This window comes from Treponema sp. Marseille-Q3903, assembly GCF_014334335.1.
Classification (GTDB): Bacteria; Spirochaetota; Spirochaetia; order Treponematales; family Treponemataceae; genus Treponema_D.
Genome location: NZ_JACSEU010000001.1, coordinates 171,965 through 1,094,710 on the forward strand (window position 1 = coordinate 171,965; position 922,746 = coordinate 1,094,710).

822 protein-coding genes, 13 tRNA genes, 5 pseudogenes and 2 riboswitches (2 of these 842 only partly in view) are annotated in these 922,746 nt (G+C 38.6%); of the genes and pseudogenes, 551 read left to right on the forward strand and 289 right to left on the reverse strand.

All coding sequences use genetic code 11. The features are described from left to right. The 4 genes from H9I37_RS00830 to H9I37_RS00845 all read left to right on the forward strand — a co-directional run. On the forward strand, nucleotides 1-990 hold the 3' end of the coding sequence (locus H9I37_RS00830) for a heavy metal translocating P-type ATPase (protein ID WP_187380592.1). 1,203 nt of this gene lie to the left of the window's left edge; only the last 990 of its 2,193 coding nucleotides appear in the window; its start codon lies off the left edge, out of view; the stop codon is at nucleotides 988-990. Nucleotides 991-1,004: 14 nt separating this feature from the next. Next, nucleotides 1,005-1,796, forward strand: a complete 792-nt coding sequence (locus H9I37_RS00835; protein WP_187380593.1) for an RNA methyltransferase — start codon at nucleotides 1,005-1,007, stop codon at nucleotides 1,794-1,796. Nucleotides 1,797-1,894: 98 nt separating this feature from the next. Then, nucleotides 1,895-2,566 (forward strand): HAD-IA family hydrolase, encoded by a 672-nt coding sequence (locus tag H9I37_RS00840; RefSeq protein WP_187380594.1) that lies wholly within the window; start codon nucleotides 1,895-1,897, stop codon nucleotides 2,564-2,566. 19 nt (nucleotides 2,567-2,585) lie between these two features. After that, nucleotides 2,586-3,494 (forward strand): 1-phosphofructokinase family hexose kinase, encoded by a 909-nt coding sequence (locus H9I37_RS00845; protein ID WP_187380595.1) that lies wholly within the window; start codon nucleotides 2,586-2,588, stop codon nucleotides 3,492-3,494. 5 nt (nucleotides 3,495-3,499) lie between these two features. On the opposite strand, the gene htpG is transcribed toward H9I37_RS00845, so the two are convergent. Together htpG and H9I37_RS00855 are read right to left on the reverse strand one after the other, a co-directional pair. Next, nucleotides 3,500-5,479, reverse strand: coding sequence for a molecular chaperone HtpG (gene htpG / locus H9I37_RS00850; protein WP_187380596.1), 1,980 nt, complete (start codon nucleotides 5,477-5,479; stop codon nucleotides 3,500-3,502). Between the two features lie 197 nt (nucleotides 5,480-5,676). After that, complete coding sequence (locus H9I37_RS00855) at nucleotides 5,677-7,608, reverse strand: AMP-dependent synthetase/ligase (protein WP_187380597.1); 1,932 nt, start codon at nucleotides 7,606-7,608, stop codon at nucleotides 5,677-5,679. 201 nt (nucleotides 7,609-7,809) lie between these two features. Here H9I37_RS00855 and H9I37_RS00860 point away from each other — a divergent pair, with 201 nt between their 5' ends. Then, complete coding sequence (locus H9I37_RS00860) at nucleotides 7,810-8,472, forward strand: TetR/AcrR family transcriptional regulator (protein WP_187380598.1); 663 nt, start codon at nucleotides 7,810-7,812, stop codon at nucleotides 8,470-8,472. On the opposite strand, the gene H9I37_RS00865 is transcribed toward H9I37_RS00860, so the two are convergent. After that, nucleotides 8,459-9,190, reverse strand: coding sequence for a tRNA1(Val) (adenine(37)-N6)-methyltransferase (locus H9I37_RS00865; protein ID WP_187380599.1), 732 nt, complete (start codon nucleotides 9,188-9,190; stop codon nucleotides 8,459-8,461). The genes H9I37_RS00860 and H9I37_RS00865 overlap by 14 nt on opposite strands. A 97-nt stretch (nucleotides 9,191-9,287) precedes the next feature. On the opposite strand from H9I37_RS00865, the gene H9I37_RS00870 reads away from it, so the two are divergent. Then, nucleotides 9,288-9,857: a hypothetical protein gene (locus H9I37_RS00870; RefSeq protein WP_187380600.1), complete on the forward strand. Its 570-nt coding sequence runs from the start codon at nucleotides 9,288-9,290 to the stop codon at nucleotides 9,855-9,857. An 86-nt stretch (nucleotides 9,858-9,943) separates the two neighbouring features. Here the strand turns inward: H9I37_RS00870 and H9I37_RS00875 are convergent, their stop codons facing one another. Then, nucleotides 9,944-10,651, reverse strand: a complete 708-nt coding sequence (locus H9I37_RS00875) for a Bax inhibitor-1/YccA family protein (RefSeq protein WP_370586884.1) — start codon at nucleotides 10,649-10,651, stop codon at nucleotides 9,944-9,946. Nucleotides 10,652-10,860: 209 nt separating this feature from the next. Here H9I37_RS00875 and H9I37_RS00880 point away from each other — a divergent pair, with 209 nt between their 5' ends. The 3 genes from H9I37_RS00880 to H9I37_RS00890 all read left to right on the forward strand — a co-directional run bounded on the left by H9I37_RS00880 (nucleotide 10,861) and on the right by H9I37_RS00890 (nucleotide 13,706). Beyond that, complete coding sequence (locus tag H9I37_RS00880; RefSeq protein WP_187380601.1) at nucleotides 10,861-11,784, forward strand: DUF2156 domain-containing protein; 924 nt, start codon at nucleotides 10,861-10,863, stop codon at nucleotides 11,782-11,784. A 33-nt stretch (nucleotides 11,785-11,817) separates the two neighbouring features. Further along, complete coding sequence (locus H9I37_RS00885) at nucleotides 11,818-12,399, forward strand: DNA-deoxyinosine glycosylase (protein WP_187380602.1); 582 nt, start codon at nucleotides 11,818-11,820, stop codon at nucleotides 12,397-12,399. Between the two features lie 161 nt (nucleotides 12,400-12,560). Continuing rightward, on the forward strand, nucleotides 12,561-13,706 hold the full coding sequence (locus H9I37_RS00890) for an aldo/keto reductase (RefSeq protein ID WP_187380603.1): 1,146 nt from the start codon (nucleotides 12,561-12,563) through the stop codon (nucleotides 13,704-13,706). A gap of 1 nt (nucleotide 13,707) precedes the next feature. Here H9I37_RS00890 and H9I37_RS00895 read toward each other — a convergent pair whose 3' ends face one another. From H9I37_RS00895 to H9I37_RS00945, 11 genes are all read right to left on the reverse strand, one after another. Further along, nucleotides 13,708-14,355 (reverse strand): CBS domain-containing protein, encoded by a 648-nt coding sequence (locus H9I37_RS00895; RefSeq protein WP_187380604.1) that lies wholly within the window; start codon nucleotides 14,353-14,355, stop codon nucleotides 13,708-13,710. Nucleotides 14,356-14,410: 55 nt separating this feature from the next. Continuing rightward, nucleotides 14,411-15,115, reverse strand: a complete 705-nt coding sequence (locus H9I37_RS00900; protein ID WP_187382492.1) for an ABC transporter ATP-binding protein — start codon at nucleotides 15,113-15,115, stop codon at nucleotides 14,411-14,413. 5 nt (nucleotides 15,116-15,120) lie between these two features. Beyond that, the gene (locus H9I37_RS00905) at nucleotides 15,121-15,915 is read right to left on the reverse strand and encodes an ABC transporter ATP-binding protein (RefSeq protein WP_187380605.1); all 795 of its coding nucleotides are present in this window, start codon (nucleotides 15,913-15,915) and stop codon (nucleotides 15,121-15,123) included. Next, nucleotides 15,908-16,912, reverse strand: a complete 1,005-nt coding sequence (locus tag H9I37_RS00910) for a branched-chain amino acid ABC transporter permease (RefSeq protein ID WP_187380606.1) — start codon at nucleotides 16,910-16,912, stop codon at nucleotides 15,908-15,910. Before H9I37_RS00910 ends, H9I37_RS00905 begins: the two co-directional genes overlap by 8 nt. Nucleotides 16,913-16,923: 11 nt before the next feature. After that, a complete protein-coding gene (locus H9I37_RS00915; protein WP_187382493.1) occupies nucleotides 16,924-17,832 on the reverse strand; it encodes a branched-chain amino acid ABC transporter permease in 909 nt (302 codons plus the stop codon). Between the two features lie 63 nt (nucleotides 17,833-17,895). After that, on the reverse strand, nucleotides 17,896-19,032 hold the full coding sequence (locus H9I37_RS00920) for an ABC transporter substrate-binding protein (RefSeq protein ID WP_187380607.1): 1,137 nt from the start codon (nucleotides 19,030-19,032) through the stop codon (nucleotides 17,896-17,898). A 261-nt stretch (nucleotides 19,033-19,293) separates the two neighbouring features. Then, a complete protein-coding gene (locus H9I37_RS00925; protein WP_187380608.1) occupies nucleotides 19,294-20,133 on the reverse strand; it encodes a hypothetical protein in 840 nt (279 codons plus the stop codon). Further along, nucleotides 20,127-20,825, reverse strand: coding sequence for an ABC transporter ATP-binding protein (locus H9I37_RS00930; protein ID WP_187380609.1), 699 nt, complete (start codon nucleotides 20,823-20,825; stop codon nucleotides 20,127-20,129). The genes H9I37_RS00925 and H9I37_RS00930 overlap by 7 nt, the downstream gene beginning before the upstream one ends. Continuing rightward, nucleotides 20,822-21,214 (reverse strand): GntR family transcriptional regulator, encoded by a 393-nt coding sequence (locus H9I37_RS00935; RefSeq protein WP_187380610.1) that lies wholly within the window; start codon nucleotides 21,212-21,214, stop codon nucleotides 20,822-20,824. The genes H9I37_RS00930 and H9I37_RS00935 overlap by 4 nt, the downstream gene beginning before the upstream one ends. A gap of 113 nt (nucleotides 21,215-21,327) precedes the next feature. Beyond that, on the reverse strand, nucleotides 21,328-22,227 hold the full coding sequence (locus H9I37_RS00940) for an alpha-hydroxy-acid oxidizing protein (protein WP_370586885.1): 900 nt from the start codon (nucleotides 22,225-22,227) through the stop codon (nucleotides 21,328-21,330). Continuing rightward, nucleotides 22,220-23,305 (reverse strand): 6-phosphofructokinase, encoded by a 1,086-nt coding sequence (locus H9I37_RS00945; RefSeq protein WP_187380611.1) that lies wholly within the window; start codon nucleotides 23,303-23,305, stop codon nucleotides 22,220-22,222. Before H9I37_RS00945 ends, H9I37_RS00940 begins: the two co-directional genes overlap by 8 nt. A gap of 117 nt (nucleotides 23,306-23,422) precedes the next feature. Here H9I37_RS00945 and H9I37_RS00950 point away from each other — a divergent pair, with 117 nt between their 5' ends. Genes H9I37_RS00950 through H9I37_RS00960 form a run of 3 tightly spaced genes read left to right on the forward strand, consistent with a single transcriptional unit; the run spans nucleotide 23,423 to nucleotide 27,701 of the window. Further along, complete coding sequence (locus tag H9I37_RS00950) at nucleotides 23,423-26,326, forward strand: DNA translocase FtsK (RefSeq protein WP_255422451.1); 2,904 nt, start codon at nucleotides 23,423-23,425, stop codon at nucleotides 26,324-26,326. Next, nucleotides 26,323-26,625 (forward strand): hypothetical protein, encoded by a 303-nt coding sequence (locus H9I37_RS00955; RefSeq protein WP_187380612.1) that lies wholly within the window; start codon nucleotides 26,323-26,325, stop codon nucleotides 26,623-26,625. The genes H9I37_RS00950 and H9I37_RS00955 overlap by 4 nt, the downstream gene beginning before the upstream one ends. A 20-nt stretch (nucleotides 26,626-26,645) precedes the next feature. Beyond that, nucleotides 26,646-27,701, forward strand: coding sequence for a biotin--[acetyl-CoA-carboxylase] ligase (locus tag H9I37_RS00960; protein WP_187380613.1), 1,056 nt, complete (start codon nucleotides 26,646-26,648; stop codon nucleotides 27,699-27,701). A gap of 12 nt (nucleotides 27,702-27,713) precedes the next feature. Here H9I37_RS00960 and H9I37_RS00965 read toward each other — a convergent pair whose 3' ends face one another. From H9I37_RS00965 to H9I37_RS00995, 7 genes are all read right to left on the reverse strand, one after another. After that, the gene (locus H9I37_RS00965; RefSeq protein WP_187380614.1) at nucleotides 27,714-28,400 is read right to left on the reverse strand and encodes an energy-coupling factor transporter transmembrane component T family protein; all 687 of its coding nucleotides are present in this window, start codon (nucleotides 28,398-28,400) and stop codon (nucleotides 27,714-27,716) included. Beyond that, complete coding sequence (locus tag H9I37_RS00970; RefSeq protein WP_187380615.1) at nucleotides 28,397-29,158, reverse strand: energy-coupling factor ABC transporter ATP-binding protein; 762 nt, start codon at nucleotides 29,156-29,158, stop codon at nucleotides 28,397-28,399. Before H9I37_RS00970 ends, H9I37_RS00965 begins: the two co-directional genes overlap by 4 nt. After that, the gene (locus H9I37_RS00975) at nucleotides 29,158-29,781 is read right to left on the reverse strand and encodes a biotin transporter BioY (RefSeq protein ID WP_187380616.1); all 624 of its coding nucleotides are present in this window, start codon (nucleotides 29,779-29,781) and stop codon (nucleotides 29,158-29,160) included. Before H9I37_RS00975 ends, H9I37_RS00970 begins: the two co-directional genes overlap by 1 nt. A gap of 105 nt (nucleotides 29,782-29,886) precedes the next feature. Further along, a complete protein-coding gene (gene aspS, locus H9I37_RS00980; RefSeq protein WP_187380618.1) occupies nucleotides 29,887-31,719 on the reverse strand; it encodes an aspartate--tRNA ligase in 1,833 nt (610 codons plus the stop codon). 168 nt (nucleotides 31,720-31,887) lie between these two features. Beyond that, nucleotides 31,888-32,790 (reverse strand): PAQR family membrane homeostasis protein TrhA, encoded by a 903-nt coding sequence (gene trhA / locus H9I37_RS00985; protein ID WP_187380619.1) that lies wholly within the window; start codon nucleotides 32,788-32,790, stop codon nucleotides 31,888-31,890. 49 nt (nucleotides 32,791-32,839) lie between these two features. Further along, a complete protein-coding gene (gene rlmB / locus H9I37_RS00990; RefSeq protein WP_187380620.1) occupies nucleotides 32,840-33,622 on the reverse strand; it encodes a 23S rRNA (guanosine(2251)-2'-O)-methyltransferase RlmB in 783 nt (260 codons plus the stop codon). A 27-nt stretch (nucleotides 33,623-33,649) separates the two neighbouring features. Then, nucleotides 33,650-34,147 carry a YchJ family protein gene (locus H9I37_RS00995; RefSeq protein ID WP_187380622.1) on the reverse strand — a complete coding sequence of 166 codons (498 nt, stop codon included), beginning with the start codon at nucleotides 34,145-34,147 and terminating at the stop codon, nucleotides 33,650-33,652. 175 nt (nucleotides 34,148-34,322) lie between these two features. On the opposite strand from H9I37_RS00995, the gene H9I37_RS01000 reads away from it, so the two are divergent. From H9I37_RS01000 to H9I37_RS01010, 3 genes are all read left to right on the forward strand, one after another. Then, entirely contained in the window at nucleotides 34,323-35,444 is a 1,122-nt protein-coding gene (locus H9I37_RS01000; RefSeq protein WP_187380624.1) for a glycosyl hydrolase family 18 protein, read from the forward strand. Nucleotides 35,445-35,601: 157 nt separating this feature from the next. After that, entirely contained in the window at nucleotides 35,602-36,963 is a 1,362-nt protein-coding gene (locus tag H9I37_RS01005; RefSeq protein ID WP_187380625.1) for a PFL family protein, read from the forward strand. Continuing rightward, the gene (locus tag H9I37_RS01010) at nucleotides 36,963-37,829 is read left to right on the forward strand and encodes a GNAT family N-acetyltransferase (RefSeq protein ID WP_187380626.1); all 867 of its coding nucleotides are present in this window, start codon (nucleotides 36,963-36,965) and stop codon (nucleotides 37,827-37,829) included. The genes H9I37_RS01005 and H9I37_RS01010 overlap by 1 nt, the downstream gene beginning before the upstream one ends. Before the next feature lie 69 nt (nucleotides 37,830-37,898). On the opposite strand, the gene H9I37_RS01015 is transcribed toward H9I37_RS01010, so the two are convergent. Both H9I37_RS01015 and H9I37_RS01020 read right to left on the reverse strand, forming a co-directional pair. Further along, entirely contained in the window at nucleotides 37,899-39,245 is a 1,347-nt protein-coding gene (locus H9I37_RS01015) for an MATE family efflux transporter (RefSeq protein ID WP_187380628.1), read from the reverse strand. A 30-nt stretch (nucleotides 39,246-39,275) separates the two neighbouring features. Then, nucleotides 39,276-39,449 (reverse strand): hypothetical protein, encoded by a 174-nt coding sequence (locus H9I37_RS01020; RefSeq protein WP_187380629.1) that lies wholly within the window; start codon nucleotides 39,447-39,449, stop codon nucleotides 39,276-39,278. Between the two features lie 187 nt (nucleotides 39,450-39,636). Between H9I37_RS01020 and H9I37_RS01025 the strand changes: the two genes are divergently transcribed. From H9I37_RS01025 to H9I37_RS01050, 6 genes are all read left to right on the forward strand, one after another. Next, nucleotides 39,637-40,662, forward strand: a complete 1,026-nt coding sequence (locus H9I37_RS01025) for a M23 family metallopeptidase (RefSeq protein ID WP_187380631.1) — start codon at nucleotides 39,637-39,639, stop codon at nucleotides 40,660-40,662. Nucleotides 40,663-40,691: 29 nt separating this feature from the next. Next, entirely contained in the window at nucleotides 40,692-41,102 is a 411-nt protein-coding gene (locus tag H9I37_RS01030; protein WP_187380632.1) for a bactofilin family protein, read from the forward strand. After that, nucleotides 41,102-41,689 carry a YaaR family protein gene (locus H9I37_RS01035; RefSeq protein ID WP_187380634.1) on the forward strand — a complete coding sequence of 196 codons (588 nt, stop codon included), beginning with the start codon at nucleotides 41,102-41,104 and terminating at the stop codon, nucleotides 41,687-41,689. The genes H9I37_RS01030 and H9I37_RS01035 overlap by 1 nt, the downstream gene beginning before the upstream one ends. Before the next feature lie 24 nt (nucleotides 41,690-41,713). Then, entirely contained in the window at nucleotides 41,714-42,637 is a 924-nt protein-coding gene (ricT, locus tag H9I37_RS01040) for a regulatory iron-sulfur-containing complex subunit RicT (RefSeq protein WP_187380635.1), read from the forward strand. 98 nt (nucleotides 42,638-42,735) lie between these two features. Further along, entirely contained in the window at nucleotides 42,736-44,547 is a 1,812-nt protein-coding gene (locus H9I37_RS01045; protein WP_187380637.1) for a proline--tRNA ligase, read from the forward strand. A gap of 20 nt (nucleotides 44,548-44,567) precedes the next feature. Then, a complete protein-coding gene (locus H9I37_RS01050; protein ID WP_187380638.1) occupies nucleotides 44,568-45,617 on the forward strand; it encodes a DUF7954 domain-containing protein in 1,050 nt (349 codons plus the stop codon). Here H9I37_RS01050 and H9I37_RS01055 read toward each other — a convergent pair whose 3' ends face one another. From H9I37_RS01055 to H9I37_RS01085, 7 genes are all read right to left on the reverse strand, one after another. Continuing rightward, nucleotides 45,618-46,487, reverse strand: a complete 870-nt coding sequence (locus H9I37_RS01055) for a GerMN domain-containing protein (RefSeq protein WP_187380639.1) — start codon at nucleotides 46,485-46,487, stop codon at nucleotides 45,618-45,620. Between the two features lie 105 nt (nucleotides 46,488-46,592). Continuing rightward, the gene (gltA, locus tag H9I37_RS01060) at nucleotides 46,593-48,065 is read right to left on the reverse strand and encodes an NADPH-dependent glutamate synthase (RefSeq protein WP_187380641.1); all 1,473 of its coding nucleotides are present in this window, start codon (nucleotides 48,063-48,065) and stop codon (nucleotides 46,593-46,595) included. Between the two features lie 9 nt (nucleotides 48,066-48,074). Beyond that, nucleotides 48,075-48,932, reverse strand: a complete 858-nt coding sequence (locus H9I37_RS01065; protein ID WP_187380642.1) for a sulfide/dihydroorotate dehydrogenase-like FAD/NAD-binding protein — start codon at nucleotides 48,930-48,932, stop codon at nucleotides 48,075-48,077. A gap of 123 nt (nucleotides 48,933-49,055) precedes the next feature. Further along, the gene (locus H9I37_RS01070) at nucleotides 49,056-50,285 is read right to left on the reverse strand and encodes a hypothetical protein (RefSeq protein ID WP_187380643.1); all 1,230 of its coding nucleotides are present in this window, start codon (nucleotides 50,283-50,285) and stop codon (nucleotides 49,056-49,058) included. Then, nucleotides 50,285-52,750, reverse strand: a complete 2,466-nt coding sequence (locus H9I37_RS01075; protein WP_187380644.1) for a hypothetical protein — start codon at nucleotides 52,748-52,750, stop codon at nucleotides 50,285-50,287. Before H9I37_RS01075 ends, H9I37_RS01070 begins: the two co-directional genes overlap by 1 nt. Nucleotides 52,751-52,919: 169 nt before the next feature. Then, nucleotides 52,920-55,313, reverse strand: coding sequence for a helix-hairpin-helix domain-containing protein (locus H9I37_RS01080; protein ID WP_187380646.1), 2,394 nt, complete (start codon nucleotides 55,311-55,313; stop codon nucleotides 52,920-52,922). A gap of 114 nt (nucleotides 55,314-55,427) precedes the next feature. After that, nucleotides 55,428-56,312 carry a hypothetical protein gene (locus tag H9I37_RS01085; protein WP_187380647.1) on the reverse strand — a complete coding sequence of 295 codons (885 nt, stop codon included), beginning with the start codon at nucleotides 56,310-56,312 and terminating at the stop codon, nucleotides 55,428-55,430. Between the two features lie 224 nt (nucleotides 56,313-56,536). Here H9I37_RS01085 and ptsP point away from each other — a divergent pair, with 224 nt between their 5' ends. Genes ptsP through H9I37_RS01105 form a run of 4 tightly spaced genes read left to right on the forward strand, consistent with a single transcriptional unit; the run spans nucleotide 56,537 to nucleotide 61,439 of the window. After that, the gene (gene ptsP, locus H9I37_RS01090) at nucleotides 56,537-58,252 is read left to right on the forward strand and encodes a phosphoenolpyruvate--protein phosphotransferase (protein WP_187380649.1); all 1,716 of its coding nucleotides are present in this window, start codon (nucleotides 56,537-56,539) and stop codon (nucleotides 58,250-58,252) included. A 21-nt stretch (nucleotides 58,253-58,273) separates the two neighbouring features. After that, the gene (gene der / locus H9I37_RS01095; RefSeq protein WP_187380651.1) at nucleotides 58,274-59,809 is read left to right on the forward strand and encodes a ribosome biogenesis GTPase Der; all 1,536 of its coding nucleotides are present in this window, start codon (nucleotides 58,274-58,276) and stop codon (nucleotides 59,807-59,809) included. Further along, complete coding sequence (locus tag H9I37_RS01100) at nucleotides 59,806-60,129, forward strand: MerR family transcriptional regulator (RefSeq protein ID WP_187380652.1); 324 nt, start codon at nucleotides 59,806-59,808, stop codon at nucleotides 60,127-60,129. The genes der and H9I37_RS01100 overlap by 4 nt, the downstream gene beginning before the upstream one ends. Next, nucleotides 60,126-61,439 carry a small ribosomal subunit Rsm22 family protein gene (locus H9I37_RS01105; protein WP_255422452.1) on the forward strand — a complete coding sequence of 438 codons (1,314 nt, stop codon included), beginning with the start codon at nucleotides 60,126-60,128 and terminating at the stop codon, nucleotides 61,437-61,439. Before H9I37_RS01100 ends, H9I37_RS01105 begins: the two co-directional genes overlap by 4 nt. A gap of 2 nt (nucleotides 61,440-61,441) precedes the next feature. On the opposite strand, the gene H9I37_RS01110 is transcribed toward H9I37_RS01105, so the two are convergent. Then, nucleotides 61,442-61,846, reverse strand: coding sequence for a hypothetical protein (locus tag H9I37_RS01110; protein ID WP_187380653.1), 405 nt, complete (start codon nucleotides 61,844-61,846; stop codon nucleotides 61,442-61,444). Nucleotides 61,847-61,981: 135 nt separating this feature from the next. On the opposite strand from H9I37_RS01110, the gene H9I37_RS01115 reads away from it, so the two are divergent. The 3 genes from H9I37_RS01115 to H9I37_RS01125 all read left to right on the forward strand — a co-directional run bounded on the left by H9I37_RS01115 (nucleotide 61,982) and on the right by H9I37_RS01125 (nucleotide 65,643). Next, nucleotides 61,982-63,049 (forward strand): MraY family glycosyltransferase, encoded by a 1,068-nt coding sequence (locus H9I37_RS01115; protein ID WP_187380654.1) that lies wholly within the window; start codon nucleotides 61,982-61,984, stop codon nucleotides 63,047-63,049. Nucleotides 63,050-63,314: 265 nt separating this feature from the next. Then, on the forward strand, nucleotides 63,315-64,886 hold the full coding sequence (locus H9I37_RS01120) for a sensor histidine kinase (RefSeq protein WP_222864162.1): 1,572 nt from the start codon (nucleotides 63,315-63,317) through the stop codon (nucleotides 64,884-64,886). Beyond that, complete coding sequence (locus H9I37_RS01125) at nucleotides 64,858-65,643, forward strand: response regulator transcription factor (protein ID WP_187380656.1); 786 nt, start codon at nucleotides 64,858-64,860, stop codon at nucleotides 65,641-65,643. Before H9I37_RS01120 ends, H9I37_RS01125 begins: the two co-directional genes overlap by 29 nt. Nucleotides 65,644-65,648: 5 nt before the next feature. Here H9I37_RS01125 and H9I37_RS01130 read toward each other — a convergent pair whose 3' ends face one another. From H9I37_RS01130 to ilvY, 6 genes are all read right to left on the reverse strand, one after another. After that, nucleotides 65,649-67,799 (reverse strand): methyl-accepting chemotaxis protein, encoded by a 2,151-nt coding sequence (locus tag H9I37_RS01130; RefSeq protein ID WP_187380657.1) that lies wholly within the window; start codon nucleotides 67,797-67,799, stop codon nucleotides 65,649-65,651. Between the two features lie 132 nt (nucleotides 67,800-67,931). Beyond that, the gene (locus H9I37_RS01135) at nucleotides 67,932-69,590 is read right to left on the reverse strand and encodes an ABC transporter permease (protein WP_187380658.1); all 1,659 of its coding nucleotides are present in this window, start codon (nucleotides 69,588-69,590) and stop codon (nucleotides 67,932-67,934) included. Then, entirely contained in the window at nucleotides 69,583-70,707 is a 1,125-nt protein-coding gene (locus H9I37_RS01140) for an ABC transporter ATP-binding protein (RefSeq protein ID WP_187380659.1), read from the reverse strand. Before H9I37_RS01140 ends, H9I37_RS01135 begins: the two co-directional genes overlap by 8 nt. Nucleotides 70,708-70,732: 25 nt before the next feature. Further along, on the reverse strand, nucleotides 70,733-71,752 hold the full coding sequence (locus tag H9I37_RS01145) for an extracellular solute-binding protein (RefSeq protein ID WP_187380660.1): 1,020 nt from the start codon (nucleotides 71,750-71,752) through the stop codon (nucleotides 70,733-70,735). Between the two features lie 176 nt (nucleotides 71,753-71,928). Next, the gene (locus tag H9I37_RS01150; RefSeq protein WP_187380661.1) at nucleotides 71,929-72,699 is read right to left on the reverse strand and encodes a hypothetical protein; all 771 of its coding nucleotides are present in this window, start codon (nucleotides 72,697-72,699) and stop codon (nucleotides 71,929-71,931) included. A gap of 6 nt (nucleotides 72,700-72,705) precedes the next feature. Beyond that, nucleotides 72,706-73,602 carry an HTH-type transcriptional activator IlvY gene (gene ilvY, locus H9I37_RS01155; RefSeq protein WP_187380662.1) on the reverse strand — a complete coding sequence of 299 codons (897 nt, stop codon included), beginning with the start codon at nucleotides 73,600-73,602 and terminating at the stop codon, nucleotides 72,706-72,708. A 99-nt stretch (nucleotides 73,603-73,701) separates the two neighbouring features. Here ilvY and H9I37_RS01160 point away from each other — a divergent pair, with 99 nt between their 5' ends. Continuing rightward, nucleotides 73,702-74,568: a hypothetical protein gene (locus H9I37_RS01160; RefSeq protein ID WP_187380663.1), complete on the forward strand. Its 867-nt coding sequence runs from the start codon at nucleotides 73,702-73,704 to the stop codon at nucleotides 74,566-74,568. A 9-nt stretch (nucleotides 74,569-74,577) separates the two neighbouring features. On the opposite strand, the gene cls is transcribed toward H9I37_RS01160, so the two are convergent. Both cls and rbr read right to left on the reverse strand, forming a co-directional pair. Next, nucleotides 74,578-76,176 (reverse strand): cardiolipin synthase, encoded by a 1,599-nt coding sequence (gene cls, locus H9I37_RS01165; RefSeq protein WP_187380664.1) that lies wholly within the window; start codon nucleotides 76,174-76,176, stop codon nucleotides 74,578-74,580. Further along, complete coding sequence (gene rbr, locus H9I37_RS01170) at nucleotides 76,157-76,693, reverse strand: rubrerythrin (RefSeq protein ID WP_187380665.1); 537 nt, start codon at nucleotides 76,691-76,693, stop codon at nucleotides 76,157-76,159. The genes cls and rbr overlap by 20 nt, the downstream gene beginning before the upstream one ends. Nucleotides 76,694-76,891: 198 nt before the next feature. Between rbr and H9I37_RS01175 the strand changes: the two genes are divergently transcribed. From H9I37_RS01175 to H9I37_RS01190, 4 genes are all read left to right on the forward strand, one after another. Continuing rightward, nucleotides 76,892-78,646 carry a LysM peptidoglycan-binding domain-containing protein gene (locus tag H9I37_RS01175; protein ID WP_187380666.1) on the forward strand — a complete coding sequence of 585 codons (1,755 nt, stop codon included), beginning with the start codon at nucleotides 76,892-76,894 and terminating at the stop codon, nucleotides 78,644-78,646. Between the two features lie 26 nt (nucleotides 78,647-78,672). Next, nucleotides 78,673-80,850: a flagellar assembly lytic transglycosylase gene (locus tag H9I37_RS01180; RefSeq protein ID WP_187380667.1), complete on the forward strand. Its 2,178-nt coding sequence runs from the start codon at nucleotides 78,673-78,675 to the stop codon at nucleotides 80,848-80,850. A 130-nt stretch (nucleotides 80,851-80,980) separates the two neighbouring features. Continuing rightward, complete coding sequence (locus H9I37_RS01185; RefSeq protein ID WP_187380668.1) at nucleotides 80,981-81,247, forward strand: NifU family protein; 267 nt, start codon at nucleotides 80,981-80,983, stop codon at nucleotides 81,245-81,247. Further along, nucleotides 81,248-81,775, forward strand: coding sequence for an FKBP-type peptidyl-prolyl cis-trans isomerase (locus tag H9I37_RS01190; protein WP_187380669.1), 528 nt, complete (start codon nucleotides 81,248-81,250; stop codon nucleotides 81,773-81,775). On the opposite strand, the gene H9I37_RS01195 is transcribed toward H9I37_RS01190, so the two are convergent. Next, nucleotides 81,772-82,353, reverse strand: a complete 582-nt coding sequence (locus tag H9I37_RS01195) for a shikimate kinase (protein WP_187380670.1) — start codon at nucleotides 82,351-82,353, stop codon at nucleotides 81,772-81,774. The genes H9I37_RS01190 and H9I37_RS01195 overlap by 4 nt on opposite strands. A 123-nt stretch (nucleotides 82,354-82,476) precedes the next feature. Here H9I37_RS01195 and H9I37_RS01200 point away from each other — a divergent pair, with 123 nt between their 5' ends. Continuing rightward, the gene (locus tag H9I37_RS01200; RefSeq protein ID WP_187380671.1) at nucleotides 82,477-83,127 is read left to right on the forward strand and encodes a PrsW family glutamic-type intramembrane protease; all 651 of its coding nucleotides are present in this window, start codon (nucleotides 82,477-82,479) and stop codon (nucleotides 83,125-83,127) included. A 15-nt stretch (nucleotides 83,128-83,142) separates the two neighbouring features. Here the strand turns inward: H9I37_RS01200 and H9I37_RS11430 are convergent, their stop codons facing one another. Next, nucleotides 83,143-83,268, reverse strand: coding sequence for a hypothetical protein (locus H9I37_RS11430; protein ID WP_255422453.1), 126 nt, complete (start codon nucleotides 83,266-83,268; stop codon nucleotides 83,143-83,145). 93 nt (nucleotides 83,269-83,361) lie between these two features. Here H9I37_RS11430 and H9I37_RS01205 point away from each other — a divergent pair. After that, a tRNA-Met gene (locus H9I37_RS01205) sits at nucleotides 83,362-83,434 on the forward strand. Between the two features lie 144 nt (nucleotides 83,435-83,578). Here H9I37_RS01205 and ppdK read toward each other — a convergent pair. From ppdK to H9I37_RS01220, 3 genes are all read right to left on the reverse strand, one after another. Beyond that, nucleotides 83,579-86,269 carry a pyruvate, phosphate dikinase gene (gene ppdK / locus H9I37_RS01210; RefSeq protein WP_187380672.1) on the reverse strand — a complete coding sequence of 897 codons (2,691 nt, stop codon included), beginning with the start codon at nucleotides 86,267-86,269 and terminating at the stop codon, nucleotides 83,579-83,581. A gap of 140 nt (nucleotides 86,270-86,409) precedes the next feature. Next, a complete protein-coding gene (argA, locus tag H9I37_RS01215; RefSeq protein WP_187380673.1) occupies nucleotides 86,410-87,726 on the reverse strand; it encodes an amino-acid N-acetyltransferase in 1,317 nt (438 codons plus the stop codon). 3 nt (nucleotides 87,727-87,729) lie between these two features. Then, nucleotides 87,730-88,380, reverse strand: a complete 651-nt coding sequence (locus tag H9I37_RS01220; RefSeq protein WP_370586886.1) for an epoxyqueuosine reductase QueH — start codon at nucleotides 88,378-88,380, stop codon at nucleotides 87,730-87,732. Between the two features lie 321 nt (nucleotides 88,381-88,701). Between H9I37_RS01220 and carB the strand changes: the two genes are divergently transcribed. Further along, nucleotides 88,702-91,962 (forward strand): carbamoyl-phosphate synthase large subunit, encoded by a 3,261-nt coding sequence (carB, locus tag H9I37_RS01225; protein WP_222864163.1) that lies wholly within the window; start codon nucleotides 88,702-88,704, stop codon nucleotides 91,960-91,962. 93 nt (nucleotides 91,963-92,055) lie between these two features. On the opposite strand, the gene H9I37_RS01230 is transcribed toward carB, so the two are convergent. Both H9I37_RS01230 and H9I37_RS01235 read right to left on the reverse strand, forming a co-directional pair. Then, complete coding sequence (locus H9I37_RS01230) at nucleotides 92,056-93,390, reverse strand: hypothetical protein (protein ID WP_187380675.1); 1,335 nt, start codon at nucleotides 93,388-93,390, stop codon at nucleotides 92,056-92,058. Between the two features lie 55 nt (nucleotides 93,391-93,445). Beyond that, nucleotides 93,446-93,820 carry a desulfoferrodoxin family protein gene (locus H9I37_RS01235; RefSeq protein ID WP_187380676.1) on the reverse strand — a complete coding sequence of 125 codons (375 nt, stop codon included), beginning with the start codon at nucleotides 93,818-93,820 and terminating at the stop codon, nucleotides 93,446-93,448. A gap of 549 nt (nucleotides 93,821-94,369) precedes the next feature. On the opposite strand from H9I37_RS01235, the gene H9I37_RS01240 reads away from it, so the two are divergent. The 7 genes from H9I37_RS01240 to H9I37_RS01270 all read left to right on the forward strand — a co-directional run bounded on the left by H9I37_RS01240 (nucleotide 94,370) and on the right by H9I37_RS01270 (nucleotide 99,137). Then, nucleotides 94,370-94,864, forward strand: coding sequence for a deoxycytidylate deaminase (locus H9I37_RS01240; protein ID WP_187380677.1), 495 nt, complete (start codon nucleotides 94,370-94,372; stop codon nucleotides 94,862-94,864). A 178-nt stretch (nucleotides 94,865-95,042) separates the two neighbouring features. Further along, nucleotides 95,043-95,753 carry a hypothetical protein gene (locus H9I37_RS01245; RefSeq protein WP_187380678.1) on the forward strand — a complete coding sequence of 237 codons (711 nt, stop codon included), beginning with the start codon at nucleotides 95,043-95,045 and terminating at the stop codon, nucleotides 95,751-95,753. 71 nt (nucleotides 95,754-95,824) lie between these two features. Beyond that, nucleotides 95,825-96,607, forward strand: a complete 783-nt coding sequence (locus H9I37_RS01250) for an amidohydrolase family protein (protein ID WP_187380679.1) — start codon at nucleotides 95,825-95,827, stop codon at nucleotides 96,605-96,607. A 141-nt stretch (nucleotides 96,608-96,748) separates the two neighbouring features. After that, entirely contained in the window at nucleotides 96,749-97,501 is a 753-nt protein-coding gene (locus H9I37_RS01255; protein WP_187380680.1) for an AzlC family ABC transporter permease, read from the forward strand. Then, a complete protein-coding gene (locus H9I37_RS01260; RefSeq protein ID WP_187380681.1) occupies nucleotides 97,498-97,806 on the forward strand; it encodes an AzlD domain-containing protein in 309 nt (102 codons plus the stop codon). Before H9I37_RS01255 ends, H9I37_RS01260 begins: the two co-directional genes overlap by 4 nt. Nucleotides 97,807-97,809: 3 nt before the next feature. Beyond that, a complete protein-coding gene (locus H9I37_RS01265; protein WP_187380682.1) occupies nucleotides 97,810-98,460 on the forward strand; it encodes an HAD hydrolase-like protein in 651 nt (216 codons plus the stop codon). Nucleotides 98,461-98,717: 257 nt separating this feature from the next. Continuing rightward, the gene (locus H9I37_RS01270; RefSeq protein ID WP_187380683.1) at nucleotides 98,718-99,137 is read left to right on the forward strand and encodes a C-GCAxxG-C-C family protein; all 420 of its coding nucleotides are present in this window, start codon (nucleotides 98,718-98,720) and stop codon (nucleotides 99,135-99,137) included. Nucleotides 99,138-100,492: 1,355 nt separating this feature from the next. Here H9I37_RS01270 and gyrA read toward each other — a convergent pair. After that, nucleotides 100,493-103,003: a DNA topoisomerase (ATP-hydrolyzing) subunit A gene (gene gyrA, locus H9I37_RS01275; RefSeq protein ID WP_187380684.1), complete on the reverse strand. Its 2,511-nt coding sequence runs from the start codon at nucleotides 103,001-103,003 to the stop codon at nucleotides 100,493-100,495. A gap of 65 nt (nucleotides 103,004-103,068) precedes the next feature. After that, the gene (gene gyrB / locus H9I37_RS01280; protein WP_187380685.1) at nucleotides 103,069-104,997 is read right to left on the reverse strand and encodes a DNA topoisomerase (ATP-hydrolyzing) subunit B; all 1,929 of its coding nucleotides are present in this window, start codon (nucleotides 104,995-104,997) and stop codon (nucleotides 103,069-103,071) included. Nucleotides 104,998-105,301: 304 nt separating this feature from the next. On the opposite strand from gyrB, the gene dnaA reads away from it, so the two are divergent. From dnaA to H9I37_RS01335, 11 genes are all read left to right on the forward strand, one after another. Further along, complete coding sequence (gene dnaA / locus H9I37_RS01285; RefSeq protein ID WP_187380686.1) at nucleotides 105,302-106,792, forward strand: chromosomal replication initiator protein DnaA; 1,491 nt, start codon at nucleotides 105,302-105,304, stop codon at nucleotides 106,790-106,792. A 225-nt stretch (nucleotides 106,793-107,017) separates the two neighbouring features. Then, nucleotides 107,018-108,148 carry a DNA polymerase III subunit beta gene (gene dnaN, locus H9I37_RS01290; protein WP_187380687.1) on the forward strand — a complete coding sequence of 377 codons (1,131 nt, stop codon included), beginning with the start codon at nucleotides 107,018-107,020 and terminating at the stop codon, nucleotides 108,146-108,148. A gap of 14 nt (nucleotides 108,149-108,162) precedes the next feature. Then, the gene (gene recF, locus H9I37_RS01295; protein WP_187380688.1) at nucleotides 108,163-109,266 is read left to right on the forward strand and encodes a DNA replication/repair protein RecF; all 1,104 of its coding nucleotides are present in this window, start codon (nucleotides 108,163-108,165) and stop codon (nucleotides 109,264-109,266) included. Beyond that, on the forward strand, nucleotides 109,253-109,825 hold the full coding sequence (locus H9I37_RS01300; protein ID WP_187380689.1) for a DciA family protein: 573 nt from the start codon (nucleotides 109,253-109,255) through the stop codon (nucleotides 109,823-109,825). The genes recF and H9I37_RS01300 overlap by 14 nt, the downstream gene beginning before the upstream one ends. 70 nt (nucleotides 109,826-109,895) lie before the next feature. Further along, nucleotides 109,896-110,051 carry a 50S ribosomal protein L34 gene (gene rpmH / locus H9I37_RS01305; RefSeq protein WP_187380690.1) on the forward strand — a complete coding sequence of 52 codons (156 nt, stop codon included), beginning with the start codon at nucleotides 109,896-109,898 and terminating at the stop codon, nucleotides 110,049-110,051. A 9-nt stretch (nucleotides 110,052-110,060) separates the two neighbouring features. Further along, nucleotides 110,061-110,429, forward strand: coding sequence for a ribonuclease P protein component (gene rnpA, locus H9I37_RS01310; RefSeq protein WP_187380691.1), 369 nt, complete (start codon nucleotides 110,061-110,063; stop codon nucleotides 110,427-110,429). Beyond that, nucleotides 110,422-110,655: a membrane protein insertion efficiency factor YidD gene (gene yidD, locus H9I37_RS01315; protein ID WP_187380692.1), complete on the forward strand. Its 234-nt coding sequence runs from the start codon at nucleotides 110,422-110,424 to the stop codon at nucleotides 110,653-110,655. The genes rnpA and yidD overlap by 8 nt, the downstream gene beginning before the upstream one ends. Nucleotides 110,656-110,681: 26 nt before the next feature. Next, nucleotides 110,682-112,523: a membrane protein insertase YidC gene (yidC, locus tag H9I37_RS11585; RefSeq protein WP_187380693.1), complete on the forward strand. Its 1,842-nt coding sequence runs from the start codon at nucleotides 110,682-110,684 to the stop codon at nucleotides 112,521-112,523. A gap of 37 nt (nucleotides 112,524-112,560) precedes the next feature. Next, nucleotides 112,561-113,250 (forward strand): RNA-binding cell elongation regulator Jag/EloR, encoded by a 690-nt coding sequence (gene jag / locus H9I37_RS01325; RefSeq protein WP_187380694.1) that lies wholly within the window; start codon nucleotides 112,561-112,563, stop codon nucleotides 113,248-113,250. 11 nt (nucleotides 113,251-113,261) lie between these two features. After that, nucleotides 113,262-114,056 carry a DUF6675 family protein gene (locus H9I37_RS01330; RefSeq protein ID WP_187380695.1) on the forward strand — a complete coding sequence of 265 codons (795 nt, stop codon included), beginning with the start codon at nucleotides 113,262-113,264 and terminating at the stop codon, nucleotides 114,054-114,056. 148 nt (nucleotides 114,057-114,204) lie between these two features. Beyond that, the gene (locus tag H9I37_RS01335) at nucleotides 114,205-115,236 is read left to right on the forward strand and encodes a peptidylprolyl isomerase (RefSeq protein WP_187380696.1); all 1,032 of its coding nucleotides are present in this window, start codon (nucleotides 114,205-114,207) and stop codon (nucleotides 115,234-115,236) included. Between the two features lie 20 nt (nucleotides 115,237-115,256). Here the strand turns inward: H9I37_RS01335 and H9I37_RS01340 are convergent, their stop codons facing one another. The 4 genes from H9I37_RS01340 to H9I37_RS01355 all read right to left on the reverse strand — a co-directional run bounded on the left by H9I37_RS01340 (nucleotide 115,257) and on the right by H9I37_RS01355 (nucleotide 119,260). After that, nucleotides 115,257-116,069, reverse strand: a complete 813-nt coding sequence (locus H9I37_RS01340) for a phosphatidylserine decarboxylase (protein ID WP_187380697.1) — start codon at nucleotides 116,067-116,069, stop codon at nucleotides 115,257-115,259. Nucleotides 116,070-116,090: 21 nt separating this feature from the next. Next, complete coding sequence (locus H9I37_RS01345) at nucleotides 116,091-116,795, reverse strand: CDP-alcohol phosphatidyltransferase family protein (RefSeq protein ID WP_187380698.1); 705 nt, start codon at nucleotides 116,793-116,795, stop codon at nucleotides 116,091-116,093. Beyond that, nucleotides 116,792-117,829: a lysylphosphatidylglycerol synthase transmembrane domain-containing protein gene (locus tag H9I37_RS01350; protein ID WP_187380699.1), complete on the reverse strand. Its 1,038-nt coding sequence runs from the start codon at nucleotides 117,827-117,829 to the stop codon at nucleotides 116,792-116,794. The genes H9I37_RS01345 and H9I37_RS01350 overlap by 4 nt, the downstream gene beginning before the upstream one ends. Nucleotides 117,830-117,907: 78 nt before the next feature. Continuing rightward, nucleotides 117,908-119,260, reverse strand: a complete 1,353-nt coding sequence (locus H9I37_RS01355; RefSeq protein ID WP_187380700.1) for a sodium-dependent transporter — start codon at nucleotides 119,258-119,260, stop codon at nucleotides 117,908-117,910. 173 nt (nucleotides 119,261-119,433) lie between these two features. On the opposite strand from H9I37_RS01355, the gene H9I37_RS01360 reads away from it, so the two are divergent. Both H9I37_RS01360 and H9I37_RS01365 read left to right on the forward strand, forming a co-directional pair. Next, complete coding sequence (locus H9I37_RS01360) at nucleotides 119,434-120,756, forward strand: PP2C family protein-serine/threonine phosphatase (protein WP_187380701.1); 1,323 nt, start codon at nucleotides 119,434-119,436, stop codon at nucleotides 120,754-120,756. Between the two features lie 50 nt (nucleotides 120,757-120,806). After that, a complete protein-coding gene (locus H9I37_RS01365; RefSeq protein ID WP_187380702.1) occupies nucleotides 120,807-121,631 on the forward strand; it encodes a YdcF family protein in 825 nt (274 codons plus the stop codon). Here H9I37_RS01365 and proB read toward each other — a convergent pair whose 3' ends face one another. The 3 genes from proB to H9I37_RS01380 form a co-directional block, all read right to left on the reverse strand. Then, complete coding sequence (gene proB, locus H9I37_RS01370; RefSeq protein ID WP_187380703.1) at nucleotides 121,632-122,429, reverse strand: glutamate 5-kinase; 798 nt, start codon at nucleotides 122,427-122,429, stop codon at nucleotides 121,632-121,634. It lies immediately after the preceding gene. Continuing rightward, nucleotides 122,426-123,691 (reverse strand): glutamate-5-semialdehyde dehydrogenase, encoded by a 1,266-nt coding sequence (locus H9I37_RS01375; protein WP_187380704.1) that lies wholly within the window; start codon nucleotides 123,689-123,691, stop codon nucleotides 122,426-122,428. The genes proB and H9I37_RS01375 overlap by 4 nt, the downstream gene beginning before the upstream one ends. An 81-nt stretch (nucleotides 123,692-123,772) precedes the next feature. After that, entirely contained in the window at nucleotides 123,773-124,294 is a 522-nt protein-coding gene (locus tag H9I37_RS01380) for a hypothetical protein (RefSeq protein ID WP_187380705.1), read from the reverse strand. A gap of 97 nt (nucleotides 124,295-124,391) precedes the next feature. On the opposite strand from H9I37_RS01380, the gene H9I37_RS01385 reads away from it, so the two are divergent. The 5 genes from H9I37_RS01385 (at nucleotide 124,392) to H9I37_RS01405 (ending at nucleotide 130,096) form a co-directional block, all read left to right on the forward strand. Then, nucleotides 124,392-125,246: a YitT family protein gene (locus H9I37_RS01385; RefSeq protein ID WP_187380706.1), complete on the forward strand. Its 855-nt coding sequence runs from the start codon at nucleotides 124,392-124,394 to the stop codon at nucleotides 125,244-125,246. A 162-nt stretch (nucleotides 125,247-125,408) separates the two neighbouring features. Next, entirely contained in the window at nucleotides 125,409-126,893 is a 1,485-nt protein-coding gene (gene xylB / locus H9I37_RS01390) for a xylulokinase (RefSeq protein ID WP_187380707.1), read from the forward strand. 66 nt (nucleotides 126,894-126,959) lie between these two features. Further along, a complete protein-coding gene (locus H9I37_RS01395; protein WP_187380708.1) occupies nucleotides 126,960-127,679 on the forward strand; it encodes an acyl-[acyl-carrier-protein] thioesterase in 720 nt (239 codons plus the stop codon). A 133-nt stretch (nucleotides 127,680-127,812) separates the two neighbouring features. Next, complete coding sequence (locus tag H9I37_RS01400; protein WP_187380709.1) at nucleotides 127,813-128,463, forward strand: DUF4867 family protein; 651 nt, start codon at nucleotides 127,813-127,815, stop codon at nucleotides 128,461-128,463. A 136-nt stretch (nucleotides 128,464-128,599) separates the two neighbouring features. Beyond that, complete coding sequence (locus H9I37_RS01405; RefSeq protein WP_222864164.1) at nucleotides 128,600-130,096, forward strand: L-fucose/L-arabinose isomerase family protein; 1,497 nt, start codon at nucleotides 128,600-128,602, stop codon at nucleotides 130,094-130,096. A gap of 254 nt (nucleotides 130,097-130,350) precedes the next feature. Here H9I37_RS01405 and H9I37_RS01410 read toward each other — a convergent pair whose 3' ends face one another. Continuing rightward, nucleotides 130,351-131,325: a DUF4097 family beta strand repeat-containing protein gene (locus H9I37_RS01410; protein ID WP_187380710.1), complete on the reverse strand. Its 975-nt coding sequence runs from the start codon at nucleotides 131,323-131,325 to the stop codon at nucleotides 130,351-130,353. A gap of 116 nt (nucleotides 131,326-131,441) precedes the next feature. Here H9I37_RS01410 and H9I37_RS01415 point away from each other — a divergent pair, with 116 nt between their 5' ends. Continuing rightward, complete coding sequence (locus H9I37_RS01415; protein ID WP_187380711.1) at nucleotides 131,442-132,209, forward strand: TrmH family RNA methyltransferase; 768 nt, start codon at nucleotides 131,442-131,444, stop codon at nucleotides 132,207-132,209. A 32-nt stretch (nucleotides 132,210-132,241) separates the two neighbouring features. Here the strand turns inward: H9I37_RS01415 and pheT are convergent, their stop codons facing one another. Continuing rightward, entirely contained in the window at nucleotides 132,242-134,545 is a 2,304-nt protein-coding gene (gene pheT / locus H9I37_RS01420) for a phenylalanine--tRNA ligase subunit beta (protein WP_187380712.1), read from the reverse strand. A 135-nt stretch (nucleotides 134,546-134,680) separates the two neighbouring features. On the opposite strand from pheT, the gene H9I37_RS01425 reads away from it, so the two are divergent. The 7 genes from H9I37_RS01425 (at nucleotide 134,681) to H9I37_RS01455 (ending at nucleotide 140,304) form a co-directional block, all read left to right on the forward strand. After that, the gene (locus H9I37_RS01425; protein ID WP_187380713.1) at nucleotides 134,681-135,085 is read left to right on the forward strand and encodes an RrF2 family transcriptional regulator; all 405 of its coding nucleotides are present in this window, start codon (nucleotides 134,681-134,683) and stop codon (nucleotides 135,083-135,085) included. Between the two features lie 59 nt (nucleotides 135,086-135,144). Beyond that, nucleotides 135,145-135,888: an NAD(+) diphosphatase gene (gene nudC / locus H9I37_RS01430; RefSeq protein ID WP_187380714.1), complete on the forward strand. Its 744-nt coding sequence runs from the start codon at nucleotides 135,145-135,147 to the stop codon at nucleotides 135,886-135,888. Between the two features lie 70 nt (nucleotides 135,889-135,958). Beyond that, entirely contained in the window at nucleotides 135,959-136,414 is a 456-nt protein-coding gene (locus tag H9I37_RS11595; protein WP_187380715.1) for a prepilin peptidase, read from the forward strand. A gap of 99 nt (nucleotides 136,415-136,513) precedes the next feature. Next, the gene (locus H9I37_RS01440; protein WP_187380716.1) at nucleotides 136,514-137,203 is read left to right on the forward strand and encodes a TrmB family transcriptional regulator; all 690 of its coding nucleotides are present in this window, start codon (nucleotides 136,514-136,516) and stop codon (nucleotides 137,201-137,203) included. Between the two features lie 94 nt (nucleotides 137,204-137,297). Continuing rightward, a complete protein-coding gene (locus tag H9I37_RS01445) occupies nucleotides 137,298-138,278 on the forward strand; it encodes a diaminopimelate dehydrogenase (RefSeq protein ID WP_187380717.1) in 981 nt (326 codons plus the stop codon). A 57-nt stretch (nucleotides 138,279-138,335) separates the two neighbouring features. Beyond that, entirely contained in the window at nucleotides 138,336-139,610 is a 1,275-nt protein-coding gene (lysA, locus tag H9I37_RS01450; protein WP_187380718.1) for a diaminopimelate decarboxylase, read from the forward strand. A gap of 106 nt (nucleotides 139,611-139,716) precedes the next feature. Then, the gene (locus H9I37_RS01455; protein WP_187380719.1) at nucleotides 139,717-140,304 is read left to right on the forward strand and encodes a manganese efflux pump MntP; all 588 of its coding nucleotides are present in this window, start codon (nucleotides 139,717-139,719) and stop codon (nucleotides 140,302-140,304) included. Between the two features lie 5 nt (nucleotides 140,305-140,309). Here the strand turns inward: H9I37_RS01455 and H9I37_RS01460 are convergent, their stop codons facing one another. After that, a complete protein-coding gene (locus H9I37_RS01460) occupies nucleotides 140,310-141,233 on the reverse strand; it encodes a DMT family transporter (protein ID WP_187380720.1) in 924 nt (307 codons plus the stop codon). A gap of 202 nt (nucleotides 141,234-141,435) precedes the next feature. On the opposite strand from H9I37_RS01460, the gene H9I37_RS01465 reads away from it, so the two are divergent. The 10 genes from H9I37_RS01465 (at nucleotide 141,436) to H9I37_RS01510 (ending at nucleotide 154,202) form a co-directional block, all read left to right on the forward strand. Next, nucleotides 141,436-142,773, forward strand: a complete 1,338-nt coding sequence (locus tag H9I37_RS01465) for an MATE family efflux transporter (protein WP_187380721.1) — start codon at nucleotides 141,436-141,438, stop codon at nucleotides 142,771-142,773. 220 nt (nucleotides 142,774-142,993) lie between these two features. After that, the gene (locus H9I37_RS01470) at nucleotides 142,994-144,742 is read left to right on the forward strand and encodes an ABC transporter ATP-binding protein (protein ID WP_187380722.1); all 1,749 of its coding nucleotides are present in this window, start codon (nucleotides 142,994-142,996) and stop codon (nucleotides 144,740-144,742) included. 156 nt (nucleotides 144,743-144,898) lie between these two features. Further along, the gene (locus H9I37_RS01475) at nucleotides 144,899-145,507 is read left to right on the forward strand and encodes an MptD family putative ECF transporter S component (protein WP_187380723.1); all 609 of its coding nucleotides are present in this window, start codon (nucleotides 144,899-144,901) and stop codon (nucleotides 145,505-145,507) included. Then, nucleotides 145,508-146,215, forward strand: coding sequence for an energy-coupling factor transporter transmembrane component T (locus H9I37_RS01480; RefSeq protein ID WP_187380724.1), 708 nt, complete (start codon nucleotides 145,508-145,510; stop codon nucleotides 146,213-146,215). Between the two features lie 17 nt (nucleotides 146,216-146,232). Beyond that, entirely contained in the window at nucleotides 146,233-147,792 is a 1,560-nt protein-coding gene (locus H9I37_RS01485; protein WP_187380725.1) for an ABC transporter ATP-binding protein, read from the forward strand. A gap of 37 nt (nucleotides 147,793-147,829) precedes the next feature. Continuing rightward, nucleotides 147,830-149,566, forward strand: a complete 1,737-nt coding sequence (locus tag H9I37_RS01490) for an ABC transporter ATP-binding protein (protein WP_187380726.1) — start codon at nucleotides 147,830-147,832, stop codon at nucleotides 149,564-149,566. 2 nt (nucleotides 149,567-149,568) lie between these two features. Beyond that, nucleotides 149,569-151,287: an ABC transporter ATP-binding protein gene (locus H9I37_RS01495; protein WP_187380727.1), complete on the forward strand. Its 1,719-nt coding sequence runs from the start codon at nucleotides 149,569-149,571 to the stop codon at nucleotides 151,285-151,287. 12 nt (nucleotides 151,288-151,299) lie between these two features. Next, entirely contained in the window at nucleotides 151,300-151,806 is a 507-nt protein-coding gene (locus H9I37_RS01500; protein ID WP_187380728.1) for a methyltransferase family protein, read from the forward strand. A gap of 33 nt (nucleotides 151,807-151,839) precedes the next feature. After that, entirely contained in the window at nucleotides 151,840-153,672 is a 1,833-nt protein-coding gene (locus H9I37_RS01505) for an ABC transporter ATP-binding protein (RefSeq protein WP_187380729.1), read from the forward strand. A 44-nt stretch (nucleotides 153,673-153,716) separates the two neighbouring features. After that, nucleotides 153,717-154,202 carry a YkgJ family cysteine cluster protein gene (locus tag H9I37_RS01510; RefSeq protein WP_187380730.1) on the forward strand — a complete coding sequence of 162 codons (486 nt, stop codon included), beginning with the start codon at nucleotides 153,717-153,719 and terminating at the stop codon, nucleotides 154,200-154,202. A 91-nt stretch (nucleotides 154,203-154,293) separates the two neighbouring features. Here the strand turns inward: H9I37_RS01510 and nrdG are convergent, their stop codons facing one another. From nrdG to H9I37_RS11445, 4 genes are all read right to left on the reverse strand, one after another. Then, nucleotides 154,294-154,812, reverse strand: coding sequence for an anaerobic ribonucleoside-triphosphate reductase activating protein (gene nrdG / locus H9I37_RS01515; RefSeq protein ID WP_187380731.1), 519 nt, complete (start codon nucleotides 154,810-154,812; stop codon nucleotides 154,294-154,296). A 15-nt stretch (nucleotides 154,813-154,827) separates the two neighbouring features. Then, nucleotides 154,828-156,999: an anaerobic ribonucleoside-triphosphate reductase gene (gene nrdD, locus H9I37_RS01520; RefSeq protein WP_187380732.1), complete on the reverse strand. Its 2,172-nt coding sequence runs from the start codon at nucleotides 156,997-156,999 to the stop codon at nucleotides 154,828-154,830. A gap of 130 nt (nucleotides 157,000-157,129) precedes the next feature. Continuing rightward, nucleotides 157,130-158,011, reverse strand: coding sequence for an SPFH domain-containing protein (locus H9I37_RS01525; protein ID WP_187380733.1), 882 nt, complete (start codon nucleotides 158,009-158,011; stop codon nucleotides 157,130-157,132). 40 nt (nucleotides 158,012-158,051) lie between these two features. Next, nucleotides 158,052-158,504: an NfeD family protein gene (locus H9I37_RS11445; protein WP_370586887.1), complete on the reverse strand. Its 453-nt coding sequence runs from the start codon at nucleotides 158,502-158,504 to the stop codon at nucleotides 158,052-158,054. 221 nt (nucleotides 158,505-158,725) lie between these two features. On the opposite strand from H9I37_RS11445, the gene H9I37_RS01535 reads away from it, so the two are divergent. From H9I37_RS01535 to H9I37_RS01540, 3 genes are all read left to right on the forward strand, one after another. Beyond that, nucleotides 158,726-160,606 (forward strand): ATP-binding protein, encoded by a 1,881-nt coding sequence (locus tag H9I37_RS01535; RefSeq protein WP_187380735.1) that lies wholly within the window; start codon nucleotides 158,726-158,728, stop codon nucleotides 160,604-160,606. A 91-nt stretch (nucleotides 160,607-160,697) separates the two neighbouring features. Next, complete coding sequence (locus H9I37_RS11365; RefSeq protein WP_222864165.1) at nucleotides 160,698-160,916, forward strand: aldo/keto reductase; 219 nt, start codon at nucleotides 160,698-160,700, stop codon at nucleotides 160,914-160,916. An 85-nt stretch (nucleotides 160,917-161,001) separates the two neighbouring features. Then, nucleotides 161,002-161,835, forward strand: coding sequence for an aldo/keto reductase (locus tag H9I37_RS01540; RefSeq protein ID WP_222864166.1), 834 nt, complete (start codon nucleotides 161,002-161,004; stop codon nucleotides 161,833-161,835). Here the strand turns inward: H9I37_RS01540 and H9I37_RS01545 are convergent. Continuing rightward, complete coding sequence (locus H9I37_RS01545; protein WP_187380736.1) at nucleotides 161,830-162,243, reverse strand: flavodoxin; 414 nt, start codon at nucleotides 162,241-162,243, stop codon at nucleotides 161,830-161,832. The genes H9I37_RS01540 and H9I37_RS01545 overlap by 6 nt on opposite strands. A gap of 7 nt (nucleotides 162,244-162,250) precedes the next feature. Then, on the reverse strand, nucleotides 162,251-162,835 hold the full coding sequence (locus tag H9I37_RS01550) for a DUF3793 family protein (protein WP_187380737.1): 585 nt from the start codon (nucleotides 162,833-162,835) through the stop codon (nucleotides 162,251-162,253). A gap of 207 nt (nucleotides 162,836-163,042) precedes the next feature. On the opposite strand from H9I37_RS01550, the gene H9I37_RS01555 reads away from it, so the two are divergent. The 5 genes from H9I37_RS01555 to H9I37_RS01575 all read left to right on the forward strand — a co-directional run bounded on the left by H9I37_RS01555 (nucleotide 163,043) and on the right by H9I37_RS01575 (nucleotide 170,173). Beyond that, nucleotides 163,043-164,002: an ABC transporter substrate-binding protein gene (locus H9I37_RS01555; RefSeq protein ID WP_187380738.1), complete on the forward strand. Its 960-nt coding sequence runs from the start codon at nucleotides 163,043-163,045 to the stop codon at nucleotides 164,000-164,002. Beyond that, a complete protein-coding gene (locus H9I37_RS01560; RefSeq protein ID WP_187380739.1) occupies nucleotides 163,977-164,750 on the forward strand; it encodes an ABC transporter permease in 774 nt (257 codons plus the stop codon). Before H9I37_RS01555 ends, H9I37_RS01560 begins: the two co-directional genes overlap by 26 nt. Then, nucleotides 164,719-165,408 (forward strand): ABC transporter ATP-binding protein, encoded by a 690-nt coding sequence (locus H9I37_RS01565; protein WP_255422455.1) that lies wholly within the window; start codon nucleotides 164,719-164,721, stop codon nucleotides 165,406-165,408. The genes H9I37_RS01560 and H9I37_RS01565 overlap by 32 nt, the downstream gene beginning before the upstream one ends. Nucleotides 165,409-165,697: 289 nt before the next feature. Continuing rightward, nucleotides 165,698-166,381, forward strand: coding sequence for a cupin domain-containing protein (locus H9I37_RS11370; protein ID WP_222864167.1), 684 nt, complete (start codon nucleotides 165,698-165,700; stop codon nucleotides 166,379-166,381). 9 nt (nucleotides 166,382-166,390) lie between these two features. Then, nucleotides 166,391-170,173, forward strand: coding sequence for an acyl-CoA dehydratase activase (locus H9I37_RS01575; protein ID WP_187380740.1), 3,783 nt, complete (start codon nucleotides 166,391-166,393; stop codon nucleotides 170,171-170,173). On the opposite strand, the gene H9I37_RS01580 is transcribed toward H9I37_RS01575, so the two are convergent. Next, nucleotides 170,157-170,525, reverse strand: coding sequence for a hypothetical protein (locus H9I37_RS01580; RefSeq protein ID WP_187380741.1), 369 nt, complete (start codon nucleotides 170,523-170,525; stop codon nucleotides 170,157-170,159). The genes H9I37_RS01575 and H9I37_RS01580 overlap by 17 nt on opposite strands. Before the next feature lie 155 nt (nucleotides 170,526-170,680). Here H9I37_RS01580 and pyrF point away from each other — a divergent pair, with 155 nt between their 5' ends. The 3 genes from pyrF to deoC all read left to right on the forward strand — a co-directional run bounded on the left by pyrF (nucleotide 170,681) and on the right by deoC (nucleotide 174,243). Then, nucleotides 170,681-171,607 (forward strand): orotidine-5'-phosphate decarboxylase, encoded by a 927-nt coding sequence (pyrF, locus tag H9I37_RS01585; protein WP_187380742.1) that lies wholly within the window; start codon nucleotides 170,681-170,683, stop codon nucleotides 171,605-171,607. A gap of 39 nt (nucleotides 171,608-171,646) precedes the next feature. Beyond that, nucleotides 171,647-173,509, forward strand: coding sequence for a dihydroorotate dehydrogenase (locus H9I37_RS01590; RefSeq protein ID WP_187380743.1), 1,863 nt, complete (start codon nucleotides 171,647-171,649; stop codon nucleotides 173,507-173,509). A gap of 95 nt (nucleotides 173,510-173,604) precedes the next feature. Then, nucleotides 173,605-174,243, forward strand: a complete 639-nt coding sequence (gene deoC, locus H9I37_RS01595) for a deoxyribose-phosphate aldolase (RefSeq protein ID WP_187380744.1) — start codon at nucleotides 173,605-173,607, stop codon at nucleotides 174,241-174,243. A gap of 121 nt (nucleotides 174,244-174,364) precedes the next feature. On the opposite strand, the gene H9I37_RS01600 is transcribed toward deoC, so the two are convergent. Further along, nucleotides 174,365-176,392 (reverse strand): right-handed parallel beta-helix repeat-containing protein, encoded by a 2,028-nt coding sequence (locus H9I37_RS01600; protein WP_187380745.1) that lies wholly within the window; start codon nucleotides 176,390-176,392, stop codon nucleotides 174,365-174,367. Between the two features lie 233 nt (nucleotides 176,393-176,625). Next, the gene (locus tag H9I37_RS01605; RefSeq protein WP_187380746.1) at nucleotides 176,626-177,243 is read right to left on the reverse strand and encodes a flavin reductase; all 618 of its coding nucleotides are present in this window, start codon (nucleotides 177,241-177,243) and stop codon (nucleotides 176,626-176,628) included. A 280-nt stretch (nucleotides 177,244-177,523) separates the two neighbouring features. Between H9I37_RS01605 and H9I37_RS01610 the strand changes: the two genes are divergently transcribed. From H9I37_RS01610 to pheS, 8 genes are all read left to right on the forward strand, one after another. Then, nucleotides 177,524-178,300 carry a TatD family hydrolase gene (locus H9I37_RS01610; RefSeq protein WP_187380747.1) on the forward strand — a complete coding sequence of 259 codons (777 nt, stop codon included), beginning with the start codon at nucleotides 177,524-177,526 and terminating at the stop codon, nucleotides 178,298-178,300. 21 nt (nucleotides 178,301-178,321) lie between these two features. Continuing rightward, nucleotides 178,322-179,308: a tRNA dihydrouridine synthase DusB gene (gene dusB, locus H9I37_RS01615; RefSeq protein ID WP_187380748.1), complete on the forward strand. Its 987-nt coding sequence runs from the start codon at nucleotides 178,322-178,324 to the stop codon at nucleotides 179,306-179,308. Nucleotides 179,309-179,444: 136 nt separating this feature from the next. After that, nucleotides 179,445-181,034, forward strand: coding sequence for a DUF5312 family protein (locus tag H9I37_RS01620; RefSeq protein WP_187380749.1), 1,590 nt, complete (start codon nucleotides 179,445-179,447; stop codon nucleotides 181,032-181,034). Next, nucleotides 181,027-182,148, forward strand: coding sequence for a diguanylate cyclase DgcA (gene dgcA / locus H9I37_RS01625; protein ID WP_187380750.1), 1,122 nt, complete (start codon nucleotides 181,027-181,029; stop codon nucleotides 182,146-182,148). Before H9I37_RS01620 ends, dgcA begins: the two co-directional genes overlap by 8 nt. Beyond that, nucleotides 182,126-182,794: a rhomboid family intramembrane serine protease gene (locus H9I37_RS01630; protein ID WP_187380751.1), complete on the forward strand. Its 669-nt coding sequence runs from the start codon at nucleotides 182,126-182,128 to the stop codon at nucleotides 182,792-182,794. Before dgcA ends, H9I37_RS01630 begins: the two co-directional genes overlap by 23 nt. Nucleotides 182,795-182,805: 11 nt before the next feature. After that, nucleotides 182,806-183,546 carry a hypothetical protein gene (locus H9I37_RS01635; protein ID WP_187380752.1) on the forward strand — a complete coding sequence of 247 codons (741 nt, stop codon included), beginning with the start codon at nucleotides 182,806-182,808 and terminating at the stop codon, nucleotides 183,544-183,546. Nucleotides 183,547-183,563: 17 nt separating this feature from the next. Continuing rightward, on the forward strand, nucleotides 183,564-183,977 hold the full coding sequence (locus H9I37_RS01640; RefSeq protein ID WP_187380753.1) for a hypothetical protein: 414 nt from the start codon (nucleotides 183,564-183,566) through the stop codon (nucleotides 183,975-183,977). Nucleotides 183,978-184,141: 164 nt separating this feature from the next. Next, nucleotides 184,142-185,698: a phenylalanine--tRNA ligase subunit alpha gene (pheS, locus tag H9I37_RS01645; RefSeq protein WP_187380754.1), complete on the forward strand. Its 1,557-nt coding sequence runs from the start codon at nucleotides 184,142-184,144 to the stop codon at nucleotides 185,696-185,698. A gap of 60 nt (nucleotides 185,699-185,758) precedes the next feature. Here the strand turns inward: pheS and H9I37_RS01650 are convergent, their stop codons facing one another. The 3 genes from H9I37_RS01650 to H9I37_RS01660 form a co-directional block, all read right to left on the reverse strand. Next, nucleotides 185,759-186,352 carry a TetR/AcrR family transcriptional regulator gene (locus tag H9I37_RS01650; RefSeq protein WP_187380755.1) on the reverse strand — a complete coding sequence of 198 codons (594 nt, stop codon included), beginning with the start codon at nucleotides 186,350-186,352 and terminating at the stop codon, nucleotides 185,759-185,761. Continuing rightward, entirely contained in the window at nucleotides 186,353-187,516 is a 1,164-nt protein-coding gene (locus H9I37_RS01655) for a THUMP domain-containing class I SAM-dependent RNA methyltransferase (protein ID WP_187380756.1), read from the reverse strand. It lies immediately after the preceding gene. A gap of 102 nt (nucleotides 187,517-187,618) precedes the next feature. Next, nucleotides 187,619-188,485, reverse strand: coding sequence for a hypothetical protein (locus tag H9I37_RS01660; protein ID WP_187380757.1), 867 nt, complete (start codon nucleotides 188,483-188,485; stop codon nucleotides 187,619-187,621). 142 nt (nucleotides 188,486-188,627) lie between these two features. Here H9I37_RS01660 and H9I37_RS01665 point away from each other — a divergent pair, with 142 nt between their 5' ends. The 6 genes from H9I37_RS01665 to H9I37_RS01690 all read left to right on the forward strand — a co-directional run bounded on the left by H9I37_RS01665 (nucleotide 188,628) and on the right by H9I37_RS01690 (nucleotide 195,580). Beyond that, nucleotides 188,628-189,533 (forward strand): 1-acyl-sn-glycerol-3-phosphate acyltransferase, encoded by a 906-nt coding sequence (locus tag H9I37_RS01665; RefSeq protein ID WP_187380758.1) that lies wholly within the window; start codon nucleotides 188,628-188,630, stop codon nucleotides 189,531-189,533. Between the two features lie 17 nt (nucleotides 189,534-189,550). Further along, on the forward strand, nucleotides 189,551-190,267 hold the full coding sequence (locus H9I37_RS01670; RefSeq protein WP_187380759.1) for an IMP cyclohydrolase: 717 nt from the start codon (nucleotides 189,551-189,553) through the stop codon (nucleotides 190,265-190,267). A gap of 44 nt (nucleotides 190,268-190,311) precedes the next feature. Continuing rightward, complete coding sequence (locus H9I37_RS01675) at nucleotides 190,312-191,421, forward strand: serine hydrolase domain-containing protein (RefSeq protein WP_187380760.1); 1,110 nt, start codon at nucleotides 190,312-190,314, stop codon at nucleotides 191,419-191,421. A gap of 96 nt (nucleotides 191,422-191,517) precedes the next feature. Further along, complete coding sequence (locus H9I37_RS01680) at nucleotides 191,518-192,690, forward strand: phosphoribosylaminoimidazolecarboxamide formyltransferase (RefSeq protein WP_187380761.1); 1,173 nt, start codon at nucleotides 191,518-191,520, stop codon at nucleotides 192,688-192,690. An 82-nt stretch (nucleotides 192,691-192,772) separates the two neighbouring features. Further along, nucleotides 192,773-194,050, forward strand: a complete 1,278-nt coding sequence (locus H9I37_RS01685; protein WP_187380762.1) for an O-acetylhomoserine aminocarboxypropyltransferase/cysteine synthase family protein — start codon at nucleotides 192,773-192,775, stop codon at nucleotides 194,048-194,050. 12 nt (nucleotides 194,051-194,062) lie between these two features. Next, nucleotides 194,063-195,580, forward strand: coding sequence for a phosphohexomutase domain-containing protein (locus H9I37_RS01690; RefSeq protein WP_187380763.1), 1,518 nt, complete (start codon nucleotides 194,063-194,065; stop codon nucleotides 195,578-195,580). 73 nt (nucleotides 195,581-195,653) lie between these two features. On the opposite strand, the gene H9I37_RS01695 is transcribed toward H9I37_RS01690, so the two are convergent. Continuing rightward, nucleotides 195,654-197,426 (reverse strand): AMP-dependent synthetase/ligase, encoded by a 1,773-nt coding sequence (locus H9I37_RS01695; protein ID WP_187380764.1) that lies wholly within the window; start codon nucleotides 197,424-197,426, stop codon nucleotides 195,654-195,656. A gap of 117 nt (nucleotides 197,427-197,543) precedes the next feature. On the opposite strand from H9I37_RS01695, the gene H9I37_RS01700 reads away from it, so the two are divergent. The 6 genes from H9I37_RS01700 to H9I37_RS01725 all read left to right on the forward strand — a co-directional run bounded on the left by H9I37_RS01700 (nucleotide 197,544) and on the right by H9I37_RS01725 (nucleotide 206,506). Further along, on the forward strand, nucleotides 197,544-198,656 hold the full coding sequence (locus H9I37_RS01700) for a C40 family peptidase (protein ID WP_187380765.1): 1,113 nt from the start codon (nucleotides 197,544-197,546) through the stop codon (nucleotides 198,654-198,656). A gap of 30 nt (nucleotides 198,657-198,686) precedes the next feature. Next, nucleotides 198,687-199,295 carry a hypothetical protein gene (locus H9I37_RS01705; RefSeq protein ID WP_187380766.1) on the forward strand — a complete coding sequence of 203 codons (609 nt, stop codon included), beginning with the start codon at nucleotides 198,687-198,689 and terminating at the stop codon, nucleotides 199,293-199,295. A 72-nt stretch (nucleotides 199,296-199,367) separates the two neighbouring features. Next, entirely contained in the window at nucleotides 199,368-200,933 is a 1,566-nt protein-coding gene (locus H9I37_RS01710; RefSeq protein ID WP_187380767.1) for a glycoside hydrolase family 9 protein, read from the forward strand. 71 nt (nucleotides 200,934-201,004) lie between these two features. Continuing rightward, on the forward strand, nucleotides 201,005-201,751 hold the full coding sequence (locus H9I37_RS01715; protein ID WP_187380768.1) for an ABC transporter ATP-binding protein: 747 nt from the start codon (nucleotides 201,005-201,007) through the stop codon (nucleotides 201,749-201,751). 13 nt (nucleotides 201,752-201,764) lie between these two features. After that, nucleotides 201,765-203,495 carry a hypothetical protein gene (locus H9I37_RS01720; protein ID WP_187380769.1) on the forward strand — a complete coding sequence of 577 codons (1,731 nt, stop codon included), beginning with the start codon at nucleotides 201,765-201,767 and terminating at the stop codon, nucleotides 203,493-203,495. Between the two features lie 8 nt (nucleotides 203,496-203,503). After that, nucleotides 203,504-206,506, forward strand: coding sequence for a hypothetical protein (locus tag H9I37_RS01725; RefSeq protein WP_187380770.1), 3,003 nt, complete (start codon nucleotides 203,504-203,506; stop codon nucleotides 206,504-206,506). Here H9I37_RS01725 and H9I37_RS01730 read toward each other — a convergent pair. Beyond that, the gene (locus H9I37_RS01730) at nucleotides 206,491-207,258 is read right to left on the reverse strand and encodes an NAD-dependent protein deacylase (protein WP_187380771.1); all 768 of its coding nucleotides are present in this window, start codon (nucleotides 207,256-207,258) and stop codon (nucleotides 206,491-206,493) included. The two genes, H9I37_RS01725 and H9I37_RS01730, sit on opposite strands and share 16 nt — an antisense overlap. Before the next feature lie 117 nt (nucleotides 207,259-207,375). On the opposite strand from H9I37_RS01730, the gene H9I37_RS01735 reads away from it, so the two are divergent. The 4 genes from H9I37_RS01735 to glmS all read left to right on the forward strand — a co-directional run bounded on the left by H9I37_RS01735 (nucleotide 207,376) and on the right by glmS (nucleotide 219,351). Beyond that, nucleotides 207,376-213,417: an Ig-like domain-containing protein gene (locus H9I37_RS01735; protein WP_187380772.1), complete on the forward strand. Its 6,042-nt coding sequence runs from the start codon at nucleotides 207,376-207,378 to the stop codon at nucleotides 213,415-213,417. A gap of 119 nt (nucleotides 213,418-213,536) precedes the next feature. Beyond that, nucleotides 213,537-215,870: a putative glycoside hydrolase gene (locus tag H9I37_RS01740; protein WP_187380773.1), complete on the forward strand. Its 2,334-nt coding sequence runs from the start codon at nucleotides 213,537-213,539 to the stop codon at nucleotides 215,868-215,870. Further along, nucleotides 215,867-217,279, forward strand: a complete 1,413-nt coding sequence (gene mnmE / locus H9I37_RS01745; protein WP_187380774.1) for a tRNA uridine-5-carboxymethylaminomethyl(34) synthesis GTPase MnmE — start codon at nucleotides 215,867-215,869, stop codon at nucleotides 217,277-217,279. Before H9I37_RS01740 ends, mnmE begins: the two co-directional genes overlap by 4 nt. 170 nt (nucleotides 217,280-217,449) lie before the next feature. Further along, nucleotides 217,450-219,351, forward strand: coding sequence for a glutamine--fructose-6-phosphate transaminase (isomerizing) (gene glmS / locus H9I37_RS01750; protein WP_187380775.1), 1,902 nt, complete (start codon nucleotides 217,450-217,452; stop codon nucleotides 219,349-219,351). A gap of 45 nt (nucleotides 219,352-219,396) precedes the next feature. Here the strand turns inward: glmS and H9I37_RS01755 are convergent, their stop codons facing one another. After that, the gene (locus H9I37_RS01755; protein WP_187380776.1) at nucleotides 219,397-219,771 is read right to left on the reverse strand and encodes a metal-dependent transcriptional regulator; all 375 of its coding nucleotides are present in this window, start codon (nucleotides 219,769-219,771) and stop codon (nucleotides 219,397-219,399) included. A gap of 171 nt (nucleotides 219,772-219,942) precedes the next feature. On the opposite strand from H9I37_RS01755, the gene H9I37_RS01760 reads away from it, so the two are divergent. From H9I37_RS01760 to H9I37_RS01845, 18 genes are all read left to right on the forward strand, one after another. Next, nucleotides 219,943-220,015, forward strand: a tRNA-Ile gene (locus H9I37_RS01760). A 131-nt stretch (nucleotides 220,016-220,146) separates the two neighbouring features. Then, the gene (locus H9I37_RS01765) at nucleotides 220,147-221,814 is read left to right on the forward strand and encodes a sensor histidine kinase (RefSeq protein WP_187380777.1); all 1,668 of its coding nucleotides are present in this window, start codon (nucleotides 220,147-220,149) and stop codon (nucleotides 221,812-221,814) included. 2 nt (nucleotides 221,815-221,816) lie between these two features. Continuing rightward, on the forward strand, nucleotides 221,817-223,403 hold the full coding sequence (locus H9I37_RS01770) for a response regulator transcription factor (RefSeq protein WP_187380778.1): 1,587 nt from the start codon (nucleotides 221,817-221,819) through the stop codon (nucleotides 223,401-223,403). A gap of 86 nt (nucleotides 223,404-223,489) precedes the next feature. Then, the gene (locus H9I37_RS01775) at nucleotides 223,490-224,992 is read left to right on the forward strand and encodes an ABC transporter substrate-binding protein (protein WP_187380779.1); all 1,503 of its coding nucleotides are present in this window, start codon (nucleotides 223,490-223,492) and stop codon (nucleotides 224,990-224,992) included. 9 nt (nucleotides 224,993-225,001) lie between these two features. Then, the gene (locus H9I37_RS01780; RefSeq protein WP_255422456.1) at nucleotides 225,002-225,934 is read left to right on the forward strand and encodes an ABC transporter permease; all 933 of its coding nucleotides are present in this window, start codon (nucleotides 225,002-225,004) and stop codon (nucleotides 225,932-225,934) included. Between the two features lie 12 nt (nucleotides 225,935-225,946). After that, complete coding sequence (locus tag H9I37_RS01785; protein ID WP_187380780.1) at nucleotides 225,947-226,831, forward strand: carbohydrate ABC transporter permease; 885 nt, start codon at nucleotides 225,947-225,949, stop codon at nucleotides 226,829-226,831. A gap of 12 nt (nucleotides 226,832-226,843) precedes the next feature. Beyond that, nucleotides 226,844-227,659 carry an alpha/beta hydrolase gene (locus tag H9I37_RS01790; protein ID WP_187380781.1) on the forward strand — a complete coding sequence of 272 codons (816 nt, stop codon included), beginning with the start codon at nucleotides 226,844-226,846 and terminating at the stop codon, nucleotides 227,657-227,659. Continuing rightward, the gene (locus tag H9I37_RS01795; RefSeq protein ID WP_187380782.1) at nucleotides 227,652-228,536 is read left to right on the forward strand and encodes a Nif3-like dinuclear metal center hexameric protein; all 885 of its coding nucleotides are present in this window, start codon (nucleotides 227,652-227,654) and stop codon (nucleotides 228,534-228,536) included. Before H9I37_RS01790 ends, H9I37_RS01795 begins: the two co-directional genes overlap by 8 nt. Before the next feature lie 2 nt (nucleotides 228,537-228,538). Then, the gene (locus H9I37_RS01800) at nucleotides 228,539-229,756 is read left to right on the forward strand and encodes a DUF3237 family protein (protein ID WP_187380783.1); all 1,218 of its coding nucleotides are present in this window, start codon (nucleotides 228,539-228,541) and stop codon (nucleotides 229,754-229,756) included. Nucleotides 229,757-229,768: 12 nt separating this feature from the next. Continuing rightward, the gene (gene gtfA, locus H9I37_RS01805) at nucleotides 229,769-231,238 is read left to right on the forward strand and encodes a sucrose phosphorylase (RefSeq protein ID WP_187380784.1); all 1,470 of its coding nucleotides are present in this window, start codon (nucleotides 229,769-229,771) and stop codon (nucleotides 231,236-231,238) included. Between the two features lie 53 nt (nucleotides 231,239-231,291). Then, entirely contained in the window at nucleotides 231,292-232,128 is an 837-nt protein-coding gene (locus tag H9I37_RS01810) for an alpha/beta hydrolase (RefSeq protein WP_187380785.1), read from the forward strand. Nucleotides 232,129-232,238: 110 nt separating this feature from the next. Then, on the forward strand, nucleotides 232,239-233,249 hold the full coding sequence (locus tag H9I37_RS01815) for a LacI family DNA-binding transcriptional regulator (RefSeq protein ID WP_187380786.1): 1,011 nt from the start codon (nucleotides 232,239-232,241) through the stop codon (nucleotides 233,247-233,249). A 45-nt stretch (nucleotides 233,250-233,294) separates the two neighbouring features. Next, the gene (locus tag H9I37_RS01820; RefSeq protein WP_187380787.1) at nucleotides 233,295-234,590 is read left to right on the forward strand and encodes a sugar ABC transporter substrate-binding protein; all 1,296 of its coding nucleotides are present in this window, start codon (nucleotides 233,295-233,297) and stop codon (nucleotides 234,588-234,590) included. Nucleotides 234,591-234,666: 76 nt separating this feature from the next. Continuing rightward, nucleotides 234,667-235,587: a carbohydrate ABC transporter permease gene (locus H9I37_RS01825; RefSeq protein WP_187380788.1), complete on the forward strand. Its 921-nt coding sequence runs from the start codon at nucleotides 234,667-234,669 to the stop codon at nucleotides 235,585-235,587. Between the two features lie 10 nt (nucleotides 235,588-235,597). Beyond that, a complete protein-coding gene (locus H9I37_RS01830) occupies nucleotides 235,598-236,443 on the forward strand; it encodes a carbohydrate ABC transporter permease (protein ID WP_187380789.1) in 846 nt (281 codons plus the stop codon). A gap of 4 nt (nucleotides 236,444-236,447) precedes the next feature. After that, on the forward strand, nucleotides 236,448-237,950 hold the full coding sequence (locus H9I37_RS01835; protein WP_187380790.1) for a glycoside hydrolase family 32 protein: 1,503 nt from the start codon (nucleotides 236,448-236,450) through the stop codon (nucleotides 237,948-237,950). Between the two features lies 1 nt (nucleotide 237,951). Beyond that, a complete protein-coding gene (locus H9I37_RS01840; RefSeq protein WP_187380791.1) occupies nucleotides 237,952-238,929 on the forward strand; it encodes a carbohydrate kinase family protein in 978 nt (325 codons plus the stop codon). A gap of 118 nt (nucleotides 238,930-239,047) precedes the next feature. After that, complete coding sequence (locus H9I37_RS01845; RefSeq protein ID WP_187380792.1) at nucleotides 239,048-240,382, forward strand: MATE family efflux transporter; 1,335 nt, start codon at nucleotides 239,048-239,050, stop codon at nucleotides 240,380-240,382. A gap of 18 nt (nucleotides 240,383-240,400) precedes the next feature. Here the strand turns inward: H9I37_RS01845 and H9I37_RS01850 are convergent, their stop codons facing one another. Beyond that, a complete protein-coding gene (locus tag H9I37_RS01850) occupies nucleotides 240,401-241,255 on the reverse strand; it encodes a lysophospholipid acyltransferase family protein (RefSeq protein WP_187380793.1) in 855 nt (284 codons plus the stop codon). A 9-nt stretch (nucleotides 241,256-241,264) separates the two neighbouring features. Next, nucleotides 241,265-241,960 (reverse strand): beta-ketoacyl synthase chain length factor, encoded by a 696-nt coding sequence (locus tag H9I37_RS01855; RefSeq protein ID WP_187380794.1) that lies wholly within the window; start codon nucleotides 241,958-241,960, stop codon nucleotides 241,265-241,267. Nucleotides 241,961-242,105: 145 nt separating this feature from the next. Between H9I37_RS01855 and H9I37_RS01860 the strand changes: the two genes are divergently transcribed. The 18 genes from H9I37_RS01860 (at nucleotide 242,106) to H9I37_RS01945 (ending at nucleotide 260,375) form a co-directional block, all read left to right on the forward strand. After that, entirely contained in the window at nucleotides 242,106-242,363 is a 258-nt protein-coding gene (locus H9I37_RS01860) for a phosphopantetheine-binding protein (protein WP_187380795.1), read from the forward strand. Nucleotides 242,364-242,378: 15 nt separating this feature from the next. After that, nucleotides 242,379-242,630: an acyl carrier protein gene (locus H9I37_RS01865; RefSeq protein ID WP_187380796.1), complete on the forward strand. Its 252-nt coding sequence runs from the start codon at nucleotides 242,379-242,381 to the stop codon at nucleotides 242,628-242,630. Between the two features lie 17 nt (nucleotides 242,631-242,647). Next, entirely contained in the window at nucleotides 242,648-244,639 is a 1,992-nt protein-coding gene (locus tag H9I37_RS01870) for an AMP-binding protein (RefSeq protein WP_187380797.1), read from the forward strand. After that, nucleotides 244,636-245,013, forward strand: coding sequence for an ApeI family dehydratase (locus H9I37_RS01875; RefSeq protein WP_187380798.1), 378 nt, complete (start codon nucleotides 244,636-244,638; stop codon nucleotides 245,011-245,013). Before H9I37_RS01870 ends, H9I37_RS01875 begins: the two co-directional genes overlap by 4 nt. After that, on the forward strand, nucleotides 245,010-245,762 hold the full coding sequence (locus tag H9I37_RS01880) for a glycosyltransferase family 2 protein (protein ID WP_187380799.1): 753 nt from the start codon (nucleotides 245,010-245,012) through the stop codon (nucleotides 245,760-245,762). The genes H9I37_RS01875 and H9I37_RS01880 overlap by 4 nt, the downstream gene beginning before the upstream one ends. A 17-nt stretch (nucleotides 245,763-245,779) precedes the next feature. After that, nucleotides 245,780-246,727: a lysophospholipid acyltransferase family protein gene (locus tag H9I37_RS01885; protein ID WP_187380800.1), complete on the forward strand. Its 948-nt coding sequence runs from the start codon at nucleotides 245,780-245,782 to the stop codon at nucleotides 246,725-246,727. Nucleotides 246,728-246,738: 11 nt separating this feature from the next. Next, a complete protein-coding gene (locus H9I37_RS01890) occupies nucleotides 246,739-247,353 on the forward strand; it encodes a LolA family protein (RefSeq protein ID WP_187380801.1) in 615 nt (204 codons plus the stop codon). Continuing rightward, nucleotides 247,346-249,757 carry an MMPL family transporter gene (locus H9I37_RS01895; protein ID WP_187380802.1) on the forward strand — a complete coding sequence of 804 codons (2,412 nt, stop codon included), beginning with the start codon at nucleotides 247,346-247,348 and terminating at the stop codon, nucleotides 249,755-249,757. The genes H9I37_RS01890 and H9I37_RS01895 overlap by 8 nt, the downstream gene beginning before the upstream one ends. A gap of 52 nt (nucleotides 249,758-249,809) precedes the next feature. Further along, nucleotides 249,810-250,394 (forward strand): DUF3261 domain-containing protein, encoded by a 585-nt coding sequence (locus H9I37_RS01900; RefSeq protein WP_187380803.1) that lies wholly within the window; start codon nucleotides 249,810-249,812, stop codon nucleotides 250,392-250,394. 54 nt (nucleotides 250,395-250,448) lie between these two features. After that, nucleotides 250,449-251,621, forward strand: coding sequence for a beta-ketoacyl synthase N-terminal-like domain-containing protein (locus tag H9I37_RS01905; protein WP_187380804.1), 1,173 nt, complete (start codon nucleotides 250,449-250,451; stop codon nucleotides 251,619-251,621). An 8-nt stretch (nucleotides 251,622-251,629) separates the two neighbouring features. Then, nucleotides 251,630-252,115 carry a hotdog family protein gene (locus H9I37_RS01910; protein WP_187380805.1) on the forward strand — a complete coding sequence of 162 codons (486 nt, stop codon included), beginning with the start codon at nucleotides 251,630-251,632 and terminating at the stop codon, nucleotides 252,113-252,115. A 62-nt stretch (nucleotides 252,116-252,177) separates the two neighbouring features. Further along, nucleotides 252,178-252,930: a 3-oxoacyl-ACP reductase FabG gene (gene fabG, locus H9I37_RS01915; RefSeq protein ID WP_187380806.1), complete on the forward strand. Its 753-nt coding sequence runs from the start codon at nucleotides 252,178-252,180 to the stop codon at nucleotides 252,928-252,930. A 78-nt stretch (nucleotides 252,931-253,008) separates the two neighbouring features. Next, the gene (locus tag H9I37_RS01920) at nucleotides 253,009-254,277 is read left to right on the forward strand and encodes a beta-ketoacyl-ACP synthase (protein ID WP_187380807.1); all 1,269 of its coding nucleotides are present in this window, start codon (nucleotides 253,009-253,011) and stop codon (nucleotides 254,275-254,277) included. Between the two features lie 133 nt (nucleotides 254,278-254,410). Next, nucleotides 254,411-255,892 carry a DUF1846 domain-containing protein gene (locus tag H9I37_RS01925; RefSeq protein ID WP_187380808.1) on the forward strand — a complete coding sequence of 494 codons (1,482 nt, stop codon included), beginning with the start codon at nucleotides 254,411-254,413 and terminating at the stop codon, nucleotides 255,890-255,892. Then, nucleotides 255,893-256,693, forward strand: coding sequence for a TIGR02757 family protein (locus H9I37_RS01930; RefSeq protein WP_187380809.1), 801 nt, complete (start codon nucleotides 255,893-255,895; stop codon nucleotides 256,691-256,693). It begins immediately after the preceding gene. 48 nt (nucleotides 256,694-256,741) lie between these two features. After that, nucleotides 256,742-257,356, forward strand: a complete 615-nt coding sequence (locus H9I37_RS01935; protein WP_187380810.1) for an ECF transporter S component — start codon at nucleotides 256,742-256,744, stop codon at nucleotides 257,354-257,356. A 107-nt stretch (nucleotides 257,357-257,463) separates the two neighbouring features. After that, a complete protein-coding gene (locus H9I37_RS01940) occupies nucleotides 257,464-258,909 on the forward strand; it encodes an NAD-binding protein (RefSeq protein WP_187380811.1) in 1,446 nt (481 codons plus the stop codon). Nucleotides 258,910-258,926: 17 nt separating this feature from the next. After that, nucleotides 258,927-260,375: a TrkH family potassium uptake protein gene (locus H9I37_RS01945; protein WP_187380812.1), complete on the forward strand. Its 1,449-nt coding sequence runs from the start codon at nucleotides 258,927-258,929 to the stop codon at nucleotides 260,373-260,375. Here the strand turns inward: H9I37_RS01945 and H9I37_RS01950 are convergent. Next, complete coding sequence (locus H9I37_RS01950; protein WP_187380813.1) at nucleotides 260,350-261,513, reverse strand: diacylglycerol/lipid kinase family protein; 1,164 nt, start codon at nucleotides 261,511-261,513, stop codon at nucleotides 260,350-260,352. The genes H9I37_RS01945 and H9I37_RS01950 overlap by 26 nt on opposite strands. Before the next feature lie 156 nt (nucleotides 261,514-261,669). On the opposite strand from H9I37_RS01950, the gene H9I37_RS01955 reads away from it, so the two are divergent. Beyond that, on the forward strand, nucleotides 261,670-263,187 hold the full coding sequence (locus H9I37_RS01955) for a hypothetical protein (RefSeq protein WP_187380814.1): 1,518 nt from the start codon (nucleotides 261,670-261,672) through the stop codon (nucleotides 263,185-263,187). Here the strand turns inward: H9I37_RS01955 and H9I37_RS01960 are convergent. The 4 genes from H9I37_RS01960 to rsmI all read right to left on the reverse strand — a co-directional run bounded on the left by H9I37_RS01960 (nucleotide 263,150) and on the right by rsmI (nucleotide 266,239). After that, nucleotides 263,150-263,974 (reverse strand): TrmH family RNA methyltransferase, encoded by an 825-nt coding sequence (locus tag H9I37_RS01960; protein WP_187380815.1) that lies wholly within the window; start codon nucleotides 263,972-263,974, stop codon nucleotides 263,150-263,152. The two genes, H9I37_RS01955 and H9I37_RS01960, sit on opposite strands and share 38 nt — an antisense overlap. 6 nt (nucleotides 263,975-263,980) lie before the next feature. Continuing rightward, nucleotides 263,981-265,129 carry an iron-containing alcohol dehydrogenase gene (locus H9I37_RS01965; RefSeq protein WP_187380816.1) on the reverse strand — a complete coding sequence of 383 codons (1,149 nt, stop codon included), beginning with the start codon at nucleotides 265,127-265,129 and terminating at the stop codon, nucleotides 263,981-263,983. 93 nt (nucleotides 265,130-265,222) lie between these two features. Beyond that, entirely contained in the window at nucleotides 265,223-265,510 is a 288-nt protein-coding gene (locus tag H9I37_RS01970) for a flagellar biosynthesis anti-sigma factor FlgM (RefSeq protein ID WP_255422457.1), read from the reverse strand. A 21-nt stretch (nucleotides 265,511-265,531) separates the two neighbouring features. Continuing rightward, entirely contained in the window at nucleotides 265,532-266,239 is a 708-nt protein-coding gene (rsmI, locus tag H9I37_RS01975) for a 16S rRNA (cytidine(1402)-2'-O)-methyltransferase (protein WP_187380817.1), read from the reverse strand. 149 nt (nucleotides 266,240-266,388) lie between these two features. On the opposite strand from rsmI, the gene H9I37_RS01980 reads away from it, so the two are divergent. From H9I37_RS01980 to H9I37_RS01990, 3 genes are all read left to right on the forward strand, one after another. Then, nucleotides 266,389-267,786 carry a sodium-dependent transporter gene (locus tag H9I37_RS01980; RefSeq protein WP_187380818.1) on the forward strand — a complete coding sequence of 466 codons (1,398 nt, stop codon included), beginning with the start codon at nucleotides 266,389-266,391 and terminating at the stop codon, nucleotides 267,784-267,786. 66 nt (nucleotides 267,787-267,852) lie between these two features. Continuing rightward, nucleotides 267,853-268,536, forward strand: coding sequence for an orotate phosphoribosyltransferase (gene pyrE, locus H9I37_RS01985; protein WP_187380819.1), 684 nt, complete (start codon nucleotides 267,853-267,855; stop codon nucleotides 268,534-268,536). A gap of 38 nt (nucleotides 268,537-268,574) precedes the next feature. Further along, nucleotides 268,575-269,411, forward strand: a complete 837-nt coding sequence (locus tag H9I37_RS01990; protein ID WP_187380820.1) for a hypothetical protein — start codon at nucleotides 268,575-268,577, stop codon at nucleotides 269,409-269,411. On the opposite strand, the gene H9I37_RS01995 is transcribed toward H9I37_RS01990, so the two are convergent. Genes H9I37_RS01995 through metK form a run of 5 tightly spaced genes read right to left on the reverse strand, consistent with a single transcriptional unit; the run spans nucleotide 269,408 to nucleotide 273,617 of the window. Then, nucleotides 269,408-269,704, reverse strand: coding sequence for a YhbY family RNA-binding protein (locus H9I37_RS01995; protein ID WP_187380821.1), 297 nt, complete (start codon nucleotides 269,702-269,704; stop codon nucleotides 269,408-269,410). The two genes, H9I37_RS01990 and H9I37_RS01995, sit on opposite strands and share 4 nt — an antisense overlap. An 18-nt stretch (nucleotides 269,705-269,722) precedes the next feature. Continuing rightward, nucleotides 269,723-270,892 (reverse strand): HD domain-containing protein, encoded by a 1,170-nt coding sequence (locus H9I37_RS02000; protein WP_255422458.1) that lies wholly within the window; start codon nucleotides 270,890-270,892, stop codon nucleotides 269,723-269,725. Between the two features lie 3 nt (nucleotides 270,893-270,895). Continuing rightward, nucleotides 270,896-271,768, reverse strand: coding sequence for a mechanosensitive ion channel family protein (locus H9I37_RS02005; protein ID WP_187380822.1), 873 nt, complete (start codon nucleotides 271,766-271,768; stop codon nucleotides 270,896-270,898). A 2-nt stretch (nucleotides 271,769-271,770) separates the two neighbouring features. Further along, nucleotides 271,771-272,406: an endonuclease III gene (gene nth, locus H9I37_RS02010; RefSeq protein ID WP_187380823.1), complete on the reverse strand. Its 636-nt coding sequence runs from the start codon at nucleotides 272,404-272,406 to the stop codon at nucleotides 271,771-271,773. Continuing rightward, nucleotides 272,406-273,617: a methionine adenosyltransferase gene (metK, locus tag H9I37_RS02015; RefSeq protein WP_187380824.1), complete on the reverse strand. Its 1,212-nt coding sequence runs from the start codon at nucleotides 273,615-273,617 to the stop codon at nucleotides 272,406-272,408. Before metK ends, nth begins: the two co-directional genes overlap by 1 nt. Nucleotides 273,618-273,821: 204 nt before the next feature. On the opposite strand from metK, the gene H9I37_RS02020 reads away from it, so the two are divergent. Continuing rightward, nucleotides 273,822-274,136 (forward strand): isoamylase early set domain-containing protein, encoded by a 315-nt coding sequence (locus H9I37_RS02020; protein ID WP_187380825.1) that lies wholly within the window; start codon nucleotides 273,822-273,824, stop codon nucleotides 274,134-274,136. 53 nt (nucleotides 274,137-274,189) lie between these two features. Here H9I37_RS02020 and H9I37_RS02025 read toward each other — a convergent pair whose 3' ends face one another. Both H9I37_RS02025 and H9I37_RS02030 read right to left on the reverse strand, forming a co-directional pair. Beyond that, a complete protein-coding gene (locus H9I37_RS02025; protein WP_187380826.1) occupies nucleotides 274,190-274,864 on the reverse strand; it encodes an MgtC/SapB family protein in 675 nt (224 codons plus the stop codon). Nucleotides 274,865-274,889: 25 nt separating this feature from the next. Next, on the reverse strand, nucleotides 274,890-275,615 hold the full coding sequence (locus H9I37_RS02030) for a hypothetical protein (RefSeq protein ID WP_187380827.1): 726 nt from the start codon (nucleotides 275,613-275,615) through the stop codon (nucleotides 274,890-274,892). 57 nt (nucleotides 275,616-275,672) lie between these two features. On the opposite strand from H9I37_RS02030, the gene H9I37_RS02035 reads away from it, so the two are divergent. The 4 genes from H9I37_RS02035 (at nucleotide 275,673) to H9I37_RS02050 (ending at nucleotide 288,509) form a co-directional block, all read left to right on the forward strand. Next, entirely contained in the window at nucleotides 275,673-276,902 is a 1,230-nt protein-coding gene (locus H9I37_RS02035) for a dicarboxylate/amino acid:cation symporter (protein ID WP_187380828.1), read from the forward strand. A gap of 199 nt (nucleotides 276,903-277,101) precedes the next feature. Beyond that, on the forward strand, nucleotides 277,102-277,251 hold the full coding sequence (locus tag H9I37_RS02040) for a hypothetical protein (RefSeq protein WP_187380829.1): 150 nt from the start codon (nucleotides 277,102-277,104) through the stop codon (nucleotides 277,249-277,251). After that, on the forward strand, nucleotides 277,235-278,431 hold the full coding sequence (locus H9I37_RS02045; RefSeq protein WP_187380830.1) for a hypothetical protein: 1,197 nt from the start codon (nucleotides 277,235-277,237) through the stop codon (nucleotides 278,429-278,431). Before H9I37_RS02040 ends, H9I37_RS02045 begins: the two co-directional genes overlap by 17 nt. 64 nt (nucleotides 278,432-278,495) lie before the next feature. Beyond that, nucleotides 278,496-288,509, forward strand: coding sequence for an Ig-like domain-containing protein (locus tag H9I37_RS02050; RefSeq protein WP_187380831.1), 10,014 nt, complete (start codon nucleotides 278,496-278,498; stop codon nucleotides 288,507-288,509). 241 nt (nucleotides 288,510-288,750) lie between these two features. Here the strand turns inward: H9I37_RS02050 and H9I37_RS02055 are convergent, their stop codons facing one another. The 3 genes from H9I37_RS02055 to H9I37_RS02065 are packed head-to-tail and all read right to left on the reverse strand — an operon-like array spanning nucleotide 288,751 to nucleotide 292,454. After that, nucleotides 288,751-289,806 (reverse strand): Fic family protein, encoded by a 1,056-nt coding sequence (locus H9I37_RS02055; RefSeq protein WP_187380832.1) that lies wholly within the window; start codon nucleotides 289,804-289,806, stop codon nucleotides 288,751-288,753. Between the two features lie 48 nt (nucleotides 289,807-289,854). Continuing rightward, nucleotides 289,855-291,048 carry a site-specific DNA-methyltransferase gene (locus H9I37_RS02060; RefSeq protein ID WP_187380833.1) on the reverse strand — a complete coding sequence of 398 codons (1,194 nt, stop codon included), beginning with the start codon at nucleotides 291,046-291,048 and terminating at the stop codon, nucleotides 289,855-289,857. A 29-nt stretch (nucleotides 291,049-291,077) separates the two neighbouring features. After that, nucleotides 291,078-292,454: a DUF1015 domain-containing protein gene (locus tag H9I37_RS02065; RefSeq protein ID WP_187380834.1), complete on the reverse strand. Its 1,377-nt coding sequence runs from the start codon at nucleotides 292,452-292,454 to the stop codon at nucleotides 291,078-291,080. A 318-nt stretch (nucleotides 292,455-292,772) separates the two neighbouring features. Between H9I37_RS02065 and H9I37_RS02070 the strand changes: the two genes are divergently transcribed. From H9I37_RS02070 to H9I37_RS02080, 3 genes are all read left to right on the forward strand, one after another. Beyond that, entirely contained in the window at nucleotides 292,773-292,991 is a 219-nt protein-coding gene (locus H9I37_RS02070) for a hypothetical protein (protein ID WP_187380835.1), read from the forward strand. Beyond that, nucleotides 292,988-304,108, forward strand: a complete 11,121-nt coding sequence (locus H9I37_RS02075) for an Ig-like domain repeat protein (protein ID WP_187382581.1) — start codon at nucleotides 292,988-292,990, stop codon at nucleotides 304,106-304,108. The genes H9I37_RS02070 and H9I37_RS02075 overlap by 4 nt, the downstream gene beginning before the upstream one ends. 229 nt (nucleotides 304,109-304,337) lie before the next feature. Further along, nucleotides 304,338-305,762 carry an RNA polymerase factor sigma-54 gene (locus tag H9I37_RS02080; RefSeq protein ID WP_187380836.1) on the forward strand — a complete coding sequence of 475 codons (1,425 nt, stop codon included), beginning with the start codon at nucleotides 304,338-304,340 and terminating at the stop codon, nucleotides 305,760-305,762. 6 nt (nucleotides 305,763-305,768) lie between these two features. Here H9I37_RS02080 and H9I37_RS02085 read toward each other — a convergent pair whose 3' ends face one another. Then, nucleotides 305,769-306,056 carry an HPF/RaiA family ribosome-associated protein gene (locus H9I37_RS02085; protein ID WP_187380837.1) on the reverse strand — a complete coding sequence of 96 codons (288 nt, stop codon included), beginning with the start codon at nucleotides 306,054-306,056 and terminating at the stop codon, nucleotides 305,769-305,771. A gap of 180 nt (nucleotides 306,057-306,236) precedes the next feature. Here H9I37_RS02085 and hprK point away from each other — a divergent pair, with 180 nt between their 5' ends. From hprK to holA, 4 genes are all read left to right on the forward strand, one after another. After that, complete coding sequence (gene hprK / locus H9I37_RS02090) at nucleotides 306,237-307,226, forward strand: HPr(Ser) kinase/phosphatase (protein ID WP_187380838.1); 990 nt, start codon at nucleotides 306,237-306,239, stop codon at nucleotides 307,224-307,226. A 23-nt stretch (nucleotides 307,227-307,249) separates the two neighbouring features. Continuing rightward, nucleotides 307,250-307,516, forward strand: a complete 267-nt coding sequence (locus H9I37_RS02095) for an HPr family phosphocarrier protein (protein ID WP_187380839.1) — start codon at nucleotides 307,250-307,252, stop codon at nucleotides 307,514-307,516. Between the two features lie 63 nt (nucleotides 307,517-307,579). Then, a complete protein-coding gene (gene lexA / locus H9I37_RS02100) occupies nucleotides 307,580-308,191 on the forward strand; it encodes a transcriptional repressor LexA (RefSeq protein ID WP_187380840.1) in 612 nt (203 codons plus the stop codon). Nucleotides 308,192-308,203: 12 nt separating this feature from the next. Further along, nucleotides 308,204-309,187, forward strand: a complete 984-nt coding sequence (holA, locus tag H9I37_RS02105; RefSeq protein ID WP_187380841.1) for a DNA polymerase III subunit delta — start codon at nucleotides 308,204-308,206, stop codon at nucleotides 309,185-309,187. Here the strand turns inward: holA and H9I37_RS02110 are convergent. Continuing rightward, a complete protein-coding gene (locus H9I37_RS02110; RefSeq protein WP_187380842.1) occupies nucleotides 309,171-309,398 on the reverse strand; it encodes a YdbC family protein in 228 nt (75 codons plus the stop codon). The two genes, holA and H9I37_RS02110, sit on opposite strands and share 17 nt — an antisense overlap. A 110-nt stretch (nucleotides 309,399-309,508) precedes the next feature. Here H9I37_RS02110 and H9I37_RS02115 point away from each other — a divergent pair, with 110 nt between their 5' ends. Both H9I37_RS02115 and H9I37_RS02120 read left to right on the forward strand, forming a co-directional pair. Continuing rightward, entirely contained in the window at nucleotides 309,509-310,483 is a 975-nt protein-coding gene (locus tag H9I37_RS02115) for a hypothetical protein (RefSeq protein ID WP_187380843.1), read from the forward strand. A gap of 2 nt (nucleotides 310,484-310,485) precedes the next feature. Then, a complete protein-coding gene (locus tag H9I37_RS02120; RefSeq protein WP_187380844.1) occupies nucleotides 310,486-311,175 on the forward strand; it encodes a LysM peptidoglycan-binding domain-containing protein in 690 nt (229 codons plus the stop codon). On the opposite strand, the gene H9I37_RS02125 is transcribed toward H9I37_RS02120, so the two are convergent. After that, the gene (locus H9I37_RS02125) at nucleotides 311,144-311,719 is read right to left on the reverse strand and encodes an NUDIX hydrolase (RefSeq protein WP_187380845.1); all 576 of its coding nucleotides are present in this window, start codon (nucleotides 311,717-311,719) and stop codon (nucleotides 311,144-311,146) included. The genes H9I37_RS02120 and H9I37_RS02125 overlap by 32 nt on opposite strands. An 89-nt stretch (nucleotides 311,720-311,808) precedes the next feature. On the opposite strand from H9I37_RS02125, the gene H9I37_RS02130 reads away from it, so the two are divergent. Both H9I37_RS02130 and pgsA read left to right on the forward strand, forming a co-directional pair. Continuing rightward, nucleotides 311,809-312,630, forward strand: coding sequence for a cytidylate kinase-like family protein (locus H9I37_RS02130; RefSeq protein ID WP_187380846.1), 822 nt, complete (start codon nucleotides 311,809-311,811; stop codon nucleotides 312,628-312,630). Between the two features lie 137 nt (nucleotides 312,631-312,767). After that, nucleotides 312,768-313,361, forward strand: coding sequence for a CDP-diacylglycerol--glycerol-3-phosphate 3-phosphatidyltransferase (gene pgsA / locus H9I37_RS02135; RefSeq protein ID WP_187380847.1), 594 nt, complete (start codon nucleotides 312,768-312,770; stop codon nucleotides 313,359-313,361). Nucleotides 313,362-313,374: 13 nt separating this feature from the next. On the opposite strand, the gene radA is transcribed toward pgsA, so the two are convergent. The 4 genes from radA to H9I37_RS02155 all read right to left on the reverse strand — a co-directional run bounded on the left by radA (nucleotide 313,375) and on the right by H9I37_RS02155 (nucleotide 316,324). Then, nucleotides 313,375-314,709 (reverse strand): DNA repair protein RadA, encoded by a 1,335-nt coding sequence (radA, locus tag H9I37_RS02140; RefSeq protein ID WP_370586910.1) that lies wholly within the window; start codon nucleotides 314,707-314,709, stop codon nucleotides 313,375-313,377. Nucleotides 314,710-314,882: 173 nt separating this feature from the next. Next, nucleotides 314,883-315,749: a serine O-acetyltransferase EpsC gene (gene epsC, locus H9I37_RS02145; RefSeq protein ID WP_187380849.1), complete on the reverse strand. Its 867-nt coding sequence runs from the start codon at nucleotides 315,747-315,749 to the stop codon at nucleotides 314,883-314,885. Beyond that, entirely contained in the window at nucleotides 315,746-315,934 is a 189-nt protein-coding gene (locus H9I37_RS02150) for a hypothetical protein (RefSeq protein WP_187380850.1), read from the reverse strand. The genes epsC and H9I37_RS02150 overlap by 4 nt, the downstream gene beginning before the upstream one ends. Nucleotides 315,935-315,979: 45 nt before the next feature. Then, complete coding sequence (locus tag H9I37_RS02155) at nucleotides 315,980-316,324, reverse strand: DUF488 domain-containing protein (protein WP_187380851.1); 345 nt, start codon at nucleotides 316,322-316,324, stop codon at nucleotides 315,980-315,982. 202 nt (nucleotides 316,325-316,526) lie between these two features. Between H9I37_RS02155 and H9I37_RS02160 the strand changes: the two genes are divergently transcribed. The 16 genes from H9I37_RS02160 (at nucleotide 316,527) to H9I37_RS02235 (ending at nucleotide 333,225) form a co-directional block, all read left to right on the forward strand. Continuing rightward, a tRNA-Thr gene (locus H9I37_RS02160) sits at nucleotides 316,527-316,599 on the forward strand. 49 nt (nucleotides 316,600-316,648) lie between these two features. Next, a complete protein-coding gene (rpmG, locus tag H9I37_RS02165) occupies nucleotides 316,649-316,825 on the forward strand; it encodes a 50S ribosomal protein L33 (RefSeq protein WP_187380852.1) in 177 nt (58 codons plus the stop codon). Between the two features lie 52 nt (nucleotides 316,826-316,877). Continuing rightward, nucleotides 316,878-316,950, forward strand: a tRNA-Trp gene (locus H9I37_RS02170). A 25-nt stretch (nucleotides 316,951-316,975) separates the two neighbouring features. Continuing rightward, nucleotides 316,976-317,158, forward strand: coding sequence for a preprotein translocase subunit SecE (gene secE / locus H9I37_RS02175; protein WP_187380853.1), 183 nt, complete (start codon nucleotides 316,976-316,978; stop codon nucleotides 317,156-317,158). A gap of 14 nt (nucleotides 317,159-317,172) precedes the next feature. Next, the gene (gene nusG / locus H9I37_RS02180; RefSeq protein WP_187380854.1) at nucleotides 317,173-317,739 is read left to right on the forward strand and encodes a transcription termination/antitermination protein NusG; all 567 of its coding nucleotides are present in this window, start codon (nucleotides 317,173-317,175) and stop codon (nucleotides 317,737-317,739) included. A 152-nt stretch (nucleotides 317,740-317,891) separates the two neighbouring features. After that, nucleotides 317,892-318,323 (forward strand): 50S ribosomal protein L11, encoded by a 432-nt coding sequence (gene rplK, locus H9I37_RS02185; RefSeq protein ID WP_187380855.1) that lies wholly within the window; start codon nucleotides 317,892-317,894, stop codon nucleotides 318,321-318,323. A gap of 1 nt (nucleotide 318,324) precedes the next feature. Further along, on the forward strand, nucleotides 318,325-318,999 hold the full coding sequence (rplA, locus tag H9I37_RS02190; protein ID WP_187380856.1) for a 50S ribosomal protein L1: 675 nt from the start codon (nucleotides 318,325-318,327) through the stop codon (nucleotides 318,997-318,999). Continuing rightward, entirely contained in the window at nucleotides 318,999-319,499 is a 501-nt protein-coding gene (gene rplJ, locus H9I37_RS02195; protein ID WP_187380857.1) for a 50S ribosomal protein L10, read from the forward strand. The genes rplA and rplJ overlap by 1 nt, the downstream gene beginning before the upstream one ends. A gap of 171 nt (nucleotides 319,500-319,670) precedes the next feature. Further along, entirely contained in the window at nucleotides 319,671-320,051 is a 381-nt protein-coding gene (gene rplL, locus H9I37_RS02200; RefSeq protein ID WP_187380858.1) for a 50S ribosomal protein L7/L12, read from the forward strand. Between the two features lie 199 nt (nucleotides 320,052-320,250). Beyond that, on the forward strand, nucleotides 320,251-323,817 hold the full coding sequence (gene rpoB, locus H9I37_RS02205; RefSeq protein WP_187380859.1) for a DNA-directed RNA polymerase subunit beta: 3,567 nt from the start codon (nucleotides 320,251-320,253) through the stop codon (nucleotides 323,815-323,817). Continuing rightward, nucleotides 323,810-328,114: a DNA-directed RNA polymerase subunit beta' gene (rpoC, locus tag H9I37_RS02210; RefSeq protein WP_187380860.1), complete on the forward strand. Its 4,305-nt coding sequence runs from the start codon at nucleotides 323,810-323,812 to the stop codon at nucleotides 328,112-328,114. Before rpoB ends, rpoC begins: the two co-directional genes overlap by 8 nt. 320 nt (nucleotides 328,115-328,434) lie before the next feature. Beyond that, complete coding sequence (gene rpsL / locus H9I37_RS02215) at nucleotides 328,435-328,809, forward strand: 30S ribosomal protein S12 (RefSeq protein WP_187380861.1); 375 nt, start codon at nucleotides 328,435-328,437, stop codon at nucleotides 328,807-328,809. A gap of 12 nt (nucleotides 328,810-328,821) precedes the next feature. Further along, nucleotides 328,822-329,292, forward strand: coding sequence for a 30S ribosomal protein S7 (rpsG, locus tag H9I37_RS02220; RefSeq protein ID WP_187380862.1), 471 nt, complete (start codon nucleotides 328,822-328,824; stop codon nucleotides 329,290-329,292). Nucleotides 329,293-329,402: 110 nt separating this feature from the next. After that, nucleotides 329,403-330,365 (forward strand): aromatic acid exporter family protein, encoded by a 963-nt coding sequence (locus H9I37_RS02225; protein ID WP_187380863.1) that lies wholly within the window; start codon nucleotides 329,403-329,405, stop codon nucleotides 330,363-330,365. Nucleotides 330,366-330,622: 257 nt separating this feature from the next. Then, nucleotides 330,623-331,978 (forward strand): hypothetical protein, encoded by a 1,356-nt coding sequence (locus H9I37_RS02230; protein ID WP_187380864.1) that lies wholly within the window; start codon nucleotides 330,623-330,625, stop codon nucleotides 331,976-331,978. Next, the gene (locus H9I37_RS02235) at nucleotides 331,978-333,225 is read left to right on the forward strand and encodes a hypothetical protein (RefSeq protein WP_187380865.1); all 1,248 of its coding nucleotides are present in this window, start codon (nucleotides 331,978-331,980) and stop codon (nucleotides 333,223-333,225) included. The genes H9I37_RS02230 and H9I37_RS02235 overlap by 1 nt, the downstream gene beginning before the upstream one ends. A gap of 166 nt (nucleotides 333,226-333,391) precedes the next feature. Here H9I37_RS02235 and H9I37_RS02240 read toward each other — a convergent pair whose 3' ends face one another. Together H9I37_RS02240 and H9I37_RS02245 are read right to left on the reverse strand one after the other, a co-directional pair. Continuing rightward, entirely contained in the window at nucleotides 333,392-334,759 is a 1,368-nt protein-coding gene (locus H9I37_RS02240; protein WP_187380866.1) for an alpha-amylase family glycosyl hydrolase, read from the reverse strand. A gap of 86 nt (nucleotides 334,760-334,845) precedes the next feature. Beyond that, nucleotides 334,846-335,421 (reverse strand): TetR/AcrR family transcriptional regulator, encoded by a 576-nt coding sequence (locus H9I37_RS02245; RefSeq protein ID WP_255422460.1) that lies wholly within the window; start codon nucleotides 335,419-335,421, stop codon nucleotides 334,846-334,848. A 185-nt stretch (nucleotides 335,422-335,606) separates the two neighbouring features. On the opposite strand from H9I37_RS02245, the gene H9I37_RS02250 reads away from it, so the two are divergent. The 5 genes from H9I37_RS02250 (at nucleotide 335,607) to pgmB (ending at nucleotide 342,991) form a co-directional block, all read left to right on the forward strand. Beyond that, the gene (locus H9I37_RS02250) at nucleotides 335,607-336,617 is read left to right on the forward strand and encodes a LacI family DNA-binding transcriptional regulator (RefSeq protein ID WP_187380868.1); all 1,011 of its coding nucleotides are present in this window, start codon (nucleotides 335,607-335,609) and stop codon (nucleotides 336,615-336,617) included. Between the two features lie 47 nt (nucleotides 336,618-336,664). Beyond that, entirely contained in the window at nucleotides 336,665-337,963 is a 1,299-nt protein-coding gene (locus H9I37_RS02255; protein WP_187380869.1) for an ABC transporter substrate-binding protein, read from the forward strand. Nucleotides 337,964-338,063: 100 nt separating this feature from the next. Next, nucleotides 338,064-339,131 carry a carbohydrate ABC transporter permease gene (locus tag H9I37_RS02260; RefSeq protein ID WP_187380870.1) on the forward strand — a complete coding sequence of 356 codons (1,068 nt, stop codon included), beginning with the start codon at nucleotides 338,064-338,066 and terminating at the stop codon, nucleotides 339,129-339,131. A 1-nt stretch (nucleotide 339,132) separates the two neighbouring features. After that, the gene (locus H9I37_RS02265; protein WP_187380871.1) at nucleotides 339,133-340,047 is read left to right on the forward strand and encodes a carbohydrate ABC transporter permease; all 915 of its coding nucleotides are present in this window, start codon (nucleotides 339,133-339,135) and stop codon (nucleotides 340,045-340,047) included. A 34-nt stretch (nucleotides 340,048-340,081) separates the two neighbouring features. Further along, a complete protein-coding gene (gene pgmB / locus H9I37_RS02270; protein WP_187380872.1) occupies nucleotides 340,082-342,991 on the forward strand; it encodes a beta-phosphoglucomutase in 2,910 nt (969 codons plus the stop codon). 81 nt (nucleotides 342,992-343,072) lie between these two features. Here the strand turns inward: pgmB and H9I37_RS02275 are convergent, their stop codons facing one another. Together H9I37_RS02275 and H9I37_RS02280 are read right to left on the reverse strand one after the other, a co-directional pair. Then, nucleotides 343,073-343,399, reverse strand: coding sequence for a branched-chain amino acid transporter permease (locus tag H9I37_RS02275; protein WP_187380873.1), 327 nt, complete (start codon nucleotides 343,397-343,399; stop codon nucleotides 343,073-343,075). Between the two features lie 72 nt (nucleotides 343,400-343,471). Further along, on the reverse strand, nucleotides 343,472-343,810 hold the full coding sequence (locus H9I37_RS02280) for an AzlC family ABC transporter permease (RefSeq protein ID WP_187380874.1): 339 nt from the start codon (nucleotides 343,808-343,810) through the stop codon (nucleotides 343,472-343,474). A 158-nt stretch (nucleotides 343,811-343,968) separates the two neighbouring features. On the opposite strand from H9I37_RS02280, the gene H9I37_RS02285 reads away from it, so the two are divergent. The 33 genes from H9I37_RS02285 to H9I37_RS02445 all read left to right on the forward strand — a co-directional run bounded on the left by H9I37_RS02285 (nucleotide 343,969) and on the right by H9I37_RS02445 (nucleotide 362,796). Further along, nucleotides 343,969-344,673, forward strand: a complete 705-nt coding sequence (locus H9I37_RS02285) for a hypothetical protein (protein ID WP_187380875.1) — start codon at nucleotides 343,969-343,971, stop codon at nucleotides 344,671-344,673. A gap of 560 nt (nucleotides 344,674-345,233) precedes the next feature. Continuing rightward, entirely contained in the window at nucleotides 345,234-346,418 is a 1,185-nt protein-coding gene (tuf, locus tag H9I37_RS02290) for an elongation factor Tu (protein WP_187380876.1), read from the forward strand. A gap of 69 nt (nucleotides 346,419-346,487) precedes the next feature. Further along, entirely contained in the window at nucleotides 346,488-346,796 is a 309-nt protein-coding gene (gene rpsJ / locus H9I37_RS02295) for a 30S ribosomal protein S10 (protein WP_187380877.1), read from the forward strand. Between the two features lie 82 nt (nucleotides 346,797-346,878). After that, nucleotides 346,879-347,499, forward strand: a complete 621-nt coding sequence (rplC, locus tag H9I37_RS02300; protein ID WP_187380878.1) for a 50S ribosomal protein L3 — start codon at nucleotides 346,879-346,881, stop codon at nucleotides 347,497-347,499. 11 nt (nucleotides 347,500-347,510) lie between these two features. Then, nucleotides 347,511-348,149 carry a 50S ribosomal protein L4 gene (rplD, locus tag H9I37_RS02305; protein ID WP_187380879.1) on the forward strand — a complete coding sequence of 213 codons (639 nt, stop codon included), beginning with the start codon at nucleotides 347,511-347,513 and terminating at the stop codon, nucleotides 348,147-348,149. Continuing rightward, nucleotides 348,149-348,433 (forward strand): 50S ribosomal protein L23, encoded by a 285-nt coding sequence (locus H9I37_RS02310; protein WP_187380880.1) that lies wholly within the window; start codon nucleotides 348,149-348,151, stop codon nucleotides 348,431-348,433. The genes rplD and H9I37_RS02310 overlap by 1 nt, the downstream gene beginning before the upstream one ends. 27 nt (nucleotides 348,434-348,460) lie before the next feature. Continuing rightward, nucleotides 348,461-349,285, forward strand: coding sequence for a 50S ribosomal protein L2 (rplB, locus tag H9I37_RS02315; RefSeq protein WP_187380881.1), 825 nt, complete (start codon nucleotides 348,461-348,463; stop codon nucleotides 349,283-349,285). A 17-nt stretch (nucleotides 349,286-349,302) separates the two neighbouring features. Continuing rightward, nucleotides 349,303-349,584 (forward strand): 30S ribosomal protein S19, encoded by a 282-nt coding sequence (rpsS, locus tag H9I37_RS02320; RefSeq protein WP_187380882.1) that lies wholly within the window; start codon nucleotides 349,303-349,305, stop codon nucleotides 349,582-349,584. A gap of 15 nt (nucleotides 349,585-349,599) precedes the next feature. Continuing rightward, nucleotides 349,600-349,956 carry a 50S ribosomal protein L22 gene (gene rplV / locus H9I37_RS02325; RefSeq protein WP_187380883.1) on the forward strand — a complete coding sequence of 119 codons (357 nt, stop codon included), beginning with the start codon at nucleotides 349,600-349,602 and terminating at the stop codon, nucleotides 349,954-349,956. Nucleotides 349,957-349,959: 3 nt separating this feature from the next. Beyond that, nucleotides 349,960-350,703 (forward strand): 30S ribosomal protein S3, encoded by a 744-nt coding sequence (gene rpsC / locus H9I37_RS02330; RefSeq protein ID WP_187380884.1) that lies wholly within the window; start codon nucleotides 349,960-349,962, stop codon nucleotides 350,701-350,703. A gap of 3 nt (nucleotides 350,704-350,706) precedes the next feature. Further along, entirely contained in the window at nucleotides 350,707-351,126 is a 420-nt protein-coding gene (rplP, locus tag H9I37_RS02335) for a 50S ribosomal protein L16 (protein ID WP_187380885.1), read from the forward strand. Between the two features lie 10 nt (nucleotides 351,127-351,136). Further along, on the forward strand, nucleotides 351,137-351,349 hold the full coding sequence (rpmC, locus tag H9I37_RS02340) for a 50S ribosomal protein L29 (protein WP_187380886.1): 213 nt from the start codon (nucleotides 351,137-351,139) through the stop codon (nucleotides 351,347-351,349). Nucleotides 351,350-351,359: 10 nt separating this feature from the next. Continuing rightward, entirely contained in the window at nucleotides 351,360-351,641 is a 282-nt protein-coding gene (gene rpsQ / locus H9I37_RS02345) for a 30S ribosomal protein S17 (protein WP_187380887.1), read from the forward strand. Between the two features lie 18 nt (nucleotides 351,642-351,659). Then, complete coding sequence (rplN, locus tag H9I37_RS02350) at nucleotides 351,660-352,028, forward strand: 50S ribosomal protein L14 (RefSeq protein WP_187380888.1); 369 nt, start codon at nucleotides 351,660-351,662, stop codon at nucleotides 352,026-352,028. A gap of 11 nt (nucleotides 352,029-352,039) precedes the next feature. Next, nucleotides 352,040-352,354 (forward strand): 50S ribosomal protein L24, encoded by a 315-nt coding sequence (rplX, locus tag H9I37_RS02355; protein WP_187380889.1) that lies wholly within the window; start codon nucleotides 352,040-352,042, stop codon nucleotides 352,352-352,354. After that, on the forward strand, nucleotides 352,354-352,905 hold the full coding sequence (gene rplE / locus H9I37_RS02360) for a 50S ribosomal protein L5 (RefSeq protein ID WP_187380890.1): 552 nt from the start codon (nucleotides 352,354-352,356) through the stop codon (nucleotides 352,903-352,905). The genes rplX and rplE overlap by 1 nt, the downstream gene beginning before the upstream one ends. A gap of 7 nt (nucleotides 352,906-352,912) precedes the next feature. Continuing rightward, the gene (locus tag H9I37_RS02365) at nucleotides 352,913-353,098 is read left to right on the forward strand and encodes a type Z 30S ribosomal protein S14 (RefSeq protein ID WP_187380891.1); all 186 of its coding nucleotides are present in this window, start codon (nucleotides 352,913-352,915) and stop codon (nucleotides 353,096-353,098) included. Nucleotides 353,099-353,107: 9 nt separating this feature from the next. Further along, a complete protein-coding gene (gene rpsH / locus H9I37_RS02370; protein WP_187380892.1) occupies nucleotides 353,108-353,506 on the forward strand; it encodes a 30S ribosomal protein S8 in 399 nt (132 codons plus the stop codon). Nucleotides 353,507-353,521: 15 nt separating this feature from the next. Next, nucleotides 353,522-354,061 carry a 50S ribosomal protein L6 gene (gene rplF / locus H9I37_RS02375; protein ID WP_187380893.1) on the forward strand — a complete coding sequence of 180 codons (540 nt, stop codon included), beginning with the start codon at nucleotides 353,522-353,524 and terminating at the stop codon, nucleotides 354,059-354,061. 11 nt (nucleotides 354,062-354,072) lie between these two features. After that, on the forward strand, nucleotides 354,073-354,435 hold the full coding sequence (gene rplR / locus H9I37_RS02380; RefSeq protein ID WP_187380894.1) for a 50S ribosomal protein L18: 363 nt from the start codon (nucleotides 354,073-354,075) through the stop codon (nucleotides 354,433-354,435). Between the two features lie 8 nt (nucleotides 354,436-354,443). Then, nucleotides 354,444-354,965, forward strand: a complete 522-nt coding sequence (gene rpsE, locus H9I37_RS02385) for a 30S ribosomal protein S5 (protein ID WP_187380895.1) — start codon at nucleotides 354,444-354,446, stop codon at nucleotides 354,963-354,965. Between the two features lie 3 nt (nucleotides 354,966-354,968). Continuing rightward, nucleotides 354,969-355,157: a 50S ribosomal protein L30 gene (rpmD, locus tag H9I37_RS02390; RefSeq protein ID WP_187380896.1), complete on the forward strand. Its 189-nt coding sequence runs from the start codon at nucleotides 354,969-354,971 to the stop codon at nucleotides 355,155-355,157. Between the two features lies 1 nt (nucleotide 355,158). Further along, nucleotides 355,159-355,644: a 50S ribosomal protein L15 gene (gene rplO, locus H9I37_RS02395; RefSeq protein ID WP_187380897.1), complete on the forward strand. Its 486-nt coding sequence runs from the start codon at nucleotides 355,159-355,161 to the stop codon at nucleotides 355,642-355,644. A 16-nt stretch (nucleotides 355,645-355,660) separates the two neighbouring features. Further along, nucleotides 355,661-356,995, forward strand: coding sequence for a preprotein translocase subunit SecY (gene secY / locus H9I37_RS02400; protein ID WP_187380898.1), 1,335 nt, complete (start codon nucleotides 355,661-355,663; stop codon nucleotides 356,993-356,995). Between the two features lie 123 nt (nucleotides 356,996-357,118). Further along, nucleotides 357,119-357,232 (forward strand): 50S ribosomal protein L36, encoded by a 114-nt coding sequence (rpmJ, locus tag H9I37_RS02405; protein ID WP_081478566.1) that lies wholly within the window; start codon nucleotides 357,119-357,121, stop codon nucleotides 357,230-357,232. Between the two features lie 17 nt (nucleotides 357,233-357,249). After that, entirely contained in the window at nucleotides 357,250-357,618 is a 369-nt protein-coding gene (gene rpsM, locus H9I37_RS02410) for a 30S ribosomal protein S13 (RefSeq protein WP_187380899.1), read from the forward strand. 15 nt (nucleotides 357,619-357,633) lie between these two features. Then, nucleotides 357,634-358,014 carry a 30S ribosomal protein S11 gene (rpsK, locus tag H9I37_RS02415; RefSeq protein WP_187380900.1) on the forward strand — a complete coding sequence of 127 codons (381 nt, stop codon included), beginning with the start codon at nucleotides 357,634-357,636 and terminating at the stop codon, nucleotides 358,012-358,014. 17 nt (nucleotides 358,015-358,031) lie between these two features. Further along, nucleotides 358,032-358,613, forward strand: coding sequence for a 30S ribosomal protein S4 (rpsD, locus tag H9I37_RS02420; protein ID WP_187380901.1), 582 nt, complete (start codon nucleotides 358,032-358,034; stop codon nucleotides 358,611-358,613). Nucleotides 358,614-358,629: 16 nt separating this feature from the next. Further along, nucleotides 358,630-359,688, forward strand: coding sequence for a DNA-directed RNA polymerase subunit alpha (locus H9I37_RS02425; RefSeq protein ID WP_187380902.1), 1,059 nt, complete (start codon nucleotides 358,630-358,632; stop codon nucleotides 359,686-359,688). Next, the gene (gene rplQ / locus H9I37_RS02430; protein WP_187380903.1) at nucleotides 359,678-360,220 is read left to right on the forward strand and encodes a 50S ribosomal protein L17; all 543 of its coding nucleotides are present in this window, start codon (nucleotides 359,678-359,680) and stop codon (nucleotides 360,218-360,220) included. The genes H9I37_RS02425 and rplQ overlap by 11 nt, the downstream gene beginning before the upstream one ends. A gap of 18 nt (nucleotides 360,221-360,238) precedes the next feature. After that, complete coding sequence (locus H9I37_RS02435; protein WP_187380904.1) at nucleotides 360,239-360,487, forward strand: hypothetical protein; 249 nt, start codon at nucleotides 360,239-360,241, stop codon at nucleotides 360,485-360,487. A 130-nt stretch (nucleotides 360,488-360,617) separates the two neighbouring features. Continuing rightward, nucleotides 360,618-361,625 carry a PilZ domain-containing protein gene (locus H9I37_RS02440; RefSeq protein WP_187380905.1) on the forward strand — a complete coding sequence of 336 codons (1,008 nt, stop codon included), beginning with the start codon at nucleotides 360,618-360,620 and terminating at the stop codon, nucleotides 361,623-361,625. A gap of 22 nt (nucleotides 361,626-361,647) precedes the next feature. Then, complete coding sequence (locus tag H9I37_RS02445) at nucleotides 361,648-362,796, forward strand: tetratricopeptide repeat protein (RefSeq protein WP_187380906.1); 1,149 nt, start codon at nucleotides 361,648-361,650, stop codon at nucleotides 362,794-362,796. A 30-nt stretch (nucleotides 362,797-362,826) separates the two neighbouring features. Here H9I37_RS02445 and H9I37_RS02450 read toward each other — a convergent pair whose 3' ends face one another. The 4 genes from H9I37_RS02450 to murB form a co-directional block, all read right to left on the reverse strand. After that, complete coding sequence (locus tag H9I37_RS02450) at nucleotides 362,827-363,318, reverse strand: DUF192 domain-containing protein (RefSeq protein WP_255422461.1); 492 nt, start codon at nucleotides 363,316-363,318, stop codon at nucleotides 362,827-362,829. Beyond that, nucleotides 363,308-363,856 carry a hypothetical protein gene (locus H9I37_RS02455; protein WP_187380907.1) on the reverse strand — a complete coding sequence of 183 codons (549 nt, stop codon included), beginning with the start codon at nucleotides 363,854-363,856 and terminating at the stop codon, nucleotides 363,308-363,310. The genes H9I37_RS02450 and H9I37_RS02455 overlap by 11 nt, the downstream gene beginning before the upstream one ends. Before the next feature lie 21 nt (nucleotides 363,857-363,877). After that, on the reverse strand, nucleotides 363,878-365,062 hold the full coding sequence (locus H9I37_RS02460) for a Crp/Fnr family transcriptional regulator (protein WP_187380908.1): 1,185 nt from the start codon (nucleotides 365,060-365,062) through the stop codon (nucleotides 363,878-363,880). Nucleotides 365,063-365,130: 68 nt separating this feature from the next. Beyond that, entirely contained in the window at nucleotides 365,131-366,114 is a 984-nt protein-coding gene (murB, locus tag H9I37_RS02465) for a UDP-N-acetylmuramate dehydrogenase (protein WP_187380909.1), read from the reverse strand. A gap of 153 nt (nucleotides 366,115-366,267) precedes the next feature. Between murB and cysS the strand changes: the two genes are divergently transcribed. The 5 genes from cysS (at nucleotide 366,268) to pyrH (ending at nucleotide 371,775) form a co-directional block, all read left to right on the forward strand. After that, nucleotides 366,268-367,824 (forward strand): cysteine--tRNA ligase, encoded by a 1,557-nt coding sequence (gene cysS, locus H9I37_RS02470; protein ID WP_187380910.1) that lies wholly within the window; start codon nucleotides 366,268-366,270, stop codon nucleotides 367,822-367,824. Nucleotides 367,825-367,928: 104 nt separating this feature from the next. Beyond that, nucleotides 367,929-368,498 carry an RNA polymerase sigma factor gene (locus H9I37_RS02475; protein WP_187380911.1) on the forward strand — a complete coding sequence of 190 codons (570 nt, stop codon included), beginning with the start codon at nucleotides 367,929-367,931 and terminating at the stop codon, nucleotides 368,496-368,498. Then, complete coding sequence (locus H9I37_RS02480; protein WP_187380912.1) at nucleotides 368,479-369,129, forward strand: anti-sigma factor family protein; 651 nt, start codon at nucleotides 368,479-368,481, stop codon at nucleotides 369,127-369,129. Before H9I37_RS02475 ends, H9I37_RS02480 begins: the two co-directional genes overlap by 20 nt. Nucleotides 369,130-369,176: 47 nt before the next feature. Then, complete coding sequence (locus H9I37_RS02485; RefSeq protein WP_187380913.1) at nucleotides 369,177-370,838, forward strand: transglutaminase domain-containing protein; 1,662 nt, start codon at nucleotides 369,177-369,179, stop codon at nucleotides 370,836-370,838. A 238-nt stretch (nucleotides 370,839-371,076) separates the two neighbouring features. Next, the gene (gene pyrH / locus H9I37_RS02490; RefSeq protein ID WP_187380914.1) at nucleotides 371,077-371,775 is read left to right on the forward strand and encodes a UMP kinase; all 699 of its coding nucleotides are present in this window, start codon (nucleotides 371,077-371,079) and stop codon (nucleotides 371,773-371,775) included. A gap of 3 nt (nucleotides 371,776-371,778) precedes the next feature. Here the strand turns inward: pyrH and H9I37_RS02495 are convergent, their stop codons facing one another. Further along, a complete protein-coding gene (locus H9I37_RS02495) occupies nucleotides 371,779-372,405 on the reverse strand; it encodes a glucosaminidase domain-containing protein (protein ID WP_187380915.1) in 627 nt (208 codons plus the stop codon). Between the two features lie 94 nt (nucleotides 372,406-372,499). Between H9I37_RS02495 and radC the strand changes: the two genes are divergently transcribed. The 5 genes from radC (at nucleotide 372,500) to rpmB (ending at nucleotide 377,273) form a co-directional block, all read left to right on the forward strand. Then, nucleotides 372,500-373,192: a RadC family protein gene (gene radC, locus H9I37_RS02500; protein ID WP_255422462.1), complete on the forward strand. Its 693-nt coding sequence runs from the start codon at nucleotides 372,500-372,502 to the stop codon at nucleotides 373,190-373,192. 14 nt (nucleotides 373,193-373,206) lie between these two features. Continuing rightward, on the forward strand, nucleotides 373,207-373,569 hold the full coding sequence (locus H9I37_RS02505; protein WP_187380916.1) for a PEGA domain-containing protein: 363 nt from the start codon (nucleotides 373,207-373,209) through the stop codon (nucleotides 373,567-373,569). Between the two features lie 57 nt (nucleotides 373,570-373,626). After that, complete coding sequence (locus H9I37_RS02510) at nucleotides 373,627-374,862, forward strand: S1C family serine protease (protein ID WP_187380917.1); 1,236 nt, start codon at nucleotides 373,627-373,629, stop codon at nucleotides 374,860-374,862. 30 nt (nucleotides 374,863-374,892) lie between these two features. After that, complete coding sequence (gene uvrB, locus H9I37_RS02515) at nucleotides 374,893-376,890, forward strand: excinuclease ABC subunit UvrB (RefSeq protein ID WP_187380918.1); 1,998 nt, start codon at nucleotides 374,893-374,895, stop codon at nucleotides 376,888-376,890. Between the two features lie 155 nt (nucleotides 376,891-377,045). After that, entirely contained in the window at nucleotides 377,046-377,273 is a 228-nt protein-coding gene (gene rpmB, locus H9I37_RS02520) for a 50S ribosomal protein L28 (RefSeq protein ID WP_187380919.1), read from the forward strand. A gap of 60 nt (nucleotides 377,274-377,333) precedes the next feature. Here the strand turns inward: rpmB and H9I37_RS02525 are convergent, their stop codons facing one another. Next, nucleotides 377,334-378,194 carry an MBL fold metallo-hydrolase gene (locus H9I37_RS02525; RefSeq protein WP_187380920.1) on the reverse strand — a complete coding sequence of 287 codons (861 nt, stop codon included), beginning with the start codon at nucleotides 378,192-378,194 and terminating at the stop codon, nucleotides 377,334-377,336. 75 nt (nucleotides 378,195-378,269) lie between these two features. Here H9I37_RS02525 and H9I37_RS02530 point away from each other — a divergent pair, with 75 nt between their 5' ends. The 4 genes from H9I37_RS02530 to groL all read left to right on the forward strand — a co-directional run bounded on the left by H9I37_RS02530 (nucleotide 378,270) and on the right by groL (nucleotide 384,048). Continuing rightward, a complete protein-coding gene (locus tag H9I37_RS02530) occupies nucleotides 378,270-379,772 on the forward strand; it encodes a hypothetical protein (RefSeq protein WP_187380921.1) in 1,503 nt (500 codons plus the stop codon). Nucleotides 379,773-379,774: 2 nt separating this feature from the next. After that, nucleotides 379,775-380,242: a PTS sugar transporter subunit IIA gene (locus tag H9I37_RS02535; RefSeq protein ID WP_187380922.1), complete on the forward strand. Its 468-nt coding sequence runs from the start codon at nucleotides 379,775-379,777 to the stop codon at nucleotides 380,240-380,242. A gap of 28 nt (nucleotides 380,243-380,270) precedes the next feature. After that, complete coding sequence (gene tkt, locus H9I37_RS02540) at nucleotides 380,271-382,247, forward strand: transketolase (protein ID WP_187380923.1); 1,977 nt, start codon at nucleotides 380,271-380,273, stop codon at nucleotides 382,245-382,247. Nucleotides 382,248-382,422: 175 nt separating this feature from the next. Continuing rightward, nucleotides 382,423-384,048: a chaperonin GroEL gene (gene groL, locus H9I37_RS02545; RefSeq protein WP_187380924.1), complete on the forward strand. Its 1,626-nt coding sequence runs from the start codon at nucleotides 382,423-382,425 to the stop codon at nucleotides 384,046-384,048. A gap of 134 nt (nucleotides 384,049-384,182) precedes the next feature. Here the strand turns inward: groL and H9I37_RS02550 are convergent, their stop codons facing one another. The 7 genes from H9I37_RS02550 to hisG all read right to left on the reverse strand — a co-directional run bounded on the left by H9I37_RS02550 (nucleotide 384,183) and on the right by hisG (nucleotide 390,255). Next, the gene (locus tag H9I37_RS02550; protein WP_187380925.1) at nucleotides 384,183-385,160 is read right to left on the reverse strand and encodes a hypothetical protein; all 978 of its coding nucleotides are present in this window, start codon (nucleotides 385,158-385,160) and stop codon (nucleotides 384,183-384,185) included. 223 nt (nucleotides 385,161-385,383) lie between these two features. Then, nucleotides 385,384-386,130, reverse strand: a complete 747-nt coding sequence (locus tag H9I37_RS02555; RefSeq protein WP_187380926.1) for a hypothetical protein — start codon at nucleotides 386,128-386,130, stop codon at nucleotides 385,384-385,386. Between the two features lie 60 nt (nucleotides 386,131-386,190). Then, complete coding sequence (locus tag H9I37_RS02560; protein ID WP_187380927.1) at nucleotides 386,191-387,375, reverse strand: DUF8086 family protein; 1,185 nt, start codon at nucleotides 387,373-387,375, stop codon at nucleotides 386,191-386,193. Then, nucleotides 387,372-388,208, reverse strand: a complete 837-nt coding sequence (locus tag H9I37_RS02565; RefSeq protein WP_187380928.1) for a hypothetical protein — start codon at nucleotides 388,206-388,208, stop codon at nucleotides 387,372-387,374. The genes H9I37_RS02560 and H9I37_RS02565 overlap by 4 nt, the downstream gene beginning before the upstream one ends. A gap of 62 nt (nucleotides 388,209-388,270) precedes the next feature. Further along, nucleotides 388,271-388,720 (reverse strand): ribonuclease HI, encoded by a 450-nt coding sequence (gene rnhA / locus H9I37_RS02570; RefSeq protein WP_187380929.1) that lies wholly within the window; start codon nucleotides 388,718-388,720, stop codon nucleotides 388,271-388,273. A 29-nt stretch (nucleotides 388,721-388,749) separates the two neighbouring features. After that, nucleotides 388,750-389,367, reverse strand: a complete 618-nt coding sequence (gene hisB, locus H9I37_RS02575) for an imidazoleglycerol-phosphate dehydratase HisB (protein WP_187380930.1) — start codon at nucleotides 389,365-389,367, stop codon at nucleotides 388,750-388,752. A gap of 15 nt (nucleotides 389,368-389,382) precedes the next feature. Further along, a complete protein-coding gene (gene hisG, locus H9I37_RS02580) occupies nucleotides 389,383-390,255 on the reverse strand; it encodes an ATP phosphoribosyltransferase (RefSeq protein WP_187380931.1) in 873 nt (290 codons plus the stop codon). Nucleotides 390,256-390,406: 151 nt separating this feature from the next. Here hisG and H9I37_RS02585 point away from each other — a divergent pair, with 151 nt between their 5' ends. Together H9I37_RS02585 and H9I37_RS02590 are read left to right on the forward strand one after the other, a co-directional pair. Next, nucleotides 390,407-392,047, forward strand: coding sequence for a class I adenylate-forming enzyme family protein (locus H9I37_RS02585; protein WP_187380932.1), 1,641 nt, complete (start codon nucleotides 390,407-390,409; stop codon nucleotides 392,045-392,047). An 83-nt stretch (nucleotides 392,048-392,130) separates the two neighbouring features. Continuing rightward, a complete protein-coding gene (locus tag H9I37_RS02590; RefSeq protein ID WP_187380933.1) occupies nucleotides 392,131-392,289 on the forward strand; it encodes a rubredoxin in 159 nt (52 codons plus the stop codon). 88 nt (nucleotides 392,290-392,377) lie between these two features. Here the strand turns inward: H9I37_RS02590 and H9I37_RS02595 are convergent, their stop codons facing one another. The 8 genes from H9I37_RS02595 to H9I37_RS02630 all read right to left on the reverse strand — a co-directional run bounded on the left by H9I37_RS02595 (nucleotide 392,378) and on the right by H9I37_RS02630 (nucleotide 399,465). Further along, nucleotides 392,378-392,758: a hypothetical protein gene (locus tag H9I37_RS02595; protein WP_187380934.1), complete on the reverse strand. Its 381-nt coding sequence runs from the start codon at nucleotides 392,756-392,758 to the stop codon at nucleotides 392,378-392,380. 57 nt (nucleotides 392,759-392,815) lie between these two features. Continuing rightward, a complete protein-coding gene (locus H9I37_RS02600) occupies nucleotides 392,816-394,138 on the reverse strand; it encodes an ArsB/NhaD family transporter (RefSeq protein ID WP_187380935.1) in 1,323 nt (440 codons plus the stop codon). 105 nt (nucleotides 394,139-394,243) lie between these two features. Then, nucleotides 394,244-395,374 (reverse strand): redox-regulated ATPase YchF, encoded by a 1,131-nt coding sequence (gene ychF / locus H9I37_RS02605; RefSeq protein ID WP_187380936.1) that lies wholly within the window; start codon nucleotides 395,372-395,374, stop codon nucleotides 394,244-394,246. A gap of 45 nt (nucleotides 395,375-395,419) precedes the next feature. Further along, on the reverse strand, nucleotides 395,420-395,662 hold the full coding sequence (locus H9I37_RS02610; protein WP_187380937.1) for a TIGR03905 family TSCPD domain-containing protein: 243 nt from the start codon (nucleotides 395,660-395,662) through the stop codon (nucleotides 395,420-395,422). 72 nt (nucleotides 395,663-395,734) lie between these two features. Continuing rightward, complete coding sequence (locus H9I37_RS02615; RefSeq protein WP_187380938.1) at nucleotides 395,735-397,063, reverse strand: HD-GYP domain-containing protein; 1,329 nt, start codon at nucleotides 397,061-397,063, stop codon at nucleotides 395,735-395,737. Between the two features lie 69 nt (nucleotides 397,064-397,132). After that, the gene (gene era, locus H9I37_RS02620; RefSeq protein ID WP_187380939.1) at nucleotides 397,133-398,047 is read right to left on the reverse strand and encodes a GTPase Era; all 915 of its coding nucleotides are present in this window, start codon (nucleotides 398,045-398,047) and stop codon (nucleotides 397,133-397,135) included. Nucleotides 398,048-398,055: 8 nt separating this feature from the next. Continuing rightward, the gene (galE, locus tag H9I37_RS02625; protein WP_187380940.1) at nucleotides 398,056-399,018 is read right to left on the reverse strand and encodes a UDP-glucose 4-epimerase GalE; all 963 of its coding nucleotides are present in this window, start codon (nucleotides 399,016-399,018) and stop codon (nucleotides 398,056-398,058) included. Nucleotides 399,019-399,039: 21 nt separating this feature from the next. Next, complete coding sequence (locus H9I37_RS02630; protein ID WP_187380941.1) at nucleotides 399,040-399,465, reverse strand: hypothetical protein; 426 nt, start codon at nucleotides 399,463-399,465, stop codon at nucleotides 399,040-399,042. 81 nt (nucleotides 399,466-399,546) lie between these two features. On the opposite strand from H9I37_RS02630, the gene H9I37_RS02635 reads away from it, so the two are divergent. Beyond that, on the forward strand, nucleotides 399,547-399,990 hold the full coding sequence (locus tag H9I37_RS02635; protein WP_187380942.1) for an outer membrane protein assembly factor BamD: 444 nt from the start codon (nucleotides 399,547-399,549) through the stop codon (nucleotides 399,988-399,990). On the opposite strand, the gene H9I37_RS02640 is transcribed toward H9I37_RS02635, so the two are convergent. After that, nucleotides 399,968-401,308 (reverse strand): vWA domain-containing protein, encoded by a 1,341-nt coding sequence (locus H9I37_RS02640; protein WP_187380943.1) that lies wholly within the window; start codon nucleotides 401,306-401,308, stop codon nucleotides 399,968-399,970. The genes H9I37_RS02635 and H9I37_RS02640 overlap by 23 nt on opposite strands. A 155-nt stretch (nucleotides 401,309-401,463) precedes the next feature. Between H9I37_RS02640 and H9I37_RS02645 the strand changes: the two genes are divergently transcribed. From H9I37_RS02645 to H9I37_RS02655, 3 genes are read left to right on the forward strand one after another with little or no spacing between them, the layout of a single operon-like run. Beyond that, the gene (locus H9I37_RS02645; RefSeq protein ID WP_187380944.1) at nucleotides 401,464-402,540 is read left to right on the forward strand and encodes a hypothetical protein; all 1,077 of its coding nucleotides are present in this window, start codon (nucleotides 401,464-401,466) and stop codon (nucleotides 402,538-402,540) included. Then, nucleotides 402,524-403,141 carry a helix-turn-helix domain-containing protein gene (locus tag H9I37_RS02650; protein WP_187380945.1) on the forward strand — a complete coding sequence of 206 codons (618 nt, stop codon included), beginning with the start codon at nucleotides 402,524-402,526 and terminating at the stop codon, nucleotides 403,139-403,141. The genes H9I37_RS02645 and H9I37_RS02650 overlap by 17 nt, the downstream gene beginning before the upstream one ends. Nucleotides 403,142-403,143: 2 nt before the next feature. Further along, the gene (locus H9I37_RS02655; RefSeq protein WP_222864169.1) at nucleotides 403,144-404,031 is read left to right on the forward strand and encodes a phosphodiester glycosidase family protein; all 888 of its coding nucleotides are present in this window, start codon (nucleotides 403,144-403,146) and stop codon (nucleotides 404,029-404,031) included. Between the two features lie 15 nt (nucleotides 404,032-404,046). On the opposite strand, the gene H9I37_RS02660 is transcribed toward H9I37_RS02655, so the two are convergent. From H9I37_RS02660 to H9I37_RS02670, 3 genes are all read right to left on the reverse strand, one after another. Continuing rightward, nucleotides 404,047-404,895: a pseudouridine synthase gene (locus tag H9I37_RS02660; RefSeq protein ID WP_187380947.1), complete on the reverse strand. Its 849-nt coding sequence runs from the start codon at nucleotides 404,893-404,895 to the stop codon at nucleotides 404,047-404,049. A 33-nt stretch (nucleotides 404,896-404,928) separates the two neighbouring features. Then, nucleotides 404,929-406,293, reverse strand: a complete 1,365-nt coding sequence (locus tag H9I37_RS02665) for a citrate/2-methylcitrate synthase (RefSeq protein WP_187380948.1) — start codon at nucleotides 406,291-406,293, stop codon at nucleotides 404,929-404,931. A 176-nt stretch (nucleotides 406,294-406,469) separates the two neighbouring features. Then, nucleotides 406,470-409,538, reverse strand: coding sequence for an AAA family ATPase (locus tag H9I37_RS02670; protein WP_187380949.1), 3,069 nt, complete (start codon nucleotides 409,536-409,538; stop codon nucleotides 406,470-406,472). A 256-nt stretch (nucleotides 409,539-409,794) separates the two neighbouring features. Here H9I37_RS02670 and H9I37_RS02675 point away from each other — a divergent pair, with 256 nt between their 5' ends. After that, on the forward strand, nucleotides 409,795-410,301 hold the full coding sequence (locus H9I37_RS02675) for a DUF2147 domain-containing protein (protein WP_370586888.1): 507 nt from the start codon (nucleotides 409,795-409,797) through the stop codon (nucleotides 410,299-410,301). Between the two features lie 106 nt (nucleotides 410,302-410,407). Here the strand turns inward: H9I37_RS02675 and H9I37_RS02680 are convergent, their stop codons facing one another. Further along, nucleotides 410,408-411,811 (reverse strand): ATP-dependent 6-phosphofructokinase, encoded by a 1,404-nt coding sequence (locus H9I37_RS02680; RefSeq protein WP_187380951.1) that lies wholly within the window; start codon nucleotides 411,809-411,811, stop codon nucleotides 410,408-410,410. A gap of 160 nt (nucleotides 411,812-411,971) precedes the next feature. Beyond that, on the reverse strand, nucleotides 411,972-412,898 hold the full coding sequence (locus H9I37_RS02685; protein WP_187380952.1) for an AEC family transporter: 927 nt from the start codon (nucleotides 412,896-412,898) through the stop codon (nucleotides 411,972-411,974). Nucleotides 412,899-412,980: 82 nt separating this feature from the next. Here H9I37_RS02685 and H9I37_RS02690 point away from each other — a divergent pair. Beyond that, nucleotides 412,981-413,066 (forward strand) — tRNA-Leu (locus tag H9I37_RS02690). A gap of 291 nt (nucleotides 413,067-413,357) precedes the next feature. Next, complete coding sequence (murD, locus tag H9I37_RS02695) at nucleotides 413,358-415,001, forward strand: UDP-N-acetylmuramoyl-L-alanine--D-glutamate ligase (protein ID WP_187380953.1); 1,644 nt, start codon at nucleotides 413,358-413,360, stop codon at nucleotides 414,999-415,001. Nucleotides 415,002-415,013: 12 nt separating this feature from the next. Here murD and leuA read toward each other — a convergent pair whose 3' ends face one another. Beyond that, nucleotides 415,014-416,717: a 2-isopropylmalate synthase gene (gene leuA, locus H9I37_RS02700; protein WP_187380954.1), complete on the reverse strand. Its 1,704-nt coding sequence runs from the start codon at nucleotides 416,715-416,717 to the stop codon at nucleotides 415,014-415,016. 89 nt (nucleotides 416,718-416,806) lie between these two features. Here leuA and H9I37_RS02705 point away from each other — a divergent pair, with 89 nt between their 5' ends. The 6 genes from H9I37_RS02705 (at nucleotide 416,807) to H9I37_RS02730 (ending at nucleotide 425,128) form a co-directional block, all read left to right on the forward strand. Next, nucleotides 416,807-417,769, forward strand: coding sequence for a TAXI family TRAP transporter solute-binding subunit (locus tag H9I37_RS02705; RefSeq protein WP_187380955.1), 963 nt, complete (start codon nucleotides 416,807-416,809; stop codon nucleotides 417,767-417,769). After that, a complete protein-coding gene (locus tag H9I37_RS02710) occupies nucleotides 417,759-418,319 on the forward strand; it encodes a DUF1850 domain-containing protein (RefSeq protein WP_187380956.1) in 561 nt (186 codons plus the stop codon). The genes H9I37_RS02705 and H9I37_RS02710 overlap by 11 nt, the downstream gene beginning before the upstream one ends. Nucleotides 418,320-418,332: 13 nt before the next feature. Further along, nucleotides 418,333-420,393: a TRAP transporter permease gene (locus H9I37_RS02715; protein WP_187380957.1), complete on the forward strand. Its 2,061-nt coding sequence runs from the start codon at nucleotides 418,333-418,335 to the stop codon at nucleotides 420,391-420,393. A gap of 75 nt (nucleotides 420,394-420,468) precedes the next feature. Then, nucleotides 420,469-421,557: a family 8 glycosyl hydrolase gene (locus H9I37_RS02720; protein WP_187380958.1), complete on the forward strand. Its 1,089-nt coding sequence runs from the start codon at nucleotides 420,469-420,471 to the stop codon at nucleotides 421,555-421,557. 48 nt (nucleotides 421,558-421,605) lie between these two features. Beyond that, nucleotides 421,606-424,476 (forward strand): glycosyl hydrolase 115 family protein, encoded by a 2,871-nt coding sequence (locus H9I37_RS02725; RefSeq protein WP_187380959.1) that lies wholly within the window; start codon nucleotides 421,606-421,608, stop codon nucleotides 424,474-424,476. A 58-nt stretch (nucleotides 424,477-424,534) separates the two neighbouring features. Further along, complete coding sequence (locus tag H9I37_RS02730) at nucleotides 424,535-425,128, forward strand: DnaJ domain-containing protein (protein WP_187380960.1); 594 nt, start codon at nucleotides 424,535-424,537, stop codon at nucleotides 425,126-425,128. A 122-nt stretch (nucleotides 425,129-425,250) separates the two neighbouring features. Here H9I37_RS02730 and tyrS read toward each other — a convergent pair whose 3' ends face one another. Both tyrS and infA read right to left on the reverse strand, forming a co-directional pair. Further along, a complete protein-coding gene (gene tyrS, locus H9I37_RS02735; protein ID WP_187380961.1) occupies nucleotides 425,251-426,483 on the reverse strand; it encodes a tyrosine--tRNA ligase in 1,233 nt (410 codons plus the stop codon). 19 nt (nucleotides 426,484-426,502) lie between these two features. Further along, nucleotides 426,503-426,721: a translation initiation factor IF-1 gene (infA, locus tag H9I37_RS02740; protein ID WP_187380962.1), complete on the reverse strand. Its 219-nt coding sequence runs from the start codon at nucleotides 426,719-426,721 to the stop codon at nucleotides 426,503-426,505. 144 nt (nucleotides 426,722-426,865) lie between these two features. Between infA and H9I37_RS02745 the strand changes: the two genes are divergently transcribed. Next, nucleotides 426,866-427,222 (forward strand): TraR/DksA family transcriptional regulator, encoded by a 357-nt coding sequence (locus H9I37_RS02745; RefSeq protein ID WP_187380963.1) that lies wholly within the window; start codon nucleotides 426,866-426,868, stop codon nucleotides 427,220-427,222. Here H9I37_RS02745 and H9I37_RS02750 read toward each other — a convergent pair. Beyond that, nucleotides 427,219-428,082: a histidinol-phosphatase gene (locus tag H9I37_RS02750; RefSeq protein WP_187380964.1), complete on the reverse strand. Its 864-nt coding sequence runs from the start codon at nucleotides 428,080-428,082 to the stop codon at nucleotides 427,219-427,221. The two genes, H9I37_RS02745 and H9I37_RS02750, sit on opposite strands and share 4 nt — an antisense overlap. Beyond that, entirely contained in the window at nucleotides 428,082-429,332 is a 1,251-nt protein-coding gene (locus H9I37_RS02755) for a response regulator (RefSeq protein WP_187380965.1), read from the reverse strand. Before H9I37_RS02755 ends, H9I37_RS02750 begins: the two co-directional genes overlap by 1 nt. A gap of 118 nt (nucleotides 429,333-429,450) precedes the next feature. Between H9I37_RS02755 and H9I37_RS02760 the strand changes: the two genes are divergently transcribed. Next, on the forward strand, nucleotides 429,451-429,843 hold the full coding sequence (locus H9I37_RS02760) for a hypothetical protein (protein ID WP_187380966.1): 393 nt from the start codon (nucleotides 429,451-429,453) through the stop codon (nucleotides 429,841-429,843). A gap of 66 nt (nucleotides 429,844-429,909) precedes the next feature. Further along, the gene (gene purD, locus H9I37_RS02765; protein WP_187380967.1) at nucleotides 429,910-431,250 is read left to right on the forward strand and encodes a phosphoribosylamine--glycine ligase; all 1,341 of its coding nucleotides are present in this window, start codon (nucleotides 429,910-429,912) and stop codon (nucleotides 431,248-431,250) included. 7 nt (nucleotides 431,251-431,257) lie between these two features. Here the strand turns inward: purD and H9I37_RS02770 are convergent, their stop codons facing one another. From H9I37_RS02770 to H9I37_RS02790, 5 genes are all read right to left on the reverse strand, one after another. Next, nucleotides 431,258-433,342, reverse strand: coding sequence for a glutamine synthetase III family protein (locus H9I37_RS02770; protein ID WP_187380968.1), 2,085 nt, complete (start codon nucleotides 433,340-433,342; stop codon nucleotides 431,258-431,260). Nucleotides 433,343-433,384: 42 nt separating this feature from the next. After that, entirely contained in the window at nucleotides 433,385-434,845 is a 1,461-nt protein-coding gene (locus tag H9I37_RS02775; protein WP_187380969.1) for an NAD(P)H-hydrate dehydratase, read from the reverse strand. Between the two features lie 104 nt (nucleotides 434,846-434,949). Beyond that, nucleotides 434,950-435,777, reverse strand: a complete 828-nt coding sequence (locus tag H9I37_RS02780) for an undecaprenyl-diphosphate phosphatase (protein WP_187380970.1) — start codon at nucleotides 435,775-435,777, stop codon at nucleotides 434,950-434,952. A gap of 1 nt (nucleotide 435,778) precedes the next feature. Then, a complete protein-coding gene (gene lgt / locus H9I37_RS02785) occupies nucleotides 435,779-436,759 on the reverse strand; it encodes a prolipoprotein diacylglyceryl transferase (RefSeq protein ID WP_187380971.1) in 981 nt (326 codons plus the stop codon). Between the two features lie 48 nt (nucleotides 436,760-436,807). Then, entirely contained in the window at nucleotides 436,808-437,956 is a 1,149-nt protein-coding gene (locus tag H9I37_RS02790) for a nucleotide-binding protein (protein WP_187380972.1), read from the reverse strand. A gap of 92 nt (nucleotides 437,957-438,048) precedes the next feature. Between H9I37_RS02790 and H9I37_RS02795 the strand changes: the two genes are divergently transcribed. The 4 genes from H9I37_RS02795 to H9I37_RS02810 are packed head-to-tail and all read left to right on the forward strand — an operon-like array spanning nucleotide 438,049 to nucleotide 442,238. After that, entirely contained in the window at nucleotides 438,049-439,494 is a 1,446-nt protein-coding gene (locus tag H9I37_RS02795) for a S41 family peptidase (RefSeq protein WP_187380973.1), read from the forward strand. Nucleotides 439,495-439,504: 10 nt separating this feature from the next. Continuing rightward, the gene (locus tag H9I37_RS02800) at nucleotides 439,505-440,311 is read left to right on the forward strand and encodes an RsmE family RNA methyltransferase (protein ID WP_187380974.1); all 807 of its coding nucleotides are present in this window, start codon (nucleotides 439,505-439,507) and stop codon (nucleotides 440,309-440,311) included. A gap of 10 nt (nucleotides 440,312-440,321) precedes the next feature. Then, the gene (locus H9I37_RS02805; protein ID WP_187380975.1) at nucleotides 440,322-441,062 is read left to right on the forward strand and encodes a WecB/TagA/CpsF family glycosyltransferase; all 741 of its coding nucleotides are present in this window, start codon (nucleotides 440,322-440,324) and stop codon (nucleotides 441,060-441,062) included. 24 nt (nucleotides 441,063-441,086) lie between these two features. Further along, nucleotides 441,087-442,238, forward strand: a complete 1,152-nt coding sequence (locus H9I37_RS02810; RefSeq protein ID WP_187380976.1) for a sigma 54-interacting transcriptional regulator — start codon at nucleotides 441,087-441,089, stop codon at nucleotides 442,236-442,238. Here the strand turns inward: H9I37_RS02810 and recQ are convergent. Next, entirely contained in the window at nucleotides 442,209-444,116 is a 1,908-nt protein-coding gene (gene recQ / locus H9I37_RS02815) for a DNA helicase RecQ (protein WP_187380977.1), read from the reverse strand. The two genes, H9I37_RS02810 and recQ, sit on opposite strands and share 30 nt — an antisense overlap. Before the next feature lie 31 nt (nucleotides 444,117-444,147). Here recQ and H9I37_RS02820 point away from each other — a divergent pair. Then, nucleotides 444,148-444,230: transfer RNA gene (locus H9I37_RS02820), tRNA-Leu, on the forward strand. A gap of 30 nt (nucleotides 444,231-444,260) precedes the next feature. On the opposite strand, the gene H9I37_RS02825 is transcribed toward H9I37_RS02820, so the two are convergent. Continuing rightward, a complete protein-coding gene (locus H9I37_RS02825) occupies nucleotides 444,261-445,832 on the reverse strand; it encodes a YifB family Mg chelatase-like AAA ATPase (RefSeq protein ID WP_187380978.1) in 1,572 nt (523 codons plus the stop codon). 194 nt (nucleotides 445,833-446,026) lie between these two features. Here H9I37_RS02825 and H9I37_RS02830 point away from each other — a divergent pair, with 194 nt between their 5' ends. Beyond that, on the forward strand, nucleotides 446,027-446,641 hold the full coding sequence (locus H9I37_RS02830; protein ID WP_187380979.1) for a hypothetical protein: 615 nt from the start codon (nucleotides 446,027-446,029) through the stop codon (nucleotides 446,639-446,641). Between the two features lie 9 nt (nucleotides 446,642-446,650). Here H9I37_RS02830 and H9I37_RS02835 read toward each other — a convergent pair whose 3' ends face one another. After that, nucleotides 446,651-447,511, reverse strand: a complete 861-nt coding sequence (locus H9I37_RS02835; protein WP_187380980.1) for a 2-oxo acid dehydrogenase subunit E2 — start codon at nucleotides 447,509-447,511, stop codon at nucleotides 446,651-446,653. A gap of 118 nt (nucleotides 447,512-447,629) precedes the next feature. Between H9I37_RS02835 and H9I37_RS02840 the strand changes: the two genes are divergently transcribed. Then, the gene (locus H9I37_RS02840) at nucleotides 447,630-448,046 is read left to right on the forward strand and encodes a cytidine deaminase (RefSeq protein WP_187380981.1); all 417 of its coding nucleotides are present in this window, start codon (nucleotides 447,630-447,632) and stop codon (nucleotides 448,044-448,046) included. A gap of 45 nt (nucleotides 448,047-448,091) precedes the next feature. Here H9I37_RS02840 and H9I37_RS02845 read toward each other — a convergent pair whose 3' ends face one another. The 6 genes from H9I37_RS02845 to H9I37_RS02870 all read right to left on the reverse strand — a co-directional run bounded on the left by H9I37_RS02845 (nucleotide 448,092) and on the right by H9I37_RS02870 (nucleotide 452,774). Beyond that, nucleotides 448,092-449,405, reverse strand: a complete 1,314-nt coding sequence (locus H9I37_RS02845; RefSeq protein ID WP_187380982.1) for a M48 family metallopeptidase — start codon at nucleotides 449,403-449,405, stop codon at nucleotides 448,092-448,094. Nucleotides 449,406-449,423: 18 nt separating this feature from the next. Then, nucleotides 449,424-449,939: an NUDIX hydrolase gene (locus tag H9I37_RS02850; protein WP_187380983.1), complete on the reverse strand. Its 516-nt coding sequence runs from the start codon at nucleotides 449,937-449,939 to the stop codon at nucleotides 449,424-449,426. Next, the gene (gene purN, locus H9I37_RS02855) at nucleotides 449,933-450,565 is read right to left on the reverse strand and encodes a phosphoribosylglycinamide formyltransferase (protein WP_187380984.1); all 633 of its coding nucleotides are present in this window, start codon (nucleotides 450,563-450,565) and stop codon (nucleotides 449,933-449,935) included. Before purN ends, H9I37_RS02850 begins: the two co-directional genes overlap by 7 nt. 18 nt (nucleotides 450,566-450,583) lie before the next feature. Further along, the gene (purM, locus tag H9I37_RS02860; RefSeq protein WP_187380985.1) at nucleotides 450,584-451,678 is read right to left on the reverse strand and encodes a phosphoribosylformylglycinamidine cyclo-ligase; all 1,095 of its coding nucleotides are present in this window, start codon (nucleotides 451,676-451,678) and stop codon (nucleotides 450,584-450,586) included. A 141-nt stretch (nucleotides 451,679-451,819) separates the two neighbouring features. Then, on the reverse strand, nucleotides 451,820-452,314 hold the full coding sequence (gene purE, locus H9I37_RS02865; protein WP_187380986.1) for a 5-(carboxyamino)imidazole ribonucleotide mutase: 495 nt from the start codon (nucleotides 452,312-452,314) through the stop codon (nucleotides 451,820-451,822). Nucleotides 452,315-452,381: 67 nt separating this feature from the next. Continuing rightward, nucleotides 452,382-452,774 carry a helix-turn-helix domain-containing protein gene (locus H9I37_RS02870; protein WP_187380987.1) on the reverse strand — a complete coding sequence of 131 codons (393 nt, stop codon included), beginning with the start codon at nucleotides 452,772-452,774 and terminating at the stop codon, nucleotides 452,382-452,384. A 96-nt stretch (nucleotides 452,775-452,870) separates the two neighbouring features. On the opposite strand from H9I37_RS02870, the gene H9I37_RS02875 reads away from it, so the two are divergent. Next, the gene (locus H9I37_RS02875; protein WP_187380988.1) at nucleotides 452,871-453,362 is read left to right on the forward strand and encodes a hypothetical protein; all 492 of its coding nucleotides are present in this window, start codon (nucleotides 452,871-452,873) and stop codon (nucleotides 453,360-453,362) included. 89 nt (nucleotides 453,363-453,451) lie between these two features. Here H9I37_RS02875 and H9I37_RS02880 read toward each other — a convergent pair whose 3' ends face one another. From H9I37_RS02880 to uvrC, 3 genes are all read right to left on the reverse strand, one after another. After that, a complete protein-coding gene (locus tag H9I37_RS02880; protein WP_187380989.1) occupies nucleotides 453,452-454,219 on the reverse strand; it encodes a helix-turn-helix transcriptional regulator in 768 nt (255 codons plus the stop codon). Nucleotides 454,220-454,289: 70 nt separating this feature from the next. Then, nucleotides 454,290-455,351 carry a PTS sugar transporter subunit IIC gene (locus H9I37_RS02885; RefSeq protein ID WP_187380990.1) on the reverse strand — a complete coding sequence of 354 codons (1,062 nt, stop codon included), beginning with the start codon at nucleotides 455,349-455,351 and terminating at the stop codon, nucleotides 454,290-454,292. Between the two features lie 3 nt (nucleotides 455,352-455,354). Continuing rightward, nucleotides 455,355-457,316 (reverse strand): excinuclease ABC subunit UvrC, encoded by a 1,962-nt coding sequence (gene uvrC, locus H9I37_RS02890; RefSeq protein ID WP_187380991.1) that lies wholly within the window; start codon nucleotides 457,314-457,316, stop codon nucleotides 455,355-455,357. A gap of 3 nt (nucleotides 457,317-457,319) precedes the next feature. On the opposite strand from uvrC, the gene H9I37_RS02895 reads away from it, so the two are divergent. Genes H9I37_RS02895 through H9I37_RS02905 form a run of 3 tightly spaced genes read left to right on the forward strand, consistent with a single transcriptional unit; the run spans nucleotide 457,320 to nucleotide 462,576 of the window. Next, nucleotides 457,320-458,852 (forward strand): fibronectin type III domain-containing protein, encoded by a 1,533-nt coding sequence (locus tag H9I37_RS02895; protein WP_187380992.1) that lies wholly within the window; start codon nucleotides 457,320-457,322, stop codon nucleotides 458,850-458,852. A 9-nt stretch (nucleotides 458,853-458,861) separates the two neighbouring features. After that, the gene (locus tag H9I37_RS02900) at nucleotides 458,862-461,999 is read left to right on the forward strand and encodes a tetratricopeptide repeat protein (RefSeq protein WP_187380993.1); all 3,138 of its coding nucleotides are present in this window, start codon (nucleotides 458,862-458,864) and stop codon (nucleotides 461,997-461,999) included. After that, nucleotides 461,968-462,576, forward strand: coding sequence for a pseudouridine synthase (locus H9I37_RS02905; protein ID WP_187380994.1), 609 nt, complete (start codon nucleotides 461,968-461,970; stop codon nucleotides 462,574-462,576). Before H9I37_RS02900 ends, H9I37_RS02905 begins: the two co-directional genes overlap by 32 nt. Here the strand turns inward: H9I37_RS02905 and H9I37_RS02910 are convergent. Then, nucleotides 462,534-463,481, reverse strand: a complete 948-nt coding sequence (locus H9I37_RS02910) for a DNA-methyltransferase (RefSeq protein ID WP_187380995.1) — start codon at nucleotides 463,479-463,481, stop codon at nucleotides 462,534-462,536. The two genes, H9I37_RS02905 and H9I37_RS02910, sit on opposite strands and share 43 nt — an antisense overlap. 190 nt (nucleotides 463,482-463,671) lie before the next feature. Here H9I37_RS02910 and H9I37_RS02915 point away from each other — a divergent pair, with 190 nt between their 5' ends. From H9I37_RS02915 to H9I37_RS02940, 6 genes are all read left to right on the forward strand, one after another. Further along, nucleotides 463,672-464,328 (forward strand): nucleotide exchange factor GrpE, encoded by a 657-nt coding sequence (locus tag H9I37_RS02915; protein WP_187380996.1) that lies wholly within the window; start codon nucleotides 463,672-463,674, stop codon nucleotides 464,326-464,328. Between the two features lie 62 nt (nucleotides 464,329-464,390). Continuing rightward, nucleotides 464,391-466,346: a molecular chaperone DnaK gene (gene dnaK / locus H9I37_RS02920; protein WP_187380997.1), complete on the forward strand. Its 1,956-nt coding sequence runs from the start codon at nucleotides 464,391-464,393 to the stop codon at nucleotides 466,344-466,346. Nucleotides 466,347-466,383: 37 nt separating this feature from the next. Further along, nucleotides 466,384-467,535 carry a molecular chaperone DnaJ gene (gene dnaJ, locus H9I37_RS02925; protein ID WP_187380998.1) on the forward strand — a complete coding sequence of 384 codons (1,152 nt, stop codon included), beginning with the start codon at nucleotides 466,384-466,386 and terminating at the stop codon, nucleotides 467,533-467,535. 332 nt (nucleotides 467,536-467,867) lie between these two features. After that, a complete protein-coding gene (locus tag H9I37_RS02930) occupies nucleotides 467,868-469,262 on the forward strand; it encodes a PP2C family protein-serine/threonine phosphatase (protein WP_187380999.1) in 1,395 nt (464 codons plus the stop codon). Between the two features lies 1 nt (nucleotide 469,263). Further along, the gene (locus H9I37_RS02935; protein WP_187381000.1) at nucleotides 469,264-471,741 is read left to right on the forward strand and encodes a PP2C family protein-serine/threonine phosphatase; all 2,478 of its coding nucleotides are present in this window, start codon (nucleotides 469,264-469,266) and stop codon (nucleotides 471,739-471,741) included. Nucleotide 471,742: 1 nt separating this feature from the next. Then, entirely contained in the window at nucleotides 471,743-472,069 is a 327-nt protein-coding gene (locus H9I37_RS02940; protein WP_187381001.1) for an STAS domain-containing protein, read from the forward strand. Between the two features lie 13 nt (nucleotides 472,070-472,082). Here the strand turns inward: H9I37_RS02940 and leuS are convergent, their stop codons facing one another. The 4 genes from leuS to H9I37_RS02960 all read right to left on the reverse strand — a co-directional run bounded on the left by leuS (nucleotide 472,083) and on the right by H9I37_RS02960 (nucleotide 476,737). Beyond that, on the reverse strand, nucleotides 472,083-474,635 hold the full coding sequence (gene leuS / locus H9I37_RS02945; RefSeq protein WP_187381002.1) for a leucine--tRNA ligase: 2,553 nt from the start codon (nucleotides 474,633-474,635) through the stop codon (nucleotides 472,083-472,085). Between the two features lie 221 nt (nucleotides 474,636-474,856). Next, complete coding sequence (locus H9I37_RS02950; protein ID WP_187381003.1) at nucleotides 474,857-475,687, reverse strand: metal ABC transporter permease; 831 nt, start codon at nucleotides 475,685-475,687, stop codon at nucleotides 474,857-474,859. Continuing rightward, nucleotides 475,659-476,342 carry a metal ABC transporter ATP-binding protein gene (locus tag H9I37_RS02955; protein ID WP_255422465.1) on the reverse strand — a complete coding sequence of 228 codons (684 nt, stop codon included), beginning with the start codon at nucleotides 476,340-476,342 and terminating at the stop codon, nucleotides 475,659-475,661. Before H9I37_RS02955 ends, H9I37_RS02950 begins: the two co-directional genes overlap by 29 nt. Then, nucleotides 476,339-476,737 carry a Fur family transcriptional regulator gene (locus H9I37_RS02960; RefSeq protein WP_187381004.1) on the reverse strand — a complete coding sequence of 133 codons (399 nt, stop codon included), beginning with the start codon at nucleotides 476,735-476,737 and terminating at the stop codon, nucleotides 476,339-476,341. Before H9I37_RS02960 ends, H9I37_RS02955 begins: the two co-directional genes overlap by 4 nt. Before the next feature lie 117 nt (nucleotides 476,738-476,854). Here H9I37_RS02960 and H9I37_RS02965 point away from each other — a divergent pair, with 117 nt between their 5' ends. Next, complete coding sequence (locus H9I37_RS02965) at nucleotides 476,855-478,210, forward strand: methyl-accepting chemotaxis protein (protein WP_187381005.1); 1,356 nt, start codon at nucleotides 476,855-476,857, stop codon at nucleotides 478,208-478,210. Between the two features lie 147 nt (nucleotides 478,211-478,357). On the opposite strand, the gene H9I37_RS02970 is transcribed toward H9I37_RS02965, so the two are convergent. Continuing rightward, a complete protein-coding gene (locus tag H9I37_RS02970; RefSeq protein ID WP_187381006.1) occupies nucleotides 478,358-478,984 on the reverse strand; it encodes an adenylate kinase in 627 nt (208 codons plus the stop codon). 217 nt (nucleotides 478,985-479,201) lie between these two features. On the opposite strand from H9I37_RS02970, the gene H9I37_RS02975 reads away from it, so the two are divergent. The 3 genes from H9I37_RS02975 to H9I37_RS02985 are packed head-to-tail and all read left to right on the forward strand — an operon-like array spanning nucleotide 479,202 to nucleotide 481,302. Next, entirely contained in the window at nucleotides 479,202-479,807 is a 606-nt protein-coding gene (locus H9I37_RS02975) for a LemA family protein (protein ID WP_187381007.1), read from the forward strand. After that, nucleotides 479,807-480,511, forward strand: coding sequence for a TPM domain-containing protein (locus tag H9I37_RS02980; RefSeq protein ID WP_187381008.1), 705 nt, complete (start codon nucleotides 479,807-479,809; stop codon nucleotides 480,509-480,511). The genes H9I37_RS02975 and H9I37_RS02980 overlap by 1 nt, the downstream gene beginning before the upstream one ends. Beyond that, a complete protein-coding gene (locus tag H9I37_RS02985; RefSeq protein ID WP_187381009.1) occupies nucleotides 480,505-481,302 on the forward strand; it encodes a TPM domain-containing protein in 798 nt (265 codons plus the stop codon). Before H9I37_RS02980 ends, H9I37_RS02985 begins: the two co-directional genes overlap by 7 nt. Before the next feature lie 28 nt (nucleotides 481,303-481,330). Here the strand turns inward: H9I37_RS02985 and H9I37_RS02990 are convergent, their stop codons facing one another. Genes H9I37_RS02990 through H9I37_RS03010 form a run of 5 tightly spaced genes read right to left on the reverse strand, consistent with a single transcriptional unit; the run spans nucleotide 481,331 to nucleotide 486,092 of the window. Next, on the reverse strand, nucleotides 481,331-481,909 hold the full coding sequence (locus H9I37_RS02990) for an O-methyltransferase (protein ID WP_187381010.1): 579 nt from the start codon (nucleotides 481,907-481,909) through the stop codon (nucleotides 481,331-481,333). 6 nt (nucleotides 481,910-481,915) lie between these two features. Beyond that, nucleotides 481,916-482,821, reverse strand: a complete 906-nt coding sequence (locus tag H9I37_RS02995; protein ID WP_187381011.1) for a prephenate dehydrogenase — start codon at nucleotides 482,819-482,821, stop codon at nucleotides 481,916-481,918. After that, entirely contained in the window at nucleotides 482,818-483,828 is a 1,011-nt protein-coding gene (aroF, locus tag H9I37_RS03000) for a 3-deoxy-7-phosphoheptulonate synthase (protein WP_187381012.1), read from the reverse strand. The genes H9I37_RS02995 and aroF overlap by 4 nt, the downstream gene beginning before the upstream one ends. Before the next feature lie 22 nt (nucleotides 483,829-483,850). Continuing rightward, complete coding sequence (tsaD, locus tag H9I37_RS03005; protein WP_187381013.1) at nucleotides 483,851-484,876, reverse strand: tRNA (adenosine(37)-N6)-threonylcarbamoyltransferase complex transferase subunit TsaD; 1,026 nt, start codon at nucleotides 484,874-484,876, stop codon at nucleotides 483,851-483,853. Between the two features lie 13 nt (nucleotides 484,877-484,889). Continuing rightward, a complete protein-coding gene (locus H9I37_RS03010) occupies nucleotides 484,890-486,092 on the reverse strand; it encodes a divergent polysaccharide deacetylase family protein (RefSeq protein WP_187381014.1) in 1,203 nt (400 codons plus the stop codon). A gap of 135 nt (nucleotides 486,093-486,227) precedes the next feature. Here H9I37_RS03010 and thrH point away from each other — a divergent pair, with 135 nt between their 5' ends. The 5 genes from thrH (at nucleotide 486,228) to H9I37_RS03035 (ending at nucleotide 490,679) form a co-directional block, all read left to right on the forward strand. Further along, nucleotides 486,228-486,827, forward strand: a complete 600-nt coding sequence (gene thrH, locus H9I37_RS03015; RefSeq protein WP_187381015.1) for a bifunctional phosphoserine phosphatase/homoserine phosphotransferase ThrH — start codon at nucleotides 486,228-486,230, stop codon at nucleotides 486,825-486,827. Nucleotides 486,828-486,860: 33 nt separating this feature from the next. Further along, on the forward strand, nucleotides 486,861-487,451 hold the full coding sequence (locus tag H9I37_RS03020; protein WP_187381016.1) for an outer membrane beta-barrel protein: 591 nt from the start codon (nucleotides 486,861-486,863) through the stop codon (nucleotides 487,449-487,451). Nucleotides 487,452-487,508: 57 nt separating this feature from the next. After that, nucleotides 487,509-487,617, forward strand: a riboswitch (TPP riboswitch). Beyond that, nucleotides 487,604-488,575 (forward strand): thiamine ABC transporter substrate-binding protein, encoded by a 972-nt coding sequence (locus H9I37_RS03025; protein WP_187381017.1) that lies wholly within the window; start codon nucleotides 487,604-487,606, stop codon nucleotides 488,573-488,575. Its footprint overlaps the riboswitch before it by 14 nt. Before the next feature lie 68 nt (nucleotides 488,576-488,643). Beyond that, nucleotides 488,644-490,035 carry an ABC transporter permease gene (locus tag H9I37_RS03030; protein WP_187381018.1) on the forward strand — a complete coding sequence of 464 codons (1,392 nt, stop codon included), beginning with the start codon at nucleotides 488,644-488,646 and terminating at the stop codon, nucleotides 490,033-490,035. Next, nucleotides 490,032-490,679, forward strand: a complete 648-nt coding sequence (locus tag H9I37_RS03035) for an ABC transporter ATP-binding protein (protein WP_187381019.1) — start codon at nucleotides 490,032-490,034, stop codon at nucleotides 490,677-490,679. The genes H9I37_RS03030 and H9I37_RS03035 overlap by 4 nt, the downstream gene beginning before the upstream one ends. 10 nt (nucleotides 490,680-490,689) lie before the next feature. Here the strand turns inward: H9I37_RS03035 and argB are convergent, their stop codons facing one another. From argB to argC, 3 genes are all read right to left on the reverse strand, one after another. Then, on the reverse strand, nucleotides 490,690-491,562 hold the full coding sequence (gene argB, locus H9I37_RS03040) for an acetylglutamate kinase (protein WP_187381020.1): 873 nt from the start codon (nucleotides 491,560-491,562) through the stop codon (nucleotides 490,690-490,692). A gap of 95 nt (nucleotides 491,563-491,657) precedes the next feature. Then, the gene (gene argJ / locus H9I37_RS03045) at nucleotides 491,658-492,938 is read right to left on the reverse strand and encodes a bifunctional glutamate N-acetyltransferase/amino-acid acetyltransferase ArgJ (RefSeq protein WP_187381021.1); all 1,281 of its coding nucleotides are present in this window, start codon (nucleotides 492,936-492,938) and stop codon (nucleotides 491,658-491,660) included. 81 nt (nucleotides 492,939-493,019) lie between these two features. Further along, nucleotides 493,020-493,955, reverse strand: a complete 936-nt coding sequence (argC, locus tag H9I37_RS03050; RefSeq protein WP_187381022.1) for an N-acetyl-gamma-glutamyl-phosphate reductase — start codon at nucleotides 493,953-493,955, stop codon at nucleotides 493,020-493,022. A 137-nt stretch (nucleotides 493,956-494,092) separates the two neighbouring features. Here argC and H9I37_RS03055 point away from each other — a divergent pair, with 137 nt between their 5' ends. From H9I37_RS03055 to H9I37_RS03065, 3 genes are all read left to right on the forward strand, one after another. Beyond that, nucleotides 494,093-496,090: a GGDEF domain-containing phosphodiesterase gene (locus H9I37_RS03055; protein WP_187381023.1), complete on the forward strand. Its 1,998-nt coding sequence runs from the start codon at nucleotides 494,093-494,095 to the stop codon at nucleotides 496,088-496,090. A 30-nt stretch (nucleotides 496,091-496,120) separates the two neighbouring features. Beyond that, complete coding sequence (locus H9I37_RS03060; RefSeq protein ID WP_187381024.1) at nucleotides 496,121-496,954, forward strand: phosphatase PAP2 family protein; 834 nt, start codon at nucleotides 496,121-496,123, stop codon at nucleotides 496,952-496,954. Nucleotides 496,955-497,042: 88 nt separating this feature from the next. Further along, nucleotides 497,043-497,115 (forward strand) — tRNA-Lys (locus H9I37_RS03065). A gap of 54 nt (nucleotides 497,116-497,169) precedes the next feature. Here the strand turns inward: H9I37_RS03065 and H9I37_RS03070 are convergent. The 11 genes and pseudogenes from H9I37_RS03070 to H9I37_RS03120 all read right to left on the reverse strand — a co-directional run bounded on the left by H9I37_RS03070 (nucleotide 497,170) and on the right by H9I37_RS03120 (nucleotide 506,571). Next, nucleotides 497,170-498,876 (reverse strand): amino acid ABC transporter ATP-binding/permease protein, encoded by a 1,707-nt coding sequence (locus tag H9I37_RS03070; RefSeq protein WP_187381025.1) that lies wholly within the window; start codon nucleotides 498,874-498,876, stop codon nucleotides 497,170-497,172. A 5-nt stretch (nucleotides 498,877-498,881) separates the two neighbouring features. After that, nucleotides 498,882-500,636, reverse strand: coding sequence for an ABC transporter ATP-binding protein/permease (locus tag H9I37_RS03075; protein ID WP_187381026.1), 1,755 nt, complete (start codon nucleotides 500,634-500,636; stop codon nucleotides 498,882-498,884). Next, on the reverse strand, nucleotides 500,629-501,375 hold the full coding sequence (locus H9I37_RS11450; RefSeq protein WP_255422467.1) for a nitrous oxide-stimulated promoter family protein: 747 nt from the start codon (nucleotides 501,373-501,375) through the stop codon (nucleotides 500,629-500,631). The genes H9I37_RS03075 and H9I37_RS11450 overlap by 8 nt, the downstream gene beginning before the upstream one ends. A gap of 12 nt (nucleotides 501,376-501,387) precedes the next feature. Then, nucleotides 501,388-501,804, reverse strand: a complete 417-nt coding sequence (locus H9I37_RS03085; RefSeq protein WP_187381027.1) for a hypothetical protein — start codon at nucleotides 501,802-501,804, stop codon at nucleotides 501,388-501,390. Between the two features lie 323 nt (nucleotides 501,805-502,127). Then, on the reverse strand, nucleotides 502,128-502,568 hold the full coding sequence (locus H9I37_RS03090) for a hypothetical protein (RefSeq protein WP_187381028.1): 441 nt from the start codon (nucleotides 502,566-502,568) through the stop codon (nucleotides 502,128-502,130). A 239-nt stretch (nucleotides 502,569-502,807) separates the two neighbouring features. Further along, a complete protein-coding gene (locus tag H9I37_RS03095; RefSeq protein ID WP_187381029.1) occupies nucleotides 502,808-503,104 on the reverse strand; it encodes a HigA family addiction module antitoxin in 297 nt (98 codons plus the stop codon). A 121-nt stretch (nucleotides 503,105-503,225) separates the two neighbouring features. Then, nucleotides 503,226-504,596 carry an MATE family efflux transporter gene (locus H9I37_RS03100; protein WP_187381030.1) on the reverse strand — a complete coding sequence of 457 codons (1,371 nt, stop codon included), beginning with the start codon at nucleotides 504,594-504,596 and terminating at the stop codon, nucleotides 503,226-503,228. Between the two features lie 233 nt (nucleotides 504,597-504,829). Continuing rightward, the gene (locus tag H9I37_RS03105; protein ID WP_187381031.1) at nucleotides 504,830-505,171 is read right to left on the reverse strand and encodes a TfoX/Sxy family protein; all 342 of its coding nucleotides are present in this window, start codon (nucleotides 505,169-505,171) and stop codon (nucleotides 504,830-504,832) included. Between the two features lie 19 nt (nucleotides 505,172-505,190). After that, nucleotides 505,191-505,619, reverse strand: a pseudogene (locus H9I37_RS11600) (VOC family protein). 52 nt (nucleotides 505,620-505,671) lie between these two features. Continuing rightward, nucleotides 505,672-505,932 carry a hypothetical protein gene (locus H9I37_RS03115; protein WP_187381032.1) on the reverse strand — a complete coding sequence of 87 codons (261 nt, stop codon included), beginning with the start codon at nucleotides 505,930-505,932 and terminating at the stop codon, nucleotides 505,672-505,674. Between the two features lie 96 nt (nucleotides 505,933-506,028). After that, a complete protein-coding gene (locus H9I37_RS03120; protein WP_187381033.1) occupies nucleotides 506,029-506,571 on the reverse strand; it encodes a glutathione peroxidase in 543 nt (180 codons plus the stop codon). A gap of 286 nt (nucleotides 506,572-506,857) precedes the next feature. Here H9I37_RS03120 and H9I37_RS03125 point away from each other — a divergent pair, with 286 nt between their 5' ends. The 43 genes and pseudogenes from H9I37_RS03125 to H9I37_RS03330 all read left to right on the forward strand — a co-directional run bounded on the left by H9I37_RS03125 (nucleotide 506,858) and on the right by H9I37_RS03330 (nucleotide 538,836). Next, nucleotides 506,858-508,012: a hypothetical protein gene (locus tag H9I37_RS03125; protein WP_187381034.1), complete on the forward strand. Its 1,155-nt coding sequence runs from the start codon at nucleotides 506,858-506,860 to the stop codon at nucleotides 508,010-508,012. A gap of 15 nt (nucleotides 508,013-508,027) precedes the next feature. Next, nucleotides 508,028-508,174: a hypothetical protein gene (locus H9I37_RS03130; protein ID WP_187381035.1), complete on the forward strand. Its 147-nt coding sequence runs from the start codon at nucleotides 508,028-508,030 to the stop codon at nucleotides 508,172-508,174. A gap of 683 nt (nucleotides 508,175-508,857) precedes the next feature. Then, on the forward strand, nucleotides 508,858-509,430 hold the full coding sequence (locus tag H9I37_RS03135) for an SAP domain-containing protein (protein ID WP_187381036.1): 573 nt from the start codon (nucleotides 508,858-508,860) through the stop codon (nucleotides 509,428-509,430). A gap of 188 nt (nucleotides 509,431-509,618) precedes the next feature. After that, a pseudogene (locus H9I37_RS03140) lies at nucleotides 509,619-510,900 on the forward strand (integron integrase). A gap of 204 nt (nucleotides 510,901-511,104) precedes the next feature. After that, nucleotides 511,105-511,644 (forward strand): ClbS/DfsB family four-helix bundle protein, encoded by a 540-nt coding sequence (locus tag H9I37_RS03145; protein ID WP_187381037.1) that lies wholly within the window; start codon nucleotides 511,105-511,107, stop codon nucleotides 511,642-511,644. A 122-nt stretch (nucleotides 511,645-511,766) separates the two neighbouring features. After that, complete coding sequence (locus H9I37_RS03150) at nucleotides 511,767-511,961, forward strand: hypothetical protein (RefSeq protein WP_006187900.1); 195 nt, start codon at nucleotides 511,767-511,769, stop codon at nucleotides 511,959-511,961. Continuing rightward, the gene (vapC, locus tag H9I37_RS03155) at nucleotides 511,961-512,362 is read left to right on the forward strand and encodes a type II toxin-antitoxin system VapC family toxin (protein ID WP_187381038.1); all 402 of its coding nucleotides are present in this window, start codon (nucleotides 511,961-511,963) and stop codon (nucleotides 512,360-512,362) included. The genes H9I37_RS03150 and vapC (H9I37_RS03155) overlap by 1 nt, the downstream gene beginning before the upstream one ends. 205 nt (nucleotides 512,363-512,567) lie before the next feature. After that, nucleotides 512,568-513,203, forward strand: coding sequence for a sister chromatid cohesion protein PDS5 (locus H9I37_RS03160; protein WP_187381039.1), 636 nt, complete (start codon nucleotides 512,568-512,570; stop codon nucleotides 513,201-513,203). 523 nt (nucleotides 513,204-513,726) lie between these two features. Continuing rightward, the gene (locus H9I37_RS03165; protein ID WP_187381040.1) at nucleotides 513,727-514,221 is read left to right on the forward strand and encodes a hypothetical protein; all 495 of its coding nucleotides are present in this window, start codon (nucleotides 513,727-513,729) and stop codon (nucleotides 514,219-514,221) included. A gap of 130 nt (nucleotides 514,222-514,351) precedes the next feature. Next, nucleotides 514,352-514,573 (forward strand): hypothetical protein, encoded by a 222-nt coding sequence (locus tag H9I37_RS03170; protein WP_187381041.1) that lies wholly within the window; start codon nucleotides 514,352-514,354, stop codon nucleotides 514,571-514,573. Beyond that, entirely contained in the window at nucleotides 514,573-514,974 is a 402-nt protein-coding gene (vapC, locus tag H9I37_RS03175) for a type II toxin-antitoxin system tRNA(fMet)-specific endonuclease VapC (protein ID WP_187381042.1), read from the forward strand. Before H9I37_RS03170 ends, vapC (H9I37_RS03175) begins: the two co-directional genes overlap by 1 nt. Nucleotides 514,975-515,127: 153 nt before the next feature. Beyond that, nucleotides 515,128-515,676 (forward strand): hypothetical protein, encoded by a 549-nt coding sequence (locus H9I37_RS03180; RefSeq protein WP_187381043.1) that lies wholly within the window; start codon nucleotides 515,128-515,130, stop codon nucleotides 515,674-515,676. 86 nt (nucleotides 515,677-515,762) lie between these two features. Further along, on the forward strand, nucleotides 515,763-516,107 hold the full coding sequence (locus H9I37_RS03185; protein ID WP_187381044.1) for a hypothetical protein: 345 nt from the start codon (nucleotides 515,763-515,765) through the stop codon (nucleotides 516,105-516,107). A 287-nt stretch (nucleotides 516,108-516,394) separates the two neighbouring features. Further along, on the forward strand, nucleotides 516,395-516,628 hold the full coding sequence (locus H9I37_RS03190; RefSeq protein WP_187381045.1) for a hypothetical protein: 234 nt from the start codon (nucleotides 516,395-516,397) through the stop codon (nucleotides 516,626-516,628). A gap of 97 nt (nucleotides 516,629-516,725) precedes the next feature. Then, nucleotides 516,726-516,968, forward strand: a complete 243-nt coding sequence (locus H9I37_RS03195; protein ID WP_255422470.1) for a type II toxin-antitoxin system Phd/YefM family antitoxin — start codon at nucleotides 516,726-516,728, stop codon at nucleotides 516,966-516,968. Next, nucleotides 516,969-517,265 (forward strand): Txe/YoeB family addiction module toxin, encoded by a 297-nt coding sequence (locus H9I37_RS03200; protein WP_187381047.1) that lies wholly within the window; start codon nucleotides 516,969-516,971, stop codon nucleotides 517,263-517,265. 92 nt (nucleotides 517,266-517,357) lie between these two features. Continuing rightward, the gene (locus H9I37_RS03205; RefSeq protein ID WP_187381048.1) at nucleotides 517,358-518,131 is read left to right on the forward strand and encodes a hypothetical protein; all 774 of its coding nucleotides are present in this window, start codon (nucleotides 517,358-517,360) and stop codon (nucleotides 518,129-518,131) included. Between the two features lie 74 nt (nucleotides 518,132-518,205). Further along, a complete protein-coding gene (locus H9I37_RS03210) occupies nucleotides 518,206-518,565 on the forward strand; it encodes a hypothetical protein (RefSeq protein ID WP_370586889.1) in 360 nt (119 codons plus the stop codon). A gap of 213 nt (nucleotides 518,566-518,778) precedes the next feature. After that, nucleotides 518,779-519,102, forward strand: a complete 324-nt coding sequence (locus H9I37_RS03215; RefSeq protein WP_187381049.1) for a hypothetical protein — start codon at nucleotides 518,779-518,781, stop codon at nucleotides 519,100-519,102. Between the two features lie 102 nt (nucleotides 519,103-519,204). Then, nucleotides 519,205-520,092, forward strand: a complete 888-nt coding sequence (locus tag H9I37_RS03220; protein ID WP_187381050.1) for a carbon-nitrogen hydrolase family protein — start codon at nucleotides 519,205-519,207, stop codon at nucleotides 520,090-520,092. Between the two features lie 529 nt (nucleotides 520,093-520,621). Continuing rightward, a complete protein-coding gene (locus H9I37_RS03225; protein WP_187381051.1) occupies nucleotides 520,622-520,867 on the forward strand; it encodes a hypothetical protein in 246 nt (81 codons plus the stop codon). 161 nt (nucleotides 520,868-521,028) lie between these two features. Then, entirely contained in the window at nucleotides 521,029-521,616 is a 588-nt protein-coding gene (locus tag H9I37_RS03230; RefSeq protein WP_255422471.1) for a GyrI-like domain-containing protein, read from the forward strand. 274 nt (nucleotides 521,617-521,890) lie between these two features. After that, a complete protein-coding gene (locus tag H9I37_RS03235; protein ID WP_187381052.1) occupies nucleotides 521,891-522,268 on the forward strand; it encodes a hypothetical protein in 378 nt (125 codons plus the stop codon). A gap of 229 nt (nucleotides 522,269-522,497) precedes the next feature. Further along, nucleotides 522,498-523,529 (forward strand): DUF4917 family protein, encoded by a 1,032-nt coding sequence (locus tag H9I37_RS03240; protein WP_187381053.1) that lies wholly within the window; start codon nucleotides 522,498-522,500, stop codon nucleotides 523,527-523,529. Between the two features lie 164 nt (nucleotides 523,530-523,693). Continuing rightward, complete coding sequence (locus H9I37_RS03245) at nucleotides 523,694-524,164, forward strand: hypothetical protein (RefSeq protein ID WP_222864171.1); 471 nt, start codon at nucleotides 523,694-523,696, stop codon at nucleotides 524,162-524,164. Next, a complete protein-coding gene (locus H9I37_RS03250) occupies nucleotides 524,107-524,940 on the forward strand; it encodes an IS3 family transposase (RefSeq protein WP_370586911.1) in 834 nt (277 codons plus the stop codon). Before H9I37_RS03245 ends, H9I37_RS03250 begins: the two co-directional genes overlap by 58 nt. A 259-nt stretch (nucleotides 524,941-525,199) precedes the next feature. After that, the gene (locus H9I37_RS03255) at nucleotides 525,200-526,057 is read left to right on the forward strand and encodes a hypothetical protein (RefSeq protein WP_187381055.1); all 858 of its coding nucleotides are present in this window, start codon (nucleotides 525,200-525,202) and stop codon (nucleotides 526,055-526,057) included. A gap of 185 nt (nucleotides 526,058-526,242) precedes the next feature. Beyond that, nucleotides 526,243-526,719, forward strand: a complete 477-nt coding sequence (locus H9I37_RS03260) for a type III toxin-antitoxin system ToxN/AbiQ family toxin (protein WP_187382509.1) — start codon at nucleotides 526,243-526,245, stop codon at nucleotides 526,717-526,719. Nucleotides 526,720-526,852: 133 nt separating this feature from the next. Beyond that, nucleotides 526,853-527,812, forward strand: coding sequence for an adenine-specific methyltransferase EcoRI family protein (locus H9I37_RS03265; protein WP_187381056.1), 960 nt, complete (start codon nucleotides 526,853-526,855; stop codon nucleotides 527,810-527,812). A 219-nt stretch (nucleotides 527,813-528,031) separates the two neighbouring features. Next, complete coding sequence (locus H9I37_RS03270; protein ID WP_187381057.1) at nucleotides 528,032-528,532, forward strand: hypothetical protein; 501 nt, start codon at nucleotides 528,032-528,034, stop codon at nucleotides 528,530-528,532. A 3-nt stretch (nucleotides 528,533-528,535) separates the two neighbouring features. After that, nucleotides 528,536-529,072: a DUF262 domain-containing protein gene (locus tag H9I37_RS11380; RefSeq protein ID WP_222864172.1), complete on the forward strand. Its 537-nt coding sequence runs from the start codon at nucleotides 528,536-528,538 to the stop codon at nucleotides 529,070-529,072. Nucleotides 529,073-529,118: 46 nt separating this feature from the next. Further along, entirely contained in the window at nucleotides 529,119-529,628 is a 510-nt protein-coding gene (locus tag H9I37_RS11385; protein ID WP_222864173.1) for an HNH endonuclease, read from the forward strand. Nucleotides 529,629-529,968: 340 nt separating this feature from the next. Then, nucleotides 529,969-530,277, forward strand: coding sequence for a nucleotidyltransferase family protein (locus tag H9I37_RS03280; RefSeq protein WP_187381058.1), 309 nt, complete (start codon nucleotides 529,969-529,971; stop codon nucleotides 530,275-530,277). Next, nucleotides 530,261-530,617, forward strand: coding sequence for a HepT-like ribonuclease domain-containing protein (locus H9I37_RS03285; RefSeq protein ID WP_029410776.1), 357 nt, complete (start codon nucleotides 530,261-530,263; stop codon nucleotides 530,615-530,617). Before H9I37_RS03280 ends, H9I37_RS03285 begins: the two co-directional genes overlap by 17 nt. Beyond that, a complete protein-coding gene (locus H9I37_RS03290) occupies nucleotides 530,607-531,266 on the forward strand; it encodes a hypothetical protein (protein WP_187381059.1) in 660 nt (219 codons plus the stop codon). The genes H9I37_RS03285 and H9I37_RS03290 overlap by 11 nt, the downstream gene beginning before the upstream one ends. A 121-nt stretch (nucleotides 531,267-531,387) precedes the next feature. Then, nucleotides 531,388-531,996, forward strand: a complete 609-nt coding sequence (locus H9I37_RS03295; protein WP_187381060.1) for a hypothetical protein — start codon at nucleotides 531,388-531,390, stop codon at nucleotides 531,994-531,996. Between the two features lie 211 nt (nucleotides 531,997-532,207). Beyond that, a complete protein-coding gene (locus H9I37_RS03300; protein WP_187381061.1) occupies nucleotides 532,208-532,975 on the forward strand; it encodes a hypothetical protein in 768 nt (255 codons plus the stop codon). Nucleotides 532,976-533,160: 185 nt separating this feature from the next. After that, a complete protein-coding gene (locus H9I37_RS03305; protein WP_187381062.1) occupies nucleotides 533,161-533,688 on the forward strand; it encodes a hypothetical protein in 528 nt (175 codons plus the stop codon). Between the two features lie 70 nt (nucleotides 533,689-533,758). After that, entirely contained in the window at nucleotides 533,759-534,055 is a 297-nt protein-coding gene (locus H9I37_RS03310) for a type II toxin-antitoxin system RelE/ParE family toxin (RefSeq protein WP_078934111.1), read from the forward strand. Nucleotides 534,056-534,057: 2 nt separating this feature from the next. After that, on the forward strand, nucleotides 534,058-534,345 hold the full coding sequence (locus H9I37_RS03315; protein ID WP_187381063.1) for a hypothetical protein: 288 nt from the start codon (nucleotides 534,058-534,060) through the stop codon (nucleotides 534,343-534,345). A 105-nt stretch (nucleotides 534,346-534,450) separates the two neighbouring features. Continuing rightward, nucleotides 534,451-536,556 carry an AAA family ATPase gene (locus tag H9I37_RS03320; RefSeq protein WP_187381064.1) on the forward strand — a complete coding sequence of 702 codons (2,106 nt, stop codon included), beginning with the start codon at nucleotides 534,451-534,453 and terminating at the stop codon, nucleotides 536,554-536,556. Between the two features lie 90 nt (nucleotides 536,557-536,646). After that, nucleotides 536,647-537,702, forward strand: coding sequence for a DUF4238 domain-containing protein (locus H9I37_RS03325; RefSeq protein ID WP_187381065.1), 1,056 nt, complete (start codon nucleotides 536,647-536,649; stop codon nucleotides 537,700-537,702). 141 nt (nucleotides 537,703-537,843) lie between these two features. Then, the gene (locus tag H9I37_RS03330) at nucleotides 537,844-538,836 is read left to right on the forward strand and encodes a hypothetical protein (protein WP_187381066.1); all 993 of its coding nucleotides are present in this window, start codon (nucleotides 537,844-537,846) and stop codon (nucleotides 538,834-538,836) included. Here H9I37_RS03330 and H9I37_RS03335 read toward each other — a convergent pair. Next, nucleotides 538,828-540,777: a DNA methyltransferase gene (locus H9I37_RS03335; protein WP_255422472.1), complete on the reverse strand. Its 1,950-nt coding sequence runs from the start codon at nucleotides 540,775-540,777 to the stop codon at nucleotides 538,828-538,830. The genes H9I37_RS03330 and H9I37_RS03335 overlap by 9 nt on opposite strands. Nucleotides 540,778-540,860: 83 nt before the next feature. Next, the gene (locus H9I37_RS11465) at nucleotides 540,861-541,445 is read right to left on the reverse strand and encodes a DNA methyltransferase (protein WP_255422473.1); all 585 of its coding nucleotides are present in this window, start codon (nucleotides 541,443-541,445) and stop codon (nucleotides 540,861-540,863) included. A 308-nt stretch (nucleotides 541,446-541,753) separates the two neighbouring features. Here H9I37_RS11465 and H9I37_RS03340 point away from each other — a divergent pair, with 308 nt between their 5' ends. From H9I37_RS03340 to H9I37_RS03410, 15 genes are all read left to right on the forward strand, one after another. After that, complete coding sequence (locus H9I37_RS03340; RefSeq protein WP_187381067.1) at nucleotides 541,754-542,158, forward strand: type II toxin-antitoxin system HicB family antitoxin; 405 nt, start codon at nucleotides 541,754-541,756, stop codon at nucleotides 542,156-542,158. 188 nt (nucleotides 542,159-542,346) lie between these two features. Beyond that, entirely contained in the window at nucleotides 542,347-542,805 is a 459-nt protein-coding gene (locus H9I37_RS03345) for a GNAT family N-acetyltransferase (protein ID WP_222864174.1), read from the forward strand. A 141-nt stretch (nucleotides 542,806-542,946) separates the two neighbouring features. Then, entirely contained in the window at nucleotides 542,947-543,888 is a 942-nt protein-coding gene (locus H9I37_RS03350; RefSeq protein WP_187381068.1) for a DUF4268 domain-containing protein, read from the forward strand. 120 nt (nucleotides 543,889-544,008) lie between these two features. Beyond that, nucleotides 544,009-544,434 (forward strand): hypothetical protein, encoded by a 426-nt coding sequence (locus H9I37_RS03355; protein WP_187381069.1) that lies wholly within the window; start codon nucleotides 544,009-544,011, stop codon nucleotides 544,432-544,434. A 354-nt stretch (nucleotides 544,435-544,788) separates the two neighbouring features. Further along, complete coding sequence (locus H9I37_RS03360; protein WP_187381070.1) at nucleotides 544,789-545,496, forward strand: hypothetical protein; 708 nt, start codon at nucleotides 544,789-544,791, stop codon at nucleotides 545,494-545,496. Between the two features lie 255 nt (nucleotides 545,497-545,751). Then, nucleotides 545,752-546,252 carry a type III toxin-antitoxin system ToxN/AbiQ family toxin gene (locus H9I37_RS03365; protein ID WP_187381071.1) on the forward strand — a complete coding sequence of 167 codons (501 nt, stop codon included), beginning with the start codon at nucleotides 545,752-545,754 and terminating at the stop codon, nucleotides 546,250-546,252. 97 nt (nucleotides 546,253-546,349) lie between these two features. After that, on the forward strand, nucleotides 546,350-546,700 hold the full coding sequence (locus H9I37_RS03370) for a hypothetical protein (RefSeq protein WP_187381072.1): 351 nt from the start codon (nucleotides 546,350-546,352) through the stop codon (nucleotides 546,698-546,700). 11 nt (nucleotides 546,701-546,711) lie between these two features. Beyond that, on the forward strand, nucleotides 546,712-548,034 hold the full coding sequence (locus H9I37_RS03375; protein ID WP_255422474.1) for an MATE family Na+-driven efflux transporter: 1,323 nt from the start codon (nucleotides 546,712-546,714) through the stop codon (nucleotides 548,032-548,034). After that, on the forward strand, nucleotides 548,034-548,702 hold the full coding sequence (locus H9I37_RS03380; protein WP_187381073.1) for a hypothetical protein: 669 nt from the start codon (nucleotides 548,034-548,036) through the stop codon (nucleotides 548,700-548,702). The genes H9I37_RS03375 and H9I37_RS03380 overlap by 1 nt, the downstream gene beginning before the upstream one ends. A gap of 98 nt (nucleotides 548,703-548,800) precedes the next feature. Then, nucleotides 548,801-549,376, forward strand: coding sequence for a histidine phosphatase family protein (locus H9I37_RS03385; protein WP_187381074.1), 576 nt, complete (start codon nucleotides 548,801-548,803; stop codon nucleotides 549,374-549,376). 136 nt (nucleotides 549,377-549,512) lie between these two features. Then, entirely contained in the window at nucleotides 549,513-549,725 is a 213-nt protein-coding gene (locus tag H9I37_RS03390; protein WP_187381075.1) for a toxin HicA, read from the forward strand. A gap of 208 nt (nucleotides 549,726-549,933) precedes the next feature. Further along, a complete protein-coding gene (locus H9I37_RS03395) occupies nucleotides 549,934-550,311 on the forward strand; it encodes a toxin-antitoxin system HicB family antitoxin (RefSeq protein WP_187381076.1) in 378 nt (125 codons plus the stop codon). A 115-nt stretch (nucleotides 550,312-550,426) separates the two neighbouring features. Further along, nucleotides 550,427-551,716 (forward strand): hypothetical protein, encoded by a 1,290-nt coding sequence (locus H9I37_RS03400; protein WP_187381077.1) that lies wholly within the window; start codon nucleotides 550,427-550,429, stop codon nucleotides 551,714-551,716. Nucleotides 551,717-551,854: 138 nt separating this feature from the next. Further along, nucleotides 551,855-552,097, forward strand: a complete 243-nt coding sequence (locus H9I37_RS03405) for a hypothetical protein (RefSeq protein ID WP_187381078.1) — start codon at nucleotides 551,855-551,857, stop codon at nucleotides 552,095-552,097. A gap of 275 nt (nucleotides 552,098-552,372) precedes the next feature. After that, a complete protein-coding gene (locus tag H9I37_RS03410) occupies nucleotides 552,373-552,963 on the forward strand; it encodes a hypothetical protein (protein ID WP_187381079.1) in 591 nt (196 codons plus the stop codon). An 881-nt stretch (nucleotides 552,964-553,844) separates the two neighbouring features. Here H9I37_RS03410 and H9I37_RS03415 read toward each other — a convergent pair. Together H9I37_RS03415 and H9I37_RS03420 are read right to left on the reverse strand one after the other, a co-directional pair. Next, on the reverse strand, nucleotides 553,845-556,100 hold the full coding sequence (locus H9I37_RS03415) for a glycogen-binding domain-containing protein (RefSeq protein ID WP_187381080.1): 2,256 nt from the start codon (nucleotides 556,098-556,100) through the stop codon (nucleotides 553,845-553,847). Nucleotides 556,101-556,945: 845 nt separating this feature from the next. Then, nucleotides 556,946-557,314 carry an early set domain-containing protein gene (locus H9I37_RS03420; protein ID WP_187381081.1) on the reverse strand — a complete coding sequence of 123 codons (369 nt, stop codon included), beginning with the start codon at nucleotides 557,312-557,314 and terminating at the stop codon, nucleotides 556,946-556,948. A gap of 864 nt (nucleotides 557,315-558,178) precedes the next feature. On the opposite strand from H9I37_RS03420, the gene H9I37_RS03425 reads away from it, so the two are divergent. After that, complete coding sequence (locus H9I37_RS03425; RefSeq protein ID WP_255422475.1) at nucleotides 558,179-558,703, forward strand: AAA family ATPase; 525 nt, start codon at nucleotides 558,179-558,181, stop codon at nucleotides 558,701-558,703. Between the two features lie 28 nt (nucleotides 558,704-558,731). Beyond that, nucleotides 558,732-559,061, forward strand: a complete 330-nt coding sequence (locus H9I37_RS03430; RefSeq protein WP_370586890.1) for a hypothetical protein — start codon at nucleotides 558,732-558,734, stop codon at nucleotides 559,059-559,061. A 135-nt stretch (nucleotides 559,062-559,196) separates the two neighbouring features. Here the strand turns inward: H9I37_RS03430 and H9I37_RS03435 are convergent, their stop codons facing one another. Beyond that, nucleotides 559,197-560,018 (reverse strand): EFR1 family ferrodoxin, encoded by an 822-nt coding sequence (locus tag H9I37_RS03435; RefSeq protein ID WP_187381082.1) that lies wholly within the window; start codon nucleotides 560,016-560,018, stop codon nucleotides 559,197-559,199. Between the two features lie 104 nt (nucleotides 560,019-560,122). Here H9I37_RS03435 and H9I37_RS03440 point away from each other — a divergent pair, with 104 nt between their 5' ends. Then, nucleotides 560,123-562,141 (forward strand): type I restriction endonuclease subunit R, EcoR124 family, encoded by a 2,019-nt coding sequence (locus H9I37_RS03440; RefSeq protein WP_187381083.1) that lies wholly within the window; start codon nucleotides 560,123-560,125, stop codon nucleotides 562,139-562,141. 26 nt (nucleotides 562,142-562,167) lie between these two features. Here H9I37_RS03440 and H9I37_RS03445 read toward each other — a convergent pair whose 3' ends face one another. Next, complete coding sequence (locus H9I37_RS03445) at nucleotides 562,168-563,868, reverse strand: SulP family inorganic anion transporter (protein ID WP_187381084.1); 1,701 nt, start codon at nucleotides 563,866-563,868, stop codon at nucleotides 562,168-562,170. Nucleotides 563,869-563,951: 83 nt separating this feature from the next. Here H9I37_RS03445 and H9I37_RS03450 point away from each other — a divergent pair, with 83 nt between their 5' ends. From H9I37_RS03450 to rpiB, 12 genes are all read left to right on the forward strand, one after another. Further along, complete coding sequence (locus tag H9I37_RS03450) at nucleotides 563,952-565,124, forward strand: FtsH/Yme1/Tma family ATP-dependent metallopeptidase (RefSeq protein ID WP_187381085.1); 1,173 nt, start codon at nucleotides 563,952-563,954, stop codon at nucleotides 565,122-565,124. A gap of 211 nt (nucleotides 565,125-565,335) precedes the next feature. Next, nucleotides 565,336-568,083 (forward strand): valine--tRNA ligase, encoded by a 2,748-nt coding sequence (locus H9I37_RS03455; protein ID WP_187381086.1) that lies wholly within the window; start codon nucleotides 565,336-565,338, stop codon nucleotides 568,081-568,083. Between the two features lie 42 nt (nucleotides 568,084-568,125). Continuing rightward, nucleotides 568,126-568,761: a hypothetical protein gene (locus tag H9I37_RS03460; RefSeq protein WP_187382512.1), complete on the forward strand. Its 636-nt coding sequence runs from the start codon at nucleotides 568,126-568,128 to the stop codon at nucleotides 568,759-568,761. A gap of 97 nt (nucleotides 568,762-568,858) precedes the next feature. Continuing rightward, the gene (gene gap / locus H9I37_RS03465; RefSeq protein WP_187381087.1) at nucleotides 568,859-569,896 is read left to right on the forward strand and encodes a type I glyceraldehyde-3-phosphate dehydrogenase; all 1,038 of its coding nucleotides are present in this window, start codon (nucleotides 568,859-568,861) and stop codon (nucleotides 569,894-569,896) included. Nucleotides 569,897-570,153: 257 nt separating this feature from the next. Next, entirely contained in the window at nucleotides 570,154-570,585 is a 432-nt protein-coding gene (locus tag H9I37_RS03470; RefSeq protein WP_187381088.1) for a GNAT family N-acetyltransferase, read from the forward strand. A 1-nt stretch (nucleotide 570,586) separates the two neighbouring features. Next, nucleotides 570,587-571,504 carry a ribonucleoside hydrolase RihC gene (rihC, locus tag H9I37_RS03475; RefSeq protein ID WP_187381089.1) on the forward strand — a complete coding sequence of 306 codons (918 nt, stop codon included), beginning with the start codon at nucleotides 570,587-570,589 and terminating at the stop codon, nucleotides 571,502-571,504. Between the two features lie 22 nt (nucleotides 571,505-571,526). Continuing rightward, nucleotides 571,527-572,948 carry a C4-dicarboxylate transporter DcuC gene (gene dcuC, locus H9I37_RS03480; protein WP_187381090.1) on the forward strand — a complete coding sequence of 474 codons (1,422 nt, stop codon included), beginning with the start codon at nucleotides 571,527-571,529 and terminating at the stop codon, nucleotides 572,946-572,948. Between the two features lie 123 nt (nucleotides 572,949-573,071). After that, nucleotides 573,072-573,977 carry a ribokinase gene (gene rbsK, locus H9I37_RS03485; protein ID WP_187381091.1) on the forward strand — a complete coding sequence of 302 codons (906 nt, stop codon included), beginning with the start codon at nucleotides 573,072-573,074 and terminating at the stop codon, nucleotides 573,975-573,977. Continuing rightward, nucleotides 573,967-575,832 carry a PfkB family carbohydrate kinase gene (locus tag H9I37_RS03490; RefSeq protein ID WP_187381092.1) on the forward strand — a complete coding sequence of 622 codons (1,866 nt, stop codon included), beginning with the start codon at nucleotides 573,967-573,969 and terminating at the stop codon, nucleotides 575,830-575,832. The genes rbsK and H9I37_RS03490 overlap by 11 nt, the downstream gene beginning before the upstream one ends. A 401-nt stretch (nucleotides 575,833-576,233) precedes the next feature. Continuing rightward, nucleotides 576,234-578,255: a methyl-accepting chemotaxis protein gene (locus H9I37_RS03495; protein WP_187381093.1), complete on the forward strand. Its 2,022-nt coding sequence runs from the start codon at nucleotides 576,234-576,236 to the stop codon at nucleotides 578,253-578,255. Between the two features lie 395 nt (nucleotides 578,256-578,650). Then, a complete protein-coding gene (locus H9I37_RS03500) occupies nucleotides 578,651-580,774 on the forward strand; it encodes an IdeS/Mac family cysteine endopeptidase (RefSeq protein WP_187381094.1) in 2,124 nt (707 codons plus the stop codon). A 105-nt stretch (nucleotides 580,775-580,879) separates the two neighbouring features. Next, nucleotides 580,880-581,332 carry a ribose 5-phosphate isomerase B gene (gene rpiB / locus H9I37_RS03505; protein WP_187381095.1) on the forward strand — a complete coding sequence of 151 codons (453 nt, stop codon included), beginning with the start codon at nucleotides 580,880-580,882 and terminating at the stop codon, nucleotides 581,330-581,332. Between the two features lie 33 nt (nucleotides 581,333-581,365). Here the strand turns inward: rpiB and H9I37_RS03510 are convergent, their stop codons facing one another. The 4 genes from H9I37_RS03510 to H9I37_RS03525 form a co-directional block, all read right to left on the reverse strand. Next, nucleotides 581,366-582,064, reverse strand: coding sequence for an SGNH/GDSL hydrolase family protein (locus H9I37_RS03510; protein ID WP_187381096.1), 699 nt, complete (start codon nucleotides 582,062-582,064; stop codon nucleotides 581,366-581,368). After that, on the reverse strand, nucleotides 582,061-582,663 hold the full coding sequence (locus H9I37_RS03515) for a Type 1 glutamine amidotransferase-like domain-containing protein (RefSeq protein WP_187381097.1): 603 nt from the start codon (nucleotides 582,661-582,663) through the stop codon (nucleotides 582,061-582,063). The genes H9I37_RS03510 and H9I37_RS03515 overlap by 4 nt, the downstream gene beginning before the upstream one ends. A 49-nt stretch (nucleotides 582,664-582,712) precedes the next feature. Further along, nucleotides 582,713-583,588, reverse strand: a complete 876-nt coding sequence (locus H9I37_RS03520; protein WP_187381098.1) for a ketopantoate reductase family protein — start codon at nucleotides 583,586-583,588, stop codon at nucleotides 582,713-582,715. 81 nt (nucleotides 583,589-583,669) lie between these two features. Next, nucleotides 583,670-584,014 (reverse strand): winged helix-turn-helix transcriptional regulator, encoded by a 345-nt coding sequence (locus H9I37_RS03525; protein ID WP_187381099.1) that lies wholly within the window; start codon nucleotides 584,012-584,014, stop codon nucleotides 583,670-583,672. Between the two features lie 132 nt (nucleotides 584,015-584,146). Here H9I37_RS03525 and H9I37_RS03530 point away from each other — a divergent pair, with 132 nt between their 5' ends. The 3 genes from H9I37_RS03530 (at nucleotide 584,147) to H9I37_RS03540 (ending at nucleotide 585,317) form a co-directional block, all read left to right on the forward strand. Further along, on the forward strand, nucleotides 584,147-584,542 hold the full coding sequence (locus tag H9I37_RS03530; RefSeq protein WP_187381100.1) for a nuclear transport factor 2 family protein: 396 nt from the start codon (nucleotides 584,147-584,149) through the stop codon (nucleotides 584,540-584,542). 198 nt (nucleotides 584,543-584,740) lie between these two features. Next, nucleotides 584,741-585,073: a BrnT family toxin gene (locus H9I37_RS03535; protein WP_187382513.1), complete on the forward strand. Its 333-nt coding sequence runs from the start codon at nucleotides 584,741-584,743 to the stop codon at nucleotides 585,071-585,073. Beyond that, nucleotides 585,045-585,317, forward strand: coding sequence for a BrnA antitoxin family protein (locus H9I37_RS03540; RefSeq protein ID WP_187381101.1), 273 nt, complete (start codon nucleotides 585,045-585,047; stop codon nucleotides 585,315-585,317). The genes H9I37_RS03535 and H9I37_RS03540 overlap by 29 nt, the downstream gene beginning before the upstream one ends. A 230-nt stretch (nucleotides 585,318-585,547) precedes the next feature. Here H9I37_RS03540 and H9I37_RS03545 read toward each other — a convergent pair whose 3' ends face one another. From H9I37_RS03545 to H9I37_RS03555, 3 genes are all read right to left on the reverse strand, one after another. Beyond that, nucleotides 585,548-585,949, reverse strand: a complete 402-nt coding sequence (locus tag H9I37_RS03545) for an alpha/beta fold hydrolase (RefSeq protein WP_255422476.1) — start codon at nucleotides 585,947-585,949, stop codon at nucleotides 585,548-585,550. 107 nt (nucleotides 585,950-586,056) lie between these two features. Then, nucleotides 586,057-586,455: a PIN domain-containing protein gene (locus tag H9I37_RS03550; RefSeq protein ID WP_187381102.1), complete on the reverse strand. Its 399-nt coding sequence runs from the start codon at nucleotides 586,453-586,455 to the stop codon at nucleotides 586,057-586,059. Continuing rightward, on the reverse strand, nucleotides 586,439-586,717 hold the full coding sequence (locus H9I37_RS03555) for an antitoxin (RefSeq protein WP_187381103.1): 279 nt from the start codon (nucleotides 586,715-586,717) through the stop codon (nucleotides 586,439-586,441). Before H9I37_RS03555 ends, H9I37_RS03550 begins: the two co-directional genes overlap by 17 nt. A 216-nt stretch (nucleotides 586,718-586,933) precedes the next feature. Here H9I37_RS03555 and H9I37_RS03560 point away from each other — a divergent pair, with 216 nt between their 5' ends. From H9I37_RS03560 to H9I37_RS03575, 4 genes are all read left to right on the forward strand, one after another. Then, the gene (locus H9I37_RS03560) at nucleotides 586,934-587,536 is read left to right on the forward strand and encodes a TetR/AcrR family transcriptional regulator (RefSeq protein WP_187381104.1); all 603 of its coding nucleotides are present in this window, start codon (nucleotides 586,934-586,936) and stop codon (nucleotides 587,534-587,536) included. Between the two features lie 251 nt (nucleotides 587,537-587,787). Next, the gene (locus tag H9I37_RS03565) at nucleotides 587,788-588,384 is read left to right on the forward strand and encodes an MptD family putative ECF transporter S component (protein WP_187381105.1); all 597 of its coding nucleotides are present in this window, start codon (nucleotides 587,788-587,790) and stop codon (nucleotides 588,382-588,384) included. After that, nucleotides 588,381-589,133 (forward strand): energy-coupling factor transporter transmembrane component T, encoded by a 753-nt coding sequence (locus H9I37_RS03570; RefSeq protein ID WP_187381106.1) that lies wholly within the window; start codon nucleotides 588,381-588,383, stop codon nucleotides 589,131-589,133. The genes H9I37_RS03565 and H9I37_RS03570 overlap by 4 nt, the downstream gene beginning before the upstream one ends. Further along, the gene (locus H9I37_RS03575; RefSeq protein ID WP_187381107.1) at nucleotides 589,130-590,611 is read left to right on the forward strand and encodes an ABC transporter ATP-binding protein; all 1,482 of its coding nucleotides are present in this window, start codon (nucleotides 589,130-589,132) and stop codon (nucleotides 590,609-590,611) included. The genes H9I37_RS03570 and H9I37_RS03575 overlap by 4 nt, the downstream gene beginning before the upstream one ends. 74 nt (nucleotides 590,612-590,685) lie before the next feature. Here H9I37_RS03575 and H9I37_RS11605 read toward each other — a convergent pair. The 6 genes and pseudogenes from H9I37_RS11605 to H9I37_RS03605 form a co-directional block, all read right to left on the reverse strand. Continuing rightward, nucleotides 590,686-590,922 (reverse strand): annotated as a pseudogene (locus H9I37_RS11605) (DUF4261 domain-containing protein); the annotation flags it as partial. A 73-nt stretch (nucleotides 590,923-590,995) separates the two neighbouring features. Further along, complete coding sequence (locus H9I37_RS03585) at nucleotides 590,996-591,871, reverse strand: CPBP family intramembrane glutamic endopeptidase (protein ID WP_187381108.1); 876 nt, start codon at nucleotides 591,869-591,871, stop codon at nucleotides 590,996-590,998. A 16-nt stretch (nucleotides 591,872-591,887) separates the two neighbouring features. Beyond that, nucleotides 591,888-592,511, reverse strand: a complete 624-nt coding sequence (locus tag H9I37_RS03590) for a PadR family transcriptional regulator (protein ID WP_255422477.1) — start codon at nucleotides 592,509-592,511, stop codon at nucleotides 591,888-591,890. 262 nt (nucleotides 592,512-592,773) lie between these two features. Next, nucleotides 592,774-593,688 (reverse strand): ketopantoate reductase family protein, encoded by a 915-nt coding sequence (locus H9I37_RS03595; protein WP_187381109.1) that lies wholly within the window; start codon nucleotides 593,686-593,688, stop codon nucleotides 592,774-592,776. An 18-nt stretch (nucleotides 593,689-593,706) separates the two neighbouring features. After that, a pseudogene (locus tag H9I37_RS03600) lies at nucleotides 593,707-594,030 on the reverse strand (TfoX/Sxy family protein). Nucleotides 594,031-594,304: 274 nt separating this feature from the next. After that, nucleotides 594,305-594,820: a hypothetical protein gene (locus tag H9I37_RS03605; RefSeq protein WP_187381110.1), complete on the reverse strand. Its 516-nt coding sequence runs from the start codon at nucleotides 594,818-594,820 to the stop codon at nucleotides 594,305-594,307. Between the two features lie 186 nt (nucleotides 594,821-595,006). On the opposite strand from H9I37_RS03605, the gene H9I37_RS03610 reads away from it, so the two are divergent. Continuing rightward, nucleotides 595,007-595,570 carry a YbhB/YbcL family Raf kinase inhibitor-like protein gene (locus tag H9I37_RS03610; RefSeq protein WP_187381111.1) on the forward strand — a complete coding sequence of 188 codons (564 nt, stop codon included), beginning with the start codon at nucleotides 595,007-595,009 and terminating at the stop codon, nucleotides 595,568-595,570. A 66-nt stretch (nucleotides 595,571-595,636) separates the two neighbouring features. On the opposite strand, the gene H9I37_RS03615 is transcribed toward H9I37_RS03610, so the two are convergent. Further along, on the reverse strand, nucleotides 595,637-596,815 hold the full coding sequence (locus H9I37_RS03615; protein WP_187381112.1) for an NAD(P)-dependent malic enzyme: 1,179 nt from the start codon (nucleotides 596,813-596,815) through the stop codon (nucleotides 595,637-595,639). A 448-nt stretch (nucleotides 596,816-597,263) separates the two neighbouring features. Here H9I37_RS03615 and H9I37_RS03620 point away from each other — a divergent pair, with 448 nt between their 5' ends. From H9I37_RS03620 to H9I37_RS03650, 6 genes are all read left to right on the forward strand, one after another. Then, the gene (locus H9I37_RS03620) at nucleotides 597,264-598,649 is read left to right on the forward strand and encodes a TrpB-like pyridoxal phosphate-dependent enzyme (RefSeq protein WP_187381113.1); all 1,386 of its coding nucleotides are present in this window, start codon (nucleotides 597,264-597,266) and stop codon (nucleotides 598,647-598,649) included. Nucleotides 598,650-598,701: 52 nt separating this feature from the next. After that, nucleotides 598,702-599,223: an NAD(P)-binding protein gene (locus H9I37_RS03625; RefSeq protein WP_187381114.1), complete on the forward strand. Its 522-nt coding sequence runs from the start codon at nucleotides 598,702-598,704 to the stop codon at nucleotides 599,221-599,223. Nucleotides 599,224-599,317: 94 nt separating this feature from the next. Continuing rightward, nucleotides 599,318-601,045 (forward strand): InlB B-repeat-containing protein, encoded by a 1,728-nt coding sequence (locus tag H9I37_RS03635; RefSeq protein ID WP_255422478.1) that lies wholly within the window; start codon nucleotides 599,318-599,320, stop codon nucleotides 601,043-601,045. A 49-nt stretch (nucleotides 601,046-601,094) separates the two neighbouring features. Then, nucleotides 601,095-603,833: a membrane protein insertase YidC gene (locus tag H9I37_RS03640; RefSeq protein WP_187381115.1), complete on the forward strand. Its 2,739-nt coding sequence runs from the start codon at nucleotides 601,095-601,097 to the stop codon at nucleotides 603,831-603,833. Next, the gene (locus tag H9I37_RS03645; protein WP_187381116.1) at nucleotides 603,830-605,080 is read left to right on the forward strand and encodes a CDP-glycerol glycerophosphotransferase family protein; all 1,251 of its coding nucleotides are present in this window, start codon (nucleotides 603,830-603,832) and stop codon (nucleotides 605,078-605,080) included. Before H9I37_RS03640 ends, H9I37_RS03645 begins: the two co-directional genes overlap by 4 nt. 88 nt (nucleotides 605,081-605,168) lie before the next feature. Continuing rightward, on the forward strand, nucleotides 605,169-606,995 hold the full coding sequence (locus H9I37_RS03650; RefSeq protein WP_187381117.1) for an aminotransferase class I/II-fold pyridoxal phosphate-dependent enzyme: 1,827 nt from the start codon (nucleotides 605,169-605,171) through the stop codon (nucleotides 606,993-606,995). 141 nt (nucleotides 606,996-607,136) lie between these two features. Here H9I37_RS03650 and H9I37_RS03655 read toward each other — a convergent pair whose 3' ends face one another. The 4 genes from H9I37_RS03655 to H9I37_RS03670 form a co-directional block, all read right to left on the reverse strand. Then, complete coding sequence (locus tag H9I37_RS03655) at nucleotides 607,137-608,885, reverse strand: ABC transporter ATP-binding protein (protein ID WP_187381118.1); 1,749 nt, start codon at nucleotides 608,883-608,885, stop codon at nucleotides 607,137-607,139. A 14-nt stretch (nucleotides 608,886-608,899) separates the two neighbouring features. Next, on the reverse strand, nucleotides 608,900-610,678 hold the full coding sequence (locus H9I37_RS03660; protein WP_187381119.1) for an ABC transporter ATP-binding protein: 1,779 nt from the start codon (nucleotides 610,676-610,678) through the stop codon (nucleotides 608,900-608,902). A 109-nt stretch (nucleotides 610,679-610,787) separates the two neighbouring features. Beyond that, a complete protein-coding gene (locus tag H9I37_RS03665) occupies nucleotides 610,788-611,429 on the reverse strand; it encodes a TetR/AcrR family transcriptional regulator (RefSeq protein ID WP_187381120.1) in 642 nt (213 codons plus the stop codon). A gap of 77 nt (nucleotides 611,430-611,506) precedes the next feature. Further along, nucleotides 611,507-612,769, reverse strand: coding sequence for a class I SAM-dependent methyltransferase (locus H9I37_RS03670; RefSeq protein ID WP_187381121.1), 1,263 nt, complete (start codon nucleotides 612,767-612,769; stop codon nucleotides 611,507-611,509). 48 nt (nucleotides 612,770-612,817) lie between these two features. Here H9I37_RS03670 and H9I37_RS03675 point away from each other — a divergent pair, with 48 nt between their 5' ends. Both H9I37_RS03675 and H9I37_RS03680 read left to right on the forward strand, forming a co-directional pair. Then, complete coding sequence (locus H9I37_RS03675; protein ID WP_187381122.1) at nucleotides 612,818-613,573, forward strand: ParA family protein; 756 nt, start codon at nucleotides 612,818-612,820, stop codon at nucleotides 613,571-613,573. Next, nucleotides 613,566-614,513: a ParB/RepB/Spo0J family partition protein gene (locus tag H9I37_RS03680; protein WP_187381123.1), complete on the forward strand. Its 948-nt coding sequence runs from the start codon at nucleotides 613,566-613,568 to the stop codon at nucleotides 614,511-614,513. Before H9I37_RS03675 ends, H9I37_RS03680 begins: the two co-directional genes overlap by 8 nt. 40 nt (nucleotides 614,514-614,553) lie before the next feature. Here the strand turns inward: H9I37_RS03680 and H9I37_RS03685 are convergent, their stop codons facing one another. Together H9I37_RS03685 and H9I37_RS03690 are read right to left on the reverse strand one after the other, a co-directional pair. Beyond that, complete coding sequence (locus tag H9I37_RS03685; protein WP_187381124.1) at nucleotides 614,554-615,927, reverse strand: aminopeptidase; 1,374 nt, start codon at nucleotides 615,925-615,927, stop codon at nucleotides 614,554-614,556. A gap of 19 nt (nucleotides 615,928-615,946) precedes the next feature. Then, nucleotides 615,947-616,987 carry a LacI family DNA-binding transcriptional regulator gene (locus H9I37_RS03690; RefSeq protein WP_187381125.1) on the reverse strand — a complete coding sequence of 347 codons (1,041 nt, stop codon included), beginning with the start codon at nucleotides 616,985-616,987 and terminating at the stop codon, nucleotides 615,947-615,949. Nucleotides 616,988-617,047: 60 nt separating this feature from the next. On the opposite strand from H9I37_RS03690, the gene H9I37_RS03695 reads away from it, so the two are divergent. The 8 genes from H9I37_RS03695 to H9I37_RS03730 all read left to right on the forward strand — a co-directional run bounded on the left by H9I37_RS03695 (nucleotide 617,048) and on the right by H9I37_RS03730 (nucleotide 625,022). After that, nucleotides 617,048-617,527, forward strand: coding sequence for a hypothetical protein (locus H9I37_RS03695; RefSeq protein WP_187381126.1), 480 nt, complete (start codon nucleotides 617,048-617,050; stop codon nucleotides 617,525-617,527). A 1-nt stretch (nucleotide 617,528) separates the two neighbouring features. After that, the gene (locus tag H9I37_RS03700) at nucleotides 617,529-618,665 is read left to right on the forward strand and encodes a hypothetical protein (protein WP_187381127.1); all 1,137 of its coding nucleotides are present in this window, start codon (nucleotides 617,529-617,531) and stop codon (nucleotides 618,663-618,665) included. Between the two features lie 17 nt (nucleotides 618,666-618,682). Next, nucleotides 618,683-619,489 carry a FecR family protein gene (locus H9I37_RS03705; RefSeq protein WP_187381128.1) on the forward strand — a complete coding sequence of 269 codons (807 nt, stop codon included), beginning with the start codon at nucleotides 618,683-618,685 and terminating at the stop codon, nucleotides 619,487-619,489. 93 nt (nucleotides 619,490-619,582) lie between these two features. Next, nucleotides 619,583-621,724, forward strand: a complete 2,142-nt coding sequence (locus H9I37_RS03710) for an energy-coupling factor transporter ATPase (protein ID WP_187381129.1) — start codon at nucleotides 619,583-619,585, stop codon at nucleotides 621,722-621,724. Then, entirely contained in the window at nucleotides 621,721-622,338 is a 618-nt protein-coding gene (locus H9I37_RS03715; protein WP_255422479.1) for an NUDIX hydrolase, read from the forward strand. The genes H9I37_RS03710 and H9I37_RS03715 overlap by 4 nt, the downstream gene beginning before the upstream one ends. Continuing rightward, nucleotides 622,335-622,859, forward strand: coding sequence for a hypothetical protein (locus tag H9I37_RS03720; RefSeq protein WP_187381130.1), 525 nt, complete (start codon nucleotides 622,335-622,337; stop codon nucleotides 622,857-622,859). The genes H9I37_RS03715 and H9I37_RS03720 overlap by 4 nt, the downstream gene beginning before the upstream one ends. Nucleotides 622,860-623,014: 155 nt before the next feature. Next, nucleotides 623,015-623,086, forward strand: a tRNA-Cys gene (locus H9I37_RS03725). A gap of 316 nt (nucleotides 623,087-623,402) precedes the next feature. After that, a riboswitch (glycine riboswitch) is annotated at nucleotides 623,403-623,518 on the forward strand. An 85-nt stretch (nucleotides 623,519-623,603) separates the two neighbouring features. Beyond that, nucleotides 623,604-625,022 (forward strand): alanine/glycine:cation symporter family protein, encoded by a 1,419-nt coding sequence (locus H9I37_RS03730; RefSeq protein WP_187381131.1) that lies wholly within the window; start codon nucleotides 623,604-623,606, stop codon nucleotides 625,020-625,022. A 55-nt stretch (nucleotides 625,023-625,077) separates the two neighbouring features. On the opposite strand, the gene H9I37_RS03735 is transcribed toward H9I37_RS03730, so the two are convergent. Beyond that, nucleotides 625,078-626,259, reverse strand: coding sequence for a galactokinase (locus tag H9I37_RS03735; protein ID WP_187381132.1), 1,182 nt, complete (start codon nucleotides 626,257-626,259; stop codon nucleotides 625,078-625,080). A gap of 96 nt (nucleotides 626,260-626,355) precedes the next feature. Beyond that, nucleotides 626,356-627,066, reverse strand: coding sequence for a PHP domain-containing protein (locus tag H9I37_RS03740; protein WP_187381133.1), 711 nt, complete (start codon nucleotides 627,064-627,066; stop codon nucleotides 626,356-626,358). Between the two features lie 172 nt (nucleotides 627,067-627,238). Here H9I37_RS03740 and H9I37_RS03745 point away from each other — a divergent pair, with 172 nt between their 5' ends. After that, the gene (locus tag H9I37_RS03745; protein WP_187381134.1) at nucleotides 627,239-628,891 is read left to right on the forward strand and encodes a putative manganese-dependent inorganic diphosphatase; all 1,653 of its coding nucleotides are present in this window, start codon (nucleotides 627,239-627,241) and stop codon (nucleotides 628,889-628,891) included. A gap of 54 nt (nucleotides 628,892-628,945) precedes the next feature. On the opposite strand, the gene guaA is transcribed toward H9I37_RS03745, so the two are convergent. From guaA to dnaE, 7 genes are all read right to left on the reverse strand, one after another. Further along, nucleotides 628,946-630,859, reverse strand: coding sequence for a glutamine-hydrolyzing GMP synthase (gene guaA / locus H9I37_RS03750; protein ID WP_187381135.1), 1,914 nt, complete (start codon nucleotides 630,857-630,859; stop codon nucleotides 628,946-628,948). Nucleotides 630,860-630,985: 126 nt separating this feature from the next. Then, nucleotides 630,986-632,221, reverse strand: coding sequence for a YhjD/YihY/BrkB family envelope integrity protein (locus H9I37_RS03755; protein WP_187381136.1), 1,236 nt, complete (start codon nucleotides 632,219-632,221; stop codon nucleotides 630,986-630,988). A gap of 18 nt (nucleotides 632,222-632,239) precedes the next feature. Further along, nucleotides 632,240-633,700 carry an asparagine--tRNA ligase gene (gene asnS / locus H9I37_RS03760; RefSeq protein ID WP_187381137.1) on the reverse strand — a complete coding sequence of 487 codons (1,461 nt, stop codon included), beginning with the start codon at nucleotides 633,698-633,700 and terminating at the stop codon, nucleotides 632,240-632,242. 83 nt (nucleotides 633,701-633,783) lie between these two features. Further along, complete coding sequence (locus tag H9I37_RS03765) at nucleotides 633,784-634,623, reverse strand: sigma-70 family RNA polymerase sigma factor (protein WP_187381138.1); 840 nt, start codon at nucleotides 634,621-634,623, stop codon at nucleotides 633,784-633,786. Between the two features lie 201 nt (nucleotides 634,624-634,824). Beyond that, a complete protein-coding gene (locus H9I37_RS03770) occupies nucleotides 634,825-637,020 on the reverse strand; it encodes an ATP-dependent DNA helicase RecG (protein ID WP_187381139.1) in 2,196 nt (731 codons plus the stop codon). 8 nt (nucleotides 637,021-637,028) lie between these two features. Further along, nucleotides 637,029-637,622 (reverse strand): YggT family protein, encoded by a 594-nt coding sequence (locus tag H9I37_RS03775; RefSeq protein ID WP_187381140.1) that lies wholly within the window; start codon nucleotides 637,620-637,622, stop codon nucleotides 637,029-637,031. Nucleotides 637,623-637,674: 52 nt separating this feature from the next. Then, nucleotides 637,675-641,397: a DNA polymerase III subunit alpha gene (gene dnaE, locus H9I37_RS03780; RefSeq protein WP_187381141.1), complete on the reverse strand. Its 3,723-nt coding sequence runs from the start codon at nucleotides 641,395-641,397 to the stop codon at nucleotides 637,675-637,677. Nucleotides 641,398-641,493: 96 nt separating this feature from the next. Between dnaE and H9I37_RS03785 the strand changes: the two genes are divergently transcribed. From H9I37_RS03785 to H9I37_RS03795, 3 genes and pseudogenes are all read left to right on the forward strand, one after another. Next, nucleotides 641,494-641,946 carry a low molecular weight protein-tyrosine-phosphatase gene (locus H9I37_RS03785; RefSeq protein ID WP_255422549.1) on the forward strand — a complete coding sequence of 151 codons (453 nt, stop codon included), beginning with the start codon at nucleotides 641,494-641,496 and terminating at the stop codon, nucleotides 641,944-641,946. 50 nt (nucleotides 641,947-641,996) lie between these two features. Continuing rightward, entirely contained in the window at nucleotides 641,997-642,188 is a 192-nt protein-coding gene (locus tag H9I37_RS03790; protein ID WP_187381143.1) for an AbrB/MazE/SpoVT family DNA-binding domain-containing protein, read from the forward strand. Between the two features lie 14 nt (nucleotides 642,189-642,202). Continuing rightward, nucleotides 642,203-642,406, forward strand: a pseudogene (locus H9I37_RS03795) (type II toxin-antitoxin system PemK/MazF family toxin); the annotation flags it as partial. Between the two features lie 73 nt (nucleotides 642,407-642,479). Here the strand turns inward: H9I37_RS03795 and gltX are convergent. Beyond that, nucleotides 642,480-644,057 (reverse strand): glutamate--tRNA ligase, encoded by a 1,578-nt coding sequence (gltX, locus tag H9I37_RS03800; protein WP_187381145.1) that lies wholly within the window; start codon nucleotides 644,055-644,057, stop codon nucleotides 642,480-642,482. A gap of 328 nt (nucleotides 644,058-644,385) precedes the next feature. On the opposite strand from gltX, the gene H9I37_RS03805 reads away from it, so the two are divergent. The 3 genes from H9I37_RS03805 (at nucleotide 644,386) to H9I37_RS03815 (ending at nucleotide 649,272) form a co-directional block, all read left to right on the forward strand. Then, a complete protein-coding gene (locus tag H9I37_RS03805; protein ID WP_187381146.1) occupies nucleotides 644,386-646,065 on the forward strand; it encodes a TDE2508 family outer membrane beta-barrel protein in 1,680 nt (559 codons plus the stop codon). Nucleotides 646,066-646,083: 18 nt separating this feature from the next. Then, nucleotides 646,084-647,565, forward strand: coding sequence for a hypothetical protein (locus H9I37_RS03810; RefSeq protein ID WP_187381147.1), 1,482 nt, complete (start codon nucleotides 646,084-646,086; stop codon nucleotides 647,563-647,565). Between the two features lie 123 nt (nucleotides 647,566-647,688). Beyond that, nucleotides 647,689-649,272 carry a glucose-6-phosphate isomerase gene (locus H9I37_RS03815; RefSeq protein WP_187381148.1) on the forward strand — a complete coding sequence of 528 codons (1,584 nt, stop codon included), beginning with the start codon at nucleotides 647,689-647,691 and terminating at the stop codon, nucleotides 649,270-649,272. Between the two features lie 123 nt (nucleotides 649,273-649,395). Here the strand turns inward: H9I37_RS03815 and H9I37_RS03820 are convergent, their stop codons facing one another. Together H9I37_RS03820 and H9I37_RS03825 are read right to left on the reverse strand one after the other, a co-directional pair. After that, a complete protein-coding gene (locus H9I37_RS03820; RefSeq protein WP_187381149.1) occupies nucleotides 649,396-650,577 on the reverse strand; it encodes a TraB/GumN family protein in 1,182 nt (393 codons plus the stop codon). Beyond that, nucleotides 650,574-651,983, reverse strand: a complete 1,410-nt coding sequence (locus H9I37_RS03825; RefSeq protein WP_187381150.1) for a tetratricopeptide repeat protein — start codon at nucleotides 651,981-651,983, stop codon at nucleotides 650,574-650,576. The genes H9I37_RS03820 and H9I37_RS03825 overlap by 4 nt, the downstream gene beginning before the upstream one ends. 52 nt (nucleotides 651,984-652,035) lie before the next feature. Between H9I37_RS03825 and H9I37_RS03830 the strand changes: the two genes are divergently transcribed. Both H9I37_RS03830 and ilvB read left to right on the forward strand, forming a co-directional pair. Further along, complete coding sequence (locus H9I37_RS03830; RefSeq protein WP_187381151.1) at nucleotides 652,036-653,889, forward strand: hypothetical protein; 1,854 nt, start codon at nucleotides 652,036-652,038, stop codon at nucleotides 653,887-653,889. 232 nt (nucleotides 653,890-654,121) lie between these two features. Continuing rightward, entirely contained in the window at nucleotides 654,122-655,840 is a 1,719-nt protein-coding gene (ilvB, locus tag H9I37_RS03835; RefSeq protein WP_187381152.1) for a biosynthetic-type acetolactate synthase large subunit, read from the forward strand. On the opposite strand, the gene H9I37_RS03840 is transcribed toward ilvB, so the two are convergent. From H9I37_RS03840 to H9I37_RS03850, 3 genes are read right to left on the reverse strand one after another with little or no spacing between them, the layout of a single operon-like run. Next, nucleotides 655,830-658,463 carry an AAA family ATPase gene (locus tag H9I37_RS03840; RefSeq protein ID WP_187381153.1) on the reverse strand — a complete coding sequence of 878 codons (2,634 nt, stop codon included), beginning with the start codon at nucleotides 658,461-658,463 and terminating at the stop codon, nucleotides 655,830-655,832. The two genes, ilvB and H9I37_RS03840, sit on opposite strands and share 11 nt — an antisense overlap. Then, nucleotides 658,464-659,702 carry a hypothetical protein gene (locus H9I37_RS03845; protein ID WP_187381154.1) on the reverse strand — a complete coding sequence of 413 codons (1,239 nt, stop codon included), beginning with the start codon at nucleotides 659,700-659,702 and terminating at the stop codon, nucleotides 658,464-658,466. Between the two features lie 25 nt (nucleotides 659,703-659,727). Beyond that, the gene (locus H9I37_RS03850; RefSeq protein ID WP_187381155.1) at nucleotides 659,728-660,312 is read right to left on the reverse strand and encodes a TP0733 family outer membrane beta-barrel protein; all 585 of its coding nucleotides are present in this window, start codon (nucleotides 660,310-660,312) and stop codon (nucleotides 659,728-659,730) included. 112 nt (nucleotides 660,313-660,424) lie between these two features. Here H9I37_RS03850 and folD point away from each other — a divergent pair, with 112 nt between their 5' ends. Further along, nucleotides 660,425-661,312, forward strand: a complete 888-nt coding sequence (folD, locus tag H9I37_RS03855; protein ID WP_187381156.1) for a bifunctional methylenetetrahydrofolate dehydrogenase/methenyltetrahydrofolate cyclohydrolase FolD — start codon at nucleotides 660,425-660,427, stop codon at nucleotides 661,310-661,312. 204 nt (nucleotides 661,313-661,516) lie between these two features. Here folD and H9I37_RS03860 read toward each other — a convergent pair whose 3' ends face one another. Next, the gene (locus tag H9I37_RS03860) at nucleotides 661,517-662,515 is read right to left on the reverse strand and encodes a LacI family DNA-binding transcriptional regulator (RefSeq protein ID WP_187381157.1); all 999 of its coding nucleotides are present in this window, start codon (nucleotides 662,513-662,515) and stop codon (nucleotides 661,517-661,519) included. Nucleotides 662,516-662,607: 92 nt separating this feature from the next. Here H9I37_RS03860 and miaB point away from each other — a divergent pair, with 92 nt between their 5' ends. The 6 genes from miaB (at nucleotide 662,608) to H9I37_RS03890 (ending at nucleotide 672,210) form a co-directional block, all read left to right on the forward strand. Continuing rightward, entirely contained in the window at nucleotides 662,608-664,002 is a 1,395-nt protein-coding gene (gene miaB / locus H9I37_RS03865) for a tRNA (N6-isopentenyl adenosine(37)-C2)-methylthiotransferase MiaB (protein WP_187381158.1), read from the forward strand. Nucleotides 664,003-664,015: 13 nt separating this feature from the next. Further along, on the forward strand, nucleotides 664,016-664,261 hold the full coding sequence (locus H9I37_RS03870) for a lipopolysaccharide assembly protein LapA domain-containing protein (RefSeq protein WP_187381159.1): 246 nt from the start codon (nucleotides 664,016-664,018) through the stop codon (nucleotides 664,259-664,261). Between the two features lie 24 nt (nucleotides 664,262-664,285). Continuing rightward, the gene (locus tag H9I37_RS03875) at nucleotides 664,286-665,281 is read left to right on the forward strand and encodes an SPOR domain-containing protein (protein ID WP_187381160.1); all 996 of its coding nucleotides are present in this window, start codon (nucleotides 664,286-664,288) and stop codon (nucleotides 665,279-665,281) included. A gap of 64 nt (nucleotides 665,282-665,345) precedes the next feature. Then, complete coding sequence (locus tag H9I37_RS03880) at nucleotides 665,346-666,770, forward strand: NFACT RNA binding domain-containing protein (RefSeq protein ID WP_187381161.1); 1,425 nt, start codon at nucleotides 665,346-665,348, stop codon at nucleotides 666,768-666,770. 125 nt (nucleotides 666,771-666,895) lie between these two features. Continuing rightward, nucleotides 666,896-667,585, forward strand: a complete 690-nt coding sequence (locus H9I37_RS03885) for an HAD family hydrolase (RefSeq protein ID WP_370586891.1) — start codon at nucleotides 666,896-666,898, stop codon at nucleotides 667,583-667,585. A 32-nt stretch (nucleotides 667,586-667,617) separates the two neighbouring features. Continuing rightward, on the forward strand, nucleotides 667,618-672,210 hold the full coding sequence (locus tag H9I37_RS03890) for a SpiroCoCo family coiled-coil protein (protein WP_187381162.1): 4,593 nt from the start codon (nucleotides 667,618-667,620) through the stop codon (nucleotides 672,208-672,210). Here the strand turns inward: H9I37_RS03890 and ispF are convergent. Genes ispF through H9I37_RS03905 form a run of 3 tightly spaced genes read right to left on the reverse strand, consistent with a single transcriptional unit; the run spans nucleotide 672,167 to nucleotide 674,062 of the window. Further along, on the reverse strand, nucleotides 672,167-672,673 hold the full coding sequence (ispF, locus tag H9I37_RS03895; RefSeq protein ID WP_222864175.1) for a 2-C-methyl-D-erythritol 2,4-cyclodiphosphate synthase: 507 nt from the start codon (nucleotides 672,671-672,673) through the stop codon (nucleotides 672,167-672,169). The genes H9I37_RS03890 and ispF overlap by 44 nt on opposite strands. After that, nucleotides 672,670-673,401, reverse strand: a complete 732-nt coding sequence (gene ispD / locus H9I37_RS03900) for a 2-C-methyl-D-erythritol 4-phosphate cytidylyltransferase (protein ID WP_187381163.1) — start codon at nucleotides 673,399-673,401, stop codon at nucleotides 672,670-672,672. Before ispD ends, ispF begins: the two co-directional genes overlap by 4 nt. Further along, on the reverse strand, nucleotides 673,388-674,062 hold the full coding sequence (locus H9I37_RS03905) for a CarD family transcriptional regulator (RefSeq protein ID WP_187381164.1): 675 nt from the start codon (nucleotides 674,060-674,062) through the stop codon (nucleotides 673,388-673,390). Before H9I37_RS03905 ends, ispD begins: the two co-directional genes overlap by 14 nt. 122 nt (nucleotides 674,063-674,184) lie before the next feature. Between H9I37_RS03905 and H9I37_RS03910 the strand changes: the two genes are divergently transcribed. Further along, complete coding sequence (locus tag H9I37_RS03910; RefSeq protein WP_187381165.1) at nucleotides 674,185-674,643, forward strand: chemotaxis protein CheX; 459 nt, start codon at nucleotides 674,185-674,187, stop codon at nucleotides 674,641-674,643. Nucleotides 674,644-674,725: 82 nt separating this feature from the next. Here H9I37_RS03910 and H9I37_RS03915 read toward each other — a convergent pair whose 3' ends face one another. The 3 genes from H9I37_RS03915 to H9I37_RS03925 all read right to left on the reverse strand — a co-directional run bounded on the left by H9I37_RS03915 (nucleotide 674,726) and on the right by H9I37_RS03925 (nucleotide 678,464). After that, complete coding sequence (locus H9I37_RS03915; protein ID WP_255422483.1) at nucleotides 674,726-675,676, reverse strand: carbohydrate ABC transporter permease; 951 nt, start codon at nucleotides 675,674-675,676, stop codon at nucleotides 674,726-674,728. Next, nucleotides 675,673-676,635: an ABC transporter permease gene (locus tag H9I37_RS03920; RefSeq protein ID WP_187381166.1), complete on the reverse strand. Its 963-nt coding sequence runs from the start codon at nucleotides 676,633-676,635 to the stop codon at nucleotides 675,673-675,675. The genes H9I37_RS03915 and H9I37_RS03920 overlap by 4 nt, the downstream gene beginning before the upstream one ends. A 140-nt stretch (nucleotides 676,636-676,775) precedes the next feature. Further along, nucleotides 676,776-678,464, reverse strand: a complete 1,689-nt coding sequence (locus H9I37_RS03925) for a type 2 periplasmic-binding domain-containing protein (RefSeq protein WP_187381167.1) — start codon at nucleotides 678,462-678,464, stop codon at nucleotides 676,776-676,778. A gap of 237 nt (nucleotides 678,465-678,701) precedes the next feature. On the opposite strand from H9I37_RS03925, the gene H9I37_RS03930 reads away from it, so the two are divergent. Then, nucleotides 678,702-679,550, forward strand: coding sequence for an AraC family transcriptional regulator (locus H9I37_RS03930; protein WP_187381168.1), 849 nt, complete (start codon nucleotides 678,702-678,704; stop codon nucleotides 679,548-679,550). 37 nt (nucleotides 679,551-679,587) lie between these two features. On the opposite strand, the gene H9I37_RS03935 is transcribed toward H9I37_RS03930, so the two are convergent. Beyond that, complete coding sequence (locus H9I37_RS03935; RefSeq protein ID WP_187381169.1) at nucleotides 679,588-681,039, reverse strand: alpha-N-arabinofuranosidase; 1,452 nt, start codon at nucleotides 681,037-681,039, stop codon at nucleotides 679,588-679,590. Between the two features lie 4 nt (nucleotides 681,040-681,043). Then, nucleotides 681,044-682,378 (reverse strand): acetate kinase, encoded by a 1,335-nt coding sequence (locus tag H9I37_RS03940; RefSeq protein ID WP_187381170.1) that lies wholly within the window; start codon nucleotides 682,376-682,378, stop codon nucleotides 681,044-681,046. 203 nt (nucleotides 682,379-682,581) lie between these two features. Between H9I37_RS03940 and lysS the strand changes: the two genes are divergently transcribed. Continuing rightward, the gene (gene lysS, locus H9I37_RS03945) at nucleotides 682,582-684,201 is read left to right on the forward strand and encodes a lysine--tRNA ligase (protein WP_187381171.1); all 1,620 of its coding nucleotides are present in this window, start codon (nucleotides 682,582-682,584) and stop codon (nucleotides 684,199-684,201) included. Nucleotides 684,202-684,219: 18 nt separating this feature from the next. Here the strand turns inward: lysS and H9I37_RS03950 are convergent, their stop codons facing one another. From H9I37_RS03950 to H9I37_RS03965, 4 genes are read right to left on the reverse strand one after another with little or no spacing between them, the layout of a single operon-like run. Continuing rightward, complete coding sequence (locus H9I37_RS03950) at nucleotides 684,220-685,023, reverse strand: ABC transporter permease (protein ID WP_187381172.1); 804 nt, start codon at nucleotides 685,021-685,023, stop codon at nucleotides 684,220-684,222. Next, nucleotides 685,020-685,919 (reverse strand): ABC transporter permease, encoded by a 900-nt coding sequence (locus H9I37_RS03955; RefSeq protein ID WP_187381173.1) that lies wholly within the window; start codon nucleotides 685,917-685,919, stop codon nucleotides 685,020-685,022. The genes H9I37_RS03950 and H9I37_RS03955 overlap by 4 nt, the downstream gene beginning before the upstream one ends. After that, nucleotides 685,916-687,133: an ATP-binding cassette domain-containing protein gene (locus tag H9I37_RS03960; protein WP_187381174.1), complete on the reverse strand. Its 1,218-nt coding sequence runs from the start codon at nucleotides 687,131-687,133 to the stop codon at nucleotides 685,916-685,918. The genes H9I37_RS03955 and H9I37_RS03960 overlap by 4 nt, the downstream gene beginning before the upstream one ends. A 6-nt stretch (nucleotides 687,134-687,139) precedes the next feature. Next, nucleotides 687,140-688,126 (reverse strand): BMP family ABC transporter substrate-binding protein, encoded by a 987-nt coding sequence (locus H9I37_RS03965; protein WP_187381175.1) that lies wholly within the window; start codon nucleotides 688,124-688,126, stop codon nucleotides 687,140-687,142. A 216-nt stretch (nucleotides 688,127-688,342) separates the two neighbouring features. Here H9I37_RS03965 and H9I37_RS03970 point away from each other — a divergent pair, with 216 nt between their 5' ends. The 4 genes from H9I37_RS03970 to H9I37_RS11390 all read left to right on the forward strand — a co-directional run bounded on the left by H9I37_RS03970 (nucleotide 688,343) and on the right by H9I37_RS11390 (nucleotide 696,585). Beyond that, complete coding sequence (locus H9I37_RS03970; RefSeq protein WP_255422484.1) at nucleotides 688,343-690,499, forward strand: DEAD/DEAH box helicase; 2,157 nt, start codon at nucleotides 688,343-688,345, stop codon at nucleotides 690,497-690,499. A 99-nt stretch (nucleotides 690,500-690,598) separates the two neighbouring features. Further along, nucleotides 690,599-692,419, forward strand: a complete 1,821-nt coding sequence (gene argS, locus H9I37_RS03975; protein ID WP_187381176.1) for an arginine--tRNA ligase — start codon at nucleotides 690,599-690,601, stop codon at nucleotides 692,417-692,419. A 567-nt stretch (nucleotides 692,420-692,986) separates the two neighbouring features. Continuing rightward, the gene (gene rsgA, locus H9I37_RS03980) at nucleotides 692,987-693,973 is read left to right on the forward strand and encodes a ribosome small subunit-dependent GTPase A (protein WP_187381177.1); all 987 of its coding nucleotides are present in this window, start codon (nucleotides 692,987-692,989) and stop codon (nucleotides 693,971-693,973) included. A gap of 44 nt (nucleotides 693,974-694,017) precedes the next feature. Next, entirely contained in the window at nucleotides 694,018-696,585 is a 2,568-nt protein-coding gene (locus H9I37_RS11390) for an endonuclease MutS2 (protein ID WP_222864176.1), read from the forward strand. A gap of 35 nt (nucleotides 696,586-696,620) precedes the next feature. Here H9I37_RS11390 and H9I37_RS03990 read toward each other — a convergent pair whose 3' ends face one another. The 3 genes from H9I37_RS03990 to dapA all read right to left on the reverse strand — a co-directional run bounded on the left by H9I37_RS03990 (nucleotide 696,621) and on the right by dapA (nucleotide 699,537). Continuing rightward, nucleotides 696,621-697,367, reverse strand: coding sequence for a hypothetical protein (locus tag H9I37_RS03990; protein ID WP_187381178.1), 747 nt, complete (start codon nucleotides 697,365-697,367; stop codon nucleotides 696,621-696,623). Between the two features lie 136 nt (nucleotides 697,368-697,503). Continuing rightward, the gene (gene asd, locus H9I37_RS03995; RefSeq protein WP_187381179.1) at nucleotides 697,504-698,604 is read right to left on the reverse strand and encodes an aspartate-semialdehyde dehydrogenase; all 1,101 of its coding nucleotides are present in this window, start codon (nucleotides 698,602-698,604) and stop codon (nucleotides 697,504-697,506) included. Nucleotides 698,605-698,622: 18 nt separating this feature from the next. Then, nucleotides 698,623-699,537 (reverse strand): 4-hydroxy-tetrahydrodipicolinate synthase, encoded by a 915-nt coding sequence (gene dapA / locus H9I37_RS04000; protein WP_187381180.1) that lies wholly within the window; start codon nucleotides 699,535-699,537, stop codon nucleotides 698,623-698,625. 262 nt (nucleotides 699,538-699,799) lie between these two features. On the opposite strand from dapA, the gene aroC reads away from it, so the two are divergent. The 7 genes from aroC (at nucleotide 699,800) to H9I37_RS04035 (ending at nucleotide 706,526) form a co-directional block, all read left to right on the forward strand. Beyond that, nucleotides 699,800-700,888 (forward strand): chorismate synthase, encoded by a 1,089-nt coding sequence (gene aroC, locus H9I37_RS04005; protein WP_187381181.1) that lies wholly within the window; start codon nucleotides 699,800-699,802, stop codon nucleotides 700,886-700,888. Beyond that, a complete protein-coding gene (locus H9I37_RS04010; protein ID WP_187381182.1) occupies nucleotides 700,885-702,300 on the forward strand; it encodes a D-alanyl-D-alanine carboxypeptidase family protein in 1,416 nt (471 codons plus the stop codon). Before aroC ends, H9I37_RS04010 begins: the two co-directional genes overlap by 4 nt. Nucleotides 702,301-702,409: 109 nt before the next feature. Then, nucleotides 702,410-702,790, forward strand: a complete 381-nt coding sequence (locus tag H9I37_RS04015; RefSeq protein WP_187381183.1) for an isoamylase early set domain-containing protein — start codon at nucleotides 702,410-702,412, stop codon at nucleotides 702,788-702,790. Between the two features lie 80 nt (nucleotides 702,791-702,870). Beyond that, nucleotides 702,871-702,941: transfer RNA gene (locus H9I37_RS04020), tRNA-Gln, on the forward strand. A gap of 101 nt (nucleotides 702,942-703,042) precedes the next feature. Next, nucleotides 703,043-703,115, forward strand: a tRNA-Glu gene (locus tag H9I37_RS04025). A gap of 708 nt (nucleotides 703,116-703,823) precedes the next feature. Next, nucleotides 703,824-705,536, forward strand: coding sequence for a DUF5312 family protein (locus H9I37_RS04030; protein ID WP_187381184.1), 1,713 nt, complete (start codon nucleotides 703,824-703,826; stop codon nucleotides 705,534-705,536). 111 nt (nucleotides 705,537-705,647) lie between these two features. Continuing rightward, nucleotides 705,648-706,526, forward strand: a complete 879-nt coding sequence (locus tag H9I37_RS04035) for a purine nucleoside phosphorylase YfiH/LACC1 family protein (RefSeq protein WP_187381185.1) — start codon at nucleotides 705,648-705,650, stop codon at nucleotides 706,524-706,526. Nucleotides 706,527-706,581: 55 nt separating this feature from the next. On the opposite strand, the gene H9I37_RS04040 is transcribed toward H9I37_RS04035, so the two are convergent. The 4 genes from H9I37_RS04040 to hflK form a co-directional block, all read right to left on the reverse strand. Continuing rightward, complete coding sequence (locus H9I37_RS04040) at nucleotides 706,582-708,069, reverse strand: acyl-CoA carboxylase subunit beta (RefSeq protein WP_187381186.1); 1,488 nt, start codon at nucleotides 708,067-708,069, stop codon at nucleotides 706,582-706,584. Between the two features lie 125 nt (nucleotides 708,070-708,194). Further along, nucleotides 708,195-709,877 carry a hypothetical protein gene (locus H9I37_RS04045; protein WP_187381187.1) on the reverse strand — a complete coding sequence of 561 codons (1,683 nt, stop codon included), beginning with the start codon at nucleotides 709,875-709,877 and terminating at the stop codon, nucleotides 708,195-708,197. 50 nt (nucleotides 709,878-709,927) lie between these two features. Next, nucleotides 709,928-710,914 carry a protease modulator HflC gene (gene hflC / locus H9I37_RS04050; protein WP_255422486.1) on the reverse strand — a complete coding sequence of 329 codons (987 nt, stop codon included), beginning with the start codon at nucleotides 710,912-710,914 and terminating at the stop codon, nucleotides 709,928-709,930. A 15-nt stretch (nucleotides 710,915-710,929) separates the two neighbouring features. Further along, on the reverse strand, nucleotides 710,930-711,889 hold the full coding sequence (gene hflK / locus H9I37_RS04055; protein WP_187381188.1) for an FtsH protease activity modulator HflK: 960 nt from the start codon (nucleotides 711,887-711,889) through the stop codon (nucleotides 710,930-710,932). Between the two features lie 126 nt (nucleotides 711,890-712,015). Here hflK and H9I37_RS04060 point away from each other — a divergent pair, with 126 nt between their 5' ends. The 3 genes from H9I37_RS04060 to H9I37_RS04070 all read left to right on the forward strand — a co-directional run bounded on the left by H9I37_RS04060 (nucleotide 712,016) and on the right by H9I37_RS04070 (nucleotide 716,505). Beyond that, entirely contained in the window at nucleotides 712,016-712,663 is a 648-nt protein-coding gene (locus tag H9I37_RS04060; protein WP_187381189.1) for a DUF4230 domain-containing protein, read from the forward strand. A 146-nt stretch (nucleotides 712,664-712,809) separates the two neighbouring features. Beyond that, on the forward strand, nucleotides 712,810-714,558 hold the full coding sequence (locus H9I37_RS04065; RefSeq protein ID WP_187381190.1) for an ABC transporter ATP-binding protein: 1,749 nt from the start codon (nucleotides 712,810-712,812) through the stop codon (nucleotides 714,556-714,558). A 15-nt stretch (nucleotides 714,559-714,573) separates the two neighbouring features. Beyond that, on the forward strand, nucleotides 714,574-716,505 hold the full coding sequence (locus H9I37_RS04070) for an ABC transporter ATP-binding protein (protein WP_187381191.1): 1,932 nt from the start codon (nucleotides 714,574-714,576) through the stop codon (nucleotides 716,503-716,505). A 4-nt stretch (nucleotides 716,506-716,509) separates the two neighbouring features. Here H9I37_RS04070 and H9I37_RS04075 read toward each other — a convergent pair whose 3' ends face one another. From H9I37_RS04075 to H9I37_RS04085, 3 genes are read right to left on the reverse strand one after another with little or no spacing between them, the layout of a single operon-like run. Beyond that, on the reverse strand, nucleotides 716,510-717,160 hold the full coding sequence (locus tag H9I37_RS04075) for an ABC-2 transporter permease (protein ID WP_187381192.1): 651 nt from the start codon (nucleotides 717,158-717,160) through the stop codon (nucleotides 716,510-716,512). A gap of 44 nt (nucleotides 717,161-717,204) precedes the next feature. Beyond that, complete coding sequence (locus H9I37_RS04080; protein ID WP_222864177.1) at nucleotides 717,205-717,933, reverse strand: ABC transporter ATP-binding protein; 729 nt, start codon at nucleotides 717,931-717,933, stop codon at nucleotides 717,205-717,207. A 24-nt stretch (nucleotides 717,934-717,957) separates the two neighbouring features. After that, complete coding sequence (locus tag H9I37_RS04085; protein ID WP_187381193.1) at nucleotides 717,958-718,278, reverse strand: MATE family efflux transporter; 321 nt, start codon at nucleotides 718,276-718,278, stop codon at nucleotides 717,958-717,960. Between the two features lie 38 nt (nucleotides 718,279-718,316). On the opposite strand from H9I37_RS04085, the gene H9I37_RS04090 reads away from it, so the two are divergent. Further along, complete coding sequence (locus H9I37_RS04090; RefSeq protein ID WP_187381194.1) at nucleotides 718,317-718,871, forward strand: hypothetical protein; 555 nt, start codon at nucleotides 718,317-718,319, stop codon at nucleotides 718,869-718,871. Here the strand turns inward: H9I37_RS04090 and H9I37_RS04095 are convergent. From H9I37_RS04095 to H9I37_RS04125, 7 genes are all read right to left on the reverse strand, one after another. Next, complete coding sequence (locus H9I37_RS04095) at nucleotides 718,868-719,221, reverse strand: heavy-metal-associated domain-containing protein (protein ID WP_187381195.1); 354 nt, start codon at nucleotides 719,219-719,221, stop codon at nucleotides 718,868-718,870. The genes H9I37_RS04090 and H9I37_RS04095 overlap by 4 nt on opposite strands. Further along, nucleotides 719,218-719,472 carry a FeoC-like transcriptional regulator gene (locus H9I37_RS04100; RefSeq protein ID WP_187381196.1) on the reverse strand — a complete coding sequence of 85 codons (255 nt, stop codon included), beginning with the start codon at nucleotides 719,470-719,472 and terminating at the stop codon, nucleotides 719,218-719,220. Before H9I37_RS04100 ends, H9I37_RS04095 begins: the two co-directional genes overlap by 4 nt. 121 nt (nucleotides 719,473-719,593) lie before the next feature. Beyond that, nucleotides 719,594-721,624 (reverse strand): ferrous iron transport protein B, encoded by a 2,031-nt coding sequence (gene feoB / locus H9I37_RS04105; RefSeq protein WP_187381197.1) that lies wholly within the window; start codon nucleotides 721,622-721,624, stop codon nucleotides 719,594-719,596. A gap of 2 nt (nucleotides 721,625-721,626) precedes the next feature. Next, nucleotides 721,627-721,851, reverse strand: coding sequence for a FeoA family protein (locus H9I37_RS04110; protein ID WP_187381198.1), 225 nt, complete (start codon nucleotides 721,849-721,851; stop codon nucleotides 721,627-721,629). A gap of 52 nt (nucleotides 721,852-721,903) precedes the next feature. After that, complete coding sequence (locus tag H9I37_RS04115) at nucleotides 721,904-723,358, reverse strand: ABC transporter ATP-binding protein (RefSeq protein ID WP_187381199.1); 1,455 nt, start codon at nucleotides 723,356-723,358, stop codon at nucleotides 721,904-721,906. Next, entirely contained in the window at nucleotides 723,355-724,086 is a 732-nt protein-coding gene (locus tag H9I37_RS04120; RefSeq protein WP_187381200.1) for an energy-coupling factor transporter transmembrane component T, read from the reverse strand. Before H9I37_RS04120 ends, H9I37_RS04115 begins: the two co-directional genes overlap by 4 nt. A gap of 3 nt (nucleotides 724,087-724,089) precedes the next feature. Then, a complete protein-coding gene (locus tag H9I37_RS04125; protein ID WP_187381201.1) occupies nucleotides 724,090-724,674 on the reverse strand; it encodes an MptD family putative ECF transporter S component in 585 nt (194 codons plus the stop codon). Nucleotides 724,675-724,927: 253 nt separating this feature from the next. Here H9I37_RS04125 and H9I37_RS04130 point away from each other — a divergent pair, with 253 nt between their 5' ends. Together H9I37_RS04130 and H9I37_RS04135 are read left to right on the forward strand one after the other, a co-directional pair. Next, on the forward strand, nucleotides 724,928-725,536 hold the full coding sequence (locus H9I37_RS04130) for a TetR/AcrR family transcriptional regulator (RefSeq protein ID WP_187381202.1): 609 nt from the start codon (nucleotides 724,928-724,930) through the stop codon (nucleotides 725,534-725,536). A gap of 110 nt (nucleotides 725,537-725,646) precedes the next feature. Continuing rightward, nucleotides 725,647-727,023: an MATE family efflux transporter gene (locus H9I37_RS04135; protein WP_255422551.1), complete on the forward strand. Its 1,377-nt coding sequence runs from the start codon at nucleotides 725,647-725,649 to the stop codon at nucleotides 727,021-727,023. Nucleotides 727,024-727,152: 129 nt separating this feature from the next. Here the strand turns inward: H9I37_RS04135 and H9I37_RS04140 are convergent, their stop codons facing one another. Both H9I37_RS04140 and H9I37_RS04145 read right to left on the reverse strand, forming a co-directional pair. Further along, nucleotides 727,153-727,995: a methyl-accepting chemotaxis protein gene (locus H9I37_RS04140; RefSeq protein WP_187381204.1), complete on the reverse strand. Its 843-nt coding sequence runs from the start codon at nucleotides 727,993-727,995 to the stop codon at nucleotides 727,153-727,155. Nucleotides 727,996-728,023: 28 nt separating this feature from the next. Continuing rightward, complete coding sequence (locus H9I37_RS04145) at nucleotides 728,024-728,782, reverse strand: oxygen-binding di-iron domain-containing protein (protein ID WP_187381205.1); 759 nt, start codon at nucleotides 728,780-728,782, stop codon at nucleotides 728,024-728,026. Between the two features lie 153 nt (nucleotides 728,783-728,935). Here H9I37_RS04145 and eno point away from each other — a divergent pair, with 153 nt between their 5' ends. Then, the gene (gene eno / locus H9I37_RS04150) at nucleotides 728,936-730,237 is read left to right on the forward strand and encodes a phosphopyruvate hydratase (protein ID WP_187381206.1); all 1,302 of its coding nucleotides are present in this window, start codon (nucleotides 728,936-728,938) and stop codon (nucleotides 730,235-730,237) included. Between the two features lie 191 nt (nucleotides 730,238-730,428). Here eno and H9I37_RS04155 read toward each other — a convergent pair whose 3' ends face one another. The 6 genes from H9I37_RS04155 to H9I37_RS04180 all read right to left on the reverse strand — a co-directional run bounded on the left by H9I37_RS04155 (nucleotide 730,429) and on the right by H9I37_RS04180 (nucleotide 737,442). Then, nucleotides 730,429-730,980: a methylated-DNA--[protein]-cysteine S-methyltransferase gene (locus tag H9I37_RS04155; protein ID WP_187381207.1), complete on the reverse strand. Its 552-nt coding sequence runs from the start codon at nucleotides 730,978-730,980 to the stop codon at nucleotides 730,429-730,431. Further along, nucleotides 730,977-731,972 (reverse strand): NAD-dependent epimerase/dehydratase family protein, encoded by a 996-nt coding sequence (locus tag H9I37_RS04160; RefSeq protein WP_187381208.1) that lies wholly within the window; start codon nucleotides 731,970-731,972, stop codon nucleotides 730,977-730,979. The genes H9I37_RS04155 and H9I37_RS04160 overlap by 4 nt, the downstream gene beginning before the upstream one ends. 80 nt (nucleotides 731,973-732,052) lie before the next feature. Further along, entirely contained in the window at nucleotides 732,053-733,402 is a 1,350-nt protein-coding gene (locus H9I37_RS04165; RefSeq protein WP_187381209.1) for an MATE family efflux transporter, read from the reverse strand. Between the two features lie 98 nt (nucleotides 733,403-733,500). Then, on the reverse strand, nucleotides 733,501-734,415 hold the full coding sequence (locus H9I37_RS04170) for a DMT family transporter (protein WP_187381210.1): 915 nt from the start codon (nucleotides 734,413-734,415) through the stop codon (nucleotides 733,501-733,503). A gap of 46 nt (nucleotides 734,416-734,461) precedes the next feature. Beyond that, nucleotides 734,462-736,510, reverse strand: coding sequence for a ribosomal protection-like ABC-F family protein (gene abc-f, locus H9I37_RS04175; protein ID WP_187381211.1), 2,049 nt, complete (start codon nucleotides 736,508-736,510; stop codon nucleotides 734,462-734,464). Further along, nucleotides 736,507-737,442 carry a DNA/RNA non-specific endonuclease gene (locus H9I37_RS04180; protein WP_187381212.1) on the reverse strand — a complete coding sequence of 312 codons (936 nt, stop codon included), beginning with the start codon at nucleotides 737,440-737,442 and terminating at the stop codon, nucleotides 736,507-736,509. The genes abc-f and H9I37_RS04180 overlap by 4 nt, the downstream gene beginning before the upstream one ends. Before the next feature lie 237 nt (nucleotides 737,443-737,679). Between H9I37_RS04180 and H9I37_RS04185 the strand changes: the two genes are divergently transcribed. Further along, the gene (locus tag H9I37_RS04185) at nucleotides 737,680-738,846 is read left to right on the forward strand and encodes a cation diffusion facilitator family transporter (protein WP_187381213.1); all 1,167 of its coding nucleotides are present in this window, start codon (nucleotides 737,680-737,682) and stop codon (nucleotides 738,844-738,846) included. 6 nt (nucleotides 738,847-738,852) lie between these two features. Here H9I37_RS04185 and flgN read toward each other — a convergent pair whose 3' ends face one another. Next, complete coding sequence (gene flgN / locus H9I37_RS04190) at nucleotides 738,853-739,338, reverse strand: flagellar export chaperone FlgN (protein ID WP_187381214.1); 486 nt, start codon at nucleotides 739,336-739,338, stop codon at nucleotides 738,853-738,855. A 21-nt stretch (nucleotides 739,339-739,359) separates the two neighbouring features. Further along, nucleotides 739,360-739,800: a flagellar export chaperone FliS gene (gene fliS / locus H9I37_RS04195; RefSeq protein ID WP_187381215.1), complete on the reverse strand. Its 441-nt coding sequence runs from the start codon at nucleotides 739,798-739,800 to the stop codon at nucleotides 739,360-739,362. Between the two features lie 200 nt (nucleotides 739,801-740,000). On the opposite strand from fliS, the gene ftsH reads away from it, so the two are divergent. The 5 genes from ftsH to H9I37_RS04220 all read left to right on the forward strand — a co-directional run bounded on the left by ftsH (nucleotide 740,001) and on the right by H9I37_RS04220 (nucleotide 747,716). Further along, nucleotides 740,001-742,112, forward strand: coding sequence for an ATP-dependent zinc metalloprotease FtsH (gene ftsH, locus H9I37_RS04200; RefSeq protein WP_187381216.1), 2,112 nt, complete (start codon nucleotides 740,001-740,003; stop codon nucleotides 742,110-742,112). Between the two features lie 47 nt (nucleotides 742,113-742,159). Then, complete coding sequence (locus tag H9I37_RS04205) at nucleotides 742,160-742,831, forward strand: LolA family protein (RefSeq protein WP_187381217.1); 672 nt, start codon at nucleotides 742,160-742,162, stop codon at nucleotides 742,829-742,831. A gap of 6 nt (nucleotides 742,832-742,837) precedes the next feature. After that, nucleotides 742,838-743,926, forward strand: a complete 1,089-nt coding sequence (locus tag H9I37_RS04210; RefSeq protein WP_187381218.1) for a helix-turn-helix domain-containing protein — start codon at nucleotides 742,838-742,840, stop codon at nucleotides 743,924-743,926. Nucleotides 743,927-743,933: 7 nt separating this feature from the next. Beyond that, nucleotides 743,934-745,316, forward strand: a complete 1,383-nt coding sequence (gene rimO / locus H9I37_RS04215) for a 30S ribosomal protein S12 methylthiotransferase RimO (RefSeq protein ID WP_370586912.1) — start codon at nucleotides 743,934-743,936, stop codon at nucleotides 745,314-745,316. A gap of 72 nt (nucleotides 745,317-745,388) precedes the next feature. Continuing rightward, the gene (locus tag H9I37_RS04220; RefSeq protein WP_187381220.1) at nucleotides 745,389-747,716 is read left to right on the forward strand and encodes an ATP-dependent helicase; all 2,328 of its coding nucleotides are present in this window, start codon (nucleotides 745,389-745,391) and stop codon (nucleotides 747,714-747,716) included. A gap of 85 nt (nucleotides 747,717-747,801) precedes the next feature. Here H9I37_RS04220 and H9I37_RS04225 read toward each other — a convergent pair whose 3' ends face one another. From H9I37_RS04225 to H9I37_RS04235, 3 genes are read right to left on the reverse strand one after another with little or no spacing between them, the layout of a single operon-like run. Then, the gene (locus H9I37_RS04225; protein WP_187381221.1) at nucleotides 747,802-749,151 is read right to left on the reverse strand and encodes an OmpA family protein; all 1,350 of its coding nucleotides are present in this window, start codon (nucleotides 749,149-749,151) and stop codon (nucleotides 747,802-747,804) included. Between the two features lie 15 nt (nucleotides 749,152-749,166). Then, entirely contained in the window at nucleotides 749,167-750,378 is a 1,212-nt protein-coding gene (locus H9I37_RS04230) for a lytic transglycosylase domain-containing protein (RefSeq protein ID WP_187381222.1), read from the reverse strand. Next, nucleotides 750,378-751,418, reverse strand: coding sequence for a tetratricopeptide repeat protein (locus H9I37_RS04235; protein WP_187381223.1), 1,041 nt, complete (start codon nucleotides 751,416-751,418; stop codon nucleotides 750,378-750,380). The genes H9I37_RS04230 and H9I37_RS04235 overlap by 1 nt, the downstream gene beginning before the upstream one ends. Nucleotides 751,419-751,578: 160 nt before the next feature. On the opposite strand from H9I37_RS04235, the gene H9I37_RS04240 reads away from it, so the two are divergent. The 11 genes from H9I37_RS04240 to ffh all read left to right on the forward strand — a co-directional run bounded on the left by H9I37_RS04240 (nucleotide 751,579) and on the right by ffh (nucleotide 762,115). After that, complete coding sequence (locus tag H9I37_RS04240; RefSeq protein ID WP_187381224.1) at nucleotides 751,579-752,109, forward strand: hypothetical protein; 531 nt, start codon at nucleotides 751,579-751,581, stop codon at nucleotides 752,107-752,109. A gap of 115 nt (nucleotides 752,110-752,224) precedes the next feature. Further along, a complete protein-coding gene (locus H9I37_RS04245; protein ID WP_187381225.1) occupies nucleotides 752,225-753,982 on the forward strand; it encodes a tetratricopeptide repeat protein in 1,758 nt (585 codons plus the stop codon). Nucleotides 753,983-754,127: 145 nt separating this feature from the next. Then, on the forward strand, nucleotides 754,128-754,559 hold the full coding sequence (gene yajC, locus H9I37_RS04250; protein ID WP_187381226.1) for a preprotein translocase subunit YajC: 432 nt from the start codon (nucleotides 754,128-754,130) through the stop codon (nucleotides 754,557-754,559). A gap of 20 nt (nucleotides 754,560-754,579) precedes the next feature. After that, nucleotides 754,580-756,328, forward strand: coding sequence for a protein translocase subunit SecD (gene secD, locus H9I37_RS04255; RefSeq protein ID WP_187381227.1), 1,749 nt, complete (start codon nucleotides 754,580-754,582; stop codon nucleotides 756,326-756,328). Further along, the gene (gene secF / locus H9I37_RS04260; protein WP_187381228.1) at nucleotides 756,325-757,533 is read left to right on the forward strand and encodes a protein translocase subunit SecF; all 1,209 of its coding nucleotides are present in this window, start codon (nucleotides 756,325-756,327) and stop codon (nucleotides 757,531-757,533) included. Before secD ends, secF begins: the two co-directional genes overlap by 4 nt. Nucleotides 757,534-757,716: 183 nt before the next feature. Further along, nucleotides 757,717-758,574 carry a 4-hydroxy-3-methylbut-2-enyl diphosphate reductase gene (gene ispH, locus H9I37_RS04265; RefSeq protein WP_187381229.1) on the forward strand — a complete coding sequence of 286 codons (858 nt, stop codon included), beginning with the start codon at nucleotides 757,717-757,719 and terminating at the stop codon, nucleotides 758,572-758,574. Nucleotides 758,575-758,656: 82 nt separating this feature from the next. Continuing rightward, the gene (gene ndk, locus H9I37_RS04270) at nucleotides 758,657-759,100 is read left to right on the forward strand and encodes a nucleoside-diphosphate kinase (protein WP_187381230.1); all 444 of its coding nucleotides are present in this window, start codon (nucleotides 758,657-758,659) and stop codon (nucleotides 759,098-759,100) included. A 28-nt stretch (nucleotides 759,101-759,128) separates the two neighbouring features. Further along, nucleotides 759,129-760,184, forward strand: a complete 1,056-nt coding sequence (locus H9I37_RS04275) for an NAD(P)H-dependent glycerol-3-phosphate dehydrogenase (protein WP_187381231.1) — start codon at nucleotides 759,129-759,131, stop codon at nucleotides 760,182-760,184. A 74-nt stretch (nucleotides 760,185-760,258) separates the two neighbouring features. Continuing rightward, the gene (locus tag H9I37_RS11475; protein ID WP_255422487.1) at nucleotides 760,259-760,384 is read left to right on the forward strand and encodes a hypothetical protein; all 126 of its coding nucleotides are present in this window, start codon (nucleotides 760,259-760,261) and stop codon (nucleotides 760,382-760,384) included. Between the two features lie 75 nt (nucleotides 760,385-760,459). Next, the gene (locus tag H9I37_RS11480; protein WP_255422488.1) at nucleotides 760,460-760,585 is read left to right on the forward strand and encodes a hypothetical protein; all 126 of its coding nucleotides are present in this window, start codon (nucleotides 760,460-760,462) and stop codon (nucleotides 760,583-760,585) included. A 75-nt stretch (nucleotides 760,586-760,660) separates the two neighbouring features. Next, nucleotides 760,661-762,115, forward strand: a complete 1,455-nt coding sequence (ffh, locus tag H9I37_RS04280; protein WP_187381232.1) for a signal recognition particle protein — start codon at nucleotides 760,661-760,663, stop codon at nucleotides 762,113-762,115. A 90-nt stretch (nucleotides 762,116-762,205) separates the two neighbouring features. Here the strand turns inward: ffh and H9I37_RS04285 are convergent, their stop codons facing one another. Then, nucleotides 762,206-762,928, reverse strand: a complete 723-nt coding sequence (locus tag H9I37_RS04285; RefSeq protein ID WP_222864178.1) for a glycogen-binding domain-containing protein — start codon at nucleotides 762,926-762,928, stop codon at nucleotides 762,206-762,208. A gap of 160 nt (nucleotides 762,929-763,088) precedes the next feature. Between H9I37_RS04285 and flcA the strand changes: the two genes are divergently transcribed. Together flcA and H9I37_RS04295 are read left to right on the forward strand one after the other, a co-directional pair. Beyond that, nucleotides 763,089-767,036 carry a periplasmic flagellar collar protein FlcA gene (gene flcA / locus H9I37_RS04290; protein WP_187381233.1) on the forward strand — a complete coding sequence of 1,316 codons (3,948 nt, stop codon included), beginning with the start codon at nucleotides 763,089-763,091 and terminating at the stop codon, nucleotides 767,034-767,036. Between the two features lie 18 nt (nucleotides 767,037-767,054). Continuing rightward, nucleotides 767,055-767,705, forward strand: coding sequence for a diacylglycerol/polyprenol kinase family protein (locus H9I37_RS04295; protein WP_255422489.1), 651 nt, complete (start codon nucleotides 767,055-767,057; stop codon nucleotides 767,703-767,705). Nucleotides 767,706-767,720: 15 nt separating this feature from the next. On the opposite strand, the gene H9I37_RS04300 is transcribed toward H9I37_RS04295, so the two are convergent. Further along, nucleotides 767,721-768,536, reverse strand: coding sequence for a hypothetical protein (locus H9I37_RS04300; RefSeq protein ID WP_187381234.1), 816 nt, complete (start codon nucleotides 768,534-768,536; stop codon nucleotides 767,721-767,723). A 96-nt stretch (nucleotides 768,537-768,632) separates the two neighbouring features. On the opposite strand from H9I37_RS04300, the gene H9I37_RS04305 reads away from it, so the two are divergent. The 3 genes from H9I37_RS04305 (at nucleotide 768,633) to H9I37_RS04315 (ending at nucleotide 773,043) form a co-directional block, all read left to right on the forward strand. After that, a complete protein-coding gene (locus H9I37_RS04305) occupies nucleotides 768,633-769,337 on the forward strand; it encodes a DUF2259 domain-containing protein (protein WP_187381235.1) in 705 nt (234 codons plus the stop codon). A 264-nt stretch (nucleotides 769,338-769,601) separates the two neighbouring features. Continuing rightward, complete coding sequence (locus H9I37_RS04310) at nucleotides 769,602-770,675, forward strand: lipoprotein TP_1001-related protein (RefSeq protein ID WP_187381236.1); 1,074 nt, start codon at nucleotides 769,602-769,604, stop codon at nucleotides 770,673-770,675. Between the two features lie 85 nt (nucleotides 770,676-770,760). Beyond that, the gene (locus H9I37_RS04315) at nucleotides 770,761-773,043 is read left to right on the forward strand and encodes a peptidase U32 family protein (RefSeq protein ID WP_187381237.1); all 2,283 of its coding nucleotides are present in this window, start codon (nucleotides 770,761-770,763) and stop codon (nucleotides 773,041-773,043) included. A gap of 85 nt (nucleotides 773,044-773,128) precedes the next feature. Here the strand turns inward: H9I37_RS04315 and H9I37_RS04320 are convergent, their stop codons facing one another. The 5 genes from H9I37_RS04320 to H9I37_RS04340 form a co-directional block, all read right to left on the reverse strand. Continuing rightward, complete coding sequence (locus H9I37_RS04320; RefSeq protein ID WP_187381238.1) at nucleotides 773,129-773,563, reverse strand: single-stranded DNA-binding protein; 435 nt, start codon at nucleotides 773,561-773,563, stop codon at nucleotides 773,129-773,131. Between the two features lie 151 nt (nucleotides 773,564-773,714). Beyond that, nucleotides 773,715-775,610 (reverse strand): hypothetical protein, encoded by a 1,896-nt coding sequence (locus H9I37_RS04325; RefSeq protein WP_187381239.1) that lies wholly within the window; start codon nucleotides 775,608-775,610, stop codon nucleotides 773,715-773,717. Nucleotides 775,611-775,662: 52 nt separating this feature from the next. Further along, complete coding sequence (locus tag H9I37_RS04330; RefSeq protein ID WP_187381240.1) at nucleotides 775,663-776,499, reverse strand: DUF4097 family beta strand repeat-containing protein; 837 nt, start codon at nucleotides 776,497-776,499, stop codon at nucleotides 775,663-775,665. Nucleotides 776,500-776,518: 19 nt separating this feature from the next. Continuing rightward, entirely contained in the window at nucleotides 776,519-777,481 is a 963-nt protein-coding gene (locus H9I37_RS04335; protein ID WP_187381241.1) for a permease prefix domain 1-containing protein, read from the reverse strand. Nucleotides 777,482-777,490: 9 nt separating this feature from the next. Next, complete coding sequence (locus H9I37_RS04340) at nucleotides 777,491-777,820, reverse strand: PadR family transcriptional regulator (RefSeq protein ID WP_187381242.1); 330 nt, start codon at nucleotides 777,818-777,820, stop codon at nucleotides 777,491-777,493. Nucleotides 777,821-778,155: 335 nt separating this feature from the next. Between H9I37_RS04340 and hisC the strand changes: the two genes are divergently transcribed. Genes hisC through H9I37_RS04355 form a run of 3 tightly spaced genes read left to right on the forward strand, consistent with a single transcriptional unit; the run spans nucleotide 778,156 to nucleotide 781,019 of the window. Then, nucleotides 778,156-779,313 (forward strand): histidinol-phosphate transaminase, encoded by a 1,158-nt coding sequence (gene hisC / locus H9I37_RS04345; protein WP_187381243.1) that lies wholly within the window; start codon nucleotides 778,156-778,158, stop codon nucleotides 779,311-779,313. 15 nt (nucleotides 779,314-779,328) lie between these two features. Beyond that, the gene (locus tag H9I37_RS04350; RefSeq protein ID WP_187381244.1) at nucleotides 779,329-780,021 is read left to right on the forward strand and encodes a metallophosphoesterase; all 693 of its coding nucleotides are present in this window, start codon (nucleotides 779,329-779,331) and stop codon (nucleotides 780,019-780,021) included. A gap of 47 nt (nucleotides 780,022-780,068) precedes the next feature. After that, complete coding sequence (locus tag H9I37_RS04355) at nucleotides 780,069-781,019, forward strand: formylglycine-generating enzyme family protein (protein WP_222864179.1); 951 nt, start codon at nucleotides 780,069-780,071, stop codon at nucleotides 781,017-781,019. On the opposite strand, the gene H9I37_RS04360 is transcribed toward H9I37_RS04355, so the two are convergent. Beyond that, a complete protein-coding gene (locus H9I37_RS04360; RefSeq protein WP_187381245.1) occupies nucleotides 781,020-782,072 on the reverse strand; it encodes a magnesium transporter CorA family protein in 1,053 nt (350 codons plus the stop codon). Between the two features lie 315 nt (nucleotides 782,073-782,387). Between H9I37_RS04360 and H9I37_RS04365 the strand changes: the two genes are divergently transcribed. The 11 genes from H9I37_RS04365 to H9I37_RS04415 are packed head-to-tail and all read left to right on the forward strand — an operon-like array spanning nucleotide 782,388 to nucleotide 797,716. Further along, entirely contained in the window at nucleotides 782,388-784,406 is a 2,019-nt protein-coding gene (locus tag H9I37_RS04365) for a type II secretion system protein GspD (protein WP_255422552.1), read from the forward strand. 26 nt (nucleotides 784,407-784,432) lie between these two features. Continuing rightward, nucleotides 784,433-785,947, forward strand: coding sequence for a GspE/PulE family protein (locus tag H9I37_RS04370; protein ID WP_187381247.1), 1,515 nt, complete (start codon nucleotides 784,433-784,435; stop codon nucleotides 785,945-785,947). After that, entirely contained in the window at nucleotides 785,916-786,803 is an 888-nt protein-coding gene (locus tag H9I37_RS04375) for a type II secretion system F family protein (protein WP_187381248.1), read from the forward strand. Before H9I37_RS04370 ends, H9I37_RS04375 begins: the two co-directional genes overlap by 32 nt. Nucleotides 786,804-786,815: 12 nt before the next feature. Then, entirely contained in the window at nucleotides 786,816-787,331 is a 516-nt protein-coding gene (gene gspG, locus H9I37_RS04380) for a type II secretion system major pseudopilin GspG (protein ID WP_255422491.1), read from the forward strand. Next, nucleotides 787,309-787,500 carry a hypothetical protein gene (locus H9I37_RS04385; RefSeq protein WP_187381249.1) on the forward strand — a complete coding sequence of 64 codons (192 nt, stop codon included), beginning with the start codon at nucleotides 787,309-787,311 and terminating at the stop codon, nucleotides 787,498-787,500. The genes gspG and H9I37_RS04385 overlap by 23 nt, the downstream gene beginning before the upstream one ends. After that, nucleotides 787,460-787,876 carry a hypothetical protein gene (locus tag H9I37_RS04390; RefSeq protein WP_187381250.1) on the forward strand — a complete coding sequence of 139 codons (417 nt, stop codon included), beginning with the start codon at nucleotides 787,460-787,462 and terminating at the stop codon, nucleotides 787,874-787,876. The genes H9I37_RS04385 and H9I37_RS04390 overlap by 41 nt, the downstream gene beginning before the upstream one ends. After that, complete coding sequence (locus H9I37_RS04395; protein WP_187381251.1) at nucleotides 787,855-788,982, forward strand: hypothetical protein; 1,128 nt, start codon at nucleotides 787,855-787,857, stop codon at nucleotides 788,980-788,982. Before H9I37_RS04390 ends, H9I37_RS04395 begins: the two co-directional genes overlap by 22 nt. Beyond that, nucleotides 788,979-789,578: a peptidase associated/transthyretin-like domain-containing protein gene (locus tag H9I37_RS04400; protein ID WP_187381252.1), complete on the forward strand. Its 600-nt coding sequence runs from the start codon at nucleotides 788,979-788,981 to the stop codon at nucleotides 789,576-789,578. Before H9I37_RS04395 ends, H9I37_RS04400 begins: the two co-directional genes overlap by 4 nt. Beyond that, nucleotides 789,575-790,021 carry a hypothetical protein gene (locus tag H9I37_RS04405; RefSeq protein WP_187381253.1) on the forward strand — a complete coding sequence of 149 codons (447 nt, stop codon included), beginning with the start codon at nucleotides 789,575-789,577 and terminating at the stop codon, nucleotides 790,019-790,021. The genes H9I37_RS04400 and H9I37_RS04405 overlap by 4 nt, the downstream gene beginning before the upstream one ends. Nucleotides 790,022-790,032: 11 nt before the next feature. Continuing rightward, a complete protein-coding gene (locus H9I37_RS04410) occupies nucleotides 790,033-791,445 on the forward strand; it encodes a clostripain-related cysteine peptidase (RefSeq protein WP_187381254.1) in 1,413 nt (470 codons plus the stop codon). Between the two features lie 16 nt (nucleotides 791,446-791,461). Next, nucleotides 791,462-797,716, forward strand: a complete 6,255-nt coding sequence (locus H9I37_RS04415) for an RHS repeat-associated core domain-containing protein (RefSeq protein WP_187381255.1) — start codon at nucleotides 791,462-791,464, stop codon at nucleotides 797,714-797,716. Nucleotides 797,717-797,811: 95 nt separating this feature from the next. On the opposite strand, the gene H9I37_RS04420 is transcribed toward H9I37_RS04415, so the two are convergent. Beyond that, the gene (locus tag H9I37_RS04420) at nucleotides 797,812-799,035 is read right to left on the reverse strand and encodes a CobW family GTP-binding protein (RefSeq protein ID WP_187381256.1); all 1,224 of its coding nucleotides are present in this window, start codon (nucleotides 799,033-799,035) and stop codon (nucleotides 797,812-797,814) included. A gap of 200 nt (nucleotides 799,036-799,235) precedes the next feature. Between H9I37_RS04420 and H9I37_RS04425 the strand changes: the two genes are divergently transcribed. Continuing rightward, complete coding sequence (locus tag H9I37_RS04425; protein WP_187381257.1) at nucleotides 799,236-800,069, forward strand: pyridoxamine kinase; 834 nt, start codon at nucleotides 799,236-799,238, stop codon at nucleotides 800,067-800,069. Between the two features lie 3 nt (nucleotides 800,070-800,072). Here H9I37_RS04425 and H9I37_RS04430 read toward each other — a convergent pair whose 3' ends face one another. Then, nucleotides 800,073-802,043, reverse strand: coding sequence for a hypothetical protein (locus tag H9I37_RS04430; protein WP_187381258.1), 1,971 nt, complete (start codon nucleotides 802,041-802,043; stop codon nucleotides 800,073-800,075). 10 nt (nucleotides 802,044-802,053) lie between these two features. Further along, nucleotides 802,054-803,121: a DUF2804 family protein gene (locus tag H9I37_RS04435; RefSeq protein WP_187381259.1), complete on the reverse strand. Its 1,068-nt coding sequence runs from the start codon at nucleotides 803,119-803,121 to the stop codon at nucleotides 802,054-802,056. Nucleotides 803,122-803,311: 190 nt separating this feature from the next. On the opposite strand from H9I37_RS04435, the gene H9I37_RS04440 reads away from it, so the two are divergent. From H9I37_RS04440 to pflB, 3 genes are all read left to right on the forward strand, one after another. Beyond that, nucleotides 803,312-804,736 carry an MBL fold metallo-hydrolase RNA specificity domain-containing protein gene (locus H9I37_RS04440; RefSeq protein ID WP_187381260.1) on the forward strand — a complete coding sequence of 475 codons (1,425 nt, stop codon included), beginning with the start codon at nucleotides 803,312-803,314 and terminating at the stop codon, nucleotides 804,734-804,736. 58 nt (nucleotides 804,737-804,794) lie between these two features. Next, nucleotides 804,795-805,349 (forward strand): hypothetical protein, encoded by a 555-nt coding sequence (locus H9I37_RS04445; RefSeq protein WP_187381261.1) that lies wholly within the window; start codon nucleotides 804,795-804,797, stop codon nucleotides 805,347-805,349. Between the two features lie 302 nt (nucleotides 805,350-805,651). Beyond that, complete coding sequence (pflB, locus tag H9I37_RS04450; RefSeq protein ID WP_187381262.1) at nucleotides 805,652-807,949, forward strand: formate C-acetyltransferase; 2,298 nt, start codon at nucleotides 805,652-805,654, stop codon at nucleotides 807,947-807,949. A gap of 103 nt (nucleotides 807,950-808,052) precedes the next feature. On the opposite strand, the gene H9I37_RS04455 is transcribed toward pflB, so the two are convergent. Together H9I37_RS04455 and H9I37_RS04460 are read right to left on the reverse strand one after the other, a co-directional pair. Then, nucleotides 808,053-810,641: a heavy metal translocating P-type ATPase gene (locus tag H9I37_RS04455; protein WP_187381263.1), complete on the reverse strand. Its 2,589-nt coding sequence runs from the start codon at nucleotides 810,639-810,641 to the stop codon at nucleotides 808,053-808,055. Nucleotides 810,642-810,646: 5 nt separating this feature from the next. Then, nucleotides 810,647-810,967 carry a metal-sensing transcriptional repressor gene (locus H9I37_RS04460; RefSeq protein ID WP_187381264.1) on the reverse strand — a complete coding sequence of 107 codons (321 nt, stop codon included), beginning with the start codon at nucleotides 810,965-810,967 and terminating at the stop codon, nucleotides 810,647-810,649. A 182-nt stretch (nucleotides 810,968-811,149) separates the two neighbouring features. Between H9I37_RS04460 and H9I37_RS04465 the strand changes: the two genes are divergently transcribed. The 3 genes from H9I37_RS04465 to gatB all read left to right on the forward strand — a co-directional run bounded on the left by H9I37_RS04465 (nucleotide 811,150) and on the right by gatB (nucleotide 814,554). Beyond that, entirely contained in the window at nucleotides 811,150-812,127 is a 978-nt protein-coding gene (locus H9I37_RS04465; protein ID WP_187381265.1) for an RluA family pseudouridine synthase, read from the forward strand. Nucleotides 812,128-812,214: 87 nt separating this feature from the next. Beyond that, entirely contained in the window at nucleotides 812,215-812,961 is a 747-nt protein-coding gene (gene pflA, locus H9I37_RS04470; RefSeq protein ID WP_187381266.1) for a pyruvate formate-lyase-activating protein, read from the forward strand. 48 nt (nucleotides 812,962-813,009) lie between these two features. Then, a complete protein-coding gene (gene gatB, locus H9I37_RS04475; RefSeq protein WP_187381267.1) occupies nucleotides 813,010-814,554 on the forward strand; it encodes an Asp-tRNA(Asn)/Glu-tRNA(Gln) amidotransferase subunit GatB in 1,545 nt (514 codons plus the stop codon). A 59-nt stretch (nucleotides 814,555-814,613) separates the two neighbouring features. Here the strand turns inward: gatB and H9I37_RS04480 are convergent, their stop codons facing one another. Together H9I37_RS04480 and H9I37_RS04485 are read right to left on the reverse strand one after the other, a co-directional pair. Then, on the reverse strand, nucleotides 814,614-816,863 hold the full coding sequence (locus H9I37_RS04480) for a GGDEF domain-containing protein (protein ID WP_187381268.1): 2,250 nt from the start codon (nucleotides 816,861-816,863) through the stop codon (nucleotides 814,614-814,616). A gap of 171 nt (nucleotides 816,864-817,034) precedes the next feature. After that, the gene (locus tag H9I37_RS04485; RefSeq protein WP_187381269.1) at nucleotides 817,035-817,697 is read right to left on the reverse strand and encodes a YczE/YyaS/YitT family protein; all 663 of its coding nucleotides are present in this window, start codon (nucleotides 817,695-817,697) and stop codon (nucleotides 817,035-817,037) included. Nucleotides 817,698-817,856: 159 nt separating this feature from the next. Here H9I37_RS04485 and H9I37_RS04490 point away from each other — a divergent pair, with 159 nt between their 5' ends. The 9 genes from H9I37_RS04490 to H9I37_RS11485 all read left to right on the forward strand — a co-directional run bounded on the left by H9I37_RS04490 (nucleotide 817,857) and on the right by H9I37_RS11485 (nucleotide 827,160). Continuing rightward, nucleotides 817,857-818,687 carry an Mrp/NBP35 family ATP-binding protein gene (locus H9I37_RS04490; RefSeq protein WP_187381270.1) on the forward strand — a complete coding sequence of 277 codons (831 nt, stop codon included), beginning with the start codon at nucleotides 817,857-817,859 and terminating at the stop codon, nucleotides 818,685-818,687. A gap of 23 nt (nucleotides 818,688-818,710) precedes the next feature. Continuing rightward, a complete protein-coding gene (locus H9I37_RS04495; protein WP_370586892.1) occupies nucleotides 818,711-819,037 on the forward strand; it encodes a Trp family transcriptional regulator in 327 nt (108 codons plus the stop codon). A gap of 64 nt (nucleotides 819,038-819,101) precedes the next feature. Continuing rightward, complete coding sequence (locus tag H9I37_RS04500) at nucleotides 819,102-821,855, forward strand: ankyrin repeat domain-containing protein (protein WP_187381271.1); 2,754 nt, start codon at nucleotides 819,102-819,104, stop codon at nucleotides 821,853-821,855. An 8-nt stretch (nucleotides 821,856-821,863) separates the two neighbouring features. Next, nucleotides 821,864-822,271 carry a rhodanese-like domain-containing protein gene (locus H9I37_RS04505; protein ID WP_187381272.1) on the forward strand — a complete coding sequence of 136 codons (408 nt, stop codon included), beginning with the start codon at nucleotides 821,864-821,866 and terminating at the stop codon, nucleotides 822,269-822,271. 269 nt (nucleotides 822,272-822,540) lie between these two features. Then, the gene (locus H9I37_RS04510) at nucleotides 822,541-824,370 is read left to right on the forward strand and encodes a methyl-accepting chemotaxis protein (RefSeq protein WP_187381273.1); all 1,830 of its coding nucleotides are present in this window, start codon (nucleotides 822,541-822,543) and stop codon (nucleotides 824,368-824,370) included. A 511-nt stretch (nucleotides 824,371-824,881) separates the two neighbouring features. Then, a complete protein-coding gene (locus H9I37_RS04515) occupies nucleotides 824,882-825,667 on the forward strand; it encodes a protein-ADP-ribose hydrolase (protein ID WP_187381274.1) in 786 nt (261 codons plus the stop codon). Nucleotides 825,668-825,761: 94 nt separating this feature from the next. Then, the gene (locus H9I37_RS04520) at nucleotides 825,762-826,178 is read left to right on the forward strand and encodes a 2-thiouracil desulfurase family protein (RefSeq protein ID WP_187381275.1); all 417 of its coding nucleotides are present in this window, start codon (nucleotides 825,762-825,764) and stop codon (nucleotides 826,176-826,178) included. A gap of 42 nt (nucleotides 826,179-826,220) precedes the next feature. Further along, complete coding sequence (locus H9I37_RS04525) at nucleotides 826,221-826,739, forward strand: hypothetical protein (RefSeq protein ID WP_187381276.1); 519 nt, start codon at nucleotides 826,221-826,223, stop codon at nucleotides 826,737-826,739. 244 nt (nucleotides 826,740-826,983) lie between these two features. Beyond that, a complete protein-coding gene (locus H9I37_RS11485; RefSeq protein WP_255422492.1) occupies nucleotides 826,984-827,160 on the forward strand; it encodes a hypothetical protein in 177 nt (58 codons plus the stop codon). A gap of 256 nt (nucleotides 827,161-827,416) precedes the next feature. Here H9I37_RS11485 and H9I37_RS04535 read toward each other — a convergent pair whose 3' ends face one another. Both H9I37_RS04535 and H9I37_RS04540 read right to left on the reverse strand, forming a co-directional pair. Continuing rightward, entirely contained in the window at nucleotides 827,417-828,106 is a 690-nt protein-coding gene (locus H9I37_RS04535; RefSeq protein WP_187381277.1) for a flavodoxin family protein, read from the reverse strand. Nucleotides 828,107-828,166: 60 nt separating this feature from the next. Further along, nucleotides 828,167-828,604 (reverse strand): GNAT family N-acetyltransferase, encoded by a 438-nt coding sequence (locus H9I37_RS04540; RefSeq protein WP_187381278.1) that lies wholly within the window; start codon nucleotides 828,602-828,604, stop codon nucleotides 828,167-828,169. A 94-nt stretch (nucleotides 828,605-828,698) separates the two neighbouring features. Between H9I37_RS04540 and H9I37_RS04545 the strand changes: the two genes are divergently transcribed. The 29 genes from H9I37_RS04545 (at nucleotide 828,699) to H9I37_RS04675 (ending at nucleotide 852,486) form a co-directional block, all read left to right on the forward strand. Then, entirely contained in the window at nucleotides 828,699-829,370 is a 672-nt protein-coding gene (locus H9I37_RS04545; RefSeq protein WP_187381279.1) for a methyltransferase family protein, read from the forward strand. A gap of 209 nt (nucleotides 829,371-829,579) precedes the next feature. Beyond that, complete coding sequence (locus H9I37_RS04550; protein WP_187381280.1) at nucleotides 829,580-830,443, forward strand: SIR2 family NAD-dependent protein deacylase; 864 nt, start codon at nucleotides 829,580-829,582, stop codon at nucleotides 830,441-830,443. 23 nt (nucleotides 830,444-830,466) lie between these two features. Next, nucleotides 830,467-831,066, forward strand: a complete 600-nt coding sequence (locus H9I37_RS04555; RefSeq protein WP_187381281.1) for a hypothetical protein — start codon at nucleotides 830,467-830,469, stop codon at nucleotides 831,064-831,066. A gap of 60 nt (nucleotides 831,067-831,126) precedes the next feature. Next, nucleotides 831,127-831,807 carry a DUF421 domain-containing protein gene (locus tag H9I37_RS04560; RefSeq protein ID WP_187381282.1) on the forward strand — a complete coding sequence of 227 codons (681 nt, stop codon included), beginning with the start codon at nucleotides 831,127-831,129 and terminating at the stop codon, nucleotides 831,805-831,807. 90 nt (nucleotides 831,808-831,897) lie between these two features. Then, complete coding sequence (locus H9I37_RS04565) at nucleotides 831,898-832,833, forward strand: SH3 domain-containing protein (protein WP_187381283.1); 936 nt, start codon at nucleotides 831,898-831,900, stop codon at nucleotides 832,831-832,833. A gap of 147 nt (nucleotides 832,834-832,980) precedes the next feature. Then, nucleotides 832,981-834,207, forward strand: a complete 1,227-nt coding sequence (locus H9I37_RS04570; RefSeq protein WP_187381284.1) for a glycosyltransferase — start codon at nucleotides 832,981-832,983, stop codon at nucleotides 834,205-834,207. A 109-nt stretch (nucleotides 834,208-834,316) separates the two neighbouring features. Beyond that, nucleotides 834,317-834,817 carry an HD-GYP domain-containing protein gene (locus tag H9I37_RS04575; RefSeq protein WP_187381285.1) on the forward strand — a complete coding sequence of 167 codons (501 nt, stop codon included), beginning with the start codon at nucleotides 834,317-834,319 and terminating at the stop codon, nucleotides 834,815-834,817. A gap of 186 nt (nucleotides 834,818-835,003) precedes the next feature. Next, nucleotides 835,004-835,861, forward strand: coding sequence for an acyl-CoA thioester hydrolase/BAAT C-terminal domain-containing protein (locus tag H9I37_RS04580; protein ID WP_187381286.1), 858 nt, complete (start codon nucleotides 835,004-835,006; stop codon nucleotides 835,859-835,861). A gap of 33 nt (nucleotides 835,862-835,894) precedes the next feature. Next, nucleotides 835,895-836,782: an SDR family oxidoreductase gene (locus H9I37_RS04585; protein ID WP_187381287.1), complete on the forward strand. Its 888-nt coding sequence runs from the start codon at nucleotides 835,895-835,897 to the stop codon at nucleotides 836,780-836,782. Nucleotides 836,783-836,991: 209 nt separating this feature from the next. After that, nucleotides 836,992-840,126 carry an MFS transporter gene (locus tag H9I37_RS04590; protein ID WP_187381288.1) on the forward strand — a complete coding sequence of 1,045 codons (3,135 nt, stop codon included), beginning with the start codon at nucleotides 836,992-836,994 and terminating at the stop codon, nucleotides 840,124-840,126. An 82-nt stretch (nucleotides 840,127-840,208) separates the two neighbouring features. Then, the gene (locus H9I37_RS04595; protein ID WP_187381289.1) at nucleotides 840,209-840,931 is read left to right on the forward strand and encodes a transglutaminase-like domain-containing protein; all 723 of its coding nucleotides are present in this window, start codon (nucleotides 840,209-840,211) and stop codon (nucleotides 840,929-840,931) included. A 71-nt stretch (nucleotides 840,932-841,002) separates the two neighbouring features. After that, a complete protein-coding gene (locus tag H9I37_RS04600; protein ID WP_187381290.1) occupies nucleotides 841,003-841,470 on the forward strand; it encodes a hypothetical protein in 468 nt (155 codons plus the stop codon). A gap of 25 nt (nucleotides 841,471-841,495) precedes the next feature. Then, entirely contained in the window at nucleotides 841,496-842,248 is a 753-nt protein-coding gene (locus H9I37_RS04605) for a class I SAM-dependent methyltransferase (RefSeq protein WP_187381291.1), read from the forward strand. Nucleotides 842,249-842,273: 25 nt separating this feature from the next. Then, nucleotides 842,274-842,834 (forward strand): DUF1697 domain-containing protein, encoded by a 561-nt coding sequence (locus H9I37_RS04610; RefSeq protein WP_255422493.1) that lies wholly within the window; start codon nucleotides 842,274-842,276, stop codon nucleotides 842,832-842,834. 36 nt (nucleotides 842,835-842,870) lie between these two features. Continuing rightward, nucleotides 842,871-843,488, forward strand: coding sequence for a DNA alkylation repair protein (locus H9I37_RS04615; RefSeq protein ID WP_187381293.1), 618 nt, complete (start codon nucleotides 842,871-842,873; stop codon nucleotides 843,486-843,488). A 56-nt stretch (nucleotides 843,489-843,544) separates the two neighbouring features. Then, nucleotides 843,545-843,919: a hypothetical protein gene (locus H9I37_RS04620; RefSeq protein WP_187381294.1), complete on the forward strand. Its 375-nt coding sequence runs from the start codon at nucleotides 843,545-843,547 to the stop codon at nucleotides 843,917-843,919. Between the two features lie 114 nt (nucleotides 843,920-844,033). Then, the gene (locus H9I37_RS04625) at nucleotides 844,034-844,969 is read left to right on the forward strand and encodes an acyl-CoA thioester hydrolase/BAAT C-terminal domain-containing protein (RefSeq protein WP_187381295.1); all 936 of its coding nucleotides are present in this window, start codon (nucleotides 844,034-844,036) and stop codon (nucleotides 844,967-844,969) included. Between the two features lie 78 nt (nucleotides 844,970-845,047). Continuing rightward, entirely contained in the window at nucleotides 845,048-845,422 is a 375-nt protein-coding gene (locus H9I37_RS04630; protein ID WP_187381296.1) for a hypothetical protein, read from the forward strand. A gap of 202 nt (nucleotides 845,423-845,624) precedes the next feature. Then, on the forward strand, nucleotides 845,625-845,918 hold the full coding sequence (locus H9I37_RS04635) for a hypothetical protein (RefSeq protein ID WP_187381297.1): 294 nt from the start codon (nucleotides 845,625-845,627) through the stop codon (nucleotides 845,916-845,918). Nucleotides 845,919-845,973: 55 nt separating this feature from the next. Beyond that, nucleotides 845,974-846,216: an alpha/beta fold hydrolase gene (locus tag H9I37_RS11610; RefSeq protein ID WP_370586913.1), complete on the forward strand. Its 243-nt coding sequence runs from the start codon at nucleotides 845,974-845,976 to the stop codon at nucleotides 846,214-846,216. Nucleotides 846,217-846,396: 180 nt separating this feature from the next. Then, nucleotides 846,397-847,323: a cysteine peptidase family C39 domain-containing protein gene (locus tag H9I37_RS04640; protein WP_187381298.1), complete on the forward strand. Its 927-nt coding sequence runs from the start codon at nucleotides 846,397-846,399 to the stop codon at nucleotides 847,321-847,323. A gap of 93 nt (nucleotides 847,324-847,416) precedes the next feature. After that, on the forward strand, nucleotides 847,417-848,259 hold the full coding sequence (locus H9I37_RS04645; protein WP_187381299.1) for an AraC family transcriptional regulator: 843 nt from the start codon (nucleotides 847,417-847,419) through the stop codon (nucleotides 848,257-848,259). 163 nt (nucleotides 848,260-848,422) lie between these two features. Next, nucleotides 848,423-848,749, forward strand: coding sequence for a TfoX/Sxy family protein (locus H9I37_RS04650; protein ID WP_187381300.1), 327 nt, complete (start codon nucleotides 848,423-848,425; stop codon nucleotides 848,747-848,749). Nucleotides 848,750-848,796: 47 nt separating this feature from the next. Beyond that, nucleotides 848,797-849,111 carry an alpha/beta hydrolase family protein gene (locus tag H9I37_RS11700; protein ID WP_255422494.1) on the forward strand — a complete coding sequence of 105 codons (315 nt, stop codon included), beginning with the start codon at nucleotides 848,797-848,799 and terminating at the stop codon, nucleotides 849,109-849,111. 24 nt (nucleotides 849,112-849,135) lie between these two features. Next, nucleotides 849,136-849,399: a hypothetical protein gene (locus H9I37_RS11705; protein ID WP_255422495.1), complete on the forward strand. Its 264-nt coding sequence runs from the start codon at nucleotides 849,136-849,138 to the stop codon at nucleotides 849,397-849,399. A gap of 422 nt (nucleotides 849,400-849,821) precedes the next feature. Further along, complete coding sequence (locus tag H9I37_RS04660; RefSeq protein ID WP_187381301.1) at nucleotides 849,822-850,226, forward strand: YbgA family protein; 405 nt, start codon at nucleotides 849,822-849,824, stop codon at nucleotides 850,224-850,226. After that, nucleotides 850,210-850,578 (forward strand): TIGR02328 family protein, encoded by a 369-nt coding sequence (locus H9I37_RS04665; RefSeq protein WP_187381302.1) that lies wholly within the window; start codon nucleotides 850,210-850,212, stop codon nucleotides 850,576-850,578. The genes H9I37_RS04660 and H9I37_RS04665 overlap by 17 nt, the downstream gene beginning before the upstream one ends. 245 nt (nucleotides 850,579-850,823) lie before the next feature. Continuing rightward, nucleotides 850,824-851,606 (forward strand): AAC(3) family N-acetyltransferase, encoded by a 783-nt coding sequence (locus H9I37_RS04670; RefSeq protein ID WP_187381303.1) that lies wholly within the window; start codon nucleotides 850,824-850,826, stop codon nucleotides 851,604-851,606. Nucleotides 851,607-851,793: 187 nt separating this feature from the next. Continuing rightward, nucleotides 851,794-852,486 (forward strand): phosphoglycerate mutase, encoded by a 693-nt coding sequence (locus tag H9I37_RS04675; RefSeq protein ID WP_187381304.1) that lies wholly within the window; start codon nucleotides 851,794-851,796, stop codon nucleotides 852,484-852,486. 213 nt (nucleotides 852,487-852,699) lie between these two features. Here the strand turns inward: H9I37_RS04675 and H9I37_RS04680 are convergent, their stop codons facing one another. After that, nucleotides 852,700-855,459, reverse strand: a complete 2,760-nt coding sequence (locus tag H9I37_RS04680) for a type I pullulanase (RefSeq protein WP_187381305.1) — start codon at nucleotides 855,457-855,459, stop codon at nucleotides 852,700-852,702. A 737-nt stretch (nucleotides 855,460-856,196) separates the two neighbouring features. Between H9I37_RS04680 and H9I37_RS04690 the strand changes: the two genes are divergently transcribed. The 8 genes from H9I37_RS04690 (at nucleotide 856,197) to H9I37_RS04725 (ending at nucleotide 864,256) form a co-directional block, all read left to right on the forward strand. Continuing rightward, nucleotides 856,197-856,556 carry an NAD(P)H-dependent oxidoreductase gene (locus H9I37_RS04690; RefSeq protein WP_187382529.1) on the forward strand — a complete coding sequence of 120 codons (360 nt, stop codon included), beginning with the start codon at nucleotides 856,197-856,199 and terminating at the stop codon, nucleotides 856,554-856,556. A 10-nt stretch (nucleotides 856,557-856,566) separates the two neighbouring features. Further along, a complete protein-coding gene (locus H9I37_RS04695) occupies nucleotides 856,567-857,946 on the forward strand; it encodes an aldehyde dehydrogenase (RefSeq protein WP_187381306.1) in 1,380 nt (459 codons plus the stop codon). A 447-nt stretch (nucleotides 857,947-858,393) separates the two neighbouring features. Next, nucleotides 858,394-859,068: an MmcQ/YjbR family DNA-binding protein gene (locus H9I37_RS04700; protein WP_187381307.1), complete on the forward strand. Its 675-nt coding sequence runs from the start codon at nucleotides 858,394-858,396 to the stop codon at nucleotides 859,066-859,068. A 366-nt stretch (nucleotides 859,069-859,434) separates the two neighbouring features. Continuing rightward, on the forward strand, nucleotides 859,435-860,943 hold the full coding sequence (locus tag H9I37_RS04705; RefSeq protein WP_187381308.1) for a carboxylesterase family protein: 1,509 nt from the start codon (nucleotides 859,435-859,437) through the stop codon (nucleotides 860,941-860,943). Between the two features lie 63 nt (nucleotides 860,944-861,006). Further along, nucleotides 861,007-861,534 (forward strand): ATP-binding protein, encoded by a 528-nt coding sequence (locus tag H9I37_RS04710; protein ID WP_187381309.1) that lies wholly within the window; start codon nucleotides 861,007-861,009, stop codon nucleotides 861,532-861,534. Nucleotides 861,535-861,546: 12 nt separating this feature from the next. Further along, a complete protein-coding gene (locus tag H9I37_RS04715; RefSeq protein WP_187381310.1) occupies nucleotides 861,547-862,311 on the forward strand; it encodes an alpha/beta fold hydrolase in 765 nt (254 codons plus the stop codon). A gap of 17 nt (nucleotides 862,312-862,328) precedes the next feature. Then, entirely contained in the window at nucleotides 862,329-863,375 is a 1,047-nt protein-coding gene (locus H9I37_RS04720; RefSeq protein ID WP_255422496.1) for a DMT family transporter, read from the forward strand. 71 nt (nucleotides 863,376-863,446) lie between these two features. After that, nucleotides 863,447-864,256, forward strand: coding sequence for a class I SAM-dependent methyltransferase (locus H9I37_RS04725; protein ID WP_187381312.1), 810 nt, complete (start codon nucleotides 863,447-863,449; stop codon nucleotides 864,254-864,256). 230 nt (nucleotides 864,257-864,486) lie between these two features. On the opposite strand, the gene H9I37_RS04730 is transcribed toward H9I37_RS04725, so the two are convergent. Next, entirely contained in the window at nucleotides 864,487-865,662 is a 1,176-nt protein-coding gene (locus H9I37_RS04730; protein WP_187381313.1) for a hypothetical protein, read from the reverse strand. A 266-nt stretch (nucleotides 865,663-865,928) separates the two neighbouring features. Here H9I37_RS04730 and H9I37_RS04735 point away from each other — a divergent pair, with 266 nt between their 5' ends. Together H9I37_RS04735 and H9I37_RS04740 are read left to right on the forward strand one after the other, a co-directional pair. After that, nucleotides 865,929-867,257 carry an ABC transporter substrate-binding protein gene (locus H9I37_RS04735; RefSeq protein ID WP_187381314.1) on the forward strand — a complete coding sequence of 443 codons (1,329 nt, stop codon included), beginning with the start codon at nucleotides 865,929-865,931 and terminating at the stop codon, nucleotides 867,255-867,257. 56 nt (nucleotides 867,258-867,313) lie between these two features. Continuing rightward, nucleotides 867,314-869,422, forward strand: coding sequence for a methyl-accepting chemotaxis protein (locus tag H9I37_RS04740; protein WP_187381315.1), 2,109 nt, complete (start codon nucleotides 867,314-867,316; stop codon nucleotides 869,420-869,422). Between the two features lie 182 nt (nucleotides 869,423-869,604). On the opposite strand, the gene H9I37_RS04745 is transcribed toward H9I37_RS04740, so the two are convergent. Together H9I37_RS04745 and H9I37_RS04750 are read right to left on the reverse strand one after the other, a co-directional pair. Beyond that, nucleotides 869,605-870,951 carry a uracil-xanthine permease family protein gene (locus H9I37_RS04745; RefSeq protein WP_187381316.1) on the reverse strand — a complete coding sequence of 449 codons (1,347 nt, stop codon included), beginning with the start codon at nucleotides 870,949-870,951 and terminating at the stop codon, nucleotides 869,605-869,607. Between the two features lie 179 nt (nucleotides 870,952-871,130). Next, the gene (locus tag H9I37_RS04750) at nucleotides 871,131-871,601 is read right to left on the reverse strand and encodes a GNAT family N-acetyltransferase (RefSeq protein ID WP_187381317.1); all 471 of its coding nucleotides are present in this window, start codon (nucleotides 871,599-871,601) and stop codon (nucleotides 871,131-871,133) included. A 222-nt stretch (nucleotides 871,602-871,823) separates the two neighbouring features. Between H9I37_RS04750 and H9I37_RS04755 the strand changes: the two genes are divergently transcribed. The 8 genes from H9I37_RS04755 (at nucleotide 871,824) to fusA (ending at nucleotide 883,384) form a co-directional block, all read left to right on the forward strand. Further along, complete coding sequence (locus H9I37_RS04755; RefSeq protein WP_187381318.1) at nucleotides 871,824-872,960, forward strand: Mbeg1-like protein; 1,137 nt, start codon at nucleotides 871,824-871,826, stop codon at nucleotides 872,958-872,960. A 62-nt stretch (nucleotides 872,961-873,022) separates the two neighbouring features. Continuing rightward, a complete protein-coding gene (locus H9I37_RS04760; RefSeq protein WP_187381319.1) occupies nucleotides 873,023-873,367 on the forward strand; it encodes an FHA domain-containing protein in 345 nt (114 codons plus the stop codon). A 36-nt stretch (nucleotides 873,368-873,403) separates the two neighbouring features. After that, on the forward strand, nucleotides 873,404-874,408 hold the full coding sequence (locus tag H9I37_RS04765; protein ID WP_187381320.1) for a metallophosphoesterase family protein: 1,005 nt from the start codon (nucleotides 873,404-873,406) through the stop codon (nucleotides 874,406-874,408). Next, the gene (locus H9I37_RS04770; RefSeq protein WP_187381321.1) at nucleotides 874,405-876,048 is read left to right on the forward strand and encodes a serine/threonine-protein kinase; all 1,644 of its coding nucleotides are present in this window, start codon (nucleotides 874,405-874,407) and stop codon (nucleotides 876,046-876,048) included. The genes H9I37_RS04765 and H9I37_RS04770 overlap by 4 nt, the downstream gene beginning before the upstream one ends. 191 nt (nucleotides 876,049-876,239) lie before the next feature. Then, a complete protein-coding gene (gene cimA, locus H9I37_RS04775; RefSeq protein WP_187381322.1) occupies nucleotides 876,240-877,886 on the forward strand; it encodes a citramalate synthase in 1,647 nt (548 codons plus the stop codon). 52 nt (nucleotides 877,887-877,938) lie between these two features. Next, a complete protein-coding gene (locus H9I37_RS04780) occupies nucleotides 877,939-879,585 on the forward strand; it encodes a leucine-rich repeat domain-containing protein (RefSeq protein WP_187381323.1) in 1,647 nt (548 codons plus the stop codon). 25 nt (nucleotides 879,586-879,610) lie between these two features. Next, on the forward strand, nucleotides 879,611-881,296 hold the full coding sequence (gene ilvD, locus H9I37_RS04785) for a dihydroxy-acid dehydratase (protein ID WP_187381324.1): 1,686 nt from the start codon (nucleotides 879,611-879,613) through the stop codon (nucleotides 881,294-881,296). Nucleotides 881,297-881,338: 42 nt separating this feature from the next. Beyond that, nucleotides 881,339-883,384: an elongation factor G gene (fusA, locus tag H9I37_RS04790; protein WP_187381325.1), complete on the forward strand. Its 2,046-nt coding sequence runs from the start codon at nucleotides 881,339-881,341 to the stop codon at nucleotides 883,382-883,384. Between the two features lie 94 nt (nucleotides 883,385-883,478). Here the strand turns inward: fusA and H9I37_RS04795 are convergent, their stop codons facing one another. The 3 genes from H9I37_RS04795 to H9I37_RS04805 form a co-directional block, all read right to left on the reverse strand. Further along, nucleotides 883,479-884,222 (reverse strand): IS1096 element passenger TnpR family protein, encoded by a 744-nt coding sequence (locus H9I37_RS04795; RefSeq protein WP_187381326.1) that lies wholly within the window; start codon nucleotides 884,220-884,222, stop codon nucleotides 883,479-883,481. A 14-nt stretch (nucleotides 884,223-884,236) separates the two neighbouring features. Beyond that, entirely contained in the window at nucleotides 884,237-884,473 is a 237-nt protein-coding gene (locus H9I37_RS04800; protein ID WP_187381327.1) for a TrkA C-terminal domain-containing protein, read from the reverse strand. A gap of 279 nt (nucleotides 884,474-884,752) precedes the next feature. After that, on the reverse strand, nucleotides 884,753-885,190 hold the full coding sequence (locus H9I37_RS04805; RefSeq protein ID WP_187381328.1) for a hypothetical protein: 438 nt from the start codon (nucleotides 885,188-885,190) through the stop codon (nucleotides 884,753-884,755). 111 nt (nucleotides 885,191-885,301) lie between these two features. Between H9I37_RS04805 and H9I37_RS04810 the strand changes: the two genes are divergently transcribed. From H9I37_RS04810 to H9I37_RS04885, 16 genes are all read left to right on the forward strand, one after another. Then, nucleotides 885,302-885,383: transfer RNA gene (locus H9I37_RS04810), tRNA-Leu, on the forward strand. 241 nt (nucleotides 885,384-885,624) lie between these two features. Next, a complete protein-coding gene (locus H9I37_RS04815) occupies nucleotides 885,625-886,746 on the forward strand; it encodes an ABC transporter ATP-binding protein (RefSeq protein ID WP_187381329.1) in 1,122 nt (373 codons plus the stop codon). 214 nt (nucleotides 886,747-886,960) lie between these two features. Further along, entirely contained in the window at nucleotides 886,961-888,403 is a 1,443-nt protein-coding gene (gene argH, locus H9I37_RS04820; protein ID WP_370586893.1) for an argininosuccinate lyase, read from the forward strand. Nucleotides 888,404-888,636: 233 nt separating this feature from the next. Further along, on the forward strand, nucleotides 888,637-888,888 hold the full coding sequence (rpsP, locus tag H9I37_RS04825) for a 30S ribosomal protein S16 (RefSeq protein WP_187381330.1): 252 nt from the start codon (nucleotides 888,637-888,639) through the stop codon (nucleotides 888,886-888,888). A gap of 19 nt (nucleotides 888,889-888,907) precedes the next feature. After that, nucleotides 888,908-889,144 (forward strand): KH domain-containing protein, encoded by a 237-nt coding sequence (locus tag H9I37_RS04830; RefSeq protein WP_187381331.1) that lies wholly within the window; start codon nucleotides 888,908-888,910, stop codon nucleotides 889,142-889,144. An 11-nt stretch (nucleotides 889,145-889,155) separates the two neighbouring features. After that, nucleotides 889,156-889,698 (forward strand): ribosome maturation factor RimM, encoded by a 543-nt coding sequence (rimM, locus tag H9I37_RS04835; RefSeq protein WP_187381332.1) that lies wholly within the window; start codon nucleotides 889,156-889,158, stop codon nucleotides 889,696-889,698. 4 nt (nucleotides 889,699-889,702) lie between these two features. Beyond that, on the forward strand, nucleotides 889,703-890,488 hold the full coding sequence (trmD, locus tag H9I37_RS04840) for a tRNA (guanosine(37)-N1)-methyltransferase TrmD (protein ID WP_187381333.1): 786 nt from the start codon (nucleotides 889,703-889,705) through the stop codon (nucleotides 890,486-890,488). A gap of 10 nt (nucleotides 890,489-890,498) precedes the next feature. Continuing rightward, nucleotides 890,499-890,963 carry a 50S ribosomal protein L19 gene (gene rplS / locus H9I37_RS04845; RefSeq protein ID WP_187381334.1) on the forward strand — a complete coding sequence of 155 codons (465 nt, stop codon included), beginning with the start codon at nucleotides 890,499-890,501 and terminating at the stop codon, nucleotides 890,961-890,963. 75 nt (nucleotides 890,964-891,038) lie between these two features. Continuing rightward, nucleotides 891,039-892,085: a hypothetical protein gene (locus H9I37_RS04850; RefSeq protein ID WP_187381335.1), complete on the forward strand. Its 1,047-nt coding sequence runs from the start codon at nucleotides 891,039-891,041 to the stop codon at nucleotides 892,083-892,085. Beyond that, nucleotides 892,082-892,351 (forward strand): EscU/YscU/HrcU family type III secretion system export apparatus switch protein, encoded by a 270-nt coding sequence (locus tag H9I37_RS04855; RefSeq protein WP_187381336.1) that lies wholly within the window; start codon nucleotides 892,082-892,084, stop codon nucleotides 892,349-892,351. Before H9I37_RS04850 ends, H9I37_RS04855 begins: the two co-directional genes overlap by 4 nt. A gap of 16 nt (nucleotides 892,352-892,367) precedes the next feature. After that, nucleotides 892,368-892,724: a YraN family protein gene (locus tag H9I37_RS04860; RefSeq protein ID WP_187381337.1), complete on the forward strand. Its 357-nt coding sequence runs from the start codon at nucleotides 892,368-892,370 to the stop codon at nucleotides 892,722-892,724. Continuing rightward, the gene (locus H9I37_RS04865; RefSeq protein WP_255422497.1) at nucleotides 892,708-892,947 is read left to right on the forward strand and encodes a hypothetical protein; all 240 of its coding nucleotides are present in this window, start codon (nucleotides 892,708-892,710) and stop codon (nucleotides 892,945-892,947) included. The genes H9I37_RS04860 and H9I37_RS04865 overlap by 17 nt, the downstream gene beginning before the upstream one ends. Before the next feature lie 2 nt (nucleotides 892,948-892,949). Further along, entirely contained in the window at nucleotides 892,950-893,435 is a 486-nt protein-coding gene (locus tag H9I37_RS04870; protein WP_187381338.1) for a hypothetical protein, read from the forward strand. Between the two features lie 76 nt (nucleotides 893,436-893,511). Beyond that, nucleotides 893,512-894,744, forward strand: a complete 1,233-nt coding sequence (gene earP, locus H9I37_RS04875; protein ID WP_187381339.1) for an elongation factor P maturation arginine rhamnosyltransferase EarP — start codon at nucleotides 893,512-893,514, stop codon at nucleotides 894,742-894,744. Nucleotides 894,745-894,776: 32 nt separating this feature from the next. Continuing rightward, nucleotides 894,777-895,340 (forward strand): elongation factor P, encoded by a 564-nt coding sequence (efp, locus tag H9I37_RS04880; protein WP_255422498.1) that lies wholly within the window; start codon nucleotides 894,777-894,779, stop codon nucleotides 895,338-895,340. Nucleotides 895,341-895,388: 48 nt separating this feature from the next. Beyond that, nucleotides 895,389-895,946, forward strand: a complete 558-nt coding sequence (locus tag H9I37_RS04885; RefSeq protein ID WP_187381341.1) for a flavin reductase family protein — start codon at nucleotides 895,389-895,391, stop codon at nucleotides 895,944-895,946. Nucleotides 895,947-896,001: 55 nt separating this feature from the next. Here H9I37_RS04885 and rpsU read toward each other — a convergent pair whose 3' ends face one another. Next, the gene (rpsU, locus tag H9I37_RS04890) at nucleotides 896,002-896,208 is read right to left on the reverse strand and encodes a 30S ribosomal protein S21 (protein ID WP_187381342.1); all 207 of its coding nucleotides are present in this window, start codon (nucleotides 896,206-896,208) and stop codon (nucleotides 896,002-896,004) included. Nucleotides 896,209-896,616: 408 nt separating this feature from the next. Here rpsU and H9I37_RS04895 point away from each other — a divergent pair, with 408 nt between their 5' ends. From H9I37_RS04895 to H9I37_RS04905, 3 genes are all read left to right on the forward strand, one after another. Continuing rightward, nucleotides 896,617-897,072, forward strand: a complete 456-nt coding sequence (locus H9I37_RS04895) for an Hsp20/alpha crystallin family protein (protein WP_187381343.1) — start codon at nucleotides 896,617-896,619, stop codon at nucleotides 897,070-897,072. A 75-nt stretch (nucleotides 897,073-897,147) separates the two neighbouring features. Further along, complete coding sequence (locus H9I37_RS04900; protein ID WP_187381344.1) at nucleotides 897,148-898,395, forward strand: small ribosomal subunit Rsm22 family protein; 1,248 nt, start codon at nucleotides 897,148-897,150, stop codon at nucleotides 898,393-898,395. Between the two features lie 177 nt (nucleotides 898,396-898,572). Next, nucleotides 898,573-899,871 carry a Fic family protein gene (locus H9I37_RS04905; RefSeq protein ID WP_187381345.1) on the forward strand — a complete coding sequence of 433 codons (1,299 nt, stop codon included), beginning with the start codon at nucleotides 898,573-898,575 and terminating at the stop codon, nucleotides 899,869-899,871. Nucleotides 899,872-900,694: 823 nt separating this feature from the next. On the opposite strand, the gene H9I37_RS04910 is transcribed toward H9I37_RS04905, so the two are convergent. The 3 genes from H9I37_RS04910 to H9I37_RS04920 all read right to left on the reverse strand — a co-directional run bounded on the left by H9I37_RS04910 (nucleotide 900,695) and on the right by H9I37_RS04920 (nucleotide 901,639). Beyond that, nucleotides 900,695-900,767: transfer RNA gene (locus tag H9I37_RS04910), tRNA-Pro, on the reverse strand. 47 nt (nucleotides 900,768-900,814) lie between these two features. Beyond that, nucleotides 900,815-900,888, reverse strand: a tRNA-Asp gene (locus H9I37_RS04915). Between the two features lie 70 nt (nucleotides 900,889-900,958). After that, on the reverse strand, nucleotides 900,959-901,639 hold the full coding sequence (locus H9I37_RS04920; protein ID WP_187381346.1) for a GntR family transcriptional regulator: 681 nt from the start codon (nucleotides 901,637-901,639) through the stop codon (nucleotides 900,959-900,961). Between the two features lie 181 nt (nucleotides 901,640-901,820). Between H9I37_RS04920 and H9I37_RS04925 the strand changes: the two genes are divergently transcribed. From H9I37_RS04925 to H9I37_RS04935, 3 genes are read left to right on the forward strand one after another with little or no spacing between them, the layout of a single operon-like run. After that, entirely contained in the window at nucleotides 901,821-902,789 is a 969-nt protein-coding gene (locus H9I37_RS04925; protein ID WP_187381347.1) for an ABC transporter permease, read from the forward strand. Nucleotides 902,790-902,820: 31 nt separating this feature from the next. Further along, nucleotides 902,821-903,711: a carbohydrate ABC transporter permease gene (locus H9I37_RS04930; RefSeq protein WP_187381348.1), complete on the forward strand. Its 891-nt coding sequence runs from the start codon at nucleotides 902,821-902,823 to the stop codon at nucleotides 903,709-903,711. A gap of 34 nt (nucleotides 903,712-903,745) precedes the next feature. Beyond that, entirely contained in the window at nucleotides 903,746-905,446 is a 1,701-nt protein-coding gene (locus H9I37_RS04935) for an extracellular solute-binding protein (RefSeq protein WP_187381349.1), read from the forward strand. Nucleotides 905,447-905,453: 7 nt separating this feature from the next. On the opposite strand, the gene H9I37_RS04940 is transcribed toward H9I37_RS04935, so the two are convergent. Beyond that, the gene (locus H9I37_RS04940; RefSeq protein WP_187381350.1) at nucleotides 905,454-906,326 is read right to left on the reverse strand and encodes an AraC family transcriptional regulator; all 873 of its coding nucleotides are present in this window, start codon (nucleotides 906,324-906,326) and stop codon (nucleotides 905,454-905,456) included. Between the two features lie 116 nt (nucleotides 906,327-906,442). On the opposite strand from H9I37_RS04940, the gene H9I37_RS04945 reads away from it, so the two are divergent. From H9I37_RS04945 to H9I37_RS04995, 11 genes are all read left to right on the forward strand, one after another. Next, complete coding sequence (locus tag H9I37_RS04945; RefSeq protein WP_187381351.1) at nucleotides 906,443-908,176, forward strand: ABC transporter ATP-binding protein; 1,734 nt, start codon at nucleotides 906,443-906,445, stop codon at nucleotides 908,174-908,176. Nucleotides 908,177-908,194: 18 nt separating this feature from the next. Next, nucleotides 908,195-909,952, forward strand: a complete 1,758-nt coding sequence (locus H9I37_RS04950) for an ABC transporter ATP-binding protein (RefSeq protein WP_187381352.1) — start codon at nucleotides 908,195-908,197, stop codon at nucleotides 909,950-909,952. 38 nt (nucleotides 909,953-909,990) lie between these two features. After that, nucleotides 909,991-911,127: an exonuclease SbcCD subunit D gene (locus H9I37_RS04955; protein WP_187381353.1), complete on the forward strand. Its 1,137-nt coding sequence runs from the start codon at nucleotides 909,991-909,993 to the stop codon at nucleotides 911,125-911,127. Next, complete coding sequence (locus H9I37_RS04960; protein ID WP_187381354.1) at nucleotides 911,124-913,922, forward strand: AAA family ATPase; 2,799 nt, start codon at nucleotides 911,124-911,126, stop codon at nucleotides 913,920-913,922. The genes H9I37_RS04955 and H9I37_RS04960 overlap by 4 nt, the downstream gene beginning before the upstream one ends. Nucleotides 913,923-913,945: 23 nt before the next feature. Further along, on the forward strand, nucleotides 913,946-915,073 hold the full coding sequence (locus H9I37_RS04965; protein ID WP_187381355.1) for a flagellar motor switch protein FliG: 1,128 nt from the start codon (nucleotides 913,946-913,948) through the stop codon (nucleotides 915,071-915,073). A gap of 30 nt (nucleotides 915,074-915,103) precedes the next feature. Further along, on the forward strand, nucleotides 915,104-918,136 hold the full coding sequence (locus tag H9I37_RS04970; RefSeq protein WP_187381356.1) for an insulinase family protein: 3,033 nt from the start codon (nucleotides 915,104-915,106) through the stop codon (nucleotides 918,134-918,136). A gap of 45 nt (nucleotides 918,137-918,181) precedes the next feature. Beyond that, the gene (locus tag H9I37_RS04975) at nucleotides 918,182-918,403 is read left to right on the forward strand and encodes a hypothetical protein (protein WP_187381357.1); all 222 of its coding nucleotides are present in this window, start codon (nucleotides 918,182-918,184) and stop codon (nucleotides 918,401-918,403) included. A gap of 1 nt (nucleotide 918,404) precedes the next feature. Further along, on the forward strand, nucleotides 918,405-918,593 hold the full coding sequence (locus H9I37_RS04980) for a hypothetical protein (RefSeq protein ID WP_187381358.1): 189 nt from the start codon (nucleotides 918,405-918,407) through the stop codon (nucleotides 918,591-918,593). Then, nucleotides 918,578-919,753 (forward strand): hypothetical protein, encoded by a 1,176-nt coding sequence (locus H9I37_RS04985; protein WP_187381359.1) that lies wholly within the window; start codon nucleotides 918,578-918,580, stop codon nucleotides 919,751-919,753. The genes H9I37_RS04980 and H9I37_RS04985 overlap by 16 nt, the downstream gene beginning before the upstream one ends. Before the next feature lie 124 nt (nucleotides 919,754-919,877). Next, entirely contained in the window at nucleotides 919,878-922,463 is a 2,586-nt protein-coding gene (clpB, locus tag H9I37_RS04990) for an ATP-dependent chaperone ClpB (protein ID WP_187381360.1), read from the forward strand. A 159-nt stretch (nucleotides 922,464-922,622) separates the two neighbouring features. After that, on the forward strand, nucleotides 922,623-922,746 hold the start of the coding sequence (locus H9I37_RS04995) for an NAD(+) synthase (protein WP_187381361.1). It continues 1,877 nt past the right edge of the window; only the first 124 of its 2,001 coding nucleotides appear in the window; the start codon lies at nucleotides 922,623-922,625; its stop codon lies beyond the right edge, outside the window.

Below are 922,746 nucleotides of genomic sequence, written 5' to 3' on the forward strand. Positions count from 1 at the left end.
ATTTTAATTAAAGGAAGTGTATATCTTGAGGCGCTTGCTCACACAAAAACTGCAGTGTTCGACAAGACAGGAACTCTTACAAAGGGAAATTTCGTTGTAACTCATGTACATGCGACAGACAAATCAATCTCAAACGGAGAACTCCTTGCCCTCGCTACGCACACAGAAATGTTTTCAACGCATCCTATTTCAGCATCTCTAAAAGCCGCTCATCACGATAAATGTTGTGAAAACGTAAAACTCGAAAATATTGAAGAGATTGCCGGCAAAGGAATTAAAGCAACTGTAAATGGGAAAGAAGTCCTTGCAGGAAATACAAAATTGATGGATATGTTCAATATCGAATATCATGAATGTGCGGAACATCAAGATGGAACAGTAGTTCACATCGCCTGCAACGAAAAATACGCCGGTCATATTGTGATAAGCGATGAAATTAAAGATGATTCGCAGCAAGCGATTGAAGGGCTCAAGAAGATTGGAGTTGAAAATGTTGTGATGTTGACAGGAGACAACGAAAAGGCTGCCCACACAGTTGCGGAAAAACTCGGACTCCACAAAGTATATGATCAGCTCTTGAGCGAAGATAAACTGAAAAAAGTTGAAGAGCTTCTCAAAGATTTACAAAAAGGTGGAAAAAAACGCGGAACGCTGATTTTCACAGGAGACGGAATCAACGACGCTCCTGTTCTTGCACGTGCCGACGCAGGTATTGCGATGGGCGCAATCGGAAGTGACGCAGCAATTGAAGCAGCCGATATAATCATCATGGAAGACAAACCGTCTAAACTTGTTGAAGGCATTAAGATAAGCAGACGCACGTTACGCATAGTCTACGAAAATCTAATCGGCTCGCTTGGAATAAAAGGACTGATTTTGATTTTCAGTGCATTCGGACTTACAAATATGTGGATTGCGGTGTTCGGAGATGTCGGAGTCACAATTCTCGCTGTGCTCAATTGTCTCAGATTGTTGAAGGACAAGAAATAAGCTAAAATGTTCGAATGAATTTAAACAACATTGTAATAGTTTTAGACAACCCTGACGAATCGCGCAATATCGGAGCGGCTTGCAGGGCAATGGCAAACAATGATATTTCAGATTTACGCATTGTCGGAAAGCCTGAAGACTATGACATAGAACACATCCATGTGCTGGCAATTCACGCCGGCACAATTTTTGACAATGCTCATTTTTATTCATCTATAAAGCAAGCAACTGCAGACTGTGCGATTTCTGCGGGAACTACAAGGCGGCGCGGAAAAAAACGCGGAAAATTGCTGCTCCCTGAAGAATTTGCAGAGATGGTAGATAAAATCACTTGCGACCAAAAAAATCTGACAAATGTGGAAAACGACACAACGGCGGAGACAAGTTCAAGAGTTGCAATAATTTTTGGAAACGAGCGTACAGGACTTACAGATTCCCAGCTGGAGCAATGCAACCTCGGCATCACAATCCCGTCATCTGACAATTTCGGCTCACTAAACTTAAGCCACGCAGTTCAAATTATATGTTATCACATGTTCCGCCAAAATCTTAAAAGTAAAGCCGAATACAAAGGGTACACCCCTCTTACTCTTGAACGTTTGGCAAAGACAGTGAAGACAATTACAGATGACATGCATAAAATCGGGTTTTTCAAAATGCCCGGTCGCAAAGATATGGAAAATTTCTGGACGAATATTTTAAGCCGCGCAAGCCTTTCCGAAGGCGAAGCAAAATATCTTGAGAAAACATTCGATAAAATTGCAGGACTCGCATCAAAAAACTTTGGCATTCCGGACGAAAAATAATATAAGTGCAAAATAAGTGCTAGGCAAAATCCCGCCCTATTTGCTGACATACAACCCGATTTGCTGTATTTTTCAGTTTTGTCTGATATAATAACTTTATGAAATACAAACATCTGCTTTTTGATTTAGACAATACATTATATCCTTCGTCTTCTGATATGGACAAAGGAATTACACGCCGAATGCTTGAATGCGTCGCAGAATATTTTAACTGTAGCATAGAGCGAGCGATAGAGCTGCGCAAAGAGCGAATCACACATTATTCAACGACTTTGGAATGGCTCCGCTCGGAGGGAATGTCTGATATTGAAAAATTTTTAGCACATGTCCACCCACAAAATGAAGCAGATGAATTGCAGCCACAACCTCATCTACGAGAGTTTTTACAGAGTCTTCCGCTTCCAATGTCTATTTTGACAAACGCCCCACACGAACACGCAGACAGAGTATTATCAAAACTTGGTGTAGCAGATTTATTTCAAACTGTAACAGATATCAGAGATACGGGTTTCAATGGAAAACCATATCCAAGTGCTTACAAAGCTGCATTAAATAAAGTTGGAGCAGACTTAGAGACAACTCTGTTTTTAGATGACATGCAAAAATACACTGATGGGTGGTGTGCATTAGGCGGAACTTCCGTTTTAATTGGAGACAAAAATGGAAGACCGCTATCAAAAGATGCAAAATCAATGGCTAATGCCGAACAAAATAAAAAGGGGCGTACAATCAGGCTCAAATCTATATATGAAGTTCCTGAAATTTTATAATGATAATCATGGTTAAATTATGAAGCACATCTTATGCATTTGCCTTAGCGCAACAATTCAGCGAACAATCACTTTTGAAAATATAAAACTGGCGTGCGTAAACCGTTCGGAGCATTACAGAATAGACGCATCAGGAAAAGCAGTCAATTCTGCACGCGTGCTAAACATGCTTGAAAAAGGATGCGCTTTGACAATCTGCCCTCTGGGCAAAGAAAATAAAGAGCTCTTTGAAAAACTAGCAGAAAGCGACAATCTGAACCTCTTGTTTGTGACAATTCCCGGCAGCACTCGGCAATGCTGGACTTTGCTAGACAAAACCGCCGGCACAACGACAGAGCTCGTCGTAAGTGAACCCAAAATTATCGATGCAGAAAAAGAAGTCACAGAAAATAAGCTTTTAAAATTAATCGTAGATTCTCTTCCAAAAGTTGATGCTGTCATCCTCTCCGGCAGCCGTCCTGATTTTTGGAGTGAAGACCTTTATGCAACAATCGCCGGGATTTCAAAAGACAATAAAAAAATATTTCTTGCCGACTATATTGGGAAAGACCTTGTGAAGACAATTGAAACTGCAACTCCTGATATCATCAAAATAAATGATGAAGAATATTGCAAAACTTTCGGGCTGAAATTCCCATTGAGCGAGTCCGAACTAAAATCAAATATCACAGAAAAAAGCCGCAAATACAAAAATATCATCATCATCACTCGCGGCATGGAATCTACACTTGCGGCAAATTGCGGAGACTTTTTTGAATGTCCAACAGAAAAAGTGACTGCTGTAAACACGACAGCTTGCGGCGACAGTTTTAATGCGGGATTTTTATATCAGTATTTATCGTCAGGTGATATACCTTCGGCGCTAAAAAAAGGAACGTGGTGTGCCGCCCGAAACGCAGAAGTTGAAGCTCCGGGCAGCATTTCTTAAAATAGCTACTTGCTCAACAAATTATTCAAATGTTTAACAAATTCGGCAGGTTCTTTAAGTTCAACCCCGGCAATCAAAAGCGCTTGTCCGAGCAAAACCTCAGAAACATCTTCTATCAATGCTTTATCATCTGAATCCTTTAGTTTTGCAACAAGCGGATGTTCTCCGTTCACTTCAAGGATCGGTCTTAGTTCAGGTCCCGATTGCCCCATAGCTTTCATCATCTGAATCATCTGATAGCTCGGATCATTTTCATCAACGACAATACAAGACGGATTTTCACCACTTAGAGTCTTTGAAAGTTTTACATCTTTGACTTTATCACCGAGTTCTTTCTTGATTTTTTCAACGACAGGTTTGAACGCTTCAGCTTTTTTTTCGGCTTCAGCTTTATCGCCACCGAGATCTTCATCAGAACCGGAACGATTTACAGCTTTGAGTTCAATCTCATTTTTATATTTTCCAAATCCCGGAATTACAATATCGTCGATATCATCATCCATCACGAGAACTTCAAAACCTTTTTCAACATACGCTTTAAGAAGAGGGTTTGCTCGGAGGTTCTTCTCATCGCTGCCGCTGATGTAGAAAATTGCTTTTTGTTCAGGTTTCATTCTCTGAACGTAGTCTGCAAGGCTCGTGTAATTTCCATCTCCGGTTCCGCTTGCATCTGTAGATTTAAATCTTACAATTTCTGCAATTTCATCGCGGTTCGCATAATCAGAATACAAGCCTTCTTTCATCGGGCGATTGAATGCAGCAACAAATTTACTCCATTTTTCAATTGCTTTTTTGTCGTCTTCCGTGCGGTCTTTTTCTGCGATTTTTCGCGCTTTGTCAGCATCTTCACCCATTTTTTTGAATTCGCTTAGCAATTTTTTTACAGACGCAGATTTTATGTTTTCGAGAATTTTGTTTTGCTGAAGAATCTCTCGGCTGACGTTCAAAGGTAAATCTTCGGAATCGATAATACCGCGCACAAAACGCAAATAGCTCGGTAAAAGTTCACGGTCGTCATCTGTGATAAATACGCGCTTTACATAAAGTTTAACACCGCTCTTGTAGTCAGCCTGATACATATCATACGGAGCAGTCTGCGGAACATAGAACAAAGTCGTATATTCCTGAGTTCCTTCTGCATGAGTGTGAATATAAAGGAGAGGATCTTGTCCATCGTGTCCAAAAGTCTTGTAAAACTCATTGTAGTCAGCTTCTTTGAGCTCGCTCTTTGAGCGTTTCCACAAAGCCGAAGCGCTGTTTACCTGCTCAACTTTGCTTTCGCTGCCAGTCTCTTTGCCTTTATCATCATATTTTTTTTGCTCGTAATGAAGATAAATAGGAAACGCAATGTGGTCTGAATAACGCTTTATCAATTCCTCAATTTTCCATCGGCTTGCAAATTCCTTGCTGTCATCATTTAAATGCATCTCAATCGCAGAACCTGTTTTTTCCGGATTGTCAAAACCGTATTTTTTAGCAGCGTCAGAATCGGCAGCAACCTCTTCAATTTCGTATGAGTTTGTTCCGTCAGAAGACCAGTGCCAGATTTTTCCATCGGAAGCGGCTTTTCTAGTGTAAACATCGATTTTGCCGGCAGCCATAAATGCCGAATAAAATCCAACTCCGAACTGCCCAATCAAAGCAGAATCTTTTGCCGCTTCTGCAGTCAGTTTTTCCATAAAGGCTTTTGTACCGGAACGCGCGATAGTACCGAGATTGTTCGTCAAATCCTCATCGTTCATACCGATTCCCGTATCCTGAACAGTGAGCGTAGGATTTTTTTCATCGAACGAAATGTCAATGCGTGGCTCAAAATTTATCGACTTATACGCATCGTCGGAAACAGTCAGATATTTGAGCTTGTCCAACGCATCCGAACCGTTGGAAATAATTTCACGAAGGAAAATGTCCTTGTTTGAATAAAGAGAATGAATGATTAATTTTAAAAGTTGATTAACCTCTGTCTGAAACTGATATTTTGCCATTTCTTGCCTCTGTTATATCTTTTGTATTGCTTAAAAAATAATAACAAAAATATCAAAATTCAAGAGAATTTGTATTATATGGGAACATTTTTGCTGCGCAAAAACCGGGCTTCTTCAGGTTCCGCTATTCGCTTCATTCCGGCTTCGCCGGAACGCCTTCGGCGCCTTGCGAATCCCTTGTTCTTGCCAGCCCCCTGTTACTCTTCGTCAAACATCGCATCAATCTGCTTTTTATAAAGCTCGTTGATTCTAAAACGCATGATTTCCTGCTTAGCCGAAAGCTCTACACCGACTTCAAAAGGTTTTGTAATCAGCGTGAACTTTGAAATGCGTTCAAACATCTTAAATCCGTTTTTTGAACTGATAAGATCTGCAATTTCAGTTTCATACAGTTTTTGAATGACTTCCGAGTTCAACAGATTTTCAAATGTATCATATTGAACGCCGTTGAAAGCTGCGTAGTTTTTGACTTCATCTTCATCTACTAAAATAAGCGCTGCAAGATAACGCATATCCTGTCCAACGACAACAGCCTGCTTTATATAGCGTGATTCAGATAATTTTGTCTCAATTGGAAGAGGCTCAAGGTTTTCCCCACCGCGAAGAACAATCGTATCTTTAATTCGACCTTTTATCTGGATTTCATTGTGAATTGTCATCACAGCAAGGTCTCCGGTATCGAGCCAGCCTTCTTCGTTTATAACCTTTGCAGTCAAATCAGGGCGTTTGTAATACCCTTTCATGACAGTAGGACCTCTAACTTGAAGAACTCCCTGTTGTCCACGCGAGAGAACAAATCCGTCTACAGGATCAACAACCCTCGCCTCTACGCCACGGATTGCAGAACCGATTGTTCTGAAAATCGGTGCCGCTATAGGTCGAACCGCAACGATTGGAGCCGTTTCTGTAAGTCCATATCCTTCAACAATTTCAACACCAATTGCCCAGAAAAACTCATCTATGAATTTAGGATAAGCACCTCCGCCTACAACTCCTGCACGGAAATTCGTTCCAAGCATAGCCTTGATTTTTCTAAAAACAATTAAATCTCCAAGCCAGTAAAGCGGCCACAACAATGTCCATGGAATGAGGAACAAGAACCACCACAAAACAGGTTTATAGCTCGTTGTGCAAGCGTTTTGGTTGAACATCAGTCGGCTCATGCGCTTCTGAACTTTTGCAACTCCAACAAAAAAGTTGAACATTTTAAGGACAATACCGCCTGTTTTGCGCATCTTTTTTGTAACGCCGTCGTAAACAGCTTCAAAAATGCGAGGAACAGCCGGCAAAATTGAAGGATTGATCTTTTTAAAATCGGCAAGAAGAATAGAGCCTACAGGTTTTGAATAACAAAGCGTAGCTCCCTGAATTGTGATTACATATTCTACTTCGCGTTCAAAAACATGCCAAACAGGAAGAACGCACAGAGCTCTGTCTCCGGGATTTAAGAAAATACGCTCAGGAATTTCGTCTAGCTGAGCAAGGAAATTTTTGTGAGTCAGCATTACACCTTTTGGAGTTCCTGTTGTTCCTGATGTAAAGATTATTGTTGCAACATCGTCTCCTTTTCCTTTCTCAAGCTCTGCTTCAACTGCCCCGTTGTGTTCAATGCGCCATTTTTGACCTTCTTTCATCAGCTCTTCAAAAAAGAGGATTTTTACCTTTGCTTTTGACGCTTCTTCAACAACTTTAGATTTCACATTGTTTTCAAAACATATGATAGTTTCAAGCGTTGGAATTGTATCTCTTATCCCCAAAAGTTTTGAAACTTGAGCTTCATTTTCAGCAATTACGTATCTTGCCTCTGTTATAGAGAGAATTTTTTCAAGGTCATTCAAAGTTGCATCACAACCGCGAGGTACATCAATTGCACCAATCGCCATAATGCCGAGATCTGCCTGAAACCATTCAGCGCGGTTATCGGAGATAAGCCCTATTTTTTCTTCACGAGCAATACCAAGGCTCAAAAGAGCTGCTCCAAAATCAAGTGCAAGTTGAAACATCTCTCTGTATAAAACAGGTTCAAATTCACCTTCCGGTGTTCTTTTCATCTGAGCGGGAATCTCTGCATACTTTTCAGCAGAGTCTTTAATCATTTTAGGAACCGTGTAGCTATCATCAAAAATCATACTACTAATCTCCAATTTCCAAAATTAAGTTTTCAGGATAAATGACACTTTGGTTGCTTTTTGTCATTTTGACTCAGTATATATAACTTTCAAGAGTAAAGCAAGAGCCTTTTTTTTCATTTCCATAGTTAAAAATTCTGAAACTACCCAAGATTTGTATAAATTGTAAACTAATAAGTGTTAGTTTCCGATAAAAGAAATATGAGCAAAAAAAATATTTCTCAAGAAAAAATTATTCAGGCATTTATAAAAAGTGCGTTCGAAAAAAGCGCCGGAGCAACATCTCTTGCAGATGTGTCTGAAATTTTGGAAATAAAAAAGGCATCGCTCTACAATCACTTTGAAAGCCGAGATGCAATGTACGGCGCAACTTTGGAATACTGCGCAAAACAAGTTGCCGATGTCAGTTTTTTACCAGCAAAAACGCTAGAAGCAATCAAAAGCAATAAAATCAATCCATCAACACAGTTTAAAAAACTTATCACACGATATTTTGACCTTTATGAAAACGAACCTTTTTTTGAGATTTATACACTTGTCCATACAGAACAATACTTTCAGCTTGAAGCTCTTAAAATTGTTGAAAAAGAAACAGAAGATATAATCGATTCGATATTTAAGATTCTGCGAGAATTTTCGCTGACAGGTAAGATTTCGGGAAAAACTGATAAAGAACTTAAAGAAGCTTCATCTATAATAAGTGCAATAATTATTCAACAGAGGGATTTTTACATTGTGAAGAAAAAGGAAACCGTTCGTCAAAACCCGGAAAGTGGAGCAGGAAGTCTATTTGCATTGCCAACTGACGAAACTTTTCTGAACAAAACTGTAAAACTCGTAGACAACTTTATTAAAGCTTTGTAAACGATTTGTAAATTTCATCGATTTCTTTTGTATAACTTCCATCAGGCTCTCGCACTATGAGAGGAGGCTCCACCTTTAAATCCGGATTGGCGTTTTTTCTCGCTTCAATTAAAACGATATTTGCATTTTCGTCCCTAAAAGGATAAACAACCCGCATTCTTTTTGGTTCAAGATTGTGACGGGCAAAACTTGCAAAAATTTCTCCGAGCCTCGAAGGTCTGTGAACAATGAAAAATTTCCCATGAGGAGCAAGCAGATAATCGGCAGCAGCAACGACATCTTCCAGATTGCACAAAATTTCATGACGAGCAATTGCAAGAGCCTGATTCAGGTTTGAAACACCGATTTTATCATTCATATACGGAGGATTTGAAACAACATCTGAAAAACTGTGCTTTGCAAAAAGAAAACTCACTTTTTTTATATCTGCATTTACGACTTCAATCTTTGATTCGAGCCCGTTTAATTTTACGCTGCGCCTCGCCATATCAGCAGATTCTTGTTGTATTTCAAGCGCGGTAAAATGTGCTGAATCACAGCGACTTTCCATCAAAAGCGGAATAATCCCAGTCCCTGTCCCAAGTTCACAGAGTTTTGCTCCTCTGCGGACATTTGATGCTGCAAAATCAGCGAGAAGAACTGCATCAATTCCGAACTGGAAGCGCTCTGAATCTTGAATAATTTTATTCCCGTTTTGAAGAATATCGACTTGTTCCATAATTTGTAATTTTAATAACTTTGGTATATAATATAAATATCATAAACTTTTAAGTCACACAAAACTTAAAGGTTTTTCGTTTTTTTAGGAGAATTTTATGAAAAAATTATTGTCAGTTTTTACAGTCTTGTTTTTGCTTTCAGCGACAGCAGTTTTTGCACAAGAGGACAATTCAGATGCGCCCGTTCAGAAAAAGGGTTTTGGATTTAGAGATGAACTCGGCTTAAAATATTTGATCAGCGAACACCCTTTCTTTGATTTGGAATACGGACATATTTTTGAAAATAGATTGGGATTTAATTTTGACTTTGGAATCCATTATGAGTCTGACGTTAATGTCAACACTAATATTCAATTGTCGTATCAACTTTACGAAACCAGAGCAGGCAACTGGTTTAATACGCGCCTTTATTTGTGGGGATTGGGCGGTTTTAGATATGAAAAAGGCACTGAATATCAATCATATTTTGACAGCGCAACTAATCAAACTGTTTCAACGTACACCCCATATACACGCAATATTGCAATGGCAGGGTTCGGATTTGGAATCGATTTTCTTTTTGTAAGACATCTCTATTTTCCTATTCAAGTTGGATTTATTAGCGAATTTTTTGACAGAAACACTATTTCATTTGCATTGATGTCAGGAATCGGCTACAGATTCTAATTTAGGCAAAAAGGCAGGCAACCGCTTTGAGCAAAGCGATTGCCTGCCTTTTTTTTATATTTTGCAAGTTTTAAATTCAAGCCTTTTTATCTTCTTTTGCCGAACAATCTCAAAAGGCTAAGGAAAATATTTATAAAATCAAGATACAGTTGAAGTGCTCCAAAAATAGCCGCTTTTTTGCAAACTTCTGAATCAGAAGCATAGCCTGCCGCATTGTATATTCTCTGAGAATCATAAGCGGTAAGCCCCGCAAACAAAACTACAGAAACTAAAGAAATCAACCAATCCAGCTTTGAAGACTTAAAGAAAATGTTTAATAGAGATGCTATCAACACGCCCCACAAAATCATAATCAAGTAACGCCCTGCTGATGCGAGGTTTTGTTTTGTAAGTGCACCGTAAACTGCCATTCCGCAAAACATCAAAGCCGCAACAATAAAAACGTTCATAATTGAACCTAGCTGATACACAAAGAAAATCGACGACAATGTAGCGCCGTTTATGACTGCATAGACTATAAAAGCAATCGCCGCAGCTCCAACCGAAATCTTTCTGATTGCCGAAGATAGCCAGATTACAAGCCCGATTTCGACAATTGCAAGAACAAAAAATCCCATCGCACCATTTGAAAATAAAAGCTTCAAAAGAGCGGAATTGCTAACTGTAAAAAATGCACTGACTGCGCTGATAAGCAGAGCAAGCCCCATCCAGCCATAAGTGCGAACCATAAATTTCTGTTTTTCGTTTTTTGCCGTGTCTTTAGTCTTTGATAAATAAGCTTCATTCATATCCATTGTGACGCTCCTGTATTTTGTTTATTTAAACATACCAATAACGGTCATATAATGCAAACAAAAAAATTAATAAAAAGTTACTCTGATTCCTCGCATGCCAACCGAGAGCGGCTCCTGAACTTGCGCTCCCATGCAGATTGCAGACAAAAAATTTTCTCCACCCTATGATTAACTTTTCAAAATTTTGTATAATCGTGCTGAGGTGAATTTTGAACTGGCAACCTGCAAATTTTGATAATGTTGAACAACTGCAAAAATGTGCAATCAACAACAACGTTCTTGCAAACAATTACAGTGCAGTTAATTCTATTCTATATGGGAAAAAATTTAATTCCAGCATCTCGATAAATGGCGGCTGGATTTTTGAAAAATATTACAAAGGAAAATGTCCTGTCTATTGTTTTCCACACAACATCGAAGGCGATAATTCAGAGCTGAACAGCGCGCTCAACCTCATTGTTGAAGACTCAAAGGAATATGGGTGCGAGCTGAAATTCAGGAATGTCACAGAGCAGCAAAAAGACAAACTCTTACAATTTTTAAAAAATGTAGAAGTTATAGAGCTGCCGGAACTAAGCGATTATATTTATCTTTCAGAAAATCTTGCAAAGCTTCCGGGCAAAACTTACAGCAAAAAACGAAATCACGTAAATCAATTTAAAAAGAAGCACCCAAATTTCCGCTTTGAAAAACTTTCTCCGGAAAATCTTGATGCAGCCCGCGAGGTCGAAAACACATGGCTTTCCGAGAGTATTGAAAATGAAGATAAAAACGATTCTCTTGCAGATTTGCAAAATGAAAAACTTATGATTTTTGAAGTTTTTGACAATTTTGAGTTTTTTTCAAAAACATGCGGAATGTCCGGCGGAATTGTTTATGAAGAAGAAAAACCGTTTGCGTTTTGTCTTGCAAGCGAATTGAGCACAGATGTTACAGATATCCACTTTGAAAAATGCATCTCTCCCTTTGCCCACGACGGCGGCTATGCAATCATAAACATGGAATTTGCAAAAACAGTGAAGACAAAATACATAAACCGCGAAGAAGATTTAGGAATTGAAGGATTGAGAAAAGCAAAACTCTCATATTACCCGGAAATGCTTATCGATAAGTTTTTATGCAAAATCATCTGATGTTGAAACTGCAAAAGTATTTTGAGATTTAAAATGCCAATAGAATACACTCACGTAGTTCAGCCTTTTGAACCTTTTTACGACTCGGACTCAACTGTACTCATACTTGGCAGTTTGCCTTCTGTAAAGTCACGAGAAACAGGATTTTTTTACGGAAATAAGCAGAACAGATTTTGGAAAGTTCTGATGGCGATTTTTGAACCTGAAATCGCAGCCGGCGCTCCTCTGACAATCGAAGAAAAAAAATCATTTCTCAAACGTCATCACATCGCACTTTTCGACAGCATCAAAGAATGCAATATCCGAGGCTTTTCCGATAGCAGCATCACAGATGTTGTGCCGTCGACACCAGAAATTGAAAAAATTTTGGCAGAAACAAAAGTAAATAAAATCATATTAAACGGAATGACGGCGGCAAAATATTTTTATAGATATTGGAAACAAAATGATCAAATGGCAATAAAATTTGACAACCGAAAGGAGATAACAACGAAAATTAACCAGCCAAAACAAAAGTTTTTGCTTTACGAACTTCCCTCTACAAGTTCTGCGAACGCATCGTATAGCCTTGAAGAACTGATCAAGAGCAGGAAAGCATGTTTTCAAAAATTGTAGCATTCATAAAACTTTCCAAAATCAATATTTTCCGAATCTACAACAATGCGTGTTTTTTTTATAAATGCATGAGCTTAATTCATGCCTTATTTTTCATTATTTACTATTTTTATATACTTTCGTTCATTGAAATATAGCATGCTCGGGTTTATACTTTTAATATGAGTAACAATATTTTTAATAATGCCAAAAAACTCGGTTTTGGGCTTATGCGTCTTCCGTCTCGTTCAAACAAAGATGGCGACATCAATATTGAACTTTGCAAAAAGATGGTAGATTGTTTTATGGAACAAGGATTTACTTATTTTGACACAGCACTTATGTACTGCGGTGAAAAGAGCGAATCTGCTGCTAAAGAAATTCTTGTAGGCCGCTACCCTCGCGACAAATTTACACTGACGACAAAACTTCATTCGGCTTATATTCATTCAGAAAGCGATTGTGAAAAAGTATTCAACGGGCAACTTGAACACACCGGGGCGGGATATTTTGATTACTACTTAGTTCACGACGTCAACATCCATTCACTTGACACTTATGACAAATTGAAAGTTTTTGATTTTGTTATGCAAAAAAAATCAGAAGGGCTTGTCCGCCACGTTGGTTTTTCATTTCATGACTGTCCTGAGCTTTTAGACAAAGTTTTAACAGAACATCCTGAAATGGAATTTGTTCAAATTCAGTTGAACTATCTCGACTATAACAATCCCGGGGTCCGCTCAAAAGCTTGCTACGACGTTTGCGTCAAGCACAACAAACCTATCATCATCATGGAACCTGTAAAAGGCGGAACACTCGTAAACGTTGGCGAAGAAATCGAAACAATGTTTAAAAAATATAATCCAAAAGCAAGCATTGCGTCATGGGCAATTCGCTTTGCAGCTTCGCACCCAGGCGTTGAAATGGTTTTGTCGGGAATGAGCAATATGGAACAGATAGAAGACAACACTTCTTATATGAAAGATTTCCATCCGCTAAATGATGAAGAAAAGTCTATTATTCGCAAGGCTGTAAAAATTCTTTCCGATTCAAACGCAATTCCTTGTACAGGCTGTTCGTATTGTACAGGCGGCTGCCCACAAAAAATCGCGATTCCAAAATATTTCGCCCTTTACAATGCAGATTTAAAACAAGATCCGAACGGAACCGCAGGTTGGACTATTCAACTTGAATACTATGCAAACTTTACAAAATCGTTTGGCAAAGCGAGCGACTGCATAAGCTGTGGTCAATGTGAAGAAATCTGTCCGCAGCATTTGGCAATCATAGAGCATCTAAAAGATGTATCCGTTCGTTTTGAAAGATAATCTATTTTATCTCTCTTATATCTTCAGCGACTAAATCACATTCTTTTAAAATCTGCTTCATCTGATTTAATGTGATTCCAGTCGCTTTGATTGTAAACCGCCTGTCGCCAACTTTTTTTGACTCTCTTGTTACAACCGAAATTATGTTTCCGTTCAATGCTGCAATTTTTGTCATAATTCCGCTGAGGACGCCGGGTTTGTCTGCCGATTCAAGGTTGATTCTAATTCCGGGCTGGCTGGCTCCAAAAATCTCTGTAAACAACCTGAACAAGTCGCTTTCCGTGACAATACCGACAAGAATATCGTCTTTCATTACAGGTAAGCAACCGATATCGTGTTCAACCATAATCCTTGCAGCTTCTTCAACAACTTCATCTTCAGAGACAACCAAAACTTTTTTTGTCATTACCTTTTCTACTGTCAATTTAGAAAGCAGATATCCTATTTCGTAAACATCGAGCGTAGTTGCATCCGATGGACCTGCCTTTGCAAGGTCATTTTTTGTTACAATTCCTGCAAGTCTGTTTTTTTTATCGATTACAGGCAACTTGTTGATATTGTGTTTTGTCATCAAATTTTTTGCTTCTGTCAAACTTGTATCCGGCGAAACGTAAATCGGATTAGGTGTCATCACAGTTTTAATTATCATAGAATTTCCTCTTTAGTTATTTTACTACAACTTACCTTAAAAGCAATTGCAATCATCAGCCGCCAAGATATGCAGCACGAACAGAATCATCAACCGCAAGCTTTTTTGCATCTCCACTTTTTGTAACTGAACCGGTCTCCAAAATGTAAGCACGGTCTGCAATTGAAAGAGCTTTGTACGCATTCTGCTCAACAACGAGAATTGTAGTTCCCTGTCCGTTGATTTTTTGGATAATCGAGAATATTTCGTCGACAAGAATAGGAGCAAGCCCCATAGAAGGCTCGTCAAGGAGAAGAACTTTTGGCTTAGCCATAATTCCTCGCCCAATGGCGAGCATCTGCTGCTCTCCGCCACTCAAAGTTCCTGCATTTTGCTTAATTCGTTCTTTTAAACGTGGAAAAAGTTCAAAAACATTTTCCATATCATCATTGATTCCGTCTTTATCTTTTCTGAGGAAAGCTCCGAGTTCAAGATTTTCTCTGACAGTCAGATTCTGAAATATGCGTCTTCCTTCCGGAACATGGATCAAATTCTTTGCAACGATTTTATCTGGAGAAAGATTTGTTATATCTTCGCCCTCAAAAAACACCTGCCCTTCATTTTTTTTGATAATATTTGAGACTGCGTGAAGCGTCGTCGTTTTTCCTGCCCCATTTGAACCAATCAGAGAGATGATTTCGCCTTGCTCAACTGAAAATGAAATATTTCTGAGAGCTTTGATAGCCCCGTACGAGACAGAAAGATTTTTTACTTCTAGTATAGCCATCAAACAGCCTCCGAACCAAGATAAGCTTTTATAACCTGCGGATTCGTTCTTATTTCTTCAGGTTTTCCCGATGCAATGATTTTTCCGTAGTTCAAGACCATAATTCTTTCGCATATCCCCATTACGAGTTTCATGTCATGCTCAATCAAAAGAATCGTCAGGTTGAATTCTCTGCGTATAAAACCGATCATTTCCATCAACTCTTCAGTTTCCTGCCCATTCATTCCGGCTGCAGGTTCGTCGAGAAGAAGGAGTTTTGGCTTAGAAGCGAGCGCTCGTACGATTTCAAGTTTGCGCTGTTCGCCATACGGAAGATTTTTTGCATATTCATCGGCTTTGTTGTCAATTTTAAAAAGTTTCAAAAGCTGCATAGCCTTTTCAGTCATCATCTTTTCATCGCGGCGGAACTTTGAAGTTCTGAACAAAACGTCGAGCGGGTTGACTGTCCTTGAGTTGTGGAGCGCAATTCTAACATTGTCTGCAACTGTCAGCTTTCCAAACAAACGGATATTTTGAAAAGTTCTGGCTATTCCGATTTTATTCAACTGAGCCGGACTCATCTTGTTGATTACGTGAACTCTGCCGTCTTTATCCCAAAATGAAAGCTGCCCTGATGTCGGCGTGTAAACTCCACTCAACATGTTGAATAAAGTTGTTTTGCCGGCTCCATTCGGACCAATCAAACCTACAAGTTCCCCTTCCCGTAATTCACCGGAAAATCCGTTGACAGCGCAGAGTCCACCGAAAATAATAGAAATATCAGTAGCTTCGAGAACTAATTTTTTTTCACTCATTTTCGACCTCGCTTGTAGATTTATTTTTTATATTTTTGACCATATTTGAAAATTTTTCCCACAGCCCGACAAATGAAATCTCGTTGATTCCCATAAGCCCTTTGGGACGGAACAGCATCACTATGATTAAAATTATCGGGTAAATCAGCAGACGGTAATTCTGCAAGAAACGCAAAAATTCCTGCAAATATGTCAGGACAAAAGCGGCAAGTATGCTTCCAGTTGTAGAGCCCATTCCTCCGAGAACTACGAAAATAAGATAATCTATACTTTTTGTAAACGATGCCTGCTCCGGCTTTACAAATCCTATAAATGAAACGTAAAGTGCGCCTCCAATTCCTGCAACAAACGAAGCGATTACAAAACCTATCATTTTATATTTAAATACGCTGATGCCTGAAGAGTTTGCTGCAATTTCATCTTCGCGGACTGCAAGAATCGCACGACCGTAAGTTGAACGGATAAAATTCATCAGCAAGATTATGATTAGCACAAGCGTTCCTATAATCGCAAGATAAGCAGCAGTTGCGTTGAGAGTCAAAATCGTTGGAAACTGTTTTCCATTCGGGCCGCCTGTCCATTTTTTTAAGTTTACAAGCACGACTCTGATAATTTCACCGAATCCCAAAGTCACGATTGCAAGATAGTCGCCTTCAAGCTTCAATGTTGGAAACCCTATCAAAAAACCTAAAAATGCAGTGAAAAGTCCGGCAAGGATAATCGCAACCGGCAGCGGAATTTTAGCGTTCAGTGTCAAAATGATTGTAGAATATGCACCAAGTGCCATAAAACCTGCCTGACCGAGCGAAAGCTGCCCCGTAATACCACAGATGATGTTTACACTGAGCGCCATGATTGCATTGATTCCAGACAAAGTCAGAATCTGTGCAGTATATGGATTGATTGCTCCAAACTGAATTAAAATTGCCGGAAGTAATACAAACAAAACCGCAATTATGCCGGGAATCATCATGTTTCTAAATACTTTTTTTTTCATAAACAGTCTTCCTACACCTTTACAGTAATCTTTTTCCCAAAAATGCCGGTCGGCTTCACAGAAAGAATGATAATCAGTATTGAAAATGAAATTGCATCTGCATACTGTGATGAGAGAAATCCTTTTGTCAGAGTTTCTGCGATGCCAAGAATAATTCCTCCAAGCATTGCACCTGGTATAGAGCCTATTCCGCCAAGAACAGCTGCGATAAACGCTTTAAGCCCCGGCATATATCCCATGACAGGGTCAATCTGAGGATATGCGGTTGCATAGAGAATTCCTCCTGCCCCTGCAAGAACAGACCCGATGACAAACGTAATTGCAATTGTCTTGTTTACCGAAATCCCCATCAAACTCGCTGCTTTCATATCGTAAGAAACAGCTTGCATTGCTTTTCCTGTTTTTGTTTTGTTGACGATAAAGTTTAAAACAAGCATTAAAACGGCACTGAACACAATCACAATCAGCTGGATATTTGAAATGGAAATTGAACCAAGCGCAAAATTTTTTGTCGCCATCGTTGGGAATTGGCGCGGGTCTGGTCCCACAAACGGAAGTACACGCATTGTATTTTGGAGAATAAGTTCTACAGCAATTGCCGTTATCAAAGAATTCAGTCTAGGAGCATTTCTCAGCGGTCTGTAAGCAAATCTTTCAATAACGACTGCAAGAAGAGCACAAACAACCATAGACCCTACAAATGCGAATGCAAGGCTCAAAGCTGTTACATTTACAGACCCCATGGCTGTCAACCCGAATGCGACGAGTACAAAGTAGCCTGCATAAGCACCTATCATCATGATATCACCGTGGGCAAAGTTGATGAGCTTTACAATTCCGTAAACCATTGTATAGCCGAGAGCTATCAACGCATAAATACTTCCCAGCGACAACCCGTTTATCAGTTGCTGTAGAAACATAGAACCAGAATTCAACTTTATCCTCCATTATTGTTTAATTAAAAAATAACTAGCTTCGCCAGATTACGGATTTACAGTTGTCTTATAAGCTGTTGTAAGTTTTCCATCACTTCCTTTTACAAGTTCGAGCATTACAGCCGATTTTACAGGATTGTGTTTTTCATCAAATGTAAGGTGTCCTGTTACATATCTGCCGTTTGTCTTTTCAAGAGCTGCGGCAACAGAAGTGCCGTCAGTTGTCCCTGCCATTGCAATGGCATCTCTAATCATGTAAACACAATCGTATCCGAGTGCTGCAAACGAATTTGGATCTTCGTTGTGCTTTGCACGGAATGAAGAAACGAATTTCTGAACTTCAGGCTCTGTGGAATCTACTGCATAATGATTTGAATAATAACCGTTCAAAACTTCTTCCCCAGCATTTGCCGTAAGTCCATCCCAGCCGTCTGCACCGACGATTGGAGTGTTAATTCCTTGCGCACGAAGCTGTTTTGCAATGAGAGCAACAGTTCCGTAATAATCTGGGAGATACACTACACCGGGATTTGCGTTTTTAATTTTTGTAAGCTGAGCGTTGAAATCTTTATCGCCAGTTGCATAAGATTCAGCAGCGACAATTTTACCGCCGTTTTTTTCAAAAGCAACTTTAAAATTTTCGTATAGACCAACTGAATAGTCGTTTCCGACATCATAAAGAACAGCAGCTTTTTTAGCATGAAGAGTTTCTACAGAGAATTTTCCACCGACAGTTCCCTGAAATGGGTCTATAAAACATGCGCGGAAAATGTAATTACCTGCCTCTGTAATCACAGGAGCTGTTGCAGCAGGAGCAATCTGAACAATTTTTCCTACCTGAGAAAGTGTTGTAATAGCCTGTGTGCATCCAGAAGTGAGAGACCCGATTATGATTTTTACTCCGTCTTTAGAAGTGAGCTTTTTAAAAGCGTTTACAGTTTTGTCAGGATTTCCTTCATCATCTTCGCTTATGAGTTGAATCTTTTTACCATTAATTCCGCCAGCTTCATTGATTTCTTCAATAGCAAGGTCTATCCCTTTTTTACATTCAACGCCGTATACGGCAACTCCACCTGACAGTGGGAAAATCCCACCGATTTTTATTGTATCAGTTGCTTTATCACCGCAAGAACAAACTGCAAAAACAGCAAGGGCAACTGCAACAAGTTTAACAAATTTTTTCATAACTAATCCTCCTTTGTGATTGTATAAAAAAATCATTTTTCATTTGCAATAAATAATAGAGTAAAGTTCAGTGAGTGTAAATACTTTTAGTATAATTGAACAAAAACCGGCTATATCAACAGATTTTTATATCTGCACAACTCTGCAAACGATGACTGTGGGAAAAATGGGAATTAAACGCATATGCCGTGCAGAGCAAAATATTTCACTACACGGCAACCTCTTTTTGACTGTTTTGCTTTATAAAACTTTTGTGGACGTTTATTCGAGATTAAATTTTTTATTTATCAGCACATAACTTGTGGCATAATTTGCGGCTATCGCAACAATTGTAAATGCTGCATACAAAATAGAAGGTATCAGAGAATTTTCACTGCCTTTAATCTTCAAAAGAAAAACCCTGATAACAAAATAAGCAGTTATTATAATAATTGTTGTAAGAGCTTCCACAAGCTTTTTATGATTTTTTGCAAGATTCGCAATCGCCTCGACCATAAAAACAAAAGTTATGTATTCAATCATCAGTAAAATTGTGTTCAGAACGGTGAGAAAAATATATGCTCCCTTAGGAACCGGTAAACGCGTCATAAACGACTCAGGTCCAAACGCACTTCCATAAAATACATAATTCAAATATTCCCTTGTAAAAAAGACTTTGAAAAGAGGAAGTTGATAACACAACACACATATTGCAATCGCAAAAAATAAAATCAATCCCCACAAAAACGAGGCGAGGATTCTTCCGCAAAGATGTTCCCCAGTAGTCACAGGAAGAGTCATATTCAAATACGCTTCATCATCGAAGACACTCTTTTTAAAGCGCCGTTCTATCATGAGCAAAGTGATAGAAATCATCGCTGTTGAGGTGATTATAAAAAACAACAATGAAAAAGAATAAACTTCCATGTAATAATTGTACAACTCTTCAGCTGTATCTTTGCTGATAAAGAAGTTATTCCACCAAAACCCAATTAAAAAAGAAACGACTGCCGCAACGGCATATACAAAAAGCAATGTATGAGCAAGCGCTCCGAATTCATATTTAAAAACTTTTCCAATAAAAGAAAACGAATTCCTCGAACGATTTGTTTTTGTTAGCATTTGAATTCCTCCCTAAATAACGAGTCTATAGACATACCCGTCTCCTGCCGAATATCGTCTGCATTTCCCTGTCTGACAATCTGCCCTTCCTTTAAGAAAATGATGTGATTCAAAACAAATTCAACATCGCTTATTAAATGAGTTGAAATCAAAACCGTAGAGTTTTCGCTGTAATTGCTGATTATCGTGTTCAAGATAAAATCTCGGGCAGCAGGGTCGACTCCTCCTATCGGTTCATCTAGGATATAAAATGGAACTTCCCGGCTCATCGTCATAACAAGCTGAACTTTTTCTTTTGTCCCTTTCGACATTTTTTTAAGTTTTTGTTTCGGGTCGACTTTGAGTTTGCAGAGCATATCATGCGCTTTGTCTTTGTTAAAATTTGTGTAAAAGTCAGACATCATTTTTACGAGCCCGTTCACGTCAAGCCAGCTGTTTATGTAAACTCTATCAGGCTGATAAGCAATCTGCATTTTAGATTCCGCTCCGGGCTCCAGTCCACAGACAGAAATCTTGCCGGAAGTCGGTTTGAGCAAACCTGCAGCGATTTTCAACATTGTCGTCTTTCCGCTCCCGTTTGGTCCCAAAAGCCCGACAATTTCACCGCTCGGAATCTCAAGATTTATTCCGTTGAGTGCGATTTTGTCGCCATATTTTTTTGTAAGATTTTTACATTCCATTACAGGACTCATACTTTATTCTCCACAGTTTTTTCGTGATTTGTTTTTAACTTTTTATCAAGCAATTCCATTACATCTCTTTTTTCAAATCCCAAAGACTTCATCTTGTTGAGAAATAAAAAAATCTCTTCTTCGGCGATATCTTGCTTCATTTTTTTTATACGTTCCTTGTCGTCTGTGATAAACCTTCCTGCCGTGCGCTCTGTTCTGACAAGTCCAATTCTCTCAAGTTCAGACAACGCTTTTTGCATTGTATTCGGATTAACCCTTGCTTTGACTGCCAAATCCCTGACAGATTCAAGGCGGCTGCCTTCCTGCAATTCTCCGGAGACAATCTGAACTTTAAAATAATCCATAAGCTGCACGTAAATAGGTTTATCATCTGTAAACTGATATTCCATTTATCCCTGCCTCGTAAATTTTTTTAGTTTTGCACTGCCGTGCCGTTGTATTGGGTGCATAATACAAAAATACAGAGTTGATGTCAAGAAAAACAAATCGTTAAAAGAGAAAATTAAAGAAAGTGTTTGATAGTTCTAGGATAATGCTCATCGAATGTAGCGTGAATCAGAGGACGTGCAATTACAACTTTATCAGCTCCATAAAAAACAGCCGTCTGAACGTCCCGATGCGACCTTATTCCGCCATCTACCCAAATTTCACTGCAGTATTTTTTTAGCTCTTGCGAATGCTCTGCAAGGAAATCTCCACTGCTGCCAATCCTCGTCTCTACGCGCCCCCCGTGATTAGAGACATAGACGACATCAGGCTTTAATTCTTTGACAAGCTCAATGTCTTCATCTGTGAAGACCCCTTTTATTACAAACGGGACCCCGGCAATTTTTCTTAGTTCTTCGAGTTGATAAGCAGTTTTCCGCTCAAGATTGACAAGATTTCGCATTGTAACGATGTTGTAAGAGTCTATATCAATTCCGATATATTCTGCATGAGGTTTTACAAATTCAATCCGCTGTCGCAGTTTATCTTGAGGATACGGTTTTAGGAAAAATGCCGCCTTTGTCCCGATTTTAACGACAGCTTCAACTCCGAACTTGAGCTTTTCGTCGGGACACCCGTCGCCTACGCAGAGTCCGATTCCGCTGTCGAACGCATTTTTTAAATAAGGAAAATAAAAATCAGCTTCCTGTGCATAACCGATGTTTTCAACAGCTCCTGTAACAGGACCACAACGAATCGTCGAAGGCTTTATTTTAATTACATCGAGTTCATCAGCTTTGCCGTTTGCAATTGCACGCTCATAGAGTTCTTTCCACGCTTCATAGTTTAGCTGAAAGTTTTTGCTTTCATAAACGCCTCCGAAACCTGGAAGCTGCCCCAAACAACCATACCCATCACATACGGCACAGCGATGGCACTTAAAATCCCCTGTTGCCACCGTTTTTGCCTTAGTCACCAAAACAAATCCCTAAATCTCGTCCGGTTTGTAACATCTGATCATTTTCTGAAATCGATTTTACCTGTCCCGCAACGACACTCAAAGGGGTTGCCACGATTTGTCCATTTTTTATCGCTACAAGATTTCCAAACTGTTTGTTAGCAAGAAAATCTGCCGCAGCAGCTCCAAGCCGAGTTGCCAAAAGAATGTCGTAAGGCGACGGAAAACCGCCGCGTTGCAGATATCCAAGAACAGAAGTCCGCGTTTCAACGCCGGTTTCCTCTTCGATTTCCTTTGCAACACGGAAAGCCACAGACTGCGTCGCTGCTTCTCGAGCTTTTTTGAATTCCTTCTTTTCAAGTTTCGATTCTTCAACGCTCAAAGCACCTTCAGAGCATGCTATGATAAAATTGTTCTGCCCAGCTTCTTTTTTTGCTTTTAAATGTTTAGCAATCTTTTTAATGTCGTATGGAATTTCCGGCAAAAGAATAACATCGGCATTTCCTGCTATTCCCGAATAAAGTCCTAGCCAGCCGACTTTGTGCCCCATAATTTCAACAACCATCGCACGGCTGTGACTTTTTGCAGTTGTCCTGATTGCCGCAATTCCCTGAGTTGCAACATCTATTGCAGTGTGAAACCCGAATGTCTCATCAGAGCCGACTATATCGTTATCAATTGTCTTCGGCATTCCGATTACATTAAATCCTTCCTGAGACAGTTGATAAGCAGTCGTATTTGTTCCGTTCCCGCCAAGACACACAAGTGCATCAAATTTATTCTTTTTGAAAGTTTCTTTTATTGCATCTATAGGAAGCAAACCTGTTTTCGGATCTGGAACCGGATTTTTAAAAGGCTTTACTCGCGAAGTCCCAAGTATCGTTCCACCTGATGAAATTAGAGAGTCAAGATCGATAGAATCCATCTTGAAAGTATCATTGTCAATAAGACCGCGATATCCATTGTGAATACCAATAAATTTTATCCCGTATTTTGCTTTGCCAGCAATACACAACGCTCTGATTGCAGCATTAAGACCGGGAGCATCTCCGCCGGAAGTCAAAACACCGACTGTTTTAATATTTGAAGCTTTCATAAATATGATTATAACAGCTTTTACAATTTTCAAACAACAAAAATCAAATAAAAAAGCAGCAAAAAATAAATCGTTTTTAATGCTAAAAAGTTTTTTTGTTTTTCCGATAATGGAACTATGAAAGCATCTAATAAATACAGCATTATTACCGGAGCTGTCCTTTTAGCTCTCGCTGCTCTTTTTTCAATAAGCATGATTCTTTTACCGCTAGACTTCGGCGCAGCAGGACCTGGACACAATAACATCTTATTTTTGCTTGGCGATATGCTTTATTCCGTTTATGGATTTTCAAGCATTTTGATTCCTGCATTCCTTTTGACAGCAAGCCTTTCATGTTTCGCTTCTGAATGGACTGCAAGAAAAACGATGCGATTTTTAACAGCTCTTGTACCATTTTTTACTTGTGTAATCACAGAAAATATATGCCGTTCAATTATCAACCTGGACAATACATCTTTTCCCGAAGTAAAAATTGCCGTAACAATTGTAACTGGCGTTATGCTTGTTGTAATTGAATATTTTGCCGCAGGAATTTTGGCTGATAAAATTGCAAAAAAAAACCTAAAACACAAAATTAAATCGCAAGGATATGATGACGATTTTGCCGCCCTCAAACAAAATGAGCAACAAGAACAGCAAGCACCGCAAATCGCAGAATCTGATACAAAAGAAACCATCGTACAAGAGAATTCTGAAAGTAAATCACAGGTTTTTGATGAAGCGCTTTCAAAACTTTCCAAAGTTGAGCAAAAGGAAGAATATTCAACAAATGAAGACAATACAAATTCAACCCCATCTTCAATGATTACACAGGAAGAATTTGTCGCACTTACTGAGCAGCCGGAACAGAACGGTTCTGTAGAAGAACTCGAATGGCCTGACCTTCCGCCTCCGCAACAGACGCTTCCTCCTGAATACGATGCAGATTTTGATGCTGACGACCCTGCGTTAGAGTTTCCTCCAAAAGAGCCGGAAATTGAGCCAAAAATAGAAGAGGCTGTCGCTCCAGTGTTTGAGGCATACGATGTTGAAGAACAGAATATTGACGATGACGACTCGTATGACTCGTATATAGAAGATGAAACACTCCCTTTCCCGGATATCGGAATTGAGGAAGACGGCATCGGCACGGACAGCTTTGATATTGAAAACGATTTTGAATCAGACCTTTCCGATGTGTATTGGAACCCCGCCGAATCAGCCGAAGCAGCCGAGGCAGAACGAGAAATTCCGCAGGAAACAGAAGACGAAGTGCTAGAAACAGAAAAAGAAATCAAAGCTGTCAAAGTCGAACACGCTTCCGATGTTTTTTCAGAGATGGAAGCGGAAATTCGAGCCTCAATGGATAACCAAGATAATAAGCTTTCTCACTATAAAGATAAAGAAGATGCATCACAAATTAAAAATGATGAAACAAAATCAGAGCCTGCCGAAAAAAAATCCTCCGGAGTTGATTTGTTTGGCAACCCTGTCTCGCAATCTTTTGTGCCTGATTTTGAAGAACGCCTCGTGTACGCAAACAATCTGACAGCCGATGAGCTCTCGGACTTTTTTAATGCACAGCAGCAGGAATCAGCACCAAAATCAAATACTGCAGTAAAAAAGGGTCCGTATACAATCCCAACAGATTTGCTGATTGCATATAAAGACGACCAGTATTGGTTGATCGACGAGCAAACAAAACAAGCCGCACTGAATCTTAAACAGACTCTTGGGGAATTCAATATTGAAGCAGAAATTATAGGTATTAAAAAAGGTCCTGTTGTCACAATGTTTGAAATCTTACCAGCTCCGGGTGTAAAACTGAGCAAGATTGTTGCTCTCCAAGATAACATAGCCCTAAGCCTTGCAGCACAATCAGTCAGAATTGTTGCCCCAATCCCCGGAAAGCAGGCAGTTGGAATCGAAGTTCCAAACAGGCACCGCAGCGTTGTAGGCTTCCGCGAAATCATAGAGATGAATTTGCCTGAATGGTCAAAAATGGCAGTCCCTGTGATTCTCGGTAAAGACATACTTGGAAAAGCACAACTGATAGACCTTGCAAAAACGCCTCACATGCTTATTGCAGGAGCAACAGGGTCTGGAAAATCTGTCTGTGTAAACTCTCTGATTCTTTCAATTTTGTACAAACGCTCGTTCAACGACGTAAAACTGATACTCGTAGACCCTAAAGTTGTTGAACTTAAACTGTATAACAGCATTCCTCATCTTTTGACTCCTGTAATCACAGAACCGAAAAAAGCACTAAAAGCTCTTCAATGGTGTTTGTGCGAAATGGAAAGGCGTTACGCATTGCTCGACAGTATGAGCGTTCGCGACATCGCTAATTACAATCAGAAAATAAACGAACAAAAAATCTGCACCGAAAAACTGCCGTATATCGTCGTTATCATCGATGAATTTGCTGACTTAATGGCAACAAGCGGAAAAGAGCTTGAAAGCATTGTAGCCCGCCTCACGGCAATGTCACGTGCAGTCGGAATTCACCTCGTCCTTGCAACCCAGCGGCCTTCTGTAAACGTAATCACAGGGCTGATAAAGGCTAATATCCCGACGAGAATTGCGTTCATGGTAGCTTCCAGAACAGACTCAAACATCATCATAGATACCGTTGGCGCAGAAAAACTTCTTGGGCGTGGCGATATGCTTTACGCCTCTGCCGTCGACCCTGCTCCAATTCGTATTCAAGGAACTTTCGTAACAGATCAGGAAGTTGAAGATGTTGTAAAAGCTGTAAAAGAATACGGCGAACCTGATTACCTAGATGAAGAACTTTTTGAAGATGACAAAGAAGATGAAGCACGCGATTTATTTGGAGAACCGATAGCTGACGATGACCCTCTTTACGACCAGGCTCTTGAAATTGTCGTTCAGGCAGGAAAAGCAAGCGCATCATATATCCAGCGCCGTTTGAAAATCGGTTACAATCGCGCCGCCCGCCTTGTAGAAGAGATGGAAGAAAGAGGAATTGTTGGTCCTGCAAACGGAAGTAAACCTCGCGAGGTGATTCAAATTCCATGATTTTGTTTATCTTAAGTTTAATTGCGGGAATCGCTTTTGTCGCAGCAGGAATTTATTTTCTTTCAGAAAAGTTTTTACAAAGGCTCAACTCCGCATCTCGGGAAAAAACAGAAGCCTCTCTGCAAAAAAACTCATTTCGGGCAAAAGGTTCCGGTTATGTCGCAATTTCGCTGGGAGCATTTACAATTGTTTGGGGAATACTTTTGATTTGCTTTCCTGCTCTTTCAAATCTTTTGGCTCTTATTTATATGATTTTTCTCGTAGTTGCGCTGGCAATTTTGATGATTGCTTTTAGATAAAAAACAGGTTACAAAAAGCTATGACAACAAAAGAAAAAGTCCTCAATTTTCTTCAAAATAATTCAAATCAAAATCAGCTTTCCGGTGAATTTCTTGCAGAAAAATGCAATGTAAGCCGCGCTGCAATCTGGAAAGCTGTAAATGCGCTTCGCAGCGAGGGTTGCCATATCGAAGGCACTCCAAACGGCGGCTATATTTTATGCGGCGACGCAGATATTTTTTCACTGGAATTGTTCAATGAAGAATTTAAAATACGTTTTCCGGATTATGCAAAAAATCACGTCGAGTATTTCAAAGAAATAGATTCCACAAACACGCATGCGAAACGTCTTTTGACTGGCTGTGGAAATCTGCGTGATGCCGGAGGTCGGTTGACAGTTGCCGGCAAAAAATATCACAATGCAGTCATCGTTGCCGAAAGTCAGACTGCCGGACGAGGCCGGCTTGGCCGTACATTTTATTCACCGTATAAAACTGGAATTTATCTCACCTTAATTTACGCTCCAAAAGGGGGAATCACGAATCCTGCAAAAACTACGGCATTTACGGCAGTTGCAGTCAATCGCGCTATAAAAAAACTTTACGGAATTGAAACTTCAATCAAGTGGATAAACGATATTTTTTACAATCGCAAAAAAATTGCCGGCATTTTGACTGAAGGCTTTACAAATTTTGAAACAGGAACTATAGAATCTGCAATCATCGGAATCGGGGTAAATATTCAGCCCAATGAAATTCTTCCTGATGAAGTTAAAAAAATTGCCGGCGCACTCGAAGAAAATCCGACAAAAGAAAACCATCATGTGTCTCGCGTACAGCTCGCCGCAGAAATTGCCGGGCAGACAATCAGCGTTCTCCAAGAAAATCCTGCTAAAATCATGGAAGAATACAAAGCTGCGTCATTTTTAATTGGGCAAAAGATTAAGGTTCATCCGATTATCGGAGATGAAAAATCAGTTTATTCGGCAACTGTAATCGATATTTCAGATGAAGCCGGATTGATTATCGAAAATGAAGACGGCGTTCAAAAGACCTTGAGTTCCGGCGAAGTCAGCATCGGGTCGGGAAACATTTGATTTAAGGCTTTATCAGCTCCTTGCCGAAAAAGCTTTTGCAGCGTTGTAAGCTTGTTTCATTCCAATCGAAAATAAAACCGGAATCAAAATCAAATACATTTTTACAGATTTTTTGCCGCAGCGGACTTTCCATGCACGTTCTGCTTGATTCCAAATTTTTGTAACAATCGGAATAAAAGTAACGAACATCGACAGAAGAGCCGTGATTGTATTCCTCTGCCTAAGATGCATGATTTTGCGGACTGCTCTTTCAATTGTTTCAATTCCCTCACGAAGCTCTAAAGAAGTTGAAGTGCGAAACACAATCGAAGCGCACTGCATTGCACAAAAAAGTTTGAGCAGCATGATTCCCGTAGGCAGTGATTCTTTTGCGAGTAACTTTAAATCGCTGATATAAGTAAAATTATATTTTGGAATCTGTTCTCCAAAAAGTTTTGTAAAAGTTACCAGGATGACTTTTGCGATCAAGAGAATTGCGCCATAGTAGATTACAGGTTTCAAATCTGTCAATTGTTCTTTTGTTGTAAAATGCAAACAGTATGCAAGGATTATTTGAAATAATACAAAAGCTGCTGCAAAATACCATGGCATTATAAAGAATAAGATATTTAGAATTGGAATTACAATAATTTTTATCCAGGCTGGGCACCTGTGAACTAGAGAATTTCCATTTTTATAACTGAATGCAGAATATTTCATCGCCAGATTAAGTCGGAAACAGATTCATATTTGTTAAACGGATTTCTTATATTCCACTGTTCGAGATTTTGTTTTACAGCATCGGATGCAGCTCCATCAAACACTTTTTTCCCTTGAAACAGAACGATAAACCTATCGGCGAGCCCAAGACATTTTTCTATCTCGTGGGTGAGAACTATTACTGTTTTTCCTTCTTTTTTGAGCCGAATCAAAAGCTGATTCACCTGTTTCACACCTATATAATCGAGATTTGCATACGGTTCATCTAAAATAATCACGGGAAGATCCATAGCAAGCATGCACGCAACAGCAAGCCGCCTTTTTTCGCCACCAGACAAAAATCGTGCAGGAAAATCTTTTTTTGCGGTTAAGCCTGTTTTTTCCAACGCCGATTTTACAGCCTCTTCAACTCGCTGCCGATTCCAGCCAAGATTTTTAGGTCCGAAAGCGATGTCTTCAGACGGAGTTTCTCCAAGAATCTGAGTCTCAGCTTCCTGAAAAACAAGTCCAACTTTTTTTTCCCCAGACGGAATTCCACAATCAACGTTGACAGTTCCTTTATCAGGCTCTTCAATCCCTGCGATAATCGACATCAAAACGCTTTTCCCAGACCCGTTTTCTCCACCAAAGACAACACATGTTCCTTCTGTAATTTCAAAAGACACATCATAGAGTGCGGTCATCACGCTTTCACAATTTCCATCAACAGAGCCGATATCAAATGTTTTATATATATGCTCTACTTTAAGACTTCCCATTATTTTTCAGCTTGGTGAACTCTGTCGGACTTCCTCGAATATAGATATTGCGCCAAAACAGGACGAAGTTTTAAAGCAACTGGAGTACAGATTGCAATTTTTAAAATGTCGCCCGGAACATAAGGAATTACACAAGCTCCCATCGTGAATCTAAAAGCAGTTTTGTCAGCCGGAATTTTACCTGCTGCACTCGCCCAATAACTAAAGCGAATAACTCCAGGAATATATAAAACAATCATCCCTATAAAAAATGCGCACACAATTCTAAGGACAAGAGCAAAACTCAACTTTTTTTCAGCAACAGAAGGTTTTCCTGCTATAAGCCCTGCGACAAGTGCTCCAAACAAATAGCCCGGCAAAAATCCGCCTGTTGGGCCAAGCCAAACAGCAATGCCACTCGTTCCTCCCGAATAAACCGGTAATCCGATAAATCCAGCAAACAAAAATAAAGCTGTTGGAGCACAGCTCAGAACACCACCGAGCAGAACGCCAGTCAAAATACACAGCGCATTTTGTAAGACAATCGGGATAGTTCCGATAGGAATTCTGATAAAACAGCCGGCACAAATCAGAGCGGCAAACAATGCCACAAAACAACAAATTAAAATATTTTTGTTTTTCATAATGCGATGAGTATAGCCGATTGAAAAAAGATTGTAAACCACAAATTTATCTCAAGGTTTACAATCTAAAACAGAGTAAATACAATGTAAAAAACTCGAGAAATTTTAATCTTCTGTATCGTATACGTTTATGTGAAGGTCTTTTAACTGCTGCTGGTCAACTACACTAGGACACTCATCCATTGGAGACGCTGCAAGATTGTTTTTTGGGAATGCGATTACTTCATGAATCGATTCTTCGTGCCTCATCAACATAATCAGGCGGTCAAGTCCCGGAGCAATCCCTCCGTGAGGCGGCGCACCGAACTTAAATGCCTGAACGAGAAACCCGAACGCTTTTTCTGCGCGTTCGTTGCTATAACCTACAATTTTAAAAATTCTCTGCTGAAGGTCGGGGTCGTTTATACGCATTGAGCCTGATGCAAGTTCATAACCGTTCAGTACTAAGTCGTACAAATCTCCTTTTACTGCGCCCGGATCTGTTTCAAGAGTGTTCCAGTATTGTTTTTGAGGCAACGTAAACATGTGATGTTCTGTTTCCCAACCTTGAGTTTCTTCATTGAATGCAAAATATGGAAAATCTATAATCCATGCAAAATGGAATTCGTCTTCTGGATTATAGAGATTCAAATCTTTTCCAAGCTGTTTGCGGACAGCCCCGAGCGCTGTACATGCGAGCTGCCAATTTTCATCGCTTACAAACAGCAGAAGATCGTTTTTTTCTGCACCGAGTTTGGAACAAATTTCAGCTTCTTTTCCTGCATAAAACTTAGAGATTCCCCCTTCGAAAACGCCTTGTGCATCTACTTTCATCCATGCAAGCCCTTTCGCTTTATAAGTTTTTGCAACAGCTTCCAAAGCTTCAATATGTTTTCTTGAATATTTATCTGCAACATTCTTTACGACAAGAGCTTTTAATCCGCTTCTTTTATGACGCTGAACTTCTCTTCCCGGAGCAGATGCCCCTGATTTAAATGCATTAAAGTCTGCAAGGCTTGCCATGAAAGAGGCATCTTGTATCTTCATATCAAACCTGAGGTCGGGTTTATCACTTCCATAAAAATCAAAAGCGTCTTCCCAAGAAATTCGGTCAAATTTAGCAGGCAATTCGTAGTCGAGTGTCTTTTTAAATATGTGTTGCATCATTCCTTCAGTCGTAGAAAGAACTTCTTCACGGTTTGTAAAACTCATTTCCATATCAATCTGAGTGAATTCAGGCTGTCTGTCTCCGCGTGCATCTTCATCACGATAACAGCGCGCTATCTGGAAATATTTATCAAATCCAGATACCATCAAAAGCTGTTTATAAAGCTGCGGACTCTGCGGTAAAGAATAAAATTTTCCGGGATGAACACGAGAAGGAACTAGATAGTCTCGAGCTCCCTCCGGCGTTGATTTTATAAATGTTGGAGTTTCAATTTCCAAAAAGCCTTTTGATGTCAAATACTCACGAGTTGCAAACGTAACTTGAGAACGCAAAATAATATTCTGCTGCATAGGATCGCGGCGCAAATCAAGATAACGATATTTCAGCCGCAAATCTTCATTTGGAATCACGAGAGTTCCGTCTTTTTGTCGTACTTCTTCTATTGAGAATGGCAAATCCTGTGAAACTGTGAAAATCTCGATATCTGTCGCTTCAACTTCGATTTCACCTGTAGCCATTTCTTTATTAATATCTTTTTCAGCACGGGCAGCAACGACGCCTTCCACAGCGATACAATATTCGCTTTTAAGGCTCGATGCAATTTTTTTAATATTATCGCCGGCATTGTCTCCAACCATCACCTGTGTGATGCCGTAACGGTCCCGCAGACGAATAAATACAAGCCCCCCAAGATTACGAGTGCGGCTCACCCATCCATTTAATACAACCTTTTTACCAACGTCAGCTTTAGTCAGCTCTCCGCAGGTAACTGTTCTCTTTGAATTTTCCATAGTGATATTATTTTAGTGATATGATGAAACTTGTACAATTGGCGTAATAAAAAGAGCATCGCTATGTCGCATCCAGCAAGAAATTAATTCATGAGCTGCGTCAATAATATGTATCCATCACTGTGAATACATATTAAAAACAAAGCCTTATCTTACGCCATTTTCACTTTACATCGAAATAAAGAAAAGAGAGAAGAAAATATAAACGCTTGCAAACAACATCAAGATGTTGCTTATCAAGTGCATGTATTTTACTTTTTTAAGATTATAGAACACAATTCCCAGAAGATAAAAAACAGCACCCAAAATCAGCATACTCAAGCTTCGCACAGAAAGCGCATTGTACAGATGTCGCACTGCCAAAAATCCAGAGAATCCAGAAATTGAATACAATACAACGTTTAATTTTGCGAACCGGTTTCCCGAAATTGCATAAAACATAATTCCCACAAAGACAATTCCCCAAACGATTCCAAACAAAATCCAGCCGAAAAGCCCTTGTATTTTTGTGATTGTATAGACGCTGTAGCCAAATCCGATGATTAAAAATGCCCAGATATGAGAAAGTCTTTTAAAAACTTCTTTTGCTGTAAAATTTGGAATCGCATGATGTAACAATGAAAAAAGATACATCAAAATCATCGCTGCGCCAAACAAAGAGTAGAACACAATCGTGATATTTATATATTCATGAAGTTTTGAAACAGCAATAGTATCTAAGATAGCAGTTGCCGCAATAAACAATGCAACTCCAATCCCCTGAACAATTGAACTTCCAATCTCTTCGCTTAAAGTCAGATGACGTTCTTTTTTAGAATCTTCAATGCGGCGTTTCTCGGCAGCAATGCGTTTTTCGGCAAGTCGTTTAGCCCGTTCGTTTTTAGCATAATCTGAAGCCGCATACTTTGCCTTGAGGCGTTCCGGATCTTCAGCGTATTGCAGATTGACCTCTCGGACAGCATTTTCATAATCGTTTTTAAGCTGCTTAATGCGCACTCTCTTCTTTTTTTTCAAAGATTTTAATGTTGATCTGCGCACTGCTTTTTCAGCGATTTCATCCTGTCTAGACATATGTAACCTCTTAATTTTTGTTTAATATACTACACAATGACATTATTTGTCAATTTTGTCGACGATACAATTCGTAAAGAAAAATGCCTGCCGCAACAGAAACGTTAAGGCTGTCAATTTTTCCGCATGTTGGAATTGAAACAATAGAATCACATTTTTTTGCAAGCAACTGAGATATGCCCGTCCCTTCGCTTCCCATTATTATGCAAGTTTTTTCTGGAAACTCTATTTTCCCAAGAGATTCTCCGCCGGCATCTGCCCCGTAAATCCAAAATCCGGAATCTTTAAGGCGTTCAACAGCCCTGACAAGGTTGTTTACAACAGAGAGCGGAACCCAAGCGCTCGAACCGGCACTCGTGCGACCGATAACTTCGTTTCCTGCGATATCGCTTACACTGTTGTGCTCAGGGACAACTACAAGGCTTACCCCGAATTGGTCACAGCTGCGGATGATTGCACCAATGTTGTGCGGATCTGTTATGCAATCAAGGACGACAACTGTCTGTCGCCCTTTTTGATTAGAAAAAATCCGCAAAATCTGATCAAAATCTACAATATTTGAAGTTTTTGCATCATCTTTGCTAAGTTCAACAGTCATCACAATTCCGCGATGGTCTCGCAGAGGCTCTTCAAGAGAAGAGACAAGTTGATTGAGCTTTTTATCATCAACTTGTTCAAAAAGGATATGGGCTTTTCCTGCTTCTGCAAGAATTTTTTTTACTCTTGGACCCTGCTTGCTGAAATAAATATGGGCGCCTTGAGAATTCTGATTAACAGAGACGGCTTTCACTTTTTCTTCGATGGAATGGAAGCCTGTTATAATTTTTGTCATTATTTATATAAACCCTCAGAACAGAAATTATCGTCCGCAACACTGCTTGTATTTTTTCCCGGAGCCACATGGACACGGATCATTTCGTCCCACCTTAGCACCGACTCGTTTTACAGTTGTCGGAATGACATTGCCTGCAACGTATTTCCAGTCACCGTCAATATTTCTGAACAAAGAAATTTCGTGATGAATATCGTGCATATTGTGCAGAGTGTAATCGACTTTAAATTCTACAACAGCTTCGTTTTCTTTTTCACCCTTTTCAGTGCGCAAAATCGTAAGCCCATTCCACGTAGCCTGTTTTGACCAGTCTTCTGTCGCCTTACGATCAACTTCACCTATTCCTTCTCCTTCTTCACAAGAATTAATGATGTAATCAATCTCGTGCTTTACATAAGAAGAGTAACGTGCACGCATACAAGCTTCTGCGGTTGGAGCTTTCACAGTTCCCTTAATAATCGGTTCACAGCATTCACTGTATTTTTTCCCTGAACCACAAGGACATAAATCGTTATTTATACTCATACTTCGATATTTTAATGAATTTATACAAATATGTCACTTAGCGAAAGTTTTGCAGGGGCGAGAATACACGACCTTTTCAAATTAAAGCGCTGCTACGGATTTCTAAAACTGAAGTAAAGTTTCAAACAATTATCACGGCTATAACGCTTTTAATCATTTCTCCGATAATAAATCTATGAAGAAAATTATTTTTGCATCAGTTTGCTTTTTTGTTTTTGCTGCTGTTTGCCCGGCTCGTGGAAAATCAGATAAATTGGAAGAATTGCCGGAAAATACGGAACCGGGTGAACTTCCGGTTTCTTCTGAAAATGAGGGCTTTGAAATTCCTCCGGAAGAAAAAGGAAAACATCAAGAACCCATGACCCCTTTGTATACATTCAAATCTCCGGAAGGCAACCCCGTGCGATTGCAGGAAAGCTGGGGTTATGTTATGCAATCACGTTCAAACGAATACAATCGGTCGATTCCTTTGACAGACGTGTGTTTTTTTGCAGCCGAAATAAACTGTTACGGAGAATTGGTCGGCGTTCCAAAGCGTTCAAGCCTCGACATCGGAAAAGCGCGAAGCCACCTTGTAATTGTCTGCGAAAGTAAATCGCTGACTCACTTTGTGCTTTCTCAAAAATATGATGTGCGCATGAAAATTATCAAGCAGATTGTAAAAGCGGCGGACGCTTACGACGGCGTCCAAATTGATTTTGAATTGGTCCCTGCCAGAGACAAAAAAGCCTTCATTTCGTTTTTAGCAGATTTAAGATATATGCTCGGAAAAGAAAAATGGTTCAGCGTGTGCGTCCCTGCCCGCTTTAAACTTTTACAAGAAGATGTTTACCCTTACTCTCAAATTGCAACTTACTGTGATCGCATTTTTGTCATGGCATACGATGAACACTGGAGCAACGGAGTTCCAGGCCCTGTTGCATCAGCGGAATTCTGCAAAAAAATAGTGAACTATGCAAAACAGGCAATCCCTGAAAAAAAACTGATAATAGGATTGCCATTTTACGGAAGAACGTGGGCAAATGAAACAACGGCAGGGGCTTGGTATTACAGCGGAGCAAACAGAATAATGACAGAACACAAAGTAACGGAAGTGAAATACGAAGACGGCATTCCTGCATTCAAATACACGACAGAAGTAGAAGTTACAGGCTATATTAACGATGCGTATTCGGTTGTCAATCTTGCGCGAATATATGAAAACGCCGGCATAAAAAAGATGGGTTTTTGGCGAATTGGACAAGAAGATCCGTCTGTCTGGGATTGGTTTAAAGTACGAGGATTCCCCAACAACTGATTTTCAGCACGCTAATTCAAAGCTGAATGACTGCAACTGATTTTTTCAAATATTGCTACATGGCTTTCTTTTCACTAAAATGTTATTAAAAGTGTCTGCGGAACACAAAAAATAAGTTTGCATTCACATTTTAAACTCATTTTTTCAGGACAGAGCTATGATTTTTTCACCGATCGAAATTCAAGAAACTGTAAACATGTTCATGCGTCAAAAGCTGGATATTCGCTGTATTACGATGGGAATTTCACTTCTAGACTGTGCAGATTCGGACTCTGCACGAGCTTGCAGCAAGATTTATGACAAAATTATGAAAAAAGCTGAAAACCTCGTAAAAACCGGGCAAGAAATCGAAAAAGAATTTGGAGTTCCAATCATCAATAAACGTATTTCGGTAACTCCGATTTCTCTTGTAGCCGGAGCTAGCGAGGCAAAAAACTATGTTCCATACATCAAAATTCTAGACAGATGCGCCCACGAGCTTGGAGTAAATTTCATCGGCGGATTTTCGGCTCTTGTACAAAAAGGCATCACTCCTGCCGACAAAATTTTAATCGATTCAATTCCTGAAGGGCTTGCGTCAACACAATGCGTCTGCGCTTCTGTAAACGTTGGCTCCACAAAATCAGGCATAAACATGGATGCCGTAAAACTGATGGGCGAGACAATCGTAAAAACAGCCGAAGTTTCAAAGAACTGCGAGGTAAACGGATGTGCAAAACTCGTAGTTTTTTGCAATGCTCCGGAAGACAACCCCTTTATGGCAGGAGCTTTCCACGGGCCTGGAGAAGGAGACTGCGTAATCAATGTCGGAGTTTCTGGACCAGGCGTTATTCTAGCGGCCGCAAAAGAATACAAAGGACAGCCTATCAACGTGCTTGCTGACGGCATAAAAAAGATGGCATTTAAAATCACAAGGATGGGTCAGCTTGTCGGCTCGGAAGCTGCAAAGCGTCTCGGAGTAGATTTTGGTATTCTTGATCTATCCCTAGCTCCAACTCCTGCTGTTGGAGACTCCGTTGCCCGCATTTTGGAAGAAATTGGACTTGAAGGCGCTGGCGCACCCGGAACAACTGCCGCTCTCGCAATGTTGACCGATATGGTAAAAAAAGGCGGAGTTATGGCAAGTACAAATGTCGGAGGTTTGAGCGGTGCATTTATCCCGGTTTCTGAAGACGAAGGCATGATCGAAGCTGCGACAAAAGGTTCTATCAGCCTTGAAAAACTAGAGGCGATGACAACAGTTTGCTCCGTCGGGCTCGATATGATTGCAATTCCGGGAGATACCCCTGCCGCAACAATTTCCGGGATTCTCGCCGATGAATTTGCAATTGGAATGGTAAACAATAAGACGACAGCATGCCGACTCATTCCCGCTCCCGGAAAAAAGGCCGGAGATTGGGTTGAATTCGGGGGATTACTCGGAGGATGCCCTGTTATGCCTGTCAACAAATTCAGCTGTGCAGAATTCATAAACCGCGGCGGACGGATTCCGGCTCCGATACATTCTTTCCGTAACTGATGAAGATTATACATGCAGAAAAACATCATTTCCCTGCTCTCGAAAATTTCCTTAAACCGCACGAGGAAAAATGTATGTTCCTTGCGTCTAATGTGAGGCAAAAGTCAGACAAAATCCGGATAATCACAGACAATTTATCTGACGGACGCGAATTTTCAAGCACACAAATTATCGGCGTTCTTTATATCGAAAGCTCTATCTTCCACTGCATTCCAAACTTTGAAAATTTAGATAGGAAAGAACTGAGTTTGTTGCTTGGAGATGCCGTTGGCAGATGTAAAATAAAATGCGTCAGCGGAGAAAAATCAGGCACAGAATTTTTGATTGAACTTCTAAAAGAAAACATCGGAGAGCCTTATCAAATAAACAATTACAGTCTTATGACTTGCCAATCGCCAGCTCAGCCTACCGAACCGCTTTTCAACGACGACACAATAATCCGCTGCACAGAAAATGATATCGACAATCTTTATGATTTGCAGAAAGGTTATTTGACAGAGGAAGTTGTTCCACACTGCAAACCTCATTGTAAAAAAGTCACAGATGCTGAGGTAAAAATCATACTTAGAAAGATACTGAAGACTCAGTTTTGCTTGGCGTTGATAAGCGATGGAACTGCAGTTGCAAAAGCGAACACAAACGCCATCGGCTGGAACTGCATTCAGATTGGCGGCGTTTACACTTCTCCTCTTTTCCGCCGAAACGGATATGCAGCTAAGCTGATTGCAAAAATCTGCCAGCGAGCCGCAAAGGTCGGAAAAAAATCAGTTCTTTTTGTGCGAGACATCAACGTTTCTGCATTTAAGCTTTACAAAACCCTAAATTTTCAAGAATCAGGGCTTTATGAGATTGCTTATTTTAATTAGCTTGATTTTTTATCACCGGAGTTTCCTGAAAATTCAACATCGCAAATCTTCGCCTGCAATCGAAAAAAATCACACAAGTGCGTACTTCTGCCAACGTTTACTTTTCCACCTTAACAGCATTACAATCCCACGTGTAGTTTCGTCAGTTCCAATTCCAATCCAAAATCCCGCAAGACCTAATCCCATCTTTAACCCAAGTATGTAACTTCCAAAAACCATGATTCCCCACATTGAAATAATTCCATACAAAACAGGAAATTTCACATCACCGGCACCTTTTAAAGCACCGACATAGATAAGATTCAGAGAGCGTCCGAATTCTATGTAAACGGAAAGAATCAAAAGCGTAGTTACCATGCTATAAACTTCTTCGATATCAGTAAACATTCTTATGACAGGGTTCTTTGCAATGTTGACAACAACAATCATAACCATTGAGCAGACTGTTGCAATAAGCTGATATTTGAAAACTTTTTTGTAAGCAACATCACTTTGGCGAGCTCCAACGTAATATCCTGTTTTAATCTGCGTAGCCTGACCAACTGCTGAAGCAACTGAAAAAACAAATCGCACGATTGTCATTGTGTAAACTTCGGCAGAAATCGCATTTGTTCCAAGAGTTGAAACCATAGCCATAATGACAATTTGGCTCACATTGTATGAAAGGCTCTCTCCTGCGGTCGGAACTCCTACCGAGAGAACGAGTTTGTAACTCTGCAACGGAACTTTTGTAATTCCATGTATATGAAGCTCAACATCTTTTCGGCGGCGAATAAAGAAATTAAAAAGTATGCATGAAGCAATCATCGAGATGCCGCTTGCCCATGCAACGCCCTTTACCCCGAATACGGGAAGCCCGAACCAGCCGTAAAGAGAAAGCGCATTTCCCACTACGTTGATGAAATTCGCAACAAGAGAGACAATCATCGCTTCATTTGTATAACCGTAACTTCGTAGAATTGCACCTTGCAATAAACTGAATGCATTGAAAAAGCAGCAGATTCCGCCATAAATTATAAAATACTGCCAAGCGTATTCTCTGACAGAATCTTCAAGTTCATAGCAATTTAATAGAGGACGAGTTCCAAATATTACAGCAAAAGTCAAAACAAGAGAAATTATAGAAACCATTATTGCACTCGCTTGCGCAATGTGGTTTAATTCTTCTTTTGATTTTCCCGCCCCAATGTATTGTGCTAAAACTATTGAACAACCAGTCCCGATTACCGCAAATATGAGATTCAAAAAGAACACATATTGACTCACAAGCCCGACCGCTGCAACTGCGGCGTTGCTGTAAGAGCTGAGCATAAAAGTGTCAGCAGAAGAAACAAGGATACGAAAAAACAGTTCCATGGCGATTGGGAATGTTAGCTTTAACATTGACAATGCACCACGATTTTTTATTTGAACCATAGCCTGATAATATAATGCTTTTAATGTGTTTTATAATACTCGCGACAGAATATATCCGATAAAAACTCCGAGAGGAATTATAATGACAAGCAATAAAAAACGCAGAAGATGATTCGGTTTTTTGTCATTTTTATCATCAAGTTTTACTTCATACAATGTTTTGTCATCTTCATCCTTGACTTTTATTTTTTTGTTAATTGCCATTTTTTTGTCTCCGACTTTATATTAGCTCTTTTGTGATATGAAAACAAGAAGATTGTTTTTTATAAAATATACGCTGTCAATTGCATAAAGCATCGTCATGCAACACAGTTCCTCAAAAGTAGAGGAGTTTCTACAATGATTTTCATTATTTGACATTAAAATGTATATTATGGTATAATTTTTCTATATGTCAAAAACACAAAAAGTGATGAAGAAATACGAGAAACAGTTCGCATCCAATGTAACAAGCGGGTTTGGTTCTTTTATTAGAACGACTGGGAATGTTTTTGTTCGTATTTTTAAATTTTTTGACAATAAGCTCACAATAATGATTGTTCCTCATTCTCAGAGTAAGGTGATAAACTTTCAAACAAATGTTTTTGCCTTGTGCTTGGGAACTCTTCTGACTCTCGGAATCTTTGCGTCTTTTTTCTATTACAGCAGACGTTCCCTTTCGGCAAACATGGAGATTTCGGCTTTAACAGAACAGAACAGGGAAACTCTTGCAAGCCTCGACCAACTCCGAGATGAAAACACAAACCTTTTTCAAGCTGCCAAAAGATTCCAGACTTCTCTATCGCAAAGTCTTTCATTGCTCGGAATTGATCAGTCGGACAACAATTCTGTTTCCACAAACTCAAACAGCGACCTTGCCTCTCTATTCTCTTCAACGGAAGTGGCACAGGGAACTTCACGAGAAGTTGCAGATGTAAAAGAGCTTACAAATTACCTCGAAGATGCTGTAAAACCGATTGAACAGATTGGAAAAATGCTTAAAACTCAGCAAAATCTCTTTACAGAGATTCCAAGTATTTCCCCTGTAAAAAATCCTAACTATCATATTTCAATGCCTTTTGGTCCTAACATTCACCCGTTGAACGGCAACTGGTACATCCACAAAGGAATAGACTTTTCTACATGGCGTTCTGGAGACGCTGTTTTAGCGACGGCGTCAGGACAAGTTGTCACAGTCGGATTTGACAACAGTTTCGGTAATCAGATTGTTATAAAACACAGTCACGGTATGTACACTCGTTATGCTCACTTAAACTCGATGCGCGTAAAAAAAGGACAAATAGTTGCTCAAGGCGAAGTGATTGGAACAATTGGTAACACAGGTGTTTCAACCGGACCTCACCTTCACTATGAAGTTCACATCGGTTCTGACGTAGTTGATCCGCAAAAATACATCAACATCAACTTTGCAAAATAAGTTTGCCCACGGGATTATAAAATAAAATTATGGCTTTACGAATTGACGATATTTCCATCAACACGCTAATCGGAAACGGTTCTGCAATTTCCGGAGATATAAAAGTAAACGGATTTGTCCGTATAGACGGAGATATTGACGGAAATCTTGAAACAGACGGAAATGTAATTGTTGGCGAAAAAGCACGGATACGCGGAAACGTAAAGGCAAAATCGATAATTGTAGGTGGAATCATCATCGGGGATTTAAACGCTGTTGAAAGTGTAAAACTCCTATCTGAATCGGCTGTAATCGGGGATATTCTTTCTCATAAAGTTCAAATTGACGACAAGTCCATATTTCATGGGCACTGCATTTCTATTAAAAATGAAGATTCATACAACAAAACCTCTGAAGAATATTTACAGTCAAAAGCGATAAAAGCAAAGGTCTCTTTTTAATGGCAGAAATCGATCCTTTAAGTACAAATTATTATTACACAGGCGTTCAAAATGCTGCAAATGAAAAGATAAAAAACAACAAAGCAAAGGAAGAAGTTTCTAAAACCCGTCGTTCAAAATTTTCCGATTTATTAAAGGCAGAAAACGAAGCAAGCTCAGATTTTAAAGCAAACTCGCTTCCCTCGGAAATCGCCGAGTTATCTTTAGACGATGCTGTTGTCTATTTAAAAGATGCCGTAGACAATGCGGGAAATGCGCTTGCAGAAAACGTTACTCGAGAAAATATCGACAATTTTAAAAATAAAGTTCGTCAATTCATCACTTTTGTTGTAGAAAACAATTTTGAAGTAAATGCAAAGAGAAAAATGAGAAACGGAAAAGTGCTGATGGAACCTTCGCGAACTAATTTTTTTTCTAACTACGCTCTTCCGCCTCATCAATCAACTCCAAAAGTAAAAATCGAAATATTAAATGAAAAATTAGACGAGTTGACGAGAGAAACTCTTTCCACACAAGCAAACAATATGAAAATCCTTGCGCAGATAGATGAAATAAAAGGGCTTATTGTAGACTTGATAAGTTCATAAAACGTGAGGTATAATAAAAAACGTATGAGTGATATTTTTGAATCAGACATCGAAAGCGAAAATGATAATTTATCAACTCTAGAAGACAGTGACATTAATGTTGCAGAATCTGAAAACATAGTATTTGATTATCCGCTTTATCATATAAAATTAGATTATTCCTGTGAAACAGTTTATGCAAAGACTCCCGACAACAAAATAAAACTTTCCGCAGGTGATTATGTTATACTTCCGACTCGCTATGGGAAAGACATGGCTCGCGTTCTCGGCATTTCTAAAAAACCTATTGGAATAAAGCAATCAGATATTGTGACAATCGATCGAAAGGCAACCGATAGCGATTTAAAAAAACGGCAAGAGCTTATAAAAAAAGAAAAAGAAGCTTTCCCGATTTTTAAAGGAAAAGTCGCTTACTTAAAGCTCGATATGAAACTCATCGAAGTTCACTTTTTATTTGACGAGCCAAAAGCACTGTTTTTCTTCAGTTCAGATAACCGCGTAGACTTTCGAGAGCTTGTAAAAGACCTCGTTTCAGTATTTAAAATGCGCATTGAACTGCGCCAAATTGGAGTTCGAGACGAAGCTCGAATAACGGGAGGGCTAGGTGTTTGTGGACGGTCTTTTTGCTGCCATTGCGTTTCTGATAAACTCCGTCCGGTCTCTATAAAAATGGCAAAAGACCAGAACCTTTCTCTTAATTCAATGAAGATATCCGGTCAGTGCGGAAGACTTTTATGCTGTCTTTCTTACGAATATGACTGGTACAATGAAGCTCGCAAAAAGCTACCGAGTGAAGGAATCAAATTGTTTTACGATGGGACTGATTTTAGAATTACTGAAGTCAACCCTCTGACTTGCATGGTAAAAATGACAGGAGACGATGGGCGCCTGCTCGAAGTCAACGCTAGCCGATTTTATAAAGAAAACAATCGCTGGAAAATCAATTAATATCCGGTTTTCCATCAGTTTTAAGCCTCAGTTATCGAACTACACTCAGTTAGCGAACAAATAGACTACTTTCATAAAATTCAGTAAAATAATTTTGTATGAAAGCTACAAAAACTTTAATTTCTACCCTGCGTGAAGCTCCAAACGACGCAGTTATCGCAAGCCATCAGCTGATGATGCGCTCCGGCCTTATAAGAAAACTTGGAAACGGACTTTATGCATATATGCCGCTCGGCTACCGTTCTTTCATGAAAGTTCAAAAAATCATAAGAGAAGAATTAGACAACGCTGGGCTTCTTGAAATAAAACCAACTGTGATTCAGCCAGGAGATTTGTGGCGCGAGTCTGGACGCTGGGATAAAATGTCTGGCGAAATGTTGACAGCGCAAAACCGTCAGGGACAAGATATGGTCGTTTCTCCAACTGCGGAGGAAGCTTTTACTGCGCTTGTTCGAGACGGACTTTCTTCATATAAGCAATTACCTTTCACTCTTTATCAGATAAATACAAAGTATCGCGATGAAATTCGTCCTCGTTACGGAGTAATGCGAGGTCGCGAATTTACGATGATGGACGCTTACTCGTTCGACAAAGACCAAGAAGATTTGAATGCATCTTATGACAATGTTGCTGCCGCTTATCATCGTATTTTTAAAAGAATGGGACTTTCTACAATTTCTGTAAAAGCAGATACTGGTTCTATGGGCGGTTCCGGCTCCGAAGAATTTATGGTCGAAAGCCCTGTCGGAGATGATACTCTTCTTCTTTGTCCAAAATGCAGTTACGCAGCAAACGTCGAAAAGGCAGCGTGCCAAACGGAGATTCCTCTCAACAGCGAAGGAAAGCCGCAGGTAAAAACAGACCTCCCTATTGAGGAAATCGCCACTCCAAATGTTTTCAGCATTGAAGATATGGAAAAATTCTTCGGTGAAAAATCGACAACATTCCTCAAAGCACTTGTTTACAAAGTTTACAACTGCGCCTTAGACCTTTCAAAAAATGAGTTTTATAAAAATACAAAAACTGTTACAGAAGGCGGCATCTCGTACATTCCTGAAACATTCTTCTGCGTGCTTATCCGCGGAGACCTTGATGTAAACGAAACAAAGCTTGCGGCAGAGCTCAAATCGAGCGAGGCTGAGCTTGCAAACGATGAAGATGTTTTAAAATATTCGGGAGTTCCACACGGATTTGTTGGTCCGGTTGGAATTAAAATCCCAGTGATTGCAGATAAGTCAACTGTAGATATGCACGATTGTATTGCAGGTGCCGGTAAAACCGGATTCCACCTAAAACACGTTGAACCAGGCAGAGACTTCACTCCTTTTATGACGGCAGATGTCCGCACTTGTAAAGAGGGAGACAAATGCCCTGATTGCGGCGGAACATTCTACATGAAAAAAGGCAATGAGCTTGGTCACATCTTTAAGCTTGGCACAAAATATACAAAATCTATGAACGTAACTTACCTCGACGTAAGCGGAAAACCTGTCACGCCTCTCATGGGCTGTTACGGAATTGGAGTTGACAGAACTCTTGCGTCTATCATTGAAGGACACAACGATGATAAAGGTATTGTTTGGCCTATGACTGTGGCGCCTTATCATGTTGCCGTCATACCGATTCAGTACAAAGATAAAATGAAAGAGGTCGCAGACAAAATATATTCCGAGTTGAACGCAGAAGGAATCGACGTGATTCTTGATGACAGAAATGAACGGCCTGGAGTAAAATTTACAGACTCTGAACTCATCGGTTACCCTGTACGCATAGTTGTAGGAGATAAAAATCTTCCGAACGTAGAAGTAAAAATGCGCAATAAGGACGAAGCAAATCTCATTCCTTTTGAAGAAGCCTCTGCAAAAGTTGCCGAATATGTTCGTGAAGAACTTAAAAAACTCAATAAATAATTTTACTTATGGGATTTCAGATGAAAAAATTTATTACTTTTATAATCACTGCAATTTTCCCTTTTATGATTTTTGCAATACCAGGAACTGTTCAATACATTCCCGACATATCCGGTGAATATGTTTATTACTGCGACAGAACTTTTAAACGAGAAAGCTACATCGGAATCATCACTTACGATGAATCGACTTACCAAATAAGGTATTTTGCACCGGTTGATAAAGAAAATCAACTTCCAGAAAAACAAGTCGCATTGCTTATCACTATAGACCCTGAAGCCAACTTTTGGAAGATGACAGGTGAAAAAATCGTTTACTCTGTTTTACCGGATTCAGATGACGCAGACATAATAAATTATCTTCACGACATACTCTATGAATTTTCTGCGCGCAGAATAAAGGAACAGGCTGTCGAATCGTTTAGTGTTGAATCAACTCAAGATTTTGCACAGTTCGGCGGAAACGTTAAAATCACATTTGATGCAACAATTCCCATATTCAATATAAGGACAATTCAAAGCCAATCCGGCGAAAAAGTTTTTGAGTGTTTGACAACAGGTAAACTCAAAGCGACAGACGATACTAGTTTTGACAACTTTAAAGGGTTTCCCCCTATAAATGACAAAGTAAAATACAAAAATATCAAAAAGCAAAAAGAAAATAAAATTACTTTTGAAGGGCACTCTTTGATACTCGATGAAAGTTGGGAACAAAAACTGGACAATTTTTGGACATTTGAAAACGAATCTATCATCGTATTCTCTGTGATTCCGCAAGTCAATAAGGATAAAAATAAAGATGCTCTGTATATTATCCGCAAAATTTTGACAAACGAGAACAAAGTTTATCCAAATCGAGCAGATGCAGTATTTGAATACGACGATGATAAAAATCACTATAAAATTGCAATATGGAATTTTTTAAGTGAAAACAACGACTATGTCCGCAATGTCATGGTTTTGACTAAAAACGCAAAAGACGGATTTGATTTTTTTACAATGGCAACGTATAAAAATGCATATCTAAAACACAAATCCTATTTTGATAAAATCGAAAAATCGTATAAATAATTAAAACTGGCTTCTCGAAAGTGGGGAGCCTATCCAAACACCTTCGCTTCCGAGATATTCAAGTTTTTTTCCTTCTATCAAAAACTGAACGGAATTCACAGTCGAGAAAGATGTCGCAGTGAAGACTATCTGTTCAAGCTGATGGTTGTACCCTTCTGCACCGTCTGTGTTTATTTCAAACGCTTCATTAAAATTAAGATATGCGATGCCGTCGCTGACTCTGGCACTCAATAGCTTTGCCCCACGAGGTATCAATGTCATGCAGTTTTTTTCCGCAGATAAAGTTGTGTCTGGGCCTTGTAAAAGTAGATTGATTGCGTTTGTTAACGGTGAGTCGCTTTTTTTAACAGAGCGCTTTACTATCTGCCGTGTTATAAGTCCGTCTCCGGTAATAATGATAAAACAAAGTTGTACTTCTGATGTTGCAATTTTTTTAGTCTCGACTTTTTTTTCATCTTTTTTTTCTGTGTTTTTTCCGGGTTTATTTTCTTCGTTCTTTTCTGTCGTTTTTTGTTGTGTTTCACTTTTATCGGATTTATTTTTTTCTTGCTCAGATTGATTATCTTCGCCTTTTAAATCGTTGATTGAGACAGGAGCTGTTTGTTCTTGATTTTCTTCTTGAATTTGGATAGTAACATCTTCTTTTAAAGGAATTGCATCTGGTTTTTTGCTTTCAGCATGTTCGTGGTTTTCAACAAATGTCGGAGTTGAACCAAAGAGCTTATCAAAGAATTTTGTTTCTTTGAGATTTGTAAAAATTTGATCTTTATTTACAATAAATATAATAAAAATTATAAGCAGCCCAAGTAGAACACAAGCCGCAGTAAACAATGTATTATTTTTTTTCTTAGAATTGTTTCTTTGTGCCATATATCTATTATCGGATTTTTTTTTGCGATAGTTAATATGTGTTTATCTTCGGGTTTTGTATTTTTAAACAGGTCTAAACTTTTTATACAAAATCCGAAGTTGTTTTTATTTTGCCAGATATTCGTTCATAGCAGCGGCAGCTTTTCGACCTTCGCCCATAGCAAGGATAACAGTTGCAGCACCAAGTACAATATCTCCTCCTGCCCAAACTTTTGCATGACTTGTGGTTTGTTTTTCATCTACAGCTATGTGCCCTCTGTTATCAGCATTGAGACCCGGTGTTGTAGCAACAAGAAGAGGGTTCGACCCGTTTCCAAGCGCAACAATAACAGCATCACATTTTACATCGTGTTCGCTACCTTCTATTGCAACAGGGCTGCGTCGACCTGACGCATCAGGTTCTCCAAGTTGATATTTTAAACATCTGATACCACAGACGTGACCATCTTCTGTTCCAAGAATTTCAACAGGATTTTCAAGGTATCTGAAATTTATTCCTTCTTCTTCGGCATGTGCAATTTCTTCACGGCGAGCCGGCATTTCATCACGTGTACGGCGGTAAACGACATCAACTTGTTCTGCTCCAAGTCGTAAAGCCATTCTTGCTGCATCCATAGCAACGTTTCCTCCGCCGCAAACAACAACATGTTTAGCATCGTATATCGGAGTAGCTGCGTGAGCTTTATCGTATCCCCTCATCAAATTTGCGCGCGTAAGATATTCGTTCGCTGAAAAAACGCCAATGTAGTTTTCGCCTGGAATATTGAAAAACTTTGGAAGCCCTGCTCCTGTTCCGACGAACGCCGCATCAAACCCTTTTTCTGTCAAAAGCTGATCGAGAGTATCTGTCCTGCCCACGAGGAAGTTTGTTTCAAATTTTACACCAATTTTTTGCAGATTTTCAATCTCTGACTGAACGATTTTTTTTGGAAGTCGAAATTCTGGAATACCGTACATCATAACGCCGCCGCATTTATGAAATGCTTCAAAAACGGTGACATCATGTCCGGCACGTGCGCAGTCGGCTGCAACTGTAAGCCCTGCAGGTCCGGAACCGACAACTGCAACTTTTTTCCCAGTTTTTGCAGCAACTTCAGGCATTGTAACTTTATTGTTTTCGCGTTCCCAGTCGGCAACGAATCTTTCAAGACGTCCGATTGAAACAGCTTTTTCCGGATCTTTCCAAATTTTTCCGACAGTGCATTTTCCCTGACATTGTTTTTCCTGAGGACAGACTCGTCCGCAAACAGCAGGCAAAAGGCTTGTTTTTTTTATGATATCGATAGATGCTTTAAAATTATTGTTTGCAATCTCACGGATAAAGTTCGGAATATCGATATTGACCGGACAGCCATCCATGCAAAATGGTTTGGCACACTGAAGACATCGGTTTGCTTCGATTATTGCTTGCTCTGCACTGAACCCGAGTGCAACTTCATCCATCTGGTGTGCACGAATTTTAGGGTCGCGTGTCGGCATTTCCATCTGAGGAATTGCATTGCGGTCTTTTGCTGTCAATTGTCCATTTTTAAGTTTTTCTTGTAATTTGTTGTATTCTTCCGTAACGTTCAATGACATTGTCTGCTCCTACATCTCCAATTTTTCTGCTTCGGCTAGCATTTTGCATTTATGAAAATCTTCAGTTTCACGAGATTTGAAAGATTTCATACGCATCATCATGTTATCCCAATCAACCTGATGAGCATCAAAATCAGGACCGTCAACACAGACAAACTTTGTTTTCCCGCCGATTGCAACACGACAGCCGCCGCACATGCCAGTTCCGTCAATCATTATTGTGTTTAATGAAACTGTTGTAGGAACGTTGAATTCTTTTGTTGTAAGGGCACAAAACTTCATCATTATCGGAGGACCTATCGCTATAACTTCGGCAGGAGGACACTGACTTTCGCAAAGCTCCTTAAGAGGAAGCGTAGAAACTCCTTTCCGACCGGCAGAACCATCATCTGTCATTATGATAACTTCGTCTGCAACTTTTTTCATTTCATCAACAAATATCAGAAGCTCTTTATTTCGAGCCGCAATAATCATTATAACTTTGTTGCCAATAGCTTTGTGAGCCTGAACAATTGGATAGCACGGAGCAACTCCAAATCCGCCTCCAACAACAACAACAGGTCCGTTATCGTATTTTTTAATTTCTGAAGGATTTCCTAAAGGTCCTAGAACTGCCGGTAATGACTGTCCGGCTTCCATAAGTGAGAGTTTATAAGTTGTAGCTCCCACTGCCTGAAAAACAAGGGCAATCCACCCTTCCTCCGAATTTGCATCCGCAATTGTAAGAGGAACACGCTCCCCAAAGTCAATATCAACCTGAACAATCACAAACTGCCCAGCCTTGCGATTGTGAGCGATTTCCGGAGCCTCAACTTTCATATAGAAAACACCGACAGAAAGCTGCTTTTTTTCAATAATTTTAAACATCTTAGTCCTCTAAAAAAAACTTGTCACCTTTTATTGTACTGAATGCCTCCCTCAAGGTCAAATAAAGTACAATTAAAAGTGACAAGCATCATAAAACTTGAATATCACTGTAAAAAGATTTAATTAGAATCCCATTGCAAAATTTACGTATGCACCGAACCCGGCTCCCTGCCAACTCTTTAAGAAGTTTGCTGACTGCAAAGAAGCACCAATATCAAGCTCAATAATGCGGGCATTTATCGCCAATTCAATTTGATTTTTAAAAATTCTGTCCATATAAGACATAGAAGCTGTTACTTTCAAAACGTCGATGAGATTTACAGTTGCTCCTGTATAATAATTGAAGTAACCTATTGCGTCAGCTGCAAACGGATGCCGCACTCCAGCTCCTATACCTGCCCTTAAGCTCAACAAGTTTGTTCCAAACAATGGATAAAAGTCAAGGTAACCCATTATGAACATCGGTCTGCGAACTTTATATTCAGTAGCTTCTGCTGCACCAAAATTTACATCAAAGTTTGGAGTAGCATCTTTTATCCCTTTGCCGGAACCCGTTCCCAAATCCATAATGTTGACACTGTAATTTACATCGTATTTGATTCTCTGCTTTGAATGGAGGGTTCCAGGAACAAGAGGAAGTCGTGCAGTTGCCGAAACAGTAAGTCTGTTTGACAGAGGCATTGAGAATCCTCCCCCGACATCAAATCCTGCATTAAATGCGACTATTATATCGCCATAGTTACCGCCTTTGATAATTTTTTGGATATCCGTTATCGCATACGTATCGACTAAGGCATTTGCTTTGAAGCTGATAGAGCCGTTTTCTTTATCATTTGAAAAAGATGCAGAAATTTTGTTTCCACCTGTAGTTGCAATAGGAAAAAACAAGCCCGGCGTTACGTTGATGCTGAACCTTTTAAATTTAATTCCTACATTCACCTGATTATATTGAAATGAATCAAAGAAAAAATTTCCCTCTATATCGACATTATCCTTATCTTCATTCCCATACCCTATCAATTCAAAAAGGCTTTTTGAAATACCTAGCTTTGAGTAAACATCAAATCCGCTTTCTATGCCAACAAAGACTGGACCTGCTTTTAAATTAACTTGCATGTTTGGATTGGTAGCTACAATTACTCCAAACCCAGAAGAAGGGACATCGTCGGCAAGTTTTTTCAAATCAATTACGACGTTTTTTTGCAAAAAATCACTGATCGCAAATGAATTGTTAGAAACATCAACTGGAATACATATTTTATATTCAAAGAAGCGGTTTGTAAAAAACCCTCCCGCAATAGTCGTGCTACACAGACTAAACGCAATTATCAAAAGACAAAAAATACGTTTCATTAGTTACCTCCAAAGATAGGAATTTCGCCTGCAGATTCAACTTTTAACATCAAGCTTCCTTCCATTTTGACATCTTGCTGAATCATAAATTGACCAACAGGAATTTTAACTTTTATGCTAGGCTTTAAAGGATAAGTTTTCATCAAAGCTTCAAATTCTGAACGAGTCAGCACAAGAGGCCCTCCATTGAAGTCGAAAGTTTTCTTATCAACACCTGTAGAATTAAAATCAACTTCAATTGATACATGAGTTTCAGTGCCATCTGCTGCAAAAGATTTAAATGGAGCAACTTTGCTTTTATAAACAAGTTTTGCAGAGTTGATGATTGAAATATATTTTTGAATATTGTTTATATCTGTTGCCTCTGAACGTCCAAACAAATCTCCTTCTGAGCTGCCTCCAAAAAGACCGCCCAAGTTGAGATAAACAGCTTTTTCATCAGGTGTATTCCCCTTGACCTTGAAATCAAAAGGAACTTCAATAGCTACTTTTATAGAAATTGCACGGTGTTCTTTTGAAAGAGAATCCATCTGTTCTTTTGTGATTGTTGTTCTTGGGATCGTCAATGCAACCTTAGATTTTACATAAAGTTTCTCATTCTCGTCTGCAAATGTATGATTGAGCTGTTCTGCAAGGTCGGAAACAACAGAAGCCCCTGTTGCAGCAAAATTCGTTAACACAACACCGTTATCATTTTTTATGATATCAGGCATTTTTGCAAACGGCATTTCACTATCCTGAGTCGGTGTTCCCAAAATATTTGTAGGTTCTTTTGTGAAATTACCGGTATCGCTTACTTTCACACCGGCAACAATATGCCCTTTTAATTTAATATCATTTAGAGCTTCAATCGAAGGCTTTTCGCAAAACAAATAAACAGGGAGTTTCTTCAATGAAAATTTTTTTGAGAGGTCAGACCCAAGAGCAGCGAGCATCGAAGGGAAATCGATGTTTATTTTTGACACATTGTCAGTTGGGCTCAATCCGTCGTTTGCTCTAATTGTAACTTCTGTCCAGTTCAATTCCGGTTCAAGCTCTACAGAAAATTTATATTTTTGCTCCGGAATCAGGTTGAAAACTTTATATGTTTTGTCTACCGGATTCCAATTAGGAAGTTCCCATCCTGCCTTAAAATCAACTTTTGAGCCTGACGTGATTGTCTGTGTATAAGGGACATCTGCTGCAAGAATCGCAATATCAGCATTTGTTGTGTTGCCATAAAGATCTTGTGTTTCCTCTGAAGTCAAACCTATAAAATTAGATTTTGCTTTTAACTTAAAGTTGTTGCCTGCCGGGAAAGTGTTTGTGTATTTTCCTTTTAACCCACTCTTCTTAAAAACAACCTCTTCAATTATTTTTTTGTATTCATCTGAAAGGTCTTGTTCTTTATCGACAGAAGTTTCTATATCTGTCGGAGCTGTCACAACGACTGACGCTAAAGAATCGATTTTCAACTTAACATTTCCTGTGAATTTTCCATCGCCAAAAGAGCTGAAAGAAACATTATCAAGCGCATAATTTGCTGTAACGGAAATTGAGCCTGTCGAAAAAGTTTTATTATTCAAACTTATAGTTCCGTTTGAAGAGTTTGCAGAAAAGGCTCCTGTAACATTTACATTTTTTACAGAAATTGAACCTGACCAGCCGCGCGGGGCAGCTGCAGAAATCCTAATTTCTCCGGTTCCAACCGTACTTTCTTTCACATGAGGATCCATCGTAATGTTGATATTCTGTGTTACCGGAGTCGTCAATTCAAGTGAAATGTTAGACGCAGCTCTTACAACAGCTCCGGGTGCAACTGCAAGAGAAAAAGTCCCACTGCCGGAAGCACACTTTATTGTCGTTGAACTGTCGATAGTGAAATTTGAAATGTCTATGCTTGCCGAACTGCCGGAAATACTTCCCGTTTTTGAAACGCTACCTGTTGTCAAAGTTACAACACCGCTAGGACTTCCCGTAAAAGAAATAGAAGCTGTTGCGGAAGAGCCGTAAGAAACACTTCCTGCTACTACCACAAAAGTTTGCGGCGAAGAGCTTATCGGTTTTCCCGAAACCGCAATCACGTTTGCAACAGCGTCCTGACTAACTGTTTGCGTCAATTCGTCAGTCTTATCAAATTTTGGAATAGACACTTCTTGGCTAAAAGACATTTTCCCTACGCTGTCAGAAATTTTTGTATTTTTAAAAAACTCGGCAAAATCAAGATCTACATCATAAAAATCTTTCAACGTTACCATTTTCTTTACCGTACTCGTGTCGCCGTTCGGTCTGTATCCATACATCTTCCTGCTGTCGGAAGAGCCTGAGCCTAAATCAAAACGGTCTCCAAACGATTTGTCTATTTTACCAAGCATAAACTCGTAATTCGCATCTGTTTTTACAGACACCTTTTCGGGCAGCTGCAATGAACAGCCAAGCATAACAAATGCTGCAATTGTCACTGCAATTAGAAATTTTTCTTTCATTTTTATTCCTCCTCTCGCAGGAAAATACCTTTATACAACATTGAATGTAACAGCTTTTTATACTTAACTTAAAAAATTATCCTATACTTAAGCTGTGTTTCAAAATCACAAATAAGTATAGGGCAATTCCTTTCTTAATGCAATGAATTTGTATTTTGTAAAAATTTGCTTATTTATTGAAGAACGCTGCAAATGGATTGTAACTCATTCCGTCCTCTGAACCATTAAAGTTTTGACGTTTTTTGTTATCTCTGTTCGCATTCCCCTCTGCTGAATTCTTTTCACCTTTTTTCACGACAACTACACGGCGACCGTTTGCAGAGGTATTTCCGCTTTTTTGTTCGTGTTTTTGCGACACGCTTTTCTGACCAGTCCCTGCACGGCTTGCGGCATCGCTTTTTAAAGACAACCCGATTCTTCTTCGGTCTTTATCGAGCTGAATGATTGTAAATTCGTATACATCGCCGACTTTTACTACATCCATCGGATTTTCAACAAATTTGTCTGAAAGTTCGCTTAGATGAACAAGCCCGGTTTCGTGAAGCCCTATATCGACAAAAGCTCCAAAATCGACAACATTTCTGATTTTTCCTGTAACTTTCATCCCTTCTCGCAAATCTTCAAAAAGAAGAACTCCTTTTTGCATGATTGGAGCCGGATATCCGTCTCGAGGATCACGATTCGGTTTTTGAAGCTCTTCAACAATGTCTTTTACGGCTGTTTCACTTAGTTTATATTTTTCAGCAGTTTTTTTGATTAAATCATCAGATACTTTTTCGCCTTTTTGGATTAAAGGAAGAACTTCGCGCGCAGCATCATAATTTTCAGGGTGAACCCAAGTGTTATCAAGTGGGTCAGAACTCTCTGCTATCTTCAAAAATCCGGCACACTGCTCAAACGCTTTCGGACCAAGTCCTGGAACATTTTTCAGATCTTCTCGGCTTTTTATTTTCCCGTTGGCGTCGCGGTATGCAACAATTTTTTTTGCAGTAGATGTATTGATTCCAGAAACGTACTTCAAAAGCATATAAGAAGCCGTGTTTAAATTTACACCGACATTGTTTACAACAGAACTGACAACTTCATCAAGCTGCTCTGCAAGTTTTTTCTGATTTACATCGTGCTGATAAAGACCGACTCCTATCGCTTTCGGATCGATTTTAACAAGCTCTGCAAGTGGGTCTTGAAGACGGCGCCCCATAGAAATTGCTCCACGAACCATTACGTCAAGGTCGGGAAATTCTTCTGTTCCTGCCGGAGATGCCGAATAGACAGAGGCTCCTGATTCGTCAACAACAGTGTACATTACATCTGAATCTTTATAATTTTCATTTATAACTTTTGAGACAATCTCTTGAACTTCATGACTTCCTGTTCCATTGCCAACTGCAACAACTTGAATATCGTATTTATCGATTGCGTCATTTATCGCATCGTAAGAAGATTTTGGATCCTGCTCTTGAAAAATCTTAAAAAATCCAAGATATTTGCCTGTTTCATCGAGAGCGGCGCATTTTGTACCGTTGCGGTATCCGGGGTCAACTCCAAGAACTCGGCTTCCTTTTATCGGCTGAGTCATCAAAAGATTTTTTAAATTTTCGCTGAACACGCCAATTCCATGTTCATCTGCCTCATCTGTTTCATCACTTCGAATCTCTCGAACTACAGCAGGGCTGAGCAAACGCACAACGCCGTCTTCAATTGCCGATTTATGATAGTTATTGTTGATTTCAGTTCTTTTTTGCAAAAGGGAAACTGCGTCGTCTACATTTACATCTATCGTCACAGAAAGCGCACCTTCACGTTCTGCGCGATTTATTGCAAGAATACGATGCGGCTTTACCTGATTCAGCGGTTCTTTGTAATCCCAATACATCTGATATGTAGAAACTTTTTGAGCCTGTTCTTCTGTCTGCCCTTCCGGTACAATGCCTTTTGTTACGATATTTCCTTCAGCCATGTAGAGCTTATGAATTGATTCACGGTTTGATGCATCTTGGCTGACTCTTTCTGCCAAAATATCCTGAGCCCCAGAAAGAGCATCGGCGGCTGTTTCAACATTCAATGCCTGATCTTCATTGTCCGTTTTTATAAATTTTTTCGCTTCGTTTTCGATTGAAGTGTCGTCCATTTTGAGCATTGCATCTGCAAGAGGTTCAAGACCTTTTTCTGCAGCAACCATACCGCGAGTCTTCTTCTTTTTCTTGAACGGTGCCCATAAATCTTCGAGAGCAGACAATGTTGACGCAGACATGCAAGCTTCGTAAAGGCTGTCTGTCAATTTTCCTTGTCCAAAAATACCTTTGATGATTTCAATACGGCGCTCTTCAAGATTTGAATATGATTTAAAAGAATGATCGATGTTTAAAACCTGAACTTCGTCTAAATTTCCTGTTTTATCTTTGCGATAGCGGCTGATGAAGGCTACTGTACAATCTTCCTTAAAAAGTCCGATAACAGCGCTTACCTGTTGAACTTGTATGTTTAGATCTTCGGCAATTTTTTTCATTATTGCGACTTCGTTTACGACGAGTGCATCAATCTGTTCCTGTGTAAATTCCATAAATTATACCTTCTGTTCTTTAGTAAAATTGAAATGCTCATCATTTTAATGTAAAAAACTAAAAGGTGTAAATAGAGTTTTATGATTTATTTTTACTTTGAAAAAACTGATATTTTAGGCATTTAAATTAAATTCAAGAATATTAGAGATATCTTCTGTTTTTGAAGCTCTTGTATATATTTCGTTCAGCAAATTTATACAGTTATATTCCATCAGTTTATAAATGCCGGAAACTAAAAAGTTTTTTATGCGCTGGTCAAGCCCGTTGTGCCCGGCGGAATCTGTAAAAGCAAAGACGAAAATTTTTTCAGAGCCAGTCTGGCGTTCCGTCAACAAAACCGCATCAGCGCGGAAAATATATCCCTGCACATTGATATGTATGTCACGTATTTTTTCATAAAGTTTAACATTTAATTTGCCCGCTCTATCACAAGCTGTAAAATGAGAAAGGCTGACATCTTGAATAGTGCCGGTAATTTGATTTCCGTTGTAGTTTAATGAATACGTACAGGAACTCGGACAGAGAGCACGGATATTCTTTCGTCTTCCCTGTGCCTGATTAGCGTATAAAATCTTTTCAATCAAAATAAAGTTGTTTTTTTTCTGATAGTCAAGCTGAATACAACCGCAGCAAATGCCCAAATCAAAAAGGTATTTTTTTTCGATTCTAGCGCGTTCTTCTTTGTTTTGACGCTTTGTGTACAAAACCCCGATGCTTAATTTATTTCCATAACTTGCGGTAAGATTTTTTATATATGAATACCAGTCTATTTCGGAACTGTTGTAATCGATATTGAAAAATATGATAACATCTTTGAACAAAGAAATTATTATGTCGATTTTTTTATCTAGACTTACTCGTTTGTCATTTTCAATAAAATAACATTCGTAACCAAGCACAAAAAAATCTTCAAGATATAACTCCGGCATTAAAGACGTGTCCGGCGTAATAAAAAAAGTTTTTCGTCCATTTACAATTTCGTTGACAGGTAGCCTCACTGTTTTATCCTCATTAATTTGCCTAAGCGAAATTTTTTTTGATTAATTGAAATACCTTTTTTAATATCCTGATTATAGCATTATATTTTTAAAAATCAACATAATAGCCAAAATAATAGTAAAAAAAAATTCACAATTTAGATTGAAAAGTAAAGGAGTCAAAGCCTTTTGACATCAAGACTTTTGCTTTAAATATTGAGCGAATTCAGTTATAATCTTACCTCATGGAAGTATTTCTTGGGATTCCCGCTGCTGATGGAATCGGGATTGGCACTGCCTTTGTAATTCCGGAAGCTGTAAAACGAGCTATTCCGCAGCATCACATCAATATCGATCAGATAAACCGAGGTTGGACTCGTTTTGAAAACGCCGTTCAGACTGTCACTGTAAATCTTTCGGAACAGTTGGATTCTCTTTCCAGAACAGACCAGCGCGATAAAGCGCAGCGTGAGATTTTTGAAACTTATGTTTTGATGCTTGAGGATCCCGTGTTTAAGGAAGAGGTTCGTGATTTTTACAAAAAAGAGCTTTTCAACATAGAATACACAGTTCAGTTTAAAGCAGAAGAATACGCTTCTAAATTGCGTCAATCAGGAAACGATTACTTAGCAGAGAGAGCTCAAGATATAACAGACATTTTCGGCCGCGTTTTAGACGAAATGCTAGACATACATCCGTTTGATATAAATTCAGTCCCTGATGGCTCTGTGATTCTTGCAACATCTTTGAGTTCATCAGATACTATCGTCCTTTCTAAACGTAAAATTGCCGGTCTTGCTCTAACAGAAGGCGGAGTCTCAAGCCACGTAGTCATCCTTGCTCGCAACTATGGAATTCCAACAGTTGTCGGACTCGAAGCAATTACAAGCAAAGTTAGAAACGGTGAAACAGTTATCATAGACGGAAAAGCGGCAGAACTCCTTGTAAGCCCTGCTCGCAGCACAATCGAAGAATACAAGCAAAAAATCCGTGAAGAATATTTACGAAAACAAAGCCTTAAGGCCTTTTTAAATAAACCTGCCATTACAAAAGATGGAATTCTTTTTAAGCTTTACGCAAATATCGGTACTCCTGAAGAAGCTGAAATGGCACTTGCAGAAGGTGCAGACGGAATTGGTCTTTTCCGCACTGAGTTTTTATACATGGCACAGAGTGGAGCTTCAATGAATGCGGCAGCTCGTTCGTTCAGCGAACAAACTCAGTTTGAAGCGTACAAAACGGTCCTTCAGACAATGGGAGATAAACCTGTTACAATCCGCACACTCGACGCAGGTGGTGACAAACTTATCAACTCTGTAGATATCCCCGTTTTTGATGAAAAAAATCCTCTGATGGGATTACGGGCGGTACGCCTTTGTCTTGAATGTCCAAATGTTTTTAAAACTCAGCTTAGAGCGCTTTATAGGGCAAGTGTTTACGGAAATTTGAAAATCATGTTCCCGTTGATTACTAGCGTTGAACAGGTAAAACAATGCCTTGAAATTGTAAACCAAGTTCAAACAGAGTTGTCAAACGAAAAAATTCCGTTCAAAAAAGATACCCCAGTCGGAATCATGGTCGAGACCGCAGCTGCAGCTCTTATTTCTGACTGCCTTGTAAATGTAACAGATTTTTTCAGCCTTGGAACAAATGACCTTACACAGTACACGCTCGGAGTTGATCGAGAAAATTCTCACGTTTCAAGTTTGTACAACGAATTTAGCCTCGCAGTACTTCGCCTGATTGAAATGACAATTCGGGCTGGAAACGACGCAAACATCCCGGTTTCTGTCTGCGGTGAAATGGCAGGAAAAAGCGACAGCATAATGGTTCTTGCAGGAATGGGAATCAGAAATCTCAGCATGAGCCCAAAACATATTTCCAGCACAAAGGAACTTCTTTCTCACTTTACAATTGCAGAATTAGAAGCGATTTCGGCAAAGCATCTAAACAACCTTTAGAACAAAGAACCAGGAAAGTTTATGGCAAAGAAAAAAAATAAGCCTGATTTCAGCAACCCAAAAAAAAGCGAAGAACTGAAGAGAGAAAACGCAGAACAGGCAGATTTTATATATGACAATTCTCAAGACAAAGTAAAAATTGAAGAAGATGGCACGATAACAGTAAACGATGACAACATCGACCCTCGTGAGCTTGAATACGAAGGGCTTCCTCTTGTTGTAATTGCCGGTCGTCCAAACGTCGGAAAATCTACACTTTTCAACCGTTTTTTACAAAAAAGGATTGCTATCACAAATGATGCTCCCGGTGTTACTCGTGACCCTGTTGAAGCAACTGCGATTTTAAATGGAAAGCCTGTTCATCTTGTCGATACGGGCGGCTACAAATTGACAAGAGACATTGGGTCAAAAGAAGCGGAACTCGACGATTTTGTGGTTGAGCGCTCTCTAGAAATGATTGAGCGGGCTGATGTGGTAATTCTCGTGCTTGATGCAACAGAAATAAACGGAGAAGATGAAGAATTCTTAATAAAGATGCGTCCTTTCTGGAAAAAGGTAATTGCGGTCGTAAACAAAACGGAAGGCGGGAAAAACGAAGCGGAGGCATGGAATTATGCAAAATACGGTTTTAACAACCTTCTTCTGATTTCGGCAGAGCACGGAGACCGCATAAGCGACCTTACAAAATTGATAACAGAAAAATGCGATTTCAGCAATGTAAAACTCTTAAGCAGTGACAGTCCAATCAAGATTGCAATTCTTGGAAAACCTAACACCGGAAAATCAACTCTCTCTAACCGTCTGACACACAGCAAAAATTCAATTGTCTGCGATTATGCAGGAACAACAAGAGATGTCGTTGAAGGAGAATTTGAATATGCAGGTAAGCACTTTAAAGTTCTCGACACAGCCGGCATCCGTCGTAAAGCAAAAGTCCACGACGATGTTGAATATTATTCTGTGAACCGCGCAATCAAAACTTTAGACGAATGTGATATCGTATTCCTTTTAATCGACGCCGTTGAAGGACTTGCCGAACAAGATAAAAAAATCTGCTCGCTCGCTTATGAAAAAGGACGTGGAATCATATTTGTCTTGAATAAATGGGATCTGCGCGAAGAAAAAAGCAATAAAACTGTAAAAGAAACACGCACTTGGATGAACATCATGTTCGGTCAAATGGATTTTGCTCCGATTCTTCCACTTTCTGCTCTTCAAGGAAAAGGGATCAAAGAGCTTTTGAATACTGCAATTGACTTGTACGAACAGCTTTCAAGGCGAATCGGGACATCAGCATTGAACAACGCCTTGCAAGATTGGCTAGACCGTTATCCGCCACCTGCAAGTAAAACTGCGCACTTCAAAATAAGATATATGATTCAGGAAAGTGTAAATCCTGTTTCTTTTATCATTTTTGCAACACGCCCAGAGGTTGTACCGGAATCTTATATAACATATTTAAAAAACAGAATCCGCGAAGACTTGGGGTTTGACCATATTCCTGTTCAACTTGAACTTAAAGCCAGCCGCCAGCAGTGGGAAGACAGAAAACAATGACTTATTCAATCGGGGATGTTGAGGATTTGACAGGTGTAAAAGCTCATATTTTACGTTATTGGGAAGATGTCATTCCAGGCTTTTCACCACAAAAAGATATGAGCGGACGGCGGGTTTATTCGCAACACGAAATTGAACTTATTTTTCGTCTCAAGTATCTGATTAATGAAAAAAAATTTACTGCAGAAGGAGCCGGTCAGCAGATTCTTGAAGAGTCTCAGGTTGTGCAAAATAACATAGATTTGATTCAACAGATAAGAGAATGCCGCTCTGAACTGAGCAATGTATATTTGAAAATACACAACGCGAGAAAATTATGACAGAAAAATTTTATCAGAATTTTATAGACCACAAAAAAACAAAGACAAACAAAGGGAATAAAACAAAAAAAACAATTAAACACGACAAAAATACCTTTAAAAATTCCGTTGAAAAAAAAATTGCCGACATGTCTGAAATAAAACATATTTCACTTTTTTCTGCAAAAAATATCACAAAAGATGCTGTAAATATTTTAAATAATTTTGATGAAATTATTCAGGGAGTAAACCCTCTAAATTCACGCCAACTCCAACAGCTGCCGGACAACATCAGAAATCTTTCGCATCTTCTTACAGACAACAGAAGTGAACGCCGTCTCGGTTATATGAACGATAATGTTCAACTGAGTGCCTACATTCGCTATTACACATGGTGGAATCTTGTCCGCATCACAAGGCTGTTTGCAAATTTACCGGAGACTTGTTTCCCTTCAAAAGATGAAATTTGCCTAGATATCGGAAGCGGTCCTCTCACTGTTATAACTGCATTGTGGCTTTCAAGGCCCGAATTGCGAAAACTCCGCCTTACTTGGTATTGCCTCGACATTTCTGCAAATTCAATGGCGCTCGGAGAAGATATTTATCTTTCCATCGTTGCTAAAAGTGAAGAGGAGCCATGGCGTATCATTCGCGTAAAAGGTTCTTTCGGAACCGAGATAAGGCAAAAAGCTGATTTTATCACATCTGCAAATATGTTCAATGAACTCAACCAATCAAGCGAAATGCCGCCCGAGTATCAAACAAAAAAGTATTTTACGCAGCTAAAAGCTTACTCGACACCACATGCAAAATTTTTGTTTATAGAGCCGGGCATCCCAAAATCCGCACGAACATTGAGTTTGCTCCGCGACCGCTTTATAAGCAATGGAAAATTTATTTTAGCGCCATGCCCACATCAAGGCGAATGTCCAATGAATGGATTTAAGGCATATACAGGAAGCAAAAACAAATGGTGCAATTTTGCTTTCAGCACAGAAGACGCTCCTCCGAGACTTTTGAAGCTAAGTGAAAATGCAAAATTGCCGAAAGAGCGCGCAACTTTGAGTTTTATTTCTATTGTAGATAGCGAAGTTTCCACTCAGAATCAAAACCGCAATAAAGATAAGAGTGAAATAAAATGCCGTGTTACATCTGACACTTTCAAGCTGCCGGGAAACTTTACCGGACATTACGCTTGCACGGAGCGTGGACTTGCCCTTTTAAAAAGTCATGCAAAAATCAACTCCGGAGATGCATTCTGCGTTAAAATAAAAACACCGGATTCTCTCCCAAAAGATGAAAAATCCGGTGCCGTTATAATTGAGTTATAAAGTTATCTCTTTACTGTGCTGCATAGAGCGATAATCCAACCTGCGCAGGCAAGGTAGAATCCCCACGTCGCATTTTTAAGCAAAAGTTTTCCGCCCATCCTGTAGATTCCCCCGTTTGTCATAAAACCGACAACAAGGATAATTCCGCCGGCAATACTGCAAATCAGGAACAGAATTTTCAATGCGCCGAGATTCGGAATAAAGCTCGCAACAACTCCGGCAACTGCACCTGCAAAAATCAAAATTGCGCCAATTGTAACAAATCCAAATCTGTCAAAATTGATAAATTTGAACCCGTTTGCAGAACTTCCAAAAAGTCCTTTAATCATTGGACAGCAAAATCCAACCACAACAAGAGCCATACCGATAAGGTATAAGAATCCAAATACGTCTCTTTTCTTTGCCATAATAATAAACTCCTTATTATATATAACTGTCTATTCATTTTATAGATTTTAAAATAATCAGTCAAAAGCCTTATCAAGATTGCAGCAAGAATTTGTCTTGCATTGGCATTCTTTTATGTCTATACTTGGAATAACATGAAGATGTTTCTACTTGTCATACTGTCTGCAACCATCTCTTTAATATCTATGCCTTTGATTATAAAATTTTGCAAGCAGTTCAATTTATATGATTATTCGAACGCACGTAAAATTCATTCTGGAAATATACCTAGACTTGGCGGTATCGGTGTTTTTTTAGCATACGCTATCACCTCTCTTTTATACATTTTTTTTACAAACGACAATAATTTTTCACGCGAGATTTATTTTGTGATCGCAGGTTCAATCATATTTATCTTTGCTATTATCGATGATATTTTTAATCTCCATGCAATCATTAAGCTCCTCGTTCAATTAGGCGCTGTTTTTCTCGTAACATCTCATGGATTCCGTTTTACTCAAATATTAGGATGGCTTCTACCAGCTCCCGTAAGTTATATTTTGACTTTCGGATGGATTTTAGGAGTGATAAACGCTTACAATCTGATTGACGGGCTTGACGGGCTTTGCGGCTCGCTTTCATTCACTGCAATCACGACTTTAGGAATAATTTATTTACTATCAGGAAACAATGAAGCGATATTGTGCTTTGTGCTTGCTGCCGCAATTTTTGGATTTCTGTGCTACAACTGGCCGCCTGCAAAACTTTTTATGGGCGACAACGGCAGTCAATTTCTCGGGTTTATGATTGCAACGTTCCCTCTTTACACTTCAAGCGACGTATTCGAATACAATAAATTTCTTATGATGCTTGTCATAACAGCATTTCCCGTATTTGACACAATCGCCGCAATCTGGAGACGTTTGCGCGACCACAGACCGATAATGTCAGCAGACCGCTTCCATCTTCACCATAAACTTTTAAATCTCGGTTACTCTAAAACAAAAGCATTATATTTAATTGTCGTGATGCAGATTATTTTGTGCATCATAGTGATTATTTCTTACTTTTTGGGTGCAAAAAAAGGTTCTTCGGTTTTACTGGAATCACTTGCATTTGTGACATTGTTCTTCAGCATAATTCACTTTGCAAATAAAGCTGCCGTCAAAAAAATGGAAGACAAGGAATCTGCTGACGACAAATTTTCATCAGAAAAAAAATAGTCTAAAACTACCTCTGATTAAACCCGAAAAACTTATTTTATAATGATTTTCCAAGTTTCAAACGATAGGCTTTCAAAAACTGTAGACCTGTTTTTTTTCTTGATTTTCTTGGTTTCTATATTAAAATCATTACATGCACCAAAAGCGTTTTAGAGACGAGTTAAGACAAAGTTTATTGATTCACTCTCTTGTTCCCGTCATAATCGCAACCTTTGTGTTTCTTATATGCTCCTACATAATTTGGCTTTATGCTCTTACTAATTCAATGGACAGAGACTTGGAAAACTATGAGATTTTCCTTGATGATTCATTTTCAAAATATTCAGATTTTCTTTATAAAATCCCAGAACTTGACTTAGATCTATTGGAAAATGACATAGAAGCAAAAGCTGAATTCAACAGACGTCTTTATTTATTTCTAAATTCACAAAAAATAAAAGGAAACTTTTTTTTAACAGATAAAAATTTCAATCTAATACTTTGCTCAAAAGCTAATGCAAGCGCTAAAAAAAAACAATGCTCAGAGGTTCAGAAAGTAATTAAAAGTGGAGGCCTTTCAGAAGATTTTAAACATTTCCTATGGTATGAAAAAGATGGAGAATTTCCTTCGCTTTTTATATACCGTAAATTGCAAGGTTCTGGTGGCACGGCGGGTTTTATTCTCCAACCAAAGAATATCGTTGAAACAGAAGAAATAAACGCGCAACATTTTGCAATAAGCGATAAATTTGGACGAATTTTTCAAACAAACACTCCGATGTTTTTTGGAGCAAATGGAAAAATAAACCCCAGAATTTCATCAATAAAAGGTTTTTTCCTCCAAGGAAACCTTTATTATTATATAAAAAAAATATATTTAAAAAACTTTAGTTTTGAGCTTTATATCGCAAAAGGCGTACAAGAAATGTTCTCAATGTTTAAAATTCTTCTTGCAGTCTCTGGAGGTTTTATCATTCTCCAAGCGCTCACGATATGGAAAAGTTCCAACATTATTGCAAAGAAAAAAACTAAACTCTTAGAGGAGATGGTTGAATCTTTTAAAAAAGTGTCTGACGGCTATCTTCAGGAACGTCTCTATATTCAAAGCCCTGAAGAATTTTCAATAATAAGTGAATCATACAATAAAATGCTAGAAAACGTGCAAAATCTCATAAAGAAAAACGAAGAGCAGATGCAGCAGGCTATAAACTTAAATCTAAGACTTCTTGAGATTCGGTTTAACAAGCACTTCCTTTTCAATACCCTTGAAACAGTCAGATTTATGACAAGAATAAGTCCAGAAATTGCTGAAGAAATTGTCGTCAGGCTCTCAAACTTGCTAAGATACAGTATAAAACATGGCGATGAGACAGTAGAACTCAATGAAGATATTGGCTATGTAAAAGACTATTTTCAGATTCTTTCATACAGATTTAGAAGTCGAATGATTTTTTCAATAGATGTAGACGATGCTGTTGGTGAATGTCTTGTTCCCAAACTTATATTTCAACCTCTTGTTGAAAACAGCATAAAATATGGACTTGATGAAAAGCAAAGCGTAAATATTGAAATTTCAGTTAAAAGAAAAAATGAGGACATTGTTATAACAATATCAGACAATGGGCCTGGAATAGAAACTGAAAAACTAAGGCAGATTATGGACGAAATCTATGAAAACACAAAATGTACACACATAGGTGTTTATAGCGTACACCGAAGACTCGTATTGATGTACGGAAAACCTTATGGAATTTCAATAACAAGCACAAGGAATGAAGGGACCAAAATTGAGCTTCTGTTGCCGTTCATAAAAAAATCGGAGAAAAAAAATGATGACTGTACTTATTGCCGAGGATGAAGACATAATCCTAAAAGGGCTTGTCCACCTCATAGACTGGAAAAGTATGGGGTGCAAAGTTATTGGGCAGGCTCATGATGGAGAAGAAGGAGAAAAGTTAATAAAAGCTCTACGACCAGACATAGTTCTTACAGACATAAAAATGCCTAAAAAAAGCGGAATAAAAATGATTGAAGATACTATTAATTTTTGCAAATTCAAAGCTATTTTGCTTACAAGCCATGCAGATTTTGATTATGCACAACAGGCGCTGCGGCTACATATTTTTGAGTATCTTCTCAAACCTGTCGATGAAAAAGAACTGAGGGAAACTGTAAAAAAAATACACAAAGAACTTGAAAAAGATGATGATTACATAAAAAAGATGAGCCTCAAAGCCTCTGATTTGCACATTCTTGATTTTGATATAAACGAGGCTATAGACAAATGCCAATCAAGGCAAGTAAAGCAAGCGTTAAAAAATATACTGATATCTTATCAAGAACCTTTAAATATCAGCGATACTGCAAAAGAAATTGGTGTAAGCCAAGAATATCTTTCAAGAAAAATAAAAGAAGAGACTGGTAGAACTTTCACAGATATACTGAATATGCACAGAATCCAAAAATCGCTAGAACTTCTTGAAGACGGAAGTTTTCTGATGTATGAAGTTGCCTTGATAGTTGGTTTTTCAGAATATAAATATTTCTGCACTGTATTTAAAAAATATACAGGTAAAAGTCCAGGAGAAATAAAAAAGTCTTTTTCAGATAAATAACATCTCTAAACTTTAAACTTTTCCACTTCGGCAATAAGCATATCTGTAAGTTCCTTGTTTTTCTGTGTGAGTTCATTCACTTCTTGAACAGAAGAATTTATCTGCATCGTTCCGCTCGCCATTTTTTCCATCGTGTTTGAAATAACATCAGACATCTCTGCAAGGCTATCCATTTCGGTCGAAACTCTGTTGCTCTCAAGAAGCATTTCGTTTGAGACTTTCTGAACTTTACCGGTTATTACAGAAATATCATCCATTGCGCTAAGAACCCGTATATTTCCCTGCTCTTGGTTTTCCATAGAAACCATAACACTTTTTTCCTGTGCTTTTGTGCGTTCTGCAAGTTCTGTTATATTCAAAAATTCATTTTGTGCTTTCTGTGCGGAAGAACTTACCTTTTCAATCTTTTCTTTTAAATCTTTTAAAAGTCCACTGATTTTTCCACCTTGCGCAGATGAGTCTTCTGCAAGTTTCCTTATTTCTTGAGCAACAATGGCGAATCCTTTTCCTGACTCTCCTGCATGAGCGGCCTCAATTCCCGCGTTCATAGAAAGAAGGTTTGTCTGGCTTGCTATATTTTGAATAACCGAGCTCGCCTCCAAAAGAATGTCAGAACTTTCAAGAACAACGTTGCTGAGCGTAACCGTATCAGAAATAACAATTTTTCCGCTGTCAGTAGCTTTGTTGAGTTCTTCAAGAGTTTTTAGATTAGATTGAACAATGACAGCTACTTTTTTTATTCCTGCAACCATTTCTTTTATAAAACCAGAAGACTCGCCTATTGTTCCTGTCTGGCTTTTTATGTGCACATCAAGTTCCTCTATCGTCCTCAGCATTGTCTGCAACGAAGTTCCAATTGCAATAATACTTCCGCCCTGTTTGAGAATTTCATGCTTTACCTCTTCAATGTCCATGCTTATCTCTGAAACTGAATTTGCGGTTTCTGTCATATTTGTAGCAAGGCTACTTCCTGTCTTGTGAGTATTTAATGTTCCTTCACCAAGGGTCTGAATCGCTAGCCTAAGTTTTTCGATTGTCTGATTGAAATAGAAAGATAGATTACTTATCTCGTCCTTGCCACGAACAGGAAGCCGAACTGTTAAATCTCCATCTTCCTCGGAAATATTTCGCATCGCTTTTACAGCTCTGTTTATTGGGTTAAATATCGTTCCAGCGGTTATCACAGCAACAACAACAAGAACAATTGAAGATATAAGAACCGCAATTACAATAATGCGAAGGATCATCACAGATTCTTTTTTGTACTCGCTTACAGGAGTTATAACAAGGTAGTCAAAATCAGCAGCCGTAATTTTTGATGGAAAACTTGAAAAACTTGATGGTTTCCCATCTACAGTAAAAACAGATTTATTTCCATGTAATATTTCTTCAAGTTTTTGAAAATCAAGTTCTGGAATTCCAAGAGCCGACACTGGTTGGAAAATCATTTTAGGATCAGAAGAATGAGCGATTATCTTTCCTGACTTGTCGAGCAAAAGAATGATAGAATTTCCTGAGCCTTGTGATTTGTGTATAAAATTTGAAAGATATATCAAATCGGCATCTATTGATACTGCCCCAGATATTTTTTTTCTTGAATTAAGAAGAGCCTTTGTGCATGCAATTACATATTCTCCACTTTCCGTTTTGTAAGGGGATGAAAAAACTGTTTTTCCACCACCGGATACCCCCTGCCTGTACCATTCAGCCTCTCTTACATCATAACCGTCAGGAGAATCTGTAGGCGGATAATTGATAACTCCTCCATTTGCCTGTGCTCCCACAGAAATTATAAACGTGTCGCTTAAAGATTCCATATATATTTTCATCAATTCAAACACTCGTTTTTCATAGTCCGAATGAGCAATCATCTTCGTTTTACCAACAGAAGTCTTTACATTTTTATAACTTGTTATGTTATCACTAAGTTCAGAAAAAACTGAGAACCGAGAAAGAGAGTTTGTAAGTTCCTCAAGAGTATTGAAATATTTATTCAGCGATTCATCAATCAAAGAAACTGTTTCGGAAAGTTTTTCATCAAAAGAATTTTCAACATGGCGAGCTGTTCTAAAGTACAATGCATAGCCAAGCATAATCATTATCAATAAATTAGAAAAGATAAACATGAATATCAGTTTGACTCTAAGACTCTTCATAACACCACCATAGATTTTCATGCTCGCTTTAGATTTATAAAATCGATGCTAAAACGAAGTCGCCTTGGCTGCCCATTTAAACAGCCAAGGATTTTTATAAAACCGTAATCGAGAATTTTGATTGACGATTTCTTACATTGTGACATCCTTACTACCAGAAACTTTAAAGAATACCAAAAGTGATACAATTGTTGTCAGCGTAAGAATTGAGGCAAGAGCGGCAGCTGTTCCATAACTTGCGCGGACAACTTCATTATATATCGCAACAGACATTGTCCTTGTTCTAGCTGTATAAAGCATTACAGAAGAACTTAATTCGTTTATCAAGGTAATCCAACTTAAAATCGCACCCGAAAGGACTCCCGGCATCATCATCTTTGCTGTGACTTTGAAGAACGATTTTGATGGGGAATCTCCAAGGCTTATCGCCGCCTCTTCCATGCTTGGGCTTATCTGATAAAGAATTGCCGAACTTGAACGCAGAGTGTAAGCCATTCGCCTTATTACAAGTGAAATAATTATAATTGCCGCTGTTCCGGAAAGAACAATCGCCCCTTTATTGAACGCCAGCAACAATGTAATACCCAATACAGAACCTGGAATTATGTATGGGAACATAGCAGTTGTATCTATAAGATTTGTGAGCCAACTCTTTCTTCTTACAGAAAGATACGCTACGAGCATTCCAATAACTATGATTATAAGAATTGCGGCAAATCCGTATACATACGTGTTTGAAATAGAAGAAACCGCTTTTCCAAATACGTCCCTGTAACTTTTAAATGAATAACCGTCAACAAAAATCTGCATGTGCGTTTTTCGGAATGAAGTCCAAATCACAACGCACTGAGGAATTACAGAAAGTCCTGCAATGATGTAGATATAAGCATGCATCAAAACGCTTCCTATTCCTCTTGGTTTTTCAGGTTTTATTGGACGAACAGAACTCATTGTAAAAGATTTTGTGTTTACATACCATTTCTGAACTAAGAAGAAAGTTGTGGTTATCAAAACCATGATTGTAGCCATGCTAGCGGCAAAGTTTGCAGAGCCACCACTTTCTCCGACAAACTCGGAATAGACCATAGTTGGCATAACCGCATATCCTTCACCGATAAGTGCTGGTGTACCAAAATCAGCCATGCAGTTCATGAACACAAGCAACGCGCCGGCAATAACTGTAGGAGTAACAAGAGGCATAATCACTGTGAATATTTTTTTGATTCCATGGCAACCAAGACTTTCTGCAGCTTCGCTTAAGGCAACGTCAATCTTTTTTAATGCGCCAGAAACATACATATAGATAAACGGATAGAGTTTCAGAGAAAACACCAAGAGCATCCCCGGAAATCCGTAAATCGATGGAAAATCTACATTAAAAACGCTCTTAAAAAATTGAGTCACAATCCCATTTCTTCCTAGCATCAAAATCCAAGAATAAGCGCCGATAAAATTCGGACTCATCATAGAAACGATAATCATAATCTCCAATGCAGTCTTTCCCTTGATTTTATAGAACGACATGAAGTAAGCAAGTGGAAGCCCCAGAAGAACCGCAAAGAACGTTACGCTAAAAGTTAGCTTGAACGAGTTCAGAAGCGCAGAAAAGTAATACCGTTTTGAGAAAAAGCGCGAGTAATTGGCAATAGTGAATACCCCAGATTCTGTATCCCTGAAACCATTCACAAAAAGAGTAAGAAGTGGATAAATCAAAAACAGGGCAAAAACAAGTATTACAAGTATTGTAATGATAGTCCAGAAGTCGAACTTGATTTTTTTCGTGCTAAGCAAATCTCTTCACCTCTTTTATCAAACTGCGCTGCATATCTTCCGTAAATACATTGATTTTTTCGGAGTTCGGCTCAAGATAAATGTCGTTGCCAGAACTGTAGATATGATCCGAATGTCCCAAATCCTGAGAAAATTCAATACTTGGCTGATTTTCAATACACATTCCATCTTCAAAGGAAAGCACATAGTTTGTGTATTTCCCAAGGAACGTAGAATTGGAAATCTTGCATTTTAATCCACTTTTTGAAATAGAGAATTCCTCTGGGCGAACAGATATAACAACTTTCTGTCCATCTTTTACCGAGTTCTCAAGGTTGCTCATTTTTATCTTGTAACCGTCGGCAAATTCAACAGAAGTAACAGATTTTTTTCTTACAGTACCATAGAATAAATTTGAATGGCCTATAAATGTTGAAACAAACGTATTATAAGGTCTAGCGTAGATTTCTTTTGGACTTCCAATCTGTTGAATGACACCGTCTTTCATAACGGCAATTCTGTCTGAAATTGCAAGAGCTTCTTCCTGGTCGTGAGTTACATAAACAGTTGTAATGCCAATCTGCTTCTGAACATCGCGAATGGCGCTTCTCATCTCTATTCTAAGTTTAGCGTCAAGATTTGATAGCGGTTCATCCATCAAAAGAACTTGAGGATGAATAACAATTGCTCGAGCAAGGGCAACTCGTTGCTGCTGTCCTCCAGAAAGTCTTTCCGGAAGCCTATCCTGATACTCTTCTATTTTTACAGATTTCAGAACTTCATCAACGCGTTGCTTTAATTCAGATTTTTCAATCTTTCGGATTTTTAATCCATATTCTACATTCTGCCTTACAGTAAGATGTGGAAAAACAGCATAACTTTGGAAAACCATACCGATATTTCGCTTATGAGCTGGAATATCGTTTATAACCAGAGAATCAAAAGCTATTGTCCCGCCTTCAATACTGTTAAATCCTGCAATCATACGCAGAAGAGTAGTCTTTCCACAACCGGAAGGCCCCAAAAGTGTAAAGAATTCTCCATTTTTTATCTGCACTGACAAATCAGGAATGACAGGACGTTCTGGATTGTCCTTGTACGTTTTGACTACATGCTCAACATTTATAGACACACTCATAAAATTCTCCTATCAGCCTACGATTTTATTCAGTATAAATATCTTTGAATTTTGCAATCCATTCAGCTTTATGAGCAGAAGAATAGTCTTCATCGTCTGTGATTACATTTATGTTGAACATACTTTCCATGTTAGATGGAGAAGGAACGTCTTTTCTTATACTTCGACGGTTCTGAGATTCGCTCAAGATTGTCTGAGCCTGTTTGCTTGTAGCCCAATCAACGAATGCTCTAGCACTTTCAAGATGAGGACAATTCTTAACGATATAGACGCCGTCGCATCTAAAGATAACTCCTTCTTTCATATACTTGATCGCTACAGGAGAACCTGCTACAGCATACTGAACTGCTCCTTGCTCAAAAGTAGGTCCTACAGTGTATTCACCGTCGGCAACTCCCTTGTAAACTGCCGAAGAGCTTCCCAAAAGTTTTCCATCTAACTGCTTGATGAATTTTCGAACATAATCCCATCCATTGTCAGGATTTCCTTTTCCCATTGCGTAAAGCATATTTACAAGATGTTCAAAAGACGAAGAAGAGAGTTGTGGGTCTGCAAAGGCAATTTTTCCTTTCAAAGCAGGGTTCAACAAATCCTCATACCCTTCTACAGTTATGTTTCCAACAAGGTCTGTGTTAACCATGATTACAGATGGAATACTTGAAAAGCGAGTGATGTTTCCGTCCACATTTTTATACTCTGCAAAGAAACTACTTTCATTTGCGCAAGTATAATTTGCAAACAAATCTTTTTTCATTTTTACAGTGCTGAGCGAACCACCCCACATTACATCAACTTGAGGATTGTTGATCTCTGTTTCAATTCGCTTTAAAGCCTCACCTGTACCCATCGAAAGATATTCGACTTTTATTCCGGTTTCCTGCTCAAAAACAGATACCATGGCAGTAACCATCGCCTCTGTATTTGAGCCGCAGATGATGAGTTTTTTTTCATCATTTGCAACCTGTTTTGTTTCTGCTTTTTTAGAACATCCTGAAAAAGCTAATGTTGAAATTGCGGCAATCGCCAGAATGAGAGTTTTTTTCATATTTTCCTCCAAATTTTTTTTACAGAATTTATTTCTGTCTATTTTTTTAAGTATAAAACACGTTTCCGGAAGCGAACAATCCAATATAATGACTTAATATCCACAAAAATGAACAAAATAATGCAGATATACAGGAATTACAGAGATGCACTCATTTTAAAATTCAAATAAAAGCATTATCCAAAGATTTCTCTTTTATGAATTATTCCCAAATCGTGAAGGCTTTTTTCGAGAGTCTGTGATTTTTTTTTGCCATCAATATTTTTTACATAGTTTCCAAGGTCTATCGTAAAGCGATTCATAGAAAAATGTTGGAAAACATAAACACTTTCCCAATTATTCTCACATTTTTTCAATGTATCACGGTATTTGCAAAATATTCCGTTTTGTTTGAGTTCTGAATATCCGATAAGCCACATTTCCGGCAAACGCTGATTTTCTTCTGCCCCAGACCTCAATTTGTCGTGCAACCACGCAGTTTTTTCAGCCATCCAGATCTGTGATTCCTCTAAAATGACGCTTATCTTTTTTCCACCAAGTTTTTCAATAGCTTTTAACTGATTTGTTTTTGCGCTGTGAATCGGGGTTTTATTTAAAATAATTGCATTTTTTCTAAAATCAATTCCAAGTTCCTGATTTTTTCTAAACCAGTTTTCTGCAATTTTTCCCGCTTGCCCTACGAGATATCTGTTGTTTTTCAAAAGCTGTTCATCTTTTCCGGGATTATCGCCGATTACGATTAGTTTTATTTCATCATTTTTTGTGAGCATGTCGAGCGCTCGATTGTAGACAACAGGAGTCTCAAAACTGTAAAAAGGAGTTCTTGCAAGCTCTGCAGCAGTTTTCTGAAGTTCTTGCAATTCCGGTGCCGCGTCTGTCCATTCCAAAACTTTTTTTGCAAATTCGAATTTAAATTGTGAAAAAGCATTCCATTGTCTTTCTGTCATAATTGTTTATTTATAATAAGTGTGCAAAATATTTTCTACAGCCCGCATCAATCGCCTGACTGACGTTGTCCCCGAAATCTCCGCCTTTCTGATAAAACCGACATCATAATATCCAAGCGCATTACCGGCTGTGTAAATTGTGAATTCTCCTTGATAAGGACCATTTTCCAAGACAATTTGGGGAACAAGCCCTATTCCTATACCTAGCTGGACAAGAGCCAAAATCGCTTCGTTTCCTTCTGTTTCCGCAACGATTTTCGGATGAACGTTTCGCGATTTCACCCATTTATCAAAACGAGAACGCGCAAGTCCTGTTTTTGGCAGAATAAGCGGTATTGCCGAAAAAATATCCTGAGGGGAACCTTCCAGATTTGCATACGGACCGTTTTTTGTAGCAGCATATACAAGAGGAGTTTTTACAACGCTTACCGTTTCCATCCCTGCATGCCCACTTTCAGAAATTGCAGCAACAGCGAGCTGAGCCCTATTTTCGCGAACAGCAGATATGGCAGCAGCGGGATCTCCTGTTTCTACAGAAAGTTGAATTTTCGGATATGTTTTTGTCAATTTTTTTATAAAATCCGGAAGAATTGTGTAACAAGCTGTGACAGATGAATAAACTTGGAGGACCCCTTCAAGTTCTTCGCCATTTCCAGAGAGCTTTTCCATTAGGTTCGCTTTGAGGACAAGCATTTCATTTGCATATTTTTCATAGATTTTTCCTTCTTTCGTGAGAAGGACAATTCTGTTGCTGCGATCAACAAGTGTGACGCCGGCTTCCTCTTCAAGGCGCAATATAATTCGGCTTAAAGCAGAAGGGCTCATGTTTAACTTTATTGCAGTTTTTCCAAAATGAAGTGTTTTTGCAAGCTCAGAAAATGCTTCCAGTTCATAAAAATTCATATAAATAAAGCCCTTGATTTTTGCTTTTTCTAGTATAAAATATAAAGGCTACTTAAGCAAATGCCGAAATTTACAATAAATTACGGATTTGGAGGAATTATGAAAAAAAATCTAATGCTTGCGATTTCTGCTTGTCTTACACTTGCGGTATTTGCAGCAGATTTTCACAATTACGCCCCTATAAAAGGGGACATTAAAAGCTGCACGGAAACAGAATTTTCGATTGCATCTAAATTTGGGAGCTACTTCCGTACTCCAAGCAAAAAACTCACTCGAACTTTCGATGCAAAGGGAAAAGTAATCGCATCCTCTGAGCTTACACCGCGAGACACAGTTTTAAATACAATCACCTATGCTTACAAAGAAAACGGCAAACTTGCAGAAAAACTTTGCACAAATGCAGATGGCGAATCAGTTTGGAAGAATGTGTACACATACAACAAAGAAGGGCTAAAAGCCGATATGTCTGAATATGACGGAAAAGGCAACTTGAAAGACAGAACAATCTACATTTACGACAACGGACTTCTTGTAGATGAAACAGACTACGACGGAGATGGCGTTTTAATATGGAAAACTGTTTATAAATACAACTCGGCTGGCAAAATTGAAACTGTCTATCAATACAACAACGACGGTTCTCTGAGCGAAAGAAAAGACTACACTTACACGGAATCGGGGCTAATCGACACTGTTTCTACATACGAAACTTTCAACGGTTCAATTGTTCAAGTTCTTTACCGTTATGCATCAGGAAGCTCAGTTTTGAACGAGCTTACAACATACAACAGCGCAAAGCAAATTATAGGTCGTGTGATATTCAAATACGACGAAGCTGGAAACCTTGCGAAAGTGTCTGAATATAGCGTTGCAGAAAAATTTGGAACAACTGTAAATGAACTTATCGGAATGTATGAATATACTTACGACTTTAACGAATCGGACGTTGCAGAAATTCCTGAATAAAAAATAAAGTTACAGCAAAGGGGCAAAGACCCTTAAAGACCTTCCCAGAAATCTAGTATGGGAAGGTATTTTTTTATAATCTTCAATTTTCATTTCTTCACAATCTGCAAGAGTTTTTTGAAAATCGCTTTCAATCTGTTCAATCACCGGGCAGTCATACATAACAGTTCCGCATTCAAAATGATGATACAAACTTCTGTAGTCAAGATTGATAGAGCCGACAGTTGCAAGGCAATCATCACTTATAAAAGTCTTTTGATGAATAAATCCTTTTTTATAAAGATAAACATGAATTCCGTTTTCGACGAGAGTTTTCAAATACGTTTTACCGATACAAAACGTGAGATAATGATCAGGAACTGACGGAACAATTACGCTTATTTCAACACCTCGCCGCGCAGCAAAAATAAAGGCATTCATCAGCTGATTATCTATGACGATATATGGAGTTGTGATGTGGACATATTTTTTTGCAGTGGAAATGATGTAATTATAGACATCTTCCGCAATATCTTGGTCATTAAAGGCGTCGTCTGCGTATGGAATCACAACTCCTCGTGCGTTTTTTTTAGGGGAAGGTTGCAAGAGATATTTAGCATAATCATCTTCTGCGTAAGTTTGAAGATTCCAAGTCTGTAAAAACATCTCTGTAAGGTTTTTTATTGCAGAGCCTTGAATGCAGATTGCATTATCTTTCCAGTACCCAAAACGGCAATGCCCTTTATTAAAATATTCGTTTGAGATATTGATTCCGCCAGTATATGCAACATCCCCGTCTATCACAACAATTTTACGATGATCACGGTTGTTCTGTGGGGTTGAGATAAACGGGACTAATGGTTGAAAAATGTGCGAATTTATTCCAAAGTTTTTAAGATATTTTTGATATTTTCTTGATGATGCCATCGGAGAGCCAATCCCGTCATACATTACGCGAACTTCAACGCCTTCGTGTACTTTTTGTTCGAGAAGCTCAAGCAAAAGCGCCCAAGTTTCATCAACTTCGATTATAAAAAATTCGATAAATATAAATTTCTTAGCTTTTTTTATAGATTCAAATAAATCCGGATACAATTCTTCTCCGCTGCAAAAATACTTTACTTCAGTATTGATGTGAGGTGCAAATCCACCTCGAAAAAGATATTTGAGCAAACCTGTTATTTCCGGATAATTTTTACAGATTGGCTCTATTTGCTCTTCCGGCAACGAAAACGGTTTTAACGCTTCTTTAAGATGCAGAAGGCGCTTTCTGGTAAGATAATGTCCCCCATTTATGTGAAAAAAAATGTATGCAAGGATTCCAAATATAGGAAAAAAAACAACAGGAACAAGCCATGCTATTTTAAATTCATTTTTCCCTCTACAGTTCGACAAATAAACAAAAAACAGAGAAGAAAAGAGAACAGAAGTTCCAAAATATAGTTCTATGTGTGGCTGTACTTTTATGATAAAAAAAAGAAATATTAAAATCTGAATAAGAATCATCAGAAATGTGATAACTACCCGACTATAAACACCTTTGCGTAAAAGATCTTTACCGTGTCGGTCTTTTATAATCAGGTAATTTAAATCAACTTCTTTAGATTTTTTAGTAGTTTTGTGCTTCAATTTGGAAAAATGCCTGAGGATGGGCACAAACTGGACAAACAGAAGGAGCTTCTTTTCCCACAACAATGTGACCACAATTGCGGCATTGCCAGATTGCATCTCCATCCTTAGAGAAGACAACTTTGTCTTCTATGTTTTTTAATAGTTTGCGGTAACGTTCTTCGTGATGTTTTTCAATTGCCGCAACACCATCGAACATCTTTGCAATGTATTCAAAACCTTCTTCGCGCGCTGTCTTAGCAAAGCCTTCATACATATCTGTCCATTCATAGTTCTCGCCTTCAGCAGCAGCTTTAAGATTTTCCGCAGTTGAACCGATACCATTGTTCAAAAGCTTGTACCACATTTTTGCATGTTCTTTTTCATTGTTTGCCGTTTCTTCAAAAATCGCAGCAATCTGTTCGTAACCATCTTTGCGAGCTTTACTTGCAAAGAAAGTGTACTTGTTGCGAGCCTGAGATTCTCCTGCAAATGCAGTCTGCAAGTTTTTTTCCGTTTGTGTGCCTTTTAAATCCATGTAATTTCTCCTATAAATTCTTTAAATTACTCCCCTAAATATATCAGCATTTTGATATAAAGTAAAATTGTTAATGATATGCCTCCTGATTATTTTTTTTACGTGACTAATTTTGTTGAAAATTCATTCAAGATAATTTAAAGTAAAAGTATACTCATAAATGTGCCGATATTTTAGAAAAGGGATTTTGGAGAAAATATGAAAACTATTGGTATTAAACTTGCTGACGGATCTTTTTATCCGGTTTTGGAAGATAACACTGCGTCTGAAAAATCGCTCACGCTTACAACAGCCCACAACAACCAGACAAAGGTGATGGTTGATCTTTACCGTTCCCCTACTTGCTCTATGGAAGATGCAGAATATGTTGACTCTCTTCAAATTGAAAACTTGAACGCACATCCGAATGGGGTCGCTAATATATCATTTACAATTTCCCTTGATGAAAATAACCAACTTTCAGCGAGAATTATTGATCAAGAAACAGGAAATCAGAGCAACACAACTATTTCTCTTGTCTCTAGAACTTTAGAAGAAAGGCTCGTAACCGATCAATATGATATTTCAGACAAAGAAGATAAAAAAATAAAAGGATTTGCTGCTGCCGGAGGGTTGTTAGCAGCGGCAGAAGCTTTGAGCTCTCAAAAAAATAAAAACGAAGAAAATGACATCGATATCAAGACGGAAATGGAAGAGCCTGTCTTTGAAGAAGCCTCTGTTGACATCCCTGTTAAAACAGAAACAGAACAGGGTTCAAATGACATATCTGAAGAACAAACAGATGAATCTGTTGACCTCTTAATCGATGAAACGCAACCGATTGTAGACATCGATTCAGAAGACATTTCGGATTTCGAAATTCCCGACGAAAATGACACAATCGAAAAACAGACTGAACAAGATTCTGTTGAAAAAACATCAGACGATACTCAAATTTCAGAAATCCCTGATGATGTTTTTGGCGAAAATAAAACAGAAGAAACTTCGGAAGATTTGTCGGATTTCAACTTTGATGACCTTGATCTTCCTGAGTCTGAATCGGAAAAAACAGAAGAATCTGTAGACATCACAATGGACGAACCGGAAAAAGAAGACTCAGAAAAAACGATTGATTCGACAGAAGAGACTGAATTTGAAATGCCGGAACAGACACAAGAGTCTTTGGACGATTCTTTGGACTCTTCATTGGATTTTTCAGAAGATGCAACTCTTGAAATGCCCACAGATAAAGAAGACTTTTTCGATTCAGCAACAGAAGAAACAGCTGACAAAACAGCGGAATTCGATGACGATTTATCTAAACCCTCCGATGATTTTTCTTTTGACGACATTCCGTCCGAATCGGAAGATAACATTTTTGACATGGAAGATAAAAATATGGAAAAGACAAACAAAACTCCGGAACACAACGGTATTGATTTTGATGGACTTTACGACAGTCGCACCGTTTATCCTGAAAAAGAAAACAACACCGATGAAGACATCAAGAAAAAAACAAAAGCTCCTGTCATCATCTGTATAGTCTGTGCGATTATCTGTCTTATCGCTACAGCGCTTATTTTGTTCATAATCCCTTCAAAATATAATTTGCTTTCAACAAAAACAAAATCTGAACAAAATCGCATAGAACAGACTCTTCCGGCTCCAATTGTAGAACAACCGAAAGCAGAAGAGCCTGCAACAAATCAAATACCAGAACAAGTCCCTGAAGCAAAAGAAGACGAAATTGTCGTGGTTGAAAAAGCTGAAAACGTAGTTCCTTCTCAGCCACCTGCAGCAGAATCTAAACCGAAGAATATCACTTACAAAATCAAGTGGGGCGACACTCTCTGGGATATCGCAAACACTTATTACAAAAATCCATGGCGCTACAAACACATTGCTCGCTTCAACGGAATTAAAAATCCTGATTATATAATTTCGGGAACGTTTATCATAATTCCGGCAGAGTAAGCAGATTTGTCGATAAGAAGTCAGCTTTGGTAACCAAAAATAAAGTACAACTCTTTTTTTTGCTTTTTTTGATAATAACTTCAACTGTCGGATGTTCTGAAAAAAGTAAAAGTCAAAAACTTTTCGGCGTTGATGCGGACTACTTTGTAGGACTGCAAAAACTCGCCGAAGGCAAAGAAAAAGAAGCTCGTACAAAATTAAACAGATGCATAAAAAAAGGCTCGTTTTACTGTGCAAAAAAAAGCGCTCAGCTTTTATGTACGTTCGGCAACGTGCAGGAAAAAAATGAAGCCGCCGTAAATCTGATTTCAAAATACAAAGATGATGAATCTCTCTTGATCGCAGCAAAACAGTTTGAGTCTTCAGATGAAATCTCAAAACTTATTGAATGTACCTCAAACATTGATTTTAAAACTGCAAAAAACGAATTGATTTATCTTAGGCTCAACGCAATGAAAAAACGCGGAGATTCAAACTACCAAAACGAAGTTTACGATTGGTTTACATCATGTCCGATTTCTAAGGAGCATTATCAATTTTACAAAGATATTTATGAACATCCTGATTTCGCGAAAATTCAAATTGATGAAAAACAATCTGAATCGGATTCGGAAAAACCTTCTTACACGCCCCGTCAATTTGTTTTAAATTTCAGAATTGAGGTTTTTAAACGAAATTACATATACGCTTACAACAACACAAAAAAAATTCTTCAATATTTTGATGATGGAAACCTCCCTGCAAACACACAACTTTGTTCGGATATCGGAAAGGCATATCTTTACGGTAGCACAGACTTTGCAAAAAATGCATCATATTTTTCGAAATTGGCGGAGCAATACAAAAGAACTGACAAAGAATTTTATTTTTGGTTTTATGCAGGCAGGCTTTTCAGCAAAGCGAGCGATTCTTACTCAAAAGTTGCAAAATGTTTTGAAGCAGCAATTCAGTCGGCTCAATCTACTGAACAAAAAGATAACGCAATTTGGTATCTTTTAAAATCTGCGCAAGATTTTTCTCTAAACACATTGTTAGATTCTATCCAAACGCATTCAAAACTGTGGAACGACCCTGAATATTTTGAAGATTTATTTGAATCGCTTGTGACAACGCTCCTTTCTTCCGGTCAGGGAAACTCCTTTGGCTCAATTTACAAAATTATCGACGGTTATGCTTCAGACGAAACTGTCGCTCGTTTTGCTTATCTTTATGCAAGGCTTTCTCAGGAAGGTTATGCAGACGCAAAAGAACAGGAAATAAAAGAAGCATTCCGCCGCGCATGCCGTTCGGGAAGTGCAATTTATTATCGCCAACTTGCAGCGTATCAACTTGGGTTAAAAGATACAGAACTTTACAACGTTTTGAGCGCTCCTGTAAAAAACTCATCTGTACAATTCAGCAAACAGCTCAAGGAGCCTCTCGCACAATCTGATACAAAAGCGAAAGATTTTGAAAAATTGATAAAAGGTTACGCATATTTTGGATTCCCTGAAAAAATTTATGAAACTTTTGTCTCTAATAAAAACGAGCAACTTCCTTTAGATTCATATTTTTACCTTGCAGATTTTCTTTCAAAATGCTCAAACAAATCTGAATGTACTGAGAAATTTTACACACAAGCACTTCGTATATCAGCAGAAGGACAGCGAAAAGCTTCTGAAAACATGTCAAATGCCCAAATGAGATTGCTCTTTCCGGAAAACTACAAAGAATATGTTGAAAAATACTGCCAACAGTTCAACGTCAACGATAAAATAATGTATGCATTGATAAGAAGTGAAAGTTTTTTTGACCCCTCTGTTAAAAGCTCTGCCGGAGCAATCGGACTTACACAGCTCATGGAAGTGACAGGCAGCGACATATCAAAAAGATTTAAAATGCAAAATTATTCTCTCACAGATCCCGAAACAAACATCAAATTCGGAACGTATTATCTTTCCACCTTAGTCAGCCGTTGCGACAATTCTTATCTGCTCGGTTTTTTATCTTACAACGCAGGAATTACGCGCGTCAGAAAGTGGCAAAAAAGCTCTCTCGTTGAATTCGGAAAGCGAAGTGAAATGCCCCTAGATTTGTTTTTAGAAACAGTTCCATTCGCTGAAACTCGAGAATACGGCAGAAAGCTGATATCTGCGACCGTTATGTACGACTGGCTCGACAACCCTGAAAATTTTGAAAGTACAGTATCCGCATTGCTGAAATAATCTGTATGCAATCCGAAAATGAAAACCTAATTAAGTTTTTCATGATGATTTGACATTGCCCCTAGCACAAAAAATCATTATCTTATTAGGAAGATACTTTACTCTCAGTTTACATGGAGGAATGAAAATTATGGCAGACCAAAATTTATTGGATACGGTAAAAGAGGCTCTCGAAATGTTTAGACCTCAGCTTCAAGCTGATGGCGGCGATATGGAATTTGTATGCATTGACGACGAAAACAGAGTGCATTTGAATCTGACAGGTGCTTGCGGAAGCTGTCCTATGGCACTTATGACGCTAAAAATGGGAATAGAGAGATACCTCAAGGATGCCTGCCCTGAAGTTTCGGAAGTTGTTCAAGATAATGCAAAAAACTATGACGACATGGAGTTTTAAATGAAAATTTCAAAAGATAAATGGGTTGCGATTCACTACACTCTGACAGATGAGGACGGCAGTATTATAGACTCTTCTGCCGGAGGAGAACCTCTCGGATATGTACACGGGAACGGTTATTTAATTCCCGGACTTGAAAGAGAACTAGAATCAAAAACTGTCGGAGATAAATTTATCGCAGTGATAAAACCGGAAGATGGATACGGAGAATTTGATCCAAACCTGATAATCGACGTAGACAGAAGCCAGTTTGATTTTGCAGGAGAATTGCAGCTCGGAATGCAGTTTCAAGTTGGAACCCCAAAAGGTCTCTCTATCGTAAAAATAAAAGAAATCAACGGCGATAAAATTAAAATTGACGGAAATCATGAGTTAGCAGGAAAAACGCTTCATTTTGACATTGAGGTTGTAGAAGTTCGTGATGCTACAGAAGACGAATTGCTTCCAAAAGGCTGTAGTTGTGGAGACGGATGCTCAGGTGGGTGTGGAAGCGGAGATTGTAGCTGCACAAACTGTGGTGAAAGTTAATTTATTCCAAGTGCTTCAAAAATAAGCTTTGAATTTTCTTCTATTGGGGCATTTATTATATCTACGACTTCATCTGCGATAACTTGATACAAGTTATAACGCTGTTCATATTTTTGAAATAAAATATCAGAGACATCTTTTATCGTTTCCGGCTCTTTTTCTAGCACATAAGCCGGAACATTTTTAAACTGATACGGCGCTATCTGCACAACATTGCGCATGATTCTTTCAACAGAATATTTAATATCAAGGCGAAGAAAAACAAAAGTCTCACACTCACGTAAAATGCTTAGTGCCGGAGGATTTTCGCAAACCCCTCCGCCGGTAGATATTACAATTTGCTGACCTTTATTTTTATCAATGATTTTTTTACAAACTTTTTCTTCAAGCTGCATAAACACAGAAGCTCCGTTTTGTTTGTAATAATCCCTGACATCTATCCCTGAAAATCTTTTTATCACATCATCTGTATCAAAAAATTTGCAGCCAAGCTTTTGGGCAATAATGCGCCCTTGAGTAGATTTACCACAATGTTTACAGCCCATCAGGACAATTGAATTATTATGAATCTGAGACACGGTGTATATTATATCTACGTAATAAACAAAATACAATTGTACGAATTATAATTTTAGATTATTCTTATCGTAAAATAAGTGAGGATTAAGATGTTGCTAGGAATTTTTCTATGTTTTTTACCGATGATTTGCGGACTTTTGCTTTTTAAGCTTACATTCAAAATGAAGCTTTCACACGGACTTATCTCATGCCTACTCGGTCTTATAGTCGTGCTTCCCATCTCTTTTATTGAATATTTTTTGCCGAGCCTTCCGCAAAGCATGTTCTCTCCTGTCGTATATACGTTGATTAAGTCGATTTTAATATATGGATTTGCTGAAGAACTTTTAAAAATGTCTTCGTTATTTGCGCTTCCACATAAAAATTACACCGTTTTCCAATTTCTTATGATTTCGTTTTTAATGGGACTTTCTTTAGGCTGCTTTGAAACTGCCGTATATTTTTTTGACCACATGCAGCTTGCAAATACAAAAGGGGCTCAGCTACTTTACAGTCAAATTAGCTTGCGAATAGCGACATCTGATATAATTCACACATGTTGTGCCGGTTTAAGCGGATTGTTTGTGTTGACGTGCAGAAAGGATTCTGGATTAAATCAAAAAATCTCACATAAATTTTCATATTTTATAATAGCGGTGCTTTTACACGGTATTTACGATTTCTTTGCAGGTTTTTCAACAGGATTAAAATGGTTTTCACTCGCAGTTGTACTTATGGCTGTTGTAGAGTGCCGACTCAAATATATCTCGCTGACAAGTGTTGAAGAACAGTAAGTTTTTTAAGATTTTTCATTTTTTTAGTTTATCAAGGGCTTTTGCATGACCAGCCCCTTTTTCCATTTGGCTTTTACAAAAGCAACTCCATTGCTTTTTTTCTTTCCGTGCAACATTTTTTAATTTTTTTGAAACTTCCAAAAACCACTCACGTTCCATTTGCATTTTTTTCTTGTAAACGCACACGTTTTACTTGACAAAACCAACTTTACAGAGTAATATACTCCAACACGACGCGGGGTAGAGCAGTTGGCAGCTCGTCAGGCTCATAACCTGAAGGCCGTAGGTTCGAGTCCTACCCCCGCTATAAAAAAAGAGGCTTTCAGTCGTTAGATTGAAAGCCTCTTTTTTTCGTTATTCTGCATATTTAATGAAGCAACTTAGGGACGCCGTAAGCGTTTCTGTTTGCTTATCGCTTCCCCAAGTTTTTATCATCAATCTCGCAACGTAACTATTTCTTAGCTTTGATAACAGCCTGTGCTCCTGCAAGGCGAGCAGCCGGAACTCGGAAAGGAGAACAAGATACATAGTTCAATCCGAGCTTATAGCACAATTCGATAGAAGCAGGGTCTCCACCATGTTCTCCACAAATTCCCAAGTGAAGATCTGATTTTACAGAACGTCCCTTTTCTTCTGCCAGAGCAATCATCACACCGACACCATCTTCATCCAATGTTTTGAATGGATCTTGAAGAAGAATTTTCTGGTCAAGGTAAGAGTCGATGAACTTAGAGTAGTCATCACGGCTGAATCCGAATGTTGTCTGTGTCAAATCGTTTGTACCGAATGAGAAGAAATCAGCATATTCAGCAATCTTATCTGCAGTTGCAGCAGCGCGAGGGAATTCAATCATAGAACCAATCTGGAACTTAAGTTTTGTTCCAAGTTCTTCATTTACCTTTGCAATAACAGCTTCTGCCTGTTCACGAATCTGTTTCAATTCTGCAAATGTTGTTACGTTAGGAATCATGATGCGAACATCGTGTTTGAGTCCTTCTTTTTCAACTTTTGCTGTTGCGCGGGCAATTGCTTCAACCTGTGTTTCATAGATTTCAGGATATGTGATAGCGAGACGACATCCACGATGACCGAGCATTGGGTTGTGTTCGTTGAGTTCAGCATATTTTTTATTTATCAATTCAATTGATACACCAAGTTTTTTTGCAAGAGCTGCTGCAAGTTCAGGAGTTTCTGCCTGAATGAATTCGTTAAGAGGTGGGTCAAGAAGACGGATTGTAACATCACGGCCTTCCATTGTCTTGATGATTCCGTAGAAGTCTTTTTCCTGAAGCGGCAAGATTTCCTTAAGATTTTTTTTGCGCTCTTCTGTTGTTTCTGAAATAATCATCTTCTGGAATGAAGTGAGTTTTGGCTCTTCAAAGAACATGTGTTCTGTTCGGCACAAACCAATTCCTGCTGCACCAAAACGGAATGCCTGTGGAGCTTCGTTCTGTTCAGCGTTAGCTTTTACTTCAAATCCATTAACTTTCTTTCCTGATGGAGTTGTGCGTACAGATTTTTCACGAACTTCGTCTGCCCAAGAAAGATATGTTTCAAGGTCTCCAGATACAGCGGCAGGTGTTACAGGAATTACATCACCAAAAACACGACCTGTTGAACCGTCGATAGAGATGAAATCTCCTTTTTTAAATTCTTTTCCACCGATTGTAACTTTGTCTTTTGCATTGAATACGACAGCAGCACAACCACAAACACAAGGAGTTCCCATACCGCGAGCAACTACAGCCGCGTGAGAAGTTCTTCCACCTGTAGAAGTCAAGATTCCCTGAGCTACATACATACCTGCAATATCATCGGGAGAAGTTTCTTTACGAACGAGGATAACTTTCTTTCCTTCTTTGTCCCATTCAACAGCTTCTTCTGCAGTGAATACAATCTGTCCGCATCCGGCTCCCGGAGAAGCGTTCAAAGCTTCAGCCAACGGTTTTGCAGCTTTCAAAGCTTTTGTGTCAAACTGTGGATGAAGCAACTGATCTAACTGGTCTGGTTTTACACGGAGAAGAGCTTCTTCCTTTGTTATCATCTTTTCTGCAACCATATCTACTGCCATTTTTACAGCAGCAGGACCTGTACGTTTTCCGCTTCGGCACTGGAGCATGAAGAGTTTTCCTTCCTGTACAGTGAATTCCATATCCTGCATATCGTGGTAGTGCTTTTCTAGACGGTCACGGATTGTAGAAATTTCTTTGAATATTTTCGGCTGCTGTTTTTCAAGAGCAGAGATATCCATTGGTGTACGAATTCCTGCAACAACGTCTTCTCCCTGAGCATTGATAAGGTATTCTGCCATGAAATGATTTTCACCGGTAGATGGGTCGCGAGAGAATCCTACACCTGTTCCAGATGTTTCTCCCATGTTACCGAATACCATTGCCATAACTGTTACGGCAGTTCCTTTGATAACATTTTCATCTATATTGTTGAGCTTACGATATGTGATAGCTCGCGGATTCATCCAAGAACCGAATACAGCACTGATGGCATCCCACATCTGTTCCTGTGGATTCTGAGGGAATTCTTCTCCCTTTTCTTTCTTGTACATTTCCTTGTACTTAGAAACGATTGTTTTAAGTTCATCTACAGAAAGATCTGTGTCTTCTTTTATTCCGCGAACAGCTTTTACTTCGTCGATAATCTCTTCAAATTTATCGTGATCTACACCCATTGCAACGTTTCCGAACATTTGAATGAAGCGGCGGTAAGCATCCCATGCAAATCGTTCGTTGTTTGTCTTTGTAGCAAGACCAATAACTGACTTATCGTTCAAACCGAGGTTAAGGACTGTGTCCATCATACCCGGCATAGATTCTGCAGCTCCAGAGCGAACAGAAACAAGAAGCGGATCTGATTCATCGCCAAGTTTTTTTCCGAATGATTTTTCGAGTTTTGCGAGGTATTCAGCAACTTCTTTGTCGAGCCCTGCCGGATATTTTCGTCCGAGTTTGTAATATTCCTGACATACGTCAATAGAAATTGTAAATCCAGGTGGAACTGGAAGACTTAAAGGTTTTTTTGCCATCTGGGCAAGGTTAGCACCTTTTCCACCAAGGATAGAACGCATCGATTCATCACCTTCTGCGTCACCGTTACCAAAAAAGTAAACATACTTTGTTTTAGCCATCGATTTTACTCCATATTATAATTTTTTTTCTAGTTAAATAGTGTCATTATTCTATAGATAATAAGAAATACAGTCAATTGATTTGCTTGTCATGTCATCAATTCATGATGTTTTCAGTTTTCCAGTATAGATGCAATTCGTTATTTTTTCTTAAAACGATACAATTTTGAATTTCTTTCTTGAGACCAACTTGCGCGCCGTTCCGAAGGAAGCGTTTCAATATCATCTGCTTCAAATCCGAGGTTCTCAAACCAGTCAGCCGCCTGCGTTGTCATGATAAAAATTGAACTTGCGCTTTCATCTTTTGCCTTTTTAATCAAAAAATCTATCAGCTGAGGACCGATTCCCATGTGCGAATAATTTTCATCTACTGCAACTGCTGCAATTTCCGCCTGTCCGTCAGGATAAAGATGAAGAGCTGCACACGCATGAATACCTCCGTCGAATTCGTAGACAATATAATCTTGAAGATTTTGAGTCAATAAAATTTCAGAACGAGGCAAAAGCATTCCTGTCTGGACAAAAGGTTTCATAATTCTCAAGACAGCGGGAATGTCTGTCAGCGTCATCTGGCGAATTTTGCCGTAGTTTCCCGTATAAACCATCGTGCCGGAACCAAGCCCGCTAAAGATTTCGCAAGGGAGAACGCCGTCTATCATCCCGTCAACTATGTGAACACGAGTAACTCCTGAAGAACAGGCTTTCTGGGCTGTAGACAAAAGATTTTTAATTCCGTCGTCGACTGCGTTGTTTGCCTTTATAAATTCGCTGACCTGCTCTAAAGTCATTGCGGAAACCTGTCCAAATTCCGAGATAGGAAAACTTTCAGGAATCGTATATTTTTTTTCATTTATTTCACACTGCTGCATCACAAAAAATAACTTATCGGCTTTGAGCGTCACGGCAATCTGCTCTGCAAGGAGGATTGAAGAAATGTTGTAAGGGTGTCCGGAAGAATTCCAGCCGATACAAGGAAAAATCGGGATAATACCGGCGTTTAAAACTGTGTTTATCTCTTCTACATCAAGTTTATCGATTTCCCCAGCAGTTCCGTAGTCAAAACCGTTTATAACTCCTTTTCCGCGTGAACGCACCCAGTTTCCAATCACTGCCGTAATGCTGTTTGCAGCAAGACTTGTCATCACTGTATTTGAAACATCAAAAGCTGCCATTTTTATGAGCGGCATTGCATCGGAATCTGTTACGCAAACATTTTCATGGAAGTTCCATTCAATCCCAGCCCCATTAAGCACTTCGTCAATTCTGCTGCGTGCTCCCGGAATCAGGACAACTTTTAAACCGGCTTGATGTAAAAGCGCGATATCTCTAATGTGTGATGAAAATAGAGTTGAGCCGATTGTTTTATCATCTAAGTAAATAACGACAACAGCATTTTTAAATTTTTGAAGATATCGGATAACGTCTCGGACATTTTCAGCTTTTTTCGATGTAATCATAATTTATCTTATCATATTATTTTGGGAATATATACAACCGCAGTAGTCCTGCCGATACAAGTCGTATTCTTTGCTGATTTCAAGGGAACGTTTAAATCCATTTTTTTTCTTAAAATCGGAATACAGCCAGATTGGGGTTTTTGAATAGGACGCATTTTGTAGCTGCGAAAGCTCTTTGCCTATTTTATTGATTTTATCGGAATCTTTGAACGGACTGATTGAAAGTGTTGTACAAAAATAATCAAATTTGTTTTGCGCTGCATAATTAAACGCCCGACGAATACGAAATTCATAGCAACGACGGCAACGCTCACCTTTCTCAGGTTCAACCGCAAGTTCTGGCTGTTCTCGCGTTCCAACGGCTTTGTAAAAATCTTCCTGATTATAAGAGTCTTCTATTACTTTTACATTGCCTTCAAGTGCCGGCGGAAACTTTGCATACAAATCTTTTAACTCAAAAAGTCGGCGTTGATATTCTTCCGGCGGATAGATATTCGGATTATAGTAAAGAACGGTGATTTCAAAGTACTTTACAAGATATTCAAGAACATAAGACGAACAAGGTCCACAGCATGCGTGAAGAAGAAGGGTCCTCTTCTCCCCAGATGATAGAATCTCAGCTATTGTCTTGTCTAATTCTTTTTGATAGTTCACGATTTCCCTTAGCATCTCTCAGTTTTTTTTATTATACACGCAAGCAATCTTGAATAACAACACTGATTCTATTTTCAATCTACTAGCACAAAAAATGCTTTTCTGATAGTATGTTGCTTCAGAATGAAGTCTGAGTGTTATTTAGATACCACAATTCTCATAATAAAAAAATCTGTTCATAATATTTTATTTGAATTTCAAAAGCGAGTTTTTTTTAGAACTCGCTTTTTTTATATAATCACACACTTTGCAACAAGGTTTTTGAACGTGTAAAATCATCTCTATGTGAAAATATAGCGTTGTATAAGGAGTATATAGATTATGAAAAGAAAAGACATCAAGTCGGTTATGATTATCGGTTCGGGACCAATTGTAATTGGGCAAGCCTGTGAATTTGACTATTCAGGAACGCAGGCATGCAAAGCGTTGCGTGAACAAGGTTATAAAATTGTCCTTGTAAACTCCAATCCGGCGACAATTATGACAGACCCGGTTATGGCTGATGTCACTTATATCGAACCTCTCAACGTAGAACGATTGAGTCAGATTATTGAAAAAGAACGACCTGACGCTCTTCTTCCAAACCTTGGCGGGCAAACAGGTTTGAATATGGCTATGGAATTAAATAAAGCAGGCATTCTTGATAAATACAACGTAAAAGTGATTGGTGTAAATCTTGAAGCAATTGAACGCGGTGAAGACCGAGAAATTTTTAAGCAAACTATGCAAAGACTTGGAATCGACACACCTCGCTCTGATATTTGTCACACTGTTGAAAGTGCTGAAAAAATTGCCGCCGAAATTGGATTTCCTGTTGTCGTTCGCCCTGCTTATACGATGGGCGGACAAGGCGGAGGATTTTGTTACAACATTGAAGAACTCCGCTCCATTGTCTCTAACGGGCTCGACCTATCTATGACTCACCAATGTTTGATAGAACAGTCTATTCTAGGGTGGGAAGAACTTGAAGTTGAGGTTGTACGCGATGCAAAAAATCAAATGGTTGCAATCTGTTTTATTGAAAATATAGACGCTGTTGGCGTTCACACAGGAGATTCTTTCTGCGCTGCACCTTTTCTCACAATTAAACCTGAGCTTCAGGAACGACTTCAAAAAATGGCGTTTAAGATTGTTGAATCAATCGGTGTAATCGGCGGCACAAACGTTCAGTTTGCCCATAATCCAAAGACAGACCAAGTTGTAATAATCGAGATAAACCCCCGAACATCTCGTTCTTCCGCCCTTGCCTCTAAGGCTACTGGATTCCCAATCGCGTTGATTTCTGCGAAACTTGCCGCAGGGCTCACTTTAGACGAAATTCCTTATTGGCGCGACGGCACTCTTGAAAAATATACTCCGGGCGGAGCTCCTGACGGCGATTATATTGTTCTCAAATTTGCTCGTTGGGCGTTTGAAAAATTCCGTGGAGCAGAAGATTCTCTCGGCACTTCGATGAAAGCTGTCGGCGAAGTTATGTCTATAGGAAAAACGTTCAAAGAGACTTTCCAAAAAGCTATCCGAGGGCTTGAATGCGGTCGTTCAGGGCTCGGCTTTGCAAAAGACTTCAATAAAAAAACAGCGGAAGAACTTTGCGAAATGTTAAAAACTGCATCTAGTGAACGTTATTTCCAGCTTTATGAAGCGATTCGTAAAGGTGTCTCTCTCGAAAAACTTTCCGAAATCACATTTATCAAAAAATATTTCCTCGAACAGATGAAAGAGCTTGTCGATTTGGAAGAAAAAATGCTCAAAAATCCGGGAACCGTCCCTGATGATAGTTTGTTGATTCAGGCTAAAAAAGATGGCTTTAGCGACAAGTATCTTTCAAAAATACTCAACGTTCCGGAAAAAGATATTCGAAACAGGCGCAATGCACTTGGAATAAAAGAAGCATGGCTCGCAGTCCCTGTAAGCGGCGTAGAAAATGCAAATTACTATTATTCAACATACAATTGCAGCTCTGACTTTTCAAAAGCGACAAACAATAAGAAAAAAATTATGATTTTGGGCGGCGGACCGAACAGAATCGGTCAGGGAATTGAATTCGACTACTGCTGCTGTCACGCTGCAATGCAGTTAAAAGAGATGGGCTATGAAACAATAATCGTAAACTGCAACCCGGAAACAGTTTCTACAGACTACGATACATCGGACAAACTTTACTTTGAGCCCGTCACAACAGAAGATGTTCTTCAGATTTATGAAAAAGAAAAACCGATGGGCGTTATCGTTCAGTTTGGAGGACAGACTCCTTTAAATATCGCTCGCGAACTTCAAGAAAACGGGGTAAATGTTCTCGGAACTTCAATCGATTCTATCGACGCTGCCGAAGACCGCGACATCTTCCGCCACATGATGGAAAAACTCGACATCCCAATGCCGGAAAGCGGAATGGCAGTTAACTTCGATGAAGCAAAAGCCCTTGCAGAAAAAATCGGTTATCCGATAATGATTCGCCCATCTTTTGTCCTGGGTGGTCGCGGAATGGAAGTTATTTACGACGAAGCAACTCTGAAAGAATATGTTGAAAAAGCAGTCGGAGTAACTCCAGACCGTCCGCTTTTGATTGACCGCTTTTTGAAAAACGCCCTAGAATGCGAATCTGACGCGCTTGCAGACGGAACACATGTTTACATTCCGGCTGTGATGGAACACGTTGAACTTGCAGGTATTCACTCAGGGGATTCCGCTTGTGTTATACCTCCGATAAACATTCCTCAAAACAACCTTGATACAATCAAAGAATATACGCGCAAAATTGCAGAAAGCTTGAAAGTTTGCGGTCTGATGAACATTCAGTACGCAATAGAATATGGAAAAGTGTTCGTAATCGAAGCAAACCCTCGCGCAAGCCGTACAGTTCCGCTTGTTTCAAAAGTCTGCAATACCCAGATGGCGCGCCTTGCAACAAGGCTGATGCTCGGAGAAACAATTGAAAGCCTTGGATTAAAAGATAAGGTAATTCCATATTATGGTGCAAAAGAGGCGGTTCTTCCGTGGGCAAGGTTTCCGGGTGTTGATCCAATCTTGGGACCTGAAATGCGTTCTACCGGTGAAGTTCTTGGAATTGCAGAGGCATTCCCTATGGCATTTTATAAATCGCAGGAAGCAGCAGGTTCTGAACTCCCTCACGCACCGGCTGCATGGGAAAACAAAAAAATACTTTTGAGTCTGAGTGACAAAGAAAATCAAAAAGAGCAAGTTTTGATGATTGGAAAAACTTTGAAAAGGCTTGGATTTACTCTAGTCGCAACAGAAGGAACGGCAGATTTTTACAACTCAAACGGAATTAAGTGTGACGTCGTAAACAAAATCGGTGCCGGTCGTCCAGACGTCATTGACATGATTATGAACAGAGAGGTCTGCCTCGTAATCAACACTCCAAAAGCAAAGAGAAACTACCATGAAGACCGAAAAACTATCCGAAAAGCATGTCTAAAGTATAAAGTCAGTTATATTACAACTTTGGCTGGAGCTATTGCCGGAGTTCAAGGTATTGCTGCTGTTAAAAACGGAAATGGCGGAGAAGGGGGCGTAAAATCTCTTCAAGAGTACCATTCGTTGATTCGCCAAGATATTTAAAGAACAGAGAGTTTGTCTACAATTTTGTATTTTATTGTAGACAAACTTTAAAAACAACACGCAAAGCGGTCGCAACAATTTTGAGTTTTAAATTTATCTGACGGCAGGGAACAGATTGAAATTTCCATCGTCAGAGAGAATGAAGACCATTAAATCTTCGTTTTTTTCATTTTTGTACAAATTATAAAAACGTTCGCTGCTGTTAAATCTGGAACCGCGAGCTCTGTTTCCTAGCCCGGTATCTAATCCATCTAAAACAACTCCAAACCCGTAGCAAACGCATTTTTCGTCCATAATGATTGCCCCATCTATCGATGAGAGTTTTTCAACATTTTTTTCATCAAGTTTTACAGGGGCTATTATGATACACAAATCCTGATATTTTTTTATAAATTCTGCGGCATCTTTTTTTACAACAAGAATTGTGCCTTTCCCTTGTTTTATCAATGATTTTAGAATGCTGTACATATTGCCGATTTCGTCGCCGGAGCTTGTGTTGTCTCCGTCTTTATCAGATTCAATCAGTTTTGGAAATATTTTCCTCACATAGTTCGAAAATTCCTTTTTGCTTAAAAAACTGTTTACAAAAATCAGGCTGTTGTTTCTGACAGTCACAAGTTCTGTCTCGTTTTCGCAGATTGTCCATTTTTGGTCTTCATCGAAACTGACGCTGAAAAAGTCGCATCCGTCTTTTATTGAACCTATTCCGTAAATGTTATTTGTGTCAGAAATAATACCGATTTCGTTTTTTTTGCTGGTCAATTCGAGCAATTTTCGCAATAGTTTAAGATTTCTGTTATCGAATTTTCCATAATCTTCATAGTTTTCAAACTTAAATTGAAAATCTGCGCTTTCCGGTGATGATGTAAAATATATCAAACCTTCCGTTGAATTCTTTTCATAAGTCAAAAATGAAAGTTCGTTTATTATTCCTTTCAACGAAAAATTGATATTGTCATAAAGTGAAAAACCGCTATCATTGCAGCTTTTTCGTGAGATTTCTGTGACAAGGTTATCGAGCGCTGCACGAATTATGATAAAATTTGCAGTGCTGTTATAAAAGTATGAATTACAATTTTTATATTCATTTATGAGATATTCGAAAAGCTGGGTTATTACTTTTTCATAAAATGTAAAATATTTTTCTATATTTTTTTTCTGGTCTTTATTAAAAATGATTACAAAAAAGTTAATTTTATCATCAGCTTCAAAAGCTTCGGATATAAAAAACTTTTCATTTGCTTTTTCCAGTTCTGAGGATATTTGCTCTCGCTTTATAATATTTGTAAAAGATTTTGCATTTTCAGATTCATTTTCTTTGCTGAAACTCTTCAGTTCAATTCTCGAAAAAATGTCATCTGAAAGATGCTCAAAAACTTCGATGCAGACTTTTTCTGCCTGCATCAAAAACAACTCCGGTGATACCATGCAAGGTATTATACATCATTTATAAAAACAGAGACGTTCCCTCTGTTTTTATAAACTAGCATTTCCAGAGGCTATGCAAATTACAATAAGCAAATGCATTTTCAATTTTTTCACCGTCAAGCAATGCAAATTCTGCTTTAGGCTCATCACCTGCTTTTAGGCATTTTTTCTGAACACCTTTGTTTGTATCGATGACAATCCATTCTATAAAGTGTTCTGCGAGCATTGGATGAGCAACAGAGCCGACAGAAACGATAGCCTTGTTTCCTTTCACGTTTACAACTGGCACGTGTTTTTCTGTAGCAGCGTCTGTAGAACCAGGAATAAGTTCCTGCATTTCTTCATTACAGCATACAGTTGGTGTCCCTGAATCTTTTGCAAGAACTATGATTTTTCCACAGTGTTTGCAACAATAAAATTTTAATCCCATAATCAAAACCTTCCCTAAAATAATATATTATAAGGTAACCACTAAATTAAAAAACTGTCAAATCACTTATCATTATTTATACGCTTTTTTAGAAATCTTTTGTCAAACTGAGCCAACACATGCTGTCCATCTTGATAATAAATCTCATTTTTATACTTTTCAATACGATTGCGATATTATATCTGTTCTGACTTTTGTACGGATTGATTTTTTTTGTTGATGTTAAGTTGTTGAGCTTTGTTGTGGTAGGTGATTTTTTTTGTAGATATTGTAAATGTTGTGTGTTTTATAATTTTTTTTTATAATAAAAATCAAAGAAGGAGGTGTGATAAAAAGTGTCGTCTGAAATATCGCCGATACTTTTTATCTCGAGTTTGCCTGGATGTTTGCAGAAGACGTGTATACGTGTCGTTTCGATAAAAATCAAATGAATACGATACGCTTTATTTTGCAAACTCGACTATTGAACGTGTGCGCTCTTGCGCACGGCTAAAAACTTTTTCGGAAATTGCTATTTCCTGCAAAAGTTTTTATGGGAGATTAAAAATAATGAGTGCAAATATCTCTAAACGAGCTGATTATATTTCTTGGGACGAATATTTTATGGGCGTTGCGACTTTGGCAAGCTTCCGCTCTAAAGATCCAAATTCACAAGTTGGAGCTTGCATTGTCGACAAAGACAACAAAATTCTTTCGATGGGATACAACGGGTTTCCTCGCGGCTGTTCCGATGATGAATTTCCTTGGGCTCGAGAAGGAGATTCTCTTACAACAAAATATGCTTATGTCACTCACAGCGAATTAAATGCAATTCTAAATTATCGCGGAGGCTCTTTAGAAGGGTGCAAGATATACGTCACGCTGTTCCCATGCAATGAATGTGCGAAGGCTATAATTCAGTCGGGCATAAAGACTGTGATTTTTGCAGAAAACAAATATGATGAGACACCTTCAGTTGAAGCTTCAAAAAGGCTTATGAATGCGGCGGGCGTGCGCTATTATCAATATCAGCCTACCGGAAAAAAACTGGAAATAAATGTCTGATAACGCTTTTTTCAAAAAATTTTCCATTTTCGTAACAGCGTCTCTTTTTCTCTTTGCTAGTTGTAGCACAACAAAATCTTTACAACCGATAGATTCCAAGTCAGAACAAAAATATACCATTTCCGAAGAGTTAAATTTCGACGATGTTGAGAAGCCGTATAAATACATATTTTTCCGTTTGTATGATCCGGATTACAGAAACCCGTTTTATATTGCAAATCTTTTAAAATTTGGAATCAATACAACGGAAGTAACAGATTTGCCTCCGATGAGCCACGCTTCCATTAATTTTTCCCTTGACGACAATTTTTACGGCCTGACACAAGCTTCGAGCAACAAGCTCTTTCAAGAATCCTGCAACAACCTTGAAACAAATGAATATATGAAAAAGAGCAATCCGAAAACTTCTATTCAGTACACGTATGCATTAAAAGTTCCCGAGAAAGAATACGAACAGACAAAAATATTTGTCGAAAACTATATAAATAATTACAAAATAAACTTTCAGACTTCGCAGCTTTTTGGAATAACAATGTTTTCAATCAACAGAAAATTTTTTACTTCAAAACAGAAGCAGCAGTTTGGAACCGTAGATTATCCAAAAGAGGGTTCAAAAGAAGAAAAGAAAATCACAGAGAATGATGATTTTAAACCAGAAGAAAACTTCACATGTTCAACTTTCATCGGATATACATTGCAAAACAATGTTGAATCAATAAGATTTTGGTTCAATAAAAACAACGTCAATTATAAATATATCATAGTAAGCGACATTGTCTTTTTTCCCGGAATGCAGCTTTTGTTTTACTCAACATGGGATCAGTATTGCAGCACAGCAAAAGCCTTTGTTGATAAATATCCTGAATTTGCAAAATATTTGAATAATTAGTTCAAATATGATAGAGTTCTCCCATATTTTTTACCGCATATAAGCGATTCATTTTTTTTACAGAGACTTTTATGATTATTGACTTTCATGCCCACATTTATCCTGAAAAAATAGCTGACAAGGCAAGTCTGGCTATCGGAGAATTTTACAATGCACCGATGGAGTTTAACGGCTCTTCAAAAAAACTCTTAGAGAGCGGGTCAAAAATCGGAGTGGAAAAATATGTAGTACACTCTGCGGCAACAACAGAAAAACAAGTAGAATCTATAAACAGTTTTATTTTAGACGAAGTATCAAAGCATAAAGAATTTATAGGATTCGGAACGATTCATCCCAACTACACAAATTTTGAAGCTGAATTAAACAGAATAAAAAGTGCCGGCTTGAAAGGAATAAAGCTCCACGCAGATTTTCAAAAGTTCCAGATGGATACTCCTAAAATGGATCCGATATATGAATGCTGCACAAAGCTTGGTTTAATTGTTCTTGCGCACGCCGGCGATGAACGGTACGACTTTACGGGTCCAAAACGAATTGCCCACGTTCTCGAAAAGCATCCTAACTTGAAATTTGTTGCAGCACATTTTGGCGGCTACACGGAATGGGACAAGGCAATGGAATATCTGGTTGGAAAAAAAGTATGGTTTGACACATCTTCTACTCTCTGGAAACTTCCGATTGAAAAAGCAAATGAAATGATCCGCCGTCACGGTGTTGAAAAATTTTTGTTCGGTTCGGATTTTCCTATGTGGAGTCACGAGGGAGAACTCAAACGTTTCAACAAACTCAATCTGACAAACGAGGAAAAAGAACTTATTTTTCACACAAATGCAGAAATCCTTCTGGAAATATAAAAGATTTCTCTTTTATATAATTTTATATACAACTTTTTATAAAACAAAAATTTGGCAAAAAAATAAAAATTCATTAAAATAAGGCTGCCAGATTGATAGAAGTTTCTACGCTCCGGCAGTCTTTTTTTATTTGGAATTCAGATGAAAAACAAAACTTTTTTAGAAGGTCTTCGTGACGGATTTCCTATTGGGCTTGGATATTTTGCCGTTGCCTTTTCTCTTGGAATTATCGCAAAAAACGCCGGATTGACACCTCTCCAAGGATTTATTGCAAGTTTTTTCAACGTCGCAAGTGCCGGAGAATATGCTTTGTTTACTTCCATTCAACAACACGCATCTCTTGTAGAAATTGCGGTTATCACGCTTGTTGTAAACGCTCGCTATCTTTTGATGAGCTGTGCCCTCTCTCAGCGTTTTAATACAAAAACTCATCTTATACATCGTTTTCTCGTAGGGTTTGGAGTAACTGATGAAATTTTTGGAATTACAATTGCCCGCTCGGGTTTTATCAAGCCTGCCTACAATTACGGTGCAATGCTGATAGCAGTTCCTCTTTGGAGTATTGGAACTTCTCTTGGAATTATCGCTGGGAATTTTTTGCCGGCACGCATTGTCAATGCGCTTTCAGTAGCGCTTTATGGAATGTTCCTCGCAGTCATCATCCCGCCTTCAAAAAAAAATATTGTCATCATGATTTCTATCCTGATAAGCTTTGCATCGAGCTATGCTTGTACAATTCTCCCGTATGTAAAAACCCTTTCTGGAGGAACAAGGACTATCGTTCTTACAGTTGTAATTTCAAGCCTTATCGCAATTATCAAACCGATAAAAAGCGAAGATGAGCTATCTCCGGAAATCGCCGACAATTCTATTTCAGAGGAAACAAAACAATGACTCTTTACAAATATCTTTCAATCTTTACAGCTTTTTTAGTTTCTTACTTGATCCGAGTTTTGCCTCTCACCTTAATTCGTAAGCCAATAAAAAATCGTTTTTTAAGATCTTTTTTATACTATGTCCCATACATCACGCTTGCTGTAATGACGTTCCCTGCGATAATAGAAGCCGCACAATCTCCCGTTGCAGGATTGATTGCGCTGATTGCAGGAATTGTTCTTTCATATTTTGGTGTTGGATTATTTCCTGTGGCATGCGCATGCTGCGGAGTCGTTTTCATTGCAGAACTTTTTTTGGTTTAATTTATGTTCGATTATATTTTTTTTGATTTAGATGGAACTCTTACAGACTCATCCTTAGGTATCACAAATTCTTTTATATACGCTCTTAAATATTACGGAGAGGAAATTCCGTCGTATAAAAAATTATACACTTTCATCGGACCTCCACTTCTGGAAACATTTAAAACTCAATTCGGATTTAATGATGAAAAAACAGCAGAAGCTGTAAAAAAATACCGTGAATATTTTGAATCGAAGGGATTGTTTGAAAATTCTGTTTATCAAGATATCCCGGAAATTTTACAAAAATTTAAGACCGCTGGAAAACACCTTGTCGTCGCAACTTCAAAACCGGAAAAATATTCTGTGCAAATTCTAGAATTTTTTAATCTTGCAAAATACTTTGATTTTATTTGTGGCGGCCACATGGATGAATCGCACAGCAAAAAAGATGAAATAATCGCTTCTGGTCTCAAAAAATGCAATATAAAAACAGATGACCAAAAATCAAAAGTTATCATGATTGGAGATCGCTTGCACGACATAATCGGTGCAAAGAAGAATGGAATAAAATCTGCCGGTGTTTTATTCGGGTTTGGAAATTTATCCGAATTACAAAATGCAGGTGCTGATTACATAATTAAGACTGTAACGGATTTAGAGCGGTTTCTATAAACAGAAACGCCAAAAGCAAACCAGACTCTCAAGCACAGAATAGGTTGCAAACTCATTTGCTCAAATGGCATTTCTCTCAACACGCAAAATAAAAAGAAGCTTCCGATGCTTACATTGCAAAAAGACAGCATCACCAAAAGTTTTTTTTAGTTTAAAATTCTCTTTACATCTAGGAAATCAATATGTAGAATTGGTGTAGATTGATTATAGACTCGGCATTTCCTAAAAATTGGAAAGAGACCGGAGAAAGGATAATTATGGGAAAATATTTAGACAGAGCAAGAGAACTTCGCGCAAACGAAACACATCATTACAATTGTGCACAGGCTGTACTGATGTCCTTTATACCTGACTTAGAAATAGATGATAAAACTGCATTTCAGATAGCCGCCTGTTTTGGAGGAGGAATGAAATGCGGCAGTGTTTGCGGAGCGATCACTGGAGGTTTGATGTCGTTAGGAGTGCTAGGCATTGACGACCCAAAAACAACAATAAATTTTATAAACAAGATAAAAAACAACCACAATGGCTGCACAAACTGTATTGATTTGCTCAGAATGAACAAAGAAGCCGGCGGAGAAAAAAAACCGCACTGCGACTCGATGGTTTATGAAAGTGTAAAAAATATTGAAGAGCTGATAGAAGAACGAAAGAAAAATTATTCACAAAACTCTTAAAAACAAAGCAACGAATAATTATTACCTATTCAACAAGCTCATTTAATTCAAATACAAAAAGTCAAATTTTATAAACAAAACCCTCTGAAAACAAAAATAAACAAGACCTCCCCCCCTCTCAAAAAAAAAACAAAACTATTTAAAGACAACGCCAAACAAAAATTTTGTTCCATCAAAAAAATCACAACTGATAAAAGAAAACAATCAAAGAGGATTTTATTTTCCAAACGTTAGTTACGACACAAAAATAAACTAACAAACGTTCGTACACTCAACATTATCATAAACTTTTTGCACAAACACACTCTGCAACGTTTCACATGAAACACTGACTGTTTTCAGTCCCCACAAAAAGACGAACCCTTATCATTTTTTTTCTAAAGACAAATTGCTCTTAAATTTATTGCACAACTACAGCCTGTCATCTTTTAGACCTTATTATCTCAATAAACATTTCTATTCTAAAATATCTTATTCACTCATTAAATTTTCTACATTATCCGCCCCTACCTCACAACATTTTGTTTCACGTGAAACGAAACATATCTTCACAACTTAGCAACCTTTTTACAAAATGAGCAAACTCTAAAACAGAAATTTCCATACCTACGGCAGCCTGTCGAAAACAAGTATTATCAACAGTTTATCAGCTCTGCCATTCGTTCTGCCCTTTATCAATTGCAATCCGAAGCAAGTTCGTATATAAAAAATCATATCCAGCTAAAACAAAAAGGTTAAAGACGTTTCACGTGAAACAAAAAAAACACCGTTTCTTTTTGTTGTTGCTTTATTAAAGAAGTGATTCCAACTGACCGCAAAAAAATAATTTCTAAATTCTCCGAACATTGTTTTAGAAAAAGATATTCAAACATAATGGATAGTTATTTCCCTTTGTTAAACTTATAAGTTTTGTATAAAACAAGCCTGACCTTGTTATCATAAAGAGTTCCATCAGATTATGTAACACTTGCACTTTATTCTTGTTTCACGTGAAACTTAGAAACCTAAAAGAAATACGATAGCGCTATGTTTTGTTATAATTTTTATTTATTTAAATATATAAAGTTATCCACATTTTTTTTAGACTTATCCACAATTTGTGGATAAGTGGTTTGTTTCACGTGAAACCTTATATCATCTCAAAAAGATGTTGGCAAATTAATCTGTGTTAAAATAAAAAGTCGGTCGTTATTTTCGACCGACTTTTGCCTGATGTATATACAAATCACCCTAGAACTAAAAATCAGATTAGCTCTTACCCTAGCTTATTATTTATCATAAATAATATTTTGTCAATGATAAACTACTAACCGTTAGTTAATTATTTTTTTTATTTACTAACGGTCGGTAGAAATTTATTCGTCTTTATCTTGAACTTTATCAATCCCTACAAGATAGTCCGGTTCTTTTACATTTAATATCTTAACTCCAGATGCACCTTGTCCTTGTTCTTTTATATCTGTTGCCTTAAATCTTAATGTTTTACCTTGACTTGTCATGCAAACAATTTCATCATTATCTTTAGCATTGAGAGCGCCTATAATCTCTCCTTTGCCTTCTGTGTTCCCAAAGATACGCTGTCCGCCGGTTCCTCTTCCATGAACGGCATAATATTCAAATGAAATACGTTTCCCAAAACCTTTCTCTGTTATAAGAATAATACTTGTGTCCTGCTCTACTCTTACGGCTGAGGCAATTTCGTCTCCTTCAGAAAGTTTCATCCCTTTCATACCGCAACTCGCTCGTCCCATAGGGCGAACAGAATCTTCCTTAATTCGCAGTGCTTTTCCGCGTCTTGAGATAAGCATCACTTCAGATTTTCCATCTGTAGCAATTGCACTTATGAGCTTATCTCCATCGTTGAGTTTTATTCCGATTATCCCTTTTGTCTTTGCATTTTGGAAATCTGATGAACAAACTTTTTTTACTATACCTTTTGAAGTAATCATAAACAAATACTGATCATCAGAAAATTCTTTAAGAGAGACAATTGTCGTTATTTCTTCATCTGCTGAAACCTGAAGCAAACCTTTTATATTTGAACCTCTGCTTGCTTTTTCTGCTTCAGGAATTTCGTGAATCTTAATCCAGTATGCACGACCCAAGTTAGTTATAAATAACAAATATTCTTTTGTAGAACCGATAAACAGCTGATTTATATAATCGTTTTCAATCAGTGAAGTGCTGTTGCTTCCTGTTCCTCCCCTGCCCTGCTTTTTATATTTTGTAACAGAAACACGTTTTATATAACCAAGCCGAGAAATCATAACGACCATGTCTTCATCTTTAATCATGTCTTCAATGTTGATTTCTTCAACTTCGTCATGGATTATATCAGTGCGTCTGTCATCTCCATATTTTTCTGCAAGTTGATTTGTGTCGTTTTTAATAATTTCTAGAATCTTTTGATGATTAGAAAGCAAATCCTGAAGATAATCTATCCAAGCTTGAAGCTCTTTAATTTCATTCTGTAAATCTTCAATCTGAAGATGAGTCAGCCGTTTGAGCTGCATATCTACGATTGCTTGTGCCTGTTCATCGTCAAAATTAAATCTTTTTTCAAGTTTGAGTTTTGCATCGTCTGTATTTTCACTGCTTTTTATAATTGCAATAACTTCATCGATATTGTTTATTGCAGTGATTAAAGCTTCCAAAATATGCATTCTGTGTTTTGCGACTTTTAAATCATAAATCGTACGGCGCGTTATAACTTCATCTCGATGATTTACAAAGTGCATTATAAGTTGCTTTAAGTTTAAAACTTCAGGTTTGAGATAATTCGGCTTTAATGTAAGATAATCAGGCTCACAGTAGCGCGGATCTCCATCTTTTTGCTGAGGAACAAGAGCTAAGTTTATTACCCCGAAATTCGACTGCAAATCTGTTTTTGAAAAAAGCTGATTTAAAACAATTTTTGTGATTGTGCCTTTTTTCAAATCGACTACAAGGCGCATTCCAGAACGGTCTGAGGACTCATCGTTGGCATTTGTAATTCCATCAATCTGTTTGTCTCGTACAAGCTCTTTTATGCGGTTTATTATATTTGTTGTATTTACGCCATAAGGCACTTCTGTAAATACAATTGACTCGCGTCCGTGCTTGTCTGTCTCAATTGTAAACTTGGAACGAATCACAATTTTACCGCGACCAGTTGTGTATGCTTTTTTGATCCCTGCCGTACCGTAAATTATACCGCCAGTTGGGAAATCTGGTCCTTTGATGTAACGCATCAACTCTTCAATAGAAATATCATTGTTGTCGATGTAAGCAGAAATTGCGGCAGCGACTTCTCGAAGATTATGGGTCGGCATATTTGTTGCCATACCTACGGCAATTCCTGTAGTTCCATTACAAAGTAAGAAAGGGAATTTTGCAGGAAGGACAGCAGGTTCTTCTGTTGTATCGTCAAAGTTTCGAATCATGTCAACTGTATCTTTGTTTATGTCAGCTGTCATTTCTTCTGTAATCTTTGACATTTTTGCTTCGGTATAACGATAAGCAGCCGGAGGATCTCCTGCAATTGTACCAAAGTTTCCTTGCGGTGTTACTGTTGTATATCTTTGGGCAAAATCCTGACCAAGACGGACAAGTGCATCATAAACAGAAGCATCTCCGTGTGGATGATAGTGTCCTAAAACTTCACCAACAATTGTGGCACATTTTTTAGTCTTTCCTCCACTTGAAAGATGAAGAGTATCCATAGCATACATAATGCGTCGGTGTACAGGCTTAAGACCGTCTCTAACATCAGGTAACGCTCTCTGAACAATTACAGACATAGAATAATCTATATATGCCTGTTTTACTTCTTCTTCGATAGGGATTTTTATAACCGAACCACCCTGAGGTGTTTTTATCTCTTCCATTTTTTTTTGTCCTTATGTTTTTAAACTAAAAAATTTTTATTATTCGCACAAAGCTTACCTAAATTTTAGATATCAAGATTTGCATAGCTTGAATTATTTTCAATAAATTGACGGCGAGGTTCTACTTCTTCTCCCATACATACGCTGAAGATTTTGTCTGCAGCAATTGCATCTGGAACTGTTACAACGCGCATCTTTCTGTGAGCAGGATCCATTGTTGTTTCCCACAACTGTTTACCGTCCATTTCACCGAGTCCTTTATAACGCTGAACATCTGCTTTTTCACGTTGCTCACCGAGCGATTCCAAAACCTCATCTCGTTCCGCTTCCGAATAGCAATAAACGGGCTCTTTTTTTCCAAGCTGAACTTTAAACAACGGAGGCATTGCGAGATAAACATAACCGTTTTCTATAATTTGCGGCATATAGCGGAAAAAGAATGTTAGAAGCAATGTACGGATATGAGAACCATCGACATCGGCATCTGCCATTATTATGATTTTATGATAGCGCAATTTGTCGATATTAAAAAACTTTCCAAAGCCTGTTCCAAGAGTTGCAATAACCGGCTCAAGTTTATCATTGTTCATAACTTTTTCCGGTCGAACTTTTTCAACATTGAGCATTTTTCCCCAAAGCGGCAAAATCGCCTGAGTTTTAGGATCGCGCCCTTTTTTTGCAGAACCACCGGCAGAATCTCCTTCGACTATATAAACTTCACATAATTCAGGATTTTTCATAGAACAGTCAGCGAGTTTTGCAGGAAGACCAAATCCATCAGACATCGACTTTTTACGCATATTATCTTTTGCTTTGCGAGCTGCAATTCGAGCTTTAGCTTCATCGATTGCTTTTTTTAAAATAGCTTCAAGGACAGATGGATTTTGCTCAAAGTAGATTGTAAGTTTTTCTTTTACAACTTGGTCTACAATTGTTCGAACTTCCGTATTTCCAAGTTTTTCTTTTGTCTGACCTTCAAATTCAGGTTCAGGAACTTTCATAGAAATTACGGCTGTAAGTCCTGAACTGATATCTTCATAAGTAAGCTTTTCATCTTTATCAACTGTACCAAGACTCTTTTTGAGTTTTTCATTTGAATCAAGAAATTTATTCAAAACAAAACGCATCGCATTTTTAAATCCGTCGAGATGAGTACCACCGTCTCGAGTATTTATATCGTTTACATAAGTTCTTATATTTTCTGTATAAGAATTATTATAGTGCATTGAAATTTCTGTGATTACACCATCTCGTTCTTCGTTTATGTAAATAGGATCTTCAGGAACAACACCTTTACCTTCATCAAGATTTTTTACAAATTCTTTTATACCGCCTACAAACTGCAATACTTCTTCTTTTGGTGTTTCAAGGCGTTCATCGCGGAAATATATTTTAATTCCGCTGTTTAAAAATGCAAGTTCACGAAGTCTGTCTTTTAGAACATCATAATTATAAGTTGTGGTCTCTGTAAAAATAGATTTATCGGCTTTCCATCTGATTGTTGTTCCGTGCAGCTCTGAATCACCAATCTGCTCTACTTTAGTTTTTGGAACGCCTCGTTCATAACGCTGACGGTATATATGACCATCACGAATTACAGTTGCTTCCATCCATTCTGACAAAGCATTTACACACGATACGCCAACTCCGTGCAAACCACCGGAAACTTTATAAGAAGATTTATCGAATTTTCCGCCGGCATGAAGGCGAGTTAGGACAAGTTCAAGAGCTGAAATGTGTTCTGTAGGATGAATATCAACAGGTATTCCACGTCCATTATCGTCTATTCGAACAACATCATTTTTTTCAAGGGCAACAACGATTTTATCACAAAATCCTGCCATTGCTTCATCTATACAGTTATCGACAGTTTCATATACAAGATGATGAAGACCTTTAGGTCCTGTAGAACCAATGTACATACCAGGTCTTTTACGAACAGCTTCAAGTCCTTTTAAAACCTGAATATTACTTGCACCATAATTTGCAGACATTATTGTTTCCTTTTTTTGATTTATTTTCTAAAAGAGTTGATATAAATATCAATATATAAGAATATACTATTCTATATGATAAATGATTTAAATTCAATTATTTATAAAATAGCCTTATAAAAAAAATTAATTTTTCTACGGCGCAGCGAATTTAAAGTTTTAAATAAATCATTTACATCGCAATAATTTAATTTTAAGTATATTTTACAAACCGACGAGGTTTATACAAATTCTTAATAACTTTATATAAAATTACAGTAAAAATTCCCTTGAAGAAAAATATGAACTCTAGGATAATAAAACAATGTCGGAAAATTATTACAAAGAAGCTTGGAATTATGCATTAAATGAAATACATAATTCTTATAAAGACCAAGGTAAAGAAGAAGATTTTATTCTTTGGTTCAAAATGAAATATATTGATGACACAATCGATACTATAAATGTTTCGGTTCCATCATTGTTTTTAAAAACTATGATGGATAATAGAGGTCTTCTTAAACTTGTACAAGATAAAATTCGTGAAATTACAGACCAGCATGATATTGTAATAAATTGTATTGTCAACGAAGAAAACGTTTCTGAATCTGAAAAAAATCAAAAAAAAGAAAATGAAACAAAATTTCAGAAATCAGCTAAAGATGATAAAAAATCTATTAGAGATTTGGAATCTGACAAATCAGAATCTCATTCATCAGATTTAGAAAAAGATAATTTTAATATATCAGAATCAAAGAAAGAAATAAAAAAACATCCTCTTTTACAAGAAGAATATACATTTGATACTTTTATACCTGGAGAAAACAGCACATTTGCATATAACGCTTCTGTTGCAACTGCAAAAAATCCGGGAAAACAATACAATCCAATCCTTTTATACGGTGGCTCCGGACTTGGCAAAACTCACTTGATGCAGGCAATTGGAAATTTCATTTATTCAAACGGTGGTGAAAAACTAAAAATATGTTATGTTTCAGCAGAAAGTTTTACAAATGAATTTACAACTGCAATTAGAGAAAGCAAAGTAAACTCATTTAAAAATAAATACAGAAATCTTGATGTTCTTCTTTTAGACGATATTCACTTTTTGCAAAAAAAAGATGCAACTCAAGAAGAGCTTTTTTACACATTCAATGCACTTCATGAAAAACATGCACAGATGGTATTTACGTGTGACCGTCCAATAAAAGAAATTCAAAATATGACAGAACGTCTTATAACACGTCTTTCAAATGGACTTTGCATAGATTTACTTCCTCCTAATTACGAAACTCGTGTTGCAATTCTTCAAAAAAAAGTTGATCTTCAAGGAAAAACAGTATCTCCTGAAATTATAGAATATATTGCAAAAAATATTGAAACAAACGTTCGTGAACTAGAAGCCGCTTTGATGAAAATAATAGGATATGCCGACCTTATTGGAACAAATATTTCTCTTGAAATTGCAAAAGGTCTTCTTAAAGATATTCTAAATTCAAACATAATTGAAAATATTTCTCTTGATACAATTCAAAAAGTAATTGCAGATAACTATCAAATTTCTGTTTCAGATCTTAAAAGTAAAAAAAGAGACAAAAAATTTGTGATTCCTCGTCAGATTGCTATTTATATTGCAAGAGAATTGACAGAGATATCTTATACAGAACTTGGCGATAAGTTTGGCGGAAAAGATCACTCTACAATTATGACTGCTTATAAAAAAATTCAAGATTCTATAAAAACAGATCCTTCTCTTGATTCAAAAATTCAAATTTACATAAGGGAGATTAAAAATTTTAAAAACAAAAATTCTTAATAACATGTTAATTTAAAGTGGATAAATGTAAGATTATTAAGTAAAATGTGAATAAGTTTATAAAATGTGAATTCAAAATATATAAATAATAACAAAATAAATCGTTGTATAATAAGGATTTATTTTAAATATCCACAGAATTCACAGCTACTATTACTATTATTATTAAATTTAAAAAATAATAATATATATAATATGTTTATATGATGTAAAAAGGAGAAAAAAATGCGATTTACTTTTAACCGTGACGCAATGATAAAAGAAATTTCTATAGCCCAAGAAATTATTACAAATAAAAATGCAGTATCAATTCTTTCAAATATACTTTTAATTGCAGAAAATAATTCTTTGACAATAAAGGCAACAGACTCTACTGTAAAATTTACAACTTTGATTCCGGTTGATATTCAAGAAGAAGGAAGAACTACAATTTACTGTGATAAATTTATGAGCATTCTTTCATCGCTTCCTTCAGGAGATATAGAATTTATTCAGGAAGATATTGGAGTTATAATAAAACCAATCTCTAAAAAAGTTAAGTTTCAATTAAAAAGTCAAGCAAGCGATAAATTCCCTGAAATTGGAAGTTCCGAAAATATACCATTCTTTGAATTACCTTCTAAAGAATTTAAAGAAATGATAAGAGAAACTATTTTTGCAGTTTTGACTGATGATGGTAAAAAATATTTTATGACAGGTGTTTATTTTGTAAAAGAAGGTGATGTTCTTACTATGGTTGCAACAGATGGAAGAAGACTTTCTTGCGATAGAAAAAAAGGATTTTCAGTTCCGGATTTTCAACCTGCAATTATTCCGATTAAAATTCTTTCATGTGTTCTTAAAAACGCTCCTGATGAAGGAAATATTCAGATTGCTGTTATAGAAAAGTCTATTTTTGTAAAATTTGGAAACATTGAATTTTCTTCTTCACTGATTGAAGGTTCTTATCCTAATTATCAAAAAGTAATTCCTGAAAATTTAACACAGTCTTTTCAGGTCAATAAAGCTGACCTCGATGAAGCTCTTAAACGAACAACAATCATGGTTGATAAAAAAGTAAGCAGGATTATTTTTAAGATTTCTTCAGGAGTTCTCAAACTTATTTCCCCAGAATCCGACATAGGTACAGCAGATGAAGAAATTCCTTGCAGATATAATGGTCAAAATATATCTATGGCATTAAATGTAAATTATATTACAGAACCGCTTAAAGTTATCAATTCTGAAAATGTTATTTTTGATTTTAATATAAACGAAGCAAAAGGTGATGAAGAGTCAAATATTACAAAAGCTGTAATTATGAGAAGTGAACCTGCCGGTGATTATATTCATGTAATTATGCCTATGAGTTACTGACAAAAATAAAAGATATGTTTTTGTATCAGACATTTTATAATTTTCGTAACCTTAAAAACGATACTATAGACCTTTCAAAAAGAGAGGTCTATTTTATTGGAGAAAACGGGCAGGGAAAAAGCAACATCCTTGAATCTCTTTATTATTCTTCCTATGGGGTTTCTTTTAGAACTCATATAGATTCTCAAATTATAAAAAACGGTGAAAAAAACTTCAGTGTAAATTCAATGTATGAAAAAAATAATAAAGATGTTCAAAAAATTTCAATAATTTTTGAGGATAATAAAAAGAAAATTGAAAAAAACGGAAAAAAAATTCATGACAGAAAAGAACTTATAAATACAATTCCGTGTATTTTATTTTGTCATGAAGATTTACAATTTGCTATCGGAGCGCCGGAGACGAGAAGATTTTTTATAGACCAGTCTCTTACTCTTTATGATTTAACTTATATTGACGATTTACGAAATTATAAAAAAGTTTTAAAAAGCCGCAATTTAATTTTAAAAAGCCATCAATATGACATGCTCGATGTTTATGACAGTCAGCTCGCTGTGCTAGGACTCATAATCCAAAAAAAACGTAAAAATGCAATTTTTCAATTCAATCAAATTTTTGGAAGCATTTTTGAAAAAATTACAGGTATTGAAGGAGTTTCTATTTTATATCGTCCTTCATGGAAAGAAAGTGAAATTTCCGGCGAAAAAAAATTTCCTGCTTCGCAGGATATAATAAATTTACTTTTATCACAGAGGGAAAAAGATAAAAATTTTGAAACAACACTGTCAGGACCTCACCGCGATAGAATAGACTTTGTAAAAGATCACAGATTATTTGTGCCGACAGCATCAACAGGTCAGTGTCGCCTGCTTTCTCTGTTATTGAGAATTACGCAATCTATTTATTTTACACGCTCAACCGGTATGAAACCTGTCATTATGATGGATGATGTGATGCTAGAGCTCGATCCCGACAAACGTGCAAAATTGACGTCGATGATGCCTGAATACGATCAGCTTTTTTGTACATTTTTGCCTGGAGAACCTTACGAACGTTATATGCATGATTCTACGAAAATATATCATATTGAAGGAGGGGAATGGTATGAACGAAGATAAACGCTTGATAAGTGCTGCCGACATGATGCTTAGAGCTGCAAATATTCAGACAGGAAAAGGAGATGAAATCACTTCGGTCTGGAAAAATGTTGTTTCAAAAATTCATTCATACAGAGACGAAAGTGAAAATAACACAAAGCGCATTTCTATTGGCGAAAGACTTGCAGGGAACACACGCGTCGTAGATTTAAAAAACGGAATTTTGTTTATTGAAACAGACCATTCAGGCTGGATTCAATATTTGAAAATGTACCAGAAATTCATCTTGAATGGAATTAAAATGGCTTTACCGGAAATTAAAGTAAATTCGCTCGCATTCAGAATTGCAGGGTCGCAGGCAAAGCTGAGTGATATATACGACAGTGAAGTTGAAAAGCAGCGCAATGCGCTTGAAAAAGAAATAGAGAGGCAGGAAAATCAGTTGAAAAAGTTCAATAAAACTGCCGATGAAAAAAATAACGGGAAAACTTCTACTCTCCCCCCAGAAATTCTTGCAAAATTTGAAAGTATTAATGAAAGTATCAAAGAGAGTATGTTGACCAATCTTAAAAATAAATGATATATTTTATTACTATTTTATCTTTTAAATAATAGAGAAATTTTTTTATAAAATATAAGGAGTACGTTCCATGAAAAGAACATATCAACCAAGCAAAACAAAACGTAATAGAAAATTTGGCTTCAGAGCTCGTATGGCGACAAAAGGTGGTCGTAAGATTTTGGCAAGACGACGTGCTAAAGGCCGAAAAAAACTTTCAGTTTGTGACGAAAAAAAGAAATATTAATTTATAGGGATGGAAACAGACTTAATAAAAACGGGATTTTTTACTCGTGAAGAACGCATAAAGAATCCTGTAGCTTTTAAAAAGCTGTTCAAAAACGGAAGAAAGGTAAGTATTCCGGGCGCAAATCTTTTTTTTTTAGAAAATGGGCTCGGTTTTAATCGTGTCGGTTTTCCTATGATTCGTGGATACGGTAACGCAGTCAAAAGGAACTTATCAAAAAGATACAGCCGTGAAGTCTATCGTTTATTTAAATCACATCTGAACACCGGATATGATATGTTGTTTTTAATATACCCGGGAAATGATTCGTTCCACTCACGATGTGATCAAATTCGTTTATTGTGTCAAAAGGCAGAATTATTAAAGCAAGATGATTAAAAAATTAAATATTTTTTTAACTCAGATTCTATGTTTTTTTATTCGTTTTTATCAGATTTGTATTTCACAATTGCACAGACCGTGTTGCAGATTTACGCCGACTTGCTCTGCGTATGCACTTGAAGCAATTAAAAAATATGGACCTTTTAAGGGGCTCATTCTCTCAATTAAACGAATCTTAAAATGTAATCCTTTTCATGAAGGCGGTTATGACCCCGTGCCATAATCTTAAAAAATATCAGGAGAAAAGAAGTGGATAAAAATACTATATGGGCAATTTTGCTCTCTACAATTGTTATTATTGCATCTTATTTTGTTCTACCAATGGTTTTTCCAGGTCTTAAATTGGGTTTGGGAAATCAGCAATCACAGACAGAATCTGTTGCAGAACCTGCTGAACTTTCATTGGAAAATGAAAACAAAACAGCAGCTACAGAAAAAAAATCTGAAAATCAAGAACTTGTAGAAGCAGAGGTAGAAAACAATTCTGAAGAAAAAAAAGAATCGCTAAAAGAAGAAAAATTTACAATCGTAACTAATAAAGCAGAAGTTGTTTTTACAAATAAAGGTGGCGATATCATAAGTTACAAATTGCTCGATCACAAGGATATGGATACAGACGATTATGTACAGTTGGCAGATAACGTCAATTCCTTGAACAGAGCGGGTGCGATTGCAATCGGCAAAGCAGATGCAAAAATTATAGATGATATTTTCAATGTAGAAAAAACAGACAAATCGATTACTTTTACAAAACCTATTACGGCAAAAGGTAAAAAGCTTGTCCTCAGAAAAGTTTATACTTTTAAAGATGATGAAAATGTATTCAAGTTAGATGTTCTTATTCACACAGCAGACGAAACCGGTCTAAACTCAGATGGAGTTGCTTATACAATCAGAACGTCTCCTCAGATAGGTCCACACTACGATCCAAAACAAAACCGCTATGAAAATCGCCAGTTCATCGCTCATAACGGAAATAAATATAAGAAAGTAGTTTTAGGAAACAATCAATTTAAAGAATATGATAAAGATTTTATTTGGGCAGGAATTGCCGGAAAATACTTTGTTGAACTTGTGATTCCATCAGCTCCGGAGACAATAAAAGATGCATATTATTCTTCAAAAATTGAAGTAAATAACTATGCAAATGCTCAAGCTTTTATCGAACGAAATTCATTTTCAGGCTCAGATATCAGCGATACTTATTACATGTATTATGGTCCGCGCAATGACAAAGATCTAAAACGCTACAATGTTGCAGAAAACAACGGATGGAACCTTGGAGGCAAACGCGTGAGCGATGCTTTGCAGACGAGCGGATGGCTTAATTGGCTTGAAAAGATTCTTAAAATGATTCTTGAATTGCTAAATAAAGTCATTCACAACTGGGGCGTTTCTATCATTGTTATGACAATTCTACTAAAAGTAATAATGTTCCCTATTTCGAAAAAACAGTCTATGGGAACATTAAAGATGCAGGATTTGCAGCCAAAACTTCAGGCCATTCAGGCTAAGTATAAAGGCGATCAGCAGAAACTTCAGATGGAGACTTCTAAGCTCTACAAAGAAGCTGGCTATAATCCGGCAAGCGGATGCCTTCCTATGTTATTTCAGTTCTTGGTATTGTTCGCTATGTACAATCTGTTCAATAATTACTTTGAATTCCGAGGGGCAATGTTTATTCCAAAGTGGATACCTGACCTTTCTACGGGAGATAACGTTTTAACTTGGGAAAAAGAAATACCGTTGATTTCAGGATTTACGGGAAACCATTTGAGACTTTTACCGATTATTTATACGGCAACACAGCTCCTTTCGGGAAAAATCACGCAATATGGGCAAGCCGGTAACCCATCAGCTCAAAGCAAGACAACAATGAAGTTTATGATGTACGGTATGCCTATTATGTTCTTTTTTATGTTCTACAACGCACCGGCTGGGCTTCTTCTTTATTGGCTAACAAGCAATATTCTTCAGATTTTTCAGCAGCTTCTCATAAATAAAATGATGGCAGCAAAAAAAGCAGAAAATGCAGATAATAAAGTTGTTAGAAATCAGAAAACTTTGCCTCCAAAAGCAAAGAGAAAGTAATACAATTAATGTTTAATAATATTTTGGGAGTATATAAATGACTTACGAATTTGAAGGGAAAACGGAAAAAGAAGCCATAGAGATGGCAGTAAACGAGCTTGGCCTTGAAAGAGACCAATTTGATGTTGAAATTCTTGAAACACAGAAAAATTCTATTTTTAAAAAGGGATATGTGAAAATTAGAGTTCACACTTTAGATGAAAGTAACAATTCTAAAGTTGATCATGAAGAAAAACATAAAAAAATAAACGCAGAACCTATTCCTCAGGATGAATTTGAACAAAAACTGATAGAGTTCATTGCAACTGTGATTAAAAAAATGGGCTATGAAGCAAAGGTTGACATCTCTTATCGCGAAAATAAAAAAATTGGAATAAGGATAGAATCTCCAAGTTCTTCAATTCTTATCGGTCGGAAAGGAAAAAACCTCGATGCGCTCCAGCTTCTTGCCAACATCTATGCGGGAATTCTTGGACATGAAGATGTCCGCATTATTCTTGATACTGAAAATTATCGTATTCGCCGAGAGGAGACTCTTGTTCGTCTTGCGTATACAACAGCAGACAAAGTTCGTTCATCGCACAGTTCTATCTTGCTTGAACCAATGAATCCATTCGAAAGAAGGCTGATACATACAACTTTGAACGATATTCCAGATGTTGAAACAAAAAGCGAAGGAACAGGAGTTTATAAACAAGTCCGCGTTCTTTATAAAGGAATCCGCTGATGAGGGAAAAAATGGTTGCAAAATTAATCTGCTGTTTTCTTTTGTCTTTAGGTTGTGCTGCATTGTTTGCCGAGAATTTAAAAGTAAAACAGATTGTTGAGCCTAAATATTATGACACGCTTGTAAAAGAAGGTCTTTATTCCGAATACAGAGATGATGGAGATACGATATATAAACTTCTTCCCAAGTCCGTGTACAGCAAGCAAATCCAAGATGGCGCCGTTGAAAAAGCACCAAAAGGTTTTGCTTTTACTTACGAAGGCCTGTATCTTTTGAATAAAAAGGAATTGCTTAAAAAAAGTAATTCGTCTGCTTCTACAATCACAATAGACGACGTAACGAGAGTTGCCAGAACAGTCTCAAAAATGGAAGGAATGATGTACTATTCCACTACGCATAAAAAAGACAGAGTTCTTTATAAAAAATGCTTTATGATTGCAGGTCCTGGAGATAAAACAAAAATTGCAGATGAAAATACGGGAAATGCGGATGGACAAGTTTCTTACTGTCTTCAAGATGATGCAAGTTTTGGAGTAAATACTTATAAACTCAATTATTTTCAGAAAAACGATGAGATGTTTTGCCGCTTTGAACTTCTTGATGAGTTGGGAATAGGACCATTCCATGCTATAATGCCCGGCAAAATGATCACCAACATGGTTGCAATTGATTGCGGAGACGATTTGCTTCTTTATCTTTGTACAGATCTCGATGCAAAAAAACTTCCGGGAATACGCAAACAAGTAACAGATTCTATGACTTCAAGAATGGATGCTGTTTATAAATGGTTTCTTACACAATTTTAACAAAAAGAGTTGTGATAAAAATTACTTCCGTGTGATTTTTATCACGAAAGTTTATTTTGTGCGTCGCACTTTATAAACTTTGTTTCAGCGCATCCGTGCGCTGCCGCTAACGCGGTGTTTTTTATGGGGATAAAAAATGATAAAAAAAATGAAGAAAATTTTTTCAGGACTTTTGATTTCGCTTGCGTTGATTTCAAATGCGGCGTGCAGTCCTAAGGGGAAAAGTATGGATGCTTTGAAAGGAAAAGAAGGTCTTTTTGCTGTTATTACAACAGAAAAAGGTGAAATTATTTTAAAACTTTTTTATAAAGAAACGCCGATGACAGTTGCTAATTTTGTAGGGCTTGCAGAAGGTACACTTGACGCTGCCAAAGGAAAACCTTTTTATGATGGCTTGAAATTTCATCGGGTAATTTCTGATTTTATGATTCAAGGTGGAGATCCGGCAGGAAACGGAACTGGTGGCCCCGGCTACAAATTTCCAGATGAATTTGTAGAAGGTTTTATCTTCGACAAACCGGGAAAACTCGCAATGGCAAATTCCGGCACAAACACGAACGGTTCTCAGTTTTTTATCACACACGTTCCAACTGACTGGCTGAATTATAAACACACAATTTTTGGAGAAGTAGTTTCCGGACAAGATATTGTCGATTCTGTTTCTCAGGGCGATACAATAAAATCTATCAAGATTATCAGACAGGGAAAAGATGCCGAAGCATTTAAAGTAACTCAAGAGTCTTTTGATGCGATGAAAGAACCTGCAAAAGGTGCTGCTGCAAAATTCCTTTCTGCACAAAAAACAAAAGCAATTGCCAAAGTTATCGAAGGGTGTGAAAAGTCAAAAAGCGGCATTTACTATAAGATATTGAAAGAAGGTAGCGGAGCTGTTTGCGGCAAAGGTAAAAAAGTAACAGTTGAATACAAAGGTTACTTACCAAGCGGACAGATATTTGATGCTTCTAAAGAATTTCATCCACAGGGACACGATCCGCTTATGTTCACGACAGCCGGCGGAGAGATGATTCCGGGCTTTGACGAAATGGTTCAGGAAATGAAATTCGGTGAGACTCGAAAGATTGTGATACCTCCAGAACTTGCTTACGGTTCATACGGAGTTCCACAGGCTGGAATTCCAGGAGATTCTTACATCTGCTTTGATGTCAAGCTTGTAAAATAAAATATTGGGATAGAGAATTGTTAGGCTTTTATGCCTATCATCTCTCCCATTTTTACCTGAGTTTCAATATAATTTGCTGAATTATCAAGGATATCCGGTCTGATTTTTACGACATCTTTTTTTATCAAAAGTATGATTGTTGACCCACCGTATACAAAATAGCCCTTTTCTTTGCCGCGCTCAGCAAAGCATTCTTGCTCATTGTTGACAATTTTTCCAACCAACATTGCGCCAACTTCCATCTGAACAACTTTACCAAATTCAGCAGATTCAATCACCGTAAATTCACGGCAATTTTCTGTGAATACCGGCAGCACCTCTAATGCGATTGGGCGCACTGTATGCAAAACCCCGGAGATAAAAAAATTACGGCTTTTTTTACCGCTCAAAGGATAAGCATATCTGTGATAATTATCTACGCAAAGTCTAAAAACCAAACACAATCCGTCATCATACTCTGAAGAGAGTTTTTCGTCTTTTAAAAGAGAACGCACGGTGTAATGGCTTTGTTTTATAGGAATAACAGTATCGGATTTTATTTGCCAAACAGAAAGCAAACCATCGCTCGGAGACGGTAAATGAGACGAATCCATGTCAAAAGGTCTTTTGCCGTCTTTTATCTTGCGGCAAAAAAACTTATTGAATGTATCTACACCTTCCATCTGATAGTCGTCTAAATCGATGTTATTTTTTTTTGCAAAATTTTTAACAAGATTAAATGAAAGTTTTGAATCAAGATAACGACCTACAACTTTTGAGACGCAGCGAGAAGCAAGCAACTTTAAAACTTGCCGTCCGAGAATCGTTTTATATAAAAATTTAAGCGAGTCCATAAGAGCTTAATGCAATTTTTTTCAGCGTTTGAGGAATACAAAAACAACTACAAGGATAACAGCTTCGATTGCTCCAATAGCAACCATTATCAAAATATCTCTTGTTTTTGGTTTGCGAACCTGAATTTCTGAGATAAACAAAAATCCTACGATTGCGAGAAATAAGAAATAGAGAAACATGAGGTCAACATTTGTAAAAATGTGAAGGATTAAAATTGTCGGGAATATCAGTGCGGAACTTGTAACCGGCAATCCTACATAAACTTTGCGGGCGCCGTCTTCTGTCTCTTGTCTTTCTTCTTCCATGACATTGAAGTATGCAAGACGGATAAGCGCTGTAAGAACATACAAAACTGCAATTGTAGTTAAAATGACGATTACAACAGTCGGTTTTTCTGCAAGCCGCAGGAACTTGAAATTTGGAAGCATTGAATAAGAAATAGAAACTCTCATCATTGCAATTCCGATGCAGGCAGGCAAAACTCCAAAACAAATCAAATCTGCAAGAGAGTCGATTTGAATGCCAAACTTTTTCATTTTTTCAGTGCGGTTTTTCTTTGTACGTGCAACTTTACCGTCGAACGCATCGCACAGACCGGAGAACATTAAAAAGAACATTCCAACGTATGGATGCCCAATTCCGTTTAAACACAGCATAATGCCTGCAGTTCCCGAAAGCATTGAAATGTAAGTAAGCCAAACAGTGTAATCAAAAAATCCAATCATTTTGAATTCAACCTCGCTTTATATCTTGTCATAATATATCCAAAAAGTACAGTAATAATGCTGATTGTTATACATGTGTAGAAAGAAATTCCACGACTCAATATTGCTAAATTATAAGCCGATTCTTCGTTCATCAAAAGCATGTAACCGCAGAGCATTAAATATTCAGAAATCCCGATTGCACCCGGAACTGGTATAAAATTAGAGCCAAGTACAACATAAGCCTGAATGGCAAAGATATTGAGACCTTTGGAAATGTCGCCGTGAAGTGCAAAATATGAAAAAACAGTTATCAATATCTGTGATATTCGTTGTAAAAAATTCAGGAAGAATACTTTAATAAGAATTTTCTTTTTTCCGGCGATCACTCGGATACATTGATTGTAATTTGCAACAAGCGATTCGAGTTTGTTTTGTAGGCGCTCCGCTTCTTTTTTAAGATGAATTTTATTTAAAATCTTTATCGCAAAATTCCCGAGCCGCATTATGATTGACTGATGTTTTAAAATCAACACAAATCCTGTAACAAGAAAAGCCAGCATCACAATTCCAAAAATGATGACTATTTCTCCCAAAAGCGGGAAATCTTTAAAATAAAAAGGGAAAAAAATTAAAGTTGAAATTCCGAGCACAATGATTGAAATAGTGTACATTGTTACGTTCAAAATAAGAGAAACTGTAACCGCCGGAGCAGAAAATCCGTCTTTCAGCATAAAAAAAGCGCTTGCAGGCTGTCCTCCAGAGGCTGATGGAGTGATAGAGGAAAAATAAATATCGGCGGCAGAATAAAGGAAACCTCTGCGGTGTTTTGCTTTTAATCCAAGTCCTTTTAAAATCTGAACAATCGATTCGCCTTCAAAAAAAATAAATAAAATTGTACATGCGATTGCTGCAAGCAACCAAATTAAAGATGCGTTTTTTATATTGTAAACAAAGTCTTGAAAAGAAAGTCCGCTGCTTTTAAAAATCGTAAAAATCGTCAAAGCAGATAAGATGAGAGCTACAAAAAACCAAAGTAATTTTTTATTTTTCATATATAAATCGGTTTTAATTCTATCTCATTTGCTAAAATTATTCTATAGAGCATATTTTAGAGAGTATTTTAAGAAACATTATAAGTTTATTATTCCAAGCACGTTTAAAATTGAACTGATTAAAATCACTAGGATAAAGATAGGAGCTATAAATCTGATACAAAATTTATAAAGAGCTTTTCCTGCGAACGAAGAAGATTTCATGATTTCTTTTTCAATTTCTTTTGTGCCGACTCTCTTTAATACCAATAAACATGTTGCCATAGCTGCAATCGGCATCATAATTGAGTTTGTAGTAAAATCAAAAAAGTCTAGAATATCCATCTTAAAAATTTTTACAAAACTTAGAGAACTGAATCCGAGAGAATTTACAGAACCGAGTACGACCATGATTAAGGACATCATGATTGTTGCTTTATGCCGAGACCAACCGAGTTCATCTTCAAAAGTTGAAATTGCTGTTTCAAGGAGAGCGATTGAGCTTGTCATTGCGGCAAAGAACACTAGAATAAAAAACATAATTCCAATAATGTTTCCGCCAGCCATTTCGGCAAAAATCTTTGGAATAGAGATGAACATCAGTGATGGACCGGCTTTCAATGCTGCAGGATCGTTTCCTGAAAAAGCAAAAACAGCAGGAATAATCATCAGCCCGGAGAGGACGGCGATTCCTGTGTCAAAGGCAGCAACCTGAAATGTAGATTTTTCAATATCAACATCAGAGTGCATGTAAGAACCATAAGTTATTAGAATTCCCATTGCAATTGAAAGAGAATAAAACATCTGTCCCATTGCGGCAACGACAGTCATCCATGAAAAATTGCTTAAATTTGGAACAAGAAAATATTTTATACCGTCGGCAGCTCCTTTTCTTGTCATCGAAAAAATTGCAATCACTACCGCAAGAATTACGAGGATAGGCATCATGACTTTGGAAACGGCTTCAACTCCGTGTCGAACACCTGTAAATACGATTGTCAGAGAGATTATCGCAAAAACCAAAAACCATATTTCTGTTGAAACAGGATTTGAAATAAACGATGTAAAAAATCCATCTAATGCTGCTTTTTCGCGGTTAAATGTGACATATTCAAAAAGATACTTGCAAACCCATCCGCCGATAACCGAATAATAAGGAACGATCAGCATTGGGATAATTGCGTTGATCCAACCTCCTGCTAAAGAAAGTTTTGAGTTCCTAAAATGTTTAAATGCACCGACCGGGCTCTTTCTTGCAATGCGACCAAGAGCCGTTTCACTGATGATCATTGTGTATCCAAAAGTCAAGGCGAGCAAAATGTATACAAGAAGGAATATACCGCCACCGTATTTTGCTGAAAGATAAGGAAAACGCCAGATGTTTCCTAAGCCAACTGCACTTCCTGCTGTTGCCAAAACATAACCTAGCCGACTGGAAAATTTGCTTCTCATGATGAAACCGATGCTATCATTTATAATAAAAAAGGTCTATAAATGTATAAAACTTATTCGTTCAAACCGATTTATTTTCTTTAATAAAATTAAAGTTTTCTTTTAAAATACTTCATTTTTTTTCTCATTATCTATAGCAAAAAAAAAGAGGAATATGATATAATAATACGGCTATGCTAGAAAAATTTTCTTCTAAAGGTCTTGCTTCTCCGCACAGGCGTGCTGTTCTAGTTTCGTTTTTTACCGAAATATTTGCTTTCTTTTACCATTTTTTAATATGTATTACATTTTTTAAAATAAAAGTTTACCCGATGTTTTTTTTCAATTTCTTTAGTGTCGGGTTATATTTTGTCCTTTTGCTTAGAATCGAAAAAGAAAAAACGTTTGTCAGACCTTATCTTATAGCTGTTGTAGAGGTTATAGCTCATCAAGTTCTTGCTACTTATTATCTTGGAACTGATGCTAAATTTTATTATTTCATCTTGTTGATGGGATTGCTCCCTTTCACAATTTTTGAAGAACACCATAAATTTGGATATGCTGTTACTCTGATAACAAGCGTCATTTTTGTTTATTATGAGAATATTTTTATTTATCCCAAATATATGGTTCCTTCAACTGTTATTAGTGCTATCAAGCTGGCGAATATTTCAATCACGATTTTTTCACTATTCTTTGTTATTTTAGTGTTTACTTCGATCGTGTTTATCTTTGAAAAAAAGCTTCGAAAGCAAAATATTAAACTTCAAAAAGAAATCAACATGGGCGCTTCAATTCAGAAAAACTTTTTTAAAAGCGATATTTCCCAGCTTGAAGAATTTGATATCTCTTATTTTAGTAAACCGATGCTTGGAGTTTCAGGGGACTTTTTGGATTTTTACAAAACAGGCAAAAATCTGGAGGGCTTTGGCATATTTGATGTTTCGGGACACGGAATTTCGTCAGGGCTTGTCACTATGCTTGTAAAAAATATAATCGTTCAGGAATTTTATGATTCACCCGACCTTGAACTCTGGGAAATAATGAATAAAATCAATGACCGTTTTATTGCAGAAAAAGGTGATATTGAAAACTACCTTACAGGCGTTTTGATGCGCATAGAAAAAAAACCGGCTGGATATGCAATTGAATTTGTAAATGCAGGGCATCCGTCTCCTATAATTTATAGAGCAAAGGATGATAGCTGTCATTTTCTTGAGAAAAAAAGGTCATCAATTGGTGCAATAGGGTTTTCGGGAGTTACGGCAATTTATAAATCTGAAAAATTCTTTTTAGAAGAAGGAGACGAACTTTTCCTTTATTCAGACGGCGTTACAGATCTTGTAAATGCAAGTAATGAAAAATTTGGAAATGAACGGCTTTTGTCAATAATAAAAGAAATACACTCATGTTCAACAGCGTTACAAAGTGAAGTAATTACTCAAAGAATGCAAGATTTTTCCGGTAAAATATCACAACCTGATGATATTTCCTTTATCATCATAAAAAGTCTATGACAATTGATTTTGCTTATTATAAAGTCCGGCAATAAGCATCAAGGTATTTTATGATTTCAATTTTGTTTTTTATTTTTGGTGGAGTTTTCATATTCTATGATTTTCTCATTTTAACGATGAATCCGGGAACTTTTTTAGATAACCTAACTGCATTTTCGCATATCTGGACTTTTGCAGGTTTATATTTAATTTTCGTAGGAGTGTGGCGAAAAAAAACAGGGCATTCATTTTGGAGCGCTTGGAAAAAATCTGTCAAAATAATTGTATGTGTTTTTGCGTCGCTAGGTGTTCTTGTCGCAATTATCAATTTATGTTTTATCTTAAATCCAAAAATTGCAGATATAGAAGAAGATTCCGATTACGTGATTTTGCTTGGCGGAGGAATAGATAAAAACGGAGCGCTTCCAAAAAGTGTAATCAACAGGGTTGAGAAAACGTCTGAATATATGAAAAAAAAACGCAAGGCAATTTGTGTCGTTACAGGTGGAACTCTAAAATGGCTGCCGTATTCGGAAGCCCCTGAATTAAAACGACAACTTGTTTTGCGTGGTGTAGATGCAAACAGAATTCTAGTTGAAGACAAAGCTCTTGATACAATTCAGAACTTTCAGTTTAGCTGTGAAATCATTGCAAAAAATCAAGGTGTAAACAAATCTGATATTTTAAAAAGCCAAGTTGTTGTAGTTACAAATAGATTCCATTTAAGACGCGCAGAACGCCTTGCCCACAGAATGGGTTTTGAGAATATAAAAGGAATTCCTGCCCAGACGCCGATAATTTTAATTCCAATGAGCTATGTTCGGGAAATCTGTGCGTATGTAAAGTTGAATATCAGAATATTATTGACCGGGAATCCAAAAATCATTACAGGCTGATTATTCGACTTTAAATAGAGTTCCCTTGGCGTTATCTGTTGAAAGGGTTTCGAGAATCTTTTCTTTTCCGCCGTTTGCCAAAAGCATTTCAATTCCGTACGCCGTAACTTTTTCGGCAGCCTGAAGTTTTGTTTCGATTCCACCTGTTCCGAACGAGTTTGTTTCGCCGATTTTTATATTTTTATAAAGCTCAGGAATTGAAGAAACCGATTCAATAAGTTTAGCCTTTGGATTTGTCTTTGGGTTATCTGAATAAACTCCATCTATATCGCTGAATAGAATAAGCATATCTGCCGACCACAGAATTGCAGTCAGTGCGCTTAAGTTATCGTTGTCGCCAATTTTTATTTCATCACAACTGACGCTGTCGTTTTCATTGATAATTGGAATGACCCCTTCGTCAACTAGTGTAAAAAGCGTGTTGCGGATATTTAGACTTCTGTGTTCGCTTTCAAAATCATCTTTTGTGAGGAGAAGTTGCCCGATGTGAAGATATTCTTTGCAAAACGCCTTTCGCCACTGATGCATCAATTCAACCTGCCCGATTGAACAAAGCGCCTGCCTGTAATGCACATCTTTTTTTCTTGCCCATTCTTTTGTTGTAGAAACTCCGGCAACTTGAGCTCCGGAAGAAACGAGGACAATCTGCTTCCCTTTTTTTATCATTCCTGCACACTGCGTGGCAAAATCTGCCATAAATTCGGTATTTTGGGTTCCATCAGGTTTTGCGAGCGTGTTGCTTCCAATTTTTATTACAATTTTACGTGCTTTATTGAATGCTGTGCTTATATCGTTCATCTTATTTGTCCATCTCCGTCAATTAAATATTTTGTTGTTGTAAGAGCCTTTATTCCCATTGGTCCGCGTGCGTGTAGTTTTTGCGTGCTGATTCCCAGTTCTGCTCCAAACCCGAATTCTCCGCCATCTGTAAAACGCGTGCTTGCATTTACGTAAACGCAACTTGCGTCTATTGATGACTGGAAAAGTCTTGCATGTGAGCGGCTTTCCGTTATTATGCTTTCGCTGTGTTTTGTGTTGTGACCGTTGATGTAGTCGATTGCACCTTCTATCGAAGAAACTGTTTTTATACAACATTCATTGCTTAGATATTCGTTTCCAAAATCTTCATCGCGCGCTTTTATCAAAATTTCGGGATTTGCCGAAGAAAATAAAATTTTGTAAGATTCTTCATCGGCGTGTATTTTTACCCTGCCATCAAATTTTTTTGTCATCATTGGCAAAAACTTTACAGCGATTTTCTTGTTTACAACAATGCATTCAACTGCGTTGCAAACACTTGGACGCTGAATTTTTGCATTTTCCGCAATTTTACATGCCATTTCCAAATCTGCAAATTCATCGACATAGAGATGGCAGACTCCGCTTCCCGTTTCTATCACCGGAATGCGAGCGTTGTTGACTACAGTTTCAATCAGTTTTTTACCTCCGCGAGGTAAAACTACGTCGATCTTTCCGACGGCAGTCAAAATTTTATCGACATCGCTGTGGTCGTGTTCTTTTACTTCAACGAGTTCAATCGCATCGGCAACTCCGTCTTCTGTTTTGGCAAGGGCATTTTTTATCACATTGACAAGTTCTTTGTTCGAGTTATAGGAAGATGATGACCCGCGCAACAAAATCGAATTTCCGCTTTTATATGCAAGGCTGAAAGCGTCGACCGTGACGTTCGGTCTGTTCTCGTAGATAATTGCTGCTACTCCTAGAGGAACTCGAACTTGGCGGATATTCAGCCCGTTTGGCGTTTTCCAACCGGAAATCTCTTCGCCGACAGGGTCTGTTTGGGCAATCACAAGCCTTAAGCTCTCGACTATTCCGTCAATTCTTTTGTCGTTGAGTAAAAGCCGGTCGATTATAGATTCAGACATTCCCGATTTTCGTGCGATTTCTATATCTTTTTTGTTGGCAGCTATAATTGAATCCTGATTTTTTTTAAGAGCATCAGCAACTGCACAAAGAGCCTTGTTTTTTTTACTTGCAGTTTGCAGAGAGAGAGTTTGACTTGCAATTCTGAGCGAAGCCGTAATTTTTTCAATATCCATAAAAATCTCCTTGTCAAAGGCAATTTTTTTGTAAATAAAAAAAGCCGAAACTTCTAAAAAGCTCCGGCTATAACTTTCAAATTAATAATTTGCTAAGAAATACATTCCTAACAACATTGCAGTCCGGCACTTTTCATCTGACCATTCGGTTTTGGGCGGAAGATTTGAGATGTACCACCAGAAAATCCCAAATTCAGGATCGATGCGGAGAGTGTATTCTGCAAAATCCGGATTATCAGGTTTTTGACCAAACATTAAAAACACAGCCTGATTGATAAGTTGAAGGAATAGATCGTAGTTGTCTCTCCAAGATTCGTTACTTAGGAAGATGTCCAATTGATATAGGAGTTGATCTTTCAAAGCAATATCTGATTTTTCAACCCAAGTTTTTTGGATTAAAAGTGTAAGATTGTTTTTGAAACTGGAAAGGAGTTTTGAAGCGTCTTCAGTTGTCATGTTAGAAAAATCTTGATTTGAACCAAAAGCCGAGGCGATTTTGTCAGCAGAGTCATCGTAGTCGTTCGATTTTGTTAAGAAATCCGAAAGAGCAGAGACCGTACATTTGTCCAAAAATTCTGAGAGTATTTCTGCTTGCTTAATCATATTTTAGATATTAAAGATAAATTAAAAAATGGTCAATAAAAGTTTGTCTGAGAGCAAACAAATTGCAAATTTATATTTTCAATATTATATTTGAGGAATGAACATAAAACGCAATCTTTTTCGGATTTTTTTAGTTGTATTGGGTGCCGTTTTAATGGCTTTGAATATAAATTCGTTTGTATATACAGCAGAACTTCTTCCCGGAGGATTTACCGGTGTCGCTATTTTAATTCAAGAAGTGTTTGATAAAATTCTTGGAATAAAGATTCCGTTCAGTCCGTTTTACTGGGCATTAAATATGATTCCGGCGGCATTTTGTTTTAAATATGTCGGTAAAAAGTTTACAATTTATTCGCTTGTATTTGTGTTGCTTTCGGGTCTTTTTGCAGATACTTTTCCTCATTTTACAATTACGGGAGATATACTTTTGTGCGCAGTTTTCGGAGGGCTTTTCAGTTCGTTTGCGATTATCTGCGCACTTTTTGCAGATGCAACCAGCGGCGGAACAGATTTTATATCGATAATCGTTTCAGAAAAAACCGGAAAAAGCTCATGGAATTACATATTTATTGGAAACTGTTGCGTTCTTGTTTTGGCTGGAATTCTCTTTGGTTGGGATAAAGCTCTTTATTCAATCATATATCAGTATACTTCGACGCAAGTTTTAAATCTTCTCTATAAACGATATCAGAAGACGACGCTGCTTGTTATTACAGAGAAGACAAACGAAATTGTAAAGCTCATCTCCGATACGACACATCACGATGCTACTCTTTTTAAAGGAAACGGTTGCTATCAAGGGGCGGAAAGAAAAATGCTATACACAGTTGTTTCTTCGGAAGAAGCTGAAAAGCTATGTTTGCTGATTAAACAGATAGATCCCGGAGCATTTATAAATCTTCTTCAGACAAAATCTTTGCATGGCAAGTTTTTTATGCGAAAAAAAGATTAAGGAATTTTACCCTTGACTTATAAATCTTTTTTTATAGAATTTGAGTTATCAAAATGTATGGCAAAGCAAAGCACCTATCAATTTTTATCAGACGTTTGAACAAAATATCGATTGCTTTGTTTAGTTGAAGCGCCTATCGAAGGCTTTTACAGGAGTCAAAAAATGAAAACAGTCGCAGGTATTGATCTTGGAACACAGAGTATGAAGGTCGTGATTTACGATTATGAAAAAAAAGAAATTATAGAAAAAGCTTCTTGCCCTATGGATTTGATTTCAGAATCGGATGGAAAACGCGAACAGAAGGCGCAATGGTTTGACGAAGGTCTTGAAGTTTGTTTTGGAAAGTTGTCTGCAGAAAACAAAAAGACAATCGAAGCGATCGGAGTTTCCGGGCAGCAGCACGGTTTTGTGCCTCTTGATAAAGATGGCAAAGCTTTGTACAACATCAAACTTTGGTGTGACACATCTACGACTGCAGAGTGTGAAGAAATCACAAAAAAAGCAGGCGGAGACAACGCAGTAGTTGATGCTCTTGGAAATTTGATGCTTACAGGCTTTACCGCTCCAAAGATTCTATGGTTGAAAAAAAATAAAGCAGACGCTTTTGCTGCGCTCAAATATATTATGCTCCCGCACGACTATCTCAACTGGAAGTTGACCGGTAACTACGTGATGGAGTACGGGGACGCTTCAGGCACGGCATTGTTTGATTCAAAAAATCGGTGCTGGTCAAAGAAAATATGCGATATCATCGATCCGAAATTGATAGATATTCTCCCAACTCTTATTGAGCCAAGCGCACCTGCCGGAAGGGTAACTTCTGAAGCAGCTTCAAAATATGGAATTCCTGCAGGAATCCCTGTTTCTGCCGGCGGCGGAGACAACATGATGGGTGCCATTGGAACAGGAACAGTTGCTGACGGATTTTTGACAATGTCTATGGGAACTTCTGGAACGCTCTACGGTTATTCTGATAAACCGATAAGCGACCCTGCAAACGGATTGAGCGGATTCTGTTCTTCAACAGGCGGCTGGCTTCCTCTCCTTTGCACGATGAACTGTACTGTTGCAACAGAATTTGTCAGGAATCTTTTCCAGATGGAAGTAAAAGAATTAGATGCCGAAGCTGCAAAATCTCCTTGTGGGGCAGAAGGCGTCCTTGTTGTTCCTTTTTTCAACGGAGAGAGAACTCCAAACCTTCCAAACGGAAAAGCAAGCATTACCGGGTTGACATCTGCAAATACAAACCGTGCAAACATCGCCAGAGCTTCTCTCGAGTCTGCCGTATTTGCAATGCGCGGAGGGCTCGATGCTTTCCGAAAACTTGGATTCCACCCAAAAGAAATTCGTCTGATTGGTGGCGGTTCAAAATCACCTATCTGGCGTCAGATTGCGGCCGATGTTATGAATTTGCCTGTTCGAGTTCCTCTTTTAGATGAAGCAGCAGCTCTCGGAGGCGCCGTTCAAGCCCTTTGGTGTTTAAAAAATCTGACAGGTAAATGCGACATCGTAAAGCTTTGTGCGGAACACATTAAACTCGATGAAAAAAAGAGCACTAATCCAATCGCAGACAATGTTGAAAAATACAATGCAGCGTACAAAAAGTATTCGGAAGTTGTAGAGACACTATCGCCTTTGTACAGATAAACATTTATTATGGAAACCTTAAAAACGCAAAACCTGTGCGTCCGTTGTAGAGGATAAGGAAATTTTATGATTATAGATTTTAATTACCAACCGATTCTTGAAGACTACAAAAAAAATGGAGAAATGAAACTTTCTTCTATTCTTAAAATCTTAGAGAACTCAGGAAACAAACATTCCGATACGGCAGGGGACGCAATTCTTGAGGGGACAAGCAACGGTAAAGCTTGGGTTTTGACAGACTGGTATATAGAAATTCTTTCTTATCCGAAATATGGTGATAAAGTTCTTGCTAAAACATGGTCGGAGCTCGTAAAAAATCCTTTAGTGTGCACGAGAGATTTTGAACTTTACTGCAACGGCAACCTCTCTGTGATAGGCACTACAAAATGGATTCAGCTTGACCTTGAACGCAATAGACCGTGCAAAATCGAGGCGGAGTTAATTGCTAAATATCAACCGGAAGATAGGCAAACGTTTGCAGACACGAAGCTTCCTCGCATCCCAGTTCCTGAATTTTATGAAAATGAAGTTAAAATCATGACGCGCCGTGCAGATATTGACTTTAACGACCACGTTCACAATCTTATTTATTTAGACTACGCTCTTGAATCTCTTCCAAAGGCAATATACTGCGAAAGAGCATTTACAAAACTTCGCATAAGTTACAAAGCCGCTGTAAAAGAAAGCGAAGAGATTATCTGTAGATATGCAAAAGAACAGAATTTGCATATCTGCAATATTTTTGGGACTGATGGCAGTTTAAAAACACAAGTAGTATTTGAATAATGCCCTGTTCCGCAGGCAAAACAAGAAAAACAAGTTCGGACTCGGTGAATCTCCTTATTTGAGTTTAAAAATGTCGCAAACTGACATTATTGGTGTTATAATTTAACAAAGAAAATCAAATTTAGGAGCAAAAATGCGTATAAAATCAGTTTTCTCTCACAGTTTTGAAAGGTATGGAAAGGTTTTGACGGGTTATGATGTAAAAGATCTACTAAAACAACTCGAAAACACAACAAAAAAACCGGATAATGCTGTAGTTTACGAACCGGGGGATGCAGGACTTGAATCTCTTCCCATTGCAAAAGAATTCAGTACAAATGCTTATGGAGGAATGCCGATTCAAGTTGGATATTGTAACGGAAACAACACAAAGTTAAACTGCCTCGAATGGCATCGTGGTTCCGAGTTAAATATCCCTGCAAATGATATAGTGCTTCTTCTTGCTCCGCTTCAGTCTGTAAAAAATGGAAAACTCAGCACGTCTTGTGTTGAAGCATTTTATGTTCCAAAAGGGATAATTGTGGAAATTTACGAAACAACGCTCCACTATGCTCCGTGTAATGCAGTTCGTTATGGAGAAGTTTCTAAAGAAGGTTTCCGTGTTATCGTCGTTCTTCCAAAAGATACAAACACATCAGCGCCGGAACTCAAGAAGTTGAACATTGAAGATAGATTGCTCTGGGCTCGCAACAAATGGCTCATCGCACATCCAGATTCAAATGAAGCAAAAAACGGTGCTTTTGTCGGATTGAGCGGAGTAAACATAGATATTGCATCAAAATAAACAAAAACATTAAAGCGTAATCGATGCCACAATAGGTAAAACCTCTGCTTGACATCTAGTAATTCTAATATAGAATGAGACCAAATCAACACTTTATTGGTCTGCTAAAACGTTAAATTAATTATAGGAGCAAAATATGATTAGTAACAAACCCACAGTAAAAATTGGTATCGTCGCAGTCAGCCGTGACTGTTTCCCGGAATCCCTCGCAGTAAACAGAAGAAAGGCGTTGATAGAAGCTTTTACAAAGAAGTATGGGAAAGATGAAATTTACGAATGCCCAATATGCATCGTAGAAAGCGAAATCCACATGGTTCAGGCTCTTGAAGATATCAAAAAAGCCGGATGTAACGCACTTTGTGTTTATCTTGGAAACTTTGGACCTGAGATTTCTGAAACATTGCTTGCAAAACATTTTGACGGGCCAAAGATGTTCTGTGCTGCCGCAGAAGAAACGTCTAAAAACGGCGGTCTCATTCAGGGGCGTGGAGATGCATATTGCGGTATGCTCAACGCTTCTTACAACTTAAAACTACGCAATGTTAAAGCATATATTCCTGAATATCCAGTTGGAACTGCGGAGCAATGCGCAGACATGATTCACGAATTTGCTCCAATCGCAAAGGCTGTTTATGCGTTGAACCACTTGAAGATTATTTCATTTGGACCTCGTCCGTTGAACTTCCTAGCTTGTAATGCGCCAATCAAACAGCTTTACAACCTCGGCGTTGAAATTGAGGAAAACTCGGAGCTCGATTTGTTTGAATCATTCAACAAGCACGCTGGCGACAAGAGAATTAAAGAAGTTGCTGCGGATATGGAAAAAGAACTTGGAAAGGGAAACAAAAAACCGGAAATCCTTGAAAAGCTTGCACAGTATGAACTCACGCTCCTAGACTGGATTGAAGCTCACAGAGGCTACCGAGAATTCGTTGCGATTGCAGGAAAATGCTGGCCGGCATTCCAGACACAGTTTGGATTCGTTCCTTGTTATGTAAACAGCCGCCTTACAGGCAGAGGAATTCCTGTTTCTTGCGAAGTAGATATCTACGGTTGTCTTTCTGAATTTATCGGTACAGTTGTTTCTAACGATACAGTTACATTGCTCGATATTAACAACACTGTTCCTCAGGACATCTATGATGAAGACATCAAAGGTAAATGCGGAAAATACACAATCAACGACACATTTATGGGATTCCACTGCGGAAATACTGCATCAAGCAAACTTTCATTTTGCGAGATGAAATACCAGTTGATTATGGCTCGTTCTCTTCCTGTTGAAGTTACAAACGGAACTTTGGAAGGAGATATCATGCCGGGCGATATCACATTCTATCGCTTGCAGTCAACTGCTGACAACATCCTCCGCGCATACATTGCACAAGGTGAAGTTTTGCCGGTTGCTACACGTTCTTTTGGAGGAATCGGTATATTTGCAATCCCTGAAATGGGACGCTTCTATCGTCACGTTCTTCTTGAAAAGAACTTTCCGCACCACGGGGCAGTTGCATTCGGTCACTTTGGAAAACAGCTTTATGAAGTGTTTAAATACATCGGTGTAGCTGTAGACGAAATCGGATATAACCAACCTAAAGGCGTTCGTTATCCGACAGAAAACCCTTGGGCATAGTAGAGATAGAAAAGGGGCTGTCTCAAAAGTCGATTACTTTCTCGACAGCCTGTCGAGTTTAAAATTAAGTCTTTATATTATAATGACTTAATTTTAAACGTCGCACATAAAATCAAGGAAGCTGTCCAAAAACTGAAGTTTTTGGACAGCCCCAAATATGTAAGATAAACTTCACATCAAAACCCCCTTTCCGAAAAATCGGTTAGGGGGATTTTTATCAAATATGTTTGTTTTTCAAGATTCGCTTTTAGAGTTTAATCATCAAGCGTAATGTTCCCTGAGGTTGTGTGAACATTGATTTGAGCTGGCGAGCCGCCTTTTGGAGATTGCGTTTTTGTGTATGTAAAACCGTTTCGAAGCGATTTTCTCATGTTTTCAATCTTGTTTCTTAAAGTTCCGCTGTTTGATGAAAAATGGAATTTATAGTTTTCGGATTCCGGCACTATGATTTCGACAGAACCGCTTGTTGAGTTAATAGAAGAGTCTGCGGACGGCGCAATTTCAAATTCTGCAAAAATGCTTCCGCTTGTTGTTGAAAAATCAAAATAATTGGCGGCGATATCGTGCGCTTTTAAGCTTCCGCTTGTTGAGTGTAAATCTGCATAATCGCAATAAAGTTCTTCGATTTTGATAGAGCCGCTTGTCGACTCACATACGATTGTATCGGATTCGACAGATTCTATATTTATTGAACCGCTTGAGCTGTGCGCCTTTACAGAATTTTTTGCTTTAAGTTCATCACATTTGATAGAACCGCTTGTCGATTCTATCAAGACGAAATCTTGAGCAGAGATATTTTGTGTTGAGATACTTCCGCTTGTCGAGGTTAGTTTTATTTTATTGACATTTATGTTGCTCATTTTTAATGAACCGCTCGAAAGCCCTACGTGGACTTTATCGAGTTTTTTACCCGATGGAATATAGATAATCACTTTGCATGAAATATGTATTTTTAAATTCCAAAAATTTATAGGTACCGATTTCATCGCAAGAACGGAATCTGCGAATTTGATTGCCGGAATAAATTCTTTGTTATTGCCGTAAATTTCTATAGTTACATCATCTGATGAAAGATATTCTTGAATTTCAACTGTTTCAAACGATAGCATGAGGTTGATAGATTGCATGTTTTCTGAATTTATCAATTCTCGCTTTATAAGATTCTTTTCTGCAAATACAGCAAATACTAAAAAACATGAACAAAAAAATGCAATTTGTTTTTTTCCCATTGAGAACTCCTGTTTTTGGGGTTAAATGTTTATATAAAGAGTTTAATACACATGAATGTATTTTTTGATACCCATTAGTGTATCATTTAAAATGCTAATTGTGTATATTTGGAAATATGAAAAATACTCAAAGAAATGAACTTGCAGTTTGCGGACTTGCAGCTGTAAAGAAAGTTGAAAAAAATCATCCGGAAAAGATTAAAAGGCTTTATTTTACCGAAGAAAAAGCTCCGTTGTTTGGCGGATTATGCAAAAAATTAGCTAAAAATCACGGAATTTACAATATGAAACCTGCCGGAGATTTGGAAAAGCTGAGCGGAACTGTTCATCATCAGGGGGTTGTCGCTATGATAGATTATCCCGAAATTTTACCGCTCGATTCGGATATCACCGATTCATGGTCGGAAAACGGCGAGAATGCTATATTGCTGGACAGAATCGGAAATGCCAACAACTTTGGTGCAATTGTTAGAAGCGCAGCTTTTTTTGGAATAAAAAATATAGTAATTCCACTAGACGAAGCTCAGACATCAATAACTACAAGCAGTTACCGTATTGCGGAAGGTGGGATGGAATATGTAAACATTTTCAGCGTTCGTTCATCTTCAAGACTTTTGGAAGCTCTTGCAGGAAAAATGATTCGCGTCGGGACAAGCCTTGATGCTAAAAAAACTGTTGCGGACTTGCGAGCGGATACAAAACTTCCTTTTATGATTGTGCTTGGAAACGAAGAAGAAGGAATCAGCGAAGTCATAAAACAAAATTGCGACGAGCTTGTGATTATTCCTTGGTACAAAATGAGCGAAGGCAAAAGCTGTGTGATTGACAGCTTGAATGTTGCACAGGCTTCAAGCATCATTTTTTATGAAATTTGTAAAAAATGAGAGAAAATTTGCCGAATCCTGTGCAAGTTTTATTATTCTATTTCTGCGTCTGTTACTTTTTCTAAAGTGATAGGCTTTCCGTCTGCGAACAGTTTTTTTCCGGCTGCCGTCGCATGTTTTGCAACAACTTTGTAAGAAATTTTACAGAAATGCTCTATATCGATTTTTGACGGCTTTGCACACGTAGCGTTGCCTTCCAGCACAACTTGAGTTCCGGGAGCAGCCCATGGAGCTGTCAGCAATTCAACTTTTTCTTTTCCATCTTCTGTGTAATCGCATGCAAGCAGCATTCCGTGACTTTCAACGCCTTTCATCTTGCGAGGTGCAAGGTTTGCAGCGATGATGACGTGCTGCCCGAGCAATTCTTCCGGCTTCAGATATGGACGCAACCCAGACTGAATGATTCTTGGTGTTCCGCTTCCGTCGTTCATTGTTTCGATATAAAGCTTATCACCCTGAGGGTTTATTTCTACTTTTTCAATTTTTGCAACTAAAAGTTCAATATGCTCGTTGAAGTATTTTTCGGGATTTGTCTCAGCTTCGGATTTTTGCTGATTTCCGGCTTCAGAATGAGAGTCTGTATTTGCTTCTTTTTTCTTTTCCGCTTCTGTCTTTGTATCAGCATGCGCCATCAAATCTTCAAGGTCGAGTTCTCCTGCTGCACATGGTGTTGTAATTCCCCAATTTTCGAGAACTTGCGGATGAACTTCTCCAAAAACGCCTATGATTTTTCCTCCTGCTACAATTCCGGCTTGGCGTCCTGCTATGAAACGAGGATCGTCTGTCTCAACGACATTGTACTCGTGGTCGAGGAAGTAAAGCAAACTTGAAACTTCAGATGCCAGCGTGTTGAAGTTTGCATTGGCCGAAGCTGTTAGAAATCCAAGATGCTGTCTTGTGATTGTTCCCGTATTTTCGTCTTCCTTCAGATAAGCGACTTTTCCGATTTCAAAAACTTTGTGAGGATACATTGCGTTTGCAGACCCACTTTCAGCACGGCATAAGGAAGAAAGAATCTCCGGTCTGATAAATTGATAGTTTTCGCTCATCGGGTTTGCGATTTCGATAACCTTTGAGCCGTCAATCATCATATTGTCGATGTAGTCTTTCTTTGAACCTACGTAATTAAAAATCATCTCCTGATAGCCAAGCCCCACCATCAAAGTTTTTGCTTTGCGACTGAACGTTGTCAGAGGGAGGAGGCGACCAACAGTAAAGTCCTGAGGAGTTCTCGGGTCAAACGCCGAAACGTTGCAACCAATCATAACATCTTCAATAATATCAACTTCGTGTAGGAAGTCGTTTCTGTATGGGGCCGGACTAACGATGATTTCTTCTCCGTGAGTTTCAATAGAGCTTCCCATTCGTATCAATGAATCTTCCACTGTTTTCATATCAAAATCTGAACCGAGGAGTTTATTTACAGCTTTTAGAGTTGTTTTAGTTGTTGGCTGAAAATATAAAGGAGCTAGAATATCTTTGCCGAGAGGAGTATCGTACGGGTGTCTTACGAGAATCGGTTTGATTGTGTATCCTTGATCTGCAAAATCACACGCAACTATGTTTGCAGAAAGTATAAGACCTTCGATGTTGTCGCCAGTGAGTTCAACCATTAAATCTTTGTCGCCGACTTGAACGGCTCCAAGAGTCGCAGAGTTGATGATAGGAGGCATAGACATCACTTCTCCGTTTGCGTCTGAAAGGAGAGGGAATTTCTTGAAGTCTTTGAGAATCCAGCCGAAATCTTTTCCTTTTGGATGCTCTGTTAGAATCTGTCTGCAAGTCATATTTTCTTCGCACTGAAGAGGTATAAAACTCGTTTTATCAGGATCAACTGCGTGATATTTTACAGGAAATTTAATTTTATCGACACGATAAAGCCCCATCGAGATTGATTTGCGTTTTCTGCCGAAATTCCAAGCGAGTTTTTCCTGCGTTTGAATAATATCTTTAAGCATCGGGTCGTCGATTGCTTTTCCTGTAATCATAAAAGCAACCATGTAAGGGCGAATATCTTTAACTTCCGGGTCAACCTCAACAACCCGACCTTCATAGTCGCTGTTGCCTTTGTTGCTCATCAATTTCATGTAATCAAAATTTTTTCCACCTTCGTGAATCCTTATTTGGCGAGCAACCCCGTTCGTTGACCACAAATCAGGGCGGTTTGTATCGTTTAATTCGATTTTTACAATGCGTTCGTTTTCAGGAAGGCTGATATCCGGTTTTTCGTCGAGCTCAGCTTTAGCACAAGGAAGTAAATTTTCTAATATGTCGTAAGTGTATTTTTTCCCGAGAGCATCAAAAAATAGTTTTTCGTTACATTCAATCTTTGGCATTTTTTTTCCTCTGGCACGGCGGTTGCCGTGTGAAATTTGAATACACAATTATAGAAGATTTTTATTATATATTCAATTAAGTGCATTGCCGGTTTGTGTTGTTTGCACTCCAACCTCGTGGTATAATAGGCAAAGATGATAGTTTCAACACGAGGAAGATACGCATTGAGAGTTTTGGTCGATATGGCTGAACATCCCGAAGAAGAGCGAATTCCACTAAAAGAAATCGCAGAACGTCAGGGAATCTCTCAAAAATATATAGAGGCAATCATGACAACGTTGTCAAAGGCTGGGTTTGTCGACGGAGTACATGGAAAAGGCGGCGGATATAGATTGAATCGTGTCCTTTCCGAATATAAGATAGGCGATATTTTGCGATTGACAGAGGGGACGTTGGCGCCTGTTGCATGCCTTGAAAAAGATGCTGAAAGATGTCCCCGTAAAGATACATGTAAAACGCTTTCAATGTGGAATAAGCTCGATAAATTGATAGAAAGTTATTTGGATAGCATCAGCATTGCAGATTTGATAAATCAATGAAAACAGAGCTTCTTGCTTTTCTCGTAAATATAGATAAATTTTATTTTTAGAGGCGAAAAATGAGTTGTTATATTATTTGCGATAAAGAGATAATCTTGAAGTCGGATGATAGTTTGCCTGAATTTTCAGACTTACAGAGAATAAAAGATTTAAATACTTTCTCTGATTATTTTGAAGAAAAACAGTCTGATTTGAAAGTTCTCGGGCTAAAATCCAAAGATAACCTTCCTGATTCTTTTAAGGTTTTGACATTGCGAGAATATTCTTCTGTGAAAGACGAAGAAGAATCTTTCAGGGCATTCCGTGCAAAAGGATTGCTCACTTGGCGAATGAATTATAAATTTTGCCCGGCTTGTGGAGCGGGTTTAATAGGGCATCCTTTCCTGACTGCGCGAAAGTGCCCACAATGTCACAAGGTTTGCTTCCCGCATATAGAGCCTTGCATAATCGTTGTCGTAAAAAAAGATGAAAAAGTTTTGCTTGCCCGGCATGCTTATAGAAATCAAGATATTTTCGCCTGCATAGCCGGTTTTATTGAAAGCGGAGAATCTGCGGAGCATGCTGTTGCCCGCGAAGTTTTTGAAGAAACAAAACTGAAAGTAAAAAACATCATATATAGAGGAAGCCAGAGTTGGCCGTTTCCAAATCAGTTTATGCTTGGGTTTACTGCCGAGTATGACAGCGGTGAGTTAGCTTTGCAAAAAGAAGAGATTACTGAAGCCGGTTGGTTTGATGTCGATAATTTGCCGGCCAGTCCAAAACCGGGCTCTATCGCGTATCGGCTTATTCACGGGCTTTACTAAAAATTTTATCAAAAATTGAAAGATTTGCGCAATTTTAGGAGAGTTCTTGACCTTTTTCAACCTTTTTTTATTGATTATAATTGTTTGCGTTTCTGTTGTGTGTTCTTTTTGGGATTTTATAAAGTTGAGAGTTCCCAATTTTGTTATTTTTTTGGGAATTGTGTCTGTCATTTTTTCCAATCTGATTTTTTGCGAAGATGGCATTCGCTTTTCTTTTTCAAGATTAATGGCGGTTGTTTTGTCAGGATTTTTTGTAGGTCTATTTTATTTTGTCGTAAGATATATTTGCAACGGGCGATTTGGAAAAGGAGATATTTTATTTGGAGTTTTTCAAGGAGTTTGCCTTGTTCCAAGAGAGATGATTCTTTGCCTTTTAATTGAAGTTGTTTGCGCAGCAGTCTTTTTATTTATAAAAAAGATATTTTACAGGAACGGAGTCTCGTCTTTTTCTGGAAAAATACCATTTGTCCCTTTTATGTCTATAGGATTGTTGGGGACTTTTTTTTATTTTAATTTTATTAGATAAGGCAATCTCATTTGACACAGTTGAGTTTTTTCATTACATTTTCAATAGTAGTTCTTATTAATACTACTAACTGCGGTTTTGCAAGTTTTAAGGTGATTTATGGCAGATTCAACTACAATCGATATTTTGGCAGATTTTGGGCTGACTCGGCAGGAGGCTGTTATTTATTCAGAATTTATCTCTCACGGAGAGATGACTGGGTATGAGGTTGGAAAAGAAACTGGAATTTCTAGATCAAACGTTTATTCTTCAATTTCATCTCTTGTAGAAAAAGGTGCGCTTTATGTAGTTCAGGGAGAATCTTCAAAATACACACCGGTGGAAATAAATCAGTTTACAAAAAACAGAATTGAAGAGCTTACACGCAAGGCTTTATACTTAAAAAAGCACTGTCCTAAAAAAATAAAAGCAGCTGACGGCTACATCACAATTCAGGGCGAAAAAAATATACGCAACAAAATTCGTGAAATGCTTGAAAAAACGGAATTTCGCCTCTATATCATGGCGTCTGCCGATATTGTCAGAGAATTTGAGGAAGACCTAAAAAAACTTATAGAAACCGGAAAAAAAGTTGTGATTTTGACAGATGATTTTAAGCTGAAAGGCGCGAAAATCTATGAGACAAAACCAGAAAATGGTCAACTGCGTTTTATCACTGATTCGGCTTATGTTTTGACTGGGGAGCTTACAGGGAGCGAACATGATAGTTGTTTATATTCCGGACAACAAAATCTGGTTGCAGTGATGAAAGAGGCTCTTAAAAACAAAATAATTTTGCTTGATAAGTAATTAAGAGATTCAAGGATTTTGAGGGAAGCCACGTAATAAAAAAGTGACCTTTGGTAGAGTTTTTTAGACGACATTAATATTTTTGGAGGCATATATGAAAATTGGAATTCTCGGGTATGGAAATCTTGGGCGAGGCGTTGAAGCTGCTGTAAAAAATAATCCTGATATGGAGCTCTCGTGTGTTTTTACAAGGCGAAATCCGTCTGATGTAAAAATTTTGACGGAAGGGGTTCCTGTTTACAGTGTCGACGATGTTAAAAAACACAATAACGAAGTTGATGTTTTGATTATGTGCGGGGGAAGTGCGACAGATCTTCCAAAACAAACTCCTGAATATGCAAAGTATTTCAATGTAATCGACAGTTTTGATACGCATGCAAAAATTCCCGAACATTTTGCGGATGTAGATAAAGCTGCAAAAGATAGCGGACATATAGCCCTCATAAGTTGCGGATGGGATCCGGGAATGTTCAGCTTGGCGCGTCTTTATGCAAACTGCATTCTTCCTGATGGAAAAGATTATACATTTTGGGGGAAAGGGGTTTCTCAAGGGCATTCCGATGCGATTCGTCGGATTGAAGGTGTAAAAGATGGAAAACAGTATACGATTCCAGTTCAAGCTGCTCTAGATGCTGTCCGTTCTGGCAAAAAACCGGAACTTACAACACGCCAAAAACACACGCGCGAATGTTTTGTAGTTGCCGAAGAAGGAGCGGACGAGGCTCGCATTGAAAAAGAGATAAAAGAAATGCCGAATTATTTTGCCGATTACGATACGACTGTTCATTTTATCACAGAAGAAGAATTGAAACGCGACCATTCAGGCATTCCGCACGGAGGATTTGTATTTCGTACAGGAAAAACAGGTTGGGAAAAAGAAAATAACAACATAATTGAATACAGCCTTAAACTCGACTCAAACCCTGCGTTTACTTCCAGCGTTATTGTGGCGTTTGCGCGAGCAATTTATAAAATGAAAAATGAAGGTCAGACAGGGTGTAAAACAGTTTTTGATATTGCACCTGCATATTTAAGTCCGTTGAGCGGAGAAGAAATCAGAGCGCATTTGTTGTAGAATAGAGATTACACAACAAAAATAGCGTCGTCAGTGTGACAAAAACTTGGAGAAAATATGAACTCATACATCAATCAATCAAACTTTTTTGAAGGTAGAAATCCAGAACAGATCGCTTCTGAATACGGAACTCCTCTTTATGTTTATAATGAACGCATTTTGCGAGATAGAATGGAAAAAGTTGCCAAAGTGATAACAAAATATCCGTATACGGCAAATTATTCCGTAAAGGCAAATTCAAATATACACATATTGAGATTAGCCATGCAGGAGGGAATCAATTGTGACGCGATGAGCGTCGGCGAAATTCAAATGCTTTTACGGGCAGGATTTCCGACTGACAGAATTTTTTTTGTTCCAAACAACGTTTCCGATGAGCTTGTTTTTGCGGTAAAACATGGGATTATGACAAGTCTGGACAGTCTTGCGCAGCTTGAACTCTATGGGCAGATTTGCTGCGACTTAGAATTGCCAAATGAAAAACGGAAGTGTGCCGTTCGCATAAATCCCGGAGTTGGAGCCGGGCACTGTGAAAAAGTTATAACTGGTGGAAAAAAAACTAAGTTTGGAATTGCAGAGGAAGATATTCCCAATATCTTTGAAATTGCAAAAAATTATAGCTTAAAAATTGTTGGAATCAATCAGCATATAGGTTCTCTTTTTATGGATCCACAGCCTTATCTTGACGCAGTCACAAATCTTTTGAGAATCGCGCTTGGGTTTGAAAAACTTGAATTTATAGATTTTGGCGGTGGATATGGAGTTCCTTATCATAAACTTGATGATGAAAAAGATTTTCCGATGGAAGAATTTAAAAGCAGGCTGGAGCCAATTCTCGATGATTTTGCTTCAAAATATGGAAAAGTTCCTTTGTTTAAATCTGAACCGGGTCGTTACTGTGTTGCGGAAGGTGGCGTAATTCTTGGAAGAGTCCAAGCTGTAAAACAAAACAGCGGAAAGACTTTCGTTGGCACCGATGTAGGCATGAATGTCCTTGTCAGACCTAGTATGTACGGCAGCTGGCACGACATTGAAATAATAAGAAATGGAAACGTTGTATTGCGTGAAGGAGAACATGCAGAACCTCTTTTTGAACAAACAGTCACAGGGAACATCTGCGAGTCCGGAGATATATTAGCAAAAGATAGAATGCTTCCGAAAACCGTTCGGGGAGACATTGTCTGCGTTCTCGATGCAGGAGCTTACGGTTGGAGTATGTGTTCAACTTACAACAGCCGTCCTCGTCCTGCAGAAATTTTAATCTGTAAAGATTCTTCCATTAAACTGATCCGTCGCCGTGAGACGATAGACGATTTGATGAAGTTATTTTGATTTTGAGGTTTTGCAACTTAATAAACTGTTGTCATAGGGCTTAGTTCCTACAATCAGAAAAAAAGATTTACTTTTTTCTTACGAAATTTTATACTTGTACTCCTTTATGAGCTGGAGTTTAATATTTTTTATAAACAGCATCCTGCTTGGCGTTGGGCTTGCTATGGATGCTTTTTCTATCTCTATGGCAGATGGTCTGAACGAACCGAAAATGTGTATCAGGCGAATGTTTTTGATCGCGGGCGTTTACGTTTTTTTTCAGTTTGCGATGCCTATGACCGGATGGGTTTTCATACACACTCTCGTTGTTCATTTTAATGCGTTTGATAAAATCATTCCGGGTATTGCTTTAATACTTTTGATTTTTTGTGGCAGCAAAATGGTCATAGAGGGTACCAAATGTGACGAGGGGAGAGAAACTGATTTGCGACTTGGGGCAGGAACTCTTATGATTCAAGGTGTGGCAACTTCTATAGATGCGCTTTCTGTAGGAGTTACAATCGCCGACTACTGTTCTTTTATGGCCTTGGCAGCATCGTTGATTATCTCTGTTGTCACTTTTCTGATTTGTGTTACCGGCTTGATTATCGGGAAAAAAGCAGGAACAGCCTTGAGCAAAAAAGCGGCGATTTTTGGCGGAATTATCCTGATCTGTATTGGAATCGAAATTTTTATAAGAGGGGTTTTCTTTTAATCTCTTTAATCACCGACGGAGACTGAAACATTCTCCGATTCGCAGTGTTTTTTTGTGTATATAAAGTTTAAAACGGCCATTGCGATTATTACGAAGTACCCTGTCAAACTTAAAAAATCTGGAATCTGACCAAAGAGGAAAAATCCAAAAATCATAGAAAATAAAATTTGAGTATAATCGTAAATTGAAATTTTATTAGGCGGAGCGTGATAATATGCAGCCGTCACCGAAAATTGACCTCCCGCTGCGCAAATTCCTGCAAAAACAAGCATCAAAATTTGGAAAAATGACATCGGATTAAAATTTACAATCATATAAGGCACAGAAAGCGTCATAGAAAAAGCAGAGAAAAATAAAATGATGATTTTTCCATTGCATTTGAGGTAACTCAACTTTCGTACACTTGCGTATGCCAATCCTGCTCCAACGCCGCCCATGAATGCAGCTCCGGTCGGAAGCATCTGAGTAAAATTGAAAGATGGTTTTACTATCAGAATAGAACCTAAGAACGCTACGATTACACAGATAAGAGGAATAGGTTTTATTTTTTCCCCAATGATTATAAAACTGAAAATCAGTGTAAAAAATGGAGCCATTTTATTTAAGATAGTGGCATCTGCTAAAACGATTCTGTCGATCGCGTAAAAATTTCCAAAAATTCCAACAGACCCCGCGATTGCTCGCAAAATTAAAAAAAGCAATGCTCCTTTTGGAATAATGATTACGGATTTGCCTTTGGCTCTTATATCTCCAAAAGTTCCGCCTGCCGCAATTAAAAAAGCGACTGCATTTCTGAAAAATGCTTTTTGCACAAAGCTGATGTCTCCAGATAGCTTTACAAAGACCGCCATCAAAGCAAAGAAAAAAGCCGAACATATTAAAAATAAAATTCCTTTTGTAGTATCGGATTTATTGTGCAGTTTTTCCATTATCATTATTAAAGCCTTGATAGATTATAATACAATTATATTATAACTGCAATTTTTCGGTAAAATGTGAGAGTTTTGAAAAAAAATAGCAGAAAGATGAGAGAGTTTTACTAAAAATGGCAATAAAATGAAAAAAAAATACATACTTTTTTGTATAAACGTACAATTTTTGTTTGGAATTAAAAACTATAATCCACGATGTATGAAAGAAAATACTTTAAATATGACAGAGGGAAACCCTGTCCGTTTGATTCTTATATTTTCAGTTCCAATGCTTGTTGGGAATATTTTTCAGCAATTGTACAATCTTGCAGATTCGGTTATTGTTGGGCAGCTCATTGGCGCAGACGCTTTGGCTGCGATTGGCTCGACTGGTTCTATCACTTTCTTCTTTTTTGCGATTTGCAATGGGTTTGGTGCCGGAGGAGGAATTGTCGCTTCTCAATCTTTTGGAGAAGGGGATAAAGAAAAGGTAAAAAATTGCATAGCAAACGTTGCGTATCTTATGTTTTTAGTTCCTGCTGTAATCGGAACTATCGCCTTTTTTACAGCAGGTCAGATTCTTGTTCTTTTGAACACTCCTGAATCTATTTTGCCGGTCGCAAAAAGTTATATGCGGATTATGTGTTTAAGCATTATTTTTGTATCTTTATACAATTTTGTTTCATCTATGTTACGTGCGATTGGAGATTCGAAAACGCCTCTTTATTTTTTGATATTTTCTTGCTTTTTGAATGTCGGGCTTGATATTCTTTTTGTCCTTTATTTTAACATGGGCGTTTTTGGCGCAGGAGTTGCAACTTTGATTTCGCAGCTTATTTCCGGGGCACTTTGCCTGATTTATGCTATAAAATCAAATTCGTACTTTAAACTTAGTCGCCAAAACTTGAGGGTAAACTTCCTTTTAATGTGGAAATGTATAAAAATTGGAATCCCTCTTTCGCTCCAGTTTTCTCTGATTGCGATTTCGTGTATGGCGTTGCAACGCGTAGTTAACTCATTTGGAGCGGTTGCTGTTGCCGCTTTTGCAGCTACAAGCCGTGTAGAGCAGATTATTCACATGCCTTATCAGACATTGAGCGCCGCTCTTTCAACTTATTGTGGGCAAAATTTTGGTGCAAAAAAATATGACAGAATGATAAACGGCTATAGAAAAGCAATGTTGATGATGGCGACTTTTACGATTTGTATGATTCCTGTTGTTCAGATTTTCGGGCATGGAATTATACGAATGTTTGTAAAAGAAACTTCTGTTATCGAAATGGGAGCGAACGCTATCAAGATAACGAGCCTGTTTTATATATTTCTTGGAATGATTTACACAGTTCGTGGCATTTTAAACGGCATGGGAGATTCTTTTTTTGCGATGTTCAACGGTATTGTCGAAGTGATTGGACGCTTTACTGTGCCATTTATTTTGGTTGCAATTCCTGTAATTGGTGTTTGGGGAATATGGTGGTCTCTCGGGTTGGTATGGTTTATGGCTGGAACGACGGCATGGTGGCGATATCTGTATATGAAAAAAAAGATACTTAAATAATATTCGACTTTTTGCGATGAGGTTGTCTTTGTAATAACAAAAGAAATAATCTCAAGTATTCTTCCATAAATATAACAAAAGATACAACAAAATAACGGAGCCGGGTTCGTATTTTTTAAACTAACGGCAAAACAATCTCTATTGACAAATTTTTTTACAAAATATATTATGACGCCAGTGTGTTAGCCTTAGCTAACTCATTTTTTGCTTTGGAGATTTTATGTTACAAAGATTTTTTGCATTATCTGATGCAGGAACGAGAAATCTGCGCTCGTCTATTATGTTTGGAATTATCATCAATCTGTTTATTATGATACCGTTAGGGCTTTCTTTGTACGTGCTTCAATATTTTTTATCGCGCATTATGCAGCAGAGTGCTACAGCTCCAAACATTTGGGCAATATCAGGAGCTGTCATTGCGCTTATCATCGTTTTATTTATCCTTGAAAAATTAAAATACGGCAAAATGTACAACGGCGCTTATGAAGAAGCTGCAAATGTCCGTATTTCTCTTGCAGAGTCGCTTCGAAAACTTCCTCTTGCATTTTTTGGCAGAAAAGATTTGTCTTATTTGACTTCAACTTTATTGAATGATGTTACAACGCTCGAAGAATCTCTTTCGAATGTTGTCCCTGAAAGTTTTAGCGGCATAATTTCTATTTTGATAGCATCTGCGCTTCTTGCTATTTTGGATTGGCGCATGACAATCGCTCTGTTCATTTGTGCATTTGCAGGCTTTTTTATCTTAGTCGGAAGCCGCAAATTCTCCGAAAAAAAAATGAAAAAAGTTATCGTCAAAAGAGATGCGATATACGATTCTCTTCAGCAAATGATAGACAATATCAAAGTGCTAAAATCTTCCGACAAAAAAGACTCTTATGTAAACGGTCTTAAAAAAGGTCTTTCGGAGATGAGCCGAGCTGCATTGAAAACTGAAGCATCATTAGGGGCTCTTACGTTTTGTGTGGCAATGTTTATCCGCTTTGGATTCCCTCTTGTTATTTCTTACGGTGCATATTTGTTTTCGCGCGGTCAGATAGAGCTTATGACTTATATAGTTTTTTTGCTAGTTTCTTGTCGCATTTTTGACCCTTTGACTACAGTTTTTATGCTTCTAAGTGAACTCTTTTATATGATGATTGCCGTTGAACGCAAACAGGCGATTGTAAATTATCCAAAGCAGACAGGGAGCGAAACATTTAAACCGGACGGCTACGATATTTGCTATGATAATGTTTCATTTTCTTATAATCAGCAAAATAGCAGCTCGGACGAGGAAGTTATAAACGGAATCAGCTTTACTGCAAAACAAGGTGAAATTACAGCCCTCGTAGGGCATTCCGGCTGTGGGAAGTCTACAATCGCTCGTTTGGCGGCGCGTTTTTGGGATGCGACTGCTGGAAAAGTCAGTGTCGGTGGAGTAGACGTTTCTACTGTTGACCCTGAAACTCTGCTGAGCGCTTTTTCGATTGTTTTTCAAGATGTTGTATTGTTTAACGATACGCTCTACAACAACATTCTGATTGGCAACAGAAATGCCACACGCGAAGAAGTTTTTGCTGCAGCAAAAGCAGCTCAATGCGATTCATTTATTCAAAAATTGCCGAAAGGTTATGATACGGAAATCGGTGAAAACGGATATACTCTTTCCGGCGGAGAGCGGCAGCGGCTTTCTATTGCGCGCGCTCTTTTAAAAGACGCTCCAATCATCCTTTTGGACGAAGCGACAGCCGCCCTCGACCCTGAAAATGAAACGCTAATTCAAAAAGCTATCAGCACTCTGATAAAAAATAAAACTGTCATTGTAATCGCTCATCGCCTTCGCACTGTTGAAAATGCAGATAAGATTATTGTCCTGAACGAAGGAAAAATTGCGGAGAGCGGCACACACGCCGAGCTTATTGAAAAAGGCGGAATCTATCGGGAGATGTACAGATTGCAGCACGAAAGTGAGCAATGGAAAGTGTAAACTATTTAATAAAAAGTTGTAAAACAAAGGAGGTGTGCTAAAAATTACTTCCGTGTAATTTTTAGCACTAAAGTTTATTCGTGCGTTGCACTTCATAAACTTTGATACAGCGCCTCCATGCGCTGCCGCTAACGCGGTGTTTTTATAGGAGTTTTTATGGAACAAACACAAGTACAGTCAGGCGGGAAAAAACGCCTTGTGTTAAAGGATTTGGTTAATATCGGTATTTTCTCCGTTATTTATTTTGCCGGACTTTTCATCGTCGGCATGCCGTTCGGCTTTTTAGTAGTAACGTATTTGTTTTTCCCCTTTGCGGCAAGTTTGCTTTTGGGTATCGTTGCCTTGTTCTTTTTGGCTAAAACGCCGAAGCCCTTTGCACTGTTTATCTTTGCGGCCATTCCGGGCTGCCTTATGACACTGATGGGGCACACGCCGGTGGTAGCGGTTCACTCGCTTATCGTTGCAGCACTTGCAGAACTGGTACGCAAAGCAATCGGCTATAAAACCGTCAAGGGGAGCATTGTAGGCTATGCGCTTATGTCTCTGGGGCTGTGCGGTGCTTTTTGGCAGATTTATATCTTAAAAGATCAATACTATGCCCTGACCGAAAAGATGTTAGGAGCCGAATACGCAACGCAGCTTGTCAGCCTTCCGATATGGATTATGCCGCTGCTATACGCAAGCACTTTTATAGGCGGTCTTCTCGGCGGTTTTTTGGGCGCCAAGGTGTTAAAAAAGCATTTTGTGAAAGCGGGGCTGGTGTAATTGGAACAACAGGTAAAACTCGTTCTTGACCCGCGTACAAAACTTTTTTTGGTGCTGTGCATGGGGCTTTCGATTGCGCTTCCCGTTCCGATGTATGTTGAAGCGGTCAATATAACGTTTTTCGCTTGTTTGTTTTTCTTAAACGGACAGGCAAAAACGGCGGTAAAACTGCTACTCTTTTTCGGCGTACTGGCCGCGCTCTCGTATGTGCCGCAAGATGCAGGCTTTTTGGGCGGCATCGTATTGCCGGCGGCATTTATGGTACGGCGTTTTATGCTGCCAGTTATAGCGGGAAAATATCTTATCGATTCCACTCCTGTCGGGCTTTTGATGAGTGCGCTTGAAAAACTCAAAATGCCAAAAAGTATTGTCATCACGCTGTCTGTGATGTTCCGCTTTTTCCCCACGCTCGGCGAAGAATATCGCAATATCAAAAATGCGATGAAAATGCGCGGCATCGGGCTGAATGCGTTGAACATTATTTTGCATCCCTTGTTGACGCTCGAATACATGATGGTGCCGCTTTTGGCTTCGGCGTCCCGCATCGGAGAGGAGCTTGCAGCAGCAGGGCATACAAAAGGGGTCGATTCTCCGAACAAAAAAGTCCGCTATAAAACCGCCCGCTTCGGCATCGTAGATGTGTTTATGTTGTTGTATATTGCTGTAGGTATTTGTGTAGTCATCGGTGCGCGACTCTATGTGTGGTAAACGGGAGTGGATAAAATATGCGTGAAAATAATGTGGAAGACGGAATAATCGGGCAGAAAACTGCGCATACGGACACTCCGCCTGCCGTTCAGCTAAAAAATATTGTTTTTAACTATGCAGCAAAAAATGATGCTTCGGCGATAAACGACGTGTCGTTTCAGGTGCGCAAAGGCGAATGCCTTTTGCTGACGGGTCTTTCCGGTTGCGGCAAAACGAGCATCTTGCGGCTCTTGAACGGATTGATTCCGCGCTATTATGAAGGCGCTCTTTTTGGCAACGTTCTTATCAGGCACGAGGACATTGCAAATCTGCCTATTTATGAAGTGTCAAAAAAAGCTGCGACAGTGTTTCAAAATCCAAAATCACAGTTTTTCAATTTAGATACAACTTCCGAGATTCTTTTTTTTCTCGAGAATATGGGAACTCCGTTTGAAACAATGCAGAAGCGCCTCACCGAAGTATCATCATTTTTGCACATCGAACATTTGCTCGACCGCAACATTTTTAATCTTTCCGGCGGTGAAAAACAGCTGATAGCAATCGCTTCCGCTCTCGCTTCTGATACGGACATCATTTTGTTCGACGAGCCGACTTCAAATTTGGATGTGTTCTATATCGAAAAAATCGCTCAAGTTTTGAGAAAACTCAAGGCTGCCGGCAAAACAATCATCATAAGCGAACACCGCCTGTATTTTCTCAAAGAACTTGTAGACCGAGTTCTCATAATCAAAGACGGAAAGATTTCAAATTCGCTCTATTCCGAAGAGTTTTCTTGTTTATCAGAAAAAAAACGAAAAGAGCTGCTTTTGCGCCCTGTTACATTCGACAGTCAAGTTTTTAAACGTGGAGACGTTCATACAGGAGATGGTGTTCCGTCGTCTTGTGAAAAGCTGTTTGTAGAAAATCTTATGTATCGGTTTCCAAAAGACAGAACTGTCATCGTCGATGTAGAAAACTTGTCTCTTTCTTTTGGAAAAATAACCGCACTTGTTGGAAAAAGCGGTCAAGGAAAAAGTACTTTTGCGCACTGCCTTTCAGGAATCACAAAATCTAACAAAGAGTGGGTTATTATTGGAAAAGAAAAAAAATCGGCATCAAAGAGATTGGAGATTTCTTATCTTGTCATGCAGGATGTTGGGTATCAACTTTTTGCCGAAAGCGTAGAAGATGAAATCGCACTTGGGAAAAATAAACACAATCAGAAAGTCGATATCGAAAAACTCCTTTCTTCATTGAATTTGACAGAATTAAAAGACCGCCATCCGTTGAGCCTTTCGGGCGGACAAAAACAGAGAGTTTCTGTTGCGGCGGCAGTTGCTTCCGGTGCTAAGATTTTGATTTTTGACGAACCGACAAGTGGGATGGATTATTTTCACATGAAAGAGACTGCTGCTCTCATAAACTCCGTCCGTGCGCCCGATAGGCTTATCCTCATCATAAGTCATGACTTTGAATTTTTGAGTATGGTTGCCGATGAATTGCTTTTGATGGAAAAAGGAAAAATTGTGCAGCAAACGGAATATAATGCCGTTCAAGCTGAAAAAGCTTTTGAATACATACGCTCGGAGATTGCATGAAAATTGCATGAAAAAGAGAATAATTGTAGGAGGTTATATGAATACGTATAAGAGGTTATTAAAATATACGCCAGAAAAAATTCACTGTGTGTATATTTCAATTATTTGTGCTGTGCTTGGAGTTGCGTCACAGATGGGGGCATTTTGGTTTTTATGGAAATTTTTATATGCCTTTTTAGTTACAAAAAATGTTACAGATGGAGCGACATACGCTACAGTGATTGTAGCACTTTTGGGAGGATACGCAATCGTATACTTTCTTGCGCTATGGGCATCTCACGTGCTTGGTTTTAGGCTTGAGTCGAATTTGCGCAAAAAGGCGATAATACACATGATGAACGCTTCGTTTGCTTTTTTTGACATGAACCCGTCCGGAAAAATCCGCAAGCTTATAGATGACAATGCGCAAGACACACACATGTTGATAGCGCACTTAATTCCAGACAATGTGTCAGCTATATTTACTCCACTTTTTATGTTTCTCATTGTTTTTGCAGTTGATGTTAAGCTTGGACTTTTGCTTGTGGCTATTACAATAATCGGCGGCGTGCAGATGATGTTTATGATGGGCAATAAAGGCTTTATGAAAAAGTATCAGGCAGCGCTGGAAAGGATGAATGCCGAAGCCGTTGAATATGTTCGCGGTATGCAGATTGTAAAGATTTTTAAAAGCACCGTTGAATCATTTAAGGCGTTTTATCAGGCGATTACAGACTACTCTGACTTGGCTTATAAATACACTCTCAGTTGCCGCACCCCTTATGTTATTTTCCAAGTGCTTTTTAATTTATTTGCGGTATTTACAATTCCTGCGGCAATTTACTTTATGAATAAAGGAGCTGATGGAACACTTATCATTGCAAAGTGTGTATTTTTTATATGCATTGCAGGAGTTCTTTTTTCATCTTTTATGCGTGTTATGTATGTTGGAATGTATAACTTTCAGGCAAAAAGCGTTGTAGATAAGCTTGAAAATCTTTTTTCTGATATGGAAAAAGACAATCTGGAACACGGAACTGAAGAAACTTTTGATAATTTTGGAATAGAATTTAAAAATGTTTCATTTGGGTATACAGAAGAAAAAATTTTAAAAGATGTCAGCCTTAAGTTGGCGCCGAACAAAACTTATGCGCTTGTTGGCTCTTCTGGTGGCGGAAAGTCGACTATCGCAAAACTCATTTCCGGGTTTTACAAAATAAATTCAGGTGAAATTTTAATCGGCGGAAAAAATATTTCATCATATTCAAGAAATGCTCTAATGCGCAGCATCGCGTTTGTTTTCCAGACATCAAAGCTTTTTAAAACAAGTATTTTTGAGAATGTCAGAATGGGAAACAAAGACGCAAGCTATGACCAAGTGATCAACGCGCTCAAACTCGCTCGATGTGAAGATATTCTCGAAAAATTTCCTGAACGAGAAAAGACAATGATTGGCTCTCATGGCGTACACTTGTCTGGAGGAGAAATTCAGAGAGTGGCAATCGCACGCGCTATTTTGAAAAACGCGAATATTATAATCTTGGACGAAGCTTCCGCCGCCGCAGACCCTGAAAACGAATATGAGATTCAGCAGGCGTTTTCTAATTTGATGAAGGACAAAACTGTTATTATGATTGCGCACCGCTTAAGCTCTATTAAAAACGTAGATGAAATTCTCGTCGTAGAAGATGGAAATATTGTTGAGCGTGGAAGCCATGCAGAGCTTATGCAAAAAGCAGGAAAATATTATCACCTGCAAAAGCTTTATTCCAAGGCTAACGACTGGAGGGTCTAAAAATGAAGAAATTACAAAATTTATTCGGAGTAACCGAATCTGGCGCAAAAGGAATAATAAAAGCGTCTGTATGGTCTATGCTTGCAGATGTCTCGTTTATACTGCCAATGTTCTTAGCTATGTTTTTCTTTCAGAACTTTTTTGATGGCACACTGCGTTCCGCTTTGTTTTATGGAGGGCTGATAGTTGCTCTTGCTGTCGTTATGTATGTGCTTGTGCATATCAATTACAACACTTTGTATACGGCAACATTCAAGGAATGCAAGGAACTGCGAGTAAATATTGCAGACCGCCTAAAGGCATTGCCTCTCGCGTATTTTTCAAAACACGATATTTCTGACTTGTCTCAAACAGTCATGACAGATGTCGCTACAATTGAGCATGCGCTAAGCCACGCAATTCCGCAGACTATCGGACTTGTTCTATATTTAATCATAATTGGCGTAATAATGATTGCGGCTCATCCAGGCTTGGGCTTGTGTATATTTGTGCCAATTATCATCAGTTTTATACTTCTTATTTTGTCTAAAAAAATTCAAATAAGAGAAACAACTAGAGATTTTCAGAAACAGCGTGAACGCGCTGACTTTTTTCAGGAAGCGATAGAGCTTCAGCAGGAAATAAAAAGTTACGGACTGACAGAAGATACAGCTGCAAAATTGAACAAAAATGTTGACGAGGCAGAAAGGCTTCACCTATCTGTGGAGGCTCATCAGGCGATTCCGCTCAATATCGCGTTATTTTTGCTCAAATTCTCGATTGGCTTTACCGTATTTTTTGGATTGAAAATGTATTTGGCAGGAACGGCGCCTCTTTTGTATTTTATTGGATATGTTATTGCAGCTTCTCGCATTACAGACGCAGTCGCTGGTGTTGAGTCAAACCTTACAGAATTGATGTATATAGATTCTCGTGTAAAGCGCATTAATGAGCTTCGCGAGACTCAGACTCAGCAAGGAGTGCCTGTCTCGTTAGAGCATTTTGGAATAAAATTTGAAAATGTTCAGTTTTCGTACAACGATGGACAAAAAGTTATAGACGGAATCTCTTTTGAGGCTGATCAAAATAAAGTTACAGCTCTTGTTGGTCCGTCAGGCTGTGGAAAGACAACTGTTCTTAGACTTGCCTCAAGGCTTTACGACTACAATAAAGGTCAAATTTTGATAGATGGCAAAGATATTGCAAAAATCGATACAGACAGCCTTTTTGACAAAATATCAATCGTTTTCCAGGATGTTGGACTTTTCAACACGACAATAATGGAGAACATTCGGGTTGGAAACAAGGACGCTAGCGATGATGAAGTAAAAAAGGCAGCCAAACTTGCGAACTGTACAGAGTTTATTGAAGCGCAGCCGGAAGGCTTCAATACAGTCATCGGCGAAAACGGAAGCAGGCTTTCAGGTGGTGAGCGTCAGCGACTTTCTATTGCCCGAGCTTTCTTAAAAGATGCCCCTATCATAATCCTCGACGAAATAAGCGCTTCTCTCGATGTTGAAAACGAGATGAAAATACAGGAAAGCTTAAATGCGCTGATAAAAAATAAAACAGTTATCATCATTTCGCATCGCCTAAAATCTATCGAAAATGTCGACAAAATCGTTGTGATGAACAAAGGAAAAATCGATGCTGAAGGCACTCACGCAGAGCTTCTCAAAGAGTCGCCTCTGTATCGCGATATGATTGAAAAATCAGGTTTGACGGAAACATATACTTACTAAAAGAGGCAACTTATGGAAAAAAAATCACAAGAACATCTCCCTCTGATGGGTGTCGGTCCGATTTGTATTGCGGTTATCTTTGCTTTTACTGTAGGCGGCATCGTCTTAAAAAAAATAGGGATGATTGCAAAAGGCGATATCGGAAATCCTGTAGTTTCGGCTATTTTTATAGTTGCCGGAGTTGCGCTTGTTGTCGGAGGAATTGCTCTTTGGTGTACTGCCGTATTGAAAGCAAGAATAGATGAAAAAATAAAATCGAATCAGCTTGCGACAGAAGGAGTTTACGGGCTTGTGCGAAATCCTATCTATTCTGCCTTTTTGTTTTTGTGCACAGGTGTGCTTTTGTTCTGTAGAAATTGGGTTTTGCTGATTTTGCCTTTTATTTTTTGGGGATTTCTTACGGCGGTTATGAAGCTTACCGAAGAAAAATGGCTGAAAAACCTTTTTGGAGAAAGCTATGTTGCGTATTGCAAACGCGTAAACCGTTTTATTCCGTGGAAAAAAATCAAAAATGGATAGCATTTTATTTATAGAATTAAGAGGTATGTTTTTATGACTGATAAAATTGATAATAAAAAAGACCAGGACAGAAACCCTGCAAAACAGGATGCCGTCAAGAGGCTTTTAAGTTATGCAGGAAATAGAAAACCGCTTTTGTCGTTGTCGCTCCTATCTTCTGGGGTGAGTGCGCTTTTTAGTTTTGTGCCGTACATCATGGTATTTTTTGTAATGAGAGATGTTGTTTCTGCAGTTGTTGCAAAAGAGGCTGTCGATTATTCAGCACTTATGTATTACGGACTTTGGGCTGTAGGGTCTGCTGCAGGCGGCTTTGTTTTGTATTATATAGCTCTTTTGCTTTCGCATGCGACTGCTTTTGCAATTGAGGAAAACCTTTCTGTTTCGATTACACAAACTCTTGCAGACCTTCCAATCGGTTGGCATCTCACGCATGAAAGCGGAAAAGTGCGCAAAGTGTTTGAAAAGAACATCAATCAGCTTGAAACTTTGATAGCACACAATCTGCCTGATGTTGCACAAAATATTGTATCTCCACTTGCGATTCTCGGGCTTATGCTTGTGTTTGATTGGAGGCTTGGGCTCATCGCTCTTTTGCCACTAGTGCTTGCATTTGTTATTCAAGCTATATTGATGCAAGTCAGCGCAAATGCGGATTTCATGCGGAATTATGAAGACGCACTTGAACAGATGAACAGCGCAGGGACTGAATACGTACGCGGCATCTCTGTTGTCAAAACATTTAATCAGAGCGTATATTATTTTAAAAATTTTTATACGTCTATTATGAAGTACAAAGAATTTGTTCACAAATATTCTTTGTCGTGGGAAAATTCATATTCGATTTTTTTGTCGTTGATCAAGCTTGGATTTTTATTTTTGCTTCCGGCAGCTCTTTTGCTTGCAGGAACTGCGACTCTTGACCTGCACTTTTTTTACAGTTTTGTATTTTATCTTGCATTTGCACCTGTTACATATTCAATGCTGATAAAAATAATGTATGCAAATACATTTCATCAGCGCTCTAACAATGCACTCAACCGCATTGAAGACATTTTGCATGCTTCTTTGACAAAAGAACCGGAAATCTCTATTTTGCCTAAAAAGTATGACATAGAATTTAAGGACGTGCGGTTTTCTTATAAGACACAATCAGAACCTGATGGAGAAAACAGGAATGCAATAGATGGAATTTCTCTAAAAATACCGGAGCATTCTCTTACGGCGCTTGTCGGTCCTTCCGGCGGCGGTAAAACAACACTTGCCAATCTGCTAGGACGCTTTTGGGAAATCGATTCAGGTTCTATTTCTGTAGGCGGAGTCGATATTCGTGATGTAAAGACAACAGATTTGATGCATACTATCGGATTTGTATTTCAGGAAAATAAGCTATTCAAAGAAAGTATTTTTGAAAATATTCGTTATGGTAAAAAAGATGCGACTCGCGAAGAGGTGATGGAAGCTTTACAAAAGGCAGAATGCATGGATATCATTGAAAAGTTGCCGGAAGGAATCGATACTGTTTATGGCTCAAAGGGAACTTACGTTTCCGGCGGAGAAGCACAGCGGCTTGCAATTGCGAGAACACTTTTGCAGGATGCTCCGATCATTGTGCTTGACGAAGCGACCGCATTTGCTGATGCCGAAAATGAATATAAAATAAAAAAGACATTTGATATTCTATTAAAAGATAAAACTGTTATAATGATTGCACACCGCCTTTCTTCTATCGTAAATGCCGACAAAATATGCGTCATCGACGAAGGAAAGATTGCAGAGCAGGGAACACACAATGAACTGCTCGAACGCAAAGGTTTGTACGCTGGTATGTGGAGCAATTTCCAAAAAGGAATAGAGTGGAAAGTGTAAACTAAATGCTTGCAGCGTAAAACGTCAAAAAAGAAAGATGCAAGATGGAAAACAGTGAAAAATTTTATAAAGACGGATTGAATTTTACTTGTGCTAAATGCTCGTTTTGCTGCGGGCATTCGCCTGGATTTGTGTATCTTTCAAAACGAGATTTGCTTGCACTCTGTGAATATAAAAATCTGCCGCTAAAAAGCTTCGTAGAGAAATATTGCCGTTGGGCAGATTATTATTACGGGACTCAAGTGCTGGCACTGATTGAAAAAAATAATTACGATTGCGTTTTGTGGGAAAATGGCTGTTCCTGCTATCCTGCTCGCCCAATCCAATGTTCAACATATCCGTTTTGGACATGGATGATAAAAGACAAAGAGACTTGGGAACAATGCGCAAAAGAGTGTCCCGGTATCAACAAAGGAGAATGCCATTCTGTCAGGGAGATTGAAAAAGCAAGTAAATTGTACAGCGAAAATCAGCCTTTGCATAAAGAAGATGTGCTTGAATTGATTAAAGCTGAAGAAAATCACGGATAAGGCAGAGCCGGGCAACCGCAAACGTGCAAACGCAACCGTGCGGAAAGCAAACAAAACGCATAAACGCATTTTTGTTTGTCCTGCCTAGCCCTTATTTTGCAACAAGAATAGAGTTTTTATTGATTTGACCGATTTTTAAAACTCTTTGATTCAGGCTGCCGCAGTATTGGAGAGAGATATCTTTTTTTTCGGCAATAAAAGGCCCGTCCACAAGAACATCTATGTTATTTATAATTTCGTCTGTTATACCTTTGATGTATTTGCGTCCACCTTCTACTAAGTCTCTGTCGTAAACGTATCCTGTCCATGCCCAAATATCTTTTTGTGGAAATTCTTTTCTGACTCGCTGAATTATTTCAAGGACTTTAGGCTGGTTTTCCTCTTCCATTATTTCGCCCCCGAGAATCGAAAAACCTTTTATGTAGTCAGGTTTCAAAGCTTCAAGAATTTCATTCATCGTATCATCTGTAAATTCTTTGCCGTAAGTAAAACTCCATGTCTCTTTGTTGAAGCATCCCGGGCAGCGATTCCTACATCCGGAAACAAACAGAGATACTCTAACCCCATGACCATCTGCAATATCGCTCTTTTTTATTTTTCCGTAGTACATTTTCCCTCCTTTTTATTACAAGTGTAAAACCCTGTCGTGGATATCGCCCAATCGCCCTTGACTTGCACCGGTGCTCATGTCGCCAATATAACCGCATATTCGTCGTAAAATGCTCATCTTGTTTAAATCGCGGTTGTGACAGTTCGGGCATTCCCACAGAAATTTTCCGTTTTCTTTGGCAAGTTTTATCTCACCGTGAAGCCCACAAACATTGCAGATATCGGATTTTATATTGCATTCTGCATACAAAATCGTGTTGTATATGTGATCGATAACGGAAAGCAAAGCCTCCCGATTTTTTTCCATATTCGGAAGTTCAACGTAAGATACAGCTCCTCCTGTTGAAAGTTTAAGGAATTCAGCCTCGTTCGAAAGTTTGCTGAAAGCATCGATTTGTTGCGCAGGATTGATGTGGTAAGAGTTTGTCACATAATCGTGGTCTGTAACCCCTTCGACAATTCCGAAATTTGCTTTTAGAGCGTTGCTGAATCGTGTCGTAGTCTGCTCTTCAGGAGTTCCGTAAGTAGAAGTGTTTAAATATGAATTTGAATCTCCTTCTACCATAAGGCGTTTGTGCCACTCGTCGTGTTTTTGATGGAAGAAATTCAATATGGAAATTGCAAAATCCCTTCCTTCTTTATCTAGAAGTTTTTTTCCTGTCAGATAATATGTCGTTTCCCAAAGTCCAACGTAGCCTAAAGAGTATGTTGAGTAAGGTCCTGTGATGACATCATCGATCGTGTCTTCCGCATTTTTTCTTGTAAGTCCGCCGTACATCCACAAAATTGGGGCAACTTTTGCTTTTGTCCCTTTTAGCGATTTATAGCGTTCAACAAGACCTCGATAGCAGAGTTCCAACCTGTCATCAAGTATTCTCCAGAATTCGTCGATGTTGTGTTTGCTTTCAAGTGCAACAAAAGGAAGGTTGATTGTAACAACTCCGCAGTTAAAGCGGCCGTAGAACTTTTCTTTTCCGTTTTCTTTCCAGCCAGTTGTAAGGAATGAACGGCAGCCCATGCAAGGATAAGGAGTGTCTACTTCTTTTATCTTTCGCTGTACTTTTGCAGATATAAAATCAGGAGCCATTCGTTTAGAAACGCATTCTGCGGCAAGTTCTGTAAGATAATAATATTGTGATCCTTTTTCTGCGTTACATGTATCTAAAAAGTACAGAAGTTTCGGGAAAAGAGGGGCAACCCAATTGCCATTTTTGTCGAGGATACCTTTTATTCGTTGGCGTAAAACTTCGTCAATTACAATTGCAAGGTCTTTTTCCTGCTGTTCATTTTCGCACTCGTCAAAGTTCATCGCCATTGAAATAAATGGAGACTGCCCATTTGTTCCGCTCAAAGATAGAATCTGATACTGAAAAGTCTGAACTCCATCGCATATCTCCTGACGAACTCGTTTTTCGACAATTTTAGATATAAGAGGAGAATCTTCGCCAATTTCCGACTTTATGTCGCGGGTAATTTTTTGGCGAGAAACATCAACGTATTTTGCTATATGCGCCCAGGACATTGTCTGCCCACCGTACTGAGAACTGCTTACGTGGAGAGCGACCTGACTCGCCAAATTGCATGCAGTGCGGAAAGATTTTGGCTCTTCAATTGCAACAGAATTTAAAACAAATCCGTGTGCAAGCATGTCTTTCAGATTGACAAGGCAACAGTTGCTCATGTGTTGCAACGGAGAATAATCCATGTCATGAAAATGAATCTGCCCTTTTTCATGAGCTACGACGAGTTCTTTTGGCAAAATTTTTTTACCGATTGTTTTTGCCATAGTTCCCGCAATGTAGTCACGTTGTGTTGAGAGGAGAACCGGATTTTTGTTTGAGTTATCCTGTTTGATATCTTCATCTCTGCCATTTACTATTGAAAGGATTTTTTCTTCAGACTCAGTAAATTTTTTCATATGGCGCTTTTTGTCACGGTAAAGAATATAAGATTTTGCGATTTCGTAGTGATTGTGAGAAAGCGCTTTTTCAACTTTATCTTGAACTGTTTCTACGCCAACTGTCGAAAACCCTTCAAGAGAGTTAAGAACTGCGATTACAATTTCATTGAGGGTATCTTGAGACATTCTGTAAATCTCTTCTACAGACATGTTTGCTTTTTGTATAGCATTTTGTATCTTTGTAGCGTCGAAGTCTTGCTCTTCGCCGTTGCGTTTAATGAGTTTCATAAATTGTATCCCACCCGTTATTTTTTTTTTTGTAACTATATCTAGTGTATTCGGTCGTCGTTTAATCAACTAGTTACACTACATATAGTAGACATAAACGGGAGGTTTGTCAATCGCAGATATTAAATTTTTATTTTGAGATTTCCGAAACTGCTTTTACAATTCCGGCAAGGTTTTGGAAATCTGCCGGAACAATGATTTTTGTTGCCTGACCGTTTGCAGCTTTTTCCATAGTTTCGAGGCTTCTGTATTTTATCATCGTTTCGTCAAGGTTGACGTCTTTTATCATTTTGAGCCCGTTTGCGGTAGCTTTTTGAATCTCGAGAATCGCTTCAGCTTCTCCTTGTGCTTTACAGATTGCCGCAGCTTTCTGAGCCTCAGCCTCAAGGATCATCGATTGTTTTTTACCTTCAGCAACGAGAATTTGAGACTGCTTTTCGCCTTCCGCCACAAGAATTTTTTCACGTCGTTCTCGCTCGGCTCGCATCTGTTTTTCCATCGCTTCACGGATTGCTTCAGGCGGCTGAATGTTTTTTACTTCAACTCTGTTTACTTTAATTCCCCAAGGGTCAGTCGCTTCATCAAGGATAGAACGCATTTTTGTATTTATGACATCGCGGCTTGTGAGGGTGGCGTCGAGATCTAGCTCACCGATAATGTTACGAAGTGTAGTTGCTGTCAACGTCTCAATAGCGAGCATCGGTCTTTCAACTCCGTAAGTATACAATTTTGGATCTGTAATTTGCATGTAAACTACAGTGTCGATATTCATTGTAACATTATCTTTTGTGATTACAGGTTGTGGCGGAAAGTCTAAAACTTGTTCCTTAAGAGTAACTCTATTTGCCAATCGATCAATAAACGGAATTTTTACATGCAAGCCGGTTTGCCATGTATTTTCATAAGCACCGAGCCGCTCAATAATCACTGCGTTCGACTGTGTAACAATGCGAATATTTGTAATGAAAAGGAGCATTACAATAACAAGAACTACGATAATTGCGTATAACATATTTTTCCTCTCTATATCTATCAGGTCATCATCTGACTTTTTAATTTCTCTTTACGTAGGCTGTGACGCCTTCGACATCTTCTACTGTGCACGTGCTGCCTTTTTCAAGGATAACATCGCCATGAACGGAAGCCGACCATTCTATACCGTTGATTTTGATTGCTCCCTTTTCTAATGCTGTAATTTTTTTTGTAACTACAGCAGTCTTGCCGATTATTCTTTCGTAATTTGTTGCAATCTTTTTTTTATCAACTTTATTTTTAATTACAGGTCTTGTAAAAATCAAAAGCACTAAAGATATTGCGACAAAAATAAACAATTGTGCAGCAAATGGAATCGGAATAAAGGCAAGAAAAACCATAATAACGCCGCCGATTGCAAACCAAATTGTAGTCAACGTCAGAGTAAATGTTTCTATGACAATGCAGACGATTGCCACAGCGAGCCAAACCCATGGAAGATTGTTATTTAAAAAGGAGATGACATTTCCCACTTTTGCGCCTCCGCAATAAAATAGTAATTCATTAATTACTATTTGTAAACGGTGAAGATTGTTATATTTGTGACGACGGAAGTTTTGGACAGCACGAAAATATTTGCACCAACGACAAATTTTGCACAGAGCGATAAAATCCGCACCTCGCATAAAATTTAGCATAATGGCGATTGCTTTTATGTGTGACTTTTGACATTTTTAGTTTATAATTATTTACGATGTTAGATTTTAAAGTTTACAAAAATACTAGAAGATTAAAAGCTGCAATGTCTGTAATTTTTGCTACGACATTGATTCTTATCGCTGTCGTTACTTTTGCCAGCACAGAACTAAAGGGGATTTTCTATAAAAACACACTTGATATAAAGCGAGAATTTTACAAAGATTCTGTCGAAAATTTAAAAATTGAGATAGATGCTATGCGAACGCAGCTTAAAAATGCGAATCCGAATATTACTTTTACCGAAGAAAAAAAAGCGGTTGAAAAGTTTTTGCGAGAAATATTTTATTCAGCGAACCTTGAAGATGAATCTTATATGTGGGTTCAAGAGATAAAAAATTATAATGGCGGAGATGATTATGCAGTTCGTCTGATTCATCCGAATTTGAGAGATACGGAAGGTCTTCTGCTTTCCACAAATTCTGACGATGGGGTTGGAAACTTTCCTTTTAAAAGAGAACTGGAAGGAATAAACAAAAAAGGTTTTGTTTTCTTTACATATCAATTTCAAACGATGAATTCAGATAGCAAAACTATGAAGATAACATATTCGTCTCTTTATAAAGATTTTGACTGGACTATCTCGCGAGGAATCACTTTGCGAAAAATCGATGAATCTGTTTCTCAAGTTTTAACCCAGTATCGGCACATTATATTTATTATTTTTTTTATTTACGTGTTTGGAGTGATCATCATAGTGATGTATGCACTTGCGTTGACAGAAAAATCAGAAGATCTCGGCACTGCAAATAAATCAAAAAGCATGTTTCTTTTTAATATGTCTCACGATATTAGAACGCCAATGAATGCTGTTATCGGGTTTACAACGCTCGCTCTAAAAGACGTTTCAAACGCAGCAAAAGTCAAAGACTATCTTACAAAAGTAAAAACTTCCAGCGAATATATGATGACAATTTTAAATGATATTCTTGAGATGGCTAGAATTGAAAACGGAAAGCTTGACATTGAAAGTGCGCCTGTAAATCTCCTTGAGGGGACAGAAAATATTAAAACAATATTAGGAGAAATGGCTGAATCAAAAAAAATTAAGCTGGAGCTGATAGATAATATTGAACATCCCGTTGTGTATTCAGATAAGTTGCACATAATGCAGATTACGCTGAATCTCCTTTCTAATTCAATAAAGTATACAAATGAAGGAGGTCATGTTTCGCGCGTTTGGACAGAAACTCCGAGTGACAAACCAGGTTGGGCAAATTACACGGCGATAGTGCGGGATAACGGGATAGGAATGGCTCCCGAATTTGTAGAAAAGATATTTGATATTTTTGAGCGAGAAAGAACTGACGCTACAACAGGTGTTCAGGGGACAGGACTTGGGATGAGCATTGTAAAACGTCTTGTTGACGCTATGAACGGCAAAATAGAGATTAAAAGTGAAAAAAACAAAGGCACGGAAATTTCTGTAACAATTCCAATGAAGATTGTCGAGGAAAATGTTGCAAATCATAAAGACGATGAAATACCTTTTGATTTATCGGGAAAACGAGTGCTCCTCGTAGAAGACAACTTGTTCAATAGAGAAATTGCATTTGAATTGCTAGAAGACAGAGGTCTAACTGTTGAAACTGCAAATGACGGTTCAGTTGCCATCGAGAAAATAAAAAATAGCGAAGCAGGAACATTCGATTTTATCTTAATGGACGTTCAGATGCCGGTTATGGATGGTTATGCGGCGACACAAATTATCCGAAATTTATCAGATAAGAAGAAAGCGAATATACCAATCATAGCGATGACAGCAAATGCATTTGAAGAAGACAAGAAAGCTGCGCTGAAGGTGGGGATGAACGCCCATGTTTCAAAACCGATCGATATGGATGTTTTGTGCAAAATCATAGCTACGATAATATGTTAGCCGTTGTAAAAATTAAAAAAGTCTGAGGGTGTTATATGCAGTTTAGAAAAGACAAATATGGCAAAGGATTGTCGATTTTAGGGATGGTTGTATGCGCTTTACCAAAAAAGGCGGCGTGATTGACATAAACAAAGCTGAAAAAGAAATAATGGCTGCATACAGTGCAGGCATAAATTATTACGATACAGCGTATATCTATCCGGGAAGCGAAGCTGTTCTCGGCGAAATTCTCGAAAGAAACAAAATTCGTAAAAATGTAAATATCGCAACAAAATTGCCGCAGTATTTAATCCGCGATAAAATGCTATAGAGCGATATTTTAAAGAAGAGCTTTCTCGTCTTAGAACTGATTATATAGATTATTATTTAATGCATCATTTGACAGATATAGAGATGTGGGAAAAACTGAAGCGAATCGGGATAGAAGACTGGATCAAGCAGAAAAAAAAAGCGGACAGATTCACAACATCGGGTTTTCTTACCATGGAAATTCTGATGGCTTTGTAAACATTTTGAACAGCTATGATTGGGATTTTTGCATGATACAGTACAATTATCTTGATGAAGTTTCCCAAGCAGGAGTTGTTGGGGTAAAAGCCGCTGCAAAAAAAGGAATTCCTGTGATAATTATGGAACCTCTGCGCGGAGGTAAACTTGTAAACATGCTCCCTGAAAAAGCAAAAAAATTGTTTGCAGAAAGTGAACATGGCAAAAAACGAGGCTGGACTCCGGCTGAATTGGCGTTTCGCCGGCTTTATAACCAACCGGAAATAACAACAGTCTTATCGGGGATGAATTCTTTGGAGATGGTTGAAGAAAATGTTCGCATTGCAGATGAGATAAAAGTTGGAATGTTTGAACAGGCCGATTTTAATCTTCTTAAAGAAGTTACGGCTGCAATTAAGGAAAACGAACGCATCGGTTGCACGGACTTCCGATATTGTATGCCTTGTCCCAAAGGAGTAGATATTCCGGGAATTTTCGGGTGCTGGAACACTATGTATACCGAAAAAAAGAAGAGCGGTCGTCTGCAATTTTTTCAAACAGTCGCCTTTACAAAAGAACCGTCTTTTGCGACTTTGTGCAGAGGCTGCGGGATATGTGAAAAACATTGTCCACAGAATCTGCCTATCATTAAAAAATTAAAGGAAGCAGATAAAGAACTTCGTCCGCTTCCTTTTAAAATTGTAATAGATTTAGCTCGCAAGCTGATGTATCACAGTCTATAGAGCTTTTTTAGCCCATTCCTGGCATTTAGAAATATCATCACCTTCTGGAGTTAAATGAACCATAAGGCTTTCTGTAACTGTTGCACCGGCAGCTTTTGCTCTTTCTTCCCAATCTCTGAGCCACTGACCGTCACCCCAGTCGTAAGAACCAAAAAGCCCAACTTTTTTGCCTGAAAGACCACTTTCAATACCTGTATAAAAAGCTTCCATTGTGTCTTCCAAAACTTCATCGCCCATTGCAGGACTTCCAAGCAGTATAACATCGCTAGATGTAACAGATGATGCGTCAGCATTGTCGGCAGTTCCAAAAACAACTTCAGCACCTGTTGAAGCAACAGCTTCTTTGATTGAGTTTGCCATTGCCTCTGTGTTTCCTGTTGTGCTGGCATAAATAATAGATACTTTCATTTTGACCTCACGCGGCTTTTTTAGCCATTTCTTTATATTTTTTGATTATCTGAGGAATAGAAAACCCCTCAGAAAACCATTGATTACACATTTGACTGCACTGCTTATAACGTTCACAGCACCGTTTTGCTTCTTCCGGATTGCAGTAAGATTTCCAGTATCCGCAGTATTTAGAAGACTTTCCCTGATTTTTTTCAAAACCGATAACGTCTTCTATCGGGTAGCCCAAAAAAATACCGACCTCGTGTGGGAAATTTTTATTAGTCTGAAGACGATAGAATAATTCACGAAGAGTTTTTGTAGTGTCAAAAAGGTTTGAAAACCCTTTACTGCACAGATACGCTTGGACAAATGAATCTTCAAGAATTTTTCCAATCCAGACAATGTTATAAATAAAAATCATCGTTATGTTTGATGAGCTTTTGAATGCGGAGATAGATATCCCTTGTCTGTTTGCAAGAACTTCCCAATTTTCAAGCGCAGATTTTGAAAACTGCTGTGATGGAATTGTGAATAGATTTGCAGGTTTTATTCCGCACATTGTATGAGACGAACACCGAAGAAAAAGTTGATTGATATCAATATTAGTCATAACTAACAACCTTAAAACAAAAATTAAATGATTTTCTAAAACAAGTCAATAGATTTTCAGAAAAAAGTTAGTTAGTGCTAACAATGTGTATAAAATTTAAAAAACCAACAAATTTGTTGCATAAGCAACAGTTTACCGGGTTAGCTTTCACTAACATGTATATGAAACTTAGTTAAGTTTACAAACCAAAATAAAGGAGGTTTCCAGATGAAAAAATCAGTTTTTATGGCAGTTTTCGCATGCATGGCGTTGTCTGTGTTTGCAGCTTCCAAAAAATCAAAGGAAACAGTGATACGAGTAGGTATCCCAAAGGCTCCACCGGCATTGCCAATCATTCGGATGATTGAGACAAATGCTCTTGGAGATGACGCAAAAGTTGAATTCTCTGTGTGGAATTCACCTGAACAGTTGATCGCAATGATTCAGGGAAAAGAACAGGATATGTTCGCATTCCCTCTTACTGTTGTGGGCAAACTTTACAACAAAGGAATGCCTTTAATGTTGACCAATGTAAACACATGGGGAGTAACTTATTTTCTTACATCAGACCCAGATTACAAAGATTGGGCAGATTTGAAGGGAAAAACAGTTTACGTTCCATTGCGGTCTTCTCCGCCTGACGCTTTGACCCAATTTTTTATTGGAAAAGCAGGGCTTGTTGTTGGAAAAGACGTTGAACTGATATACGCTTCTATCCCGGAAGTTACGCAGCTTGTTGTAAGTGGAAAAGCAATTTATGCAACTCAGATAGAACCTCAAGTTACAGCTTGTCTAATGCAGAATAAAAGCGTACGTGTTGCTACAAGTTTTGAAAACGAGTGGAAAAAAGTAACAGATGACGGGTCTATCATTCCTAACGCAGGTTTTGGAGGTCGTAAAAGTTTTATCAAGAAGAACGCAGAAGTTGTTGCAAAGTTTGAAGCAGAATATGAAAAAGCTCTGAATTGGGTTTTGGAAAATCCTGAGGAAGCCGGAATTTTGGCAGAAAAATATCTTGGTTTGAAAGCCGGATTGATAAAAAACGCAATTCCGAGAATGGGATTGTATTATAAAAATGCTTACGATGCAAAAAAAGATTTGGATCAGCTATACAGGATTCTCAATGATTTTGACAAAACAATGGTAGGCGGAAAAATTCCTAATGAAGGCATGCTTTATAAGAAATAAAATTCTTTCTGCATCCGTTTTTGTACTGATTTGGTGGGTTTTGAGTTTAATCTACCCACCGATTGTAATACCGTCGATCCCTTCGGTTATCAAGTCGATTGGTCAGATTTTTGTTTCAAAAACAATGTGGCTGGAAATCGGAAGAACATTTTACAGGCTGTTTTTCGGCTTGTTTTTCGGTGTTCTTTTTGGGGGAGTCGTCGGATTCTTTTGTGGTACAAACAAAGTATTTCGCCAGCTCTGCATAAGTTTTATAAATGTCTTGCAAGTTGTTCCGCCTGTTTCCATTTTAATTCTTACAATTATTTGGCTTGGATACAACGGAAAACCTGCGATTGCGATTTCTGCCGTTGCGATTTTTCCGACAATCGTAATATGCGTTCAGGACGCAATTTTAAATCTTGATAAAAAACTTTTAGAAATGGCAAAAGTATTTAAGTTTTCAAAGTCAAAGCAGATAAAAAAAATAATCTGGCCGTCTATCAAACCGCAGGTTTATTCAGCTTTGAAAATCGCGGTGGGAACTGCCTCAAAAACTATCGTGATGGGAGAAGTTTTGACGACAGTTTCGGGAATCGGGGGGCAAATTGTCACAGCGAGATTGAATATTGAAAGTGAAATGATAATTGCGTGGACGGTTGTGGCAGTTGCCATGTATTTTGTTTACGACAAAGTTTGCGCTTTATTTTTTGATGATAAAAAACGAATGAGGACAAATGCAGATGGTAAGAGTTCAAAATCTTCGTAAATACTATAATCATAAAAAAATTCTTTCTGATATTTCTTTTGAAGTTGAAGACAATCAGATTGTTGCGGTTGTCGGGCCGAGCGGATGCGGAAAGACAACTTTGTTGAATATTCTCTCGGGGCTAACTTCCGACTACACGGGTTTTGTCGAAAGTGATTTTCATAAAGTCGGATATGTCTTTCAGGAAGACAGGATTCTTCCTTGGTTGACAGTTTTTGAAAACATAAAGATTGTCCGCGAAGATGGAAGCAATCAGGAAGTCAATCGGTTTATTGAGATGGCAGGCTTAAAAAATTATGAAAATTATTTTCCCGAAGAGCTCAGCGGTGGGATGAAACAGCGTTGTTCTATTGCAAGAGCTTTGTATTTCGGATGCGATTTTCTTCTTATGGACGAGCCGTTCAAATCTCTCGATTATATCTTGAAGCAGCAGATGTTGGTTGACTTAAAGAAGATTCAGGCGCAACAGAAAAACTCTATTTTGTTTGTGACTCACGATATTGAAGAAGCGCTTTCGATAGCGGATAAGATTCTTGTTTTACAGAAAAACCCTTGCAAGATTGCTAAGAAAATCTGTCTTACAGAAAAAACAAGAACAGGAATTGGAAAAGATTTACTGAGAGATGAAATCTTTAGACTGATAAAGGGCTTATCTTAAGCCTTTAATACGGCGAAGTCGCAGGTTTGAGCGTAACGAGCCTCTACTTGACGTATTTAGAAAGGAGGTGTGATAAAAAGTGTCGTCTGAAATATCGCCGATACTTTTTATCTCGAGTTTGCCTGGATGTTTGCAGAAGACGTGTATACGTGTCGTTTCGATAAAAATCAAATGAATACGATACGCTTTATTTTGCAAACTCGACTATTGAACGTGTGCGCTCTTGCGCACGGCTAAAAACTTTTTCGGAAATTGCTATTTCCTGCAAAAGTTTTTATAGGAGAATAGAATGTTTTTTTCAAAACTCCCCATTGGAGAAGTTTTTAATTTGTGCGACTTTATTGCGGTAAAGCCGCAGATGGTGATAAGTAAAAATGTCTGCGCGCAATCATATTTTGATATGACTCTCTATTCTTTTGGAGCCGGTGAAAGCATCACATGGCAGGTAATTCCCGGCGATGTTTTGCTTCTCGTCCTTGAAGGCGAAGTTTTTCTAGAAGTCAAGCAAAGCGGCATTGCAAAAGGAGCTTCTGCAATTGCAGGAAAATGTCTTTTTGTAAAAGGCGGGAACGAGTTTCAGATAAGCGGAAATAAACCATACAAGATGGCTTTTATGGTTGTAAATAAATTTGGAGGAAAGGATATGTTTATTAAAAATTTTGAACAAGGAAAGGTCGTTACTCTCAAAGACCAAATTGACGTTGAAAGTGGAACAATTGCAAGCAAAACTCTTGTAAACAGCGAGGCTATGACAATGACGATTTTTGCGTTTGATGCAGGACAAGGAGTTAGCACACATTCAGCTTCGGGAGATGCTTTTGTCTGCTGTCTTGAAGGTAAAGCAGAAATTGAATTGAGCGGTGAAAAATTGACAATTAATGCGGGAGAGGCGTTGATCATGCCTGCAAATGCTCCTCACGCAGTAAAAGCAATTGAACCATACAAGATGCTGCTTACAGTAGTAAAGAAATAGGTGTATGAAATGGATTATGGCTTGCCTTTGAGCATTGGAATCGATGCAGGAAACTCTTCGATTAAGATTGCCGTATGTGACAAAGATAACAAAATCATCTATTCCGACTATAAGATTCATCAGAGTAAAATAAGTGATTGCTATAATCAGATAATTTCTGGAATTCCTGAAAAAATTGCAGCTGAAATCTCTTACGGAGCTGCCAGCGGTGTTTTTTCAGGGTTGATATCTGATTCAAGTGAGAATTCTATAGAATCTTTGGTAAAAGGAGTAAAGGCAATCTGTCCGAACGCGGCTTCTGTTGTTGAGATGGGAAGTCATAATTCGCAGTACATCACAGGTCTTCAAAATGGAAACATTCAGTTATCCGCTAACAAAAATTGTGCGGCAGGGACAGGCTCTTTTTTTGAAGACCAGATGACGCGGCTTGGTACAAAAATCGAAGATTATTCGGATTATGTTTCAAAAGCGACTTCAATCCCTCGCATTGCGGGACGTTGTTCTGTTTTTGCAAAGACCGATATAATCCATCGCCAGCAAGATGGCGAAAAGATTGAAAACATATTAAAAGGTCTTACGTATTCCATGGTTGCCAACTTCAAAGGGACAATCATGTCAAAGCTTCCGTTAGAAAAGCCCGTTTTTTTAGCCGGCGGATGCAGCAAAAATATCGGCGTTATTATGGCTTTTGAAGATTATCTTCATTTGGGAAAAGATTTTATCGTCCTTCCAGAAAGCCCAGTAGCTCAAGCAGCCGGGACCGCAATTTTAGCTAAAGAAAAACTGATTGCGTGGAAAGAAACTCTGCTCAATAGTAAAAAAGAACTTTGTGTTTCTGTCTCGGATTCATGCGCAGATGCGGATCTGTCAACGTTAAAAGATGATTATCCTGGAGAAGAGCTTCATAAAACTTATCAGTTTGCGCCGGGCGTTCCTGTTTTCCTTGGAATAGACGTCGGTTCTACAAGCACAAATTTTGTTTTAGTCGACGAGAAAAATCATGTATTAGACTATCAATATTTTAAAACGCTCGGAGATTCTGCGGCGGCGGTGCAAAAAGGTTTTGAAAGTCTAAAACAGCGGTTCTCCGGCAAACTGAATGTTGTGTACAGCGGAGTTACAGGTTCCGGGCGAATTGCAATCGGCGAAAAATTCAACATTCCTGTAGTGAAAGACGAAATAACGGCGCAATCTGCCGGAACTTTATTTTTGAACCCTGAATGTGACACTATTTTTGAGATTGGTGGTCAGGATGCAAAATATATTAAATGCGAAGGCGGAAAAACAGTTGATTTTACAATGAATAAAGTTTGTTCCGCCGGGACAGGTTCTTTTATAGAAGAACAGGCAGGTCGGCTTGGCATTACAGCATTCGAGCTCGGAATGAAAGCGTTTGAATCGAAAAAGCCTGCTAATCTTGACCAGCGTTGTACTGTTTTTATGAAAACCAGCATAGAAAATCTGCTTGCACAGGGAGATTCTCTTGAAAATATATGTGCGGGTGTTTGTTATTCAGTTGTAAAAAATTATATAAACAAAGTTGTAGGCGGAAAATCGATAGGAAATAGAATCTGCTTTCAAGGAGGGTTAGCTTACAACCACGGAATTGTTGCCGTGTTCAAAAAAATATTCGGGAACAGACTCTCAATAACTCCGTATTTTAGTGTTACCGGTGCTTTAGGAATGGCACTGCTGGCAAAGGACGCATTTTATCAATCGAAAGAAAAAAAAGTAGACAGAGAGATTGTTGAGCTGAACAGACATCTGTTTGAAAATATCCAGAAAACGACATTCGGAATGTATACAGAAGATTTTGAGCCTTCTAAGAAAACTGTTGGAATTCCCCGCTCTCTGATGATTTATAAATTATTTCCTTTTGCATATAATTATTTTAAAGAGCTCGGATTCAACGTCGTGCTTTCTCAGCGAACAGATGAAGAGATCGTCCGTCTCAGCCAAAATCTTGTAAAAGAAGAGACTTGTTTCCCTATAAAATTGATGCATGGGCACATGCAGGAACTTGTAGATGCCAGTGTCGATTACATTTTTATGCCATCTGTGTACACGATGCAACATGCGCTTTCCAATCTCAAACACAACTACGGATGCGTTTATATGCAAAGTGCTGCCCGTCTCGTTGCCGACGTCTTAGGATTTGAAGAAAAAGGAATAAAACTTTTGAATCCGGTTTTACAGATGGATATGGGAGCCCCTCACATGGCGCTGGAGATGGTGAAAATAGGACTTCGGCTCGGGAAAAACCCTATACAATGTAAGAATGCTCTTTTAAAATCAGGAAAAGCGCTCAAAATGGCTCAAAAAATTCAGGAAAGCGACGGCAAAAAACTTCTGGAAAAGATTCCTGAAAATGAAAAAGTTCTTGTTTTGATTACGAGAACTTACGGATTGATAGACGGTTTGCTCAATATGGGGCTTCCTGATTTGCTTTTGGAACGCGGTTGTACAGTTATCACTTTGGGAAACCTCGAAGGGCACTGCGTAGACATTTCAAAAGACTATAAAAATCTTTATTGGCCTTTCAGCCAGCATATTCTGAGCGGGGCAAAAATAATAAAAGAAAATCAGAACTTGTATGCCGTTTACCTTACAAACCATGGGTGCGGTCCGGACTCGATGATAAACCACCTCTTTGCGGAAGTTATGGGGAAAAAACCGTACCTTCAGATTGAAGTTGACGAGCATTATTCAAAAACAGGCCTGCTCACAAGGATAGAAGCATTCCTATCAAATCTCGAAAAAAATGAAAATAAAATTTATAAAGATAATTCAGTGCATGGATTTTTATCCGATGATTTTGACAAAGTAGATAAATCTCTTCCTCTTTATATTCCTCATTATGACTTTATAAGTAGCAAAATCTGTACGCAATTGAAAACACTTGGCTACAATGCAAAAGTACTTGAGCCGACTAGCAGAAAATCGCTCACTTTGGGAAAAGACAGCACGACTTCTAAAGAATATGTAACGTTCGTAAGCCTTTTAGGTGATGTCTTGCTTTTTGAAAAAGAAAATCCGAAATCCGAAGATATAAAACAGTTGCTTTTATTCCAGACAGAAGGGTCAGAAACAGATGGATTTTATGCCACAGTAATTCGTTCAAAACTTGATTCGATTGGCAGAAGCGACATACACATCATCGCTCCTAAACTCGAGCAAATCATTTATCAAAAAAAAGAATATTTTGATGTTTTTTGGAATGCCGTCTGTTATGCAGACAAAATGTTTGAAAAAAACGGTTTTGAAAATAATCAAAATAATCAAAGCGCTGAAACATTTTATGTAACAGGAAATCCGCAAATTATTTTAAACAGGATTTGCAACAGTCATTTTTTTGAATATTTGAAAGAAAAACGAATGAATTTTAAGTGCCAGTCATTTAAGGAATATTATCTTTTTATGTGGATGGAAAAAATCAGACAAGAAAAAAACACTTCGTCTGAAATAAAAAAACGCTTAAAAAAACTGATAAAAAGGACGGAGATAAAAAGATTACGAAAAATTGCAGACAAAAAAGTCAAATTGCTTACGGGAACAAATCTTCGGTACAGATATGCAGAAAGGACAATTTTTCATAAAGGCTGCGATGCGACTATTGAGCTTGTTCCGATGTATGAAAATGGAACATCAATTCTGAACATGATGAAAACTGAGAAAAAGTGCAAAACGCCTTTGTTTCAGATGCAGTTTGACGGAAAAGAAAACAAAACTGATTTTGAAATGCTCGATTCTTTTATAAAACTCATCAACCGGGACGCTAATCAATCGCAGTGACGACAGGATACACGGTATTGTCCTGCTGCAAAAAATCGTTCAGAACGTTGAGTTTTTCCATGAGTCTTTGCGGCAACGAAGATTTTTCCAAAATGGAGATAACAGCCTTTATATCATTTTTGTTGATGTCGCAGATTGCGTTTTGGTTTTGAAAAACAGAAAATAAATTGTAAGTTTGTGCGGGCATAAAAAAAAGTGCCTGCTTGTGTTTATCTTTGATTGAGTTTTGCATTTTTGTGATTTTTTCAATCAAACTTGCTGATTTTTCCGTTGTTTCTGAAAGGGCGGTTTTGATTGTGCAAAGTTCATCAGCAGTGTATAGTTCATTTTTTTTTGATTCTATATATGCCATAAATAATCTCCGAAAGAATGTCTATATTTTAACATAATTTCACAGACAGATAAAATGCCTGCAATGTTTCTGAAAGTTTGCTGCAAAGGTCTATCGTAAGCAAAGAAAACATCAGACGAATGACAAACACAAATTATTTATGTAAAATCAAACTTATGAATAAACACAATATGCAAATTTTGCAGGAGCTTTCTTTTAAAAACGGACCTTTGTGCGTTGGTTTGGACACAGACCCTTCTTATATTCCCGAAAATATTTTGAAGCAATATGAAGCGCCGGCTTTGGCTGTTCTCGATTACAACAAAGAGATTATCGACAGGATTTCTGATGCCGGCTCTGCCTGCTGTTTTAAAGTTCAAATTGCGTATTACGAAGCGATGGGCATTGAAGGAATGAAAGTTTTCTCTGAGACTTTGAAACTGATCAGAAAGAGCGGTCTCATTGCAATTTCAGATATAAAGCGCGGAGATATCGGCGCAACGTCGGACGCGTATGCAAAAGCGCACTTCTCAGGCGATTTTGAAACAGACATTATAACAATAAATCCTTACATGGGTTTTGACACTTTGGTTCCGTTCTGTAAATATTCTTTACCGGAAATGGGCGGGAAAGGTGCCTTTGTTTTGCTCTGCACATCGAACCCCGGAATGACAGATATTGAACATCAGGAGCTTGCGGGAGGCGGATTGCTTTTGGAACGCATAGGAGACGAAATTGCTCGAATCGGTGATGAATACAAACAGTTTTATGCAGAGCAAACTTGTGGGGTATTTGGAGCTGTTGTCGGTGCAACTCAGGAAAAAGATGCCAGAGCGCTTCGGGATAAGTACAAAGATACTTTCTTTTTGATTCCCGGTTACGGGGCGCAAGGGGGCGCTGCAAAAATAGCTGCGACATTGCTGGACAAAGCCGGTGGTACTGTGAATTCAAGTCGAGGAATTTTGTGTGCATGGAAAAATGATGAAAAAATTGCGACAGCGCGCAAAAACGGAACGCTTACTATGAAAGATATTGCCGATTCAGCTGCCGCAAATGCGTTGTTCAGCAAAAATGATTTACTGAAAGCAAAAGCGATTGTGTAACGGACGAGCCGGTTATCTAACTTATAGAAGAGGTATTTCATGGTAAAAGATTGTGAAGGGGTTCCGTATCCTGTATATTCTGTTGGAGAAGTTATCTGCTGTTCGCGCGTAAAAGGAGCAGTCCCTGCAGGCAGTGTTTTTGAACTAAAAATTTCAATCGGTATCAGTCGTGAAAATCCGCCGCAGTTGGAGACCTCCGCTGCAGAACCTGTTGCAGGTCAATTTTACATGCTCCACGCCGTTCATTCAAATGTCTTGCTCGGGCGACCTATCAGTGTATTTCTTTCTAAAAAGATGGACGACGGCTCTGTTGAATTATCTTTTCTCATTCTCTTAAAAGGAACAGGGACTGCTGAATTATGCGAGCTCCGCAGCGGCGACAAAATCAATTTGCTCGGACCTTGTGGAAATCGTTTTCCGTTGCCGACTTCTGTCAATTGTTCCAAAAGTTTAAAATTTTCATGTTCAAAAGTTCTTATCATTGGAGGCGGGATTGGAGTTGCCCCTGTCGCAGGATTTGCTTCAACATTGCCCGAAAACTCTTACGATTTTTATGCGTCTTTTAAAAGCGGTTCATACGCTCTTGAAAATCTTAAAGCCGATAAACTCGTGATCACAACAGATGACGGTTCTGTAGGAATCAAAGGAATGCTTCCTGCGGCTCTCACAGAACTTGTTTTGAGAGAAGGAAAATACGAGGCAGTTTATGCGTGTGGTCCGACCCCAATGCTCGCATACGTTCAAAAGATATGCAAAACAGTCGGGGTAAAGTGCTGGTTGAGCATGGAATCGCGAATGGCGTGTGGGGTCGGAGCATGTCTCGGCTGTGTAATCGACACTACAGAAGGAAAAAAACGTTGCTGTAAAGAAGGACCTGTATTTGACGGCGATATTCTTCAAATTCCGCTCCCGCCTATAGAGGTTGCAGGTATAAAAGCTCAGCCGCCCCGCGAGCCTTTAAAAACAGAACCTGATATTTCTGTAAATATCGCCGGAGTCCACTTTCAAAACCCTGTGATAGGATGCTCCGGGACGTTTGGATTTGGCGATGAATATAAAACTGTGTTTGATGTAAACAGGCTAGGCGGTATTTCAAGCAAAGGGTTGACATTGGAACCGCGTCAGGGAAATAATGGAATTCGCCTTCATGAAATTCCATCGGGTCTTATGAACTCGATTGGACTTCAGAATCCGGGAATTCCGCACTTTATTGAACACGAATTGCCGCAGATGCTCGCTCTAAAACCTGTTGCGATTGCAAACTTAAGCGGAAGCACTTTGGAAACATATGTTGAAGGTGCAAATCTGTTAGATAAGACTGAAATTCCGATGATAGAACTAAACATCTCTTGCCCAAACGTGAGTGCCGGCGGAGCTTCTTGGGGAATGAGCTGCACGGCTGCGGGGCAAGTTGTAAAAGCTGTCCGTGCTGTTACAAAAAAGCCTCTTGTCGTAAAACTCACCCCTCAGTCGCCGGAACTGAATAAAGTTGCCCTAGCTTGCATAGAAGCGGGAGCGGAGGGAATAAGTTTGTGCAATTCGTTTCAGGGAATCGCAATCGATGTCGAGAGAGGAGTTCCCGTTTTCAACAATCTTAAAGCCGGCGTCGGCGGACCTGCCGTTCGACCAATCGCCGTTCGCCTAGTCTACGAACTCGTTGAAGCAATCAACGCTTTGCAAAAGGAAAAACGAGTGCCTGTGATTGCGATAGGCGGCATCGGAACATGGCGAGATGCAGTTGAGTTCATCATGGCAGGGGCGTCCGCGATTCAAGTTGGAACAGCGACCTTCGCAAATCCTAAAGCGATGATTGAAATTATAGACGGCATCAGCGCATTTATGAAACGAAAAGGATATCGCAATATTGAAGAGATGCGAGGGCTTATCCAGAAAAATGTATAAAAGTGGAAAAAAATCAAAAACCGTGATATATTAAAATAGATACAATAAAATGGGTCTGAGACTTCAGACCCATATTTTTTTACAGGAGTTTAAATATGAAAACATCAAAGTATATTGATCACACAATTCTTAAGCCTGAAGCACAAAAGGCAGACATTGAACGCATCTGTAAAGAAGCTGTTGAGCATGATTTTGCATCGGTTATGGTAAATCCTTGCTGGATTCCTTTTGTAAAAGAGCAGATAAAAGGCAGCGATGTTTTGGCAGCTTGTGTTGTTGGGTTTCCTCTCGGGGCTAATTCGACAGCTGTAAAAGTTTTTGAAGTAAAAGACGCAATCGCCAATGGAGCTGATGAAGTTGACATGGTTATAAATATCGGGCAGCTTAAAGACGGAAATGATGAATATGTGACAGACGAGATACGTCAGTTAAAGGCAGCAGCAGGAAACAAGACGCTTAAAGTCATCATTGAAACTTGCCTTCTTACAGATGACGAAAAAATCAGGGCATGTAAAGATGTTATTGCTGCCGGTGCGGATTTTGTAAAGACAAGCACAGGTTTTTCAACAGGTGGGGCAACAGTATCAGATGTAAAACTCATGAAAGAAGCAGTGAAAGGGTCTTCTGTAAAAGTAAAAGCGTCAGGCGGTGTCAGAAGTCCCGAAGATTTTAAGGCAATGATTGAAGCAGGAGCGGAAAGAATAGGAACGAGTTCCGGCTGTAAACTTGTTTAAAATGCCATTCACACAGATAGCGCTGATGGCACGAGAGTTTATACAAAATAAAAATTTAATACAAACCACAAGGCAAGTCAGCGCTATCTGCATCAATCTTTAGAAAAACAAAGCGTTAAAACTAAAACAGCCGGGTTTTAAGTTCTTTTTCATCGGCAAAAGGTCCTGCGATTGGGTTTTCGTCGCGTTTTTGACCTAAGAAATCAGTATCAAAAGTGATAGGTGTTCCATCAGGATTTTCATAGTTTTCTTCAGGTTCAAAAGCCGGAGGAATATCTGCCGTATGCATCAATTTGCATTTTGTCTTTGGAAGGAACTCATATAGATTTGTTTTAAGAGTTATCTTTCCGTCTTTTTCCTCATAACTGATTTCTACATTGTTCTTTGTGTCGACATAAGCGTCTTTTTCTTTAGACATCGGTTTTGCCCCGTTGAAGTAGATGTTTCCTCCAGCCCAAACAGGGAGTTCCGAATAATAACGGTCTGTAGCCACTGAGCCCATTCCGCAGTAGCCTTCAAACATTTTATCCCACTCTTCAAAAGAAGGATATTTTTCAAATTTGAATGTACCGACTTCAATATTTCCATCGTCCCAGCAATTCGGCTCTTTTTTAAATTGCTCCATTGCTGCTTTTAGTACCGGTCTCATAGGCTGCTGGATGAAAATGTTGTTGTAAAATTTATTATCACCGTGAAGAATCGTCATAAATCCTGCAATCTCTGTCCTGTGATTCATGTGGTATGGAGTATAGCGCGGAGAAATACGTCCGGGAGCCCCGTTATCAGTACCGATTCCAACGGAAACAAAACCTCCCGCGATGATATTGTGAATCATTGCAACGCCTTGTGTAGCAAGTTTAACAGCCCTGTCAGAAAGGAAAATGTTGTTGTCGAGCAAAGTCGGACCGTGAGAAACTTCTATGAATAAGTCTTCAGCGCAGCCTCCCATGCTCTCTTTATTTTGATTGTATTCTTTTGGAAGGGCGTTGTCGTGGAACAAATTTTGAGTTACACGTGTTCCTTGTGCCTGCCAGTCGAGCCAAATTCCGCGAGTACAGTGGTGAATATGGTTCCGGCGATAGATGCAGTCGATTGCCGCATGCATTTTAATGCCGCCGATCTCTGCCCCCGCAAGGTTCTGTTTGTTATTGATGTGATGAATGTGATTGTCTTCGATTACAGAGAATACCCCTCCAAGATGCCCAACAATTCCTGTCTGTCCACAATTATGGATATTGCAGCGACGGATTGTGTGCGAGCCTACATTGTCTTTAGACCATCCTTCTAGCTGAGCCTGACAGATACAATCGCGTTCAGTCTGAGTTCCGTCTTTGTATTTTGTTTTGAGCCACTTGTTGTCGTTGTTTGCTTGTCGGTATTTGCCGAGGGATATTCCCGAACATTTTGCTTCATAGATTTCACAATCTTCAATTATCCAGCCTTTAGACCAGTGTGGACCAACCATTCCTTCCTGATAAGCTGTCGGAGGCGCCCACTGGCTCGCTGCCTGTGAAATTTTAAATCCGGAAAGAGTGATGTACCCGATTCGTTCCGCTTCGGGATAAAAACAGCTTTTGCGCACTGAAATTTCTACATTTTCTTTGTTTGGATCTTTGCCCTGAAAGTTTGCATAAAAAACAGTTTCGTCTTTTTCTTCATCCTGTTCGCACATCCATTTATAAACGGAAAATTCCTGATCCCACGAAGGAATAAAAATTTCAGCTTTTTTTACTTCTTCAAGTGTTTGAACTTCATACATCGATTTTTCATTAAGGTAAACATCTCCAAGATGTGCAGTCATGTAGGCAATGAACCAGTCGCCGCTTACCAATTTTGTGTACGGATTAAAATCACCGAAAATCGAATTCGGAACACGAGCTGTCCAAACATTTCCTTCGAGTTTAGTCCAACCAGAGAGAATTTCGGCACCTGTGATGTGAGCCCCAAGCATTTTTTCCGAGCGGAAAACAACAGGCTTATCTGGAGTCCCCGGATTTTTTGGATTCACCGCTTCGCGATATGTCCCGGGAGCAACGATAATTTCGTCTCCTGCCGCTGCGACATCTGCCGCATATTGAATTTTATTAAACGGTTTTTCTTTAGAGCCATCTCCGCCTTTTCTTGCAGAGGAATTAACATAGTATTCCATGGGATCTCCTGTAAATATGATATTTGACATAATTATATAGTTAATTTGTTTAAAAAGTATAAAAAAAGTATTCTAATATTGTAGAATTTCATTTATGTCGTTTTCACAGCCGATTCATAGTCGAAAGCTTATTTGACGTTGTGAGAGGTTTTGTCATGTAGAGAAACTTTATATTGATTTTTTACAGCTTTTAGTTTTGCTTCGCCGCAATTGTTCGAGTTTTTTGCATTATCTTAATCAGCGTAAATCGGTTCAAAATCATCTGCCGGGTGCCCACAGATTGGGCAAACAAAATCAGAAGGAAGATTCGATTCATTTAGTTCGTACCCGCAGATTTTGCATCTCCAGCCGATAATCTTTTTGTCGGTTTGTACTTTTGTTTTCGGCTTAATATCTTTTTGGTAATCTGCGTATGTGATAGGAGCTTTATCGCTCATCACTTTTGCATCTTGAACTTCTGCGATAAAAAGAGAATGAGTTCCAAGGTCAGTAGAGCTGATAATTTTGCAAGTCAACAAAGAACAAATCTGCTTTTTGATGTAAGGATTTTTGTTGGCGTCGAGTTCGTATGCAAAATCTGCAAATTTATCTACGTTGCGACCGCTTTGGTATCCGAAATGTTTGATTGTATCAAAGGTTGTATCTTTATCCAGAACAGAAAGAGAGAATGTCCCGGACTTTTTTATCATTTCGCAAGTCAGGTTTGTATTGATTGCAGCAATTGCAATACGAGTTGGGTCATTTGCAACTTGCATACAAGTGTTCGTAATGCATGCGTTGATTTTTCCATCTAAATTAGCACCGAGAACAAAAACTCCATAAGATAAATTAAAAAAAGCTTTTTCTTCCATAAAAGTAACTCCTGAAAATGTCGTAGAAGACAAATTCTCAAACACTTGATTTTAAAAATTTACAAAAGCAAATCTTCAACCTTAATTATATTTTAGAATTTGATCGAATTCAAACAATATTTTATAGCTTGCTGGCGGTTCTTCCGGTTCTTGCCCCAAATCGTATTGCCATAAAATTTGACCTTAAATAAAACCTGTGTTATATTTAACATAATTTATTAGGAATATTTTAAATAATATTTATTAAGAAAGAATCTACCCATCTGTAGGAAGTAATGCCATGAAATTTTTTGATACTCACGCTCACATCGGGCTTATATATGATGACCCTATTGAACAATTACGCGTGATTCAGCAAGCAAAACAGGCTGGAGTTACTCGCATCGTAAGCATCAATAACAGTCTCTATGATTTTAACAGAGTTTATCCAAATTTAAAGTCAATTTCTGGAATTTATCACGCCGTTGGAGTTGCTCCGTCAGAAGTTACAAACCCTGGAGCAGACTGGATCAATACAATCGAAAAAAGTCTTGAGTTGCCGAATGTTGTCGCAGTAGGAGAAACCGGATTAGATTATTTTAAACAATTTGGAGACAAGCGTTCACAGATTGAATTGTTCATCACTCAGTTAGAGATAGCTCAAGCTCACAAAGTCCCTGTAATAATTCACAACCGTGATGCAGGGCGCGACCTCTATGATATTTTAACAGAAAGAATCCCCGATGCTGGTGCAATTCTTCATTGTTATTCAGAAGATGCGGCATTTGCAAAAAAATGTCTCGAAAAAAACATCTGGTTTAGCTTTGCCGGCAATCTCACTTATCGCAATGCGCGCAATCTTCATGAAACTGTGTTGAACATTCCTGTTGACCGTATTTTGATTGAAACAGAAAGCCCGTTTATGATTCCTGCAGAATTCCGTGACCGAAAAAGAACGATGCCTGCATATCTTCCTTCGACTGCAAAATTCCTTGCAGAAATGCTTGACATGGATCTTGAAGTTCTGAGTGAGCAGTTGTGGAAAAACAGCTGCAAAGCGTTTAATCTGCCTGAATAACTTGATAAAATTGTTTCCAAAATGGAAAGCTTGTATCACCCTGTAAAAATTGGAAATGTTGAATTAAAAGGAAATCTCTTTTTGGCGCCGGTCGCAGGTTATAGTGATGCGGCGTTTCGTTCTGTCTGCATAGAAAATGGAGCTTGCTTTACTTACACAGAAATGGTGAGTGCCGAAGCTCTTGTACGAAAAAATCTTAAGACAGAAACTTTGATGAAACGTGCCTGCAACGAAAAAGCGTATGCCGTTCAGATTTTTGGTGGAGAGCCGGAAATCATGGCACAAGCGGCAAAAATTGTTGTTGAAAAAACACACTGCGAAGTGATCGATATCAATTGTGGCTGTCCTGTCCCTAAAATTATTAAAACAGGAGCAGGTTCTGCTTTAACTCGTGAGCCCGAAATGCTATTCAAAATTGCAAAAGCGGTTGTAGAAGCTGTGGAGTCAACCCCTGTAACTGTAAAAATCCGTTCAGGGTGGGAACAAAAACAGATTACATGGAGAGAAGCGGCTCAAGCAGCGTTGGATGCCGGCGTTAGTGCGATAACAATTCATCCTAGAACGCGTGCACAAGGGTATGAAGGTCATTCCGATTGGAGCGTTATGAAAGAACTTGTCAAAATGGTCAACAATCGAGTTCCTGTTTTCGGTTCAGGTGACCTTTTCAAACCTGAAGATGCCAGAGATATGCTTTTACAGACGGGAGTCAGCGGAGTAATGTTTGCGCGTGGAGCGATGGGAAATCCTTTTATATTTAAAGATGCGACATCGCTTTTGACTGATGGGGCTTATCAGCCTGTTCCGCCTGATGTCCGCGTGAAAACAGGATTTATAGAGCTCGAGCGACTTGTAGCAGAGACAAACGAAAAGCATGCTTGCATGGAAATGAGGAAACGTTTTTCTGCATATTCTAAAGGAATTCAAAACGGAGCTTTGCTGCGGGCAAAAATTGTTCACGCTGCAACTGTTCAGGATTATGCAGACATTTTCGCAGACTTTTTACACTGATGAGACTTTCTTCAGCCGGACACTGATGCCTTTCCATGCAGCAGCATTTTGCCGTTTCTTCGATTAGATTTAACGTGGTGCAATGCGCAGTTTGTCAAAATAGCATTTTTCTGTTAGAATAACTCAAATTATTGCGATGAATTTTATTAAGACAATATCAGAAATTTTTAATTCTATATTTAGAAGATCCTCTCCCGAAGTTCAGAAAAAACAGCAGATAAAGAAATTAGAAAATGAAATTAGAGAAATTCAACCTGCTATCTGTCGTAATGGTATGCTTTTACCAAATTTTGGAGAAGCTCTTTTTGCTCTTTATAAAAACACGCGTAATCTCGACAATCTTTTTTCACAGACAATCAGTTTGAACAACTTGCCGCGCCAGCATCGTTTTGAAGCTCAGCTGATTATGACTGGATATTCGATTGATGATCAAGAAATAATAGAATCGCTTTCATTTGAAAGGCGCAAACAAGAAGTCCTTGAAGAAGAACAGAATCCCGACCGCGTTTACATACATCAGAGAAAGCAACTTGAAACTGTCTTAAAAGAACTAAATACAGAACCGTTCAAAAAAATGGACAGCGATATATTAAATCTTCGTCAATTTGTAGAATTCTGCCATTACAATTATACTCCTTTTTTGCAGTCATTCGATTCAAACTTTCTATCTGGCGATATGCTCTATAAACCTTCTTACAAGGAGCTTCCCGCCACAAAAGCTCTCAATCTTCTTGAAGATTTATATTACCAAACAAGCGGATTAAAAATTACAACTTCTACAGCAGATGCAGTACTTGCTCTTGCAAGGCTCAAAAAAGGAAGCGATTTAACGGAATCGGAACAAAAAAATTATGTAGAAAATATCAAAAAAATTAATTATGTGCTAAATAAATTGCTTTCTCCCGAAAAACTTAAACTTTTAATCAGATATTGTAAACAAGACGGCACTTACGAACCTCAAGTTGCAAAATATTCAGGCTCTCCTCGTCAGGACTTTGCAAACATGCTTCAATCGCGCTTTTCGGCAGATGAACAGCGAATTAAGTCAGAGATTCAAGATGAGACAATTTCGGAAGAAGTACATGCCCTCTTTCCTGAAAGATCTCTAGAAGAGGTCGGCTCTTATAATCAAGTTATGAATTCATTGCTTCAGACAGAAGTTTCAATGTCGTTCAAATGGATTTTGCCGCTGAGAATATTAAAAACTTTTTTGAAAGTCTATGTTACAGATCAGACAAAATCTCTTCTCGACGACCTTGTGATAGAAGGGTTTTTCAATAACCCCGCTTATAAAACGACTTTTTCTTCAATTGTGTATTCAGCTATAAATGCAGATAAATCGATCGCCGCTTTTGAAGAGACGTTTGTACAAGGGCAAAAAAATAGCATCTCTGTATTGGAAAGCTATATTCACGACAGCAAAAAAGATAAAGATTTTTTTAAACGCCTTGAAAAAATGGTTCAAGAAATCAACGATGACGCTCACAAAGTTCTCCAGCAACAAGTTACAAATCTTCTTTCTCTTTACCGGCAGGTTGGGGAACTTCTTGAAGATTCTAAAAAAACTTCGTGTGAAATTATTTCTAACTTAAAAGCGCTGATGATGTCTTCTCGCAACAGGGATAAGACAAATTTCTTAGAGCAAAAATACCCAAGTTGGAATATTTTTTTTGAAATTATGAAAAACTATGTTATTATTACAAATGGGGAACTTTCTCATGAGTAAAAGCAGAGCTAAAAAGACTGAGCAACAGAACACAAACTTTCATAAAGTTGAGATTCCATCTCACGGCGAATTTGAAAACCACATTCAATATGAAAAAAGAATTTACGACCTTGAGCAATTGCTTGATATTGCGCGGTCGTTTTGTCAAAATCTTGATTTCAGCAATCTTCTTGAATCTATTGTTTATATTTGTATGGCGCAGATGCACGTACTTGGTGCAGAAATTTTTGTCCGAGACCTTATAACAAATGAAAGTTTTATACTTGAAACCGGAAAAATATTTTCTGATGACCATAAAATTACAATTCCTGTAAAATCGCCAATCACAACAACTTTGCTTGAACTTAAAAAACCTGTAACTCCTGATGAGTTGGAATGTGAAGTGGGAGACTGCCAGTATCTTGAAGAAATAAAAAAATTAAATCCGACGTTGATAGTTCCGCTTATCCAAAAAAAACATTTGAATGGAATTCTAATACTTCAGGAACGGCTCACATTTGAAGAAAATCAAGTTTATACGGAATATGAACAACAGCAGATTATGGGTATTGCTGCCCTCGCTGCCGTTGCAATCAACAATGCGGTCCTAATTGAAATGTCATCGACAGATATGATGACACATCTTAAATTGAAATATTATTTCTTTAACTTGCTGACTCAAGCGATAGATTCTGCGTTTTTAAACAATCAGAATATAGCTGTCCTGATGTTCGATATTGATTTTTTTAAAAATTTTAACGATACGTATGGGCATGAATGTGGAGACATGGTTTTGATAGACGTTGCAGAAATCATCAAAAATAGTCTCCGTGAAGCAGATATTGCAAGCCGTTACGGTGGAGAGGAATTTACAGTACTTTTGTATGATACCGGGAAAAAAGAAGCTATGATTGTTTCTGAAAGAATCCGTTCGGCAATCGAAAAGCATGATTTTCTTTATAACAATCAACATCTTCATGTGACAATTTCTTGCGGAGTTTCTGTTTTTGACGCCGAAAAAAATCTTGTTAATTCGCCAAATGAATTTGTAAATCAGGCGGATCAAGCGCTGTACATATCAAAAAATGAAGGAAGAAACAAGGTGACATATTTTGAGCCAAAGAAAAAAAAATAAGTTTATTTTACGCCGTCCTTTTAAATATAGGTACACGCATTCAACTTTGTTTTTAATATTTTTGAATTTTATTGTATACGGGGCGTGCTATCTTTTTCCAAAAGTCTATCAGTATGTTCATTATTACGGGGCAATGAATGTTGTTCTTGTTGAACGCGAGCGCATGTACTGGCAGTTTTTGACTTACATGTTTGTCCACCAAAATATTTCACACGTTTTTTTTAACATGCTTGGACTTCTTGTTTTTGGATTGCAGATTGAACGTGCAATCGGTTCAACGGAGTTTAAACTCTTTTATTTTGTATGTGGCATTCTCAGCGGATTTTTTTCTTTTCTGCTTTACAAATTTACTGGAAATTATAGAACTTTTTTGCTCGGTGCAAGCGGGGCGATTTATGCAGTATTATTTGCGTATGCGGTGTTTTTCCCACGTTCAATAATCATGATTTGGGGAATTATTCCTGTTCCGTCTCCTGTTCTTGTTTTTATATATGCAATTATCGAGATTGTCAGTCAACTTATGGGAACCGGCGGAAACGTTGCGCACATGACTCACTTGTTTGGGTTTCTTGCAGCGTGGCTTTACTTTGTAATCAGAATGGGGATTCATCCTGTAAAGATTTGGAAAAAAACTTACAGCAGATGACGATATTGTAGATGATGAAAACTTTTTCTAAAAAGACAGCAAAATCGTTTTTCATTTGCTCGCTTTTTACGGCATATTGCATACATTTTCTTGCAGCGCAAACTCCATCGGTAATAGAAAATGTGAGGATTCCACTTTGGGCAGACCTCGATGCGTATCCCGAAGTTTCGGCAGAAAATCAAAAAAAAATTGACAGAGACACTGATGCAAATTCTTTGATTGCTCAATATAAATATCCGATTGAGCGAATGAAAGAGACTGCCCCTTTTATTATAAACGGAATGGTTTACGGCTGGAGTTTTGTTTATACTCCCAAAGACAATATACGAAAAGTCGAAGAATATCTTGAAGTAGAAGAGATTTCATCATCTGATTTAGTCAGGCGAAATATAAATTATTCGTCACCTTGGATAGAGAATAACCGTTTCAACTGCTGGTGCGAATACACAAGGACTGACGCTCAAATTCAGAATTACAATCTGTGGAGTTCAATTCAAAACCCTATAATTTCGGGACGAGGCTATGGAGCTGTTTCAAAGGGGTTTGAAGGTCTTCGTGAAGCCGCCCAAGATGCTCTAAGAACTGCAATCCGTTCCTATTATAGAAATCTGATAAAAAATAAACCAAAACAAATCACAGGCTCTGTCCTTGTGCGAAATATCCCAACAATCGGAGTTGATTCAGGGCGTTATGTAATTAACCTTGATTTTTTTCTTGAATCGGGTAAAATAACACAGTATAATGTTTACTAAATAGAGAGGTTGTATATATGAAGAAGCTTATAACTTTTGTAACTTGCTTGACGCTGTTTTGTGCAGGAATGTTTGCAGCTCCTGTTGAAAATACACTAGATAATGTCGATGCCGTAGAAAAATACGATAAAACTAAGACAACAACAGAGACAATTATACCTGAAAATCAACATGTAACAGATAAGAATGCGACTGTAAAAATTGAATATGAACCGATGTACGATCAAGCTCGTATTTATTATGAGACGCTTTACGTAACTTATGATCGCGGTGAAGCTATGAACACTGTGATTGCAGTTCTTCAGGATTTCCAGAAAGAACGCAAATATTATTCATATCACTATATAAAAGATGACACTGTAAAATTTTATAAAGATGATAGAGGACAGAGAAAAGCTGTTTATTCTTCGAAAGTAAAATTTACACGCTAAACTATTTAGTATTTGTAAAAAATTTAGTACAATAAAGACCGGTATTTCTTTAGAGAAGCCGGTTTTTTTATTATTGGTTTATAATTTTATTAAAACCAATAAAAATGTTGGGTCATGCCTTTTTATAAAATCATCGCGTGGTCTGATTTATAAGGATATTAAAAATGGATATCAAAAACACAATTAAAAATCTTCATCCGCTCGAAATCAAAGTTTTATTGAAGTATTCGGAAAAAGATGAACTTACGTCAGAAAAATTGCAGAAAGATTTGTCTTACAAAGAAGGTCATGCTAATCAGGCATTTTCTTGGCTTTCAGGGAAATCTCTTCTAAAAGAAATTAGGCGCACGCCTCACACATATTTTGAAATTACAGATTATGGTCGTTCAATCGCAAAAACCGGGACTGTTGAAGAGCGAATGGTAAATTTTCTGAAAGACAACGGGGCGCATCTGATGCCGGAAATTGCTACAGGAATCGGGCTTGAACAAAAAGATGTCGGTTCTGCATTTGGGCCTTTGGTTAAAGAGGGCGTTCTAAAAATGAATGCTGAAAAGAAAGTTGAATATACAGGTTCTGCTCTTCCGGCTCGAATAACTATCACTTCTGCTTTGATAAAAAAAGCGATGGCTGAAGAAAACGGTCAACTGAACAAAGATGACCTTTCTGCTGCTGAATTAGAAGCGATGAATGGTCTTGCAAAAAAACGAGGTGCAGCTGATTCTCCTTTTAAAATTATTGAGCGCGAGACTGTGTTCTATAGATTGAGCTCAGAGTTTGAGAAAATTCGCGATGAACTTAAAAAAGCCGGAGTTACAGGGAACGAAATCGGTGAAATTACACCAAAAATGCTCGCAACCGGTGAATGGAAAAACGGAACTTTCCGAGGTTATAACATTGCAATTCCACCTGCACGCATCATTCAGGGACGAACAAACCCTTATGTACAGTTCCTTGAGTCTGTAAAAGATAAACTCTGCTCTCTCGGATTTCAGGAATTTGATGGACCGCTTGTAGAAACAGAGTTCTGGAACGGAGACGCATTGTTTATGCCTCAGTTCCATGCAGCACGCGATATTCACGACGTTTACCGACTAAAAAATCCTACACACGCTAAGATGATTGAAGAACCGTATTTGAGCAGCGTAAAAGCCGTTCACGAAAACGGTGGCAAGACTGGCAGCCGTGGATGGAATTACACATTTGATAATGAATTTACACGCCGTCTTATATTGCGCTCACAGGGGACTGTTTTGTCTGCGCATCAGCTTCATAAGGCGGAAGTTCCTGGAAAATATTTTGGTATTGTTCGTTGTTTCCGTTATGACAAAGTAGATGCAACGCACCTCTCGGACTTTTATCAGACAGAAGGTATTATTGCCGGCAACGATGTTACATTGCGAGATCTACTCGGTATGCTCAAGATGTTTGCCACAGAAATCGCAGGTGCTACAGAGGTAAAATACGTACCCGGCTATTTTCCTTTTACAGAACCTTCAATCGAAGTTCACATCAAACATCCTGTTCTAGGTTGGTTTGAGCTTGGCGGCTCTGGAATATTCCGTCCTGAAGTTACAAAAGCTATGGGGCTCGACTGCCCTGTTTTGGCATGGGGTATCGGTATCGATCGCATGGCGCTTATGGCTCTTGGATTAAACGACTTGCGCCAGCTGTTCTGCGAAGATATAGAGCAGGTAAGGCTTAGAAAAGCAAAATTCTAGATATCAGGTTTCGAAAAACACCCGAACGGAAAATTGCCGAAAAAACGGAATATGATTTTGTCACATTTTAATTGAGTCGACAACAGTGTTGAGTGCGTTGTCGATTTCGGAAATGTTGTTTTGGTTGAGTACGGCAATTCTGAACATCCCAGCTTCTAGAAGTCCGTAAAGGATTTCATTTAAATCTTTCACATTCAAATCTTTAAACTCTTTGTTTTGAATGCCTTTTATCAAAATTGTACTCATGAGGTGACGCAGGCGAATCGTCCGTCTGCGAACGCGTTCGTTTGTGTCTATCCCTGATTTTTTGAGCTGCATAAGGTAATTTAAAAGGACATTGTAGAGTTTTTTATTTTCTTCACAAGAAGCTGCTAGCAACCTTAGGACTTTTCTCAACAGCACTTCTGCACTAAGGGTTTCATCTTTCATTATCGATTTCAGTTTGATTTCGAGGTCTGAAAGCAGCGCTTTGATGCTGCCTAAGAAAATTTCGTGCTTGTTTTTAAAATAAATGTATAAAGTTGTTCGCGTGATTCCGCAGCGGTCTGCAATTTTTTGAAAAGTTGCATCTTCGTAACCTTCATCTATAAAGACATCGAGAGATTTTTGGAGAATTTCGTGTTTGCGTTTGTCGTGTTCAACTACGATGGCCATTTATTTACCTCTCCTGTAAATATAAAAAGATGTATCGAGATTTCCTGCTTTGATTTTTTTTATGCTGCCGGTCTTATGTCCAAATGTTTCCATGAAGTTCGGGTTAGATGTGATTATTCCAAGATCCCAATTTTCAAAGTCTGTCCAGAGGCTTCTCATTTTTTTGTAAAGAGAGCGAGCTTCTTCATCATCTCCGAGCCTTTCTCCATAAGGCGGATTGCAGAGAATCAGTCCGTTTTCATACGGGGCAGAAAGGTCCGAAAAATCAGACTGGATAAAATCAGGTCGCTGGATGTGGCTGTTTATCCCTATTGATTTTAATGCACGGCCTGCCATGACGCATGCGTGTTCAGCATTTTGTTTTGCTCTGGAAACTGCTTTGTCATCGATATCCGAACCTGTGATACGGACTTCAACATCTGTGCGGATTTGTCCAGCCTCTCTTGCCTTTATCTCCTCTGCGCGTGCGGCATTGAAAATTGGAAGATTTTCGAGAGCGAATCGGCGTCCAAAACCCGGGGCAACGTTGTAAGCGTAAAGGGCTGCTTCAATCGCAATTGTTCCGGAACCGCAAAACGGATCATGCAATGGAGTTTTTCGTCGCCACATCATTTCTTGAAGGAGAACTGCCGCCGTAGTCTCGCGGAGCGGTGCGATGCCTCCGTCAGTGCGGTATCCTCGCTTGTGCAACGGAAGCCCGGACAAATCTAGCAGAACAGAAACATTGTTATCTTCCACATAAACTCTGACGTTGTTTTCTTCCCCTGTCTCAGGAAGGTTCGATATGTGCCAAACATCTCCGAGCTTTGAATAAATAGCTTTGTGAATAATTCCTTGAATTGAATGTTCCGAGTTTAATTTACTGCGCGATGTTCTTATCTTGTCTACAATTATTCTGGAATCTTTTTTTAAAAAGTCCTGCCAATTGACAGAATAAGCTCCGTCATATAATTCATCAAAATTAAAAGCTTCGTATTTTGCAAGTTGAAGGTAAACTCTATCTGCCGTGCGTAGGCAAAGGTTTGAACGGAACAATGCGTCGTCATCACCGTAAAAAGCGACACGACCGGGAGCATTCCCCGCCGGTTTATATCCTAAATGTTTAATTTCATTGCCAAGAATTTTTTCAGCACCGATTGCACATAACGCTACAAGAGTATTCATCGCATTAAATTAACATTTTCTCAAAAAATGTTCAATTGTCATGGAAAACGTCGAAGGGCTGTTTGTTTTTGTCGGAGAGTTGCCCCGATACATGAAAATAACTCAATGTGAAATTTTTCTTGAGTAATCTAGCCCGTTTGAGCCATTTAATGATGGGATCACAATCGTTGTGATTCCGTGTTCAAATGTGATAGGAGTTGGCTCTGTAAAGGAAATTCGTTTGCACACAAGTTTATTTTCAGGGATTGGATTTCCGTCACTGTCGACAGTCGCAACGTATTCCTTTTTTTGTGCAAGTAGTCCTGTGATTTTAATCTCTTTATCAAGAAATATATCTGGAAGTTTATCGCGCAGAGTAATCTCCGTCATTGAAGCGACAGAATCAACAGGAAAAAGCTGAATGTCTTTAGAATTTGAAACGATAATCATCGGGGAATATTCGGAAAAATCATCGTTGTTAGGCAAAAGCATACTTCCTTCAATTTTGATAGAATAATTTGCGCTGTTATAAATAAATTTTACACCTTCTGCCTGATAGTGGAAAGTTCGGGAAGCATCATAACCTTTTTTTACTTCTTTTGGGTCAGACCATTCTGTTTTATAATTTCCGTCCGGCATGCTATAACGGAGCATGTATTTGTATTTGTGATTTTTATATACGAGAGAGTCCGGGAACGGATATCCGTTTTTGAATTTTTCATTCGGAACTTCATTCATCTGTTTTGGAAAAAGAACGCCGATATTTACGATTTCCGATTCTTTGTTTGGAATTGTCACATCTTGACGGTAGACGTTTATGTATTTTGTATCGGCACTTTTTACAGGGATTGAAACTATCAGGTTATCGTTTTCGTAGTAAATATCAGGAGCGTCCCAGTTTTCGCCAATAACGATTCCGGTTTTACAACTGTTAAAAATAATAAAAGAAAATAAAAAAATTGATAAGGAATTCGAAATGTTCTTTTTCATATAAACCGCCTTTACAAGTTATCGGCAGAAAAGCTGTATTCCTTTAGCCTGCTTAAAACGTATAGCAAATAACAAAAAAATAATTTATACTATAAAAAGTTTACTTAATAAAAATATTCTTAACATTTTTGGAGAAGCTGATATGGGAATCACATTAAGAGAAAAATTCGGTAGCGTTATTGGTGACATTATGAAACTCTCACGTGCTGCTGCAAAAATTGACGAGACAAAAGTTTACGAAGAGGCAAATCTCGGAACAAGAAAGTACATGTATGGACTTTTGGACGAAACTTTTTCAAAAGATTCGCAACTTGGAAATATTGAAAATTTTAAAGAGTTTTATGATGATGTGGCAAAAAACGGCAAAACCGGGCTTATCCTGATGGAGCATTACACAAACCTCGACCTGCCAGGTATCATTTATCTTTTAGAAAAATATGGAGAAGAATGGGCTAAAGATTTTTCTTCGAGAATTGTTGCTGTTGCAGGGATGAAGCTAAATGAATCAAACCCGGGCGTTCGGGCATTCTCTGAAGGGTTTACACGTGTTGTAATATATCCGACGCGCAGTTTGAATTCTGTTGAATCAAAAGACATCTCTGAAGAAGAAAAAAAGGCTGAGGAGCAAAAAGCCCGCAAGATTAACTTTGCCGCAATGCGCCAGATGGATATATGCAAAAAAAGAGGTCAAATTATTCTTGTTTTCCCAAGCGGCACGCGTTACAGACCTGGTCAGCCGGAAACTAAAAGAGGTCTTCGTGAAATAGACAGTTATCTTCGACTTTTTGATAAAATGCTTCTCGTTTCAATCAACGGAAATTGCCTTCGCATCAATCCCGAAAATCCGAACGATATGCTTTCCGATATTCTTGAGCCTGGAAAAGTTTCTTACACGGCGGCTCCTGTGCTCGATTGCAAACAGTTTAGAGATGATGTTCTTGCAAAACTTCCACCTGATGATCCTGATCCAAAGCAAAAAACAGTAGATGAAGTTATGAAAATCCTTGAAAACCTTCACGATGAAGTTGAAGCGAAAGATTCAAAATAGTCAAAAAAGAGATTAAAATGAAAATTGTCGATTTAAAAACAGAACTTTCAAGCACAACTTATCCCGGACGCGGAATTGTCGTTGGTAAATCTGAAGATGGAAAACACGCTGTCGCTGCTTATTGGACGATGGGGCGCAGTGCAGGAAGCCGCAACAGAGTTTTTGTTGAAGATGGAGACGGAATTAGAACGCAGGCTTTTAATCCGGCTTTAATCGCAGGAGACGCAAGCCTTATCATTTATTCTGCTGTTCGCATTTTTAAAAACAAGACGATTGTTACAAACGGCGATCAGACGGATACGATTTTTGAAGGGCTCTCAAAAGGGCTTTCATTTGAACAATCTCTTTGTTCACGAAAATACGAACACGACGCTCCTAATTATACACCGCGAATATCTTCAATTTTAAATTTTGATTCGGGAAAATATGACTATGCTCTTTCGATTCTAAAAAGCGATGCGGGAAATCCAGAAAATACTTTGCGGTTTACTTACGCTTACGACAATCCTGTAAATGGACAAGGTCATTACATTCACACTTATATGGGAGATGGAAATCCTCTTCCCAGCTTTGAAGGAGAGCCTGTAAAAGTAAAAATCTCCGGAAAAATCGACGAATTTGCAGACGAAATCTGGAATTCTCTGAATGAAGAAAATAAAGTTTCACTTTTTGTAAGATACATAGATATTGGAAGCGGCAAGTGGGATTCTCGCATCATCAATAAAAATAAATAGACTAGAGCGCAACGCTGCTTGTAAACGTTTGGAGACGGTGAAAAATGAGAAAAAATGGCGGAATGTATTTTTTTATATCATTCTCGTTGCTTTCTTTTTTTGCAGCCTTGTTTGTCTCATGTGCTCAAATTGAAAATCAAAAATGGGACAATGATGCTGTTGTCATCGATAAAAAGTACAAGGATTTTGCTTTTGACGTAGATTCGTACCTTGAAACAAAACATTTTCGCGGGGCAATCCTCGTCGGGAAAAAAGGCAAAATCATCTACGCTAAGGGCTACGGTTTACGCGATAAAAAATCAAAAAAAAACTATGAAAATGGAATAAACTCCGTCTTTGAGGTGGGGTCAATCACAAAGCAGATGACTGCAGCTGCTGTTATGCAGCTTGCCCAGCAAAAAAAAATATCTTTAGATGACAACATTTCGAAGTATTTTTTTCAATATAAATACGGCGATGATATAACAATCAGGATGCTTTTGAGCATGCGTTCGGGGCTTACAGACCACATCAACGCTTCTGAAGATTTTTTTCCGAAAGATGTAAACCGTTATATTCAAGAAAGGCAACTTGCTTGCAAACCGATAAACGATAGGCTTGTTGAAGATTTTTTTTACGATGCCCCGCTTCTTACAAAGCCGAACACTACATATTTTTATTGTAATACAAATTATTACATTTTGGCGCGAATTATAGAAAAAGTCAGCGGAATGTCTTATCACAAATATATGGAAAAAAACATATTTAAAAAGTGCGGAATGGACAATACGAATCAAGAATTTCAAAAAACAGATACGCGAGGGTATGATTACAAAGGAAGGTATTTTAGCATTCCATCAGAGATAGCGTTTGGCTGCGGAGATGTAAATTCAAGCGTGATAGACCTTTTTAAATGGAACAATTGCCTTACCGGCGGAAAAGTTGTAAGCAAAAAATCATTTAAAAAAATGATAAATACACAGTCTTACGGATTTGGAGTTTATCGCCGTGAAGATTCAATGTTCCACGCGGGGATGACAAATGTTTTTAATTCTTATGACGGCTATTATTTTGATGAAAAACTCTCTGTCATTGTGCTTACGAACTGCCCAATCAATGAAGTAAACGCAACTTTGGTCGCACGGCATATAAAAAAAATATTCGATGGGAAATAAAGTTGATTTAAAAACTTATCAGATTGGCGTGGTGTGAGCCGGATTCAGAACCGCAATCAGATTGAAAAAACAATACATATTTTGTAATATGGAAGAATGAAAGAACTTCAATTAAAGTATGGTTGCAATCCAAACCAAAAACCTGCAAGGGTTTTTATGGAAAAAGGCGATTTACCGATTACTGTTGTCAACGGTAACCCGGGATACATCAACTTGCTCGATGCATTGAACGGCTGGCAGCTTGTAAAAGAATTGAAATTGGCGACTGGGCTTCCGTCAGCAACTTCGTTTAAACACGTTTCGCCTGCCGGTGCTGCCGTAGGGCTTCCTCTTTCAGATACGCTCAAAAAGATTTATTTTACAGACAATGTTGAACTTTCTCCGCTCGCAGCTGCTTATGCAAGAGCGAGAGGTGCCGATAGAATGTCTTCATTTGGAGACTTTGTTGCGCTCAGCGATGAATGTGACGAGGCGACTGCGCTTTTGATTAAAAAAGAAGTCTCGGACGGTGTTATTGCACCCGGTTTTTCACAAAAAGCTTTGGAAATCTTAAAAGCTAAGAAAAATGGCAACTATTGTATAATTCAAATAGAGCCAAACTATGTCCCTGAAGAATTGGAACGAAAACAGGTTTTTGGCGTTACTTTTGAGCAGGGGCACAACTTTCTCAAAATTGATGACAGTGCGCTTTCAAACATCGTTACAAAAAATAAAAAACTTACAGAAGAGCAAAAACGCAATCTGATTATCTCACTGATTGTTTTAAAATATACACAGTCCAACTCCGTTTGTTTTGTAAAAGACGGTCAGGCAATCGGAATTGGGGCGGGACAGCAATCTAGGGTGCACTGCACACGTCTTGCAGGGCAAAAGGCTGATAACTGGTGGCTTCGTCAGAGCCCAAAAGTCCTTGCCCTTGAGTTTGTAGAAGGAATCAGACGTGCGGACCGCGACAATGCAATCGATGTCTACATTGGCGAAGAATATATGGATGTTCTTGCAGATGGAAAATGGCAGAACATTTTTAAAGTAAAACCCGAAGTTTTCTCTCGTGAAGAAAAAACAGAATGGATTTCGAAAAACACAGATGTTGCGCTTGGCTCAGACGCATTTTTCCCGTTCGGCGACAACATTGATCGCGCAAAAAAGTCTGGAGTGACAGCGATTGCCCAGCCGGGAGGCTCTGTCCGCGACGATTTAGTTATAAAAGCTGCCGACGACTACAACATGGTGATGTGCTTCAACGGAATCAGGCTGTTCCATCATTGATTGATAAATTTTATTTTTTGATACATAAAAAAGTAGATATAGCAAAAGTTCAAACTAAACAGAATTCTCAGGAGAAATTAGTATGAAATTTGAGACGAAAGTTTTGCACAGCGGTTATAAACCGGAAAATGGCGGACCCGGAACTATTCCAATCGTTCAGAGTACAACTTACAGATTTGACAGCTGTGATCATGTTGCTGCCCTTTTTGATAAACCGACCGAGTTTATGTATTCACGATTTGCAAACCCCACATGCGATGCTGTTGAAAAGAAAATCGCTGATTTGGAAGGTGGAGTCGGCTGTATGCTTACATCATCCGGGCAAGCAGCAAGTTTAATTTCTATTTTGAACTTGTGTCAGAGTGGTGATAGTTTCATAGCGTCTTCTTCGATTTATGGAGGAACAATAAACCTTTTTGGTTTTACTCTTAAAAAACTTGGAATTGAATGTATTTGGGTCGATGTAAATTCTTCTTATGATGAAATTGAAAAAGCTTTTAAGCCAAACACAAAATGTGTCTTCGGTGAAACGATTTCAAATCCATCTCTCACAGTGTTTGATATTGAAACTTGGGCAAAAGCCGCACATGCTAAAAACGTTCCTTTAATCGTCGATAATACGTTTGCAACACCGTTTTTGTGCCGTCCGTTTGAATGGGGTGCAGATATCGTTGTTCATTCAACGACAAAATATATGGATGGACACGCAGTCCAGGGCGGCGGCGCAATCGTAGACAGCGGAAATTTTGACTGGGAATCTACGTTCAAAAAAACAGGCAAATTTGCTGATATGGTAGAACCTGATGAAAGTTACCATGGGCTGTGTTATGTCAAAGATTTTGGAAAAGCCGCTTACATTGTAAAAGCCCGCACTCAGCTTATGAGAGACTTCGGTTGTTATCCTTCAGCTCAGAGTGCATTTTATTTGAACTTGGGGCTTGAGACGCTCCCGATAAGAATGGAACGCTATTGCCAAAATGCGATGAAAGTTGCAGAGTTCTTAAAATCATCAGATAAGATTGCAAAAATTTCTTATCCGGCGCTCAAAGAAGATGCGTATCACGCACTTGCACAAAAGTATTTGCCGAAAGGAACTTGTGGCGTGATTGCAATCAGCATGAAAGGTGGACGCACTGCGGCAGTTCGTTTTATGGATGCCTTGAAACTTTCTTCGGACGAAGTGCATGTAGCAGATATCAGAACATGTGTTCTTCATCCGGCAAGTGCAACGCACCGTCAGCTTACAGACGAACAGCTTGTTGCCGCAGGAATAGATGGAGGAATGGTGCGCGTTTCAGTTGGGCTCGAAAACGTTGAAGATATAATCGAAGATTTGAAATTAGGATTGGCTGCAATCTGATTGGAGTGTTTTATGGACTTAAAAAAACTTCAAAACGGAAGTGATATACGCGGAGTTGCATGCGAAGGCGTCGAGGGAGAATCTGTCAACTTTACGGCGCAGAATGCAAAACAGATTGGTTGTGCTTATATAAGCTGGCTTTCTAAAAAACTCAATCAAGAACCTCATGCTCTTCACGTTGGAGTTGGCAGGGATTCTCGCATAACAGGCAAGGAATTTGCAGATGCGCTTATGGACGGTATGATAAGTGCCGGCGCTACTGCTATTGATTGTGGAATGGCAACGACCCCTGCAATGTTTATGTCTATCATCTTCCCTGAAACAAACTTTGAAGGCGCTGCAATGATAACTGCGAGCCATCTTCCTTTCAACAGAAACGGAATAAAGTTTTTTGATCAGGATGGCGGTCTTGAGCACGAAGATATCACAGAGATTTTAACCCTTGCAAATCTGTTAAACCCACAGCATATTCAGCAGGAAATTCCTTGCTGCGATTTGGTAGATATCTATTCAGAATACATGAAAACAAAAATCATAGATGAACTTAAACCGCTTGGAAAAGGGGAAAAACCGCTTGAAGGGCTTCACATTGTTGTAGACAGCGGGAACGGTGCGTCAGGTTTTTTTGTAGATAGAATTTTAAAACCGCTTGGGGCAGATACAACGGGAAGTCAGTTTCTTGAGCCTGATGGAAGATTTCCGAATCACGTTCCGAATCCGGAAAATAAAGCTGCAATGGAAGCAATACGCAGCGCTGTTTTGAAAAATAAAGCTGACTTGGGCTTGATTTTTGATACTGATGTTGACCGAATGTCTGCCGTTTTGAGCGATGGGAGAGAAATCAACCGCGACTCGATTATCGCAATGATTGCTGCAATTCTCGCGCCGAAATATCCCGGCTCTACAATTATCACTGACTCAGTTACTTCTGACCGTTTGACTTACTTTTTACAAGACGTCTTGGGACTTAAACATTTGCGTTATATGCGCGGCTACAAAAATGTAATAAACAAACAAAAAGAATTGAACGCTTCAGGGATAGTTGCTCCTTTGGCAATGGAAACTTCCGGGCACGGTGCATTAAAAGACAATTATTTTCTCGATGACGGGGCATTTCTCGGCGTAAAGCTTGTGATAGCCCTTGCTCAGGCAGCTGCAAAAGGAAAGAAACTCGACAGCTTGATTGAAAAACTTCCGCCTCTTGTTGAAGAAAATGAATATAGGTTTAAAATTTCAGGAGAAGACTTTAAAGAATACGGAAAATCAGTCCTTGAAGAATTCAAAAAGAGAGCGGTTGCGGCAGGTTATGAAATGCCACAATCTTACGAAGGTGTCAGGCTTTCATTTAAACCCGGTAAATCGAGTGCCGGGGACGTTGAAGGCTGGATGCTTTTGAGATTGAGTCTGCACGATCCTGTAATGGCGTTAAACATCGAAGGTGGGCGCAAAGGCGACCTCGCAAAACTTGTAAAAATTGCAAAAGAACTCACCGACGGTTTTGAAAAACTTGACAGGAGTTTGCTTAAATAATCGCACGAAGACATCAGATAAAACAGAATTTGTCAGCAAAGATTGTCGGCAAATTCTGTCGAACATGAAAAATTTACTTGTATACTTTTGCAACAAAATTTCGTTTTACTTTTTGCGAAGTTGTCATTTCAAGAGGCTCTTTGAGCAAAGTGATTTTTGTAATTTGAGAATAAGGCTGCAATGTTTTGTTTACTTTGTTGACTGCCGATTTTATTCTTTCGAGCACCTCTTCCTGAATAAACTCGTTGTTCCTTTCGCACCCGATCTCTTTGAATAGAGAATCGCTAGGATAGATGAGCGCTTCAATCTCTTCTGATGTAGGCTCATTTTCAGGATGATAAGCCCGAACAGTTACTTGCTGAACATCGGGAATCAACTGGAAGCTGTCTTCAATCTCTTCTGGATATACATTTTTACCACCGGCAGTGACTATTAGGTTTTTTGCGCGTCCGCACAACATGATGTAGTTTTCTTTGTCCATCCAACCTAAGTCTCCGGTTTTAAGATATCCGTCTTCAGTGAACATAGCTTTTGTCTCTTCCGGCATATTGTAGTAGCCTTGCATAACCATCGGACCTTTTACTGCGATTTCGCCGACTTTTTGGAAACCTTTTCTTGTAAGCATCATTTCACCGTTTATGATTTTTACATCTTCATAAGGATAGAATGAACGTCCGACACTTCTGATTTTAAAATGTTCCAGAGGATTTAAGGCGATGATAGGCGAAGTTTCTGTAAGCCCATATCCTTGAATAAAATCTATCCCCATTTCATTGTACTGCTTGAAGACAGAGGAAGCCAAAGGTCCTCCACCGCAGATTGCAACTCTAAGCGTGTATATGTTTGCCTGTTGCAAAATCGCTTTGAACATTGATTTTCCAATGTTGTATCCTGTCATTGTTTTTACAAAAAATGAAATGCCGCGCATCAAAGCAACGACGCCCTCTACGATTTTCCCTTTAGATTTGATTCCGTTTCTTATTCCGAATAAAAGTTTGTTGTAAAGGAGAGGAACGCCGAGCATGATTGTGATTTTTCCTTCTTTTAATTCTCTCATCAGTTTTGAAACTGCAAGGCTTTTTCCGAACACAATTTCAGCTCCTGTCTGAATTGGAACAATAAATGCGGCTTGCATTGTGTAAGCGTGGTGAATAGGAAGCAGTGCGTAGAAAACGTCTGTGTTGTAAATTGTGAGGTTTGTCTGAGCGATAAAACCGTCCGACATGAGGTTTTTGTGAGACAGCATTACTCCTTTTGGCTTTCCTGTCGTCCCTGATGTGAACAAAAGCGCTGCTGTGTCGTTTTCTTCGGGAGCTTCGTTTGGGGTGATTTTTTTGTCTGTCTTGAGGTTGTAAACAAATAAATCGCCGGCACTCCTGTTGAGTGAGAGAATTTTTATATCTTTGAAATTCTTTTCGTAGAAAGGTTTTTTGTCATCGTCGCAAAAAACAAATTTTGGGCTTGAAGTATTTATGATGTTTACAACATCAGGCTCGTGAAGCCCGTTGTCAATCGGAACTATGATTCCACTTGCATAAAGTACGCCGAGGTAGACAGTTGCCCATTCGGGAGAGTTTTTTCCCATCACGGCTACGCGGTCTCCTTTTTTTAACCCGTTTGCCGTAAGCCATTTAGCAAGAGTTTGAACATTTTCTAAAACTTCTTTAAAAGTCTTTGTCTGTTTTGATTCATTCGGACCGTCAAAATCTGTAAAAAACGGTCTGTCCCCATTTCGTTTTACCTGAATGTCTAGCATTTGGGGGAATGTAGGCCATTCACCAAAAAAATCTTTGTTGCGGAATTCATCAAGATAAGCCCATGGAGTTTGTGTTTTGCTTTTTTTCATTAAGTTCTCCCATTGAGTTGTATGTATATTTTTTATATTATACAACTGAATTGGAAAAAGTAAAAAAAGAAATAAAATTGGATAACAATCAAAAAAATCTTACGAAGATAGAGATATATGGATATAAAATACTTAGACAGTGTCCCTAAACGGATTCTTTTTGCACTTTTATTGATCTTCATATCATGCTGTTTTAGGCTTTGTGCGCAAGATATTACGCCTGCCCAAGCGCAAGTTACCCGTGAAAAATTTGTTGCCGAATCAAAAAAATATGTTGGGTGTCGGTACGTTTTGGGAGGCGTTGGTCCTGATACGTTTGACTGCTCCGGGCTAATCTATTACGTTGCTCGTCAGGCAATTCAAGTTCAACTTCCAAGAACTTCTCGTGCGCTTTACAGTTATTGCCGCATTGTCCCTGATGATAAACGGGAAATCGGAGATCTTCTTTTTTTTAAAACAAATAATTCTGCGCCGATAACACATGTCGGAATCTACATAGGAAACAGTCAGTTTATTTCGGCAATCAGCGACGGACCAAATTCTGGGGTAATCATTTCTTCTTTGAATCAACCTTATTGGAAACCAAAGTATGTTGCATGCGGTCAGTTTATAAAATCAGGCAGAACAAGCAAACGTTCTGATACAAATTCGGTTTCTGATTATGGATTTGAGGAAGAGGAATTTGACGAGAGTTCTGTTGAGAAGTTTTCTAAAAGCAGCAATGTTTTTTTTGATTCTCTTGTAGCTGATGCGGCTGTATTTTGCGACTGGGCATTTATCTCGCCAGATTCATTTATGCTGCAATTTCGGGGGATAGATATTCAATCAAATGTAAGATATACAGATTTTTCTCTTCAACCTGGAATCGGATTTGCGATTCGTTATAACCATGGTGTTGGAATCTTCCAAATACCGATTTTGTTCAGCACAACTCCGAACGATTTTGTGAGAATTTATGCAGGTCCTGTTTTTTCTGTTGGGACAGCCCGCATGATAAATAGCGGAGATGAAATCAGTCTATCTATATTTCCGGGAATTCTCGGCGTAAGTTTTTCAACTCCATATTTTAATATTGCTCATGCAAAAGTCCAGGTTGTCCAAGATATAAGCTACACTGTTTTCAATAAAGCAGACAATTCGGCGCTTCCTTTTGTTCAGTCGGTTGCCGCAGGACTTGTGTTTTGCACGGGAATCAGAGTTTCGATTGGGTTAAAATCATTCTTGAGATAAAATTGCTTTTATAAATATTTTCGAGGTTTTATGCGTAAGTCTATTTTTATTGTTTCTATTTTAGCGTCATTTGTTTTATTTTTTTCCTGCACGGCAGATATAACTCTCACTGAGCAAAAAGACGGCTCTGTAAAAGTTTTATTTTCCGGAAGGGCTGGAGATGAATTCAATAAACTTATCAACGGAAATAATGAAGGAAGTCTGATAGATGTAAAACAGATTTCGTATCAGCTTGAAAAAGCAGGATTTTCTGATGTCAAAGTGACAAACGATGATATAAAAGATGTAAAAATTTCAATGCTCGATAAATCAAAATCTTCGTATATATTTACTTCAGGGATAGTTTCTTCAAAAATGGATTTGAATATAAACAAGGAAAATCTTCGCAAATTTTACGAAGAAGCGGACGAGCAGACTCGGTTGATTTTAGATTTGTTAATCGCTCCAATTTTTAACGGCGAAGAGATGAGTGCAGATGAATATGTTGAGCTTTTGTCTTCGGTTTACGGTTCGGCAGTTGCGGAGGAAGTTCAAAAAGGTTTTGTAAATATCTCTTTGGTAAACTCTTCAGGGAAAAAAAGCAGCGTAAAAATCCCTGTGGCAGACTTGCTCTGTGGGAATGCGGAGATTACTTTTTAATTTATAAAAATAACCAATTACCATATACTTTTATTCAATTATTGTTTTCGGCGACTGTATAATATCATACTCATGAAAGAGTCGGAAATTTTTATCAACCAAGTCGGATATTTGCCTGGAGACGAGAAAACTGTGTTTGTCAGCGGGGCGTGTAAATGTTCTGCTGTAGAATTTGTTGTTCGGGATCGCTCTTCTAAAAAAGATGTTTTTACGGGGAAACTTTATCAGGCTCCTGATGACAAAGCTGTTGGAGAACCTGTCTTTAAAGGAGATTTTTCTTCACTCAAAGATGATGGAGAATATGTTGTCTGCATAAATGGCTCTGAAAGCTTTCCGTTCAAAATCTCTTTAAATATTTACGACGAAGTTTGCGATTCTGCACTCCAATATTTTAAAGAGGCGCGGTGTGGGCAGGGAAAGTGCCACGCTGCCACAGCAGAAATCTACGGCACTAAAGAGAAAAAAAATGTTCAGGGCGGTTGGCATGACGCCGGTGACTACGGACGCTATGTGATTACAGGAGCAAAATCTGTGATGGATTTGCTTCTTGCTTACAGACAGACAGGCGGAAAGTTTACAAATTTTAATTTACTCGATGAAGTCCGCTTTGAACTTGAATGGATGTTGCAGCTTCAGCGTGATGACGGTGGCGTTTACCATAAAATTTCGTGCTACAATTTTTGCGGCTTTATAATGCCTGAAGGAGAAAAGGAACAGCTTGTGATAGCCCCTGTCTCTACCTGTGCTACAGCAGATTTTGCCGGCTGCCTTGCGTATGCTTCAACTTTTTACAAAAATACAGATACTGCTTTTGCAAAGAAACTTGTTGAAGCTGCCGTAAAAGCTCAAAATTATCTTTTTTTACATGATGATGAACTTTATATAAATCCACCGGAAATCACAACAGGAGGATACGGAGACAGCGATGTTTCTGATGAGCGTTATTTTGCTCTCTGTTCACTTTGGGCTGTAACCGGAGAAGAAAAATACATTGCGCACGCTTTAAAAATTCGGGAGGAAAAGAAAAAAGAAATTCCTGATTTGGAACAACCTTGGAAAGGCGGATGGCGTGAAGATTTTAGCTGGTCGAGCGTCGCAGGGTACGGTACAGAAATCCTCCTTGAAAACGCAGATAAACTCGATAGGAAAGTTCTCGAAGAAATAAAAAACGACATCATCGTTCAGGCGGAAAAGGCTTTGCAGACCGCTAGAAAATCAGCATTCGGGTATTGTTCAAATTTTATTTCTTGGGGAAGCAATGGGGCAATTTGCGATTCTGGTCATTTAATGATTATGGCTTACGACATCACAAAACGTAAAGATTTTTTTATTGCAGCAAAACAGCAGATAGATTACATACTCGGTTGCAACCCGTTGAATTACTGCTATGTAACAGGCGAGGGAACTAAAAACCCCGTCAATCCTCATCATAGACCAAGCATAGCAAGAAAAAAAATCTATCGGGGAATGCTCGTTGGCGGGCCTTGTGCTGAACTTCAGGACACTTATGCAAAAGAACATCTTGAAGGCATGCCGGCTCTCAAATGTTATGTAGACGCCGTCCCAAGCTATAGCACAAATGAAGTTGCAATATATTGGAATTCTGCATTTATATACATTTTGTCACGTGTAAAATAATACCAAGTAAAACAATTGAATTTTTTCACCATCTCGATTAGGATTTATAGCAAATTATTGCGAGGTTCAGAATGTTTACAATTAAAAATGTTTCAAAATCATATAACAAAAATGGCGAAAAAGCCGTAGATTCATTAAATCTTACAGTAAATAACGGTGAAATATTTGGTTTTCTTGGACCCAATGGAGCCGGAAAAACTACTTCAATCAAAATAGTAACAGGAATTCTTAAGCCTGATGAAGGCGATGTTTTTCTTGACGACATTTCAATCAAAGAGCGTCCAATTGCGGCAAAAAGGCAGTTTGCGTTTGTTCCTGACAATCCCGAGACATTCTCCCGTTTGAGAGCGATAGAATACCTGAACTTTATTGGAGACGTCTATAAAATCTCCTCTCAGGATAGAAAGCGGCGTATTGAATATTTTTGCCAGAAATTTGGACTTAAAGAAGTTTTGAACAACAGAATCAATTCGTTCAGCCACGGAATGAAGCAAAAATTGTTTTTGATTGCAAGCCTTATAACAGACCCCCAAAACTGGATTCTTGATGAGCCGATGGTCGGGCTTGACCCCGAAGCTGCGTTTATCATAAAAGAAATTATGCGTGAACGCACTGTCGCTGGTAAATCAGTTTTCTTTTCTACGCACGTAATGGAAGTCGCTGAAAAACTATGCGACAAAATTGGAATTATAAAGCGCGGTAAGTTGATTTTTGTAGGCACCATGGAAGACCTTAAACAAAAGCACAGTCAAGAAGGCAAATCACTAGAAGATATCTTCCTTTCACTGATTGGCAGCGATGTAAAGAAAACGGAATAAGGTGGCTGGCGTCATGTACTTTAAGTTATTTAAAATTTTTGCGTCTAACATATTTTCCTTTTCAAATTTTTGGGACGGTTTTAAAAAGGGACCTAAAGGCATTGTAAAAAGCATTTTGCTTTTGCTTCTTTTTATTTATGTAATAGCCGCTTTTGGGGTTATGTATGTAGGGTATATGCTAGTTGCCTACAAAACGCTTCAAAACGCAGGAAACACAGAGCTTATGCCTTTTATTACAACGCTTTTATCTCTTTGTGTGATTTTTTTCTTTGGATTTACCTCTGTAGCGACAAATTATTACACTGGCAGTGGCGAAGAACAGTTTATTTCAATGCCGATTTCATCATGTCAATTTTTCGGGGCAAAGTTCGCTGTTAGTCTTGTGACAGATGCTTTTATAGGACTTGTGATGTTTGCAATTTCTGCAGGAATCTATGGCTACAACGAGCATCTTCTTGCAAAACCTATGTTTTACGTGGGAACAATTACAGTCGCGCTCGCGTTTTCTGTGGCAGCAGTTTTTATTATCTATCTGCTTTTATCTTTGATTCTTTATTTTATTCCAGCTTTTAGAAAAAAATCAATTTTAACTGGCATTGCGTCGTTTCTCATTGTCTCTTTTTCAATTGGATATGGATTTTTAGCCTCAATAAGAGGTCAGATGTTATCTTCTGAAAACATGTTTGAGGAAGGTAAAGCGAGAGCTCTCACAGACTCATTTGCGCGTCTCAAGCCCCAGTCTTCCGCTATCAGTTTTTTTTCAAAAGCAATGAATGGAGATTTTTTTTCAATACTTGTAATGATTGCAACCGTCGCTTTTATCATTTTTGCATGCGTCCCACTTCTTGGAACACTTTATATAAAAACTTTGAATGGCTTTTCAGATGTCAAGACAAAAAAAATTACAGATTCAAAAGTTGAGTCGCTTATAAAAAAAGACACTCGTTCTAATACAATTTTCCACGCCCTGTTTGTGCGAGATGTAAAAACGATATTCCGCGAGCCAGCATTTTTTGCAAATGGTCCTCTGATGGTTTTTTTAATGCCAATCATTATTTTTTTTAGTTTTGGAGTTAGCTTTGCAACTTCGAGTGGTGGTAAAATTGCGGAGATTTTGTATTCAATTCAAGACGCGGTTGTCAACATATCAGCAGAGCAGTTTGAAAAAACAGAATATTACATTTGCGCTGGAGGAATGGCTTTTGTAATTTTTTTGGGAAATTGTACAAACATCGCCGCATCATCTTTTTCGAGGGAGGGAAAAGCGCTGTACGACTTAAAGGCTATGCCAATCATGAATTCAATAATTGCGAAAGTCAAGTTTTGGCACGCTATGATGTACGTCATAATTTCAAATATCATTTTTGCGTCATTGATTATTGCCGCAAGTTTGTTTTTCAAATTTCCGTTTACGCCAGCTGATATTGCAAAAATGATATTACTGATTGTAATTGGCTCAATCTCTGTGTCTGTCGCAATAATTTTTGTAGATATGTTTGTAGACACAGCGAATCCAAAGTTGTCTTGGGAAAACCCAATTGCTGCGGTTAAGCAGAACATGAATACAGCGATTGCAGCATTTTTTACAATTTTTGTCATCGCGCTTGCGGTTGCCCTTACAATATTTGTTTTACCAAAGTCGTATGCAGGAATTATAATTTTTAGCGCTGTGTTTGTCGTGATTTCGGCGCTGCTTGGAACCGCTTATTTTAAATATGCAGAAAAACGAATAACCGATATTTAGGACAGGGAATGAAAAAGTTTTATTGTTTGATATTGTCAATCTGTTGTATTCAGTTCTCGTTCGCAGCTGATTTTGATGGAAAATCGAGTTTTATGTTCGGTGAGAAAGACCTCAGAACTGTAAAAACAGAATTTTTCGAGATTATCTATCCGAAACGAAGCGAAAAAACTGCTGAAATTCTTTACTCAAATGTAGATTCTATTTACAGAGAAGTGACTGGAATTTACGGCTTTGAGCCAAAAGTCAGAATGCCTGTTGTCGTTGTGCCGGGCGTAGAAAGTTTAAATGCATTTTTCTCTTTTGTGCCGTACAATCACATCGTCCTTTTTGACACATCTGATACGGGTTTTGGAGAACTTCAGTCGTTCAGCGAGTCGATGCTCTCAATTTTTAAGCATGAACTTATTCACGCTGTAACATACAACATGTCTCAAAAAAACAGAAAAGATGTCACAAATCTGACGATGTATTCCGCAGGGCTTTTATTTATAACAACTGCGATGGCTGAAGGAGCGTCTGTAAGCGGAGAAAGTTTCGCCGGAGAAGGTCGGCTAAACAACGAATATGCAAAACAGTATGTAAAACAGGCGAAAATCGAAAACAAATTCCCAGACTATGATGATATTCAAGGAGCTGCAGATAGAAGTCCGAGAGGTGCTCCATATTATTTTGGAGGAGCTTTTCATCAGTGGTTGCAAGAAAAGTACGGAATTGAAAAATACACAAACTTTTGGTACACACTTGCGAGTGGGAAAAAACTTGGTATAAAGCGCTCTTTTAAGGAAGTTTATGGTCGCTCAATTTTAGCTGCGTGGGAAGATTTTAAAAACGATTATCAAATTCCTGACGTTGAGCCAAATCCTGTAAAAGCCGGGCTTGCTTCTGATTTTTTTACTCCTGTTTCAGATGATTTTTCACACAAAAATAAATCCGGAGAATTGTATAAATCTCTTACAGCTTCTGAAAAAGGAATCGCATGGATTGATTCTTATGGAAGACAGGTTTTTTACATTTCGTCAGATAAGCTTGCAGAAAAAAAACGCAAACCTGAAAAATTGTTTTCACAGAATGGAATTTATGCAATTTCGCTTTCGCAAAATGGAAAATATATTGCAGTTTCAAAGACAACATCAAATTCCGTAAATGTAAAAACAAAAGTCAGCATTTATGACATAGAAAAAAACAGATTTTATGATGTTCCTGACGAAGGTATAAAAGACGGTGCAATAATCGAAAAAGACGGATTTTTCTATCTTGTCTGCCACAAATATCAAGCTCCATTCAACAGCCTTATGATTTATAAAATCGCCGTAAATGAAAAGGGAATCATAAAAGGTGTTGACTTGCAGGCATCAAAAATTCTTCCGTTAAATGATTATGTGTCTAACTTTGCAGATTGCAAAGACGGTACTTTTGCAGCAATTTACAAAAGCGGACTTATTTTTTCTGTCCGAAAATATGATTTAGATGGAAACACTTTAGAAGATTACAAAATTTCGAGCGACCCGGAAGAAAAAATCAATTTACAGAGTATGTCTGTCGACGGTGAAAATGCGTATTTCAGTTGGGCAAAGAGGGAGACAATGCCTAGACTTGGTAAAATGAATCTTAAAACAGGTTCTTTCACCCTTTCTGAAAAAGATATTTCAGGCGGAGTCTACTGGCCGGTATTATTAAAAAATAAAACAGACAATCTCGAAATCGCTTACATAGGAACTTTTTATCGCCAAAATATGCTGCTGACTATTAAAGAAAAAGATTTTCTCGATTTTTCAAGCATAAAACAGACGAAAGAGGAATCCGTCAACGTTGCTGATTTTAAGACTTCTTTAAAACAAGATTCCGGCTCTGAGCGTCGAAATGATAGTTCATCGCCATTTGTGTTCTGCGGGCTTGAACAAAAGTCATCGAGTTACAATCCTTATCGCTTGTCAAACTTTTTATTTTTGCCGGTTGGGATTTATAAAAGAGAAAATTTACCGCACTTGTCTGATAAAAAAGAAACATTTGGTTCGAGTTTCTTTTTGGCAGGCGTAACGTTGCTGCGTTCCGACCCATGGCTATCTTCAATAAAAGATATAGATTTATTTACGGCAGGATGGGATTTTTTTACAAATTCAATTGGGGTCGAGTATAAAACATCGCCGCATTTCGGCACTGACATTTTCTCGAGTTCATTTGATTTTAAGACAGAGTTTGACCTGAACGGGTACGGCTGGAAGATAAGCTCTGCAGATGCGACTCTACAGTCTGTTTTCAATGTCGGCAGAATGTCTTCTGTTTTTTTTACAAATAAATCATCGGCAAAAATCGGAAAACACACTGTGGAGCGCAAGTTAGATGAAAACAACAAGTTATTTGATTATTTTGCGTCTGCAAAACCTGAATCAAACACAGTGTTTTTAGATGTGATAAACGTCTTTTCCGTTTCATATTCAAATGTTCACAGAGTGAATTCAGGAAGATATAACAAAAGCGGATTTTCAGCAGGAATCGGCGTTGCCTACGGTTATTTCAGAAACATAAACGAAAATCGCATATATCAAAATGAATTCGCACTCCAGGCATCGGCTTCAGCTTATGTTCCGCAGCTTATTCCTGTTTCTAACGATTATGGGTTTGTATACAATCTGCCTTTGCGGCTCAACTTTGATGTCGACAGGATTGCTCTCGATTTTTCAAATGCGACGTTTTCAAGCGGAATCGAAACTGTTTTATTCGGATTAGATGTTCAAAAAGCGCTGCCATTTTTCAGCTATTTGTTTATAGAAGATTTATATTTGACTGCCGGATACAATGGATTTTACAAAGCGTTTTTTTCAAAAACTGCCGAAAAAAATCACTATTCAGACACATTGAGCGTAAAACTTGTCGCAGACATCGCTTTGAATTTTGGAATTTTTACAGGTTCTGCTTTTAATTTGTTTACGGAATTTAATATTCATTTTAACAAAGCAAAAGAAAATGACCGCCTGTTTGATTTTGATGTCGGAGTTTACACTTCATTTTGACGTTTTACAGCGATTTGTTCTAAAACTTTGCCAATCGGCTCATGAATCACAATGTTTGCGATGTTATCCTGCGTTGTAGATGTTTTATTTATCAAAACAAGATTTTTTCCATGAAAGTAGTCTACAAGACCTGCTGCCGGATAAACAGTAAGAGATGTTCCTCCAATTATAAGCGTGTCGGCATTTATAATTGCATCTACAGCGTTTTCGATTACATTTTGGTCAAGGCTTTCCTGATAGAGCACAACATCAGGTTTTATAAGGCCGCCACATTTTTTGCAGTGAGGCAACTTGTCTTCAGAATTTTCACTTTCAATAATTATATTTTCATCGTAAAAAGCATGACATTGCGTGCAATAATTGCGGAGTGTGCTTCCGTGAAGTTCGTAAACTTTTTTGCTGCCTGCGAGCTGGTGAAGTCCGTCGATATTTTGTGTGATGACTGCGGAAAGTTTTCCTTCTTTTTCGAGCTCTGCAAGTTTGTAGTGCGCTGCGTTCGGTTTAATCCCTTTTGGTAAAAGTTTTGCCCTGTAAAATCTATAAAACTCTTTTGGGTTATTGCAAAAAAATGAATGGCTGATTATTTCTTCCGGCGGATATTTCCATTGTTGATTGTAAAGTCCATCTATACTGCGAAAATCTGGAATTCCCGACTCTGTAGAAACTCCTGCTCCTCCAAAAAACACAATCCGTTTGCTATTGTCGATGATTTGTTGTAGAATACACACCTTATCAGAAAAAAGTTCACCCATAATAAAAAGTCCTCATTATTTATCATAATGTATTTTTCTCTAAAGAAACAGAGTTTATCAGCCGATATTCGGAGTTGGAGAATACTATATTTATACGGTTTTATAGGAATGATAAGAATGAAAAAGATGCAGAAGAAAATTTATTCTATACTTCTTTGTGTTGTTTTGGGAATCTCAGCATTTGCTCATGGGAAAGGTGATATTGAAGAAATTTCCGTTGATAATTTAAGCAGCTGGCAGCAACAGTTCGATCTTGAAAACAAGAAAGTAGGTAAGTATAACATCTTGATTACAGCGAGCGATCTTGGTGGCAACACCCATGTCGACGGACCTCACAATATCTATTTTGACCCAAAGTCTGATTTACCTGTTTGCGGTATTACAAACCCATACAAGAACATGCGAGTTGTCGGAAACTTGAATATCGTTGGAACTTGTACCGATGATGACGGCGTTTCAAAAGTTGAACTTATCCTCGACGAAGGAACTGAAACAGAAAAAGTTGTCAACGCTAAAGGAAAAGAATTCTGGTCTTATTATCTTGAAACGAACGACCTTGAAGAAGGAATGCACACAATCAAGGTAATCGGATACGACATAAATGATGAGCCTAAAGTAAGCAGTCCTGTTGTCGTAAAATGGCAGCTTGACCGTAAGCAACCGAAGATGGAAATTCAAGACAGAGCGATGGGAATGCTTGTTTCCGGAAATGTCAAATTTGATGGAGCGGTGTCTGATGGTAACGGAATTAAATCGCTTGAACTTTCGGCAGATAACGGAAATACCTTTGTTCCTGTAAAACTCAATTCTAAAAAAACGACAGACTTGTGTACATTCTCAGTTTCTGTAGATACTAAAAAGTTTGAAGACGGACCTGCGGTTTTGTGGTTCAGGGCAACAGACCTTGCTGGTTCTGTAGGAATGTATTCTTTCCTTTATTTTATAGACAATGCAAAGCCTGATGTAAAAATCGTTTATCCTTCATTAGACAAGGAAATGAATGGGAAAATCACAGTTGCAGGTTATGCAAAAGATAAAATCGGCGTGACAGACCTTTCTTGGACATTCGGCAATCAGAGCGGAAAAATCGATCTTGTTCCAGGAAACCCATATTGGGCTGTTGACCTCGATACTGCCGGAATAAAAGAAAAATCGGTTAAGTTTACAATTCGTGCTGTTGACCGTGCGAAAAACATCGTTGAGGTTTCTCAAAACATCCTTTTGAATAAGGATGCTGATAAACCTTCCATTGAAAATTTTGAACCGCAGGAAGGGCACAATTATATAGACAATGAAGATGTCTTTGTTCGCGGAATTGCCCATGACGATGATGGAATCCAATCTGTAGTGATTCAACTTGACAACAAAGACCCAGTCGTTTTGGAAACAAACGGTGTTTATTATTTCAAACTTTGTTCAACAGAAGACCTTTCTGCCGGCAACCATAAAATCACTGTTGCAGCAGTTGATATAAACGGGCTCAAGAGTGACACCTCTGTTATCAATGTTTCTTCTAAAGGATCAGCTCCAAGATTCTCTGATGCAAGATTTGTTTCGGGCAAAGATTCAAGGATCGATTATGTAAATGGCGTTGAAATTCATCCGGAATCAGGGAAAGTTTTCAACGTAACCGCAACTTCAGGAGTCGGAATCAAGAATATATTTTCGAATTTTTCATGGGACGGCGGCAATCTTGAAAATAATGTAGACCTAAAAAATGTAAGCTCTTATACATATTCTCTACCTGTTTCTCCAGACAGTCCAAAAGGTCTTGTGTCTGTTACAGTCAAAGCGATCGACATTTTTGAACGAGTTGCAGAATTCAAAGCGTTTTATTACGTAACTAATACGACTGTCGTAAAGACTGACAATCCTGCTGTCGTATTTGATGACAGCACTGTTGGAGAAGACGGTTCAATTATAAGCAATCTTGAATTCCCTGTAACAGGATATTTGATTGGGGCAAAAGCCAAGAGTGTAGAACTTTATCCTGCGACTCCATTTGCAACGGCAGAACTTGAAGGCAACTTGATAAAACTTGTTGCAAAACCTGATGTTGCAGGAACTTCAAAAGATGTTGTTGTTCGCGTAAAAACAGATAACGGCAAAGTCATAGAATCTAAAAAAATAAGCTTTAAATCAGGGTCTGCAATTCCTGAACTCAAAATTGAACAATTTTCAGAAACTCAGTCAATCAATGCGCTATCTGGTGTTGTAACATTGAATGGAACTGCAACTTGTACAACTGGACTATCTTCTCTTGGATACAGAATTATTCCGGTCAATGCCGAGATTCAAAACGGTGTAATAGCTTCAACGCAAGTCGGAGAAATTAAACCGGAATTAACGAGTATCCCTGTTGCAAAAAGTGGAGCATTCTCTTTCAAAGTTGATGCCGACAGCCTCGATAACGGTATGCATATTGTTGAAGTCGTTGCAGAGAGCGCCGGCGGAAACAAAATCGCCAGAGCGGTCGCTCTAAAAAAGATTCCAGATGTTGAAGAGCAGGAAGAAAAAATGCCTGTTCCAACAGCGCCTGTTGTTGCCTGGGTAGATTCATTTGATGTCTATGCAGTCGGAATCTATCAGGGAGAGCTTGATACTGATTTTAAAGTGTTCTATCGGTCTGAAATGCCAGAAGGAAATAACTCTGAAATTTTTACGATAACTCCGACTGAAGGAAAGCCTGTTTCAAGCAAGTTCAGCGTAGTAAAAGAATATTCTCTTGATGCAAACATTGCCCTTGTAAACGATACTCCGTATTATAGCGGAATGCCTGTTTCCCTCGCCTACGGAGCAAAGACAGGCGGATTGATGAAAGTTTACATCGATACCGGTGCTGCCGTCAGTTCTGTCAACTACGAATTCTCCGGCGAAGATGTCCCAGGCGGAGAGCTCTATCTTAAAGGTACTGCAAAAATTATAAAGCCGAATACAGACAATCCTTCGAGATGGGTTGCAGAAATTCCTTTTGCGAATCTTCCAGTTCGTGTAAACAAAGTAAATATCACAATAAAAGCTGCCACACTTGAAAAGAAAATTTCAGGTTCAATAACAGTTGTGCGTAATTTTGACAGCTCAAAAATAAATGATGAAGAAAAGATTTATACAATACAGGGAGTTCAAACTGTCTTTAATGAAGAGAGCAAGAGTTTTGTTTTGAACAATGGTTCAAAGTTCTATTACTATGCTAATTATAACACTCCGCTGACAGCTGAACTCGTTTCTGCTACAAACGGACTTAAAATCGAAACAGATGGCCGTTTAATCACTCTCGTTGCTGAAAAAGAAGGTCTCTATAAAAATGTAACGCTTAGAATAAAAGATAAATTCGGCGATGTTCATGTTTCTGACGCATTGAATTTTGTTGCAAACACAAAAACTTCCGAAGTCCACCTTGAAAGTCCAAAATTGTTCGAGTGGCAGGCAAAAGTGATAAAACTTCAAGGAACTGCGGCACATCCTATTGGAATCTCAAAAGTTGAATATTCTTTTAACAGTGGCGAAACTTGGGAGTCTTTTGACCTCGGCAAAAATGTAAATAAACAAGGTGTAACTTTCAGCAAAAATGTCGATATCTCTAACATGCCTGATGGTCTTATAAGGATCGATATTCGGGCAACTGATGTTGCTTCAAATTATAATTATTTTAGAACGGCTGTCTGCAAAGATGTAACACCTCCTTCTGTGACTGTCGTTGAGCCTCTCGCCGGAGATGTCATAAACGGTCAAAACCTCATTGTGTTTGACGCAAAAGATGACGGTTTCCTTAAAACAGTAGAGTACACTGCTCCTTCCGTAAAAGGAAAAGCACAAATAAGGACGGGAATCCCTATTAATCCACTTATTCATACATACATTGGTACAGATGATGCGCCGCTCGATGATTCAATGTCGTTTGTGTTTACAGATGCGGCAGGAAATGCAACAACTGTAGAAGCTTGGAATTTTTCAATACAAAAAAAATCGGATTTACCGACCGTCGAAATTCACGTCCCTGAAGATATGCAAGTTATCACTCGTGACTTCACAATTTCAGGAGTAGTTTATGATGATGACGGAGCATGTTCTATATATTACAAAATCGATAACGATAAATATAAACGTGTTTCTACACACGAAGTATACAAACACGAAGATCCGTCTGCTGAATATATAATGGGCGCAAGTTTCTCTATTGAAGTTCCTTTTTCTACGATGACTGACAATGAACATACAGTTACAGTCTACGCAGTCGATGTAAACGGTGTTCAAGGTCCGGAAATTTCAAGAACATTCAGAATTTCGCTTGAAGAACCTAAAGGCGCTGTCGAAAAGCCGACAATCGATACTTCAGTACGCAATCGAATCACTATTTCAGGCTGGGCGAGTGATAAAAACGGTATTGCAGACGTAAAACTTTCACTCGACAATGGAAACTCATACAACGATGTGGAAGGCACTGAAAATTGGACGTACTCAATAGATACTCGAGCGATCCCTGGTGGTACTCGAGTTGTATTCCTCAAAATTACAGACAAATATGGAATTCAGGGACTTTATTCAAGTTTAATCAATATAGATAACGATGCTCCTGAATTGAACCTTGAACTTCCGATTGATGAATCAACAACTTCTGGAGTTGTATTCTTCTCCGGTTATACATACGACAATGTAGAGGTTACTGATTTGTACCTTACAATCCGCAGCTTGGAGAAAAATTCAAAAGAAATTGTAACAAAATTCAAGATTGACCGCATAATCGGTGAAACTGTAGATCTCAGATACCTTGATAACGGATTCTATAACGTAGAACTCACTGTAAAAGACAAGGCAGGAAATGCGAACAATGTCAGCCGAAATATTCACTTGAAAAAGGATATCGCACCGGCAACTGTTGATATCCTTTACCCGTTGAACGGTGAACATAAAAATGGAGTTTTCACAATCTACGGACAATCGGTTTCTGAAAAAGATATTTCGTCTTTAAAACTTTACATCGATGATAAGCCTGTAGATGAAACAGGACTTTCAAATTCAGGATTCTTTAAATTTATTGTCGGCTCGGAATTGATGACGAAAGGCAAGCATAAATACCGTGTTGATGCATTCCTCAAAGATGGAACTCAAGTTGCTTCTCGTGAACAAGTAGTTACTTACAGCCCTGTGGGACCTTGGGTCACAATTGACAGCATTGGCGGAGAAGATTTCACGTGCGGTGACTTTGCAACAAACAGACCTTACATCCGAGGAATGGCAGGCTATGCAATAAGCGATGAAGAAGCAGCTTCAGAGGAGAAGGCAAGCCTCGCCGCAAAAAAAGTACAAAAAATTGAGATAAGTTTTGATAACGGCAAAAGGTTTAAAGAACTTTCCAGAAATGAAAAGTGGATGTACCGAATTGAAAACCAAGATATCGAGGAAGGTTATCATTTCTTCGTGATTCGCGCCACAATGAAAAACGGAGAGACTGCAATCACAAGGACTATAATTCAGATAGATAATACGTCTCCAACAATCAAGTTGATTTCGCCTGTAAAAGGAGGTCGTTACAATCAAAAATTAAATGTTTCAGGACTGTCAAGCGATGACGTTCAGCTTGAAGATTTAAAAATCACTTTACGCAAAGGCGACAAGGCAACTTATGAAGTTCCTGCATTTATTCAAGGGTTGTTTGTAGATCTTAAATTCTGGGGCGCTACATTGTACTCGGTTGGAGCGGGTCTTACTTTCTTTGATGATGTAGTAAAAATTCAGCTTTCTTATGGACAGTTTACACAAGTACAACGCGACTCTGCATCAAAAACGCTAGGCGTTGAATTTTCAAATATGCGTTATGGCGGAAATGTATTCAGTGCTAAGATTCTTGCAAATATATCATCGATTCCGTTCAGTTATTTCTTTGGAAATGATTGGAGTTGGCTATATGCGACATTTGCTTTAGGAGCAGACTTCTCGTTCTTTACAGCGACAAGCAGTGGAAAATCACAGGTTCTCTCTGCTGTACTTGGACAAGTTGAATTCCCTAAAGTAAAATTACAAAACAGAAATGCATTCAGTTCATTTGCGGTTTACACTGAGGGGTCGCTGTGGTTTATTCCGACAGACGTGCAAGGTAGCGGCGGAATTAAAAATCTGATTCCACAGATTGGAATTGGTATTCGTGCCAATATATTTTAGGTGATTTTTTGCAGATTTGCATGATCGCAGATTTGCAGAGCTTCAAGCTTGGCAAGTTTAATCAGCTTGCCAAAATAGTTTAATTCAACATTAAAGAATTATATGCCGATAAAGAGAGTATGAAGAAATCGATTTTTGTACTCTCTTTGTCTTTTTTAACGGGATTTGTCTTTACTAATGAGATTAAACCTTTGTACAAACTCCCGGGAAAAAATTCTGTAATTGCAACTGAAAATGAAGCGGAAAGCGACTTTATGCTCGTCGGTTCTGATGAAGGTCTTTTCCGTGTTACAAATAGAAATACTGCAATTCCTTTGTGGAAGGAAGGACGTGTTGAGCAGCTTATAAAAGTGAATTATCAAAATGCTCAAGGAAATTACAAGCCTGCATGGCTCATGAGGACTTCAAAGGGGCTTTTTTTTACATCCGATTTAAAAAACTTTGAAGAAAAAAACAAGGGGCTTCCTTTTTTGACAATCAAAAAATTTAAAAATAACATAAAAACTCTTGAAAAGCAGATTCAGGAGCTTAAAGATTTGTCTATAAATCCGCTCAATAATAGTGAAATCGTCACCGCAACAAAAGACAACGTTTATTATTCTCATGACAACGGCGCTACATGGAAAAACTTGAGTTCTATGAGCAAAACGACGCCGGGAATAAAAGCTGTAGGCGTTGCCACAATAGACGATAAAACTGTCGTGTTTATGTCGCATCCGATTTTCGGGCTTTCATATATTTTTCCAAATTCGGAACGCCCTGAATGGATTGACGTTGGAGAAGGTTTTGAAAAAATGCCATCGCTCACATCTCCTGACGAAATTTCCGATATTATTCCTGTTGTGCGCACAAAAGCCGATGGAACTCAATATACCGAAATTTATATTTCTCAGACTTATATTCCAAGAATTTATAAATTTAACTGGTCAGAAAAAAAAGGAGAATTGATTTTTGCGGGCGAAAACCCTGCTGACACAATTGATGGACTGACAACTATCGACAATGTGCTTTTATATACCCGGCTGGAAGGCTTCGGCGCACTTGATTTGGACTCGCTCAAAAGTCCGGGAACTCCTAGTGAAGAAAAAAAATGGCATCAGTCTTTTGCGGCAGTTCCCGGAATGATAAACACCGCTTGGATTCCTCAATCTCGTAGCGGATTCAGCAGAGGGATTTTGCTCAATGAGCTTTGGATGCTTTATCCAGGGAATGTTAACACAAGATATGCGGAGAAGGCAAACGGACGCAAAAGCATTTATGTATCAGCTTATCAGTGCAGAAATCAGGCAGGAATTGATAAATTTAAAAAGGTTGTAAAAGACCGCAATATGAACAGCATCGTGATTGATATGAAAGATGACTATGGTTTTTTGCGTTACGACTCTCATGATTCGCTTGTTTTAGAAAAAGGTTCCACATCTCAATATGCGGTAGATTTGGATCATTTTATCGACGAGTTTAAAAAAGAAAATATATATCTTGTTGCCCGCATCGTGACATTTAAAGATAAATCGCTATGCAAATATGCCGGCGGGAAATATGCAGTTTGGGATAAATCACAAAATAAACCGTGGCTCGGCATAAAAGGTTATGAAGAAGTATCAGATGAGTCGGGGCTAGCTATAGGAAAAGAAACTACTTATTATGATGAACAATGGGTAGACCCGTATTCGGAAGATGTCTGGGAATATAATGTTGCGGTGGCAAAAGAATTAGTCTCACGAGGATTTGATGAAATTCAGTTTGACTATATTAGGTTTCCAACAGACGGTTTGAATTTGCACAACGCTCAGTATCGTTGGCAAGATAAAGGGATGGATAAGGAATCTGCGTTGATTTCTTTTCTTTCTTATGCTCGAGAAAATATCGATGCACCGATTGGAATTGATATTTACGGAGCGAACGGATGGTATCGCAGTGGAACAAGGACAGGGCAAAATGCCGAAATGCTTGCCGAATATGTCGATGTGATAGGTCCGATGTTTTATCCAAGTCACTTTGAACAGACATTTTTGAATTATGCGCCAATCGCTGACAGAACTTACAGAATATATTATTATGGCTCTTTCAGAAACACTGTGATGGTTCGAAATAGAGCGATTATCCGCCCGTGGATACAATCGTTTTATCTGAATGTAAGTTACGACAGACTTTACTATGATTCTGATTACATCAAAAAAGAATTTTTTGGAGTGAGAGATTCAATCGACAGGGGTTATATGTGTTGGAACAATTCAGGCAATTATGATTTAACACCGCCTGATGTCACTCCAAATGAAGAATATACAGGAACAACAGCAGAGGCCGACAAAAAATACAGAAAGCCTGCGATAGGAAATGAGATAAAGCCTCTTCATGTTGATTCAGATGTTTCAATTTTGGACAGCATATTGAATCCTACTCGTGAAGATGATAGTGTGAGCTTCAAGCCGTTTCTAAGGGTATTGCCATGACATTAAAACAATACACACCTGAAGAGCCAATCTCGTCAATTGCAACTGCACTTGCACCTGCCGCTCTTGGAATAGTCAGAGTTTCAGGAAAAGGCAGTATTGAATTAGTAAGCAAAGTATTTTCAAGACCAAAAGCGTTGCAAAAGGCTTTGGGAAATACGATTGTTTATGGCTGGATAATCAATAATTCCGGTGGTAAAAAAGCTCGCATAGATGAAGTTATGTGTTTTGTCTATCGCGGACCAAAATCGTTCACCGGCGAAGATATGGTAGAAATCTCTTGTCACGGAGGTCCTGCCGTCGTAACCGCAATTCAAAATCTTCTGCTTCGTTCAGGATTTAGGCAAGCTAACCGCGGTGAATATACTTTTCGGGCATTTATAAACGGAAAGACAGACCTTACAAAAGCAGAAGCGATTAAAGAGATAATCGATTCTCATACAGATGTTTCACGCTCTCATGCAGCCGGTCGTTTAGCGGGGTCTCTTTTTGAAGAAATAAACTCTATCAAAAAACTTATCATAGATACACTTGCAGCAATTGAAGTTGAAATAGAATATCCTGAAGATGAGGAGACAATCGCAGAGACTTTTGACAGAGCAGATATAGAAAAAGCTCGTGACGGATTGCAGATTCTCGTCGATTCATGGCAAGGAGAAAAACTCTATCAGGATGGGGCGCGCGTTGTTCTTGCAGGGCGCACAAATGCAGGAAAATCTTCGTTGTTCAACGCAATTTTAAAAGAAGAGCGTGCAATTGTAAGCGATATTGAAGGTACAACGCGGGATTGGCTCGAAAGTTGGGCGGGCATCAACGGCATCCCTGTGCGTTTGTTTGATACAGCCGGGCTGCGCGAAACTCAAGACAAAATTGAAGCGCAGGGCGTGGAGCTTACTAAAAACTTGGCATGCGATGCAGACATTGTTTTATATCTTGTCGATATAACTCGCGGGCTCGACAAAGATGATAAAGAGTTCATAGGAAATTGCAAGGAACCGCTTGTTTTAGTCTGGACAAAAATAGATAAACCTTTTGTTGGGGTCGCTGAACAAGAAAAAGAAGAGAAAGAAACCAAAGAATGCAAAGCAAAAAAGGCAAGCGTCAAAGTATCTTCGAAAACCGGCGAAGGAATGAATAAACTGTTTGACGAAATCTCAAAAATATTGACTGCCGGTATAGCGACGGAACGACAGCAAGCAGGGCTCGGGTCTGTGCGCCAAAAAGATGCAGTTGCCTCAGCTCTTGAATGTGTAAAGCATTCTCTTTTGAGCGCAGACGACAATTACACACTTGATGCAGTTGTTCAAGATTTGGAAGATGCCCTAGATGCACTGGGTGAGGTGACAGGAGATGTCACCCCAGACGATGTTTTGGGAAGCATATTTGAAAACTTCTGTGTAGGAAAATAAGAGGTTTATTTTTAAGACTTTCATTTTTTCTCCGCTTTATTGAGTTATCATTTAAAAACATGTAAAATAAAAATACAGAATTTATTTTTGGAGGATAAGATAAGCCAAAATATAAAATCGTAAATAATAAAAATATTACAATTTTATTAAATGGTTTCTCGATTGTCATTATGTGTGGAATTGTAGGTTACGTTGGTTCAAAAAAGGCTGCACCGATTTTAATAAACGGTTTAAAAAAACTTGAATATCGAGGATACGATTCCGCCGGCATTTCTGTTCTCTCTGACAGCACAGATGAGATTATCGTAAAAAAGGCAAAAGGAGCGTTGAAATTCCTTGTCGAAAAAATAACCGCTGAAGTTGTAGATATGTCTAAAAACTATGACAGCTTGATCAATAAATGCGGCGAATTTGTTCCCGGCTCAATCGGTATCGGGCACACTCGCTGGGCAACTCATGGAGAACCAAGCGACTCAAATAGCCACCCGCATTCAAGCATGGATGGAAGAATTTCTCTTGTTCACAACGGAATCATAGAAAATTATGCTGAGTTAAAAGCAAAACTTCAGGCAGAGGGGACTGTATTTCAGTCTCAGACAGATACAGAAGTTGCCGTAAATCTTATAGGTAAATTTTATAAAGAAGAAAAAGATATATTCAAAGCTGTATTAAAAGCTCTTCACACGATTGAAGGCTCTTATGCATTTGGAGTTTTGTGCAAAGATTATCCCGACCGCATCATCGCCTGTCGAAAAGAAAGCCCTCTTGTTGTAGGGCTTGGAAAAGGTGAGAATTTTATAGCCTCTGACGTTCCTGCAATCCTCGAGCACACACGCGATGTTTATTATCTTGGAGAAAAAGAGCTCGCCGTTTTATATACAGACCATGTAGATTTATTCAATTTTGAAGGTGAAAAAATTATAAAAGAACCTAGCCGTGTTGAATGGGACATGGACGCTGCGGAAAAAAATGGATATCCGCATTTTATGATAAAGGAAATCCACGAACAGCCAAAAGGTCTTACAGATACTATGCGGCCCCGAATTATTCACGACGCTTCCGGAAAGCCAACAGATGTTTATTTTGAAGAAAACAAAATGGACGACGCATGGCGCAAAGCAGGACGTGTTGTAATCACTGCATGCGGAACCGCCTATCATTCAGGCGTTGTTGCAAAATATGCGTTTGAAAAGATTGCGCGAATGAAAGTCGATGTAGATGTAGCATCTGAATTCCGTTACAGAGATCCAATCCTCGATAAAGATGATATTTTCATAGTGGTCAGTCAGTCAGGAGAGACCGCTGATACATTGAGTGCGCTTCGTCTTGCAAAACAAAAAGGTCTTAAAGTTGTTGCCATCACAAACTGCGTTGGTTCAACGGTGAGCCGAGAAGCTGATGATGTGATTTATACACTTGCAGGACCTGAAATCGCAGTCGCATCGACAAAAGCGTATACAACGCAGGTTTTATGCATGTTCCTTTTGGCAATTAAAGCGGGAAAACTTCGTGGCACTTTGGGCGAAGCAGAAGCGTCAAAACTTCTTTCGGAGCTTGAAACAATCCCATCAAAGATACAGCAGATTCTTGACGGGAAAAATATCATCCAAAAATTTGCAAGTCAGCAGTTCAACAAGGATAAGATTTTTTACATCGGCCGCCAGTTTGATTCCGCAACATCTTTGGAAGCAGCCCTTAAACTCAAGGAAGTTTCATATATGCATTCGGAAGCTTTTGCTGCAGGAGAATTAAAGCACGGGCCAATTGCATTGATTGAACAGCAGACTTTGGTTGTTGCAATTGCAAGCGAGCCGAGCCTCTACGATAAAATCGGTTCCAACATGGTAGAAGTAAAAAGCAGAGGAGCGACAGTTCTCGTAATCACACAGGATAAAGGGGAGTCATTCGATGGCAAAGCTGATGAAGTGTTTAGAATACCTGAGTGTTCATCTACTTTGGCGAGCTTATTGACTGTAATTCCAGCCCAACTATTTGCATATTATTGTGCAGTCTTGCGAGGCTTTGATCCGGATAAACCGCGCAATTTAGCTAAATCGGTTACAGTAGAATAATCATTAAAAATGGCGGCTCTTCGAAACCAAAACATTAAAATAGAATCAAAATAGAGATTTTAGTTTAATATATTTTTTTATTGCTTCAAAACTTTCCTTACTGATTGCATGTTCTATTCTGCATGCATCGTTTGCGGCTATAGTTGAGTCGACTCCAAGTTTTGTAAGCCATTTTGTAAACAAAGTGTGTCGTTCATATATTTCTTCAGCAATTGCCTTTCCTGCATCAGTTAAATAAATAAAGCCAGAATCGTTTACTGTTACAAGTTTTTTTTCACGAAGTTTTTTCATTGCAACACTTATGCTTGGTTTTTTAAAGCCGAGCTCATTTGCGATGTCAACAGAACGAACAACCGGAAGCCTTTCACTTAGCACAAGAATCGCTTCTAGATAATCTTCAGATGACTGCTTTTGATCCATAATTTATTCTCCTGTTTGTGATTGTTTTCTATAAGTATAGCATAAAAAAAACTTTAATACACAGATTTTTGCCTTTTTGGGAATAGTGTCCGCTTTTTCAAATTATTGTTGATAATTTTTTTTGGTATATTGATTAAAACTAGGTCTTTGTGATATTATTATTGTCAATTCGGGCCATTAGCTCAGTGGTTAGAGCAGAGGACTCATAATCCTTTGGTCCTTGGTTCAAGTCCAAGATGGCCCATAATTTAAGTCCTTTACAATAGCGGCTAAGTCATATTAAAATTCATGATGGCGTTTGCGCATTCCTTTCACAAAAAACATCTTCATTACAATTAGTGGACAGCATTAAACTTTGGTTTTATTATTTCTTGTATGATTAAGCAAAAAACGCATTCATTCAGGACAAAACTGATTTTCATGCTGATTTTCCAGATTATTTTGCTGGTAACGATTCTCACTTCATATACTATTTTTTTATATATAAATACTGCTAAAAGCTCAAAAATCGCCAACGAAAATTTCATCGCTCTTTATGGGAAAGACCTTGAATTGAAAATAAAGGATGCACAGAAGGTTTTGGAGCAGATTGTGTACGACAATGCTGATTATGTTCTGCTTCAAAGTCCGTCAGAAGCGGACAGGTATCATGCTTCAAGAAGATTGTTTCTTTTGTTAAACGAAAAACTTTCATTTGATAAGAATGTAGATTTACTGCTTATAACAGAAAACAAGTATGAGCAGTGCATCGCTTCCGATAATATTAAACTTGGCTACAATATAATTACAGAACTTCAGAATTTTATTCTTGCGCAGTCAAAAAATAAGGAGCTCAAATCACTGTGGTTTATAAAAAAAGCTGCCGGACATACTTTTTTGTATAAAATGTACAGTTGGCAGGGCAGAGCTGCAAGTGTTTTTCTTGATGCCGATAAATTTTTGAGCAATACAAGTTATTATGATTTTTCAGATTTAAGAATCAGGTTGGTCAGCAATGCAGGTGAAGATATTGTTTTTTTAGGCGAAGAAAAAGACTTTTCACCAACTGAATCATTCTCTTATGCTATTTCAGATACAAATCTGTCATTGCAGCTCGATGTGCGGTTAAATTCTGTCGTTAAATCATTTACATTAAACGGGATCGGCGTGTTGCTGATAATTTTCATTTCGTTGATTTCGGGGATAATTTTGTTCAAATCTGTTTCATTTCACATAATCCATCCTGTTGCTGATATGGGTAAAAATATGAAACAGATTCAAAACGGTGATTACGACCATAAAGTCACAACAGATTACCCAAACAGAGAATTTGAAGGTTTAAAGGATACATTCAACAAACTAATGGATGAAATTGAAAATCTTAGAATTGCACGTTATGAAGAACAGCTTGAGCTTGAACAGTCTGAATTAAAGGCTATTAAACTTCAAATCAGACCTCATTTCTTTTTGAATGCGCTTACGTCAATTTCAAATCTCAGTCAGCAGCATAAAAACGATGAAATTGTATCATATATCAATATTCTTTCTAAAAATATAAGGTATATGTTTAAATCAGGTATGCACACTGTCGACCTGAAGCAGGAGCTGGACAATCTTGATTCTTATTTTGAAATGCAGAAATTAAAATACCCTGACTGTGTTTTCAATATGATAACTGTTGAAGAAGGGTTAGATAATTATCAGATACCGCAGATGCTTTTACATACGGTTATTGAAAATGAATATAAGTACGCTGTTGTCATGGGGCATGTTTTGAGTATTTTTATCAATATCAAAAAAATTGAACTGAATAGTAGGCAGTACCTTTGTATCGAAATTGAAGATGATGGAGACGGTTATCCCCAAGAATTTATAGACGATTTTTTGAAAGAACAACGCCCAAAAGAAGATGGCACACGTATCGGGCTTTGGGGACTAAAAAAGATGCTCTATCTGATGTATAAAGAAAAAGGGCTGTTTACCATAGAAAACATTGAACCGCATGGCTGCCATAACAAATTTCTTATTCCTGAAAAACCGGTTCATGAAATTAGGAAATATTGAAGATGAATACCCTTATTGTTGATGATGATTTAACAACATTGACTCTTATAAAAAACAGCATTAAATGGACTTCTCTTGGAATTGAGAACGTATTTACCGCATATAATGTTGTGGAAGCTAAGAAAATTGTCAGGAATAATGAAATCGCCATCGTAATAAGTGATATCGAAATGCCGGGTCAAAATGGTGTCGAATTTTTAAAATGGTACCGTGAAAACAACTATGAAGGGAAATTTTTCTTTTTAACAAGTCATGAAAATTTCAGCTATGCTTCGGCATCAATTAAATACCATGTTACCGACTATCTTTTAAAGCCTTTTGATGTGTTTGTAATGGAAGCAGCTCTTAAAAAGATTGTTGCCGAAATTGCAGAAGAAGAAGCAAAAAAAAATGATTTGAATTATGGGCGCTGGATAAAACAAAATGCCGACAGGCTCTGGCTTGACTTTTTATATGCGATTTTTGAAGGGCGCATTGTAGACGACTGGAATAAAGAAAATCTTGAACGCAATTTTTCAGTTTCTACTGACGATGAATACGTGCTCATCGTTTCTTATCTTACAGATGTTGAAAAGGATCTGGAAAAAATGAACCCTGACTTATTCCGCTTTGTAATTGAGCAGCTTTATGGTGAAGTGTTTTTTCAGAGTAAGACAAATAAAAATATAGTCTGTATTCAGAACGATTCAAATTATTTTGTAATAAACGTGTGCCCTGTAGATATTGTCAAGAAATTTGATACAATTTTTGATACTTTTGATAAAAAACTGCATGCAATCCTATCACTTACGGCGACAACATGCATTAGTGACAATGTAAAACTGAGGTTTTTCTATAACAAGTTTGATTCAATCCGCGATATTTTGACAAATGCAGTTTCTTTTGGCGGGACTTATTTTTTTGAAAAAGATGCAGTGCTGTTGGACACCAAGGTTGTGCAAGGAATAGACATAAATTTCATTGCCGAAAATCTTGAAAAGAAAGATAAGCTTAAGATTATGAGTTATTTGAAGAGGTTTTTGTCCGAGCATACGCAGAACAGAAGCCTCGATTCAAATGCCCTTAAATCTATAAGACAGGAACTTCTGCAATGTGTTTACATCTACTTTGCAAAGCGGAACGTAACTCCTACCGGATTTCTTACAAAAGACATTGAAGTTGGGCTAACAAAAAAAGCGGGCGAGACTGTCATGGATATGATTAAATGGGCAAATTATCTAATTGAACAGACTTTTGAAAACCTTGATCAGAATAAGCAGAGTATGACTCTCGAAGAGCGCATAAATGAATATATACGTACACACTACAGAGAAAATATAGGTCGCAGTGAAATTGCAGACGAATTCTGCTTGGCACCTGAATATATTGCAAAGTTATACAAAAAAAGAACAGGGCTTTCAATCAAAGATTATCTGAATCAGTACAGAATTGAACAGGCAAAACTGCTGCTCGAAAATGAAACACTCAGAATAAGCGAGATTTCGGAAATGACAGGGTTTGACAGTTTCGCTTATTTCAGCACGATTTTTAAGAAGTACATGGACGTAAGCCCTATCGAATACAGAAAAAAACTGGGAATAATGTCTTAAAATTAAAAAAAAATGTCTTATTCTCTAAAGCGGACATGAAATTTCGGTTGTATCCTTTAAGTATAAGATTGAAGGAGGACATCGAAATGAAAAAGAAGATGTTAGTTTTAGGATGTGGATTGACCCTTTTTGGTTTTATCCTTACAGGTTGTGGTGGGAACGCTGCGGTAAAAAAATCTACAAATTATGATAAAGTAACGTTTGCTTATCCGACTTTTAATAATATCCCAGCAGAAGCAGACCTCAACGTTGTTGAAGAATCGATCAACAAAATTACAAGAGAGAAAATCGGCGTTGAAGTAACTCTCATGCCAATTTCCATTTTCGAATATTCAAGCAAAGTAAGCCTCGCTCTCCAAGGGGGAGAAAAACTCGATGCGTTTGAATCGCTTGGTAACTTTTCTACTTGTATTTCAACAGATATGGCATACGACATTACAGATTTGATTGACAAATGTGCTCCTGAAACAAAACAACTGATCGGTGATGCATGGCTAGACGCTTGTAAATCAAAAGGTCGTCTCTACGGCATTCCGACTTATAAACCGATAGCTCTTACACCGATGCTAATCTACAGGAAAGACATTGCGGAAGCTGCCGGAATCGATATGAGCAAAGTAAACTCACTCGATGATATCACTGCTGTCCTTGAAAAAGTAAAGAAAGCATATCCGAATATGACGCCGCTCGCTCCTGTTCAGACAGGATTCCTTGGTTCTCTTTTCTGTATCCCGGAACGCGACCCGCTTTGTGATGATATTTATAAACCGATAGGAGTTCTTCTCGGAAAAGAGCTTAAGGTAAAAGATTTGTATTCAACGCCTGAATTCAATCATGTTACAGAGCTTGCCCGTTATTGGTATCAAAATGGTCTTGTGATGAAAGATGCCGCTACGACTACTAGCATGGCTGCTGAAACAATGAGCTCAGGAAACTATTTTGCATACATCGCAAGCTATAGCTACCCTGAGGAAGATACTGCAGTTTCTCTTCAGAGTCAGATGAACAACTTCCCAATCGGAGCTAAAACAATCGGCGATGCTTACCTTTCAACAGGAGATATCAACAGTCTCAGTTGGATGGTCGCATCTACATCAAAAGTACCGGAAGCAACCCTCAAGTTCCTAAACCTTACGTATACAGATAGAGACGTCATCAACCTTGTTATTTACGGTGTAGAAGGACGCGATTATGTTAAAAATGCGGACGGTTCAGTTTCTTACCCTGAAGGACAAGATGCTTCAACAGTTCCGTATACGGCGCAGCTTACATGTGGTATTTTTGGAAACTTCTTTGAAATGTACCAGATGGGTGTTGCAAACAAAGCTTCTCTTGAATGGGAATTGGAACAAAACAAACACGCTGCGACTTCTCCTGCTATGGGATTCACGTTTGATGCAAGCGCTTTGAAAACTCAGTACACAGCGGTAAACAACGTAATTTCTCAGTATCTGCCTGGTCTTCTCTGCGGAAGCCTTGATCCGGCGACAGAAACTTCTAAGTTCGTAAAAGCCTTAAACGACGCAGGATATCAACAGATTCTTGAAGCAAAACAGGCTCAGCTTGACGCTTGGGTAAAAAATAAATAGGAAATTAAAATGAAAACAGTAATGGCAAATAAAAAACGTAATTTTATGGTAAACATTTTGCCATTACTTTTGATTGCGCTCCCGGGAATTATCTATCTGATTATAAACAATTATATTCCGATGCTCGGTATATTCCTTGCGTTTAAGGATTACAGCTTTGTTAAGGGCGTTTTCAAAAGTGATTGGTGTGGTTTTGAAAATTTCAGATTTCTTTTCCAGACTAAAGACGCCTGGATTATGACAAGAAATACATTGCTATACAACATCGGGTTTATTGCAATTGGAACTGTTTTGTCTATTTTGGTTGCAATTCTTATGTGCGAATTGGGGGAAAGAGTAAGAGTCAAGTTCTTTCAGTCGGCGCTTTTGCTGCCGAATCTGCTTTCGTGGGTCGTGATTTCTTATATCGCCTATGCATTTTTGAATGCAGATTCCGGGTTTATAAACAACTCTATTTTGAAATTGTTCGGTAAAACAGCCGTCGCTTGGTATTCCCAAGCCAAATCATGGCCGTTTATCTTGACCTTTGTTTATATCTGGAAAAACATCGGTTATATGTCAATCGTTTACATGGCAAGTATTTCGGGAATTGACAAAGGCATATATGAAGCTGCCGAAATTGACGGTGCAAACAAGTTGAAGCAGATTTTTGTAGTTACAATTCCTATGCTTAAGCCGACAATCATCACTTTGACACTCATGTCTGTCGGAAGAATCTTCTATTCTGATTTTGGATTGTTTTATCAAGTGCCGCAGAACTCCGGAGCCTTGTTCAACACAACTCAGACGATCGATACTTACGTATACCGTGGGCTTATGACATTGAACAATATTGGTATGTCATCAGCCGCCGGCTTCTATCAGTCAATTGTAGGTTTCATACTTGTACTTTGTGTAAACGGCATTGTACGAAAGCTTGATGATTCAAACGCATTATTCTAACGGGAGCAAATCATGGTAGAAAATAAAAAAGCAAAACTTATTTCAACTGTCATTTTAGGTGTTTTTGTAGCTCTTGCATTGCTTCCAATCTTGCTTATTGTGATTGCCTCATTTACAGATGAAAACACGTTGCTTCGCAACGGATATTCATATTTACCAAGAAAAGTAAGTCTCGATGCTTATGTTTATATGGTAAAACAGGGAATGGTGATTCTTCGCTCTTATGGGGTTGCATTCGTTGTAACTCTCATCGGAACTGTGGTAAGCGTACTTCTTACAGCGATGCTCGCTTACCCGATTTCAAGAAAATCGTTTAAATACAGAAACGTGCTTGCGTTTTTTGTATTTTTCACAATGCTTTTTAACGGAGGTATTGTCCCAGCCTACATTATGTGGACAAGGTTCTTCCATATCAAAAATACATTGGCTGCCCTCATAATTCCAAACTATCTTGTTTCTGCGTTCAATGTAATCCTTGTGAAAAACTATTATTCAAACAGCATCCCTGAATCACTCGTAGAGGCTGCAAAGATTGATGGAGCGAGCGAATACAGAATCTTTTTTAGGATTATGCTACCACTTGCCGTTCCAGCAATCATGACAATCGCCTTGTTTACAGGTTTATGCTACTGGAACGACTGGACAAACGGTTTGTATTACATCACTAACGAAAAACTTTATAGCATTCAGCTTTTACTGATGAAAATTATGAATAATATTCAGGCTCTGAAAACAAACTCATCAGCTTCACTTATTGGCACAGGTGCGGTTGCTTTGCCTGGAACATCGATCAGAATGGCTATGGCTGTAGTTGGAATTCTTCCAATCATAATCATCTATCCGTTTATGCAGAAATACCTTATTCGCGGTGTCGTAGTTGGCGCCGTAAAAGGGTGATAGGAGTAAATAATGGCTGTATTTAAGTGCGAACAATTTTCATTATGTATGGGCAGAAATATGCCTTTTGTGGTGGTGTCGAGCAACGATTGCCCGCCGTTTATCACGGAAAATAACGAAAACTTTGAACGTCCTGCAAAGAATGTTTTTATTCTTCACGGACACAGTGGATATGCCACAGACTGGCTCTACAACGCAAATCTTGTTGATTTGTGCGGTAAATATAATATCAACATAATTCTTCCAAATGGTGAAAATTCTTTCTACCTTGATTTACCTTCAAATGAACATAAATATGCGACTTATGTAGGCAAGGAATTGAAAGATTACGTGTGCAAGACTTTTGGCTTCAGTCAAAAGCGAGAAGACAATTTCATAATGGGCTTGAGCATGGGCGGTTTCGGTGCAATTCACACAGGCTTACAGTTCAACGATACTTTCTCAAAACTTTCGGGTTTGTCTTCGGCTTTGATTATTTACAACATCGCAAATATGAAGCCGGGCACGATGGACGGAATTGCGGGCTATGATTATTACAGTATGATGTTCGGGGATCTTACAAAAGTTGTAGAAAGCAAAAATAATCCCGAGACACTTGTGCTAGACATCTTAAAAGAAAAGAAGCAGATGCCTGAAATTTACATTGCAATCGGGACGGAAGATTTTCTTTACAAGGAAAATCAGATTTTTAAGAAGTTCCTTGAAGACCACAAAGTCGCTTTTGAATATCACGAAGAAAAAGGTACTCACGACTGGATTTTCTGGAATAAATACATTGAACCGAGCATCAGATGGTTTTTAGATTTGGAGAATACTTATAATGATTAAACTGACAAATAGAGATGTAGTCAACAAGATACTCGAATATCATCCTAAAATTGAAAATTACAGTGGTTGCGATTGTTTTAAAAGCGGTCATGAAGATGATATTTGTACAGGAGTTGCTGTCTGCCTTGACCCTTCGATGAACGCAATCAAAAGGGCAGTTGAAGCCGGCTGTAACCTTGTTGTAACACACGAAACGCTTTTTTATCAGACGCCTGACTATAAAATTTGGAAAGGCGACTACAAAAACACAATCTTTACAGAAAAAGACGAATACATTAAAAAACATCGGATTGCCGTATTTCGCGATCACGACCACATGCATTTCCATCAACCTGATTGTATTTTTACAGGAGTTATGAAAGAACTTGGCTGGGGAAAATACTATGTAAAACCTGTTGAACGAGATTTTTCTTATATTTTTGATTTTGGTTTTGAAGGTTTTGTCTATTCCGACATCATAGAGTTGTTTAAAGAGAAAATCAATTTTAACGGAATAAAATATCTCGGCGATAAAAACATGAAAATTCACAAGGCGGCGATTGTAGGTCACATGTGTCCAAACTGCTTTTATCCTGATCATGAAGAAAAAGATGGTACTTATCACGACTATTCAATGGACATAATCAAACTTATGGAGGAAAATGGAGTAGACTTGATAATTCCCGGAGAAACTATCGACTGGACAGTTCCTGCATATATTCGCGATGCTAATGAACTTGGGCATCCGAAAGCCTTGATGAATATCGGTCACTACAACATGGAAGAGCTTGGAATGAAAGATTTTGCAAAAGTAATTCAGAAGCTTGTTTGTTCTGACCTCAAAGTTGAATACCTTCAGTCTAAAGACAGCTTTAATTACATAAATTTCAGGAAATAGCGATGGATAAAGAGGAATTGACAATTAATGTTGACTTGACAGAGACTCATGAAGTAGTTGGAACACAAGGCAAAAGCCTGATGGTTCTATTCAGTGGGTATGCAGACTGCGAAAACTTCAAGGGGAAAATTCTTTCAGGAGGGGTAGACACTCAGCTTGTTTCTAAAGATTTTGCGCACACCTTGTCTGCTAGGTACACTCTCGAAGGAAAAGACTGCGACGGTCAGAACTGTAAAATCTTTATTGAGAATCAGGGGACTGTAGAAAATGATGGAACATTGGTTACAACCCCAAAGATTTATACAGACAGTAAACGCCTTGCTTACCTTGAAAAAAGCAGTCTATATGGAACAATAACTCCAAACGGTAAAAGAATTGTAATACATATTTTCAGCCGTGAGCAGAAAAATTCTGACTTGCTTAAAAACGGAAACAAAACTACAGTGCTGAAAACTCGGAAAATTCTCGATTTTATTACAGAGCAGTCTGAAAAAAAACCGGCAGGAAGCCGTGCAATTGTCGCCTTGAGCGGAGGAAGCGGTTCCGGGAAGACTACCGTTGCCGAAGAACTCAGGAAAATGCTTTTCGAAAAAAATAAAAAAGCGCTTGTTGTTCACGGTGATGAATATGCGATAAGAATTCCACTTTATAACGATGCGGAGAGAATCTCTTTGTTCAGAAATGCCGGGCTGAAAGCGCTGCTTGCGTCTGGGGAATATACGAGCGAACGCGCAGCCAAGATTCAAAAATGGCAGAACGATTTTATAGATGCTTCAGTTGAACTTTGTGAAGAAAATGCATGGTATAAACAATACCTCAGCGCCGGCCGTGCAGCACTCGAAAAGTATCTTGGAACTGAAGAAGAATTGGATTTTGAGTCTTTGCAGAAGTTTATCGATGATTATAAATCGGGCAAACCAAAATCGTTTATCCGTATTCTTGGTCGAAAAGAAGGCGTCCTCCATTATGAAGAAACTGACCTTGAAGATATCGATGTTGTAATACTGGAATGGACTCACGGCGGAAATCCTGTCTTAACTGGGATTGATTGGAAAATCTTCCTTGAAGGAACTCCGGAACAGACAGTCACTTACAGATGTTCAAGAAATAAAGACCCGAATGCCGACAGCGCCTTTGTAGCGATGGTTCTCGACATTGAGCAGGCAAAAATCAAAGAGTACGCAAAAAATGCATCTCTCGTAGTTCCAAGAATCGAATAGAAGGGGAATAAAATGAATTTAAGGCCGATGTTCAACGCATATCCCGACAGTTTGGGAAAAAGACTCGACTCTGCTGTAAAGTTTCTTTCAGCGCCTGAAGTAAAAAATACTTTTGAATCTTTTTATATTTTGCCAAGCATTTTTAATTCAGATTTGGATCGCGGATTTTCTGTAATCGATTACGACTTAAACAGAGAACTTGCCGCTCCTGAGGACATAGAAAACATTAAGAAAAATAATGTTTCTTTGATGATGGATTTTGTGTTGAATCATGCTTCTGTTCAAAGCCCTCAGTTTCAGGACATACTCAACAACGGAAATAAATCAAAATATAAAGATTTTTTTATCGACTGGAACAAATTTTGGGAAGGCTGCGGAGAGATTGGGCAAGATGGTTACATTATCCCTGAAGATAAGTACATCAAAAATATGTTCTTCCGCAAAAAAGGGCTTCCTGTTCTTGTAGTTGAATGCAAAGACGGCACAAAAATTCCTTATTGGAATACTTTTTATCAAGAAAAAACTGAAAACGGCTACCTTGGGCAGATGGATCTCAATTTGAACAGCCCTCTTGTTTCGGATTTCTATAGACAGACAATCGAAAAACTTGCATCTTACGGGGCAAAATATATCCGTCTTGACGCATTTGCTTATGCATGCAAAAAAGTCGGGGAGCGAAACTTCTTTAATCCTGAAGATACATGGAAACTTCTCGGGGAAATCAATTCAATGTGTCAGAAACGCGGAATTGAAGTTCTTCCTGAAATTCATGCTGAATACAGTGAGGGAATATACAAACAGATGGCAGAAAAAGGGTATCTCTTCTATGATTTTTTTATGCCAGGCCTTATTTTATATTCAATTGAAAAACACGATAGCTCTTTGCTCACAAAATGGGCAAACGAGATAATCGAAAATAATTATAAAACAGTCAGCATGCTAGGCTGCCATGACGGTATCCCTCTGCTCGATTTAAAAGGACTTGTCCCTGAAGAAGAAATTCAACAACTCACAGAAACAATCCTCAGCCGCGGCGGAATTATCAAAAATCTTTACGGTCAAAAAAATGTTTATTATCAGGTGAACTCGACGTATTACAGTGCTCTCGGAGCTGACGACAAGAAGATGCTTTTTGCAAGGGCTCTTCAGATTTTCATGCCGGGGAAACCGCTAGTTTGGTATCTTGATTTATTTGCCGGTAAAAACAATCTTGAGCGTGCAGAAAAACTTGGACATAAAGAAATTAACAGGTCAAATCTTTCTATGGAAGAAGTTACAGAAGACCTTAAAAAGCCTGTTGTCGCAAAACAACTGGAGCTTTTGAAATTGAGAAACAACAATCCTGCATTTGATTTGAATTCAAAAGTTGATGTTCAGGGGCATGGCAGCAAGCTGACAATTATCTGGAAAGGTAAAAAAAACTCAGTTAAATTTACAGCAGATTTTAATGATTATTCATATTCTTATGAGGAGATGTCATAAAAATCACTTATGCCGCTAACGTTAATGCGGTGTTTCTATAGGAGATAAAACAAATGATTCATGAAAAAATAGAGTTACCTGTTCAGTACAGAGAAAAAGGAATTAAGAACAACAATTTTATTCCGTATATCAAAACATATATCCTCGACAACTATCAGGAAATAGATATGCAGCGCCGTCGCCCAACAATCGTGATATGCCCGGGCGGAGGATACGAAATCGTGAGCGACAGGGAAGCAGAAGCTGTTGCAATTAAAATGAATTCTTATGGTTTCAACGCAGTCATTCTCTGGTACAGCATTAAACCGATGCAGTTTCCTGCAAGTCTTTTGGATTTGTGTGAAGCAGTTCACTATATCAGAGAACGCGCAAAAGAATGGCATGTAGATGAAAACAAAGTGATTGTCGGCGGATTTTCTGCCGGCGGCCATCTTGCTGCGAGCCTTGGAGTTTACTGGAACAAATCTCTAATTCAGAAATTTTTGCCATATACAGCAGATTCTATAAAGCCGAACGGACTTATGCTTTGCTATCCGGTTATCACTACCGGAAAAAGAGCGCATCAAGGGTCAATCACAAACGTCATCGGGTGCAGCAAAGATTACACAGAAGCTGATGTAAAACTCGATACCCTTGTTGATAAAACTCTTCCGCCTGTTTATATGTGGCATACGTTTGATGACGACTGTGTCCCTCTTGAAAATAGCTTGTGTTTTGCCCGCTCATGTTATGAACAAAATGTCCCGGTGGAATATCATGTGTTTAAACACGGAGTTCACGGGCTTTCTCTTGCGACTGAAGAAACTGCAGGGAATTTCAGAGCCGGAGTTCAAAGCGAATGTTCAGTTTGGCCGGATTTATTCAAAGCTTGGGTTGAAGCTCTGAATTAGCCTTAGGTCTTTATTCATTTTTAGCCTCAAATATCGCTGAAAAAGTAAAAAAAATCAAAAAAAGCAAAAATAAATTTGACAGACAGAATGTAAGCGCTTACACTATAAGCATGAAAGCGCTTACATCAATTACAACAATGCAGGAACTGGCAGATGCATCAGGAGTATCCCTTGCAACTGTTTCCAGAGTATTCAGCAATAGCGATAAGGTTTCGGCTAAAACTAAGGAAAGAGTAATGGAGCTGGTTCGCCAGTCCGGCTTTAGTCCTAACGAAACTGCAAGAACCATGGCAGCAGGAAAATCCCGACTTATCGCAGTGATATTGCCGGATATTGAAAACCCTTTCTTTTCGGGGCTTTTGTCGGAAGTGGAAGAAAATTGTGTGAAAAATGGGTATTCCATGATTTTTTTTAACTCCAACGGAGATAGCAAAAAAGAAAGAGAAATTGTTAGTAAAATGATGGCCCGTCAGGCAGATGGAATGTTGATCTGTATGACAAAAGTAAAATCTGAGATGATTCCGGTTTTAAAAACTGCAAAATTCCCTGTAGTTGTTATGGCCAGAAACATTGAAGGTTTGAATTCAGTTGGAATCGATCACCTTGCCGGTGGTCGTCTTGCAGCTGAATATCTTATTAAAAAACAGTGTAAACGATTCTTCTTCTTCGGTTTACGAGAAGATGAAAAGTTCATTGGTTTTAGAGATGAACTGCTTGCCAATGGTGTTGAAGAAAAAGACATCCGGGTATTTGGGAACCAAAACTGGTACTTTAATGATTTTGATAAAGCTGCCGGTATAATGGACGATTTTGTGCAGAAAAATGTGAAAGATTCAAAAGTAGGACTTTTCTGCGTAAATGACCTTTTTGCAGTTCAGGCAATCAGTGCGGCGCACAGGAACAATGTTGGTGTTTCCGGGCAGCTTAGTATTGTAGGTTTCGATAACACAATGCTTTGTGGCATGACTTTTCCATTGTTGACTTCTATCGATCAACCTTTGGATTTGATTGCAAAAGAAAGTTTTAATTTATTGTGTGCGAAAATGAAAGAGAATGATGAAGGCAATTCGTTCATAGATAATATTTTACTTCAGCCTTCTATCATAACACGGGAATCTTAAAAAGATTCAAAATCAGTTTTTGAGAACTAAAAAAGGAGAACTTAAATGAAAAAATTAGGGTTAGTGATTGTATCTGTAGCTCTTGCAGTTTCAGTATTTACAGGATGTAGCAATAAAAAAGCTTCATCTAATTCAATCAGCATTATGTTCCAGGGTTCGGATTTGGAGCAGTCGGCACTTAAAGGTTGTGCGGAACGTTTTACGGCAGAAACAGGAATCAACGTAGAGCTTTTGTATACGCCGCACGATTCTTATACATCAAAATTGGCAAGTTTTATCAAAAATAAAAATGTCCCTGATATTATCAGCATCGACGGTCCCGTTCTCGCAAATTTGGCTTGGTCGGGAGTAATTCAGTGTGTAGAGCCATACATCTCTCAGGACATTATCGACGATATGACCCCTTCTAATGTTGAACAGTGTACTTATCCTGTTGATAAAAAGCTTTATGCTATCAGCTATGCTGACTCAACAGTTCTTTTGTACTGCAACAAAACATATTTGAATAAGATTGGTGCAAGAATTCCAAAAAGCGTAGATGACTCATGGACAGCTGCGGAATTTGATGACATCCTTACAAAACTTGCAGCTCTTCCTGAAGTAAAATGGCCGTTGGATTTAATGTGGGCTTGGAATATCGCTGGTTCGGAATGGGGTACATACGCATTTTATGAATGTCTTGCATCTGGTGGTGGAGATATCATAAACCGCAACACTTGGGTCGCAGACGGCACTTTGAACAGCGAGGCATCTGTAAATGTTTTGAAATACTTCCAGAAATGGGGAACAAACGGATGGATTGTTCCAAAATCGGCAGGAGAAAACACTCTTTACAACGATAAACGCCAGACAGCAATTGCATGGAACGGAAACTGGAACTATTTGACTTGTGAAGCTTCAATGGGTGATGAAGTTGTTGTTGTTCCTCTTCCAAACTTTGGTAAAGGAACTCGCACTCCGAACGCTACATGGATATGGGGAATTTCGGCAACTTCTAAAAATCCTGACAAAGCCGGCAAATTTTTAAACTACATGATGACAGATACAACTTTCCTCGATATTCAGGAAACAAATGCTTGTTATCCTGCTTTGAAAAAGTTTGCAGAGCGCTGCGAAGTTTATATGGATCCTGCAAAGATGGGGATCGCTTACGAGCAGTCAAATTATGCAATCAGCCGTCCGAACCATCCTGCTTATCCGACAATTACTCTTGCATTCTCTGATGCATTCGAAGCTATTTTGAACGGAGCTGATATAAAAATCGAACTCGACAAGGCAGCTCAAAAAATTGATGAAGATATAAAAGACAACAATGGTTATCCTCCGTTTGGAAAAAATTAATCGTTAGTCGCAATTGGTGGGGCTGTTTAGAATGTATTTAAACAGCCCATTTTTTTACCGGAATCAGAGGTATAAAATGGAAAAGACACCTTTCTCTTTACTCAAAGAAAAAAATATCCGTCAGGAATTGTACATGCTGCTCCCGGCGTGTGTATTGCTGATTATCTTTATGGCAGTTCCTTTCTTTTCTGCATTTGGGCTTTCTCTTACAAACCAAAAGCTTATTCCAAATCCGACTGTTTCTGCAAAATTTGTCGGACTTAGAAATTACATTCAGATTTTTAAGGATTTGAGTTTTTGGCAGGCTTTTAAGAATGTAATTCTCTTTACTGTTATGGTTATTCCTTTGCAGTGCGGATTTGCTCTTTTAATGGCAAATGCGCTGAATAAAGTTCGCTACTTAAAAGGTTTTTTGCGAAGTTTGTTTTTCCTTCCTTATATTACTCCAATGGTAATAGTTGCTGTAATTTGGAAATCTATCTATCAGTATCCTGATGGAATTGCAAACTTGACTCTTAAGATTTTAAGTTTCGGACAGGCTCATTCAATTGACTGGCTCGGAAATAAAAACAGCGCTCTGATAGCCATCACAATTCTTTCTGCATGGCAGGCTTTCGGTTTTCAGATGATTATTTATCTTGGCGCATTGCAGAGTATCCCGACTTTTCTGTACGAAGCTGCAAACATTGACGGAGCAACTTCACGGCAGGTTTTCTGGAATATAACATGGCCAAGCTTAAAAGAAACAAACACGCTTGTTTTAATCATCACAACAATTCAGGCATTAAAGCTGTTTACTCAAGTAAATATCATGACTAAAGGTGGCCCAAACGGTTCTACAAACACCCTTGTTCACTATATCTACCAAAGCGGATTTACAGGTCAAAAAATCGGGTATGCGTCTGCGGCATCTGTAATTTTATTCCTTCTTATCCTTTTTATTTTCCTTATTCAGAATAAACTTCTGCGCGGAAAAGAAGAAGCAGCAAGAGACTAGGAGGCTTAAAATGGTACGAAGTAAAGAAAAAGAAAAAATCTTTACAGTTTTCCTTTTTATTTTGGGATTAATAATCATCACTCCAATCTTTCTTATGTTCATCTCATCACTGAAAGACGATCGCTATGAAATTATGAAAGACATGGGAAGTCTTAAAGCATTTGTTGTGACAAAGCCGACTTTGCATAACTTTCAGGAGATTCTTTTTGAATCTGTTCAGAATTTTGGGCGCGCATTTATCAATTCAATGATTGTGCTTGCAGTGACAGTTATCCTCACTTCAATTGTCTGTTCTATGACAGGATATGCTTTGCAGCGCGGAAAACTGAAGATTAAAAAGTACATTTTTATCGCTGTGCTTTCACTTTACATCATTCCAATGGAATCAATCATGCTTCCGTTGATGTATCAGGTGTCGACATGGGGAATTACAGATACTTATGCGGTTCAGATTTTGCCGTTCGCTGCGAGCCCGCTATATATTTATCTTTTCTACAATTACTTTAAGGAAGTTCCCATCTCGCTTTCTGAAAATGCGGAACTTGAAGGGGCTTCGTTCTGGCAAGTTTACAAAAGTGTCTATCTTCCAATGAATAAAGCGCCTTTTATCACAGTTTGTATCCTTCAGGGAATGGACATGTGGAACCAGTATTTATGGCCGCTTTTAGTGACAACTGACCAGAGAGTTAGACCGATGTCTGTTGCGATTTCGTCATTTACGGGAACCGGCGGAGATATTTATTGGGATCAGCTTATGGCAGCTAGCGTCGTGATGCTTTTACCTGTTTTGATTTTATTTATTTGTTTCCAGAGGTACTTCGTTGAATCTGTGATTTCCTCTGCCGTAAAAGGATAATCGAATGAATGAAAATTTAAGTTTAGCACAGAAGAAGCAAGATGAACTTTTGAAAGTGATAGAAGAGTCACCTGAGATTCAGGCTCAGCGACCTGTCTTCCATTTTGCAACTTTTGGTGGCTGGTGTAACGACCCGAACGGGTTTTCCCAATTCAAAAATACAGTTCATCTTTTTTTCCAGTATCATCCTTATTCGACAAAATGGGGACCAATGCATTGGGGGCATGTGACTTCAAAAGATATGCTTAATTGGAAGTTGCAGCCCGTAGCCCTTGCGCCGGAAACGGAAGGTGACTGTAAAGGTTGTTTTTCGGGAACCGCAATCGATGATGAAGGAATACACCTTATAGCATATACGGGCGTTTCAGGAAAAGGCAATGTCGAAGTTCAAAACCAGTGTATGGCGATTGGAGACGGAGTTATCTACAACAAAATCTCTGATAAGCCGCTCATAACCGCAAAGGATATCCCTTTTGAATACAACAAAGAGCATTTCCGCGACCCTAAAATATGGAAAAAAGACGGCACTTATTATATGGCTTGCGTTATAAAACAAAATGACGATAATGGTGCTTTGATTTTGTTTCAGTCTTCAAATTCAAGAAAATGGACTTACAGAGGGATTCTCGATTCCAGCAAAGATGGACTCAGCAAAATGTGGGAATGCCCTGACGTTCTTAACCTCGACGGAAAAGACATGCTGATTCTCTCTCCGCAGGAGATGAAAGAAAATTATGATTTAGGCTTTCACAATGGAAACAACAGTCTATACATAACAGGAAGTCTGGATTACAAAAACTGCAAGTTTGCCCGAGAAACTCGTCCCGAAAACGGATATACAGCCGCACAGATCGATTACGGAATAGATTTTTATGCACCGGAGACGACAAAACTGAAAGACGGTCGTACAATTATGATAGGGTGGATGCAGTCTTGGGAGTCTTATATCACTCCCGAAGATTATATGTGGTCGGGAATGATGACGATTCCTCGAGAGCTTTCTTACAAAAATAATCAACTTTATCAGCTGCCGATAAGAGAACTTGAAAAATGGAAGTGCAACCATGAAAATGGAATCTTAAGTTCAGGGGATATGGCGCTCTCAACTAAAAAAATGGGCGAAATGCAAAGGCAGTTTGAATATGATTTAAGCATAAACAGCAAAGCCGGCGGAAAAGTTAAATTTATTTTAGGAAACACTGAAAATGAATATGTTGTTCTGGAAATCAATCTATCTGAAAATTTCATCAGTTTTGACAGGACGGCGAGCAGAACTCCGAGAGCTGTATCCTTTAGAAAAGCAAAACTCAAATCTGAAAATGATTTAATGAAAGTAAGAATTCTTTGTGACACATGCTCAATGGAAGTTTTTGTTGATGATGGAAGAATGGCTTTTACAAATGCATTTTTCTTTACAAATCCAAAATCGGGATTGATACTTATCAATGAGAGCTCGGATTCTCTGGAGTACTTTTTTTGTAATATCAAAAAAAATAAGGAGCGTTAAAATGAATAAATATGATGTAACAGCTTTAGGCGAACTGTTGATAGACTTTACGCATAACGGAACAAGTGAAGCAGGCAACTGGATAATGGAAGCAAACCCTGGAGGAGCGCCCTGCAATGTGCTTGCAATGCTTACAAAGCTTGGACACAGGACAGCCTTCATAGGACAAGTCGGAAATGACATGTTCGGTAAGATGTTAAAAAAACGAGTTTCGTCTATAAACATCGATGTTTCTAATCTTGTTTTGTCAGATGATTACAACACGACTCTTGCTTTTGTACACAACTCTCCCGATGGCGACAGAGATTTTTCTTTTTACCGCAGGGCAGGAGCAGATGCTTTTTTTGCTAAAGATAAGGTGAATGTAGAAACTGTTAAAAATTCAAAGATACTCCATTACGGAACACTCTCAATGACTAATGAACCTGTAAACGAGGCTACGATGTTTGCACTGGAAACTGCAAAGTCATTCGGTGTTTTGCGTTCCTTTGACCCGAACCTTCGTAAACCATTGTGGGATTCGTTGGAAAAAGCAAAAGAAAGAATCTGGTACGGAATTTCAATGTGTGACATCTTAAAAATTGCAGAAGAAGAACTCGAGTTTATTACAGGAAAAAATGATATTGAAGACGGTATAAATGCTATCAGAGCCAAGTATTCAATTCCATTGATCACTGTTACAAAAGGAAAGCTCGGAAGTGAAGCCTTTTTTGATGACGGAGAAGTTTCTTTGCATACTTCAAAACCAACGTTTATGAAAGTAAAAACAATCGATACGACAGGGGCTGGAGATACTTTTGCCGCTTGTGTCCTTCATGATATTCTTGAAAATGGGTATAAAACCTTTACACAAGAGCGACTGGGAGAAATTTTGACTTTTGCAAATTCAGCATCTTCTCTTATAACTACAAAAAAAGGAGCTCTGTGCGTGATGCCTGACAAAACTGAAATCGAAGCTCTGATTCAGTTTGGAAATTAAGTTTTCATGTCATTTGGTTTGTTGATGCGGTCGGAAATTTTGCGTCTTGATTTACTGTAATAGTTAACCCGCCTCGGCATATATACATGCATAACGCAATTCATTATCATTCTCTCAAATGAAATCTGCTTATATAAAGATGACCGATGGGTCGTTGTTTAAAAATATTCTGATTTTTAGCATTCCGCTTATTTTCTCAAATATTCTCCAGATTCTTTTTAACATTGTCGATATCTCTGTTGTGGGACGCTTTGCAAATTCTTTTGCTCTCGGGGCTGTCGGCTCTACATCAATGCTGATTTTGTTTTTTACCGGAATGATTATGGGCATTGCAAACGGCGTAAACGCTATCGTCGCATATTATATCGGGGCAAATAGTCAAAAAGACGTAGACGAAATTGTTATCTCTGCTTTTGTTGTCTGTCTTATCTCGGGAATTATTTTGATGATTGCAGGAATCGTTTTGAGCAGACCTGTCCTTATCTTGATGAAGACAAAATCAGAATTGCTCGATGATGCCGTCCTTTACTTCCGAATATATATGATTGGGCTTCCCGCTCTCGCAGTATACAATTACGGTTATGCGCTTTTAAGTGCAATCGGAGATACAAAAACTCCTGTCGTTTTTCTTGTGATTGCCGGCATAATAAACGTTGCGCTTGACCTTTTCCTTGTGATTGTATTCCACCTTGACGCAGTCGGCGTCGGAATTGCTAGCGTTGTCAGTCTTTGTGTTTCTGCTGTTTTGATAATGATAGTTGTCATTCGTGGGTCGGGCAGAATCAAACTCAGCTTTAGCCAAAAGGTTCATTCACAAAAAATAATCAGAATATTAAAGATTGGCATTCCGGCAGGACTTCAAAACAGTATTTTTTCATTTGCAAACATGTTTATTCAAGCTGGAGTCAACAACTTTGATGCGTACATGGTCGCAGGAAACACAGTTGCAGATAAAGCCGATGCTCTTGTTTACAATATAATGGGCGGATTTTACACTGCCTGTGCCACTTTTATAAGTCAAAATTTCGGTGCTCGCAAAAAAGACAGAGTCTTAAAAAGTTATCTTGTTGGAGTTGGATATTCATTGGTGATTGCAGTGATAGCCGGGATTCTCCTTTTGTTTTTTGGGCCGCAGTTTCTTTCTGTTTTTACAAACGACAGAATTGTTATTGAAGACGGTATGCGTCGTCTTCATATAATGGCATTTTCGTACTGGATTTCGGCATTTATGGATTGTACAATTGCCGCAAACCGTGGGCTTGGTAAGACGCTTATTCCTGTTGTTTTTGTTTTGCTCGGTTCATGCGTGTTTAGAATCATCTGGATTTACACGATTTTTGCATATTTTCAGACGATTCCTTCGCTGTTTTTGCTTTACACTTTTTCGTGGGCAATCACAGCAACAGCTGAAATCATATATTTTGCAAAGCAATACAGAGCGTGCCTCAATTAAGTTTTAAAACACGCCTATCTAGTAATTGTTGATTGTTTTGCCTGTCCAAGTCTTTTTGAATTCATCGCCGGCAGCTTTTATCACTTCTTCCATTTTATCCGTGAGGTGTTTTGCAGCGATTGCTTCAGGCAATGTTTTATAATCTGCAATTGGAATTTCAGGGAGAATTTTGAAATCGAAATAATATCTTTCAACATGATTGTAAGACCACAGAGGATCGTGTTTGCCGAGCCCGTATTTGTCTGAGCCGCCTATGAACAACGGAAGAATGTCGCAATCTGTATAGAGTGCAATTCGAGCAGCCCCTTTCTTATATTTTACATATCCGTGTCGCGGCGTTCGAGTTCCTGCAGGAAATATTATAACATTGCATCCTTTATCTGTGAGTTTTTTACATTCATCACATATGTCGTCAAAATTTGATGTATTTGTGATGTAAGCCTGTTTGATCACTCCGGCTAGAGGTGTTTTTGTAAGCCCCCCGCGGACAATGCATGTAGAATTCGGGACAAGTGACATTATGTATACAAAATCTATCAATGATGGATGATTTGCTACGATTATTTTGCTGTGGATATTTTTATAAGCCTGTTTATCTTCTACGTTGAGTTTTGAGATTCCCAAAAAATCAAAAAATCCTAAAAAATTTCTGAATGTGTGCGAGATGTATGAACGCGCTACAATGCCAAACTCATTTTTTTTTAAATTAAACAATCTGATAACTGGAAATGCAAAAAGTGCGAGGAACACAGCTCCTACTCCAAAAAAAACTATCGAAAGCACTTTTATAAGGCAACACAAATGATATCCAAAAAAATTTTTTATTTTTGGGATATCATCATGATTGTAAAGTTCGTAAAACTCTTTTTTCATAAAAATATCCTATCTTAACAGCAATTTGAGGAATTCAACAGGAGATTTGCTTACATTTGAAAAGTCGTCAAACGTTACACAATTTGATTTTTTTTCTGAGCTTACGATGCACGCAAACGCCATCGGGATATTTTCTTCAGGGCGTTTATCTCCGTAGAATTCAGGGACAAGTTCATCTGCATATACGAGGATGATTTCTTTTTCTGTTCCGGCTAGGACAGGTGCGACGGCTGTTTTAAAAGCTTCTGCAAAATCGTTGTCGGCAGGAAAGATAACCGAATAACCGCCTTTTAATCCGAACGCGAGTGTCGACGAAGAGATTGGAGTGTTAAAGACAGAAAGTGAAAAACTCGCAGGCAAAACAGATGCGCTTTCTATAAGATCTTTTGCAACTTGAAACTGACGAACAATTTCTCCGCGAAAAGAAATAAAAACTAATTTCGTATCTTTATCTATGCGAGTTTTTTCAAGGATATCGTGGACAACGTGAATCGTCATTTTTGTAATCTGGCTGAGACGCCTCCTGAACAAAGGTGACGTGTATTCTAATTTTGGAGATTCATTTGCCAATTCGATTTTTGATGAACACGTATCGTTTGCCCAGTCCTGCCATGCCTTTTTATCGTCGCCAAGTCCCGGTGCCCATGCAGTTACATCAGAAAGATTTAATGTCATAATACCTTCGTCAATATATTTTGGTTTCAATCTATAATAGATTTGCTAATTTTTCAAGATAAACGGATTGCTGCAAAATTCCGTTGCCTATACTGATAAATGATATACGCTTGCACAATGTCGGCTTATTTTATAAAATAAACGAAAATTTATTAACATTGATAGGAAGTCTGTTATGGATGATCTAAAACAACAGATAAAAGAAATAATTATCTCTTCTCTGGAAATTGAAGATTTGAGTCCTGAAGATATTGTAGATTCGGAACCGTTGTTTGGAGAAGGCTTGGGGCTCGATTCTATTGACGCATTGGAGCTTGGCGTCGCTTTGAAAAAGAAATTCGGAATTAAATTTTCATCTAAAAGTGATGATAATAAAAAATATTTTGCATCTATTGATGCACTAGCTGAATATATTTCGGCAAACAAGCAATAATAAATGGAGAGTTTTATGTCTAAAGATGAAATTTTTGATAAGGTAAAGAATATTCTTATTTCAGAGTTTGAAATCGATGAAAAAGACATTACTCCTGATGCGCTTCTCGGAGACGATCTTGACCTCGACTCGATAGATTCTATAGACCTTATCGTGAAGATGAAAGAATTTATGCCGGCAGATAAAGGCAACGTAGATCCTTCAATCTTCAAAACTGTAAAAACTTTGCAGGATGTAGTAGACGCTCTTGTCCCTTATATGGCTTAGGCTTGATAAAGAGATTGATGAAAAGAATTCTTAAAGCCTTATTTTATGTAATGGCGGCAGTTTATCCAATCCTTATATTTACATTGCTTGTGATTTTTAAAGTAGATATAAGAATTTTGTCGCTGTGCATCATATTTTTAGGTGTCGTATTCTTTTTGAGTGCTACAGGAAATAAAAAGAGCGGAGAAAAAAAAGAACTGCTTGATTGGAAACCTTTCTTAAGTTCTGCGCTTCTTCTCTCTGCGGGGTTGTTTTGTTTTATAACGGGAAAAGAGCTTTTTTTAAAGTTATATCCTGTAGTTGTAAATGTAATTTTTCTTTTTGTATTTGGAAGCACTCTGTTTTTAGGGCCTTCAATAGTTTTCCGGTTTGCAACTCTCGCCGACAAATCGATTTTGAACTCCCCTTATGAGAGTCAGGTCAGACGATATTGCAGAAAAGTCACTGTGATATGGTGCTGCTTTTTTATATTTAATGGAAGCGTTGCCTGCTATACGACTTTCTTTTGCTCTAAAGAGATGTGGGCTTTATATAACGGCGGAATATCTTATGTGCTCATGGGCTTTTTATTCGCCGGTGAATTTATAATCAGAAAATTGGAGAATAAAAAAATGGTGAAGCAATATTCTATTGCAAAATTTAACTCAAAATCACGACAAGATGATTACGTGATGAGTTATGACGGAATTTGGTCTGAAAAACTTTACAAAACATGGAAAGATTTTTTGATTGATTGTGCAAAAATCAGAAGATATCTACAAGGACAGTCTGCGAACGACTATGTTTTGCATTGCGAAGACAATTGGTATTTCCTTTGCACATTTGTAGCTCTCCTTCAGTCTAAAAAGAACGTTTACATAACGCAGACTATTTCCGAATCGTATCTTTCTGAAATTTTAGACGACAACACTGTTTTTCTTACAGACCAGGCTGCCGGTGGAGCTCTTGCAACTGCATTCGTTCCTGATTTGTTTGAAAAAACGGAAACTCCATCAGAGTTGGAAATAAGGACGACTCCTCCAATCGACGAAACTGAAAATCACATTTACCTTTATACTTCAGGCAGCACAGGAAAGCCGAAAGCGATTTTGCATACTTTAAAAGAAATTGAAGAAGATAATAAAACTGTAATTTCTATCTGGGGCGAGGAATACAGCAAACGCAAACTTATCACAACTGTGAGCCAGCACCACATTTACGGTCTTTACTGGTGCATCTGCCTTCCTTTTACGATAGGAGTTCCATTCCGCCGCCGCAGGATTGAATTTCCATCAGAATTTGAAAAACTCACCGACACTTCTTATGTTTTGGTTTCAACTCCAGCGTTTATTAAAAGAACGGTAGAAACTGAGGAAAAACTCGACATGAAAGACATATTCATCTCCACAAGCGGTGGTGCACTTTCTGAAGATTTGGCAGTAAAAGCGGAAAAAGTTTTTGGATTTTGTCCGGTGGAAGGGTATGGTTCAACAGAGACTTCCGGAGTTGCATACAGACAGCAGAGCAGAGACGGACTTTGGCTTACGCCTTATGATTGTTGCAAAATTTCTGTAAATGAAAACGGCTGTTTACACGTCATCTCTCCGTTTATAAAAGACCCTAAAGGTGTTTCTACCGCAGACCTCGCTGAAATTCGCGAAGACGGAAAATTCCTTATAAAAGGGCGTTCTGATTCAATCGTAAAAATTGAAGAAAAGCGAATTTCAATGACAGAAGTTGAAAACAGGCTTTATGAATCGGGATTTGTTGAAGACGCATCTGTTGTAGCGCTTTCTAACAATGTTCGCCAGTATCTTGCCGCTGTAATTGTATTAAATGCCGGAGGAAAAAAGAAATTCGAAAATCAGGAAAAATTGGCAATCAACAGATATTTCCACGACTTTTTGATGAAATATTTTGAAAATGTTGTGATTCCTAAAAAATGGCGTTTTGTTGAAAAAATCCCAAAAGATGTTCAAGGCAAAAAACAAAAACTGGAAATTATGGAAATGTTTGAAGGAAAAAAATGAAAGAAATTAATTTTCACAGCATTGAAAACGAAAAAGTGATATCGAGAGAAGAAGATAACGTTTGTTTGGAATTTTTGATTCCTTCGACAAGCGATTTTTTTGATGGGCATTTTCCTCAATACAAACTACTCCCTGCTGTAGCTCAGTTTGAAGTTATCACACGGTTTTCGCGTAAATATTTGGGAACGCAGCGTTATGTCCCGAATATCAAAAGGGTAAAGTTTTCTGCGCCAATCAGACCGGATACTAGAATAATCTTGGAGTTGGCTAAAAGTGCAGCAAAAGAGACTGTCACTTTTAAAATGGCAGATGCCGACGCTGAAGGTAAAGTTTACTCTTCGGGTTCATTTAAATATTTGGACGAGCAGCGATGAATCTCTGTTTTGTAATTCCTGTCTATAGACACGGTTCTACAGTTGAATCTGTCGTTCAGAGTTTACTAAAATATAATTACCCGATTATTGTTGTAGATGACGGAAATGACGAAATTAATAGAGTTCGAATCAACGAGGTTGCAGAAAAATATCCTGATGTTATAACTTTAGTCACACGTGCTAAAAACGGCGGAAAAGGCAAAGCGATGACCGACGGTATTTTGAAAGCCAGTGAAATGGGAATTACACATGTTTTTCAGATTGATTCCGACGGTCAGCATGATGCAGAGAGAGCAGGGGTCTTTATTGAAAAATCTAAAAAACATCCTGAAGCAATTATATGCGGATTCCCAGAATATGAACGGTCTGCCCCTAAAAATAGAGTAAACGGACGAAAGTTTGCGAACGGCTGGATTCATTTTGTTACAATGTCAAAAGATATCAAAGATGCGATGATTGGATTTAGGATATATCCTGTTGAACAGTATTTGAGAGTGCTGAAAAAGTCGTTGTATATAGATTCAAGAATGGGTTGTGACATCGATATCCTTGTAAGAATGCACTGGTTTGGGGTTCCTGTAATTTCAGAGTCGGTAAAAGTTTCGTATCCAAAAGATGGAATTTCAAATTACAGATATGTTAGAGATACGTTGAGAATTTCGGGGACTTATGCGCGGCTGTGTATAGGTATGATTTTGCGCTTGCCTCATCTTGTAGCTAGAAAAATTAAAAAATCTCTAAAGAGGTGAACTGTGGGATTTTTTTTATGAAAGAAGAAGATTTACATTGGGCTGATGAAAAAGAAGCCATAAAAACAAACAAGCCTCTTTTACTTGTTTTGAAGATGATGAACTTTATCCCATCGTTCATTATTCGCTGCCTTGTTTTTCCTGTAAGTTTTTTTTATCTGATTTTTTCATCGAGGGCTAGGAAAGAATCGGTCAGATACCAGAAGCAGTTGAGAAAATTTACAGGCGGAAAAGTCCCTTTTAGAATTAGTTCTTACCGTCAAATTGTCTCGTTTTCTTTAAGTGTTTTTGAAAAAATGGAAGGCTGGCTCGGCAAAGTAGAGCCTTCAAGGGTTCAACTTCAAAATGACTCTCTGAACGAAATGCTTGAAGACTTAAAGAGCGGAAAAGGGGCGGTTGCACTTACCGCTCATTTTGGAAATATGGAGCTGATGCGCGCAATTTCAAATGTCCCCGTATACGCTGTGATGAACGTAAAAGTCGGCAAACAGTTTACAGATACGCTTAAAATGATAAACCCCAATTCCATAGTAAACGTGATTGATTCTGATTCTGTCGGACCAGATACAATGGTGTTTTTGATAGATGAAATAGAAAAAGGAGCGCTCGTAGTTTCGACAGGAGACAGACCGTCAGCGAATGCTCGTGAACGCATATTAAAATATCCTTTTCTCGGCAAAGATGCAGAGTTTCCTTATGGCGTATTTTTGATGGTTGCGCTTTTGAAGAAACCCGTATATTACATGTTCGGTTTTAGAGAGCGATTTTCGATTTTTAATTCAAATTACAAACTTTACGTAGAAAAATCAAAGATTGATTTTAATTGCCGGCGTGCTGAGCGCGAAGAGCGCATAAATCAGTGCTGTAAAGAGTTTGTTGAAAAGTTAGAAAAGTTTTGTCTGTTATATCCGTATCAGTGGTATAACTTCCATAATTTTTGGAAACTTCAAAATGAAGAATCTTAGAGGAATCTTAAATGAAAAAAAATAAAACAGTATTATTTGGTGCTCTTGTTTTATCATTATTTTTTGCACAAAATCTGTCTGCTATTTCTTTTGAAGACATCTGCTCAGGACTTTCCAAAAGGGCAAATACAATCGGAGAATTTACGCAGACAAAAAAAATCAATTCAAATGGCAGACAGCTGAAATCTTCAGGCGTTTATATAATCTGCCCCGATGGAATCATGTGGAAAACTCTAAAACCGTTTCCCTTAAAACTCGTTCTGACAAAAACTCAGATGATTCAAACAAGTGCCGATGGAAGAAAATCCGTGATAAACGGCGCTGAAAATCAAGTTTTTAAAAACATCTCTTCGATTTTGAGTTCTGTTTTTTCCGGCGACAGCGAACAACTGAAAAACAACTTTGAAACAGAGTTTTTCCTCGTTGATGACGGCTGGAGAATTGAACTTACTCCAAAAGATTCGACAATCGCTTCAGCAATGAAAAAATTGGTTCTTTCAGGCGAGGCTAAAGGCAAAGATGATGTTTCAATGAATCGCCTTGAGATTTTAGAGGCTTCAGACAATTCAATCGTATACGAATTTTCGAATCAGCGGTATCCGAAGGAACTGACTTTAGATGAATAAACTGCCCAATCCGAGAAAAAACAAAAATAATTTTTTTTTCACTTTATGGCTTATCTTTCATCTTGGGATTGTAGCCGCTTTTTTGCTTGTTTTTGCATTTTCTCGCGATAAACTCAAACTTGAGACAGATTTGTTTAATCTTATTCCAAAATCTCTGTCGCTCGAAAGCGTCCGCAAAGCTGATGAAAAAATGCTCTCCAAGACAAGCCGGAACGTTTTTATACTTGTAGCGAACCGTGATTTTCAGTCTGCAAAAAATGTTGCCGAGAATATTTTCGAAGAGCTCAATTCCAGCGAAAATTTTGAATCTGTTTCGTTGTATAACGATATGGCTTTTATCTCAGATATAACAGATTTTTTGTTTAAGTACCGCTGGAATATGCTCGATCAAAAAACAATAGATTCAATCAACTCTGATGGCGGCGATTCTTTTGCACTTGGAGCTCTTTCAAAAGCATACAGTGGCTTTACAATGCTTCCATTGGACAACCTTGAGCTAGACCCTTTTTTGCTTGCAGAACACAATTTTTCTTCATATCTTTCTTCCGTGCAAAAATCGGGGACGGCAATGTCTCTTGTTGATGGAGTGCTCGCTTCTCAATACGAAGGGGAATGGTACATCATGATTCGTGCCGTCTTGAGTAAAAAGGGGAGCGCTCTTGCAAGTAAAAAAAATGGAGTCAGCGAGATTTATTCCGCATGCAGGCGCTTTGAAAACTTAAACGGCGATTCTAGAGAAAAAACTCATTTTATATATTCTGGCGTCCCTTATCACAGCAGTCAAAGCTCAAATGCCGCTGCGCGCGAAATCTCAATAATCGCAACTATTTCTATGCTCGCCGTAATTGCGATTTTAATTTTAGTTTTCAAAAGTCCGAAACCTGTCATTTTCTCAGCAGGCTCAATTTTGATTTCAATTGTGGCGGCGTTTCTTGCGACTATTTCCGTCTTTCGAGAGATGCACATAATCACTTTGGTATTCGGAACTTCTCTGATAGGTTCGTGCATAGATTACAGCCTCCACTATTTTATTCACTGGGCAGGCAGCCTCTCTCTAAAAACAGGTTCCGATATCAGGGCAAAGCTCTTGCCTGAGCTCAGCATGGCAATTTGTTCAACAGGGATATGTTTTGCGGTGCTTTTGTTCGCTCCGTTTGCAATTCTCAAACAGATGTCACTTTTTTGCTTGACAGGGCTTTTGAGTTCATTCCTCACAACGATTGCAATTTATCCTAAAATAAAAACACCTGCCGGTGAACGAAAACTCCCTCTTGCAGACAAATTCAGATTTTTTGTAGATAGAGCGCAGAATAAAACAGTCGGCAGAATTACAATCACAGCGCTTTTTGTTTTTTCTATTGCATCAATCATCGTATTTCATGGGAATATCCGCATCAAAAACAATATTTTATCGCTATATAAAATGCAGGGAAAACTCCTTGACGACGAGATAACCGCCGGTAAAATTATCAAATATAATCCGTCAGGCTGGTACATCGTTGGAGGAGAAACAGAGCAACAAGCTCTCGAAAATGAAGAGAACTTTCGTCATGCTTTTGAAGAAAAAACTTCCGGCAAAGCAGGCTACATGAGCACTTCTCTTTTTATTCCATCTATCGAACAGCAAAAAAAATCTCGATATGCATCAGAAAAACTGCTGAAACTCGCCGCTCATCAGTTGCAATCGCTTGGCTATGAAAAGAAGTTTACCGAAAAATTGAAAGCTGATTTTGAACAAAGTGCAGGTGACTTCATTTCCTTTGCTGCCGGCAACGTTCCTGAATTTATAACTTCTTCAATCTCTTCTGTATGGATTGGAGAAGTCGAAGGAAAGTATTATTCGGTTCTTTTGCCAAACAGCGTTGAAGATTATGAATTTTTTCGCTCGATTGCGGACGGTTTTGAAGACGTACACTTTGTAAGCAAATCGGCAGATGTGAGCCGAGACCTCGATAAACTCACTGTGATGGTCATTAAATTCTTTGTTGCAGCTTATATTTTGATGTTGATAATGCTTCGTTTTTTTTATTCATGGAAACAATCTTTGAAGATAATTTCCGTGCCGCTTTTAATTGTCCTAGTAACTGTCGCTGTGTTTGGAATTGCAAAAATCAATCTGGAATTCTTTTCGGTGACTGGCTTGATTCTTGTTTTTGGGCTTGGGCTTGATTACATAATTTATATGATAGAAAATGAAAAATCTATAGAAAAAGAAAAAATCCTTGAACCATTTGCGACTATGCTTTCATTTGTCACGACTGGGATTTCGTTCGGGGCGCTTGCTTTGAGTTCGTTTCAGCCTGTGCGTCTTATTGGACTGTCGATTTTTATCGGTTTGACAACTGCTTATTTGAGTTCTTTCTTTTATGCTAGAGATAACGGGTCTGCACAGGACTATAGATGAAAGATTTTTTTGCAGTGTTTTATATTTAAATGTTTTCTAAAGAGAGGTTTCGATGAAAAAATATATAAAGAATTTTCTGCCACTATCAGTTTTTATCATTTTGTATTTTTCCGCCTGTCAGACATCAAAAAACTTGACTTCGGCGCTGAACCCTGTCTATGTGACAAATTCTAAATCAATTCAGCTTCTTTCAACGGAAAATATAGAGTGTACAAAAGATTCTATGCAACAGATTTTTGGAGAATTTGGAGGACAAAGTTTTTCGTTTTTAGCATATTTTCATGCCGACAAAAAAGCTCTTCAGCTTTCTCTTATCAGTGCGATGGGAACGGATTTGGGCAGCCTTGAATACGATGGTGATACTGCGAGCTTTTCATCTGGGATGATTTTTGGCAAGATAAAACCTGAATACATAATTGCAGACATCCAAAACGCTTATTACACATCTGACAGTTTGAAAAAAAATTACGAAAAATCCGGCATATTATTTGAAGAAGAGCTCAGCGAAAATGGAAAGATAAGAAAAATAATCAGCGGAAAAGACGTTGTAGAACAGATAACAATAAGCAAAAACAATGTGACAATTGAAAATTTTTTGAGGGGATATATATATCACATTACAGAAATTGAAGAATAAGCTGTGCGTGGTTTTCAAAAATGAAGGAATTCAGTAAGATAAGGTTTACTTAGTATGAATATTTATATTTCAAAGCCCGGCGTAATGACAGCTGCCGGTGTTACAATCGATGAATTATGGGATTCTGTCGTTGCCGGCAATCAGAGCGTGATAAAAAGAGTGAAAGCATGTAACGGAGTTGATTTTTTTGCAGCGAAAATAGATGAAGAAAAATTGAAGAGTGCATCTGAAAACAACTCTCGAATTTTGCAGATTGAGCAAGGTGCATTGAATCAGGTTTCTGATGATATTGAAATTGTAAAATCTAAATACGGTTCAGAACGTGTAGCCGTATGTATAGGTTCGTGCGACAACGGCGAAGAGCAATCAATCTCCGCTGACAGAGTGTACCTCGAAACTCAAAAATTCCCTGAAGATTTTACTCTCGAAGTTCAAAGCGCAAGTTATGTTGCAAAATACATTGCAGCCAGATATGGTCTGAAAGGTCCTGCAAATACGTTCAGCACGGCATGTTCTTCAAGTGCCGGTGCAATTATCAAAGGGGCGGAGCTCATCCTTGCGGGGCTTGTTGACGCTGTAGTAGTCGGCGGAGTAGATGCCTCTTCCGATACTGTCCTTGTAGGTTTTAATGCCCTTGAAGCCGTTTCTCCTGAAATTACAAACCCTTTGAGTAAAAACAGGCACGGGATCACTCTTGGCGAAGGTGCATCATTTTTTATTTTGACAAAAGAACCTATTCGCCCAGATGACAATATTCAATTGCTCGGTTGGGGAGAGAGTTCCGATGCATATCACATGACTTCTCCCGACCCAAGCGGTGAAGGAGCTATAAAAGCAATCAGACGTGCGATTGAAAGCGCAAAAATATCTCCGAAAGATGTTGATTATATAAATATGCACGGGACAGGAACAAAGTTGAACGATAGCATGGAATCTATTGCAATCGATAAAATATTTGGCGATTATAAGGTTCCTGTGAGCTCAACAAAACCGGTGACGGGACATACGCTCGGCGCTGCGGCTGCTGTAGAGGCGGCTATTTGCTATAAAGCGATAAATAATGTAGCATTACCTGTGCATGTGTGGGATAAAGAATATGATCCTGAGCTTCCGAATCTCAACATCGTAGAAAAAAACTATTCAGCAAATAAGAAGATTAAAATTTGTCTTTCGAATTCGTTTGCTTTTGGCGGGGCAAATGCCTGCCTTGCGATTGGAATCAGATAGGGGTTTTTATGGAAATTCAACAGCATATTGAGCGCGACGAGCTGATAAATTACTTGCCTCACAAAGGGAAGATGTTTTTGCTATCACGTGTCACTCAGCATGATATTGAAAAACACACAATTACATGTGAATATGATATCACAGAAGATTGTATTTTCTATGAATCGGAATTTGACGGAGTTCCAACTTGGGCAGGTTTTGAATTTATGGCGCAGGGAGTTTCTGCACTGACGGGAATCACAAACACAATAAAAAGAATCTCGCCGCTACCAGGCTTTATACTTTCTGTAATGGAATTCAATGCAAGCGTCGGTTATCTCAAAAACAACACAACAATTCAGATGAAGACAGTTGAAGATTTTAGAGATGAGGAAAATCACATATACAGATATATCTGTGAACTATATGCAAATAAAGGAGATGCGGCTCCTGTTGTGACAACGAAAGTGTCAGTTATGGAAACAGAAGATGCGCACGCATTATTTGGAGATTGATAAAAAAGATTATTGGATGAACATACGGCAGTGTGAATCTTTCATGAAGCAAGGAGAATAAAATGGAAAATCAAAATGCAGACAAAAAAGTATTGGTAACAGGAGCAAGCGGCGGCATCGGTCGCGCAATTGCAGTTGAAGCCGGAAAAGCCGGATATTATGTAATTTGCCATTACAATGGAAATAAGGCAAACGCCGAAGAAACTTTTGCACAGATAAAAGCAAATGGCGGCAGCGGTGAAATCATTCAATTCGATGTTTCAAACCGCGAAGATTGTAAAGCAAAACTCTCCGAAATGGCAAAAAATTATGGCGCACTATGGGGAATTGTGAACAACGCCGGTGTTACACGTGACAATGCATTTGTCGCAATGAGCGGTGAAGATTGGGATAAGGTTATCCACACAAATCTCGATAGCTTTTACAACGTAATCAATCCGCTTTTAATGCCGATGGCAAGCCGCAAAAACAAACGAGGTGGTCGTATCATCACAGTGTCTTCTGTAAGCGGTGTAGACGGAAACAGAGGACAGACAAATTACAGTGCTTCAAAGGCCGGTATCATCGGTGCTACAAAAGCACTTGCTGTTGAACTTGCAGGACGCGGAATCACATGTAATGCAATTGCTCCGGGCGTAATAGACACTGATATGACAAAAGCAATCATCCCTGAAGCTTACGAAATGATTATGAAAGCAATTCCGATGGGCCGCGCAGGAAAACCTGAAGAAATCGCTGCGGCAGTCGTTTTTCTGCTTTCTGAAGGCGCTGCGTATATCACTCGTCAAGTTATTGAAATAGATGGCGGAATGTAATCAAAAAAACACACGGTAATGTGCGGAGCGTTTTAATCTGAACATAAATTTCAAAAAATTGGTTTGAGGATAAATATTATGGAATTTACTAAACCTAATGGGAAACGCCGTGTTGTTGTTACAGGCGGCGGAATGGTAAGCGCACTTGGTCGCGATTGGGACACGGCATTCAAAAATCTTAAATCATATAAAAACAAAATACGATATATGCCGGAATGGGAACGCTATACTAAAATGAATACCCGTTTGGCGTGCCCTTATGATGAACCGCTCCCTTCTTTTCCACGAAAAAAAATACGGGGTATGGGCAGAGTCGCGATGCTTGGACTTTTGGCTACAACAGATGCCTTGAAAATGGCAGGCTGTCTGACAGAAGACGGCGAAGATGTTGTAGAAGAACTTAAAAACGGGCTCACAGGTATTGCATACGGAACTTGCATGGGAAGCATGGATGCTATCGGAGACCTCGCAAAAATGGTTGAGACAGGTGACTCCTCTCATCTGAACAGCCAAACTTACATAAAAGCAATGCCGCAGACAAACGCATGTAACATGAGCGTTTATTGGCAGATTCGCGGTCGTGTAATCATCACTGATACCGCTTGTACATCAGGTTCTCAGTCAATCGGATATGCGTATGAAGCGATTGAAGACGGACGTCAGGAAATGATGATTGCAGGCGGTGCTGAAGAACTCTCGGCTCCAGATGCAGCAATTTTTGACACGCTTGGAGCAACTTCTGTTATGAACAAAACACCTGGTGAAACTCCAAAGTGCTTTGATAAAGACCGCGATGGACTTGTAATTGGAGAAGGTGCCGGAACACTTATTTTGGAAGATTTGGAACACGCAGTTAAGCGCGGTGCAAAAATCTACGCAGAGATTGCCGGTTTTGCTACAAATTCCGATGGTTCACATATCACTTCTCCTAATGAAGAAACTCAGGCTCGTTGTCTTGAAATGGCAATTGCAGATGCAGGCATTTCAAAAGAGCAGATCGCTTATGTAAACGCTCACGGAACAGGAACCCCTCACGGAGATATAACGGAAACTCAGGCTGTTTATAAAGTTTTCAATCGAGTAATTCCTATTTCTACGACAAAAAGTTACATCGGGCATATTCTCGGTGCATGTGGCGCTGTAGAGGCTTGGCTTACAATCAACATGATGAACGAATCATGGTTCCATCCGAACTTGAATTTGCACAATGTTGACCCGGAATGCGGACATTTGGATTATATAAGAGACGAAGGTCGTAAAATTGATTGCGAATATGTCATGTCAAACAACTTCGCTTTTGGCGGCGTGAACACATCTTTGATTTTTAAGAAATGGCATGAGCAGTAAATAAAAGAGTCACACGAATTTGCATTTTTATTTTCACAGGACAATTTTTAGCAGATGTGCCAATGTTTTTCGTCAATCTATTTTTTAGCAGAAGTTGTTAAAAAAACAGAAAGATATTATAATTTAATCCCGTATGAAATGCGGATTTGATAATGAAAAATATCTGAAAATTCAATCAGAGCACATAAAAGAGAGAATTGTTTCCTTCGGCGATAAACTCTATCTGGAATTCGGTGGAAAACTTTTTGACGACTACCATGCAGCCAGAGTTTTGCCGGGCTTTCATCCTGACAGCAAATTACAGATGCTCATGCAGCTTGCAGACATGGCAGAGATTATCATTGTAATCAGCGCAGTCGACATTGAAAAAAACAAAGTGCGCGGAGACCTTGGAATCACTTATGATAAAGATGTTCTGCGGCTTCGCGATGAATTCAGAAGCCGTGGGCTTATGGTAGGTAGCGTTGTCATCACTCACTACTCAGGTCAGGAAGCTGCAAAGATATTCCGCAATAAACTCAAAAAAATGAATATCAAGACTTACTATCATTATACAATTCCGGGTTATCCGTCTAATGTTGCGCTTATCGACAGCGATGAAGGATATGGAAAAAATGATTATGTCGAAACGACAAGACCTCTCGTAGTAGTTACGGCACCAGGTCCTGGAAGCGGAAAAATGGCTGTTTGTCTAAGCCAACTGTATCAGGAAAACAAAAAAGGAATTAAAGCCGGATACGCTAAGTTTGAAACATTCCCAATCTGGAATCTTCCTCTAAAACATCCTGTCAACCTTGCATACGAAGCCGCAACAGCCGATTTGAACGATGTAAACATGATAGATCCGTTTCACCTTGAAGCGTATGGAGAAACAACTGTCAATTACAACCGCGATATAGAAATTTTCCCTGTTCTCGATGCTATTTTTAAAGGAATTTACGGAAAGAATCCATATAAATCGCCGACAGACATGGGTGTAAATATGGCAGGTTTTTGTATTTACGATGATGAAGTTTGCTGCGAAGCAAGTAAGCAGGAAATCATCCGCCGATATTACACAACTTTGAATAATCTTGTACAAGGAAATGCTTCCGAAAGCGAAGTCAGCAAAATTGAACTTTTGATGAAGCAGGCGAATATCACTACAGATGACCGAAGAGTTACTGTTGCGGCAAAAGAACGTGCCGCAAAATCTAAAGTGCCTTCAGCTGCGATAGAGCTTGCAGACGGAACAATAATCACTTCGGAAACTTCGGATTTGCTTGGAACAAGTGCAGCTCTTTTGTTAAATGCAAATAAATATCTTGCTGGAATTGATCACAAGTTGAAGCTGATTCCAAAAGAGATGATAGAACCTATTCAAAAGATGAAAGTCACTTATCTAGCAGGAAAAAATCCTCGTCTTCACACTGATGAGGTTCTTGTTGCCCTTGCGATGCTTTCTAAAGACGACGAGAACTGCCGCCGCGCAATTGAACAGTTTCCAAACTTAAAAGGATGTCAAGTTCATACGACAGTTATGCTAAGTGAAGTCGACAGAAAAATTTTCAAAAAACTCGGCATAGACCTTACTTGTGAACCGATAAGCAAAAAGCAAAAACCTTTGATTGGCTAAATGACAGAAGAATTAAAACTACATCTGATTGAACTCGCAGACAAATACGAAAATACCTCATTTCCAGATTCCGATCCGTCTCAATTTCTGCGCTGGTTTGATATAAAAAATGATGGTGTTACAGCTGTAGAATGCGCTTCTTTTATCGCTGCAATGCTCGCTTTTGGAAATCGTAAACAGTTTATTCCAAAAATAAAGCAGATTTTGCAGATGTCACAGGAAATGCCGACAGATCCGGCTCTATCAAAAGGGCAAGTTTTTATTGAATGGCTCAAATCGAATTCTCCCAATTTTGGCACCGGCAAAAAAAAGTTTTATCGTTTTTATTCCTACGATGATATGCGCGATTTGTTTAGTGAATTGGGAGAAATTGTAACAAAATATGTTTCTTTAGGAGAAGCTGTCAGACAACAATTGGATTTTTTGAACTGCAATTTAAGCGAGAAAAAACCTTTTAATGTTGCGGACGCTCTTTCTTCTCTGTTTCCAAAATCAGCGATAGTCCCAAAGGGTCGCTCGAGTGCCAACAAGCGCATTCACATGTATCTTCGCTGGATGGTACGTATGAATTCTCCTGTTGACCTTGGGCTATGGAAGTGGGCAAATCCTGCCGAGTTGTTGATACCTCTTGATGTTCACGTGATGCAGGAAGCTGTAAAGTTAGGGCTTTTGTCGCATGGCGTAAATGCAAGCCGAAAAACCGCAGAAAAATTGACCGAAAAACTGCGCATCGCATTCCCAAAAGATCCTTGCCGCGCAGACTACTCTCTGTTCGGGCTCGGAGTCGATGAAAAAGTTTGACAAAAATATTTGAAACCGTTAGTATACGGCTTAATTAAGGAGACACAAATGGTAGAAAACACAAAAAGAACATTGACCCGCAACAGAAAGTTGGCTTTGACAGGTGCTTTCAGCGCACTTGTAATTGTACTTGGAATCACAAAACTTGGGTTTATCACTTTGAGCCTAACTGCAAGCATCACAATTCTTCAGATTCCTGTAATTCTTATCTGTATGCTCGCAGGGCTTCCAGAAGGATTGTTTGTCGGCTTATCTTTTGGTGTATTGTCTCTAATTCAGGCAGCGATGACTCCTACAGGCGTATTAGACCCTCTGTTTATAAATCCTCTTTGCTCTGTTTTGCCGCGCCTTCTTCTAGCGGTTGTCGCATGGCTGTGCTGGAAACTGTTGAATCTTATCCCACACATGCCGAAAACTGTTTCTGCATCAGTTACGGGGTTTATTGCAACTGCCGCACATACTCTGCTGGTAATCGGCTGCCTTTATATATTTGAAGGCGGCGCAGTTAGAAAAGCTCTTGGAGGTATCGGCTACTGGGCGTTGATAGGTACACTATCTTTCAATGCAATTCTTGAATCACTAGCGTCAACAGTTGTATGTGCCTCTGTATTTGCAGGATTTTTTATTGCAAGCAATAAGAAATCTAAATTGTCGGAGGAATAAAATGTTTGCAAAATCACACTTTTATTGCAACGATGTCCTTCTTAAATCTTTCTGATAAAAAAACTCAAAAAATTTGAATTTTTTATTTATTATTGTATAATCAACGAATGCGTATTGTTATAGTCGGAGCCGGATTCACTGGAATTCAGCTCGCAAAATTGCTGATAAATGAAAAAAATCAAGTCACTGTTATAGATAACGATGAAGATATAATCCGTCATGTTTCGAATCAACTTGACTGCACAGTAATGTGTGCAGATGGAAATAACCTCGACACACTTGAAGAAGTTGGAATTGCAAAAGCCGATGCATTGATTTGTGTAAGCGCTTCCGATGAAGTGAACATGATCACATGTTCTCTCGTAGACGCAGTTTACCCTGATATTTTAAAAATCGCCAGAGTCCGAAACTATGCATATTATGTGAATACTGCAAAAGCAGAAAAAAAACACCCGAACAGTTTTGCCGGTAAACATCGACCTCTCTATGGAATCAACTATATGATTCATCCGGACGTAGAAGCTGCTGATGCAATTTTTCAGGCTGTAGAAAACGGGGCAATCGGTAATATAATTTCTTTCGATAATACAGACCTCGAAATTGCGCGGATTACAATTGAAGAAGGCAGCACACTGGACGGCGTTATCCTCAAAGAGATACACACAAAAACAGACGTAAAATTTATCGTTGCGTATATTGAACGAGATGGTGAGACAATGCTTCCTTCCGGTGAAACACAGCTTAAGGCAGGCTCAACAATAGGGGTGCTTATTTCAAAGGAGCAAATTGGAGAAGTACTTGCATTGTGTGGAGCAGAGCAAAACACTCTCAACAAAGTTGTGATGATTGGTGCCGGAAGAATTGGAACAATTGTCGCAGAAAAACTTATGGGAATGGGAGCTCAAAAAGCTGGAGGAATTAAACAGTTTTTTACGAATATAAAAACAAAACGTTCTTTCGATTTTGTAATAATTGACAGCAAAGATGAGAATGCAAAAGAAGCATCAGAGAAATTTGCAAACGCTCGCATTCTTCGAGCAGACGCAACAGATGAAACTTTTCTCAGGGAAGAGGGAATAACTGATTTTGATCTTGCAATTTGTACAACTCACAATCATGAGTTGAATATGGTTCTTGCAGCTTATCTGGAATCGCTCGGCGTAAAACAGACTATCAGCCTTGTAGGAAGCTCTGCATTTGCAGAAATTTCTACACGACTAGGTATAGACGTTCCTGTTCCGCTCCGAGATGTAGTTGTAGATTCAATCATGAGTCATCTTCGCGGAAAATCTGTAAAAGAGATTCACACCGTTACTAATGGACAGCTCGAAATTGTCGAATGTGAAATATCTCCCGATTCAAAAACAAACGGAAAAGAATTAAAAGAAATCTCTAATCCCGGCACATTCCTCGTTCTCATGGCACGAAAAGCCGGAGTTGAGCAATATAATATTGTAAACGGAAGTACAAAATTTGCTGCCGGTGACCACGTTGTTTTAATTACAAATTCAGAAGACAGCAAAAAAATCATTTCAGATTTTACAAGCATTTAATCAAAACAGGTGAGACGATGTCTTTTACTATTACATTTTTTAAAATCGTTACAATTTTGCTTTCAATTGTCGGAGCTTCTTTTGCGATTCCGCTTGCAGTTGCATTTGCGTACGGTGAATCATCAGTTTATCTTGTGTTTATAATTCCGATGATTGTGAGCTTTATTTTAGGGCTTGCAGTAAATCTTCCAACTCGCAAAATGAAGTTTTCTATGAACACTCGCCAGACATATCTTATTGTCGCACTTTCGTGGGTTGTTTCAAGTTTGATGGGTACTGTTCCTCTGTATTTCAGCGGATGTTTTAATTCTTTTGCTGATGCACTTTTTGAGAGCATCAGCGGAATTACAACTACAGGTTCAACTGTTTTGTCGGAAGTTGAAAGTTTGCCGCGCTCAATCAATATGTGGCGCTGTCTTACTCATTGGATTGGAGGAATGGGAATTGTAACTCTTACCGTTGCTCTTATGCCTTTGCTTGGAGTCGGCGGATTCCAGCTGATAAAAGCAGAAACTACAGGTCCTGAAAAAGGAAAAGTCACCGCCCGAATCACAACAACTGCTAAAATTCTTTGGGGGCTTTATGTAGGGCTGACACTTGTACAGACACTTGCTTTGAAAATCGCAGGGATGGATTTTGTAGATGCACTTGCGCATTCATTTGCAACTCTCGGTACAGGCGGATTTTCTACAAGGAACGCTTCTGTTGGAGCGTATAATTCTGCCTCTATCGAAATAATCTGCACGATTTTTATGTTCCTTTCCGGGGTCAACTTCAGCCTTTATTTTTACGTAGTTTCACGCAAATTCAGAGATATATCAAGCAACTCTGAACTCAAAGCATACATCGCAATTGTCGTTGTTTTTATAGCGGCAGTGACAATTTCTTTAAAATCATATTACGGCGGAATCGGAAAAAGCCTGCGCTATTCATCATTTCAAGTAGTTTCTCTGCTTACAACAACAGGTTTTGCGACAGCCGATTTTATAAAATGGCCGGCGGCGGCACAATTCTGGCTTTTGTTGACGTATTTTATAGGTGGTTGTTCCGGTTCAACTGCCGGCGGTATTAAAGTAATCCGTTGGGTTATAGTTGGAAAACAGATTAAAAATGAGACTAGCCTTATGATTCACCCTCGAGGAGTTTTTGCGATAAGGTTGAACGGCCGCACAGGAAGAAAAGATATTGTTTTTAGCGTTGTAGCGTTTATGTCAGTTTATTTTGTACTTTTGATGATTACGACATTTGCAGGTTGTGTCGCAAATCTGGATTTGTGGACTGCATTTACAGGAGCGCTTACAATGGTCGGCAACGTAGGGCCTGCTTTTGGGTTGCTCGGTCCAACTTCGAATTTTGGATTTTTGCCTGACTTGTTAAAATACTGGTATTGTTTTGCTATGTTAGCGGGTCGTCTTGAACTTTACACAATAATGATTTTCTTTATGCCTGCGTTCTGGAAGAAATAATTCTTATACAAGGGGCAGTTTTTTCTACGACAAGAGGAAAATCTTCCTTGCACAACATAACAACTTCTCCATCTGCTTGCACGAGAATTGCTTTGTCGTAATTAATTCTGATTTTTTCAGCAGAGTGAAGGCTCGCCAAATCGGTTCCGACAAACGAACCGTCTACAAATTGGTGATTGTCTCTTATCAGCCGAGCAAGTGTGATTTTAGGTGCAATGCAGACATTGTTTTCATTCGGCAAAACTTTGTGACCGCCTCCGTAAACTCTGTTTCCGGAAGCTCCGACAGCTATCAGCGTTATCGGTTCTGTCAGCTCGCCAACTTTAGAATCGTTTTCATCAAAAAATTCAACTGTAGCTGTTCCCATTGGAAAATCTTTGTTGTAGACAAGCCCGCTCAGAGGAACGCACAGATGATAAAAATTTCCCGGAAATTTTCGTTTTACGGTGTTTGTCATGTAAACTACATAAGCGTCTAATCCCATGCTCACTATATTAAAGCAATACCACGGAGAAGGAGTTTTTATCGTATTGTATTTTGCATGATCTTTTCCAAGCCGTTTTATATCATCTTCAGTGTGTTTGCCTTTCGTGTAGATTTTTAAAGCTCGCGCGTTTGTAAAAGTTACTGCATTCCTAAGGATTTCAAATGTCTCTTCAATGCTGTGACCGTCCGTTCCATCATTCCCGGTTCCGAGCGGAAGTCGAAGCAGCGTTATGTGATTCATGATCATCTCTTTTTTTCTCGGTTCTCTTTGGGCTGCAAGATATAATGCAGTTTGAACTTCAAGAGATGTTCCGTCTCCGCCTGCAGTGACGAGCACACATTCTGTTTCGGGGCGGAATGTTGCAATCAGCTCTGTGACTACGGCATCTGCAAGGTCTTTTGCATGACCTGTGTATTCCGTATTGAATATTTTTGTAATTACAGATGAAGTGCATGCCGGTGATTTAAGAGAATCTGCTTCAGTTTTATTAAAAAGGATTTTATAATACTTTGATTTTTTTTTGTTTGTAAAACAACCGGCTGTGATGTTTGCAATAAAATAAATCTGAACATTTTTGCCAGCCCATAATTTATTTCTCGAAATTAAAGTTGATATACATTTTTCAATGTCTTGTGGTGTCAGTCTATTCATAATATATATTTCACTATAAATGGTTATCGGCTTTTTTGCAAATTCCACAAGCAGACAACATTGTTAACTTTACAATAACTTTATAGCATCTCAAGATTTTGACAGTTTTAATTATGATACTTTTCAAAGTAACATAAATGATATAAACTACTTTACATGGGTAACGAACTCGATGAGCATTTGGAATGCGATAGAGAAAAAATCAGAAATTCCATTCGCCTTCAGATGCCGATTGAAATCACATCTTACACTCTCCCCAAGAATATGGAAGCATACATCAGTGGCGTCATAGATATGTTCTTGGAAGAATGCCACCAAGAATATCTTAAAGAGTACATTGAATTTTGTGTAAGAGAGTTGCTTGCAAATTCTAAAAAGGCAAACACCAAGCGTATATATTTTCAGGAACTAGGGCTTGATATAAACAACCCAGATGAGTACGAAAAAGGAATGGTATCATTCAAAGAGGAGACTGTTACAAATATTGCGCACTATCTGGAGCTTCAAAGAAAAGCTGGTCTTTATATAAAGCTGATACTTCGCATTGAAACAGATAAAATCTATATCGAAATAAAAAATAACTGCACATTGACAGTTTTTGAAGAAGAACGGATCCAAAAGAAACTCGACAGCGCACAAAAATACGACAACATGGAAGAAGTGCTTGCTAACGTAATCGATCAGTCTGAAGGCGCAGGGCTTGGAATCATCATAATAATTTTGATGCTCCACAAAGTTGGGCTCTCAAAGGATAACTATCAAGTTTTCTGCACTGAAAAAGAAACTGTCACTCGTATCATTCTCCCTTGCAGCGACCAGATTTTCGCCGGCGTTGAAATACTGTCTTATGAATTTATCTATATGCAAGAGCAACTGCCGGTTATAAAAGAAAATTTTGAAGTGGCAAAAAAGATTGTTTCTGAAGAAAAAATCAACCGCAATGCTCTGCTTCGTTTTGTTCGTACAGATATAACCCTTTCAATGCTCTTATTTACATTATCTTTAAAAAAAGACAAAAAGTGTTTTAATTTGCCAAAAGTTATAGAGCTTCTTTCCGATGATGAACTCAGGTTTGTTTATTCATATAAAAATCCTTCCTGCAAATTTGTAGATAAAACGGTGGAACTTGAACGGATTTGGGAACATGCGCACTGTACGGCGTTCTATGCATATAATCTTTTAAAAAACAGATATGATATACCTCTCAACATCGATGGAATAAATGTCGATGAAGAATATTTTTATCTGCTTGGGCTGTTTAACAGCATCGGTCCAGCTCTTGTTGCAACTGCAAGCGAGGAACAGATAGAAAACATCACGGAATTGAGCAAACAGTTTGAAGGTCTTTCGGATCAGATTATCGATATTTTCCGACATGGTAACGCACGCAACTATTTAAATCTTGTGTTCACAAAAAAGTTCGGATTCCCAACTGCAATTTGCAAACAACTTTTTGGCTGGAACAGCATTGCGGTGACGCAAAAAAAATATGTTCCGATTGTAGAAATCCTTCACCTTGCTGAGATGATGCAATATTTTGATGAACAAGAGATAGATTTTTATCAAATTGAAAAAAATATTCTTCGTGATTTTAGTATCGAAACTGAAAAACAGTTTTCATCGATAATTTGCCAATTTAAAGAAGTGTTAAAGAATCAACCCATTTTTGTATAAGAATTCCAAATGCGACCCCGACGTTTAAGCTGGCTTTTAATCCTTTCATAGGAATTGTAACTCGTCCGTAAGTAGCTTTAGATAGTGCGTCGGGGCTTACCCCCAGTTCTTCAGAACCGATTATGCATATCCCTTTTTTTGGAAACTTGAACTCGTTTATGTCTGTGCCGCCTGTTTCAAGCGCAAAGATAGGGAGCGTTTCTGGCAGATTATCCAAGCTGGCCCTTTCCCATTTCATAGTTTCAATGCAGCCCATTCCCGAACGTTTTGCACGAGGTTGGTTTGGATCGATGCAGTTTTGCGAAATAAATATTTTTTCAGCACCCATAGCTTCTGCCGTCCTAAAAATAGAGCCGATGTTGAAAGGAGAACGTATGTCTTCTGCATAAATGCACATGCCAGGATAAAAATCTCTTTGTCTTACAACTCCGTTCTCGTCTTTTTGAGGAACATGAGGGGCGATCACAAGATCCCATTCGGCAGGAAAAGTTCCGATGATTGAAAGAAGGTTATTTCTGGCAAAATTGCAGATGCGCAGTTCGTCGAGCGGTTCTTTAGACAAAAGTCTTTGCAATTCAATACCGGCGCTCTCAGGAAGTTTTGGATCTTTTAATAAAATTCCAACAAGCTGCCTGATGTATTCCGGACGCAGGATATTAGTAAATGAATATTCTGTTCCCTTTTCTGCAATCCCTTGAATATCGCGTTCAAGAGCCCCGAACGTAAGTGCAAGTTTACGCCGTTTTTGTCCGCCTTCGAGCTGAAATAATTTTCCGGGTTCTATCATATTTTTTTAATAAGCCAATTTTATAAAATCGAATAAATCATCTGTTGTCATACTTCGAGGAAGATTGTTGATTAAGTTGATTTCTTTTATATCTTCTACAGGCAGAGAAAGTTGCTCAATCGTGAGATCAAGATCTTTTAAGCGTGTTGGGAGGCGTTCTTTTGCAATTTTTTGCCTGACATAATCGCTCAAAGCGCGACCTGCAGTTTCTCCCGTTACATCATTAGGGCATGCTCGTATAATGTGTGAAAGTTTTTCAATTTTAGCAAGTTTGAATTTAACTGCATCGTCAATTTCATAAGGAATAAGAATAGAAGATATAAGCGATTTTCCTTTTTTGTAGCGCGAATATATGCTCAGCGAAAGGAGAGTCGTAAGACCCGGAGATGAAGATGCAGCAGCGAGAGACAGCATGCAACCCGCTTGAGTCAACAAAACTTCTTCCGGCGTTGTGATGTCTAACGATGGAGAACCGTCGAGAGCGTAAGATAGAAGCTCAAGACCTTTTTCAACGAGCATATCGCTAAAAAAACTCGCTTTTTGTGAAAGATATGCTTCAATTGCTATACCTATCAGTTCAAGCGAAAGAGTTGCTTTTTGATTTGCAGTCAGAGAAAGCATCAAATTTGGGTCAATAAGGATGAGTTTGCATACTGATTTTTGAACTTTTAAGAATTTCAACTGATTACTTCGTGAATCTATGATTGGGATTTCTGATGTAAATGTATAAATTGTACGATAAGTCGTAGGAACGCATATACAAGGAATTGGAGTTGTGTTTGGCAGCGCACCGTCTATAAAATTATAAAAGTTGTGAATTTCGTTGAAAAAAGCGGCAACCGCACGTCCTGTTTGAATAGCTTTTTCTCCGCCAATCGCAATGATTCCGTGCACGTGGCTGTCTCTTGCAAGGTCTAACGCTCGTTCGATGTTTTTAGAAGTAGGACCTTCTGCAATGTCTGCAAAGAGAAAGCCTTCAACTTTTCTGTCGTTGAGAGATTCCATAATCTGTTTTGCAAGTTTTGCTTCGTTTAGAAACGGGTCTATAATTACCATGAATCTCGTTCCCCATTCTAGAACTTGCGAGCCGATTCTGCTTATTGAGTAAGAACCAAGCACAATGTACGGGTTTATTCTGAAAATAAAGTCTGACAATTTTATAATCTCCCTGCTCTAGTCACTCTATGTTGATAAAAAAAGGCGGAATTCAAGAATCCCGCCTTTTTTTTAGTTTATCGATACGACTAATTATATACCAAGTGCAGACAAAAATTTATCTGCTGCCGAATTGAGTACGGCATCATTTAAATAATTCGGATCTTTGAGTTTTTCAATAACTTCAGCTACTTTTTCAGTTCTTACATCAGGAGTTTCTTTCGCAACTTTCTCCATGTAATAAACTTCCGCCATCTCTTTAGCTTCAGCAGATAAAGTGATTGAATCTTCATTTCGTTCTACTTTAGCCGAATTTTCAGTTTTGCGGAGATTTTGAACATTGTTTACCTGAGTAACATTGTTTACACTATTTATCATCATAACGTTCTACCTCTCTACCTTTTAATTATCGGTAGATTTTTCAGAAATCTTAAACTTTTTTATGCCTGAAACAAAAACCGCAAACTCTCCTTTTATAGATTGTCTTGAAGAATAATCAGCGTGCAATTCAGATGCTGTTCCGCTCGTTATTTCTTCATGCAGTTTTGTAAGTTCCCGTCCTACAACTATGCGGCGGTTACTATCAATATCGGCAATATCCGCAAGAAGTTTAGTAATTCTAAACGGACTTTCGTAAATTACTGCGGCGTCACCTGTTTCAAGAATCTCTTTGAGACGCGCTCGCCGTTTACCAGATTTTGGAGAAAGAAACCCTTCAAAAATAAGCGTCTTTCCGCCTGTTCCCGACACACTTGCCAAAGTTGCAAATGCTGCCGGACCCGGAATTGGAACAATGTCAAATCCTGCCTGACGAACGATATCTACAAGGACAGCTCCCGGATCTGAAATTCCTGGAGTACCTGCATCGCTTACGTAAGCGACATCGTGGTTTTCTTCTAGCAGTTTGACTATTTTTTCTCCGACAAAACGTTCGTTTTGAGCTCGGCAGGAAACAAGCGGCTTTTTAATTTCAAAATGATTAAGAAGCTGCAAAGTATGGCGAGTGTCTTCAGCTGCAATAAAATCAACATTTTTGAGCGTTTCTATTGCTCTGTAAGTAATGTCGCCAAGATTCCCGATCGGAGTTCCAACAACGTAAAGTTTTGCCACAAAAATATTATAGAACAGAATAAACTTGCTTGCAAGCATTTAATCTCCACGCAGTATTTTATTGCTACGATTAGAAATTTAAGCTAGAATGAAGCCCAATTTTTATTAAACGTATTTGTAAAAAAAAGTTTCAATGCAGGAGCATTTAAGTGAGCGAACAGAATCGGGAGACTTTAGGAAGTCGCATAGGTTTTTTATTTTTGTCAGCAGGGTGTGCAATCGGACTTGGGAATGTCTGGAGGTTTCCATACATCACAGGAAAGTACGGCGGTGCAGTTTTTGTTTTGATTTATCTTGTTTTTCTGATAATTTTGGGATTGCCCGTGATGGTTTGTGAGTTTGCAGTCGGGCGTGCATCAAGAAAAAGTATGTCTGCAGCATTTAAAAGGCTTGAGCCGGCAGGTACAAAATGGCACATATATGGAATCTTTGCAGTTGCAGGCAACTATCTTTTGATGATGTTCTATACTGTTGTGACAGGGTGGTTCCTAAAATATTTTTTTGCAACTCTCAGCGGAAAATTCACTGGGCTCACTCCTGACCAAATTGGAAATGTGTTCAGCGAAACTGTCGGAAACCCAAAAACTCTTATAATCTGGATGGGAATTGTTATTTTTCTTGGATTTTCAGTATGTTTCTTAGGATTGCAGAAAGGTGTTGAACGCATTACAAAGATTATGATGAGCGCTCTTTTTTTAATCATGATAGGGCTTGCTGTATACGTGATTTTCCTTCCTGGTTCTGCCAAAGGATACGAATTTTATCTTAAACCGAACTTTAAAAATCTTTTAAGCGGTGAAAAAGGGTTATGGGATACAATTTACGCCGCTATGGGGCAAGCGTTCTTTACTCTGAGTCTTGGAATTGGAGCAATGGAAATATTCGGTTCATATATTGGGAAAGATTATTCTCTGACAGGGGAATCGCTTCGTGTGATTGGGCTTGATACATTTGTTGCAATATTTTCCGGACTGATTATTTTTCCGGCTTGTGCAGCGTTCAATGTCGATGCCGGTTCGGGCGCAGGACTTGTATTTGTTTCATTGCCAAATGTCTTTAATGCGATGGGGGCTGTCGCAGGCCGGATATCAGGCTCCTTGTTTTTCTTATTCATGAGTTTTGCAGCTCTTTCAACAGTGATTGCTGTTTTTGAAAATATAGTTGCATTCCCGATGGACAAGTTCCGATGGTCTCGGACAAAGTCTGTAGTAATAAACTTTTTTGCAATTTTTATTTTATCCGTACCTGCCGCACTTGGAATGAATATTTGGGCTGGAGTTCATTTTGGTCGGCACATCGCTTCAATCGATGCTATGGAAGACTTTATTGTAAGTCAAAATCTTTTGCCGCTCGGCTCTCTTATTTTCCTTTTATTTTGCACATGGAAAAGCGGCTGGGGTTGGGACAAATTTATTGAAGAAGCTGATGCCGGTGATGGATTTAAATTCCCTAAAAATAAAATATTCAGATTTTATCTTCGTTACATTGCGCCTCTCATAATTTTGACAGTATTTATCGCAGGCTACTTTGATATTTTTGGAAAATAGAGTTAGACATTTTATATAAAGCTATCAGACTTTCATAATTTTAATAATTCCAATAAGATGGTGTTTATGGAACATTATAAAAAAGAATTCATTGATTTTATGGTTGAATCACGTGTTCTAAAATTTGGAGAGTTCACTTTGAAAAGCGGACGAAAGTCTCCTTTTTTTATGAACGCAGGTGCTTATGTCACAGGCAGCCAGCTTGCACGACTTGGTCGCTATTACGCTCACGCAATCCACGACAACTTTGGAGATGATTTTGATGTTTTATTCGGACCTGCGTACAAAGGTATCCCTCTTGCAGTGACGACGGCAATCGCTTATTTTGAACTTTTTGGAAAAGAAGTAAAATATTGCTGCGACCGTAAAGAAACTAAAGATCACGGCGCTGATAAAGGTGCTATACTTGGGTACAACATAAAAGACGGAGATCGCATAATCATAATTGAAGACGTTACAACTTCAGGAAAATCGATAGAAGAAGTTTATCCAAAAATCAAGGCACAGGAAACGTCTCCAAACGGAATTAAAATTGTCGGGGAAATTGTCAGCCTCAATCGTCTTGAACGCGCTCCTGACTCCTCAAAATCAGCTCTTGAGACAATTACAGATAAATACGGATTTTCGGCTCGGGCAATTGTTACAATGAAAGATGTCGTTGATGCGCTGTACACAGATGGTGATAAAAAAATCATCACTGAGGAAATAAAAATCAAGATAGATGATTATTATAGACAATGGGGTTGCTAATACTGACAATAATGAAAAATGCTTGGAGAAAAGTTTGAATGCAGAGAAGCAAAATTTTTTCAGCCATCACTGTAGCCTCCTTTTGTACAATAATTTTAATCCCTGTTGGAATTGCACTCATGCTGTATATGACAAGATGGAATAAAAAACTTAAAGCAATTCTTGCATGTACATTTTCAATTCTGTATGCAGTTTTAGTTTTTTTAATTTTAAATCTTGAACCGTCATATAACACAACCGGAATCTCTCTTTCGTTTGGCTCAAATTCCGGGTACACGGCATTCCAAACTAAGACTTCATCTAAAAATGTCGTCAAAGAAGATGGCAATAGTTTGGAAGATCATAAATCCGATGAAAAAAAAGCGAGCAATCAAAAAGAATTGAAAATGCCACATAAAATCAAAAAAGAAAAAAGAGGCAAAGTCTCGCCGATTTATTACATCATAGCGTTTATCATAATGTTCATCATGATTTTAATAATCAAGAAGTTTCGGGGCAGTTCAGAAAATGGCGTCTATGAAAATCCATACGTCGATACAAATCAATATAAATTGCCGCTTTCAGAATATGCGAAAATGCCGATGGTGCATTTTTTACGGCTTAGATTAAATGCCGGTGAAAAAATCTATTTTGCGACTGAAACAAACAACATAAAAGAAAAAGGTGATTTTGTAGTCACCAATCAGCGCATTGTAATTTTTACTGAGGACGATGGAGGAGAATTTCCTCTAAAAGGACTTACCGCTATCTCTTCTGTTTCCGACAGCGTGATGCTTTTGACTTCCGGTGAGCGCAAATATTATGTTTTTATTCCAGAAAATCAGATGAAATATGCCCTAGCGGTAGTGAGATGGGCGTTCGCAAAAGATGTTTAGCTTAATTTAAATTTTCTGTCTTCTATTTTTTCTGCCTGTCTGTAAATTATTGCTATATTCCCGATTATTCGAACGAGAGTTGCGTCGCACTTATTACAGATGTCGTCTGTAAGCTGTTTTTTTTCGTCTTTGTATTCGTTGAACTTAATTTTTATAAGTTCGTGTGATGTTAAAGAATTGTCTACCATTTTTATAACGCCGTCAGTGACTCCGGCTCCGCCTACAATAACAACAGGCTGTAAATTATGAGCATATTTTTCAAGGTCTTTTCGTTGTTTGCTGTTTAATTCCATAACGTCATATTTTAGTGATTAAAGGAGTTTCACGCAACCGTAAGGAGTGTCTGTAAAAGTTTTAAAATCGTCTATGATTTTGCGTGCGGAAGATGAAATGTCGTAGAGTCTGCATCCGCGATTGCCATCTGAGCATTTTACAAGAGGATTTATATATCTTTGTTTTACTTTAAGGTTTACGCAAAAATATTCTTTTTCCGGAAGAGGAAAGTCGGTGTGTTCAATTTTTGTCATTTCGCGAAAAGTGCGATAAAGGCGGAAAAAATGAATGCGGGCTTGCATTTCTGTCTCATCGGAAATTGAAAGTTTCCCATTATCTTCAATTTTTTGAATTATCTCCTTTTCGCTCAAAATCATAAAATCATTTTCTGAAAGAATATTTAACTCAACTGCCCGATTCATGATTTCTCCGAGCAGATGAAGGGTCAGCTTGTCTTCATTTAATTGTAAGATATGCCCGGTCATGCAAAATTTCCTACAGTAATTTTCAGCAGTTTCGAGCGTGCGAAAAGAGAGTTCTTCAACGCCATATTCGTTTGTCAAAATGCAAATGTCATTGTAGCATCTTTCGACTTCATCTAAAGTCCAGCTGCCTTCAAGTGCCATCCCTGATGGAAACATATATTCGAGCCTGTCTGCGCTAAGACTTGGGATTTCATTGTCGGCAATGGGATATTTGTGGTAGTCTTCAATCTGTTCAACAGTCAAACAGTCCTGAATGAGCAGCTCTGCGAGTTTTGAATCATTTTTTAGAATGTAAGATGTTTGTGCTTCTGTTGATGTCTGCGTAAGCGCATCTCCTTTACGAAAATCTGAAACGTGGCTAAAAGTCGGAGTAGAAATATCGTGAAACAATCCTGAAATTGATTGGGCTTTGTCGTGAGTAAAATGCCATGTGATGAGAGCGACTCCTACGCTGTGGTCAAAACGCGAATAAAAAAATCTGTTGTGAAAAAGCGCAGTCCAGTCAGAGCCGCACAAAAGCCCAACTCCTTTAAGACGCTTTAAAGACGGCAACTCCAAATATTTTTGAAGAAAGTCAGGGCGCTCTTGATTATTTGAACTTTGCAATTCCGGACATAAAATTTTATAGTATTTTTCTAAATTGAATGAGCGTTCATGTGAACAAGGCCACATCGTCATCATTTTTTCAAAGTTGTACGGCGCAAAGTAATTTGTCTTTTCCATTTGTTAGTCGTTGTCGTTGTTTTTAATTTTAACATCAAGCTGGTTGAATGGAATTTCGATACCATTATCGTCGAAGACTTTTTTGATGGAAACAAACAGATCGTTTTTTGTTTTTAAAAAGTCAGAGGGCTTAAACCACGCCGCTACAGTCATGTTTATTCCACTATCATTAAAACCGTCGAACCAAACTGTTGGGGCCGGATTTGTAAGGACTGTCGGGCAAAGAGAAGGTGCCTTAGATAGAACTTCGAGAGCTTTGTTCATATCTGTTGAGTAATCTATGGAAACAGAAATAGTTATTCGGCGTGCTTTGTGGTAAGAGTTGTTTGTAAGGTTGTTGTTGATTATAGTCGAATTTGGGATGCGAACCATCTGGTTATCAAAAGTATGCATTCTGACAGACAAAAGTTTTACTTCGTCTACAATCCCCGTCACTCCGTCGATTATGATGACATCTCCGATGTGAATAGCGCCTTCTGTTAAAACAAAAAGCCCACTTATAAGGTTACTCATAGAAGTTTGTGCAGCAAAACCTATCGCAACTCCGGCAATTCCTGCTGCTCCCCAAATTGCTTTGAGGTTTACCCCAAAAGTGCTTAAAATATACAGAACAACTACGACGTAAAAAAAATATTTTATTCCGCGTATAACTGCCGCTACACGAGCTTCAGGAAGTTTTTTTGGAGATATCTTTTTTAGCGAATGAACAATCAGTTTGTAAACAATCCACATGAGTAAAATTACAAAAAAAGCTCCGACTGCCTTAAAAAGATTTTCCCACGAAATAAGTTCTTTGAACCAATTTATAAATTCTGTAATGTGCTTTCCGATAGTTTCGTTTGCAGCTGTTCCTACAGCGTCTGTGATGTATTCCATAATCAATCTCCATTATGTTTGCAAATGTCTTTTATTATACAGTCTTCACACTTTGGATTTCTTGCTGTGCAGACATAGCGCCCGTGCAGCAAAATCCAGTGATGTGCATTGAGCATATATTTTTCGGGAATTCTCGAGACAAGGCTTTTTTCCACCGACTCGGGAGTTGTGCCCTCTGCTAAACCAATCTTTGGGGCAACGCGCAAGATGTGTGTATCGACAGGCATTGTAGGTTTATGAAAGTAAACGTTGAGAACTACATTTGCGGTTTTTCTCCCGACTCCAGGTAAGCTCATCAGTTTTTCGCGGTCATCAGGGACGATCCCATCAAAATCAGAGATAAGTTTTTTTGATAGCCCGATGATGTGTGCAGCTTTATTTTTATATAGCCCTATCGATTTGATGTATGAAATCAGTTTATCTTGCCCCATTTCCACCATTTTTTGTGGAGTATCTGCAATCTCAAACAGAGGTTTTGTGTATTTGTTTACAGATTTATCTGTCGCTTGTGCAGAAAGTACGACAGCGACCAAAAGTGTGTAAGCATTAAAAAAATCCAATTCCGGCAAAGGTGAAGGGTTAGCTGCCTGCCAGCGAGAGAAAACCTCCTCTGTTTCGGAATCGGATAACAACACCATCAGTTTATCGCTGCCTTAAGAGCTTCAATCTTGTCTGTCTGTTCCCAAGGGAATCCTTCGCGGCCGAAATGTCCATATCTTGCAGTTTTGCTGTAAATAGGGCGTTTTAAGTCAAGCGTCTTCGCGATTCCAGCTGGTGTGCAGTCGAATACTTTTTCAACTGCTTTTTCAATTTTTTCAACGTCGTACTTTTCGGTTCCAAATGTTTCTACCATGATTGAGACAGGGTAAGGAACTCCGATAGCATAAGCCAATTCAACTTCCGCCCTGTCGGAAAGTCCTGCTGCAACGATATTTTTTGCAATGTAACGAGCCATGTAAGCGGCAGAGCGGTCTACTTTAGAAGGATCTTTTCCAGAAAAAGCACCGCCGCCGTGTCTTCCCATACCGCCGTATGTATCGACAATGATTTTGCGACCTGTAAGACCTGCATCTCCGTCAGGGCCACCGGTTACAAAGCGTCCTGTCGGGTTTATGTAGAACTTTGTTTTTGAATCAAGGAGTCCTGTCGGTTCGAGAACAGGTTTTATAATTTCATTTATGATAGTCTCTTTGATTTTGTCGTAAGGAATTTCAGGATTGTGCTGATGCGAAAGGACAACTGTGTCTATGTGTTTAGGTTTGAAGCCGTCGTATTCGATTGTAACTTGTGATTTAGCGTCCGGACGCAACCACGCAATTTTACCGCTTTTGCGAAGCTCTCCTGCTTTAATCAAAAGTTGATGTGCATAGTAAACAGGAGCCGGCATGAGAACAGGTGTTTCATTGCATGCAAACCCGAACATCATTCCTTGATCGCCTGCGCCCTGCTGTCCTTCATATTCTTCAAGACCTGTTCCAACAACTCCCTGATTTATATCGGGAGATTGAGAATGAAGTCTATTCATAAACTCGAAAGTTTTATAGTCGAGCCCGACTTCTTCCGAATCATAACCGATATCTTTTGCAACACGGCGAGCAATTTCTTCGACTTCGTTTTTGATGATATTTGGGAGTTTCGGATCCGGATTTTGAAAGCCTATTTCGCCGCCGATGACGACAAAGTTTGTTGTAGCGAAAGTTTCGCATGCGACGTGTGCATTCGGGTCAAGTTCAAGCACGCGGTCGAGCACGGCATCGGAAATTTGATCGCAAAGTTTGTCAGGGTGACCTTCGCCTACAGATTCTGAAGTAAATAGATAATGTTTTGATTTTGTTAATACAGCACTCATACGTGAGCCTCCTGTTTAGCATGATTTTTCCAACCCTACCGGGCGGACTCCGTTCAGCAATTTGGATAAATCGACGGATAGAGTCATTTATTGATTTTTTTACTCGCTTTACTATATTGCATAAAAAATAAAAATTCAATATTTTATTATATAGAAAAATTGGAGTAATTCAAAAGCGGTGCTATATGGCACAGGAGTTTTTCAATGGCATTAAAAAAAGAATTCATAAAAGGTAAGGATTTGTGTAAAGTTACTTTTTCAGTTACCCCGGAAGCAGCTTTAGGTGCAAAAACAATCAATCTCGCAGGAGATTTCAACAGTTGGAGCAGCACAGATACGCCTCTCAAAAAAGCGAAAGACGGAAGTTTTTCTGTGACGTTGGAATTACAGACGGATCGCGAATTTCAATTTAGATATTTGTTAGACGGCTGCCGTTGGGAAAACGACTGGAAAGCAGACAAATACATTCCGGCTCCGTTCAGCAACGCTGATAATTCTGTCGTTGTAACAAAACGCTAGTTTTACCTGCGACTGAAAGAAAAATTATTAAAACATAAATCACTTCATTCACATCACATCATATCGTTCAGCGAAAAATTGATAAGTTTTTCTATTTCATAAAGCTCCAAAGACAGTTTTAATGTGTCCAAATCGTCAGGTGTTTTTACCGTAAAAGATAGTTTTGTTTGGTTTTCCTTTGCTGTATATTCAATGTTTATGTCGTTCACGATCAGACCGTTATTTGCCATAATTTCTTTAAGCTTAGCCTGATTAAAGTCGGTGCCTTCCAACCTCAGATTCAGTTTTTTTGTTTTTGCAGCAGGAAATATTCGGCGTTCGAGCCGACTCAAGGCGTACAAAACGACAATGATAATAAGCATTGTTATTGCAACTGGAATATAAAGCCCAGCTCCGCACGCAAGACCCAGCGCACAGGCGGTGAACATGATTGTTGCGGTTGTAAGTCCACGAATATTCAATCCTTGCCGTAGAATTGCACCACCACCTAAAAAACCTATTCCGGTTACGACTCCCGCTGCAATTCTAGTCGGGTCTCCTGTAACAATTCCGTGCTCTGCCATATATACAGACAAAATTGAAAGCAATGTAGAAGACGTGCTGATTAAGACAAGAGTCCTAATTCCGACTATGTGTTGCCGTGATTTTCGTTCCAAACCTATTAAAAATCCGCATACAAAACTCGCTGCAAAGCGACAGGTGTAATCTAAAAACAAATTCAAATCCATAAATAAGCTCTAAAAATATATGATATCATCTGAACAATGAGAATCCGGTCTGAATTTTAGAACCGACCTTGTTCCACGTTCCTGAATGTTTTGCTGTTTGAGGATTTTTTAAATTGTGAAGCGTGTCAAAACTGCTTGCAATCCAGTTTGCAACTGCATCATCGCTTTTGTAAAGTTCATTGTCATGACCGCATTTTGCAAGAATCACAGAAAGGTAATCTCTGCCAACAACATTTGTAGAAAAATTTTCTGCAAGAGTTTTGAAGGATGACTGCGCAGAGCTGACAATTGTGCTTGCAGGCACAATTCCGGCTGTCTTTGAAGAGATAATTTCATATTTTGAAGGGTATTCTTTTACAAGAAAGCAGACGCATATTTTTTCTTTGCGCTGTTCAATACGCTTTAAAAGCTCGTTTGTAAAATAGAAAAATGATGTCATCATATTGTCTACGCCGACAGAAATTTCTTCTGTTTTGTCTGAATTGTATTTTGTGCAAAAGTTGTTCGCATCAAAATAAAAAAGCACTTCGTCAATGTGTTCAAGTCTGTTTTCTGCTTGAATAATTAAAGTGTGGGCAGAAACGGCAGACGATTTATTCCATGTTGTGGAAAAAATGTTTTCAAAATCGACTTTTGCGTCTTCAGCTTGCGATTTTGAAACTCCAAAAACTTTACGACCGAAACCGGCGATAGCTTGTGCAAATTCTAGGCAGTCAGGGAACTCTTTACCGATAATCAAAGTATTAGCCATAGTGCAATTATAACACACTATGGAATTACATACCACAGTATGTTATAATCGACGCTTATGAAAGTATGGATTAAATATTTACTTGGCGCATTTATTGGCATATTAGTAGCTTTTATCTTTCCTTCAGGAAATGCAGGATTTGTAAGCGTGATGTCTTTTTTGTCGGAATTGTTTATAAGAACCGGCCGATATATCGTGATTCCGCTGATTTTTACAACAGCAATCGAATCTGTAAATAAATTGAGAACGTCTAAATTGTTGCTAAAGACAACATCGCTGACTTTTTTGATAATCGTCGCTTCAACGCTGATTTTGACATTTGTCGGATTGATTTCGATTTTAATCGTAAAACTTCCGAGAATCCCAATCACTGTAGATGTTGCTGCGGAAATTAAAGGAATAAACGTAAAACAGTTGATTCTTTCGTTGTTTCCATATTCGGGTTTTGCGGCATTGCTGGACGGTTCTTTTCTTTTAGTCAGTCTTGTCGCTGCATTTTTGATTGGGTGGGAAAGCGCATCGGAAGAAATTATGTTTAAACCGATTTTTGCGCTCGCCGATTCGGCATCAAAACTTTTTTATAACATTGCAACATTTTTCACAGAGATAATGTCTGTATTCTGCATTGCGATAGTGTGCTTCTGGGCAGTTCAGTTCCGTGGAATCATAGAGATGGGAATATACACACCGATGATTTTACTGCTTTTTGTTGACTTTTTAATTGTGGTCGGAGTTATTTATCCATTGATTTTACACTTTGTGTGCCACGATCCGCATCCTTATAAAGTTTTGTACGCGAGCATTGCCCCGATGGTTCTTTCATTTTTCAGCGGAGATGCGAATCTTGCGCTTCCATTGGCAAACAGACACTGCCGTGAAAGTCTTGGAATCAGGCGACGTAGCCGAGGTTTTACTTATCCGTTGTTTGCAAACTTTGCACGTGGCGGCTCTGCTCTTGTTTCTGCTGTTTCATTTATACTGATATGGAGATCGTATTCAAGCCTTGGTATTTCTTTTTTTGATGTCTTGTGGATATTTGCGCTTTCATTTGGGCTGTCGTTCATTTTTGGCGGAATTCCGACAGGGGGAGCTTTTATTCTTTTGACAATTCTGTGCAATGAATATGCTCGGGGTTTTGAAACAAGTTACCTGCTTTTGCAACCGGCCTCGCTTATAATGGGCTCCTTTGCGACTTTGTTAGACACCGTTACAGCGATGTTTGGCAGTTACATAGTCGCCGTAAAAACGAAAATGGTCGAACATCACACAATTAAACATTTCATTTAAGCGTGTTTAATTTTCGCCGTGATTTTTTAAGGATAACACCCTAATTGTACCCACTTGCAAAGTTGTAACCCAGATGTTATATTTTGATGGCGAGATATTTTTAAAGAAAAGTTAATAAAGTGCCGAAAAATAAAAGATAATACTATTTAAAAAGTGTTTTCGTTAGCGGATATGAGAGTTTCTAGCAACGGAGGCATATATGAAAAATATTCCTTTAGTTCCGAATCTAAAACTTTTTTACGATTTCGGTATTTTTTTTACTTTTCTCAATTTGTTTTTATTTTCTTGTATAGCAGGATTTATCGCAATTGCAAGGATACAAGCTCCTTTATATGATGATGAAAATTAAAAAGCTTGCAATTTTTTTTGGACTTATAGCAGTTGTTCTCTGTCTTGTGTTTTGTCTTGTTGTTTGGAACAAAAAGACAAAGCTTTCCGTATTGTTTGTAGATATTCAAGAACCTGTCAAAAGCGCTTTTACAACGCAACTTTCACAAATTGCAAAGCGAAAACCGGTTTTTAATGCTTTTAAAGGCGACATTGCCTCATTGAAAAATGCTTCAAAAAAAGCAGACTTGATTTTTGCATACAATGGGCAGGCAGCAAGTGAAATTTCAGAGTTTGCGAAAGAGATTCCGGGCTATATTTTACAAACCGTGCCTGAAAACTTTTTAAACGACAAAAAAAATGCATGCCCTATTTTGCTTGACCATTACGGCATTTTTTATTACGAAAAGGCAAGGCGTGACGCTCATATCCAATACGCAACGAGCTTTACGGAATTTCAGTCATACCTTGAGGATGTAAAACCTTATGTAGAAATTCCTCTTTTTGTGCCGGGTGGAAGCGATTCTAGACTTTTGGCTTTTGTTGGAGCTGTCACAGAAGGTGTTTTTGGAAGCGATGCTTATGTAAACTTTGTAAATGCGCTTAAAAATTACAAAGGCATTGATGATTTATTAAAAACTAAAATATCATCGGACAAAACCGTAAAAGATGCTTTTGATATAATATTAGACTTTGAGAGAAACGGATATCTTCATTCGGCGTGGCTTGGGGTAATGCCACATGAATTTAAAAATTACACTTTGGATTCAAGATTTGCAATAGCTTTTGTTTCACTGTCGGATTATAGAATGCTTGATGCTGATTTGGGGCAGGAATTTTCTATGGACAGGATGCAAGTTCTTGATACAAAAGTAAAACACGGAATAATAGCTCCTGTAATTCAAGTTTTTTGTACATCAGAAAAAAAGATTGCTTTGGATGCTGTTGCTGCCCTTTCTGAAATAGAAGTTTTAAACGATATTTCGGATGCAACAAAGCTTGCATTAGCTTCGGCTTTTGCTCCAAGCTATGATAAACAGTCTGACGATGTGAGATTTCTTGCAGCGTCTTGCTATTCAGGTCCTATCTCTGACCCATTGATTGCCGCTTTTGAGCTTGATGAAAAAAGAGGTAAATCTTTTTGCACGGATTTAAGGACATACCTAAAAAAAATAAGTAAAAATACCTGTAGTTTTCCATAATTTATGTGAGGACTATCTTGTAAAGCTAAATGCATTGTATACGTTTTGATTTTGGAGGCATTTTATGAAAAAGATTTCCAGTTATTTTGGGATTTTAGCTTTTTTAATACTTGCGTTGGTAACATTTTCATGTGAAATTGGACTTGGAGCTGCAATAGATATCGTTCCGCCAAAAGCGGAAATCTCCAGTCCAAAAGATAGCGCCATAATAAGAGGAGATTTTTCACTATTTGGAACATGGGCGGACGATGGAGAACTTGGAAAAGTAGAAGTAGTTTTGCAATCAACGTCAAATTCTTCTTTACATTATAATTTTAAGGGAGAATTTACAGGCAACTTGCCGAACGAAGAAAAAACGTGGAAGTGTTTAATAAATCCTGTGTCTAGTACAAATCCTGTAAAAGATGGCGAATATACAGCGACTATTTCTTTTTTTGACAAAGCAGGAAGAGAATCAAAAGTTACAAAGACTTTTACAATAGACAACACCCCTCCGGTTATAGTGTTGCAGCGGCCCGGAACAAAAAAGGGTCCTGCAAACGCGGATTCTTACGGACAGATATTTTCTCTTGAAGGACAGGGAGCGGACTCAAATAACATAGACCATATCGATATTCGAATCTATGATGACAGTGCATGTCTAAACCATCTTAGAACAGTCACACTCAACAACGTTCCGTTGAATATAAAACTAGATGTTGCGAAATTCGGCGAAGACGTTTACACCGCAATTTACGGCAGCACCGGAAAAAACGGTGAAAAGAAGTTGTACTGTGAGATTGATTCGTATGATGGCGCACAAAAATATCCTACCGAGATAGGAAAAAAGCAGACGGCAGAAGACCTTATCGGAAACAAAACTTCAACATATTATCTGTACGATGACTTACAGAAGGATATCCTATCAAAATACAACATTGCACGCCTTTATGAGATGATGAACGGCACGTACAGCCCTTCTGAAGACGGAAGTTCTTCAGGAGAGAGTGCCGAGCAAATTATTGGGAAGGTAAAAGAAGTTTTATCAGGCAAAGAAGCAAGAGTTGGAATGTTCTCTCTGAATCCAGAAAATAACCCGAGGTTCACTGTAAACGGTAAAGATCCGCTTCGTGCTGAAAGTTTAAATATAAGGGACGAATCTCAAGGATACTATATTACAAATGAAACTGATATAACTGTAGAAGTGTCGCCGGGACTTGACGGCACTCAGCTTATAAATACGACAGAAAGTCCTTTGAAAGTGTATGCAATTGAATGCGACGTCCAAGGTCATGATTTACCGGGAGCAAAAAGAATTTATCCGCATGTTGCAAGACCTTCTAAAAAAGCTGGTTCTACATATAAACTTTTTGTAAATCTTGCTCAGGCAACCTCTGCCTCTGAAGACGGCACAACGCATTTAGAGCTTAGAAAAATGTACAAGTTTGGCGTTGAAGGCAAGGATGCCAAAGGAAACGAAATAATACCTTCTGTAAGCACCGGCTACGGATTTTTCCTTGAATCTGCGGGGCTCGCTCCACAAGTAACTGTTATAAATAAAACAGACTATATAAAAGATGGGCAGAAAGTTGCGCTCGACGTAAAAATAGATGGAGAACCGCCATTTGCGATTGTAGTTCTTCAAGACAACGGAACTCCAAACTGGCAAGAGACTCCCGGAACAACTTCGTCAAGTAGCGGTACAGTATCTATAGAGGTAACCCCTATTACTAGCCCTGCATCAAGACAGATAAAAGTTCGCGTAACTGATAATTCTGCAAGGGTTACTACAAAAAGTGTTAATTACAGTGTAGATAATTCTGCTCCTGATGCTCCTATAATTGAATCTCCTTCTACTGGTGCTACAGGAAATAACTCTCTTTCTGGTGCTATGTTCGTGTTTAGCGGCAAGGCAAACGATGCTGCGACTTCAATTGCAGGCGAAATCTCTTCTGGAATTAAAAAACTCTATTATGCGTTCATGACAAGCGATACATCTCCAACAGACTCGCAGTGGACTACTCAATCTGCTTCAAACGGAACTTGGAACATAAATGCAACTTTGCAGACTGGAACTGGCACAAATACAAGCACAACTTTATACGAAGGAAAATATTGGCTTTATGTAAAGAGCGAAGACGGAGCCGGAAACCAATCTGCTGAAGTAAAACGAGAATTTTTTGTAGATCAGTCAGCTCCTTCGATTGCGGATATAAAACTCAAAACTTCTGTGACTCCTCCTGATGTATTTGAACCTCTTGCAGAAGGCACTGTAAAATTTTTCAAAATTCCTTCTGGAAACTTCTCTATAACCGGAAAAGTAACAGATTCTAATGGGACCGATAGTGTTCTCGTCAACGGCAATGATGTTGGGACTATTGCTTCTGATGGAAGTTGGTCTTATCCTATACCGAGAGCTGAAAACAGTAAAATTGATTTCTCTATTGTTGCAAAAGATAAAGCCGGAAGGATGACCACACAAAATTATTCAATTTACTGCGATACAAAACCTCCAACGCTCTCTATCGCAAATCCTGATGCAGATTTGACAGGTGAAACTTCTCTTGCTGTCGATAATTATACATTCAGCGGCTCTGTAAATGATTTAGGCTCGGGAGTTGATACATTAAAATATATGATTTCGCAGGCTGACTTGACTGGCGACTCTGCAATAATAGCTTCCGCAGAGGCGGGAGCAGGCTGGGAAACTTCTTCAAGCTTATCTTCATTCAGTAAGACAAAAGAGTTCATTGCAGGAACAGCACCACAATCCGGTAAGATACACGAAGGAAAGTGGTATTTGTACCTTTATGCAAAAGACAAGCTCGGTAATTCTGCTGCTAAAAAGCGCATGTTCTGGGTAGATAAAAACTCACCGACATTTACGCTCGATAATATTCCTTCTGACACAAACCAAGCTGTAGTCGTAAAAGGAAATGCAAACGATGCGAACGGAATAGAAAATGTAAAAGTAAAGTTTAATCCAAAACCGGCTGGTTGGGCTTCTGATACGGAAACGCTTACTCCGACACAATATTCATCTGGAAAAACTTATACGCTTGGTAATTCTGGAAATAATTTACCAGACGGAAAATATACAATCTTGGTTACGGCAACAGACAAAGCAGGAAAAATCGCAAGCGATACAAAAGAGGTTTGTGTAGATACTGCCGCTCCGGACGGAACTGTTGCTGTTTCAGACACAGCAGATTACACAGAAAGTGACAAAAACTGGTACAAAAAGAATTATATAAAGATAAAATTTACACCTTCATCAGATTCAGGTTCTGAAATTGAAGACGTAAAAGCAAAATTGCGTAGCTACGGCGATACGAACGCATCAGGAACGGAAGACCTTGTAAAAACGACGAGCAGTGGCGTAACATGGTGGGAAGCATCATTGCCTGCTCCGGAACAGGGCAGAAATGAAATTTATCTTTTTATAAAGGATAAAGCAGGAAACACCGCTGAGAAAAAATCTCCTGCCACAGCGGATGTTTACATAGATACAGAATCCCCTGATGACTGTACCGTATATAATTACGTTTCAGACAGCACAAACTATTCTTCGGAGACTCCGCTTATCGGTTCAAAAACGATTAACGGAAAGATTGCAAGAGAGTTTGTAATAAAAGCTCTTGATAAAAATAATTCTCAAAATGGAAAATTCTCGGGAATAGGAAAGATTTATTACAAATACAATAACACTCCTACTGATTACATTTACGCTCAACAGTTGGGTACATCAGATTATTACAAAATCACTATTCCTGCAAACAACGGCACTACTTTTTATCAGAAGACAGGAACTGTAAAATTTTATATTGAAGATAAAGTTGGAAATCGTCTTGAGTTCTCTGCATTTAGTTTTGTAATTGATAGCACTCCTCCATCTGTACAGATAAATCCTGTAACAGATACTTTAAAGGCTTCTGATGGCGATACGACTTCAAACATAGATGTTAATGGAACTTTGAGTATTTCAGGAACTTCCAACGAAATTGCAACAGTCACTCTAAAATATTTTGCCGGCACGGCAGAACCTTCTGACTGGACAGCTTCAACAGTAAAGACTGCGCCTGTAAATGGAACTACAAGCTGGACTTCTTCTATAAACACGACGACCTTGGATGACACGAAAAATCTCTATATAAAGGCGTTTGCAAAAGACGAAGCCGGCAACGTCGGAGAATCCGGCACAATGACTCTTTATATAAACCAAGATTCGGATCGCCCGACAATAACGTTCTCAAATCTTGACCTTTCTGAATCTACAGTTTGGTTAAAGGGAATAAAGACAGTCTACGGTTCAGTATTAGATGATGACGGTACAATCACCTCTATTGAATACAAAAACGGTGCAAGCGGAACATACAGCCTGATAACTATTAATAACGGTTCTTGGGAACAGGAAATGCAGGATGGACAGAATGATATTTACTTCAAAATTGTAGACAAAACCGGCAAAATATTTGAAACCGGAACTACACTTCAACCTAAACTCAAGAGCGTAAAAGCCGGTGTTTCAATATTTAAGACAGGAGTTCTTACAATCAAGGTTGATACGACTTCTCCGAGCTACACAAACCTTGAATTTGCTTCAAAGAAAAACGACGGAACAACGTCTGCATTTGCAAGCGATATAAATTCGCTTGTTTTTGGAGGTAATTATTCAAAAATTCTTGCAAAACTTAAAGCTGATGATGCGAATGGAGTTGCTTCTGTAACATTGAGGCTCGGAACTCAGACGCACAATGCGACAATTGAAGGTGCATCTCCAGCGGCTCAGAATGCAAATAAAAACGACTCTGCTCCGCACTCTTGGGATTTTGGTGAAATAACAATTCCTAATACCCTTACAGGTCCTACGACTATGCGCCTTATCATCACTGATCAGGCAGGTACAACTCGAGAAGACAACATAAACTTTGAAATTGACAATACAAAACCTGTTTTAAGTTTTACAAGCCATATCGACGGGGCAACTGTCTTTGCAACTGCTGACGTTATAGTTCGAGGAAGCGTAGATTCAAACGACCTTAAAGAATGGAAATATGTGCTTACTAATACAAATGTGCAGCCTACGGTAGGGGATCCAAAATACAAACCGCTTATAAACGGTTCAACAAGTTTTACGCTTGTGTTCGACGGAGGTTCATCAACAACTTCAGAAACTCATGCAGAAAAACTGTTCAAGCAGATTTGTACTTTGGAAGGAATATCAGAAACTCAGTTGCAGGCGGACGACACAATCCGAGACCTATATCTTCACATTTACGGTGAAGATATAGCCGGAAACATCTCTGGCATAAAAACTCTTCATATAAAGGCAATTCCAAACGGAGATAAACCTACTGTTTCATTCTCTTATCCAGCAACAAATGGAGCTTCCCTTGGTGGAACAATCCGTATTACAGGTACTTCTGAAATACAACAGAGTGAAGTAGATGCTGTTTATATTCAAATTGATCCGAATCCAAATCTTACATGGGAAAAATCTGAAAACGGAACTTATTATTTAAATGGTCCTAATAATTATGTAAAATATACAGGCAGACGTTATAAACATGTAAGCGGTAATTACATAGAAGACCTGAACGGTGAATACGTTTTAATTAATTCTACTTACTCTCGTGCAGCTGATACTATCTATCGTGTAGCAACAGCAACATTTACAACAGGCTGGGGTGCACACCTTACAGCAGTCGCAGGCTCTCATTATCCAAGGGTAACTGTAAATTATACAGGTGGCAATGAGCAGGCGATAAAGACTGGCGGAAGTGTTTCAAGCTGGAACATTGCCCTGAACTCTTATAATGAACTCAATGCTTCAAAAGCGGTAGCCATTAGAATTTTTGCAGTAAGCAAGGCTCACAAGAAGAGCGACTATCAGACAGTTTGGTTTAGAATGGACCCTGACGCTCCTCAAATCGGAAGCACGACTCCGCTTGAACTTGTTCAGTATAAGGACGATGACATAACAAAACCGATTGTTGCCCACAGAAGTTATGAATCTGATATGTGGATTAAAGGCAAATGGTATCTTAAAGGTTCTGTTACAGACGACAGCGGAATTAAGAGTATAAGATTAAAGGTTGGAAATACAGCACCTGTTGATGTAGTTCAAATAACCGACGCTCTAAATAATAAAGGTGATGTAAATCCGGCTTATTCTAGTTACGTTACAAAAGGAATCTCTCACGGTACTGCACCGTATGAAAATTACGATTATGAACTGAATATTCCTGTAGGCTCTGATACCCCTAATACCTTTGGAATTCTTACTTATGAAATTTCTGCGACAGAAGGTGCTTCGCAGAGTCTTGGTACAAAACAGACAGTTAAGTTGAATTTTGACAACAAAGCACCTGATTTTGCCGGTACAACTTCGGAAGTTGTTAATAAAACTTCTTGGGCAGATAAACTTACAACTGAGTTAACTGGAAACGAAGTGGTTCAAAACAATAACGGTAACTATGGATTCTATGGAATTGTAAACGAAGCGAGCGATGCAACAGGAAACCAGAGCGGATTCAACAGAGTTGCAATGTACTTTACAAGAACAAGACCAGACGGCAAAACATACGTAATAGACCCAATGCGAAAAGGTGGAACAAGCGGACTTGAAAACTTTATAGAAACAACTCCTGCCAATTTTGAAAACTACAGTTCTGTTTCAAGTGGCGGAGATGGATTGTACTGGCTCAAAGCTCGTCAGTTTACGGTAAGCGGAAACAATATTTTGACAGCAACCAATACCGGAACAGCTCTGCACGAGAGCATTCGCAGGGGCGGACTTGTAAAGGTAAACGGTGCTTTGTATGTAATTGACACTGTGGACAGGACAAACAAGCGTATTACAATAAAAGGCTCGATGGTAGATGGAACTGTAGACGCTTACTTTGCAGTGTGTCAGGTTATAGATAATTTTACGCAAGAAACGGGTACGACAAAGGCTTTCGATTGGACAAATCCACTTTCTCCAAGCGCAAACGATGACGGCGACCAGATGATTGAAAGCGTTATAGAAAACGGAACAATGGCTACATGTAAAGCATTCCTCGACTCAAAAATGATTTTGGACGGAGATGTAAAAATTCACTTTGTAGCTTTTGACAAGGCTGGTAACGCTGCATCCAAAGAGTACAACGCAAAAGTACGAAACAATGTGCCACGCCTTTATGGTGTAAAATACGGAACGGACGTAAACGGCAATGGAACAATAGAAGAAAGCGAATACATAAAAACTTTCAACGATAAATATTCGGCTGTTGTCAGCGGTACAACTTATTACGGTTATGATGGAAACTTAGATACTCCTGTTTACAGCATCACTGCGACAGAGCGCCTTACAGTAAAAACGTCTTTAAAAGTTGTTCCGCGCGTTATTGGAGGAAACTTGGGTCTTGGCTACACATACACGTACAAGCAGGATCCTGCTCTGCCTGCGACAACCACAACCTCTATTTCAATGTATTCTGGGGCAGGACATCATGATCAGGAGTCTTTGGCTTTGCGTCCAGATAACCTTGCAATAGAAATTACACAAAAAGACTTTATCCAGAAAATACAAGATGGCGATCAGGAAATAACGTTCGACTTGTGGGATAAAACTGACGGTACAAATCCTGGAACAGACGGCAACAAGGCTCAGATAAAGATTCCGGTAAAGGTTGCAGTTCAGGATGCTGAAGCCCCGAAAGCAACTCTAAAACCGTTCAAATGGATAAGCGCAAGCGACAACAGTCTGTATGCAAACTCAAAAAAGAACGGACATATAGAACTGGAGGCGGACTTGCCGACACCGACATTTACTACGGGTGGCTCAGGTGTATTCGACAGAGATCCGAAAATTTCAGGTATTGTGACTTTTGAAGGAAGTGTAAAAGACAACGTTGTTGTAAAGGAAATTAAAATAAAAATTCCAAACTACAATAGCGGTAATGCATTTATAATTGCAACAAGGGGTACTGACGGAAAATTGACTTCTACAAATCTTTTGACTCTTAGCAAAGTTGCTCCTGTAAAAACTTATGATGACTATAAGTTCAGCGGTGCAGACTCAAAGCCTTGGTACTTTGAGGTATTGACGGATAAGTTTGAAGCAGACGGCTCCAACTCCGTAGAATTCAAATTCCATTTTGATACGCAGAAAATAACTGGCGTCGCAAAGGCAGACATAAAAATTGAGCTTACGGCAAAAGATCGAGGAAAAGCAAGTGTTTCTGGAACGAATATAAATTATACACCAAACAACTCAACGCCTGGAACAACGCAGACAACGGCGGATACAAACACCGGTTACTACAAAGTTGACGTTGTGCCGTATATTACAGGGGTAAAAACCGCATTAAACAAAGCTTATGCTGCCGAACCTTCTGCATTTAACCGTTCTGCAACCGGTGGTTATTCGGTACGGCAGGGAGAAACGATACAGATAGAAGGTTTTAACCTTGGAACAAATGTTGCGAGCGTTACAGTCGAAGGAATGTCAGCAACAACTCTTTCAAACGGCACTGTCGGCGGAAAAAATGTTTCCAACACGATTACATTGTCATCTGCAAAATCCGGTAACATAAGTTTGATTGTAAACGGAGTAGAAGCACTCAATAATAAGAATGCAGAGCCAACATTTGAATTAAAAGACGGCAAGTATTCTGTAAAGACAATAGAATACAATGCAGAGAGCAATAACTTGAACAACAATAAACTTACGGACGATAGAAAACTCTTTGTCTGGAAGTTTACAGATGTTGTATCAGATACTGGTGTAAGGTATCCGACAATGCGTGTAGGTAAAGATAGCGCGCAGACTGTTGGTTTTGCTTATGACAGCGGAGCACAGGAGTATAAGATGTACCTTTCTTCAAATCTTTCCACAAGTGCTGATTTTACTTCCGATTATTCATTTACACAGTGGTACGATACCGCAGTTGCAGTGGATAAAAACGGTAGAATTTATGGTGCATCGCAAAATGGGGATTCTGGTTCAAACACAGGGAATCAGCGTTACGGTGGAAATTATGCAAACGCTTTGTTCTATGCATGGAATACAAAGAGTTCTCCTGGTACAAATAATGATTCAGTTTATTCTGCTTATAGTGATGGTTCAAAGAAAAGAGCTATAGAAAGTACTTATAACGGCACTTATTTTAATGGGCAGCGTATTCGTAATCCAAAACTTGTAACTGGAGATAACGGTGATGCTTATCTTGTTTACTATGACAGCTCAAACGACCAGATACGCTTTAGGTATGGAAATGTTAGCGGAAGCTCAAGTTATCCAAGTTTTACAGGGGCGTTGGTTAATCATAATGGTAGTAACTATGGTTCAGCAGCTAAATATCAAGTTATAGCAGGTGGAACTTCTGCTTCTTCTCCGTCATCACCAACTGGAAATTCGACTCCGCTTGGTGGTACTAATGCAGACCGAGCTGGAGAGTATTGTGCTGTTGGCTTAAGTACAAAAACAGGCGCAGGTTATGTATCGGGAACTGCTGTTGCAGCGTGGTACGATGCTTCTAACCAAAGATTGCTGTTTAGCTATAATACACAACCTAAAAGTACATCAAGTGCAGCTCAATGGGGACAAAATACAATTTCCATCGATTCTGACTTTGCAGGTTGGTATGTGGATATGATTGTAGACGGAAACGGCGGTATTCACATAGCGTATTATGGGGCTTCAGCCGGAGACTTAAAATATGCATATCTTGAAGATTACAAAGATACAGAGCCAAAGATTGTAACGGTAGATTCGTATCTTTCTGTAGGTTCAAATATCTCTATAGACGTTTTGGAAAACACTGTCGGGGCTGAAAAGAAATACATCCCTTATATTTCATACTTTATGAGTGCATTTACAAAGACCAGTTCTTCTGTAAGAGTGGCTTGGCTTAACACGTCAGATTATTCAAAATTGGACGGCGCAAAGAAAGACCAATTTACAGGCGATTGGGAAGTGATGACAGTTCCTACTAATCAGGTACCGCTTGATTACACAATTGGTGTTGGAATTAAAAAGAATAACTCTAATAAGAACTCCGCTTTGCTCGGGTATGGAACAAAGAATGGTTTACAAACCGCTTCTTTGGAATAACTGTAGGTAGGAAGATTTTATCCAATGCCCCCACGCAATTTTGTATGAGAGCATTTTTTATGCAAACCCGCTGTCCGCCTGCGAGCTTACAGCGTAAGGGATAGTAGCACCGCAGTCCCGAGCGCAAGCTAGGGATGAGCCGCGCAAGACGGCGAAGTGCGAATAGCCCGACCCTTTGCCATGCGCAAAGGGGTACGCCCGTAAATGTGTTTTGCAACAGGTTTTTCACCCGTTGATATTTTTATTCACGTAACAGTTCGGTCAAGCCTGTGTTTATGAAAATATTATCCTTACCGGCTTTTATGCATTTTAAAATTCCTCTGTCTTCCAACGTGTGCAGATAACGGGAAGCTGCCTTTCTCTCAATTCCCAATTTTTTTACAATGAATTCGATTTTGCAGTACGGGTTTTCAAAAAGTGTTTCTACGAGTTCTTTCGAATAGATTTTTGATGCGTCTGTTTTTATTTTTTCAGCCGTATTTTCTAGGAGATTTTTTATATCTTTTACTTTTTCAATCGTCTCTGAGGCTGTTTGTTCAATTCCTTTTAGAATAAAAATAATCCAGTTTTCCCAAGCGTCTTCCGTTCGGACTTTTTGCAGAAGTTTGTAATATTCATCTTTGTTTTTTATGATGTATGAACTTAAGTACAAAATCGGAACTTCAAGATGGTGTTTCAAAATCAAATACAAAATATTTATGATTCTTCCCGTCCTGCCGTTTCCGTCATAAAAAGGATGGATGCTTTCAAATTGATAATGAAGAACCGCAAGTTTTGAGAGCGAGTCGTCGGCATTGTTCAAATAATCTGTAAAATTTTTTAACAGTTCGTCTATTTCTTGTTTTGTCTGTGGCGGAGTGTAGACGATTTCATTTGTGCGGTCGTTCACGAGTTTTGTTCCGGGTAAGGTTCTGATTCCTGCCTCATTTTGAACAAGTATTTTTTGGATGTTTACAATATCGTTTATTGAGATAAAATCGTGTGCTTTTAGCTGATAAAACCCAGAGTATAATGCTTCGCGATAAAACATTACCTCTTTTGTCGCCGAATCTATTTTTTTTGCAGTTTCAGAAACCGCTTTATAAAGCTCGTCTTTTGTAGTAATTATGTTTTCAATCCCCGAACTGTCTTTTGATTCCTGCAATACAATTGCGTTTATAAGAATCATCTGGTTCGGAATTATGTTTGCAATTCCTTTAAGCTCCGCAAGTGTTTTTGCCGCTTTTGTTTCTGCTTTAAGAATGTTGATTGTTTCAATCTTTTTAGAATCAATCGGTAATTTTGATAACTCAAACATGTACCAATTATATGCATGTTTGGGATATATTGCAAGTTTGTGTACCAATTATTTGATTTTTGGGATATGTTGCAATTGCGTGATTTCCTCGTCGAACAGTTGTGAAACTTTATCGCAGCGCTTTTTACAGATTTCTGCAATTTCGTTCTCGTCTTTTTGAATGAGAATGCATTTGCGCTTGCCGCCATCTTCTTTGTTTAGTCTGCAAACTGCTTCAAACGTCGTTCCACTTCCTGCAAAAAAATCGAGAATTAAAGCGTCGGTAGGCATTGATGTGATTTTTATCAAGTGCTCTATCAAGTCTACAGGTTTTGGATTGTCGAACGAGCATTTTATGCCAATCAATTTGTCGAGGTTATTTTGTGCAGAACGTGTAGACTCTACGCAGTCAATTATGTTCTTTGGAATCACTTCCTGTTTATCATCATTAAAAATTTTTATACGTGGGACTGATGAATATTCGCTCTGATGTCCCCAGTAGATTCTGTTGTCTGCAATCAGCTTTTCCATCTTTTCTTTTGATACCTGCCACTGCCTTGTCCACAACTTTCCGCTTGGAGATTTGATTGTAAAATAATTTTTGTGATTCGGATTTGAGCGTTTTTCTGAAAATGAGATGCTGCCGCTAAACCAATTTCCTCTTTGGTCATCATCTTCATTTTTTGTTGCCCAGCCTGTTTTTTCAATCTGACGAAATTCTGCCAGATTTTTTTTGTCTTTTGCGTAGCAAAGCGTGTGCTGTTGGAGCGTCCTTGACCATTTATCTTTTTTGCCTTTTCCGTGAAGCCACATAAAATCGTTTACAAAGTTTTCTTCACCAAAGATTTTGTCGCACAGCAATTTAAGCACGTACAATTCACTCTGGTCGATTGCAATAAAAATACAAGAAGTTTCTTTCATCAATTTTTTTGCAATGTTCAAACGGCGCGACATAAAACTAAGCCATGCTGAATGTCTGTCTTTTCCATCCGCAAAATCGTCGTTATAGCTGAACGATTTTCCGGTGTTGTATGGCGGATCGATGTATATGATGTCTACTTTCAGCGCATTTTGTGCCATCAGCTTCAAAGCAGGATAATTGTCGGACATTATAAAAATGTGTGGAACGTCCGAATGTTTTTTTTCGCCGTCGGAAAATCGGCGAATCAATTCGGCAAAATCGCCTGCCCAAGAGATTTCGCTCAGCTTTGAATCATCGTCATAACGCTCTGGAAAATCTGTCCATGAAAAAGTCAGCGGCATATCTTTTTACTCTGCGCAATTTATGTTTTTTAAAACAGCATTCTGCATTCAAGATAAAAGCGTTTTTCATCTGCCTCGCCCATGCTGAAACTTTTTCTCGGGAGCGGTCCACTTTTGTTTATTGTTTCAAAAAAACTGTCTTTTTCGATTGGCGGAAGCAATATTCCAACTGCCCCTATTTTGTTTCCCAATTTTATAACTTCGTCCGCACCGTGAATATAATCTATTTCAATTTTGCATGTTGCGTTTGTGCTGTTCTGGACGTTTTTGTCTTTTGCAGATAATTTTGCCTGCTCATCTTTAATAAAACTGTCAATCTTAGGTTGTAGCTTTGCCACTGCAAGTTCTTTTATATTTGTTTTGAGCAACACGTATTTTTGCTTTCCGTTTTTATCGAGATACGCAAATCCGAAATCTGCTGAGGAGTGTTTTACAGATTTTTCAAGTTCTGTAGCGTCTGAAACTTCACAGACTGTTCCATTGAGTGAATTTTTAAGAAAAGAGATGAGTTTTTCGTTATCTGCATTGAAAATAACTCTGTGTATCGGCTCAAAAGTCAGCCCTTTGTCGTAGATGTTTACAATTTCAACAAGAGCGTACCTCACTGGGCAGTTTGATATTTCTTCATCGGTAGCTCCTTTTGATTGCAGCAAAGATTTGTGTTCATCCCAAACTGCTTTTGCTGTGGCGAGCGAATGGTTTCCGTCTCCAACTGCAAACAAAAATGTGGAACCGTCATCGAGAGTGTTCTTGTCTGCAATTTTTGAAAGAGACGCTGCAACGCGAGATAACTCTTCATTATTTTCTAAAGTCCAACCTTTTATATAACCGCCGTTGCACATCAATTCACCGTTGTAAACAGGGAGTCGCCCGCTGACGATTTTTCCAGCAACTCCGATTAAAATATCATCTTTATCATTTACCAAAAGCATTATGTGCGGCAGTTCGAGCGGCGCTCCACGCCTGATTTCCATCCTAGGAGGAATTCGTTCAACGATTGTTGCTTCTGTTGCTCTAATATTCGCTTTGCTGAAAGGTTTCCATTCATAAGTTTCCAAATCAATTTCGGCGACTAATCCTTTTCTGGTGCGCCCGAATGAAGTCTTTCTCTCTACGTAAATAAATCCTTCTATCGGATTTGCAAAAACACCGTCATCGAGATATTTTCTCATCGATTTACGGATGTTTGCGATTCGCTCGGTTTTATCAGGAGAGTTGAGATAAATTTCCGGCAATATCAGATTAAGCGTTGACGGTTTGCCGGATGCGTTTTTTTCAACATTTTTCCAATACTCTTTGTCTTGCGTGTATTGGTCGCAAGCGATTACAGACCAACTCTTTAAATCGATGTTTTTTGGCAGGAGGATTTTAGGTACACGGAGTCCTAATTCTTCAATCTTTTTCATATTTTTAAGTATACCGGTAGAAGCTAAATTATGCTATAATTCCTATAGATGAAAACATCTAATTCGCAGCGTTAGGTTTATAAGCAGATAAAAGGGTAGTTTTTGAAACTTTCGTTCTATCAAATTCAAGCTCTCAGTTTTTTATCTATGACTAACTACCTAATTGTGCCCTCTTGCAAAGTTGTAATCCAGATGTTATATTCTGGTGGCGAGATATATTTAAAGAAAAGTTAATAAAGTGCCGAAAAATAAAAGATAATACTATTTAAAAAGTGTTTTCGTTAGCGGATATGAGAGTTTCTAACAACGGAGGCATATATGAAAAATATTCCTTTATTTCAGACTTTAAAACTTTTTTACGATTTCGGTATTTTTTTTACTTTTTATAATTTGTTTTTATTTTCTTGTATAGCAAGATTTGTTGCAGCTGCAAGAATACAAACTCCTTTAATTAAAATTTTTCTCCCTGTTATTGTATTGCAAATATTTTTGTTTGCCGCCGGAGTAAATCTGTGTGATGAAAGAGGCATTTTATGAAAAAGATTTCCAGTTATTTTGGGATTTTAGCTTTTTTAATACTTGCGATAGTAACATTTTCATGTGAAATTGGACTTGGAGCTGCTATAGATATCGTTCCGCCAAAAGCGGAAATCTCCAGTCCAAAAGATAGCGCCATAATAAGAGGAGATTTTTCACTATTTGGAACATGGACGGACGATGGAGAACTTGGAAAAGTAGAAGTAGTTTTGCAATCAACGTCTAATTCTTCTTTACATTATAATTTTAAGGGAGAATTTACAGGCAACTTGCCGAACGAAGAAAAAACGTGGAAGTGTTTAATAAATCCTGTGTCTAGTACGAATCCTGTAAAAGATGGCGAATATACAGCGACAATTTCTTTTTTTGACAAAGCAGGAAGAGAATCAAAAGTTACAAAGACTTTTACGATAGACAACACCCCTCCGGTTATAGTGTTGCAGCGGCCCGGAACAAAAAAAGGTTCTGCAAACGCGGATTCTTACGGACAGATATTTTCTCTTGAAGGACAGGGAGCGGACTCAAATAATATAGACCATATCGATATTCGAATCTATGATGACAGTGCATGTCTAAACTATCTTAGAACAGTCACACTCAACAACGTTCCGTTGAATATAAAACTGGATGTTGCGAAATTCGGCGAAGACGTTTACACCGCAATTTACGGCAGCACCGGAAAAAACGGTGAAAAGAAGTTGTACTGTGAGATTGATTCGTATGACGGCGCTCAAAAATATCCTACCGAGATAGGAAAAAAGCAGACGGCAGAAGACCTTATCGGAAACAAAACTTCAACATATTATCTGTACGATGACTTACAGAAGGATATCCTATCAAAATACAACATTGCACGCCTTTATGAGATGATGAACGGCACGTACAGCCCTTCTGAAGACGGAAGTTCTTCAGGAGAGAGTGCCGAGCAAATTATTGAGAAGGTAAAACAAGTTTTATCAGGAAGAGAATCAAGGGTCGGAATGTTTTCTTTGAATCCTGAAAATAGCCCAAGGTTTACAGTGAACGGGAAAGATGCGTTAAGAGCGGAAAATCTGAACATGCAAGACCAAAGTCAAGGGTACTACATCACAGAAGGAACAGAGATATCTGTAGAAGTGTCTCCCGGCCTCGACGGCACACCGCTTGTAAACACAACTGAAAGCCCTCTGAAAGTTTACGCAATTGAATGCAATGCGCAGGGAACAGTTTTAACAGGTGCAAAAGAAATCTATCTACATGTCGTAAAAAATTTTCAAAAAGCAGGTTCTACATATAAACTTTTTGTAAAACTTGATTTAGGAAACTCTGTTTCTGAAGACGGTACGGAGCATCTACAACTTGGAAAAACGTATCGTTTTGGTGTTAAAGGAAAAGATGATAAAGGAAACGGAATAATAGCTTCAGCAAGCACCGGTTACGGATTTCTTCTTGAATCTTCAGGGCTTGCGCCGGAGTTGAAAGTTACGGCTCCAGTAGATTCAACTGTCTATGTAAAAAAAGGTGACGGTGTTACTATAACCGGTGAGACAACTACAGGCGCAGGACTTCCTCTTGTAGAAATCTTTATAGGAAACTCTACAACTCCTGCATATAGTCATCAGTTTACAGATTTAGAAGGAACTCCTAGCGGGGGCAATAAAAAATACACATTCAATACCGTTATCCCGAGCAATGAATTTAGCCAGACTGATGATAAAGACTATTCTATTGACATTAAATCGCGCATTGGCGGCAAAGCCTCGACGATTACAAAAACTGTCTTCTATGACGTTCACGAACCGGCTATCGATTTTACAAATATCACTCCGGTAATCACTTCGTATGAATTTGAAAGCGATGCGGATAAGGCTCTTGCAAGTGATAATATAAAACCCGACGGAACGTTCAAAAACCCTTTTATAAACGGCAAAGTTCACTTTAAAGGAATTGTGCAGGATACTTTTACAAAAATTGCGAGTGTTGACTGGCATGTAAATCAAGACAATGTAACGATTCCGGGACTTGGCGGGCATGGGCTTAGAGCTAGCTTTGATGTTGAATTAGACACAACATTGACGGGCGTTACAATTACCGACAACAAAGAACTCACAGTTGTTTTTGAAGCAACTGACAGCGCCGGAAATAAAAAAACTGTAAATAAAAAATACTTTTTCTGCCAAAATACAGACAAACCGGTTGCAGGACCTAACAATCAGAATGCTTGGACTGCAAAAGCACAACAGCCAAAACAGATAAAAGAAGGTTCTCTTGTTACTCCTGCTAATCCTGCATCTCGCATGAATAAACTTTTTGCAGGAAGCTCCATATATGCAAAGGTAACAGATGACGACGGGATACGGAAAGTCGAGTTCAAGGTAGAAAAACTTGGCTATGATACAAATTATGAAAATTCTTACGTCCTTTCAGACCAAACTTCTGTTCCTACTGAAGTAAAAAGTGAAACTATCACAGATTTAGGAGACACAGTAGAAACGATAGTAAGCCATCAGATGCCGAGCTCTAGCGGTTATTTTAAGGTTGCAATCACGGTTACTGACACAAACAATATTTCTTGTGTTAAGAGTTTTGTTGTGCAGATGACAGGGGCGGCTCCCGATGTAACAGTTACAAATAAGTCTGATTTTATAAAAAATGGAGATAAAGTTAAACTTGAAGTAAAAATGACAGGAGAAGCTCCGTTTACGATTGTAGTTTTACAAGATGATGGAACTCCAAATTGGCAACAAACTAATTCAGAAACAGAAAGCGGCGACACAAAAGAAATAGAAGTAACTCCTATACCAAGTCATGTGTCTCAAAAGATAAAAGTTAAAGTAACCGACAGCTCCGGCGGCTCAACCACAAAAGAAGTCAGCTATAAAGTAGATAATACTGGTCCGACCGTGCCGGTGATTGAATCTCCGGCTGCCGGCTCGACAGGAAATAACTCTCTTTCAGGATCATCATTTGTATTTACCGGCACGGCAAACGACGCTACGGCTTCAAATCCAAATGAAACAACTTCAGGAATTAAAAAACTTTATTATAAGTTTATGACGAGCGACACAAGTCCGACAACATGGGATTCTCAAGTAGCTGTCAGTGGAACTTGGAACATAAATGCGATATTACAGAACGGGCATGGAACATCTTCCGGCACAACGTTGTATGAAGGAACTTATTGGCTTTATGTAAAGAGCGAAGACGGAGCTGGAAACGAATCTTCTGTCGTAAAGCGAGAATTTTCTGTAGACAAGGCAGCTCCTAGCGTTACAGAGGTAAAACTCAATGGAACACAAGTGCTTACAGAGGGGGTTGTAAAATACTTTAATAGCGCATTAGGGGATTTTACGATAAGCGGAAAAGTGACAGACACTAACGGGCTTCAAAGTTTTAAAGTAAATGGCGCTTCTGTAACACCGGCGCCTGACGGCACTTGGTCTTACGATATAACAAGAGCGGAAGACAGTCAGATTGATTTTTCTATTGTTGCAACAGACAAAGCCGGAAGAACTACAACAAAAAATTATTCAATTTACTGCGATACAAAACCTCCAACGCTCTCTATCACAAACCCTGATGCAGATTTGACCGGAGAAACTTCTCTTTCTGTGTCAAACTACACTTTCCGCGCTTCCGTGAACGATTCCGGCTCGGGAGTTGATTCATTCAAATATATGATTACTCAAGACGACATTTCAGACATAACAACTTCAGCAGAAGCCGGAACAGGCTGGACGATAGTTACAGGTTCTTCATTCATCGCTCAAAAAGAACTGATTGAAGGAACAACACCGCAACTCGGCAAACTCCACGAAGGAAAGTGGTATTTATATACATACGCAAAAGATAAAATCGGAACAGCTGCGACAGAAAAACGCACATTCTGGGTAGATAAAAAATCTCCAACTCTCTCACTCGACAACATCGCGTCTGTTACAAACCAAGCTGTAGTTGTAAAAGGAAGTGCAAGCGATGCAAACGGAATAAAGGATGTAAAAGTAAAATTTGATCCAAAACCGACCGGTTGGATTTCTGATACAAAAACTTTGACAGATGTGGAACTTGCGACAGGTGAAACATTCACTGTAGGCTCGGGAAATGATTTGTCAGACGGTTCATACTCAATCCAAATTACAGCAACCGACAAAGCTGGAAAAACCACAAGCAAAACAAGAACAGTTCTTGTAGACACAGCTAGCCCGGATGGAACTGTTTCTATGGATTCATCGGAAACAGCGACTGTTATAGGTTCGGAAAATTGGTACAAAAAAGGCTCTCTAAAAGTGAGGTTTACGCAAACCCCAGATTCAGGCTCTGAGATTGAAGAGGTAAAAGCAAAGTTTATAGAAGATGGCGGAACTGATTATTCAGGATTGCAAGATTTTACTAAGAAAACTCAAGCAGGAAATACTTGGTGGGAAGGAACATTAAACGCTGCTCGACAAGGAAAGAACTGTATTTATCTAGTTGTAAAAGACAAGGCAGGCAATGAAAGAATAAAGAATACAAATGACAATATTGCTATCTATGTCGATACAGAATCACCTGATGACTGCACCGTATACAACTACGTTTTAGACAGCACAAACTATTCTACGGAAACTGCAATTACCGGTTCAAAAACAATCAACGGTAAGATTCCAAGAACATTTGTGATAAAAGCTGTTGACAACGATGACAATGGCAGCGGAACGTTCTCTGGAATTGGAAAAATCTACTATAAGTACGACAATGTAGACGCTCATAAAATTGATGCTGCCGTATTGAACGCATCAGATAACACATATAAAATCACGATTCCGGCAAATACGATATCTGACATATATCAGAAGACAGGAACTGTAAAATTCTATCTTGAAGACAAAGTTGGAAACCGCATGGAATTTTCATCATTTAGTTTTGTGCTTGACACCACGCCTCCAGCTGTAGTTATAAATCCTGTAACAGACTCCTATAAGGCTTCTGATGGAGATGCGACTTTAAATATAGATGTCAATGGCGAGATAGTCATTTCCGGAACTTCTGACGAGATTGCGACAGTCACTCTAAAATATTTTGTCGGCACGGCAGAACCAAACTGGGCGACAGACTCGGGAGTAAAGACAGCGCCTGTAAGCGGAACAACAATCTGGACTTCTTCTATAAGTACAATAACGGAAAACGACACCAGCAATCTCTACGTAAAAGCGTTTGCAAAAGATGAAGCTGGTAACGAAGGAGAATCTCTCACAACAATTCTTTATATAAACCAAGATTCAGACCGCCCAATAATAACGTTCTCTAATCTCGACCTTTCTGCAACTACAGTTTGGCTCAAGGGAATCAAGACAGTCTACGGTTCAGTATTAGATGACGACGGCACAATCAATTCGATAGAATACAAAAACGGCGCCGGCGGAACATACCATCCGATAACTATTGATAACAGTTCTTGGGAACAGGAGATGGCGGACGGTCAGAATGATATCTACTTTAAGATAACAGATTCTAAAGGTACGGTTTTTGAAACAGGTACTACAAAGCAGCCAAAACTCAAAAGCGTAAAAACAGGTTCTACGACAATTAAGGAAGGTGTTCTCACAATCAAAGTTGATACGACTCCTCCTAGATATACAAACCTTGAATTTGCTTCAAAAAAGAACGATATAACTATATCTGCATTCACCGACGAAATAAATTCGCTTATTTTTGGCGGCGAGTATTCAAAGATTCTTGTAAAACTTAAAGCTTCCGACGAAAACGGAGTTGCTTCTGTAAAATTAAAACTTGGAAATCAAACTTATGATGCAACTATTGAGGGTACAAATCCTGCGGCGCAAGATGCAAACAAAAACAATTCCGATTCACACGCTTGGGAATTTGGCGAAATAACAATTCCTAACAATCTTACAGGTCCTACAGTTATGCGCCTTATCATAACCGACCAGGCTGGAACAAATCTCGAAGACAATATAAACTTTGGGATAGACAATACAAAACCTGTACTAAGTTTTACAAGCCATAACGATGGTGCAATTGTTTTTGCGACTGCGAATGTTACAGTTCGCGGAGGCGTAGACTCAAATGACCTTGAAGAATGGAAATATGCACTTACAAATACAAACGCGCAGCCTGCGGTTGGGGACGCAAGATACAAACCTCTTGTAAACGCATCTACAAGCTTTACTCTCGTGTTCGACGGTGCTTCTTCTACAACTACCGAAACCCATGCCCAAACGCTGTTCAATCAGATTTGTACTTTGGAAGGAATAAGCGAAACTCAGTTGCAGAATGATGACACAATCAGAGACCTGTATTTGCACATCTACGGTAAAGACAGGGCCGGAAATCAATCCGATATAAAGACACTTCATATAAAGGCAATTCCAAATGGAGATAAACCGACTGTTTCATTCTCTTATCCAGCAACAAACGGAGCTTCCCTTGGTGGAACAATTCGTGTTACCGGTGCTTCCGAGATACAGCAGAGTGAAGTAGATGCAGTTTATATTCAGATTGATCCGGACCCGGCTCTTATGTGGGAAACATCTGAAAACGGAACTTATACTTATAATGGCACTAATTACACAAAATATACAGGAAAACGTTATAAGAAAGTTGGCAGCAATTACGAAGAAGATTTGAACGGCGGATATATTCAAATAGGAACAAGTTTCTATCCCGCTGCTGACAATCTCTATCGTGTAAAAACTGCAGCGTTTACAAACAGCTGGGATACAAACTTCTCAACTGCCGGAGGTACCAACGCTCGTTATCCAAGAACGAATGTAATTTATTCAGGCGGAAGTGAAACGGCAATAAAGACAGGTGGAAGTGTTTCCAGCTGGAACATTGCACTAAACGCTTACAATGAACTAAACCTTTCAAAAGCTGTTGCGCTCAGAATTTTTTCGGTGAGCAAGACAGGAAAGAAAAGCGACTATCAGACAGTTTGGTTTAGAATGGACCCTGACGCTCCTCAAATCGGAAGCACGACTCCGCTTGAACTTGTTCAGTATGCAGGCGGTGCTTCTAGCGGAACTATTGTTGCACGCAGGAGCTATGAATCTGATATGTGGATAAAAGGACAATGGTATCTTAAAGGTTCTGTTACAGACGATAGCGGAATAAAGAGCATCAGACTAAAGATTGGAAATGAAAGCCCTTTTGATATTGTAACAATAACTGACCCTTTAAACAATATTGGTACAATAACTACGCATCCTATTTATAAAAACTATGTCAAGTTAGGAGCAGCACACGGTTCGAACAACGATTACGAACTGAATATCCCTGTAGGCTCTACTGAAAGTGATAAATTCGGAACTCTCACGTATGAAATATCTGCAACGGAAGGTGCTTCGCAGAGTCTTGGAACAAAGCAGACAATAAAGGTGAATTTTGACAACAAAGCGCCGGAATTTGCCGGAACAACATCGGAAGTTTTGAATAAAGCTTCTTGGGCAGAGAAACTTACAACAGAGTTGACCGGCAACGAGGTAATTCAAAATAGCGGCGGCAATTATAGATTCTACGGAATTGTCAACGAAGCGAGCGATGCGACAGGAAACCAGAGCGGATTCAACAGAGTTGCAATGTACTTTACAAGGACAAGACCTGATGGAAATACATACGTAATCGACCCGATGCGCAAAGGTGGAACGACCGGTCTTGAAAACTTTATGGAAACGGGTGCCGACTTTGAAGCCTATAAAACCGTAGCCGCCAATGGCGACGGACTTTACTGGCTCAAGAAGCGTAAGTTTACAGTAAGCGGAAATAATATTTTGACCGCTACCACTACAAATGCCTTGCATGAAAGTATTCGTAGGGGCGGACTTGTAAAGATAAATGGTGCGATGTATGTAATTAACACTGTTGACGCAGCAAACAGGCAGATTACTATAAAAGGCTCATTGTCTAACGGAAATGCCGATGCTTACTTTGCAGTGTGTCAAGTTATAGATAACTTTACGCAAGAAAACGGCACAACAAAAGCTTATGATCCAGCACATTCTCTTGAGCCAAGTTCAAACGATGACGGCGACCAGATGATAGAAAGCGTTATAGAGAACGGAACAATATCTACATTGAAAGCATTCATCGATTCAAAACTGATTTTGGACGGAGATGTAAAGATTCACTTTGTAGCATTTGATAAGGCAGGCAACGCTACAGAAAAAGAATATTCTGCAATTGTAAGGAACAATGCGCCGCGCCTCTTCGGGGTAAAATACGGAACAGACGTAAACGGAAACGGAACTATTGAAGACGGCGAATACGTAAAAACTTTCAACGATAAATATTCGGCTGTTGTCAGCGGTACAACTTATTACGGTTATAGCGGAAGCACGGATAATCCTATTTACTCTATCACTGCGACAGAAAGTCTTACAGTAAAAGCTACGCTAAAAGTTGTTCCACGCGTTGTCGGCGGAAACTTGGGACTTGGCTACACATACACGTACAAGCCGGATCCGGCTCTGCCTGCGACAACTACGACATCTTTCCAAGCGTATTCCGGTGCAGGACATTACAATTCCGATGATACTGCACTGCGCCCTGATACGCTTGGAATAGAAATCGGACAAAAAGACTTTATCCAATACATACAAGACGGCGAGCAGGATATAACGTTTAAATTGTGGGACAAGACAGACGGAACTACAGCGGGAACTGACAGCAATGCTGCAACAATAGTTATTCCTGTAAAAGTTGCCGTTCGTGATGTGGAAGTACCGACAGCTGTTCTAAAACCGGTTAAATGGGTGAGTGCAAGCGATAACAGCTTGTATGCAAACTCAAAAAAGAACGGACACATAGAACTTGAAGCGGATTTGCCATCATCGACATTTACATCCGGCGGAAGCGGAGTTTACGATAAAGACCCTAAAATTTCAGGAATCGTAACTTTCGAAGGAAGCGTAACCGACAACGTAATTGTAAATGAAATCTTGATAAAAATTCCAAACTATAACGGCGGAAATGCGTTTGCAATAGCGACAAGAGGCAGTGATGGAAAGATGAATTCTACAAACCTTTTGACTCTTAGCAGTGTAGCTCCTATAAAAACTTACGCCGACTACAGCTTTGCAGGCACGGACTGGTATTTTGAGGTATTGACAGATAAGTTTGAGGATGACGGTTCAAATACCGTAAAATTCAAATTCCACTTTAATACTCAGAAGATAACAGACGTCGCAAAGACAGACGTAGAGATAGAGCTTTCTGCAAAAGACCGCGGCAAGGCGAGCGTTTCGGGGGGTGGCAATGTGATCTATACGCCTAACGCCTCAACTCCGGGAACAACGCAAACGACGGCTACTTCAAACACCGGTTACTACAAAGTTGACGTTGTGCCGTATATCACAGGGGTAAGCCGCAACAGTATGTACAACACAAACAGAGCGAGAAGCGGTGCTACACCATTGCTCCGCGAAGAAAAAGGCAATACGATTACAGGTTTTAACTTTGCATCAGAAATCGTATCCTCTTTAAAGATTTCTGAAAATAAAGACGGAAGCGGTTCTTCGGTTGCAATGGAGGATCTTACTTTAAGTGGTGATAAGAAGTGTTTTACCTTTACAGTACCCAATACTTCAAAAGACGGATATCTGCATCTTGTGGTAAACGGCGTTACTGCGGTTAATAATATGAACGGCTATACCGAAAGCAATGTGGAAGAAGCCGATACATACGGAATCTCAAAACATTCCGACGACAGGCTTGTGCATATCTGGCGTGTAAATAAAGAAGATACGTTTAAGGGCAGTAAAAATGCTGTCTATCCGGCAATGAGGAAAGGTCCTAACGACATACTGTATGCTTCGTTCAGCAATTATTCAACGTCGAGAGTGTATTATTCAAATGAATTTACCGGAGATCCTATCAATAGCCCTGAAATAGGAGGAACCGGTACGACGATATTGTTTACAGGTTACGATCCGCCGGAAGAAACCGATATAACCATAAACGGAAATGAAATAAATGTACTTTATGCTGCAAATTATCATGGTGGAAATTCATGGCACTGGGGAAATGGTACAACCGTAAGTAGCAAAGATTACCCATGGAATGATACCGATCCCGCAAATGCGGGAGGTATATACCTCTATGATAAAGATGGATACTCTGAAGGTAGGCATACTAAGCTGTATCGGTTCGAACTATATACTTACGATAATGAATTGCAGCAGTTTAAAAACATACGGACGGTGCGTTCCGGCGATAACATCTACGTTGTCTATTATGACAGATTAACCGCAGCTGTAAAATTCGGCTGGGTAGATGACAGTACAAGACCGGATACAAGAGCGCATGCGCTTCCATGGTGCGTCATAGACGGCACTACCGACATAACAGATGAAGAGTGTAAAGTACCTGACCACTTGGTCAATAGTCCGGGAGCTAATCCTCCTGATAATATATTTGAATTTGTAAGTCCCAACGGCACGTCGTATAAGACTCCGTATATACTGAACAACCCGAATAACTTTGAAGACGGACTTTCAGTTTCAAATGGGGTGTGGGAATCTGTCGCAGTTACGGTAACTAAGGATGGCTATCCTGTTGTAGTGTATATGGATGCCGCAACGGGAAGGTTACGCCTTGCAAGAAGTACGTCACAACAGCCTACGGCGCCAGCCGATTGGAAGATTCAAAGCGTTCTCGCTTCTTCGGATAAGAATGGTAAGCTTGCAAGCGACTACATAAATGCAGGTATCGGCAGCGATGGTTATTTGCATATCGCGTTCCAAAATACCAGAGGACAGCTCGTGTACGTAAAATCTACTAATACGTCCGATGACGGTTCAGCACAGTATACGTTTGGAAAATCGGAAGTACTTGATGATTCTGGTATGTTTATAGATATGACAATGGACGACGCTACTCCTTATATTACGTATATGTCCCGTCCAAACTCATACGATGCTATCCGCATTGCCTATAAAGCGTCTATGGACTTTAACAATACGGGAACAGATGTGCCTGGCTGGGAAACAATGACAGCTCCTCTTAATCAACGGGCGGCAAACGGACGTATCTGTGTTGCAACAAAGGCAAAGCATTTTGGAGCTACTCCGGATACTATGCCTATTGCCGTAGGATTTAATACAGGTTCGGATTACCGTGCAGCGTTTTTTGTAGGAAAATAGAAACGTGTAATTTTTATAAAATGCTCTTCAAGCATAAAGTTTTTTTGCTGATAGAGCATTTTATGCCGAGCAACTTGTCGAAGTTATTTTGTGCGGAGCGGGTAGACTCTGCTCAGTCAATTATGTTCTTTGGCAGGAGGATTTTAGGCACACGGAGCCATAATTCTTCAATCTTTTTCATATTTTTAAATATATTTGCAGAAATGAAATTATGTTATAATTCCTATAGATGAAAACATCTAATTCGCAGCGTCAAGTTTCTAAGCAGATACAAGGACAGTTTCAGAAGCTTTCTTTCTCTCAAATTCAAGCTCTCAGTTTTTTGTCTATGACAAATACCGAGCTGACCGACGCAATTCATAAAGCTGTAAGCGAAAATCCCGCTTTGGAAATTGTCCGAGAACCGACAGGAAACTCTTATTCAGATTATGTGCGTAGTTCCGGCAGCTTGGATTCCGACAAAAATCAGGCAGCGATTGAAAACCATGAAAGCCACAGAGAATCTCTTCAAGCTCATCTTATGCACCAGTTGAACATCATGAACGTTTCTGAGGCAGAATACAACCTTTGTCACCGCTTAATCTACAATCTAGATAAAAACGGATTTTACGGTTCAATGCTTGACCCGGAAACTTTTTTATCAAAAAAAGATGATGCTGGAAAAAAACTCCTTGAGCGTTGCTTAGATATTGTTCACTCTATGGATCCCGTCGGTGTTTGTTGCAAAACGCCGGAAGAAAGCCTTTTTGTTCAGGCAAAACTGAGTGAAAATGCTCCGGAAATTGCACTTTTCCTTTTGAACGGGCATCTAGACATGGTAAATCCGCCTGAACCTCAAAAAATCTTAAAAAAGCTGATAGAATACCGCACCAATTGGCACAAAAAAGCGTTTGCGGCAGAAATCTTGCTCGATAAAGTTGAACTAGATGAAGAAAAAGTTTCTCAAGCTCTTAAATTTATCCTTTCTTTAGACCCTCATCCGGCACACGGCTACAGCGTCGACTCGTTTACAGATCCTGCAATTCCAGATATCGTCTTGAAAATTGAGAAAGTCGACGGATATCTCCCTTCAGATGATTATAGCAGCGGTCTTGTAAGTTGCGACCGAGAATGCCATTTTCAAGTAAAATATGCCAGTGGAAATTTACCAGAAATAAGGCTTGCTAAAGATTTTAAAGTTGATAAAGAAAATTACAATAAAGCACAGCTTTTTATGTACAATTTAGGCTATCGCGAAAGCACGAACGTTTTGCAGGGGTGTATTCTTGTCCACGAACAAAAAGATTTTTTCAAGAACGGTCCAGGACATCTAAAGCCTCTGACACGTCAAAAAGTTGCGCAAAAACTTGGAGTTCACCAGTCTACTGTTTCGAGGATGTCTTCTAAAAACAGCAGCAAATATATTTCAACACAGTGGGGATTGTTTCCTGTCAGTTATTTTTATCTATCAGGAGTTGAGTCGGCATCAGGCGAAAAAGTTTCATCGGAAGTGATTAAAACTCGCATAAATCAAATTCTTCAAGAAAATAAAAATTCGGTTATCTCCGATTCTAAGATGGCAGGACTGTTAAATGCAGAAGGCATAAAAATATCCCGCAGGACAGTGGCAAAATACAGAATCCAAGCGGGAATAAAAAACAGCTATTTTAGATAAAACAAATTATCTTTCTTGAACTTTATCTTTTTCTTTTTTAATTTTGTTGTCGAGTACGTCCATCATCTTGTTTAACGCTGCTGAAAACTCAAAATCTTCCCCAGAAACGTGAGCCTGAGTTCCCCATTTAAAGTTTACAGTTGTATCAAATATATAAGTTTTATCGTGCTTGATTTTCAAAAGTAAATCAACAATCAAATCGTCTGCATAAGAAATTCTTTCGAGCTTTTTATCTATCATATCCGATTGTTTTTTTTCAAGCGTAAAACCTACGGCGTTAATTGATGGTGTCATAATTGTCTCCCTTGAAGTAATTTTACTTCATCTGGTTTAAAATAATGCTCACATACGCAAGCTGATGGAGGAATAATTTGAATTTCTTCATCAAATATATATTAACATGGGATACCTTGAAAAACAAAATAAAAAAACATTCATATTGAAAAAATGTCTTATACTGTGTATAGTGACTTCATGACTGGTAAAAAATTCACAGTGTTGGATTTGCTCAATCTTGAACTGTCGGGGTACGATGCGCTTGACTTAAAATGCATTGCCGGGCGTCGTGGTTTGCCGCGAGCTATCACAGTTCCTGAAATAAACAGACCGGGTCTTGCCCTTTCAGGGTTTCTTGAATCTTTTGCAGGTAATCGTGTTCAGTTGTTCGGACGCGGTGAAGCAGCATTCCTCCAAAGACTTCTCAAAGAAAAAAACATAGAATCTATAAAAAATTTTTTTACACAAGATATGCCTTGCTGCGTTTTTACGTACAATCTCGAACCTACCGAAGATTTTAGGCAGATTGCAGAAGATAATTGTTGTCCGGTTTTGCAGACTCCTCTCTCATCGACCGAATTTTCGAACCGCATAATTCGGGTTTTTTCAAACCAGTTTGCACCTCATCAGATTCTGCACGGAGTTCTTGTTGAAGTCTACGGAATCGGAATTATTTTAAACGGTCATTCAGGTGTAGGTAAAAGTGAAACTGCACTTGAACTTGTAGAACGCGGTCACCGGCTCGTTGCAGATGATATTGTAGAAATTCGATGTGTAAACGGAAACACTATACTTGGGCGCGGTGCGAACACAATGATTAGCCACCACATGGAAATCAGAGGGCTCGGAATTATAAATATTTCACAGCTTTATGGAGTCGGTGCTATTCGCGACCAAAAAGAAGTTCAACTTGTTGTTCAACTTGAAGATTGGGATAGTGCAAAAGCGTATGACAGACTTGGTTCCGAACAAAAGTATAAAGAGTTGCTCGGCGTAAAAGTGCCCGTCATCGAAGTTCCTGTTCGTCCCGGTCGTAACTTGCCGATTATAATTGAGGCAGCGGCTATGAACGAGCGTTTAAAAAATATGGGATATAACTCAGCTAAAGATTTTAATGAAAATGTTCTAAAATGGATTGAAACTGGCGATGCCAAGACAGTTTACAATAGTAATGACGATTCATACTAAACAAAATATAGAGGAAGCAAACTATGATTAAGAAAATTTTGACCGTACAGAATAGAGCAGGAATTCATGCGCGCCCTGCTGCAATTATTGCGCAGACTTCTAATAAATTTCAAAGTGAAATTACTCTTACGCGCGATGATGCGACTGTAAATGCAAAATCGATTATGGGTGTAATTGCTATGGGAGCCGGTTACAACACTCATCTTACATTGACTGTTGAAGGTCCTGATGAAGCTGAGGCGGCATCTGTTATCGAAGAATTGTTTAAAAATCGTTTTGAAGAAGAGTAGTATTAAAGAAAAACTGTATTAATCAAAGAGTAAAAAAGAAAAACAAAGGTCTATGGAGTGTATATGAGGGGTATTACAGACAGACAAAAAGAAGTCCTTACGTTTATCAGTACGTATACGGAAGAAAATTCTTATCCTCCGACAGTTCGCGATATAAGTGAACATTTTGAAATTTCGCTGCGTGCAGTTCAAGACCACATCACGGCGCTTCAAAAAAAAGGTTTTCTCTCGCAGAGCCAGAAGCGTGCTCGGTCAATTAAAGTTTTGGAAGACTTTAGAGAAAAAACTCCAGAACCTTTTGTAGGAAAAGTTCCACTGCTTGGAAGTGTCGCTGCAGGAAAGCCGCTTTTGAGCGAAGAAAATCTCGACGGTTATATAAACCTTACAGAGCCTTTTGTTCGACCAGGAAAAAGTTATTTCGCGCTTAGAGTACGAGGTCAGAGTATGAGCAATGCAGGTATTCTCGATGGAGATCTTGCAGTTGTAGAGCAAGCTTCAAACGCTGCCGATGGTCAGATTGTAGTTGCTGTGATAGACGATGCTATCACCCTTAAGCGCTATTACAAAGAATCTCAGCGAGTAAGGCTTCAGCCGGAAAATCCTGCATTTCAGGCGATATATTGCACAGATGTCAGAATTGTTGGGATTCTTTCAAATATCGTGAGAACTTATTGATTTATTTTTGTTATGCAAAAACAAGTACCTTTATATCTTTATACCGGACCTGAATTTGGAGAACGAGATGAAGCTGTAAAAAAAGTGTTGAGCGGTCTTCAAAAACAGTATTCGGAAATTGACGAACATTATTTTTATATTTCTGAAACTCCGTTCAATGAAATCATGACGATTTTGCAAAGCGGAACTCTGTTTTCAAACGGAGTGTTCGTAGTCTGCAAAAATGTTGAACTTCTAAAAAAGAAAGAAGATATAGATATGATTTCGAGTTGGCTCAAAAATGCCGAACCGACAACCGCATTAGTCCTTGTCTCTGATGACATTTCCGTAGATGCCAAACTTGAAAAACTCGTTCCGCCTGCAAACAGGATAAAGTTTTGGGAGATGTTTGAAAATAAAAAACTTCCGTGGGTGCAGAATTTTTTTCAGAAAAACGGTTATAAAATCGGAGAAGATGCATCACAGTTAATCCTCGATTTAATAGAAAATAACACTCAAGCCCTTGCAAGCGAGTGTTCGCGTTTTTTTCTGTGTTTTCCAAAAGAGCACGAAATCACGGAAGAAGATGTCGAATCAATTTTAACCCACGACCGCGAAGAAAATGCCTTTACGCTTTTTAATCAAATATCGGATAATTCTGTAAATGCTCATACGCGCTTTGAAAAAGGTCTTGGAGTTTTGCAAAAGATAAGATTTTCAAAAGAAAGTTCTTCGGTGATGATAATAGCAGGGCTTGCTTCGTGTTTTAGAAAGCTTATTTTGTATTGCAAAAAAGGCGATTCAGCGATTTTTGGTAAAACAATGCAAAAACAATACGCAAAGGCAGCACAAATCTGGTCAGTAGGACAGGCGACCGCAATACTTGCCGACCTAGCCTCTACTGATATGGAAATCCGTTCTGGCGGCTCTATGATGGAGGATGTTTTGCTTCAAAAATTGTTATATGAAATCGTTATAAAAAAAGGTGCAAGAATCCAATCTATTCAATCTGAATAGTGTCTAGCAACTTTTTTAATGATATGAGTTCGTCTTTAGAAAAAGTAGAACCTTTGCCCATCTTCTGGTGATCAGGTGACCAGCTGCGTAAATCGTATTTTGCAGGTCTTCCGCCCCAAGAAACAAGGTTCAGTTCGATGTTCCAACCGCCTTTGCCTTCAGCAACCGTACCAATTTTTTTAACAATTTCAAAAGAAAAATCTTCAGCCATTCGGTTAAATCTCCTATAATACTATTATTATCGATAATATAAAGTTGTGTCATTAAAAAAAATGTGTTAAAATCAGCATACAAACTAAAATCAGAGATGTGAGGTAAATAATGAAGAAAATTTTAATATCGCTTCTTTCTGTTTTTACTGTATTAATTTTTATTTCCTGCGGTTCAAAACCGGCTCCGGAAAAAACTGAGCCTGAAGCTCCAAAGGTAGAAGATTCTACAGAGAATTCAAAAGAGAATCTTTCAGAGTATGAAAGATTGATGGATGAAATTAAAAATGCACGCAAAGCTGCAGTTGAAGCAGGCGCAGAAGAAAACGCTTCAAATCAGTTAAAGTTTATCGATGACATGATGAATGCCCTCGAGAAAGACGACCCTGATTTTTCAAACAAGGCAAAAGATATTGTCGGAAAATATAATCTCCTTGCTAATTATTCAAATGCTGTCGCTCTGAAAAAAGAAATCGATGAAAATGATTTCGCAGGATATGCAAAATCTAACTACGATAACGGCGTTGAATATCTTGAAAAAGTAGAAGCTGCTTTTAAGTCTTCTGGTTTAAACGATAAAAAAACCGAGACTTATGCAAAAGAGGCATATTCTAACTTGAACACTGTTATCCTTGTTGCTTACAAAAAGCTTGCAAAAGAAGAACGTGTGCTTGCTATCGATGCAAAGAAAAAAGCAGATAGCGTAAAAGTTGGCGTTGCACGAAAAAGCGAATACAAGGAAACTGTTGAAACTCTCCAGAAAGGCGATTCTCTTTACTCTATGCAGAGTCCAAAAAAGGCGCTCGAATGCTACTCTAAGGCAAAAGATAGTTTCAATTCATTGTATGCAGATGTTTCCGCAAAACGAGCTGCAGCACAAGCTGCAATTGACGCTGCAAAAAAACGTGTAGAAGAAAGTCAAAAATTTGCAGAAGAAGCTGATATGAAAGCTCCTATCACAGATGAAAACGTTGATGGAATCGAATCGGATGATGCTGTTCTTCTTGAAGAAGACAAATATGCAGCTCCGGAAGAATCTGAAGTAAAAATTCCCGATACAATAGATGATGCAGAAGGGGGAGAGTAATCATGAAAAAAATAATTTCAATTTTATTGATAGTTTTATTTACACTTTCTGCATTTGCAGTCAGCTATAAAAACAATACATATCAGAAACTTGCAGATGAATATACAAAAAAAGCCGAAAATGCGCTCGATGCAGGGCAGTATGACGATGCTGTTGAATACTCAAAAAAAGCAGAAGAAAATGCCGAACTCTCTCGTGCGTATATCCAGATGATGATTGCTCGCGGAGATGCGGAAAAGACAATCAAACTTGCAAAGAATGAACTCGCTCGTGCAGAATCTGTTGATGCGGCAAACACATTCCCGATGGCATACACTTCTGCTAAAGAAAATCTTACAAATGCAGAAAACTCTTTTGCTGGAGAAGATTATCCGAAAGCACTTGAATATGCAAAAAAATGTTTGAGCGATTTGGACGGAATCAGAGAAGTTACTCCACTTCCTGAATTTTATATTGTGAAACCGTGGGCAGAGACAAAAGACTGTTACTGGAATATTTCAGGACGTCCTTATGTTTACAACAATCCTCTTCTTTGGGAAAATCTCTATCAGGCAAATAAATCAAAGATGCCTAAACCTGAAGATCCTAACCTTATCCACCCTGGTATGAAGATGCAGATTCCAAGTATCACAGGTGAATATCGTAAAGGTACATACGATCCTAAAAAAGAATACACTCCTTACGGTGAGTAAAATACATAGACATTGCGGTTCCCATCAATGCGTGTGGGAACTGCGGTGTCCCCATTCCTTCTAAAACTTCCATTTTTGTCATTTCTATACAGTTGATCAATTCGTCATCATCTAAGTTCTGTTTCCCATCTTTAACAAGCTCTTCTGCAAGGTAAAAATGTACGTGATTGCTGAATATTGCAGGGTTAGGATTGCAGCTGCCTAGTTTTATCAATTTTCCAGCTTTATAACCTGTTTCTTCTTTTAACTCTCGTCTGGCAGCCGTTTCCGGAGATTCTCCTTTGTCAACTACTCCGCCGGGAAATTCTATGCTTAAGCCATTCTCTCCGTGCCGAAACTGTTTAACCATCAGAAATTTTTTATCTGTTTCAGGAATTATGATAACCCAATCAGGCGCATCTAGCACGACGTAGTCTCCTTCAATTCCTGTGTAAGATGTATTGTGCCGTTTTGTTACATTGCAGACTGCTGTTTTGAACACTACTTCAGATTTTCCTTCGGTCCACTTTAGCTTTTCATCTTGTTTTGTAAAGTAATTTTTCATTATCTTGCATCCTATTTTTTTGACATATTGCCAATCTGGTTTTATTATAAATATGAAAGTATAAAATATTATATAAGTGAGGTGAATTTATGGCAATCATTACAATCTCAAGGCAGGTTGGCGCACTGGGTGACGAAGTTTCTTCAGAATTGGCAAGGCGACTCGGATATAAGTTCATCGCACGTGAAGAAATAGAAAAACGGATAGTAGAGCTCGGATTTAAAGAAAGTAAACTTCCAAAGTATGATGAACGCAAACCTGGTTTTTTTGCATCATTGGCAAAAGACCGCGATGAATATTTAAATTATACACAATACGCAATTTTGGAAGCGGCGCAAAATAAAAATGTAATAATCATTGGGCGCGGTGCATTTGTTGTATTGCAAGATGTCCCGAACAATATTTCTGTTCGCTTGATTTCCGATGATGAAACAAGGATAAAAAGATTGATGGCTGAACACAATTGGGACGAAAAACAGGCTGTTCAGCGAATAAAAGAAAGCGACGCAAACCGTGCAGGATTTCATTCAAGTTTTTACAATGTCGATATCGATGATGCCGCTTTCTATCACACTGTTATCAATACAAGCAAACTCGATTTGAAACTCACTGTTTCTTTGATTGCAAATCTTGTAGAAAGCAAAGTGACTGTAAAACAAGAAGAAGATGGAAATAAAGTTATAGACGAGCTTTTGAAGGCGCAGGGAGTTGTAAACAAACTTTCGATGGAGCTCCATTTAAATATTGAGTTTATGCATGCTTCAATTCATGAAAACACACTTGTTCTGCATGGAGTTTCCGACTCGCCGACAACTGTTGAACAGGCTCTTCAATATATTAGAAAAGAGATGCCAGGTTTTGAGGTAAAATCTGCGGTTAGCATTGTTCATGATTTTAAAACATTTCAATAAAGCAGCTAGAGAGTATTTAAGCTTAGACTTTTTTTTTTGATGGAGTTCACTCCGCTATTGCGAGTTTTCTGCTTTTGTATATTTTCAATGTTTTAGTTTTGGTTGACATTTCCTGACGAAATATAGATAATTTACCTATGAAATTATCAAATAAATTTACTTTTGTCCGAGTCTTTTTTGCTCCGGTTTTCTTTGTCCTTTATTTTTTACCGATATGGACAGGAAAATTTGCTGTATTATCGCTTGCTGTAGCGATCCCTTGTTTGATTTTTTCTGAGTTTACCGATTACCTTGACGGATATTACGCAAGAAAGCACAACGAAGTCAGCGATTTTGGAAAAATTTTTGATCCATTTGCTGATGTTGTTCTCCATTTAACTTCTTTTGCATGCCTTATGTTTTCTTACAACGGAAATATCCATTATATGCCGATTTATATTTTTATCTTAATCATGCTTCGTGAATATAGTCAGATTTTCTTACGAATGACGTGTGTTCAAAAAGGCACTGTGATTGCAGCTCGAAAAGGTGGAAAAATCAAAACTGTGATGTACATCACCGCTGAATTTTATGCAGTTTTCCTCGAATTGCTAGTCCGCCTTGACGCAATTCCTGCTTACTTTGGAACACTTAAGTCTATCTCTTTTGTCTTGTTTGTTGTTTGCCTGATAATGAGTTATGTTTCATTTGTAGATTACCTTATTCATTTCGGTAAAATTTTGAAACAGTAAGTTATATTGAGTCTTATTTAAACACTGCCTGCACCATTTTCTTTATGTCGTCAATTTGTGTGGTGCAGTTATCGTCTTCCGGTGCAATTATAGTTGTAAACCCGAGATTTTCCGCAGCTTTAATCCGCTGTCTTGCTTTTGCAACAGGACGTATTTCTCCGGCTAAGCTCAATTCGCCAAAAACTGCTGTATTTTTTTTAAGAGGAATATCGGTTCTTGCCGAATAAAGAGCAGCTGCCAACGCTGCGTCAATAGAACTTTCAGTAAGTTTGATTCCACCGGCAACGTTTACATATAAATCCTGATCGGAAAAACTCAATCCGCATCTTTTTTCAATCACGGCAGCGATCCTTGCAACTCTTCCTGAATCTATTTTTTCGCTGTAAATTCGTGAAATGCTTGCTTTTGCAGGAACTGTAAGAGCTTGAATTTCAACTAAGAAAACTCTGGTGCCTTCAAAAACAGGAGTGCATGCAACACCGGCAGGTTGTGTGTCTTTTCTTTTTGTGAGAAACAAAGATGTTGGGTCGAGGATAGGGATAAGTCCTTTTTCTGTCATGCTGAAAATTCCGATTTCGTCTATTGAGCCGAAACGGTTTTTCTGTGCGTGCAAAAATCTTATATCATCGTTGTTGCGCTCAAAAGAGATAACAGTATCAACTATGTGTTCAAGAGATTTTGGACCTGCAATCGCTCCTTCTTTTGTGACATGTGCCGTCATGATTAAAACGGAATCTCGTTCTTTCACCCACGATATAAATTCATTTGCGCAGTATTTTAACTGGTTTACAGTTCCGGGAATTATCCCTGCTTCTGCAGAATAAATTGTCTGAATTGAATCTATTATTACAAAAATCGGATTTAGAGAATCTAGTGCGTCGAGCGAATCTTCAAGACGCGATGTGCACAAGAGCTGAATATTTGAACACTCTAAGCCGAGCCTCTCTGTCCGTTCTTTTATTTGCGTTGCCGATTCTTCTCCGCTTATGTATAAAACTTTTTCATCTTGACTGCAATTTTTAGCTATCTGAGCAATTGTTTGCAATAAAAGTGTTGACTTTCCAATTCCGGGTTCTCCGCCAAGCAAAATCGCTGAGCGTTTTGTTGCGCCTCCGCCAAGCACCCTGTCAAATTCTGCAATTCCTGTTGTTAATCTCGAGCTTTCTTTTGAAGGAATTATTTCTAGGCTGATAGGTTTTTGTTTTATCTGTTTGTTTGAGGCTTTCCCTGTTGATGTGATTTTAGTGTTGTCAATTATGATTTCTTCAAGAGAATTCCATTCGCCGCATTCAGGACACCGTCCGAGCCATCGCGGCTGTGAATATCCGCAGTTTGAACATTTGTACATTATTGAACCATTTTTCTTTGCCAACTTTTTCTCCTGAATTATTGACATTCGGATTGTGTATCATTATATTATAGGAAGCTTGTAAACAAGCTGATAAACTCTCTCCGATGTCCAGCAACGCTGGACGGCAAGGTTTTCTTTTGGTTTTACTGTCTGGAAACCTTGCTTTTTTTTTACCCTTGTGTCACAACAGATTTTGCTTCTACGGATTTTGTTATCCAAGTGTTACCACCGATTGTCGAGCCTCTACCGATTGTCGTTTCTCCGCCGAGTATTGTCGCATTTGCGTAAATTGTAACATCGTCTTCAATAGTTGGGTGGCGTTTTTTGTTCTGAAGATTTTTTTTCACACTCAATGCGCCGAGAGTCACTCCTTGGTAAATCTTTACATTGTTTCCAATTAGACAAGTTTCACCGATTACAACACCTGTCCCGTGATCGATAAAAAAAGACTCGCCGATTATGGCTCCCGGATGGATATCGATTCCGGTTTTGCCATGTACATGTTCCGACATGATTCTCGGAATGATTGGGACTCCGTTTTCGTAAAGAAAATGCGCAATCCTGTAGACTAAGATAGCTTCAACTCCCGGATACGAAAGGACTACTTCTTCGTTGCTGTGGGCTGCCGGGTCGCCGTTATATGCGGCAATCGTGTCAAGCTGAACTTTCCGCCTGATTTCGGGGATTTCTTCAACAAGTGCAATAGAGGTTTTTTCTGCGAGCTTGAAGCAATGCGACTGGGTTATATCGCCACTGGGATTTTCTTTTATCCGAATAGATGTATAGATGAGAGATTTTTGAATTTCTTTTGTGAGGTTTGCGATGATATTGTTGACTTTCTGCCCTGTTACGTACCTTATGTTGACTGAATCGATATTTTCTGCAGAGCGAAATCCCGGAAAAATCAAAGATTGAAGGTCGGAAAGCACTGCAACAACGTTTTGTCTGTTTGGGAAATCTTCGGTATTGTTGCGGTTGATAAGACCGTAACGATCGTAAGAGTCTAAAATTCCATCGATTAGCATATCTATATTCATAAAAACCTCTTTCTTTCTAGTTGCAATATACGAACCAGCGTATCCCAATAGATATAGGCTGCCCAGTTGCCAACATGCAAATCATCATACACAGTCGGTCTGCAAGTGTATAAAGCTACTTTATCAGGCGACAGCGGAGTAAAATCATCAAGCCGACGCGTCAGAGCATTGTGAAGTCGTATCATTAGTTATATTTTAAGTCAAAAATGAGTTTTTTTGAAGAGCGCTATTTATTCTAACCATTGTTTAAGCACTACTGCCTGGTTACATTTCACATCCTTAGCACTATACAATAGCGTAACGATTGGATGATTAGACCAGTTATCTTTCGTCTTGATAGCGGCAGGATTTTCATCTAATTCTTTTGTATAACGTTCTGAAAATTCTATAAATTTTTCTGGGTCATGATTAAACCATTGGCGCAGCTCATTGGTCGGCGCGATTTCTTTAGCCCACTCGTCTAGCGCTGTTCGTTTTTTACTGATACCGCGCGGCCATAATCGATCAACTAGCACGCGGTAGCCATCATCTGATGTTGGCGATTCGTAAATTCGTTTAATTTTATAGACTGTCATGACAGTACCTCATATTGGTCATATAATATCACACATAAAATATAATATAAACGATTTGTGCGCAAATAAAAAGTTTATAATTTGTAAATAAATGTTGAATAATTTTGTGAAATTCTTAATTGAATTTATTGACTAAAACCCTACTATGAATTATAGTCTTAGAACGCACGTTTTCTATGAATTTGTGTAGAGAGCTGCACTTGCCCCTGTAGCTCAGTTGGTAGAGCACCACATCGGTAATGTGGAGGTCTGCAGTTCGATTCTGCACATGGGCTTAAGAAAACAATTGAATATGCTTGAAGTGATTGTATTTAGGAGATAAATATGGGAAGCAAGAAAAAGGGTGCTGTTGAAATTATTGCATTGCAGTGTACGGAATGTAAGAGAAAAAATTACACAACTTACAAAAACCGCAAGAATATCACGGGAAAACTCGAGAAAAATAAGTACTGTCCATTCTGCAAAAAAAGCATTCTTCACAAAGAAACAAAAGCAAAATAAGCTTGTGATATAGGTATTTGATTATCTGAATTTTTTAGATAATTTTATATATAGGGCAGTAGTTCAGCTGGTAGAGCAGCGGTCTCCAAAACCGCCTGTCGTGGGTTCAAATCCTGCCTGCCCTGTTTTATTAAAATAAGGAAAGATGTTATGGCAAAAGTAGTTCAGTTTATTAAAGAAAGCAGAGCAGAATTGAAGAAGGTTGTGTGGCCGACAAAAGAAGATGTCATATCTTCAATTAAAGTTGTCATTGTTTCTACAATTGTTGTTGCTTTAGTTCTTGGGCTGCTTGATCTTGGCTTTACTAAATTGTTCCAACTTATGATGAAATAAGGACGGAAATATCAATGTCTAGAAACTGGTATATCCTTCATACATACACCGGCTATGAGGGTAAAATCGAACGTACAATTAAATTACTGCTTGAAAAGAATGAAGTTAGTTCAGAAGTTATTCTTGATGTAAAAGTTCCTGTAGAAGAACTTGTTGAAATTAAAGACGGAAAAAAGAAGTCTCGTATGAACAAGTTTCTTCCGGGTTATCTTATGCTTGAGATGGATTTACCGGAATTGGGATGGAAAGATACTGTTGCAAAACTTTTTAAAATTCAGGGAGTTACCGGATTTGTAGGAAGTTTGAGCAGAAATGATCGTCCTATGCCGATTTCAAAAGATGAAGCGATGAATCTTCTTCAGAAATCAGGGGCAATCAAAGGTGAAAAACAGGCTCACGTTCGTCACGCATTCAATGTCGGTGATGTTGTCAAGATTTCGGAAGGACCTTTTGCTAATTTTGATGGTACGGTAAAAGAAATCAACGTTGAAAAAGAAAAGCTCAACGTAGAAGTTCAGATTTTTGGACGTCCTACTCCAGTAGAAGTGAGTTTCTTGCAGGCTGAAAAAGTCGCAAAATAACTTACATTGATCTTTGCAAATTCAGGGGTTTGTATCCCAAATGCAAACCGCAAAATCCTGTTTTTGGGAGAGTTGCAAGTCCGTTGGACATAGGCATCTCGTTAGTATGATATCTTTTTAGATCCATACACACCAATATTGGGAGAAATAAAATGGCTACAAAAAAAGTAACAGCTGTGATTAAATTGCAGTGTCCTGCGGGAGCGGCTACTCCGGCTCCTCCAATTGGCCCTGCTCTCGGACCTCACGGCGTGTCTGCTCCGAAATTTGTACAGGAATTTAACGACCGTACAAAATCTATGGAGAAAGGTCTCATTATTCCTGTAATCATCACTGTTTATCAGGATAAATCTTACACATTCGTTCTAAAAACTCCTCCAGCAGCAGTTCTTATTCGCAAAGCATGTAAAATTCAGAAAGGTTCTGGAAATCCGCTTCGCGATAAAGTTGCTACACTTTCAAAAAAGGATTTGGAAGAGATTGCAAAAACAAAGATGCCTGATATCAACGCGAATGATATTGAAGCAGCAAAGAAAATTATTGCCGGTACTGCACGCAGTATGGGTGTAGAGGTGGAGCAGTAATATGAAACATGGAAAGAAATATAATGCATCAGCTGCAAAATATGATCTTACAAAAAAATATGATGTAGCTTCAGCTTGCAAAATGGTTCAGGACATGAAATATGCAAAGTTCGATGAAACAATCGAATGCCACATTTCACTTCGTCTTGAAAAAAATGCTACTGTGCGCGACACATTGGTATTCCCAAATCAATTCCGCGGTGAAAAGAAAGTTCTCGTATTCTGTAAAGGCGATAAAGTAAAAGAAGCTTTAGATGCAGGCGCTGCATTTGCAGGTGAAGAATATATCGATAAAGTAAAAGACGGCTGGCTTGATTTTGACGTTGCTGTTGCAACTCCTGATATGATGAAAGATGTAGGTCGTCTCGGTATGGTTCTTGGTCGTAAAGGGCTCATGCCTAACCCAAAAACCGGTACTGTAACTCCTAACGTTGCGCAGGCAGTTGCGGAACTTAAAAAAGGTCGTACTGAATTCCGTGCGGATAAATCAGGTATTGTACACATTGCAGTTGGAAAATGTTCTATGGATTCGGAAAAAGTTGTAGAAAACGTAAATACTCTTCTTTCTGAAATCAGCAAGAGAAAACCTGTTGGAACAGCAAATTTCGTTTCATCTGTATCTGTGAGTTCATCTATGGGACCCGGCGTTTGGGTTGATTATAAGGAAGGTGAGTAATGGCAGTAAGAGCAAAAAAAATTCAGCCTGCTAAGGCTCAGGCTATCGAAGAAGCAAAAAAGATATTTGCTGATTACAGTGATTTTATTTTTGCTGACTATCGCGGTCTTACAGTAGAGCAGATTTCAGCTCTTCGTGATAAACTCCGTGAAAAGAATGCAGTTCTTAAAGTTGTAAAAAACAACTTTGCGCGTATCGCTTTTGAAGATATGAAAGTTGAAAACGTTGCTGATTATCTAAAAGGTCCTACAGTTGTTGCAATGGCTAAAGAAGATTCAAACGAAGTTGCAAAGATTCTTTTTGATTTCGCAAAAGATGTTCCGGCTCTCAGTGTAAAAGGCGGTAGCATTGCAAACGAAATCTATGATGTTGCAAAGATTACTGCTTATTCAAAAGTTCCTGGAAAGAAACAGCTTTATGCTATGTTGATGTCTGCAATGAACGGTCCTGTTCAGAAACTTGCAGCTACATTGCAGGCGTACGCAGACAGCAAAAAGTAATAGCAGCGGTAATTATAACCTCTGTTGTTCAAAAACGGCAAAAATTTGCCTTATACAAGGTCAGTCTTCATCGCTGTCGTCTGTCCTTGTTAAATGCGGAAAATGCTCAGTTGAGAAAAAATCCGCAGCCACTCATATAGTGGAATATTTTTTTTATGTGGAGAAGACAATATGGCAGCTCTCACAAATGATCAGATTTTAGAAGCAATCGCTTCAATGTCAGTTCTTGAAGTTTCAGAACTCGTAAAAGCAATGGAAGAAAAGTTCGGTGTTACAGCAGCAGTTGCAGTAGCAGCAGGTCCGGCAGCAGCTGGAGCAGAAGCTGGTGGCGAAGAACAGACCGAATTTACAGTTACACTCGAATCATTCGATGCAGCTAAAAAGATTCCTGTTATCAAAGTTGTACGCGAAATCACAGGTCTTGGACTTGGAGAAGCAAAAGCTTTGGTTGAAGGTGCACCAAAAACTCTTAAAGAAGGCGTAAGCAAAGCTGATGCTGACGAAATCATTAAGAAGGTAACAGAAGCTGGTGCTAAAGCTTCAAGAAAATAATTAGTTTTTGAGCAATCAAAACTATATATCTAACAGGGGATGACCGAAATTTTCAAAAAGGTTTCGGATATCCCCTTTAGTCGTATAAAGCGCTGTTTATTAAATCTCCAAAGTGAGATAAAAATCGTTTTTTTCTGTGCTGTGCGGAGTTTCCTGCATGTAGCAGATATAAAATGAATTTACAGATCAGGGGGATGGAATGTTCGCAAAAACTCGAACAATCAACCGTCAGTACATCGGTAAAGACATCCAACAAGCAATGGATGTCCCTAATCTTATTTCAATCCAGACATCATCGTATGAGAGTTTTCTTCAGAGTGAAACTTTAAAAAAAGGCGAAAAGCCTCTCGACCAAGGACTTCAGAATGTTTTTAACTCTACTTTTCCAATTGAAAGTCCTAATGGCGATATGCTGCTGGAATATGAATTCTATGAGTTAGATTGGGAAAATCAAAAATTCTCAGAATTTGAATGCAAGCAAAAAGGACTTACATATTCTGTGCCTTTAAAAGCACGTATTAATTTGAACTTTCTTCAGACTGGAGCAATTCTCCAGAAAGATATTTATATGGGCGATATTCCGCTTATGACAGATCGCGGTACTTTTGTTATCAACGGAGCGGAACGCGTTGTTGTTTCTCAGATTCACCGTTCACCGGGAGTTATTTTCTGTCACGATAAAGGTGTTTATTCATCTCGCATAATCCCTTACCGCGGTTCATGGCTTGAATTTGAAATAGATCAGAAAAAAGAATTGATTTTTGCAAAAATAGACCGCAAAAAGAAAATTCTTGGAACTGTGTTCTTACGTGCGCTCGGATATTCTACACGTGAAGAAATCATCCGCTGTTTTTACGATGTTGAAGACGTAAAAGTTGAAAAAGGCGATGCGCTTGTAGACAAAGTTCTCTCTTCTGCAGTTATCGTCAAAGGTGAGGACGGCGAAGAAAAACGTTTGTTCAACGCCGGTATTAAGCTTCACCCACACGATATTGATGAACTTGTTGCAAATGATGTTGAAAAAATCAGCGTAATCAAGTTTGATTCACGCAGCGGTTCAAATGTTGATGAGAAAAATACATCTCTCGATTCTCAGATGATAATCAATTGTTTTGAACGCGAAGAAGTAAAATTTGTAAAAGAAGGTTCTATCGATAACGAGCCAACAAAAGAAGATTGTCTTGCGGCAGTTTATGCAATTTTACAGCCTGGAGAACCGATGACTGTCGATCAGGCTGAAAAAGATTTGAATTCGATGTTCTTTTCTGAACGCAGATATGACCTCGGACGCGTTGGTCGCTACAAGCTGAACAAAAAATTTGAATATAAAGATGATGTTAAAGACTTTACTCTTATAAAAGACGATATCATCAACACGATGAAATTCCTCATAAAAGTTTATATTGATGAGGAGCAGATTGACGATATCGACCACCTTGGAAACCGTCGTATTCGTTCTGTAGGTGAATTGATGACAAATCAATTGAAATCAGCTTTTGCTCGCATGGAACGCATAGCGCGCGAACGCATGAGCCTAAAAGAAACAGATACTATGAAACCGCAGGATTTGATTTCTATCAAACCTATCGTCCAGTCGATCAAAGAATTCTTTGGCTCATCTCAGTTGTCTCAATTTATGGATCAGATCAACCCACTTGCAGAGCTTACACACAAACGCCGTCTGAACGCTCTAGGGCCTGGAGGTCTTTCTCGCGATCGTGCAGGGTTTGAAGTTCGTGACGTACACTATTCGCATTACGGCAGAATGTGTCCAATTGAGACTCCTGAAGGTCCAAACATCGGTTTGATTGTTTCTTTGGCTATGTATACGAAAATCAACGATTATGGATTTTTGGAAGCTCCGTATCGCAAAGTTGTAGATGGAAAAGCTACTAACGAAGTTGAATATCTATCTGCGATGGATGAAGATAAATACAATATTGGGCAGGTTGTTGAAGGAATGAAAAACGATGGCTCATTCCCGACAGAAACGATTCCTTGTCGTAACCGAGGTAACTATACTCAGCGTGCTCAAAAAGATATTCAATATATCGACGTTTCTCCACGTCAGGTAATTTCCGTTTCGGCTTCATTGATTCCATTCCTTGAACACGACGATGCTAACCGTGCGTTGATGGGTTGTAACATGCAGCGTCAGGCTGTTCCTCTTTTGTTCCCGGAACCTCCTCATGTAGGTACTGGAATGGAAAGAAAATGTGCATACGATTCAGGCGTCCTTATAAAAGCTAAACGTGATGGCGAAGTTGTATTTGTTTCGAGCACATGCGTAAAAGTTCAGGTCAACGGTTCAAATGAAATCGATGAGTATACATTGCTGAAATATCAGAGGACGAACAACGATACTTGTAACCATCAGAGACCTACAGTTGAAGTTGGCGAAAAGGTAAAAGCCGGCGATGTTCTTGCGGACGGTACAGCTACTTTTAACGGAGAGCTAGCACTCGGACGCAACATCCTCGTTGGATTTGTTCCATGGAACGGTTACAACTATGAAGATGCCGTACTTATTTCACAGCGTGTAGTTCGTGAAGACATGTACACTTCTATTCATATCAAAGAATTCCAGATTGAAATTCGTGAAACAAAACTCGGCCCGGAACGGATTACTCGTGATATTCCTAACACTGCCGAAAAGGCTCTCGCAAACCTCGATTCTGACGGTATTATCAGAATCGGTGCTAAAGTTCGCTCAGGCGATATTCTTGTCGGTAAAGTCACTCCAAAATCGGAGACGGAAACAACTCCTGAATTCAAACTTTTGAACTCGATTTTCGGTGAAAAAGCAAAAGAAGTTCGCGATTCTTCACTCCGCGTTCCACACGGAATCGAAGGTGTTGTAATCGATATCCAGCAGATGAGCAGGCTCGAAGGCGATGACCTTCTTCCGGGCGTAAACAAAGTTGTCAAAGTAATTATCGCAAACAAGCGAAAACTTCGTGAAGGAGACAAAATGGCTGGACGGCACGGAAATAAAGGTGTCGTTTCAAGAATTCTTCCTATCGAAGATATGCCATACTTGGAAGACGGAACTCCGCTCGATGTCTGCTTGAATCCGCTTGGTGTACCTTCTCGTATGAACATTGGACAAATTCTTGAGTCTGAGCTCGGAATTGCCGGTAAATATTTGAACGAATTCTATGAATCGCCTGTATTCCAATCGCCTTCTCAGAAGATGATTGAAGAAAAACTCGACGAAGCAAACAAAGCCGTTGCAGGAACAGGTCTTCATATTTCTAATGATTGTAAACAGATTGTCCACGATGGAAGAACTGGTGAGCCGTTTATCAACCCGATTTTCGTTGGAGTTATCTACTATATGAAATTGCACCACTTGGTTGATGATAAGATGCACGCTCGTTCAACAGGTCCATACTCTCTCGTTACTCAGCAGCCGCTCGGTGGTAAAGCTCAGTTCGGTGGTCAACGACTTGGAGAAATGGAAGTTTGGGCGCTCGAAGCATACGGTGCTGCAAACACATTGCAGGAGATGATGACAATTAAATCGGACGATATGAACGGACGTTCAAAGATTTATGAATCTATTGTCAAAGGCGATCCATCATCTCCAATCGGTGTTCCGGAATCATTCAACGTATTGGTTCAGGAACTTCGCGGTTTAGCTCTTGATTTCACTATTTACGATGCTAAGGGTAAACAGATTGCTCTTACAGAACGCGATCAGGAACTAATTGATAAAACAGCAGCAACTCCAGGCAGTTTTGATAAGGAGGATACAAATGCGTGATGTACAGGATTTTGACAGCTTAAAAATTAAGCTAGCTTCTCCGGAGACTATAAGGGCTTGGTCTTATGGTGAAGTTTTGAAACCTGAAACTATAAATTACAGAACACTTCGTCCTGAAACTGAAGGTCTTTTCAGTGAAAAAATCTTTGGTACAACAAAGGAATGGGAATGTTACTGTGGAAAATTTAAATCTATTCGTTACAAAGGCGTTATTTGTGACCGTTGTGGTGTTGAAGTAACTCATTTCAAAGTTCGCCGTGAACGAACAGGTCATATTGAACTTGCAGCTCCTGTAAGTCATATCTGGTATTATCGTTCCGTTCCAAGCCGCATGGGTCTTTTGCTTGACATGCAGGTTGCACAGCTTCGTTCTGTCCTTTACTACGAAAGGTACGTCGTGATTGAGCCGGGTGACACAGATTTGAAAAAAGGCGAACTGCTTACAGAAGAAAAGTATCAGGATTGTGTTGAACATTATGGAAACTCTTTTGTTGCAGATATGGGTGCTGAGGCAATTAAAACTATGCTTGAACGCCTTGACCTCGATGAACTCGCAAAAGAGCTCCGTGCTAAGATGATTGAAAAAGGCGCAAAATCGGATAAGAGATTGCTTCGCCGTATTGAAATTGTCGAAAATTTCCGAGCATCTGGAAATAAAGTTTCGTGGATGATTCTCGATGTAATTCCGGTAATTCCTCCAGAGCTTCGCCCTATGGTTCAGCTCGACGGTGGTCGTTTTGCGACATCGGATTTGAACGATTTGTACAGACGTGTGATAAACAGAAATAATCGTCTTAAGAGACTTCAGTCGCTTTCTGCTCCTGATATCATAATTCGCAATGAAAAACGCATGCTCCAGGAAGCTGTTGATGCGCTGTTCGACAACACAAAACGTAAGAGAGCCGTAAAAGGAGCTTCTAACCGTCCTCTTAAATCAATTTCTGATTTGCTCAAAGGTAAACAGGGACGTTTCCGATTGAACTTGCTTGGTAAACGTGTTGACTACTCAGGGCGTTCTGTAATTGTTGTTGGACCTGAATTAAAATTGTGGCAGTGCGGTCTTCCTACAAAAATGGCACTCGAATTGTTCAAGCCGTTTTTGATGAAAAAACTCGTCGATAAGGACGTTGTTTGTAACATTAAAAAAGCAAAAATGCTCGTTGAACAGGAATCTCCGGAAGTTTATGCGATCCTTGACGAGGTTGTACGAGAGCATCCTGTTATGTTAAACCGAGCGCCAACTCTTCACCGACTTGGTATTCAGGCTTTTGAACCGGTTTTGGTAGAAGGTAAAGCTCTTAAGCTTCATCCTCTTGCTTGTAAAGCGTTTAACGCCGACTTTGATGGTGACCAGATGGCTATCCACGTTCCTCTTACACAGGCTGCACAGATGGAATGTTGGACATTGATGCTTTCTGCACGTAACTTGCTTGACCCTGCTAACGGAAAGACAATCGTCGCTCCTTCTCAGGATATGGTACTTGGTATTTACTATATGACTGCCATTAAGCCGAATGCTAAAGGAACCGGAAAACGTTTTTCTACTCCTGAAGAAGTGCGAATGGCAGCTGAAGTCGGCGCAATTGAATGGCAGGCGCTCATAAAAGTTCCTGCTCCTAAAGATTCGTTCGACGCATCTTCTCTTAAAGTTAAAGGTGACGAAGGTTTTGTTCAGGGGACTCAGACTCCATTCAAAAAAGGAGATTTGATTGAAACTTCTGCCGGACGTCTTGCATTCAACGAAGCAATGCCTGATGAAATTGAATATGTAAACCGCCAGATGTTCGATAAATCTCTAAAAAAGATGATAGAACATGTTTATCATACGAAAGGTTCTTGGCTTACAATCAGGATGCATGACGCAATCAAAGATGTCGGTTACAAAAGCGCAACATTCTACGGTGCAACGCTTTGTATGAAAGATATCCTCGTGCCTGAAGCTAAGACTGAAATCATGAAAAAGGCTAACAAAGAAGCTGAAGATTACATCGCTCAGTATGAAAAAGGTGTCATCACCGGTGAAGAACGATATCAGAAAGTTACAAACCTTTGGGCTCGTACAAATGATAACTTGACTAAGATAATGATGGATAACCTTGAAAAAGATAAGCATGGATTCAATACAATCTACATGATGGCAAAATCAGGTGCCCGCGGTTCTCGCGGACAGATTTCGCAGCTTGCCGCAATGCGCGGTTTGATGACTAAGCCTAACGGAGATATCATCGAACTTCCTATTAAATCAAATTTCTACGAAGGGCTTTCGGTTATAGAATACTTTATTTCAACAAACGCATCTCGTAAAGGTCTTTCTGATACCGCTTTAAAGACAGCCGATGCAGGTTACATGACCCGCCGTCTCGTCGACGTTGCTCAGGATGTCGTTGTCAATGAAGAAGATTGTAAGACAATCAACGGTATCGATTACTCTGCTATAAAAGAGGGCGATGAAGTAAAAGTTCCTCTTAGAGAAAGAATTGAAGGTCATTACACAATCGAACGTGTTGTCAATCCAAAAGGTGAATTGATTTGCGATGTAAACCAGTATATCGACGAAGAAATGGCTAAGAAGATTGAGGATGCCGGTGTTGAAAAAGTAAAACTCAGGACTGTACTCACTTGTGAAGCTAAACACGGAATCTGTGTAAAATGCTACGGTAAAAACCTTGCAAGAAATAAAATTGTTGAAATCGGTGAGGCTGTAGGTATTATTGCAGCTCAATCAATCGGTCAGCCTGGTACTCAGTTGACACTTAGAACGTTCCACTCAGGTGGTGCTGCCGAAATGTCTACAGACGACAACAAAATTGTCCTCAAGTTCGATGCATTCATCAAGAGCGTCGAAGGAACTCATGTTGAAAAAGATGGAAAATGGCTGTTTACACGAAAAGGAAGCATGACAGTAATCCGTATTCTAGACAAAATCAACATTGAAAAAGATGATAAAGTTCTTGTAGAAGACGGAACAAGCCTCATGCGCGGCGATGTTATCATGACTCACAAAGGCAAAAGCGTTGTGTCAGGATATATCGGACGAGTAAAAATCGACGGCGACATAATCTATATAATCAGCAAAGACCAGAAGATTGAAATTTCAAACGGTTCTTCAATTTTTGCAAAGGCTGGAAGCATTGTAAAAAAAGGCGAAACAATCGGTGAGTTTGAACAGTTTATTGAACCGATCATTGCCGAAAGCGACGGTTATATTCATTATGAAGACGTAATTCTCGGCTCTACGCTTGAAGAAAAAGTCGACATTCAAACAGGAAAATCGGAACTATATATCACAGATTTGCATCTTGATATAAAGCAGCCACGCATCGTGATTACAGATGAAGCGGGAAACCCTCAAGGTAACTACTTCTTGCCAGCAGGGGCAATCATCCTTGTTCATGACAAAGCTCCTGTAAAAGCCGGAGATATGATTGCTAAAATGAACAAAGAGGCACAGAAATCTCAGGATATTACAGGTGGTCTTCCTCGTGTATCTGAATTGTTCGAAGCTCGCAAACCGAAAAATCCTTGTGTACTTGCACAGATTTCCGGTACTGTTGAATTTAAGGACGTTCGCAAAGGAAAACGCGTAATCAACGTTACAGATGAATTCGGTAAAAAGTTTGAACACCTTGTTCCTCTTACAAAACGTATGATTGTCCGAGATGGCGATAAAGTTGAAGCTGGAGAGCAGCTGTGTGCAGGTTCTCCAAATCCACAGGATGTACTCGCAATACTCGGTGAAAATGCTTTGCAGAATTACCTGATGGATGAAATTCAGGCTGTATACCGTCAGCAAGGTGTTGATATCAATGATAAGCACATCGGAATTATAGTTCGTCAGATGCTCCGCAAGGTAGAAATCATCGCCGTAGGAGATACAAAATTCATCTTTGGATTGCAGGTTGATAAATATAAGTTCCATGAAGAAAACAACCGTGTAATCGCTGAAGGTGGTCAACCGGCAATCGGTCGTCCGATGTTCCAAGGTATTACAAAGGCTTCTCTAGGAGTTGATTCGTTTATATCTGCTGCATCATTCCAGGAAACAACACGCGTCCTTACAAACGCCGCTATCTCTGGAGCTAAAGATGGTTTGCACGGTATCAAAGAAAATGTTGCAATCGGTCACATGATTCCGGCAGGGACTGGAATTAAAAATTATCGGGGAATAAAGTTGTTCGATGACAGCGACAAAGACCTTGATGTTCAGATGAACGAAATTCTTGAAAAGCGCCGTCTCGAAGCAGAGACAGAATCAAAACTTGAAGAACCTAGTTTTGAAACTGACGACAACGACTGATTTTTTTGCAATGTGAAAAATTGTGCAAAATAGCCGAATAAACTGAAAATCCGCCGGAATTGCACCCGGCGGATTTTTTTATGTATACAACAGATGATTTTCAAAACGGTAAAAACAGTCAGATTTTCATCGTGTTCCCTATAAGACGAATATATACCGAAAATATCATGAGTTGCTGATAAAATATCATAAGTTGTTGACATTTACATCGAATTTAGTTGAATTCATTTTGTGAATTTTATATAATCTTTAAACCTATCCCCATAAAGGGATTTTTATAACTTCCGGGGTGCTGACCGGAAATAACAGGAGAATAGGCGATGCCTACAATTAATCAATTAATTCATCAGGGTCGTAAAACTGCTGCTAACAGGACTAAAGCTCCCGCACTTGATTCTTGTCCGCAGAAACGTGGAGTTTGTACACGTGTTATGACTATGACACCTAAAAAACCAAACTCAGCTCTTCGTAAGATTGCTCGTGTTCGTTTGTCAAATGGTATTGAAGTTACTGCATATATTCCTGGTATTGGACATAACTTGCAGGAACACTCGGTTGTATTAGTACGCGGTGGTCGTGTAAAAGACCTTCCTGGTGTACGCTATCACATTATTCGTGGTACAAAAGATACTCTTGGCGTTGAAGATCGCAAACGCGGTCGTTCAAAATATGGTGCTAAGAAACCAAAGGCTTAATGGAGGACTAAGATGGGAAGACATAAAAAATCAATCGAACGTCCATTGATGCCGGATGTTAAATACAATTCAAAAGTAGTTTCAAAGTTCGTGTGCCGTATGATGTTGGACGGAAAAAAAGATACTTGCACTAAACTTGTTTATCAAGCAATGGATAATCTCAAAGCCAAAACTGAAAAAGATCCTTTAGAGGTGCTTCTCAAGGCTCTTGAAAATGTAAAACCGATGGTTGAAGTAAAATCTCGCCGTGTTGGTGGTGCAACATATCAAGTTCCAATGGAAATCCGCGAGACACGCCGTGAAGCACTTGCTATGCGATGGATTATCGAAGCTGCTCGTTCAAGAAGCGGACACGGTATGGCAGAAACGTTGGCTGCAGAACTCCTTGATGCTTACAATAATACCGGTACAGCATATAAGAAGCGTGAAGATGTTCACAAAATGGCTGAAGCAAACAAAGCTTTTGCTCATTACAGATGGTAGTTTTATAAACTGCGACATCGCGAAATACCGGATAATAAAAGGGCTGATTTATAAGAATGCTTACAAATCGGCTCTTTTTTATTTTAAACATATCAATTAAAATCGAGCCTATGGTTCTAAAGATAATCAATTCTGTAAAAATAATACTCGCCGCGATAATTGCAATTTTAATCGCTCGTCTTTTGAAACTAGATTATGCGATTGCGGCGGGAATTGTTGCGATTCTGTCTGTTCAACCGACAAAAAGAGAAACTCTCAAAACAGGACTCTCGCGTTTTTATGCGTTTGTTATCGCACTCGTCATATCGTATTTCTGCTATCACCTGATTGGGTTTACAACTCTTGCATTTTTTATTTACGTTATACTTTTTATTTTTATCTGTCAGATTTTCGGCTGGCATTCTGCAATGGCAATGGATTCGGTTTTAATATCTCATTTTATTAATTTTGGTCGGATGGGCTTTGCCGAAATAAAAAATGAAATTCTTCTTTTTGTAATCGGGGTTGGTATGGGTGTCATTGCAAATCTCACTCTGCGAAAAAAAGCGAGTTACATTGAACAGCTAAAAACGGAAGCTGATGATTTGATTCGGCAGACACTTTGCGGGATGTCAAAACGCATTTTAGATATAAATTTTGTTGATGATGACGAGAAATGCTTTGAAAAACTCGATGCCGCAATAACAAAGGCAGAGATAATCGCTGCAGAAAACTATAATAATCAGTTTTGTAAAAAAGATGTCTACGATTTGGAATATATTGCGATGCGCAAAGAACAGAAAGAAGTCTTGATTGAAATTTTTAAATGCATTGTCGAATTGAAGACTGTCCCTAAAACTGCAAACCTCGTCTCGGAATTCCTAAAAAAAGTCAGCGTTGAGTACGAAAAAAATAACGATGTTGAAGAACTGCTCAAAGAGTTGCACTCAATTCAGAATATGATGAAAGAAAAGCCTCTGCCGGTCGAACGTTTGGAGTTTGAAGACAGGGCAATTCTGTTTATGATTCTTAAAAGGACTGAAGAATTTCTTGGAATTAAAAATCGGTTTATGAAAAATCTACTCCAACTCTAATTTAAAGCCATTTCTTCCATTGATTATTAATTATTTGTCAGAGACGGTGCAAGTCTTATTACACCAATTATAATTTTCAGAATTATCCGTAGAGTTAATTCAGGAATAACAACTTTCTTATCTTTTTTTTTCTGCGAGATTTGCGGTGAACCACAAATCTTAAAGACTTGTTCATCTTCACGTCTTGTGAAAATAATCAATCCTTGCAATAATTCAAAAATCGTTTATAATTGTCTTAACATAAGAAGGAGAGAGTTATGGGAAGAATTAAATTATTTACAGTCATTTTACTGCCTTTTTTGGTATTCATTAGTTGTTCTCAAAGTATTTTAGATAATACAAAATCCACAAAAAGTGAAATAGAAATAAATGAAGATTCTATTTCCAAGAAATTTTATACAAAAAATTTAACTAAAAATTTTACTTCATTTTTAGAAAATCCCACTGCCATATCCGGCAGAACTGCTGCTGATGGACTGTCTGAAGAATGTCTCTTTGCAGAAATATGGAATGATCTAACAGAAGAAGAACAGAATATGTTATTAGAAAACGCAGCTAATCTTGAGGTATCAAAAGACTCCTTGCTATCAATAAAAAACGATTCACCTGCAAGCCGAGCTGCATTAAATGGCGATACAACAGAGATTGATTCAATAGCTGCTATTTATTCATATAATGAATGGTTAAACGATTATTTTGGAAGTTATATGACTACATTAACGATTGAAGATGAAGAATCAAAAATATCTCATGAAACGATGCCTGCAAATCTTGCAATTGAATATTTATCAAAACTCAAAAAATGGAATGAAATAGAAAATATTTTATTAAATTTAAATTCAGAATTAACAGTTAATGATGTAAAAATAAAATATAATGAAATGATCTCATATTTAGAATTGCCACAGAATACGAATATTTCCAGCAGAGCCTCTATAACTATAGGTTATCAGCAAGAGCCTATAAGAGAACGGGTAGGAGAATCATTAAGTGATGGAACTATTCTTTTAACTTGTTTTAAAAAGAAAGCTTTTCCAATAATAGGTGGTGATTGGGCTCATGCAGGAATTTTTTCAAAAGCTGCTTTTGAAAAAAATGGAAGAAAAGATTTTGGACATTGTGTCTATACAGCACAACCTAATGGATATGATAATTTCCCGGATTTTATGAAACCGGACAGACAAAATCATTGTTGTCTTGACACGATTTGTATGTATTCATATCAAAAGAAGATGGCAACCATGATTCCGAAAAATTACAGTGAGGCTAAAGCCGGTGAAGCTGTAAAATACGCAAAAGAAGCTTTTTATGATCATGAAGATGAAGAATATCATATTCCAATATTTGAATTTTTTAGGGTTGGAGATACAAGTCATGATATGACTGTAAAAAATCCCTATTGCTCTAAAGTTGTTTATAGTGCATGGAATAAAGCTGGGATAAATCTTGATAGTAATAAAACTTGTGGAAATATTATTTCTCCGGATGATATATATGGAAGTGCCTACAATAGATATTTTACCATTACTTTAAAAATATTATGGTGGTCAAAATCATGGACTGTTCAGACTTATAATGCAACTTCCGTAATTCTGACAAATGAGAGACAATAATGAGAAAATATAGAATATTTTTACTTATCACATTGATTGTGATTCCAACGATTTCCTGCTGTTATTTTTCACCGAATTTAAAAAAAGACAGTGAGTTAATTACAGACTTTGAACCATTAGAATGGAGTGATGACTATGTTTTTGGAACTACATTTTATCCACCGCGCATTTCAGCATGGAATTCCTGTGACAATAGGCTGATAAGACATTATGATTTTTTTAAATCAGAAAGTGAAAGCGAGTTATTTAATGGTAATGGCAGGTGGTTAAGAATTGTAACAATGCAGATTATTAAAAAAAGTATCTGGTGTATAACCACTGCCAATCAATGCAGCCTGGTAAAAATTGATATCGAAACCGGTAAAATTACGTTTATAGATTTAAAGAAGAGTTATGAGCAGCTTGAATATATTCCTGAAGCAAATAATGGAAAAGGAGCTGTGCTGGTTGTTCCATATGCTCAATATAAGACAGATTTCCAAATTAAACTCTTTAATTTGGATGGCAGTTTGCTTGCAACTTATAATATTCAGGCTTCAGACTTAGATATTCTTACAGCTACAGGGCAATATAAAAATGGCGCATATTATTTTTGTGCAAGTACACATAAGTATGTAAAAACCGATGAAACATCAGATGGTATTTATAAAATTATTAAATTAGATTTGGAATCATATACAAATGAAGTTATAGTATTAAATACAGAAAAAGTTATTGGTAAAAATTTTATAAAAAATAATTTTCCACAATTATATGACAAAGAGTATCTTACGTCATTTTCTGTAAAAAATAGGAACTCTTTAAGTAATAGTTACATGATTGCCATTGATTTTATAAAAGATGATGTAGGACGTTTTTTATTTGAAACAGATGATTTAGTATCCGGAAATTATATTTATACAGGTTCAAATATTATTTATTCAAATGACAATATAAAAATTTTTCCTCTCAGATATTATAAATACGATAGTCAATATATTATGATTGGTAATTCTGGAGATGATTTATATTCTATTTTTTTTGATAATTCTGTAAAAGAAACGTTCTTCATGCCTAATGCTGGAATTATCTTTATGGATTCAAAAGATGATGCCGTATGGTGTTCTAAGAATGCATACAGCTATTCTAAGGAATTAAAAAAATGGGAGTTTGAAAAAGAAGGTATATATAAAGTAAACTTAAAAAATAAAGATGTGTCTCTTTATTTTAGTGATGGAACATCTATTCCGGTATTGCAAACGCACTGACTTTATATTTTGCATACTGCCGGGAGGCAGTTTTATATACTTGAGTCTTAATTAATCAAAATAGACCTTCTTAATAATATAAAAAATAATTGAGGAGGTCTATTTTAATGCTAAAAAAAAGTGCGCATACTCCATGTAATATGAAAAATTCTGCCGGGAGAAAATTTTAGATTTTCTTCAGGATTCGCAGCCAAAAAGGCGAAACTTTTAGTTTTGTAAGATTATCTCCTGTGAATTCCTCGCTTGTAAGCAAGTCTCTGTATCTGCCTGTCAAATTGTTTGCAATTTCCGCATCTTTATCTTCGCTGTTTATCGCAACTATGATTTCCTTGTTTTCAAGATTTCGCGAATACATAAATTGCTTGTTTTGAACTGCTATCTGACGATAACTTCCAATCTGAAGTTCTGCATTTTCTTTTCTTATTTGTGAAAACTTTTTTATCGTGCCGGAAAGCGCCTTTGAATCTGTCTCTGGGTGGGCATAATCAGGAATATCTGAAAAAGGCGGCAAAGACGGACGCAACTGCTTGTCAGAATGTTCTGTGCGCTTTCCTTTAATTCCGTATTCGCTTCCATAGTAAATTGACGGGATTCCCGGGACTGTAAAAAGCATTCCATAAAGCGGATATAAAAATTCAGGCTGATTTACAGTTGAAGCGATTCTGTTTACATCGTGGTTGTCTAAAAAGTTGTATAAAGATGAATAATTGTATAGACCTCCATCTTTTACATCTCCAAATTCGCGGTTCAGGTTATATGCAACTTCAAAAAAATTGCCGTCATTAAAACTCGACCACATTCCTTTGTAAAGTTGATAATTTGTAACACTGTCGAGGCGATTTTCTTTAGCCCAATCGTTGTAGTCGCCGTGAACAACTTCTCCCATAAGCCAGAAATTTTGATTTATTGATTTGCAGAAATGCGAAAGGTTGTCCAAAAAACTTTTTGAAAGAACGTCAGCAGCGTCGAGCCGAATTCCATCGATTTTGAAATTGTCGATCCAAAATTTTACCGCACCGAATATGTGCTCTTGAACCGCATGATTTTCTACGTTTAATTTTACGAGATCTTTACAGCCCGCCCAGCCATCGTAATCAAAATTGTCTCCATAAGCGCTTCTTCTGCCAAAATGAAGATTTAAATACCAGTCTTTATACGGCGAATTTTCACCGTTTTGTTGGATGTCTTTGAAAGCGAAAAAGTCGCGACCTGTGTGATTGAAAACAGCGTCTAAAACAATTGAAAACCCGAAATCATGCGCTTTTTTACAAAAATCGGCAAATTTTTCGTTGTTTCCAAGTCTTCTGTCTATATTGTAATAATCGACTGTGTCGTATCCGTGTTTTGTCGATTCAAAAACCGGTCCGATATATAAAGCATTTACGCCGAGTTCTTTCAATCGAGGAAGCTCTCCTGAAAGTTTTTCAAAGCCGTTGCCGGCAGGGCAAGAAAAGTCGTTGTGTTCAGGGCAGTTAAAAAGCCCGAGAGGATAGATGTGATAAAAGAATTTATCTGAAAAAATAGTGTTTTTCATTTTTTTTACTCCTATAAAAAATTCGCATATAAATTGATAAGATTTTTACAATATTTTCGCAAAATCTTATCTGCCCACTGATTTTATTAAGAGGCGACGCCGTAAACAAAACTGTGGATAATTTGATATATAGTCTCATCTGTAACTTTGATGCTATTGTTAAGCACGTTTGAGATTACAGATAAAATATTGCCGTGAAAAAGAATGCTGTATAATTTTTCTTTTCCGCGCATATTTCCAAATTCATTTGCTGATAATGTGAAAAAATCTTCAAAAAGCTTTGAGATTTTTCCTAGCACTTCTTTGTAAATTATTTTTGCTTCACTGCCTTCCGGTGAATTTGAAAGGTTTGCGTGAATGCGAAAAAAATCTTTGTTTTTCAATGCAAAATCAATTTCATCTTTCAGCACTTTTGTCGTTGAAAAAATAAAATCGTGTTTGTATTCAAGCGCATTTCTGATCAAGTCAGTAAGCTCACGCCCTTTTGTCTCCGCAATTTTAGAAAAAAGCCCTGATTTGCTTCCAAAATAATAGTAGAGAGTCGGCTTTGTTATTTCAGAAACATCGCAGATTTCCTGAACGCCGATAGCTTCGTATCCTTTTGCAGCAAAAAGACCGATTGCTTTAGTTAAAATAATATTTTCAGTCGATTCATCTTTCATACTTATCATTATATACCGAACGGTAGGTAAGTGTCAACTGATTAAGATATTTTTTCTTGATTATTCTAAAATAATTACAAAAAAAATAAAAAATTCGATAAAATAAATTTGACAAATATTGAAACAGATGTATAATGAAACCAGTTACATGAAAGTGGTTTCAGAATTGTACATCAGGAGTTTAAATGATAAATGAAAAGGTGTGTACAATTTACGATGTCGCAAAAGAGGCTTGTGTAAGTCCTGCAACTGTGTCGCGTGTTATAAACGAGCCATCGCTTGTAAGGGAAGAAAAACGTCAAAAAGTTCAGGAGGCAATAAAAAAATTACGTTTTGAACCTAAAGTTGATGCTGTAATCAATGCAAGAAAGACTTATAAGAAGATTGGAGTTATCGCTCCTTTTTTTACCCAGCCATCGTTTATGGAACGATTGAAAGGTGTTGCTAATGTACTTGCTTCAAAGCATTATGAGCTTGTAATTTATTCGATCGATACAATGGAAGATCTTGAAAATTACATAATGACACTTGTGACTACAAAGCGTGTAGATGGGCTTATTTTTCTTTGCGTCACTCTTCGTTCCAACATGCTTGAACTTCTTAAAAGCGCAAGCTTTCCAGTTTGTTTCGTAGAAAACGAAGTTGACAATTTTGACAGCGTTATTGTGAAAAATCTGATGGGAGGTCAGAAAGCGGCTGAATTTCTTTATGGAAAAGGCTGTCGCAATCCCGGATTTGTCGGAGAACTTTCGAGGTACGAATACGCAGTTAGTGCAACGGAAGAGCGATTTAGAGGCTACAGTTTTTATTGGGCAAACGTCGGAATTATCGTAAATCCCGAAAACGTATGGATCGGAGATTTTACGGATGAAAAAATAGAAGAAGTTGTAAAAAAGCTGAAGAACAGTAAGAATTTGCCGGACTGCATTTTTTGTTCCAGCGATGTAATTGCTGCCAAGTTTATTAAATTTGCAAGGCGCAGTGAAGTCGACATTCCCGGCGATATAAAAGTTTTAGGTTATGACAACATCGAGCTTGCACAATATGTTGGGCTTACTTCTGTGAATCAAAATCTTGAGGAATCTGGAAAATCTGCTGCCGAGCTGATTCTCGAGCGCATTAAAAATCCGGAAAGAAATATTTGCCACATGATACTTGATCTCAATGTGGTTTTGAGGGATACAACCGGAGCTTAATTCGGTTTAAATATGAGCTATTAAATTAGTTATAGGGGGTTCTTGTTATGAAAAAGAATTTAATTACAACACTCGTTGCTGTTGTAACAGGATGTGCTTTGATTGTTGGAGCTATGGGATGCTCTAAAAGTCAAAGTTCTGCGAAAAAAACTGAGGAGAATAAAACAATTCTCGTATTCGGTACGTTCCGTGGAGAGGAAGCTGCTCGGTTCTCGGAAATTATAAAGATTTTTAACCAAAAAACCGGTTACAATGTTGTTTATGAAGGCAGCCCTGAGTTTGAAACTCAGATTCAGGTTCAGGCTGCTGCCGGAACACCTCCGGACATCGCTGCATTGCCGCAACCGGGCATGATGAAGAACTTTGCTGAAAAAGGCTATCTGAAACCGCTTTCAGCTTCTTTGATTAAAGCTATAGATTCCAACTATGCGCCTGTTTGGAAAGAACTCGGTTCGTACAAAGGAAAGACATACGGTTTATTCCATCGTGTTAATGCAAAGAGTTTTGTGTGGTATAACAAGCCGTATTGGGAATCAAAAGGTTATAAAATTCCTAAAACATGGGCAGAACTTGAAGCTCTTGAAAATGAAATGGTTTCTAAAGGTGATACACCTTGGTCTGTTGGATATGAATCAGGAGCTGCATCAGGTTGGGTAGGAACAGATTGGCTTGAAGATTTGGTTCTTCGTACAGCAGGTCCTGAAGTTTACGATCAGTGGGTAAATCACGAAATTCCATTCAATGATCCAAGAATTTTGAAAGCTCTCAAAACTATGGGTTCAATCTTGTTGAACGACAAATATGTATACGGCGGTTCTACGAACATCCTTACATCGAACTTCGGCGACAGTGTAAAACCTATCTTTGAAAATCCTCCAAAAGCTATGATGAACAGACAGGGCAACTTTATCACAGGATTTATGCAGGAAGACGTTCAGGCTAACCTTGAAACTAAAGTTGGTGTATTTGCCCTCCCTTCAATTGATCCAAAATGGGGAACTCCGGTTCTTGGAGGCGGTGACCAGTTTGTTAAATTCAGCGACAAGGAAGGCGTAGAAGAATTCCTGGCATTCCTTACAAAATGGGAAGCATGTGCTCCTTGGGCAAAAGTTGGAGGAGCTTTGTTCCCTCATAAAAATCAGAATTTCAATGATTATGGTAACTCACTTGAAAGAGATATCGCTAAAATTCTTGTTGATGCAAAAGTATTCCGATTTGATGGTTCAGACTTGATGCCTGCAGAAGTCGGCGCAGGTACATTCTGGACAGGAATGGTTAACTACATTAGCGGTGCAGAAACAGCAGAAGAATGTCTAAAGACAATCGATGCAAGTTGGCCTCAGTAATTCCTTAATTTTTTTTCTGGAGTATCTGATAATTAAAGGATACTCCAGTTTTTTTTTGTATTGCCGTTTGGCATCTATAAAGATATTCAGAGGAGATTTTATGGTTAAAAATGTTATAACAGGGAAGTTAAAAACTCTCTGGGTGTGTTTTATTACTATTATAATAGCTTTAGGCGGTTTTTATCTGCTTAGGGCAAACGTTCTCAATCAGATTTCTACAACGATTGTTGCTGTTATCTGGGGAACTGCAAGCGTAATTCTTATTTTTTATACTCTTAACCTTTTTGCGCAGATGTTCAAAATGAAGGTTTATAATAAGATTGTTCCTTATATTTTTATAGGTCCGGCTATTTTAATTATGGGCTGGTATCTTTTTTTACCGACAATGCGTTCTTTAATGCTAAGTTTCATGGATAAGACATCAACAAAGTTTATCGGTTTTGATAACTATAAATATATATTTTCAGATAAAACAACGCTCACTGCAATCAGAAATACAGTTATCTGGTTGATTGTTGGGACAACTTTTAGCGTTTTGTTTGGATTGCTCATTGCTGTTCTTGCAGAAAGAAGTTACATCGAAAAAGGTGCGAAGACTTTTATTTTCATGCCTATGGCGATATCTCTTGTCGGAGCCGGTGTGATTTTTAAATTTCTTTATGCATACAGACCGGCAGGGGCTGAGCAGATAGGTTTGTTAAACGCTATTGTGACATATTGTGAAGGGAAGCCTAAGAACTGGCTTGGAAGCGCCCCGCTGAACAATTTATTTTTAATCGCAATTTTTGTGTGGCTTCAGACAGGATTTTCCCTTGTTGTTCTTTCAGCTGCGCTCAAAGCTGTCCCTGACGAAATTATAGAAGCAGCGCGCATTGACGGGGCTGGAGAATTTAGGATTCTTTTTCAGATAATTATACCGAGTATCAGGGGGTCTATAATAACAGTTTCTACTACGATTCTTATCGCTGCACTAAAGTGTTTTGATATTGTCTTTTCGATGACGAATGGACTATACGGTACGGAAGTTCTTGCGAGCGAACAGTACAAACAGATGTTTAAGTTTTTAAACTATGGACGAGGTTCTGCAATCGCAATTTTGATTTTGATAGGTGTCAGCCCTGTCATTTATTATAACTTAAGAGAATTTAAAGATAGAGAGGTATTCTAATATGAGAAAAGTAAAAAGTTTGGAATATAAAAAATCTACATCGCGTTATTTGATAACAATCATTCTTGTGCTGATCTGTATTATCTGGACTCTTCCTACAATTGGTATTTTTATTACATCTTTTCGTGGAGCTGATGCAACAAGCTCGACAGGCTGGTGGAAAGCCTTTATGACACCAAATGCTTTTACATTTGACAACTATAACCAAGTTTTATTTGGGCAAAGATATAGCGTAGGGAATGCCGGTGGAACTATGGCGATTCGTGGTGCTACTATGCTAAGCGCCTTTTTGTCATCTATCACAGTGACAATTCCCTCTGTAATCATTCCAATTTTCATTGCCCTCGCAGGTGCTTACGGATTTGCATGGTTAAAATTTAAAGGGCGCAACGTCTTGTTTGCCATCATTATCGCACTGCTCGTAGTCCCTCTTCAGATTTCACTTATCCCGATTTTGAAAGACTATCAGAAGATTGGATTAAACGGCACATATCTCGGTATCTGGCTTGCCCATGCCGGTTTTGGGTTACCGCTTGCGACTTATATGATGTTCAATTATATTTCTGCATTGCCTCGCAGTATCCTAGAATCATCTTTTATTGATGGCGCAAGTCATTTTACAACTTTTGCAAGGCTTATCGTGCCTCTCAGCGTGCCTGCAATTGCGTCGTTTGCAATATTCCAGTTTATTTGGGTTTGGAATGATTTGCTTGTTGCACTTGTATTTCTGAGTGGAGTAGGACAAACTTTTGAGGTTGTAACAGTCCGCCTGATGAACATGGCAGGAACTCGTGGAACTGACTGGCACTTGCTTACAGCTGGAGCTTTTGTTTCAATGGTTCTTCCTTTAGTCGTGTTTCTGAGTCTCCAAAAATACTTTGTAAAAGGGTTGCTCGCTGGCTCCGTAAAAGGCTAAAATACATAATGCACAATACTTTCTGGAGTAAATTATGAAATTCTCAACTGATAAATACGGTGGAAAATATACTGAAAAAAACGAAACGCTGTTTACTGTCGGAAATGGTAACATCGGTATGCGTGGAGATACTGAAGAAAAGTCGCTTTCTGTTCACAAAGGTACATACATAAACGGATTTTTTGATTCTGAAACGATTCTTTACGGAGAAAACGCTTATGGATATGCAAAAAATCATCAGACAATATTAAACCTTCCCGACCCAAAACTCATAGAATTGACTGTAGATGGCTTTCCTTTTGGGTTGGACAAAAAGCTTGGTTGTGTTTCTAACTTTAAGATGGAGCTGAATGAAGATACCGGAATTATGACTCGTGAAACCGACTGGGCTCCGCTTGGTAAAGAAAATTCTGAAAGTTCAATCAGCATTTACACAGAGCGGCTCGCCTCATTTGTGCATCCGAATTGCGCTGTTATCAAATACACCGTGACGAATACTTCGCCTAATTCCGAAGAGATTTCTATTTCATCTTTTATTGATACGTCAGTTCAAAATATTCTAGCAGAATTTGATCCGAGAAAGGGAGCTAAATTCCGCCATAAACCTTTGATTATCGACAGCTCAAACAGCGATGATGGCAAGATGACTTTTACCGCACATACTGCAAAAAGTGGATTGTATCTTGCCGGTGCTGTTGTTGCAAAAATTGAAGGTTATCAATGGACAAAATGTGAAGTACGCGATGAGTCTCCTGTCTCTATAGCAAAAATCACTCTTAAACCGGCGGAAACTTTAGTTCATTACAAATATATATGCTATGTCTGTGGAAAATCCGATAGAGACTTGCTAAAAGATGCCGTTGCCGAATGTCAATTTTTTGCTTCTGAAGGTTTTGATAAAGCGTGCGTTGAGCAAAAAAAATATCTTGATGATTTTTGGGATATCGCCGGAATTTCAATCGAAGGAGATTCTGAAAGCGAAGAAGCGCTCCGTTTTAATTTGTTTCATCTGTTGCAATCGGCAGGACGAAGCGGGAAAGTCAGCATTGCTGCTAAAGGGCTTACATCGGAAGGCTACGAAGGTCATTTTTTTTGGGATACGGAAAGCTATGTTTGCCCTGTGTTTACGTATGTCGCTCCTGAAATTGCAAGCAAGCTTCTTGAATATCGAGGAATAATACTCGACAAAGCAAGAGAACGCGCAAAAATCATGAACTTGAAAGGGGCCCTTTATCCATGGCGTACAATCGATGGAGAAGAGACAAGCGCATATTTTCCTGCCGGCACTGCACAATATCACATAAACGCTGATATTCTGTTTGCATTGAACAGATTTTTGAATGCTCATGGAGACAAAAAAATTGACGGGAAAATTGTAGAAGAGATGTTTGCAGAATCTTCGAGGATGTATCAGTCTCTTGGATCGTACAGCACTAGCGGCTTAAGTAAAGGGAAATTTGTAATCAACGATGTCACAGGTCCCGACGAATACACTGCGGTCGTAAACAACAATGCATTTACAAACTTGATGGTTCGTGAAATTTTTGAGTTGAGCCAGGAACGTTCTGGGGCAGCTGCTACTGCCGAAGAAAAAGCAGCGTGGAAACAAACTGCCGAAAATATATATATTCCATTTGATGATAAAGAAAAAATATATCCTCAAGATGGAAGCTTTATGGAAAAAGCTGACTGGGATTTTGAGAACACTCCGGCTTCAAATTATCCGTTGCTGCTTCACTATCATCCGCTTGTTATTTACCGTCACCGCGTGCTTAAACAGCCTGATTTAGTTCTTGCGCAATTTCTTTTGAGCGGACGTTTTTCACTTGCGGAAAAAATCAGAAACTACGAATTCTATGAAAAATACACAACGGGGGATTCTTCACTTTCTCATTGTATCATGAGCATTATGGCTGCAGAGTGCCGACAAATTCCAAAGGCGATGGACTACTTGAAAAAAACAGTTCGCATGGATATCGACGATTTAAACGGAAACTCAAATGACGGCATTCACACAGCGTGTATGGCCGGCAGTTGGATGAGCATCGTCTATGGATTCGCAGGTTTTCACGATTACAATGGAAGATACAGTTTTACACCGCGGCTTCCGGCTGAATGGAAAAAACTGAAATTTTCAATGACGTTAAAAGGTGGTGTGCTTGATATTTGCCTATCTCACGATGAGGCAATTTATACTCTCCGCAGAAATTCTTTAGAAAAAATCAGTTTTTATCATTTCAACAAAGATGTCTCGCTAAATCCAGGAGAGTCAAAAGCTTTCAGAGTAAAGCCTAAATTGGAAGCTGTTTTATTTGACCTTGATGGTGTGATTACAAACACAGCGCCTCTTCATTATCGTGCATGGAAAGAAATGGCTGATAGAGAAGGTTTATTTTTTAATGAAAAGATAAACGAGCGCCTGTTGGGTATTTCGCGCGAAGATTCACTCGAAGAAATATTAAAGGCAAACGCTGTGCAATGGCCTGAAGAAAAGAAAAAAGAAATATGTGCTAAAAAAAACATGCGATATGTGGAACTTTTGCAAACGCTTACGCCTGATGATATTCTTCCGGGAATACTGTCGCTTCTTGAAGAGCTTAAAAGACGCAATATAAAAGCGTCACTCGCATCTGCAAGTAAAAACGCCGGTGCAATTGTAAATGCGCTTGGAATCTCGGAATATTTTGCAGCGATGGCTGACCCTAGTCAGGTTCAAAAATCAAAACCTGCCCCTGATATATTTTTGGATGCGGCAGAGAAGGCTGATGTTTGGTACGATAACTGCATTGGAATAGAAGATTCACAAGCCGGAATTTTTGCTCTCAACAAGGCGGGTATAAAGGCTGTAGGTATAAACAAAAACAATGAACTTGAATGCACTGATTTGCAACTTCATTCAACAAGCGAATTGACAATAGAAACTCTGTTAAGGATGTTTGACTAGGTTCTTATCTTGATGCTGTGATTTTTATGGGGCAGTTGAACGGCTTGTTTTGCTGTCTGATAGGCTGTTAATGATTGTGCGTTATAAAATTCTTATCAGAACCATATAACATATAGTGCCTGCGATTATTGAAATATACATGTTTTTTCGAACTGCCTGAAGAATTACGACAAGAAGACTTGCCGACATTTCTGCAATCCCGAAAGGTTTGCTCGCAAAATCAGTGTTGCGAAGACAGTAGATTACAAGAATTGTCATTATAGATGGCGGCAAAAATCGTTCAAGGTACTTTATAACTTTAGGCAGAGGACGATTTCCAAAGATGATGAACGGAGCGGAGCGGATTGCAATTGTGACAAGTGCGACCGTCGCTATTGCAATGAATGGATAAAGTTCGTTATTGCGCATTTTGGGTTTTCCCCGAAGTTTCTTTTGGAGCTTCCTTCAACAATCTTTTATCGCTTAAAGAAATGTGCTTATTTAATATGATAAGCAAATATGATGCTTCCTAGAAAGCAACCTGAAACCCAGTAGCACTGATTGAGGAGTGAAATCAAAAAGGCTGCTTTGTCCATAGAAAAGATGTCGAGCGTTTACAAAAAAAGCCATTACTGCCAGCGTGATGATTGAAGTGTGGGAAACCATCAGCGGAATCATCACAAACTGCATTGATCCGGCATAAACAAATATAGAAGATAAAAGAGAAATCGTAGTTCCATATCCTGAATTGATCATCAAAATCCCAAAAGCGATGCCCAAAAATATGTAGGCGACAAAGATTGGGAAAGTGTGTTTTAGCGCAAATTTAAATTCTTTCACAAGTAAAATCTAATATTTTTTGATATTTTTTTAAATTAAGGAAATCGGGAGAGAAAATATAAAAATTTCCCTATCTATTTCGCAATCGCCATTGTTTTTTGATGTCAATCATTTTATAATTTTAAATATCAGTTTAAAACTTTAAGGAGTGAACCGAAATGAAAAAAAATGTCATTGTTTTGTCAGTTTTATCAGCGTTGCTTGTAACGTTAAGTTTTTCTTGTGCGTCAAAAGGGATGCAAGGTAGCGGTGTTGAACTGAATACCAATAAACCTGTCATCATCGATTACAAAGGAGCTGCGTTTGGTGCTGATATCCCCGGTTGGGTTTTAGATGCAGCGAACGGAGATACTAAAAACGTTGCAAAAGCTTTGAAGCTAAATAAACAGAAAGTTTGGATTTTGCAGAATACAGGCGATAATCTTGATGTTCTTAAGCTGTGGACAGACCAGGTAGATGGACGTGCTCAGATTTCAAGCGGAATTGAACAGACTGTCGGTGATTTAATAACTGCTGAGTTGAAAGGCAGGCAGATAGGAACGACAGAAATCGACAAATTCGTAGATGAATTTTCAACACGCATGACAAATGTCACTTTGCAGGGGCTTAATAAAGTTACTGATTATTGGACAAAGACAAAAACTCTAAAATCAGGTCTTAAAAAAGCTAAATCAGATGATGATTACGTATATGCATATACTTATCTCGTTGTGTTTTCAATGGATGAAGCTGTATACGAAAAACAGTTGAATACTGCGCTGAATGATATCGACACAAATAACGAACAGTCGGCATTGCTGCGTGACATTGTCACTTCAAAATTAAAAGAGAGAACAGATATTTTTACTGCCGGAAACGATTAAATATCATTTCTGCCTGCACGGCTCTTACAAAGTGGTGAAATACGGACGCAAATGGTACAAAAGCAAGGTTCACCACTTGAATATTTTTTTTATAAATTGTATAACATTAGAACTTGACTGTTTTTAACAAGGCAGTATTGGGTTCTTTGAGATTCAGGCAAACTTTATAAAAGTTTGGTAACACCGTAAAGTTAATCAGAAATGATTTTCAGGTGGATACGACCCATCGAGTTGGTTGATCATTGCCGTCGGTAATGATTATTGAAGAAGACTGATTTGGGTTTCTGGAATGTCTGAATAGACAAAACTCGAACAATACCAAACCAGTTGTCAGAGCGGATGATAGCGATCGGTGGTACCGAGTTACACATTTCGAATTTTATGAAATGTGATGAATTACAATTCTTACTCGTTTTCTATCAATCATTATCTTCTCATTAAAATATTGTGTCTGCGAATACAATAAATCCTTGGTAAAAGGGTTTGTGTATTCTGGCTTAAAGTGCAACACATAAAAATAAGTATGTCGGATTAAAAGAGTTTCCGGCAAGGAGAAAAACATGGCAAAGGAGAAGTTCGTCCGAACTAAACCTCACATGAACGTTGGTACTATTGGTCACGTAGACCATGGTAAGACTACACTTTCAGCAGCTATCACTACATATTGTGGAAACAAATATGGTGATAAAGTTCTTAAGTACGATGAAATTGATAACGCTCCTGAAGAAAAGGAACGCGGTATTACAATCAATACTCGTCACTTGGAATATCAGTCAGCAAAGAGACACTATGCTCATATCGACTGTCCGGGACACGCTGACTACATCAAAAACATGATTACTGGTGCTGCACAGATGGATGGTGCTATCCTCGTAGTTTCAGCTCCGGATTCAGTTATGCCACAGACACGTGAACACTTGTTGCTTGCTCGTCAGGTTGGTGTACCAAAAATCATCGTATTCTTGAACAAAGTTGATATGGTTGATGACCCTGATCTTCTTGAACTTGTAGTAGAAGAAGTAAAAGATACTATTAAGGAATACGGATTCTCTGAAGATACTCCAATCATCAAAGGTTCTGCATTTAAAGCATTGAACGACCCAACTCCAGAAAATACAGCTTGTATCGAAGAGTTGCTCGAAGCAATGGATACATGGTTCGATGACCCTATCCGTGATGAACAGAAACCGTTCTTGATGCCTATTGAAGACATCTTCACAATTTCAGGACGTGGTACTGTAGTAACAGGTAAGATTGAACGCGGTGTTGTAAATATGAACGATGCTGTTCAGATTGTAGGTATCCGCCCAACTGTTGATACTACGGTAACTGGTATCGAAATGTTCCAGAAGACACTTGATACAGGTATGGCTGGTGATAACGTTGGTATCTTGCTCCGTGGTGTTGAAAAGAAAGATGTTGTACGTGGACAGGTTTTAGCTAAGCCAAATTCAATCACACCTCATACAAAATTCGAAGCACAGATTTATGTACTTTCACAGGAAGAAGGTGGACGACATTCTCCATTCTTCTCAGGATATCGCCCACAGTTCTACTTCAGAACTACAGATATCACAGGTACAATCGAGCTTGAACCGGGTACAGACATGGTAAAACCTGGCGACAACGTAAAAGTTATCGGTGAATTGATTCACCCAATCGCTATGGACGAAGGTCTTAAACTCGCTATCCGTGAAGGCGGTCACACAATCGCTTCTGGACAGGTAACAAAAATTCTTCAGTAGTTAAAAGATTTTCAAACAGATGGAGCTTGTCTTTTATAAGCCCATCTGTTTGAAAAGGAGTAAAATTAAATGGCTAATGGAAAAATTCGTGTCAGACTGCGAGCATTTGATGTAGAGTTGATCGACCAGAGTGCAAAAGCCATCGTGCAGACTGTACAGAAAGCGGGAGCAACCGTTTCGGGTCCAATCCCCCTTCCAACAAGAATTAATAAGGTAACTGTATTGCGTTCGCCACACGTAAATAAAAAATCACGTGAACAGTTTGAAATGCGTACACATAAACGTCTTATTGACATTATGAATCCTACTAAAGAAGTTATGGATTCTTTGATGAAGCTTGAACTTCCTGCCGGTGTTGATGTAGTTATCACACAGTAGTGAAAAATATGGGTAAAATGCCCAAAAACAATGGTACGGTCCCTCTGGATTTGGGATGGCGGCCAAAATAGGAGATATCAGAATGAAAGGTCTGATTGCAAAAAAAATTGGTATGACACAGATATTCGATGAAAGCGGTAATCTGACACCAGTAACCGTAATCCAGGTCGAGCCAAATGTTGTCGTTGCCAAAAAATCAAAGGAAAAATGCGGATATGATGCAGTTGTTCTTGGTTTAGAAGATATTAAAACTTCAAGAGCAAACAAGCCATATGCCGGACAGTTTCCAGAAAACATTAATCCAAAGCGCCACTTGAAAGAGTTTCGCGACTTTGAAAAAGAAGTTAATGTTGGAGACGCTGTTGGTCTTGAGCTTTTTGACGGCGTACGTTTCGTAGATGTAACTGCTACTTCAAAAGGTAAAGGTTTTCAGGGTGTTATGAAGAGATGGGGTTTCCATGGTGGTCGTGCTACTCATGGTTCTAAATTCCATCGTGAACCGGGTGGAACAGGAGAATGTACTACACCGGGACACTCATTTAAGAACATTAAATTGCCGGGACACATGGGATTTAGAAGAGTTACTGTTCAAAATCTCAAAGTCGTAAAAATTGATCCAGAACTTAAAGTTGTTATGGTTCGTGGTGCTGTTCCTGGTGCTAGAGACTGTACACTCATAGTGAAGTCCGCAGTAAAGAGATAAGGAGATAGAATATGGAAAAGAAAGTATATTCAACTTCTGGAAAAGAACTGCGTACAATCACTCTCGATGATAAAGTATTCGGTCTTCCAATAAATGATGACGTAATTTATTACGCTATTACAAACGAGTTAGCTAACAGACGTGTCGGTACTGCTTGTACAAAAACACGTGCAGAAGTTCACGGTACAAACAATAAACCTTACAAACAGAAGGGTACCGGTAACGCTCGTCGCGGTGATGTTAAATCTCCGATTATGGTTGGCGGTGGTATCACTTTCGGTCCAAAACCAAGAGATTTTAGCTACTCAATTCCTAAGAAAGCAAAAAGACTTGCTATGAAGTCAATCCTTTCTGCACATGCACAGGGTGATAGGCTGACTGTTGTTGAAGATTTTACTGTTGAAAGCGGTAAAACAAAGGATTTGGTTGCAATTCTCAACAATTTTGCAAAAGGTGAAAGAACCGTGCTGATTTTAAAAGATGACGACGCAAAGATTAAACGGGCAGGACGCAATATTCCTAACCTTTCATTCCTTGCTTACAATCGTCTTGAAGCACATGATTTATTCTACGGAAGAAAAGTGATCATCCTTGAATCTGCAGTAAAAAATCTTTCCGAGTTCTATGCTGAAGATAAGGAGGCTAAATAATGAAATATGAAGATATTCTTATTAGGCCTGTTGTTTCTGAAAAAGCGAGCATGTTGCGTGAACAGAATAAATATGTATTTATAGTTCACCCTGATGCTACAAAAACACAGATAAAAGAAGCTGTTGCAAGCTTGTTTAAAGTAAAAGTAGTTGATTGCACAACAATGAATGTGCTTGGAAAAATGAAACGACTTCGTGGTAAACCGGGTCGTACGGCATCTTATAAAAAAGCTGTAGTGCGTGTCGCTGAAGGCGAGTCTATTGCGGCTTTTGAAGGTGTTTAAGACCGGTAGAAATTAAGGGGATATAAAATGGCTCTTAAAGTATTTAAGCCAATGACTCCAGGTACACGTGGACGTGTTGACCTGGTTAGAACCGATTTGACAACTGATAGACCCGAAAAAACTTTAGTGTCAGGTCGTAAGTCTCATGCAGGACGCGGAGCTGGTGGTCGTATTTCTGTACGTCATCAGGGAGGCGGTCACAAGAGGCGCTATCGTGAAATAGATTTCAAACGTGATAAGCACGGAATTCCTGGAACAGTAAAAACTATTGAATACGATCCAAATAGAAGTGCTAACATCGCTTTGGTTTATTATGCTGACGGTGATAAACGTTATATCATCGCTCCAAAGGGATTGCAGGTTGGTCAGAAGATTATGTCTGGCGATAATGCAACTCCTACAGTTGGAAATGCACTTCCTCTGAATGCAATTCCAGTTGGATTTACTATTCATAACATTGAACTTTCGCTTGGTCAGGGTGGACAGCTTGTTCGTTCTGCCGGTGCTAGTGCAATGATCGCAGGTCGCGAAGGTGAATACGTTATCGTTCGCTTGCCTTCAAGTGAAATGAGAAAAATCAATGGTAAATGCTACGCTACAATCGGTGTTGTAGGAAACGAAGAACACATGAATGTTAAGCTTGGTAAAGCCGGACATTCTCGCTGGTTGGGTATTCGCCCGGCAGTTCGTGGTATGGCTATGAACCCTGTTGATCATCCGCTTGGTGGTGGAGAAGGTGCTGGTAAAGGACGCAATCCTGTTACTCCTTGGGGACAGCCTTGTAAAGGTTACCAGACTCGTAACAAGAGAAAGACTTCTAGCAAGTTCATTGTTAGCCGTCGTAAGAAGTAGTTGACGAGGAGATAATCGTGTCAAGATCTGTGAAAAAAGGTCCTTTTGTAGAAAAAGCACTCTACAAAAAGGTTCAAGCAATGAATAAAGAGGCAGACAAGAAGATGATTAAAACATATTCTCGCTGCTCGACAATCATCCCAGAAATGGTAGGCAATACTATTTCTGTTTATAACGGTAAATCATGGGTACCTGTATATATTACGGAAAACCTTGTTGGTCACAAACTTGGTGAATTTGCACCAACTCGTACTTTCAAGGGCCATGGTGGTTCAGATAAAACAGCCTCAAAGGCTTAATGATAGGTGGATATTATGGCTGAAAAGAAAGGTTATGTAGCCACTACAAAATTCCTGATTGCATCTCCAACAAAGGTTCGTCCAGTTGCAAATGTAATTAAACAGAAGTCCTATACTGAAGCGATGGCAATCTTGGCTAACATGCCACAGAAAGGGGCAACTTTGATCAGCGCTACTTTGAAATCTGCTGCATCTAATGCTCTCAGTGCTAACAGTAAATTGGATGAAGATATGCTTTACGTAAAAGAAATCAGAATCGATGAAGGTCCTAGACTCAAGAGAGTTTGGTTTCGCGCAAGAGGTCGTGCAGATCAGCTTTTAAAGCGTATGTGTCATATTACCGTCATCGTTGACGAGAAGGCGGGGGAATAAAAAGTGGGACAGAAAGTTAATCCTATTGGGTTGCGCTTAGGCGTAAACAAAACATGGCAGTCACGCTGGTATGCAGATCCTCGTGAATATGCAGATTTAGTATTGGAAGATATTAAGATCCGTAAACTTGTGTCAGAGCTTCCAGAATGTAAGAATGCTGATATAGCTGAAATTGAAATTATACGCCATCCACAGCGTGTAACAATCATGATTCACACAGCTCGTCCTGGTGTTATCATCGGTGTAAAAGGCGCTACAATCGAAAAGATCAGCGCTGATATTCAGAAGCAGCTTACGAAGAAAGTTCAGATCAAAATTAAAGAAATCAAACGAGCAGATTTAAATGCTACTTTGATAGCTCAAAACATTGGTCGTCAGCTTGCGGGTCGTGGTTCATTCCGAAAGGCTATGAAACAGGCTGTAAGCAATGCAATGCGTGCTGGAGCACAAGGTGTTAAAGTTCGTCTTAGTGGTCGTCTTGGTGGAGCAGATATGTCTCGTACCGAAGAACACAAAGAAGGACGTGTGCCTCTTCACACTCTTCGTGCCGATATCGACTACGGTACATACGCAGCATCAACTTCTTATGGAAAAATTGGTGTTAAAGTATGGGTGTACAACGGTATGAACTACGGTATCGATCATAACGAAGATGCTGGTCAGCTCGTTAAGAAACCAAGACGTCCTGCACGTCAAAATGCGGAAAAGTCTGAGGGATCTGAACCTGCTAAAAAGGCAAGGAGTTAGTAAATGCCACTTAGTCCAAAAAGAGTAATTCACCGTAAGGTGCAGCGCGGTCGTGAAAAAGGAAATGCGACTCGCGATAACTATATTGACTTCGGAGACATCGCTCTCGTAGCTATGGAGCCGACTTGGCTTGATGCTAGAGTTATTGAAGCAGCCCGTGTTGCTATCAATCGTAAACTCGACCGTAAAGGCAATGTTTGGATTCGTGTTTTTCCAGACAAGCCTATTACAAAGAAACCTGCCGAAGTTCGTATGGGTAAAGGTAAAGGTGCTCCAGATCATTGGGCAGCTGTTATCAAACCAGGTACAATTTTGTTTGAAGTTGGAGGAGTTGACATTGAGCTGGCGCACAGAGCCCTTGAACTCGCTGCCGATAAACTTCCAGTTATCGCTAAAATAGTTGTTAAGCCAACACGTGACTAGGAGGAATAAGATGGCTGATTCAAAGAAAAAGAATGACAAAGAACTGTCTTATAAAGAACTTGTAGCAAAACGTGATGGACTTAAGAAGGAATACATGGATCTCCGTTTTAAGATGGTGATTTCTCATGTAGATAACCCAATGCAGAAACGTACAATGCGTCGCGAAATAGCACGTTTGAATACGTTCATCCAGCAAAAAGAACTTGCTGGAGAAAACAAGTAGGAGCTGAACCGTGGAAGACAAGACTGTTCAGACTGTAGAGAAAAAGGTTACAAAACGTTCTTTCGTTGGTATCGTAACTAGCGATAAAATGGACAAATCTATTGTTGTTACAATTGCAACAAAGAAAATGGACCGTCTCTACAAGAAGTATGTAACTAGAACAAAGAAGTACATGGCACATGATGAAAAAAATGATGCACATGTAGGTGATACAGTACGTATTGTTGAATGTAGACCTCTGAGCAGACATAAATGCTGGAGACTTGCAGAAATCATTGAGCGTGCTAAATAAGGTTAGGAGTTATAAGTTATGATTCAAATGCAATCTTGTATGACAGTCGCTGATAACTCTGGTGCAAAAATTGCTCAGTGTATTAAAGTTATCGGCGGTTCACACCGCAGATATGCTGGTATTGGGGACATTGTAGTTGTAGCAATTAAAGACGCTATTCCTACATCAACAATCAAAAAGGGTACAATCGAAAAAGCAGTAATTGTACGCCAAGCAAAAGAATACCGCCGTCCTGATGGAACTTACATTCGTTTTGATGATAACGCTTGCGTAATCGTTGACGATAACAAGAACCCAAAAGGAAAACGTATTTTTGGACCTGTTGCTCGTGAGCTTCGTGATATGGACTTTATGAAAATCGTATCATTAGCTCCAGAGGTTCTCTAAGGAGTGATGAAATGTTGAAAAAATCAAAAATCCGCAAGAACGATACAGTGCAGGTAATCGCTGGTAAAGATAAGGGTAAACGAGGGACTGTTGTAAACGTTATCCTTAAAAAAGATGCTGTAATTGTATCTGGTGTAAACATTGTTAAAAAAGCAATGAAAAAGAAGAGTCAGCAGGATCAGGGCGGTATCGCTGAGATTGAAGCTCCTCTTAATATTTCAAATGTAGCGATCGTGTGTAAAAAATGCGGTCCTACAAAAATCGGTTATAAAATCGACGGCGACAAGAAAGTTCGTGTTTGCCGTAAATGTGGAGATGTTCTGTAATGGCAAATTACGTACCTCGGCTTAAGAAAGTCTATAAAGACAAAATCGCACCCGCTTTGATGAAAGATTTCAACTACACGACTCCTATGCAGATTCCTGCAATTAAGAAGATTGTTGTAAGCATGGGTGTTGGTGAAGCTCTCACAAATAAGAAACTCCTTGATGCCGCAGTTGCTGACTTGACTACAATCACCGGTCAGAAAGCTGTCAAAACAAAGGCAAAGAAGAGTATCGCTAACTTCAAACTTCGTGAAGGTAATGAAGTGGGAGCAATGGTTACATTGCGCAATGACATCATGTATGAATTCCTTGATCGTCTTGTCAATGTTGCATTCCCGCGTATAAAGGATTTCCGCGGAATCAAGGCAACTGGCTTTGATGGACACGGAAATTTCTCTGTTGGTATTACTGAACAGTTGATATTCCCGGAAATCGACTTCGATAAAGTTGTAAAAATTGCTGGTATGAATATCACTTTTGTGACAAGTGCTAAAACTGATGCTGAAGCAAAAGCACTTCTCTCTAAGTTCAATATGCCTTTCCGTAAGTAGGTGAAGTATGGCAAAGAAATCAATGATTATTAAGGCAGCCCGCAAACCTAGATATGAAACAAGACAGTACAATCGCTGTCAGATTTGTGGACGTCCACGTGGATATTTGCGCAAGTTCAAGATGTGTCGTCTTTGCTTCCGCAAATTGGCAAGTGAAGGACAGCTTCCTGGCGTAACAAAATCAAGTTGGTAGGAGATAGAAATGAGTGCATCAGATCCAGTAGCAGATATGCTGACAAAGGTTCGTAATGCGGCTATGGTCCGCCACGAGAAGGTTGATGTTCCTGCATCGAAACTTAAACTTGAAATAGTTAAGATTTTGAAGACAGAGGGATATATCAAAAACTTTAAGAAAGTTCAGGAAGATGGAAAAAATACACTCCGTATTTTCTTAAAATATGATGATGATAATAATCCGGTAATTCACGGTGTTAAGAGAATTTCTACACCTGGTCGCCGAGTTTATTCTGGTTACAAAGATTTACCACGCGTTTATAACGGATATGGTACAATCATAGTTTCAACTTCTTCCGGAGTAACAACAGGAAAGAAGGCTTCTGAAAAAATGGTTGGTGGTGAATTGGTTTGCACAATTTGGTAATAGGAGGCAGAAAGGATGTCTAAAGTAGGTAAACTTCCTGTTGCTATTCCAGCAGGTGTGACAGTAAACGTTGCCAACGGAGTGATAGCTGTTAAAGGTTCTAAAGGAGAACTTAAGCAGACATTTCATGATGACGTTGAAATTAAAATAGATGGAACACATGTTGTTCTTTCTGTAAAAAATGATACAAAGCAGGCAAATGCTTATCACGGACTTTACAGAAGTTTGATAGCCAACATGGTAAAGGGTGTTTCTGAAGGATTTTCAAAAACTCTCATCATCACAGGTGTCGGTTATCGTGCAGAAGTAAAAGGTAAAGAACTTGTTATGAACCTTGGTTACTCAAGCGATTACATAGCGATTATTCCTGACGGACTTACAGTTGTTGCAACTCCTGATGGAAAATTGACTGTGACAGGGACTAGCAAGCAGTTGGTCGGAGAATTCTGCTCTCAGATTCGTAAGTTACGAAAACCTGAACCTTACAAGGGAAAAGGTATTCGTTATGACAACGAAGTTATCAGACGTAAAGTCGGTAAAACTGGTGTTAAATAAGGTGAAGCTATATGTTTAAGAAAATGAACGACAAAAACAGAAAACGCTTGCACAGAAAGGTTCACATCCGTAAGTCAATTTACGGAACTGCTGATAGACCTCGTATGACTATCACTCGCAGCAACAAGAACATCTCTGTTCAGGTAATTGATGATGATGAAGGCAAGACTTTAGCTTCAATTTCTACTATAGAAAAAGATTTTGCTGCATTGAAGCCTGATACTGAAGGTGCTGCAAAACTTGGTGAAGCTTTTGGTTCTCGCCTTAAAGATAAAAAAATCGCTAAGGTTGTTTTTGACCGCAACGGTTATTTGTATCACGGTGTTGTAAAAGCGTTCGCTGATGGTGCCCGTAAAGCCGGTATTGAATTCTAGGAGATATTATGGAACATCAGAAAAACTTTGATAAAGAAAACGCTCCAAAAGAAAAAGAGTTTGTTGAAAAACTTGTAACTCTTAACAGAACTTGTAAGACAGTAAAAGGAGGACGACGCATGTCGTTCGCAGCTCTTACAGTTGTTGGAGATAAAAAAGGTCGCGTTGGATATGGCATTGGCAAAGCTAATGACGTATCTGAAGCAATAAAAAAGAGTATTGATCGTGCTAAGAGAAACCTTGTTATTGTTCCAATAAAAAACGGAACTTTGCCACACGATATTATCGGAACATATAAGAGTTCTGAAGTATTGCTTAAACCTGCTTGTTCCGGAACAGGAATTATTGCAGGCGGTACAGTACGTGCAATTATGGAAGCTGCTGGTGCAACTGATATCCAGTCAAAATCTTTGGGATCAAATTCATCAGTGAACGTTGTTCGCGCAACTTTCGATGCTATCGCTAAACTCATGGATGCAAAGAAAATTGCCGCTAACAGAGGTAAAACTCTTGACGAGTTGTGGGGTTAATGTATGGCTAAAGCAAAACAGTTGAAAGTTACATTAATTAAAAGCATTATTGGTCAGAAACCTGCTAAAGTGGCATCGGTTCGCAGCCTTGGACTTAAGAAGATCAATTCTTCTAATACACTTCCTGACAACGACGCTGTTCGCGGTATGGTTGCTTCTGTATCTCACTTAGTTAAGGTTGAGGAGATCTAAAATGGCAGAATATAATCCGATTCTTAGTGCTCCTCAGGGTGCTAATAAAAAACCAAAGAGAGTTGGTCGAGGTTCTTCTTCAGGACTTGGAACAACAGCCGGTAAAGGTAATAAAGGACAGCAGTCTCGTTCAGGTGGAAAAACTTATGTAGGTTTTGAAGGTGGACAGATGCCGTTGTACAGACGTATAGCTCGTAAAGGATTTTCAAACTATCCTTTTAAAAAAGAATACGTATGTATCAATGTAGATTTGCTTTGCGCAAAATTCGAAGATGGTGCAACAGTTGATAAGGCTTCGCTTGCAAAAAAAGGTTTTATTTCAACAAAAAGTGCCGCTCTTGTAAAGATTCTTGGAAACGGAGACGTTACAAAAAAATTGAACGTAATTGTTGACAAAGTATCTGAAACTGCTAAAGCAAAAATTGAAAAGGCTGGCGGTTCTGTAAAAGTAAATGAAGCAGAAACTTCTGCTGAAAGTGCAAAATAGTAGAGCGGAGTAAAACATGGCAAGCAACCCAATTGTAAATATGTTTAAAGTTAAAGAAATCAGAGATCGTTTGTTGTTTACATTCTTGATTTTGGCAGTGTTCCGCTTAGGTTCGGTTCTGACAGTTCCTGGAATTGATGCAAATGTTCTTTTTGAATACTTTAAAGATTTAGCTGCGCAGAATAAGAATGCGTTTGCAAGTTACATGGACTTCTTTGTTGGAGGAGCTTTTTCTAACTTCTCTATATTGATGCTTGGTGTAATGCCTTACATTTCTATGCAGATTATTATGCAGCTTGCTGTGATTATTTTCCCATCACTTAAACGCATATCACAAGAAGACGGTGGTCAGCGAAAGATTGCTCAGTACACGCGTACCGGAACAATAGTCGTTTGTATCATCCAAGCTTGGAGTATGTCTGTTTATGCTAATAGTATTCCAGGTTGTATAGTTATCGATAACAGAGTTTTATTTAGAATCCTCTTTATCTTGACTGTAACAACCGGTTCTATGGTAACTGTTTGGTTAGGTAATCAGATTACAGCTCGCGGTATTGGAAATGGTATTTCAGTGATGATCTTTGCAGGTATTGTTGCACGCTTGCCTAACGCAATTGTAGAATTATATCAGAAAGTAAAAGCAAAAGAGATTCAGCTTGTTTTCGTTATTCTTGTAATTATCATGTTTGTTGCAATTATTGCATTGGTAATCTATGAAGAGTCAGGTCAGAGAAAAATTCCTGTACACTACGCAAAACGTGTAGTAGGAAGAAAGATGTACGGTGGACAGAGCACTTATATTCCGTTCAAAGTAAATCCTTCAAACGTTATTCCTTTGATTTTTGCATCTTCTATTCTAACTTTACCGATAACACTTGCATCTACATTGGCACAGGGACAGAACTCTGCAAAATGGATTAATTCGGTTTCCAGAGTTTTGACACCAAATGGTATTTGGTACAATATCTTGTTAGTACTTCTTATTATTTTCTTTGCATACTTCTACACTCAGGTAACACTGAACCCTACAGAAATTGCAAAAAACATCCGCGAAAACGGCGGCTCCATTCCGGGTGTACGTACAGATAAGACAGAAGAATATCTGACAAAAATATTAAATAGACTTATATTACCGGGTTCATTGTTTTTGGCATTGATTGCGATTGTTCCAACGTTGATTCAACTTTGGTTTGGATTTCCGCAGTCAATAAGCCAGCTTATGGGAGGAACTTCATTGATCATCATGATTGGTGTCGACCTCGATACAATGAGTCAGGTTGAGGCGCTTCTTAAAATGCATCACCATGATGGGCTTACAAAGAAGGGCAAAATCAGATCTCGTAGTTTATAAAAATACAAAATTACGAGAATTGGCAGTAGAACAGAAATGAGAATATGTGCTATACTCTTAGCTACTGAATTGCTCTCATTGCGAGGTGCTAAAATTCGGTAAATATTCTCATGGGGGCTTTTTATGAAAGTACGAACCAGTGTAAAACCTATCTGTGACAAGTGTAAGGTTATCAAAAGAAATGGTATTATCCGTATCATTTGTACAAACCCAAAACACAAGCAGAGACAGGGCTAAGGCTTAAGGAGTAACAGATGGCTCGAATTGCGGGAGTTGATATCCCTAATAAACATGTAAGTATCGCATTAACTTATATCTATGGTATTGGTCGTTCATCAGCAGAAAAAATCTGTGAAGAAGCTAAGATTGATCCGGGTAAAATGGCAAACGATCTTACACAGGATGAATTAGCAAAAATTCGTGAAATCATTGACGCTAATTATAAGACGGAAGGACGTTTGCGTTCTGAAATCGGTCTTAACTTAAAGCGTTTAATGGATATTGGTTGCTATCGTGGTCTTCGCCATAAGAGAGGTCTTCCTGTACGCGGTCAGAGGACTCGTACAAATGCACGTACTCGCAAGGGTAAAAAGAAGACTGTTGCTAACAAGAAAAAGGCATAGAGCGGAGGATAAATAATGGCTACCGTTAAGAAGCGAAAGGAAAAAAAGAGCGTATACGAAGGAAACGTTTATATCCAGGCTACGTTCAATAATACTGTCGTAACTGTAACTGACTTGAAAGGAAATGCCCTTTCGTGGGCTTCTTCAGGTGGACTGGGTTTTCGTGGAGCAAAAAAATCGACTCCATTTGCTGCTCAGTCTGTTGCGGAAACTGCATTGCAGAAAGCCGCAAGTTATGGATTGCGTGAAGTACACGTATATGTAAAAGGACCTGGGATGGGTCGTGAAAATGCTATACGTTCGATTGGTCTGATGGGATTGAAAGTAAAATCTATTTCTGATGTAACTCCAATACCTCACAATGGTTGTCGTCCTCGTAAGACACGACGTATGTAATTTAAGAGGAGTTAACAATGGGAAAAAGCACACAACCACTCTTAAAAAGATGTAAATCTTTAGGTATCAATCCGGTTGTAATGGGTTATACAAAAGAATCTAAGAGAAATCAGAAAGAAGTAAGACGTAAGAAATCTGAATACGGTCTTCAGCTTGATGAAAAACAGAAAGTAAGATTTATTTATGGCGTTATGGAAAAACAGTTCCATAAATACTATGTTATGGCTACAAAACGTGATGGAATCACCGGAGAAATGCTTCTTCAGATTCTCGAATCGCGTCTTGATAACGTTGTATATCGTTTAGGTTTTGCTAAAACTAGAAAGCAGGCAAGACAGATGGTTAATCACGGACACATCAATGTAAATGGTGCGAAAGTAGACATTCCTTCCTGCCTTGTAAAAGTTGGAGACGTTATCACAGTTAAAGAAGGTTCAGGAATTAAAAAGCTCATTATTGCTAACAATGATGTTATTGTTCCTGGCTGGCTTGAAGCTGATAAAGATAATTTTACTGGAAAGGTTATCAACTTAGCTACAAAATCAGATATTGATTACGCAGTTAAAGAAAACCTCATAGTTGAATATTATTCTAAATAATAAATAAGGAGTTCAGATGGCTCGCAAAAACTTGCTTAAGGGTTTCAAAAAACCTAAAGGCATTTCATTTGAACCAATTGATAGTGCAAATCCGAATTATCAGAAGTTCTATGCTTACCCTTTTGAAACAGGATTTGGTACGACGGTTGGAAATACTTTAAGAAGAGTATTGTTGTCATCAATCCAAGGTTATGCTGTTACATCAATTCGTATCACTTCGTATGATGATAGTGGTATTTCACATGTAATCTCCAGCGAATTTGAGGCAATCCCAAATGTAGCTGAAGATACACTTGAAATTATCAATACTCTTAAGATGATAAAATTGAGTCTTCCGGAAGATGTAGAACAGGATACTATTTTGTATGAGTTCAAAGGTCCTGGAGTTGTAAAAAGCGATGATTTTGCAAAAGGAGATCAGCTTAAAGTCGAAACTAAAGATAAGACAATCTTTACAATGATGGAAGGTGCTCACCTTGATATCGAAATTCAGGTAGACCTTGGCAGAGGATACGTACCGGCAGAAACAAATGAACATTACATTGAAGTTGTTGGAACTATCCCGATGGATGCAATTTTTACACCTGTTCAAAAGGTAAAATATTCTATTGAACCATGCCGTGTCGGACAGAGAAATGATTATGATAAGCTCGTACTTGAGATTTGGACAGATGGCACAATCTCTCCTGTAGATGCTCTTGGAGAAGCTGCTAAAATCGCAAAAGATCATTTTGCTATTTTTGTAAACTTTAACGATAAAGACGTTATAGGAAGTGATGAAGGAGAAGAAGGTGATGAAAGTATTCAAAAACTCCTTAGCACTCCTGTAGAAGAATTGGAACTTTCTGTCCGTTCATCAAATTGTTTAAAGAATGCAAATATTCGTACTATCGGCGAATTAACAAAGAAAACTGAAGATGACATTACAAAGACCAGAAACTTTGGAAAGAAGAGTTTGCAGGAAATCAAGGAAAAACTCCAAGAATGGAATCTTACCCTTGGTATGACAGACTACAGTCATCTGAAGAATGCTGCCAACTTAACTAAGCAGAAGGAAGAATCAGATGAATCATAGAAATGGTTTTAATCCGCTTTCACGTACAACAGCACATCGTCGTGCTATGTCACGCAATATGGTAACATCGCTATTCAGATATGAGCGAATTACTACAACAAAATCAAAGGCTCTTGAGGTAAAGAAGTCAGCTGAAAAATTGATTACAAGAGCAAAAGAAGATACTGTTCACAATCGTCGTGAAACAGCTAAATTTATTCAGGATGAAAAAATCTTGAATAAACTCTTTACAGAAATCGCTCCAAGAATGAAAGAGCGCAACGGTGGTTACACAAGGGTTCTTAAGCTAGGGTATCGTCAGGGAGATGCTGCTGATGTTGTAATCCTTGAGTTGGTTGACTACAAGCTTGAAACTGAGAAACCGGCTGCAGAAAAGAAACCTGCAAAAAAGGCAGAGAAAGTTGAAGGTGATGCACCAAAAGCTAAAAAAACAACAGCTAATGCAACAAAAGCTTCAACTTCTGGAGCAAAGCCAAAAAAGACTACTGCAAAGAAAGCTTCTGAAAAGAAAGAAGAAACCCCAGCTAAATAAGCTGAAAAGGAGTTCGAAATGTCAAAGAACCATCGTGGATCTGGTATTAGATCATTGCCTGCTCACGGAAGAGGAACTTGTGCTATTTGTGGAAAAACAAATATTAAAGTTCTTTATGAAAAAGAAGTTGATGGGCAGACAGCAAAAATTTGCAAATATTGTAACGCTGCTTTGAAAAATAAAGCTCGTAAAGAAGTTTCGCATGCAGCCCCTGCTGTAGAGACACCTGCTGAAGCTGCTCCTGAAGCACCGGCAGAAAACGCTTAATACTTTTTGTATTGCAAATTGTAAACCGTCATCGTTTGAGGTGGCGGTTTTTTTATTTTCACGTTGCATTCTTCCATTTGCATAAATCTTCCTTGCCTGAAAAAAGAATATGCTATAAAATAGAATTCCAATGAGTGTCGCGACAAGCCATCAAATTTCAAAATATTATGATTTTCATCGTGATAAAGAAATTGTATTTACAAAAGCAAATTTAAAATCTCTTCGAGTTAATCCACGTCAAATTTATTTGAAGTGTGCCGGTGGGCAATGGCCATGCATTATCAATTCTTCTTCTTTACAGAAAGCAAAAGTCATAATCGGAACTTCAAGCGGTGTCTATTCGCTTATTGTGAATAAAAAAGAACAGCACATCAGTGTTGTTTATTGTTTTTATGATCAGAATAATGAGCCTGTCCAGTTTTTTGTAACGAGCAATGTTGTAGACATTCAGCCTTATCAGGGGTCTAAAGATCTCGCATTGCTTACTTTGGAATTTACACAACGTCCGCCGGATGATTTGATATTAAAAATCGGCGAATTTCTTGAAGTAAATGAAAATTTTAAAACCCGGAAAGAAGAGCGAATTGGGCTCAATGAGAATTCTATGCGTCAGTTGTGTATTCCAAAGGAGGAGTCATATATATTCATCGCAGGAGTTCCGCGCAAATGCATAATGAAAGATATCTCGTTTGGCGGCGCCCGTGTTATGCTCGTAGGCGTGCCGAAATTTCTTGAAGGTAAAACTATAGATTTACGCCTTTATTTTACAGACACGAATGAAAAAGTATCTTTGATAGGCAAGATTCTCAAGGCAGATTTTCTTCAGGGACGTAAAGATATTTCTGTCGTCCATATTCAGTTTAATCAAGATGAAATTCCAATGTCGTACAAGTTTCATATAAATAGTTATATAACATCGTACCAAAAGCAACTGATAGAAAAACAGCTCAATAATCAGGCAGCGGCACAAAGAGCTGAGCAGGCTGCAGCGACTAAAGTCGCTCAACAAAAACAGATTGCCGACGAGAAAGAGGAACTGGCAGCTGCACAAAAAGCTGCAATGCAGGCAAATATTAAAGCAATGGGGAACGCTTTTGCCGCTCAACCGTCTCGCCAAGTACAACAGACTCCTACATAAAAAAATTATAAAAAGGTGAAAAATGAATCCATCAAACCCTCTTGAATCAGTATATTTTATCAATATTCAGGATGTTGAATTGTCTCACAGAAAGCGTTTTGAACTCGATAAAACAATTCCTATTCCTGTTCAGAAAAAAGATTTTGAAACTGATAGCTTTAATCCGAACGACATCACTGTCGAGAAAATATTGTCAGGAATATTGACAGTTTTGGCGTATGACAGCAAAAACGAACATCTGGATTACTATCGTTCAATATTAAAAAAAGTCAGGCCGAATCTCAAAAAAGAACTTTGCGAAGCTGCAATCCTAAAAACAAAAAATGAAGATTTTGATATTGCGGAAGAGATTTTCCGAGCACTTTTGGGATTTGATCCTGAAGATTCAGCGATTATCTTAAACATGGCTCTATTTCTTGACCAGCGCGCTGATTACTATAGAAATGCAGGTCTGTTTGAAGATGCAGATGCTTACGATGCTGATGCACTCAGATATTATGAAGAGACAATTAATGCTGAACCACCGCTTCCTGATGCGTATTTCAACGTCGGCTTTTACTATATGAAAAAACATAAATATCGGGAGGCAAAAGATGCTTTTGAAACTTATCTTGCGCTTACTGCCGATATCAGCGATGAGGAAGCCGGCGAAAACGGCGTTTATAAAAAAGAACGTGCTCAGGAAGTCATTGCAAATATAACAAACCAAAATATGGACGATGAATCTTTTAAAGCCGCTTATGATTTGATTTCCAGCGGACAGGAAGAAAAAGGCTTGGAGCATATTCATAATTTTCTTAAGAATAATCCAAAAGTCTGGAACGGCTGGTTTATGCTTGGCTGGGGGCTTAGACGGATTGAAAAGTATTCAGAAGCAAAAGAGGCTTTTCTCGAATCACTGAAATGCGGCGGAGATACGACTGCTGACACATATAATGAACTTTCGCTTTGTTATATTGAAGAAGAAGATTTTTTGAAAGCGGAAAAATGCCTTATGAAAGCGTTGTCGATTGAGCCTGAAAGCACAAAAGTAATTTCAAATCTCGGTTTTTTGGCTCTTGCACGTGGCGACAGACAGACAGCGCGAATCTATTTTACAACAGTTCTCGAATTTGATCCTAAAGATAAAATCGCTGCAAACGAGTTGCTCAAATTAGAAAACGTTCCGTGATGCTGTTTTAGAAAATTATCACCAAATTAACTATTCCCAGCTTACGATATCGCCGACATTTATATCATTTTTCTTGAACCAGCCTTGCGGAACTTCAAGAGCATATCTTACAGAAACTGTGCTAGTGATAGGTGCGAGGCTGTACGGCTTCATGTCAAAAATATCACGAATCTTCCCTTTTGAATCTATATATGCGATTGACAGAGGATGCGGAGTGTTTTTCATCCAAAAAGAAAGAACTTGGTCTTTTTTGAATATAAAAAGCATTCCAGTTCCATCAGGAATTTTTTTTCGTCCCATATAACCACAGTTTTGGTCTTTTTCTTTTTCTGCAATCTCGGCATATACGGTTGCGGTAGTCCCATCAGACCGTGTTATTGTCAATGTCTTTTCGGGAAGTTTTGAATCGCAAAAAAATTGACAACTTGAAAAAATAATCAGTAAAACAACAAAAAATCTACGGATTGAGATTAGTTTACACATTTTTTTTACAATGATTGATTTCATAATATCAAAGTTCATCTAGGAACATCTCCTGTGTTTTTTCTTCCGGTGAAGAGTTTATGTTTGAATAATTTTGAATTTTATCAAAAAGTTTTTTATCTATATATTTTAAAGTCAGTGGTTTTTCAAGGCTCATCGAAACATCATCATTTTCCCATGTTGCAGATTTTGGGTCAAAAGATGACGGCTCTCCGTATTTTTCCTGGAGTTTTGTGAAAATGCTGTAATAATCCATTTTTTCCTGATTTATGTTTATTGTGATGATAAACAATTTGTCTTCAAAAAATTGAAAATAGCATTCTTCGAGAAACCCTGTACGGAATTTCGAATAAGTGTTTGTTTCAATCAAGATTTTGCCGGTGCCGGGCACTAGAGAAACATCGCGCTCACCTCGGTAGCCAAAATCGGAGTCTTTGAGTAGAGCAATCTTTGTATCTTCTAGCGATGACCCGAGTTTGATGTTTTTATAACCGGAAGGCAGTTCCTCCGCAATCAGCGAAAGCAAGACTAAAGATGATGTGAGCAATGAAATTATAATCTTCTTAAACGGAATCATATTATATTTATCGGAAGAAACCTATTTTATATTATTTTGTTTTCGATAGAATGCAGCTTGTTTTGTCAGTTCTTTTATATCTTTTACAAAAATCTTGCCGTCGACAATCCTATAATCAGAACACTGCTGAAAGTCGTATATTGCGCGCGGATGATTTTGGCTTGGAATTCCGCACATGTTTGCGAGATCTTTTGGAGTGAGCTCGGTCTGCATAGACTGTTTTCCCGAGCCTAAAGAAATTTTTTGTTTTTCAAACTGAAGAGAAAGCATATCTACCATTTTTGCAAGCGGTTCTTTGAGGTTTGCATTGTCAAGCTGGCGGTACATAGACCACAGCCTGTCTGCAAGCGTCGTCGTCAATTTTGCGATAAGTTGAGGTTGCGTCGCTACCATCTGATTGAAGTTCGAGCGGTTTATAACCATCAGCGTACAGTCATCATAAGCGATTGCACTTGCCGAGCGAGGTTTGTTTTCTATAAGCGCCATCTCTCCAAACATATCGCCTTTTTTTAGCAGCGCAAGTGTCACTTCATTTCCATTTACAACTTTAGAGATTTTGACTTCGCCTTTTTGGATTATAAACATATCTGCGCCGCTTTGCGATTCTGAAAAAATCATCGTATCTTTTGGATATGAACGAACAGTGTCTTGCGCCGGTTCATAATAGACTGCATTTGTCTTAGGTTTTAATGAGATAAAACGCTGCTTTGCAATCTCTACATTTGGTCCTACAGGCTTTGTCTTTAAATATTGATAATATGCGTAAGCCGCTATATCTCTGTGTGATTTTTCGTAATATTGTGCAACATTGAATATGTGTTCATAATTTTCATTTACTGCTGCATTGAGAGTTGCTTTTGTGAGCATTTCATTCATTACACGCATGCGGTTAGCAAAAGTTTTGATTATTTTAAGTGCGACAGGAGTGTTTTGCGCGATGAGCTCAGGATATTGATCGCGTCGTACAGAGATTGCCAAAACATCAGTCATCGCAATTGCAGTTTCAATTTGGAGATGTCCTGACATACACGGAACAACGCCAACGAAATCGCCGGGGCCGTATCTAACAGGAGCAATGCCGGAACCTGAAGCTTTAAAACACTGAACTAGACCTTTTTGAATAATATAAAAATGGTCGCTGTCAGATTTTCCTTCGACAACAAGATATGAGCTTTTTGGGAACCGTACGATTTGTAACTGCAGCAATATCAATCTCCTACGTAGAGTATAAGTTTACAAATTTCTTTTGTCAATAAAGCAACTTGCTATTGAAATTAATTCTCTATAAAAATAATTTCCGGCTCAAGGCAAAATCCATATAGTTTTTTAACTCTATTTTGAGTAAATTTTACCAGCTGCTTTATATCATCGGCAGTTGCATTGCCGATGTTTACGATGAAATTTCCATGAAATGGAGCAATCTGGGCATTGCCGATTTTAGTTCCACAGAGCCCGGCTTTGTCAATTATTGCTCCTGACGGCTCTCCAAAATCCCGATTATTTTTAAAAACCGAACCTGCGCTCGGGAATTTGAAGTGCCCTTTATCGATTCTCGCTGAAATATATTTTTTGCATTCCGATTCAATTTTTTCCTTATCTTTATCAGGCGCTTTTATCAGCTTAAAAGTCGAAGAAAGAATAAGTTTTCTTTCTGTAGAACGGTCATCTTTTTCATGTTGAAACGGCGATTTTTTGTAATCCCAATCAGCAGCGTTAAAAGGGGTCTCAACGATTTGCGGATTGGCTTCGTTGTCGTCATATTTTTTTGAAATTGTAAAATGCTCTGTCTTGTGTAAAATATCGCTTATAGACTTTTCAAAACATCGGGCGTTCATAAATGTTGCCCCACCGACAGAACCTGGAAGCCCTGCAAACTGTTCGGCACCTGTCAAACTGTTTTTTATGCAATAATTAATAAAAGACGAGATTGGAGTTCCTGCCTGACACGTCACATAAATTGTATTTGCATCAAGCGGTTCTATTTCTGTTGTTATTTTATTTAGGTTTTGCGTTGAAATGATTGCTCCGTCATAAGTGCCATCGGGGAATACGACATTGCTTCCGCCCCCTAAGATGAAAAACTTTGTATTTGAATCGACTGTCTTGCGCAGCGTTGTGATAAAACTCTTGGTATCTTTTGGGGCGACAAAAAGTCTAGCTTTGCCACCGATTTTAAATGTCGATTTTTGCGCAAGAGGCTCGTCTTCTGAATATTCGATATCACTTTTTTTTAATTCGTTTATTAAATCCTGAATCATCTTTTTTATTATATAGAAAATAACGGGTTTTATAAAGTATCGGAGTCTGTTTTAGATTTGCGAATATCTTTAAAATTCGCCGTTATTGTTTAATAGCAAAAAAAAATATATTATATTCAACTAAACAAATGATTATTTAAAATGGAGATTCGTATGAGTTTGAAACTTTATAATACAATGGGACGCCGAATTGAAGAGTTTAAACCGATTGTGACAGGTCATGCAGGTTTTTATGGCTGTGGCCCTACTGTTTACAATTATGCTCATATAGGAAATCTTCGCGCATACGTTTGTTGGGATATCCTCGACAAAACATTAAAGTATCTTGGTTATGATGTAAAGCATGTTATGAATGTCACCGATGTCGGCCATCTTACAGGTGATAACGATGAAGGCAAAGATAAAATGCTTAAAACAGCCGAAGAACGCCATCAGTCTGTTTTAGATGTAGCTCGTTTTTATACAGACGCTTTTTTTGCAGATATCGATGCTCTCAACATCAGACACCCAGATGTGATATGCAAAGCTACAGAACATATTCCGGAAATGATAGAACTCATCAAAGAAATCGAAAAAAACGGTCACACTTATACAGCCGGTGGAAATCTCTATTACGATATTTCTACTTATCCTGATTATGGGAAGCTTGCAAACCTAAACCTCGAAGAATTAAAAGCTGGTGCTGGAAAACGCAAAGTTGTAGTTGTCGACGAAAATAAACGGAATCCCGAAGACTTTGTACTCTGGTTTACAAAATCAAAATTTGAGGATCAGGCAATGACTTGGGACTCTCCGTGGGGTCGCGGTTATCCGGGCTGGCATATTGAATGTTCAGCGATGAGTATGAAATATCTTGGCAAACATTTTGATATCCATACCGGTGGAATAGACCACGTGCCTGTTCACCACACAAACGAAATTGCACAGTCAGAAGGCTCTTTTGATGAGGCTGAGCGCGCTAAAGGTCCTTGGGTAGACTACTGGCTGCACAATGAGTTTCTTATTCTTGAAGGTGGGAAGATGAGTAAGTCAAGCGGGCGTTTTATCACTTTGCAGACTTCTCTTCCTGCTGAAAAAGGTTTTTCTCTTAAAGATAAAGGCTTTGAGCCGCTCGATTATAGGTTTTTCCTTTTAAACGGGCATTACAGAAAACAGCTTGTGTTCAGCATAGACGCATTGGAATCTGCAAAATCGGGGCGGGCTGCTTTGAATCAGCGTGTTGCAAAGCTTATATCAAAAGCAAACGGTGACGAAAACGCAGGGCTTACTATTGAAAATTTTGCAGAGATTCTTGGAAAAATCGATTATAAATCGGAAAATCTAGAAAAGTTTCGTCAAGGACTTGAAAATGATCTTGCGACTCCTGTTGCGATGGCTGCGATGCAAAAAGAATCTAACGGCAAAGGTGCTGTAAAAGCTATGGAATCTTTGAGCGCAATTTATGAGATGGATTTTGTGTTGAGCCTCGATGTAATTAAAAATGGGTTTGCCGTAATTGAAGAGCAAAAAAAATTGATAATTGGAGCTTCTGAAGAAGGTTCTCATGAAGGAGATCCGGAAGCATCTGAAATAGAAGCTCTTGTCCAAGAGCGCACGCAAGCCAAAAAAGAAAAAAACTTTGCCAGAGCTGATGAAATACGTAACCTGCTGAAAGATAAAGGTGTTTTAATAATAGATACTCCACAAGGTTCTGCATGGAAAAGAGTTTGATTTAGGAAAAATAATTTGAAAAATGGAAAAATGGAAGAAAGAAAAAAGCGCAGTCCGAATTGTAATCATTTTGATATAAGCGCTGTAACTTTTGGGAAATACAAGTGTTTGATGATATAGAGACAAATCAAAATGGAGATAATGCACCGCTCAATGCAGGGAATCCGCTTGACTTTAAGAAAATTTACGACGCATCTATGATGATGCTCTTTAAGGTTGCTCTCAGAATTGTAAACGATGAGGAAGCTGCCGAAGATATGGCACACGATTCATTGATAAAGGCAAATGAAAAAGCGATTGTTTTTCCCTCTATCAATGATGCAAAGTATTGGCTTATCCGTGTTGTAAAAAATGCGTCTATAAATTATGTAAAACGTAAAGAACGCGAGCGTAAAGCGTATGAAAAAGTTCTTTATGAAAATCATAGAAAATCGGAATCTGGGGAAACTGATTTATTAAAACAGGAGTCTATTGACAAAGCAAAAGATGCTTTGAAAAGGCTGCCCAAAAAGTTGCAGGATGTGCTTTTGCTAAGAGAATACGCAGACCTTAACTATAAGGAGATCGGCAAAGTGCTTGGAATTACCGAAGGTAATGTCAAGGTTAGAATTTTTAGAGCTAGAGAACAGCTTGTTAAAATTATAGGAGAAGACAATGTCTTTTTGCCCGAGTAAAGATATTCATTCGCTTTATGTTGATGGTGAACTGCCTGAAAAATTTAAGACAGAATATGAACGTCATTTAGCTAATTGTGAAAAATGTCAGCGAGAACTTGCAAAGGTTCGCACAATCCATTCGGCATTAAATTCCGACGCAGATACTATTAAGCTCGATGAAAAATTCATGGAAGACAGTTTTCAGCGCCTTAAAATAAAGATGGTTTATAGCAAAAATACACAATTGCTTAAGGCAAATCCTAAATACAAGTCTATCGGATATGTCGCCGGAATCGCTGCCGCTGCTGTTGTTGCCCTTATTGTTCCTGTACGCACCAATTCTGCAAAAAATTCTGAGAGAAGCATAATTTCACTTCCTACTACGAACGGTATGACTGTTTCTACAAATAATATTAACTTTAGCAGTGGAAGAAGTGATGTTGTTTCTGGTAATATAAGTGAAGCATCTATGTCTCCTACAAGCCGAGTTCAGACTACAACTTTTGCAAACAATGTGAGCAACGTTGATCTTCTAAGACCTGACTTTAGAGATAATGCAATTTCTATAATAATTACAGTTCCGGAGATAAACGATATTCCTATGACTAAGGAAATCAAAGTCCCTGTCGCTGTATCAGGTAGATATTAGTGAATTTTTCTGGAAAATTTAGTTATTTCTTCAGGCGATATCCGGTTTTGCGGCTGTTTATCGCTATATTTATTGCAGTTTTAATTGTCGGTTCCATATTTCTCGTTAATTACAAAACTCTTCTCGCTCCTGAAATCGAATCTATAATTCCGCCTGTAGGTTCGCCCGGAGATGTAGTTTTAATTCGTGGAAAAAACTTTGGCGATATACGTGATATGAGCTACGTTGAAATTGCAGGGACAAAACTCACTTCCAGTTCTTATATCTCGTGGAGCGATAACACAATTAAAATTGTTCTTCCTGCAGATTTGCATGATGGGCTTGTCTTTGTTGGTAATAGAAAACTTCGTTCAAAACCTGCGCTTTTTGCAAATGAAGTCGATATTCCAGTACCAGTTCCGACAGTGCAGCATGTCACAAAGCCTGTCATCACAGAGCTCTCTGCCGAAAAGGTTTATGTTGGAGATATCCTTACGATAAGCGGAAACAATTTCGGCGAAAATAGAAATGATTCTAAAGTTTTGTTCACGATAGATTATAACAACAAAATAAAAGATGCGGATTATGTAAACGTAAATATGCTGTCAGAAAACATGATAGCTGCAAATGAAGATGATTTTGATTATGTTTCGTGGTCGAACACAGAGATTAAAGTGTACGTCCCTGATGGAGCTAAAACCGGAGTCATAATTGTAGATAACGGTAAAGAAAAATCCGAACCGAAAGATATTACAATCAACAATGATGCAGGGGAAAAAGAATACACAAATAAAAAAATCTATCTTATTCAGTATTCGGCAGATATTGCAGATGTCGTTTCTGACGGGACTGCAACAATTACTCTGCGTTGTCCAATTCCATATAAAACAGCAGCTCAGCCGGATGTAGAGAATACAGAAAATTCACCGGAACCTGTTTTGCTTAATTACCACAACAATCTAATTCATCAGATTTCAGGGATTAAGAACGGTTCTCCAAAAAGCGTATTTACACAGACATTCGTCATCACTGTTTTTGAAATTCACTCACAAGTCAATCATATTAAAATCGGCAATTATAAAAACGTAAATAAAAGTATGCTTTCTGTCGCTTTGCGCCCGGATTCTCTTGTCCATTCTGATAATGTTGAAATCATAAACCTTGCAAAGGAAATTGCAGGAAAAGAAAAAAATCAATATAAGGTTGCGCGAGAGATTTACAACTACATGTGTAAGAATTTTTCGGTTGTGAATAAAAATCGCAAAAACGGATCAGATCCTGTTGAGCTTCTTAAACTTAAAAAAGGCGATGCTTACGATTTTGCTGTAATTTATACTGCTCTGCTAAGAGCTGTGGGAATTCCGGCTTTGACAGACGGCGGAATTTTAATTTCACAAGACATGCAGACGCAAGCACACTGGTGGTGTGAATTTTATGTAGACAAAGTCGGCTGGATTCCCGTTGACCCAGCTTTGGGTGCCGGTTTGGAATATAAAAAATGGGCAGACAGCGGAATTGAAAATGACATGGAATTTTATTTTGGGAATATGGATTCTCATCACATTATTTTTTCACGAGGTTGGAACCAGCTCAAACCGTTCAGTGCAGACAACAAAATTGTTCAGCAACCGAGAAGTTTTGCACTGCAATCGATTTGGGAAGAGGCAAATGCAACTACAAAAAAATACAGCAGTTACTGGAGTATTCCGGTAGTTAAAGGTGTTTATTAGAATTTGGAAAAAGGAGATGTGATAAAAAGTGTCGTCTGAAATATCGCCGATACTTTTTATTTCGAGTTTGCCTGGATGTTTGCAGAAGACGTGTATACGTGTCGTTTCGCTAAAAATCAAATGAATACGATACGCTTTATTTTGCAAACTCGACTATTGAACGTGTGCGCTCTTGCGCACGGCTAAAAACTTTTTCGGAAATTGCTATTTCCTGCAAAAGTTTTTATGGGAGTAAATCATGGTGAAAGTTTTGAGTGTCGGCGGTTCAATCATCGTTCCGAATAATCCGGATGTGGAATTTCTTTCAAATTTTGTTTTAATGGTGACAGAGTGGCTTGAAGAAGATAAAAATCGTCGCCTTATCCTTGTTGCCGGCGGTGGAGCTCCGGCTCGTGTTTATCAAAACGCATACAATGAAGTTGCATCTAAAATAGGAGCTAAAGCAGACGCAAATGCCGCCGATTGGATTGGCATTATGGCAACTCGAATAAATGCTCAGCTTTTGAAGGCAAGTTTTGGCTCATATTGCAAAGACGATGTAGTTTACAATCCGACTGAAGAAAACTTACAGTTCACAGGGCAAGTTCTTGTCGCAAGCGGATGGAAACCAGGATTTTCTACCGACACAGATGCCGTTTACCTTGGAGAAAAATTCGGGGCAAAGACTATCGTAAATCTCTCAAATATCGAAAAAGTTTATACAGATGACCCGCGCAAAAATCCGAACGCAAAGCCTCTTGATTCAATCTCTTGGGCTGATTTTAGAAAGATGACAGGAGATGAGTGGACTCCCGGAAAAAATTGTCCGTTTGACCCGATTGCATCAAAAAAAGCATCTCAGCTTGGGATGAAAGTTATATGTGCCGGCGGAAAAAATATTCCCAATATCAAAGCGATTTTAAATGACCGGGAATATGTTGGAACTACAATAGGTTGACCGTTATTCTTCAACAGACATCCGCTTTATAATTCCTTCAAGTTTTTTACCGTATTCAGGGTCTATAGCCCAAGTGCCTGCCAACTCGTCAATTGTCCGTGCAAGTTTTGTTCTGTGCGGCCAACTGTATCTTGGGTCTGTCAATTCGTTGTTGAGCTGAACATCTTCGGTAGTTGCATAAGCGTGAAGATGCTGAATGTGTGCGCGTATTCCGAGCCGCTCTGTTTCAAATTTTTCACCGGGATTCTCTGAATCTATTGCACCGAGCCCGCAATAGTTGTGGAAGTCACTCTGCACGAGTCCTCCGAATTTCAAAAATCCTGTTTCAAGGCACATCTGGGCAAACGCAATATCTGAATTGATATTTTCCATTTCAGCTTCATCTATATACATTTGGGCAAATTCCAAAATGTGGTCGTAATCTTCATCGGCATTGTTTTTGATAAAAAAATCGGCGAGTTGCTTCGCTGTCAAATAGCCTTTATCAGTGAGGTTTCTGGAAATATAAATGATAAAATGTCTGTTTGCCTGATTTTCGGGAATTGTCCTACACGAAAAAAAGAGAAGATTAAAAAAAACGCTTAAAAACAGCAAAAAGTGAAATGATGATTTTCTCAAAAAAGCTTTCATTTTGATATTTTCGGCTTAAAAAAAAATCACTTTATTTGAAAATATTTATTTTTTCATTTCCGAATTTCGCGCTTTGCGGCAATTATATATATGTATGGAAATGAATCTTGTTTATCCGCTTTACAATTGCAAAAAAGACAAACCCGACGTGCGAGAAAAGGTTTTGAAGCATGGAATAAATTTTACGTTTGATGTTGAACTTATCATGCTTATTTTGGGTTCCGGCAATAAAAAAATGCCTATCACAGTTATGGCACAAAAAATCATCGACATCCTCGACCGCTCAAACAAAGATGACGTTGTTGAAAATCTGCTTGAGCTCAAGGGAATCGGGCAGGGAAAAGCTCTGGCTATAGTTGCAGCTTTAGAACTTGGCAGGCGGCGGAACAATCATCTGAAAGCCCCTATAAGAACTGCATCTGATGTTGTGCCGTTTGTAAAAAATTATGCAGTCAGCTTAAAAGAACATTTTCTTTTGATAACGTTAAACGGCGGCTATGAAATTATCCAAATTCATGTGATATCTGTTGGAACGCTGAATAGAACGCTTATTCACCCACGTGAAATTTTTTGTGAAGCGATTAAAGAAAATGCGGCTGCAATTATCGTCTGTCACAATCATCCGTCGGGGAATTGCCTCCCATCCGATGAAGATATTGAAACTACAAAGATTTTGCTCAGCGCTTCCGAAATTATCGGAATAAAATTGCTTGACCACATCATAATTGACTGTGAAAGCTATTTTAGTTTTGCAGAACACAAACTATTGTTCTATGGTGACAAGTGATATAAAATTAAAACATGAAAAAATATCTCATCACTCTGATTGTTTCGCTGATCTTAATTTTATCAAGTGCATGCTGTCTTTTTGCAGAAGAAACTGTAGCTGACGAAAGTAAGATAGAACGTTTGTTTATAGAAGACCTCGAGCCACAATCAATCAGCCAGATATCGTCGGACGACGCTCAAATTATAATAGCGTCAAATCAGTGGCATTCTCAGATTTATTTAAATAACATTTATCACGGTAACACAAAATTAAAAATAGCAAATCTCATGCCGGGAGAATATGTCTTGCAACTACAGAAAAACGAGAAGTCTTCAAAAAAATATTATATCACAGTCAAAAAAGGTTATGCTTTGCTGTATTACGTTGAATTTTAATTTTTAAATTTTCTTTTTTTAAGTGACTTTTTCTTGCTATTTTATTAAATTATAGCTATGAAACTTTATTCAAGAGATCAATTGATAAAATGCACATTGACAGGCATTTTTGCTGCAATAGTTGTAACGTCTATCATTGCTTATAAAATCAACAAATCGACAAATCAAAAATCGGATTCTGTCTCACAGACTTCTTATTCTGATGATGAGGCTTCCAAGACTTCAAAGGTGGACGAGAGTGTAACTATTCAAGAAAATCAGCCGCCGATTTTACCTGTCGCAAGCGACTCGTCTTATTCGCAGACTGAGTCTCAGAATATAAACGTCTATTCCCTTTGCAACGAAGCTGTAGTCAACATAAATACGAAAGTCACCGCTTATGACTGGTTTTTGGAACCTTATGTTCAAGACGGTGGAAGCGGAAGCGGTTCAATCATCGATAAACGAGGATATATCCTCACAAATGTTCACGTGATTCAGGACGCAACAAAAATTTATGTTTCACTTTTCGACGGGACTCAGTACGAGGCTGAAGTTGTCGGTCAAGATTTAGACAGTGACCTTGCTGTAATCAAATTTAATCCTCCATCGGGAATGACTCTTAAGACAATTTCATTTGGAGATTCAGGAAGTCTCAAAGTCGGTCAGCGTGTTATTGCAATCGGAAACCCGTTCGGTCTTGAGAGAACGATGACAACAGGAATTGTTTCCGGACTCGGCAGACCTATTCAAAATTCAAACAACAGAATCATCCGCAATATGATTCAGACTGATGCCGCAATCAATCCTGGAAACTCGGGCGGACCTTTGTTAGATACAAATGGGCGCATGATTGGCATAAACACGATGATAAAATCAAGCTCAGGAAGTTCTTCGGGAGTTGGATTTGCCGTACCTTCAGAAACTGCCGTCAGAGTTGTTGCAGATTTGATCAAATATGGTAAAGTTCAACGAGGAAAGATTGACGCAACAATCATTCAGATGAGCAGCAGAATTGCACAGTATTCAAGGCTCGATATTTCGACAGGAGTTCTGGTATCCGAAGTTAAAAAAGGCGGACAAGCAGAAAAAGGCGGACTTAAAGGTGGTTCAGAAGCCGCTTATTATGGTTCTCGCCGCGACATCATATACATTGGTGGCGATGTAATAACAAAAATCGATAATATTTCAGTAGGCACTCTAGCTGATTATTATTCTGCACTCGAAAGCAAAAAAACAGGAGATATTGTCACAGTTACCGTGCGCCGCAACAAAAAAGATGTTCAGCTCAAAATACAACTTGTGGAAAGCTGATTTTTACCTTGTTTTTATCTTGGAGAATAGATGAGAAAATTTGAGGTAGTTTCCCAATTTGAGCCGAGCGGAGACCAAGGACAGGCGATAGAAAAACTGTCAAAAGGTTTTTTACGCGGAGATAAGTTCCAGACTTTAAAAGGAGTCACGGGTTCTGGAAAAACTTTTACTATGGCAAAAATCATAGAAAAAGTTCAACGCCCGACATTGATTATCAGCCACAACAAGACTCTTTCTGCGCAGCTTTACCGCGAGTTCAAATCATTTTTTCCGAACAACGCCGTAGAATATTTTGTTTCATATTACGATTATTATCAACCTGAAGCGTATGTTGCCGCCAGAGATTTGTATATCGAAAAAGATTGTGACATCAACCGTGAAATTGACCAGATGCGGCTTAAAGCAACTTATAGCCTTATGGAAAGGCGTGATGTAATTGTAGTTGCAACTGTCTCTTGTATCTATGGGCTTGGTATGCCGGATGTATACAAAGGGATGCGTGTCCACGTTGAAAAGGGACACAGCTTTGACATAAAAAAGTTCGCCGATTCTCTTATTTCAATGCAGTATACAAGAAACGACAATATCCTTGAGCGCGGTAATTTTAGAATCAAAGGCGATGTGATAGAAGTTTTCCCGCCATACATGGAAACCGATGAAGCGTACAGAATTCTTCTCGATTGGGATCAAGTTGCCGAAATACAGCGTTTTGATGCCTTGAATCGAAATACAATTGAAGAACTCGACGAGACTGTTTTTTATCCTGCAAAGCACTTTGTCGTGCCGCGCGACGCTTTGATAGAAGCGACAAATCGTATTCAAAATGAGATGGAAGTGCGGGTTGAAGAACTTCGTTCTATGGGAAAAATTCTAGAAGCCGAGCGACTTAAGACACGCACAACTTATGACATCGAAATGCTCAGAGAGATGGGCATCTGTCCCGGAATCGAAAATTATTCCGGTCCGATTTCAGGGCGTAAACGAGGGGAGCCGCCTGCAACGCTTCTACATTATTTTCCTGATGATTTTTTGTGCATGATAGATGAGGCGCACGTCACAGTCCCGCAAATTGGAGCGATGTACGAAGGTGACCGCAGCCGTAAACAAAATTTAATAGATTTCGGATTTCGCCTTCCATCGGCATTTGATAATCGACCGCTCAAAAAAGCTGAATTCGATGCAAAGATGAATCAGATTATCTATGTAACTGCAACACCCCGTCCGGAAGAAGTAAAACAAAGTACGCAAGTTGTAGAACAGCTCATCCGCCCGACAGGGCTCCTTGACCCTGTCATCGAAGTCCGCCCGAGCGAAGGTCAGATGGAAGATATTTTTAGAGAAGTCAAAGATAAAGTCGAAAAACACGAACGCAGCCTTATCCTGACGTTGACAAAGAAAATGGCTGAAGATTTGACAGATTATCTTACAGAACTCAACCTTAAAGTAAGGTATATTCACTCTGAGATAGATACATTTGAACGCGTTGAAATTCTAAAATCACTGCGCACCGGAGAAATTGATATTTTAATAGGAATCAACTTGCTCCGAGAAGGCATAGATTTGCCAGAAGTTTCGTTTATCGCAATTCTCGACGCCGACAAAATCGGGTTTTTACGTTCGACAACTTCTCTTATTCAGATTATTGGACGTGCCGCCCGCAATGCAGATGGTAAAGTTGTCATGTATGCAGACCACAAGAGTCCAGCAATGGAAGAAGCGATCAAAGAGACTAAACATCGTCGTGAAATTCAGGAAGCATACAATAAAGAACATGGCATTACACCAAAAACAATCTCAAAGGCTGTTGAAGATATCCTTGTTCATGAAAAATCAGATGCTGACGCAGAAGCAAAAATGCAACTTGATGTTTTGAAAAAAGAAGCAAATTTGTTTAATCCAAGCGAAAGGCGCAAACTTATAAAAGCGTTGACAAAAGAGATGTCAGATTGTGCTGACAGAATGGAATACGAACAAGCTGCGGCGATCAGAGATCAAATTCGTGATATAGAAAACATTTACGGGAAATAGTATTTTTGCGTGAAAAAAAAACTGATAATGATAAAGTTGATACTATCCTGTAAATTTATCAAACCTATCCATTGACTTTTATTTAAAGTTTGTGTAAACTTCTCGAACTATCGTTAATCGTGAATCATTGTTTTATATAAGGAAGGATAAAGAAAATGTCTAGAATGTGTGATGTTTGCGGAAAAGGCGTTATGTCCGGTAATAAAGTTAGTAAATCTTACAACCATACTCGCAGAACTTGGAGACCAAACCTCCACAGTGTAAAAGCTGCTCTTCCTAACGGAGAAGTAAGAACTATTAAAGTTTGCTCAAGTTGTCTCAGCCGTGGTTTCTTTGAAAAGAAAGTAAGAGTGCCAAAGGCTGCTGAAGTTTCTCAAAACTAATTTATTGACTGATAACATAGCAAATTTCAAGACCTCGGGAATCAATCTCGAGGTTTTTTTTTAACATTGAATTGTCAGCCCGTCATAAGCCGGCAAGATTGTATCAGCGTTCTCTAATTCAGGAAAATCTTTGCGGTGTTCATCAAGATAAGCGGCAGTTTCTTCGTGCGAAGAATTGTGCGCCATGTGAGTGAGCCAGATATTTTCTCCGCCGATTTTTGATGATGCTTGCAATGCGTCTAGATAATTGAAATGTGTTGAATGTTTTTTTATTCGCAATCCGTCAATGACGAGGTGCTTTAGTTTCCCACAGTTTTTATGAATCAGAGCGATTGAATCATCGCTTATGTAGTTGCAGTCTGTAAGGTAAGCGATTGAGTTGTTTTCCTTTGTTGTGACAAGCCAGCCTGTCGTCGGAAGGTGCCCGTGCATCATCGGGAGCGGTGTAATTGTAGTCTCTCCGATTTTGAATTTATTTGAAACGCTTTTCACTAAAATCTTTGCGTGCCCGCCGCCTTCAGTCACTTCTTTGAACAAATAGCCGAATCTGAATGAAATATCTTTTGCGGTCTCCGAGTTTGTGTAGATCGGAATTGGCGGAGCATTGTACTTATCGTTTTTATTATCAGAATTGTTTGAAACTTCGCATGAAAATATCCTTAAGTCATCTATTCCGTGAAGATGGTCTGCGTGTGCGTGTGTCAAAAGAACTGCGTCGATTTTTCTTATGTTGAAATTGAGCGCCTGCATCCTGAAGTCCGGTCCAACATCAATCAAAATGCACTTGCCGTCATCTGCCGTTATATAAACAGAGCTTCTGAATCTTTTATCATGAAAATCTGTAGATTTACAAACAGGGCAGTCACAGGCAATTACAGGAACGCCGTGACTTGTTCCGGTACCCAAAAATTGTAACTTCATCGTAAAATTATATCATTATAAATCGTGAAATAACACTAATTTACAGTTTTTTTGTTTTCGTTTAGAATATCAACCGTGACTTACAAAGAGAATAATATAATCGAAAATTATTTGCTTCAGCAAGACAAAATTTTTACATCTGATGATTTTTACAAATTTCTTAAGTCGGAAGGAGTGAGAATGTCAATGTCTGATGCGATTGATATTCTCCATATGTCTGATTATGTTTTTCCGCTTGTAAACGACGAATACATCACTCGTGCAGGAATTTTTACCGGTTACGTGTTTAGTTTTAAGCCAAGCAAGGAAGAGGTCAATAAAGGTGTCTTTCTTCTCGGACACCGCTGCATGCCTTTTATAAATCCTGAAACTGCGCCTGACAGCATCTCCGTCATGGCTCATGGTGCAATCATTAAAAGCTCGTCAGCCAAAATTTCAATGAATCTTGCAATGGATACTTTTTCGCTTTACGGTGAAGGCTATGCTATCCCATATATTTTCAACGACAAAAAAAATAAACTGTCGCTTTCATCTGTTCGGTATTCAATGCCGACGGAAATGAGGCTTACTGTCTGGCCTTTGGACAAAATCACGGAAGATGGAAAATTTTGCTATGGCGACAGAGTTTTGTGCCGCGTAATCAATTGGGAAGAAAGCCTTGTTGAGATGATGCGTCATCCATGTCAAACAGACAGCCTGATTGTTTCAAATGACGCAATTGAGCGAGAGCAATGGTACTCCGATTTTGAAAACAGCCTTCTCGCAAGTTTTGACAAGCTAGGTCCAATGAATTCAATCGAAGAGCAGTTGGCATATATTTTTTTAGAAAATAAAATAAAATTGTGTACAAAAAATCCCGGCTCAGTAGAAGAATTCCTTGAACACACAACTAAAATCGGGTTTGAACCTTATGGAGTTGAGTCTAGAATCTGGAAAAAAGGAGAAAGCGTTCCATACATAGGCGAATGGAATAAAGAATCTATAAAAAGTGATTTTATAATGTCGCAGATTGCGATGACTTTCACTCCACGTGTGATAGATGCTTATATTGAAAATCTCATATATGACAATATCAAAAACAAAAAAGATGATTCCGAGCATGATTTTTCCGATTTAGTCGATCTGATTTTTCCTTCCGTGTTTATTATGACTCAGGCGGAGCGGAGACTTGTATTGTTGAACATAGAAAAGCGTCATGATATACTGAAGCGGAACTACAACCGTTTTTCCGACTATCCGGTTGCAGAGATAAGGAAGAGAATTCTAAAATTATTTTCACAGGTCAATGAGTTGCTTGGAGCGATCGGACATCCTAGTGTAAAAATTGAAAATTTTCCTCAACAGGAACTCGCAATTCTTTCGCAGCTTTATAGCCATGTTGTGCATCTTTTAGAAGAAGTTGAAAACGTGTTCTTGCGCAACCACTTTCCTGTTGATGAAGTTTCTCTTTCTCTTGATGGAATGGAAGAAACTTTTGAAGATATCTGTGTCCCATTGAGCTGTGTTTTGGAGTCAGACAGAAAAAACGGTTTTGAAATAGTAAAAAATGACTCTATTGAGTTGGAGGATAAAAAGTAAAAATGATAGATGAAAACGTTGATATAGCGCAGTTGATTCGCAAAGGCGGAGTATTAAAAAATATTGAAGGAAAAACGCCTGAAGAAATTTATGCAAAAGTCTGTAAGATGATAGATTTGCCTGAGGAAATGACATCCGACCAAGTTTACAGTGCGCTGTGTGCTCGCGAACAAGTGTTAAGTACAGCTGTTGGTAATGGGATTGCACTTCCTCATTCGCGCTCCCCGATTATAAAAGAGAAAAAAGACCAGAGGATATGTGTAGTTTATTTAAAAACTCCGATCGATATGCACGCTCCGGATGAAAGAAGTGTTTATGTTATGTTTATTCTTCTTACGCAGAATTCTCAGTTTCATCTAAAAGTATTATCGTCTTTGGCTGCTTTGTTTAGAAATTGTAAATTTAGAAAAACGCTCGAAGCTCAGGCTGATGAAGCTGAAATCGAAGAGCAAATCAAAGAGCTCGCTTAATTTAAATTATTTTTTAGGAGTAATAATTATGGATAAAAAAGGAGTTGAGGCAGTTGCACTTTCAATACGCAGCTTGTCTATGGACGCTATTCAAAAAGCAAATTCAGGACATCCGGGACTTCCGCTCGGGGCGGCAGAATTAGGCGCAGTTTTATATGGCGAAATCATGAAACACAATCCCTCAAATTCAAAATGGCCTGATAGGGATCGTTTTGTGCTATCTGCCGGACATGGCTCTATGCTGCTTTACTCAATCCTTCATCTTGCCGGATATAAAGTTTCTATGGACGATATAAAAACATTCCGCCAAGTCGGCTCAAAATGTCCGGGTCACCCTGAATATGGAGATACGGATGGTGTTGAGTGTACAGGAGGTCCTCTTGGGCAGGGTGTTTCAATGGCTGTAGGAATGGCGATCGCCGAACAGATGCTCGCTGCGAAATTCAACACACCAAAATATACAATCGTTGATCACTATACATATTCTTTGGTTGGGGAAGGCTGCCTTCAAGAAGGCGTTGCCTCAGAAGCTTGTTCGCTGGCAGGAAACCTTAAACTTGGAAAACTGATTGTATTTTACGACCAGAATAAAATTTCAATCGACGGTTGCACAGATATTACGTTTACAGATGATATTGAAAAACGTTACGAAGCGTACGGCTGGCAGGTTTTGAAAGGCAGCATGTATGATGTCGAAGAAATCGTAAAACTCGTTGCAGAAGCAAAGAAGTGCTCAGATAAACCGTCTTTGATTATGCTCAAGTCAGTGATTGGTAAAGGTGCTCCAAAGCAGAATACAGCTGATGTTCACGGTGCTCCGCTAGGAGTTGACGGCATTATCGAAGCTAAGAAAACTCTTGGACTTCCAATTGATAAAGACTTCTACGTTGTCCCGGAGGCATACAAATATTTTGAAGATAAAAAAACATCATTTGCTAAAGCCGAATCTGACTGGAATTCGAATTTTGCCGCTTGGACAAAAGAAAATCCTGAGCTCAAAAAACTCTGGGATGCTTATCATACAGACGCTGTAACAGACGAAACCGTAAAAGATGTTGAATACAAAGTTGGAGATGCTTGCGCAACAAGAGACGCTTCAGGAAAAGCCTTAAATGTAATAGCTGCACGTTACGCAAACCTCGTCGGAGGTTCTGCTGACTTGATGGGACCTAACAAGACTGCATTCAAGGCGACTGACAACGGAACTTTCAGTCCAGAAAATCGTGCCGGACGTACAATTGAATTCGGTATCAGAGAATTTGCGATGTCTGCTGTTTGTGCAGGAATATCATTGCATGGGGGACTCCGCCCATTCTGTGCTACATTCTTAGTATTTGCAGATTATCTCCGGGCATCACTCCGCGTTGTCTCTTTGATGAAACAGCCTGTTATATACGTATTTACACACGATTCAATCTATGTAGGAGAAGACGGTCCTACACATCAGCCAATTGAAACAATGACTTCACTGCGTGGAATTCCCGGAGTTCAAGTTATCAGACCTGGTGACCCTGAAGAATCAATGGAAGCGTGGAAGATTGCTTATGCTTCTAAAAATCATCCTGTCTGTATGGCATTTACACGCCAAGCTCTTGCAGTTTACCAAAAAGCTGATAAAAACTGGAAAGAAAATATGGCTAAAAACGGTGCGTACGTTGTACAAGAAGGTTCTTCAAACCCTGATATCACAATTTTGGCGAGTGGTTCTGAAGTCAACATGGCCCTCGACGCTGCAAAACAAGTTAGCGGAAAATCGATTCGCGTTGTTTCAGTCCCTGACTTGAAGAAGTTCGAAAATCTTTCAAAACAAGAACAGGCAAAAATTACAGGAAACGCAAAACGTATAGTTTGTACCGAAGCCGGAATTTCTATGGAATGGCTTCAATTCACGACAAAAGAAAACTGTTTTTGTCTTGATCAATTTGGCACATCAGGACCTGCGAATAAAGTTGCTGAATATTTTCACTTTACAGCAGACGATTTTGCAAAATTGTTGAAGAAATAGTAAATCGATCGCATTGTAAAAGACATCCGGCTATTTGCCCAGATGCCTTTTTTTATTTTATAAAACGTACGATGTGTTATCTCCCAAAAAATCGATTTTCCTTGCCGATAGAAAAAAAAATTTGTATTTTAAATGTAATGCTAAATATATAAATAATTAAGAGGTATATAGAAAAATGGCTAAACAGTTATTATTCAGTGAAGATGCTCGAAAAAAGCTTTTGAGCGGTGTGGAACAGATTTCTAAAGCTGTAAAGACAACTTTGGGACCTTGTGGACGCATGGTCATGATGGACAAAAAATATGGTTCACCGATTATCACAAAAGACGGTGTTTCAGTGGCAAAGGAGATTGAACTTGCTGATCCGTATGAAAATATGGGTGCTCAGTTTGTTCGAGAAGTTGCTTCTAAGACAAATGATGATGCAGGTGACGGTACTACAACTGCAACAGTTCTTTCGTATGCGATTGTTCGTGAAGGAATCAAAGCTGTTGCTGCAGGTATGCGCCCAATCGAAATTAAACGCGGTATGGACAAAGCTGTAAAACTTGCAGTAGAAGAAATTAAAAAGAACGCTAAACCTGTAAAAGGCGCAGATGATATTACAAACATCGCTACAATTTCTGCTAACAATGACCCGGAAATCGGTAAAATGCTTGCCGATGCTATCGAAAAGGTTGGAAAAGACGGCGTTATAACTGTAGAAGAATCGAAGAATATGGAGATGACTGTAGACACTGTCGAAGGTATGCAGTTTGATCGCGGATACATCTCTTCTTACTTTGTAACAGACCGCGAAAGAATGGAAGCTGATTTTGATGACGCTTCTATCTTGATTTACGACAAAAAGATTTCCGCAATGAAAGACCTTCTTCCGATTTTGGAAAAAGTTGCAAATGCAGGAAAAGCTCTTGTGATAATCTGCGAAGATGTTGACGGTGAAGCTCTTACAACTTTGGTTTTGAACACAATTCGTGGAACTATTAAAGTTTGTGCAGTTAAAGCTCCAGGCTTTGGCGACCGCCGTAAAGATATGCTGCAGGATATCGCAATTTTGACAGGCGGAACTGTAGTATCTGAAGAAGTCGGACTTAAACTTGAAACATGCGGAACAGAAGTTCTTGGACAGGCTAAGACAATCAAAATAGACAAAGACAACACTACAATCGTAGGCGGTGCCGGAAATTCAAAAGATATAAAGGCTCGTGTTGAAGAAATCAAAAATGCTATTGAAAAATCAACATCTTCTTATGATAAAGAACAGCTTCAGAAACGACTTGCAAAATTGTCAGGAGGAGTTGCTGTAATCAATGTCGGTGCAAACACAGAGACAGAGATGAAAGAAAAGAAATTCCGTGTTGAAGATACAATCGCTGCCACACGTGCTGCACTTGAAGAAGGAATTGTAAGCGGTGGAGGAATCGCTTTGCTCGAAGCTGCAAAAACTCTTAAGGAAGTTCCTGCTGACTTAACTGAAGATGAGAAAGTTGGCTTCAAGATTGTAATTCGTGCTCTCGAAGAGCCAATCCGCCAGATTTCGGAAAATGCAGGTCTTGACGGCGCTGTAATTGCAGAACGTGCTAAAAATGAAAAGAAAGGTATTGGATTCAATGCCCTGACTGGCGAATGGATAAATATGCTCGAAGCTGGAATCATTGACCCGGCAAAAGTAACTTGCTCTGCTTTGAAAAATGCTGCATCTGTTGCAGGAACGCTTTTGACAACTGAATGCGCATTGACAGATATCCCAGAGCCAAAAACTCCTGTTGCTCCAGCAGCAGATCCTGGAATGATGTATTAATTCCGTCGGGCTTCTCTCTAAAATGATTTTAAGAGAAGTCTGAACAGTTTGATTTAACAAAAAATCTCGCCGTTTGAAGTTTTCAAACGGCGAGATTTTTTTGTAGCCTGTAAATATGTTTTGATTTTAGGATTTTAGAATGTGTGAGCCCAGCTCAACGCAATTCTGTAGAATATCCATTCATAGCCGGCATATTTTAATGAAGTTTCTTGATATGATTCTGTATGAGCAGTTGCAAAACTCCTTCGGCTTGAAAATCCTGCGAGCACAGAAAGAACATCGTGTTCTCCAAGAGTGAACTGTGCCATTGGACTTATGCTTATCTGTTTGAAACTGCCATTAAAATCGCTGTTGTTATAAACAGAATCTTTAAAATATCCTTCCAGTTCAAAAACTAATCCTGCACGACTTAAAACCCAAGGTATCTGATAAGCGAGAATTAGCTGCTGATAATTAGAAAGTCCATTTACTTTGTTTCCAGAAGCCTGCCACATCCAGATATCTCCGGATTTTGTTCCTGTAAGGTATTCGCTGTAAATCTGATAAGTGTACATTATCTGAAAGTGAGTCCAATCACCAGGGAACAGAGCTCCCGTATCGAACTGGAATGTTCCTTCTGCAAACCATTTTAGATAATATGCTGTAAAAGGTGTGATATTTGTGTATTTCCCATCAGAAACGAGAGAACTGTCTGCAATAGACATGCCTCTAAGTCCGGCTATAGCCCAGCCTGTACCTGCATTTGCACCTGCGCTAAATACAATAAAAGGAAGCGGAGTGAATGTTGCAGTCAAACCCGGTCGAACAGAGATAGGGGTCAGTTCAAGGTTGCCTTTTAAGACAAGGTTTGCAGAATTCAACAGCCAGTGGTCACCAAGCGGAGTGTTGATTTTGTAAGATGCAGAACCCGTAACGCGACCTTCGACGCCGCTGTATGGTCCTGTGATTGGGGCAAAATGTGTTCCGCCTTTGATGTAGTCAGATTTCGGATAAAATGCAAAGTCTGTAGATACGGAAAATGTCCACGGCGATTCTTTGCCTTCTTGAGCTGCCAAAGATGTAAATACTAATGAAAAGACAAAAAAACAAGCAAAGAGATTTTTTAATTTCATAAAATAAATCCTTCTTTCATAAAATAATAATTTGATAGGAGCACTATCGTCGATGTGAATAGTATACATTAAATTTAAAAATTATCAAGATTTTGCAATTTTGAGATTTTGCGATTTTTATCATAAACTTTGCATAAACTTTGCATAAGCATTGTAAGCGAGCAAGATTTGCGGCCGAACATCCAATCTGTTTTTTAATTTTGCAATCGACTTTTCCTCGACTTTACCGGCAAATTTTTATTCCAAAAGAAATCATCATCCCTTGCGCTGTACATGTTGAGATAATCGTTCCTATTGGAATATAGATGTTTAAAACAGGACCTGCTCGTAGCTTTGAAGCTAGCTGATATTGCCACGAAATGCCTGTCGTTATGTAAAACCAGTTCATATTGTGCAAAAACCAGTTGTTTATTTTGTCAACATCTGAGCCTGCGCTGCCGCTATAGCCATAATCTGTTGAAGAAACCGACGGAGCTAGAATTCCAAACCGCATCAATATTCCAAGTCCGGCAGTCATCTGAAGCCTGCTTTTTTCAAAATGAAGCGACATTGAAGCTGGAATATTTAACATAAATGAAAGTGTCGTCGTAGTTCTGTTTTCAATTTCGGCTGGTAAAGCGATGTTTTCGTGCCACAGATGATTCATCATAAAAAAACTGATTACAGGGTTCACAGCAAGAAATGTGTAATTCGGCCAGAGAAAACCAATCGAAATCGGATATATGATGGGAGAAGGAGCGCTTACAAATTTGCCGCCGATTTCTGTGTAAGGGTTTATGTATACCGAAGGTTCAAAATGCATGGTGATGTCTGCCGCTTCAAAAAAATCGCGCATAGAGGTGACTTTTTTGAACTTTTCACCTAGAATCGCGGATTGTCCGGCATCTTTTTCACGTTCTTCTGTTTTTTGCTCCTGATTTGACGAGTTTAATAACTCTGTTCCTTCGGCAAAAAAAACGGCTGAGAACATAAAAAAAATTGAAAAAAATAAAAACTTGCTTTTCAAATCGAGCCCCTTAAAATATAAGCTTTACAATATTTTTCCGTAAAGGGTTTTATCAATATTTACCTGAAGAAATCCGCTTCGGCTTGTCTTATAAAATGAAGATTCTTCCCATGCCGCATAAAGCGTTGTTCCTGAGATGACAAAATCTGTGTAAAGGTAACCTGACGGAAGTTTTGGGAGCCTAATCGCTACTGCTTTTCCTCCTCGAAGAATATGTTTGCCCGGCAATGCTCCTTCGATAAAGAGCGTTCCATCTTCAAAAAGTACGGCGCTCCAGCTTCGCGAGATGATTGCCTTTGCCTGCAACTCTTTTTCCTGCGAGTTTGGAACTGAGTTTCCGTATGTTCTCGGGGAACTTCCGCCTTCGGTTTTAACTTCAATGCTGAATGGCAGTTTTCTATGAAATCCATTGAGAAGCGATTTTATTCGTTCAGGGGCATTTGTGAAGTCGTGTTGTGAGCGTATGTTACGGAATGTTTCAGCATCGGACGGGGTTACAGTGATTTTTCCATTTGCGGTCGATGGAGAAAGCGAGAGCAGCGGAACTGTCGGATGGAATGTAACATAATTAAAAGAATTCTTTGATTCCGAAACTGTTTTTATGCTACAAGCCCAGTTTAATCCGTCCCAAAATAAATCTGTAACTTCAGAATTTTTTTCTTGTGTTAAGTTGCTGCAATCGATTATCGGGTAAGAAATCCCAGTAGCAATGTCATACTGCATTAAAAACAGATGTGCGGATTTGTTGTTTTTGTATTCGGCATCAGATATCGTGTCATTAAAAAAAGAGCTTTTGTAAACCGAAAAAATCGGTGTTTCATTTAAAAATAAAAGGTTGCCAGCTGTCCTGTTTGCAAAAAGATTCGGATCGGGGTTTAGAGTTATTTGTTCACCATTAAAAGTTAAAACGCCTAGTCTGTTTACAATTGCGATCGAGCTGGTTGCAGAATTGTTCGCTGATGAAATGCGGATTGTTTCTGTCCATGGCTTTTGTGGTTTGTGTGGGGCGAGTTGAGGTTTTTCAATCTGTTTAAAATTGTTTTCTGTAAAATAAAACCATGAATGATTTACTTTTTTTAACTCTAAAGGCAAAGACCCCAACTCAATTTCTGCTTTGTTTGCTCCATCTTTTTTACAACTTGTAATTGTAGATAAAGAAACTACTTCAATTAAAAAGAGAAATCGTATTATTTTGCAAATTCTTTTCATATATCTTCAATGTATATCGGCAAAAAAATAATCTCAAGTGACACATTTTTTGCACTTTCGTAAGTGATAATGATTGCTGTTTCTTTGCCATTATACAATAAAACCTGTTTATTTTTTTTTAAACTTATCTTAGAATGCTCTCTTATTTTTTGATTTTCCGGGATATATGATGATAGAAAAGATGTTTCAAATGTTTTGTTTAATTCAGACAAATCATAAGATATGCAGCTTTTTGTATTTAATTGAGATGCTTTAAAATTCAAATTGCACAAATCGTGCAGGAATTTTTCCGACTCTAAAAACCATGGATTGTGTTCCGTTTTTAACATTGTCTCGCATGCTTTTTGCCAGTTAAAAGTTCCGATAAATTTATTTAGTTTCTGTGTTGAAATTCCGGTTTCTATTTTGCTCAAGAAAATTTTTGCCATCAAAGATGCTGCAATCCCTTTTTCCCATTCAAATTTTGCATCATCAGCTTTGTAGTTCCAAGGATAGATAAATCCTGCCGGCATAAAATATTGTGTCTGATAATTGTCCTGTGTAAGCGTGATTGGGTATGCGAGAGTGCAAAACGGGGTGTGCCTCTTTACGGATAATTCTATAGTTTCCTGATTAGTAAAATAAGTTTTGCAGTCTTCGGCGCTTCGGATTTCGATTTTCCATTTTGAAAGCGGCGGATAGTTTTCAGAAAAACCGTCGTTCGGCGGCCATTGCGGAAGTTTGAGCCGGATTGTTTCAAAAGCTTTGTCTGCATGAAAAGTGCAGCCGGAAAATAAGCCGAGCACAAATGCCCCTACAATCGGCAATAAAAACGCTAAATTAAATTTCTTCATAATATATTAATAGACGCGAATGTGAGTTTTTATGAAGTTATTTTAGGAAGTATTTTTGGAAATTATTCAAACTTTGCAATTTCTTTTTGACAGAGGCTATCGCAAAGTTCATTGTATTCAACGCCTGCATGCCCTTTTACCCATTTCCATGTCACGTTGAGGGCGGAGTTCAGTTCGTCGAGTTTAACCCAAAGGTCTTGATTTTTTACAGGCTTTTTATCTGAAGTTTTCCAGCCTTTTGCTTTCCAGCTCTTAATCCATGTCGTAATTCCGTTTTTTACATACTGACTGTCGATGTTTACCGTGACGTGTTTTGCAGCAAAAGATTGAGTGTTTTGAACTATAGAGAGCGCAGCTATTGCCGCTGTGAGTTCCATTCGGTTGTTAGTAGTCATGCTTTCGCCACCTGAAACTTGTTTTGCAACTCCATCAGCGATAACTACAACTGCCCAGCCGCCAGGACCAGGGTTCCCATGGCAACCGCCATCTGTATATATGATAATTTCGTCCATAATTTACCTTTTGAGTTTTTGATAAACAGTTAAATCAAAATGCCTTTTGTTGAAGGAATGCTGCCGCCTCGTCGAACATCGATTTCTACTGCGTTTCTGATCGCCCTGCTTACGGCTTTGAAACACGCTTCAATTTTATGGTGATCGCTTCTTCCTCGAATAACATCTAAGTGTAAGTTGCACTGAGCGCTGTTTACAAACCCTTGCCAAAAATCTTCAAAACAATCTGTCTGAAAAGAAGATTGCTTTCCTTCGTTTAAAGAAATTAGAGGGATTCCCGTCAGCTGAGAGTTGCACACAAGAAAAGGGCGTCCGCCAAAATCAACGGCGGCTTGAGCAAGAGTTTCATCCATCGGATATATAAAAAAACCGCTTCTGTATATTCCGGCACAATCTTTGAGTGCTATTTTAAAACATTCTCCGAGCACGATTCCCGTATCTTCGATTGTGTGGTGCTGGTCAACATGCAGGTCGCCTTTGATTGTCCCTGTCAAATCAAAAAGTCCGTGCTTGCAAAAAGAGCAGAGCATGTGGTCAAAAAAGCCGATAGGATTTTCTACCTGATATTTTCCGGATCCATCGATGTTTAATGTCAATTCAATCTGAGTTTCGCCAGTTGTTCGTTTTACAGAAGCTGTTCTCGCCATATTTTGCCTCTCAACTTAGAGTATTACTTTTCGTAATTCGTATTCAACTATATCTGTAGCGCCGAGACTCTGCAATTTAGGAAGCAATGTCGGAACATCTGATTTTTTTACGGCGATTTTAACCGCATAGCCGTTGCCGCCAAAAAGAGGGCTTACTGTCGGGCTTTTCATTGCGGGGCTTCCTTTAATCAGCGCGTCAAAATTCTTTTCTGAACAATTCATTTCAAGCATAACTCTGCTGCGCGCGTTCAAAACGCTTTCAAACAGCATTTTTAATTCCATAATTTTTTGTTTTTTTTCAGGATTGTTCATCGCCTTTTTTGAAGCGTACATTCTCGTCGAACTTTCCATCAAAGTGTCTACAATCTTGAGCCTGTTTGCTTTTAATGAAGACCCTGTCGAAGTGTTGTCAATCAAAATCTGAGCGATAGAATCGTCCTTATCCTGCACAAACCCTTCAGAAGTCCCCCATGTTCTAAAAATCGTACCGTTTATTTTTTTATCATCTACCCACTTTTTGCTTAAAGTCTGATATTCTGTGGCGATTGTAACATTTGATTTTAAAAGAGCATCAAAGTCGCGAGATTCAGGGATTGCAGCTACAATTCTAACAGGATCGAAACCTAAATCCATAATTTCTTCAACATCGTCTTGTGTGCAGTTTTCGTAAACCCAATCTTTTCCTGAAAATCCGACATCGGCTTTGTCATTCGCAAGAAGAAGGCTTGTAATCTGTGGTTTTACAACTTGAAAAGCGAGGTCTTCCTGATTTGTTGAAGGAAAATACGTTCTATCTGGGAGATGGATTGAAATACCGGCATCGCTTAGTAATTGATAAACAGACTCATAAATGCGTCCTTTTGCAAGCAAAATTTTTAATTTCTCCATTTTATTCTCCAAATATCCAGCCACCTTTACGTAACCTTATTTTCTTTAATTATAATAAAGAATAACTCATATTTCAATGCGTCATCTTTTAATTTTCCGTTCAATCATTTATAATTCAACAGTACTCGATAATTTTAAAGGATCTCTAATTATGCCTATTACAGAATATCTCGAAACTAACGCAAAAAAATATCCAAATGATTGTGCTCTTGTAGAATTAAACCCGGAAATGCGCGACACTCGTCGAATCACATGGAAAGAATATGATTTAACTCAACCTGAACCGAATCTCCCTTATCGGCGTGAAATCAGCTGGTGTATTTTTAATGAAAAGGCTAATCGCTGTGCACATTACCTTTTGGAACGCGGCATTCATCGCGGTGACAAAGTCGGCATTCTTATGATGAATTGCCTTGAATGGCTGCCGATTTATTTCGGTATTTTGAAAACAGGAGCACTCGCTGTTCCTTTAAACTTTCGCTACTCATCTGATGAAATCGACTATTGTCTAAATCTCGCTGATATTTCTGTTTTATTTTTTGGTCCTGAATTTATAGGACGACTTGAGGCGATTTCCGAAAAAATTATGCAGCACCGCCTTTTGATATATGTTGGAGATGGGCTTCCTCCAACTTTTTCTGAAAGTTACATTTTGTCTGTAATGAATTATTCTTCAGAAAATTTAAACCTCAAAATCACTGATGATGATGACGCTGCAATTTATTTTTCTTCTGGGACGACGGGATTTCCAAAAGCAATCTTGCATAAACACCGCGCATTGATGCATTCTGCCGCATGTGAACAAAAACATCATAGTCAGACTAAAGACGATGTTTTTCTCTGTATCCCGCCACTATATCACACTGGGGCAAAAATGCACTGGTTTGGTTCGTTGATAAGCGGAAGCAAAGCTGTTTTATTGCGCGGAACAAAACCTGATGTTATTTTAAAAGCAGTCAGCGACGAAAAATGTACAATTGTCTGGCTGCTCGTCCCTTGGGCTCAAGATATCCTCGTCGCAATAGAAAACGAAACTGTAAAACTCGACGAATATCAGCTTTCACAGTGGAGATTGATGCATATCGGCGCTCAACCTGTTCCAAAAAAACTTATTGAAAACTGGTTGAAATTCTTTCCGAACCATGATTACGATACAAATTATGGGCTTTCAGAATCTATTGGGCCTGGATGCGTCCATCTTGGAGTTGGAAATATCAACAAAGTTGGTGCAATCGGAGTGCCGGGTTACGGTTGGAAAACTAAAATAGTCGATGAGCGGCGTCGCGAAGTTCCACAAGGCGAGGTAGGAGAACTCGCAGTTTTCGGACCTGGCGTCATGACGTGCTATTACAAAAATCAAAAAGCGACAGATGAAGTTATGGATAAAGATGGCTGGCTGTATACAGGAGATATGGCTCAGATAGATAAAGATGGATTTATATATCTTGTTGACCGCAAAAAAGATGTTATCATCACTGGCGGTGAAAACTTGTATCCTGTTCAGATAGAAGACTTTTTGCACAAAATGGATGCAATCAAAGATGTCGCTGTCATCGGGCTTGCTGACCACCGACTTGGCGAGATAGCTGCGGCAATCGTTGAACTTAAAGAAGGCTATGACTGCACGGAAGATGATATAAATAATTTTTGCATGGAACTTCCAAAATACAAACGTCCTAGAAAAATTATATTTGCTAAAATTCCTCGAAATCCAACAGGCAAAATTGAAAAACCGAAACTTCGAGAATTGTACAGAACTGAAGACCCTTTCAAAGTTATGCAGTCTGATTAAATAGCTTTGTTAATTTATTTTGTATTTACTTTTTTTATTTCGATGATATAATATGACATATAGATTTTTTAATGGGGTACGTCATGGAAAGAATGCAATGCGATAAATGCGGACATATTTACGATAAGGAAGAAGGGGATAAAAAAAATAACGTTGCTCCTGGAACTGCTTGGGCTGATGTTCCGGCAGATTATAAATGTCCCGAATGTGGAGCTGGAAAAGAAAGTTTTATTGTTGAGTAGAAATTTGTCGTAGATTTTGTTCAGAATTACGCGCGCCTAAAATTTGGAAACAGATTGAATGGTGCGCTTTTTTTTTCAATTATTTTTTTTATGCGTCAATTTGAAATAATTCACCAGCCTGCGGTTTTGCCCCGTTTACTAAATAAGGCGTTTGTGTGATTGTTTGTTTCAACTGTTTTTGAAAGTTTTCAATAAGTTGCTGTACTCTTTCCTCGCTCATATCGCTGATTGATTCTTTTGGTTGGTTTTTTATTGCAGATAGGCGGTCAATCAGTGAATTGAGAATTCTTATCTTGCTGATTGAAACTCCCTGTTGATTGCCTTTTGCAGCGACTCCTGAGACATGGTCAAAATTTGAGTAGAGAACTGCGGAACGAGCTACCGGTACATAAAGTTTTCCGCTTACACCTGATGAAACAAGGCTGTTTGAGAAAGAATAAGCATTTATGACACTTGATAAACTTGTCATTTTTCCGCAACTCCTTACTTTTATGTTCGGAAAGTTGCAGAAAAAGATTAGAAAAAGTTATGCCCAGACGAGCCAGAGCGTTAAAGCACCTGCCAGCGTAGTCAAAAGTGTAAAAGGTGCCGACAGTTTTAAAAATCCGCCGAATGTAATAGGGTGAGATTCTTTTTTTAGAATTCCCATTGCGACGACATTTGCAGAAGCGCCAAAAGGAGTTAAGTTTCCGCCGAGACACGAGCCGAGCAAAAGTGCAAACATGTAGAGTTCTTTGTTTACGTTCATACTTGTTGCAAGAGATCCGGCAACAGGTAGCATGACGATGATGTACGGAACATTGTCGACAAATCCTGAAATCAATACGGAAAAAGCGAGAATGAGGATAAACCCTGCAAATCTATTGCCTGATGTCACACGTGCAAGCAACGATGCAAAATCGTCGAGCAAGCCTGTTTCGCTTATCGCTCCAACAACAATAAAGATTCCGATTAAAAATCCGATTGTTTCCCAGTCCAGCTCTTTTACGAGTGTTTTGACTTCATTAAAAGTTTTTTTCTGATTGAACCGATACCATATCAATCCGATTATTCCAAGTGCAAATACAAAACATCCTGAGCCGTATCCGAGCTCTGTGCTTAAAAAAGAAATGCCGGCTAAGCCGAAAATCATTGCTATCAAGAGCGACAAAGGAAAGTATGAAATAATTTTTTCTTTTTCAACTGCTGTTTTTTCTTTTACTCGGCAAAAAAAACAATAGAAGAAAATGCAGCCTACGAGCATGCCAGCCTGAATGAAAAAGAATATTGAAAGCTTTCCGCCGTGAATAAAAAAATCGTTAAAATTATAATGCGCATAAGAAGCAAAAATCATGCTTGGGGGGTCTCCGACAAGAGTTGCTGTTCCCTCAAGGTTAGACATAACAGCAAGGCCAATCATAAACGGAACAGGATTGAGTTTGAGTTTTTTAGAAAGTGCGAGAGCGATTGGGGCCATCACAAGGACTGTCGCGACATTTTCAACAAAAATTGAGATGATGCCTGTCATTGCGAGAATCAAAACTACAGCGATTCCTGCACTGCGCGAATGTTCAACAATCAAGTCGGCAATTCCTGCCGGAACTTTTGAATAGATAAACAGCGCAGCAATCGTCATGCTTCCGACATAAATCATCAAGACATTCCAGTTGATCAATTCAAACAAGAAGTGATATACGAGCAAAGACAAAGATGTTTGGGTTGTAAAAACATTTTCTCTGAATACGAGGCTGAGTATTACAACCAAAATTGCTGCCCCTGTCGTGATCCATGCTTTTTTATCTTGAAAGATAATTACAAAAGTGTACATTATCAATGCGATGGCGAGAATCAGCCATTTAATTTCAAACATATTGCTCCTTGTGTTGGATAACCGATGTAACTGTGCAAAAACGTATGTAACGTATGTTTTTGTACAATCTCTTTTGTTTGCCGGATACTTTTTGTTGATAAATCTTTAAACATTAAACTTAAAGAAAAGCACGTCTCCGTCTTGTACAACGTATTCTTTTCCTTCCTGACGATATTTTCCGGCAGCTTTGATTGAGGCTTCGTCTTTGTACTGTCTAAGATCATCGATTGTGTACGCTTCGGCTTTGATAAAACCTTTTTCAAAATCAGTGTGAATAACTCCTGCGGCTCGAGGTGCTTTGTCGCCTGCGTGAATTGTCCACGCGCGGCATTCATCTGGTCCACCTGTAAAAAAAGTTCTCAGTCCCATAAGATGATATGTTTTGCGAGCTAAAACCGAAAGCCCGCTTTCTGTAAGACCGACGCTCTCCATGAACTCTTTTTTGTCAGCCGACTCTGTAATTTCTGCAAGGTCTGATTCGAATTTTCCGCATATCACAACTACTTCAGATTTTTCTTCATCGGCGTATTTTTTGACAATTTCAACGTATTTGTTTGTGCCTTTTGATATTGTGTCTTCGTCAACGTTTGCGACATATATTGTCGGTTTCATAGTTAGGAGAAACATATCGTAAACCGCATTTTTTTCATCGTCAGAGAGGTTTGCAGTGCGAGCGCATTTTCCGTCCTGAAGCAGCGGTTTGATTTTTGCAATCGCACTTATCAACGGTGCATATTTTTTTTCTTCTTCGTGACCGAGTGAGCGGATTGCGCGCGTCACTTTATCTTGGCGGACTTCGATCGTGTTCAAATCTGCCTGACAAAGCTCCCAATTTATTGTGAGGATATCAGATTCAGGGTCGATTGGAGCAGCTTCGTTTGCGTTTTCACGAACATGCATGATATCAGGATTGTCAAAACAGCGGACAACGTGGGCAATTACAGAACATTCGCGGATGTTCGCAAGGAATTTGTTTCCAAGCCCTTCTCCTTGAGCGGCTCCTTTGATTAAGCCTGCTATATCTACAAACTTTACAGTGGCAGGAGTTTTCTTTTTTGGATTGTGAATGCTTGCTAAAAAATCAAGGCGCTCATCAGGTAAATCAACAATCCCGATATTCGGGTCGATTGTGCAGAAAGGAAAATTTTCTGCGGCGGCAGGAGCAGCTGTTAAAGCCGAAAAAATGGTTGATTTACCGACGTTCGGCAATCCTACAATTCCACATTCTAGTGACATATATAAACCTCAAATAAAAATTGTTTATGAAATAAAATAAATCGATCAGCAGCTTGTGACGGCTTTTGCAAGTTGGTCAGCACAACTTGTAGATTTAAAGCCGCATGTATTTCCTGAGAGCGTCGCTGCAATATCTTCCGCTTTCATTCCATCGACAAGTTTTGAAATTGCCTTGAGATTTCCATTGCAGCCACCTTCAAAGTGAACATTTGTTACTGTGCCGTCGTCAGCTTTGTCAAAAGTGATTTTTTTAGCACATATACCTTTTGTTTTATATTCGTGATTCATGTTATAAATATAATCTAATTAAAGGGATTGAACAAGGAAAATATTGACAGGAAGATTGTGAAACGCTGCCGTCTAAATAGATTTCAGGTCTTCAACATCGTCGTCGTTATAGATGTAATCGTTGTATTTTGAGAGAACAAGGCTGAAATCAACTTGAAGAAGCGCCTGCAACTGTGAAAGCTCCTCTAACAGCTGGTCCATATTGGTTTGAACATATTTTACTATTGAAGGGTCGAGTTCTCCGTTTTCTGCCATGCTTGTAATAATAGAAATCGTTTTGTCTTTTGAAAATTCATCTTTGTAACTTCGCCTGTCGTTCAAAGCGCTTATGATATCTGCAACTGTTAAAATTCTCTGAATTAAATTGAGCTGTTCTGCATTAAGATGCTGTGGGTACCCGTTTCCGTTCAATTTTTCATGATGGCGGTAAACGTTTTCGAGGATATCTTGCGGAACATTTCCATTTAGAATCCTTTTTGAATGATTTACGTGGTGCCTCATGATTCCCATATCTTCTGGGGAGAGTTTTCCCGGAAACTCTAGGATGCGTGCAGGAGTTGCCATTTTTCCTACATCGTGCAAAATAGCGCTTGTGAGCAAGTCCGACATCTGTCTTGCATTAAGCTGCATTCTTTTACCGAGCGACATCGCATAGCACGAAGTGTTTATAGAATGCGTCATTGTATAAGTGCTTTTAAAATCAAGTAAATATATCAGCAGATATTGAAACTTTAAGTTTTCTTCTTCTGTAAAACTCTGTTCATATATAAACGAAGAAAGCGTGTCTTCATAAGTTCCGTTCCAAATTTCTTTGAGGACGGCATCATCTTTGTTTATATCTTTAAAAATTTCAACGTATTCAGGGTCAAGGAATCCCGGTGCAATGTCGTCAATGTTCTTTGGCATAGGAGTATTGGGATTTTTATAAACATATTCGCTGATTCTTGCGGCTAGATATATAACGCCTTTATATGTGCTTTGGTAATGTTCCTCTTTTAGTTTTTGATTGAACGGTTCTGTAAAATGCTCAATAGACTCGGCATCTTCGCCTATTGGAGTCATGTATTTAAGATAATATCCTGCAAAAACATATTTGCTCGTTGTATCTTTGTCTGTTGAAAAAAAATCAGGATTGTGCCCGTACGGATTATAATTGAAATATAAATCTTCGCGGAAAAACCCGAGCGTATGGAACAGAGCGAGCAAAAGAAGATTTTTTTTGCTGCATCGATTATTGATCGTGCATTTTTTTGCAATTTTTATGGAAATATAAGTTGTCCTGATGCTGTGATATATTATCTCGCGGTTTATACAGGCAAGCATTTTTATTGCGATGTGAATTATTTTATCTGTTGTAAGGATTCTTTTTAATTCTGCAACTTCTTTAACTAGAGATTCCATCTTTTATTATTATCTTCTTGTTTTTGAAAAAACACAAGGACAGATATCTTAGTGTTGCACTTTCCGAAATCAATTATCAGAAATGAGCTTTTTTAGAGTGTAGTCTTTCTGTCTCCAGTTTTTGTCGATTTTTACTTGAAGGTCAAGGTCGATTTTCTGTATATATATTTCGCTCAGTTTTTTAATAGCGGCAAGCCTTATTTCTTTGATTTTTGAAGCGCCTTTTCCTATCACAATTCCTTTTTGGCTTTCGCGTTCAACACACAAAAATGCGCGAATCCAAAGTTTTTTGCCTTCATTGCGGTGCTCAATATCTGCTACTTCGACGTAAACGGAATGTGGAATTTCATCTTGGAGCCGATTTATAGCTTCTCCACGTATAACTTCGCATACACGAAAAGTTAAATCTTGATCAGTGTAAAGTTCTTCGTCGTATAGAGGCTCGCCTTCCGGTGCGATGTCGTACAATGCTCGCAAAACTTCGTTTATTCCTGTATCTTTTTCTGCGGAAATTTCAAAGATACGGTCTTTTGGAATTTCAGGCAGAGTTTCTTTTATAAATTGACGGACAGGAATTGGCTTTGACAAATGAGAATCTGCCTTGTTTATTGCAACGACAGTTTTTTGCTGAAGATTTTTGAGAAGTTGTGCAGTCAGATCTTCTTCTTTGCCTGTCTGGCGCGTTGAATCGATTATGTAGAGGACACAGTCTATATCGTCTAGCTGAGATTCAGTTATATCTTTGAGCCGCAGATTCAGTTTTTTTTCCGAATCGTGGTAGCCCGGAGTGTCTATAAAAATTAGCTGTCCAAAAGATGTGTTGACAATTCCTTTGATTGCGTTGCGTGTTGTCTGGGGAATTGCCGAAACAATGCTTACAGGTTCCTGACAAGCTGTGTTCAAAAAAGTCGATTTTCCTGCACTTGGCCGCCCGATAATTGCAACGACGGCGGTCTTTAATATTCCTTTGTTTTCTTCAGCCATATAAGTCCTTACCGGTATACTTCCCACGTTGTTTTGACGAGTGTGTCAACGTCGGAATATTTTGGTTCCCAGCCGAGCAATTCCCTTGCGTGTTTTGAAGTTGCATAGAGACACGCAGGGTCGCCAGGTCGGCGTTCAACATCTTCTGCCGGAATCTCTTTGCCTGTGATTCGGCGTGCAGCGTCTATGATTTCTTTTACAGTTGTACCATTTTCCGTGCCGAGGTTTACAGCCAGCGACTTATCATTTTTTGTGATGTAGTCGAGAGCCATCACGTGAGCGCGGGCAAGGTCCGTAACATGAACATAGTCGCGGATACAAGTTCCGTCTCGTGTATCGTAATCAGTTCCAAAAACTTTCATTCCAGGTTTCATTCCGGCGGCAACTTCCATAACTCTTGGAAGCAAGTTTGCAGGATTTTGTTCAAGCCCACGTATTTCTCCTTCAGGGTCATAGCCTGCAGCGTTGAAGTAACGGAGAGCGGCAAAACGCATTCCTTTCAGCTTATCGTACCATTCCATAAACCTTTCAATTTCAAGTTTTGTAAATCCGTAGTAGTTTTCTGGATTTTTTGGATGCGCTTCATCGATAGGAAGATATTCAGGCTCTCCAAACACTGCGGCTGACGAAGAAAAAATCATTTTTTTGCAGTTGTATTTTACTGCGGCGTTCATTATGTTCAAAGTTCCCGTGATATTGTTTACGGAATATTTTTCAGGAACAATCATCGATTCTCCTGCTGCCTTAAATGCGGCAAGGTGGACAAATGCATCGAACCCTTTTGCAAATGCTGATTCAATATCTTCTACAATTAAGATGTTGCCGTAGATAAAATCATTTCCTTCAAAGAGATTGCATCGTAATCCGCTCGAAAAGTTGTCGAAAACCGTAATTTTGTGTCCAGCTTTCATCAATTCTTTTACAACGTGGCTGCCGATGTATCCGGCTCCTCCGATCACTAAAACTTTCATATTTGACCTCTTTTTTATAGTTTATTTGTAATATATTGCGATTGCAATGTATCTAGGTTCATGTTTATTTTTTTTGTCTGCAATGTGCACCCAAAACTCGTCATATAATTTAAAACTTTCAGATATGCTTTTTGAATCAGATTCAAGATTTCTTTCCGCCTGATCGCTGTTGACTCCTTTTCCGGTAAAAATCAGAAGCTCTCGACCGTACAATTCAGGAATCGTTTTTCCTATAGCGTCGATTTTACCATCAATTGCGTGTTCAATCCATAGAGGCAATTCTGAGCCAAACCCCTTGTATTTCCAGTAATCAAAACGTAACGTTTTGCTGTTTGCATTGTTTCTTTTAGTGTTGGCAGCCGATAAAGTTGTTGCACAGCCTGCAAGCATAAAACTTGAAGTGAAAATTAAAATCAGAGGTAAAGAAAGATACAGTATCTTTTTCATTGTCAAATATTTTAGCAAATATGATGGGCAATGTTAATGGTATTGAATTATCGACCTTTTTTAAGGTAAAATCAGCTGACTATGAAAAAAAATTTTAGACTTGTATTAGTGCCTTTTATTTTGTCATCTTTTGTCTTTATTTCCTGCGCATCTATAAAAGAGATTCCAGATGATAAAACTGCGGCTCAAATCATTCAGATGGGGCAAAATGCCGCTTTTGCATCTGACTATAAATCAGCGGAATTTTGTTATAACACGGCAATCGAACGATTTGGGACAGATCCGTCTGCTTATTTGGAAGCAAAATATGAATTAGGCAGATGCTATCTTAAACAGAAAAAATACGAAAAATCTTATCAGATAATGACGGAACTTCTCGAGTTATATGATGTCCATGGGACTGCTTTACCGGGAGCTTACAAAAAGCTGAGTCAAATTTGCATCTCACAGATTCCTGAAAAAAAACTTGCTGATATTCAAGCAAAACAAAAAACAAAATCTTCTAATCTTTCGGCAACAGAATAGTCCGAATTGCAATGTTTTTTGCTTTTGCGATTTTCATCACATAATTTTTTGAATACTTTCCGGAACCTCTCGGAAACGGATGTGGTTCTGCGTCTCCAATCAAAATGATTTTTTTGATAGAATTTGGCCGCCATTTGAAAAACACGCAAGCAGCATACATCGCTTCGTAAACAGCTTCAGGAATATCTCCGCCTTCTATGCCGAGTATCTTTATAGAACATAAGTTTGCGCCAAATAAATCAAAATCCGACGTAAATTGATAAATTTTTACAGGTAAATTTCTGTAGTTGAAAGAATCTTCGTAATCGCGGTAGAAAAGGAGCCCGATTCTAGCTTTTGTATTTTTACCGAGCTTTGAGAACAGCATCGGAACCATCTCTTTTTTTAATTGTTCAATGTCATTTTTCATGCTGCCGGTCGCATCTATTGCAAAAACTATGTCTGCATTATCGCTTTCGTCATTTAATAAAGACTCTATGTCTTTGATGATTGTTTTGGGTCCTTTTGAATATATTACATCTCCTGACATCTCCTTAAATTTTTCGCTTGCTGAAGGGTTGTAATCGTCTGTTAAAATTGCCTCATCTTCTTCATCATAGACTACAATTTCTATGCTTTCCTCAGATTTGCTTTGCTCCGGCAGTTTAGTGACTTTTAGCGCTTCGGATACTTTAGGAGTTTCATTTACTTGCTTTGTTACTTCTGCAATTGGAGCAGGGCTCTCTTGTTCTTGCCGCTTGAAAGTTTTTAGGTCAAACATGAATGGGCTGTCCATGTATTCCCCTGAATAATCGGCATAAGGTTTTTCAAATGAACGGATATTTATAAAAGTCCCTTTTCCTATTTTGATTTCTCCGTGTCGCGACCATTCGTAGCCGTAAACTATCGTTTCTGGGATATATATGTGGAATGCTTCTCCCATAAAATCGGTGATTTCTGTTGTTGAATCTACAAGGCTGTATTTTGCTGATTTAGATGTCAATTTTTTGCCGTCGAGAATTCGTATTTCGTCCCCGTTTACAGGATTGTAAGATTTTGCGCGATATGCGTAATTATCATTTTTGCCGGAAGGATCTTTTGTCGTCTCTGTCAAAATGATAGAGTTTACGTTTCTAGTTTTTTTTACGTAAAGATGAAATCCGCCATTTACCTTATCCGGGAAAAGTTTTACATTTTCTGCTGTAATTCTGAGCTTCTGCTGCTGTTTTGAATAAATGAGCTGCTGCTGATTTTGTCCAGAATCAAGCGACTGAGCAAATATAAAAGCCGCATCTATAAAGAAAATGAAGATAACCGATAATTTCTTACATATACGCATTTGCAGTCCTTAAATTACAGATTTTTAAAATTATCGGCTAGACAAATACAAAAAATGATTTATAATGTAAGCTCGAAATATTTTATTCATATTAAAGCTATTAAATATCATTAAACATTGAGCTTTTTTTTTGCTGATGAGGTTCGGTAGAAATCATGGGTGATAATAAAGAATTTGAACAGATAGATATCAACTCTTTTTTGGATAAGACTGATTCTCAAAAAGATGAAGAACAGGAATTTCCAGGAACATTTACAAAGCGTCAAAATGAATTGATAGATCAGCTTCTCGCTTATGCAAAAGAAAATGATTTGGAACACTATCAGATATTTACTAACAGATTGAAAGACATATACGAAATAGCGGCGACAGTTTCAAAGTTTCCGTCGTTGCTCGAACGTCATGAGCTTTCAGGAGGAACAAGAACTCGTACAACTTTGATCGAATCTCTTATCAAACACAACGATGAAGGAGATAGAACGCTGAGGCTTCCTTCGAAGGCAGTTCTCGGGAAAAGTCTTCTTGTTACAAAAGCGCACACTCTTTCGAATTTTGCGAAATACAGTGGGCATCTTGGAAAGGAGTATGAACATCTTTCAAAGTCGTTTGATACTGAAACTGTAATGTCTATGTTCAGCCTTTTGATAGAAGATGTTTATCTAAACCTTATATCTGATAATACCCAGTTGATGGATTTTCGTCGGGAATGGGCTCTTGCGTTGCTTTTACTGTGGGAACATTGGAATGACCAGACAAGTGAAAGCGTTGCGCCTGTCCTCCAATCAGTTTGGACGGCAAGGCGAAAACTTGCTCCGGCGTTTGGCACAATGATGGGGACAAGCGAGCTCTTGCTGATTTCAATGCAGATGGATGACCAATGGATCAGCTTTATAAAACACAAGATGGGAGATCCCGGTGTCTCACAGGCGATGGAAGAGTTCCTTTTTGGAATTTCTACAGAGCAGATTCACACTCTCCGTACGATTTTAAAAACAAAAGGAATTCCAGCGATTGGTCGTGATGAAGTTTCTAAATTTCTTGGGGAGCACGTAAAATCCGATGCTGGGCTAGACTACAGGGATTTTTATTCCATGTATACTGTTCGCCGCGATAATGCCCGTTCTCGCGCAAGATTAAAGCTCGCCGGTCCTCATAAAACACTTGAAGATTACTTTATTCAGTTTGTGACTGAAGAAAACAAGGAGAAACAAAACAATGACACGTTCGCATGACGTACAAGAAAATGACCCAAAATCGAAAAAAGTGCCATATCATTTTGGAGAAAAATTACGACAGGTTCGTGAGCATAAAGGCTATACTCTCAAAGTTGTAGCGCAGCGTGCCGGCGTCAGCGAAAGTCTTGTTTCTCAGATTGAAAGAAACCACGTATCGCCTGCGATAGACACATTGCTTTCACTTGCAGACGTCCTCGATATCAATCTTGAGTTTTTGTTTGAAGAATATAGAAAGGAACGCCCAGTCCAGATTATCCGTGCAGATGAACGCGCTTTCGTAAATGAAGATGATATAACTTATGAAGCGCTTGCAAAACCAGTCTCTTCAGAAAAAGATACATCGATTGAATCTTACGTTTTGAAAATTCCTGCCGGTTCACATACACACCGCGGTTCTTATGGGCATATAGGCCGTGAACTTGGGGTAATCACAAAAGGAAGAGGAAAACTCACTTATGATAGCCGAGAATATATCCTTGAAGCGGGAGACAGCGTTTCTTTTTCTGCTGTCGCTCCACATATTTTGGAGAATGCTGGAGATACAGAGCTTGAGGCAATTTGGGTCGTAACTCCGGCACAGCGCTTTTTAAAACAGTAATAATGGAATACTTTGATTTTCCGAAAACCGGCAGCCGTTTCATAATATTAAAGAATTCGGTTTTTATCATTTTTCTGTTGTTTTTATTTACATTTACTTCGTGTGTGAGTGTAGATGAAGCACATCCTGATGAAAACTTTTTATCTGAAATTGAAAGAGTTGAATGGCAAAAAACTTCGGTTGCAGGCGCGGAACAATCATATTTTACAATCTCAAAATACAGCGTTGAGTGTAATTGCCTGAAAATAGACCTCTCAGTTCCAGAAATAAAAATAAAAGGTTACCCTCCGGCTTCGGCATACAAAACAGGCTCGCCCAAAATGTTCAATTTAAAAGATGTAGCTGCCGGCTCTGGCGCTTTTGCTGCAATAAACACAACTCCTTTTACAAAAACCGGAGAAACTGTCGGCGTTGTTTTAGCTGACGGTGATTTTTTGTCTGAGCCTGTTGAAAAATATTGTGCACTTTGCTTTTTGAAGATAAAAGATGAAAATAAAAAAGATGTGTGGCGTGCCGATATTGTAAAATCACAGATTCCCGATGTCCTTTGTAAATACAACTATGCGTTCGGCGGATTTTTCCAAATCATTTGCGACAATGAAATTCAGGAATTTCAAGATATAAAAAATTCGAGAATTGGGGCAGGTGTTTCAGATGGAGGTCGTTATCTTTATATCATGTCTGTAACTCCGTTAAAAAAAATCGGCAAAGCAGGACTCAACTACATGCAGTGCGCAGAGATTTTCAAGCTGTTCGGCTGTGATAACGCAATGCAGTTCGACGGTGGCCGCTCTTGCTCGTTTGTCGTATTCGGTCAAGAAAAAGCAAATATGTTCAAAAGAGGAAAAATTGCCGCTGCAATGCTTTTTGTGTCGGAAACTGGCAAATAATCTGCGCTGCAAATATCAGAGCGATAAAATAAACCAGTTCAATTTTTCAAGGCTTTCATCATCAAGAAAAACATATTCTCCGGGCTTAAGAGCTTTGTCAAGTTCAAGCTTCCCGATCGAAATTCGTTTTAAAAAAACAACTTTATTGCCGGCTGCAGCGAACATCCTTTTTACTTGATGGTATTTCCCCTCGTGAATTGTGAGAAGCGCTGCGGTGTAATCATCTTTGTTGAAAGATTTAGATTCAAGCTTGTTGTAAATTTCTTGAATTGAAGAGTTTTCTGTGTATTCTTTTATTTGAGATTTAGTCGCCCATTTTACATCTGCCGGTTCACACTTAAACCCTGCTTCGTTGTCGTCAGGACCGACTTCAATTCCTTCTGCAAATAATTTTTCTATTTCTTTTTTTCTTTCGTCAGTTTCTTTATGTTCGAGGACACAAAAATATGTCTTTCCTATGTGAGATTTTGGTGAAATCAATCGGTGAGTGAGTTCTCCATCTGTTGTAAAAATAAGAAGTCCTTCAGTGTCCATGTCGAGACGGCCGACTAAGTGCAGTTTGTCTTCCAGATAAGGAGTACGCATATCATCAGCAAGTAAATCAAAAACAGTCTGATGTTCGCCATCTTTGTTTGTTGAAACTGTATGCATTATCTTATTCATCATAAGATAAATGTGTTTGTGAATGCTGATTTCTTTGTCATCGATGGCGATAGAGTCGTTTTCGAAATCTATCCCGAAAGATGGATCTGAAATTCTAGTCCCATTGACTGTGACTTTTGAATTGCGTAAAAGTTTTTTGATGTCTTTCCTAGAGCCGAAGCCTTCGTGTGAGAGCAATTTATCTAGTCTTTGTTTAGCCATAGAAATATTTTAGAGCTATTTTGTGAAGATTCTCTATCCTCTTTTTTCAAGAGGAACAAAAGCTCTTTCCTTTGACACGTTCTTGTATGCTGGACGATAAATTTTTCCGCCGCTTATGACTTCCTCAATTCGGTGTGCAGACCACCCTGCAATACGAGATATCGCGAAGATAGGCGTAAACAATTCTCGAGGAATGTTCAGCATATTATATACAAAGCCTGAATACAAGTCGACATTTGCACAGATGTTTTTTTCTGAAGCGTGCAGGTGCGTCTCTCTTATTATCTCTGGAGAAATGCGTTCAATCAATTCGTAAAGTTCGAATTCCTCAACAGCATCTTTTGCTTTTGCAAGTTCGAGAGCCTTTTTTTTGAGGAGAATTGCGCGAGGATCGTTTATTGTGTAGACGGCATGACCCATACCGTAGATTTTTCCGGAACCGTCAAACGCCTGCTTACTTGAAATCTTTGTCAGATAATCTCGGACTTCTTTTTCATTTGACCAATCTTTTACGTGAGCTTTTATGTCGTCTATCATCTCAACAACGCGGATATTCGCACCACCGTGTCGGCGTCCTTTTAATGAACCGACAGCGGCAGCAATCGCAGAATATGTGTCCGTATCGGCAGACGAAACAACGTGAACTGTAAGAGACGAGTTATTTCCTCCTCCGTGTTCCGCATGAAGAATCAAAGCAAGGTCAAGAATCTCCGCTTCAAGGCGAGTATATTGTTTGTCAGAACGGATTAAACGGAGAAAGTTTTCTGCGGTAGAGAGTTCAGGTTTTGGATTGTGAATAAACATAGATTTATCATCATAATAGCGTCTTTTCGCCTGATAGCCGTAAGCTGCTAGTGTAGAAAAACGTGCGATAAGCTCAATGCATTGTTTTATGATATTTCCTATATTGCGATTTTCAGGATCCTTTTCGTAAGAATACGATGCAAGAACTCCTCGAGCCATCTTGTTCATAATATCGTTTGACGGCGCTTTCATGATCATGTCTTCCGTAAAACTTGGAGGAAGAGCTCTGTACTCACCAATAAAATTTGTAAAACGCTCAAGTTGAGTTTTTTTAGGCAATTCTCCGAACAAAAGAAGATAAACGCATTGTTCGTATCCAAACTGATGATTTTTTTCTGCATCGGCGACCAAATCTTCTACATTGTAGCCGCGGTAAATAAGTTTGCCGGGGATCGCAATTTTTTCACCGTCTTTGATTTCGTAACCGACTACGTCTCCAATTCTCGTGAGCCCTACGAGAACACCTGTTCCGTTTAAGTTTCGGAGTCCGCGTTTGACATCGTATTTTTTATATAATTCTGAATTGATAGGATCATTGTGAACAGCTAGTTTTTCCAACCTCTTGATTAACGCTTCTTCTTTTTGTATTGCCATAGGCAGGCCTCCGTATTTGCATTTTCATGTTGAGTCAGTTGTTTTAATGCATAATTATACAGAAAAACTCCGTAAAAATTACATAATTATACAAATTATGATTTTCTTATGCAAGAAAAATCGGTTGCGGTTTTCTCTCTGTTTTTGAGATTTCCGGTGATTTCCGGCGATTTTAGTTATTTTTGCGACTTGCCGTTACCTTTTTTTGAGTTCTTTTTTCCGGAACTCTTACTTTTCTTTTCAGGCTTTTGAGTTGCAGTTTCTATTTTCCCACGCTCTTGATAATATCGTTCCAAACTCTGATGTGCTTGCGCAAGAATCTGTTCGTCTTTGCAATTTTCTATGATGGCGTTGAGTACATCGTATAATCTGTCGTAATTACCGTTGGCGCGATATGCCTCCGAGAGCTGCAACTCAATTTTATATTTATCTGAAGAGTTTTCTTCAGGTAGCTGATGCAATGCTTCAATTGCGATTAAGTAGAAGTGGATTGCATCTTTTACGGCAAACGTTTTTTCTGCTTTCTTTGCAGCCATAGTTGAGTATTCAAAAATTCTCTTAAAGTCTCTGACTTCTTTTGCGTGATACAAAAGCCTTTCTGCGTAGTTCGACGCATTATTTTTATATTTTTCTTCAAGGTAGCTTATGATTTTTCTGTTTAATTCACGTTTTGTATATCCTAAGATTGTGCTGTAAATAACATCATGGATAGTCATGCTTTTAAAAGTGTACTTTTTCGTTCGCTTTTCATAATCTATGATTCCGTGTTTTTCAATTTCTTTGAGCATTGATATTGTTTTTTCTAAAGATATGTTATCGGAATACAGAGCAGGAAGAATGTCTGCTGTAAATGATTTTCCTACGGCTGATGCGGTCTTGCACATAATCTGCTCTTCAACTGAAAGCGATGTGAGTTTTGAAAGAATTATGTTTTTTATTGAAGGTGGAATAGAAATGCTTTCAATACCATCTGCACTTGTATGAAGCTCATTTTTTCCTTTTTTATTTTTTACAAGAATTCCATTGTCGATAAAATTTTGGACGATGTTTTCAATAAAGAGAGGATTTCCGCCTGATGTTGTCGCAATTCGATTTTCCAATTCCTCATTGCTCTTGTCGAGATTTAGCAAAGACTTTGTGAGCATCAAACTGTTTTCATTTGACAGCGGCTTTAATGTGAGTGTAAAAACGTTCCGCGATTTAAAAAATGAGTTTAAAAGCACGGAGTCGCGAGCGATAAACACACAAAATACGTTTTTAAGAGTCCTAGTCTCAAGAAGGAATTGAATCAGTTTGTATGAAACTTCATCGCACCATTGGACATCGTCAACGATTATAATCAATGGGGTTGTTCTTGCCGCACTGTTTAAGAGCCTTAAAACAAGGGAAAAGAATATCTGTTGCTTTTTTGTAACATCTATATTTGCTGTTTCCTGATCTTCTTTAATATTTAAGCCGAGCATGTTCAATAAAAACGACTCCCATATAATGTCTTCCGGCAAGTTTTCTTTAAAGTATGCTTCAACAATATCGGGAATCATTGTGTCCAAAAAATCATCAGGGATATCCATCAACTGCCTGATGATAAAGCGCCAGCAGAAAAATGCAGTTTTCGATTCGTGCTGATACATTTTGCCTCTGAGAACGTGGGCATTTTTATATTTTTGTTCGACTGCATCAGCAAATTTGTTTGCAAGAATTGATTTTCCAATTCCGGCTTCACCGGTGACAAACGCAAAATTTATCTGATTCCCGATTGATGTTTCAAGCAAAGACATAAGCTTGCTTAATTCTTTGCCGCGCCCAATCATCAGCTTTGTTTTGCTTCCATCGATTACGTCATAGTTGATTCCAAGCAGGTAGTTTGCTTCCTGAGCCTTTTCGTATCCTTTACATTCGATTCCCGGAATTTTTTCTATCTTGATATAATCAGCAACTGCATTTGTCGTTGCGTTATCCATCACGATGCTGTAATTTGATTTTCCAACTGCCGACATCATAAAGCGCGATGCAAGGTTGATTGAGTTACCGATCGCTGTGTATTCTTTTCGCATGTAGCTTCCGAATTCGCCTGAATAAACTAGCCCTGTCGTAATGCCGATGTTGGCAGAAGTGATGAAAGAATTCTTTTTAGACGATGAAATTATCTCTTGTGCACATAGCATTGCACTTCGTTCTTTGTTTTCAATAACGTTAGGAGTTCCAAAGAAAACTAAAAACACAATGCCTTTGTCGGAAATGTCTGGTTTTGTACAGTAAGCGTTATATCGCTGCGATTTTGACTGCATTATCGTATTTATACCATTGATTTGCTCAAAAAAAGCCTTGACTGTTTTCGGGTCATCATTGATTTTTTCAGTGATATCAAAGTGAGCCATCAGGCACGTAATTTCTTTATAGTCGCCTGAAAATCCCTGAATACGACTTTTTGCATTTTGCATGATGACAGGGTCTATAAATGCACAAACTCGTTCGGCAAACATAGGGTTTTCATTCATCTCGTCTATGGAAACAAATTCGGGAATATTGACTTTAAAAGAGTTTGTATCGATTTTTTGTGTAATATGATAAAAGCCATCTATGTTTTCAAACGAATTTTCAATTCCCAATTCTTTTGCAAATTGATATACAGGTTCACTGACTATAATTTCTTGTTTTTTGCATTGTGATTCGCACGAGATAGCATCGTGAACAGCAGTTCCCGTCAATATTGCCGTGATGAAAGATTTTTGAGAGCCCATAAAATATTGATAAAATTTTCCGTAACCGATTCCGACTTTTGGGCGAAGGTTAAAATCCTCGTCGTGCAGAGAATTAAAGTTATCGCTGATGTCAAGCATAGCCGTAGCAGCGCAGAGCGTCCTTTTAAAATTATTTATAGTAGATTCCCCGTTATGCTTATCAAAACTGATTAAAATTGAATCTCCTGCAAATTGGAAAACGGAACCGCCGTATCCTTGAACAATCTCGATAAGCACGGAATAAAAATCAGAAAGAGTGTTGGAAACTGTTGTGATATCGTTGTTTTTGTTGAGGTTTCCGATGACGATTTTTGTAAAACCCATGATGTCAAGGTAAACAACAAAACCTTCAAGGTTTTCAATCTTATGGTCAAAAACGCTGCATTCTTTTGACGCAAGCAATCTGATCACTCTGTTTGGAATATAATATGATAAACTGCGTACATCTTCAACATTTTCAATTTGAGATTCATTTGACAGACTTTTTTCAAAATATTCTTTCATATTATAAATTATCCTTATTTGTTATCTCTATTTTTAATTTCAAAATTTAGAAATGTAAGAATCTTTACAAATCTTTTAATCGATTTTACACTTTTTTTTGTTTTGTGGCACATAAAATTTGTCATGATTTAACGATTTTTTTTTTAAATTTATGATAACCCGAAGAATAAGGTGACACAGATATATGACATTGTCTACTTGAAATTTACATGCTTTTCACTAAAATATGGATATATTTTATTGTAGAGGTGAATCTGTGAAAAAAAATATAGGGTTAATCTTGTATTTGGTTTTATTAACAGGGCTATGTTTTGCTTCTGACCCGTGTGAAGGATACTGGATCAGTTATGATGAAAAAACAGGAAAGGCGACTGCCGGTTGGGAAATTTCAGTTCAAGATGGGATTCTTTCAGGAAAGATTACTTCTCTTGCAGATCATCAGCAAGATTCTCTGGCTGATGGTGCTAAAGGAAAACATTATAACAATTTCTCTTTTACAGGCGATTTGGGAACTTTGATGACAGTCGGAACTTCGTGGATTTGGGGACTCTCAAAAAAAGCGGAAGGCGAATGGGAAAAAGGCTATATCATCGATCCCGCCGACGGCAGCAGATATAAATGCAAGATGAAGTTTCACAAGGCAGGCGAGTCTAAAAAATACCAAGCTGATACTCTTGAAATGAGAGGCGAGATTGGTCTTGGAATCGGACGCAGCCAGTATTGGAAAAAGGCCACAAAAGAAGAAGCTTCAGGATTAAGGTAACTTATTTTATAAAAATAATTAAACCCCAATAAAAAAAACAATAAAAAAAAACCGCAAGTTTTCAAGTTTGCGGTTTTTTTATAAACTAAAAATAAGTGCCGGTTATTTATTTGTTTTTCTGTTCGCTCGGTTTTGATTTTGCACCGGCAACTGCAGCGCGCATTTTTTCTTGAGCTACTTTCATGTCGTTTACCATCAAAATCGGCTGACCTGTAGCATCTAGTGCATCTCTCCAGAGTGAGCCTTCAGGGTCAACTGCGTTGCGGTGTGCGGTGACAGTTTTGATAGGGAGATGAACAAATTTGTCGTGGACAAGTCCTATAACACACTTTGTCTTTCCAGCTATTGCAGCGTGAACAGCGTTGTTTCCGAGCCTTTCACAATAGATAGAGTCAGACGCTGTAGTTACAGAAGCGCGAACCTGATAAGAAGGATCGATGTATTTTAAGTTGATTTCGATATTTTTTTCTTTGAAGTATTTTTCGATCTGAGATTTCAAGAACAACCCGATGTCTGCAAGTTTTTTATTTCCCGATGCGTCCGTTGCGCCTGTGCTTTGGAGCAAATCTTGACCGGCACCTTCCGACACTACAATTACAGCGTGTCCGCGTTTTGCAAGCCTGCGTTCGAGGCAAGCCAAGAATCCGTTTTCTCCTTCGAGCTCAAACGGTACTTCTGGGATCAAGCAGAAATTTGTTTCATGGCTGGCGAGAGAAGCTGCTGTGGCGATAAATCCTGCTTCGCGTCCCATGAGTTTTACAAGTCCGATACCGTTTATCTGGCTTGAAGCTTCCATGTGAACTGCTGCAACAGCTTCTTTTGCACGCTGAACTGCGGTTTCAAAACCAAATGAGCGGTCAATAAACATCAAATCATTGTCTACGGTTTTTGGAATGCCGACAACAGCACACTTCATGCCTCGTTTTTCAACTTCACAAGCTATGTCGTAAGAGCCTCGCTGAGTTCCGTCACCACCGATTATAAACAGCATGTTGATACCATCTCGTTCAAGGCAATCGACAATGTCAGATACGCGCTGTCCCCCTCCACGGCTTGTTCCTAAGTAAGTTCCGCCGATTTTGTGGATTTCATCTATCAGGTAGCGGTCAAGTTCTTTTGGAGGGTATCCTTCTTCAGGGAAAAATCCATGAAAACCGAATTGATAGCCTTTTATTGTTTTTACTCCGTATCGGGTGTTCAAACATCTTACAATTGCGCGTATAACATCGTTCAGTCCCGGACAAAGTCCACCACAAGTACATATACCTGCTTTTGCGTGTGAAGGGTCGAAGTAAATCTTTTCACGAGGGCCGGCTTTTTCCATAAGATTTGAAGAATCAAGGACAATAGGCTTTGTCTTATCAAACACGTTTACATTTACAAGAACATAATCGTTGCTACCTACATAATTGGCCGTATAATCACCATGAACATTAGAAAGTTTAATAGGAGAATGAATTGTACAAGGTCCCAAATTGTCGATTGTAAAATCAAATTTTTCTTCAGACATACTATACCTCAAAAAAATAGTTAAAATACAATATAACGGATACGCAATTTTTTCAATAGTATTTTTGTGTGTCTTCAATGTGATTTTTTTACGTTTCGTTGAGTTTCTTTTCAATGTTTTTGACTTTTCTTCTGCTTCGTTTCGATCGGTGTCGGGCAAGTTATTTTATTATTTTTTCTGCCAGCGCTACAAAAGCCGGTATCGAAAAAATACAAAACAAACTTGTGAACGAAACTGCAAGGCTTGCATAAGTAGCGTCTTTGTTGAACACGACAGACATGCTCGAGATGCTCGTCCCAGCCGGACAGATTGAGCAAATTAAAACGACAAAAAGCATCAGCTGCAAATTCCCTATGTTTTCAAAATTGTAAAAAATTTTATAAATACAAAACAAAACAGCGATGTTTATTATAGCCGTCACTGCAAGCCTGCAAATTGTAAATCGTGCGAGTTGCGGAATGTATCTTTTGCTTTCTTTGGGCTTAAATCCTGCAAGCAAAATTCCAATCAAAACCATGCTCGTCGCTGTGTTCAAATCTGCTATCATTGAAAGAGGTCTTTCGATTGTCTTAGGCAAAGTAAAAGGCATGCAGAAAATTATCATTCCCAAAATTATGCAGATTATGTTCGGATTTGTGATGATTTTTTTGAGATTCACAGAACCTCTCATCTGATAGTAGCCGTAAGTCCAGAGCAAGATATTGAAAACCACAAGGTATCCCATCAGATAAAAAACACCTATGTTTCCAAAAACTCCGCGTATCAATGGAATTCCTATAAATCCGCAGTTTGTAAATACAATCCCGAGCCTGTCTATGTGATTTTTTGAAGAGAGAAGACCGGTAAAAATCATAACGACGTGAATAATCAGAGAGATGAACGCTACGAAAATCAGTTGTTTTAGCATCGCCGCATCGAACTCAAGGTTGAACGAATTGAGAATGATGCTCGGATTTATAAAGTATAAAAGAAACTTGCTTAAAAACTTTTGCTGTTCGTTATCTACTTTAAAAATCTTTGCAAAAACAAAGCCTCCGATCCCTATGATGAACATTGTCATCAGCTGATTAAAAACTAAAGCGTACATGATTTCTTCCTCACCGCTTCATTATATGGAAATGTGCGCTACTTGAAAATATCTTAGCTTTTGTATATTATTGTTTTCACTTGCCGGGATGGCGGAATTGGTAGACGCCCAGGACTTAAAATCCTGTGCCGAGCAATCGGCGTGCCGGTTCAATCCCGGTTCCCGGCAAAGTGCCTCCTTGTTTTGCAGGGAGGCATTTTTTTTGATGCTGATTCTGCGCCGATGACTTTTAAAGGAGGTGTGATAAAAAGTGTCGTCTGAAATATCGCCGATACTTTTTATTTCGAGTTTGCCTGGATGTTTGCAGAAGACGTGTATACGTGTCGTTTCGATAAAAATCAAATGAATACGATACGCTTTATTTTGCAAACTCGACTATTGAACGTGTGCGCTCTTGCGCACGGCTAAAAACTTTTTCGGAAATTGCTATTTCCTGCAAAAGTTTTTATGGGAGTTTTTATGAAACCGCACGTTTATTCAAAGACATGTGCTTTTAAATCTGTTGAAGATATTAAAGACAAACACGTCACAATTATGGGGCTCGGATTAAACGGAGGAGGAGAAGCCGCAGTCCGTTTTTTTCTGAAGAAAGGTGCCTATGTCCTTGTCACAGATATGAAGACTCGGGAGCAGCTCAAAGAAACTGTTGATAGAATTGCAGCCGATAAAACGCTTGATACTTCAAGACTTTCATATTGTCTTGGCGAGCACCGTATTGAAGATTTTGAAAACGCCGACTGTGTAATCAAAAATCCTGGAGTAAAATACGATGGAAACAAATTCTTAGCAGCGTCGCGTGCAATTGAAACAGACCTCAGCATTTTTCTTCGTTTTACAAATTGCCCTATCATCGCCGTCACGGGAAGTAAAGGAAAGTCATCTACCGCCAGCGCAATTTATTACGGCTTAAAAAAGGCCGATTTCAACGCATTTCTTGGAGGAAACATCACAGTCAGTCCGCTGACGTTTTTCGATAGCGTCAGCCAAAATACACCTGTCGTTATAGAATTTTCATCATGGCAGCTTGCCGACTTGCGCGGTCGCGGAGTTTTAAAACCTCACATCGCAATCATCACTAAAATTGTTCCTGACCATCAAAACTGGTATGGCAATATGGAAGATTACATCGCAGACAAGCGCCTTATTTACGCTGAGCAGTCAAAAGGTGATTACTCGATTTTTGACAACGAAGGAGATGAAGATGGTACAGGTCCTGATAGCTCTAAATATGATGATAAATTCGACACATCAGCATGGGGAAATCTTTTTGCATCTGAATCAAAAGCGACAGTTGTTCGCTATGGAAAGTCGCCTTTAAAATGCGGAGCATGGCTCGAATCTGAAAGAAAAAATAATGAATATTTGAATTCAGGTTTTTGCGGAAAAGTTTTGCTACCCGGCATGAAAAATCCTGAAACAATTTTGAAAGGAATTTCTGTTCCCGGCGAACACATGAAAACTAACGTATTAAATGCGGCGCTAGTCTTGTTTTTGATGGGAGTGCCATCTGAGCGTATATGCGATATTTGCGGGAGCTGGGCAGGGATAGAACACCGATTGCAGTTTTTTCACGAATGGAAAGTCTTTGGTCAGGAAAATGAAAAAGTTCGCTTTTATAACGATTCTTGCGCAACTGTCCCGGAAGCAACTGTAACTGCGACTCAGTCGTTTGATAAATCGGTGATTTTGGCAGCAGGAGGCACAGATAAAGGTCTTGATTTAACTCCTCTTGTAAAAGTTTTGACAAGCAAAGGAGAGCCTGATAAAACTGATGAAAACGGAATAATTCCAGTAAAAGACATATATTTTCTGTCCGGAACTGCAACAGATAAAATTACACCGTCGCTCGATGCCGCAGGCATAAAATACAACGGTCCTTTTAATTCTCTCGACGAACTTTTGGCGCATGCGAAGAAAAATCTCGAAACTGAAACACAATCAGATGAAAAAAGCGGTGTAGGCGGAAAAAGTTGCGCAGATGAAAATAAAAAATCACGCCAAGAAGTCTTTGTATTTTCTCCGGGCGCCACATCTTTTGGAATGTTTGCGAACGAATTTGACCGCGGCAACAAATTTATGGCAGCCGTCAAAGCTATGTTTTAGATTTTATATGTTTTAGATGCCTGACAATCCTTGCTTAAAATTGATAGCCGAAACGACCGCCGCAATTCCCGCTCTTCCGACGTTTGAACTTTTCCCGACTCCCCATACTTGCTCGCCATTTTCCTTTGTAATCCTGACGTAAGCCATAGCTTGAGTGTCGGAGCCCGTTCCAACAGAATGTTCATGAAACGATGTTATGTTGAATTTTGGAACAGGGGATTTTTTTAAGGCGAGGACGAAAGCGTCTAGAGGCCCGTTTCCTGTTGCGGCAACTGCGTAACGCTTTCCTTGCCACTCGATTGTAGCCATTCCCGCTACCTGCTCTGAAAAATCAGAACCGCGTTCGCCTTCAATATGTTTTTCCGTGATTTCAAGCACATTGAGAGGCGATTTTGTGTTGAGCCATTTTTTTGAAAAAATATCAAAAATCTCAGACGGCTTGAGCTCTCGCTGAAGTTTGTCTGCATGAACTTTGATAATTTCTCCGATAACAGGGTGCATCGCTTTTGGCGTAATGATTCCAAAATTCGATTCCAAAATAAATGCAGCGCCACCTTTTCCGCTCTGGCTGTTTATCCTTATGATGTCAGCGTATTCACGTCCAATGTCGCGAGGGTCAATCGGAAGATACGGAATATCCCATAAATTAGCTTTTGATTTATCTTTGATATCTGCACGCGCTTTCATAGCTTTTCTGATTGCATCTTGATGAGAACCGCTGAAAGCTGTGTAAACAAGTTCTCCCGCGTATGGACTTCGAGGGTGAATCGGCATTCCGGTAAATCGTGTGTATTCTTCTGAAACATATTCAAGGTTGGAAAAATCGAGCTGCGGATCAACACCTTGAGTGTACATATTCAAAGCCGCAGTCACAATGTCGAGGTTTCCTGTTCTTTCTCCGTTTCCAAACAGACAACCTTCAACTCTTTCCGCTCCTGCAAGAAGTCCGAGTTCACATTGGGCAACGCTTTCTCCGCGGTCGTTGTGATTGTGAAGTGAGATTATGCAGCATTTCCGGTTTTTGATATGCGAACAAAAGTATTCAATGCAGTCAGCAAACTGATTAGGCAGACAGCATTCTACAGTAGTCGGAAGGTTGAGTATTATTTTGTTTTCTTGCGATGGATTCCATTCGTCCATAACAGCTTCACATATCTCAATAGAATAATCAATTTCTGTCTGCGAAAAATTTTCGGGCGAGTACTCAAGTTGAATATTTATTTCAGGATATTGCTGCATATATTTTTTTACAGATTTAACACCGTTTACAGCGAGCTCTATTATCTCTTTTTTTGATTTTTTAAAGTTGTATTTTCGCTGGGCAGGCGAAGTCGCATTGTAGATATGAAATATCACATTTTTTGCGCCTTTTAAAGATTCAAATGTCTTTTTTATAAGCTGGTCTCGTACCTGAGTTAAGACTTGAATAGAGACGTCATCCGGAATGCGTTTATTTTCAATCAGAGTCCGTACAAAGTTAAATTCCGTATCCGATGCCGACGGAAAACCGACTTCAATCTGTTTAAAACCGAGCCTGACGAGCATGTCGAAATATTCGAGTTTGTGTTCAATCCCCATCGGATTCACAAGCGCCTGATTCCCATCTCGCAGGTCAACGGAACACCAGACAGGTGCGTTTTTGATTATCTTTGACGGCCACTTCCTGTTTGAAAGCGGAACAGATTCAAAATGTGTGTATTTTCCTTCAGGTTTCATGATGTGATTTTAGCATTGAAAAACGATACTTTCTATAGTAAAATTACGCATTAAAACATTCAAAAAGTAGATTTTTTATTGGAGGAATTATGAAAAAAATGTTGACAGCAGTTACATCTGTGTTGGCGCTTGCTGTGATTTTCAGCGGATGTTCTAAAGCGAATGCGAAAAAGGATTACATTATCGCAACCGGTGGTACAAGTGGAACTTACTATCCGTTTGGTGGAGCAATTGCAAATATATGGAATACAAAAGTTTCCGGTATGAACGTAACAGCTCAGGCAACCGGCGCTTCTGCAGAAAACCTTCGTCTTATAAATAAAGGTGAAGCTGAATTTGGCACAGTTCAGAACGATGTTATGGACTATGCTTACAATGGAACAGATATGTTTGCCGGCGAAAAGCTTGAGAACATAATGACAATCGGAACTCTTTATCCTGAAGTTGTTCAGATTGCTGTCTCTGCAAAAAGCGAAATTAAATCTGTTTCAGACTTTAAAGGAAAACGAATTTCTGTAGGAGATGCAGGTTCTGGAGTTGAATTCAATGCTAAACAGATATTGGAAGGATATGGACTTTCATTTGACGATATAAAAAAATCAAATCTTTCATTTAAAGAATCGGCCGAAGGTATTCAAAATGGAACTTTAGACGGATGTTTTATAACTGCCGGAGTTCCAAACTCTGCATTGCAGGAACTTGCTTTTTCTGCAGGTCTTGTTCTTGTCCCTGTTGACGGCGAAGTTGCCAAAAAAATATGTGAAAAATACGGTTACTATACGCTGACGACAATTCAGGGAGGAACGTATAAAGGCACAGAAGAAGATATATCGGCTTTGGCAATAAAAGCAACTTTGGCTGTCAGTTCAAAACTCGACGAACAGACTGTTTATGAAATGACAAAGGCTTTGTTCGAAAATCTTGATGTGCTTGCGCAATCTCACGCAAAAGGCAAAGAAGTTTCCGCTGCATCTGCAATAACAGGAGTTTCCGTTCCATTCCATCCGGGCGCATTAAAATATTACAAAGAAATCGGATTAAATGTTAAGTAAAATTAAAATTAAAACTGCGAGGCATAAAAAACTCCGCAATCTTTTGATTTTTGTTGCCGTGATAATTTTTATCAGTAGTATTTTATTTATCCCGGCAATCAATGTTCTTTCTATAAAAAATAGAAAAAAACTTTCCGAGCGTTTTTATTCGGCAAAGGGATATAATTGCGGATTTATAATTTCTTATACACATTCAGTAAACAAAGGTCGTGTTCACGATTATTACAGACTTGCAAAAAAAAATCAGATGGAGCTGTATCAAACTCAATTTGTGTCTTACGGAGCAGGAATTCCTGAATCCGAAGAAACTTTCGGTGCTGTTTTTTCGATAAAAGATGACGGATATTTTATAAGCAATCTGAACAGGATGATTCCGCTCCTTACGATGGCTATAGGGACAATCGCTGATCATTCAATAGTTTTCGGTCAAAAACTTGGCGGAGATGCTGAAGAGCTTTTTTTTACCGATTATTTTGCTCCGCAGACAAGTGTAAATTTGGAAATGATGCGGGTGTCACTCGCTGAATATATATTTCATAAAATCTATTAAAAAAGGAAAAATCATGGATACTCACAAACAGGATTTTGTAAATCAGGATGGGCAACCTTTTGGTGGGGTTGTTGAAAATATACTTCCTACGACAAATGAAGACGAAATGAAAAAACTCATGGCTGGTTTGGACAGCGAACAATCTTACCGCGAACATAAATGCTGGCGTCAGTACATCACAGTTATCGTTTCTGTAGTTTTTGTTTTGTTCCAGTTATATGCAACTCTTTCAGGGGTTTTGACAGCTCAAATTTTGAGAGCGTCACATCTCGCTTTTGTTCAGTTTCTCGCGTTTTTGCTTTTTCCGCCGACAAAAAAAAGTCCTAAAAATACGCTGCCATGGTATGATGTCGTTCTTGCAATAATCGGTGCTGCGTGCTGGATATATATAGTGATCAACTTTCAAAGCCTTGTCCGCCGTTCGGGAAACAACACTGTTTTTGATGTTGCAATCGGAATAATCGGAATCTTGATTTTGTTTGAAAGCTGTCGCCGCATCGTGGGGCTTCCAATTATGATAATCGCAAGTGTTTTTGTTATCTACGCTTTTGCAGGAAAATATTTGCCAGGATTTCTTCATCACCGCGGATATTCGTTGCAAAGAGTAGTGTGCCATCTTTTTTATAACACGGAAGGAATTATGGGGACTCCGATAGGGGCGTGCTCCACGTTTATATTTCTTTTTATATTGTTCGGCGCATTGCTTGAAAAAACGGGAATCGGGCAGTTTTTTATTGATATGTGCAATTCGATTGCAGGAGGAGCGAGCGGAGGTCCGGCAAAAGTTGCAGTTCTTTCTTCTGCGCTGCTCGGAACAGTTTCAGGTTCTTCAGTTTCCAACACGGTCGGTTCGGGCTCTTTCACAATTCCGATGATGAAAAGACTCGGATACAAAGGAGAATTTGCGGGCGCCGTTGAAGCGTCTGCCTCGACAGGAGGTCAGCTGATGCCGCCGATAATGGGAGCTGCCGCATTTCTCATGGCAGAAAGTCTCGGGCTTCCTTATCTCACAATTGTTCGAGCAGCGATTGTTCCTGCAATTTTGTATTTTACAGGAATATTTATTACAGTTCACCTTGAAGCGAAAAAACTCGGGCTCAAAGGGCTTCCGCGTGAAGAACTTCCAAAGTTTATCCCATTGTTTTTGCACAACGGTTATATGATTCTTCCGTTGGTCGTTATAATTTATTTTCTCTGTGCAGGAAAAACAGCGGTGTTTGCTGCTCTGATGGGAATTATTGCGTGCCTTGCCGTCGGACTTGGGGTTTCTTTGGTTGACCTTGTAAAAGGAAGAAAACCGTCATTCGGCTCTAAAGATTTAATTGAAGTCATGTGTGCCGCAGCTAGGAATATCATTTCCGTAGCGATCGCATGTGGCATGGCTGGAATCATAATCGGCATAGTCACTTTGACAGGACTGGGACTTAAGCTTGGGGCAGGGCTTGTCGCTCTTGCAGGCGGAAAACTTTTGCTGACGCTTATGTTCACGATGGTTGCATCTATAATTCTCGGCATGGGCGCTCCGACTACGGCAAACTATTTGATTACTTCAACAATAACGGCGGCGGCAATCATTCAGCTCAATGTCGAACCGTTGGCAGCGCACATGTTTGCGTTTTATTTCGGTATTATCGCCGATGTCACGCCGCCTGTAGCATTGGCAGCGATTGCGGGTGCTGCGATTGCCCGGGCAAAACCTATGAAAACTGCCGTCAATGCAACAAAACTCGCTATCGGCGCATTTATCATCCCATATATGTTTGTTTACAATCCTAAAATGCTGATGATAGGAGCATCTTTTACGACGATCATGTTTATAATTGCGACGGCGGTGATAGGAATGTTCGGGGTGAGCGTCGCTCTTGAAGGGTATGGACTTCGGTTTACAGGAATTTTACATGGAAGCGGGAAAAGTAAAACTGTTGTTGCTGCACTCGATGTAGTTGAACGGTTGCTGTTTGCTTTTGCCGGATTTATGTGTATCATTCCGGAATCTAAAACCGATATAATCGGACTTGCAATCATGTTTGTATTGGTGACATATCAGATGATTCTCAATAAATTTAAAAAGTGAGTTTTTGTCAATAAAGCGGAAAACTAGGTAATATCTTTTATGTACAACATGTAGTTTCACATATATTCTAAAAGAATGAAAAACATATTTGAAGATTACGGTTATAGCAAATTTGATGTAGAAAACCGCATTATTGATTGTTGGAACAACATATTCGACAAAGCGAATCCGAATCATTTTTACTTTGATGCCTGTGACGGAATGGGCTACATTGAAGACACAGGCAATGACGATGTGCGAACAGAAGGGATGTCTTACGGCATGATGATGGCTGTGCAGATGAACAGAAAAGACATCTTTGACAAAATCTGGAAATGGGTCAAAACGTACATGTATCTCGACAGTGGTCCTAACGCAGGTTATTTTTGCTGGTCGAATCAGCCTGACGGAAAAAAGAACGCCGATGGTCCCGCCCCTGACGGTGAAGAATATTTTGCACTGACACTTTTTTTTGCAGCAAAACGTTGGGGAAACGGAGACGGAATCTTTAATTATACGGAACAAGCTCGTTCAATTTTAAGGACAGCGATTCACGGCGAGTCTAAGATGTGGTTTGAAGAAAATCATCACATTCGCTTTGTGCCGAATTGTCCGTTTACAGATCCATCTTATCACCTTCCGCATTTTTACGAAATTTTTGCAGAATGTGCAGACAAATGCGACAGCTCTTACTGGAAAGCCGCTGCAAAGGCAAGCCGTCAGTACATTGCAAAGGCGTGTCACCCAGAGACCGGACTCGCTGCAGAATATGCAGACGATGATGGAAAACCTCTTCCTCCAAAATCTCACGGAACTTTTTTTAGCGATGCATATCGTGTTGCGGCAAACATCGCGGTCGATTCGCTGTGGTTTGGGCAGACAAAAGAACTCTCCGAAATCGCAGGGAAAATAATAAAGTTTTTTGATGGCAAAGAAATGTACGAGCTCAAAGACTATATGGTTGATGGTCGTCCGCTTAAAAAAAATGCGCGCCATCCGGTCGCTCTTATTGCGACAATTGCGCAAGCAGCAGCCGCAGTCGAGCCGGGAAACAGAGCTTGTGCTGAACGTGCAGTCAGGCGATTTTGGGAAACCCCGATGAGAACTGGTCGCCGACGTTATTACGACAATTGCCTTTACTTTTTTGCAGTCTTGGCATTAAGCGGAAAATACGTTAAATATTAATAAAAGAATCAAAATCTTAGTATGCAAGTATGCGAGAAGAGGTTTAAGATGTTTAAAATCAGCGCTGAAGGTGGGAAATCTTCTGTTACATTTTATTGTGATAAAGATGAGTTTTCCGGTGTAAAAAAAATTGCCGGGAAAGTCTGCTCTGATGTAAAAAAGGTTGTAGATATTCAGCCTGAAATTAAAAATCTTGATAGCGAGCTCCCTGATTTCTCTGTATTTTTTGGGACAATCGGGCAGAGCAAAGCTGTTGAAACAGTTGCTTCTCAGCACAATATCGACTTAAATAAATTGAGCGGTAAACGCGAAGTTTATGTTTTTAAGACGGCTGGAACAAAGCTTATAATAATCGGTTCTGAAAAACGCGGTACGATTTACGGACTTTTTCACCTTTCTGAGTTGATGGGAGTATCTCCCTTAGTCGACTGGTGCGACATCATGCCGGCAAAAAACGAAAGTTTTGAGCTTGAGGATTTCGAATACATCTCTCATCAACCTTCCGTTCGTTTTAGAGGTTTTTTTATAAACGATGAATGGCCTGCATTTGGCAACTGGGCAAAACACAACTTTGGCGGATTCAATGCAGACATGTACAGCCATGTCTTTGAACTTCTTCTCCGAATGAAAGGAAATTACCTGTGGCCTGCGATGTGGTCTGCTCGTTTTAGCGACGACGGTCCGGGTCTTGCAAATGCGGAACTTGCCGATGAACTTGGAGTTGTGATGGGGACGAGCCATCATGAACCGTGTTGCCGTGCAGGTGAAGAATATAAATATTTACGCGGACCCGATTCAATTTATGGAGATGCATGGAATTTTCGTTCAAACCCTCATGGAATTACAAAGTTCTGGGAAGACGGCTTAAAACGCAGCGGAAAATTTGAAAATGTGATAACAGTTGGCATGCGTGGAGAAGCAGATACGGCAATCATGAAAGATGCAACACTTGCCGACAACATTGAGCTTCTGCGCGACGTTCTTAAAACTCAAAACAATCTTATAAAAAAATATGTGAATCCTGATATTTCTAAAGTTCCGCGAATGCTCGCATTATACAAGGAAGTTGAACCTTATTTTTACGGTGATAAACACTCCAAAGGTCTGATGGGAGAGCCTGAGCTCGACGGCGTCACATTGATGCTCTGCGATGACAATCACGGAAATCTCCGCACTGTCCCAACTGAAAAGATGAAAAATCACGTCGGCGGTTACGGAATGTATTATCACGTGGATTATCACGGTTGGCCTTATTCTTTTGAATGGGCAAACACTACTCAGCTTCCAAAGATAAAAGAACAGATGTGTGCCGCATACGAATTTGGAATAAGAGATTTATGGATTGTAAATGTCGGCGATATAATGACAGATGAACTTCCATTAAATTATTTTCTCGACCTTGCGTATAATTATGATGTGCTCAGCTCTGATGAAAGTCCTGTAAGCGAGTACATATTGAATTGGGTTTGCCGGCAATTCCCGACTTTGTCTGACAACCAGAAAAACGATGTAAATACAATATTAAACGAATACACAAAACTTGCGCACATGAGGCGAACAGAATGTATTCATCCCGACACTTTTCATCCTGTAAATTTTTGCGAATCAGATAAAATTTTGGCACGAGCAGAAAAAGTCTGCGAACTTGCAGAAAATCTAAAAAATCAAATTGAAAAAGACAACAAAATTGAATTTCCGGGATTTTATTCGCAAGTTTATTTTCCGGCAGTTGGAACGATGAATATTTTGCGAATGCAGCTGTACAGCGGAAAAAACAATTGGTTTGCATCAAAAGGGGCAGTCGCTGCCAATTGGTATGCAAAAAAAGTAAAAGAATGCTATGAAATCGATAAAAAACTTGTAGACGAATTCGACATCGTCGACGGCGGAAAATTCTACGGAATGGGCTGGTCTGAACATTTCGGCTTTCAAAACTGGTCTGAAGCTGAAAATCGATATCCTGTCTATTCCTATGTCGAACCGACGCGCAAAAAGAGAATTGATGTTTGGGTAGACGGACATGATTTTACGACATCAGGGCAAGACTGGACTGTTCGAGACATCTATCTCGACGATTTTAAAAATCCTGCATGCAAAACTGCAAAGATCAACATCGCTAATTGCGGTTCTGAAAACGCCGAATTGACTTATACATTTAAAGACATTTCCGGCGACTGGCTTAAGATTGATATAGAAAAAGATGATGAAAAACAGATGGAATTTGCGGTTCTCTCAATAAATCGTCAAGCGCTCTCAAAAGTTGACGTAAAAAAAGCGTGCCTCGCAATCAAAGGAGATGACGGACACGGAGGTGGAATAATCGTAAATGTACACATAGATGCCGAAACTCCTTCTGAAAATTACCCTGAAGGAACTTTTGTTCAGACAACTTCTTACATCAGCATCGAAGCGGAACATTTCGTTGCAGACGGCTCAAATAACTTTGCAAAATCGTTCCATATTCTTCCCGACTATGGAAAAACTTTATCTGCAATCAAAGCATATCCTGTCACTGCGAGTTACCCGAACGGGAAAAATGCTCCTTATGCAGAATATCGTTTTGCTTTGGAAGATGACGGCATCAAGGCGTTCGACTTCTTTTTGAATCCTTCAAATCCTGCTTACAAAGACAACAAGCTACAGTTTATTGCAGAAGTGAATGGCGTCAAGATATTAAAAGATGTTGTAGATAAAAATTTCAAGATTGGCGATGATTCGTTTCCTTGGGGCGAAGATATTCCGAACAATATCAGAATCTCTTCTGTTTATGCTGATTGCAAAAAAGGGTTGAATATTTTGCGTATTTATCCTGTAACTCCGAATATTGTTCTCGAAAAAATTGTGATTCACGATGCCAACACAAAGATGCCAAAATCTTATCTTGGTGCGCCTGAAACTTACAGAATTAAAAGAAAATAATTAAAAAATAAATAAAAAATAATTGTAACTGAGGAGTTATTTCATTACTTTATAATATATGGACTATTATGAAATTCTTGGCGTATCAAAGACTGCGACTGCGGACGAAATAAAAAAATCTTACAGAACTCTTGCATTTAAGTATCATCCTGATAGAAATCCCGATAACCCTGCGGCTGAGGAGAAATTCAAACAAGTAAACACAGCTTACGATATTCTCGGAGATGAGGCAAAGCGGCGCAATTACGATTTAGGCGGATATTCATATCGTCCTGAGGCAAGTTACAGCAATACTCGCCAGTATCAGTATACGTACCAAAATCCTTTTGGAGATGACACTTTCTGGCAGTGGTTCACCAATAATAGCCAAGGTGCATACAATCAGGCTCATCAAAATCGGCATGAAGGTTATGAGCAAAACGACTACAAAAGAACATATAATTACAGTTACAAAGATTACAATTATACAAAAAAAGATTATATTCAGATGTTTGCACTAAAACTGATTCAGACAGTATTCGCACTGATGATGTTCCGATTTTTTTTCATAGTTCCTTTCGGTATTTTGATTTGCATCGGCGTCGCTGTGAACGGCGTTAAGGGAATGATAAATGCCATAAAAGGTTTGAGCCGTTCAAAGTCAAATGCCTAAGTCAGAGTCGCATGTGTTTTAGCTGTGCGCTTGACATCTGTGCGGTCGAGCATTTTATCTTGCCGTCCGCCAGTGCCGTTTTGTTCCGCCCGACCGTGAAAAAGAGTTCCCTCTTTGATCGTTTACAATTCAGCTAAGAAATATTTTTTCTTTCCACGTCGGAAGATGATAACTTTTCCTTCGAGAGCCATATCTTTTGTGACCAATTTTTTTTCATCGTTTACAACTTCTCCATTTATTGAAACGGCATTGTTGTTTATGAATTCTCGCGCCTCTCTTTTTGACGAAGCCATATTGTTGTTTACAAGAATATCAATCAGAGGTAATTCTTCAGAATATTTGAATGAAGGGACTCCTTTCATCCCTGTCAAAATGTCGCTTACCGAAAGACCTTTGAAATCTCCTGCGAACAATTTTTCGCTAACCTGAACGGCGTTATCAGCTTCTTCTTTTCCGTGAATGTCTTTGATAACTTCGTATGCAAGTGTTTTTTGAGCGATTCGCTTTTCAGGAGCGCCAAGATGTTCCTCGTACACTGTTTCGATTTTTTCTTTGCTGAGGAACGTAAACACTTTCAGATATTCGAGAACTTTTGAGTCGTCAGAGTTTATTAAATACTGATATATTTCATAAGGCGATGTTTTGTCCTTGTTGAGCCACAGGGCGTTTCCTTCGGACTTTCCAAACTTTTTTCCAGTTGCATCGAGTATGAGAGGCATTGTGAAAGCGTATGCCGTCTTGTTGAGCATTTTTTTGATGAGGTCTACACCTGTCGTTATATTTCCCCATTGATCTGAACCGGCAACTTGCATGATACAGTTTTTTTCATCAAACAGGTGTACAAAGTCAAAGCCCTGCAAGAGCATGTAAGAAAATTCTGCAAACGTTATGCCTGTCTCAAGACGCCGCCTGATGATATCTTTGTCTAGCATGTAGTTCAAGCTGATATATTTACCGATATCGCGCAAAGTGTCTAAAAATGTACGGTCTTTCCACCAGTCGTAATTGTCTACGAGCTCAGCTGTCGGAACAAGTGACTTTATCTGATTTCTGATTCCGCTTATGTTTTTGATAACAGAGTCTTCGGAGATTATTTCCCGTTCAGCTGTTGGGCGAGGGTCTCCTATACGGCCTGTAGCGCCTCCGCACAGCAATATCGGGCGATGTCCCGCATTTGCAAGACGCCTTGCCATACAAAGAGAAGAATAGTGACCGATGTGCAGCGAGTCGGCAGTAGGGTCTGTCCCCCAGTAAAATGTAAAAGGTTTTCCATCCAGAACTTTCTGCAATTCGGATTCTTCTCCGGCAACGTCTTTCACAAGTCCGCGCCATTTTAAGTCTTCGTACAATGTCATATAAAACCCTGTGATTAAATTATCTCTCGCGGAAAACTATGCGACCTTTATTCAAATCGTATGGAGAGAGTTCAACTTTTACGCTGTCACCCGGGACAATTCTGATGTAGTGTTTGCGCATTTTTCCGGAAAGATGAGCGAGAATCATGTGTCCCCCCTGTAATTCAACGCGGAATGTTGTGTTTGGAAGTGCTTCTTTTACAACGCCTTCAACTTCGATAGCTTCTTCTTTTGCCATAAATTTCCTTGATTATAAAAAAAATCATATTAATTGCAAAAAAGGTTTGTCTTTTTGCGAATTTGCATTTATATTTGTATTATTATATACAAAACGTCTGGACTTGACAACACAATCAAAAAATTGTTTTGGGGGAATAAAAAAATGGATCAGATTTTTTTAAACAACATGAAAGAACGACTTTTAGAACAGAGAAATACAATTTTGTCTTCGCTCGCTGACCAGAGCGAAGATATGAAAGTTCTTATAAAAACTGTAGAATCAGGTGATGAAGCAGATGTCGCTGCAGATGTCATCGATAGAACTTTGCTTACAGCTCTTGGAACTCAAGATGCCAACAGACTTCAGCAGATTGACAATGCGCTTGATCGTATAAATCAGAACCGTTATGGTCATTGTATAAAGTGTGGAAAAGAGATTCCTCAGGAACGCCTTGAAGTTCTTCCGTATGCTCTTATGTGTGTTTCTTGCGCAAGTGCAGAAGAACGCAAAAACCGTTAAATTTTCACTATGATGAGTTTGTCCCCGACAGGGTAAAAGAGTTTTTTGTAGCCGACATTGCGAGCCTGCGTGACGGCTCTTTCGTAAGCACAGTCCAAGTAGTCTTTGTCGTGGCAGTCGGAGTTTATGCACAAAGGAACTTTGTATTCGTGAAGCAGTTCAAGAAATTGCAAAGATGGATAAACATCATCCATTGCGCCGCGAGCAATCGCTCCTGTGTTTATTTCAACAATGACTCCGGCGTGCGCAATGGAACGAGCAGTTGCCTTCAGCTCTTTTTTATACCAGCTTTCGTTTTCATCAAAAAATTTTAGAACACCGTTTCGTTTGCGAATTAAGTCGATGTGCCCGATAATGTCAAAATCGGCGTTTTCCAGCATCTTGCGCTCCGTTTCAAAATACTGGCAGACAGCGCGTCTTCCATCGACAGAGCTCCAATTTTTCCCGTTTCCATACATGATTATAAGCTTTCTTCGAACTTCTTCTGTAGTGTTGTCTACAGTGTAACTCCCTTTTTCATTTAAAACGTAGTGAGTTGAAGCGATAAGATAAGAAGGGTTGAGCCCATGCGCTTTGTAAAACTTTTTCGACGGAACAGTAATTCCCGGATAAAAATCAGCTTCATATCCCAAATATATATCAATCTTTGATTTATACTTTTCTTTTAATTCGAGGATTGTCCGTTCGTAATTTTTAAAATCTCGTGGAGCGATGTGCCAGCTGCGGGCAAACGGAAACAAGCTGTGTCCCGAAAACCCAAGAGCGGAAAAGCCTTTTGCGATTGCCGCCAGCACCATCTCTTCAGGGGTGTCTTTTCCATCGCAAAATGTCGTATGAGTGTGAAGATTTATCTTTTGCATCAGTTTGTGCCTTTTAGAACGCTAAGAGATTTTTGGACAAGAACGTTTGGCTTTTGAGGTTTTAGAATATAACTTGCAGCTCCATAACTTAGAACTTTGATAACGATGTCTTTTTGCAAGCTCGGGGAATACACGATTACCGGCGGTGCATGGGGGGTTGAATGCATAAACTGTAGTAAAGAGAGCCCTGTTTGGTCTTTCAATAAAACATCGAGTATTATCAAGTCGAACTTATTGTCACTGTAATCTTTTTTAAAATCATTGCCGTTTGTATAATATGAACACGACGCCCCTGCCTGCTCAAAAACTCTCTTTGTAATTGCAAGGCAAATTTCATCGCTGTCGATTATCGCGACGTTCAGCACAGTTCCATCTTTTTTGCTTGAATTACTGCTTGACCTGTCTGAAAAAAATCTTGTATCGATAGAATCATTTTCGTGTTCGTCTTCAGAAGATGGCTTCAATATGCAGTCAGTGATTAAATTAGGCACATCAGTCACAATCGAAGTGTCTACAAGGTCTGTCAGAACTCGTGAGATGTTTGTTGCCATTTCAATCCCTGCATAGTTTGGATGACCTGCAAGCATTTCTTTTACAAAAGGGCTAAAAGAAAGAATTTTTATATTTTTATTGTGAACTTTCGGACAAGCAAGAACATTGTCAATTAAAAACTCAAGATTAAAGCCGTCCACAAAAGTCAGCTCTAAATTAGTAAGCATGATGATGATTTTCGGGCTTTCGATGTTTTCTTTTTCGATCATCTCAGAAAGTTTAAACTGCAGCAGAGCGATTTTTTCACGATTCATGCCGAGTGCAAGTTCAATAAAGATTATGTTGTTGTTGCGGTGAAGATCGAGTACACATGGAGTCGTGTCGAGAGAAAGAGGAACGTGTACAACGTGCCCAATCGACCTAAAGAATATGTCGAATTGAATCGGTTTTTCAAAATATTTAATTACACCGTATTTAGCGATTGATGCGATGAATGTGCGGCTGAGGCGCGGTCCTGTCACAATTACAGGAATTCCGGCACAGTTCGGATCGCGAATTTTCTTTTCAAGAAATTCCATCTGATCCGAGTTGTCATCTTCCATATCGAGGATTATAAGGTTTGGCAGCGACGTAATCATCTTTGTGTAAACATCGCGATTTTCTTGAATTGCAATAACATCTATGTGATCTTCTTCGAGTTTTTGTTTTAAATAATCGCGAAATAACTGATGATTATCTGCAATAAGTACCTTTTTCATAGGTTGTATTTTAGCATATTTTTTATTAAACGAAAAGTTGTTTATAGTTTGGTGAACAACGCTTGCTGATAAGGAGTAGCTTTTTCCATTTATTTTAAAATGATGATATAATTCAAGCATGGAATATCTTTTGATGGGGTTAGCAGTCTGTGTAATTGTATTTTTGATTGCATGGTACATAAAGTTTAATCAAAAACAGCGCAAAAAATCGCATGTTAAAGAAAAACAACATGTAAAATGCCCACTTTGCGACACAAATCTTTTTGTAGGCGAAAACATAATTTCAAAAATCTATAGGCCGATGAATGTGCCAGACCAATTGATGCTAATATCGGGGTGTCCTCACTGCTATCCTAAATGTGAATCCGGTGTAAAAAGAATCTGCCCGGTATGCCGTAAACCTGTAGCGCAAAATCAATGCCTTACGGCAAGGCTGTTTAATAAAGCTCTTGGGAAAAAACATGTACATGTGGTCGGATGTTCCAACTGCCACAAACCACGAGCCGACTGATTTAACCATATTTTTGGCAGATTTGATATGCTTTTCAAAAACAACTATTTTTATTAAAATAGCGATATGAATATAATAGTGGTAGGCAGTGGTGGGCGCGAACACGCTATTTGCTGGAAATTAGCTCAGAGTTCTAGTGTTGATAAAATTGTAGTTGTGCCAGGCAACGGTGGAACCGCAACTGAAGATAAATGTGTAAATATTGATCCCAAAGAAGTTGATTACATCTCGAAAGACGAAAATCCTTATATTGCGATTGCTAAACACGAAAATTGCCGTATGGCTATCATCGGTCCTGAAGATCCTTTGGCTGAAGGTCTGTCAGATGAATTCTGGAAAGCGGAAATTCCTTGTGTCGGACCTAAAAAAAACGGTACGCAGCTTGAAGCGAGCAAAGATTTTTCTAAAAACTTCATGAAAAAATACGGAGTCGCATGTGCTGACAGCGAAACTTTTACAAATGAACAGGCAGCCTGCGAATATATAAAAAAACACGGTGCTCCAATCGTCATAAAAGCCGATGGTCTTGCAGCCGGAAAAGGTGTTGTAGTCGCTGCAACAGTTGACGAAGCTCTCGTCGCCGTAAAAGATTTGATGGAAGGCGGACGTGTAGGGGACGCAGGTAAAAAACTTGTGATTGAAGACTATCTTCAAGGTGTAGAAATTTCGATTTTAGCTGCTGTTTCCGTAACTCCTGAATATGCCGTAAGTGGAAGTGCTGCCATCATTCCGTTTCTACCTGCGCGAGACCACAAGCGATTGAACGACGGGGCGAAGGGACCAAACACCGGCGGAATGGGTGCAGTCTGTCCGCTTGACGATGTTACAGATAAAACAATTGAGCAATTCAGAAAAGACATCCTTGAGCCGACGTTGAACGGGCTTATCAAAGAAAAACTCGATTATCGTGGGTTTATTTTCTTTGGCGTAATGGTCACTCCTAAAGGCCCGAAACTTTTGGAATACAATGTCCGACTTGGCGACCCGGAAACGCAGGCTGTTCTCCCACTGATGGACTTTGACTTTGTTGCAATGTGCACTTCTATTTTGAACGGAACTCTCAAAGAATTTGAATTTAAATGGAAACCGGGATATCAGGTGGCTCCGGTTGTCGTAAGCGAAGGTTATCCAGGAGAATACAAAAAAGGACTTGGAATCACATTCAACAAGCCTTTGTTAAATGCAAGCACCGCAAAAGTGTTTATCGCCGGAGCTGTTCCCGGTCGTAGAGGAGAATGTGATTTGCTTACAAGCGGAGGACGAGTTCTTTCCTGTTCTGCATACGGTTCGTCATTTAAAGAAGCGTGGGTAAATGCATATCAGGGAATAAGTGCAATTAAGTTTGAAGGTGCATTCTTCAGAAAAGATATCGGATTGCCTGGCGCCGCAGAAAGCGGAAAACTTTAACAGCCCATCACTGAACTGAAAACAGTAAATCTTCATAGCTTGGAAACGGTTTGTATTCTTCGCCAAGCAGCGGTTCAATCTTATCTGCAATCAAACGTACAGCTTGCATTGCCGGAATGACTACTTTTGCGTATGAATGTGCTCTTTTCATCATGTCGGAAATAGCCGTCGTCTCTTCATGCTTTTTTGAAAGGTCGTCGGCTTTGTTTGACAAATCATTTACGAGCGTGTTCAGTTTTTCCATAAGTTCGATGCCGGCTGTACACAAGCTGAACACTCGCTGCATCTTAAATTCCGTATCTGCAAGAATATTCATATATTTAAATGTGGCAGGCATTATGTCTTTGTGTACCATCTCCAGCATTGTGCCGACTTCTATGTTCAAAATCTGGCAGTATTTTTCAAGTTTGATATCATAGTGACTTTTCATCTCTTCTTGTGTATATATGCCAAGTTTTGAAAAGAGTTCGATATTCTTTTTGTCTAAGTAGTGTTCAACAGCTTTTGGTGTCGTGCGATAATTTTTCAATCCGCGTTTTTCAGCCTCTTCAATCCATTCTTGACCGTATCCGTTTCCATTGAACAAAATTCGCCAGTGAGACGTGATTTCTCTTTTTATCAGTTTTTGCAAGTCTGAATCAAAATCTTTAGACTTTTCTAGTTCATCTGCAAACGTTCTCAGCGAATCAGCAAGGATAGCGTTCAAAATTGTATTTGGTCCGCTTATAGAAAGAGAGCTGCCGACTGAACGGAATTCAAAACGGTTTCCTGTAAATGCAAAAGGAGATGTTCTATTTCGGTCTGTTGAATCTTTTGGGATTGCAGGAAGAACATCAGCGCCGATTTCAAGTTTTTGACCTTTTTTACCGTCGTATGCTGTTCCATCTTTTATTGCTTGAAGGATAGCTTCAAGTTCATCGCCAACATAGATTGACATGATAGCCGGAGGTGCTTCATTTGCACCAAGCCTGTGGTCGTTGCCGGCTGATGCAACTGAATAGCGGAGCAAATCTTGATTATCGTCAACAGCTTTTATAACTGCTGTCAAAAACAGCAGGAATTGAGCGTTGTCGCGAGGAGTTTTTCCGGGCGCAAAAAGATTTTCACCTTTGTCAGTTGCAATTGACCAGTTGTTGTGTTTTCCGCTTCCGTTTACGCCTTCAAAAGGTTTTTCATGAAGAAGGCATATAAGACCGTGCTTTCGTGCAACTTTTTTCATTATTTCCATTGTAAGTTGATTTTGGTCTGCTGCAAGGTTTGATGTCGTGAATATCGGTGCCATCTCGTGCTGTGCAGGGGCGGCTTCATTGTGCTCTGTTTTAGCATATATCCCGAGTTTCCAAAGTTCTGTATTCAAATCTTCCATGTATTCGATAACACGAGGTTTGATTGCGGCAAAATACTGATCGTCCATCTCCTGACCTTTTACAGGGCGCGCACCAAAAAGCGTTCTGCCGCACATCTTGAGGTCTTTACGTTTTTGATATAGTTTTTCATCGACAAGGAAATATTCCTGCTCTGAGCCCATAGTTGTCGTCACATGTTTTGCTTCGTTGCAGAATAGTTTGAGTACCCTAAGGCTTTGCTCGTTGAGCGCTTCCATTGAGCGGAGCAGCGGAGTTTTTTTATCAAGAGCTTCTCCATTATATGAACAAAACGCAGTTGGAATACAAAGAGTGTGGTCTTTTACAAAAGGATAAGATGTAGGATCCCAAACAGTGTAGCCGCGCGCTTCAAAAGTCGAACGTTTGCCGCCGCTTGGAAAAGAAGAAGCATCAGGTTCGCCTTTTATCAATTCCTTTCCGCTGAACGACATTATTATTTTGCCTTCTTCTGTCGGGGTCAAAAAGGAATCGTGTTTTTCAGCTGTGATGCCTGTAAGCGGCTGAAACCAGTGCGAATAATGAGTTGCTCCTTTAGAGATAGCCCAGTCTTTCATTGCGTTGGCAATCTGGTTGGCGGCTTCCATATCGAGAGGAGTCCCGTCGTCCATTGTGTTTTTTAGTGCCTTGAAAGTTTCTGAAGGCAGCATTTCCTTCATAACTGTTTGATTGAAAACTAAGCTTCCAAATAATTCAGGAACGTTTGTCATAAGGGATACCTCATTGTTTTGTATGAAACAATTTTAGTGATTTTAAGCCAGATTTTCAATCAGTTTTTCAGGAGTGAGATTGTACGCTTCTGCTCCGATTTTTTGTGATGCGAGTGCGTGCATTTCAACGGCAGTTATCGCTGCATCTTTTGTCGTGTAACCTTGAGCGAGCAGAGAACCGCACATCCCTGCAAGAACGTCTCCGCTGCCGCCTTTTGCAAGGCTCTGAACGCCGTCTGCGCAGATGAAAATTTCATCACCGTCGGCAATCAGTGTGTTTGCGCTCTTTATGATCATGGTTGTGTGTGGGTACAATTTTGTAACAATGCGGGCGAGCTTAATTTTAATCTCTGTCGAGGAGATAAGCGTTTTGATATCGATATCTTCTCCAATCTTTGTAATCAAACGCACAAATTCAGCGAGGTGCGGCGTCAAAATAATTTTTGAGTTTGGAATCGAGTTGAGTTCTTCAAGCAGCGGACATATTTTGTCATAGTAAAAAAATCCTGCATCTAAAACGACAGCCGGTGAATTTACAGATTTGAACCAAGCCACCATGGAAGTCAAACAGTCGGAAACTGCTGAAAAATGTTTTTCCTCCATATTCAGTCCAGACCCTGCTACAATCGCAGTTGTCTTTTCCGGTATCTTATCTGAAATCATCAGTTCCGGAGATATTTTGAACTGACCCAAATTTGACTGTTTTGTTTCCAAAAGCGTTGTAAGCCCGCTGCCAAAGTTCATCGCTGCTGTCCCTGCGATTATTCCAGCTCCTGCTTTTTCTCCGACTAGAATTGTCGTGTGACCGTACGTTCCTTTATTTGCCGAGCGGTTTTTGCGGAGCGGAGGATTTATGTCCGACTTTTCAATCAAAAATGCTGCGTGCGGAAAACCCGATTCAAGCTTGCCTCTTTCAATTCCGATGTCAGCGACGATGATTTTTCCACATACAGCTTTTGCCTTATCATCGAACAAAGAGAGTTTTTGCTCTCCCATCGTAATTGTAAAATCAGCTTTAAAATAAAGCGCCGATGGAATATCGCATGCAATTTTTAAAGCAGCCAAACTGTTTGCCCAGTCGAGCAATTTTTTTGCATCTTCGCTTAGCTCTCCGTGAAAACCGATGCCGTAAAGGCAATCAACTACAACGTCATAGTATGGTAAACATTTTGTCGAAGAATTTTCAAAATCCGTGAATATTTTTATGCCGAGTTTTTTACATATCTCGTGTTGGCGTTTTGCTTCTTCAGCGGACGGAGATTCAAACTGCAAAACAGATAAATTGCAGTTTTTATTTTGCATTTGAATCAATCTTGCAAGAGCGTATCCGTCTCCGCCGTTGTTTCCTTTTCCACAGATAATTAAAACAGATTCGGGATTTTTTTTGATGATAAAATCAGCCATTTTTTTTGCGGCGTTTTCCATCATCAAAAAAGGCGGTATCGAAAACTTTTCTTTTGCCGATTTTTCCAACTGATACGGATCTGCGTATATTTTTTGCATTTTAGATAAAAAATCCTTTTTTTAGTTCAAACTAGTTTTAAGCAAGAAAACAATCAGCATTCAGTCAATAAGACTATCAGCTTTAAATCTTTTACTTAAAGCTCTTATCTTAAAAATATCATTCCGATTATTCCGGCAGGAATCAGATATGCAGCAAACCACTGCAATTTTCCTTTTTGAATAATCTTCATCAAAAGTGTCAATGAAATGTAACCTGCGGCAAAAGCGGCTACACAGCCGGCAACGATAGGAGCGGCACCGATTGTCTGTGATACTTTTTCTAAATCTTTTACTTCAAGAATAAACGCACCGAGAATTGCAGGAATTGAAATTATGAACGAATATTCCCCTGCGACTTTTCTGTCTACACCGGCAAAAAGAGCTCCGGCGATTGTAGAACCAGAACGGCTTATTCCAGGCAAAGTTCCAACGCCCTGCATAAAACCTATAAAAAGCGCTTGAATTGCCGAAACAGGGCTTTTTGGGTTTCCTGCCGGCTTTATTTTGCTTTCATTGCGTTTTTCTATCATCGCAGAAAAAATCAGCAAAATAGCTGTAATGACAAATCCTGCACAGACATATTTTACAGAAAGATTTGGGATAAGTTTGCTTGTTGCAATTCCAATAACTCCGGTTACTGCAGTAGAAATGATAATCGCAATTATCATGCGCCTGTTTTGTTTTTCATTTTCATCTGCCTGCTTTTGAGCAATCCATCTTGCGAGTGTTTTTAGAAGTTCCCAAATTTTACGCCTGAAATAAAGACATACGGCAGCGAGTGTTGCAAGATGAAGCAAGACATCAAAAAGGATAGGAACATCTCCAAGTCCAAACAGATTTTTTGCCACATCAAGATGCCCCGAAGAAGAAATAGGAAGAAATTCTGCGACTCCCTGTAAAATCCCAAGTAAAATTCCCTGAATCACGCTCATTTTATTCGTTTTCCTTTTGTTTTCGTTTTGAGAGTTTATATGCGATTAAACCGTAAAAGACAGAAAATACAATCATCAAAAAGCATAGTATTTGCCCTGTCGAAAAGTTTAACACAGATGTGTTTGTGTAAAGTGGAGCAGCTGAATCTTTTGCAATTCTGTATCCGATATCTGCGTCCGGTTCACGGAAATATTCGATGAAAAAACGGAAAAAACCGTATCCGCCGGCGTAGATTGCGCCTAACATCCCGTCAAATTTTTTGTGTTTTCTGCACAGCCGGATTATCAGCCACAATACTATTCCTTCAAAAAACGCTTCATAAAGCTGACTTGGGTGACGTGGAAGATTTACAAGCCCAGATTCAGGCAGCGACATTCCAATCGTTTTTGCAAATTGAGAAACCCAAGTCTGCGTTGAAGAAAAACGTTCAGCGTTTGGGAACACTATTCCCCACGGCATTGTTGTGATTCTACCATACAGTTCACCGTTCAAAAAGTTTCCTATTCTACCGAATGTATATCCAAGTGGAATTGCACAGACCATTGCGTCAATCCACTTTAGCATTGGCTGCTTTCGTTTTTTGCACCAGACAATCATTCCCACAAGCCCACCGACGAATCCGCCGTGATACGACATTCCTGCGAGCCCTGTAAAACGATGATTTGCGTCAAACGGCCAGAAAATCAGCCACGGCTTTTTCCAGTAAAGTCCGCTCGTGTCGTAAATCAAAGTAGAAAAAATACGAGCACCTATTAAAAGAAAAATTATTCCGGTGAAGATAAAACTGAATAAATCGTCTTCCGTTATTTTATATCTTTGTGTGTTTAACGCACCTTCTTTTGCCACCGTTTTTAAAACAAAATATGCAGTCAAAAAAGCAAATGCATACATCAACCCATACCAACGCAAAAGTCCCAAAAATTTAATTCCGGGAAAAATCTGCTGGTGAATCCATGAAGGGTAATTTAAATAAAGAAACATCTGTTAGTCCTCTTCGTGATAAGAATAAAAATTTGCGGCTGCGTACGGTTAAATCTTAAATCCCTGCTCTGCGGCTTTTATAAGCTTTGATTTTAGGAGATTGTTTTCTTTGCGCAACTGTGTCAGTTCGTATTGCTGTGTCTTTATCATCTCTGCAAGTTCACTTATTGTGAGAGAGCCGCCTGAAACAAGATCATCAATTCCTGAAAGACGGAAATTAAAATCGTCGTTTGCATCTTCTTCGACACCGCTAAAGTTATCATTTGAAAAACTATCCGGACTGAAATCGGAATCAAATGAGTGAGGCTTTGAAGATATAATCTTGTCTGCTATGCGATAAATCGCCTGCCCGAGAACGGATTGAGGCTTGTAAACGACGACAGGAAGCTGTGATGCAAGAGCTTTGTCCTGAAGCATATCACGGTACATAAGTCCTAGGTATTCAATCTCAAGTCCAAGATATTGATTGCATGACGATTTTATTCTCTGTGCTCTGTCTGCTTCCTGAGGATTTTCAATCATGTTCATGACAAGACGAGGACGGAACTGCTGCATTCTGTTTATAAACAACTGTGTTGTCTGAGGGTCTGTCACACCAAGCCCTTGAATGAGTTGAGGGATATAGAGTTTTTGCATCTGCTCTGTATTCTGCTTGAACTGATCGAGGTATGAGCGACCTGGAGTTCCGCGTTTAAAAGTTGTGTACAAAAGGCGGAAAACGGCGTTTTTTAAAAACAGATATCCGTTTAGAGTTGCTGTGACAGCAGGAGCCGAAACAAGGATTCCCTGCGGAGAGAGAAGGAACATATCCAAAATAAACTGATGAGTTCCTGCTCCAAGATCTAGAATAATATAATCAGTATCGATATTTTTGAGGTTTCTGATCAATTTTACTTTTTGGACATGCTTCAGAGAAGTTAAATCAGGAATCTGGCTATCGCCGGCAATAAAACTGACGTTCTGGTAATCAGTCGGCTGGATGATATCTTTGAATTCGCTTTTTTCAGTAAACCATGAACCCAAACTCGCTTTTCCGGGATGCTGACCTATTACGAGATGAAGATTTGAAGCACCTAAATCGAGGTCTGCGAGTACAACCCGTTTTCCCTGCTGTCCAAGTGCGATTGCTAAATTTGCGGCAAGAAGGCTTTTTCCTACTCCACCTTTTCCGCTGGCAATTGGTATAATCTGCGACATATTGGGAATTATATCATGTTTGCATATAAAAGTGAATTATAAGAAACCATTGTGCTAGATTTTTTAACACGAGTGACGTACAATAAAGCGATATGAAAAAAATCATTAAGACAATTTATTTTGCAATACTTCTTCTTGCATCACAATGCTTTGCAGAATCTTCAATCGGGAATGATACAAAAGTTTCCAGTTTCCAATATGTAAAAAAACTCAATTCCGTTTTTGATTTCGTTCTTCAAAATTATGTCGAAGAACTCGACCCTAAAATCCTTTATGAAGGTGCATTAAAAGGAATGATGGATTCAATAGGAGATCCATATACAGTTTATCTTGATATGAATACGATGCGCGAGTTGAATGATACTACTACAGGTGCGTTTGGAGGCGTCGGTCTTTCAATCTCAAAAGCATCAGAATCGACTGCAGAAAAACCTGCTTATGTTGAAGTTGCTTCTCCAATCGAAGATACTCCCGGTGCAAAAGCCGGAATTCAATCAGGGGATTTGATAACTGCCGTAGATGGTCTTCCAACTGGACCAATGACTATGAACGACGTTCTTCTGCATCTCAGAGGAGAAGTCGGTACTCCTGTGACTGTATCTATCCTACGCGGTTCGAATATAAAGTTTGATGTAACTTTGATTCGTGCGTTGATTGAAGTCCCGACTGTAAAATACGGAATGATTGAAGGATCAAAAACAGGTTATGTACGGTTGATTCAGTTTACGCCGGAGACTGCTTCGCGCCTTCAAGTTGCGATAGATTTTTTTAAATCTTCCGATTACAAAGGGCTTATCGTAGATTTGCGCGATAATCCGGGCGGACTTATCACAAGCGCCGTAGACGTGGCGAACAAGTTTATAAGTCAAGGACCTATAGTTTCTACAAAAAGCCGCCTTCTTTTTGAAAATCATCAGTTCACATCTTCAAAAGATACAACAACGGTAAATACTGATATTCCGATTGTAGTTCTTATAAATAAAGGTTCTGCGAGCGCTTCCGAAATTGTCTCAGGGGCACTAAAAGATTATCACATCGCTTATCTTGTCGGTGAAAGAACTTACGGAAAAGGTTCCGTTCAGCAAGTAATTCCTCTCAGCAATACAGATGGAATAAAACTGACGATGGCTCGGTATTACACTCCAAGCGATGTAAATATCGACAAAATCGGGATTCCACCTGATCTTGAAGTTTTGAATATGCCGGTTTTGTCAAAACTGCAGGAAGAAAAATACGTTGAGCTTATGAAATCAAATGAAATTTCAAAAATTGTAGACAGCAATAAAGATATGAAAGAATCTGATATTGCAGCAGCGGCAAAAAAACTCTCAGCCGCTTATCCGCTCGATGAACGGCTTTTGCGCAGGCTCATAAGAATTCAAGTTCAGAAAAATCATCCAGCTCCGCTTTATGATATGGACTGGGATTTACAGTTGAAACAAGCAATCAGTATAATAAACGACGGAAAATTTAAAAGACTTGTTTCCAATACAAAGACATTGAAGCAGCTCCAAGAAGAAGTCGCTTCCGCCAAATAATTTGCAACAAATGCGTCAGTTTATTCTTGAAAAACAGGAAATCAAAAACGGACTCATTGAGATAGATGGAAAAGATTTTCGTTATCTTCGCAGCGTTCTTCGTGTAAAAATCGGCGATATGCTGAATGTCCGCATGAAAGATGGGTGCCTTCAGAATGCAACAGTTGCAAAAATCAATGAAAATTCAAAGACAATCATTTTGCAGCTCTGTGCAAACAATCAAAAAACGTCGATAACGCGCGGCGTCCAAGCTGATGAAATCGACGGCAATGTTCCGGATAGAGAATACTGGCTCTTTCAGTTTTTGCCGAAAATCCAAAAGTTTGAACTCATCGTGCGGCAGGCAGTTGAATGTGGAGTAAAAGTTGTAATTCCTGTAATCGGCGAATATACGGAAAAAAGCAGCATCAGCGCACTTTCCGGGGCAAAACTTCAGAGGCTTGAAAGAATTATAAAAGAAGCGCGCCAGCAAAGCGGCTCACCTGTCGATTCAAAAGTTTTAGAACCGGTCTCGTTGCAGAGAGCTGTTGAATTGTGGAACGAAAGTTGTCGCGGAGAAAAATCACTCAGCGTTGTTTTATCTGAACGAGATCATTGCTCTGAAAACTTGCACAAAGCGCTAGATGACGCAGATGATTTTATGAAATTAAAAAAAATATGCATTGCGGTCGGAAGCGAAGGCGGAATCAGCGGCGATGAAATAAAATATTTACGTGAAAAAGGTATGTTTCACGCAGTTCATTTTGCCGTAAATATATTAAGGTGTGAAACAGCCGCTCTTTACGGAATTGCGGCTGTTCAATCAGCAATAAGTTAGAGGATTATGTATGGCGGTTAAACGAATTTCATTGATTGGAGTTCCTGTAGATATTTGTTCTCCGGAAAATCTTGAAAACGAAATACTTGAAATTTTGGCAAAACCCGGAACAAAGCAGATAATCTTGCTTTCAATCTGGGATTTATTAAAAGCTCGTCATAAAAGCGATTTTGCAGACTGTGTAAAAAATGCAGACTTGATTCTTCCGATTTCAAAGAGCATTCTCAAAGGTTCCAAATTTTTGAAAAAAGACGTTCCTGTGAGATATAATCCGTTTAGCGCAGTCATTCAGATTCTCTCGATTTTAGATTCTCACTATAAAACTCTTTATATGCTCGGTTCCAGCGAAAAAACTTTGAACAAAGCCGAACGAAATATCCGCGATACTTTTTGCAACTTAAGGTTGATCGGGCGGTACGTAGGTTATTATCCGAAAGGAGTTGAAAGTGACATCGTGCAGGCAATTTTTAAGGCGCAGCCTTCTTTGGTTTTGTTGAGCGACGGTGTAAAAGAAAAAAACTGCTGGCCGTATCGCAGACGGAATCAATTCTCATCATCGATATTTTTATACTACAAAGACGCATTTGGAATTTTTTCCGAGCGAATAAAGAGAGTAAAAGAAAAGACTTTTGACAGAGGTCACGAAATCTATTCGGAGATTGTCAGAAACCCTTTCAAAATATTTTTGTTACTTCCTTATATTTGGTATGTAACAGTTTTAATCTGGTACAGATTGTTCAAAAAACAATAAGCTGAATAAAACGCAGGGAGAGCTGTGGATTTTCATGATACAGGTACGATTTCTTTAATTTCAAACCGCGAAGATATAATCGGATTCTGTAAAGGCATCTGCAAAGAATATGTTGAATTACATGTTCAATCGGAATTATCGGATATGGTTCCAACTGTTTCATGCGTTCTCCAGCTTATAGACGCATCTTTGTTTATCAAGCCAAATCCAAAAATATTACAGTATGCACAGATAAATGATAACCTTATCTGCATTTTGCCTTTTGATGTATCAAATGAAATAAAAGAGTATGTCGAGAACACTTTTAAACATATTGTTCCTTATCCTGGCGATTTTAAACATTTCAGAAATTTTTGTACAAAGATTGCAGAGAAAATTCTGCGCGAAAAAAGGAATGAAGATAATGAGATCCTTGAAAACGAAAATGTAGATGCTTCTTTTTTCGGATTTTTCTCAGGACAGTCCAAACTAGTCAAAATCGTCAGGCAGCAGATAAAAAACGCCGCTCTGACTGAAAATCCGGTTTTAATTCTTGGCGAAACAGGAACGGGAAAATCTACGGCGGCAGATGTAATCCATCGTCTTTCGAGCAGAAAAAATCACGAAATGGTTTCATTCAGCATTTCAACTTTGGTCGATACTCTTGCAGCCAGCACTTTTTTTGGCGCAACAAAAGGAGCTTTTACAAGTGCGGATAATCCTCAGCAAGGTATTCTTGAAATTGCAGATAAAAGTACGTTGTTCCTTGATGAATTCGGTTCGCTTTCTCCAGAAGGTCAGGCAATGCTGTTGACTGTTCTGGAATCAGGGAATTATAAAAAAGTCGGTAGCGGAATTGAAGAACATGTTGACGTTCGTTTTATTTTTGCCACGAATGCAGATATTAAAAAAATGCTTGAGAAAAAAACTTTCCGTGAAGATTTATATTACAGAATTGATACGGTGATAAAACTTCCGCCATTGCGAGAGCATGCTGAGGATATTCCTGGAATGGTAAATTCATTTATGCTTTCTTCAAATAAAATAATGACGCCAGTTGCCATCGAAAAACTTGTGAACTATAAATGGCCGGGAAATATACGTCAGCTCAAAAAGACTCTTGCAAAAACTGTCGAAGAAACAAAAAAAGATACAATCACGGCAGATTTAATTAAGTTCTGCGGATATAATTTGTAAAAGTGAATTTCCGAATTCTTCTGCTTTGACTTTTCCAAGCCCGTATATGTTCGACAGTTCGCTTCGAGATGCCGGCTTTTTTGCTGCAAGATCTAAAATCGTCTTGTCACCAAAAATCATGTAAGGTGCTGCGTTCAAATCGTAAGCTTTTCGTGTTCGCCACATTTTTAACGAGGAAATTATTTTTTCTGCCTGAAAATCGTCGTCGGCTGGTTCTTCCGCAATGATTTGCTCGCCTGTTTTGCCGCAAGTTCCTTTCAGACGTCTATTTTTCTTAGGAAACGATTTGATCACATGTCTGATCGGAAGCTTGAGGGAGGTGCGTGTTGAAATAAATGTTTTCCCGAGCACGGAGAGTGTCAGCACATTGTATTCACCTGTCTTAATCAGATAATTTTCACTGATTAGAGCGTCTGTCAATTCCAGCCACTCTTTTTTTGAATATTCCGTCCCGATTCCCCAAGTAGTCAGTTTGTCGTGCCCGTTCTCTATAATTCTTTTGTTTTTTGAACCGAGCAATACGTCTGCTATGTAGTTTGCGCCGAAACGCTGTTGCGTGCGGATTATACAGCAAAGGAGTTTTTGTGCTGGAATGGTGACATCTTTTAATGGAATGCCGCCGATACTGCAAATATCACAACAGCAATTCGCATCTTCGTTTTGCGAGGTGTATTGTTCTCCAAAATAAGCAAGGAGAGCTTTGCGGCGGCAGCTGCGCGTTGTCGCGAAAGAAACCATATTTTGCAACAAAATCTCAGATTTTTCCGGGTCGGCAGCGTCTTCAAAAAAGAAACGAACTTTGTGAACGTCGGCTGGGCTGTACAAAAGCAATGCTGATGATGGCAGCCCGTCGCGTCCTGCTCTCCCGATTTCCTGATAATATTCTTCTACAGATTTAGGGATATCGTAATTTATAACATAACGCACGTTCGGTTTGTTTATTCCCATTCCGAATGCAATTGTTGCGACAATAATTTGCACTTCATCGTTGATAAAAAGATTTTGATTTTTGGAGCGATTTTCGTCCGAAAGCCCTGCGTGGTATTTGAGAACCGAATATCCAAGGTTGTCTAGCTTTTTTGTAAGTTCGTCAACTTGCTTGCGCGAATAGCAATATATGATTCCGCTTTCACCTGGATGCTTTTTTATAAATTGAATCACTTGCTCAAGACCGTTTTGTTTTTGTTGAATTTCAAGGAAGATGTTTTCACGATTAAAGCTTGATATGAAAATGGAGGGTTTTTTCATTCCAAGATTTTGAATTATGTCTGTCCGAACGTGTTCTGTAGCTGTTGCGGTCAGCGCCAGCATGACTGCCTTTGGAAAAAAGTTTCTTATTGAATAAATTTCAAGATAGTCGGGACGGAAGTCGTGCCCCCATTGAGAGACGCAGTGTGCTTCATCGATTGTGATGCAGCTTACTTTTATATCCGGCGATGAAAGAATTTCACGAATTCTGGCAGTCGCAAGCCCTTCCGGTGAAACGTAAACAATCTTCACTTTGTTTGATTTTATTTCATCTACGGCAGCAATATAATCTTCCCATGAAAGAGAGCTGTTTAAAAATACTGAATGAATTCCAACAGTTTCAAGCGAACGAACTTGATCTTGCATAAGAGAAATCAAAGGGGAGACGACGACTGTTATGCCTTCTTTTATCAATGCAGGCAGCTGATAACAAAGAGATTTTCCGCCTCCTGTAGGCATTACCGCAAGAGTGTCTTTTCCGTTCAGTACATTTTTGATTATTTCTTTTTGAAGAGGGCGAAATGAATCGTAGCCGAAAATTGTTTTAAGCAGTAACTCTGGTTTAGCACCAACAAAAGCATCATTTACTATTTTCACATAGTTATTATAGCATGAAAACACTTGAAACATCTCCACATATTTGATATATTACACAAATCGAGCCGGAGTGGTGGAATGGTAGACACGACAGACTCAAAATCTGTTGCGAGCAATCGTGTAAGAGTTCAAGTCTCTTCTCCGGTATAAAACTTCCCGAATATGGGAAGTTTTTTTTTATAATTCTGGCACAATGTTGCAGCACAGTTTCCTATAATCAACTGCTTCTCTTATATCCTCCGCTTCAATCTCTTCATCCCCTGATATATCTGCGATTGTCCTTGCAACTTTTATGCATGAAGAAACTGCTCTTGGAGAAAATCCGTAGCGGTTTGTTGCGTTGTCGAGAATCTTTAGAGCTTGTGTGCCAAGTTTGCATGTTTCTGCAATTTCTTCCGGTGTGAGTTTTGCATTTTTAATATCATTTCTTTCTCGTTGTCTGTTTATCGCGCGTGCAATTCCTTTTCTTATCTCCGATGTCGTCTCTAGACCCGGTCGCTCTGCTTCGTCTTCTAAATTGTTGCAGTTATTTTCAACAAAAACTCGTAAATCGATTCTGTCCAGCAATGGTGCCGAAAATTTCTTCCAGTAAAGGTCGATAGATTTTGCACTGCACAGACAGAGTTTTGTCTTTGAACCGAAGTTTCCACATGGACATGGGTTTACAGCCATAAGCAGCTGAAAGTTTGCAGGGTATACAGTGTTTCTTCCGGCTCTGCTCAATGTGATTTGCCCATTTTCAAGAGGGACGCGCAACATCTGCAAAACCGATGAGCGGAATTCCGCCGCTTCGTCTAAAAATAAAACTCCATTATGTGAAAGAGAAATTTCTCCCGGCCTGCAGTTCGGACCGCCTCCGCAAATTCCTTCGATCGTTGCTGTTTGATGAGGAATTCGGAAAGGAGGTATTCTAACCAACGGTTCCGAAGGTTTAATCAATCCTGCAAGTGACCAGATGCGCGTTACTGACTGTGCTTCTTCCATCGTAAGAATCGGATTAAGCGCTGGAAACATTTGGATTGCCATCGTCTTTCCACAGCCCGGAGCTCCAATTGCAATCATATTATGGCCACCGGCAGCTGCAATTTGCAGAGATCGGACGAGTTGTTTTTGTCCTTTCAAATCTGCAAATTCATAGCCGGGAGAAATTTTGGGAAAATAAACGCCGTCGATTTCATCGCAACCTTTCGGTTTTTGATCTGATTGTACGTCGCAGTTTTGTGAGTCAAAAAAAGATTTGTCCCTCATCGCACGAAAAGCATTTTCAAGCGTGTCAGCACCATAAATTTTTACTCCCACAACTTGCCTTGCTTCATCGGCATTTAATTCAGGAACAATCGCCGTTCTAATTCCCGATGCAGCTGCTGTTGATACTGCCGCATGAATCCCTTTGACAGACCTTACCTTCCCCGACAGTTCCAATTCACCCATAACCAACACCGGTTCACATAAAAAATCTTGTTCTTCATTACTCAAAGCGTACATCCCAAGTACAGCTAAAGCAACCGGCAAATCAAAACCTGCACCTTCTTTTTTCAAATCGGCAGGCGACAAACTGATCAACACTCGCTCCGGCGGAAAATCAAACCCTGAATTTCGTATAGCAGCCTGCATCCTTTCTCTAGATTCTTTTACAGCACCATCGGCTAACCCAACAATATCCACGGCAGGAATCCCACGCCTCAAATCAACCTCAACAGTGACAAGTGCTCCTTCGTACCCGAAAGGCGAAAAAGAAAAAATCTGCATCGCTTATCTCCCAAAAAATCTCTATATTAATATTTGCCGCGATATTCGATTTTTGACAAAATTTTGACGAAAAAAACAAAAAATATGATAAATTAATATCAAAGAGATAAAACGCGTGTTTTGTTGCTGTTCCTTTAATCGGCGTGATGAGAAACTTCAAAGCAACAAAATATTCAGCTGATTGAGATTTGATAATGAAAAGATTTTGCTTACTTTTGACATCATTATTTTTTTCGGCAGTTGTGTTTGCACAGCCTGTTTCAGGCTCATTTTACGACTTTATAGACCAGACACAAGAAATGCCGGTAAAACCGAATCCTACAACTTTGATAATCTACAGGCTCGAAAGCCGTTACGAAATGAACGAAATCCGCTGTTGGCTTAAACTTGAAGATGAAAATGGAAACGACGTTACATACACTTCTGCAAAAGCCGCTTATGAATGGCCTGTTTATAAATACTGGGATCCGTATAAGACAAACAGGACACTTCCTCAGACTTTTACCCAACGAGAACCCGATTTGATTCCTTACCGCAAAAAATATTATCTAAGCGGTGGAATGGCAATGCATCTAAATCTGAAAAAAGGAAAATACAAGATAAGTTTGTACACGCCAATCGATCAGCAAAATAATTTTGAATATCCGACAGAAGGGCAAAGAGCGTTTGAATGGCATTCTAACGTCTTTGAATACGATACGGAAAATCCTACAAATGTATTATTTGTGACGCCAGTAACCGATGAAAACGGATTTTACAATGGCGGCTGGCTCATAGATTACAAGCAGCCGGTTCAAGTCACACGTTGATGAATATTTTTAATAAGCAATTTCTTCTGAAAAAGGTTTTTCAAGCAGCGACGGATTTTCTATCAATTTTTTCAAAAGTTTGACAGATTTTGTGTAATAATATCCGTCAGCAATTCGCTCATCAATTGTCAGCGATATCTGAATCGTCTTTTTGATTTCCATCTTGCCTTTTGAGTCAAAATAAGGTCTTTTATCTTTTTTCCCTACGACCATGAAAATAGAAGTTGTTCCCCAGTTTGTAAGGTGGTGATAGCCTATATCAAGTCCTATTGAACCTAGGTTTGAAAGTATTACAGATGTGTAAAAAGGATCAGTCTTTATGATTGAATTCGGCATTAAACCGTGTCTGTCAAGCCATCGAGCTACTTTACTTATAATGTGCTTGAGTCCGATTTTTTGAATAAGCCTCATCCCTTTTGTAGACGGATCATCTTGTTTTTTGCAAAGTTTAATCTGCTCGTTTATCTTATTGTGGAGCGTCTCAAGCGTATCTGACGGAACTGCGACAATGCGTGCAAGAGTTTCTTCACTTTCGTCGGATAAAGATTTTTTTACAACAAATCCGGCTGTCACTTCGTTCCGCTGATAATAATTTTTATTTGCAACAAATCTGTTTAACTTTGTCCTGAGTGTGATTGTCTTAAGGATAGCCGCTATAATCAGCTGGAAAATCGAATATTGCGCATCAGTTTTTTCTTTTAATTCTTCATTTTTTGCCTTAATATAAGCTTCTGCATTTTGAAGATTGATTTTAAATGACATATATGCTTCACAAGTAGTCCTGTCCGGCCACATCAGGGGCATGCAGTAGTGCATGCAATCGATATCACGGATTAGTTTTCCATCTTTTCGGTCACCAATTTTTTTCATATAAAAAAATTATAATATAGATTTATCTTTTTTTGTATAATTTTCATCTATTTCGATGCAGATGATATTCGCAAGAAGAAAATTTGCGCAAATGTTTTTTTTCGCTTATTCTATAAATATGAATTATGAAGAATTGATAGAATCTGCAATAGAAATGCAAAATTATTCGTATGTGCCGTATTCTCACTTTCATGTTGGAGCGGCACTTTTAACTGCTGATGGAAAAGTCTACACCGGCTGCAATATTGAAAACGGCTCGTATGGAGCAACAAACTGCGCTGAAAGGGCTGCAATATTCAAAGCTGTCAGCGAAGGTGAAAAGAATTTTTCTGCAATTGCGGTTGTAGGTGGACACGAAGATAAAGACGGAAAACCGACAATTGAAGATTTTTGCCCGCCTTGTGGAATCTGTCGTCAGGTTATGCTGGAGTTTTGCAAAAAAGATTTCAAAATTATCCTTGCAAAAAATCCAAAAGACTATAAAGTTTTCACACTAAACGATTTGCTTCCTGAGAGTTTTAGCCTAAAAGATTGAGTTTTGCAAAATTGCAATTCTGTGCGACAAAAATAAAACTTGCTTTTATTTTAATTTCCCAACTCTCTCCGCCAGAGTCGGATGGCTGTAATTCCAAATCGCATACAATTTTGACGGCAGTAATTCACTTAGATTTTCAGAGTTCAATTTTATAAGCCCGCTTATCAAATTGTCGCCAGTACCGCAGACCTTTTTTGCATAAGCGTCTGCAGCGTATTCATCGCGGCGTGAAAAAAAGTTTACAAACGGCGAAAGAATCTCCGAAACTGAACCGTAAATCGCCGTTGCTAAAAATAATCCTATAAATTGAACGGCAGATACGTTTTCTACAGAAATTCCTGTAAAACCGAAGCCCGAATACAGTGCAGGAAACTGAGCGAGCTTGTACAACGCAAAAGTCACTATAAATTCAAGCGGAATCATTATGCATATTTTTTTTGTGATGTGGTGAAGTTTGCAGTGCCCAAGTTCGTGTCCGAGCACCGACGCAAGTTCATCAGGAGTAAGAGACTTGATAAGCGTATCGTATAAAACTATCCTTTTTATTTTTCCAAATCCGCTGAAATATGCATTGCTGTGCCCGCTTCTTTTTGAAGCATCCATGACAAAAAGACCGCCGTTTTTGAAGCCGGTCTTTTTGAGAATCGCAGTGATTTTATCTTTTACTTCACCTTCCGGGAGCGGTTCAAACTTGTTGAACAACGGGGCAATAAATTTCGGATAAATAATCTGCATGATGAATGTGAAAACAATCATTATAGCGGCTAAAATCAACCACCACGTATCTGGGAATTTTATGAAGAAAACCGATGACACAAAAATCAAAAGTGCGCCTATCACAAGAGAAATAGCTATCCCTTTTATCTTGTCGGAAATCCACAATTTTACAGTCATCTTGCTGAATCCGAATTTCTTTTCCGTGTGAAATTCACGGTAGAGTTCAAACGGAAGCCCGAGTATTGCATGCGGAATTGACGCAATTATAACGAAAAGCCCGAAGCATGCAAAAGAGTTACCGACGTTTGATGGAAACCCGACCAAATTCGAAATTCTGTTGAAACAACAAGGATAAAATCCAAACAGCACAAGGACAATATTTAACACTAAATTTAATGCAGATGACGGAATCATGTTAAAATATTTTGCATTTTCATATTGACAGATTTTTTCAAGTTTTTCAGTGACGAACGCAGTCTGTGCCGCAGCGATAGTTTTTAATTCATCAGGTATGTGTCCACAATTTTTTTTACGCGCAAGGTAATCAATAAATTCTAGAGATTGTTTGATAATAAAACTTACAAAAGTTCCAATCAGGTAAATTAAAACAAAAGGATTTAGAAAATCAACAGAAATGTGCATTTTTTTCTCCGAACATTATTATGATTTTATTGTTTTTCCGTTTAATACGGCTTTGAGCAAAACTCCATTTTTATAAACAAGTTTAAGCGAAAAAAAAGGAGAGCGTTTTGCAATCATGTCAAGAAATATTTCATCACCTTCCCAGTGAGGCAATCTGTTCATTTTAGAAATTGGAATCCATTTCAAATCGCCTTCGGTGCATTGCTCTGATGTAAACATCTTTCCCGAGAATTTATCAGTCCAAAAAATGTGCATAAATTCAGTGAAGACTTCTTCCGCACATCCTGAAACTGATGGAGAGCGAATATCGACAAATGTGACAATTCCACAGTAACGAAGAGATGTTTTTTCGACAAAAAGCCCAGTTTCTTCCTTGATTTCGCGGACTGCGCATTCTTCAGGACTTTCCGCATCTTCGAACTTTCCGCCTATCCCAATCCATTTGTCGCGGTTGTAATCATTCTGTTTTTTTATGCGGTGAAGCATGAGATAAGAGGAATCTTTTTCTATGTAACAAAGTGTTGTGTTCAGCATTGTTGTCTGCAAAGCAATAGCAATCCTTCTACAATAGCTTCGTGCTCTTTTGGCGCAATTCGAGCATACAATGAATCAGGAGTGTCGCCTGCCATCACAGGGACTTTTTTCTGAATTAAAATTTTTCCACCGTCACATTCTCCGTTTACAAAATGAACAGTACAGCCGCTTTCTTTTTCGCCTGATTTTAAAACAGCTTCGTGAACGTGGTGTCCCCACATCCCAACTCCTCCGAATTTCGGCAAAAGGGCGGGGTGGAGATTTATGATTTTATTTTGATACGCTTTTAGAATATCGCCTGTAAGGACTGTAAGCCAACCTGCCTGAACGATAGCGTCGACATCATATTTTTTGCACAAGTCAAGAACTGCATCGCTTACGGAAAGGCGTTTTTCATCCCTGCTAGCGGCTTGCGCGATTTCTTTCCCCATAACGGAATACGGACTTGTCACTGCACATGGAATATCTGCTTTTGCAGCGCGTTCCAAAGCAAACGCATCTTTGTGATCGCTTATCACGATTACAATTTTGTAAGGGCATGAATCGCCTTCTTCTTTTTGATAGTCAATCAAAGCTTGAAGATTAGTCCCACCGCCGCTTACAAGCACTGCTGTTTTCAGTTTCATATTTTGTTCGGTTTAAAATCAGTCTTCAAATAAGACAGAATCTTGTTGGCTTTTTACTTCGCCTTTACTATAAGCGACGTATCCGATTTTGTATGCTTTCATATCAGGGCAGTAATCTTTGTGATATTTGTGAGCATTTGCATTGAACATTTCCAAAACAGCATCTGCATATTTTGAGTTTACTGCAAGGAGCATTCCAATTCCCATGTTGAATGTATTGTAGATTGAATCTAAGTCGGCACCTCTTTTTATCAGTTCTCCGAATACAGGAGGAATATCCCAGCTGTCTCTCTTTATTACAGAAATCAACTGTTTTTTTCCTTCTTTTGCTTTTGGGTACATGCGAGGAATATTTTCGTAAAATCCGCCGCCTGTTATGTGAACCATTCCGTTGATCGCTTTACGGTATTTTCCCAAGACTTCCATGACAGGTTTTACGTAGATGCGCGTTGGAGTTAGGAGAATTTCTCCGATTGTTTTGCCAGTATCTTTTCCGTCAATTATGAAAGGTTCGTTTACATTTTTAACGAGTTTTCGCACAAGGCTGAATCCGTTTGAGTGAACTCCGTTAGATGAAAGCCCAATCAAAGTATCGTTTTCTTTGATGTTTTCGCCTGTAATCATCTCTTTTTTTTCTCCGATTCCGACTCCAAAACCTGCAAGATCGTATTTTCCATCATCATAGAAGTCAGGCATTTCGGCAGTTTCGCCGCCAAGAAGAGCACAGCCTGCATCGACACAACCGTCTGCAACACCTTTGACTAAGTCGGAAGCTATGTCAGCATCGAGTTTTCCGCATGCAACATAATCAAGAAAGAACGATGTTTGAACGCCGGAGCAAAGGATGTCGTTTACGCTCATCGCAACGCAGTCTATGCCGACAGTATCGTATTTTCTCATCTTGAACGCTATATCGAGTTTTGTCCCAACACCGTCCGTTCCGCTTACAATCACAGGATTTTTGTATCCTTTTGGCACTTCGAACATTCCGTTAAAGCTTCCCAAACCTGTTAAAAGTCCGGGAATTGCGGTCCTTTTTGCGTGTTCTTTATATTTGTTTACTGCGCGGTAACCTTCTTCTACGTCTACTCCTGATTCTTTGTAAGATGCCATAATGCGTTTCTCCTCAAAAAGGGCTTTTTGAATCCCCCTTATAGATAATTAAGAGTTAAAAAACTGATGTGATTTTTTAACTCTTAATTGTTTTGATTATATTAAATTTTAAATTGTTTTGGAATCGAAATTTTGCAGAGGCTAAAATTTGATATCTATTCCCGAAGCTACTGCGTCATCTGCAAGTTTTGCTCTGAATGTTTTTAATTTTGCCTCAAGTTCTTTATCGTGAAGTGCAAGAATCTGGAGTGCAAGATAAGCTGCATTTTTTGCATTGTTGATTCCAACTGTCGCGACAGGAATCTGTGGAGGCATCTGTACGATGCTCAACAAAGCGTCCATTCCGCCGAGTCCGTTAGACTTGTCGCTTACGCATTCAAGAGGAACTCCAATCACAGGCAATGTCGTAATTCCTGCGATAACGCCCGGAAGCGCCGCTGCCAGCCCTGCTCCTGCGATTATAACACGGCATCCGTCTTTTTCTACATGTTCAACTGTCTGTTTAAGCAAGGCGCCTGCTCTGTGTGCAGAAATTATATACGCTTTGTATTCAACGCCAAATTCGGAAAGAACGTCGGCTGCCTTTTTCATAGTGTCTTTATCAGACTTTGATCCAAAAAAAATTGCTACTTTCATAGGGTGTTTATATCACAGAAAACAAGTTCTAACAATATATTTCACTCCATAGATTAATCTAAAAAAGTCATTTTTCTGCAGCATGGTGAACACCAAAATCAGGATCTTTTTCGTAGTTCACAAGATTGTCCAAATCCGATATAGAATTGATGTTTTCCTCATCGGCGTGTGCATTTTTGGAGATTGAATCTTTATAAATTGAATCGTCGAGCAGCTCTGCAACCGGAACTCTGAGAATTTCCGCAATATATTTCAAAAGAATATCGGAAAGAATTTGTTCTCCATTTTCAATTCTTGAAATGCTGTTTTTAAATATTTTTATGCCTTTTAACTGTAAAAGCGAGGCAAGGTCATTTTGATTGATAACAGGATTTTTCATTTCGCGAATTCTCTTTATATTTGCACCGGCAATGTTTTTTCTTCCGAGAAAAGTAATGTGTTTTCTTCTGCCTTCACCCATATAATAATCCATCGTTTTTGGCAAATGTTTGATTTAAAGAATAAAACGGCAGAGAAAAAAGTTGACATTAAATAAGGAATTAGGCAAAATTTTTTTATGAAAATTACAAAACTTGTCCTTCAAAAACAGCAAAGAAATGGCGATTTGATTTTTCTTTTCAATGTGATTGCGAAAAAAAGTGGAGTTTCAAATTGTTCAAATATTTCGCTTTTGTTTGTTGGAAAAAAAAATGATGACAAAAGCTCGGAAGCTACGGAACACGCAAAAGCCTCCGAAGCCACTGATGTTGCGCAATCTACGGGAGCCTCTGAAGACACAGCAGATTTGCTCGAAAAACTTAAAAAAGAAAAAGATGAACTTAAAATTATCAAACATGTGCAAGAAATCTCTGAGTTTAAAAAATCTGATTTTATGAATGATTATCTTTTTATTTATTTTTCAGATTGCTATAAATTTCCCGTTAGGTTTTCTGTGAAATTGGAGCAAATGATTAGAACGTCAGATGTTTTGTGCGATTGCAATGTAGTCCTTGTTTGCCAAACTGCCCAAAAAAAACATTTAAAAAAATATGACTTTTTCCATCTTTGATATATAATGCTCTGTTTGATATCAAAAAAAATGTTTAAAAGCCGGATAAAACAAGATTCTGATAAATCAAAATTTCAATATTCTCGATACTATTCTTCAACCTGATACTGGAGCAAAAGGATTCTCAATTCTTCTATGTTTGATACATTGAATATTTTATAAACTTCGGAGAACACTTTTTTGACAGTCGAAATGCTTACATAATATTTATCGCTGATTTCTTTATACGACAGCTTGTTGTGAAGATTTTCCATCACAAAAGTGACTTGACGTTCATTTAGATTATATTCGGAAAGACTTATTTTTGAACCTAATGCTTTTTTTATGATTGTTTGATTCTGAGTTACATTTGTTGGCAAAAAGCATGATAATCGCGATTTTAAAATGCAATAAATCCAGAGATAAAAAACTGCCCCGAATACCGAATAGCCGATTGCTATTGCTGTGTAAATCCAACCGTGTGTAAAAGTGAGCAAGAGCGCTGCAAAGTGAATTAAAAACAATGCCGTGATTAGCCCTTTCACTCTTTTTACACAAAGTCTTTTGCTTAAAATTAAAATGATAGATGCGTAAAAAAGAAAAATCCCAAGTTGCTCATCATCAGTCAAAATAGTCAATATGCTCTCTATTGAAAGGACTATCACCATACCAAAATATGATGGCTTGAAAATGAGAAAAAAAGTAATAAGCGCGCATGTAATATGCACACAAGGAATCACAACGCTTGTATCAGCAAATTTCTCAATAATCGAATTTTTGTCCCCATTTAGCAAGAGTGAAGCTATGGATGAAACAACAAGGAACAAGAACCCAACAGCAGATACAACTCTCTCAGAATTGATGCTGTTTTTGCTCATATTGAGCCTAATTATAATATAGAAATTTAAGCAAGGCTACACTTTTTTTTATTTTAATAAATAATTTTAATTAAAGTTTAAGGTCGCCTTCTTTTATCCAGCCGATTTTTCTCAGGAAAAGCCCGAATATCCAGCTCAGTAAGCCGGGAAGAACAAAGCAGATAAGTGCAAGTCCGAGCCAATCAAAAGCGCTTGGATTTATTACACTGGCTCCATGTTCTATCGCGACTGCACTCGGTTCAAACCATCCTGTGACAATTCCAATCTGACCGACAAGTCCGCATGTTCCCATCCCTGAACTTACGGCTGTTCCATTCATTTCCAACTTAAAGATGCATGTGGCAATTGGTCCTGTAATTATAGAAGCGAAAATAGGAGGAATCCAAACTTTCGGATTTTTGATTATGTTAGGCATTTGAAGCATGCTAGTTCCCAATCCCTGTGAAACAATTCCGCCAAATTTGTTTTCTCGGAAACTAAGCACTGCAAAGCCGACCATTTGGGCACAGCAGCCCGCAACGGCAGCACCGCCTGCAAGCCCGGTCAGACCGAATGCAGCACATATTGCGGCAGAACTTATCGGCAACGTAAGCACGATTCCGACAACTGAGGAAACGAGTATTCCCATCCAAAACGGATGAAGTTTTGTTGTCCAGATAAGGAACCTGCCGACCTCGTTTGCGGCAATACCGATATATTTTGCAGTCAGAAGAGTCAGGAGAGTTCCCGCGAGAATTGTAACAGCCGGCGTAACGATAATATCTACTTTTGTTTTTTTACTGACGGCGTTTCCAGCTTCTGCCGACACAATTGCGATGATAAGGACGGCAAGCGGACCTCCGGCTCCTCCTGTCACATTTGCGGCAGCACCGACAGCCGCTAACGTGAACAAAACCAATGCGTCAGCTTTCAATGCAAAACCAATTCCGACAGCCATTGCCGCTCCAACGACATGTGCATTAGACGCAAAAGTGCCTGCATCAAATAAAAACTTAAAAAAAGGATTAGTTCCAAGCCTGAACAGCTGCTGCCCAAGCGTTTTAATAATTGTTCCTATCAATAAAGAAGCGAACAATCCCTGCGCCATCCCCGACATAGCGTCTATACAGTAACGTTTTATGTATTTTTTCATAAATCAAACCTCCTTTGATTTTCCATATTTTGCTCTATTTTCTGCAACAGCAAGTGCCTGACTTGCCAAATCTGCGATATATTCCGCTTCTGCTGCTTTTTCCTTTGTTGTTCCTGCAATTCCAAGAGATTTTTTTTGAAGCTTTTTTTTCTCGTTTTGCTGTTCTAAAAGTTTTTTTGCTTGAAGTAAAATTGATGAAGCTTCATTTGCCCGAACGTGAATACATTGCGCGATTGCGCTCTCTTCGGCATTTGCGAGATTTTCGATTGTTGTGAACTGACGCTGCAAGAGCAACGAACGCTTTTTTCCGACGCCGGACAATTCAGTAAATATTGAGTCAGTGTTCTCTTTTGTGCGAAGTCGCTGATTCCTGCTCGTTGCAAAACGGTGTGTTTCATCACGCACGCGCTGGAGCAGGCGCAGCGCATCGCTCCTTTTTGGAAGGCATATAGGCGTGCTGTTTCCCGGTAGATAGATTTCTTCATCGCGCTTGGCAAGCCCTGCAATCGCAATATCAAGCCCTAGAGAATTTAGGACTTCCTCGACCGCATTTACTTGTCCGATTCCGCCGTCAATCAAAATCAAATCAGGTAAATCTTCCTGCTCGTTTAATAGTCGTGTATAACGCCTGCTGACTGCCTCTTTCATGCTTGCAAAATCGTCTATCAAACCGTCTGTAGTTTTTAGACGGAAATATCTGTAATTTTTTTTGTCAGGGTTCCCGTTATAAAAGCTGATCAGCGACGCGACAGGAAATTTTCCACCGATGTGCGCAATATCAAAACCTTCGATTCTTACAGGAAGCACGTCTAATCCAAGCTTCAGTTTAAGTTCTTCCATAGCCGGGGTATCGCCTCTGTCTCGCAAACGCCTGACGATATCTTCGTGTGCATTTTGCCTAGCCATTTGAATTGCGGCAACATCGCGAGGTGAATCTCCGGAATCGACAACTATTATATTTGAGTCCGATTTTTTTTCTTCTTTTAGCCAGCGAGAAATATGTTCATATTCTGTCGTCTGCGGAATGTACACAAACGGCGGTATTGTTTTTTCATCTTCATAGTAAACTGCAAGAAATTCACCAATCAAATCATCGTCGTCGTTGAGCGATTCAGCACGGTAATTTTCGCGCCCGGTCAGTTTCCCGTTTCTGATTTTCAGCACAGTAAAACTTACAAGCTCTCCCTCAGAAAAATACGCTATGTAGTCGCGGTCATCGGAATCAAAAGTCTCTACTATATTTTGATTCTGTAAAACCATCAGCGCTTTGATTCCGTCGCGGAGTCTTGCGGCTTTTTCAAAATTGAGCTCTTTTGAGGCAGCTTTCATCTCTGTAGTCAGCTTTGCAACAGTTTCGTTGCCTTTCCCCTCAAGTAACCTTTTTATTTCGCCGATGTAATCATTGTAGGACTGTTCAGATATTTTGTTACAACACGGTGCGCTACATTGTTTCATGTGATAGTACAGACACGGTGTATCGCGTTTTCTTAAAGTTCTGCAATGACGTATTGGATACAGTTTGAAAATTGTTTCAATAAATGTGTCGAGAGCGCATACATCAGGAAAGGGACCAAAGTAAGTCGAACCGTCTTGCATGATTTGGCGTGTTTTAAAAACCTTTGGAAATCGTTCCTTTGTGATGCGTAAAACAGGATATGATTTACCGTCTTTTAGACAAATGTTGTATCTTGGATTATATTTTTTAATTAGGTTGTTTTCCAGCAACAGAGCTTCGTACTCGTTTGTTGTTGTGATATATTCAATAAAATTGGCGTGGGAGATTAAGAGCCTTGTCTTTACGCTCTGTTTTCCTGAAAAGTAGGAACAGAGCCGATTTTTGAGGTTTTTAGCTTTTCCTACATAAATTACGGTGTTTTCGGCATTTCGCCACATGTACACACCGCTTGATAAAGGAGCTTTCAGAGCTGTTTCGTGCAATATTTCACGTGTAGTTTTGGCTGTCATTTTATGGTTAGAAATTATATCAAAAAAAGAGTTATTTTTACAGCCTTGTGCTTGATTTCTGCTGTTTTTATGTTTTCATCGTTGTCTGCAAAAACTTATGTGCTCGGCGGGAAAAAAGGTTGGCAAGATTTTGCAAAACAAGAAAATGTTACAACCGGTAAAGGGCGCTACGGTTATGATTCTATTGAACTTGCATCAAATTCTTTTAAGGCTGATCAATTTACTGATTTGATTATCGACTTTGAAAATCCTGAAAATCCGATATCTGACGGCGACTACCAGATTGTGCAGAACAACCTCAAAATTGCTGATGATACGATAAATGAGCGTCACGCCGGTTTAAGTCGAAATATGGGGGGCTTGAGCATTTTTGGAAAGCCGGGAACTTATTTTGGCTCTGAAGGATTTATGGGGTCGTTTTCAATTGAATTTTGGCTCTGCCCATCGCTTGCAGAAAACGGCGAAACAATAATCAATTGGGAGTCTTCTAAAAATGAAGACGGACAACTTGTCTATCAGGCGATGTATGCTGTTTTTGATAAAGGGCATCTAAACTGGAGCTTTTCAAATTTTTTTGATGTCGATGTTGAAAATGTTTCTAAAGATGTTGTCCTAAACGGTGTTTCAAAAATAATTCCGGACAAATGGAGTTTGCACACGCTCTCTTACGACAGCGAGACTGGCGAACTTTCATATAAAGTAAACGGCATTACAGAGGCTATAAAATACGTAACTTCAAACGGACGCGAAGACGGTCAAAATTTTCTTGTAAAACTCGGAACTCCGTCGGAGATTCATTTTTGCAGCGAATATACAGGGAAAATCGATGATATAAGGATTATGAGAGTTCCTTATTCTCAATCTGACTTCAAATCGGCAGATAACGCCGGTTCTCTTGACCATGCACAGTATCTTCCTGAGGGCGGACGTTTTGTGACAAAACCTATAATTGTTTCAAAAGACTCAACTTTAGATTATTTGAAAGCTGAGATGAATGTTCCTGAGCAGACTGATGTTAATTATTTTGTCCGTTCAGGAGACAATTTTTATGGTTGGACAGACACTTATCCTGAATGGAAACATGTAGAAAGCGGTGAAAAAATTACCGGGATCACAGGGCTTTATTTTCAGGTCGCTGCGGATCTGATGCCTGATGGAAACTGCGCAAAAACTCCTTCAATCACGTCAATCACTCTGGAATTTACAGAGCTGCCTGAGCCGCTTCCGCCGTTTATCGTAAAAGCTGTCGCAGGCGATGGAAGTGTCACAATCTCGTGGAATTATTCGGTAGATGACACCGCCGGAGGTTATTACCTTTATTATGGTACGCGACCGGGAGAATATCTTGGAAGAATGGCGATAGAAGGCGAATCGCCTATTAACGTTGGCAACGTAACTTCGTATACTGTAACAGGGCTTGAAAACGGAAAAATTTATTATTTTGCCGTCGCTGCCTGGTCATCTTATGATATGAGAGTTGTTGGGAATATTTCAAAAGAAGTATTTGCGAGACCCCGTGCACGTTTGAAGAAGTAGGGAAAAAATATGGAAAAGAGTTTGATTTTAACGAAAGCACAAAACGCTGCTACTGCACATGATTGGTTATCCGCCGCCCGTTTTTACAAAGAACTGCTTAAGGAAGACGGCAATAATGAAGAATACTTGAATGCGATAGGAAGTATTTATTCAAGAGCCGGCGAAGATGTAAAGGCAATTCCTTATTACGAACGAATAATCAACAATAATCCTAAAAATTTTGATGCGATGATAAGTCTTGGCGGAATATATCGCCGATTAGAGCGCTACAACGATGCTGTAAATATTCTTTTAAAGGCATTGAATGTAGGCGGAAACGTTGCAGATATTGAGTACAATCTCGGCTTTACATATAAAGAGATGGGCGACTATCAGGATGCTGTTGAATCGTTTGAATCAGTGATTGAAAAAAATCCGGACGACGTTTTAGCTTATAATCACTTAGGTTCAATATATTTTGATAAAAAAGATTATGAAAAATCGATCGCGGAATATAAACGCGGACTACAGGTAGACCAAAATCATCCTGTTTTAAACTACAACCTTGCACGTTCGTACGTTGAATCAAAAAACTATCCCGAAGCCGTAAAATGCTTTGAAGCTGCGTTGAAAACTCGTCCCGGCTGGATAGACGCAATCAGGGACTTCAGCAAACTTTTAATCAAATGCCAGCACACAAAACATGCTCAAGAGCTTGTTGAACAATCGATAAAACTTCATCCGAATGATATAGATCTTTTGTGCATGCTCGGCAAAATATATCTCAATCAGTTTGACTACGACAACGCAACAAAAACGTACAAGCACGCAAACCAGATGCGCGAAAACGATATCAATATTTTAATTTCGCTTGCAGAATCTCTTGAAAAAAACAAAAACTTTGATGATGCGGTTGTCACTATAAATGACGCTCTTGAGCTTGATTCTTCAAATGTTGATGCACAAAAACGCAGTGCGCACATGCTTCTTTCAACTCAAAAATATGAAAAAGCTTTAGAGACGATTAAAAAAGTCGATGCGGAAACCGGCAACAAAGACCCTGAAGTGTTCGATTTGTATGGTCAATATTTTATATGCCGCGGCGACGATGAAGCTGCAAACTCTTACTATCAAAAAATTGAAAAATTAGAGCAGCCGTACAGCGATTATCTTCTCAATGCTGCGGAACGCTACGTTCAGACTGGAAACTTCAATAAAGCAATCGATTGTGCAAAACAATATATCGAGCGAAATCCGAAAGTTCCTGACGGCTACAACAGTCTCGGAAGCGTTCAACTCGAAATCGGCGATTTGATTGGAGCAAAAAAAACGTATGAAAAAAGCTTGAAATTTCACAATCCTAATATCTATGCGTGCAACGAGCTTAAAAAAATCAATGAAACTCTTTTTAAAGAAGACGAGGCTGTTGAGGAAACTCAGTCAGATTCATCTAGTAACGGCGAATATGATTCTACAGAACATGACACTGAAAAAGACATTTCTCTGGAAGAGCAGAATCCCGATGATTTTGACTATGATCAGATGGGAGACGATTCCTCTGTTGAAGATATAATTCCAAACGACGATGATTTTTGGGAAGATTTCGCAGACGACACCGATAAACAGAAGGAAGGCGAACATGAGCAAACTCCTGATCCGAAACTGAAGCAGGAAGACTGGCAGCCACTTGAAGCCGAGCAGGAACATGAACAAGAGCAGACTCCCGAACAAGCGCCGGAAGAAATCGCTCAACCTCAAGCCGAAGACGATGAAGCAGTCGAAAATTCAGAAAAAAGTGAAAATACGGAAAACGAGAGCGCAACTGTAGGAGAAAATGAAGAAATCCAAGAACCTGAAGACAGCGACATTTCTAATATTTTTGATGACAGCAATTTTACCGAACCGGCAGGAGATGCTTTGTCGGAAGATGAAGGATTTGATTTTTCGAAATTTGATGATGACAATAAAACAATTGAAGAAACACCTCTCGAAGCGCCTAGCCCTATCATCGAACAGGAACAAGAACCTGAAAATTATTTAGATTCTGAGAAAGGTGATAGTTCCACTTTGCCTTTTGACAACAGTAGAAATCCTGTAGAGCATGTAGGAACCCCGTCTCCGGTCCAAAATCCGAATCTCAGAAATTTTACTCCACCTGTAGAGTCGGCACCGATTTTTAGTCAGGCACAGGAAATCGCTCAAAGCGCTCTTGATACTGCAAGGAAAGCTGCAAACATTGCGGAAGATGCCGTAAAGAAGTCGGAGAATAGATTGGCAGAAAATAAACAAGAAGAACAGGCTGTTTCTGCCCAAAATCCGCAAGCTCCGGAACCGAAGGTTTCCTCAGAACCTGAAGTTACAACGAAACAATCTGATTCCCCAGAACCTGATGATTTACTTCCTGAACAACTCCTCGACAATGTGATCGAAGCTCAAGAAGAAAAACCGGAAGCTGACAAGCTTTCTGAGACTTCTGCACATTCTGAATTGGCGGCTGCAAAGCTTGAACACAGTATTGAAAAAGGGGACGCGATTGCAGAACAAAATAAGTCTGCGCTTTCAAATCCAAATAGTAATTTTCTTACTGTAGATGAAGTGATTTCCGGCAAGCCCGAACATCAGGAATGTGTAGAAGAATATCCGGAGTGCATCGAAAGTCCAGAGCCTTCAGAGCAGCAAACTCAAGACACAGAAATAAAAATAGATTCAGATATCACTCCTGATGAAATGCTTAAAAAAATAGAATTGATTTTAAATGACAGCGATGCAGCTTTAGAAAATGCAGATAAAATAGAATTGTTCAAAACTCTAAAAGAGCTTTCAAAATCTCTCCCGGAAGAAGAACGCAATTCTTTTGCATCGTGCAGGATGAGAATAAAGATTGAATATCTTATAGGAAAACTGTCAGGAAAGCCGGGACTTCTTTTGACTGCTGAATCACTTTTGAAATCCGGCGTTCTTGGTTCAGAATTCAATTCACAGCTCGATGTTGAATATGATAAAAAAATCAGCAACCATCTCATCAAAAAAGTGATAAAGTTGATGCAAAATTTGTCACAAAATCTTGAAGATAAGGAAGCTGCAAACGATCTGTGCATAAGTGGCGATGGAATGCTTGAAAAAATAGAATTGGAAAATGAAAAAAGCAGAATCTTCTGTGACGAATGATAAAATATATCTGCTTATGAATAAACCTTGCGGCTACGTATGTTCGGCTGTCTCAGACTCTCACAAAACTGTCTATCAGTTGCTGACTCCCGAATTGCAAAATCTTGTCCGCAATGCAAAACGTGGGGAGCGGCTGCACACAGTGGGCAGGCTTGACTGCGATACTTCAGGGTTGTTGTTACTGACTACAGACGGATATTATTCTCATTATTTGACTGCTCCTGAAATGAATGTTCAAAAAACTTACCGTGTGCGCCTTAAATCTCCCGGAAAAAAACAATATATCGCTCTTGCAAGACAAGGGTTGATTTTGCCAGCTGAAAAAAAATCTCCCGAGCTGCAATCCGCCCCTGCCGAAATACGCTTTACAGATGAAACGCTTTTTGAATGTGAAATAAAAATCACAGAAGGAAAATTCCATCAAGTGAGAAGAATTTTTAAAGCGCTTGGGAACGAAGTTGTCAAACTCGAGCGCACCGCAATAGGAGCTTTGACTTTACCGGCTTGGTTGGCTGCCGGAGATTATATCGAATATCATGCTCCTGAGTTTCTTTCCCAAAATACGCCGTCTTTATAACCTTGAATCGATTTGTCTGTTTCAGCTTTTTCAAGGCGTTTTTCCGTAAACATGCAGTATTCTTCGTTTATCTCAATTCCGCAGTAGTTCCGTCCAAGTTTTTTTGCGACGACGCTAGAAGTTCCACTCCCTAGAAAAGGATCAAATACAACATCGCCGGGACGTGATGAAGCTAAAATCAATTTTGCATATAGCTTTTCCGGTTTTTGAGTTGGATGGTCTGTGTTTTCCGGCATCGACCAAAACGGAATACTTATATCGTCCCAAAAGTTTGAAGGGCAGGTGAGCCTGAAGTTGCCGCTTTCTTCTTGTTCCCAATCTTTAGGCTTTCCATCGGTTTTATACGGAGCAATCACACGGCGCTTGAGTTTTACGGCATCGACATCAAAATAATAATCGTCTTGATTTTTTACAGCAAACCAGATATCTTCCATTCCGTTTTTCCAGTTTGTTTTTGCGCCGCGTCCTTTTTCTCGCTGCCACGTGATTCTATTTAAAATCTTAAGCTCTTTTTGAACAGCGCGCTGCAAAGACGATGTGCATTTCCAATCTCCGCAGATGTAAAGCGAGCCTGTCTGTTTTAATTTGCGGCAAACTTGCGGAAACCATGTAGAAAGATATCTATCGTAAGAATCTTCGGAGCGAGCAGAAAATGAGTTTCCGTTGAAATTTTTGCTTAAGTTATAAGGAGGGTCGACAATTATTAAATCGGCAAACTCATCCGGTAGATGTGGGAGAACAGAAATCAAATCTCCGTTTATAGTCTTATTTAAAACCGCCTCAAGCGGCATTTTTGAATGACTCAAGTCATAAGGCAATTTTAACAATTTTTTTTTCAATTCAGGGATTTCATTTTGAGAAAGACTGAGCGTTCTGTTCCGCTCCGCACGTATTTTTTCACTCATATCGGCAATTTTATCATTATCAAAGAGAAAAGTCTGTTTTTCTAAACGCGATATTTTTAAGTTCTTCAAAAAACGATGATTTTATAAAATTTCTGTTGACGCTTTGCACAATAAATTATTAATTTAAAATTAACGATAATAAATTTTGTGTAGAAAAAAAACTCTACACAAAAACAAGGAATTTGTATTGATGGCTGAAGAAAAAAAAGAACAAAGTCAGACAGAAAAGACAGAAGAAAAGAAAGCGGAGAATGTAGAAACTTCTGAAAATGAAGAAAAAAAGTCAAACACTGAAGAAACTGTTGAAACTGCTGAAAATAAAGAAAAAAAGGCAGATACGACATCTTCTGCTGAACCTGCTAAAGAAGAAAAGGAACCGACTCCCGAAGAAAAAATTGCGGCTCTTGAAAAAGAAAATGCCGAATTGAAAGATCAGCTTCTTCGCCGTGCGGCTGATTTTGATAATTACCGCAAAAGGATGCTCAAGGAAAAACAGGAAACTTATGATTATGCAAACGCTTCTCTTCTTGGAGATTTGCTGGAAAGTCTCGACAACTTTGACCGCACGATTGCTGCTGCAAAAGATGCTAAAGATGCAAAAACTATTGCAGACGGAATCAAAATGATAAACGAGAGCCTCGTAAAAATGCTTGAAGATAAATATGGTCTAAAAGCGTATGGAAAAGAAGGCGAAGACTTTGATCCGAATGAACACGAAGCAATCGGTCGTGTAGAAGATGAAAATGCAAAAAAAGAAACTTTGAAGCAGATTTATCTTAAAGGATACAAACTTAAAGATAGAGTTATAAGGCATGCTAAGGTAATGGTTAATGTACCAAAAGCGTGAGCGGCGACCAGACGGTCGAAATTAGAAAACTATAAATTGTAAATTATTAAGAGGTAAATATTATGGGAAAGATTATTGGAATTGACTTAGGAACAACAAACTCTTGTGTTGCCGTAATGGAAAACGGCGAACCTGTTGTAATTCAGAATTCAGAAGGAGGACGTACAACTCCATCTATTGTAGGTTTTACTTCAAAGGGAGACCGCATAGTCGGCGCACCTGCGAAAAACCAGATGGTAACAAACCCAAAAAACACAATTTACTCTGTAAAACGTCTTATCGGGCACAGATTCTCTGAACTTACAGGAGAAGCGAAAAAACTTCCATATTCGGTTATCGACAACGGTCAGGACGTTCGAATCGAAGTTGATGAAAACGGAACTAAAAAACGTTATTCTCCGCAGGAGATTTCGGCTTTCATTCTCCAGAAAATGAAGAAAACTGCTGAAGATTATCTTGGAACAGAGGTAACGGAAGCTGTTGTAACTGTACCGGCATACTTCAACGATGCTCAGCGTCAGGCTACAAAAGATGCAGGTAAAATTGCAGGGCTCGATGTAAAGCGTATTATAAACGAACCGACTGCAGCTGCTCTTGCTTTCGGTTTCAATAAAGATCAGTCTAAAGAAAAGACTATCGCTGTCTACGACCTCGGTGGTGGTACATTTGATATTTCTATCCTTCAGCTCGCTGACGGTGTTTTTGAAGTTCTTTCTACAAACGGTGATACACACCTTGGTGGAGACGACTGGGACCGTGTGATTTCTGACTGGCTTATCGCTGAATTTAAGAAAGATACAGGAATTGATCTTTCTAAGGACCCGATGGCTTTGCAGAGACTTCGTGAAGCAGCTGAAAATGCAAAAATCAGTTTGTCTAACCAGACTTCAACAGATATAAATTTGCCGTATATCACAGCTGATGCATCAGGTCCAAAACACTTGCAGAAGACTTTGACTCGCTCTCAGTTTGAACAGATGACAGACAGTTTGTTTGAAAGAACAAAAGAACCTTGTAAAAAAGCTCTTGCAGATGCAAAACTTACGACAGACAAAATCGACGAAGTAATTCTCGTCGGCGGTTCTTCACGTATGCCAAAAGTTCAGGAAGTTGTAAAATCAATATTCGGAAAAGAAGGAAGCCGTGCTGTAAACCCTGATGAAGCTGTTGCAATCGGTGCTGCAATTCAGGGCGGTATTTTGAATAAAGATGTTAAACAGGATATCCTATTGCTCGACGTAACGCCGCTTTCTCTCGGTATTGAAACAATGGGTGGAGTATTCACAAAACTTATCCCAAGAAATACGACAATTCCTACAAAGAAGAGTCAGATTTTCTCTACTGCTGCCGATGGACAGACTGCCGTATCGATTCACGTACTTCAAGGTGAACGAGAAATGGCTGATCAAAACCGTACACTCGGTCGATTTGACCTCGTAGGTATTCCATCAGCTCCGCGCGGAGTTCCACAGATTGAAGTTACATTCGATATTGATGCAAACGGAATTGTTCACGTATCTGCTAAAGATCTTGGAACAGGTAAAGAACAGCACATTCAAATTACATCATCTTCAGGATTGAGCGAAGCAGAAATCGATAAGATGGTTAAAGATGCCGAAGCAAATGCCGCAGCTGATAAAGCAAAACGCGAAAGTGTTGATGCACGAAATGAAGCCGACAGTTTGATCTATGCAACTGAAAAATCAATCAAAGACCTTGGTGACAAGATTGACGGTGCTGAAAAACAGAAAGTCGAAGATGCAATTGCAGCTCTCAAACAGGCAATGCAAGGTGAAAATGTAGAAGAAATCAAGGCAAAGACAGAAGAACTCAAACAGTCTTCTTACAAAATTGCTGAAGAACTTTACAAACAGCAAGGCGCTCAAGGATCTCAGCAAAATGCGGACGGTGCTGCCGGTGCTGAAAATAATTCAGGTGCCGAGACTGAAGAAAAGAAATCGGGATTCGACAAAGGCTCGGCAGACGACGTTGAATACGAAGTTCATGACGACAAATAAGGCGCTGATATCGAAATAAATTTTTTGGGTGTTATAAATGGCAGCAAAACGAGACTATTATGAAGTATTAGGGATTGATAAATCTGCGGATCAGGATGCGATTAAAAAGGCATACCGAAGGCTCGCTGTAAAATATCATCCGGATAGAAATCCAGGCGACAAAGAGGCTGAAGCAAAATTCCGTGAAGCAACAGAAGCTTACGAAGTTCTTTCTGATGAGAAAAAGCGTCCTCTGTACGATCAGTATGGTTTTGCTGGCGTTGAAGGAATGGATCAGGGTGGTGGAGCACAGTATTCACACGCATTCCACGACTTTAGCGACTTGTTTGGTGGAGCCAGCGGTGGTTTCTCCGATATTTTTGACAGCATTTTTGGCGGCGGTTTCGGTGGAGGCTCAAGCTCTTCAAGAAACCGCAGAGGGCCTGCCGCTGGTGCGAGCCTTAGATACGACCTTCAGCTTCAGTTTAAAGATGCTGTCTACGGCACTACCGCAGAGATTCATTTTAGCCACAACGAGGTTTGTGAAGAATGCAAAGGAACTGGTGGTGCCGCAGGTTCTTCTAAAAAAACTTGCCCGACTTGTAACGGTATGGGACAAGTTCGGCAGGGCAACGGTTTCTTTACGATTCAGCAGACTTGTCCGAAGTGTGGTGGAAAAGGAACTGTCATCGATAAACCTTGTCCAAATTGTCACGGTTCTGGTGTAAAAGAAAAATCTAAGTCCATGTCGTTGAAGATTCCGGCAGGAGTTGATAACGGTAAACGAATTGTGATACACGGAATGGGTGATGCTGGAGAAAACGGTGGAGCTGCGGGAGACCTTGTAGTTGTAATCCACGTAAGTCAGCATCCGTATTTTGAACGAGAGGGAACTGATTTATACTGTGCTGTTCCAATCACTTTTGCACAGGCAGCGCTCGGTTGTGAAATTACGATTTCTTCGCTTGACGATAAAAAACTTTTGATAAAAGTTCCTGAAGGAATTCAAAATGGAAAACTTTTGCGCATCAAAGGTGAAGGAGTTCCGATTTCAGGTTCTACGCGAAAAGGTGATTTGTACGTGAAGATTATTGTTCAGGTTTCTACACGCATTTCTTCAAAACAAAAAGATTTGCTCAGACAGTATCTTGAACTTGAAAATCCGCCAAAAGAACCTCCTTTGTTGAATTTGTCAAAGTTGGGTGAATAAACACTTTACAAAACAAGCAACTTTGTAAAATAAATTGACTTACAATACGTAAAAAAGGGGCTGTCTCTAAAGTCGATTACTTTTTCGACAGCCTGTCGAGTTTAAAATTAAGTCTTTATATTATAATGATTTAATTTTAAACGTCGCACATAAAATCAAGGAAGCTGTCCAAAAACTGAAGTTTTTGGACAGGCACTTTTTGTTTTAACCGCCATCATTTCTTATCTTTTCCAATCTTTTCCAAAAAATAAACTTTTAGTTCAAATTTGCCGATACTGTGCTAAAATATTAAAGATGAGTTTAAATAATTTAAGTAAAAAATAGAGGTTAAAATGTATAAAACACGAAAAAGGATTGTAATAATCGGCGTAAATATTGTTACAATCGTTCATTTTATCATAATTTGTCTCATTTTACTTCCGGAAAGGCGAGATTCAAGTTTTTCAGAAGTAACATTTGTAGTTTGTTCTGTTTTATTTCTTGTCGTCGTCTTCTGGGGAAATAAATTTATTTCGTATCTTATACCGCTCACTCGCAGGCAAACGCTTGAGTCTGGCGAAACCGTAATTTTAAACAAATTTATAGATCGTCTTCGTTTTTGTTACTCTCTTGATGATTTTTATGCAGTAATCGGTGAAATTTTGGAAAGGCAAGCTGACTGCGCTGTCCTTTTGATAGACCGCAAAAAAAATTATATTCTGTATAACAGCCCTAACAGGACTTCTACATCTGAATCTGTAAAAAATAAACTTGCACTGAACTTTACAGAAGCGTGGCCTGACGGTTTTTATTTTTTTGATAACCACCTCGGCATTACGACAAATTACAAGAAGACTCGCGGATTTTTTATGTGTTATGACAAACATCACCTCTATATTTTCTGTCGCTATACACGTTTGTTCGACCTCAATGTATACGATCGGCTTTTTGAGGAATATAAACGTTTTGTTTCGCGCACACGGACAATCGCAACACTTTCTGAAATTTCTTCTACAACAAAGGAATGGGAGCAGTTGGCTATAACGCAGCAATCATTTCTGCCGCAGAAAATTCCAAATATCAGTAAACTTAAAATCGCCACATATTTTAGACCTCTTGTAAACGTATCGGGCGACTATTTTTCAATTCTGCCTATCGACGCTTCAAAAACTTTGCTCATGCTCGGCGACGTATCAGGAAAAGGTTTGCCGGCTGCATTGATAATGGGCTTGGTGATGAACACTGTAAAAATTATTGAAGATAAAGAAGATCTTGTAGGAGTTATTCACGCTGTTGATAAAGCGATAAAAGGAATGCACTTGCAAGATAAATATACAGTACTATTCCTTGGCGTCGTTGATACAGACAAAATGAAAATAAGATATATCAATGCGTCTATGTCAGACCCGATAATCCTCTCTCCGTCTCCTAATGGATACCGCATCAAACCGCTTACTTCAAATGCGTCGCTCATTGGAATTCTTGAACTTGATGATATAGAAGTTGGGGAACAGCGTCTGTTCCGCGGCGACACTATTTTGATGGCTACTGACGGAGTTTCGGAAGTTATGGACGATGATGGCGTCGAACTCGGTGATACCGATATCTACAGAAAAACGTTGATTTCCGGTGCAGCAAAATCTCCTCAGGAGATGGTTGATGATATTGTTGACCTTATCATGAAATACAACGGCGATAAAAAGCTTCATGATGATGTTACTATGATGATTGCGAAGGTAGGGTACTGATATGGTCTATATATTGTTAAATATTCTTGCAATGCTTGTACTTGCATTTTTTACGCACATCCTCGATAAGAATGTCAAAAGCAATAATCCAAGTGTAAGTACGTTCTCAATTGCAGGACTTATTGCAACAATCGAATCGATTTTGCTTGTTTCAGTTTTGATAATGAAATTTGTTCATTTTGATGTTCTGATTTCTGCTTTGATGAAACTGATTGCCGCAATAGACGGAATTATGTTTGTATTCATGAGCAGTGCCCTTATAGGATTTGCTTCACCTAAAAAAAAGACGATTGCGACAATCGTAAAATATCTTTTGATTTTCCTTGCAATTTATATGGCATTTTTCAAGTACAATACAATTTATATCTCATTGGAAAACGGAATTTTTTATACATCTGATTATCTTTTTACAGGCACTGCAAATATTCTTTTTCCATGGACATGGCGCACAGTATATATCGTATTGTATAAATATTTGCTTCCTGTAGTTTCGTATATTTTCCTCGTTCTTTTGCAAGAAAACAAAAACGCAACACAGCTTGAAAAATATCAGACGGTTGTAATGGGAGAAGGGCTTATCATTATGGGACTTATAAACTTAGGGTTACAGTTTGTCCACGATGCACTGCTCACTTCTTCTTTGTTTTATATATATGCATATCTTTTTATGTATTTTGTATTTTACAGAGCACTGACGCAAGTTGCGGTTCCGTCAGGAAAAGCGATTCTTGTTACTTTCTTCAAAACAATCATGTCATATTTGATTCCGGCGACCCTTATAGGATTTCTTTCAGGAATTTTGCAGCCGCAAAATAATTTTATGACATTCAAATTTGTTGGGTTGTTCTGCGTTTATTCAACAGCTATCATTATATTTGCGCTTTGGATAAGTGAGTTTTTAAATACATCTTCTAAGCTGTATACAGCCGATTACGAAGCCGCTTTGGAAAAAGCTCTTGCAACTATCGACTATGCAGACGGTGAAATGGATCAGATTACGGAACAGATGTTCGATATTTTAAGACGCAACGTCGAATCTTCATCGATGTCTGTTTATATTTTGACAAGTCAGAACGAACTCGAAGTCGCATATTCATCTAATGACGTCAATGTAAAAATTCCGTTGAGCAATCCGATTTTTGATAAAATTTTGAACATCAATAAAAACATTGTTATTCAAAGTCAAATTGAAAAGGAGCACGACCTTTCGTTGATACAAAAAGAACTCAACGATTTCTTTAAGCTTACAAAATCAGATGCATTTTTCATCTTGAACGAAGGTCACAATATTTTCGGCATAATCACCCTCGGTATAAAGGCATCTGGCGACCACTACAAAGAATATGACTACAACGTTTTTGAAAAACTTTATTCATATTTCTTTGTATTCTGTTACTACATGCGCAACATTTCAAATAAAGATATCATCGGTATTGTAAACCGTGAAATCAGAATGTCTTCGCAGATTATCACATCTATTCAGGAAAATATCGACCACGTAAAAAATCCTAAAATCGATGTAGGATATCTGATGGTTCCTGCGCACAACATCGGCGGTGAATTTATAGATTTGATTCGACTTACAGATAAACGACATCTGTTTGTTGTAGGCGACTTGTCGGGTAAAGGTATAGCCGCTTCTATGAACATGGTCATCTTAAAATCTATCATCCGTACTTATCTTGCAGAAGTACACGATTTTAAACAGCTTGTTAAAAAACTCAACACTTTCGTTCGAGATTCTTTGCCAAAAGGAACAATCTTTGCAGGTCTTTTTGCAATGATAGATTTTGAAACAGATACTATGTATTACATCAACTGCGGTATTCCTACATTGATGATGTACACGCAAATCTACAACAACGTAATTGAAATTCAAGGTTCGGGACATATTCTCGGTTTTGTGAAAGATATTTCACCGTTCCTTTCCGTTAAAACAACAAAGTTGAGCAGTGGGGATATTTTCCTAGCTTGTACAGATGGTCTGATTCAAGCGCACTCGCTCCGTGGTGAACAATTCGGTAAAGAAAGAGTTCAGCAGGCTCTAATCGACAACACAACTTATCCGGCACAACGAATGGCTCAGTTTATGTTTGACGGACTCATAAAGTTTATGTCAAAGGAAATGGAAGACGATGTTTCAATCCTCACATTAAAATATGAGGGCGGAGAAAAACGTGCAGAGCAGCCTGAAAAAGATTCTGCTGCAAATACGGACGAAGAAAAACATGTTGAAATTTCCGATGAAGAAAAAGCTGTCGAAGAGCTTGAAGTTTCTGAAGATGCAAAAGGACTTGAGACTGAAAAACAATCGACCGAAATTGAGATAATCGAGGAATCATCACAACAAGAGACTTCCGAAAGTGAAAATGCAGCCACCTCGCCGATTGGTGCCGTTGCCGCTTCCGGTTCCTCGGAAGGTTTTGAAATGCCTGATTTGAGCGATATAGATGCATTGATGAAGGAGGCTGGATTATAATATGGAGCAGTTGACAATTATCGAAAAGGACGGAGCAAACTATCACTTATATGAACTTGAAGGCTCTTTGAATGCGTACACACTCGGTGAATTTGAGCAGACATTGTATGAAGCCGTTCAAAAAAACAACATCGTGCTTGATATGTCAAGGTTGGTAGAACTGGATCCTGCCGGAATCGGTTGTTTGATGGCTGCTTTCAACGATGCTGACGAAGTCGGTCATAAACTCTATTTTATGTCTATATCGAACGAAGCGGAAAAAGCAATCGCTGGTACAGGGTTTAAATATCTTTTTAATATTATAAACTCTGTAACAGAGGTCGCTTAGCGGTCGACTAGATTTATTTAATCACGATGCTGACGAGCTTGCCTGGAACTACTACGCATTTTACAATATCATGCCCTTCAACGAATTTTTTTACACTTTCGCGTTCCAGCGCTGCTGATTTGAGTTCATCTTCGCTAGAATTTGGGGCGATTTCAAATACATCTCGTTTTTTACCGTTTACCATGACAACAATTTGCTTTGAGTCGTCTTTGAGATATTCCTCATCGATAGTAGGCCAGCTTTCGTATGCGATTGTTGCGTCATGTCCAAGTTTCTGCCACAATTCTTCGCAAAGATGAGGTGCGTAAGGCGAAAGAACTTTTACAAAGTCAGACCACATAGCTTTAGGAATTTTTGGCAGCTTTGAAATCTCGTTTATGAAAATCATCATCTGGCTGATTGCTGTGTTGAAGTTCAGGCTCGCCGTGTCGTCGGTGACTTTTTTGATTGTCTGTGCAAATGTTTTTCGAGCAGAGGCAAGCGCTTTATCTTCAATTTTCCCTGTTATGTCTATATCTGCCATTTGTTTTTCAGAAACAGCCCAGACTTTTTCGAGAAATCTGTGAATGCCGACAATTCCCTGTGTTGCCCAAGGTTTTGACATAGTCAGAGGTCCCATAAACATTTCGTACATCCGAACAGAGTCAGCACCGTACAATTTTATTTCATCATCAGGGTTTACGACGTTTTTCAGAGATTTAGACATTTTTGCAACAACTTGCTCAAGTTTTTCTCCTGTTGCTTTTTCGTACCAGTTGCCGTCTTCTCTCTGTTCAACTTCATCGACAGGGACAAGAGTTTTGTTTTTACGTTGATATGCAAAAGAAGTTATCATCCCTTGGTTTACAAGACGCTGGAACGGTTCTTTTGTAGAAACAAGACCCAAATCGTAGAGGACTTTGTGCCAAAAACGCGCATATAAAAGATGAAGCACTGCATGCTCAGCACCCCCGATATATAAGTCGACAGGCATCCAATACTTTTCTTTTTCTGGAGCACAGAATTGTTTGCCGTTTTTAGGATCTAGATATCGCAAGTAGTACCAACAAGAACCACCCCACTGCGGCATTGTGTTAGTTTCTCGTTTTGCAGCGCCACCGCATTTCGGACATTTGCAGTTTACCCATGAATCTATTGCGGCGAGAGGAGATTCTCCGGTTCCTGTCGGTTGATACGATTTTACTTCAGGCAACTTGAGCGGAAGTTCTTCTTCAGGGACAGGAACTGTGCCACAATTCGGGCAATGGATGAGAGGAATCGGTTCTCCCCAATAACGCTGGCGGCTGTATACCCAATCCCTCAGTTTGTAATTTATAGCCTTGTGTCCTATTTTATTTTCCTCAAGGAATTCGAGCATCTTTTCAATAGCGTCGTTTTTGTTCAAACCGTCGAGAAAATCGGAATTCACGTGGATTCCGTCTTGAGTCCACGCCTGAATCTGTACACTAACTTCGCTCTTGAGGACTTCTACGATTGGAAGATTAAACTTTTTAGCAAATTCCCAGTCGCGGTCATCGTGAGCGGGAACTGCCATAATAGCACCTGTGCCGTAGCTTATGAGTACATAGTCTGCTATCCAGATTGGAATCAGTTTTCCGTTTACAGGGTTGATTGCGTAGCTGCCAGAGAATACACCTGTTTTATCTTTTGCAAGGTCTGTTCGTTCCAAATCTGATTTTTTTGCAGCCGCTTCCTGATATGCTTTTACAGTGTCTGATTGTTCAGCAGTTGTAATCTGTGGAATGATTTTATGTTCGGGAGAAACAACCATGTAAGTTGCACCGAACAAAGTATCGCAGCGTGTTGTATAAACTGTCAGTTTGTTGTCTGTCGGTTTTCCGTCTTTGTCAGCAACAGTGAAAGTGACTTCCGCACCTGTAGATTTTCCAATCCAGTTGTGCTGCATCAACTTTACGCTTTCCGGCCAGTCAAGGGTGTTTAAGTCGCTATCAAGACGTTCTGCATAATCTGTAATTTTTAAAATCCACTGGCGGATAGTTTTGTGTGTGACTTCTGTCCCACAACGGTCACATTTGCCGTCCTTTACTTCCTCGTTGGCAAGTCCCGTCATGCATGAAGGGCACCAGTTGATTGGAGTTTGAGCTTCGTATGCCAAACCTTTTTTGTAAAGCTGAAGGAAAATCCACTGTGTCCATTTGTAATACTCAGGTTCGCAAGTCGAAATGCATCTGTCCCAATCATAGCTGAATCCGAGCGATTTTATCTGCTTTGTAAAATGTTCAATATTTGCGTTAGTCGTAGTTTTCGGGTGCGTTCCGGTTTTAATTGCATAATTTTCTGCAGGGAGCCCGAATGCATCGTATCCCATCGGGTGAAGGACGTTGTAACCGTTCATGCGAAGATAACGGCAATAAATATCGGTTGCTGTATAACCTTCAGGATGTCCAACATGAAGTCCTGCCGCACTAGGATAAGGAAACATGTCCAACACATACATGCGTTTTTCTTTTGGATATTTTTCGTCTTCCGTTGATTTAAAAGTTTTGTTTTCGTCCCAATATTTTTGCCATTTCGGCTCAATAGATTCAAATGGATATTTTGACATTTATTAACTCCGCCTAACTGAATTTTGTAAACTATTATAGTGATTTTAGGTAGAAATGGAAATACAGGCGATATGCAAACTGTAATGGCGGCAGTAAGCTGTGATTGCGGCTGGCAGGTAACCTGCAATTGCGGAAGATAGGCTGCAATTGCGGCATCAAGCTGTAATGTTGGTATGTAAACTTAAATAATGGCAGATAAACTACAATCAAAAACTTTGAACTAAATGAGGTAGCCCACAACAGAAAAAATGATAAACGCTAACAAATCTGCGGCGACAATAGTGCTTCCTACAGGAGTTCCTGCTAAAATTGAAACTAAAAGTCCCAAGACTGAACACACTACAGAAACAACTGCCGAACAGATTGTAACTGATTTAAAACTTTTGAATACACGCATTGCCGAAAGAGCGGGAAAAATCACGAGTGCCGAAATCAAAAGAGAGCCAACAAGGTTCATCGCTAGCACGATTATTATTGCAATTATTATTGCGATGATAAGATTGTAAACAGATGCATGCGTTCCGACCGCAGTTGCAAAGTTTTCATCAAATGTGACTGCAAATATCTTATTGTAAAAAATTACAAATGCGATTATCACAGCACCTGAAAGTATAGTGCATAACCACACTTCGCTTATTGTCAAAGTCAATATAGATGTAGAGCCGAATAATGTGCTGCACACATCTCCGGATACGTTCGCAGCTGTAGAAAAAACATTCATCAAAAGATATCCGATTGCAAGCGATGCTACAGAAATCATAGCGATTGCGGCATCTCCTTGAATTTTTTTATTTTTACTTGTGCGCAGCAGCAAAATGGCGCATATTATTGTAACAGGCAGAACAAGGAACATGTTGTTGGAAAGATTTAAAATACTAGCTATACAGATTGCTCCGAATGCGACGTGGCTCAGCCCATCTCCGATGAACGAATATCTTTTTAAGACAAGCGTCACTCCTAGCAGCGAAGAACATAGAGAAATCAACACTCCTACAATAAAAGCATATCTTACAAATGAATAACTAAAGTACTGAATTAAAGTGTCTATCATATTCTTTTATGTCTCCAAAAAATATTTCGTTTCCAATGTTCAGGACGTGTGTTGCGTGTTTCAAAGCGTGCTCAATGTCATGCGTGATCATAATGATTGTTATTCCGCTCTTGTTTAGTTCACCTATTAAATTGTACATCTCTTCTGTAGTTGCAGGGTCAAGACCTGTAACAGGTTCGTCAAGCAAAAGCATTTTTTGAGTTGCACACAATGCCCGGGCAAGAAGAACTCTCTGCTGTTGACCGCCTGAAAGCTCTCTGTAACATTTTTTTTCGAGATTTGAAATCCCGAGTTTTTTCATCGCTTCTGATGTCAGTCTTTTTTCTTCTTTGCTGTAGAAAGGTCTTTTGCCGCATCTTGACTGGCAGCCTGAAATCACAATCTCGCGGACGCTTGCCGGAAAATCTCTTTGAATATCTGTTTGCTGAGGAAGATAGCTTATTTCATCCGGCAGCAATCCGTCGCCTGTTTTTATAGTGCCTGATAAAGGTTTGAGCAGCCGGAGAATAGTTTTCATCAAAGTCGTTTTTCCTGACCCATTTTCACCGGTGATGCATAGATATTCACCTTTGTTGACAGAAAAATTTAAGTCTTCAATTATAATTTTTGAACCATATCCCAACGTAAGGTTTTTACATTCCAACTGTGCCATCATTCTTCCTTGTCGGAACAGTCTCTGCATTTGCCGTACAGAGTAGTTTCCCCTTTGCTGATTTCAAATCCTTCTGTAGTCTCAACATCGTTTATGAGATTGTCTGCAACGCTGTTTTCCATGTGAAAGATTTTTCCACATTTTGTGCAAGACAGATGAATGTGGCTGCGGCAATCTTGTGTATCATAATATTGATAAAGTGATTCGCGGCATCCGGCTTTTGTGCAGCGTTTGATTTTACCGTCGTTTTCCAGCTCTGCAATGTTTCTGTAAACTGCGCTGCGGCTTATTCTTTTATCAGACAATGCTGCTTCAATCTGTTTTGCGGAAAACATCTTGTCAGGATTTTGTCTGAGGAAATTTAGCAAAAAGTTTCTCTGTTCTGTGTTGTAAATCATAATCTTAAATTTGCGACTAATTCGCAAATCATCTTTGATGAATATGACATATATTGCAATGTTGTACAAGTAGTTTTTCTTGTTGTGGATATATAAATCTATGTGTATAATGAATCTATGAGTGTGTTTATTACTTTTACCGCAATTATGTGGTTTATTACGTATTTTGGTATTACGGCTTTAAGATGGTTTGCATTGGAATTTATTTACGATGAAATGAATGTCATGTGGTCAGGCGTAGCGTTTAATATCGAAATAGGCTCTCTTTTATTGCTTGTTGCGAGCATTGTAGGTTTCTTTTTTGCAAAGCCGTTTGATAAAGTTCTTTCTAAATTAAAAGCAGAAAACAGAACTGCAACTAAAGATGAAATTGCGATTTGCTTGCAAAGTTATAGAAAACTCATCCTCTTGGTTTGGGCTGCAAACTTTTTAGGTTTTTTTATTGGGCAGATTATTGTAATCTATCTAAAAATTGCAGACGGAACTAATCTTTTTATTCCGTCACGAGTTTTCTTTGTAATGGCACAGGCTGTCGGTTTTGGTGGGATTTCAGGAATTACGACAATTAAGTTGATCGACTTCATGCTCACTTCTAAACGTGAAAGACTAGGAATTCGGTCTATCATGGAGTTTAAAAAATTTCAAACATCTAACATATCAACTTCTATCGGGCTTGTATTTTTTATCGCCGTTTACTTTATTGCAATCAACATGTTTTCGGTTCCTTATGGAATTATAATTAAGCAGCGTGCCGGTGTTTTTAAAGGTGATTTTCTTACATTGTTCATGAAGAAAGGGGCTTTGTGCTTTTTCTGTTCAATCGGATTTGGGGCAGTCGCATTCGTAACTGTTTTACATGGGCTTTCAGTTCGAATTAAAACAACTTCTAAACTTCTGGATGATATTGCAAATAACGGCGACCTCACAGCAAGAATTCACATAAGCATGACAGATGACTTCGGAGTTCTCATATCTTGTATCAACACGATGATCGAAAAACTTTCTTCGATGATTAGAGATTTCAAGAGCAGTACAGATGTTGTAAATCAATCAGTTGGACGACTTTCTACAACGGCAAGGAGTGCGTCTAAATATTTGCAGGCTCTTTCAACAACGTTCGCAAAACTTGATAGCAATACTCGTCGCCAAGACAAACTTGTTTATTTGACTGGCTCAGATATTTCCGCTCTTTCCGGCGGAATAAATAACATTAAGAAAAATATTGAAGCAAAAGATTATGAGCAGGCTATAAAAGAATCTGAAAAAAGCATACAAGATTTGTACAAATTGCGAGAATCTATGCAGACTATTGTGACAGCTTCAAGTACGGCAGTTCAAACTGTAAATGAGGGGCTTTTAATTGTTGAAGATATGAAGAAAACTATTCTGCTCGTAGACAGCTCAGCTTCTGGAAATAAAAACACTGTTGATAAGATTCACGACCATGTAAATCAATTCAATATACAAGATTGAGATGGTACTTTTGATATCAAGTTTGATTGAATAAATCTTTTGATTGAAAAAATCGGGCACGGAAAAAGCGATTTTAAACACGGATGAACTAAAATGTCATTCGTGTTTGCATGTTTAAGACGTTCCGTGCCGAGTGCCGAAAAAAAATTAGAAAATCTTTTGAAACTCTTTGAGCAAAACATCTGTTTCGATAGCTGCGTCGAGGTTTGTAATCTTTCCTTTTCCTTTGTAGAAATTGATCAACGGTTCTGTTTGCTCGCGGTAAACGTCCATCCTGTGCAAAATTGATTCTTGTTTGTCGTCATCACGCTGATAGAGTTCTCCGCCGCATTTGTCGCAAACGCCTTCTTTTTTTGGCTTGAGTGTGAGAGTATTGTAGTTTGCCCCGCAAGATTTACAGACACGTCGCGTAGAAAGCCTGCGGATAACAATTTCATCTTTTATTTCAAAGTTTACAACTTTAGCGTCGGCAGCCAGCTCTTCAAGCATTTCTGCTTGACGAATTGTTCGTGGAAATCCGTCAAGAATATATCCGTTTTTGCAGTCATCTTGAGAAAGTCTGTCTTTTACAAGCTCAAAAGTAAGTTCGTCGCTTACTAAAGATCCAGAATCAATGATTGCTTTTACCTTCACTCCAAGTGGAGTCTGTGCTTTTATATTTGCACGAAAAATATCTCCGGTAGAAATATGCGGGATTTTGTAAGCTTCAGCAACTTTTACTGCGAGCGAGCCTTTTCCTGCTCCCGGTGGTCCCAAAAAAATAAAATTGTTCATAAATATCCTCTTTGTAAAAAACTTATAATACTTTATTCTATTATGCTTTATAGTTGCGGGCAAGAGAAATTGAAAAAAAATACGTGAAAAAATAATTGACTTATCAATTTAGTTTCCGTAATTTTTAAATGTGTGATAAAGTCTAAATTACATCAGCGAATGAAAGAGCTTTGCTGATAGACGCAGGCACAAGATGCTTTTTACAGGAGATGGAATTATGAAAAAATTTCCAAAATGGATTGTTGTTGTCGGTATTATTTTTATTTGTATTTTAGGAATTTTTTCCTTTTACAAAAAAACTTATAATTCACTTGTAGCAAAAGATGAAACTGTTTCCGCATCGTGGGCAGAAGTTCAAAATCAGTATCAGCGCAGACTTGACCTGATTCCAAACCTTGTTTCAACTGTTAAAGGCTATGCAAAGCATGAAAACGATGTTTTTACTCAAGTGAGCGAAGCCCGTTCAAAGGCTGGCGGACAGATAAACGTGAGTGACGATATATTAAATGATCCGGACGCTTTTGCAAGGTATCAGCAAGTGCAGGATAATTTAGGAGCAAGTCTTCAGCGCTTGTTGATGGTTACGGAGCAGTATCCTGAATTGAAAGCAGACCAAAACTTTTTGGCATTGCAGGATCAGCTCGAAGGAACTGAAAACAGAATTACAGTTTCTAGACAGCGATTCAATGAAGCTGCAAAAAGTTACAATCAGTATGTCAGAAGTTTTCCTACAAATATAATCGCAAACATCAGCGGATTTGAAAAAAAATCTTATTTTGCGGCAAGTGCTGAGGCTCAATCAGCTCCAAAGGTTGAATTTTAATGAAGCACAAATCTCTGATAAAAAAACTCAGTTTTACCGAAAATGATTTCGAAAGAATAAAAAAAGCAGTAGCTGATTCGGAAGCAAAAACGACAGGCGAGATTGCAGTCGCTATCGCACCTGAAAGTTCTCATTATTCGTTTTGGGAACTTCTTGCAGCCGATTGTTTTGCTGCTATTGTTTTAGCGATTATGCTGCCTTTTTCAGAAAAAATTCGTAATTTATATGAAATGTACTATTGGCAGCTAGCGCCGGGCTGGATTCTTCCGTTGTTTTTTGTGGTAAGTTGTTTTGCGGCTGGGACTATTGCGTTTTATCTGTGCAACATTCCTTTTATTGACCGCATCGTAATTCCAAAATCCGTAAGAAATATAAGCGTTACTCACAGAGCGTTCAGATATTTTACAGAATCAGGGATTTATGAAACTGCCGAGCATTCCGGCATTTTGGTTTTTGTCTCTTATATGAAGCGGCAAGTTCGGATTGTAGCAGATTCCGGAATTTCTAAAAAAATTTCGCAGGATTTGTGGGATCTTATAGCTGATGAACTTGCAGAAAATATGAAAAAAGGAAAAGTGACGGAAGCTTTTGAAACCGCTATTGCAAAATGCGGCGAATTGCTCGCTGAAAATTTTCCGAATCATAAAGAAAATCCGAATGAATTTCCAGATGGACTTGTAATTTTGGAGGATGCAGAATGGTAAATAAAAACAAAATCGCGGCCTTTTTTTGCGCTGCGTTAATCTCCGCATCCGCATTTGCGCTCAAAGTTCCTGAATTGAAAGGTCGGGTCAACGATTATGCAAATATAATCAGCCAGAGCGATGAAGAAGAAATTTCGAGATATCTTGCCGCCGTTGAAAAGCAGACAACAGCTCAGATTGTTGTTTTGACTGTGCCGTCTTTGAAAGGAGATGATATAGCTTCGTTTGGAATCAAAGTTGCAGATTCATGGAAAATCGGTCAGAGCGGAAAAGACAACGGTGTAATTCTAATTGTTGCGATGCAGGAGCATGATGTCCGTATTGAGACTGGTTACGGAGTTGAAGACACTTTGACAGATGTAAAATGCGGGCTCATCTTGCGCAACGTCATCATCCCGGAATTTAAAAATGGAAAATATTCACGCGGCATTTTGAATGGAGTAAAAAATATCGGTGGCGTTATTTCCGGTGATACGGAAATAATAGACGATGATGTTTTGAATGAAAAGTCAGATGATGATTCGCTTGTCGGGGCTGTTTTTATGATTATCTGGCTTGTTTTCTTCTTTATCATAATCACTTCAAAAAATGGAATACTCAAGTGGTTTATCCTATCAAGGCTCTTTGGAATGAATATGCCTCGCACAGGTCGAAAAGGCGGCTTTAGTTCCGGTCACTCTGGAAGCTCAACTTTCCGAAGCGGTGGTTTTGGAAGCGGATTCGGGAGCGGCGGCGGATTTTCAGGTGGCGGCGGTCATTTTGGAGGAGGCGGAGCGAGCGGTCACTGGTGATGGCGAAAGCCGAATAAAATTAATAAAATTACTTTCTCCGGCTGACTCCGATTCTGTCACCTATTTCAAAAAACTCAGTTTCAAACTCCTGGTTTTCCTTTAAAAATTGCACATATTTTTGAATTTTTCTCACGAGCTTTTTTGTGCTGTAATTGTGGGTCAGGGTGATGTCATCTACCATTCCATGAAAAGAAAGGTTATCGCTGATGATGACTCCATTTTCGGAAAGATTTTTTTTGTATTTTTCAAAGAATTTTGTGTATTGAGCTTTCGCTGCGTCTATAAAGATGAGGTCGAATTTTTGTTCAAATTCTTGAGTTAAAGCATCGCCATGAATCGCCGTGATTCTGTCGGCAAATCCACTTGCATTGAAATTTTCAACGGCTCTCAGATATCTGTCTATGTCGAGCTCAATTGTAGTGACGTGGATGTCATCTTCAATACTTGCAAACCTTATAGAAGAATAGCCGATTGCTGTTCCGATTTCCAAGATTGATTTTACATTGTGTTTCTTTATGTAATTGCAGATAAAATCGCAGCCTTCGTCTTGCATTATCGGGACGGCTTCGCGGTTTGCGTATGCCTTAATTGAAAGTAACTGGTCCATTTTGTTTTAATTCCTCTGCATTTCAATTCGTTTGTTGCGTACGTCTTGCAGATAAGATTCCAACCCTTTAGCGTCATTGCATTCAATCAGCTTTTCAATATCGTCAAGGTGATTTTTGAACGTATCGATGTGTTTTAAAAGCTTTTCTTTATTGCTCAAAAACAGCTCAGTCCAAAGAGGGGCGTTTATCATCGCAATTCTAGTTAAATCTTCAAAACTTCCGCCTCCAAAAGATGTGATTGCGGAATCTCCTGCACTTTCGACCATTGCAGATGCGACCACGTGGCAAAGTTGTGAAGTAAATCCTATCTTGTTGTCGTGAGTATCGGAATCGGTTTTCGTAATTCTCGAAAATCCCATCATTTTTATTATTGTCTCAAACTGCTTTTCTGCGTCGTCATATCCGTTTTGATATGATATCGGTTTTGAAAGTATGCTTGCGTGTTTTTTTATGATTATGTAATTGTGGTTTTTAAAATATTCTGATTTAGAAGCTGCAAATCCTTCTTTTTCGCCTCCTGCCATCGGGTGAGCTAAAATAAGATAAGCGTTGGAAGGACAGATTTTTTCATAGTTTTTAGAGAGATTTTGTTTTACCCCACTGATGTCTGTTACGGTGGAGCCGTCTTTAAAATCAGACTTGCATTCTTTTAGAAAATCGAGCGTGGCATTCGGATAAAGGCAGATGAAAACAAAATCGCACAATCCAAGCATTTCTTTTGTCTGCGCCGGCGAAAACGATTTATCTATAACTCCTTGATTTAGAGCAGCACAAAGAGAATCGTTGTTTTCATCAAGCGCATAAATTTTGACATCAGACAGACCGCCTGAGTGTTTGTTTGCAATGTTTGAACGGATTGCTTTTGCAATTGAACCGCCCATAATTCCAAGCCCGACTATTCCAAAAATCATATTGTTCTGCCGTTAATCTGTGCAATTTGTGGCAAAACTTTCATCAGGGCGGCAAACTCTGCCGGGTGAAGAGATTGTTCTCCGTCACAAAGCGCTTTTTCAGGGTCGTTGTGAACTTCTATTATAAGGCCGTCTGTATTGCATGCTACAGCTGCTTTTGCAAGATCGCTGACCATCCATCTCTGGCCGCATGCATGGCTTGGGTCAATTATGATTGGAAGGTGACTGATTTTGTGAAGGTAAGGAACTATGCTGACGTCGAGGCAGTTGCGTGTATAGCTGTCGAAAGTCCTGATTCCGCGTTCACAAAGGATTACGTTTTCGTTGCCGCTAGCCATTATGTATTCAGCTGACATCAGTAATTCTTTTACAGTTGCAGCCATTCCTCGTTTTAAAAGTATCGGTTTGCCTGTCTTTCCCATCTCTTTAAGGAGGTCGAAATTTTGCATGTTGCGGGCACCAATTTGAATCACATCAACATCATCAAAGTATTTTAGCTGACGGATGTCCATCAGCTCTGTCACGACAGGAAGACCTGTTTCTTTTTTTGCGGATATCAGAAATTGCAGCCCTTTTTCACCAAGCCCTTGAAAACTGTAAGGAGATGTGCGAGGCTTAAAAGCTCCTCCGCGTAGAAGCTTAGCACCTGCACTTTTTACATCCTTTGCGATAGAAATAACTTGTTCTTCAGTTTCTACGGAACAAGGACCGGCAATCACAGGGATTGTCCCGTTTCCAAACGATGTATCTCCCACATTGATAATTGAATTTTTAGGATGGAATGTTCTGCTTGCCATTTTATAAGGAGCAGACACCCGCTGTACTGTGTCGACATAAGGATTTGCACTTACCATTTCCGTATCTAGAGAACTTGTGTCTCCAAGAAGTCCCAGAATTGTAAGATTTTCACCTTTTGACACATGTACACCAAAACCTTTTTGTTTCCATGAGTCAATGAACTCAGCCATCTGCTTGTCTGTAGTTCCTTGTTTTAATGTAATGACCATTTTATCTACCTCCTGATACTTTTTAGTGTCTTACCTGAGCTAGTCCGCGTTTGAATTGTGGAATTCTTGCACAAGTGACGGCATTCCAGTTTGTTCTGTCTCCACGTTGCAAAAAATGATAAGCGACACCGGCAATCATTGCGCCGTTATCTCCGCATAGTTTTAATGGTGGAAATATGCAGTTGATATCTGTGCGTTCTGCAAGTATTGAACGCAATCTTGAATTAGCTGCGACACCGCCTCCGCATACAACTGTTTTAAGTCCCGTATCATCTACCGCACGGAGTAATTTTTCTATTAATGTTTTGATTGCTGTTTCCTGAAAAGATGCGCACATATTTTCTTTACTGTGCTGATAACCAGGTTGCCAGAATAAATCGCACTGATGGATGACAGCAGTTTTTAATCCGCTGAATGAAACATCGTAGCGGTGTTCTTTTTCGTCAAGTTTTGGGACTGGGAAACGAGCCGCTTTCGGATCGCCTTGTTTTGCAAGGTTGTCGATTATAACGCCCCCCGGATATCCAAGTCCATAGAATTTTGCAACTTTATCGAACGCTTCCCCGACTGAATCGTCAACAGTGCTTCCGAGAATTTCCAAATCATCAAAACCGTTGACTTTACAGATAATCGTGTGCCCGCCGCTTACAAGCAAACCTAAAAACGGATACTCAACATGTTCTTGAAGTTGGGCGGCATACAGGTGACCGAGCATGTGATTTACAGCGATAAACGGCTTTTCTGTCGCCCACGCGAGAGTTTTTCCAAATGTAAAACCGACAAGTAAAGACCCCATAAGACCGGGTTTGTCTGTTGCAGCAATTGCATCTACATCATCGAGCGTCAAATTCGCCTCTTTAAGCGCCTGACGAACTACAGGCAAAATCCATTCAGCATGTTTTCGGCTTGCGATTTCAGGAACAACGCCTTTGTAAATCTTATGAAAGGGAATTTGTGTGGCGACGACATTGCTTAAAATCGTGCGTCCATCTTCTACAATCGCACACGCAGTTTCGTCACAAGATGATTCTATACCTAAAACTTTCATATTTTCTATTTCCTCAATGTTTACGTGCTTTGCTTTTACTGACTACGCTGAATGTGTAGCCTTTTTCCTTGAGTTTAGGATAAACATCTTTCAACAGTGACGGAAGAAAATCTGCACTCCACACATGGCCTATCATTATAACGCTTCCGTTTTTATTGGCAATAGCAAGCCCTTTTTTAAGTTCTTCCATAGCGTATTCATCTGTTTTTTCATTGTCAAGGAAAATGTTTCGCTCAAAGTACGAATAGCCCATCTCACGGGCGACGTACGGTACTTTTGTTTCAACGCTTGTCCTGCTGTCCAGAAAATATATACCTTCCTGTGAAGCGAATTTCATTATTACAGCCATTTTTTCTGCGTCAGCCGTAATCGCAGAACCTTCATGGTTGTTGAACCCTGCAATCGGTCCTATTTCAGAAACGTTTTGGAACAGAATAGATTTTACTTCATCGTCCGACATTTCCGGTTTGATTGCGCCGGGTCCTGGGTTTACTTTTGGGTTTACTGCCTGCATAGGCTGGTGGAGCATAAGTTCGTTTCCCGATGCCCTGATTTTATCCGCTGATACTTTTGATAAAACTAGTTTCGGCAAAACCGCGACTGTGATTGGAAACGGAAGCTCAAGAAATTTATTGAGATTGGTTACGCTGTGTCCGCCGTCATCAAACACAAATATAAGCTGGGCGCCATTTTCAGCTTGCGGGAAATCATAGTTCGATTTTGGCGGCAAAGAAGTGACTTTAAGCGAAGGCTCTTTCTGTTCGGGCTTCTTTTCAAGCTTTTTGTCTTTTTTCTGTTCCGGCGACTTTTCCTGTCGCTTTTGCTGTTTAGGCTTAGATTGCGGTTCTAATTGCGGTTGAGATTCCTGCTTTGGCTGCGTTTTTATCTTTTGCTCTTCTTTTTTTTCAGCGCCCTCGATTTTTGCATCATTTTTGTTGACTTTTTCATCTTGCTTTTCCGTATTTTCCGCCTGTTTTTCTACTTTTCTTTCAACATTAAATACGTTTTCTTTTTGCAATAAATTCGGGAATGTCGTAACAAGTAAAAGCGACATGCATATTGTGATGATAACCGAACAGAAGATTATTATTTTATATGCGGGAATGAAAACTTTCGGCTTAATTCTTCTTTTGGCTGTTTTTTTTGATGTGCCGGAAGATTTTTTCGTCGGTTTTTTTGCTGATGATTTTACATTTTTTTGCGTTTTTTGCGGCATAATTCTAATTTGATTCCAAAATTTTGCTAATTTTAACCTTTTCTTTGACATATTTCAATAAATCCTATATTTTAAGATTAGAACATTGCGAGGATCTTTCAATCTATGCGAGGGGGATTTTCCGTCGGAGGCAAAATGATTATTACATGTCTTGATCTTGAAGGCGTTCTTGTACCGGAAATTTGGATAGCTTTTTCAGATGCAGTCGGAATTCCCGAATTGAGAAGAACGACACGTGATGAACCTGACTACGATAAACTGATGAAATACAGAATTGACATTTTAAGAAAACACGGGCTCGGGTTAAATCAGATACAACAGACAATCGAAAAAATAGATCCGTTGCCGGGCGCAAAAAAGTTTCTGGACGAGCTCCGTTCATGCTGCCAGACAATTATTTTGAGCGACACATTCAGTCAGTTTGCAGCTCCTCTTATGAAAAAACTTGGTCAACCTACAATCTTCTGCAATTCACTCGAAGTGTCGGAAAGCGGTGAAATTACAGGATATAAAATGCGGTGTGAAAAAAGCAAATATACAACTGTAAAAGCGCTACAGTCTATCGGGTTTGAAACGATCGCTTCCGGCGACAGTTTTAATGACTTGGGAATGATCGAGGCTTCTAAAGCAGGATTTTTGTTCCGTTCAACGGAAAAAATCATAAAGGAATATCCACAATATCCTGCATTTACAGAATACTCTGAATTGTTGGCTGCAATAAAAAAGTATCTTTAAATATATGATTTTAATTTTTTTTGGAGGATTATTATGAAAAAGATTTTTATCGTTTTTGCAATGCTTGCCGGTCTTTCGGCTTCCGTATCGGCTATCGGATTTTCTGTAGGCGGACGCGGTTTTTGTGGAACAAATCTTGATAAAACAATAGTTGCCGGCGGCGGTGCGTTTTTTAATCTCGATCTGATCGGAGGATTCGGATTCCAGGCAGAATCGAATATAACTTCAAGCGTCGTCACTTTTGGAGAAAAATCTGTTACATTCACAGATTATTCAGTGCTCGATATGCCGATTTTGGTCTGGTACAATGCAAAACTTCCTATCATCACAATTGGTGGCGGAGTCGGTTTGAATTTCAGCTCTGTTCTTGGAAACGGATATGCCACAAAGTCTGATATAAAGAACATGAACGCAGGTTTGGCTGCCGGTGTAAACGTGATTTTAAATATCAACAGTCATTTTGGACTTGTGTTCGGGGCAAACGGCGTGTTTGATTTTACTCCGACAATTCAAAAGTTCGTAAGCAAAGACGGTCACGTAACAAAGATAGAGCTCAGCAGTGACTCTTTTTCTTTCAAAAGAAAATCAATTTATTGCAGCGCAGGGCTTCAATATAAATTCTAGTCATTAAAGACGATGTTTCAAAGCAGATATATCTTTGAGGCATCGACTTTTTTGCATTTTGATTACCGGGGGTGGTGAAGAACGGCGTTGCCGTTTGAATCCTGAGATTAAACCCTTAGAACCTGATTCGGATAATTCCGACGGAGGAAGGTATGAACAAACATCATACTCTTATATTTTTTTCAACATTATTGTTATTGGTTTGCAGCACATTGTTCGGCTGTAAAAAAAGCAGCGTCAGCAGCGAAAGACTTTCTCAGCTGATAGTTTACACTTATAACTCTTTCAGCGGCGAATGGGGCTCCGGTCCTGAAATCGCACGGCTTTTTGAAGAAAAGAGCGGCATCAAAGTTGTTTATACAGACTGCGGCGACAGCGTCCAGATTCTTTCAAAAGCAATCCTCGAAAAAAACGATCCTTATGCAGATGTTGTTGTCGGGTTAGATAACAACCTTGTCCAAAAAGCACAATCGAGCGGAGTTCTCGAAAAGTATAAACCGTCAGATATATCTTCTCTCGAAGATGGGCTTGAGAATCAGCTCGGCGGAAACTGGATTTTGACTCCGTACGATTACAGCCCGTTTGCAATAATCTGGAATTCCTCTTCCGGTGTACCGGCTCCTGAAAGTTTTGAAGATTTGACAAAAGACATCTACAGAAAAAAACTCATCTTGATGGACGCTCGCACAAGCACGCTCGGAGTGGGATTTGAAGCTTGGGTAAATAAAGTTTATGGTGACAAAGCTGATGACTATATTAAGCGGCTACAACCTTCTATTTTGACTGTTGCGCCAAGCTGGAGTACGGGTTACGGTATGTTCACAAGAGGCGAAGCGCCTCTCGTAATAAGCTACACGACAAGCGAAGCGTATCACGTTGAATATGGTGAAGGCGATTTTAGAAAAGCTCTTGAGTTTACAGATGGGCACATTTTGCAGATAGAAGGAGCCGGTATTATCAAAAACTGCAAAAATTCTGACGCTGCTAAAAAATTTATAGATTTTCTTATCAGCGAAGAAGCGCAAAATATCATACCGCTGACACAATGGATGTACCCGGCAAACAAAAATGTAAAATTGCCGGAATGCTATTCAAAAGTGATAAAGCCTAAAATTTTAAGATAATCTTATATATCTAAAAATCTTAACAGGATTTAGTCTTAACAAGGCGCATCAATTTTGGCGTTAAACAGATGTTTCAGATTTACTTTTACACATTGAAGATTGCTGTATTCTCAACATTGATCGCTGCTGTGATTGGACTCATAACATCTTTTTTTACCGCAAATCGCAAATTTTACGGCAGAAGATTGTTGTTGTCATTGTCAGCAATCCCATTATGCATTCCGCCTCTGATTGTCGCACTTGGATATGTCGGCTTTTGGGGAGTCAACGGTTTTGTGAACAAATTGTTTGGCACAAATTTTTCATTTTTGTATTCAACTTTAGGGATTGTTATTGCTCAAGGATTTTACAATTTTCCGCTTGTCACAGGAATTGTTACCGATGCATGGCAAAAACTTCCGTCTGAACAAGCTTCAGCGGCTAGCCTGCTCGGTGCAAACAGGTGCCGCGTATTTTTCACTGTGACATTGCATCAACTTTCTGGGGCAATCGCCGCAGCGTGCATCCCGGTTTTTCTGTTCAGTTTTTTTAGTTTTATGATAGTGATGCTTTTTTCACCGCCGGGGCAATCTACACTTGAAGTTGAAATTTATCATTCAATCAGAAGTACGCTCGACATCTGTTCTGGGGCAAAACTTGCCGTGATGGAAACTTCGACAGCTCTTGGGATTGTCGCTCTGTACAGTTTTATAATCAGAAAAAGTCAGTCATCTTCAGCCGGAATAGATTTTGTTGTCCAGCCGGAAAAGCGGCTGGGCAGAGAAATCTTTATCTTTATACCGATAATCTGTATGATTTTGATTTTTTTTGCATTTCCGTTTATTTCGGTTTTTGTTTCCGGACTTGCAAGCGTGACGAAATTGTTTGCTAGTCCAACTTTTTGGAGCGCTGCGCGGAACTCGGTTTTGACAGGTTTTTGCACAGGTTTTTTATGCACCTTTCTTGCTTTTTTTTATTCACTTTTTATCAAGCTCAGCCGCCGTCAAGGAAACTTCATCCTTCAAACGCTTCCCATAATTCCAATGGCAATTTCGTCAGTTGTGATTTCTTGGGGTGCGAGTTTAATCTTCCGTAAAGGGAACGTATTTATGCTCATCGCTCTTCAAACTCTTTTGTATTGGCCTGTTGCTTACAGACATGTTCAAAGTGGAATAAACAGGCTCACTCCTGAAACCGATATGGCCGCCGCCATTCTTTCTCGCGGACTATTTGATTCAATCTTGCGCGTTTACATTCCCGAATGTATGCCGATTCTCCTGTCGTCTTTCGGATTTTGTTTTGCGATGAGCCTTGGAGATGCGACAATTCCCCTTGTCCTTTCAATTCGAGGATTTTCTACTCTTGCGCTGTATACTTACAATCTTGCAGGGGCATACAGATTCAATCAGGCGTGCGCTTGCGGTGGGATAGTTGCTCTGATAAGCATGATAATTTTTTTTACAAAGAGGGGTTCAAGATGAGTTACTTTTTTGCAAAAAATATATATAAAGTTTGGGAAACAGTTACAGTTGATTTTTCTATCGAATGCGAAAAAGGGACGATGACTTGCCTTTTGGGTCCGAGCGGAAGCGGAAAATCTACGATATTAAACATAATTGCCGGGCTTGAAAAAAATGACAACTCAAAACTTATGATAGAACTCGATGGCCGCAGAATTGAAAAACTCGCCCCGTATATGCGAGAAGTCGGAATGGTTTTTCAAAGCGGAGCTCTTTTTAATCACATGGACATCGTTCACAATGTTGCGTACGGACTTATATCTAAGAAAATGAAAAAGAGAGATGCAATAGGGCGTGCTTCAGATTTTTTGAAAGAATTCAATCTTGAAGGTTTTGATAAACGCATGCCGCAGACTTTGAGTGGGGGAGAGCGCCAGAGAGTTGCGCTTGCCAGAACTATTATCACAAAGCCGAAGCTCGTTTTGCTCGATGAACCGTTTTCAGCCCTCGATGCAGATTTACGCAAGAATCTTGCTGAAAAGTTGTGCCAATGGCAAAAGCAGTTTGATTTTACTGCAATTATGGTCACACATGATGAAGCTGAAGCAAAAACTGTCGCAGACAATATTGTCAGACTTGAAGGACAAATCTCTCAAAAGTCATGAAATAGAAATGTCAATAAATCATTGTGCCGATTCCGCGGTCGCTGAACATCTCGATTAAAAGAGAATGCGGAATACGTCCGTCAATGATATGTGTTTTTGGAACACCGCCGGCAAGGGCTGTAATGCAGCAGTCAATTTTCGGAATCATTCCTGAGTTTATAATCCCGGTTGCCTTTAGAGAACCAATAGCAGTGCGTTCAATTCTCTTTATCAAAGACGACGGGTCGTTTACATCTCTCAAAACTCCAGGAACGTTTGTCAGTTGCACAAATTTTTCTGCCTTGAGCGCAACTGCGATTCTCGCTGCAGCCGTATCAGCATTTATGTTGTAGCGAGCGTCGTCTCCTTGTTCGCCAAGCGCAACAGTTGAAACTACAGGAATAAAACCTTCATCTAAAAGAGATGTTATGATTTCGGGATTTACTTCTGTAACTTCCCCTACAAATCCTAAATCTTTTTCAGTTTTTTTTGCGCGAAGCAATCCCGAGTCTACGCCGCTCAAACCGACAGCTTTCCCCCCTTTTTGAAAAAGGATTCCAACTATGTCTTTGTTCAGTTTTCCTGTGAGAACCATCTGGACAATTTCCATTGTTTCTTCATCTGTATAGCGCAACCCGTCAACAAATTTGCTTTCTTTGCCAACTCTCTCAAGCATGTGGTTGATTTCGGGACCGCCGCCGTGGACAAGTACGACTTTTACGCCGATTGTGTTCAGCAAAACTATGTCTTCCATGACAGCCTGTTTGAGTTCTTCATTTAACATGGCATTTCCGCCGTATTTTACAACTACAACTTTTCCGCACCAGTTTTTAAAATAAGGAAGAGCTTCAACAAGTACGTTCGCCCATGTTTCAGAACTCATCTCATCTATACTTTTATCCATATTCGATTTGTCTCCGTTTTTGTGTATTTTCCGTCTTTTTCCCGGTTATTATTTCACGATTCCCGTTTGCTGTTTACCGTACAAATGTAAAAAAATTATGTGCGGTAGTCGCCGTTGATTTTCACATAATCGTATGTAAGGTCACAGCCCCACGCAGTTCCCTCAGCATCTCCATCATGGCACTGGACTAATATTTCGACTGCTTCTTCTTTCATGATTGATTTTGCAATTTCTTCATCAAAGTTTGTCGGGACACCGTCTTTATACACAAGGACGGCATTTTCGCCGTGCACTTCAAAAGTATCGTAATCTTCAAAATATCGTTTAGAATTTTTGTTGCTTGTAAACCATATGCTCGTTTTATCTGGATTAAATTCTATGCCGCTGTAACCCATAGCACAGAGAAATCGACCGAAGTTTGCATCGCTTCCGAACATCGCGGCTTTTACAAGTGAAGAGCAGATTATTTGTTTGGCGAGTCCGCGAGCAGCCTGTACTGAAGAAGCGCCTCTTACATTGCATTCCACAAGCCTTGTCGCTCCTTCTCCATCTGCGGCGATTTTCTTTGCCATGACTTTGTTCATCTTGTTCAACGCCGCTAAAAAAGTTTCGTAATCTTCTCCTTCTGATGTGATTTCTTTATTGCCTGCAAGACCGTTTGCGATGATTGTAAGGGAGTCGTTCGTAGATGTGTCTCCGTCAACGCTTACGCAGTTGTATGTTCCCAAAATCGAAGATTTCAGCGCTTTGTTCAGCATCTCAGAAGAAATTGCGCAATCAGTTGTGATTATACTCAGCATTGTCCCCATGTTTATATGAATCATCCCTGAACCCTTGCACATTGTCCCCATTCTGCACACTTTTTCGCCTATTGTAAATTCTACGGCACATTCTTTGAATTTGGTGTCTGTCGTCATTATTGCAATTCTTGCCTGTTTGTTTCCATCTTTTGACAGCCCATTCTTTAGTTCTGCTATGTTGTTTTCAACTTTTGTGACATCGAATTGTGAGCCTATAACTCCTGTCGAATAGACAATCACGTCTTCAGTTTTTATCCCTAGCTGCTCAGCCGCGCATTTTGCCATTCGGTATGCATTTTCTGCACCTTGAACTCCTGTGCAGCAGTTTGCGTTTCCTGAAATTGCAATCAGAGCTTGTGCCTTTCCGTCTGAGAGGTGTTTTTTTGAGAGTTTGACGCTTTCTGCCTTTACTCGATTTTGGGTAAAAACTCCAGCCGCCGTACACGGTACTTCCGAAAATACAAGCGCCATGTCATTCTTTGTTCTGCTTGATTTGATGTGGCACAGCATTCCGTTTGCAGTAAAACCTTTTGCGGCACAAACACCGCCATCTATAAACTTGATTACCTTTTGCATAAATATTCATTCCTTTTGTATATTTATACCGATTTTACAGAGAAACCTCAAGTGCTGTTTATACGAACTCCACATCGTATTCTACAACCCTTTTCCTTCGTCTATCCCCATCATGATGTTCATGCATTGAACCGCAGCTCCGCTTGCTCCTTTTCCAAGGTTGTCAAAGCGAGTTGTAACCATAATTCTTTCATCGTTTCCGTAAATAAAAAGCTGCATATTGTTTGTGCCGGCGAGCGTGTTTGCTGCGATAAACTGTTCTGCAAAAACCATAAATTCTTCAACTTTTACAAAGCGGCACCCTTGATAATGTTCTCTAAACATATCCCAAACATCGCGAGCGGTAACTTTTTTATTGAGCATGCGTGAATGCAAACCTACAGTCACTGTCATCCCCTGAAAATAATCACAAATATAAGGGTTAAAAATAGGTTGATATTCAAGCCCTGAAATCAGCTTCATCTCGGGTAAGTGTTTGTGATTCTGCGTCAGAGCGTACAGGCGAGGTGAATCAAGTTCAGGATTTCTGTTTTCAGATTCATACAAAGCGATTGTTTTTTTACCGGCGCCGGAATATCCGCTGACAGCGTGAACGACAACAGGATAGTCTCGAGGCATAATTCCTGATTTTACAAGCGGATATAAAATTGCAACTGTCCCGGAAGCGTAACAGCCGGGAACTGCGACCCTTTTAGACTTTTCAATTTTCCGGCGGAAAGAGCTATCTAATTCGGGAAAACCGTATGCCCAATCGGGATTTACGCGGTGAGCAGTTGAGGCGTCTATGATTCGCGTATCAGGGTTTGTGCACAATTTTACAGATTCGACAGCGGCTTCATCAGGTAAGCACAAAAAAGTGAAATCGGATGAGTTTATTATTTTAGCTTTTTCAGACGGATCTTTTCGCTTTTCTTCTTCAATCGTGATAATTTCTACATCATCACGGTTTGCAAACCTCTGAAAAATTTTAAGTCCTGTTGTACCTTCTTTTCCATCAATAAAAACTTTGTATGCCATAATTGCATAATAGATAATTGATTTGCCTTTATCAATAGATATGCAGATTTCTGTCCAAGAATATCGAAGTATACCAAAACATAAAGCACTTTTTGCGACAAAAATCAGCATTTGGCTGTCTCTATGGGAAAGTCAGTATGTTTGACGACCATTATGATAAGTATTATAATATTTACATTGTGAACATGGTTTTTGAATATGCCATAGCGGCATTATTGATAGAAATGATAATATTCTTATCTTACTTTAGACGAAGAATCTTACCGTCGTTTCAGAATACCGTTTACATTATCATATTGTCGATTTTGATCATGACAACAATTCTAGACTTGATTACCGGGTATGTAGAGCTGAATTTTAAAAAGTTTCCGATTCTTTTTATGTACGTGATCGAGTGTTTGTATTACAGCTTTACACTTTCACTTCCATTCAGTTTAGCAGTTTACAGTATGACAGTGCTTGGACTGTTTGATATTTTGGGACCTGTGCGCAGTTTTCAGCTTAAGGTACACTTTTTAATACCGTTTATTGCTTATTTGATCATCATTTGGTTGACGCTTGCTTTAAGAAATGTCTATCCGCTTTGTTTCATAATCGACCACGATACAGGATATCGCAGAAATAATTCTTTTTGGTTTTACGGAACTCACATGTTGAGTTACTATAACTTTGTTTTTTCATTGATTATTTCAATCAGATTCAGAAAACGCGTTGATAAAGAAAAACTGAAACTTATATTTCTTTATGTATTGACCTTAATTATCACTTCATTGCTTCAGTTTTTTAATTATGGCTTGATGATAGATACGTTTGGAATGTCGCTCGTCATGCTTGCATATTTTATAAATATCCAAAAATATAACGATTGGGTAGATCCTATCACAAAGATATTTAATCAGCGTTCTTTTATAAAGGAAATAGATCGTATCTCCGTCGCAAAAGCAGAATATGCGTGTGTTTCGGTTGTCATCGATGATATACTTTTTGTCACAAATACGTTTGGCCTAAACATTCTAAATCAGGTGCTTTACGAGGTCGGAGAATATCTTAGAAAAAATTTTTCTACAAAAAATACATTCTGCGTAAATCAAGGTATTTTTTGTGTAACAATCAAGAATCCTACAGATGAAAAAATAAGTCATGTCGTAGCTGACATAACTAACCGTTTTAGAAAACCATGGGTTAACGGAACAAGTGAATTAAAACTTTACACAAGAATATGTATAACGAGATTTCCTCGTGATGCAAAAAAATCTGACGATGTCCTTGATATCATAAACCTTTTTGCAAATGACGAAAGGTACAAAGCGCCTTTGCTTTATGCAAATGAAATCGATATAGAATATAAAAAAAGAGCGATGTACATTGAACATGCGCTGAAAAATGGTCTTGCAGAAAACCGTTTTGATGTATATTATCAGCCGATCTATTCTGTTGCAGAAAAAAGCCTGATTGGGGCTGAAGCTCTGATTCGCCTTAAAGACAAAGATGGAAAATTCATTTCTCCTGAAGATTTTATTCCGATTGCAGAAAAATCTGGAACAATAATGCGCATAGGTGAATACGTTTTTGAATCTGTTTGCCTGAATCTTTCTCAGATAAACACCGAAGAATACGGAATTAAAAAAATCGATATAAATCTTTCGGTTGTTCAATGCATGGAGGAAGTTTTGGCAGAACATATTTTACGAATTCAAAATTCCTATTCAATTCCAGCCTCGCTTATAAATCTTGAAATTACCGAGACAGCTGCCGCACATGCCCCTGATATTCTTTTGAAAAATGTTCAAAATCTATCTGATGCCGGTTTTGAGATTTCGCTCGATGATTACGGGTCGGGATATTCAAATATGAGCTATATGCTCAACCTCCCTTTTAAAATGATTAAAATCGATAAATACATCGTTTGGGCAGCTGTTTCTGACAAACGCGCAGAAATAGCGCTTGCTGCAACAATCAAAATGATTAAAACACTCGGCATGTCGGTGCTTGCAGAAGGCGTTGAAAAAAAAGAGCAGGCAGATTGGCTCATAAAATTAGGTTGCGATTATCTTCAAGGATTTTATTATTCAAAACCTATTTGTAGAAAAGATTTTCTGGAAATAATGAAAAAAAATAAAGAAAAATTGGCTTGAAAAATAAATTATAGATAAACCACAATGCAAATGAAAATTCTTACTAAAACAAAAATTATCGCTTCTCTTTTATGGCTCTTGTGCAGTCCATCTATTTTCGCAATCGATTTTGCTCCTCGAATGCAACCTTTTGAACTCAATGTGGCAAATGATATCATTCTCGGGATTGCCGGCGTGGGACTTTCGGGCTCTGCGCTTGTCTGTGATGATTTTCTGCACATCAAACGCCATCAATATGTAAAAGGTTCGCTTTTAAAATCTGATGTTCCATATTTTGACCAAATTTTTATGCGCCGTTACAGCAAACCTATTCATTGGATTTCAAACGGAACTGTCGCATTTTCTTTAGTAGCGCCACTTGCCTTTGCTGCAATCACACCTTCTGACGAATGGCTTACGATTGGAACTATGTATGCAGAGACATTTTTGATTGCAAATGGAATAAAAGAATGGATAAAAATTGGAATTGACCGCGCGAGACCTTATATGTATTACGACAATTATCCGCAGAAAAAAGTCGAGCAAGGAGATTGGGATTGCTCGTTCCCGTCAGGACACACGACATGGGCATTTGCGAGTGCCGCTTTTGCAAGTTATGTTTTTTTCCGGTATTTTCCGGATTCAAAATGGAATAAGACAGTCATTTTTACATCTTTTGGAATTGCGTTTTTAACTGGTGCATTGCGAATGATGAGCGGAAACCATTTTTTTTCAGATGTGTTTGCAGGCGCATTGCTCGGAACCGGAATCGGACTTTTAGTTCCGTATATGCATACAAAAACATTCTACGCCCGATTCAAAAAAAACGATAAAATAGAGGCTTCAGTTTCGCCTGTCGGATTTGCAATAAAATATTCATTCTAAAAAAATAATTTTCAGAAATTCACTGATTTATATATTGACACTTTTTACTAAAAAATATATAGTATTAAAACATTCGCAAGGATGAGTTGGGCTACTAGCTCAGTAGGTAGAGCAACGCCCTTTTAAGGCGTGGGTCACTGGTTCGAATCCAGTGTAGCTCAAGATTTTTAAGACTTCCGCATTTTCGGAAGTCTTTTTTTATGTCTAAACGCTTTTTATTCAAATTCTAATATTTCATCTGCAGAATTGAGTGTTGATTTTCTGTGAGAAACAAGAACCATCGTCTTTGATTTTTCCGTTTTTTTTGCAGATTCGCGTTCATCTTTTAGAGATTTTAATATCACCGCTTCGTTGAGGGAATCGAGGTTGCTTGTAGGTTCGTCAAGCAGCATAAAAGGTGCGTCATATAGGAACGCACGTGCAAGTCCGATGCGTTGTTTTTCTCCGCCGCTTAAAGCGTTTCCAAGTTCTCCAGTCTTTGTGTCGTAACCTTTTGGAAGGTTTTCAATAAAGTCGTGAAGGGAAGCTTTTTTTCCTGCCTGTTCAATTTGTGCTCGTGTAAAACATTCAGCACCTAGCGAGATATTTTCTGCAATTGTTCCGTTTAAAATATATGTTTCCTGCGTTATGTAAGAAATCATCGTTCGCAAGTTTTCTGTGTTGAGATTTTTTACGTTTTCGCCGCTGATTTTTATTTCTCCTTTATCGACATCCCAAAATCGCATGATAAGTTTAAGCAAAGTTGATTTTCCGCTTCCGCTTGTTCCGTGAATTCCAATCAGCTTTCCTTTTGTAAACACTGCGTTAAAATCTTTTAATATTTGTTTTTTATCGTATGCGAAATTGATGTTTTCTGCCGTCGCTCCGTCAAAATCGACGCATTTTCCATCAGTTACTTCTTGTACGACTGGTTTTTCTTCAAGAAGATTCAGGACGCGGTTTCCGCTTGCGATTGTTTGGTTCAGATTGTTTGACAGGTTTGAGATTGCAACAACAGGCCCGAAAGACCCTAACATCGCTATTGTTCCGGTCACTAACTGATGAAATGTTATCGACTTTTCTGTGGTAAAAGCATTGTAGAGCAAAAAAAACATTCCACAGCCGAAAAGCAAAATCGCACATGTAGTGAATGCTCTCTGTAACGACTCGTATTTATTCAGTTTGTTCTGCAACTTTCCGAGAGATTCTGATTTTTCTTTTATTTCAGAATTCCTGTTTGAACCGAGATTGTACTGAATCGTCTCGTCAAGACCTCGCAGACTTTCAAGGACAAAACTGTTGAGCTCTCCGAATTTATTTCTGAACTCAAAACCGTATTTTCTTCCGAACCTGCTGTTTATAAAAGGAATCAAAACTCCGACTGCAAGATATCCGCAAGCGGCAAAAAATCCCGCCCAAACATAAATTTTTGCAAGAAAAATGCACATAAAGACACTGACTGCAATCGCAATTGCGACAGGAGAAATCGTGTGCGCATAAAAGACTTCAAGCAGTTCAATGTCGCTTGTGATAACCGCAATCAAGTTGCCTTTGTCGCGTGTCTCGAGTTTTGCGGGACAAAGACGACGTAAAGCAGCAAAAACTTTGTGCCTGATGATTGCAAGGAGTTTGAAAGCTATAAAATGGTTGCAGTACTGTTCGCCGTAATGGAGTAAACCACGCAGCACAGCTAGGAGAATCAGAAGAGTGAAGATAAAATTTTGTCCCCAAAAGTGAAAAGTTTTTACTGCACCGGACTTTTCGTAAAAAACAGAAACGAGCTCTTCCCCTGCAAAAATCGAGAGGAAAATTGCGCATAAAAATCCTGCAACGCCAAAAATTATTGCGAGCATCATGACTGGAATGAGAGGTTTTATCAGGACGATAAGTTTTGCCATCACTACAAATGAACTTCGGCACTTTTCAGTTTTCACAGCTTCCATTACCTTTATCCTTTTATGTCGTTTATATTTTTGTTGATAGATTCAAGTTCTTTTTGTTTAGTAAAAATTTTTGCATATTCGCCGTTCTTCTTCATCAGTTGCTGATGAGTGCCGCTTTCTGAAATTTTTTCGTCATGTAAAAAATAAATCAGATTTGAGTTGACTATGTTTGCTAGCCGATGAGAAATTAAAATGACGATTTTTGATTCTGCAAGAGTTTTTATAACGTTTATAATCTGTTCTTCGCTTTCAGAATCTATGTTGCTAGTCGCTTCATCAAAGACATAGACTTGCGGATTTAGGAGCAATGCACGAGCTAGTGCCAATCGCTGCTTTTGACCGCCGGAGAGGTTAGATGCCGCTTCATCGATTTTGTAGCCGAGTCCACCGTTGTCATGCACAAAATCAAGCAGATTTGCCTTTTCCAAAACTGTCATCATTTCGTCTTCAGTTGCGTCATGTTTTGCCATCAAAAGGTTGCTTCGGATTGTTCCTTTGAAAAGATAACTTTCGTGATTTACAAGGACGACGTTTTTCATCAGCGAAGCTTCTGAGATTTCTCGGAGCTCCGTGCCGTCAAAAAGAACATTTCCGCCGTACCATTTGTTTCTGCCCATTAAAATTTCTGCAATCGTGCTTTTCCCACTTCCTGAAATTCCTGCAATTGACGTTATTCCTCTCTGGCATTCTATATTTATGCCATTCAAAATAATTCTGTCTCGATTGTAAGAAAAATCTACATTTTCAAAAGTGATTTTTTTAAGTTCTTTTGGAACACCGTTCAATTTTTGTTGAGGTTCAGGTAAATCAAGCAGTGAAAAAATTTTGTCGCTTGCAGCCATTCCGTTCATCGCGATGTGAAAAAAAGAGCCGAGCAGACGAAGCGGAATAAAAAACTCAGAGGCGAGAAGAATTATCATAAGTGCGCCTTGCAAATCTACTTTTCCTGCGCGGAACTGCAAAATTGTCACAATCATTCCGACTGCGGCTCCACCGTAAGCCATTATGTCCATGACGCTCGTGCTGTTGAGCTGCATCGTCAAAACTTTCATAGTAATGTGGCGGAATTTTTGAGATTCATCGTCCATTTCCAAAGCCTTTTTTTTGTCGGCTTTGTAAATTTTCAGCGTTGTAAGCCCCTGTAAATTTTCCAGAAAACTGTCGCCGAGCTCTGCATAAAGTCCCCAATATTTGTTCAAAAGTCGTTTTGCAATTTTCATCACTAAGACGATTGACAACGGAATTAATGGCACGCAGACGAGTAGGACAGCAGCCGCTCTGAGATTTACGAATGATAAAACTGAAAAAAGAATCAGCGGGCAAATCAGGCTGTAAAAGAATTGTGAAAGATACTTCCCAAAATATATCTCAAGCTGTTCAACGCCTTCGCTTGCAAGTTGAACAACTTCTGCCGTTTTGACGTTTTCCCGATAAGACGAACCGAGCTTAAGCAGTTTTTCGTAGATTTTTGCCCGGAGAATCTGTTTTACATCTGCGCTTGCCCTAAACGACGTTCTGGAAGTCAGCCATTCCATAAAAAAACGCGTCGCAATACACAAAATAATTGCGGCAGCAAAAAGTGATGGAAATTGATGTTTTGCATTTTCTCCCGAAAATAAATTGAATGCCGAAGAGATTATATTTGAAAGGCAAAAGATAAGAGCAATTTGTGCAACAAGTGAAATCAGTTGCCACACGACTTGCAGCACGACATAGTTTTTTGCATGAGAGAGCAATTTTATCAGGCGAGTTTTAATCATTTTTTTTCCTTTTTTGTTCTGCCATACAAATTAAATGCCAGATTGCCAGAACAGGATGATAGAAAATAATGCGCGGTCCGGAAAAACGCATTATTTTTTTTATTTTATCACGCATTTGAGGGCTGTAACAGTGAGTTGTACAATTTGAACAAAACGTTTTTTCTTTTATATGAGGACAATGTTCGCTGCGTTCAACAGAGTATTTTGCAATTTGTTCACATTCAGGGCAGAGTTTTTTCGTTCTGCGGTCATACAACTCTCGATGATTTTTTTTGCAATAAATAGCAATCATCTGCGTTACTATGTATTCTTCTTTTTTCCGCTTTTTTGTTATCTGTTCTTCTGTGAGAGCTGGTCGTTCAGTTTTGACTTTGAATAAAAAAAATCCCAAATGAAAAATCCAGATAACAGCGAGAATTATGCACGGAATCCAAACGCCTTTTCTCGCCATCATAAAAAATCCAAATCCCATGACGATTGTCACCGAAGATAAAATCGAGAGTTTTGCTTTGGAAGTCATCGTTTTGCGTTCTACAAGCGGCTGCAAATTTTTTTTATAAAGTTTCGTGCCGGTGAACCAATCGTGAAGCCGTTGCGAACTTTTTGCAAAGCTGAAAACCGTTACAAGATAAAACGGGAACGTAGGAAGGACGGGCAGAAACACGCCGATTGTTCCAACCAAAAGGCAAATGCAGCCTAAAATAAGCCATAAAATTTTTGATGGAGAAAAATTGTGCATTTTTAGAGATTCCTACTTTTTTGTAAGCGTTATTGAAAAAGGCATTTTACCGGGTTTGTATTTCATGTACAAAACAGGTTTTTCATCGGAAGATAAACCGTCAAGATTCGACAAGCTCGCTTCTATGATATTTATTTTTTTATTGTCGGCAGTGAGCGCAATGACATTTTTTACGGAATATTTATCATCATCTTTTATCAAAATAAAAGAGAATTGTTGGACATTTTTATCTTTGTAAGAAAAAGAATGAATTGTGATTTTCAGCGAATCATTTTGTTTTTCATCGATTGTAAAATCCACAGATAATGAGTTTTTGCTTCCAAGAACAGTGAGTAATGAATCTTGCGTTATTGTATTTTTGTTTTCAGATTGTGCAAAAGCCAGTGTTTGAATAATTATAAAAATCAATATTACATAAAGTTTTTTCATACTTGCCTTATGACCTCGTTATGAAAAATTATCACATAGCCACAATATCACAATCAGATGTTATGTACAACTAACTGGCTTGACTGTACAACTAACTGATTTTACGATTTTGATATTGAGTTTTTGCGTTTGCGCTCTGATACTGATTTTTTTATGTGATAAGAGTGAAGTTGCTGAAGTATTTTTATTCTTAATAGGATTTATCTGAGGCATGTTTGCACCTCTACATGGATTAAATGCCACATAGGGGTGTAAATTATTATAAAAAAGCGGGCTTGCCTTTGCCGTACTTTTTTATTCTATTGAAGTTTTCTGCTCAGCGATTACTGTTTCGTATAAGTAATAGAGGGATCCTCAAAAAACTTTGCAGTTGTCGCATTTTTATTTTGAATAGTGAATGTGTATACATGGAAACGTGCACCATATTGACCTTCAACTCCGTTAAAATTCTTTTTAACAGTATAAGAGCCTGAATAAATAGAGCTAGTAATACCTGCGGTAGTCATGGAATAATCGACAGTTTCTGATTTTGGAAACTTAACAGTATACTTTACTGTAGCACCGCCACCCATATCTTTCTCGGCTACCCATGTAGAACCTGCGAAAGGGTCGTTTTCATTTACTACAGAAGAATTACCAGAGTTGCCGCCACCTCCGGAATTTCCACCGGAATTGCTAGGGTTGCTAGGATTGCTGCATGAGATAAAAGCAGATGCCAACAATACGGTAGCAATTACTGCTAGAACGCTGAATAATTTTTTCATAAAATCCTCCTGTGATTTTATTATTTTTTTTTGTTGAGCGAAGGCGAGCGTAGCAAGACTTTGCTCAAAGGACTTTTTCAAGTCTTTTGAGTAGTGTACACTACTCAAGGTTTAAAATAATTTTTTTAGGGGGGGGGAGTCAACAGCAAGAGTTCCTCAATTAGCTATTTTTTCCCAAACTCAGTTAGATCTTTAGTAATCTTTGTTGCGCTAATCTTTCTGATTAATAATATTGATTTTTACGCATATACGTAAGCCTTTATTTCTTCTAGCTGAGGTGCAAGTTCTATTTTTGCATTTCTTATATCAATATCATCTTGCAAAGACATAAAATATCCGTCCGACAAACTAAAAAACTTTGCAAGGCGTAAAGAAGTGTCTACTGTTATTTTCCTACGATTATGAAGAATGCCTTGAATGCGGGAAGTTGGAACATTTATTTCCTGAGCCAATTTATATGCAGAAATTCCAAGAGGAATAAGAAATTCTTCGTTAAGTATTTCTCCGATAGTAGGTGTTTCTATAAAATCCGACATAGTTTTCTCTTAGTGATAATCCACAATCTCTACATCATAATAGTGTCCGTCTTTTTCTGTAAAACAGACGCGCCATTGGTCGTTTGGAGATCACAAAGTGTACACAACTTCCTCCTTTACTTTACCGCGCTTGCTGCCATTTTGTAATCCCTGTTCGCAACAGACGGAATTCTCTCAAAAGTAAAATCAATACGGGGAGCGCGCTCAAAATTTCAATCATAAAGGTTCCGTAGTATACACCGCCAACACCGATAAAGGCAGGCAGAATAAGCATTACCGGAATATAAAACACGATTTGCTGTAAAAGACCGACTACGGAACTGATTTTCCCTTTGTTGACGGCAGGAAAAAAACCGAGCGCTAAAAAAACAAGGGGCATAACCGGTAAAAGAACCATATAAGTTCTAAAATGCATAATATTTTCTGTACTTAAATGGGGATTTTCCATCATCAAAGAAATAGCTGCTTGAGGGAAAATAAGCATTAAAATCCATAACGGAGCTATCAAAACAAGAGCGGCTGATAAAACGCGCTTAAATGTTGAAATCACACGCTCAGATTTATCCGCGCCGAAGTTTATACCGATGATAGGGCTGAGCGCAATCATAAAGCCTCCTATCGGCTGCAGTATAAATGAAAAGATGCGGGTAATGACGCCGTAAAAAGCAATGTCTTCTTGTGAGCCGTAGTGGTTTAAGACATTTAAAACCAAAAGCATTTGAATTGTTGCCATAAACTGCATAATAAAGCTTGCCAATCCCATCGAAATAATCTTAGAGATAATTTCACCATCTATTCTGATGGTAAATACAGATGCAGGAGCATCGGGATTCTTTTTTGCAAAATAAACGGTACTGATGACTGCTTGTACCGCCATACCGATATTTGTTCCTATAGCGGCGCCTTTTATGCCGAAATGAAAAATCACCATGAGTATATAATTTGCGCACCCATTGACAATCAGGCTTATCCCCATAATCGCCGCCGCTGTTTTCATTTTTCCTTCGGAGCGGATAAGGTTGTTAAGGGCAATGGCATATATCAAAATCGGAGTACTCCATAAAATAGTGCGGTAGTATTCACCTCCATATATGAGAGAATTACCCCTACCGCCCATTAAAAACAGCGTTTTTTCCGAAAAAAGAAAACCTAAAGTCATTACGATTACACTTATTATAAGTGTCAAAAAATTTACATTGCCTAGAATCTTTTTTTGAATATTTTTATCTTCCGCGCCGATTGCAATGCTTAACAGCGTTCCGGCTCCCGAGCCGATGAGAATACCTAAACCTATTATCGTTATGATTGGAGGCAGGGCTACCGAGATACCGGCAAAAGCTCCTTCTTCGGCAAAATGTCCGACAAAGATTCCGTCCAGCACATTGTTTGCTGCCAGTAAAATCATTGCAATAACGGCAGGCCATGAAAGATTAAAGATAACCTTCCACAAATTTCCGTTTAAAATAAATTCTTTTTGTTTTTCATTTTCCATTGATTTGTTCCTTATATTTTTGTAAAAGCTTATTTACTCAATTCATTTTGGGCGTCCCGGTTGGCAAAACACTGAAACAGCTATTTAACTAATATCGGCAATATACTAACGTATACCGTTTTTCTATCTTGTATAAAATGTACTATTTGTTGATACTCATCTTTGCGCTATTTCCAAAATAATCATAGTGCGCATCTTTTACTATTTAATTATAATGTTTTATAGCTTTATCTTCACGCCGGGGTTGTGTCAAGAGTTTTTAATTTTTTCGGTTTAGGTGTTGGCAGCCCATCGTACATGGAATTGAATAACCCTGTTAAATATTCTTTATTGTCAACATCATCTACCAACAGCATTTCCTTTGCTCCATCATAGGGTAACTCATACCTTGCATTTGGCATATATGCTATTGCAGATTTAACAGGCTTAACTAAAAATCTATCATCATAAATTCCACCAACAATTTTTCCACGATAATAAATTATATATTCACCCATCATTGCACGATAAGTAATATCTTCCAATCCTGATAACTGTTCTAAAATAAAATCTAAATATTCTTTACTTGAAGCCATACTCTTCCCTTATTTATCCTCAAAATTTCAACAATCCATTTTCATCAAATTGAAAATTTGGTCCCCATGAAACTTCCCAATAGTATCCATCTAAATCCGAAAAATATGCGTGATATCCACCCCAGAAAACTTCCTGCGGCTCTTTTACAATTTTTCCGCCTGCTTTTCTTACTAATTCAATTACACTATCCACATCTTCTTTATGTTCAACATTGTAAGCTAATGTAATTCCTGAAAATCCATTTCCTTTTGGTGGATTATTTTCATCAATATCTTTTGCTAATTATTCCAAAGGAAATAGTTCAAACTTTGTTCCCGGAGTATCAAAAAAGCATACCGGCAGATTATTTTCTGTGCAATCAGTCTTATATCCTAAACCATCTCTATAAAACTTGATTGACCGTTCCATATCTTTAACACCTAAACAAATACAAGTAATCTTGTTCATCGTTATCTCCTATATTATTGCTAGTTACAACATCGTCTTTTCAAAGTTACCTCTAAAAACCTTGAGTTTTTGACTCTTTTTTGAGATATGACCGCATCTTGTTTTGTTCTTGCTGCCATTTTGTAATCCCTGTTCGCAACAGACTGAATTCCATCAAAAGTAAAATCAATACGGGGAGAGCGCTCAAAATTTCAATCATAAAGTTTCCGTAGTACACACCTCCAACACCGATAAAGGCAGACCATGAAAGATAAAAGATAACCTTCCACAAGTTTCCGTTTAAAATAAATTCTTTTTGTTTTTCATTTTTCATTGATTTGCTCCGTCTCTCTTTGTCAGTAAGCCCGAACAATGCCCGAACAATGCCGTATTGAGAAAATCCGCCTCGTCAAACAGATAAAAACTATGGCTATATACACTTTGCAACGCACGCTTCGACATCTGCCATAGATGCCGGCGGCTCAAAACGCTCAACGACCTTCCCGTCGCGCGCTACAACGAATTTTGTAAAGTTCCATTTGATGTCGGAGTTGTTTTTATAATCGGGATTGATTTTTTTAATATAGTCATGCAACGTTTGCGCCGTTTTACTTTCGCCGAAACCTTCAAATTTCTTTTGCGCTTTTAAATAGGAATACAACGGCAATTTGTTCGCACCGTTTACGTCGGACTTTTTCATTTGCGGGAATTTCGTGTTGTAATTGAGTGTACAGAATTCGCTGATTTCCCGGTCAGTGCCCGGAGCCTGCCCTCCGAATTGATTGCACGGCACATCGATTATTTCCAAACCCTTATCGTGATATGTTTCGTACAGCTGTTCAAGCTCTTTGTACTGAGGTGTAAAGCCGCATTTCGTTGCGGTATTTACAATCAATAACACTTTTCCTTTATAGTTCTTAAGCGGGACGTCATTCCCATTCGCATCTTGAATCGAATAATCGTAAATTGACATATTTTACCTCTTCGCGTATGATTATAACACATCGGTAAAAAACTTTCAGTTATTGCCGATGAATGGGAGCGTATACAATTGCTCGAAAGTCAGGCGGAAAATCGATGTTTGTTTGAAGTCTGCTACGCAGGCAAGATTGGAAGCATCTAAATGTATTTTTTTGCTGAAAAATTACCCAGTATATACTGGGTAATAGACTTGAAAGAGTCTATTACAAGCCGAGCGAAGCGAGGCTTGTAATAGTAAAATTGCCGCAATGTAAAAACATTGCGAAAGGAAGGCCAAAATGAAACAAAAAAAGATAGCTTCACTAATTGGTGCATTAATTTTAATAATTAGTGCAGTAGTGTTAATTACCGGTTGTTCTCAACCGAATAGTAACACTGATATTATAATCGAATTTGATGTTGCAAGTGTAAAATGTCAAAATAGAAGCTCATATCCATATACTGACGTAACGAGTGGAAGTCCAATACAAGAAAAAGATGTATTGTATTTTAAAGCGATTTTGCCTACAGGTAAGGTTGTCGAAAATTGGTATATCAATGATGTTAAACAGGAATATCAAACTGGCATAGAGATGTTTTATACAGTAAAAGCAGCTGATATTGTAGGTAACAAGCTCAAAGTGAGTGTTATTACTAAAGACGCTGTACAAAGAACTGTCGAATTTGATTCTGCAAGTGTAAAATGCAAAAATACAAAATCATATACTAAGGTAACAACCGGAAGTCCAATACAAGAAAAAGATGAATTGCTGTTTGAAGCGATTTTGCCTACAGGTAAGGTTGTAGAGAATTGGTATATCAATGATGTTAAACAGGAATATGAAACTGATGTAAAGATGTTTTATAAAGTAAAGGCATCTGACATTGTTGGTGGGAAGCTTAAAGTGAGTGTTATTACTAAAGACGCTGTACAAGGAACGATTGAATTTGATTCTGCAAGAGTAAAATGCAAAAATACAAATTCATATACTAAGGTAACAACCGGAAGTCCAATACAAGAAAAAGATGAATTGCTGTTTGAAGCGGTTTTGCCTACGGGTAAGGTTGTAGAGAATTGGTATATCAATGATGTTAAACAGGAATATGAAACTGATGTAAAGATGTTTTATAAAGTAAAGGCATCTGACATTGTTGGTGGCAAGCTTAAAATCAGCGTTATTACTAAAGACGCTGTACAAGGAACGATTGAATTTGATTCTGCAAGTGTAAAATGCAAAAATACAAATTCATATACTAAGGTAACAACCGGAAGTCCAATACAAGAAAAAGATGAATTGCTGTTTGAAGCGGTTTTGCCTACGGGTAAAGTTGTAGAGAATTGGTATATCAATGATGTTAAACAGGAATATGAAACTGATGTAAAGATGTTTTATAAAGTAAAGGCATCTGACATTGTCAGTGGCAAGCTTAAAATCAACGTTGTTTTTAAATAGATACGGAGGAACACTATGGGCAAAAATAAACCAATAAAACCGGCAGATAATCAATCAAATATGCAAAATCCCAATAAGGGGACAGCCGGTACAAATCGCCAGTATGACCAAAATCAAGGTAATCGCGGCAAACAATTAAATCCCAATAAAAAAGGGAAGTAATTTTAGAATCTGTAGTAATAAGTTTCAGATTATTACTACAGATCAAGACCGTCGCCCTAAATTTTACCGACCAAATGCGAAAAGCTCCTTTCGTTCATATGCGCATATCCCGAATTCATTCCTGCAACGATCAACTTACCGATAAAACCCGCAGACTTTCTGAAATTATCTCCTAAATCAATAGTTATATCCCTTTCATATAAACTCTAAGATAAAGCGGACGGTATCGTTTGTGTAGCCCTTCCGCCTCTTGATTGCCTCTTGTTTTCGCAAGCGATTATAAAGAATTTGCACGTTTTTTTTCTATGATTATCCGCGCAAAAATACAAAAATATTCCCGCTGTAAATCTTCGGCTTCTCGCATCGGCTTTGAGCGCAATGAAAGAATACTCAAGTGCGGCAAAACCCTGCCGGCTGTCGGTTTACCCGATTTGTACTATGGTGGAAAGATATGATTTTTTGTTTTGCAGAAGTTTAGGTTACAAATTATTGAGTTTTATAATATAGTGAAGAAGGGTCGAAAGGATGTTAGATGGACGTGCTGCCGCACGCGAAATAATATGAATATATAAAAATATTATGGAGAACAATTCTGAAATTCTATGTAAAAATTCAGTATCAGAAATTCATGCAACTGAAATGAGTATTGACCGAATAAAATGTAATCTTGAGGAAAAGACTCTATGACAATACAAGAATTCGAGAATAAATATTGGTACATGAGTGAACTCAAAGCATTAGCAAAATCGCTTGAAATTCCTTTTGATTCAAAAACACGAAAGGATCAGCTTGAACAGATGATTATTCAGTTTTTGGAAACCGGAACGGTGAATAAAAAGAATTGTTATCGGAGTAAAAGCCGGAATAAAGACATATTGAATAGTCATACTTATGTTGAAAATTTTAGCAACAAAAAAGAAACATGGGAATTCATACATAGTGAAATCGATAAACGGATGCCGGGATTACAACCGAAATCAGGAGCAAAATATTGGCTTAATCGATGGATTGAAAATAAACTTTCTCATGGCGAAAAAATAACTTATAACGATGTCATTTGTGAATACATTCGGCTAAACAAAACTGAAGGAAAGCTTCCCCAAATTCCATCCTGTAAATTTAATAACTTCATCAGTGATTATCTGGCAAATGAAAAAAATGCAACAAGAGAAGAGGCTTTGGAAGCATGGAATAAGCTAAAAGCTATGAAGGCAAAAAAAGATTATATAACGTGGAAAAAGAATAAGCATTTATAGCAAATTTCATCTAAAATTGCTTTAATCGGACAACAGCGGTACGCTCCGTTATAGGTTCAGCGAATATTAGACGGATTACCCAGCATTCAACTTTTTTCCTTATTAAAATTTGATTTGTGCGGTTTATTATCCGTGATGTTTTTGTTGGGGGGACTGATTCAGACTGAAAATAATTTTAGGAGGTTTTTATGTTTATTGAAATTAAACCTTATGAACAAGAAACTTTAGCGATACGTTTTAAAGCAGGCAGAGAAGATTTTTCTAAAATCTTGCAAGCGATAAAAAAAAGTACCGAACAGAGCTTGGGTTCCGGAGCGGTGCATTTGGACTATCCCCGCTGATCGTAATTCTTGTGATATTTTATTGAATAGTATTTATAGTGAGGGTTTTTGCCGTGCGGATTCCGATTTTATCGAGAAAATTTGTGAAGGCGCTGATAGCGATCCTCATGATGCTATAGGCTTGAATACAGGAATGATTGAGGAAAGTAATCTGCCTACTGCACCGGATATTCAGGATATTTTAAGAAAACTGGATGCAGTGATTACTGCAAAACACTACAGCAAACGTACACGGGAAGCATACAGCTATTGGATAAGCCGCTTTATACGAGAACATCAAAATAAAAATTTTAAAACATTTTCCGCTGCAGAGATAAATTCCTTTGTGAGCCGTCTTGCAATAAAAGAAAAGGTTGCCGCTTCAAGTCAAAATCAAGCCCTTGCCGCTCTTTTGTTTCTGTATAAAAACATATTAGGTTTAACTATACAAAGTCCCGAGAATATCATCCGTGCTAAAAAGTCTAAGAAGCTGCCTGCTGTACTGAGCCGTGAGGAAACGGCAAAGATATTCTCTTTGTTGCCTGAAAACGATTATGGTCTTTTTATCCGCTTGCTCTATGGAACGGGAATGAGGCTGATGGAAGGCTTGCAATTACGGGTACAAGATATTGATTTTGATAAAAATGAAATTACGGTACACTGCGGAAAGGGCGCAAAAGACCGTAAAACGGTGCTGCCGGTATCTCTAAAATTTCCGCTGCAAAAACATTTGGAAACAGTCCGCCGCATCCATGAGGCAGACTGCAAGGACGGTTTCGGCTCGGTATCACTTCCCGCTGCCCTTGCGAAAAAATATCCCAATGCCGGTAAAACTTGGGCATGGCAGTGGGTGTTTCCCCAAGTACGCCGATGGCAAAATAATAAGACAGGCGAGCAGGGGCGGTACCATATTGATCCTTCGGTTATTCAGCGCACCCTGCATGAAGCTGTTTTACGGTCGGGTATTCCGAAGCCGATCGGCTGCCACACATTCCGCCACTCATTTGCAACACATCTACTGGAATCCGGTTACGATATCCGCACCATACAAGAGCTTCTTGGGCACAGCGATGTTTCAACCACTATGGTTTACACCCACGTCCTCAACCGTGGTGGTCTCGGCGTTCAAAGCCCTATCGACCGAATGTGATTCGCCTTTATCCCATTTAGTGAAGATAGGCCTAATCTGGCTGTTGATGATGCGTGCAGGTTGCTATTATGGTAGAAAGATGAAGCTGCTTGGTGAGGTGTCAGTTTAGATTGAAAATGCGTAGTTTTTATGGTATTATGAGGAAGGGTCGAAAAGAGGTTAGGCGGACGGCTCTACTAGAGCCGCTTTAGGATAGGAGAATCTATGGCACGGGCAAGAAATAAAGATGATTTACTGAAATTCGCTATGGAAAATTATTCAAAATTGATGGATATTATTTCTAAAATGACTGAAAATCAAATGAACACGCTTTTTGATTTCTCCGGCGATAAAAGTAAAAAAGAAGCTCATTGGAATCGTGATAAAAATGTTAGAGATGTTTTAATTCATTTGTATGAATGGCATCAACTTATGCTGAAATTCATAGAAAATAATGCTGATGGAAAAAGTAACATTCCGTTTTTGCCGCCTGAGTATTCTTGGAAAACCTATGGTGCAATGAATGTTATGTTTTGGAATAGGCATCAGAATACAAGCCTTGAAAGAGCAAAAGCAATGCTTGCAGAAAGTCATGAAAAAGTTCTTGCATTGGCTGATAAATACTCAAATGAAGAACTTTTTACAAAAAAATATTTTTCATGGACGGGAACAACCGATTTAGGCTCCTATTTTGTAAGTACGACTTCAAGTCATTATGATTGGGCTATTAAAAAGATAAAATTGCATTGTAAAAAAATTGTATAAAAACTAGACTATACGCTAGAAATTTGCTGAAGCTCGCAGAGCTGCGATACATCCCTATCATTTTTTATAGTAGAAAAATTATCAGAATAATAGTATAATTATGAACTGCAAGGAGGTCGTCGATGATAGAAACAGCTCTTAAAAAAAAAGCGATGGATTATTTTGCAATGCTTGATAATGAACAGGCACAGATGGTTATTTCATACATAGAAACAATTGAATTGCCCTCTGAAAAACAAAATCGTACTCTTGCCGACCTAAAGGGTAAAATTCAGTTTGCTGATGGATATGATTATAAAGCAATGCGGAGTTCTTAATGGTTTTAGTAGATACTTCTGTGCTGATCAATTTTTTTCGTGGCAAGGAAACTGTTGGAACGGCATATTTTGAAAAATTGCTTGAGGAACAAAAACATTTTTGTATCAATGAATTTATTTATCAAGAGCTTCTGCAAGGTTCAAAAGACGAGAAAGAATTTGCTGTTTTGAAATCTTATTTAATGGATGTACCGTTATATTCGCTAAAACGCGGTATTCAATCCTTTGAAAATGCTGCTCTGTTGAATTTCCGTTGTCGTAGAAAAGGTGTTACAATTCGCAGTACGGTAGATTTGCTGATTGCAGAAACTGCGATTGAAAATAATATTCCGCTTCTTCACGATGATGACGATTTTACAAGTATGGCTCGAATTATTACAGAGTTAAAGTTGGTTGTGTAGATGATAACGCCTAACATCCGCTTCAACACTGACATTGCGGACAAGCCGCAAATGCAGGTTAAGCGAATGTTAGACCGATGCCTTACGGCACGATAAACTGTAACTTTAAAAAATAAAGGATGTAATTTTGATGAATATATAAATGCTATTGCTTTTATACATTCGTTATCTGTTATTCAGAATACCAAAAGAAGAGTTAAAGGCAATGAATGAAAAAGAAATAATGTCAGAGCTGAATAATTCGACTAAACAAAAAGAAAAATGGAATACATCCATTGACAATGTAGTATTGATACTCAAAAATACCAATTCTAAAGAAATAAAAGCAAAATCATTGTGGTTGCTTGGTGAAATGGGATTACAAAATTCTTCACAGATACAAGACCATATACAAATAATCGCCAGTTTTCTAAATGATAAAGAACCTAAATTAAGAGCAAAGGCGGTCAATGCTTTAGGAAGAATTGGAAGAACTAACCATTTATTAGTAATGCCTTATTGGGATGATATGATGGATATGAAAAATGATGAATCATCGGATGTCAGAATGTGTTTTATATGGGCTTGTGAAAATATTGCAACAAATTCCCCCGACTTATATAGCAATTATATGGATATTTTTTTAGAATTGATAAGTGATAAAAATGACAGAGTTCGTATAGAGGCTCCTGAAATGTTTAGAGTTATAGGAAAAAGAAAGCCAAAATATGTAGAACCCTATTTGGACAAATTACAATGGTTCGCTGATAATGATTTACATCGAGTTGTTCGCATTCATTCAGCAGGTGCTGTTAGAGTTACAAAAAAAGCATTGGAAGCAACTAAAAATATTAATGAATAAAAATAGCAGATAAGATAGTGTAAAAACAATGCCGTGTAATTTTTTTCTAATTGAAAAATTAACACCTTTGTCTATGCAAAGGTAACACTGTTTTTACACTCAAGATGTTAAGGAAAACAAAATTTTTATCTAAGGATTTTAGAACTTGTTAAGAAAATCAACAAAATAAAAGTCCGTCGAACTGTTTGGTATTTATAATATAAAAAGATTACGTTATATAAAATTTATCCATATAGTAAAATCTTAGTTTTTTTTATTTATGAATGTATAGTGAGAAAAAGCAAAATAAAGTAAGATGTAAAAGCATAATTGTTAATATAAATGATATAATTAAGATAAAAGCGTCTAACACGCAGTTCAAGACTGACAAAACCCGCTCTGAAGAGCGGCCGGCTAGACGCCGGTACGTTTTGCAGCTTAACTGCATGTTAGGTTGATGGCGCACTGCGCCACTTGCTGTCAGTAAGGTAAATCTTCCGACAGGTTTTCTCCAAAAAAGGAAATAAAATCTTAGGAGGATTTTATGAGAAAACTATTTTTAGATCTTGCAATTTTAGCAAGTATTTTTTTTACAAGTTGTGCTACTAGATTAGGAACATTCACTGTGATATCGACCAAAAACATTGAGTGGAGTAGAGCAAATGAATATCAAAAAAATAGCAATAGAGTTCTTGGCGAAGATGTTTACCATATAGTTGTATTCATTCCAACAAAAGGGAATATAACTATTGAAGATGCAGTCGATAATGCTTTAGGAAAAGTGCCTGGAGCTGTTGCTTTGGTTGATGTAGTTTTGCGTTCAGAGTCCTTTTATATTCCATATGTCTATGGGAAAAATGCATTTATAGTTGAGGGAAGTGTTTTAATTGATCCTAAGTTGGTCGCAAATGATGATAGTAATGAAACAATATACTATCAAGGGTATTATGATAAAAACAAGGAGTTTAAGCTATCAAAAATTGAAAAAACTCAGTTTAATAGTATTCAAAAAGATATAGCCCAAAAAGCGTTAAATTAATATTTAGCCAAGTTAATCTTGACTGAATATTTTATACGGCGGGGTAACCCGCCGTTTTTTATAATATACTTGTAAATATACTTGATTTTTGTAATAAAATGTTTTATATTTGTATATAAGAGGTGCGAATATGCCGCAATTATCCTTGTATGTTACGCAAGAGCAGCTTCTCAAAATTGAAAACGAAGCACATGCAGAAAAAATGTCGCTTTCCAAATGGGTTGTAAGCAAAATTATGGAAAGAATAGAACCTCATTATCCGGAAGGCTGGGCTGATTTGTTCGGTTCTGTTTCTGATTCGTCATTCACCAGACCTGAACAGCTAAAATATGAAAAGCGAGAGGCTTTTTAATGTATTTTCTAGACACAAACACTTGCATTTACTTTATGAATGGAAAATTTCCGTCTGTTCGAGAAAGATTCTTGTCAGTTTCACCAAAAGAGATAAAAATTTCTTCAGTAGTAAAAGGAGAGCTTTTGCTGGGTGCATTTAAAAGCCGAACAAGAGAACAGACTACGGAAAAAGTGGAAAAATTTTTAAAGCCGTTTGAAATTGTGGATTTTACAGACAAAATGTCTTACGACTATGCAGAAATCCGAAAAGATTTGGAGCATGCAGGTACACTGATAGGTGCAAATGATTTGCTTATTGCCGCCGCCGCACTGCATGAAAAAGCCACTCTTATTACTCACAATACGAATGAATTTTCAAGAGTAACCGATTTGAAAATTGAAGATTGGGTAGAAGAATGAAAACCTAACACCGTTTTCAAAGCCGACAAATGGGACGACGCCCATTTGCGGTTTAAAACAATGTTAGGCGGACAGCCCACTGGGCTGCTTATTGTTAATAAGAAAATCCTCCAACAAATTTCTCAAAAAAAATTAAAATCTTAGGAGGATTTTATGAAAAAAATATTCTTAGCCTTTTTATTTTGTTTAATATCTGTACATGTATTTGCTCAAGTATCTGAAGCAGATAAAATCAATAATGAATATTATGGTTTGAAATGGGGATGCAGTGTAAAAGATTTGAAAGCAAAATATCCTGAAGCCTATTCTAATGGAACAAATGATAATGGAGATGAACTATATTATTTAGATACAAATGGTGCGACACGAATTTTCTTTTTTGGAAATGGGAAACTCTATATCGGTCGAATAGCTTATACTGATTGTACCGATGAAAAAGTAATGGGGCTTATGAAAAAAATCACAAATACTTATGGAAAATTTGATGATTCAAATAAAGGATCACAAAATGGAAATGAATACATCAATTTTATAAAATATTTTTCTCCCAAAATTGAAATTGATTTTCAATTACTAAGTGTAAAAAACAGCTATGGATATAATATTTCACAAGTTGTTATGATTACTTATACAAACAATGAGCTTTCCGCCCAAATAGCAAGAGAACGCATTTCTAAAATGCAGGAGGATTTAGAGTTATAAAACTAACTGTAAAAATCAAGCCAAGTCATGCTTGTCTTGATTTTTATTTGATAGAATGTAACATAAACTATTAATTGGAGTATAAAATGGAAACTCAGAAGAATAAAAATGGGAAAAAAGGAATTGTTGTATTATTAGTTGCTGCAATAATGGCATTTATATATTTTTTTACTGGCTTTTTCGTTGTACAGCCAATAGGAGCAATTCCAGAAGGAGTAACTATTTGGTATTTTAGGAAAAATATCAATTTACCATTTATATCGTCTCCTGATGGAATAATGTTGGAAAAAGAAGGTCATGTAAATTTACTTGGAAGAGCGATCGTACTTTCTTCTGTCATGGATTCCTTAGAAGGAAAAAGAATTTGTAATCTACCATATCAAAAATGGATGTATAAAATATCAACTAAAGGTCAGGAATTTGAAAAATAAAATTTGAATCAAATTCTATTAAAACAGAAATAGTAAATCTGTAAGAACTATCTTCGCCTAACAAAGGTTCGTAGCCGACAGGCAGTCAAGCTGCCTGCGGTACAACCAATTGTTATGTGTACAAAGTCAGTGGCGGCGTTTGATTATCTATTGAATTATGGAAAAAAAATAAAATTGTTTTATCAGTAATTGTATTTTTTATTGCCTTATTGTGCATCTTTTATATATCAAATAAAAAAACTAAATTTGATAAAAATAAATGGGATAAAGTAAGTCATAGATTTGAAATGTCTGATGATTTAATTCAAATATTAGAAAAGAAAAGGCTAAATAAGGAAAAAGTTTTAGAATTACTTGGAACTGCAGCCGTTGAAATGGAATACACTAAAGATAATGAATTTTCACATTTCTTAAAACAAGGAGCTATTTTTACCCTTGGAATGCCTTTTACCTATTTATCAATTAAATTCGATGATAGTGAAAATTATATTTCACCAAAAATATATTCCTTTGAATTTTAATGAAACTTTGGTTTTAGCATTAAAGAATAGATAAAAACTATATTGACGTACGTAATAATGTACATTATACTAATGATAGAGGTGTTATATGCATGCGATGAACGTAACTCAAGCAAGGGCAAAGCTTTTTCAGCTTATTGCAAATGTAAATTTCAATTCAGAACCAATTACTCTTACAAATAGTAAAGGAAAAAATGCTGTATTAATTGGAGAAGATGATTGGAATGCGATTCAGGAGACTTTATATTTAAACTCGATTCCGGGAATGTATGATTCTCTTAAAAATGGAATTGAAACTCCATTAAGCGAATGTATTTCAGAAAAAGATGTAGAGTGGTAAATGTATAAAATTGTATATGAAAAACAAGCTATAAAGGATATACAGAATTTGAAATCAGCAAAACTGGATGGTAAAGCCAAAGAACTGATAGAAATTGTTAGGAAATATCCTTTTCAAAATCCACCACCATATGAAGCTTTGGTAGGAAATCTGTCAGGTCTTTTTTCCAGAAGATTAAATATTCAGCATAGATTTGTCTATCAAGTTTATGTTGAAAGAATAGTAGAAGATACTATTGAATATGAGGGCACAGTAAAAATTATTAGAATGTGGTCACACTATGAGAATTTGAAATAACACATAACACCGTTTTCAAAGCCGACAAACGGGACCGAGCCCGTTTGCGGTTTAAAACGATGTTAGGTTGACGCTTCGCGCAAAGGGATAAAATGCAAAAAAAGAAAAAAATTAACCTATTTCATAAAATACTTGAAAACCGGCGAAAAGTATTTTTTATTCATTACTCATGTCAAAGCTTAAGTGATGATAATGAAGGATATTCTCCTCGAATAACATCAATAGCAGTATTGCACCTCGAAAGCTCTCAAATGTATAGTTTTTCTATGCATTTGTCAGCTGAAGATCTAGAAATTCAACGAAGTGATATTGGAGATAATTATGATAAGATTGAGATTAATATGCTAAGTAAGTTCGTTGAATTCTTAAACAAAAATATAGAAAATACGTATTGGGTGCATTGGAATATGACAAATATTAATTATGGATTTGAAGCTATAAAACATAGATATAAGATACTTGCAAAAAGCGAAATGCCAGATATTCCAGAATTAAATAGATTTAATCTTTCTAATCTCCTAAAGAAAAAGTATGGTTCTAAATATGCTGATGATCCAAAATTAGTAAACTTAATGATTCTTAACGGGGGGAAGGATAGAAATTTTCTCTCAGGGGAGGAAGAAGTAAGAGCATATAAAGCAAATGAATTTGTAAAACTCCATAACTCAACAATGTGTAAAGTATATTTTTTTAGGGATGTGTTTAATAAAGCATATAATAATAAACTTAGAACAAAAACAAATCAATTTAGATATAGAGTAAATGAAATATACCAAAGTCCAATTGTACAAATAATTGGAATAATTGGTGTTTTTGGAACAATAATTGGTGTTTTTGGAACAATAATCGGATTAATAATTAGATAATTTAATTTAAACCTAACACCCGCTTCAACCTGACATTGCGGACGAGCCGCAAATGCAGGTTAAGCGAATGTTATGTGGACGCCCGCACTGGGGCGCTGTTTTTTGGGGAAGATATGAACTGTTTTAAAACTATAATCGAATTACAAGAAATCCTTTTTCCACAATTTTATACAGTAAAAGATTCTAAAAATAATGAATATATATTTTTAAAAACTGGAGATTCTGTAATAAATTCATTACATAAGGTAACTGACAAAACTCAATTAGAAGCTTATGAAAATCATTTTCACATCTGTGATAAAGTAAAGAAAAGTGTACAACAGACAGCTTTTGCCTGTGCAAAGTTAATTACAAGTAATTTAATTGAACAACTGAAAATTAAATTCAAACAATCTATGTATATTTTGATTGTAATTTTAAAGAGCATATTATAATAAGATTTCATCAAATTTGGAAAAATGAAGAACCGTATCATAATGTAAAGGATTTTCCTAATATGGAAGTCTATAAAATTGGAATAAAATAATTAATTGAAGTTTAGGGGTAGGACGAGGAAGCGGTTATATTTATTTTTATAAATAAAAAAACTTATTCTTGTAAAAATACTAAAAATCGAGTCAAGCCCGATTTTAATTAAAGGATATGAAATGAATAAAAATGCAATTGGAAAACTGATTTTAATTGGAATTAGGTATTATAATAACAATAATGAATTGTTGGAACAATATCAGACAAGTGGAATCATAGAATCTATTACTGACAAAGAAATTAAAATAAAAAGAGAAAATTACAAAGAATTATTTACAATTCCAAATGATGATAGAGCTATTATGGAAGCAAAGCCCGGTGACTATAGAGAAAGACAAAGTGGCAAAGTAATTAAAAATCCAGATTATATATCACAATGGACAGTTACTGGAAATGGCAGTAAAGAGAATATTGATAATTATAAAAAAAAGGATTTGAATTAAAGTAATACACATAACAAAGGTTCGTAGCCGACACGCGGACAAGCCGCGTGCGGCACAACCATTTGTTAGTTTGACAAGATTTAACACAAAAGGAGTACGCAATTGAGCAAAATTATAATAGCTTTACTACAATTAATGCCGGGGAACTCTCTTGTTGAAAATATGCATATCGGTATAGCAGCTTGTCACAAGGCAAAAAACATGGGAGCAGATATAGCATTATTTCCTGAAATGTGGAGTAGCGGTTACGAAATCCCTAAATCTGTAAATGAATTAAAGAGTAAAGCAATTAGTAAAAATGATGCATTTATACATTCATTCTCGGATTTAGCAAAAGAATTGCAAATGGCTATCGGTATAACATTTCTTGAAAAGTATGAGCCATTACCACGAAACAGTATGTGTCTGTTTGATAGATTTGGCAAAGAACTATATACCTATGCAAAAGTGCATACATGTGTTTTTGGAGATGAAAAAAATTTAATGCCCGGTAATGATTTTTATGTATCTGAATTAGACACAGAGCACGGTTGTGTAAAAATAGGTTCAATGATTTGTTATGATAGAGAATTTCCTGAGAGTGCACGAATACTCATGCTCAAAGGTGCAGAAATACTACTTGTACCGAATGCATGTCCAATGGAAATTAATAGGATTTCACAATTAAGAGCAAGAGCATTTGAAAATATGGTTGGCATTGCAACTGTTAATTATCCAAAAGGAAAACCCGATTGTAATGGTCATTCTACAGCATTTGACGGTATTGCCTATAAAATTGATGAACCATATTCACGAGATACATTAATAATAGAAGCCGGAGCGGAAGAAGGAATATATATCGCAACTTTTAATATAGAAGAGTTAAGAAAATATAGAAGTAGAGAAGTTCATGGCAACGCATACCGACAGCCGGCAAAATATAAGATTTTATTATCGGAAGAGAAACAAGAGCCGTTTATCCGTAAAGATTATAGAAAATCAGCAAACTAACACCCACTTCAACCTGACATTGCGGACAAGCCGCGAATGCAGGTTAAGCGAATGTTAGACGGATGCCTTACGGCACGATAAACTGTAACTTTGAAAATAGTATGTATTTTTATAAATTAAAGCTTAAAACCCAAATTAATAGCTTGGTTTTTTGAATAAAGTTATGTTTTATTATAATGGCTATTTGAATAAGGAAAAATAAACTTTTATCTAAGTGTTTTTTAACTTGTTAAGGGGATATAAATGAGAAAAATGATTAGAATTTGTGTTATATTTTTGAGTTGTATTATACTACCTGGCATCATTGGAGGTCTTACTAATTTAATAAACTCTATTGTAAGTCCGGACTACTTTATTAAAATAATGCATTGGGAAAGTATAAAAAATATTATACAAACAGCGATAGCTCAAGGTATATATCAAGGAATAATACAGGGAATGTTTTTTTTCATTAGTATTTTCTTGTGTTTATATTATTTCAAACAAAGCAGAATTAGCTGTTGTTTCAAGCATAAAATGGATTTTATTTATGGGCCTTATAACAATCGCACTTTGGGTGCTAGGTGGAATTATTGCGATATTATTATCAGTTCTCAGTCCTGAATTTTATAAAAAAACATTTATTGGAGTTCCGGATGAATTTGGCGCAATGATACGCTATGCATGGGTAGGAGGCTCGATTTGGGGCGTTTCTTTTGGTGGAATATTAGTAATGATAATTGGTACAATAATGTTTAGAAATAATTATAAACAGATTAAAGATAAAAAATATTAAAAATCGTCTAACACCCGCTTCAACCTGACATTGCGGATGAGCCGCAAATGCAGGTTAAGCGAATGTTAGATTGACACCGCATAGCAGTGCAAAAAATATTAAAACTAAGATTTTATGTGCACTAAAAATTATTTTATTGCACAATTAAGGAGGATAGTAATATGGCTTTTGATTTTAAAAAAGAATATAGGGAATTTTATCTGCCAAAAAACAAACCTGAAATTGTTGTTGTTCCAAAGGCAAATTATATTGCGGTTTGTGGAAAGGGAAATCCTAATGAAGAGAGCGGAGCGTATAAGCAGGCTGTGGGTATTTTGTATGCAATGGCGTATACATTGAAAATGAGCTACAAAACTGATTATAAAATTGAAGGTTTCTTTGAATATGTTGTTCCGCCTCTTGAGGGCTTTTGGTGGCAGGATGGAATAAGTGGGGTTGATTATTCTGACAAATCTTCTTTTAATTGGATTTCGGTAATTCGCTTGCCTGATTTTATTACGCAAAAAGATTTTGTATGGGCTATAGAAACTGCGTCGAAAAAGAAAAAGATTGATTGTTCATCAGCAGAATTTCTCACCATAGATGAGGGTTTGTGCGTTCAGATTATGCACATCGGTTCTTATGATGATGAGCCTGCCACTGTAAAACTCATGGAAGATTTTATAAAAGAAAAAGGCTATAAAAAAGATATAAATTTAAAAAGGCGTCATCATGAAATATATATTTCAGACCCAAGAAAAACAGCCTGAAAAATTGAAAACGGTAATTCGGCTTCCGATTAAGAAAGTTTAAAAGGAATGGAGGATGCATCTAACACCCGCTTCAACCTGCCATTTGTTTTGTCACGAAAGTTGCTTGACGGTCGTCTACGGCTCCCTTTTTTATGCAACTTTCGCGCCAACTTTGCCTTACGCTATACGCGTCGGCAAAGACACAAATGCAGGTTAAGCGAATGGTAGGCGGACGGCTCTACTAGATCCGCTTATTTTGCAAGTACAAAGTTTACATAAAATGGAGGTCCTTATGAAAAAGAAAATTATTGTATTTCTTGCAGTGATGTTTATATTCGTAGGTTGTAACAATTTAACATCGACAGAAACAGAATATACTGTTTGGACAGACCAAAGTACATATTCTTATTTTCAAACAAATTTCGGTACAACTCTAAATGACGGAATGTATGTTCGGTTAGAATTTACATCTTCTCAATGGAAACAGATTGCTAGTTCTATTACTAGCGAAGGTCGTCATTATTGGACAAAGAGTCAAATACAGGATTGGTTTATCGGTCGAGGCTTTGGTAATTCAGAAGCTAATCAAGAGTCTGCTTGGTTAACAACTATTGACCATGGATTTATAGCAAGTCGAACAGGCAACATAGTATATTATATTTTAAATTGAGAATATTTTAATTTTAGGTTTCAGGCTAAGAAGCGATCGGAAAATTCATATAGTTAAGGAAAATCTTAAAAAAAATAGATTAATCAAAATGGATGCAGAATGGGTTAAAAAAATAGAAAAACGCCTAACACCCGTTTCAACGCTGACAAACGGGACTGAGCCCGTTTGCAGGTTAAGCGCCTGTTAGAAGGACACCGCAGATGCAGCGCGTAATAATAAGGAGATAGAAATGAAATTACAAACTTACCAACAAATCCTAGATCACCTGAAAAAAGAGAAAAGAGAGAAACACTTGCTTATGGGAAATGGATTTAGTATTGCATATGACCCAAAAATATTTTCCTATAATGCATTGAGTGATTTTATTAAGAAAAGCGATAATTCTTTACTTATAAAACTTTTTGAAATTGTTAATACATATAATTTTGAACAAATTATGCAACAACTTAATATGAGTAAAAAAATAATTTCAGTGTTTGATTCTAAATCTCAAGGTTTACAAGAAATAGATAAATCCATTGAATTGTTAAAAGAAGCTTTAATTTCCGCTGTTAAAGCACTTCATCCTGAATATGTATTTTCTATTCCAGAAGAAAAAAGCATTGCTTGTGCGAGATTTCTTAGCGATTATTTGGGGACTAATGAAAGTATTTTTACAACTAACTATGATATACTTCTTTATTGGGTATTGATGCGTAATGAAATTCCAAATTGTATCGATGGATTTGGTCGAGACCTTGAAAATGATGATGGCGAATATATACCAGAGGAGGATCGTGAATATTCAGAACTCCGGTGGGGAAAACATAAAGATATTCAAAATATATTTTATCTACATGGAGCCTTACCAATTTTTGATGCTGGAATTGACATTATCAAGGAAGAATATGGTGGAAAATACATTCTTGATAAAATAAAGATGCGAATGGAAAAAGGAAATTATCCAATATTTGTTACAGCCGGTAATGGTGACGAAAAATTAAATCATATACTGCATAATCATTATTTGTCATTTTGTTATGATAAACTATCTACCATTAAAGGTTCGCTTGTAACATTTGGTTTCAATTTTGGCGAATATGATGAGCACATCATCAGAGCAATAAATCTTGCAGCAAAACAAGATATAAGAAATTGTTTAAGAAGTGTTTATATTGGTGTTTATTCTGATGATGATAAAAAACATATTGAACAAATTGAACATAAATTCAAATGTAAGGTTAATATTTTTGATACAAAAACTGCAAATATATGGAATTGAAAAAGCTTCTAACACCCGCTTCAACCTGACATTGCCTTTGCGGCAATGCAGGTTGGTCAGAACCCCGTTAACGTTGCTATTTTTAATCGGTGAACCCCAAATAAGGTTACGGTCAAAAAAGTACTGAACCCAATTACAGGTGACGCTTTTTGCAAGGAGTTTTTATGTTACCAAGTCCTGCAACAAAAGCGGCAGCAATTTCTGATTATCTGGCTGGTAAAGGCGGATATTTCAAGATTGCAAATGAGTATGGTATCAGTCCATTTACATTAAAAAAATGGGTTGAATCACCGGAAAAAGCCTTAAATCAATCGTCTCAAAAAGGTATAATCGAATTAGAAAGTTCTAAAAGCGATTATACAGGACTTATTGAGAGAAATGAATTGGAAAGCGAAGAACCTGAGTTTAAAACGAAAGATGCTGAAATTCGATATCTCAGAGATAAAGTTGCTTATCTGGAAACGTTGTCTGAACTGATGGGATATAACCCTAATCAGGTTGCTAAAAAAAAAGATTCGAATGCATTTTCCATCTTCTCAGCTCAGGACGATGTTCCAACGTCACCCGTCTCTGCTCAATCGCCGGAGTCTCAAAGAAGTGCTACTACGAATACCTCAGCGGACGAGAAAAAGTAAATCCGGATGCAGAATTGATACAGCTTATTGGATCAATTCAAATACAGCTCGATTATACTCTTGGCTATAGAGCAATGACCAGAAAGCTTATTTCTATGGGATATACGATAAATCATAAGAAAGTAGCTCGAATAATGCGTGAAAACAGCCTTAATTCAGTTGTTAGACGCAAAAAATATAGTCCAGAAGTATATGCAAGACGTAAAGCATTAAAAGAGACTGTACCAGCAAATGTGCTGAACAGAAACTTTTACAGTCCGATTCCAAGAACAATTTTTGTAACGGATATTACATATCTTTATACGAGTGATGGCGTTTATTATCTAAACATCATTGAAGACCTGTATAATCGTGAAGTTGTTGCATGGAAAATTGGAGCAAGTCCGGACTCATATCTTTGTATTGAGACGGTAAGATTATTGTCGGAGACAGTAGATTTGACTGATACTATAATTCATTCAGATCAAGGAAGTTCTTATACAAGTTATGATTACAGAGACTATCTGTTATCACTTGGAATTACTCAGAGCTGTTCTGATGTAGGAGAATGCTGGGATAATGCAGCAATGGAATCTTTTAATTCAATTCTGAAGACTGAAGGATTTTATGCTAAATGGACCAAGAAGGCATTTAAGGAATGTAAGATTTCTTCATCAGAAGTATTTGAGCAAGTCAGAAACTTTATTCTGTACTACAACAACTTCAGGCTTAAGAAAGATTTAGGGGATCTCTCCCCTGCTAGGTTTCTTGAAAAATTCCCTTTGGGGAAAGAATAAGGGTTGACCTAAACAACGATTTTTAGGATTATTTTGAATAGCAAATTCGTCACCTAATATGGGTTCATGTCAGGTTAAGCGAATGTTAGGTTGATGACGCACTGCGCCACTTGCTGTTAGTAAGTTAAATCTTCCGACATTTTTCTTTAAAAATTTGGGTAGTGTACACTACCCAAAGGAATTGAAAAGTTCCTTTGGGCGAAGTCTTGCTACGCTCGACTTCGCCCAAAAACAAAAGATAAAATCGATGGAGAATTTTATGAAAAAAATTGTTTCCCTTACACTGGCTGTGATAATGATTTTTTCGTTATCATCATGTTTGAGTTCTGACTTTGGAAAGGACTTATTAACACTAGAAAATGTTGAAACTCTTGATACTAAATCATTTGTTTTAACAGACATTTTAATCCAAACGGATTTTCAGTTGACAGAAAAATCACAAGCCTTAAATATTTTGAAGAAAATACCTGTTGATGAAATTCAAACTGATTTGATGGATAATTATGGAATTACATTAGATACTTCATTATTTCCAAAACAGTTGTTGGATGATTTAAATGTTGGTACATATGTAACTGATAAAGGACAGGCAACTGGCTTGTGGACATGGCAACATAAAACAGAAGAAAAAATGCAGTCCGCAAGTATGATGGTAGTCATAAACCTTTATAATCAAACTAATCCGATGTTTCTGTCTGTTTCGACATCCTTATATGATTCTACTGGCAAAAAGCTTACACATGTATATGGTGAAGAGAACTGGGCATCTGGTCATACGACGGCTGATAAGAATACAGCGGCAATTGTAAAATTCACAAAACATATTTCTCCTGATTACATTCAGACAAAAAATGGAATCGAAACATATGAATCTTATTATCAAAAAAATGCAAGCCTAGACGGTGGCATTTATGTAGATACAACATATCCTGTAAAAATCAGTGCCACAGTAGATGATCCAGGAGTTTTCATGCTTGTTGAAGGAATGACTTTTTATGATGCAATAATTAATGAAACCTACGAACCAAATAAAACTTATACAATTGAATATAAGGTAAACCGAGATACCTTTTCGAAATATGATTGGAAAGTAGAGTTTTCTAAGAAAGAAAACTAAAAGGTCAAATTTACAAAAAATGTTGCAATTTATGACAGAAAGAATAATATCTACTTGACTTCAGTCTTAACTTAAGTTATAGTTCATATATAAGGAAATCGCGTCTTTAATCGCGAGTATTATACGGAGGTCGTAAGTTGTCTTACGGCCTCGTTTCATTTATGGAAAAGTTACTTTTTTACTAAATCGAAAATAAATATATAGATTATCTCTCAAAGTTTTCAGAGCATTTATTTCAAAATGCTAAAATTACGCAGTCTTATTCAAGGAAATATATAGGCATTCTTTTTGAAATAAATGGATTTAAATATTTTGCTCCGCTGTCTTCGTTTAAGCCTAAACATAAAAGGTTAAGCGAAACAATCGACTTTATAAAAATTGGAGATATGGCAGTTATTAACTTAAATAATATGTTCCCGGTTTCAGATGGAATTTATTCACTAAAAAATCCAAAAACAGAAAAGAATTTACAGTACCAAACTTTATTAAATAATGAAATTCGTATTATTAGAAAGAAGCAAGAACTAATTATTAACAATGCAAAATCTGTATACAATCATAAACTAACAAATGATAGCAAATCAAAATTAAGTCAGCGTTGTAATGATTTTAAATTACTTGAAATCAAATGTAAGGAATATTCTGATTTAAGAAAGAAATAAAACCTAACAATATTTTCAAAGCCGACAAACGGGACAAGCCCGTTTGCGGTTTAAAACAATGTTATACGGACGGCTCAGTGAGCCGCTTTTGTTAATAGAAAAAAAAGTAAATTTCTGATATAGTAAAGCTATTATGGCAGGAAACAGCAATTTAAAGGATTCCGTTCGTCAAAAGCAAGACGAATTTTATACAAAATTATCACTCGTTGAAAATGAAATGAAGCATTACAGACAGCATTTCAAAGGAAAAGTTGTTTTATGTAACTGTGATGACCCATATGAATCAAACTTCTTCAAATACTTTGCCATGAATTTTAATGCTTTGGGCTTAAAAAAATTGATAGCGACTTGTTATGCAACTTCGCCAATAGCCCAAAAAGAACTTTCGTTGTTTCCAGACCTTTTTGATGAACCAACGGAGGAGAGGGCAAGCGACCACAGAAAACCGTACAAAGTTGAAATCTCAGAAGTTGCCGATTATAACAATGACGGTGCTGTAGATTTAAGTGATGTGGAATGGCTTTTAACAAATAAGAAAAATACAAGGGAACTTTTAAAAGGCGATGGAGACTTTAGAAGTGCAGAATGCATCGAGCTATTAAAGCAGGCTGATATTGTTGCCACCAATCCACCGTTTTCTCTTTTCCGCGAATATGTCGCACAACTAATGAAATATGACAAGAAATTTATCATCGTTGGCAACATGAATTCTGTCGCTTATAAAGAGTTTTTTCCATTACTTGCTGATTACAAAGTTTGGCTTGGATATAATAGCGGTCATTTTTGGTTTAAAGTGCCAAGTTCTTATGATGAAAAATCTACAGATTTCAAAATTGACGAAAATGGACAAAAATGGCGAAGAATGGGAAATATCTGCTTTTTTACAAATCTAGACATCGCAAAAAGACATGAAAGTATGATTCTTTTTAGAAATTATACTTCCTCAGGATACCCAAAGTATGACAACTTTGATGCAATAGAAGTTAGTAAAACCGCTGATATTCCTTATGATTATGATGGGATTATGGGAGTTCCAATTACATTCATTGATAAGCATAATCCTGAACAGTTTGAAATACTAGGTTTATCTTAAAAATATGGTTTTGGAGATAAAAGTATACGATTATATGATGACTTTCAAGAAATAAGACAAGATGGAACTTTTACTGGTAGTACAGGAAGAAAAACTAACGGAAATCCTATGCTGGCAGGAAAACCAAAATCTGGAAATTATTATATAAAAGGTGAAGAATGCGTGCATTCTCTTTACAGTAGAATTTTCATTCGACGTATAAATAAAGGAGAGTAAGCAATGAAAGAAACTTTAATTACGGTTTTAAGTAGTGGACTTTTAGCAACGATTATATCTTGTCTATTACCTGCACTATTTTTCAAAAGAGATAGAAAATTTGAATATAATCTGGAGTATCACAAAAAACTATTGGATAAAAGAATTGACTCTTATGAAAAAATAGAACGCATTGCATATTTCTTTTCTTCTGCTGTACAGGACTCTGACGGGAGACCATATCATTTTATTTTTTCTACAGAACAAAATCCATTTCAAGGCGAATATGTTGCGTTAATGACGGAATTAACAAAATGTAATCTTTGGATTAGTGATAAAATTCGTGATAAACTCTTGGAATTAAATAGGTTTTTATTTGAGAATAGAATTGATTTTACTGACATTGAAAAAGGAAAACTCTTTCATAACCAGTTAAGTACGATGTCAGATGAAATCATTGCTATTTCTCGAAAAGATATGCTTAATTTAAGCGACCTAAACTTTTTACGAAAACAAGGAAAATAAAAAATGAATATAAAACTTCACGAAATCACTGTAAAAGAAGTCGCTGAGAACTACACTGACAATGCAGAAAACGGAGTAACTGGTTACAATAATCGACTTAATATCCGTCCTGCCTATCAGCGTGAATTCATCTACAAGGAAAAACAGCGTGATGAAGTTATACGCACAGTTATAAAAGGCTTTCCCTTAAATGTTATGTATTGGGTAAAAAGCGATGATGGAAACTTTGAAGTTTTGGACGGTCAGCAAAGAACAATCAGTTTGTGCCAGTATGCAAACGGCGAGTTTTCTCTTGACCATAGGATGTTTCAAAATCTTACAAAAATCGAGCAAGAACAAATTTTAAATTACAAACTCATGATTTACATCTGCGAGGGAAACGACAAAGAAAAGCTTGATTGGTTTAAAACAATAAATATTGCAGGCGAACAACTTACAAATCAAGAATTGAGAAACGCAATTTATACAGGCGAATGGCTTACTGAAGCAAAAAAAATATTTTTCAAAGACTGGTTGTGCTGCTACGCAAATTGCGGATAAGTATTTAAATGGGTCTGCAATTCGTCAGGATTATCTTGAAACTGCATTGAGTTGGATATGCCATCGTGACAACATGGAAATTGAAGATTACATGGCAAAACATCAGCATGACACCAACTGTAATGAACTTTGGCTTTATTTTAAAAGCGTCATTGATTGGGTTCAAGTAATTTTCACAAATTACAGAAAAGAAATGAAAGGTCGTGATTGGGGCGTATTTTTCAATAAATATGGTAAGAATTCTTATGATGCAAAAACACTTGAAGCAAAAATTTTAGAACTTTTGGAAGATGATGATGTTACAAACAACAGCGGAATCTACGAGTATCTTTTAAGCGGAGAAGAAAAGCATCTTTCAATTCGTAGTTTTACTCCAAAAATGGCTCGTGCCGCTTTTGAAAAACAGAAAGGCATTTGTCCTAAATGCGGAAAAACTTTTTCAATTGAACAAATGCAAGCAGACCATATTACTCCGTGGAGTAAAGGTGGTAAAACTGTTGCAGAAAACTGTCAAATGCTCTGTGCAGATTGTAACAGAAGAAAAAGTAATATATAAAAAGGTATAAAAATTGTGAAACTCAAGCTTTCACAATTTTTGGAATTGAACTTTAGGGTAAGGACGAAGAAGCGGTTGTACGCGGCTTTACGCCGCTTGAAAAAGGAAAATGTAATAAGGAAGCGTTGCTTCTAAAAAAATATAAATATTTTCATTAAATAAGAAATAAGAAAATGAAAATGTTTATAAGGAATAATTTCGTATAACAATGTCTTCAAAGCAGACGGCGGTTCAAGCCCGCCGCCGTTTAAGACTATGTTAGATGGACTCGTGCTACTGCACGAGCTGAATTTTTAGGTATAAAGCTAGATTTGATATTAAAAAAACGTATAATAGAGCTATGAAACCTAAAGAAAAAAAAGAGATTTTTAATTTCTTAGAATATAATAAAAACATTCTCCAGTCCTATGGCGTAAAAAAAATAGGTCTTTTTGGTTCTTATATACATAATCAACAAAATAAAAATAGCGATATTGATATATTAGTAGAATTCCATGCTGATAAAAAAAATTATAATAACTTTATAAATTTAGTTTATTACTTGGAAGATAATTTGAATACAAAAGTAGATTTATTAACCATAGAAAGTTTAAGTCCGTATATTGGTCAGAGAATACTCAATGAGGTTGAATATGTATCGATCAAATGAAGAGTTATTCAAGCATATTTTTGATGAAATTGTTTTTTTAGAATCTGAAACAAGGACCATATCAGAAGAAGTATTTTTAAAAGATGAAAAAACGCAACGAGCTTTTGCACGAAGTATTGAAATTATCGGAGAAGCCGTTAAAAATATTTCAAGTGATGTAATAATTAAATATAAAGAAGTTCCATGGAGAAATATTGCCGGTATGAGAGATAAACTCATTCATGGTTATTTTTCCGTTGATTATGAAATTGTGTGGGATGTTGCAAAAAACATTATTCCTGAATTTAAAAACCAGCTGATAAAAATTATGGATACAGAAAAAAAGAAAAATGACAATTAAAGAAATAATAACAGAAATCAATAAAATAGAAATAGATATTGCTGATTTTATAAGTAGTTACAAAAGTGAACAACTTTTCAGTAATTATGATGATTGGAATTATAAAGATGTCATTGCGCATCTTTTGGAATGGATTATGTTTTCAAAAAATAAACTAAACGCTATTGTACATAACCAAGATTTTCAAGAAATAAGTAATATCGATATATTCAATAAACAAAATTATATAAAAAATAAGAATAAGCATATTACAGAATTACAGAAGAAACTAATCTTTGAACTGAATGAATATAAAAATATTGTGCTACTGTATACAGAAGCAGATTTACAGAGAAAAGATTTTCCAACAGGTTTTTCATTTGAATTATGGCAGTATATGATAATGGATACTATTATACACCCTGTAATGCATTTATTATATTATTTAATTAAAACAAAAAACTATAAGTTATTTTTCAAATTGTGTAAAAAATATAATGAAATATTTTATTGTTATGCAAAAGGAAATCTTGAGGTGTATTCTTTTTATGAATATATTGAAGATAGTAAGAAATTTATTGAGAATATAAAAGAATTAGGCGAGCAGTATAAAAATGATGATATGATACATGCAGTTTTAAAAGCCAATAAAATAGATGGAAACTTCTAACACCTGCTTCAACCTGACATTGCCTTTGAGGCAATGCAGGTTAAGCGTAAGTTATACGGACGGCTTATTGAGCCGCTTGGTTTGACAAAAAAATTATAAGTTATACGAGAGGAGGAATTTTATGAAAAAAGATGTAAGCATTATGTTAGGATTGATATTTGTCCTTGTTTTTGGTTTTATGTCCTGTGCATCGAATGGTGTCGTTGCAGGAAATAAGATTTATTCTGATGAAAAAGCAATAATTCAGGCAGGAGATATTCAAGAAATTGCTACTGGAAAAATTACAAAGGATGAGTTAAAGGAAAAATCATTTCATGTAGAAGTAGAAAATGGTTATTCAATTCCTGTAAGAGTTTATAAATTATCTTTAGAAAAAGATATTATCTATAATTTTACTTTGAAATCAGTTCCAAATGGACTTATATCTTTAAGTGCGAAAAAGAAAAGTGTGATGATTCCAAGGGTTTTGCTATATGATGAAGATTTCAATCTTGTAGAAAATCAGAATCTACAAGGAAAAACTATAGCTCCAACAACATTTGAACCCCTTGTATTCAAAGTTACAACGAAATGGAATATTAATAAGACAGGAAAATATTATCTTGTTGTAAAATCAGATATGTCTTCTGATCAAGGAATTACACTGACTGTCAGTAACTATACTTCTTCTACCGATGTTTATTTCAAAAGAGTTCCTTATGGAAAATATTCTATTGAGATAAGTAAATAAATTAATTGTAGATAGATGTTTTAATATTTTGTAAGAAGGGGTTTCGTATAACACCCGCTTCAACCTGACATTGCCTTTGAGGCAATGCAGGTTAAGCGTAAGTTAGATTGACCCTTCGGGCACGGAAAATATAGTTCCATGCATTCATATATTGTTTATGGTTTCACTATTTTTTGGTGATTCTGAATAAAAGATAGTTTAGGAGATTAATATGAGTTTAACATCTATTTCTATGTATTGCGAACTAACTAAACCACATTTCGAAAACTTTCAGCATCTAATAACTTTGCTGAAGGAAAAGAGTATTTTTTTTGAAACCATCTCTATTTCTGCTAGATCTGATGAGGGTAAAAACTTTGAATATGATTCAGTTGAAGATTTAAAAATATTAAGTAATGATAATATTTATGACTATAATATTCATATTAGTTTTCAAGATGATGCAAAGATAAACTTAATGAAATCTGCAAATATACATAAGCAACAATTTCAACAGCTTACATCGGAAAAAATTGAACATAAAATGAAAATTGAAGAGATTATGAGTGTTTTAGGATTAAACAAGGAAATTGATAAAGAAATAAAGTATAAAAAAAATGTATTTATTGCATATCGATTTGATGATACAGGACAATATTGTGCAGATCAAATAGCAACTTTTCTCAGGCTTATGGGCTTTAATGTGCTTACAGGACGATCGTACTCACCTCAATCAATCTCGAATAAGGTCAAAGAAAGGATGGATAAGCAAGATATTATTATTGTGATTCATACCAATGGTGAAGAAATAACATGGCTCACACAAGAAACTTTATTAGGTTCAGTGAAAAAAACATTAATTATATTGAAACAACAAGGTGCTAATTTTAAACCAGGCATATTAAATGATTTTGAGTATATTGAATTCATAGATAGAAACATACAAACTACATTTATCCCTATCCTTGAGGGATTAAATGAATTAAATATAAAATTTTAAATCTAACACCCGCTTTAAAGCTGACATTTGTTTTATCACGAAAGTTGCTGAAGGCGGTCGCCTGTGCTCCCTTTTTATGCAACTTTCGTGCCACCTTTGCCGACGCTAAGCGTCGGCAAAGGCACAAATGCAGGTTAAGCGGTAGTTATGTGGACTGCCCACTGGGCAGCGGAGGAAAAGAAAAAATGAAAAAAAAGATTTTATTAATTTACTTAATTTTTTGCTCTATTTGTTGCTGCTTTGCAAAAGAAAAAATATTTTCATCTAATGACACACAAGAGACTATCATAAAAATAATGAAAAAGGAGCACTGGAATCTTGTTGAAGAAAAAATGAATGGCTTAGACTATGTAAATAAATCAATAAAGGAAAACAAGAATAAATTTTCAGCAATATGGAATTTTGAGAAATTTGATGACAAATATAGCATGTTTTATGGGTTCAAATGCAATGCTGTTTCCTTTGAATTTCTTGTAGGTTACCTTTCACGAATAACTTTTTCCGTAAAAGCCTCGCCTGAAACGATTAATTTGCAAAAAACAAATTTCATAAAAAACAAAAAATTGACTTTTTTAGAAGAAAAGAATAATGACATTCTCTTCTTAGATTCTGAAGAAAATATCTATATTTTTAGAGAAATGGACGAATCGTTCTTATATGTAAGTTATATAGTAAAAAATGAAAATCTCTATTACGAACGAAAATTGAAATAATAATTTACAAATAATTTATTATAGTTTTGAAATTGTTGACATAATCAAAATATCGACTTATATTATAAGTATGAAGTTCACAGTAGAAAAATTGTCTCAAGCAAAAGCTGAGATTGATTCTTTGGAACAATTTCAAAAAGATATGCTTGAGGCAGATTACAAGAAAATACAGGAACAAGGAATTGAATTTGTTCGTGTAAAGCTGATTCAAAAAGAAATTTTTGAAATAAAAACAAACGAACTTCGTTCATTATTCAAATATGCTGCCGGTAGAATTATTGTGGTTGGAGTTGTATTTGTGAAAAAGACAAAGAAAACTCCAAAAGAAAAGATAAAACTTGCTAAACAGCGTTTGAAGGAGGTCTGATTATGGATTATGTTTTTGTAAAAGATTCAGAAGGTTATGTTTTTAAGAAATTAGAAAATGAAGTTTATCCAGATGAAAAAGTAATTTCTGAAAAAGAGTACATGAAAATTTCAGGGCTTTCTTCTTATGAAAAAAAATTTGGGCATGGTGGTGCTAGAGAAAACGCCGGCAGAAAACAGAAATTTGCATTACCTTTGAAATTTCAAATTCGTGTAACAAAAGAAGAAAAAGATTTTATTGCTTACGCAAGGGAACACAAGTTAAATTATTCTGCTTTAATGCAGATGTAGAAAATAACACATAACATGCAGTTCAAAACAGATGTCGCAGTCAAGCTGCGCCACTATTTAACTGCGTAGTTATGTCGACGCCTACAGCGCATATTAGGAGAAAAAATGTATAAAATTAGAATCGAAAATTGTAATAACATAGACTTAGCTAATATTGAATTAAAAGAAAATAGTCTAAATATTCGATATGCAATGAATGGGACTGGCAAATCAACAATAGGAAAAGCAATACAATTATTAGCAGGGCATAATGACCTCACACAATTAAAAACATTTGGATCTGATAAAGAACCAAATGTTGAAATTCCGGAGAATATAAATAATGTATTGCTTTTTAATGAGGATTTTGTTAACACAATTGTTTTTAAAGAGAGTGATGTAATAGAAAATGCTTTTGATGTATTTATTAAAACTGATGATTACGTATTAAAGCAGGAAATAATAAATGAAAAACTAAAAGAAATCCATTTGGATACTAATGCAAATAGTGATTTGAAGATTCTTTTATCGACAGGAGAAACGGTAATTAGTAAATTTACAAAGACAAAATCAAATGATTTAAAAAATACTGGATTAATGAAGAGTATTACAAGTTCTGAGAGCATTTTTAAACTTCCAGAGCAAATAAAGAAATTTCAGCCTTTAATGGAAAAAGAATATAATGCCGATTGGGTTGGATGGAAGAATGATGGAGCAAGATATGACGATAATGGTATTTGTCCATTTTGTACAATAAAACTCGATAAAGATTACGCCACAGAGAAAGCATTGTTCGCTGAATCATATTCTAAGTCTAATGTAAAAAGCATAAAAGAAATGCTCTCATATTTTGAATCTGTAAAAGATTATATGGATATTGAAAAGTACAACAAAATGACTAAATGCTTGCAAGAGACGGAAAATGAAGATGAAGTAAAATTATGGATAACTAGATTCTATTTTGATCTTGAATACTTGATTTCGAAAATTAGAGATGTATTATATTTTAATTCATATTCGGTAAAAAGTGAAGACATATCAAAATTAGATGATAAATTGCGTACGTTGTTAATTGATCAATCTAATTTGGAGGTGTTTAATAATAAAAAAACAATAGAAATTATTGAGAAAATCAATTCTAGGATAAATGTTGTAATTAATAAAACTGAAGATCTTAAAAAAGATATAGGGTTGTTAAAAAATTTGATAGGAACTTCAATTAATAAAAGTGTATCTGATATTAATGAATTTCTTGATATGTCGGGAATAAATTATCGATTGCAAATAATCCATGAGAAAGAATCTAATGCGAAAGCAATCTTAAAATATGTAAGTCGATCATCCAACGAATTTCCAGTAGATAATATTAAGAAACACTTAAGCTGGGGTGAAAGAAACGCTTTTGCACTAGTTCTCTTTATGCATTATGCATTTAGTAAAATGGCAGATTTAGTTATTTTAGATGATCCAATTTCCTCTTTTGATTCAACAAAAAAATATGCGATTATTAATCGTCTTTTTCTTAATAATCCTAAGCGAAAGAGCTTGTATAAAAGAACCGTATTAATGCTAACTCATGATTTTCAGCCTGTTATTGATTTCGTTGTAAATGAAAAACCAAATGGTGGGTGTACTTCTGCATTTTTTATGGCAAATCGGAATGGTGAGATTATACAGACAGAAATTACTAAGAACAATATCAAGTCATTGACAATCCTTCTCGCTGAAAATGCTTCATCTATAGGGAAGAATATTGTCCATCGTGTGACTAGCTTAAGAAAATTACTTGAATTGAGTAAGATGAATCATGTTCAAGAGATAGCTTATAACATCTTGTCTTGTTTATTAAAAGGTAAAAAAGACATAACTTATAAAGATGAAAAACCAATAGAAGCAAATGAAATTATCTTGGCAGAAAAATATATTGCTGAATATTTACATGATTTTAAATATTCAGATTACTACGTACGGTATTTTGTTCGATCAAAATTGCTGGAGTTATATAAAGCAGAAACTAATAATTACTATAAACTTCAGGTATTTAGGGTGTTGTTATCGATAGATAATTTGAGAGCAAAGATTGAAGATCCATTATTAAAGTACATTGATGAACAATTTCATGTCGAAAATGATTATATTTTTTATCTAGATTTTGATAAATACGATATTGTTCCAGAATTTGTTATTCCTAAATGTAATGAGTTTTTGAAAATAGAAAAACTTTTGTCCTAACCCTCGCTTCAACGCTGACATTGCCTTTACGCAAATGCAGGTTAAGCGAATGTTAGGCGGACGGTGTAGTGCAGTGCTAAGGAAAGATATATGGATAATAAAATAAAAAAGCAGCATTATGTTCCACAGTTCCTTTTAAGGAATTGGTCTGAAGATGATTCATCAATTAAAGTATTTTTATTAAAGGGAAATAAAAGAATAGAAAAAGCTCCAATTAATGAGCAATCTCAAAAACATTATTATTATGGGAAAGATCAAAAAATAGAAAAACTATATGGTTCTTTAGAAAGAGATGCAAGTGCAGTAGTTAAGAAAATACAGAAGAGAGAAGAATTAACGAAAAATGATATAAGAATTTTAAAACATTTCATTGCAATTCAGCATACACGGACTCCAGGAAAAATAGATGAATTTAATGATATTTTAACAGAAATGTCAAAAGATCTTTTACTTAAATCTCATAAATTTGATGGTGAAAAAAATGCAATAGATAGTGTAAAAGTAAGTATTAATAATCATCAGATTTGGCAATTGTTAATGTATCTACAGAGTTTTCTTTTATATACAGATTTACGATTTATAATTTTAGTATCAAATACTACAAATAAATTTGTAATAGGACAGGATCCGGTAATAATTACAAATAAATTCCTAGAAGAAAGACATTGGGCTAATTCAAAAAAAGGGCTTGGTTTGAAAGGTGTAACAATTTTTTTGCCTATTTCACCAGACAATGTAATTTGTTTTTATGATAACGAGTCATATTCAATTATTGGAGAAAAAAAGTATCATATATTAACAGACGAAGAAATCAATAATTTAAATATGTATCAATTTTTAAATACAAAAGATTCAATATATTACAAAGATTTTAAAGAATCATATCGAGAATATAATTTTAAAACAACGGAATATCGAAATAATTCTCAAGCATCACTTAAGTCTTCTCCAATTATTGAAAATAAACAAATAGTTCAAACAGGTAGTAAAAATTATCCAATAAAACCAGTACAAGTTTTTTTTGCAATAAAAGAAAAAGTTTGGAAATTACCATTAATGTATTCAGAATTAGAAAGACAAGGAGCAAAATTAGCTCAAGAATATATTAAAAAAGATCCAAGATTATCCAAAATTATTAATATTTAATATATAACACCTAACACCGTTTCCAAAGCCGACAACGCAGGCAAGCTGCGTTGCGGTTTAAAACAATGTTAGGCGGACAAGCCACTGGGACGCTTTGAATAATACTATATAGATTTTCCCAATTAACACCGATAAATTAATATGTCTAGACGAAAAACAAAGAATCAAACAAATATAACTAGAATAGAAGGCATCCAACCTCATGATGTATATGTCGGATTTATTTGTGTTCAGTGTAATAGCTTAAATACAATAAATATTGGACAAAAACTACTATGTCCAAAAGTTGCATACGATACTGAAAAATGGATATGTAAAAATTGTGGTTTTGAACATTCAAAAAACAATTCTCTTTCTTATTCCAATTGGCCTGCAGAAAGTAGAAAAAAAGGGGCAATACCAGTACAGAGGTTTTGGCAAGCCTTTTTTAGGATATATACAGAAAATAAAGAAGCATATTGGAAACAATGCAATTGTTGTGGGAAAATATTACCTTTTTCAGCTTTTAGTAAACATAGTAATTTTGGACCATTAGAACGCCAAATGGAATGTCGAGCCTGTAAAGGTGTCATAAATGCGTCTCTCAATCCAGAGCGTACAAGAGAACAATTGAGAGAATCATCAATACGAAGGAGAATTGCTGATTTATTTGTTCAAAAAGAAAATAAAATAAAAGATGACTTATTTATCAAAGAACTATTTGAACGATTTGATTCTAAATGTTTTAAAACAAAGAAACATCTTGATATTCAAGATCGAGATTCATGGGTAATAGATCATATTCTTCCTTCAAAATATTTATATCCTTTAACAAAAGAAAATGCAGCATTATTAAGTTATGAAGCTAATTCAAACAAAAGGGATAGATGGCCTTCTGATTTTTACACAAATAATGAATTGATTGAACTTGCAAATTTAACTGGTGCCGATTTACAGCTATTATCAAGCAAAGATCCTATCATTAATCCCAAAATTACAGCTGATGATGTAAATGCAGGTGTTGATAATTATTTATCTGTAAGAGAAAATTCCAATCTCGATAAACGTGTGTCTGAGATTAAAAAAATTATAATTGAGTATGGACTTGTTGATAAGCTATCTGATGAAAACAAGAAAAAATTAGGTTTAATTTAGAATTAGAAATTGATGTTTCTCTACTGTTCCTAAATCTTTGATGCCAAATTTTTCACAATGTGTTACATCTTCAGTAAACAAATCATATTTTCTGAACCATTTTTTTGAGATTTTTATTAACTCATCTGCCATATTGCATTTTTTACTTTTTCCAAGATGAAGAACAAATACGCCATCTTTCTTTAATCTTTCTCTGGCTTGGAGAAATATAGGTTCATAAACAGAAAAAGAATTTTTTTGTCGTTCATCAATAAATTCCTTTGGATTATTTTTAAAATTATTATCCTCCCAACCACAAAACCACAGTCTAATCCAATTTGCAGAATAAAACCTTGTACTATCAAAAAAAGGTGGAGATGTTATTATTGCATCAATATTATTTATTTTTGTTGGCCAAAACTTAGTTGAATCTTGAAGAAAAATTTCACCCACTATATTGCTTGAACAATCAGATATATCTTTGTTTATTTTGTCATAAAGGTGTTTCATAAGATTTTTATAAGTAAAATCTCCTGTCGGTGCATAAGGTATAATTGGATGCGAACGACGACTCAAAGCATAGGGACGATTTCCATGTAAAATGTGCAGTAAGGCAGAAATTATAAAAAAATCCTCAGTTTCTTTGGGAGAATTCTGTAAGAAGAAATTTCTTGCCAATAAGATTTCTTTGTAAGTACTTTCTTCATAATAATCTTTGATATATCCATTGAAACCAAAGTTATCATACTTCTTTTGTATTTCTTCAGCAATGATGTTTGAAGATATATATTCATTTAAGAACTGCAATTTTTGATATATCTTATCAATATTTACCTTGCCCATTTTTGCAGATGATATATAGTAAGCAGGTAAGCTAATATCAAATCCGTAAGCTTTTTTATTATCCAATCGAGCTTCAAATGGAATTGTTCCTACTCCAGAAAACAAATCAAGCATTGTACCATTTTCAGGTACAAATGCATTAACAAGAAAATGAGCAATTGATGGCTTTAATTTTCCCTGATAAGAGCATAACGAATGTAATTTATTGCCCCAATTTCTTTTTGAATATGGTAATTGCTGGTATGGAATATTTTTTTTAAATTGATTCCAATTATCATACCAGATAGGTTTTATTTCTGCTTCTTCTTTTAATTCATTTATACTCTTAAATATTAATAAGACTTGTTTTATTATTTTACCAGAGCGAGAGCGTCTTTCTCTTAAATTTATTGATTCAACCAATTTAAAATTAAGAGTTTCTAATATTTCAATCAATATTAAATCTGTCGGTATGTTGATCCCTCCAAATATGGAATCTCCAATATCTATAGCTACATGAGCTCCTTTTTTTAAGTGTTTTTTTATACCTCCAAATGTCACATACATATCAGAAAAATATTGTTCCGCCATTAAAGGTATTCGTAAATCATAAGCATTTTGTTTTAATTCGTTTATGGTTTTATCTAGAAGATTAGATATTCCAACAATTTTCTTTTCATCATCAGTTGAAACAATTACGTCATTTATTCCGCTTGTAATTATTTCATTTCTAAAAAACCTTAAATCATCTTTGCTTTTTATATACTCCATAAACCAAAGTTCAATTTTAGTATTTCGAATATAATTTGTTCCATTTAGATATGGAGGACTTGTTATAATGCCATCAAAATAAAAATCATTTGTAAACCTAATTTTTTTTGAATTAAATAATATTGGAAAAGAGTTTATTTTGAAATCTTCGTCATAAAATAGAATATCACTTTTAATTATTTCCAATTGTTTTTTTAATATCTCCATTGGAATTATCTTATCATTTTCTAATTCTTTTTTTGTTTTAAACCTAACATCACCAGATTTTTTTAACATGGAAATCGGTAAAAGTATAGAAACAATTGCCATAGAAAGTGTGTCTGCAAGCAGTTTGTTTTCTAATTCTATATTTCTGATAATAGTTTTCATTTTTAAAATAAATTCGAATGAATATTCAGAAAAATATATGCTATTTTCAAATGTTGACTTATAACTTGATTTTAGTTTTTCATCTATTTTGCATTTGAATACATTTTATCTAATAATTTTAAGAAATTGTCAATTTGAGATGAAAAACCCTTTTTATTTTTCAATCTGAGTAGTTCTATTTTTGTTTGAATTTGGAAAAACATAAGCGGATTTACTTCAGAATAGCAACAACTTTTCATTAAGGAATTACAAGCAAAAATAGTTGTACCTGTTCCCGCAAATGGCTCATAGATGTTATTTGCATCGTCAAAATATTTATTTATAATATTTTTTACAAAGTCAGTTGAAAATCCTTCTGCATAGTTAAACCAACGCTGTAAAGGCTTTTTTTTGCTACTTTTAAAGGTTACATCTCCTGATATAAATTTGTCTAAATTCTTAAGTAATTGATTTTTTATATATTGACTCAAATTTCTATTTTCTTTTTCAGCATTTTTTATGAGGCTTTCTAAATATGTATCTCCTACTAATGTTCTTAATTCATTATTTGTTTTTTTAGTAAAAATAGAAAATAAATTTGTTTCTTTCTCTGAAAATGAAATTGTAATACTTTTACCTGCTTTTGAGTTATCACTTGATAGAAAATATATAGATTTAAATCGTTGCATGATGTATCTATCATAATATGATAGGCAATGTTTGTCAATATATTTATTTTAAGTATTATAATACACATAGCACCGCTTTCAAAGCTGTCAAACCGGACGAGCCGTGTTACGGTTTAAAACAATGTTAGACCGATGCCTTCGGCACGATAAACTGTAATTTTGAAAAAATAGGGTGTGTTTTTGTAAATTAAAGCTTAAAACTCAAATAATGGCTTATTTTTACTAAAAATGCCGTATTTTATTGTAATAACAGCTGTCAACAGCTTGATAATTATACGCATAATGCGTATAACATGGAGGGATATAAGATGAAATTAGTATATCCGGCAATAATAACATATTGTGAAGAAGATAATAATTATAGTATAGAATTTTCCGATTTGCAAGGCTGTGTTTCCGGAGGATTTTCTCTTATAGAAGCGATAGAGATGGGAATAGATGCGGCATCAGGATGGATATTAACGGAAATCGAGGACGGAAATGCTGTTCCAAAAGCAAGTGATCCTACAAAAATAAAACTGTCTGATGATAAAAGTTTTATAAATATGCTTATTTTAGATATGGATTCCTATAGTGAAAAATATTCAAGCAAATGTGTAAGAAAGAATATAACGCTTCCTAAATGGGTGAATACACTTGCAGAAAAAAATAATGTAAATTTTTCACAATTATTACAGAACACTATAGTAGAAAAATATGCAGGTGCTATGTAAAAGCGTCTAACACCCCCTTAACCTGCCATTGCCTTTGCGGCAATGCAGGTTAAGCGGATGTTATGTGGACGCCTACGGCGCGATTAAGAGTAATTATTAAAAGCTGATTACAAGCAACTTGGTATCCGTATACTTGTATTGCTACTATTTAGGTAATGTGTATTTTCAAAAAAAATAAAGAGGATTAAATGCTGGAGAAAGTTTTAATTGAAGTAACACAAAATGAACTACCTCTAGACTTATTACTACTATCAGACCCATCAGAAGAAGTAATTAATGAATACATTGATCAATGTGTTACGTTTAGTGCAACAATTGATAATAAAATTGTTGGAGCATTATTGCTATTAAAAACCAGACCAAAAACTATGGAAATAATGAATGTTTCGGTGTATGAAAACTATCAGAATAAAGGAATAGGAACAAAGCTTATACATAAAGCTATTGATTACTGTCGGGAAACAAATAGTAAAATAATTGAAATTGGGACAGGGAATCCTGGTGTAATCCAAATGATGTTATACCAAAAATGTGGATTTAGAATAGTTGGAGTAGAATTGGATTATTTCAGGAAAAATCATAAAGAGAAGATATTTGAAAATGGAATTGAATGCAGAGATATGATTAGGATGAGGATGGAATTGTAACATAACAACTGTTTCAACCTGACATTGCTATTGTCATGAAACGTGCAGTCGCTTTGCTCGGCACGTTTCACGCCAATGTACGCAATGCAGGTTAAACAAATGTTATGTGGACGCCTGCATTGGGGCGCATGGAGTATAAAAATGAAAAAATTAGGAAAACTAGAAAAAGTTGAACTACGAGATTTTTGGGCTGATGAAGCAAAAGATTTTACACCTTGGCTAGCAAAAGAAGAAAATATAGACGAATTAAGTAATACTATTGGAATTGATATAGAAGTTGAAGCTACCGAAGTTTTTGTAGGAAACTATAGAGCAGATATTATAGGACGTGATATTTCAAACAATCAAAGAGTAGTTATAGAAAATCAATTAGAAAAATCGAATCATGAACATCTAGGAAAAATAATTACATATGCCTCAGGTATTGGTGCGACAACAGTTATTTGGATTTGTAGTTCTATTACAGACGAGCATAGGCAGGCTATTGATTGGGTTAATGAAAATACTATTGAAGACATTAAGTTTTTTGCTATAGAAATCGAATTATGGAAAATTGGAGAGTCAGAGCCAGCTCCAAGATTTAATATTATTTGTCGTCCTAATGAATGGGTAAAAACTACAAAAGACAAAAGCATTTCTAAAGAATTATCAGTAACAAAAAGTTTACAATTAGAATATTGGAATTATTTAAGAGATTATTTTAATCAGAAAACAACATTTTTAAGTTTAAGAACTCCTAGAGCTCAACATTGGTATTCTATTGCTGTTGGAAAATCAAAATTTAATATTTCGCTTACAGTAAATACAGTACATAATAGATTGGGTTGTGAATTATATATGCGTGGAGAAAAAGCTAAAGATAATTTTTCACAACTTAAAAATGATAAACAAGCTATAGAAAATGAAATAGGGGTTGAATTAGATTGGCAAGAACTTCCAGATGGTCAAGATTCAAGAATAATTTTATACAGAGATGGAAACATTAACAATAAAGAGTCATGGGATGAAACTTGTGAATGGTTTAAAAAATATGCAGAATTGTTCCATAAAACATTCAATGACCGCATAAAGAAATTAAAATGACACATAACAAAGGTTCGTAGCCGACAGTGGGTCGAGCCCGCTGCGGTACAACCAGTTGTTGAACGGACGCTGTGCGCCCCGTTATGACGACAGGCGCACTTGCCTGCCAAGGAGTAAAAAATGAAAAGAGTAAACAAAGTATTTTTACTGAGTTTAATGGGATTCCTTCTTTGTATGAATTTGTCTGCAAAGCCAAAGAATCAGAACAAAAAAAATGATCAGTTTCCGAAACCTACCGAAATTGAAGGAAAAACCTTTGAAGGTGAAAATTCTGGACATTCCATTAAATATGAATTTAATTCAGATGGAACCTTCAAGAAAACTGTTGATAATGAAGTTTTCGATGGAAAATGGAAATTCGATGAAAAAAGTTATCCAATGATGGCATATACTTTTGATTGGGTAGAAGGCGAAAATAAAAAAGGTTATTTAATAACAATAAAGAAAAATAATGATGGAACAATTTCTTTTTCTGGTTATTGGTATTTGACAGATGCTTATATAACTTTACTAGAAACCGTAAAAGAAGTTACTGTTACTGAGTAATAGGAATATTTAATAAAGCAAGTCAAGCTTGCTTTATTAAATGAAATTGAACTTTATGGTTTACGCAAAGTAGCGGTAATACGCGGCTTTACGCCGCTTAGAAAAAGTTAATAATAGAAGCGTACGCTGTAAATGGTCGTGCAGAATCTGCTAAATAAAAAAAGTTTTAAGAAATCTTATTCTGTAGAAGAAATATAATTTGTCATAACACCCGCCTCAACCTGACATTGCCTTTACGGCAATGCAGGTTAAGCGAATGTTAGGCGGACGGGCCACTGGCCGCTTATTGTTAATAAGTGAAGTCCTCCGGCATATTTTCAAATAAATATCTAAAAAAATCTTAGGAGGATTTTTATGAAAAGAAGTTTAGGAAAAATTGTTTCAGTTTTATCTGCAACAATTTTATTGTCATCACTTACAGGTTGTGTTTCATTGCCAGATTTTTCTGAAAAGCAAATCGAAAAATTTCAAAATGCGCAAGGAACACCAAAAGACAGCGTGGTATTTTACGGGTTTCTTCCAATGAATGATGAAGTAAAATTCAAGCAGATTGACAAGAAATATCCTTCAGACGAACAGGATGGAATAAAACTTTCGCTTACAGATTCAAGTGGATTCTGGCTTTCAACACCTGTCGTGCCTGGCTCAACTTATATGATTTCCTATATGAAAGGCTCTGTTCAGGGCGGAATGTCAACTTCGACAAGCACCAATATGATTACACCAAACCTCACTCAACAGACAACGACCACAACATTTGAAACAAATGTTTGGGATCAAGAATTTACAGAAGACATGCAGTATTTTGTAATAAAAATACCAAAAGAACCTGGGCTTTATTGTTTCGGTCAATATATGGGCAGAGAAATTATGGCAAATGCACAAGCAGGAAATCCAACTCAGATTTTTGACCAAAGCAACATAAAAGAAAAATGGGGAAAAAACGGAAATCAGGTAATAGTTAACGGACTTACACAGTTAATCAAGGCTTACAAAGGAACTGAATGGGAAACTTTAGCTTTAGAAGAGATGGGCAAGTATCCTGAATGTAAGCGATTATAGAAAACTCAAAAAAACAGACAAGCTTGACTTGGCTGTTTTTGTACGGCGGGTCAAGCCCGCCTTTTTTTTGTATATTGACAGAAAAAGTTTTCCATGTTATAAGATTAATTAGTGAGGCTCGCTCTCCTCTAAAGAGCAAGTTATAAGAGGTTTCTCTTGACCTTAACAAGGAATTTATACGAGGCATATCGCGGCCTTTATGCGCGAGATTTAACAAGGCAGGCCTAGTGCTTGCCTTTTTTTTATGGGGAAAATATGGGAAACTTGAAAATATATGAAATAGAGAATGCTTATATTGATTACCTTGTGCCTTTTGCACCGCATTTGTTTCACAACAAAAAGGATAATCAAGAAAATGAACGAAAGTATATTGGAATCATTCTGACTGTAAACGGATTAGATTATTTTGCGCATCTTTCATCTTTTAAGGAAAAGCATCGCAAAATGAAAAATAACATGGATTTCTTAAAAGTAGGAAATTATGCCGTTATAAATCTAAACAATATGTTTCCTGTTCCTAAATCTCAGTGTATTTATGTAGATATTTCAAAAGAATCAAATCCATCGTATAAAGCATTGCTTTCGGCAGAGTATCGTATTATCACTTCTCTTGCAGATAGAATTTTGAAAAATGCAAAATCACTTTACGAATATAAAATGAAAAATGGTAATTCGACTCCGCTTGCAAAAAGATGTAATGACTTTAAATTACTTGAAGAAAACTGTAAGAAATATTTTGGTGTAAGTAAGAAATAACCTAACAACAGGTTCGTAGCCGACAGCGGGTCGAGCCCGCTGCGGTACAACCCATTGTTATGTGTACTGCCCTTTGGGCAGCAGTTTGGGAGGACAAATGTTTGATAGTGATATTTGCAAGAAAAAAGATGGTTCACCCTTAAAGACTTATGAATCTGAATATGAAGCTCAAGAAGCTATTGAATATGTGAAAAGACAACATGGAAATGAACACGTAAGCTATAAATGCTCACGATGTGGTTACTGGCACCTTTCACCAAAAGAACGTCAAACGCCTAATCATAAAAGTTATTGCCTTGATTCTAACGGTAGAACAAAACAAGCCTATCCGACTTATGAAGCGGCTAAAAGGAGAGCGGAAATAATTTTTGATGAAAAAGGAATAGAACTTTTTGTTTATCATTGTGATCAATGTAATGAATATCATTTAACACATAACCAGTATTAGGAGATTTTGAAATGAACAAAATTCGAAGATCATTAAAGAATTTGAATTGGAAATTATTTATTTCTTTACTTGTGATGGGGTTGTGTCCAACAATTTACACAACTTTACGCGTCTTTTTTTTAGGACAACTGCCAGGCGATTGGGTGTTTTCAATAGCCGGTCAACTTTCGTGGGTAAACTTGCTTTATGAAATTTTAGATGAAGCAATTATTCTCCCTTTGTACTTTTTTATGGGAAAAGCGATAAATAATAAAAATGATTATACAAACCGTATCAAGACCGGACTAATCATTTCATTTTCCGTTTATGCAGTTTGTTCTATTTTTATAATAGGTTTTACTAATCCGCTTTTATCTATAATGGCTACAAGCAAGGATATAATTTCAGAGTCTGTTATTTATATCAGAATAGAAAGCATAGCAAATATTTTTATACTTTTAAGTAATTTTATACTTATCTGTTTGATAACACTTGGAAAATCACGATATGTTTATATCCTTACCGCCGCAAAATTAATATTAAGCATAGTTTTTGACACATTTTTGGTTTCTACATTGAACATATCTGCAAATCTTGGAGTAAATGGAATCGGCTATAGTAATATAATCGTAAACATAATTTTGTTCGCAGTATCTGTGGTTCTGCTTTCAAAAGAAGGATATAAGATTTTCAATAAAGAGAAACTTTCATTTACATGGGCAAAAGAATTTGTAAAAATTGGCGGTATTTCAGGTTTGGAATCCTTTGTAAGAAATATTGCTTATATGCTTATGATAAGCCGTATGGTTAATATGGTAAATGAACAGGGTACTTATTGGGTTGCAAATAGTTTTATCTGGGGATGGTTGCTATTGCCGATTAACCAACTGGGAGAATTGATAAAGCAGGAAGTTAGTACAGATGAAAAGGCGATAAAAAATAATACGCTTGGATATTTTGCAGTTACAGCGATAGTCTGTCTTGTTTGGTTTATAACAATCCCCGGTTGGAAAGGATTTATGGCAAATGTGCTGCAATTTTCTGATGTTGATAAATTATATAACCTTGTTATGGTGCTTCTTGGCTTTTATGTATTGTACGCATTGCAAAATGTATTTGATTGCGAGTTTTACGGACTTGGAAAAACAAATTATATGCTTTTTGAATCAATAGTTACCAATTCAATTTATTATGGGATAGCATTTGCTTTGTATCTTGCAGGTAAATGGACACCGACATTAATGAGTATTGCATTATTATTCGGTGTCGGAAATGCTTTTGACAGTATTGTTTCAGGCGGAGCTTTTGCATATTTATTGAAGAAAAAGAAAATCAATATTTTTGAGGTTGAGTAATGAAATTAACATCAATATATGAACACATGGAAAAAGGAGCTGCCAAAATTCCAAATAATGCTAATTGCAAAATTATATTTAGGCATTCAATTCGTGAGAGTATTGATTTAGGTGATATCAGAAAGGCGATATTGACAAATGAAGGAATTGAATTTGCGAGGAGTTTTGGACGAAATATCGACTATCGTATTGGTTTTGTGGGTTCAAGTTCATGTGAAAGAAATATTCAAACATGTGAAGAAATATTAAATGGATGCGGCTATACACGACCGATAAATCAGGCTAAAAATGAATTGGAACTTCCGCAAGTGAGCGATAGAGAATTGAGCGATAAAATATTTAAGGACTATCAGTTTGAAAATGCAAGAATTATATATGAATTAAATAATGGTGCGCTTCCTGGATTTAATTCATTAGGTAAAGCAAGTAATATCATGCTTGATTATATTTTTGATAACGGTAATGTAGAAAATACAGTAGATTTATTCTGTACCCATGATTTTCAAATGGCAATTCTTTATGCATATTTATTTGATTTTGGAAAAATTAAAGATGATTTTATTAACAATAAATGGCCAATGATGCTTGAAGGAATGATCATTTGGGGGGCAAGAAATCATTTTTGGTGTAGTTGGAGAAATGAAGTAAAAGAGTTTATAAACACATAACACCGTTTTCAAAGCCGACAAACGTGACTGAGCCCGTTTGCGGTTTAAAACGATGTTATACGCACACGCCATTGGCGTGGTTATTTTTAGGAGAAATAATGACGACAGTATATTTTGTAAGGCATTGCAAGCCTGATGGGAAAGTAATTGATGAGCGAAACAGACCTTTGACAGATGAAGGAATTTCTGATTCATATAAAGTAATGGAAATGTTAAAAGATAAAAAAATTGATGTATTTATTTCTAGTCCATACAAAAGAAGTTTTGATTCAGTAAAAAAAGCCGCAGAGTTTTATAACAAAACGATTGAAACTGATGAAAGATTACGTGAACGCAAAGCAGGAAAAGATAGTAATAATCACGAAATGTTCAAAAAACGGTGGGAAAATCTTTGTTTTGCAGAAGATGATGGAGAATCTATTGATGCTGTACAAAAAAGAAATATTGAGGCATTGAATGAAATTCTTCAAAAATATGCGGATAAAAATATAGTCATAGGAACGCATGGAACGGCTTTAAGTAGTATATTCAATTATTATGATTCAAGTTTTAATGGAGACAGTTTTATGCGAATAATTGATTTTATGCCGTACATTGTAAAAATGGAATTTGATGGAAATGTTTTTTTATCAAAAGAAGAATTATTCCATATAAAAAAAGAATATAAGGGATAAGCATTATTTTTCCAGTAAGCTAAATCTGCTTAAAAAATGGAATCGAATTTTACGCTTTGGAGAATATGTTGTGTTTTAATCTTTCTAAAAACATACCTTTCTTGACACCATATACAACGCCACTTATAATGAGATTATGGCTCAATGGGAAAAACTGCTGGCTAAAATACTATCTCTTGATAAAGATATGCGTTTTACAGAACTCAAGAAAGTGCTACAAAGTTACGGCTATAGAATGACACAACCAAACCGAGGAAGCAGTCATTATACTTTTCGAAAAGATGGTTGTAATCCGATTACCATCCCAAAACATGAACGTTTATTTTCATCCGTTAAGCAGTGCGGCTGAAAAACACTACCGAGTTTGCCTACCGGCAAACATCGCTTATTGTATGCCGTTTCTCATTTTATTACGAAACGGCGGAAAATAAGCACTTTCAAGATTTGAAAATCTTTTCAAATGCTTATTTTAAATGAACTGATAAAAATGATTTATGTAAGAATGGTAAAAGAGGTTGTAGAATCTGAAGAGGAGCACAAGGGAAAGGAGGACTGATATGAAAACAATTGATGAATATATGAAAATGCCATATAAACTGGAAATTATTCCGGATTCAGAAGAAGCAGGTTTTGTAGCCTCATATCCAGATCTTCCGGGTTGTATAACTTGCGGTTCAACAATTTCTGATGCAGTTAATAATGCAGAAAATGCAAAAAAAGAGTGGCTTTTGGCTGCCATTGAAGAAAATATTGAAATTGCAGAGCCAGAAAGTGCCGATTCTTATTCCGGTCAATTCAAACTACGTATTCCAAAATCTTTGCACAAGACTCTTGCCGAAGATTCTAAAAAGGAAGGTGTAAGTATGAACCAATATTGTGTATATCTTCTTGCAAAGAATTCAAAAAAAGAACATGGTGTATTTACGAAAAAATAAGCTGTATTCGTACAACACCGTTTTCAAAGCCGACAAACCGCTCAAGCCGTTGTTGCGGTTTAAAACGATGTTAGATGCACACTGCACAGCAGTGGAAAACGTAGGAGACAAAAAAATGTCAGAAGAATTACCAACAATTTCAAATAATGATATTACACCGTTAATTCAAAGAGCAGTGTTACAAGTTCGATCAGATATGCAAGATAATCCTTATATTCAAGAGGCTTTAAGAGTCTTACCTGCTGGAGGCTATAGAAGTGCAATTGGTTCTTTTTGGAATGCAGTTGTTGATGATTTAAGAAATAAGATAATTTTTAGGAGTTTGAATTTATTCAATAAAGAAATTAATATAGGACATGAAATAAAAACATATGATGATTTTTTAAATTATGTAAATGATGATCAGTTAATTGAGGGTGCTTATAAAATTGGTGTAATTGGATGGGAAGCATATAAATTGCTGAAACAATCAAAAGAGGCTAGACATATTTTTTATGGTCATCCTAAAAGTAGTGACCCGTCTATTATAAAAGTTCTTTCCGTAATTGATGATTGTATAAAATATGTTTTGAATGAGGAATATCCTGTAAAAATAATCGACATTGATGAATATATTGATACATTAAAAACTGAAAATTATGATAGAAATGAAATTAGCATTGCAAATGCTTTAAATGATTTACCTGAAAATTATAAAAATGAATTATTAAGTCGTTTATTTTCAATATATATTTCGCCTGATGTAAGCAGTATTCTTTCATCAAATATAGAATTCCTATCACCTTTATTATGGAAAGTAATAAGTAAAGATATAAAAATTCAAATTACTAGGAGAGTTGATCAAGAATATCCTAAAGGAAATTTGTTAAAAACACAGAGAGCTTTTAATTTTATAAATTTAGTACATGCTAATATATATTTATCATTAAACGCTAAAAAATATTTATTGGAACCCCTCATAAAGAATTTAAAAGTTAATTTAGATAACTGGTCGCTTGAAAATGAAATGGTTAGAAAATTATCTGTATATGCTGATATAATTCCAGAAGAGCTAATTGATGATTATGTTTCTGCTATAACACATACATATGTTGGTACAGTTGGAAGTTCACTTCAATGGGCACGAACAGATTTTTATGCAAATGGTGCGGCTTGTTATATTCCTGATATGTTCGAGGCGTTTAATGATAGAATGATTGACTCTTTCATCTCTACATTAAAAACAAGTGATATATTAAAACAACGAATAAAAACACCTTCAAAAATAAGAAGATTAAGAACTTTAGGTACAATTGCATTAGGTAAATGTTCTGAAAGTTATCCTCAAAAAAATATTTTACAGCTGCTTGTTGATGATACTAAAGAATTAGAATTTCAAAAAATATTGCAAAGTAAAAACATCTAACACCCGCTTAACCTGACATTGCGGACAAGCCGCAAATGCAGGTTAAGCGAATGTTATACCCATAATCCTGAGGGGCGCTGATTTGTAAGAGCCGGGTATTTCATATTTTCGACTGAAATAAAATTTAAGGAGGAAAATATGGAAGCGGTTAGTCGAAAAGAAAATCCTGTACAAATAGTTTCAGTAGAGACTTCAAAAAGAATTACAAGTTTGCGTTATTTGTTGATAGTTTTAGTTGTATTTATACATGCAAATTTGAAACCTGATGATGCAATAAATTATTACCATTACGATTTTGTTCAACTTTATTGGATTGAGGTTGTAAGAAATTCTATTTGTGATACTTTAGGCGGACTGCAGTGCTGCTTTTCTTCTTTTTGACATCATTCTTGCAATTTTCAGAATGATAAATATAAGATATTATTAAAAAAAAGAAGTAAGTCAATTTTTCTTCCTTACATTATTTGGACAGGTATAACAATAATTTTGTATTATATAGTACAATCAATTCCCTATACTGCATTATTTTTCCAAAATCCGATAAATATTGTAAAAAATTGGAAAGGTATTGATTTGTTAAAAGTCTTTACCTATCATGATTTATCATCAGCTTAAAAACTCCATTAGTATATCAGTTTTGTTTTTTGAGAGAGTTAATGATTTTTATAGTTTTGTCCCCAATTTTGAAGTTTTTATGTGATAAATTTAGTGGTTTCATGCTTATTTTTATTTCTGTTGCAGCATTGAAAGGTATTCCTTTATTTTTTACAGTTTCTTCTTCTGCATTGTTTTTTTATGCTTCAGATTACTATTGTGCAAAATACAAAATAGATTTTTTCAAAATTGCAGATAAAATTAAAATTTATGAATATTTGATTTTATTGGTATCTGTCGTTGTATTTAATACAATTTGTGCTGGAGAATACAGTTTCGGTTTAATATCAACAATAATTTCATGCTTATTTTTTTTAAAACTTTCTTTGTATTTTGTAAAAACCAACAAAATATATTCAAAATTAAATTATATGTCTGGGTATTCTTTTTTCTTGTATGCAATACATACACCAATTTTGGGCACTGCTATAAATAAAATTACACAGAGAATAACTCCACTTCACGGAATATTGTGTTTAGTCCAATTTTTATTAGCTGCTTTTTTAACAATATTTATTGGAACTTTAATAGGAATTGCTTTGAAAAAGATTTATTTTCCATTATTTTGTTTATTGAATGGTGGAAGAAAATAAAATTTAACGTCTAACACATATAAGGTTCCGAGTTGTCAATACTAATTCTAAAAAAAGTACAACTTAGAACTGTTTTTCAAAATAAAAAAACAAAACTGAACCGTTATTCAAAGCGGATTCCAGGAAAATCATCCTGAATCGAACACATGTAGTCAGCCAACAAAAAAGGTACTGAAGAATTTCATCGGTACCTGTAAAGTCTGTAGCAAGAATTAGGTGGTAGCAAAAGCTCCGATAGTTATATAAGCAGGACAAAACATGGACAGACTGTTTTGTTATTTCAAATCAAAACTAAATATATAAAAAGGTCCAAAACGGAGTCTATTCACCGTTAAGGAAGGCATGGCATGAAGTTCAGAAAGTGCTAGGCTGTCATGCAGCATAAAATTCACATTTTTCATACGACTCGCCGGTAGTAGACCGTACGACCAAGTTTGTGTGCAATCAGATTTATTGACTTTGCCTTGCCGTATCGGGAAACAAGTTTTTAATGCTATTTCTGCCCTTTTCATTTGCACGCAGAAACATCACAGTTCCTTCTGAGAACGTTCATTTAAGATAGAATCTCATTACGGTTCCCTTCTGTAAAAATAGGATAATGCCCAGATGCGCTTATCTATCTTAGCATGATGAGACTTGAGCCTTAATGATTTTCATTAACAAGTGTAAGAACGCGCCGTTGTTGAAGCACTGTACGCCACTCTTTGGTTATGCGAAACTTATGGAATATGCGCAATTGGTAAAGCAAAACGGTATACAAACACTTAAATGCATAAAAAAATGGTGTTTGACTAAAATGCATCCAATTAAATAAAAAAAAACGGCACCGAAAATTTCGGTGCCGTTTTTTAAACTAAATCAATCTATGTTAAGATTATAATTTAGAAATCCCAACGCATACCTACGCGAAGAGCTCCGGCTCCATTGTATTTATCAACAGCAGCTGTATAGCCGTAACCTCCAAGATTGGCACCGTTAAGATTCAACGCATCCTGACCTTCACCAAAGCCCTTGTAGATATCCATGTTCCATGCAAACTGTGCATATACTATAGGAGACTTGATAACTGAAAGCTTTTTAGCAACGCCTAAAGCAATTCCAAACGGATTCAATTCATCCTTTTTAGTGTTCTTGAAATTTTTACCTGCAGCCGTACCCTTTATAGAACGTATTCCGATACCGCCGGAAACCGTAATATCGTAAGGCAATTTGACTTGTGCAATTAAAGTATTGAACAACAATTCGCTATTTGAATTATCAAGACCGTAATAAACATCCAAACCGCTTATCGTATCATTCAAGTTTTCTGCATTGAAAGCGATTCCTGCATAATTGAACAAGAATTTGCTGTCGGAAGCTCCGTATTTTTTATCTTTGCTCTCACCAATAGCTCTATAAGCAGCGTATTTAGTTTTTGCATAGGCATTTACAGAAGACTTAAAGCCTAACAAATCAGTAAGCTGATATGTTACAGAAGGATCGAATCCGAATTCTGCACCTGCTTTATCATATAGCACAGCCTCCTCCCATCCGTTTGCATAACCGTTAGCCCAACAATGCTTTACTTTACTAAGGAAGTCAGCATCGGAAGTTTTTGAGATATCGTAATGCTTCAGTTCCGTGTCCATGGTTGCTTTTAATCCGATAGAAAGTGCATCCATCGGTTTTGCGCCGAACTTAAGTGTAAGGCTCTGGCTGTTAGGGTTACCGAGCATATCTCTTAAGCGCAAATCTGCATCATCATGGTTATTGCGTACATAAAGCATGGAAGCTTCCATACCGCGCAAACGGTATTCGGCATCTACACTAAACATATCGTTTTTATATCCTGCTTTAACGTTAGCAGCAATATTTTCAATTCCATCAAATTTGCCGGAACGATAGAAAACATCCGTTGAATAACCGAAGTAATCTGCAGCTTTCCACCAATCACCCGCATGAGCATAATCCGCACCAAGTAAATCTTCGGTACTCTTATTATGAATTGCAATAAGTCCCTGAACTGCAAGTGAAACAACGGAAATTTTACCTTTAGCACCCAGAATAATATCGTTTTCTACCGGCTGGAAGAACTGGTAGTCTTTTCCGTACATTGTATTCCACTGAGCATCGAATTTCCATGCTCCGGTATCAAATGTTGCAAAAGCATATGAACCATAGTTCTCGCCCTTGCGGTCAGCAGATTTGTTAAGGTTAATACCTACTTTGAGTGTGTTGTCGCCTATTTGCTGCAATTTTGCGCCGTTTTCAAATAAGCTAAAACCGCCTATGTGCTTGTAACCGGCATCCCAGTTATCGGCTATAGTAGCCCATGTAATCTCGGAACGAGAAGGAAGTTTTGCATAAACATATCCGGTTGTATAATTTACATAAGGTGTATTCCAGCCGAACTTTAAATGACCGAGGAACGGATTTTCATTCCAAGCATCGGGTGTATGTCCATCTGCCAAATAAGTTACAGGATCTGAAAGAAGGTGTCCGATTGACTTCTTAAAAAGCTCCACGTTTTGTTCTTTATTGTTATTGCGATCATACAGTTTTACATTTGCGTCTTCATAATCTTTTTCAGAAGTTGCAATTTCAATGTAAAACGGCATATTGCCGGTAAGATCACCGGTCAATTTGTTGTAGGATTTAAATCCTAATGCAACATTTTCAACTTTCGTTTCTTTTTTTGTAGCATCACCTGATTTCTGAGTGCTAAACTTTGCCTGTGAACCAAGCATAGTCCATGATGAAAATTTCACGTTGGGAAATTTCTTTGCACCGTCATCACTGCCAACGACAAGCGAATCAAGCTCTGCAAGACCGTTCTTTCCACCGAACCCGTCATCGATCAAATCCGGTGCACTAGGGTCAGTTGTCCAGTTTCCGTCGGAAATAAATTTGTACTTTAAAGTCGTTCCCGAATCGAAAACTTTTGTAAGTGTAAAGCCCTTATCGGTCTTTGTCATAGGCAAAGCACCGGCCTGCCAAGATGTAAAATCTCCTGCAAGAAGAACTTCAGTTGCACGTGGATTTTCGTAGAAGAATGTTACTTCCAACTTTCCACCATCAAGCTTTTTCACTGTTACTTCTGCAAACATCGCTGCTGCGGCAATCAGTGAAACCGAGATGAAAGCAAATAATTTTTTCATCTTATCCTCCAAATTATGTAATATGTAAAAGGACAGAAAATTCAAAAGAACATACGGGGGTTGAAAGGTAGTTTTCGGCAACGCAAACATCTGTTTTCAAGTAAGAATGCAAACCCGAACACGGATATCGACCGCAGATAACTTTTTCCAATCGCAGCAAGTTCCTTTTACAGATCTATTCTACTTACGTTATATAATTTTACAGCGAGTTTTTTTTATGTCAAGAAAAATAGTTACAATATAAACAATTCGGTATATATTCGTCTCATGGGGAATTCATTAAAAGTTCGTTTTTTTTTGATACTCTTAAGGCGCTAATTTTATATTGAAACAATCAGAAAAGAGATGTATTAGTGCCATTTCCTATTGATTGTTCAGTTTGTTTTAGCAGTATAAATGTTAATAGAACCTTCTGTTCAGTCTTCCATGAAGGTCTTTTTTTTTAATTAAGGTCTTAACGGATTAGATAAAGGCTTGTTAGCACTGGTCTGATTCTGGAAGGTTCAACTCCTTCTAAGACCAAAAGTTTCGCGTATCCCGAAAGCGGCATTCAATGCTTCAGTAAAGGCGTATACTATCTGTGTGGTAAAATTTATTTTTGTAGGTTTATAACGGTTTCAAGTGGCAATATATGTATTTCAATTGTTATTTTGAGTGTCGGCATTAATTTTGGTTGCCTTCCGCTGTACAATATGGCGGAAGGCAACCAAGAAAAAGAGCGGGCGGGTCAAGCCGAGATGAAAGGCATGATTGACCGCATTAAAGCGGTCGTCAAAGGTGATGAACAATACATGATTCTATCGGCATATTACCGCAAAAAAGGCTTTAGAAATTCCTTTGTACCGTCATCGCTTGCGGCCGACAAGCGAATCAAGCTCTGCAAGACTGTTCTTTCCGCCGAACCCGTCATCGACAAAATCCGGTGCACGAAGGTCAGTAGTCCAGTTTCCGTCGGAAATAAATTTGTACTTTAAAGTCGTTCCTGCATCAAAAACTTTTGTAAGTGTAAAACCTTTTTTGGTCTTTGTCATAGGCAAAGCACCGTCCTGCCAAGATGTAAAATCTCCTGCAAGAAGAACTTCAGTTGCACGTGGATTTCCATAAAAGAATGTTACTTCCAACTTTCCATTATCAAGCTTTTTCACTGTTACTTCTGCAAACATCGCTGCCGCAGCAATCAGTGAAACCGAGATGAAAGCAAATAATTTTTTCATCTTATCCTCCAAATTATGTAATATGTAAAAGGACAGAAAATTCAAAAGAACATACGGAGGTTGAAAGGTAGTTTTCGGCAACGCAAACATCTGTTTTCAAGTAAGAATGCAAACCCGAACACGGATATCGACCGAGATAACTTTTTCCAATCGCAGCAAGTTCCTTTTACAGATCTATTCTACTTACGTTATATAATTTTACAGCGAGTTTTTTTTATGTCAAGAAAAATAGTTACAAGATTTTGTCGATTATTATCAAAAAAAACAAAAAATTATAACAACTGTACAAAAAAATCACGGTAAAAAAATCGAAATTCGACCTAAAAGTTATTTTAAACAAATCGAATCGTACAAACACGCAAAGCTAAAAAACTCGTAAACTTCCGCACTGCAAATTTATCACATAAGCCCAAACAGTTTCTCCACTTCTTCTTTTCGCATATTCTGTAAGTTTCGCGTATCCCGAAAGCGGCATTCAATGCTTCAGTAAAGGCGTATACTATCTGTGTGGTAAAATTTATTTTTGTAGGTTTATAACGGTTTCAAGCGGCAATATATGTATTTCAATTGTTATTTTGAGTGTGTTATTAATATGCGATTTTGGACTACACAAAATAGTTTTTTTGGTAAAAATAAAGAAGTTATTCAGGCAATTTATGGGTTTGAAACTAAAGAATTAATTGAGACAAGTGACGTTCTTAATGTATCAAAACAGACTTTTCTTAAAATAACAGATTCGCATATATTTGATTATTAATATGCTAGTAATGGGGAAGTTGTTAACTATCGTTTATCCTGACATTGTGGACAAACTCAAATGCATGTTATAAGTTAGCTATGTGGCTGGTTTGCTGTGCTATTGTTATGGAGAATATAAAATATGATGAAAATATCCAAATTAAAAAAGAAAATATTTTTTGTGCGGAATATGAAGCTCTTATCAAAAATAATGAAATAGAATTTAGCAATAATAAAATTGCCGTAATATATGGTCCAAATGGAGCAGGGAAAACAAGTTTATCTTTAGTTCTGGAAAATGCTGAAAATTATGAGTTTGATATTGAATTTAACAACATAAGATATACAAGCAAGGATGAACCTTTTGCGCATATAATTCACGACCAAAATGGAAGAAATATAATACAAGGCTCAACTGAATATTTTATACTCGGGGATAACATAAAAAAAGAATATCAACTGAAAGAACAATTAGATACAGGATTTCGAAATTTATATGCCTCATTAATAACTGTATTAAAAGCAAAATTTGGCATTGCAACTAGGAACTCTGTATTTTTATCTTTGTTAAAAGATGATAAGTTAAAGGACTATATTTCTGATTTAGCAAATAATAGGCAAAAAGGAAATAATATTGATAAGGAAGGATAACTGTTTTGTTGAACAGAAAAACGACAGAGTGGTAAGACGCATTGCCGGCTACTACCGCTTTGAAGGGGAAGATGCTCGTACCGTTATGGCGGAACTGTATGAACACTATAATAAGCTCGTTAACTTCTTTTTTCCTTCGATGAAGATTATTGCAAAGGAACGAATAGACGCAAAGGTTATAAAGAAATATGATGAAGCTAAGACTCCTTACCGCAGACTTATGAAAAGCAAGGATCTGAGCCCTGCTGAAAAAGAGGAACTGAGACGAAGTAAGGACAGTTTGGATTTGCAGCTGCTGCTTGAAAAAACACAACAACTGCAACATAAGCTTATTTCAATGGCGGTACAACCGTCATAGCTACGGTTAGATTTTTACGTGAGTAACGTGAATCGTTTCGGTTAGATTTTTATGTGAGTAAATACGGAAGGCGCGATTGACATATAATTTTCAAAAAAAGTTTTTTACTAGGGCGATTTTCTCGTTCCGCTTTGATTAGAAAAATCGGGATTCATGTTTTCTTTTATTTATACTATGTAAACCTAATTTAAATATTATATTTTTAGGATAGGCTTCTCTTGCCCCCGTCGGGCAGATTTTAACACATGCCATGCACACAATACATTCATTTTTATCGGTTGTCATATCCGTACTTATACAATTCTTGGGGCATACTTTTATACATTTGAAACATCGGATACATTTTTCGTTATCTGTATGCGGAATAGTAAACATCCTTTTCCCCGTATGTACCGGTTTTTTATCTGCGACAAAATTTATAATTTTATCAAATACGCTTACCTTATTATAAAAATGCCAAATTTCCGTATTTAATAATCTATCCCTTACAGACCTTCCAAACTGTATTGCTTTTTGTAAATCATCATTATCGGGTCTGCCTTTCGCAACCGGAATATCTTTTCCGGAATATGAATGCTCCCCGACAAATTCTCCGTACCCGAGCAGTTTTCCGTTACCCTTTTTTATTATAGATATCATTTCTCTGGTAGCAAACACCGGTGATGCATTGCCGTATAGTATGACTGCAATTATACATTTTCCTTGAAAATCCAAGTTTTTTATGTAGTTTCTAAATTCCTTATATAAGAACCCTCCGTATGCCGGAGCTCCTATGATTATCAGAGCCGCATCCGCAAAACTTTCATCAGGTGTTTTTTCTCTATTGTATCGCTTAGTCAAATCCGTAGTACATATTATGTCCCCTTCAATTCCTTTGACAATATAATCAATGACTTTTTTTGTTGTTCCCGTAGGTGAAAAGTAAAAGGTAGCAAGTTTAATTTTATCCGTAGGCATATTCATTATGGGCAATTATAATACATCGGAATAAAACTTTCAGTTATCGCTGATGTATTTTTCCGTTTCTTTTTGTCTTTGATTTTTTTTCTGACCGCACTTTTATGTTAACCGTTCAAAAAAATGATAGAAGAGCTTTTCGTGTTTTGGTAAGCATAATAGATAATTTGATTAATCTGATGAAAAGCGAAAGCAATCTGCCTGTCTATGGGCAGCAGGTAGTCTTTATCTTCGATGAGTGCCATCGCTCGCAATTCGGCGAAGCACAGAAGAACTTACGAAAAAAATTCAAAAAGTACTATCAATTCGGATTTACCGGGACACCTATCTTTAAGGAAAATGCGCTTGGGGCGGAGACTACTGCAAGCGTGTTCGGCTACGAGCTGCATTCGTATGTTATCACCGATGCAATCCGCGATGAAAAGGTTTTGAAGTTCAAAGTTGACTATAACGATGTGCGCCCTGCGTTCAAAGCGTTGGAAACAGAACTGGACGAAGCAAAAATCAGTGCAGCTGAAGAAAAACAACTCCTATTGCATCCCGATCGTATAAAAGCAATCGCTCAATACATCTTACAGAATTTCAGAATAAAAACCCATCGCATGCAAGGAAGCAATAAAGGTTTTAATGCGATGTTTGCCGTCAGCAGCGTTGAATCGGCTAAGCTTTTCTATCAGGAATTGAAAGAGCTTCAAAAGGCGAGTGAAAAACCGCTCAAGATAGCGACGATATTTTCTTTTGCTCCTAATGAGGAACAAAACGCAATCGGTGATATCAGTGAAGAGAATTTTGACCCCTCTGCGATGAATCAGAGCGCCAAAGAGTTTTTAGCAAGGGCTATTGATGATTATAACAAAATGTTTAATACGACGTTCGGGATAGACAGCAAGGAATTTCAAAACTACTACCGCGATTTGGCAAAAAAAGTGAAGAATAAAGAAGTTGACTTGTTGATTGTAGTCGGTATGTTCCTTACCGGTTTTGATGCGCCTACGCTGAACACCCTTTTTGTTGATAAGCGTTTGCGCTATCACGGGCTGATACAGGCGTTTTCACGAACAAACCGCATATATGACTCGACCAAGAAGTTCGGCAACATCGTTACATTCAGAGATTTGGAGCAGGCTGCAATAGATGCCATTACGCTCTTCGGCGATAAAAATACAAAAAACGTAGTGCTCGAAAAAAGCTATAAAGAATATCTACAAGGTTTTACAGACATAATAACCGGCGAAGTTCGCAGGGGATATGTCGAAGTCGTCAAGGAATTGAAAAAACAGTTTCCTCGTCCTGATGAAATAGCAACCGAAGCTGACAAAAAAGCATTTGTACAGCTGTTCGGTGAATATCTGCGTATTGAAAATGTTTTACAAAATTATGACGAATTTGACCGGCTTAAAGCACTTCATGCCCTTGATGCTAAAGACAGTGCTGCAGTCAGCGCATTTAAAGAGCGATACTTTTTAACTGATGAAGCGTTTGATAATGCGCTTGCGCAGATGCAAGACATTGACGTGTTGACCGAACGCGCAGTGCAGGATTATCGTTCAACGTATAACGATATTAGAGATTGGCTTAGACGCGAAAGGGATGGCGATAACTCTGAAAACACAAAAATCGATTGGGACGACGTGGTCTTTGAAGTTGATTTGCTTAAATCGCAAGAGATAGATCTCGACTATATTCTTGAACTTATTTTTGACCGCCATAAGAGAACTAAAGATAAAACAACATTGGTAGATGAAGTGCGCCGCATAATCAGGGCGAGCATTGACAATAGAGCAAAAGAGACTTTGATAGTCGATTTTATCAATGAAACTGATTTTGCTCTGATTGAAGACAGGGCAGGAATCATCGAAGCCTTTTTTGTCTATGCACAGAAAAAGCAAGCGGAAGAAGCTGCCGCCTTGATAGCCGAAGAATCTCTCAATGAAGAAGCTGCAAAACGATATATACAAGCTTCGTTAAAACGAGAGTATGCAAGTGAAAACGGAACAGATTTGAATGCCGTTCTGCCGAAGCTCAGCCCGCTCAACCCACAGTATTTAACAAAAAAGCACAACGTATTCCGAAAACTCTCTGCTTTCGTCGAAAAGTTCAAAGGAATCGGCGGAACTATCTGACAGATGGCGTAGCACTCTGTCAGTGGTTATTTTCTACAACGGTTTAACGCATCTGTTATATTTTCAAAGATGTTTTCTCTGCCGATTTTATCTGCCATGCCTGTCTTTTCAAGGAGCATATACGGCTGAGTTAAAATCCCGGAAATGACGATTGTGATTCCCTTGCGGTCGCATGCGGCTTTTGCCTGTTCAAGTGCCCGAATCCCGCCTGCATCGAGGTAAATTGTGTTTCTCATCCGCAGAACAAGGAATTTGCAGTTTGTTCCGGCGCGCTCTGTAGCTATTTCAAACTTGCGGACTGTACCAAAAAATAAAGGACCTTCAATTTCGTAAACAATCGTGTCGGATGGAATGTCCAGATTTTCAGATGGATGATCTTTTTTTATTCCATCAGTGATTGTTTCGTTGTGATTTTGAATATTCGACAAATCAATCATCTTTTTGATGAAAAAGAATGCGGCAAACCCTAGACCGATTTCAATAGCAACTGTCAGGTCAACAAGCACAGTGATGAGGAATGTCACAGAAAAAACACATATATCTGATTTTTGTCCTTTCAAAAGTGAGCGGATAGATGGGAATCCTGCCATATTCCATGCGACACTGATCAAAACTGCGGCGAGTGCTGACATCGGAATGTATGCCGCATATTTACCTGCGAACAACAAAATCAGCATAAGCGTGATTGCATGAAAGATTCCTGCAATCGGTGTACGCCCTCCGTTTTTGATATTTGTAGCGGTGCGTGCAATTGCTCCTGTTGCCGGAATGCCTCCAAAGATTGGTGAAGCGATATTTGCAATTCCCTGTGCAATCAATTCCGTATCTGAATCGTGTTTATATCCGGTCATGCCATCTGCAACTACGGCAGATAAAAGTGATTCGACTGCGGCAAGAACTGTTATAGAAATTGCCGTCGGAAAAAGCGTCGTGATTGTCTTAGGGCTGAAGTCAGGGAACTTTGGAATTGGGAGCGTGTTCGGGATTATGTAATGAACTGTTCCGTCTGCAAAAGTTCCGATTGTATCTGTCTTAAGTCCACAAGTTTTGTCTAATATTATGCTTACGATTGTTGCGGCGATGATTACGACAAAACTTCCGGGAATATTTTTTATGAATTTTGCCCAGATAAAGATGAATACGAGGCAAACGGCAGACATTGAAAATGAATACAAATTGACAGACGCTGCCGATTTTATGTATACAATCATCTTCGGCAAAACTTCCCCTGGCATTTTTGAATATTCTTCACCGAGAATTGTCATCGGAATAGAAAAATCAGGTTTAAGACCAAAGAAATCTCCAATTTGCCCTGCCGCTATTGTGACAGCTATTCCTGCTGTAAATCCCGTCACGATAGTATATGGAATAAATTTTACAAGACCACCCATCTTAAACGCACCGAGCAAAATCAAAAGAATGCCTGCCATGACTGTTGCCGTCGCAAGCCCGGAAAGCCCGTATTGGTTTACAACTCCGTAGACTATAACCGCAAATGCGCCTGTAGGTCCTCCAATCTGAACGCGGCTTCCACCGAAGGCAGAAATACAAAACCCGGCAACGATAGCAGTGAAAATTCCTGCCGCAGGGTTCACTCCTGACGCAATAGCAAAAGCGATTGCCAACGGTAAGGCAACTATTCCAACGATGACACCGGCAATTAAATCTGAGAAAAATGACTTTGCGCTATAAGCTTTGATTGTGTTTATCAGAACAGGTTTGAACATAATGTAAAATAATGATATTTTTCAGGGATATTTGCAAGTAGGCTTTAGATGACATACAGCCTGTTTTTTATTACATTGTAAATATGAAAAATCGCAAAATCTTTATATCCTTTTTTATCATCATTTTGGTGGGAACTGCCGCATATTTTACATACGATTATATTTTCAATCGCGCAGAAAAAGTTCCTTACAAAGAATTTTATTCCGAAGTCGAATCCGATAATATTAAAACCGCCGTGTTCAAAGAAAACTCGATAATCTTTACAAAACGGAATCAGCCTCTAGATGATTCACTTTTTGGAGGCAGAGCAAAAAAATATCAGACAGAAAATCCGTCATCTCCATCATTGAAAGAAGTGCTCTTAAAACAAAATGTTGAAGTTACAACAGAACAAAATGGAACTCAAATTGTTTCGACAATTTTTGATGCTTTTTTCTATATTTTCTTCTTTTTTCTGATTCTGACTGTGTTTCGGAAATTTATCAGTCCAAACTCTTTTAAGGTGTTGCACAAGACAGGCGTAAAATTTGACGACGTAGTCGGAATGGAAAAACTTAAAAAAGATATGGTTCAAGTGATGGAAATCATGAAAAATCCGGCGGAATATGCAAAAAAAGGAATCAGAATGCCGAAAGGAATTTTACTTGAGGGAGAACCGGGAAACGGAAAAACTCTGTTTGCAAAAGCTCTTGCAGGCGAAGCGAAAGTCAACTTTATTCCGGCAAAAGCGACTGATTTTGAAAGCATGTTCATGGCGATTGGTCCGATGAAAGTAAAGCTTCTTTTTAGAAAAGCTCGGCTCCGTTCTCCGTGCATCGTTTTTATAGATGAATTTGACGGAATCGGAACTGTCAGAAATTATAGTGGGTCTGCTATTGAGACGGAAAATACTCGAATTGTCACGGCGCTTTTAAATGAGCTCGACGGTTTTGAACCGACAAACGGAGTCCTTGTGATTGCTGCGACAAACAGTACAAAAGCATTGGATCCTGCTCTTATCAGACCTGGCCGTTTTGACGCAAAACTCACAGTCCCATATCCTGACTCAAACGCCCGAAAGCAGCTGATAAAAATGTATACGCGAGAAAAAAATCAGTCATCTGAATGTACAACCGAAGTACTCGATAAAATGTTTGAAGGATTTTCTTGTGCGAAAATTGAAAGTGTTTTGAACAGAGCCGCTCTTATCGCAAATCAAAATAGTAAATCAGAATTTGTGCTTGACGACGTGCGGCGTGCAATTTCCGAGCTGTAAATTTGATTCACAGATAAAAAAACGGTTTTGCAAAATCAAGTTTACAAACGGTGGCATTTTACGATATCGCTGTTTTTGCAGTTTTTGAAGTACGTGTCGACAATCTTTTTTCAGTTTTTACAGTGCGTTGATAATGCCCCAAAAATTTATTATAATTTTCAACAATATTTAAAATATACCGCAAGTTTGGGGCGGCAAAAAAGAGGAATAAATGAAAGCGATTGAACTTGAAAAAGCGTACGAGCCTAAGTCTTTTGAGGATCGTATCTACAACGACTGGGAAAGCAAAGGGTATTTTAAACCTGCAAGCGATGAATGTTCACCAATTCACGAACAATTTAAATGTCGATGTGCAGATTGCAACAAAAAGCCTGATACTTATTCGGTCGTTATTCCTCCTCCAAACGTAACGGGCGTCCTCCACATGGGACACGGGTTGAACAACACTCTTCAGGATATCGTAGTGCGTTATCACCGAATGAAAGGAGACAACACTCTTTGGGTTACAGGAACTGACCATGCCGGCATCGCTACGCAAAACGTTGTTGAACGTCAGCTCAAAAAAGAAGGTCTTTCACGAAACGATTTAGGACGCGAAAAATTTCTCGAACGCACGTGGGAAGTTAAAAACAACCATCACAATATAATCGTAAAACAGCAGAAAAAACTTGGAAATTCAACAGATTGGGAACGCGAGCGCTTTACTTATGACGAAGGTTTGAGCAAAGCTGTTCGCGATGTTTTTGTCACGCTGTATGAACGCGGACTTATGTACAAAGGTCAGCGCCTTGTAAACTGGTGTCCGCGCTGTGGAACTGCTCTCGCTGATGATGAAGTTGACCATGAAGATACTCAAGGCGCAATGTATCACATCTATTACGAATATGCAGATGGAAGCGGTAGAATTGAAGTTGCTACAACTCGTCCAGAAACTTTTTTTGGGGACACAGCAGTTGCCGTAAATCCCGGCGATAAACGTTACGCAAATATTGTCGGAAAAATGCTGAAACTCCCTTTGACAGGTAAAGAAATTCCAATCATCGCAGATGAATATGTAGATATGGAATTCGGAACCGGTATGGTAAAAATAACGCCGGCGCATGACCCGAACGACTGGGAAGTTGGAAAACGACACAACCTTGAAGTTGTCAATCTTTTGACTCCTGACGGACGTATGAACGAAAATGTTCCGGAAAAATACCGTGGATTAAAACCCGAAGCTGCTCGAAAACTTGTGATTGAAGATCTTGAGGCGGCTGGACTTTTTAAGGGCGAAGAAAAAATGGTTCACTCGGTTGGTCATTGTTACCGCTGTAAAACTGTTGTAGAGCCGTATCTGTCTGCACAGTGGTTTGTAAAAATGAAACCGATGGCAGAAAAAGCGCTCGCAGCGTGGAAAAACGGAGAGATTAAATTCTTTCCTCAAAAATGGGAAAACACGTATAAAAACTGGCTCGAGAATATCCGCGATTGGTGTGTAAGCCGCCAAATCTGGTGGGGGCATCGCATTCCTGCATGGTATTGTGATTGCGGCGAGACAATCGTCAGCCGAGAAGACCCCACTTGTTGTCCAAAATGTGGTGCAGATTCAAGTCATCTCACTCAAGATCCTGATGTACTTGATACGTGGTTTTCATCATGGCTATGGCCTTTCTCAACGCTCGGTTGGCCTGAAAATACTGAAGATTTGAAAACGTTCTATCCTACAACAGCCCTTGTCACTGCTTACGATATCATCTTTTTTTGGGTCAGCCGTATGATTATGGCAGGTCTCGAATTTACAGGAAAAGTACCGTTCCACGACATTTACATTCACGGACTTGTTCGCGATAAACAGGGACGCAAGATGTCAAAATCTCTTGGAAACGGAATGGATCCGCTCGAAATCATCGACATGTACGGGGCAGATGCTCTCAAGTTCACACTCGGATTTATGTGTGCGCAAGGGCAGGACATTTTAATCGATAAAGATTCGTTTAAACTAGGTTCACGTTTTTGCAACAAAGTTTGGAACGCTTCGCGATATCTTCTTGGCAACCTTGAAGGGCGCGAGCTGATAGTTGTAAATGATTCTGACCTTACAGAGCTCGATAAATGGATTTACAGCCGCTTGAATTATTGTGCAAGAATTGTAAGGGAAGCGCTCGAGTCGTACCGTTATAACGATGCCGCTTCAGCACTGATGGAATATTTCTGGAACGAATTTTGTGATTGGTACGTTGAAGCGACAAAAATCAATTTTAAAAATGGTGATGATAGAGAAAAAAATCGTCAGGCAACTGTTTTGTTGAACATCCTTGAAGAAAATTTAAGACTTCTTCATCCATATCTTCCATTCGTCACAGAAGAAATTTACTCAAAATTGCCGCTCGCAGAAATTGCCGCCAACAGAAAAAAATCAGAAGCGCATAAAATTTTATCTGACAGCGAATATTCTGGAATGCTTATAAACGCTCCTTATCCAAATAATTGCGATGAAAGAGAAAATGCAGAGATAGAAAAGCGGTTTGAAGTTCTCAAAGACCTGATTGGAAAAGTTAGAGCTTTACGCGTTGACTGCGGAATTGACCCTGCTGCAAAAATCAACATCGCAATTAAAATCACAAAAGGAAGTGCGGCAGAAGTTTGCCGTGAAAAGGTAGAGATGATTCAGCTGCTTGCAGGTGTAGCAAAAATCGACTTTGTTGAAATAAAACCGGCATCTTCTATTGGAACTGTGGGGACAGGTTTTGAATCGTTCATCCTCGTAGACGAAAGCATAGATAAAGAACAGCTCCTTGCCCGCTTCCAAAAAACAATGGAAAAAGAGCAGGGCTATGCAAAGATGAGTGAAAACAAACTCAGCGGAAATTTTGCAAAACACGCTCCGGCAGAACTCGTCGAAGAAGAAAAACAAAGATTATCAGAGAGCTTAAGAAGAATCTCTACGCTTCAGGGATACATAAGCGAGCTTAAATAGTATTTTTAAGGAGGCAGATAAATGTCAAAACCGCACTATCAGATGAAAGTTGAACGTTCTTCTAAAATGGATGCACAGCACATGCAGCAGCTGAAAGACATTTCACTTGCTCCTTATATGCAGCTTGCAACAGGTCTTATCGGCAAAGCGCGCCATGCAGGCGGAAATATGTTCCGTCATCAGATGGATACGCTCGCTATTTTGATTGATTACGGTTACATAGATCCAATCCTTTTAAAAGCTTCTGTAGTTCACGACACAGTGGAAGATATCCCTGGTTTTGACAAAAACTTAATTGAAAATATAGACGCTCAAGGACCTGATGTTCTAAAACTTGTGCTCGAAGTCACACGCCGCGACACTGAAGATAAAAAACAGTTTTTACGCCGCATCCTCGACACCGGCAGCCAAAAAGCTAAAGTTCTCAAATGTGCAGACAGAATCAGCAATATGATTTCACTCGGCTACGTGACAGATCCCGCATTTATCGAACGGTATTGTGATGAAACTGAGTTTTTTATACTTCCAATGGCTATAGAAGTCGATTTTAACATGTATCAGGAGCTCATAAATCTCATAATCACTCGCAGACGGTATCTCGAAGATGGCGGATATTTTGATGTCAGGCATAAAGATACGTCGAGTGAAAAACCAAATGGCAAAAACAAAAATTCGTGAGCTTTACAATTTTGCAACTTTTATCGCTATAGACTATTTTTAATAAATTCATTATTTTATAGATACGATTTTTAATCTAAATTTTAGGAGATATACTATGGCAGATGTTAGAGTTGCTATTAATGGTTTCGGCCGTATCGGTCGTTTGGCTTTCCGTCAGATGTTTGACGCAAAAGGATATGAAGTTGTTGCTATCAACGATTTGACAAGCCCGGCAATGCTTGCTCACCTTTTGAAATATGATACAGCACAGGGTGGATTCTGCGGCCGCATCGGAGAAGGAAAACACACAGTTTCTGCTACAGATAATTCTATTATCGTTGATGGAAAAGAAATTAAAATTTACGCTGAAAAAGATGCAGCTAACTGTCCATGGGCAGCTAACAAAGTAGACGTTGTTCTTGAATGTACAGGTTTCTATACATCAAAAGAAAAGTCAGAAGCTCACATCAAAGCCGGTGCTCGCAAAGTTGTAATTTCCGCACCAGCTGGAAACGATCTTCCGACAATCGTTTATAACGTAAACCATAAAACTTTGACAAAGAATGACAACATCATTTCTGCCGCTTCTTGTACAACTAACTGTTTGGCTCCAATGGCTAAAGCTTTGAACGACTTTGCTCCAATTCAGTCAGGTATCATGTCTACAATCCACGCGTACACTGGTGACCAAATGATTTTGGACGGACCACAGCGCAAAGGTGACCTCCGCCGTTCACGTGCAGGTGCTTGCAATATTGTTCCAAACTCAACAGGTGCTGCAAAGGCTATCGGTCTTGTAATTCCTGAATTGAATGGAAAATTGATCGGTTCTGCACAGCGTGTTCCAACACCTACAGGTTCAACAACATTGTTGTTCGCTGTAATCAAGACAAACAAAGAAGTGACTAAAGATTCTATCAATGCTGCAATGAAAGCTGCTGTAACAGAATCTTTCGGTTACAATGAAGAAGAAATCGTATCTTCTGATATAATCGGTATGCGCTACGGCTCATTGTTCGATGCAACACAGACAATGGTTTCTAAAGTAGGCGATGACCTTTATCAGGTTGAAGTTGTTTCATGGTACGACAACGAAAACTCTTACACTTCACAGATGGTAAGAACAATCAAATACTTCTCAGAAAACTGCTAAGTTAATTTGACTTGATATGAAGACACTCGGGATATTCCGGGTGTCTTTTTTTTATAGACTCCGTCTGTAAGTTTTGTGCAGCAGAGCGTTGCTCCCTTCACTGCTTTTCTGATTCATCGAGATATCTTTTACATACGATTTCATCTTTTCTTTCTTATAAAAATATAAATAAATGTTTGACAGATCAAAATTCCTGATATATTCTATACATATAAGGAAAACGTTTTCCGAAAGTATTTTCCTTATGTAGGTGTATTATGGCAAGCGGAATATGTTTGGAAAAAAACGGATTAACTATACCTGTTTTTATATCGCTTAGGGATAAAGTCGGCTTTATGCATTATGAAGCTGAAGATGTTGCTCAAGCCTTGTCTCATACACTTTATTCAGTGATTGCAAAAATAGGTGCTGAGCCGGTAGGTATGGCACGTGTTATAGGCGATAAAAGAATCGCGTTTTTTATAAAAGATGTTGTTGTTGATCCTGTGTATCAGGGGCAGGGGATAGGTGATATGCTTATGAGCGATGTAATGGATTATATAAAGTCTGTTTGTGCGCCTAATGCGTATGTAGGGCTTATGTCTACGCCTTCACGGGAACATTTCTATGAAAAATACGGCTTTATTATCCGTCCGAATAAAGATTTCGGAAGCGGAATGGTTCAATATATCCAGCCTGACAGGAGGTAAAATGGGTAAAGAAAAATTTATTATTGATACGGATCCGGGTATTGACGATGCCGTAGCTTTGGCTATTGCTTTGTTTAGCGATTCAATGGATGTTAAGCTGATTACGACAGTTGCCGGAAATGTTTCTGTTGAAAAAGTGACAGCCAATGCGTTGCGTCTGATGACATTCTGGGGAAAGAGGGTACCTGTAGCTCAGGGTGCAAAAAAGCCTTTTATTGCCCCGTTCATTGATGCTTCGAATGTGCACGGTCAAAGTGGAATGGATGGTTTTGATTTTCCGGAACCTGACATGTCTCTTTTATGCAGTGAACATGCGGTATCCAAAATGTATGAAGTAATTATGGCGGAAAAAGAAATCAGTATTATCGCAATTGGACCGTTGACAAATCTTGCATTGCTTTTTGCGCTGCATCCTGAGGTAAAGCCGCATATTTCTCGTATAGTTATGATGGGCGGTTCCATCACACGTGGTAATAAAGGCGTTATGTCAGAATTCAATTTTGCAACCGACCCTCATGCCGCAAAGATGGTGTTTGATTCAGGAATTCCTTTGGTTATGACCGGGTTAGACGTCGGCTGGCAAGCTACTGTTTTACCGGAAAATACGGAACAGTTGCTTTCGATGGGAAAAACCGGACACATGGTTCATGCTCTTTTTAAGAAATACAGAAGCGGCACCTTTGCTACCGGTTTAAGGATGTATGATGCATGTGCAGTAGCATATGTTTTGCGTCCGGATATGTTTAAGACTGCTGATGTGTTTGTTGATATTGAGTTGTCAGGAAGTTTAACAGCCGGCTGTTCGGTTGTGGATTTAAAAGGATATTTGCATAGAGATGCAAATACAACTGTTTGTACTGATATAGATTCTGTCGAATTCCGTAAATGGTTTATAGAATCTTTATCTAAATGCATATAATACATTAAGGAGGTTTTATTTTATGAATGTATTGTTGATGTATGGGCTGGCGGTTATTGCATTTGCAGTTTTGATTTACATGCTGATAAAAAAGCTTGATATAAAAATCTCGCTTTTTCTATTAGGTGTGGTTTTAATGTATGCCGCTTTGTTGATGAAGAAGCCGCTTGCCTTTAAGAACTTCTCAGGAACCGGTCTGACATTTTTGGATCCGCTGAAAGTTATTGTGGATCAATTTAAGCAGACTCTTTCGTCGGCAGGATTTATCATCCTGATACTCGGTGGGTACTCGGCATATATGTCGCACATTGAGGCTAATAAGGTTACTGTTTCCATTCTGCTCAAGCCTGTAAAAAAAGTAAAATCAGTATATATACTTGTGCCTCTTGTATTTTTAATCGGCAATTTTTTGTCTCTAGTTGTTCCGAGTGCGTCAAACTTGGCAATTATTCTTCTTGCAACTTTATTGCCTGTTTTATTGGAATCTGGGATGAGTGTATTGACTGCAGCTGCTGTCATAGCTACAACTGCAACTGTTATGCCTACTCCTCTCGGAGGAGATAACGTTGCGATTGCAGCAGAACTTGCTAATACTGCAGAGTATGCAGGATTGACAGTTTCAGACTATGTATTTAAATATCATGCACTAGTATCGATTCCTACTCTGTTGATAATGGCTCTTGTGCATCCGTTCTGGCAAAAAATTATGGATAAAAGAGCTCTTTCAAGAAGTTCTGATGAAACTGTTGTCCAGAAACATATTGAAGAAGTGAAAGGTTCTCCTCTGTTTATTGCAGTTTACGGTTTACTCCCATTGCTTCCTATAATATTTTTGATAGTGATTTTTTTACTCGATATATTTTTTAATATTAAAATAAAATTGACTGTAGAAGTTGCAACTCTTTGTTCATTTATTATCGCTCTTGTGTGTGAAATTATACGTAACAAAAGTGCAAAAAAGGCTTTGGAAGGAACTGAAAATTTCTTCAAAGGAATGGGCAACGTAATATCGGTTGTTGCATTGCTTGTTGCTGCCAGCGTTTTTGTTGTCGGTTTAAAATCTATCGGAATCATGTCTCATCTCCAGTCAATTATGACAGGAATTGGTGGTTCTCGTGCAGGATTCGCTCTTCCTCTTATATTGCTTGCGCTCACGGCTCTTATCGTACTGCTTAGTGGAAGTGGAACAGCCTTGTTCTATGCAATGGTTCCTCTGATGGTTCCTCTGGCTGCTGCTGCAGGTATCAGTGTTATGGCTCTTACTATTCCTTTGGGATTAGGAGGAAATTTATTGCGCGCTGTTTCACCTGTATCCGCTGTTGTTATCATAGTTGCAGGCAGTGTAAAGAAAACTCCGCTTGAAATAGTAAAGAGAACATCTGTTCCTATGATTGCCGGAACTCTCTTTATGTTTATAATGTCAATGGTTCTATTCTTAAAATAATATCATAATAAAGAGGAGCTGATTTTTGTTATCGGCTCCTTTTTTTTAACTATTGAAAAGATTTTCATTAACCTACATATTTATTGTGTCAGATAGAGAATTTGATTGTATAAGGTCACTACAATGAAGAAAATACTTGTAATTGGAAGTTTGAATGTGGACATGGTTGTAAATGTCCCTCATATGCCCGTTGCTGGGGAAACTATTTTGGCTGGTAATATGGAATTGGTCCCGGGTGGTAAAGGCGCCAACCAGGCTTATGCCGCAGGTCGGCTGGGAGCACAGGTAACGATGTTCGGGGCAGTAGGTGACGATTCCTATTCCGATATCGAGAAAAAAAGCCTTGCTTCGGTCGGTGTTGATACATCGCATCTTCTGGTACGCAAAGAAAATTCAACAGGATTGGCGTGGATAAGCGTAAATAGCGAAGGTGATAACAGTATTGTAGTTATTCAAGGTGCAAATGCGACGTTGACTGAAAGTGATATCGCAGCTCATGAAGATCTTCTGCGCGATTGTGATATACTGTTGTGCCAGCTTGAGATTCCACTCAAAACTGTTATTTATGCGGCAAAACGGGCAAAAGAATTCGGAAAAACAGTTATTTTGGATCCTGCTCCTGTCCCTAAGGAATTTCCTGAAGAATTATTTTCATACATCGATGTTATAAAACCTAACGAGAAAGAAGCCGCTCAGCTTTTAGGTGAACCAGTAACAAACTATGAAGAAGCCTCTGATAAACTTCGCTCAAGTGGAGTAAAAAATGTTCTTATTACGCTCGGTCCAAAAGGTGCTTACATAAACTCCGAATCAGAGGGAAAGCACTTGATACCCGTCCGCCAAGTTCCTGTTGTCGATACAACGGCAGCCGGCGATTCTTTTACGGCAGCTCTGGCTGTGCGTCTTGCTGAAGGTTCTTCTTTGGTACAAGCCGTCCGCTATGCAAACGAAGTTGCTGCAATTGTCGTTACCCGCAAGGGAGCGCAGACATCAATCCCAGATGCCAGTGAGGTTTCGTTTGACAATTAACGATATAGCTGAACTTGCGGGAGTTTCGATCTCAACCGTTTCAAAAATAATTAACGGAAAAAGCAGTGGCATAAAAAATGAAACACGCGAACATGTTTTGCAAATTGTTAAGGAATATCACTACAGACCTTATAATTTTATAAAACATAATCCTGACACAAAAACTTTTTTATTGGGACTTTTATTGACAGGGAATAAAAAATATAATTCTTTTCAATACGGGTTTTTGACCGAGGCTGAAAAACGTGGCTATCAAGTGCAGCTATGTTTTTCGTCCTCTTTTAAAAGTCGGGAAAAAGATATTGCCGCCTTATGTAATAATCGGGCAGATGCTATAATATGTCAGCCTGTTAGTGACGGCAATGATTCAGAGCTTGCCGTATTAAAAAAAACTCATATTCCTTTTGTACTATTGGACTGTGAAGAGCCTCAATCAGGGATTGCGTACAATTATCAAGATGCAGGTTATACCGCCGCAAGCAAACTTGTCTCTTCAGGGCATACGCGTATCTGTTGCGTTTTCGACAAGTCAGAAAAAAACGAATGGGAAATAGCTGCAGGGGTTGAACGCTGTTTATTCGACAATCACTGCGTATATACGGAATATAAAGATTTATATGAAGCGCTATATATTCACGGTTGCTCCGCATTTGTCTGTTGCGGACGAGAAACTGCTTTGAATGTATATGAATACGCCGTGAAACATAAATTCCGCATTCCGCATGATATATCGCTTATATATATCGATGACAAAGATTGTATAGGAGACTTTCCTCCCGTATCGTCGATTGCGTTAGATTTATCTGATTTCGGGTCGTATGTCTGTAACGCCGTAATCAATAAGACAGAAAAACTGAGTAGTATTATCACTCCGTATGTTGAAAACTACACATATAATGACCGCAACAGTATCGACTATCCCGTACACTTTAGTTCAAAGCGCATCATAGTTGTCGGAGGTATTCATACTGATGTTCTGCTTTACGTAAAAGAATATCCGCAGATTGGAGAAAGCATCCCTGCTCACAGTATGTCAGTGCTTCCCGGTGGAAAGGGGATAAATCAGGCGGTAGGAGCTGCAAAACTCGGTGCAAAAGTTTCTTTAATCGGTAAAGTGGGGCGCGATTTTGATTCCAATATGCTCTTAAATGTGCTGCATGAAAACGGCGTTGATACATCGGCCGTGCATATCGATACGGAAAATCCTACAGGAAAAGCATATATTCATGTTCAGGAAGATGGAGAAAGCGGCATTGTTTTATACAGCGGGGCGAACTTGTCGGTTACGGCAGACACAATTGAGCAAAGCGGACAGTTATTTTCTGATGCAGCTTTTTGCTTATTGCAAACGGAGATTCCAATGTGCGCTGTAAAAAAAGCGGTTGAAATCGCCCGAAAAAATAATGTCAAAATCATGCTGAAACCTTCCAACATTGAAAAAATCGATGAAGCGCTTTTGCCTCTCATAGATTACTTTATCCCGAACAAAAAAGAATTGCACCAGTTATGTTCTCACGGTCAGACTGTTGAAGAAAAAGCGGCGTGGTTTTTGAAAAAAGGCGTAAAAACGGTCATTGTAACGCTCGGCAGCGAAGGCTGTTATGTTGCAGGATGTGATTTTGAACTTCATCTTGCTGCGGCACCTTTTGTTCCTGTCGATACGACTGGAGCGGCTGATGCCTTTATTTCGGCTTTAGCCGTGTATTTGCTCAAAGAAATCCCTTTATCACAGGCGCTGAAATATGCTTCTTGTGCCGCAGGATTTTCCACAACAAGAACCGGAGTTGTTCCTTCTCTCATTGATACGGCTACACTTGAATACTATATACATAAAATGAATCTCAAGGAATGCTGAGCGATTATAAGCCCACACACACTTTCTCGCCAAAAATCTCTCATATTGACAAAAATGGGAGATACCCATACAATCCAATATCGATGGAAGACGCCCTGCATTAATTGGAACTAGCTTAGGTGCGGCAAATTATCGGATTGCTGAATTCTACTGAGATCAAAACAAACAAAAAAATAATATCAACAAAAGTTTTACAATAATAGACGAAAGACGCGCTTTCAGAAAATTGCGTATCATCACCCAAAACGAACTTTTCGATGCATCGGAAAGTTAATTTTTAGACGGAGTTAGACAGAGTGGAAAATAAAAAACAGAAAAGACGTTTTGCTATAAAATTAAAATTGCTTGTTATTTTTTGCTCATTGGTTGTAGGAGCAATCTTTATACTCTCTTTTTTACAAATGACCACGACAAAAAAAGTTATAACGGAAAACATCAGCGCAAATATTAAAGATAGGGCTGCCGTCACCGCTCAGCTGATTGAAAGTCGTTTTTCCTCTATGCTTCAGGTTCTTGACAACCTCGCCATCCGCTCCGTTTTATATGATGAACAAGTTCCAGTGCTGACTAAGATGAAATTTCTTGAAAACGAGTTTTATACGCAAAAAAAGAAAGCTGCTTGGCTTTTAGATTTGTTTATTGTAGACACGGAAGGTATATCATATACATTTGATGCAACTCCTATCCCTGTTCCTGATAGGGATTACTATCAAGCTGCTATAAAAGGCTCTCTGTTTATTTCCGACCCATACGTCACCCGTTCCGACGATTCGGGTAATATGGTCATAACGCTTTCTATGCCTCTAAAAAATGACAATCGCATAACAGGTGTGCTTGTTATGGATATAGATGCCGCAGAACTTTCCACAATGATAAAAGACATTGTCGTTGGAAAAACAGGTGAAGCGTCTATAATCAGCAAAAATGGTGCCATTGTTGCTGATAAGGATATGGAACTTGTCCGCAAGCAAGAAAACGTAGTGGAAATCAGCAAGGAAAATAAGTCATTTATGTCTGTGGCGAATTTTATACAGCATTCTATAGAAGGCGGCGAAAGCGGAACAGGTTTTTACCGCTACGAAAATATAGATAAGATTGCAGCGTTTGCAAAAATTAAAAGTACCGGTTGGACAATAGTCATATCTGCCCCGCTGCACGAATTTATGGATTCGTTAAAATATTTGCAACTCAGCATGTACAGCATTGGAGCAATAATTTTAGCTGTAACACTTATCATCATATATATTACCGCAAGGAAAATTGTAACGCCTATACAAAATACTGTTAACGCACTAAAAGGTATTGCGCAAGGTGCCGGAGATTTAACAATTCGACTTCCTGTTACTGGAAATGACGAAATTACCGACATGGCAGTGTATTTTAATGAAACAATGGAAAAAATCGAAACTTCAATTAAAGGTGTCAGTGAAAACAGTTTTGTCATGTCGGAAGTCGGTAGCGAACTTGCAAGTAAAATGACGGAGACTGCAAGCGCTGTTCATGAAATCAGTACAAACATCGACGGTGTAAAACAGCAGACAATGACGCAGGCAACAAGTTTGACAGAAACGTCAGCCACGATGGAAGAGATAATCCGCACAATTAAAAACTTAAACGCCGGTATTGAGTCACAGGCGGCAAGTGTAGAGCAGTCTTCTTCTTCAATCGAAGAGATGGTTACGAACATAGCTTCAATTACGCAAACGCTCGATGAAACAGATGAAGCAATAAAAGACCTCGTTTCCGCAACTGCGGACGGCAAAGACACTCTCCTCAGCTCAAATAGTGTAACTCAGAAAATTGCTGAAGAATCGGGAAGCCTTATAGAAGCTTCTAGTGTGATTCAACATATCGCTAGCCAGACAAACTTGCTTGCGATGAACGCAGCGATTGAAGCGGCTCACGCAGGAGAAGCGGGAAAGGGATTTGCCGTTGTTGCAGACGAAATCCGTAAGCTCGCCGAAGAGTCGAGCGCTCAGGGAAAAACAATTACTGCAACATTGAAAATGTTCGGCTCTGAAATTGAAAGCCTTGCACAATCGTCTAAAACTGTTGAAGAAAAATTTAATGCGATTTTTTCTCTTTCGGAGCACGTAAAAACGATGAGTGCAAACCTTATGGATGTGATAAAGGCTCAGGAGAGCGGCAGCCGCGAAGTGCTCGAGGCGATAAAAAGTATAAACGCTGTAACAAGTGAAGTAAAATACAGTTCTGCTGAAATGCTGAGAGGTGGTGAGCAAGTTGCAGAAGAGATGCATAAGCTCGATGATTTAACAAGAATTGTCACTGACAGCATGAATGAGATGGCTACAGGAGCAGCACAGATTAGCAATGCCGTGCACGAAGTAAACGAAATAACTCAAAAAAATAAGGCAAGTATTGATAACTTAGCTTTAGAAGTAAAGAAGTTTAAAATATCATAATCAAAGCGCCGAAAAATCCGGCGGAAATGAAGACCTGTCGCCCACTTTCCTCATATTGCATTGTCCATAGCGGATTTTGCAATGACAGGCTGCGAGCGCCATGTACATTTTTTAGTCACATTTCATATGTATCTATTGAAAAGTAACTTTGACTTTTAGCGTAAGGTAAGGTTTGTAGGGTCGGTTCCTGTAAAGTCTGATGCTTTTACAGTGAGAACAAAATCATGACCGGTTTTATCTTCCTGTATGGTTTTGAATATACCGCTCTAAAGTTCTTCGATATGCCCATGATAATATTTGAAGCTGCTATTTTCGATATTCTTTGTGATGTTGACTAAGCTCAAAAATTAACAGATACTTGTACCGATATTTATATTTATATGGAGAACAAACACATGAAAAACAAATTTTTTATTTTTGCGATGTTCGCTGCCATTTTTCTTGCATCGTGTAACATCGGCCCTGAAACTCCATCTGTTCCTGTTCAAGATATTTCAATCACAAAGCACGGGACTTCTCTTTCTTTGGTAAACGGAACTGAATATCAAATTGAGGCTGCCGTATTGCCTGAAAATGCGACCGATAAGAAAATTTCATATTCTTCAAGCGACAAAAATATTGCCGCAGTCAATGAAAAAGGGCTCATCTTTGCAAAGTCTGTCGGAACTGCGTCTATCACGCTAAAAGCGGCAGATGGCGTTTCTAAAACGATAAGCGTAACCGTAACTGCGGCACGCATAAACGTAACGGAAATTGCCGTTCCTTCTACTGACGAAAATATTTCTATTGTAAAAGGCAGAACTCATCGGCTTAACGCTACAGTCAAGCCTGATAACGCAACCGATAAAACTCTGACATATTCTTCCAACCATGAAGATATTGCATCTGTTGATACAAACGGTTTGATTACCGCAAAGAAAGTCGGTGCTGCGGCACTGACGATAACCGCCGCAGATGGCATCACAAAAACTGTAAACGTAACCGTAACAGAAGCCGAAGTTGCCGTTACTGACATTGAATTTGACCCGCCGCTTCCTGCGCAGCCGATCGAGTTGGGCGTTGGTCAAGAATATAAAATCAATGCAAAAGTAAAACCTGACAACGCTACGAATAAATATGTCCGCATTACTAACAATGCTCCGGACTATATTTCTGTAAGTGGTGAAACTGTGGAAGGCACAAAAGAGGGCGATGCGCAAGTGACTGTTGAATCTGCGTCCAACTCTGAAGTCAAAAAAATTATAAAATTTAAGATAAAACAGAAACCTTCGATTAAAATAAAAACGCTTCCTACTGTATGCGAAAGTAACGGTGGGGAAGTTACGTTTAAACTAGAAACGCTCAACGGAAAATTGAACTATAAGCTTGATGTTGTGAAAGGCGGCTCAAAGTGGATAAGCTTTGTCAGTAACGACACCTCAAACCCTGCTGAAGACACAATAAAACTAAACGTTTCTCAAAACAAAACAGTGTGGGCTAGAACTGCGGATATAAAGTTCATAGACAAAAGCACAAATCAATACGTCAAGGGCGACGATAAAAAAGACTTAACAGTGAAACTTGAGCAAAAAGCAAACGAGAATCCTACTGTGATAACAAAATGGGTACACGGGGTCGAAAAGCCGAATAATGGAGAAAAGGTTCCGGTATTGGGCGAGGATGGAGCTCCATTACAAGAAGGCGGACAGACGCTCCACTACAATTCTGATTATGTCTCTGTGTGGAAAGAAAATGAAAATACAAAGTTCTTCAATGTACGAAAACTGAAATTTGTAATGCCTGCTACTATGACCACCTATTGTTATCAAGGTTCTGATTCCAACATGTGTTGGGCAATGACTGCGAGCAACATGCTACATTGGTGGGGTGAGCAAAACAAAGAGTTAATAAATAGATATAAAAATAAATACGGCTCTACCTACGATTTTTCATATACGAAAGGATTGCAAGATAACAAAGAATACGAGAAAAGTAAAATTGCGGCTTTATTCAGAAGTAATTGTGTAAATAGCGGAAACGAGATTAGAAACGGTCTTGAAGGATTTTTATTTTCATCTGCTAACAGCCCATTTAAGAGAATCTCAAGTCCAAAGTATTTTGACAAAGTTTTCAGTAAAGATAATAATATCGTGAATGTAGAGACACCTCACTCAAAAAAAGAGTTTGAAAGAATTCTAAAAGAAGCATTCAATTCTAAAAAAGCGATAGGATTAGATACGCACGATGGAGGTGGGAATTTGCACGCTATAACACTTTGGGGTGCTGCATTTGATGGAGATGAAAATATTATTGCAATTTATATTGCAGATAACAACAATCCGAACAATGAAATGATTACCTATGGAATTCATTATCAAAAAGATATCTATGAAGAAAACGAAGAAGAAAACAATTATCCGTACCTTATAAACTATGCAGTAAAAAAGTCTATTATCAATATAGATAAATGGATAGATAGAATCACCACGCTCGACAAAGGCGAAACACAATGGCAGGCATGGAGTGACAGCAATCCATAAACTAAAATCATAACAAAAAAGCGTTCTTGCTTTTCGCTAGACAATTTATAAAAAGTTACTAAAATTATAGATACGATTCTAAAAAAAATAAATGGAGTAGTATATATGAAAATAGGATTCGGAAGCGACCATTCTGGAGTTGCATTAAAAAATATTTTGATGGAGCACGTGCGCAATAAAGGATACGAATGTGTCGATTACGGTGCGAAAGATTCGAGTGTTCCTGCAAATTACGCCGAATACGGCTTAAAAGTTGCCGAAGCGATTAAATCGCACGAAGTTGAAAAAGGCGTTATGGTGTGCGGATCTGGCGTCGGCATTTCTCTTGCTGCAAACAAGGTTCCGGGAGTGAGGGCTGCGGCGTGCAGCGAACCGTGTACGGCAAAGCTCGCCGTCGAACACAGCGACATAAACGCTGTCGCCATGGGCGTATGCATCGTCGGGCCCGAAGAAGCAAAAATGATTGTCGATGCCTTTCTCGATGCCCGCTTTGAAGGCGGCGTCTACACGGAACGGGTCGACACTCTTTCCGCGATAGAAAGAAAATACGGCAAATAAACGCGGTCGGCGGATCGGCGGCTTTTGCGGACTTTATTGCAATGCGGCTTTTTCTATTTCCGCAGCCAAAATTTTTGCCGATGCCGAATTAAAATGAACGCCGTCTACGCTTGCGTTCAAACCTCGTGCTTTTGCGAACATGTCTTTACAAAACGGCAACAGCGTCATTATGACGGCATCTATAAGCCTGAACGCAAAACCGTGTTTCCATGTATAGGTACGCTTGTCGGGCGGAAGCATTTCTTTTTGCAGTTCGTATATATCGATGAAAGAATAGTTATATTTTTGCACCAATCGTTTGATAACGGCGTTTCTTCGTACCGTCTTTTCGTGCGGAAAATTTTTTAAATTAATAAACGGCATTCCGAAAACGATTACGCGTTTGTTTTTTTCGGAACATAAGTGCAAAAGTCTGTCGTATTCGCGTTCAAAGATATCGTCGTTTTCTATGCACCGTTTTATTTTGCAGCGCAGATTCATTGTCAAAAACCAAAACAAAGAAAGGGATTTTAAATACGGCAGCAGAATATCGTTTGTACCGATTCCGAGGATGAATGTACCGCCCCCGTGTCGGGGCTTATCGATTATTTTTTTGAGCCGGTCGTAAGCGCCTCTAAGCGTGTCGCCGTTTTTTCCTTTGTTTACGGCATGAATTTTTTTGTTTAAAAAATGAATATACGAATAGCCGACATTACCGAATGTTAAGCTGTCGCCGATGCAGATGAGTTTCATTCGACGCTGATTACGGTTCGTTTGCCGTCTTCAATAATAACGGCTTGCGAATTATTGATTGCACATATTTCAAGCGCCGGAAAGGCTTGCATAATTTGCTCCGTAGCTTTTTTGAAAGGCGCGGTAAGATAATGCGGCAGGACATAAAAATCGATAAGCTTTAATCCCGCATAGTCGCTTTGCGAATAATCCTTTGGAATCGGATCCATTTTCTCAATATAAGAAATTGTTGGTGCGCATACGATAGCCCCTGCCGACTCTCCGATAAATAATTTCCCTTTTTCCAGCTGCCGTTTTAAAAGTTTATCCGTTCCGGTTTTTCGTAAACAGTCGATGAGGAAAAACGAATTACCGCCGGTAAAATAAATAACGTCGGCATCGTCAAACAGCGTTTTTATTTTCGAAAATTCTTCGGTCGAAATATCGGTTTCCGTCAGCAAGGCGCCCGCTTTTTTGAATAATTTACGTGCCGAACCGACATATCCCGTATAGCCTTCGTGTATTGATGCGGTCGGAATGAACAGAACCTTTTTCCCCGCAATTTGCTCTTCGACGGCGGAGCCGACGCTTGGAAAATGTGAACATAAAAATAAACGCATGCTTTGTACTCTCCTTTAGATACACATAGTATCACTTTTATATTTATATTTACAGCCCGGCAAGGTATTGATACAACTGCGAGTGCAGGGATCGCATTTCGTCGGGCGCTTTCATCGAGTGCCGGTACATAAATAAATTTCCGAAGCGGCTTTTAAAAACTTGAGTAAAGACGGCTTGCAGAACCGGAGCCGGCAGCAGTCTCAAAAGGTGCATTTTCGGCGGCGAAAGTTTTACTCCCGAACGGTACAATTTTTGAAAATTGTTTTTTATTTGCCGTGCCGTACCGTTCATAATGCCCGCTTCTTTCCAAACCTCTTCCGGATTTTCGGCTTTATAATACGCATCGGCAATCGGGACAACCAGCGCCAAATGGCAGAGCTGCCATGCATGCATGTCTTTTACGATTCGGTACGGTACACCCGCCGTCTTAAAAACGGCTGCGAGTTTTTTCAACCGCTCCGACATCTTCCCGCCGATTTCGGCGAATGTCGTAGCCTGAATTAGAGGCGGCGTAAAATCAGCTTTCAGCACGCCGTCTTCATAGCTACCGCCCGCCCCCGGGAACACAGGGATAATGCGCCCTTTACCGCACAGGCGCTCCCAGTCGGCGTAAGGTTCAAGCGTATTGACCATTGTAACGATGTTCGGGCTGCCGTTTGACCGGAGTTCTTCGAGCGCCGTATGCACTTGATTTTCTTTTACCGTCAAAAAGATAAAATCATAGACATCATCGGTTCGCAGTGTGTCGATGACTTTAACGTTTGCTTTATACGTTTTGCCGTTTTTTTCATACAGCAAGCCGCGTGTTTTCAGCGTTTCAAGTTTTTTTCCTCGAGCGTACACCGTTGTATCATAGCCCGTTTTGGCGAACGCAGCGGCATACAAACTGCCGATTACGCCAGCCCCGTAGATTAAAAGTTTCATTTGTCGATTGCGGTCTCCTCTGAATTGAAAATTATTTCACAAATAGATTTCCGTATAAAAAAGTAAGATATTGATGGAAACTCAACTATTTTTTCCTTTTTGCATTTTATGTAATTCGGCGATATAATTCAAACCAAAAGTTTCAATTTCGTCTAACACTTTTTGAAATTTAGTTCCCAATTTACTTAAAGAGTATTCAACATGAGGCGGGACTTCGGCAAAGACTTTTCGGTCGATTAGTTTATCTTTTTCAAGCTGACGCAGCTGTCTTGTTAAAACAGTTCGAGTTGTTGTAGGCATTAATCTTTGAAGTTCATTAAACCTTTTTGTGCCCGTACTCAGATGATATAAAATTATAATCGCCCATTTCCCTTGCAATACTCTTTGAGTAGTAGCGAAGGGGCACTTATCATAAATCGACATCATAAAAAACTCCTTTGCGGTAGTATATTAGATACCATGTATTATAAATGTTTGTACTTGTAAAATCAAGATAAGGGAGTATAATAATACCCATGGAAGAGAGGAATCCTTCTAAATATTTACCGGAGGAATTTTATGAAAAATGAAACAATGAAGGTATTTGGTGCTTATCGCGATGCATTGGAAAGAGGTGATTTTACGGGAGTTTTTGCAACAATCTCCGATGCTATTGTATGGCACATGGGAGGCGAAAGTTCGCTTTCAGGTACGGTTGTAGGGAAACAGGCACTGGGAGAGCGTTTAGGAGAATTTGCAAAAAGGAGCGGCGGTACATTTAAAGTTATTACCAATTGGGCTGCAAGTAACGATTGTTTTGTTGCTGCAAGTGTTGTTTCCGTAGCGCAGAGAGGTTCTGACAAGTTAAATGATCCGGGCATTGATCTATTCAAAATAGAAAACGGCAAGATACAAGAAGTATGGACTTTTGCCGAACAACAATCGGCAGAAGATACATTTTGGGACAAAGTATAGAATTTTTATGTGTTGTAGGTAATTCATCATAGTAAACCAAAGACGTCTAACATCCGCTCCAAGTTGATATTGCTTCAGTGCAATGATGCGGGTTGAGCGGAACTAAGTGTAGCATTGGGCAGGGGTGAATATGCTGAAAAGCGGAAAAGTCATATTTTCTTTCAATGAGTAAATATACTTGACAATATATCCTCGTCAATATATATTTTTCTTGTGGGAAAAACAATTATAAGTGAAGATAGTCGTTTTGAATGGGATGAGGATAAAAATCTTGCCAATATTGAAAAGCATGGAATAGCTTTTGAAGAAATATTGGAAGTATTTGACGATCCTGCATTTTTGACAGGATATGATTTCGAGCATTCCGAAAAAGAAGATAGATATTACGGAATCGGAAATTTAAATGGCATATTGATAGTGTTGGTCTTTTTTACCGAGAAGAAGAACAGAATACGGTTAATATCCGCACGGCAAGCAGATAAAGACTTGAGGGAGGAATATTATGATTACTTCAAAAAAATTAACGGCTGAAAGATTGGAAGAAATAAAAAATTATCCTATATCGTATGATGAGGATAGTCCTAAATTAACAAAGAAACAAATTGCAAGGCTAAGACCGGCGCATGAAGCATATTGGAATGTAACACCCGTTAAAAAAACAATTTCTATAAAAATAGATGCCGATATTCTTGCGGTCCTTCAGGCGTTAGGTAAAGGCTATCAGACCAGAATAAACAGTATTTTAAGAAAAGCTATTACGACAGGTGATTATTAATTTAACATTTATCCTCAGCGTATGCCTTCCAATAAGTCCGGTATGTTGTTGTATTAAGTATGCGGACTCTTTTTCTAGTTGTGTTTGTTCGGGTTGAAAGCCGATGTAAAAGTTGTAGAAATCGGTGATGAAACTGTTATTGACGGAATAAAATCTAAATGGGTTAAAATATTACTTCCAATTGAAACGATAAAAAATAATAAAAATATATATGGTTGGGTTTTCGGCGGTTATTTAACAGATAAATTAGAACCAGTGAAGCTTTGCAGCCAATTATCAAGGAAGCGCATTTGCTTTTCCGTATGAAACCAGTGTTCCCCGTTTTTCATGACGGTAAGCGTTGCGCCGATTTGATGTGCAAATTCGGAAATTATTTTAAAAGATGTCAGATTGTCTTTTGCGCCGTACAAAATATGTGTCGGCGCCGCCCAACGAACAGGATGTTCCCTTACATAACGAAGGTATTTCCACGAAAGTTTTTCTCCGAAAGGAGTATCGATTTCACCCTTATCGCGGAGTTCGTTTTCGCTTACATTAGCCTTCTTCATCATGTTTATAATCAGATTTTCCATGTTCACAACGGGAGAAATAAAATATGCTTTTTCTATCGGCATATCGGATAAAACGTGCATGGCAAAAACGCGCCAATACTGTTTGCTATAAGCATCACGGATTTGGAGTCTTTAAAAACGGAATCAAAATACGGCGAAAATTCTTTTTTTGCTTCCCGCTGCTCTTATTATGTTCTCCAGTTTTCCCATTTCAATAGCGGAATATTTTTAAAATACTTTGTCTTATTGGTTACTAAAGTCAAATCATTGTAAATTGCCGTCGCTGCAATAAATAGATCCATGTCTTCTATTCTCATTGCTTTGGAATACATGTTCGCTTTTATATCGGCAAATAGTTCCATAATACCGATATTCAACTCTTCGACAGGGTAAATTTCGCGAATACGATTCACTTTTAGCATATTAGTCCGTTCATTCTGCGAGCGTTTTGCACCGAATACAAGCTCTGCATACGTAATCATCGAAATCGAAATAGGGATATTTTTGTTTTCCTCAAATTTTGCCAACACAGTCTTGTCCCCTCGCAGCGCAAATATTATGATGTCGGTATCAATCAAATATGCCATCTACAGCCTCGAATCTTGTTGAATTGACGCGGGAAGTTCTTATATCATCAATAATTTCTTCTGCACTTCTTGTATCTTCCCATGCTCCTGAAAGTTTCAAAAATTCTTCTGTGGCATTTTTGTGTTTTACGGGAACGGAAGTAAAATAATTTTGCAAAATGGTAACGACTTGTTGGCTGATTGAGCGGTTATCACGTTTTGCGGCGAATTTCAATCTGTCGTATAAGCGGTCATCCATGTCGCGGACTTGTAACATTGCCATATTTTGCCTCCATTTATAGTATACGGCAGACTGCATGAGAAATCAAGCAAAGTTCATGATTTCTTTTTCAAGCTATTATCCGACAAAAACAAATGGGACTTCTTGACTTTTTCTCTCGTTCGGTGCATTATAGACAGACACTCGTTCTGTGAGTTTTTTTTTCTTTGTACGGTTAGCGTCATCTAACATGCAAAACAAAACCGAAGGAGCTGATTTTTGAAACGTAACAGTAAGAAACCTGAAGTCCGTAAACAGGAATTGATTGAAATTGCGGCAAAGCTCTTTGCAGAAAAAGGATATGAAGCGGTATCCGTACGGGACATCCTTGATGTCGTTGACGGCGCCCCCGGTATGTTTTATTACTATTTTAAGTCAAAGCAAGATATTTACGTTGCAGCTATGGAGCAATACATTTCCGAACGCTTGGAGCGAAAATGCCGGATGCTTGAGGATGATACCGTTCCGTTTCATAAAAAACTCGCTGCATTCCGCAGTATGATTCGGGAAGATATCAACGGGTATACGAAGCGGTTTATATCAAAAGGCAATGCGTCCATTTCGGATGCTTCGTATAAAATTTGGGATTTTCTGCAAATGTTAAACCGCATGGTTAAACCTTACGCAAAGTTTCTTTTGCAGGCATACAATGAAAGGCATTTATCCGATAGGCTAAAATTAACGGAAGAAAATGCGGAACTGTTTGCGACATTTATACTGTACGGTTCTTGGGGAACTATCTATAACGGAAAGTTTACCAAGAGCGATAAAAATTTCACGATGGAGGATGTGATAGCGGTTACCGATAAGCTTTTGCAATAACGATACATATACATAATAATGATCACTTCTAATACAACCTGATAAAATATGGAAGGATTGAGAAGTGTGCACTATCAGATATTTTTTTTACTACGGCAACGGGAATGATCCTTACGGACATTCCTGTTGTTGCGTTTTAGGGAGTGTTGAACGAATTCTGTCTGTCGATTTTAAATCTACAAGTTCACACACTGAACTTAAAAAAATAATGCGATGCTAATGCGCATAATTATAATTATAAGGAGTGTTTTATGGACAATCAAAAAAACACAAAGTCTTCCAGAGGGGCGATTGCCGCAGGACTTTTTATCGCGCTCTATCTTGTAACCTATGTTATCATCGGCGCGATATGTATGCCTGTTGCAGTGCTTTTCTTGCTGATGCCGGAGCTGGTGGCATTCTTTGCAGCGCCTATCTATCATATGATGCTGACAAAGGCGCCCGGATGGATTTCGATCTTTCTTGCAGCGGTTATTCCCAGTCTGTTCTTAATTGCAACCGGGCATATTCCCATTGCGCCGTTGGTTGCTGTACCGGCAGGTCTCATCGCCGTATTGTTGGCAAAAAAAGGGCAATACAAAAGCTTTAAGTGGAACGCAATCAGCCATACGATTTTTTCACTCAATCTATTCGGAGGATTCCTTCCTATTTGGGTTATGCGGGAGTATTTTTTTCAGCATACGCTTGAAGGCGGCATGAGCAAAGCGTTTTGTGATACGGTGCGATCGCTTACTCCATGGTGGGTACTTCCGGTTATGATGATTGCAACGGCGCTCTGTTCGCTGCTCGGCTCTTTGTTTACAAAAAAAGTATTGCATAAACGTTTGGAAAAAGCAGGCATTGTATGAAGCAGGTAGCGGGCGGAATATATAAAACAAAACAGCAGAATAACGGATTAGTGTTTGATCCCAGAACTAAATTGATATTACTGATTGAGTTTGATATTCTGATGTTTTTAGGCCGCTCGCTATTCTATGAAATGGGGGTGTTCTTGCTGTGTTCCCTCATTCTTGCGGTCGGAGGACACCGGAGAAACGCAATCAAGTGTATCGGCATCTTTGCAGTCTGCGCCGCTATTGAACAACTGATACACCCCTATATGTCTCATTTTTTGATTTCGCTGGTTTACTTTGCCGTTGCGCTTATACGCAAAGTTTTACCGATTTTTATTTTAACAAAGTGGTCTGTTGAAACAACAAAGGTGAGCGCTTTTGTAGCTGCACTGTGGAAGATGCGCCTTCCAAAAAATATGATTATAACCGGCTCCGTAATTTTTCGCTGCTTTCCTACCATTCGGGAAGAATGGACTGCAATTCAATCCGCGATGCGTATGCGGGGAATTGAATGTAATGCGCGGAGTCTTTTATTCAAACCGTCGGAAACGATTACGTATATATTGATTCCCCTTTTTATTTCAATCTTGAACATCAGCGATGAACTGGCAGCCGCAGCACTATGCAGAGGGCTTGATAATCCGGGCACACATACCTGTATGACGGAGATAGGTTTCAAGCGGCAAGACGTAGCGCTTTTGATTCTTGTTACAGGTATTTTTGCCGGTGTGTGCATTGTTAGAATACTGGGAGTGAGGCTATGATCCATATCCAAAATGTTTCTTTTACGTATGAACAAGCGGATACGCCAAGCCTCAAAAACATCAACCTTTCTGTTAAAACAGGCGAATGCGTCTTGCTCTGCGGAAAAAGCGGGTGCGGAAAAACCTCGCTGATACGGCTCCTCTGCGGTATGCTGCCTGACTTTTATAACGGAGTTTTTACAGGCAGTGTGTCGGTGAAAGGAATTGATCCCGTTACCGCACCGATGTATGAGATTGCAAAAACGGTCGGTACCGTTTTTCAAAATCCGCGTACACAGTTTTACACCGTTAATACGACAAGTGAAATTGCATTCGGATGTGAAAATTTCGGAATGGAGCCGAAACTCATTCGAGATAGAGTATATGAAACCGCCGATGCGCTGCATATAAACGCGCTCCTTGATCGAAACATTTTTCAACTTTCAGGCGGAGAAAAACAAAAAATCGCATTTGCAAGTATTTACGCCGTTAATCCCGATATTTACGTCTTGGATGAACCTTCTTCCAATTTGGACAATCACGCTATCAATGAATTGCGATCGATGCTGCAGTTTTTAAAAGCGCACGGAAAAACCATCGTCATCGCGGAACACCGAATCCGGTATCTCAAAGAATTGGCGGATCGTGCGGTATATATGAAAGAAGGACAAATTGAAAAAGAATACACCATGCAGGAATTGGATTCTATGTCGATTTCAGAACGGATGGAAACCGGTATACGGCCGGTTTCATTAGGCGGTTTTTCTTCTATTATAAAAGAGCAGAGCGAAAGCAGCGGAGATATCGGCGGTAATGCATCGATACAAATGAAAGACGTTTGTTTTTCTTATACGAAATATAAGGGACAGTCTTCGCTCACTATACCGGATGCTTGTTTTCCGGCAGGAACCGTCATTGCGGTTACCGGAAACAATGGGGCGGGAAAATCGACATTGGTTTCAGTGATAGGCGGATTATTAAAAAATAAGAAAGGCACTGTTAAGCTAAACGGAAATATTCAATCGGCAAAAGAACGCTTATTCGTGAGCTATATGGTGATGCAGGAAGTAAATCATCAGTTGTTTACGGACAGTGTAAAGGAAGAAATTGTGCTTGGCGTTAAAAATCCGGACGAGGAGGCATTGCATGCCGTTTTGAGCAAGATGGATATAGAACGTTTAATAGACCGCCATCCTATGACGTTATCCGGCGGACAAAAACAACGTGTCGCGATTGCGGCAGCGGTCTTTTGCAAAAAGAAAATTTTGATCTTTGATGAACCGACAAGCGGTCTTGACTTCTTTCACATGATGCAAACGGCAGAACTCATTAAAACGCTGAAAGCCGATGACACCTATATATTTGTCATTACGCATGATTATGAATTGATTGCGGCGGCCTGTGATATCGCCGTTGAAGTGAAAAACGGCCGCATTGAATCGCAATACGTATTAGATATGTCGGGATTTGAGCGATTACAAAACTCTATGTTTTCGTGAGGTGATGAGAAGCCATCGTTGATTTTGAATACGGGGGCGGGACTGTATACGCTGCTTTGCTTGGTGTTATCATTTATTAAAAGATACGACGCGGTGTTGTATGCATGATTTACAATCAGGTTCGGCTCAAGTCCGCGAAAATGATATTGTATGTCGGGCAAGAACAACAAGCTCATACCGAGCGTATCGACAAGCATATCTTTGCCGCCTTGAATAGTAAAAAAGCGGACGTTCATTTTACTAATTTTCTTTGAGATTATTGTAGTTTGTATTTTCTCAAATTTAGTACATAACAGATAGTTCCGTTGCATTGTGTATATCGACTGTCAGCGGATCTGGTAAAACGATACATTAAATTATACTTGTTTTTTCAAGTTTTATATCCTATCTCTGCATCTCTTTATTTTCTGTTTTTCTGCGGATATTTCTCAGCCAAAATCCTATGCCAAGATACATGAACATAGATAGCACTCCTGCAGATAAAGAGAAAACGAGCGCTGTTTGCGCGTGGATAACTACCGCACCCGATAGCAACAAAGGATTGATGTAGGCATCTTCCATTGTGTGCATAATAACCGCAGGCCATACACTTTTGGTGATTCTAAACATTTCAACATACATCACAATCCAACTCAGACAAACCAGAAATCCCCAAACAAAAAAGAAGGATCTGCTTACCGAGAATCCCATGTAGTCGTTTATTTCCTTTTGAGTAAGAAAGTACAAAACGTACGGCAAATGCCACATCCACCAAATAATACCGCTCACAATATAGAGTGTGTAATCTTTCAGTTTTAGTTTTAAAAGCTGATTTGTCAGATACGCACGCCATAAAGATTCTTCAAAAAAGTTTTTAATAAACTGAATGATTATTTGGCTGCCAAGAGTAGTCAATAAAACAGCACTATTCATCTTGCCGAGACTTATACCGTTAAAAAGTAAGCCGGTCAATATTATCAACGTTGCTACTACCGGATATATCAAAAATGAGACAAGATACATTGTTCGATGTTTTTTTATATTCAGATGATAACCGTGTTCCTTCCATGTATCACCGCAAAATGACCGTAAAATAATCACTAAAAATAAGGGACTGATAAGCCATATTCCCATTCCTGCCGTACCGGTATCGCCCATACCTGCATTCGTATAATCGGCATGTCCCATCATCCTATCGATAAAATATCCTACAAAGCCTATTACTGATATAAAAACAATAAATATCAAAAGATTTCTTTTTATTGTACGTGTATTTTCCATTAGATCATCTCCTATCTTAAAATAAACCTGCATTTATTTTCTTTTGCAATTCTTTGAACCATTTAATATGAAACTGTACCAAATCCGCCCCATGTTGTGCCGTCAACATTTCGTACTTATGTATGTCGGAAAAACTTTGGGCGATATTTTTGCTTTTTCCCGCACGCAACAACGCTGCGGCATAATCAGGATTATCGGCATAGTAATCAAGCAATTCTTTTTTGTTTGCTTCAATATCCTTGTTTACATCCAGTATTTGTTTTAGATATGTAAGTTCGCTTTCCAAATTTTTTATGACAGCGGAAATGAGTTCAACACGTTTATCGTTCGGTAAGATACCCATAAACAAAAGCTTCCCGAGTTCGGTATTTTTTCCTTGCGACATATCCATCGGGTTTTGCAGCCACATTAAAAATTCCTTCCTGCCGTTTTCTTTTATATGGTAATATTTTTTTTCCACATTCTTTTCTTTTACGGCAGTGTACGTAATAAGTCCGTTCGACAGTAGGTTTTTCAGAGCTGCTTGAATGCTCCCCATACTATCGCTGCACATAGAGCTGAAATTTTCGGCTATTATCGCTTTTAATTGATAAACCGTCATTTCCTTTAACATCAGTAAGCCGAGCAAAAAATATTTCATATACTTCATCTTCCCTGTTTACAGCATTACTATTAGATATATCTAATAGTAATAGTTTGGATGATAAATGTCAATAGCCGAAATAGAGGGATGTACTGTTTTTGTATCCGATCCGGAAGTGAATGTGCAATTCTGGTGTGTCTGTTTGGCGGAAAATGCAAGGGAGTATCAAGCGCTGTTTAAGGCGAAAAGAACTATAAAGGTGTAACTAAATGCCTCCGTTTATACTATACGGCAGACTGCATGAAAAATCAAGCAAAGTTCATGTTAAATCAATGTATTTTTCATACGATCCCCACACACTCATAGGGAGCCCCAATGACCTGCCGGCATTCAAGACTTCTCTGTATCCAACCACCCATTCGCTGTATCCTTTTTTCATGTGGTTGATTATCATATCCAATGTGTTTTGTTCGGAAAACATTTTTTGCAATATACGGGCAATTAAAAAAACCGGAAGATTAAATAAATATGCCGGAAATATTCGATACGTTCTTACTCCCAGTAATCTGCACACCTGTATTCCTTCTCTAAAAGCAAGCACCATTTTCTTAATTGCATTGAGATTTGTAATAACATTTTCAAAACTACCGTATTCTGCAATCACACCGGCTGTAATTGCTTGCTGCAAATAATGAACTCTCAACCACTCAAAGATATTTTTATCAACCGTTATGTTTATACTGGAATTTTGTAATAATGATGAGAAATGCGGCAAGTAAATCGATGAACCGCCTAAACGGGTTGCTTCATCAAATATGATAATGTGTAAGCCTTTTTCGTCTCTTCCGCCGCCTATTGATGAAGGGAATGCAATAAGATAATCGTCTTGAGAAAGGTAGGGGGCGATTTCGTTTTTTAGATTCCAGTTATTTTGCATAAATACAAAATACTTTGTCTTATTTTTCAATTCTTTTAAATGCGGTAAGACACTACATAATTGAAAACGATTTACGGCAACTATAATAGCGTCGTAGTGATCTTCAATATGGGTAATAATTCTGCGCTCGAATTTCATTGTTTGGTAAACAGTCGATCGTTTTCTTAAATCTTTATAGCTGATTGTAATTTCTTTTTCCGTGTCGGATTTTCCGTAAAAGTCGACTTCGTTATTACAAGACACGAGCCAGCCATATGCCGTGCCTATTGTTCCTGCACCGTAGATTAAGAGTTTCATTTAAAAAGCCTCGTTACATTAATTTTTTTTCTTCTTGATTTTCCGCTCCGGTAATTCATCATACATTGCATTAAACAAGCCCGTTATAAATGCTTTGTCATCAATTTCGTCTACTAAAAGCATTTCTTTTGCGCCTTGATACGGCAATTCTTAGGAAGCGTTCGGCATATACGCAATTGCCGACGGAACCGCTTTTACCAGTAAGCGGTCATCGTAGATACCGCCCACAATTTTATCTCGATAGTAAATGATAAATTCTCCCATCATTGAGCGATAGCGTATGTCTTGCAATTCCGATAACTGTTCCAAAATAAAATCTAAATATGCTTTACTCGATGCCATAAATCCGCCTTGCGTTTTATTTGCGCTGTAGTGTTTACATGTCCTTTCTGAATTCACGATCTATCGTTTCTTTTATATTTGCTTGGAGTGCGGTAATTAGTTTATCCCGTATGGCTATGTCGGGATGCAGTATATACGAATCTTCGTTGTCCGTAAACAGGCGATACGGTTTTATGTGAAAGTTGTTTTATGTGCTGTCAGCTTATAAAATCAAAACTTGATAGAGCTGAAAGGAAATAATTTGAGGCGGATTTCCCCGCCATTTTATTTTAAATTACCGTATCCCCCGAATAATCGCAAATGCCACACCGGATAATATAAGCGCCGTAAGCGTCATTGCAATCAGACCCTTTAAAAATCCCATAAAGTGGAACAGATAATCTTTATTACCTTTGCAGTTTTCGGTTCCCGGAAAAATGAACAGTTTTGCCGAAAGCGTGCAGATCATGAGCCAATCCACGACGAGTAAATCGACGGCGTTCCACATCATCGCCATAACCCACAAATGGCAAAAAATTGTGACGAAAGAAACGTCTTTTGCGCCGTAGGTACAGAAAACCGAAAAGATCGCCGTACCGGCAAGCAGCAAGAAAACGCAAACAAAAAAGGCAATGGCGAGCCTTTTTTGTTTTACATTCGGCTGCAGTATATGGGCACATTCTGTAACGTCTGCAGGATAATCGTGCGCTATTGTCCAGGGGAATTGGTGAACCGAAACCGCCACCATTGCCGCCCACAAGGCAGACCATATAATGCCATGAATAATGGCCGTGTGTATTTGTAAACTCATAATTACTCCTATACTCCGACTATCCTTTAAAGTGCGGGGTAAGTCAAGGGGGCGACAATAACAAGGGGCAGCGATGCGTATTTTCGACGGAGGCAGGAATTCGGCATAAGCCACACGGTTACCATCCTACAACACGCAATCACATAATCGTTGACTTCCTGTATTTTTATGAGGTAAAATGAAATTATGAAACTTATACGTATGACAATGCCGTTGCTTACGGCGACGCTTCTGCTTATATTTTGCAGCAGCTGCTCAAAAAAAGATGAAATTAGACCTCTAACACAAGGCGGCGTTATGAAACTGTCTTGTTCAGCTTTTGCCGACGGTGAAAAGATACCGGTAGAATTTGCAAAGCTCGGCGAGAACCGCATTCCGCCGCTGGAAATTGCAGGAGTCCCGGACGGGACAAAGACTTTGGCGATTATCGTGCACGATCCTGATGCGCCGATGCCGGGTGGATTTTATCACTGGACGTTGTGGAACATTCCGCCGGAAACTACATCAATCGGGACTGGCAATTTGCCCGCAGGTGCGGTTGAAGGCGAAACAAGTTGGGGTACGAGCGGTTACAATGGACCGCAGCCTCCGTTCGGCACTCACCGTTATATTTTCTATCTTTATGCGCTCAACACGGATCTAAACCTTCCTGCCGACAGCAATGTAAAGGAACTGAAAGCTGCGATGAAGGAGCACGTGCTCGAAATAACTTCGCTTACTGGCAAGTTCGCAGCAAAAGATAATCCTTGAGCAAAAAATAAACGCAGTGCACTTTTTACAAAGTAGACGCTGCGTTTATTTTTCACCCATCCTGCCTTATATGCAGGTAACTCCCGAAGTTTTTGCAGCGTTTTTAACAGCTTCTGCAACTGCCTGCGCAACGCGGCGGTCAAACGGGTCTGGAATGACAAATTCTTCGCAAAGCTTGTCGGCGGGAACTAGGGATGCAATTGCATGAGCCGCCGCAATTTTCATTTCAAGGTTTATGCAAGATGCCCGAACGTCCAACGCTCCTCTGAATATTCCAGGGAACGCCAGCAGATTGTTTACTTGGTTTGGAAAGTCTGAGCGCCCTGTGCATATTATGCGAATCCCAGCCTTTTTTGCGTCATCGGGCATGATTTCCGGCAAAGGGTTTGCCATCGCCAAAACGACGGCATCTTTGTTCATTGTGCGAGCCATGTCTTGTGTAAGGCAGCCGGCTGTCGAAACTCCTATGAACACGTCGGCTCCTTTTATTACATCGGAAAGCATTCCTTTTTCTTTTTTTGCATTTGTGATTTCCGCGATTTCCTGTTTATAGGGATTCATGTCTTCCGTGCGTCCGCTGTAAATTGCACCCATCCTGTCGCATAAAATTATATTTTTTGTATTCATGCTTTGCAAAAGGCGCGTGATTGCCATGCCTGCCGCACCTGCGCCGTTTACCACAACTTTGACATTTTCAAAATCTTTTTTTACTATTTTGAAAGCGTTTATAAGTGCGGAAACAACGACTATCGCCGTTCCGTGTTGGTCGTCATGGAAAACCGGAATCGGAAGAGTTTTTTGCAGTTCTCTCTCAATGTCAAAGCATTCCGGCGCTTTTATATCTTCAAGGTTAATGCCTCCGAATCCGTCTGCAATGAGCTGGACAGTCTTGATTACGTCAGCGGAATTTAGAGAATTCACGCATATTGGATATGCATCTACTCCTCCAAACTCCTTGAATAAAATCGCTTTGCCTTCCATCACAGGGAGACCTGCTCCCGCACCGATGTTCCCAAGTCCGAGAACAGCAGTTCCGTTTGTAACTACAGCTACGGCGTTTCCCTTTGATGTGTACGAATAGATTTTGTCCTTATCAGCTTTTATTTCAAGGCAAGGAGCTGCAACTCCCGGCGTATATGCTAAAGTCAAATCCTCTGCAGAATGAAGCGGAACTTTACTTTGTACAGCAATCTTTCCGTGATATTTTTTATGAAAATCAAGAGCTTTTTTATCAATCTCGTTCATTTTACCCTCCCATAAAAACTTTTGCAGGAAATAGCAATTTCCGAAAAAGTTTTTAGCCGTGCGCAAGAGCGCACACGTTCAATAGTCGAGTTTGCAAAATAAAGCGTATCGTATTCATTTGATTTTTATCGAAACGACACGTATACACGTCTTCTGCAAACATCCAGGCAAACTCGAAATAAAAAGTATCGGCGATATTTCAGACGACACTTTTTATCACATCTCCTTATATTCAGGCTGCTTGATGGTACTCCTCATCTGAACTAAATGTCAATGGCAACCTCCGTGATTAGCGGTGCCCTATCAATTCTAAATTTGCATTTGAGTTTGCATTCTCTTTAGCAAATGTTTTGTCATATTGAATCGTAAATTATATTTTGGCTTCTTGATGTTATGTATGGAATCATATAATATGTTTCTATATATAAAAACATAACAGGAGGTTTCTATGTGTAAAAATGAAATTCCGTATAAAATCTACCTTTCTGAAAAAGAACTCCCAATCGCATGGTACAATGTCCGTGCGGAGATGAAGAATAAACCTGCACCGCTTTTGAATCCCGAAACGCATAAACAAATCGGATTGAATGAGCTCTCACAAATTTTTTGTGAAGAGCTTGCAAAGCAAGAATTAAACGATACCGATAAATGGATAGAGATTCCTGAAGATATACGAAAATTCTATAAAATGTTCCGTCCGTCGCCGCTTATACGCGCATATTGCCTTGAAGAACAGCTTGGTACTCCTGCAAAGATTTATTATAAATTTGAAGGCAACAACACCAGCGGCAGCCATAAACTGAATTCTGCGATTGCACAAGCTTATTACGCAAAAAAGCAGGGCTTAAAAGGAGTTACGACAGAAACCGGCGCTGGGCAGTGGGGAACGGCTCTTTCTATGGCTTGTGCATATTTTGGATTAGATTGCCGTGTGTTTATGGTAAAATGTTCTTATGAGCAAAAACCGTTCCGCCGAGAGGTTATGCGCACATACGGCGCAAGCGTGACGCCTTCTCCGTCTGACACGACAAAAGTTGGCCGCAAGATTTTGGAGCGGTTTCCGGGAACTTCGGGAAGTCTTGGGTGTGCAATTTCCGAGGCTGTCGAAGCTGCCCTTTCCGAAGACGGCTATCGTTATGTACTTGGAAGTGTTCTTTCGCAAGTTTTGATTCATCAGACTGTTATTGGTCTTGAAGCAATGACAGCGCTCGATAAATACGGCGTAAATCCAGACATAATAATAGGCTGTGCCGGCGGCGGTTCTAATTTGGGCGGACTTATATCTCCGTTTATGGGACGAAAACTTCGCGGAGAAGCTGATTACCGTTTTATTGCCGTTGAACCGGCATCTTGCCCGAGTTTTACACGTGGGAAATTTGCATACGACTACTGCGATACTGGACATGTAACGCCGCTTGCAAAAATGTATACGCTTGGCTCGAATTTTATTCCTTCTGCAAATCATTCCGGCGGTTTGCGCTACCACGGAATGAGTTCGATTTTATCACAGCTTTATGACGATAAACTGATTGAAGCTCGTTCGGTGACGCAAACGGAAGTTTTTGAAGCTGCCCGGCAATTTGCCAGAATCGAGGGTATTCTTCCCGCTCCGGAAAGCAGCCATGCAATACGTGCTGCAATCGATGAAGCTTTAAAATGCAAGAAAACAGGTGAAGAAAAAACAATTTTATTCGGACTTACCGGTACCGGATATTTTGATATGGCTGCGTATCAAGCGTTTAATGATGGGAAGATGAGAGATTATGTTCCGTCCGAAGCTGATTTGAAAAATGGTTTCGACGGTATTCCGCATTTTCCCGGAAATGATTTTTAATGTTGTCCGATAAATCCGATAAAGTGGAGAGAGTTGAATTGAGGTTTGCTTTATGGAAGAAAAGAGTTTTAACTCAAAACGTGTTATCATAGCCGGAGCCGGAATTTCAGGTTTAACGGCAGGTATTTATGCACGCCGCTTTGGATTTGATGTTACGATTCTTGAAAGCCATAATATTCCAGGCGGACTTTCTACAGCGTGGAAACGCAAAGGTTATCTTTTTGAAGGTGGAATGCACTGGCTTACAGGCTTTTCCGAAGAAATGCCACTCAACAGGATATGGAAAGAGACAGGTGCGCTTCAAGAAAATAATCCGATATTCAATGCCGCATCTTTTGTATACACGCTGGCAGCTATAACATGCTTGATGTTGGGAAGCAGCTATGAATATTGGAAAAAATCAAAAGATGACGGTTCTTACAATCGGAAAAAGCAAGATTTAATAGACAGATTTGTTTCGGTTCTCTGTGAATTTTTACCGGAGATAAAGTCAAAGATAGAGGTGACCGATGCGGCAACTGTCAGAAAGGCAGCACAATATCTTTGTAGAGACGACGACGTGGAATTCATATAGATTTTCATTTGACTTATGCCAGATGTTTATATATGATTTTAACATTGTTGCAACGTCCTTTCGTTTTCAGCTATAAAATTTTCAGGTGTACTCGATGAAAAAATATTTTTCCTTTCTTTTTACTGCAGTAGTTTTATTTACAACGATAAGTTGTTTCTATCAACCTTTGATATGTAATGTCTCTTATGATACGCAAGACAGCGGAAAACAATTTCCTGCCATCAGTGTAAGTTACGGTTCAAAATTGACTGATGCGCAGCTTCCAAATCTTAGTGCGGACGGGAAACTTTTTTGCGGCTGGTACAAAGAAAGCGGATGCACAACAAAATGGAACAAAGACACCGACACAGTCACCAAAGATATAACGCTCTACGCAAAGTGGCAAAATGCGTCACCGCTTATTCCTCTCGTGCCGTCTACTGAAGTTTTTACTGTAACATTCAACACGCGCGGGCTTTCGGCTGCACCCTCAGAGATTAAAGTTGCAAACGGAGAGACGATTTCAACCATGCCGGCAAATCCTACTCATTTTACTTGGGACTTTGAAGGCTGGTACAAAGATAAAAAGAACACTCAAATGTGGGACACTGCGTCCGACAAGGTAACAAAAAATATTACGCTCTACACAAAATGGAAGCCGAAATCCATTGGTGAAACTGATTTATGGAAAAGCAAAACAGACCGCCCCGACGACTATTACAGAATCCCCGCATTTGCTGAAACAAAAGACGGCACGCTGCTCGCTGTAACAGATTTGCGGTACAAACATGCGGCGGACGTTGGTGAATACGATGAGTGGGGCGGGTTTAGACCGTTTCACCCGCGACATATTCATAGAATTGATTTAATCTTAAAACGCTCTTTAGATTACGGCAAAAGTTGGTCTTCTCTCGACACTAATCTTACAAACGTTCCGGAAACGCCCGAATACGGATGCGGAGATGCCGCTATTGTAGCAGACAGAGATTCCGACGAAGTTCTTATCATTCATGTAAAAGGCAATGTACGCTATCAAGATGGCAAACAAAATGTCGCAATGTTGAAATCTTCCGACGGCGGGAACTCTTTTACTCCGACAGACATAACCGACCAAATATACGGAATGAACGCATCTTGGCAGCGTATGTTTGTTACGTCAGGGAAAATACACCAGTCCCGATTTGTTAAAGTCGATAAATACTACCGCATATACGCGGCGCCTTTGATTGGAGATTTTGGCAATACTGTTATATATTCGGACGACTTCGGAGACACGTGGAAAGTGCTCGGCGGCGATGCAACAGTAAAGCCAATTCCATCTGGAGACGAGGCGAAAGTTGAAGAACTTCCCGACGGAAGAGTTATTCTTTCAAGCCGCTTCGGAAACGGAAGGTATATAAATATTTTTACCTACACAAACAAAAATACGGGAGAGGGAAATTGGGGAACAGCTTCTCACTTGCAGTTAGGAAACGACGGCGGAACAAACGGAGAACTTCTGATTGTGAAAGCGTGTGCGGTAAACGATAAAACACCTGTTTATCTTGCATTGCAATCTATCCCTGCGGCAAGCGGTCGAAATAATGTAACAATATACTGGCGCACAATCACGGAGAACGTATCTCTTGATGAGTTTGTAACCGGCAGTGAATGGCGGCAATATCAAATCCATACCGGTTCAAGCGCATATTCAACGATGATTCAGCAAAAAGACGGACGAATCGGATTTTTATATGAACACAATGCGAAAAGTTCTCCTGCCGGTTACGACATTTGCTACAAAAGTCTCACGATAAGTGATATCACCGGCGAGCAATACGAAGCTGCGTTTTTGACACAATGATGTTTTTAGCCGTAATGTGCTAAGTTAAACTAAAATATTTGGAGTTGCAATGTCACATTTTCTTTACACAATCATAATTTATCCGCTGTATGCGCTGATTGAATGTATCTTTTCGCTTTTCAGCAAAATTACCGGAAACACAGGAATTTCTGTCATCGGGGTCAGTATCGGTGTTACTCTTTTTTGCCTGCCGTTGTATGCTGTTGCGGAAAAGTTACAGGAAGCGGAGCGCAAAAAACAAAAATCAATGCAGCCTATGCTCGAGAGGATTAAAGCGTCGTTTACCGGCGACGAGCGCTATATGATGACGACAGCTTATTACAAAGAATGCCGTTACAATCCTGTGATGGCGCTGCGTTCTATATTCGGGCTTTTGATTCAGATTCCGTTTTTCATCGCCGCATATACATTTTTGTCGCACTTGCCATCTCTAAAAGGAGCTTCATTTTTATTTATCAAAGATATGGGAGCTCAGGATGCGTTGTTTAAAATCGGCAGTTTTCCCGTAAATGTTCTCCCGATCGCTATGACTTTGATAAATATTGTCTCAGGCATAATCTACACGAAAGGTTTAATGCTCAAAGATAAACTACAAGTCTTTGTTACAGCTCTTGTTTTTCTTGTGATTTTGTATCCGTCTCCCGCAGGTCTTGTACTTTACTGGACGATGAATAACGTCTTCAGTATGGTAAAAAACATTTTTTATAAACTTAAAAATCCTCTAAAAGTTTTTTGGATTTGCACGTGCGTTGGAGCGGTACTTTCCGCTGTGTATATTTTGTTTGTTTTTTCTTCAAAGATGCAGTACAAAGTTGTTTTCTTGTTGGGAGCTGTGTTAATCATTTTCTTGCCGCAGGTTGTGAAAGCTGTTCAAAAACTGCTTGACGGAACGCTTTCTTGTATTGTTGAAAATGCAAGGGTTCGCCATACGTTGTATCTTGTTTCGTGTGGTGTGCTGTTTTTACTTTCAGGTACAGTGATACCGTCGTCTCTTATCGCATCTTCTCCAGCCGAGTTCGCAGGAATCGGTGAGCATGCAAATCCGTTGTATTTTATTGGAAATACAGGATTGCAAGCTGCGGGAATTTTCTTATTTTGGGCACCTTGTGTTTACTTTTTGTTCGGGAAAAAAGTTCAGACTGTTCTTGCATTTGTAATGACTGCTTTCGTGTATTGTGCGCTAGCCAATTCGTATATTTTTATGCTCAGCTATGGAGATGTGTCATCGTCTCTTTCGTTTTTGAATGCTACCGATTTTAAGGTGATTTCGTTCCTGTCTCTTGTCAATGTTTTTGTCCTAATTGCGTTGTTCTGTGCACTGCCGTTTTTTATAAAATTGAGAAATGCTAAGGTTTTAATATCTCTTTCTTCGATTTTTGCGCTTGCGCTTGGAGCTGTGTCTATTGCAAACATATTTTCGATTTCAAAAGCATACTCCGAATACAAAAAAGCAGGTAATGCACAGATATCTGCTTCTATTGAGCCGATTTTTCATCTTTCAAAAAATCATCAAAACGTAGTGCTTTTTATGTTTGACCGCGCTCAAAGTCAATATATCGACGAAATGTTTAATGAAGATCCATCTCTTTACGAAAAATACAGCGGCTTTGTTTTTTACAATAATGTCGTTTCTTTTAACGGACACACTCTTCAAGGAGCGCCGGGATTGTACGGCGGTTACGAATATACACCGCTTGAAATGAACCGCCGCTCAGATGTTCCGCTCGTCAAAAAAAATAATGAAGCTCTTTTGATGTTGCCGCGTATTTTTACCGAGCAAAAAGGATTTTCAGCAGCAATAACAGACCCTTCGTGGGGAAACTATGCAGGATTTTGCGATTTGAGTTTTATCAGTCCGTTCCCTAAAATCAACGGTTACCAGACCATCGGGCGCTATTCGGCGTTGTGGAAAAAAGAGCACTGGACGGAGGGTGGCATTGGAGACGATGGAAAAATTCTTGAACGCAATCTTTTGTTTTTCAGTTTTTTTAGACAGTCGCCGATTGCACTGCGTCAAATGCTTTATAAAAAAGGGACGTACTGGAGTTCTGATTCAGAATCTGGCAACGTAAAAATCGTTCTAGACAATTATTCTGCGCTCGATTATTTGAAGCGGCTGACATCTATCTCCGATACTGAAAACGGTTCTTATGTCTGTATGGTTAATGAGCTTACTCATGAAAATCTTTTATTACAGGCACCTGATTATATTCCTGTAAAAAAAGTCACGAATAAAGGAACTTCAAAATACAAAGAAAACCTTGATTATCACACGCAGATTGCAGCGTTAAAAATGCTAGGCTCGTGGCTTGATTTCTTGAAGGAAAACGGCATTTACGATAATACAAGAATTGTCATCGTTTCCGACCACGGCTGCAATGGGTATGAAGATGATATTGAGCCTGATGCCGAGCTTGATTCACAAATTGCCGGAGGAAAATACGAAGGGCGAGGGCATTATCATCCATTGCTTTTATTTAAAGACTTCAATGCGTCAGGAAAGCTTATCGAAGATGATACGTTTATGACAAATACCGACACTCCGAGCCTTCTGCTAAAAGGACTTGTTGAAAATCCTGTAAATCCGTTTACGGGCAAGATAGTCCCGCTTGATACGCATGCGCTGAAAAAAGACGGTGTTATCATTTCTATAAGCGACCGACATCAGCCTGCTATGAACGGTAAATACAAATTCAATATTCCTTATTCGCACTGGTGGAAGGTAAAAGACAATATTTTTAAGGCTTCCAGCTGGAGCCGTCCAACAGAAAAGGAGATTCAACAATGACCCAACCGTTTTTATATATCGACCCGGGAACGGGCAGCATGCTCTTTTCGATTCTTATCGGAGCGGCTGCAACTCTGTTCTTTTTGAGCAGAGCGGTACTTTTAAAATTCAAAGTGTTTTTATCAGGCAAAAAAAGCGGTATTGATACGACAGATGCTACGTTAAAAAAATATGTCGTTTATGTTGAAGGGAAACAGTACAGAAATATTTTTAAGCCGATTGCCGACGAATTTGAAAAACGGAAAATACCTTTGACTTATTACACTTCTGCAAAAGATGACGCAGTATTCGACGAGAAATATGAATTTGTAAAGCCTGAGTTTATCGGGGAAGGCAATGCGGCGTTTGCGCGCCTCAATATGATTTCTGCCGGAGTTGTTTTGATGACGACGCCTGGTCTGAACGTCTATCAGATGAAGAGAAGCCGAAACGTAAAGCATTATTCTCACGTCTTACATGCTGTAAGCGACGCGACGATGTACCGCCTGTTCGGAATCGATTTTTTTGATTCTGTGCTTTTGTCCGGCGACTATCAAAAAAAAGACATACGAGCGCTTGAAAAAAAACGCGCTATTAATGAAAAAGAGCTTGTAACTGTCGGATGTCCTTATTTGGACGTTCTCAAAGAGCGCATGGCGTCCATTCCACAAGAGGAAAATCACGTTTTCACTGTTCTCGTCTCACCGTCGTGGGGAAAAAGCGCGCTTCTTTTGCGCTACGGCGAAAAGCTTCTTGACCCGCTTGCGGCTACAGGCTGGCGCATTATCGTCCGTCCGCACCCGCAGTCGAAAAAGTCTGAAAGCGCGATGCTCGAAAAACTCACCGAAAAATATAAAAATACAGCGAATGTCGAATGGGACTACGAGCGCGACAATATTTATTCGATGAAAAAAGCCGACATTATGATTTCAGATTTTTCAGGTATAATTTACGATTACGCATTTTTGTGTGATAAACCTGTCATGTACGTCAACGCTGACTTGGACTTACGCCCCTACGATGCATACGACCTTGAAGACAACGGCAAAAAAATTTGGCAGTTTGAAACGCTCAAAAAAATCGGCGTGGAATTGAAAGAAGAGCATTTTTCTGATATAAAAAACGTGATTATGCAGGCAGGAGACAGTGCGGAACTTGCAGCTGCTCGAAAAGCCGCAAAAGCAGAAGCGTGGCAGAACGAGGGAAGAGCAGGCGAGGCGATTGCGGACTTTATGATCGATACGCTGCGATACGATGAACCTCGATGAATCGCTTGAACGGCGAAAAATGATGATAAGACAGCTGCTGTAAATCAGCGGACTGCCATATATACTTTTATAAAAACAGGAGAAATATATGCAGGCAATTATTCTGGCTGCGGGAATGGGAAAGCGGCTTAAATCTTATACGAAAGACGCTACAAAGTGCATGGTCAAAGTCAACGGAAAAACATTGATTGAATATACGATAGAGGCACTTACCGCAAACAAAATCGAGCGGCTTGTCGTCGTTGTCGGCTATAAAGGCGCACTTTTAAAAGATTTTATCGCATCAAAATTTAATGCGGAAAATCTAAACGGCATGAAAATCGACTACATCGAAAATCCTGTGTACGATACGACGAATAATATTTATTCGCTGTTTCTTGCCGGAAGCGAGATGGCAAAAGACGATACGATTTTGCTTGAAAGCGATTTGATTTTTAAGCCTGAAATATTACAGTCGCTCATCGCCTCTCCCGACAAAAACCTTGCGGTTGTCTCTCCTTTTGAGGCATGGATGGACGGTACCTGCACGCTTCTTGACGAAAATCGCTGTATAACGGGAATGCTCGATAAAGTCCGCTTTAATTGGGCTGACACTGAGCATTATTATAAAACAGTTAACATTTATAAATTTTCCAAAGAGTTTTCCGAGCAGTATTATCTGCCTTTCCTTGACGCATATCAAAAATCTTTCGGTAAAAACGAATATTACGAACAAGTCTTGAAAGTCATTTCGTTTTTATCGTCGTCATCACTAAAAGGACTTGTCGTAAGCGGCAGCGACTGGTACGAAATCGATGATCCGGCAGACCTTGCGATTGCGGAAGACCGCTTCAAAACGGGAATCGAAAAGTTGCACAGCCTTGAAAAACGATACGGCGGCTACTGGCGTTTCCCGCAGATGAAAGATTTTTGTTACCTTGTAAATCCGTATTTTCCACCGAAAAAACTTGTAAGCGAAATGAAAGCGAATTTCCACGTCCTCATTACAGAATACCCGAGCGGAGCCGCCCAGCAAAGTCTCCTTGCGTCAAAAATATTCAACATCATGCCGGAGCATATCGTCGTTGGAAACGGAGCGGCGGAACTTATTTCTTCTCTTGCAAAATATGTTGAAGGCAAAGTTGCAATTCCATTTCCGACGTTCAATGAATATCCGGAACGATTTACGCACGCGGAAGTTGTCCCTGTCCCGACCAATAGAGAAACATTTGTTTATTCGGTAGACGATATTTTAAAAACCGTGCGACAAACTGGTGCAAAGACAGTCCTTTTAATCAATCCTGATAATCCGACCGGCAATTTCTTAAAAAAAGGCGAAGTTCTTCATTTGTGTGAAGAATTAAAAAAGGACAACGTAACGATTATCTTTGACGAATCGTTTATCGACTTTGCGGATAAGGCGATACGCTACACGCTGCTCGACGAAGAAATTTTAAACGAATATCCGAATCTCATCGTCGTAAAATCGATCAGCAAAAGTTACGGTGTTCCGGGGCTCAGACTCGGCATTCTCGCTTCTTCCGACCCGGCGTATATTTCTCGTATTCGGAAAACGAATGCCATCTGGAACATCAATTCGTTCGGTGAATATTTTTTGCAAATCTACGACAAGTACAACAAAACTTACGCGGTTGCTTGCGATGCTATTGCAGAAGAACGCAGCAGGTTTATAAAAAGGCTTTCAGAAATTGAAGGCATTAAGGTTTTTCCGAGTGAGGCAAATTATGTTTTGTGCCGCCTAAACGGTATAAAAGCCGGAGAGCTCACAGTTTCTCTGCTTGAAAAATACAATATTTTTATCAAAGACCTTTCTTCAAAAAAAGGTTTTGAAAGCGGCGGCTATATCCGCCTTGCAGTTAGGAACAAAGAAGACAATGATGCGCTCATTGCGGCATTAAAAGATATTTTAGGTTGAATGTAGGGCACCGCTAAAATCTATACAGTAAGTTTTTAACGATGCCATTTCATTTTGCCACATGAAAATTACTCCGATTAATTTACATGCGGCCATGCTCTCTCGCTTTTGAGGGAGTTTCCTTGCAGTGGATAGCTTCTATCATAATTTCCAGCTGACAGCCTGTTTTCTTGAATCAATAAACCTTGCGTATATTCCGCCTTTTTTTACAAGCTCGTCGTGTTTACCTTGTTCTGCAATACATCCTTTATCAATCACTATTATCTGATCCGCATTGCGAACTGTCTTGAGCCTGTGAGCAATCATTATCACTGTTTTTTCTTTTGTAAGCTCTTCGATAGCCGCCATGAGTTCCTGTTCATTTTCAGGGTCAACGTTTGCAGTCGCTTCATCAAGGATGATGACAGGAGAATTTTTCATTATTGCGCGTGCAATTGAAATGCGCTGTCGTTCGCCCCCACTCAACGAGGCACCTCTTTCGCCAATCACTGTGTCGTAGCCGTTTGGAAGCGCACTTATAAATTCGTGGCAACATGCTTTTTTTGCAGCATCAATCACTCGTTCCATAGGAGCATCGGGCTCACCAAAGCGGATATTGTTTGCGATAGTGTCGTGAAACAGATATACATGCTGGAAAACAAAGCTGTAGTTTTTCATCAAGCTATCCATGCTGTAATCTTTTACATTTGTTCCGCCGAGAGTCACGGCACCTGAATCTGCATCCCAAAAACGTGAAAGCAGAAGGCACAACGTCGTCTTTCCTCCTCCACTAGGACCTACAATCGCAGTAGTTGTGTGCTCAGGGATTTTCAAAGAGATATTATCGATGATTTTTCGTTTTTCATATGCAAAATCGATAGAAGATGCCTCAATATCGTGGTTTTTAGGTTGAACATCTGCACCGTCGATATCCATTGCAGGAAGGTTCAAAATTGCATTTGCTTTTGATATGCTGATATCGATTGTGCGGAGCAGTGCAGAATAGTTGCCTCCTGCTTCAAGTGCGTTGTACAGCATGAATGAACAGACAAGCATTGTTATACAATCGGCAATAGCCATCGAGCCGTTCAAATAAAAGAAAATAGAAGCGAGCATCATTGCAACTCCGCTCAACTTTGATGTCAGTGTCTGAAGGCTTGAAACAGGAATGCAGCGCATCTCCATTTTGATAAGTGTTTTTACGCGGCGATTGATTATGCTGTTCAATTCTTTTCGGCGACTGCCTGAAAGGTTGTATGCTTTTACTTCAGCAATTCCTTGAATATATTCCAAAACTTTTCCTATCTCTGCCGTATCGTCTCTGATTTTTTCCGCAGAAACATTTTTTACAGCAAGGCGCATAAATACATTTACAAATTCAAAAAGTGCAAAGCCGGCAAGGGCGATCAGAGCGATTCTCCAGTCAAATACAAAAAGCATGATGATGATAAGAGAAGTATCGAGCACTCCCTGAAATACCATCATGATAACTCTCGTTGCAATGTCGCCAAGAGCTTCCATAGCGTTTGTTGTAACCGATGTGATTTCTCCAAGGCTATTTTCATTGAAGTATCCCATCGGCAAGTAACGAAGATGTTCCGCAATCTCTATTCTTTTTTTTGCACATGTTCTGTAACCGCCTTCGCATTGCCACATTGCTGTAAATTTTCGAGTTATAATTCCTCCGACAACGCTAGCGCACATTATCGCAAAAGAAAGCCATATTGTTTTTGTTTCGAATGGGAGACCATAAAGCACAGTTCCCGTAACGCCGCGAATCATAACTGCAACAGCTCCGATCCTTAAAGCCATAAAAAATGAATTAAAAATTCCAACTATTATTGAGCCATAAAATTTCTTACGGTTTTCTATATCACTGAATTTGAAAAATTTCATTATAGTTTCAAACATCAAAATACCTCCTGCTACTCATCTTTACTTGAAATGTGGGCTGTCCACATGTTTTTATACAAAACCGATTTTTCCAGCAGTTCTTCGTGTGTTCCGCTTGAATCAATCATGCCGTCTTTGATAACGTAGAGTTTATCTGCGTCTTTTACAGTAGAAAGCCTGTGCGCAATCACTATAAGTGTCTTTCCTTTTACGAGTTGAGCAACAGATTTTTGAATGATAGCTTCGTTTTCGGGATCTGTATAAGCGGTCGCCTCATCTAAGATGACAATTGGAGCATTTTTCATCATAGCTCGCGCAATCGCAATTCGTTGACATTCTCCGCCACTGAGATGAGCTCCGCTTCCTCCGACAATTGTGTCAAAGCCGTTTTCGAGCGACATAATAAAATCGTAACAGCCTGATTCTCTGGCAACTTCTTCGACTTCTTTGTCTGACGCATTTTGATTTCCAATCCGAATGTTATCTCTTACGCTTAAATCAAAAAGGAAGTTATCCTGACTTACGTAAGCAATTCTGTTGTTGTATTCCTCCAACGATAAATCTTTGATGTTCACACCGCCGATCTCTATTGTTCCCGAATCTACATCCCACAAAGATGCAATCAGTCTGGCAATCGTAGATTTTCCGCTTCCGCTGGGACCGACAAATGCAGTGTATGAGCCTTGAGGAAGGTTCATGTTTATTCCGTGAAGAATCTCTTTATTTTCTTTGTCATCAGTTTCTTTGTGATAGCTGAATTTTACGTCACGCAATGTGATAGAGTTATCTGATGGATCTTTTTTGTTCGCAATCGGGCGTACAAGCTCAGGAAGATTCATGATGTTTCCAACTTCTCCAAAAATCGCTCCGGCTTTTGCTATATCATCATGATAAGAAAATGCAGTTATGATTGGTTGAACTGCACTTATTGCAAGGATAATCACAGTTATAAACAAAGACGAGTCGATGCTTCCGTTCAGGAACATAAAACCGCCGATCGGCAAAAGTGAAAAGATAAGTGTCGGTGTGATTGTCGTTGCGATTGCATGAGGCCAGATACAGTCGCGCATCCATTCAACGTAGCAGTCAGAGCCTTCTTTTGCGGCAACGACAAATCGTTCGTAAGAAGATTTTGATTTTCCAAAAGCTTTTATCACTTCTATTCCGTTTATATATTCAACTGCCGTATCGTTTAATGCTTTCGTCTTGTCAATGGCATATTTAAAGCGCCTTTGTGCATCTTTGAACATAAAAGACATTGCAAACACACCTACCGGAAGCACTGCCATACATGCGAGTGCAAGCCTCCAGTCAAGGACAAAAAGGTAAACAATCAAAACTACAGAAAGTATGATGTTTGAAGTGTACTCAGGGACGATGTGGGCTAGTGTAGTTTCCATGCTATCAATTCTTTCAATCATAATGCTTTTGAGCGACCCTGACGGCATATCCATTACAGTGCCAAGCGGAACGCGAGTAATTTTATCGCACATCATTTTCCTGATGTTGCCAAGCAGATTAAAAGTTGCGAAATGGCTCATGTTTGTAGAAATCGCATGAAACAAGACATTTCCAATCCAGAAAATAACAGTAATTCCGCATTCTTTCAAAAAAATATTCCAGTCACGAAGCCCACTCATAAGTTGGCGGACAATCAGGGCAATCATAAAATACGGAGCAATACAACATGCAACGCTGATAACAGCAAATATCATGCTTGCAATGTATTGTCCTTTTTTGCTTCCCGCAAAATAGAATATCCACTCCGGAAGGCTTTTTTTTGCAGGATTTTTATTTTTTTTATCAGACATATAAACCTCTTTTGTTAGATGTAGCTAACTAAAAGATATGATATATAACAATGTTATATTAGTCAATGCTAATGAGTGAAAAATGAAAGAAAACGATGGTTGTAAAATTTTAATCTAAAAAGTGCATAAGGCTGTTCCAGCCGCCGCGATAGAATTTAAACATCTGTAAAAGACCGCGTTTTGCTTCTTCTTTTGGAATATCTCGTAGAATCAAGTTGAAAAATGATGAGAAAGTGCTGTTTATGACAATCTGCTCGATAAGCGGGTCTATTCGTTCTACAGATTTTCCTTGCATTTCAAGAATACGGTAAAAATCATCGGTAGATTCAATTTCTTTTTGAGAGATTTCTTGTATAAAGTTTTCGTATTTTGTCCCATCAGATGATTTTACAATCAGCTCAAATGCCATTTTGTGCTCCCAGATATATTCAAACATCTTTTTCAGCTCTAATGACGAGACTTCTGCCATAGAAGATAATTGTTGTTCCAAAGACATATTTTTAAATTCTTCAAGGATATTGCTGAAAAATCCTAAAAGATGAGTTGCGTGTTCTTTTACAAGAGCGTCAAAAAGTTCTTCCTTGCTCTTGAAATAGCCATAAAATGCGCCTGTAGTGACACTTGCCTTTTTCACGATTGCTCTAAGGGAAGCTCCTCTAAAGCCTTTGTCTAAAAATTCCTTTTCAGAAACCATGATGATTCTTTCGAGCGTGTTTAAAGGGCTGTTTTTCCGGGTAACGGGTTGTTCCATAAAAATAAAATAAACTCTGTCTTCTGATATGTCAACAACCGTGTTATAGTTTGCTGAAATTTTGCCTTTGATGCTTTTTATCGCCAGATTTCAGGATTTATATTCAGTGCGTCAATCAAGGCTTTTGAATCTTCTATAGATTTCTGAATAGATTTTTGAATGCTTTTAAGTTTTTCTACGCTGCACGGAGTGTCGCCGTTTTTATTGCCGTTTTTGCTGTTGCTCTCCGTGCCGTTTTCACTGCCGCTTTCTTTTTTCTTTACAGCGCGAATTAAAATATTTTTGGGCGTATGCTCCATATCTATAAATTCTAACATCTGGACTTTGTAGCCTTTCGACAAAAGCCATTCGCCACGAAGAGCGTCTGTCACAAGCGATGAAAATTTTTCTTTGATTATTCCCCATCTCAAAAGCGATTCGAACGCTTTATCATCTGGTTTTGAAATCTGTTTATTTACCTGATGCTGACAGCATGGGACACTGAGGATTGCCTTTGCGCCGCGTTTTACGGCGTATTCGAGTGCGTAATCTGTTGCTGTGTCGCATGCGTGGAGCGTGATCACGATGTCCGGTGGCTCGTTTCCAAAATAATCAGCTATGTTTCCAGTGTGGAAAGTCAGATTTTTGAGTTTAAGTTTTTCCGTGAGTTCATTGCAGTAGTTTATGACGTCTTTCCTTAGATCCAAACCTTCAATTTCGCACGGTATATGTTTTATTTCCGTCAAAAAATAATGAACTGCAAATGTAAGATAAGATTTTCCACATCCAAAATCGGCTATGCGAAGAGGGTGTAACTCGTCTATTCTCGTGTCTGAAGAGAGTGCAGAACGATCAGAAAATTCCGGCAAAATATCATTTATAAATTCAAGAAATCTGTTGATCTGGCGAAATTTATCGTGCTTAGCTGAAACGACTTTTCCATCCGGGGTCATAATTCCAAGAACAACAAGGAATGGAACGATTGTTCCTTCTTCAAGAAGATAATTTTTTTTGCGTTTAGGTGGCAAAATCTTTAGCGTAGATGGCTCATCTTTATTCTGATGATTTTTTTTTCTCAGTTCCGTAACTTTACCTTTTTTGCTTGTCATCAGCGTTATTTCTTCAGTTTCAGTTCTCTTTACGCAGTTTTTAAATGTGTGGCACGCATTTTCTGCAAGAAAATTGTCGAGCTCTGTTTCTGAAAAATGTCTGTGGAAAACTTGAGTTTTTGTAAACATCTCTGCAAAGTACGATATTTCCCCTTTTGAGTTTTCAATCTTTATTTTAATTTTTTCATATTTACGACCGAGCTTTTTTTCAACATCTGAAACGGGTTTTGAAAGAGTGACGCTTAAAATCATAATCAATAACAGTATACTATTTCAAAAAAAAATGATACATTCTATGTCATGGGAAAGTGCATAGTTTTTGTTAATCAAAAAGGTGGAGTTGGAAAGACAACTTCTGCAATCAATATCGGTGCTTATATCGCTCTCGCCGGCAAAAAAGTTCTGCTTGTCGACTTTGACTCACAGGGAAATATGTCGAGTGGAATCGGCGTTTCAAAAGATAAGCCTACGATTTACGAGCTTCTTGCGGGGCAGATTGAGACTGAAAAGGCAATCAAGCGCACATCTGTAGAAAATCTTGACGCGATAAGCGCATCAATCGATTTGTCAGGTGTAGAAATTGAACTTGCCGAAGCCGATGACCGCGAATTTTATCTTAAAAATGCTCTTGAACCATTGAAGACAAAGTACGATTATATCCTGATAGATTGTCCGCCTTCTCTTGGATTGCTCACTTTGAACGGACTTGCCGCGGCTGATTCAGTTCTTGTCCCGATGCAGTGTGAATATTTTGCCCTAGAAGGTATTACTCTTTTGCTCCAGACTGTTCAAAAAGTGCAGAAGAACATAAACCCGTCTCTTACAATCGGCGGAGTATTCTTTACGATGTTCGATTCACGCACGCGGCTCGCACAGGACGTTGTCATGCAAGTTAAATCGTATTTTAAAGATGTCGTTTTCAACACAATAATTCCACGCAACGTACGGCTTTCCGAAGCTCCGTCTCATGGACTTCCGATATGTAAATATGACCCATCTTGTGTTGGGGCGCGCAGTTATGAAAAATTAGCAGAAGAGGTGATTTGTCGTGGCTAGAAATGCATTAGGAAAAGGTCTTGGTGCATTGCTCGGAGAGAACCTTGCTGCATCACAGGGGACTGATGTTTCAAACGGAAATTCACTGTCAGAAAAAGTTAGAAACAGCAGCATTCCGCCGGAGATTACAGTAAAAGAAGACGGAAGCATGTGGATTGATCCATCTCTTTTAAAACCGAATCCGAAACAACCCCGTGTCGAGTTCAATCAAAAAAAACTAGATGAGCTTTCTGAATCTATAAAAGAGCATGGAATCATCGAGCCAATCGTGATTGAAGCTGCTGAAAACGGTGAGTTTATCATAATCGCCGGTGAGCGCCGTTCTCGTGCTTCAAAAATGGCAGGTCTTACAAGCGTGCCGGTCTTGCTGAGAAAATTCGACGAACAGCAAAAGCTCGAAATCGCCTTGATTGAAAATATACAGCGCGCCGATTTGAACCCAATCGAAGAAGCGATGGCGTATTACAACTTGATTCAGCTTAGTGATTTGAGTCAGGATGAAGTTGCAAAACGCGTTGGGAAAGCCCGCGCTACTGTCGCAAACGCTATTCGCCTTTTAAAACTCCCAGAAGATATTCAAAAATCACTTGTAAATGGGCAAATCACTTCTGGACACGCACGCGCCTTGCTGATGGTAAAAAATGATGCAGATATGCGAGTCATGTTTGGCAAAATCATAGGTTCCGATCTTTCTGTCCGAGAAGCGGAAGCTTTGGCAGACCAGTACAACAACGGTAGTCGAGCGGCGGCAAAAAAAGAAGAAAAGAAACCTGTAAAAAAAGACGCTGATGTATTAAGTTTTGAGCAAGAGCTCCGCAATATATTTGGAACTCGCGATGTGTCTCTCAAAGGCGATATAAACAAAGGTTCTATCGTAATTGGATACTCAAATAAAAAGGACTTCGATAGAATCTACGAAGTCCTCCTATCTAAAAAATAATTTTAATTTGATTTATTTTCACGTTTAGCAGCTTTCGTAGTTATTTGTCTATTACTAGAAACGCTTTGTTGCATTCGTAAATCTGGCAGATATCTTCTTTACTTGCGATTTCCCAAGGAGCGTGCATGCTCAAAACTGCGACACCTGCGTCTAAAACGTCCATTCCGTATTTTGCTGCATGATATGCTATTGTTCCACCGCCACCTTGGTCTACTTTTCCAAGCTCAGCCATCTGGTAATTCACGTTAGCTTTGTTCATTGCGTTGCGAACGATTGCGATGAATTCAGGGTTCGCGTCAGAAGCGCTATATTTTCCGCGGCTTCCGGTATATTTTTGGAATGCGACACCGCCGCCGAGCATGCTTGAATTTTCTTTATCATAAAGATTTGCGTTTATCGGATCGTAGGCTGCGTTTACGTCAGAGGAAAGCATGCAACTGCGCTCAAGGCATCTTCTCAGAGTCAATTCGCTGTAAGCAGGTTCTGTGCGTGCGACAATTTCCGCAACCATGTTTTCAAAAAGGTTAGAAGCCATTCCTGTAGCGCCGACGCTTCCAATTTCTTCTTTGTCTACGCAGAGGCAGCAAGTTGTGCGTTTTTGAGCGCGAGTTTCAATCATGGCGGCAACAGATGTGAAAGCACACGAACGGTCATCTTGACCGTATCCAAGAATCATCGAGCGGTCTAGCCCTAAGTCACGAGCTTTTCCAGCCGGCACGATTTCAAGCTCTGCAGACTCAAGGTCATTTTCTTCAATTCCGTATGCTTCTTTCAAAATAGCCAATATCGTTTTTTTGCTTTTTTCTTTAGCGTCTTTTTTTTCGTCTTTTGATTGATTTTCATCGCGTTTTGCAGGAGGAACAAAGCCGAGTATGACGTCGAGGTCCTCTCCTTTTATGAAATCGCTTGCTTTATCTTTCATCTGTTCTTGCGCAAGGTGAGGAAGGATGTCGGAAATGCAAAAAACAGGGTCATCTTGATTTTCTCCGATAACAACATTCACTGTCTCACCATTTTTTTTACATATAACGCCGTGAATTGCAAGCGGAATTGCAGTCCACTGATACTTTTTTATACCGCCATAATAGTGAGTGTTCAGATATGTAACAAAATCTTTTTCATAAATAGGATTTTGTTTTGCATCGAGTCTCGGAGAATCGATGTGTGCACACAGGATATTCATTCCGTTTTCAATTTGTCCAACTCCAATTTCAAAAAGAGCGACAGCTTTGTTCATCTTTGTGATGTAGACTTTATCACCTGATTTGAGGTTTTTAAATTCGGAAACGTCTTTGTAGCCGTTTTCCCGAGCCATTTTTACAATTTCTGAAACACATTCGCGTTCAGTCTTTCCTTTGTTCAAGAAGTTTTTGTAGTCAACTATGAGTCGCTCGTTAATTTTAGTAACTTCCATAAAAATATCTCCAAAAAAGTTATTTAATATATCTGACAGAATTGCGCTCAATCAAATTGCAAGGCACAAAATATTTTTGAGTCGCCACATCTTTGTCAGATTCAATTTGATTTAGCAGAAGTTCTGCCGATTTTTTACCTATTTCAACAAGAGGAATTTCCATAGTCGTCAAACTCGGCTTTAGGTATCTTGAAAGCGTGCGGTTATCAAATCCGACTATAGAAACGTCCTTTTGAGGTGTTTTTCCAATCTCGTTTAGGTAGGAGTAAACTCCTGCAGCCATGAGGTCATTGAGGCAAAAAATTGCCGAAAATTCTTTTTTTGAATTAAATATAACTCTGCAGGCATTGTACCCGGAGTCGCTCATCCAGTCACCATATACAATAATCTCGTCGTCTATTTTCAGTCCATTTTCTGCGGCAGCTTGTTTAATTCCCTCAAGTCGCCTCACGGTGTGAATATTGTCTTTTTTACCTGCGACGACTGCGATGCTTTTGTGTCCGTTTTTTATAAGATATTGAGTCATATTGGATGCGGATTTAACATCGTCTATTTCAACTGTCGAAATTCCTGGCACATCTGTAAACGCATATGATATGACAAAAGGAATATTCAGGTCGCTAGGAATGCAGTTTATGTCTCTTGAGTGACCTGCAACGTAAATAATTCCGTCTACTTTTATCGCAAGAAATTCTTCAATAGCACTTGAAACAGATTCTCTATATCCTTCATTCTGATACCATTTTGTTCCCCATTTGGAATAAAAACGGAGATTTTCTATTATCGTTTTGTAATTGTACTCTTCAAAATGAGACATAATCCCATCAACTATGCCGGGAGAACTGAACTCGGTTAAATCATCTAGTATAAGTCCAATAGAGTGAGTTTTAGAAGCCCTCAGACCTCGCGCCATATAATTCGGCTTGTAGCCTGTCTCTTTGATTACTTGTAAAATCCTCTTTCTCGTACTTTCTGAAACATTTTGCTTCCCATTTAAAATATTTGAAACTGTTGCAATTGAAACAGAACATCGTTCTGCTATTTCTTTTAAAGTGACCATCCGCCACAAATTATACCGTTTAAAGTGGACAACTGTCAAAATGTACAGTACAATAGTACTATGAAAAAGGCAATTTCTGTAATATTTTCATGTTTATTTGCTTGCGTAATATATGCACAGTCTGCAAATGTAATTACTGATATGTTGGAGAGCAGTGAAGTAACTTACGGGCATGTATGCTATATATCGGCACTTCAACAGGGACTGATCAATGAAAATACTTCTCTTGATGATGCGATAAAAGTATCTTATGACAAAGGGATTATCGATGAACTTGTAACTGCTGATACTGCGATTTCTGCTGCTGATTTAGCATATATTTATTCTAAACTATGGAATGTAAAAGGTGGGCTTATGTTTTTAATCACGAAAGGTTCACCAAGATATGCATTTAAACAGTTTCAAGCTGACGGTGTAATTCCAAGAACGATTGATCCGTCATATCACATTACAGGTGCTGAGGCGTTGAGCATCTACACGTCATGCCGTTCAAAGTACGGTAATTTTAGTCTCAAAGATGCAGACATGGAGATAGAGTAATATGAAAAAAATAATCACATCGTGCATAATTGCGCTTTCATGTTTGTTCTCCGCAGCTTATGCATTTTCATGGAACGGAGTTTTTGATAACAATACAAAAGCATATACTTCAAATTTTAAAAACTACTCTTTATCACAGTCAAATGATGTGTATCTTTCATTGAACGTTCCTTTTTCAAAAAATTGTTATATGATGACGGAGGGGTTGTTCAAATATGACCTTACTCTAAGTTCTGGCGGAGCTGTATTTACTCCTATTGTAGATTTAGATTTGTTAAAGTTTTCAAATTCCTATGCATTAGAAAACGGGACGCTCTCTTATTCAATCGGTCGTTTTAATTTTAATGAATCTTCCGGAACATATTTTACACAGTGTTCAGACGGTGCTTATATCACTTATGATTCTCTGAAAATAAAATACGGTCTATATGTCGGCTACACTGGATTGCTCAATTCATTAAATGTCGGCATGGAAGAAGAAAATCCGAATGCAAAAAATACAAAGTTTTATAACTTGTGTGTCGGTTACATTCCTATAAGTGCTGATTTTTTTTATAAGACATTGTTCGATACGAATAGAATCGGTTTGCAGATGAGCTATTTTTACAATACTCAAAAAGATGATTCAAACGGCATGTCAGATAAATTCTACGGAACTCTTTCATTAGGCGGCACTATTTCAACTATAGGTACGTATGATTTCAAAGGTACATTTGAATCTGTGGGATTTAAAACTGTCAGCATAGATTCAAAATTGGATTTGTCATTCTATATCGGAAAAATCGGCGTTGCAGGCGGCGGTATTGAATATATATCTGGTAAGCTGAGCGATTCATTTGTGCCGTTTACATCAATTACGGCGCGTTCCGTAACAAACGGTTCAGTAAAATCAGGGATTTTTCCAAAGTTGAACTGTGCAATTATCTACAACAACATGTATGCAACGTTTACGGAAAAACTTGTTTTGGCAATACCTGAAAAACAAATGTCGTTTCGCGGTTTTGATACAACAATCAATTTTGTCTGCAACATTTTTAGCGATCTTCAAGTCGGTTGTGATATTACTGCCTATATAGATATAATAGAAGCATCTTCTAGCAATTATACTGCTGCATTGAAAGCTTCTTTATCATTCTAGGTTAAGGGGGTTTTGAAATGAGGGAAAAGTTTAAAAAATTATTGATTTTAGGCATTGTGTTAGCAGCTGCAAGCGGACTTTTTGCAGAAGATGCTGTTATAACTTATGTAAAAGGTAAAGTTGAAGTAAAAAAAGGGCAGTCTTGGGTTTCTGTACAGCGAGGAGATAAAATCAAAAAATCTGATATTTTGAATACAGGTTTTGACTCAGAAGCAAAAATAAAACTTATAGACTCTGTTTTGTATATTGGTCCTGTCACTCGTATATCCTTGACAGAACTTTCGACAACAGGAAAAAAAGATAACGTCAGCATTTTTCTAAAAACAGGCGCCGTTCGTTCGAAGGTAAGCCATACGGAAGCTAAGCGAGTAAATTATACTGTTAATACAGCTGTGGCAGTCGCTTCTTGCCGCGGTACAGACTGGATCGTCGATGATTCAAACGTTGTAACATGTTTTGAAGGAGTCGTTGCAGTCGCACCTTATATTTCTGAAATAGAATCTTCTATCGCTCCGACAAGACTTTCATCAAGCAATAAAAAAGAAAGTGCAGGTGTTGCAGAAGATTCAGGAATAACTCCTACATCTGATGAAGGAATTCTTGTACAGGAAAATCAGACAATTTCCGTATCTGAAAATCAGACAGTATCGCCTGCCGTAAACAACACTGTTCAGTCCATAAACAGTTTAGCATCATCTGTTTCAACAGCAGCCGCACAAGAAACAGTATCGACCGATTTTGGCGCAAACCTCTTGTCTATAGACTCTCAAAATGGCAGAACAGTTGCAAAACCATCGGTTACCGTCCGTATCGCTTTTGAATAGTGGAAATAGAGACAAAAAATCAGATAATTTGATATAATGGAAGTCTGCAAAGGAACTCGAGAATCTTTTGCAGACTTTTTTTTATAAAATTTAATGAGTATTATTTCTGTAGAACATTTAAAATTTTCATATTCCCAAAAAGTTGTCATAGATGACGTTTCTTTCGCGATTGCGAAAGGTTCGTATACTTCAATCGTCGGCAAAAACGGGAGCGGAAAAAGTACTCTGGCACGGCTCATATGCGGGCTTGAAGAACCGTCTTTTGGGAAAGTTGAAATTCAACCGGAAAATAAAATCGGAATAGTTTTCCAATCACCAAAAGATCAGATTGTAAGTGGGATAGTTTCTCGCGATACTGCTTTCGGACCTCAAAATCTCGGGCTTAATCCAGGCGAAATTGAACTTAGGACAATTGAATCTCTCAACGTCGTAGATATGCTCGATAGGGCAGGAGATCCGACTGCGGCTCTTTCTCTCGGGCAAACTCAAAAAATCGCACTGAGCGGAATCTTAGCGCTCCGTCCAGAAATTTTGATTCTTGATGAAGCCGTCTCAATGATAGACTCTAAGTCTCGCTCAGACCTGCTTGATTTTATTGACTATTGGCATAAATGCGGCAACACAATTGTTCAAATCACACACGATATGGAAGTTGTTGAGCGCTCCGACAACATAATCGAAATTGAAAACGGAAAAGTTTCTTTTTATGGGACAAAAAATGCATATCTGGCAGATAAGAATAATGTTTTAAAAATTTCAGGTTCTCCTCTTCCTGTTACAGATAAAAAACTTCTTGCAGAAAAAATAAAAAACTCGTCTGCCGAGATGACTTTTTGTGTAAAAAACTTGAATTATGTGTACGGCAGCAAGAAAATAAATGGACACGGGATTTTCGATATCAGTTTTAATCTGTACAAAGGGACTCTCACGGCTTTAACAGGGCAGTCCGGCGCCGGAAAATCGACTATTTTGGAATTGTGCACAGGACTGTTAAATGCTGAAAGCGGCAAACTGTATGGCGCTCGTCCTGTTCTTGCCCAGCAGAATGCAAAAGCTGCCCTTTTTGAAACTTTTGCCGCCGATGATGTCGCTTTTGGTCCTCGAAATCTTGGAATAACAGGAAAAAACTTAAAGGGGCGTGTTCAAAAAGCGATGGATGATGCAGCGCTCCCGTATCAACAGTTTGGAGAAAAACGGACTTTTGAGCTTTCCGGCGGTGAACAGAGGAGGCTTTCAATCGCTGGAATTCTCGCTTTGGATTCAGATATCATATTTTTTGATGAACCGACAGCAGGGCTTGACTGTGCTGCTCGAAGCCAAGTTTTATATATGATGAAAAAACTTGCAGAAGAAGGAAAAACAGTTTTGTTCAGCACTCATCACTTTGATGAAGCGCAATTTGCCGACCGTGAAATTTACATAGAAAATGGTAAACTCGTAAAAGATACGGTAGGCGATGATACAGCATCCGATATTCCCGAATCGTTATCGGAGCTGTCAGCTAGTGAGTCTGCAAAACTTCTTGAAAATCTCCAATCAGTATCTTATAGCTTGTCATGTAGCAAAGAAAAAAAGAAATCGCCTGTTGAGCGACTGAGTGCATGGTTCAGAATAATTTTGTTTTCATTGCTTTTTGTTTCTTCCCTCGCAGCTCGTCCGGTATGGCTTTGCGCAATCATGCTTTTGATTTCTGTTATCTATGATGTTTTGTGTGGGTTCAGGCTTAAAAAACTTCTTATTTCAAGCCTTAAAATTTTACCTTTTCTTTTGTTTTTCAGCATTTTTCAGATGATTTTTTACCCTGCGTTAGAAGGAGAAATACATTTTACAAACTGGAAATGGTTTACGGTGACTCCGTCAAAAATCTTTTTTTGTCTCGCTGCGATTATCAGAACTGATGCTGCTCTTGCCTGCATTTCCGGATTATTTGTTTCGACTCCAGAATACGACTTGATCGATGGATTGAACGGAATTTTGTTGCCTCTTCAGTTGATTCATATTCCAGTCCGCCATTTTATATTAATTGTGGAAATTATTTTCAGATTTATTCCGCTTTTAGTTGATGAAGCGAGTTCTATCATAAAAACTCAAATAATACGCGGTGGTCTTGGGAAAGTCCATGGGAGAATGGCTAGAATTCGTGCCGCAATCCCACTAATAGTTCCTCTTATCATTCAGACAATAAAACGTTCCGAATCGCTCGCAGACGCTATCACGGTGAGGTGTTTTAAATGATTAATGGAATGAAAACGGACACGGAAACGCAAAACTCTGATATGCAAAACGATTTCAAAATGTGCCCGATATGCGGCAGCAAAAAAATCAAAAATCAAGAAAACAGAAAATGGATTTGCCCTGACTGTGGTTTTGATTTATACAAAAATGTTGCTGCGGCCGTCGGTGTCATAATCGAAGATAGTCATAAAAATATTCTGTTTGAAGTGCGCGCAAAAGAGCCTCGCAATGGATTTCTGGCGATACCGGGCGGCTTTATAGACTTTGATGAATCTGCTGAAGAAGCTTTATGCCGCGAATGTTTTGAGGAACTCGGAGTAAAGTTTGATCAAAATGACTTTCATTATATCTGCACTTTTCCGAATACTTACCCTTATAAAAAAATTGAATATAAAACATGTGATATTTTTTTTAAAGCGGAGTTGCCTAAAAAATACAATTCAATCGATGATTTTATAAAAGCGCTAAAACCGGAACAGAGTGAAGTTCTGACACTTTGTTCAAAAAGAGTTGCGACAGAAGAAGATATCGAAACGCTTCCGCTCGCATTTGAAAGCTCCGCAAAAGCTCTAAAAAAATATCTCGCTATGCAAAAAGGAGAATATAAACGATGAATTTTAAATTATTTGTATTGATTTTTGTTGTGGTTGCCATCTTTGCCATCAATATCGGCTACAGATTATATGTCAAATATATTTTGAAATATTGCGGAAAAGAGATATTTTCAACATATCATCCTAAAAGAAAGTACAAACTGAGCGTATTTTGCGGAAAAATCGTTTTAATATTGGCGATTGCCGTAACTCATTTCACTAATTTCAGCTTGTTTATCAGAATCGTATTAAATTGCTGTTACATTCTTGCTGATTATATAATTACACGTGAGTATTTTTTTACTAAAGATTCCGGCATATATGAAAATGGAATTATACAACGCTCCGTTTTTATAAAAATTGATGATATCGTCACATTCCCTGTCTTAAATCTCCCAAAGGAAGAGCAGGAGAATTACCCTGATTACACTCTGTCAGTTGCTACAAAATCAAAAGGCAATATTGATTTGATTTATAAAGACAAAGCAGAACGAGATTTTGTAGTGCGGAAATTGACTGAAATCGGAATTGTAAAAAAATGATGTCAACATCTGCCGTCTGCTGCCGGCAGGCTCCGACGTCGACTGATGATGACTGTTGCCGACCAACGTTCTTTAGCTAAAAATGTGAATACTCTAAATTTTACTGCATAGATTGACAAAAGTTACTTCTTTGTATATATTGAACATACATTTTTGGAGTGGTACCCAAGCGGTAAGGGACTGGTCTGCAAAACCATCATTGGTAGGTTCGACTCCTATCCACTCCTTATAGAAAGTTCAAAAATCACTTCGCATGAGGTGATTTTTTTTCTTGATTTTTTGATTTCTTGATTGAAAAACTTTGTATCAAAGGGATTTTTTGTCCCTTTTTTTCATCCCGTCGTAGCAAAGCTCCGGGGTGTTTATATATACGCCCTCTGGAAAATTTTGGTTTTTCAGAGGGTTTCTTTTTTTAATAAGAGGGAAATGTCTATAAAACTCTGCAAACCAAGCCTAATATGATGTGAAAAATGATGCGAAATATTGCAAATAATTTTTTCTTTGTATATTATAAGGACATTGTTTTTTCAACGTGTTTTGAAAATGCAATTCTCTGGAGAGTTCTCACATTCCTGTGGGACGCCGAAGGGTTAAGGGAAGATGTTCATATTATATGAAAGCTTCCCGATATCTCAGGCATAAGGGACGGAGCTAAAGAAAAAGTTCTATTCTGCTCTTTGGGGAGTTTGTTCGGTTCATTCTTTGATATCGGCAAACTCTATTTCTTTTTTAAAGGACATGTTTATGTTTGAAACAATCCTTAACACTATTGATGACGTTGTTTGGGGAATCCCGACAATCGCTCTTATTCTTGTGACCGGAATAGTGATGACGGTCGCAGCTCGCGGTATTCAGTTTACAAAACTGAGACGTGCTTTTAAAAGTATTTTTAAAGAGAATGAAGGTAAAGGAGAGCTTTCTGGATTTTCCGCTCTTTGTACTGCACTGTCTGCAACGATTGGTACCGGTAACATCGTAGGTGTTGCTACTGCCATTCTTGCCGGTGGACCCGGTGCCCTTTTTTGGATGTGGATTGCCGCTCTGCTTGGAACAGCTACAAAGTATGCTGAATGTATGCTTGCTATTAAATACCGTGAAGTCAAGGAAGACGGTCATGTGCTTGGAGGACCATTCTATGTGATTGAAAAAGGTATGGGCAAAAACTGGAAATGGCTTGCCGTTTTGTTTGCAATTTTCGGAACTCTCGTAGGACTTTTCGGCATCGGTACATTCACACAGGTAAACGGTATTTGCGGCGCTGTTCAAAACGCATTCGACCCTGAGAAAACTGCTGTTGCATTTACAATCGGTCAATATTCATATTCTTGGGCAACTGTGATTGCAGGTGCGATCATCACTGTCGGAGTTGCACTTGTAGTTATCGGCGGTCTTCAGCGAATCGCAAAAGTTGCAGAAAAAGTTGTTCCCGCTATGGCTATAATCTATGTATTTCTCGGTCTTTCGGTTATAATCATGAACGCTTCTAAAGTTCCGGCTGCTTTTGCTCTGATATTCAAAGGTGCATTTGGGTTTGATTCGGGCATTAAAGCAATTTCAGGTGCGGCTGCGGGAACAATCATCCGCATGGCGATGCAGAAAGGTATTGCTCGAGGTATTTTCTCGAACGAGGCAGGACTAGGATCGGCTCCAATCGCTGCATCGGCAGTCCAGACAAACGAACATGTCGAACAAGGCTTAGTAAATATGACCGGAACTGTAATCGATACGTTGATAATCTGTACAATGACAGGGCTTTCAATTGTGCTATCAGGAATCGATGTCTGGAACAGCGGTGCTACAGGGGCAGCACTTACCGCTAACGCATTTTCTGCAATGCTCGGTGGCGATGGTGTTTCTGTTCAGTTCTTGCTTATGATTTGTCTTGTATTTTTTGCATTTACGACTATTCTCGGCTGGGACTACTATTCTGAAAAATGTCTTGAATATCTGTCAAACGGAAATATGACTGTCGTAAAAATCTATCGTTGGCTTTATATTGCGGCAGTTGCGATTGGACCTTATATGACAATTTCCGCAGTTTGGACAATCGCCGATATCACAAACGGTTTGATGGCGATTCCAAACTGTATATCTTTGATTGTTTTAAGCGGAATTGTCGCAAAAGAAACAAAAGATTATTTTAATAGAGTTCCTGTACTCTAACACGATGATAAAACAGTCCGCATGCATTTTCATTTTTGCCTGCGGCTGTTTTATTTTAAATTTCACTAACTCCATCTCCACTTGAGCATGCAAAAAAATCACCTTCATACCCGATGACTCTTTTATAAGCGTCACCCGTATTTTTTATAAAAGAATCGATTGAATCTTTGTGAACGATCGCGATTGCGCAGCCTCCGAATCCTGCTCCTGTCATGCGCGCTCCTATGCAACCGTGCTGTTTAGATGCCTCGTCTACCAATGTGTCAAGTTCAATTCCTGTCACTTCATAGTCATCGCGTAAAGATGCGTGTGATGCGTACAAAAGCGTCCCCAATTCAGCAAGATTGTTTGCTTTCAGCGCATCTACGGCTTTTAATACCCTGTCCATCTCTGTTACACAATGTCGCACGCGTCTGTAAATCTCATCGTCTTTTATCAAAGGACCTGCTTCATCAAAAAGCTCTGGCGTTATAGCACAGAGGTTCGGAAAATCGTAACCGGCATCCTGCAAGATTGTCAAACCTTCTTCGCATTGGGCTCGCCGTTCGTTGTATTTTGAATCGGAAAGTTTGCGTTGTTTTTTAGAATTCATAACTATAAATCTGTAATCCCCAAGTTTCAACGGGACGTATTCGTGTTCGATTTTTGCGCAGTCGATAAGTTCAGCCGTATTTTTTTTAGCTGTCGCAATTATGTACTGATCCATGATTCCACAGTTCACGTTGATAAACTCGTGTTCACTCTTTTGCCCCATCAATGCAATTTTTTTTCGTGAAATATTGAAGCCGAAAGTCTCGTTTACAGCCCATGCAAATCCGCATTCCAAAGCTGAAGATGATGATATCCCTCCGGCACTCGGAATATTGCTCCCTATCAATACATCGAATCCGCAAGGGAACTCAAATCCGCTTTTTTTCATGCATGAAATAATTCCATTCAAAAAATTCGCATAATCGTTAGCGCTATCGAATATAAAATCATCATTTATATCAAAACTATAAGTGCCGGGAAAAAATAAATCGCTGTACACGATTTTCGTATCCGGTCTTTTGCGGATTGCGCAGTAAAGAAATCTGTCGATAGCTGTTGGGAGCACTTTTCCGCCGTTGTAGTCTATGTGTTCTCCAATGATATTGATGCGTGCAGGAGATTTGAATATTCGAACTCCATCTCCGAAGCCATATATTTTAATGAAATTTTCTTTTAATAATTTCGGTGTAATTGAAGTCTTTTCCATAAATAATCCTTTTTTTGAATACGGATACTTCAATCATAGAGCAGAAAACAGGTTTGTCAAGATTTTAAGATTCGCGATAGTTTTAAAAGCGGAGTTTCAAGAGATTATCTTTCCCTGATGATTTTTAATCCGATTTGCGTAATCAAACACATCCTCAAGAGGAGTTTCAAAATCCATCCCGCCTACGTGAAAATCGCTTCCAATCGAAAGGAGGCAATTGCAGTCGTGGATGTCTGAACCGCTTGTCATTGGAAAGTTGTATTTTTTTGCATAGATTTCTGCCAACTGATTCTCTTCTATCCGATTGCCACCATTGTAAATCTCAATTCCGTGAATATCGCGTGGGTGTAGGTGAATCGCTTTGATATAATCACGCAATCTAAAAGGATGCGCCTGAATCATAAGTCCACCGATTTTATCTACAGCGTTGAACAATTCCGAATGACACATTTTCTCAACTTCAGGATGAGATAGCAGCCATTTTTTATCTAAGCCGTATATTAAATAATCATCACCGTCAAAAGTTTGCTCCAGTCCAAAAAAAACTTTAAAACTGCCGCCATCGGCACTGTTTATTTCTTCTGCTGTTTCGAGAGCTTGTTCGTATCCTTTGCAGTAGAGTTCAATTCTTTCCTGCCACGGTAAATCAAAAGGAACTGCGGTGTTGCCGCCAAAAAAATGGTCTGTCACAAAAATGCCGTCGTATCCGATTTCTTTGTAAAGTTTTATATAGTCTTTGCCAAATGAGTTACCGCATGCACTTCCTTGACAAGTGTGAAGGTGTGTTTCATATCTGTATGTGTTCATAAAAGCGAGTATATATCATTTTTTTATAGATATAAAGGCATCATGACAACCAAATTGAATTATTGTATAATATGACAAAATGTTTTGTTTTATCAAAATGCTAAAAAATCGGCTTATTTTCACTTGCTTTTCAACTTATTTTTAAAATTGTAAAAATAAAGGTAACAAATATATGAAAAAAACAATTTACATAATCGGACATAAAAATCCCGATACTGATGCCGTTGTTTCGGCGTACGCTTATGCAAAACTAAAAAATCTTTTAGGATATTCGGAATATGTCGCTGCGCGAGCAGGGCATTTAAATCCTCAAACTCGTTATATTTTTGAAAAATTTGCGGTGACCCGTCCTGAATACATTCCTGACTTGATTCCAAAAGTAAAATATTTTATGCAGGACAACGTTGAATGCGTAAACGAAAACGTTTCTGTTTGGGAAGCGATTGGCAGAATGGAGCAGCAGGAAGACCGCGTCACTCCAATCGTAGACAAAGATGGAAAATATGTTTCATTGCTGCACTATTCAGGGTTTGCAAAAGGTGTTCTTACAATCCTCAACCCTGAAAAAAAACATAGTTTGCCGACAAGCATAAACCTTATCTTGAAAACACTTAACGCTCAGCCTCTGATTGTCACTGATGGAGATAAAACGTTTAAAGCTTCAATCCATGTTGGTTCTTCTTCTATCGAATCGTTTACAAAACGGCTTGATGCGCACCGCTCTGAAAATCTTGTCGTGATTGCTTCCGATCGCGAAGATATTCAGAGAGTATGCATAGAACGTAAAATAAAACTTCTGATAATTACAAGCGGCTGCGTAATCGATAAAAAACTCCGCGAACTTGCAGAAAAAAACGGTGTTTCTGTTATCGTCAGCCCTTATTCGACGTCTCCGACTTCGATGTTGATTGCATATTCTATGCCTGTATATGAAATGGGCGATAAAGAAATAAAAACAGTTTCAATGAACGATACAGTCTCAAAAATCAAAGACATTTTAAAAGATGCGCATTGCAAGTATCTTCCTGTTGTCGATGAGGACAACAAAGTGATCGGAATTGTCTCTGAACACGATTTGCTAAAAGAACCTAATGTCGAAGTGATTTTGGTTGACCACAACGAAATAGCGCAGGCTGTAGAAGGTGTCGAACATTATAAAATCAAGGAAGTGATAGACCATCACAGAATCGGGGCAATTCCGACAAAAGACCCAATCACGTTTATCAACCGTCCTGTCGGTTCTACTGCAACACAGATTGCAGGTTTATATCAAGAATATAAAGTTCCAATTCCAAAAGATGTTGCGTCTTTGCTCCTGTGCGGTATTTTATCTGACACGCTGATCCTGCAATCGGCAACTACAACAGATACTGATCGAGATGCTGTTGAATATTTGTCGTCTATCACCGACCTCGATTATAAAGAACTTGGGAATGAAATTATAAAGGCCGGCAGCAACATCAAAGGTCGCGATGCTTCCGATTTGATTCATCAGGATATGAAAGAATACGTTGAAGGAAAAGTTTCTTACACTGCAAGCCAGATTGAAGTTGGGAACACTCGGGAAGTTATGGATCGCAAAGCTGATTTCCTCAAGGAGCTTGAAATTGAACGGCGCGGTCGCAAAACATTGTTCAGTTGTCTTCTTGTCACCGATATCACAAATCTTTCCAGCATTCTTTTAATAGACTACGATTCAAAATTTGAGCAGTTTATCACATGGCCGAAGATGGAAGACAAGGTATACTACTTGCAGGGAGTTGTTTCTCGAAAAAAGCAACTTATTCCGCTTATCACAGAGGCTGTACTAAACTACCAGAAGTGACATGCTCTTGGGAACAATGTTGCGTAGTCGGGCTTTGTGCTGATTAGCTATGTCTTATTCCCAGCCGAATGTTGCAGGCGGTTTATTTGTTGCGTCAAAGTAAAGTGCATCTACAAATGGAAGAGCCGCAATCTGCTCTACAATTTTTCCGAGTATTTCCTTTGGAATCATGGCAAAGCGAGCAGTCATCACGTCTTCTGAAACTACAGGGCGTAAAACAAATGTCGCTCTGTCTGCGCTTGTTGCAAAAGGCAGACCGATTGTAAGGTGCTGGAAAATTTTGTCGTACCAGCCGGCTTTGCGAAGTTCTGTCAAAACAATGTTGTCTACTTCGCGCAGTTGGTCGAGCCGGCGGCGGTCGCAGTAGCCTTCCTGCAATTTAAGGTCTTCATTTTTTACACCTTGTTTTTGGTATAATTTAATGCACGTCCTGTTGATGAATCTGGCTTTATTTGTGATTGCAGAAGAACATGCTTCAATTTTTTCGCGCTTGTTAGGAAAGTGGCGCATTCCGATTTTTGCAGCGTCCGTTCTGTTTGCCCATTCTCCGTCTTTTGCAGACCCAAAATCTAAGATGGCAGGGAAACGATATGTGCGGAAGTCTCCTTGAACGCCGACCGAGCGGACTGGAAGTACATCACGCTTCAGATTTGCCGTACAGTTTGCGCAGAACATATCGAGTGTAACTTCAGCCAATTCTTTTTTAGCAGCGGCGTATTCTTCTTCGTCTTTTTGAGACCATGATTTTCCATCATAGCAAAGCACGTTGATTGAAAGTCCAGGACCGGGGAACGGATGACGCATGATAAGTTGCTCTGGTAGACCTAGCTTGTATCCGATTGCGCGAACTTCATCTTTATATAGCTCTCGGATAGGCTCGATTATCAGACCTTTTTCAATCAGTTTTTGAATACCGTCAACTCTGTTGTGATGAGTTTTAATAGTGTTTGAGTTTTTTGTTCCGCCTGATTCAATGATGTCAGGATACAAAGTTCCTTGTGCGAGTAGCCAGTTATCATCAAGTTTTTGTTTTGATATAACTTCGTTGTAAACTGTTATAAAGTTTTCTCCGACAGCCATCCGCTTTTTTTGTGGGTCTGTGAGCCCTGCGATTGCTTTCAAAAAACTTTCAGAAGCGTCTTCAGTGATAAAGTTTGAAAATCCAAACTTTTTGTAAGCAGCTGCAACTTCGGCACTTTCATTTTTACGCATAAAACCGTTATCGATATGAAGCCCGAGAACTCTTTTTTGCCCGAGAGCTTTGTTTAGAAGCGCAAACGTGATTGTCGAATCTACTCCTCCGCTTAAAAACAAAAGAACGTTTTTGTCACCTGCATCTTTTTTGATGTTTTCCAAGATAATTTGAAGCACAGTTTCGTGATCCCAATTTTTTTCCATTCCGCAATAATTCGCAAAATTCTGAAAAATTCGTTCACCGCAAGGAGTGTCTTTTACTTCGCAGTGGAATTGAAGGCTAAATCTTTTCTTTGCAAGGTTTTGCGTTGCGGCGTATTTGCAATCTTTTGTTGAACCCAAAACTTCAAATCCATCTCCCAATTTTAAAACTCCGTCCTGATGGCTCATCCAGACTTGCTGCTGATGTTCGATCCCTTCAAACAGAGGCGATTTTAGTTTTTCGTTGATGTTGAGCGTCGCAAACCCAAATTCTCCTGTCTCCTGTTTGCCGACTTTTCCGTTGTATCCGAGTTGTACGATATAGTGTCCGTAGCAAAGTCCTAAAATCGGAATATCGAGATTTAAAATTTCCGAATTAAACTCAGGAACTTTTTCATCGTAGACAGATGAAGGTCCGCCGGAAAAAACAATTCCTTTACAATTTTCGAAAACAAAAATATCTGTAGAAGGCAGTGCGATTTCCGAATAATAACCTAACATGCGGAAACGTTTTGCAATCAAATGTGCGTACTGGCTTCCAAAATCTAATACAACAATCTTTGAGCGTGACATATTGAGATTATAATGAAAATTAAACAGAAGTGGAATAGAGATAGGTGTGTGGCGAAGATGCGTTTAAAAACTCAATTGCGCAATTGATAAGTGAACTGTCAGCATGTGAAAATTTCTCTGACTTTTTCAGTCGCGAGTAAAATTGTTTACACGTTCAAGCGCTTTTGCTGATGCTGCCTGATTTTTGCGTATTATCTCTTTGAATTTTTTTGAGCGGATTAAAATCAGTTCAGTTTCACCTTGAACATAAGCTGTTGTCTGTCTTGCAGTATGAAGAAACATCGGAATTTCTCCAAAAAAGTCACCTTTTGAAAACGAAGTTGGAATTCCGTCTTTTGTCTCTACAACGGCTCCGCTGCATATAAAATAAACGTAATCAGCCTTATCGCCTTCTTGATAAACAGTCTCTCCTGATTGATAAACTTTTTTTTCAGATTCGATTTTGTAGACTGAAGGGTTTGCAAATAAAATATTTGCCTTTTGAGTGTAAATCTGCGCAACTACAAGCTCTTCAAAAAACTGACTTACGTAAACCATCTGGGCACAAAAAAGAAAAACAGCAAAGAACATGTATACTCTAAACAAAAAGATGACAAATGTGCTGATTGTCCCGTAGACTACGTTGTAATTTGTAAAGTGCATAAATTTGTTTATGTAGAACGAGAGCAAAAAAGTGATTCCTGTCGAAATCAGTGCGTAGAAAGCCGCAATACGCCATCTTGGTTTGGAACCGCTCATAAATTTGTATGCGTAAACTGTGAATGTATATATCATCAAATATAAAAGACCGGAGATCAAAATGTTTGAGCGCATCCTGAAAACTTGGGGAAACTTGCTTCTTATCTCTTCGAGCACTCTGATGTGTAGAAATTTATTGAACAAAAAAACAAAAATCATCACGACGATAAACAAAATGACAATCGCAAATTCCGATATAAAAGTTATTATTTGGTTTCCTATTGTCACTCGTTTAGATGCTGAAAGAAAGATTCTGTTCATCGCCTGCACAATAGATAAGAACAATTTTCGAGCCATCCATACGACCCAAATACCGATGAATAAATCAATCAGAGAGAGAGACTTTTTATTTATAAGATTTTCTATGACAGGAGCCACATCATAGACTTTTGAAAATTTTTTGCAAAATTCAATTACTATGCCTAAAATTTCCGGCGTTATTTTGAGAAAGCTGATCAAAATTGTAAAGATTATCATCACTACCGGAATAAAAGAAAAAATAAAACTGTACGAACAAGAAGCGGCGCTTTCCCACAAAATATTATCGTCGCCGGATTTAAACGAGAGAAATAAAAATTGTGAGAATTTCGTGATTGCTTGTGATGGCGTCAGTTTATTTTTCATTCAGAGCGCTTTTTATCATTAAAAATCTGCAAGTTTTGGAGCACGCGGATACGGAATTACGTCCCTGATATTTTCCATTCCTGTCACGTAACGTATCAGCCGTTCAAACCCAAGTCCAAATCCCGAGTGTGGAACCGAACCGAACCTGCGCAAATCAAGATACCATTCGTAGTTCGACATATCCATTTTGCGTTCTTCGCATGCTTTTAGGAGTTTTTCATAATTTTCTTCACGTTCAGAACCGCCAATCAATTCGCCAATTCCAGGCACAAGCACGTCTACGGCTTTTACAGTTTTTCCGTCTTCATTTTGTTTCATATAAAAAGATTTAATTTCTTTTGGATAGTTGTAAACCATCACAGGACAGTTGAAAATCTTTTCTGTAAGGTAGCGTTCGTGTTCCGTAGCGATATCGCAACCCCAGTATGGTTTGAATTCAAACTTTGCGCCATTTTTTGAAGCTTCTTCGAGTTTTTCTATTGCGTCAGTGTAAGAAATGCGGACAAATTTTGCGTTTGCAACTTTTTCGAGGCTTTCAATCAGTCCCGGTTGAATCCGTTTGTCGAAGAATTCAAGATCTTCTCGGCACTTTGTCAAAGCCCAATTTAGGAGATATTTTACAAAATCTTCCTGAATGTCCATGTCGTCGTCCAAATCGTAAAAAGCCATTTCCGGTTCTATCATCCAAAATTCAGCAAGATGACGAGGTGTGTTTGAGTTTTCTGCACGGAAAGTCGGTCCAAACGTATATACGCGGCTCAGCGCTGTTGCTAAAGTTTCTGCTTCAAGCTGACCGGAAACAGTGAGGCTCGCTTTTTTTCCGAAAAAGTCTTTTGAATAATCGACAATTTTGTGGGCATCTTCGACTTTCATTCCGCCCTGTCCTGCCTTGACACCTAGCTCTGCAATTTTTTCCATGCTTAAAGTTGTAACTTGGAACATTTCTCCCGCCCCTTCGGCATCGGAGCATGTTATTTCTGGGGCATTTATGTACAGAAATCCTCTTTCTTGAAAAAATGAATGGACTGCAAATGCCAGCTGATTTCTAACTCGATAAACTGCGCCAAAAGTGTTTGTCCTTGCCCTCAGATGTGCAACTTCACGAAGATATTCCATAGACATCTTGTTTTTCTGAAGAGGATATTCTTCAGGATTGCATTTTCCGAGACATTCAATATTTTCAAGAGTAACTTCGACAGCTTGTCCGCTTGCAGGAGATTTTATAAGAGTTCCGGTAGCCCTAACAGAAGCCCCTGTATTCAAAATTTTGAGAGTTTCTTCGATATTATTTACATTTGCATTATCGGAAGGATTAGAGCGGTCAAACGTCAACTGAATATTGGCAAAACAACTTCCATCGTTAACCTGAATAAAAACAAGACCTTTTGAGTCTCGAACCGTACGAACCCAGCCGCAAACTTTAACTTGGCGTCCGTCCGGGTTTGATGATAATAAATCTTTAATTAATACCGGTACCATTGTACCCTCCAATGTGATGTGTTTGGACAGTCTATCACTTTTTAGCGGCAGTAGCAATGAACACGAATATTTTACATTATTTATTAAGCAACGTAAGCTTCGAGTCTGCGTGAACGAGTCGGATGCTGAAGTCTAACTATTGCGTGCTTTTCGATTTGACGTATGCGTTCTTTTGTGAGATCACATTCTTCACCGACTTCTTTAAGAGACATCGGTTTTGCTCCGTTTAAGCCGTATCTCATCTTTATCACGCGAGCTTCATTTGGTCTAAGTGAATCAACAACATTGTTGATTTCTTCTCGCAGTGATTGTCCGATTGCCTGTTCCTCAGGTCTGTCGTATGAATCGTCTTCAAAAAAGTCACCGATTTTTGCATGACCGCTGTCGGAATCATTTATCTCTGCGTCGAGGCTAATCATATCTCGGCTGATGTTTATCATATCGCGCACGTGTTTTGTATCCATGTTGAGCATTGCACCGATTTCTTCATATTCCTGCTGTTCTGTTTTCTTTGAACCTACAATTTTGCGTGCTTGTTCAATCTGAACAAGTTCGTTCGCTCTATTCAATGGAAGGCGAATTGCGCGGCTTTTTTCGCAGATTGCCTTTAAAATGCTCTGACGAATCCACCACACAGCGTAAGATATAAAGTGATATCCTTTTGAAACATCAAATTTATTTACCGCCGTTATAAGCCCGATATTTCCTTCATTGATAAGATCTGTTAAATCTAAACCGTGCTTCTGATACTTTTTTGCAACGTTGACAACAAAACGGAGATTAGAATTTACAAGTTTATTCATAGCTGCTTTATCACCTGCATGTGCTTTGTTAGCAAGTTCAACTTCTTCTTCGTGAGAAATCATAGGAATCTTGTTGATGTCCTTTAAGTACATAGCTAGGATATTTTCATCGTTTGTCATAATTGAATCTCCTTGATTTACAATATATAGTAATATATAGCAAGTTATGTGCCAACGGATGCGATTTTAATAAAAAAAGTTAAAATAATTTATTTTTGTTAGAATTTTGTTGCCGATTTGACTTTTTATAGTTACATTGTCCGATTTTGATACACATTTATTTTGATAAAAAAAATATGTATCATTTTGATACACACTTTTTTATGGCTGATAATTATGGTTATTTTTGACACACATTTCGATTGCATCGGCACGAGCTGCTTCCATAATGTTCATATCGCGGCTTAAATCTGCAAGTTTGAACTCTAATTCTCCAGATTGAATTGTTCCGTTTATCTCGCCGGGTCCTCTCGTCTTAAGATCTTGCTCTGCGATAAAAAATCCATCTGTGCTTTTTCGAAGAGCTTTCATGCGTTCAATTCCTGTTTCTGTGATATCTTTGCTGTAGATTAAAAAGCAAAATGATTGTTCACTTCCTCGCCCTACACGACCGCGCAGCTGATGAAGTTGAGCCATTCCAAACCTGTCTGCCTGTTCAATCACCATGCAAGTTGCATTCGGAACGTCGACGCCTACTTCTACAACTGTTGTAGCGGCGAGCACTTGTGTTTCCCCATCGCGAAAACTCTGTAAAATGCTGACTTGTTGCTCTTCTTCAATTTTTCCGTGAAGCAATGCGCATTTATATTGCGGATATATGCGGCGCGAAAGATGTTCAAAAGCTCGTTCAGCTGATTTTATATTTTGGTCGCTGTCGATCGCCGGGTAAACAAAATACGCCTGTCTGCCTTTTTCAAGTTCTTTTCTGACAGCTTCATAAGCGTTTAATTCATTGCCTTCTTTTACAAGATAAGTTGTGATAGGTTTTCTTCCTGAAGGCAATGTGTGGATTACAGATATATCAAGGTCTCCAAAAACGGTAAGCGCCAGGCTCTGTGGAATAGGTGTCGCACTCATCATCAAAATATTAGGTTCAAATGTTGTGTTTTTGTATGTTTTTTTTCCTTTTTCTATGATTGCTTGACGCTGGAGCACTCCAAAACGGTGCTGTTCATCTATAACAGCGAGTTCAAGATCTTTATATTCAACTTGGGCAGAAAAAAGGGCGTGTGTTCCGATAACGATATCGATTTCTCCAGCTTTCAAAGCTTTTAATAATTGTGTTCTTCCTGCTGCGCGCAGATTACCTGTAAGAAATGCGGTCCGCACTCCCAAACTGCCGAGCATTTTTGCCGTATTTTCCGCATGCTGTCTTGCAAGAATTTCAGTCGGGGCGAGCAATGCGCATTGACCTTTCCAATTTATTATTCGCAGGCATAAAAATAGAGATACAAGAGTTTTTCCTGAACCGACGTCTCCTTGTAAAAGGCGAGCCATCGTAAATGACGGTCTGATTGGAGGTGGCAGCCCGCGATCAAGCTGGTTTAGTATTCGTTCACGCTCTGTGTAGCTGCGGTCAATTTCAAGGTTCATCTCATAGATAACTTTCATCTGGTCTTGAGTTAGCGCAAAAGGGAATGTTTCCAAAAAGCTTTTTTGAAGCGGCGAGAGCGAATTTGAAAATTGCTCGACCGTGATGTTTGAAGTTGTAATGCCCGAAATGTTTGCAGGTGTTGCCGAAACGTTGTTTTTATTTCCGCGTCGGTTGTAGGCACGGCGCGCAATAATCTGTTGAAAAAGATAAAGCTCTTCGTAGACGAGAGTGCTGCGTGCTTTTTCTGCTTGTTCTATAGATCCAGGCTGATGAATGAGCCTGATAGCTGTCTGTTTGTCTAAAAGCTTGTGTTTTGCTATCAATTCTTCTGGAAGCTCGTTTTCAATTCCGTGTGCGTATTGCCTTATCGCCTGAGATATAGCTTTGAAAACTGATCTTTGGGTAAGCCCTGCTGTAAGCGGATAGATTGGAATTATGCCTGTTTCGAGAGGTTTTATTTCAGATATGGAAGCGTTTGATTCTGCTCGGTCATGAGTGTCAGGAAAAAAAACATCGTGATGAACAGCTACTTCAAAAGCAGTGCTCTGTAAGCTGTTGTATTTTACAAAAAACTGCCCCGTGACAGTCGCAACAGTTCCCGGAACCAGAACTTTTTCCAAAAATCCACGATTAAAGCAGATAAGTTCTGCAGTTGCAGTTCCATCGTCGATAATTATTTTAAGAGTGCGCATTGTGCCATAGCCAAACCATTGCTGACCTATAACTCTTGCAACTGTATGGACTTTGCTGTGCTTGCTAAATTCTTTTAGTGTCACTTTTTGAGTTCTGTCTTCGTAATCTCGTGGAAAATACTGAAGCAAATCTCCGATTGTGAAAATATTCACCTTTGCGAGAGATTTTGTGAGCTGAGGTCCGATTCCGGAGATTGAAGAAACAGGATTTTTTATGTCGCCGACACGCAATTTTTTTTCTAAAACGGAATCTTATAACAGAGATTTACAAGCGCATTGATGACAAAGCGACCTGCAACGATTATTACAACGAACGAAATCCATGTTATCAAAAGCGCTGTCTGATAACTTACAGTTTTTTTAGTAAATGTCGATGCAACTTTGTAGGCAATTTTGCTTATCATCATATCAACTTGATTCCAGCCTGATTCGTAAGATGTGTAACCTTTGTGAATTAAAAGCACAATCCATCTTATAAAAATCAAAAGAATAAATATAGAAAGAATTGAAGTCAAAATATTCCACAGCATGTAGATGATTGTTGCGATTATACCGCCAAAATAAATGCGTCCTGTTCCTTGTATTCCGGCAACGATTGAAGACAAAACCGAAAGAAGCCCGAGAGAAATTATCGGGGAAAAGTCTATGTTTCCAATTCGCAAAAATCCTAATTTTGAAAAAAAGTTCATGTATGGTTCGCAGAGTGAAGATATTACCTTTCCAAACTTTGTGAACCTAGCACCTGGAAACCAAGAGAGCAAAATATATATAAAACATAAAAGAGTGTACAGAGAAAGAGCCCCTGCAATGACGGAAAGAATAATTGAAATCAAATTGAGCCTCCAAAATGACTGCCTAACTTTTTATTTTAGACAGTTGATAAGACTATTCAGTCCAGACTTGTTTTACATAACTGATATCGCGGAGTTCTTTTAGGGTTGAATCCGATGTAGTCAGTGAAATCTGTTCGTTAGCCTTGATGACATAAGGATTATTTCCAGTGTCTATATGAAAATATACTGAACAATTGCCTGTTTTATCTAGTAAAAAATTCTTTAATTCTGAAATTCCTGATTCGGAATTGAATGAAGTGTCGAGCATTATGTGAACGGATTTTGCGGCGTGCATTTCCAATTTGTCTGCATCTTCAATTTCATCTACAATCATAGACGGAGTTTCGCGAGAGCCGTCGACTTTTCCTTTGAACGCATAGATTCCGGTGTCTTCAATCTGAGGTTTTAGAACTTCCCATGTTTTTGGGAAAAATGTCAGGTCAATCTGACCGTCATAATCGCTGAGCTTTGCAAACGCCATGCGGTCGCCCTTTTTAGTTGTTATTTCGTGAATGCCTGTTATCACTCCAAGCGCGATATATGATTTTCCCGAATCTTTCATCTGCCACGGTTTTACCCCGCCTGCTTCAAGTGCAGCTTTTTCGGCTTTGCTCTCTGCCGCAATTCTTTCGATATTTGAGGCACGCAATGTAACTGCATTTTCTATTACCTTTTTATATTGATCGAGCGGATGTCCGCTTACATAGCAACCGATGCATTCTTTTTCCATATTGAGAAGTTCCATCTTAGGCATATCATCTATCACATTGAATTTGAAATCCATCTGAACTTGATCTTCTTCTGCGAGCTCCCCAAACAAGTCTCCTTGTCCGTTCCGTTTGTCTTCAAGAATATCGTCTACAAATGCAAGTGCAGCATCCATGTTAGCTAGTAAAGTCGATCTGTTGTAGATTTTATCTTTAGATTCTCCGAGATTGTCAAGCGCACCTGTTTTTATTAAAACTTCAATTGCCTTTTTGTTTACGAGAGTTTTTTCGCGCCCTTCTTCATCTTTCTCTGTGATAGCACAGACTCTTTTTATAAAGTCCATAAAGTTTTTGTACTTGCCGTGCTCCTCACGCTCCCTTACGATTGCTTGTGCGGCTGCCTCTCCCATGCCTTTAATGCCTTTTAAGCCAAAAACAATTCGTCCGTCAACGACGTCAAAAACTATATCTGAGCGGTTTACATCAGGGGGATCAACTGCGACTCCAATTTTTCGTGCTTCTTCAATGTAAAAAGGAAGTCCGTCTGTAGATGTGATTTCATTTGTCAAGTTTGCTGCCATAAATTCAGCGGGGTAGTGTGCCTTTAACCATCCTGTACGGTATGCCAAAACAGAGTATGCTGCTGCGTGAGATTTGTTGAAGCCGTAGCCTGCAAAAGGAACCATTATTTCAAATATCTCGCCGGCATGTTCTTCTGTATATCCGTTTTTTAGAGCGCCTTCTATAAAGTCTTTCTTCTTGCCCATCAAAACTTCAGGCTTTTTCTTACCCATGGCACGGCGAAGCATATCGGCACCGCCAAGAGAAAATCCCGCGATAATCTGTGCCACTTTCATTATTTGTTCTTGATAGACCATTACGCCATACGTCTCTTTAAGTAAATCTTCGAGGGCAGGATCAGGATAGTTGATAGTTTCCGGTTTCCATTTTCCTTCGATGTACTGAGGAATGTAATTCATAGGACCCGGTCTGTAGAGCGCATTCAACGCAACAAGGTCTTCGAGTTTTTCAGGCTGAAACTGGCGCAAAATTTTTTGCATGCCGGGCGACTCAAACTGAAATACTGCAACAGAGTCTCCTCGACAGAAAAGCTCGAAAGTTTTTTTATCTGTTTCCGAGACTTCTGCAGTCAAAAATTGTTTTTCTCCTGCCTTTTTATGTTTGTTGATAATTGATTCTGCGTATCTGATAAGGGAAAGAGTTTTTAATCCGAGATAGTCGAACTTTACAAGACCGCAAGGCTCAATTATATCCATCGTGTACTGCACGCCTATTTCGCCTGTTTTTGGGTCTTTGAATACAGGTGCCCAATTAGGAAGGTCTGTCAGACCGATAACCATACCTGAAGCGTGCAGACCTGTATTTCTCTTTACACCTTCAAGCTTGAATGCCAGTTCAAAAAGTTCTTTATAACGCGGATCATCTTTGTATTTAATAAGCTGACCGCCGTCAGGAAATTTATCTGTCGGAGGACTAAATGCGTCTTTTAACCTAGCGCTAGGGTTAGCAGGCACGCACTTTTTGAGCATATTTACTTCGCTCAGCGGGATTTCCAAAATGCGTCCAACATCGGCAATGCAGTTTTTTGGTTTCAAAGTACCGAACGTCACGATGTGTCCAACGTTTGCGTCTCCGTAAAGGTCTCGAGTGTGCTGGATTATATCTTGCCTGTAGTCAAAATCCATATCTACGTCAAAGTCAGGCATAGAAACTCGTTCAGGGTTCAAAAATCGCTCAAAGATAAGCCCGTAGCGGAATGGGTCGATATCGGTGATTGTCATTGCGTACGCGACTAGAGACCCCGCCCCCGAACCTCTTCCAGGTCCGATTGGAATATATGGTTTTGGTTTTTTATTTACGCTGTCGTAAGTAGATTTTGACCAGTTTATAAATTCCCAAACAATTAAAAAGTATCCTGAAAATCCCATAGAAAAAATCGTATTCATCTCGTAATCTGCGCGGGCGCGGATTTCAGGAGTGATTTCCTTATATCTATTTTTTAAACCGGTCTCAACAATATGTCTTACATAATCGTTTTGGTTTGCCTGATAGTCGTCTCCGTGAGTGCGGAACTCCTGCGGCAGTTCAAAACGCGGCAGACACTCTTTTAATTCCGAAGTTGAATATTGTTTTATTGTTAGATTGCACATATTTGCAATCTTGACAGTGTTGTCGAATGCGTCAGGACATTGAGGAAAAATAGCGCGCATTTCCTGTTCTGTTTTAAAATACCACGAATCAAGGTCTTTATCGCCGCCCATCTTTGAGTGTTCTTTGTGAAGAAAATTCTTAAAGCCGATACACCTTAAAGCATCTTGAGCGACTGAGTCTTCTCGTTCGACATAGTGAACATCGTTTGTCGCAACTAGCGGAATATCTAGTTTGCGTGCAAGGGCAATCATTTTTTCGGCGACAATTTTTTGTTCAGGAATACCGTGATTTTGAATTTCAATGTAATAATGGTCGGGACCGAACAAGTTTTTGTATCTCAATGCAAGTTCTTCGGCTTCCGCATCCATGCCGGCGAGCAGCAGCTGCGGAAGTTCCCCTTGTATACATGCAGAACAACAGATTAACCCTTCGTGATATTTTTCGAGAAGCTCGTAGTCTATGCGCGGCTTTCCGTAATACAAACCTTCTGTGTAAGCGATTGAAGAGAGCCATGAAATATTTTCGTAACCTTTTTGATTTTCGCATAGCAAGATAAGGTGAAAATAGTGTGCGCGGCGTTCTCCTTCTTCTCCTTTTCGAGAATATGGAACATCATTTTTTTCAAGATGGCTTCCGTAAGCGACGTAAAATTCTTCTCCGACTATCGGGTTGATTCCGTTTGCATGGCACAGTTTTTCAAAATTTAGAGCCCCGAACAGATTTCCGTGGTCTGTAAGAGCGAGTGCTGGCATATTTAAAGACTTTGCTTTTGCGACGAGCTTATCAAGCGTGGCGCAGCTGTCTAAAAGAGAGTAGTCAGAATGCACATGAAGATGAACAAAGTTAGCTACCGGAGTTCCTTCCGGGGCTGCGTCAAAAACGTGATAATCAGCCATAAAAATATGCCTCCCCAAAAGCAGAATAAATTGATTGTTTATATCCTATTGTATGGTTTTCGATTATAAAATAATATTTGAAATATGTTAAGTATAATGTTCGTGTGCCATGGGAATATATGTCGCTCTCCTATGGCAGAATTCGTAATGAAAGATATTGTCCGTAAAACAGGTCTCGAGTCTGAAATTTTGGTAGAATCAGCAGCGACAAGCACAGAAGAAATCGGCAATGATATTCACCGAGGAACAAGACAAAAACTGACGAAAGAAAACATTCCTTTTACGCAGAGGTCAGCTCGTCAGATTACATCGGACGACTATCAAAAGTTTGATTATCTGATTGGAATGGACGATGAAAATATTTTTAATATGAGGCGGCGGTGGAACAATGACCCCGAAAATAAAATTTTTCTGCTCCTTGAGTTCGCCGGAAAAACACGTGAAATTACAGACCCATGGTACACTGGGAATTTCGAAAACACTTATTCAGATATTGTCGAAGGCTGCAACGGCTTGATGAAAGATATACTGAAAAGATTAGGAAAATGATGTTGACAAATAAAAGTCACCACACAATAATTATACAAGGGTGATGCAATATGTTAGTTTCAGTAGTAACTATCGGAAATTCTCGAGGAATTCGGTTTCCTAAACTTGTATTAGATAAACTCTGCGTAAAAGACAAAATGGATATGGAAGTAACTGAAAAAGGTATACTCCTGACTCCTGTAAATGATTTACCACGCTCTAATTGGGCAGCGGCATTTTGCAAAATGCACAAAATGAAATGAATCACAACATTTAAACTGCAATAGTTGCCCCAATGACAACAAAGTCACATGCATACCCAACTAGAATTAAAGTGGAGTTTGATGGTAAAAACTGTTGGATCGTTTTAGACCAGATCAGAACTGTTGATAAAATTCGGCTTGTAAAACATTTAGGAAAAATTTCGAAAAAGACGATTTTAGACGTAAAAAAAGTTATAAAAGAGATGTTGTTTGACTAGCGACAGGCTGTCGAGAAAGTAATCGACTTTTGAGACAGCCCCATTTTTTTATAACAGCTTTGCCTGTTTTTGATTACAATGCAGCGATTGTTTTTTCAATGCGTGCGATCGATTTTTCTTCGCCGAGAACAATAATTGAGCCTATCAGCGGTGGAGAGACGCGGCTTCCAGTTACAGCCATGCGAATAGGCATCATAAAGTCACCGAGCTTAATCCCGAGTTTTTCAGCGGTTGACTTTGCAAGCTCTTCGGCTTCTTCGTGATTCAATTTGAATACTTGATGAACAAAATCTTTAGCCGCCTCTAAAACTTCTTTCGTCTTTGCAATATCTAGTTTTTTTGGGATAATCTGCTCTGCCGGTGGGACTGCAGGCTCTGTGAACATAAAGTGAATCATCTCCGCAGCTTCTGTCAAGAATTTCAGCCGTTCCTGAATCAAAGGCATTAGCCCCATCAAAGTATTTTTTACGTCTTCTGACGACATATTCATCGATTTGTCTACGCAGTAAAGTTGACCGTTTTCGTCAAGCGCAACTCCAGAGAATTCCGGCCCGACGTTCGGTTTTGGCTGCGGATTTTCCGGATTTATTTCCAACATAGCGTCGCCTGTTCCTGTTATAAACGGCAAAGTCCATTTGTACAATTCTTCTATCGAGAGGCGACGGATATAGTTTGCGTTGTAATATTCGAGCTTTTTATAGTCGAATACTGCCGGCGCTTTGTTCAAATGCTCCAGTTTAAAAGCATTGGAAAGCTCTTCAAGAGTGTAAAATTCTTTTCCCTCTTCGTACGAGCACCCTAGCATTGCTACATAATTTACAATAGCCTGAGGCAAATATCCCCGCGCGCGGAATTCATTTACAGAAGTTGAGCCGTGTCGTTTTGAAAGTTTTTTTCCGTCTGAACCGTTTACCATTGGAAGATGGCAGAACTCCGGATGTTCCCAGCCGAACGAACGGTACATTTGAACGTGCAGCGGTGTTGATGGAATCCATTCCTGAGCGCGCATTACGTGAGAAATCTTCATAAAGTGGTCGTCAACAATATTCGCAAGGTGATATGTTGGAAATCCGTCTGATTTGAGCAAAACAGGATCAGGAGAAATATCTTCATTTTTCCACTCAATGTCGCCGAGAATGTGGTCATGGAATTTTGTAACGCCTTCCATTGGAACTTTTAGCCGAATGACGTAAGGTTTTCCAGCATCGAGATTTGCCTTAACTTCTTGCGCAGTGAGGTGGCGGCAGTTGCGGTCGTAGCCGGGAGCCATTTTGTTTTCAGTCTGAATTTTTCTGATGCGGTCTAATCGTTCAGCGTCGCAAAAACAGTAATACGCTTCGCCGTTTTCAATAAGTTTCATAGCGTATTCTTTGTAAAGCGCAAAACGCTCGCTCTGAACATAAGGACCGAACGGACCGCCCTTAGAGCCCCCCTCGTCCCAGTCAATGCCAAGCCAATCCATTGTATCATAAAGATTTTTTACATATTTTTCGTCGTAGCGTGTGCGGTCTGTGTCTTCAAGGCGAAGAATAAATTTTCCATTTTTTGAACGAGCAAAAAGATAATTGAACAAAGCTGTTCTTACTCCGCCGATGTGCTGCATTCCTGTCGGAGACGGAGCGTAACGAACGCGAACCTCTTTTTCTTGCATATATTTACCTCATCAACATTATTAACAATGCTCGCATTATATAAAAAAGAAGTTTTTTATACAATTATGATTAGACAATTGTCCGAGTGCCGCATCCTTTTCAATACCTGCGATATTGTATTTTCTGATTGAGGAAATTGCTTGTCTCTTTCTATATTTGCGACATGATTATTGACAATCTAAAAATACGATATAAAATATATCCTAAGGAAAAGTTATTTACGAGTCGGTGAGAGTTTAATTTGTAAAAAATCAAAATTATGATGCAGATACTCTTATGACTCTTAATTACTTTAGTTTGCAAAAATCATACAAAAGGAGATAAAGTATGAAAAAAAAATTAAATGCTTTCGGCAAGAAAATTTTTGCAGGAAGTTTAATGTTGGCTTTGGCAGCCGCAGCGTTCGCCGAAAGCCCTGTTTCGACAGCAAGTCAAAGTCTGTTTTCTAACGATGTCGATGACGTTATGAGCGTTACAGACTTTTATACCGTAGAATTCAGCAAGTTTATTGCTTCCGCGCAAGCTTCCAGTTCAAGTGTCTACCAAGCTGACGGCGCTTTTAAAATTAAAGACATTTTAATTGCGGGCGGATACGAAGGTTCTATTTTTGCTTCAGAGACTAAATCCGAAGCCGGCGGAACTTGGACTTATACCCTAGATTCTAATACCGGCAAAGTTGTAAAAACCGTAAAAAACGGTACACTCAAAACAACAGGAACTCGAACAGGCGCTTATAACAGCTTTACCGCATTGGTCGGATTCGGAAACATCGGTGTAAAAGCCAAGATGTTTTTTTCGAATAACGACGCACATGGCTCTTATGACAACAGTTTTGCAACAGCACAAGATTCCGTAACAACTGTAACGGACGACAAAGGAAACGTTATCACAACCGCGTCTACAACTTATGACCACAAAGGTTATCAAAAATACCACTCTATTGTTCCTCGCATTGAAGCCGGAATGACGCTCGATATCGCCGGAATGAAACTGCAGCCAATAGTCGGTTTCGCTGCGTATATTGACACTGAAAACAACTACAGTAAAAAATCAGTATTGCAAAACGGCGGTACAACATGGTCGACAGTTGATGTTACTAAAGGTGAGGTTGCGGATTCAGTATTTGATCTTGACCCGACAGTCGGCGCAACTTTGACAATTCCGACAAAGTATGTTTCAAACATAATCGGATTGTCTTACACCGGAGAGTTTAATATTTTTAATTCTAAATACGTAGACGCGTTCGGCAATTCAAGAAAAGCGTCTGCCAACGGCATTGTAACAACTACAATAGTACCGAAAAACTACGACCCGGCTACTTTTAATCCTCTTACATCATATACGGGAGAAAAAGTTACTGTAACAACAGCCGGCACTACCGACCAAAAAGATATAAAAAACAATCTTGCTATTGGCTATACGGCAAAGTCGGATATTTCCGACAAACTTACTTTGGTGGGAAATATTTCCGCAAACGTAAGGATTGTAAGCACTTCAAAGACAGAATGGACAGAAACTACGACTAAAGATTTCTTTAAAAGAGTTGACGGCACAACAAGAACTGTAGAAACAACGACTATCAGCGCAAAAAATGCAGAATCGGCATCGGGTTTTGATGTTTCTCCAAACATTACATTCGGCTTAAAATACGTCGTAATTCCTTCAAAGTTTAATTTCTTAGTTTCAGCTCAAGCGGCTTTACCTAGCTTTACGTATAAAAATGAAGTTGCTCCACATCAGGTTGCGACATCCGTTACAACAACAAAAACTACTGATTTTGACGGTAGCGTAACAGAGTCAAAAACTTACGGCACAACACCAACTGGGGGAAACCTCGGTACTGTTACAAAAACTGCGGAATGGAAAAAGCTTAGTGCTCCATCCGTAAAAATGGGCTTCCAGTGGTTTATGACAGAAAATTTTGAGTTTGACACGTCTTTAAATGTTAGTATGAGCAACGGACTTTTCAACGGCCGAGTTACAGTTGCCGGTGCACTCAAATTTTAAGACAAGGAGGAAAAATATATGAAAAAGATTTATACTATTTTTGCCGCGACTGCCGCTTTGTTGGCGCTTGCAGGCTGTACAAATGCGATAGTACAAAAAAACTCTGCAGAGGTTGGTTGGACAGCAGAACAATATGAAAACAGAATTAAGGAACTGGACTCTCCTAATGGGAATGTGACTGCCACAGGTCATACAAGAGCTCCATTTAAGATGGTTGGTGCCGATATACATAGTACTTCAACAGATGGAAAGTCACGGACTGTTAAGTTGAAGTTCTCTAAAGATGTAGACCCTAATACTGTAAGCGGAATTAAAATATATAAAACCTCAGATACTTCGGATACGACAAATACCGTTATGATGTATACTGAGACTCCTATTTCATACACTGCTCAGGTAATTAAAAATGATGTGCATGTCACATTTGATCCGTCAACGTTCCGTACCGCATTGCTTGAAATCGATCCGGCTGTTTTAGCCTCTGTTTCCGGTCAAAAAATAGATACCGACGGTGACGGCGTAGAAGGTGAGGCGGACGACGATGTATACTTGAGTTATTATTATTCTGCAATCTCGGGTACAGACATGTCATTGCCTGCATCTCCTGCCGGACTTGATAAAATGATTCCTGTGTATAATAAACTGGCATCTCCGACCGTTCTCCCATACGATGAAACCGACGGCACAATAAAAATGACTTTTGATACGTGTGAGGATGTTTTCCGCAGCAATATTAAAATTCAGTATCTTTCTAACGGCGCTTGGACAGATGCCAACGTTATTTCTGCTTTTACAAAAGTAGCAGACCCGGCACCCGCTAATAATCTTAAAGGTAAAAGTGAGGCTATCTTTACGATAAACCCGAAATTCGCTTCTAAAACATCTTATAGAGTTTTGTTGACTAACAGAAAGAGCATTAAGACTGTAAACAAATACCGCGGCTACATAAGAAAACTTGAGACGGATAATTTTGCAAACGATTTTGCTGTGTTGGACACCGGCTTTATCGGTACTTACGGTACAGCAGAGTATAAAAAGGCGCACGCTGCAGGCAACCCTGTAGCTGTAACTACCGACGTTAATTTTTACGGCTATTTGACTTCATTTACCGTTTTTCTTACGGCTAAAGGTTCTTTAGACGGTACAACAAAGCCTGCTGCAAATTTCTGCGGAGTAACGGACGTTTCAAAACTGCTTTTCAAAGACGGCGGCGCTAACGCTCTTTCTATCGGCGAGTTGATAGCACAGCCTGTTGAAAGTTCTAAGACAGGTCCTGCCGGTCACGAATATTACTTTAAAATAAAATATGTTTTGAAGACTCCGGTTTATGTAAACAACAATGCTAATATGAGAGTGTATGTAGACCCTACTCTTCAGTTGAACTATTTTGACGGAACGAGTGTAACAAGTATTTCACTCGGTTTTGATAAAGCCAAATCAGAGGAAACGGTTGAACTTTCTCCGGAAAAAACTGCTTGTTACTACATAGCAAACAATTAATTGACATTCAATTAAAGTTGCAAAAGACCGTCAAGTTTTTGGCGGTCTTTTTTTTTAGTTTATTGTATCGATTGGGGGAATCTACTATAATGCTTTTAAACAAATGTAGTGCGAGGTGCGATTATGATTGCTTGGTCAAATGCTGACACTCTTTCTTCATGGAAGAAACTTCAGGCTCTTAAAGGTATGGTTTGCGTTGCCGATGAACTTTCAAGTTCAGGTGCTGTAGACCGTATTAAAAAATATTCAATTCCGATGGGCGGTTCGCTCACTTACAATTACGCGGCGAAACAGGTCAACGAACAGATTCTAAAAACTCTTTCTGAACTGGCAGATGAAGCCCAGCTTGTTGAAAAATATCAGGCGCTTTTAGACGGCGTTGTAATCAACACTGGCGAAGGGCGAATGGTTTTGCATCAGCTTACACGCGGTCAGCTCGGCAAAGACGTTGTTGCAGACGGCGTGAACAAACGTGAATTTTACAAGCAAGAGACTAAACGAATAGCTGAATTTGCCGAAAAAGTTCACAGTGGAAAATTGCTCAATGAAAAAGGCGAAAAATATACGACAGTTTGCCAGATTGGAATCGGCGGCTCTGATTTGGGACCTCGCGCTATGTATCTTGCTTTAGAAAACTGGGCAAAGAAAAACAACACTTTTAAGATGACAGCGAATTTTATTTCTAATGTTGACCCTGATGACGCCGCAAGCGTTGTAAAATCGCTAGATATTTCAAAGACTATATTCATCCTAGTCTCTAAATCGGGAACGACGCTTGAAACACTTACAAACGAGTCTTTTGTAAAAGATTTTATTAAAAAGGCCGGATGCGACTCCTCTAAACACATGATTGCAGTTACATCGGAAACTTCACCTTTGGCACACAACCCAGACTATATGGAAGCGTTCTACATGGACGATTACATAGGCGGACGTTATTCTTCAACTTCCGGAGTTGGGGGCGCTGTTTTGAGCCTTGCTTTTGGTCCAAAAGTGTTTCAGGAATTTCTTGACGGTGCTGCCGAAGAAGATAAGCTTTCTCTAAATAAAGATATTTTAAAGAACCCTGCAATGATGGACGCTCTGATTGGTATTTACGAGCGCAATGTTCAAGAATATCCTTCGACCGCGATTTTGCCGTACTCGCAGGCGCTTTCGCGTTTTCCGGCTCATCTGCAGCAGCTCGACATGGAATCTAACGGAAAATCAGTGAACCGCGACGGTCAAAAAATAAGCTATCTCACAGGTCCTGTGATTTTCGGCGAGCCGGGAACAAACGGTCAGCACTCTTTTTATCAGCTGCTCCATCAAGGAACTGATATTGTTCCGCTTCAGTTTATAGCGTTCCGGGAAAATCAGACAGGGCAGGACGTAGTGATTGAAGATTCCACAAGCCAGGTAAAACTTTGCGCAAATGTTGCCGCTCAGATTGTCGCTTTTGCTTGCGGCAAAAAAGATGAAAATCCTAATAAATCTTTTGCAGGAAACAGACCTTCAAGTTTGATTTACGGAAAGCAACTTTGTCCTAAAACTTTGGGCGCATTGCTCGCTCACTTTGAAAACAAAGTTATGTTCCAAGGGTTTGTATGGAATGTAAACAGTTTTGACCAGGAAGGTGTTCAGCTCGGAAAAAAACTCGCCAAGACTGTCCTTTCAGGAAATATGGAAGGAGCGTTAAAGTCTTACGCGAGCCTTTTGATAAAGTAAATACTTTTGTTCGCCGGCAAATGTAAAGTCACGCCGGCGAGCAAGTTGCCGCCTTGCAAATAAGGTGTCGGTGCGCAACAAGATTGCAGTGAGCAAACTGCCGGCGAACGTTGCGGCTAAACCCTACAATTGATTAAATGTTTTAATAACATCGGCTCCGCCTGCAAACGTTCCAATCATGCTTCCTATAGTCGATAAAATCAAAATCAAAAGCGTTCTCAAAATTCTATTTTTGTAGAAACCTTTGATAGAAGTTACATCGTTTTGAAGCGTCTCCATATCTGAAACTTTTGGAGGGCAAACTAATGCCTGCACGATTGCTGTAAGAAAACCTATTCCGACAAAAGGGCAAAGCGAAGTAAAAGGGGCACCGACAAAGGCAACTATGATTGTAAGCGGGTGTCCTAATCCGAGCAGTGTCATAATTGCGGCAGGAATAGCGTTCCACAAAAACCACGTAGACAGCATCTGCGTGCCGCCTCTCACCCCACCGTATATAAAGCCGCCGATAAATAGTCCTATTATTGAGATTGGGATTAGCCAGCCTATAATTTTTCCGGTTATGCTTCCTTTTTTTATCTGCATGATATTTTCTACATCTGTAGATTCTGTTCCCACCGCGATTTTTTCAAGATATTCTTCAACGCCCTGAAGGTGACCTGCCCCGAGAACTGCTACAATATTTTTTCCGCCTGTTTCCCAGATTTTTGCAGCGAGGTATTTATTGCGTTCGTCGATTATCACTTCTTTGATAACCGGCATGTATTCTGCGAGCTCGTTCATCATAGAATCCATTTCGCTTGTGTTTTTTAGATTTTCAATCTCTTCAGCTTCAATTTCTTCTTTGCTGAATGCGCTTGTCAAAAGAGACGCTAGGAGTTTGCATTTTCCCCAAAGTGAACTTTGAGACCATGCGCGTTTTAGTGTGATTTGAACGGGACGGTCGACCATCGCAGTTTTTATATTGAGTTCTTTTGCCGTGTTCATCGCCGCAAGCATTTCGTCTCCAGGTTTTACGCCGGTGTTCATTCCAATTCGTCTTTGAAAAGATGAAAGGATTATGTTTGCGAGCATCAAAAATCCCTGTCCTTTTTTTAGCACTTTTACAATGTCGAGCTTAGCGTATTTTTCCGGATTTTGAATTGAGTCTGCACGCTTTTCGTCAAGTTCAATAGCGACGCAGTCTGGACTCAAGTCTTTTATTGCCGTTGTAACCTCATCTATGCTCTCTTTTGAGACATGCGCTGTTCCAATAAGTGTGATTGTTATTCCGTTTAATTCAAGTTTTCGCTTTGTTTGGCTCATTTTTTTAATCCCCATTCTGCAATTCTATATTCGAAAAACATCGGAGCGCTCATGCTCGTTACTTTTGAGTAGTATTCTCTCGCAAGTTCATCGGCTCCGTTTAGTTCGCAATATAGACCCATGTAGAATAGCATTTTGCCGCGTGTGTTTCTATTGCTCTCTTTTTCAATTCTCTGGTTTAGTGTAGTTTCTGCATTTTTGTTGTAGTTTTCGGCGTAAAACCTCAATATCAGCTGTTCAGTTGAGTTTGCTTCTTGTTTTTTCATAGCAGTTTGCAGAATTTTTTTTGCTGCCAAGCTGTCTCCCATTTTGAAATAGCACGCTGCAATCATGAGATAATAAGACCAGTTGTCGCTGTATTCAAGCGTTTTTGTAAAATATTTGGCGGCTGCTTCGTAGTTTTTTGAGCGGTATTCAAGGATACCTGTTTCCTCGTATGCAAAATAATATTTTGGATTTGTTTCAATCACTTTATGATAGTTTTCAAGCGCCAAGTCCCATTTTTCAAGGTCGTCGTAGTTTCCCGCAAGATACGCATACGCTAGAAAATATGACGGATCCAAGCTGACAGCTTTGTTCCATGCCTCTGCGGCTTCTTCAAATTTCCCTTGATGTCTCAGGTAATTGCCGTAATCAAGCCAATAATCGTAGTTTGTCGGCTCAGTTTTTAACGCTTTGCTTATATAGTTTGCAGCGCTGAGGTAATTTTCATCTTCAGCTTTGAGTTTTCCCATATAAGCGTTGGCTGCCGCATTTTTAGGGTCTTTGTCGAGAATCTCTTGAAGCACAGTCTTTGCAGTCGCTGTTTCGTCCAAAAAGTAAGACATACGCGCATAACCGAATTTTGCATCTATATTTTCTTTGTCGCCTTTTAACGCTCTCTGATACGAATTTCTTGCAAGTTTGTATTTTTTATTCAGAGCATAATCATCTCCTTTTTGGATATTTACAGACGGATTGTACGGGTCTACTGCAAGAATTTTATCAGCTGTTTGTTTATATGCAGTTTTATCACCTTTTGCTTTATTGCACATTGAGATTAATTCGAGCGCTTCGATGTTTGATTTGTCGAATTTAAGCACGTCGTTTGCAGTTGAAATTGCATTGTCGAACTGATGGTCTGAATAAAAAAGCGCTCCAAGTACAAGTTTGAGTTCTTTATCATCTTGTAATTCCGATGGGAGATTGTCGAATAAAGAAATTGCACCTTTTATGTCGTTTTGCGCAAGTCGCTGTTGAAGCTGTTTTGCAAATTTTACATTTGCAGGCTCATCTTGTTCTTTTGTAGGAGTTTTTGAAGCTGATTCTTCAATTTTGACTACAGGTTTTGTCGCACAGCTTGCCAAAATCAATGTTCCGCATACTGCCGCCAAAAACGACGATTTTAAAAACTTATATTTTTTCATTTTTCCTCGCATAGTTGAAATTAAACGAATCATTGGCTAAACTGGTAGCACAATGAGCATTCGGATATTAAAAAAAGCATTGGGGCTGCTTGTTGCCGATATCGTTATAATAATCGGCATTTTCGTCCTGCAATTTAGAACAGATTCAAGCATTATCAAAAAATCGGGAAATCTCCAGATAACACTTTTTCAATCTGAAAGCAATGCAGATGAAGTTGTCTATCGCAATAAACTTAGAATTACATACAACGGTCTAAATTTCTCTTTCGACGACCAAAATCCGGCAGTTGTTACGAAAAACGGTAATATTGTACCTGTAAAACTTGAAGACTGCAATCAGATAGACAACCTTTCCTATATGTTAAAATTTTCGGAAGACGTAAAAGTTACATTTGCTCTTGCGTCTGATTCTTCGGATGCCTCTTTGTCGATTGTTTCGGAGCTTCCTGACGGAGTTTCCGCCTTTTCAATCCCGTTTAATTATTCGACTAACGTAAAAGTCAAAAAGAACGAAGGAAACAGAATAGTTTTAGAGGGAAAAAAGAACTCGTGGAGGCTTTCTGCATCTTCTCTCGATTCTGGAAAGTTCACTTTGAACAAAGCTGACCATATTGCGACGTATTCTATCTACGATGAAACAAAACGCTTTTCATTTGACACGATTGCAGAGCTCGCGATTGCAGATGAAAGTGTGTTCCATAAAAATCTGGCAACTTTCCGCGATATTTTGATTTCTTCTTACGAATCAAGCGCTTCCGAATTCAATGTCACTGAGCAGATTGCGGTTTCGTATGTGGCAGCAAAAGCTGATGTCGGCGCATATTCCGACGCACTTGAAAAAGTTCCGTCGTCTCTTAAAAAGAGCAGCCAGCGGACATATTTTTCATCTCCTTATTTTGACACTCTTGAAGCGATGAATCAAAACCTTGAAAAGGTTGTCAGAGAATTCGACAAAAAGATAGTTGAAGCTTCCGTGAGCAAATCTCTCGACATCTTTACTGCTACAAATATTTCGGATTTCTTTATTATAAGCAACAACACTGCAGGCATAAAAAGTATTCTTCAAAGCGCAGCTCAGTCTGATATTTCAAAAGCAACAATTGCGCAAGTTTCAGGAATCTTGCGAGTTTATTGTAAGTTGACATCATTTAATTCCGGCTATGCAAAACATCTTGAGCCGATCCTTGAAAGCTGCATCTCAAAAATCACATCTGCATGCAAGTTTGAAGGAAATGTTCTTACAATTTCAGAAAACGATACGTTCCTTTCTGTAATTCAGGCTATTGAAACCGGTATAGACGTTATTAAGTACGGCAAGCTTACAGATAATGAGAAACTCCAAAAGACCGGGTATGTGATTGTAAACTCTTACCTTGCAGAAAGTTCTTCGTTTGATTTAAGGACGCTCTGCAACTTATATCCTGTCGTCGCTTATGAAAACGCATATTATCCTCATTTTGAAAAGCTCAACGTTGATGAAAACGGAAATCTTGCATGGGCATGGACTTGTGCTAAGAGCATTGAATATAAGAGAACTTCTGATGGCTCAATAGCACTCGATGTGGATTTTCCGTCAGGCGATACTCATTACATTATAGTAAAAGGAATCCCTCAGTTTTCTTCAATTTATATTTACAACATGGCGTTCCGCACAGACCCTAGATTTGAAACTTATAATTCTTCCGGTTATGTTTACAAAGCTGCTTCCCAAACTCTATTGCTCAAGTCAAGGCACAAGTCAAAAATTGAAAGCATTGTGCTAGAATATAGAGCAACAAAGGAAGTTGAACAGGAAGGACCGGCAGATGTCCAAAATGAAAATGGTGTGGCAGAATCAGAAGATGGAAATGGCGGAAATGGAACAGACGGAACTTCGGATGCAACAGGCGGGGAAGTTTCTTTTTAGGGCAGGAGGTGTGATAAAAAGTGTCGTCTGAAATATCGCCGATACTTTTTATTTCGAGTTTGCCTGGATGTTTGCAGAAGACGTGTATACGTGCCGTTTCGATAAAAATCAAATGAATACGATACGCTTTATTTTGCAAACTCGACTATTGAACGTGTGCGCTCTTGCGCACGGCTAAAAACTTTTTCGGAAATTGCTATTTCCTGCAAAAGTTTTTATGGGAGTATAGAAAATGAAATTCACCGGCGCACAGATTATTGTAAAAATGCTAGAAATGTACGGTATAAAGACAGTTGCGGGAATTCCCGGTGGGATGATTCTTCCGCTTTATGATGAATTAAGCCGCTCTTCAATTAGACACGTGCTTGTGCGTCAGGAACAGGCGGCCGGTTTTATTGCTCAGGGAATTGCGCGAACTACAGGTAAGCCTGCTGTATGCCTTGCTACGAGCGGTCCGGGAGCTATGAACCTTTTAACTTCAATCGCCGACGCACGAGCAGACTCTGTCCCGATAATAGCAATCACAGGGCAGGTAAACACAACTCAGATAGGAACCGATGCCTTTCAGGAAGCCGATACATTCGGGCTTTCGTTTCCGATTACAAAACACTCGATGATGGTAAAATCGCCTGAAGAACTCCTTGAAGCTGTTCCTAAAGCTTTCGAAATTGCCGTAAGCGGACGTCCCGGCCCTGTTTTGATAGATGTTCCGCGCAATGTTCAGACTGCGTTGTGCGAATTTGAAAAATGGCCGGAAATTAAAAACAAAAAATCCGATAATATTCGGTTTAAAACTCCTGCCTTTCAATATTCAGTAAAAATAGAAAAAATAGTTGAACTGCTTGCGAACGCCAAATGCCCGGTTTTGTTTTGCGGCGGTGGCTGTAACTCGGAAGAAGCTTCAGTTGAAATTAAAAACTTTTTACAAATTTACAAGCTTCCTGTAATTACAAGTTTGATGGGAATAGGTTGTATTCCGAGCAATTCTGATTTGTATGCAGGGATGGTTGGTATGCACGGAAACCACGCTGCAAACGTCGCTATGCACGACAGCGACCTTATTGTTGCAGCGGGAGTTCGGTTTGACGATAGAGCGACAGGCGATGTGAACAAACTGTGCCCGAATGCTAAAGTCGTTCACATAGATATAGACGCAGCCGAAGTAGATAAAATAGTTGATTCGTATATTTCAGTGATTGCAGATGTCGCTGTCGTTTTTTCAGATATCGTAAAAATCGCTGCCGCAAAAAGCATAAAAGCCGATGAAAAGTGGCTAAACAAAATCAAAAAAATCAAGGCTGAAAATACGAGCATAGAATGCGGACGCCCTAAAGGTGAAAAACTTTCAAATCCTCGCGAAATCATATCAAAAACTCCGGAATTGGCAGGCGAGTGCGGACTCAACTATTCAGATTTGATAATAACTACAGACGTCGGTCAGCATCAGATGTGGGTTGCCCAGTATTATCCTTTTGAATCCCCTCGTACTTTTTTGACGTCAGGTTCGCTTGGCACTATGGGTTTTGGACTTCCGGCGGCTATTGGTGCTGCAATCGGTTGCCCAGATAAGCGGATTGTGTGTTACAGCGGCGACGGCTCAATTTTGATGAATATTCAGGAACTTGCGACGTTGGCGGAGCAGAATCTGCCGGTTACTGTAATTGTGTTTCAAAACGGGACGCTCGGCATGGTTTATCAACAGCAAAAATATCTTTTTGCAAAAAACTACAGCGCTTCTGTTTTTGCTCATCAGCCGGACTTTGTTGAAATTGCACGTGGATTTGGCATTGAAGCTGTAGACGCAGATTGTGACCCTCAGTGGTACAAAAAGGCGTTTGATACAAACCGAAAAAATAAACCGTGCTTTGTAAAAGTCAGCGTAGACCCTGAAGAGCTTGTTTTGCCGTTTGTTTCTGGCGGAAAGGCTAATATAGATTCAATCAGGAATTAGATTTTTTTCCGGCAGATATGCTGATAAACGCAATTTCACTTTTCCAGCTGAATAGTGATTTTTCACACGCAGTCAGAATAAGGTTTACGATTTTTTGCAATTCACTTTTGCCAACCGCATCTATCATTTTAGTACCGTAAGCTGATTTTTCTGCATTGAACCATTTTTCAATATCGGCAGGCGTGATTTTTCGTTTTTCTGTGATTTCCTCTGAATGTATTTTTACAGTAAAACCGTGTTTTCGGAACGTGTTTGCAATGAAAAGTCCGTCCCAACTGAACAGCGGATTATCTCTGTCGCCGAAAAACTCTTCTTCGGCATCGTTCATCTTAGAAAGGCTTTCGCTGAACAATTCTATATTTTCCGCACCGAGTATTTGGTTTTTGACAATTTCGCTTATGTGTTGACCTTTTGACGGAATTTTTTGTGAGATTATCACGCGCCAGTTTTCGGCAAGAGGGCTTTCATATTCGTATTTTTCGTCATCTTTTTTATCTGAATCATCAGGAGAATCTAGCGGTTCAATGTTGTTGCGAGCCTGATTTTCAGGAATATATTTTTGCGGTTCAAAAACAGCTTTCAACGAATCTGCCAGAGCAATTATTGAACTCTCTGACGCAAATGGGTCGGTAAAAAAAAGCCTGTCAAAGATGATCCCCTTGTATTGAAACTTCAAAAGGATATCGTAAAAATCTCTTTGAGTCATAAAATCTGCTGTCAGCCCGCGGTCGCGTAACTGAAGAATTGGACGGTCAAGGTCTCCGAGGGTGCGTCCATACTGCTCTAGTATCTGTTTGCCTTTTTCTGCCCTGCATACTCCGCATGTGACTCCTTCAGGTTCTTTTCGCGCAACTTCCCAAAGCAAAAGCCCCGAGTCTGCATTCCAGATAAGTGAACGGTGGTGGCGGAGGATGTCGGCCATCTTTATCATTGTATCGCGGATATTCAAAAGAACTTCTGTTCTGTTTGAATCAAGACGCTGTCTCCAAAATCTGTCTGCCCGGTCAAGCGCGATTTCTTTTGCGTTGTCTTTTGGGCTGAAAGTGAGGTTTTCTCCGTTTTTTAACTCGCCGCTTTTAATATGCTCGTTTATCCACCATTCGCTGATTGGATTCGCTCCAAGCTCTGATTTTCGCCATTCTCCAGCTAGAGCTAAATCGCGACCAGCTTCCTGATTGTCTTTTTTTTTGAATATATTGATTGAGCCTGTTTCTTCAGGAGAAATTGCGAGTTCGTCTGAGGTGAACTCTCCGTTGTTCATTTGACGTTCAAGAATCTGCGCAATCTGAATCTCTCGGCGGCTTAAAACTTCGTTCCTGATAGTTCCTTCGTAACCTTGTGTGCTTGGAGTGTAGAATACGCGCCCCATCAGCGTGTCAGGCAGATACTGCTGTGCAACCCAGTGGTCGCGGTAAGCGTGAGGGTAGAGGTAACCGGCTCCGTGTCCAAAACTTTCTGCATCGCGGTTTGTGTCTCGCAGATGATTTGGAACTTCAGCATCTTCTTTTTCTACGCATGTAAGAGCATCAAAAAAAGCCATGCTGCTGTTCGATTTTGGCACCGTTGAAAGATAGAGCGCAGCGTGTGCTAAAAAATATCTTCCTTCCGGCATTCCGACCCTGTCAAACGCCTTTGCACAGCTCTCTACAACTGAAATTGCGCTCGGGTCTGCAAGTCCCGTATCTTCACAAGCGGAAATAAGCATTCGTCTGAAAATAAAATGTGGATCTTCTCCGGCGCTGACCATTCTCGCAAGCCAGTAACATGCTGCATCGGGGTCACGCCCTCGTATTGATTTTATAAAAGCGCTTATTATGTCGTAGTGGTAGTCTCCGTCTCTGTCGTATAAAACAACTTTTTTTTGAATTGATTCTTCTGCCGCTTCTTTAGAGATATAAATTTTAGTTCCATATTCGGGAACAGGCGGGTTTGCGTGCGGATTCCATTTTTCGGGAGTAGTTTCTACTGCAAGCTCAAGCGCATTCAATAAAGAGCGCGCGTCACCATTTGCAGTGTCTATTAAATGGTCTAAAGCGCCTTTTTCAAATTCAACTTTCCAGTGACCGTATCCGCGCTCTACATCTGTCAGAGCTTGGTGTGCTGCTTTTTGTAAGTCTTCATTTGTCAGAGGTTTTAGCTGAAATACCCTTGAACGGCTGACAAGCGCTTTGTTCACTTCAAAAAACGGATTTTCAGTAGTCGCTCCAATCAAGATGATTGTGCCGTTTTCTACCCAAGGCAAAAGTGCATCTTGCTGGCTTTTGTTCCAGCGATGAACTTCGTCTACGAATAAAATTGTCCGCCTACTGTAAAGATTGTAATAATCTTCTGCGCTTTTTATAGATGCACGTATATCTGCAACGCCTGTCAAAACAGCGTTCAGCGTTATAAAATTAGATTTTGTATGGTTCGCAATCACGCGGGCGAGGGTTGTCTTTCCGCTGCCCGGAGGTCCGTAAAAGATTACAGAAGTAAGTTGGTCGGCAGCAATTGCGCGACGCAGCAAACGCCCTTTTCCAACAATATGATCCTGTCCGATGTATTCATCCAAGTTTCTCGGCCGCATTCTTGCAGCCAATGGTTCCTGCGACATTTTCACATGTTCAAAAAGGCTGTCAGTCATTTATTCTCTGTTCCAGTTTCCACGCTCAGGATAGCACGACCAAAGTCCCACGTTCTGAGCATTTCCGATATTTGAAGCTTTTGAACCGAACAGCGAAGTTGTTGCGTAAAGTATGCTGTCACGTTCAGTTTTATCAGGTGTCGCATTCAATATTGCCGGCACAAAGAAAGTCGTTGTTATTTGGAAGTTTGCGTTTGTTTCAAACGGTGCAACTGCAGCAGGAATTCCTTCTGCCAAAGGTGCTCTAAAAATTCCACCGGAAGCAGATGAATTTGTCGATTCAAAATCTGCACAACCGATTAGGATTGAATCTTTACATGTTGCTAATGCTGAAATCAATTGATTTACTTTCGCCGGAGATTCGGTAAATGCTCCGCCCGCTGAATAGTAAAGAGTTTTGCCGTTTCCGTAATAAGCGAATGTTGCCTCATTTCCATAAGATTCATTTGTTGTAGATGCAGGAGAGTTGAAGAATAAAATGTTGCCGCCAAAGAAAATCGCCGATTGTGCGTTGCTTTTATCAGAATCTTCAACTTTTGAAACTGTATATTCTACAGGAGCGTTTCCCATTTTTAATTCGTAATATTTTACATCTTTAAAAGATGATGATGTTGACTCAGCGCTTCCTTTTCTGATAAAGACGTGTCTGTGTTCTTTTTTTGGAGCATTTGTCTGGAATATCGCAAAAGCCGTGTACTGATAATCGCCGCTCGTGTATTTAGGAAAGTATGTTCCGTCAGCATCGCTGATGACATTTTTCCAACCGTTGCCATCTTTCGAATCGATTTCCCACACGGAACCGGATTCAAGCGCTATTTTTTTTGCGTAAACATTTATACGATCCAAAATAGTTTTGCCTTCGCTGGCATCGTCTTTGAATGTTGCAGAAACAAGATAAAGATATTCCGAATCTGCAAGAACTTTTAAAAGTTGCTGACCATTGTGAATTTTCTTAAAAAAATCATACGAATGCATTTCAAACGGAAGATTTTCGTATACTGCCCACGAACCGTGTTTTGCGTTGTCCGCAAGTTTGTAACGCAAGCCTTTGTCTGCCGCAAGTACGAGGAATTCCTTGCCACCTGCCGTGTAGCGTGTAATTGCATTTATTGTCCCTGAAACTGTCGCATCTTCAGGTTTAACATCTTTACGAATTTCGTAAAAAATCGGGTTGTAGCAACTCGCCAGTAAAATTGAAAATAAAATAAAAGTTATTGTTATTAAAGTTGATTTTTTCATTTTAAATCCTGTCAATTTTATAAAATTAAAAGTGATACCTTATACCGATGACTGTAGATAAGAAAAACCCGTTGTCATTCTGTTCAGGCTTTGAAGGAAACCATTCGGGAATCCAGTAACATATTGCATTTAATCCTGCCGACCAACCTTCCGAAATGCGATAGTAAGCACCTCCAGATAATTTTGCGGCAAAAGAAGGGAAATATGTAAGTCCCTGACATGAAGTCGTTGCAAACCCAATGCCAGCAGAAAGAGGAAATTCGAATTTGCCTGTATATGGCTGAAATATAACTCCGGCAGTTACTGGAACTGTTACAAGAGCCTTTTTACCAACTGTGACGTTGTATCCTATTATCAAATCGCCGCCGACTGCAATCGTGTTAGTCAAAAATCTGTAATATGCAATCGAGGCACTGGCACCCGGATAGAGTTGCCCATCAAAGTTGAGTGGAAAATTTGCACCAAGATTGATAGAAAGCAACTGGTCTCCAGCACCGTTTTGTTCGTAAACGTAATCGTCTATGTATTCATCTCCTTGCCCGTCCGACTGAGCAAAAACCGCTGCTGCAAGAACACATAAAACTGTAAGTATTGAAAATATTTTTTTCATATTGCGACCTTTTTTCATATCGAGTATATTTCTTCTGATTGATAAATATTGTTAAAATATACTGTTTTTCTTGTTGTTTATCAATAAAACCAAATTGCCGGAGTTAAGTTACATGAGCGCAGTTATAATTGATGGGAAAAAAATTGCAGCGGATATCCGTGCCGGAGTTGCCGAAAAAGTAAAAAAATTGAAAGAAAATGGAGTTGAACCTTGTCTCGCAGTTATCCTCGTTGGTGAAAATCCCGCATCTGTTTCTTATGTGACAGGAAAACGTAAAGCGCTTGCCGAAGCAGGAATCGCAGACCGTTCAGTCAATCTGCCCGAAAGCACAACAGAAGAAGGACTTCTAAAAATAATCGATGAATTGAACAAAGATAATGATGTCGACGGAATTCTCGTTCAGCTGCCGCTACCAAAACATATAGACGAAGACAAAGTTCTCCTTGCTATCGAGCCTTCAAAAGATGTAGACGGTTTTCACCCTGTAAATGTCGGAAATCTTATGATTGGAAGAAAAGGGTTTTTGCCTTGCACGCCGCATGGAATCATCGTTCTATTAAAAACAATCGGGATTGAAACAGATGGAAAGCACGCAGTTGTTATAGGTCGTTCAAATATTGTCGGAAAGCCGGTAAGCATGTTGCTTGCACGTAAAGACGTCAACTGCACTGTTACAATCTGTCACACAGGAACAAAAAATATGGCAGAGCTCACAATCCAAGCTGATATAATCGTTGTCGCAAGCGGTCGCCCACACACGTTGACTAAAGATATGGTAAAAGATGGAGCAGTTGTGATAGATGTCGGTGTAAACCGTATCCCTGACAGCTCAAAAAAATCTGGATTCCGTTTAACCGGTGACTGCGATTTTTATGACCTTGTTGAAAAAACTTCATTTATCACACCTGTTCCCGGCGGAGTCGGTCCTATGACAATAGCAATGCTTATGCAAAATACATTGGAAAGTGCGTGTGCGAGGTGTTTGGATTATTCGTGTTAAAAGCAAGAGACTAGATGGGTAACACCTAGCCTCCGATATTTTTTTACATCTCCACGTGTAATAAAATATTTTTAAATCTTCTTTTTTTTAATAATTATAGTTTTTTTTACTTAACTTTTTTTAATTATTTTTAATTGACTTTATTAACTTTAAGGTAACTTTAACAATAAAATATTTTGTTGTCAATATTCTTAATCATTTTTTTCAGATTTTTTTTCTATTTACAGAATCACGAATGATGACGCTTCCGTGAACAATCTTGCGTCCAATGTGATATTTAGGATTTTCCAGCTTGATGATAATGCTTTCAGCTGCAAGGCGAGCCATGTTTTCACAATTTACGCTGTATGTTGTAAGTCTTGGAATCCCGACATCCGCAAAAATACCGTCGTCAAATGCGGCAACTGAGATATCTCCCGGAACTCTGTATTCAAGTCCTTCGAGCTGGTGAATCAGTTTGTATGCTGTGCGGCATTCGTTGCATATAAAGCATTCGGGCAGCTTGTTTGGCAAAATCAAAGGAATTTCTTCTCCAAATTCATTTACATCATTTATACAAGGAGTGTCCGCCGGTTTTAACCCACGTGTAAGCCCTGCTTTGATTACGCCAAGATATCTATCAAGAGCAATTTGAGAAAAGTGAATGTTTCCTACAAATCCTATTGAACGGAATCCTTTATCTATCAAGTAATTACCTAATGTGCAACCTGCATAAAGGTTGTCGTCTACGATTCCGTTTGTTTCATCGTCATAAAGATGAGCAAGGTAGAGATACGGAATGCCCGCCGTTTTTAGAAGGCTGATGTATTCTTTTTCCATCTGACCGAGAATTATAAAGGCAACAACTTTTTTCTCTTTCAAGATTTTTGGCATAAGTTGAAGGTGTTCAGTTTCATCAGATATGATTTCTGTGATTCCGTAATAGTTGAGCTGTGTAAGGCTTGCTATCAGCGGCTGCTGTAGAGACATGTAAATTGCGTTTGAATTGATGCGTCTTTCCGCAACGAGAATTCCGATATTTCTTGTATTTTCATCTTCATTTGGCAATAAGTTTTTTTTATAGCCGAGTTCTTCTGCTTTTTTTATTATGCGGCTTCTGAGTTCGTCGCTGATTCCTTCCTTTCCCGAAAGTGCTTTTGATACGGACATCACTGTCACGTTGAGTTCATCTGCTATGTCTTTCATTGTTACAATATTTCTCATGGCGGTAATTATAACTTAAAATTAAAGTTAAAACAAATATTTAAAGATGTGTATTTATAAATATCACAATATTTTGTACAATGAGAACTGATATGACATATTTTTTTGAGACTTATGGCTGCGAGATGAACATTGCAGAATCCGCTGCAGTTGAACAGCTTTTAATTGCGCGCGGCTGGACAAAATCGGAATCGGCACAAACTGCAACTCTTGCAATAATAAATACATGCTCTATACGCGAGACTGCGGAAAACAGGATAATCGGACGGCTCGGCTGGTTTAATGGTCTTAAGGCAGTCCGCGAATGTAAAAACGGTGCAAAGACAAAAATGCTTGAAGAAGCTGTTGAATACGTAAAAAATGGGCCAAAACCTTTGACTCTTGTTGTTATGGGCTGCATGGCTGAACGGCTTCTGAAAGATTTTCAAAAAAATTTTCCGTTTGTAGACTACGTCGTTGGAACTTATGCAAAACATCATTTTTCTGAAATTATTGAAGCGGTTGAAGAAGGGCGCAAAGCTTTTGAAGTAGATGACACCGAGAATTATAAATTTGCTTCTGTTTCTGCGGAGCCGGGACATTTTTCTACTTTTGTTCCAATCATGCATGGCTGTAACAATTTTTGCACATATTGCATTGTTCCTTATGTGCGCGGTCGAGAGATAAGCAGACCTGCCGGCGATATCTTAAAAGAAATTGATGTGCTTGGAAAAATGAATGTGCGAGAAATCACTTTGATTGGGCAAAATGTCAACAGTTATATGGGCGCGATGAAAGAAGGGGAAAATCCTTGCATAAACTTTGCATCTCTTCTCTCCATAGTCGCAGAGCACTTGCGACAGACTAAATCTCCTATAAAATGGGTGCGTTTTATGTCTTCACATCCTAAAGATTTTACAGATGATGTGATAGACGTGATTGCAAAAGAAGATGTTATATGCCGTCACATCCATCTGCCAGTGCAGCACGGTTCTTCCAGAGTTTTAAAAGCTATGAACAGGCGCTATACTCGAGAACATTACCTTGACCTTGTAAAGAAAATAAAAACTAAAATTCCCGAAGTCTCTCTTACAACAGATATTATGATGGGTTTTCCGGGTGAGACAGAAGAAGATGTTGAGCTTACACTCGATTTGATGCGTCAGGTAAAATACGAAAGCGCAATGATGTATTTTTATAATCCGCGTGAAGGAACGCCTGCAAGCAAGGAAAAACAGCTTCCTGTCGAAGTTCGCAAAGAACGGTTGCAAAGAGTGATAGACCTTCAGATTGAGCATACCCGAGAGCAGATGAGCAAGCGCGTTGGAAAAACAGTCAGAACGCTTGTTGAAGGTGTCAGCCGCGATAACAAAATGGAATTGCTGGGGCAGACAGAACGACATGAAAAAATCGCATTTGAGGCATCTTCCTCATTGATTGGAACGTTTGTCGATGTTAAAATTACGCAGCTTAGCGGAAATACTTTCCGCGGTGAAATTGCAAACTAAAGGAGTAGTCGATATGATTTTTACACTTATTGTCTTTATTATTCTCGTCGTTTTTCTTGCGTTCTTTTTTGGAAGGAACCTTTCTAATTTGTGTACATTCTGGTTTTTTAAAACTTATACAGATTTGCCGATAACAGTGCTTGTGCTTATCGCATTTGGAGTTGGAATTGTCTTCTCTCTCCTTTTGGTTGTGTTTGTAAAACTGCGCTCGTCTTCAAAAAATAAGTCTGTAAAAAAATCAGAAGAAGTAAAAGCTTAAACAAAAATACCCGATAACTTTTATATGAAAATCAAGAAATTTTTTGCTATTTTTGTTTATATTTGCTTTTTTACAGCTTTGTTTGCAGAAGATTTAACAGCACGCTTTATTGCGACACAAGCAGCAAAAAAAGATTCCGTCGAAGAATCTGTTGAATATCTCAAAACTCAAATCGCAAAAATCAATATTCCTGCGGAAAAACGTGCCGCTTATGTGTTCCTTGCGTCACTTCAAGAGCAGCTTTCTTTGTTTGATGATGCACAAAAATCTTACGCAAAAGCTGCCGGAATTGCTGCCGGCAATGCTGAAGGGATGCCTGAAAAAACTAACGAACAGATTGTACTCGATGCTATAAGATGCACGTTGAGTTGCGGCGATTATGAAAAGGCAGACAGCTATCTCAACTCGGCTGTGCGCAATTCTAAAAACCAAGTTGTTCAGGAATACATAAAGCTGTATACGCAGTGGAGTGCTCTTTGCAAAGCTGACACAGTTGAACAGATTGCAGAACCTGTTGCCGTTTTAGATGCTTATTCGAAAGTTGATTCGATGCGTCACGTTCAGCCTGCAATTTTGCTTACATTGTGGTATGTGACCGGAGATAAAAAATATTCAGAAAAAATTATAGAAAAGTTTCCGTCTTCGATTGAAAGCTCGATTGTAAAAGGTGATGCGCAGCTTTTGCCGACTCCATTTTGGTTTTTTGTTCCAAAAAGCGGTGAAGCAGAGCAGGGGACCGGAAGTTTTAGTGTTGCGGACGAGCCTGAAAAAAACTTGCCTCAAACTTCAGATAAAAAAGAAACTGTTTTTACAAAATGGCAGCTTGGATTGTTCAAAACGGAAAACAATGCAAAGCTTCTCGCTGATGAAGTAAAATCAAAAGGATTCGACTCTTTTATCACTACTGAAAAGCGTGCAAGTGGAACAACATACTACATCGTGCTTGTAAATGAAGATAAGTCAGGCAACACTGCGGAGCGGCTGCGAAGCGCGGGATATGACTGCTATGCCGTTGAATGATTTTCAATCTAAAAACTTTTTGATTATAGCATATCATGAAATTTTTAATGTATAATCGAATCAAATGTCATTAAACTGCAACGAAATCAATTTAATTTTGAGTGAATTAAACCTCTCGGGCTCTTTCATTCAAGATATTATTCAACCGAGCTATGATACTCTTGCCCTTTACACTTATAAAGAAGGTGAGGCAAAAACTGTTTTAATCTGCACTGCGCAAAATTCAGTCCGCTTAAATGAAACCGGACGCAAAATCACAAAAAATGATAAACCTCTTCGCTTTATGGAATTTTTAAAGTCGCGGATCAAAGGCTGCCGTATAAATTCGATATTTCAGATTGGGCTTGAACGCGTCATAAAAATGGAACTTTCTCACAGCGGCAAAAGTATTTTTAACCTTTACATAAGGCTCTGGAGCAATGCAGCGAATGTCATTTTGTGCGATGAACACGATTTAGTCCTCGATACGATGTTTCGGCGTCCTGAACGTTATGAAGTCAAAGATGAAGTTTTTATTTTACCGGCAGTGATTGAAGAAAAACTTGAAAACTCAAAAGAGCGTTTTCCTGTCCGCAGCTGGGACGGATATCATTCTTTCAACGCATATGTCGACTGGTGGTATTCGGAACATTCTTCAACGCTTTCACGTGAATCGCTGCTTGAAAAAGCCGAAAAATGGTACAACGTAAACTATTCAAAAAAAACTGCTGCTCTTGAAAATCTTAAGGCAAAAGCAGAGCTTTTTAAAAATGCAGAACAGCTAAAACATCAGGGAGACCTTATCCTCTCATTCGGCTATCTGATAAAACATGATAGCAAATATCTTGAGTGCGAAGATTACGAAACCGGTAAAACAGTAAACCTTCGAATCGATCCTGGGAAATCAGCACACGAAAACGCTGCGGAATATTACAAACAGTACAAAAAAGCTGTGACCGGTGCAAAAGAGCTTGCCCACGACATTTTAATTGCACAAAAACAGATTGCAAAACTCGAAGAATTGTACTCCGAAATAAAAAATGAACAGAATCCTGTAAAATTGGAACAGATTCTTCGACGCAGCTCAACACCAAAACAACAGCAGAAAAAAAAGCAACCGGGCCTAAATTACATTGTAAACGGCTGGTACATTCTTGTTGGGCGTGATGCGAATGAGAATGATGAACTTTTGCGCCGTCACGTTAGGGGCGAAGACATGTGGCTTCATGTCCGTGATTTTCCCGGAGGTTACGTTTTTATAAAGGCGCGCAAAGGAAAGACAATTCCTCTCGATATTCTTTTGGACGCTGCAAACTTAGCCGTTTATTATTCAAAAGCCAGAAACGCCGGCAAAACAGACCTCTATTACACTCACGTAAAATACCTGAGGCGCGCAAAAAACGGTCCAAAGGGACTTGTTTTGCCGTCTCAAGAAAAAAATCTCTGTATCACTCCTGATAAAGAACGGCTCGACAGGCTTGATTCACTCCACGAGGAATTGCAGCTGTGAACGCTAGATTAAGCCCTGAGAACCGGTGGAAATCGGAGAAAATATGATGAAGCTTGGAAACCCTCGCAAAAATCTATTATATAAAATCTAATGACGAATTCTAAATTTTATGATAAAATATAAGGGTGAATACTATAGATAAGACGCAGATTAAGGCAGTCGCTTTTGATATCGACGGAACGCTTTATAGAACTTGGAAGTTTAATTTTATAATAACGCCTTACTTTCTTACACATATCTTTTTCTTCTTAAAATACGGTCTTGTCAGAAAAATCATGCACAAAACAGAAGCTACGCCGCTTTTTATAAAAATTCAGGCTGAGCACATGGCTAAAAAATTAAAATGTACTCCAACAGAAGCTGAACAGCGCCTTGAAAAAACAATCTACAAAGGACTCGAAAAATATTTTCGTCACATTAAGCCGTGCAAAGGCGCCGTTGAATTTATCAAAAAGCTCAAACAGCACGGTTACAAAGTAGCGCTTCTCTCAGATTTTCCACCGGAGCAAAAAGGTGATATATGGGGTGTAAAAGATTTGTGCGATGTCATGATCGGTTCGGAGCAGGCGGGAGCGCTTAAACCGGCTCCAACGCCTTTTTACAAACTTTCTCAAGCGCTTGGAGTTCCTGTGGAAAATATCTTGTATGTTGGGAATCATCACAGATATGATATTGAAGGCGCCCACAATGTTGGAATGAAGACAGCGTGGATTGTGCCTCCGAGCCGCAAATTGTTTTGTAAAAAATCAAAAGTTGCTGATTTTACGTTCAGCCATTATTATCAAATTTCAGATATTTTCTTTGGGGAAAATTGATATACTTTATTTTAATTGGGTGGGATTAAAAAATGATTATCGCAATTGCAGTTCTCGTTTCTGTTGTTATTTCATTGGGAATTTCTATTTATTTTCATGGACTTAATAAAGACAATAACTCAATGGAAAAAGTAAAAAAATATGCGGACAAACGTCAAGAAGACCTTTTAAATATTTACAAAGAGATTCACACAAAGTTCAACGTCATAATCACAGATTTCAATGCGCAGCAAACTCAAGCAAATGCGGCTGTGAAAGTGATGAAGCAACAGAACGAAGAGTTTTCAACAAAGTTGAATTCTTTTGGACAAAGCATAACAGCTGTCAACAATATTCAAAATCAGATAAATAAATACGCAAAAGTTCTCGAAGATTTGAACCAGATGACAGAGTCAGTTGAGGAAAATCTAGCCAGAATCCACAAGGAAAGCGGAATAATAGATGATTTGAATTCAAAACTGAACAAGCAGCTTACAAAAGTTGAGCAGATAGACAAGCGTATTCCTGAAGTGACAAAAAACTTTTCCGAACAGAATGCAGAGCAGCTCAAAGCCATTGGAACTACGCTTCTTTCTCAGTACGAAAATTATGCAGAAAAAATCTCAGAAGATATCAAGGCGTCGCAAGCTTATGCAGAAAAAGCTCTCGCAGATATAAAACAAAATATTCAGTCTTCATTTACAAAAGCCGCCGCTGAGGCAGATAAACTTGAAAATACTGCATTTGAACATCTGAGTGAACTGGCGCATGAGCGTTTTGAGCAATACAAAGGAGAACTTAAAACAAATATCGATTCACTTTATCAAGAGTTGAACAGTCAAGTTGAATTGATTACAAAATCAATTGCCGACAACACAGACAGTTCTGCAAGGAGCATATCTGAAAAATTCGATGCTGTTTCCGAAACTCTTGAAGCACGAGCTGCCGAGCTGGACAATTCTCTAAAAACAAAAATTGCAGAAACTACGGCGTCTTACAACGATTCTGAAAATAAAGTCATTGCAACCGCAAAAGAAAATCTTTATAAACTCAACGAAAAATTCAATGAGAAAATCAGGACTGTGACCGGCTCTTTTGCAGAAAAAGTTGACAGTTTGAGCCAAAAATACAATCAGCAACTTGAAGCAATCAGCGGCAAAAATGACGGTATAATTGCAAGAATTGCAGCGCGTTTTGATGACGACAATGTAAAAATTGAACAAAAGTATGCAGACCAAATAGAAAACATCAAGAAGAAAAATGATGCAAATTACGCTTTAATCGCTAAGAAATTTGAAGATGACTTCGGCGCTTTTTCTGAAAAATACAATCAGGCTTTTGAAAACGCAACGATTACGAATACGAAAAAAATCAATGAATTTAATGAAAACTTCGTAGAAGAGCACAAAAATCTTTTGCAAAAATATACAGATACGTTGAATGAATTCCAGAGCAGCAGTGACAGGCAGCTTTCAGAATTGCAGGCAAATCAAAATCAGCAGATTTCAGAATTGAAAGAATACAGAGAACGCTCTGCAAATCTCCAGACTGATATTCAGACAATGCAGGAAAATCTTGAAGAAGCTCTCCGCCGGATTTCGGAAGAAGCAAATAAGTCTGTTGAAGACGCACAGAATTCAGTTCGCACGATTCAAGAACAGTGTGATGAAGCTGAACAAAAGGCAAATTCATTAAAACCGGAGCTTGAACAAAAAATCAGCGAAGTCAACGAAAGCCTTGCAGTCATTCAAAATGAGACGACTCAGAAAATTGAAAGTATTCAGGCTTTGTCAGAGCGGCAGATAAGAGCGATTATCGACGATGTAAAACAAAAAATTGAAAGCATCGAAGAATCTTCCGGTAAAAATATCAATGCAATCCAGAGCTTTGTCAACCAAAAAATTGTGAGCCTTGAAGAAGATTCCGAACAGAAAATAAAAGAAATAGAAGAAGCTGTCAATCAAAAAATTTCGACAATTGAAGAGACTTCAGGGCAGCAGGTCAAGTCGATTGGAGATGCTGTAAATCAAAAAATTGAAAACCTTGAACAATATTCAGGGCAAAAAATTAAAACAATTGAAGACGCTGTAAATCAAAAAATTTCGACAATTGAAGAATCTTCGGGGCAGCATGTCAAGTCGATAGAAGATGCTGTCAGCAGAAGAATTGAAAACCTTGAAGAATCTTCCGAGCAGCAGATTAAATCAATCGAGGAGGCTGTCAGCAGGAGAATTGAAAATCTCGAAACGGCATCCGGCAAAAATATCGATACGATTCAAGTTGAAACAAAGCACAAAATTGAAGCGCTCCAATCGGCAGCCGCTGGGCAAATTGAATCGATTCAAAACGAGGCAAAACATCAGATTGATTCGCTAAAATCGGACTCAAAAGTGCAGATTGAAACTTTTAAAAACGAAACCGATGTCCAGCTTTCTAACCTTTCAAAAATCATCACTGATTCTGTCCGCAAAGCAGTAAGCGAGAGCGAAGTAAAGCACCTTCATATTCTTGAGGAAGTTGATGCCGAGCTCCTGTCTTACAAAAAAGATATAGATTACAAACTTTCTCAAATCCAGCTTTCCGAAACTGATATCGACGCTCTCGAAAAAAGCCTAAAAGTTGCGATGTCGGAAGTTCAAAACAGGGTTTTGCACGATTTTGACATATTTACATCTGCTCAAAAACAAAAACACGATGAGTTCAGCAAAAAAATCAAAGATGATTCGGACGCTGTTGAAACAAAGATAAACGAAATCAATGATTCTCTCGACGACCTCAAGAACACAGCGACAGGCAGCATGAGCGCAAAACTCCAGGAATTTGAATCTATATTCAATCAGACACTTTCTACAAAGAACAACGAAATCGATTCGGACATTGCAGAATGGAAGCACGACCTTGACTCAAAGCTTACGACGCTGACAAACAAATACGAAGATTCACGCCGAGAAGTTGAATCAAAATATCTTGAAGATTTGAAAGCAGATGTTGAATCGATTCAGATGAGAGCTTCAGACCAGTACACAAAACTCGCAGCGTCTCTCGAACAGACAAAAAACGAAATGCAGGATTCTCTCGATGACATTCAAGATGTATTGAATTCATTTAAGAGCGAAACAAACAATTCTATAAGTTCAATCGCAGAGCGTTCAGAAGCTGAAATGAAGCAGGAAATCGAGCACAACATACAAATGGTTAGAACGAACATGTCAAAAGTCCAAAATGAATTGCTCGAAGACTTGCGCTCGTTCGAGGAAAACGTGAAGAGCCGTCAGGACAGCGGTACTGCTACAATCGACGCAGCCCTTTCGGAATTCAACACGTGGAAACAGCAGATTAAGAGCCAGCTCGAAGATTCCAAACAGATTTTTAGCGATGAGCTCGAAACGTTTAATAATTCTTCAAAAATAAAAGTTGAAGAGGCAGGCAATGAATTGCTCAAAAAAATGAACGTTTATTCCGAAATTATCTCGAAGCAGCATGATGAGCTTGAAGATAAACTCGTCGATTTGCAAAATAAAGCTGATATTTCCGTCCATTCTTTTGAAAAGCGTTCAGCTGAAATTTCTTCCGACATCGAGAAGATGTACAATCAGATGCTCGCTGAAACAGAAAAGAAAGTTCGGGAACAAAACGACAGCGCAGATTCAAAGATGGCTGAAATTCGCGCTGCGCAATCAAACTTTGTGCTCAAAATGCAAGATGATTCAAACTTGCTGCAAACTCATTTGAGCGAAATTGAAAAAGAGATTCAAGAAGTCAAGAACAATATTCAAGTGTTCGAAAAGGCAGACAAGATGAAGCGCCAGCTTGAAGATAATATTCAGACATTAAACAATTCGTTCTCTAAAGTTTCTACGTTCTCCGACACGGCAGACAAGATGAATTCTCAATACAGCTCAATCCTAAAACTGAACGAGGAGATAAACCGTCAGGTGAACAACATTGAAGCTCAAAAAGGGCGGGTAGTAACTCTTGAGCAGCAATTCAGCAGAATGATTGCTCTTTCAAACACGATTGATGAGAGAATCGCCTCATTGAACACTACAAAAGACGATTTGCAGGCGATGGAAGTTACAGTGCGAAATTATAACGACAAACTCCAGTATATTTCTGAGCAGTACGACCGCCTCGATAAAAAAGATGAAGTTGTAAACAGAATCAAGAGCGATGTTGATTCTCAGTTTGAAAAACTTAAGGAACTTGAGCAGCGGCTTGTGAACTGCAACAGGCAGGCTGTTTCTTTGCCGAACGAAATTAAAGAAGTTCAGGCAAATGTCGATAAAATTTTAAATAACGGTCCAAAAATCACAGATGCAATCGGGCGCCTTGAAAGCCTCGACGTATTGATTGCCGATACTGAAAAACGAATAGACGCTTTGAACTCCGTTCAGTCAGGAATTAAAAAGACAGAACTCGATTTGCAAGGGCTTTCACGCGATGTCGACAATAAGTTTAAAGTTCTTCATCAGATGACAAAGCAGGATATGGAAAAAAATCCTGCACAACGTGGACACACGCTCAATCCTCAGATAAACGACAGCGTCCGCCAGCTCAAACGACAGGGTTGGTCGATTTCCGACATAGCACATAATTTGAATCTTACAGAAAACGAAGTTGATCTGATTCTTCAGCTGCCTGAGTAAGCAGACAGACAACTTCCGCTTCAACAGCTTCAGAAGTGCCGACCGGTGGGAGTTTCTCGCCGGTTTTTGCTTTAACGAAAACTTTGTCAGAATCTATTTGGAGAATATTCGCAACTGAATCGATCACTTTTTGACGGTAAGAAAGAAATTTTGGTTTTTCGAGCTTTATCACGCAGTCAATGTTGTTTATCTCCCATCCGCAAGAGCGAACGTCTTTCATCACTGTGCGAAGCAGCTCCGCAGAATCAGCATTTTTCCATTTGTCGTCTTCCGGTGGAAAATATGAACCGATATCACCAAGCCCTGCAGCTCCAAGGACGGCATCTGTGATGGCGTGGAGCAAGACATCTCCATCTGAATGACCGTCTTCTCCTTTTTCAAATGGAATTTCAACGCCGCCGATGATGAACTTTCGGTTTTCAACGAGTCTGTGTATGTCTGTGCCGAGCCCAATCCTAATCATTTTTTTGCTCCGAGTTTTTCAATGTCTGATTGATATGTTATTTTTATGTTGCCATAGTCACCTTCGACAACTTTTACTTTTCCGCAATAAACGCCCCATATTTCAGTGTCGTCTGTGTATTCTTTTTTTTCGAGGGTAGCTTTTTTATGCGCTTCAAAAAGTTTTTTAAATTCAAAGCACTGTGGGGTTTGAACCGCTACAAGCATATTTCTTTGAAGGTGAGCCGCTATAAATCCGTTTTCATCTATCTGTTTTTGAGTGTCTGTAGGTGTGATGCCCGGAACTGAAGCCCCATTTTCAAATGCAGCTTTGATACAGCGCAGAATCACGTTTTGAGTCACAAAAGGGCGTGCTCCGTCGTGGATGAGGACAATCTCAGGGCTATTTTTTATCTTGGTCAAAGCGTTGAAGACAGATGACTGACGCGTTTTTCCACCTTCGACGTAATCTATAGTTATGTGATTTTTTTTTGAAAGCGTGTTTAAAAGTTTTTTTGTATGTTTGTCACATTCGACAGCGTTTCGGCTTTGCTCAATCTTGCCCTCAGGACATGTGATGATAAAATCGGTAATAGAAAAGTCGTTCAACGTTGTATTTAAAAAAATTGAAACACAGTTCGAAAGAACTGTGCCATCATCTAACGGAAGGTATTCTTTTTTCGTATTACCGCCGATTCTTGTTGAAGAACCTGCTGCGGTAATCACAATAGCGATTTTAGAATTCTCCATCGTCATCGTCGTCAAAATCTTCGTCGGCTTTGTCTAAAGACGAATCATCTGCTCCGTTTTCATCATCGTCATCGGAATTTTCCGATTTTCCTGAATCAGAATAGTCGTTCATCAAATCATCGTCTTCGTCATCTTCAAGGATGTTTGTGTGTTTGATTTTGAGGACAGATCCAGGCGGCTCAAGTTTTGTGTGAATCTCGGCTTCTATTTCTTTTGCAGTTTTTCCGAGTGCGTAAGAGATTTCATCTTCAAGAAGTTTTTTTGCATTGTCGTAAAGCTTTCGCTCAAGGATAGGAAGCTCTTTGACTTTGCTTCTGTTGTAAAGGCAGCGGACAATCTTTGCAATATCTTTTACCGTTCCTTTTTTGAGCAAGTCGAGGTTCATCTGATATCTAAGTTTCCAGTCGGAAGTTGGTGTTTCAAAAGATTCCGAAAGGAGATTTAGAGCTTCTTCGGCATTTTCCTTAGATGCAATCTCGCGAATCCCAAGGTTTTCTGCGTTGTCAATCGGAACCATGACCATCATGTCAGACGCTTCAATATAAATCTTAAAATAGTTTACGGTTTTTTCATTAAAAGTTTTATCAAAAATTTCTTTAACGATGCCAACTCCATGGCTTGGGTAAACGACTTTCTGGTTAATTTCGAATTGTGTGTTCATATTTAGATATAATATATCATAAAAAAAGGAAAAATTCAATTTTAATCATTTTGCGACAAGATGGATTTGATATTTGACATTTCTTCCGTAAGGATATAAAAATATTACTCAGGAGGTAGTTATTGGATGCTAAGATTATAAATGCGTTTTTAACAGAAGGAATGAACACTTTTGAAGCGATGTTTGGAATTAAGGCGACTCCTAAAGAAGCCCACTTACTAGAAGTGCATGCAGGGCATCCTTGGGAAGTTTCAGGATTGCTCGGAATCACCGGAATGTACAAAGGAATCATTGCTTTTAGGCTTCACAAAATCCTTGCAAGTAAAATGCTTGAGCTTTCAGGCATTGCATGCCGTCCGGAAGATTTTGACGATATGGCGCTGGAACTTGTAAGTGAATTTACAAATATCATTTCGGGGCATGCTGTCAGCGTAATAAAAAACTACGAACTTGATATTTCTCCGCCATTGACAGTTATAGGACAAAATCATCAGATTTCATGGCCTAAAAGTTATCCTATTATTGCAATCCCTTTTGTAACGAAGTTCGGACCTTTTGAAGTTGACGTCTGCTTTAAGTAATTCGCTGGTTTTAGTAACTTCCCGATTTTTTTTCCGCATGACGATACATTGCAAGCTGCCTGAAAATAACGTTATGCTGATATCATTCTTTTACACCGCCGATCGTCATACCGACTACAAAATGTTTTTGCACAAATGGATATACGACAAGAATCGGCAATGTCGCAATAATCGTTATTGAAGAACGGATGCTGACAGGAGTTACCATTGAACTTGCGGAACCTGCTGCTGCAGCTATTGCCATTGCGTTTGAATCGGCGGCGGAGTTGCTCTGTCCTTGACTTGCTTGAAGATAGGACATCAGCACGTACTGCAAAGAATGAAGTTTTACTTTTGGAGAACAGTATAAATATGTGTCAAACCAGCTGTTCCATGCTCCTACGGCAACAAAAAGGCATGTCATCGCAATTGAAGGTACTATCAAAGGCATGATAATGCTCAGAAAAATCTTAAGCTCGTTAGCTCCGTCTATTCTTGCAGACTCAACAAAACTGTCTGGGAGTCCGTTGATGTAAGTGCGGATCAAGATAAAATTGAATACGTCTACAAGGTTCGGAATTATGTAAACTGCGTAGTTGTTTATCATGTGAAGTTTTTTGATAAGCATATATCCGGGAATCAAACCTGCGTTTATGTACATTGCTATTACGATGATTGTCGTAAGAGTTCGTTTGATTAAAAACTCTTTTCGGCTGAGTGCATAGGCGAGCATAGCCGTACAGAACACATTCAAAACAGTCTGAAGGACAGTCCTTGTCAATGAGATTATCCCGGCATTGAAAATTGCGTCTGTTACAAAAAGCGCTTTATAATTCTGCCATGTAAACTTGCGAGGGAAAAATGTTATTCCACCAGAGAGTGAATCAAGCCCGTCGTTAAAAGAGACTGCGATTGTGTTCCAAAATGGATACACAGTTACAATTACAACAACAGCGAGCGTGATTAAAATAATCGTATCAAAAATTATGTTTCCGATTCTTGTTTTTTGTTTTGCAGCTGAATAGTCTGTTGGTTTATCTTTTTTGTCCATCATATTAATCTCTCCTCTCCGCTTCTTTTAGCAATTCCGTTTGCAACAAGCAGAAGCATGATATTTACTGCATTTTTAAAGATACCGGCAGCAGTTGCAAGCGAAAAGTTGAACAGTTTGAAACCGTATTTCAACACGTAGATGTCGATAGTTTCTGCAACATCTTGAATCATGCCGTTTTGCAGCAAATACGGCATTTCAAAGTTTGCGTCGAGGATGTGTCCGGCAGACATAATCATCATTATAACGATTGTTGGTTTTATTCCCGGCAAAGTGATGTGCATGATTTTTCTAAGCCTTCCGCAGCCGTCAATCTGTGCCGCTTCGTAAAGGCAAGGGTCAATCGCAGTCATCGCACCAAGATAGACTATTGTGTTCCAGCCTACCTCTTTCCATACATAAGTCCAACCTATGATGTGCCAGAAGTATTTAGGAACTGAAAGCCACTGTACAGGTTGCTTTATAAAACCAGACGTCAGCAATATATTATTTAAAACACCGTCTTCTACGTTGAGGACGTTTGCAACTAACCCACACACTATTATCCAAGATAAAAAATGCGGAAGGTAAGAAACTGTCTGAACAAAGCGTTTGATTCCAACAATACGCACTTCATTGAGAAATACTGCAATCAAAATTGCGGTTATGTAGCCGAGCGCTGTGCTTATAAGGCTCATACCTACAGTGTTTCTCAAAGATAGAAGAAATTCTGGGCTCTTAAAAAGTTCAAAAAACCATTTAAACCCGACCCATGTCTGTGCAAGAAATGATTTTGCCGGTTTGTAGTTCTGAAAAGCCATTGTCCAGCCCCAAAGAGGGATATATCTGAACAAAATTATGTAGAGGACAAACGGAACCGACATAAAAATCAGTGCTTTTTGTTTTCCGAGAATCTTCCACTTGTTTTTTTTATTTGTAAGCTGAGTTGCAGGAACTGAGCCTGCAAGTTTTTTATTTTCCATAAAGTACCTGTTCTTAAGAAATAAAAAAAGTCCACAAAAAAATATCTGTGGACTTTTTTTGAGTCGCATAAATGCGAGTCAAATCAGTGATACAGACTCAGATCAACTGTCCAGAACTTTTAGTTTTTAGACAGTTTTTTTTATTTTTCACCACCAAAGTTCTTAACGCGGGCATCAAGTTCGCCCTGCATGAATTTGTTGTATACTTCTGTGAGAGGACGAATCTGTTTTACATATTCATCCCAAGTCTTGTCGAAGTCTTCAGGTTTCCCCATAATCATTCGTGGAAGATATTTTCTTTGGATAGTTTCAATGCCTGTCATAGCAACTGCAGCGTTGTGCTCAAGTCCGTCGTTTTCCGCAGATGGGTTACACTGCCACATCGGGTACCATCCGGCGTTCTTTGGAGGATTTGGATCTACGAGAGCCGCATAAGAAGATACACCATAAGCTTTCCAAAGTTCTATATCTTCAGGTTTGTTGACAAGTTCAAATTCCCATGGAAGGTCATTCATGCTTGTAGCGAATCCGTCTGAGTAAGAGCCTTCGATTTTTGGAGCCTCAAAGTTCCAAATGTCTGCTTTGTTTTTTAGAATCCAGTTTGGATCGTTCTGCTCGTCTCTCTGAGCCTGTGTTCTTGAAGGTCGTCCCTGAGCGTCTTTTTGCCAGTCGATTCCTTCTTGTCCCCAGTAAAGAACTTTCTGATTTTCATCTTTGAGCATTTCGTCCATAAATTTCAAGATTTCAATAGTTTTTTTCTGACCGCATTTTGTTGTAAATCCGTAACCTCTCTGAAAATTAGGAAGTGGCTGATCTCGGTAGTATGGTTTTATTGACTTATCAAATGTTACAGGAAGTGGAGCATAAGTTCTCTCGTACATACCAGAAGTCTTGAGAGTCTGTTCCGGCTCCCCTTGAAACTGCCATCCCTGAATGAACATACCAAGCACACGTCCTTGAGCAATTTTAGCGTAGTACTGGTCGCGGTTGTCTGTAAAAGACGCAGGGTCAATCAATCCTTTCTGATAGTAACCGTTAGCAAGTTTGTACCATCTCTTTGCGTTTGCGTCTGAGAAGTTGTCTGTAAATTTGTAACCTTTGCCATCCTTTGTAATGTGACCATTTCCATCGTTAGGATATCCAGCCAAGAAAGCTGGCGGATTCCAAAGATTGAATGCTTCCCAGTCAGCTGTGATGATAGAGAATGGAATTGTTTTTGCGCCGTTGATCGTTGGATATTTTTTAGCATATTTTTCAAGAAGGTCGAAGTATTGGTCTACTGTTTTGATTACAGGATATCCGAATTCTTTGAGAACACACTTTTGAATCCAGAAAGCATTCTGATTATATAAAGTACTTTGATTAATGCCATCGATTACTCCGAAGTTTGGAAGTGAGTACAAGTGCTCTTTTATTATGTTTCCCTGAGAATCTTTTTCGGAATCCATGTAAACCATCTGCTTCCATGCCGATTTGTAGTGTCTCATGATGTTTGGACAATGTTTTTCTACCAATGGCTTAATATCTATAAGACATCCAGCTCCCTGAAATTTTTCAGAATCAACTTCTACTAAGTCTGGAAGGTCTCCTGAAGCAATAAGTACGCCTATCTTCTGGTCTTTGTCACCAACCAAAATATCCCAAGAGAAAGTCACACCAAAATTCTCTTCAATCCATTTGTAAATTCTGTTGTTTTTAGGTGGTTGCTGTTTTTGCTGTATCGTAAATACAGAAATTTCCATTTTCTTAGAGTTTTTTGCTTTTTTTGCAAAAACTAGAGTTGAAAGCAATGCCACAATCGCAATTACAGCAATTACTCGCTTTTTCATAAGATCCTCCTTTGTTATACCACTCGAAAAACTTCACGTTATTCTAGAAAAATTTTATGGCAATCGGTGGCATTGATAAAATCACCTCAAGCCAATTCAGGTTAAACGTTTAATCTGTGGTTTAGTAAATGATAAGTCTGGTATTTCATAAAAAAAACACCGATATTATCATTAAATTTATAATATATTCTTTTTTTTGTAGATTTCTATTTGTTCAAGATTTATACTACAAACAGAATGAATGAAAATTATGAATTTATAAACCGCGGAACGGGCAGCTTTCCTGTAAATATTTATGAGCTGCATGTAAGTTCAAGTAAATCTCATCATCACCTTGAGCATGAAATATTATATGTTGCAGAGGGGAGTGTTGAATTTGGGGTTGAAGGAAAAAACATTTCTGTTCAGCAGGGGTATGCGATATTTATATATCCAGAGACAGAGCATTGTATAAAACGAATTCCTGATAATAAAAATAATTGCATTGTTTTAAAATTTGACATTTCATCGCTTGGTGACAGAGGTGAGCCGTGCCGTGATTTTTTTTCTAATATTCGAGTAAAAAGGTTTTTGCATCTTCCTGATGTTATTCTTGAAAAAATGTGTCACACGGCAAAAATGAGCGCAAAATATGTCCCAGGATACGAGATAATTGTGAAAGCTCTTTTGTTTACAATAATCTCTCACATAATTGAATCAAACCAGTACGAAGTTGTCTCGCTCCGAAAAGAGAATACAAAGTACTCCGTATCGGCGATTGACTCTGCAATAGATTACATTCACATACATTACAATGAAAATATATCTCTTGACGATGTTCTTTCTGTAACAAATTACAGCAAAAGTCATTTTTTGCGGATCTTTAAAGACGTGACCCAAAGCACTGTAAACGAGTACATCACAAAATACAGGATTGAAAAAGCGTGTATAGATTTAATATATTCTAAAAAAAATATAACTGAAATTGCTTCTGAACACGGATACAACAATATTCAATATTTTTCTCGAAGATTCAAAGAATATATGAACTGTACTCCAAAGCAGTATCAAGAAAAAGGGCGAAAACTCGTAGCTCAGCCCAGATGATTTTTTATGCCAATTTTATTTATTCTATTTGCAAAAATTAATTCAGCGCGAATCCTTTGAAATGATGTGTTCCGCTTCCTTTAAAAGTAAAGTATAGTTCTCCAACTCCATCTGGAATGCTTATGTCTGATGTGTAAGTTTTCCAGATATTAGTTCCAACTGGAGTGATTGTAGCAAGAATAGGTCCGTCCCATTTAGTCCTTATTTCGTATTTTCCGTAAACGTAACCGCGAGTTGTGATCGAAACAGATTTTACATCCTTGAAATCAAAATATTTAAACCCAAATGTGTAGCCGTCCTGAACATTTGCTATATGCCCTAGAATCCGGTCTCCGTCCTTTCCGTCTTGAGTGATTTGCGGCGCGTCGTACTTCATGTAGACGCAGGGGCTGTCGTTGTTGAAAATATTGCACGCGATGTAAGCTGGATATTCGCCTTTGCCTTCAAGAGGACCTCCGTTTAGTCCGCATGATGTGATCAAAACCTGTGGAATCTTTCCGTCCGGCATCACTTTTATTTTTTCAGCGCATCCCTGACGGTTGAACCAGTTTCCGTTCGTGTGGCGGTGATAGAAAATATAATATTCGCCGTTTATCAGTTCAAAACTGCCGTGGTTGTTCGAGCCATAAGCTGTTGGCATATCTGCTGGTTTGTACGAGTTTATGTGCATGTCGCAGTTGCTGACGATTACGCCACCGTATTTGAATTCTGATGTAGGATTTTTGCTTGTCGCATAGCAGAGTTCGTGCATCACTTGTGACGAGAATATAAAATAATATGTGTCGCCAATTTTTCTTATTGAAGATGCCTCAAAAAACGCGTGATTTTTGTAGCCTTTCCAGTTTTCAATTGAATCTTGTCTGTATGGGCATTCTGTCTGGACTTTAAAAGATGTGTCTGTGTAACAGTCCCCCGGCGCTATTATGACAGGCTCTTCTTCCACTGTCAGCATGTCAGGTCCGAGAACTGTTGCCATAGCCCCAATTCTATCTTTCATGTTGTTTCCGCAAAAGCCTGTGTAAAGGTAAGTTTTGTCGTCTTCTGTTAAAACGCTAGGATCGAACTGTGGCATATCTCCTTTTCTCTCTCCAAGTTTTGTGCCGTCTTTGTAGTGAACGTGACCGTAGAACTTGTAACGTCCCGCCGGTTTATCACATACAGCGACTGAGACAAAACCAACTTTATCGTAGACATAATACAGATAATATCGTCCGTCCGGTCCTTTCGTTACATCTGGAGCATAAAGACACATGTGACCGTCTGCGTTCATCTTTTCTGACGTTTTTGGATATATAACTCCTTCGTATTTCCAATCCCTGAGGTCTGTCACCGGAGCCGAATAACATATATAGTCTCCCTGACAAAAAACCCAGCCGTTAAAAAAATCGTGAGAGCCGTAAACGTAAACCCTGCCGCCAAACACGTGTGGTTCTCCGTCTGGGACGTGTTCCCATGAAGGCATATAAGGATTAAAAACCTGTTTTTTCACTTAGTCACCTCTTGTTTGCTAAAACTTTTGCAATGTTAGGTCTTTTTACCAAGTCCTCTTGAAGCCCTTCTTCCCGAGCTTTGTTCAAATAATTTTTGTCTTGGAAAGAATATTTGAATTTTGTGTGAACGTCGTAAGTTCCTTTCATAAGTGCAAAAGCGTCTTCTGTCATCACGAGTTCTTCATCTGTCGGAATAACAAAAATCTTAACATCTGAATCGTCGGCGTGAATGTACGTTTCTGCATTGTTTGTGGATGACCATTTGTTTCTCTGCTCATCGATTTTAATTCCCCAGTTTTCGAGCCCTGAACAAGCTTTTTCTCGGATGACAGGAGCTCTCTCTCCAACTCCTGCTGTCCATACGATTGCATCAACGTGTCCGAGTTCTGCCATATACTGACCGATGTATTTTTTTATTCTCAGAGATTCCATTTCAATACAAAGTTGACAGTCTTTATCTCCTTTTTCCGCTGCAGCTTCTATATCGCGGCGATCTGAAAAACGTCCTGTAATGCCAAGACATCCGCATTTTTTGTTTAGAGCATTGTCCATTTCTTCGGCAGTCATGCCTGTTTTTCGCATGATGTAGAAAGGAAGAGCCGGGTCAAGATCTCCCGAGCGGGTTCCCATAACAAGACCTTCGAGCGGTGTGATTCCCATCGAAGTATCATAGCAAACGCCGTTTTTTACAGCGCACATTGAAGCTCCGTTCCCAATGTGACAGATTATCAGGTTTGTGTCTTTTGGCTCTTTTCCGAGCAATACAGCCGCTCTTTTTGCTGTGTATAAGAACGATGTCCCGTGAAATCCGTATCTGCGCGCTGCATATTTTTCGTACCATTCTTTTGGAATTGCGTATCGGAATGTTTCCGGAGGCATTGTCTGATGCCATGCCGTATCCATTATTGCTGCATGCGGAACGTTCGGCATAACTTTTTGAGCAGCTTCAATTCCCATTATGTTTGCAGGCATGTGAAGCGGTCCTAAATCAATTACATCGCGGAATCCATCGAGAACTTCCGGTGTGATTAGAACCGATTTTGTAAATTTTTCGCCGCCATGCAATACGCGGTGACCTACAGCTCCGATTTCATCCATAGATTTTATAACGCCAACTTCTGAGTCGGTTATCTCTTTTATAATCAATTCAATTGCTTCTTTGTGGGTCGGACATGCAGATGTTATTTCGATTTTTTTTCCTTTTACATTGTGAGTAATGCATGAACCTTCAATACCGATGCGCTCCACAACACCGTTAGCCATTACTTTTTTGTCGTCCCAGTCATAAACCTGATACTTTGCAGATGATGAACCACAGTTCAAAGTTAAAATTACCATAATATATTTTCCTTAATAAAAAAGATTTGAATAAGAATAGAGGACTCGTAGAAGAGAATCCTGTGAATTAAAATTATAATATTATTCAATTTTAAGTTCAATGCTTTCTGTCGTTGTTCAGTTGCCGGAATGATATTGTGCTATTGTGCTTGGCTTTCAATTATGATTGCTACTAATGCGTTTTTTAACTATAATACAGCCTTATGAGTAACAATAATCAAACAGAAAACCATTTGCTTTGCCACTGGGCAGATCAGATGGCAAACCAGATTATCAGAGAAAAAGGTGATTTGGATTTATACACTTGCGCTTCTGGAATCACACCGTCAGGGACAGTTCACCTTGGAAACTTCCGTGAGATAATTACCGTAGACTTAGTCGTTCGTGCATTGCGTGACCGCGGTAAAAAAGTGCGTTTTATTTATTCGTGGGACGATTACGATGTTTTCCGCAAAGTTCCTGCAAATATGCCTGAACCGGAAATCCTTGAAAAATATTTGCGTTACCCGATTACGGAAGTACCCGACACTACAAAACGCAATGAAAATTATGCGCGCCACCACGAAGTCGATATTGAAACTCAACTTCCGCGCGTCGGCATTGCTCCTGAATTTCTTTATCAGGCAAGCCGCTACCGAGCAAACCTCTATGCTGAAGGAATGAAAAAAGCGATGCAAAATCGCGATGTAATCAAAGAATGTTTGAACGCATACCGCGATGACGAACACAAGATGAAGCCTGAAGATGTTTACTGGCCTGTTTCAATCTTTTGCGGGAAATGTCAGAAAGATACAACTGAAATCACAGATTACGACGGCGAATACGGAATAACATATAAATGTCAGTGCGGAAACTGTGAAACTGCCGATATCAGAAATTTTAAGGGCGCCAAACTCGGCTGGCGAGTAGACTGGCCGATGAGATGGAACGAAGAAAAAGTAGTCTTTGAACCGGGCGGAAAAGACCACATCAGTCCGGGCGGAAGTTACGATACTGCAAAACTGGTTTCAAAACGCATTTACGGTTGGGACGCTCCTGTAACGATGCGTTACGATTTTGTGAACCTCAAAGGAGTTCCTGGAAAAATGTCTTCATCTAAAGGAAAGGTGATAGCTCTTCCAGATGCTCTGGATATTTATCAGGCAGAAGTACTCCGTTATTTATTTGCGGGAACTCGTCCAAACACGGAATTTGCAATCAGTTTTGATATGGATGTTTTGAAAGTATACGAAGATTACGACAAAACGGAGAGAATTGTCTATGGTGTAGATAAAGCTAAGTCCGACGACGTTTTTAATAAAGAAAAGAGAATTTATATGCTTTCTCAGATTGACGGTAAGATTCCTGATGTTATGCCTTATCAGATTACTTTTAGAATGCTTACGACTTTGCTCCAAACTTATTCTGGCGACATAGATGCTGTCATAAAATCTCTAGGCGATGTAAAGCCTGAGCAGGAAGAGAGATTGCGCCGCCGTATGGCATGTGCTTGGTTTTGGATTTTGCATTCTGCTCCTGATTGTGCTCCTGAATTTTGTTTTGCGCTTAGAAACGACGGCAGCAAGGCAGAATTGTCAGGCGAAATGCTCTCGGCAATAAAACGAGTCCGTGACGAAGTTGTTCCAAAAATAGATTCATTCCAACTTGATAAAGAGTGCCAGCAGGCAATTTACGACATTGCAACAGATATGGGAATCGATGCTAAAGAATTGTTTACGGCACTTTATCACGTACTGATAAACAAAGAGCAAGGACCTCGTCTTGGAAGTTTTATGAGAATTATCGGTAAAGATAAATTGCAGAAAATTTTGAGCGTTTATTGATTATCGATTTTTTAGGATTTATCTCTTTAAAATCAACAGCAACGAGACGATGTACGGCAGCGACAACAACAATGATGATGGAATATTCGGAATGTAATTTTGAATTGTCGCTGCAAAAAGATCAGCCAGGCAGAATATAAACACACAAATTATAATTCTGCTAGGTCTTTTACGTCCTAAAAATACAGCCGCAATCGCCATCCAGCCACGACCGCTCGAAATGCCGGGTACAAAAGACGAAAGCCTCATGCAAAGAAAACATCCTGCTACAGAACTGTAAATTGCAGCAAACATCCATGAGATTGTCCTAATCGCAGACGGATTTACGCCGCGCGCAAGGAGAGTGTCGGAATAGCTTCCTGCCATCCTTATATACAAACCGGTTCTTGTAAATTTTATAAAAACGATAGCGAACAAAATCATCGCAATTAAAACAAGCACCGACGCTGTTTTTATGTTCGATACGTTAAAACTGAAAAGAGGAGAAGTTAAAACTCCTCGAGAGCGAAAAATCAAAACTGAAAGAGCTGAAACTACGCTTGCAAAAAAAAGATTCATGGCAATTCCGGCTATAAAAACTTTTGCATGAAATTTTTCTATCAGCTTTGAAAAAACAAAAACTAAAATCGTAGAAACCGATGTTGAGATTAGAAGTCCGAGTAGTGGACTTCCTGTCAAAACAGTGAATGTAAAGTCCATGAATGCCGCAAATGATATCAAACCTTCCAAAAAAAGGGAAAGCACGCCTGCATATTCTGTAAAAAGTGCTCCGATTGAACAGAGGACAAGCGGTGCAGAAAACGAAAGTATATCGACAATCATCGTTTTGCCTCTCTTTTGATAAAATTTTGTTTTGTATAAAGAGGAAATGAAATAATAAACAAAAAGGCAGCCTGAATCAATCCGCTCACATCAAATGTAAAATTCGCATACATCGCATATTTGTTTGCATAAGTTGTGATAAATCCCATAAAAAGCGACGACGGAATTAAAAGGAGTGGGTTTGAATTTGCAATCATCGCCGCAGAGAGTGAGTTCCAGCCAATCCCCTGATAAAATCCTGAGTGGCATGTAAAATAAACGCCGAGAACTGCCAACGCTCCGCAAAGACCGTGCATTCCACCTGAAATTAACGCTGATGAATAAAACAATTTTTTTTCATTGTAACCTGCGTATTCCGCAAGAAGAGGAGACGTTCCGTAAATTGTCAATTTCCTTCCGTATGCGGTGCGGTTGATTGCAAAAAAGAAAAATATGCAGAATGCGATTGTTATCGCGATCATGATTGTCAACGGTGAACGCGGAACAAATGCTTTGAACCGTGCCGAATCAGGGATAAACGGTGTTGAAAGCAAGTTGTCCGAACGGCTCCTGAAAGGCCCCGCAATAAGTCCGTCTATCACTGGGATAATTGCCGCAGATGATATAAAAGATGTAAATAAAAAATCGGAATTTCGATTCAATTTAAAAAACGCACAAAGGCATGCGATTGCCGCTGACGCAATTATTGCAAGCAAAAGTGAGAGTGGGAGCGTAAGCGCTACTGGAGCAGATTGGAAAGTTTGCAGAACGATTGCGCAAACAAATCCTCCGATGTAGATTTGACCTTCTCCGCCGAGATTGAGGTTTCCCGATTTTATAGAGATTGCCGCTCCAAGACCCGCTGTCATGTATAATGCAGAAATGTTTATTGCAGAGCCGAAAAAGTATAGATTCATTGAGGTTCTCCAATGATTACGTCCGTGCCGCTTTGTGCGAGTTTATCTAGTTTTGCATAAAGCCGTTGAGTCGATTCCGAATCAAGTCCATGTGTCGGATTGAAAAGGAACATCACGTCAGGGTTTTCTTCTATTTCGCGTTCGAGGATGATTCTCTGAAGCATACCTCCCGAAAGGTTCGACACTTTTTCGTAGAGTTTTATATTGACATCAGCTTTTTTGAGTATATTATACGCATATTTTTCAAGCTCTTTTTGTTTAAGCTCTGTGTGATAGATTGTCGTCAACTGTAAAACTGTAAGATTCGGGTTTGATGCACGGAACGTTTTATCTGAAGGAATATAACCGATTTTAATCCTTTTTTTTAATCCGTTGATGTCCTTTTTGATTTTGCCGGAACGGTATGCGAGAACTTTTTCCTCAAGTATTTTTTCAAATTTGATTGAAGGCGGAATCGATATGTTTTTTTCGATTCCGAAAAGTTTCTGTTTTATATCAGATTCTGAAGTTTTGTCAGAATCGAGAATTTCTAAAACTTTGCCGTCTTTTAGAAGAATGATTTTATCTACAATTTTTATTATTTCCGGAATAAAATGCGAAATCAAAATAAAAGTTAAGCCTGATTTTTTGATTGATTCTCGCACTTTCAAAATATCTTTGCTTGAGCTCTGCAAAAAATCAAGAGGAGCTTCATCAAAAATGTAAAAAGAGGGCTGCTTTAAAAATAGATTTGCGTATGCGACCTTAAAACGCTCGTAATCAGACAGCTCTTGAACAACAGTTGAGGTTTTCGAAAGTTTTTTTGTCTTGAACAATTCCCCGACTATGACATTTTCCAAAATTAAATCGATTGTCGGTCCGAATAATTTTACACCGACTTTGACATTGTCTCTTATAGAAAAAGAATCGGCGAGGAGCGGACGCTGATGAACGCATGCTATTCCGCAATTCAGCGCATCTTTTGGGGAATTAAATTTTACTTGTTTATCATCAAGAAAAATCTTCCCGCTTGTAGGTTGCCTGTCTCCGCACAGCAAACTTGTCAGCGTACTTTTTCCCGCTCCATTCTCTCCTAAAATAGCATATATTTTGCCTTTTTCGAAAGTCAAGTAAACATTTTTGAGTACGCTTTTGTACGAATAGTTTACGCAGATATCTTTTAATACAAGCGATGAATAAGATTTTTTATTGTCGGTTTTCAATTTTTGTACCACGAAGCGCTATTGTATAACAATTTCTCCGTTTTTTATACCGTCTAGCAGATTTTTCATTTTGTTTTGAATATCTTCCGGAACTGTTTTTTTGTAGTTTGGGTCGTCTTGAATAAAATCTACAAAGCCTTCTTTTATGCCGACCATTTTTGCAGTTCCCCACGGTGTTTTGCCTTCAATAAAGTCAATCGTAACCATGTAAGACATCCTTTTTTGCTCCATCGTGCTGCTGGAGATGATTGTTCCAGGAGCTTTTGAAAATCCGTTATCATCGAACCATGTTATATACAGTCCGTTGTTTACGGCGGAGTTTATAACTCCTTGCGAGGCTCCTCCACATATTGGCAATATAACATCAACTCCAATTTTTGCGACAGCATCGGCAATTTCAGCTCCTTTTGTAGCGTCGTACCAGTTCCCGACAATCCTAAAATCTACCGTAGTTGAATTATAAGCGGCTTTCGCACCTTTTTCAAAAAATGGAAGAATTATGTTGTTCATAACAGGATATTCTTGAGCTGCAATCAAAGCCATTTTGTGCGATTTTGACATAAGCCCACCGATATAACCGTTTAAGTAAGCTTGCTCAAACTGATTGTAACAAACTGTGAATATATTCCGATTCCCTTCCTTTGTGGCATCCATAAAAATATATTTTTGATTTGGGAACTGCTTTAAAATCGGTTCTGCAATTTCTGGAAGAGAGGGGTTAGATGAGATAATTACATCGTATTTTTGTTCCGCCGTCAGTGCAGTCAGTTTTGACCCCCATTCAGCTTGATTTGAGCCGGCTTCCATTACAAAAAGAGAGACGGATTTTTCTTCGCACGCATTAGCAACGCCTTCTTTTAGTTGCTTATACGTTGGACTTGTATCATCTGCAATTCCCGGAATAAAAAGCGCAATAGAAAGCCCATTTCTTTTTTCCGAGCTAGTACAGCTTGTAAAAAGTGCCGAAATACAAAATAAAATAGATAATGTTTTTGCTATTTTCATATTTATACATCCCTGTGATTTTTTTTCAGTTATGATGACAATAGTTTTATATAAAACTATTGTCAATAGGTATGATGATAAACTTTTGCTTGTATCTTTGTTTGTATTCATATATAGTTAGGCTTGTTACAAAGGGTAACACGAAAGTTGGTTTTTTAATTTTGAGAGTTTTATATAAATAACTTTGCTTTCGTTTTGGGATACAGAGGTATTTATATGAACAAAAAAAACACAATGGATGAAGGCTTATTGTCTTCGGCTCAAAATGAAACAGCCGTGTCTAACGAAAATTTAGCCGCAAACGAAAATCCGACCGCAAAGGAAAATCCAGCCACAGCGGAAAAAACAGAACAAGCAGAAACAGCTTTTGACGAAACAGATGAAAAAGACGATGACATAACTGTCAGCTTTGAAGATTTGGGGTTAGATGAATACACCATCAAAGCAGTTGAAAAAAAAGGATTCGTCACTCCTTCTCCTATCCAGATTTTAGCTATTCCGAGATTGCTTACAGGCGATGCAAACCTAATCGCACGTGCGAGAACGGGAACCGGTAAAACAGCTGCGTTCGGTCTTCCTATAATTCAGAATGTGCGTGAAAAATCTTCACATGTCGAAGCACTTATTCTTGAACCGACACGAGAACTCGCTGTTCAAACTTGTGCAGAGATGGAATCTTTTGCAAACAACGATTTTCCGCGTACAACTGTTTTGTATGGCGGTGCCTCTTATGCAAATCAGATTCGAGAACTCAAACGCGGTTCAGAAATAGTTGTTGGAACTCCGGGAAGAATCAAAGACCATTTAGACAGAAAGACGCTCGATATCAGCAAAATTAAATATTTTATCCTCGATGAAGGCGACGAAATGCTCGACATGGGATTTATCGATGACATTGAAGAAATTTTTCATCATGCAAATCCCGACTGCCGTATTTTGTTGTTCAGTGCGACAATGCCATCTCCGATCCTAAAGATTGCCGGCGAATTTATGGGCGAATACGACATAATTGAAGAAGAAAATGTAATTGACGAAGCTCTTTTGATTGACCAGCAATATTGGGTTGTAAAAGAAAGCGAAAAAATCGAAGCCCTTGTTCGGCTGATAGATATTTCCCCTGATTTTTACGGCCTTGTGTTTACAATGACTAAATCCGATGCTGACCGTGTCACTCGAGAGCTCGACATGCGCGGATACGAAGCTGCAGCATTGCACGGCGACATCATGCAAAATCAGCGCGAAAAAGTTCTGGAAAGATTCCGCAAAGGTAAAACACGCATTCTTGTCGCTACCGACGTAGCCGCACGAGGTATTGATATTTCGGGGCTTTCTCACGTCGTAAATTATTCGCTTCCGTTTGATACTGCAACTTACGTTCACCGTATCGGAAGAACTGGTCGTGCGGGAACAACAGGTGTTGCAATCACGTTTGTGCGTCCTGAAGAACGCCGCAAACTGAGTTTTCTAACAAAAAAAGTTTTGACCGCGACAAAAAGCGAATTGAAAGAAGGCAAAATCCCTTCGATAAATGAAGTTCTCTCAGTAAAAGAAAAGCGCATCGTTGAAGAATTGAAAGCCAAGCTGTTTAAGCATTATGACAAATCAGTTGAAGATCAGGATGTTAAAACAGACGGCGAATCGGAAGAGAATGCTGAAAACTCTGGAATCGCTGAAATCGCTGAAAACAAAAATGACGGAGAAGAGGAGTCGGCTTCTGCCGATGTTTCTGTAAAAGAATCAGCTCGAATTCTCAATCCTTTTGATACGAAATATGAAACGCTTGCGCATGAGCTTACAGAGGGGAACGAACCTGAGAAAGTTCTCGCAAGTCTTTTGCAAATATTCTACGGCGAAAAACTGAGTTCTAAACATTATGGAGCTATAAATACAAAAGATTCAGGACCACGTGGCGACCAGCTTAGGGTTTTTGTTTCTCTTGGGAAAAAGGACGGTTTCCGCGCTAAAGAAATTGCCGATTTTTTCAGCGATTTACTTCACATTCCGGAACGAATGGTTGACGGAATCGATGTTGCGCAGCAGTTTGCTCTCGTAAGCTTGCCGGTCGCATCGGCAAAAAAAGCTGTTGAGATGTCTAAGACAAACCGCAATCTTCCGCACATGCATTTTGATGTCAAAGACGAAGATGGCGACGGCGGAAGACGACATCGCAGTGGACGAGGTTCTTCAGGCTTTGGTGCAGGGCGCGAAAGAGAGCGCAACAAAGATAGAGGAGACAGAGATTGTTATGCATGGCGCGGACGAGAAAAAGGCTCAAAACTTTACGTTCATTCTTCAACAGAGCGCTCTTCATCACGAAAAAATGGGGCGGCAGCTTATAAAAAAAGTTCAGGAAAGAAAGCAGAACGTTTTTAATTTCTGAAATTTGAAAATCAAATTACATTGTTAGAAATTGCGAAAATCAGTAGTATGTAGATAGCTTTTATAAATCGCTGATTTTCAAAGGAAATTACTATGGCAGACTCAAAGACAGAATTTAGGGAAATTATTTCAAAAGCGGTAAAAACATTTTTTGCAGAAAAAGGAATTGAAATCGAAGACGGGCTGCTTGAAAAGATTGTTGTTCAAAATGCCCCAAATCAGGAACTCGGCGATATTGGAGTTCCGATGTTCATTTTTGCTAAACCTTCCCGCATGGCTCCTCCTGCGATTGCTTCTGAAGTTGCTTCCTTGATAAAAGAATGTAAACTTGGAAAAGTTATTGCGGCAGGCCCTTACGTAAATATCAAGCTCGACAAGGCGTTTGCTGCGTCTCCGATTTTAAAAGCAGTTGCAGAACAGGGGGAAAATTACGGTTCTTTCAATCAAGAAGGGAAAAAGCCTCTTGAGGGACGCCGCGTAATGGTAGAATATTCTTCGCCAAATACGAACAAACCTCTTCATCTCGGGCATATCCGTAACGATGCGCTTGGCGAATCTGTAAGCAGGATTCTCAAAGCTGCCGGTGCGGATGTATACAGAGTGAATATCATCAACAACCGCGGCATTCATATATGTAAATCGATGCTTGCCTACAAAATGTTTCATGAATCAAAAGGTGATACTCCAGAATCTTTGGGGATGAAAGGTGACCATTTTGTAGGACAATGCTATGTTGAATTTGACAGATGGCTTAAAGGCGAAAAAGACAAGCCGGAAACTGCCCATCCGGAAGCCGCACAACAAGCCGAAGAAATGCTTATCAAGTGGGAGTCAGGAAACCCTGAAATCAGAGCACTGTGGACAAAGATGAACGAATGGACTTTTGAGGGTATAAAAGAAACTTATGCCCGCACCGGCGTCGGCTTTGAAAAATATTATTTTGAAAGCGACACTTACATAAAAGGAAAAGATCAGATTTTAAAAGGTCTTGAAAAGGGGATTTTCTTTAAGGCTGAAGACGGTTCTGTCCGCATAGACGTGACTGACGTAGTCGGCAAAGGGAAAGACGAAGATAATCACGAAAAAGTTCTTTTGAGAAAAGATGGAACTTCAGTGTATATCACGCAGGATATCGGAACTGCGATAAGCCGCCATGACGACTGGCCTTTCAATCAGCTTGTATACGTTGTTGCCAGTGAACAAAATTACCATTTTAAGATTTTGTTTTACATCTTAAAAAAGCTCGGTTTTGAATGGGCAGAAAAACTCTATCATCTGTCTTACGGTCTTGTAAACCTTCCAAGCGGACGCATGAAAAGCCGTGAAGGCACTATCGTCGATGCCGATGATTTGATAGATTCGCTTCATGCAGATGCTCTTAAGGCAATCAAAGAACGCGGTCGTGATGGCGACGTAGATGCCGACGATGTAGCAGAAAAGGTTGCAATTGGGGCTCTTCATTACTACATGCTTCAAGCTACTCCTGCAAAAGATATGCTCTTTAATCCTTCAGAGAGTTTGAGTTTTAACGGAAACACGGGACCTTACTTGCAATATATGGGAGCTCGCATCAATTCGATCCTCGCTAAAGCAAATGAAGCCGGAATTAAGTCAGATTCAAGCGACGCCGCTGTTGCTCTTCTTACAAATGAGGACGAATGGGCGTTGATAAAAAATATCGGCGACTTTCCATCGATCGTAGAAAAAGCTGCCGAAAATCTTGACCCGAGCACTGTTGCCGCTTACGTCTATGAAACTGCAAAAGATTTCAGCAAATTCTATCAGACATGTTCCATCGTAAATGCAGAAAACGCAAAACTCGCTGGTGCTCGCCTTTATCTGGCGGAATGCACGTTGCAGGTAATTAAGAACGCAATGAAACTTGTGCTTGTTCCATACCTCGAAAAAATGTAAAATGTAGGCAGAAAACAGAGGATATAAAAGGGATAAAACTTTGACGGAGATGGTGTCAAAGTTTTATCTGCAAGTTTGCACTATGTTTATTCTGCAAACTTGATTATAGAGAGCATATTCTCATTTCATTGCGAATATGCGTAAAAAGTCAAGTCGAAAATTGATATTTTCTCGTTGACTTTTTATAGAGGGGATAAAACTTTGACAGAGATGGTGTCAAAGTTTTATCTTCAAGTTTGCACTAAGCTTGTACTAAGTTTGCACTATGTTTATTCTGCAAACTTGATTATAGAGAGCATATTCTCATTTCATTGCGAATATGCGTAAAAAGTCAAGTCGAAAATTGATATTTTCTCGTTGACTTTTTATAGGAGTGATAAAACTTTGACAGAGATGGTGTCAAAGTTTTATCTGCAAGTTTGCACTAAGCTTGTACTAAGTTTGAGCTATGTTTGTTCTGCAAACTTGATTATAGAGAGCATATTCTCATTTCATTGCGAATATGCGTAAAAAGTCAAGTCGAAAATTGATATTTTCTCGTTGACTTTTTATAGAGGGGATAAAACTTTGACAGGTACAGTTATTGCCGGTACAAATAACCTTTTTACAGTTGAATGCGAAGATGATGTTATAAGAAATTGCACTATAAAAGGTAAGGTTATAAAAACAGACAAGACGTTTTACAATCCTATAGCACCAGGCGATGTTGTTGAAATTGCAATCGATGAACTTGACGATGCCAAAGGTCAGGTAACTCTCATCCATCCTAGAAAAAATACATTTCTTCGTTATAATGTAAAAGGAAATTGTCCTCAGCTTATCGCAAGCAATCTCGATTATCTGATTTTAGTTACCACCCCTGAGGAGCCTCCGTTTCGTCCTCGTTTTATCGATCGTGCACTCGCGCAGGCTGAGCATCAGGGAATTACACCGGTTATTGTCTGCAACAAATGGGACTTAGCTCAACAGATGCAGGCAGACGGCAGAGCTGAAGATTTTGAAATGATAGAACGCCGGCTGAATATTTGGGAAGATTTGGGCTATAAAGTGTTGCGGCTTTCTGCCAGAACAGGTGAGGGAATGACAGAGTTTGCTGAAATTCTTGAAGATAAACTTTCCGCTTTTGTTGGGCAGTCTGGTGTTGGAAAATCAAGTTTAATAAATGTGATGGATAACAATTGCGTTTTGCGCACAGGAAGCCTCTCTAAAAAATACGGACGAGGTAGTCACACTACTACAAAAGGAACTTTAGTCCACCTTAATTTAAACGAGTCTCTCACCGAAGGCGTTCGAGGAAGAAAAGCAAATATCATAGACACACCGGGAATCAGGCGTTTTGTTTTAGACGACATAAAAGCTGATGAACTTGCGCTTTATTTTCGAGAATTCGATCAATTTCTTGGAAAATGCAAATTCGGAGCAAACTGCAAGCACATTTCGGAGCCGGAATGCGCTGTCCTCAAAGCACTCGAAAACGGCTATATCACACAAGAGCGTTTTGATAGCTGGATGCGAATCTGTGAAGAGATAAGGACAGGTTCGTGGTCGGATTGATTTATTTTTATTTATTTATAAAACAACAGTGCTTATAAAAAATTATGAATCAAAAAACACTTACAGAAATCGATTATTTTCGCATCCGTGACCAAGTCGCAGATTTTTGTGTCTCTGAAGAAGGAAAAGCCTCTTTATTAAACCGTCTCCCGTTGAAAAAAAATGAAGAAATTGAAAAACTGAAAAATCTCAGCCGAGAATGGGACATTTTTTTTGCGGCATCTCATTCAAACCCGGTGTATGGGTGGGAACCTGTAAATGAGATTTTGCCTATAATCAGAACAAATGGCGCCTGCCTTTCGATTGAACATGTTCGTGCTCTCGGACATTTTATTTTGAGCGTAAAAAATGTAAAAGCCCAGATTTCAATTCATAAGACAGCGCTTGGCTTAAAATTTCTTCCGATTGAGGCAGATCAACTTCCGGAGTTGAGCGATGCTGAAAAAAAAATCTTTCACATAATTTCCCCTGATGGAACAATGCGCGACTTGCCGGAGATAAGCGCAATACGAAAACAGATTGCCACACTCAACAACAAAATCACGACAATCATGCAGAGTTTTACATCTGATTCAAAATTCACATCAGTTTTGGAAAGCAACATACCTGTTCTTCGCAACGGTCGTCAGGTTTTAGCTGTAAAAGCTAGCTTACAAAACAGAATCAGAGGAATTATCCACGAAGTCAGCCAGACTGCACAGACAGTCTACGTTGAACCTGAAGAAGCTGTCTTGTGCAGCAATGAACTTATTCAAAAAGAATTTGAGCTGCAAAGCGTAATAAAAAGAATTCTAACAGAACTCACAGGTGAACTTCAGCCTTCCATTCCGCTTATAAAACAAGCTCTGCCATTGATGTGCCTTTTTGATACGACGCAGGCTGCCGAGCGATGGGGAGCTTCTCACAGCTGTTCATATGCAATGCCTGCAATCGGCGAGCCTCCTCTTTTACTTCAGGCACGCCATCCGATTCTTGGGGAAAGTGCAGTCCCAATCGACATTCGTTTTATGGAAGACAAGAGGGTTCTCATCATAACAGGACCTAACACTGGCGGAAAAACAGTTTCTCTTAAAACTTTTGCATTGCTTTCGATGTTGAATCAGACTGGTTTTCCGATTCCGGCTGCGGAAGGCACTCGTCTTCCCGTGTTCAGCAATGTATATGCAGATATCGGCGACGACCAATCACTCGACCAGAGCCTTTCTACTTTCAGCGGGCACATGAAAAATATTGCAAATGCAGTAAATTCCGCAAAAGCTGATACGCTGATATTGCTCGATGAACTTGGAAGCGGCACAGACCCACAGGAAGGCACTGCAATTTCAATGGCAGTTTTGGACGAGCTGATAAAAAAACAATCATTCGTGCTTGTGACGACACATCAGGGAATTCTGAAAAATTACGGATATACAAACAAGAGTTGTATAAATGCCTCAGTTGAGTTTGACCAGAGCACATTGTCTCCATCTTATCATCTTTTGATGGGAGTTCCGGGAGAAAGCCATGCACTCGATATTGCAAAAAAAAGCGGACTTCCCGAAAATATCTGCAAAGCCGCCCGCAATTACATAGCAACAGAACAGGCAGATGTTTCAGCGCTTATCCGCGGATTGAACCGAAAGCACATTGAATTGAACAAAATCCAAAAAGAAGCTGAACGCAAATATTTTGAGGCACAGGAAAAACTCGACAAATTAAAACAAAAAGAACTCGAACTTCGGCGCAAAGAAAATGACCTCAAAAAAGGAAAACAGCAGGAAATCAATGATTTTTTAATTCACAGCCGCAGGCAGCTTGAAAATCTTGTCAGGACGCTAAAAGAAGGCGAAATCACACGCGAAAAAACATTGAGTGTAAAACAGTATATTTCAAGCATCACAGAAAAGACAATGCTGCTGAATTCTAAAATTGAACTTGAGGAAGAAAAATTAAACAGTGACGAAGAAGATTTCAACAAAGAAATTTCAAAACGTGAAAAATATGAAAAATACTCAAGCAATAAAAAAACTAAGAAAAAGATGAGCAATACAGAGGCACTAAAATATGCGACTTCACTTGAGCTTTCTCCAGAAAATTTCAGTGGCGAAGTAAATACTGATAAAGCTCTTTACAAAAAACGAAAAACAACAGCTTTAGAACTTCCTCTCGCGTTTGAGCAAGGCGCCGCTGTCATAAACGTTTCGACAAAAAATGAAGGGATTCTTTTAGAACAGACAAGAAAAGGCACTTGGCTTGTGCAGTTCGGCAGCCTGAAAATGTCGATGAAAGAAAAAGATTTGAAACTCGTGCGAAAAACAGATTCTGCAGCCGCAACCCCCGATATCTCGATTGAACTTGCAGATGATAATAAAAACGGATTTACAGAGCGCCCAGTGTTTGAATTGAAGTTGCTCGGTATGCACTCAGACGAAGCTATCCGTGCAATGGAACATCAGCTTGACTTGTGCGTTTTAAATAATTTTTTGCATTTCAGCATTATTCACGGAAAAGGAGACGGCATTTTGCAGCAGACTGTCGCGGATTTTCTTTCTCACAATCCGGTCGTTGCAGATTTTTGCTACGCTTTGGCAGAAGATGGAGGAGCTGGAAAAACGTATGTTACGCTGAAATAAAGCGGTGGGAAGATGGGAGAAGAGGGGAAGTGATTTTACAAAATTAAAGTCTGTACTGACTGTAATTCCAATGTCTGTCTGTATTGTCTTTCTAAATCTGAATAGCTTAGAAATTTGACCCGTTTTTCCTTTCGTAAATTTTCAAAAGCGCTGTATTCAATTTTTTTATCAAATTCCGAATGCCGCTTTTCATCTGCAACAATAAACATTCTTGTATAAAAATCTTGCAAATCACTGAATTTCATCAGTGAATTCTGTATATCAGTTGAATGCTCTACTTCAAAAAAAGAATCTGGCATGTTTCGTTTATTAAACCAAATGACATCAATAGTTGAGCTTCTTGAAACAAGATTTTCATACGAATACTTTGGTAAATCATTTAATGTTCTCAAATCTCCAAGTCTTTCATGCAGGAACATTTTATTCTTATCTTGGTTCGGCACAAAAGTAGAAAGTTTTTTTAGATTTCCGATACAAACAAGCAGCCCTTGGTAATAGGAATGATTAAATTCGATTACTTCTTTTGAGTTTTTATTTTTCTCCGTTTCAACAATGATGCCTTTTTGTTCCAGCTGTTTTTGGTGTGATTTTAATGCCCATAATCCGGGCTTTATTTTGTAGATATCTTTGTTTTCCTGAACAATACGGCGAATAGATGCAAAAGGTGTTTTTGTATTCCATTTGCAATTTTTTATTTTGAAGACCTCTTGATTCAGCTGTCCAAGTGTTGCGACTCCGCCGAGTTTTTCTAATGTTTGAACAACTGCTTCGTATTGTTTCATAATCTTTTTTTTGCGTCAGGCTATGAAGCACCTGCGAAGCAGTCCATCGAAGGCGAAGCCGAAGAGGATGAGCGGGAGCGAAGTGCGTAACAGCCGACGGCTAAAGCCGGGACGCCATTATTTTTCTTCATCTCATCTATTCAAAAAAGCCTTTAGCCTTGAGCAATTCTGCGTTGAGAATGCCCCCGAGAGCTGCTCCGCGTTTTGTGTTGTGACTCAATGCGACAAATTTTATGTCGAACACGTTGCATCGACGTAGGCGACCGATGACGCATGCCATGCCTTTTTCAGTCTCGCGGTCGCGGCGCGGTTGTGGACGATTTTCTTCATGGCGTATAACAATCGGGTGTTCCGGCGCTGAAGGGAGTTTTAGTTCCTGTGGAAGCGATGAATACGATGTCCAGATTTTTTCGATTTCTTCAAGAGAAGGTTTTTTATCATCAGGTAAATCAAACTCAAGGGAAATACATGCTGTGTGACCGTCAACAACCGGCACTCGCGTACAAGTTGAAGATACTACAGGATACCGTGCGTTTTCAATTTTTCCATCTCTTACCGTGCCAAGAATTTTCAGGCATTCTTTTTCTGTTTTTTCTTCTTCGCCGCCGATAAACGGAACAATGTTGTCTATCATATCAAAAGACGGAACTCCGGGGTATCCTGCCCCTGATGTTGCTTGCAATGTAGTTACTATCATTCTCTTTACCGGATATCCAGCTTGAATGAGGGCGTGAATCGGCATCATGTATGTTTGCAGCGAGCAATTCGGTTTTACAGCTATAAAGCCTTTATCCCAGCCGTGATGTTTTTTCTGATCTTTTATTACATCAAGATGCGAAAAGTTGATTTCGGGAACAAGCATTGGAACGTCTTCTGTCCAACGGTTTGCAGAAGCATTAGAAACAATCGGTAATCCTTCTGCAGCGTATGCCGATTCAAGATTTTTGATATCATCTTTTTTAGGTAGCTCAAGCGCGCTGAACAAAAATTGGCATTTTCCAAGTGCTTTTTCTGGGACGTTTGCGTCTTCAACTGTAAGATTTGCAACGCCATTCGGAATGTTTTCTCCAATCAGCCAGCGGTTTTCAACAGCGTCTTTGTAAAGTTTGCCGGCAGAGCGTGGTGATGCTGCAACATAAGTAACTTCAAACCAAGGATGATTTTCAAGCAGCTTGATATAACGCTGACCAACCATTCCAGTTGCACCTAAAACTCCAACTTTTATCTTAGAACTCATAATTTACCTTCTTTTTTTTTATAGATTGCATGCCTTGATGGCATTTTCGATTGTCTTTTTTGCTGTGTCTTTTACTTCTACGAGTGGCAAACGCAAAGTGCCTGCCGGCATTCCTTTTACGTTCATAGCGTATTTTATAGACGCAGGGTTTCCATCGCAGAATTCTGCTTTGAAAAACGGTTCAAGTCGGTAGTGAATCTCACGCGCTTTTTTAAAGTCGCCATCGAGAGCCGCCTGAGTCAAATCGTGCATTATTGCAGGGATCATATTAGATGCTACAGATATAACTCCATCTCCTCCCGCTGCAATCAGGGGAAGTGTGAGCGCATCGTCTCCTGACAGAACTGCAAAATCGTTGTTTTTGTTTTTTACCTGACCTATAACTTCCATCATTTGAGCGATGTTTCCGCTTGCTTCTTTTACACCTGCAATATTTTGTAATGCTGCAATGCGCACTAGTAAATCTGTAGAAATGTTCAATCCTGTGCGACCTTGAATATTGTAAACGATGATAGGGATTCCTACTTTTGAGACTGCTGCAAAGTGTTGATAAATTCCTTCTTCAGACGGTTTGTTGTAATAAGGAGTTACAACGAGAGCAGCATCTGCGCCGGCTTTTTTTGCACGTTCACAATACATAACAGCATCTTTTGTGTTGTTAGAACCTGCTCCAAGAATAATCGGGATTTTTTTATTTTTAGCTTTTTCAAAAGCGCGGACCTCTTCGAAAACAATTTCTATGATTTTATCTTCTTCGCAACCGGGTCTTTCATCAAGGGTTGGAGTTTCGGCTGTTGTCCCGAGAGGAACTAGACCGTCAATTCCCTGTTGAAGCTGATGTTTGACATTTTTTCGAAAGCCCTCAAAATCGACAGAACTGTCTGCATTCATTGGAGTTATTAAAGCTGTGAATGCGCCGCGAAAAATATTCATAACGTGCCTCCGGATATTTTATAATATCGAAAAACAGTCTAATGAATTTTATATATAATTTCAACTTTCGCTGGTTTTTATCGGCAATCTGTGTGTCAGAAAACAGTGATATTTTTGATGTATGTCAGTAAGAGAGTTGATTTTTTAGCGAGGACAAAGTCAAATGACGCGATTTTGTTTTGATAATCTCCGTGTGATATTTCACAAAAGTCGATAAAATTTGTGTAGTGAAATCGGTGCGATTATTTGGTATAATCAGCGTATGAACACGTTTGGGAAAAAGTTTAGGCTGACAACATTTGGAGAAAGTCATGGAGTTGCGCTCGGTTGTATAATTGATGGCTGTCCGAGTGGTCTTGAAATCTCTAAAGATGTTATCCAGTCAGCATTGAACAGAAGGCGACCGGGTGTCGACGTCAGCGGCAAATTAAACGCATCAGTTACGGCACGAACAGAAGCCGATGAAGTAGAAATCCTTTCAGGTGTTTTTGAAGGACGCACAACAGGTGCCCCGATCGCGTTCGAAGTCAGAAATACATCTCAACATCCGTCAGATTATGAAAACCTTATAAATACGTTTCGTCCGGGTCATTCCGATTATTGTTATGATATAAAATATAAAGGCTGCCGTGATTATAGAGGCGGGGGAAGAGCGAGCGGTCGAGAAACTCTTGCACGAGTTGCAGGTGGCGCTGTCGCATCGGAACTTTTGAAAAAATATGGAATTAAAATAACAGCATATACAATCAAGGCGGCAGGCATTTCGGCAGAAAAAAGAGATTTTTCTCAGATTGAACAGAACAATCTTCGTGCGCCTGATAATGAAGCTGCTGCAAAGATGAATGAAAGAATAGAACGGCTTCGTTTATCTGGTGATTCTGCCGGTGGAATTGTTGAATGTGTAATACAAGGTTGCCGAGCAGGGCTTGGAGAACCTGTTTTTGACAAACTTGATGCGGAACTTGCAAAAGCAATGTTTTGCATAGGGGCTGTAAAAGGATTTGAAATCGGAGACGGTTTTGAATCGGCAGACAGTACAGGAAGTGAAAACAACGATTGCATGCATGCAGAAGATGGTAAAGCCGTGTTCAATACAAATCATGCTGGTGGAATACTCGGCGGATTGAGCAACGGAAACGACATAATATTCAGAGTTGCAGTAAAACCGGTTCCAAGCATATTCAAAACTCAGCAGACTGTCAGGCGAACTTCGACCGATAAAAACGGGGAGCCTGTTTATGAAACTACATCACTTCAAATAAAAGGACGCCACGACGTCTGCCTTTGTCCACGCATTGTTCCTGTCGTAGAGGCAATGGCAGCGCTCGTCTTGGCTGATAACATTATATGAAAAAACTGACAAAACACATAATTGCCGCAGCTTCAGTTCTCGCGCTTTCTTTTTGTACATACACAGGGCTCCGCGCATATCAGTTTAAAAAGTGCAACAGCGCTATTCCTCTTTCACAAGAACAGAGTGAAAGTTTGCAGGAATATCTGAAAAAAAATTATCCTGAGCGATATTCGATTTTAAAAAATCTCCCATATAAAATAAATAAACCACAACTTGATATATATGCAGAATCGGCAATCGTGGTAGATGTCTCAAACGGGAATATAATTTATCAAAAAGATGCAGATAGAATTATTCCGCCGGCAAGCATGGCAAAACTCTTTTCAATGTACATAGTTGATGAAGAAGTCAGTGCCGGAAATCTTTCTTATCAGCAGGAAATTCCTCTTTTGCCTGAATGCTGGGCATGTAATATGCCGCCACGCAGTTCACTCATGTTTTTGGGTAAAGGACAACGAGTGACGTTAGAAGAATTGATGCTAGGTCTTTCAATATGTTCCGGCAACGATGCAGCTTATGCGCTCGCTTATGCAGTTTGTGGCAATATGACAGATTTCGTTGTGCGAATGAACAAAGTTGCAGAAGAAATCGGACTTGTAAACACTCATTTTGTCGAAAGTTCAGGTTACAGCGAAAAAAATCAGACGACTGCCCGTGAAATGGCGACATTCGCAGCAGTTTATCTTAAACGCCATCCTGAATCTTTAAAGCGTTTTCACAGCGTCATGAGTTTCCGCTATCCAAAAGAACACAACCTTGCTCCCGGAGACAAATTGCAGAGTCAGGATTTTTCAAATGGAATTCCAAAAAGAATCACTATGCCTGTCACGCAGGAAAACACAAATCCTCTTCTTGGAAAGCTTGAAGGCTGCGACGGACTTAAGACAGGATATATTGACGAAAGCGGATACAACCTTGCTTTGACTGCCGTTCGCAATGGAACACGTTTTTTGAGCGTCACTATGAAAGGACCCGGCAACAATCAAATGCAAGGGCAAGCAGGACGCGTTCATGACGGAACGGAGCTTATGGAATGGGCGTTCAGAACGTTTGCTGATTATCAGCTTGGTTTAAAAGTTCATCCTTATCTTGTTTTTTCTTTTAATTCCAAAGAAAAAATGATTTCGCTTGTGCCTGCATATTCAGATTCGACTGCGACAATTCCATTTGTAACAGGGAAAAATATGGCAGAAAATTTAGACGAAGTAAAAATTTCCGTAAAACTGCCTGATTATTGCTGGGGCGCTGTTACGCAAGGTGAGCAATACGGCAGCATTTTGATAACTGTCGGAGAATATATCCTTGATGAAATTCCTCTTGTTGCAGACAGAAACCTGAAAAGAGGGAACATTTTGACAGCGATGTCCGATAAAATACTGAGTTATTTATTTATGGCAAAAAAAGTTTGATTTTTATTATAGGAAAAAAATCAAATGCTTGCTTTTCTTCAGATATAGAGCTAATATTAACTTAATAGATAAAGTTCAAAAGCATTATTAAAAATAAAGGAGAAAGGCTATGTCATTGAAGAAAACATTCTCTGCAGATGGGAAAAAATGTACAGTTGTGTTTACAGTTAATTCAGAAGCATCTGCAGGTGCAGAAAAAGTATTCCTCGTAGGCGACTTCAATAGTTGGGATACAACATCTATTCCTATGAAAAAAGATCCTGATGGTTCTTTTTCAGTAAAGAAACAGCTTGAAACAAACAAGTCATATCAGTTCCGTTATTGTCTCGACGGAAAAACATGGATAAACGATTGGAAAGCCGATTCTTATGTGCGTTCGGAATTAGCTAACGACGACAACTCAGTTGTTGACACAACAGTTCCAAAAGCTCCAAGAGAATCGAAGAAACCGGCTCCAAAATCTGCCGGAAAATCGAAATCTAAAAAATAGTCTGAAATTGCAAATTCAGGGAAATGGGTGAAAGTCTATTGACAGAACAAATATTAATCATTATATTGATATTCACTTATTCCCCGATTGTGTAATGGTAGCACTTCAGATTCTGGTTCTGACTGTGGGGGTTCGAATCCTCCTTGGGGAACTCAAGCTGAATCAGTGATGGTTCAGCTTTTTTATTTTGCTCTATGCTCGAGTTTGGAGTGCCAGTTGCTCGGGTTGAGCGAATTGAATAAGTTTAAAAACGGCCCCGTCGAATATCGGTTTAGTTCGTCGCCCTCTCAAGGCGGAGAGACGGGTTCAACTCCCGTCGGGGCTATTTATTTTTGCTTGCTCGATAAATCTCGCAACGAGCCGGTTTTGAGGAAGAATCTAAAACAACCCTTACGGCTTGTTTTTTAACGATTCTTCGATGGTAGGCTGGTTCAACTCCCGTCGGGGCTATTTATTTTTACTTGCTCGATAAATCTCGCAACGAGCCGGTTTGGAGGAAGAATCTAAAACAACCCTTACGGCTTGTTTTTTAACGATTCTTCGATGGTAGGCTGGTTCAACTCCCGTCGGGGCTATTTATTTTTGCTTGCTCGATAAATCTCGCAACGAGCCGGTTTGGAGGAAGAATCTAAAACAACCCTTTCGGCTTGTTTTTTAACGATTCTTCGATGATTGGCTTGCTCGATGAATCTCGCAACGAGCCGATTTGGAGGAAGAATCTAAAACAACCCTTTCGGCTTGTTTTTTAACGATTCTTCGATGATTGGCTTGCTCGATGAATCTCGCAACGAGCCGATTTGGAGGAAGAATCTAAAACAACCCTTATGGCTTGTTTTTTAACGATTCTTCGATGATTGGTTTGCTCGATGAATCTCGCAACGAGCCGATTTTGAGGAAGACTCTAAAACAACCCTTACGGCTTGTTTTTTTAACGATTCTTCGATGATTGGCTTGCTCAACTCCCGTCGGTGCCATTTATTTTTTTTATGTAATCGACACAAGATATGGCTTCTTTTTGCCGATAATATCTAGTATGGTAACAGACGAAAAACGAGGTGCATTTGATAAACTTGTTGCCGGTCTCAGTACAGAAGATCGCGTATCAATGCTGGACAGGATAAACAAGTCAGCAGCTCCCGCAGTTCAGTTTGTGGAGACTGAAACACAACCGGAAAAAAGCATTTCCCTTCATCTGCTTTATAGAGATGAGTCTTTTTTGTACAAATTTTTTTTGTGGCTCAGGAGCATATTTCAAAAGCAAAATCCTGAAAAACTTTATAACGCCGATGTTATTGCAAGAATTGCGCACACCGTCAACAGAAATTATCCCGGCATTGTAAATCATTCATCAAGAGTTCTCGATTCGATTTTTTATCAGCATATTAAAAACTTAAAAGACGCAGCTGATTTCTTTAAACCTTATTTTAACATGATAGAAGATTCTCCCGGCGATTTTTATGTTTTTTTAAGCTCTTTTGTGACACCGCAGCTTGTAGAGACAATCAACGCAAAGGCTGACCCTTTTACAACTCTCGACTTTTCTGTTGAACCGACTCCAGATGTAAAAACAAGCTTATTAAAAAAACTCGACGAAATCTTGAAAGGAATAGACGGGAAAGATAAATCGGCACTTTACTACGCAGTCAGCAGTGTAAATTGGCTCAAACAATTTGCCCGCCTGCCGTACATCCATTTCACTTCGCAATTCACTAATTTTGCCGGCAATGTCTACACTTGCCCTTATCGGAATGCGCAGACTGATTTTGAAGCTTTTGCCGCTGTTTTTTCTAACGTTTATTCTGTACAAAACGAAGTCCTCGAAGCGCTTCTCCTTTTTTCACAGAAAAAAAATATGACAAAAAACGCTCAGGAAAAAGATATTGAACGGACGATAAAGGAATTTCTTGCAAAAGCAAATCAGAGCTTTACAGTTATCCAGATGTTTATCTCAGGCGTACCTGTCCTGAAAGTCGGCAAAATCATCAATTCGGACTATGACTGGACTCCAAAGAATATTGAAGGTGCTGAGGCTTGGTTTCCGAGTTTCCGCAGCCATTGGCGCAAGATTATTGATTTTCGCTGGAATGATTGGATTCGTGAGCAAAAAAAGAATACCTTAATTGCATATCTAAAAGACGACTTTGCGCTCAACGAATTTCCTGTTATGCCGAACAGACCTTGGAACGACATGTGGTTGCGAGTTCCTTTTGCATGCGAGCTTACAGGCGGATTTCTTTCGTGGTTCAGCGAAGAACTCTACGACAATGCGATCAATTATCTAAATCAGCTGATGCTTGAAGGAATTTTTATTTTAGATGAGAATCGTGTTGAATATGTGGAAGGTCTAAATTTGTTTTCTCAAGCGATAAATCAGACTCGAGAGATAAATGAAAGGCTTTCGAAAAGCGGCGAATATGGTAAGATGTTTGAAGATTTTTCATCAAACAAGGTTCGTTCATTTCAAGTCCAAAATCAAATTGATAATATGATGAACACGACAGAGTCAGAAATTCGTGACTCAGTTTCAAAGTTTTTAAAAGGCGCTCGTATGCTCGAAAGTTGTCTTCACGGTATTTTTGACGATACAAAAGATGGCACTCACGACGGTTTGCAGAATATCAATATGATTAAAGGTCACGGCAACAGAGAGTGGAGAGATCGCGTTCAGCAAGTCAGGGGCGAAATTCAAAGAGCTGTTTATTATGTTTCCGAGCTTGAACCGCTAGATGCTGTCGGTAAAGATTGAGTTTGGTAAACATTGATTAATTCGAATATTAATTAATCAGTGTTTATATTGCTTTAATCAGTACTTCCTTTACTATATTTATCCGATAAACTATTTAGATGCCAAACTTGCATGGAAAAAATCAGTGAAAAGTTGATAAAATATCGGGGCATTGAAGAAAAATTGATGAAAAAAAATATCGATTATATTGAATTTCCGTTTATAAAAAATGGTCTCCCACTTGAAAGAACAACAGACTTAAAATGTTTTGCAAATGCTCCTGTCTGTTGCATGACTTTGCGCGCCGCCGGTTCAATGAAGTTTAGATGGGAGACTCCAAATCATCACAGGGAGGAGATTCTTTCTTCAATTGAAAGGCAGTCAGGAAACAAAATATTTGTACCCGTCGAATTGAATCACACTCACACAGTCTACGATGTGCATTCTGCAATCGATACAAAAGGACTTGTGGGAGACGGAATAATCACAAAAGATAAAAATCTCATTCCGACAGTCACAGTTGCAGATTGTATGCCGATCTATCTATATGAGCCAGTGACAGGAGTTTTTGGAATTGTGCATTCAGGGTGGAAAGGGACAGGAATTGTTGTGGACGCAATCAATCTTGCCAAAAAAAAATATGGCGTAAAAGCGGAAAATTTTTGTATTGCGATGGGACCACATATCCGTTCTTGCTGTTATATTGTAAATCAAGAGCGTGCTACTTATTTTTCAGAGAATTTTACGCCTGATTGTGTTGAGCCGCTGTCATTTGAGCAATCTGTTAAAGTTGCGTGGAATAACGGCGGTGGAAAATTGTACAGGCTGAGTTTGGAAAAAGCAAATATCGCGATAATAAAAAAAGCAGGCGTTTTGATGGAAAATATCTTTGTCCATCAAGATTGCACCTGCTGTTCTAAAGACTGTTTATACGGTTCTAACCGTCGAGAAACAAGTCTTGCAGGCAAACCTGATGTATTTACAGTTCAGGCTGCCTACATAAAATGGTAAAGATTGGGGTAAAGTCCTGATTTATCTGAAACTTTACTCACAATGCTCGTTCACATTAAAGCGGAATGTTTCCATGTTTTTTCAATGGCTTGTTTGTAAAAATCTTTGTTTCAAGAAAATCAAAGCTTGCAGTTATTCGTTTGCGAGTGTCTTCAGGTTTAATTATTTCAGTGATATAACCGCGTTCCGCAGCTATGTTCGGAGTCATTATTTCATTTTTGTATTTTGCTGCTGCCGCTTCAACTTCCTGAGCTTTTGCAGGGTCTTTCAGTTCTTTTGCATACAGAATTTCGATAGCTCCATCAGCTCCCATAACTGCAATTTCCGCACATGGCCATGCGTAGACAAAATCAGCACCTAAGTGTTTTGAACACATAGCGATATATGCTCCGCCGTATGCTTTTCTGAGAATAACTGTGAGTTTTGGTACAGTTGCCTCTGAGTAAGCGTAGATAACTTTTGCGCCGTGTCTGATAATACCTTTTTGCTCTTCCTGAGGACCCGGTATAAATCCCGGTACATCTACAAATGTCAGAAGTGGAATATCGAATGAGTCACAGTAGCGGATAAAACGAGCGATTTTGTCCGATGCATCGCAGTCGAGAACACCGCCGACTCCCTTAGGATTGTTTGCAACAACGCCGACAGTGCGCCCTTCAATTTTTGCAAATCCGACAACGCAGTTAATCGCAAATTCTTTCATGACTTCGAGAAATGAATCATCATCGATCACACAGTTGATAACGTCTCGAACATCGTATCCTTGTCGTGGATTCTCAGGCAAGATTTCGTTGATCTTTTTTTCTGCTTTTTTAGCGTTGAATTTGAATTCTTTAGAAGGAAGATTGTCTCCAAAGTAGTGAGGAATATAATCAAGAAGTTTACGGACAGTTTCGTAGCAGTCTTTTTCATTGTCACAGCGGAAGTGAGAAACTCCTGACTTTTGTGCGTGAATAGCAGCTCCACCGAGATCTTCAGCAGATATATCCATATACATAACTGATTTTACTACTTTAGGACCGGTGATGAACATCTGAGTTACTTTGTCTACAGTGAAGATAAAATCTGTGATTCCCGGTGAATAAACAGCTCCTCCTGCACATGGTCCTGCAATGATAGAAATCTGCGGAATTGCACCTGATGCACGGACATTCTGATTGAACACATTGCCGTAACCGCCGAGCGCTTCAACACCTTCTTGAATACGTGCTCCACCCGAATCGTTGATCCCAATCACAGGACAGCGCGCATCGATTGCCATCTTAGTAAGGTCCGCAATTTTGCGACCGTGCATATGTCCAAGTGAACCACCTTGAATTGTAAAATCCTGAGCATATACGGCAACTTTGCGACCGTTGATTTTCCCGAATCCTGTTATTACGCCATCATAAGGGATGTCTTTTTTATCCATGCCAAAACTTGTGCAGTTGTGTTTTACACCTTGGTATGTTTCAACAAATGTGTCTTTATCGCACAGAGCATTTATACGTTCAATTGCGTGAAGTTTGCCCTTTGCATGCTGTTTTTCAATATTATATTCCATAAACAACCTCGTTTAATTTTATCTTCAATATGATATTAAATGGTGCCGATAATGTCAAGATGACAAAAATGGAAATAATGTCAAAAAAAAGTGAAGAGAATAATCGGTTGGCGTGCTGCCTAAAATCACAATGCATCGTATGGATGAGCTGCTCTGTACTGAATATCATCGATTTGTTTTTGCACGGCGTATTCTGTCGGTAGCCAGCTATAATTTTTTCGCATTATGTCCAAAACTTTTTTTACGTTTGAATCATTTTCATCGAGCAGCGCAAAATAATTATTTTTAAACGTTTCGCAGTCAACAGGCACTTGTGTTTCTTCCGATTTGATATCTGTTATAATCCACTTGTCTTTTTTATAAGTCAGTGTAAAAGTATCTTTCATTTGGCGAACTTCAAATTCAACATCTTCGCTTCCTGTTACAAGAAGATAATATTCAACATTGTGAACCGACCGGCTTTTGTCTGTCAGAGCAATATTTCCTTCCTCTGTAACCGGTTCAGGATTTTCATTTTTCTTTTTGATAGGAACTTCGAGCTCGTAATTTTCTCCGTCGATTTTAAGATTTGTAATTCCGTACAAACCTGAGTTATTCCATTTTTGCAAATTTGTGCTGTATAAAAGCCACATTTCAGGTTTTGCAAAACCGTTATCGCGTTTGTATACTTGGCGTTGTTTGTGCATCACGTAAATTCGACTTACTGTATCTACATAATGATCTGCCGTTCTTCCTTTTTCAATATTTGAAAGAAGCTCTATGTTTTTTTCGTTGACGCCTTTGAAAAACGCGACGATTGTCTGCGTCGATGTCAGCCCTTTTGAAGTGTAGTCATCTGCTTTGCTTTTTGCTATAGAAAAAATGATGATAAACACTGCGATGATTGCGGCTGCTGTAAACGTTATGCCGGCAGCGTTGCGTCTGATGTTCCGCTTTGTAGAAACTTTTGACGACATCTTTTTCATGTAGTCTTCAGCGGCTTGTGAAAAATCTTTATCAGGATGAGCTTTATTTTTTTTTGAAAGTTCCCATGCCGCTTCAAGTGAATCAACAGGAAAAGTTTTGTTTGGAATGAGCTCTTCGCTCGATTTTCCTTTTTGCTTTTTTCCCGGAACAGCCACTGCATCCGAGTTCAATCTGAGTGCTTTGTCTACTTCGTCGGCGAGCGAATCGTCAATCCCTTTTACGCACATTTTCAATGGGAGAAATTTTCTGTCGAGAATATCTGCATTTCTTTCTATTGCATTGTGAGAAGTGAAAGGGAATTTTCCTGTTAAAAATTTGTAGACAATCACTGCGCGTTCAAAACAAATTGATGGAAGAGCTGTGAGTGTCGTGTTTAGCCAGCTGTGATTTAACGCAAACGATTTTTCCGGAGGAAATTTATTTAATGCGTTTACAAAAAGTTCCTTCGGCAAAAAAAGGACTCCGTCTGATTCAATGTCGACTAAGATTCCGCCGGCACCGATTTCTGGAAGCTCATTGCCATCTTGGGCAGCTGATGTTATAGCTTTGCAAACAATCTGAACAGCGAGTAAACTTTTTTCACCGCCTTGTTCGATAAGAGAATCTAGTGTCGAAGCATTGTCTGAAAGAGGATTTTTTCCGCAATAGAAAACAAGGCGCTCTGAGCTGCCGTCGACATCAAACGACTTTACTTCATCGAAAGTCCAGATTTTAAAGTTTCTTCCGTCAAAATAAATACCTTCTTGATTTGCGATTGAGCCGAGTGTTGTTTTTCCAAAAGCGTATTCGTCTAAGTTCGAATTGAGCTTGATTGTGGAATTTTCGATGTCGAGTAAGTCCATGCCTTTCCTTTATTCGGTCGGTTTAATGATTGACCGACCGGCTTTTTTGTTTATCTTTTTCCGTCTGCACCGTACAGGTACTTAAAGTAATCCATTTTTGTGCTGTATGTTGCAGGGTAGTCTTTTAAGTTAGCTTTGTATGATTCCATACTTTTCCAAAATGCGTAGAATTCCGGATCTTTGTTGTACGCTGCGGCATAAATAGCTGCAGCTTGTGCGTCAGCATTACCTTTTATCTCTTCTGATTTTCGGTATGCCTCAGATGCGATTGTGCGTTTGTCGTTTTCAAGTTTTCCGAACCACTTTGCTTTTTTACCTTCGCCAAGAGAACGGTACGCCTGCGCTACCTGATTGCGATCTTTTATCATGCTGTTGTAAACAGACTGATTTAATTCCGCTGAATATTTTACCTGACGAGGAACTATATCGAGCAGTTCAATTCCGTATCCGTTTAATTCGGCTTGAGCTCTTACAACCATCTGACGGCAAAGTTCACTGCGACCTTTTGAAACAACTTCGTTTGAAGTGTCGGCGTTTATAAGGCTGTCGATTTCCCGCGTTTCTTCATCCTCATCTTGTTTTGATTGTTTATTTTCATTGATGATGTTTGACGAACGAACTATCTCGCTCATCCTGTTCTGTGTAATTACAGTGCGGCAAGAAGAATCGACAATATCGGAAATTTTATTGTAAGCGTTGTCTTGAGTTTGGAAGTTCCGATAAAAAGCTATCGGGTCAACAATTTTCCACCGAGATGTAGTATCTACTATGATATATTGGTTTTCCTTAGTTGTTATGCTCTGAGCGTCTCCGTCGAGTGAAAGGATAAGTTTCGGATATTCAATCACGTGGTCGAGAAAAGGAACTTTGATGTAGAGCCCTGCATCTGTGTGAGAATCTACAATTTTACTGAAACGAGTGATAACGACTTGTTTACCTTCATTTACAATATAAAATGGTCCGGTCAGGATAAACAAACCAAAAAGTATGGCGATGGCAGCTAGCCAGCCGAGCAATTTCTTCATAGCTTTATTCATTTTAGACACCTCCTGTTATTCCTTGTTTTTAAGATTTTTTACAGGAACAAGATTTTCGAGTTCACTGTCTATCAAATCAGGTTTCTTTTCGCTGCCGAAAATGCTGTCCATCGTTTCCAAGTAAATGCGTTCTTTTGTAACTCGTGGAGAGCGCTTGTATTCTTCGTAAACTGAATTAAACCTTGCGACATCACCTTTTGCCATGTTGATGCGCTCTGCGGCATAACCTTCTGCAATTTGGATCTGCCTGTCCGCTTCACCCTGTGCCTTAGGAATTTCTGAATTGTACGCTTCTTTCCCTTCGTTTATCAAACGCTTCATGTCTTGGCTTGCTTTGTTTACATCTTCAAATGCTTCTTGAACTTCTGAAGGTGGAACTACGTTCTGTAACTGAACTGTCGTAACGTTTATTCCAAGTCCGAGAGAGTTAAACTGATTGTTCATCTGTTCTTGAGCTAAATTTTGAATTGTAGAACGGTCGACACTCATTACATCAAATATTGTGCGGTCGCCGACGAGCGTATTTATCACAGACCGAGAGATGTCGCGGATTGTCTGCTGCCGTTCATAAATGTTAAAAAGCCATGATTTAGGCTCTACAACTTTATATTGAATTACCCATTCAACGTCGACTATGTTTAAATCTCCCGTCAGCATTTCCGATTCTTCGGAGATGTTGTTTCGGTACTCGTTGTTGCGCCCTGATTTTACAGTTTTAAAACCGAACTGCTCTGCGCGAATTGTCTTTATGTCGACATTGTAGTTTTTTTCAATTCCAAATGGCAGTTTTGTGTGAAGTCCCGGTCCCTCAGTCTTCGTATATTTTCCGAACCTTGTAATTACAGCATTTTCTGTTTCATCAACAACATAAATGCCTGAAAATGCAGTAATTGCTGCAAGCCCAAGAATAATGATCCAGATGATAAAGGCAGGTCCCACATTTTTGTGCGCCTTTTTAGCTTTTTCTTCTGCCATCGTAGTCTCCTGTTTTTTATTGTTTTTTCATGGTCGTTTTGACCGATTTTTTAGATTTAATTTAAAATATATTGAATAAAGAAAAAATACAACAAAAAAAGCTGATAACGCTGTATAATATTTATCATGGAACGAAGAAAATCACTTTTAAAACGCGCCGAAAAAATTCAGAAAGAAAACAAAAATTTTCGCGAAAAAAAACATCGGCTGCTTACAAAAATTTTGCTGAGAATTTTTACAATACTGATAATCGCAGCAATCGTTTTGGCAGGCGGATATATCGGATTAAAGAAGTTTACCAAAGTCAGACAGGAAAGCAAATCTGCGCTGATAGAACGCCAGCTTTCGTTTTGTCAGGAGCTTATAACTGCAAAGTACCGCTATAGCGATATCATAACGCTCAAAAAATCGGCAGGTTTTTCAAAGAGTTACAGCATAATAAAATACCGTGGAATAATACGGGCTGGGATAGCGGATGTGACAGACATTTCATACGATGTTTCTTTGAACGGAAAAAAAATAATCTTAAAAATGCCTGATGCGGAAATTCTTGGTAATGAGATTTCCGGTCAGGAAGTGTTCGATGAAAAACAGAGTATTTTTGTACCGATTACGACGCAGGAGATTTTTGATGAAATTGAATCTGCGCGCAAGCAGGCTGCTGAAGATATGATTGCAGACGGAATTCTAAATGATGCAAAACTTTATGCAGAAAATATCGTCCGTCAGTTTATGCTCTCTATCGGATTTGAAGAAGTATTGTTTTCAAAATAGTGCGAGTCTGTGTAAAAAAAAATATTTCGTTTCAGAGAAATCATAAAAATCATTCCTGACGCCTTCCTGTCGGCAAAATTCTTTTTATCGGCATTTTGTTCAAATTTGCTTGAACATAGTGCTGACATTTTGCTAAACTTTAGCCTATGTCAACTATTAGAAAACTAGTTAGCGGGATTGAAAGAAAATATATAAGAAATTCGATTCTTTCTCCTCTCTTCATGATTGGCGAAGTTGTGATGGAAGTAATTATTCCTTTCATAATGGCAAAAATTATCGATTTAGGGATTGCAAATAGAGATTTGCCGTTTGTCGCAAAATATGGAATTTTGATGATTGGACTGGCATGCTTTTCACTTTTGTGCGGAATGCTTGGAACGGTTTTTTCTACAACTGCGGCACAAGGATTTGGCTATAATTTACGAAAGAGGCTTTATGCAAAAGTCCAGTCCTTTTCATTTGCAAACATCGATAAATTCAGCACGGCTTCACTTGTCACTCGTCTCACGACAGATGTCAACATGGCTCAAAACGTTTACCGAATGATGATTCAAATGTGCGTTCGCTCTCCTTTTATGCTCGTCGCAGGAACTCTGATGGCATTTAAAATCAACAGCGGACTTGCTGTTATATTCCTAGTCGCAATTCCTGCAATCATAATTGCTGTAATTGTCATTGCAACAATCGCTTTTCCGCGTTTTTCCAGAATGATGAAAAAAATCGACGTCATGAACGGTACGATTCAGGAAAATTTGATTGGAATCCGCGTTGTAAAAGCGTATGTCCGCACAAACTTTGAAGAAGATAAATTTCGCAAAGCGGCAGATGACGTTCGGACGACGCAGGTAAAAGCCGAAAAAGTTGTCATCTTTATGATACCTATCATGCAGCTCACAATGTATTTGACAATGATCGCTGTACTGTGGTTTGGAGGAAATCAAGTGATCCGCGGCACAATGCTAAGCGGAGAATTGATAAGCTTTTTTACATACGTAACTCAAGTTCTTATGTCTATCATGATGCTTGGAATGGTTTTCGTTTCAATCGTGATGGTGCAGGCATCTAACAGACGTATTGTTGAAGTTTTAGACGAAAACTCAGATATCACAAACCCGATTTCGCCAGTTGAAAAAGTTCTAGACGGTTCAATTAAGTTTACAAACGTGAATTTCAGCTACAATAAAAAAGGTGATAACTGCGTTCTAAAAGATATAAATCTTGAAATTAAGAGTGGGCAAGTTGTCGGAATTATTGGAGGAACAGGTTCATCAAAGACAACTTTGGTATCCCTTTTGCCACGTCTTTACGATGTTTACAGCGGCACTGTGGAAATAGGCGGAGAAGATGTTCGCAAATACGATTTAAAAGTTTTGCGTGACAGCGTTGCAATTGTTTTACAAAAAAATATCTTGTTTAGCGGAACTATCAAAGACAATCTTAAATGGGGAAATGAAAATGCCACCGATGAACAGATTGTGCAGGCATGTAAAGCCGCAGATGCAGACTGTTTTATCTCTTCGTTCCCGGACGGATACGATACTGAACTAGGGCAGGGCGGCGTCAACGTTTCGGGAGGGCAAAAACAGAGGCTTTGCATTGCGCGTGCGCTGCTAAAAAATCCGAAGATTTTAATTCTCGACGACAGTACATCTGCTGTAGACACAGCGACAGAAGGACGCATTCATGAAACGCTCAAAGAACTCGTCCCTGATACGACAAAGATCGTCATTGCGCAACGTATTTCTTCTGTAAAAGATGCCGATGTAATTTTTGTTCTTGATGAAGGGAAAATCAGCGGTTATGGCACACACGATGAACTCATAGCCAATAATGAAATTTACCGTGAAGTATATGAATCACAGCAACAGGGAAGCGGCGACGCTGACTTGTTTTAGTTTTGGAGATAAATCATGCCACCAATGAAACCTGGAAAAATGGAAACCCCTAAAAACGCAAAAAAAACAATCGGCAGAATTCTAAACTACATGGAAAAATTCAGGGCGCTGTGGATTTTAGTTTTGCTCTGTGTAATAGTCAGTTCTGGAGCTTCCGTGCTTGGAATTTATTTTATAAAGCCGGCACTGAACAATTACATAATTCCGTTGATTGGGCAGCAAAATCCGAATATGATTGGATTTGCAAAACTTTTACTTTCCGCGCTTGTAATCTTGATTTTTGGAGCTTTCGCCTCATGGTGCAACTCGCGCCTTATGCTATTCATCTCTACAAACCTTTTGTTCAACATTCGCTGCGATTTGTTCAACAAGCTGGAAAAACTTCCTATCAAATTTTACGATTCTCATACGCACGGCGAACTGATGTCTCGCTTTACAAACGATACTGATGCGCTGCGAGAAATGATGAGCCAGACGATTCCACAGTTGTTCTCATCTATTTTGACTGTAGTTGCGGTTTTTATAATGATGATTGTTTTGAGCCCAATGCTTACAATTATCATGGTTGTGACAATGTTTTTTGCTACGCTTTTAGTGACGAAGATTGGAAAAAAATCTGCAAAAGCGTTCCGCGAAAATCAAAAATGCATTGGTGAACTCAACGGCTTTATAGAAGAGATGATTGAAGGTCAGAAAGTGATAAAAGTATTCAATCACGAAACAAAAGCAAAAGCTGATTTTGAAAAATTGAACTCTAATTTGAGAAAAGCCGGAACTGCGGCTATGACTTACAGCGGATTTATGGGTCCTTTGATGAACAACGTGAGCCACATGCAGTATGCCATAATTGCAATCTGCGGCGCAGCGTTTATGATTATCGGTGAAAACGGAATCATCAATTTGAACTGGTTTACAGGTGTGCTGAATATAGGTGCAATCGCAGCTTTTTTGCAGTACACGCGTTCATTCAGCCAGCCGATATCTATGATGAGCATGCAGGCAACAAGCGTCTTAAATGCGCTCGCCGGTGCTGAACGTATTTTCGCAGTTATCGATGAAGCCCCAGAAGTAGATGAAGGCAAGTTCACTCTTGTAAACGCTTACGAGGCAAAAGTAAAAGATTCCGTTAAGCTTGTGCAGTCTTTTGCGACGACAGGCGAATGGGCATGGAAAAATACCGCAGACAATTCTCTTCACAGACTTGAAGGTGAAGTGATTTTTGACCATGTAACTTTTGGATATAAACCCGAAAAAACAGTTCTCAAAGATATCAGCATACACGCAAAACCGGGCATGAAAATCGCTCTTGTCGGTTCTACAGGTTCAGGAAAGACTACGACAATCAACCTTTTATCACGTTTTTACGATGTCGCTCCCGAAAACGGAAAGATAACATTTGACGGAATCCCTTTGAACGATATTTCAAAAGACGCTTTACGCAAGTCGCTCGGCATGGTTCAGCAGACAACACACCTGTTTACCGGCACAATCAGGGAAAATATCAGATATGGAAATCTCGACGCTTCAGATGCACAGATTTACGAAGCCGCAAAACTTGCGAATGCCGACTATTTTATCAAACATCTCGAGAAAGGATACGACACTGTCATCTCTGGCGACGGTTCAAGTTTGAGCCAGGGACAGCGGCAGTTGCTGGCGATTGCCCGAGCAGCAGTCGCAAATCCACCTGTTCTCGTCCTAGATGAAGCAACTTCTTCAATCGACACCAGAACAGAAAAATTGATTGAAGAAGGAATGGACGCACTGATGAAAGGTAGAACGACTTTTGTAATAGCACATCGTCTTTCAACAGTCCGCAATGCAGATGAAATCATAGTTCTTGAACACGGAACAATAATTGAACGCGGCACACACGAAGAATTGATCGCTGCGAAGGGACGTTATTATTTTCTTTACACAGGAAACAAAATCTCGCTCGACGAATAAGATTTTACAAATCTATTCTTTCAAATCTGTATTGTGATTTTTTTATGCTCAAAAGTGTGGACAATATATAAATAGCACACGCCACAATAAAAATCGAAATCTGTATTCCAAGCCTCTGGTCTTTTGAGTTTAAAAACTGGAGGCGCTGAATGTGGTGCATCGCTTCGGAAAGACCAACAACAACAAATGTCCATATCGAGAACATGAGAAAAGGCTTTCCAAGCTTGTAAGCTGTTTTCCAAAAACCTCCGACAAAAACTACGTTGAAAACGCAGAATTCAATCAAAAGCCATGCGAGATAGACAATATTCGCGTTTATCATCACATTTTCCGCAAAAGGAGCGGCGTCTGCTAGAACTGTCATCCTCAGCGCGGTCAAAACAGCGCTTATCACAAGGAAAATAACTTGGATCGTAATCACAAAAATATAGCGAGCTTTTACAATGTCTTTTTTTCGCACTGGCAGCATCGCCGAGTAGACAACATCGTTTTGTTGGCACGCAATCTGAAAATTTTGAAACATTCCAAGACCCATGAAAAAGGCGCTCAAAACAATCGGATAACTTGGAATTAGTGTAAGAAAGGTAAATAAAAGAAAAAAATATACAATCGGATGTGCTGTAAAAGTAAATTCTTTTTTTAAAAGTTTATTCATTAGAATTCTCCATTTTTTTTTTGATTAAGTTTTAATACTGAGTGCTATTCGATGTCGAACTTGCCCGGTGTTCTCTCAATTTTCACCATGATGTCTTCAATAGTTTTACAGTCGGGGTAATCAGCTATAAAGTCAGCTTTTTTCTTTGATGAGATTATTTTTCCCTGCTTGATGTATGTTATGCAATCGGCGCACTTTTCAAGGTCGCTTGTTATATGAGTTGAAAAAAGAATTGCGATGCCCTGCTTTGAAAGATATTCAAAAATATCAAGAATCTCATCTCGAGAGACAGGGTCAAGTCCGCTCGTCGGTTCATCTAAAATCAAAAGCTCAGCATGGTGAGAAAGAGCCGTAGCAAGGCTGAACTTGACTTTCATTCCATCAGAAAGCTCCCGAAGTTTTTTTGATTCGTCGAGATTGAACAGTTTTATATATTTTTTGTATTCTCCATCATCCCAATTTTGATAAAAAGTTTTTGTGACAGATACGATTTTCTTAAGAGTTTTTCGCTCATAATAAGGGGAACTTCCCGTCGCAAAACCTATCCGCTGCTTTATTTTGTCCTCATTGTCAAAAATAGATTCGCCAAAATAAAGAACTATTCCTGAATCAGCGTGGACAAGGTTTAAAATTGATTTCATCGTCGTAGTTTTTCCGGCACCGTTTCGCCCAATGAACCCCATAATCATTCCGCTCTCCATCTCAAAACTTACGTTGTCGAGCGAGAACGAAGTGTACTTTTTGCAAAGATTTTTAATTTCTAATATTTTCATGATTTTAGTATAAAACGTGCGATTTCATTTGTCTATTGATTTATGCAAAAACATGACAGTGACGATCATTGTCAGAGCTTCTGTCAAAGGACTTATAATCCAAACACCTGTGATTCCGAAAAATGCGGGAAAAATAAAAGTAAGAATCAAAAGAATTATCAAACCTCGCAGACTTGAAATTAGAGCCGATTCCTTTGCTTTTCCAAGAGCTGTAAAATACATAGAAGCAATCACGTTTATTCCCATCAGGATAAATTCAGGTGCGAATACCAAAAGGCCTTTGGAAACCATCAAAATAATTTTTTTATCGTGTACAAATATAGCGCCAAATTGATTGGTATTCAAAAAATTACGGCACCCCTGAAAATCCTAACTTACAGGTTATGCAAGTCGAACAGCTCGATAAAATAATCGATTATTTTATATCAAAAACTGAAGATGTCGATTATTTTCGCTGTTTTTTCAGAAGTTCGGATAACGGCATGTTATGTTGCACTTCACTGATTTATGCAGGTCAACACAACGACGTCGATACATGCGGGAAACTGCTGGAGAGAAACGCCATAGATTCTTCTGAGAAATACGGTTTTGATTCATATAAGTATGGCGAGTCAAAATATCTCGTTCAAAATAATTTTATCAACAATCTGTGCCTTTATAAATCTTGGGAAACTTTAATAATGATTTTTGATGAATATCCTGAGTTGATAAAAAAATCTTTTTTTTCTGAGCCTCCATTTGCAAATTCATATACACTCTTTGCTGTCGTAATTAAAAATCGTTTTATCTGGGCTGGAAAAGAAAAAAGAGAATATAAAGATATCGCCGAATATCTTATCGGGCGTTTTTGTGAAGCAGGCGTAGATTCAACTCAAGAGAGCGTAATCGGTTCTGTAAAAACAATTCTTTCTGGAATAAAAATCCTTAAAGGTGATTAATCACTCGCTACTGAAAACCCTGCTTCTTCAAGGAGTTTTGCAATTTTTTCCATATCGAAATTTTCTTCATAATAGATTTTCGCATTCTTTTTCCGCAAGTTGACTTTTGCTCTGTATTGCGGAATGCTGTTTATTATTTGTGCGACTTTTTTTTCGCAGTTTTTGCAGCGCATTCCTTCAATCTTTACTGTTTTTACGCCTGTAATTTTTTTTAGTTTTTTATTTTCTGTTTTTCCCAATTGAGTTCCGCAACATGATTCTCTTGAAATTATCTTTTTCAGAAATGGAATTACGAGCGGTACGACAATTATGATAAAGACCAATATTACCAATATGTCTTGAAATTTCATTTCAGTTTTTCTCCTTTTTCCCAGAAAGTTATCGGTTCGTTCTTTTTATTTTTTATCGAGGTGCACCCTTTGCATGTTTTGCAGCCTTGCGAACATGGAGATGTATCTAATATTACCTTTTTTACGTAGCCAAGCTGCTCATACCGTTCAAGGCGAGCGGCAAGCATATCTGTTGTCATTTTAAATTTTGAAGCGAGTTCCGAGACTGAAATCGAATTTCCATGTTTTATAAATTCCAATAACTCATCCATAAATAATTTACTCCAGTCCATCGGCATTTTTTTTAGGCAGTTAGTATGCTTTTTATGCGTTTGCCTAAATTTGTTGTTGCCGATGGAATCTTTCTAAAATTATTTCCTGCAAGTGATCAAACTACATAAACAGATTCGCAATGTGATATATAATTCCTGCAAGAATCAATGCTGTAACAAAATAGTAAAGTGCGATTGCTATAGTCCATCTTATAGAATGTGTTTCATTGTGGGTTGCAACTACTGCCTGAAGGCATGGAACATTAAATGTTACTGCAATTATAAAAGCGAGTGCCTCAGGGATTCTGATAACCTGTGCTGCAAGTTCTCCGATGTTTCCTACCGCTCCAGCAGCACCTGTTGTAGAGTTGAATATGTCTCCTGAGTTTGCAAAAATCGCAGAGAGAACTCCGAGTGTTGCTTCTTTTGAAATCATTGCAGCGATAAATGACATAAATGTCTGCCAGCCCATTCCGAATATTTTTGTTACAGGTGAAATAAATATTCCGATTTTGTATAGAATACTTCCATCAATTCCTGTTTTCGAGTAGCAGAGAAAATAAAAAATTACACAAACAATCAGCTCTATCGAAAATGCCTTTTTGAAAACATCCCACATTTTGCAGAGTGCCTGTTTGAATATAAAGCCCCATCGCGGTTTGTGGTAAGGAGGAAGCTCCATTATCATTCCGGTACGTTCTTCCTTTGGATTCAGCTTTCTGCCAAATATTGCTGCTGTGATCACGATGTGCAAAAACATTATCGCAAAAATCAAAAGCATAACAAGAATCCCGCCTGATGTTCCAAAAAATGCATTCGCAAGTGTAGGGATTACGACAAATGTCGCTCCGCATGGGACAGCCCACGCAACTGCCATCGTCAAAATCCGCTGACCCCAAGAGTCAATTACGCGTGTTCCCGAAACCGAACCGATTGTGCAGCCGAATCCTATTAGAAGCGGCATGATCGCTTTTCCTTGCAGTCCAATCCTGCTCATCGTTCTGTCAAATAAATAAGAAACTCGAGCCATGTATCCGACTTCTTCTATTATTCCAAAAATGAAATTCATCGAAAACACAAAGCCGACCATAGAGATAACCCACCCAAGAGCTGTTATTAATGTCGATTCAATAAAATGAATAACAGCTTGTGAGACGCCCAAAGTCGGAAGCACTGAACTTAAGAACGGATTGGCAAGCCCTGTGAAAGCTGCCCCAACGCCCATTATCGGAGCTGCAACAATCATAGCGCCAACAAGACCTAACAGCAAAATACCGAGTGCAATCACTTTTCCCAAAACAGGGCTGATCGCTTTGCGGTCGAATTTTGATAAAAGTTCGGAATCCTTCTTTGTTTTTACGACGCTCTCTTTTAAAATACTTTCAATCCATTTGAACTTACAGTTGCTTGCGTACAACGCACCGTCAGCTGTGGCTAATTCAGCTTGTTTTACAGCAGAAAATTCTTTCAAAACATCTTCATCTTTTTCGAGGAGTTTTCCTGAAATCCAATTTTCAGAGCGTCTTGATTTTTTTACGCTGCCGTTTTTTATCAAATCTTCTACAGCTTTTTTTTGTGCGATGAATTCTGCCTTCATTTCGCCGTTTTCAAAAAAATCGTAGAGGCTCGAATCGTCAATTGTTTTCGGCGACTTTACAGATTCTTCAAGTGTCGCAAAAAAATCGGAATAAGTTTTTTTATCGGGAGCGACTATGCTGCAAACAGGAATATTGAGTTTTTTCTTTAGAGATTCAATATTGATTTTTTTTCCTTGAGATTCTGCAACGTCGATCATAGTCAGTACCACCATTGCCGGAGTTTTGATTCCTGCAAAGTCGGCAAGCATGTACAAACTTCTTTCAAGCTGAGAAGCATCGGCGAGGATACAAACTAAATCGAGATCATTTTTTGAGATGTAGTCGCGTGTAACGATTTCTTCATCGGAATTTGCAGAGAGCGAATAAGAACCCGGAAGGTCTGCAACTTCATAAGTGATGTTGTTGTGAGAAAATGTTCCGATTTTCTTTTCTACTGTTTTTCCGGGCCAGTTTCCTACATGCTGGTGAAGTCCGGTCAATCCGTTAAAAATAGATGATTTGCCTGAATTCGGCTGACCAAGCAAAGCGATTTTTTTAGATATATTTTCACTCATAATCATTTTTCCTCCACAAAAATTTGTTTAGCCTCATCCCGATTTAAAGCGATCATCGTGTCACGGCTGAATATCAAAAGCGGCTGCTTTTTATTGTTGTGAAGCATCTCCAATGATGTTCCTGTGTTCAGCCCAATCGATGTGATTCGAGAAAGATAGCGCCTTCCTCCATCAATTTTCACAATGCTGGCTTTTTTGCCGTCTTTTAGTTCCGTAAGATTAGTCATTTTTCCTCCATAGATCCTGTTTATCTGCAATTAGGTTTGCTTGCAATCAGGCTTACCTGTTTTTTAATCTGACTACATAATCGCATGAGTTTTTTATGAGCTCCGAGTCATGCGTCACAACAATTATGCTGCGTCCCATTTTTTTTAGTTTTCGCAAAAGAGAGCAAATCTGTTTCATGTGTGCAAAGTCAAGCCCGGAAGTCGGTTCGTCAAACAAAAGAATTTCGCGCCCGCTTGCTACTGCACACGCAATTGCGAGCCTCTGCTTTTGCCCTCCTGAAAGTGACATCGGGTGACAATTTTCAAATCCTGCAAGCCCTAGTTCTGCAAGGATTTTTTTACATACATCTTCGTCCTCGTTTTCCATGCTTATCAGAACTTCGTCTAAAGCTGTTTCAGTAAAAAGCTGATGGTTTACATCTTGCATAACCATAAATATCTTTTTTAGCCGCTGGCGGCGGTTGTACCATTTTCCGTCAAAGTACATTTTACCTTTGCTTTTTTTTAAGAGCCCGCAGATGCACTGCAAAAAAGTTGTTTTGCCTTCACCGTTTGCTCCTGCTACAGCGATAATCTTGTTTTTTGGAATTATCATTTGTGAAAAATCTATAACCGGCTTTTTTGAACCTTTGTAACAATAGTAAAAATCACTAAGGATGATGTTTGAATCTGATTTTTCAACAGTATTTTTGTCAGAAGATCCTGATTCTATATTTACAAGGTCGAGAGGATTTACAAAATTTCTGCTTCTCAGCCCAAACTTTGAAAGCTCGTCATCGTTCATTTTTTTCATTTGTGAAGAATCGAGTTCCATTTTGATCTGACCTTTATCGAGAATCACCGTTCTGTCACATAAATCCCAGAGATAAAAAAGCCTGTGTTCTGCGGCAACAATAGTTTTTCCATCATTTTTCCAGATTTTTATCAGTTCTTTCAAAGTAAAGATAGATTCCGTGTCCAAGTTTGCGGAAGGTTCGTCTAAAAGAATGATTTTATTTCCGCTTACATCAACGCTCGCACATGCAATTTTCTGTTTTTGCCCACCCGATAAATCAAAAAGGCTTCTGTTCATGAGATTTTCAAGATTCATCCGTTTGACTGTGCAGGAAATCCTTTCTCTGATTTTGTCTTCCTGCATTCCCATATTTTCGCATGGAAAAGCGAGTTCGCTCGTTGTGTCGACGTTGAAAAATTGACTTCTGGGATTTTGAAAAACGGTGCTCACTGTCTTTGCAGTTTCGTAGAGTTCTGCGTTTGAAACATTGCTGCCGTTTACAAGGACTTCGCCTTCAATCTTGCCTTCATAAAAATTCGGAATCAAGCCGTTTATGAGGCGCAAAATCGTAGTTTTTCCGCAGCCCGAAGCGCCTGTCAAAAGAACAGTCTCGCCGTCTTTTATCGTAAGACTTATGTTTGAAAGGCATCCAGGCTGTTCCTCTTTTTCATCAGACGAAGAATTTTCGGAAGAATTTTCGTATGAAAAACTTACGTTTTTTAATTCAATCATGAAAACACTCCGAGATTTGCAAGGAGAGTGTAAGAAAAACTTATCAGACAAAAAGCAATCATAACGTAATCAAAAAATCCAAAGCCGACTTTGCATATATTTGTTCGTTTTACAGGTCCGCCAAGCCCACGAGAAAGAGATGCAGCCGAAAGTTCCTGCCCGATTCTGACTGAGCAAGTCATCAGCGGAATCATGCGGTATTCGATTATTTTAAAAATTTTTTTGCCGCCGAACCGAATGTCCCTCATCGCCATAGCTTTGTTTATTGATGAGGCTTCTTCTGCTACTGTCGGAAAAAATCTGAACATAACTGAAAGCGGAATTGTAAAAAGATTTGGAACATGCATTCTCTCCATGCTGCACATAAACTGGCTGACTGTAGTTGTCGAGACAAGATAAGCTGCCATCACTATGCTTGGAACAAATCTGATAAGAATTCCGCCTGTAAAAAGAAATATAAAATTGACAAGCCCTTTTGTACGTGGTAAAAAAAAATATTGACAAGTGTACCCTAAGGCGAGCACGAGAAGCCCTTTCAAAAAAGTTCTAAAGCGCTTTTCGACAAGACACAAAAAAAAAGGTAAAAACGAAAATATTATGGCAATAACATTTGTGGTGTTGCTGCCAAACCCACCCAAAACGTAAAGCGAAACCATGACAACGCAGAGCAGTTTTATCCGTGGGTCTAAAAAACATTTTTTATCGAGTGTGGAAGATACAATCTGCATAAATCAGATAATTCCTGCCTTTGAAAAATGTTTTTTGAGAACGGCAATTCCAATCAAAGCGCCAAGACAGCCAAAGACAAAAGATGCGACGAGTAAAATCGGGTTCAGCCATTGAGGCATGCAGGCTGTCAAAGTCTGAACATATTCTTCACCGAAACTTGTTCGTGTTGAAAAATATTTATCGATATTTATAAAAATCGGAAGTTCATTTGCCCATTCAGTTATACATATAACGCCGTAACATAAAACAGATGCTTTTTTGCTTGAGTATTTTCCGGCTTTGTATATTAAATCGGCAGTGATTCCCGTGATGAAGCTTGCGATAAAAGGGTAAATGCCCATTCCTGTGACCATCAGAAGAGTTCCAATAATTACGGAAAAGATAAAGATCATTCCGAACTTCTTAACTTTAGTCAGAAAAAGCATGAACGGAATTCCACCTGCGAGCGGACAAAAAACTGTCAAAAGCGGAATCATAACAGGTATGAATCCTAAAAATGATACAACCATCACGATGATAAAAAAGATTGCGCAATAGATTCCGATGTTTACAAGATCTTTGCCTTCGAGTTTGTTTGAGTTTTTCATAAAGTCTCCATAAATATAAGTAGAGCGGATCTTAGGAATCAAAATTCATACGAGATTTGCCGCAAGATATACATGTTTATCTTTTGTTAGATATTGCTAACTATAACGATGCTATATTTAATTGTCAAGGGTACGCATGAGATGTGATGAGTTTATCGTCAGGCAGTTCTCTGACTTTGAGTTTTTGACTGTGAGTTTTTGTTCTTAAAAGTTTTCAGTTTTTGTGATAATATCGATGTAAAGGTTTGTGGTGATGGGAAAATTTCAACGGAAAACAAAAGATGAAAGACGACATGAAATAATGGATGCTGCAAAGCGAGTATTTATAAAAAAAGGATATCGTTATTCAACAATGGAAGATGTCATTGCAAATACAAGTCTTTCAAAGGGCGGCGTGTATCAATACTATAAAAACACAAAATCGATTATGTTTGACATCATGAAAGAGGGAAATTTCACGCGATTTTTGAAAACAGAAGATATAATTGGAAAATTTTCTTCAACGAAAGATGTTTTTGAAGTGATGACTCAAATAGCAATTGCAAAGCTTTTTGAGGATATTCCAGAAAAAAAATTGTACATAATGTTTCTTTCTGAGATCATGTATGACAAAGAAACCGAAAAGCTTTTTTATAAACTGGAATCTGAAGGTCATAACTATTTAATAAAAAATCTAGAATCAATTCCTCAATTTTCTTCAGCAAAAGCGGAAAGTAAAAAAAACGTTGCGCTGTTATACTCAAGAATTTTTAACGGAATTCTGATTATCTATGAACTTCTTGGCGACAAAAATCCATTTTTAGAAAATCAAAAAGAACTCCACGATTTTATCTACAATTTGATGAAAAAAATAATTTCATAAACTGACAATGCTCATAATACTGACTATTGACATAAAAGTTAGATATCACTATCTTTTTAATCGACGGTTGCGTCAGCAGGAGCGGCAAACAAAAAGTATGCGGGCTTCAACTGAGCAAAGTCGTTTTATTCTTTTATTATGGAGGTTTTATGAAAGATAAACGTGAGCATTTGATTTCGGACAATATGTTAAAATTGATGCTGGAACTCAGCATTCCCGGAATTATCGGTATGTTGGTTATCAGCTTGTATAACTTTGTCGATGCGATTTTTGTTGGAAGGTACGTCGGAGAAACTGCGCTCGGTGCAATAAGCCTTGCCTACACATTTACGCTGGTCAACAACGGAATTGCAACTTTGATAGGAATCGGTTCTGCCTCTGTTTTGTCGCGTGCAGTTGGCAGAAAAGACCGGAATACAATTGATTCGATTATGGGAAATGTTTTTGTCCTGACGCTGATTTTTTCTTCTATAGTTACTTTGGTCGGAATTATTTTTGCATCGAATCTTTTATCATTGGTGGGTGCCGAAGGTGAGATGCTTTCGCTCGGAACAAAGTATCTTAGGATTGTTTATGCGGCTTCTATTTTTGTAAATTTCGGGCAGGCTGCCAATATGGTTATGCGTGGTGAAGGTAAAATGGGCTTAGCCATGCTTCTGATGGGTATAAGTGCCGTGCTCAACATAATTTTGGATGCGCTATTTGTCATTGTATTCAAATGGGGAATTGAAGGGGCTGCCATCGCAACAGTGATTTCTCAGATTGTCCTTGCCATATGCAATTTTTTGTATTTTGCAATTTTCAGCAAAGATGTAAGATTTCATAAAATCAGGTTGGAAAAATCAATTGTAGGCGAAACAATATCTGTCGGAGTTTCTGCAATGATGATGCAGGTTTTCTCGCTTATTCAGCAAGCTGTAATGTATTCAACTCTAAAACGTTATGGTGGCGAAAATCAAGTTATTTTGATGGGTGCTTTTTTTAGATACATGATGTTGAGTTTTATTCCGCTTTGGGGAATAAGTCAGGGATTTCAACCATTTGCAGGCACGAACTTTGGAGCAAAGAAATTTGACAGGGTAAAAAAAGGAACATTCCTTTTTTACGCTTTCGGACTTTTACTTGCTTTTATCTTTTGGATTACGTTCATGCTTTCTCCACAAAAGATTCTCGGTCTTTTTATGAACAATGATTCGCTCATAGCGTCTGGTAGAGTGAACGCTATCCTTTCATTTTCAATATTCCCACTCTCTGCAATAATGATTATAAATCTAACGTTGTGCCAGTCGATGGGGAAAGCAAAACCGGCGGGGCTTCTTGTCGTTGCCCGACAACTTGTTTTGTATGTTCCTTTTGTCCTTCTTTTACCGCTTATATTTGGAATCCGAGGCGTATGGCTTACATCGCCAATCGTAGACACTTTTGTCACTTTGATTTCAATTGCAATAGTAGCAAAAATTTTTGCAAAAGATTTAAAAACTAGATGATACGTTTCTCTGCTGTAAACTGAAATATGTTTTACGGCAGAGCTTTTGTGAATCAGAATCTATGATATTTCCATTTTTATTTCCAAATGAGGTTTTTGGAGTTTTTGATTAGGCGATGTCAACGCCGATTTAAAATATTTCCTCGAGGAATTCGTGGATTCGTTTTATAACTCCAAGGATGACGTGTGTATCTTTCATTGAAGAATTCACTTTTTCAAGCGAACCGAACCCGTCTGAAAGCGCTCTTGCTTCTTCTTTTATCGCAAATGTTATTTCTGAGAGAGATTGTCCCGATTCGTTTAGAGTCCTTGCGTTGCTGTCGAAATTTGAAAGGACTGAAGACAGCGAAACGTTGAAGCGCGAAATCAAAAGTGAAAACTCGCTCATCTGAGTGTTGATGTTTTCCACTGTTTTTTCAAACTCATCTATGCTTTCTGTGATTTGCGCTGCAAAATTGCCTGTTTGCCCTGCGAGTTTGTGGACTTCGTTTGCAATGATTTTAAATCCGGCTCCGAACGAACCTGCATGGGCTGCTTCGATAGAGGCATTTATAGCGAGAATATTTGTTTTTTGCACAACGTTTTGTATGTTCCCGGTGATATTCATTACTTTTTCTGTTTGGAGTTTTAAGTCGTTGAAAGACCTTGTAAGTGTTGCAAAATCCTTTGAAGTTGTTTCTATTTCAGTAACGCGGTCGCTTATCTCTGTTCTCAGAGAATCGTTTGCCGACAAAATTTCTTCCATCATTGAATCTATGTTATCTGTGTGAGAAGCCGTGCTTTTACTTGCAGCCTGCATCTCTTCAAATGCGCTGACTATATTTTGCAGTTCATTGCGAACGGAATTCATCGCGTTGTCCAAAATGTGCAGAGAATTCATTGTTACTGAAGAGATAGTAACGCTTTTGTTGTAACCTACAGAAAGTTTGTCTACAGCATCTGAATAATTTTTTATTTGTTCACTAACGTCCATAAAATCAGTTATCCATAATAAGAGAAATCTACATTAAATCTACGCCGCATTTCAAGTTTGAAAGCCAATTAAGAAACTCTGTTATAGATTCTCCTGCGTAAAGCGCTCCGTGCTGAGGTGCGATGATTTTGGGGTTTATCGCACGAACTCTCTCACACCATTTTTTTACAATTGAATTTGAAGCCATATATCTTTTATGAAAACCTTCGATAAGGGGAACATGTTGTGCAAAATCTTCGACAAATACATACTCTTTGCCTTCGTCAAAAACAGCTGCGCCGATGTCACCTGAAAAAAGAATTTTTGATTTAGGGTCATAAAGATTAAAATTACCTGGAGAATGCATAAAATGGGCAGGGATGCACTGGAGTTCTGCGTTCTCTGATATTTTGATTGTGCTGCCGTCATCAGGAATAGGGACAATTCTTTTTGAGTCAACAATTCCAAAGTGAGGTAAAAATCTAACCCAAAGTGAAGAAATGTGAATCTGTGCTTTAGTTATACCGAGCCACATTGCAATACCAGAAGAAACATCAGGGTCTTGATGTGAATAAAAGATAACATCTATATTGTCTAACGATATGTATCGGCTTACGGCAGAGACTACATGTGCGAATATATGAACTCCACCCGGATCCAAAAGTACACCCCTGTTGTGATCTATAATCAGATATTGCATTGTCTGTATTTCATCGCTTGAATCGACGTCATCAACGCCGAGCCAAATAAATTTATGGTCATCATCTTCATAAAGTATTCGACCATTTACATCATTTACATCTATCATGACTTGGATTTTAACATATAAAATATTGTTAGTAAACACTATCAACATAAGCAACTCAATTATATTGAATATTCTAACAAAAAACGTTATTCTTGAGTGGTTAGTAAAAGCTAACTGTAAAAAGTTGGCAGAAATCGATTATCAGGAGATATTATGAACAAATTGGAAATTGTAAAAGTTGTCGGACGTGAAATTCTTGATTCACGCGGAAATCCTACTGTTGAGGCGGAAGTTCATCTTGCTGACGGAACTGTTGCATTTGGAGCTGCTCCTTCAGGTGCTTCTACAGGTGAATTTGAGGCACTTGAACTTCGTGACGGAGATAAATCACGTTATCTTGGAAAAGGTGTTTCTAAAGCAGTACAAAACATCAATACTACAATAAACAAAACTGTTGCAGGTCTTTCTGCTTCAGACATATATGCCGTTGACGCTGCTATGATAAAAGCTGACGGAACAAAAGGAAAAACAAACCTAGGTGCAAACGCAATTCTCGCTGTATCAATCGCTACATGTAGAGCCGCTGCAACATCTCTTGGAATTCCTCTTTATAGATTTTTGGGAGGCGTTCAAGGCACAAAACTTCCTGTTCCAATGATGAACATCATCAACGGAGGATGCCACGCTCTTTCTTCAGGTCTCGACGTTCAGGAATTTATGATTATGCCGGTAGGTGCTCCGTCATTTAAAGAATGCCTTAGATGGTGTGCCGAAGTATTCCATAACCTCGCAAAGATATTGAAAGACAGAGGTCTCGCAACATCAGTTGGTGACGAAGGTGGATTTGCTCCGGCTTTGAAATCTGATGAAGAAGCTATTGAAACAATTCTTGAAGCAGTAAAAGCTGCCGGATATAAACCCGGAGAAGATTTTATGATTGCAATGGATGCCGCTTCGTCAGAATGGAAAACCGGAAAAAAAGGCGAATACAAACTTCCAAAGGCAGGAACTGTTTTCACTTCGGAGCAGTTGATTGAACATTGGAAAAATCTGTGTCAAAAATATCCTATTATTTCGATTGAAGACGGACTCGATGAAGAAGACTGGGAAGGCTGGCAGAAATTGACCGCGGCTCTCGGAGACAAAGTTCAGCTTGTCGGCGATGATCTTTTTGTCACAAACACAGAACGCCTTTCAAAGGGAATCAAACTTGGGGCTGGAAATTCAATTTTGATTAAGTTGAACCAGATTGGTTCTGTTTCTGAAACTCTTGAAGCTATAAAAATGGCACACAAAGCAGGCTATACTGCAATTTCAAGCCACCGCTCAGGCGAAACTTCTGACACAACAATTTCCGATTTGGCAGTTGCATTGAATACATGTCAGATAAAAACAGGTGCTCCAAGCCGTTCTGAACGCGTTTCAAAATACAATCAGCTTCTCCGCATTGAAGAGGAACTCGGCGTTGCCGCAGCATATCCTAAAATGGATGCGTTCAACGTAAAAGGGTTTTAATGATTTTTTAATTTTATAAATCCGCACAAGTTTTATATTCTTAGTGTCAGGATACTTTTATAAAATTTTATTTTGGGGCTGCTTTAGAGTCTGTTGATTTTAGGCAGTCCCGATTTTTTTTGCTTTTTTATTGAAGTTTTTGACTGTACAGCCCCGATTTTTTTTGTGCAGACTGAATTTTGATTTGCAGACTAAATCTTGCTGTATTCGATTCCTTCAAGTTTTAATAATTCGATTTTGTTTTTTATTCCGCCGCCGTAACCGGTGACTTTGCCGCCGATTCCCATCACTCTGTGGCATGGAATTATTATGCAAATCGGATTCCAGCCTGTTGCGCCTCCGACTGCCTGTGCTGACATTTTTTTAACGCCTTTTTCTGTTGCGATTTTTTTTGCGATATCGCCGTAAGTCACAGTTTTTCCCCACGGAATTTCAATTATATAATTCTGAACTTTTTTTCGAAATAAAGTCAAATTTTTTGTCAAATAAGGCGGTGTAAAATCTGGCTGTTTTCCAGAAAAATAGATGTCGAGCCAGCGGAAAGTCTGCTTAAAAACCGGGAGAAAATCGCGTTCTGGGCATTTTTGATTTTCATCAAGTTTATCAGCCGAAGAAAACTGCTTATATGCGTTTACATCATCTTTTGAATTTTCGAAAAATAGATTTGTCAGAACTTGTCCATCGCTGACTAAAATCAGATTATCAAAATTCTTCGGCGTAATGTATTTGCAATAATAAATCATCTCAATTTTTTTATGATTTCATCGCACCATCTGTCAAATTCAGGATCTTCTCTTTGACACTCTTGATGGCTCATCACGTATTCAACTGTCTCTCGAAGCCCGACGTCCGCTCTTTTTGTTGCGACAAAGTCAGGTACGAGCGATTTCAATTTGCTACAATCAAAGACAACCGAGTTTGATTTATCGCCGATAAGGCTTCCTGTAAAATCGTAAGAGCTGTGCGCTGCAAGATACTCCGATGAAACGTAAAAAGGTTTCAACTCAACTCCCAAAGCGGAAGCTATGCAACTGTAAATCTGGTTCCATGTCACCGATTCATCAGACATAATCTGGACTGCTTCTCCGATTGCGTGGATATTTCCCATCAATCCGATAAAACCTTTAGCAAAGTCGGAATTGTGCGTGATTGTCCAAAGGCTCGTTCCATCTCCGTGAATTATGACAGGCTTTCCTTCTTTTATCCGCTTTACAACTTGATAACTTCCGTTTTTGCCGTGAACACCAAGAGGAACCGAACGTTCATCGTAAGTGTGGCTCGGTCTTACGATTGTGATAGGAAATTGCTCTTCGCGGTATAGTTTCATTAGATAATCTTCGCAGGCGATTTTGTTTTTTGAATATTCCCAGTAAGGGTTTGCAAGCGGAGTTTTTTCGCTTATGACATAGTTTCCGCACGGTTTTTGGTAAGCTGATGCAGAGCTTATATACATAAATTGATTTACTTTTCCTTTTAGAAGTCGGTAATCTCTTTCTAGCTGTGACGGAACAAACCCGATAAAATCGCATGCGACGTCAAAGTGCATCCCTGAAAGTTTGTAGGCAACTGCTTTTTCATCATTTATGTCGACTGTGATGAAATTTGCGCCTTTTAACCGTTTGTCATCGTTTCTGTTTCCTCTATTTATAAGATAAAGTTCCCAGCCTTTTTCTATCAGCAATTCCGAAATTGCCATGCTGATTGTACCTGTTCCACCGATAAACAATGCTTTCATAATGTTTTCCTCCTGATTTTATTGCGATGATGTATGACGCCGTCGCAACTTTCTGTTTTCAAATATCAAAAAAATTTAATTTATGAAGTCAAATCGTGAAGCCATTTTCCGCTGTGCAGGCGCAATAATCCCATCACGCATTTACAGATATCTTCTGTATGGATGCAAAGGAATATTCCCCAGAATGGAAGATGCCAAAAATTGATTGCGCAAAACCCGAGCGGAAGTGCTAAAAGCCACATAAATCCATTGTCTAAGAAAAGCCCATACATAGTGTCACCGCCGCTGCGGCAAACGCCTACAATGATATTCATGTTTGTCGCATAAATCGGATAAAGGATGACTGTTATAAACAAAAATACTTGAGCCATGTGGATGACTTCAGGTTCAACTTTGAAAAAGTATTTGAGCGTAAATGCGAGCGGAATCAAAAGAAGTCCGAGAACGGCTGCCGCACCAGCCATAAATCCTGTAAGCCTTTTTGAAAGATGCCTTGCTTCGTCTATTTTTTCTTCCCCAATCTTTTTCCCCAGTATGATTGCTGCAGCGTTTCCACAGCCGATGAAGAATGTCCAGACTAAGTTTGAAATCGTACTTGTGATGTTGAACGCCGCTATTATTTTTGTGCCTGCGTGAGCGTAAATTGAGCTTTGCAGAGAGATTCCAATCGCCCACATCGCTTCGCTGAGCAAAACCGGAACACAGATTTTTATATAACGCGGGATAAATCCCACTTCATGTTTTGAAAAATAACGGCGCGGTGGCACGGCAATCTCGTATCCTTTTTTGTAAGGAACGATGAGGAGTATCATAAATTCAACTATTCGGGCAATCGTCGTAGCGAACGCAGCCCCGATCACTCCCATTGCCGGAATTAGCTCAACGCTGCCTGTCCTGATACCGAAAATTAAAATATAATTGAAAATGCCGTTTACAATCACGGAAATTGATGTTGAGACCATTGGAAGTTTCACGCGTTCGGTGCTGCGCAAAGCGTGTGAAATTGCAAACCCTAACCCTGTAAAGATGTAACTCGGGGCAACAGCTCTAAGATAAGCAGCCCCGTGCTCTATCACAACATTGTCTTTTGAGTAGATTCTGAGACAAAACTCGGGAGCAAAAGTTGCAGCGCAGAAAAATAAAACGGATATGACAGCAGAGGCTGTGATTGTGATTCCCATAGTCCTGTGAACGCCGTTTAAGTCTTTTTTGCCCCAGAACTGAGTCATAAAAATAGAGCCGCCTGAAACAATTCCGAACATCGTGATATTCATTATGAAAAAAATCTGATTTCCAAGACCGACCGCAGCAATATCTACAGAGCCGAGCTGCCCGACCATGATAGTGTCGAGCATATTTACAAATGATGATAAAAAGTTTTGAAGAATGATAGGTACTGCAATGGTGAAAAGAGTCGATAAAAAATTCATAATTATATTATATTATATTTGCAATTTTAAGATAAACATGGACAATTCTCTTTTTTTATTGAATTAATTCAATCTGTGCGATTTTTTTGATTTCCGATTTATTTTCCGCAAGTCACCAAAATAACTCCGACTGTAATCATTGCGATTCCAGCAATCCGCAGAAGATTTATTTTTACACGCGTTGTGTGTAAAAGCCCGAATGTGTCGATTATCAAACCGCAGGAAAGTTGTCCAATCATTATGCAGGCAACTTGAAGTGCAGCTCCTAGCCTTGAGATAGTCAACAAACTTAAAAATATCCCTGTCACTCCGTAGAGCCCCCCTGTCATCATCCACGGTTTTATGCCGACACCGCGCATTTTCAAAAACTTGCCTTTATCGGCGAACAGCGCAACAGGAAGCAAAACTATAGAACCTGCAATAAAAGAGACGAACGTTCCTTCCCAATTTCCTATGATTCTTGCAAGGGAAGCGTTCGTAGGAGACTGCATGGCGCTGAGCATTCCTGCAAGTAATTCTGCAATTACCACAATTATTCTTTTCGAATCGCGATGTTTTTCTTCTGTGTCTGATTTTTTACTTCCGAAGTAGATGACGAATATTCCGATTGTGGCTGCTGCAATTCCTGCAAAACGCATCCCTGTAACTATAACTTTGCTGCTGTCTAAAAGTCCGAAATAATCGATCACAATTCCTGCCAAAAGTTGACCTGACATAAGCGCTGTCAAGGCGAGCGTTGCTCCAAGAGTCGGGATTGCGGCAACTGTAACGCAAACGCTGACAGCGCCGTAAGTTCCGCCTATCAGCTGCCAGAACTGTGCTTCAATGAATTTATTCATGCCGCTATCTCCAAGAATTAAAACTAAAATTCCTGAAAAAATTGTGCCGCCCAAAAAAGAGAACAACGATGCCTGGAAAATTGAGGTCTTTGTTCCAAGCGCAGTGTTTACCGGCCCCTGAATCGCAAAAAAAACACCGCCTAAAATCGCTAGTGCCGACATTAAAAGATACATAAATGCTCCTGACTTTTTATCGATTTAACAAAATAACGTTGATTTATCAAACTCTCTCTGCCAACTTTTCCCAACGAGAATATTTTTCTTCGAGCAGTTTCGAGAGCTCATTGTAGCGTTTCCCAGCCTTTTGTGCTTCAAAAAAATTGCTGCTGCTCATTTTTTCTTCGAGAGATTGTTGTTCCGATTCGAGCGTCGGAATCTCTGCATCAAGTTCTTCGAATTCCCTTTGCTCTTTGAAAGATAATTTCTGTTTTTCGTGTTTTTTTCTGTTGCCTTCAAAACTGCCTGAATTGTTGTAATTGCCGGAATCACTGTGATGAGTAGCGACAGTAGATTTTTCATTGTTTTTGCTGATTTCGGCTCTGTGAGAATCACTCTCTTTTTTCATCTCTTCTCGCATGGCGATATATTCGCTGCATTTTCCAACAAAACCGCTGATGTTGCCATCTTCTTCCATTATGAACAAACTGTCTGCCGTTTTATCCATAAAATATCTGTCGTGACTCACTATGAGAATGCAGCCTTCGTAGTTTTTCAAAAACTGCTCTAAGATGTTCATCGTAAAAATATCAAAATCGTTCGTCGGTTCATCGAGAATTAAAAAGTTTGGATTTTCAAGTAAAAGCCGAACAAGGTAAAGGCGTTTTCGTTCGCCGCCGCTCAAAGTGCTAACAGGTGAATGCTGGATTTTTCCTGTAAACCCGAATTCTTCCAAAAATTTTGCGGCACTTACGTCTTTTTTGCCGGAGTTCAGCGACATGTGTTCCGCAGTTTCCGTAACGTATTCGAGGACAGTCAAATCTACGTTCGTAAATTTCGGATTTTGTGTGTAATATCCAAACTTTGTGTTTATTCCAACTTCGATTGTGCCCGAATCAGGTTTGAGGTTTCCAGTGATTATGTTTAACAAAGTCGATTTTCCCGAACCGTTGTCTCCGAATATTCCGATTTTCTGACCTTTTGTAAAGACGTAACTGAAATTTTTGATAACGGGAATCAATGATTTTGTCTTGAGATTCAAAACGCTTTTGCATTTTTCTAGTTTTTTTTCATCTTTTTCATCTTCTGCTGACTCCGCAGATAGCCCGACGTACCCTTTCGGATAATTTTTGCTGATGTTGTGCAATTCTAAAACTTTTCCGCCGAGCCTTTTTCCGTGAACTTCAAATGTAAATCCTTTGTCAGATTGAAACTTTTCGCGGTTTATCAGCTGCTGATCCCGCTGAATGCGCGCCTTAATCTTAGTGCCGCGTGCACAAGGACCTCGCAAAAGCCAGTCCCGTTCAAACCTCAAAATAGATTCGATTCTTCGTTCCGTGTTTGCTTCAATCTCCGCTTCAATCTGCTTTTTTTCGAGATATTGTGAATAGTTTCCTGCATAAAGTTTAAGTTTGTTTCGCGCAAGCTCGTAAATATTGTTGCACACAGCGTCTAAAAAATAACGGTCGTGAGTGACCATCAAAACAGAACGCTTTGTATCGTGAAGATAATTTTGAAGCCAGTAAATTGTAGTTATATCGAGGTGATTTGTAGGCTCGTCTAAAAGAAGGATTTTTGTGTCTTCGATGAGAACCTGAGCGAGCGCAACTTTTTTTATCATTCCGCCGCTCAAACTTCCCATTTTTCGCGTCATATCGTGAATGCCGAGCGTGCTTAAAATAGAGCGTATCTGCGATTCGTAATTCCACAAATCCATTTTATCCATTTTTGACATCGCTTCGTCGTAACGGCGCTTGAGTTGTTCGCTCTTATCGCCTGCCGTGCTTCCAAGCTGCCCGCATATTTCTTCATATTCCCGAATGATTGTCAGTTTTTGCGAATCGTTTTTAAAAATGTGCTGCCGGATAGTGTCTTCTTCGTTATAAATCGGATTTTGCGGTAAAAATGAAATCCCGGCAGTTTTATTGATGACGACAGACCCTTCGTCAGGCTGAATAACTCCTGCAATCGTATTCAGCAACGTCGATTTTCCCGTTCCGTTTCGTCCGACAAGTGCCGCTTTTTCCCCCTCCTGAAGTCCGAAAGTGACGTCTGTGAACAGCGGTTTTTCACGCCCGATTTTTGCAATGTTATTTATAGACAGAAGGTTCATTGTTTTTCCTCAAGGTATTCTTCGAGATCGTCGGGAAGTATATCAAAAAAATCAAAGTTTGTGATTTCTTCTATATAGTTTATCGAACATTTATAGATATCCCAATCGCCGGCTACGTGGCAGCCTTGTTTGTTCGGCACGCAAACGCTTATAACATGTGTATCTTGCGTTATTCTGCTTATGTCGTCTTCTCCCTCCGGTAGAATTAAAATAATTTTCCAGCAGAATTCCGGTACTTTTATCGAGCGTTCGTTATTTTCAAGTTTTATTTCGTCAAAGTATCCGCGCCCACTTGTTCCGCCGCTTCCGACCGGACCTGCAAAAATATAAAGTTCATTTCCGGAAAGTGCAAGTTCGCGTTCGTATGATTCAAGGTTTTTCCATGTTATTCTGTTGCAGTCAGGAGATTGAGGAATCATGTTCGTCATCAAAAATGTTGCCTGATTATCTTCCGATGTCGCTGTTCTGTCTGCGGAAGGGCAGATATGCCCGCGGTCAAACCCGTATGCGTTGTATTGATAATCTTCCTTTTTGACTTTGTACCATTCAGATGGAAGGCTTTGGTCTGGAATAAACTTATTGGAACGCCCTGAATCTCCGATATCGGTTGCGCACAAATGCCATGCAACCCAGTTGGCTTCAAGAGTTTTATTGTTGTATGACATAGAAAATTGTTTTTTTTCCATGAGATAGTTTTCTTCTGCATTTTCTGCAAAAAGGTCTGAGCTTGCTTTCGAAGGATTTCCAAAATAAAGCGGCGTATTTTCTTGGGCAAAAACCGTAACTGACAAAATGAAAAAAATAAAAACCGCAATCGATTGTTTTGAAAATCCTGTCGATTTTGATTTTGATTTCGCTCCCGCTCCCGCAGGCTTCGTCGATTTTGTCGTGTTCGTCAACTTCATTGAATTCGCCGATTCCTTATATTCCATAGCACCATTATAACGAAAAATAAATCTATTTAGAATCATGTTGCCTTTAGAATCGTGTTGCCTTTAGAATCATGCTGACCGGAAAGCTCTGCTTCAAAACAAGCGTGGTTAAAATGAGAGACGCATTTTATAAGCGCCGACGAAAACTCTGCTTTAATTTTTCTATTTCTTAATATTGTCTAAAAACGGAAATGGACGCTATTATTATAAATATCACTCAATCAGGAGAGCCGTTTTATGCTTACTGTGCTTGCAAGAATATTTATCAAAAATTATAAAAATTATGAAGATAATTCTGTTCGCGAAAAATATGGTATTTTGTGCGGTGCCGTCGGTATATTTTTAAACTTTTTTCTTTTCATTGTAAAATTCATTTTAGGTTCGCTCTCATCTTCTGTCGCAATGGTCGCAGATGGATTCAACAATCTTTCTGACGCAGCCTCTTCAATCATCCAGGTGATTGGTTTTAAACTTTCTTCAAAAAAGCCTGACTTTGAACATCCTTTTGGACACGGTCGCCTCGAGTATATTTCTGGTCTTGTGATTTCTTTTTTTGTTATACTGATGGGTGTTGAACTTTTTAAATCTTCTGTCCTTGCTATAAAAAATCCTTCCAAAATTGAACATGTAAATGAGACAGTAATCATCATGTGCGGGGCAATTCTCGTAAAGCTTTATATGTACTTTTACAATCACAGTATCTCAAAAAAAATCAATTCAGTTGTGATGTATGCAGCCGCTGTCGACAGCCTCGGTGATATGATTTCGAATGTGGTCGTAATTGTTTCAATCGTCGCATCAAAATTTACAGATTTTCCTGTCGACGGATTTGGAGGAATTATTGTCGCCGTCCTGATTTTAAAAACCGGCTATGAAACCGCTAAGGAAACTGTCATGCCGCTCCTCGGTGCCGCCCCTGATAGTGAATTTGTAAAATCAGTTGAACAGGAAGTTCTAAGACACAAACCGATTTGCGGAGTTCATGATTTGATTATTCACGATTACGGACATGGAAGAGTTATGATTTCGCTTCATGCAGAAGTTCCGGGAAATCTTAGCGTTTTTGAACTTCACGATGTAATAGATAATGCTGAATCAGATGTTTCAAAAAAGTTCAATTGCAACATCACAATTCACATGGATCCTGTAGATGTCAACAACAGGCGCTTAAAAAATCTCAAAACTGCAGTAAAAGAAGAAGTTGAAAAGATAAGCCCGGAACTGAAAGCTCACGATATCAGAATGTCTTTTGAGAAAACTCACACCGACTTGATTTTTGATTTAGTAAAACCGTTCGGCTTTAAGCTGACTGATGAAGAGATAAAGACGCAATTAAATAACGCTATTCGTAAGAGATTTGACGACGTAAATTGTGTCATCACTGTGGAGCAGCCTTTTTCTTAGTTTGAATCAGAGGTCAATTTGAACTATTGTTGCAATTTTAGAAGGCTGATGAGGTGCGTAAACACTTCTGTTGTTTTTGTACGGATTTTTGAAGTTTGAGAGTTGCGTGCGAATCTGTTCGATGTGAACTCGGAGCAGATCTCTGTTGATTTCGTTTTGCTTTAGAACTTTATCTTGCAGCTCTGACAAATCATTTTGAATTTTCTTGATTTCTTTGTCTTCTTCAGTATGGCTGAGTTTGGAACCGTTGCTATACATTTTTGATATAGGAACGATAACTTTTTGAAGATTTATGATGTTCTTTACAACTTGCTGCTCAAGTTCCGTATGTGCAAGAATTTTTTCAGGGTCTTCTTCGCTGATTGATTCTTTTTGTTTTTCAAGCACGTTGAGATATTCTTGAAATTTATTTCTTTGCTCTTGAAGCAGCGTTCTGAATCTGTGTAAAAGAGCAACGCGTCTGTCTAATTCTTCTTGTGAAATTTCAGCCATAAATAGCCCTCCCTCCATGAATTAACCTTCAATATTCAGGGCGTTTGCAACATTTCCGGCAGGTGCATTTGCAGTGCTGTTTGCAATCGTTCTCCATGAATCTGCAAGCTCATTCATATTTTTTTGGACAAATTCAATTTTTGCCTTTGTGTGATTGATAGAAGCGTCCATAAGTTCTTCATTAAAAAAAACATAAAGTGACATCAAATTGCGTGCAATTTCTCCACCTTTTTCCATATCTAAAGAAACTTGCAATTCCGTAATTATTGCCTGAGCTTTCTGGATGTGAATACCAAATTGTTCAATATCCTTTGCCTTGATTTTACCGTTATTATCAAAAAGATTTAATGCCGATGTAAGATGTTTTACCGCACCTTCGTACAATAATACGACAAGACGCCCCTGACTCGCAGTGTTTACATTTGTTCTCTGATATGCGGTATATGCGTTTTGGTAACCCATAGAAACCTCCATTTTGATTGTCGGCTAAATCGAAAAATTGTTTACAAAAATTTTCAAAAAGTTATCAGCTCAAAGTCAAAGTTTTTGCGTTTAGATTGCGCATTTAAGTTTTTCAAAAATAATTGATAATTTTCGAATTTAGTAGAAAATTTTGAGTATCTTTACTATATTAAGTATATCTACTTTTTAAGGAAAAGCTAATGGCTGAAAATCAGAATAACGAACAAAAAAATAACGATGACGAAAACGATCCATACAAATTTTTTAAGTTTGCGGGGCCTGAAAATAATGATAAAAACGATAAAAATCGAGATGGCAAGAAAAAAATCCGCTTCTGGCCGATTCTGCTTGTTACGCTTTTAATTCTAGCTCTTGCAGATGTTTTTGTATTTAGAAGAACGGAAAATTTAATAGACTTCTCAGATTTCAAAGAAAAAATAGAAAACGGCGAAATAGTTTCAGTTGATTTAGGAGAAAATTATTTTGTTGGATACGGACCTTCTGTGGAAGTTTCTCAAAACGATTCAAATATAAAAGGCATGAAATTGTTTTCGGTTCCAGTCGCAAGGACAAGTACTCAGTATAAAACAGCTGCAGTCCTCACTTCAAATTTTATTGATTACCTCGACACCAAACACGTTCGCTACAAATTTGTCGTAAAACAGAGCAACTGGCTGCTTCAGCTCCTGTTGAATCTCCTTGTTCCGTTCGGACTTATATTCCTCATGTACTTTTTTCTGTTCAGAAAAATGGGCGGAGGCGGTGGTGGAATGGGCAGCATTTTCAATGTCGGAAATTCTCGCGCAAAAGTCATTGAAGAAGGAAAGATAAAAACTCGTTTTGCAGACGTTGCCGGCGTAGATGAAGCAAAAGAAGAACTCGTCGAAGTTGTCGACTTTTTGAAATCTCCTAAAAAATACACTGATATCGGAGGAAAGATTCCTAAGGGAGTTTTGCTTGTCGGTGACCCAGGTACCGGAAAAACATTGCTCGCTCGCGCAGTTGCAGGCGAAGCAGGCGTTCCGTTTTTCAGCATTTCCGGTTCGGACTTTGTCGAAATGTTTGTCGGAGTAGGTGCGAGCCGCGTTCGTGACTTGTTCAAACAGGCTCGTGAAAAAGCTCCTTGTATCATCTTTATAGATGAAATAGATGCCCTCGCAAAAAGCCGTGCAAACGGATTCAGCAGCAACGATGAGCGCGAACAGACTTTAAATCAGCTTCTTGTAGAGATGGATGGCTTTGACAACGACAAGGGATTGATTGTGCTTGCCGCAACTAACCGCGTAGATGTGCTTGACCCTGCAATTTTGCGTCCCGGACGTTTTGACCGTCAAGTTCCTGTTGAAAAACCTGATGTAAAGGGGCGAGAAGATATCCTTCGCATTCATGCAAAGCATGTAAAACTAAGCAGCGATGTTGATTTTGAGTCTGTCGCACACGGAACAACAGGATTTGCAGGAGCCGATTTGGCAAACGTTGTAAACGAGGCTGCACTCCTAGCAGTCCGCAATGGACGAAAAAAAGTCTCGATGGAGGATTTCAACGAAGCTATTGATAAGGTAAGCATCGGGCTCAAAAAGAAATCGCGAAAAGAAAATAAAAAGCAAATGCGTCTCACTTCTGTCCATGAAACAGGGCACGCTCTTGTCGCAGCATTTACGGAAGGTCATGAACCTGTAAATAAAATCACAGTTGTTCCACGCTCTCATGGAATAGGCGGTTTTACACAGTATCGTGAAGAAGATGAAGAAAAATTCTGCCTCACAAAAAAAGATATGATAAACGAAGTCGATTCAATGCTCGGCGGTCGCGCTGCAGAGGAAATCTTGCTCGGAGATATTTCTACAGGTGCATCAAACGACATCGCACGTGCTACAGATATATTAAAGCAGATGATTGTTTCGTACGGTATGTCAGATAAGTTTAAGAATATGACACTCGGTCGCGGCGTTTTAGGGAATCGCGGTGGCGAGCCAAACCTTGTCCGTGAGTTCAGCGAAGAGACTCAAAATTACATAGACAGCGAAATTGCGCGCATAATGGACGAGCGCTATAAGGCTGTTGTAAAACTTTTGACAGACCACAAAGATTTGCTTGATTTTATCGCAAGACGTCTTGAAGAGATTGAAACGATGGATGGCAAAGAGTTCTACGACATCATAAAAGGTGAAGCGCACTGCAAAGAGATAGAAGAAAAAGCAAAGGCAAAAGCAAAAGGTAAATCTACAAATGCAAAATCTGTAAAAGAAAAACATGTAGAAGAAAAGCAGCCAAAAGCAAAGTCGCCGGAAGCAAATCCGACAGACAAATAAATAACCTAAATAGACAATCAAATAATTTAACGATATAATGTGCAGATATGAAAAAGGTATCTCTTTTATTCTGCACATTATTTTTTTCTGCGGCGATATTTGCACAGAGCATCACGACGGCAAGCGCATATTTTAAGACAATTTCAGAATATTACGGAACAATAAAAGACTACGAAGTAGATTTTGAAATCAAAATAGATAAAATCGAGTCTGCCGGCAAACTTTCGTTTAAATCTCCAAACTTGATGCGAATGGATTACACAAATCCCGAAAAACAAGTTATATGTTTCAATGGCGACATGCTTACAGTTTATATTCCGTCTTCACCGGCAGTTCTCCAACAGCAGATTTCTCCGGGAAGTTCCAACAATGCAGCTTCTCTGTCAACTCCTCAAGGTTTATTTTTGATGTCGCGTTATTACACTGTCGCTTACGAAAACGGGCAAAATGCAGAACCTCTTGGAAACGGCTCAAACGAAATGGTTGTGAAATTTATTTTAACTCGAAAAAGTTCAGCAGAAGCATTTCGATATATGAAAATTGCAGTCAATGAAAAAACAAAACTTATCCGCAGAATTGAAGCTGTTACTCCAAAAGGCGAACACTTTGTTTTCAACTTTTATGATTATGTTTTGAATCAAAATATGACAGAACAGCGTTTTGTTTACGACGCTCCATCTGATGCAAATAATTACAACAACTTCTTGTTTACGGAGTAATGCGGTATGGAAAGTTACGGAGGGCTTCTTCGCCAGACAAGAGAATCGAAAGGTCTAGATTTAGAACTCATAAGCCGCGAAATTTCTATTGAAAAAAGATATCTGGAAGGGCTCGAGGCAGAGGACAGCAGTGTGTTTCCCGGTGAAGCATACATGTTTGGCTTTTTAAAAATTTATTCGAGTTATCTTGAACTTGATTCCAATTTTGTCATTAAACTTTACAAAAACAAAATGATTCAGGAATCCCCTTTGCCAATCGGATTGTACGAAACTCCGAAAACAAGATTTTTTTTGCCGTATATAATTACTTCGATAGCTGCTCTCGTTGTTATATGCGTTGTTTCCGTGATTATCATTAAAAAGAAAAAAAACACAGATGATGGAAACGTGATTGTTTCAAACAATATGAAGGCTCACAAGTATGAGCTTGATGATAAAAAATTTGTACAACGGCTATACAAAGGCGACCAACTTATTATTCCAACAGGAAAAGACGGAAAAATAGTCCTCACTGTTCGCGATGCTTTGTCTTCATTCGGAATTGATACTCCTTCCGGAGTTTATTATGTTGAACTCGCAGAAGAATCGGAACTCGATATAGATGGAGATGCTCTTCCTGATATGATAGTTTATGTCTCTGATATCTCTTCAACAGATGAAACGCGCGGAGCTGAAGTCAGCATTCTTTTACGGCACGGCGTTTCAAAAGAGGCGACAACAGTCGCAGTCGATGAAATTCCATTTGCCTCAGAGATTAAATCAAAACATCCTCAAAAAGTAATTCACGAAGACAACAGAGCTTATCCTTTTACTGTAAACGCAAGTTTTAGAGGACCTTGTCTGTTTAGAACGCAAGTCGACCGCGATGATGCTGTTGAATCTTACTTTGCGCGTGGCGAATTGTTTACCGCTACTCCGCAAAACGGAATCAGGCTTTGGGCTTCAAATTACAACACTGTAAAAATCACCGTAATTGCCGATTCAAAATCGTTCGACCTCGATTTGGGCGTTGCCGGTCAGGTATTTGTCGAAGATATCAAATGGATAAAAGATACTGACGGTAGATATAAACTGGTGGTAATTGAACTTGACTAAGTTTTTTATTGATCAGCATGGTTGTGCAAAAAATCAGACTGATGGAGAACTGATAACCGGCTATTTGACAAGAGCGGGTTTTGAGTTTACAACAGATGCATTCCAAGCTGATTTCATCATCGTCAACTCCTGCGGCTTTATCGAATCTGCAAAAAAAGAATCTATCGGCGCAGTTTGCAACATCCACGCAGCGTACCCGAACGCAAAGATTATTTTGACGGGCTGCCTTGCTGAGCGTTATTCAGAACAGCTTTATCAGTCTATGCCGGAGCTTGACGGTATTTTTGGAAACGGCGACATCTCTAAAATTTCAGAATTTATGCATTCTGTGGAGAAAAAAAGAGCGGTTGAAATTTTTCCTCAGTCAGGAGTTTGCGGCGGCGAACGTCCTTTTCTTTTTAATTTCCCGTCATCGGCATTTGTAAAAATAACGGAAGGCTGTTCAAACCACTGTTCTTTTTGTGCAATTCCGCTGATTCGAGGAGAATTGCGGAGCCGTCCCGAAAATGAAATTTTATCAGAGATTAAAAAACTTGTTTCAGATGGTGTTTATGAAATAAACCTAATCGGGCAAGATCTCGCCGCTTACGGCTCTGAAAACAGCACAAAACTCTCAAACCTTATGGCAAAAATCAAAGATATTCCAGGTGACTTTGTAATTAGACCGCTTTATATTCACCCTGATCATTTTTCTGACGACATAATCGATGCGATGAAATATGACAGCCGTTTTTTGCCTTATTTTGATGTTCCGTTTCAAAGCGGTGACGACAAAATCATCAGTGCGATGAATAGAGTCGGGAGCCAAAAAAAATACATAGAACTTGTGAAAAAAATCAGAAGTGAGCTCCCCGATGCAGTTATTCGTACAACATTTTTGACAGGGTTCCCCGGAGAAACGGAAGAAGCTGCTCAAAATACTTTTAATTTTCTTGAGGCGATTGAGCCGGACTGGTCAGGCTGCTTTCCGTATAGCCGCGAAGAAGATACACCGGCTTATAAATTGAAAGGGAGAGTTCCTGCGAAAGTTGCGAAAGAGCGTGCCGCCCACCTTGCAAAGCGCCAGACGGAAATTACAGCAGAGCATCTTCAAAAATATGTTGGAAAAGAGATAAAAGTCCTGATTGAAGAGATTGTTCAGCCTGACAACTCTCAAGATTGCGGTGAAGTTGAAGGGCTTGCTATCGGACGGGCATGGTTCCAGGCTCCGGAAGTTGACGGAAGTACAGTGATCCGTTACGACATCGATGATATGACTCAAGTTGAAAGTGTGAAGTCTGGAAACGTGATTCTCGTCAAAGTTATTGCAAGCACAGGAGTTGACCTTGACTCCAGATTTATAAAACTCTGCAAAAAGTATGAAAAAAGTGAAATCAAGTTTTTGTTTTAAAATAAATTAAAGGTTTGAACTTGAATATTCGATGTTGTTGATTTTTATAATGAAATCAACTATTTTGAAAACATGCAGCACTATCTTGATTTATTAAACGAAGAACAGAGAGCAGCTGTTGAACACGAAGGCTCGCCTCTTTTGATTCTGGCGGCAGCCGGCTCCGGCAAAACTCGTGTGATCACAACAAAAATCGCTTATCTTATCTCACAAAAAAATATAGAGCCGTGGCAGATTCTGTCTGTGACTTTCACAAAAAAGGCTGCAAATGAGATGCGTCGGCGCGCCGTTGAAATTGAACAGCGAGCAGCAGATGCTCAGATAAGGACATTTCATTCGTTCGGTTCCTGGTTTTTGCGAAAATATTCAGATGAATGCGGGCTCGTCTCTTCTTTTACAATCTATGATGATGACGATATGGCTGTTTTGCTTAAAAAAGCAGTTCCTTCTCTCTCTACAAAAGAAGTAAAAGCCGCAGCCCACCAAATTTCTCTTGCGAAAGATTATTGCCTGACACCGGAAGATGACCTTTCAATTCTCGGAAGTGAGTTCGACATAAACGACATTTATCGGGAATATCAAAAAAGGTTGCGCGCAACTGGCAACGTCGATTTTGGTGACTTGATTATGCTGACAGGTCAGATAATGCACGATAATCATAAAATTTCTAAATATATCCACAACCGTTTTAGAGTTATAATGGTCGACGAATATCAGGATTCTAACATCGCACAATATAAGCTGCTTCAAGAATTGTCAGGGGTGCAGCATGGCAATGACAGCTATGTCTGCGTTGTAGGAGATGATGATCAGTCTATTTATAAGTTTCGCGGTGCCGAAGTTGAAAACATCGTAACTTTCCCTGAAAAGTTTCCCGGTACTCAGATTATAAAACTCATTCGAAATTATCGTTCAACTGCAAAAATATTGAATGCGGCAGGGCTTGTCGTAAAGAAAAATAAAAATAGGCTCGGAAAAGAACTTATTGCAGCGCGCGGAGATGGAGGGAGTCCTGTCCTTACTTTTTTAAGCGACCAAAATGCCGAAACTAGATTTGTTTCAGATTTGATAAAAAAGTCAGTTGCAAGTGGTGCAAAATATTCTGATTGGGCTGTTTTATACAGAACTAACGCTCAGTCGCTCGGTTTTGAAAAAGAATTCATTCACCGAAAAATTCCTTATGTAGTAGTGGGTTCTCTCAAGTTTTATGAGCGTGAGGAAATAAAAGATGCACTGGCATATCTTTCACTGTTTGCGAACAAAAAAGATGAAATCTCATTCAGGCGTATCATAAATAAACCTTCGCGCGGTATTGGAGAAAAAACGCAAGATAAAATTGTTGAAAGCGCTGTATCTGAAAATCAATCGGGCGAGCGCAGCCTGAGTAATCTTGTTGAGGCTGTCCGTTCTCTTTCTCAATCGCTTTCAAAAAAAGCTCGCGAAGGTGCTGAAGCGTTTGTAAAATTGTATGATGAAATTGCTTCAGAATTTTACTTTTTCGATAGAAGCGCTGATGTACAAAACGCTGATATTGACCAAAACACTGATATTGAGCAAAACGTTGATATTGCGCAAAACGTTGATATTGCGCAAAACGCCGACGCGCGAAATTCCGCCATAAATTCGGACACAAAACCTAGCTCAAATGCAGAAAATTATTCCCTTTCAAAGTTTATTGAGCGGGTTATTCACGATTCAGGATTGGACGAATATCACAGAGCAGGAGATAAAATTGACGGCACAACACGCGTTCAAAACCTTGAAGAGCTCGTGAACAGCGCTGTCCCTTACGAATGTTCGATGGAAGGGCTTCTTGAGTTCTTGGATGCAATCAACCTAGACCGTTCCCTTGAAATTGAAAGTGAAGATGCGGGCGACAACGCAGTAACTCTAATCACACTTCACAATACAAAGGGACTTGAATACAACAAAGTTATAATCACAGGGCTTGAAGAAGGTATCTTTCCACGTGCCGAAAAAGTAGGTTCTGAACTCGAAGAAGAGCGGCGTCTTTTTTATGTTGGAATCACTCGTGCGCGCGACGAACTTTATGTGACATCAACTAGGCAGCGCATTATGTACGGCCGCCTTGAATATATGAAGCCAAGTTTGTTCATTCGGGAATCTTCAGAAGCGTTTTCTATTGTGGGCTCTAAACCTTTTGAATTTAGCAGACTTTCTGACGGTTATAGCGCGGGCTACGGAGTAAAAGAAGACGAGCTTTCCGAAAAATGGAAAAAAGGAACAAAAGTCTTTCACGACGACTACGGTTACGGCGCAATAGTTTCTGCATCTTCAAATTCAGGTGAATTTGTAATAGACGTGATGTTTGAAACCGGCGGACGCAAAAAGTTTCTTCCAAAATATCAGGCAAAATCCCTTGAAATTGTGAAAGATTAAAAATTGTTTATCACAAAACCGCCTATCAAATTTTGTTATGAGGAGTTTGGCGCTTGGCTTGCGCTGTAAATTTATTTACAGAAGTTTATTTCCAGTCGCGCTGAATGTAAGTTGCGCGCGGGCGTGCTATGATATTTACACGTCTGTTCTGTGCTCGCCCTTTTTCCGAATCATTTGAAGCAATCGGCATCGTTCCGCCATATCCTTTGTATGTAAATATGTTTTTATCCAAGCCTTCAGATATCAGAGCGTTCATCACTGTTTTTGTCCTTTCTATCGAAAGGTTTAACTGCCCAACAGGTTTTCCGACATCGGCAGTGTGTCCTTCCACTAGAATCGTGTAGCCATCATCTTTTAAAATTTCTTTAAGTTTATCCGCAATAACTTCAATACGTTCTTTTTCAGAAGCAAGCATTTCAGGTGAATCGGGGTAGAATTTAAGGTCAACTGTAAACTGAAGACCATCTGTTGAATCTGAGAAAGTGAGACCTGGTACTTTGTTTTCATAGAGATATTGTTTAATCTCGTTGTATTTTAGATAGTAAGAATTATCTTTTTCAGGAACAGAGATATCGTAGATGAGATTTTCTTTATCGAGGAGAATTACGACTTTTCCGTTTTGAATAAGTTTTATATTTTCCGGTTCTGATAAAATTTTTAATGCGTCTCGGCGCTTTATAACTGGATCCGTTCTGTTTCTCCCGTAAACCTCCTCAGCCCTTATGTAAAGAGGGTCAGCTCCGACTCTGTCTTCATAAAATGAAATGTCATCTGAGTAGTGAAACCCGACAAGCCCTTTTTCTGCAGCGATTTTCGGCTCTACAACATTTTTTTCGTAGATAATATTCATCTGGTCGTCCCAAATGCGAGGGAACATGCATGCATAGACATGACTTTTTACGTATTCGCCGTGAACCGGATATGCGCCACGGGCGTCTATCACAATTCCTGAAAATTTTCGTGACGGAACTGTTTCAATCGGTTTGTCAGGATTATACGGATAGTTGTGATGTACAAGTTGCCGACTTATCTGCGTTATATTTATAGTATTTGTCGTGTCGAGGTATTTCATGTCTTTTGAAAATACGTCAGGAGTTTTGTAGCCGCTCATTATTATCATGTGTATTTTATTGATTGTTAATTCTTCTTGTATCACGCAATTTGCGAGCGCGTTTTCTGAATCTTCAAAAAGCGAAAGGAGGGGAGGTTGAATAAGCGGAGGCATTTTTGCAGATATATATGTAGATGCTGATTTTTTTCCAGACGGCATCTGAATGTTTGCCTTTTTTGTGTCCAGCTTGATATTTGTTTTAAATTCTCGTGTGATCCAGTTTATAGAACTGATTGCTTCAACAGAAGTTTGTTTTTGTTGCGCAAAGATTGCGGAGATGAAAATCATTAAAATTATAAAAATGTTTAAAAAGCGCTTTTTCATATTCAATTCATCGGCTTATTTTGACGGTATATAAAGAGTTTTTCCAATTTTAAGTATTGCATTTTCTTTTATATTGTTCAAATCGCAAAGAGCAGCGACAGTCGTACCGTATTTTCTTGAAATAGACCACAATGAATCTCCGGCAACAACTTTATATTGCAGCGGAAATTTTATTGGGGTGAGTTTATCGAGCGCTTGAATTGCGGTTTCCTGCATGCCGAGCGGAAGCCTTATCCGGCTCTGTTTTACAGGGTGCGTCACTCCAAGCGTGTAAGATGGATTGAAGTGTTTGAGTGTTTTTGAATCTATTCGCATCTCTTGGGCGAGTTGCGCAAGAGAATATGCGTTTTGTACTGTTATGTAGTCAAAATGACCGTTTTTTTCATTTTCAAGAGTTTTGAATTCTTGCGCGTGGTCAGGCAAATCTATTTCGTAATATTCGCTGTTGATTGATATGTCTGCAATTGCAAGAAGTTTTGGAACGTAAAGTGCAGTCTGCTGCGAAAGATAACCTTTATCTGCAAGATACCAAAAATCTTTGTTACCTGCCTTTTTTATAGCGGCTGTCATCGCTCCGGCTCCGCAGTTATATGCAGCGATTGCAATAAGCCAGTCTCCAAAGTAATTGTAATTGTCTTGAAGTTTTTTTAGCGCAGCATCTGTCGATTTCCAAGGATCTAATCTTTCATCTACAAAGTCATTGAGTGTCAAAAAAGGGGAAACGCTGTTTGCCATAAACTGCCACATTCCGATTGCTCCCGATTTTGACTTTGCTGTCGTCTTATAATTTGATTCGACTATCGGTAAATATTCAATGATTGCCGGAAGATTTTGATCTTCAACTGCTTTGCGAACGTAGAGACGGTATTCCATAGCAGATTCAAGATAATCGTACAATAATGCCGACCATTTTTCAGAAAGGTATTGTTTGCGGAAATTATCAATGTCTGCTCTTGCAAGAATTTCATCTGACGCAAGGGGAACTTGTCTGCGTTCGTGAACGACATCTTTCGTTTGAACATCGTCTTTTGTGTGAGAGACCTCTTTTGTATTGTCGACATCTTTTGCATTGTCGACATCTTTTGCGTGATGATTTTCTTCAACAACTTTTTGAGTTTCTATTTTTTGAGGCTCTGTTTTTTGAGCCGATATTTCAGCAGCATTTTTTTGTGAATAGATTTTTGAAAGACACAGCAATGACAGTGTAAAAATGAAAATACGCTTCATTAAAGTTTGTTTCCAAGGTAAATGCCTGCCCATTCCCAGTTTCCGTGAATGTCAGGATCGAGAGGAAAATTCACTTTTCTAAAATACAAGTACCAGACAGAAACGTAGTTGTTCCAACCCCACGTCCTTAAATATGCTTCGTTAGGAGTTGAATCTTCATCGAGTGTGTCGTTGTATCTTATCCTTTTTCCTCTCATCCACGACTGCATTGAAAATTCTTCCTGCGAGTTGGCGTCCGTCTCTTCCTGTTTCCACGACATTGAGAAAAAATTTACCTTTGCTTTGTAATCGTCCAGCGCTTTCCAGTCGTAATTTTTGATTGCTTTTTTTACGGCTTCTTCAAGTGCGTCAAGACTTTCAAAAGTCCAGTCTTTAGAAGATGTGTTGAAGTCTACAAGATGCCGTGCATTTTTATACGCATTAGGTTCTCCGGGAATCTGAATAGAGGAAGCGTCAGGCTGCTCAAGAAAAATTGCATAAGTTTTCATCGCCTGTTCCCATTGGCTGTCATTCTGATATTCAAGAGCGAGACGCAGGTAAAGTTCTGTCGTGTTTACGTTTTGCGGAAAGCGATTTATAAGGTCGTTGAAATATTTAATTCTGTGCGACGGTGTTTTGCTTATCTGAATGAGATTTTGAAGGCAGATAAAATGAACAGACTTTCCTTTTATCAAAAGATCCTGACATTGCTGTAAAATCCTGTCAAAATAATATTCAGCCACAAATTCAGCCCCTGTGGAAAGGTAAGCGTATGCTGTCATCAAAAGCCAGTAAGAGTTGTACATGTCGTCAGGATTCTGGTCTACCCAGTCTGTTAAAAATAAAATAACTCCGTGATAGTCTTTTGACGCAAGAAGATTGTTTGCCATCTGATTGATTATAGAATAACGTTGCTTATCATTTAGTCGCTGATTTTGGAGAAGCAGTTGAAGTTCTGCCTGATTTTTTGATTGAATTTGTTCTTTTATATCTATTTTTTTGCCGCATGAAGAAAGAATCAATAAACTTAGCAACAATAATACTATGCTCTTAAATTTCATGATTCTGAATTTAGCACAGTGATTTGTTATTGTAAAGATTAATCTTTACTTGTATTATCTATAGTTAGGTATGAATATGACATATAATAAGAGTTCAAAAATTCTAAATTTGCTCGTATGTTGTGAAATAATTTTTTTCGTGATTTGCGCCATTTTATCAATGATTCAAAACCGTTCAAAACCTGTAGACGTTGCGAACATTGCGCTGATTATTTCCGAATTTTTAATCGGTGTTTTAATTTTGGCAGTTTCAATGCGAATCACTCACAACTATTTTCAGATGTTCATCGGTATGATTTTTCTTGCATACAGCATTTTGACAACTTTTGTTATTTACATTATCGATAGCGATCTGGAAAAATGGTGGCCTGTTTATGGAATATTTTCCGGGCTGTTTTTGTTTGTTGCCGGTCTGTTTAAATATCACCGAGTTAAATTTGGATATCTGTTTCCGTCAATTGTGATTCTTGGAATGGGGCTCTGGTATTCGCTTTTTTCATTCTCAATTATTAAGTTTTCATTCAGAATTATTGCTGCAACATTGGGTCCGTTGTTCCTTTTGTTGATTGCGGTCGGACTCATCTCATTCTTTTTGTTGCAGCAAAAACACAAAGAGCTTGTCATCAATGATGAAGAAACAGGATCTTTTTCTGATGAAGAAGTATCTTTGAATACAGAATCAGATGACTAAAAAATGATGCTTAAAAATAGCTATAAAAAATTGAAAGCAATAAATCGGATAATCGGAAAATTGGGAAATTGGGAAACCGGTGATTAAATCTACAACAAAATAAAATGAGGAACTTTTGAAAATCTCTTTTGCTGAAAAAACCGCAGTTCTCACAATTCTGGTCGCTTCGTTTATAAGCACCCCGATTTTTTCTGCAAAAAAGAAAAAAGATGCAGTTTCTGCCGACGCAACAGAAATTTCTTCGCAGTCACAACCGGAAGTCTCGCTGTCGGAATCGATAAAATTGCCAACGAGAAAAAATAAATCTTATTTTAAGAAAATCGATGAAAGTGTTTTGAAAGGAATAGAGATAGGCAGCCCTTCTTCGATAAAATCCGCAATATCAAAACTCCGTCAAAAATCAGAAGAGTATCAGGAAAACGAAAAAGTACTTGTAAACATTGCCGCAAATATAATGAAGTATGCGTGGCCTTCGGAACACGTGATGTTCGATGTCCCTTCAGTAGATGACAACAATCCTTATATGGGTGCAATCGGTTCCGTAAAACAAGGGGTCTTTGATTACAGCACAGGCAATGCAGATTTTTTTGCAATAATGTTGCCAGCCCTCGTTCTTCTAAACCCTTCTGCCGGCAACGTTGTTTACGGACCTTGCGAAGATGTGTTAAAAACATCTCTTTTACTGAGACCTGATTCCGTGCTTGTAAATTATCTTTCAGGAATTTTGTATGAAAAAAAAGGAGAGCTGAAAACTGCCGAAAAATATCTATCTGCGGCATATAAAGATTCCGAAAGTACGCAAGAAATCGCGCTCGCTTATGGCAGGGTTTTGCGTTTAAACGGCAACGTCAGCCTTGCTTCTCAAGTCATAAACAAGCTTGGCACAGATTCCGACAACATTGAAATTTTAAAACAAAACGCATATATCGCTTTTGCTTCCGGCAATTATGATTCGGCAGAGATTTACGTCGCACGTGTTTTGCAGCAAACTCCAAACGATCTTGAATTCCTTTTGTTCCGTGCCAAAATCCTGATTGAAAAAAATGATTACATTCACGCAGTTTCTCTTTTAGATATGTACGCAAGGCAAGATAGCTCTTCAATCGACTATTTGATTTTAAGAGTTCGAGTGCAGCTAGACTGGAGCAAAAATACAACAGCTGCAACAGATACTGTCGAAAAGGCTCTTAAACTATATCCTGACAATCAAGAGGCGTTGATATTTGCCGCCCGCATTTCGGCAGAGACTGATTCTCCCGTTGCCGGGAAGTATGCAGATGAACTTGCGGCTCTTGTATTGAACAAAGATCCTGATAATCAAGTTGCGCTTGGTTATGCGTTGAAAGGTCTTATTCAACGCGAAAATTGGCAGGAAGCATATAATACAAGCCGTAAACTTATCTCCGCAGAAAACGTTTCTCCAGAAATAGTAGAGCAATATGTCACCGTTTGTATAAAACTCGGCAAAAAAAATGAAGGATATGAATTTGCAAAAGCTCAGTATGATGCTCATCCTGATGATGAAATTATCATGCAGACATATCTTTTTGCATATAGTCAAGTCGGTTCAAGAGAAAACGTTTTGAAATACATAGACAGCCTTCTTGTAAACGCTTCTTCTAAGACAAAAAGTTATATTTACTACCGGCGAAGTTTTTTGCACTACACGGAAGAAAAAAAACTTGAAGATCTTCGTCTGAGCCTTATATCAAATCCTCGTAACAGCGACGCTTTGTTTTCTCTTTATGAATTATATTATGAAAAGAAAGACTACAGAAAAGCTCAGTATTATCTTCGTCAAGTTGTGGCTATAAAACCGAACGACAATTCAGTTAAAAAATTAAACGAAGCTCTCACAAAATTGATTAAATAGTGAGTGCAATGAACGCAAAAATCAACTAAAAAACTTAAAATTATAGCTTTTCTTAGAAAAAACTCCATTGATTTCTAAAAACATTAGTGTTATACTTTCCAGACTGATTTTAAATCAGATTTTTAAAACTAGGATGGAACTATATATGTCATTTATCCCATTTTTACAGGCAGGTGGAGCAGCAACTGCTTCTGGTTCTGGAAACTTACTCGCAACTTTGTTTCCTTTTCTTATCATTATCGTAATCTTCTATTTCTTTTTGATTCGTCCGCAGAGCAAAAAACAGAAAGAAACAGAAAAAATGCTCAATGCTTTGAAAAAAGGCGACAAAGTTATCACAATCGGTGGAATACATGGAACTGTTTCTTCTGTAAAAGAAAAGACAATAATTCTCAAAGTTGATGAAAACTGTAAGCTTGAATTCAATCGTTCTGCAATTTCTTCGGTAGAACTTTCAGAAGCTGAAAAAGCTAAACTCGAAGAAGAAAGAAAAGCTAAAAAAGATAAAAAAGGTAAGAAATCTGTAGAGCCTGTAGCAGAAACTAAAACTGCTGAGACAACAGAAGAAACCAAATAAAAATTGGAGAATATAACAAAATGAACAAACGAACACGTTTAGTAGTTCTGCTTGCTGTCATTGCTCTTTGTTTTGTTTTTCTTTGGCCATCAATCAGCTGGTATGGAAGAACACCAAAAGAATTGCAGCAGCTTGCTTTAGGTTCAACTGAAAATATTAAAAGTTACGCTGAACTAAAGGCTGCAGAGGATGTGCGTGCTATCAAGAAATTGATGGCTGAAGATCCGTCAGCTAATATTCCTGATGAATATTCTTGGATTAAAAAGGATGTATCTAAAAAATACAAATCGCTTGATAAAAAAGTTCCTGCAAACCTCACATTGAAAGATGTAGTTTCCGTTTATGCTAACGAACTTGAATTTATGAATGTTTTTCAGTCTCGTTACAGAGATGAAATTCTCGATGCAAAAAGTTACTATGAAAATTCCGTAAAACTTGGACTTGACCTTTCCGGCGGAATGAACATCATCGTAAAAGCAGACCTCGATGCTGCTGTTGCTTCAATGGGCGATGCTGTAACTTCAGAAAACAAAGCAGATTTTAAAAAAGATGCGATGGCAAACGCTATCGAAAATCTCTCAAGCAGAATCGATAAGTTTGGACTTACTTCTCCTGTTATCAGACAGCAGGGCGACGACCATATATATATTGAAATTCCTGGAGCTGCTCAGGCAGATGCAATCAACACTTTGATCATGGGTAAAGGAATTTTGAACTTCCGCCTTGTTGATATGGAAGCTACAAATGCATTTAAAGCATATTATGCGCAAAATCCTGCATCTACATTCAATGCGTCGGGAGAATTGATGAACTCTTCTGTGATTCCGTCAGACTGCGAAGTGTTCGGCGTTTATACAAAAGATGAATATGGTCTTGACGAAAGATATGACTGGCTTGTTGTAAAAAAGGAAATCGCATTAGATGGACAGCATGTAAAAAATGCTGTTGTAAGCGCCGACCAGTTTACAAATCAACCGGAAGTCAATTTCCAGCTTGACAGCGAAGGCGCTGAAATATTCGGTCAATTCACAGGTGCTCACGTCGGCGAAAATCTCGCTATAATAAGCGATAATAAGGTAAAATCGAATGCACGTATTCAGACAGCAATCACAGGCGGATCTGTTTCTTTGTCAGGCGGATTCAGTTACGAAGAAGCTAACAATATCAAAAAAGTTCTTCAGACTGCGTGGCTCAATGTTCCTCTTGAAGTTGAAAGTCAGCAGGTGATAGGTGCTTCTCTTGGAGAGCAGGCAATCCGTCAAGGTGCAATGGCAGTTTTGCTCGGACTCGGTTTGATTCTCATCTTTATGTTGATTTTCTACAAGGCTTCCGGCATAAACGCTGTCGTTGCGCAAGTTTTGAACTTGTTTATGATGTTTTCGGTTCTCTCTGCATTCAATCTCACTCTTACGCTTTCTTCTATTGCCGGTATGATCCTCACAATTGGTATGGCAGTAGATGCAAACGTTTTGGTATTTGAGCGAATCAAAGAGGAACTAAGAAGCGGAAAGAGTCGTCCTGCTGCCGTTTCAATGGGTTTTGATAACGCATTCTGGGCAATTATGGACTCTAACATCACCACATTCATAGCTGCAATTTTCTTGAGTCAGCTTGGAACCGGTGCAATTCAGGGATTCGCAGTATCTCTTGCAATCGGTGTCGTTTCATCAGTGTTTACAGCATTGTTCGTATCACGTTTGATGTTTGATTTTGGCACAGATGTTATGCATTCTAAAAAAGTAAGCATTGGCTGGGGGATTAAACAATGAAAAGATTTAATTTCAATAAAGGATTCCTTCCTTGTACGATTATTAGTGCAGTGCTTATTTGTTTCGGACTTGTCGGTCTGTTCACTAAAGGAATAAACTTCGGTCTCGACTTTAAGCCGGGTCTTATTGAAGAAGTTCGTGTCGCAGAACCTGTTGCAGAAATCGTTTACAGCGGTCCTGCAAAAGTTACGATGGACTTGTCTGCTGGTCAGATGGATATTGTAGTCAGCGGTACCGGTGCGGAAAATAAGACATATTCTTTTAACTTTGCAGTTCTCAAGACAGTGCATGAACTTGCTGTCGAAGTAAACAAGATTGAAAACGTAAAGATGACAGAGCGCAACAGCTCTTACGATTCTACAAAATTGTTCTTGAACTCTGCCGTAACAAATCAGCTTACAAATGCTGTGACATTTATTTATCCGGCAGGTACTTCTGAAATCACAACCGATGATATTCGCTCAGCTCTTGATGATAAAGGCGTAGATATTAAACAGCTCGGTTCCGGGGCAGATGCTTCTTATCAGATCCGTATGGGTGTAAAAGAAGGCGACGCTCAAAACGAAATCCAGACTGCTGTAAATGAAAAACTTTTTAGCAAGTTTGGAAAAGAAAATGTTGCGATTGTAAAGACTGATTTTATCGGTTCTGGTATGTCTAAAACTACGACAATAAGGTCAATAATCATGTTCGTGCTTGTAGTAGTTTTGATTTGGGCTTACGCTGCAATCAGATTCCACTGGGACTTTGCACTCGGCTCTGTAATCGCTTTAGTTCACGACTCTCTGATCATGATTGCGTTTATAACATGGACGCAGATGGAATTTACATCAACTGTGCTTGCCGCAGTTCTTACAATCGTAGGATACTCAATAAACGCTACAGTCGTAATCCTAGACCGCGTACGCTACAACATGAAGATGATGCCGGAAGTCGCAAAATTCGATGAAATTTTAAATCAGTCTTTGTCTGACACCTTGGTTCGCTCAATTTTGACAACAGTCACAACTTTGTTCGCTGTAGTCGCATTGTTTATATTTACAACAGGAACAATAAAAGATTTCTCACTTGCAATGATTGTCGGCTTGCTCAGCGGAATGTATTCTTCAATATTCATTTCCAGTGCGTTTATCAGCTTGTCGAGAAGAAACTGGAAACCTGAATTTGGAGTTCACCATTCTTTGAAATCAGAAAAAGCTGAATAAAATTTATTTTGACATGCATACGGGCGATTGCGCTGTTCTGCATGTTGAAAAAAAATGAAAAAATCTGTAGGAAAAAGACCTGTATATGAAGTTTCCTTTTTTTGGTGCTTCAATGATGCAGGTCTTTTTTTTGATGTTTTTTGCGTTCTTCTCATCTTGGCAAAATAATAGTATTATAAACTCATGAAAATTATCCGTGCGTCTGTGATGGGTTTTTGTTTTGGCGTTCGGCGTGCCGTTGAATGGGCAGAAAAGGCTCTCGCTGAAAATCCCGGTAAAAAAGTATACTCGCTTGGTCCCCTTATCCACAATGAAAGCGCCTTAAAAGCCCTTGAGGAAAAAGGTCTTGAAATTGTAGAAAGCGATGACATTTCAAAAATCCCCGACGGCTCTGTCGTAATTGTCCGCGCACACGGAACTCCTCCATCAATCACCGATAAACTTGAAGAGAGAGGATGCAAAATCATTGATGCAACTTGTCCGCGTGTAAAAGCGAGTCAAAAAATGGTAGAAAGATATTCTTCAGATGATGATTATGTTGTCCTCGCAGGAGATAAAAATCACGGTGAAGTGATTGGGATTTCAGGGTACGCAGGCTCGAATTTTAGTCAGATTCAAGATTACGAAGAAGCAAAAAATCTTAAAATAAAAGATTCCGATTCAAAAAACATCATACTTTTGGGGCAGACAACGTACAGCCCGTCGGAGTTTTCAAAAATCAAAGAACTGTTTAAATCACGGTTTAAAAATATAGATGTGATCAACACGATTTGCCCTGCGACAAATGAAAGGCAAAATGCGTTGATCGAATTGTGCAGCAAAGTTGACGGAGTTTTAATTATAGGTGGGAAAACTTCTGCAAATACAATCAGGCTATATCAAACTGCGGCATCAAAATGTAAATATGCGGCACATATTCAAAGCTCTGATGATATACCTCCTGAGTTTTTTAAGCTCAAAAATGTCGGCATAACAGCCGGTGCCAGCACTCCAGATGTCATCATCAAAGAAGTTGAAGAAAAGCTGATGAATTCGCAGTGATTGCAATCGAATCAAATTGAGCACCGACAACCGATTTATTTTCCTTGAAATCACAATCCAGTTTGTATATAATTAGGGGATTATGAGTAGATGTTTTACAATGTTAAAGCCGGGCGTAGTTAATCGTCGGCTTGTCGGAGAGGTTATTTCACGCCTTGAAAAAAAAGGATTCAAACTTGTCGGTTTAAAAATGGTACACGTGTCTAAAGAGCTTGCAAATGAGCACTATGCTGAGCATTCGGACAAGCCTTTTTTCAGTGGATTGGTCGATTACATCACGTCGGGACCTGTCGTTGCGATGGTTTGGGAAGCAGATGATTGCGTTGCCTTGATGAGAAAAATGTGCGGGGCAACTAAGCCGTCAGAAGCTGTTCCGGGAACTCTGCGGGGAGATTATTGTATCCACACAGAACGAAACATCATACATTCTTCTGACAGCGATGAAAGTGCTGAACGTGAAATCAATCTTTGGTTTAAAAAAGGCGAACTTTACAATTGGAAAGATTGCGAAGACGACTGCTTTTAATATAAATAATATTTTTAAGAGATGAATAATGGAAAGTAAAACTGTTGGAGTAATTGGCGGAGGTGCGTGGGGAACAGGTCTTGCCCAAGCGCTTGCACGCGGTGGACACAAAGTTCAGCTTTGGGCTTTGGAAGATGATGTAGTTGAGTCGATCAATAAAGAGCATGAAAACAAGCGCTTCCTTCCCGGATTTAAGCTGGAGAAGACGATGACTTGTTCAAAAGACATCATCGAAGTTGCTACAGATAAAGAATTTTTGATTATTGCATCGCCATCTCTTTATCTTGCGAGTACAGCAAAAAAAATTATCGATGTACCTAACATTGCAGACGGTTCTACAGTGATTGCCGCTCTTACAAAAGGTTTTGTTCCGTCTTCAGAAGGCGCAAAGCTTGTACTTGAAACAATAGAATCTTCTCTTCCTGAAATCTACAAGGACTGTACTGTCTACGTTGCGGGACCTTCTCATGCAGAAGAAGTTGCAATGGGTAAGCTGACCGGTCTTGTAGCCGCTTCTCTAAATCCTAAAAATTCAATAAGAGTTCGCGAACTTTTGCGTGTTCCGGGACTTATGGTTTTTTCAAGTTTTGACGTTGTAGGAGTTCAGATATGTGCTGCTGCTAAGAACGTCGTTGCGGTTGTGTACGGAGCTTTTGACGCAATCGCCGAAGAGTCTGATTTATTCGGTGACAATGCCGAAAGCCTTCTTATGGCGGCTGGACTGAACGAAATACAGATGCTCGGTTTTGCTATGGGCTCAACTCATGCAGAGACTTTTACGTCGATTTCCGGAGTTGGAGACCTTGATGTAACTTGTAAATCAAAATATGGCCGAAATCGCCGCTTTGGACATGATCTTGTAAAAACAGATATACTTTCCAAGTTCAGCGGTATCGATGATTTGATCGCGAATGTCTCAAAAATAGGATATCTTCCTGAAGGTGCAATTGCATGCAAATACATTCACGAAATTGCAGCAAAAAAAGATTTGAAACTCCCTCTTTCAAACGCTCTTTATAAAGTTTTAAATAAAGAAGCGACGATAGAAGAAATTGTAGTTTCGCTTCAGTCTCTTGGAAAATAAAAGATATCCGAAACAGCTTCGCGAGATTTATATCGAAATTTACATTGCAATCCGAAATATTTTAGGGGAACAAAATGTTAGAGAAGATAACAAACACATTCAGCGGAATAGTAAAAAAGTTGAGCGGAAAATCAACAATCACAGAAAAAAATATTGAGGATGCCTACGATAGAAGAACCGTTAAAAATATACGCGGTTAGCGTATATTTAGGTTCAACACAAAAACGGCTTGAGCGAGATTAATCTCGCAATCCGAAATATTTTAGGGGAACAAAATGTTAGAGAAGATAACAAACACATTCAGCGGAATAGTAAAAAAGTTGAGCGGAAAATCAACAATCACAGAAAAAAATATTGAGGATGCCTACGATAGAAGAACCGTTAAAAATGTACGCGGCTAGCGTATATTTAGGTTCAACACAAAAACGGCTTGAGCGAGATTAATCTCGCAATCCGAAATATTTTAGGGGAACAAAATGTTAGAGAAGATAACAAACACATTCAGCGGAATAGTAAAAAAGTTGAGCGGAAAATCAACGATCACAGAAAAAAATATTGAGGATGCAGTTGAAGAAATAAAACTAGCGCTTTTAGAAGCCGATGTAAACCTTTGCGTAGTTCGCCGATTTGTCAATTCAACTATCGAAGAAGCTAAAGGCGAAAAAGTCATAAAATCTGTCAATCCGGGACAGCAGTTTACGAAAATCATCTACGACAAGATGACTGCTATGCTCGGCGATACAAAACAAGACCTTCATTTAAAAGGACCCGATACCCAGTCTGTAATTTTGATGCTCGGACTTCAAGGGGCTGGTAAAACGACTGCCGCACATAAACTTGCTGCAAAACTCAAAAAAGATGGACGCAAACCACTTCTCGCCGCTTGTGATCTTGTTCGTCCTGCAGCGGTTGAACAGTTGAGCCAGCTCGGTGAAAAAATCGGTGTTCCGGTATATAAAGAAGATTCTAAAAATGCTGTAAAAAATGCGAAAGGGGCAATCGATTACGCTCGCAAAAACGCCCTCGACACAATCATCATAGATACTGCCGGTCGCCTTCAGATCGACCAGGAGATGATGGCCGAACTTGTAAAAATAAAAAAAGAGACCGCTCCAGTCGAAGTCTTGCTCGTTGCTGACTCAATGACTGGGCAAAACGCCGTAGATATTGCTAAATCGTTCGACGAACAGTTAGGGCTGACAGGCGTTATCCTCACAAAGTTTGATTCTGACGCGCGTGGTGGTGCAGCTCTCTCTCTTAAGACAATCACAGGAAAACCGATTCTCTTTATCGGTACCGGTGAAAAAACAGAAGATTTTGAAGTATTTCATCCTGACAGAATTGCAAGCCGAATACTTGGAATGGGTGATGTTGTTTCTCTCGTTGAAAAAGCGCAGGAAACTGTTGATGCAGAAGCTGCCCTTAAAATGCAGAAAAAACTTCAGCGAAATGAATTTACACTTCAAGATTATCTTGAGCAGTTTCAACAAGTCAAAAAGATGGGAAACATGCAGTCGATTATCGATATGATTCCGGGCATGAACGGAGTCGATGCGTCTCAGATGGATTTGGGCAGCCTTAAAAAAAATGAAGCAATAATTCAGAGTATGACATTTAAAGAGAGACTCAATCACCTTATAATAGGTCCGAGCCGCCGCAAGAGAATTGCAAAAGGTTCAGGAACTTCAGTTGCCGAAGTCAACAAACTTATCAAACAGTTTGAGAAAACAAAACTGATGATGAAAAAGATGATCAGAAATCGCGGCATGCAGGGCAGGATGATGAGTCAACTTGGTCTTGACCCGTCCGCAATGTCTGGTTCCGGCGGTTTGGGAGGTCTAGGAGGTGGATTTCCCGGAGGTATTGATCCGAGCCAGCTTAAAGGCATGGATATGAAAAAACTTATGGAGATGGCGAAAAAGTTTCGCTGATAAAGTTTCTCTGTAAAAAAAAAAAATAGATTCGCTGTAAAAAAAAATCGTCGTAGCGTCGTGGATAGATAACAATGAAAACGGATTCTGTTATCTTACTTCTATAACAGATGCGCTTCTGCCGTCTTTTGTGTAGACTTTATTAGGATTTGTGTTATCTAGAAATGCAGTCAGCCCAATATAATAATTGTAGAAATATTTTCCCAACGGCAGAGGCAAGTCAAGTTCATAAAGTCCGGGAGATGTTTCGTTTAGCTCGTAAATCCAAGAATCCCAGTTTGTAAACGTCCCTGCAAGTCTAACTTTTTGACCGCTTTCTCCTTTGTAGATAAAGTGCACAGTATCATTTTTTGTGATTTCCGTGTTGATATTGATGTTTTTCAAATTTTCTACTTTTGAAAAATAAAGGTTTACAGAGTCGTCGTATTCTTTAACAGGATTTAGAGGGTCTGTTGTCCAAAGCCCGTCAAATACCAGCCTGTACTTAATCTGAGTAAATTTGTGCTGCCGTTTATAGCAGTAAAACATGTGAACAGGAGTTTTAGTTTCGTCGTCGTTTGTTTTTGTAAGCACCTCAAAAGGATGAATCACTTTGTAGTTTTCAAAATCAAAAACGATTCCCACATAGCGATATTTGGGCGCCGCAGTGAAAATAATATAGTCATCGGTGATTACAGGTGCTCCGGGTTTTTCGATTCCGTGCAACAGAGTGTCGAGTTCAAAGTCTTGATAGTTTGTCAGTTCCGCTGCAAAAAGTTGTGTCGTCGAAAAGAAAAACACCGCAATTGCAAAAAAAAGTGATAACTTTTTCATACTTTGTTTATCGGAAATTTATTCTGATAGTTTAGTTTTTTTGTCACGATTCTGAATAAGAAAACAATCTAAAAATCGCTTAAGTAGAATCAAAAAACGTCCGTATATAAGAGTATAGTTATACTTGTAATTTAAGAGGGAAGTGGGGTAAAATTAAAGTATGCCAGGATTAAGTCAGCTCAAACATTTTAGCGATGACCTTCTTGCACTCGGAAATGAAGTTTCTGCTCGTGCAAGCCGCGGTGAACAGCCGGTCAAGGTTGAGATTCCGAACACAATAGAAGATAAAAACGACTCAGAAGACTTTGTTCTTGGTATGCCTGAAATTGAGGCGGAACACGAAGATACATCTGTTGACGAAGACCTTTCAGATTTGGCAGGGCTTGCAACTCCATCTAAATCAGATTCAAAAGAGCAAAGCGATGAGCCTGCCTCTTCATTTGAAGCACCCGACATGTCGACACTTTTAACTCCTCTTGCCACGTCTGACAATTCGGGAGCCAGCGCAGACATTCCAGACCTTTCGATGTTTGATGAACCTGAACAGCAAGAAACTGAACCGGTAGTCGAAGAACCTGAAGAAGTGTCAATCGCAGACATGAGCCTCGATGACCTCCTCGCAGGCGGCGGATTTGACCAGCCGGAGGAAGAACCTGAAGAACATGCTAAGACTGAAATTCCAAATATAAACGATTTTGAAGAAGTAAAAGATTTTGATGAAATTGGCACACCTGCTTTTGATAAGTCAACAGCCGAAGATGCCCAGTTGCTTGGAGAATTTGAACCGGGAGAAAAAATCCCTTATGACGATGATGAAAAAATTGCTGACGTCGCAGGGCTTTCCAGTGATGTAGGTTTTTCTGACGATAAAAAAGATGACGAAAATGATTCGGCTCCTGAAAATTTAGCGTCGCTCGATGATTTTGATTCATTTGATTTGCCCGACGATTTTCAATCTTCCGGTGAGAAAAAAGAACCATCTGCAGATGCTCTTTCTCCGGTTGACGATTTATCATCAATTGATGATTTGCCTTCTGCGGAATCTTTTGACACATCTGCAGAAAGCTCAGACATTTCTGACGATTTTGACATACCATCTGAAGATTACAGCATGCCTGCGGACGGAAATGACATACAGTCTGGCGACTTTGACTCGCTCGCAGAAAGCTTCGGCACATCTGACGACTTTGACTCGCTCGCAGAAAGCTTCGGCACATCTGGCGATTTCGATGTATCTGCAGAATCATTTGATGCGCCTGCTGCTGATTCTCTTTCACATGAGGAAAGCGCTGACAAACCTGCATCCGCTGACAAACCTGCATCCGCTGACAGCTCTTTTGCAGCCACTGACAGCTCTTTTGACGATATGTCTCTTCCTGACGACTTTGACTTATCCGGAGGAGAGCAGTCAGAACACGCAGATGTCCGGGAGCATAAAGACGACTTTGACTCTCTCGACGAAAGTCTTGCCGCACCTAGCGAAGAGATTGCTTCCGCTGACGCAGAACACGCAGATACAAAAATCGAAGATACAAAACAAACTGAAGATGATTCCGGTTCTGTCGGTTTAGAGCCGTTTGACGGTTTTGATTCATCCGATTTGCCCGATGATTCAAAATCTTCTGGTACAAAAAAAGAACCTACTATTGACGACTTACTAGGCGGACTTGATTTTGATACTCCCGATTCATCACAGCCATTTGATGATTCAGACTCGACAGCTGCTGCCGTAGACGCTACGGAAGATGTCGGCGACATTGAAATCCCCGACACAGATGAAAAAACAGAAAGCGATGATGTTGAAGATTCGGAAAGTGCAGACACCGAATCGACAGAGCCTCTTGAAATATTCGATACATCTGAGATGGATGGACTTGATTTTGGTATTCAAGAGACCGATTCACAATTAGGCGGAGGAGACAGCGGCTTTGATTCAGATAATAACGACGACTTTTTGAACAACGGTGAATTTGAAATCAGAGGATTTTCCGATGTCGATATTGCCCACGACAAAAACAAAAAAGTAACAAAACTTTTAACTTCAAAGGATAAAGATAAAGGCAAAGGTAAAAGAGCAAAAAATATCGATGAAGCTGACTTTTCTGATGCTGAAGAAAGCGAAGATTTACCTCCAAATACGCTCACCGACGCACAATACAAAGAGTTCTTAAAAAATCTCTCTGAATATCCTCTCAATCTCAGGCTTGCTTTCGAGAATTTACTTGTTCAAGATGAATTTACAGATGATGCCGAATTCGAAGTCATTGAAAAAATCTTAAAAAAAGCGCCTGCACGTCAGGTTGCAAGTATGCTGGAAAAGATGATGGACACATCTATTCCAATTCCTCGCGATTTTGAACACCGTACAGCAGCCGAATACGATGCTTATAAAAAATCATTGTCTTATCAGCTGCGAAATAAAATTATTCCCGGAATGCTTGTGGGAATTATGATTTTGCTTGCGAGCTGGGGACTTTTCAATTTTGGAAAATACTGCATATACAGACCTATAAAAGCGAACGGATTGTACAAACAAGGATATGCGCTTTTGCAGGCAGATGAATACCCTCAGTCCGAAATGAAATTTGAAGAAGCTGTTTCATATAGAATCAACAAAAAATGGTTTTTCAATTATGCGCGTGGATATCGGCAGCACAAACAGTATCAGCGTGCCGGAAAAATGTATAAAAATATCCTTGCGTATTTTAAGCACGACAAAACAGCAGGTATTGAATATGCCGATATGGAATTGAACGACCTCGCAAACTACGAACGCGCAGAAGAAATTGTAAAACGCGAAGTCCTCGACTGGCATATAAACGACGCTGACGGAATCTTAAAACTCGGCGATGTATACCTTGAATGGGGCACAGAAAAAGATCCTTCAAAACTGGAACTCGCTCGAGCACAATATGCAACTCTTATACAGCTTTACAAGCCGAACGATTTGTATCTTTCAAGGATGATGCGTTATTTTATCCGTTCTGATAATTTACGAGAAGTTTTACAATCTCAGCAAAGATTTGAACCTCGTGAAAAATCATTGAATTCCGACGATTGGGCGGAATTGAGCGGCTATCTCCTAGACAAATATTACGGACCGCTTGCTCCATCGGAAGAGTATCTTCGTTATGAAATTGAAGGGCTTCGCGGACTTTTGCTGCGGGCAGTTAAGACAAATCCGAACAATCCTGTTGCGCTCTACAATCTCGCTAAATATTTTATAAATTCAGGTGAAACAGGCGCAATCGAGAAGACTTTGCAGACTGCAATCGAAAAATTTAATACTGTTCCTTCTATGAAAAGACGCGATGTGTATAAGTATATCGACGCTTACAGGCTTCTCGGAGAGCATTATATAACAACGACCGATTATCTGCAGGCGCAAGAACAGTTTGCAGAAGGTATTTCATTGTTCACGACAGAACGCGATAACGCAGGTTTTGAAGGCACTCCTGCTATCGGAAAACTTTACAAAGACATGGGCGACATCAAATATTCAATTTCAGGAGATTATGACGACGCTTTGCTCAATTACAAATATTCTGTTGAACTTGAAAACGACAGCCCTGCAATCCGTTACCGAATAGGTTATATTCAGTACAAAAACGGCAATTACCTTGAAGCGCTCGGTTCATTTATGAAAGCCGGAGACGGAAATGTAAAAGAAAGAAATCTTCTTCTCGCAATGGCAAACACGCTTTATCTGCGTGGCGATGATTATGCGGCTGAAGGCTATTACAATCAGCTTATCGATACACTCGATCGTGAAATCGCCGAACGAGGTCTTGTCCTTCCTCAGATTAACGCAAAAGATTACGTCGTCGTAAATACTTATCTTTATGCTTCTAACAATTACGGTGTCACTTTATACAAACTTGCAAAAAGGACGGGAAACAGCAAACTGAACGGCGAAGCGATTGTTCAGTTCAGTCAGTCTGTTCGTGCGTGGGATGCGCTTACCCGCAATCAGGAAACTCTCGTCAGACTTAGTGGAAGCAACCTTGCAGAGCAGAACATTCAATATATAACTCACCCGATTCCGGAATTTGAACCGGCTGTATATACTGAAATTTCTAAAACGCTGCTTGATAAAGAAAAACTTTGATATTAAAGCCGGTAGTTTATGCGAAGTATAGATGATAAGAACACTGTTCACACTTTTCAGGACAGAATGCTCTCTGGAATGGTTGAGCGCCAAAAGTTCAACAGCCTTTTAAAAGAGCTTTTTAGAAAATCAATTCATATTTGTTCAGCTTTTGTTCCTTATTTTTTGAGCCTTTTTTACTGGCAGGTGATAACTTTGCTTTGCGTTGTTCTGATTGTTTATTCAATCAGTGAAATATTCCGTTTAAAAGGCTATACGATTCCGCTAGTCTCAAAGATAACTGAGACAGCAGCGCGAAAACGAGACGCAAATAAATTTGTGCTTGGACCTGTGACTTTAGTGTGCGGTATTATGCTGGCTTCTTTGCTGCTCCCATTGGATTGCGCTCGTGTTGGAATTTTTGCCCTTTCTTTTGGAGATGGGCTTGCAAGCCTCACAGGCCGCTTTTTAGGAAAAGTTTCAATTCCGTTTTCCGGAGGAAAAACAGCAGCCGGAAGCCTTTCGTGTTTTTTTGCAGTCTATATCTCTACATTTATTTGCAGCGGAAACACTCTTGTCTCGCTTATCGTCGCTTTTGCTGCGATGATTATTGAATTGCTTCCAATCAAAGATTTTGACAATCTTGTAATTCCAATCTCAATCGGCGCTCTTTTTATGTTTTTACGCTGATAAAATCTGATAAAATTAATCAAGCCACAGGTAATGATGATGAACTTCTCTTATGTAAACAGCAGTTCCAAAACACAAGAGAATCGGACCTAAAATTGCAGAAATGATATTCGAACATGCAAACACAATGTAATATCCTATTATCATCGTTGAAAATCCTAAAGTAATCTTTTGGCTGCATTCATTTTTCCTATTATTCAAAAATAAGGTCAGAGTACACAGCACAGAAATTATGACAGAAAACGCAAAAATGCTTTTAGAAAGTCCGTTTGATATCCTAAAATTCGAGAAAATAACGGCAGAGTTTAACGGGATTATTTTAGAAACGAAAATCGAAAGGATGATCAGCACAATGCAGTACCTGTCAGTCTTTTGACGATATTGCTCAGAAGAAAAAAAGACTGTACCCATCAAAGCGAGCGGAGCCAGAAAATATGAAAAGAGCTGGATATTTCCCTCTGTTATAAGAATGGTAGAATACGTTCCTGAAAGATGAAAAAGAGGAACAAATAGTCTTGTTGCATTTATAAAACATGCTGCTAAAAACAAAAGAAAATAAACAATATCAGGTGCCTGAGTTTTTTCAAAACTGTGATAAATTATATTAGTCGTCACCGCAACATAAATGAGCTGAAAAAATATTCCAATAAAAACACAGAAAAAATTATCTTTTGTCAAAAAGTTCGTGCCGGAATCTTTTATATATGTTTCGGGGATTGTCAATGAGCCTGTAAAATATTGCCAAGCAACCACAAAAGCGCTTAAAAGAAGAAAAATCGTTGTGATGATAAAAAAAATAAATGTAATTCTGTTTCGCACTCTGACTGTCATATTAAAAATGATAGCGAGAAGATAAATAATAGTAAAGAGTAAAAAAAATCAGCCGAAAATCTAGTAATGGCAAATAGAACGGGAGGATTTTATTTTATGAAAAAGTCTATCATTTGCAGTTTGCTTTTAGCATTCGGATTTACAGCATTGTCAGCAGGCGATGTCGCAACTTTTGTTGATAAAGGGTTCTCAACTGACGGCAAGTATTATGTATTCGGACAGTATGGTAAAACAGATAAAAAATTTCAGGGTTGGGCAGAAATCTATCAGGTTGACATTGCGCAAAACGATTATGTAGATAAAGGACTTTTTAAAACAAAACCGTCTGCCGTTACATCAGATAAAAACGGATACGATGTGTATCAATCGTTGGAAGCTGCAAGTTTTTATTATTATAAAGATATAAAATTAGAAACTGCAAATCCCGATCATGTGCTGTACATTTTAGACGATGTGAACAAAACAGGCGAAGACGAAATCATATTTAAGGACTTCCGCACTGCCGATATTGAAAATCAAAATACATATAACATAAAACTTTATCCGACTGTAACCGGTAAAGGCAAAAATTCAAAATCATCTTTTTACATCATGCTGGAAATTAAAGATAAAAACGGAAATATTGTGACGAGCCGAAAAATCGGTTCTCCAGATATCAGGCGCAAAGGCGTTACAAATTACAAAATCGAACGCATCTTCTGTGATTCAACTGAAAAAAATCTAATCTTCGTAATCGAAAAGATGCTGGAAGATGATTCAGGAACATCGATAAGATACATGGTAGAGGCGGCAAAGTTTTAACTAATCTCAACGCTGATTGTGTTTAAAGTTAAAATCCGCAGTTTGTTGCTGTTCTGAAAACGGCTTCCAAGCTTCGCTTGTGCAGATGTTTTCTGAAAAAAATAGCGGGAATTTTGTCAAAAATCGCATCTTAAAACCTATTATATATATGAGACTATAAAAACCCGGACAGTTTTTCGGTAGTCTCATGCAAAAAAGCGCACATTTTGAAAGAGAGCTTTCATTGCGCAACTGTTTTTGCTTTTGCAGGGCAGGAGGTTTTAAGTGCTCAATTTAAATAAATCGAAATTGAAAGTTGTCGGAGTCCTTGCCGTCCAGACAATCATCCTTTCAGGCATCACTCTTTTTGCTGTCTTTCCTTTTTCATGCAAAATTACTCAAGAAGGAATCGAAATTATCGGTGGAGACTATACTCCGCCGTCAATCGTAGATTTTTCTGTCATAGACGATAAAACTGTAAAAATGAATTTCTCAGATGCTGTGAAATTGAACGAAGTTATAGTCAGCAACAATACAGATAAAATTAAAGCCGATGTTGAGTACATTGACGACAAAAACAGCGTGCTTTTTAAGTTTGAAAAAGAGACAAAAATTGGCAATCGTTATGAGCTGTTCGGCGTCGTCGAAGATAAAATCGGCAACACTTTGACTTTTTGTATCCCGTTCACAGGCTATAATTCAAAGCTGCCAAAAATCGTAATGACTGAAGTTCAGATAAAAAAAGGAACCGGAAAAGAGAACGGTGTTGAAGTGTTTAGAGGTGAATTTGTAGAATTGCTCGCACTTGAAAACGGAAATCTAGTGGGGCTCGAATTGCACAGCGCTTCAGACGGGGTTGCAAAAAAATATGTTTTTAGCCCTGTTGAAGTAAAAAAAGGGGAAATCTTAGTCGTTCATCTTCGGAAAGCCGGTGACGGCTGTATAAATGAAACTGTGAATTTAGATGAAGCGACTGCTCCTTTTTCAAAGAACGGAGTGAGAGACTTGTGGTCTGACAACACCGGTGCGAGATTTAACGATACTTTTGATGTTATCTACCTTCGCAACAGCGTCTCTGATAAAATAGTCGACGCTTTGATGTATGCACAGCCTTCCGTTTCTGAATGGAAAAGCAATGTTTCTGAAGTCGTAGAAGAAGTTGTAAAAAGCGGGATATATTCTGACGGCTCAATTGACAATGCCGTGTCGAGCAAAGGCTGTTCCGCTTTGAAATCACTTACAAGAACAGATGCGCGTGCCATCTACAATGATTTAACTAATGGTGGCGTAATCTCGTACCCATGTAAATGCAATTCAAATACATGGGAGATTAAACCTGTGTCTCCCGGAATTCTCTGATAATCAATCTGATTAAACTTTGTGCGAAACATAAAGGCAGGGGCGGCGCTTTAGTATTTTTCGATTATATGATACATTCTCTACTATGGTAGAATTATTAGCTCCTGCGGGAAATATCGAATCGCTTGAAGCCGCAATCGGTGAAGGGGCAGATGCTGTTTATCTTGGTCTCAAAAGTTTTAACGCGCGTATGCGAACGACAAATTTCGCATGGAATCAGTTTGAGGCGGCTGTTGAAAGCATTCACCGGCAGAATAAGAAAATCTATGTCACTGTGAATACTGTATGTGAAGAACGCGAGACTGAAAGGCTCTATCGTTTTCTTTCATATTTAAATGAAGTTGGTCCGGACGGGCTTATCGTTCAAGATTTTGCTGTGATGCGCATGGCTCAGGAATTTTTTCCGAATATGGAACTTCACGCGTCTACTCAGATGAACGTTGAAAGCTCAAATGCTGTTCGACTCCTTAACGACAATGGAATAAAAAGATGTGTTTTGGCACGCGAACTCGGTCTTGATGAGATAAAAAAAATTAAACAGGAGACTGGTTCTGAACTTGAAGTGTTTGTTCACGGGGCTCTTTGTGTCAGCGAGAGCGGGCTTTGTCTTTTTTCGAGTTTTCTTGGCGGAAAATCTGCAAACAGAGGAATGTGCACGCAAGCTTGCCGTCGTCTTTATACGGCTGATGTTCCCGGCGGAATCAAACAAGGATATTATTTTTCTCCGTGCGATTTGCAGTTGATAGAACAGATTCCCGACCTTATCGAAGCTGGTGTCGACTCATTCAAAATTGAAGGGCGAATGAAAAGCGCAGAATATGTAGGCAGCGTTGTCTCCGCATATCGCTATGTGATAGATCATTATCAAGAAGATAAAAAAGGTGCGCTTGCGACAGGAAAACGAATTCTTGCCGGCGACTTTGCACGGAGCAAAACAAACTATTGGTACGGATTTAAAACTCTCGAAGAAGGAGTTGATAACGCTGCCGATAAAATTTTGAATCCTGACCAAGCCGGCGGAACGGGCATTTATCTTGGAAAAATTGCCGCAGTCAAAGCTGCTGACAAAGAACTCGCCAATGCAATTCGCGAAATGTTGCCGGAAGACGCAACCCCTGAACAGAAAAATATCATGATGGCAGAACTTCGCGGTGGCAGTTACGACCCTGACCCCGGAGATTCAATCCGCATCCATAAAAAAGATGACTCAGGACGTGTGAGCCACAAAATCAAGACTGTTGAAGTAGATGAAGAAACAGGAAAACGTTTGATAGACATTCCCGGCAATTTTGGTATCGGTGATGAAGTTTATCTGCTTCAGATAAAAGCTGGCTCAAAGCGTTACAAACGCATTCTTCCAAGTGATATAAGCCGTTACAGAAAACAGCCTAAAGATGAAATTCTTCCGATTCTCGATTTGACTCCCGTAAAAAATAAAGAACTTTCGTTTTTCCCTGAAGGAATATATGTTCAGGTTTCTTCAATCGCTGATGTTTTTGCAATTCAGGGGCTCAATCCTGTTCGTGTGATAATAGAATACAATTCAGATACAAGCTTTGATATTTTAAATCATAAAACTGTTTTGCCGTTTTCTAAAAAGCAGATTTTCATCTCTCTCGACCCGTTTTGTTCCGCTTCGCAGGAAGATAAACTCAAAGAAGATCTCGACAGGCTTATCGCAGACGGGTACAACAACTTTGTCGTAAACAACATCGCCCACATTCAGATGTTGAAAAAAACTGATTCAAATGTCGTCGCGGGACCGTATCTTTATACTTTCAACAGATGGGCTGTAAGTTGGCTTGAAAATCAAAATATCGGTGCATTTATAATGCCTTATGAAAATTCAAAACGCAACCTTGAAGCGACTTTTGAACCTCAAGTCCGAAGCCGTGTCCTTGTCCCTGTTTTTGCTTATCCTGCGCTGTTCAGGATGCGGTTTAAATTGCCGGAAGATTACAATTTTACTTATTTTGAAGATAAGGAAGGTACAGAATTTAAAGTGAATTCTACAAAAGACGGTTCTTTTGTTATGCCTGAATCACCTTTTTCGATCCTCGACAAGACGGAATACATCACAAAATCAGGGTTCCGCAAGCTTTTGATTGATTTTTCTAAGACAAAAGTAAACCGCAGTCAGATTAAAGCAATCCAATCGTCGTTACAAAAAAAATCAATTTTGCCGGATATTTCAAGGTTTAATTGGAAAGAAGGTTTTTATTCTCAACAGCAGATGGAAGAATATCGCGAGATGAATGAAAAGCAGGTTTCTCGTGTTGCTGAAAAAGGCGGAAATCGTGTCGGAAAGCAAGGTAGAGCCCGCTTGAAAAACAGTGGATATAACTCTCAGCATGGCAAAAGGAAATAGTGATAAACAAAGTGTGAGAAAAACTTAATCGCACAAAATCGATGTTTTGTTTTGAGATATTTCAATCACACTTTGTTATTTTCATCTAAAATGCTACTTCTTCAGTCTCCTTTTCTTTTGTTGTAACTGCATGTGAAGGTGTTTCTGCAACTTCTGACTTTTTTGTTTCACTTTTTTCATAATCGGTTTTTGACATAGGTTTGAATTCTATGTGTTCTGCGACGACATAGACTCTGCTTGAGTTTTTCCCTTCCGAATTTTTCCAAGTGTCCTGTTTGAGCCGTCCAACAATGCGAATACCACGCCCTTTTGTGCTTTGCTTTGAGCAGTAGTCTGCAAGTTTTCCGTATGATTCAACATCAAAAAATGATACTTCTTCAACACCCTGATCATTTTTGTTTTTGTAGAAGCGGTTTACCGCAACTGACATTTTGTACACTTTGAATCCCTGTGACGGTTCTGTCAATGTTCCTTCTCTAACGAGATTTCCTTCCAAAATAATTGAGTTTAAGTTGTTCATAAATACACCCTCTTTTGTAATAAAATAATGATTCAGCCGGCCGGACTGTCGTGCAGAATAAATTTTATCTGCATTATAATATTTGCCGCAAAATGAGGTTTTTGACAAAAAAAGAGAAAAAAAATTAAATAAAATTACTGAATGTAAAAAATCAGTTAAAATTGCTTACAAGGCGAATCATGTACAGAATCACGTAATCTGTAAGAGATTTAGAATCTTTGATTTTCTGCATATTCGGAGTGTTTACAAGAGTTTTTGCAAGGTTTTCAACACGTTCTTTCGTAAAGCTCGTTGCCGAAAGTGTTTTTACAACTCGTCTTGTGTAATCGCGAATTAAAGCGTTTACATCTTCTGTAAGATTATTGTACGCTTCTTTTGATATCATCGTATTCCACTGTTTTATAAGATAATCGAGCTCTCTGTCCATCGTTGAGCCTTCAGGAACAAAATTATCTACAATACTTTTTGCTTGAGCCGCAAGCGCCTGAGTTTTTGTAAGTTGTTTGGCAGTCGTCTTTTGTTTTTCATCATCTTCCTGAACAACTTGCTGGACTTGTTTTGAAGTTTGTGAATCTGTTTTCTTCTTTGAGGCAAACAATGAGATAAACCATGAAATAACCGGAATCGTATAAAAAAACGGCAATCTCGATTTTGCGTTGGCAAGTATATTTGAGCTTTTCAGCATAAGGAGCGTGCTGTAAGGAAGAAGATGTCCGTCGATAAACAAATTGAAGCTGTCAAAATCATCTGTATCTTTTTCATAAGAGAGAAGTGTCATAAAGTTTGCATTTAAAAGTGCATGCAAAATCGGAGAGTTGATCTCTATTAAATCGGCAAGCGCCTTTTCGAACATATCTTTATTTGTCATTTCCGGAAGTTTTTCAAACCCGAGAAGCGCGTTGTACCATTTATCTTCAAGCTGTCTTTCTACAGAATCGTGAGCTTCGTTACAAAGGCGAACGACAACTTGTATAACTTTCTGTTTGTAGACGTAATATCGTCTTCCTGAACTGATTTTAAAAACAAAAAGAGTTGGGAGCTGCGTCGTATCGCTTTCAGTCGTCATGCGCTGTAAAAACTCTTTTAGATCTTCCTCAGAATATTGTCCGTAAAGTAGACGACCGTTTTTATCTTGAAATTTCAGAATCTGATTCATTGAGTAAAAAAACGGCGGCTGTGCGAGCGAATGTTCCAGTTCTTTGAGCGCTTCTGAACGTTTGCGAGCTTCCTGAAATTTTTCTTTAAGATATGTGCTGTGAACTTCGAGGATGCTCACCGCTTGCAAAATGCTCGTATCTTCCTGAGTGCGATCCTGAATTTTCTCAAAATCCTGACGAATGTAATACAGCGTTTGATTCCAGATGTAATAATCATCGCCGTCAGAAAAATCTACAAACTGATAGTTTTCCGTGTCTACAAACTGAGTGTAAAAATTGCGGATTGAAATCTCTTTTGTAGGATTTGTGCTGCGGATTTTTTTCAGAAAATAATCGTGAAATTCTTCTTTTTTTAATATGCGGCGCACTTTTTTCTGCGCTGTATCGAGAAGAACTTTTAGCGGAACGCATGCCGGCAAAACCATTGAAGGAACGTCTTTAGGACAATCTATTATGTATAGAAGCGGAGATTTAGGATCTTCTGTTTCTGTTAAGTCTTTAATATGTTGATTTAAAGATTTTTTTTCGAGCACATTCAGTGGAAAGTTTTTTGGTAAGTCCGCTATTACAGGATACGGGATAGTTTCATTTTTCATTATCTCTTTGAATCTGTTTGCATAATTTACAGAGAAACTTGAAATTGAAACAATAGTCTTTTTGTTATTGACAGTTATCAGCGCAACAAGGTGTTTTTCGGAAAGTCCTTGAAGTTCCGCATTAACAGTATTTGTTGTGTCTGCGAGATATTTTACCAATTCAGCTTTTTCTTCTACATGATGCTCCGCATACTTTTTAATGTAAGTACAGAAATCACGCAGGTCAATAAATGGAGAATTTGATTTTTCCGCATAATGTCGGATGATAGAACTTAAGTTTGCAGATGTAGCCATATAGCATATTCTATACTATATAGCTACTTTTTGAAAGTTATTATTTATAGAATTATTTTATTTGTATTTCGCCGACATTTGTGTGCGCCGTAATTCTTTTATCGGTTTTTCCTCTCTGTGTGTATGAGCGGCTGCTGTTCTTTCCGCCAACGACGATTGTGCCTACATTTGTTGAAATATTCATATCATAATTTTCAATATCCTGAATCGGATTGATTATTATTTCGCCTACATTCGACTCGCAGTTGAGCTTATCAAATACAACATTATTGATTTTTACAGCACCGACATTTGTCTGAACACTGCAATCTTCTATATCGACATTTTTGATAACTATTTTTCCGACATTTGTGTTTACCATCACCGAATCGAGTGATTTTTCTTTTGGAATTGTCATTTCAACATAACAATTTTTGTTGCCCAATCCGCTGCGGCCAAATCCTTTTTGGCGAATATTCAATGTGTTGTCTTTTACTTCATAAACAGGAACTAAATAATCTCTGGATGTGCGATATTTAATTGAATAATCGTTGCCTCGACAGATTTTTACGCCCATTATTTTTGCATTCAGTTTGATGGAATTAAAACTGTTTAATTTTTCTTTTCCTGATTTTTTTCTGTATGAAAATCTGTTTTTGTTCCAGTCATTTGAGTCGTCTGCAAAATCATCATCGGAGTTTTCTGCAAAATCATCATCATCAAAAGCGTTATCAAAATCATAATCGAAATCATCGTCAAAATCTAAATTGAAATTTTGGGATTTTAGTTGATTGTATGCGCTCCCCAATTCTGAAATTAAATTATACCTGCCGATGTGATACCATGTTCCGGCAATTATACAACCGATTGTAAAAATGCTAATAATTGTAATAAATATTTTCTTTTTCATCTTTTTCTCCATTTTATATTTACACTTCCTCGCCATTCATAGCTTTGAGAATTATTTTTCCAACTCCGGCAACCGGCCAGATAAGCCACGAAATGTCCCATCGGAATGTCAAAAAACTGATACACAGGTATATGCAAAGCACAACAGACCAGTAGATGCTCATTATTGATTTTAGGTTTGGATTTTTGTATGAATCTGATTTTTTTGGTGCTTTGAATTCTGTAGCATTGTTGATGTTGATCAGATGGTCATAAATTTTTTTCATCTTTATTGAAGTTACAATTAGGTAAACTCCAACGCTGATAAAAATAAAAAAGAACGCTCCTTCAAGATTGTTTATAAATTCGTTTTCAAAACTGTCCAAAAAGACTGCCGGCACAAAACACAGCACACATAAAAGAACACCAAGTGAATATTTTATGCTGTATGTTGTTATAAATGCGCTTTTTCGTTCTTTTAACTGATCAATTGTGACAGAATCTATTGCGCATGGTTCATGTTTGATATATTTCCATTGTTCCATTGTGTTTGGAACGACAATAAAAAGAGCGATAGCGATCCCGAGCATTACGAACATTCCAAGAACGCCATATCTATCTCCAAAGTTTGCGCTGTGTGCTAAAATTGGGGGGATAAAACACATAATGCAAAGCGATATTGCAATAGTTGTCAGCCTGATAGCCTTAAACTTTGCTTCAATGTACTTGTTAACTTCTTCAAATGAAAGTTTATGACGGTTTATTTTGTCCTGCTTGTTCGAATAAAGGATATCCTCGATTCCAAGTGTTTTTGCAAGTTCGTCGAGATTTCCGAAATTCGAGATTACTTCGCCGACAGCTTCGTTTTCAGATTTGCCTTCTTTTATCAGCTCCGTGTATTTGTCTTCCATCATCTGAAGCAGTTCAGATTTTGCTTTTATAACTTTGTCTGTCAATGGCAAACCGCGGAACATCGAATCTAAATAACTTTTAATTGTTTCCATAATTTTCTCCTATTTTGCTATAAATTTTTCGATAACCTCTTTTGTGAGGTTCCACTCTTCACATTTTTCTTTGTAGTAGTTTCTGCCTTTGTCGGTGATACGGTAGTAAGTACGACGTTTGCCGTTTTCTGCATTTTTTGAATAAGATTCGACATAACCGTTTGTTTCCATTCGCGCAAATGCAGAATAAAGAGTTGTCTCTTTTATTATGTACTTTTCTTCCGAAACTTCCCTGATGTTTCTGGACAACTCGTATCCGTAAGAATCATTTTGCAGAAGCAGATACAAAATCATTGTGTCGTTATAACCGCGTATAACATCACTGCTGATTGTTATCATTCTTCCTCCTATAAAAACACCGCGTTAGCGGCAGCGCATGGATGCGCTGAATCAAAGTTTACGGAGCGCGACGCGCAAAGTAAACTTTAGTGGTAAAAATTACAAGGAAGTGATTTTTACCACACTCCTATAAAAACACCGCGTTAGCGGCAGCGCACGGATGCGCTGAATCAAAGTTTACGGAGCGCGACGCAACTCAGCGCTTTTTTCATCAGTCGTTACAACGATTATCGTGGTATTACGGCTGACGTAGTATAATATAATGCATCGACGTTGATATGTCAACAAAAATAAAAATAATTGAAAATTTACTTATAACAGACTAAAATACATATATGTTGATGTCAAAACGTATGAGTGGACTTCATCCTTATGTTCCCGGAGAGCAACCTAAAGACCGCGTCTATATAAAACTCAATGCAAATGAAAATCCTTATCCGCCGAGTGAATCAGTGCAGAATGCTGTGCTTGAATTTGTAAAAAATCATCCTGAGAAAATGGGGCTTTATCCCGATCCTGATTCTAATGAACTTCGTGCAGCGATTGCTGATATGTTAAATCAGTCAGGCGGCGTTTTATGCCGTGCAAAAATCGATGGTAAAAAAGTGCTTCCTTCTGATGAAGATAAGCTTGCGTTTACTGTTACTCCCGACATGATTTACTGCGGTAACGGCTCTGATGAAGTTCTTTCGTTTCTTTTTTACGCTTTTTTTGATTCTTCAAAGAAATTTGTCATGCCGGAATTTACGTACAGTTTTTATCCTGTTTACGCCGGTTTTTATGATATTCCGATAGACTGCGTCCCTCTAAAAGCGGACTGGTCGCTCGACACTTCTGAAATGATTAAGCGAGCCGCTCTAAATAATGGCGGAATAATTTTTGCAAATCCTAATGCTCCGACAGGAATCGGGCTTAAACGCAGCGATGTTCTACAGATGTTGAAAGCTGCAAATCAAGATGAAATCTTTGTCGTTGATGAAGCGTATGTAGATTTTGGCGGGGAGTCGTGCATCTCGCTTCTTTCAGATTTTAAAAATCTTGTGATTGTGCGCACGTTTTCTAAAAGTTTGTGCGGAGCAGGGCAAAGGCTCGGTTACATTGTTGCAAATCCTGAGCTCGTAAATATCGTCACAACTGTAAAAAACAGCGTCAATCATTTTCCAATCGACGCAATTGCGCAAGTAAGCGGAACTGCTGCCTGCCGAGATGTCGCATATTACGTAGACACATCGCGCCGCATTGTGCAGGAACGCGACAAGTTTTATGATTTTCTCAAAGAAAACGGATTTTTTGTCATCAAGAGCCAAACAAACTTTCTCTTTGCAAAACATCAAAAAATCGGTGGCGAAAAACTTTACAAAGCCGTAAAAGAAAACGGCATTTTGATACGTCATTTTGCAACAAAGGGAATTGAAGAATTTGTAAGAATCTCAATTGGAACGCCACATCAGATGGAAATGCTTGCTCAGGCGATTCTCAAGGCGATTAAATAAGCTGGAGGCTATGTTATGAAGATTTTAGTGATAAGCGACTTGCATGCACACAATGATGTTTTAGACAAGATGGACGAACAGTTCAAAGTTGCCGACGCCGTTGTCTTTGGCGGTGACTTTGCTGCGTGTTTTAAACCTGAAACTGGCAAAGAAGCGCTCAAAGCGCTTTGTTCAAAACATGATAATATCTTTGCAGTGCTCGGAAACTGTGATAATGAATCGTTTCTTGAAGATATTGAAAATCATGACATCAGCGTAGAAAATGCTCTTGTATTTCATGAAGGACTTGCGTTTGCAGGTGCCGGAGGCGGAACAAAGTTCACAGGCAAAACGGAGTTTGAACGCGAAGAAGATGAAATCCTCGCTGATTTTGATATTGTAAAAGACTCGATTGAACAGTCGGGAGACAAATCGTTGTGGAAAAATCTGATACTTGTAAGCCATAATCCGCCTGTTGCAGAAAAAATCGATTCTTTTGACGGAGTCCATCATGCCGGCAGCCAAAAATTCACTGATTTTATAAAAGAAAACAAACCGTTAGCAGTACTCTGCGGTCATATCCACGAGGGAACAGGGATTGAAAAAATTGGAGAAACTGTTGTTATAAATCCGGGCAGCCTTGGTGAAAAAGGAACTTACGCTTGGCTCATCATTGAAAAAGATGGAGACTGTTGGAAAGTTGTCTCAACTGAAATAAATCAGTTATAATGTAAACATGATATGTTTTAATTTAGAGATTTTTACGGGAGACGTGTTTGCTTAATCTTAAAAAAAATATTTTTACAGTTTTATTTCTCGGATTTGCGGCAGGATGTTCATTTGCTCAGATAGGTTTTTCTAGCATCAGCCTTGTAACTTTCAGAACAAAACTTTCATACACAATCGGTGAAGATACTCAGGCGTATACTGCAAAACGAGAGCTCAACCCTTTCTCAATAAACAAATACGAAACGACTTACGCACTGTGGTATTCTGTCAGAGTCAATGCGGAAAAAATCGGTTATTATTTTCAAAATCCTGGTCAGGGTGGTTCAAACGGCAAACGAGGAGCCCCCTCAACCGAATTAGATTATGCTCAGCCTGTCACAATGATAAACTGGTACGATGCTATTGTGTGGTGCAACGCTTTGAGTGAACTTCGCGGTAAGACTCCATGTTATGCCTACAACGGAGACGTATTGCGTGATTCAAGCGATACAGCTGCATGTGATTTGTGTGTGTGCAATTGGAAAGCTGATGGTTACAGACTTCCTTCCGAAGCTGAATGGGAATATGCTGCAAGGCGCACTAGAATGGGATTGCAGCGCGGAGATATGATAAGCGGTCAGCTTACTTCAGATCCTGAAGAAGGGCTTTTGTATGCGTGGTCATCAGAAAACGCAACATCTACTCACAATGTTGGGACTGCCGGTATTCCTTTTATTCCCGATGAAATATCTTACCCTGCTACAGGAAACGCAAACGGTGCAGGGCTTTACGATATGTGCGGGAACGTGCTTGAATTTTGTTGGGACTGGTTTTCTGACTATACATCTGATAATCAAACAGGTCCTGATGTAGGATTTGAACGAGTTAGCCGCGGTGGAAGCTGGTCTGAATATACGATGTTTTTGTATGCAGGTGACAGATACAGCTACGATCCAAACGAATTTTATAATTATATGGGATTTAGAATCTGCTGCACCGCACAGCTTTCTGAAGAATAATTATTTTTTTAATTTCTTTTCTTGAAGTTTTAAACGTCTTGCTTCTTGTCGAACTTTGCTTTTCTGTTTTCTAGACATTTTTCTGGCGTTTTTTATCGCTTTTATAGTATCTCTGTTGAAATTCAACAGCCATGTGCAGATAAATATCGAAACTACACAGAGAATCGTTGCCATAATCAACGGCCAGTAGCCTGGTAATTTATCAAAAGGCTGTCGAAAGTTCATTCCAAAATAACTTGTTACAAAAGTAGGAGCCATCATCACAAGGTTGATTATAGCGAGTTTTTTCATCACAACGTTCAAGTTATTTGAGATTACAGAAGAGTACGCTTCCATGACGCCTAACAAAATGTTTGAATACGTATCGGCCATCTCAATAGCCTGACGATTGTCTATTTCAACACCTTCAACAAAGTCGATGTCGTCTTCGCCAAACTGGATAAGTTTTGTGCTCTTCATCTTCATAAAAAGCAGCGAATTGCTTTTGAGCGAAGTTGTAAAGTAAACAAGAGATTTTTCAAGCCCGAGCATGAGCATGATTTCTTTGTTTTCAATTTCAAGGCGCATCTCGTTTTGGATGCTGGTCGAGCGCCTGTTTATCTCTTTAAGATAACGCAAAAAATTTAAGTTTGCCCGATTCAAAATGTGAACAATAAATGATGGAAAGTCGTTTAGCCGCACGTTTCGTATTCTGTTTGAGCCGAAATCTCGCAAAACTTCACTGTCTGTCCAGCACATTGTGATGATTATCTTTCCTTTTATGATGATTCCGATTGGAAGCGTATAATAAAGTGTTTCCGCTGACGGATCGTAAACAGGAACACGGACAATTGTAAGAATATATCCGCTGTCACCTTCTTCAATACGAGACAGTTCATCAGGGTCAAGGATGTCTAATATGTGGTCTTGTTCAAGTTGATATTCTTCCTGCAAAAATGTAGTTTCGTCGCGGGTTACGCTGCGCGCATCGACCCAAACAGGAAGTGATTCGTCTATGTCGTCTTTTTTTGTTTTTTTGAATTGACCTTCAATCTGCTGCCAGTATGTAATCATGATTATACTCCGTAATATTTTTTAGATAGTGAGAAGCCTTTTGATCAACACTGATTTTGATGTTCTGTCAGAAAATGATAATCAAGAGACTTTTTGTTTTTGTCAACGAATGTATGGGATAACTCGACCCACCGTCCATGGTTGCCTCCTGATAAAAATAAATATCAAATGATATTTACGTTATTTTAATGAATAAGGAGAGGTTTTGCAATGATAAATAAAAATTTAAATTTTAGCAAAATCTTATCGGAAATTTTGTCAAAAATCGTATTCTGCGGCAAATAGTATTGTGGAGGTTAAAATATTTTGAGGCAGATGTTTTTTTCCGGTTGCGGAAAGTTTAAAAAGCTTGTGTTCTTTGTTCTGATTTTGGTGTTTGATTTTTTTTGTGTGGTTGCGAACGACGGATACTATAGTTGGGATTTTTCTGATTGCGATATTAAGGATATTCTTTTTGCCGTTTCAATTGACACCGGGATTTCCATAGTTCCTGATGATACTGTAAGCGGTAAAGGTAGCTTAAAGTTTGCAGGGAAAGAATTTGATGCTGCTTTTGAAGCGTTTTTGAAATCGGAGAGATTGTTTGTGAGCCGAGAACGTGATGTCTGGACTGTGAGCCGTTACTCACTTAGGAAAGAAAGGAATCTGTTATATTTAGATGTATGCGATTTGACTCCTGTTCAGGTTGTTGAGAAATTATCAAAATCGATTAAAGGTGTGTTGACGTTTGATTCGTTGCCTGCTCAGAGGATTTCTGTTCATTTTTCAGGAATTACTGAGGAGAATTTGGTTGAAAGTTTGGCTAAACAGATAGGTGGATACACTGTTGTGCGCGGAGAACTTGGATATCATCTTGCGAAGAAAAATGAAAATAGACGTGTCGAATTTGGCGGTTCTGTTCTAGTTGAAAAAATAGATGACGGTTTTTCTGTTGACTTGAGAGAATGTAGTTTTACTGAAGTTGTCGAAAGGTTGTTTGAAATTGAAAAATTCAATGGAACTGATGTCAGTTTTTGTTTACTAGGTTGTAGTGATGCGAAAATTCAGAGATCTGTTTTTATTGGAGAAAATTTTTCGGATACTTTAAAAAAATTATGTTTACAAGCGGGCTGCAATTATGTATTTGAAGGTGATTTATTTTATTTTTTTGCAGATAGCAACTCAAAATCGGAAATCATCTCGGGTACAAGAAACTGGAGAAAATTTCAATTACGGTATACAAAGCCTCAGGATATTTTTTCCTTCATTTTTAAGAGGGTTGGAAAACTTGAAACAATTGCGCTTCCTGATGAAACTGCATTTTTGTGTTGCGCAAGCGAAAAAGAAAGTCTGGAAATTCAAAACTTATTATCTGAAGTGGACGTAAAGCAGTCTGTTTATCTTGTAAATCTGAAATACATAAAACCGTGCGAGCTTGTTGAACATCTTCCGCCTTGCGTCGAAAAAAATGCGCTTTTTTTTGCTGATGACAACAATTCGCTGTATTTTAGGGGAACCGAAGAAGCGTATAAAAATATGTGTTCTCAGATAGAGCTTTGTGACCGTCCTGTAAAACGTCTGACGTATGATTTGCTTATCTTGCAATATGATGAAACGGGCTGCAACACATGGAGCTCATCGTTTGATTGTAAAAGGGTTTCTGCCGGAGATAAAAATAATATTTCCGTAGTTTTAGGTTCTGTGACAAGTTTTAACTTAAATATTGTGACTTCATTTGGGCTTGTGTTTGCAGCAGAACTTCAAAGTTCGATTGAGGAAAACAAAACTAAAGTCTTTGCTGACACAACTCTTCACGGAGTTTCAGGAAAGCAGATCAGTTTTCAAAATACAAATACTTACAGATACAGGGATAATAATGTCGATCCTCAAACCGGAAAACCTGTTTATTCGGGTGTAACAAGGGAAATATCGTCCGGTATAAAACTTGACGTGCTCGGTTGGGTAAGCGGTGACAATCAGATTACTAGCAGGGTGACTGCATCAGTTTCAAGACAGGGTACCGATATGTCTGCACAGACAGGAAACCCGCCGCCTACTTCTGAAAAAATTCTTACGACGGAAGTTTGCGGAAAGAGCGGGGAACCTGTTGTCTTAAGCGGTTTATTTCAGACTGCTGACAGTTTGCAGCAAAAGAGGACGCCTTTTCTTTCAAAAATTCCAATAATTGGGCAGCTGTTTAAATCGAAAAAGCAGACAAATGAACAGAGCCAAATGGTTATCTATCTTGTTCCGCACCTTGACAATCAGAAAGCTGAAAAAAATGAGCAGAATTTTACAGAAGAATGGGCTAAAGAGCGAATTGAAAACTTGATTGAAATAATTGATGAAAAGTAAAAAAGACGGAGATTTAGGAGGCAAAGATGAGTGATTTTATTTTTAAGCTGACACCGGCGTACTGTCTCTACAATGGAGTTGCGGTCAAAGAGCAGCATGGATGTAAAATTTTTTTTATAATCGAAAATTTTGAAAACGAAATCCTGAAAAACAGTTTAAGGCGTGCATTCGACAGATATCTTGAAGATATTCTTTTGATAGACGGTTGTCCCTCTGAATATCAAGGTTTTTCTCAGATTGATTTTGTAGAAGGGAAACGCGAAGAGATAAGAAATTATGTTTCGGGGCTTTTCAAATCGAATGGCGAAAATCTGCCGTCTTTACAAGAAAATGATAACAACAGTGACGAGGCTGCGGCTGTCATTCTTTTGGAGAGCATTTTGTCTGAAGCGAGAAAGGAAAATGCGACAGATATCCATATCGAAAAAAATTGTGTCAAATTTCGGATAAATGGAATGTTGAAAACCCATGTCAGCTTGCTTCCTGAAAAAACTGTTGAACTTGTTCAGCGAATAAAACTTCTTGCCGGAATGAATGTCCTTGAAAAACGAAAAAGTCAGGACGGACATTTTGTTCACGGGAATTCCAATCCTCTTTTTTTGCGTGTTTCGACAATTCCTGTCATTGGGAAAGAATATTCGGGAGATGAATCGCTTGTGATTCGTCTACTAGATACCGCAAGAGTTCCTCTCGCAATAGACTCTCTTGGTTTTAATCAGACGCAGATGGAAAAAATAAAAATGCTTGAAGGATACAAATGCGGACTTGTTGTCGTCTGCGGACCCACAGGATCCGGAAAATCTACGACAGTTGCATCAATTCTGCTTGAAATTCAAAAGAAAATGTGCGGGCAATTAAAGATTATCAGCCTTGAAGATCCTCCTGAATATGTGATTCCCGGCGTTTCACAGATTCACGCCGGCAGTCAGGAAAACGGAGATAAATGTTCTTTTTCGGAATCGCTTGACCATATTTTCAGGCAAGACCCTGACGTAATCATGATTGGCGAGATAAGAGATGAGACGAGCGCAAACGCAGCGTTGAGGGCGGCACTGACAGGGCATCTTGTTTTTGCGACGCTTCACACGGGCAGCGCTGCCGAATCGATTTTGCGTCTGGAAAATCTAGGATTAGACAGGGACATTTTGGCGTCTGTATTGCAGGGGGTAATCTGTCAAGAGCTGAACTATTTTGATGAAAAAGTCAGGCTCTACGCAGATATTGCAATACCAAATTCGCGGTTTATAAAATCTATCTCAGTTACAAAAGATGAAGATTCAATTGATCAGCTGATGGAGCATTTTACAAATTATTCTGAAATCTTTGACAGAACTCTCGCTGTTTTGACAGGCAGAAATCAATTTTCGCAAGAAAATGCAGTTGAGTTGGAAGCGGGCGAGCCGATCGTTCTCGAGCAAAATGCCATTGTTGAGAAAAAATCAGTGTCTGCTTCAAAAACTAATGTTGAAATTGAAAAACAGCTGTGGAAAAGCAAAAGAGGAGCGCAGCGTGAAAGGAAAATTCACAAGAGAATTGTATGAACTTTATGCAAAGCAAAACATTGGACTTGCAGAATGCTTGCGTATCATCAGTCATAAGCCGGGCAGAAAAAAAGATTTTGTAAAAAAAACTGCTGAATATCTTCATAAATCGCTGGAAGATGGGAATTTTTTATCGAACGCTATGAAAACGTGCCCTTATTTTGATTTCGACGATATCTATATTTCTTTCATCAGAATTGCGGAGAAGACAGGAAAGTTTAAAGAAACAATCAGATACCTTATGAAGAAAATAGAACGTCAAGATGAAAGTCGAAATAAAGTTTTCGGCGCTATCATTTATCCGATTTTTGTCGTCGTTATCTCGGTTGTCGCATGTGTCTTTGTCTGTGCATATCTGAAAAAAGGAAGCATCGCTGATGTGTTTTGTTACGTTGCGATTTTATCAGGAGCCTGTATTTTAATGCTTTTGATGATTGTCAAGTTTATTGGAGAAAACAAAACTTATGAGGCATTTCTCGCTGCCGATTTTCTGGTCAAAGCCGGATGCGGTATTTCTGCGGCAGTCGAATGTGCTGCCGGAATTGTTGGAAACAATACAAAAACCGGAAGGATTTTTAAGACTGCTAAAGAAAAACTTGAATATGGCTTTGATTTAAAAAGAGCTTTTTGTACCGATGGCAATTTTTCCGACGCTTTTTATTATGCAGATATTTCAGGAAATCAAACAGATGTTTTTGAAAAGATTGCAATTTATCTGAATCAAAAAGATGAGAAAAAGAGAAAAGTTTGCCTTGTTTTGATTGAACCTGTTTTTATCTTGGTCACAGGTGTTTTTCTGTTTTCACTGATTTTAAAATTTATGGTTCCGTATTTGACGGATTTTAATTGGGTTTAAGGAGGTTTGAAATTGAATTTTAGAGCGTTGCTTTTTTTGAGGAGGAGTAGTGGAAAGTTTAAAAGAAAACGAATGTGCGGATTTCATCAATCTGAAGGATTTACGTTTATCGAAACAATCGTCGTCATCGCAATCGGGACAATTCTTTCTGCAGGATGCGTATATTCAGGAGAAAAACTCATCGCAATTGCGCGAAAAGCGGCAGCAAAAAGCCAGATTGGGCAGTTCAGCTCCGCATTGCAGACGTATTTCCTCGATTGTGGCAGATTCCCGACAACGGAACAAGGACTTAAAGCTCTGTGGGAAAAACCGGTTTTCTATCCTGTACCGGAAAATTGGAACGGACCATACGTTGACCGTCAACCCGGTTCTGATCCGTGGGGAACCGATTTTAAGTATATCAGCGCTGAAAGTTCCTCTCTGCCGTCAGAGGTTCCTTCGAATCTGCCCTTTGTACTTATCTCATACGGAGCGGATAAAAAAGAAGGCGGTCAAGGAGATGACAGTGACATTGTTTCCTGGAAGTAAGATTGCTGTTGTTTCGATTGTTCTAGTGTTCACAGCTTTTACGCTTGTCACAAACTGCGTGCGCACACAAAAAAAACTTGAAATTCAAAACAATCGTCATCAGCTGGAAATTGTAAAAAAACATCTTGATGAACAGAACAAACTTGAAATTGCCGGAAGCCGAATATGAGACAATCGATATGAAATATTTTGAGATTATTTTAGTTGTGATAATGATGACTTTGCTTTCATCAGCAATGGCCGGGAGCGTTTCATCTGTTCATAAAGTCATCGAAAAATCGGAAAAAAGCCGCAGGGAATTAGATTCGTTTGTGTTTATTTCAGATAGTTTTAGAAAAACGTGCAATGGAAAATGTTTTTCAAATCTTGAAGAATGGCAAGTTACGTGCAGAGTTATGTGGAATCTTGAGTATATAGGATGGGCAGACGCTGAAGATTTTATGAAAGTCGAAGCTGAGCCTGATGAAAAACTTTACTACGGCAGATGGAGCGGCCCTGATGGAAATGGAGAAGTTTATTGCAGATGTCATGGAAAGAAAATGTAGTTCATAAAAATGATGCCGAACGATATAAAATTGCAGTCCCATTTAATTTTTTGTTCGGTAAAAAAAGGCAAAAGTATATTTCATCGGAATTGGAAAAACGACATCCGTGTTTTACAGATGATTTCGGGTTTGATTCAGTTTTGACTTTGGTACATGGAAAACCTATGCTCGACGTTGTTGTTGCAAAAAAAATAAAGCTCGAAGAAAACATCGCTGACTTAAAAAAAAGAAAATTTGTTTACGCTGCCGGATTTGTGTTTTTTGTCATCTGTCTTTTGCTCTTTTCCTTCGTTATTGTTTTTAATCACAAGAATGATAAGACAAAGGCGTTTGAAAATGATGAAAAAGAAGACGGTGTTGAACAAACAAATGTGCAGTATTCTGCTGGGGCAGATGGTTTTTCCGGTTTTGATTTTTGTGATTTTTTATTTGAAATTGTTGGAAAAAATAACGGGCGAATCAGAGAGCTGTCATTAAAGTACGATTGTTTTACACAGACAGTTGAAGCTTTAGCAAAAGGTATTTATCCCGAACAGTTCTCTGAAATTTATTCGGATTTGTTTATTTTGCCTGTCAGTTATGAATCGGAAGTTCCTGTTTTAAAATGTAAGTATAAAGGAAAAGTCAAAATCGATAAAAAAAACGAAACATGCGATTTAAAAAGCTTTTTGCCGCGAATCAGAAAAGTGCTTGTTCAGTGTGATGGCGATCTTATCGAGGAAAGCATAAATCCGATTTTGTTTAGGTTTAATTACGGCGATGTGGAAAAAATCTTGAGGGAAATCGATTGTGTCTGCAAAGATGAAAATGTAGGAATTACGCAATTCGATATTGCTGAAAATCAAAAGACAATTTTATTTGATAAAGATGTCAGCTACTGTGACGGGATAAAACTTAAAAACATCTGTGACAACATCAGGCTGTTTGATGTTCGTGTAAAACACGTAAAAAAGACAACTATATCTGAGAAAAAAGCTACTGAAATGAAAATCGCAAAAAACATTGCAAAAAACATCACAAAAATCGGGGAAGTGAAGTATCAAGACGGGACAACTAATGTCTTTTACAAAGACTCAAACGGGAAATTAGTCAAGGAGAGAATGTGAATAGAAAAAGTACAGTTTTTAGCTTAATCATCGGTTTTATGATTTTTTTTACGGGATGCGTTTCAAAACCTCATTTCAGCGGAAAAGGAGACATGTGCGGAATGATTCTCGATGAAAACAACAAGCCTATCTCTGACTTTATTATTTATTGCAATTCCGGCCCACTTTTTTTTGGGGCAGCAAGTACAAATGCAGAAGGTATTTTTGTCTTTCACGATGTTCCATCGGGAGAGTACTCCCTGTACGGCGAAAAAAACGGTTTTGTAAAAATGAAAAAAACAGGCTATTTTTTCAACGACAGAACAAAACTTTTCTGTTGCCAATTGATATCAGCTTCTACCGCATTTTGTAAAATCGATAAATATTTGAAAAACGGAGAAATAGAAAACGCCGCAGAGCTCGTTGAAAAAATCTGTTTTGAAAAAGACTCTGTGCTCGCTTCTGTTGTCATTTCTTATCAGATTTACCTTTTGTCTTTTGACACAAACAAAAACAAAAATAAAAAGAAAATCGAAAAATTTATAAAAAGGCTTCGGGAATTAAAATCGATTGACTGCAAAAATTATGCAGATGAAATGGAGGAAAAATTATTATGAAAATATTGTTTATAAAAAATAGCCTTGCACTTGTCATTTTTGCATTTTTTATGATAACAGGATGTTCTTGTTTTGCTGAAAACAATATTCCGTATATTGTCGACGCAACTGTGGAAATGAAAGAATCATCATCAGAATACGAAATATGTGGACTAGATCTTTATTTTTTGAATAAGTCTGAAAGCGATGTCGAATCATTTACAATCTCTTTCTTTTTGTTTGATAAAGACGGTAATCCTATATCGACTGGGAAAAGCAACATCGTGCTGACGATTGAAAAGCAAATTGAAAAAGAAAAACCGTTCACGACGTGTATCAGCCTTGATAAATACTTCAACGTCGTCCCCGATGAAATATACGGAATAGATTATCTTTACGTCAGCAGAATTGAATATTCTGACGGTTCTGTGTGGTCTGACCCATTTGGAATGAAGCGTTTTTGAAAGGGGGGGAGATGAAAAATCGTAAAAAAATATTTTTGATTTTATCTGCTTTGTCTGTTTGCATTTTTGACGTGCTTTTTTTGTTCAGCTGCAAAATGATTTTCCCCGACGTCATGAAAAACGGCGGAGAGCATATTTCAATCGACAAACCTGAACACAAATACGATGATGAGTCAAAACTTGAACAGCCTCTGTGGAATATTTTAATCTACATGTCCGCTGACAACAACCTTGAAGGAAACGCAATCGATGATATCTGTGAGATGGAGAGTTCCAACCTTGATGTAGAAAAAGTTTGCGTTTTCGTCTTAATCGACAGGCATCCGGGGTATGACTCATCAGATGGGAACTGGACAGGGACTCGTTTATATAGATTAAAAACAAATTCTAAAATTTCCAAAAAAAAGATAATTTCCGAAGAGATTGAATGCAGGGAACTCGGTTTAAAAAAAGGCGAAAATACAGAACTCGATATGTCGTCTCAGTATGTTTTTTCCGATTCGTTGAGTTTTATCACAAAACATTTTCCTGCAAAAAATTATGGGCTTATAATCTGGGGGCATGGAACCGGATATAAAGGCTTTTCGTATGACGAAACTTCGAGAACTTATATGACGCTGTCTCAATTCGGAGACTCTCTTTGTTCCACTCTCGGAGACAGCAAGTTAGACTTTATCGGGTTTGACACATGCTTTGGAGCGGAAATTGAAGTTGTCTATGAGTTGAAAGATTACGCTTCGTATTTCATCGGGACGGAAGGGCTTCAGACAACAACAGGGTGGAATTATAAAGAGATATTCAATCAGTTTCAGCAAAACGAAAATAAAACCGCATTTGTTTTTTGTAAAGCAGTAAATGACAATTTTAAAAAGTCGTATTCAACTGTTCCAAAAGCATCGATTGCATGCGTCGATACGGCTAAATTTAGAGAATATTTTTCAGCTTTTGACGATTTTTGTTTTGAATCTGCAAAAGTCATCATAAGTCGCAATGTAAGAGATGATATCATCGATATTTTGCTTTCAAAAAAAGAAGTCAAAACAGAGCGGTATTCATACGAATCTGTCGGAAGCGACATTTATTTAGATAATTATTCGCTTGTGAAAAATCTGACTGATTATTTTAGAAAAAAATTAAACGCAGAAGATTCTGCTCAAATTATAAAACGGGCGGAAAAATTTTTCGAAAGCGATGAGGCTGTTGTGGCTGAATCATGGGCATCTGATAGAGACAGAGGCGGGCTTGGAGTTTACTTTTCGACATATACGTCAGGGCTTCTTTTGAGCGTAGCCCATCCGGGTGAATACACAAAAGGAAAATACGCAAATCAGATTCAGTTTGTAAAAGACAGCAACGGCTATGTTCCCGACACGAAGATGGGGGTAAGTCTTTTAAACAAACTTTTTTACTCAGGATACAATTAATTTTTTAGGAGGGTTTATGAAAAAAATACGAGGAATCTTATTTATCATTTTGTTATCGTTTCTTTCTGTAAATGTTCTTTACGCAAAAAAAAATAAACCGAGCAATAACAACGAGAGTTCTTCAAATAGCAAAACATCAGGTAGCGGGAAAGCAAAAGATAATTATAACAAATCTACGCAAAATTCAGGGAATGCTACAAGTACTGCAAACGGAGCAAAAAGCGCTGCTGTGGAAGCAAAGAAAGCGCTTGAAAAAAAAGATAAGGCAGCTGCAAGAGTAAAACTAGCAAAAGCCAAAGAGGAAGCTTCAAAAGCTAGAAATGATCTTGCAAAAGCGAAAGCCGAAGAAAAACGTGCTAAATTACAAGCTGCAAAAGAAAGAGCCGCAATGGCGAGGGCGAACTCAAAGGATATTGAGGCGGTTAATAAAGAATTGTATGAAGCAGAAGTTGAAGCGACACAGGCTCTTCGAGATGCGGAGGACGCTTCTATCGATGCGGCTCGTGCAATTCGAGAAGTGGAAGAATCCCTTGATGAGTTTGGCGAGCTCAAAGCGGCCGCAGAAGATGCACAAAATGCTGCTGACGAAGTTGAGAAAGCTTCTAACGAATTGAGAAACATGGAAAATAAAGTTTTGAATGAAGAAGAAAATAGATTAAAAGAAGTATATGACAATATGTTAAAAATTAAAACAGTTTTGGGTCCCGACGAGAGGAAGGCGTTTTCCGACTGGTATAATAGACAGAAAGAGAATCTTAAAACAAAAGTAAAAGATGATCCGAGAGTTAAAGAAAAATATCGTGAACTTGAAAAAAAATGCGATTATGCAAAGACCATGTATAAAAATCTGGGTGATACCTACAGAAAATACAATATGGTTGGAGACCCTGTCAACATCGCAGATGGAAGTTATTCTTGGTCGAACGATGATTTTACAGCGACGTGCTATCAATCATCCTTTTTGATAAAGCGAAGCTTTTGTGAAAATAAATCTGTAGAATCGTTCGGGAAAGGCTGGACGTGCCCTTTTGATTCTCGAATTGTAAGGTGCGTTTTTGATGATTATGACAAAGATATAAAAAACGCTGAAGAAAAAATCGCTCTTGCTGCGAGAATGAAAGCGATTTGCGACAAATACAACAGAGATTTTCCAAATTACCCCGATGACATTTTGATTTCCTACGAAATAAAAGCTAAAAACATCGGTGCTGTTTTTGAAGGTGTAAAACAATACTGTGTGCAGAGAAACAATTTGAGAAATTTTCTTATCGATAAAAACAAATATGTCACGTACGGAAGATTTTCGAATCCGGAAAGTTATAGCGGCTTTGAAAACAACTTGAAACTCCTCGACGAAGATGGCAGTGAACATTTTTTTTCATACGATTCAAACGGAAAATGGAAGACTCTTTCAAAATTGTCTTCGCTGAACATGACGCTTTATGGGCTCGATCAAAACGGAAATATCGCATCTGACGACAACACTGACGGCGGATATCTTTTAAAATTTTCAGATGGAAACAAGATTTATTATTCAAAATATGGCGTGCTGGAGAAAAAAGTCGATAGGAACAACAACGTAACTCAATACAAAAATATCGGCGGGCGGATAAACGAAATAATTCTTGCAAACGGAGAGCGTATCAGCGTAAAGAGAGACGGTTCTAACTTTATAACAGAGATTTCAAGCGATGTTTATGGGAAATCGACTTATTCATACAATGCGAACACCTTGAAAACCATCACAGACAATTCAGGTTATAATTTTGGATATCAGTACAATCAAAACTTAAATCTAACTAAAATTATCCGCGGTGACGGAAGCAGTATCTCTATCAACTATGAATACAATCCGCTGCTTTTAAAAAATGTATGTGCCGCAGTTGCTACCGATTCCGGTTTAACCGAAAAATTTTCCCTCGATGTTGCAAAACGACAGATGATTCATACTTCTTATTCCGGAAAAAACGAAATAAGCCGTTTTAACAATTATGGAAGCCCAGTCGAAGTCATCGATATTTACGGTAACAGAACGTTATTTGAATATAATTCTGACAATCTGATTATGACAGTTTCCGAATGCGGCGTAAAAAAACATCTTCTTTATGATGATAAATTGCGTTTGATATCGGTTTGTTATGACGGCGGCGGAGCAACTCATTTTAAATACAATGATTTCAATCAGCTCACGCAGATAACTGATTCCGATAATTTTTCGAGAACGTATCAATACGACAAAAAAGGAAATTTGCTCTTTGAGTATTTTAATGGCGATAAAGTCGCCGAGTATGAATACAATGAAAAAGGTCAAAAAATCAGGGAGAGGAACAAAAATTTTGAAATCGAATACGAATATGATAGATACGGAAATCTGACTAAACAAAAAAATGTAGAACTCAATGGCAATCGAAGGATATTTATAAACTCCTATCAATACGATTCTCAAAACAGGCTTATAAAATATTCCGATGAAAACGGTCATTTTGTAAAATATCAATATGGAGAAAATTCCGTAACGCAGATTTGTGACAATTCAAGAAAAATTGAGCGAAAATACGATAAACGAAAACTTGAAAAGGAATCTGTGATTTTCGATTTAGTCAGCGGCAAAAAATATGAAGTGCGAAAAACTTATGATGAGCGCAATAATCTTGTGAAGAAATACATCGATGGGCAATTATCAGAAGAATATGTGTACGATGATGACAATGTTCTCGTATGCGAAACTAAATGGAACATCCCTCACAAAGATTCACCGATAGAAAGATTTTTTTGCAAAACAGATTATATTTACGACAGCAAAGGATTTGTCAAAACTGTAAAAAAATATGATTCAAAAACAAAGGCGGAAGTTGCCTATCACAAAAAAGTTGACGAGCGTTCTGAAAATACCGTTATCACTCAGACAGATCCGTCAGGGTTCACTTTGAAAAACACTTTTGACAAATTTGGAAGAATAATCAAAGAAGAGGCGAGCGACGGAACTGTGAGGATAATTAGATATTCTAAAGCTGGAAGAATTAAGCGGATAGACGTAAACGATTTTACTTCTTTAGAATATTTTTACAACAATGATGGAAGCTATTATACGATAAAATCGACAAAAAACGGTAAATCGGAGAGATGTGATTATGATTTTAATGACAATCTTATATCTGTAAAAGATTTCTCAGGTTTGGAATTTTCTTATCAATACGATTCTGCAGGCGATTTGATTTACAAAAAAACTCCTTCGTATGAAATAAAACTCACCAGAGACGATTACAGAAGGGTGATCAAAGAAAAAATTGAATCAACATCGTTTGGAAGCGAAAGCAGATTTTCAAGCGAAATCGAATACGTGTACGATGATTCTGCAAACGCAGTTTTTGAAAAGCACGGAGGAGCTTGCTGTCGTATCACAAGATTTGACGGTTTTGGAAATATGATTGAGCGGACAGACGAGAAAGGTCATCAGATATTCATATATAATTATAGGGGAGAGTGCATTGAGAATGTTGACGGCAATCAAAATAAAACAATATTCGATTATTCTCCTGAAGGGAAAATATGTTATATAAAATATCCTGATGGAATTGAAGAATTCCCACTTGATAATCAGTCAAAAAAATATGATTCTGCGACAAGAACGATTGAGATAAAAGATGCGTTCGGGGCAGAAAGTAAAATCATCTTCAATAAAGACAATCAGATTTCTTCAAAAACCGATTCAAAAACCGGAACTTACATTTATTCATGCAGCGAAGACAAAAACCTTTATAGAAAAACAATCGAAATAAAAAAAGAAAACGGAGCTTCAAGGCAATATAATTATGATTTTGAAGGAAATTTGATAAGTGAAAGAAATGAAGTTGGAAAAGTTCAGTCTTATGTTTATGACGGAGAGCACAACGTTGTTGAACTGACAAATTTTAGCGGCAAAAAAGATTCTTTCAAGCACGATTTTTCAAACAACACTGAAACATTTTCATACAGCGACGGAAATTGGGCAAAGATAAGCCGCAATCCGCTTGGTCTCATAACAAAAATGGAAGGAAATTCATTTTGTTATCGGTATCAGTATGACGATTACGGAAAACTTTTAAAATTTATCGATGATAAAACTGATGTTGAAGTTGAATATAAATATGACGTGTATGGCAGATGTATCGAAAAAAAATCGCCAAATTTTGTTTTCATCTATCAATACGACGAATGTGGCAGAATAAATAAAATTTCAGAAAATATTTCAGGAATCGGCATAGATATAAAATACGATTCTCGTTCCAGAAAAACTGAAATGGTTTATTCAAATGGGATTGAAACTCGCTGGAAATATAATAAAATCGGGCTTCTCGAAAGCTGTGTAACAAAAAATCAAATCGGTGAGATACTAAATGCTGATTTTATTCTTTATGACGAAAACAATAGAATCAACTTTGTTTGCGACAAAGACGGCAATTACAGGAAATACGATTACGACAACGATGGAAAACTGATTTCGGAAAAGCAGAAACTGACTCCCGACATCGTAGAATTCTATAAGAATGAGGCAATCGATTGCGGACTGTATCTCGATTCAAAAAATACCGGCGCTGCTGTGTTCAATATTGATTATTCAGATTATGATGCAATCAATCAGGTGATGAAAAATGCGGGAATTGAAAATGTGAAAGTGCAGTTGAATCAGCCTGTGTGGGTTCAAAACTATCAGTATACGTCTGAAGGCAATGTAAAGTCAGCTGAAAATATCTTTGGAAAGATTTCTTACGAGTATGATATTGCAGGGAGGCTCTGCCTAAAGCGCTGTCAAAACACCGAATCGGAAGGCATGAAGTTTGAATGGGACGATGATAACTGCCTTACAAAGATTTCTAACAAAGACAAAGAGATTTTGTTTGTCTATAATTCTCAAAAAAGACCTGTCTCAATCATAGAAAAAGATATCGCTTTAAATGAATACAAAGTCGATGAATATAAATACGATGCTTTTGGACGGCGCATTCAGCACACCGATAGCGACGGAGTTGTAAAAAATATCGTTTACGACGGTTTTTTGACTTGCGTTTTGGAATGCTACGTTTTGATGGAAAACGGAGAATCTAATATCAAATATGCAGCAGGAAATGTTGACTACGGAGATGATTTTGACAATTTCAGACGTGTCGATGACAGTAAATATAAAGCGTTCGAAAACTCGAAAGGACTTCATCCGCCAGTTGTTGAAACATATCCTGAAACGTATAAATCATTCGATAGTTCTCAATTTGATATTTCTCAAAACGAAAAAAAATCAAAGACAAAATCGGCTAAAAATGATAATTCGTATGCAGTTTTGAATTTTGCATGTGTTCCTCTTGTCTACATAAATTTTTCATCTGCAAAAAACTCCTGTGATGAAAAAGAATACGCCGTTGTCGATTTTAAGGAAAACTGTTCTGCATTTTGCAAAAACGATTCTTTTTCAGTCGATTTTAACGTATATGACGCGTGGGGAAATATAATCAACAATTCAGAAACTGCATCGTACAGTTTATCGAGTTCATACAATTCAGGATTTTGCTTTTATGATCTTGGATACAGAGATTATTTTCCTCAGTTGAAATGTTTTTCATCTCTTGACCCGATAAGAGCCGGGAACAATTGGTTTGCGTTTTGCGCTGGTGACCCTGTAAACTATTTTGATGTTCAAGGGTTTGATATCAATAACGTAGCCCAAAATCATACAATGCAAGATTACAATGATATCAACCTTGGAAATTCTCATGAAGAGAAAATTGCCAAATATGGATGTTATTTGATAAGCCTGGCTGATATCATCGCACAGATGAACAAGGATTTAGGACTTGATAATGAACATAAAAATAAATATGAAGATCCGTTGATAGCAAACAGCGATTCTGATTTATTTTCGGCGAACTCAGGAGATTTGAAAGGGGATCATGCAATGGATAAGCTTTTTGGAGAAGGTAACTGGAAAACCTATAACGGTGAAAACAGCACCACTTGTGAACGTGACCTAGCACTTTATATGGCGAACGTTCTTCCAAGAAATTATTACGCTGTAGGCGTTTTTGATCTTTCGGAAGCATGTCCAAAAGCTGTAAATCACATGGTTGTACTAAACGGGCTTCCTGATGAAAACGGATATTTTGATGAAAGTTCAATCACAGTATCGAGCGAAAATGATACAAAACGGTTGAATGACGATCAAAAGAAATTAGCATACAGAAGTGGAAATCTAAAAGAAGTGCGCTTGATTTCAGACAGCCACGATTTTTGCAAAAAATAAAAAGTAAAATAACAGCGGATAAATAAAACGGCAGAATCAAAGTTAAATAAAAACGCCACCGGTTTTGTTCAGATGGCGTTTTTAATTTTTCAAAATCAGTCGAGGCAGGCGTCGAGGTCTTTAGAAATCTGTTCTTTGTCAAGATGACGTCCTATAATTACTAGCTTGATCATTCTGTCACCGACTTTTTCATCCCAGTCTTTTTGCATTTCAGGTTCTTCTGCGAGGACTTTCTTCTGTTCTGCCGGTGGGCACGATGCGAGCCAGTTTCCTGAATAGCCTGCTTGAATCTGACGCCCTGATGTTTCAAGGACGTAAGCCATTTCGTCTTCATCGCTGAACCATATTACGCCTTTTGAACGTATGATGTTTCGCGGCCAGTTGCTCGCATATTTGTCTAGTTTTTGACGGTTGAACGGGCGGCGACGGTAATAGACAAACGAGCCGATTCCGTATTCATCTTCAGATTCTCCTTCATGTTTGTGCTCGTGGTGGTGATGGTGATGACCGTGACTTTCATTGTGTTCGTCATGACCGTGACCGTGTTCATGCTCCTCGTGGTGATGATGTCCGTGTTCATGCTCGTCATCGTGTTCATCATCTTCTTCATCTTCATGTTCGTGTTCTTCGAGAGCCTTTACCCAGCCCGCACTCGCATAAACAGTTTCAAAATCAAACCTGTCTGTTCCCATGATTTCTTCAACAGGAACATCACACCTGATTGTTTCAATCACTTTTACAGTCGGCTGAATCTTGTTGATTACAGCACGAACCATCTTCATCTGCTCGTCAGTAACTAAGTCGCGTTTGTTTACTATCAATGTAGAACAGAATTCTATCTGCTGAATTAAAAGAGATTCGATATCTTCTTCTTCAATTCCATCTTTCAACAGTGATTTGCCTTCGTCAAATTCGTCAACAAGGCGGCTTGCGTCTACAACTCCGACGACGTTGTCAAGTTTTCCTATTTCGATAGTTTCAATTGCCTGTGCAATCGGCATAGGTTCACAAACACCTGACGCTTCGATCATGATGTAGTCGTATTTGCCTGTTTTCATTAGCTCTTCAATCTGATTCACCATATCTGACTTCAGCGTGCAGCAGATACAGCCGTTTGTTAAAGGAACGATTGAGCCGGAATCTTTAATCTGCGCTTCTTTAGAGATAAGCTTTTCGTCGACGTTTACTTCTCCGATATCGTTTACAATGACAGCAACTCTGTAACCTTTCTGATTTGTAAGCACTCTGTTCAGCAAAGTCGTTTTCCCTGCCCCAAGATAACCGCAGAGCAATGTGATTGGAATTCTTTTTTTATTCATATTATTTATACCTCGATTTTTCAGATTATTAACAACTAATATAATAAAAAAAATGTGAAAAGTATATGAAATATGGAACAAATAGAAGCAAAATTATGGTATATTATCCGAACAATGGGTGTCGCAAACCAAAAGTCAGTTATTTTTTTTGTGACAGTTCCACACTTTATAATCATGCTATTTATAAAAAGAGGATGAAAATGAAAAGAATCATCACTGTTCAAGATATTTCTTGTGTTGGAAAATGCTCACTGACTGTGGCGCTTCCCGTAATATCTGCGATGGGAGTTGAAGCATGCGTTTTGCCAACTGCTGTTCTTTCAACGCACACGGCATTCAAAGGTTTCACATTCCGAGACCTCACTCAAGACATTTTGCCGATATGTGAACACTGGAAACAGGAAAAAATTCATTTTGATGCGATCTATACCGGTTATCTTGGGTCGTTTGAACAGCTGGAGCTGATGCACAGACTTATCGCCGATTTTGGCGGGAAAGATACACTTACTGTCGTTGACCCGTGCATGGCAGATAACGGAAAACTTTACCCAGGTTTTACACAGGAATTTGCGTTTGCGATGGCAAAACTCTCTGGCAAAGCTGATATAATTCTTCCGAATATGACAGAAGCAAGCTATCTGCTCGGTGTTCCATATATTCAAAGCGGTTATGATAAAGAGTATGTCGAAAAAATCTTAAAAAGCCTCGCAGCACTCGGTGCAAAAAAAGTCGTCCTCAAAGGTGTTCAATTCAATGAAAACGAAATAGGAATTGCATCTTATGACTCGACATCAGATGAATTCGGCTGGTATTTTCACAAAAAAATGAGCGAGAGTTTTCATGGCACCGGCGACATTTTTGCAAGCGTTTTGACAGGAGCTATGATGAGAGGTTTTTCCATTTCCGAATCATATAAACTCGCAGCTGATTTTGTCGTTGAGTCTATAAAATGCACGTTGAGCCACAGAGATTATAATTGGTACGGTGTAGATTTTGAATCTGCAATCCCGTACCTTTTGAACAGATTGAATTAATCTCTACTTGGCAGATTTTTTATAACTTGCACGAATTGCGTCTGCGAACAATTTATTTTGGTCCGTTCTTAGCGGGACGGAGAACAGAGGCTTTCCATCTGTATCTGAAACTCGCCAGATATGCATCGGATCAGTGCTGTATGCAGGGCTGTCGGGGTTGTTTATAAACCAGTCGAGGACTGCAATAAAACAGAGCGTGTACTTCAATAGATTTGCATTTGTCGCTTTTGTATTTGCAGTTCTATTCTGAGCTCCTAACAGAACATCGAGGCGTTTTGAAATCTCATTCGGAATATCAAAGTTGTAGTGTTCCCATGGATTTTCAATCAGGTTGCACTTGCCGCGAGTCTTTGCTTGCCTGTCAACTTCATTTATCAAAACTGTTAAATACTTGCGTGCGTAATCTGTCCTGTGGAAAAGCGGTCTATACTTGCTTTCGTCTACAGGATGTTCAAGGATCAGTTTTTCGAATTTAAAGTTTGGCATAAAATGATAAGTGACTTGCCACAGCAAATCTGTAATCATTCTTTTTCCTATGTGAGATTTTACAAAATCCGGTTGAGAATACGTTGAGTTCACAAGGTCGCACAGCGGTTCGCAGTAAAGAAATTCAAAAGTGTCTTCACGATATGCAGCCCATTCATCGATTATTGATATGATGTTATCAGTACCTTTTTTTGAACTGTCTGTCTCTACAAATTTTATGTTGTGACAACCGTGGAAACAATCTTCAATGATATGCTGAAGCACAACGATAACCTGAACAGGATTATCAGGGGCAAGGAGATTAAATCCGTCTTTAAATTTAAATAAAGGCTGGAAGTAAGGGAACAAGTCTGGATGATTATCGAGATTGTCAAAACCTGCCTCAGGGAACATCTGATTTAAAAGTTTTAAACCTGTAATAACTGTCTCGTCTTTTATTCCTTTTTGTGGCGGCGTGACTTTCGGCTTGTTTTCTTTAGGTGCTGGCTCTTTAGGTTTTTCAGGCAGAAGAAGATCGAATTTATGCAAACCTACAAATTTGAGAATTTCTCCTGCTTTTGAATTGAAAAATGAAGGATAATAGTCAAAAGAATCGCTGCACATTCTCATGAGAAGAGGATAAAGTTTTTTTATGATTTCCGTATCGATATAAAGCCATTCAGTGATTGCCTGCTTTGCAAAATTCGAAAGCTTTTCTTTTGGGCATTCAGGATAAGCAGCTTCATCAGAGTAGATTTCTTTAATCAGCTTTGGTATTTTGTTGTTGCCGTAATAATAGACTGTGATTAATGGCTTGTAGACTGCCCGTACAAAAGGAATTAAGTCGGCAACTATCAATGGTTCCGAATAACTATCAAGATTGATATATTCAAGTTTTATAGTCTGCATTGACCAGCCTGCGACAGTTCTCAGAAATTTAAACTTGATATCTGTTCCATTCGCAATTTTCGCTTTATATGTTGAAGGAGCAATTTGAATCAAAGTTTTTATGACAGTGATAAATTTTTCCATGTGCTCCATCATCTGTTTTAGGTCGTACTCATAAAAACCCGGAATTATTTTTTCTGTTCCGTTTTTTTGTAAAGTCCTGATAAAATTAAACATTCCGTAATTAGGTTTAATTTTATATTCGGGAGACATCATCATCTTGTCTATTATTGCCGCTGTTTTTTTAGAAATTGATGGAAGCTCTTCACGCTTTCGTCTCTTTGCAGCCAGCATTGCAGCAGTGTTCGCATTTGAGCCGCTGTTTGCCCCTGAGCCGGAGCTCCCGCTTCCTGATTGTCTCATAATTCTGCCTGCTTTTGAAGAATTTCCACTGTTTGCGGCAGAAGATGCTGAAAATGAGCGTTCATAAAGTATCTCACCCCCAAGTTTTTTGGCCATTGTTGCAGCGTCTGTGTCACTGATTTCACCAATATTTTTACGAGTTTTATCCAAAGTACCGGGCTCCCAGTCCGCAGTTTTTCTTACATGATCATCATTCAAAATACCCCTCCTAAATCCTTAAAACACCTTTTTGAAGAATTCCTGGAAAATTCTTCAAAGGTATTTTTTCTCCATCAGATGTAAGTAGGACGCCCTCAAATGTTCCGTAAATTGTGTTGTAACTTGTACGGAGCGCAATAAGATTGAGGATGCTTGAATTTATTGAAACAGGAGTAAAAGTAAGGTCTATCATACTTTCCGTATCCTGAATAATCCATTTTTCATTAATTCCAAAAGGGTGCGTGATGTATACTGATGGAAGTGCCGTGATTTTGCCATCTACGACGAGAACGTTGTTGTTATAGCTGTCGGCATCTGCTGCATCAAGGTTTGAAGATGAAATACTGAATTCAACATTTTGGTCTTTTATTTTACCGAGCGCCTGAATCACTGTAGTTTTTGTCTGCATTTTAAAATATGCACGATTCAAAATCATCATTCCAAGACCATCAGATTCTGCCATTTCATCGTTGATTTTTATTCGGCTGTGCAAACTCATAGAAGAAAACCACGTAGCCGATACACGCGAAGAGCTAGGAGACGGGTTTACAAACATTGCGTCGTTGTACATCGCATCGTGACGGAGTGAATAAAACAACGCTTCAATATTAGGACGGACGTTGTCACCTTTTAAATTCAATGTGAGTGCATTGTGCTGATGGTGCCGTCCCCACGAAATTTTCATAAAACGAGACTTTCTGTAACTTGCACAAATACCTCTCGTTGTATCATTTGGAACGAATCGGAGGCGCGGAGGCATTATAACGTGGTAAACATATTTTTTACCGGAGTTTTTATCCCATATTATGGTTTGAGCGAGCCCAAGCGCTTTAAAATCGTAAAACTGAGCGAAACCTATATATTTTTCAACAGAAAAAACGTATCTCAGGCAACTTTTTATTCGCAAATTTGAAAGGAAAACAGGCATCGGGATGCCCGCGTAAGGTGCGTGCATTCCTCTGATGTCTATCTTTGGAGAAACACCGGAATAAGTTCCGAATGCTGCTTGCCCATTTTTAATAAGTTTTTTCGGTGGAGTGTCAAATTTACGGTTATACATTCCTATATTATATATCATATAATCGGATTTTAGCAATCAAACTTTCCCGACTTTTAAACGGTACATGAGAATTGAGATGTCGCTGCGGGCGGTTTGCTTTTCTAACTGTGAATAACAATGTCGCTGTTTTTTTTGATTTTGTATAAAAGTTTGTAATATCTTTCAACCGGTCGTATAATAAAAAAATAAAGTTTGTGGAGATTAATTTATGGCAATAAAATGTTTTTCGTTAGGTGCTGCAGGAGAAGTTACCGGCTCTAAACATATTTTTCAGATTGATGACAGAATATTTATGGTAGACTGCGGTTCGTTTCAAGGAAAGAGAAGAGAATCCGATGAAAAAAATCGTAATTTTCAAATTGACACTGACAAGCTTGAATCGGTCATTATAACTCATGGTCATCTCGATCATGTGGGGCTTTTGCCTCTTCTTACAAAACACGGATATTCTGGGAACATATATGCAACCCCCGCAACTCGCGACATAGCAAATCTAGTGATGATGGACAGCGCACGCATTCAGGCGCATGATGCCGAATTCCTTGCAAAACAAGCGCGAAAAAAAGGCGAAAAATTCAGTTGGAAACCTCTTTACAATGAAGCTGACTGCATAAGTGCCGCAAATCAGATTGTCTCACTTTCATACAATAGGAAGATGTTCATTGCCCCTGACGTTCAACTGGAATTTTTTGATGCAGGGCACATACTCGGTTCTGCATTCGCCAACATCACAATCAACCCGAATAAAACTAATCCCAAAAAAGAAACTCGAATTTTGTATACAGGAGATATTGGTCGCAAATGTAAACCGATAATCAGAAATCCTTCCGTAGATATGCCTGCCCCAGATTACATTTATCTTGAATCTACTTATGGTGATACGCTCCACGTCAACCACGATTTTGCTATGAAAGAACTTGAGCGAATTGTCCGCGAAGCATGTGCAAAAAAAGGCAAAATCATCATACCGTCATTTGCAATCGAAAGAGCTCAAGAACTCGTCTTTTATCTTCATCTCCTTACTGACCAAAAAAAGATTCCTGTTATACCTATTTATGTCGATTCCCCGATGGCTAGCAATGCCACTTCTGTTTTTCGCGTTCACCCTGAGTGCTACGATGAAAGCGTAAATGAAGCTTTTTTGAAACATCACAAAAATCCTTTTGGTTTTAATTCTCTGACTTACACGACGAGCGTTGAAGAATCGAAGCGGCTCAATAAAAAGGAAGGCCCTATGATTATTATTTCTGCCGATGGAATGTGCGAAGCGGGGCGCGTTCTCTATCATCTCGCAAACGAAATCACAAACCCCAAAAATACTGTGATGATTGTAGGTTACATGGCAGAAAATACTCTCGGCCGCCGTATATATGATGGTCAAGAAGAAGTGAAGATTCTCGGCGATATGTACAAGGTCGGCGCAAAGATTGAGCGATGCAATGGGTTCAGCGCACATGCTGATTACAGCGAAATGATTGAATGGCTTAACGAAATCGACACAAGCAGACTCAAAAAAATTTTCTTAGTTCATGGAGAGGCAGAGCAGCAAAAAGGATTCAAACAACACCTGGCAGACGCCGGATTTTCACATGTTGAAATTGTAGAACCGGAAAAAGAATATAAACTAGTTTGAACAAGTTGTAAAAATGCGTTATGGTAATCTCATATCAAATGAATAGGAGATATATACTATGATGAAAAAAATAAAGATATTGGTAGTCATGGTTGTGCTTATGTGCAGCACATCAGCTTTCGCAAAAGATTTTGATTGGTCTAATTCATGGTGCAACTATGGAAACGGAATCAAAAAAGGCGATGTGCTTTTGTCTGTTGACACCGGATTTTCTTGGTCGCCTTTTACCGCGGTTAATACAGGCAGGTGGTCTTTGCCTTATGCAATAGTTGACCTTCAGGTTGCATGCCCAGTATGGAAACTTCCGTTTACTTTTGGCGGATATGTAGGGGCATCTTACGATAATTTGAATCATAACTATGGCAATTTTACTGTTTTATTTGGCGGCAGTTCCGAATACCACATGATGATGCCTCCCAAAAAACTTGATTTGTACGCCGGAATAAAATACGGTTTTCGTGTCAATTTTTCAAAAGTATATCCGTCAGGACATCACATCGGTGGTGATTGGGGACTTAACTTAGGTGCATCATGGTTTTTTACTGATTCATTTGGCGTAAATCTTGAGTTTGGATATCCGATCAATAAGATTGGCGTAGTGTTTAAAATTTAATTTTTAGCTCTTATTCATTCTTTGGGCTGCAATCGTTATGTCATGTAGGCTTTCTATTTTTTTTGTGTAAAAAAATAGAAAAACAATTAAAATGACACTAAATATAGTGTATTCGCAATAAGTTTTTCTAAAAAAATGAGAATTCGCTTGAAGAAAGAAATGCAATGCATTATTATTATAGCGATACCGATACGGAAAGTTTTTCCATTTCATTCCGGAATCATAAAGGAGTCCGCAATGGAAATCGGTAAATTAATATCCAAGGGAATCATGAAGGAGTCCTGCGGAAAAAGAGGTTTTATATGACTTTAAGACCAGAATGGGAAGGATTTAATCCTGACGGTTTATGGACAAGCGAAGTTAACGTTCGCGACTTTATTCAGGCTAACTACACACAGTTTGATGGCGATTCATCATTCTTGACTGGACCTACAGCCGCTACAAACAAATTGTTTGGCGAACTTCAGAAATTACAGAAAGCTGAACACAACAAAAAATCTGTTGGTTTAGATGGAAAAGAGAGATCTGGCGTCCTCGATATGGACACAGATGTTGTCACAAGTCTTACATCACACCCTGCCGGATATATTTGCCCGGAAGGAAAAGAGCTTGAACAGGTTGTAGGTATTCAGACTGATAAACCGTTGAAAAGAGCATTTATGCCATACGGCGGAATCAAGATGGCAGAACAGTCATGTGAAATGTATGGCTATAAACCGAATGCTGAACTTCACAAAATTTTTACAGAATATCATAAAACTCACTCAGATGCTGTATTTGAAGTATACACTCCTGAAATTCGTAAAGCGCGTAAAGCACATATTTTGACAGGTTTGCCGGATACTTACGGTCGTGGTCGAATTGTAGGTGACTATCGCCGTGTTGCTCTTTACGGTATCGACTATCTCATTGAACAAAAAGAAGAAGATAAATTGCTTTGTGGAAACGGAACGATGACAGAAGACATAATTCGTCAGCGTGAAGAGCTTTCAGAGCAGATTAAAGCTTTGAAAGGCATTAAAGCGATGGCTGCTATCTACGGTTATGATATCTCTAAACCGGCTACAAATGCTAGAGAAGCATTCCAGTGGTTGTACTTTGGTTATCTTGCTGCAATCAAAACTCAAAACGGTGCCGCAATGTCTGTAGGTCGTATATCTACTTTCTTGGACTGTTACATCGAGCGTGATTTGAAAAAAGGCATCCTCACTGAAGAAAAAGCTCAGGAGCTTGTTGACCACATCGTTATGAAATTCCGTATGGTACGTTTTGCACGTATCGAATCTTACAATCAGTTGTTCTCAGGTGACCCTATTTGGGCTACACTAGAAGTTGCCGGTCTTGGACAGGATGGACGTTCTCAGGTAACAAAGAACGATTTCCGTTTCCTCCACACATTGGAAAACATGGGACCTTCTCCAGAGCCGAACATCACTGTATTGTACTCAAAGAGACTCCCTGAAAATTTCCGCAAGTATGCTGCTAAGATTTCCATAGATACTTCTTCAATCCAGTACGAAAATGATGACGTGATGCGTCCAATCTGGGGAGATGACTATTCAATCTGCTGTTGTGTATCTGCAACTCAGACAGGTAAAGAAATGCAGTTCTTCGGTGCTCGCGCTAACTTGGCAAAAGCACTTCTTTACGCAATCAACGGCGGCAAAGATGAAGGGGCAGGTCTCACTCCTTATGCACAGGTTGGTCCTGAGCTTCAGCCAATCACATCAGAATACCTTGATTATGATGAAGTAATCAGAAAATACGATGTTATGCTCGAATGGCTTGTTGCTCTTTATGTAAATACTTTGAATGCAATTCACTATATGCACGATAAATACTACTATGAAGCAGCTGAATTGGCTTTGATCGATAGCGATGTGCGCCGTACATTTGCTACAGGTATTGCAGGTTTCTCTCACGTAGTTGACTCGCTTTGTGCTATCAAATATGCAAAAGTAAAAGTTATTCGTGATGACCACGGTCTTGCATGTGACTTTAAGCCTGAAGGAGATTTCCCTCGCTACGGTCAGGATGATGATCGTGCTGATGAAATTGCTGTATGGTTGCTTAAGTCTTTCATGGGCAAAATCAAGAAACACCCTACATACCGCAATGCCGAACCTACAACTTCTATCCTTACAATTACTTCTAACGTTGTATACGGTAAGGCTACTGGTGCTCTTCCTAACGGACGTCCGGCACATGCTCCATTCTCACCGGGAGCTTCTCCATCTTATGGGGCAGAGACAAAAGGTTTGATTAAGTCTTTGAACTCTGTTGCAAAAGTTCCATACAAATACTCACTTGATGGAATCTCAAACACGCAGACAATTAACCCATCTGCTCTCGGACATAACGAAACTGAACGAGTTGAAAATCTTGTAAACGTTCTCGATGGCTACTTCTCTAAGGGAGCTCACCACTTGAATGTGAACGTATTTGGTGTTGACAAACTTAAAGATTGTCAAGCACACCCGGAAAAACCTGAATATGCTAACTTCACAGTTCGTGTATCTGGTTATGCTGTACGATTTATCAACCTTACAAAAGAGCAGCAGGACGACGTCATCGCTCGTACTTGCCATGCTAGTTTGTAATTATCGTCATATAAAGTTTGACGAGTAAAAAAATACCGTGTGAGAATACTTCACACGGTATTTTTTTTGCTGTAAATTATCACAAATTACCGCATCGACAAAATTATCCTATAAAATCGTAGCCGGCATCTGTAACAGCATTTTTCAATGCATCTTTTCCTACATCTTTTGTCATCGTGATAACGACTTTGCCTTTCTTGTGATTTGCAACAGCGCTTTCAACGCCATCGATTTTTTCAAGTGCTTCTTTTACGTGTGCTTCGCAATGTTCACACATCATTCCATTTACTTTGATTGTCTTTTTCATATCAGACTCCTCGTTGATTTTGTTTACATTTTCCGACTGTTTTACAACTGCCGAAACTCTTTTATTTTTTACTCTAAAGAAGTTCAACCTCAGAGCATTTGTGACGACGCAGAAACTCGAAAGGCTCATTGCTGCGGCTCCAAGCATAGGGTTCATATCGAGCCCGAATGCGTGGTGATATGCTCCGGCGGCAATAGGTATTAAAATTATATTGTAGAAAAAAGCCCAGAACAAATTTTCATGGATATTTTTCAGCGTTGAGCGGCTTAAGCGAATCGCAGTCACGACATCGCTGAGTTTACTTTTCATCAAGACAATGTCTGCAGCGTCGATTGCGACATCTGTTCCGGCTCCTATCGCAACACCGGCGTCAGCGGTAGTCAGGGCTGGAGCGTCGTTTATTCCGTCTCCGACCATCATAACTTTTCCGATTTTTTTGAGTTTTTTTATATTTTCTGCCTTAGCGTCAGGAAGAACCCCCGAAATAATTTTGCTTACTCCGGCTTTTTGACCGATTGCATTTGCTGTTTTTTCATTGTCACCTGTCAGCATAACTGTTTTGATGTTTAATCTTGCGAGTTCTGAAATTGCCTCCGGGCTATCTTCTTTTATCACATCAGCGACAGCTATCAGCCCAAGAATGCGGACAGTCTTTTTTTCATCCTTTTTGATGTTTTCGGCAAAGACAAGCGGTGTTTTTCCGACTGAGCACAGTTCTTCAATTTTCGCAGAAAGTGCATCTGGAATCTCTGTTATCTTTTTTATGTAATCGATTTTGCCGCCGTAAAGCTCAATCTCGTTTCCGCCGTCAATAAGTTTGCCTCGAACGCCGTTCCCGATAACAGCTTCAAAATCATCGATTTCCGGTATTTTTGCATTTTGTTTTTTTGCTTCAATGACGACAGCTTTTGCAAGAGGATGTTCGCTTTTAGATTCAAGTGCGTATGCTTTATACAACAGTTCTGTCGCTCCGCAATTGTCGGCAGGTACTATATCTGTGACAACAGGCTCTCCTTTTGTGATTGTTCCTGTTTTATCGAGCACAACAATCTGTGTGCGTCCTGCATTTTCCAGAGCGGCGGAAGTTTTAAACAATATTCCTTTTTTTGCACCGACACCGTTACCGACCATGATTGCAACAGGAGTTGCAAGACCTAGCGCACATGGACAACTCACAACAAGGACAGCTATCGCATGGCTCAATGCAAACGGAAGTTCCGCCCCGAGTATCAGCCAGATTGTAAAAGTGACTGCGGCAATCAGAATTACGGCAGGCACGAATATTCCCGAAACTTTATCTGCAATTTTTGCGATAGGTGCTTTTGTGGCGGCGGCATCGCTTACCATCTGAATGATTTGAGAAAGAGTTGTGTCTTTTCCGACTCTCGTTGCACGGCATTTTATGTATCCTGAAATATTGATTGTTGCAGCAGAAACTGAGCTGTCTGCACCTTTATCAACAGGGATAGATTCTCCTGTAAGTGCCGATTCATTTATTGATGTATTTCCTTCAACGATAAATCCGTCTACAGGGATATTTTGACCAGGTCGGACAACAAAAATATCTCCGGGTTTTACGGATTCTACAGGAACTTCTTTTTCTACATCATCAGATAAAATAATCGCAGTTTTCGGTGCAAGCTTCATCAGGCTTTTTAATGCGTCTGTAGTGCGTCCTTTTGAAATAGCTTCAAGAAGTTTTCCGACAGTTATCAGAGTTAAAATCATCGCTGCGCTTTCAAAATAAAGATTGTGCATAAGCGACATGATTTTTTTATTATCGGCTGCAATGACTGCATCTGTCATTCCAAAAAGGACAACTGTGCTATAGATGAACGAGATTCCTGAGCCCATTGCAACGAGCGTGTCCATATTTGGAGAGCCATGCAAAACGCTTTTTGTTCCGCTGATAAAAAACTTTTTATTTATCAGCATTACAATTGCGGCAAAAATCATTTGAACTAAGCTTATTGCAACGTGATTTCCATTGAACCACGTCGGCAATGGAAAGTTCCACATCGTGTGTCCCATGCTAAAATACATCAGGATAAGAAGAAAAAACACTGACCAGCACAACCTTTTTACAAGTTTTGTGATTTCGCTATCTTTGCTTGCCGAGCTAGATGCGTTTGCCTTACCTTCGATGCTCGTTCTCTCTGATGAATCTTCACAAGCTGATGAAGATGCTTTTTGTATTTCAGCTCCATATCCTGCATTTTCGACTGCTTTGATAATATCAGCTGCACTTGCAGTCCCTTCAACTCCCATAGAGTTTGTCAAAAGGCTTACAGCACAAGATGTAACTCCGGGAACTTTTGTTACAGCTTTTTCAACACGGGCAGAGCAGGCAGCACATGACATGCCCGTTACATCATATTTTTCCATATTGTTTACCTCATCATCTTTTGGATTGTGTCTACAAGTTCATCTACAACTTCTGATTTTCCTTTTTTTATGTCGTCGACAACGCAAGTGTGGATATGGTTTGCAAGGAGAACTTTGCTGAATGAATTGAGAGCGGAAGTTACAGCAGATGCTTGAATTAAAACATCAGTGCAGTAAGCGTCATTTTCAAGCATTTTTTTTAAGCCGCGAATTTGCCCTTCAATCCTGTTCAATCTGTTTAACAATAGTTTATATTCTTCAGGGGAACGTTCTTTTTTCTTTTTAGAACTGCAACAGCGGCATTTTTCTGTTTCGTTTTCAGTCATTTTTTTATACCCCCACACGGTATTTTGTCTAGATTAAATATATACTTCTTAGCGCACATAAGTCAATAGTTTTTAAACGATTTGTCCGGCGATGTCTCTCAATGATGTCTCTCAATGATGTCGCAAAATGATAAAAAATGTGACAGCTATCTTTTGTCTTTGCAAAATGATAATATGTCGCAATGAACATAAAATCGCATGTAAAAACTTCTGAAAGCTATAAACAAAATCACAATCGCGAAAAAATCGAAATTCTTTACAAAGATAATCATATTGTTGTGATTTATAAACCTGAGGGAATTCTCTCTGTTCCTTATCCCGGAAGCAAAAACAAAACTGCTCAGTCTGTTTTGGAAGATATGCTGCGCAAAGCGGGAACTGCAAACACTCATCATAAACCTTATGCGGTTCATCGACTTGACCGTGATACGAGCGGCGTGATGATGTTTGCGCTTACAGAAAGTGCCCAAAAGAAGATAATGAACACGTGGCACAAAATGGTGATCGAGCGGCTTTACCGTGCAGTTGCGGAAATTTCTCACAACGCGGAAAACTTGCCGGATGCAGGTTCAATAGATGACCCGATCGCTCAAAATGCGCACAATGTCGGATTTGTTCCAAAAGAAAGATATTGTGAGAATAAAAACGAAAATCTGCGCGGTAGCTGGAGCGATAACGGAAACGGAAACGGGAACGGGAAAACTTCTTCAGAGTTTAAAACCGTTCCTGCGCGTACAAACTACAAGATTATTTTAAGAGGGCAAACTCATGTACTTTTTGAACTGTCGCTCGATACTGGGAAAAAAAATCAGATTCGTGCACATCTTGCAGCACACGGATACCCAATCGCAGGTGATAAAGAACATCGTGCTCATACAGATCATTTTGGCAGGCTGTGTCTTCACGCACGCACTCTTGAATTCAATCATCCTTTTACAGGAGAGCTTTTAAAATTTGAAGTTGAAGAACCGGAAGAATGGAACGAATATGTAAAACGCGGCGATAAAAATCCAAAAAATCCATTTTGGGATTTGGGACGAAATGATTTTGATTCAAAACACTGTGAAAGTCAGCGATTGCAGGCGGGGCAAAAACGGCTTTCAGGAAAAGATAAAGCGCACATGAATTTCATCGAAAGTGGAAAAAAGTTTAGAAAATAGTTATATTTAAAAAGCAAAGTAAAAATTTTTATCATTTGGTTCTTTGCGAAAGAAAATCGGTGTCATGTACCGTGATAGGGGCAAAATATGCAAGGGTATATTCATCAGTTGGAGAGTTTTGGTTGTGCGGACGGACCAGGTTCTCGTTTTATCATCTTTTTTAGCGGCTGTCCGTTGAGGTGCAAATACTGTCACAATCCCGATACTTGGAAGATGACAGATGGAAAACTTTACACATCAGACGAACTTGTAAAAGAGGCGATGTCTTGCAAGGAATACTGGGGGAAAAAAGGCGGCATAACAGTCAGCGGTGGGGAGCCTCTCTTTCAAATTGATTTTCTGATAGAGCTTCTTACAAAATTTAAAGCGCTCGGTGTGAATACTTGCATAGACACGGCCGGAGCTCCTTTTGTAAAAGAAGGCGAATGGTTTGAAAAGTTCAAAAAACTGATGGAAGTGACCGACTTGCTTTTGATGGATATAAAACATATCAATGAAGAAGAGCACGTCAAACTCACCGGCAAAACTGGAAAAAATATTCGCGAAATGTTTTATTATCTTGATGAAATAAAAAAGCCTATCTGGATTCGCCACGTGCTTGTTCCTGGCATTACAGACAAAGAGGAATATCTTATACAGACTCGCGATTTTATCCGTACATTGCACAATGTTGAACGTGTTGAAATTCTTCCTTATCATGGGCTGGGTGCTATAAAATATAAAGATTTAGGCATTGAGTATGCGCTAAAAGATCTTGAAAGCCCGACTGTTGAAAGTGTGAAAAAAGCAAGGGAAATCCTTGAATGTGAAAAATACACAAAATGGCAGCAGTAGAAACAACATCATTTTTTTGATATACTTTTTTCACTGTTTTGGGAGAAAATGATGATTGATAAATGGGAAATTGTAATCGGTTGCGAGATTCATACTCAGCTTTTGACAAAGACAAAGGCGTTTTGTGCTTGCGAAAATCGTTATGGCGGAATGCCGGACACTCGTGTTTGTCCTGTTTGTCTTGGACTTCCCGGTGCAATGCCTCGTATTTCTAAAGGGTATGTAGAGCTTGGAGCTGTAGCAGGTCTTGCTTTAAACTGCAATATCGCGCGTTTTACAAAATTTGACCGAAAGCATTATTTTTATCCTGACTTGGCTAAAGGGTATCAGATTACGCAATATGATATTCCGCTTTGTGCAGACGGTTATGTAGATTTACCTTTTAGAAGTTTCCCGGAAGATGAGCAGCCCGGTGGGAAAAAATGCCGTCCGCAAAACTTTAAAGGCGAGGATTGTATAATTGAATCAAACGGTCAAAAATATAGACGTGTCCGCATTGAACGCATTCACCTTGAGGAAGACGTAGGCAAATCTCTTCACTTGCAGGGCTCGCATTCTTACATCGATTATAACCGCTGCGGCACACCGCTTATTGAAATTGTAACAAAACCTGATATGACTTCTCCTGAAGAAGCAGCGCTGTTTATGCAGACAGTGCAGGAGATTCTTCGCTATGTAAAAGTTACTAACGGAAACCTTGAAGAAGGAAATATGCGCTGTGATGCAAACATCAACTTGAACATTTGGGAAGATGGAAAAGAATATCACACTCCGATTTCCGAAATTAAAAACTTAAACTCTTTTAAGTCAATTCGCGAGGCATGCACATACGAAGCTCAGCGCCAGTTGAAGCAGTTCCAAGAAGACCGTCAGGAGTTTGTTGCCGGTTACAAAAACACTATGAACTGGGACGAAGAAAAAGGCGTCACAAATATCATGCGTACTAAAAACTCTTTTGTTGACTATCGTTTTACAACAGAGCCCGATATTAAACCGTTTACTGTCAGCGAAGAACTTATTGAGACTGCCGTTAAAAATGTCGGAGAACTCCCGGAAGCTAAACGCCAGCGTTATAAAAAAGAATTTTCCATGACCGATTTTGATGTTGAAACAATTACATCTACAAAAGAGCTTGCAATGTTTTTTGAAGACGCTGCTGCAAAATCAAAAAATCCTAAGAAAGCCGTAAATATCATCCTCGCTGAACTCCTTGCAGTTTTGAATGAAAAGAGAGAGACAATCAGCGATGTAAAGATTACGCCTGCCCATATTGCGGAATTTGCAGACGCTCTCGAAGATGGCAAAATTACTTCAAAGCAAGGAAAAGAAGTTTTTGCGGAAATGATGGCGTCAAACAAAAGGCCTTTGGAAATCATCAAAGAAAAAGGAATGAAAGTTGTCAGCGATTCTGCTGAAATAGACAAGATTGTGCAGGACGTGATTGCAGCAAATCCGAAAGCTATCGAAGATTTTAAAAGCGGCAAGACGAATGTCACAGGCTGGCTGATGGGGCAAGTTATGAAGCTGTCTCATGGGAAGGCGAATCCGAAACAGGCAACCGAGATTTTGAACAAGTATCTTTCAAAAATGTAATTAAGCCTGTTGTTATATTTGTTCGTTTTTTTTGTTACAGGCTTTTTTTCTCTGATATGCTAACTATGTTCCCCGATGAACTTGAGAAAATCCTCTTCGGAAAGTGGGCGTGAATAGAAAAATCCTTGAGCTTGATCGCATTCAATCGACTTCAAAAAATCTCGCTGCTGCTGAGTTTCAACGCCTTCAAATACAGTTTTCTTTTCAAGGTTTTTGCTCAAGTCTACCAAAATTTTTATAAAACCGGCAGCTTTATCGTCGAGCGCTCCGTCTTCGTTTGTTGAAGATTCAAGAAAATCCCTGTCAAATTTAAGAACGTCGACAGGAATTTTTGTCAGCATATTCAGAGAAGATTCTCCGCTTCCAAAGTCATCCATCGCAACTGAAAAACCTTCTTTGTGGAGCAATGTCGTTATCTCTCTAAGAGTGTTGTTGTCCATAAATGAGCGTTCAATCACCTCAAGTTGAATATAGTCAGCCGGAACATCATATTTTCTAAACAGTTCAAGAAAATCGTGCATAAACTTTTCAGGTTTATTGTGGTTGCGAGACATATTTATGGAAATCGGAATAATTTTTTTGCCATTTTTTATCTGCTTGCTCAAAAACTTAAATACACATTCATATACAAAAAAATCTAGCCTGACTATAAATCCATTTTGTTCAAAAAGCGGTATGAATTTTGATGGCAACAAAAGCCCAAGCTCAGGACTTTTCCATCTTACAAGAGCTTCTGCACCTACAACTTTTTCATCTATAAGAGAAATTTTTGGTTGATACATTACAAAAAATTGTTCTTTTTCCAGCGCTTGAAGCATCTGGCTTTCAATAAAACGCTCTTCATTGATTTTTTTGAGAAGTCTGGAATTGTAAACGGAATACTGCGTTAAAAGATTGTCTTTGATCGTGCTTTTAGCAAATGAAGCTTGTCCTATCAGTTCTTTTATTGTGATTTTATCGTTTGCGTTTTCCGGCATATAAAATGAAATTCCAAATTTCGCAAAAAACGGTATGTCATATGATTTCGCTTCTTTAGTAACTTTTTCGAGATTTGCTTTAAAAACAGACATCGTCTTTTGTATCAAATCGACCTTAAAAAATCCATAAAAATGGTCTGCGTATCCGTGCCCAATAATTCCGCAAGATTCCTGTGCAAACTCGTTAAGCATATTTGCAAAAAATACAAGCAGTTTGTCCGCACCTTTTTCGCCGTAGTTCTGATTGATAAATTTAAATCCGCGAATATCGCATTCAACGAGCATAAACTTAGAATCCCTGTCTGCTTTTAAAATTTTTGTCGCCTTTTTTTCAAAATGCTGGCGTGTCCATAAATGAGTCAGCGGATCATGAAACTTGATAAAAAATTGTTTTTTCTCAAAATAACTCAACTTTTTTATTTCAATCAATAAAAGAATAAATATAAATGAAAAGGTAAGGGTAAAAATTATCTTTTTTGTATTATGATTTTTTTCGTACATTCTTTGAATGTCGGCTTTTGGAAGCACAACTCCGATTGTCCATTGAGTTTCTTTAATTTTTGAAAAAAGTAAATCTATTATTTCACCTTTTGTAGAAACCGATTCAATTTTTCCAGCATGTGCGTTTGCGATGTATTCTGAAGAAAAAGCATTGTATTTTTTGTTAGAAGGAAAGTATTTATTCCCAATCAGTTTGTCGTTGCTGCTCGTGATAAATCTGCCATCGCCATCAAGAATTATTATTGAGCCTTTTTTTCCAATTTTGATATTTTTGAGGTGTTCCGTAAAGTCGCTCAATTTTATAGATGCGCAAATAGAACCTTTTTGACTATTGCTCTTATCAAAGACCGGAATTTCAATTATAAAACCGTTCTCATACGAATCCGGAATATTGTCGATATTGCTTATGTAAAAATCATTTTTTTCAATTTTTGGATAATTTTTTGAATTCAGTTCAATGATGTTTCCATTTGAAAAAAATCCTCTGTTTTTCTTTTTATCAAAATAATATATTTCAAAAAAATCAGGATTCGCTTTGTAGCTGTTTTTTTTCAGAAATTCATGAATTTCTTCATCTGATGCAGACGATAAAAAATCTTCAATGTAAAAAACTCCAATCGATGAACGGTAATTTTCAAGCTGAAGTCTTACCAATCGGGAATAGCTGTATAATAGCTCGTTTGCATTTTCATAATAATTTTGTTTACCGGAGTTGAAAGTTCTGTTGATTATGGAATTTATCGCTGTAATAAAAATAACCATAAATACAACGACAATGAGAAAAGTTGAAATCAGTTTTGCGAGGTCTGAATTTAATTGTGTTCTTTCCATTCTTTAATTCACTTTTTACAAGAAAGCTTTCTGTCAATAATGATAACATGAATTTCGCTAAACCGAAATTAAAAATTGTGTTGAAATTAAAATTTGTAGAAATAAAAAATTAAAAAAGTGAGGATTTGCCTTGTCGATTGATTTTGAGCAATAACTTGTGGAATCTTGTTTTTACAAAATTTTCCTGAGAGGCTTTTCAATAAGCTGGACAGCAGGGCCTATCAAAATTGACATTACAATTGAACCTATCAGTGAACCTTGCATTCCATCGGGAGAAAATTGTGCAGCGACAACTCCGATTCCGACTGTTGCAAAATCCCAAGTGATACGGACAATAAAATAAGGTATTTTTGGCATCCATTTCGCGATAATCGCAGCGGAAGCATCATAAGGCGCAATACCAAGCTGTGCATTCATATAGATTGCAGCCGTGATAACAAAACTTACAATTGAGATTATGAAGATAGCAAGGCGAATTTCAAAAATTCCATCTTGAATAAATTCGTGAAATCCAGTCGTTGCCCATATCCACCGGCAGAAGTCAGCAGTATAGCCAATTAAAACCATATTTGCAATCGTTCCAAAACCTATCATATAGTGACCAAAAATAAAAGTAAAAATCAACATCAGTCCGTAGACAATTACACCAGTATTTCCAAGTGAAAGTCCGATTGCATGTGAAATATTCAAGTTCATAAAACTTGCAGGGTCAATGCCCCAATCGACTTCAATCAAAAGCGATATAAAAAAGCCCATCAAAATAACAGCAGGCAGCATAAATGCAAGTCGTTTTCTAAGATTTGGGACAACAAATTGTCTAAAAGAAAATTTCATAAAATAGAAACCTCAGCTTTAGCTTAAAATGAACTTATTTGTAATATACTGAGTTTGGTAGATAAAAACAACTGGGGATATTCCCTAAAAATTATGTTGTATTTTAGATATTAAACTATTATATTTTAAATAGATTTTTAATTTTTATGGGAGACAGATATGGCTGAATGCTCACATGATTGCGGTACATGCGGTGAAACGTGCGAAAAAAAAGATTTCCAAGTTAGTTTGCATAAAGGTAGCTCCGTTAAAAAAGTTATCGGAATTCTCAGCGGCAAGGGAGGAGTTGGCAAATCTCTTGTGACAAGTCTTCTTGCAAGCAAAGTAAATAAAGATGGATTTAGATCGGCAATCCTCGACGCTGATATAACCGGTCCTTCAATCCCTGAAAGTTTTGGGGTAGGCGAAGTTCGTGCAGAATCGGTAGAAGGTCAGGAAGCGTTAAAACCTGTAGTTACAGATTCCGGTATCCAGCTTATGTCTATGAATTTCTTGCTTCAGAATGAAACAGATCCTGTTATATGGCGTGGACCTGTCATTGCAGGTGCGGTAAAGCAGTTCTGGACAGATGTAATCTGGCACGATGTAGATTTTATGTTTGTTGATATGCCTCCGGGAACAGGAGACGTTCCTCTTACAGTATTTCAGTCGCTGCCTGTAGACGGAATCATAGTAGTTTCATCTCCACAGCAGCTTGTCCGCGTCATTGTAGAAAAAGCTGTAAACATGGCAAACATGATGAATATTCCAATTCTCGGAATTGTAGAAAACATGAGTTATGTGAAATGCCCTGAATGCGGCAAAGAAATCACAGTGTTTGGAAAAAGCAATATCGATGAAGTTGCAAAAAATTTCAATATTCCGGTCCTTGCGCGCATTCCAATGGAAGAATCAACAAGCCGCGCTGTCGATGCAGGAGATATTGAAAGCCTTGATATTCCTGAACTTGAAGTCGCCGCCGCTAAAATTGAATCGCTTTTACAAAAATAAAAATATAGTATATAATTGTTTCTGTGGATAAAAACGAAAAAGAAACATCGGAAAACAAAATATACGCTTCGTATATAGAAGAAACGATTCGTGAATTGTGCCATCTTTTGAAGGTTGCAGACGATGAAGAATTTACGTACCAATTTTTTGTTAATCTCTTTACTAAACCGGAATTAAAAGATTTTGCAAACAGATGGCTTTTAGTTAAAGAGATTGACAAGGGCACCACTCAGCGTGACATCGCAAAAAAGTTCAATATGTCGCTGTGCAAAATCACGCGTGGTTCCAAAATCTTGCACGACGGCGACAGTGCATTTAGAAAAATGCTCGAAATGCTCAAAAATAGCTAAATTACTATGTGCTTTCTCCGATAAGTAAATATAGAATTGGACAACTATATTTTGTGGGGAAAACATGAATAAAATATCAACACTTTTAATATTAACCCTTATTTTTTTATTGGGCAGTTGTGCCTCGTCTCAAAAGAAGAAAACTCCGCAGGAGTTGTTGCGCGAAGGGAATATTGCAGCGGCTAAAAACGAATTTGTTACACCTTCAGATATCAACGCTGTAGATGAAGATGGAAATACTGTTTTGCATCTTGCCGCAAAGATTGATAATCCTGACTTGATCACTTACTTTATTTTGAAAGGTGCGGATCCTGAAATAAAAAATAATAAAGGCGACACGCCGCTTCACGTTGCTGTAAAAAATTATTGTTTAAAATCAGCTTCTGCACTTGCCGCAGTTAGCGACACTCTTTTTTCTCGCGATGCTGATGGTATGACAGCGCTCGATTTAGGGCTTCAATCTGATGATGAATATTACGATATTTTTATAACGACAAAAGCCGGCGAAGTGCGCGATTTAAATGGTCAGACAATCGTGCATTATTTTGTAAAAGCAAAAAATCTCAAAGGGATTGTTCAGTGCATTAAAAAAGGAATTCCGATTTCTGTAAAAGATGATAGCGGAAAAACTCCGCTCGATGTTGCGTTTCAGAATATCGATGATGAAGAATCTGTTGAAATTGCGGCTGAGCTTATCATGGGCGGTGCAGAGCAAGTCGATACGGAATTCTCATACTTTCAAGATGCAATCAGCGTCAGAAACGTAAATATGCGTTTTGACGATAGTCAGACACCCCTTCATATCGCTGCGATTTACGGCCACAATGCGATTGCAAAGTACCTTCTTGTAAACAATGCCGACACAAGCGTTCAAGACAGTTCTGGAGCAACTCCGCTTCATGAAGCTGTTCGCTACGGAAATATTGAAATTGTAAAATCGCTTTTGAACGCCGGCGCAGATGTAAATGCAAAAGACAATATAGGGAAGACTCCTGTAATGCTGATTATTCCGCGTGATAAAATCGAAGACATTTACGAACTGCTCGTAAAGTATCGTGCAAATCTTCTTCAAAAAGATATGTTCGGCGATACTGTTTTGCACACAGCTACAATGCTAAACGTAGGTCTAAAGACATTGGAATTCCTTGTAAAAAATGGAGCTGATGTAAATGCCCGCAATAAAGAAGGCGTTACGCCGCTTGCAATTGCTGTTCAAAAAGGCGACATAGTTTCTGTAAAATATCTTACGATGAACAAAGCCGATATCCACACGCAGGATACTCACGCAAATACTCCTCTTTCAATGGCTCTCGCAGGCTCAGACGAGATGCTTGAAGCTGTTGTCGTAAGCTCAAACGTAGTTTCTCAAGATTCCGATGGAAATACACCTCTTCACATAGCTTTGATGACAGATGCTCCTCTTTCGAAAATTAAATACATCGTAAGCCTTGCGACAGATGTGAACGAACGAAACAGAGACGGTAATTCAGCCCTTTTTCTGGCTGTTATGAAAAATCGACAAAAAGTAGGTGAGATTCTTCTAGCTAAAAATGCCGATATTTTTTCAACAAACACAAATAACAATTCTCCGTTGCGAATTGCGCTTAAATACGGCGGAACAATCCAAAACTGGCTTATCACTTCGCAGACAATTTCTTCTAAAGACGGAAGCGGAAATTCAGTTCTTCACTATGCAGCGGAATGGAAATATGCAAACGCAATCAAGAGCCTTGTCACAAAAGGCGCAGATATCAATGCAAAAAATGCAAATGGAGAAACTCCGTTATTCAATGCGGCAAAGACAAACGATCCTACCATAATTCAAGTTGTGGTAGACTGCGGCGCAAATATCAACGCTCGCGATAATCTTGGAAGTACGCCTCTTCATACTGCTGTGCGATGGGACGCTTTGGAATCTGTTTCAAAACTTTTGTTGCTCGGAATAAATATCAATGCACAAAATACAGCTGGTAAGTCGGCACTTGCAGAAGCAGTTATCGCTGGAAAATATGAAATAGCAAAAAATCTGCTTGAAAGCGATGCAGACCCGAATATATGCGATTCGACAGGTGTGACAATTTTGATGGACGCAATTCGCGGTAATAATGTAGATGATGTGGCACTTTTGCTTGAGTACGGGGCAAATCCTAATGTTCAGGAAATCAACGGACGCAATTCTTACCATGAAGCCGCATATTCAGGAAACAAAGATATAATCAAATTGATTCGAGATGCCGGCGGCGATCCACTTTCGAGAGATAAACAAGGCAATACTCCGTTCTCGATTGTCTTAAATAAAAATATAGATATCATCAAAGAAGTTCTTGGAACAAAATATACGATTACAGACAGCGACGGCAACACACCTGTTCACATTGTCGTGCGGAACAAAATGTCAGGAAATCTTTTAAGGTTTTTGATATCGACAGGTTATCCGATAGATACAAGAAACTCATCAGGATATACTCCGTTATCTTATGCAATCGAGATGAACGATGTAAAAACGGCTGAGATTCTCCTTGAACATGGCGCAAATCCGTTCCAGATGATAGATAGAAAAGGTAAAAATGGAGTTTCAATCGCTCTCGAACAAGAAGACAAAAATATGATTGCAAATATTGTAAAATATGCGGGCAGCATGACTGATGTAAAAGGCAACACGATTTTGCACTACGCAGCAAAAACTTGCTCTGAATCAATGGTGCGAAATTTGATTTCGTATGGAATAGATAAAACAGTCAGCAACGTTTCTGGAGATACTGCATACACAATCGCAGTGAGATGGAAAAGACCTGAAATTGCTGCATTGTTGAAATAGAGGAAAATATGAAAAAATACTATATTGCACTTATAGTTTTATTGATGGCTATAATACCTTGTTGTGCAAAATCTTCAAAAAAGGATGCGTTTGTAATGACTTTTAGATCTGTTTCGATGGCTGAAGGTTTAAAACTTATGTCTCAAGATAATGATTATGTTTTGCTCGATGTAAGACGCCCTGCCGAATATGCTGAAGGTCATATTCCCGGTGCAATACTGCACACAAATGAATTGATGACAAAAGAAAATACAGAACTTTTATTGAAAAACAAAGACCGGACTATCTGTGTTTATTGCAGAAGCGGTCGGCGAAGCAAAGACGCAAGCAAAAAACTTGTGAGCTACGGCTATACAAACGTGATAGAAATCGGTGGAATCAACGATTATTCTGGGGAATTGCGACAAGGATTGTAAGAATTGCGAGCACAGTTTTGACTGTGCGAGCAAACTGCGAAACACGCGATATTTTTGCGTGTTTCGCAGTCGAAGCTATTAGCGGAGTTCTGAAAAGCCTGGTTTTTGCGATTTTATCGCAAAAAGTCGCCAAATCATTTAAAAACTGCCTATTAAATCCTATAAAACTTTCTTTTATGTATAAACCATGTTATCATTTTACATATAGGATTCTCTAAAATAGGGATTTTTTTTGCAATTATATAAATGTATCAGGAGCAAAGATGCTTATGAAAAATAATGCTATGTTGCCTCCGAGAAAAATTTGGATACTTGATTTACTTGCTAATCTTGGATGGGTTGTAACAAACACAATTACTAGTTCGATTGTCGGAATCAGTGAAAATCGTCTGACAATTATGACTTCAAAGACTTTTATAATTTGTTTTATAATTTTACTGCTCGCCCCGTTTTTGAAGCCGCTGTTTCTTTTCCCTGCTATAAAAAATTGGGAAAATGATATACAAAAAGCAAAACGCAATATTAAGCTGTATGAAAATCTTTTGGTTTTCATACCGGTGTTTGTCGGAGTTTTCGGCGCTGTTATACTTGCTTTTGAAGTAGGGCTTAATAAAAACCCTAACGCATTTTTAGCGTTTGTCTTTTTAACAATCGGCAATATTTTAATTGTGGCAACTTTTTGGGGTTCGTATGTGCTTTTAGCTTTTGAAAAATGGGTTTCTCCTATCCCATTTGATGAAAAGTCTTTGGGACTTTCTTTGAATATGAGAATCATCATCATATCTATGACGACTTTTTCTTCTGTAATTTTAATATCTTTGTCGCCAATAGTGCGTATGAATGATCAGAATTTGTATATCGTGTTGACAACAAAGACTCTGCCGTTTGCCATTATAAGTTCTTTTATCTCAATCTTTATCTTAGCTTCTGTTGCAACTAGAACCCAAAAAGAAATTAAAAAGCTAATGCGGAGTTTTGTGAAACTTGCAGACGGAGATTACCTGCACGAAGAAATAATTATAGAGACACGCGATGAAATTTCTTTGCTTGTAAAAAAATACAACAGTTTTTTAAATTTCAATAAAAACTTTTTAAAGACTTTGATAGACGCTGTCGCAATTTCCAGACAAACGTCGCAAGAATTGTCATCAAATATGCAGGGCACGTCTAAAGCTGTTAAAGATATAACGGAAAATATTGCTATCGTTGTCGAACACATGGACAATCAGGCAAATGCAGTTATGGCAACTCAGGCAGCGATAGAACAGATTGAGCGAAACCTCGATTCCCTTGACAAAAACATCACAAACCAATCAGCTTCTGTGATTGAATGTGTCTCTACAATTGAAGAGATGACATCGAGCATAAAATCTGTAGACAAAGTTATAAATCAGAATATGGAGTCTATCGATGAACTGAAAAAATCTTCAGAAGACGGCAACAAAGCTGTTTCAGGAACAGCCGAAATTGTAAAGATTGTCACTGAAAATTCCGAGGGACTTTTGGAAGCGACAAATGTCATTCAAAACATCGCAAACCAGACAAACCTTCTTGCAATGAATGCGGCGATTGAAGCGGCTCATGCCGGAGAAACAGGAAAAGGTTTTGCAGTTGTTGCAGATGAAATCAGAAAACTTGCAGAGGAGTCCGGTTCACAGGGAAAACACATCACTACTGTTTTAAAAGAGCTAAAGGTAAAAATAGAAACCCTTGTTGCTTCAACGTCAGAATTGGAAGAGAAATTTAGAAGGATTCTTGAACTTTTGGGACTTGTTCACGACAGAAGTACCGAAATTATGAACGCGATGAATGAACAAAGCTCGGGAAGTACTCAGGTTTTGCAGGCAATTAAAGATATAAACAACATCACGGAGCAGGTAAAAGGCGGCTCGGACGAAATGGTTTCAGGTAACAAAGAAGTTGCGCAGGAAACTAAAAAGCTTGTAGAGACTTCCGACGACATCAATTCGAGCATGAAAAATATCACTTCAAGTGTAGAAAAGATATCTCAGTCAGTACAGCTTGTATTAAATTCTGGAGAAAACGAAAAGCAGGCGATTGAAAAAATTGCTATGCAGCTGGCTGAACTTAAAGTGTAGCGTTTAATGGTCACCGCATTTTGTATCGCTTCATTTTTTTTATAATGTATCGGATATGAAAGTAAGCGTTCGATTTACCGCTGCCCTGCACAGATAGCGCGTTGCTTCTAACTTCGAGTTTTCAAAAAAGAAAACTCGCTGATATACGTGTGCGCTCTAGCGCACGAATTGCACGGCTCCTAAATCTGATGATTTACTCGCCGTGCAATTTTACGGAATGTTTAGAAGCACCGCACAGATAGCGCGTTGCTTCTAACTTCGAGTTTTCAAAAGAAAACTCGCTGATATACGTGTGCGCTCTCGCGCACGAATTGCACGACTCCTAAATCTGATGATTTACTCGCCGTACAATTTTACGGAATGTTTAGAAGCACCGCACAAATGGCGCGGCACTTCTAACTTCGAGTTTTCAAAAAAGAAAACTCGCTGATATACGTGTGCGCTCTCGCGCACGAATCCGGCATTTTCGAAAATCGACATTTTCTGCAATGCCGCATTTTAAGGAAGATGTATGACACAAAAGGAACGACGCGTTTTTTTAATAGATTGTCTTTTAAAGGAAAACCCCGGTTATCGCACGGCGCGAATACCGGATGACGAACGGGAACAAAAGGTTTTGCTCCGTTCCCTGATGAATGTCCGAGTGCCGCAAGACACGAGCGAAGAATTTTTACGCATACAGGATGAGTATTTACGGGAAGCGATCCGGGAAGGCGGCATTACCGACCTTGTGCAGTTAAAACCTGTTGCAGCGTGCGGGAACGGAGAATTGTATATTTGGCAGGGCGACATTACACGGCTTAAAGTGGACGCAATCGTGAATGCGGCAAACAGTGCCATGACCGGCTGCTGGCAACCATGTCATGCGTGCATCGACAACTGCATCCACACATTCGCAGGCGTGCAGCTGCGCGCGGTCTGTGCCGGCATCATGCAAAAACAGGGACACGAAGAACCGACGGGCAGCGCAAAAATTACACCTGCGTTCAACCTGCCGTGCAAGTACGTGCTGCACACCGTAGGGCCTATTGTGCAGGGGCGATTACAAAAAAAACACGAAGAAGAGCTCTCGTCCTGCTATCGTTCTTGCCTTGAACTCGCCGATCAACATAAAGTGCGGAGTATCGCCTTTTGCTGTATTTCGACTGGCGTTTTTATGTTTCCGAATCGGCGCGCGGCGGAAATTGCGGTAGAAACCGTCCGAAAATACTTCGAGCAAACCGGGAGCGGGATGAAAGTCGTGTTTAACGTATTTAAAGACGAAGATTTTGCAATTTACAGCGAAATTTTATCATAAAAAGAATAGTCGGAAATGTGTTGGCAATTATTCGGTAAAGAAGAAAAGATGATTGTCGGCATTATGTAATAATAGAAACTTTATGGAGTATATAATGAAAATCGCTGTCAGTGCATGCCTGTTGGGAGAGAACTGCAAATATAATGGCGGAAATAATTTTTCTCAAAAAGTAATTGACTTTGTAAAAGGTCATCAAGTTGTTCCTGTATGCCCTGAAGTGCTCGGCGGATTGCCTATCCCAAGAGAACCCGCTGAAATAGTTAAAGGAATTGTAATGCAAAAAAACGGAAACTCCGTAGATGCGGAATTCAGAAAAGGAGCGCAAATCGCCCTGAAAAAGATTCTCGATCGGAAAATTGAACTTGTAATTCTTCAGTCGAGAAGTCCCTCTTGCGGTGTAAACATGATATATGACGGTTCTTTTTCAGGAAAACTGATTTCAGGACAAGGTATTTTTGCAAAGCTTCTCAAGGAAAACAATATTAAGGTGATAGATGTTGAAAATTTATAACAGGTGAGCAAGCGGTATTCTAATGTGGTTTACAAAAAAATTATGATAGAGAAAAAAATGGAAAATCAGACCTTTAAGCAAAACCGAAACTATTTTTTAATCTCAGCGATGTTCCTTATCGGTATTTTTGTATATATGGGGATTCGGATTGGTTTTTTATATTTCGGCCTCAAACTAAAGTTTACAAACTCCTTGCAGGAAACCGTAAATCAACATCGTACGCTACTGATGATTATAGATGAATTGCTCATGCTTTCAACTATCCTTTGCGGAAGCAGTTTTTTTAATGTGCGCAAGGTATATTCTCAAAATAAAAATATACTGACCGGATTTGTAACGACAAGCTTTATACTAATGTTAATAACATGGCTGCTAATAATGTTTGAAACCGGAAGACTTGTATATCCTGTCAATGGTCTGCCTGTTGTTACGGGTGACAATCTCCGAACGACTTTAGCCGAAATTTACGCCGCTTGGCATTTATGCGATATCTTGCTGGGACTGTTTATAATTTTTTTGTCGGGGCTGTCCAAAACTTCAGTTTTTGGACAGCTTCCTTGATTTTATGTGCGATGTTTAAAATTAAGTCATTATAATATAAAGACTTAATTTTAAACTCGACAGGCTGTCGAGAAAGTAATCGACTTTTGAGACAGCCCCATTCCCTTTTGGAAATACAGCGGGATAGCGATTGGACTGTTGCAAATGCTCTGTACTTATTTCGGACAAAGCATAAAGCCGATCCCTTTGTTCATTGCTATTATATTATCAACAATTTGGCTGTTAAAACAAAGCATTTCAATCGTTGACGAACTTAGGGAGAAAAAATTATGACAGAAAATATGTAAGAACTTCATTTGGAAAAACACATCCGGCAGCAACCGTCCGCACATACTGTAAAGAAACGGGAAGCGGAATAAAAGTCGTGTTTGACGTATTCAAAGACGAAGATTTTGCAATTTACAGCGGAATTTTATCATAAAAATCGATTATGCTACTATAAGTAGCGAAAATGCGTCGAAACAATCTGTGTTACACTTGCCGCCGCAATTATCGTTTTTACAAACAAAGATCTGTTTTTTGAAAAACGCCACATAGGGAGAATATTGGAAAGCTGAATTTCGAGAAAAGGGTGGATCGTTGAATTTCTCAACTAAACTTTCAAGTTAATATGCGGCATCTCTAAAAATCCGGTTGGTTTTCAAAGGTTCCCTATAGAATATTTCCAAAGTTTATCATTATTTCCACGGACGGTTTTTATCCCGCCATCCCTTTTCCTGCCAATAATCCGTATCTGCCCGATTCCGAACTTTATTTTGCAAGAGGCGTATGATATTGAACATCAGTTTTGTTTTTATTCCGGGCTTCGTTTTACCATACTTATCGGTAATTTTTTTTGCAAGAGAGCTTAATGCTTTATCTATGGATTTTTTATTTTTTTCACTTACATCTTGCCATTTTACAGCCTGAACAGCTTTGCCGTATGTATAAATTTCAGCAACTCCCCAAAAAAACAAACTGTCTGCCATATCTTTATTTGCAGATTTCATACCCCCACCCGCGGCAGTGGAAATACACACACCCTGCTTCGAAAACATTGTTTCCTCCGGCCGGTGTACCATCCAACGATATCCGTAATGATCTAAAAATGCTTTCATAGAACCCGTTGGGTGCATTACATATACGGGACTTGCAAGAATAATCAAATCGGCTTTGTCTATCGTCTCGGTAATAGGGTTAAGTTTGTCGAAATGCGGACATTGTTTTTCCGATTCTAAAAAACACTTTGTACAACCGGTACAAAACTCACCGAAATCTTTCGGCAAAAAAAACTCTTTTATGTTTCCTCCGACTTTCAATGCCAGATTGTTCGCAATATGATATGTTGATCCCTTATGATTTTGTCCGTGTATAATCACTGTTTCCATCGTCTAAAAATCATCTCCTCGGATTTCGATTTTGCCGATTTATACAAATTACAGTTTATCTTACTCGAGCCACTGTATAAATGCCGTTTTGTCCTCGCTGTTATACCCGGCATTTTTATAGAAATTCAATGTGCTTTCTTTTTTTGTACCCGTTAAAAGCATCATCTTATAGCAATTATTTTTAATCGCTATCTCTTTTGCATAAGCCAGACATTCCGTTGCGTATCCTTTTCCGCGGTATTCTTCATTGGTAACGACATTTTCAATAAACGCATACGGGCGCACATCCCTCGTCAAATTCGGAATGATCACACAAACACAGGACGACAGTATTTTACCGTCTATTTCATTGACGATGATATGATGATTCTTATCTTCAATAATTGTTTTCCATGTGTTTTCCAGACGGCTTGAATTTTTTGGAATATCTTTTTCGTGTAAAAACAAATATAGATTCAATAATTCATATAAATCTTCTTTAACCGCTTCTCTTACCATAAGCACAACCCCGCAGCCGATTTTCAGCTGCCCGCATTATAACACAAGTATTGAAGGTTATCCATATTTTGTTTAAAATGCGGTGGAGGTTTGTATGAAAACAGATTTATGCTTTAAGGCTTTTGTAAAGTTTTTTTTCGGTGTGATTATCGTAGGGATTTTACTGTTTTTGCCCGCAGGAACATTTTATTATTGGAACGCGTGGTTATTGATGGGAATATTATTTATTCCGATGTTTTTTGCGGGAATCGTATTGCTGTTGAAAAATCCGGAATTGCTCAAAAAACGCTTGAATACAAAAGAAGAGCAAGCGGAACAAAGGCTCGTGATAAAACTGACAGGATTGATGTTTCTTTTGGGATTTATTTTGGCCGGATTGAATTTCCGCTTCGGCTGGATAATAATGCCCGATCGGGTTTCATGGGTCGGTGCTGCCGTATTTCTTTTTTCATATATGCTTTATGCAGAAGTATTGAGAGAGAATACCTACTTATCGCGAACGGTAGAAGTCCGGAAAGGACAAAAAGTTGTTGATACCGGATTGTATGGAATTGTTCGCCATCCTTTGTACGGCGTAACGATTCTTTTGTTCCTTTCGGCGCCTTTGGTGCTCGGCTCTATTATATCTTTTGTTGTTTTTCTTGCATATCCGGTGATTATAGCGAAAAGAATTAAAAATGAAGAAGCCGTCCTTGAAAAAGAATTAAACGGATATGTCGAATATAAAAATAAAGTAAAATACAAAATCATTCCGTATATTTGGTGAGTACTGATTTTACCGTAGGGGGTAGGAACTATCGAATATATTGTCCTGTATGTAAATAGACTGAATGGTTTTGTATAAAAAATGCCGCTGAAGAACAAATGAATTTTTCGGATACTCGGTTTAAAAGATTTGTTTGATGGATTTTCTTTTGCGGATTTTTGCCGTAAAAAAAATATTTACGGATTGGAAAATAAAAACAGGAAAAGATCATGGAATTTACAAGCGATTTTTTGCCGCGCATTGAAGCGCTGAAAACCGCCCTCGAAGAAGTCGAATCGGTGCTCATCGGAGCGGGCGCGGGACTTTCAACTTCCGCAGGCTTTATCTATTCGGGCGAGCGCTTTGAAAAACATTTTTCGGATTTCCGTGTAAAGTACGGCATTACCGATATGTATTCGGGAGGGTTTTATCCGTTTAAAACGCTCGAAGAATTTTGGGCGTACTGGAGCCGTCAGATTATGATAAACCGCTATACCGATGCGCCCAAACCTGTGTACGAAAATCTGCGCAAACTCGTTGACGGTAAAGATTATTTTGTGCTGACGACGAACGTCGATCACTGCTTTCAAAAAGCGGGCTTTGATAAAACGCGGCTCTTTTACACGCAGGGCGACTACGGTTTATGGCAGTGCTCCATCCCTTGCCACGACAAAACTTACGACAACGAAGCGACCGTCCGCAAAATGGTCGAAACGCAAAAAGACATGCGCATTCCGTCCGATTTGATTCCGTACTGTCCGCGCTGCGGAAAACCGATGTCGATGAACCTTCGAAGCGATTCAACATTTGTGGAAGATGAAGGCTGGCATAAAGCTTCTGAACGGTACGGAGACTTTATCGCGACTCATAAAAACAAAAAAATACTATTTTTGGAACTAGGCGTCGGATCGAACACGCCCGGTATTATCAAATATCCGTTTTGGCGTATGTGCGCCGATAACCCGCGTTCGCTTTACGCGTGCATCAATTACGGCGAAGCGTTCTGTCCAGACGAAATCAGCGAGCGCTCGATATGCATAGACGGCGACATTGCAAACGTGCTGAGCTTGCTGGAAAAAATGCGGCGATTGTGATACAGTGCGGTTCGGAGGAAAATATGGATAACGACACAAAGCAGGAATTCGGCGAGATTGCGCAAAACATTGCGCCCTACGGAATTATGATGGCGGTTTTCACTTTGTTCTATTCCGTTTGGTTTTGCTTCGCATGGGGCAATCTCGGCAGGATTTTATTCGCGCTGACAGTCGCATACGGCGTATGCATAGTTTTTTTAAGTATAAAAAATATCAAACACGCAAAGCGTTTTAAAGCGGTTCCGTCCAAAGAAGGAAAAAAGATTGCTAAAAGTATGACTATTGTAAGCGCAATCACTTATCCTGCTATGACTGTTTGCGTCGTAATGCTCGTAGCCTTTCATCTTGAAAAACTGATTTTGCCGGCAGTAACTTTTGTTATCGGGCTGCACTTTATTCCGCTCGGAAAAATCATGAACAGAAAAATCGACTATTTTATCGCGCCTGTTCCGATTGTGTTTTCGCTTGTCGCCTCGTATCTTGCTTTTACGACGGCAATATCGTGGGTTGAAGTGTACGCCGTAGCGGGAATCGGCGGAGCTTGTGCGACGATGATTTACGGCGCGTATATGCTGTATGCGTACAAAAAAGTTGCGCAAAAATACGGCGTGGAATATCCGTAAAAAAGCCTTAACACGGATTTTCATATTTTTTATAATTGATACTGATAACAAGGAAAATTTATGAACGGATTTATTTTAGTGATAATAAAATTATTAATCGGTTTTTTTGCTTTGATACTGATAATAAATATTTCGGGAAAAAGGAATCTGGCTCCCTCATCAGTCGGTGACCAAGTGCAAAATTACGTGCTCGGCGGTCTTATCGGCAGCGTGATTTATAACAATAATATTCGATTATTGGATTATATAGGGGTTTTATGTATTTGGTGTATACTTGTATTGGCTGTAAAATGGATAAAAACACATAATATTAAAGCGAAACAAGTTATAGACGGGAAAGCGTTAATAATTATCGATGACGGTAAAATTAATATTGAAAATTGTGAAAAAGCGGGTTTATCCGCTCACGATGTATCTTTTAAGCTTCGAACAAAAAACGTTTATTCAACAAAAGACGTAAAAAGAGCTATTGTGGAGCAAAACGGTCAATTGATCATTATACTTCCGGGAGAAGAAAATCCGAAGTTTCCTCTGATAACAGACGGGCAGTTGCGAGAGGATATTTTGACCGTGATAGGCAAAAGTGAGCAATGGCTGATTGAAGAAATTAAAAAACATGGATTAAATAAATACAGCGATGTATTTTTGGGCGAATATGTGGATGGAAAGCTGATACTGACAGCATATCCGCCTCAAGAACAAGCAAAGAAACGCAAGAAAATATGGGAATTGTACAAGTGAGCGCCTATTCGGTGTTGACAGTCTGTTTTGAGTTTTAGATAAATAATTTATCAGCACTGTCTAAACCGGAGCGCTCTGGAGGAATAAAAAATGAAGAGAGTTTTTTTATTGTGTTTGTTGGTATTTTTTACTTTTCAATTTTATTCCAAAGATATTAAATTGGAATTGGAATACAGAAAATACTTTGGAACTGTCGCCAAAACAACAATCAATGATGATAATTTAAACATAAGATTAAAACCATCCACATCATCATTGAAAGTTGGAATGCTAAAAAAAGGTGATGTAGTTACGATAACAGGCTATTCAGATAAAAGAGATCTAATCGATGGTTTCTATGGATATTGGCTGAAAATCCAGATTGAAAAAAATGATATTATAAAAGATTATGCCTTTGACAATTTCGGATGGTATGGATGGATTTTTTCAAAATATGTTGATATTGATCCAACTGTTGATGTAAGCACTTTTCGTGTTATCAAAGAAAATCCGAAAACCAAATCAACAAGTTTATCACTGGAGTTAGAAATCGATAGGAACGGGCAAAAATCAATAGTAAAAGTATATCCAGAAAAGTTTTCAACGCAGGAATCATACTGTTTTGTTTGGTCTGATGACATCGAAGGATTCCTATATTCGGATCCTGTTGGAACTTTTAGATGGAATCCTAAAACAAATGAAATTACACATATTACAGATATGGGATTTTATTGCGAGTCGGCATGGTGTATTGCTTCTGATGATGGAAAATATTTGTTCCAAGATTTCGGTACAAGTCCAGGAATTAGGAGTTTTTCTATTTACAGTATAGAAACAAATAAGTGTTTATACAGTGGCAACTATTTGCATGATTTGGAATATGATGGAAAAACAATCATCATCGCAAACGAATCCTATGACGAGGAATATCTAAAGACTTTACCGCCGGAAGAGGCAAAATATGCACAGGTTATCGCGCGATATAAATTAAACTTGAATAATTTTCGTAAAGAATTTTTAGATTACACAGTAACTCATATGCAATAATCTTGTATAACATGAAGTTAGCCGCTGTCTGCAGATTTTAAGGCATGTGATAGTGTTTATTCACTCTGCTTCAATCAGGAAATTCGACAATCTGACAATAATAACCCCAATATCGACAAATGCTTTCTTATGAGATATATTCTAAATATGAACATAGCGATGTTTACAGATGCTTATTTTCCTAGAATCAACGGCGTCACAATTTCTGTCAAATCTTATGCGACAGAACTCACTAAACTTGGTCACAAAGTCTGTATTGTCTGCCTTGAATATTCTGAAGAGCAGCAAAAAAGTGCAATTTTTGATGAAAAGAGTGAAGATGAAAAGTCTCCGTTCAGTGTAATCCGTATCCCGTCGATGGGAATTATATGGTCAAAAGAAGACAGAATGGTGCGGCTCGATAAGTGGCATTTCCTGAAAGAAAAAATGAAAGTTTTTCAACCTGATATCATTCACATAAATTCGGAATGGACAATCGGTTATTTGGGAACTCTTTATTCGAGAAAAGCTAAAATCCCTATTGTCTTTACCTTTCATACGTTTTTAGAAGAATATCTTATGAATTACGTAAATTTTATCCCGCAGGGGTCAATGCAAAAACTCGGTCGGGATATAGTAAAATTTTATCTCAAAAAAGCAGAACTCATTATTGCTCCTACAAAGCGAATCGAAAAGGTTGTGCATGAATACGGAATCGAAAAGGATACGTTTTTGCTTCCTACCGGGATTCCTTCTAATCTTATAAAATTCGACAAAAATCAAAACAAATGCATAAAAGCTGCATTGTTCAAGAAATTTCCGTTATTAAAAAACAAAAATATCTTGCTCTATGTCGGTCGTGTTGTAAAAGAAAAAAATCTGACATTTTTATATGATGTTCTTGAAAAAATCAAACAGTCAGATAAAAACTCTGCTCTTCTTTTTGTCGGCGGCGGACCATTCCTTGAGGAGCTTAAGGAAATTGCTGCATCAAGAGGTCTTAAAAAAGATGTCGTTTTTACAGGCTATGCTGCGTATAAAGATTTGATTTATTTTTACAAAATGGCTAGTGTTTTTGTTTTTCCGAGCCTGACAGAAACTCAGGGGCTTGTCACGATAGAGGCTATGACAGCAGGGCTTCCTGTTGTTGCCATTGGAGAAATGGGCACTGTTGACGTTATGCGTGGCGATAACGGCGGTTTTATGGTTTCAAACGATGTGGACGAGTTTGCTTCTAAAGTACACATTCTGCTGAACGACAAAAAGATTTACAGCCGGAAAAAAGCTGATGCAATTGAATGGGCAAAGAGATGGTCTATAGAAACATTGACGCCAAAGCTTGTCGATTGTTACAAAAAAGCAATCGATAATTTCAAAAAAAATCACTCGTCATGACTTCTCATTTTAGCGTTCTATAATATGTCTTGCAGTGTTTATATTCGCCTACATAGTCTGGCACACTGAACAAAATTTACAATTTCAGATTGAAGAGAAAACGAGAGAAGTGAAATCTAAAAATGAAAAACTTGTATCTCTTCAGAGCCGAATAATCAACAGTCTTGCAAGCCTTGTAGAAAATAGAGATGAAGATACTGGAAACCACATTTTAAGGACAAGCGCTTACGTCGAAATTATCGCAAGAAAAGCGTTTGAACATGGACTTTGGAGCGAAACTATAGATGAACACTATATAGAACTGATAAAAAGCGCTGCCCCTATGCACGATGTTGGAAAAATTGTTGTACCTAACCACATACTTAAAAGGCCCGAGAAACTGACTGCAGAAGAGTTTGAGCAGCTGAAACTTCACACGACAGAAGGAAAACGCATAATTGAAGAGATAATAGGCATGACAGAAAATAAAAATTATATAAAAATCGCTTCTGAAATTGCGACGAGCCACCACGAGAGATGGGATGGAAGCGGGTATCCTTATCAATATGCAAAAGAAGAAATTCCTCTTTCAGCGCGAATTATGGCAATTGAGACGTCTTTGATGCTTTAGTTTCCACTGCTGTTACAAAAAAGCAATCGATAAGTAAGACGCCTTTCGCATCATACTTTCGCATCATAAAAGAAGATTTGGGAACTCATTTTGATCCAAATCTTGTGGGACTGTTTATGGAAGCTAGGTTTGAAGTTGAGAAAATTCTTGCGGCGTATTCAGAATAGTTTTATACTGTGGTGGAGTATGATAAAGACTTGTGTAAAAAATGAAGGATTTGAGGGAATCTTTCTTACAGGAAACGGAAATAAAGACAAAGTTTTGATAGTGATGTCTGGCTCAAACGGCGGTATGCGCGTTACAAAAAAATGCGCGGAGTTTTATGATAAAAATGGAATTCCTGCCTTAGCGCTCGCTTTGTTTGCCACAAAAGAAACTCAGCCTTTTTTAGACAGAGTTCCCGTTGAATATGTAGAAAATGCTATAAAATGGCTCAAAGATAAAGGATACAAGAAAATTGGAATAGACGGTATGTCGAAGGGAAGCGAAATGGCGCTTGTCGCCGCATCAAAATTTCCTGAAATCTCCTGTGTGATAGCTCGAGTACCATCTTATTTTGTAAGCGAAGGATTGATTGGAAAAAAAAATAAAAAGCCATCAGGAACATCATGTTGGAGTTATCATGGGGAGCAGTTGCCTTTTGCTCCATACAAAACAAAAACATTTGATGTTCTAAAAATGCTGAGGGAAAAAAAGGAATTTTACATCCTCCCCTTTAACAAAGATAAAGACATCACTCCCGAAAGCCTGATAAAAATAGAAAGCATCAATGCTCCAATTCTGATTCTTTCTTCAAAACATGACACAGTATGGCCTTCTTATGAATATGCTTTACATATAGAAAACAAATTGAAAGAAATAAACTATCCATATAAATACAAGCACATAGCTTACAATCATCTGAGTCATCTTTTATTGACAAAATTGCCGTTCATCTATAAACTTGCCTTCAAATCTGAAAGAAAAAACATGGCGGCGTGTGCTGATGAAAGAAAAAATCTAAGCCACGAACTTATAAGTTGGGTTTACGACGTTTGGGAATAATCGATATGAATATATTCACTTTAAAGGAAAACAATGAATAAAACAAACAATAGAACAATTCTTGTTGCGGGAGCTACAGGCTATCTCGGACGTTTTGTAGTAGCAGAGCTACACCAACGCGGTTTTAAGGTTCGTGCAATCACACGAAATCGCGAGCGAGCAGAATCTTTAGGACCTTGGGGGGCTCCATCATTGGATGGACTAGTTGATGATTGGGCAATCGGGGAAGTAACGAATTCAGAATTTATTGCCAATGTTGCAGAAGGTGTTGACGATGTCATATCTACTTTGGGGGTGACAAAGCAGAAGGCTAACCCTTGGGATATCGACTACAAAGCCAATCTTTCTATCCTTCATTCTTCGGAAAAGCACGGCGTCAAGAACTTCTGCTTTGTCAATGTCATTGAGGGCAACAAATGCCCGGCTCAGTTGACTCGTGCAAAGACTGCTTTTGCTCAAGAACTGGTTTCTTCCCAGATATCTAGTCAGATTATTAATCCTCCCGGATACTTTTCCGACATGACACAGATTCTTCAGATGGCTAGAAAAGGTCGTGTTTTTCTTTTCTCCCCTAAAACTATTATTAACCCCATTCACGGTGCCGATCTCGCAAAGTTCTGCATCGACCGTTTGCTTGATGGGAATAAGGGCTCATGGAATGTGGGAGGTCCAGAGGTATTTACTTGGCAAGAACTCGCTGAGTGTGCTTTTCAGGCTCTAGGTAGACCTGTAAGAGTTGCAACTATTTCTCCAGCAGTTTTGCCACCTATCATTGGCATTCTTAGACTCTTCAATAAAAGGATGGCAGACACAATGAGATTTGTTTCGTGGAGTATGATTCACGATTGTGTAGGGAAATCTTTCGGCACTCATAGGCTGCTAAACTTTTACAAAGATATTGTCAAAAAAAGTGATTATTAGATACTGAAAATAAATTCTTCACATTGGGTGTTGCTTCAAAAACTTCACATAAGCACATAAAAAAACGCGATAGAGTTTTAATTACTATGGCGTTTTTTTTATATTATTATAAAAAACGCATTTTTTTTGATTTTAAAACGATGTGATAAAAAAATATATTTTTCTTATCTGTTGGTGTATAATTATTAAAAAAATGACGGAGTGCAAATATGGAAAGAAAAAGTGTCATGAATAAAGGTCAGTTTTGGCTTTTGATGTGGCTGCTTGGTATGGCGGGACAACTTTGCTGGAACATTGAAAATCAGTGGTTCAACACTTTTGTATATGCGAAGATTGCAAAAGATTCTTCGATTGTCACTTTGATGGTAATCACGAGTGCATTTGTGACTACTTTTTCGACTTTCTTTTTTGGAACGCTGTCTGACAGATTGGGGACGAGGCGCCGATTTATTTCTCTTGGCTACATAGTTTGGGGAGTTTGCACAATCTTATTTGGTTTTACCGAATTTATTGGAAAAGGTGCAGTCGGAACTGGGGCTAAAGTTTCTATGTGGGCTGCCGTCATGGTTATTCTTGCCGACGATGTGATGAGCTTTTTCGGTTCGATGGGCAATGATACCGGCTACAACGCATGGAGCAACGACATGACCGATGATAAAAATCGCGGACAAATCGGTGCTGTTCTGGCTGTTCAGCCTATTATCGGAACTATCGTGGGAACTGTTCTTGGCGGTTTTCTTATAGGGGCGGAAAACAACTATCAGCGGCTTTTTTGGTCGATGGGATTGTTTGTCGTCGCTGTCGGCATATTTTCACTGTTATTTTTGAAAGATTCCCCATCTCTAAAACCTCACAAAAACGGTTCGCTTGCTGCACAATTTTGTTCTGTATTTAAAATAAAAGGATTTTTCGCTCAGAGGGAACTGTTGCTTGCGTGTATCACGACTGCCTGTTTTTTTATTCCTTTTAATATTTATTTTGTGCACATGGGAAACTGGATGATTTACCGCATGGGCTTTAGCGCTGACAGCATGGAAATAATTCAGGGACTTAGTTTACTTGTCGCATCTCTTTCGGCTATTCCCGCCGCAAATCTCATAAACAAAAACAAAACTCCGGCAGTTGTCGCTTTTGCTATCACTGTCAACATTATAGGATTGTGGTTGATAACATTGTTTATTCGTCCTGAAATTGTCAATACGCAGAGCGTCTTTAGCAAAGAAAACGCGCTTTTGTTTTTTGCAGTTTTTTCAGCAGGGATGGGGCTTGTCCTTGTAACGCAGACTATGACGATGTGGGTCAAACAGTTGTATCCTGAGCAAAGCCGCGGTCAATTTGAAGGAATCAGAATACTATTTTTTGTTCTCACTCCTATGATTATTGGAACAATTATAGGAAACATCATCATAAAAAACGGCGCCGGTTCTATCGTAAATGAATACGGCATCACCGAAAATATTCCTGTTGAATCTATCTACATGTGGGCGGCAATCCTTGTAACAGGTGCATTTATTCCTCTTTTTTTTGCTGCAAGGCTTTATCATAAGAGAATCAACAACAAAGTTCTTTCTCCTTTGATGACTGTGTGGGGCGAAAATCTGAACAAAGAATGTCCTCTAAATGACTATCCTCGTCCTCAACTTCAAAGAAAACAATGGCAGTGCTTGAACGGCATCTGGAAATATGCAATATGCGATGGAAAAGAAAAGCCTGATAGCTGGGATGGCGATATTATTGTTCCTTTTTCGCCTGAAAGCTTGTTGTCCGGTGTTCAGAGAAAACTGATGCCGTCTCAAACTCTGTGGTACCGCAGGGCTGTTCGTTTTGACAAGATGCCTGCAAACGGTGAACGTCTTCTTTTGCACTTTGGAGCTGTAGACCAGCATTGTACTGTCTATATCAACGGTAAAGTTATAGGCAACCATTCAGGCGGTTATTGGCCTTTTTCTTTTGACATTACAGATTTTATAAATGAAGGTGAAAATGAAATCATAATTTCTGTCACCGACGACACAAACTTAGGCGATGAAGCGTACGGAAAGCAAAAGCTGAATAGAGGAAAAATCTGGTATACAGGGCAAAGCGGAATCTGGCAAACAGTCTGGTGCGAGACAGTTCCTCAAACATATATCAAAAATGTCAGCATAAAAACAGATTTAAGCAATGGAGAAGTCAGTTTTGCGCTGGACTGCGAAGGGCATGATATGCCGAGTGGAAAAATAACTGTTTTTGATAGCGGAACTGCCGTAGCCGAAGTTCTTGTTGAAAATAGCGAAGTTCGCATAAAGTTGCCCGAAAACTTTAAAACTTGGTCTCCGGATTCTCCATTTTTATACGACGCACAAATCAGCATTGGAAAAGATGAAGTGCGGACATATTTTGGCATGAGGGAATTCGGCATAATAAAAACAAAAAAATGTTCGTTTCTCAGTTTAAACGGAAAGCCGATTTTCCATCACGGACTTTTGGATCAGGGATATTGGAGCGACGGCATGTACACAGCTCCTTCCGATGAAGCTATGATTTGGGACATCGAACAGATAAAAAAACTCGGCTTCAACATGCTGCGGAAGCACATCAAAATTGAACCTCTCCGCTGGTATTATCACTGTGACAGACTCGGTGTTCTTGTTTGGCAGGATTTTGTAAGCGGTGGCGGACCATATAAACCGTTCGTCGTTCAGTACGCACCTTGGATTGGCATAAAGTTTTCAGACGGTCCAAATCGCTATAAGCTGATGGGACGAAAAAGAGAGCAGGGACGTAAAAACTTTTTACGCGATGCCGAACGCACTGTAAAACTTTTGCGCAATTGCGTCTCCCTTGCCGTATGGGTTCCGTTCAACGAAGCGTGGGGGCAATTCGATGCCGCAGAAATCGCAGAAAAAGTTCTCTCTTGGGATTCGAGCCGTGCAATAGACCATGCAAGCGGCTACTTTGACCGCAATGCAGGTGACTTTCACAGCTATCACATTTATTTTAAACACTTTTTTCCAAAAGCAGATAAAAAAAATAGGGTGCTTGCGCTGACAGAATTCGGAGGTTACAGCATGCCGTCTGAAGGACACATGGTTTCGCCCGCTCTTTATGGGTACAAAATGTTCTCCGACAAAAAAACATTAAACGAAAATATTTTAAAACTGTACAAAGATGATGTTTTGCGCAATATGACAAAAGCTTTGAGCGCTACTGTCTACACTCAGGTAAGCGATGTTGAAGATGAAATAAACGGACTGTTCACTTATGACCGAAAAGAAATAAAGGCCGACTCTCTTGTGATGAAAGAAATATCTGAAATGATTCAAAACGCTTTTAAAGAAAATCTAGATAAGGCGGACTTATGATATATGAGTAAATTTGTTTGTAAAAGTTCTATTTTCCCAGCCAACCGTAGCGTAAAATCGACAATAGAAGAAGGTGAATGAAATGGATCAATACTTGCAGGCAACCGCAATGCTGGATTTTTCAAATCCGAATATTCAAAAATTAATAGAGATTAAGCATTGGAAAGAACAAAATGAATTTGACCGCCTTAAAGCTATTTATCTCTTTGTAAGAGATGATATTGCATTCGGATATAACATTGATGACAACATTCCCGCATCTAAAGTCCTTGAGGACGGATACGGTCAATGCAATACAAAGGGAACACTCTTTATGGCTTTATTACGTGCCTGCGAAATTCCTTGCCGGGTTCATGGGTTTACCATAGATAAGAAATTACAAAAAGGGGTAATGAGCGGGTTCGTTTATAACAATGCACCGCAAAATATATTTCACAGCTGGGTTGAAGTTTATTTTGAAAGTCGCTGGTATGAACTCGAAGCCTTTATACTGGATAAAGCCTATTTGTCAAAACTGCAAAAGCAATTTGCAAACTGTACGGGTTCTTTCTGCGGTTATGGTGTTGCAGTAAAAGATTTTCAGCATCCGGTAATTGATTTTAACGGAAATAACACCTACATACAAAGCGAGGGAATTACGCAAGATTTCGGCGTATGGGATTCTCCGGATGAATTGTTAAAAAATCATCATCAAGAAGTGTCGGGAATAAAAGCCTTTGCTTACAGACATTTGGGAAGGCATCTGATGAACTTCACTGTAAAGAAAATAAGAAATAGCACAATAAATGGTAAACTAAGTCATTGACCGTGTTCCCTAATTGTATTTTTTTATTATGATTATATTGCTCGTTTTTATGAGGTGGAGGATATTGATATATGAGCAAATTTATTTGTAAAAACTCGATTTTTCCTGCCAACGCAGATGTGATATGGGAAAAATTGCAAAGTTTTGAATCGTTAAAATATGTGGCGGCTCCTTTTGCAGCCTTTGAGATGGTTGACGGTGAAAAAAATATGCAGTGGGAATGTGGCAAAACTTTTCGGCTTAATTTTAGGCTGTTTGGCGTAATTCCGTTCGGTATTCATTCAATTTATATATGCACATTAGATAAAGAAACATTAACAATATATTCTAATGAGAGTAATCCCCATGTACCGATATGGAATCATAGAATTCAATTGGAGCCCATTGATGACAATCGTACAAAGTATACTGACTGCATAGAAATCGAAGCCGGCTGGAAAACAGGCATAATATGTGTCTGGGCTAAAGCATTTTATTCACACAGACAAAGAAAGTGGAAAAAACTACTCACAAAAGTAAAAAAAAATGCAGAACGATAAAAACCGAAATAATAGAGAATAAACAATGAAGTCGTATCAGGATATAAATAAAGAAACAATAGACAGATGGGCTTTGGAAGGCTGGGAATGGGCAAAGCCAATTTCGCATGACGAATATACTAAGGCAAAAAATGGAGAATGGAAAGTTTTGCTTACACCGACAGTTCCTGTTCCGCAGAAATGGTTTGGAGATTTAAATGGCAAGAAAATTTTAGGGCTGGCGTCGGGAGGCGGACAACAAATGCCTATATTTAACGCGTTAGGGGCAGACTGTACTGTGCTTGACTATTCTTCGAATCAAATAGAAAGTGAACTTTTGGTTGCGAAAAGAGAAGACTATAATATTAAAGCAATTGAAGGTGATATGACAAAAACTTTGCCTTTTGAGAATGAAACCTTTGATATAGTCTTTCATCCTGTCTCTAACTGCTATATTGAAGATGTGCAACATGTTTTTGATGAGTCATATAGAGTGCTTAAAAAAGGCGGTATTTTCCTTGCCGGGCTTGGAAATGAGATAAATTATATTGTAGATAACGAAGAAAAAGAGATTATTTGGAAAATGCCTTTTAATCCGTTAAAAGATGAAGCGGCAAAAGCCTTTATGCTGAAAGAGGATTGTGGAATACAGTTCTCTCATAATATGACAGAGCAGATTGGTGGGCAATTAAAGTCAGGGTTTACTCTGCTCGATATATATGAAGATACAAACGGATTTGGAAGACTTCATGAATTGAATATCAAAACATACATTGCAACTAAATCGATAAAATTGTAGAGTCAGATAAATTAAATTGAGATTCATGGAGGTCAATTCGTTGCGATATATACTTTTATTGCGCGGCATAAATGTTGGCGGCAAGAATAAGGTATCCATGAGTGATTTGGAACAATTATTGTTAAACGCAGGGTTTGAAGATGTCGCATCTTATATCAACAGCGGAAACGTGTTTTTCAGCAGCACTCAAAACAGCGAAAGTTTCATACCAAAAATAACACATTTGTTAAAAACCGGCTACGACTTTTCTATTCCTTTTGCTTTAATCTCAAAAGAAGAGTATTTAGAAGAAAGAGCCGCATTGCCGGAGTGGTGGAATGAAAAGCTGGCAAGAAGAGATGTTTTATTTTTTTCGTTGGGCTTGGATAAATCGGAGGTTTTTGACTTTATAGATAAATCCTCATTTTATAATGAGATAGTGCATGTCGGTAGTCACGCATTATTTTGGGGAAAATATGATGAGTCGGAATATCTTAAAACTACTTACCATAAGCAATTGATGAGGCAAGATTTTTATAAAAAAATTACAATCAGAAACGGAAACACATTTGAAAAGATTGCGGAAATTCTTGAAAAAAAGAGATAAAAGATAGGTTGGAAGTTTGGGAAAAAGGAGGCTCATTTGCGCGAGTATATTAAAAAACTGGAAAAAGAATTTTCTTTGATAGAAAATGGTTTCAAAGAAGAAGAAAAAAGAGCCTTAATCGATTATAAAACTAATGATAATGAATATATCAAGAAGTTGGCATTTTTAGCCTATAAATCAGACACCTATCAAGTAAGAATGTACGCCGTATTTCTTTTTGGACACTTATCAGAACAAGACGACATTTTAGAATTTATGAGAGATGAAGTTTCTAAAGATGATAATTGGAGAGTTCAAGAAGTATTGGCAAAGGCATTTGATGAATTCTGCAAGAAAACAGGATATGAAAAAGCACTTCCAATCATTGATGAATGGCTCAAAAATAACAATTCTAATACAAGGCGAGCAGTTACAGAAGGATTAAGAATATGGACAAGTAGACCGTATTTCAAAGATAACCCGAATGAAGCTATCAGACGAATTGCCGCATTAAAAGAAGATACGAGTGAATATGTCAGAAAATCGGTGGGCAACGCTCTAAGGGATATCAGCAAAAAAAATCCGGAGTTAATTAAAGCTGAACTCAATAACTGGAAGTTAGAAAACAAAGAAATAAATCAAGTTTACAAGTTGGCGAGCAAATTTGTTGGCTGAGAAAGAAGAATTAATAACTGAAATTTTGTGTATTTTGTGAAGGAGGATATTGATTTATGTTTTCAATATTAGGTGCAGCATTATTTGGACTTATAGCAACTATGACAGTTCTTGTTGCTTGCGGCTTGCCTTTGGGCGAATTTACAATGGGCGGACAACATAAAATCTTACCTAAGAAATTGAGAGTTGCGGCAGTTATTTCAGTGGCTATCCAAATTTTTGCAATGATAATTATTTTACAAGCCGGAGGTTTTATTTCCTTGTGGTTTTCTTTTAAGGTTACTAAATATATTTGTTTCTTCTTTGCCGCTTACCTATCTTTGAATACTATTATGAACATGATTTCAAAAAGTAGGAAAGAAAAATATGTTATGACTCCGCTTTCACTTATTGCCGGAATATGTTTTTGGATAACGGTATTTCAGATATAGTATGTAAAATGAGGATAATCTACAGTGCGTCAAATTGGAAAAATATGAGAAAAGTGATATAGTAGGATGGACGAGAAATTGACAAATTTGAATTTGAAGAGGAGAAACTTTCCCATGAAGAAAGAAATCAAAACAATAGAGAAAGATGGATATAACGGCGTATACTGGCCGAATCCGAACGGCAGTAAATATTGCATGATTGCCATGCTTGGTGATGATACAAAAGACATGATGGCAAAGGGTGGCGTCAAATGGCTTCAAAAGAAAGGTCTGAATGTCCTCACAATGTCACCGGCCCCAAAAGATTACGGTCACCATAACTATCCACTCGAACGTTTTGAGAAGGCACTTGCATTTCTGAAGACGATGGGCAATGAAAAAATCGGTATTATGGGTGCCTCGACAACTGGTATGCTTGCGCTTGTCGCAGCGTCATACTTTTCGGAAATAACGCTTACGATAGCCATTTCTCCTTCTGATTTTGTGATGGAAGGTTTTTATCAGGATGGGAAAGACGGGGCTCACGAACGTCCGGGAGACGGAGAGTCATCTGTTTCGTATCACGGTAAGCCGCTTCCTTATCTGCCCTATGCGTATCGCCATCCGGAATACTGGCAGAAAATATCTGAGGAATCCAAACGGCGCGGCGCGATGGTTGCCAGTCGCGATTTGTTCGATGAATCGGAGAAAAGGCATCCCGTGCAGGAAGCCGAGAAAATAAAGGTGGAGAATATAAAGGGCCGCATTCTGCTGATTGGTGCGGAGGATGATGTACTTTGGGATACCTGTAAATACATTCGTAGAATGGAAAACAGGCTGAAAGAAAGAGACGCGGATAACAGTGTAGTTCTCATGACCTATGAACATGGAACGCATTTTATATTTCCGCAGACCATGTTAACAGGCATTCTTCCCGTGGGTTCCGGGCTGTTTATCAGCATGGCTTTTAAGGAGGCAAAGCAGTATCCGAAAGAGTGTAAGCAGACGAGGATTGATGTTGATGAGCGCTTATCGGAGGAACTAAAGCAGTGGATAAATTCAGCTTCATAAATCCCGGTTTGTCGAAGTAAAAAATCAAATAGGATATTACCAAGAGGAGGTAAAAGCAAATTGCCGATACTTCCTTTTTTGTTGTCAATATTAGGTGCAGTATTATTTGGACTTATAGCAACTATGACAGTTCTTGTTGCTTGCGGCTTGCCTTTGGGCGAATTTACAATGGGCGGGCAACCTAAAATCTTACCTAAGAAATTTAGAGTTGCGGCAGTCATTTCGGTGGCTATCCAAATTTTTGCAATGATAATTATTTTGCAAGCCGGAGGTTTTATCTCCTTGTGGTTTTCTTTTAAGGTTACAAAATATATTTGTTTCTTCTTTGCCGCTTACCTATCTTTGAATACTATTATGAACATGATTTCAAAAAGTAGGAAAGAAAAATATGTTATGACTCCGCTTTCACTTATTGCCGGAATATGTTTTTGGATAACGGCATTTCAGATGTAGTAGTAAAATGAGGATAATCTACATTGAGTTAAATTAAAAGCAGATGAATTTTGTGAACAACAAAACGGAATTAAAAATTCGGCGAAGAGTAGAAGCTTCATGAAAGAACAGATACTGCAGACAGACAAAGGCATGGTCTATAAGAACATCTCCAATTATCTACAGATAACAGATAGAAATTAGAATTTGCGGGGGTGATTAGATGAAAACCTATACAATTTGTGGAATTATGAGATTTGATAAAGAGATGAAGAAGATTGCTTATGACCTTGAAACTGATAAAGGATATAATATATTGCAGTGTGTTTATTGTGAAGAAAATGTTATTCCAACAGATGAGGAACTTTCACGACTTGCGGATGCTCATTATAGAAAAATCGACTTGAGCGATGGTATATATGTTGTAAATATTGATGGTTATATTGGAAAATCGGTTAAAGAGGAAATTGAGTACGCCAAAAAACATGGTAAAGAAGTAGTGTATCATTACAATTGATAACTTTCAGTTTACCTAGCTGAATAAAACTGAATATAAGGCATTTGACGGACAAATCACAGCGTTTGAAAAAGAATACAACCTCCTGACATGGGACACTCCTGCTCGCGGAAAATCCAGACCATTTGCAGCGTTTGATTTCAGCGATACGTCAAGCTACATTAAGAGCATTCTTGATAAACTTTCAGTAGAGCGGATTATCCTTGTGGGACAGTCATTAGGCGGCTATCTTGCCAAGTCATTTATAAAGCGATATCAAAGCAGGTATCAGCGACTCAAAAGGCATACGACAATATGATGCAGATGCTTTCTCCATATAAAAAAAGCGAACTATGCCATTTGATGGGACTAGGTTATGCCGGTTTCCCACGCATATCAAATTACAAGTTGCCATGACATCAGCCCTATAAAATTTGTACGGATTTGATAGGGCGATAAATTTTCCTGTCGTCTATAATACGGAAATGGAGGCAGGAAAATGAATTTATACTTTGGTGATATTCCGATTTGCTATTCGCATTCGGCAGCTATGGTTTTACAGGCTGCCGGTTATGATTTTCGACCGGACTATCTGGAAGCTATCATGGTCATGGGGAACGGGGCGACCTTTGTGAAAAAAGATGACAGACATCCGCTGATTTTCTTTGACAACGGCATGCCGGATAAGTCCATCAGTCATTGTCTGCAAATTCTTGGATTTAATTATGAGGAATTTTTCCGCGATTCTTCAGAGCCGGTCAATGTGACAGAGCTGCAGGAAAAACTCAAAACCTTTCTGACCCATGGTTCCGTTATCGCAGGTCCTTTGGATATGGGATATCTGACTTATAATCTTAATCACAGCCATCTGGGAGGGCTGGATCATTTTGTTTCGGTTTATGACATGGATGAAAACTATATTTACTTCCACGATCCGGCAGGCTATCCTTGCATGAAAATGGATTTTCGTGATTTTTGCAAAGCATGGAAAGCAGAATCGATTGACTATAAAAGAGGGTCTTATTCCATGTGGGGGCGCTTGCAGAGAAACAGACTTCCGGCTAACCGGGAGATTTATCACGATGTTTCTGTTATTATGAAGCAACGATATGAAAATAGCGAGACCGGCATAATTGAGGAATATGCAAAAACCGTCAGGGCAAACGGGTTAAATGAAGAACAAAAACAGCTCCATCAATTTTTTTCATTTCGTCTGGCAGCAGCCAGAAGCCTTTACTTGAGCCAATTTTTGAAAGATTGTGATCCTGACAGGGCAGCCTTGAAAGAAAAAATTGCACGTCTTTTTAGCCGGGCATATCTGGACAGCAGTCATGATGACTATAATGCTTTAGCAGATACCCTGATGGAGATTGCCCGTCTGGATAGCCGGTTCAGGGATTTGTGTCTTCGATATATCAGGGGATAAAACTCTGAAAAATCATTGCATCGGATAATGTAAAAAGTTAGAGATTCCGCCATCTCCACAATGAGATAAGGAAATCATGAATAGAGGGAAAACATGAAGATGATTCAGTTTTTTAATGAAACCATTAATTACATTGAAAGTGTGCTGGACAGCGAAATAGATGAAGATAAAATTGCCCGTTTATCAACATATTCTTATCCTATGTTCAGCAGACTCTTTTCCATATTAACCGGAACAACACTCTCGGAATATTTGAGAAGCCGAAGATTAACCGAAGCAGCCATCATATTAAGAGATACGGATGAAAAAATCATAGATATAGCGATGAAATATGGATATGAGTCATCGGATTCATTCGGAACTGCGTTTAAGAATTTTCATGGATTTACCCCTTCAGAGGTAAGAAACGGAAAACCGTTCAAATTAGTTTCACGAGTGCAATTAGCGCTGAGCGTAAGAGGAGGAAGAAGCATGAATGTCACAATAAAAAAGAAAAAAGCATTTACAGTTGCAGGAGTAAATGAACAAAACATCGATTCATCATTGTGTCCGGCTGTCTGGAATAAGCTGTATAAAAAATACAGTCACAATGAACTTGCAAGTTTGGGAAAAGGTCAAAGTGTCGGAGTCTGTCATGATGTAAAAAATCCGGCCACAATCAACTATATGGCAGGATATATAGTTGATGATCCCTACAAAGCAAAAATCATGGGCTTAGATGTTCTGGAAGTTGAAGAAGCTGAGTATGCCATTATAGAATTAACGGGGAGAGTTCCTGAGTGCATTCATAACGGCTGGAAATATGCGATGGAAGTCTTCTTCCCTGAGCATGGCTACGTTCATTCGGGGAAACCTGATTTTGAATATTACTTTGAAGGTGATATGAAAAGCAAAGACTACAAAATGGAGCTTTGGATTCCTATAACTAAAGCTTAATTGCCGGCATAGTACTAAAAGCGATGGAAATTAAAACCTCCATCGCCTTTTTTATGCTAAAATTGAAAAGTGCAAAAATCATAAATTTGCAGAAGAATATCATGATGGGCGATTAAAAAATATAAAGAAGCAGATAAATTCTGATTTTAAGGAGATAATCATAGTGAATGAATTTAACGAATTTGTTCGTGAAGTTTTTTCCGCAGCAGGTGATATTGTCATAAAATCCATGATGGGCGGATATCTCGTATATCTAAATGGTAAACTGATAGGTGATATTTGTGATAATGAACTGTTTTTGAAGAGAACGCCGACAACTGACAAACTTCTTGCAGACTCAGAATTGCGTTATCCCTATGAAGGTTCAAAGACATTGATGCATGTATTCGACAGATTTGAGGATACGGATTTGATTACAGAACTACTGGAAGGTATGTATGCGGAACTGCCCGAACGGAAGCCTACCCCCAGAAAGTCTGACAAAAAATAAAATCCGAAATAAAACCCAACCAGTCAGAATTTGTAGAGGGAATTTGAATGAAAAATGTTGTTATATATGTTCATGGTAAAGGCGGTAATGCAGAAGAAGCTAATCACTATAAACAATTTTTCGATGATAATTTTGATATAATTGGATTTGATTATAAATCGGATAAACCATGGGATGCAAAAATTGAGTTTAGCAATTATTTTAATTCAATTGTTCCTCAATATAATAAAATCTATTTAATCGCTAATAGTGTAGGTGCATTTTTCTCATTAATATCTTTATCAGATAAACCTATCGAAAAGGCAATGTTGTTTTCTCCTATAGTATATATGGAAAGGTTGATTTTAGATATGATGAAATAGGCAAATATTTCAGAAGATGAACTTATGCTAAAAAAAGAAATTGAAACATCCTTTGGAGATCTTTTGTCATGGGAATATTTGACCTATGTTAGAAATAATCCTATCAACTGGGATATCCCTACTAATATTCTTTTTGCGGATAAAGACAATATGACATCAGTAAATACAATGATAAATTTTGCTAATAAAATAAATGCAAATCTGACAATTATGAGAGATGGGGAACATTTGTTTCATACAGATGAACAAATGGATTTTTTAGATAACCGGTTTAAAAAGAATATTTAACAACTCATGGTTTGTCGGGATAGGTAAATTAGAAATTGTATGGGAGGGATTATAGTGAATAATAATAGCAATAAAAAGAATAAAGAATTATATAAGATAGGATTAAGTATGCTTATTGGCATGGGTATGAAGTAGGATTTGTGTCAAGTATAGTATTTGAGAATACAGACCTGTTGATTGCAATAGGAATTGATTTTGAATAAAAGTAACGAGCAACATTGAGAAAAATCATTAACTTAAAATTTGGAGAGGTTATAGTAATGAAAATTCTTTGTATCGGAGACAACTTTAACATATTGTAATGTTGGATATTCATTTATACCTTACCTGAATAAAAATTTAAATTCGATCAATAAAAACTTAAATAGTGATACATTATATGGGATTTGTTTTAGTTTGAATATTTGGAAAGAGGTGTCAATATGAGACAAAAAGATATAAGAAGAGAATGTGAAGAGTTGTGGGCAAAAAATAAATATTATGTACTAAGCAAATCGCAAAAAGCATATCTGGAGGTAAGGGAGTACTTGAAGGAAAAAGAACTGGATGTTTTATGGATAAATGAAAAAATACAGGAAATAAGAGATATGAAGGAGAGTAAAAAAGATTTTAGTAATGCCATTCTTCATATATGGGGATATTTCAAAAAAGAAGCAAGTACAATTGAAAAACAGGCATTATTTAATATATTAAATGAACATATGGAGGGGAAAAATAATCAAGGTGTTGTAATTGAATATATCAATACTTTACTAAAAAGATACCCTAATGAATATTTAGAAAAATCAACCTTGTTAACAGGAGAAAAATATGAGACTATGGCATGAAAAACTTATCCCCTTATTGCCAAAAAATCAGCTGCTTGGACAACATAGGGAATGTTGTGCTCTGAGGGGCAATGGATGGAAAAAGAAACATAAAACTGTGGACTATGTGTTTTTATATTCCCCATATCATATTTTTATTTACCATGTATTGGTTATGAAGGAGATGGAAAAAAGAGGATATAATGTTTCTGCGGAATGGAAGGATAAAAATTATAGAGGAAAGACAGCAGTAAAGTATGATAATCTTAAAGAGGAAATTATAGGCAGCCCGATTTACAAAGAGCATAATATTGAATATCTGGCTGATTGCATAGAAAATTTAAGAAATAAAGGTATACAGCTAAAAGTATAGAATTTATAGGAGATGATGAGTATTGAAATATTATAAAAAAAATAACACTTAGAAATAATATGTTTTCTTAATTTTCAAGCATACCGGACTTTACCTTTGAAAATGGAGGAAATACAGAAAAAATGACTAAAAAGGAAAAGGAAGATTTAAAAAAAAGGAATTCAAAAATTTTCTGAACGTTTCCCTGAATGTTTTAAGAAGAAAAGTGAGAAGAGCGAAAACTAAAGAAACAAGAGGCAAATTTTATGATAACAGTATGTAAAAAAGATATAGCACGAGGATTGACAGATATTGGACTGAAACAAGGTGATGTTGTCATTGTTCATACATCGTTAAAAAGTATCGGATATGTATGCGGCGGAGCGCAGGCGGTTATAGAAGCCCTGATTGAGACAGTTACTTTTGAAGGGACAATTGTTATGCCGACTCAGTCATGGAAAAACCTTGATCCTGAAACAGGAGTGCACTGGGATGCGGAAAAGTCAGACTGGGATAAAATCAGGGAGAATTGGCCGGCATACGATAAACAGCTAACGCCGACAAACACGATGGGCGCAGTTGCGGAAATGTTTCGCCAATGGCCGGGAAGCATCAGAACAGATCACCCCGCAAGGTCTGTCTGCGCATGGGGAAAACACGCAAAATACATCACATCGGAACACACCCTTTCAAATATATTCGGAGAAGGCTCTCCTGTTGCAAAACTATATGAACTAGACGCGAAAGTGCTGCTGTTGGGAGTCGGATATGACAAAAACACGTCAATACACTTAGCAGATGTACGCGCAAAATACCCCGGAAAACACGACTGCATTGAGCACAGCGCCATACTTGAAAATGGAAAGCGTGTATGGAAGGCATATAAAACATTATTCGTTGACGGAGAAGATTTTGAAAAGATAGGAAATGCGTTTGATAAAACAAATCTCGCAACTATTGGTAAAATCGGCAATGCCGAATCAAGGTTGATGAGTCAACGCGATATCGTAGATTTTTCTGTTTCTTGGATTGAAAATAACCGCGTATAAAACGTCTCTCTTAACCTATCATTTTTGTCCCGCTTCGTTTTCGCATTTCAAAGCAAGAACTGCGGGAACGCTTGAAATGAAAGCGCTTGTTTTAATAAATGATTATCACTAGTTTTTTTGTGAAAAATTTTGTAAGATGTAACGCATAAACGAAGAAAATCTCGAAAAGTAAAGGAGAATACATCTAATGGTAAAATTGGTTTTTGCTCGCCACGGTGAGTCTGAATGGAATAAAGCCAACCTTTTCACAGGTTGGGCTGATGTTGATTTATCTGAAAAAGGAACACAACAAGCGATCGACGCCGGTAAATTGATTAAAGAAGCCGGTATCGAATTTGACCAAGCTTACACTTCAGTGTTGAAACGCGCAATCAAAACAACTAACTTGGCTCTTGAAGCAGCTGACCAATTGTGGGTCCCTGTTGAAAAATCATGGCGTTTGAACGAACGACACTACGGTGGTTTGACAGGTAAAAATAAGGCAGAAGCAGCTGAGCAGTTTGGCGCTGAACAAGTGCACATCTGGCGTCGTTCATACGATGTATTGCCACCAAATATGGCTCGTGATGATAAGTATTCAGCGCACACCGACCGTCGTTACGCTTTGCTTGACGACTCAGTTGTCCCTGATGCTGAAAACTTGAAAGTAACTTTGGAACGTGCCCTTCCATTTTGGGAAGATAAAATCGCTCCTGCGCTTAAAGACGGCAAAAATGTGTTCGTAGGAGCTCACGGTAACTCAATCCGTGCCCTTGTAAAACACATCAAACGTTTGTCTGATGACGAAATCATGGATGTGGAAATCCCTAACTTCCCACCATTGGTATTCGAATTTGATGAAAAATTGAATGTAGTTTCTGAATACTACCTTGGAAAATAACAGAAAAGAATGGGGTGTCCTAGAGATTTTCAAAATTTCATAATGGGCACCTTTTTTTTTAATGGGCGTTCGTGGCGAGATTTGGTAGCTTTGCTACCAAATCTCGCCACGTCGGCTGTTTTGCCCTTCGCTCACGCTCACCGTCCTCACTTCGTTGCGGTCGGCAAGGGGCTACATAGCCTAACGCGTTGCCAAAAAGGACAATGCGTTGTTTTACTTTTTCAAAATTACAAAGCTCTTTGCAGGAATTTCTGTAGGAATTGTTCCTGACTCATTTACAGAGCCGCTGCTTACGTCAATAAGTTTTGCATACCCCATAGTGTCGATGTGTTGTGTCTCGTCTGTAGCATTAAAATAAACAAGAAAATTTCCTGTTTTATACTTTATAAATCCTGTGGCAAGTTTTTCTGCAGATGCGGACGAATTCTTTCCGAATGCAGCTGGATTTGCTTTTCTTAACGCAATTAAACCTTTGTAAGTGTTGTAAACATCTGAATATGTAGTTTTAAAACCTAGGTCAATAGCGTTGATCGCATCACTGCTATTGTAACTGTTTTCGTCGCCTTTTTTCGTGCGAAGAAATTCTTGCCCTCCGTTTATAAAAGGCGTTCCTTGAGCCAAGAATATATATGCGGCGGCAAGTTTATCCTGCTTTTCGACTTCTGTTAATCCTGCGACACCGATTTTAGCAAATAGATCAACAGGAGGTTTTGGTGGTTTTGTGCCATAAGAATAGGAAATTGCCAGTTTATCAAACAGAGTATAGTTGTCGTGGCATTCAACATAATTTATAAATCGACCTATTACATCAACATCACTCTTTGAGCCTTGCAAACCTTTTATTATAGCGCCATCGTAAAATGTTCCCTGAACATGACCTTTTTTAAATCCACCGAATTCTGCGCCTTTAATCGCGTTACGATAATCATCATCAAAACAGCCGACTCCGTTGTTTGAATAAGTATTATCAGCACAGTCGTCTATGCTTCCCTTAGTCCCTGCTGTTATTCCGTTTTTAACGCCGCTGGTGCCGCCAGTCCAAGGTTCTCCGTATACCATAACGTTTTTATCGATTGCGGAAAGTTCTTTATAAATCTCTTTCATTGTCGATTTTTCTATACAGCCCATCAAATCAAAGCGGAATCCGTTTACATGGTAGTCAAGCATCCAGTGTTTTAAAGAATCTATTATATACTTTTTGGTCATAGGAGAGCTGGTATCAATTTCATTTCCGCAGCCGCTGCCGTTCACATAAGTTCCGTCCGCCGCCATATTGTAGTAATAGTATGGAACAGTCATATCATACAAAGAATTCTTACCTGTTCCGCTTGTGTGGTTGTATACAACATCCATAATCACGGCAATACCCGCATCATGAAGTTTTTTTATCAATGTGCGAAGCTCTAAAACAGCCTGCGTTCCGTCAGCATAGCCTGCAGTAACATAGCGACCTTCAGGCACATTGTAGTGATACGGATTATATCCCCAGTTATAGGCAGCGTTCGCATTTTTTTCCGCATAGTCAAAAACAGGAAGAATCTGAACGTGGGTAATACCCAAATCCTTAAGGTGTGCAATAACTTTAGTTCCGTTTGCAATTTCAAGATATTTTCCTGTATTGGAAGTGTTTTCCGCTTTTGCCCAGTCGCGGATGTGCATTTCGTAAATAACAGCATCTGTGTAAGATTTTGTCTGCGTTCCGTCATTACCGAACGGATTTTTATAGTATTCTTTTTTACCGTATTGAGTCCCAGAAGGAATTGCCGCTGAATCGGTATTTATATCTGTAATTTGTGCCGCAACGGAATCTGCGCTTGCAGATTTTGCATAAATATCGCAGACGTCATTTTGTTCACCGTTATTTGTGATTCTAAACTTGTAATATTTGTATGAACCAATAGATACATTGGAAAGGGACCATATTCCTTTATCATCTTTTGTCATCTGCTTAGTCTCAGCAGGTGTTTTAAGCGCGGCAGAGTTTGTAAAAAGCAAAAGTTTAACATCGCTTGCCAACGGTGCCCAAGTTTTGAACGAAGCCGATGTTCCGCTGATTGTAACACCTAGATCAGTTCCCTCATATTCATAATCACTGTACTGCTTTTTGATTGCAACAACCATTCCAACTTCTACGCCTGCATCGGGCTTAAATTTTGGATGACTTATGAACCATTTTTTAGAAGCGTCAAGATTACTGCCTAGTTTTATATACAGCGTATCGGCAAAATTATGGCTGCGGTCAGCCCTGCCTCTGTAAACGTAATTTTTTACATCGGCAACAATAATTTCAGCTCCGTCGTCTGATTTTAATACAAAGTTGTTAGAAGATTCTCTTGTTTCAAGTCCGAGCTTAACGGAAAGAGTGAGCTTTATTGAGTCCAATCCTTCCGCCGCAGCAGAAACAAATGTAGGTTCAAAATTTTTTTTGATAGAATAGACAGCAGTGTCATTGCTTATAGTCATAAAGTGCTTTCCTTCAGTTAAAGTCATAAAACGGTCTCCGTCGGGATCTTTTCCCCATTCTGCATTGCGTATAATAAAGTTCAACTTATCATTCTCAGCTATAGCGCTTTGTATTTCGGTCAAACTTGAAGTAAGCTCACTGATGTCCCAGTAGGCAATATCTTGTCCATCGATATTGCGTTTTTCTGCCTTGCCGTTTGTCGCATCATATCCAGCCCCTCCGTCTCCACCTGTTTTCCATAGCCACAAACCCCAGTCTTCATATTTACCGTCAGGTCTATAGTAAAAAAGAATCACTTTATTATCGGCAGGATCTATCTCCTTAGCCAATTTAGACGCGGCAGAAATAACTTTCGATTGCTGTCCTATAGTGCCCGGTTCAACATCGTATGCATTTTTATTTTCACCGTGAGATTTTGTTTTACCACTTGTTAGTCCTGCACAGCCCAAAAATAAAACAGCAGAGAGAACGAGCGTGGCAACTCCAAATTTTAAGAGAATGTTCTTCATAAAGCCTCCAAAAAAATCATGTAGATTGAAAAAACGATATGCGTTGCACTCGTAAATTCTTTATATATTAAAACATAGACGTTTTTATATAAGCAAGTCAATACTCAAAAAAAAGATAATAAAACTTTCATTACGAAACGTCACAATGCAACAGATTTTTCTTCGCTAACAACTATCTTTATAGTTTCCAATTTTTATTAAAAGAATTCCTTGACAACAAAAAAGTAAACGGTGTATTAATAAATAAAAAAAGTATACGGTGTCTATTTTTTTATTTAGGAGGAAAATTATAAAACGCGATACAGCAAAGCTAAAAGAAAAATTGATTCAAATCGGAATCGAGCAGATTAGAAAAAAAAGGTGTTGATCAACTGTCGCTTAGGACTATTGCCGGAATTTGTGATGTTACTCATGGCACTTTTGTATCGACATTTAAAAAGCAAGTAAGAGTATCTAAAAATTGTATTGGTGGAGATTGCGGCTTTTCTTAATCATGAGATAGACTCCGGAGTCGATGAAAAATCTTCACGCGGTAAACTTATTCAAATGGGATTCAACCTTATAAATTTTGCAAAAAATTATCCTACTTTTTTTGAAGAGTTGTTTGTAAAGTTTCCCTTTAAATAATTACGGGGCTTGCTGTTTTCGCAAATAGACCGATAGGCAAAGACCTTGATGACAATGCAATACAAGATAATATCGAACACATGCTTGATATATATAAAAGGAGGACAATTATGAATATTTTAATTATTTACGCGCATCCGAATCCGAAAAGTTTTAACGCGGAGATTTTCAAGCAAGTTCAGGACAACATTCCAAAATCGCATACTGTTCAAACTTTGGACTTATACGCTAAATATTTTGAGCCTGTTTTGAAGTTCGATGAAAATCATAAACGGCGCGATTTAGCCAAACTTGAAGAAACAAAAAAATATCGTGATTTAATCACTTGGACGGATCGGATAATATTCATCTTTCCTGGTTGGTGGAGCGGAATGCCTGCAATTCTCAAAGGTTTTATAGACCGCGTTTTTGTAGCAGGATTTGCTTATTCATACAAAAAAATCGCCTCTCTGGCTGGAAAAATCAAGTGATGGAAAAAAAATGACCGAGCAAGATATTATAAAAACAATAAAACGACAGAATGAGTATTTCGAGTCCGGGGCAGCGCAAAGCAGAAAGGCCAGGCTTGAATCTCTTGAGACTCTTGAGAAGGCTATAAATATTTATAAAAATGACTTGTGCGAGGCATTAAAAACTGACTTGGGTAAGAGCGAGGTTGAATCTCTGATGAGTGAGCTAAGTCTTACATTTGCTGAGATAAGATGGCTCAAAAAGCGTTTAAGGAGTCTTATGCGAAAAAAGCATGTGCGCACACCTATTGTTCAGTTTGCCGCTAAAAGTTTTAGAAGTCCATCTCCCTATGGAACTGTTTTGATAATAAGCCCTTGGAATTATCCTGTTCTTCTTACTCTGGAACCGCTCTCCGACGCTTTGGCAGCCGGAAACACTGTGATTTTAAAGCCGAGTGCCTATGCACCTGAAACTTCCAGAGTATTAAAAGAAATGATTGAAGAGTTTTTCGACCCGGAATTAGTTGCAGTTGTAACCGGTGGGAGAAGTGAAAATAAGGCGCTTTTGCATCAGAGATTTGACAAGATATTTTTTACAGGAAGTAAGTCTGTAGGAAAAGAGGTGATGAGGTGCGCGGCAGAGCATTTAACTCCTGTAACTCTTGAACTTGGTGGAAAAAGTCCCTGCATTGTAGAAAAAAGCGCAAAAATAGGTTTGGCTGCAAAGAGAATTGTATTTGGAAAATTCTTAAACTGCGGACAGACTTGTGTAGCGCCTGACTATATTTTATGCGACCGGAATATAAAAGACGAGCTTGTTGTGGCTATAAAAAAAGAGATAGTTTTTCAATTTGGGGCGGAGCCTCTTGAGAATCTGAATTACGGAAAAATTGTAAATGAAAAACATTTTGACAGATTAAAAAGTCTTATAAATGCGGAAAAAATAGCCTTTGGTGGAAAATGCGACAGAGAAACGCTTAAAATAGAGCCAACTGTACTGGTCGATATAACTTGGGATGATGCGGTGATGGAAGATGAAGTTTTTGGTCCCTTGCTACCAATTCTTACTTACAAAAACTTAGACGAGGCGTTTTCTGTGATTGAAAAAAATCCTCGCCCTTTGGCTCTGTATTGCTTTACGGAAAATAAAAAGGTCAAAGCGGATGTGCTAAAAAAATGCAGGTTTGGCGGTGGCTGCATAAACGATACTGTTGTTCATCTGGCTACAAGCGAAATGCCTTTTGGAGGAGTTGGAGAAAGCGGAATCGGCTCTTATCACGGAAGGGCCGGCTTTGAGGAATTCAGCCACACAAGGAGCATCGTAGATAAAAAAACTTGGATTGATATGCCGATGAGGTATCAGCCATATACCGAAAAAAAACTCAAGATTTTGAAATGGCTCTTAAAGTAAAAAATCAACAACCCCGACTCAGAGCATCGGGGTATTAAACCATCCGCACGAATAAAGTCGGTAAGAGAGCGTGGGAAGACGTAGTATTTCAAGGAGGTTTACAAAAGATTATGACAGAAAAAAGAGTGGAAAATCAGACTTTTAAGCAAAACCGAAAATATTTTTAAATCTCAGCGATGTTCCTTATCGGTATTTTTCAACATCGTACGCTACTGATGATTATAGAAAGGGATATCCGCTGTACACAATAAAAGATGCCGCACATAATACGAATGTTTATAAACCTGATGAAGTGAATAAAATCATAGAGGAGTTTACCGGCATTTGTAAAATAAAAAAAGTAAATCATCATATTGTTGTAAACGAAATAAACGGCAAGATAATCTCATAATGCGTTTGCGCTATGCAGTTTGATTTTGCCCTTATCTATACTTTTGGTGGTGTTTAATGACTATTGAAGAAAAGGCGTTTGAAAGAAAACGGTTTGTTTTTGAAAAACTTTTGGAATATGGATTTAAAAAGGTTGGAAACGATTTTGTTTTTGATGCTGATTTTATGAATGGAGATTTTCATGCTGTGATATCAGTCTCTGAGAGCGGTATTATCTTTGGCAAAGTTATTGACGTTATGAATGATGAGGAATATACCCAGCTCAGAATTGAAAATATGAATGGGGCGTATATTGGAAAAGTGAGGACTGAATATTTAGATTTACTTTCAAATATAGCCGAGTCTTGCTGCGATGACGTTCTTTTTTCATTTGACCAAGCAAACCGCATAACAGATATGATTTTTGATAAATTCGATATTCTGCCGGATTTTCCGTGGCAGAAAAGTAATTTTCAAAGTTATGGCGTTTTCAGGCATCAAGATTCCCGAAAATGGTTTGCACTTATAATGAATATAAAATGGAAATCTATTCTAAAAAATAAAAATGATAAAAATGTCGATGTCATAAATCTCAAAATAAACCCAGATGACAGCGACAAATTGAAAAAATTTGAAGGAATTTATCAGGGCTATCACATGAATCACAAAAATTGGATTACAGTTGCGCTTGATGACACTTTGCCTGATGAAGAAATTATGAAGCTGATCGATACCAGCTTTGAGTTGACTTAATATGTAACAATAGAAACTTTATGGGGTATGATGAAAATCGCTGTCAGAGCATGCCTTTTTGTAAAGAACTGCAATGACACTATTGATATACGGGTGCAAGAGTGATTGGCTGTTTTTATGCGACTTTTTTTTGATTACATGACTAAATCTTGACAAGTTAGTTAATTATAACCATAGTAAGTTAACATTGTAAACAAGGCGATTTGAGGCGCTGCCGCTAACGCGGTGTTTTATAGGAGCGTGCTAAAAATTACATACTTGTAATTTTTAGCACTAAAGTTTATTTCGCGCGTGCGCTCCGTAAACTTTAATACAGCACCTCCATGTGCTGCCGCTAACGCGGTGTTTTAGTTTTATAGGAGAAAAATGATTTTTAAGACTGAACTTGGAGAATTAAATGGAATTCCTTTGGGAAAAAGCGATAATGGAAAAATTGTCTATGAATTTCATAGCATTCCCTACGCAAAAGCAAAACGCTTTGAAAAACCTATCCTAATAGATGACTACGAAAACGGCAAACCTATAAACATGGAAGATACTGTTTGTTTTCCTCAACATGGATATCCTCTGTGGCTAAATCGCTTTATAAAACACCACATGATGCGTCCTGAGTTTTTGCCGATGAAAGACAGACAAACGGAGGACGCTCTTGTAGTAAATATATGGACGAACGATTTGACTGGAAATAAACCTGTCACAGTATTTTTTCACGGTGGCGGAGAGGGAAGCGGGACAGTTCCTATGTACACCGGCGGAAATCTTGCAAAAAAGGATATTGTCTCTGTGACAGTTACGTATCGGATTGGTTGCTTTGGATATATGCCGACTTTTGATAGAGGGCAAATGACTGCAAATCTGGCATATTTTGATCAACAAGCGGCACTGCTTTGGATTAAAAAGAATATTCAGTATTTCGGCGGAGACCCTGCAAATATAACATTGATTGGGCACTGTGGTGGAGCGCTAGCGGCATTGTACCACTTTTTGAACCCGATAAGTCAAAAGTGTTTTGACAAATTAATGCTCCTGTGCGGCAATCTCCCAACGCTGACCACAAGAGCAAAAGCGGAATCGAACTATCCAAATATGCTGAAACACTACAAATGCAGCTCTCTCGAAAACCTAAAATCGCTGCCGTCAAATCGTTTTTTGAGGCGCAATTCAATAGGGATGGGAGATGTCCAGGATGGCGATTTTTTTATAGATGACCCGAACAAATTGATGGAATGCAGGCTTTTTCCGTCAATTCCTATTCTTATCGGCACTAATGCTGATGAGTTCTCCATGATAGAACTACCTATGTATTACAAAGTTCTTGGGATTGCCACAAAAGAAAAAAATGTAGATGACGCATTGACAAAGAAATATGGAAGTTTAGCGTCTATGCTTAAGTCGGCTTTTGTCGCTGAAGCAAACAAAGCGGTCGATTTACAAGTTAAAATCATGGAGCTGCTCGTCTTTCACAATTCCGCATATCGCTTGCTGGAGACAGTTAAAGGAAAATGCCCAGTCTACGGATATCGCCTGAATTTTGTGCCTGACCTCTATAACGGGCTCAGAGGCAGTTATCACGGTGCGGAACTGGCATATTTTTTTGATAACTTTGACAAGATGAATATTCCTTATACGAAAAAGAACAAAATGGAAACAGCCATTATTCAAAAAGACTGGCTACAGTTTGTTAGAAATGGAGTTATTGAAGGCAGGGAACGATATGATGAGACTGAGCACATTACAAATTACGATTCAGATATTAAATCAATCCGTTTTCCGAAAGAGGAGCTTTTGAAAAAGCTGTCCGATTCCGACATTTTTGAAAAAGTAAGGCGAAGCTATATTCTTGGAATGAAGGAAGATCCGACGGGCAAAGTTTGATTACAATATTGTCCTCCGGAACTATAAAGGTTAAACTTTGCGTTGAGGCAGTGGAAAAAACAAATGGTTATTTTAATTACAGGTGCATCGCACACAGGAAAAACGGCACTCGCTCAAAAATTGCTCGAAAAATATAAATATCCGTATCTTTCAATCGACCATTTAAAAATGGGATTGATTCGTAGCGGTCAGACAACCCTTACGGCTATGAGTGACGACAGAAAGCTGACAGAATATTTGTGGCCGATTGTCAGAGAAATAATAAAAACCGCCATAGAAAATAAACAGAATCTTATTATCGAAGGCTGCTACATACCATTTAATTGGTCGAATAGTTTTGATAAAAAATACATTGATGATATAAAATACTATTGCCTTGTAATGACTGAAAAATACATAAAAGCCCACTTTTCCGACATAAAAAAATACGCAAATGTTGTTGAAAACCGCATAGATGACAAATGGTGCACTTTGGAAAGCGTACTGGATGATAACACGCAGACCCTTGAAGATGCAAAAAAATACAAAGTCAACTACGTGCTTATAGATGATAAATATGAAATTGAAATTGAAAAGTTAAAATTGATATAAAAGGGGGCATTCATGAATATTCACGAATTTGGAAAAAATAATGCTGATGTCATTGTTTTATTGCACCCACTCGGTGCTAGATGGGATGTCTTTAATTATGTTATACCGACATTAGAAAAGCAATATCATCTTGTTATCCCGGCAATGCCAGGCTTTGACCCCAACGAACCGAATACTGATTTTACAAGTGTGGAGCAAATTGCCGATGAGATTGCCGGATGGCTTACGGAGCATAATTTAAAAATTAAATGCCTTTACGGTTGTTCTATGGGAGGAGGTATAGCGGCACGGATTTTAGCCGTCGGAAAAATCGCTACTGACTGTGCTGTGATTGACGGCGGTATGACTCCGTATCAATTTTGGAAACCTTTGACGTATATTGTTGGTGTTCGTGATTTTGTGATGATGGAGATTGGAAAGCACATGAGCGTAAAAGCGTTACGCAGTATGTTCGATCCTAAAAAATACACGGAAGACGATCTTAAGTATATTAAAGAGGCTATGAATGCTATGAGTGCTAAAACAATATGGCGTTCGTTTTATTCCTGCAATAATTACTCTATGCCAAATCCGCTTCCGCCTGTAAACTACCCTATAGTATATTGGTACGGTTCTGACGAAAAAAAAGCACGTAAATGGGACATCGCATATATTAAAAAAGCATTTCCAAATGTGCAAATCGTTGAAAACGCTGGTATGGACCATGCGGAATTTTTTACATTGCATCCGAAAGAATTTTGTGAAAAACTTATCTCATGGATTTGTTTTGCGGTATGAAAAAAAGCAGAAAAACAATGGCAGTAATATTCGCGTTGCTCGCAGCTACTTTTTATGCAATCAATACGCCGTTTTCAAAAGTTCTTCTAAGTAAAATTTCACCTGCACTTATGGCGGCTTTTTTGTATTTAGGTGCAGGCGTAGGAGTCGGTATTGCGTACTTATTCCACATAAAAGGTGAAAAAAAATCAGAAAGGCTGACGAAGCGAGAACTCCCTTATGCGATAGGGATGATTTTGCTCGACATAGCCGCACCAATATTTTTGATGATTGGAATAAAAATCGGTTCCGCATCAAATGCTTCTTTGCTCAGCAACTTCGAAATTGTAGCGACAACACTAATCGCTCTGTTTGTGTTTAGGGAAATGATAACATTTAGGCTATGGATTGCAATCATACTTATCACACTTTCGAGCATAATTTTGACTTTTGAAGGAACAGGGAGTTTTAAACTTTCTTTAGGTTCTTTGTTTGTCATCATGGCGACTTGTTGCTGGGGATTGGAGAATAACTGCACCAGGAAAATTTCAGACAAGAGCACTTATGAGATTGTTTTTCTAAAAGGATTTTTTTCCGGTAGCGCCTCGTTTATTGTCGCCGTCGTTTTAGGTGCGCATATTCCTGAATTTAAATATGTTGCAGCTGCAATGCTGCTCGGTTTTGTAGCGTACGGACTGAGCATTTTTATGTATATAAAAGCCCAAAGAGAGTTGGGAGCAGCAAAGACCAGTGCATATTATGCAGTAGCTCCTTTCATCGGCACTTTTTTAGCATTTGTCATCAATGGAGAACAGCTTTCCGCCTTATATTTTGTAGGATTGATTTTCATGTTGTCGGGGACAATCTTTGTCGTATATGATACAATGACAAAGCATCATTTTCATGGACATTCTCATATAATTGTTCACACACACAACGGCACAACACATACGCATGTTATCACCCATGAGCACGAGCACAATCATATCGCATCAGAAAAAAAACATGCTCATAGACATAACGAATATATGGATAGCGAAGAACATAAATCGGCGCACGCAAACGCAAAAAGCAGATCGCTTTGAAATATAAAAAGGAAATAATTAAATGTGTTGCAAATTAAAACAAGCGCAGCATATCGTATAAGGAGAACACTATGAACGAATTTAACGGTGTGGCAGATACAATGCTCATCCCAATGGCGGCACGAATCTATGTGTCTAAAAACTTTCCCGAATACTTTTATGACAAAACAGCATTATCTTTAGAAGAAAAAATTCCTTCTGACGCGCTAGAGCGGATTTGGAAATCGTCTTCCGAATATACTATGCTAGCTTCTGTTGCCCGCTATTATAATTTTGACCAGATGATTAAAAAATTTCTCGCTCAACATGAAAAATGCAATATCGTCAATCTCGGCGCCGGGCTTGAAACTGCTATTTTTAGATTAAAAGCGGACAACGCTATTTTTTACGAAATCGATTTGCCGGAAGTGATTGAACTCCGCAAAAAAATCTTAGGCGAAAAAGAAAACGAAAAGCTCATCTCTGCCGACCTTTTTTCATTGGAATGGACTGATAGCATAGATAAGTCTCTTCCGTCTTTGTTGATTGTTTCCGGTGTATTCCAGTACTTTCACGAAGATAAAATCATTTCTTTTTTGGAGAACGTCAAAAAAAGTTTTCCAAAAGGCGAGTTGATTTTTGATGCAACTAACGAAATCGGCATTAAGTATGCAAATAAATATGTACAAAAAACAGGAAATACTTCGGCACAGATGTATTTTTACGTAAACGACTGTCCGGCTTTTGCAAAAAAATGCGGCATGAGCTTGATTGAACATCGCACATTTTATACCGATGCGCGAAAAATGCTGAAACGCAAGCTAAAGCTTTACACCCGAATCGCTATGAAAGTTTGCGACGACGGCGGAAGGACAGTTATTTTACATTTAAAGTTGAACTGAACAATGCAGGACGTGGCAGGAAGGGCGTCCGTCGCTCGCTGCGCTCGCGCCGCCGGCTGTTCCGCCCTTCGCTATCCGCTCACCGTCCTCACTTCGTTGCGGTCGGCAAGGGGCTCCATAGCCTGACGCGAATTTGAAGTGCACCCCCAAAAAAAAGCCTCCAAAAACCGAAGTCAGTTTTTGGAGGCACACTTCATTTTGACCTGTCCGAAGTTTTTCAGGTTGATAAACTATTTTATATAAGAAACGCCGATAGCGTTTAATTGGTCTGTTTTTACCCTTGTACTTATAACATTTCCAGCATATTTTCCATTTATATCGCTGATTGTCACAGATGCATAATGAGCTTTTGCATTATTTCCGTCATCTTCTGTTGCTGTCCAGTAATCATTCCAGCCGAGTTCCGTATTATTTCCGTCGCTGAAAACTTTCCACTGCCGAGTACCGTAGGTTTCCCATAAGTTTTTAATTATAACTTCCATTTCCGCTTTTGAAGGAAGATATGTGTTTGTAAGACCGGTCTTAGCGTTTGCCCACGTTTTATTTGTAAGCCGTTGAGCGCCATACTGCGACACTACAAGATAGTTCCAATCACCGGCAGGTTTTGATGATGAAGTTTTTACAGAATCAGCAGAATCTGTTTTTCCTAAAATATACGCAACATATCCTGTCTGGGGTTTCCCGTCAATATCATTTACATTTGTAATTTTGTCCCCGATACTGTATTTTGACCAAATCATATATAATTTAAGAGTTCCCGCATCTACCATAGCCTGAGTAACCGGAATCTCTCCTCCAATATTGTATAGAGGATTTTCATCGGTTTTTACAGTAGACCAGCCGAACTGTCTTTTCTCCATACTCTTCGCTTCTTTTGCCGGAAGTAAAATTTTTTCGCCGGCTTTATAAAGATTGCGTTCAAAACGGAGCTCGCTTGAATTATTCACATAAACCCCATTATAGTCTACGGATACATAGAGCCTCTTGTTTATTATTACATCATAAGTTTTAGGAGTTCTGCCCGAACCTTCTATCAAAATTGTCTTGAGAGTTGAAAGTGTAATGCCGCTAATTTCCGGTGTGTCATCTTTATCGGTTATATCGTATTTTGTGCCGGTTCCGTTAAACTGAACGGTACTGCGATATCCAAGCGCACAAACTTTTACAACTACATTCGACCATGAATCTATATTTGACGGCAAATCTATTGTTATGGATGAATTGTCTACCTTACCTGAAAAATGACTGCCGTCAGCGATTACATGAAAATAGGAGATATATGCGCTGGCTTTATTCGTCGGTTCTCCTTCGCCTGAATCTATTGTGGTGCCACCGCAAGAACTTAAATTGCCGATAATAAATGCTGCAAAAATAAAAGCAGCAAACATTTTTAATAATTTTTTCATGATAAAAACCTCCTATGATTTTATCTTTTTTTTTTTGCGAAGTCGAACACACTCGACTTCGCAAAAAAAATTAATCTTCATTAGGTATTTTACACTTCCAAAAAAGACTTTTCAAGAAAAAAAAATGCATCGTAAAGTTTTTTCGTATCTCTGATTTTTTATATATTTTTTATATCAAAATCGCTGCATGCTTGTTTGAATATTCGTTTCGGCCAAAACAAATAAATTGACAATTTTGAAGATTATGCATTATCATCATAGCTATTATGATTTTAAATTTGCATAGTAAAATTGTAAAATTTTTACAATATGGTTTTTGTTTTATTTTTTGTTTAACTTGTTTTGGTTGTTCAAATGCTAAATCGACTTCTGTTTCTTCTACGATAGATTTCTGGTCTTTTCCGAATTTTACATCAGAATCAGGTGTTGAAGGCGATTTTGAAAGAAGTTTAATTGCTGCTTTTGAAAAAGAAAATCCCGGCATAAAAGTAAATTTCAAACTTATCACATTTGCAGATGGAGCTGCAGAAATTGAAGAAGCTATAAAAGCAAATAAAGCTCCTGATGTTGTATACGATGCGCCTGGACGAATTATTGTATGGGCAGATAAAGGACTTCTTGAGCCTTTAGACGATGTCCTTGCGACGGAAAAACCTTACATCATCACAGGTTTGCTGTCTGTTTCTGCCGGCAAAGACAGACGAACTTATATGTACCCAATGCACGAAGGACCTTTTTCTATGGCATTCAATAAAGAGATGCTCGAAGATTTGAATCTTATAGATTTGCTTCCGTATAAAAGGCTTGACAGGAGATGGACTCTTGCCGAATATGAAAAACTTCTGACTGCTTTGCATAAAAAACTCCCTGCCGGAAAAACTCCGGGTGTATTTTTCTATAAGACTCAAGGGGGAGACCAGGGAACAAGAGCATTTTTGATGAATCTTTACGGCGGTGCAACTCTTTTAAATGGAGACTATTCAAAATACACATTCAACACTTCACAGGCTGTAAAAAACGTCACGTGGACTGTAGATGCAATGAAAAAAGGTCTTTTGCTTGACGGTAAAGAAGCGACTTCAAACGATGCGATAAAGATGTTTGTTGAGTCTAACGCAGCCCACACAATTTTATATTCTCCGCAGTTGAATAAAATGTATGATGGAAAACGTTCATACAAAGGAAAGAATTTTACTCCAATATATATGCCGTTCCCGAACGACAGCGGCGCTCCTACTCTTGAGTTTCTTGCAGGAGGGGCTTGTGTATTCAACAACGGCGACGCAAATAAGATAAAAGCTGCAAAAAAATTCTTACACTTTGCGGCAACAGATGAAGTGTGGGCAAAAAAGCTCGTATCGGCTACAGGCGGTTTTCCTGCAACTTCAAAAATTGAGATTGAAACTGATGACGATGAAATATTGTACAACTCTGTTATGCAGCGATTTTTCGGTCAATATTATAACAATATCACCGGCTTTGCAGAGATGCGCAGTTTCTGGAACACAGCTTTGAAAGAGGCTGCCAACGGAAAAGATGTTCAGAAGGTGCTAAATGATTTTGTGCGCAATTCGGATGCAACTTTAAAAAATTAGGCAAATTATAGCTTTTGTTATATACAATTATTGACGATATCTTATGAGGTTTCAAAATGACAAATATAAAAAATAATAAAGTTTTTTCTATCAGAAATAAAATTATTGTAGTTTTTGCTATTTTCTCAATAGTTTTTCTCTTTATACTTGGAGTTTTCTCTATTTCGCTTGCAAGGACCGGGCTTTTATCTAATTCAAAATATTTTATAAACGAGCTTGCGGAAGATGCTTCGAACCTGCTCGACGAGCGTTCCAATTCCATCTTTGGAAAACTTGAGGCATTTTCAAATATCCCTGATATTCAGAATGATAGCATTCCTTATTCTAAAAAAATCAAGATTTTTGAAAACGAAATTCAGACTCAAAAATTGCGCGGATGGATCAGTTTTGGAATATGCGGCACAAACGGAGTTTTATACAGCACAGACGGAACTGTAAAAAATATATCTTCATCAGGTTGGTTTAAAAGAGCCATTTCAGGAAAGAACGCTCTTACAGAGCCGAATTTGTCAAATGAAGAAAGAACTTACATAAGTTATGCAGCAATTCCGCTAAAAAACTTGCAGGGAAAAATCACCGGTGTTTTATGTGCTTCAATTTTTGGAGACTCTCTTTCAAACCTTATAAGCGATGTAATTGTCGGCGAAACAGGAACAGCATATATTTTGAATTCTGATGGAGTGATTCTCGGAAACAGACAGCCTGAAATTCTGTATAAAAGTATTTTTTCAACTATGTCAGGACAAAAAGATAATGATTTGGAAAAATCACTTAAATCAGTATTGAAGGATAAAAAATCACACACATTTACTTTAAAAGTAAACAATGTAAAATACATTGCCGCATCTTCAAAAATGCGCTATACGGATTGGACTGTTTTAATTGTCGCTCCTATCTCAGAATTTGTTTCTTCAAATATGAAAATGATTATAAGAACGCTGTCACTTATCGCTTCTATTCAGCTTATAATTGCGATTTTGATTGGACTTGTTATTACAAACACTCTTACAAAACCTCTAAACAGAGTTACAGAAGCTCTTAGAAACATTTCTGATGGTGAAGGCGACCTCACTGTAGAGCTCCCTGTAAGCGGTGGCGATGAAACAGGAAGAATGTCTTCGTATTTTAATCAGACGATTTTAAAGCTCAGAAAATCTATCAAAAAAGTTGGAGAAGATTCGACTTTAATGAAAGATGTTGGTTCAGAACTTGAAGGAAACATGATTTCTGTAAGCGAAATCGTAAAAGATATCACAGAGAGCATAAACACACTCCGCGAAAGATTTAATGAACAGGAAAGAAGTGTTACAGGAACTGCTACTGCAGCCGGTGAAATCATCAAGACAATCAGAGTTTTGAATGAAAGCATAAGCCAACAAGTTTCTGCAGTAGATGAATCATCTTCTTCGTTCGAAGTCATGTCACAAAGTATTTTCAGCGTAGGCGAAAATGTAAAAAAGACAGAAGATTCTATCAATAAATTGGTAAGTGCAACTGTAGACGGTAGGGAATCTTTAATCATCGCAAATAACGTTTCGCAGAGCATTTCTGAGGCATCAGGAAGTTTGCTTGAAGCGAGTGCCGTTATAGAAAATATTGCACAAAAGACAAATCTTCTTGCAATGAATGCGGCAATTGAAGCAGCACACGCTGGCGAAGCCGGAAAAGGATTTGCCGTCGTTGCTTCTGAAATCAGAAAGCTCGCAGAAGGTTCCAGCGCTCAAGGTAAAAAAATCACAGTTACACTCAAAAAAGTTTCTTCCGAAATCAACACTCTTGCAGAATCTGCGGCAAGCGCTGTAGAAAAATTTAACTATATCGCCGATTACTCTCATGAAGTAAACGATTCTATCAAAGCTGTTGTAAATGCGACAAGCGAACAGGAAGGAAGTAGTTCAAGCATTTGGAAAACTATTCAGAATGTAAGCAATATGACAGGATCTGTAAAATCAAGTTCGGATGAAATGCTTAGCAGAGGTGAACAGATTTCGAAAGAGACTATCCAGCTTGGCGATATTACAAAAATACTTAGAAATTCTATGGATTCTATAGAAGAGCAGATATATCAAATTAACGCTGCAACTCAGGAGTCTCTTGAAATCGCTATCAAGAACCGCGAAAGCATAGACAGCCTTGCGGGCGAAGTAAAACAGTTTAAGACCTGATAAAATTTTTGTGCGGCGAAAGTTTGTCTCACTGCATTTTGTGCGGCGAAAGTCTATCACATAGCATTTTCAACATGTATGATGGATTTTCGCCTTCGCTTTTTTTAATTCATTTTTACATCAACAACCTGAGCGACAACCTGCACGCGAAAAATGTGCAGGTTTGCAGCATGTTGAAAATTTTATTCTTCTTTACCGAGCATCACGTTTGTCAAAATGCCAAGAATCAAAGCGCATGCTACTGTGCGAATTTCTACTGCGCCAAAACTTACGACCATTCCCCCAACACCTGTGATGAATATGACAGATGCGACAAAAAGGTTTTTGTTTTTGTTCAAGTCGACTTTTTGGAACATCTTAAGTCCCGAAACTGCGATAAATCCATACAAAGCGATGCAAACGCCACCCATCACGCAAGAAGGAATTGTTTCCAAGAATGCTACGAGTGGAGAAATCAAGGAGAATATTACACATATAATTGCACAGCCCCAGATAGAGACTGTAGATGCATTTCGCGTGATTGCTACACAACCTATCGATTCACCGTAAGTTGTGTTTGGACAGCCTCCAAAAAAAGCACCGGCGATTGACCCGATTCCATCTCCCAAAAGCGTTCTCGTAAGACCAGGCTCTACAAGCAAATCTTTTTCTACAATTGCCGAAAGATTTTTGTGGTCGGCAAGGTGTTCTGCAAATACAACAAAGGCAACCGGAACATAGGCTGTAAACAATGTAAGGATGTATTTTCCGTTTATAGCAGCAAGCCCATCTGTGCCGCCTTGCAGGAATGTAAATTTTGGAAAAGAAAAATAACCAGATAATCTGCTGAAGTCAAGGGCCTTCAGTGCATCATAGTTTATCACAATCAAAGATGCGTTATCGGTTGCATGTCCGGCCAAAGCAAAAAGTGAAGCGAGGAAATATCCTGCCAAAATCCCGAGAATAAAAGGAATAAGTTTTCCGATTTTTTTACCGTAAGTTGAAAATAGCATTGTGACTGCAAGAGTTGCAAGACCGCATATCAAGGCAACGTATGAGCTTCCCCCTTCTGCGCTTGTCTTCATCAAATCTCCTATAGCGTTGCTCGAAAGGCTCAACCCGATGATGGAAACTGTAGGTCCGATTATCACCGGAGGCATCAGTTTGTTTATCCATTCTACGCCGCAGAATCTAACGGCAATTGCGATTATTACATAGACAAGCCCAGCCATAAGAGCTCCTATGATAAGTCCCCAGTATCCTGCTGATTCGGCAAGACCCAGAGTTGAAGCTCCGGCAAACGCACTGAACATTGAGCCGATAAAAGCAAATGAACTTCCTAAAAATACGGGACTTGAACTTCTTGTGAACAACAAGTAGACAAAAGTTCCGATTCCTGCCCCAAAAAGAGCTGCGGAAGCCGAAAGTCCGTGACCAATGATTGCCGGTACTGCAATTGTTGCTGCCATTATTGCCAAAAGCTGCTGTAGTGCGAATAACAAAATTTTAGCGAAATGCGGTTTGTCTTTGATTCCATAAATCAAAACCATTTTTTACTCCTGTTTTGACCTTTTATCATATAAAAATATCAGGTCTGATGTTAAAACTGTAAATCTTTCTGATTATAATAAGTTGCAATATGGAATTCAATTGAATTTATAAACCAGTTTGGAAACTGCACAATACAATTCGTGAGCGGGCACGGATACAGAGGCTTTTTAATTTCAGTTTATAGAATAACTTCCATCTGGGTTTCTTTCACAAACATGCCCATCTTCTCATAAAATGCTCTGGCATTATCATTGCCTTCCCATACGTTGAGCGTAACATCATAACAGCCCTTTTCTTTTGCAAATTTCAGTACATGCTGATACAGTTTTTTGCCGATTTGCCGGCCTCTTGCATTCTGGTCTACGCACAGATCGTCTATGAACAGGGTAGTAAATTGATGCATGTTCGTACTGAACGGCTGTTCTAAAAATATGCAGAAAACATACCCCAGAACTTCATCGTTGTCGTCTGTTGCAACAAAAACCGGCTTTTTATCGTCGTTAAACTTTTCTGCCAGCTGATTTTCTGTGTATTTTGTAGTTCCCGAAATAAAAATATCGGGGCGAATCTTTGAATGAATCTCCAGAACTTCTCCCAGGAGTTTTAGAATTTTACCTGTGTCTTTTTTTTCTGCCCGTCTTATGTTCATAAAAAATATCCTCTTGAAAATTGTTATAGCCGCTGACTGCAGGAATCCTGTGCAGTTATGACAGATTATGTGAAATTAATTTAAAACCGTGATGCTAAATATTATAATAAAAAATCCTTTCTTTTGTCATAGATTTGTGCTGTATTTAAAAATTATAATTCCTGGTGGCATTGATCAGTGTTTTTATTGTTTTTTTTATTCTCTGTTATTATATTGGTTTATATGGCAGATTTATTTGATTATTTATTATGGCGTGGAGATCTTGATTTTGTACAGTCGCCTTTTAACAAAATTGATGCATTGCTGCTCGCCCAGATTTCTTATTCAAAAGTGGATGGTTTGCTTTCAGATTCTTTTGATGAGGCAAAAACTCTCAGCCAGCTTTCAAAAGATATAAAATCTGCGCCTGACTACAAAGAACGTTTGAACGTAGGAGTTTTGATAAACAATCGTGTTACAGAGCTTTTAGATAAATGCTCAAAGACAAATCGATTTAGAGATATGAAGATCTGCGGTTATCGAAATATATTCAATCAAGAAAGTGCAGAACAATTTTCAGGTTTTTGTTTTTTGTACGGGAAAAAATGGAAGCAGAAAGCAGTCGTCTTAAAAGGAACTGATGACACCCTTGTCGGCTGGCACGAAGATTTTGATTTATCATGGAAAGAAGAAATACCTTCTCAAAGAGATTCGTTGAAATATTTTGCAGATGTCTGCCATCATTTTAAAAGTGGAAAAATAACTTTGATCGGTCATTCAAAAGGTGGAAATCTCGTTGTAAATACAGCAGCAAAGTGCGGCGAAAAACTCCAAAGACGAATAGCCGATGTCTATAATTTTGATGGACCGGGCTTTTCAGCAGCATTTTTCGAGTCTGATGAGTTTATGCGTGTAGAGGCGAAAATTCATTCATATTTTCCTTCTTTTTCGCTTGTCGGAGTTGTTTTTTCTCATCAGAAAAATTTTACAATCGTGCAAAGCAGCGCTTCGGCAGCTTGGCAGCACGACATGCTTACATGGAATATTTTGGGAATCGATTTTGAAACAGCAAAAGATTTTACAAAAGAGAGCAAAGCATTTTGCCGCAACTTAAATGCGTGGTTGGAAAAACTTTCAGTTGAACAAAAGCGTAATTTTGTAGATGCTATGTTTTCTATGGCGGATGCAACCGGCGCAAGTTCTTTGACTCAACTCAAAAATGATAACAAAATTGCGGTTTCCGGTAAGATTCTTTCAGTTGTAACGTCGATGGATAAGGAAACTCGTAGCGAAGTTTTTAAGATTATTTCACTGCTGACAGATGTGATCAGGACAGATATTTTCAACAGTTTTGGAGCGATTCTTTCTGTAAAAAAATAGTTTTAAGAAATAGTTTAAAAAAATAGTTTGCGAATAACAATGTAAAGTAATATAATTTTGATATGGCTGATATAACAATAATTGAAAATAGTCCGGTAGGACGTCATCTCGACTCAATCGGAGAAACTAAACCTGCTTCTTATTTGATGTTTAACCATAAAAAAGTTGAACTAGTGACTAAAATCACTATAGGCAGAGATTCTGATAACGACGTAGTGGTTGACAATAAACTTGCCAGCCGACATCACGCAGTAATTCAAAAGATAAAAGATCAATATTTTATAAAAGACGATGGAAGCACAAATGGAACTTTTGTGAACGACATACGTATTCCAAAAGAAAAATATATAAAATTGAAACCGGGAGACAAGATCACAGTCGGTAACACGAATCTTGTGATTTCCTGATTTTAGTTTTTTTACCATCGATGAATCTGAACGTAGATGAATCTGAACGTAAAAAACTATCTTAAAATCCGAAATATCCTCAAAAAAAACAATCTTCCTTCTCATAAAGAAATTTTTGAACTGACGGAAAAAGTTTCAGGCATCTTGGAGAATGAGAAAACCGATTATCGGCAGCAAGCAAAAGATGGTTCTTGCGGAGGACTTTTATCATTCCCTGATGATGGGCTTAGCCTTGTTGTAGTTCCTGACCTTCACGCGCGCCCATATTTTCTTCAAAATATAATAGATTATAAAATAGACGGAAAATCTATATTTGAACTTCTTTCCGAGTCAAAGATTAGAGTTTTGTGTGTCGGAGATATTTTACATACAGAGCGCAACACATGGGAAAGATGGAATGCCGTAAAAGATGAATTTGAAAGTGGAATATTTACAGGTCCTGCGATCTCTGCCGAAATGCAGGAAGGGCTTTCTCTTTTAGACGGACTTTTAAAATTAAAGCAGCTTTTTCCAAAATATTTTCATATTTTAAAAGGCAACCACGAAAACATAATGAACGTCACGGGTGGCGGAGATTATGCGTTTAGAAAATGTGCCGACGAAGGTCAGATGGTCAAGACGTTTGTCGAAGAATATTATGGGGACGATATCCTTTATCTTATAAGTTGCTTTGAGCACGCTCTCCCGCTTGTCGCTTGTGTAAAAAATTGTGTAGTTTCGCATGCGGAACCGCGATTTGCTTTTACAAAAGAACAGATAATAAACGCAAAGTTTACAGACGGCGTCATAGAAGGGCTTACGTGGACTGCAAACGACGAGGCTGAAGAAGGGACAGCTTCTGCTATAATTAAAAACCTTCTTGGCAGTGATTCAGACGAATGTGTCTATCTCGCTGGGCATCGTCCTGTTTCCGGAAATTACAGATTGCGGCAGAACGGAAAATTTATTCAGATTCACAATCCATCTAAACAGAACATTGCAATTGTGCAAAGTGATAAAAAATTTAATCCTGAAAATGATATTGTTGAGGTGAAAAAATGAGTGTTGAATTTCCTCCAATGATCGGCAAGTATAAAATACTTGGAGTTATAGCAAAAGGCGGAATGGGAATTGTCTATAAAGCGATTCATCCGTCGCTCAAACGCTATGTTGTCATAAAAAAGATGACCGAACGAAATCGCAGCGGATCAGGCGAACGCTTTAAAAAAGAAGCTCAGATTTTGCTCGATTTACAAAGCCCTTATATAGTCCATCTTTTTGACTATTTTACTGATCAGGGCTACCGCTACATGGTTGAAGAACTCGTAGACGGCTCCGCAGTAGATGCGATTATCGAAAAGCAAAAAAAGTTGCCATGCCCTGTAGCAATGCTCATATTGCAGGATGCATGTTATGCTTTGAAGTACGCTCATTCTAAAGGTATCGTTCACAGAGATATCAAACCCGGAAATATCTTGATTTCTCGACGCGGTGAAGTAAAACTCGCCGATTTTGGAATTGCAAGCGATGCCCGCAGCAGCACATACGATGGATCAAAAAACCTTACGATGAGCGGTGTTGCACTTGGAACTCCTGCTTATATGCCGCCGGAGCAGTTTGAAGACAGTACTCGCGTAGACAATCGTGCAGACATTTATGCGCTTGGAATCATGCTTTATGAAATGGTTACAGGAACAAAGCCTTATCCGGGAAGTTTGTCTATAGAAAATCTGAAGACAATCAAAAAAGGAAAATATACAAATCCTAGAAAACTTGATAAAACAATTCCGCGCACAATCTGTAAATTGATAGATAAGATGATAAAACCAAAAGCTAAAAGGCGCTATCAGAACATCGGCTGCGTCATCAAAGTTATAAAAAAGTATCTTAAACACTACGATACACATGAACTTCGTGTGCAAGTTGCAAAAACAGTGATTGCATCAAAAAAATATGAAATTCCTGCAATTGTACAAAAAGACAAAAAAAAGATAATTGTAAGGCGAATTGTTGCCGGCGTTGTTCTTGCAGGGCTTGTTTTATTTGGACTTTGGGAAAGCGGGGCTGTTCACAAAACACTGCTTCGTAAATGGTACTCAGAAGTTTCAATCAACTTGGAAATGCCGCATTCGCTTTCCAAAAATCTGGATTTGCCTGCACGCGCTTTTTTCTATAAAAACGATAATGACAAGCTTCCTGAAGTCAGCAGAAGCTACAGAAATTTTTATGTACGAGGCTCTCGTTTTTACGAAAATATTTTTTCATTTGGGACAAAAAAAGAGGTTTCTCGTCCTGCGGCAAAAAACAAAACATACAACATTCGTCATCTTTATCTTAAAAAAGGTGAATATCGCGTGAAGATTGTTGTTGGACCTTATGTTTGGTGGAAATCATTTTCAGCAGTTCAAAATAAGACAGAGATCAAGTGCGATTTTCTGAAAAATAAAACCCGTAAGCTAAACATCAAAGCGCTTGCGTACGACTATGAAACTCAAAAAAATATTTCGGAAGCACGTGTGAGCGTTTTGTTCAATAATAACTGGGTTGATATAAATGCGATTGATCCAGAAAAGATAGAAACCGGTGCCGTTTGGAAAATTAAAGTTTCAGCAGATGGTTACAATGATGAATTATTTTCACTTTTGATAGACTGGTTCCAAGATGACTTGACAGTTTCTGCATTGCTAAAAAAAAATAAATGATAAAAAAATTCCCCGATAAAAAAAAAGGCTGCCGAAAAGGAGTGTAAACGGCAGCCTTGAAAAAATGGAGGTTTTATTATAGAGCCATGCTTCGTTGCTTTCTATATAGTATAACCTCAGACTTTCCCAATAGTTACAAAAATAATTAAAATCTATTTCTTTTTTTTTGACTATTTTTTATAATCCTTGATATGAACAAAAGAATTGATATTCTTGATTCTACTTTGCGCGATGGTGCACAAGGAGAAGGCATTAGTTTTTCCGTAAAAGACAAAATCCATATCTGTCAAGCACTCGATGAGCTTGGAATCACTTACATCGAGGCCGGGAATCCAGGCTCAAATCCTAAAGACATGGAGTTTTTTAAGGAGATTGAAAAAAATCCTCTCAAAAATGCAAAAGTCTGCGCATTCGGCTCTACTCGCAGAAAAAATATCAGATGTGAAGACGACGAAAATTTAAGAAGTCTCATTGCGGCAGGAACTGAAAATGTCGTAATTTTTGGTAAATCATGGACATTTCAGGTAACTGATATATTAAAAACTTCATTGGAAGAAAATCTTGCGATGATTAAAGATACGTGCCGATATCTTGTAGAAAAAGGCAGAAATGTTATATACGATGCCGAGCATTTTTTTACAGCATTTTACGACAACAGGCAATATGCTTTCAATACAATTCAGGCTGCAATCGACGGCGGGGCAAGCGTAATAGTTCTCTGCGAAACTAAAGGCGGTTTTATGATTGATGATTGCCGCTCAGCTGTCGCCGAAACTGTAAAGATGTTCGGTAAAAAAGCAAAAATCGGGATACACACTCACGACGACTGCGGGCTTGCCGTTGCAAATTCTCTTGCCGCAGTCCAAGAAGGTGCGGAACATGTTCAAGGTGTTTTGCTCGGGTTTGGAGAAAGGACAGGAAACGCAAATCTTTCAACAATTATTCCAAACCTTCAGTTAAAAATGAATTACGACTGCATTCCTTCCGATAAAATGAAGAATCTCACTTCAATATGCAAACGGATTGCAGAAATTACAAACATAAGCATGAATCCTCAGCTTCCTTATGTCGGTGCAAATTCGTTCGCACATAAAGCCGGAATGCATATAGATGCGGTTTTAAAAAATCCTTTTGCTTATGAACATATAACGCCGGAAACTGTAGGCAATTCTCGAGTATTTTTGATGAGTGAAGTTGCCGGTCGCAGTACAATCATGGAAAAGCTTTCTAAAATTGCCCCGGAAATCAAAAGGACAGATTCTGTTGTAAAAGATATCATGGCAAAGGTAAAAGAACTTGAGGCAAACGGATATCAATTTGAAGGTGCCGACGGTAGTTTTGAGCTTATGGTGTGCAAACTTCTTGGTCAGTATAAACCGTTTTTTAAGCTTCACTATTATATAACAACTGGGTCTAATCCGCGTCCAGAAGAAGGCGTTTGCAGTTGTGCGCAGATTAAAGTTGAAGTCGACAACAAGATAGAAATCACAGCCGGAGAAGGGGACGGTCCGGTCAACGCACTCGATATTGCACTTCGCAAAGCTCTTGAAAAATTTTATCCTGTCGTTTCCGGATTTAGACTCGTCGATTACAAAGTTCGTGTTCTCGACAGCAGGACAGCGACCGCATCTAAAGTCCGCGTAATAATTGAATCTACAGACGGAAATGCAACATGGACAACTGTTGGTGTCTCTTCCGATATCATCGAAGCGTCATGGATTGCTCTTGTAGATTCGTTCGAATATAAATTAAACCGCTCAATTGCAACACAATCATTAAACCGTTCAATTGCAACACAATCATTAAACCGCTCTCGCCTTGCAAAAAAATCAAAATGACAAATTGTGCTTACTGTGATAAAATCGATAGATATATTATAGGGAAAATTTTATGGGTGAAGGTTATATTAAAAAAAACGGACTTATTTATTCGGAAGATATGCACACTGTTCTTGGGGTAGACGATACTTCAAACTTGTTCACAGGAATGATTCCGTTCGGGGCTCGTTCTATAGACGATGAAGTGTTTTCTGGATGCCCTTATGAATCTTTTTCGGTGCCGGATTCTGTAACCCGCCTTGGAAAATCTCAATTTAAAGATTCCAAATCTCTTGAAAACGTAAAACTTTCTTCAGTTTTGACGAAACTGCCGCCATATCTTTTTGCAGGCTGTTCTTCTCTTATAAAAGTAACAATGCCGAACGTCGTCGATTCGTTTCCTGAAGGGCTTTTTATGAATTGCGAATCTCTCCGCGATATTCCGTTCCGCGCCGGTATAAAAGAGTTGCCTCCTTACGTTTTTGCAGGCTGCAAGTCGCTAAAATCGCTTGTGATTCCTCCTACTGTGCAGAAAATTGAAACAAAAGCTGTTGCAGATTGCGTTTCTCTTGAAAGCGTCGTGATTCCCACAAGTGTAATTCAAATTGCTCCGGATGCATTTGAAGGCTGTACTTCTATTCACAACATCAGAGTTGAAGATGGCAACACTGCGTTTTATATAAATGAACAAGACGGATGCCTTTACTCTGATTCTGATGACGGAGATATAATAGTAATCCGCTGCTATAAAACAGGTGTACAGGATGTTTCGTTTTACAAAGACAATATAGATGATGAGCCTATAGAGTTTTTAGATGACGAAGATTTTGAAGATGACGATACATTTTTCAGTTCTGAAATCGGAACTTCAGAAGCGGAAACTGAAATCGGAGGCTTAAAAGCTCTCGCTGAAAAATTTGATAACTCAGCAAAATTGGGTAACGCTGAAAAAAATGATAACTCAGAAATAAAAAATACAGCATCGACAGGAGAAAACAAAACTATGTCAGACAGTGAAAATGTAGATTCAATGCTCGCAGATATTATGGAATCGGAAAAAGAACGCAGCAAAGTTGCCGGCAATATCGGAGTAAGCGATAAAGAATCAGAAATTCTTTCTGAAACGATGTCAGTTATGGCAGACGTAAATTGCAACACAGGTGCAGTTTCAAAAGAAGAGCTCGAAAAATTATTTGCTAAAAACGAGGAAAATGAAATATCATCTCAAAGAAGCGATATCCCGGAGACAGCGTCGTATCCTCGTGCGATAGATTCTAAAGTTCAAATTCTCCTTGATTCGGCAAAATTCAGTAAAGTAAATGAATATCAACCTAAAAATGAAGTCGATAATTCCGAACTTTTTATAATTGCAGAAAATATTGTAAAAGATGAAAATGGAAATAATTCTTTCAGCAAAAAACTGATGGCATGCTGCAATACGTTTGCAAGAATTCACGATTTGAAACGCATTGTTCTTCTTTATGGACTTCCGATGGACAACGATGAATTTGCAGAGTTTTTTCATAGCTATATTAAAAACAAAAATATTATAGTTGCGTGCGAAGCATCAAGCCCATCAAATCTTTCGGCTTATTGTAAAGCAATTTGCGATAAGGCAAGAATCAGCCTTGATAAAGATGATTTAAATGAGCAGCGAAAAAATGCATCGATAAAAACAAACATACTTATAAAACTTATCATCCGCGATAAATACGAGTAGTATTTTTATAAAAAAGAGGGATTTGATGAAAAGCGATAACGCAAAAAAGGGGATAGAGCGTGCTCCACATCGTTCATTGTTTTATGCAATGGGCTATACAGATGAAGAATTATCAAGACCGCTGATAGGAGTTTGTTGCGCAAAAAACGAAATTATCCCGGGGCATATTGAACTTGACAGAATTGCACAAGCTGTAAAAGACGGAATAAGGATGACAGGTGGAACTCCGATAGAATTCCCTGCAATCGGGGTTTGCGACGGTATTGCGATGGGGCACGAAGGAATGAAATATTCTCTTGTAACCCGTGAACTTATAGCAGACTCAATTGAATGCATGGCAAAAGCTCATCAGTTTGATGCGTTAGTTATGGTTCCAAATTGTGATAAAATTGTTCCGGGTATGCTTATGGCAGCTGCTCGCCTTGATTTACCTGTCGTCTTTATAAGCGGTGGTCCAATGATGCCGGGACATCTACATGGGAATGATCATTCAAATCCATATTCAGGAAGAAATCTTTCGCTGACAGATATGTTCGAAGCTGTAGGTGCTGTTTCGAGCGGAAAAATTACAGAAGCACAGCTGCGTCAAATGGAAGAGACTGCATGCCCCGGTTGCGGTTCGTGTTCCGGTATGTTTACAGCAAATTCAATGAACTGTCTGACAGAAGTTATAGGGCTTGGACTTCCTGGTAACGGAACAATTCCTGCTGTTACGGGAAAACGCATTGCGCTTGCAAAACACGCAGGAATGCAGGTTATGGAAATGTATAATCGTGGTATTACTGCAAGGTGTATGATGACAAAAAAGAGCTTTGAAAATGCCCTCGCGGCTGATATGGCTCTCGGATGTTCAAGCAACACGATGCTTCATGTTCCTGCAATCGCTCACGAAGCCGGAATCGAAATCGACCTTCATCAAGTAAATGAAATTTCAAACAGAACTCCTAACTTGTGTCATCTCGCTCCGGCTGGTCACACATTTATGTGCCAGCTAGACGATGCGGGTGGCGTACAGGCAGTTTTGGCAGAACTTGCGAAAAAAAATCTCATACACACAGATTTAATCACCGTGACAGGAAAAACAATCGCAGAGAATATAAAAAATGCAGTCAACACAGATAAACAGACAATTCGCCCTATCGAAAATCCTTTCAGCGATAACGGTGGACTCGCTATTCTGTTTGGAAATCTAGCTCCTGACGGAACAGTTGTAAAACGCTCTGCCTGCGCAAAAGAGCTTATGAAACACACAGGACCGGCACGAGTTTTCAACGACGAGTCGGAAGCTATGGATGCAGTCCAGAATCATCAGATAAAAAAAGGTGATGTTGTTGTAATCCGCTATGAAGGTCCGAAAGGGGGACCCGGAATGCGGGAAATGCTGGCGGTTACAGCTGCGCTTGCGGGGCAAGGGTTGGACAAAGATGTCGCACTGATTACAGACGGACGATTTAGCGGAGCTACACGCGGCGCTTCACTTGGGCACTGCTCGCCTGAAGCCGCAGTCGGAGGTCCTATCGCACTCGTAAAAGAAGGTGACAAAATCACTCTCGACATCAACGCATATAAGATTACGCTTGAAGTAGATGAACAGGAACTTCAACGTCGCCGTGCCGAATGGAAAGCCCCTGAACCTAAAGTAAAAACCGGGTATCTTGCGCGCTATGCAAAGTTAGTCACTTCAGCTGACAAAGGTGCAATTTTAGATTAAAATCAGTATAATAAACTCTATTCTTTTTTCTGGAGCAAATTCATGTCTATCGATAAAATGCGTAACATCGGCATTATGGCTCATATTGATGCCGGCAAAACTACAACAACGGAACGTATTCTTTTTTATACCGGGAAAATTCATAAAATCGGTGAAATTGATGACGGCCAGGCAACAATGGACTGGATGGCTCAGGAGCAGGAACGAGGAATTACAATCTGTTCCGCCGCAACAACAACTTACTGGAAAAATTATCAGATAAATATCATCGACACCCCAGGACACGTTGACTTTACAGCGGAAGTTGAACGTTCTCTGCGTGTCCTCGATGGAGCAGTTGCTGTTATATGCGCTGTAGATGGTGTTCAACCACAGACAGAAACAGTTTGGAAACAGGCAGATGAATTTAATGTTCCTCGAATATGTTTTATGAACAAGATGGATAGAATTGGAGCAGATTTTTTCGGTTCAATGGAAGATGTTCATGAAAAGTTCGGAGTAGACTGCCTCACGCTTCAAATTCCAATCGGACAGGGACCTGATTTTGAAGGTGTAATTGATTTATTAAACATGAAAGAAATCCGCTGGCATCAGGAAGATGAAGGCGAAACTTTTGACATTACAGACATTTCAGATACGGAAAAAGCAAATGCACAAGAATGGCGTTCAAAACTAGTAGAAACTGTAGCCGGCTCAGATGATGAACTTATGGAAATATATCTTGAAGGCGGAGAAATCTCGATTGAACAGCTCAAAAATGCCATAAGAAAAGGGACAATCGCACGGACTTTTGTTCCATTTGTTATGGGAAGTGCGCGTCACAACCAGGGAGTTCAACTGCTTATAGATGCAATCGTCGATTATCTTCCAGCTCCTACAGATGTTCCTTTTGCAAAAGGAATTAAGATTAAAAAAGACCAACAGGAAGTTATAGAAGTTCCTTGTGACGCAACAAAAATGCCGCTCGGTCTTGTATTTAAAATTCAATACGACCGCGAAATGGGCTCCCTTTGTTACGTTCGCATGTATTCGGGAAAAATCAATTCAGGCATGCAGCTTTACAACATCAACAAAAAGAAGCGGGAGCGCGTAAACAGAATATTGCGCATGCATGCAGATAAATCTGAACAGATCGACAACATACAAGCCGGCGACATAGCTGTTTTTATAGGACTAAAATTCGCTCAGACAGGTGACACAATCGGGACAGAAGCGTTCAATGTGCTTCTTGAGCAGCCTAAATTTCCACAGCCTGTCATCTCCGTCGCACTTGAACCTGAGTCTATGTCTGAAAAAGATAAGATGAATGAAACACTCGAAATTTTGAGCCGTGAAGATCCGACGTTCACAAGTCATGAAGATCCTGAAACTGGGCAGCTTATAATTTCGGGGATGGGTGAACTTCATCTTGACGTTCTTGTGACACGTATGAAAGATGATTTTGGTGTAAAATGCAATGTCGGCGCTCCTCAAGTTACATATCGAGAGTCTGTCGGCAGCAGTGCACAGGCATCTGAAAAATTTGAAAAGATTCTTGGCGGAAAAGAAAATACAGCTGGAATCACAATTCAAGTTGAAAAACGCGAGCAGGGCAGCGGAAACTCTTATGAAGTTACGTGCCATCATGCAAATGTTCCAGATGAAATTATGGAAGCTCTTGAGAATGGCTTTAAATCTGCTCTAAATTCGGGAATTGTTTACGGCTATCCGTGTACAGACATTGGAATAAAAGTGACAAATATAGAATATGATGAACTGACTTCAACGACTTTTGCCTTTGAAGCATGTGCATCGCAAGTCTTTGACAAAGCTTGTAAAGCGGCAGACCCACAGATACTGGAACCGGTTATGAACGTCGATATCTCGTGTCCAAAAGAGTTTGTAGGACCGGCATCAAGCCAGCTGAGTCAGCGCGGTGGAAACATCATTGGACAGGATTCAAAAGCTTCAGGAGAAGTAATCCACGCACAGGCACCGATGGCAAACATGTTCGGTTTTACAACAAATCTCCGCTCTGTTACGCAGGGACGGGCAAGTTTCAGCATGGAGTTCAGCCACTTTCAAGTAAAAATCGGTGGGCTGGGTTAAACAGACTGAAGTTTTTAGGCTATAATGAAAGTGATGAAAAACTTGATCCTTATTGATGATCACAAAATGCTTAGAAAAGGAATTTCTGCATATTTTACTGAAAATTCGAAGTGGAATGTGATTGCGGAAGCAGAAAGCCTTGATGATATGCCTGATATTCTGAAAAAAATCGGAGAAAATCCTTACATGTTAAACAAAACTGATGGAGACAGAGTTCAAAATATTGCCGATAATTCTGAGCGAGTTTTTCAATCTGCAACAAAATGTTCGGATTCTGATAATGAAGAAAATTGCACGGTCGCTGTTGTTGACATTCAGATAATCTGTACTGCCTGTAATCTTCGCCGCTTTTTATTTTAAATGCTTTTTTTATCGCTCTAAGACCATCTGTTCCGCCACAATCTTCTATAATCCCAAGTCCGGTTCCTTCTAAAACAACAGGAAGAGAAGTTGTTGGAATGTCTGTAAGGAAATCGTCTTTTTCAAGCGTCAATTTGATTTTCCAGCCGTCACCAAAATCATAAAAAAAGTCTATTTCATGATTTTTTTTATTCAAAAACTTGATAATTTTTACGGAATATGCCTCAAAACGTTCCGGAGGCTGTATTCCAAGTTCTTTAAGCATAAATTCATCATCAGCGCAATCCATTTGCTTGTCAATATAACTTTCAATTTCTATATTGCCCACAAATCTCAACATTTCCTTTATGCTTTCTTGAGATACCCCTGCTTGTCTAAGTTCTTTTTCTTTTTGTTTTTGTCGGTCAATCTCAAATTTGTACAAGTGGCTTCCGTTCATATTGAACATAACCATGAGCGCAAACGCAAGATTTTCCATTGTTGTATTCGGGCTTATGATAAAGCGGTCACCGGTTTTTGTGTATTTATATTCTTTTTTATCTCTTTAATTTTAGATATATGCGTCAATACAAAAAGAATATCGTTCTCTTTAAGTTTTGTGTCGCCTTTTGGAAAAATAATCTGCCCATTGCGAACAATTGAACTTATCAAAACATCTTTATCAAAGTTGAGCTCAGATATTTTTTTACCGACATTTGCAGATCTTTCGTCAACAGTAACTTCAAACATATCTATCTCGCTTGACTTTAAAGAATGAAGTTCAACTGTGTGAGGAGAATCATTTTATCCCTCGTAAATATTATATTTTTTTTTCGGGCGGCTTTTGCTCAATTGCATTTCGCAAAAACAGGCTTTGCGTAACTCCGGCTTTCGCCGCCGACTGCAAAACGTACGCAAAATAGCGTACATTTTGCATTTTGCTCGCAGTGTTGAAACACCGCTTCGCAATTACTCCAATCCTTGCCGCATGTTTTTTTTTGCAGCGGCGTATTGCGTTACAAGACTTAATCATCGTTCCGCCATGTATCGTTTGATTTCTTCATTAGTTAACTTTCGGACTTGCGTGTTAGGATATTCTTTATAGCCTTCAACTCTAAAAACGCTTTTCATCTGCCTGCATCTTTTGCCGTGATTTTTTTTGAGGAATACAGACAATTCTTCGTCATCAGAAAATATTTTATAAGAAAGTCGACCTTTTTCAGATTCAATTTCATAAATTCCGCATGATTTTTTTGAAGTGTAGTCGGCAGTCCTAAGGTAGAGTTTTGCAATTTCCAACGACTTAAATGGAAAGTTCCACCGCTGAAGTCCTCGCTTTTCGTCGTGTTCAATGCAGATACAGCGCCCGCAAGTTCCGCAAATGTACTGCGTATGATTTTCCAAACATTCCAAAGGATTTAGCAATGGAGTTATCCTGTTTTTATCTGAATAACATTCCTCACACATTTTTGTCTCCTATCAAAACATCCGAAATAAAGTATAGCACATTTATCATAAAAAATTATATAATATATTGACACTGCGTATTGTTTAGGATATATTAACTTTCACATTCACGCGGAGGTGGTGGAATTGGTAGACACGTTAGCTTGAGGTGCTAATGACGTAAGTCGTGCCTGTTCAAGTCAGGTCCCCCGCATAAAGAGAATTGTCGGTTTCGGCAGTTCTCTTTTTTTTTCACTTTTCAAGATTTCACATCCCCATGCGGGGTTATCTTAGCGAAGCTGTTTATGGATAAGAGATTATTCTTAGATTGCCAAATAAAATCAAATTTTCCGAATTATTTAATTGACTTATGAGTTTTCCTGCCGTAAAATTAATTTAATAATATAACCCAGAGTTCGGCGAAATGCCGGACAAAAAACTCAGGAGGCCAAAAAATGGCAAAAGTAGAACTTAAAGGTATTGGTAAAATTTACGATGGCAGTGTTCGTGCCGTAGATAATGCTAATATCACAATTGAAGACAAAGAATTCTGTGTATTCGTAGGACCATCTGGTTGTGGAAAGTCAACAACTCTCCGTATGGTTGCAGGACTCGAAGACATTTCTGAAGGTAAATTGTTCATCGACGGTGTTGAAATGAACGATGTTCCTCCAAAAGATCGTGACATCGCTATGGTATTCCAGAACTATGCTCTTTATCCTCACATGACAGTTTATGATAACATGGCATTTGGATTGAAGATTCGTAAGATGGACAAGGCAGAAATTGACCGTCGTGTTCGCGATGCTGCAAAACAGCTCGACCTTACACAGTATCTTGATAGAAAACCAAAGGCTCTTTCAGGCGGACAGCGTCAGCGTGTTGCTGTAGGACGTGCAATCGTACGTAATCCTAAAGTATTCTTGTTTGACGAACCTCTTTCTAACCTTGATGCTAAACTCCGTGTAACAATGCGTTCGGAATTAGCAGCTCTTCACAACAGACTTCAGGCAACAATGATTTACGTAACTCATGACCAGATCGAAGCTATGACTCTCGGTACAAAAATCGTTGTAATGAAAGACGGTATTATTCAGCAGATTGGTGCTCCATTGTATCTGTACAACAATCCAATCAACAAATTCGTTGCTGGATTTATTGGAACACCTCCAATGAACTTCCTTACTGTAAAAGTTCTTGAAAAGAACGGAAAAATCGTTTGTGATGAAGGTTCTTTCGAAATCAACCCAACAACTGAACAGGCTAAATTCCTTAAAGATTATGTAAATAAGGAAGTTTCTTTCGGTATTCGTCCGGAAGATTTGAAATACGTAGATAAACCTGCTGCAAAAGATGATATGCAGATGAAGATCACTAACAAAGAGCCTCTTGGTGCTGAAACACACTTGTATCTTGTGTCTAACAAGGGACAGTCAATCATCGCTAAGACTACAGCTTCTGCAGAATTCAGACTTGGAGATTCTGTAAACATCGTTCCAAACATGGAAAAAGCAAAATTCTTTGCTATGGATGAAGGTGAATTGAACATCTGTGATAAGATTGAAAAGAAATGGTAATTTTTTATAAAAAATAAAACTACTTTTTAGTCTTGTATACAAAAAGAGGATTCCTGACTTTTATGTCGGGGGTTCTCTTTTTTTTTATAAAAAGATTTTTCAATTGATTTCGCTCTCACATTTCATTTGTAGTCCGATTGTCGCCAGACTTATTTATACCCAATCAATTTACCGCCAGATTGCTTAATTGAAATCGGCATATATTTTTTATATAATGATTTACATGACATCACACGGAACTATAACAACAGATAATCACGCCGCTCTTTGGCATGGGCGTTTTACGGAAGGACCGAATGCTGCTGCCGTAGAATTCGAAACATCTATATTTGAAGATATGCGTATGGCAGTTGTCGACATTGAAGGGAGCATCGCTCATGCAAAAATGCTTTTTAAACAAGGCTTGATTTCTGAAGCCGAGAAAAAACTGATTATAGATGGTCTTGAATCAATCAAAGACGATTTGAATTCTGGTAAAGACAAAGCCGGAAATCCGTTTACAGTAGATTTATCTGCCGAAGATATCCACTCTTTTATTGAAGCTGTTTTGACAGACAGAATTGGCGAAGCCGGTAAAAAAATTCACACGGGGCGCAGCCGTAATGACCAGATTGCTTTAGATGAACGCCTTTACCTTCGCCAACAGATTAGAATTCTAAAAAGCGAGATTATAAAACTTCTCGAAGTGCTTAAAGAAATCGCTTCTGAAAACATAAACACTTTAATTCCTGGCTTTACTCACATGCAACATGCGCAGCCGGTGACTCTCGCTCATCATGTTTTAGCGTGGGCATGGATGTTTGTGCGTGATTATTCACGCCTTTGTGACGCTGCAAAACGAGCCGACGTTTCTCCAATCGGTTCTGGGGCTCTTGCAGGAAGTGGGCTTCCATTAAATAGAAAATATGAGGCAGAGCTACTTGGGTTTTCAGAAATAACCGAAAATTCTATAGACACTGTTTCCGACCGCGATTATTATCTTGAAACCGTATCTGTTCTTTCTATTTTACAGATGCATCTTTCTCGTGCATGCGAAGAAATTGTCTTGTGGTCAACTGTTGAATTCGGTTTTATAGATTTGAGTGAAAAATGGTCTACAGGAAGTTCCATAATGCCTCAGAAAAAAAATCCTGACTTTGCCGAACTTATACGCGGCAAAACCGGAACTGTTTATGGAGATATGATCGCTCTTTTTACAATGATGAAAGCACTCCCTTTGTCTTACGACCGCGACATGCAGGAAGATAAAGCGAGCTTCTTTGATGCCTATGATACTGTTCTCAATTCTGTAAAAGTCTTTACAGAGATGATACGCACTGCAAAATGGAATAAAAGTGTTATGGCTCTAGGTTGTGACGGTGGTTACCTAAACGCAACTGATGTCGCAGATTATCTTGTAAGAAAAGGGCTCCCTTTTAGAACCGCACATGGAGTTTCTGCAAGTCTTGTCAGGCTTGCTATTGAAAAAAAATGCAGGCTCGAAGAACTCGATTTTTCAGATTATCGGAACGCTTCAGAACTGTTTGATAAAGATATTTTTGAAAAAATTACTCCCGTTGCTTGTGTGATTGCAAGAAATACTGATGGAGGTCCCGCTCCAAAAAAGGTAAAAAATCAGATAGATAAACTTTCAGAATTCATAAAAATGAATAAATAATTTTTAATGCCGCAGTTTCACGTAACTTCATTTTTAGATACTGTTTGATTTTGACGAATATACCGAAAAATAACGAATTGCCTCTATAGCGAAAATATCATGAGTTGCTGATAAATATAATCCAAGTATTGAATAAATTCCAAAAGTTATATACTATGATAGTTCAATATACACTTAAATTGATACACTTAAATTGCAAATTTGGTGCTAAATCAGCGCCATGGAGGAAATAAATGGTCAAAATCAGACTTAAAAAATTTGGTACAAAAAAACGTCCATGCTACCGCGTAGTTGTTCAGGACTCACGCAAGCCTCGCGACGGTGTCTGTATCGAAGAAATTGGAACTTTCCAGCCAATTGCAAAGGAAGATTCTCAAGTTTCAATCGATATGGATCGTGCTAAACACTGGATCAGCGTTGGTGCACAGCCGACAGACATCGTTAAGAAATTGATGAATGTTCAGGCTGCAAAACAGGCAAAGTAATTTACAGAGGAGCTAGAAAATGGAAAAAGACCTGATTGAATACATCGCAAAATCATTGGTCGATGATCCGTCAGCTGTATCTGTAAATGAAACTGAAGGCGAAAAAGGCATGGTGCTCCAGCTTAAAGTTGCTGATGGCGATATTGGCAAGGTAATCGGTAAATACGGTAGAATTGCTAAAGCTATGAGAACAGTTTTGAGTGCTTCAGCTGTAAAAGACGGTAAGCGTTACAGTCTTGATATTCTTGATAACTAGGAATATTGCTGATGGGTAAAGCACAGTTGGTGGTTGGCTTCATTCGGGGATCTCACGGATTTCAGGGTGAATGTAAAGTAGAGAGCGCTTCCGGAGAATATGAGCATCTGCTCAAATTGAAAGATGTTGCTTTAAAACATGGCGACGTACTGAAAGAAACAAAGGTTGAATCGGTTTCTCTAGGGCATGATGTTGCTTATGTTAAGTTTTTGGGCATAGATTCCGACGAAGATGTACGAAAGTACAGAGGTTGGGAAATATCAGTCCCAAGAAAATATTGCAAGCCTTTGAAAAAAGACGAGTGGTATATCGAAGATTTACGAAATTGTTCCCTTATATTTGAAGGGAAAGACGATCCGGCAGTGTTTGATGCACCTAAAGTGTTAGGTAAAATCACAGACGTTATGGAAGGCGGCGGGGGTAACTTGTTAGAAGCAGTCCTTACCGATAGTTGTGACCGAAAAGTTCTGATACCTTTCAACAAAGAATTTATTGGAAAGGTTGATATCGAGAACCGAACGGTGCAATTGATGCACCTCTGGATTCTGGAGTAATTCCATGAAATTTACAGTGCTGACCTTATTTCCTGATATCGTGAAAGTTTTTTTTGAAAACTCAATCATGGCTAAAGCGGTTGAAAAGGAAATTATTGCTTACGATCTGGTGAACATCAGAGATTTTGCTCTTGATAAACACCATACATGTGATGACGGAACGTACGGAGGCGGAGCAGGCCAGTTGATGATGCCTGAACCACTTTCAAAAGCACTCGACAGTGTGAATGCCCGCAAAAAGTATGTAATATACGTTACTCCAAGCGGAAAGCAATTGACACAGAAAGTTGCTGAAGAACTCAGTCACAAAGACGAATTAGTCTTCATCTGTGGTCGCTACGAAGGTATAGACCAGAGAATTATTGATTCTTACGTTGATGCAGAAATCTCAATCGGAGATTATGTGATGTCATCGGGAGAAGTTGCAGTGACAGTGATAATCGACACTGTTTACCGTTTAATAGACGGAGTAATTTCACCAGAATCACTTGAAGAAGAAAGCTTTTGTGATGGACTTTTGGAATATCCACAGTATACTCATCCCGAAGAATGGAATGGTATGAAGGTTCCCTCTGTTTTGCTCAGCGGAAATCATGAAAAAATCCGAAAGTGGCGGCTTAAAAAGCGGTTGATGAAAACTTTATTGAACAGACCCGACTTAATCTGTTCTGCAAGGCAAAACGGTCAACTTTCTCAAGAAGCTGAAAAAATGATTGAGGAAATATGTGAGCAGTCTTTTGAAAAGAAGATGAAAAAGCATCGTTCTAAGAAAGCTGCCAAAACTAACTAAGGAAATCATTATGGATCTTATTAAAACAATTGAAGAATCACAGAAGCGTCCTGGAGCTCAGGAATTCAATGTTGGCGATACTGTAAAAGTTTACTTTAAAATCGTTGAAGGTAGAACTGAACGTATCCAAGTTTTTGAAGGTATCGTTCTTTGCAAAAAGAATGAAGGTGCAAGACAGACTTTCACTGTTAGAAAAATTTCTTATGGGGTAGGAGTAGAACGTGTATTCCCTTATAACAGTCCTCGTATTGTAAAGGTTGAAGTAGTTCGACCTGGTAAAGTACGCCGTGCTAAACTCTATTACTTGCGCGACAAGATCGGTAAGGATGCTAAAGTTAAAACTTTGGTTGGTGCAAAAATCACAGCTGCTATGGAAGCTCGTAATGCGCGTGCAGAAGCTGCCGCTGCTGCAACAGAAGCTAAAATTAAAGAAGAAAGAGCAGAAGCCGCTGCAGAGGCAAAAAAAGAAGATTAATCTTTCTGCTTAATATTAGCTATAGAAGGAGATTGCTCTATTGGGTAATCTCCTTTTTTTTTATAAAATAAAACTGTGAATACTGGAACAGCAATAATCAATTTAAGTCAATTTTCGCGTTTTGGTGTAAATCGTCACATTTTGCGAGACGGCTCATCTGTGAATGTCAAAGTGCTCGCCGACAAAGGCAATGGACAGTATTTGGGAACTGTCGCAGGCGCACGCGTAAACATTCATTCGTCAAAACCACTTGCAGTCGGCTCATCATTTAGCGCAACTGTCAGCGTAAAAGGCGGAGATATCGTCATCACGCCAAAACAAAACGATACTCAAATTGAGCTTTCAAAAACAGTCGGAAATTCATCTGCATCGGAAATTCTCATTTCACTTGGGATTGAACCTGATTTGCTTTCTTCAAATATTGTTCGGCAGATGAAACAAATCGGAATGAAATTAGATGCGTCGCTTTTGAACCGGATAAAAAATCTCTCTATAAAATTTGGAAATGGTCGCGAAAAAAAAGCGGCTGAAGTTTTGATGATGCTAGCTGAGCGTGGAGTTGATTTTGAAGAATCAGATGTCGTAAGTCTTTTGGCAATGCTTGAAGAATATGATGGAGATTTCTGCAATTTTGATAAAAAAAATCGAGACAGCGAAAATTGGAAAAAAATTCTCAATAAAATAAATAAAGTTCGAGGCAGTTGGTTTATTTTTCCTTTTGAGCTTGTAAGATATTCGGATTCACAAGTTGTCGGAAATGTCGGGAAAGGCTGCATCAGAATATTGATGTCAAAACTTGAGACTCTTAAGATGATCAACGTATCTTATACGCCTCAATTTAAAAAAAAAGACAGTTATGATGGCTGCGATCAAAAAAATCAAAAATATCTTTTTAACTTAAACTATAAAAACAAAAAATGCACAGGGATAAAGTTTTGTGTTTGCGAAATTGGCGGCAAGTCAAAAACCGGATCGGAAAATCAGGCATACCTTTCTGAAAAATTTTCAAAGTGTCTGCGCAAAGTCGGAATTTTTTGCCCGGTTGAATGGGAAAATGAAGAAACCATAGAAGGTTTTGCTGCCGAAACTGAAGAGTTTTATTCTTTCGGAGGCGATTTTTGAGCGATTTTGAATCATCATCAAAAAAAATTAAAAAAGCAGTCGCATTAAAATATCCGGAAGGTGTGGAAGCTCCAATAATAGTCGCAAAAGGCGAAGGAAAATCTGCAAACCATATTATAAAATTGGCAAAAGAAAATCAGATACAAATCGAAGAAGATGCGGCACTCGTTGATTTGCTCGGTTTTCAAAGCGTCGGGAGCGTTGTCCCAGAAGAATCATGGAAAGCGCTTGCAGCGATTTTTTCATTCATCATGGAAGAAAGATAGATTTCGCGGAGAAAAGATGAATAAAAAACAAATTGGAGATTACGGCGAAGACAAAGCTTGCAAATACCTTTCTGAAAAAGGCTATGACATAATCGAACGCAACTGGCGGACAAGAACAGGAGAAATTGATATAATATCGTATAAAGATGAAACATTGGTGTTTGTCGAAGTTAAAACACTTCCGAACGGCACTTATGACATTATAAAAAAGGAGTTAAATTCACAGAAATTAAAAAGAATTATAAAAACGTCTAAACGTTTTCTGTTAAATCATCGAGAATATAGTAACAGCTACATCAGATATGATGTTGTTGTTATTGACATGCCGGGACTTGAGCCTGTGTATCATATTAAAAATGCTTTTACAGAATAATGTAATGATATTGGGAGATTCTATGATTTCTGGTGGAAAATCTACAGGGACAACAACTTTGGTTATCGACAAAACAGAGGAAATTGACTTGTCGCCTAGGATTTTAGAGTTAAGGAAGAAAATTCAAAGTCAGGAGTATCTTGATAACGCCATTCAGAGAATCGCTCAGGTAATAAGCAATCATCTGATAGAATACCCTGATGAATTGAAACTTAGGGATTAGAGATGGAACGACGGAAAAATAAAAAATATTCAAACAATTGGAACAATCAAAAAAAGTCAGAGCAAAACAAAGCTGAACAGTACAGAGAACTCAATAATAAGAAAGATTTTCATTTAAAAAAAGCGGTATACGAAGATTCTGAAGCAGAAAAAAAAATACAACAGGCAATTAAAGAAATAAAATCACGTGAAGTTATCTGTCCAAAATGCGGTCAACCTATCACTGATGTTTCAAGCGCAATCACAGATAAAGAAAGCGGAAAACCGGCGCATTTCGACTGCATTTTGAATCAGCTGAAGCAAACAGAACAAGTCGGCGAAAATGAAAAAATCGCTTATATCGGGCAGGGACGCTTTGCTGTCATCTATTATGAAAACCCCAGAGATCAGCGTCATTTTACAATAAAGAAAATTATTGAGTGGGAAGAACGCGACAAAAAGCCTGAATGGCGTTCAGAATTAAGCGGGTTGTACAGCCAAATTAATTAAAGTATATTTTCTTTAGATTGATATTTTAGCAAAAGCTGTGTGTTTATCCGCACGGCTTTTTTTATAGCAGGGATTTATGCAGATTACGGTTTTATGTAAAGTTGTTGATAATTTTGGAGATATTGGAGTTTGCTGGAGGATGGTAAAGCAGCTAAAAATAGTTGCGCCAAAATATGACATAAACTTTGTCGTTGACGACTTGAAATCTTTTAGTAAAATTTGTAGCGATGTCCACTCCGATAAAGATTTTCAAATTGTCCGAAATATAAAAGTTTACAATTGGAACGCTCGTGATTTTTGCTACAAGGAATTTTCTAAAAATGATGGCGAAAAATTATCTGTGATTTTAGAAAATTTTCAATGTGGACGCCCTGACTGGATGGAAAAAATTCTTTTTGATGATAAACTCGCTCAAACTGTCCACATAATCATGATAGATTATCTTTCTGCTGAAAAATATGCTCAAGATTTTCATTGTTCAAAATCGCTTACCAGAAGCGCAAAAGTTCAAAAGGTAAATTTTATGCCCGGTTTTACAGAAAAAACAGGGGGACTTGTGCTTGGAGGGCTTTGGGATAAATCAGGTAAATCAAGTAAATCAGATAAATCAGGTAAATCAGGTAAATCAGGTAAATCGATAGCTAAAATTGATAAATGTTATCATTTAGAAAATCAATCACAAAATCAATTTCAAAATGAAAATTGTCTTCCAAAACAAAAAAAAATACTCGTGTTTACGTATAAAAGAGACTGGACTGCGCTTGCAAAATCTTTGGAAAACAATTTTGTGTACGTTGCACAAGGAGTTGGCAGAGATAGTTTTGTTGAGTCGTGGGAAAAAGTTTTTTTTCAAAAACGGCGAACTTCTGCTTCTAAATTATGCGAGCTCGAGTTTATGGATCAGGAGCAGTGGGATAATTTTATGATGTCCTGCGATATTTTGATAATCCGCGGTGAAGATTCTATGTCTCGTGCTTGTCTTTCAGGTATTCCGTTTATCTGGCATGCATATCCTCAAAGCGACGAGTATCAGATTGTAAAAGTAAATTCTCTGCTTGAGAGAATTGCTCGCCATTTTAAGAGTGAAGATTTTAAAATTATACAAGATGTATGGCTTGATTTTAATAAACCGAAATATGAAGTCAGTGACGTAGAGTTTGAAAAGAAATGTCGTAACTTTATTGAAAATGCAGATAAACTTAAATATGGTTTTATAGACTTTGCAAATGATATCAGAAAAAACGGCGACCTTTGTGCTAACTTAATGACATTCATTGAGAAAACTGCTATAATAGAAAAACAAATTTGATAAAATATTTTTAGAGGTTTTATATTATGCTAATGACATCAGAATTAAAAGTTGGAACTGCTTTCATGTATGAAGGTAATGCTCTTATTGTACAGAAGATGCTTGGTCAGCGTTCAGGTCGTTCTGGAATGGTAACAAGTCTGCGTGTAAAGAATCTTGTTACAAACTCTACAATGGATCTCGCTATCGATGCCGGTGAAAAATTTGATGAAGTAGACCTTGAACCACATGTAACAAAACTTTCTTATATCGATGGTGACACATTTGTATTTATGGATCAGGACACTTACGAACAGTTTGAACTTCCAAAATCTGACCTTGGCGACTATGCAGGATACATCACTCCCGATGATGACTTGGAAGTAAACCTTACATTTTACGAAGGAAAACCTGTCGGTATCGATCTTCCTGTCCGCGTTACACGCACAGTTACATATTGTGAGCCAGGTGTAAAAGGCGATACTTCAGGAAAATCGTTGAAACCGGCTACACTAGATACAGGAATTGAAGTTCGCGTTCCATTGTTTATCAACACTGATGATAAAATCGTAATTGATACTCGAGATGGTTCTTTCCTCGAACGCTCAAAGAACTAAGATTGATAAAATCTTATGTTGAATTGTATTGTATAGTTGAGGTTAAAAATGAAAAAGAATTTTGGAAAACAGACTTATATGTATCCAATGCCTGTTCTTATCATTGCAACGTACAATGAAGACGGGACTCCAAACGTTATGAACGCTGCATGGGGCGGAATCCATGACACAAATCAAATAATGCTTTGTGTTCATCCTGCGCACAAAACTGCAAAAAATTTCCTTGAAAAGAAAGCTTTTACAGTCAGCATGGCAGATGCAAAGCACGTAAAAGAATGCGATTATGTTGGAATTGTCAGCGGAAACGATGTAAAAGATAAGCTTGCAAAAGCCGGTTTTACAGTTTCAAAGGCTGAGTTTGTCGACGCTCCTGTCATCAACGAGCTTCCAATGTGTATAGAATGCACTGTTGTAAGCTATGATACATCGACAGGCTGCATGGTTGCCGATATCGAGAATATCAGTGCAGAGGATTCAATTTTGACAAATGGTAAAATCGACCCTGCAAAACTTGAGCCGATAACGTTTGACCCGGTGAATCATACTTATATAAAACTTGGAGAAGTTGTTGGAAAAGCATTTTCCGACGGTAAGATGATAAAATAAATAGTGTAAAAAAAAAGCCTGATTCTTAGAATCAGGCTTTTTTTTAGTTCTCTAATTAGAAATCTTTTTTTTCTGTCTTGCGTCTCTTATTCAAGAGTTTTCGTGCGAGAGTTGTTTTTTTCTGATGGAGAAGTGCAGAAGGTTTTTCAAAATATTCACGCTTTTTGAATTCGCGGATGATGCCTTCTTTTTCAACCATACGTTTAAAACGTTTGATAGCTTTTTCAAGGTTTTCTGAATCATCAACACTGATAGTTGCCATAGTAAATGTCACCTCCTTTTTTCCGGTGAGTCCGTAAAAACAATAATATTCTATAGAAAAAAAACTAATTAATCAATATAAAAATCAGCTTTTACAATTATAAAAAATTATCTTTTTTGCCTGAGTGATTTTTTTTAGTGCATTTGGACCCAAAATTGTTGCATTGTGTCGTCCTAGTGTATCAAAATGACACCTTTTGAAAAGATATTTTGACACATTTAGATGATATTGGCACATCAGCTGAAAAATTTTTGCGGCACGTTGTATAAATGCCATTTTTTTTCCGATTGGAGACTATTTTATAAAAAAACTAAACAATTTATGTTTTTTTTCATTTTATATTACACATGGCATAGATATTGCATAATGTTTAGTGTAAATGTTCAATAAAACAACAGGAGGTTTGATATGAACGAATTATCACTTTTTAATAACTTTTTTGATGGTATGACAGATGATGGTTATATGTTTCCATCTTTCAACTTGAAAAAAGCATTTCAGACTCCAAAGGTAGATGTAAAAAAATCTGAAAAAGAATACACACTCCAGATGGATCTGCCTGGTAGAAGTGAAAAAGATGTAGATATCGAGTTGAATAACAATGTTTTGACAATATCTTCAAGCAAGGAAACTAAGACAGAAGATAAGTCTGACAAACACGATAAGGACAACAAAGAATGCAAAAATTCTGAGAAGTGGCTTATCCGTGAACGCACATATTCAGAGTTTACAAGAAGTTTTACTCTGCCTGAAGATGTTGATGGTGAAAAGCTTTCTGCAAATGTTTCTAACGGAATACTTACAGTTGTAATGCCTCGCAAGGCAATTCCATCACCAAAAAAGATTGCGATCACATCTTTGTAAAATCCGCTGTTAGACGGTAAATAAAATCCGCTGAGACTGATTGGTTTCGGCGGATTTTTTTTATATAATCAAGCTATGTCCAAATCACTTTCTAAAGCTTTATTAAATGAATATATTCCAAAACTTATAAAATTATGGAAAGGAAAAAATCTCAAAAATCCCGAACGTTCATCTCTTAATAAAAATGAAATTACGAGTGTTGCTCAATCACTTTTAAAGCTTCAACGTGGACTTACCGGAGATAAGCATCTTGCAGGAGCCGGCTATATGCAAGACAACTTTTTGCTTGGCGCATATCTTCTCTATTACTGGCCGGTTTCTTTTTTGCAGCTCCTTACGATTTGCGCAGATGCAGAAAAAAAAATGCAGGAAATTTACATCACTGTGCAAGATGAAACCCGTCCAATCAGAATTTTAGATCTTGGTTGTGGGCCGGGAGCTGCCTGTTGTGCAATTTTAAGTTTTTTCAGCAGATTCGGAGAAAAGAAAATCAGTTCTGATGTTTATCTTTCCGATTCAAGTTCCAAAGCATTAGACATCGCAGAAAAATTGGTTGAATCTAATCCTCATTCGGATAATATTTTCGTTGAAAAAAGTGTTGACAATTTGGAAGATAGAGCTTTTTTTGACTCGTTTGCAGACAAAAAATTTGACGTAATCGTCATGAGCCATTCTCTGAATGAACTTTGGAAAAACGATGTCGACAAAATTGAAAAAAGAATCGATTTTATTGAAAATTGCATAAATCATCTTAACGAAAATGGCGTGGTCATCATAAATGAACCATCAGTTTTGGACACAAGTCGTGCGCTGCTTGAGACCAGAAATGGATTGGTAAAGCGAGGTGCACATATTGTCTGTCCATGTATTTGCAATGCAGAATGCCCCGCTTTGATTGCAGGACCGAATCATACGTGCCACTGTGAAAACGCATGGAATGTTGATGCGATAGTTTCAGCGATCGCAAAGGAAGCAAAGCTTGACAGGGAATCTGTGAAGATGACATATTTTGTTTTTGAAAGAAAATCAAATTCTGTTTGTGAGCTTGAAAAATCCGATTTTCTCTGCGGCAGAATAGTGTCTGACGGCATGCTTAATAAATCGGGGAGAGTGAGATTTTTATTGTGCAATGGAAAAGAGCGTGTGTCTGTTTCCGCAAAAAATATGGAAGCCCATGCACAGAGCGAAGGTTTTTTCAACCTAAAACGTTACACACTTGTCGAAATAGAAAATCCGGAAAAACGCGGAGACGAAAACAATATTTCATGGGGAATCGGAGCTGAGACAAAAATCCGCATAATAAAAACTCTTGAAGAATTGTAATCGATTTTTGGGATTTAAGAGATTTAATCGGCGATTTTCGCATCTGATGTATCTCACTTTCGGATTTGCTTAAATTTAAAAATACTTCTGAAATTGAACAGGAAAAATAGGGGAAATTAGGAGTAAATTTCCCCTATTTTATTGATAATCCGATTTTATAATGATATAATGCCTTGTATGATTGAAAAGCCGCCTTCAATAGAGCCAAAACCTGATGTTATCATCTCTTTATTTTGCAACGCTGAATATAAAAAGTATTTTGACAGAGTTGAAAAAGACTATCTTTATTGGGATAAAGTAAAATACAACGCACCTAATGGCATAAACCCTGAAGACTTTTGGATCGCTGTAAAAATGCAACGCTTATCAAACGCCATTTCATTCGGGAAATATGTATTTAGCTATAAGATAAACGATTACATGCAACAATATCTTCATGAATTTGATATGAATTTTGGCGGTACGCTATCTTCCGATAATATTATCACAGAGAGAACAAAGCAATATTACCTACTTAGCTCAATAATGGAAGAAGCTATCGCTTCAAGCCAGATGGAAGGTGCATCGACAACAAGGAAAGTCGCAAAAGAAATGCTTAGAAAACAGCAAAAACCAAAAGATGCAAGCCAGCAAATGATTTTGAACAATTATAGAACAATCAGATTTTTATCAGAAAAAAAAGATTCTCCTCTATCTAAAGAACTGCTGCTTGAAATCCACAGAAAAATTTCAGAAAAAACATTGGATAATCCTGAAGATGTCGGAAACTTTCGGACAACGAATGATATTGTGGTGTCAAATAAACTGACAGGCGAAGTGGCTCATTATCCGCCTGATTGTGATGAAATCGAATTGATTATAGAGCAGCTGTGTGATTTTGCAAACAATGATAAAACTTTTGTCCACCCAATCATTAAGGCAATCATAATTCATTTTATGATATCGTTTCTTCACCCTTTTGTTGACGGCAATGGCAGAACAGCCAGATCTTTGTTTTATTGGTATATGTTAAAAAAAGGTTATTGGTTAACAGAGTTTCTCTCTATTTCGAGGATTATATATTCAACTAAAAGCAAATACGAAAAAGTTTTTTTGTATACCGAACAAGACGATTACAATCTGGGATATTTTATAAATTATAATCTTGTTGTTTTGAACAAGGCTTACAAAGAACTGAAAGCTTATCTTGACAGAAAATCAAAAGAACACTCAGCATTGTTTGAGTTTAAAAATGTCACCGGCATAAATGAAAGACAAGCTAAAATTCTCAAGATTGCAACAAAGAAACCTGAAAATATTTTTATATGCAAAGACTTGGAAACTGAATTAGGGGTTTCTGTAAAGACAATCAGAGCAGATTTAGAAGGTCTTGTCAAAAAGGATTTGTTAAAAACAATCCATTTAAACAAACGCTTGACCGGATATATTCGAACAGATGATTTTGAAGATAAATTGAAGGAATTTAGCGGAAATTAATGGAAAATTTCCCTTAATTTCCCGGATTCAGCGTATGGTGCGGTGTGCAATCATACATAAAATTCGGGCAAACTGGATTCGAACCAGCCTATAATCGAAAAACCGTTAAAAAACGAGCACCTTAGTGGTCGTTTTAGGTTCATCGAAAGAACGGCGTGCGAGCAGATTTATCTGCTCGTGGTTCGACAATTAAAACAAATTGAAAAGTTAGTTACGAAAGTAGGAAAATGATAACAAAGTGGAAACTCGGGCAAACTGGATTTGAACCCGCCTATAATCGAAGAACCGTTAAAAAACGAGCACCTTAGTGGTCGTTTTAGGTTCATCGAAAGAACGGCGTGCGAGCAGATTTATCTGCTCGTGGTTCGACAATTAAAACAAATTGAAAAGTTAGTTACGAAAGTAGGAAAATGATAACAAAGTGGAAACTCGGGCAAACTGGATTCGAACCAGCCTATAATCGAAGAACCGTTAAAAAACGAGCACCTTAGTGGTCGTTTTAGGTTCATCGAAAGAACGGCGTGCGAGCAGATTTATCTGCTCGTGGTTCGACAATTAAAACAAATTGAAAAGTTAGTTACGAAAGTAGGAAAATGATAACAAAGTGGAAACTCGGGCAAACTGGATTCGAACCAGCCTATAATCGAAGAACCGTTAAAAAACGAGCACCTTAGTGGCCGCTTTAGGTTCATCGAAAGAACGGCGTGCGAGCAGATTTATCTGCAGAACGGCGTGCGAGCAGATTTATCTGCTCGTGGTTCGACAATTAAAACAAATTGAAAAGTTAGTTACGAAAGTAGGAAAATGATAACAAAGTGGAAACTCGGGCAAACTGGATTCGAACCAGCGACCTCAACGTCCCGAACGTCGCGCGCTACCAACTGCGCTATTGCCCGTAAATAAATCAATAAAAAAGCCTTCCACAATAAAGCGGAAGGCTTAGCGCGAGCGGGGGGGCTCGAACCCCCGATCTCCGGCGTGACAGGCCAGCGCGATAACCAGCTTCGCTACGCCCGCGTGATTGACGTCATATTATACTAAAAAGAAATTTGTGTCAACTTCTTCTCAATAATATTTTCCAAAAAAGTTATTTTTTTCCAAAATATTCAGGAAATTTTTTTCGTATTTCGTCTTCTTGAGTGTAATGACGCTCTAAATGTGTGTTGATCGCCTTTCTTGCCATCTCACTGTTTCTGCTTTTAAAAGCTTCAAGAATCATTCTGTGCTCTTTTATAATGCGTTCAGGATTGAATGAATTAAGGTGAAGTTGCCGTATTCTGTCGTAATGAACGTTCACTGTGCGAACCATGTGATAACTGAGCATCTTATCTGTTATTTCGTACATCATTTTATGAAATTTATTATCTAGTTCCATGATTTTATCGCGATTATTTTTTGAATAATAGAATTCCTGAAGTGTGACATTTTCTTCCAATTTTTGGACTTCTTCTTCTGTCGCTTTTTGGCATGCCATTTCTGTGATTGCTGATTCTATTGTAACTCGAACAAAAACCGCTTCTTCTACAAGTGTCATGTTGATTAAACTTACGAGGCTTCCTTTTTGCGGAAGTATTTCGATGATTTTTGTTGAAGATAATTCCTGCATCGCTTCATGGACAGGTGTACGCGAAAGGTGCAATTCATCTGCAATCTCTTTTTCGCTGATCATGCTGCCCGGCTTTAACTCAAGATTTACAATGTTTTCTCTGATTACACGAAGGGCAAAATCTCTGTTTGACTCTTTCGTTTGCTTTTCAGTATGTTTCATTTTGTCTATTTTAGAAGAGTACGTTTATATAGTCAATAAAAGATTCTTCTTAAATTTTTATTGTATTTTTTTTATGAAAATATGATATTTCTCTTGACATTTATTAAATCTGATTTATTATTTTATTAGCACAAGCGTACTAGTATGTAAGTGCGAAACCAAATAAATAACGGGGAAGCTAATGTTTAATAAGAAAAAGAAAACACATGAAGCATTCGAGAAAACAGACTTAAATGGAAACTCTCAAATTTCTAAAAAGTATTTAAAAAAATACTGGCAGTTCTACGCTTTGATGCTCATCCCGGTAATCTATTACATCATCTTTCGTTATATTCCTATGGCGGGTAATATAATTGCTTTCAGGCGTTATAGGGCAGGTCACAGCATTTTTGGTGATGAGTGGAGCGGATTAAAGTACTTCCGTCAGTTTATTCGTGATATGACTTTCTGGCGTGCATTTAAAAACACACTTGTGCTCAATATTTCTTATCTTCTTGTGCGTTTCCCTCTGACTTTATTATTTGCTCTTTTGCTCAATGAAATTAAAACAATGTGGTGGAAAAAGTTCGTTCAGACTGTATCGTACCTTCCTCACTTTATATCAATGGTTATTGTAACAGGTATGATTCGGGAACTTGTTTCTATAAACGGACCATTGAATGCGATTATTGCACATTTTGGTGGAGAACCGACATCTTTCATTGCACATTCAAAATACTTTCCTGCAATATTTGTAATCTCAGGTGTATGGCAGGCGCTCGGTTGGGGAACAATCCTTTACCTTGCGGCAATTGCTGGCATCAATCCGTCATTGTATGAAGCAGCCGAAGTTGACGGTGCAAATCATCTTCAGCGTGTATGGCACGTAACAATCCCATCTATTTTGCCGACAATTACAACTCTTCTCATACTTGATATAGGAGGTCTTGTCGGTTCCGGTGGCGCGTTCGAAAAAGTATTTCTTTTGTACAACCCTATGATTTATGAAAGTGCAGATATTGTCTCTACATTCGTATTCAGGCTTGGTCTTGGTTCCGGCAACTACAGTTATGCAACTGCTGTCGGTTTGTTTGAATCCCTGTTGAATCTCATTCTTCTTACCGGAGCAAACAAGATATCTAAGAAAGTAACAGGCGCAGGTTTGTGGTAGTCTGGAAAGATCAGGAAAACAGGGGATTAAAATGAGAAAAAATAATTTAAAGGTTGGAGAATCTGCTGGATATATCTGTTTTAAATATATAAACACAATTATAATGTTGTTTATATGTGCGATCACTCTTTATCCGTTTTTGTATCTTGTAGCACAGTCCTTTTCATCTGAAGAGGCGATTACAAAAGGTGTTGTGACTCTATTCCCAGTTGGGTTCAATATCGGAACATATAAATCTGTGCTTGAAAAAGGTGACTTTTTAAGAAGTTATAAAAATACGCTTATTTATTCTGTTTTAGGTACATTTTTTTCGCTCGTGTTGAGCAGTTGTCTTGCGTATCCGCTCTCTAAAAAAGAGTTGCGCGGTCAGAAAGTTCTAACAAAGTTTGTAATATTTACAATGTATTTTGGCGGAGGATTGATTCCTAACTACGTTTTGATGCAGAGACTTCATCTTATAAATCACGTATCAGGATTTTTGATTCCTTCTTTGATCAGCACTTATTACGTAGTTTTGATGAAATCATTTTTTGCAGAGACTCCTCATGAACTTGAAGAAGCCGGTCAGCTCGACGGTCTTAGTCCTGTCGGCATATTCGTAAAGATTGTTCTTCCTCTCTCAATGCCAATCGTTGCAACTATGATTTTGTTTAATGCAGTAGGGTACTGGAACAACTGGTACAACGCATTCCTTTACCTTGACAAAAAAGATATGTGGCCTGTCGCTTACTATCTTAAAACAATCATCAGCGGCGCATCTACTTCAGCTGACCCTGGAGAAGCAACTGCTGAAAAAATGCAGATAGCTGCAAATATAAAATCTTGTTCTATGGTTCTTATGACTCTTCCTATCATCTGTGTCTATCCGTTTGTGTCTAAATACTACGTTGAAGGCATGATGTTAGGTGGCGTAAAGGAATAGTAAACAATAAAAAGACATAGTAGGAGGATAAACTATGAAAAAAATTGTAACATTGATGGTTGCAATTACATGTACAGCTTTACTTCTTGTTTCTTGCAAGGGAAAAAATGCTGATGTAAAAAATGCCGGTGAAGCTGTCGGCTATACTTATGGCGAAGGAAAAACTTTCCACTCAGACGAGCCTGTAACTTATTCTATATCTTTCAGCGATGCTTCATGGTATCCACTTGTAGATGACTGGAAAACTGAAGGTATTTTCAAAGATATTGAAAAACTTACAAATGTTCATCTCGATATTACAGCTTACGACAGCGGTGACTACACTCAGAAAGTAAATCTTGCTATAAACTCAGGCTCTGCGACATACATTATTCCAAAAATATACACAGAAGAACAGTACATTGCAGGTGGCGGAATTGTTCCTGTATCTGATTACACAAAATATATGCCAAACTTCACTGCGTTTGTAGAAAAATACAACATGCATCCGGATCTAGACACAATCAAGCAGAACGACGGTAAATTCTACCGCCTTCCAGGACTTCATCAGGCTGCTCTTCAGGACTACACTATTATGGTTCGTGACGATATTTTTGCAGCTGCTGGCTATGATGTTCGTGAGCTTGAAAAAGATTGGACTTGGGAAAAACTCCATGACGTCCTCCTCGGTGTAAAAAAATACATGGTTTCAAAAGGAATGTGCAGTGAATCTGATTATATCTGGTCTGACCCATGGTGTGGACAATCTGGAAAAGGAACAGGCGGAAACCTCCTCAAGTTGATGGGTTCTTCTTACAATGTTATCTCCGGCTGGGCTATTGATGGCACAAATGGCGGTATCAAATTCGATCCGAAAAAGAAAGAATTCTATTCATCATCTATCAGCGATGATTTCAAGAAATTTATTTCAGTTGCAAACAGTTTTATAAAAGACGGAATCCTCGACCCTGAAACATTCACACAGTCTGATGATGCTGCTAACAATAAATTCTACAATGGAAAAACAGTTCTTAAATCAACAAACAGAAGCTCTATGAGCAACGATATTCTCAGCTTGAAGAAAATCAGCGGAGACAGCGCTTCGGCTTATGTGACAGTTTATCCGGCTGGAACAATCAAAGACTTGGCAGAAACTTCACGACTTGAATGCGGCGTTATGGTTTCACAAAAAGCTCTCAAAGAACTTGGAATGTCTGACTTTGTAAAGATGATGCGTTTTGTTGACTGGCTGTTCTATTCTTCTGAAGGATACTCTTTGGTAAAATGGGGACCTGAGGGAAAAACATGGCACTATGTTGATCTAGACGGAAAGAAAATCAAAAAACTTCTCCCTGGTTTCAAATGCGGAGGGCTAGGTATTTCCGGCAGCGATACTGACATTGATATTCGCCTAAAATGGGGTTATGCAGGCGGTAACTATTTCTACGGTCACTCAACAGCAGAATCAACAGATAACTTCACTCCAGAAGTTCAGGATTTGTACGCTCGCTACGGAAAATACAAGACAGTTGCAACTGTTGATCCGAAAGCTAAACCGACTGAAGATCAGCGCGAACAGTTGAACCTCTGGGGTGTACCACTTACAGACAACATCAATGCATGGACATTGAAATTTATAACTGGACAGAAAGATATCAATAAAGATTGGAATGATTATGTTTCAAGTTGTAAAAACCTTAATGTCGACAGCATTGTAAACATGACAAACGATATTTATAAAAAACAGGCTAAATAGTTTATATTTAGATTTTGGAATTACGCCGTTGTTTTGGCGTAATTCCTCTGACTTTTTTATAAGTTCTTATAAAATGGCTGGCATCCGTAAATCCTGTTTCCTGGCTGATATAATCTAGTGTTTTGTCGGTGTAGAGCAGGAGGGTGTCAGCCTTACAAATTCTGATAAATTCTATATATTCCTTGCATGTTTTTCCAAATTGAGTTTTAAATTGCTTTGCAAAGTTTGAATAACACATCCCGCATTTTGACGCCAACTTTTCTATATTTATATTTTCTGCAGAGTGAGTGTCTATATATTCCAAAACAGAAAAATCTTTGTTGCTGAATTGGTCGTAAGTTGTCTTTGAAGAAAATTGAAAACCGTGCCTGAGCCATATTCTTATCAGCTCAGTTACAATAAGACTTATCATTGAGGCAACTTTTATATCGTACCCAAACTGTTTGTGTGTTGTTTCCCAGATGCAGTACTCAAAATACATTTTTACAGGATTAAAACGAAGGTCGTGAGCGGTAAGGAGGTTTGCTGCCTCTTCATCTAAATTGGCTTTGTCCAGAAGTTTTGGAAGTTTTGGGGAGCCGGGCGTTGTGTTTGAAAGAATCATGTCGTCGAATTTGATCACATAAAAATAAGGTTTATCCGGATGGTCTTCTTTTACCGGATAATCGAGGAATGCGTGAATCTGTTTTGGATGAAAAATAATCATATCGCCAGGATTCATCGTGAACTGCTTGCCGTCTACTTCCGCGAACAAAACTCCGCTGACGAGGTAGACCATTTCTGTAAAGTAGTGCCAGTGCGGTTTTACATATTTCCAGTCCCCAGAAAAAGCTTGAAACGGTGCGTTCAGACTGTCGCTGTATTCAAATAAATCATCCATGAAAAATCCCCTTTTAAAAATTTTTGAATAGAGATTTATACAATTTTTCTCCTCTTTTTTTATAGCACTTTATCATTTCAAATGCTAGTATTTGTTATCTGATTTGAGGAATTGAGATGGAAAAAAAGAATAGTGCTTTTACATGGATTTGGTCTTATGTACGCAGATATAGATTTATGATGCTTGTCGGAATGTCTATGAGCATCGTCGTTGCGGCACTCAATATGGTGAATCCTGTTGTCACAGGAAAGATTGTAGACAAAGTGATAAGAGGCGGACAACATAATTTACTTTTTAAACTGGCTGCGATAATGATTTTGACAACTTTGCTAAAGTCTATTTTTAGGTATTCATATCAGACTATTTTTGAACATTGCTCGCAAAACGTTATTCTTAAAATGAGAGAAGATTTATATGCGCAAATTCAAACGCTCGATTTCAGCTGGTATGACAAATCCCCTGCCGGTAATGTTTTAACTCTTCTTACATCAGATCTTGATAAAGTCAGGCATTTTGTCGCTTGGGTAATTTATCAGATAATTGAGAACGGTCTTATATATATTTTCTCAATTGTCACGCTTTCGTCTATAAATTGGAAACTCACTGTCGCATTTCTTGTAATTGCACCGCCTGTTCTCTTTCTTGTTCAAAAATTTAAAATAAAAATACGACCTGCCCACATGCTTGTTCGTGACCAGTTTGCGGTTTTAAACACTCGTGTTGGCGAAAATATTGAAGGAAATCGCGTTGTAAAGGCTTTTGTCCGCGAAGATTATGAGACAAAGCTTTTTGACAAAGAAAATGAGAGTTTTTGCAAAGTTTCAGTTGAGAATGCCGATGTACGAGTGAAATATACGCCTTGGATAGACGCTCTTTGTCAGGCGCTTCCTGTTGTTCTCATCTTGTTTGGCGGTTATCTTGTAATAAATGATGAAATGACAATGGGTGAACTTGTGACATTCAACGGTTTGATGTGGGCGTTTATTCAGCCGATCAATATGTTCGGAATGCTCGTTGATAATACTCAAAACTTTGGAGCTTCTGCGGACAGGCTTTACGAACTTAACTGCGCCCAAAGCAAGATAAAAAGTCCAAAAGGAAAAGAGTCTGCTAGTGAATCTTTGATAGAAGGGCGTGTTGAATTTTTAAACGTCAATTTTTCGTATAACGAAACTCCTGTGATCCAGAATATGAGTTTTGCGATTGAGCCTGGAACAACAGTCGGAATCTTGGGACCTACAGGAAGCGGAAAATCTACAATCGCAAACTTGATGTGCCGCTACTACGATGTAGATTCTGGTTCTATTTTAATAGATGGAAAAGATGTCCGCGAATATAACCTTCAGGATTTGAGGCGAAACGTGGGAATAACTATGCAAGAGGCGTTTCTTTTCAGCGATACTGTCGAGGGGAATATAGCGTTTGCCGACAAGGATGTTTCTATGGAGCAAGTGGAAAAAGCGGCTGAGCTTGCAAGAGTAAAAGAGTTTATTGGGGATCTCACAGATGGATATGACACAATCGTTGGAGAGCGAGGAGTTGGCTTAAGCGGTGGACAAAAACAGCGAATCGCGCTTGCTCGTCTTTTCCTCGCAAATCCAAAAATAATGATTCTCGATGATACAACTAGCGCAGTAGATAACGACACTGAGTATAAAATCAGACATTCAATCAAAATTCAGGCAAAAGGGCACACTACATTTATAATAAGCCACAGAATATCCTCTTTTGAAAATTGTGATGTGATTCTTGTCATTCAGAACGGACAGATTGTCCAAAAAGGAAGTCACGAACAGCTTATCAATTGTGATGGTTACTATCACGATGTTTATCTTGAACAGATTGGATAAGGTTAAGGCAGGTAAAATATGGCTCGCAACAAATTTGACGCGGATGAAGAAATAGAACAGAAATTTAATCCTCACATTGTTATGAGGCTTATGAAATGGATTAAACCTTACACAAAATGGATGGTTTTATCTTGCATAATTATGCTTGTTTCATCAGCTATATCTCTTACAAGTCCGTACTTGACGCGTATGGCGATAGATAAAGCTATTCCAAACAAAGATTACAAGATGCTTGCTATAATCTCGGCGATTTTGCTTGCGTCAACTCTGCTCGTAAGAATTTTGCTTGCGAAAAAACTTAAAATCATGACGCGCGTTGCCCAGAGAATTATTGTTAATATTCGAAAAGATGTTTTTATAAAACTTCAGTCGCTTCCGTTCAGTTATTTTGACAGCAGGCCGCATGGAAAAATCTTGATACGCGTTGTAAATTATGTCAACTCGCTTTCTGAACTGCTTTCTAACGGAATTATACAGCTTATAAGCGATCTGTTTACTCTCATTGTAATAATTGGGTTTATGGTTGCAATCGATGTGAAACTGACTCTGGTCGCTATGGCTGTTCTCCCTGTTTTGTTTATCATTCTTTTTTCAATGAAAAAAAAGCAGCACGAAGCATGGAAACAGGAAAGTTACAAACGTTCTAATTTGACAGCTTATCTTTCTGAAAGTTTGAACGGAATGAAAATTACACAATCTTTTGCGCGCGAAGACGTGAATCAGAGTATTTTTGACGCTCTTTGCCGCAAATGTAAAAAAGTTTGGATTCATGCAGTGAACATAAACAACATCATCTGGCCTTGTGTAGATATTCTTTCGACTCTGGGGGTAACTCTTGTCTACATAGCAGGGATCAACTGGGTAGGAGAGACTGTCACTATTGGAACTCTTGTAGCGTTCGCAGGATATATATGGCGTTTCTGGCAGCCTATTCAAAACCTTGGAAACTTTTATAATTCAATGGTGACGACAGGAGCATACATTGAGCGCATTTTTGAGCTCCTCGATGAAAAAGATGATATCACAGACAAGCCTGACGCTGTCGAGCTTCCTCCAATCCGAGGTCATGTTTGCTTTGACCACGTGAATTTCAGCTATGAGCCGGAAAATCCTGTTTTGAAAGATATTGATTTTACTATAACTCCAGGCATGACTGTAGCCATTGTAGGTCCAACAGGAGCTGGAAAAACTACAATCGTAAACCTTTTGAGCCGCTTTTATAATCCTGATGATGGAAAAATTTTAATCGACGAGCTTGATATTCAAGATTTGCAGATTAAGTCTATAAGAAAACAAGTCGGTGTAATGCTTCAAGATTCTTTTCTTTTTAGCGGAACAATTATGGAAAATATTCGCTATGGTTGCCTTGACGCAACTGATGAACAAGTTATAAATGCCGCAAAGAGCGTCCAAGCGCATGAATTTATTTCCGCATTTCCAGATGGTTACAACACAAAACTTAGCGCGAACGGAGGAGGGCTTAGCCAGGGGCAAAAGCAGCTTATCAGTTTTGCGCGCGTATTGCTAAGTGACCCACGCATCCTTATTCTTGACGAAGCTACATCTTCCGTAGACACTCACACAGAAAAAGCGCTGCAAAAAGGGCTTGGACAACTTTTAAAAGGCCGTACAAGCTTTATCATTGCGCATCGTCTCTCCACAATCCGCAATGCAGACATTATCTTTTATGTTGACCACGGTGAGATTGTTGAGAGAGGAAACCATCATCAGCTTGTTGAGTTGGGTGGAAACTACGCCAAAATGGTCAATTTTTAGTTTTTGTGATATATTAGTTTAGGGACGAAACTTAAAAATTGAAAATTGCGCATATTTCAGATCTTCATTTAGGAAAACGGCTCAACGAGTTTTCTTTGTTGGAAGATCAGCGTTACATCTTAAACGAAATAATCAAAATAATTGATGATTCTCAAGTTGATTGCGTTATCATTGCGGGCGATGTTTATGACAAATCTATTCCTCCGGTTGAAGCGGTAGAGATTTTTGATAATTTTTTGACTTGCCTTGCGCGTCGAAAACTTCATGTCTTGATCATAAGCGGAAATCACGATTCTGCGGAGCGAATGACTTTTGGGGCAAAACTTATGTCTGCAAGCGGTATCCATTTTGCACCTGTTTATAAAGGAAAAACAGAACAAGTTATCCTTGAAGATAAGTACGGTAAAATAAATTTTTACCTTCTTCCATTTGTAAAACCTTCAGTTGTACGTCCTTTTTTTCCAGAGGAAAAGATTGAAACTTATACAGATGCTATCAGACTGATTGTAAAAAATATGAATGTCGATAAATCGCAGCGAAATGTGATTGTCGCGCATCAGTTTGTTACCGGAGCCGAGCGTTGTGAATCTGAAGAGATATGTGTCGGCGGCTCTGAAAATGTCGACGCTTCTGTTTTTGATGATTTTGATTACGTTGCACTCGGGCATATCCACGGCTCGCAAAAAATTTTAAAAGAAACTGTCAGGTATTGTGGGTCTCCTCTAAAATATTCATTTTCTGAATGCGATCATAAAAAAAGCATCCCCATCGTTGAAATAAACGAAAAAAGCAACGTTAAAATTGATTTTGCACCGCTTGTTCCAAAACTAGACCTACGTGAGATTCGCGGAAAATATGATGAAATAATGCTGAAAAAAAACTATGAAAATACAAATACTGAAGACTATTTGCACATCACTCTTACAGATGAATATGACATTCCTGAGGGATTTGCAAGGCTCAGCTCAGTCTTCAAAAATCTTATGAAACTTGACTACGACAATAAACGCACAAAATCTGTCGGCGAGATAGACTCAGACTTTGAAAATGAAACGCTTTCTCCTCTCGAGTTGTTCCAAAAGTTTTATAATCTTCAGAATAATCAGCATGTAAACGACGAGCAGAATCAAATTCTCACAAGTCTTATTTCCGAGATTTGGGGAGGTTCAAAATGAGGCCGCTTAAAATTGTGATAACAGGTTTTGGAACTTACTGCAACCGTACTCAAATAGATTTAGAGGCGTTTGGAAAATCAGGGCTTTACCTGATAACAGGCGACACCGGTTCCGGTAAAACAACAATCTTTGATGCGATCACGTTTGCATTGTACGGCGAACCGAGCGGAACTTTTCGTTCAACTTCAATGATGCGCTCTTCGTATGCGACTCCTGATATTCCGACAGAAGTTGAACTCGATTTTGAATTTCGAGGGAAATTATACAAAATCAAGCGAAATCCAGAATATGAAAGAAAATCAATACGCGGAGATTCTCTTACAACGCAGGCAGCCGGAGTAGAATTCACTCTTCCCGATGGAAAAATTCTGACAAAAAAGGCAGAAGTCAGCGAAAAAATAATAGAGCTGCTCGGAATTAACCGTGAACAGTTTTCCCAAATTGTCATGATTGCTCAGGGAGATTTTCAGAAGCTTCTTGCAGAAAAGACCGAAGACAGACAGGCAATTTTGAGAAAAATTTTTAAAACAGATAATTTTCAAATACTTCAGGAAAAACTTTCTGAGATGGAACACTCTTTGAAAGCTCTGTGTTTAAAAAATTCGGAAAGTTTAAACCAATATATGAATGATGTCCGTTGCGATGAAAAAAGTGAATTTTTAACTGAACTTGAAAATGCGAAAAAGTCTGAAATTGCATGGAATGAAAAAATTGGGATTATAAATAAAATAATTTCAGAAGATGAAAAAACAATAGAAAAGCTCTGTGGGCAAAGGGCGCAAAACCAAAAAAATCTCGATAAGTTTAATGTTGAGCTTTCCGAAGTTGAAAATATTAAAATCGATATTGAAAACTTAAAAAAAACAGAGCAGCAAATTCTGCAAAAAAAATATCAGCTTGAGATATTAAAAAAATGCGTTGAAGAAAAATCTCAAATTGTCAAAAAAAATGCAGAAAAAACTGAAAAACTTGCGCTCATAAAAAATGATATTCAAAAATACGATGAGCTTGAGAAGTCTTTTTCCGAATTGAATAAATTGAAAGGCGATTCACTTGTTTTGGAAAAAAAATGCGACGAATTGTCAAACGAAAAAGTTCTCAAAACTGATTTTTTAAAAAAACTTGAAGATGAAAACAGAACGCTTTTAGATGCCGGAGAAAAGCGTGCAGAATACAATGCTGCAATCGGAAAACTTGAAAATCAGATGGCAGAATTTATTGAACTTGAAGAATGCTTTTCGATTGCCGAAAAAAAATCAGCTGATTATAAAAAAATACAGGAAGAGTATTTAAAAGTATCTGATTTCGCAGAAAAAATAGCGGTAGAATATCGGCAGAAAAATAAAGAATTCCTTGACTCACAGGCTGGAATTCTTGCAAAAGAGTTGAAAGACAATCATCCTTGTCCGGTCTGCGGCTCTGTCCATCATCCAAACCCTGCAAAAGTTCCTCAGTCTGTTGTTTCTGATAAAGAACTTGAGCGGCTGCGGATAAAATCTGAAACTGCGGAAAAAGAATACCGTCGGACAAGCGAAAACGCTGCAGTTCTAAAAAATGAATGTGAAGAGATTTTCAAAAAGCTTTCCAAAGATTGCAAAAAAGTTTATGAAACAAAAGATTTTGAACTCGAAGATTTTGATGAAAACTCTCTGCCCGAGCAAAAATCTAAACTTTTGGAATTGTGTGAAAATACAAAAGTTTTAATCGATAAAAATAAAAATCTTCTCGATTCGGAATTAAAAAAAATTGAGCGACATCAGCTGCTCGAAGGAAAAATTCCTATAGAAAAAGAGCAGCTCGAAAAACTTGAGAAAGAGCTTGGACAGTTGAACAATCATCTTATCCAAAATAAAACTAAAATCGAAGCAGATGAAAAATCTGTTGAACAGATGAAAAAAAATCTTCAATTTTCGGACAGAAGATCCGCCGTAAATGAAATCGAAAAAATTGAAGAAAGTATAAAAAATGCAGAGAGCGAACAAAATCAAGCTCTAGAAAAATTTATTGAAGAACAAAATGACATAAAAGCCCTTGAAGGAAAAGCGGAAGAACTTAAAAAACGCACGGAAAAAAAAGATATTTCAAAAGAAGTCGAGTTGATTCAGAGCTTTGAAAAACTGAAAAACGAAAAAGAGCAGCTGGAAGAAGAATATTCAAAACTTTATTCGCAAAATCAGTCAAATAAAAGTGCACTGGAAAATATTTTGGTTGCTTCGGAATCTTTCACAAAAAAACAAAGAGAGTTTCAACTCGTTTCAGCGCTCTCGAACACGGCCAACGGTAAACTCGCACAGAGAAAAGCTAAAATCATGCTCGAAACATACGTTCAGATGACTTATTTTGACAGAATCATCGCTCACGCAAACAAACGTTTTTTGATAATGTCTGACGGGCAATATGAACTTACACGAAAAAAAATTGTCGCAGATGCGCGCTCTCAAGCCGGTCTTGATTTGAACGTGATAGATCACTGGAAAGGCGACGAACGCGACGTAAAAACTCTTTCAGGAGGAGAATCTTTTCAAGCTTCTCTTTCGCTTGCTTTGGGACTGTCAGACGAGATTGCCTGTTCTTCAGGTGGAATAAAGATTGATACGATGTTTGTAGACGAAGGCTTTGGCACGCTCGACGCCGATGCACTCCAAAAGGCTTACAGCGCACTTGCCGGCATTTCCGAAAACGGCAGACTTGTCGGAATCATATCTCACGTCGATTATCTTAAAGAAAAGATAGACAGGCAGATTGTCGTCACTAAATCTCGTACAGGCGGAAGTTCTGTTACGTTGAAAGTCTGAATTTTATATGATAGGATATCTTTATGAATTTAAATGAGTTTCACGCCGCTGCTTATCAAAAAAAATCTTCAAAACCTGTTGACCAGCGCCTTGAGAATGCGACTGATTTTCTAAAAGAGGGTGGGCTTTTAAAAGTTTCGGTAGACAAACCTGAAGCTGATGGCAAAGACTCCGTTTACCGTCGCGTCGCAAAATTCCTTCTTTTGATTGGAGAAGACGAAGCTGCAAAAATTCTACCTCATCTTTCTGAAACTCAAATTGAAAAGATAATCCCGGAAATTGCTTCAATTCGCTCTGTAGACAAGGACGAAGCAGCCGTAATTCTTGAAGAATTCAATGGGCTATTAAATAAAGCTCGCGAAGAAGGCGGCATAGAAACTGCCCGCGAAATGCTCGAAAAGGCTTATGGCAAAAAACGTGCCGATCAAATGCTTAAAAAAGCGATTCCATTGGAAGGAAAAATTCCTTTTGATTATCTAAAAGACGCTGACAGCGAGCGCGTTTACCTTCTTTTGAAAGACGAAAATGTCGGAGTTCAGTCGCTAGTCCTTTCATACCTTGAGCCAAAAAAAGCTGCTTCAATCATAAATATGATGAAGAATGATGAAAAAAAAGATGTTGTAATGCGGCTTGCAAAGATGGAACCTGTCTCTCCCGATGTCCTGCGCCGTGTTGACCAGGCTATGCATGAAAAATCACTGAGTCAGACTGTAGAGCGAGCAGAAAATATAGATGGTAGAAATGCTCTTGCGCAGATTCTAAAAAAAATGGATGTAGGCTCTGAAAACGATATCCTTTCTTACCTTTCAAAAGAGGATCCCGACCTCGGACAAGATTTGAGAAGCAGGCTTTTTACAATAGATGACGTCGTAAAATCCGATGACAGGTTTGTTCAAAAAGAACTGCGTGAAATGACGGAAGTTGAAATTGCGTATTTAATTGCAGGAAAAAATGAAGAATTCCGAAAAAAAATTTTAAGCAATATTTCTTCCGGGCGTCGCACTGAAGTTTTGGAACAGGAAGATATTTTAAAACCTATGCGCCGTTCTGAATGTGAAAGAATTACATCTGAATTTTTTAGCAAACTCCGGCGCGCTTTTGAGGCCGGGCATCTTATAATCAAAGATAGAAACGAAGACGTATTTGTCTAACAAGTCCAATTTCACTATAATTACATCGTTATGTTCGATTTTTTAGATGCTTGCAATATTGGAAAAGTTTACAAAGATTTTATACTTATTTCTGTCGATGACATTCCTGACTATTCAGCAAAAGGTGTATATCTGCGTCACAGAAAAACAGGACTTGAAATCTATCATATAGTAAAAAATGATAAAGAGAATCTCTTCGCATTCGCATTCAGGACAATTGAAAAGAATTCAAAAGGAGCTGCTCACATTATGGAACATTCTGTTTTGTGCGGCAGTGAAAAATATCAGCTAAAAGAACCTTTTTCTACACTTGTGAGCACAAGTTTAAACACTTTTTTGAACGCCCTTACGTATCCCGATAAAACTGTTTATCCCGGCGCATCTGTAGTTCGCTCTGACTATTTCAATATCATGGACGTTTATGCCGATGCTGTGTTTTTTCCAAAACTTGACCATGCGACTTTTCTTCAAGAAGGACACCGCCTTGAGATGGACGAAAATGGAAAATTGAGCATTCAGGGGGTTGTCTACAATGAGATGAAAGGAAATTATTCTTCATTTCAGCCGATTGCATTCAGTGAGCAGATAAGCGCAATGTTTCCAAAAAGTTATCCTGCCTTTGATTCAGGAGGGGATCCGCTCGATATTCCGTCGCTCACATATCAGGAGTTTCTCGATTTTCATCAGAAATTTTACAATCCTGACAACTGCCTTCTCTTTTTGTACGGAGATATTCCGACAGAACAGCAACTTGATTTTATCGATGAACGTTTTATCGGGCGAATAATTGAAAAATACAAATGCAAGAATGATATTCTTCATGCTGATTCAAAACTTCCTGTGATAGATCCTGAAATTGCAGAACTTCAAAAATTGACTCTTGTAAAAAAATCTACAGAGGTGCGTTCTGTAGCGCCTGAGACAGGTTCAACAGGCGAATTAGTTACGATGAGCTGGTACACCGGGACAGCTGATATTGAAAAATATTTTCTTTCGGAAGTGATATGTGGAAATGACAGTTCACCTCTTTCAATTGCGCTGAAGAATTCCGAATTTGGTGATGAGATTTCTTGCGGCAACTTCGGACAGTTCGATCAGGAATTTTTTACAGCAGGTCTTTGGGGTGTAAAAAAAGATGATGAGCAAAAAGTATTCGATTTGATTGAAAAAACGATGAGCGACCTTTATAAAAACGGAATTGCACAAGAAGATATAGATTCAGCCGTTATGGGAATAGATTTTACTCTTCGCGAAGTAAACAGGAATTGGGGACCACCTTCAATTCAGATTATGGAAAAGGTCCTTAAATCTTGGGTAAACGGCAAATCATGTGTGAACCGGCTCTCACCGATCACTTCATTTGAAAAGTTAAAAACTAAGCTTAAAGAAGACAAAAGTTTTACAAAAAAACTTATCAAAAAATATTTTATCGATAATAAAGTTGTAGTAAAGTTCGTTGCAGAGCCGTCTAAAGAATATTTTTCAAAACGTTCAGATGCGGAAAAGAATTTGATTGAAAAGTTTTCAAAAGATATAGATAAGGCAAAACTTAAAAAAGACCTCGACGAACTTCATTCATACCAAAACCACATCGAGACTCCGGAAGAAACAGCGTGTATTCCGACAACAAAACTCTGTGAACTTGATCCGAAAATAGATATTGCAGAAACAAAACTTGAATTTGTATGCGGCGCCGACGGTTCAGATATTCCACTTTTTGTAAGTGAGGAAGATACAAACGGTCTTTTTTATATAGATTTGCTCTTCCCATTTGACAGACTTGCACCAAACTACTATCAGCATATTCCGTTTCTTTCAAGCATAATTACAAATATCGGGTGGAACGGCAAAAGATGGGACGACTGTATTGCAGAATCAGCCTGTGTGATGGGAGATGTCTGGGGGCGCACATGCTGCGGTTCTGTTCCCGATTCACCTGATTGCAAAGAATACGCGGCAAAATATTCGGATTACAATTTTTGTGGAAGGAATTGGATTGGAATCAGCTGCAAAGCTCTTACTGACATGGCAAAACAAACCCTCAAACTCCTCGCTGAAATTATAACTACAATGGACTTTGATGATAAAAAACGTTTTGACAGCCTTATTCAAGAACTCAAAGCGGAAAAGAAAGCAGGTCTCGTCTCTTCCGGTCGCGACTATTCTGTAAAGCGAACGCGAGCTGCATCATCTGTACATCAAGCTCTAAATGAAATAATGTGGGGAATATCACAGCTTGAGACTGTAAAAAATTACAACAAAAAAACATCTGCTAAAACATTAAAAACTTTTGAATATATTTACAAAGAATGTATCAAATCAGGCGGAATTATTCACATCACAGCTGATAAAGATTCCCTTTTAAAGATAAAACCTATGCTTAGCGATTTTGCAAAAGAGGCAAAAATAACAAAACTTTTGCCTGCCGTTGAACACACTTTCGATGATTACAAACATTACATTGTTCAGTTTGAAGATGCCGTTCAAGACAACGCACTTCAGATTATTCAAGTTGAATCGCAGACAGGATACGCCGCCGCCAGTTCAAAAGCATCAGGGTTTATGACAAAAGAAGCTGCCGCAGAAGTTGTGTTTACATCATGGTTTTCAAATCACACTTTGTGGGATAAAGTCAGAACTATAGGCGGAGCTTACGGGGCGGGTGCATGGACAGACAACAGCGACCGCACTTTAGTCATGACTTCATACCGTGATCCTGCCCCTGAAAAATCAGTCGAGGTATTTATAGATTCTCTAAAAGAAATATCAAACAAACAGATTCCCGCAGAAGATATTGAAAAGACAATCGTAAGCTGTTATGGAGACGCAATTGTTCCATCTTGCCCAAAAGACAGAGGCTCACGCAGTTTTGAAGGAATGCTCTATGGAAACCCGCAATCTTTCAAGCAAAAAAGGGTAGATTATCTTTTGTCTGTCACACCTGAAGATATTGAAAAAGCTGCAAAACGATTGTACAAAAATGTTTCCGAATCATGCACTAAATCTGTTTTTTGCGATAAAAAAATCAATATAGGTGGAAAAAAAATAAATATTCCATTATAATCTAAAGGAATACAGAATAGCCTTTCAAAGGAGATTTGTCGTTTTATGGATAAAAAAATGAAACAGTGTCTTAAAATGATGCGCGATTTAGTTTCTGATGTACAAGGGGCTCCATTTCCAAGCAATGATTTGAAGCCTGAACTTTATGAAATCTGGTATGAACATGCTCAAAAAGCAGCCGTTGAATGTTTTGAATATATCAATGATAACTTTCCTGACGAGCAAAAAGCAACACATGAGTCTATAGATAAGCTTTTCAGAGACTGATATGAATAAATCTGCCGGTATCATGAATCTTTTTGAAACGGTTTCTTCTATTGTAGAAGAGCCGTTTTTTTTATTCTTTTTGCAAAAGTATTATATTGGTTTATCTATAGTATCTATCATTAATGTTTTTCCATTAGCTGCCGAAAATTTAATTGGTAAAGGTATTTTTACAATATGGCAACAAAGATAAAAAAATCAAACGACTACAAATTCGGGCTGATAGGTACAAATAAAAAAAATGGATTAAACGTATGGCGTTTTATTTTTAACGCAGTTGATTCTATGACTGGTGCCGAAAATATGTTTTATATAGAACTCGAAATTCTAAATCCTTGGGTTTCTCAAAATGAGGTGATTTTAGGATTTAAAACAAGAGTCAATTTTACTCAAGAAGACCTTCAATATGCGCTTGCCGGAACTGAATCTGCTAAAAGTTTGACAACAGAGTCTATTGTGCAACCATCTTATTGCGCAGTCAGAATCGGAAAATTCGGGAAAAACGGAAAAGAATTGTGCAGCTATTTCCCAATAAAAGATTTAAAGACAAATTCAAAACCTTTCGAAGTTACTATCAACAATAAATATTTCAGTTCGGAAAAAATAAGCGGTTTCATAGATGTTCCCGAGAAAAATATCAAATCACACCCGGAGTATTTTTCAGATACAGGCTATGCAAAATGGAATTTAACTTACGATTTTGAACACGATTATATCGACGGCTATAAAAAAGACGATTTTAGGTGGTTCCCGTTTGGTCTTAGGACGTCGTATTCAGGAACTTTGAATTTTAACGGAATCGATTATGAAGTCGACCCGAAACGCTGCAACGGCTATATGGAACGATTTTGGGGAAAGACAATCGTAGATCCTTATTTTTCAATTTCTGCGGAAAATCTAACTAGTGTCATCACTGGAAAAACTCTGATGAATTCTTCATTTGCCTTAAAAGGTATTTTCGAAGACCGCGTTTCATTTATTGGAAAGTTTGAAGATATCGATATCAAGCTATGTGCAGACGGCGGAAAACGCCAGTACAATACTGTTTGGAATTGCGTCCAAATGCCAGAATCCGATAACCCTGACGAAAACCTTCTTCACTGGTCTGTGAGTTTGAACAATAAAACGTGGGTAATCGACATCGATGTATTTTGTAAAATAAAAGAGCTTGTAAATAGATTGCTTGAATTACCTGAAGGTTCGAGAAAGATTTTAAACTTGCTTGAAGGCGGTTCAGGAACAGGTGAGATTAAGCTCTACAAAAAAATTGGGAATACGCTTGAACAGATAGAACACGCAAATCTTGTAAAAGTTGTTTGTGGGTTCGGACACTCCGAAGCCGGCGAATTTTAATTTTATAAAAACAAAAAAATCAGCCTCATTTGTCATATCCTTCTGAAAATTTGCCTTTTTATTGTTTTATTATTATTTTTGACATTGAATGAAGAATTTTAAAAGATTTTTCAGGGGAGTCGAAATGAATTATGAAAATTTTACAATAAAAACGCAAGAAGCAATTCAGGAAGCTTCTTCAATCGCAAACAAAAATGACAATTCCGAAATTGGAACGGAACACGTTCTTGAAGCTTTGCTTGAACAGCAAGACGGACTTGTAGCTCCAATTGTCGACAGAATTGGAGTACCTTCTTCGGAACTTCTAAAAAAAGTAAAAGATTTAGTTTACTCAAATCCAAAAGTGAGTGGCGCTGCACAAATTTATTTTTCTTCTCCGATGCAAAAAGTTCTTGCAAAAGCGGAAAATGAGATGAATGCGCTCCATGATCAATATCTTTCAACTGAGCACATTCTTTTAGCAATGTCTGATTCTGATGATAAAACAGGCGACTTATTGAGAAAATCTGGAATAAATCACAAGACAATTCTTGAGTCTCTAAAATCTGTTCGTGGCAACCAGACTGTAGATTCTCAAGACCCTGAATCAAAATCTCGTGCGCTCGAAAAATATTGCCGAGACCTAACTGCTCTTGCACGTCAGGATAAGATTGATCCTGTAATCGGTCGAGATGAAGAGATCCGCCGCGTCATGCAAGTTTTGTGTCGACGTACAAAAAACAATCCCGTGATAATCGGGGAGCCGGGCGTCGGAAAAACTGCAATTGTTGAAGGTTTGGCGAGAAGAATCGCCAGCGGTGATGTGCCTGAAAGTTTGAAAAATAAGCGGCTGCTAGCCCTCGATTTAGGAAGCCTTGTCGCAGGTGCAAAATTCCGTGGAGAATTTGAAGAGCGTCTTAAAGCGCTTATAACCGAAGTTCAGAAGTCGGAAGGACAGATTATTTTATTTATAGATGAATTGCACACTTTGGTCGGTGCGGGCGCTAGTGAAGGCAGCATGGATGCAAGCAATCTCTTAAAACCTGCTCTCGCTCGCGGTGAGTTACGTGCAATCGGTGCGACAACTCTAGATGAGTATCGTAAATATATAGAAAAAGACGCCGCTCTTGAACGCCGTTTTCAGCAAGTTTATTGCGCAGAACCTTCCGTAGAAGACACAATCGCAATCCTCCGTGGACTTCGTGAAAAATATGAAATTCATCACGGAGTCAGAATTGAAGATGAAGCTCTCGTTGCTGCTGCAACGCTCTCTAACCGCTACATCACAAATCGTTATATGCCTGATAAAGCTATTGACCTTGTCGATGAAGCTGCGAGCCGTCTTAAGATGGAGATCGAAAGTCAGCCTACGGAGCTCGACCAAGTTGAAAGAAAAATGCTTCAGCTTCAGATTGAAAAACAATCTTTGAGCAAGGAGGATGATGAAGCGAGCCGTGAACGCCTTGAAAAACTTGAAAAAGAACTTGCGGAGATAACTGCAAAACGTGATGCGATGAAACTTCAGTGGCAGAATGAAAAAAACAGCATCGACAAAGGAAAACATCTTAAAGAGCAACTTGAACAGGCTCGCTTTAACGAAGAAAAATTTACTCGTGAAGGCAACCTGGAAAAAGCCGCAGAGCTTAAGTACAGCACAATCCCGACATTGCAAAAGCAGCTTGAAGATGCGTTGAAAAGTGAAAAAGAAAAAGCTGATTCAGGTCGTGAGAGCTTGCTCCGCCAGGAAGTTACGGAAGAAGATATTGCTAAAGTTGTTTCGACGTGGACAGGTATTCCTGTTTCAAAGATGTTGACCGGCGAAAAACAAAAATACCTTCAGTTGGAAGATGTTTTGCACAAGCGAGTTATCGGTCAGAACGAAGCTGTTCAGGTTGTCGCAGATGCAATCCGCCGTAACCGTTCCGGTCTCAACGACCCTAACAGACCTCTCGGAAGTTTTATGTTCATCGGACCAACAGGAGTCGGTAAGACAGAGCTTGCAAAAACTTTGGCAGACTTTTTGTTCAACGATGAAAAAGCGCTCACTCGAATTGATATGAGCGAATATATGGAAAAGTTCAGCGTCACACGCCTTATCGGAGCGCCACCGGGATATGTCGGTTATGATGAAGGCGGTCAGCTTACAGAAGCCGTTCGCAGAAGACCTTACAGCGTAATTCTGTTTGATGAAGTTGAGAAAGCGCATCCTGATGTGTTTAATGTTTTGCTTCAAGTGTTGGACGACGGTCGTCTCACCGATGGTCAGGGTAGGATTGTAGACTTTAAAAATACAATCATCATCATGACAAGCAACCTCGGTAGCGATTTAATTCTTGAGGCTGACACTCAAAAGAAACTCGACGAATTAAAGGGCAGTATCAACACTCTTTTGCGACAGACATTTCGTCCTGAATTCTTAAACCGTATTGATGAAATTGTGATGTTCCAGCAGCTTTCAAAAGACTGCATAAGTTCTATCATAAAACTTCAGCTCGATAGAGTTTCAAGCCGGCTTGCCGACCGCAAGATTAAACTTGATTTTGATCAGACTGCAATCGACTTCCTTGCTGCCAAAGGATATGATCCGACTATGGGAGCTCGTCCTGTAAAGAGAGCGATTCAGACGTATGTTGAAAATCCTCTCGCTCGTGAACTTCTTGCCGGAAATGTAAAAGACGGCGACACAATTAAAGTTCGTGGAGCTAACGGACAGATTGTTTTTACTAAGTAACTCGATCAGCCTCTGATTTTCTGTGAAGTTTTGTTCAAGCGCTTAATGGCACGGGTTTACACTGATTTTGCAAATTATGTGCACTCTCCGTGTTTGTCCGTGCTATATGCGTTTAAAAACAGCGCTGTAAAAAAAAGGAAATTGTGCTATAATATCGCCATGAACTACGGATTTTTACGGGTCGCTTGTGCCAGTCCAGAGCTTGTCGTTGCCGATTGCGAGACAAACGCAAAAAATATTATAAAAACTGCCAAAGAGCTTGGCGAAAAATGTTCGTCTGTAA

Excerpts from the sequence above, each read along its gene's own strand:
- H9I37_RS00835 (WP_187380593.1), top strand. The coding sequence starts at position 1,005 with ATGAATTTAAACAACATTGTAATAGTTTTAGACAACCCTGACGAATCG.
- H9I37_RS00840 (WP_187380594.1), top strand. The coding sequence starts at position 1,895 with ATGAAATACAAACATCTGCTTTTTGATTTAGACAATACATTATATCCT.
- H9I37_RS00845 (WP_187380595.1), top strand. The coding sequence starts at position 2,586 with ATGAAGCACATCTTATGCATTTGCCTTAGCGCAACAATTCAGCGAACA.
- htpG (WP_187380596.1), bottom strand. The coding sequence starts at position 5,479 with ATGGCAAAATATCAGTTTCAGACAGAGGTTAATCAACTTTTAAAATTA.
- H9I37_RS00855 (WP_187380597.1), bottom strand. The coding sequence starts at position 7,608 with ATGATTTTTGATGATAGCTACACGGTTCCTAAAATGATTAAAGACTCT.
- H9I37_RS00860 (WP_187380598.1), top strand. The coding sequence starts at position 7,810 with ATGAGCAAAAAAAATATTTCTCAAGAAAAAATTATTCAGGCATTTATA.
- H9I37_RS00865 (WP_187380599.1), bottom strand. The coding sequence starts at position 9,190 with ATGGAACAAGTCGATATTCTTCAAAACGGGAATAAAATTATTCAAGAT.
- H9I37_RS00870 (WP_187380600.1), top strand. The coding sequence starts at position 9,288 with ATGAAAAAATTATTGTCAGTTTTTACAGTCTTGTTTTTGCTTTCAGCG.
- H9I37_RS00875 (WP_370586884.1), bottom strand. The coding sequence starts at position 10,651 with ATGGATATGAATGAAGCTTATTTATCAAAGACTAAAGACACGGCAAAA.
- H9I37_RS00885 (WP_187380602.1), top strand. The coding sequence starts at position 11,818 with ATGCCAATAGAATACACTCACGTAGTTCAGCCTTTTGAACCTTTTTAC.
- H9I37_RS00890 (WP_187380603.1), top strand. The coding sequence starts at position 12,561 with ATGAGTAACAATATTTTTAATAATGCCAAAAAACTCGGTTTTGGGCTT.
- H9I37_RS00895 (WP_187380604.1), bottom strand. The coding sequence starts at position 14,355 with ATGATAATTAAAACTGTGATGACACCTAATCCGATTTACGTTTCGCCG.
- H9I37_RS00905 (WP_187380605.1), bottom strand. The coding sequence starts at position 15,915 with ATGAGTGAAAAAAAATTAGTTCTCGAAGCTACTGATATTTCTATTATT.
- H9I37_RS00910 (WP_187380606.1), bottom strand. The coding sequence starts at position 16,912 with ATGAAAAAAAAAGTATTTAGAAACATGATGATTCCCGGCATAATTGCG.
- H9I37_RS00915 (WP_187382493.1), bottom strand. The coding sequence starts at position 17,832 with ATGTTTCTACAGCAACTGATAAACGGGTTGTCGCTGGGAAGTATTTAT.
- H9I37_RS00920 (WP_187380607.1), bottom strand. The coding sequence starts at position 19,032 with ATGAAAAAATTTGTTAAACTTGTTGCAGTTGCCCTTGCTGTTTTTGCA.
- H9I37_RS00925 (WP_187380608.1), bottom strand. The coding sequence starts at position 20,133 with ATGCTAACAAAAACAAATCGTTCGAGGAATTCGTTTTCTTTTATTGGA.
- H9I37_RS00930 (WP_187380609.1), bottom strand. The coding sequence starts at position 20,825 with ATGAGTCCTGTAATGGAATGTAAAAATCTTACAAAAAAATATGGCGAC.
- H9I37_RS00935 (WP_187380610.1), bottom strand. The coding sequence starts at position 21,214 with ATGGAATATCAGTTTACAGATGATAAACCTATTTACGTGCAGCTTATG.
- H9I37_RS00945 (WP_187380611.1), bottom strand. The coding sequence starts at position 23,305 with ATGAAAGCTTCAAATATTAAAACAGTCGGTGTTTTGACTTCCGGCGGA.
- H9I37_RS00950 (WP_255422451.1), top strand. The coding sequence starts at position 23,423 with ATGAAAGCATCTAATAAATACAGCATTATTACCGGAGCTGTCCTTTTA.
- H9I37_RS00955 (WP_187380612.1), top strand. The coding sequence starts at position 26,323 with ATGATTTTGTTTATCTTAAGTTTAATTGCGGGAATCGCTTTTGTCGCA.
- H9I37_RS00960 (WP_187380613.1), top strand. The coding sequence starts at position 26,646 with ATGACAACAAAAGAAAAAGTCCTCAATTTTCTTCAAAATAATTCAAAT.
- H9I37_RS00965 (WP_187380614.1), bottom strand. The coding sequence starts at position 28,400 with ATGAAATATTCTGCATTCAGTTATAAAAATGGAAATTCTCTAGTTCAC.
- H9I37_RS00970 (WP_187380615.1), bottom strand. The coding sequence starts at position 29,158 with ATGGGAAGTCTTAAAGTAGAGCATATATATAAAACATTTGATATCGGC.
- H9I37_RS00975 (WP_187380616.1), bottom strand. The coding sequence starts at position 29,781 with ATGAAAAACAAAAATATTTTAATTTGTTGTTTTGTGGCATTGTTTGCC.
- aspS (WP_187380618.1), bottom strand. The coding sequence starts at position 31,719 with ATGGAAAATTCAAAGAGAACAGTTACCTGCGGAGAGCTGACTAAAGCT.
- trhA (WP_187380619.1), bottom strand. The coding sequence starts at position 32,790 with ATGTCTAGACAGGATGAAATCGCTGAAAAAGCAGTGCGCAGATCAACA.
- rlmB (WP_187380620.1), bottom strand. The coding sequence starts at position 33,622 with ATGACAAAAATTATAACAGGCTTCCATTCCATCGAAGAAAAAGTGAAA.
- H9I37_RS00995 (WP_187380622.1), bottom strand. The coding sequence starts at position 34,147 with ATGAGTATAAATAACGATTTATGTCCTTGTGGTTCAGGGAAAAAATAC.
- H9I37_RS01000 (WP_187380624.1), top strand. The coding sequence starts at position 34,323 with ATGAAGAAAATTATTTTTGCATCAGTTTGCTTTTTTGTTTTTGCTGCT.
- H9I37_RS01005 (WP_187380625.1), top strand. The coding sequence starts at position 35,602 with ATGATTTTTTCACCGATCGAAATTCAAGAAACTGTAAACATGTTCATG.
- H9I37_RS01010 (WP_187380626.1), top strand. The coding sequence starts at position 36,963 with ATGAAGATTATACATGCAGAAAAACATCATTTCCCTGCTCTCGAAAAT.
- H9I37_RS01015 (WP_187380628.1), bottom strand. The coding sequence starts at position 39,245 with ATGGTTCAAATAAAAAATCGTGGTGCATTGTCAATGTTAAAGCTAACA.
- H9I37_RS01020 (WP_187380629.1), bottom strand. The coding sequence starts at position 39,449 with ATGGCAATTAACAAAAAAATAAAAGTCAAGGATGAAGATGACAAAACA.
- H9I37_RS01025 (WP_187380631.1), top strand. The coding sequence starts at position 39,637 with ATGTCAAAAACACAAAAAGTGATGAAGAAATACGAGAAACAGTTCGCA.
- H9I37_RS01030 (WP_187380632.1), top strand. The coding sequence starts at position 40,692 with ATGGCTTTACGAATTGACGATATTTCCATCAACACGCTAATCGGAAAC.
- H9I37_RS01035 (WP_187380634.1), top strand. The coding sequence starts at position 41,102 with ATGGCAGAAATCGATCCTTTAAGTACAAATTATTATTACACAGGCGTT.
- ricT (WP_187380635.1), top strand. The coding sequence starts at position 41,714 with ATGAGTGATATTTTTGAATCAGACATCGAAAGCGAAAATGATAATTTA.
- H9I37_RS01045 (WP_187380637.1), top strand. The coding sequence starts at position 42,736 with ATGAAAGCTACAAAAACTTTAATTTCTACCCTGCGTGAAGCTCCAAAC.
- H9I37_RS01050 (WP_187380638.1), top strand. The coding sequence starts at position 44,568 with ATGAAAAAATTTATTACTTTTATAATCACTGCAATTTTCCCTTTTATG.
- H9I37_RS01055 (WP_187380639.1), bottom strand. The coding sequence starts at position 46,487 with ATGGCACAAAGAAACAATTCTAAGAAAAAAAATAATACATTGTTTACT.
- gltA (WP_187380641.1), bottom strand. The coding sequence starts at position 48,065 with ATGTCATTGAACGTTACGGAAGAATACAACAAATTACAAGAAAAACTT.
- H9I37_RS01065 (WP_187380642.1), bottom strand. The coding sequence starts at position 48,932 with ATGTTTAAAATTATTGAAAAAAAGCAGCTTTCTGTCGGTGTTTTCTAT.
- H9I37_RS01070 (WP_187380643.1), bottom strand. The coding sequence starts at position 50,285 with ATGAAACGTATTTTTTGTCTTTTGATAATTGCGTTTAGTCTGTGTAGC.
- H9I37_RS01075 (WP_187380644.1), bottom strand. The coding sequence starts at position 52,750 with ATGAAAGAAAAATTTCTAATTGCAGTGACAATTGCAGCATTTGTTATG.
- H9I37_RS01080 (WP_187380646.1), bottom strand. The coding sequence starts at position 55,313 with ATGGAATTTACACAGGAACAGATTGATGCACTCGTCGTAAACGAAGTC.
- ptsP (WP_187380649.1), top strand. The coding sequence starts at position 56,537 with ATGGAAGTATTTCTTGGGATTCCCGCTGCTGATGGAATCGGGATTGGC.
- der (WP_187380651.1), top strand. The coding sequence starts at position 58,274 with ATGGCAAAGAAAAAAAATAAGCCTGATTTCAGCAACCCAAAAAAAAGC.
- H9I37_RS01100 (WP_187380652.1), top strand. The coding sequence starts at position 59,806 with ATGACTTATTCAATCGGGGATGTTGAGGATTTGACAGGTGTAAAAGCT.
- H9I37_RS01105 (WP_255422452.1), top strand. The coding sequence starts at position 60,126 with ATGACAGAAAAATTTTATCAGAATTTTATAGACCACAAAAAAACAAAG.
- H9I37_RS01110 (WP_187380653.1), bottom strand. The coding sequence starts at position 61,846 with ATGGCAAAGAAAAGAGACGTATTTGGATTCTTATACCTTATCGGTATG.
- H9I37_RS01115 (WP_187380654.1), top strand. The coding sequence starts at position 61,982 with ATGAAGATGTTTCTACTTGTCATACTGTCTGCAACCATCTCTTTAATA.
- H9I37_RS01120 (WP_222864162.1), top strand. The coding sequence starts at position 63,315 with ATGGACAGAGACTTGGAAAACTATGAGATTTTCCTTGATGATTCATTT.
- H9I37_RS01125 (WP_187380656.1), top strand. The coding sequence starts at position 64,858 with ATGATGACTGTACTTATTGCCGAGGATGAAGACATAATCCTAAAAGGG.
- H9I37_RS01130 (WP_187380657.1), bottom strand. The coding sequence starts at position 67,799 with ATGAAGAGTCTTAGAGTCAAACTGATATTCATGTTTATCTTTTCTAAT.
- H9I37_RS01140 (WP_187380659.1), bottom strand. The coding sequence starts at position 70,707 with ATGAGTGTGTCTATAAATGTTGAGCATGTAGTCAAAACGTACAAGGAC.
- H9I37_RS01145 (WP_187380660.1), bottom strand. The coding sequence starts at position 71,752 with ATGAAAAAAACTCTCATTCTGGCGATTGCCGCAATTTCAACATTAGCT.
- H9I37_RS01150 (WP_187380661.1), bottom strand. The coding sequence starts at position 72,699 with ATGACAGAAAGACAATGGAATGCTTTTTCACAATTTAAATTCGAATTT.
- ilvY (WP_187380662.1), bottom strand. The coding sequence starts at position 73,602 with ATGAATTTTTATGAACTGGAAGCATTTTCTGAGCTTGCAAAAACACTT.
- H9I37_RS01160 (WP_187380663.1), top strand. The coding sequence starts at position 73,702 with ATGAAAAAAAATCTAATGCTTGCGATTTCTGCTTGTCTTACACTTGCG.
- rbr (WP_187380665.1), bottom strand. The coding sequence starts at position 76,693 with ATGGATTTAAAAGGCACACAAACGGAAAAAAACTTGCAGACTGCATTT.
- H9I37_RS01175 (WP_187380666.1), top strand. The coding sequence starts at position 76,892 with ATGAAAACTATTGGTATTAAACTTGCTGACGGATCTTTTTATCCGGTT.
- H9I37_RS01185 (WP_187380668.1), top strand. The coding sequence starts at position 80,981 with ATGGCAGACCAAAATTTATTGGATACGGTAAAAGAGGCTCTCGAAATG.
- H9I37_RS01190 (WP_187380669.1), top strand. The coding sequence starts at position 81,248 with ATGAAAATTTCAAAAGATAAATGGGTTGCGATTCACTACACTCTGACA.
- H9I37_RS01200 (WP_187380671.1), top strand. The coding sequence starts at position 82,477 with ATGATTTGCGGACTTTTGCTTTTTAAGCTTACATTCAAAATGAAGCTT.
- ppdK (WP_187380672.1), bottom strand. The coding sequence starts at position 86,269 with ATGGCTAAAACAAAGTATGTTTACTTTTTTGGTAACGGTGACGCAGAA.
- argA (WP_187380673.1), bottom strand. The coding sequence starts at position 87,726 with ATGATTACATCGAAAAAAGCTGAAAATGTCCGAGACGTTATCCGATAT.
- carB (WP_222864163.1), top strand. The coding sequence starts at position 88,702 with ATGAAAAGAAAAGACATCAAGTCGGTTATGATTATCGGTTCGGGACCA.
- H9I37_RS01230 (WP_187380675.1), bottom strand. The coding sequence starts at position 93,390 with ATGGTATCACCGGAGTTGTTTTTGATGCAGGCAGAAAAAGTCTGCATC.
- H9I37_RS01235 (WP_187380676.1), bottom strand. The coding sequence starts at position 93,820 with ATGGGATTAAAATTTTATTGTTGCAAACACTGTGGAAAAATCATAGTT.
- H9I37_RS01240 (WP_187380677.1), top strand. The coding sequence starts at position 94,370 with ATGAGTGCAAATATCTCTAAACGAGCTGATTATATTTCTTGGGACGAA.
- H9I37_RS01250 (WP_187380679.1), top strand. The coding sequence starts at position 95,825 with ATGATTATTGACTTTCATGCCCACATTTATCCTGAAAAAATAGCTGAC.
- H9I37_RS01255 (WP_187380680.1), top strand. The coding sequence starts at position 96,749 with ATGAAAAACAAAACTTTTTTAGAAGGTCTTCGTGACGGATTTCCTATT.
- H9I37_RS01260 (WP_187380681.1), top strand. The coding sequence starts at position 97,498 with ATGACTCTTTACAAATATCTTTCAATCTTTACAGCTTTTTTAGTTTCT.
- H9I37_RS01265 (WP_187380682.1), top strand. The coding sequence starts at position 97,810 with ATGTTCGATTATATTTTTTTTGATTTAGATGGAACTCTTACAGACTCA.
- H9I37_RS01270 (WP_187380683.1), top strand. The coding sequence starts at position 98,718 with ATGGGAAAATATTTAGACAGAGCAAGAGAACTTCGCGCAAACGAAACA.
- gyrA (WP_187380684.1), bottom strand. The coding sequence starts at position 103,003 with ATGGAAGAGATAAAAACACCTCAGGGTGGTTCGGTTATAAAAATCCCT.
- gyrB (WP_187380685.1), bottom strand. The coding sequence starts at position 104,997 with ATGTCTGCAAATTATGGTGCAAGTAATATTCAGGTTTTAAAAGGACTT.
- dnaA (WP_187380686.1), top strand. The coding sequence starts at position 105,302 with ATGTCGGAAAATTATTACAAAGAAGCTTGGAATTATGCATTAAATGAA.
- dnaN (WP_187380687.1), top strand. The coding sequence starts at position 107,018 with ATGCGATTTACTTTTAACCGTGACGCAATGATAAAAGAAATTTCTATA.
- recF (WP_187380688.1), top strand. The coding sequence starts at position 108,163 with ATGTTTTTGTATCAGACATTTTATAATTTTCGTAACCTTAAAAACGAT.
- H9I37_RS01300 (WP_187380689.1), top strand. The coding sequence starts at position 109,253 with ATGAACGAAGATAAACGCTTGATAAGTGCTGCCGACATGATGCTTAGA.
- rpmH (WP_187380690.1), top strand. The coding sequence starts at position 109,896 with ATGAAAAGAACATATCAACCAAGCAAAACAAAACGTAATAGAAAATTT.
- rnpA (WP_187380691.1), top strand. The coding sequence starts at position 110,061 with ATGGAAACAGACTTAATAAAAACGGGATTTTTTACTCGTGAAGAACGC.
- yidD (WP_187380692.1), top strand. The coding sequence starts at position 110,422 with ATGATTAAAAAATTAAATATTTTTTTAACTCAGATTCTATGTTTTTTT.
- jag (WP_187380694.1), top strand. The coding sequence starts at position 112,561 with ATGACTTACGAATTTGAAGGGAAAACGGAAAAAGAAGCCATAGAGATG.
- H9I37_RS01330 (WP_187380695.1), top strand. The coding sequence starts at position 113,262 with ATGGTTGCAAAATTAATCTGCTGTTTTCTTTTGTCTTTAGGTTGTGCT.
- H9I37_RS01335 (WP_187380696.1), top strand. The coding sequence starts at position 114,205 with ATGAAGAAAATTTTTTCAGGACTTTTGATTTCGCTTGCGTTGATTTCA.
- H9I37_RS01340 (WP_187380697.1), bottom strand. The coding sequence starts at position 116,069 with ATGGACTCGCTTAAATTTTTATATAAAACGATTCTCGGACGGCAAGTT.
- H9I37_RS01345 (WP_187380698.1), bottom strand. The coding sequence starts at position 116,795 with ATGATTGGATTTTTTGATTACACTGTTTGGCTTACTTACATTTCAATG.
- H9I37_RS01350 (WP_187380699.1), bottom strand. The coding sequence starts at position 117,829 with ATGAAAAATAAAAAATTACTTTGGTTTTTTGTAGCTCTCATCTTATCT.
- H9I37_RS01355 (WP_187380700.1), bottom strand. The coding sequence starts at position 119,260 with ATGAGAAGCAAATTTTCCAGTCGGCTAGGTTATGTTTTGGCAACAGCA.
- H9I37_RS01360 (WP_187380701.1), top strand. The coding sequence starts at position 119,434 with ATGCTAGAAAAATTTTCTTCTAAAGGTCTTGCTTCTCCGCACAGGCGT.
- H9I37_RS01365 (WP_187380702.1), top strand. The coding sequence starts at position 120,807 with ATGATTTCAATTTTGTTTTTTATTTTTGGTGGAGTTTTCATATTCTAT.
- proB (WP_187380703.1), bottom strand. The coding sequence starts at position 122,429 with ATGAACGATATAAGCACAGCATTCAATAAAGCACGTAAAATTGTAATA.
- H9I37_RS01375 (WP_187380704.1), bottom strand. The coding sequence starts at position 123,691 with ATGGATATTGAAAAAATTACGGCTTCGCTCAGAATTGCAAGTCAAACT.
- H9I37_RS01380 (WP_187380705.1), bottom strand. The coding sequence starts at position 124,294 with ATGATTAAGCAAGCAGAAATACTCTCAGAATTTTTGGACAAATGTACG.
- H9I37_RS01385 (WP_187380706.1), top strand. The coding sequence starts at position 124,392 with ATGAACATAAAACGCAATCTTTTTCGGATTTTTTTAGTTGTATTGGGT.
- xylB (WP_187380707.1), top strand. The coding sequence starts at position 125,409 with ATGAAAACAGTCGCAGGTATTGATCTTGGAACACAGAGTATGAAGGTC.
- H9I37_RS01395 (WP_187380708.1), top strand. The coding sequence starts at position 126,960 with ATGATTATAGATTTTAATTACCAACCGATTCTTGAAGACTACAAAAAA.
- H9I37_RS01400 (WP_187380709.1), top strand. The coding sequence starts at position 127,813 with ATGCGTATAAAATCAGTTTTCTCTCACAGTTTTGAAAGGTATGGAAAG.
- H9I37_RS01405 (WP_222864164.1), top strand. The coding sequence starts at position 128,600 with ATGATTAGTAACAAACCCACAGTAAAAATTGGTATCGTCGCAGTCAGC.
- H9I37_RS01410 (WP_187380710.1), bottom strand. The coding sequence starts at position 131,325 with ATGGGAAAAAAACAAATTGCATTTTTTTGTTCATGTTTTTTAGTATTT.
- H9I37_RS01415 (WP_187380711.1), top strand. The coding sequence starts at position 131,442 with ATGAAAAATACTCAAAGAAATGAACTTGCAGTTTGCGGACTTGCAGCT.
- pheT (WP_187380712.1), bottom strand. The coding sequence starts at position 134,545 with ATGCCAAAGATTGAATGTAACGAAAAACTATTTTTTGATGCTCTCGGG.
- H9I37_RS01425 (WP_187380713.1), top strand. The coding sequence starts at position 134,681 with ATGATAGTTTCAACACGAGGAAGATACGCATTGAGAGTTTTGGTCGAT.
- nudC (WP_187380714.1), top strand. The coding sequence starts at position 135,145 with ATGAGTTGTTATATTATTTGCGATAAAGAGATAATCTTGAAGTCGGAT.
- H9I37_RS01440 (WP_187380716.1), top strand. The coding sequence starts at position 136,514 with ATGGCAGATTCAACTACAATCGATATTTTGGCAGATTTTGGGCTGACT.
- H9I37_RS01445 (WP_187380717.1), top strand. The coding sequence starts at position 137,298 with ATGAAAATTGGAATTCTCGGGTATGGAAATCTTGGGCGAGGCGTTGAA.
- lysA (WP_187380718.1), top strand. The coding sequence starts at position 138,336 with ATGAACTCATACATCAATCAATCAAACTTTTTTGAAGGTAGAAATCCA.
- H9I37_RS01455 (WP_187380719.1), top strand. The coding sequence starts at position 139,717 with ATGAGCTGGAGTTTAATATTTTTTATAAACAGCATCCTGCTTGGCGTT.
- H9I37_RS01460 (WP_187380720.1), bottom strand. The coding sequence starts at position 141,233 with ATGGAAAAACTGCACAATAAATCCGATACTACAAAAGGAATTTTATTT.
- H9I37_RS01465 (WP_187380721.1), top strand. The coding sequence starts at position 141,436 with ATGAAAGAAAATACTTTAAATATGACAGAGGGAAACCCTGTCCGTTTG.
- H9I37_RS01470 (WP_187380722.1), top strand. The coding sequence starts at position 142,994 with ATGTTACAAAGATTTTTTGCATTATCTGATGCAGGAACGAGAAATCTG.
- H9I37_RS01475 (WP_187380723.1), top strand. The coding sequence starts at position 144,899 with ATGGAACAAACACAAGTACAGTCAGGCGGGAAAAAACGCCTTGTGTTA.
- H9I37_RS01485 (WP_187380725.1), top strand. The coding sequence starts at position 146,233 with ATGCGTGAAAATAATGTGGAAGACGGAATAATCGGGCAGAAAACTGCG.
- H9I37_RS01490 (WP_187380726.1), top strand. The coding sequence starts at position 147,830 with ATGAATACGTATAAGAGGTTATTAAAATATACGCCAGAAAAAATTCAC.
- H9I37_RS01495 (WP_187380727.1), top strand. The coding sequence starts at position 149,569 with ATGAAGAAATTACAAAATTTATTCGGAGTAACCGAATCTGGCGCAAAA.
- H9I37_RS01500 (WP_187380728.1), top strand. The coding sequence starts at position 151,300 with ATGGAAAAAAAATCACAAGAACATCTCCCTCTGATGGGTGTCGGTCCG.
- H9I37_RS01505 (WP_187380729.1), top strand. The coding sequence starts at position 151,840 with ATGACTGATAAAATTGATAATAAAAAAGACCAGGACAGAAACCCTGCA.
- H9I37_RS01510 (WP_187380730.1), top strand. The coding sequence starts at position 153,717 with ATGGAAAACAGTGAAAAATTTTATAAAGACGGATTGAATTTTACTTGT.
- nrdG (WP_187380731.1), bottom strand. The coding sequence starts at position 154,812 with ATGTACTACGGAAAAATAAAAAAGAGCGATATTGCAGATGGTCATGGG.
- nrdD (WP_187380732.1), bottom strand. The coding sequence starts at position 156,999 with ATGAAACTCATTAAACGCAACGGCGAAGAGCAAGACTTCGACGCTACA.
- H9I37_RS01525 (WP_187380733.1), bottom strand. The coding sequence starts at position 158,011 with ATGTTATACGCAATTATCGTAGTTCTTGTTATTGTAATGCTCCTTTTC.
- H9I37_RS01535 (WP_187380735.1), top strand. The coding sequence starts at position 158,726 with ATGTTAGATTTTAAAGTTTACAAAAATACTAGAAGATTAAAAGCTGCA.
- H9I37_RS11365 (WP_222864165.1), top strand. The coding sequence starts at position 160,698 with ATGCGCTTTACCAAAAAAGGCGGCGTGATTGACATAAACAAAGCTGAA.
- H9I37_RS01545 (WP_187380736.1), bottom strand. The coding sequence starts at position 162,243 with ATGAAAGTATCTATTATTTATGCCAGCACAACAGGAAACACAGAGGCA.
- H9I37_RS01550 (WP_187380737.1), bottom strand. The coding sequence starts at position 162,835 with ATGACTAATATTGATATCAATCAACTTTTTCTTCGGTGTTCGTCTCAT.
- H9I37_RS01555 (WP_187380738.1), top strand. The coding sequence starts at position 163,043 with ATGAAAAAATCAGTTTTTATGGCAGTTTTCGCATGCATGGCGTTGTCT.
- H9I37_RS01560 (WP_187380739.1), top strand. The coding sequence starts at position 163,977 with ATGAAGGCATGCTTTATAAGAAATAAAATTCTTTCTGCATCCGTTTTT.
- H9I37_RS01565 (WP_255422455.1), top strand. The coding sequence starts at position 164,719 with ATGCAGATGGTAAGAGTTCAAAATCTTCGTAAATACTATAATCATAAA.
- H9I37_RS11370 (WP_222864167.1), top strand. The coding sequence starts at position 165,698 with ATGTTTTTTTCAAAACTCCCCATTGGAGAAGTTTTTAATTTGTGCGAC.
- H9I37_RS01575 (WP_187380740.1), top strand. The coding sequence starts at position 166,391 with ATGGATTATGGCTTGCCTTTGAGCATTGGAATCGATGCAGGAAACTCT.
- H9I37_RS01580 (WP_187380741.1), bottom strand. The coding sequence starts at position 170,525 with ATGGCATATATAGAATCAAAAAAAAATGAACTATACACTGCTGATGAA.
- pyrF (WP_187380742.1), top strand. The coding sequence starts at position 170,681 with ATGAATAAACACAATATGCAAATTTTGCAGGAGCTTTCTTTTAAAAAC.
- H9I37_RS01590 (WP_187380743.1), top strand. The coding sequence starts at position 171,647 with ATGGTAAAAGATTGTGAAGGGGTTCCGTATCCTGTATATTCTGTTGGA.
- deoC (WP_187380744.1), top strand. The coding sequence starts at position 173,605 with ATGAAAACATCAAAGTATATTGATCACACAATTCTTAAGCCTGAAGCA.
- H9I37_RS01600 (WP_187380745.1), bottom strand. The coding sequence starts at position 176,392 with ATGGAATACTATGTTAATTCCTCTGCAAGAAAAGGCGGAGATGGCTCT.
- H9I37_RS01605 (WP_187380746.1), bottom strand. The coding sequence starts at position 177,243 with ATGGAAGAAAAAGCTTTTTTTAATTTATCTTATGGAGTTTTTGTTCTC.
- H9I37_RS01610 (WP_187380747.1), top strand. The coding sequence starts at position 177,524 with ATGAAATTTTTTGATACTCACGCTCACATCGGGCTTATATATGATGAC.
- dusB (WP_187380748.1), top strand. The coding sequence starts at position 178,322 with ATGGAAAGCTTGTATCACCCTGTAAAAATTGGAAATGTTGAATTAAAA.
- H9I37_RS01620 (WP_187380749.1), top strand. The coding sequence starts at position 179,445 with ATGAATTTTATTAAGACAATATCAGAAATTTTTAATTCTATATTTAGA.
- dgcA (WP_187380750.1), top strand. The coding sequence starts at position 181,027 with ATGAGTAAAAGCAGAGCTAAAAAGACTGAGCAACAGAACACAAACTTT.
- H9I37_RS01635 (WP_187380752.1), top strand. The coding sequence starts at position 182,806 with ATGATGAAAACTTTTTCTAAAAAGACAGCAAAATCGTTTTTCATTTGC.
- H9I37_RS01640 (WP_187380753.1), top strand. The coding sequence starts at position 183,564 with ATGAAGAAGCTTATAACTTTTGTAACTTGCTTGACGCTGTTTTGTGCA.
- pheS (WP_187380754.1), top strand. The coding sequence starts at position 184,142 with ATGGATATCAAAAACACAATTAAAAATCTTCATCCGCTCGAAATCAAA.
- H9I37_RS01650 (WP_187380755.1), bottom strand. The coding sequence starts at position 186,352 with ATGGCCATCGTAGTTGAACACGACAAACGCAAACACGAAATTCTCCAA.
- H9I37_RS01655 (WP_187380756.1), bottom strand. The coding sequence starts at position 187,516 with ATGAATACTCTTGTAGCGTTATGTGCAATCGGTGCTGAAAAAATTCTT.
- H9I37_RS01660 (WP_187380757.1), bottom strand. The coding sequence starts at position 188,485 with ATGAAAAAGAACATTTCGAATTCCTTATCAATTTTTTTATTTTCTTTT.
- H9I37_RS01665 (WP_187380758.1), top strand. The coding sequence starts at position 188,628 with ATGGGAATCACATTAAGAGAAAAATTCGGTAGCGTTATTGGTGACATT.
- H9I37_RS01670 (WP_187380759.1), top strand. The coding sequence starts at position 189,551 with ATGAAAATTGTCGATTTAAAAACAGAACTTTCAAGCACAACTTATCCC.
- H9I37_RS01675 (WP_187380760.1), top strand. The coding sequence starts at position 190,312 with ATGAGAAAAAATGGCGGAATGTATTTTTTTATATCATTCTCGTTGCTT.
- H9I37_RS01680 (WP_187380761.1), top strand. The coding sequence starts at position 191,518 with ATGAAAGAACTTCAATTAAAGTATGGTTGCAATCCAAACCAAAAACCT.
- H9I37_RS01685 (WP_187380762.1), top strand. The coding sequence starts at position 192,773 with ATGAAATTTGAGACGAAAGTTTTGCACAGCGGTTATAAACCGGAAAAT.
- H9I37_RS01690 (WP_187380763.1), top strand. The coding sequence starts at position 194,063 with ATGGACTTAAAAAAACTTCAAAACGGAAGTGATATACGCGGAGTTGCA.
- H9I37_RS01695 (WP_187380764.1), bottom strand. The coding sequence starts at position 197,426 with ATGAAAAAAAGCAAAACACAAACTCCATGGGCTTATCTTGATGAATTC.
- H9I37_RS01700 (WP_187380765.1), top strand. The coding sequence starts at position 197,544 with ATGGATATAAAATACTTAGACAGTGTCCCTAAACGGATTCTTTTTGCA.
- H9I37_RS01705 (WP_187380766.1), top strand. The coding sequence starts at position 198,687 with ATGCGTAAGTCTATTTTTATTGTTTCTATTTTAGCGTCATTTGTTTTA.
- H9I37_RS01710 (WP_187380767.1), top strand. The coding sequence starts at position 199,368 with ATGAAAGAGTCGGAAATTTTTATCAACCAAGTCGGATATTTGCCTGGA.
- H9I37_RS01715 (WP_187380768.1), top strand. The coding sequence starts at position 201,005 with ATGTTTACAATTAAAAATGTTTCAAAATCATATAACAAAAATGGCGAA.
- H9I37_RS01720 (WP_187380769.1), top strand. The coding sequence starts at position 201,765 with ATGTACTTTAAGTTATTTAAAATTTTTGCGTCTAACATATTTTCCTTT.
- H9I37_RS01725 (WP_187380770.1), top strand. The coding sequence starts at position 203,504 with ATGAAAAAGTTTTATTGTTTGATATTGTCAATCTGTTGTATTCAGTTC.
- H9I37_RS01730 (WP_187380771.1), bottom strand. The coding sequence starts at position 207,258 with ATGGGTGAACTTTTTTCTGATAAGGTGTGTATTCTACAACAAATCATC.
- H9I37_RS01735 (WP_187380772.1), top strand. The coding sequence starts at position 207,376 with ATGAAAAAGATGCAGAAGAAAATTTATTCTATACTTCTTTGTGTTGTT.
- H9I37_RS01740 (WP_187380773.1), top strand. The coding sequence starts at position 213,537 with ATGAAGAAATCGATTTTTGTACTCTCTTTGTCTTTTTTAACGGGATTT.
- mnmE (WP_187380774.1), top strand. The coding sequence starts at position 215,867 with ATGACATTAAAACAATACACACCTGAAGAGCCAATCTCGTCAATTGCA.
- glmS (WP_187380775.1), top strand. The coding sequence starts at position 217,450 with ATGTGTGGAATTGTAGGTTACGTTGGTTCAAAAAAGGCTGCACCGATT.
- H9I37_RS01755 (WP_187380776.1), bottom strand. The coding sequence starts at position 219,771 with ATGGATCAAAAGCAGTCATCTGAAGATTATCTAGAAGCGATTCTTGTG.
- H9I37_RS01765 (WP_187380777.1), top strand. The coding sequence starts at position 220,147 with ATGATTAAGCAAAAAACGCATTCATTCAGGACAAAACTGATTTTCATG.
- H9I37_RS01770 (WP_187380778.1), top strand. The coding sequence starts at position 221,817 with ATGAATACCCTTATTGTTGATGATGATTTAACAACATTGACTCTTATA.
- H9I37_RS01775 (WP_187380779.1), top strand. The coding sequence starts at position 223,490 with ATGAAAAAGAAGATGTTAGTTTTAGGATGTGGATTGACCCTTTTTGGT.
- H9I37_RS01780 (WP_255422456.1), top strand. The coding sequence starts at position 225,002 with ATGAAAACAGTAATGGCAAATAAAAAACGTAATTTTATGGTAAACATT.
- H9I37_RS01785 (WP_187380780.1), top strand. The coding sequence starts at position 225,947 with ATGGTAGAAAATAAAAAAGCAAAACTTATTTCAACTGTCATTTTAGGT.
- H9I37_RS01790 (WP_187380781.1), top strand. The coding sequence starts at position 226,844 with ATGGCTGTATTTAAGTGCGAACAATTTTCATTATGTATGGGCAGAAAT.
- H9I37_RS01795 (WP_187380782.1), top strand. The coding sequence starts at position 227,652 with ATGATTAAACTGACAAATAGAGATGTAGTCAACAAGATACTCGAATAT.
- H9I37_RS01800 (WP_187380783.1), top strand. The coding sequence starts at position 228,539 with ATGGATAAAGAGGAATTGACAATTAATGTTGACTTGACAGAGACTCAT.
- gtfA (WP_187380784.1), top strand. The coding sequence starts at position 229,769 with ATGAATTTAAGGCCGATGTTCAACGCATATCCCGACAGTTTGGGAAAA.
- H9I37_RS01810 (WP_187380785.1), top strand. The coding sequence starts at position 231,292 with ATGATTCATGAAAAAATAGAGTTACCTGTTCAGTACAGAGAAAAAGGA.
- H9I37_RS01815 (WP_187380786.1), top strand. The coding sequence starts at position 232,239 with ATGAAAGCGCTTACATCAATTACAACAATGCAGGAACTGGCAGATGCA.
- H9I37_RS01820 (WP_187380787.1), top strand. The coding sequence starts at position 233,295 with ATGAAAAAATTAGGGTTAGTGATTGTATCTGTAGCTCTTGCAGTTTCA.
- H9I37_RS01825 (WP_187380788.1), top strand. The coding sequence starts at position 234,667 with ATGGAAAAGACACCTTTCTCTTTACTCAAAGAAAAAAATATCCGTCAG.
- H9I37_RS01830 (WP_187380789.1), top strand. The coding sequence starts at position 235,598 with ATGGTACGAAGTAAAGAAAAAGAAAAAATCTTTACAGTTTTCCTTTTT.
- H9I37_RS01835 (WP_187380790.1), top strand. The coding sequence starts at position 236,448 with ATGAATGAAAATTTAAGTTTAGCACAGAAGAAGCAAGATGAACTTTTG.
- H9I37_RS01840 (WP_187380791.1), top strand. The coding sequence starts at position 237,952 with ATGAATAAATATGATGTAACAGCTTTAGGCGAACTGTTGATAGACTTT.
- H9I37_RS01845 (WP_187380792.1), top strand. The coding sequence starts at position 239,048 with ATGAAATCTGCTTATATAAAGATGACCGATGGGTCGTTGTTTAAAAAT.
- H9I37_RS01850 (WP_187380793.1), bottom strand. The coding sequence starts at position 241,255 with ATGAAAAAAGAGTTTTACGAACTTTACAATCATGATGATATCCCAAAA.
- H9I37_RS01860 (WP_187380795.1), top strand. The coding sequence starts at position 242,106 with ATGGATGATCTAAAACAACAGATAAAAGAAATAATTATCTCTTCTCTG.
- H9I37_RS01865 (WP_187380796.1), top strand. The coding sequence starts at position 242,379 with ATGTCTAAAGATGAAATTTTTGATAAGGTAAAGAATATTCTTATTTCA.
- H9I37_RS01870 (WP_187380797.1), top strand. The coding sequence starts at position 242,648 with ATGAAAAGAATTCTTAAAGCCTTATTTTATGTAATGGCGGCAGTTTAT.
- H9I37_RS01875 (WP_187380798.1), top strand. The coding sequence starts at position 244,636 with ATGAAAGAAATTAATTTTCACAGCATTGAAAACGAAAAAGTGATATCG.
- H9I37_RS01880 (WP_187380799.1), top strand. The coding sequence starts at position 245,010 with ATGAATCTCTGTTTTGTAATTCCTGTCTATAGACACGGTTCTACAGTT.
- H9I37_RS01885 (WP_187380800.1), top strand. The coding sequence starts at position 245,780 with ATGAAAGAAGAAGATTTACATTGGGCTGATGAAAAAGAAGCCATAAAA.
- H9I37_RS01890 (WP_187380801.1), top strand. The coding sequence starts at position 246,739 with ATGAAAAAAAATAAAACAGTATTATTTGGTGCTCTTGTTTTATCATTA.
- H9I37_RS01895 (WP_187380802.1), top strand. The coding sequence starts at position 247,346 with ATGAATAAACTGCCCAATCCGAGAAAAAACAAAAATAATTTTTTTTTC.
- H9I37_RS01900 (WP_187380803.1), top strand. The coding sequence starts at position 249,810 with ATGAAAAAATATATAAAGAATTTTCTGCCACTATCAGTTTTTATCATT.
- H9I37_RS01905 (WP_187380804.1), top strand. The coding sequence starts at position 250,449 with ATGAATATTTATATTTCAAAGCCCGGCGTAATGACAGCTGCCGGTGTT.
- H9I37_RS01910 (WP_187380805.1), top strand. The coding sequence starts at position 251,630 with ATGGAAATTCAACAGCATATTGAGCGCGACGAGCTGATAAATTACTTG.
- fabG (WP_187380806.1), top strand. The coding sequence starts at position 252,178 with ATGGAAAATCAAAATGCAGACAAAAAAGTATTGGTAACAGGAGCAAGC.
- H9I37_RS01920 (WP_187380807.1), top strand. The coding sequence starts at position 253,009 with ATGGAATTTACTAAACCTAATGGGAAACGCCGTGTTGTTGTTACAGGC.
- H9I37_RS01925 (WP_187380808.1), top strand. The coding sequence starts at position 254,411 with ATGAAATGCGGATTTGATAATGAAAAATATCTGAAAATTCAATCAGAG.
- H9I37_RS01930 (WP_187380809.1), top strand. The coding sequence starts at position 255,893 with ATGACAGAAGAATTAAAACTACATCTGATTGAACTCGCAGACAAATAC.
- H9I37_RS01935 (WP_187380810.1), top strand. The coding sequence starts at position 256,742 with ATGGTAGAAAACACAAAAAGAACATTGACCCGCAACAGAAAGTTGGCT.
- H9I37_RS01940 (WP_187380811.1), top strand. The coding sequence starts at position 257,464 with ATGCGTATTGTTATAGTCGGAGCCGGATTCACTGGAATTCAGCTCGCA.
- H9I37_RS01945 (WP_187380812.1), top strand. The coding sequence starts at position 258,927 with ATGTCTTTTACTATTACATTTTTTAAAATCGTTACAATTTTGCTTTCA.
- H9I37_RS01950 (WP_187380813.1), bottom strand. The coding sequence starts at position 261,513 with ATGAATAGACTGACACCACAAGACATTGAAAAATGTATATCAACTTTA.
- H9I37_RS01955 (WP_187380814.1), top strand. The coding sequence starts at position 261,670 with ATGGGTAACGAACTCGATGAGCATTTGGAATGCGATAGAGAAAAAATC.
- H9I37_RS01960 (WP_187380815.1), bottom strand. The coding sequence starts at position 263,974 with ATGATAGAACCCGGAAAATTATTTCAGCTCGAAGGCGGACAAAAACGG.
- H9I37_RS01970 (WP_255422457.1), bottom strand. The coding sequence starts at position 265,510 with ATGATGATAAATAGTGTAAACAATGTTACTCAGGTAAACAATGTTCAA.
- pyrE (WP_187380819.1), top strand. The coding sequence starts at position 267,853 with ATGGAACATTATAAAAAAGAATTCATTGATTTTATGGTTGAATCACGT.
- H9I37_RS01990 (WP_187380820.1), top strand. The coding sequence starts at position 268,575 with ATGCAGAGAAGCAAAATTTTTTCAGCCATCACTGTAGCCTCCTTTTGT.
- H9I37_RS01995 (WP_187380821.1), bottom strand. The coding sequence starts at position 269,704 with ATGGAATTAAACAGCAAACAACGAAAAGACCTTGAAAAATATGCTCAT.
- H9I37_RS02000 (WP_255422458.1), bottom strand. The coding sequence starts at position 270,892 with ATGGAAAAGACAAATTACTTTGCGCCGTACAACTTTGAAAAAATGATG.
- H9I37_RS02005 (WP_187380822.1), bottom strand. The coding sequence starts at position 271,768 with ATGGAATACATCACAGACGCTGTAGGAACAGCTGCAAACGAAACTATC.
- nth (WP_187380823.1), bottom strand. The coding sequence starts at position 272,406 with ATGGTGTTGTTATCCGATTCCGAAACAGAGGAGGTTTTCTCTCGCTGG.
- metK (WP_187380824.1), bottom strand. The coding sequence starts at position 273,617 with ATGAGTGCTGTATTAACAAAATCAAAACATTATCTATTTACTTCAGAA.
- H9I37_RS02020 (WP_187380825.1), top strand. The coding sequence starts at position 273,822 with ATGGCATTAAAAAAAGAATTCATAAAAGGTAAGGATTTGTGTAAAGTT.
- H9I37_RS02025 (WP_187380826.1), bottom strand. The coding sequence starts at position 274,864 with ATGGATTTGAATTTGTTTTTAGATTACACCTGTCGCTTTGCAGCGAGT.
- H9I37_RS02030 (WP_187380827.1), bottom strand. The coding sequence starts at position 275,615 with ATGGCTAATACTTTGATTATCGGTAAAGAGTTCCCTGACTGCCTAGAA.
- H9I37_RS02035 (WP_187380828.1), top strand. The coding sequence starts at position 275,673 with ATGAAAGTATGGATTAAATATTTACTTGGCGCATTTATTGGCATATTA.
- H9I37_RS02040 (WP_187380829.1), top strand. The coding sequence starts at position 277,102 with ATGAAAAATATTCCTTTAGTTCCGAATCTAAAACTTTTTTACGATTTC.
- H9I37_RS02045 (WP_187380830.1), top strand. The coding sequence starts at position 277,235 with ATGATGATGAAAATTAAAAAGCTTGCAATTTTTTTTGGACTTATAGCA.
- H9I37_RS02050 (WP_187380831.1), top strand. The coding sequence starts at position 278,496 with ATGAAAAAGATTTCCAGTTATTTTGGGATTTTAGCTTTTTTAATACTT.
- H9I37_RS02055 (WP_187380832.1), bottom strand. The coding sequence starts at position 289,806 with ATGTTTGAGTTATCAAAATTACCGATTGATTCTAAAAAGATTGAAACA.
- H9I37_RS02060 (WP_187380833.1), bottom strand. The coding sequence starts at position 291,048 with ATGCCGCTGACTTTTTCATGGACAGATTTTCCAGAGCGTTATGACGAT.
- H9I37_RS02065 (WP_187380834.1), bottom strand. The coding sequence starts at position 292,454 with ATGAAAAAGATTGAAGAATTAGGACTCCGTGTACCTAAAATCCTCCTG.
- H9I37_RS02070 (WP_187380835.1), top strand. The coding sequence starts at position 292,773 with ATGAAAAATATTCCTTTATTTCAGACTTTAAAACTTTTTTACGATTTC.
- H9I37_RS02075 (WP_187382581.1), top strand. The coding sequence starts at position 292,988 with ATGAAAAAGATTTCCAGTTATTTTGGGATTTTAGCTTTTTTAATACTT.
- H9I37_RS02080 (WP_187380836.1), top strand. The coding sequence starts at position 304,338 with ATGAAAACATCTAATTCGCAGCGTCAAGTTTCTAAGCAGATACAAGGA.
- H9I37_RS02085 (WP_187380837.1), bottom strand. The coding sequence starts at position 306,056 with ATGACACCATCAATTAACGCCGTAGGTTTTACGCTTGAAAAAAAACAA.
- hprK (WP_187380838.1), top strand. The coding sequence starts at position 306,237 with ATGACTGGTAAAAAATTCACAGTGTTGGATTTGCTCAATCTTGAACTG.
- H9I37_RS02095 (WP_187380839.1), top strand. The coding sequence starts at position 307,250 with ATGATTAAGAAAATTTTGACCGTACAGAATAGAGCAGGAATTCATGCG.
- lexA (WP_187380840.1), top strand. The coding sequence starts at position 307,580 with ATGAGGGGTATTACAGACAGACAAAAAGAAGTCCTTACGTTTATCAGT.
- holA (WP_187380841.1), top strand. The coding sequence starts at position 308,204 with ATGCAAAAACAAGTACCTTTATATCTTTATACCGGACCTGAATTTGGA.
- H9I37_RS02110 (WP_187380842.1), bottom strand. The coding sequence starts at position 309,398 with ATGGCTGAAGATTTTTCTTTTGAAATTGTTAAAAAAATTGGTACGGTT.
- H9I37_RS02115 (WP_187380843.1), top strand. The coding sequence starts at position 309,509 with ATGAAGAAAATTTTAATATCGCTTCTTTCTGTTTTTACTGTATTAATT.
- H9I37_RS02120 (WP_187380844.1), top strand. The coding sequence starts at position 310,486 with ATGAAAAAAATAATTTCAATTTTATTGATAGTTTTATTTACACTTTCT.
- H9I37_RS02125 (WP_187380845.1), bottom strand. The coding sequence starts at position 311,719 with ATGAAAAATTACTTTACAAAACAAGATGAAAAGCTAAAGTGGACCGAA.
- H9I37_RS02130 (WP_187380846.1), top strand. The coding sequence starts at position 311,809 with ATGGCAATCATTACAATCTCAAGGCAGGTTGGCGCACTGGGTGACGAA.
- pgsA (WP_187380847.1), top strand. The coding sequence starts at position 312,768 with ATGAAATTATCAAATAAATTTACTTTTGTCCGAGTCTTTTTTGCTCCG.
- radA (WP_370586910.1), bottom strand. The coding sequence starts at position 314,709 with ATGTACAAATGTTCAAACTGCGGATATTCACAGCCGCGATGGCTCGGA.
- epsC (WP_187380849.1), bottom strand. The coding sequence starts at position 315,749 with ATGAATATAGATATGCTAATCGATGGAATTTTAGACTCTTACGATCGT.
- H9I37_RS02150 (WP_187380850.1), bottom strand. The coding sequence starts at position 315,934 with ATGATACGACTTCACAATGCTCTGACGCGTCGGCTTGATGATTTTACT.
- H9I37_RS02155 (WP_187380851.1), bottom strand. The coding sequence starts at position 316,324 with ATGACAGTCTATAAAATTAAACGAATTTACGAATCGCCAACATCAGAT.
- rpmG (WP_187380852.1), top strand. The coding sequence starts at position 316,649 with ATGGGAAGCAAGAAAAAGGGTGCTGTTGAAATTATTGCATTGCAGTGT.
- secE (WP_187380853.1), top strand. The coding sequence starts at position 316,976 with ATGGCAAAAGTAGTTCAGTTTATTAAAGAAAGCAGAGCAGAATTGAAG.
- nusG (WP_187380854.1), top strand. The coding sequence starts at position 317,173 with ATGTCTAGAAACTGGTATATCCTTCATACATACACCGGCTATGAGGGT.
- rplK (WP_187380855.1), top strand. The coding sequence starts at position 317,892 with ATGGCTACAAAAAAAGTAACAGCTGTGATTAAATTGCAGTGTCCTGCG.
- rplA (WP_187380856.1), top strand. The coding sequence starts at position 318,325 with ATGAAACATGGAAAGAAATATAATGCATCAGCTGCAAAATATGATCTT.
- rplJ (WP_187380857.1), top strand. The coding sequence starts at position 318,999 with ATGGCAGTAAGAGCAAAAAAAATTCAGCCTGCTAAGGCTCAGGCTATC.
- rplL (WP_187380858.1), top strand. The coding sequence starts at position 319,671 with ATGGCAGCTCTCACAAATGATCAGATTTTAGAAGCAATCGCTTCAATG.
- rpoB (WP_187380859.1), top strand. The coding sequence starts at position 320,251 with ATGTTCGCAAAAACTCGAACAATCAACCGTCAGTACATCGGTAAAGAC.
- rpoC (WP_187380860.1), top strand. The coding sequence starts at position 323,810 with ATGCGTGATGTACAGGATTTTGACAGCTTAAAAATTAAGCTAGCTTCT.
- rpsL (WP_187380861.1), top strand. The coding sequence starts at position 328,435 with ATGCCTACAATTAATCAATTAATTCATCAGGGTCGTAAAACTGCTGCT.
- rpsG (WP_187380862.1), top strand. The coding sequence starts at position 328,822 with ATGGGAAGACATAAAAAATCAATCGAACGTCCATTGATGCCGGATGTT.
- H9I37_RS02225 (WP_187380863.1), top strand. The coding sequence starts at position 329,403 with ATGGTTCTAAAGATAATCAATTCTGTAAAAATAATACTCGCCGCGATA.
- H9I37_RS02230 (WP_187380864.1), top strand. The coding sequence starts at position 330,623 with ATGGGAAGAATTAAATTATTTACAGTCATTTTACTGCCTTTTTTGGTA.
- H9I37_RS02235 (WP_187380865.1), top strand. The coding sequence starts at position 331,978 with ATGAGAAAATATAGAATATTTTTACTTATCACATTGATTGTGATTCCA.
- H9I37_RS02240 (WP_187380866.1), bottom strand. The coding sequence starts at position 334,759 with ATGAAAAACACTATTTTTTCAGATAAATTCTTTTATCACATCTATCCT.
- H9I37_RS02245 (WP_255422460.1), bottom strand. The coding sequence starts at position 335,421 with ATGAAAGATGAATCGACTGAAAATATTATTTTAACTAAAGCAATCGGT.
- H9I37_RS02250 (WP_187380868.1), top strand. The coding sequence starts at position 335,607 with ATGATAAATGAAAAGGTGTGTACAATTTACGATGTCGCAAAAGAGGCT.
- H9I37_RS02255 (WP_187380869.1), top strand. The coding sequence starts at position 336,665 with ATGAAAAAGAATTTAATTACAACACTCGTTGCTGTTGTAACAGGATGT.
- H9I37_RS02260 (WP_187380870.1), top strand. The coding sequence starts at position 338,064 with ATGGTTAAAAATGTTATAACAGGGAAGTTAAAAACTCTCTGGGTGTGT.
- H9I37_RS02265 (WP_187380871.1), top strand. The coding sequence starts at position 339,133 with ATGAGAAAAGTAAAAAGTTTGGAATATAAAAAATCTACATCGCGTTAT.
- pgmB (WP_187380872.1), top strand. The coding sequence starts at position 340,082 with ATGAAATTCTCAACTGATAAATACGGTGGAAAATATACTGAAAAAAAC.
- H9I37_RS02275 (WP_187380873.1), bottom strand. The coding sequence starts at position 343,399 with ATGCGCAATAACGAACTTTATCCATTCATTGCAATAGCGACGGTCGCA.
- H9I37_RS02285 (WP_187380875.1), top strand. The coding sequence starts at position 343,969 with ATGAAAAAAAATGTCATTGTTTTGTCAGTTTTATCAGCGTTGCTTGTA.
- tuf (WP_187380876.1), top strand. The coding sequence starts at position 345,234 with ATGGCAAAGGAGAAGTTCGTCCGAACTAAACCTCACATGAACGTTGGT.
- rpsJ (WP_187380877.1), top strand. The coding sequence starts at position 346,488 with ATGGCTAATGGAAAAATTCGTGTCAGACTGCGAGCATTTGATGTAGAG.
- rplC (WP_187380878.1), top strand. The coding sequence starts at position 346,879 with ATGAAAGGTCTGATTGCAAAAAAAATTGGTATGACACAGATATTCGAT.
- rplD (WP_187380879.1), top strand. The coding sequence starts at position 347,511 with ATGGAAAAGAAAGTATATTCAACTTCTGGAAAAGAACTGCGTACAATC.
- H9I37_RS02310 (WP_187380880.1), top strand. The coding sequence starts at position 348,149 with ATGAAATATGAAGATATTCTTATTAGGCCTGTTGTTTCTGAAAAAGCG.
- rplB (WP_187380881.1), top strand. The coding sequence starts at position 348,461 with ATGGCTCTTAAAGTATTTAAGCCAATGACTCCAGGTACACGTGGACGT.
- rplV (WP_187380883.1), top strand. The coding sequence starts at position 349,600 with ATGGCTGAAAAGAAAGGTTATGTAGCCACTACAAAATTCCTGATTGCA.
- rplP (WP_187380885.1), top strand. The coding sequence starts at position 350,707 with ATGCCACTTAGTCCAAAAAGAGTAATTCACCGTAAGGTGCAGCGCGGT.
- rpmC (WP_187380886.1), top strand. The coding sequence starts at position 351,137 with ATGGCTGATTCAAAGAAAAAGAATGACAAAGAACTGTCTTATAAAGAA.
- rplN (WP_187380888.1), top strand. The coding sequence starts at position 351,660 with ATGATTCAAATGCAATCTTGTATGACAGTCGCTGATAACTCTGGTGCA.
- rplX (WP_187380889.1), top strand. The coding sequence starts at position 352,040 with ATGTTGAAAAAATCAAAAATCCGCAAGAACGATACAGTGCAGGTAATC.
- rplE (WP_187380890.1), top strand. The coding sequence starts at position 352,354 with ATGGCAAATTACGTACCTCGGCTTAAGAAAGTCTATAAAGACAAAATC.
- H9I37_RS02365 (WP_187380891.1), top strand. The coding sequence starts at position 352,913 with ATGGCAAAGAAATCAATGATTATTAAGGCAGCCCGCAAACCTAGATAT.
- rpsH (WP_187380892.1), top strand. The coding sequence starts at position 353,108 with ATGAGTGCATCAGATCCAGTAGCAGATATGCTGACAAAGGTTCGTAAT.
- rplF (WP_187380893.1), top strand. The coding sequence starts at position 353,522 with ATGTCTAAAGTAGGTAAACTTCCTGTTGCTATTCCAGCAGGTGTGACA.
- rplR (WP_187380894.1), top strand. The coding sequence starts at position 354,073 with ATGTTTAAGAAAATGAACGACAAAAACAGAAAACGCTTGCACAGAAAG.
- rpsE (WP_187380895.1), top strand. The coding sequence starts at position 354,444 with ATGGAACATCAGAAAAACTTTGATAAAGAAAACGCTCCAAAAGAAAAA.
- rpmD (WP_187380896.1), top strand. The coding sequence starts at position 354,969 with ATGGCTAAAGCAAAACAGTTGAAAGTTACATTAATTAAAAGCATTATT.
- rplO (WP_187380897.1), top strand. The coding sequence starts at position 355,159 with ATGGCAGAATATAATCCGATTCTTAGTGCTCCTCAGGGTGCTAATAAA.
- secY (WP_187380898.1), top strand. The coding sequence starts at position 355,661 with ATGGCAAGCAACCCAATTGTAAATATGTTTAAAGTTAAAGAAATCAGA.
- rpmJ (WP_081478566.1), top strand. The coding sequence starts at position 357,119 with ATGAAAGTACGAACCAGTGTAAAACCTATCTGTGACAAGTGTAAGGTT.
- rpsM (WP_187380899.1), top strand. The coding sequence starts at position 357,250 with ATGGCTCGAATTGCGGGAGTTGATATCCCTAATAAACATGTAAGTATC.
- rpsK (WP_187380900.1), top strand. The coding sequence starts at position 357,634 with ATGGCTACCGTTAAGAAGCGAAAGGAAAAAAAGAGCGTATACGAAGGA.
- rpsD (WP_187380901.1), top strand. The coding sequence starts at position 358,032 with ATGGGAAAAAGCACACAACCACTCTTAAAAAGATGTAAATCTTTAGGT.
- H9I37_RS02425 (WP_187380902.1), top strand. The coding sequence starts at position 358,630 with ATGGCTCGCAAAAACTTGCTTAAGGGTTTCAAAAAACCTAAAGGCATT.
- rplQ (WP_187380903.1), top strand. The coding sequence starts at position 359,678 with ATGAATCATAGAAATGGTTTTAATCCGCTTTCACGTACAACAGCACAT.
- H9I37_RS02435 (WP_187380904.1), top strand. The coding sequence starts at position 360,239 with ATGTCAAAGAACCATCGTGGATCTGGTATTAGATCATTGCCTGCTCAC.
- H9I37_RS02440 (WP_187380905.1), top strand. The coding sequence starts at position 360,618 with ATGAGTGTCGCGACAAGCCATCAAATTTCAAAATATTATGATTTTCAT.
- H9I37_RS02445 (WP_187380906.1), top strand. The coding sequence starts at position 361,648 with ATGAATCCATCAAACCCTCTTGAATCAGTATATTTTATCAATATTCAG.
- H9I37_RS02450 (WP_255422461.1), bottom strand. The coding sequence starts at position 363,318 with ATGAACTTTGATATTATGAAATCAATCATTGTAAAAAAAATGTGTAAA.
- H9I37_RS02455 (WP_187380907.1), bottom strand. The coding sequence starts at position 363,856 with ATGATTCCGTTTAAGAAGATTATAATTTCATTGCTCACATCATCTTTA.
- murB (WP_187380909.1), bottom strand. The coding sequence starts at position 366,114 with ATGATTCAGGATTTAATAAACGAATTAAAAAAAAGTGATATCGAATAT.
- cysS (WP_187380910.1), top strand. The coding sequence starts at position 366,268 with ATGAGTTTGAAACTTTATAATACAATGGGACGCCGAATTGAAGAGTTT.
- H9I37_RS02480 (WP_187380912.1), top strand. The coding sequence starts at position 368,479 with ATGTCTTTTTGCCCGAGTAAAGATATTCATTCGCTTTATGTTGATGGT.
- pyrH (WP_187380914.1), top strand. The coding sequence starts at position 371,077 with ATGGTGAAAGTTTTGAGTGTCGGCGGTTCAATCATCGTTCCGAATAAT.
- H9I37_RS02495 (WP_187380915.1), bottom strand. The coding sequence starts at position 372,405 with ATGAAAGCTTTTTTGAGAAAATCATCATTTCACTTTTTGCTGTTTTTA.
- radC (WP_255422462.1), top strand. The coding sequence starts at position 372,500 with ATGGAAATGAATCTTGTTTATCCGCTTTACAATTGCAAAAAAGACAAA.
- H9I37_RS02505 (WP_187380916.1), top strand. The coding sequence starts at position 373,207 with ATGAAAAAATATCTCATCACTCTGATTGTTTCGCTGATCTTAATTTTA.
- H9I37_RS02510 (WP_187380917.1), top strand. The coding sequence starts at position 373,627 with ATGAAACTTTATTCAAGAGATCAATTGATAAAATGCACATTGACAGGC.
- uvrB (WP_187380918.1), top strand. The coding sequence starts at position 374,893 with ATGAGAAAATTTGAGGTAGTTTCCCAATTTGAGCCGAGCGGAGACCAA.
- rpmB (WP_187380919.1), top strand. The coding sequence starts at position 377,046 with ATGTCTAGAATGTGTGATGTTTGCGGAAAAGGCGTTATGTCCGGTAAT.
- H9I37_RS02525 (WP_187380920.1), bottom strand. The coding sequence starts at position 378,194 with ATGAAGTTACAATTTTTGGGTACCGGAACAAGTCACGGCGTTCCTGTA.
- H9I37_RS02535 (WP_187380922.1), top strand. The coding sequence starts at position 379,775 with ATGATAGATGAAAACGTTGATATAGCGCAGTTGATTCGCAAAGGCGGA.
- tkt (WP_187380923.1), top strand. The coding sequence starts at position 380,271 with ATGGATAAAAAAGGAGTTGAGGCAGTTGCACTTTCAATACGCAGCTTG.
- groL (WP_187380924.1), top strand. The coding sequence starts at position 382,423 with ATGGCTAAACAGTTATTATTCAGTGAAGATGCTCGAAAAAAGCTTTTG.
- H9I37_RS02550 (WP_187380925.1), bottom strand. The coding sequence starts at position 385,160 with ATGAAATTAAAAAATCTCTTTGCTTGTTTTTTTGTCTTTTCATTAGTA.
- H9I37_RS02555 (WP_187380926.1), bottom strand. The coding sequence starts at position 386,130 with ATGTTCTCAGCCGTTTTTTTTGCCGAAGGAACAGAGTTATTAAACTCG.
- H9I37_RS02560 (WP_187380927.1), bottom strand. The coding sequence starts at position 387,375 with ATGAAAAGAATTTGCAAAATAATACGATTTCTCTTTTTAATTGAAGTA.
- H9I37_RS02565 (WP_187380928.1), bottom strand. The coding sequence starts at position 388,208 with ATGAAGAAATTTAATTTAGCGTTTTTATTGCCGATTGTAGGGGCATTT.
- rnhA (WP_187380929.1), bottom strand. The coding sequence starts at position 388,720 with ATGGACGAAATTATCATATATACAGATGGCGGTTGCCATGGGAACCCT.
- hisB (WP_187380930.1), bottom strand. The coding sequence starts at position 389,367 with ATGGCGAGAACAGCTTCTGTAAAACGAACAACTGGCGAAACTCAGATT.
- hisG (WP_187380931.1), bottom strand. The coding sequence starts at position 390,255 with ATGGAGAAATTAAAAATTTTGCTTGCAAAAGGACGCATTTATGAGTCT.
- H9I37_RS02585 (WP_187380932.1), top strand. The coding sequence starts at position 390,407 with ATGCCTATTACAGAATATCTCGAAACTAACGCAAAAAAATATCCAAAT.
- H9I37_RS02590 (WP_187380933.1), top strand. The coding sequence starts at position 392,131 with ATGGAAAGAATGCAATGCGATAAATGCGGACATATTTACGATAAGGAA.
- H9I37_RS02595 (WP_187380934.1), bottom strand. The coding sequence starts at position 392,758 with ATGACAAGTTTATCAAGTGTCATAAATGCTTATTCTTTCTCAAACAGC.
- H9I37_RS02600 (WP_187380935.1), bottom strand. The coding sequence starts at position 394,138 with ATGTTTGAAATTAAATGGCTGATTCTCGCCATCGCATTGATAATGTAC.
- ychF (WP_187380936.1), bottom strand. The coding sequence starts at position 395,374 with ATGTCACTAGAATGTGGAATTGTAGGATTGCCGAACGTCGGTAAATCA.
- H9I37_RS02610 (WP_187380937.1), bottom strand. The coding sequence starts at position 395,662 with ATGAATCACGAATATAAAACAAAAGGTATATGTGCTAAAAAAATCACT.
- H9I37_RS02615 (WP_187380938.1), bottom strand. The coding sequence starts at position 397,063 with ATGGAATCTCTAGTTAAAGAAGTTGCAGAATTAAAAAGAATCCTTACA.
- era (WP_187380939.1), bottom strand. The coding sequence starts at position 398,047 with ATGGCTGAAGAAAACAAAGGAATATTAAAGACCGCCGTCGTTGCAATT.
- galE (WP_187380940.1), bottom strand. The coding sequence starts at position 399,018 with ATGAAAGTTTTAGTGATCGGAGGAGCCGGATACATCGGCAGCCACGTT.
- H9I37_RS02630 (WP_187380941.1), bottom strand. The coding sequence starts at position 399,465 with ATGAAAAAGATACTGTATCTTTCTTTACCTCTGATTTTAATTTTCACT.
- H9I37_RS02635 (WP_187380942.1), top strand. The coding sequence starts at position 399,547 with ATGAAAAAAAATTTTAGACTTGTATTAGTGCCTTTTATTTTGTCATCT.
- H9I37_RS02640 (WP_187380943.1), bottom strand. The coding sequence starts at position 401,308 with ATGCGTATATGTAAGAAATTATCGGTTATCTTCATTTTCTTTATAGAT.
- H9I37_RS02645 (WP_187380944.1), top strand. The coding sequence starts at position 401,464 with ATGGGTGATAATAAAGAATTTGAACAGATAGATATCAACTCTTTTTTG.
- H9I37_RS02650 (WP_187380945.1), top strand. The coding sequence starts at position 402,524 with ATGACACGTTCGCATGACGTACAAGAAAATGACCCAAAATCGAAAAAA.
- H9I37_RS02655 (WP_222864169.1), top strand. The coding sequence starts at position 403,144 with ATGGAATACTTTGATTTTCCGAAAACCGGCAGCCGTTTCATAATATTA.
- H9I37_RS02660 (WP_187380947.1), bottom strand. The coding sequence starts at position 404,895 with ATGGCTAAACAAAGACTAGATAAATTGCTCTCACACGAAGGCTTCGGC.
- H9I37_RS02665 (WP_187380948.1), bottom strand. The coding sequence starts at position 406,293 with ATGGCAATACAAAAAGAAGAAGCGTTAATCAAGAGGTTGGAAAAACTA.
- H9I37_RS02670 (WP_187380949.1), bottom strand. The coding sequence starts at position 409,538 with ATGAAAGAATATTTTGAAAAAAGTCTGTCAAATGAATCTCAAATTGAA.
- H9I37_RS02680 (WP_187380951.1), bottom strand. The coding sequence starts at position 411,811 with ATGTCTGAAGAAAAATTTGATTTTACAATCGACAATTTGGGACCTTGT.
- H9I37_RS02685 (WP_187380952.1), bottom strand. The coding sequence starts at position 412,898 with ATGTACGCTTTAGTTTTTAATCAGCTGATGACAATGTTCATCATAGGG.
- murD (WP_187380953.1), top strand. The coding sequence starts at position 413,358 with ATGAAACCGCACGTTTATTCAAAGACATGTGCTTTTAAATCTGTTGAA.
- leuA (WP_187380954.1), bottom strand. The coding sequence starts at position 416,717 with ATGAAACCTGAAGGAAAATACACACATTTTGAATCTGTTCCGCTTTCA.
- H9I37_RS02705 (WP_187380955.1), top strand. The coding sequence starts at position 416,807 with ATGAAAAAAATGTTGACAGCAGTTACATCTGTGTTGGCGCTTGCTGTG.
- H9I37_RS02710 (WP_187380956.1), top strand. The coding sequence starts at position 417,759 with ATGTTAAGTAAAATTAAAATTAAAACTGCGAGGCATAAAAAACTCCGC.
- H9I37_RS02715 (WP_187380957.1), top strand. The coding sequence starts at position 418,333 with ATGGATACTCACAAACAGGATTTTGTAAATCAGGATGGGCAACCTTTT.
- H9I37_RS02720 (WP_187380958.1), top strand. The coding sequence starts at position 420,469 with ATGAAAAACATATTTGAAGATTACGGTTATAGCAAATTTGATGTAGAA.
- H9I37_RS02725 (WP_187380959.1), top strand. The coding sequence starts at position 421,606 with ATGTTTAAAATCAGCGCTGAAGGTGGGAAATCTTCTGTTACATTTTAT.
- H9I37_RS02730 (WP_187380960.1), top strand. The coding sequence starts at position 424,535 with ATGGACTATTATGAAATTCTTGGCGTATCAAAGACTGCGACTGCGGAC.
- tyrS (WP_187380961.1), bottom strand. The coding sequence starts at position 426,483 with ATGACATTGTACGAAGACTTAAAATGGCGCGGACTTGTGAAAGACGTT.
- infA (WP_187380962.1), bottom strand. The coding sequence starts at position 426,721 with ATGGCAAAAGAAGAAGCTATCGAAGTTGAAGGCGTTGTAAAAGAAGCA.
- H9I37_RS02745 (WP_187380963.1), top strand. The coding sequence starts at position 426,866 with ATGGATCAGATTTTTTTAAACAACATGAAAGAACGACTTTTAGAACAG.
- H9I37_RS02750 (WP_187380964.1), bottom strand. The coding sequence starts at position 428,082 with ATGCAAAAGATAAATCTTCACACTCATACGACATTTTGCGATGGAAAA.
- H9I37_RS02755 (WP_187380965.1), bottom strand. The coding sequence starts at position 429,332 with ATGAAAAAGGTACTTATTGCAGATAATCATCAGTTATTTCGCGATTAT.
- H9I37_RS02760 (WP_187380966.1), top strand. The coding sequence starts at position 429,451 with ATGGAATATCTTTTGATGGGGTTAGCAGTCTGTGTAATTGTATTTTTG.
- purD (WP_187380967.1), top strand. The coding sequence starts at position 429,910 with ATGAATATAATAGTGGTAGGCAGTGGTGGGCGCGAACACGCTATTTGC.
- H9I37_RS02770 (WP_187380968.1), bottom strand. The coding sequence starts at position 433,342 with ATGACAAACGTTCCTGAATTATTTGGAAGCTTAGTTTTCAATCAAACA.
- H9I37_RS02775 (WP_187380969.1), bottom strand. The coding sequence starts at position 434,845 with ATGCAAAAAATATACGCAGATCCGTATCAGTTGGAAAAATCGGCAAAA.
- H9I37_RS02780 (WP_187380970.1), bottom strand. The coding sequence starts at position 435,777 with ATGAGCGTGATTCAGGGAATTTTACTTGGGATTTTACAGGGAGTCGCA.
- lgt (WP_187380971.1), bottom strand. The coding sequence starts at position 436,759 with ATGTTTCTTTATTTAAATTACCCTTCATGGATTCACCAGCAGATTTTT.
- H9I37_RS02790 (WP_187380972.1), bottom strand. The coding sequence starts at position 437,956 with ATGTCGCAGATTATACCAATTGCCAGCGGAAAAGGTGGAGTAGGAAAA.
- H9I37_RS02795 (WP_187380973.1), top strand. The coding sequence starts at position 438,049 with ATGAAAAAAATCATTAAGACAATTTATTTTGCAATACTTCTTCTTGCA.
- H9I37_RS02800 (WP_187380974.1), top strand. The coding sequence starts at position 439,505 with ATGCGTCAGTTTATTCTTGAAAAACAGGAAATCAAAAACGGACTCATT.
- H9I37_RS02805 (WP_187380975.1), top strand. The coding sequence starts at position 440,322 with ATGGCGGTTAAACGAATTTCATTGATTGGAGTTCCTGTAGATATTTGT.
- recQ (WP_187380977.1), bottom strand. The coding sequence starts at position 444,116 with ATGTTTCAAGTGTTTTCATGCTATAATAACTATGTGAAAATAGTAAAT.
- H9I37_RS02825 (WP_187380978.1), bottom strand. The coding sequence starts at position 445,832 with ATGCAGATTTTTTCTTTTTCGCCTTTCGGGTACGAAGGAGCACTTGTC.
- H9I37_RS02830 (WP_187380979.1), top strand. The coding sequence starts at position 446,027 with ATGAAAAGATTTTGCTTACTTTTGACATCATTATTTTTTTCGGCAGTT.
- H9I37_RS02835 (WP_187380980.1), bottom strand. The coding sequence starts at position 447,511 with ATGAAAAAAATTGGTGACCGAAAAGATGGAAAACTAATCCGTGATATC.
- H9I37_RS02840 (WP_187380981.1), top strand. The coding sequence starts at position 447,630 with ATGAATTATGAAGAATTGATAGAATCTGCAATAGAAATGCAAAATTAT.
- H9I37_RS02845 (WP_187380982.1), bottom strand. The coding sequence starts at position 449,405 with ATGCACATTTCTGTTGATTTTCTAAATCCTTTTGTTTTAATTTACCTG.
- H9I37_RS02850 (WP_187380983.1), bottom strand. The coding sequence starts at position 449,939 with ATGCTGAACACAACACTTTGTTACATAGAAAAAGATTCCTCTTATCTC.
- purN (WP_187380984.1), bottom strand. The coding sequence starts at position 450,565 with ATGAAACTGAAAACAGCAGTGCTTGTAAGCGGCGGTGGGACTAATCTT.
- purM (WP_187380985.1), bottom strand. The coding sequence starts at position 451,678 with ATGGCATCTTACAAAGAATCAGGAGTAGACGTAGAAGAAGGTTACCGC.
- purE (WP_187380986.1), bottom strand. The coding sequence starts at position 452,314 with ATGAAAGTAGCAATTTTTTTTGGATCAAAGTCTGATAAAGACACTATG.
- H9I37_RS02870 (WP_187380987.1), bottom strand. The coding sequence starts at position 452,774 with ATGGGTGAAGGCAGAAGAAAACACATTACTTTTCTCGGAAGAAAAAAC.
- H9I37_RS02875 (WP_187380988.1), top strand. The coding sequence starts at position 452,871 with ATGAAAATTACAAAACTTGTCCTTCAAAAACAGCAAAGAAATGGCGAT.
- H9I37_RS02880 (WP_187380989.1), bottom strand. The coding sequence starts at position 454,219 with ATGAGCAAAAACAGCATCAATTCTGAGAGAGTTGTATCTGCTGTTGGG.
- H9I37_RS02885 (WP_187380990.1), bottom strand. The coding sequence starts at position 455,351 with ATGAAAAAATACATAAAACGTTACTGTATAGACGCTATGTCGGGGATG.
- uvrC (WP_187380991.1), bottom strand. The coding sequence starts at position 457,316 with ATGACAGCCAAAACTACACGTGAAATATTGCACGAAACAGCTCTGAAA.
- H9I37_RS02895 (WP_187380992.1), top strand. The coding sequence starts at position 457,320 with ATGGTTAGAAATTATATCAAAAAAAGAGTTATTTTTACAGCCTTGTGC.
- H9I37_RS02900 (WP_187380993.1), top strand. The coding sequence starts at position 458,862 with ATGGAAAAGAGTTTGATTTTAACGAAAGCACAAAACGCTGCTACTGCA.
- H9I37_RS02905 (WP_187380994.1), top strand. The coding sequence starts at position 461,968 with ATGAAAAAAGCAGAATCTTCTGTGACGAATGATAAAATATATCTGCTT.
- H9I37_RS02910 (WP_187380995.1), bottom strand. The coding sequence starts at position 463,481 with ATGAGTGAAAAAATACGTGCGGAGCGGAACAGAACGCTCAGTCTTTCT.
- H9I37_RS02915 (WP_187380996.1), top strand. The coding sequence starts at position 463,672 with ATGGCTGAAGAAAAAAAAGAACAAAGTCAGACAGAAAAGACAGAAGAA.
- dnaK (WP_187380997.1), top strand. The coding sequence starts at position 464,391 with ATGGGAAAGATTATTGGAATTGACTTAGGAACAACAAACTCTTGTGTT.
- dnaJ (WP_187380998.1), top strand. The coding sequence starts at position 466,384 with ATGGCAGCAAAACGAGACTATTATGAAGTATTAGGGATTGATAAATCT.
- H9I37_RS02930 (WP_187380999.1), top strand. The coding sequence starts at position 467,868 with ATGTATAAAACACGAAAAAGGATTGTAATAATCGGCGTAAATATTGTT.
- H9I37_RS02935 (WP_187381000.1), top strand. The coding sequence starts at position 469,264 with ATGGTCTATATATTGTTAAATATTCTTGCAATGCTTGTACTTGCATTT.
- H9I37_RS02940 (WP_187381001.1), top strand. The coding sequence starts at position 471,743 with ATGGAGCAGTTGACAATTATCGAAAAGGACGGAGCAAACTATCACTTA.
- leuS (WP_187381002.1), bottom strand. The coding sequence starts at position 474,635 with ATGTCAAAATATCCATTTGAATCTATTGAGCCGAAATGGCAAAAATAT.
- H9I37_RS02950 (WP_187381003.1), bottom strand. The coding sequence starts at position 475,687 with ATGATAGACACTTTAATTCAGTACTTTAGTTATTCATTTGTAAGATAT.
- H9I37_RS02955 (WP_255422465.1), bottom strand. The coding sequence starts at position 476,342 with ATGATGGCACAGTTGGAATGTAAAAACCTTACGTTGGGATATGGTTCA.
- H9I37_RS02960 (WP_187381004.1), bottom strand. The coding sequence starts at position 476,737 with ATGATTTACAACACAGAACAGAGAAACTTTTTGCTAAATTTCCTCAGA.
- H9I37_RS02965 (WP_187381005.1), top strand. The coding sequence starts at position 476,855 with ATGAGTGTGTTTATTACTTTTACCGCAATTATGTGGTTTATTACGTAT.
- H9I37_RS02970 (WP_187381006.1), bottom strand. The coding sequence starts at position 478,984 with ATGAACAATTTTATTTTTTTGGGACCACCGGGAGCAGGAAAAGGCTCG.
- H9I37_RS02975 (WP_187381007.1), top strand. The coding sequence starts at position 479,202 with ATGAAAAAATTTCCAAAATGGATTGTTGTTGTCGGTATTATTTTTATT.
- H9I37_RS02980 (WP_187381008.1), top strand. The coding sequence starts at position 479,807 with ATGAAGCACAAATCTCTGATAAAAAAACTCAGTTTTACCGAAAATGAT.
- H9I37_RS02985 (WP_187381009.1), top strand. The coding sequence starts at position 480,505 with ATGGTAAATAAAAACAAAATCGCGGCCTTTTTTTGCGCTGCGTTAATC.
- H9I37_RS02990 (WP_187381010.1), bottom strand. The coding sequence starts at position 481,909 with ATGGACCAGTTACTTTCAATTAAGGCATACGCAAACCGCGAAGCCGTC.
- H9I37_RS02995 (WP_187381011.1), bottom strand. The coding sequence starts at position 482,821 with ATGATTTTTGGAATAGTCGGGCTTGGAATTATGGGCGGTTCAATTGCA.
- aroF (WP_187381012.1), bottom strand. The coding sequence starts at position 483,828 with ATGGTCATTACATTAAAACAAGGAACTACAGACAAGCAGATGGCTGAG.
- tsaD (WP_187381013.1), bottom strand. The coding sequence starts at position 484,876 with ATGAAAGTTTTAGGTATAGAATCATCTTGTGACGAAACTGCGTGTGCG.
- H9I37_RS03010 (WP_187381014.1), bottom strand. The coding sequence starts at position 486,092 with ATGCCGCAAAAAACGCAAAAAAATGTAAAATCATCAGCAAAAAAACCG.
- thrH (WP_187381015.1), top strand. The coding sequence starts at position 486,228 with ATGATTATTACATGTCTTGATCTTGAAGGCGTTCTTGTACCGGAAATT.
- H9I37_RS03020 (WP_187381016.1), top strand. The coding sequence starts at position 486,861 with ATGAAAAAGATTTTTATCGTTTTTGCAATGCTTGCCGGTCTTTCGGCT.
- H9I37_RS03025 (WP_187381017.1), top strand. The coding sequence starts at position 487,604 with ATGAACAAACATCATACTCTTATATTTTTTTCAACATTATTGTTATTG.
- H9I37_RS03030 (WP_187381018.1), top strand. The coding sequence starts at position 488,644 with ATGTTTCAGATTTACTTTTACACATTGAAGATTGCTGTATTCTCAACA.
- H9I37_RS03035 (WP_187381019.1), top strand. The coding sequence starts at position 490,032 with ATGAGTTACTTTTTTGCAAAAAATATATATAAAGTTTGGGAAACAGTT.
- argB (WP_187381020.1), bottom strand. The coding sequence starts at position 491,562 with ATGGATAAAAGTATAGATGAGATGAGTTCTGAAACATGGGCGAACGTA.
- argJ (WP_187381021.1), bottom strand. The coding sequence starts at position 492,938 with ATGCAAAAGGTAATCAAGTTTATAGATGGCGGTGTTTGTGCCGCAAAA.
- argC (WP_187381022.1), bottom strand. The coding sequence starts at position 493,955 with ATGGCATACAAAGTTTTTATTGATGGAAAAGAAGGTACAACAGGACTT.
- H9I37_RS03055 (WP_187381023.1), top strand. The coding sequence starts at position 494,093 with ATGTTTGACGACCATTATGATAAGTATTATAATATTTACATTGTGAAC.
- H9I37_RS03060 (WP_187381024.1), top strand. The coding sequence starts at position 496,121 with ATGAAAATTCTTACTAAAACAAAAATTATCGCTTCTCTTTTATGGCTC.
- H9I37_RS03070 (WP_187381025.1), bottom strand. The coding sequence starts at position 498,876 with ATGGAAGCTGTGAAAACTGAAAAGTGCCGAAGTTCATTTGTAGTGATG.
- H9I37_RS03075 (WP_187381026.1), bottom strand. The coding sequence starts at position 500,636 with ATGATTAAAACTCGCCTGATAAAATTGCTCTCTCATGCAAAAAACTAT.
- H9I37_RS11450 (WP_255422467.1), bottom strand. The coding sequence starts at position 501,375 with ATGCACAATTTTTCTCCATCAAAAATTTTATGGCTTATTTTAGGCTGC.
- H9I37_RS03085 (WP_187381027.1), bottom strand. The coding sequence starts at position 501,804 with ATGAAAAAACTTTATGTAATATTGATTTTTATAATTATTCAAACACTG.
- H9I37_RS03090 (WP_187381028.1), bottom strand. The coding sequence starts at position 502,568 with ATGAAAAAATTATTCAGCGTTCTAGCAGTAATTGCTACCGTATTGTTG.
- H9I37_RS03095 (WP_187381029.1), bottom strand. The coding sequence starts at position 503,104 with ATGTCGGATTTTATAGAAACACCTACTATCGGAGAAATACTTAACGAA.
- H9I37_RS03100 (WP_187381030.1), bottom strand. The coding sequence starts at position 504,596 with ATGGAAAATGAAAAACAAAAAGAATTTATTTTAAACGGAAATTTGTGG.
- H9I37_RS03105 (WP_187381031.1), bottom strand. The coding sequence starts at position 505,171 with ATGGCTTCAAGTAAAGAATATTTAGATTTTATTTTAGAACAGTTATCA.
- H9I37_RS03115 (WP_187381032.1), bottom strand. The coding sequence starts at position 505,932 with ATGAAAAATGAAAAACAAAAAGAATTTATTTTAAACGGAAACTTGTGG.
- H9I37_RS03120 (WP_187381033.1), bottom strand. The coding sequence starts at position 506,571 with ATGTCAATTTACGATTATTCGATTCAAGATGCGAATGGGAATGACGTC.
- H9I37_RS03125 (WP_187381034.1), top strand. The coding sequence starts at position 506,858 with ATGAAACAAAAAAAGATAGCTTCACTAATTGGTGCATTAATTTTAATA.
- H9I37_RS03130 (WP_187381035.1), top strand. The coding sequence starts at position 508,028 with ATGGGCAAAAATAAACCAATAAAACCGGCAGATAATCAATCAAATATG.
- H9I37_RS03135 (WP_187381036.1), top strand. The coding sequence starts at position 508,858 with ATGACAATACAAGAATTCGAGAATAAATATTGGTACATGAGTGAACTC.
- H9I37_RS03145 (WP_187381037.1), top strand. The coding sequence starts at position 511,105 with ATGGCACGGGCAAGAAATAAAGATGATTTACTGAAATTCGCTATGGAA.
- H9I37_RS03150 (WP_006187900.1), top strand. The coding sequence starts at position 511,767 with ATGATAGAAACAGCTCTTAAAAAAAAAGCGATGGATTATTTTGCAATG.
- vapC (WP_187381038.1), top strand. The coding sequence starts at position 511,961 with ATGGTTTTAGTAGATACTTCTGTGCTGATCAATTTTTTTCGTGGCAAG.
- H9I37_RS03160 (WP_187381039.1), top strand. The coding sequence starts at position 512,568 with ATGAATGAAAAAGAAATAATGTCAGAGCTGAATAATTCGACTAAACAA.
- H9I37_RS03165 (WP_187381040.1), top strand. The coding sequence starts at position 513,727 with ATGAGAAAACTATTTTTAGATCTTGCAATTTTAGCAAGTATTTTTTTT.
- H9I37_RS03170 (WP_187381041.1), top strand. The coding sequence starts at position 514,352 with ATGCCGCAATTATCCTTGTATGTTACGCAAGAGCAGCTTCTCAAAATT.
- vapC (WP_187381042.1), top strand. The coding sequence starts at position 514,573 with ATGTATTTTCTAGACACAAACACTTGCATTTACTTTATGAATGGAAAA.
- H9I37_RS03180 (WP_187381043.1), top strand. The coding sequence starts at position 515,128 with ATGAAAAAAATATTCTTAGCCTTTTTATTTTGTTTAATATCTGTACAT.
- H9I37_RS03185 (WP_187381044.1), top strand. The coding sequence starts at position 515,763 with ATGGAAACTCAGAAGAATAAAAATGGGAAAAAAGGAATTGTTGTATTA.
- H9I37_RS03190 (WP_187381045.1), top strand. The coding sequence starts at position 516,395 with ATGTCTGATGATTTAATTCAAATATTAGAAAAGAAAAGGCTAAATAAG.
- H9I37_RS03195 (WP_255422470.1), top strand. The coding sequence starts at position 516,726 with ATGAACGTAACTCAAGCAAGGGCAAAGCTTTTTCAGCTTATTGCAAAT.
- H9I37_RS03200 (WP_187381047.1), top strand. The coding sequence starts at position 516,969 with ATGTATAAAATTGTATATGAAAAACAAGCTATAAAGGATATACAGAAT.
- H9I37_RS03205 (WP_187381048.1), top strand. The coding sequence starts at position 517,358 with ATGCAAAAAAAGAAAAAAATTAACCTATTTCATAAAATACTTGAAAAC.
- H9I37_RS03215 (WP_187381049.1), top strand. The coding sequence starts at position 518,779 with ATGAATAAAAATGCAATTGGAAAACTGATTTTAATTGGAATTAGGTAT.
- H9I37_RS03225 (WP_187381051.1), top strand. The coding sequence starts at position 520,622 with ATGGGCCTTATAACAATCGCACTTTGGGTGCTAGGTGGAATTATTGCG.
- H9I37_RS03230 (WP_255422471.1), top strand. The coding sequence starts at position 521,029 with ATGGCTTTTGATTTTAAAAAAGAATATAGGGAATTTTATCTGCCAAAA.
- H9I37_RS03235 (WP_187381052.1), top strand. The coding sequence starts at position 521,891 with ATGAAAAAGAAAATTATTGTATTTCTTGCAGTGATGTTTATATTCGTA.
- H9I37_RS03240 (WP_187381053.1), top strand. The coding sequence starts at position 522,498 with ATGAAATTACAAACTTACCAACAAATCCTAGATCACCTGAAAAAAGAG.
- H9I37_RS03245 (WP_222864171.1), top strand. The coding sequence starts at position 523,694 with ATGTTACCAAGTCCTGCAACAAAAGCGGCAGCAATTTCTGATTATCTG.
- H9I37_RS03255 (WP_187381055.1), top strand. The coding sequence starts at position 525,200 with ATGAAAAAAATTGTTTCCCTTACACTGGCTGTGATAATGATTTTTTCG.
- H9I37_RS03265 (WP_187381056.1), top strand. The coding sequence starts at position 526,853 with ATGGCAGGAAACAGCAATTTAAAGGATTCCGTTCGTCAAAAGCAAGAC.
- H9I37_RS03270 (WP_187381057.1), top strand. The coding sequence starts at position 528,032 with ATGAAAGAAACTTTAATTACGGTTTTAAGTAGTGGACTTTTAGCAACG.
- H9I37_RS11380 (WP_222864172.1), top strand. The coding sequence starts at position 528,536 with ATGAATATAAAACTTCACGAAATCACTGTAAAAGAAGTCGCTGAGAAC.
- H9I37_RS03280 (WP_187381058.1), top strand. The coding sequence starts at position 529,969 with ATGAAACCTAAAGAAAAAAAAGAGATTTTTAATTTCTTAGAATATAAT.
- H9I37_RS03285 (WP_029410776.1), top strand. The coding sequence starts at position 530,261 with ATGTATCGATCAAATGAAGAGTTATTCAAGCATATTTTTGATGAAATT.
- H9I37_RS03290 (WP_187381059.1), top strand. The coding sequence starts at position 530,607 with ATGACAATTAAAGAAATAATAACAGAAATCAATAAAATAGAAATAGAT.
- H9I37_RS03295 (WP_187381060.1), top strand. The coding sequence starts at position 531,388 with ATGAAAAAAGATGTAAGCATTATGTTAGGATTGATATTTGTCCTTGTT.
- H9I37_RS03300 (WP_187381061.1), top strand. The coding sequence starts at position 532,208 with ATGAGTTTAACATCTATTTCTATGTATTGCGAACTAACTAAACCACAT.
- H9I37_RS03305 (WP_187381062.1), top strand. The coding sequence starts at position 533,161 with ATGAAAAAAAAGATTTTATTAATTTACTTAATTTTTTGCTCTATTTGT.
- H9I37_RS03310 (WP_078934111.1), top strand. The coding sequence starts at position 533,759 with ATGAAGTTCACAGTAGAAAAATTGTCTCAAGCAAAAGCTGAGATTGAT.
- H9I37_RS03315 (WP_187381063.1), top strand. The coding sequence starts at position 534,058 with ATGGATTATGTTTTTGTAAAAGATTCAGAAGGTTATGTTTTTAAGAAA.
- H9I37_RS03320 (WP_187381064.1), top strand. The coding sequence starts at position 534,451 with ATGTATAAAATTAGAATCGAAAATTGTAATAACATAGACTTAGCTAAT.
- H9I37_RS03325 (WP_187381065.1), top strand. The coding sequence starts at position 536,647 with ATGGATAATAAAATAAAAAAGCAGCATTATGTTCCACAGTTCCTTTTA.
- H9I37_RS03330 (WP_187381066.1), top strand. The coding sequence starts at position 537,844 with ATGTCTAGACGAAAAACAAAGAATCAAACAAATATAACTAGAATAGAA.
- H9I37_RS03335 (WP_255422472.1), bottom strand. The coding sequence starts at position 540,777 with ATGAAAACTATTATCAGAAATATAGAATTAGAAAACAAACTGCTTGCA.
- H9I37_RS11465 (WP_255422473.1), bottom strand. The coding sequence starts at position 541,445 with ATGCAACGATTTAAATCTATATATTTTCTATCAAGTGATAACTCAAAA.
- H9I37_RS03340 (WP_187381067.1), top strand. The coding sequence starts at position 541,754 with ATGAAATTAGTATATCCGGCAATAATAACATATTGTGAAGAAGATAAT.
- H9I37_RS03345 (WP_222864174.1), top strand. The coding sequence starts at position 542,347 with ATGCTGGAGAAAGTTTTAATTGAAGTAACACAAAATGAACTACCTCTA.
- H9I37_RS03350 (WP_187381068.1), top strand. The coding sequence starts at position 542,947 with ATGAAAAAATTAGGAAAACTAGAAAAAGTTGAACTACGAGATTTTTGG.
- H9I37_RS03355 (WP_187381069.1), top strand. The coding sequence starts at position 544,009 with ATGAAAAGAGTAAACAAAGTATTTTTACTGAGTTTAATGGGATTCCTT.
- H9I37_RS03360 (WP_187381070.1), top strand. The coding sequence starts at position 544,789 with ATGAAAAGAAGTTTAGGAAAAATTGTTTCAGTTTTATCTGCAACAATT.
- H9I37_RS03365 (WP_187381071.1), top strand. The coding sequence starts at position 545,752 with ATGGGAAACTTGAAAATATATGAAATAGAGAATGCTTATATTGATTAC.
- H9I37_RS03370 (WP_187381072.1), top strand. The coding sequence starts at position 546,350 with ATGTTTGATAGTGATATTTGCAAGAAAAAAGATGGTTCACCCTTAAAG.
- H9I37_RS03375 (WP_255422474.1), top strand. The coding sequence starts at position 546,712 with ATGAACAAAATTCGAAGATCATTAAAGAATTTGAATTGGAAATTATTT.
- H9I37_RS03380 (WP_187381073.1), top strand. The coding sequence starts at position 548,034 with ATGAAATTAACATCAATATATGAACACATGGAAAAAGGAGCTGCCAAA.
- H9I37_RS03385 (WP_187381074.1), top strand. The coding sequence starts at position 548,801 with ATGACGACAGTATATTTTGTAAGGCATTGCAAGCCTGATGGGAAAGTA.
- H9I37_RS03390 (WP_187381075.1), top strand. The coding sequence starts at position 549,513 with ATGGCTCAATGGGAAAAACTGCTGGCTAAAATACTATCTCTTGATAAA.
- H9I37_RS03395 (WP_187381076.1), top strand. The coding sequence starts at position 549,934 with ATGAAAACAATTGATGAATATATGAAAATGCCATATAAACTGGAAATT.
- H9I37_RS03400 (WP_187381077.1), top strand. The coding sequence starts at position 550,427 with ATGTCAGAAGAATTACCAACAATTTCAAATAATGATATTACACCGTTA.
- H9I37_RS03405 (WP_187381078.1), top strand. The coding sequence starts at position 551,855 with ATGGAAGCGGTTAGTCGAAAAGAAAATCCTGTACAAATAGTTTCAGTA.
- H9I37_RS03410 (WP_187381079.1), top strand. The coding sequence starts at position 552,373 with ATGATTTTTATAGTTTTGTCCCCAATTTTGAAGTTTTTATGTGATAAA.
- H9I37_RS03415 (WP_187381080.1), bottom strand. The coding sequence starts at position 556,100 with ATGAAAAAATTATTTGCTTTCATCTCGGTTTCACTGATTGCCGCAGCA.
- H9I37_RS03420 (WP_187381081.1), bottom strand. The coding sequence starts at position 557,314 with ATGAAAAAATTATTTGCTTTCATCTCGGTTTCACTGATTGCTGCGGCA.
- H9I37_RS03425 (WP_255422475.1), top strand. The coding sequence starts at position 558,179 with ATGGAGAATATAAAATATGATGAAAATATCCAAATTAAAAAAGAAAAT.
- H9I37_RS03435 (WP_187381082.1), bottom strand. The coding sequence starts at position 560,018 with ATGCCTACGGATAAAATTAAACTTGCTACCTTTTACTTTTCACCTACG.
- H9I37_RS03440 (WP_187381083.1), top strand. The coding sequence starts at position 560,123 with ATGTTAACCGTTCAAAAAAATGATAGAAGAGCTTTTCGTGTTTTGGTA.
- H9I37_RS03445 (WP_187381084.1), bottom strand. The coding sequence starts at position 563,868 with ATGTTCAAACCTGTTCTGATAAACACAATCAAAGCTTATAGCGCAAAG.
- H9I37_RS03450 (WP_187381085.1), top strand. The coding sequence starts at position 563,952 with ATGAAAAATCGCAAAATCTTTATATCCTTTTTTATCATCATTTTGGTG.
- H9I37_RS03455 (WP_187381086.1), top strand. The coding sequence starts at position 565,336 with ATGAAAGCGATTGAACTTGAAAAAGCGTACGAGCCTAAGTCTTTTGAG.
- H9I37_RS03460 (WP_187382512.1), top strand. The coding sequence starts at position 568,126 with ATGAAAGTTGAACGTTCTTCTAAAATGGATGCACAGCACATGCAGCAG.
- gap (WP_187381087.1), top strand. The coding sequence starts at position 568,859 with ATGGCAGATGTTAGAGTTGCTATTAATGGTTTCGGCCGTATCGGTCGT.
- H9I37_RS03470 (WP_187381088.1), top strand. The coding sequence starts at position 570,154 with ATGGCAAGCGGAATATGTTTGGAAAAAAACGGATTAACTATACCTGTT.
- rihC (WP_187381089.1), top strand. The coding sequence starts at position 570,587 with ATGGGTAAAGAAAAATTTATTATTGATACGGATCCGGGTATTGACGAT.
- dcuC (WP_187381090.1), top strand. The coding sequence starts at position 571,527 with ATGAATGTATTGTTGATGTATGGGCTGGCGGTTATTGCATTTGCAGTT.
- rbsK (WP_187381091.1), top strand. The coding sequence starts at position 573,072 with ATGAAGAAAATACTTGTAATTGGAAGTTTGAATGTGGACATGGTTGTA.
- H9I37_RS03495 (WP_187381093.1), top strand. The coding sequence starts at position 576,234 with ATGACCACGACAAAAAAAGTTATAACGGAAAACATCAGCGCAAATATT.
- H9I37_RS03500 (WP_187381094.1), top strand. The coding sequence starts at position 578,651 with ATGAAAAACAAATTTTTTATTTTTGCGATGTTCGCTGCCATTTTTCTT.
- rpiB (WP_187381095.1), top strand. The coding sequence starts at position 580,880 with ATGAAAATAGGATTCGGAAGCGACCATTCTGGAGTTGCATTAAAAAAT.
- H9I37_RS03510 (WP_187381096.1), bottom strand. The coding sequence starts at position 582,064 with ATGAAACTCATCTGCATCGGCGACAGCTTAACATTCGGTAATGTCGGC.
- H9I37_RS03515 (WP_187381097.1), bottom strand. The coding sequence starts at position 582,663 with ATGCGTTTATTTTTATGTTCACATTTTCCAAGCGTCGGCTCCGCCGTC.
- H9I37_RS03520 (WP_187381098.1), bottom strand. The coding sequence starts at position 583,588 with ATGAAACTTTTAATCTACGGGGCTGGCGTAATCGGCAGTTTGTATGCC.
- H9I37_RS03525 (WP_187381099.1), bottom strand. The coding sequence starts at position 584,014 with ATGATGTCGATTTATGATAAGTGCCCCTTCGCTACTACTCAAAGAGTA.
- H9I37_RS03530 (WP_187381100.1), top strand. The coding sequence starts at position 584,147 with ATGAAAAATGAAACAATGAAGGTATTTGGTGCTTATCGCGATGCATTG.
- H9I37_RS03540 (WP_187381101.1), top strand. The coding sequence starts at position 585,045 with ATGATTACTTCAAAAAAATTAACGGCTGAAAGATTGGAAGAAATAAAA.
- H9I37_RS03545 (WP_255422476.1), bottom strand. The coding sequence starts at position 585,949 with ATGCACGTTTTATCCGATATGCCGATAGAAAAAGCATATTTTATTTCT.
- H9I37_RS03550 (WP_187381102.1), bottom strand. The coding sequence starts at position 586,455 with ATGGCATATTTGATTGATACCGACATCATAATATTTGCGCTGCGAGGG.
- H9I37_RS03555 (WP_187381103.1), bottom strand. The coding sequence starts at position 586,717 with ATGGCAATGTTACAAGTCCGCGACATGGATGACCGCTTATACGACAGA.
- H9I37_RS03565 (WP_187381105.1), top strand. The coding sequence starts at position 587,788 with ATGGACAATCAAAAAAACACAAAGTCTTCCAGAGGGGCGATTGCCGCA.
- H9I37_RS03570 (WP_187381106.1), top strand. The coding sequence starts at position 588,381 with ATGAAGCAGGTAGCGGGCGGAATATATAAAACAAAACAGCAGAATAAC.
- H9I37_RS03575 (WP_187381107.1), top strand. The coding sequence starts at position 589,130 with ATGATCCATATCCAAAATGTTTCTTTTACGTATGAACAAGCGGATACG.
- H9I37_RS03585 (WP_187381108.1), bottom strand. The coding sequence starts at position 591,871 with ATGGAAAATACACGTACAATAAAAAGAAATCTTTTGATATTTATTGTT.
- H9I37_RS03590 (WP_255422477.1), bottom strand. The coding sequence starts at position 592,511 with ATGAAATATTTTTTGCTCGGCTTACTGATGTTAAAGGAAATGACGGTT.
- H9I37_RS03595 (WP_187381109.1), bottom strand. The coding sequence starts at position 593,688 with ATGAAACTCTTAATCTACGGTGCAGGAACAATAGGCACGGCATATGGC.
- H9I37_RS03605 (WP_187381110.1), bottom strand. The coding sequence starts at position 594,820 with ATGAGTTTACAAATACACACGGCCATTATTCATGGCATTATATGGTCT.
- H9I37_RS03610 (WP_187381111.1), top strand. The coding sequence starts at position 595,007 with ATGAAACTTATACGTATGACAATGCCGTTGCTTACGGCGACGCTTCTG.
- H9I37_RS03615 (WP_187381112.1), bottom strand. The coding sequence starts at position 596,815 with ATGAACGAGATTGATAAAAAAGCTCTTGATTTTCATAAAAAATATCAC.
- H9I37_RS03620 (WP_187381113.1), top strand. The coding sequence starts at position 597,264 with ATGTGTAAAAATGAAATTCCGTATAAAATCTACCTTTCTGAAAAAGAA.
- H9I37_RS03625 (WP_187381114.1), top strand. The coding sequence starts at position 598,702 with ATGGAAGAAAAGAGTTTTAACTCAAAACGTGTTATCATAGCCGGAGCC.
- H9I37_RS03635 (WP_255422478.1), top strand. The coding sequence starts at position 599,318 with ATGAAAAAATATTTTTCCTTTCTTTTTACTGCAGTAGTTTTATTTACA.
- H9I37_RS03640 (WP_187381115.1), top strand. The coding sequence starts at position 601,095 with ATGTCACATTTTCTTTACACAATCATAATTTATCCGCTGTATGCGCTG.
- H9I37_RS03645 (WP_187381116.1), top strand. The coding sequence starts at position 603,830 with ATGACCCAACCGTTTTTATATATCGACCCGGGAACGGGCAGCATGCTC.
- H9I37_RS03650 (WP_187381117.1), top strand. The coding sequence starts at position 605,169 with ATGCAGGCAATTATTCTGGCTGCGGGAATGGGAAAGCGGCTTAAATCT.
- H9I37_RS03655 (WP_187381118.1), bottom strand. The coding sequence starts at position 608,885 with ATGTTTGAAACTATAATGAAATTTTTCAAATTCAGTGATATAGAAAAC.
- H9I37_RS03660 (WP_187381119.1), bottom strand. The coding sequence starts at position 610,678 with ATGTCTGATAAAAAAAATAAAAATCCTGCAAAAAAAAGCCTTCCGGAG.
- H9I37_RS03665 (WP_187381120.1), bottom strand. The coding sequence starts at position 611,429 with ATGGAACAACCCGTTACCCGGAAAAACAGCCCTTTAAACACGCTCGAA.
- H9I37_RS03670 (WP_187381121.1), bottom strand. The coding sequence starts at position 612,769 with ATGATTTTAAGCGTCACTCTTTCAAAACCCGTTTCAGATGTTGAAAAA.
- H9I37_RS03675 (WP_187381122.1), top strand. The coding sequence starts at position 612,818 with ATGGGAAAGTGCATAGTTTTTGTTAATCAAAAAGGTGGAGTTGGAAAG.
- H9I37_RS03685 (WP_187381124.1), bottom strand. The coding sequence starts at position 615,927 with ATGGAAGTTACTAAAATTAACGAGCGACTCATAGTTGACTACAAAAAC.
- H9I37_RS03690 (WP_187381125.1), bottom strand. The coding sequence starts at position 616,987 with ATGGTCACTTTAAAAGAAATAGCAGAACGATGTTCTGTTTCAATTGCA.
- H9I37_RS03695 (WP_187381126.1), top strand. The coding sequence starts at position 617,048 with ATGAAAAAGGCAATTTCTGTAATATTTTCATGTTTATTTGCTTGCGTA.
- H9I37_RS03700 (WP_187381127.1), top strand. The coding sequence starts at position 617,529 with ATGAAAAAAATAATCACATCGTGCATAATTGCGCTTTCATGTTTGTTC.
- H9I37_RS03705 (WP_187381128.1), top strand. The coding sequence starts at position 618,683 with ATGAGGGAAAAGTTTAAAAAATTATTGATTTTAGGCATTGTGTTAGCA.
- H9I37_RS03710 (WP_187381129.1), top strand. The coding sequence starts at position 619,583 with ATGAGTATTATTTCTGTAGAACATTTAAAATTTTCATATTCCCAAAAA.
- H9I37_RS03715 (WP_255422479.1), top strand. The coding sequence starts at position 621,721 with ATGATTAATGGAATGAAAACGGACACGGAAACGCAAAACTCTGATATG.
- H9I37_RS03720 (WP_187381130.1), top strand. The coding sequence starts at position 622,335 with ATGAATTTTAAATTATTTGTATTGATTTTTGTTGTGGTTGCCATCTTT.
- H9I37_RS03730 (WP_187381131.1), top strand. The coding sequence starts at position 623,604 with ATGTTTGAAACAATCCTTAACACTATTGATGACGTTGTTTGGGGAATC.
- H9I37_RS03735 (WP_187381132.1), bottom strand. The coding sequence starts at position 626,259 with ATGGAAAAGACTTCAATTACACCGAAATTATTAAAAGAAAATTTCATT.
- H9I37_RS03740 (WP_187381133.1), bottom strand. The coding sequence starts at position 627,066 with ATGAACACATACAGATATGAAACACACCTTCACACTTGTCAAGGAAGT.
- H9I37_RS03745 (WP_187381134.1), top strand. The coding sequence starts at position 627,239 with ATGAAAAAAACAATTTACATAATCGGACATAAAAATCCCGATACTGAT.
- guaA (WP_187381135.1), bottom strand. The coding sequence starts at position 630,859 with ATGTCACGCTCAAAGATTGTTGTATTAGATTTTGGAAGCCAGTACGCA.
- H9I37_RS03755 (WP_187381136.1), bottom strand. The coding sequence starts at position 632,221 with ATGAAAAATAAACTGACGCCATCACAAGCAATCACGAAATTCTCACAA.
- asnS (WP_187381137.1), bottom strand. The coding sequence starts at position 633,700 with ATGGTACCGGTATTAATTAAAGATTTATTATCATCAAACCCGGACGGA.
- H9I37_RS03765 (WP_187381138.1), bottom strand. The coding sequence starts at position 634,623 with ATGACAAACGATGAAAATATCCTAGCTATGTACTTAAAGGACATCAAC.
- dnaE (WP_187381141.1), bottom strand. The coding sequence starts at position 641,397 with ATGGCTGATTATCACGTTTTTGACGCAGCCCCGGAAGGAACTCCGGTA.
- H9I37_RS03785 (WP_255422549.1), top strand. The coding sequence starts at position 641,494 with ATGTTCGTGTGCCATGGGAATATATGTCGCTCTCCTATGGCAGAATTC.
- H9I37_RS03790 (WP_187381143.1), top strand. The coding sequence starts at position 641,997 with ATGTTAGTTTCAGTAGTAACTATCGGAAATTCTCGAGGAATTCGGTTT.
- gltX (WP_187381145.1), bottom strand. The coding sequence starts at position 644,057 with ATGCAAGAAAAAGAGGTTCGCGTTCGTTACGCTCCGTCTCCGACAGGA.
- H9I37_RS03805 (WP_187381146.1), top strand. The coding sequence starts at position 644,386 with ATGAAAAAAAAATTAAATGCTTTCGGCAAGAAAATTTTTGCAGGAAGT.
- H9I37_RS03810 (WP_187381147.1), top strand. The coding sequence starts at position 646,084 with ATGAAAAAGATTTATACTATTTTTGCCGCGACTGCCGCTTTGTTGGCG.
- H9I37_RS03815 (WP_187381148.1), top strand. The coding sequence starts at position 647,689 with ATGATTGCTTGGTCAAATGCTGACACTCTTTCTTCATGGAAGAAACTT.
- H9I37_RS03820 (WP_187381149.1), bottom strand. The coding sequence starts at position 650,577 with ATGAGCCAAACAAAGCGAAAACTTGAATTAAACGGAATAACAATCACA.
- H9I37_RS03825 (WP_187381150.1), bottom strand. The coding sequence starts at position 651,983 with ATGAAAAAATATAAGTTTTTAAAATCGTCGTTTTTGGCGGCAGTATGC.
- H9I37_RS03830 (WP_187381151.1), top strand. The coding sequence starts at position 652,036 with ATGAGCATTCGGATATTAAAAAAAGCATTGGGGCTGCTTGTTGCCGAT.
- ilvB (WP_187381152.1), top strand. The coding sequence starts at position 654,122 with ATGAAATTCACCGGCGCACAGATTATTGTAAAAATGCTAGAAATGTAC.
- H9I37_RS03840 (WP_187381153.1), bottom strand. The coding sequence starts at position 658,463 with ATGACTGACAGCCTTTTTGAACATGTGAAAATGTCGCAGGAACCATTG.
- H9I37_RS03845 (WP_187381154.1), bottom strand. The coding sequence starts at position 659,702 with ATGAAAAAATCAACTTTAATAACAATAACTTTTATTTTATTTTCAATT.
- H9I37_RS03850 (WP_187381155.1), bottom strand. The coding sequence starts at position 660,312 with ATGAAAAAAATATTTTCAATACTTACAGTTTTATGTGTTCTTGCAGCA.
- folD (WP_187381156.1), top strand. The coding sequence starts at position 660,425 with ATGAGCGCAGTTATAATTGATGGGAAAAAAATTGCAGCGGATATCCGT.
- H9I37_RS03860 (WP_187381157.1), bottom strand. The coding sequence starts at position 662,515 with ATGAGAAATATTGTAACAATGAAAGACATAGCAGATGAACTCAACGTG.
- miaB (WP_187381158.1), top strand. The coding sequence starts at position 662,608 with ATGACATATTTTTTTGAGACTTATGGCTGCGAGATGAACATTGCAGAA.
- H9I37_RS03870 (WP_187381159.1), top strand. The coding sequence starts at position 664,016 with ATGATTTTTACACTTATTGTCTTTATTATTCTCGTCGTTTTTCTTGCG.
- H9I37_RS03875 (WP_187381160.1), top strand. The coding sequence starts at position 664,286 with ATGAAAATCAAGAAATTTTTTGCTATTTTTGTTTATATTTGCTTTTTT.
- H9I37_RS03880 (WP_187381161.1), top strand. The coding sequence starts at position 665,346 with ATGTCATTAAACTGCAACGAAATCAATTTAATTTTGAGTGAATTAAAC.
- H9I37_RS03890 (WP_187381162.1), top strand. The coding sequence starts at position 667,618 with ATGATTATCGCAATTGCAGTTCTCGTTTCTGTTGTTATTTCATTGGGA.
- ispF (WP_222864175.1), bottom strand. The coding sequence starts at position 672,673 with ATGATTAGGATTGGGCTCGGCACAGACATACACAGACTCGTTGAAAAC.
- ispD (WP_187381163.1), bottom strand. The coding sequence starts at position 673,401 with ATGGAGAATTCTAAAATCGCTATTGTGATTACCGCAGCAGGTTCTTCA.
- H9I37_RS03905 (WP_187381164.1), bottom strand. The coding sequence starts at position 674,062 with ATGAACACACAATTCGAAATTAACCAGAAAGTCGTTTACCCAAGCCAT.
- H9I37_RS03915 (WP_255422483.1), bottom strand. The coding sequence starts at position 675,676 with ATGATGGACAAAAAAGATAAACCAACAGACTATTCAGCTGCAAAACAA.
- H9I37_RS03920 (WP_187381166.1), bottom strand. The coding sequence starts at position 676,635 with ATGGAAAATAAAAAACTTGCAGGCTCAGTTCCTGCAACTCAGCTTACA.
- H9I37_RS03925 (WP_187381167.1), bottom strand. The coding sequence starts at position 678,464 with ATGAAAAAGCGAGTAATTGCTGTAATTGCGATTGTGGCATTGCTTTCA.
- H9I37_RS03930 (WP_187381168.1), top strand. The coding sequence starts at position 678,702 with ATGAATGAAAATTATGAATTTATAAACCGCGGAACGGGCAGCTTTCCT.
- H9I37_RS03940 (WP_187381170.1), bottom strand. The coding sequence starts at position 682,378 with ATGGTAATTTTAACTTTGAACTGTGGTTCATCATCTGCAAAGTATCAG.
- lysS (WP_187381171.1), top strand. The coding sequence starts at position 682,582 with ATGAGTAACAATAATCAAACAGAAAACCATTTGCTTTGCCACTGGGCA.
- H9I37_RS03950 (WP_187381172.1), bottom strand. The coding sequence starts at position 685,023 with ATGATTGTCGATATACTTTCGTTTTCTGCACCGCTTGTCCTCTGTTCA.
- H9I37_RS03955 (WP_187381173.1), bottom strand. The coding sequence starts at position 685,919 with ATGAATCTATACTTTTTCGGCTCTGCAATAAACATTTCTGCATTATAC.
- H9I37_RS03965 (WP_187381175.1), bottom strand. The coding sequence starts at position 688,126 with ATGAAAATAGCAAAAACATTATCTATTTTATTTTGTATTTCGGCACTT.
- H9I37_RS03970 (WP_255422484.1), top strand. The coding sequence starts at position 688,343 with ATGAACAAAAAAAACACAATGGATGAAGGCTTATTGTCTTCGGCTCAA.
- argS (WP_187381176.1), top strand. The coding sequence starts at position 690,599 with ATGGCAGACTCAAAGACAGAATTTAGGGAAATTATTTCAAAAGCGGTA.
- H9I37_RS11390 (WP_222864176.1), top strand. The coding sequence starts at position 694,018 with ATGAATCAAAAAACACTTACAGAAATCGATTATTTTCGCATCCGTGAC.
- H9I37_RS03990 (WP_187381178.1), bottom strand. The coding sequence starts at position 697,367 with ATGAAACAATACGAAGCAGTTGTTCAAACATTAGAAAAACTCGGCGGA.
- asd (WP_187381179.1), bottom strand. The coding sequence starts at position 698,604 with ATGAGTTCTAAGATAAAAGTTGGAGTTTTAGGTGCAACTGGAATGGTT.
- dapA (WP_187381180.1), bottom strand. The coding sequence starts at position 699,537 with ATGAATATTTTTCGCGGCGCATTCACAGCTTTAATAACTCCAATGAAT.
- aroC (WP_187381181.1), top strand. The coding sequence starts at position 699,800 with ATGAACACGTTTGGGAAAAAGTTTAGGCTGACAACATTTGGAGAAAGT.
- H9I37_RS04010 (WP_187381182.1), top strand. The coding sequence starts at position 700,885 with ATGAAAAAACTGACAAAACACATAATTGCCGCAGCTTCAGTTCTCGCG.
- H9I37_RS04015 (WP_187381183.1), top strand. The coding sequence starts at position 702,410 with ATGTCATTGAAGAAAACATTCTCTGCAGATGGGAAAAAATGTACAGTT.
- H9I37_RS04030 (WP_187381184.1), top strand. The coding sequence starts at position 703,824 with ATGGTAACAGACGAAAAACGAGGTGCATTTGATAAACTTGTTGCCGGT.
- H9I37_RS04035 (WP_187381185.1), top strand. The coding sequence starts at position 705,648 with ATGGAAAAAATCAGTGAAAAGTTGATAAAATATCGGGGCATTGAAGAA.
- H9I37_RS04040 (WP_187381186.1), bottom strand. The coding sequence starts at position 708,069 with ATGGAATATAATATTGAAAAACAGCATGCAAAGGGCAAACTTCACGCA.
- H9I37_RS04045 (WP_187381187.1), bottom strand. The coding sequence starts at position 709,877 with ATGGACTTACTCGACATCGAAAATTCCACAATCAAGCTCAATTCGAAC.
- hflC (WP_255422486.1), bottom strand. The coding sequence starts at position 710,914 with ATGAATAAAGCTATGAAGAAATTGCTCGGCTGGCTAGCTGCCATCGCC.
- hflK (WP_187381188.1), bottom strand. The coding sequence starts at position 711,889 with ATGGCAGAAGAAAAAGCTAAAAAGGCGCACAAAAATGTGGGACCTGCC.
- H9I37_RS04060 (WP_187381189.1), top strand. The coding sequence starts at position 712,016 with ATGGAACGAAGAAAATCACTTTTAAAACGCGCCGAAAAAATTCAGAAA.
- H9I37_RS04065 (WP_187381190.1), top strand. The coding sequence starts at position 712,810 with ATGTCAACTATTAGAAAACTAGTTAGCGGGATTGAAAGAAAATATATA.
- H9I37_RS04070 (WP_187381191.1), top strand. The coding sequence starts at position 714,574 with ATGCCACCAATGAAACCTGGAAAAATGGAAACCCCTAAAAACGCAAAA.
- H9I37_RS04075 (WP_187381192.1), bottom strand. The coding sequence starts at position 717,160 with ATGAATAAACTTTTAAAAAAAGAATTTACTTTTACAGCACATCCGATT.
- H9I37_RS04080 (WP_222864177.1), bottom strand. The coding sequence starts at position 717,933 with ATGAAAATATTAGAAATTAAAAATCTTTGCAAAAAGTACACTTCGTTC.
- H9I37_RS04090 (WP_187381194.1), top strand. The coding sequence starts at position 718,317 with ATGCAAGTCGAACAGCTCGATAAAATAATCGATTATTTTATATCAAAA.
- H9I37_RS04095 (WP_187381195.1), bottom strand. The coding sequence starts at position 719,221 with ATGAAATTTCAAGACATATTGGTAATATTGGTCTTTATCATAATTGTC.
- H9I37_RS04100 (WP_187381196.1), bottom strand. The coding sequence starts at position 719,472 with ATGGATGAGTTATTGGAATTTATAAAACATGGAAATTCGATTTCAGTC.
- feoB (WP_187381197.1), bottom strand. The coding sequence starts at position 721,624 with ATGAGTGAAAATATATCTAAAAAAATCGCTTTGCTTGGTCAGCCGAAT.
- H9I37_RS04110 (WP_187381198.1), bottom strand. The coding sequence starts at position 721,851 with ATGACTAATCTTACGGAACTAAAAGACGGCAAAAAAGCCAGCATTGTG.
- H9I37_RS04115 (WP_187381199.1), bottom strand. The coding sequence starts at position 723,358 with ATGATTGAATTAAAAAACGTAAGTTTTTCATACGAAAATTCTTCCGAA.
- H9I37_RS04120 (WP_187381200.1), bottom strand. The coding sequence starts at position 724,086 with ATGCAGATTGTATCTTCCACACTCGATAAAAAATGTTTTTTAGACCCA.
- H9I37_RS04125 (WP_187381201.1), bottom strand. The coding sequence starts at position 724,674 with ATGAAAAACTCAAACAAACTCGAAGGCAAAGATCTTGTAAACATCGGA.
- H9I37_RS04130 (WP_187381202.1), top strand. The coding sequence starts at position 724,928 with ATGGGAAAATTTCAACGGAAAACAAAAGATGAAAGACGACATGAAATA.
- H9I37_RS04140 (WP_187381204.1), bottom strand. The coding sequence starts at position 727,995 with ATGGACGTTAGTGAACAAATAAAAAATTATTCAGATGCTGTAGACAAA.
- H9I37_RS04145 (WP_187381205.1), bottom strand. The coding sequence starts at position 728,782 with ATGATAGATGTAAATGATGTAAATGGTCGAATACTTTATGAAGATGAT.
- eno (WP_187381206.1), top strand. The coding sequence starts at position 728,936 with ATGAACAAATTGGAAATTGTAAAAGTTGTCGGACGTGAAATTCTTGAT.
- H9I37_RS04155 (WP_187381207.1), bottom strand. The coding sequence starts at position 730,980 with ATGATTTATTATTGCAAATACATTACGCCGAAGAATTTTGATAATCTG.
- H9I37_RS04160 (WP_187381208.1), bottom strand. The coding sequence starts at position 731,972 with ATGAAAGCATTGTTTATCGGTGGAACAGGTACAATCAGCATGGCAATT.
- H9I37_RS04165 (WP_187381209.1), bottom strand. The coding sequence starts at position 733,402 with ATGAATTTTTTATCGACTCTTTTCACCATTGCAGTACCTATCATTCTT.
- H9I37_RS04170 (WP_187381210.1), bottom strand. The coding sequence starts at position 734,415 with ATGTATCTTTTAATGTCGGCACTAGCGATTTTAGGCGGTGTTTTTTTT.
- abc-f (WP_187381211.1), bottom strand. The coding sequence starts at position 736,510 with ATGAACCTTCTGTCTATAAATAACATTGCAAAAATCGGGCGTGAAAAA.
- H9I37_RS04180 (WP_187381212.1), bottom strand. The coding sequence starts at position 737,442 with ATGGAATATAAGGAATCGGCGAATTCAATGAAGTTGACGAACACGACA.
- H9I37_RS04185 (WP_187381213.1), top strand. The coding sequence starts at position 737,680 with ATGCTTACTGTGCTTGCAAGAATATTTATCAAAAATTATAAAAATTAT.
- flgN (WP_187381214.1), bottom strand. The coding sequence starts at position 739,338 with ATGGCTGAAATTTCACAAGAAGAATTAGACAGACGCGTTGCTCTTTTA.
- fliS (WP_187381215.1), bottom strand. The coding sequence starts at position 739,800 with ATGGGTTACCAAAACGCATATACCGCATATCAGAGAACAAATGTAAAC.
- ftsH (WP_187381216.1), top strand. The coding sequence starts at position 740,001 with ATGGCTGAAAATCAGAATAACGAACAAAAAAATAACGATGACGAAAAC.
- H9I37_RS04205 (WP_187381217.1), top strand. The coding sequence starts at position 742,160 with ATGAAAAAGGTATCTCTTTTATTCTGCACATTATTTTTTTCTGCGGCG.
- H9I37_RS04210 (WP_187381218.1), top strand. The coding sequence starts at position 742,838 with ATGGAAAGTTACGGAGGGCTTCTTCGCCAGACAAGAGAATCGAAAGGT.
- H9I37_RS04220 (WP_187381220.1), top strand. The coding sequence starts at position 745,389 with ATGCAGCACTATCTTGATTTATTAAACGAAGAACAGAGAGCAGCTGTT.
- H9I37_RS04225 (WP_187381221.1), bottom strand. The coding sequence starts at position 749,151 with ATGAAAAAGCGCTTTTTAAACATTTTTATAATTTTAATGATTTTCATC.
- H9I37_RS04230 (WP_187381222.1), bottom strand. The coding sequence starts at position 750,378 with ATGAAGCGTATTTTCATTTTTACACTGTCATTGCTGTGTCTTTCAAAA.
- H9I37_RS04235 (WP_187381223.1), bottom strand. The coding sequence starts at position 751,418 with ATGAAATTTAAGAGCATAGTATTATTGTTGCTAAGTTTATTGATTCTT.
- H9I37_RS04240 (WP_187381224.1), top strand. The coding sequence starts at position 751,579 with ATGATTCAAAACCGTTCAAAACCTGTAGACGTTGCGAACATTGCGCTG.
- yajC (WP_187381226.1), top strand. The coding sequence starts at position 754,128 with ATGTCATTTATCCCATTTTTACAGGCAGGTGGAGCAGCAACTGCTTCT.
- secD (WP_187381227.1), top strand. The coding sequence starts at position 754,580 with ATGAACAAACGAACACGTTTAGTAGTTCTGCTTGCTGTCATTGCTCTT.
- secF (WP_187381228.1), top strand. The coding sequence starts at position 756,325 with ATGAAAAGATTTAATTTCAATAAAGGATTCCTTCCTTGTACGATTATT.
- ispH (WP_187381229.1), top strand. The coding sequence starts at position 757,717 with ATGAAAATTATCCGTGCGTCTGTGATGGGTTTTTGTTTTGGCGTTCGG.
- ndk (WP_187381230.1), top strand. The coding sequence starts at position 758,657 with ATGAGTAGATGTTTTACAATGTTAAAGCCGGGCGTAGTTAATCGTCGG.
- H9I37_RS04275 (WP_187381231.1), top strand. The coding sequence starts at position 759,129 with ATGGAAAGTAAAACTGTTGGAGTAATTGGCGGAGGTGCGTGGGGAACA.
- H9I37_RS11475 (WP_255422487.1), top strand. The coding sequence starts at position 760,259 with ATGTTAGAGAAGATAACAAACACATTCAGCGGAATAGTAAAAAAGTTG.
- H9I37_RS11480 (WP_255422488.1), top strand. The coding sequence starts at position 760,460 with ATGTTAGAGAAGATAACAAACACATTCAGCGGAATAGTAAAAAAGTTG.
- ffh (WP_187381232.1), top strand. The coding sequence starts at position 760,661 with ATGTTAGAGAAGATAACAAACACATTCAGCGGAATAGTAAAAAAGTTG.
- H9I37_RS04285 (WP_222864178.1), bottom strand. The coding sequence starts at position 762,928 with ATGAAAAAGTTATCACTTTTTTTTGCAATTGCGGTGTTTTTCTTTTCG.
- flcA (WP_187381233.1), top strand. The coding sequence starts at position 763,089 with ATGCCAGGATTAAGTCAGCTCAAACATTTTAGCGATGACCTTCTTGCA.
- H9I37_RS04295 (WP_255422489.1), top strand. The coding sequence starts at position 767,055 with ATGCGAAGTATAGATGATAAGAACACTGTTCACACTTTTCAGGACAGA.
- H9I37_RS04300 (WP_187381234.1), bottom strand. The coding sequence starts at position 768,536 with ATGACAGTCAGAGTGCGAAACAGAATTACATTTATTTTTTTTATCATC.
- H9I37_RS04305 (WP_187381235.1), top strand. The coding sequence starts at position 768,633 with ATGAAAAAGTCTATCATTTGCAGTTTGCTTTTAGCATTCGGATTTACA.
- H9I37_RS04315 (WP_187381237.1), top strand. The coding sequence starts at position 770,761 with ATGGTAGAATTATTAGCTCCTGCGGGAAATATCGAATCGCTTGAAGCC.
- H9I37_RS04320 (WP_187381238.1), bottom strand. The coding sequence starts at position 773,563 with ATGAACAACTTAAACTCAATTATTTTGGAAGGAAATCTCGTTAGAGAA.
- H9I37_RS04325 (WP_187381239.1), bottom strand. The coding sequence starts at position 775,610 with ATGGCTACATCTGCAAACTTAAGTTCTATCATCCGACATTATGCGGAA.
- H9I37_RS04330 (WP_187381240.1), bottom strand. The coding sequence starts at position 776,499 with ATGAAAAAGAAAATATTTATTACAATTATTAGCATTTTTACAATCGGT.
- H9I37_RS04335 (WP_187381241.1), bottom strand. The coding sequence starts at position 777,481 with ATGGAAACAATTAAAAGTTATTTAGATTCGATGTTCCGCGGTTTGCCA.
- H9I37_RS04340 (WP_187381242.1), bottom strand. The coding sequence starts at position 777,820 with ATGATAACAATCAGCAGTGATGTTATACGCGGTTATAACGACACAATG.
- hisC (WP_187381243.1), top strand. The coding sequence starts at position 778,156 with ATGTTGATGTCAAAACGTATGAGTGGACTTCATCCTTATGTTCCCGGA.
- H9I37_RS04350 (WP_187381244.1), top strand. The coding sequence starts at position 779,329 with ATGAAGATTTTAGTGATAAGCGACTTGCATGCACACAATGATGTTTTA.
- H9I37_RS04360 (WP_187381245.1), bottom strand. The coding sequence starts at position 782,072 with ATGATTACATACTGGCAGCAGATTGAAGGTCAATTCAAAAAAACAAAA.
- H9I37_RS04365 (WP_255422552.1), top strand. The coding sequence starts at position 782,388 with ATGTTTTTTTCCGGTTGCGGAAAGTTTAAAAAGCTTGTGTTCTTTGTT.
- H9I37_RS04370 (WP_187381247.1), top strand. The coding sequence starts at position 784,433 with ATGAGTGATTTTATTTTTAAGCTGACACCGGCGTACTGTCTCTACAAT.
- H9I37_RS04390 (WP_187381250.1), top strand. The coding sequence starts at position 787,460 with ATGAACAGAACAAACTTGAAATTGCCGGAAGCCGAATATGAGACAATC.
- H9I37_RS04395 (WP_187381251.1), top strand. The coding sequence starts at position 787,855 with ATGTCATGGAAAGAAAATGTAGTTCATAAAAATGATGCCGAACGATAT.
- H9I37_RS04405 (WP_187381253.1), top strand. The coding sequence starts at position 789,575 with ATGAAAATATTGTTTATAAAAAATAGCCTTGCACTTGTCATTTTTGCA.
- H9I37_RS04410 (WP_187381254.1), top strand. The coding sequence starts at position 790,033 with ATGAAAAATCGTAAAAAAATATTTTTGATTTTATCTGCTTTGTCTGTT.
- H9I37_RS04415 (WP_187381255.1), top strand. The coding sequence starts at position 791,462 with ATGAAAAAAATACGAGGAATCTTATTTATCATTTTGTTATCGTTTCTT.
- H9I37_RS04420 (WP_187381256.1), bottom strand. The coding sequence starts at position 799,035 with ATGAATAAAAAAAGAATTCCAATCACATTGCTCTGCGGTTATCTTGGG.
- H9I37_RS04425 (WP_187381257.1), top strand. The coding sequence starts at position 799,236 with ATGAAAAGAATCATCACTGTTCAAGATATTTCTTGTGTTGGAAAATGC.
- H9I37_RS04435 (WP_187381259.1), bottom strand. The coding sequence starts at position 803,121 with ATGATATATAATATAGGAATGTATAACCGTAAATTTGACACTCCACCG.
- H9I37_RS04440 (WP_187381260.1), top strand. The coding sequence starts at position 803,312 with ATGGCAATAAAATGTTTTTCGTTAGGTGCTGCAGGAGAAGTTACCGGC.
- H9I37_RS04445 (WP_187381261.1), top strand. The coding sequence starts at position 804,795 with ATGATGAAAAAAATAAAGATATTGGTAGTCATGGTTGTGCTTATGTGC.
- pflB (WP_187381262.1), top strand. The coding sequence starts at position 805,652 with ATGACTTTAAGACCAGAATGGGAAGGATTTAATCCTGACGGTTTATGG.
- H9I37_RS04455 (WP_187381263.1), bottom strand. The coding sequence starts at position 810,641 with ATGGAAAAATATGATGTAACGGGCATGTCATGTGCTGCCTGCTCTGCC.
- H9I37_RS04460 (WP_187381264.1), bottom strand. The coding sequence starts at position 810,967 with ATGACTGAAAACGAAACAGAAAAATGCCGCTGTTGCAGTTCTAAAAAG.
- H9I37_RS04465 (WP_187381265.1), top strand. The coding sequence starts at position 811,150 with ATGAACATAAAATCGCATGTAAAAACTTCTGAAAGCTATAAACAAAAT.
- pflA (WP_187381266.1), top strand. The coding sequence starts at position 812,215 with ATGCAAGGGTATATTCATCAGTTGGAGAGTTTTGGTTGTGCGGACGGA.
- gatB (WP_187381267.1), top strand. The coding sequence starts at position 813,010 with ATGATGATTGATAAATGGGAAATTGTAATCGGTTGCGAGATTCATACT.
- H9I37_RS04480 (WP_187381268.1), bottom strand. The coding sequence starts at position 816,863 with ATGGAAAGAACACAATTAAATTCAGACCTCGCAAAACTGATTTCAACT.
- H9I37_RS04485 (WP_187381269.1), bottom strand. The coding sequence starts at position 817,697 with ATGAAATTTTCTTTTAGACAATTTGTTGTCCCAAATCTTAGAAAACGA.
- H9I37_RS04490 (WP_187381270.1), top strand. The coding sequence starts at position 817,857 with ATGGCTGAATGCTCACATGATTGCGGTACATGCGGTGAAACGTGCGAA.
- H9I37_RS04500 (WP_187381271.1), top strand. The coding sequence starts at position 819,102 with ATGAATAAAATATCAACACTTTTAATATTAACCCTTATTTTTTTATTG.
- H9I37_RS04505 (WP_187381272.1), top strand. The coding sequence starts at position 821,864 with ATGAAAAAATACTATATTGCACTTATAGTTTTATTGATGGCTATAATA.
- H9I37_RS04510 (WP_187381273.1), top strand. The coding sequence starts at position 822,541 with ATGAAAAATAATGCTATGTTGCCTCCGAGAAAAATTTGGATACTTGAT.
- H9I37_RS04515 (WP_187381274.1), top strand. The coding sequence starts at position 824,882 with ATGACACAAAAGGAACGACGCGTTTTTTTAATAGATTGTCTTTTAAAG.
- H9I37_RS04520 (WP_187381275.1), top strand. The coding sequence starts at position 825,762 with ATGAAAATCGCTGTCAGTGCATGCCTGTTGGGAGAGAACTGCAAATAT.
- H9I37_RS04525 (WP_187381276.1), top strand. The coding sequence starts at position 826,221 with ATGATAGAGAAAAAAATGGAAAATCAGACCTTTAAGCAAAACCGAAAC.
- H9I37_RS04535 (WP_187381277.1), bottom strand. The coding sequence starts at position 828,106 with ATGGAAACAGTGATTATACACGGACAAAATCATAAGGGATCAACATAT.
- H9I37_RS04540 (WP_187381278.1), bottom strand. The coding sequence starts at position 828,604 with ATGGTAAGAGAAGCGGTTAAAGAAGATTTATATGAATTATTGAATCTA.
- H9I37_RS04545 (WP_187381279.1), top strand. The coding sequence starts at position 828,699 with ATGAAAACAGATTTATGCTTTAAGGCTTTTGTAAAGTTTTTTTTCGGT.
- H9I37_RS04550 (WP_187381280.1), top strand. The coding sequence starts at position 829,580 with ATGGAATTTACAAGCGATTTTTTGCCGCGCATTGAAGCGCTGAAAACC.
- H9I37_RS04555 (WP_187381281.1), top strand. The coding sequence starts at position 830,467 with ATGGATAACGACACAAAGCAGGAATTCGGCGAGATTGCGCAAAACATT.
- H9I37_RS04560 (WP_187381282.1), top strand. The coding sequence starts at position 831,127 with ATGAACGGATTTATTTTAGTGATAATAAAATTATTAATCGGTTTTTTT.
- H9I37_RS04565 (WP_187381283.1), top strand. The coding sequence starts at position 831,898 with ATGAAGAGAGTTTTTTTATTGTGTTTGTTGGTATTTTTTACTTTTCAA.
- H9I37_RS04570 (WP_187381284.1), top strand. The coding sequence starts at position 832,981 with ATGAACATAGCGATGTTTACAGATGCTTATTTTCCTAGAATCAACGGC.
- H9I37_RS04580 (WP_187381286.1), top strand. The coding sequence starts at position 835,004 with ATGATAAAGACTTGTGTAAAAAATGAAGGATTTGAGGGAATCTTTCTT.
- H9I37_RS04585 (WP_187381287.1), top strand. The coding sequence starts at position 835,895 with ATGAATAAAACAAACAATAGAACAATTCTTGTTGCGGGAGCTACAGGC.
- H9I37_RS04590 (WP_187381288.1), top strand. The coding sequence starts at position 836,992 with ATGGAAAGAAAAAGTGTCATGAATAAAGGTCAGTTTTGGCTTTTGATG.
- H9I37_RS04595 (WP_187381289.1), top strand. The coding sequence starts at position 840,209 with ATGGATCAATACTTGCAGGCAACCGCAATGCTGGATTTTTCAAATCCG.
- H9I37_RS04600 (WP_187381290.1), top strand. The coding sequence starts at position 841,003 with ATGAGCAAATTTATTTGTAAAAACTCGATTTTTCCTGCCAACGCAGAT.
- H9I37_RS04605 (WP_187381291.1), top strand. The coding sequence starts at position 841,496 with ATGAAGTCGTATCAGGATATAAATAAAGAAACAATAGACAGATGGGCT.
- H9I37_RS04610 (WP_255422493.1), top strand. The coding sequence starts at position 842,274 with ATGGAGGTCAATTCGTTGCGATATATACTTTTATTGCGCGGCATAAAT.
- H9I37_RS04620 (WP_187381294.1), top strand. The coding sequence starts at position 843,545 with ATGTTTTCAATATTAGGTGCAGCATTATTTGGACTTATAGCAACTATG.
- H9I37_RS04625 (WP_187381295.1), top strand. The coding sequence starts at position 844,034 with ATGAAGAAAGAAATCAAAACAATAGAGAAAGATGGATATAACGGCGTA.
- H9I37_RS04635 (WP_187381297.1), top strand. The coding sequence starts at position 845,625 with ATGAAAACCTATACAATTTGTGGAATTATGAGATTTGATAAAGAGATG.
- H9I37_RS04640 (WP_187381298.1), top strand. The coding sequence starts at position 846,397 with ATGAATTTATACTTTGGTGATATTCCGATTTGCTATTCGCATTCGGCA.
- H9I37_RS04645 (WP_187381299.1), top strand. The coding sequence starts at position 847,417 with ATGAAGATGATTCAGTTTTTTAATGAAACCATTAATTACATTGAAAGT.
- H9I37_RS11700 (WP_255422494.1), top strand. The coding sequence starts at position 848,797 with ATGAAAAATGTTGTTATATATGTTCATGGTAAAGGCGGTAATGCAGAA.
- H9I37_RS11705 (WP_255422495.1), top strand. The coding sequence starts at position 849,136 with ATGCTAAAAAAAGAAATTGAAACATCCTTTGGAGATCTTTTGTCATGG.
- H9I37_RS04660 (WP_187381301.1), top strand. The coding sequence starts at position 849,822 with ATGAGACAAAAAGATATAAGAAGAGAATGTGAAGAGTTGTGGGCAAAA.
- H9I37_RS04665 (WP_187381302.1), top strand. The coding sequence starts at position 850,210 with ATGAGACTATGGCATGAAAAACTTATCCCCTTATTGCCAAAAAATCAG.
- H9I37_RS04670 (WP_187381303.1), top strand. The coding sequence starts at position 850,824 with ATGATAACAGTATGTAAAAAAGATATAGCACGAGGATTGACAGATATT.
- H9I37_RS04675 (WP_187381304.1), top strand. The coding sequence starts at position 851,794 with ATGGTAAAATTGGTTTTTGCTCGCCACGGTGAGTCTGAATGGAATAAA.
- H9I37_RS04680 (WP_187381305.1), bottom strand. The coding sequence starts at position 855,459 with ATGAAGAACATTCTCTTAAAATTTGGAGTTGCCACGCTCGTTCTCTCT.
- H9I37_RS04690 (WP_187382529.1), top strand. The coding sequence starts at position 856,197 with ATGAATATTTTAATTATTTACGCGCATCCGAATCCGAAAAGTTTTAAC.
- H9I37_RS04695 (WP_187381306.1), top strand. The coding sequence starts at position 856,567 with ATGACCGAGCAAGATATTATAAAAACAATAAAACGACAGAATGAGTAT.
- H9I37_RS04700 (WP_187381307.1), top strand. The coding sequence starts at position 858,394 with ATGACTATTGAAGAAAAGGCGTTTGAAAGAAAACGGTTTGTTTTTGAA.
- H9I37_RS04705 (WP_187381308.1), top strand. The coding sequence starts at position 859,435 with ATGATTTTTAAGACTGAACTTGGAGAATTAAATGGAATTCCTTTGGGA.
- H9I37_RS04710 (WP_187381309.1), top strand. The coding sequence starts at position 861,007 with ATGGTTATTTTAATTACAGGTGCATCGCACACAGGAAAAACGGCACTC.
- H9I37_RS04715 (WP_187381310.1), top strand. The coding sequence starts at position 861,547 with ATGAATATTCACGAATTTGGAAAAAATAATGCTGATGTCATTGTTTTA.
- H9I37_RS04720 (WP_255422496.1), top strand. The coding sequence starts at position 862,329 with ATGGCAGTAATATTCGCGTTGCTCGCAGCTACTTTTTATGCAATCAAT.
- H9I37_RS04725 (WP_187381312.1), top strand. The coding sequence starts at position 863,447 with ATGAACGAATTTAACGGTGTGGCAGATACAATGCTCATCCCAATGGCG.
- H9I37_RS04730 (WP_187381313.1), bottom strand. The coding sequence starts at position 865,662 with ATGAAAAAATTATTAAAAATGTTTGCTGCTTTTATTTTTGCAGCATTT.
- H9I37_RS04735 (WP_187381314.1), top strand. The coding sequence starts at position 865,929 with ATGATTTTAAATTTGCATAGTAAAATTGTAAAATTTTTACAATATGGT.
- H9I37_RS04740 (WP_187381315.1), top strand. The coding sequence starts at position 867,314 with ATGACAAATATAAAAAATAATAAAGTTTTTTCTATCAGAAATAAAATT.
- H9I37_RS04745 (WP_187381316.1), bottom strand. The coding sequence starts at position 870,951 with ATGGTTTTGATTTATGGAATCAAAGACAAACCGCATTTCGCTAAAATT.
- H9I37_RS04750 (WP_187381317.1), bottom strand. The coding sequence starts at position 871,601 with ATGAACATAAGACGGGCAGAAAAAAAAGACACAGGTAAAATTCTAAAA.
- H9I37_RS04755 (WP_187381318.1), top strand. The coding sequence starts at position 871,824 with ATGGCAGATTTATTTGATTATTTATTATGGCGTGGAGATCTTGATTTT.
- H9I37_RS04760 (WP_187381319.1), top strand. The coding sequence starts at position 873,023 with ATGGCTGATATAACAATAATTGAAAATAGTCCGGTAGGACGTCATCTC.
- H9I37_RS04765 (WP_187381320.1), top strand. The coding sequence starts at position 873,404 with ATGAATCTGAACGTAAAAAACTATCTTAAAATCCGAAATATCCTCAAA.
- H9I37_RS04770 (WP_187381321.1), top strand. The coding sequence starts at position 874,405 with ATGAGTGTTGAATTTCCTCCAATGATCGGCAAGTATAAAATACTTGGA.
- cimA (WP_187381322.1), top strand. The coding sequence starts at position 876,240 with ATGAACAAAAGAATTGATATTCTTGATTCTACTTTGCGCGATGGTGCA.
- H9I37_RS04780 (WP_187381323.1), top strand. The coding sequence starts at position 877,939 with ATGGGTGAAGGTTATATTAAAAAAAACGGACTTATTTATTCGGAAGAT.
- ilvD (WP_187381324.1), top strand. The coding sequence starts at position 879,611 with ATGAAAAGCGATAACGCAAAAAAGGGGATAGAGCGTGCTCCACATCGT.
- fusA (WP_187381325.1), top strand. The coding sequence starts at position 881,339 with ATGTCTATCGATAAAATGCGTAACATCGGCATTATGGCTCATATTGAT.
- H9I37_RS04795 (WP_187381326.1), bottom strand. The coding sequence starts at position 884,222 with ATGGAAAATCTTGCGTTTGCGCTCATGGTTATGTTCAATATGAACGGA.
- H9I37_RS04800 (WP_187381327.1), bottom strand. The coding sequence starts at position 884,473 with ATGTTTGAAGTTACTGTTGACGAAAGATCTGCAAATGTCGGTAAAAAA.
- H9I37_RS04805 (WP_187381328.1), bottom strand. The coding sequence starts at position 885,190 with ATGTGTGAGGAATGTTATTCAGATAAAAACAGGATAACTCCATTGCTA.
- H9I37_RS04815 (WP_187381329.1), top strand. The coding sequence starts at position 885,625 with ATGGCAAAAGTAGAACTTAAAGGTATTGGTAAAATTTACGATGGCAGT.
- argH (WP_370586893.1), top strand. The coding sequence starts at position 886,961 with ATGATTTACATGACATCACACGGAACTATAACAACAGATAATCACGCC.
- rpsP (WP_187381330.1), top strand. The coding sequence starts at position 888,637 with ATGGTCAAAATCAGACTTAAAAAATTTGGTACAAAAAAACGTCCATGC.
- H9I37_RS04830 (WP_187381331.1), top strand. The coding sequence starts at position 888,908 with ATGGAAAAAGACCTGATTGAATACATCGCAAAATCATTGGTCGATGAT.
- rimM (WP_187381332.1), top strand. The coding sequence starts at position 889,156 with ATGGGTAAAGCACAGTTGGTGGTTGGCTTCATTCGGGGATCTCACGGA.
- trmD (WP_187381333.1), top strand. The coding sequence starts at position 889,703 with ATGAAATTTACAGTGCTGACCTTATTTCCTGATATCGTGAAAGTTTTT.
- rplS (WP_187381334.1), top strand. The coding sequence starts at position 890,499 with ATGGATCTTATTAAAACAATTGAAGAATCACAGAAGCGTCCTGGAGCT.
- H9I37_RS04860 (WP_187381337.1), top strand. The coding sequence starts at position 892,368 with ATGAATAAAAAACAAATTGGAGATTACGGCGAAGACAAAGCTTGCAAA.
- H9I37_RS04865 (WP_255422497.1), top strand. The coding sequence starts at position 892,708 with ATGCTTTTACAGAATAATGTAATGATATTGGGAGATTCTATGATTTCT.
- H9I37_RS04870 (WP_187381338.1), top strand. The coding sequence starts at position 892,950 with ATGGAACGACGGAAAAATAAAAAATATTCAAACAATTGGAACAATCAA.
- earP (WP_187381339.1), top strand. The coding sequence starts at position 893,512 with ATGCAGATTACGGTTTTATGTAAAGTTGTTGATAATTTTGGAGATATT.
- efp (WP_255422498.1), top strand. The coding sequence starts at position 894,777 with ATGACATCAGAATTAAAAGTTGGAACTGCTTTCATGTATGAAGGTAAT.
- H9I37_RS04885 (WP_187381341.1), top strand. The coding sequence starts at position 895,389 with ATGAAAAAGAATTTTGGAAAACAGACTTATATGTATCCAATGCCTGTT.
- rpsU (WP_187381342.1), bottom strand. The coding sequence starts at position 896,208 with ATGGCAACTATCAGTGTTGATGATTCAGAAAACCTTGAAAAAGCTATC.
- H9I37_RS04895 (WP_187381343.1), top strand. The coding sequence starts at position 896,617 with ATGAACGAATTATCACTTTTTAATAACTTTTTTGATGGTATGACAGAT.
- H9I37_RS04900 (WP_187381344.1), top strand. The coding sequence starts at position 897,148 with ATGTCCAAATCACTTTCTAAAGCTTTATTAAATGAATATATTCCAAAA.
- H9I37_RS04905 (WP_187381345.1), top strand. The coding sequence starts at position 898,573 with ATGATTGAAAAGCCGCCTTCAATAGAGCCAAAACCTGATGTTATCATC.
- H9I37_RS04920 (WP_187381346.1), bottom strand. The coding sequence starts at position 901,639 with ATGAAACATACTGAAAAGCAAACGAAAGAGTCAAACAGAGATTTTGCC.
- H9I37_RS04925 (WP_187381347.1), top strand. The coding sequence starts at position 901,821 with ATGTTTAATAAGAAAAAGAAAACACATGAAGCATTCGAGAAAACAGAC.
- H9I37_RS04930 (WP_187381348.1), top strand. The coding sequence starts at position 902,821 with ATGAGAAAAAATAATTTAAAGGTTGGAGAATCTGCTGGATATATCTGT.
- H9I37_RS04935 (WP_187381349.1), top strand. The coding sequence starts at position 903,746 with ATGAAAAAAATTGTAACATTGATGGTTGCAATTACATGTACAGCTTTA.
- H9I37_RS04940 (WP_187381350.1), bottom strand. The coding sequence starts at position 906,326 with ATGGATGATTTATTTGAATACAGCGACAGTCTGAACGCACCGTTTCAA.
- H9I37_RS04945 (WP_187381351.1), top strand. The coding sequence starts at position 906,443 with ATGGAAAAAAAGAATAGTGCTTTTACATGGATTTGGTCTTATGTACGC.
- H9I37_RS04950 (WP_187381352.1), top strand. The coding sequence starts at position 908,195 with ATGGCTCGCAACAAATTTGACGCGGATGAAGAAATAGAACAGAAATTT.
- H9I37_RS04960 (WP_187381354.1), top strand. The coding sequence starts at position 911,124 with ATGAGGCCGCTTAAAATTGTGATAACAGGTTTTGGAACTTACTGCAAC.
- H9I37_RS04965 (WP_187381355.1), top strand. The coding sequence starts at position 913,946 with ATGAATTTAAATGAGTTTCACGCCGCTGCTTATCAAAAAAAATCTTCA.
- H9I37_RS04970 (WP_187381356.1), top strand. The coding sequence starts at position 915,104 with ATGTTCGATTTTTTAGATGCTTGCAATATTGGAAAAGTTTACAAAGAT.
- H9I37_RS04975 (WP_187381357.1), top strand. The coding sequence starts at position 918,182 with ATGGATAAAAAAATGAAACAGTGTCTTAAAATGATGCGCGATTTAGTT.
- H9I37_RS04980 (WP_187381358.1), top strand. The coding sequence starts at position 918,405 with ATGAATAAATCTGCCGGTATCATGAATCTTTTTGAAACGGTTTCTTCT.
- H9I37_RS04985 (WP_187381359.1), top strand. The coding sequence starts at position 918,578 with ATGGCAACAAAGATAAAAAAATCAAACGACTACAAATTCGGGCTGATA.
- clpB (WP_187381360.1), top strand. The coding sequence starts at position 919,878 with ATGAATTATGAAAATTTTACAATAAAAACGCAAGAAGCAATTCAGGAA.